This is a genomic window from Kineobactrum sediminis (assembly GCF_002868715.1).
Lineage (GTDB): Bacteria > Pseudomonadota > Gammaproteobacteria > Pseudomonadales > Halieaceae > Kineobactrum > Kineobactrum sediminis.
Window position 1 is genome coordinate 1 of record NZ_PKLZ01000003.1, and the last position, 657,631, is coordinate 657,631.

Sequence of the window (657,631 nt, forward strand, 5' to 3'; positions counted from 1 at the left end):
AACCCGCGCGCCCATGCTGGGCGAACACAGTGAAGAGGTGTTGATTGAGTTGGCAGGCCTGTCGAAAGCCGAAGTGGCGGCTCTGGTCGAATCGGGCGTGGCGAGATAAAGATTCTAAAAGTAGATATCAAGAGGAGATAGCAGTGAATTGGGAATCGGATGTAGAAGAGATCAAGCGGCAGACCGCGATGGCGCACCAGATGGGTGGCGAAAAGGGCATCGCATTCCAGCACAGCCGAGGAAAATTGACTGTCAGGGAGCGTATTGATCTGCTGCAGGACCCAGGTAGTTTTCACGAGATAGGTACCCTGACCGGTGAGGCGGTCTGGGATGGTGATGAGGTTATTGATCTCAAGCCATCCAATACAGTGACGGGAACCTGCCGGATCGAGGGGCGCAAGGTCGCGTTGTCGGGCGGTGACTTCACGATACGCGGCGCAACGGTTGGTACCAAAAGCCAGTTTGTCGAGCGCCTCGCCCTGGCAAATCGTATTCCCTATGTGCGTCTGCTGGACGCGACCGGCGGTAGCGTCAAGACCTTTGAAACCATCGGGCGTACCTACCTTCCGGGCAATCTCGGGACAGGCCTGGCCGCGGAACTACTCCAGAATGTTCCAGTGGTGTCTGCAGTGCTGGGATCCGTCGCAGGCGCGCCGGCAGTTCAGGCATGCATGTGTCATTTCAACATCATGGTGAAAGGCACTTCCCAGGTTTTCGTGGCGGGCCCCATGGTGGTGGAACAGGCTACTGGCCAATCCATTACCAAGGAAGATCTCGGCGATGAGCGAACGCAGGTCAAAAACGGCGTTATCATGAATCTCGCGGAGGATGAAGCGGACGCGATTCGGCAGGTACGCAGGTTCCTGTCTTTTCTGCCGCCTAATGTATGGGAAGCGCCGCCAAGATGTGAGCCTGAAGATGACCCGGAGCGTAGGGAGGAATCGCTTCTCAGCATTATTCCGAAACACCGGCGCAGAGTCTACGAGCCGCGCAAGGTTCTAGAGGCAGTACTCGATCGCGACAGCTTCTTCGAAATCATGCCCTATTACGGCAAGGCTCGTATCACTGGGCTGGCGCGGGTCAACGGTGTGCCGGTTGCGGTCATGGCGAACCATCCCAAGTTCAACGGCGGTTCTATGGATATCGCTGCCGGGGAGAAAACTATCCGGCTCGTGGAGTTGGCGGATACGTTTCATCTGCCGCTGGTCTATTTCGCTGACGAACCCGGGTTCTCTGTTGGCCCCGCGCAGGAGAAGGCGGGTATCTTGAGGGCGGGGGCCAGGGTTATGGCAGTTATGGCCCGGAGCAGGACGCCTTTCATCTCTATCGTGACGCGTCAGCTGTACGGTGTGGCCGGTGGACTGCATTGGCGAGGCTCTGGAATGTACCGGCGGTATGCGTGGCCCTCTACACACGGAGGGTCCATGCATATCGAAGGTGGCACATCGATTGCCTACAAGAAGGAAATCGAGAGTGCCACTGATCCTGAGGCAATGCGCGCAGAGATCGAGGCGAAACTGCAATCCATCGCCTCGCCCTTCAGGAATGCTCACGCCTTTGGTATCGAGGATCTTATCGATCCACGTGATACCCGGCCCCTTTTGGTGGATTTTGTCGAAGACGCGTGGAAGGTGATCCAGACGCAGCTGGGGCCATCCGGTGGCGCCCGTTCCTACACACCTTAGCGGAAAGCGCGATACTCAGGCTGCCTTACCGACCTGCAAACTGCTCAGGACCAATTATGCAAAGAGCGATAGATTCACTGGTCAATTCGAACTTCCTTGCCGCCGCTAAATCCGGCGCTCTTGGCCACTTGTTCAAAGGGATCCAGGATCGACCGAAGATTGAAACGGCGGATGATCTCCTGAAGAAACTGGATGAGGCTGCGATTGGTGCCGCCGTTGTTTCCATTATGGACCCATCCCATGCTGAGTGGGTTGGCAGGGCGCACTCGCAGTATCCGAAGAAGATACTGCCAGCCATGATCGTGAATCCGTTGGACGGGATGGATGAAATTCGCAGAATTGTTCACTACCACGAGGAATTTGGCGTTAGATGCTTGCGTATACCGCCGTTCCGTTACCTGTTGCCGCCAACGGACCGTATCTATTGGCCTTTTTATGTAAAAGCTATAGAACTCGATATCGCCGTATCGATGAACGTCGGCATGCCGGGTCCACGCCAGCCTGGATGGGTGCAGAATCCGATCTACCTCGACGAAGTTGCGTTTCACTTTCCCGAATTACGTTTGATTATGAGCCATTGCGGCCAGCCATGGGTAGATGAGGCGATCTCCACGATTGCGCACTGGGATAACATTTATATGTCTTGCACTTCGGTTGCCCCGAAGTACTGGCCTCCGCAGCTTGTGCAATTCATCAATACCCGGGGCCGCGAGAGAATGATGTTCGGGACCGAGTATCCGACCGTTCCGTGGGGGCGCGCTCGCGACGAAATAGAGTCGCTTTGTTTGAGAGAGGAAGCGCAACCATTATTCTTCGCGGAAAATGCGCGGCGAGCGTATAAATGGGATGCTGATATAGGGTAGATTCTGCATATCAGGCGCTGTCATCTTACGTTCACCAATTTGTTCGACTACCCTGCGAGGGGCAGGGTGTTGGAGCATATCAACTCAGGCCCAGCACCCGCTGCATGATCTCGCGACGTGATTTGATGGGATCTTCAATCACCTTACTGACATTATCCAGTACCATAGTCTGTCGTGACGCGCCGGAGTAATTCGGCCAGTCCGGCAGTTTTCCGGTATCGGGATTACCACTGCGAGCAAAGGCAATCCAGCTGTCGCTGATTTTATCGGCCATGCTCCGCTCTTTTTCGGTGCCGGTGGTAAACCCGTACGTTGTCTTCTGAGGATGGGTATTATCGAAAACAAATGGAATATCGAGGGCATGAGGTGTCATCAGGCGGCCGCCACGGGTTTTCGTATCCCAAGTCAGATAATAGGAGCGCACCAGTCCGGCATTCAAGGCAGCGCGACGCTCGGCAATTACCATACATGGCACCACATAGCTGTGATCGCTAGCAATCAGGAAATATAGCTCACTGGGCGAAGCATCGGGCTCCGCGGTACGATACACATCAATAACTTCCCGGGTGAGGTCACCGGTGACCGACTGCAATCGTTCCTCTACCTGTCTTTCATTCATATTAAAGGCCGCGTCATCATTGCGCATCCAAAAAGTCAGCTCGGTGCGGTTGGCACCCACAATTACTGGAACATCGGGATTTGCGGTCGAAGCACTCGGGTGAAATGGAGAGTCTGGTAATGCATCACCATCAACAATCGGTGCAAATTCTCCACGCAGGGAGAGACGCTGATATGCACCGATAACTCGCTCAACAGGGGCACGTTGTACTCCTCCCATGTCACCTGGTCTAAGCCCCAATTCATCAAACAAGGATTTCGCCTGCTGCGTGCCCGCTTCCGCGGAAGCTAGCCTGATTGTCGGTCCGCTCTGAATCACTGCACGATGGAACAGGCCTTTAGCGGCGGGCATAGCCAGCAAAGTGCCGACTTTGCGGCCGCCGCCGGATTCGCCAAAGATCATAACGTTGTCCGGATCACCACCAAACTGCTCGATATTGCGCTGCACCCACTCCAGAGCTGCTACCAGATCCAGCATGCCCGCTGTACCTGCGTGGGCGAACGATTCACCACCCAACTCGGCCATGTGCGTAAAGCCCAATATATTCAGGCGGTGGTTGACCGTAACAACCACAACATCACCACGGTTACACAGATTGGTGCCATCATAGCTGGGACTGGAACCGCTCAAGCTGGTAAAACGCCCTCCATGACACCAGAACATTACTGGCCGTTTCCTGTTGCCGTTTGGTTCTGGTGTCCAGACATTGATGGCCAGACAATCCTCGCTTTGTCCCTCACCAAGTTTGCCGTCAGGCCTAAGAGACTGCGGCGCGCTGGGGCCATAATCTTTTACTGTTCGTACTCCAGTCCAGGGTGCTGCGGGTTGCGGGGGGCGGAAGCGATTTTCACCCGCCGTGGAGGCGCCGTAGGGAATCCCCTTGAAAACGCTGACACCTTCATTGCAATAGCCGCGTATTCTGCCCGTATCCACTTCCATAATGCCGGACGGTGAACTTTGGGCGGCTACATGGGTAGGTAGCCATAGCCCGTTGGCACCAAGCATGGCCACGGTACCGAGCTGCATGGACTGGCGTAGAAACTGTCTGCGGCTTTGCTGGGAAAAAGATTTATTCATTATTATTGCCCTGATTCCAACGAAGCCATTGGCGCTTTGTAATTAATGGTGCTGCCAAACGTCAGGAACGAGCCACGCGGTTGCGTTTCTTTGCTAGTGTGGCTTCAACATCGACGTGTGCACGGTGTGAAGCAATATCTGCCGCAAGCTTGCCATAAAGGCAAGCCCATGGGTTCGGATTTCATGATCCGACACGCAAGCTCACCGGTCCGAAGTACTCCATCCACCTCATCGAACAGAAAATTGCGTGCTCGCACGATATTTGTATTCAACTTGTAATAGAGCTCATACGTGCATAGTTAATCATATTCAGTCTCTTGTTGCTTTATATTTGCGTTGTTTTTGCGCTTATTTTGCGTTATTTTGCGTTACTGTTGCGGCATCGCTGAGACTTAAGCTGGAAATTCGATAATAAGAGATAGGAATTGCCCGTGAATGAGGAGAAAAATTCGAAGGAGCATGTACCGAACGCTCCGACTCAGGCAACACAAGGGATACCACCATCGAATGGGGGCAATGTAGGTCCGTCAGATTGGCTTCTACTATGATGCTGATGCTGATGCTGATGTTCATGGCCACGGTCGGTGGGACGCCAGGCGCTTCTTTTCCAAGAATGCACGGGGATCCTATAAGTGGGAGGCTGAAGTCGGTTAATCGACAACTCTCGCTGCATTGAGACGGCGTAACTGCCTCCTAAATCCAAACCTGAATCCGGAGATATAAAATGAATATGAAACTGGTATGGGGAGTGCTTGTTGCGACTGCAATAACATGGACTCTCGGCTTCTCCCCGGTCGGACACTCACAACCTGTACTGGCCGACATCGAAAAAGATGATGCAGCACTGGAAGAATGGGCTTACTCATTGGGGCTGCAGGCCTACGCTTTTGGGTTGCCGTTGACTGTATATAAACGAGAGTATGTTATACGTACCGATCGCGAAAAAGTCGACGCGCTTCGTGATACATGTTGCTACGCCATGATCAATGAGGTTGGTCACAAGTTTACACTCAGCTCTGCCAACGATGGGACACAGTACAGCCCGAATTTTGACACGGTATACAGCGCCGCTCTCGTGGACTCAACCGATGAGCCAATCATCCTCTCAGTGCCTGACATTCCTGGCCGGTACTGGGGGGTGGAAGTCGCCAATCCCTACACGGAAAATCTATTTTACCTGGGATCCCGGGCCACAGATGGCAAGGGCGGTCACCATGCCTTCATAGCACCCGGTTGGGAGGGAACATTACCTGACGGGGTCGTTCCACACAGGCTGGAGTATTCATCCGCAATGTTTATTCTGCGTATTGGCGTAGCACCTGGTGACGATGATGATATTGTCGCTGTCAACGCGCTGCAGCGTCAGGTAAAGCTCACCTCGCTGTCGAACTTTCGGGCTGGCAAGTTGGGTGAAGCATCAATGCCGGCTTCTGCCAGAGAAATGGGCAGGGCGAGTGGAGCATTTGCGGTCTTTTATGCCGTGGCTGACTTGATGGGGCGTTATCCGCCTGACGCCAGTCACCAGAGTCTTGTTAGCCAGTTTGCTGTTATCGGCCTGGTTCCGGGCCAGCCGTTTGATCCTGCTGCGCTGAAGCCACCGATCCGGCGTGGTCTGCTGCGAGCGCTGGAGACCGGGCCGGGAGTAATGAGCTGGAAGTACCAGAACCGCGGCAGAGTGTACCAGGGAGTTTGGGACCACCTTCCGGAGGGCAGATGGGGCTACGACTACTTGGGGCGCGCCGCCGGAGCGACGGCTGGCTTGTTCCTCAACGATCGCGAAGAAGCCCTGTATATCAGTACCTTCAAGAGCTCTGATGGCGAGTACTTCGACGGCAGCAAGTCGTATCAGTTGCATTTTGCGGCCGATGAGCTTCCGCCCATGCTGGAGCACGGCTTTTGGTCGTTCACAATGTATGGCCCCGACTTCAGGATGGTTAAAAACAGTATCAACCGTTTCGCCATAAGCGACCGCGATGAGGGCGTTGAATACAACGAAGACGGCTCTTTGGACATATATATACAGCACACGCCTCCTGAAGGGCATGAATCAAACTGGCTGCCGGCGCCGGCCGAGGGATTGTTCCGCATCATTTACAGGATTTATCTGCCTGAGGAGGCAGTCCATAACCCAGAGACATTGGGGAATTATATTCCTTATATCGGGGTATCCGACTGAGTGATGCGTTCGCTCTGCCACACTGAAAATTGAACCCCTTCAAAAAGCAAAGGATGCCATGCACACAGCTTTTTTAGATCTTACCTTCTCGATGGTAGTGGGATGACAAAGAACAAATGGCTTATTGCAATGCTGGTACTATTTTTCGTGGTGGGGCTGGCATTGCTGTGGCCCGGACAATCCTACCTGCCCACGTCCCAGCCGCCATGGATCGTAGAGCGGCTGGCAGGACAACCAATAATTGCGGAAGTGGCGGAGGAGCACGGGTATTACAATGTTTGCTGTCCCTCAATTATCGAGGTGCCGGATTGGGTCCAGAATCGGCTGGGCCGCTATTATCTCTATTTTTCCCATCACAAGGGCAGCTACATCAGGATGGCCTACAGTAATAGCCCACTGGGCCCCTGGTCGCTGTATGAGGAGGGCGTGCTTTCCCTTGGCGACAGTGGTTTGCCGGTTTCACTGGACGAGGTGATTACCGGGGAGAGCCGGGTATTATACACGCTGCGTACTCTCCCGCTGCCACTTGCCCGCGATATCCTGGTTTCAACCTGGTGGTCGAAAAGGGTCAGCGCCGCGGAACGCAAGAAGCGGGGGATGAGTGCGGCAGGCACCAAGACACCGCATATCGCCAGCCCCGAAGTGGTGGCCGACGACGTATCCAGACAACTGGTACTTTTTTATCACGGCCTCGACCATTACGGCAGGCAAAGTAGCCGAATTGCGACATCCTCAAGCGGGCTCGAATTTACTGGGTTGGAACGGGAGGTGGCTGGTGCCTACTTGCGCCATTTTCAGCACCACGGCATCCACTACCTGTTAGGCATGGCCGGTGCGCTATACCGATCTGATTCACTGACGGGGCCCTATGAACTGCGAAACAGTCTGCTGTTTGAACCCAACATGCGACATCCAGGCCTGTGGCTTGAAGACGACATGCTGTATGTCTTCTGGTCGCGGTTAGGTGATGCGCCAGAGCGACTTCTCCTGTCCGAAATTGACCTGTCCCAGTCCGACTGGAACCGTTGGCGGGCTACCGAAGCGGTGGAGATGCTGCGGCCCGAGGACGAGTGGGAGGGCGCGCAGCTTCCCGTACATAAGTCAATACGTGGTGAGCTCGATATTCCCTCACAGGAACTCAGGGATCCGTTTCTGTTTCGTGATAGCGACGGAGCTTTTTACCTGTACTACGTCGGGGGCGGCGAGAGAGGTATCGGAGCGGCGAGGCTTTTGCAAAAGTAGCAGATTCAAGGCGATTGCACAGTTCTTCCGCGGACCACGCCAGGTTGGATATTTCTGGCTGACCCAGCGAGCGTCCGGGAATATCTATTCTCTCTGGTAGTTATAGAGGTCCACCATTTGAGGCGAAAGGAAAGTAAGCCATGCATATAAATTTTTTTAGTCTCACCGTGAAAACAGCATTGATTATTGTGGCCAGTCGAGACATCGGTACAGACCCGCAAGCGATTCGTTATCGGCGACAGAAAGCGATGTGGCACGCCGGCCCCAGGCCGGTTTATCGATCAGGATTTGCGTCGCCGAGCGTGCAACGGGCGATAGCGAGCTTACCTGAAAATACAGGAGGCCAGGCCCGTGAATTCGACTAAGCATGACTACTCACCCGCATACAAGCGGTTCGTACTGGTGATGCTCACTATCGTTTACGCATTCAATTTCGTCGACCGCCAGATACTCGTGATCCTGCAGGAGCCGATCAAGGCCGACATGGGGCTGAGCGATGCGCAGCTGGGTCTGCTCAGTGGTTTCAGCTTCGCCCTGATCTATGTTACTGCAGGTATTCCGATCGCCTGGTGGGCGGATCGCGGCAATCGGCGCAATATCGTATCGCTCGCGCTCGCGGTGTGGAGCGGCATGACGGCGTTGTCCGGGTTCGCCCAAAACTACGGGCAGCTGCTAACCGCCCGCATTGGCGTCGGCCTGGGCGAGGCCGGTGGTAGCCCGCCGGCGCATTCGATGATCAGCGACTATTTTCCTCCGGAGCAACGCGGGCGAGCGCTGTCTTTCTATTCGACCGGCATTTACGTCGGCATACTACTGGGCTTCATGTTTGGCGGAATGATCGCCGATGCATTTGGCTGGCGTATTGCATTTTTGGTTGTTGGTATCCCCGGTGTCCTGTTCGCGATCGTACTGCGCCTGACGGTCAGAGAACCGAATCGAGGACGCTGGGACAGCGCTCTGGAGACGGCGCAGCGTCCCACACTTGCGGAGACCATGGTGGTGCTGCGCGAGCGTCCGTCGTTCTGGTATATTGCCCTGGGTTGCTCGTTGATGGCATTCGTCAGCTACGGTGTCGGTAATTTCTTTCCGTCGTTTCTGATCCGGATCCATAGTCTGAGCATTGGTCAGGTCGGCATTGTCTTGGCTCTGGTATCCGGAATTTCCGGGGCGGTAGGGACCTACCTGGGTGGATATCTGGGTGATCGCTTCGGCGCGCATGATCCTCGCTGGTACCTTTGGATACCCATGATTGGTGCCGCGGTCGCGTTCTTCCCGTATCTCTATGTATTGCTCGGCGACAGCACCGGTTCCATACTGGTGGTGCTGGTGTTCACCAATCTCCTGATGACCCTCTACCTGGGTCCTTCAATTGCAATGTCTCACGCGCTGGTGCCACCGTCGATGCGGGCGTTAACATCGGCGATCCTGTTTTTTGTACTGAATATTATCGGCCTTGGCCTGGGACCATTCCTGACCGGTCTGATGAGCGACCTGCTCGCTCCGCGATTTGGAGTGCTAAGCCTGCGCTATGCGATGGTGATCAGTACGATGACTGCCCTGATCGCCATCGCACTTTTCTACGCCGCCGCCAAACGTCTGCCGGAGGACCTGGCGAAGCGCAGCAGGGAGCAGGCTGCAGCTGCTGTGGCCTAGCTGACAGAGGGCACGTGAAATTCGAATCTGTCGAAACGTCGGTTAGCGGTTTCCTTGGTGTAATGGTCAGTCATGACCGGAGCCATTCGCAACAATATAATGATTTAGTAAAAACGTTTGCGCTTATCGGATTGATTTTTTCGAGGAGGCTGTCTCTTCTTGGTGGGTCGATGGCGAAACTGCCCGAGATATAAGGCATTACAGCCTTCGAACACCTTGTGGCATGGTAGGTCCACAAGTTGGCGATTGCTAAAGTAGTCCCATGCCAGACACTGAAGGGAACAATTGCGCAAACGATTGCTTGAAATTGCGGTTTTTTTGCAATACGATCAGTCACAAGTCGTTTTTGCCAAGCCTGTTGGCGGCATCAAGTGGCTGGCGCGTAGCTTTCATAAACATAAACATAAGCATGAATTCGGTTCGGGAGAATATAATATGAAAAGAAAATACCTTCTTTTATCGGCAAGTATTATCGCAATCGGTTACCCGTTCGCCGCCCCGGCGCTAACTCAAGAAGCAGCGCAGGAGCCGGGTCGCAGCGACCGCCAAACACGGACGCTCGAGGTCATCACCGTCACGGCGCAAAGGCGTCAGGAAGACATACAGGACGTACCCATTTCGGTCACCGCTATTACGGGCGAACTGATTTTGGAATCCGGTGTAAACGATATGACGGACCTCTCGTTCCTCGTGCCAAACTTTCAGATCAACCCAGGCGGACAGGTAGTCGCTCCAAGGGTCGGCATTCGAGGTGTCAACTCGGTGAGTAACCAGGGTATCGAGCCTAGCGTCGGCATCTTCGTCGACGGTGCTTATGTGCCGCGTCCGGGTGCCATCATGAACAACCTCTTCGACGTACAGCAGGTTGAAGTCCTGCGCGGACCGCAGGGAACGCTTTTTGGCCGAAACACGCCTATCGGCGCCATCAACATTCTCACTAACCGACCTGAAGACGTCTTTGGTGGTTCGCTCACTGCAGAGCTTGCGAACTTTGGCAGCGGTGGTGTGGAAGGTCACTTGACCGGGCCACTCGCCGAAAACCTGTCAGGGCGGGTCGGCTTCAGCTATCGCAAGCAGGGCGCTTATCTTGAAAACACCTTCGACAATGAAGACGAGCTCGAGCGCGAGGACTTTGGCATAAGAGGCAGGCTGCTTTGGGACATTACCGACACCATCGAAGCCGATCTTGTCATGGACCATCAAAGGCTTGAACACTCCGGCGCTTCCCAGGAGTTTTTAACGGGAACAGTCCCACAAGTTTTCAAAGACCGTGTCCTTGCGCTATACGGTGAGGAGATTGATGACAGCGATACTTTCGATCGCAAGATCAATCATAGCCACAGCGACGCGGGTACTGTTGATCAGACCGGCGTGACCCTCACCTTCAACGTTGGTTTGGGCGAACACACGCTGACGTCAATTTCGGCTTATAGGGAGTTTGAGGAGGAAACCGGGGTCGAGGAAATCATGCGCATGCCGATCGATTTCTTGCCTCGCGAAGGAGAGTTATCGTTTGAAAACATGTCCCAGGAGTTCAGAATTGCCTCCCCGACGGGTCAGACATTTGAATACATCGCGGGACTGTTCCTCTACGATGAAGAGTTTGGGAACATTACGAGCTTCAATCTGGGTGACGATTACTGCAATATCTTCCTGGGCAGTATCGGACAAGAAGAAAATGTGGCGCGTTGCAACGCCAATCCACTGCAAGCACAAGTGGAAAATTTCTCACAGGAACTTACCAGTACTGCCGTCTTTGGTCAGGCAACCTATAACGCTACCGAGGCACTCTCTTTCACTGGCGGTCTGCGATGGACGCGCGATGAGAAGGAGGGCGTCTATGAGCGCGTCATAAACAACATCGCGATCCAGCGTGTAGCTTCGCCGCCAGAGCCCATCCAGGCTCTTGAAACGAGCGGCGAGGCCGTAGACTGGCTCGCCAGTGCGCGCTATTTCATCAATGACGACATGATGCTCTTCGCGACGGCGTCGACAGGCTTCAAGTCGGGCGGCTTCAATTCCAACGCTAATTCACAAGACCGTGTCTTTGATGAGGAAACCTCTGAAACCTACGAGGTAGGTGTAAAAAGTACTCTCTTCAATGGTCTGGTCACGGCCAATGGCACACTGTTCCGCACGGATGTAAATGATTTTCAGGAGCGGTCATTCGATGGAATGTCGTTTGAGGTCCGCAATGCAGGCGCCGTTCGGCTGCAGGGTGTTGAAGTTGACGTTCGCGCCAGTCCGATCGAGCAGCTCGATATCATCCTCGGTGTGAGCTATCTGGACTCTGAATTCACCGATTTCCGCGGCGCGCCCGGACTGATCGCCGGACCGGTGCAGGATCTCACGGGCGAGCGGCGCACGGAATCTCCCGAGTGGACGTCGTCATTGGCTGTCACCTGGACCGACGATATACCGGGAACTCAGCTGGAATGGTTCGTGCGTGGTGAGCATCAGTTCGTCGATGAACAGCTTTTCCAGGTCAACAATGATCCTCGATCCAGGCAGGGAGCCTACAATATTACCAACTTTCGCGTTGGCCTGAATAATCCCAACTCGAACTGGAAGGTCACAGCCTTCGTCCGCAATGCCTTCGATGAAGGCTATTGCACGCGCATTCAGAACCAGGTCCTTGCGGGTCTCTTCGGTGGTGTAGACAGGGCTGAAAATACAACAGTTATGCGCTGTATCGTTGGCCGGCCCCGCACCTATGGAATAGAGGCCGGCTTAACGTTTTAATCAAGCCACAGAGTGTGGGGCAGCAGCGGACCGGACCGAACTCAGGGACCGGTTCACTGCCGCCAGGACGTGCCGAAGCGTTTAAATTTAGAATTTAAAGCGATGGAGGAACGTTAAATTGCCGCTCTTGTGGTGGCGGTTGTTGGAATTGTGGCTTGCTACGGCACGAGAGCTTACCAATCTTCGGATGCTGGTGCGGACGATCAATGGGCGGCCTGCCGCCTCCCGAATACCGGGGGAGCCAGTAGCCTCATGCGTTTTTCAGGATATAAACGATGCATAAGTTGTTCGATGTGACTGGCAAAGTGGCGGTTGTAACAGGCGGATCGCGGGGCATTGGTGCGATGATTGCCGAAGGCTTTGTCATCAACGGGGTGCGCACCTACATTACGGCGCGCAAGCCCGATGAGCTTGAGGCGACAGCCGCTCGCTTGTCGACACTCGGAGAGTGTATTCCAATTGTGTCAGATCTATCTACGGTGCCGGGCATCCAGCAATTTGCTGCAGCGGTGCGAGAGCGAGAGACTGCCCTGCATATTCTGGTGAACAATGCGGGGGCCACATGGGGTGCACCTATCGACGAGTTTCCGGAAAGCGGGTGGGACAAGGTTATGTGCCTGAACGTCAAGTCGGTTTTTTTCCTGACCCAGCAACTGCTACCTGCACTGCGCGCCGCCCGCACTGATGCGGATCCTGCACGGATCATCAATATCGGCTCAGTGAATGGGATTACTAATTCACATAGCGAGAATTATGGCTATAGCGCGAGTAAGGCGGCCGTGCACCAGCTCACCCGCCAACTTGGCGCCGATCTTGCGAGAGAGGGCGTGAACGTTAACGCCATTGCCCCGGGACTGATCCCGAGCAAGATGACTGCGCACATGTTGGCGCACGAAGCAGAATTGGTAAAGGCAATTCCGGTCGGTCGTATGGGTTCAGCGGAGGACGTCGCGGGTACCGCAATCTATTTGAGCTCACGGGCTTCTGCATGGGTCACTGGCCACGTGCTTGTGCTGGATGGTGGCTTGGTTGCGGAATCCTGATAAGTCGGTCAGGTCAGCCGACTCAGGCCAGGTCGTTAACGGGAGTGCGTCGGCACTATCCGCCGTGTAGTGCAATAAGTGGAACGTGTCTTTTATTGAACGCACAAACCGCTCTGCAAACGCATTGCAATTGGGCGCCCGCGCTGGGCATCGAACAGGTTTGACGCCCTCTCGATTCAGATCCACTCTGAAATCAGTCGTGTATTTTTTATCACGGTCCATGATGAGATATCGACTGCTTAAAAGAAATCCGTCACCCACGTTTGTCAGGTCGCGAGCCACCTGGAGCAATAATGTGACCAAGATTAGCGAGAGCACCCTGGATTCGGTCATAGCCCCAAGAGGCGTTCTCCCGCGCCATGCGTAATACCAAATCGACAATCTCTTGCGCGATGCGGGGCCGACCTGGTCCTTTCCTGGCATAGGTCCACTTCTTGGCTATCAGCTTAAGGTGCCAGGCAAGCAGCGTACCGGGGGTCACAAGCGTCTCGAGCTCATCAAGTAACCGACGGCCAAGGACTTTCGCCTTCACGGCCAGTCTCATTCGTTGTTCGTCGGTGAACTGAAGCCGTTGTCCTTCGAGTTGCTCTTTGAGAACGCGATTCTCCTCGATGAGATACTCGATGACCGCCTGTTGGTGGCGGTTAAGCCAAACGGCCAGGCTGACTACGAGAACATGAAAAGGTTGTAGGGCGTTTGTCATTGCGCGAATAGATTATCCGTATGATATTGTTTGATAACAATATCATACGGAGCGTTCGAATATTTGCACCATACGGGCAGTGAGTTGGAGGGTGAGTTTGCAAAACTGCATAAAAATATATCTTAAGTATATTTTTTTAGAATAAATGAACTTTTGCATTGACGCGGTTTGATTAAAGTAATAAAAATAAACCATGAGTGTACAAAAAGACGCAAAGTTGAACCAATTGACCCGCCAGATCCCGGAAGGGGTCGCTGTTCCCAGCACCTGGCTGACGGCAAACGGTTATTCGCCCCAGCTGGTTCAAAAGTATGTGCAGAGCGGCTGGCTGATACGCCTGGGCGGACGTGTTTACTCCCGCCCGGGTCACCCGGTTACCTGGGAAGGCGTCATCCTTGGATTGCAAAGGCTTGGGGGATTTCAACTGCACCTGGGCGGTGTAAGCGCGCTGAATCGGCAGGGGCTTGCGCATTACCTCTCGCTCGGCGGCGATGCCGCCGTCCACGTCTGGGGGCAGGGCAGGGCGCCTGGCTGGGTGGAGCAGGTGCCGGTGGATGTGCGCTGGCATTTTCACCGGAGGAAGCTATTCGAAGGCGACGCGGAGGTAGGTTGGGTGCAGTTGCCGACGCAGGTGCGCGATTGGACAATGCAGGGCTCGGCACCCGAGCGCGCGATCCTCGAAGTGCTGAGTCAGATGGACGAAACACCTACTTCCTTTACATTTGCTGCCGAGCTGTTCGAGGGATTGACCTCACTGCGGCCCGCTGTGGTGAACACCCTTTTGCAGTCTTGTCTCCACAATGAAGCGAAGCGCCTGTTCCTGTTCTTTGCCACTCGCTATGACTATCCGTGGCTGAAGCGCGTTGATGTTGACGCGGTAGACCTGGGTCGGGGCAAGCGCATGGTGACCCGCGGCGGAAAACTGGACAAGCGCTACCAGATAACGGTGCCAGAGGCTTTTCATGCTGGATAGGAGCAATCCCTACTTCCGTCAGGTGGAGCTTGTGGTGCGCGTGTTACCGCTGGTTGCCTCCGAACCTTGCTTTGCGCTGAAAGGCGGCACGGCAATCAATCTCTTTATCTGTGATTTCCCGCGCCTGTCCGTGGATATCGATCTCACCTACTTGCCGCTGGACGATCGCGATGATGCGCTCAGGGCGATTGATGAGGGCCTTAGCCGGCTTGCGGACAAGATCCGTCGGGTGATCCACGGTGCGAAGGTAACGGCTGCTGCGGGCGAGGCTGGTCGAGTCCAGCGGCTGCAGATCGCTGCGGGCGGTGTCAGCATCAAGGTGGAAGTCTCGCCGGTGCTCCGCGGCAGCATAATGCCAGCCGTACAAATGGCTATTAGCGATCCTGTGGCGGACCAGTTCGGGTATGTCGAAACACAGGTGCTCGCTGCGGATGAGGTGTACGCCGGTAAACTGGTCGCTGCGCTCGACCGGCAGCACCCTCGGGATCTATTTGACGTGATGCAGCGTTTGGCAGGCGGAGGAATAACGCCAGCGCTGATGGCTTGCTTCCTGGTGTACCTGGTGAGCAGCAACCGGCCGATAGCCGAGTTGCTGGACCCCAATCCGCTTCCACTGCAACCGGTGTTCGATCAACAGTTCAAGGGGATGACGCTGCGAGAGGTTAGCGTGGAGGAGCTGAAGCAAACGCGAGTCCGCATGATTTGGTCGATCAGCCAGCAATTAACGGACAGCCAAAAAGCGTTTCTGCTGTCCTTTAAGTCGGGCGACCCGCAGTGGAATTTGCTGGAGCACGCCATCGCGAGTGATCTGCCCGCCGTACAGTGGAAACTCCGCAATATCAGAAAGATGAGCCCGGCTCGGCTAGCGCAGGCACTGTCCAGGTTGGAAGAGGTGTTGTCCCGGTAGGTAGGCATGCCCAAGTCACTAGCGAGCGCAGCGGGTAGTGACGTGGGCGCAGTCCAACGCCCCTACCGGTAGCCACAGCGCGCTTTAGCCGGGGAAACCAACCCGGGAGAAGCCCGAATTGTCTTAAACGCACTCAATTCGTGCCTCGGCAGGCCGCATCGCAGGTGGTGCCACTGGCACCATAAACCTCCTCAGGGCGCGACGGGTTAAAAACCCCGCCATGAGTTGACCGGGTTTGTTGTGACAGCCGCATTATCGGTTGTTCTATAGTACCCCCAGCAACCGAATTTACCCGTGGCCACTACGGAAAAGTGGCAAGGAGACCCCACCTTGCATTCGCAGACGGGGTAGGCAGATTTCGGTGGTTTTGGAATCTGCCGAACGCGTCAGCCAGGGCCTCCCACGACGCAGCGGTCAGTAATGACCGGGTCCATCTTTAAACCACCACGGTGCCTTATAGCCTGGGTGGCGCTCCTTGCAATCCGTCCCGCTCTTCCGGGGATCTGTTCCAACACCGCTGTTGATGGCACGGGGCTACTGTCCTCGCCCATTTACTGCTTCTTGAACCACGCAAACACGCTGGCGGTCAGCGCGTTCTGCCTAATTTAACCAGGAGGTAATTCCACCCAGCCTCAGGCTGGATGACCGTTGGTTTGCACGGGCCAGTTTTCTGCGAAAACACACCGTGCTGTCTAGGGCCAGACACATTCAGGTCAACCGGGATTGGTGTCCCGTGATCGTTCCGCCCAGCGGGCCTGCGCAGCTTTTGTTGCCAGGTGATCAGAAACACTCACCTATGGATATAGCACTATGCGCGACCTGAACTACCAACTGAAAATGTTATGCAGGCATAGCCACGAGGGCAGCTTTGAAACCCGGGTAGGCCGGGAACGGCAACTGACGGCCATAGCCAACCAGTTACACGAGCTGGGCTTCCGGCAGCTGCAGGCCACCTCCCTGAAGCAGAAGCACGTCAAGACCCTGGTGGATCACTGGCAGGGGCAAAACCTATCCCCCGGCACCATCAAGAACCGCATGAGCTGTTTACGTTGGTGGGCGGAGAAGGTTAACAAGCGGGCCGTGGTGGCTGGTTCGAATGACTTTTATGGCATACCCGACCGGCAGTTTGTGTCCGATAGCAGCAAGGCCAAGGGCCTGGCTCGCGAGCAGCTCGACCAGGTCAAGGATGAACATGTGAGGATGAGCCTCCGGTTGCAGAGGGCCTTCGGCCTACGTAGGGAGGAAGCACTCAAGATCCGGCCCCGCTGGGCGGATAGCGGGGACCACCTGCACCTGAAAGCCAGCTGGACCAAGGGCGGCCGGGAACGCACCGTCCCCATCCGTACCAGGGAGCAGCGCATCCTGCTGGAACAGGCCAAGCGCCTGGCCGGGGTGGGCGCACTGATTCCCAGGGGGCGCACCTATATCGAGCAGCTGAGGATCTACGAGCGCCACACGGCTAATGCTGGCCTGTCGAAAATGCACGGTCTGCGCCACGCCTATGCCCAGCAGCGCTACCTGGAACTCACCGGCTGGCCGTCACCCCACGGTGGCGGACCCAATAAAAAGGATCTGACCCCGGCGCAGCAGGAGGCGGATCTACAGGCGCGTCTGGCGATCAGCAGGGAGCTGGGGCATGTCAGAGAGCAGATCACTGCTGTCTATTTGGGGCGCTGAGATGATCTCGATTCTGCCTCGATTTATACGTCTGCGCGATGCCCCGGCTTATCTGGGGATGGATAAGAACCGATTCAGCCGGGAAGTCCGTAGCTGCCTGACGGAAATTCCCATCGGTAGGCAGGGCATTGCGTTTGACCGGCTTGAAATGGACGCCTGGGCGGAGCAGTATAAGAACCGCTGTGGGTGTTCGCCAAAGCATAGAGGAGAACTCTTATGTCAAAGCGAATCCCGGGCCTCTACAAGAGAGGCACCCAGGGCATCTGGCACATTGACAAATGCGTCAGGGGATATGGCCGACTTCGCGAGAGCACTGGCGCAAGCGAGCTCGAGGAGGCGGAAAGGTTCCTGATACGACGGTTGGAAGAGCTGCGCAAGGCGACTGTCTACGGCATTCGTATAGAGCGTACTTTTCGGCAGACGGCCACCAGGTTTCTGCTGGATTACCAGCATAAACGCAGTATAGGCCGCTATGCCCAGTCTCTGAAAATTCTGGACCCGCACATAGGCGATCTGCCTTTGCGGCAGGTGCATCAGGGCACGCTGGAGCCGTTTATACGGCATCGTCGTAAACAGGGTATGCGAGCCAACACCATCAACCGCGATCTGGCGGTGGTGCGGCGCATTCTGCCTCTGGCCGCCCGCCTGTGGCGGGACGAGTCCGGATTGACCTGGCTTGAAACCGCCCCCCTGCTGCAAATGCTTGAGTGTGACGATGCCCGCAAGCCATATCCCCTGTCGTGGGACGAGCAATTGAGGCTGTTTGCGCGATTGCCGGGTCACTTGAGGGAAATGGCGTTATTCAAGGTCAACACCGGAACGCGGGAGCAGGAAGTGGTGGGTTTGCGGTGGGAGTGGGAGATACCGATTCCTGAGCTGAAAACCAGTGTGTTTGTGGTCCCGGGTGGCGGCGTGAAGAATGGGGAGGATCGACTGGTGGTGATGAATGCCGAAGCACGGGCGGTGATCAATCGCCAGCGCGGCAGGAACCCGGCGCATGTGTTTACCTATGCCAAGGGCAGACCGGTGGATCGCATCAACACCAAAGCCTGGCGCAGGGCGCGGGAAGAAGCCGGTTTGCCGCAAGTGCGGGTCCATGATTTGAAGCATACCTTCGGTCGCCGGTTGCGGGCCAAGGGCGTGAGTCATGAAACCCGGCAGGTGCTCCTGGGGCACAAGAACGGCCAGATCACGACGCACTATTCCGCCGCTGAAATCGGGGAACTGATCGATGCGGTGGAAAAGGTGAGCTGGTCCGGTACCTCGGCACCGACCCTGACCTTGATTAACGATGAAAACTCCCGCAAATCTCCCGCAATCGGGAGGAGGGAGAATCTCAGAGCGATTTGAGATTTTTTAAGTTTTTGATTTAAAAAGGAAAAAGTGGTAGCTACGGGTGGACTTGAACCACCGACCCCAGCATTATGAATGCTGTGCTCTAACCAGCTGAGCTACGTAGCCACAAAGGCAGTAGGGCCTGAGCCCTGAGAAGGCGCGCATTTTCCCCATTTTGCCAAGGCAAGTCAAGCGCCGCCGGGGCATTATCGATGGCCTCAGGGCAGGGGTTGCTGTTGGGTGATGCAGTGGATGTTGCCGCCGCCAAAGAGGATTTCCCGCCCCGGCAGCATCACCACTTCACGTTCTGGGAACAGTTCGCGCAGCAGCGCCAGCGCCTCCTCATCCGCGGGGTCGTCGAAGCCCGGCATAATCACGGCCCCATTGATAACCAGGAAGTTCACGTAGGAAGCGGCCAGGCGAATATAGGGCAGCCGGGGCTGGGCGCCGGGCACCCGGTCCACGCCATCGCAGGCCTCCTCGGAGGCGTGGATGGGTTCCGGGATGGGTATCTTGTGCACCCGTAAGCGGCGGCCCCGGGCATCAATACTGTTCTCCAGCACCGCCAGGGCTTCGCTGCAACGGCTGTAGTTGGGGTCTTCCGGGTCATCAGTCCAGCACAGCAACACTTCCCCGGGGCGCACAAAACAGCAGAAATTGTCGATATGGCCGTTGGTTTCGTCACTGTACATGCCGTGGGGCAACCAGATGATCGTGCTCACGCCCAGGTAGTCGCGCAGGTAGGTCTCGATGTCGGCCTGGCTCAGGTGCGGATTGCGATTGGTGTTGAGCAGGCACTCGGCGGTAGTGAGCAGGGTGCCCTCGCCATCCACGTGGATTGAGCCGCCCTCGAGCACGAAATCCGGGGTTGGGTAGCGCTTTACCCGCTCCAGCTGGGCGACTTTGCGCGCCACCTGGTTGTCCAGGTCCCAGGGGAAATACAGGCCGTCATCCAGCCCGCCCCAGGCGTTGAACTCCCAGTCCACCGCGGCGATGTCACCGCCGCCATTGACCACAAAGGTGGGGCCAACGTCGCGCATCCAGGCGTCGTTGTTGGACATCTCCACTACGCGCACAGCCGGCTCGTCGACGAACTGCTCGCTGGCATTGACGAACTGGCCGGTGGAGACACCCACGGTGACGGCTTCAAAGCGGGCGATCGCCCTGGCCACGGCAATAAAGGCGGCCTGGGCCGGCTTGCCACCCATGCGCCAGCTGTCCGGCCGCTCGGGCCATAACATCCACACCTGGCTTTGGGGCGCCCATTCCGCCGGCATGTAGAAGCCGTCTGCACGGGGCGTACTTGTGTTTGCCATTAGCTGTGTTCGCCGTCCAGGGTGTTGATGGGGCCGTACAGGGGAGGGCGCCGGTCGCGGAACACGCCCCAGGCGCTGCGTACTTTTTCTACCTCATCCAGGTCGAATTCATGTACCAACACGGTTTCGCTGCTTCCGTCGGCTTCTTCCACCTTGGCCCCGAAGGGGTCTGCAATAAAGGAGCCGCCATAGAAGGTGATATCGCTGCTGTCCTGCACTTCGCGACCGATACGGTTGCTGGCGATCAAAGGAGTCAGGTTGGCGCCGGCATGGCCCTGTTGCACCCGCTGCCAGTGGTCCCGGGAGTGGATGGTGGGATCGTGGGGCTCGCTGCCGATGGCGGTGGGGTAAAACAGCAGCTCTGCCCCAAGCAGGGCCATGCTGCGGGCACTTTCGGGGAACCACTGGTCCCAGCAGATGCCCACGCCGATCCGGGCATAGCGCGTATCCCACACCTTGAAGCCGGTGTCACCGGGATTGAAGTAGAATTTCTCGTGGTAGCCGGGGCCGTCCGGGATGTGGCTCTTGCGGTAGTTGCCGAGCACGCTGCCGTCGGCGTCGATGATAGCCACTGAATTGAAGCGCGCCCGCCCGGCAAGCTCAAAGTAACTGATCGGCAGCACCACCTGTAGCTCCCGCGCAATGTTCTGAAAGTGGGCAATAGCCGGATGCCTCGCCATGGGTGCTGCCAGCAGCAGGTAGTCTTCATCGGGCGTCTGGCAGAAATAGGGGGTCTCGAACAGTTCCTGCAGCAGTATCACCTGCGCGCCGCGGCTGTGGGCGTTGCGTACCAGCTGCTCAGCCCGGGCGATATTGGCCTTGCGATCCCAACTGCAGGCCATTTGGGTAGCGGCTACGGTAACGGTGCGGGGCATGATGGCGACTCTCTGTGTCAGCTGTTGGGGTGAAAATTTATCATATAAAAGAGGAGGGAGCCGGGCTAATTTACGCTAGGCCCAATGAACCGGGGACGAGCACCGGCCAGGAAGCCAGTGTCGAGACTGGCCGCACCCCGCTCGGCCATTGCCGGAGGGCGTGGGGCAATTCGCTCATCCGTCCTGCAACATGCCGCGCAGGCCCCGGCTCAGGCTGGCGACCTGTTCGTGGCCCGCTTCCTGCAGCATCGACACCGCCAGCGCCGAACGCCGGCCGGAGCGACAAAGGGCGACCACCGGCTTATCGCGGGGTACTTCAGAAAGTCGCTCGCGCAGCTCGCCCAAGGGGATATGCACATCCACCAGGGCCTGGGCCAGCGGATAGTCGCGCACTTCTTCGGGCAGGCGCACATCGAGCACGGTAACGCTGTCCAGGTGCTGCTCCAGCCATTCCTCGTCGATCTCCGGTATGCCCGCATAGGTCAGGCGGATGTCTCCCCAGCGCGGCCTGGGGGGCAGTTCTTCCTGCTCCGGTGCGCCACTGCGCAGATTGGCCGGTACCGCCTCGTCGATCAGCTTGGGATGCGGTAGTTTCATGGCGTGCATGTACTCGACGAAATCGGTTTCATTGGCGCCGGCACCGACTCGCGCGTTAAATTGCTTCTCCTCGCCAATGGAGCTTACGTTACGACCCTGGTAGTCGTGTGCCGGATAGACCACGCAACTGTCCGGGAGGCTGAACAGGCGACGGCTGATGGACTCATAGAGGCGTTGGGCGCTACCCTCCTGGAAGTCACTGCGACCACAGCCGCGGATCATCAGCGTATCGCCGGTGAACACCATGCCCTGGTCGGCGGTGATATAGCTCATGCACCCGTTGGTATGTCCGGCCGTGGCGATGGCGCGCAGCGCCACACCCTGGACACCGAAAATCTGTTCATCATCCAGCGGCAGGGTGACGTGTTCGGCACCGATGACCCGGGCCGAGGCGATATCACAGCCGGTTTCCCGACGCAGCAGCCACGCCGCGGTCACATGGTCGGCATGGGCGTGGGTATCCACCGCCAGGCGAAGCGTCAGGCCCAGTTCCTCGATCAGCGCCAGGTCGCGCTGCATCTGCACAAACACCGGGTCGATCAACAGGGCTTCGCCGCTCTGTTCGTCGGCCAGCAGGTAGGTGTAGGTGGAGGAGGTACTGTCGAACAGTTGCCGAAAAATCATTGCTGAACTCCCTGGTCGGCAGTCGCGGCCTGACACTACAGCGACGCACTTTGATCGTGTGTCTTTCCAAGCTAGATTGAACAACGCCTGTCGTCAATCACAGCCGGTATCGTTAGCCGCGATCTGTCACTGTGCGTCAGACATTAAAGCGGAAATGAATGACATCGCCATCCTGCACAATGTAGTCCTTGCCTTCCAGGCGCCAGCGGCCGGCATCCTTGGCGCCCTGTTCGCCCTTGAAGGTGATGAAGTCATCGTAGCTGATCACCTCGGCGCGGATAAAGCCCTTCTGGAAGTCGGTATGGATCACCGCGGCAGCTTCGGGTGCGGTGGCGCCCACCTTCACGGTCCAGGCACGCACTTCCTTCACCCCGGCGGTGAAGTAAGTCTGCAGGTTCAGCAGCTGGTACCCGGCGCGGATCACCCGGTCCAGCCCCGGTTCCTCCATGCCCAGGTCCTCCAGGAATTCCAGCCGCTCGGCATCGTCAAGCTCGACGATTTCCGCTTCCAGCTTGTTGCAGATGGCGACCACGCTGGCGCCCTCGGTAGCCGCGATCTCTCGCACGGTGTCGAGCAGGGCATTGTCTTCAAAGCCCTCTTCATCGACATTGGCAATGTACATGGTGGGTTTGATGGTAAGCAGGTGCAGGCTGTCTACCAGTGCCCATTCACTGTCATCCAGGGTGTTCGCCAGGGAGCGCACCGGCAGCGCCTCATTCAGGTGCGGCAGCAGTTTGTCCTCCAGCAGTGCCTTCAGGGCAATGGCTTCCTTGTCGCCGCCCTTGGCGTTGCGGGTAACGCGCTGCAGTTGTTTCTCGCAGCTTTCGAGGTCCGCCAGCGCCAGTTCGGTATTGATGATCTCGATATCCGAGCGCGGGTCGACCTTGTTAGCCACATGGATGACGTTGTCGTCATTGAAGCAGCGCACCACATGCGCAATGGCATCGGTTTCGCGGATGTTGGCCAGGAACTGGTTGCCCAGGCCCTCACCCTTTGACGCGCCCGCCACCAGGCCGGCAATATCGACAAATTCCATGGTAGTGGACACTTCGCGCTCGGGTTTGACGATTTCGGCAATCCGGTGCTGGCGCGGGTCCGGTACCGGCACAATACCGGCGTTGGGCTCAATGGTGCAGAAGGGGAAATTTTCCGCACCGATGCCGGCCTTGGTCAGCGCATTGAACAGAGTCGATTTGCCGACGTTGGGCAGGCCGACAATTCCGCATTTAAAACCCATGTTTGATTCCTGTAATGGCGTGCCCGTGCCGGGTATCAGGCGGCACTGAAGCTGTGTAGTTGTGTCATTGCCTTGGTATCGTCCCCGGCCAGCAGCAGGGGCAGGGCGGCGATTGCCGCATCAATACTGGCGTCTATCTGTTCCCGCTCCGGCGCCGTGGGTTTGCCCAGCACATAGCCGGTAACCCTCGAGGCGTGACCCGGGTGGCCTATGCCGATGCGCAGGCGGGCAAATTCCCGGCTGTTGCCAAGGCATGAGACAATATCCCGCAGCCCGTTGTGGCCACCGTGGCCGCCGCCGCGCTTGAAGCGTGCAGTGCCGGGAGGCAGGTCCAGCTCGTCGTGGGCCACCAGAATCTGTTCCGGGGCAACTTTGAAGAACCCGGACATGGCCGCTACGGCCTGGCCGCTGCGGTTCATGAAGGTGGTGGGAATGAGCAGACGAAGGTCGTGGCCGCCGGGCTGGATGCGGGCGGTCAAACCGGAAAAACGGGATTCCGCCTGCAGGGTGGCACCGTGCTGGCGAGCGAGTTCTATAACAAAATCGGCACCCGCGTTGTGACGGGTTCCCCGGTAGTCGCTGCCCGGGTTACCCAATCCAACAATCAATGAGAGGGAGGTTGTCAACGCGAGTGCCAGTTAGCAGCGAGGGTTTACTCCTCGCCGCTTTCAGATTTCCCGGCTTCGGCAGCAGCAGACTCGGCCTCAGCAGCCTCGGCTTCTTCTTCGTCTTCAATATCACCGCCCCTGGGGGCAATAACCGAAGCGATAGCCAGGTCGTGATCTTCACCCAGGCTCAGGGCAACGGAACTGACGCCCTTGGGCAGGGTGACATCGGACAAGTGCAGGATGTCGCCGGTTTCCAGGTTGGCCATATCCACCGGGATGAACTCGGGAATATCGTTCGGCAGGCACAGCACTTCGATGTCATTTTCCTGGTGCTGGATGATACCGCCCTGGAGCTTGACGCCCTTGCAGGTATCTTCATTCAGGAAGTGAATCGGCACGTGGACCTTGATGGCCACTTTGTCGTCAACCCGCAGGAAATCGGCGTGCATGACGCTGTTCCTGGCCGGGTGACGCTGCAGGTCCTTGAGAATCGCCTTCTCCATGCTGCCGGCGACATTGATGGCCAGAACATGTGAGTAGAACGCTTCGCTCTCCAGAGCCTTTTCCAGGTCCTTGCGGATGATGGACAGGGGCTGTGGATCCTTGCTGCCACCGTAAATGATGGCGGGGACCTGGTCGGCGAGACGACGCAGGCGGCGGCTCGCACCTTTCCCCATGTCTTCTCGTATTTCTGCGTAAATTTCAAATTGGTCAGACATTGTCCGGACTCCATTGATGACACTGCCGGCCCGCGACCGGCGCGGCGGTGTGCGATTAAGCGCTGCCCCTACTGGAACAGCGCGCTGATTGATTCCTCATTGGAAACCCGGCGTATCGATTCAGCCAGCAGATCCGAAATGGTCAGCTGGCGGATTTTCTCTACACCCATGGCTTCCTTGCTCAGGGGAATCGTGTCTGTGACTACCAGCTCGTCGAGCTGGGAGCTGCGTATATTGTCCAGGGCGCGACCCGACAGCACCGCGTGGGTACAGTAGGCCAGTACCCGCTTGGCACCGCGCTCCTTGAGCGCATCCGCCGCCTTGCACAGGGTGCCGGCGGTGTCGACCATGTCGTCCACCAGCAGGCAGGTACGGCCTTCAACCTCACCGATCAGGTTCATCACCTGGGCTTCGTTGGCTTGTGGCCGGCGCTTGTCGATAATCGCCAGGTCCGCATCATCAAGCTGCTTGGCAATAGCCCGGGCGCGAACCACGCCGCCGATGTCCGGTGACACCACGATGAGGTTATCGTAGTTGCACGCCAGGATATCCGCATTCAGTACCGGCGACCCGTAGACGTTGTCTACCGGGCAGCCGAAAAAGCCCTGGATCTGCTCGGCGTGCAGGTCTACCGTGAGCACCCGGTCGACGCCGACCGAAACCATCATGTCGGCGACCACCTTGGCGGTGATTGGCACCCGTGCAGAGCGCACCCGGCGATCCTGGCGGGCATAGCCGAAATAGGGCAATACTGCGGTGATACGCGCAGCAGATGCCCGTCGCAGGGCATCGATCATCACCAGCAATTCCATCAGGTTGTCGTTGGTGGGCGCACAGGTGGGCTGGACGACAAAGACATCCTTGCCGCGAACATTCTCGTTCAGTTCGACGGCCACTTCACCATCACTGAATTTGCCCACACTGGCTTTACCCAGGGACGAATAGAGGCGATTGGCGATTTTCTGGGCCAGCTCCGGATTGGCGTTACCGGTAAAGACCATCAGCTTGGAGGACACGGCGCTTCTCTCCCGAGGGTGGGTCGGCTGGCTAATCCGGGAGCAGCGCAGCTGACCCTGCTCCCGGGGACTCTCAATATGGCTGGGGTGGCAGGATTCGAACCTGCGAATGCCGGGATCAAAACCCGGTGCCTTGCCACTTGGCGACACCCCAATAGTTCTGTGTCTGGTGCTTCAGGCCAGGGCCGTCAGCGTGGGTGAAACATTCACCCCTCTGGCAATGAAGCGTTGCCACGCTTCCGGTACGTCCGCCGCTATTTTGCTTGCCTCAGCTTCTGTGTTGAAGGCCGCAAAAATACAGGCGCCGGTGCCGGTCAAGCGGGCCGGGGCATACTGCCCGAGCCACTGTAATGCTGCACCGACCTCAGGATAACGCCTGACCACAACTGCTTCACAATCGTTGTGCGAGGTACCCTGAAAAACGGCGGCCATTGTGATCGGCGGGGTGTCTCGTGTCAATTGACTGTCACAAAATATTTCCCCGGTATGCACCTGGCAAGCCGGTTTTATGACCAGATACCAGCGTGTTGGCAGGTCTACCGGCGCCAGTTGCTCGCCGATGCCCTCGGCCCAGGCGCTGTGGCCGCCCACGAATACGGGCACATCGGCACCCAGGGTCGTGCCCAGGGACTGCAATTGAAGTTGGCTAAGGCCCAGTTGCCACAGGTGATTCAGTGCCAGCAGGGTAGTCGCTGCATTGGAGCTGCCCCCACCAAGTCCACCACCGATGGGAATGCGTTTGTGACAGTGGATATTGGCGCCGAGCCCGTCCCGTTGCAGCAGCCGGGCTGCGCGCAGGATCAGGTTGTCGCCATCGGGCAGGGGCCTGCCGGCCATATCCAGGTGCAGCTCGCCGCTGGTGTTCGCAGTGAAGCTCATGCTGTCACCCCAGTCGAGCAGCTGGAACAGGGTCTGCAGCGTGTGGTAACCATCGCTGCGGCGACCGGTGATGTGCAGGAACAGGTTGAGCTTGGCCGGGGCAATCAGCTGCAGGGTTGGCGACATCAGCCCACTCCCGGCTGCCAACGTTGGATGACGACCCGGACGCGGGTTTCCCGTCGCTCGATGCTGAGCCGGGTGGGTAATATATGAGTACCAAACTGGCCATAACGATCATAATGAACCAGCCAGCCGTCCTGTTGCAGCTCGTAGAGCAGGTTGTCGCGGAGAGTCAACCCGGTGGCCGGGCTGTGTGGTGCAGGGATGCCCTTGAGCCAGTAGGGTAGTGCCTGTAGCGGCAGATCCCAGCCGGTTTGTGCCTGCAGGGTTTCGGGGCCGCTGATGTCAAATCGTTCGACCGCGCCATCGTGCTGCACCCGTAGCTGGCTGCCGTCACTGCGGATCTCCGTCGCCTGCAGGCCCAGCGGGCCGCTGAGTTGCAACACCGTCTGCCGGCCGCGCTGCTGCCAGGCGAGATTCGCGGTCTCTGCCTGGTCGTCCCGGCGCAGGGCCAGCTTGCCGTCGGCATCCCAGTTCTGCAGCGCCGCCATGTCGGCACTGTGCTGTTGCCAGGCCTGTCCCGCCGACTCCACCACCGGTCTTCCGGCGCAGGCGCCAAGGCCCAGCAGCAGGCACAATATCCCCACCCTCAGCATTACGGGGTCAGGTCTCGAATTGTAACATCGAGCCTGCGCAGGGTTTCCAGCAACACCGGATGCTCGGGGTCGCGCTGTAAGCCTTCCCGCCAGACGCTGTAGGCCTCCTGCCCCTTGTCCAGCGACCACAGCACTTCTCCCAGGTGAGCTGCCACCTCTGGATCGGGCATCGACTTATAGGCTCTTTGCAGATACGCGAGGGCTTGTTCAGCGGCGCCGCGCTTGAACAATACCCAGCCCATGCTGTCGAGAATGGCGGGCTCATCGGGTGCATATTCCAGTGCGCGGCTGATAAGCTGGTAAGCTTCCTCGTAGCGCTCGGTGCGATTGCCCAGGCTGTAGCCGAGCGCATTGAGGGCGGTGGCATTATCGGGTTCGCGCGCCAGGATCCCGCGCAGGTCGGATTCCATGAGCGCCAGTTGATCCTGCTGTTCGGCGAGCATCGAGCGACTGTAGCGCAGGGCAACGGAATCGGGTAGCTCGGCCAGCGCGCGGTTGAGCACCTCCATACTGGCTTCCGCCAGTCCCGCCTGGTTCAACACTTCCGATTCAAGCGTATAAAGCTGTTCCCGAAGTTCCGGGTACTTCAGGCGCTGGCCTGCAAAGAAGTCCGCAACCGCGAGCGGGCCTTCCTCCAGCAATAACAATCTGCCAACACGGCCGCGAGCGCTGAAGAATTCCCGGCTGTCGGGGTCTTCCACCTGGCTGTAAGCGGCGATGGCCTCCATGCGGCGGCCCTGGTTTTCGGCAAGGCGGCCCAGGTAGTAATGTGCTTCGTCGGTGCGGTGCTCGAGCTTCAGCATTTGCTGCAGGTAGGCCGCTGCAGCCAGGGTGTCACCGGTTTCCTGGTTGATCAGGGCAAGGGACAGCAGCAGGTCGCCATCGCGGGGCGATTGTGCCGAGAGAATCTCGAATTGTCGCCGTGCCGCATCGATATCCGAGCGGGTAAGCAGGCGCGCATAGTGCAGGCGCAGCGTGGTGTTGTCGGGCTGGGTCGCAAGCGCCTCTTCGATGCGCTGGAACGGGTCGGGTTCGTCGGCCTCAAGGCGGAGTTTGGCATCCAGTATCAATCCCTGAATATGCCAGGGCTCCAGTGCGAACAGCTGCGTGAGTACCTGCCGCTGCGCTTGCTTTTGTCCCAGCTCGTCAAGGATGAGCGCCTGGGCCAGCAGCAGTTCGATATCACCGGGCAGCTCGCTGGCAATCGCGCTGACCTTGTCCCGCAGAGCCAGCTGGCGCTCTCGTGGTAGCTGGCGAAAACCACCCAGTAATGCGGTGAAATTGGCCTTCAGGCCCTGGCGTGCCACCGTTGCCAGGTGTTCGATAGCCTCCAGTGGTCGTAACTGGCGGATCAGCAATGTCGCCAGGGTTGCATTGGCCTCGGGGTGTTCGGGCTCCAGCTCCACCCAGAGCCGGACCGCTTCCAGCGCCTCCGGCTCGCGCTGGAGAAATTGCGCCAGGTGAGTCAGGTGAGCACTGATACCCGGGTCGCGCAATACCGCGGCCTGTTCGAGGTAGGTGTCCAGTGCCCGGTCATGATCGCCTCTGCGCAGGGCGAACTCAGCCAGCAGCAGCGGATAGACACTGTCTTCGGGGAATGCCCGCTCCGATGGTGATTCGGGTGCCGACTCGGGCGCCGATGCATCCGCGGTGACAGTCTCGGCAGCCGTTGCCACGTTTGTTTCTGCGTCTGTTTCTGCGATAGGGCGCGCCGGCTCCCCGGGTGCAGTGCCCGAGACACAGCCTGCCAGCGCAACGGCCAGTGCGCTCGGCAGCAAAAATCGGAGTAGGGTCAGGGCAGGCATAGGATTCCAGCACAAATCGGGTTAATGATGACACAATCAGGATAGCAAACCCAACTGTCCAGACTGCGGCCGGCGCAAGAGGTTCCGCGCGGGCTACGCTGCGATACCTGTCTTTTGCTCGCCAAGTTGGTAGAATCCGCGGATAAGTTTACCGGATGTGGTAAGGTTCGCCGCTTTGCGTACCCGTCACCACGGGAGCGGGCCAGTTACACCATGAACCTCATTGCTTTGGGCATCAACCACAATTCCGCTGCGGTGGAAGTGCGAGAGCGCGTCGCCTTTGCTCCCGAGCAGGTAGGCGAGGCGCTTGCGAATGCGTGCGAGCAGATGGACCTGGAAGAAGTGGTGATCCTGTCTACCTGCAACCGCACCGAGATCTACACTATTGTTCCCGACAATTGCCCACTTGCGGGCAAGGCCCGGCAACTCATTGAGTGGATGGCCAGCTACCATCACCTGTCAGTGAGTGAGCTGCGGGTGGCGGCCTATCATTTCGAGGCGGGTGAGGCCCTGCAGCACATTGTCAAGGTCGCCAGCGGGCTGGATTCCATGGTGCTGGGCGAGCCCCAGATCCTGGGGCAGCTGAAGTCCGCCTATGCGGTGGCAGTGGCGGCAGGCACCCTGGGCGGCGACCTCGATCGCCTGTTCCAGCGGGTATTCTCCATTGCAAAGAAAGTGCGCACCGACACTGCGATCGGTGAAAACCCGGTATCCGTTGCCTATGCCGCGGTGGATCTGGCAGGGCATATTTTCTCTGACCTGAGTCGTTGCAGCGCCCTGCTGGTAGGGGCTGGCGAGACTATTGAGCTGGTGGCCAGGCATTTGCTGGAGGCTGGCGTCAAGCGTATTGTGATCGCCAATCGCACCCTGGGCAGGGCGCGGGAGCTGGCGCAGAAATTTGGTGCCGAAGCCGTTTTACTGGCGGAAATACCGGGCCAACTGCTGCATTCGGATATTGTGATCACCTCTACTGCCAGCCAGTTGCCGATTCTCGGCAAGGGAGCGGTGGAAGACGCCATCAAGGCGCGCAAGCATCGGCCCATCCTGATGGTCGACATTGCGGTGCCCCGGGACATCGAGTCCCAGGTGGGTGATCTCGCGGATATCTACCTCTACACCGTGGATGACCTGCGCGACATCGTCGAGCAGAACCTGCGCAGTCGCCAGAGTGAGGCCCGCAAGGCCGACCTGCTCATCGAGGAAAGTGTCAGTCTCTACCTCGAGGAACTGCGCAGCCTGGCTGCGGTCGATTCGGTGCGCCAGTACAGGGATATGGCCGAGGCGGTGCGCGAGCAGGAAGTACAGCGTGCCCTGCGAGCGCTGGCCCGGGGCGAAGACCCCCAGCGGATCGTCGCCCAGCTGGCCCGAAGCATCACCAACAAGCTGATCCATGCACCGACAACGGGACTCAAGAATGCCAGTGCCGAGGGCCGCCAGGACCTGCTTGCCGGGGCCCGTGCATTGCTCGGCCTGGAGCCGCCCCCTTGCGGCACCAGGCCGGATGACTCCGGCGCAACTGCGCCGGAACAAGAACCGCTTACCGATTCCGCTTCCCCAGGGCGCACCTTGCAATGAAAGCATCACTACTGACCAAGCTGGATACGCTGACCGAGCGCCACCAGGAAGTCTCGGCTCTGCTCGGTGACGCCGAAACCATCGCTGACCAGGCCCGATTTCGCGACCTGTCGCGGGAATACGCCGAGCTCGAGTCGGTGGTGCAGTGCTATGCGCAGTACACGCAGATACAATCCGATCTCGAGGATGCCCGGCAGATGCTGGACGAATCCGACCCCGAAATGGTTGCCATGGCCGAGGAGGAGATCGGCAGTGCCGGCGAACAGCTGGAAACCCTGGAGGCCGAGCTGCAAACACTGTTGCTGCCCCGTGACCCCCACGATTCCAACAACGTGTTCCTGGAAATTCGCGCCGGTACCGGAGGTGACGAAGCCGCAATATTCTCCGGTGACCTGTTCCGGATGTACTCCCGTTACGCCGAGCGCATGGGCTGGAAGATCGAGGTGCTGTCCGAGCGCCCGGGAGAGCACGGCGGCTACAAGGAACTGATCACCCTGGTGGAGGGTCGCGACGTCTACGCTCATCTCAAGTTCGAGTCGGGTGCCCATCGGGTGCAGCGGGTGCCGGAAACCGAGTCCCAGGGGCGTATTCATACCTCGGCTTGCACGGTAGCGGTGATGCCCGAGCCGGACGAGGTGGACGCGGTGGAGATCAACAAGGCGGATTTGCGCGTGGACACCTATCGGGCCTCGGGCGCCGGTGGCCAGCATGTGAACAAGACCGATTCGGCGGTGCGCCTCACCCATATACCCAGCGGTATTGTGGTCGAGTGCCAGGACGAGCGCTCGCAGCACAAAAACCGTGCCCGCGCCATGTCCCTGCTGCAGGCCAAGCTGATGACCACCGCCGAGGATAAACAGGCCGCGGAGCAGGCCGAGCAGCGCCGCAACCTGGTGGGGACGGGCGACCGCTCCGACCGCATTCGCACCTATAATTTCCCCCAGGGACGGGTGACCGATCACCGTATCAATCTCACCCTGTATAAACTGGATGAAGTAATGCAGGGCGACCTGGGAGTGATCATCGGCCCGTTGCGCCAGGAATACCAGGCCGACCAGTTGGCGGCCCTGGCCGGGCACTGATGGCGACCGTCGCCGAGTGGTTGCGCGCCGGTGATGACTTGCCCGGTGACAGTCCCCGCCGCGACAGCGAGATTCTGCTGTCCCACGTATTGGGCAAGTCGCGCACCTGGCTTTATACCTGGCCGGAATCCCCCGTAGACACGGCGCACGCCACAGTCCTGGCCCGTCTGCTGCAGCAGCGTCGCGACGGGGTGCCGGTGGCTTATCTCACTGGCCAGCGTGAATTCTGGTCGCTGCCTTTGCAGGTCAATAAGGCGACCCTGATTCCCCGTCCGGAGACTGAAACCCTGGTTGAGTGGGCACTGGAGTTGGTATTGCCCGCCGCCGCGGCAGTGCTTGACCTGGGTACTGGCAGCGGCGCCATTGCGCTGGCTCTGGCCTCCGAACGCGCCGACTGGGAGGTCGTCGCGGTGGATGCGAGCGCCGATGCCCTGGCCATTGCCCGGGCCAACGGCGAGCAATTGTGCCCAGGACGGGTGCGATTTGTGCAATCCGACTGGTTCAGTGCACTCCCGGGCAACAGCTGGGACCTGATTGTCAGCAACCCGCCCTATGTGGAATCCGATAGCCCCTACCTGGAACGCGGTGACCTGCGCTTTGAGCCCCGCGGTGCGCTGGTGTCCGGCGCCTCCGGCCTGGAAGACATCACCCGGCTGGCGGCGGCTGCACCGCACCATCTGCGGCCCGGCGGCTGGGTGCTACTGGAGCATGGCCATCGGCAGGGCGCCGCGGTGCGCGGCCTGCTGCAAGCCGCGGACCTGGAGCAGGTGATCACCCGCTGCGACCTCGCGGGTCACGAGCGTATTACCGGGGCTCGCCGTGCTGACTGACGCTGATCTCGCCCGCTACAGTAGGCAGCTGTTATTGCCCGGCTTTGATGTCGCCGGCCAGGAGGCGCTGCAGGCAGCCACTGTGCTGGTGGTGGGGCTTGGTGGCCTGGGCAGCCCGGCGGCCCTGTACCTGGCCGCCGCGGGTGTTGGGCGCCTGGTGCTGGCAGATGGCGATATTCTGGAAAGCAGTAACCTGCAGCGTCAGATTGTGCACTCCGAAGCCCGCTTGGGAAGCCATAAAGCCGACTCGGCGGCGGCGATGTTGAAAGCGTTGAACAGTACAGTGCAAATTGAGGCCATTCCACGGCACCTGGTGGCGGAGACCTTGCCGGCACTGGTCACTCGCTGTGACCTGGTGCTGGACGCCAGCGATAATTTTGCGACCCGTTTCGCCCTGAACCGGGCCTGTATTGCCGCGGCAGTGCCGCTGGTTTCCGCTGCGGCAATTCGCCTGGAAGGCCAGTTGGCGGTCTTTGACAGCGCCCGCGGGGGGCCGTGTTACCGATGCCTGTATCCCGAGGGCGGTGACGACAGTAGCCTGAGCTGCAGTGACAGCGGCGTGCTGGGACCGGTGGTCGGCGTACTGGGGAGTTTGCAGGCCCTGGAGGCCATCAAATACCTGACCGGTATCGCCGAGCCAATGCATAGTGGCCTGCTGGTACTGGACCTCGCCACCCTGGATATCCGTCGCCTGGCCCTGGCGCGACGTCCGGATTGCCCGGACTGCACTGGTTGAAGGCCGAGGCGATCACCGGCAGGCAGGGCCGGCAAACTTTTTGCCCACCCTGTGGTCCTATTACAGTGCTCTTAAAAGGACTTGGACATGAACCGCCTGGCAACCTGCTACTACACACTTACCGATAGCCTGAGGGTAAGGTTGCGCTACTTCGACTGGCTGGCGCCGCTGGCGCTGCGGTTGTATCTGGTGCCGGTTTTCTGGATCGCGGGAACCCGCAAGATTGCCGGTATGGACAGTACCATCGAGTGGTTTGGCAGCGCCGACTGGGGTCTGGGATTGCCATTCCCGGCGCTGTTTGCCTATCTTGCCGCTTATACCGAAGCCATTGGTGCGCTGCTGCTGTTGCTGGGCCTGGCCACGCGTTGGGCCACGTTGCCGCTGCTGGTGACCATGGCGGTAGCCGCCTGTAAAGTACACTGGGCCAATGGCTGGGCGGCGATCGCCGACTCAAGCTCTCCGGAAGTCGCGCAACGTCTGGGCACCGCCCGGGAAATCCTGCGCGAACACGGTAACTACAGCTGGCTGACCGAGCACGGTAACCTGGTGGTGCTGAATAATGGCATTGAGTTTGCTGCCACCTATTTTGTGATGCTGCTGGCATTGCTGGTCCTGGGTGGCGGACGTTACGTGAGCGCCGATTACTACCTGTCGCGGCTGTATCCGCGGGGAAACATTTCCCGGCCATAAATGCTAGACTGGCGGCGTTTTTTTCAGACTTCAAGCAGGAACTGACCTTGATCAAGAGCCCTATCGGCCATAGTGACAACAGTGCGGTGAGCACTAGCACCGCTATTGGAGCCGCAGACAACAGCCACAGCAGTGAACCCATGAATGGCAAGCCGGCCCCGCGCAATGATCGGGGCAAGGGCAAGTCGCGCCAGCGGTCACGTCCTGGCGCTACCAACACGGCCTGGAGTATTGATGACTTCCAGGTTCCGGAAATGGCCGGTAAAACCCGTTTCCACGATTTGGGGTTGCGCGATGAATTAATGCGCGCCATTGCGGATATCGGCTTTGAGTATTGCTCGCCCATTCAGGCCGCCATTCTGCCGCAGACACTGCAGGGCAACGACGCCATCGGCAAGGCCCAGACCGGCACGGGCAAAACAGCGGCCTTCCTGATTACCCTGTTTAATGACCTGCTTTGCCACCCGGTGGAGGGCGAACGATTCCTGGGCGAGCCCCGGGGCCTGGTGATCGCCCCCACTCGCGAGCTGGTTATGCAGATCGCCCAGGATGCAGAGGACCTGGCCAAATATTCGGGCCTCAAGGTGGTGACCCTGATCGGCGGCATGGATTACCAGAAGCAGCTGAACCGGCTGACCAGCGAAATTGTCGATTTGGTAGTGGCTACGCCAGGCCGACTGATCGACTTTATGGGACGACGGGATGTGTTCCTCGACCGGGTGGAAATACTGGTGCTGGACGAGGCCGATCGCATGCTGGATATGGGCTTTATCCCCCAGGTCAAACGCATTGTTCGCGCTACCTCACGGCGCGAGGACCGCCAGACCCTGCTGTTTTCAGCCACCTTCACCCAGGACATCATCAACCTGTCCGAGCAGTGGACCTACGAGCCCATTACGGTGGATATAGAGCCCGAGCATGTGGCGACCGATTCGGTTGAGCAGAAAGTCTACCTGGTCAGCAGTGAGCAGCGCTACAAGTTGCTGGTGAATCTGGTGCGCAGCCCGGAAGCAGACAGCGTGATCGTATTTGCCAACCGCCGCGACCAGGTGCGGCGCCTGCACGAGCGCCTGCGTCGGGCGGGGGTGTCCTGCGGAATACTGTCCGGGGAAATCCCCCAGGCCAAGCGCTCCAGCACGCTGGCACAGTTCAAGCAGGGTGATATCAAGGTGTTGGTGGCCACCGATGTGGCCGGTCGCGGCATTCATGTCGATGGGGTGACCCACGTGGTGAATTACAATCTGCCGGAAGATCCCGAGGACTACGTGCACCGGATTGGTCGCACGGGCCGCGCCGGGGCTACCGGCATTTCAATCAGCTTCGCCAGTGAGGACGACGCGTTTCTGCTGCCGGATATCGAGGCGCTGCTGGGTACGCGGCTGGAGTGCACCCATCCGCCGGAGTCGCTACTGCTGTAGCTCTTCGCACCAGAGCAGGGTGGCGCCGACCACCGCGGCCGGTACCACGAAAAAGTTGAGCACGGGAACCCCGGCACAGAGGGCGACCAGGCCGCCAAAGCCCATACTGCTGAGCCGATGACGCTGGGCCGCTGCCCTGACATCGGCAAAGCGCAGCTGGTGATTGTCCATAGGATAGTCGATGAACTGCAGGCTCATCATCCAGGCCCCGAGTAGCAGCCACAGCAGCGGTGACGCCACATTGATGCCGGGGATAACGCTCAGCACCAGAACCAGGATGGCCATCGGTACGTAGTACCACAGCTTGTGCAGTTCTCGCAGCAGGCCCTGGGGTAGCGCCAGTAAGGCCGCGGTGAAGCCACCCAACCCGGCAACCGGTTTGCCGGTGACCAGCTCCTCGGCTTTCTCGGCGAGTAAATTGTTGAAGGGGGAGGCGATCAACAGCGCCAGCGCAGTAAACAGGTAGCCTGCGAGCAGGCCGAACACGATGATCAGCACCGGCCACACCAGCCATTCTAGAAAACCGAGCCAGGCAGGGATACTGTCCATCCAGCCGGAAATGGTGCGGTCGACAAAGTTGATGGTAAGGCCCAGCAGCGACGCAAAAATGAGGATGTTGACCAGCAGTGGTACGATAACGAACAGTCGCAGGGATGGGTGCCCGAGCAGGCTGGCGCCACGCAGAAGACAGTGGGCGCCGCGAAAAACGTTGCCTTTCATGGGCATGGATGCCCCCTCGTGAGTGTGAACTGAAGCCCGGTGGGCGCAATTGCTATAGTAACGCAGGAGAGTCAGGTAGTAAGCTCATGGCCGATAACGAAGACAAGTTATTCCATCAGGAAATGTCCGATGTGGTGCCCTTGCAGCGCGAGCGCCGGGTGCCGCTGGCGCCCGGCGGCGACCAGCGCGACAGCTCCCTGCAGCGGCGCCGCGAGGCGGCGGTGGCAGAGGAGGGGATGGACACCAATATCCTGACCGACCGGGAGGTGGCGCCGCTGGATCCCTGGTTTGTGCTGGAATTCAAGCGCGACGGGGTGCAGAACGGCGTCTATCGCAAGCTTCGACAAGGACGTTACGAACAGGAGGCGCGGCTGGACATGCACCGCATGACCATGCGAGTGGCGCGCCGGGAACTGTTCGAGTTCATCAGCCAGTGTTTTGAGCTGGGGCTGCGCAGCGTGCTGGTGGTTCACGGCAAGGGCGAACGCAAACCCGAACGTGAGCGCAGTGCGGTACTCAAGGGCTACGTGGACCACTGGCTGCGGGAGCTGCCTGTGGTGCAGGCCTTTCACAGTGCGCAGCCGCGCCAGGGAGGGACCGGCGCGGTGTACATTCTACTGCGCAAGAGCGAGCAGCAGAAGCAGAAGAACCGGGAGCGACTCACCCGGGGCCGGCCGGCACCGGATTCGCCCTAGCCCGCTTCGGCGCCGGCCTGGCGCAGGATTTCCGCATACTCATTGCCGTGGCGATGCTCCTCAACAATATCCAGTACGCTGCGTCCGTCCTTGCCGGTGGCATTGAGGTTGCGCCCGTCGTTGAGGAAGAACTGCACAAACAATTCGAAGTCCGCGGCGCGCATGCTCTGGTAGGCTTTCAGCAGCATGTGGAAATCGGTGTCGCTGCCGTCGTGGGCACGCACCTGCAGGAAGCTGCGGATGTGGTCCTCGGTCCAGACTTCGTCAATGACCTTCTCTTTGTCTTTCTTCATGGGCTTGTATTCCGTGTGCTTATGACAGTTTGCGGGCGAGTAATTCATTGACCATCTGCGGGTTGGCCTGTCCTTTGGACACTTTCATCACCTGGCCGACAAAAAAGCCCAGCAACTTCTTACGCTTTGCTTCATCTGCCGCCAGGTACTGGGCAAGCTGCTCAGGATTGGCGCTGATCACTTCATCGACCATGGTTTCCAGGGCGCCGCTGTCGCTGACCTGCTGCAACCCGCGCGCCTCGATAATACGATCGGCATCACCCTCGCCGGCCCACATGGCTTCGAAGACCTGCTTGGCGATCTTGCCGGAGATGCTGTTATCAAGGATGCGCCGGATCAGTCCCGCCAGGGCGGGGGCGCTCACCGGACTGTCCGCCAGTGCCAGCTCACTGCGATTGAGCTGGCCCAGCAGCTCCCCCTGCACCCAGTTGGCGGCAATCTTGGGGTCACCGCAATCACTGACCACGGCTTCGTAATAGTCGGCCAGAGCCCGATTGGCGGACAATACGGTGGCATCGTAGTGGCTTAGCCCGTAGATATCCACGAAGCGCTGGCGTCGTTCGCGAGGCAGTTCCGGCAGTGTCGCGCGGATACTGTCAACGAAGGCCTCATCAATAATAACCGGCAGCAGGTCGGGCTCGGGGAAGTAGCGGTAGTCATTGGCGACTTCCTTACTGCGCATGGCGCGGGTTTCATCCCGATCCGCGTCGTACAGGCGGGTTTCCTGTATCACCCTGCCGCCGTTTTCGAGAATATCCGCCTGCCGCTCAATTTCGTGGTGTATGGCCTTTTCCACAAAGCGGAATGAGTTGACGTTCTTGATTTCGGTGCGGGTCCCCAGTTCCTGGCTACCCGCAGGACGCAGTGACAGGTTGACGTCACAGCGCATGGAGCCCTCGGCCATATTACCGTCGGAGATGCCGAGATAGGTGACCAGGCTATGCAGCGTTTTCAGGTAGGCCACCGCCTCTTCGGCGCTGCGCAGGTCGGGGTCGGTGACGATCTCCAGCAGCGGAGTGCCGGCGCGGTTCAAGTCTATGCCGGTCTGGCCGTGAAAATCCTCGTGCAGGGACTTGCCGGCGTCTTCCTCAAGGTGTGCGCGGGTAATGCCAATGTGGCGCACGGTGCCGTCTTCCAGGGTAATTTCAAAACTGCCCCGGCCGACCACCGGTTCCTGGAACTGGCTGATCTGGTACCCCTTGGGCGAATCGGGGTAAAAATAGTTCTTGCGATCAAACACGGAGCGCATGCCGATCTCGGCACCTATCCCCAGGCCGAACATCACCGCGTAGCGTACCGCCTGCTCGTTCAATACCGGCAACATGCCGGGCATGGCCAGGTCCACCGCACAGGCCTGGGTGTTGGGCGCGGCGCCAAAGTGGGTCGATGCGCCGGAGAATATTTTGGAGGCAGTGGCCAGCTGCAGGTGTACTTCCAGGCCGATAACAACATCCCAGCGCATTATTTGGGCCTCTTGATGTCGGGTTGCTGCAAATGCCAGTCGCTGGCCTGTTGCAGCTGGTGCGCAACGTTGAGCAGGCGGGCTTCGTCAAAATGCCCACCAATTAATTGCAGGCCCACCGGCAGGCCATTGCTGAACCCTGCCGGTACCGACATGCCCGGTAGCCCCGCGAGATTTACCGCCAGCGTATACACATCCTCAAGATACATGGACAGTGGGTCACTGGTCTTGGCGCCGAGGGCAAAAGCCGGCCCCGGGGTGGTAGGTCCGGCAATGATATCCACTTCCCGGAAACAGTCGACGAAGTCCTGCCTGATCAGCCGTCGCACCTGCTGCGCCTTTTTATAATAGGCATCGTAGTAGCCGGCCGACAGGGCATAGGTGCCCACCAGGATGCGCCGCTTGACCTCGTCGCCGAAGCCCTCTTCGCGACTGCGGGTATAGAGGTCGTGCAGGTCTGCGGGATTTTCGCAGCGATAGCCGTAGCGCACGCCGTCAAAGCGCGACAGGTTGGTGGAGGCTTCTGCCGGGGCGATGATGTAATAGGTCGGGATGCTGAGCCCGGTATGCGGCAGGCTCACGTCCACCAGGGTTGCACCCTGCTGTTCGAGCAGTGCCAGGGCCGCGTGGATACGTGTGCCGGTGGCGTCATCCAGGCCGCTGCCGAAATATTCCCGGGGCAGGCCGATGCGCAGGCCCGCCAGCGGCCGCTCCAGAGTGGCGGTAAAATCAGGGACCGGCTCCTCCGCCGAGGTGGAATCCAGTGGGTCGACCCCGGCAATGGCGTTGAGTAGCAGTGCGCAGTCCTCGGCGTTGCGCGCCATGGGGCCGGCCTGGTCAAGGCTGGAAGCAAAGGCCACCATGCCCAGTCGCGACACCCGCCCATAGGTGGGCTTGAGTCCGGTGATGCCGCAAAATGCCGCGGGTTGCCTGATCGAGCCGCCGGTATCCGTGCCGGTGGCCATGGGAGCCAGCATGGCGGCTACCGCCGCGGCCGAACCACCGGAGGACCCCCCGGGTACCCGACTGGTGTCCCAGGGGTTCTGGCTGGGCCCATAAAAACTGGTTTCGTTGGAAGAGCCCATGGCGAACTCGTCCATATTGGTCTTGCCCAGCATGACTGTGCCCGCGGTGCGCAGTCGCGCTACTACGGTGGCATCGTAAGGCGGCACGAAATTATCGAGCATCCGCGATCCACAGCTGCTGCGCAGGCCACGGGTGCAGAAAATGTCCTTGTGTGCCAGCGGTATGCCCAGTAGCGGTGCGGTATCGCCCTTTGCCAGGCGCGCGTCGGCGGCGGCAGCGGCTGCCAGGGCGCCGCTTTCGTCAATGGTGACAAAGCTGTTCAGGACGCCATCCAGGGCCTGTATGCGGTCCAGGTAGCTGCGGGTAAGTTCAACACTGGAAAATTGCTTCTCTCGAAGCTGGCGGGCCAGCTCGGCGACTGTTTGTGTATGCATTTAATGTCCTGGGTGTGGTTTTCGCCGCTAGTCGATCACTTTGGGGACCAGATACAGGCCGTTTTCCACTGCGGGTGCAATGGCCTGGAAGACTTCCCGCTGGTCACCCTCCGTTACAATGTCCGGCCGCAGGCGCTGCACTGCGTCCAGCGGATTTGCCATCGCTTCCACGCCCGCGGTATCCACGGCCTGCAATTGATCGACCATGGCCAGGATATCGGCGATGCGCTCGGTCACCTCGCCGATCTGGTGGTCGGCGATACGGATGCGGGCGAGTTCTGCCATTTTTTCAATTTCGTCCTGCTGGACGGCGGCATGTGTGGCCGGTGGCGCTGTCGGGGGTGTTGTCATGGGCTCCGATACCTGCGGGAAAGCAGCTACCACGGTAGCTGCGGGGGCGTAAACTTATCACATTTGCGCCTTGCTCAAAATCCCCGCGATTGATACATTAACGAATTGGTGGAAGTGCCTGAGAATAAAGACGTTGCAGCCCCCTGAACAAGGGTGGGTCCCGGTCCGGCAGGGCATCAGGCGGGGAGGGTACTTTCCGAACTCCCTGTGGGGTTCCCGGATCTATTTGCGAGCCCGACCTATTCACGAGTCCGATGTATTCACAAGGTAGTAAACTTTCATGCTGAAAAAACTGCGCGGGGTGTTCTCAAACGATCTGTCGATCGATTTGGGTACGGCTAACACGCTGATCTACGTGCGCGACAAGGGCATTGTGCTGAACGAGCCCTCGGTGGTGGCCATCCGCTTCCATAATGGCCAGAAAACGATTGAGGCGGTGGGCACTGAAGCCAAGCGTATGCTGGGCCGAACCCCCGGCAACATTACCGCCATCCGGCCATTGAAAGACGGTGTTATCGCCGACTTCCAGGTTACCGAGAAAATGCTGCAACACTTCATAGCGCGGGTGCATGAAAGCCGTTTTATCCGGCCCAGCCCCAGGGTGCTGGTGTGTGTGCCCTGCATGTCCACCCAGGTCGAACGCCGCGCTATACGCGAATCTGCGCTCAGCGCCGGTGCCCGGGAAGTGCGCCTGATTGAAGAGCCCATGGCCGCGGCCATTGGCGCAGGCCTGGATGTCGAGGAAGCATCGGGTTGCATGGTGGTTGATGTCGGTGGTGGCACCACTGAAATCGCCATTATCTCCCTTAACGGTGTGGTCTACCGCGACTCCCTCCGCATTGGCGGTGACCGCTTTGATGAAGCGATTGTCTCCCATGTTCGCCGCCGTTACGGCAGCCTGATTGGCGATGCCACCGCCGAGCGTATCAAGCAGGAGATCGGCTGTGCCTATGAGGGCAGTGAGCTTCGCGAGATCGATGTGCGCGGTCGCAATCTGGCGGAGGGCGTACCCAGAAGTTTCACCCTCAATAGCGATGAAATACTCGAGGCCCTGCAGGACCCGCTGTCGTCGATTGTACAGGCGGTAAAATCGGCCCTGGAGCAATCACCACCGGAGTTGGCGGCGGACATCGCTGAAAGCGGTATCGTGCTCACCGGGGGCGGTGCCCTGCTGCGCGACCTCGACCGGTTGATCGCCGAGGAAACGGGCCTGCCGGTAATTATCGCGGATGACCCCCTGACCTGTGTCGCCCGGGGCGGCGGCCGTGCCATGGAACAGATGGATCGTCATACGATAGATTTGCTCTCTACCGAGTAAAGCGGTCACCGCGGGCTGTGATCGCCGGGAGTTAATATCAAGCCGCTATTTTTGAAAGAGTCCCACCTGGGGCTGCGTATTCTCCTCGCCGTGCTGGCGGTGGTCGCCCTGATCACCGCCGATCTGCGTTTCAATAGCCTGGAAAAAACCCGGGCTGTTCTTGATACGGCCGCCACGCCGTTGGTCTGGATTGCTGACATACCTGCCAGGCTTGGTGCCTGGCAGAACAAGCATATCCATTCGCGAGCCCGGTTGCTGGAAGAGCGGGAGCGTCTGCAGCGTGAAAACCTGCTGCTCAAGGGTCGTTCCATGCAGATGTCATCCCTGCAGGCAGAGAACGTGCGCTTGCGGGGCCTGCTCAATTCCACCGCCATGTTGCGCAGCGATGTGCTGGTCGCCGAGCTTATCGGGGTGTCCCCGGATCCCGTGCGACACCAGCTGGTGCTCAACAAGGGTGCGCGGGACGGAGTGTATGTTGGCCAACCGCTGATTGATGCGGACGGCCTGATGGGCCAGGTTGTGGATGTCGGTGAGGTCACCTCAAGGGTGTTGTTGCTGACTGATTCCACCCACGCCATCCCGGTGCAGGTGAATCGCAACGGTGTGCGCGCCATTGCCGAGGGTACTGGGGCCCTGGACACGCTCGATGTGCTCCATGTCTCGACCACGACCGATATCAAACCGGGTGACCTGCTGGTGAGTTCCGGTCTGGGTGGCCGTTTCCCGGTAGGGTATCCGGTGGCAGAAGTGATGGCAGTCGAGCACGATCCCGGCCAGTCTTTTGCCACCATTCGCGCGCGCCCCAGTGCCGCAATCAATCGCAGTCGCCATGTTTTGCTGGTATTTGTTGACGCGGCAGGGGACTCGCCACCACTCCCCCGGGAGTCTTGACCGGTGTTCATGGGCTACGGCGTTATTCTTGGCAGTTTTCTGCTGGCCGCGGTACTGGCACTGATACCCATGCCGCAGTGGTTGTTGTGGGGCCGGCCGGAATGGGTGGCGCTGGTGCTGCTTTACTGGTCGATAGCGTTGCCGCACAAGATTGGTATTTTTGCCGCCCTGGTCATTGGTGTAATGATGGATGTGCTGGAGGGGGCGGTGCTTGGCCAGAATGCTTTCTCTCTGGCGGTACTGGCATTACTGTCGCTGTTACTTTACCAGCGACTACGGGTATTCAGTCTGTGGCAGCAGTCGGGAATGGTGTTTGTGATGATCGGTATGCACCAGCTGGCCAGCCAATGGGTGCAGACCCTTGAGGGTACCGGGGCACGCACGCCACTGTTCCTGCTGCCCGCGCTCACCAGTGCGCTCTTGTGGCCGGTGGTGTTGCAGGTATTACGCGGCGTCCGCCGGCATTACCGGGTGAGCTGAAATGACAACACTGGTGCTGGCTTCTGCCTCCCCCCGACGCCACGAATTGCTGGCAACCCTCGGTGTGCAGTTCCTGCTCGACACCGCCGACATTGACGAAACCGCCGTGCCTGGTGAAGTGCCTTTGACCTACGTGCAGCGAATGGCGCGGGAAAAAGCCGCAACCGTGGTGTCCCGGCGCGACGATGGTTTTGCGGTACTGGCGGCCGATACCACAGTGGTTATCGACGGCGATATTCTGGGCAAGCCGCGCGATCATTTTTCCGGGTTGGGCATGCTGGCGCGCCTGAGCGGGCGCACCCACGCGGTGATCACGGCGCTCTGCCTGCAACGCGGCGACGCAGTATGGGAGTGTGATGTCAGCACACGAGTCACCTTCCTGACCCTTTCCAGGGAAGTCTGTGAACGCTACCTCGCCACTTCGGAGCCGTGGGACAAGGCGGGTGGCTATGGAATCCAGGGGCTCGGTGGCGCCCTGGTCAGCAGTATAGAAGGCAGTTACAGCAATGTGGTCGGCTTGCCGCTGGCCGAAACCTGGCAATTGCTGGCGGCCCACGGGGTCGCGACCACCCTGGGCGGCCTGGATGAGTGAACAGATTCTGATCAATATGACAGGGTCGGAAACCCGTGTGGCGATAGTGGCGGACAACGCTCTCCGCGCCGTGGAGATTGAGCGTACCGGCTCTCCCAGCCTGGTCGGCAACATTTACCTCGGCAAGGTGGTGCGCGTACTGCCCGGCATGGCGGCGGCGTTTATCGATCTGGGCATCGATAGCACAGGTTTCCTGGCTGCGAGGGATGCCACTCCGGCCACCGGCGGTCGTCGCGACAGTGCGCCCGGCAACATCGACCAGCACTTATACCCGGGCCAGAAAATCATCGTACAGGTTACCAGGGATGCCATGGACGGCAAGGGACCGACCCTGACCATGGCCCTGACGCTGTCGTCGCATTATCTGTTGTTCAGGCCTGGGGGAAAGGGCGTGAACCTGTCCCGACGCATTAACGAAGACGAAGAACGGCAGCGCCTGCGGCAGCTGGTGGCGGAGGCGTTGGCAGCGATGGGTGCTGCCGGTGCCGGCGGTCTTATCGTACGTACGGCGGCCTCCGGCGCCCCTGACGAGGATATCCGGGCCGACCTGCACCGATTGTTGCAGTGGCGTGCCGACCTGGCTGCAAAAGCAGTGGGGCCCGCCCCAAAGTGCCTGTATACGGCCCCTCCGCTGGCCCTGCGGGCGGTGCGTGATTATGCGGGCCCTGCTACCGACTGTATCCGTATTGATGACCCGCAGGGCCTGGCGGCCGTGCGCGACTATTGCGTGGCCACTATGCCGGCGTTGCAGCCCCGATTGCAGTATTACGATGATGCTTGCCCGTTGTTTGAATGCTTCGGGATAGAGCGCGCGCTGCAGAGCGCATTGCAGCGGGAAGTGCCTCTACCTTCCGGTGGCTGCATCGCGATCGACCAGACCGAGGCGATGACGACGATTGATGTCAATACCGGCGCGCACACCGGCCAGCGTGACCCGGACGATACGTCCCTGCACACCAACACCGAAGCGGCGAGTGTGCTCGCGCACGAGCTGCGGTTGCGCAACCTGGGCGGTATCATCATTGTTGATTTCATCAATATGCAGAAACCCGGGCACCGGCGCCTGCTGCAACAGCGCCTGCGCGAGGCCATGGCTGCGGATCCCGCCGAGCACCGTATCACCGGGATGTCCGGACAGGGATTGGTCACCATTACGCGTACGCGCAATCGGGACAGTCTCGCGCATATTCTGTGTGAGGACTGCCCTGCGTGTGCCGGGCGGGGAAGGGTGAAAAGCGCGGAAACCGTGTCTCTGGAGATCATCCGGGCGCTGCTTGGGAAAGCACGCCGGCCCGGAAAGGAGGGTCTGGAGGTCCGTGCAGCCGCGGCAGTGGTGGACCGCCTGCAGGCGGAAGAGACGGCCAGCATAACGGAATTGTCGGAATTGCTGGGCAGGCCGATCACTTTCCGGGTGCAGCCCGGTTATCGCCAGGAACAATTTGACATCGTGGTGTTCTGAGACTGTAGCGACTGCGGCTGCCTTCCTGATAGCGCAGGACTGACTGACGGATAAAGACTTTTGGAGAGTGCGTTTTATAATCGGCTGAGCAATCTGCTCTGGGGCAGCATTGTTGCCCTGGTGGTGCTGATCGCCGTGTATGTCAGTGCCGGCAGGCTGCTGATGCCCCTGGTCGACGATAACCAGGACCGCATCCTCGCACAGCTCAACGCGCGCACGCCGTTTACCCTGTCTACCGCCGGGCTTACCGCACAGTGGCGCGGCTTCAGCCCGGAACTGGTATTTGCGGATCTGCGGCTTGAATTTGCGGATAATGAGGAACTGCTGTTGAAGCGGGGTAGCGTGACCGTGGATATCTGGCGCAGCCTGGTCAGTGGTTCCCTGCGTCTGCGCAGCCTGCGCCTGGAGGGCCTGGCCCTGGCGGGAGAAATGACCGCGGAAGGGCGTTTTTTGCTGCATGGTTTCGGTCGGCGGGGCGACGATACCCGGGTCTGGCTGGAGTCGCTGTTACTGGATATCGAGCAGGTGACACTGGCGGACAATACCCTTGAACTGATGCTGCCCACGGGTGTACGCGAGACGGTGGAGCTGGACCTTACCCTGCTTCGCGACGGTAGCCGGCGGCAATTGCGGGCGCAGCTCGAGTCGGCTTCCGGCACTCATCTCACGGTACTCGCCGACGGCCTCGGCAATCCCTTTGTGGCCGACGACTACAGCGGCGAAGTCTATGCCCGCGCGGCGCTGGCGGATCTTGCGCAACTGGCGAGCTGGCAACCACTTCTGGGCCCGAGCCTGCCCATTCAGGCCAGCGGCGCCGCCGAGATCGAAGCCTGGCTGAGCTGGTCAAAGGGTATTTCCGGACTGCAAACGCGACTGACCGGCGAAGAGCTGCGCCTGCAGGTTGAAGGCGGCAGCCTGGAACTGCCGGTGGAGGCTCTTGCGGTGGATGCCAGCCTGCAGCAGAGGGGCCAGCGCTGGACCCTGTTTACCGGCCAGCTGGCACTACAAAGCGGCGGCGTGGATCTGCAGCTCCCGCGCCTGTAGCTGGACCTGTGGGGTGATTCACTGCGACTGCGCAGTGCCCGTGTGCCGTTGGCCGATATCAATAAGCTGCTGCTGCACTCCGGGTCACTGTCCCCGGCCCTGACGGAGGCTATGGCAGAGCTTGCGCCGATCGGTTCACTGGCTACCGTGGAACTGCGGCTCGAGGATGTCAGGGCGCCGCTCCGCAGTTGGGAAGTGGAGGCCAATTTCGATGAGCTCGGCCTGTCCGCATGGCGCGGCGTGCCCGGTATTACGGGTGCGACTGGCTATTTGCAGTTGGCGGAGGGTGCGGGTGAAATAGTGCTCGACAGCCAGCAGCTGGCGCTGGATTTCCCGCTGATCTATCGCCGTCAGCTGGCTTACCAGGATATCTATGGCACGATCGATTTTGCCTGGGACACTGCCGGTCTGCGGCTGCACAGCGGGCTGCTTACCGCAGTCGGTGTCGAAGGTACGGCACACGCACTGTTGGGTCTGAATATTCCCTTTCAATCCACCGACACCGGTATTGAAATGGACCTGCTGGTGGGCCTGAGTGATTCGGATGTCAGTTACCGCAGCCGTTATCTGCCCTATCGCCTCAATCCCGGCCTATTGACCTGGCTGGAGACCGCTCTACAGGGAGGAACTGTCAATACCGGTGCTTTTCTCTGGCGGGGTAGCTTGCGGCGGGGGGCGACCACGCAGCGGACAGTACAACTGTTTTTTGATGTCAGCGACAGCGAGCTGCTTTATGACCCGCGCTGGCCGCCGGTCTCGGATCTGGATGGCACGGTTCTGGTCGATGATCTCAGCATTAGCGTCTGGGCAGACAGGGCCAGGTTGTACGAGGCGCAACTGGCGCGCCTGTCGGCGGAAGCGTGGCGGGACACAGCCGGCACCATGCGCCTTGCGGTTGCGGCGGGGCTGGCGGGCTCGGCCGGTGACGGGTTACGTGTGCTGCGCGAGTCTCCTCTCGGGCTGCCCTTAAAGGGTGCCCTGGCCAACTGGCAGGCGCAAGGTGAGCTGGAGGGTGAGTTCCAGCTGGAACTTGCGCTGGCGCGGGCTGCGCAGCCCCCGGCAGTTGCTTTTCGGGCTACCCTGGCGGATGCCGCGGTGTCCATCAATCCCGGCAACCTTGATCTCGAAGCCCTTAACGGAACGGTGAGTTACGATTCCGCCACCGGTTTTCACAGTGAAAATCTATCGGCCCGGCTATGGGGCCAGCCGTTGGCACTTGGCCTGCAACCCTTGCCCCGCACTGATACCGCGACACCTGGCGAGCTGGCCCCGGTGGCCGTTGAGTTCGCCACCACAGTGCGGGCGGCCGCGCTGGGCGACTGGCTGGGATGGTCGGTACCCCGGGAGATTGCCGACGGTGCCACGGATGTCTCCGGTAGTCTCGCCTTTGGCGCTGCCGGGGCGCCCCGTCTGCAGTTGCAGAGTGATCTCCAGGGCGTGCGTCTGGCGTTACCAGAAACCTGGGGAAAAACCGCGAATGAACGCTTGCCGCTGCGTGTGCAGGCCACGCTGGGTGAAACACCATTGCGGCTGGACATAGAGGCGGAGCGCCAGTGGCAACTGTCGCTTGATGTTGCCAGCGGCGGTGTGCAGGGAGCGGTACTTGCCCTGCAGCAAGGGCGGCCACACGCACCGGTACCCGGGCAGCTGCGAGTGAGCGGGCACGCGGCACTGATTGATGTTGCGCCATGGCAAGCGCTTCTGGCAGGCTTGCCCGCCACTACAAACGGCGTGCCTTTGCAGCTCTCGATAGAGGATCTGCAGATTGACAGCCTGCGAGTCTGGGGCCAGCACCTGACCGACGTCATTCTCAATCTCGAGCAGCGTCCAGAGCGTTGGCAGCTGGATCTTGAAACCGGCTGGCTGCAGGGGCAGGGCCATTTCGACCGGGAGTTTACCCGCGGCGAGCTGGCATTGTCTTTCCTCGACCTCAAGGGGCTTACCGGTGGCAGCGACAAGACACCGCAACTCGAACTGGACAAGCTTCTGGGCCTCCCCACGGTGGCAGTGAGTATCGATCAGCTCTACCGGGCCGGTGAGCCACTGGGGTCGCTGGATTTTGTGCTGGCTCCGGAGGCGGACTCGCTGCGGGCACAGAACATTACGGGTGAGTTGTTCGGTTTGCGGATGGCCCGGGATAAGCCCGCCTCATTGACCTGGAACCGCGAGGGGACTTTGCTGGAGGCCGACCTGGCCTTTGCTGACCTGGGTGATACCCTGGCAGCACTTGCCTACGAACGAATCGTTGAAACCCGATCCGGAGAGTTTCAGCTGGAGGTGCAATGGCCGGGCTCACCGGGACAGTTCAGTTTGGGCAGTAGCACCGGTTCGCTGCTGGTGGACGTGGCCGCGGGCCGGTTCCTGACCGCTTCTGCCGGTGCCTCGGGCACCCTGCGGGTAGTCAGTATTCTCAATCTTGCCGAGATCGTGCAGCGCCTCAGTCTTACCCAGCTGTTTGAATCCGGTATCCCCTTTACCAGCATGAATGGTGAAATGTATCTCCACGGCGGCGAGATCGAGGTGCCGCGAATGAATGTGGCGGGGGCCGCCACCGGGTTTCGTTTCACGGCTTTGTCGTCTGTGGCGGAACGCACGATCAATGGCGAGCTGGTAGCCACGTTGCCGGTGGCAAACAATCTGGCCTGGGTTGCCGCCCTCACTGCGGGCCTGCCGATTGCAGCCGGTGTATTTGTCGTGAGCAAGCTGTTTGAAAAGCAGGTAACGCAGCTATCCAGCGCGGTGTACCGTATTGGTGGCACCTGGGATGAGCCCAGTATTGAGTTCGACCGGATATTTGATTCCGGTGACGGTTATACGCCGACTTTGCCGGTAGAAGAGAGCCAGGCTCCGGCTCAGTCACCGTTATTGCCGCGCTCTCCGGTATCCATAATCTCCCCTGAGCCCGAGGCCGCGTCGTCCAGTTCGCGCAAATAGCGGAACAGCTTGCGCCGGGCAGCGGGTGGTTGCTCACGCTGTTGTTCCCGCCGGACCTGTAACAATAATTGCCGCAGCTGCTGGCGATCCGCCCGGGGCCAACGCGCAACGACATCCTCTATTGCCGGCAGGCCGCGCTCCAGCAGCTGGTCCCGCAAAACCTCGAGTTCCTGAAAGCGGCGGGCGCTATCGGTGTGTGCCTGGTTCAGCGAGGCCAGGGCAGCCTCTATGGGCTCCGGGTCCAGGTTGCGCATCAGCTTGCCAATGAACTGCAGGTGACGCTTGCGCGCACTGTTGGAGTTGATCCGGTGCATCTCCGCAATGGCCTCGGTCAGGCGCTCATCTTCAATGGGAATTTGCCGCAGTTCTTTGTCACTGAGCCGGCAAAGGCTTTCCCCCAGGGCCTGCAGGGCGGTCATCTGCCGCTTCAGTTCGCTTTTACTGGGGCCGTCGTCGGTATCAAGGTCATCGTGATGGGGGGTGTAATCAGGCATAGAACCAGGTCGCCAGGCCAAGGAAAGAAAGGAAACCTACCACGTCGGTAACCGTAGTCAGTACCACGCCCCCGGCCAGTGCAGGGTCGATGCGCATGCGCTTGAGCAGCAGGGGAAGTGCGGCGCCAGTGGCAGCGGCAGTAATCAGGTTGATAATGATCGCGGAGCCGATAATCAGCCCCAGGCTCCAGTCGTCGAACCACATCGACGCGGCGACGGCCACTACCGCGGCCCAGAGCAGACCGTTGAGGATGCCCACGGACACTTCACGGTGCAACAGCCAGGAGGAATTGTTCTTGCTGATCTGGCCCAGTGCCATGCCGCGGACCATTACAGTCAGGGTCTGGGTACCGGCAATGCCACCCATGGAGGCCACGATAGGCATCAGCACCGCCAGTGCAACCACTTTCTCAATGGTGTCCTGGAACACGTTGATCACTGAAGCGGCAACAAAGGCGGTGACCAGATTGATACCCAGCCACACGGCGCGGCGCGTGGCTGTATGAAACACCGGCGCAAAGGTGTCCATGTCCTCGGTCAGGCCTGCCATCGAAGTCAGCGAGTGGTCGGCATCTTCACGAATCACGTCGACCACATCGTCAATGGTGATCCGGCCCAGCAGGCGACCGTCGTCGTCCACCACCGGCGCCGACACCCAGTCATTGCGCTCGAACAAACGCGCGACCTCACTGTCAGGCATTTCCGCGGGTATCGGTGCGACATCGGTGATCATCATCTCGCGAACGGTCGCGGACGGGTCGGAGACCAGCAGGGTATTCAGCGGCAGCAGGCCGATGAACTGGTCATTACGGTTGACAACAAACAGGTTATCAGTCATCGCCGGAATGGCCGTATGGCGCCGCAGGTAGCGTAGTACCACATCCAGGGTCAGGGGTGCGCGGATGGTGATGGTGTCGGAGCTCATCAGGCCGCCGGCGGTATCATCCGGGTAGGTCATCACCTGTTCCAGGCGTGCCCGGTCCCGGTGATCCATTGCATTCAGAACTTCCTGGGTGATCGTGTCGGGAAGTTGTTGCAGGATATCGGCGAGATCATCGTCCTGCAGGTGTTCGGTGATCTGCGCGACTTCCGCCGCATCCATGTCACTGAGAAAATGCGCGCGTAATTCATCGCCCAGTTCATTGATGACGTCGCCTTCATTCTCGAGTTCCACCATTTGCCAGAGGATATGGCGAAACTTGGGCGGCGAGGATTCCAGCAGGTGAGCGACGTCAGCGGCCGGGAGGCCGTTGAGCATGCGTTTTACGTCCGCCAGGGTTCCCGAGTCCAGCGCCGTTGACAGGCGGTCGAGCCGGGCCTGGGATGTGTTGGAGCGTGACGCCATGGAATGCTTTCCGCCGGAGGCTATGGTGAGGAGATTAAACCCTGGTGCCGATTATCCCGGAAATCGGAGCGGGCAACAACGTGCTGATGGTGCCCGGGTATTGGCGGGCGGCTTATTCGTCTTCGTCGAAGCGGTCGGCAACCAGCGTCAGCAAAGCGGCCAGCGCCTCCTGCTCATCCTCTCCCTGGATATGAAGGTCCAGGGTGGTGCCCTGGCCGGCCGCCAGCATCATTACTGACATGATACTCTTGCCATCTACCAGTTTGCCGTCCCGGCCTGCCTTGATACTGCTGGAAAACCCGCTGGCGCAACCCACGAACTTGGCCGCTGCGCGTGCGTGCAGGCCGAGTTTGTTGATGATCGTTACTTGAGTCTCAATCACGGTATCGGTCGCTATTGCAGTTCGCGGTGGCGAATATGAACGTGCGGATAGTCCTGCCGGTAATGCCGGTACAGTCGGGCTGCGAGGTATACTGAACGATGCTGGCCTCCCGTACAACCGATGGCCACGGTCATGTAACTGCGGTTACTGGCGCGATAGTGGGGTAGCCACTGGTCAAGGTACTGGCAGATACTGCCGAACAGTTCGTCGGTGAGCGGCTGCGCCTCGAGGAATGCCTGTACATCCTGGTCCAGGCCATTTTGCAGGCGCAATTCCTTGACCCAGTGGGGATTGGGCAGCATTCGCACATCAAAGACCAGGTCCGCGTCCGTGGGTACGCCACGCTTGAAGCCAAAAGACTGGATCAGCAGGGACATACTGCCGGTCGTGTCGCCGACCAGGCGCTGGCGAATGGCATCACGCAATTCGTAAATGGTCATCTGGCTGGTGTCGAGCATCAGCGCCGCGGCAACCGCGATGGGCTCAAGCAGTTGCCGCTCGCGCTCAATAGCCTCGGCCAGGGGCATTTGCTCGCCACTGAGAGGGTGCTTGCGGCGGGTTTCACTGAAGCGTTTGATCAGTACCGGGTCCTGCGCATCCAAAAATACTATTTCACTGTTAACGGTTGCCGGCAGTGAATTCAGAATACTGCTGAAGTCCTCCAGGTTGCGCCAGGCATTGCGGGCATCTATACACACTGCCGCACCACGAAAGTGGCTGAATTCGGGGCCCGATGCCTCTTCCACCAGGGCCGGCAACAGCGCCACGGGAAGGTTGTCTATGCAGTAGTAACCTTCATCTTCCAGTTGATGCAGGGCCGTGCTTTTTCCAGATCCGGAGCGCCCGGAAATAATTACCAGTTGCACGTGGCTGCTCTCACACGGGCCATCCGGTGGCCAGGGCGTACAGGCTGGCAGCGTCTTCAGCTGCCCGCAGCTGTTCGCTGAATTCAGGCTGGCTGAAGAGGCCGGCGAGCTGCGCCAGAATATTAAGGTGTTCCTGATGAGCCGTCTCGGGTACCAGTAGAACGAAGAGAATGTCTACCGGGATATCGTCGGGCGCGTCAAATCGATGGGTTCCTGCAGCGTCGCGAGGCAGCCCATGGGTTCCGTGCAATGTGCAATCCGGCAGTGGGGAATGGCAATGCCACCACCCAGGCCGGTGCTGCCCAGGCGCTCGCGGGCAATCAGCTGGCTGAACACGTCGCTATCGGAAAGCGTGGGTTGATCTTTGCTGATCACACTGGCGAGGGTCTCAAACAGTCTTTTTTTGCTGCTCCCGGGCGCACGACAGATCGTGCGCCCGGGGGTGAGTAGTTGTGCTACAACGTGCATGGAGAGTTCCTAGTGGCCGCGGGCCCTTTCTTTGTGCTTGATCAACTGGCGGTCCAGCTTGTCCGTGAGGGCATCGATGGCGGCATACATGTCTTCGTTTTCAGCGGCGGCAAAGATGTCGGCGCCAGCTACATGAACGGTTGCTTCGGCTTTTTGTACCAGCTTTTCAACAACCAGTGTGACTTCGCTATTGGTGATATTGTCGAAATGTCGTTGCAGTCGTTCAAACTTGGTTTCTACATAATCGCGTAACGGGTCGCTGACTTCGACGTGATGACCGCTGACGTTCAGTTGCATAGTGTACTCCTTCTTCGACGGAAACCCAGACTCTGGGGCCTGAAACCGGCGGCAGCAACACCTGCCGCCTTGACTATATCCTAGACTAATCTTTTACGCTCATTAGACGGCGGGATCATCAATATTTCCCGGTATTTGGCAATCGTTCTGCGTGCGACCCGGATACCCTGGCCTTCAAGTAAACTGGCGATCTTGCTGTCGCTTAACGGTTTGCGCGGGCTTTCGGCGCTGACCAGCTTGCGGATAAAGGCGCGAATGGCGGTAGACGAACACTCACCGCCGGAGGTGGTGCCCACGTGACTGGAGAAAAAATACTTGAGTTCGAAAATCCCGCGGGGGGTGTGCATGTATTTCCGGGTGGTCACTCGCGAGATGGTCGATTCGTGCATCTCTACAGCGTCCGCGATATCGTGCAAAACCAGCGGTTTCATTGCCTCCGGGCCATGTTCCAGAAAATCGCGCTGGTGTTCGACAATTCGGGTGGCGACCTTCATCAGGGTTTCATTGCGGCTGTAGAGACTTTTCAGAAACCAGCGCGCCTCCTGCAGGTTGTCCTTCAGGTAGGTATTGTCGGCACTGCTGTCAGCGCGCTTGATCAGGCTCGCATAGCCACTGTTGATACGCAAACGGGGCGCAATGTCCGGATTCAGTTCAATGACCCAGCGACCATTTTTCTTGCTCACGAAAACATCGGGTACCACGTATTCGGTGGTGTCCTCGCCAACGCCCTGGCCGGGATTCGGGTCCAGGGTCCTGATCAGGTCCAGTGCCGCCTTGAGCTGGCTCTCGCTCAGCCGCATGCGCCGCATGATCTGCTTATAGTCACCACTGCCCAGCTGGGACAAGTGCCGCGTGATCATCGCTCGCGCGTGCTCCAGCGACGGCGTACCCGCCGGCTTCTGCTGCAACTGCACCAGCAGGCACTCCTGTAAATCCCGGGTGCAGACGCCGGCGGGCTCAAACTGCTGCAGGCAGCGCAGTACGGCAGTGACCTCCTCGGGGTCGATGTCCAGCTCGGGAATGAGAGACTGGTGAATATCATCAACACTGGCCTGTAGTCGGCCATTACTGTCGGTGGCGTCAATCAGGGCGAGTGCGATAACCCGGTCGATATCCGAGAGCCTGGTGAGGTTGAGTTGCCAGCGCAGCTGGTCCTGCAGGCTGTCCGTGGCATTGTTGCGGCTATCAAAATCACCGTCGAAGCCGTCGTCACTGGCCGCGCCCGAACCCGCCGTGGACGACGGCATCAGGTCATCCCACTGGGTGTCAACGGGCAGATCTTCCGGAATGGTGCCAGGCTGCCAGTCATCCCCGGAGTCCCGCTCCGTCATGCCCTGACCCTCCTGGCTTTCCATCAGGCCATCGTTGTGGTTGTCGGCAACCGTGTCCAGGCGGGTTATGTTGTCGACCTCGGGGTCGGGTGCATAATCGTCGTCGTCCACCTCCAGCAGCGGGTTGGTATCGAGAGCCAGCTGGATTTCCTGCTGCAGGTCAAGGGTGCTGAGTTGCAACAGGCGTATGGCCAGCTGGAGCTGGGGAGTCATGGTCAGCTGTTGACCAAGTTTGAGCTGGAGCGACTGTTTCATGGTTGCGCGCAGATCACCCTGATAGTGGCCTCGGATGAGACTAAAGACCCGAGTGTAGCGCCGGGTGATATTGGCTTGCAACCGGATGGCGCGAAAATTGCTTGATATGGACGAGTCAGTGCTACCCCGGGGTCATCAGAGGTGGAAGTTTTCACCGAGATAGACCTTGCGAACCCGGGCGTTGCCAAGGATTTCTTCGGTATTGCCCTCGGCAATGATGTGTCCCTCGCCGACAATGTAGGCTTTTTCACAGATATCCAGGGTGTCCCGGACATTGTGATCGGTGATCAGCACACCGATACCGCGGCGTCGAAGATGGATGATGATGTCCTTGATGTCGGTGACCGAAATGGGGTCTACCCCGGCGAATGGTTCATCCAGCAGGATGAAGTCGGGTTCGGTGGCCAGGGCCCGGGCGATTTCGACCCGACGGCGCTCGCCGCCGGATAGCGACTGGCCCAGGCTGTCGCGCAGGTGGGTAAGGTGGAATTCTTCCAGCAGGCGGTCGCAGTGGGTGTGTCGTTCACGTTTGTTCAGGTCCGGGCGGGTCTCCAGAATGGCCAGCAGGTTGTCCTGTACCGTGAGCTTGCGAAAAATGGAGGCTTCCTGCGGCAGATAGCCGATACCCCGGCGGGCACGTTCATGCATCGGCAGCGCGGTAATGTCCTGTCCATTGAGTATAATCGACCCCTGTTCGGTGGCGATGATGCCCACGATCATGTAAAAACAGGTGGTCTTGCCGGCGCCATTGGGGCCCAGCAGACCTACCACCTGGCCACTGGAAAGCTCCAGCGAGACGTCGACCACGACCTTGCGTCCGCGATAGGACTTGGCCAGGTTACTCGCCTTGAGTTGTGCCACTGGCTGCCTCGTCATTTTGTTCGAGCGTCTGGCCGGGGATGACGACTTCCACTCTTTCATCGTCGTTGCTGCCGGACTGGGCCTTGATGCGCTGTTCGGCAAATAGATACTCAATGGTATCCCCGGTAACGATAGCGCCATTTTGTTCAATCCGTGCTTCCCGCGTAAGGTAAACCCGCTCCTCGGCCCTGAAGTACTCGATCGTGCGGGCCGCAGCGCGCACCGGTTCCTGGTCAATCTCGGGTTGCTGTTGCATACGTGCGGGCGTGCCTCTGGCGACAATTCTATCGGGCTGGTCCTGCCGGTGGTGCAGCGTGATCTTGTCGGCTTCGATCTGCAGGCTGCCCTGTTGCATGCGCACGTTGCCGGTATACACGGTAATGCCCTCGCGATCATCCCGCAGGGCCTGGTTGGCGCTGATCCGGATCGGTTGCTGGCTGTCATCGGGAAGCGCACTCGCCGCCGTGGCGAGGGTCAGCATCAGGGCCATGAAACCTGCCCTGGAAACGCGCGTCAGGAAGCGATGTGCCTCAGGAACCCGTCGGGTCATAGACACTCTCCACATTGGGACGCAGTTGAATCGTCTGTCTGTTCAAGTCTGCGAACATGCCCCCGGCGCGCAAGATACTGGTGTCTTGCCTCACGGTGACCGGCGTCGTAGAGGTCGCCGTTTTCTGTTCCAGGTTCAGTTGCATGGACTGTGTTTCAAGGGTGCCACCTGTCTGGTCATTGATGAGTAGCACGTCGTCCTGCAGAGCCAGTATGTTTGTTGCATGGACAAGTCTGCCGCGATCGGCGCTGGCGGTCCACGTGCGATCATTGCCGTCGTGGGAATAAAAGCGTGGACGCATCAATAAAGAGACATCTTCCATGCCAAAGTGTTCAACCCGGTCCGCTTCCATGACTTCCGCCAGGGATCCGTCCACGGCATAGGACCAGCTGCGCGAATTGACCAGATAGGTGCTGACGGGCTGGTTTTCCCGTATCAGCGCTGCGCTGTCGGTGGCACCGTCGCCACCGGCGATCCAGTAATACCCGGCGACCAGGGCCAGGGCGAGCCCCAGCAGTATTTGCAGTCTCAGGGCCGGGGTCACTGGTAGCCCGCTTCCAGTTCCGCCCACTGGCCGCGTGCGTTCAGCAACCACTCACAGGCTTCGCGGACGGCCCCGGCGCCGCCGTTGGCGAGGCTGCACCAGTCGGCGGCATTGCGCACCGCGGCGACCGCGTCCGCCACGCCAAGTCCCAGCCCGACCGCCTTGATGGCTGCCAGGTCCGGGAGGTCGTCTCCCATGTAGGCACACTGGGCCAGCTGCAGGTCGCGCTCCAGGCACAGCTCCCGCAGCGCCGTCAATTTGTCGGCGCGACCCTGGATCACCTTGCCGATGCCCAGTTCCGCCGCTCGACGGTCAACCATCTCCGAGTGGCGCCCGGTAATAATGGCCACCTCGACGCCAGCTTTCTGCAGGAGTCGTATGCCGATACCGTCCTTGATATTGAAGATCTTGAGCTCTGCACCGTCGCTGCTGTAAATCACCCCGCCGTCGGTTAATACGCCGTCGACGTCCAGTGCCAGCAGGCGGATTTCGCGCGCGCGTAATTGCAGGTTTTCCACATCTTTGTCGGTCATGTCAGGCAATCCCCGCATGAAGCAGGTTCATCAGGTGGATGACCCCCAGCATATGCCCGGATTCGTCCAGGACCACGAGGGAGGTAATCTCGTTTTCCTCCATGATTCGCAGCGCCTCTGCCGCGAGCATTCCGGGTGCGGCGGTCTTGGCGTCACAGGTCATCAGGGTTTCAATGGGCGTGCGCCGAACATCAATACTGTCATCCAGTGCACGGCGCAGGTCACCATCGGTAAAGATACCCAGCAACTCACCGTTATCGCCACTCACGGTGGTCATGCCCAGGCCCTTGCGACTGATCTCCAGCAGGGCCTCGGAGAGCACGGTGCTGCGATGCACCCTGGGTACGGACGCGCCGGTGTGCATTACATCGGCTACCTTGAGTAGCAGTTTTTTGCCCAGGGTTCCGCCGGGGTGTGAGAAGGCGAAGTCTTCGGCGGTAAAGCCCCGGGCCTCCAGCAGGGCAATGGCCAGTGCGTCGCCCATTACCAGCGCCGTGGTCGTACTGGATGTGGGGGCCAGGTTGAGCGGACACGCTTCTGTAGCCACGCCGGTATCAAGGTGGGCATCGGAAGCTTCTGCCAGGGGCGACGCGGCATCACCGGTCATGCTGACGAGGGGGATGCCCTGGCGTTTCAATAACGGCAGCAGGGTAATGACCTCCGGTGAGCGGCCACTGTTGGATAGTGCTATTACCGCATCATCGGCGGTGATCATGCCGATATCGCCGTGGCTGGCTTCGCCGGGATGGACAAAAAAAGCCGGTGTGCCGGTACTGGCGAGGGTGGCTGCGATCTTGGTGGCGATATGCCCCGATTTGCCCATGCCTGTAACAATGACCCGGCCACGCACCTGTAGCAGGATCTCGCAGGCGTGCGCGAAACCGCCATCAATGCGGCCTTCCAGCGCCGCGATGGCAGCGCATTCCATACGCACAGTACGTTGCCCGGAGGCGACATAGCTGTTTGATGTGTGTTCCGGCATGGCCATTGGCTCAGGGTTCAGCGAGTCTGGTAAAGCCAGTAATAATACAGGGCGTAGATTAAGAGTAACAGCACTCCAACCGTGCGCCCGATATAGGCTGTGCCATCAGCACCGGCCTTGCGGTGTTTACGGCCGAAGAAAACCGCCATCGCCAGCAGCAGGGTAAGTACCGTCATGGTCAGGTAGTCCCGCGATAATATCGCGGGTTCCAGGACTTCGGCCGACACCAGCCCCGGTATCGCCATCACCGCCAGCAGATTGAACAGGTTGGAACCGATCACATTACCTACTGCGATATCGGTATGCCCGCGCAAGGCGCCGGCAACAGTGGCGGCCAGTTCGGGGAGACTGGTGCCGACTGCGACAATAGTCAGGCCGATGATCAGTTGCGAAACGCCCAGTTGCTCTGCGATGTTGGTTGCTCCCCACACCAGGAGTTGGGAGCTGCCAATCAGCAGCAAAAAGCCGGCCGCGAACGTCAGCCACGCCCGCAGGGTGCTAAGGCCGCCCGGCGGCTCCTCGCTGAGTTCCTTTACAATAAGGTCATCCGCACGCTGGATACGTACTATTTGCACCATGATAAGGACCAGGGTGGCCAGCATCACCACGCCGTCGAGCCGGGACAGCACCCCGTCAAACAGCAGTACCGCGGCGCCCAGGGTGACGAGCAGCAATACCGGCAACTCCCTGCGGATACAGCCCGGGTGTATTTTCATGGGCACAATGACCAGGGTCGCCCCCAATACCAGGCCGATATTGGCAATATTGGAGCCGATGGCGTTACCGATGGCCAGCTCCCCCGCGTCCCTGAATGCAGCGGTAAGGGATACCAGTATCTCGGGGGCTGATGTGCCGATGGAGACAATGGTCAGCCCGATGATGATCGGCGACAGGCCCATGTTGCGGGCAATGGATGCCGCCCCGGCGACGAACAGGTCGGCGCTCCAGATCAGGATGACAAATCCGATCAGGATGGCCGCAGTAGCTAACAGCATAAACACGAATTTCCTGTTAAAGTGGGGCGAAGTGAGCGCATTGAACTGTAGCCTCCATGGCGTTGTCAAAATATCTGGCACCACGAACTTTGTGGTGCGCGATATCGTGGGATAAGGCGGCAGAGTATACAATGCGCCAACCTGGCTTGTAATTCTAATTCAAGGATCGTGTTATGAATCGACTGCTGCGTTTTGGCGCCACTGTGGTGCTTGCGCTTACGGTTTCGAGCGCTCTTGCTCTTGAAACCGATAGGGAGGAAAACCCTCACGAGGTAGTGCGTCAGGCATCGGAAGCAGTGATGTCGGAAGTGGAGGAAGCGCAGGTCTACGCGGAAGAGGAGCCGGAGCGGTTCTACAATAACCTGCAGGACATCCTCGATTCCTTCGTCGATTTTCGAGGCTTTGCCCGCAGCGTGATGGGCGCCTACGCCAGTTCCGAGCGCTATCGCTCACTGGACAAGGAGGGCCGGGCGCAACTGCGGGATCAGCTGGATCGTTTCACCGAGGTCATGCGCTCTGGCCTGGTGCGCACCTACGGCAAGGGTTTGCTGGCCTTCGCCGGCTCGAGAATCGAGCTGCCGGAACTCAGTGAGGAGGAGGCCGCGCGTTCGAGAGTCGCAGTCTCCCAGCTCATTTACGATGATGGTGGCGAACCGTACGTGCTTGTTTACCATATGGGCAAGGGTCGCGACGAGGGCTGGAAATTGCGCAACCTGGTGATCGAAGACGTTAACCTGGGTGAAATATACCGCAGCCAGTTTGAATCCGCGGCGCGCAAGTACGATGGTGATATCGACCAGGTCATTGCCAACTGGACAGCGGTAGAAATAGACGATTGAGCGAGGGGCGACACGGTGGCCTCGCCATCGTTGTCCATTTCTCCTAGAATGCGTCGCTTTTCGCCCCGTCGGGGCCAGGTTGACAGAGGACCAACAGGCTATGGATCAAGCAACGGTAACGGCACTGCTCGCGGCCCAGCTCACGGAGTGTGAGATTCAGGTGCAGGGCAGTGGTGATCGCTACGACATCACCGTCATCGGTGACATTTTTGCAGGCAAGCGACCGGTGCAGCGTCAGCAACTGGTTTACGCCGCCCTGGCTGAGCAGATTGCCGCCGGCGCCATTCACGCCGTGAACATTCGTACCTTTACCCCCGAACAATGGCAGGACCTGTCCTGAGCACCACCCCCACCTGGAGTTAACGTGGATAAACTGGTTATTCGTGGGGGGCGACCCCTCAGTGGCGAATTGCGTATCGCCGGAGCCAAGAACGCGGCTCTGCCGATTCTGGCGGCTACCCTCTTGTCAGCTGATACGGTCATTGTGCGCAACCTGCCGCATCTGCATGATATTACCACCATGATCGAACTGCTGGGTTGCATGGGCGTCGACCTTACCCTGGATGAAAAGCTCGGTATTGAGGTCAATGCCGCCAATGTATCCGGTTTTTCCGCGCCGTATGAGCTGGTTCGCACCATGCGTGCTTCCATTCTGGTGCTGGGACCCATGGTGGCCCGCTTTGGCAAGGCGCATGTCTCTTTCCCCGGGGGCTGTGCGATCGGCAGTCGCCCGGTTGATCTCCACCTCAAGGGACTGGAGGCCATGGGTGCGACAATCACCGTGGATGGCGGCTATATCAATGCCGAGGTCCAGGGCCGGCTGCGGGGTGCGAGGATCCTGATGGAGACCGTGACCGTGGGCGGTACGGAGAACCTGATGATGGCCGCTACCCTGGCACAGGGTCGAACGGTGCTTGAGAATGCGGCCCGGGAACCCGAGGTTGTCGACCTGGCGCGGTGCCTGATCGCCATGGGCGCCGAAATCACCGGCCACGGTACCGATACTATTGTCATTGACGGCGTTGAACGGCTGCACGGCTGTGAATACGCCGTTATGCCCGATCGCATTGAGACCGGCACCTATCTGGTGGCGGCCGCGGCCACGGGCGGCCGGATCATGCTCAGGGATACCTGCCCCGGGGATCTGGAAGTCGTATTGCACAAGCTGGTAGAGGCGGGCGCACAGGTCGAGCAGGGCGATGACTGGATCTCCCTGGAAATGAATGGTCGTCGGCCGCGGGCGGTCAGCATCAAAACGGCACCCTATCCCGGGTTTCCCACGGACATGCAAGCCCAGTTTACGGCCATGAACGCTATTGCCGAAGGTACCGGTACGGTTACCGAAACGGTCTTCGAGAACCGCTTGATCCAGACCCATGAGATGAACAGGATGGGCGCCCATATCGTGATCGAGGGCAATACCGCCATTATTACCGGGCAACCGCAGTTGCAGGGTGCCCCGGTAATGGCGAGTGACCTGCGGGCTTCCGCCAGCCTGGTGATTGCCGGCCTGGTAGCCCAGGGCGAAACCGTTATTGACCGCATCTACCACATCGATCGCGGTTATGAATGTATTGAGGAGAAGCTGCAGTTGCTGGGGGCGGATATCCGTCGCCAGGCTGGCTGAAAATACCTATGCAAAGACCCCTCACCATGGCGCTAACCAAGGGCCGGATCCTCAAGGAAACCCTGCCGCTGCTGGCACGCGCGGGCATTGAACCGCTGGAGGACATCGCCAAAAGTCGCAAGCTGATCTTTGCCACCAATCACGATGCCCTGCAACTGGTGGTGATACGGGGTACCGATGTGCCCACTTATGTCCGTCACGGTGCCGCCGAACTGGGTGTGGTGGGCAAGGATATCCTGCTGGAGCACGGCGCCGAGGGGCTTTATGAGCCGCTGGACCTGGGCATTGCCCGCTGCCGTTTGATGACCGCCGGGCCGGTGGGCTGGCAGGCTCGGGGCTCACGGGTGCGGGTTGCCACCAAGTTCGCCAATATTGCGCGTCGGCATTTTGCGGCCCAGGGTGTGCACGCGGATGTCATAAAGCTGTATGGCGCCATGGAACTGGCACCCATGATGAACCTGGCCGACCTGATTGTTGATATTGTCGATACCGGGAATACCTTGCGCGCCAACGGCATGGCACCGCTGGCGGAAATTGCCAGTATCAGTTCCCGGCTTATCGTGAACAAGGCGGCCATGCGTTCTCACTACGCCCATATCCAGGGCCTGATCGACAGCCTGTCGGCCGTCGTCGGAGAGGTTTGAAATGCAGCGCCTCGATACCCGGGATAGTGATTTTGCGCAACGCCTGGCCCGGCTTACCGAATGGGAGCAGGGGCTTGATGAGGCGGTTAACACCACCGTAGCGGCCATTCTGTCTGCGGTACAACAGCGCGGCGATGCGGCAGTGCTGGAATACACGGCCCGCCTTGACCATTTGCAGGCGGCGACCATGGCCGAACTTGAGGTGTCCGCGGCCCATCTCGAGGCGGCACTGGCAGCAATCCCGGTGCAGCAGCGCGAGGCCCTGGAGCAGGCGGCGGAACGGATACGCAGCTATCACCAGCATCAGCTGCAGGAGAGCTGGGAATACCGCGACGCCGAGGGCAACCTGCTGGGGCAAAAGATCACCGCCCTGGATCGGGTTGGCATCTATGTGCCGGGCGGGAAGGCCAGCTATCCGTCCTCGGTATTGATGAACGCGCTGCCGGCGAAAGTGGCCGGGGTCGCTGAAATCATCATGGTGGTGCCGGCGCCGGGCGGGGAGTTGAGCGACCTGGTGCTGGCGGCGGCGGCAGTCGCCGGCGTCGATCGGGTATTCACTATCGGTGGCGCCCAGGCCGTGGCCGCACTCGCATTTGGTACCGAGACGGTGCCCGCGGTAGACAAGATCGTCGGCCCGGGCAATATCTACGTTGCCACCGCCAAGCGCCAGGTGTTCGGTCGGGTAGGCATCGACATGATCGCCGGACCCTCGGAAATCCTGGTTATCTGCGACGGTGCCACCAATCCCGAGTGGATCGCGATGGACCTTTTTTCCCAGGCCGAACACGACGAAAATGCCCAGGCAATCCTGTTATGCCCGGATGCGGATTACCTTGATGAAGTGCAGGCTTGTATTGATCGCCTGCTGCCCACCATGGAGCGGGCGGACATCATTCGCGCTTCCCTGGCCGCGCGCGGTGCCCTGGTGCTGACCCGTGACCTGGCAGAGGCAGTGGCGATCAGTAACCAGCTGGCTCCGGAGCACCTGGAGCTGTCAGTGCTGGATCCGGAGGCGCTGTTGCCACTGGTGCGGCACGCCGGGGCGATCTTCATGGGTCGCTTCACCTCCGAGAGCCTGGGTGATTATTGCGCCGGACCCAATCACGTATTACCAACCTCTCGCAGCGCGCGGTTCTTTTCGCCACTGGGCGTGTACGACTTCCAGAAACGCAGTTCATTGATCATGTGCAGCGAACAGGGGGTACAGTCACTGGGGCGTATCGCCTCGGTACTGGCCCGGGGTGAGCAGCTCACGGCCCACGCCCGCAGTGCTGAAATGCGCCTGCAGCAGGACGACTGACACCGACAGGCCCCTAACGGCTGGGCGATTGTCGCAACGTGCCGACAATGGCCCGTAAATCAATCGATTGCTGGTTGCGCTGTACGGTGATCTCAATATTGTCGCCGGGGCGCAGTTGTGCGATACGGTGCATGGTCAGGCGACCATCCCGAGCCGGTTCGCCATCAATATGGGTGATGATGTCGCCCACCTGGATCCCCGCTCGCTGGGCCGGGCCGCCTTCAGCGACGGCGGTGACTTCCAGCAGCTGGGCCGATGGGCCGCTGCCGTCGACACCTCGTACCGGCCCGACACTCACCCCCAGCCAGCCGCGAATGACTTCGCCGTAGCGAATAAGGTCGTCCATCACAAACAGTGCCAGGTTGGCGGGAATGGCGAGGCTGATGCCGATGCCGGTTGGGGTACCCCTCGCCGGTTCATTGCCGGTATAGATCAGGGTATTGATGCCCAGCAACTGGCCCCGGGTATTGATCAGGGCGCCCCCGGAATTGCCCAGGTGAATGGTGGCGTCGGTTTGAATGTAATCTTCATACAGCGATAGCTGCAGGCCATAGCGTCCGAGTGCGGACACGATACCCTGGGTGACCGAGTGGCCGAAGCCCAGCGGGTTACCGATGGCGAGCACGACATCGCCCACCCGGGCAGTATCGGAATTGGCGAGGGCTATCGGCTGCAGGTCGGGAAGCTTGATCTGGAGTACCGCCAGGTCAGTAGCGGGATCGGTGCCAATGACCACCGCATTGGCGGAGCGACCATCGTGGAGCAGTACCTCAATGGCATCCGCTTCGTGAATCACATGATTATTGGTCAGCACATGGCCCTGGTCAGTCATGATCACGCCGGAGCCCAGTGAGCGTTCAATGCGCTGGCGTTGTGGCGCCTGGCTGGAGAATGGATTGGTGCGGGTCCCGCCTGGCCGTGTCGGTATCAGTTTGGCGGTGTAAATGTTGACAACGGCCGGGGTTGCCTGGTGTACCGCGGTTGCATAACTGCCGGTCTCGGTGGCCATGCGCGCATTACCCTCGGGCGGCAGTACCCACCGATCCAGGATCAGCAGGGCCGCCAGCAGGCCGGCAATGGTGGGCCAGGTGATGAAACGCAGGCTGGGGGGCATAGTACGAAGCCATTTGTTGATGTAGCCGCCCATTGTATATGATGGCGGCCTTCACGGCAGCCGCAAGCCCGGCTTTCATTAGATTTAGCAGGAGCGTTAACTATGTCCGTTGCACTCGATGAGCTGGTTGGTCACCTGGAAGAGACCCTGCAGCCGCAGCGTTTCCAGGATTACTGCCCCAACGGGCTGCAGGTACAGGGAAAGCCCCGGGTTGCTCGCCTGGTGACCGGTGTTACCGCGTGTCAGGCGCTGCTGGATGCCGCCATAGCCTGGCAGGCCGATGCGGTGCTGGTGCATCACGGCTATTTCTGGAAAGGCGAGTCGCCGTTGATAGTGGGCATGAAACGTCGCCGCCTGGGGCTTCTGTTGCAGCACGACGTCAGTCTCCTGGCCTATCACCTGCCGCTGGACGCGCATGTCGAACTGGGTAATAACGCCTGTCTTGGTAAACTCCTGGGTATCGTTGAGCAGTTTCCGATGGATCCATCAAAACCCGAGGCGCTGGGTAATATTGGCAGCCTGCCCGGACCGGTGCTGGCGTCGGCCCTGGTAAGTCGGCTGGCGACCCTGACCGGGCGGGCACCGTTGTATATCGGGGACCCTGATCGCCCGGTGCAGCGCCTCGCCTGGTGCACTGGCGCGGCACAGTCCTGGATAGAGGCTGCCTACGCCGCCGGCGCCGACCTGTTCATTACCGGTGAGGCTTCGGAACAGACGGTGCACTTTGCGCGGGAAGAGGGGATCGGTTTCATCGCCGCCGGCCACCATGCCACTGAACGCTATGGGGTCCAGGCCCTGGGTGAGCATCTCGCGGGCCATTTTGGTATTGAGCACCGCTTTATCGATATTGAAAACCCGGTATGACCCCGCCTGGGATCGGCCGCCATCAATCGTTGGCGGTCCTGGCTTCGAGTGGCTTATGCTGCCGGTCGATGCCGAATTCTTCGTTCAGCATACCCTTTTCTTCCGGCGAGGTTTTCGGCGCGTAGTCCAGGGGGGGCTTGATCTGGGCGAGGTGTGCGGGGATTTCACCGTCACTGTTGCGGCTTTCAAGCATGGCCAAAGATACCGGACCCCGCTCCTGGCAGAGGTTTGCAGCACCTGAAGCCAGGTGATTGTGCACATTCCGGTAGCTGTCGGTCAGGTTGTTCAGCAAGCTGGCGGCCTGGGTAAAGTGCTCAACGACCTCTTCCTCGTAGGCGCGTTTGTCCTGCTTGAGCCGGTCGAGCTCGCGCTCGGTTTCCCTCAGGCTTTTGGTGCTTGCCGACAGGCGTTTACCCAGCAGCAGGCCGATAGCGGAGCCGGCCGCGAGTGCAATGATGCCGGTAGCGACGAGAATTGTCAGACTATACACAGGGGTTCCTCATTAAAGCGGGTTAAGGCAGGTGCAGTATACCGTAATCCGGCCCGGACTCTAGACCGGCTCGTGCTCAAAACAGCACCGAGCTCCAAAAAATAGTGTCGCATCAAACCCGTTTGCCGGCTGGCGCGGCGTCCGACGTTGCCAAGAAATGCTCCCGCAGGTAGAGTGTCCGCCGATTTGCAACCCTCTCGCGACGAAATGGAACTCCGGTGGCCACGACTGGCATGACCCCCTGGCAGCGCTATCAGGCTGACCTCGAGCAGCCCGACTTTGTGCATGATCAGGCGCAGGAAGAGGCGGTGCGCTTGTTGCAGGAGCTTTATGACCGTTTGCTGGCCCGGCACCGGCAGTCGTTGCGCTGGTGGCAGCGGCTGCGCCGGTCGACGCCCGAGCCCGAGATCGGCCTGTACCTGTGGGGTGGGGTCGGCCGTGGCAAGACCTATCTGGTGGATACGTTCTACGAATGCCTGCCGCTGCCGAACAAGACACGGGTACACTTTCACCGTTTCATGCAACGCGTTCATGTGCAGTTGAGGGAATTCGCCGGTGAGAAGAACCCGCTGGAGCTGGTTGCCGATCAGCTCGCGAGTGAAGCCGGCGTGATATGCTTTGACGAATTCTTTGTTACCGATATTGCTGATGCAATGATCCTGGGGGGGCTGATGGAAGCCCTGTTCGAGCGCGGCGTGACGCTGGTGGCCACGTCCAACATAGAGCCCCACCGCCTCTACGAGAACGGTTTGCAGCGGCAGCGTTTCCTGCCGGCGATCGCCCTGATTGAACGCTACACCAAAGTGGTGAATGTCGATGCCGGGGTTGACTATCGCCTGCGCACACTCGAGCAGGCGGAGCTGTATCATTGCCCGCTTGACGAGGCCGCAGATCTCAGTCTGCGGCAGAGCTTCGAGCGCCTGGCGCCGCATCCCGGACATGCCGGCGCAAGCCTGTCGGTCAATGGGCGCGAATTGCGCACCCGCAGCCTGGCGGACGACGTGGTGTGGTTTGATTTCGCCGAGCTGTGTGAGGGGCCGCGTTCGCAGAATGATTACATTGAGCTGGCGCGAATTTTTCATGCCGTGGTGCTATCCGCAGTGCCGGCTATGGGTTCAGCCAATGATGATGCCGCCCGTCGCTTCATCAACCTGGTGGATGAATTCTACGATCGCAATGTAAAACTGGTAATGGCTGCTGACAGGCCCTTGCTGGAACTGTATGATGGGCGCCGCCTGAGGTTCGAGTTCCAGCGGACCGTGTCCCGTTTGCAGGAAATGCAGTCGCACGAGTACCTGGCCAGGGAGCATCGTCCCTGAGTGGCTGCGTCACGGCGGGGACGTGACCGCGCGGTGCCCTCATGCGGCCGGCAGGCGCTGTGCGGCATGACAACAATGTTTTTTTTGAGCTTGAAAAGCGGCGAGTGAAGCAGTAGTATTCGCCCTCTTGAAATTGGAGCCCTCCACAAGGCGTTTATTGATGAAAACTTTTAGTGCCAAAGCCGAAGATGTGACCCACGACTGGTTCGTGGTCGACGCTTCCGACAAGACCCTGGGGCGCCTGGCGAGTGAGATTGCACGTCGTCTGCGCGGCAAACACAAGGCAGAATACACACCTCACGTTGATACCGGCGACTATATCGTGGTCATCAACGCCGAGAAGATACAGGTGACTGGCGCCAAGGCGTCGGACAAAATGTATCACCACCACACCGGTTTCATCGGTGGCCTGAAGTCTATTTCCTTCGAGAAGCTTATCGTCAAGGCGCCTGAGCGGGTCCTGCAGACCGCCGTCAAGGGCATGTTGCCGCGCAACCCTCTGGGTCGGGCCATGTTCAAGAAGCTGAAGGTGTATGCGGGCAATGAGCATCCGCATACCGCGCAGCAGCCGCAAGCACTGAACATCTAACGGAAACTATTTATGTCAGCAACCCAGTATTACGGAACCGGTCGTCGCAAGACATCCACTGCCCGCGTCTTCATCAAGAACGGCGAAGGCAGCATCACGGTGAACAAGCGTCCCCTCGACCAGTACTTTGGCCGTGAAGTCGCGCGCATGATCGTGCGCCAGCCGCTTGAGCTGGTAGAGCTGGTCAGCAAGTTTGACATCAATGTGACCGTGGAAGGCGGTGGCAGCTTCGGCCAGGCCGGCGCCATTCGCCACGGGATTACCCGCGCCCTCATGGACTACGATGAGTCACTGCGTGGCGTCCTGCGTCGTGCCGGCTACGTCACCCGTGATGCCCGGGAAGTTGAGCGCAAGAAAGTGGGTCTGCGCAAGGCACGTAAGCGTCCCCAGTACTCCAAGCGCTGAGTGCGGTTGGCCTTTCAGGCCGGCTGCCATGTCTCGAAGACGTCCGGTTTGGAAATCAGGCCGGGCGTTTTTTTGTTTTGGGAAAGCGTCATTGGTACGTCTTCCCGGCCCGTAAATCGGGCATCTGCCTTGTTACCAACAGGCAAAGTCATTACTATTTGCACCGTTTTGCGAAGTGGTCCCCTCGGTCAGGCAGTTGCATGCACTGGGCCGGTAATTAGGAGAAGTAAGCATGAGTAGCGATGGCGTTAACACTGGCAGGAGACGCTTCCTGACGGCTGCGACAAGCGTGGTAGGCGTTGCCGGTATTGTCGGTGTGGCGGTGCCCTTTGTGGGTTCCTGGCGGCCCTCGGCCAAGGCCAAGGCGGCCGGTGCCCCGGTCAAAGCCGATATCAGTAAACTGGAACCGGGCCAGATGATCGTGGTCGAGTGGCGCGGCAAGCCGGTCTATGTTCTGCACCGCACCGAGTCACAGCTGGCCGACCTCGACAAGCTGACTGCCGAGCTGAAGGATCCGGATTCCTCCATATCCACCCAGCCCGATTACATCTCAGGGGTTGAGCGCGCCATTCGCCCGGCAATCCTGGTTGCCGAAGGGCTCTGCACCCACCTGGGGTGTGCCCCGAAATTCCGCCCCGAAGTGGGTGCGGCCGACCTCGGTGGCGACGAGTGGCTGGGTGGCTTCTTCTGCCCCTGTCACGGCTCCAAATTTGATTTGTCCGGCCGCGTTTATTCCGGCGTTCCGGCATCGACCAACCTGGTGATACCACCTTATTCCTATGAGAGTGACGCCGTCCTGGTAATTGGCGTGGACGCGGAGGCAGCCTGATGACCAAAGTACTTGTCGGATTACGCGATTGGGTTGATGAGCGCCTGCCTATCATGCGTGCGTGGAACACCCACATGGGGCAGTACTATGCCCCCAAGAACTTCAACTTCTGGTATTTTTTCGGGGTGTTGTCACTGGTCGTGCTGGTCAACCAGCTGCTGACCGGTATCTGGCTGACCATGAACTATACGCCCAGCGCAGAGGAGGCTTTCGCCTCCGTCGAATATATCATGCGCGACGTCGATTACGGCTGGATTCTGCGCTACATGCATTCGACCGGCGCCTCGGCATTCTTTGTCGTTGTCTACCTGCACATGTTCCGCGCCCTGATATACGGGTCATACAAGAAGCCCAGGGAGCTGATCTGGATCTTCGGCATGCTGATTTTCGTGGTGCTGATGGCCGAGGCGTTTGTCGGCTACGTGTTGCCCTGGGGGCAGATGTCCTACTGGGGTGCCCAGGTGATCATCTCCCTGTTCGGTGCCATCCCGGTGGTCGGTGAAGGCCTGGTGACCTGGATACGCGGTGACTTCCTGATTTCCGGGGCAACCCTGAACCGGTTCTTTGCACTGCACGTGGTTGCCCTGCCGATTGTGTTGCTGGCCCTGGTCGTACTGCACCTGCTGGCGCTGCACGAAGTAGGCTCCAATAACCCTGATGGCGTTGACATCAAGAAGCACAAGGGCCCCAATGGCGTGCCCCTGGACGGTGTGGCTTTCCATCCGTACTACTCGGTGCACGACCTGCAGGCCATTGCGGTATTCCTGTTCATTTTCTGTGCGGTCATGTTCTTCATGCCGGAAATGGGAGGGTTCTTCCTGGAGTACGCCAACTTTGAAGAGGCCAACCCGCTGAAGACCCCGGACCATATTGCGCCGGTGTGGTATTTCACCCCGTTCTATTCGGTGCTGCGTGCGGTGCCGGACAAATTCTGGGGCTTTATCGCCTTTGCCGCCTCGGTCGCGATTCCCTTTATTCTCCCCTGGATGGATCGCAGCCCGGTAAGGTCCTGGCGCTATAGGGGCAACATCAACAAGGTGATGTTGATGCTGTTTGTCGCCTCATTCCTGATTCTGGGTGTGTTGGGGGTCAAGTCACCAACGCCTGAGCGCACCTTGCTGGCGCAGATATGCTCGGTATTCTACTTTGCCTTCTTCCTGTTGATGCCCATCTGGTCGTCGCTGGACAAGACCAAACCGGTGCCCGAGCGGATAACCATGGATGGAGGCATCGGCTTCTGGGGCAGTATGGGTGGCCTGGCGATTATCCTGGCGCTCACCTTCATACCGCTGAAGGTCGTCGGCGCCGAAGCTGCTTACAATTGTGGCAGTATTCCCTGCGATGAGATTGAAGTGGACCCCCTGGACCAGCCCTCGCTGCAAAATGGCGCCAAGGTGTACATGAATTACTGCATGGGGTGCCACTCCCTGCAATATTCGCGTTACCTGCGGGTGGCTGAAGACATCGGCATCCCGAAAGACCTGTTTGAAGCCAACCTGATGTTCGACCCGGATGTCAGGATCGGGTCGCTGATGCATAACGCCATGCCCAAGCCCGAAGCCAAGGTATGGTTCGGTGCGGCCCCCCCGGACCTGACCCTGGTGGCGCGCGCTCGCAACCCCGACTGGCTGTACACCTACCTGCGCACCTTCTATCGCGACGACAGCCGCCCCTACGGTGTCAATAACAAGGTGTTCAAGGACGTGGGCATGCCCCATGTCCTGCTTGAACTGCAGGGGATGCAGGAATGTGCGATGGGACCGGTCAAGGCCGCCAACGGCGGCATCAAGCGTGACCCGCTGACAGGCGAGCCAATCCTCGAGGACCCGTGTGGACGCTTCACCCTGAGTGAGGAAGGCAGCATGACGCCGGAACAGTTTGACGAGTCGATGTATGACCTGGTCAACTTCCTGGCGTATACTGCTGAACCGATGGCGGCGGAGCGCCAGCGCATCGGTATCTTTGTGTTACTCTTCATAGCCCTGTTTTTTGTCTTCACCTGGCTGTTGAATCGCGAATACTGGAAAGATATACACTAATGCTTCCCTCTTACCGGCTGCGGCGATTGCTGCCGTGGCCCCTATCTGGCAAGACTGAGCTATGAAAAGATCCGAGGAAAACCCGATGAGTGTTGTGGCAAGGCGGTCTTCAATGACCTTTTTCTCCGACAGTACCAGCCAGTATAGCCACCGTGTGCGCATAGTACTTGCGGAAAAGGGCGTCACTGTTGACCTGATCGAGTCCGACGGTGCCCACCCACCGCCTCAGCTTGCGGATCTCAACCCCTACAACTCGCTGCCGACCCTGGTCGATCGCGACCTGGTGCTCTATGAATCCAAGGTGATGATGGAGTATCTTGACGAGCGCTTTCCGCACCCACCATTGTTGCCGGTATACCCCGTGGCACGTGCTGAAAGCCGGCTGTATATATACCGTATTGAAAGGGACTGGTGTTCCCTGGTGGACTCCATTCTTCACTCTCGCAGTGAGAATGTAGTAACCAAGGCCACCAAGGAATTGCGTGAGGGTATTCTCGGCATCGCCCCGATTTTTGCCGAGAAGCCGTTCTTCATGAATGAGGAGTTCACCCTCGTTGATTGCTGCCTGGCTCCCATTTTGTGGCGGCTGCCGGCACTGGGTGTCGATATTCGCCCAAGCAAGCAGTCCAAGCCCCTGCTTGCCTACATGGATTCCCTGTTCAACCGGGAGTCCTTCCAGGAAAGCCTGTCTGAGCAGGAGCGCGAGATGCGCCTCTAAGGCGTATGCCCGGCATGATGACTTCCAGCCGTCCCTATATCATACGAGCTCTGTACGAGTGGATCGTGGAGAACGATTGCACGCCTTACCTGTTGGTCGATGCCACCCGGCAGGGCGTGGAGGTGCCGTCCCAGTATGTCAAGGAGGGCCAGATTGTCCTCAATGTCAGTCCGGGTGCGGTGGTGGACCTGAATATCGCCAATGACTGGATAAGCTTTAACGGCCGCTTCGGTGGCACGGCAACGGATATCCTGGTCCCGGTGCAGGCGATCATCGGTATTTACGCCCGTGAGAATGGCCAGGGCATGGTGTTCGAGGCAGAGGATACGCCGCCGCCGGAAGGCCCGGATGAGCCCCCGACCGGTAGTAATGGCAGCCCCTCAGGTAGTGCTCCCGCCGGTGGCAAGCCTGAGTCCAGGCCCGCACTCAAGATTGTCAGGTAGCGAAGCTGCCGCCTCCAACTGATGCGCCGAGGCGCTTCAGGAAGGCAGGAGTTCGAACAGCTGGACGACGCGCTTGACGCCGGTAATGTCAGCGGCGATATCCGCTACCCGCTGCGCTTCCTCTTCAGTGACCAGGCCCATCAGGTAGACAACCCCGTTTTCTGTAATGACCTTGGTGCGAATACCGGGTGTGTCGACATTGGCCAGTAGCCAGGCCTTGATCTTGCTGGTGATCCAGGTGTCCTGGGTGCGTGCCAGGGTCCCAATGGCGGGGCCGATTTCAAGTTCATTGTAGATGCGGCGCACGCCGCTGATCTTGCGGACTTCGTCGGCGGCCAGGGTTTTCAGCTCCGGACTGGGAACCTGTCCGGCGAGCAGTACAAAACCGTTGTAGCTCACCGCGACCAGGTGAGCGTTGTCGAAGCGCGTATCCGCGGCGTTGATATTGACGATCGCCTTGACCTCGATACTCTGGTCCTCAAGCCGCTGGGCCATGGTGCGCTTGGCCGGGTCGTCCTGGATGGGGCCCTTGTCCACGGTGGCGAGCATGCTGCCGCAACCACTGGCCAGCATTGTGCTGATGACCAGAGTGAGTGTTGTCAGTATTTTCATGAAGGGTTTCCGTTGTAATTACCAAATAAACTGTGGTCAGTCAGTTCACAAAGCAGGTGAATGACCATTGTGTGCAACTCCACGACCCTGGGCCTGCGCTGAGCGTTGCAGTTTATCACAACACCCGTGTTTCGAAGCAGGTCGGTGAGCTCGGCGTCCGCCGGATTGGACAATGCGAGCATGGACATGTTCCGTTCCAGGGCCGCCTGCACCGCGTGCACTATGTTACTCGCGCCTATTCCGCTGCTGATACAGAGTAGCAAGTCACCGGGCTGGCCCAGTGCTTTCACCTGGCGTGAAAAAATATCGTCAAAGCCTTGCTGACTGGCGATAGCGCCGGCGCCCGCACTGTCGCAGCCCAGTACCAGGGCCGGCAGGGCCGGGCGATCCTGTTCAAAACAGCCGAGCAGGTTGCTGCTGAGTAGCTGCGCCACACTGGCGTCCACCCCATTCCCACAGATAATTATCTTGCCTTCCTGCAACAGGGTGGCGGTAATCAGGGTGACCGCATCCTGGATAGGCGCTGCCAGGTCATCCACTGCCAGGGCAATGGTGTGGATAATATCCTGGAATGTGTCCGCAATGATCTGGTAGTCGTCGTCCATGTCCGGTTCCGTTGGCTGCGGGTCAGGTCGTGAATGCACTGCGTATCCACAGCGGCTCCGTGACCGTTTTGGATTGTCGCGTTTCGAACGCGAGTACGTCAAATCGGCAGGCTCTGCGGCCCCATATCGGCTCTGCGCGTAAAAAGGTGGCGGCCGCGCGCAGCAGCTTTTGTTGCTTGCGCCGGTCCACCGATGCCGCGGCGCTGGCAAAGCGCGGGTTGGTCCGCGCCCGCACTTCGATGAATACCAGGCATTCCTCATCGAGTGCGATGATGTCGATCTCACCGCATTTGCAGAGGTAATTGCGTCGCACAATTCGCCAGCCCCGCCCCGCCGCCCAGGCAGCCGCCTGGTCTTCAAATTCCGCACCGCGCTCGCGCATGACTGTTGCCTCCCTGGCGTCTGTATTCCAGGGCTGAGTGTACGTCAGAGGCGGGTGAGATCGCTGCCATCAAAAGTGGCCAATGCCGGCTCCCGAATGATGCGCAGGTCCTGGTCCAGCAGTAGCAGTCCCGTTGCGCCCTTGATCAGTGCGTCAGCGCCCGCCTGGAGCTGGACGCATCTGGATTGCAGCAACCCGGCATCGGCACCCAGGGCATTGAGTCGGGTGAAGCTGTCGCCGCCGGTCTCGCCGGCGGCAAGGGCCTCGCGCAGATCGGGATTGGCGCCCAGTAGCCAGGGCAATTCCACCAGTCGCGCACCATTGAGATCGCGGTTGCGCGGGTCCGGGATACCGCTATAGATACTTGAGGTCGCGTAGACGGGGAGAGTGCCGGCATAATGAAAGGCGAGCAGCGGCTTCACCGAGCGGGCCTCCGCGGGAGTGCCGGCAAGGAGGAATACCACGTCGACGTCTTGCCTCCTTCTGGCGATAAATTCGATATTGGTTGCCAGCATACTGCGCACTTCCCGTGCCCGCTGCTCGCTGTCGGTCAGGTTAAGTGCTGTCTTGATGCTCGCGGAATACGCTTCCGGGCTGCTGTAGGTGGCACTGGCGGCAATGCTGCCACCCAATGCCTGCCAGCGCTGTCGCAGAACGTCATTGAGGCGCGTGCCCCGCTCGCCGGCGGGGCGCAGTATCAGCGCGCGCCTGGCGCCCTGGCCGAAGGCCAGTTCCGCTATGCGTCGGGCCTCGTCTTCGGGCGCCAGTGACAACTGTACCAGCGCAGCACTACCGTGCACGACCGGTTCATCAATCCGGTTCAGTGCCAGTATGGGCACGGGCCGTTGCGGATGCCTGCCCAGTTGGGTCACCGCTTCTTTACTGAGTGGGCCGATGATCAGGTCGGCGCCACTGGCCACCGCGTGTTCGTAGGCGGCAACGGCGCTGGCAAATAATCCCGTATCGACGATGCTGATCTCATGGTCGCTGTCTTCACGCTCGCGCGCTGAATAGTAATGCGCGAGATAGCCGTCGCGTACTGCGCGTGCCGCGGGTGCCAGGCGCCCGCTCAACGGCAGCAGCAGAGTCACCTTGCGGACCGGTTGTCGCTCTGCCAGCAAAAACCCCAGGCCGCCGGGCAGCTGCTCTGCCGCGACGTGGTCCGGGTGTTTCGCCAGCCAGGTTTCAAGGCTGGCACGCAGGGCATTGACGCCCGGCTGGTCTGCCGCCAGTCTGGCCAGGCGCAGCCAGGCGCGCCACTCGGCCGCTGTTGCCTCTGCCAGGGCGCTATCCAGTTCCGTTGCCGGCAGGCGCTGCAGGTTATGCCAGATGTCGCGCTTGAGGGTGTCTCGCAGGATGGGGTCCAGTGCGTACTCCAGTTGTGTGACACCCAGCCTGGCGCTATCGCGGTATTGACCCGCAAGGCTGTGCATGTGGCGCCTGAAATTATCCAGTAACTGGCGCAGGGCCAGCGCCACGGGCTCCTGTGGCAGCGACTCCAGCAGGGCGCGAACCGTGTTGTAGTCACCTCGCAGGTAAGCTGCACGCGCCAACAGGTAGTGATGTCGAGCCAGGTCGTTGGCCACCAGGGTGTCGGGTAATGGTTGCAGGGCCTGCTCCGCTCCGATCCAGTCCTGGGCGGCGAGCCGGCGTTCGGCTGCGCTAAACTCCGCCTGCCAGGCACTTTCGGGTAGCTCGGCAGGGCCCTGTGGCGCCATCTCGGCGATCACCGGGGTTTCCAGCTCCGGCTCACCGCTCATATCCGGGGTTGGTGGTGTGCCGGCGCAGCCTGCTATTACTCCCAGTAACAGCAGTAAAATCGGTGCTGCCACCGGTGGCCGCTTTTCTGCAAACGCTGTCATGTTATCCTTCCGGATTCGGGGCCGGGTTGGTTGGGGCTGTCGATTCATTCACTGCGTATGATACAAGGCTGGGAACAATAAGTGGAATCAGGGCTGTACGTTGTTGCCACACCAATCGGTAACCTGGGTGATATTTCCCAGCGTGCGCTGGCCGTGCTTGCCGCGGCGGATCTTATAGCCGCTGAAGATACCCGCCATAGCGCGCGCCTGTTGCAGCACTTCAGCATCGATACACCGATGCAAGCTTACCACGATCATAGCGACCAGCGGGCATTGTCGAAGGTGCTGGATTGCCTGGCGGCGGGCGGGGTGGTGGCACTGGTGTCGGATGCCGGTACGCCGCTGATTTCCGACCCCGGCTACCGGCTGGTGCGCCAGGTGCAGGATCTGGGGCATGCAGTATACCCGGTCCCCGGTGCCTGTGCGGCGATTGCGGCGCTCAGTGCCTCGGGCCTGCCCACCGACCGCTTCCTGTTCGAGGGCTTCCTGCCGGCCAAAGCCGGTGCGCGGGCGAGTCGCCTGCAGGCGCTGGCTGCGGAGAGTGCCACCCTGGTGTTTTACGAGGCGCCGCATCGGGTTGCGGAGACCCTGGAAGCGATGATCACCTGCCTGGGGGGCGAGCGTGAAGCCCTGCTGGCACGCGAACTGACCAAAACATTCGAAACCCTTCATCGCGCCCCACTGGTGGAGCTGAGCCGGTTTGTCGCGGCCGATTCCAACCAGCAGCGTGGAGAAATCGTGCTGGCGGTTGCCGGCCGGCGCGGCCGCGAAGAAGTCGTAGCGCCGGAAGTGGCGCAACTGTTGCGGCGACTGGCACAGGAGTTGCCGGCCAAGCGAGCGGCGGCAGTCGTTGCCGATTGCACGGGGTTGCGCAAGAAGCTGCTGTATGAATTCCTGGTGCATTCCCCGGTGGAGTAGACAGTAGCGCTTGCCATGGCGCTGGCCGGCGGGTAGTCTTGCCGCCGAGTCGGTCAGGCGATCGCTCCCGGCCCTGTGTCGGGGGAGGAAAGTCCGGGCTCCACAGGGCAGAGTGCCAGGTAACGCCTGGGGGGCGCGAGCCTACGGAAAGTGCAACAGAAAGTATACCGCCCGGCTTCGGCCGGGTAAGGGTGAAATGGTGCGGTAAGAGCGCACCGCGCGGCTGGTAACAGGCGTGGCGATGGTAAACCCCACTTGGAGCAAGACCAAATAGGAATCCTTATGCTGCGGCCCGCAGTGGATTCGGGTAGGTCGCTACAGGCAGGCGGTGACGCCTGTCGCAGATGAATGATCGTCCACGACAGAACCCGGCTTATCGACCGACTCAACTTTTTTACCGTGTCCCCGCCCCTGGCGGGGGTGCTTCTTTGTGCTTTGGCGAGATCATAGATATACGATTTACTGCTAAAAACCCTCCTCGAAAATAAGAAAATAGACTGTAAGTTAAAGTGAATCCTCAACAGATCATGTTACTGGTTTGTTTTGCGTGATTTTTTGCCTGTAATTACCCGTGATTTCCTGCTGCGCAATGCTCAAAAATGCGCTAATTAACTGAAATTAAAACGTTTTCTCCCGAGGCTCGCTTGACACTCCGAGTACCGCAGACCTATAGTGTCGAAAAGTGGCAATAAGTGGAAATATCTGGCTTTTTGTGGGTTTGAGAGTCGGGTGAGTGGGGAAAACTGGCGTGTTCCGTGGAGTACAGCATATAAATATGGATCCCAAAGGACGCCTGGCAATGCCGGCGCGCCAGCGGGAGCCATTGCTGTCGAGTTGTGAGGGCCGGATCGTGGCTACGATCGATACCCAGGCAACCTGCCTGACCATTTACCCGCTCCCCGAGTGGGAGCGCATTGAGCAGGATATTCAGGCACTGCCCGCCCTCAAGCCTGCAGTCAAGCGTTTTCAGCGGCTGGTGCTTGGTTATGCCACCGATCTTGAGCTCGATTCCAACGGGCGTATGCTGCTGCCCCAGCCGCTGCGCGACTACGCCCGCCTGGACAAGAAAGTGGTCCTGGTCGGGCAGGGCAACAAACTGGAGTTGTGGGCCGAAGAGCTATGGATGGCGGAATGCGAGCAAGCCCTGCTGGACTCCGGTCCCGAGGCAGAGTTGCCCGATGAATTGATGTCCCTGACCCTGTAGGTGAGCGACATGCATCAAACAGTCATGTTACGAGAAGCGGTGGACGCTCTGGTGACAACCCCCAGCGGTATTTATGTGGACGGCACTTTTGGTCGCGGCGGGCACAGTCGTGAGCTGCTGCAGCGGCTGGATGACCAGGGCCGGGTGCTGGGAGTGGACAAGGATCCCGCCGCGGCGATCGACGCGGCAAAGCTTGCGGCCAGTGATCCCCGGTTCAGCTTTTTTCACGGCTCTTTCGCCCAGCTGCCGGGGCAACTGCAGGCGATGGGCCTGGCTGCGGTTGACGGCATTCTGCTTGATCTTGGGGTTTCCAGCCCACAGCTGGATGACAGTGAACGCGGTTTCAGTTTTCAGCACGACGGCCCCCTCGATATGCGCATGGATACCTCTCGCGGCGAAACGGCCGCTGAGTGGCTGGCGCATGCAGATCAGCAGGACATTGCCCGGGTATTGAAGGATTACGGGGAAGAGCGGTTTGCCCGGCGCATTGCCGGTGCCATCGTCGACGCCCGTGCCGAGGCACCCATTACGACAACCGGTCGCCTGGCAAAGATTGTCAGCGAAGCCAACCCGAAGTGGGAAAAACACAAGCACCCGGCAACCCGCGCATTCCAGGCAATTCGTATCAAGGTTAACCGGGAGCTGGACGACCTGGTGGACCTGCTGGCGGTCGCCCTCGACCTGCTGCGGTTAGAGGGCCGCCTGGTGGTGATCAGTTTTCATTCCCTCGAGGATCGCCTGGTTAAGCGTTACATGCGCGATATGGCGCGCGGCGATGCCATTCCTGCGGGCGTACCCATACGCGATAGCGCACTCAACCGCCGCATGCGGCTGCTGGGTAAAGCCGTGCGCGCCGGGGCCGACGAAGTCACCGCCAACCCCCGCGCGCGCAGTGCCATCATGCGTGTCGCCGAGAAGATCAGCTGATATGGCCGGCGATATTCATAAAACGCAGGTGGCCGCGGGTCGTGAGCCACAGGCAACATCTTTCATCTGGGTGGCGGGGCTGTCGGTGCTGATTCTGGGCTCGGCTTTTGCGGTCATACAGAGCTCGCACCAGTGCCGGCAGCTGTATGCCGTATTGCAGCAACTGGAGGCGGACCAGTGGCTGCTGCACGAAGATTACGGGCGCTTGATACTTGAGCAAAGCACCTGGGCGTCACACTACCGGGTAGAGCGCGTTGCGACGCGCGAGCTTGATATGCAGGCGCCGGAGCTGCACGAAGTGAACGTGGTGAAGCCATGAGCCGCGCCCCACGCAAGACGGTCATCGCTCCCTGGCGTTTTTACCTGGTGGTGATTGCACTGTTGGCGCTGCCGACGCTGCTGGTTGGGCGGGTCTTGTCACTGCAGGTGCTGGACACTGATCGCGGTCGCAGTTTCCTGCAGAACCAGGGCGATCTTCGCTCAGTGCGTAATGCGGAGATACCCGCCTATCGCGGTGTGATTTCCGATCGGCGCGGCGAACCCCTGGCGGTGAGCACCCCGGTGATTTCGCTGTGGACGGATCCCGCAATTCTGGCCGGGGTAGAGGATCTGTCAGCGCTGGCAGGGGCTCTGGAAACTACCCCCTCGGCACTGCGGGAACGGCTCGACAATTACGCGGGCAAGCGTTTCATTTACCTGCAGCGCCACCTCGTGCCCGTTGCCGCCCGCGACATACTGGCGCTGCGTATCCCGGGTGTGTATGGCAAGCGCGAATATCGCCGTTTCTACCCTGCGGGTGAGGTGGTGGGCCAGCTGGTCGGGTTTACCAATACCGACGGCGCCGGCATTACCGGCCTGGAGCTCGCCTATGATGAATGGCTGAAAGGTGTTCCGGGCCAGAAGCAATACATCAAGGACCTGCACGGCGATGCGGTGCGTGATATCGGCGTGCTTGAGCCCGCGCGCCCGGGTAAGGATCTCAGGCTCAGCATTGACCTGCGACTGCAGTACCTGCATCACCAGGAATTACAGCGGGCAATGGCACTCACCGGTGCCAGCGCGGGCACTATTGTGACTCTGGACAGTCATACCGGCGAGGTGCTGGCGATGGTAAATCATCCCGTCTACAACCCGAACAGCCGCCGCGGTATTACCCCGGCGCAGACTCGCAACCGGGCCATGACCGACATGTATGAGCCGGGCTCGACCATGAAGGCGTTTACCCTGGTGGCGGCGCTGGAAAGCGGTCGCTACTCGACGGAAACCCTTATTGATACATCGCCCGGGCGCATCAGGGTGGGTCGCAAAGTGTTTCCGGACCCGCGTGATTATGGTGAGATTACAGTGTCCCGTATTATTGAAAAATCGAGCCAGGTGGGCGTTACCCGCATTGCCCTGGATCTTGGTCACCAGCCCATTCTGGACGTCTTTGCCCGCTTCGGTATCGGCAGCATGCTGGCAACCGGTTTTCCCGGTGAGAGTGCGGGGCTATTGCCCAATCGCGAGCGCTGGAGCGATGTGGAAAAAGCGACCCTGGCATTCGGGTACGGCTTGACCGCCACTCCTTTACAGCTCGCCCACGCCTACAGTGCCTTTGCCAATGACGGTATCCTGCAGCCTGTGTCCCTGCTGGCGACCGGGCAGCCCGGTACGGATGGCACGCGAATCATTTCAGGGGATCTGGCGGCGCAGGTGCTTACCGTATTGCAGCGGGTCACCGAAGAGCACGGTACTGCGCGGAAGGCACAGGTGCCCGGCTACCACGTGGGCGGAAAGACCGGTACGGTACACAAAGTGGGACCCGGCGGTTACCAGGATAACAAGTACATCGCCCTGTTTGCCGGTATTGCGCCCATAGAAGATCCCCGTTTTGTTACTGTAGTGATCATCAATGAGCCCCAGGGTGAAGCTTACGGGGGTGGCGCTGCCGCGGCGCCGGTTTTCTCCCGGGTGGCGCAGGGCACACTGCGGCTGTTGAATGTGCCACCGGAAGTGCCGGCGCCTGCCGAGCTGACGGTTGCCGCGCCGGCAAGTCATACCTCCGGGGCGATACCCCGTGCGGAGGTGTCGGGATGATGGCGGCTACGGCAAGTGCCACCCGTGAAATGACGCTGTCCGCGTTGCTGGGCAGTTGCGCCGAGGGATTCACCGATGTGCGGGTCAGCGGCGTACAGCTGGATAGCCGGCGGGTAGGCCCCGGGGACCTGTTCCTGGCATTAGCGGGAGCCCGCCATGACGGGCGCCGCTTTATCGAGCAGGCAATCACCGGTGGTGCGGCGGCCGTGGTGGCCGAGCCTCCGCTGGCGAATGGTGGGCCGGCGCTGCCGGTACCCGTGCTGGAACTGCCCGGGCTGGCCCGCGAGGCGGGTGTGATCGCTGCGCGCTTTTACGGTAACCCCAGCGCGAACCTGGACATCATCGGCATCACCGGCACCAACGGCAAAACCACCACCAGTCGTCTGCTGGCGCAGTTGTTGCGTGCCACCGGACGGCGCTGTGGTGTTATCGGTACCCTCGGCACCGCTCTTGACGACAGTGTCACCGAGGCCGCCAATACTACCCCGGACCCGGTAACACTGCAGCAGCAACTTGCCAGTTGGCGTGACGAGGCTGTTGATTCGGTCAGTATGGAAGTGTCTTCCCATGCCCTGGACCAGGGTCGGCTGAATGGCACGACCTTTGCCATCGCCGTATTCACCAACCTGACCCGGGACCACCTGGATTACCACGGCACCATGGTGGCTTACGGGCGCAGTAAACTGAAACTGTTCACCACGCCGGGCCTGCGCCACGCGGTAGTGAACCTGGACGATCCGTATGCCGCCGAAGTACTCGCCAGTCTGCCTGCAGGCGTGGCGGCCTGGCGCTACTCCGCCGCGGGTCACCCGGATGCCGATATCCGGGTAACGGCGCCCCGGTTCCATACCGGCGGCGTGGAGGCTCAGCTTGTGACCCCCTGGGGACGCGGCGTTTTTGCCAGCCCGCTGCCGGCGGATTTCAATCTTGCCAATGTGGCGGCCGCGGTCACCTGCGCCGTATTGCTGGGCGCGGAACTGGCACCGACCCTGGCGGCAGTTGCCGGTCTGCGCGGTATTCCCGGCCGCATGCAGCTGATCCGCAATACGGTCGGGCTGCAGGTGATCGTCGATTACGCCCATACCCCCGATGCACTGGCCCAGGCACTGCAGGCGCTGCGTCGCCATGTGTCCGGCCGTCTGCTGGTGGTGTTTGGTTGCGGTGGTGATCGCGATAGGGCCAAGCGGGCATTGATGGGACGTGCCGCCTGTGCCGGTGCCGACCAGGTGATCCTGACCTCGGATAACCCACGCACGGAAGACCCGCTGGCGATTCTGGCCGATATCAACGCAGGTTGCAGCGGCTCGGATGTCCAGGTAGAGCCGGACCGCGCGCAGGCGATCGCCACTGTCATCGCCGAGGCGAGGCCGGGCGACTGTGTACTGATCGCCGGCAAGGGGCACGAGGAATACCAGATTACCGGTACGCAACGGATACCGTTCAGTGATGTCGAGGTGGCCACCGCCGCACTTGCCAGGAGGGCATCGGCATGATGCGTGCATTCACACTCAGCGAACTGGAAAAGCCCCTGCAGGCAAGGCTCTCTGGCGCCGACACCACCATTACCCGGGTGAGTACCGACAGTCGGGCCATCGGCCCCGGTGACTTGTTTGTTGCTCTGGAGGGCGAACATTTTGATGGCCACGATTTCCTTGAGGTAGTGGCCGCGGCGGGTGCTGCCGCCGCAGTGGTCAGCCGACCGGTCAAGACCAGCCTGCCCGTGTTGCAGGTAGCGGATACCCAGCGCGCCCTGGGCTATCTGGGCGCCTATAACCGCTCCCTTTACCAGGGGCAGCTGGTGGCGATTACCGGCAGCAATGGCAAGACCACGGTCAAGGGCCTGGTCAGCGCGATACTGGCCCGTCGTGGTCCCACCCTGGCGACAGAGGGCAACCTCAACAATGAAATCGGGGTGCCGTTAACCCTGTTGCAGCTGGCTCCCGAACACGCTTTTGCGGTGGTGGAGATGGGCGCTGCGGGCCCCGGCCACATTGCCTGGCTGTGTGAACTGGCACGCCCGGATGTAGCCCTGCTGCTCAACGCCATGCCGGCCCACCTGCAGGGCTTTGGCAGTCTTGAGGGCGTTGCGGCCGGCAAGGGCGAGATCTACGAGGGGCTGGCCGGTGCCGGCACGGCGATCATCAATGCCGACCAGCCCTGGGCCGCGCGCTGGCGGAGCCGCGCAGGTACCGCCGCCATGCTCGATTATGGCCTCGAGCATCCGGCAGCCATCAGTGCCAACACGATTCAGTCTCGCGGGGTTGCCGGCATCAGCTTTATCGCCAGCACCCCCGCTGGCGACGCCCCTATCCGCTTGCAGCTGCCTGGTCGGCACAACGTTGCCAATGCCCTGGCGGCGATTGCCGCGGGTCTCGCCTGTGGCCTCACCCTGGCCGAAATCACCGCGGGACTGGCCAGTGTGCAGCCACAGCCAGGTCGCGGCGCCCTGCATCGGGGTCTGGCGGGCGCCACCGTGGTGGATGACACCTATAACGCCAACCCGGGCTCGGTACACGCAGCTATTGACCTTCTGGCGAGCTGCCAGGGTCGCCGTACCCTGATTCTGGGAGCCATGCTGGAGTTGGGCGCTGACAGTGAATCCCTGCATGAAGCGGCGGGCCGCTACGCCCGGGAGCGCGGCATTGAACGTTTTTGCGGTGTCGGGCCCGAACTGGCCGGGGCGGTGGCGGCGTTCGGCCACGGCGAATGGTATGCCGATTGCGGCGCTGCCATCGCAGCACTTGCCGACAGTTTTGATGAGCGGGATACCGTGCTGATAAAAGGTTCCCGGGGGGCGGCCATGGAGCGAGTGCTGGCCGCACTGGTGCAACAACAGAAGGAGGCCCGGAGCTGATGTTGTTGTTCCTCGCAGAGTATCTCACCCAGTTTGCGACCGGCTTCCAGGTATTTCAGTACCTGACCCTGCGCGGCATTCTCGGCGCCGGTACGGCGCTGATTATTTCCCTGCTGGTAGGGCCGGCGATGATCCGGCAGCTTAACGTCTACCAGGTGGGGCAGTCCGTGCGCAGCGACGGGCCGCAGTCGCACCTGAGCAAATCAGGCACCCCCACAATGGGCGGCGCGCTGATCCTGGTGGCAATCGCCATCAGTACGCTGTTGTGGGCCGACCTGCGCAATGACTATGTCTGGATTGCCCTGGGGGTTACCGCGGTATTCGGGGCGGTAGGCTGGGTAGATGACTATCGCAAGGTAGTAGAGCGTGACTCCCGGGGTCTGCCGGCGCGCTGGAAATACCTGTGGCAATCGGTGGCCGGTTTGGCGGCGGCCCTGTACCTGTATTTCGCATTTGATACCGCGGTGACCACAGAGCTCTACATTCCCTTTTTCAAGGATTTCGCCTGGAGCATGGGTCCGCTGTTTATAGTGCTCACCTATTTCGTGATTGTCGGCTCGAGTAATGCCGTTAACCTGACCGACGGCCTTGACGGCCTCGCCATCCTGCCCACGGTAATGGTGGGTACCGCCCTGGGGCTGATAGCCTACCTGACCGGGCATGCGGACTTTGCGGATTATCTGCAAATTCCCTATGTGGCCGGCAGTGGCGAACTGGCGGTGTTCTGTGGCGCCATCGCCGGTGCCGGCCTGGGCTTTCTCTGGTTCAATACTTACCCCGCCCAGGTGTTCATGGGCGATGTCGGCGCACTGGCACTGGGCGCTGCGCTGGGCACCGTCGCGGTCATTACCCGCCACGAGATCGTATTTTTCATTATGGGCGGCATCTTCGTACTGGAAACGGTATCCGTCATTTTGCAGGTGGCCTCGTTCAAGCTTACCGGCAAACGCATCTTCAGGATGGCGCCCATTCATCACCATTTCGAACTGAAAGGCTGGCCGGAACCGCGGGTGATCGTGCGCTTCTGGATTATTACCGTAATGCTGGTCCTGTTCGGGCTGGCCACTTTGAAATTACGTTAGGCAGACCGGGAGTGCATCGACAGTGATACAGGGGCTAATAGCAAGCAGCGGCGGCGGGGTCATTTTTGGCCTCGGTGTTACCGGCTTGTCGGTTGCCCGCCACTGGTATCGGCAGGGCCTGCGCTTTACCGTGATTGACACCCGTGCAGCACCCCCGGAACTGGCTACCCTGAACCGCGAAATGCCCGAGGTACCGGTCTTTGCCGGTGACATTCCCGAATCGGTGATCACCGCGGGTGGCGAGTGGATAGTCAGCCCGGGTATTGCCCTGGATGCGCCGCTGGTGCAACGCGCCATTGCCGCCGGCGCGGTGATCATGGGTGATATCGACCTGTTCATGCGCGAGGCGCAGGTGCCGGTGGTGGGTATTACCGGCTCCAATGCCAAGTCCACGGTGACCGCGTTGCTGGGCGCCATGGCAGGGGAGGCCGGGCTGAATGTGGGCATCGGCGGCAATCTCGGTACGCCGGCGCTGGACCTGCTGGCAGCCGAGCGCGAACTTTATGTGCTGGAGCTGTCGAGTTTCCAGCTGGAGCGGGCCGGCGACCTGGGGCTGGCTGTGGCGACCGTACTTAACGTCAGCGCTGACCATCTGGATCGCCACGGCAGCCTGCAGCACTATCACCAGGCCAAGCACCGGATCTTTCGCGGCTGCCTGAAGGCGGTGGTTAATCGCGATGACCCACTTACCCTGCCACTGGTTGCAGCGAGTGTGCCGGTAATCAGCTGGCGCCTGCGGGAGCCTGAACTGGGGGCCTTCGGTCTGCGCAATGTTGACGGTACCGAGACGCTGTGTTTCGGTTTTGAGCCGTTGTTGGCCGCGACGGACCTGGGCATGGCCGGACGCCATAACGTGGCAAATGCATTGGCGGCTTTTGCCCTGGGCCATGCCGCCGGTTTGCCGATGGCCGCCATGGTCACCGCCGCGCGAACCTTCCGCGGGCTGCCACATCGTTGCCAGGTGGTGACGGAACGCAACGGGGTGCGCTTCGTCAATGACTCCAAGGGCACTAATCCCGGTGCTACGGTTGCCGCCCTGAACGGGCTGGCTGCGGGGGAGCATACGGTAATCCTGATCGCCGGTGGCGTGGCCAAGGGTGCCGATTTCGGTTCCCTGCGACCCGCCGTACAGGCTCATTGCAAGGCCCTGGTCCTGCTGGGCGAGGCAAGCGCGGAGCTGGAGCAGTCCCTGGGGGATATCGTGACCTGCTACCGCGCCGGGGATATGGCCGACGCGGTGGCCCAGGCCGAGGCAGTGGCCCGGCGGGGTGAGGTGGTGCTGCTGTCTCCGGCCTGCGCCAGTTTCGACATGTTTGAGGGCTACGCCGCCCGGGGTGACGCCTTTGTGCGCGCGGTGCAGTCGTTGCCGGAGGCGCAGTCATGATCTCTCTGCGCGAGCGCCTGCCTATGGACCCGACCCTGCTACTTCTCGGCCTGGCCCTGATGGCTGTGGGCCTGGTGGCAATCAGCTCCGCCTCGGTGGAATACGGTACCTTTCATCATGACAATGGCTGGTATCACACGCAGCGTCACCTGTTCTACCTGGTGGTCTCCCTGGCCGTGGCGACCGGTGCCTACTTCGTGCCGGCGCAATTCTGGCTGGCAACCGGCTGGTTCTGGCTGCTGGGCGGCGTGGCGCTGCTGGTGCTGGTGCTGCTGCCGGGTGTCGGCAAGGATGTCAACGGTTCGCAGCGCTGGCTGCCACTGGGGCCGTTCACCCTGCAGGCCTCGGAATTCGCCAAGTTTACGGTCCTGATATACCTCGCCGGCTATCTGGTTCGCCATGGTGACGAATTGCGCAGTCGCTGGCAGGGTTTTGCCAAGCCCATGGCAGTACTGCTGCTGGTGAGCGTACTGTTAATGGCGGAGCCGGACTTCGGCGCGACCGTTATCCTGGTTGTCACCGCCTTCGGCATGCTCTTTCTCGCCGGGGTCAAGCTCACCAGTTTCCTCGGGGTCATGTCGCTGAGTGTGGCTGGCCTGGTAGCGCTGGTATTTGCCGCGCCCTACCGTGTTGCGCGGTTGACCGCTTATACCGATCCCTGGGCTGATCCCTACGGCAGCGGTTTCCAGTTGATCCAGTCACTGATTGCGTTCGGTCGCGGCGAGTGGGTGGGCGTGGGTCTGGGGAACAGTATCCAGAAGCTCTTTTACCTGCCGGAAGCGCATACCGATTTCGTGTTCTCGATCTGGGCGGAAGAAACCGGGTTTTTAGGGGCAATGCTGGTAATTGGCCTGTTTGTGGCTTTGATCGGTCGCATTTTGTGGGTGGCGCGCCAGGCCCAGATAGTGGGCGATGAGTTTGGTGCCAACCTCTGTTTTGGCGTGGCGCTGGTATTTTCCGGGCAGGCTTTCGTGAATATCGGGGTGAGCTCGGGGCTGCTGCCTACCAAGGGCCTGACCCTGCCCTTTGTCAGCTATGGCGGCAGTAGCCTGATCGTGTGCTGCACCATGCTGGCATTGGTACTGCGTATTGAGCGCGACCTGTGCGTGGCGCCGTCCCGCAAAGCGGCTGCACCTGCCAATAAAAAGAGGGCGCGCGCATGAGCCTGCCACCCCTGATCCTGATCATGGCCGGTGGTACTGGCGGCCACGTCTATCCTGCGCTGGCGGTAGCCGTTGAGCTGCGCGAGCGCGGCTACCGGGTGGAGTGGGTGGGAACCTCGCGCGGCCTGGAAGCCCGGGTCGTTCCGGCTGCGGGTATTGTTTTGCATGCATTGCCGGTGCGGGGAGTGCGTGGCAAGAACATCCTGCACACGCTCCTGGGCCTGTGGCTGCTGTTGTGGTCTTCGCTGCTGGCGCTGCGACTGGTCTGGCGACTGGCACCAGCCTGTGTGGTGGGTATGGGTGGTTACGCGGCGGGGCCCGCGGGTGTCGCAGCATGGTTGCTGCGCAAGCCTTTGTTGATTCACGAACAGAATGCAATCGCAGGCACCACCAACCGCATGCTCGCACCGCTGGCTAAAGCTGTGGTGTGCGGGTTTCCCGGTGCCTTTGCCGACGGCCGGGCTGTACAGGTCCTGGGCAATCCGGTGCGTCGCGAGCTGCTCTCGACCGCCGCAGAACAGCCCTGGGACTATAGCGGCCAGCGTCCCCTGCGGCTACTGGTGCTGGGAGGAAGCCTGGGTGCGCAACCGCTCAATACACTGTTGCCGGACGCGCTGCGCAAATTGCGCAGGCAGGCGGGCGAGGGTGTGGTTGAGGTCTGGCACCAGGCCGGGAATGCGCACGTGGACGACCTGGGCAAGGAGTATGGCGAGATGCTCGAACACGGTGTTCGGGTCAGTGCATTTATTGAAGACATGGCCGCCGCCTACGGCTGGGCCGACCTGGTGATTTGTCGCGCCGGGGCGCTTACGGTTGCAGAGCTGGCGATCATGGGGCGGCCGTCGCTGCTGGTGCCGTTGCCCCATGCGATTGACGATCACCAGAGCGCCAATGCCCGCGCGCTCGCCGACCACGGCGCTGCCCTGTTGCTGCGTCAGCGCGAGCTCAAGGCGGCCGACCTGGCGGCGACACTCGCGGGCTATATCGCCAATCCCCAGCGTCTCGCGGCCATGGCCGCGGCAACGTCCGCAGCCGCGCGTCCGCGGGCTACCGAGCAGGTTGCCGATCTGTGTGAGGCGCTGTGCGCAAACACCTCAGGGAGCACGCGATGAATGACACTAACCTTTACAGCGTGCCCGAAATGCGGCGCATCCGCCGGATCCACATGATCGGTATCGGCGGCTCCGGCATGAGTGGTATTGCCGAGGTGCTGGTTAACCTCGGCTATGAAGTCTGCGGCTCTGACCTGCGTGCCAGCTCGGTCACCGAACGCCTGCAGCAGAAAGGAATCGACGTGTTTTTCGGTCACGCGGCGGCCCACGTGCGTGGCGCGAATGTGGTGGTCAGTTCCAGTGCGGTACACGACGACAACCCCGAAGTGGTCGCCGCCAAAGCCGCGCGTATTCCGGTGGTGCCGCGGGCGGAAATGCTGGCGGAACTGATGCGTTACCGCCACGGCATAGCAGTAGCCGGCACACATGGGAAAACCACCACCACCAGCCTGATTGCCGCGATATTCGGCGAGGCGGGCCTGGATCCGACTTTTGTCATCGGTGGCCTGGTCAACAGCACCGGCAGCAACGCCCAGCTCGGCGCCAGTCGCTTTCTGGTTGCCGAGGCCGATGAGAGTGACGCTTCCTTCCTGCACCTGCAGCCGATGGTGACAGTGGTGACCAATATCGAAGCAGACCACATGGAGACCTACGGCGGCGATTTTTCGGTATTGCGCGGCACTTTTCTGGAATTCCTGCATAACCTGCCATTTTACGGACTGGCGGTGCTGTGCCTGGATGACCCGGTAGTGGCCGGCCTGTTGCCCGACCTGGCGCGCCAGTTTGCGACCTACGGCACCGCAGCGGACGCCGATTACCGCATCACCGACATCGACCGCCAGGGCCTGGCCACGGCGTTCACGGTGCACCGGCCCGGCAGCCTGGCGCCCCTGGCGGTGCACCTGAATATGCCCGGCCAGCACAATGTACTCAACGCAACCGCGGCCATAGCCGTTGCCAGCGATGAAGGCGTGGACGATGCCGCGATCCTGCGCGGGCTGGCGAACTTTGGCGGTGTGGGTCGCCGTTTCAGTGTACTGGGCGAACTGCAACTGGCCGGCGGCAGCGCCCTGCTGGTGGATGACTACGGCCACCATCCCACGGAGGTCCGCGCCACCCTGGACTCCGCGCGCCAGGCCTGGCCGGACCGCAGGGTGGTCATGATTTACCAGCCTCATCGCTATTCCCGGACCCGCGACCTGTACGAGGATTTTGTGGCCGTGCTGTCGCGTTGTGATGCGCTGCTTTTGCTGGAGGTCTATGCGGCCGGGGAAGATCCCGTTCCCGGTGCCGACAGCCGCAGCCTTACCCGCAGCATTCGCCAGCGCGGCCAGGTGGAACCGGTTTTTGTCGAGAGCACGGATGAAATGGCAACCGTACTGCGCGGCATCCTGCGCGATGGCGATGTGCTGATCACCCAGGGTGCGGGCAACATAGGCCGGCTGGCCCAGGACCTGTACGCCCTGGGCAGTCTTGTGGAGGTCGGCCAATGAATTGGGCGCAGGCAACAGCGGGTCCGGTGGCAGTGCTCCTGGGTGGGCGCTCCGCAGAGCGCGACATCTCTCTGCTCAGTGGCGCTACCGTGGTTACGGCACTGGAAAGCCTGGGTTGTGACGTGCGCCGTGTGGATCCGGCGACACCCGGTTGGATAGCGCAGCTTGAAGGCGTCACCTTTGCATTTAACGCGCTGCACGGCCCCGGTGGTGAAGATGGCGTGATCCAGGGTGCCCTGGAGACCCTGCAAATACCGTATTCGGGCTCGGGAGTGCTGGGTTCGGCGCTGGCCATGGACAAGCAGCGCAGCAAACAGCTGTGGCAGGGAACCGGCATTGCGACCGCGGGATTTGCAGTGCTCACCGCCGATACCGACTGGGACGCGGTGATGACCCGTTTTGGCAAGGTGTTTGTCAAACCGGCCTGCGAAGGCTCCAGTGTCGGCATGGCGCCCGCCAGCAACGCCGCCGAGCTGGAAGCCGCCTGGCGCGAGGCCGCGGTGTACGGCAATACCGTTCTGGCGGAACAGTTTATCGATGGCCCCGAATATACAGTGGCGATCCTGGGACAGGAGGCACTGCCCTCCATTCAGATGGAAACCGACCGCGCGTTTTATGACTACGAAGCCAAGTATTTATCGGACGAGACCCGTTACCACTGCCCGAGCGGCCTCGATGCGGCCTCCGAGGCCGAGGTGGCCGCGCTGGCGCTGGCGGCTTTCCGGGCACTGGATTGTGCGATCTGGGGCCGGGTTGACCTGATGCGTGATCGCGACGGACGCTTTTATGTACTGGAGGTGAACACGATTCCGGGGATGACCTCGCACAGCCTGGTGCCCATGGCGGCCGCTGCGGTGGGGCTGTCGATAGCCGCGCTGGTCCGGCGCATTGTCGAATTGAGCTGGGGAGGCGGACATCGTGGCGACGAGGCCTGAATCCGTGCGTCGCCGCAATGCGGCTGCAGGCGCAACCCGGCGCAAGCCGGCGGCACCGGCCGCTACACGACTGCGCCCCGGCATGGCGGTGCTGGACGGCTGGGTCAACCGCTTGTTGATCCTGGTGGGCAGTGCGGTGGTCATCGCCGCGGGCTTGCAGGCCTGGTTCACCCTGCAGCAGATTCCGGTGGAGCAGATTACGGTAACCGGCAGCCTGCAGCGCACCCAGACCGAGCTCGTGCAGGAGATGGTGCAGCCGGCCCTGGTGGGCGGCTTCCTGGGCGCGGACCTGGGCGAAGTGCGCGACCAGCTGGAGGCCCTGCCGTGGATTTACCGTGCGTCGGTGCGCCGGCGCTGGCCCAACGCCCTGGAGATCCATGTGCTGGAGCAATTGCCTATCGCCCATTGGGGCGACAACGGTTTCCTGAATCACGAGGGCCAGGTTTTTCAAAGTGACAGTGTCCAGGCAGGGGAGGCGCTGCCGCGACTGCGGGGGCCGGAGGGCGCCGCCGGACAACTGATGGTCAGTTACCAGCAGCTGGGCGAGCTGCTGAAGCCGGTAAATCTGGCGGTGCTGGCGCTAACCCTCGATAAGCGTGGTCATTTGTCCGCGGTGCTTGAAGGCGGCATTGCCCTGGCGCTGGGTAATACCGATTTCGCCGAGCGGGTGCAGCGTTTTACCACGGTCTATGCCCGCGAACTGGCGGCACGCCCGGGCGAGGTGGAGCGGGTCGACCTGCGCTACGAGCGCGGCCTGGCGGTCGCTTTTCGGGAGCCGGTTGAACTGGCGGTGGTCGTCAATGAATAAGACAGCTGGGGAGTGAAACTGCCATGGGCAGCGGACAGGATAAAAGAATGATTGTAGGGCTGGACATCGGCACCTCCAAAGTTGTCGCCATTGTTGGTGAGCTGAGTGCGGAGGGGTCCATTGAGGTGATAGGCATTGGCTCCCACCCCTCCAAGGGTATGAAAAAGGGGGTGGTGATCAATATCGAATCCACCGTGCAGTCTATCCAGCGCGCGGTGGAAGAGGCGGAGCTGATGGCGGGGTGCCAGATCCATTCGGTGTATGTGGGTATAGCCGGCAGTCATATTCGCAGCCTCAATTCCCACGGCATTGTCGCGATTCGCGACCGCGAGGTATTTCCTGCCGATCTGGAGCGGGTGCTCGACGCCGCCCAGGCCGTGGCAATTCCGGCGGACCAGAAAATTCTCCACATCCTCCCCCAGGAGTACGTGATTGATAACCAGGAAGGCATCAAGGAACCGCTGGGCATGTCCGGGGTGCGCCTGGAGGCCAAGGTGCATCTGGTGACCTGCGCGGTAAACGCCTCCCAGAATATTGAAAAGTGTATCCGCCGCTGTGGCCTGGAAGTGGAGGAAATCATCCTTGAGCAGCTGGCTTCAAGTTATTCCGTGCTGACTGACGATGAGCGCGAACTGGGTGTGTGCCTGGTGGATATCGGCGGTGGCACAACCGATATCGCGATTTTCACCGACGGCTCCATTCGCCACACCGGGGTGATTCCCATCGCCGGCGACCAGGTTACCAACGATATCGCCATGGCGCTGCGCACACCCACCCAGTATGCGGAGGAGATCAAGATCAAGTATGCCTGCGCCCTGACCCAGCTCGCCGGCCCCGATGAAACCATCAAGGTGCCCAGTGTGGGTGACCGGCCGCCGCGGGACCTGTCGCGGCAGTCGCTGGCGGAGGTGGTGGAGCCTCGCTATGACGAGCTGTTCACCCTGGTACAGGCGGAACTGCGGCGCAGCGGTTACGAGGAGATGATCCCCGCCGGTGTCGTCCTTACCGGGGGCACCTCAAAGATGGAGGGTGTCGTGGAACTGGCCGAGGAAATATTTCATATGCCGGTGCGGGTAGGTTACCCGAACTCGGTAAAGGGGTTGAGCGATATCGTGCGCAACCCGATCTACGCCACGGGTGTCGGGCTGTTGCAGTACGGCGAGAAAAGCGCCGGTGAACGCAGCGCCAGGCGCCCGGGCGATAGTGACAGTGTGATAACGCGTTTCAGGAACTGGTTACAAAGTAACTTTTAATTTTTTAGGCGGCAACCGTCGCGCCCCGGCGCGACACCAAACGGCAACGGGAGATATATTATGTTTGAACTTATCGATAACGTACCACAGAGCGCAGTTATCAAAGTCATCGGTGTAGGCGGTGGCGGTGGTAATGCCGTAAAACACATGATCGAAAACGCCGTGGAGGGGGTGGATTTCATCTGCGCCAATACCGACGCCCAGGCGCTGTCCGATATCAGTTCAAAAACAGTCCTGCAGCTCGGCGGTGATATCACCAAGGGCCTGGGAGCCGGTGCCAACCCGGAAATCGGCCGCGCCGCGGCGCTGGAAGATCGCGAGCGTATTGCCGATGCGCTGCGCGGTGCCGACATGGTATTCATTACCGCCGGCATGGGCGGCGGTACCGGTACCGGAGGCGCGCCGGTGGTGGCTGAAGTCGCTCGCGAAATGGGTATCCTGACCGTCGCGGTTGTGACCCGCCCGTTTGCTTTTGAAGGTAAGAAACGACTCGCGATCGCCCAGGAAGGGGTGCGTGAACTGCAGCAACACGTCGACTCTTTGATCACCATTCCCAACGAAAAGTTGCTTGAAGTTCTCGGAAAAAGTACCAGTTTAATGGATGCCTTCAAGGAAGCGAATGATGTATTGTTGGGCGCAGTTCAGGGCATAGCGGACCTGATAATCCGGCCCGGCATGATCAACGTCGATTTCGCGGATGTGCGCACCGTTATGTCCGAGATGGGTATGGCGATGATGGGTACCGGTCGGGCCAAGGGTGAAAACCGTGCCCGGGTAGCGGCTGAACGCGCCATCAACAGCCCGCTGCTGGACGATATCGATTTACGCGGTGCGCGCGGCATTCTGGTGAACATTACCGCCGGCCTCGATTTGTCGCTGGGAGAATTCGCCGAAGTGGGCGACACCATTGAGGAATTTGCATCGGACGATGCAACGGTCGTGGTGGGAACGGTGATCGATCCCAACATGACCGACGAGCTCAAGGTGACCGTGGTCGCTACCGGGCTCGGTGGCGAAGTGGCCAGGGCGACGCTGCAGGTGGTGGATGCACCTGCCCGCACGGTGGACCCCGTGTCGGAGCCCAACTATAAGGACTTTGACCGGCCCCCGGCCATGCGCAGAGCGCGTCCGGCGGCAGGTGGCCAGGCAGCGGCTACGGCGGCTGAAGCTGGCGGCGAGGATTATTTTGATATCCCCGCGTTTTTGCGTCGCCAGGCAGACTAGCACGGCAGTATCGGCTTACGGTCGATGTGCCTTGCGCTTTGTAAGGCACAGAATATGGGTGGAAAGACTATGATTCGACAACGGACTCTGCGCAATGCCATCAAGGCAACCGGTGTGGGTTTGCACACGGGTGAGAAAGTGTACCTTACCCTGAGCCCCGCGCCGGTGAATGCCGGTATTGTATTCCGTCGCGTGGATCTCGACCCGGTGGTTGAGATTCACGCCCGGGCTGAAAATGTTGGTGATACGACCCTGTCTACCACCCTGGTTGGCCATGGCGAAAAAGTATCGACCGTGGAGCACCTGCTGGCTGCGATGGCGGGACTGGGCATCGATAACGCCTTTATTGATGTCAGTGCCTCGGAAGTGCCGATCATGGATGGCAGTGCCGGGCCGTTCGTATTCCTTATCCAGTCCGCTGGTATCGAGGAACAGAACGCCGCCAAGAAGTTTATCCGTATCAAGCGCCCGGTCACGGTGGAAGACGGAGACAAAACCGCGAGCTTTCTCCCCTTCGACGGTTTCAAGGTCTCGTTTTCCATCGATTTTGATCACCCGGTGTTCCGCGAGCGCTCGCCCTATGCCGAAATCGACTTTTCCAGCACCTCCTTCGTCAAGGAAGTGAGCCGAGCTCGTACCTTCGGGTTCATGCATGAAATTGAGTACCTGCGTTCCAGGGGCCTGGCCCGTGGTGGCAGTGTCGATAACGCCATCGTGGTGGATGAATACCGCATCCTCAACCAGGATGGCCTGCGTTACGACGACGAGTTCGTCAAGCACAAGATCCTCGACGCCATTGGCGACCTGTACCTGCTGGGACACAGTGTCATTGGCGAGTACCGTGCCCACAAGTCCGGCCACGCACTGAATAACGCGTCACTGCGGGCGCTCATGGCGCAGCCGGACGCCTGGGAAATGGTGACCTTCGACGACGAGGCCACCGCACCGATTTCCTACTCCCTGAACCCGGTTCCCGCCGCCGTCTGAGACGGCAACAGGGCCTTTCCGTGCGCGATAATGGCGCATTCGGGGGCCCTTGCAACCTGTGCCAAACACCAATCGGAAGTGGTAAAGCCGCCCCGAACGTGGCATAGTCCCGCTATTCTCCGTTGCAGTCGGTTGCAAATGAAGGTCATTCTGATACACCGAAAACACGGTGGCTCCCGCTCTATAGAGTTGGGTCGCTGGTCCCGCGCGCTGCTGTCGCTGTGTTGTCTCGGCCTGCCGCTGGGGATGATTGCGCTCGGCTTTGTTGCAGGCCAGGAGAGCCAGGCCCGCGATGTGCGCGACAATTCCCTGGATTCGCTGCAGGACGCGCTGGCTACCCAGTCCACTGAACTGGAAGGGCTGCGGCTGGATGCAGAGCGCAAACTGCAGGCCATGACCATGGGCCTGGCGGAACTGCAGGCCCGGCTTACACGCCTCGACGCCCTGGGCGAACACCTCACTGCAATGGCCAACCTGGAAGACGGCGAGTTTGATTTCACCCAGCCGCCCGGCATGGGTGGCCCCCTCGGCGGCGAGTTCAATGTCGAGTACCTGGCACCCGACCTCACCGGGGAACTGCAGATCTTCGCCCAACGCCTGGATCAACGCGAACAGCAGCTGGAAATCCTTGAGTCACTGCTCACCCACCGCAAGCTGGATGACCAGGTGTGGCTGTCCGGACGTCCGGTGGAGAAAGGCTGGCTGTCCTCACGCTACGGTCCCCGTACCGATCCCTTTTCGGGTCGCCCCGCGATCCATGACGGCATCGACTTTGCGGGCAAGGCCGGCTCCAATATCATCGCCGTGGCCGGTGGTGTAGTAACCTGGACGGGTACCCGGTCCGGTTATGGCAAAATGGTGGAAGTGTCCCACGGTGATGGCCTGGTAACCCGTTATGCCCATAACGAGCAGAACCTGGTAGACGCGGGCGACCTGGTACGCAAGGGCGAGGCAATCGCCCTGATGGGCTCCAGTGGCCGGTCCACCGGTGCCCATGTACACTTTGAAGTATTCAAGCACGGCCGTGCCGTGGACCCCTCCAGCTACGTGCACCGCACCCGACGCTGAACCCGTAGTCTATCCTCGAACATAGCCACGCCATCTGCGTTTTTCACAGATGGTGCCCAACCGTACAACACAGTGACAAATCATGATTACGACCGCGATGAAGAAAATTTTCGGCACCCGCAATGACCGGGAGCTGAAGCGTATTGGCAAGGTGGTCAAACAGATTAACGCGCTGACCGACGCCACCAGGGACCTGGACGATGCCGCACTGGCCGCCAAGAGCGCCGAGTTTCGGGAGCGCCTGCAGGCGGGCGAGACCCTGGACCAGATTCTGCCGGAAGCGTTTGCCGTAGCCCGGGAAGCCAGCGAACGGGTACTGGGCTTGCGCCACTTTGATGTCCAGCTGATCGGTGGCCTGGCCCTGCACGAGGGCAAGATCGCGGAGATGCGCACCGGCGAGGGCAAGACCCTGGTGGCCACACTGCCGGCGTATCTCAATTCCCTGTCGGGGAACAGCGTGCACCTGATCACGGTGAATGACTACCTGGCCAGTCGCGACGCCAGCTGGATGGGCCCGCTGTACCGCTTCCTGGGCGCATCAGTAGGTGTGGTCAGGTCCGGCCAGAGCCAGGAGGAGAAGCGCGAGGCGTACAGCGCCGACATCATCTACGGCACCAACAATGAGTTCGGCTTCGATTACCTGCGCGACAACATGGCCTTCAGTATTGAAGACCGTATGCAGCGCGACCTCAGCTTTGCGATTGTCGATGAGGTGGATTCCATCCTGATTGACGAAGCCCGCACGCCACTGGTCATTTCTGGCGCCTCCGAAGACAGCTCAGTGCTGTATAAAAGTATCAACAAGCTGATTCCGTCCCTGCGCCCCGATACCGAGGGCGAAAGCGGCCATTTCACGGTGGATGAAAAGCAGCGCCAGATAGAGCTGACCGAGGAGGGCCACGAGTTTGTCGAGGGCCTGCTGGTCGAGGAGGGCCTGTTGGAAGAGGGCGACAGCCTGTACGCCGCATCCAATCTCAACCTGCTGCACCACGTCTACTCGGCACTGCGCGCCCATGTGCTGTTCAACCGAGATGTGGAATACATCATCCAGGATAACCAGGTGGTGCTGATCGACGAGCACACCGGGCGCACCATGGCGGGCAGGCGCCTGTCCGAGGGTTTGCACCAGGCGATTGAGGCCAAGGAGGGGGTCAATATCCAGAGCGAGAGCCAGACCCTGGCCTCCACCACCTTCCAGAACTACTTCCGGATTTACGACAAGCTGGCCGGCATGACCGGTACCGCCGATACCGAGGCCTTCGAATTCCGCCAGATTTACGGGCTTGAAGTTCTGGCAATTCCCACCAACAAGCCGGCCCGGCGCAAGGACCTCAATGACCTGGTGTACCTGACCCGGGAAGAAAAGTTCGAGGCGATCCTGGAGGACGTCAAGTCCTGCATGAACAGCGGCGCGCCGGTGCTGGTGGGCACGGCGTCGGTGGAGACCTCGGAGGAAGTGTCCGAGCGGTTCCGCAAGGCGAACATTGAACACAAGGTACTGAACGCCAAGTACCACGCCCAGGAAGCGGATATTATCGCCCAGGCCGGACGGCCGGGCATGGTGACTATTGCCACCAACATGGCGGGCCGCGGTACCGATATCGTGCTCGGGGGTAACCTGGACGCCGAGCTGGCGGCGGCGGGCGATATCAGTGATGAGAAGCGCGCTGAGCTCACCGAGGCCTGGCGCGAGCGCCACGAGCAGGTCGTGGTGGCGGGTGGCCTGCACATTCTCGGCACCGAGCGTCACGAGTCCCGGCGTATTGATAACCAGTTGCGTGGCCGGGCCGGGCGCCAGGGTGACCCGGGCGTATCCCGTTTCTACCTGTCGCTGGAAGATAACCTGATGCGCATCTTTGCCTCGGAGCGGGTCAAGAGCTTCATGCAGGCACTGGGTATGGAAAAGGGTGAGGCCATTGAGCACCGCATGGTCACCAACGCCATTGAAAAAGCGCAGCGCAAGGTGGAGGGCCGTAACTTTGATATCCGCAAGCAGCTGCTGGAATACGACGACGTAGCCAACGACCAGCGCCAGATCGTGTACCAGAAGCGCAATGAGCTGCTCGGGGAAGCGGACATTCTCGACACCATCAATGCCATTCGCGAGGACGTGGTCAACGACGCGATCTCCAGCTACATCCCGCCCCAGAGCCTCCCGGAACAGTGGGACGTGCCCGGCCTGGAGCGCCAGCTGGAAGCCGAGTTCGCCATCACCCTGCCAGTACAGCAATGGCTGGATGAGGATGACAAACTGTACGAGGAGAGCCTGCGCGAGCGTATTGTCGAGGCGGTACAGGCGGCCTACGATGCCAAGTGTGAAGACGTTGGCCCACCCATGCGCAAGATTGAGAAGCAAATCATGCTGCAGGTGCTGGATAACCTGTGGAAAGACCACCTGGCGACCATGGATCACCTGCGCCAGGGCATCCATTTGCGCGCCTATGCCCAGAAAAACCCCAAGCAGGAATACAAGCGCGAGTCCTTCGCCCTGTTTGAGCAGTTACTGAATAACCTGAAGTACGAGGTGATCAAGTTTCTCAGCCACGTACAGATCCAGCGCCAGGACGAGGCCGCACTGATGGAGGCACGGCGCCGGGAAGCGGCGGAGCGGGAAAAACTGGCCTTCCAGCACGCTGCCGTCTCCGCCATGGCTGACGAGGCCCTGGCCGAAGCGATGCCGGCAACGCCCAGGCAGCCGCTGCCGGAGCCGCCCCAGACCTTCACCCGCGAGCAGCCCAAGGTGGGGCGCAATGAGCCCTGCCCCTGTGGCAGTGGCAAGAAATACAAGCATTGCCACGGCGAGTTGGCCTAGCGGCCTGCCATAACAACAGGAGATACACCACGATGGCAGTAGGTAACGGTGCACTGGCAGCCCTGCTGCCGGTGCCGGGGGTGCGGCTGGCGACCGTGTCCGCTGGTATTAAAAAGCCCGGGCGCAAGGACCTGGTGTTAATGGAGCTGGCTCCCGGCAGCCACTGTGTCGGTGTGTTCACCCGCAATGCCTTCTGCGCGGCACCGGTTATTGTGGCGCGCGAACATCTCGCGGACTGTTCCGGCCGGCCCGCCTACCTGCTGGTGAATACCGGCAATGCCAATGCCGGTACCGGCGCGCCGGGGTTGGCGGATGCGCGCCGCTGCAGCGCGGCTCTGGCGGAACTTACCGGTGTTGAGGCGGAGTCTGTGTTGCCCTTTTCCACCGGGGTGATCGGCGAGCCGTTGCCGGTGCAAAAGATTATCGAGGCGCTCCCCAATGCCCTCACCGACCTGCAGGCCGATGGCTGGCTGGCGGCGGCGAGCGGCATTATGACCACCGATACCCGCCCCAAGGCTCACTCGCTGAGTTTCCACTGTGAAGGGCGCGACTACGTCATTACCGGTATGGCCAAGGGCGCGGGGATGATTCGCCCCAACATGGCCACCATGCTTGCTTACCTGGCCACCGATGTCGCTGTGAGTACGCCGCTGTTGCAGGCCTTGCTGTCGGAGGCTGCCGAGCTGTCATTCAACCGTATTACCATTGATGGCGATACCTCCACCAATGACGCCTGTGTACTGGTTGCCACCGGTGCCGCGGGCAACGACCCGGTAACTGGTGCCGGGGGCGCACTGTATAACGCGCTGCGCGAAGCGCTGCAGGCGCTGTGTGTCGAGCTGGCCCAGGGCCTGGTGCGCGATGGCGAAGGTGCCAGCAAGTTTGTCACCGTGCAGGTGAATGGCGGGCGCAACGAGCAGGAGTGCCTGGATGTGGCCTTCACCATTGCCCACTCGCCACTGGTGAAAACCGCACTGTTTGCCTCCGACCCCAATTGGGGCCGCTTGTTGGCGGCGATCGGTCGCGCCGGCCTGCCGGAGCTGGATGTCAGGCTGGTAGGGGTGTACCTGAACGACGTGCTGATTGCCGAGCATGGCTGCCGCGCCGCCAGTTACAGGGAGGAGCAGGGGGTGGCGGCGATGGCGCCCGAAGAAATCGTTATCCGCATTGAACTGCAGCGCGGGGCGCAACAGGCCACCGTGTGGACGACGGATTTCTCCTATGATTATGTTCGCATCAATGCCGAGTACCGTACCTGAATGGCCGTCGTGCATGTGGCGGTGGCGGTGGTCATGGACGCCCGACAGCGTATCCTGATCAGCCGGCGGGCAGGTTCTGCCCACCAGGGCGGCTTGTGGGAATTCCCCGGCGGCAAGGTGGAACCCGGCGAACCGGTGCGGGATGCACTGGCACGGGAGCTGCGCGAGGAGCTGGGGATAGGGTTCGGCGTAGCTCAGCCGCTGTTGCTGGTACCCTTTGACTACGGTGACAAGGCCGTGTTGCTGGATGTGTATCAGGTAACCGGGCTTACGGGAGAGGCCCGTGGCCTGGAGGGACAGCCCCTGGCCTGGGTAACGGCAACCGAACTGTCACAGTATCCTTTCCCGGCCGCCAACGTACCCATTGTGGCAGCGCTCCAGGCGGAGCGGCGTGCGGTTTCCTGATCCGGGGTCTAGTGTTCCGCCAGTTCGGCGCGCTGCAGGAACTCCTTGTGCAGTTCCGCCACAATGTCATCCAGCTCGTCCAGGCTACCGCTGTTGTCCACGATGATATCGGCCAGCGCCAGGCGTTCTTCTCGGGCTAGCTGGGCGGCCATGATGCGCCGCACCTGGGCCTCGTCATTATTGTCCCGGGCCATGGCGCGCTGCAGCTGTACCTCTTCCGGTACATCCACCACCACCACCAGGTTGGCAAGCGTTCTCTGGCTGGAAGATTCCAGCAGCAGTGGCGAGCTGAGCAGCGTGTAGGGCGACTCCGAGGCCGCGATCTGTCTGCGGATCTCCTCGCCGATCAACGGATGGGTGAGTTGTTCCAGCCACTTGCGCTGCGCGGGATCGGCGAACACAATCCCGCGCAGGGCAGCGCGATCCAGGCTACCGTCGGCCTGTAGAATGTCGGCCCCGAAATGGGCGGCAACGGCCTCCAGCGCCGGGCTTCCGGGTTCAACCACCACCCGTGCCGCGAGGTCTGCATCAACCACGGTAATGCCGTACGCCGCAAAGCGGTCGGTGACCGCGGTCTTGCCACTGCCGATGCCTCCGGTAACCCCGACCACAAAGCTCACAGTTTTACCCCATTGGCACCCAGCCACAGGGCCATCAACTGATCGCCCCAGACCAGGCTGATCCAGCCCGCCATGGCCAGGTAGGGCCCGAAAGGGATGGGGATTTCACGCCCGCGGCGCTTGATCGCCATCAGCGCAATACCGACCACGGCGCCCACCAGTGACGACAGCAGGATGATCAGCGGCAGGGCCTGCCAGCCCAGCCAGGCACCCAGCGCCGCCAGCAGCTTGAAATCGCCATACCCCATGCCTTCCTTGCCGGTAAGCAACTTGAACAGCCAGTACACGGACCACAGGATCAGGTAGCCGGCAATGGCGCCCAGTACCGCATCGGCCAGGGGCACAAAACCGCCCACCAGGTTGAACAGCAGGCCCAGCCAGAGCAGCGGCAGGGTGATGTCATCCGGCAGCAGCTGGGTGTCAAGGTCAATCAGGCTCAGGGTGATGAGCGCCCAGGTGAATACGATGGCCGCCAGCAGCTGCAGGCTGGCGCCAAAGTGCAGGCCCAGCCACAAGGTCAGCAGCGCGGTGACCAGTTCCACCGTGGGGTAGCGCAGGGAAATGCCAGTGCCGCAATTGGCGCATCTGCCGCGCAGCAGCAGGTAGCTCAGCAGTGGAATGTTCTGCCAGGGCCGCACCGGCGCCTTGCATTGTGGGCAGTGGGAGTTGGGGCTGGACAGGCTCAATGCCTGGTCCACCGGGGGTTCCTGGGCCAACAGTTCGCAACAATCCTGGCGCCATTGGGCCTGCATCATCAATGGCAACCGATAGATGACCACATTGAGGAAACTGCCCACCACCAGCCCGAGTAGCAGTAAACAGCTGGCCAGCCACCAGGCATGCTCGGTAAATACCGCTAGCATATCAATCCTTCAGGCGCTGGTCGGGAGTTCGTGACAACACCACGCCTAGATAACCGAACCGAGCATGAAGATAGGCAGGTACATGGCCACCATCAGGCCGCCCACCAGCACCCCCAGCACCGACATGATGATAGGCTCCATCAGCGAACTGAGGCTGTCCACGGCATTGTCCACTGCCTCCTCATAATGCTGCGCAACCTTATCCAGCATGTCGTCCAGCGCACCGGACTCCTCACCGATCGACACCATCTGCAGCAACATGTTGGGGAACAGGCCGGTGGATTTGATGGACTGGTAGAGCGTGGAGCCGGTGGTAACGTCGTCGCGTATCTGGATGATGGCCTTGCGGTACACAGCATTGCCCGCCGCGCCGGCGGTGGAGTTGAGTGCCTCCACCAGCGGTACGCCGGCGGCAAAGGTGGTGGCCAGGGTGCGCGAGAAACGCGCCACCACCGCATCGTGCACAATGCCGCCAACCACGGGCACCCGCAGGGCGAGCTTGTCCAGGCCCTCGGCAAACACAACCGACCGGTGCTTGGCCTCCTTGAAGGCATAAAAGGTGGCGATCAGGCCCAGCAGGATCACGAACCACCAGGCCTGGACAAAGTTGGAAAGGCCCAGCACCATCAGGGTGAAGGCGGGCAGGTCCGAGCCGAAGCTGCGGAAGGTCTCGGCGAACTGGGGCACCACCTTCACCAGCAGAATCCCGGTAACCACCAAAGCGACAATGACCACCGCGGTGGGGTAGGTCATGGCCTTCTTGATCTTGGCCTTGAGCTGTTCGGTTTTTTCCTTGTAGGTGGCCACCCGGCTGAGCATGGTTTCCAGCGTACCCGAGCCTTCGCCCGAGGCCACCAGGCTGCAGAACAGGTCATCAAAGTGGCGGGGGAACTTGGCGAGCGATGGCGCCAGGCCGGAACCCGAGGCCACATCATTTTTAATGCTCGATACCATGTCGCGCATCTTGGGCTTGTCCAGGCCCTCGCCGACAATATCAAAGCTCTGTACCAGTGGCACCCCGGCCTTCATCATGGTCGCCAGTTGCCGGGTGAAAATGGCAATATCCACCGGCTTGATGGGTTTGCCGCCGCCCCCGAACAGGGGCTTGGCCTTTTTCTTGACACTGCGTGGCTTGATACCCTGGGTGCGCAACTGGGCCTTGGCCATGGCGCTGCTTTGTGCGGAGATTTCACCCTTGGAGACCCGGCCGTTACGGTCGGTGCCATTCCAGATAAAGGTATCCCGTTTTGCTACAGTTGTTGCCATAGTGGTATCCGTCTCGCGCTAGCGTAGCGCCGTGATTCTAGTCTGTGGTCACCCGGTTGATCTCTTCCAGGCTGGTGAGCCCGTTTGCCACCTTGACCAGTGCCGAGGCGCGCAGGTCATTGAATCCTTCCGCCCTGGCCTGTTTATGTATCTCATTCGAGTTGCCCTGTTCAAGGATAATCTGCGCAATACTCGGAGTAACGCGAACCACCTCGTAAATACCTACACGACCTTTGTAGCCATCCGTGCAGTGGTCACAGCCCACCGCTTTCATGATGGTTGCCGTGGCCAGCAGCTCTTCACTGAAGCCCTGCTTTAACAGCACATCCCGTGGAATATCGGTGGCCTCCACGCTGCACTCCTTGCACAGCCTGCGTGCCAGGCGCTGGGCGATAATCAGGTTCACCGAGGTGGCCAGGTTAAACGACGGCACGCCCATGTTGAGCATCCGGGTAACGGTTTCGGCCGCGCTGTTGGTGTGCAGGGTAGACAATACCAGGTGACCGGTCTGTGCGGCCTTGATGGCGATTTCGGCGGTTTCCAGGTCGCGGATCTCACCGACCATGATCACATCCGGATCCTGGCGCAGGAAGGAGCGTAGTGCCTCGGCAAAACCCAGCCCCACCTTCGGGTTCACGTGTACCTGGTTGACGCCTTCCATGTTGATCTCCACCGGGTCTTCCGCGGTGGAAATATTGCGCTCCGGCTGGTTCAGCAGGTTGATGCCGGTGTAAAGAGAGACTGTCTTACCGGAACCGGTGGGCCCGGTAACCAGGATCATGCCCTGGGGTTTGCTCAGTGCATCCAGGTACATGGCCTTCTGGTCCTCCTCGTACCCCAGTGCTTCAATGCCCATCTGGGCACTGCTGGGGTCGAGGATACGCAGTACCACCTTTTCGCCGAATAGCGTCGGCAGGGTGTTAACCCGGAAATCGATGGCCCGGTTGCGCGACAGCTTCATCTGGATCCGGCCGTCCTGGGGAACACGGCGCTCGGAGATGTCCATCTGTGACATGATCTTCAGGCGTGCCGCCATGCGGGCGGACAGGTTCTTGGGCGGCTTGACCATTTCCCGCAAAATACCATCGGTGCGGAAGCGCACCCGGTAGTTTTTCTCGTAGGGCTCAAAGTGGATGTCCGATGCGCCCTGCTTGATGGCGTCAATCAAAACCTTGTTGATGAAGCGAACAATGGGTGTCTCGTCAACGGCTTCATTGCCCTCTTCCTTGTCGCGCTCCTCACCGCCGCTGATATCGATGTTCTCGAAATCCTCGGAATCCAGGTCACCCAGGCCCTCGGATAAATTGTCCTGTGATTCAACCCACCCGGTAATGGCTTTGCTGAGTGCGCGTTCCTCAACCAGGATGGCATCGGTATTAATGCCGGTGTGAAACTTGATTTCGTCCAGGGCGGCAAGGTTGGTGGGGTCGGATACGCCGATAAACAGGCGATTGCCGCGGCGGAACAGGGGCAGGGCGTGGTGCTTGGAAATCAGGTTGACATCGACCAGGCCGACGGGCAGAGCGCTCATGTTAAACGCATTGATATCAAACAGCGGTACACCGAACTCGAGCGAGGCCACTTCCGCAATGCGCTGGCTGTTGAGGTTCAGTTTTTCAACCAGGTGCTTGACCAGCGGGATACGATCAAAAATCGCATCCCGTTGCGCTTCACGGGCCTGCTCAGCACTCAGGAGTCCCTCTACAACCAGTCTCCCGGCCAGGCCGCTGAGCTGGCCTATCGCCCTTTCATTCATCTCGTGTGCATTCCCGTGGTGGCATTATTGTCTGCACTCAGTCCCTATACCGCCTCAGTATACCCACCGGAACTTAAAGCTAATACCCTATATTGCCTGTAAAAGCATGATTTTAAGCAATATTTAAGGAATTTTTTGGGATCTGGGAGCGTGTTCGCAGTATCCGGTCGCCTCTTCACCGCCATTGCACACGTTTTGCGTGCTGACAAAACAGGTCACCGGTTTAATTGATATGACAAAATTCGTCACATCACGCCGTGTTATGCCCCATGCGGGTTATAGCCAGGTGAAGCAATGCGAATTGCGGGAGAAGTATGATTTCAATTAACCCATTGAATTTATTGGATAAAAATATAAATTATGAAATTTTTAGTTTATTGGCACGCATTATGCTTTTGGAAAAGGGCGAGATCGCTACAAATGGTGGCGGAAGTTAAAACAATCCCTCCGGGGGCAGGAGCAAAGACCATGAAAATGCAAAAAGTACAACAAGGTTTCACTCTGATCGAACTGATGATCGTTATCGCGATCGTCGGCATTCTGGCCGCCATCGCGCTGCCGGCTTATCAGGATTATACGGTGCGTGCGAAAATGTCCGAGCCGATGGCTTATCTGTCTGAGGCCAAGACTACCCTGAGTGAGTACTACGCGACGCAAGGAGTGTTTCCGACCGAAGCGCAGGCTGGTCTCAATACAAATCCGAATACCGAGATTGTAAGGTCCATCAAATATGATGAAGGCGACAATGGTATTGTTGCGGTCACGTTACAAGACAATGTGGTTCCGGGCGGAACAGGAGCAGGCATCGGTTTCAGTCTGTCCCCGGTAACAGTTACTGGCAGCAGAAGTGTGCAGTGGGTATGCGGAAGCACAACTAGCACGGGTACGGATGTTACCACTATGGTAGAAGCCAAATACCTGCCCTCAACCTGTCGCGGCTAAGCACAGCGAAAGGTTATACTCCTGAGCATTAGTCAGGGGTAGAGAAAGCCCGGCTCACGCCGGGCTTTTTTTTGCCCTTGATTACACCAGCACCCCGCAATGTGGACGCTAACTTCGGAATGAAAACGATAACAGGTCCCCTGGCCATCCTTTTTTTTGCAGTCTTTTGCCTGTATTGGCTGGCGAGTGGTGATTATTTCCTGTTCGATGACGGGCCTGCAATCACCGGGAATACCGCCATCGCCGAGCTGGATCCCGCCAGTGCCGCCGGTTGGCTGGATGCGGTGCGCAGCAGCAATTCCGGGCCTACCGGGCGCCCGGTGGCGATGTTCAGCCTGGCGCTAAACGCGGCTTTTACCCAGGCACTCTCCGCCATTCCGTTCAAGCTCGGCAATCTGCTGGTACACCTGGCCTGCGGCGGGCTGTTGTTTGGTTTTTTGCTGGAATTGCGCAGGGCGTCTTTCGATAACAGGAGCGGCGGGCACCTGCCGCTGGCGGTCGCCGGACTGGCGTGCGCACTCTGGCTGGTAGCGCCGTTGCATGTCTCCACCGTGCTGTACCCGGTGCAGCGCATGGCGCAACTGGCAACGCTGTTTGTCCTCCTGGGCCTGTATCTGTTTGCCCGCTGGCGCAACCACTGGGCAGAGCGGGGTGCCTCTGTTGCGGAGCTGGTTGCTGCAAGTCTATGGTTGGCCCTGGTGGTATTTATGGCCACGCTATCCAAGGAAAACGGTTTATTGCTGCTCTGGTTGTTGCCCCTGGTCGAAGTGGCCTTTTTCCGGGGCCGCTGGCGTGCTGTGCAGCGACCGTGGCTACAACGCCTGGGCTGGCTGGTCTTACTGTCGCCCCTGGTACTGGTGGCTGTAATATTCATGGTGATCCCGGATGCAGTCACGGGTGGTTACGGGTCCCGGGACTTTACCCTGTATGAGCGGTTGCTGACCCAGCTGCGCGTGCTCTGGCATTATGTTGGCTGGCTGCTGCTGCCTGTGCCTTCCCATCTGGGTTTTCTGCACGATGACATCGTGGTATCCAGTGGCTGGCTTGCACCCTGGACAACTGTCGTGGCGGCAATGGGGTGGCTGGCTGTGCTGGGTATTGCGCTCGCATCTTACCGGGCTCGCCCCTGGCTGTTTTTCGGGATACTGTTTTTCCTGATCGGCCACAGCCTGGAGTCCGGCTTCCTGGCGCTGGAGATGGTGTTTGAACACCGTAACTACCTGCCCTCGATCGGCCTGTATATCGTGGCCGGGGGCTTGTTGCTGGAGTTAAGTCGGCGCTTGCCGGCAATAAACCCGCGCCTGTTGCTGGTGGCCTGCTTTTTGCCGTTGCTGTTGTTACTGGCGCTGCGCACCCACACCTGGAGCGAAGAGTTCAGGATGGCTAACGTTAACGCACGGCATCACCCCCAATCGCCGCGGGGCCTGTATTTTCAGTCGCGAGCCCTTGAAAAACGCCACCAGCAAGGGGTTGCCGAAGGTGCAACAGATAATCCCGATGACCTGTTGCGAGCGCGCAGGGCGCTGCAGCAAATGGCCTCGCTTGAGCCCGGGTCAATCGTGCCTTTCGCCGCGTTGTATCTGCTGGACTATCAATATTTCCCCGCCAACCCCGAGCAAGCCCAATGGCTGGGCGCCATCCTGGCGCGGGCAGGCAAGCCGGTATTGTCGGCGTCGGAGAGTAACGGCTTGAATGCCGTGATCCGGCGACTGTTGGCTGACTGTGAGGGTGACATGAGAGTTGCCTCCTCCCTGATAAACAGTTTGCAGGCAAGCGGCAGAGACAGTGCTACCTGGGATATGGCAGCCTATGAACTGGCGCGCTGTAATGCAGGGCAAGACCGGAGACAACGCAATGAAGATAGCGCCTTTGCCGCTCTGGAGCGTAAATATCCCGACAACATCCAGGTTCTCTACCGGCGCCTTGCACGAGCAGTGGAGGCGGGTGATGTTGCCGGCATGTATGCCGCAGTCGGTCGCATACTCGCTGTGGATGAAGATCGCAGGCAGACCTCCCGCTTGCTGACGCTGGTAGCTGATTAATGCGCCGCGCCTTTTCCGATAACGCAAAAGAGCTGATGGTTACACCATGGGTGTGTCTGGCTCTATTCACCTGTCTTGTTTTTGCTGCGTGGATTTATTGGCCCGGTCAGTCCGGCGCCTACATTCTTGATGACCAGAGCAGTCTGCTACCCTTGGAGCGCCTCGCGGAAAGCCCGGAACTGTTCGAGGATTTTGTCTACGGAGATCGCTCCGGCCGGTTGGGTCGATCGGTTTCGATGCTGACATTTTCCCTGGAAAAAATCTTTACCGACGGCAGTGTCGCTACCCTGAAGCGCCACTCGATACTGCTTCACGTATTGATTGCTACCCTGGTTTTCTGGCTGGCCTATTTATTGTGCCAGGCCCTCGAATATCCGCGTCCCGCGTGGTTGGCGTTGCTGGCCATGGCGGTGTGGTTATTCGCGCCGCAACAGACCAGTACCGTTTTATACAGCGTTCAGCGCATGGCCATGCTGGCGACACTGTTCGTTTTACTGGCGCTGGTGTTTTACCTGAAGGCGCGCGCGGCACTGGGTGTCAGCCGGTCGGCATGGTTGTGGTTGGCGCTATCCGGGCTTTCGGCAGGACTGGCACCTTTTGCCAAGGAAAATGGCATTCTCGCAGTACCTTTGATTATCGTGATTGAAGCCACACTGCTACGCGGCAGGTTGGTTGATGGTCGCAGCTGGACAGCGCTTCGGCAGGGCGCGTGGTTACTGATGGGGGTCGGAGTTGTTTTTGTCTTTGCCTATTTTTTCCTTAATTTCGAGCAAATTAAGAATGGTTACGATAGGCGGAGTTTTACCCTCGGGGAGCGCTTGCTGACCCAACCGGTTATTCTGTGGGATTACGTCACCCAGTTTTATTGGCCAGACCTCTCCCGGTTGGGGGTTTTTCACGACGATTTCCCGGTGTCGTCATCGCTGACGGCTTCCTCGGACGCCGCCCTGGCATTGGCCGGCTGGCTCCTGTTGCTGGCGATTGCACTACTTTGTGCCTGGTACGGTGTTGCCTGGATTGTTCCCGGGCTCTTATTTTTCTTTCTGGGTGCACACAGCCTGGAGTCCGGTTTTTTTGCGCTTGAATTGTATTTTGAGCATCGTAATTATTTGCCGAGCGTGGCACTGGCATTGTTGCCTGCCTTCACGGCAGGCGAGATCGGCCGACGCTGGCCGGCACTCACAACACCGTTAATAGCTTGGGGGGGCATTGCGGTCTTGGCGCTTGCACTCAAGACCGTTTCCCAGGTGCAGATCTGGTCGAGCCCCACCTTGCTGGCATTGCATCATCTCAATGGCCATCCGGATTCGGTGCGGGCCAACACCGACATGGCGACGCGTCTGGCAGGCTTGGGGGACTACGACGCAGCGCTGGAGTTTTCCACAGCAGGATTCAACGCCAGCCAGACGCAAAAAGCGGCGCGCCTTGAACGGGCCGGCGATTTTCACCTGCGTAATATTGCACTTGCGTGCATGGCCGGAATCACAGCACCCAGGGAGCAATTGAATGCGCTGGGCCTGGAGCATCCCAACCGTCCCATCGGCGATACCAATACTCTGGAAGTGATCGTGAAGCTGCAACGTGAAAATCGATGCCCTAGATTTGGCTGGCACTTGCTGGCCGATCGTCTGGAAGTGATTTATTTATCCGATCCCGCACCGGGCAGGGCATCGGTGGGTGTTTATACGGCTCTTTCCGTATTCATGAACGCACTTGAGCGCATGCAGTCAGCCAGTCACTATGCGGCTCTTGCCCTGGCGCAACAACCCGATAACGCGATGCTGAACCTCATGCAGCTGCATTTCACCACCGCTTTGGGTAAAGTAGGCGAGGCAAGCTCCCTGAAACAAAAATTACAGGCGCTGCAGGCAGCGGGTAAGCTGACCGTTGCCGACCAACAAACACTCGCGCTTTACCTGGAGTAAGCCCAGTTGGATTTTTCCATTGTTATTCCCGCCAAGAACGAAGAGCAGGGCCTGGTCCTGTTTTTGCCGCGGTTGCGGGCCCTGCACCCTGATGCGCAGATTATTGTGGTGGATGACGGCTCTACCGACGGCACCGTGCAAGTGTGTCGTGAGGCGGGTGTGGAAGTGCTGTCGCAGCCTTATTCCAAGGGCAATGGCGCCGCCATCAAGGCGGGTGCCCGGGCGGCAAACGGGGAATACATTGTGTTCATGGACGGTGACGGCCAGCACGATCCGGAGGATGTCGCTCGCCTGCTGTCCCGGGTTAAGCAAGGGTATGACCTGGTGGTGGGTGCCCGCAGCGGCCGCGCGGCCCAGGCCAGTATTGCGCGGTGGAGTGCCAACGCCTTTTACAACGCGCTGGCGAGCTGGATGGTGAACCAGCGCATCGATGACCTCACCTCGGGTTTCCGGGCGGTGCACCGGCGCAAGTTCCTCAGTTTTTTATACCTTCTGCCCAATGGCTTCAGCTATCCCACCACCTCTACCATGGCCTTTTTCAGGGCGGGTTACTCGGTGGGGTTTGTGCCCATCGAGGTGGCGCAGCGGCTCGGCAAGAGCCATATCAATGTGGTGCGGGACGGGGTGCGGTTTTTCCTGATCATCTTCAAGATAGGTACCCTGTACGCGCCACTCAAGGTCTACTTCCCCATGTCGTTGTTCATGGGTGGCCTGGGTGTGGTCAATTACCTGGGTGCGGCATTCGCCACCGGTTCGCTACGATTTACCAACATGAGTACGGTGCTGGTGCTGGCCGGGATGATTGTGTTCCTGATCGGGCTCCTTTCGGAGCAGCTCACCAATCTGCAGTACAAGGACATCAATCACGAGCCTGACAGCGGCGACTGAGGCTCAGGGGATGTGCAGCGCCAGGGTTTCCTTGACCTGCTCCATGACCACATAGCTGGTTGATTCCTGAACCCCGGGCAGGGTCAGCAGGGTCTCGCCGAGGAAGGCGCGGTAGGCGTTCATGTCCGCCACCCGGGCCTTGATCAGGTAGTCGAAATTGCCGGACACCAGGTAGCATTCCTGCACTTCCGGCAGCTCAAAGGCGCTTTTCTTGAACTCCTCAAAAATATCCTGGGACGTGCGGTTCAGTCGGATCTGTACGAACACCACCAGGCCTGCCCCGAGCATGTCCGGGTTGAGCATGGCCTGGTAGCCCCGAATAACCCCTTCGCGCTCCAGGCGCTTGATGCGTTCCTTGCAGGGCGTGGTGCTCAGGCCTACCTGGCGCGCGAGTTCCGCGTAGCTCATGCGCGCATCCTGCTGCAGCAAACGCAGCAGGCGGCGGTCCGTGCGGTTAAGGGCTGGCGTGTTGATTTCCATGGTGTGTCACCATCACTCTGGTTATATCCGTTTGTCTTGACTGTATATTACGGTTCTAGGTCAGTCAGATCGACCTTTTTAATCGCCTGAATAAGTGGTAATAACTGCTTGTACCGATTAAATAGAGAGAAAAAGTCATTTTTTTAGCTCTAGCATGGCGGATTATTGAACCTACCTCACTAAGGAGCGGTGTGATGATAATCGGCGTACCCAAAGAGATCAAAAACAATGAGTTTCGTATCGGCCTCACCCCCGGCGGGGTGCGCGAACTGGTGCACGACGGCCACCAGGTTCTGGTTCAACAAGACGGCGGCGCGGCGATAGGTTTTGATGATGCCCAGTATCTGGAGGCCGGCGCCGAAATCGTGGCGGATGCCGAGGCGATTTTTGCCCGCGCGGAAATGATTATCAAGGTCAAGGAGCCCCAGCCTGACGAGTGCCGCCTGTTGCGCCCCGGCCAGATTCTGTTCACTTACCTGCACCTGGCACCGGATCCTGAGCAGGCGCGCCTGTTGCTGGCGTCCGGGGCTACCTGCATTGCCTACGAAACCGTGACTTCCGCCGACCACGGCCTGCCGTTGCTGGCGCCGATGAGTGAAGTGGCGGGGCGCATGGCAATTCAGGCCGGCGCCCACAACCTGGAGAAAACCCAGGGGGGCAACGGCGTACTATTGGGCGGCGTGCCCGGGGTAGAGCCGGCCAAGGTGCTGGTGATTGGCGGCGGGGTAGTCGGCATCAATGCCGCGCGGATGGCCATGGGTATGGGTGCGGACGTGACCCTGCTGGACCGCTCGCTGGATCGCCTGAAAGCGCTGGACATGATATTCGGCGGCCGCCTGAAAACCGTCTATTCCACCAAGGAGGCCGTGGAGCGCTTTGCCCTGGAGGCGGACCTGGTAGTGGGTGCAGTACTGATTCCCGGCGCCGCGGCGCCAAAACTGATTACCCGCGAGCTGGTGAGCCGGATGAAGCCGGGCTCGGTGATGGTGGACGTGGCGATTGACCAGGGCGGCTGCTTTGAAACCAGCAGGGCCACCACGCACCAGGACCCGACCTATGTGGTGGACGGCGTTGTGCACTACTGTGTGGCCAACATGCCCGGCGGTGTGGCACGGACCTCAACCATGGCCCTGACCAATGCCACCCTGAGCTATGCCGCAAGGCTTGCCCGGCTGGGTGTGCGCGAGGCGCTGGCGGCCGATGTGCACCTGCGTAACGGCCTGAATGTGCACGCGGGTGTAGTGACCCATGCCGCCGTGGCCGAGGCGCTGGGTTACGAGTACGTGGAACCGATGGTTGCCCTGGCGGGCTAAGCGCGCCGCAGCTAGCCGCGCGCCTTCGCCTGCCGGCGGCGCGCATGCAGTACCGGCTCGGTGTACCCGTTGGGCTGCTCGCGGCCCAGCAGCACCAGGTCCCGGGCCGCCTGGAAGGCAATGCTGTTGGTAAAATCGGGCGCCATCCGCCGGTAGTCGGGGTCACCGGCGTTCTGTTTGTCCACGACCACCGCCATACGCTCCAGTGTTTCCTGTATCTGCTCTTCACTGCACACACCGTGGCGCAGCCAGTTGGCCATGTGCTGGCTGGATATGCGCAGGGTGGCACGGTCTTCCATCAGGCCGACGTCGTGTATATCCGGCACTTTGGAGCAGCCCACGCCGTGGTCTATCCAGCGCACCACGTAACCCAGGATGCCCTGGGCGTTATTGTCCAGTTCGCGCTGTATGTCCTCGCTGCTGAGCCCTTCTGCCCCTTTCAGGGGGATGGTGAGGATGTCGTCCAGCAATGCCCTGGACCGTGATTTCAGCTCCTGCTGGCGGCTTGCCACATTGGTCTCGTGGTAGTGGGTGGCGTGCAGGGTGGCGGCGGTGGGCGAGGGGACCCAGGCGGTGCTGGCCCCGGCGCGCGGGTGGCCACCCTTGGTGGCAAGCATGTCCGCCATCAGGTCGGGCATGGCCCACATACCCTTGCCGATCTGGGCGCGGCCCAGCAGGCCGCAGGCCAGGCCGATATCCACGTTCCAGTCCTCGTAGGCGTTGATCCAGGGCTCCTGTTTCATGGCGCCTTTGGGGGTCATGGCGCCCGCTTCCATGCTGGTGTGAATCTCGTCGCCGGTGCGGTCCAGGAAGCCGGTGTTGATGAACACGATGCGCTCTTTCGCGCGCTCGATGCAGGCCTTGAGGTTGACCGTGGTGCGGCGCTCCTCGTCCATGATGCCCAGCTTCAGGGTGTTGCGGTCCAGCCCCAGCACATCCTCAATGCGGTTGAACAAATCACAGGTGAAGGTGACCTCATCGGGGCCGTGCATTTTCGGCTTGACGATATAGACGTTGCCGCGACGGGAATTGCGCAGCGGGCCGGGGCCGCGGAGGTCGTGCAGGGCAATCATCGCGGTGAACAGGCCGTCCATGATGCCCTCGGGAATTTCATTGCCGTGACTGTCCAGGATGGCATCGTTGGTCATCAGGTGGCCGACGTTGCGGGTGAACATCAGGCTGCGCCCGGGCAGTACCAGCTCTTCGCCATCGACTCCGGTGAACACGCGGTCCGGGTTCAGGCGCCGGGTAATGGTATCACTGCCCTTCTGTACGGACTCCTGCAGGTCGCCGCGCATCAGGCCCAGCCAATTGCGATACACCACCACCTTGTCCTGGGCATCCACTGCGGCGATGGAGTCTTCACAGTCCTGGATGGTGGTCAGCGCCGCCTCCAGCACAAGGTCTTTTACACCCGCCAGGTCGGTGCTGCCGATGGGGCTTGTCCGGTCTATCTGGATGTCAATGTGCAGGCCGTTGTGGTGCAGGAGGATGTTGTGCGGCGCATTGGGCTCGCCGGCGTAACCGCGAAACTGGGCGGGTTCCAGCAGTGAGCTGATCTGGCCTTCCTGCAGTACCACCTGCAGTGTGCCATTAACCACGGTGTAGGCGGTGGCCTGGGTGTGATCACCGGTAGACAGCGGGCAATAGCGATTGAGGAAGTCCCGGGCCCAGGCGATCACCTTGTCACCGCGCACCGGGTTGTAGGCCCCGCCGCGTTCGGCCCCATCGTCCTCGGGAATCACATCGGTACCGTAAAGGGCATCATACAGGCTGCCCCAGCGCGCGTTGGCGGCATTCAGGGCGTAGCGGGCGTTCATTACCGGGACTACCAGCTGGGGGCCGGCGAGGGCAGCAATTTCCTCATCCACATTGCTGGTAGTGATGCTGAAATCTTCCGGTTCCGGTAACAGGTAGCCAAGGTCCTGGAGAAACGCCTTGTAAGCCGCGCGATCGTAATCCGGCCCCGGATTCGCCCGGTGCCAGGCATCAATCTGTGCCTGGATATCATCGCGTTGCAGTAACAGCGCATGGTTGCGCGGCGCAAAGTCATTGACGATCTCTTCCAGCCCCTGCCAGAACGCCTCGGCTGTGACCCCGGTACCGGGGGCAATATCCTGTTCCAGCAACTGGTGCAATTCCATGGCAACGCGCAGGCCGCCCTGTTCAATTCGCTCGGTCATATAGTGTCATCCTCTCCTGACTGGCAAGCATAGCAGGGCCTGCGCTCATTGCATGGAGGGCAGTCTACGGGCTGGACTGAAGATTTAGCTAATTTATCGTTTTTATCGCGGAGATTCCCGCGGTGAATAAGAAGTCAGGGCAGCGGCGGTTTACCGTCCAGTTCCCGCGCGGTATCGGCGATCAGTTTGCGCAGCCAGCGATTGGAGGGATTGTGCTGTAGCAGGGGGCTCCAGGCCATCTTCAGTTCCAGCGGTGGAATCGCAAAGGGCGGTTCCCGCAGTACGACCCGGGGGTTGTCGTGCTTGAGTAACGCGGCCCGGGTAGGCAGTGTTGCAATCAGGTCGTTCTGCTCCGCCAGGGTCATCGCCGCCTGGTAGTGGCGAGTAAACACCCTGATCTGGCGTTTTTTGCCGAGTTTGGCCAGGGCACCGTCCACCCAGCCCAGGCGCTGGACATCATCCGGGTCCACGCCGACCCCGATGCCCATGCCGGTCTTGCTGACCCAGATATGCTTGGCCTGCAGGTAGTTATCCAGGCTGAAGTCTTCCAGCACCGGGTTGTCCGGGCTCAGCAGGCAGGAGAAGCTGTCGTTCCACAGGTGGATCTGGTGAAAGGACTGTGGCATGGAATCAAACCGGTTGATCACCATATCCACCTTGCCGCGCTCGACATCGAGAAAGCTGACATCGGAGGGCGTCATGATGTCCAGGGTAAGCCCCGGGGCCTGTACCCGCAGCTTGCCCAGTACGGCGGGCAGCAGCGTGGATTCAGCGTAGTCGCTGGCCATGATCCGGAATACGCGGTGGGCATTCTCCGGTTCAAAGGCGGAGCGCTGTTGCACCGCGTACTCGATATTGCTGAGGACATCGCGTACCAGCGGCGCCAGTTCCAGCGCCCGCTCAGTGGGGGTCATGCCATCCGAGGTGCGCACCAGCAGTGGGTCGTCAAACAGGTCCCGCAGCCGCCGCAGGCCATTGCTCATGGCCGGCTGTGACAGGTTCAGCTGCTGTGCCGCCTGGGTGACGTTGCACTCTCGCAACAGTGCGTCCAGGTAGACCAGCAGATTGAGGTCGATTCGGTTGAGGTTCACAGGCAAGCCTTATTCATTGCATGAATGCCGGAAATGACGGCTATAGATTGGGTAAATTATACTGACCCCAGTAAGATTGCCAAGTAGGGTTCGCTATAATCCACCGACAGGTAATTTCCCACACGTCAATAAGGCTCAGTTCCATGGCAAGCTATCGCGCACCGATTGAAGACATGACCTTCCTGATCGACGAACTGCTGGATGTAAGCGGCACACTGGGGGAGTTGTCGGCCTTTACCGAACTTGGCCTGGGGCCGGAATTGACCACGGCCTTACTTGATGAAGGCGCCAAGCTTGCCGGCGATGTGCTGGCACCGCTACGCCGGGTTGGGGATGAACACCCCGTTACCTGTAAAGACGGTGCCATAACCCTGCCCCCCGGTTATGCCGATGCCCTGCAACAACTGGGGGCCGGTGGCTGGATGGGGATTTCCTCGGACCCGGAATACGGCGGCCAGGGTTTGCCCGAACTCTATGCCACCGCTGCCTGCGAGATGTGGAACAGTGCCAACCTGGCCTTTGGCCTGGCGCCCATGCTGAGTGCCGGTGCCGCCCTGGCTATTGCCGCCCACGGCAGCGAGCAGCAGAAACAGCTGTACCTGCCGAAAATGCACGCCGGCGAATGGGCCGGCACCATGAACCTTACCGAGTCGGGTGCGGGCTCCGACCTGGGTGTGATGCAGACCCGGGCCGTGCCGGAGGAAGATCACTACCGGATCCATGGCCAGAAAATCTACATCACCTGGGGTGATCACGACGCCACTGACAACATTATTCACCTGGTGCTGGCCAAACTGCCGGACGCCCCGGAAGGCAGCCGCGGGATCTCCCTGTTTCTGGTACCCAAATTCCTGGTGAATGCGGACGGCAGCCTCGGTGAGCGCAATGACGTGTACCCGGTGTCCACCGAGCACAAGCTCGGTATTCATGGCAGTCCCACCTGCGTGATGGCCTTTGGCGACAAAGAGGGCGCCATCGGTTATCTCATCGGTGAAGAGAACCGCGGCCTTGCCTGTATGTTTACCATGATGAATGAAGCCCGGCTCAAGGTGGGGGTGCAGGGCCTGGCGGCCGCCGAGGGTGCGTACCAGCAAGCGCTGGCCTATGCCCACGAGCGCGTGCAGGGCGGGGTGCCCATCGTCCAACATCCGGACGTGCGGCGCATGCTGCTGACCATGAAGTCTCTCAACGAGGCCATGCGCGCCTTTGTCTATACCGAGGCGGTGACCATGGACCTCGCGCACGTCGGTCCGGAAGCCGAGCGGCCGCGGCAGCAAATGCGCATTGACCTGATGATCCCGGTGATCAAGTGCTGGCTGACCGAGGTGGGCCAGGAATTGACCTCGCTCGGGGTGCAGGTGCACGGGGGCATGGGTTACGTTGAGGAGACCGGCGCCGCGCAGTATCTGCGCGATGTGCGCATCACCTCCATTTACGAAGGTACCAACGGTATCCAGGCGGCGGACCTGGTGGCGCGCAAGCTCGGTCGCGACCAGGGCGGGGCCATGCGCGATGCGCTCGCCGACGTGGCGCTGACCGTGGCGGCCCTGAGCAGTCATGAAGATGCTGCCCTGCAGGCCATCGGTCACAGCCTGGGGGATGCGCTGGCGGGCGTTGAGGAAACAACAGCGCAGGTACTGGAGACGTTGCAGGACAATCCCGAGGTGGCGCTGGGAGCGGCGTTCGATTACCTGATGCAGTGCGGCTACCTGTTTGGCGGCTGGCACCTGGCGCGCTCCGCGGAGCTGGCAACGGCGCGGCTGGCCGCCGGCGTGGATAATGACTTCTATCGCGCAAAGGTCGCCACCGCCGGCTTCTACGCCGAGCAGATTCTACCCCGCTGCGCGGGCCATGCCGGTGCGGTGGCGGGGGCAGCGGGCAGCCTCTCCAGCTACCCGGTAAACTGGCTGTAAACCCCGGACACAGGAGCTCGCACGATGACATTTGCCACACCGGACCTGATGGACGCAGCGCCCAACGCGGCGGTGATCGAGCTGCAGTTTCGCAACCTGGGCGCCCATCCGCGGTTCAGCGGTCGGGCAGTAACCATCAAGTGCCACGAGGATAACTCGCTGGTTAAGCAGTGTGTGGCGGAGCCCGGTGACGGCCGGGTTATTGTGGTCGACGGCGGCGGTTCGCTGCGACAGGCATTGCTCGGCGACATGCTGGCGGCGGAGGCTGCGGACAATGGTTGGGCGGGGCTGGTAATCAACGGCGCCATCCGCGACGTGGATGACATCGCCGTTACCGCCCTCGGGGTGCAGGCGCTGGGCGTCACCCCGCGCAAGACCGACAAGCGTGGCGAGGGCCAGCGGGATATCGTAGTGCACATTGGCGGTGCCCGAATTGCGCCCGGCGATTACATTTACGCTGATAACAACGGGGTGGTGGTCAGCGCCGAGCCGTTGCTGTAGTTGGGGCTTCAGTCCAGCAGGCGCATGGACAGATCAAGTGCCTTGCAGTCCTTGGTGAGTGCGCCAATCGAAATGTAATCTACCCCGGTGTCGGCTACCGCCCGCAACGTGTCGTGGGTGATATTGCCCGAGGCCTCGAGTTCGGTGGGCTGGTCCGCGACCAATGCCACGGCCTGGCGCATGTCGGCAAGGGAAAAATTATCCAGCATCACCCGGTCGCAGCCCGCGGCCAGCGCCTGCTGCAGCTCACCAAGGGTTTCCACCTCCACCTCCACCGGCTTGCCCGGCGCAGTGCTGCGCGCCTGGCTCACCGCCGCGGCAATTCCGCCACAGGCATTGATGTGGTTTTCCTTGATCAGGAAGGCGTCATACAGGCCGATGCGGTGATTGTGGCAACCGCCACAGCGCACCGCGTATTTCTGTGCCTTGCGCAGTCCGGGAATGGTTTTTCGGGTATCCAGCAGGCGTGCCCGGGTGCCCGCCACCAGGCTCGCGTAATGGCTGCAGCGCGTGGCCGTGCCTGACAGCAATTGCAGGAAATTGAGTGCGGTACGCTCCGCGGTGAGCAGGCTGCGGGCGGGTCCGCTGGCAGTAAACAGGGTGTCATTGGCGCCGATGTGCTCGCCGTCCGCGGCCGACCAGTCCAGGGTTACCCCCGGGTCCACCTGCCGGAACACCTCATCCACCCAGGCCCGCCCGCACAGTACGCCATCCTCCCGGGTGATAATGCGGGCGGTTGCGACAGCATCGGCGGGAATCAGCGCCGCCGTAATATCACCGCTGCCAATATCCTCCGCCAGAGCGGTGCGTACATTATCCTGTATATCCTGTTCAGTCAGCGCGGGCATGGGGTAGTGGCGTCCGTAGTCACGGGTGGTGGGGGCGGCATTGTAGCAGCGTTCAGCGGGCCCGGTTAAGCCCGAGGTGAAATATGGCACGGCTGCCGGCGGTCGATTATGATGGAGTCAATCCGGGGGTGGTGGCATGGGGTATACAATCAGTAAGGGATGGCTGCAGGGCGCGCGGCGGGTGCCTTCGCCGAATTTTGGCGCAAGGCCGTCCGGCGTGGGTCCGGAGCTGATTGTTATCCACAGTATTTCCCTGCCACCCGGTTGTTTTGGCGGGCCTGAAGTTGAGCAACTGTTTACCAACTGCCTGGATTGGGACGCAGACCCCTGGTTCGCGCAGATTCGCGGGCTGGAAGTCTCTGCCCATTTCCTGGTGCGCCGTTGCGGCGAACTGGTGCAGTTTGTCAGTGTGGATGATCGCGCCTGGCACGCCGGGGTCTCCCGGTGGCAGGGGCGCGATAACTGCAATGATTTCAGTATCGGCATTGAGCTGGAGGGTTGTGATGAATTCCCCTACAGTGATGCACAGTATGAATCCCTTGCCGCGCTGAGCCGCACCCTGCTGGGCTATTATCCCCTGCTCGGTCCGGAACGGGTAGCGGGCCACTGTGATATCGCCCCGGGACGCAAGACCGACCCGGGGCCCACTTTTGACTGGCCACGCTATCGCGCCGGCCTTGTCCTGCCAGGAGACACCGGATGATTTTTCTCGCCTTTATCATTGCCTTCACCGTGCGCCAGCTTTGGGGTTCCCAGGAGTGGTTGCACCGGGATGGCTGGTGGCTCGACTGGCAGCGCCGCGCCGCGGGCTTCGAGTTGGGTCCCTGGCTACAGCTGTTGCTGACGGTGGGACTGCCAGTGCTTTTGGCGGCACTGGTTCTCGATCTTTTACGCCCATTCCTGTTCGGCCTGCTGTGGATTATAGCGGCGGTCTTGCTGTTGCTGTATGCCTTTGGGCGCGGCGATTTCCATGCGCTGATGGCGCGTTATCGCGATTACTGTGAGCGTGGCAATGGCGAGGGTGCCTGGCTGTTTGCCCGGGAAGAGCTTGGCGTCGAGGTCGCGACCGACAATGATCCGGAGCGGCCCCTGTTTGACCTGCACCAGCAGGTGCAGGTGAGCCTGCTCTACGACGGCTTTCAACGCTGGTTTGCTGTGGTGTTCTTTTTCTTTCTGCTGGGGCCGGCGGCTGCGCTGGGCTATCGCTTGCTGCAACTCTATCGGGAGACCAATCGGGAGGGCCCCGTGCTCCGGCTGCTACTGGTGCTGGACTGGGTCCCGGCACGCCTGCTCGCAGCCACGTTTGTCCTGACGGGAGACTTTGTCCGCAGCCGCGACGCGCTGGTGGCGATGGTTGGCGATGCCAGCGTCGCTGCCGGCCAGCTGCTGCAGTCGGTAGGTGTTGCCGCGGCTGCGCCAGTGACGCGCGAATCGCCTTTGCTGCAGGCGGCCGAGGACGTCGATGCGCTGTCCGGCCTGCTGCGCCGCAGCGGTGTCGCCTGGGTGCTCGCCGCCGCACTGTTTGCGATTCTGGGTTGAGCGCAACACGGTAGGTAGCCATTGCACTGGTTGCCGCCGTTACGTCAAATGTGCCCGTAGTGCGCACCGGGGCGTGCATGCTGTTAGACTGGAGCTGATTCCACGGTAGCCACCAGCGCCCAGGTTTTGCCTATGTCGGAAAATACCCGTACGGATGCGACACTACCTTCGGTTTTTGTCAGGCTCTCAGCGAGTCGGGCACGCCGGGGGTTGGTGATCACCATTGCCTTTCATCCCGATACCACGCGTATCGGTGAAACCTGGACAGTTCCCGATACGGGCACCAGAAGGCTGGTGCTGGGCCGTGAGCAGCCGGCGTTTTCGCGAGCGGAAGCCGCTGTTGCCGAACCCTTGAACGATCCTCATATCAGTCGTCGCGCGCTGGCATTGAAGCGTCGCCCGGGTGGCCTGGTAGTGAGTCGCCTGGAGGACGCATGTCGCTGCCGGGTTGACGGAGACTGGCTGGCAGACACCGTCAACCTGGATGTGCACGAGCTTCGCCGTGGCGTTACCCTGCAACTGGCGCACAGTGTTGTGTTGTTGTTACGGGAACAGTTGCTGCCGGCACAACTCACCGGTCCGGAACCGGCTGCGGTGGCGGGCCTGTACGGCAGCAGTTTTTATATGCAGGCGTTGCGTGGCCAGATCGCCCGCGCCGCGGACAGTGATCTCGACGTGCTGGTCCGCGGTGAAACCGGCAGTGGCAAGGAGCTCGTTGCGCGGGCGGTGCATGCCGGCAGCAGCAGGGCCGGCGGCCCGCTGGTCGCGGTTAACATGGCGGCAATACCCGTAGGGGTTGCTCCGGCGCTGCTGTTCGGCAGTGTTCGCGGCGCCTTCACTGGAGCCGAGCGCAACAGCACAGGCTACTTCCAGCAGGCCGATGGCGGCAGCCTGTTTCTCGATGAAATAGGTGACACGCCCGACGAAGTCCAGCCCCAGTTACTGCGAGCGCTGCAGGAGCGCGAAGTGCAGCCGGTCGGCGGTAAGCTGCAGCGGGTGGATGTGCGCGTCATATCGGCTACCGACGCCGCTCTCGATGGTCCCGACAGCAATTTTCGCAGCGCCCTGCGTCACCGCCTGGGCAGCGCAGAGATTCACGTGGCGCCGCTGCGCGAACATCCGGAAGACATTGGTGAACTGTTCTGTCACCTCCTCGCCGTGGCCTGCGACAGCGCGGGTTGCGACTCATTATTGCCGGCGCCGCCCACCGATTCCCTGCTGGTAGCGCAGTGGGCGGAGTTGTTTCATTGCTGCCAGCGCTATGCCTGGCCCGGTAACATTCGCGAGCTGGCCAACTGTGCTCGCCAGGTCGTACTCGACAGCAACCGTGGTATTGCGCTGCCGGAATTCCTGCTGCAACAAATTGCCGGGGAAGTGGCCGAGCCCGCTGCGGGCCCGGAGAGCACCCCGGTTGAACTTGGTGACGACGCGCTCAGGGCGCTCCTGGAGCAAGAGCGCTACGAAGTGGCCGCGGCTGCCCGTCGCACCGGTATCAGTCGGCAGGCACTGTATCGCCGCCTTCCCGACCTGGGCCTTCGCCTGGCCGGGCAGGTGCCGGTTGCGGAATTGCAGCAGGCGCTGGCCGCCAGTGGCGGGGATCTTCGCAAAACGGCGATGGTCCTGCGGGTATCGCGGGTGGCCTTGCGCACGCGTCTGCGCAACGCCGGGCTGCCGGGCGCGCCGGCCGTGGGACTCCCCCGTGGCGATTGAGGATCGGGTCGGTCCCTATCGCATCCTGCGATTACTGCGCCGGGGTGGCCAGGGCAGCGTTTTCCTGGGTTATGACGATCGCCTGCAGCGTCGTATCGCGGTCAAGATTTACCCACTGCCCGCAGACCGGGCGCAACGCAAGCAGGTGCTGCGCGAGGCACAGCTGGTGGCCGCTATCGACAGCCCGCGTATCGTCAAGGTGCACGATGTCATCGTCGGTGACGAGCACCTGGCCATGGTGATGGAATATATACCCGGCTGTGACCTTGAGGAGTTGCTGGACCAGGGCGATTTATCCCTGGCGAGCATTGTCTCGATTGCCACTGAAATCACCGCCGCTATCGCGCTTGTTCGCCAGCAGCGCATCGTACACGGTGACCTGAAACCCAGTAATGTGCTGGTGGCCCCTGACGGGCATATCCGCCTCACTGACTTTGGTATTGCCGGTAACCAGGGAAACAGTCATCGCAGCGGCGGTAGTCCTTCCTGCGTGTCGCCCGAACAGTTGAAGGGTTTGCCACTGGACGTGCGCTCCGACCTGTTTGCACTGGGATGCCTGCTGTTTCGCATGCTGGCCGGATGGCACCCTTTCATGCGCAACGGCATCGTTGATAACCAGGCAATATCGAAGATCGCGGCACCACCGTTGCCGGCCACGCTGGCGGATGGAACGCCGTTGCCTGAAGACCTGGTAACGTTGGTTGCGCAGCTGCTGGCAAAAGATCCCGCCGAGCGGCCACACAATACCCACGAGGTACGCAGACGGCTTCACGACATTGCCGCGCAGGCTCCCCGGCGATTGCATTATCCTCTGGGTGATGAAGCCCGGGCCGCATTTCGCGAGGAGGCTGCCACCGAGCAGCCGCTGCAGATTCCGGCTGGATTGCGCAACCAGGGGCGCTCGCGAATGCCCTTGCGGGCCGGACAGTGGGCGTTGTTCGGGGTGGGGCGCGACTGGCGTCGCCGTCACTGGCTGGTCGGTGGTGGCGCAGTGCTGACCTGCCTGGGGCTGCTGCTGGTGGCACTGTGGCCGCGCGCCCATCGGGTGCATGTGCCCATGCCGCAGCTGGCGATCAGCGCGGCCAGCCCACTCCCGGCTGACCGGGTAGACCCCTGGCTATTGGAGCAGGTGCGGGATTTGTCGCTGCAGGTGGCCCCGACCCTGGTGTTCACGGGCGAAGCTCCCGGCTTTCGTTCGACAACCCTCGACAATAGCCTGGAGGCCCTGCGTCGGCCGCCACCACCGGAGCAGTTGCTGATTTCCCTGTCCTGCCAACAGGCGCTGTGCGTACTGGGGCTGGAGCGCAGGGCAGAAAACTGGCAGCGCTATCGCCAGGTATTGCTGGTGCCGGACGCACCCGCCGCGCATTGGCATGAGCTGATCGCCCTGGCGGTTAACGAGCTTTATGGCGGGGGTCATTAGCCGACTTACCGCGAGACTCCGGGTCCCTGTGCCTGGACGGTTGCAGAAAGTGCGCGGACGGCGTCAAGCATCGCCGCGTTGCGCGGGGCCGGCAGGCCCAGGCCATTGGCCACCCTGACCAGATAACCCGAAAGATAATCAATTTCAGTCTCCCGGCCCGCGGCCACGTCCTGCAGCATCGAAGACCGGTTATTGGCGGTACCGGTAATGACTGCGGCCACTTGTTCCCGCAGGTGCTCCACCGCAGCAACCTGCCCGGCGGCAGTGCCGATGGTCTCGATTTCAGCGCACAGCGCCCGTACTTCCAATGCCAGTGCCGGGTTCGTGGCCAGTTCGCCGTTGCGGCAATGATGGAGTGCGGTGAGGGGGTTGATGGCGCAGTTGATGGCGAGCTTGCGCCACAGCGCCTGCTCGATGTCCTGTGCCCAGCTGCAGTCGATGGCCAGGGCCTGCCAGTCGCTGAACCAGTCCGGCGCCACGGTTCGCCCCGGTTGGCCGATGAGGGTCTGGCCGCGGCCCGCGTGGCAGATACTGCGTGTCGCTTCCCGGAAAACGCCCTCGGTGGTGGTTGCGCTATAGTAATCAAGCGTGGGCCAGCGGCCGGCGAGTGTCTCCTGAAAGCCCAGCCCGTTGGCCAACAGTACTACGGTACTGTTACTGCTGAGGCGGTGACCGACACTCGCCACCGCCGGCACCACATCATAGGCTTTGGTGGTCACCAGCAAGTGCCGGATCGAGTCGGCTTCGTGGCAGGCTGACACAGGGAAGGTCCGGGTAGTGCACTGCCCGTCGCTACGTACCGTAATAACGGTCTCGCCCGTCTCCAGCGCAGGATCATCATCGCGCAGCAACAGCGTGCAGCGCGCGCCGGCCTGCTGTAACAGGCTTGCGAACAGGCAGCCGATCGCACCGGCGCCCAGTACGTGCCAATGGCGCGGCGCTGCCAATCAGTTGTGCCCGGGGATTGCAAAGCGACGCTGGCACACTAACATGGGGTTCCTTAACGTTTACCGGATCGGGGAAGTACACTATGCCATCTTTTGATGTTGTATCGGAAGTCGACCTTCACCAGTTGACCAATGCCGTTGACCAGGTCTCGCGGATCGTTGCCAATCGATTCGACTTTAAAGGAGTAGACGCAGGCTTTGAGCGCGAGGAGCGCACCATTACCCTGCACGCCGAGGCGGAATTCCAGCTGGACCAGATGCAGGACATGCTGCGCAGTGCGCTGATCAAGTGTGATATAGATCCTGGCGCAATGGAGGTGGGTGATCCCGTGGGTTCAGGCAAGCTGGTCCGCCAGGCGGTTACCCTGCGACACGGTCTGGACAGCGCCCAGTGCAAGACCATCGTCAAGACACTCAAGGACGCCAAACTCAAGGTGCAGGCGCAGATCCAGGGCGACCAGGTACGGGTTACCGGCAAGAAACGCGATGACCTGCAGGAGGCGATAGCGCTGCTGCGGGACAGCCCGGTTGATGTGCCGCTGCAGTTCAGTAATTTTCGTGACTGAAACAGGCCCTTACAGTGCCGACAGGCGGCTCGCCAGAGTGGCCTGTTTTTGCTCCCGATGGTGAACGGATAGGGTGTTCGGGTACAGCGTATACCAGAGTAACTCCAGGTATCGGTAGACGCAGTCATACACCGCCAGCGCCTCTATCTCGCTCGCCAGTGGCGGTCGCAGCAGGTAATGCTCGAGCAGGGTGGTGGCCGCGGGCGGATGCCACTCGTCCCCGGCGATAACCGCCGCCAGGTCAAACCAGGCCGACCCCATGGCTGCGTATTCCCAATCTACCGCCCACAGGCGACCATCGCTGTACAGGCGATTGGCCCGCAGCAGGTCGTTATGGCAGAGCACCGCCGGACCTGCCAGCGCTTCCGCCCGGGCTAACAGTCGACCCATCGCGGGCTCCAGCGGGGCCAACCGGGCCCAGCCGGGATTGTCGGCGGCCCGCAGGGCGTGCTCATAGCGTTTGCAGCGTTCGCCCGGATCCAGGCGCAGGTGAATGGCCGGCAGGCCGTGAATGGTGCGAAGCAGGCCCCCCAGGTCGGCCAGGCTTTCTGTCTCCCGGCTCTGCGACGGCAGGTGGTCACAGACCAATACACCGAGCTCGGGATTGCAGTAGCGTGGCCGGGGTGCGATGCCGGCGGCATGGGCGTGCTGGAGCACCCGCCATTCGGCCTGGCGGCTCAGGCCATTGGCGAGCGGGCTGGCGCCGTCCAGGCGCAGCACCAGTTTATGTTGGTCGGCGGCGACCAGAAAGCTGTGATTGCTTAGCCCCTGGCCCAGGGGCTCAAGCAATACGGGAGGTGCCCCCGGTTCTGGTTGCAGTTCCCACTGGCGCCATTGGCCCAGCGACTGTTCCAGCCTCAGGCGAATTGGGCGCGGTAGTGTTTTTGCCATTGCAGGTACCCGAAAATCACGATTACCAGATAGATCATGAACAGGCCCGCGGTCAACAGCAACCCGCGCTCCAGGTAAAGGTAGATGGCCGCCGAATCGATGACCAGCCAGTAAAGCCAGTTTTCGAGTATTTTGCGCGCCACCATCCAGGTGGTCAGAATGCTTCCCCAGGTGGTAAAGGAGTCCAGGTAGGGCAGGGCGGCCTCGGTATAGCGAGCCAGCAGCGCACCGCTGACCGCACTGATCACGAGCACCGCGCCAACCGCATACAGATGGCTGCGCATGCGCCAGGAACTGATGGCGAGCGTCTGCTCCGGCACCTCACCGGCCATGTCGTTGCCGGCGGGCCGGCCACCACCGCGCCACTGCTGCCAGCCGTAAACGGCCATCGCCAGGTAGTACAACTGCAGCACCGACTCCATCAGCAGGTTCACTTCCCAGAACACCCAGAGATAGATGGCGGTGCTGCCAAAGGCCGCATACCAGCACCACAGGCTCTGGCGCATCGCCAGCAGCAGGTAGGCGATACCCAGGATGACCGCGGCGGCCTCCCAGGTGGACAGCGCAATGACTCCCCCGGCTATGGCGTCGAGCAGGGCCTGCAATCAGAGAGCCTCATAACCGGGCAGGAACTTCACCACAAAGACACCTTTGCCGTGGGTTTCGTGGCTCCAGCGCATCATCTCCCCAATAGTCTTCAGCACCAGGTCATAGTCCCCCATCATCACTGTGCAGGTGGGAAATGTCTGGAACGTGACTGCGCCTTTTTCCTTGAGCTGCTCAAGAAAAGCCTTTATGACCGGCAGGTAGTCATCCTGCAGCGGATAGAGCGTAATTTCTGCACTCAGCATCATGATTGTCGGCTCCTAAAAGTTGTAGGTGGCACTGAGGCCATAGGTTCGTGGGTCCGCCAGCTGGATATAGGCGGTGTCATCCTCGTAAAACTCCCGGGGGTCGTTGGGGAAATAAAAGCCCCTCACCGCGTAATCACGGTCGGTGAGATTCCGTCCCCAGAGTTTCAGGTCGATATTATTGATGCGGTAATCAAGGCTCGCATGCAACAGTGTGTAAGCGGAGGATTGCCGGTCGTGGCTGTCGGAAAAGTAAAAGCTGTCGCGACCCTCCACATCAACGCGCACACCAAGATTCTCGGCAATGGACCACCGCGCGCCAACATTGTACTGGTAGTTGGGTGCGTGGGCCTGGTCCCGGCCACTTTTGTTCACCAGGGTCGAGCCCTCCAGGATCAGGAAATCCTCGATTCGCGTATCCAGGTAGCCGATGCCGGCAAAGAGCTCCAGGTCATCGTTGACGGCAACCGTGGTTTCCAGCTCCATGCCCTGGTTCCTGCCCGATGAACCATTGTCGATGTAACCTACAAAGAGTGGCCCATCGTTGTACCAGCCCCGCAGCTGAACGTCATCGCGCTCCATGTAAAACAGTGCCGCGCGTAATTCCCAGCGCCCGTCCAGGTAAGCCCCCTTGTAACCGATCTCCGCATTGCGCGCGACTTCGGTTTCAAAGGCCAGCCGCTCACTGAGAAAGGCAATGACGCTGTCATCAAAATTCTTTTCTTCGGCACGGCCCAGGGCTTCGCCGTTAACGCCGCCTGCCTTGAAGCCGCGGGAGACCAGGCCGTACAACACCGTGGATGCGTCGAGCTGGTACTCCAGGTTGATCTCCCCGCCCCACAGGGTTTCGTTCGGGCTTGATGCCACCGCGCGACTGTCTCTGTAACGGGCGCTGAAATCTTCTACCCTGCCGCCGATCGTGAGCGTCAGCTGATCGCTCAGGGGCGCGGCCAATTGTCCGTACAGTGCCAGGTGACGGGTATCATAGGCATTGGTGAAACGGCTTTCTTCGCCCCGGTCAAAGTTGAAGTAGTCGCGAACCAGGTCTTCGTTCTTGTTGTAGAAATACACACCCGCTGTCCAGTCCACGGTGTTGAACAGTTTTCCGTCGTCACTGGAAACCAAACGTATATCCAGTTCCTGCGCCTCGCGATCACGCTGGTAGTTATCGGTGCTGGAATACCACCAGTCAAACCCCCACAGCGCGCTGTCACAGGCCAGGCCGTCGCAAATTTCGGTATTGGTCCAGTCCTCGTCATACCCGTACTCCAGGTCCGAGTGTTCAATGGCCACGGTCGCCGCGAGTGAAAAGTGGTCATTGCCGGTCCAGGTGCCGGTAACGCCCAGCGCTACCGTTTCCTGGCGATCGCGCCCGGGTTCATCGGACAGTGTGCGACGATTGTTATCCAGGGAAAAGTGGTCGTAGCCGTTGTCGACATCAATGTAAAAGACGGTGCTGTCCACTGTCAGGTTGTCACTGGCTTGCCAGCGCAGCCTGCCCCGGGCCATTTTTTCGTCGCGCTCACCGGTATCGTCCCGGCCCAGGAAATCATTGCGAATAAAGCCATCACTTGCGTATTGCTGAAGGGCCAGTCGTCCCTGCAGGTTTTCCGCAAGGCCACCGCTTACGACAGCGCCGAGCTCGCGGCCATCGTAGTTACCAATTCCCGCCTTGAGCAATCCCTCGAACGCTTCAGTGGGGGCCGCCGACACGATATTTACCATGCCGGCCAGGCCGTAGGCGCCAAAGCGTGTGCCCTGGGGGCCGCGCAGCACTTCTACCTGCTCGACGTCGAACAGGGTGGCGGCATTGCCTATCCCGGAAAAATTAATGTTATCAATGGTCAGGCCCACTGAGGGATTGATCGGATCTACAAACTGGCTGCGCTCGCCGATACCACGGATCTGCAGATAACGACTGCGCGATGCACCGGCGGCAAAATTAACGTTGGGAGCGAGATTGAGCACCTCTTCAAGGTGCTGGGCAGCGCGATCCTTTATGGTCGTGGCATCCACCACTGTCAGACTGGCGGGATAAAGTGCCGCGGCGGTCTGGCGAAAATCCGCGGTCACTCGAATTTCTTCAAGTTCACTGCTCCACGCCAGCGGTGCGCACAGCAGCGGCGTCAGCGACAATGCCAGGTGTTTTTTACGGGAAATATTCATCATGAGTCTCCATGTTGATTGTTGCAGGGAGACCCGGTACGTGCGCTTGGAAGGCGATAGCAGGTGAGCACCTATCCCTACGCCGGTTCTAACCGGATCAGGTTCAAAGGGTTCACCGCATGCGGTATCTCAGGCCGAAGCCACCCCCAGGTAGGCAAAGATGAAGGCCAGTTGAACTGTATTTGCAAGGCGCTTCAGGTTTGCATCGCCAGTATAGGAGGCTTACACTAGGATGCCAACAATAATATTTGTCTGGCTTCCGGTTTAACCCGTTGACAGATTGAGAACCGCGCATGACTGACAAGTTTGTATACGAGGACCTCCCACGGGAAGAGATTGAGGGAGCGCCGCCCGCTGAGTGTATTGCAGATGTCAGGCAACAGCAGTTCTCCCAGTCGACCACGCTGAATGACTACCTGTTCACCCGGGCCCTGCAGTTGCAGCGCATGGTGATGGAAGCCCCCGATTTGCAGGCGTTGCTTGAGGTTTTGCTGGTGAGTGCCCCCCGGCACTTCGGTTTCCGGGTGACGGAACTGTGGCTGTACGATCCCGAACATGTGCTGGCGGGCCTGATCACCTCGGCGGATCGCTACGGTGAGTATCTCAATCTTTACCACGACATGTTCGACATGCAGGAATTGTATGATCTTGAGCCGGCGGTGAAATTGATCGACGCCACCGACTCGCGCATGTTTGATATCCTCAAGGGCGACCAGACGATCCAGCATGCGCTGTTGCTGCCGCTTACCGACGCCGGTCGGCTCATGGGCAGCTTCCACTGTGGCTTCTCGGATGCGCCGGTAACGGTTACCCCCAATTCCTCGGAAGTGGCCCTGGTTGAGCATGTGGCGGCATTACTGTCGGTGGCGTTCAAGAACGCGGTCAGCCGGCAGCAGATATCCCAGCTCACCATGCTTGATCCGCTTACCCAGATCAGCAATTTGCGCGGCTTCGAGAAGGACATCGCCCGGGAGATTGCCCGGGCGCGGCGTGCGGACCAATCGCTGACCACGCTGATGATAGAAATCGATGAGTTCGAAGAGCTCTACCAGCACTACGGTGAAATAGCCGGACGCTTTGTGCTGAAAAAAGTAACGGAGCGGGTGTCCTCCGGCCTGCGGGCAACGGATTACCTGGCGCGCCTGTCAGACTCCCGGCTTGCAGTACTACTGACGGGTACCGGGGAAGCTTCTGCCAGCGAGGTAGCCGAGCGCTTGCGCAAGGATATCGAGGAGTTTCTGGTTGACGATGGTCGCGGGGCGGTTTTGCAGGTCACGCTCAGTATCGGCCTGGTAACCTGGGAGCCGCACCAGTATCCTGCGGTGGATATGGCGCAACTGGCGAAGCAAATACAGACCGCCGGGTCTCGGGCGGTACAGATGTCAACCGCGGGAAATGGCAACCAGGTGAACGTATCCCGGCTTTCAACCCTAATGATCTGAATACGGAGTCACCAGGCAATTGAGTGGTATAGATGAATTGTTCAACAAGAACAGGGCCTGGGCCCACAGCGTAAAGACCTCCGATCCGGACTTTTTCCAGAAACTGGCAAATCAGCAAAGCCCCGAATACCTCTGGATTGGCTGCTCCGATAGCCGGGTGCCGGCCAACCAGATTGTGGGCCTGTTGCCCGGGGAAGTATTTGTACACCGTAATGTGGCCAATATGGTGGTGCATACGGATTTCAATTGCCTCACGGTACTCCAGTATGCAGTGGATGTACTCCAGGTCAAGCATGTACTGGTAGTCGGCCACTATAACTGCGGCGGCGTGCGCGCGGCCTACGAGAACCGCGATAATGGCCTGATCGATAACTGGCTGCGCAACGTCAAGGATGTGCAACATCGGCACCGTCGCCGGATCGCTGCCCTGGAAGACGACGACGCCAGGATCGATCTGCTGTGTGAACTGAATGTAATGAGCCAGGCATCGAATGTCTGCCATACCACCATCGTGCAGAATGCCTGGAGCCGCGGCCAGGAGTTGTCCGTGCATGGCTGGATCTACAGCCTCAAGGATGGCCTGATTACCGATCTGGAATGCACCGTCAGCAGTGCCCGGCAGATTTCAGATGTCTACCGAGTGTTGCCGGACCAGGAATAATAGCCCGAATGGGTGATCAAACACTGTCGTTGGCCGGGTACACTGTGACGATCGTTAATCCCCGCAGAGGTGCCACATGCCAGTCCAGCCAGTAACAATCAAGGGTAGTAAAATTCTTATAACGGGCCCCACCGGCCAGGTGGCAGGGCCGGTTATTGATGCCTGGGCGGACCAGGCGGAAATAGTCGCGCTGGCGCGCTTCAGTGACAATGCCCAACGCGAGCGGCTGGAAGCGGCCGGCGTGCAATGCCTGCAGGCGGATCTGGCGGATCCGGCATCGTTACAGGGGCTTGCCGATGACTTTGATTATGTCCTTAATTTCGCGGTAGTCAAAACCGACAGTTTTGACTATGACCTCGCGGCCAATGCCGAAGGCGTGGGCCGCCTGATGCTGCATTGCCGCAATGCCAGGGCTTTCCTGCACCTTTCATCCACTGCGGTCTATCAATATGCGGGTCACGAGCCGCGAAGCGAAGACTCCCCCCTGGGTGACAATCACCGCGCCATGTTCCCCACCTACAGTATCAGCAAGATCGCGGCTGAAACCGTGTGTCGCTTCACCGCGAAGCAGTTCGGCATTCCCGCTACCATTGCGCGCCTGAGCGTGCCCTACGGTGACAACGGCGGCTGGCCCTGGTATCACCTGTTGATGATGCAGGCGGGTGTGCCAATTGATATCCATCCCGAGCGGCCCAACAGCTACAATCTATTGCACGTTGACGATTACCTGGAAAAACTGCCTTTCTTGCTGGGCGCGGCGAGCGTCGATGCGACGACTGTCAATTACGGGGGTTCCGAAGCTGTGAGTATCGAGGCGTGGTGCGCCTGGTTACAGGAGCTCACCGGCTTTGAGCCGGTATTCCGCGAGTCCGAACAGGCCTTCGGTAGTCTGGCAATTGATACCACGCGGATGCATCAACTGATCGGCCCTACCCGGATACCCTGGCGCGAAGGTATTGTGCGTATGGTGACCGCCCTGGCACCGGAGTTGCTCAAGCCGGACCATGGGTGAGACACCCCAGGCCATCATCCCTGTTGTGACCACTAATCGAATTTATCCGGGAGGCGATCAATATGCCAACATCTGATCTGGACGCGCTGCGCAATGGCGAGCTCTGGCTCGACTTTTGTGAATCACTGAAAAGCGCCGGCGCCGAAATCCTGGCTCCCGGCACACCCGAAGACGACCTCAGCAGAGCCGAGGGTTTTCGCTATCTCACCCGTTTGCTGCGTTTGAGCCTGGAAAAAAACCTGGAGTTTGCCGATCCCCGATTCCCGCAGTTTTACTCCCTGTCCCATGAGACGGCCAAAATCGGTAACGATAACCCGGATAACTTTTACCAGAATTGTGCGGTCGATGGCCATCGCAGCTATCGTATTACCGGCAATGTGGGCGCGGTGGAATACCTCAGTATCGAGACCAAGGCCGGCTCCTTTGCCGGCCAGGGTGCCATGGCCCCCACCGGGCACGTGGCATTGGCGGATCTTGAACTCCAGCCCGGGGGCGACTTTGAGCTGCTGGTGAGCGCCACTCCCCAGCCGGGCAACTGGCTACCCATGGAGCCGGAATCCGATAATATCCTGGTGCGGCAGACCTTTCGCGACCGTCGCCGGGAACGCAAGGTGGAATTGCAGATTGAGTGTCTGGACCCGGTGGATGAGGCCGTCCTTGACCCGGAGCAGTTTGCCGCCCAGCTGGCGCGCGTGGTGCCCTTTGTTACCGGTACCGCGGGCCTGTTTCGGGAATGGATGAACGGCTTTGCCAAACACATCAACCAGTTGCCGCCCAACGACCAGCAGATGTGCCTGCGTGCGGGCGGCGACCCCTCCATTTATTATCACAACAGTTACTGGCAGCTGGCGCCGGACGAGGCGCTGATCATCGAATTCACGCCGCCGGAGCAGTGCCGTACCTGGAACTTCCAGCTTTCCAATTTCTGGATGGAGTCCCTGGACTACCGATTCCATCGCATCAGCGTTAACCGCAGTAGTGCGGTGCTGGAAGCCGATGGCCGCGTGCGTATCGTGGTATCCGCACACAACCCCGGCGATGCCTTTCCCAATTGGCTGACCACCGCCGGCCACCTCGGTGGCAGCATGCTGCTGCGTTACGTGGAGAGCACCGATTACCCGCCCGTGCACACGCAGGTGATACCTTTGCAATTGCTGATGGCTGAGGGGGTCCCGGCACATGACTGAACTGCAATTTGATGCCGATGTGCTGGTGGCCGCTGCCCGTGCCGTAGACGGGCTTGAAGATTTTGGCGACGACAGTTATCGGGAACCACTGGAGCGCCTGCTGTGGTCGCTCGAACACGAGGCCGACCTCAACGCCCTTGGCCGTCCGGCCATGCTTCAGCGCATGGTGGATATCCTCAGTACGCGCCTGCGGGTTCAGGAGTGGCTGAGACGCTATCCGGAGATTCGCGACGAAGTTATTGTAGCGCCGCTGGTGATCGTGGGCCTGCCGCGCACGGGTACCACGATGTTGCACCGCACCATCGCCGCAGATCAGCGGCTCTATGCGCCACTCTGGTACGAAGTGCGCTTTCCGTGCCCCGACCTGGATTGGGATTTCACCGCCGCCGGTGATCGCCGGATCCGGGAGGCCAAAGCCGAAGTGAAAATGATGATCGACAGTAATCCCGAATTACTGTCGGTACATCCGCTGGATGCAATGGAGCCGGATGAGGACATTATGCTGCTGGAGCAGTCGTTCTACAGCTTCAATATCCAGGCGCTCGCCAATGTGCCCACCTTTGATGCCTGGATAGAGGCCCAGGATCACACGGTAGGCTATGAATACCTGAAGTTACTGCTGCAGTTCCTGCAGTGGCAGAAAAAACGCAGCGGCCAACCCGGCGAGCGCTGGGCGCTGAAGGCGCCGCATCACCTCCACTATATGGATTTGGTCTTCAAGGTTTTCCCGGATGCGCGTATAGTGCAATCCCATCGCGACCCCGTTGATACCATTCCCTCGCTGGCGAGCATGATTGCCAACGTCTGGCAGGTGTACTCGGATTCGGCCGACCCGGTAGTGGTTGGCCAGCAGTGGGCGCGCAAGTTTGCCCGCGGTTTGCAACACACCCTGGATGTGCGTCGCGAACGCGGTGACGACGATTTCCTGGATTTGTGGTTCCGCGATACCGTCAGCCAGCCGCTGGCGGAGATAGCCAGGGTCTATGAGTTTCTGGGTATGGAGCTGACGCCCGACGCCAGCACCGAAATGGCTCGGTGGCAGGACGTCAATCGTCGCGAATTGCGCCCGCCCCACGCCTATACGCTGGACCAGTTCGGTTTGTCCGAGGAAGGTCTCAAGGCGCAGTTCCAGGCGTACCGAGAGGCCTTTATCGAGCCTTAGCGCAGTGGCCCGGAATGGCTTGGGTGGTTTGACGCCAGGGCATGATAAATTATTTTGTGAATGAGAGTGGAGTTATGGCAGAGCAGAAAGCAACCAACGTGCACTGGCACGAAGGTGACATCACCCGGGAACATCGGTCCCGGTTACTGGGTCATAAAGGGGCAACCCTGTGGTTCACGGGTTTGTCCGGCAGTGGCAAGAGCACGGTTGCGGTAGAGCTTGAAGGGCGGCTTAACGAGCTGGGCGTGCTGTCGTACCGGCTGGATGGCGATAATGTGCGCCTGGGGATCAATCGCAATCTGGGTTTCAGTGCCGAGGATCGTACCGAGAACATCCGTCGGATTGGTGAGATCGCCAAGCTTTTTGCCGATTCCGGAGTGATCGCGTTGAGCAGTTTCATCAGCCCCTATGCCGCCGACCGCAACCAGGTACGGGAGCTTCACGAAGCGGCTGGCATGGATTTTATCGAGGTCTTTGTCGATTGCTCCCTGGAAGCCGCGGAATCGCGCGACCCCAAGGGCCTGTACAAAAAAGCGCGCGCCGGCGAAATCAAGAATTTTACCGGCATTGATGATCCCTATGAGTCTCCCTGGAAGCCGGAGATTCACTTGCACTCGGATCAACAGAGCCTGACCGAAGAAGTGGACATGATTCTGGGCGAGTTGCGCGAACGCGGCATCATCAACGCCTGAGACTGAACTGGAACCGGAATACGAACGGAGAACACCATGATCAAACCCCACGGCTCCGCGGAGCTGCACCCCCTTTACGTGGCCGACGATGCCAGGCGCGAAGCGCTGCTGGCGGAAGCTGCAACGCTGCCTTCGCTGCTACTCAACTCTGCAGCGGCGGCGAACGCGGTCATGTTGGGTGCGGGCTATTTCAACCCCCTCGACGGTTTCATGAACCTGGCCGACATGCTCAGTGTGGCGGAAAAGCTGCAGACCGTTGATGGCCTGTTCTGGCCGGTACCGATCGTCAACCTGACTGAGGCTGAGGATATCGTCGCGGGCAGCCGCATCGCGTTGCGCGATCCCAATGTGGAAGGCGAGCCGGTGCTGGCAATAATGACCGTCGATGCCGTGGAAGTTGTAAACGACGAGCAGATGGATCGGGTCGCCGAAAAAGTCTTTCGTACCCTGGACCCGGCGCATCCCGGTGTCGCAACCTTCAGGGCCCTGGGTCGCAACCTGGTTTCCGGCCCGATAGAGGTGCTCGGCTTTTCCTACTTCAAGGAGGATTTCCCCGATACGTTCCGTACCGCGGTGGAGATTCGCGAAGAGATCGCCAGTCGTGGCTGGGAAAAAGTGGTGGCTTTCCAGACCCGGAATCCCATGCACCGCGCCCACGAGGAGCTGTGCCGGATGGCTATGGAGGATCTCGGTGCCGACGGTATCCTGATTCACATGCTGCTGGGCAAACTGAAGCCGGGCGATATTCCCGCGGACGTGCGCGATGCGTCAATCCGCAAGATGGTCGACGTGTATTTTCCGGCCAATACGGTGATGGTGACCGGTTACGGTTTTGACATGCTCTATGCAGGGCCCCGGGAGGCGGTACTGCATGCTGTATTCCGCCAGAACAGTGGCTGCAGTCACCTGATCGTGGGCCGCGATCATGCCGGTGTCGGTGATTATTACGGAGGTTTCGACGCCCAGACCGTGTTCGATGAAGAGGTACCCGAGGGCGCTCTGGAACTACAGATCTATCGCGCCGATCACACCGCTTACAGCAAGAAACTGGATCGGGTAGTGATGATGCGCGACGCCCCGGACCACAGCCCCGAAGACTTTGTACTGCTGTCGGGTACCAAGGTACGGGAGATGCTGGGCAATGGGATCGCGCCACCCGCTGAATTTTCCCGACCGGAAGTGGCGCGGATCCTGATGGATTACTACCAGAGCCTGTAGCGATAGATACGCCGGTGCAGGCCTGTAAGAGCCTCACCGGCGGAGCAGGTTACGTGGCGGGCCCCTCCTGCTCTACCGTGGCGGCCCGCAGGGATTCCAGGGTCTGGGGGCCGACCAGTGAGTTCACCAGCTCGCCCTGGGGGTTTATGATCAGCGTTGTCGGGAGAACGATGGGCCGCGGTACGCCCAGCAGCGCTGCCGGATCCTCCGCCAGGGTCTGGAAGCTGACGCCGAAAGTGGCTATCTGCGCCGCCAGGTCATCACCGGTGGCGCCATCATAATTAACCCCGAGCACTGTAATGTCGGCATGATTTTCATCAAGCGCATTGAGCTCCGGGATCTCCTTGATGCAGGGCTTGCACCACTGTGCCCAGTAATTGATAACGATCCATTGCCCGTGGAGGCTCTTGAACAGGGCAGCGTTATCCCGGGGTTCGGGCTCACAGCCGGCGAGGGCCAGGAGCAGGAGGAGAGCGGTAGCGACGCGAAGCGATTTCAAAGACGTTTTCATCAGGCCATTATGACACGATTTGAGGGCGGCGCCCCACAGATGCCTTTTGCTATAATGTGGGTTTTGCCGTTTGTAAGGATTCCGTCTTGAGTGAGTATGTGATTTACCACAACCCCCGCTGTTCCAAGTCAAGGGCCGCGCTGGCACTGGTGCGGGAGCACGGCATCGAGCCTGCTGTGATTCTCTATCTCGACAACCCGCCGACGGTTGCCGGGTTGAAACAGCTGTTGCGCAAGCTTGAACTGTCTGCTGCACAATTGATCCGGCGGGGAGAGGCCGCTTACCGGGAAGCAGGTCTGAGTACGGATAGTACTGAGACCGAACTGCTGGAGGCAATGGCTGCTGAGCCTAGGCTGATTGAGCGTCCTGTCCTTGTGCACGGCGACAGGGCCGTCCTGGGGCGGCCCCCGGAAAAGGTGCTGGAGTTGCTGCGCTGATGTCTGCCCCCTATATCCTGGTGCTTTATTACAGCCGTCATGGTGCCACTGCCGACATGGCGGGGCAGGTGGCCCGGGGAGTGGAAACCGTTGCGGGTATCAGTGCGCGATTGCGGACGGTGCCCGCCATCTCTCCCGTATGCGAACAAACCGAGGACGAAATCCCGGCGACCGGCCCTCTGTATTGCGAGCCTGAAGACCTGCGGGACTGTGCCGGCCTGGTGCTGGGCAGTCCTACTCGCTTTGGTAACATGGCGTCGCCTCTCAAGTATTGTCTCGACCAGACTGCCGGGCTCTGGCTCAGTGGCGCCATGATCGACAAGCCCGCCGCCGTTTTCACTTCCACCTCCAGTTTGCACGGCGGCCAGGAAAGCACCCTGCTCAGCATGATGCTGCCATTGCTGCATCACGGCATGGTACTGGTCGGCCTGCCTTACAGCGAGGCCGGCCTGATGACCAGCCGCTCCGGCGGCACCCCTTACGGCGCCTCGCACTGGGCCGGGCCGGACAACGCCCGTAAGCTGGATGACGAGGAGAGCGCCCTCTGTCGCGCCCTGGGCAAACGGGTCGCTCGGCTGGGCCTGGGGTTGGCAGCATGAGCCCCGTCACAGCGAGAAAGGGCCTGAGCCTGCAGGCGTGGCGACTGACCTGGGTGAGCTGGGGCCTGCTGCTGGCACAGCAAACCAGCAACCTCGTACTTACCCAGCCGCCGTGGATTATCTGGTTGGGGACGTTGCTGCCGCTACTGGCGTTTTTGCCGGGTATGCGCCGGGACAGCCTGCGCAGTTTTATCTGGCTGTGTTTTGTCACCCTGCTGTACTTTATTGCCCTGGTGGAGCGCGTGTTCGCGACCCCCGATCAGCTGCTGCCCTGGCTGGGTCTTGCCGCAGTGACCATACTGTTTCTTAGCGCCATGTTCTATGTGCGCTGGCGTGCACAGGAACTGCGTGCCGCCACTGCGGAAAACAACAAGGAGTTGTCCCATGAGTAAGCCTTCCCTGCTACGGCGCCTGTTTTCCGGTTTCTGGCGCGCTTTGACCTGGCTTCGCCTGGCGTTGTCGAACATTCTGTTCCTGGTATTGCTGGTGGTTATCTACCTGCTGTATTTCAGTGGTGAACAGAAACCCGTGCCCGAGCGGGCGGCGCTGCTACTGAATCTCAACGGCACCCTGGTAGACGAAAAATCGCCTGCACAACCCCTCCAGGCCCTGTTTGGCCAGGCGGCCCCCGGTTCCAGGGAGGTGCTATTGCGCGATGTCGTGGACGCGATCAACTATGCGCGCACGGACCCGGCCATTACCTCCCTGGTGATGGAACTGGATTTCATGGTGTCCTCTGGTATCAGCAAGCATCTCGAGATAGCCGAGGCGCTGGATGCCTTCAAGGCCAGTGGCAAGCCGGTGATGGCGATGGGCGATTATTTCAGCCAGGACCAGTACCTGCTGGCCAGCCAGTCCGATGAAGTAATTCTGCACCCGATGGGTGCGGTACCACTGGAAGGATTCGCCAGTTACCGTAATCACTTCCGTGAAGCGCTGGAAAAACTGTCGGTTTCAATGCACGTGTTCAAGGCGGGTGAACATAAATCCATGGCCGAGCCGTTCCTCAGGAACGACATGTCCGAGCAGGAGAAAGAGATAACCGAGCGCTGGCTGGAGGATTTGTGGGGTCGTTATACCGGCCTGGTGGAGGAGCGGCGGCAACTCCCTGCCGGTGCGGTGAATGCCTATATCAACAATTATGCCGAGCTACTGGCAGCGATTGACGGCGACAGCGCCGGGCTGGCCCTGGAGCAGGGTCTTGTCGACAGGCTGATGTCGCGTCGCGATGCCAATGAGTACCTGGCGGGTGTGGTCGGTGCCACGGACGACCAGGGTTTTTATGAGGCGGTGATGTTCGAGCGCTATGTTGCCCGCAAACGGCCGTCCTCTTTAACCCGGATGAGCGGCGAGCGGATTGCGGTGGTGACTGCAGTGGGCAACATCATGCCCGGTGAGCAACCGCCGGGAGTGATCGGTGCTGACACCCTGTCGCGCCTGCTGCGGCAGACGGCGGATGCTGAGGGCGTCAGGGCCATCGTATTGCGGGTGAACAGCGGTGGCGGCAGCGTGATGGCCTCCGAGCGTATTCGCCAGGCGGTGGCGGAGGTGCGCGAGCAGGGCATGCCCGTTGTGGTGTCGATGGGTTCGGTCGCCGCCTCCGGAGGCTATTATATTGCCGCAGAGGCGGATGAAATCTGGGCCACCCCGGCAACCCTCACCGGCAGTATCGGTGTGTTTGTGGCGTTTCCGACCTTCGAGCAATTGCTGGATCGTGTCGGCGTTCATACCGATGGGGTGGGCACTACCGAACTGGCGGGTTCACTCCGCCTGGACAGGCCGCTGAACCCGCAGCTGGCCAGGTCGCTAGAGAACACGGTGGAGTTCACCTATCGCAATTTCGTCGAGCTGGTTGCGGAAGGCCGTGGCATGAGTGTTGAGCAGGTTCGCGAGGTAGCCGAGGGCAGGGTCTGGAGTGCGGCGGATGCACAGCGGGTGGGCCTTGTCGACGAGCTGGGTTCTTTGCGGCAGGCAATCGCGGCAGCAGCGACGCTGGCGGGCCTGGAGGAGTACAAGGTGGATTATGTACACCAGCCCCTCTCGCCCCGGGATCTGCTGCTGCAGCAATTGTTATCCCGGGCGGGCATTGAGTCGCTGTTTCCAGTGAACAGCAACGTACAGCAGCTTATTCAACCCTTGTCCCGCGCCGCGCAGGCGCTGCTGGAGCTGAATGACCCGGGGTACCTGTACATGCGTTGCCTGTCCTGTAGCGCGGTGCCTTAGTCGGGCCAGGGCGGGCACGGCAAGCGCTGCTGCCGGTGCGGAAGCGGCGCTTGTTTAGTTGACTGCGGCAGCCGCCCGGCTGCCCCGGCGTTCAGCCCAGGCCCTCAGGTCCAGCAAGATCATGTAGAGGCTGGGCACCAGCAACAGGGTAATCACCGTTGCGAAGACGATACCAAAGGCCAACGATATCGCCATGGGGACAATCTCCTGTGCCTGGGCGCTGCGTTCCAGCAGCATCGGGGCCAGCCCGAAAAAAGTGGTCAACGATGTCAGCAGGATCGCTCGAAAACGGCGGGTACCGGCATCAATGACCGCCTGCAGCCCATCAACGCCACTCTTGATCGAGTTATTGATATGGTCGACGAGAATCAGGCTGTCATTGACCACCACCCCGCTCAGGGCAATAACGCCCATCAGCGACATCATGCTCAGGGGATAGCCGGTGATCCAGTGGCCGACAATGGCGCCAATGACACCAAATGGAATAACCCCCATGATAATAAACGGCTGCAGGTAAGAGCGGGTAGGTACGGCCAGCAGGGCGTAAATCCCGAATAATGCGAGGCCAAAGCCAATAGCCATGCTTTTGAGCAGCTTTGCTTCCTCATCAGCCAGGCCCGCCAGGCCATAGCTTAATCCCGGATATTTTTGCATCAGTGCCGGCATTACATTGTTTTCGATGTCACTGACTACCCGCGATGGCTCCACCAGGTCCTTGTTGACTTCAGCGGTGACTTCCGCCGCGCGCTGATAGTTGATGTGGGTAACCTTGAGCAGTCCCTGCTCCACGTTGATTTCAGCAACGGTGTCAAAGGGCACTTCATCGCCTTCGGGCGTGCGTATGTACATGGTGTTCAGGGTGTTGATGGTTTCACGGTCCGCCCGGGGATAGCGCACCATGACCTTGACCTCGTCTATGCCACGCTGTACCCGTTGCGCCTCGGCTCCATAAAAAGCGTGACGCACCTGGCTGGCGACAGCGAGGCGATCCAGGCCCAGGGCCTCTGCCTCTGGCAGGATATCGATATGGAATTCATCGGTAGTGTCGCTGGCGCCGTTGCGGATATCGAACACGCCATCGTACCTGTGCATGGCCGTTTCAAGATCATTGGCGGCTGCACGCAACAAGGTGAAATCGCTGTGTTGCAGGTCAAAGGCGATTGCCGGGCCGAAGCCGGGGCCGTCGGCGCTGCTGATCGACAATACTTCTGCGCCGTGAATAACGCCCACGGCCTCGCGCCAGCGGCGTTCGATTTCACGGGTGCTGATACTGCGCTGGTCTTCCTTGGTCAGTTCAATATCGACGCCACCGCTGATGCGGTCGCTGCCATAGGCGGAAATATGCTCCACCAGGCGGGCATCCTGGCCTGTGTCCTGCTGGTAATCACGTTCTACCTGCCTGAGTGCGGCCACAATACTGCTAATGGCTTCCTGGGTGCGCTCCTCGGGAGTACCTTCGGACATGCGCAATTCCGCATTAATGAATTCGCCCGGCACATCCGGACTGATCACGGTACGTACAACGCCGCCGGCCAACAGTCCGGTGCACAGGATTAACAGGCTCAGGAATCCCGCGAGAGTCGCGTAGCGATAGTGAACGCACTTCTGCATCAGCGGGCTGTAACGGTATTGAATGAAGTGCTTCAGCCGTTTGTTGACTCCCTCCTGGATCTTGTCTATCGATAGCAGCAGGCGACTCCTGGTGGGACTGCTGTGAGCCAGGTGCGCGGGCAGGATCCACTTCGATTCCACCAGTGAAAACACCAGGCAAAGGATGACTACCCAGCCGCAGGCCTCGGGAAAGGCAGCGAAAACGCCATCAATGAACAGTGTCGGCGCGAAGGCCACGATAGTGGTAAGAACCCCAAAGGTGGCTGGCGTGGCAACTTTTTGCACGCCGTCAATAACGCTATCGATACTGTGGCCGCGCCGTTCCTGTTCGGCGTAAGCGCTTTCGCCCATGATGATGGCATCATCCACCACGATACCCAGCACCAGAATAAAGCCGAAAATACTGATCATGTTGAGGCTGGCGTGAATGTAGGGCGTGTTGATCAGCGCCATGGCCCCCAGAAAGCAGACCGGAATGCCCAGCATCACCCAAAAGGCGAGTTTTATTTCAAGGAACAACGCCAGTACGATGAACACCAGCAATGCGCCCAGGGCGAGGTTTTTCAGCATCATTCCCAAGCGTCCCTCGAGGTAATACGTGATGTCGCCCCAGATTACCAGCTCGACCGCCGCCGGTAACTGCGGCTGTATATCATCCAGCCAGGCGCGGGTGGCGGCAGCAGTATCAATAATGTCCTGGCTGCCCATGGCAAAAACCTGGATACCCAGCGAATAGCGTCCGTTGAAGGAGGCAAAGCTGCGTGTTTCCTCGAATTCGTCTTTAACGGTGGCAATATCGCCCAGCAGCAGGCGGGTGCCATCGGGCCAGCTGCGCAGGACAATAGACTCAAAATCCTGTTGTATATAGGCCTGCCCGAGTGTGCGCAGCATGATATCGCCCTGTTCGGTGCGCACCGAACCGGCCGGCAGGTTGACTGAAGAACTGGCAATAATGTCGGCCACGCCGCCGAGGGTAAGATGGTATTCGCGTAGTCGTTCCTCCGATATTTCCACCGAGATTTCATAGTCTCGCGCCCCTGTTACCTCGGCGGCGGAGACTTCCGGCAGGGCCAATAGCTCGCGACGCATGTCGTCGGCGAGGGCTTTCATGCTGCGCTCGTCAAGTTCCCCCGAGAGCTGCAGTGTCAACGCTGGAAACAACAACTCGGGTTGGCTGATGATGGGTCTCTCGGCATCTTCCGGGAAGTGCTGGATAGCATCGATCCGGTTCTTGATGTCGTCCATCAATACCGTGATGTCGGTGCCATCAAGGGGCTGGATAAAAATCCTGGCATGGGATTCCATTGCATCGGATTCGACCCGCTTGATGCCGTCGACGTCGTTAATGGCCTCCTCAATCTTGAAAACGATACCTTGCTCGACTTCCTCCGGCGCGGCGCCCGGGTAGGACATATTGACCATGATGGCGTCGATATTGAGCACGGGAAACATCGCGCGCTGGATGGTAAATGCCGAACCCAGACCCACCACCAGGATAATGAGCATGAGCAGGTTTGCCGCTACCGGGTTATGGGCGAACCAGGCGATAATGCCCTTGTGCCGGTTCTGGTTCATCGCGGGTAACCCGACCTCTCGGCCTGTTCGGTTTGCGCTGTCGCGGGAGCGACAGTCAGAGTGGCTTCGGCTTCCTCTTCCAGCACGCCAGGTGCACTTTGGCCGCGTCTCAATTCGCGACTGCCGATGCGCGATTGCACGCTGACCTCAGAGCCCGTCAAGGCATTATCGAGGGTGGTGAGAATAACCAGGTCGCCTTCATCAAGCCCGGCAGAGATATAGACCAGGTCGCCGCCGGTACGTAGCGCGGTGATCTTGCGGTGACGTATCCGGTTGTTGTCGTCTATAACCGGCACCATGTCGCCGGCGCGAAGCACGTAACGGGGCAGGGCAACCAGGCCCGATATTGGCTTGCCGGTGATGTTTGCAGTGACAAACGTGCCTATTCTCAGCGGCTCTCGTCCGGGCGTCTGCACACCGTAGGGGTCCTCTACACGGGCCACCAGGAATAATACCCGGGAGCGCTCGTCGAACACGCCCTCGCTGCGCTGGAGTTGCCCTTGCCAGTGGTAAACCTCGCCCCCTACATCCGTATACAGGTCAACGGGAGCAGCGTGGTATTCGTCCGCGTCCCCGTTAAAGAGCGGCGGCAGCTCCAGGTAGGGGAGACGGGTCTGGGCTATGGGAAGGCGCACCTCTGCAAAATCCACGGCAAACAGGTCGGCAAGTGCACTGCCGGGCGCCACGTACTGGCCGAGTTCACTGTGCTTGGCACGAATCAGCGCAGCATAGGGCGCGCGTACAATGGTGCGGTCAAGGTTGTCCTGTGCGGTAATGACGTCGGCACTGGCCGCCTGAAGTTGCGCCTGGGCTTCCGCGAGCTGCGGTTTGCGCAGGTACAAATCGCGTGCCTCGTCGCTGCGCTGGCTGCCGGCGGGCAGCTTTTCCCACTCCCGACGGGCGACGTCTGCGCGCCCTTGCTCCTGCATTAACGTACTTTCAGCACTTTTGAGAGCGGCACGGGCGCGGGCGAGCCGGGTTTCATAATCACGCGGGTCTATGCGCAGCAGGATGTCACCCGCTTGCAGGAAACTGCCCACCGTGAAATCGGCAGCCACTTCAACAATACGGCCCTCCACCTCTGCCATCACGGATGTCTCCTGAAGCGGAGACACCGTGCCCTGGGCCTGCACCGGTATGCGAATGGTTTCCTTTTGTGCAACGACCACGTCAACCGTGACAGGGACGTAGACCGGCTCGGTAATGTCCGTTGGGGGCCTGTTGAAATAAAGAACCAGAGTGACAGCGATGGCGCTTGCCAGCAGGCCCGCGGCGATGGCTATTTGGCGTTTTACGGAAACCACAGATGAGTACCAGTCAGGGGATGGCGATTAAGCCACCCGGCGTGGTCAGTCTGCCGGGTGGAAAGTAAACAGATCAGGCGCGTGTTATATCACACGGCGCTTGCTGACTCTGTGAAATACTGCTGGTCTGCGGATTCAGTCTCAGTCTTTGGGGGGGATATGCACATCCACCTGCGGAAACGGGATAGTCAGTCCTGCCTCGTCGAACTTTATTTTCACCGCTTCTGTGGTATCCCACAATAGCGGCCAGTAATCAGCCGCATTAACCCAGGGCCTGACCAGGAAATTGACGCTGGAATCGGCGAGTTCACCCACGACTATGTTCGGTGGCGGATCAGCCAGGACGCGTTCGTCGGCAGCAATAATCTCTTCCAGCAAAAGTTTCGCCTTACGGATATCGTCACCATAGGAGACACCGAAAACCATGTCTACGCGACGGGTGGCACGTGCCGAGAAGTTGGTGATGTTATTGCCGATGATCGCGCTGTTGGGAATGATCACTTCCTTGTTGTCGGGTGTGGTCAGCGTGGTACTGAAAATGCCGATGCTTTCAATCGAACCCATGGCGCCGCCGGCTTCGACAAAATTGCCTTTGGTGAAGGGCCGAAACATGATCAGCAGTACACCCGCGGCCAGATTGGACAGCGAACCCTGCAGAGACAGGCCGATTGCCAGGCCGGCGGCGCCGAGCAGGGCGACCATGGAGGTGGTGTTGATCCCCAGCTGGCTGAGCGCCGCGATTATCACGAACAGCAACAGGACCCAGCGCAGGATGGCGGACAGGAACTTGACCAGTACCTCGTCGGTGTTGCGCGCGTGCATCAGCCTGACGATAAGGTTAATGATGGTGAAGACCACCAGGCGGCCGATATAGAAAATGGCCAGGGCCAGGACTATTCGGACTCCCCAGGGTATCAGGTAGGTTTCGGCAACGGTGTTCAGGTCCAGGTTCTCTGGCATGGTCTTGTTCCTTACTGTGATTTTACGGTGCAATATAACCAAACAGGGCGATATTTTCAGCTTTTACAGGCGCAGCTGTGGCTAAACCGTGGAATATTACCGCTCACTGCCGGTTGGTGAAGAACGTTGAACCACGGCGGCTGCCCCTGCCGAAGGTGGATGCTATAGTCCGCCTACTGTTTACCGGGAATGGATAGAAACTGACCATGGCAATTGAATTTTCAACACCCTCCGCGCTGCTGGGCAGCGAAGGCAAGGCGCTGGGGCACAGCGACTGGCTGCTGATTGACCAGGAGCGGATTAACCTGTTCGCTGACGCTACCGGTGATCACCAGTGGATACATGTGGATCCCGAGCGCGCCGCGCAGGGTCCCTTCGGACGGACCATCGCCCATGGCTACCTGACCCTGTCCCTGGCAAACCTCTTCTTGCCGGAACTGCTGGTAGTGCATGGCGTTTCGATGGGTGTTAATTACGGCTGTGACAAGGTTCGCTTTCCAGCGCCGGTACCCGTGGGTAGCCGGGTGCGGGGCGCAGGGGAAATTATCAGTGCCGAGGAGGTGAAAGGAGGCGTTCAGGTTGTGGTGCGGATAACGATTGAAGTGGAAAACAGTGATCGTCCGGGCTGTGTGATTGATACCATCAGCCGCTTTTATGCGTAGGGCCCTGCGATGATCGAACTCAGCGATAACCAGGTGCCGGTGCATCCCGCGGCGACGGTCGTGGTACTGCGTGACGCGGAAGCCGGTCCGGAAGTTCTCCTGCTGCAGCGCAACAAGGCGTTGAAGCATATGGGCGGTGAATGGGTGTTTCCCGGCGGCCGGGTGGATGCCGGTGACTACGCCGAGGACGGCGACGACTATACTGCCGCCTGTAATGCGGCCATCAGGGAGACCCGGGAGGAAGCGGGCCTGGCGCTGACCCCGGACCAACTCAGCTACCTGTCGCACTGGACCACGCCGCAAGGTGCGCGCAGGCGTTACGCTACCTGGTTTTTCCTGGCGGTACTGGACGATGCGCAGGAGGTCTGTGTGGATGGCGGCGAAATCTCCGCTCACCGCTGGCTAACCCCGCAGCAGGCGTTTACTGAAATTCGCGATACCGATAACGTTTTTCGCCTGATGCCGCCCACCTTTGTCAGTCTCGCGGACCTGGCGCCCCATGAGTGTATCGCGAGTGCACAGGAGGTCGTTCGGGCCCGGCAACCGTTGATGTTCGAGCCGCGCATGGTGCAGGTGGAGGGGGGCATCTGCTTTCTCTATGCCGGAGATGCCGGATACGAAGTGTGCTGTGAAACAGTGGATGGGCCGCGACATCGAACTTACATGATCGACTACCAGCTTGACTACATAAGGGATCCGGGGCTGTGAGCCGCTCCGGCATTGGGCGCAGGCAGCTGCTCGCTGGATTGGCAGGGGCCACCGCCGGTATCGCGCTGACCGGCAATGCGGCTCCTCTGGCGGCGCGCGAGGTAACTCGCTGGGATGAAACCACCGACGTACTGGTGGCAGGTTCCGGTTCGGCCGCCTGCAGTGCGGCGATTGAGGCCCGGCTGGCGGGTGCGGAGGTCCTGCTGATTGAATCACTGCCGCGCTTTGGGGGCTCGTCCGCCATGTCGGGTGGTGTCGTCTATGCCGGCGGCGGGACGTCACTGCAACGGGCAGCCGGTTTTGAGGACACTGCAGAGGATATGTACCGCTTTATTGCCGGGAATAGTGGTGGCCACCCGCAGCTGGACAAGATTCAGCGCTACTGTGAAGAAAGTGTCGAGCACTTTGATTGGCTGGTGGCCCAGGGTGTGCCCTATAACAACCGCTTTACCGATGTGAAGGAACTCACCCTGGGTGACGAGTCCCTGTATTTTTCCGGTAACGAGCTGGCCTGGCCTGCTCGCGAGCGATCCCGGCCGGCGCCTCGCGGCCATGTTCCCGGGCTGCCCGGCATGACTGGCGGCAGAAGCCTGATGGAGGCACTTCTGGCCCGGACCGGCAGCCTTGGTGTGACCCAGCGTGCCAGTACTTCCGCCCGCCGTCTCATAGTGGAAAGCGATGGTCGCGTGGCTGGCCTGCAGGTAGCCGCCGGGGACGCCTTGTACAACATTCGCGCCCGCCGTGGTGTGGTTTTGGCGTGCGGTGGCTTTATCCATAACCGGGATATGGTGCAGCGCCATGCACCGGCGCTATTCGATTGTTCAGCGCCCTGGGGCAACGCCGGGGATCTGGGTGAAGGTATTGCCATGGGTGTGGCCGTGGGTGCGGAAACCCTGCGCATGCACCAGGGTTTTGCCATTACCCCCATCTATCCACCGGAGTCGACCCTTGCCGGCATTGTGGTCAATGCCGCCGGCCAGCGATTTATCGGTGAAGACGCCTACTATGGCGTACTCGGGGATGCGATTGCCTATCATCAGCAGGGCAAGGCCTGGTTGATTACCGACGCCGCCAGCAATTTCGGCTTTCACCAGGACAACTTTGTGGCGGTCGCGGAGGCCGCGACCATTGGCGACCTTGCTGTACGCGCGGGCTTTCCACAGGGGGCGCTGCAGCACACCATCGCCTATTACAACCGCTTTGCCGCAGCCGGTCGGGACCCGTTGTTTCACAAGCAGTCAAAGTACCTGGCACCCCTTGCGCAGCCACCGTTCACCGCCTGGGACCTGTCGGTCAAGCGCGCTTTTTTCACCGCCCATACTTTTGGCGGGCTGCATACGGATACCGACAGCCGCGTGCTTGACAGCCGTGGTGAATGGATCCGCGGCCTCTATGCCGCCGGGCGTACCGTGGCCGGGTTGCCGGTGGCACCCTACATCGCCAGTGGCCTGTCGGTGGGCGATTGTACTTTCTTTGGTCGCCGCGCTGGCGTTGCCGCGGCAGGCAGCGGCGGGGTATCGGCATGATTCGGCGAGCACTGTTGTTACTGCTGCTTGCACCGGCGCTGCACGCCGAGGATGCACCCGTTACCATGCCGGAGGGTGACGCCGAGCGCGGCCGGTTGGTATTTGGCCAGTGTCGTACCTGCCATTACCCGGAGCGGGAAATGGGCCATAACAACGGGCCCAGCCTGCACCGTATCTTTGGTCGGGTAGCCGGCAAACAGGCGGGTTTTGATTACTATTCAGACACCTTCAGGGAAGCGAAATTCGTGTGGACGCCGCAACTGCTGTACCTGTGGTTGGAAGATCCGCTGGCGATGTTCCCCGGTACCACGATGATGAGTCGGGGTGTGCCGGACCCCCAGCAGCGCGCCGATCTTGTCGCCTATTTGAAGCGCGCCTCGGTGCGTGGTTCACAGGAGCCAATGCAATGACAATGAACCCCCGTTCCACGCTGTACATGCCGGCGATAAACCAGCGCGCGATGGACAAGGCCCGGAGCCTGCCCGCGGATGCCGTAGTGTTTGATCTCGAGGACGCCGTGGCCCCCGATGCCAAGGAGCTTGCCCGGGAACAGCTGCTGCGGCAGTTGGCGGCTGGCGGCTACGGCCCTCGCAAACTGGTGGTGCGCTGTAATGCCCTGTCGACCCCCTGGGGCGCAGACGACCTGCGGGCGTTGGCGGGTAGCGCAATCTCTACGCTGTGCCTGCCGAAGGTGGAGTCGGTTGGCCAGTTGCAGGCGGTTGGAAATCTGCTACGACAATGCGGGCGCGATGACATGGCCCTGTGGGCGATGATTGAAGCCCCCGCCGGGGTTGCCCGGGTGGAGTCGATAGCGACAAGTGACAATGTCACTGCGTTGCTGATGGGCACGACGGACCTGGCCGCGGAGCTGCGCCTGCCAGCGGATCCGACGCGATCGGGCCTGTACTATGCGCTGGGTCGCTGCGTGCTGGCAGCGCGACTGGCGGGTATCATGGCACTGGATGGTGTCTTCCTGGATATCACTGACACGGCCGGATTGCGTGCGGTGTGCGAGCAGGGTCGCGCCCTGGGCTTTGATGGCAAGACCCTGATTCATCCAGGCCAGATTGCGATTGCCAACGAGGTTTTCGGTCCCTCGGCGGCGGCAGTTGAGCATGCCCGATGCCTGCTTGAGGTGTGGGATGAGGCCATGGCGTCGGGCAAGGCGGTAGCGGTGCTCGACGGCAGGCTAATAGAGACCATGCATGTGGATGAGGCGCGCCGGGTGCTGGACACCGCGGCGCATATTGCCAGGCTGGACCAGGAGCCTTGAGTCCGACAGGCTCCTAGCGTTTGATAATCACCGAGCTGCCGTGGCCGAAAAGACCCTGGTTAGCGGTGATGCCCACCCTGGCACCCTCCACCTGACGGTCGCCGGACTGGCCCCGCAACTGCCAGGTCAGCTCACAAACCTGTGCCAGGGCCTGGGCCGGCACTGCCTCGCCAAAGCAGGCCAGGCCGCCCGAGACATTGACCGGGATGCGTCCGCCCAGGGCAGTATCACCCCGGCGCAGCCACTGTGCCGCTTCGCCCCTGGGGGTTAACTGCAGGTCTTCAATCCAGTCCAGTTCCAGCGCCGTTGACAGGTCATAGACCTCTGCCAGGTCCACATCTTCCGGGCCAATACCTGCTTCTTCATAGGCCTTAACCGGTAGCGAGGCACGGAAACTTTGGGCTTCAATGCCCGCCGCCGCTGCCGAATCGGTGGCTATGTCGGGCATTTCCACAACGGCGCTGGCAAAGCTGGGGGTCACGGTGGAAATGGCGGCGATGCGCGGGGCGTCGCCTTTACCGATCCTGCGCGCATAGTCGAGACTGCATACGATCAGTGCGGCGCCGCCGTCACTGGTGGCGCAGATATCCATTAACCGCAGGGGGTCCGCGACCATGGCCGATGCCGCAACGTCCTCTGCCGTAAAGCACTTGCGATAGCGGGCACGTGGATTCTTGCTGCCGACCAGGGAGTTCTTCACCTTGACCGCGGCAAAGTCATCCAGTGTGTCGCCATAGAGATCCATCCGGCGCCGCGCGTACAGGGCAAAGTAAGTGGGATTGGTGATTCCCAGGTAAAACCGTACCCAATCCGGATCCTCAGGGCGATAGCCACCCGCAGGTGCCAGGAAGCCCTTGGGCGTGGTGTCCGCGCCCACTACCAGGGCTACCTCGCAGTCGCCGGCCATGATCTTGTTGCGCGCCGCAGCCAGCGCCTGGGAGCCTGAAGCACAGGCAGCATAGGACGTATTGACTTCCGTGCCCTGCCAGCCAAGGGCCTGGGCGAAGGTGGCGCCGGCAACATAACCGGGGTAGCCGCAGCGCACGGTGGCACCACCTGATACAAAGCTGACCTCGCGCCAGGAAATGCCTGCGTCGGCGAGTGCCTCGCGCGCTGCGGCGACACCGTACTCAACAAAATTATGTCCCCATTTGCCCCAGGGGTGCATGCCTGCCCCGATAATAACGACTTCACGGCTCATTGGGCATTACCTCCGGTGATGGCTGCGGCCATTGGTCGCCACTTCCAGGTGACCTTGATGTCTTCTTCCGTCTCGTGCAGGGTTTCCAGCACCAGTTCCATGTCCATGCCTACCTTGAGGTCGCTCACATCAACACCGGTGATCACCTGGCCCAGGATTGTCATCTGTTCATGCTCAAGTTCCACCGCGGCAATGGTGTAGGGCACAAAGGGCTCCGCTGCCACAAAGGGCGCGGGCGGTTTGTAACAGGCATTGGTGTAGCTCCACAGGCGCCCGGTGCGGCTTAGCAGTGCCTCGCGAAACTCGGTACTGTCGCAATCGGGGTTCCGGCAATAGCGGTTTTGCGCAGGGAAGAAATAGGTCTCGCAGTGGCAGCACTGGCTGCCGATCAGCTGGGGCTGCTCGTCCATTGTGAACCACCCTTCGATCGCGGGCGCCAGGGGTTTGTTACTCATGAGTTAACTCCAGTGATAGGCGGGTGCAGGGTACTCCGGCAGATCCTCGGCAGGCAAGACAGATGCGGGCCCCGGCACTCGCGGTTCAGAAAATTGGTCCTCCCCGCCTTGCATCGCCGGGATAACACCGCTGGTGATCAACTTGAGTGACAATAGACGTCTTTTCCAGCGACAGGAAGTATGGCGATGAAAGTTTATGCGATGACAGGGGGAGCCACCGGTATCGGTGCTGCACTTCGGCAGCAATTGGCGGATGCGGGCCACCGGGTAATTTCAGTTGATATCCGGGAGGGCGACATCATCGCCGACCTGTCTACTGCTGCGGGTCGCGAGACTGCGTTGACGGGTGTACGCGAGCTGGCAGCCGATGGGCTTGATGGTTTTATTGCCTGCGCGGGCCTGCCCCCTGTGGCCCCCGTGCAGCTTATCGCCTCGGTTAACTATTTTGCCGCGGTAGAAATGGCTGCCGGCCTCAAGGACCTGGTGGGCATGCGCCGGGGCACGGTATTGCTGGTCGCCTCCAACTCGGCGCCGATGATCGAGAATGACCACCCGTTTGTGCAATCCTGTCTCGCCGCAGACGAGCAGGCCACGCTGGCGTCGCTGGCCGACCTGAACGGGCAGTCGGTTTATGCCGGTTCCAAGCGGGCACTGACGGTGTGGATGCGGCGCAACGTTGTCGCCTGGGCAAAAGCCGGTGTGCGGCTTAATGCCGTCGCCCCGGGCATCACCCTGACACCGCTCACGGCGCAGGTATTCGCCGATCCGGAGCTGGGCGATGTGATGCGCCAGTTTGGCGAGAGTGTGCCCTGGGGAGAGGCCGCCCAGCCGGGGCAGATCGCCAATGTAATGCGTTTCATGCTGAGCGAGGAGGCGGATTTTGTGTGTGGCTCGGTATTTTTCGTGGACGGCGGCTCCGATGCCATGCTGCGCAGCGACCAGTTCTGATCAGCGTCCCGTGCTGATCAGGAGCCGGGCTGCGCTTCCCGCTTTGTTTCCGCATTGTTGATAACGGCGGCCAGCTCACTGCCCAGTGACTGCAAGAGGTCGCTGTAGGCAGCGGCGGCGTCTGCCGGTTGCCAGTTGGCATCGGGCAGGGCCCGGGACAGGCGACTGATGCGGCGTTCGATATCACGGTTCGCTGCCGGCCGGCTAACGCGCCATTCAGCCACCAGCTCGGCGCGCTGGTTGTGGATATCCAGGGACAGCAACCACACCTGTACCGCATAGTCGGGGACATCGCTGCGCGCCCAGGGATGCGGGCGGATATTATGGCTGCCCAGCTCCGCGGACAGGTTGAGGCTGAGCACCCGCTGAATGCCCTCGGCCAGCGGTTCGGCCCAGCGATCGTAGTCGGCAAGTCGCAACTGATTGCTGCCGCGGGTGAAAACCATGCTGGTGCGGTTCAGGTATTCGGGAATGGTGATCGGGCCGATACCCAGGGCAGGTCCATCACCAGCCACCCCGTCGGCGACCCGGGCATTCAGCAGATAGTAGTTGTACGAAGGTGAAGAGGCACAGCCGGCCAGCAGCAAGGCACCCAGTAGTACTCCCAGCGACGTTAATCTAATGGTCATGGCTAGTTCCTGCTTTTTCCCCGGAGCAGCGACTCGGGTTGCTCCTCCAGGGTTTTTGCCAATAGTTGCAGGGCCTGTGCGGCCTGCGCCAGTTCTCGCAGAGCGGTGTTGAGTTCGTAGGTGGTGGCCGAGTCCGAAGAGACCAGGGCGTCGATCTCTGCCATGGCACCGGCAAACGCGTCGGTCGCGGCCTGCACAGTGGCCAGGCTCTGGGTGACGGTCGCGGTTATCCGGGGTAACTCATCGCCCATGTCGTTGACCAGCAGCTCGGTGCTGGATAGCACTTGCTCCAGGCGGGGCCCGACTGTTCCGACCGTGATCCGCACGTCCTCGCTCAGCAGCTCCAGGGAAGCCAGGCTGTCCGCAAGTTGCTGCGGTAGCTGCTGGAAATCATCCTGGTCGATAAAGGCACTGAGTCCCGCGGCAATAGTCTGTACGTCCGTGGCGATCCGGGCAATATCCAGGGACTCAATCTGCCGGGTCAGTTTTTCCAGCCCGGTAGGCGTGGTTGGAATCTGGGTGTAGGGACTGTCAATCCGGCTGAGATCGGCCGGGGCATCCGGATGAAAGTCCAGCGAGACATAGAGTAAACCGGTCAGCAGGCTCTGCATGTTCAGCTGCGCGCGCAGGCCCCGGTCGATCAGGTCATCTATGACACGGTCTGTGCCGCTGCTTTCGCGCTGGATGTTGGCACTGGAAATCTGTGCCTCGACCAGCATGATGATATTGGTCCCGTTGTTTTCAAGCATGAGGTTGATGGCGGTTACCTGCCCGATTTCCACCCCGCGCAGCGCTACCGGTGCGCCGACGGAGAGACCCTTTACCGAGCTGTCGAAGGCCATCACGACCTTGTCGCGGTCTCCGCCCAGGCCCGAGCCGAGCACGAACAGCACCGTAATCAGTGCTATCAGCAGGCCGCCAAGGACAAAGCCGCCGATGGCGACACTGTGTGTGTTGTCGTCACTCATTGGCAGGTTCCTCCTGGTGTTCAGTGCTGCGAGACAGGAATTGTCGCACAATCGGTTGCTCGCTGTGGTCTCGCAGCATCCTGGGATCACCATAGTCGAGCATGGTGTGGCTGTCGGCATCCAGGTAAACGGAATTGGTGGCGATTTCGAAAATGCTGGCGAGTTCGTGGCTGACCATTACCACCGTTGCGCCTATGGATTCCTTCAGTTGTGCGATAAGCTCATCCAGCAGGCGCGAACTGATCGGGTCAAGCCCGGCCGAAGGCTCGTCAAAAAACAGGATATCGGGATCCAGGGCGATCGCCCTGGCCAGTGCTGCGCGTTTTTCCATGCCACCGCTGATCTCCGCCGGGAAATAGCCCTCAAAGCCGCCAAGCCCGACCAGGGACAATTTGTAATCCACCACATCGCGAATTTCGGCTGCGGTATAATCCGTGTACAGCTGCAGCGGCAGGCTGATGTTCTGCGCCAGGGTCATGGCCCCGAACAGGCCGCCGGACTGATAGGTGATCCCCCAGCGGCGACGCATGACATCGCGTTCGGCATTGGTTGCCCGGGTGAAACTCTCGCCCCGATATAAAATTTCGCCCCTGGCGGGTTCGATCAGTCCCAGCATATGTTTGAGCAAAGTGCTCTTGCCACAACCGCTGCCGCCGATGATGACGAAAATATCACCACGTTTGATATCAAAGTTGAGGTCCCGTTGCACGACATTGGCACCAAAAGCCATGGTCAGGTCGCGCACCTCGATGTCAACCGCGGTATCGTCAGTCATCAAATATCCAGTTGCTGGCAGAGAATGTTAATTGCAGCATCCGCCACAATCAGGTAAATCAGGGATGTCACCACGGCCTGGGTCGCCGCCTGGCCCACCGCCGCAGAATCGCGGCCCGACTGGATTCCGGCCCGGCAGCCGGCAATGGCAATGAGTGCGCCGAACACCACACTTTTTGTCAGGCCGATCCCGATGTGGGTCAGGCTTACCGCATCGCTGGCATGGCCGGCATACTGGAGCATGGAGATGCCCATGCCGGCGGATACAAGCGCCCCGCCCAGGATGCCCAGGAGGTTGGCATAGATTGTGAGTAGCGGCATCATCACCAGCAGGGCCAGAATGCGCGGGGTCACCAGAAACTCAATGGGTGAGATGCCCATGGTGATGATCGCATCGATTTCTTCATTGGCCTGCATGGTGCCCAGTTGAGCGGCATAGGCAGCCCCCGTGCGGCCCGCTATCACCACGGCCGTCATCAGTACCCCCATCTCCCGCAGCACGCCGATGACCACCAGGTCCGCCACGTAAATTTCGGCCCCGAACTGTTGCAGCTGGGCTGCGCCGAGATAGGCCAGGATCATGCCCACGAGGAGGCTGGTCAGGCTGATGATAGCGAAGGCGTTGGGGCCGGTCTGGTAGCAAAAGTGCCAGAAATCGACGAAGCGGGTATTGGCCCTGCCACCAAGGAGTCGCCCCAGGGCAATACAGACAGCGCCAAAAAATGCAACGGATTGAACCACGTTGCGGCCTGTCTTTCGCAACAGGGCCAGGGGGTTTCCTATCTGCCACCAGTGCCGGGGGGGCTCACCCTGGCGCTGATGGCGGGGCACGGTAGTGGCAATGTGCAGCAGGCGTTGGGCGCTGTCGGGCAATGCGCTGGCATCGAACTTGATGTCCTGTTGGTCGCAACAGTTACGGCATTGCAGCAGGAAAGCCATGAGCCGTGAGTCCCACTCTCCGAGATTGTCGGTATCCAGGCTGAGCTGCGTCGCCCTGGTGTCGGTCAATTGCGGACGTAGCATTGCAAACCGCGGTAACGTCTGGCCCTGAACCCAGTCTCCGCTGAGTTCAAGAATCGCAGGCTCGCCGCTGTCCGCATCGTGCAGCTCGAAGCGAGGGGAGTCGACTTTCACGCAGTCTCGCCCCGGACCGGTTTAGTGATAGGGTAAGGGCTCAAGCACGGGCTCCATTGCGGCGACGGCTTTTTGGTAAATGGCGGTTACCGGGGTATCGCTGCCGGCCTCCTGGCGCCTGGATATCATGGTGACCGGGAACAGGTAATTGTCAGTCTTCTTGTAGCGCAGAGCGCGGCTTCGACCCGCCCGGTCCTGGTAAATCACCCAGTGCATGTCGAGCTCATCGGCCAGCACATCGCCCAGGATGACGCCCATTGCCTGCAGTTTTTCGGTCTGGGTGGGACGAACCAGGCGCTGGTCGAGCAGTCGCTGCAGCAATTCGAGATCGTGATCGCGCGCGCCGGTAAAGCCCTGGCCGAAGTGGCGACGGGCGAGATCTTCGACGCTCTCTCGCTGGGCCGCCATGTATTGCCGGTCAACCGGCGTCAGTTCGCTGATGCGGGGGGTATCCTGGGCCGCCAGGGGCATGGATAATGCAAGCATAAATAAGAGGCAACGGGACATAATCGTACGCAGTGGGTGTCGATTGGTCATGGTATACTCCTTCGGCGTCGAATTTGAAACAGGGCTGTGTGGCCCCGCGACGATTCATTTTACCGCAATCAGGTTGTTATCCGCTGCCCGGCATGGATAATTGCCCACTTCTTTCACGGGACCGATCATTATGGCCCGTATCCGGCAGATTTCTGGAGTTTGTTCATGATTACCGGCAGTATTGTCGCGCTCGTTACACCCATGCATGCCGATGGCAGTCTCGATTGGGAAGGTCTCGAGCGGCTTCTCGATATGCATATTATAGCCGGCACCAGCGCTATTGGTGCGGTTGGCACCACCGGGGAGAGCGCAACACTCAGCGTTCCCGAACACCTTGAGGTTATTCGCCACTGTGTCCGTTATGTTAACGGCCGCATTCCGGTTATCGCCGGCACCGGTGCCAACTCTACCCGGGAAGCGATTGAACTGACCACGGTTGCCGCAGATAACGGTGCCGATGCCTGCCTGCTGGTGACTCCCTACTATAACCGACCAAGCCAGCGCGGTTTGTACGAACATTTCAGGGCAATTTCCGCAGCCGTGTCGATTCCGCAGATACTTTACAATGTCCCCGGCCGTACCGCGGTTGATATGGATAACGATACCGTGGTGCGCCTGGCGACGCTTCCCAATATTATCGGTATCAAGGACGCCACCGGCGATCTGCCGCGGGTGGCGGACTTCAAGGCCCGCTGTCCGGACGATTTCGCGATTTACTCCGGTGACGATCCCACGGCAATGGAGCTGATACTGGCGGGTGGCCACGGCAATATTTCGGTGACTGCGAATATCGCACCGCGGCAGATCGCCGACTTGTGTCGCTTTGCGCTGGCGGGCGATCGCCAGCAGGCCGCCAGTATCAATGAACGCCTGTCGGGCCTGAACAGGGCCCTGTTCCTGGAAGCCAACCCGATTCCGGTGAAATGGGCGATGCAACAGCGCGGGTTAATTGAGTCGGGTATTCGTTTACCCTTGACGCCACTGGATGAGCGCTACCATGCGCAGGTCCTGGCAGCTTTGGAGGCAGCGGGAATTTAATGAAATATTACGGCATGATCATGACGCGTTCGGTTCTGGCGGTGGCACTGCTGTCGACTGCGAGCGCCTGCAGTTACCTGTTCGGGGATGAGGGCATGTTCCCCGATGAGACGGAGAACTACAAGAAAGCCCGGGAGTTGCCACCGGTAAAGGTGCCCGAGGGTAAGGACGCCAGTGCGCTGCAGGAGATCTACGTCATTCCTCCGGTGAGGGAGGACCTGGTGTTGGCCGGCGAATTTGAAGTGCCGCGACCCACACCGCTGGTGGCCGGGGCCGGTCAGGATGTGGTGCGTATTCAGTCGCTTGGCGATGAAAACTGGGCAGTGGTGGCAATAGCTCCCGGCCAGTTGTGGCCGCAGTTACGCAGCTTCCTGGCGGCGGCAGGGGTCGGCGTAGGTCGGGTCGATGCACAGCTGGGTATCATTGACAGTAACTGGCTGGAGCTTGAGGGGCAGCCGATGGCATCCCGGTTCCGTTTTCGGGTAGAGCAGGGGGTACAACGCGGCAGCAGTGAGCTGCACGTGCTGCAGATGGATCAGGCCGGTGACGTCAACACCTGGCCCGAGCAGTCCGATAATCTTGAGCAGGAAGCCGAGATGTTGCGCGCGGTAGCGCAGTTTATTGCCAACAGCAGCGATTCGGCACCGGTTTCCATGATAGCGGACCGGGCCATGAGCGCCGAGGGCAAAATTACCCTGGAGGAGTCCACACAGGGCTACGCCTATATTCGCCTGGGGCTGCCGTTTACCCGCGCCTGGGCGTCCCTGGCCAAGGCGCTGGAGGATTCCCTGTTCGAGATCACCGACCGCGACCGCAGCACCGGCGTATACTACGTACGCTTCCTGGGTAGCGACGAAGACAGTGAGCGCGGCTGGTTTTCCTCCCTGTTCGGCGGTGACGACGATAATCCCCTGGTGGGTCGTCGTTTTCTGGTCACCGTTGCCGCAGAGGATGAGCGCGCGGTGACTATTCGCCTGGCGCCTCCGGCCGATGCGGAACAACCACTCGCGAAACGTGACGAGCAATCTTTACTGGCACTGATCAAGGGTAATATCAACTAGGAGAGCGGACGCGATGCTGCGTTTTGCGTCCCTCGGTAGCGGCAGTAAAGGCAATGCCACCGTGGTGGCGGCGGGAGATACAGTTGTCCTTATTGACTGTGGCTTCTCGGTGCGGGAGACCGCTCGCCGGCTCGCTACCCTGGGGCTCGCGCCCGAGCAGTTGGATGCCATCCTGGTGACACACGAGCATTCGGACCACAGTGCCGGCGTGGCCCGTTTGGCGCGGCGCCACAATATTCCGGTGTACCTGACCCATGGCACCCTCGGCAGCGGCCGCCTGGATGGCTGTCCACAGGTACACTGTTTTAATTGCGCGGAGCAGTTCCGGATCGGTAGTCTGGACATTGAGGCTGTTGCCGTGCCCCATGATGCCCGGGAGCCCTGTCAGTACCGGCTCAGTTATCTGGGTCGCAGCCTGGGGGTTTTGACTGACCTGGGCAGCATTACAGAGCATGTAGTGGCACGTTTCAGGGGTGTTCAGGCGCTGGTGCTGGAATTCAATCACGATCTCGATATGTTGTGGCAGGGCGCCTACCCGGCAGCACTGAAAAAGCGCGTGGCGGGCGACTGGGGACATCTCAATAACGGCCAGGCCGTGGCTCTACTGCAACAGCTTGGGATCAAGTCCCTGCAGCATCTGGTTGTCGCGCACATCAGCGAGCAGAACAATTGCCCTCAGCAGGCTGCTGCAGAATTGGCGGCGGTGTATGGGCCGCTCGACAGCCGGGTAGTATTTGCCGCCCAGGACAGCGGCTTTGGCTGGCTGGCGCTGACCTGACTTACAGCCTTCGCCGTTACTGGCAGTGACGAGGCAGGGTCACTTTCTCCAGCTGTTGCAGCTGTTCAGGCGCCGGGCAGCGAAGCCCGGGATTACCCCGCAGGTTAAGCACCGCCAGCACCGGCAGATTATACAGGCGGGTCGCGTCTTCAATCCGGTTATTTTCCAGAATCAGGGTGCGCAGCTCCAGCATCACACCCAGCTCCTCAACCCCGCTGATGGCGTTATCTGACAAATCCACATGGCTTAAGCTCGAAAACCGGCCCAGGCCGGTGATGTCCCGTATTCCCGCGCCCTGGCATTCCAGGCGCTGCAGTTCGCCAACACTGCTGATCTTGCGATCATTGATGGCACGTTCAAGACAGCGACGCAGTCCCGGGTCATCGACAGTAAAGTCGTCCAGCAGTGGTCGCGGGCTGTAAACCACGCGCTCGTTGAAGCTCACATCGTACTGCTGGCACCCATTTATGGTAAGCAGTACCAGCAGGCTGGCGGCGAGACGAAAAACCATGGTTGCGACACTCCCTCGGTCAATTACCGGTTGGCAGCTCATGGCGTTGACCATGCGCAGCACTCTATAATGGTACCCGGTACTGCGGATAACAACGAGTAGTGAATGGTTTCTTCGGGAGAATTGGAAGGCATCGACGGTACGGTGGGAGTCAAGCCGGAGAGCACGATCAGTATTGTCCAGCGCGGTAACCTGAAGACGCTGGAGCGCGCGCTGCGCAAACAGTGGCGCCTGGGACAGAATATCGTGTTGTGCTGGAGTGCCGACGAACGCGGCGTACTGGTCATTTTTGTGCCGCATTACTTTCTGGGTAATTACTGCGCCCGGCTGGATGAAGGACCGGACAATGAGGCTTTCATTCGCGAGCTGATTTCGGGGCAGCGCCGCAAACGCCGCAAGGAACTCTTTGCCATTGCCGAGCGTCTCGATATCGCCCCCGGTTTCATCAAGCTCGACGCGCCACTGGTGGAAGAAGAGCCGGTTATCAGCGGCGTCGAACAATTGATCAAACGTTACGGGCTTAGCTATGTCAGCGACCGCGCAGTATTGCTGTTTGATATCGCGGAATTTGCCTTGTCCACCCCGTTTCAGCAGGCCAGCCAACTCAACAGCTTGTCGTATTCGCTGAATTCGGCATACAACAAACTGCTGACCAAGGGCATAGAGGTTAATTTTTCGAGAACCACGACCGGCGACGGTTATTATGTCTGGAATCGGGACCTGGGCCCGGAAGCCAATCGTAACCTGCTGTTTTTCATGCTTCTGGTGGTGGCTGACAATGCCGCCGCCCGGGCAGCCTCGCGAGGCAACACGGTGCCGGTTATTCGCACCGGCTATCATATCGGTAGTCACTACGAGCTGTACCAGGCCGAGGGAGTCAATCCGACAATCCACAGTTATATCGTTGGCGATGTCACCATAGAATTGTCGCGCATGCTGGACCTGGCCATGCCTGGCCAGATCCTCATCGGCCACTTCGAATGCTGTCTTCCCGCCGCTGTCGAGGGTGTGGCGGAGTTGCCGGGACGGGTGCTTGCTCCGGTCTTTATCAGCCATTGCCGACATACCCTGGCCGCGCTCAACGGGGTGCAACTGGCCGGCAAGTCGATCGGCCATATCAGCTGTCAGCTCACCGGCGCGAGGGACCCCGGCGACCGTCGCGCGGCGCGCCGTTTTATTATCATCGACAAACACGGTCTTTCACGGCATGCGTACAATCTGGAAACCGGTATTGAACTGGACGATACGACGCTCGCCCTCGGGCTTGATGCGGCTGCACTACCCGGGCCGGTAACAGCGGCTCCCCCGGGTGTTATTGAGCGAAGGCAGGCGGTAGCCAATGGCGGATATAACCTGTCCGGATACGCCGACCAGGCACTCAGGCAGGGTGAAGAGTTGGCGGTTATGCTCCAGCGGCGTCGTTACGTGGCATCCATCAGTGAAGACTGAATCTTTGCAGCGGTCCATGGATGTATCGGGCCCGGTTATTGCGGTTCAGCCGGTGTTGCCGGTGTTGCAGGCAAAAGCGGCTGAACTGGCGCAGCGCCTGGGCCTGCCATTGCTCAACGCAGGCCAGGTAGACCTTCCGGGTACGCTTGTCGGTTTGTTGCTGGTGGGTCCCGAGGGCCTCGCGCTGCGGGCACCGGGTAAGTCAGCACCCGGTGCCATTGCAGTGGATTTTGGCGCCGGGGCAATGCGTCACCGGCGGCGAGGTGGCCAGAACGAGTTGCTTGGCCGCGCAGTCGGTGTGGGCAAGAAACCCGCGCTGCAGGTGTTGGACGCCACCGCGGGCCTGGGGCGGGATGCGTTTGTGCTGGCCGATCTCGGCTGCCGGGTCACTCTGGTAGAACGGGAGCCGGTGGTTGCGGCACTACTGGAGTGCGGCCTGGCGCGTGCCAGCGCTGCGCAGGAACCCTGGTTGCGAGAGGTTGCGGCGAGAATGAGACTGCTGACCGGTGAGGCGTGCAGCCTGGCTGCCTCAAGCCTGGGGGAGCTGGATGTTATTTACCTGGATCCGATGTTTCCGCAACGGGACAAGAGTGCTGCGGTGAAAAAGGAAATGGCCCTGTTTCAGGCCCTGTTTGATAATGGAGATGCCACCGCTGAGCCCGCCGGACTGTTGGCGTGGGCGCTGCGCTGCCCGGTTGCACGGGTGGTGGTCAAGCGACCGCTGAAGGCCGCGCCACTGGCTGGCATTCCTCCGTCACACAGTATTCGCGGCAAGGCGGTACGTTACGATGTGCACGTGTTGCAGAGTTTGAAGGCAGCCTGAACGCAGCGTTTTACTTTTACTGGCGCCGGGCGGGTATCCGGAACAGGCGGCGGGTGATCAGCGACTGGAACAGCGGGTCCAGCCAGCGATAAAGTCGCCCGGAAAGGTACACCGGTTTGCCTTTTTCCACTGCCCGGATGCCCTCGCGAACCACAACCTCGGCGTCATACCAGATAAACCCCGGCGTGCCGTTTTTCATGTCCTGCAACCCCGCGGTACTGTGGAAGTCAGTATGGGTATAGCCTGGGCACAGGGCGCATACGTTAACACCGCTGCCATGCAGGGTCACCGCGAGATCTTCTGACAGCGCTATGAGATAGGCTTTGCTGGGGCCGTAATTACAGCCGCCCACCCGGGGGATGCGCCCGGCGACAGAGGCAATATTGATTACCCTGCCGAAGCCCCGCTCGCGCATGCCGGGAATGAACAGATGGCACAGTTCTGCCACCGCCAGCATCATCAGCTGGAAAAAAGCCTGTTGTTCCGCCCAGTCGCGGTCGGTGAGCAAATCGGGGCCGGCGATACCGGCATTGTTTACCAGGAAGTCGATGTTGATTCCCTGTTGCTGCACAGTGTCATAGAGTGCCTGCGGTGCAGCAGCGGTTGCCAGGTCGGCGGGTACGATCAGTACGTCGTTGGAATACGTATCCTGCAAGGACTTCGCCAGCGCCTGGAGTTTGTCCTCGCGGCGGGCTACCAGTACCAGGTTGTAGCCCATAGCTGCGAGCTGGCGCGCAAACTCCGCCCCCAGTCCTGCCGATGCGCCGGTTACCAGAGCGGTGCGCTTGCCTGTCATGCGGTGTCTCCTGGAAATTAGCCTTGGATACCGATGGTACGATATTACGCAGGCGATTGCCTGCGCGAATTGTGGAGAGGGGGTTGCTACAATGCGAGACCTGACCCCCGACGTGATTAAAGGATAAAGAGCATGGGTAAAAATGGAATGATTGCACTGGTGACAGGGGCTTCCTCGGGACTTGGCGCGGAGTACTGTCGCCAGCTTGCGGGCCGTTGCGAGACGATAATCGCCGTGGCCCGACGCGGCGACAGACTGCAGGCACTGGCTGAAGAGCTGGCGGGCCGGGTGAAGCTGGAGCCGGTGGTTGCCGACCTGGCTACCGTGGAAGGTGTCACCCGGACGGTGGAGGCGCTGCGGCAGAAAGGACCGGTGGATATCCTGGTAAACAACGCAGGGTTCTCTACCTTTGGCGATTTCGGTCGCAGTGAGCTGGAGCCGGAGTTGCAGATGATACGGCTGCACATCGATGCCACCCTGGAGCTTACCCGGGCTGCGGTACCCTTCATGCGCGAACGCGGGGGCGGCCATATTATCAACGTCGCGTCCATTGGCGCCTTTCTTACCATGAAGGACACATCGGTATACGGTGCCAGTAAAGCGTTTCTTCCCCAGTTTTCCCTGTCGCTGCAACACGAGGTGGCGGCTGACCATATTACCGTGCAGTGCCTGTGCCCGGGTTTAACCCGCACGGAAATACACGACACCCCTTATTTCAAGGGCTTCGACAAGACGCGGATGCCCGAGGAGCTGTGGATGGAGGCGGCGCCCGTGGTAGCGGCCAGCCTCGAGGCGCTGGATACCGGCAAGGTTATCGTGGTGCCGGGCGCGGTAAACCGACAGATGGCGCGAGACAGTCTGCAGCAGCTGTTGCAGTCACTGGCAGAGTAGGCGGGTGATAATGCCCTGGTAGAGTCCGGCAAGCCGGGGCAGGTCGGCAGTCCTTACGCACTCGTTGCGCTGGTGAATGGTGGCGTTTACGGGGCCCAGTTCCAGCACCTGGGCACCGGTGGGCGCTATGAACCGGCCATCCGAGGTGCCGCCTGCTGTAGAGAGTTCGGTTTCAAGCCCGGTGGCCTCGCGAATGCAATCAACGACTGCAGCGACCAGTTCACCACTGGCGGTCAGGAAAGGTTCACCGCTCAACTGCCAGTCAATACTGTAATCCAGTGCATGGGCGTCCAGCAGTGTTTCCGTGCGCCGCCGCAGGTCAGCCGCGGTGACCTCTGTGGAAAAACGGAAGTTGAATAACGCAGTCAGTTCGCCGGGGATGACATTGGTGGCACCGGTGCCGCTGTTGATATTGGATATTTGCAGCGAGGTGGCGGGGAAAAAATCATTACCCTGGTCCCAGCGCTGCAGGCTGAGGGCGTGCAGTGCAGGCAGTGCGCGATGGATGGGGTTATCGGCCAGCTGCGGATAGGCGATGTGTCCCTGCACACCCTTTACCGTGAGTACGGCCCCCAGCGAACCCCGTCGCCCGTTCTTGACCACATCGCCCAGCTCGGCGCTGCTCGAGGGTTCGCCTACCAGACACCAGTCAATCTGTTCGCCTTGTTGCCGCAGGTAATCCAGGACCTTGACGGTACCATTGACGGCCGGGCCTTCCTCATCGGCGGTGATCAGGAAACCGATGCGCCCCGGGTGTTCCGGATGGGCGGCGACAAAGTCCTCACAGGCAATAACCATTGCCGCCAGGCTGCCTTTCATGTCTGCCGCGCCGCGACCATAGAGCATGCCATCGCGCAGGGTAGGGCTGAACGGCGCCGAATCCCAGGCCTCTTCAGGCCCGGTGGGTACCACATCCGTGTGGCCGGCGAATACCAGCAGCGGGCCGGAATCACCGCGCACGGCCCAGAAATTGTCCACCTCGCCAAAACGCAGTGGAGTGCACTGAAACCCAATGGCGCGCAGGCGTTGCATCATCAGCACCTGGCAGCCGGCGTCATCGGGCGTTACCGAGGCCCGTTGTATCAGCTCACAGCACAGTTCCAGTGTTCGTTCCACGTCCGGGCTCCCGCTCAGTTATGTGCGTGTAATTCCGCATTCAGTTCGACGGCAGAACGGTTGGTGAGGCACTCCACCGCACCGGTACTGGAGTTGCGTCGAAACAGCAGGCCCGACTGGCCCGCCAGTTCCCGCGCCTTGACCGTTGCCACCGGCTGGCCATCGGCATCGTGCAGGGCCACCCGGGTGCCGGCGGTGACAAACAAACCCGCCTCCACCGTGCAGCGGTCACCCAGCGGTATGCCAATACCCGCGTTGGCGCCGATAAGGCATTCCTTGCCCACGGAAATAATGATGTTGCCGCCCCCCGACAGGGTACCCATGGTGGAACAGCCGCCGCCAAGGTCAGAGCCGCTGCCAACCATTACCCCGGCAGAGATGCGACCTTCGATCATCCCCGGGCCCTCGGTGCCGGCGTTAAAATTGACAAAGCCCTCGTGCATGATCGTGGTGCCCTCACCGAGATAGGCGCCCAGGCGCACCCGTGCGGTGTGTGCAATACGGACTCCACCGGGCACCACGTAGTTGGTCATTTTCGGAAACTTGTCCACGCAGCTCACTTCCAGGACGTCTCCCCGCAAGCGCGCTGCGAGCTGCCGCGCCGGTAGTTCGGCGATATCAATGGCGCCCTCGCTGGTCCACGCCACGTTGGGCAACGTGCTGAATAATCCCTGCAGGTCGGTGTGATGGGGTTTGACCAGGCGGTGTGATAGCAGGTGCAGTTTCAGGTAGGCTTCGGGGACTGTCGCTGGCGGAGTATCCGCGTGCAGCACCACGGCCACTACGGGCGCTTCGCTGGCTACCAGCTGTGCCGCCAACTGCGCCTGGGCAGTCTCGCCCGCTGCGGCCAGCGACTTCTCCAGCTCTGACAGTTGTTCCCGGGAGAGCGGGGTGTTGTTATCACTGGCTGTAATGGCGGCGACCAGTTCCGCCGGCGGCGCCAGTACCGGGTTGGCAAAAAAAACCTCCAGCCACTGGTGCTGGCTGTTGTGGGTACCGATACCAAGGCCGAAGGCAAATACGCTGTCTGTCATTGTTTACTCACAAAGTATGGCTGTTGAAAATGGTGGCGTAGTGGCTGCCGGAGAATCCGCAGTGGCGCTCACGCCCGGTATCCAGCAGAGGTCTCTTCACCAGTGTGGGCTGATCCAGGATCGCCGCCAGCGCGGTGTCCGTGTTCATGTTTTCGCGCTCTGCGGCCGGCAGGGCCTTCCAGCTGGTGCTGCGCTTGTTCACCACAGTCTCCCAGCCGAGCTCCGCGAGCCAGCCGCTCACGGTGTCTGCACTAATCCCGTCCTTGCGCAGGTCGTGAAACCGGTACTCAATACCATGCTGGTCCAGCCAGTTACGGGCCTTTTTCACGGTGTCACAGTTGCTGATTCCGTACAGGGTAATCACGACAGCCTCTTGGGTGGGTAGTGGCGGGCTGCAGAGGATAGCAAAACGGCCGCCGTGGATACAGGTGTACGATGCGTAAATGCCTTGTACGAGGCGCCTCTGTTGTCATGGCCCACTGTCCGGGACCGTCTCGGTTCAGGCTTTGCGGGTTTGTTTGGGGTTTTTGCGTTCGGGATAGCAGGTGCGGCAAATGTCACAGTGTCTGCCATCACAGCTGCGCGCACTGCAGAATTCACGGCCGTAGTAAATGATCTGCAAATGCAGACTGTTCCAGCTCTCCCTCGGGAACAGCCGTTTGAGATCGCGCTCGGTTTGCACCACATTCCTGCCGCTGGTCAGGCCCCAGCGCTGTGCCAGGCGATGGATGTGGGTGTCGACCGCGAAGGCGGGCACGCCGAAGGCCTGGGACAGGACGACACTGGCGGTCTTGTGGCCTACGCCGGGGAGGCGCTCGAGTGCGTCCATATCCGCCGGCACCCGGCCATTGTGTTCAGCAAGCAGGATTTCGCTGAGCTGCTTGATGGCGCGGGATTTTTTCGGTGACAGGCCACAGGGGCGGATGATCTCGCGGATCTGCTCAACGTCCAGTTCCGCCATCGCTGCCGGGGTCGAGGCGAGCCTGAACAGGGCCGGGGTCACCTGGTTAACCCGCTCGTCCGTGCACTGGGCGCTGAGCAGGACCGCGATCAACAGCGTGAACGGGTCCCGGTGCTGCAGGGGTATGGGTGGCTGGGGATAGAGTTCCCGCAGCCTTTTCAGGATAAAGGCCACTCGCTCCGGTTTGCTCAACACGGCGTTACAGTGCCTCCAGGCAGCGTGCAATACGTTGCGCCGCTTCAACGCAGTCCTCATGGGAGGCCACCAGGGCCATGCGCACCCTGTTTTCGCCAGGGTTACCGGTAGCGGTATTCCGCGCCAGGTATTGCCCCGGCACTACCGTCACATGCTCGCGCTGGTAAAGGCGGCGTGCGAACTCGGTATCGCTTATCGGTGTGCGCGGCCATAAATAAAATCCGCCATCCGGGCGAATTACGTCCAGTTTGTCGCCCAGAATCGCCAGTACGTCGTCAAATTTTTCCCGGTACAGCTGGCGGTTGGCCAGTACATGTGACTCATCAGCCCAGGCGGCGGCACTGGCATGCTGGTGATGCAGGGGCATGGCGCAGCCGTGATAGGTCCGGTACTTGAGGAAATCCGCCAGCACCCGGGCGTCGCCGGCCACAAAACCCGAGCGCAGGCCGGGCAGGTTGGAGCGTTTGGACAGGCTATGGAATACCACGCAACGGCGGTAGTCATCATTGCCCATGGCGGCACAGGCCTGGAGCAGGCCGGGTGGTGGTTGTGCCTCGTCGCCGTAGATTTCGGAATAGCACTCGTCGCTGGCAATGATAAAGTCATGGCGCTCGGCGAGATCAACCAGATGCTGTAATTGCGCCAGGGACATCACGGCACCGCTGGGGTTGCCGGGGGTGCAGATATAGAGCAGCTGGCAGCGTTGCCAGACAGCGTCGGGCACGCCGGCAAAGTCCGGCAGGAAGCCGCTTTCCGCCGTCGCGTTAATGAAACCGGCCTCCGCGCCGGCGAGTAACGCGGCGCCTTCATAAATCTGGTAGAACGGATTGGGGCTCAGTACCAGCGCCTGTGGGCTCGCGGTGACGGTAGCCTGGGCAAAGGCAAACAGCGCTTCCCGGGTACCGTTTACCGGCAACACCTGGGATTGGGGGTCCACCTGCAGCAAGCCGAAGCGCCGCTGTAACCATCCGGCTATCGTTTCCCGCAGGGTGTCTTCACCCCGGGTGGCGGGATAGTTGGCAAGCAGCGGCAGCCGGACGGCCACCGCATCCAGTACAAACTGGGGGGAAGCGTGACGCGGTTCACCGATGGACAGGGCAATGGCAGTGCGGTCCGCTGCCGGCGTCAGGTCGGCGAACAGGTTGCGCAGCTTTTCGAATGGGTAGGGTTGCAGGTGTTCGAGAAGGGCGTTCATGGTGCTTAATTTTCCTCTGCACGCTGGTCCAGCTGGCGACGTATTTCCTGCTGGATTGCAGCACATAAGTCCGGGTCGGTAATGGGCTGCTGCTCGGCGTTGGTAATGAAGAATACATCCTCTACCCGCTCGCCCAGGGTCTGGATCTTGGCCGCCTGCAATTCCACCCCAAAATCCACAAAAATCCTGCCCACGCGTGCCAGCAAGCCGGGCCGGTCGGGAGACGATATTTCCAGCACGCTGACCTGTTTGATGTCATCGATCGACATGCTGGTTTCCGTGGGTACCGGGAACGATTTCATCTGCCGGGGGGTAAGCCGGCGGGCACTGGATGGTGGCTCGCTATCGCTGGCCAGCGCCCTGGCAATATGCTCCCGGATGTAATTCAGGCGCGGGCTCTCGTCCGCGATCGGGCCGCCATCGGAGTTAAGCACGTAAAAGGTATCCAGGCTCATGCCGTCGCGCGCATTGTAGATGCGCGCATCGTGAACACTCAGGTCCAGTTGTTCCAGCTGCGCGCACACCCGGGAAAAAAGCTGGGCATGGCTGCGGGCATGAATAAAGATCTGGGTGGCATTGGCGACACTGGAGTCCCAGCTGTTGCGAACCAGTACCAGGGGTTCATCGCGCTTGTGATGGCCGGCGATGGCTTCCGTATGCCAGGCGATGTCCTCGGCCCGCTCGCGTAAAAAATAGTCCTCACCCTGTTCGCGCCACAAATCGTCGAGTTCCTCCACCGTAAAACCGCGGTACTCGAGGATGTCGATAGCGGCCTTGCGCGTTTCCTCAATCCATACCTGCTTGTCTACCGGGTTCTCCAGGCCCCGCCGCAGGGCTCTCCCGGTACCGGTGTAGAGCTGGCGCAACAGGCTGCTGCGCCAGGCGTTCCACAGGGTCGGGTTGGTGGCATTAATGTCTGCAACGGTGAGTGTAAAGAGGTAGTCCAGCCGATTCATGTCACCCACATGGTGGGCAAACTGCTGGATAATATCCGGGTCGGAAATGTCCTTGCGCTGGGAGACGGCTGACATGGTCAGGTGATTTTTTACCAGCCACACTACCAGGTTGGTATCGCGCTGGCTAAGGCCGTGATCACTGCAAAACCGCTCCGCATCGACCGCGCCCAGCTCCGAGTGGTCGCCACCCCGGCCCTTGCCGATATCGTGGTAGAGACCGGCTATGTAAAGCAGCTCTATCTTCGGCAAGCGCCGCGCCACCCGACTGGTGACCGGGAAACGTTCGTCGAACTCTGAATTCTGGAACCGGCGCATGTACTGGATAACTTCCAGGGTATGGGCGTCCACGGTGTAAGTGTGGAACAGGTCGTGCTGCATCTGGCCGACAATGCGACCGAACTCGGGCAGGTAATTGCCGAGGATACCGTAGCGGGTCATGCTCCTTAGCAGGCGTGTCATGCCGTAAGGTGAACGCAGAATCTGCAGAAACGTTTCCCGGTTGCGCGGGTCCGCGCGGAATTCGCTGTCGATGAGGTGCCGGTGCGCCCTGATCAGGCGGATAGTCGAGGTGCCGACGCCGATAATTTCCGGGTAACTGCCAGCGAGTACAAACACCTCCAGCAGGGCGTTGGGGTTGTTTTCAAACAGGTCGTCACGCAATGTTTCAATGTAGCCATTGCGCACCTGGAAGTGTTCGTTCAGTACCCTGACCTCGTCGAGGGTGTCGGCGCGCAGTATGGCCTGGTCAAAGTTCTGGATCAGCAATTCGTTGAGTTCGCTCAGCGCCAGCGCCCAGCGGTAATAGGTTTGCATGAATTGTTCAACGGCCAGCTTTTTGCCGTCGACGAATCCCCAGAGAGCGGCGAGTTCGCGCTGGTGATCGAACAGCAGGCGGTCTTCTTCCCGATGGGCGATCATGTGCAGGGCGTAGCGCACCCGCCACATGAAATCCCGACCCCGCAGTAGCATTTTGCGTTCCTCGGGGGTAAGGAATTCGCCGGTATCCATGGTTTCAAGCGAGTCCACGCCAAAATGTCGCTCTGCAATCCAGGCAATAATCTGCAGGTCGCGCAGACCGCCGGGCGAGCTTTTCACATTGGGTTCGAGGTTGTACTCGGTGTCGGCGTATTTGGCGTGCCGGGCGCGCTGCTCTTCCAGTTTGGCGCGGAAGAAGTCAGCACTGGGCCACATGTGGTCTGGCCCGGTCTGTTCGCGAACCTGTTCCATCAGGAATTCGGGACCACGGATTACCCGTGTTTCCATCAGGTTGGTCAGTACGGTGATATCCTTTTCGGCCTTTCCACGACATTCCGCGACGGTGCGTACACTGTGGCCGATATTGAGCCCAACATCCCAGAGCAGGGTCAGGAATTTTTCCAGTTGTGGGTGACAGTGTTCGCAGTTTTCTTCCAGCAACACCAGGATGTCGACATCGGAATGGGGGTGCAGCTCACCTCGGCCGTAGCCACCTACCGCCACCAGTGCCGCTGCATCCGCGGGCCAGTGTTGTGCATCCCAGAGGGCCCCGAGCAGATCATCAATGAAGTGCGCGCGCAAATGCAGCAATCGCGCCACTTCGCTGCCCTTGTGAAACTCCCCGTGAAGGTATTCCGTTACGGCGGCCAGCGCGGCCTTGGTCGTGGGAATAATGGCGCCCCGGGTGATCGCCTGGGCAAAGGTGTCCGGGTCAAACAGCGCCGAAGGCAGGTTTTCCCGATGATCTGTGGTTGCGGGCCGGTGCTCAGAAAGGTTCATTGCTACGCCGTGTGAACACCTCGCAGCCGTCAGCGGTAACGCCCAGCGTATGCTCCCACTGTGCCGACAAGCGGCCGTCCCGTGTGGTCACGGTCCAGCCGTCTTTCTGGTTCAGTTTAGTGTGGCGACGGCCGGCATTGATCATCGGTTCAATGGTGAAAGTCATGCCTTCCTCAAGCACCAGCCCGGTGCCTTTGCGGCCGTAGTGCAGCACCTGCGGGTCCTCGTGGAATACCTGGCCGATACCGTGGCCGCAATATTCGCGCACCACGGAGTAGTAGTTTTTCTCCGCATGCTGCTGGATCACGTGGCCGATATCGCCAAGCGTGGTACCCGGCCGCACCAGGTCGATCGCGAGGTAGAGGCATTCCTGGGTGACGGCGATCAGGCGTTTGGCGTGGCTGGCGACCTCGCCTACTTCCACCATAATGCTGGTATCCCCGTGATAGCCGTCCTTGATCACGGTGACATCGATATTGATGATGTCACCGGATTTCAGTTTCCGGGTATCGGAAGGTATGCCGTGACAGATCACATCATTTATAGAGGTGCAGATTGAGCGCGGGAAACCATGGTAATTCAGTGGCGCGGGTATGGCATGCTGGACACCGGTAATATAGTCATGACAGATGCGATCGAGCTCGCCGGTAGTGATACCGGGCTCAACCCGTGGCGCTATCATCTCAAGCACGTCCGCGGCGAGCTTCCCCGCGACTCGCATTTTCTCGAGTTCGTCCGCTGTTTTGATAGTGACTGCCATGCCTTACCTTCCGGTGTTGTTTGTGAAACCGGCCCGACGCTGGTGGTAGTCCACTGCCCGGAGCCATTCAATGCGCTATTCTAACCCATGCGGGCAGTACATGCCTGCAGGAATTGATAAGGGCGGCCCGGCCTGGGCGGCCCCACCTACGCGGCCCGACCTGGGCGGCCCCACCTTCCCACAGGTCAAAGTTTATGGTATAAAGCGCGCCTTCTTTTTGGTGGCGCCTCTGTCGAGGTGGATTCCGGGAGAAGATAACCTAACGACGCACACATATCGACACCTGCGCCAGGGTGCCGGCTTACGCTGGTTTGGTGCATGGGATATGTGGAGGATTAACCCATACAAAGGTATTTATCATGTCTCAAGTAAGCATGCGTGACCTGCTGCAGGCCGGCGCGCACTTTGGTCACCAGACCCGTTACTGGAACCCGAAGATGGATCGCTACATCTTTGGTGCCCGCAATAAAATACATATCATCAACCTCGAGCACACTGTCCCGGCTTTCAACGAAGCACTGGGTATGGTCAAGCACCTCGCTGCCAACAAGAACAAGATTCTCTTTGTAGGCACCAAGCGCGCTGCGGGCAAGATCATCAAGGAGCAGGCCGCACGCGCGGGTATGCCCTATGTCAGCCATCGCTGGCTGGGTGGAATGCTGACCAACTACAAGACGATCCGGGCCTCCATCAAGCGCCTGCGCGATCTTGAAGCCCAGATGACCGATGGTACCTTTGACCGGCTCACCAAGAAAGAGGCGCTGATGCGTACTCGCGATATGGAAAAGCTGGAGCGCAGCATTGGTGGTATCAAGGAGATGGGTGGTCTGCCCGACGCACTGTTCGTGATTGATGTCGACCATGAGCGGATTGCCATTACCGAAGCCAACAAGCTCGGCATCCCGGTTATCGGCGTGGTTGATACCAACAGTAACCCCGACGGCGTTGATTACGTCATTCCCGGTAATGACGATGCCATTCGTTGTATCAAGCTGTATGTCAGTGCCGTGGCGGACGCCTGCCTGGCGGGCAAGGCCGAATCGGGCGACATGAGCGCGGTCAAGAACGAGTTTGTCGAAGAGGCTGACGTTCCGGCATCGGCCCCGGTCGAGGCACCTGCGCCTGTTGGCGAGGCGCCGGTTCCCGCTCCGGCAACCGAGACCCCGGCAGCCGAGTAAGCACAACATCTCCATCCCGACCCGGTCATCGCCGGGTCGGGATCTGGTGAACTCCGTTCGGGGCTCATGTTCAAATATACAGCTGTCCCCCTGGGGCATAGCAGGAGAGATACCCATGTCTGCAGTATTGGTCAAGGAATTACGCGAGCGCACTGGTCTGGGCTTGCTGGAATGTAAGAAAGCACTGGCCGCCGCCGGTGGCGATGTTGAAAAAGCCATTGAAGAGCTGCGCAAGTCGAGTGGCATGAAAGCGGCGAAAAAAGCCGGCCGTACTGCGGCCGACGGCGTCGTCTCTACCCGTGTCGCCGAAGATGGCAGCTACGGTGTCATGGTGGAAGTGAACAGCGAAACCGATTTCGCGGCCCGGGATGAAGGTTTCCTCGGCTTTGTGCGCAAAGTGGTGGACGCGGCCTTCGAAAATCGCCAGACCGACGTGGCGGCCCTGATGGCCGGTGACCTGGAAGCCAGCCGCGAAGCGCTGGTTCAGAAGATTGGTGAAAATATCGGCGTTCGCCGGATCAGCCTGATTACCGCCGACGCCGGCGTGGTGGGCTCCTACGTCCACGGTACCAACCGGATTGCGGTACTGGTAGAGCTCAAGGGTGGCGACCAGGACCTCGCCCGGGACGTTGCCATGCATGTTGCGGCGATCAACCCGCAGGTGGTGTCTCCGGCCGAGATGCCCGAGGAGGCTATTGCCAAGGAAAAGGAAATCTATACGGTACAGGCCCAGGATTCCGGCAAGCCCGCGGAGATTGTCGAGAAGATGATCGCCGGCCGTATCAAGAAATTCCTCGCCGAGAACAGCCTTACCGAACAGGCCTTTGTGAAAGATCCCGATGTCACGGTTGGTAAGCTGGTGGCTGCGGCCGGCGCTGAAGTGCGCTCGTTTGCGCGCTTTGAAGTAGGTGAAGGTATAGAGAAGGAGCATGTGGATTTTGCCGCAGAGGTGGCGGCCCAGCTCAAGGGCTGAGGTTTGCCGGCAATAAATGACGGGGCTGCGGCCCCGTTTTTTATGCTCTGGTGCCGGGTGCCGGGCTTCCGACCGGGAGAATATGGCCCTCGAGACTAGGGTGCGCGCTCTTTGTCCTGTAATATACCGCGACTTCCGGAGAGAGCAACTATGTCAACAGCCCCAACTGACAAGAAATATAAACGTATTTTGCTGAAGCTCAGCGGCGAAGCCCTGACCGGCTCGGAAAATTTTGGGATCGACCCCAGGGTCCTGGACCAACTGGCACTTGAAATCGGCCAGCTGGTTGGTATCGGGGTCCAGGTGGGCCTGGTGGTCGGTGGTGGCAACCTGTTTCGTGGTGCGGCATTGCAGTCCGCGGGCCTCGACCGTGTGACCGGCGACCATATGGGAATGTTGGCCACGGTCATGAATGCCCTTGCATTGCGCGATGCGCTGGAACGTTCCAGTATTGCTACACAGGTTATGTCGTCGATCCCGATGAGTGGTGTGGTGGATCATTATGACCGGCGCAAGGCGATCCGTGCGTTGAGCAATGGCGATGTGGTAATTTTCAGCGCCGGTACCGGCAACCCGTTTTTTACCACTGATTCCGCCGCCTGTTTGCGCGGAATAGAAATTGACGCTGAACTGGTGCTCAAAGCCACCAAGGTTGATGGGGTTTATTCCGCAGACCCCCTGAAGGTGGCTGATGCGGTAAAGTACGAGCGTCTCAGTTATGACGAGGTGCTGGACAAGAAGCTGGAAGTGATGGACCTCACCGCGATCTGTCTGTGCCGCGACCACAAGATGCCGGTGCGTGTATTCAAGATGGAAGAGCGGGGTGCCTTGTTGAATATTGTGCGGGGCGGCCGGGACGGTACGCTGATCGAGTAACCCGATTTGCACGGTAAGGAGAGCGAACGTGATTGAAGACGTTAAAAGCGAAGCAAAGGAACGAATGGAAAAAAGCCTTGAGGCTTTAAGCCATCAGTTCAACAAGATCCGTACCGGGCGCGCTCACCCGAGTATCCTGGACGGTCTTAAAATAGAGTATTACGGCGCTGAAACGCCGCTCAACCAGGTGGCGAATGTCAATGTTGAGGATGCCCGTACCCTGGCCCTCACCGCCTGGGACCGCTCCATGATCCCGCAGATCGAGCGCGCCATCATGAAGTCCGACCTCGGCCTGAACCCGTCTACCTCGGGTGAAGTTATCCGCATTCCCATGCCGGCATTAACCGAGGAGACCCGTAAAGGCTTTATTCGCCAGGCACGCGCCGAGGCAGAAGCCGCGCGGGTGTCGGTGCGCAACGCGCGGCGGGATGCCATGACCATGCTCAAGGAACTGGTCAAGGAAAAAGACATCAGCGAGGATGACGAGCACCGCGGGCAGGAAGCGGTGCAAAAGCTGACCGATGGCTTCAGCGAAAAAATCGACAAGATGTTGGCGCAGAAAGAAGCCGACCTGATGGCCATTTAAGCTGTCTTCATCGATGCCTATTCGCGACCAGTCAAATTCCGCTGGCTCGGCACAGCCGGTGCCGCGCCATGTCGCAATTATCATGGACGGCAACAATCGCTGGGCCAAACGTCACGGGCTGCCTGGTCACGCCGGCCATAGAGCGGGTGTAGAGGCAATACGCGATGTGCTGCGGGCCTGCCGCCAGAGCCAGGTTGAAATACTGACCCTGTTCGCCTTCAGCAGCGAGAATTGGGGCCGGCCTACGCCGGAAGTCCGGGCACTGCTGGCGTTGCTGTCACGCTACCTGCGAAACGAGGTGCGCGAGTTGCATAAGGACGGCGTGCGGGTGCGCTTTATCGGTGAGCGGGGTCGCTTCAGCGAGCGCCTGCAACGCCTGATGGCCAATGCCGAGCACCTGACCCGGGAAAACGCCACTGCCACCGTAGTGATAGCCGTGGATTATGGCGGCCGCTGGGACATTGCCCGTGCTGCGCGACGGTTGGCGGAGCAGGTGGCGAGTGGCCAGCTGGAACCTGCTGACATCACTGAAGAGACCCTGGGTCGGGAAATCGAAATCGGTGATTTGCCGGCACCGGATCTCTGTATCCGCACCGGCGGAGACGCGCGGATCAGCAATTTCCTGCTTTGGCATCTCGCCTACAGCGAACTCTACTTCACCAACACCCTCTGGCCCGACTTTGGTGCCCTGGAGTTTGCCCGGGCGCTGGCGGATTATGCCCGGCGTGAACGCCGCTTCGGGCAGCGCGAGCCAGACGGACTTGTCATGGGTGGTAACAATGCTTAGACAGCGAGTGATTACTGCCCTGGCAATGGCCGGCCTGTTTCTCGGCGCGGTGTTGTTCCTGCCGCCTTTAATCCTGGCGCTGGTATTCGGGGCGCTGGTTTGCCTGGGCGGCTGGGAATGGGCTCGCCTGGCCGACTGGCAGTCCGTTTTTGCTCGTGCCCTGTTTTCGGTGATCCTGGCTGCCATCCTGCTGGCATTCTATGTATACACTAATTTGGGGGGCACGCCCGTTCAGGCTGAGGTGCAGCCCGTGCTCGGCCTGGCCTGCCTCTGGTGGTCCATTGCCCTGTTGTGGGTGAAAAGCTATCCGGCCAGTGCCGTGCTCTGGCGTGGTCGGGTCATGCGCAGCATGATGGGCCTGTTGATTCTCTCAACTGCGTGGCTGGCCGCCGTTTACCTGCTGACATTTTCTCAGGGGCGCCTGTTGCTGATAGCCATGGTGGTGGTGGTGACGGCAACGGACATCGGCGCCTATTTTACGGGCACCCGGTTCGGGCGCCACAAGCTGGTGGTGCGGGTAAGCCCGGCCAAGACCTGGGAGGGTTTCTGGGGCGGTATGACCTGTGCCGTGCTACTGGCCCTGATGTTATGGTGGGCAATTCCTGCGCAAATGGCGCATGTCAGCCTGGCAGCGGTAATCGCGGTGGTGTTGACCACGGCCCTGGCATCGGTAGTGGGCGATCTCACCGTGAGTATGATCAAACGCGAAAGCGGCGTTAAGGACAGCGGCGGGCTATTGCCTGGGCACGGGGGCCTGCTGGACAGGCTCGACAGCCTGTGTAGTGCAGCACCCGTATTTACACTCGGTTTGCTGTTGGCCGGATGGTAGCGATGGCCAATGTACAGAATGTGACCGTACTCGGAAGTACCGGCTCTATCGGGCTCAGTACACTCGATGTAATTGCCCGCCACCCGCAGCGGCTGCGCGCCTTTGCACTGGCTGCCAATCGCTCTGTGGTGGCGATGGCCGAACAGTGCCTGCATTTCAGGCCTCGCTACGCGGTGATGATGGATGCCGATGCTGCCACCGAACTGGGCGCTCTGCTGGGTTCCGACACGGATACGGAAGTGCTGTGCGGTGCAGAAGGGCTTGAGCGGGTTGCCGCTCACGCTGATGTTGACGCAGTTATGGCGGCCATCGTGGGTGCGGCGGGGCTGCCCTCGACACTTGCGGCGGCCAGGGCGGGCAAGCGTGTCCTGCTGGCGAACAAGGAATCGCTGGTCATGGCAGGGCACCTGCTGATGGCGGCGGCCCGGGACTCGGGCGCTCTGTTGCTGCCGATTGACAGTGAGCACAACGCAATATTCCAGTGTCTGCCGGTAGACGCACACGGTCGCGCAGGGCTTGTGGGGGTTAGCAAGGTATTGCTGACCGCATCCGGTGGCCCCTTTCGGCAATGGTCACAGGCGGACATGGTAGCGGTAACGCCTGACCAGGCCTGCGCCCATCCCAACTGGTCAATGGGCAGGAAGATTTCGGTGGATTCCGCCAGCCTCATGAACAAGGGGCTGGAGCTGATTGAAGCCTGCTGGCTGTTTGACCTGCGGCCCGAGCAGATCGACATTGTGGTGCACTCGCAAAGTATTGTGCATTCAATGGTGCAGTATGTGGATGGCTCGGTGCTCGCCCAACTGGGTAATCCCGACATGCGGACACCGATTGCCTATGGGCTGGGGTGGCCGCAACGGCTCGAGTCAGGCGTGGCCCCGCTGGACCTGGTGGCCCTGGCACAATTGAGCTTTGAAGCCCCGGATGAGCAGCGCTTTCCCTGTCTGCGGCTCGCCAGGGAGGCCACCGCTGCCGGCGGGACCGCCGCCGCGGTATGTAACGCAGCCAATGAGGTGGCGGTCGAGGCTTTTCTGGAGGGTGCCATCCGCTTTACCGATATTCCTCGCGTGATCGAGGCAACCCTGGAAAACGTACCCGTTGTTGAACCCCTCACGCTGGCCGTGGTCGAAGCTTCGGATAGCGCGGCGCGAAGCGCGGCATCAGCTTTCATCGCCCGCCATCTCACGCCCGGTTATGCCGCAATGGAGTCTTAATGGATTTGATCTACACCATAGCCATTACCCTGGCGACGCTGGGTGTCCTGGTTGCCATTCACGAATTCGGCCATTTCTGGGTTGCCCGCCGCTGTGGGGTCAAGGTACTGCGATTCTCCATTGGCTTTGGTAAATCAATTTACAGCTGGCATGATCGCCGGGGTACTGAGTATTCCATTGCCGCAATCCCTCTGGGCGGTTACGTCAAAATGCTCGACGAGCGCGAGGGCGAAGTGCCCACCGACGAGCTCGATCAGGCCTTCAATCGCAAGCCGGTACTGCAGCGTATTGCTGTTGTAGCAGCTGGGCCGCTCGCCAATTTCGCGCTGGCGATAGTCGCCTACTGGTTTCTGTTCATGGCCGGGGAAACCGGCTACGCGCCCATAATAGGGACAGTCGAGGAAGAGTCGGCAGCGGATGTCGCAGGGCTTGAGCGCGGCCAGGAAATCCTCGCGGTCGACGGGGAAGAGACCCCCACCTGGCAAGCGCTCAGTTTCAGTCTGCTCGATCGTATCGGCGATACCGGAACCATCCGTTTCACCGTCAAATATCCGGATTCGGATATCACCTACGACTCCGAGGTTGAAGTGCAGCGCTGGCTGTCGGAGCAGGAGGAGCCCGATCTTTTTGGCGGCCTGGGGATTTCGCTCTATACCCCGGAAGTGGCCCCCGTAATCAGTGAAGTTGTCGCGGACAGCCCCGCGGAGCGCGCGGGTCTGCAGCCAGGTGACGAAATTGTGGCTGCCGATGGTATCGAGATGTCACGGTGGATGGACTGGGTGGACTATGTCCGGGAGCGCCCGGAACAAGCCATTGAGGTCGAATTGCGCCGCGACGGGCAACTGGAAACCGCCGTCATCGTTCCCGAGGCTGTTACCGAGCCCGATGGCGAAGAGGTGGGCCGGGTGGGCATTGCGGTGGCAATGCCGGAGATGCCCGAGCACATGCTGCGTGAATTCAACCGCGGGCCGCTGGAATCCATGGGCGCCGCGGTGGCGCGTACGGGAGACCTGGTGGGTTTTACCTTGAGTTCCATAAAGAAAATGCTGCAGGGACTGATCTCGCCAAAAAACTTGAGTGGACCCATTACCATTGCTAAAGTGGCGTCCGCTTCCGCCAAGTCGGGCCTGGAATCCTACATCGGCTTTCTTGCCCTGCTCAGTGTCAGCCTCGGAGTGCTTAACCTGTTGCCTATTCCAGTACTCGATGGGGGGCACCTTTTGTACTACACAGTGGAACTGCTGACCGGGCGGCCTGTACCTGAAAAAATACAAGCGCTGGGTTTCCAGGTGGGGCTGTTATTGATTCTCGGGATCATGGCGCTGGCTCTATTTAATGACTTTGCACGCCTTTAATTCCGCGATCGTTGCGGATGACAAAAATACACAGACCTTGGGGTCGGGCCTTATCTTGTGGTTGGGAAAACTTTGATTAGACGTATTCAACTCTTGCTGGCGGTACTTCTGCTGGCGCTTACTCCCGCGGCCGTGGCCCAGGATGCTTCTTTTATTGTGTCTGATATTCGGGTCGAAGGCCTGCAGCGCATCTCGGCAGGGTCGGTGTTCGCTGCCATGCCGCTGGCGGTGGGCGACCTGGTCAATGCCCAGGCAATCCGCGCCGCCTCGCGCAGTCTCTTTGCCACGGGCAACTTTGACGACATCCGCATTGGCCGCGACGGCAATGTACTGGTGATTATTGTTGTCGAGCGACCGAGCATCAGCGAAATCAACATCCGCGGCAATAAGGCGATCGAGACGGAAGCGCTGCTCGAGGGCCTGTCCGGTGCCGGCCTTGCGGTTGGCCAGGTTTTCCAGCGCTCTACCCTGGAAGGCATGCAACTTGAACTGCAGCGCCAGTATGTGCAGCAGGGACGTTACGATGCCAACATCGAGACGGAAGTGCTGCCCGAGCCCCGCAACCGGGTGAATGTCAGTATTGATGTCGATGAAGGCACCGTTGCAACCATCGAACATATCAATATCGTCGGCAACGAAGTGTACAGCGACGAAGAACTCACCGACCTGTTCGAGCTTAAGACCGGTGGCTTGCTGTCGTTCATATCCAGTAACAACAAGTATTCCAGGGAGAAACTGACCGGTGACCTCGAGTCACTGAGTTCCTACTATCTTGACCGCGGCTATCTCGAATTCACTATCGACTCGACCCAGGTGTCCGTTTCACCTGACAAGCGTTCGGTCTATATAACCGCCAATGTCACCGAGGGTGAGAAATTCACCGTCAGCGGTGTTGAGCTGTCGGGCGACCTTGTGCTCCCCGAGTCCGATCTCAAACGGTACATCCTGGTGTCTGAAGAGCAGACTTTTTCACAACAGCTGGTTACCTCCACCGAGGAGTTCCTGACCCGGCGCCTGGGCAACGAAGGTTACAATTTCGCCAACGTGACGGGCATCCCCGAGGTCAACGATGATGATAATACCGTTGCGCTGAAGTTCTTTATCGATCCCGGCAAGCGCACGTATGTTCGCCGTATAACATTTGAGGGTAACCAGAAGACCGCAGATGAAGTGCTCCGGCGCGAAATGCGGCAGATGGAAGCCGCGCCGGCCTCGGCATCCGCCATTGAGCAGTCGCGGATACGCCTGGAGCGACTCGGCTATTTCAGTAAGGCAACGGTAGATACACCGGAGGTCCCGGGGTACGACGACCTGATCGATGTCGATTTCTCGGTGGAGGAACAATCCTCCGGCAGCATCGGCGCCAGCCTGGGCTTTGCCCAGGATGCCGGTCTGATTTTCGGTCTTAACCTGCAGCAGGATAACTTCCTGGGTACGGGCAAGCGCATCGGTTTGGGTTTCAATTCCTCACGGTACCAGGACGTTTATAACCTCAGTTATACCAATCCCTACTATACCGAGGATGGCGTTAGTCGTGGGTTCAGTGTCTTCTATCGCTCTACCGACCTGTCCGAAATCAACGTTGCCAGCTACACCACTGATACCATGGGCGCCTCCCTGAATTTCGGCTATCCGATCAAGGAGACCCAGCGCCTGGGCTTTAGTTTCGGTGTGTCCAATACCGACATCACCGCGGGCCGTTTTGCGGTCCAGGAAATTATCGCCAGTCCGCGCCTGATACCAGGTGTCGATACGTTTTACGAGAGCACCCGCCTGCCCGATGGGACCTTTGCCGCCCCTGAAGTCCCTCGTCCGCTGGAGCAGTTGCCACAAGGCGCACTGACAATGCCATCGGAACCAGGGTTTCTGGATCGCAATGGCAGTGAGTTTCTCAACTGGACGACTTCCATAAGCTGGAACCAGTCAACACTGAATCGTGGCATACTGGCAACCCGTGGTGCTTCCCAGTCGCTGGTATTTGAAGTCGCCGTACCGGGCTCGGATACGGAGTTTTACAAACTGGTTTACCAGGGTGAACGGTTTTTCCCCATAACCAATGAATGGATTTTCCGTCTGCGCACCAAAATCGGCTACGGTGACGGCTACGGCGACACCACCAACCTGCCATTTTTCGAACATTTCTTTTCCGGTGGCTTTGGTTCGGTTCGCGGTTTCGAGAGCAACACCCTGGGCCCGCGCAGCACCCCGGCTGACCTGTACACCATCAGCCAACCGGTAACGGAAATCGATGAAAACGGCGAGCCCATTGAAGTAGGTGGCAGCGACGGGCGCCTGGTGGGCTATGTGCTTAACCCGGAAACAGGCAAGCTGGAATTCGATACCGTGCGTAGCCGCTCGGATCCTTTTGGCGGTAACGCACTGTTTGAAGGTGGTGTCGAATTGCTGTTCCCATTGCCCTTCCTCAAGGATCGGAGCAAGTTACGCTCGGCATTCTTTGTGGATGTGGGTAACGTGTTCAATACCAAATGCAGCTCTAACCAGGTGAACTGTTTCGACATTGATGCGGATGAGCTGCGTTACTCTGTCGGTGTTGGTGTGACCTGGATTACCGGTTTCGGCCCGATGAGCTTCAGCCTCGCCAAGCCACTTAACGAATCCGACCAGGATGAACGGGAAGTATTCCAGTTTACCCTTGGCCGGAGTTTTTGATTTTTACCCTAACGTTGGAGAGTACTGTGTCTAAAGTATTGAAAATCGCCCTGGTAACTGCAGCCCTGGCATTCCCCGCCCTTGGGTGGGCGCAGGGTAAAATTGCGGTGGTCAATGTTGAACAGTCAATTCTGCAAACGGATTACGCGCAGAAGAAGCTGGCCGACGAACGCAATAACGAAGACTACAAGTCCGATAAGACCGAATTCGACCGCCTCAAGCAGGAGTTCGACCAGCTGGTGGCTAAATTCCAGAAGGATGCTGCGGTAATGAGCCAGGACCAGCAGCTGGAAGCGCGCAGGCGCCTGGCCAGCAAGCAGGCTGACCTGGAACACGTCGCCGGCAAGTTGCAGACAAGGGAACAGGAAGTGGGCCAGGCCCTGCTGGAGGAGATGTCTCCCCAGGTACAGCAGGTGCTGCAGGAATTGATTGCTACCGAGGGCATTGGCCTGTTGCTGCAGCGTGGTTCGGTTATTCACGCTGATGCGGGCTACAGCATCACCGCCAAGGTGACCGACAAGCTGAACCAGGCCTTCGCCAACTAGGGCGCCTGTGTACACCCTGGGAGAACTCGCGGTTGCCCTCGGGGCAGCCCTCTCCGGCGATCCTGACCATCGTGTCACCGGTCTCGCAACGCTGGCCAGCGCAGGAGACAGTGAGCTTTCTTTCCTGGCGAACAGCAAGTATCTGCCGCAGCTGCGGGAGACCGCCGCCGGTGCCGTTATCCTGCGCCCGGACCAGGCTGCCCAGTGTCCGGTAAACTGCCTGCTCTCCGATAACCCCTATCTGACCTTCGCCCGCGCCACCGCCCTGTTTGTAAAGGAACCTGCGCCGGTTGCGGGAGTACATGCATCGGCGGTGGTCGCTGCAACGGCGGGCATTGATGCCAGTGTCTCGATCGGGCCGCATGTGGTTATCGAAGACGGGGTGCGGGTAGGCGCAGGGGTGATTATCGGCGCCAATGTGTACCTGGGTGCCCACTGCGTTATTGGCGCAGGTTCACGCCTGTATCCGGGGGCGGTGCTTTACCATGGTGTTGAGCTGGGTGAGCACTGCATCATCCACAGCCAGGCGGTACTGGGCGCCGATGGATTCGGTTTCGCGGCGGATGCCGGCGGTTGGCAGAAAATCCACCAGTTGGGGGGTGTGCGGCTGGGTAATCGCGTTGAAGTGGGTGCCTGCACGACTATCGACAGGGGCGCACTGGAAGATACCGTGGTGGAAGACGGTGCGATCATTGATAACCTGGTGCAGATCGCCCACAACTGCCACATCGGCAAAAATACCGCGATAGCGGGTTGCACTGGCTTGGCCGGAAGCACGATTATAGGCGCCAATTGCACGCTCGCCGGCGGGGTGGGGGTTGTCGGCCACGTCGAGATTTGTGACGGCGTTCATGTTACCGGTATGACCATGGTGACCAAGTCGATCACCGAGCCCGGTTCGTACTCATCGGGCACGCCGATGTCTGCCACCCGTGACTGGAAACGCAGCGCGGTTCGTTTCACCCAACTGGACAGTATCCAGCGGCGCCTCGCGGACCTGGAAAAACGACAACAAAAGGGATCCACAGTGTGATCATGGATATCTCGGAAATACGTAACCATTTGCCCCATCGCTACCCTTTTTTGCTGGTAGACAGGGTGCTGGAATTGACGCTGGGTGAATCCATCGTTGCCTGCAAGAACCTGACCATCAATGAACCGTTCTTCAACGGCCACTTTCCCGAACAACCTGTTTTTCCCGGTGTGTTATTGCTGGAGGCCATGGCACAGGCCGCTGGTATCCTGGGCTTCAAGTCCATGAACAAGACGCCCGCGGACGGTTCCATGTATTACTTTGTCGGCGCCGATGACCTGCGTTTCAAACGGCCCTGTGTGCCGGGGGACCAGGTGATGCTGCGAGCGGAGATTCTCTCGGATCGTCGGGGAATCTGGAAATTCAAGGTCAGCTCCGACGTGGATGGCAAGTTGTGTGCCTCCGCCACCATTCTCTGCGCTGATCGCTAGCAATGATCCATAGCCAGGCCATTGTCGATCCGTCAGCGCGTCTCGCGGATGACGTTGAGGTAGGTCCCTGGACCCTGATCGGCCCGGATGTAGAAATAGGCGCGGGCTGCAAGATAGAGTCCCATGTAGTCATCAAGGGGCCTACCCGGATCGGTGCTGGTAACCATATCTACCAGTTCTCCACCGTGGGTGAGGCTACCCCGGATCTCAAATACCGTGACGAGCCCACTTTCCTGGTGATCGGGGATAACAATATCATCCGCGAGAACGTGACCATTCATCGCGGCACCGTGCAGGACCGTGCGGAAACCACCATCGGCGACAATAACCTGATCATGGCGTATGCCCACATAGGCCACGACTCGGTAATCGGCAACCACGCGATCCTGGTGAACAATACGGCCCTCGCCGGCCATGTGCTGGTGGGTGACTGGGCAATTCTCAGCGGTTACACACTGGTACATCAGTTTTGCAAGATTGGCGCTCATGCCTTTACCGGAATGGGTACCGCCATTGGCAAGGACGTGCCTGCCTACGTGACAGTCAGTGGCGCCCCGGCGGAAGCCAAGACCATCAATATAGAAGGCCTGCGCCGGCGTGGCTTTTCCAGCGAAGCCATCAGCCAGCTGCGCCGCGCGTTCAAGATCGTGTACCGTCAGGGCCTGACACTTGAACTGGCGATACAGCGTCTGGAGACGATGCTGAGCGATACTCCGGAAGTGCAGGTGCTGATCGATTCCATCCGCGCCTCGGAGCGCGGTATCGTTCGCTAGTGTCGGCCGGCAGCGGGCGCCTGAGGATCGGGATTCTCGCGGGTGAGGCATCCGGCGATATCCTGGGGTCGCGACTGCTGGCGGCCCTGCGCCTGCGCTATCCTGACCTGCAGGTAGAGGGCATTGGTGGTCCGTTGATGCAGGCCCGCGGTTGCCACAGCCTGTTCCCGATGGAGCGGTTGTCGGTGATGGGGTTTATCGAGCCACTCAAACGCCTGCCTGAACTGCTGCATATTCGCCGTTCCCTGTATCGGCATTTTCTGGCCAATCCTCCCGACCTGTTTATTGGTATCGATGCACCGGATTTTTGCCTGCGTCTGGAGTGGCAGCTCAGGCGTGCCGGTATTCCTGCCGCGCACGTCGTCAGTCCTACGGTATGGGCCTGGCGACAGGGCCGGATCGGCAAGATAAGGCGGGCGGTGAATCGCATGTTATGCCTGTTCCCGTTTGAAACCGCCATTTACCGCGAGCACAATATTCCCGCTGATTTCGTCGGCCATCCACTGGCGGATGAAATTCCACAACAGGTGGATCGCGCCGCTGCCCGCGCAGCTCTCGGGATAGCCGGGACCGGCAAAATCCTTGCACTTTTGCCGGGCAGCCGCAGTGGTGAAGTCAGCCTGCTGGGGCCGTTGTTTCTTGAAAGCGCGCGCCGCCTGGCGGCTACTGATCCGGACCTGTCATTTTTGCTGCCGGCGGCGGGTGCCGAGCGCCTGGCACAGCTGCGGGCCCTGTTGGTGGATTTCCCCGGGCTGCCTCTCATCCTGGTGGAAGGTCGCTCCCGGGAGGTAATGGCGGCGGCTGATGTGGTACTGCTGGCGTCTGGCACTGCCACTCTCGAATCACTGCTGTTGAAGCGACCCATGGTGGTCACCTACCGGATGGCAGCGCTGTCCTGGGCACTGGTGTCGCGATTGGTGAAAACCCCGTTCGCGGCCCTGCCCAATATTCTTGCCGGCCAGCCGCTGGTACCCGAGCTGATCCAGAATGCGGCAACACCGGAGGCGGTGGTGGCTGCCCTGCAGCCGCTGTTGCAGGACGAGGATGCCGCCAGGGCGCAGGTGCAGGCGTTTGATGCGATTCACCGATCGCTGGCGCTGGGCTTTGGCGAGCGTTGTGCGGATGCCGTGGAAGCGATCCTGGCCGAGCCTCCGGCGTGACAGCCTTGTTCACCATCAATTATGCGGGACACGATATTGCCGGTGTAGACGAAGTCGGCCGTGGGCCGTTGGCGGGCGATGTTGTGGCGGCCGCGGTCATACTCGATCCCTGTGCCCCCATTGACGGGCTGCGTGATTCCAAGAAATTGTCGGCTGCCCGCCGTGAGGTGCTGGCCCTGCAGATTCGCGAGCGGGCTCTGGCCTGGTCGGTAGCGCGCGCTACCGTGGAAGAGATTGACCAGCTCAATATACTGCAGGCATCGTTGCTGGCAATGCGGCGGGCGGTGCAGGCACTGCGGCCGCAGCCCGGCTATGTGCTGGTTGATGGTAATCGCCTGCCGCGCTGGAACTACCTTTCCGAGGCGGTGGTGGGTGGCGATGGCCGGGTGCCGGCCATCGCCGCGGCCTCGATACTGGCCAAAGTGCAGCGTGACAGTGAACTGGTGGCGTTTGACAGCGTATATCCCGGCTATGGTTTTGCCGCCCACAAGGGCTACCCGACTGTCGCGCATTTACTGGCCTTGCGCACCCTGGGAGTGACGCCGCTGCATCGTCGCAGCTTTGCGCCGGTCAAAAATCTGTTACCGGGAAGCCCGGCGGGTTAAACTGCCGCCATGACCGACTTCGTCCATCTCAGGCTGCATACCGAATACTCCCTCGTCGACGGCCTGGTGCGCGTCAAGCCCCTGGTCGAGCGCGTCGCCACCCTGGGTATGGCGGCTGTGGGGGTAACGGATGTCTGTAACTTCTATGCGCTGGTCAAGGTTTACAAGGCCGCGTTTGCCGCCGGCGTGAAGCCGATTTTCGGCGTCGACCTGCGTGTCATTGACGAAGACGACCCCGAGCGGGCCTATCCATTATGCCTGCTGGCGATGAGCCAGACCGGGTATCGCAACCTGACCGTACTCATCTCCCGGGCTTACACGGAGGGCCAGTACCTCGGCGTTGCCTATGTGCACAAGGCCTGGCTGGAAGAGTGCAGCGACGACCTGATCGCGCTGTCCTGTGGCACCGCCGGTGATGTTGGCCAGGCTCTGCTGGGAGAACGCCAGGTTCAGGCGCTGGAGCGCGCGCGTTACTGGCAGGCACTGTATCCCGGGCGTTTCTACCTGGAACTGCATCGCACCGGTCGCGAGGGCGATGAGTCGTACCTGCACGCAGCGGTAGCCCTGGCCGCGCAAATCCAGTGCCCGGTGGTGGCCACCAACGATGTGCGCTTCCTCGATGCCAGTGAATTCGAAGCCCATGAGGCGCGCGTTTGCATCCGCGAAGGGCGCACCCTGGACGATCCCCGGCGTGCCCGCGTTTATACCGAAGAGCAATACCTGCGCTCTCCGGAGGAGATGGCGGCGCTATTCGCGGATATTCCCGAGGCGTTGGCCAATAGTGTTGAAATTGCGCGCCGCTGTAACCTGGTTCTCGAACTGGGCAAGCCCTACCTGCCGGATTATCCGGTACCGGAAGGGCTGACCATGGACCAGTACTTTTACCAGCTTTCCCACGAAGGGCTCGACCGGCGCCTGGAGCGCCTGTTTGACGTCGGCGGCGCGGACTTTTCACAGCGACAACAGACCTATCGCGCGCGCCTTGATTTTGAACTCAACACCATTACCCAGATGGGGTTTCCCGGTTACTTCCTGATCGTGATGGACTTCATCCGCTGGGCCAAGCAGCACGATATCCCGGTGGGTCCCGGGCGCGGTTCCGGTGCGGGTTCACTGGTGGCTTATGCCCTGGAGATCACTGACCTCGACCCACTGCAGTACGATCTCCTGTTTGAGCGCTTCCTGAACCCGGAACGGGTATCCATGCCCGACTTTGACGTCGACTTCTGTATGGAGAAGCGCGACCGGGTTATTGATTACGTTGCCGAGACCTATGGCCGTGAGGCTGTGTCCCAGATCATTACCTTTGGCACCATGGCCGCAAAGGCGGTGGTGCGCGACGTGGCACGGGTGCAGGCCCGTCCCTACAGCCTGGGCGACAAGCTGTCCAAGATGATCCCCTTCGAGGTGGGCATGACCCTGGCCAAGGCCCTGGAGCAGGAGGAAACCCTGCGCCAGTTCCTCGACGATGACAGCCAGGCGCTCGAAATATGGGATATGGCGGTACAGCTTGAGGGTATTACCCGCAACGTGGGCAAGCACGCCGGGGGCGTGGTTATCGCACCCTCAAAGCTTACTGATTTTTCGCCGCTGTACTGTGATGAAACGGGTTCCGGACTGGTAACCCAGTATGACAAGGGCGATGTTGAAGACGCCGGCCTGGTCAAGTTCGACTTCCTCGGCCTGCGCACCCTCACCATCATCGACTGGGCGGTGCGCATGATCAACCAGCTGCGCGCGAGCCACGATGAGACCCCGCTGGACATCTCGGAGATTCCGCTGGTTGACCAGCGCAGCTTTGCTTTGTTGCAAGCGGCGGAAACCACCGCGGTCTTCCAGCTGGAATCCCGGGGCATGAAAGACCTGATCAAGCGCCTGCGGCCGGATTCTTTTGAAGATATCATCGCCCTGGTGGCCCTGTTCCGGCCCGGTCCCCTGCAGTCGGGGATGGTTGATAACTTCATCAATCGCAAGCATGGCCGGGAAGCGATTTCCTATCCCGATCCGCAGTACCAGCATCCACTGCTGCAACCGATTCTCGAGCCCACCTACGGTATCATTCTGTACCAGGAACAGGTGATGCAGATCGCCCAGGAACTGGCGGGCTACAGCCTCGGCGAGGCAGACCTGTTGCGTCGGGCCATGGGCAAGAAAAAGCCCGAGGAAATGGCCAAGCAGCGCGCGATCTTCGAGCAGGGGGCGCGGGATAAAGGGATCGATGGGGAGCTGGCGATCCGTATCTTTGACCTGGTGGAAAAATTTGCCGGTTATGGTTTCAATAAGTCCCACTCCGCGGCCTACGCGCTGGTGTCTTACCAGACGGCATGGCTGAAAACCCATTACCCGGCCCAGTTCATGGCCGCGGTGATGAGTTCTGAACTGCAGAACACCGACAAGATCGTGGTCTTCGTGGAAGAGTGCCGGGCCATGCAGCTGGCACTGAGGTTGCCCGATGTGAACGAAGGCCAGTACATGTTCACGGTCAATGCGGACAACGATATTATTTACGGCCTGGGTGCCATCAAGGGGCTCGGTGAGGGGCCGGTGGAGAATCTTCTGTGCGCGCGTGAGGAGGGTGGCGCCTTCCGCGATCTGTTCGATTTCTGTGCCCGCACCGATCCGCGCAAGGTCAATCGCCGGGCCATCGAGGCACTGATCCGGGCCGGTGCTTTTGATCGCCTGGGCACCTCGCGCTGGGTGCTGATGGCGGCGCTGGAGGATGCCCTGAAAACCGCGGAACAGAGCGCCAATAATCGCGACTGTGGTATTGCCGACCTGTTTGGCGAAGTCACCCCTGGCCCTGCGGATCCCGGTGCCGATCCGTATGCGGCGTTCCAGGGTGCCCGCCCCTGGACCGGTAAGGAGCGTCTTGGGGGTGAAAGAGACACTCTTGGGCTGTATGTTACCGGCCACCCCATCGATGAGTATGAGCAGGAAGTGCGCAAGTTTGCGCCTACCCGAATTGCTGACCTGCGCGCCGACAAGCAGGGTGGCCAGGTAGTGGCGGGGCTGATTGTGGCCGCGCGCACCATGAAAACCAAGCGCGGCGATACCATGGCCATTCTGCAACTGGACGATCGCAGTGCGCGAATTGAGGTAACGGTGTACGCCGAGACCTATAACGAAAAACGTGACCAGCTCACCAAGGACCAGATCGTTATTATTGACGGCAGCGTGGCCCACGACGACTATTCCGGTGGCCTGTCGATGCGGGCCAAGGGCGTGCGCAGCCTGCTTGAGGCCAGGGAATCTTTTGCCACCGAGCTTACCATCGAAGTTTGCCAGGACATGCTTGATGAACGCTTTGCCGAACGTCTGGCGAGGACACTGACGGTTGCAAGCGGTGGCAGCTGTCCGGTATCGCTATGGTACCGACAGCCCCGTAACCGGGCCAGGGTCAAGCTTGGCGAGAACTGGTCGGTGGTACCCAGCGACGAGTTATTGCAAGAGTTGCGCGATGCCCTGGGTGCCGATAGCGTGATGCTTTGCTATAACTAGATCGCCTGGCTGCAGGCACCGCCAACCACATTCCGCTTCCGGTTCGAACTGCTGCACCGATCCCCGTCGCTGCCCGCTCTGCCATTGCGCCACGGTGCCCTCGCACCCAGAATGGCAGTAACGGGGCCAGGAACATCCTTCGCCCGGGATCGCCAGATAAACATAAGACGCGAGGATCAAACAGCATGTTACTCAAAGACAAAGTAGTGATTGTGTCCGGTATCGGGCCGGGGCTTGGCCAGGAGTTATCGACTCTGGCGGCGAGCGAAGGTGCTGCCGGCGTGGTGCTGGCGGCGCGAACTGCGGCCAAGCTGGATACTGCCGAGCAGGAAATACAGGCACTGGGTCTGGGAACCCGGGTTCTCAAGGTCGTTACCGACATTGCCGACCGCGATCAGTGTCTGGCCCTGGCAGCGCGCACCATGGCTGAATTCGGGCGTATTGATGTGCTCTTCAACAGTGCTTACGACCCCGGCAGTTTCGAACCCATCGCGGAGGCGGACCTGGACGGCTGGCGACGCAGTATGGAGGTTAACTTTTTTGGCACCATGCAGCTTACCCAGGCCTGTGTACCGGGGATGCGCGCGGCGGGTGGCGGCGCCATTGTCATGATAGCCACCATGGTGGAACACAAGCCGCTGGCCACCCAGGGGGGCTACGGCGCAACCAAGTCGGCCTTGCGCTCGGCCACCAAGCATCTGGCACTGGAGCTGGGCGCGGATAATATCCGGGTCAACAGCTGCCATATGGGTTGGATGTGGGGTCCTGCAGTTGAGGGCTACTTCGCCTGGCAGGCGCAGGCGAGTGGAAAATCCCAGGCGGAGCTGGTGGCGGAAGTCACCCGGAATATTCCCCTGGGCCATATTCCCGACGATGGTGACTGTGCCAGGGCAGCGGTTTTTCTCGCTTCCGATTATGCCCGCGTTGTAACCGGCGCGGCACTGGATGTAAATGGCGGCGAGTACATGCCGGTTTAACAGTAAAGGTTGGAACGTAATATGTTTTATGGTTGGTTTCTGGTAGGTGTGGCATTTGTGGTGATGATGGTCAGCAGTGGTGCCATCATGTATTCCTACAGCGTGGTTGCGGTGCCCCTGGGCGAGGCTTTTGAATCCAGCCGAATGGCAATGATGCTGGGTATTACTGCGATGACCCTCGCCGGCGGTGTGCTGTCGCCGTTTCTTGGAGGCATGATCGATCGCGGTTCCCTGCGCCTGATGATGTTGCTGGGTGCCGTGGGGCTGGCTTTGGGTTATGTACTGCTGTCCCTGACGACCGCCAGCTGGCAGGTGCCGATTGTTTACGCACTCTTCATGGCGTTGGGCATGAATCTGCTGGGCCCACTAACGGCATCCACATTACTGGCGCGCTGGTTCACCCGCAAGCGGGGCCTGGTGTTGGGAATTGCCGCCGTGGGCACCTCGGTGGGGGGGTTCCTGTTGCCGCCGCTGATACAGTGGCTGATTGACAGTTTTGCCTGGCGCGACGCCCTGCGCATCCTGGGCATCGGCAGCCTGTTGGTGACTCTGCCTGCCGTGTGGCTGGTGGTCAATCGCCCTGAAGACAAGGGCCTTAGCCCCGATGGCGATAGCCCGCCGCCCGATGTGGGGACCCCGCCCCCGCAAATATCTACTGCAGCCCTCTTGCGGGAGCGTAATTTCTGGCTGGTGGCACTGGTGATGAGCCTGTTGTTCGGCGTGTATACGGCGCTACTCAGTAATCTGGTGCCGTTTGCCCTGGATACCGGTGCCGATGCGGAGGGCGCGGCATTGCTGATCTCGGTACTGGCGCTGGCCGGTATCGCCGGCAAGCTGGGCTTTGGTGCGATCGCGGACCGGGTTGATCTGCGCGTGGGTCTGGGTAGTGCCATTCTCTTGATCATTTTCGGCCTGGCAGCCTACCTGTTGGGCGATAGTTACACTGTCCTGTTGTTGGGCAGTGGTGCCCTGGGGCTTGCCGCGGGGGGTATGCTGCCGGTGTGGGGCGCGTTGCTGGCGGTATTGTTCGGTGCGCCAAGTTATGGTCGGGTAATGGGTCTGATGGGACCGGTCATCATGCCGTTAACGCTTATGGGCCCTCCCCTGGCGGGTATGGTGCACGATGCCACCGGTAGTTATAGCGGTGCTTTCGCAGGCTTTATTGTCGTGCTGCTGGTGGGCTTGTCACTGTTGCCCTTCATTCGCATGCGAACTTACGGACAGCCTGTGTTCTGAAACAGGGAATTTTTCTACCCGGTTACTTGCGTATCCTTTGTTTGGTGTTATAGTCACGTATAACACTATATCAATAGGAGCGCGGAGCCATGTCTTATCCCGCCGGCCCCCCTGACCAGAATTCCGTAATTGCCCGTTTTACCCGCCATCCGCTGGCGGCCAACCTGATGATGATCCTGTTGCTGCTGGCGGGTCTCTGGGGGATTCGTCAGCTGACGGTGCAACTGAATCCGACCCAGCCCGCGACCTCCGTCGAGATTGCCCTTGCCTGGCCGGGAGCTGCCGCAGAGGACGTAGAGCGCCTGCTCACCGAACCGGTGGAGCATCAACTGCGCAGCTTACAGAATCTACGCGGTATGACCTCGACTACCCGCGATGGCAATGCGGTGATCCGTTTGCGTTATGACAATAAAGCGGACATGGGCCAGGCACTGGACCGGGTCAAGCAACAGGTGGACCAGGCGCGGGATTTGCCGCCCGGTATGGAACCTCCGGTTATCCGGGTTGCCACGTTCCAGGAGACCGTCGCGGCCATTTTGCTGGTGGGTGAGGGCTCCCTGGAAGAGCTGGTGCCCTTGGCTCGTGATATTCAGCGCGAACTGCTGTCCCGCGGTGCGGACCATGTTGAATTCTCCGGCATCCCCCGGGAAGAAATCGCTATCCAGATCGATAGCCATACCCTGTTCCAGTTGGGTGTGCCCCTGCATGAAATTGCCCGCAAGGTACTGGATAACAGTCGCGATACCGCGGCCGGTTCAGTGGGGAGTGGCCATCTGCAGCGGCAGCTACGCAGTCTCGAGCAGCGTCGCAGCAGCCGCGAATTTGCCGGGTTGCCACTGACCCTGGGCGAGCCGGAAAGTCTCCATTACCTGGGTGACATCGCCCTGATCGAGCGACGGCAGCAGGATGACCAGCGGCTGCTGTATCACAATGGCGAAGCCGCCATCATGATCAGGCTGCGCCGTGCCGAGGGCTCTGATGTCATGGCGGAGGCGCGGATCCTGCACGCCTGGTACGAAGAAAATGCCGACGTGCTGGCGGCTCGTGGTATTACCGCATCCCTCTGGCTGGAGGCCTGGCGGTTTGCCCGGGAAACCCTGATGCTGGTGGTCAATAACGGCCTGACCGGGATGTTGCTGGTGATCGCCAGCCTGTTTCTGTTTCTCAATTTCAGGGTGGCTGGCTGGGTGACGCTGGGAATTCCAGTGTCCTTTTTGGGCGCATTATTTTTATTCTGGTGGTTGGGGGGTTCCATCAATTTCATCAGCCTGATTGGGGCGGTCATGGCTCTGGGTATTGTTGTGGACGATGCCATTGTGGTGGGTGAGCATGCCCTGTCGCGCTTTGAGGCGGGTGCCAGCCCGCAACAGGCTGCGTCGGAGGGGGCGCAACGCATGTTTCTCCCGGTGCTGGCTTCGTCACTGACGACCATGGCAGCCTTCTTACCCTTGATTGTGCTGGACCAGCCCGCTATTCGGGAGATACCCCTGTTGATGGCCTGTGTGATCCTGGCCTCCCTGGTGGAGTGTTTCCTGGTAATGCCCGGCCATCTGCGGCACAGTTTCGAACGCCAGTCACTGCGCCAACCGGGGCGCTTTCGCAGCGCCTTTGATCGCGGTTTTCAGCGATTGGTGGAGAGGTACTTTGTGCCATTTCTTGGGCTGGCGTTGAATCACCGCCGGTCTGTACTGGCGGGCGCTGTGGGTGTCTTCCTGATTGCCGTGTCATTACTGGTGACCGGACGCATCAAGCTGGAGCTGGATGTCCAGGTAAACTTCGAGTTCGCCGAAGCGCACATACAGTTTGCGCCACAGGCGACTGAGGCGGACAAACAGGCATTCCTGCGGGCAGCCGAGGCAGCACTGGCGGCCACCAATGCAGAGTTTGGGGGCAATGTCATTGTCACCCATATACGTCATCGTAACTGGGCAACCCTTGAGCAAATGGCGCGTACCGGCAGCCAGTATGCAACCATCCAGGTGGAACTGGTGTCACCGGATCAACGTACGGTCAGTCTTGCCGATTTTTCCGCTGCCTGGCAAGGGCGCGTCGCGCCTGACCCCGCTGTGGAAGTATTTACTCTCGCCGACGGTGAAAATGGTTCTCCCGACCTGCAGCTCTATCTCAGTGGCGGGGATATCCACAGTCTCAAGGCGGCAGCCGATGAGCTTGCTGCGGCTGTTAGTACCTATCCGGGGGTCAGCAATGTCTTTGATGATCTGCCGCTGGGACGCGAACAGTGGTTGTTCAACCTCAGCACAGCGGGCCGCGCCGCAGGGCTCACCAGCGCTGAGCTGGGCCGCCAGCTTGAGGTTGCCTTCAGTGGCCAGCGGATACAGTTATTTACCGATAGCGGCGCGGAGCTGGAAGTGCGGGTATCCCTGCCCGAGGCCGAGCGGCATCAGCCTGCGAGCCTGGCGCGGCTGCCGATCACTACGCCATCGGGCGCGGTGCTACCGCTGGCCAGCGTAGCGGAGGTCAGCGCCCAGCGAGGCATCGAGCGTATCAACCACCGTAATGGCCAGCGTGTGATCAATGTCTTCGGGCATGTGGACAAACGTGTCAATACGCCGATGGCGATCATTGCCGATCTGGAGCGAGAGCTCATTCCCGCCCTGACCGCTCGTTATGGCGTTCGCTATGGTCTGGGCGAAGGCTCTGCAGAACAGGCAAAGGTGCTCGCCGACATGATGCTGGGTGCGCTGATTGGGCTATTGCTGATCTACCTGATCCTGGCCTGGATGTTTGCCTCCTGGACCTGGCCACTGGCGGTCATGGTGGCGATTCCCCTGGGGCTTACCGGCGCCCTTATCGGGTTGCAGGTCATGGGTATGAATCTTGGCGCGCTGGCTATCATGGGCCTGTTCACCCTGACCGGTGTCATCATTAACGACTCCATTATCCTGATCACCACCTGGCGTGAACATCGCATGGCGGGAATGGCAACCAGGGACGCGTTGTTGCAGGCCTGCCGATCGCGTCTGCGTCCGGTGCTGTTGACCTCACTGACAACGACTGTCGGGCTGATACCGATGATGCTCGAAAGTTCGCCCATGGGGGAAGCGATGGCGCCCCTGGCGGTCGTCATCTGCTTTGGGCTGCTCTACGGCACCACTTTGATCCTGCTCACGATACCGGTGCTGTTATCACTGCTTGATCGTGAATCCCAACCGGCAGGCAGGGTATTTGCGAGCGGCCAACTGGCGATTGCCGGTCATTGAATTATCTGAGGAGAATGGTAATGAATAGTCTCAAAGTCTGCATCGACAGATTACGCCGTTACTGGACACGTAAAAACCGGGTTTTCCTCGTCGTTGTGGCGGTGGCAGCGCTGGGAACCACCAGCTTGCTGGCTACCGCGCCACGCCACGATCCCAGGGCGGTTGAGGAAAAAATCTGGCCGGTAACCATGGTGGCTACCGAGTCCGGATTGTTACAGGCGCAACTGGACTTGTTCGGGCGAGTGGAAACGCCGCGGCACGCGGAACTGGGCGCAGGTATCGATGCCGAGGTACTGCAGGTACATATTGCCGAAGGAGAGCGTGTGACGGCCGGCCAGTTGCTGGTGTCACTGGACGCCGCAGATGTGAAAGTGCAGCTGCGCCGCCAGCAGGCGGTGGTTGCTGAACAGGAAGCGGCGGTAGCATCCCTGGCGCGGGACTTTGCCGCCGAGCGCACGGTGCTGGCTCACCTGCAGGAGTTGCGGCAGCTTGGCGCCGTGCGTCTGCAGCGATTTCAATCCCTGCACGCGCGGCAACTGGTGGCAACGGAACAACGTGACAGTCTACAGCAGGACATGGCGCGTCTGAATATCGAGCTGGCGCAGCAGCAGGCACTGGTGGACAAACACCCCCAGCGTCGCGCCAGTGCCGAAGCCGCTTTGGAGCGAGCCCGGGCAGACCTTGACCAGCAGCGGTTACAATGGGCGCGCAGTGAGGTCCGGGCCCCATTTGATGGTCGTATAAGCAGCCTGCAAACCAGCGGCGGCGAACGGGTTCAGCGTGGCCACGCCCTGCTGAGCCTGTTCGACAGTAGTGCACTCCAGGTGCGTGTCGCCTTGCCTGCAGGAGCGGCGGATAGTCTGCAGGCGGCGCTTGCACGCCAAGAGCCGGTTAACGCCATGCTCACCGGCCATGGAATCCCCGCGCAATTATTGCAGCTCGCGAGCGCCGTGGAACGTGGTGCCAGCGGTACCGAGGCCCTGTTTCAGTTGGCGCCCGGGGTTGGCGCGGCACTGGACCTGGGCAGGGTAGTGGACATTCGCATTACGCTACCGGGCAGCGAAGCGATGGTGGCGCTGCCGCCGCAGAGCCTCTATGAAAACCGGCGTATATTCCTGGTAAAAGACGATCGCCTGCAGGCCCTTGCGGTAGAACCGGCGGGACGGCGACAAAATGCCCATGGTGAGATGGAAGTGCTGGTGAAGGCCAGCGCGCTGCCGGAAGATGCCCACGTGCTCGCCAGCGACCTGCCGCAGGCGGCGTCAGGGCTGCGTGTGAAAGCGGTTCTTCTGGATCCAGACGGTGAGCCGCAGGTTGCGGGCTGACGGTTTGTATCTGCTAAAATAGGCAGCCATGGATGTCGCTCGTGTGAGCGGCCGACTGTTACCCCCGCTAAAGGAAAGATCATGTCGAAAGATGATGCAATCGAAGCCGCCGTGCTGCGCCGCCGGTTGGCTCACCTGGACAGCCGCAAGGACGTGCAGAATATAGAGCTGATGAACCTGGCGGGTTTTTGCCGCAACTGCCTCGCCAAATGGACTGTGGAGGCAGCCGGGGAAGAGGGTGTTGAGCTGTCTTACGAGGCGGCCCGGGAGCGGATTTACGGCATGCCCTACAGTGAATGGAAAGCGCGTTATCAGACCTCGTTGCCAACAGCGGGCGGCGAGGATGCCGGTTTGCCCGGATAAAACCGGCGCAGCAGTGCTTTACAGTCCTCTCCCGCCAGATACAGCGCCGGTACCATCAGCAGGGTAACGAACAGGGCAAATAATACGCCGAACGCCAGGGACAGCACCGCGGGTTTGAGGAACTGGGCGTCTGTAGAGCGCTCTGCCATGATGGGTATAAGGCCGACAAAGGTGGTGACCGTAGTCAGCAGGATAGGGCGAAAACGGGCGACCCCGGCCTCGATTACGGCGTCCACCGTGCTCAGCCCGCGCTCGCGCAGTCGCCCGATATAATCCACCAGTACCAGGTTGTCATTCACCACGACGCCCGCCGCGGCACCAATGCCAAAGTAGGAAAACAGCGCCATGGGTGTGCCAAATAACAGGTGGCCGAATACCGCGCCCATGAAGCCGAAGGGAATTGCGGTCATGATCAGCAGCGGCAGGGCATAGGATCGGAAGGCCACGGCGATCAGGGCATACATCATGAACAGCGCAATGGCATAAAGGGCGACAATTTTGCTGAAGAACTCCTGCTCTGTTTCCTGCTGCCCACCGCGCAGGATTTCAAGATCGGGATAGCGTTCCTGTAGTCCCGGCAGGAACGCCTCGCGCAGGTCACTGTTGATATCACTCACCAGTTCCGGGGCCGCTTCTGCAGAGATCTCTACCATGCGTCCACCATCGCGGCGCTGAATGCGCTCGGCGGCGGTGTTGACTTCAATATCCACCACCGAGAGCAGGGGGACTGCCCTGCCATCGGCTGTGCGTACCCGGAAATGATCCAGGCTGGCCAGGTTTTCGCGCACTGCGGCGGGATAGCGAGCCATTACCCTGACGTCACCATACTCGCGTGGCAAGCGCTGTACCTCTTCACCATAATACGCCTGGCGGACCTGGCGCGAGACTTCGGCCAGGGTGATCCCCAGTTTTTCAGCGCCGGGTCGCAACTGCAGGTGCATCTCCTGGGTGCCGCCGCGCAGGCTGTCGCGAATGTAATAAGTGCCACTGTAGGTGCGCAGTTGTTGTTGCAGTTCCGAACTGGCAGCCTGCAACAGGTCAAGATCCCGGTGCCGCAACAGGTACGTCATTGCCGGGCCCTGGTTGTTCAGGGTGTAATTGACCTCGATTTCCTCGGCATCGGGGATGTCACCCACCAGGGCCCGGAAGCGCTCCGCGGCCTCCTTGGCGGACAGGCTGCGTTGTTCCGGCGGTGACAGGCGCACGATGGCAACGACACTGTCGCGACGCGAGCGTGTGTACCAGCCTTCAATGAGTTTGCCACTGCTATTGTTGGTAAGCGCCTCTTGCTCTACATCCCGGATGAGCTGGCGCTCGGCTTCCTGCAGTTGTTCCAGTACCGCCAGGGCGCGTGAGTAGGGCGCACCGCTGGGCATTACCACGTTGATGTAGATCTGCTCGTCCTGCACTTCGGGGAAAAAGGTGAATTTCACCCAGCCCGCGGTAAACACCCCCAGGCTGATGATGAATGCAGTAGCAAACAGGCTGCTGGTCAGGTATCGGTGACGTGTGGCCCACAGCAGCAGGCGGCGGTAGTGGGTATTGGCGAAGTGTACGATGCTCTCTTCAATACGCTTTTGGCGCAGGCGCCAGCCGCCGAGGTGCTGCCGGTGTTCCAGGTGCCGCAGGTGGGACGGCAGGATGAAAAACGTCTCAATCAGGGAAATGGTCAGCGCTACGGTGATCACAATGGAAAATTGCCTGGTCATTTCACCGCCCTCAATATCGAGGAAGAACCAGGGCGCAAAGGCGATCATGGTCGTGAGCACGGCAAATACCACCGGCCGTGCCACCGCCTGGGCGCCCTTGACCGCGGCATCAACGCTGTCACCACCCAGTTGGGCATGATGGTGAATGCTTTCACCGACCACGATGGCGTCATCAACAACAATGCCGAGCACCAGCAGGAAGGCAAACGTAGACATGATGTTGAGCGAGACGTCATTCGCCGGCAGCAGGGAAAACGTACCGAGGAAGGCGACGGCGATACCTCCGGTAACCCACAGGGCGACCTTGGGCCGCAGCGACAGGATAAGCACCAGGAACACCAGTAACAGTCCCATGACGGCCGAGTTACCGATAGTGGACATACGGCTTTTGTAAATGTCCGCGGTATCAAACCAGAGGGTGAGCTCCACGCCCTGGGGCAGGCCCGGCCGGGCTTCTTCCATCCAGGCCTTGACCGCATCGCTGGCCTGTACCACCTGCATGTTGTCGGTGGACAGGATCTGGATCAGCACCGCGGGTTCGCCATTCATGGTGGCGAGGATATCGTTCTCCTCATAGCCATCGTCAATTCGCGCCACGTCGCCGATACGGACGATGGCGCCCTCGCTGGTCTGGCGCAGTACGATGTTGGCAAATTCAGCGCTGTTGTCCGCGAGGTTGCGCGCACGCAGGCGCACATCGCCGGTGGCGGTGCGTACCTGGCCGGAAGACAGGTTGATTGAACTCGCGCGAATGGCCGCGGCCACCTCGTCAAAGCTCAAGTCATAGCGACGCATGGATTCTTCAGAGAGCTCCACGGTTACTTCCTCGCGGCGCACCCCGAACAAGTCAACGGTGGAAACATAAGGCAGCGCCGCCACTTCGTTGCGCAGTCCTTCAGCCAGCCGGGTGAGCTCCCGTTCCCCCACCTCGCCGTGCACGGCGATACGGATCATCTCTTCGCGGAACTGGAACCGGGCAACCTTGGGCGGCTCGCTATCGCGAGGCAACGCGGTGATCCCGTCCACCCGGTTTTTGACGTCGTTCAGGAATTCGTTGATATCCACATCGGGATAGGTGGCAACGTTCAAGCTGGCCTGGCCTTCCGCTGCCGTCGCGGAGACGCGCTTGACGTTATCGAGGTCCTTCAGGGACTCCTCGATACGGATGATGATTTGCTCCTCGACTTCCTGGGGTGCGGCCCCTGGCCAGGTAACCTCAATCTGCACCTGCTTCAGCTTGAATTGCGGGAACGCCTCGCGCTCCATGGCAACAAAACCCAGGAAACCTGCGAGCAGGATGCCAATCATCAGCAGATTGGCTGCTACCGGGTTGTGCGCCCACCAACTGATCAGACGTTCCATCGCTGTTGCTCCGCGCTATGGCGCCGTTGGGGCGGCGGCGACTTCGGCGCCTGGCTGGGGTATGGCAAGCAGTGCCATACCCGGTATGGCATTGCGGATGGCGGAAACGATCACCTGCTCGCCCTGCTGCAGCCCACTGGCGATGACCACGCGTTCACTGTTGCGGTGCAGCACGGTGACCATGCGCGAGTCGAGCCGACCTTTATCATTCACCACATGAACCCGGTCGCCGGCGCGCAGGGCCGCCGGTGGAATGACCAGGGCGCGCTCGAGTTTGCGGGCCGGAATTACCGCTTCCACGAACAGGCCGGCGGCCATCGGCATGCCGTTTACGGAGGCGCCCTTACCGTAGGGATCATTGACCTCCGCCATGGCATAGAGCATTCGCGAGTCCGGATCAACAGCGGCATCAAGGCGCAGCAGATGGCCGTGCCACTGTTGTTCCCGGCCGGCCACGACAGCGCTGAAGGCAACGGGTAAAGCCTCCCCCTGCGCGGCGATAAAGCCTATTGGAAGGTCCAGGGATGCCAGCTGCGAATCCGACAGGGGCAGGCGTATTTCTACCCGGTCGGTAGCGAAAGCCCTGCCCAGGATACTGCCGGGACTGACATACTGGCCGATGTTGGTACGGGTGCTCAGCAGTCGCCCATCAAAAGGCAGAGTGATACGCGTGCGTGCCACGTTGACCCGAGCCTGTTCGAGTCGCGATTGCGCTGCCTGCAGCCTGGCTTTGGCTTCTGCCACCTGGGGTTTTTTCAGGGCCAGGTCGGAGGCTCCCGGATCATTGCGCAATTGCTTGCGGGCAACATCGGCATCCGCCAGTGCCTGTTGCACCCCAACCTCGGTCCCGGCGACCTGTGCCCTGGCCTCGCTTAGTGCAAGTCGATAGTCGGTGTCTTCAATGATAAGCAGGGCTTCGTCAAGATCAACACGACCGCCCTCGGTGAACTCGGGGGATACCCAGGTCACACGCCCGCCAACCTGCGCCACCAGATCCAGCTCCGTTGCCGCACGTACTTCGCCCTGGGTGACAACCTCCAGCGCCAGCGACTGCTCCTGCACTGTGGCGGTATAGACGCTTATCGGGCGCGTGTTACCTTCCCTTTGCTCCGGCTTCGGCGCGGTGGCATGCAGCAGCATATAGGCGGCTGCCCCCGCAACCAGAGTCAGTACGGGTGCCAGTAGTTGTTTTTTTGTTATTGCCATTCTCTGCCTTTGGTGCCGCGAGCGGATTAATCCGTAACTCTTCCATCCGGTACGCCTGCGCAGGAATCGTCGGGTTGAAGAGGTGGTACCCAGTGGTTAAACGTTGGATAAGGCCAGACACTCAATGACGATGTGACTTATTTACAGTATTGAATGACAATAGCCGAATCTTTGGCGCACTGGTGAGGAATTGTGATGGATTTGGCGACAAACAGTCTGGGTGTTGGTCGTAGGCCTGCTCTGCTGTTGGTGGACATGATCCGGGGTTTTACCGACCCCGCCTGCCCATTGGGAAGCGAATGTGAATCAGTAGTGGCTGCCAACATCGCCCTGCTGGCGGTGTTTCACGAGCGCCGGTTACCGGTATTTTTTACCACCGTGGTCTACCACAGTCCCGACCAGGCCAGGGTGTTCCGCCAGCGCGTGCCGGCCCTGAACGTGCTCACCCCGGAGTCGGATTGGGTGCGGCTTGACCCCCGCCTGCAGTGCCTGCCCGGGGACGTAGTGGTCGAAAAACAATGGGCCAGCGCATTTCATGGCACGGACCTCGATTATCAGCTACGCGCCAGCGGTGTCGATTCCCTGGTTGTCACCGGTCTCACCACCAGTGGTTGCGTGCGGGCCACGGTAATTGATGGCCTGCAATATGAGTACCCGGTTGTGGTAGCAAGGGAGGCCGTGGGCGACCGTAATCTGGATGCCCATGCCGCCAATCTACACGACATGAACGCCAAATACGCCGACGTTGTTTCGTTGGAGGCGGTGCTGGAATTGTTGGGTTAAAGGCTTTATTGGCGCCACCGGATCTTACCTGTCGGCTTGCCTTAATCTCCGCCACAGCGTCGTGGCACTGATCCCGAGGTGTTTCGCGGCCCGCGCCCGGTTGCCATCGAAGCGTTGCAGGGCAGTCATAATCATCTCCATCTCAGCTTCCCGTAGGGGTGTCTGCGCTGCGGCTGTTTTACCTGCGCTTTGCCGGGAAGGGGCCGTACTTTGATTTACATCTGCGTAGAGCTCGGGTGCGATATGCGGTAGCCAATCGTGCAGGCTTGCGGCGGTATCATGGCCAATGAGGTGAGTGACAATCCGCTCGGTGACATTCTCCAGCTCCCGCACATTGCCCGGCCAGCTATACGCTTGCAGCGTTGCGCCCAGATGTTCCAGGATGGCATCTACCGGTATGTCGATACCGTAGTCCCTGGCCTGGGTGAGCAGCAGCCAGTCGGCTATGGGCAGGATGTCCTGCCGGCGCTGGTGCAGGGGCGGGATTTGCAGGTTCAGCACATTCAGGCGGTAGTAAAGGTCCTGCCTGAAGCGGCCATCGGCCACCAGTTGTGCGAGGTCGCGATTGGAGGCGCAAACAAACTTTACATTCAGCGGGATTTCCTTATTGGTGCCCAGCGGTCTCAGCTTGCGCTCCTGGATAATGCGCAGGATTTTTGCCTGCTGCGTCAGTGGCAATTCACTGATTTCGTCGAGAAAGAATACGCCGTTGTGGGCCGCCTGCAGCAGTCCGGTGCGGCCACCCTTGCGTGAGGCGGTAAACGCGCCGTCGGCATAGCCGAACAATTCGCTTTCAAACAATTCTTCGGGGATCGCGCCGCAATTGATGGCGATGAACTCACCATTGCGGAAGTTGCTGCGCTGGTGTATCTCCCGTGCCACCAGCTCCTTGCCGGTACCCGATTCCCCGGTAATGAGCACCGTGCCTCTGGTCCGGGCATAGGCGCTCACCAGCTGGTCAATCTTCGCCATGGTTTCCGAACGGTACTGTAATTTACCATTATCCGATGCCACGCCAGCGGCAGCAGCACGGTCGCGCTCGACCGGTTCCTCCGAATCGCCGCCTGTACGCAGCGTGTAAACATAGCCTTGTTCCGGCTGTTCGGGAGAACACAGGAAACGTTTTGCCAGGCAGGGTTGTTGGTTAATGATGACGCTTGCTCGCTGGTTTTCCCGCTCAATATCCTGCAAGGCCAGGTGCAGCTGGCTCGCTGCCTGGCTGATCTTGTGGGTATCGTTCATTCCCAGTGATTCGAGTTGGCTGCGGTCATAGGCCAGCAGTTCCCCCGAAGGATCTGTGATCAGGGTTGCAACACTGTTATTTGCCAGCGCAGCCTGTTTCGCGCGGCGGGTAAGCTTGCGTGTCTGTGCTGTAATGCCGACAGCAATCGCGTCCTGGATCAGTGTGCGGCAGGATTCGCTGGAGTACAGCAGCAAACTCTTGACGTTTTCCTGCTCGGCCAGTGAGCAGACGTAGCTGGAGCCAATGATCAGCGGATAGCCTTTTTTTACCGCCAGATAAACCATCGCCCGCGCTTCATCCGCGGTTTCATAGCGGGCGTGATCAATGTCGGCGCTGAACAACGGTGTTAGCGCCTCCAGTATGTCGGAGTGGTCGCCATTGCTGATCATCATGATGCGATTTTCCAGCGCGGAGGCAGTACCAAGTGCCTTGATGATATCGCGATCGCTAACCGGGAGGCTGAGCACGGGCAGGTCAATACGCTGTTTCAGGTATTCACTGTTGGAGCCCGCGCTGACCACCACATCGGCGTGCTGGTATTGCAGGATACTGTTGATGGTTACATCTTTCTCGAATACAAAATCGAGGATTTCAATCCGGGCGCTACTGGCGAATTCCGGGCTGACCACGCTAATCAGCTGGCTCAGTTTGCGAAAGCCCACCACCAGAATGGTGGGGCGGTAATCCCGTGCCAGTTGCCAGTCCACATAGCCTCCCTGTATCCAGTCTGCGCTGGTGGAAGCTGCTGCGTTCGCCTCCATTGCTGTTTCAAAATGAAAAAATCATTATGAAACAAAACTGGCTAAAGATGAAATATAAAAAAATGGTGTGCTGCCGGGTAATTGCTGCCCTGTCGAGCCCTGATTACCTAACCTGCTGAAAAACAGAGTGATATCTTTATCTGCGAGGCGGCTGTTATGGCTTTCCTGATTTGGCACGATAAATGCTGTTGACAACATGAGAGGCAATCTCTTCGCTGGGGATAACAAATGACGATGGGGATATCGACAATGAATACCAGAAAAAGATGGGTGGCACTCGGGGTCGCCGCTACAGTGGCCTGTGGCGCGACACCACTGGCATATGCTCAAGGCGGTTTTACTCTGGAAGAGGTGGTGGTTACTGCCCGTAAACGTGCGGAGAGCCTGCAGGAAGTGCCGATTGCGATCACTGCCATTGACGAGCAGACGTTGCAGCGTGCGGGCGTCGAACGCCCCGGTGATTATATCGGCCTGATTCCAAACGTAACGATTGTGGATACCGCCAACGTGGGCGATACCCAGGTCAGTATTCGCGGCATCGTATCCACCCGTGATGCCGAGTCCACTTTTGCTTATGTGGTGGATGGTATTCTCAGCACTAATCCCAACAGCTTCAACGAAGAGCTGTTTGATGTTCAGCAGGTTGAAGTCCTGAAGGGGCCTCAGGGTGCACTGTACGGGCGCAATGCTGTGGCGGGTGCCATTCTGGTGACCACCAAGGCACCGACCAACGAATTTGAAGGGAAGGTTACGGCGGGTGCCGGCAACCAGGACCTGCGCAAGGTCAGTGGCACGATCAGCGGTCCGATCATCGATGATACTTTACTCGGTCGTTTGTCTTTCAGTACGCGCCAGGACGATGGTTCCTATTCAAACACCTTCTCTGGACGTGATGGTGTGGTCGACTTTATCGAAGACGACAGTTTTCGTGCCCGGGCAATCTGGGATGTCAGCCCTGACCTCACCCTGGATTTTCGAGCGGGTTACTCCGAAGTAAAAGCCGGTGCCATCAACTTTAATGCGGTATTTGCTATTCCGCAGTTCGAGGCCGTGTTTGGCAGCCCCGCGTTTTTTGCGGATGTAAACCAGATGGACGCCAACTTTGTCTTCAACGTGCCTGGTGAAAACCAGCAGGAGACCAGGGACTTTGCAATCAAGCTGGACTGGGACCTGGGGTTCGCCGACCTGGTGGCGAGTGTCGCCTACAATGACCTGGAAGAGTATCTGTTGTCGGATGGCACCAGTGCGACCTTTTATGGTTATGAATTAACGCCCGCTTGCCAGAGTGACCGGGCAACCCTCAACAGCTTTACCCGACCGGATTTGTTCGGTGAATTTTTCCAGCCCTTCGGTGTCTTGCCGCCGGGTGCGGGCAACGATTTTGTGGGTGTCTATGGTCCTTACACCCCCACTTCCTGCGATGGCTATCAGTACCAGGAGCGTAATCAGGAGGATGTCAGTTTTGATGCCCGCCTGGTATCCAATAACGACGGCCCCATCAACTGGATTGCCGGTGTCTATTTTGCCGAAATAGAGCGCGAGGTGGTCATCGCCTACGGTGCCGATCAGGGGCAGGGTTTCCTGCGCCAGCCCTATGTTGACCCCACCGGTCCAAACCCCACCGACCTGTTGTTCTGGGATGAGTTTGATACCAGCGTACAGTCGGTGTACGGCCAACTTGAGTTTGACCTGAGCGAAACCATGGAGGTTGCGCTGGCGGTGCGCTACGACCACGAAAACCGCAAGGTCATGAACCAGGTGCCCAATGTGAGTGGCTCCGGTCTTAATATCAACCTGCCGGGTAAAATAAACCCGGCCCTGGAAAATAACCCTGATGGCGTGCCCGACCGGGAGACGTCATTCAGCCAGTGGCAGCCCAAGCTGACCTGGAGTTGGCGTCCTGTTGACGATGTCACCGTCTTTGCCAGCTATGGTGTCGGCTTCCGCAGTGGTGGCTTTAACTCCGTGGGTACGGATGATCTTTTGTCTTTTTGGTTTAACAGCGGATTCGGTGGCCCCGGTGAAGCGGTGGATGCGGACCTCAAGGTGCGCGATGAATACAACAAGGAAGTATCGGAAGCCTTCGAGTTGGGATTCAAGACCGAGTGGCTGGATCGTCGCTTGCGAGTGAATGCCTCATTGTTCCGTACCGATGTCGAGGACAACCAGTTCTTCGAGTTTTTTGCCGGGCCTTTTGGTTTGCTGCGCGCGGTGACTACCATCGAAGATATCTATATCCAGGGTTTTGAGGCCGATTTCAGCTTCGTGGCGACTGAAACCCTTACCGTCTATGGCGGCCTCGGTTTGCTTGACTCCCAGATCGAGGAAAACCGGAACCGGCCTGCATCAGTAGGAAATGATGTGCCGCAGGCGCCGGACAGGACAGCCAACCTGGGTGCCGAGCTGGTCTATCCGCTGGCTTCGGGCATCGACCTGATGGCGCGCGTAGACTGGCAGTATACCGGCGAGATGTGGTTCCACACGCTTCAGGGTGAGCAGACGCCGACGATATGGAATGCCTTCTTCGGTCCTGGTTTCAACCAGGATTTCTCGCGCGCCAGCCGGGACGCTTACGACACCGTAAACCTGCGCGTTGGCCTGGAGGGTGAAAGCTGGACGGTTACCGCATGGGGACGAAACCTGACTGATGAGAAGTATCTGCAGGAAATCATTCCGGCGGCCGAGTTCGGCGGTACCTTCAATCATCCGTCCGCACTGCGCACCTATGGTGTGGACTTCAGCTACCGCTTCTGATCGCCGGTGGTAACTGAACTGAAGCACGCAACCCGTTGAGGGTACCAGGAGCCGGCTTTAGGGTCGGCTTTTTCTTGGCTCTCAGCCAAGCAGGCATAATAAAGGAGTTGTTCATTGAAGAAGGCACTCGCGGGGATACGTATCCTCGACCTGACCCACATGTTATCCGGACCCTATGGTGGCATGATCCTGGCGGACCTGGGTGCGGAGACCATCAAGATCGAGCCCTTGCAAGGGGAGGGTACCCGCAAGCTTCTGGCAAGCGACCCCAAAAATTCCCTGGGCGGAATGGGTGCCTACTTCATTACCCTCAATCGTAATAAGAAGAGTGTGGCCATTGATCTCAAGAGTGAGGCCGGACTGGCCCTGTTCTATGAGTTGGTGACAAAGGCGGACATCGTGCTCAGCAACTTTGGTGCCGGTGTGCCGGAGCGCCTGAAGATCGATTTCGAGACACTCAGTGCGATCAACCCGCGTATCATCACCTGCACCATTTCCGGGTTTGGCTCCGACGGGCCCAACTACCAGCGCCCGGCCTTCGATCAGGTGGCCCAGGCCACCGGTGGCGGCATGTCCATCACCGGGACCGATCCAGCGCATCCGGTGCGCGCAGGCATTCCCATCGGCGACCTGGGCGGTGGCATGTTCGGGGTCATGGGCCTGCTCGCGGCGCTGTACGAGCGGGAGCGTAGCGGCAGTGGGCAACACGTGGATATCTCCATGCTCGACTGCCAGATCTCCATGCTCAATTACATGGCGACCATGCACTTCCTGTCGGGGGAGGATCCGTACCCGATCGGTAACTCTCATTTTGTGCACGTACCCTACGACACGTTTACCTGCTCTGATGGGTTTATCGTGATTGCAGTGATAACCGACAATTTCTGGCAGAATCTGAAGACCCTGGTGCAGATTCCCGAGTTCAATAACGCCGATTATGACGGCCAGCCGGGACGTTTCGCCGACAGGGAGTTCATCAACGGGAAGCTGAACGAAGTATTGGTCGCCAATACATGCAGTTACTGGATTGCCGAGCTTGAGGCGAGGCGCATTCCCTGCGCCCCGGTGAACAAGTTCAGCCAGGCGCTCTCGGATCCGCAGGTTCTGCATCGCAAAATGGTGGTCGACTTGCAGCATCCCGATGGCAGCAGCACCCGCGGTCCGGGCAACCCGATCAAGCTGTCGCGTACCGGTGCCGAGGAATTTGCGCCTGCGCCACTGCTGGGGCAGCATACCAGCGAGGTACTTTCGGGGCTGCTGGGTCTGACCCGGGAACAGATTGAAGCCATGAAGGCGGACGGAGTGATAGCTTGATGCGCGAACAGGTGATCATCAACGACGTCGGCCCGCGGGATGGTCTGCAGAACCAGGGTCAAGTGTTATCCGTCACCGAGCGTCTGCAGCTGATAAAGGCGATCCGCGCCTCGGGGCTGGACCACATTGAGGTCGGCAGCTTCGTGTCGCCGAAAGCGGTCCCGGCGATGGCGGGTACCGGTTCGGTCTTTGCGGGCCTGGCACAGGTAGGTGCCGGCCATTACAGCACCCTGATCCCCAATATGCGCGGTTACGAACTGGCTCGCGATGCCGGGGTCAAGACCGTGGTAATGGTGCTCTATGGCAGTGAGGGCATGGCGCGCAAGAATGTGAATATGAGTCGGGAACAGGCCGACGAGGTAACCGAAGCCATTCTGCTGCAGGCACAAGGGGATGGTATCGCGGTGATCGCGACCATCGGCGTCGCCTTTGGTTGCCCTTTTGACGGCCCCGTGGACCCTGGCCTGGTGGCCGATGTGGCCGGGAAGTTTCTGGGTCTTGGGGCGAACCGGTTTGTGCTTGCCGACACTATCGCCGCTGCCAACCCGCTACAGGTACGCGAACTCACCCAGCGATTGGTGACGGAGCATGGCGCGTCGCGCCTGGGTTGTCATTTTCATGATACCCGCGCCATGGGGCTGGCCAATGTGTTTGCGGCAATCGAGTCGGGAATCCGTTACTTTGATGCCTCCATCGCAGGCCTCGGTGGTTGCCCGTTTGCAACCGGCGCGGGCGGCAACGTGGCGACCGAGGATGTGGTGATGATGCTGGAACAGATGGGCTTTATCACCGGTATTAACCTGGATGCCCTGATGGTGGCGTCCGATCTGGCACAGCAGCTTACCGGTACCGCACCCGGCGGGCGCTCCAAGGCCTGGCTTAAACCGTGGCTGGCCAGGCAAAGCGCGGCTTGCGCGGACTGATGACACACAGCTTACTGGAAATGAGGAAACACCGATGAGTTACCGTCTTGGCGTGGATGTGGGTGGCACGTTCACCGACCTGCTGTTGATTAATGAGGAAACCGGGGCAACCCATACTGCCAAAGTGCCGTCCACGCCCGAGGATTCCTCCATCGGTGTGCTCAATGGTATTGCCCGTATCTGCGACGAAAGTGGTATAGATCCCACTGCGATCAACCGGGTCATGCACGGCACCACTGTGGCCACCAACGCCGTACTCACCGGGCGCGGAGCCGTGGTCGGCCTCGTCACGACGGCGGGCTACGAGGACACGTTGCAGGTCGCACGCTCCTATTGTCCCGGTGGCCTGGGTGGCTGGGTCAGTTTCATCAAGAATCCACTGCTTGCGCCACTGGAATTGACCATCGGTGCTCACGAACGGCTGGCCTCGGATGGTAATGTGATCAGGGCGCTGGACGTGGATCGCCTGCGCGAGGACCTGCAGGCGTTGCACGCCCGCGGCGGTATCCAGGCCCTGACCATCTGTTTTATCAACGCCTACATCAACGGCGAACACGAGCGGCAGGCCAGGGACATTGCGGCGCAGATCTTCAGCGATATCCCTATTTCGATTTCCAGCGATGTCGTACCGGAAATGCAGGAATATGAACGCACCGAAACGACGGTGGTGAACTCTTATGTGCGCCCGGAGGTAGCCACCTATGTGCGCAACCTGCAGGCGGCCCTGGAAGAGCGCATGGGCGGCAATACCCAGCTTGCCATTCTCCGCTCCGACGGAGGCCTGGCCTCGGCCCGTGCGGCGGAAGAGTCCCCTGTCAATCTGCTGATGTCCGGCCCCGCCGGCGGTGTGGCTGGTGCCATCTATTTTTGTAGCCGCGCCGGCTTCGATAATATCCTCACCTTCGATATGGGCGGCACGTCCACAGACGTCGCCCTGATCCAGAATTCCAGGGCCCGGGTACGCCGTGAGACCATTGTCGGCGATGTACGGGTGCGTGCGCCGTCGGTTGACGTGCGTACCGTGGGTGCCGGTGGCGGTTCCATCGCCTTCGTGCCCGAGCTGACCGGGGCCCTTCGTGTAGGCCCGGAGTCAGCCGGTGCCGTGCCCGGCCCCGCCTGCTACATGAAAGGGGGCCTTGAGCCTACCGTTTGTGACGCCAATGTGGTGTTGGGTTACCTGCCCGCGGATGTGCAGTTGGGTGGCAAGATGCAGATCAATCACGACGCCTCCGAGGCCGCCGTGCAAAAAGTGGCGGACGCCATGGGCATTCCCCTGATGGAGGCGGCCGAGGGGATTGTGCGCATCGTCAACGAATCCATGTTCGGCGCCCTGCGCCTGGTATCGGTTGAGCAGGGTTATGATCCCCGTGATTTCGCGCTGGTAGGCTTTGGTGGTGCGGGGCCGCTGCACGCCAATGCCCTGGGTATTCTCACCAACGCCTGGCCGGTGATTGTTCCTCCCGGCCCGGGGGTGTTGTGCGCCTATGGTGATGCCACCACCCAGGTGCAGGACGAGGCAGCACGTACCTACCTGATGATGGCAGGTGACCTGACCAACGAAAAACTGCTGGCGGACCTGAAGGAGCTGCAGGCACGCGCGGGTGAGTCACTGGTGGCGGATGGCATTCCCGCCAATACCCACGAGGTCACCTTCCAGGCGGATTTGCGCTATGCCGGCCAGGCCTTCCAGATTACCGTAGACTTTACAGAGGCCGAGTTGCGCGAACGTGGCGTGGCTCTGCTTACCGACGCTTTTGACGCCGAACATGAGCAGCTGTTCACCTTCAAGCTCGGCGACGGCCACGAAGTACTGATGATCCGGGCAGTAGCCAAGGCCCGCACCGCGGCCATAGCCGAGTTGCAGGTGGGTGCGGCCGGTAATAGCCTGGAAGACTGCAAGATTCACGAAAGCCGTTTTTACGCAGGCGGGAGCTGGCACGACAACACGCTTTATGACCGCAGCAAGTTGCACGAGGGCCTGGTGGTTCCCGGCCCTGCGATCATCAATGAGATGGACTCCACGACAGTGATCCTGCCGGGCTACGAGGCCCGGGTGGATGCTGTCGGCAACCTGTTGATCACACCGGCCGCCTGAGGGGATTAGCCATGACAGCACGAATTATCCAGACCAATAACAACGCCCTGGCCACTGTCGAAGTAGACGGTGTCACCGTGGATATTATCGAAAATGCCTTGCGCAATGCCCGCGAGGAAATGGACGCGGTACTGTTCCGCACAGCCATGTCGCCGGGTATCCGCGAGCAGGGCGACTGTTTCCCGATGATCGCCAATCGCGACGGCAAAATGGTGGTGGGCCAGTTCGGCTCCTTTATCGGTCCTTTCCTGGAAGCCTACGATGCGGATATCGAGGAGGGCGATATCATCCTCACCAATGATCCTTACATGTGCAATGCCGCTGTTTCACACTTACCTGACTGGGTGGTGCTGGTACCGGTATTCAAGGAGGGTCGACATATCGCCTGGTCCGCCATGTTCGGCCACATGTCCGACAACGGCGGTATGGTGCCGGGATCCATCCCTATTGAAGCCACCTCCATTTTTCAGGAAGGCATCCGCATTCCGCCGATCAAGCTCTACAAGAAGGGCGTGCTGCAGGAAGATATTCTGGAACTGATCCTGCACAACGTGCGTACGCCGCAATGGAATCGTTTTGACCTCAATGCCCTGGTGGCGGCCTGTAACACCGCCGCCCGGCGCTGTGTGGAGCTGGCGCAACGTTTTAGTGACGATGTGTTGTTTTCCACCATGGATGTCATGTTGCAACGCAACTACGATGCCATGAAACATATCATCGAGATGTTCATTCCGGAGCAGCCCCGCGAGTTCGAGGACTACCTCTGTGATGACGGCATGGGCATGGGGCCGTACCGAATCAAGTGCCGTATGTGGCGCGAGGGATCAAAGGCAATCTTCGACTTTGATGGCACTGATCCGCAGGCCCAGAGCTCGGTGAACTTCTTCCTCAATGAAGACATGTTCAAGATGTTCTTCGGCTCTTTCACCATAAACGTGGTAGACCCGCAGATTGTGTTCAATGACGGCTTCTACGATCTGGTGGACGTGCGTATTCCCGCGGGCACACTGCTCAAGCCAAAGTTCCCTGCGGCGCTCTCTGGCCGTACCCACGCCCTCGGGCGGATCTTTGATCTGCTGGGTGCCTTGCTGGGTATGGGGGCACCGGAGCAGATGCTCAATGCGGCGGGGTTTTCCGATTCCCCGCACCTGTTTTTCTCGGGTTACAAGGACGATGGCGAATGGTTCCAGCTGTTCCAGATCGGTTTTGGCGGTATCCCCGGGCGCCCGGTGGGCGATGGTCCGGACGGCCACTCCCTGTGGCCGGGCTTTACCAATGTTCCCAACGAATTCATCGAGAGCTATTTTCCCCTGCGCATCGAGCAGTATGCCACCATTCCCGACTCCGGTGGTGCCGGGTTGCATCGTGGTGGCAATGGCCTGAGTGTGGCCTACCGCTTCCTTTGTGATGGCGACGTGGGTATTCACGACGAGCGCTGGCTCACCTATCCCTGGGGTGTGCTGGGCGGCGAGACCGGAATGCGTTCCACCAAGCGGCTGGTGCGCGCGGACGGTTCCGAACAATGGCTGCCAGCCAAGGCCGAAGGTGTCAAGGTGAAGGCGGGCGATCTGCTGTACTTCAATACCTGGGGCGGTGGTGGTTGGGGCGACCCCTACCAGCGCGACCCGGAGCTGGTGCGCCAGGATGTGCAGCGGCGGCTGGTTACAGCACAGGGCGCGCAACGTTACGGCGTGGTAATTGCGGCCGACGGCAGTGTTGACAGTGCTGCCAGCCGGGCCCTGCGCAGTGAGCGTATTGCCGCACGTGGCGATGATATTCCACTGTTCAACCGCGGTGGCACTATTGAGGAGTTGCGGGCCCGCTGCGAGCAGGAAACACACCTGCCTGCACCCACGCCGCCAACCTTTTCCGCCGCCCGCTAGCGGGCTGGAAGCATGAGCCTGCTGGAGTCCACCGAATGGGCTTCAGCGGTAGTCCGGAAATCGCGATATAATCGCTGTTTTACGTGGATACCCTGCCCATGCTGTCACTACCTTTATCGCGGTTTTTTCCTGCGTTCCTGTGTGTTCTTGCCAGCTTTTCGTGGCAATCCGCCGGCGCTGCCGAAGCGGCCGGGCAGGTGTTCCATAACGCGCGAATCTATACCCTGAACGCCGCGCAACCCTGGGCCGACACTCTCGCCATTGCCGATGATGCCATCGTTTATGTTGGCGATTATGCCGGCGCCGCGGCGTATATCGATGCCGACACGCGGCAGACCGACCTCGGCGGCAAAATGATGTTGCCCGGTTTTATCGACACCCACATGCACGTGGGCGATACCATCCCCTATATTTTTGCTGCGGCGCTGGGGCCGGGAATGAGCCCGGACGAAGCGATCGCCACCATTGCCAGGCATGCGACTGCCTATCCCGAGCAGAATCCCGTGATCGGCAGTGGTTTCCTGGGCGCGGCTTTTGGCGAGCTCGGGCCCACTGCGGCGGACCTTGACCGGGCGGTGCCGGACCGTCCGGCCATTATGTTCGACGAAGGTTTTCACTCCGCCTGGATCAACAGCAGGGCGATGGCTTTGGTGGGCCTGGACGCCGACACAGCAGACCCCGTGCCCGGGGTGCATTATTACAAGCGCTACCCGGACGGTACCCCCACTGGCTGGTTGATCGAGGGTGCGGCATTCAACTGGGTCAGTGAAAAGCTTGAAGTGACCACCGCGGACAGCCTGGAGGCGGGGGCATCCGAATTCCTTGGTACCCTGTCCGCGATGGGCATCACCGCGGCCTTTGACGCCGGCATGATCGATGGCGGTGAGAAGACCCTCGCGCTGTTTGAGCGCCTGGTGGCCGAGCAGCGCCTGCCGCTGCGTGTGGTGGGTTCCCTTTACGTGAACACAGTGCAGAAACTGGCGACTGCAGCGGTCGACTTGGCTGATTTGAATGCCCGCTTCAACTCGGAGTTTTTTGATGTGCGCACGCTCAAGGTGTCGCTGGATGGCACCGTGGAAGCGCAGACGGCCTTCATGCTCGAACCCTACCTCAAGCCGGCGGGCCACCTGGCGCAACCGCTGGTGCCGCCACAGGAGGCCACTGCCGCCGTAGTGCGCGCGGCCGCGGATAATATCGATGTGCATTTGCATACCCTGGGTGACGGCGCCGTGCGCCTGGGCCTGGACATGGTGGAGCAGGCGCGTCGCAGTCACCCCGACACGCACTCCCGCTTTACCCTGTGCCATGTGCAGATCGTTAACCCTGCGGATGTGCCGCGCTTTGGCGAGCTTGGGGTTATCGCCCAGTCCACGCCCAGCTGGTATGTGTACGATGATATTGCCCTGGAGTTTCTCGGTGAGGAGCGTCTGCAGCAGCATTACCCGCTGCGCTCGATTGCCGCGGGCGGCGCCCGCATTACCCTGGGTAGCGATTACCCCGCCAGCTGGATAGGGCTGGATGGGCTGAACCCGCTGTTCAATATTGAAATGGCGCTTACCCGGCGCCCTCCCGGTGACCCGGATTTCATTCCCCAGCCCCGGGCAAGTGAAGTCATATCATTGTCACAGGCGATCCGCGGCTACACGCTGGACGCGGCCTACCAGTTGCACCTGGAGGACGATATTGGTTCCCTTGAAGTGGGCAAACAAGCCGATCTGGTCGTGCTCAGCGATAACCTGTTCGAGCTTGATCCCTACGCCATTCACCGGGCCCGTGTTGTGCTCACCATGGTCAATGGCCGCGTGGTTTATACGGCGGCAGAGTAGCTGTTTGCCTGCGCGACGTCCTGCGGCAACACAAACCAGCGCAGGGCTTCCAGGGCGGGTGGCAGCGCGAGGTCATACGTCTGCATGGCACCCCGGTCTTGCCTCAGTAACTCACGTTCTGCCAATGCCAGCTGCTGCGCCAGTGACGGGCAGGTACCCGTATCGGGTTCGGTGCCGGGGGCTTCCTGCCAGCGCAATGCCGCCAGTGGATCCGGGCGGTTGCGATGTTCGCCCTGGTGGCGCCACACGCCGTGCCCGGCGCTGTACTGGTAATAGGGCAGCAGTCGCCAACCGTGCTCGGCAACCAGCTCCAGCGCCCGCAGCAGATACTCAAATTCCGCTTCGCCAATGAAATAATTGAAATTGAGCCGCACCCAGCCCGGGCGCATCAGGCTGGCACCGGCAGTGATGGCCGCTTCCAGTCGTTTGCTATAGGCCAGGTCCAGCCCGAGCAGGCTGTGGGCATAGGGCCCGGCACAGGAGCAACCGCCGCGGGCCTGGATCCCGAACAGGTCATTCAGCAGTGACACCACGAAGCCGTAGTGCAGGTCGTGCTCGCCGTGGCGGAAGCGCAGGGAAAAAATCGGTAGTCTTGCCGCATCCAGACTGCCGAGAACTTCAATGCCAGGGCAGGCCCGCAGGCGTTGCATGGCGCGCTCCGCCATGGCGCCCTCCCGTGCCTGGATCACATCGGTACCCACTTCCTGTTGCAGTGAGAACACCAGGCCCGCGCGGATTGACTCCACGATTGCCGGGGTGCCACCCTCTTCGCGGCGCTCGATATCGGTGCTATAGACGTGGTCTTCCGGGGTAACGTAGATCACGGTACCGCCACCGACCATGGCCGGCACATGATTGCAAAACAGCGCGCTCTTGGCCACCAGGATACCCGGCGTGCCGGGGCCGCCGACAAATTTATGCGGTGACAGGAATATGGCATCCAGCGGTTGCTCGCCGTTCATGTCTATGCCGACATAGGGTCCCGCCGCGGCGTAATCCCAACAGACGAGGGCCCCATGGCGCTTGAGTAGCGCGCTTACGGCACTGATATCACTTTTTATCCCGGTGACATTGGACGCCGCCGAGAAACTGCCGATTAAGCGGCTGCGGTGCTGGTGCTTTTGCAGTGCCGCGGCCAGTGCCTGCAGGCAAATACCGCCTGCCTGGTCCAGGGGGATGACTTCAAGTTCTGCAATGCTTTCGCGCCAGGGCAATTCGTTGGAGTGATGTTCGTAAGGCCCAATGAATACGACCGGTCGCTCCTCATCGGGTAGCATGGCTGACAGCCGACAGCGGTCGTCCAGTTCCGCCGGCAGGCGCAGGTTCAGTACGTCGATCAGTTTGTTGATTGCCGCCGTCGCCCCCGCGCCACAAAAGATGACCTTATCCGCCGCAGTGCCGTTCACGGCCTTGCGCACCATTTCCCGGGCAGACTCACGCAACGCCGTGGTATGGGCGCCGGTATAAGAGGTGTCGGTATGAGTGTTGGCGTAATAGGGCAGCACCTGGTCGCGAATATAATCTTCGATAAAATCCAGGCTGCGGCCGGAGGCTGTGTAATCGGCATAGACCAGCGGTTTGCGACCAAAGGGTGTGGTGAACGGCTGGTGTTGGCCGATAACGCCCTGGCGAATCTTGTCAATTAACGTATTCATGGGCTGGAGTTCCACCGTCAGTCTGGTTTGTAAGGATCCAGAGCATAACGGCTGTGGGGTGGAACATTGTGCCCTTTTGTGCCTTTTTAAAGATTCTTTACGAAAATATGTTTCAATATAAAGGCATATCTTGGAATATTGTTCCATCAATTATGGGGATGGTGTAAACCAACATGGATTCCATGGACAAAAAGCTGCTGCGCCTGGTCCAGGTGGATGCGTCTCTGTCGGTAGGTGAGCTTGCAGACCGGGTGGGGGTATCCAAGTCTGCCTGCTGGCGGCGGATCCAGAAACTGGAGCAGGCAGGTATCATTCGCCGGCGTGTGACCCTGCTGGACGCGGCTCGCGTGGGCTTGGGGCTTACCGTGTTTATCACCCTGCGCACCAACCAGCATAATGAAGCCTGGGCGCAACGATTTCGAGAGCTTGTACAGGGTATGGCGGGAGTACTGGAAGTGTATCGGCTGGGAGGGCAGCTGGACTATCTGGTGAAGGCGGTAGTGGTGGATATGGCGGACTATGATCGCCTTTACCAGCAGCTGATAAGCGCTGACCTCTCGGATGTGTCCGCCAGTTTTGTGATGGAGGAAATCAAGGCGACCACGGTATTGCCATTAACGTAGGGATATCGGCCGGTACCGCACCACTATGGGTACGGTACCGGAAGGGGCTCAGGCGAAGTTCTTGTTGACGAACTCCCAGTTTACCAGGGCCCAGAATGCGTCCATGTATTTCGGGCGCGCGTTGCGGTAGTCGATGTAGTAGGCGTGCTCCCAGACATCCACTGTCAACAGCGGTGTTACAGTGCTGTCGGTCAGCGGATTTTCAGCATTGCTGGTATTGACAATGGTTACCGTGCCGTCATTGGTTTTGACCAGCCAGGTCCAGCCGGAGCCGAAGTTTGAGACTGCGGAGTCCGTGAATGCCTGCTTGAAGTCAGCGAAGCTGCCAAAGGCATCGTCGATGGCCGCAGCCACATCACCGGTGGGCTCGCCACCACCGTCCGGGCTCATGCAGTGCCAGTAAAACGTATGATTCCAGACCTGGGCGGCATTGTTGAAAACCCCACCGTCAGAGGTGCGGATGATATCTTCCAGTGATTTGCCTTCGAACTCGGTACCGGGTATCAAGCCATTGAGCTTTTCTACGTAGGTGTTGTGGTGCTTGCCGTAATGGTAGTCCAGAGTCTCCTCGGAAATATGCGGCGCCAGGGCATCCCGGGCGTAGGGTAGGGGGGGCAGTTCAAAAGCCATAGTATGTACCTCCAGTTGTACAACAAGATGTTTGGGTGGCCAGCGGCCAGAGCGTATATCGATGTTGTCACCGCTCCCACGAATGCGGGTTGCGGTGCTGTTATTGGTTTTTGTCTAACGCAGAACCAGTATTATAGCTACCTGAGCCAGCCCCGGCCAGTCCACACCAGTCGAGGTGACGGCCTGGAAGGAAATCGGGCGCAGTTGCGGAGATTGTGCGCATGGACCTTAATAGACTAAGGTTGTAGCTGTCTTTCCGAAACGGGGCGCCATTAACGGGCCGCCCAGGCATGAGGTGGCGTTATTATGTTGCTGGCTATTATTCTATTCCTGGTTCTCGTGGGCGCGGTGCTGTTATATCGCCCTGGCCTGCTGCCCGGCTCATTGGCCGTAGCGATCGGCACCGTACTCCTGACCTTTTACCACGGTGGCATGTGGATATTGCTGGTGCCCACGCTGTTGGTGATCGGCCTGCTCAATGTGGGCCAGTGGCGACGGCGTTACCTGGTGGAGCCGGTCTATGCCGCACTGCGCAAGGCGATGCCGCCGATGAGTGTCACCGAGCGCGAGGCGCTTGAGGCCGGCACCACCTGGTGGGAAAAGGATTTATTCAGTGGCCGACCGGACTGGGATCGCTTTGCTGCGATCAATCCACCGGTACTGACTGAAAAGGAACAGTCTTTCCTCGATAATGAAGTCAACACGCTGTGTGCAATGATTGACGAATGGGATGAGCACCAGCGCCAGGACCTTGCACCCGAGGTGTGGGACTACCTTCGCCAGGAAGGTTTCTTCGGCCTGATTATCCCCGAGGAATTCGGCGGGCGCGATTTCAGCGCGTATGCCCAGAGCCGGATCATGAGCAAGATTGCCAGCCGCTCAATCGCCGCGGCCGTAACGGCCATGGTGCCCAACTCGTTGGGCCCCGGCGAACTGTTGATAAAATATGGCACCCAGGCGCAAAAGGAGCACTGGCTCCCCAACCTGGCCAACGGCTCGGAACTGCCTTGCTTTGGGCTCACCGGCCCGGAAGTGGGTTCCGATGCCGGTGCCATTCCGGATATCGGGGTAGTCTGCAAGGATGATTTTGAAGGTGAGCAGGTCCTGGGTTTACGGCTCAACTTTCACAAGCGCTGGATTACGCTGGCCCCGGTGGCCACTGTGGTTGGCCTTGCATTCAAGTTGCGCGACCCTGATGGTCTGCTGGGCGATCCGGAAAAAACGGATTACGGCATTACCTGCGCCCTGTTACCAGCGACTCACCCGGGTGTGGAGATCGGTCGACGCCATAACCCCGGGGCGCCATTCATGAACGGGCCCGTTATGGGCACCGATGTGTTTATCCCCCTGGACTGGATCATTGGCGGACCCGAGATGGCCGGTAAGGGCTGGCGCATGCTCATTGAATGTCTCGGTGCCGGACGCGGGATTTCCCTGCCGGCCCTGGCTACAGCCAGCTCCCAGATGTGTTACCTGACGGTGGGAGCCTACGCGCGTATTCGGCGTCAGTTCAATATGGAAGTGGGCAAATTTGAAGGGGTGCAGGAAGTCACGGCCGATATTGCGGCCGGCGCCTACACCCTGGAGGCGATGCGCCAGTTTGTAACCCGGGGACTGCAGGACGGTACGCCGTCGGTGATGACCTCGATGGCCAAGTACCATGCCACCGAGCGCATGCGCAGGCTGGTGAACCACGCCATGGATGTTACCGGCGGGCGCGGCATCCAGTTGGGACCGCGCAATTTTTTGGCAGCCGGCTATCGTGCACTGCCGGTGGCGATTACCGTGGAGGGCGCGAATATTCTCACCCGCTCGCTGATGATCTTCGGCCAGGGCGCGATACGCTGTCACCCCTACCTGTTCGATGAAATGGAAACCCTGTCTACCGAGAACCGCGCCAGCGGAGTCGCCGCTTTTGAACCCTTGCTGTTGCAGCACGCCGGACATGTCGCCAGTAACCTGGTACGGGTGCTGCTGTGCGGATTCACCGGAGCGCGGTTTACCGCCGTTCCGGCAGATGCCGATCAGTTCAGCCGGCGCTGGTACCAGCGGATCAACCATCTCAGTGCGGCTCTGGCCACCGCGGGTGATACGGCGCTCGGCGTGCTGGCGGGCGATCTCAAGCGGCGGGAATTGCTCTCTGCCCGGCTTGGCGATGTGCACAGCCAGTTGTTCATCGCCTGCAGCATCCTCAAGTACCGCGGCACCCAGCCGCGCAGCCCGTCTGCCGATGCCCACGCCGGTTTTGCTCTCCAGCAGTGCCTGTATGCGGCGCAGCAGGCCCTGCTGGTCTTCTGTGACAATTTCAGGCCGCGGTGGCTGGGCGTGAGTCTGCGGATTGCCTGCCTGCCCCTGGGGCGCGCGTTTCCGACGCCGAATGATGCCAGTATTACCGCGCTGGGGGCTGAGATCATGGAGCCCAACCCGGTGCGCAAAGCAATGGCCGCCCACGTCTATGTCAGCGATAATCCAGAGGATTCGGTGGGTCGTGTGGAAACCACCTATCAAATGCTGCTGACCGTCGACAAGGCATTTCAGGCCTTCCAGCGCGCCTGGAGTAAAGGCGAGCTGAATGCGGATAGCCTTGATGATGCGCTGGCTGAGGCGGTTGCCCTGAAGGTGATCAGCGAGGAGGAGGTAGAACCGCTGCGAGCTTACGATGCCCGCCGTCGCGACTGTGTACTGACAGATCATTTCGAAACCCTGCTATAACCGCCGGCTTGTCGAAATGACGTGAATGACGGCCTGCCGGCCTGCTTGAGGAGCACGTTTGACCGCACACAAGAAAACCCGCATCACGCTCGGTGGCGCTTCCGGCTACTGGGGTGATGCGGCCATGGCAACCACCCGGTTGCTATCCGTTGAGAACCTTGATTACCTGGTGTACGACTACCTTGCCGAGGTAACCCTGTCGATCATGGCGCGAGCGAGAGCGGCGGACCCGAGCCAGGGTTACGCGACCGATTTTGTCAGCGCGGCAATGAAACCCAACCTGGCACGAATTGCGACGCAGGGCGTGCGCGTTATCACCAATGCGGGCGGTGTTAACCCCCGGGCCTGTGCGGGGGCATTGCGGCAACTTATCCTCGAACAGGGCCTGGATTTGCGGGTGGCGGTGGTGCTTGGAGATGACCTCATGGACCGGGTGCCGGGGTATGCCGAAGGTACTGCAGAAAGTACCGACACTATTCGTGAAATGTTTACCGGAGAGTCGTTTCCCCCGGCGGATAAAGTAGCCAGCGCCAACGCTTATCTCGGCGCGTTTCCCATTGCCGAGGCGCTGAATCGGGGTGCTGATATTGTCATTACCGGGCGCTGCGTGGACAGCGCGGTCACCCTTGGCGCCTGTATTCACGCCTTTGGCTGGCAGCCGGACGATCTGGACCTGTTGGCTCGGGGCAGTCTGGCGGGCCACATCCTGGAGTGTGGGACCCAGGCAACAGGCGGCAATTTCACCGATTGGGAAAGTGTGGTCGACACGCTTGCGGATGCCGGCTATCCGCTGGCCGTCATGGAGGCCTCCGGTGAATTTGAAGTTGGCAAGCCCGACGGCAGCGGTGGCGCGGTCACGGTGGGCACAGTCGCGGAGCAGATGCTCTATGAGATAGGTGACCCGCAGGCGTATATCCTGCCTGATGTGGTGTGCGATTTTTCTGCGGTAACCCTTGAACAAATCGCTCCGGATCGGGTGCGGGTGTGTGGTGCGCGAGGCGCCGGAGTACCCCCATCGTGCAAGGTCAGCGTTACCTGGATGGATGGTTTTCGTGCGGGCCATATCTGGACCATGGTGGGCCGCGATGCGGCGCGCAAGAGCCAATACTTTGCCGATGGGGTTTTTGCCCGTACCCGCACGACGTTGGCTGGCGCGGGCTTGCCTGACCTTACCGAGACCAGTGTGGAGATCAATGGGGCTGAAACGCATTTTGGTGCTGCGGCAACGCGGGCCAATAGCCGCGAAGTAGACCTGAAAATTGCGGTTAAACATCCGGACGCGAAGGGCGTGGCGCTGTTTCTCAAGGAAATGACCGGCATGGCCCTGGCGGCACCCCGGGCCTGTGCAGTTTCGCCGGCGCTCGCGCCAAACCGTCGCCGGTGGTGCGCCTGTTTTCCTTTTTACTGCCCAAGCCAGCGTTAACAATTGTGGTGGATGTAGAGGGCAAGGAAGTCACACTGGCGCCGCTTCCGGCCATCGTATCACCGCAGCCGCAGCTACCGACTCCCCTGCCGCCAGAGCCGGAGGTCGATAGTGGCGGGCTGGTGTCGGTGCCACTGGAAACCCTGGCCTTTGGCCGCAGTGGCGACAAGGGTGACAAGGTGAATATCGGGATTATCGCCCGTCGGCCCGAGTACCTGCCCTGGATTGCGGCAGCCCTGACCCGGGAGAGGGTGGAGACATTCTTCAGCCATTTTCTCCGGCCCGGGCAAGCGCAGCCGGTGCAGCGTTTTTACCTGCCGGGCACCCATGCGCTCAATTTCCTGCTGCATGACATACTGGCCGGCGGCGGTGTGGCCAGCCTGCGCACCGACCCCCAGGGCAAGTGTTATGCACAATTGCTACTCACCGAACTGATCACGCTGCCACAGGATCTGCTTTAGAAACAGGCGGCACTCGGCCGCCTCATAACATTTGAGCGCAAAGAGACAAACAATGACCGATGCCTTACTGCCCTTTGAATCTACCGCTATGCCGGGTAGTGACCGCTACGTCGCGAACCAGCAGCAACAGCAGCAACTGATAGACCGGATGCGGGCCGCGCTGGCACGCACCGCGGCTCTGTCTGATGCCTCCAGGCCCCGCTTCGAGAAACGCGGCCAGCTGCTGCCAAGGGAGCGATTGGCACGTTTGCTGGACCCCGGCAGCCCGTTCCTGGAAATTGGCAATATGGCCGGTTTCCTGGTTGATACCGGTGATCCGGACAAATCCGTGCCCGGAGCCGCCTATATCTGCGGCATCGGTTATATCAGCGGTACCCGCTGCATGGTGACGGTGGATGATTCCGGTATCAACGCCGGCGCCATGACCACTACCTCCACCACCAAGGCCTCCCGGGTGATGGATATCGCCCTGCAGCAGAAACTGCCCTTTGTACACCTGGTGGAAAGTGCCGGCGCCAACCTGCTCGAATACCAGGTGGAGATGTGGATGGCGGGTGGCGGCGTATTTGCGCGCCTTGCCCGGCTCAGTGCCGCGGGCATTCCAACCGTCGTGGTATTGCACGGTGCCTCGGCAGCGGGGGGCGCTTACATGCCCAGCCTGAGTGATTACGTGATCGGTGTGAAGGGTAATGGCAAAGCTTATCTGGCCGGCCCCGCCCTGCTGAAGGCCGCCACCGGCGAGGTTGCCGCAGATGAACCCCTGGGTGGCGCCAACATGCACGCGACTGTCTCCGGCCTGGTGGAATATCTGGCGGAGGATGATGCCCACGGTCTGTCGATCTGTCGCCAGGTGGTGGCACGCCTGGACTGGAACCGCCACTGCCCCCGGCCCCCCGCGCGCGGCTTTGCCGAACCCCTGTACAGCCCGGAGGAGTTGCCGGGAATTGTGCCGGTGGACTATCGCCAGTCCTACGACGCCCGAGAAGTGGTGGCGCGGATCGTGGATGGTTCCGCGTTCCTGCAGTTCAAGCCGGACTATGGTCCCGCCACCCTGTGCCTGCAGGCCGATATCTATGGGATGCCGGTGGCAATTATCGCCAACAACGGGCCCATCGATCCCAACGGCGCCACCAAGGTCGCCCAGTTCATCCAGCTCTGCGACCAGTCCGACGTGCCCCTGCTGTTCCTGCAGAATATCACCGGCTACATGGTGGGTACCCAGTACGAGCAGGCCGGCATGATCAAACATGGCAGCAAAATGATCCAGGCAGTTACCAATGTTCGGGTGCCGCGCATCACCCTGATGATCGGCGCCAGTTTTGGCGCCGGTAACTACGGTATGTGCGGGCAGGGTTATGATCCCGATTTCCTGTTCAGTTGGCCCAATACCCAGATCGGGGTGATGGGTGGCGAACAGGCGGCGCGCACCATGACCGAGGTTTTCCGCGCCGGTGCCGCCCGCAAGGGGATTGCAGTGGACGAGGCGGAGATCGCGGCCCGGGAAGCGAAAGTGATCGCCCATTACGATGCCCAGTCCAGCGCGTTTTACACCTCGGGGCGCATGCTAGACGATGGCCTGATTGACCCCCGGGACTCCCGCAAGGTAGTGGGAATGGCACTGCAAACCTGCTGGGAGGCGCGTCGGCGCACCCTGCACAGCAATACCTTCGGCGTGGGGCGAATGTAAATGCGGAGTAGACGATGATGACCTTGCCGGCGGTACACGACCTGGTTCTCGACGAGGAAACCGATACCCTGACCATCTGGTTCAACCGGCCTGAAACCCGCAATGCGTTGTCCGCGCGGATGGCGGAGGAGCTCGCCCGGGTGCTGGAAGCTTTGCCTGCACAGCGCCAGTACCGCTTTGTGGTGTTGCGTGGCAAGGGCGGCAGTTTTTGTTCCGGTGGCGATCTCACGATGTTCCGCACGGTATTCCAGGATGGCGCCAGTCGCGACAGCATCGTTCAGGCCAATGCCGATTTTGGGCGCCTGCTACGCGCGGTGCGGGCACTGCCGCAATTGTTTGTGGTGGCCATTGAAGGTGTCGCGATGGCTGGCGGGCTCGGCTTGTCCTGTATTGCCGATGTCGTTATTACCACCGCGGATGCTCGCTATGCGCTCAGCGAGGTTGCCCTGGGTATTCCGCCGGCACAGATCACCCCGGTGGTGATCGAGCGCATTGGTGCCTCCCAGGCCCGGCGTCTGTTGCTCACGGCGCAGCGCTTTGACGGCACCGAAGCCTGGCGGCTGGGCTTTGCCCATGAGTTGGTGGCGGACGGCGTCGCCCTCAATGCGGCGCTGGCCAGGCTGTTGACGGAAGCCCGTAGGGGTGCGCCCGGCGCGATCGCCCTGACCAAGCAGATTATCAGTGCCAGCGCGACCCTGGCGCCGGATGCCATGGTGGCTTTTGCCGCCGAGCGGTTTGCCGATGCCATGCTTGGCGACGAAGCCCGGGAGGGTATGGCTGCCTTTGCTGAAAAACGCAGGCCGCACTGGCAGCCGCTACAGGAGAACAGAAATGGCACAGTTTGATAGTGTACTGATTGCCAACCGCGGTGAGATAGCGGTGCGGGTAATACGTTCCGCGCAGCAGCAGGGTTATCGCACCATAGCCGTCTACTCGGCGGCCGACGCGAACGCGCCGCATGTGCAAATGGCGGACGAAGCGGTATTGATCGGCCCCGCACCGCCGAAGGAATCCTACCTGGACCCGCAGCGTATTTTACAGGCGGCCGCGCAAACCGGCGCCCGGGCGATTCATCCCGGTTACGGTTTTCTGTCGGAGAATGCGGACTTTGCCCGGGCCTGTGAAAATGCGGGAATCGTGTTTATCGGTCCCTCCGCGGATGCTATTGGCCTGATGGGTAATAAGGGCGCCGCCAAGCGCCTGATGCTCGCGGCGGGAGTTCCCTGCATTCCCGGCTACCAGGAAGAAGACCAGTCCGATAGCGCGTTGGTGAAGGCTGCACAGCAGATTGGTGCACCGCTGATGGTGAAGGCGGCAGCGGGCGGTGGTGGCCGTGGTATGCGTCTGGTGCACGATCTTGCCGACCTGCCAGCGGCCCTGGCCGCGGCCCGTTCCGAGGCCGAGAACGCCTTTGGCAGTGGTGAACTGATTCTTGAAAAAGCGTTGCTGCAGCCGCGGCACGTTGAAATCCAGGTGTTGAGCGATCATCACGGTAATCATATTCACCTGGGCGAACGGGACTGCTCAATACAGCGCCGCCACCAGAAAGTGGTGGAGGAATCTCCCTGTCCGGTGATGACTCCCGAGCTGCGCGAGGCCATGGGCGAGGCGGCGGTCAATGCAGCCCGCAGCATTGATTATCGTGGTGCCGGTACCGTGGAATTCCTGCTTGATGCCGACCGGCAGTTTTACTTCCTTGAAATGAATACCCGCCTGCAGGTAGAGCACCCGGTAACGGAAATGGTCACCGGGCTGGACCTGGTGGCGCTGCAACTGCAGGTGGCCCAGGGTTACCCTCTGCCGTTGTCCCAGGCCGATGTTGTACTGTCCGGGCATGCGATTGAAGTGCGCCTGTACGCGGAAGACGTCGTTAACGGGTTCCTCCCTGCTACCGGTACCGTATATCGCTGGCGCAAACCCGCGGGGGAGGGCATCCGGGTGGACCACGGCCTTGCCGAAGGGCAGGAGGTGTCGCCTTTTTACGATCCCATGGTAGCCAAGATTATTGCCTGGGGGGAGGATCGCGCGACTGCCTGCCGGCGCCTGCAGCGGGCGCTGCAAACCACGGTATTGTTCGGTCCGGCAAACAATCGCCAGTTCCTGCTGGACGTGGTGCAGAGTCCGCAGTTTGAGGCGGGCCTTGCCACCACCGCATTTATTGCCGAGCAATTTCCCGATGGCGTGCAGCCGGCCGCTTCAACGCGGGTGCACTACTGCACTGCGGCAGTGCTCCAGTATCGCCAGGCCGTCGCGGCTTCCGAGCGAATGCAAACCAGTCCCGCTACATATTTGCGCGGGTGGTCCGGCATTCGTGCCATCCACGCGCACTACCGTTACCCGACAGTTTCCGATGAGGTCCTTGATATTGCCGTCCGGCAAACAGGCGCTGGCCGCTATGAGTGTGTGCTGGATGACAGCCACCACGTCCTGGCCTGGCTTGGGGAAGACAGCCCGGGGCTGGCGACGGTGACAGCCGACGGTGTTGCACAGCCGCTGAATTACGCCTTTACCGGTCGTGGTTGTGTCAGCCTGCAGCTCGGTGCGTACGCAGGCGTTTTCACCAACCTGCTTGCCTTTACCCGTGGCGACGAGATTGCCATGGCCAGCTCGGGCGTCGTAAAAGCACCGATGCATGGCACCGTTCTACAGATTGCCGTAGCTGTGGGCGAGAGCGTCAGCGTGGGACAGGAGCTGCTGGTGATGGAGGCGATGAAGATGGAGCATCGCCTGCTGGCCGAGGTCACTGGCGTGGTCAGTGGGCTTCACGCCGAGACGGGTCGGCAGGTATCAGCGGGGATGGTGCTTATCGAGATCGCAGAAGACGTTACGCGATAGTCCCGCTAATAATGCTGTCATGACTGGTTGTCGGTGTTGTCTATCGCGAAGTTGCTTTCGCTTTGTGCCGGAACCCGTGCAGGGCCCAGCAAAATCGCAAAGCGGCGCGCTTGGGGGTTGGCCTCCAGTGCCAGTTTTACGATCATTGTCAGGGGGCCGGAAAGCAGCATGCCGACGGGGCCCAGCACCCAGCCCCAGAATACCAGGGAAAGAAACACGACCAGGGTCGAAAGCCCCAGTCCCTTGCCCATCATACGGGGCTCCACCACATTTCCCACTAACACGTTTACCGTAACAAACCCCCCGGTCACCAGTAGTACGCCAGTGAAGTCGAGCGCCACCGTGGCCAGGAGTATGGCAGGTACCGCCGCAATGATACTGCCGATGTTGGGCACGTAGTTCAGGAGGAATGCCAGCACCCCCCAAAGCATTGCGAAATCCAGTCCGACCAGCCACAGCCAGAGTGCCAGGATGATACCGGTTGCCAGGCTCACCAGCGTCTTGATACGCAGGTATTCCTGCAGGCGCTGGGAAAATTCCTGAAATGAATTGAGTACTTCTTTGCGCTCCCCCAGTGCAATACGCAGTTTTTGGGGGAATTCAGACGATTCCAGCAGAATGAAAATGACCGTCAACAGAATCAGGAAGATATTGGTCAGCGCGGTACCGATGCCGCCGCCGATCTGACGCACGAAAGACAGTGCCGCCGAGGGTTTGACCACATCCTCCAGTGCTGTGCGGCCGGCTTCAATACCATGGTTTCCCAGCCAGGCTGCCAGGGTTGTCACCATTGCCTGAATCTTGTCCTGGTAGGCGGGTAATTCGGCATAAAATTCGTCGAACGCGGCGCCGATAATAGCCGCCAGGGGTAACCAGATCAGCAGCAGGCCCAGCGATAGCAATACCATGGCAACGGCCAGCGGTACGCGTCGCCGCGTGAGCCAGTTCAATGGTGGGATCAGAATGCTGGCCAGCACCGCCGCCAGCAAGAACGGCACCACCACTGGCGCTGCCAGTTTGATACCGCCAATAATGATAACCAGTGCGGCGGCACCGAGTAGTGGGCTTATCGGGTTGTATGGCGATCGGGGTGGTTCAGTCATGGCCTGGGTCCATATTCATAGGGTCCATCATGTGGTCTCGCAGGGCATTTCCGTCGCCCGGCGGACAAAGTCCGGCTCAGGGCTATACTACAGTACAATCAGGAAACTTGCCCTTGGCGCTTGACGGTATAAGCTTATGGCCGGGTCGCAAAAAGGAGTGTGGTTATGAAGTTGACCATCAATGGTAAAACGGTGGAACTGGATGCCGAACCCGATATGCCGCTGTTATGGGCCCTGCGTGACATGCTGGGTTTGCGCGGCACCAAATATGCGTGTGGCATGGGGGTGTGTGGCAGCTGCACGGTACACCTTGACGGAGAGGCCGTGCGCAGCTGCCAGCTCACCCTGGAAGGGGCAGCCGAGGGCGAAATCACTACCATTGAGGGCCTGTCTGAAGACGGCTCCCACCCGCTGCAAGTGGCCTGGCGTGAACATAATGTTCCCCAGTGCGGTTACTGCCAGCCCGGCCAGATCATGTCCGCCAGCGCTCTGCTGGCCGCTAATGCAGCGCCGTCGGATACCGAAATAAACAACATGATGGCGGGCAACCTGTGCCGCTGTGGAACGTACCCGCGTATTCGTGCCGCCATAAAAAGTACCTTCGCGAATGCTGCCGCGGCCCCGGAGGATGAGCAATGAATATTGTCAGCAAGCTGTCCCGTCGCCGGTTTCTGCAATTGACGGGTATTTCCGCGAGTGGTTTGGTCCTGGGTGGCATACTGCCCGCCGGCGGCAGCCTGGCGGGCATACTGGATCGACCTGCGGGTAAAGAACTGAATATTTTTGTGTCCGTCACCCCCGACGGTACGGTGGAAATCATTGCCCATCGCTCGGAGATGGGAACCGGTATTCGCACCGGCCTGCCCCAGGTGGTGGCCGATGAAATGGAGGCCGACTGGCACCGGGTGAAGGTGATCCAGGCACTGGCCAATACCGAGTACGGTAGCCAGAATACCGATGGCTCACGCTCGGTACGCGATTTCTACACGGTGATGCGACAGATGGGCGCGGTGGCAAAACACATGCTGGAACAGGCTGCCGCCGACACCTGGGATGTGGAAATCAGCGAGTGTGTCGCCCGGAATCATGCGGTGCATCATCTCAACAGCAATCGACACCTGGGCTTTGGCGAGCTGGCACAGCGGGCGGCCCGGCTCGAGACGCCCGAACCGGAAAGCGCGGTACTGAAATCAGCGGATGATTTTCGCTATATCGGCAGCAGCATACCCATTGTGGACCTGGAAGACATTACCCTGGGCAAAGCCGTCTATGGTACCGACGTGCACCTGCCCGATATGCTCTACGCCAGTATTGAACGCAGCCCCTGGTTGCAGGGCAAGATCGCCTCTTACGACGCGGCCGAGGCAAAGAAGGTCAAGGGTGTACTGGATGTGGTGGAGCTGAAAGCCGAACCCGGCCCCCCCGGCTTCAATCCCATTGAAGGCGTGGCGGTGATTGCCACCAATACCTTCAGCGCCCAGCGCGGGCGTGAAAAACTCAGCATCAACTGGAGCGAGAGTGCTCACAGTGAACATAACTCCAGCGACTATCTGGATGAACTGGCCGGGCGGGTGAAAGGCGGCCCGGGTAAAGTGCGGCGGGAACGGGGTGAGGTCGATGCCGCGTTGGCCGAGGCCGAGACCGTGGTGGAGGCGAGCTACCGTACCCCTTATCTGGCCCATGCTTCCATGGAGCCACCGGTGGCAACGGCGAGAGTAGAGGGTGACCGCTGCGAGGTCTGGGCGCCCACCCAGGGCCCGCAGGCGACCCAGCGCGAAGTAGCCAGGGCACTCAAGCTCGAAATAGAAAACGTGACTGTTCATGTGACATTGCTCGGTGGTGCTTTCGGTCGCAAATCCAAGCCCGATTTTTCTATTGAAGCAGCCCGGCTGGCGGCGCATGTGGGCAAGCCGGTACAGGTGCTCTGGACACGTGAGGACGATATACGCCACGATTATTTCCATGCCTGCAGTGCCCAGTATTACAAGGCGGGCCTGGACCACGAGGGTACGGTAACCGCCTGGCTCGCCCGCGAGGCCGCACCTCCCATTCCCGCAACCTTTGATCCCGGCGTAACGATGATGAGCAGCGGTGGGTTGTCCCAGGGCTTTGCCAACGTGCCCTTTGTCACCCCCAACCTGCGTATGGAGAGTCATGAGGCGCCCGCTCATGTGCGTATCGGCTGGCTGCGTTCGGTATACAACATTCCCTATGCCTTTGGTGTTGGCAGTTTCGTTGATGAGCTGGCGCATGCGGCGGGTAAGGATCCCGCAGAGTTCTGGCTCGAACTGATCGGCAGGGACCGTTTGCTGGACTTCAGTGATGAAGGGTTTGACTACAGTAACTACGGCCGCTCTCTCGCCGACTTTCCCTACGACACCGCGCGAACCAAGGGTGTGTTGAGAAAACTGGTGGACAGTATTCCCTGGGGTGAAATACTACCCTCTGGCCAGGGTTGGGGGCTTTCAGTCGCCCACAGTTTTTTAAGCGATGTGGCGGTAGCCAGCAAGGTTGAAGTCAAGGACGGCCGGCTCAAAGTGCTTGAGTTACACGGTGTCATTGATGCGGGTCGGGTGGTTAACCCCGATCGGGTACATGCCCAGATGGAAGGCGGCATGATCTTTGGCATGAGTCTGGCACTGAATGGGGAAATCACCTTCGCGGAGGGGAAGACCGGTCAATTCAATTTCCACAATTATCCCATAGCCCGCATGGACCAGACCCCGGCCATCATCCGCAGTCATATTACCCCCAGCACGGCCGCACCATCGGGCGTTGGCGAACCGCCTACGCCACCGGTTGCGCCCAGTATTGCCAATGCGGTATTTGCGGCGACGGGGAAGCGTATTCGCGAGTTGCCACTGGGCAAGCACTTTGATGTGTAAAGTGGCAGCGCGCCCTTTGCCCCAAACCTGTACCATGTCCTCACCCTGATCAGCGTATCCTGCCCGGCGGCAAGGCCGACGGGTAGGGGACCGGCTGTGCACAGGTTTAACATGATAATGGCATGGGGAATGGGTGACAGATGAACGTATTAAAGATTGGCCTGGTGCCGCAGATAGTCGCGGGCGTGGTTCTTGGAGCGATGCTGGGCCTGCTGTTGCCTGCCGTGGCACAGCCCCTTGGGGTATTGGGAGCACTGTTTGTCGGTATGCTCAAGGCGGTGGCACCACTGCTGGTGCTGGTGCTGGTGATGTCGGCCATTGCCAACCGGCACGACAGTGGCAGCGATGGCCGCAAGGCGGTCATTACCCTGGGGCTGTATTTCGTGGGTACAGTGGGCGCTGCACTGGTGGCTCTGCTCATGAGCCAGGTATTTCCGCAGACCATTGTGCTGACAGCAGCGGTAGAAGGCAGCCCACCGCTGGCGGTCAGCGCAGTGCTTGAGGATGTACTGTTCAAGTTAATCGATAACCCGGTGAATGCGCTGCTTACCGGTAACTTTCTCGGTTGCCTTACCTGGGCGATATTGCTGGGGCTGAGTTTTCGTAAAGCGAGCGAGAGCTTCAGGCAGAATCTGGAAACCCTGGCTGTTGGCGTGACTGACATCGTAGGTTACGTGATACGGTTGGCGCCGGTGGGGATTTTTGGCCTGGTGTGCGCCACGGTGGCCAACACTGGTATTGGCGCGCTGGCCGGCTACGCGAGCCTGGCGACCCTGCTGGTGGCCTGCATGTTGATCATGGCACTGTTGGTCAACCCGCTGATCGTATTTGTGGTGATGCAGCGCAATCCTTATCCGGTGGTTCTCAAGTGTCTTGAGGAGTCCGGTATCACCGCGTTTTTTACCCGCAGCTCCGCTGCGAATATCCCGGTAAACCTGAACCTGGCAAAGAAAATCGGCATTAGTGAAGAACTCTACACAGTAACAATACCCATCGGCGCCACGGTAAATATGGCGGGCGCTGCAATTACTATTACCGTACTCACACTGGCCGCGGTTAATACCCTGGGCATTGAAGTATCGTTTGCTACCGCTCTGTTGCTGTGCGTGATTGCTGCGCTGTCCGCCTGCGGAGCCAGTGGTGTGCCATCCGGCAGCCTGCTGCTGGTGCCGCTGGCATGCTCGCTGTTTGGTATACCGCTGGATGTCGCCATGCAGGTAGTGGCAGTGGGCTTTGTGATCAGTGTGATCCAGGACTCGGTGGAGACCGCGCTAAACTCCAGTACGGACGTGGTGTATACCTACGCGGTTGACCAGCTCGCGGTGGCCGAAAAACCGGCGAGAGTGTTGGTTCGGGAATAACTTCGGGCCCAAAAAAAGGGGCAGTAAACTGCCCCTCCAGATGAATCTCCACACCGGGTGAACCGGGTTCAGAAGTTTTTGCGCAGGGTAATGCCCCAGGTGGCAGGTTCGTTGAAATACGCGACCAGGCGCCCATCCTGGGCAACGCCATCGGCGATAGTGTTGGTGTAATCCTCGTCCAGCACATTGCGGCCCCAGATCGTGAGCTCCGCATCCATGTTTTCAAAAATCAGTCCCGCACGCAGGTTCAGGATCTCATAGGCGTCTGCGAGTTTGGCGGGGTCGTTGTTAACATCAGTCATCCGCTCACCGGTGTAAATGTATTCGCCAAACAGGTAGCCGCTGATGTCGGAGCTGAGGGCGAAGTGCTTGCGGGCAGAGGTGACCACTACGTTTTCCGGATTGCCCGACAACAGTCCGCCGCTACGATCACAGGAGCCGTCACCGTTGGCCTGTGGGTCGGGCTGGTTGGTGTGCCAGGGTGTGCTGATCCAGCAGTCGCCGGCTTCGAAATCCGCGTACTCGCCGTCGTTGTAGGCATAGGCCAGGGTCAGGGTGAGGCCCTCGGCGGGTTGCCAGGTGACGTCGACCTCGCCACCCCGTGTTTCGGCCACCCCGGCATTTTGCAGCGCAAAGCCGGTGCCCTGGAAGGACACCGTCTGCAGGTCGTCGGTATCGGTGGCGTGCAGCGCCAGGTTGACCCGCAGGGCCTGTTCCGGGAACTCCGCCTTCAGGCCCAGTTCAAAGGAGTCCGAGGTTTCGGCATCAAAGGCCACCGGCAGGATCGTATCGATCCGGTCGGTGTTGATGCCACCCGCCTTGTAGCCGGTGCCATAGGATCCATAGACCATGACATCGTCATTAAGGAACCAGCTGAGTTTGACGGTGCCGGTAATCCGGTCGTCATCAATGGTTTCGTCAACATCGGCGCGCGGTGCCAGCGGCGGGAACAGCCAGAAGCCCCAGCCCGGGGTGCCAATAGCCCCCGGCACAGCGGAGGCATCCTCTGTGAAGACATTGGTCATGTCCTTGTCTTCCTGGGTCCAGCGCAGGCCGGCCGTCAATACCAGCGCGTCGCTCAGGTTGTAGTCAAACTGGCCGTACAGGGCATAGGTGCTGTGATCCTGGGCCGCGACGTTACGCGATCCGGTACCCGCAGGGAAGGCTGAAACCGCCAGGACAGGAGGCAGGCCCACAAGTACACCGGTATCGGCGCCGACAATGGTATCGACGGTGGAATCCAGTTCCTGTTCAAAATAATACACGCCGGCAACCCAGGCGAGCCGGTCGCTTTCATTGCTCAGCCTGAGCTCCTGGGAGAACTGTTCCTGGCTCGCGTAATTGGTGCGGATCAATGCGTCGATGTTGTGAAAGTCGGCGTCGATCTTGTCGAAGGAGTCAAAGGTGCGGTAGGCGCTGATGCTGGTGACCAAAAAGGCTTCTGCCTGCCAGTCGAGCTGCACCGAGATGCCGCGGTCCTCGTTGCTGGATTCCGGCAGGAAGCTGGCACCCACGATGCCGTCAAAAAACCGGTCCTGGTCGATAACGGTGCCCCCCAGATCCAGTACCCTCTGGTCAGAGCCGCGTTTTTCATTCGCATCGGCAGGCAGCCCCTGGGCCACCAGGTTGTTCTTGTAGCTACCCGCCGCGCAGCAGGTTTCGTCCACTTCCGAATGGTCCACAATCACGTGTACGGAGAGATCATCGGTGGGCGTGTAGAGGGCCTGGAGGCGCACGCCCCAGCGATCCCGGTCATCCACCAGGTCTTCGCCAATGTCGATGACATCGATATAACCGTCGCGCTCCTGGTAAAAACCGGTAGCCCGGAAGGCCAGCTCGTTATCAATGGCGCTGAAGGATTTGGCGCCCTGCAGGGAGAGCAGGTTCAGGTCACCGCCGCTTGCCTCCAGGAACCCGGTACCCTCGTGGTCAGGTTTGACGCTGTTCATGGACACGGCGCCGGAGGGCGTGTTGCGGCCGAACAGGGTGCCCTGGGGACCCCTTAGAACCTCAATGGAGGCGATATCCACCAGATTGTTGATCATGGAGCTCTGTCGCGCCCGGTAAACACCGTCCACGTACAGGCCCACCGAAGACTCCAGGCCGAAGTTCTGGCCGCTGGTGAATACACCGCGGATACTGAAGCTGGAAGTGGTCGAGGTCTGGGTTTTGCCAACAATCAGGGCGGGGTCGTTATTGGCCAGTTCGAACATGTCGCGAACGCCGGTTTTCTGCAGCATCTCGTTGCTGAAAGCGGTCACCGCGATAGGTACATCCTGGAGACTTTGTTCCCGCTTTTGTGCGGTAACAATGATCTCCTCAAGCATCTGTGCAGCGGCGTTCAAACTGCCGCCGGCAAGTGCCATGCAGACCAGTGAAGCCGCAAATTTTTTATGAAACGGAGCGTTACCCATGATGAAATCCCCTGCTTATTTTTTGAGTGGTGAAATTTAACATTCCAGGTGCCTGATGCGCTCCTGTTTAATGCGCCCCAGGACGTGAAAAATTAGCATTGATAATGTCGAATGTTTCTGGTTCTCCGGAATATTCCAAAAGCACTCAAGTCCCGGCGATAATGGCATCCAGGTCAACGTCGGTGCCGGCCAGCGTGTGGACGATGCACCTGAGCTGGTCCAGTGAGACCTTGCCACCCTTGGTGGCCAGCTGGCGGGCGATGTCGTCAATGCCGGCCTTACCTGCCGTGGCTTTTCCCAGGGCGGCATCAAGCCGCTGCATGACAATAGCGGCGCGGGCCGTTACCGGGCCGGAGGAGCGGCTGACGAAGAGGGTTTCTGCTTCACGCGCCCAGCCTTTTTTCCAGGCCAGTGCCTCGCGGTAGCGGTGGTCGCTGACGGCGCCGCTGCGCCAGAGAATATTGGAGGCGTAGTATTCCGCCAGCCCCTCCACAATCCAGTCCGCATTTTTGCCGCCGCTGATGCCGGAGGCCACGTGTATCAGCTCGTGGATCAGGCTGCTGGTACGGTTGCCACTGATCAGTGGACGCTCGGCATGCATGAACAGCGAGCGGGTACCGGACAGCCCGCCACGCCACATCGGGTCACCCGCAGTGACTACTAACAGTCGCTCCGGAAAATCGGGGAATATGGATTTCACCTCGGGCAGGGTCCAGGCCAGGAAGGCGAGGGTATCCTGCAGGCGATTACCCGGGCCGGCGGGTGCGGCGACGCGGACACTAACCCCGGCAATGCTGTCCTGGCGGCTGCTGATATCGCCCAGAATCAGCCAGCCCTTTGGCCTGGGCAGGCGCCTGCCGGGATCAATGATCCGGTAGTGATGCGCAGCGCCGGCAATATCCGGGTAAGGAGCGGCGGAGGACCAGGTTTGCGGCAGGGTGAATTCCAGGCTTGCTACTGCCTCCAGGTCGGCGGCGACCGTGGTGGCGATCGGCGGTATCAGTTTGTCGCTGCGCAGGATCGCCCAGTCCCCGGTGATCAGGGAATCGTAACGGCCGCTGGCCTTCTGTTCGTTGATGACGAACTGGTAGTGCAGACTGGCATTGGGGCCTTCGGGGCTCCATATGGCCTTGTCGCCCTCCAGGGTCAGTCCGGTTTCGCTATGGGGCCCAAGATGCCGCTCCGGATCCAGTTGCAGGACCAGCTTGCTTGGCAGGCGCTCTCCCCGCAGGCGTACTTCAACGTTGGCCATGCCCGTGTCGGGCTCTACCGTGGCCAGGTAGCGCAACTGATACTCGTCCGCACGCAGCGGAGCGGGCAGCAGTGAGAGTAACAGCACAAGTATCGCCGGCAGGGGTGTTCGCATGGGGTGAATCCGTGTGATCATGAACAGGACCTCAGGATACCAGTGTTGATGCTATCCTGAGTATAAGAACTCATAATGGGGGTAGATCATGAGCGAACAAACCACATTTGATATTCAGCAGGTGATCGCGCAGGCGAAGGCGGTCATAACGGATCCGCGGGGCTATTTCCAGACCATGCCCAAAACCGGTGGCTATGCCAATCCGGTGATTTTTGTGGCGGTAATGGGAGCGTTAACAGGGCTGATCACCGCTGTATTGTCGTTCTTCGGCTCCGCCGCGGGTATGCTCGCTGCGGGCCTGGGTGCACTTATATTGATGCCCATTTTTGCGGTAATCGGTTCCTTTATCGGTGCGGCCATCCTGTTCGTGATCTGGAAACTGATGGGGTCCGGTGAGAACTACGAAACCGCCTACCGCTGCCAGTCCTCCGCCACTGCCATTTATCCTGTGGTTGCCCTGGTGGCCATCATTCCCTACGTCGGCAATATCATCATGATCAGCTGGGGCGCATTCCTGATGATCGAAGCCAGTGTGTGGGTGCACGGACGCAAGCGCAGTGTCGCGCAGATTGTGTTTGGTATCCTGGCCGTACTGCTGATTCTGTCGAATGTCGCGAGTGAACGTGCTGCCCGGCAGATGGAGGCTCGCATGGATCAGGCCGGGCGTCAGTTCGACGGCATTGAAGACATGTCACCTGAGGAAGCGGGGCGGAAAATGGGCGAGTTTTTCAAGGGGCTGGAAGAGGCCAACAAGGAAAGCGATACCGGGAAGGAATAGCCCGCTCGGTGGTCAGCGGAGGCTGTCCAGCCGCGCGCACAGGTCCTGGGCACCCTCCAGGATTCGTGCAGTGGGACGTTGCATGTGGTCCGGGTTGATTGCCACCAGGCCGTTGCCAATGACCGCACCGAGGGTTGGATAACGGTGCCAGTCACCCAGCCATGCCGGGGCCGCGGCACTCATGCCGCCGGCGACGATAACGTCCGGGTTGCGAGCCAGCACTGATTCCAGGTTGATTCTCGGTGCCAGGGTAGGCGCATCGGCGAAGATATTGCTACCGCCACAGAGACCGATTACCTGGCTGATCAGATGCTCACCGTTGACCGTTTGCAATGGTTCGTGCCAGATCTGGTAAAACACGGAGAGTGGTCGTTTGTCCTGGAAGCGGGCGGCGAGTCTGCCGAACTCACGCTCCAGGCGTCGCGCTTCCGGTTCACTCCGGGCGGTAGTCCCCGCCAGTATTCCCAGCTTGCGGATACTGGCGGGAATGTCCGCCAGCTGTCGCAACTCGCTGACAAAAACCGGAATCCCCAGCCGCTCCAGTTTTTGCAGTGCACCGGCACCGTTGCCGGAGCCCCACATGAGGATCAGGTCCGGCTGTGCGGCGATTATCTGCTCCAGGCTGAAGGCATTGTAGGAACCGACCAGAGGCAGGCCGCGGGCGGCCTCGGGAAAGTTGCTGTAGCTCACCACGCCGACCAGGCGGTTGCCGGCCCCGGCGCTGAACAGGTTTTCCACAATATGCGGCGCCAGCGCCACAATACGCCGGGCGGGCGCCTCCAGTTGTACGCTGCGCCCGAGAAAGTCCCTGACCACTACCGGCTCGGCAAGCGCAGCGCTTGCAGGCCATAGTTGCAGTAACAGCAGCACCCATACTCTTATAGTCACAGTCCGATCACCAGGGGACGACCGCCATGGGGATGTTCCTGTACCAGCACTTCGGCGTGGAACAATTCACGAAACAGGGTGGGTGTCAGTACCTCCGCGGGTGATCCGGTTGTCACCTGGCGGCCGTGGTCCAGCACTACCAAACGTCGGGCAACAGCCGCCGCCAGGTTAACATCGTGCACCACCAGCAACACGGCGCAGCCCCGCCCGGCGATGGCCGCTATGGCCGCAGCCACCTGCTGCTGATGGGCCAGGTCCAGGGCCGCCGTGGGTTCGTCCAGTAACAGCAGCTGCCCGCCGTGGCTGTGCTGCTCCCAGATCTGGGCAAACACCCGGGCGAGCTGCACCCGCTGGCGCTCGCCGCCTGATAGCTGGGTATAAAGCCGATCGCGCAGGGTCACGGTGTCAGTGGCGGCCAACGCCTGCAGGGCAATCTCGCGATCTACCCTGGCGCCGGTGGCGTGGGGGGTACGTCCCAGCAAAACCACTTCCTCAACGGTATAGGGAAAGTTTAGCAGTGACAGCTGGGGCAGAAAGGCAAGGCGCGTGGCCAGCTGCGCTCGCGACCAGTCCGCAAGAGGCTGCCCGTCGAAGTTGATACTGCCCTGGCTGAGTGCGAAGTCACCGGCAATCAGTCGCAGCAGGCTGGATTTGCCGGCGCCATTGGGACCGATCAACGCGGTTATTTCGCCTGCGTCCAGTGCCAGGCTAATATCCTGCAGCACCGGCACGCCCCAGGGCATGGCACTGGCCGCGTCCACCCTCAGCAGCGTCATGTCTGCATTCCGTAGTGGTGTCGCTGGCGCAGCAGGGAGACAAAAAACGGCACCCCGATCAGGGCCGTTATGATGCCCACCGGTAACTCTGTGGGAGCCAGCACGACCCGCGACAGGGTATCGGCCACCACCAGCAGAATGGCTCCCGCCAGGGCGGAAGCGGGCAGCAGATAGCGGTGATCGGGGCCTATCGTCAAGCGTATCAGGTGAGGTATTACCAGGCCGACGAAGGCGATGGTGCCGACCAGCGCCACCGAAGTTCCCACTCCCACCGCGACCCAGCCGATCAGGGCCAGTTTGGTGCGGTCGACATCGATGCCCAGGTAGCGGGCCTCGGACTCACCCAGTAACAGTGTGTTGAGCGCGGCTGCGTAGCGGGGCAGGGCAACCAGGACCGCGCCGCTGACGGTAACGGCCAGCCACAGTCTCGGCATGCTTGCACTATCCAGGCCGCCCATCTTCCACAGGCTGATGCGGCGCAGGTGTTCATTGTCCGCGAAAAACTCGAGCAGGCTGCCGACGGCGCCGGCCAGGGCGGTGATGGCGATCCCCGCCAAAAGCATGGTCGCTACCGAGGTGCCGTTACCGGAATTGGCGAGCCGATAGACCACCAGCACGGCCAGCATGCCGCCTGCAAACGCGCCGATGGAGATCAGGGTGAGGCCGGTAAATCCCTGCAGCAGGCCACCGCCCATAACGATGATCAGCGAGGCCCCAAGAGAAGCGCCGGCGGTAACGCCTATCAGCGAAGGGTCTGCGAGTGGGTTGCGAAACAGGCCCTGCATGGCCGCACCACTCATGGCCAGGGTGGCCCCCATGATCGCGGCCAGCAAAACCCGCGGCAGACGGATTTGCTGCACGATCATGATTGCCTGATTTTCACCGTCACCCCATAGCGCCTGCAAGACCTGAATCGGACCCAGGCTGACAGCACCACTGCCCAGGCCGACCAGAACCACAATCGGTAACAGGGCGGCCAGCAGCCGGATCAGCCGGCCCGCGCGCTGCCGGCGCTTGGATACGCTAGTAATCAACGCCGCGGCGCGCCTTGATGCCCGCGTTATAGGCGTGCTTGATATCACGTACTTCGGACACCGTATCCATGATCTCCTGCAGGGCCGTACCGCCGCCACGGCCGGTAACGACCACGCTCTGCTCTTCCGGCCGCCCTGCCAACGCCGCCAGAACAGCGTCCTCCGGCAGGTAGTCAAAGGCCAGCATGTAGGTTAGTTCGTCGAGAACGACCAGGTGATAGGTGGGGTCAGCCAGCATCGCACTGGCCCGTTCCCAGGTTCGCTGTGCCGCGGCAATATCGCCGCTGCGATCCTGGGTATCCCAGGTAAAACCGGTGCCCATCTGGTAGAACTCTACCTGCGGGCACTGTTCCCGGAGATAGATCTCTTCCCCGGACAGTTGCTCGCCCTTGATGAACTGGATAACGCCCACCTTGTAGCCGTAACCCAGTGCCCGCATCACCATACCGAAGGCGGAACTGGACTTGCCCTTGCCATTACCGGTGAGAAGGATGGCGACGCCGCGCTCAATATCTGCTGCATTAATACTCGCGTCCACACTGGCCTTTTGTTTTTCCATCGCCTTTTTGTGGCGGCTGTTTTTGCGATCGTCAGTATTGTCGGTCATGGCTGGTTTCGCTCCTAAAATGCATAGCGCAAACCGGCATAGGCGGCGCGGGCACTGGTCTGGTAAGTGGGGATTTCTTCATAATTGCTGTTGAGCAGGTTTTCAACGCGGCCGTATAACTCCAGTTCAGGCAGCAACGCGTAGCGGATATTCATATCGACGACCTCGTAGTTGTCCACCGGACTGCCATCCGGGGAGCGTGCGTCCCGGGACATGCGGGCGTTGAGCCCCAGTGACAGCTGGCCGCTGCTATGCTGCCACTGCAAGCCGATATTGGCCAGGTGGCGCGGCCGGTATACGCGGTAAGTGCCGGCTGCGGTGTCGGTGTCATTGTAGGTGTAGTTACCCTGCAGGCTGAGTTGTCGCGGCAGGGGTAGCTGCGCTATCAGTTCCACGCCCGAAGAGTCGCTGTCCCCGTCGCCCTGCAGGTAGCCCGAGAAGGCCTGCAGGTCAAAGAAGATCTCGTTTTCCACGCTTTGTGCAAAGTACACGGCTTCCAGCTGCAGCCCGTTACTGCCGTAAAACGCCACACCCAGGTCGTAGCCCTCACTGCGCTCTTCCCGCAGATTGGTGTCGGCGGCGGGCGCGCTGGCAAAAAAGCTGTTGTTATAGGCAATTTCATACAGGCTCGGGGCGCGGAAGCCGGTGCCCCAGCTGCCGCGGAACTTCAGCTCATCGGCACCCATGGGCACAATCCAGGCACCGCTCACACGCCAGGTGTTATGGCGTCCGAAGTCATCGTTATCATCGTGGCGGGCACCGGCGGTGAAATACAGCTGCTCGCCCACGCTACCCTGGTATTCCAGGTAGTACCCCTTCTGGTCGCGTTCGGTATCGAAGCTGCCATCGTCCAGTGTTGCCCGCTCAAGGTCTGCGCCGTAAACCAGTTGCAGGCTGTCACTCGGCGCGAAACTGCCGATATAACTCAAGCGCGACAGTTCACCCTCGGTACCGAAGCCCGGGCGGCCCTCGGTAAACAGCTGGCGCTCGGTCTCACTTCTACTGAAGGCCAGCTCCTGTTGCAGTTGCTCGCCCTGCCAGCTCATGGCGCCGCGCCAGGCCTGCTGCTGGTAATTGTCACTGCAGAGATTGCTGGGGGCAAAGGTATCGCTTGTGAAGCAGCCGTCGTACTGACTGTTGCCCTCGGCATCACGGGCAACCAGTTCCAGCCGTAATTGTTCATTAATGTTCCAGCCCGCACGACCGTGCACGGTGGTATTGTCGTAGCCGTCTTTATCGGCGGGGTTGGTATCCGTGGTGCGGGCGTTATAGCCGTCGGTGCTGAAATCGGTGAGTGCCAGACTGCCGTCGACCTGATCATTACCCGCGGCAATGTTGGCGCTGAGCTGGCGGCTACCATAGCGGCCCGCTTCGGCGCTGATGTCACCCTGTACTCCGGCTTGTGGTGCCCGGGTACTGATATTGACCACGCCGCCGGCGTCGGCACCGTACATCATGCCCTGGGGGCCGCGCAGGATTTCCACCCGTTGCACCCCGGCACTGAGCAGTTGTTCGAAGCGGGGGCCGTGTTGCGGCGCGGTGGTATCGGACACGTCAATACCATCGATCAGCAGCAGGGTGCGGTAGCCTTCTTCCCCGCGAATGCGCAGGGAGGACACCTTGCCGCTGCCACCGGTATTGGTGACTGCGACGCCGGGCTGCGTGCGCAGTACGTCCTGCAGGGAGTTAAAGCCCAGGGCGCGGATATCGGCAAGTTCCACTACCGAGATCGAGGTGCCGACCTCTCGCAGCGGCATGGGTATCCGCGACGAACTGATAACGATTTCTTCCAGGGGTGTGGGCGTTTGGCTACCGGCATAGGCTGGCAGCGTGGTAAGCAGCGCCAGGGCGCCGAGTGCGATTGGTGTTGTTTTCATGTGGTACCTCAATGGCCAAAAAGGGTGGCGATTGAGGGAGGGGTCCAGGGAACGCAATGCAGGATAGGCATCAGGCAACCTTCAATGAAGCCCTCCGCTCCATCGTTGCTCGTGCCAGGCAGGTATCGGGCTCACAGCGAGAGCTGTTGACCGTTGCGGGGGCAGCGGTGGCATCGGCACGGGGCCTCACCACACTTCCCATTTAACCTGCCCAGCCGTGTCGAGTGACACCGGCGGCAGGCACCTGGTACGCGGCGCACTGTAGTGGCTTGTCATGATGGTGTCAATTGTCCCGCTTTTGTCAAAGCGTCGCTGTCGGCTTACGAACCCGCGTCTATGGCGTAGAATAGGGGTATGGCAAAGATCGACAGGAATTCCACAATGACAGTAACAAACGAGCAGCGCGAACGCGTAGCTGCCCTGCTGGGACGTGACCCGCGGGGCCTGGAAGCTATCCCGGTGCTGGACGATGCCGGGGAACCCCGGGTTATCCGGGTATGTTCCCAGGTGGACGGCAAACCTTTTCCAACGTTGTTCTGGCTGGTGGACCCGGTACTCAACTACCGCATTGACCAGGAAGAAGCTCGCGGTTTGATCAAGGTGTTCCAGGGCCGGGTAAACGCGCAGCCCACTCTGCAGGTAGCAATGTGCAACGATCACGAGGCCCACATCAGCCTGCGCGACAGCTACATCTCCAGTGCTTTGCGCAACAGCCTGGAGGCGGCCGGTTTTGCTTCGGTGCTGGCCGGGCGCGGCATCGGTGGCATTGCCGATTTCAGTCGCATCCGCTGCCTGCATACCTGGTATGCCGCACACCTGGTGGTGCCCAACACCATCGGCCGGATGCTGGACGAGTACTGGAGCGCCGCCGCCGCCGCAACAGATGATGGCCGGTTGCCTGTCCATGCAGATTCCTGAACAGCAGATTCTGGGCCAGGCCCGCAGCTGGCTGGCGGCGGGCGATGTCCCGGTGTGGCTGTGTACTATTGTCGCGGCACACGGGTCTTCGCCGCGTCCTCCCGGCTCAATGCTGGCGTGCAACGGCCGCGGCACCCAGGTGGGTTCATTGTCGGGCGGCTGCATAGAGGAAGATTTGCTTGCCCGGCTGCAGCACAATGCGCCTGCCACAGCCGTTGCGGAAATTATTGAATATGGGGTCAGTGCCGAGCAAAACGAGCGCCTCGGGCTGCCCTGTGGTGGCCGCCTGCAGGTATTGGTACAGCCACTGCAGCCCGAGCGCGACCTACCCTGGCTGGAGGCCGCGGTCTCTGCCATTGGTGAGCGTCGCTGCCTGCGCCGGGTGGTTGCCGTGGATGGGGGGGGCACCCGGTATGATGATGAAACACACTATAGTCCACTGGTTTTCACCGGCGCTGAACTGGCCCAGAGTTTCGGTCCGCGCATGCGCCTGCTCCTGGTCGGTGCCGGCCAGCTAAGCCAGTCGCTTGCTGAACTGGCCCTGGCGATGGATTACGAAGTTCTGGTGACCGACCCCCGACAGGCGCTTCGCGAACAGTGGCAGGGTCCGCAGCTGCCGCTTATTGCCGGTATGCCCGACGATGCAGTGCGCGCACATGCCAGTGACCGGCACAGTATTGTGATCACGCTCACTCACGATCCGCGAATTGACGATATGGCATTGATGGAGGCATTAACCACCCAGGCCTGGTATGTCGGCGCCCTCGGGTCCGCCCGGACCACGGCGAAGCGGCTCGAACGCCTGCGCCAGCTTGGCCTGAGTGAAACCGAAATCGCTGCTTTGCACGCCCCGGTAGGGCTCGATATTGGCAGCAAGACGCCACTGGAGATCGCCGTGTCGATCATGGCGCAACTGGTGCAGTTGCGGCGGGAGCGCGGCCGCTCGTGACAGTGGGTGTACTGCTGCTGGCGGCGGGCCGTAGTGCGCGCTATGGCAGCGACAAACGGCTGGCGCGCCTGCCAGCCGGCGAGACCCTGTTGGCCACTGTGGTGGCCAATGTGCAGCGCAGCGGCCTGCCTCTGCGGGTATGCCTGCGTCCCGATGATGGGGCGGCGCGGCAACTGCTGGAGGCGCAGGCGGTGTCTGTGCTTCCCTGTCCCGATTCGGTGCTCGGTATGGGCCATACCATCGCCGATGCCATACCGCTGTTACCGGCTTGCTGGCGCGGGGTACTGATCGCCCTGGCGGACATGCCGGCTATCCAGCCGGAAACCTTTTGCCAGGTTGCCACCGAACTGGTGGAGGGCGCGATAGTGGTGCCTGTCTGGCGGGGGCGGGCGGGGCATCCCGTGGCCTTCAGCAGGGCCTGGTTCGGCGCCCTGGCGAATCTGTCCGGCGACCGGGGTGCGCGGGCGCTGATACAGGCGAACCCGGGGAAGTGTCGCGAAATCGCTGTTACAGACCCGGGTATTTTGCTGGACATCGACCGGCCCTCTGATCTGGTGCTATATTAGGCGACCTTTGTAAGCCGACCCCAGAGAATGTAAAGAGAGTGTAATGAGCAGCACCAACACCGATGATTTACGTATCCAGCGCACTATCGAGCTGGTTGCGCCCGAGCAGTTGATCAGCGACATCGCAGTGAGCGACAGCGCCGCCGGCACCGTAGCCACGGCGCGTCACGGCATTCACCGCATCCTTGCGGGCGAAGACGACCGCCTGGTCGCCGTGGTGGGCCCCTGTTCCATCCACGATCCCGCGGCGGCACGGGATTATGCCCGGCAGTTGAAGACCCTCGCCGATAGTATTGCCGACGATATCCTGGTGGTGATGCGAGTCTATTTTGAAAAGCCCCGCACCACCGTTGGCTGGAAAGGATTGATTAACGACCCGGATCTCAACAACACATTCCAGATCAACAAGGGCCTGCACCTTGCCCGGAAGCTGCTCTCCGACCTGGCTGATATGGGGCTGCCCGCGGGCACTGAATACCTGGATTTGATCAGCCCCCAGTATTACGCCGACCTCATTTCCTGGGGTGCCATTGGTGCCCGCACTACGGAGAGCCAGACTCATCGGGAATTGTCCTCCGGCCTGTCCTGCCCGGTGGGGTTCAAGAACGCGACCGACGGTGATATCCAGGTCGCCATCGATGCCATCAAGTCGGCCTCCCAGCCCCACCATTTCCTGTCGGTGACCAAGCAGGGACACTCCGCGATCTTCCAGACCCGCGGCAATGAGGACTGCCATATTATCCTGCGCGGTGGCAAACATCCCAACTACGATATGTTCTCGGTGGATGACGCCAGCGCCATGCTGGTCAAGGCCGGGCTGCCGGCGCGGATCATGATAGATGCGAGCCACGCCAACAGTCGCAAGATTCCGGCCCGGCAAATTGATGTGCTTCGGGACATCGCCACCCAGGTGGGTCGCGGCAGTCGCAGTATTTGTGGTGTCATGGTGGAGAGTAACCTGGTGGCGGGACGGCAGGATGTGGTAGCCGGACAGTCATTGACTTACGGCCAGAGTATCACCGATCCCTGCATCGGCTGGGATGATACCGTGGAGATGCTGGGCGAGCTCGCGGCGGCGGTGCGCGTCCGGCGCCAGGCCCAGGCCTGACACCGGGGTGGCGCAACTGAGCCCGGAGCGGGCCCACCAGTACTGGCGCCGCAACCTGTGGCTGATGGCGAAGCTGCTGGTGGTCTGGTTCGTGGTCAGTTTTGGTTGCGGTATCCTGTTGGTGGACGAACTCAACCAGTTTCGCATCGGGGGCTATAAGCTGGGGTTCTGGTTTGCCCAGCAGGGATCAATCTATACCTTTGTGGTGATCGTTTTTTACTACACTCGTAAAATGGCGGCGCTGGACCGTGAGTTCGGGATAGAAGAAGACTGATGCCGCTGCAAACGCTCACCTATCTTGTGGTCGGTGCCACGTTTGCACTTTACATCGCGATCGCCCTATGGTCCCGGGCCGGTTCCACCCGCGAATTTTATGTAGCCGGCGCGGGTATTCACCCCATCGCCAACGGCATGGCGACGGCGGCGGACTGGATGTCGGCGGCCTCGTTTATTTCCATGGCCGGCATGATTGCCTTCATGGGCTATGGCGGCTCCGTATTCCTGATGGGCTGGACCGGTGGTTTTGTTATCCTGGCGATGCTGCTGGCGCCCTACCTGCGCAAGTACGGCAAATTCACCGTGCCGGAATTTATCGGCGACCGGTTCTATTCCAAAGGTGCCCGCGCGGTGGCGGTGTTGTGCCTGATCATCTGCTCGGTGACCTACGTGATCGGCCAGATGAAGGGAATAGGGGTGGCGTTCTCCCGCTTCCTGGAAGTGGATTACAGTACCGGTTTGCTGGTGGGCATGTGCATCGTGTTTTTCTACGCGGTACTGGGTGGCATGAAGGGGATTACCTATACCCAGATCGCCCAGTATTGCGTGTTGATATTTGCCTATACCATTCCCGCGATTTTCATTAGCCTGAACCTGACCAATAATCCCATACCGCAACTGGGCCTGGGCAGTACCCTGGCGGGTTCCGACACCCTGCTGCTCGACAAGCTGGACCAGATCGTCACCGACCTGGGTTTTCGCGAGTACACCACCGATGTCCGCCTCAGTACCCTCAACATGTTCGCCTTTACCCTGTCCCTGATGCTCGGCACCGCCGGGCTGCCCCATGTGATCATCCGCTTCTTTACCGTGCCCAGGGTGCGCGATGCCCGCTCCTCCGCAGGGTGGGCGCTGCTGTTCATCGCCATTCTCTACACCACGGCCCCTGCGGTGGCGGGTATGGCGCGGCTCAATTTCATGCAGACCATCGAGCCTGTCCCCGGCGAACCTATGGCGTATGAACAGCGGCCGCAGTGGTTTAAAAACTGGGAGGTTACCGGGTTACTGGGTTTTGAAGACCATAACGAGGACGGCCTGGTGCAGTACGGTGCCGACCCCGCCACCAATGAAATGGTCACCATCGACAATGACATCATGGTACTGGCCAACCCGGAAATCGCCGGGCTGCCAAACTGGGTAATCGCACTGGTCGCCGCCGGGGGACTCGCCGCCGCGCTGTCTACCGCAGCGGGCCTGCTGCTGGCCATTGCCTCGGCGATCTCCCACGATATTCTCAAGGGCATGATTGCCCCGGCTATCAGCGAGAAACAGGAGTTGCTGGCCAGCCGCCTGGCCATGGCGGCGGCAATTGCCGGTGCCGGTTATCTTGGTTTCAATCCGCCCGGGTTTGCCGCCGGTACCGTGGCGCTGGCCTTCGGGCTGGCTGCCTCGTCAATTTTCCCGGCACTGATGATGGGTATTTTTTCAACCCGGGTCACCCGCGAGGGCGCCATCGCCGGCATGCTTGCGGGTATCAGTGTCACCCTGTGCTATGTCTTCCAGCACCAGGGTGTCATGTTCGTCTCCTCCACCAGCTTTCTGGGTGACATGCCCGCCAACTGGTTCTTTGGCATTGAGCCCAACGCGTTCGGCGTAGTGGGTGCAGTGGTGAACTTCACCGTTGCCTTTGCCGTGTCCCGTATCACTGCGCCACCGCCCGCCCAGGTGCGCGACCTGGTGGAAAGCATCCGCGTGCCTACGGGGGCACCGGCGGCGGGCACTCACTAGGGCACCAAGGGAGAGTATTGTTTCTTATACCAATCCCGGCTAGCCACTTCGGAAGGGTGTGCCCGGGGCACAATGATTCGTACAGTAGTGCCAACGCCAGCGGGACTGTCAACGGACGCGGGCACTTATAATAAAGGAATCAATGTGCTGGAAATAGAAAGTCTGCGGCAGCAGGCGATAGCGGAAACAGGCCTGGACGATTTTGGTGCCCCTGCGTTCTACGAAGCCCTTGAACGCTTGCTCGATGCCCTGCATACCGAGGCGCGACTCAATGACTTCGGCCGGATGCGGGCGGAGATGACCATCGTTGCCGGCCTGGGTAAGCGTCTGCAAATTGAGCACTATCTGGGGGAGCATCCGCAGGTGGCGGACGAAGTGATCCGGCGGCCGGTATTCATTGTGGGCTTGCCGCGCACGGGCACCACGGCCCTGCATCATTTGCTGAACCAGGACCCGCTCAACCGGACCCTGCGCTTGTGGGAGGCCCAGAACCCGGTGCCACCGCCGATGTCTGCTACTTATTACACGGATCCTCGTATCGCGGCCCAGGCTGAAAGTGTTGCACTGACCGAAACCTTCCTGCCGGGTTTCAAGCGTACCCACCTGATTGATGCCGAGGAGCCGGACGAATGCTATATGTTGCTCAATCGCAATTTCATGTCGGTGGAATACCCGGCTATGTTCCACATTCCTTCCTACGCCAACTGGCTGTACGCCAACCTGTGTCGGTCGGACAGTTACGAATATCATCGCCGCCAGTTACAGCTGTTGCAGTCACAGCACCCGGGTAACTGGGTACTGAAAGCACCCTTCCACCAGCTTGGCCTGCGCGAAATCCTGCGGGTCTACCCGGACGCCATCATCCTGCAGACCCATCGCGCGCCCATGGCGTTTGTGGCCTCCGGCTGCAGTTTCAATGAGCTGTTGCGGCGCAGCAGTAGTGACATTATTGACCGTGCTGAAATCGGTCGTGACTGGATGACCATGCTCGACGCCTATACCCGAACATTCGAGGCCGATCGCGCGGCACTTGAGCCCGCGCATCCCGGCCAATTCATCGATCTTACCCACGATGACCTGCTGAGCGATCCCTGGCCCGTTATTGAACAGATTTACAGCCTGCGCGGCCTGGTCCTCACCGACAGTACGCGCGCGGCCATGCGGCAGTGGCTGGCCGCGCACCCGCGTGCACAGCACGGACAGCATCAGTACCGGCTCGAGGATTACAGTATCGACCGCGGCGAGGTCGAGACCCTGTTTGGTGATTATGCCCGGCGCTACGGCCTGGCAATGGACGAGGAGATTACACAGTGAACGATAATGTGAAAGCGGCGGAAGCTCGTGTCCTGGACGGCAGTGTCTGGGCGGATTTTTGCGACGCGCTGAAAGAGGCCGGCCAGCTGCTGGATGCGGAACAGGCACCGCAGGATGTATTCAGTCGCACCGAGGGCTATCGTTACCTGTCCCGGATGCTGCGTGCCGGGCTGGAGAGTTTTCTGGAGTCGGGTGACCCACTGTTTCCAGAGCTGCGCTGCCCGGCCCATGAAACCATCAAGCTCGGCGCCGACAACCCCGACAACCACTACCAGAGCGCCAGTATCGACCCCAATCACGATTACCGGATCACCGGTACCCGGGGCACGGTCGACTATCTCGGTTTTGGGACGGTGATCAACCGCTACAGTAGCGGTGGCGGGATGAAAACCGACGGCTGGCTCGACTCCCGGGATATGGACATCAATCCGGATGGCACCCTCGAAATCATTGTCAGCCAAAACCGGCAGCCCGGTAACTGGCTGCCCATGGGACCCGAGACCAATTCGCTGAACGTGCGCCAGACCTTCCAGGACCGACGTAGTGAAACCCGTGCTGAAATCCGCATTGAGCGCATCGGCGCCGAACACGAGAGACCGGCGCCGCTCAGTGCTGAAAAGCTGGACCGTGGTCTCCTGGGGGCCGTGCAGTTCATGCGCAATACCACCGGCCTGTTTGAAGGCTGGGCCGAGAGCTTCCTGCCCACCGTGAACCAGGTCGCACCCGCGGACCAGGCCTATTGCCAGGCAATCGGCGGTGACCCCAACATCTACTATTTCCACAGCAGCTGGGAGCTGGCAGAGGACGAGGCGTTGCTGATCCACGCGCCCGAGGTGCCCGACTGCCAGACCTGGAATTTTGTGCTGCAGAACTGGTGGATGGAGTCCCTGGACTATCGTTACCACACCATTCATTACAACAAACACAGTGCCCATTACGAGCCCGATGGCAGCGTGGTGATCGTGGTCTCACACCAGCAACCGCCCCAGGCCAACTGGGTGGAAACCGCGGGCCACCGCCGTGGCACCCTGTGCTGGCGCTGGATAGGGGCGAGCGAGCACCCGCCGGTCAATGCCAGAGTGGTGAAATTCAGCGAGCTGGCTCTGGCCTGAGGGCAGGCGGAGAGTCCTGCGCGATGGGCAGTGCCGTTGTCAGCTTGATTTCACGCAGGGCGATATTGGATTTGATCTGGGAAATCTGTGGCAGGGTGAACAGGAAGCCCTCCACAAAGGCGTCAAAGCTCTCAATATTGGTGGTGACGACCCTGAGGATAAAATCCGCCTCGCCGGTGGTCACAAAGCACTCCATGACCTCGGATCTTTGCATGACCGCGGCTTCGAACTCGGCGGTGCTCTCGCGTACATGGCGCGCCAGGGTGATGTGGATAAAGGCACACAGGTTCAGGTTGACCCGGGCCCTGTTCAGTATCGCCGTATAACCCTCGATAACGCCGCTGTCCTCCAGGGCTTTCATGCGCCGCCAACAGGCGGCAGGTGAAATGTCGGCGATTTCCGCCAGCCGCTGATTGCTGACCCGGCCCTGCTGCTGCAGCGTCTGCAGTATCCTGATATCCGTGCGATCCATAATTTTTTTGATCCGGAATGTTGAAGAATCTTTCTTTTTTAAGAGATATATGTATAGGTTCTTCGAATTATACCGGTTATCTCCTAAATAATCGAAAGCACATTCCAGCCTGAAGGGATTACAGTAGCAGTGTCACCTTCATTTGGATTCCACCATGAGCCAGTCCCCGATTACGCCCGCACTCGATATCTATGAGCTTGAGGACCGCTATCTGCGCAGCACGGGCCGGGTATTCCTGACCGGCACCCAGGCCCTGGTGCGGCTACCGATGTTGCAGCGTGAGCTGGATCGTCGGCAGAAGCTGAATACCGCCGGTTTTATTTCCGGTTACCGCGGTTCTCCCCTGGGGGCGTACGATCTCGAATTGTGGCGAGCCGACCGGTTCCTGCGGGAACACGATATCGAGTTCCTGCCGGCGGTGAATGAAGACCTGGCGGCGACCGCCATCCTGGGCACCCAGCAGGTAGAGACCGACTCTGCGCGTGAGGTCGATGGTGTGTTTTCGATCTGGTATGGCAAGGGGCCCGGGGTGGATCGCTCCGGAGACGCGCTCAAGCATGGCAATGCCTATGGCAGCTCTCCCCATGGCGGGGTCCTGGTCATTGCCGGTGACGACCACGGCTGCGTGTCATCCAGCATGTCGCACCAGTCGGACGTCGCCTTCATGGCGTATTTTATGCCTACTCTCAACCCGGCAACGGTCGCGGAATACATCGAGTATGGGCTTTACGGTTTTGCCCTGTCGCGCTATTCGGGTACCTGGGTGGGCTTCAAGGCCATATCGGAAACCGTGGAAAGCGCGGCATCGGTAGATCTCGCCTGTGTGCGTGAGTTCAGGACGCCGGAAGACTACGTGGCGCCAGAGTACGGCTTGCATTATCGCTGGCCGGATCTGCCGGGGCCACAGGTGGAAGGGCGGATGGTTGCCAAGCTGGAAGCGGTACGGGCTTTCGCCCGGGCCAATCCCATCGACCGCGCAATCTACAATCTCCCCGACGCCAAATTCGGCATCATTACCACCGGCAAGGGTCACCTGGACCTGATGGAGGCGTTGCGGCTGCTGGGTATCGATGAGCAGCGCGCCCGGGCGCTGGGTATTGATATTTATAAAATCGGGATGGTGTGGCCGCTGGAAACACAAGGTGCCCGCGCGTTCCTGCGGGGCAAGCAGGAAGTGCTGGTGGTGGAGGAAAAGCGCGGCATTATTGAAAGTGGGCTAAAGGAGGCGCTGTACGACTACCAGAGTGACAAGCCCAGCCGGATGGTGGGCAAGTACGACGAGGAGGGCCGTCCGCTGGTCCCCTGGACAGGAGAGCTGAGTCCCGCCCTGCTGGCACCGATTGTCGCCGCACGCATAAGCCATGAGTATCCGGAGGTACGTTTTGACCGGGAACTGGCGGCACTGCAAGCCCGCCAGGTGACCGTGGTGGCGCCCACCGACGTCAAGCGCACTCCTTATTTTTGCGCGGGCTGTCCCCACAATACCTCAACCCGGGTGCCGGAAGGCAGCAAGGCACTGGCCGGTATCGGGTGCCATTTCATGGCCTCCTGGATGGACCGCAATACCGAATCCCTTATCCAGATGGGCGGCGAGGGCGTTAATTGGGTAGGTAAATCCCGGTTTATCGGCAACGGACATGTTTTCCAGAACCTGGGGGAAGGCACCTATTTTCACTCGGGCTATATGGCGATCCGCCAGGCTGTGGCGGCCGCGACCAACATTACCTATAAAATCCTGTTTAACGATGCGGTGGCCATGACCGGCGGCCAGCCCGTTGACGGGGTAATCACCGTTCCCGGCATAGCCAGCCAGGTGCGTGCCGAAGGGGTGCAGACCATTGCAGTGGTGAGCGACGAACCCGAGAAATACACCAATAAAACGTTATTTCCCCCGCAGACGCAGTTTTACCATCGGGACCTGCTGGATACGGTACAACGGGAACTGCGAGAGATTCCCGGGGTGACGGTACTGATTTATGACCAGACCTGTGCGGCGGAAAAAAGACGCCTGCGCAAGAAGGGCGCCTATCCCGACCCCGACCGGCGCATGTTCATCAACCAGGCCGTGTGCGAAGGCTGCGGCGACTGCTCAGTCCAGTCAAACTGTCTTTCCATCTATCCGGTCGACACACCGCTGGGGCGCAAACGCAAAATCGACCAGTCCTCGTGCAACAAGGATTATTCCTGTGTAAAAGGATTTTGTCCCAGCTTTGTCTCCGTCTCCGGCGGCCGTTTGAGAAAACCCGCGGTGGATACTGCGGGCCAGGACTTTGAACGACGGGTTGCCGAACTGCCCCTGCCACCGACAGCGGACCTGGCGGATAACTTCAACCTGCTGGTCGGCGGCATCGGGGGCACCGGCGTGGTAACGGTGGGTGCGCTGATCACCATGGCGGCCCATCTTGAGGGCAAGGGTGCGAGTGTCCTGGATTTTACCGGTTTTGCCCAGAAGGGCGGCGCGGTTATCAGTCACATCCGCATCGGTAGCAGCCCCGCCAGCCTGAACCAGGTGCGGATTGCCGATGGTCATGCCGACGCGCTGGTGGCCTGTGACATCGTGGTCGGCACCGACGCCAGGTCGCTGGCCGTGTTGGCGAAGGACCGCACCCGGGTGCTGGTGAATCACAGTGAAGTGCCCAGCGGCCAGTTTGTTCGCGACCGCAATTCGACGATCAGGATGGGTGAGCGTATCGAGGCACTTGCCGGCGCCGTCGGCAAGGACAATCTGCACACTGTGGCCGCCAATGAGCTGATGGAACGCATTCTCGGCAACACCGTGTATGCGAATGTGTTCCTGCTGGGGCATGCCTGGCAACAGGGCCTGGTGCCGGTCTCCAGGGCCGCGCTGGAGCGGGCACTCGAACTCAACGGCGTTAATGTCACCGAAAACCTGCAGGCCTTCGGCTGGGGCAGAATTGCCGCGCAAGATCCTGATTATGTCTCCCGCATGGCGGGGCTTGTGGATGTGATCAGGTTGCCGGAGTCACTGGATGAGATCGTGGCCTACCGCGCCGGTCTGCTGGTGGAATACCAGAACAAGGCGTATGCCGGGGACTACGAGGCTCGTATTGCCCAGGTACGGGCTCGCGAGCGTGAAGTAACGCCGGGCCGAAGCGGCCTTAGTGAAGCGATTGCCCGCAACCTCTACAAGCTGCTCGCCTACAAGGATGAGTATGAAGTGGCGCGCCTGTACACCGACGGCAGCTTTCGCAAACAGCTCGCGGAGACTTTTGAGGGCGACTACACACTCAAATTCCACCTTGCGCCGCCAATCTTCAACCGCGGTGTGGATGAGCAGGGGCGCCCGCGTAAACGTACGTTTGGTCCCTGGATGCTGCCTGTTTTTGCGCTGCTGGCCAGGTGCAGGGGCGTGCGCGGGAGCTGGCTGGATCCCTTCAGTCGCCTGCCTGACCGGCGCCAGGAGCGAGCCCTGATCACCGATTACCAGGCGCTGGTGGAGGATCTGCTGGCGGGCCTCACCGCGGAAAATTACGCTATTGCCCTGGAATGCGCGAATCTTCCCGACCAGATTCGCGGCTATGGGCCGGTAAAAGCGGAATCGATTACTGCGTACCAGCAACTGCGGACAAACCTGTTGCGGCGCTTCCATAACCCGGATGATAGCGTCCAGCTCCATCCTGCCATTGAGTCCGCGGCCGGCTGAACGGCAGCCGCGGCCTGTTATTGGCGCCGATCAGCCGCCCAGCAGTCGCTGGCGGGCGGCGGCGTATTCCCGCTGCAGGCGCGCCACCAGCTCCGCCGCCGGCAGGATGTCCTTGACGGCGCCGATACCCTGGCCGCAGCCCCAGATGTCTTTCCAGGCCTTGGCATCGGAACCACCGCCGGAACCAAAGTTCATCGCCGTCGGGTCACTGACCGGCAGGTTGTCCGGGTCCAGCCCGGCGGCCTCAATGGAGGGCCGCAGGTAATTGCCATGGATGCCGGTAAACAGGTTGCTGTAAACAATATCCGATGCGCCGTTGTCCACGATTGCCTGCTTGTAGGCCTGCTCGGCGTTGGCTTCGAGAGTGGCGATGAAGGCAGAGCCCACGTAGCCCAGGTCCGCGCCCATGGCCTGTGCTGCGAGAATGGCGTCACCGGTGGCGATGGAGCCGGAGAGCAATAACGGGCCGTCGAACCACTCGCGAATTTCCTGGACCAGGGCAAACGGTGAAATTGGCCCGGCGTGGCCACCCGCACCGGAAGCCACGGCGATCAGGCCATCCGCGCCTTTCTCAATGGCCTTGCGGGCAAAGCGGTTGTTGATAATGTCGTGCAGCACGATGCCGCCATAGGAATGCACCGCCTCATTGACGAACTCCTTGGCGCCCAGCGAGGTGATTACGATCGGGACCTTGTACTTCACGCACATTTCCAGATCATGCTGCAGGCGATCGTTGGAGCCGTGCACAATCTGGTTTACCGCGAAGGGAGCGGACAGTTGATCCGGGTTGGCGGCATCCCAGGCGGCAAGCTCGGTGGTGATCTTGTCCAGCCACTGGTCCAGCGCTTCAGCGGGACGTGCATTCAGGGAAGGGAACGAGCCGACGATGCCGGCCTTGCACTGGGCAATCACCAGATCCGGGTTGGAAATAATGAACATCGGCGCGGCAACGGCGGGCAGGCGCAGGCGGTCTTTCAAAATAGCGGGTAGGGCCATGGGGCTTAACTCCAAAGGGATGGTGGTCGAATTTATGCAATTTATTGCATATTTATTTTTTATGCAACCTTTTGCATAAAAAGAGAGCGCGGAGTAAGCTGGACATAACTACGACCCGGAGATACGACATCCGCTATGGCACTGTCTCACGCGATAATGACGGCCTTGCTGGAGGACACCATGTCCGGCTACGAGCTGGCCAAGGCCTTCGATGTTTCGCTGGGCCTGTTCTGGCGCGCCAGCCATCAGCAGATTTACCAGGAATTGCACAAGCTGGCGGCCAAGGGGTGGTTACAGCAGGAAACGGTGCCCCAGGCCGGGAAACCGAACAAGATAGTCTATGCCCTGACCCCGGTCGGGCACGTCGCCCTGGAGGCCTGGGTGCTGGGTGGCAGCCGGGTGCAGGAGGGCAAGGACGACCTGTTCGTCAAGCTGTATAACCTCGCTGAGCACAACGCTTCGCACCTGGCCGCGGAGATTGAACAGCGTCGGGAGCAGATGATGCAGCGGCTGTACCTGTACGAGAAAATACGGCGCCGCCACTACGCGGACCCGGCGACCTTGCCGGTGCGACGCAAGGGTGTCTACCTGGCACTGCTGGCGGGCATTCGCCAGGGCGAGCATACCCTCAGCTGGTGCGATGAAGCGCTGGCGTTGCTGGCGACCGTGGACCAGCGTCCTTAGGGGCGAAGGGGAGCAGGCTGCCGCGCTAACGGCCGCACTCGCGCCCGGCCCTGGCGAAGGCCTCGATCGCGAAATCGACGTCGTCGTCGCTCAGTGCGGCGGACATCTGGGTCCTGATCCTGGCTTTGCCCTTGGGCACCACCGGGAATGAGAACGCCACCACATACACACCCTGCGCCAGCATCGCCTCGGCAAAGCGGGCGGCGATTGCGGCATCGTGCAGCATCACCGGCACAATCGGGTGTTCCCCCGGTAGCAGTTCAAAGCCCGATGCCTCCAGGCCTGCCCGGAAACGTGCGGTATTGTGGGCAAGTCGGGTGCGCAGCTCTGGCGCCGACGTCACCAGCTCCACCGCCTTGATCGCTCCCGCCACCACCGGAGGCGCCACGGTATTGGAAAACAGGTAGGGCCGCGAGCGCTGGCGCAGCAGGTCGACAACCTCCTGGCGCGCCGCGGTATAGCCGCCGCTGGCGCCGCCGAGGGCTTTCCCCAACGTGCCGGTGATAATGTCCACCCGGTCCATGCAGCCGCGCAGTTCGTGGGTGCCGCGCCCGCCTGCACCGAGGAAGCCGGTGGCGTGGCAGTCATCAAAGTGCACCAGGGCCTGGTAGCGCTCGGCGAGGTCGCAGATCTCGTCCAGGCGCGCTATGTAGCCGTCCATGGAGAATACCCCGTCAGTGGTGATCAGCTTGAAGCGCGCGCCGGCAGCGTCGGCCGCCTTGAGCTGCACCTCCAGGTCCGCCATGTCGTTGTTGTTGTAGCGAAAGCGCTTGGCCTTGCTCAGCCTGATGCCGTCGATAATGCTGGCGTGATTGAGCGCATCGGAAATGACCGCGTCCTGTTCCCCGAGCAGGGTTTCAAAGAGGCCGCCGTTGGCGTCGAAGCAGGACGGGTAAAGGATGGTATCCTCGGTGCCCAGGAACGCGGACAGGCGCTCCTCGAGCTGCTTGTGCAAAGTCTGGGTGCCACAGATGAAACGCACCGAGGCCATGCCATAACCGTAGTCCGCGAGGCCTTGTGCGGCGGCGGCATTGACTTCCGGGTGCTGCGCCAGGCCCAGGTAATTGTTAGCGCAGAGGTTCAGTACTTCGCGCCCCTTAACGCCTACATGGGCGCCCTGGGGCGTGGTGATCAGGCGCTCGTGCTTGTACAGCCCGGCGCTCCGGATATCGTCCAGTTCCTGGGCCAGGTGTTCCTGAAAACGGTCATACATGGTCTTACTCCTCCCAGTTCAGGACAACTTTGCTGGCTTCCCCGGCATTCATGACATCAAAGCCCTGCTGGAAGTCCCGGAAATTCATGCGGTGGGTGATCACCGGTGAGATATCCAGCCCGGACTCAATCATCACTGACATCTTGTACCAGGTCTCGTACATTTCGCGGCCGTAGATACCCTTCAGGGTCAGCATGTTGAAGATCACGGTGTTCCAGTCGATGGCGGTGTTTTCGCTGGGAATGCCGAGCATTGCGACCTTGCCGCCGTGGCACATGCTGGCCAGCAGGTCCCGGAAGGCCTGGGGATTACCGGACATTTCCAGGCCCACATCGAAGCCCTCGTGCATGCCCAGGGACTGCTGCACCTCGGCCAGGGTTTCCCGGGTGACATTAACCGTGCGGGTGGCACCCAGCGTTGCCGCCAGTGCCAGGCGCTGGTCAATGACATCGGTGATTACCACATGGCGCGCACCGGCGTGCCGGCACACAGCCGCGGCCATGGCACCGATGGGGCCCGCGCCGGTGATTAGCACGTCCTCGCCGAGCAGGTCAAATTGCAGGGCGGTATGTACGGCATTGCCGAAAGGGTCGAATAGCGCGGCGACATCAAGGTCTATCCCCGGTGAATGCTCCCAGACGTTGGACATGGGCAGCGCCACATACTCGGCAAAGGCACCGGACCGGTCTACGCCTATGCCGCTGGTTCTGGCGCAGAGATGGCGGCGCCCCGCCATGCAGTTTCGGCAACGGCCGCAGACCACATGGCCTTCGCCGGAGACAATCTGGCCCGGCCGAAAGTCCACCACATTGGCGCCGACGTCGACGATTTCACCCACGAACTCGTGGCCCACCACCATGGGTACCGGGATTGTTTTCTGTGCCCAGGCATCCCAATTGTAGATGTGCATGTCGGTGCCGCAGATGGCGGTACGCAGCACCTTGATCAGGACGTCGTTGATACCGGTTTTGGGCTCGGGTACGTCTTCCAGCCAGAGTCCTTTGCTCGCTTCTTTCTTGACCAGTGCTTTCATCGGAGTCTCACTATTGTGGAAAAGTTCCGGTATGATAGAATCCCTTTATCCCATATACAAGAACTTTATCTACTATGACGGACGATCCGAGTGCCAGGCCCGCCCCCGATCCCGCCGGCAGAGTCCTGTCCGAACGGGTTACCGCATTACGCCAGAGTAGCAGTTTCACCCTGGAACAGCTGGCGGCGGCATCCGGGGTCAGTCGCTCCATGCTGAGCCAGATTGAACGGGGCCAGGCGAACCCGACCCTGGCGGTAACCTTCCGCATTGCCAAAGCCTTTGGTCTTACTATAGGCGAACTGGTGGATGACCCCGCCGCCAGTGGCCTGATTGAAGTCGTGCGCGGGGATGACCCGACGTCCTTGTTCAGGGCGGACCCTGAGTGCCAGATTCGTACCTTGTCCCCGTTGCACATGGAAAAAAATGTGGAATTCTACGAGCTGAAAATCCAGCCCGGTGCCAGCCTGGACAGTGCGCCACACTTTAATGGCACCCGGGAGTTGTTTACGGTGACTGCCGGGCAGGCCGCGATTGTGACCGGAGCCGCCGAATGTACGCTGGCGGCGGGAGACTCCGCGCACTACCGCGCCGATGTCGAGCACAGTATTCGCGCTACCGGCGAGGTGGCATTACAGGGCTACCTGGTGGTGACCTATAAATGAATTCAGGCAAAAAGCGCGTAAGATAGGGCGTTCGATCATTACCTGGATAGTGCCATGAACCGGTATTCAGCGTTTTCGCTGCTGAAAAACGCCTTCTCGGACCATCGCCACTGGCCACGGGCCTGGCGCAGCCCCGAGCTCAAGCCCCACTACGATGTGGTGATCATCGGCGGCGGCGGCCACGGCCTGGCCACCGCCTGGTACCTGGCGAAGGAGCACGGCATCAGCAATATCGCGGTGCTGGAGAAGGGCTGGCTGGGGGGCGGCAACACTGGCCGCAACACCGCGGTCAGCCGTTCCAATTATTTTTACCCGGAGAGTACCCGTTTCTACGAGCACTCCCTCAAGCGCTACGAAACCCTGGGTCGCGACCTGAACTTCAACATCATGCTGAGCCAGATTGGCATCATCAACCTGGCCTGCAGCCGCCACGAAATGGAGATTTTCAGGCGCTGGGCCACGGCCATCCAACTGCAGGGCGTGGATTCCGAAGTGCTCAGCCGCGAACAGATCGCGGAGATGGTACCGTTGTTGAATATGAGCGCGGGCGCCCGCTACCCGGTTCACGGTGGCTTCATTCAGCGCCGCGGTGGTATTTCCCGGCACGATGCGGTGGCCTGGGGCTATGCTCGCGCGGCGGACAGCCTGGGCGTGGATCTCATTCAAAACTGTGAAGTCACCGGCATCGACGTGAATGACGGCCGTATACGCGGCGTGCGGACCAACCGTGGCACCGTTCGCACGGACAAGGTGGGGATGGCCGTGGCGGGCCACAGCACGGTGGTGGCGGCGATGGCGGGGGTGAAACTGCCCATCGTCAGCCAGACCCTGCAGGCCATGGTCAGTGAGCCGGTGAAACCCTGCCTGGACCATGTGGTGATGTCGCCCATGGTGCACTGCTATATTTCCCAGTCGGATCGCGGCGAGATTGTTATTGGCGGCGGCGCGGATACCCATCCGTCCTACGGACAGCGTGGCAGCCTGCCGGCGACGGAAGCGGTGCTCAACGCGGCGGTTGAACTCTATCCCATGTTGAGCAGGATGAAGCTGATGCGGCAGTGGGGCGGCATCGTTGATATTGCCCCGGACGCGAGCCCCATTGTGTCAAAAACCCCGGTTAGCGGTTTTTATATCAGCACCGGTTGGGGTACGGGGGGTTACAAGGCCATTCCCGCGGGCGGTGAAACCTTCGCCCACACCATTGCCCACGACGCGCCGCACCCGCTGGTGGAGCCCTTTTCCCTGGATCGTTTCGCCCGTGGCCGCCTGATTGACGAGGGTGCGGCAGCGGGCGTGGCCCACTGAGGTGGAATTGACATGATGCGCATCGAATGCCCCTGGTGTGGCAGCCGTACCGAAGACGAATTCACCTGTGGGGGCCAGTCCCATATTGCCCGGCCGGATCCCGCCCGGGCAAGCGATGGCGAGTGGGCGGCGTACCTGTACCAGCGCGACAATCCGAAGGGGCTGCACTACGAGCGCTGGCACCACGGTTTCGGTTGTGGGCAGTGGTTCAATGTCGCCCGGCATACCGTGAGCCACGCTATTCTCGCGGTATACACAATGAGCGAGCCGAAGCCGGAATTGCCTGATGTGCCTGGAGATAAGGCATGAAGCCGGGACAGCAGCGCCTGCCGCATACCCAGGTGGACACCCGGGAGCGCCTGGCCTTTCAGTTTGATGGCAAGACCTGCCACGGCTACCACGGCGATACCCTTGCCTCGGCCCTGCTGGCCAACGGGGTAACCATCATCGGGCGCAGCTTCAAGTTGCACCGTCCCCGGGGCGTCTTTGCCGCCGGCAAGGAAGAGACCGGTGCCCTGGTGCAGCTGGAAGAGGGCGCATTTACCGAGCCCAACGTGCGGGCGACCCTGGTGCCGCTGTACCAGGGGTTGAATGCCCGGGGCCAGAACGCCTGGCCCTCGGTTCGGTTCGACATTTATGCAGTGCTGGGACTGTTCAAGAAAGTGTTGCCGGCATCGTTTTATTACAAGACCTTCATGTGGCCGAACTGGCAGATGTGGGAACCTCTGGTGCGGCGGGTGGCTGGCCTGGGCAGCGCCCCTTCGGCGCCGGACCCGGATACCTACCTGCAACAGACTGTGCATGCGGAGGTGGTTGTGGTCGGTGGCGGCCGTTCGGGTTTGCAGGCGGCGCTCGCAGCGGCGGCTGATCCGGACTGCCGGGTGCTGCTACTCGATGAACAGGAGGTGCCGGGAGGCGCCCTGCTGGCGAGCCCGGAACCGGCGGAGCGCACCTGGCTGACAAGGACCCTGGCACAGATTGCGCGATACCCGAACATTACCCTGATGCCCCGCACTACCGCCAATGGTTATCACGACCACAACATGCTGACGGCACTGCAGCGCGTGACCAGCCACCTGGGTCCACAGGCAGGTTCCTCACAGCCCCGGGAGGTCTTCTGGCGCATTGTGGCCGGGCGCGTTGTGCTGGCCACCGGCGCCCTGGAGCGGCCACTTGTGTTTCCCCACAATGACCGCCCCGGTATCATGCTGGCCGGTGCGGTGCGCGAATATACCCACCGCTATGGCCTGGTCCTGGGCGAACGCATGGTATTTTTCACCAATAACGATTCAGCCTGGCACGGGGCGCTGGAGATGGCAGCCTGCGGCGTGCCGGTCGCGGCGGTGGTGGATATCCGCCGCGAAGTGGCGCCCGCGCTGTTGCAGCGCGCAGCGGAGGCGGGTATTCGCTGCCTGGCGGGATACACCGTGGTGCATACCCGCGGCCGTCGTGGCATGCGCCAGGTGCTGGTGCAACAGCTGTCCGCGGACGGGAACGACGTCCAGGGGCCGCGGGAGACCCTGGCCTGTGACCTACTGGCCATGTCCGGGGGCTGGACGCCGACGGTTCACCTGTTCTCCCAGTCGGGGGGCAAGCTGGATTGGCGCGAGTCCGACAGCTGTTTTGTGCCTGGCGACCCGGCACAGGCGGTGACAGTGGTCGGTCGCGCCAACGGCGACTTCAGCCAGCCCCTGAATACCAGGGCCCAGTGGCTCACACCGGGACTGTCTCCCGAGTACCAGTGGGTGGATTTCCAGTACGACGTTACCGCATCGGATATCCAGCTGGCAGCCCGGGAAAACTATGTCTCGGTGGAGCACGTCAAGCGCTACACCACCAACGGCATGTCCATCGACCAGGGCAAGACCAGTAACGTTAACGGCCTCGGTATCCTGGCGCAGGCGACGCAGCGCAGCATTCCCGAGGTGGGCACCACCCGCTTCCGGCCGCCGTATCATCCCACCACCCTCGGTGCCTATGCCGGTGTTGAACTGGGTGCCCTTTACAAGCCGTTCCAGCAGCTGCCGGCCCATGCCTGCCATGTGGCACTGGGCGCACACCTTGCCGACATGGGTGGCTGGCAGCGGCCCGAGTATTATCCGCGCGCCGCAGAATGTGAAGCAGACACGATTGCCCGCGAAGTGCGTGGGGTGCGCGAGGCTGTGGGATTACTCGATTACTCGCCCCTGGGCAAGCTGGAAGTGCGCGGCCCGGATGCCCGCGAATTCCTCAACCGCCTGTACATCAACAACATCATCACCCTCAGGGTGGGCGCCGCGCGCTACGGGCTGATGCTGAACGAGAAAGGTATTGTGGTGGACGATGGCGTGGTGGTGTGCCTGGCGGAGGATCACTTCCTCCTGCACACCACCAGTGGTGGCGCCAGTGTGGTGCACGCGACACTGGAGGAATGGCTGCAGTGTGAGTGGATGGCACTGCGGGTGCTGGTAACCAACGTCACTACCCAGTGGGCAACCCTGATGCTGAGTGGCCCCCATGCGCGCGCCGTGCTGGGGCAGCTGCCGGGGGATATCGACCTTAGTCGCGAGGCCTTTGCACACATGCAGTTCCGCGCAGGCACCCTGTGCGGAGTGCCGGCGCGTATCCTGCGCGCCAGTTTTACCGGCGAACTGTCCTTCGAGCTCAGCGTGCCCGCGGGTTATGGGCGATCCCTGTGGGAGGCATTGATGACGGCGGGCGCATCGTTCGGTATCACCCCTTTCGGTATCGAGTCGCTGATGGTGCTGCGTACCGAAAAGGGCTATCTGCATGTGGGCTCGGATACGGACGGCAACACCATGCCCCAGGACCTGGGCTGGGCCGGCGCGATGGCGAAAAAGACCGGGGATTTTATCGGCCGTCGCTCGCTGGCGCTGGATGTGGGGCTGGATCCGGACCGGCTGCAGTTCACGGGTATTGAATTGCTCGACACCACTCTCGATACCACTCTCGATACCACTCTCGACACGACGGCAACCATTGTCAACGGAGCCCATGTCCTGGCCGAAGACGGCAGGGGTTCAGCGGGCTATGTCACCTCCGCGTGTTTCAGCCCGACCCTGGGCCGCACCGTGGCGCTGGGGATTGTGGCCGCGGCGCAGAGGCGGCAGGGCGAGACCGTAGCGGTGTACTACGAAGGCAAGGCCCAGCCGGCGCGGCTGGTGGCGCCCTGTTCATATGACCCGGGTGGAGAGCGCCTGCAGTTGGCGCCCGAGGTATCCGGGTTGGCGCCCGTCGCGCTGCCGCCAGGAAACCTGGCCGCGCAACTGCCGATGGCGACCATTCCGGGCGTTGACAAGGTTGGGTTCCGGTTAAGCGAATATACGGAGTGTGACTTGATCCGTCTGCAGGTATTCCATCGCGACCCTGAACAGGTCCCCGCCCTGGTTGCCGCACTGGGTATGGAGCTGCCCGGCCCGGGCGAGGTGCACTGGCGGGGTGATCAACGCTGGCTATGGTCCGCTCCCGGGGAATGGATGCTGACGGTACCCACCGGCTTGGGCAAGTCGATGTTGTACGCCCTGCGCGAGGCGACGGCTGAACTCTGCACTGTTGCGACCCTGATAACCGATGGCCGGGTGATATTGGCCCTGGAGGGCGCCCGGGTACGGGATATACTCGCCCGCGGCACGACAGTTGATCTGCATCCACAGCAGTTTTGCCCCGGCAGTTGCACAGTCACCCGGTTTGCGGGTATACCGGTGATGCTGTTCAAGCCGACCGAAGCGGATGATTTCCTGCTCTTTGCCTGCCGTTCGCTGGCGATTTACCTGGGTGAATGGTTTCAGGCCGCGAGCCGCGATTGCTGATCCGGTGTCGAGGCGTTCGCGCGACTGGCCGGGCCCTGCAAAAAAACTCCATGTGGTATTTGAACTGTCGGCACCCCGGCAGTTTTATGTCTGGCCGGGCCGCGGGAAAGACGGTACAAAAATCGCCGCCGGCTGCTCCAGCAGCTGTTTCAGTGCCTGTATGAGTTGCGCCCCGTCGTAGCCGTCGACAACGCGGTGATCGAAGGAGGCCGACAGGTTCATCATGCTGCGCACCTCGATATTGCCCTGGCGTACCATCGGTCGCTGCTGCAATTTGTTGATGCCGAGGATCGTGGTTTCCGGGGCGTTGATGACCGGGGTCGTGGCAATCCCACCGATTGCCCCCAGACTGGTGATGGTGATAGTGGAGCCCTGCAGGTCCGCGGCCGCGCTCCGTTGCTCACGGGCCGCCGCTGTCTGGCGGGCCAGTTCTCCCGCCGCCTGCCACAGGTCCAGTGCCTCCACGTGGCGTACCACCGGTACCAGCAGCCCGTTTTTTGTCATGGTGGCAATTCCCATGTGAATTGCCTCGTGTTCGGTCAGCACTTCGGTCTCGGAATTGAACTGCGCATTGCACTGCGGAAAATCCGGCAGCACCCGCGCCAGCGCGAGCATGATTAAAGGCAGCAGGGTCAGTTTCGGTTGCTCGCCGGTGCGGCTGTTGTTGAGCTGCGAGCGCAGCTCCTCCAGCTGGGTGAGGTCGATTTCCTCGATATAGGAGTAGTGCGGAATAGTCCGCTTGGCCGCTGCCATTTTGCGCGCGATGATTCGGCGCAGGCCGGTGATCGGCGTCTCCCTGCTGCCGCTACGCGGGTGTCGCTGGTCCGTGGCGGTCAGCCGTCCCATGGCCTCGAGAAAGGCTTCCAGGTCGCGGTTGTCAATTCTGCCTTCGCGGCCACTGCCGGGTACCAGGCTGAGGTCGATACCCTGTTCCCGCGCCCGCTGCCGCACCGAGGGTGAAGTCAGCACGGTGCGATGAGGCAGGGCGGGGGTCATTGTGTCCATTCGCGGAGGGCCGCTGGCAGGCTGCGCCGAAGCTACATTGTCGTCCGTATCCGTATCCGTGTCCGTGCCGGTCTCCGTCTCCGCAACGTGTTGATCGCGACCACCGCGCTCATCGCCCCTGTCTGGTGCAGCTGTCTCAGCCGATGCCGGCGGCGACGCTGGCGCCGGCTCCGCAGCGGGCTGGCCCGCGGGCGCATTGCCCTTGCCCTCCACTTCGAAACGGATCAGTTCCCGGCCTACTGGCAGTACCTCGCCGGCCGCGCAGGCCAGCGCGGTCACCACGCCGTCTACCGGGGCGGTCACTTCGACCACCGCCTTGTCGGTCATCACATCCGCGACCGGCTGGTCTTCGCGGACCGTGTCACCGACCGCGACATGCCATTTGCTGATCTCCGATTCGACGATGCCTTCGCCGAGGTCCGGGAGCTTGAAACTGAATGTACCCATAATCGGTCGCGATGGCCTCAGTGGTATGCCAGGGTGCGCTGCAGGGCATCGACAATGCGCCGCTGGCTGGGGAAGTACTCCCATTCGAAGGCGTGCGGGTAGGGGGTATCCCATCCGGTGACCCTTTCGATGGGGGCGCGCAGGTGCCAGAAGCAGGTTTCCTGGACTTCCGCGACCAACTCCGCGCCGTAGCCGCTGGTACGGGTCGCCTCGTGGATGACCACGCAGCGGCCGGTTTTCCGTACCGACGCCGCCACCGCCTCGATGTCCAGGGGCAGCAGGCTGCGCAGGTCCAGCAGTTCCGCATCAATGCCGCTGGCGCGGATGGCTTCCGCGGCCACGTGTACCATGGTGCCATAGGCCAGTACAGTGACCTGGCGCCCAGCGCGGATGGTCGCTGCCTTGCCCAGCGGAATGCGGTAGTGACCGATGGGCACTTGCCCCAGCGGGTGGTCGCTCCAGCTCCCGCTGCCGCCGCCATTGTTGTCGTGGCCGTGGAAAGGGCCGTTATAGATTCTCTTGGGTTCGAAAAACATCACCGGGTCGTCATCCTCAATGGCGCTGATCAGCAACCCCTTGGCATCATAGGGATTGGAGGGAATAACGGTTTTCAGGCCGCAGACGTGGGTGAAGATCCCCTCGGGGCTCTGGGAGTGGGTCTGGCCACCGCGGATGCCGCCGCCACAGGGCGCGCGGATGGTCACCGGGGCGAAGAATTCGCCGCCACTGCGGTGGCGCAGCCGCGCCAGTTCGCTGATGATCTGGTCGATCGCCGGGTAGATATAGTCGGCAAACTGCATTTCCACTACCGGGCGCAGGCCATTCACGCCCATGCCGATGGCGGCGGCGACGATACCGCCTTCGGCGATCGGGGTATCCAGCGCACGGTGTGCGCCATACTTCTCATACAGACCCTCGGTACATCGAAATACACCGCCGAAAAAGCCCACGTCCTCGCCCATCACCAGTACGGCCGGATCGGCCGCCATCGTGCAGTGTAGCGCCGAGTTAATGGCCTGGACCATACTCATGCTCGCCTGTTCGCCGTCGGGCTGCTCCGTTTCCGGAACTTTGCTGGCACTGCGGCTCATTCTTTTTCCTCCAGTTGCTGGCGCTGGCGCAGCAGGTGAGCGGGCAGGTGCTGGAACACATCGTCGAACATCGTTGCCACCGGCCAGTGCGGACCGTCCTCCAGGGAGCCGTATGACAGGGCCTGCTTCCAGTCGCGGCTGATCGCTTCCTTCAGCTCGGTTTCCAGTGCCTGCTGCTGTGGTTCGCTCCAGAGGTCGCGCCCAATCAGGTGCTGCTTGAGTCGCGCTACCGGGTCTCCCAGGGGCCAGGCCTCGCTCTCGTTGTGGGCCCGGTAGGCGTCAGGGTTGTCGCTGGTGGAGTGACCGGCAACCCGGTAGGTCACCAGCTCGATCACGGTGGGCCCGAACCCGCGTCGCGCGCGCCGGGCCGCCCAGTCGGTGACCGCATGGACCGCCAGGAAGTCATTGCCGTCCACCCGGATGCCGGGAATGTTGTAGCCCAGCGCCCGGGCGGCGAAGGTGGTGCCGCCGGCGGCGAAGGATTGCGGGGTCGAGATCGCCCACTGGTTGTTGACGATATTGAGGATGACCGGTGCCCGGTAGGTCGCGGCGAACAGCATGGCGTTGTGCACATCGGCTTCCGCGGTGCTGCCGTCCCCGACCCAGGTGGCGGCAATATGCTCCTCGCCCTTGTAGGCGGAGGCCATGGCCCAGCCCACGGCCTGGCTGAACTGGGTCGCCAGGTTGCCGGAGATGCTGAAGAAATTGCCGTCCTTCCAGGTATAGAACACCGGCATTTGCCGCCCCTTGCAGTTGTCCCGGGCGTTGGAGATGCAATGACACATCATGTCGACCACGTCGCGCCCGCGAACAAACAGCAGGCCCTGCTGGCGATAGGCGGGAAACAGCATGTCGCCGCTGTCCAGGGCCATGCCCTGGGCGACTGCCACGGCCTCTTCGCCGGTGGATTTGATGTAGAAGGAGAGCTGGCCCTGGCGCTGCATCCGGAACATGCGCTCGTCGTAGGCGCGCACGTGCACCATGTGCCGCAGGCCCTGCAGCAAGTGCTCGTCCGACAGCTCGGGCAGCCAGGGGCCGCCGGCCGTGCCCTCGTCATCCAGCACCCGGACCAGGCCGTGGGCCAGGGGCTCTGCCTCCCTGGTTTCACAATCGGGCGCGGGCCGGAACATGGCATCGTCGCTCACCAGGTTCAGTGCTCTGAAATCGGGTTTTTCACCGGGGCGTGAAGAGCCGGTCGGCACATGCAACTTGCTCACCCAGGTGCCGGTAGCGTCTGCGTGGCCGCGTGCCTCGACGGGCTTGTTGCCGCCAGTTTTGGGCATGGTGTATTCCTCCGCCGCTGACTTCCGCGCTCCCGGCGGGACGATAGCGCCTCCGGATAGTAAAAATATAGCCCAACGGGCGGGAATTAACTATGCGTTCACGACGATCGATGCCGGGTATAGCGATGGCGCCACCCGTCTCCCTTGGGCATAATGGCTGCCTGATTTCGGAACACAGGCAGCGCGTCAGCAGATGTATCACCAGTATTTCGGCCTCACCGAAGCACCTTTCTCCATCGCGGTAAATCCGCGCTACCTGTTTATGAGCCCCCGGCACCGGGACGCGCTGGCACATCTGCTCTATGGCGTTGGTGCCGGCGGCGGTTTCATCCTGCTGACCGGGGAGGTGGGAACCGGCAAGACCACCATCAATCGCTGCCTGCTGGAGCAGATGCCGGCGGATACCGATATCGCCATTATTCTCAACCCTGCGCTCGATGCACTGGAGTTGCTGGCCACCGTGTGCGACGAACTGGGGATCGACTACGATAACCAGCAGCCAACGCTGAAAACCCTTACCGACAGACTCCACCGTTTCCTGCTGCAGAACCATGCCGACGGCCGCAAGACGGTGTTGATGATTGACGAGGCGCAACACCTGGATGTTGATGTACTCGAGCAGATTCGTCTGCTGACCAACCTTGAAACCAATAGCGAAAAGTTACTGCAGATTATTCTCATCGGCCAACCCGAGCTTGCCCGGCTGCTGCAACGCCCCGAGCTGCGCCAGCTCAACCAGCGCATTACGGCGCGTTATAACCTCACTCCCCTGACCGCGCCGGAAACTGCCGCTTATATTCGCCATCGCCTGCAGGTGGCGGGTCTGGCGCCGGGCCGGGTGTTATTTCCGCCCGAGGTGGTGCGTGGCATTCATCGCATAACCCGTGGCATACCGCGGCTGATCAATGTCCTGTGCGACCGTATCCTGCTCGGTACTTACGGACGCAACCGCGAGCGCGCAGACAAGGGGATGCTCGCGATAGCGGCGGCCGAGGTCATGGGCGGGGAGGACTCGCGGCATAACAGCTCGCGTCGTACTTTTTGGCTGGGTGCCGGTGCTGTGGTGCTGGTGGCGCTGCCGCTATCGGTGTGGTGGTTATGGCCCCTGGCGACTGTGCCTGCGGAGTCGATAGCGTCCACACCGTCGCCAGCAGTTGTCGACGCTGTGCCGGTTGCCGTAGCTGCCCCCGTCACCCTCGCACCAGCCTCACCGGTTCCAGACCCGGTTGTATCTGCACCGGCGGCAACAGCCAGTGACTGGCAGCTGGCTCCCCAGGCAGCCCTGGAGCAACTCTGGCAGCTTCAGGCCGAAGGTCCGGCACCCGCCCTGGAACAGCTGTGCGATGAGGCCATCCGCTTCCCCCTGAGCTGCCTGCGTGGTAGCGCCGAGACCTGGCAGGAACTGCTGGCGCTGCAGCGTCCGCTAATCCTGGATCTGGTAACACCGGCCCGGTTCGCCGCCGCGGCGTTGTTCCTGGGCGAGGATGAAGGTCGTGCCCTGTTGTGGTCCGGGAATGCGTTGCGCCGGGTACCCTTTACCGAGGTGGCGGCGCTCTGGCGCGGCGGTTACCGCCTGCTCTGGCGACCCCCCGCGGCATTCAGCGGCCCCATCGGCCGTGCCGAGTCCAGCCCTGCGGTCGCCGACGTGGCAGCACTGTTTGCGCGCTTCGACGGGCAGCCGCAGCCGCTTGCCGACAACGGTTATACCGCGGCCCTGGCCGACAGGGTGCGCTTGTTCCAGCGCGAGCAGCAGTTGCTGGCCGATGGCGTGGTGGGGGAGCAGACACTGTTGCGCCTCAACCTGCTGGCGGGCCGCGATCTGTCCGCCCGGGCGGCGCTGGACTTATTGAAGTCGATTACGACAGCGACAGGGGAGCCCACGCCGTAATGGCAACGACAGATCCGAAAGTGCCAGGCAATGGAGTATGGGCATGTCGCTGATTCTTGAAGCATTGAACCGTGCCCGACAGGATCAGCACAATATGGTGCCGGTACCGGGTGTGGACAGCGAACATTACTATCCCGCCGCGGCAGAGAATCCCTGGCGGCGTCGCGCTTTGCCCGGTGCTCTCGCCATTGCTGTGCTGGTGATCGGGGTGTTGCTGGGCCGTGAATTGGGCCGCGATGGGGGTCAAGCGCCCACTCCGGCCACGGCGTTGTCCGCTGTAGTTACGGAGGCTCCGACACCTCCACCTGTGGTTTCGCCGGATACCGCAACAACGGCACCGGTAACCGGAGTTATCCCTGAGTCGCAGAAGCCGGGAGAAGTAGCTATGGACCCGGAGGCAGCTACCGGGCTTTCTGCTTCCCCGGTAGCCGCGCCTCCCGCCCAGCCGCCACTGCCCGCAGCGGAAGCCAGTGCGGAGGTGGCGGCCCTGTACCAGCAGCCCGCGGCAACAGATGTGAGCTCCGGGCCGATCACAGCCCAGGCTGCTGCCCCTGCCGAGGAGGGGGCTGTGGATATCGCCAGGCTGCTGACGGCGGCGGAGCAGGCACTGGAAGATGTGCGCCTGGCCGAACACTCGGCACCCTTTCTGGCCGACCTTTCGCAGCAGGGCAAGGACGCGGTGCCCACCCTCATGTACCTGCAGCACGACTATCGCGCCGCTGGCGGCTCGACCGTGACCATCAACGGCCAGCAGGCGCACGCAGGGGAGTCGGTCGGCCGCGGGGTGACGGTAGAGGAGATCCTGCCCGATTCCGTGGTGCTGACCCATGCCGGCCAGCAATTTCGCCTGCGGGCCCTGAACAGTTGGGTGAATCTGTAATGCAGCGTGAGCCCGGGCAGCGGATACTGGGCTCATGACATTTATCGGCGCCTTCGCTGTGCTTTTTTTGTGCGGTATCCTTATTCTGGTTGCCCTTCGCCTGGGCGACCAGCGTGCCGACGGGGCAGAGTGGCGGCGTCTCGCAGCACTCCAGCCGGAGACCCCGCAGCGTCACTCCGACCAGTTGATTGTGGGCCTGCCGGAGCCTGCACGCCGTTACTTCAGCTTCATGATCGAGCCCGGCACCCCGCTTCTGCGAGTCGCCGAAATAGAAATGAGCGGCTGGTTCAGCCTCGGGACCAGGGATAGCCCGTCTTATCAACTGATGGTCGCACGGCAGATTCTCGCCGCCCCCGATGGTTTCGTCTGGGCGATGCGTACGCGCGGCGGGATGGCGGTTTCGGGGTCGGATTCTGGAATGTGGACGCGGTTTCGTATCTTCGGGCTCATCCCCGTGGTGCGGGTGGGCGCAGCGCCCGATCATACCCGATCGGCCTTCGGTCGCTGCGTTGCCGAAGCGGTGGCCTGGACCCCCGCGGCCCTGCTACCCGGCCCTTTGGCTATCTGGGAGGCCGTGAACGATGACACCGCACGAGTGACGGTCCGCCACGGCGACCTGAGCCAGGCGGTGGATGTGACTGTCGATCGCGACGGTAGGCCGGTCGCGGTATCGTTCCAGCGCTGGAGCAACGCCAACCCCGACAAGGTGTATCGCTTGCAACCCTTTGGCGCCTTGCTGTCGGATTTCCGCGAGGTCCGGGGCTATCGACTGCCATTCCGGGTCGAGGCGGGCAACCTGTTCGGGACCGACGACTATTTCCCTTTCTTCCTAGCCGATGTCAGGACGATCCGGTTCCCCTGGGCGGCGCCAGGGCCGGGATGATCTTCGCCGGCACGACCTCGGTCACCGCGCCTTCGCGCGTGAACATCGTGTCACGATTCCACCACACGACGATAATCGCCACGACGACCAGGATGGCCGTGTCCCAGGGCTGCGCGTCGGGCCAGAGGGGGTTGATCAGTTGCCAGTGAAACAGCATTGGCCACAGCAGGCTGCCTCGCGCCCGGTTGAAAATCGGGGTGACCAGCACCGCCAGGGTCACGTTTCCGACAAAGAAGGGGAGGAAGTGCCAGTCAGCATAGACGGTGCTCGACAGGAAGAACGCTGGCAGGTGCCACACGCCCCATGTCGCACCAATCAGCAACCCTGCCCAGACCGGCGCCATGTGCCGCTGCAACAGGGGTTGTGCCACGCCGCGCCAACCAAATTCCTCGATCGGGCCCAGCAACAGCATCATCAACAGGAGTGCGATGACCGGGGTTGTGCCCTCGGGCGGCAGCGGCGCCAACACGGGGCCAGCCTCGATCAACGAGCCCGCAACAAAGACCAGCGGCAGGCCGATGAGGATTAAGGCCACCCAGCCCGCCGGGCACCGCCACAGGAACAGCCGCGACAGAAGCCCGCGGATGCCCGCGGTGCCGGAATGCAGGAACACAACCACAAAGGCGGCGATCGCGGGAGACCATGTCGCAAGGAAGAAGAACGGGTGCGATCCGCTGATCTCCCCGAAAATGGTGGCGGCCATCTCGGGGAAGAGAATATAGAACCCTATCAGGCCCCAGGTAATCAAAAAGGTGATGCCGATAAAGGCCGCGAGCGCCGATGACGGTATTTTGGTCGAAGACGTCAAACGCGTTTCAGTCGGCATGCGAAAAGCTCCCGGGGCCGGAAAAACCGAGACTATAGTCGCAAACGCGCGGCGGGACCTCGCTGACATGCGTCAACGCAGCCCGTGCTTCGGAGGCGTGCGGGTGGCCAGGTTCGCTGCTGGCGTGTTCCTGTGTGGGGGTTGTGTCGCGTCGACAAGGATTTACTTATACTGTGCATACGATAAAAGCCGATCCAGGGTTGTTAGGAGGCACAAAAAATGCGGACTGACGTTATCGGCAAGGCCACAAGGTATCGATTTCTCCAATGATGGACTGGACTCACCACCACGCGACAATCAACGGCATTCGCATGCACTACGTGGAACAGGGCCAGGGGATGCCGGTTGTGCTCTGCCACGGTTTCCCGCACCTGTGGTTCAGTTGGCACCGACAGATCAGTGCGCTGGCCGCGGCCGGCTATCGGGTGATCGCGCCCGATATGCGCGGCATGGGCCAGACCGAGGCACCGACTGCCGTGGAGGCTTATGATATAGACCATATCACCGCGGACCTGCTGGGCCTGCTCGACCATATCGGTGAGTCCCGGGCCGTGTTTGCGGGCCTGGACTTTGGTGCCTTCGCGATTTATGACCTCGCCCTGCGCCACCCGCAGCGGGTAATCGCCGTAATAGGCCTGGAAAACCCCGCTGCGCCGCATAATCCCGACGAGCCTCCGCTGCGCGAATACCGGCGCATGGGGGAGGAGCATTTCCTGCACATCGAATATTTCCGCGAGCCACCGCGAGCAGACGTGGAGCTGGCAGCGCAACCGCGCCGCTTTCTGCACAAGGTATTTCACACCCTCAGCGGCGCCTGCAATTACTTTGACATGTTCCGCCACCCACCGGGTACTTCTTATATCGATGCCATGGAAGAGCCTCCAGCGCTGCCCTGGCCCTGGCTGTCGGAGCTGGAACTGGAGTTCTTTGTGTCCGAGTACAGCCGCAGCGGTTTCACCGGTGGCCTGAACTGGTACCGGTCATTTGATCTCAAATGGGCCCAGCGCAAGCCTTTTGAAGGCGTGCAGAGTGCGGTGCCGGCCTATTTCCTGGGCAGCGAGCACGATGTTGACCTGGAGGGGTTTCACGGCGAGGATCCGATCGGGCAGATGCGGGGGATTTTCCCGGACCTGCGCCAGGTGCGAATGATTCCGGGCGCCGGGCATATGGTGCAACTGGAGGCTTCTGCCGAGGTGAACGAGATCCTGCTTGGGTACCTGGCCGACATCAGCCAGCGGGACCGGTCGGTTGGCAGTGACCAGGCTTTCGACTAGCAGATTTCCAGCTCCAGCCCCTGTTTGGCCAGGGTCATCTGCTCATGCTGCAATTCCCGGGCGGTAAGCGGGTGTTGCTCCAGCCAGCCGGTCGGGAACTCCAGGCGCAAAGCGCTGTGTTCCGGTTTTACGGTAAATTCCGGCAGTTCTTCCAGCTGTTCCACATACTTGAATACCAGCGCCAGGCGGATAATGGTAATCAGGCGCAGCAGGCGTGGACGGTCGCTATCGACTACGGCGGCCCACAGGGGGGAGTCCAGTTTGCCGCGCTGGGTCGCGGCCAGTAACGCCAGCTGCTCCTGTTCTTCCTGGGAAAAGCCCGGCAAATCTGCATTCAGCAGCAGGTAGGCAGAGTGGCGGTGATAATGCTTGTGGGAAATCGCCATCCCGGTTTCATGGGTGAGAGCAGCGCGCTGCAGCAAATCCCGATCGGTCTTGCGCAGGTTCCAGCCGCTTGCGGCGGCGTCGAACAGTGTACAGGCACGTCGCGCCATGAGATCGGCCATGGTGGTGTCCACGGAATAGCGCTGCAGCAGCGCATTGACGGTACGTTCGCGCACGTCCTCGTGTCCCAGGCGTCCCATCAGGTCATAAATCACACCCTCCCGGAGCGCGCCCGGTGAAGTGCGCATCACTTTGACCCCCAGGACGTCAAACAGGGCGCTGGCGATGGCAACCCCGGCGACAATGACATTGCGGCGCTGGCTGCCGAGGCCCTCCAGCTTGATGTCATCGAAGCGATCAAACCCGAGCAGCCGCGTTTCCAGCTGCCTGAGCCCCTCGCGGCTGATACCACCGTCACCCCAGCCCTCTTTGCCGATGATGGCCTCGATGGCTTGCAGCGTACCGGAGGCCCCCACGCATTCCGCCCAGTGGCCGGAGTGAAAATGGTAGCGAATCCGGGACACTTCCAGGCATGCAAGGTCATAGGCCTGCCGGTAGCTATTCCTGTTGATGATGCCCTCGGGGAAGCAGGTGTCCGAATAGGACACGCAACCCATCTGCAGGCTTTCCAGCCGCTGGGGCTCAAAGCGCTGGCCGACAATGAATTCGGTACTGCCACCGCCGATGTCGATGACCAGTCTCGACTGGGCGTCATCCGCCAGGGTGTGGGCAACGCCCAGGTAGACCAGCCTGGCCTCTTCCCGGCCATAGATGACCTCGACCGGTGCGCCGAGAATCTGTTGTGCCGCTACGGTGAATTCGCGCCGGTTGTCGGCGACCCGCAGTGCATTGGTGCCCACCACCCGGATTCGTCCCGGATCAATGCTGGCGAGCGCCTGGGCGAACCGGGTCAGGCATTCCAGCCCACGTTCAATGGCGGCGCTCGAGAGTCGACTGTCGACAAGGCCAGCCCCGAGTTGTACTTTTTCGGCAAGCACCTTGATCGGGCGCATCTCCCCGTGCTCGGTGCGGGCAACAATCAGGTGAAAAGAGTTACTGCCGAGGTCAACCGCGGCCAGCAAACAGCCATCCGGGAGCGGTTGATGAGACTGAATAGGCAAAATGGTGTCCGTCTGGTGATGTGAGCGCATGCCTAATGGTAAACGATACGCCCGGCGGGCGCACGATCGTGGTTCAGGCGTGCAGCAGGGAGGCCACTGTGAGCAGCACCAGCAGGCCAATGGCGGCGCTGGCGAGTAAAATCCGGAGGGTGATTCGTGACAGTTCAGCCAGGGGTTCACCGCCGGCATGAACGCGCGCCAGCACCGGCCACTCAATGGCGCCGGCGAAAGCCAGGCCGCCGAAGGTCGCCGCGAGGAGTGCTATTCGCCCCGGAGCGTCGGCAGGAATGACAGCGAGTAACAGCATGATTGCGATGATCGAACCCAGCGTTCCGGCGTAGCTCATGGCAAGAAACTGGGCCCGGCTGTTGGCCTTGAAATCCCAGTCGAATGCGAACAGGCGAATTTTCCGGACCCGGTGGTAGCGGCCGCGAACGACGCGCGCTCCGATGAAATGAAACCACTCGTGGATGAGGGTGCTCACGGCCAGGCCAACGAATGCGCCGGTAATCACACTCAGCAGTGCCGCCACGGCGAGGCCGGTGAGGATATACCAGCTATCTGCTGCCGCAAACAGGCTCAGCAGGAGGATGGCAGCGCCGGTGTGCGCCAGTGCAACGATGCCGGTGTGAAAGCCTGCCGGACTCGCTTTTGAATCGATTGCATGGTCCATGGTGTTCTCGCGTGGTAGTAATTATTATCAATCTACGCAAAAAAAGTCCGGATGGATGCCGTGGTCCGGCGGTGTGCTGTCTATTTCTTGGCGGCACCTGAGGGGCGTGCAGAGTAGCCGCCCTGTTGGCCACTGATACCCGACTTGATATTCTGGATTTCACCGCCCGACTGCAAAAATGCCTGGGTCTGCTCCTCAATGGACATGGAGGTTTCAACGGCTGCCGGCTGCTTTTTCTTGGCAGGCGCGCGCTGGGGCTTGGGCGGAGTGCGTTGGGGTTCTGCGGGGGCGCGTTGGGCTTCTGCGGTCATGCTGAGGTCTCGTGCATCAAGGTGGCCATTAAGTATACCTCAAGTGGAGGCACTTTGTCCGATTTGCCTGCACCTGCTGCCTTTCAGGTCGTGGTGATGATCCGGGGCGTGCGCGATGGCATACGGGTAAGCAGTTCGTAGCCACTGGTACCGGTTGTGCATGCGACCTCCGTTACCGGCAGGCCTTCGCCCCATAATATGGCCGGCGCGCCAATCGCAACCGGCGGCAGGTCGGTAATATCGACGGTGATCATATCCATCGATACCCTTCCTACCAGGGGTGCTCGACGGCCATCTATCAAAACCGGCGTGCCGCTGCTGGCTGTACGCGGGTAACCGTCACCATAGCCTATGGTAACGGTCGCTACACGCGAGGGTCGCTGGGCCTGCCATGAGCCGCCATAACCAACGCGCTCGCCGACCCCTACGCTGCGTACGGAGATTACCGCGGAGCTCAGTGTCATTACCGGCTGCAGGCCCGCGGCCTGCGGTTGCGGTTCGGCAAATGGCGAGTTGCCCCAGAGCATGTAACCGGGCCTGATCCAGTCGTAGTGGGATTGTGGCCACGCCAGCACCGCCGGTGAGTTGGCGGCGCTGCGCAGTCCCTCAAATCCGCTGCAGGTGGACTCAAACAGTGCCAGTTGCCGGGCGGTCTGTGGGTTGTCCAGTTCATCTGCCGAGGCAAAGTGAGTGGAGAGTACCGGTGGCGCCCGGAGTTTGCCCGAGGCCAGCAGGCGTTGGTGGAAATCCTGGAACTGCTCCGGTAATACTCCCAGGCGGTGCATGCCCGTATCGATCTTCAGCCAGCAGTCCAGGGGTGCGGGCAAGCGGGTTTCTTCCAGCCAGCGCAGCTGGGTGTCATTGTCGATGGTGACCCAGAGGCCATGCTGCGCCGCTGTTATCAGCTCGTGGGCTTCAAAAACACCTTCCATTAACAGTATCGGGCAGGTCACGCCGGCAGCGCGCAGTTCCAGCGCCTCCTCGCTGCAGGCCACGGCCAGGGCGTCGACCAGGGGTTCCAGGGTTTGCGCCATGGCAATACTGCCGTGGCCGTAGGCATTGGCCTTGACCACCGCCATCAGCCGGGTATCGGGTGCCAGGCTCCTGGCAATACTCACATTATGGCGCAGGGCCCCAAGGTTCAGGCCGGCCTTGGCGGGACGTGCCATCAGTAGTTGAACCGGTGCTTCGCAAACAGGGTTTCGGCGGCAAGCCAGACATTACCTACTGTGCCATCGCCTACCGGTTCCCCGTCAATTTCCACAACCGGCGCCACTTCTTTACTGGAGCTGGTGAGCCATACTTCATCCGCGTTGCGTAGTTCGTTCATGGTGACAACCCGCTCTTCAACAACCAGGTCACTGTGGCGACGCAGTATGTCCAGCAACATCAGGCGCGTTATACCGGGCAGTTTCTGGTGGTCCAGTTCGGGTGTGGCAATAATGCCCTTACTCACTACAAAGACATTACAGGCGGCGGCCTCGGTCAGTTCCCCAGCCTGGTTGTACAGCAGGGTCTCGTCGTGACCCCGGCTGTGGCCGGTCTGGTAATGCATGACATTGCCCAGTAGCGCGGTGGACTTGATGTTGCAGCGCCGCCAGCGCAGGTCTTCCTCGGTGGACACCCGAAAGCGGGTCGCGGCGGCTTTGTCGGGGACCGGCGCCGGGGCGATCTCGAAGGCAAATCCGTACAGGGTCGGGGCTACGTTCTCGGTGTAGGCGTGATTGCGACGGCTGTCGGCACCGCGACTGACATGGAAGTAAATGCCCAGGTTGCCGCCACCATTGCGCGCGATCAGCTGCTCCGCGATAGCACGCCAGTGCGCTTCATCGACTCGCAGCTTGATACCGATGGCATCCAGCCCGTCCTGCATGCGCTGCATGTGAGGACCGAATCCTACCAGTTTGCCGTCGTAGGAAGGCACCACCTCATAGATGCCGTCACCGAACAGGAAACCGCGATCCATCGGTGAAATCCGGGCCTCACTCATCGGCATGTAATCACCGTTCAAAAATACTGTGCTCATAGCCTGGTCCTGTAGCGCGCTCTTTTCGCGCCTGAAAAATTGTTCGTTTAAGGGTTATGGAAGCCAGTCAGCCGGCGTAACTGGTGGATGACGGCGTCACCCTCAGTGGCTGCCATGCCATCTTCAGTTAATGTGTTTTTTCGCGTGACACCGTCAACGCTGCCCCTGGCAGAAAGATAGCGCAAGGTGTCCAGCGGCGAGAATTCACCGAGCAGGTCACGCTCCGCCCACAACCCGAGGAATGCAAGCAGGCCATAGGCACCCCAATTGGAGACATCGGCTACCAGCAGTTCGTCACACGAGGTGACCGCAGCGCGAATATCCAGACTGGCGATAGCGCTGTCAATCTTGCCCATGCCGATTTCGTTGCCGCCGTCTCCAATGGCAATGGTCGGGCAGGTGGCCCGGGTCAGGAAGGGATCGAAGATCCCGCAAAGCCGACTGATGTCTTCGCCGCGCATATTGTAATAATGGCCATCTGCGGTAACGCCCGGGCGCTCAATGGATATCACCGCAAGTGGCTGGTTCGCGGCCAGCCATTCGCCGGCCTCCCACTCTGCCTGCTCCGGGTTGTTGCAGGCGAGTTTGAGGATTTTGTAGTCCTGTGCCAGGGCATCTGCCAGGGGCGCCGCGCAGGCCATGACGGGTTTTGCGCCCAGGGCCGCAAGCCCCTTGTACAAGGCAATGGCGCCAACAGGCCCATCGGTCTCGAAGGTGTCGTCTACAGGGAAGCCGGTGCCAATGAGTACCGGTCCGTTCAGGTCCCGCAGTGCTCGCGCCGCACGCAGGTAATAGCCGGGCGCGAGCGCCTCCCTGGCAATCGCCATATTGCGCGGGTTGCGCGCTACCAGTACGGCTTCGATGGCTTCGCTCAGAGTCTGTTCATTCATTGCCGGGATTTCCTGGCCAGTGGCTGAAGGGGCAGGCGCTGCAGGCGCGCCTGTGCCAGGTGCAGGGCGTTATGCGCGCGGTGCGGGGTGATCGCCGTGAAGTTCACAACCCCACCGGGCTGCAGCTGGGCGAGTCGGGCAGCGTCCAGCGACAGGGCCGCGCCGATCTTGGGATAGCCGCCGATAGTCTGGCGATCGTTGAGCAGCACTATCGGCTGGCCATCGGCGGGAATCTGGATGGCGCCAAAACAAATGCCTTCGGACAGGATGCCATTGATATCGCATTCTATGGCAGGGCCTTCCAGCCGGTAACCCATGCGGTCACAGCGTTGCGATACGCTATAGGCATGACTGAAAAACCGGCGCTGCTGAAGGCGACTGAAATGCGACTGCTGGTAGCCGGGTATGACGCCTACGGTTACCCGGTTGTGGTAGCGTGGTTGATAATCCGGGTGCAGGTGCAATTCCCGGCGCAGGGAGGTTGCATCACAGGGCAATACGTCACCAGGTGCCAGCTTGTTGCCGTTGATCCCCCCGATTTTTTCCCTGACCACGGTCGCGGCACTCCCGAATTGCGGTGTAATAACAAAACCGTCCGCTACGCCAAGATAGCTGCGACAACCTTCTGCGGCGTAGCCCAGGCTGATTTGGTCGCCGGCGAGTACGGAATGTACTGTCCACAGTGGCTTTTCCCGGCCGTTGATCGCCAGCGGCATGCTGGCGCCGGTGACGCAGATGAAGGTATCCACCCGCGCCTCCAGCTCCAGGCCGCCGAAGCTGGTTTCAATCGCGGTGCAATCGGGTCTGTTACCCAGCAGCTGCTGGCAAATATCGAACGCTTCGGGGTCCAGCGGACCGCCGTTGGTGAGACCTATGGCGTGTTGCCCGAAGCGACCGCGGTCCTGGATCAGGCTCAGCAGCCCGGGTTGGCGCACGACCAGGCTCATGGGAGTTCCCCTCCCAATGCCAGGAAACGCTCGCGGCTGATGGCTTCAAAGCGTACCCGGTCCCCGACGGCCACGGGCATGGTGGGATTGGCCTGCGGATCAAACAGGCGTTGTGGGCAGTTGCCGACCAGGTTCCAGCCTCCCGGGGATTCGGCCGGATAGACGGCGGTCTGGCGGTCGGCAATCGCGACGGAACCGCGCGGCACTTTTTGGCGGGGTGTGGCCAGGCGCGGCGCCGCAATACGGGGATCCACATGACCCAGGTAGGCAAAACCGGGTGCAAAACCAATGGCATAGACCCGGTATTCGGTGTCGCTGTGCAGGGCGATCACCTCTGCGACGGACAACCCGGACTGCTCGGCCAGTCGTTCCAGATCGGCACCGGTTTCCGGGCTGTAATAGACGGGGAGAATAACCTCCCGCCCCCCTGGTGTGCTGACGCCGCGCTCGGCTGCCTCCAGGACGCCATGCAGGCGTTTGATCACGCTCATGTGGTCGGTACGCAACGGATCATAAATCACCAGCAACGAGGCATAAGAGGGGACCAGGTCGACGAGGTCAGCCCCCAGCGCTACGCGAACCGCTGTCGCGGTGGCCTGTACCCGTGAGGCAAGCTCGGGAGTGCTGTCCTCGCCAAGGTACAGCATGACGGCGCTTTCTCCAGCATAACTTACTCCGGGATAACTCGGGTGCATGCGTAACTCAGGTCTCGTTAATCAGGGCGCGTATTGCTTCGATAGCGCGCACGCTCTCAAGGTTGTCACCGTGCACGCAGAGGGTGTCGACCGGCAGTACCAGGCGGTGGCCACCGATAGTGGTAATACTGCTGTCACTGCACAGCTGCCCGACTTGGGCCAGCATGCGTACGCGGTCGTGCACGGCACCTGCTTTACTGCGGGCAAGCAGGCTACCGTCGTCATCGTAACAGCGATCGGCGAAGGCTTCGAACATGACGGCCAGGCCCAGCGCCGCGGCCTGCTCGCGATGGGTTGCCGCCGCCGGGGTGGCCTGTAGCATCAGGGTCAGCGGCCGATGATATCCGGCCACCGCATGCATTAATTGCTCGCGCAGGTGCTCGCTGGCCATCATGTCGTTATAGAGGGCGCCGTGGGGCTTCACGTATGTCAGCTCAAGGCCGTGGCAGCGCGCCATACCGTCAAGAGCCGCAATCTGGTAGCGCAGGGTGCTGGCAAGTTCCTCATCACTGAGATTCATTGAGCGACGACCAAAGCCGACCAGGTCCGGATAGGCGGGATGGGCGCCAATACTCACCCCGTGGCGTGCCGCCAGAGCCAGGGTTTTGTCGATGGTCACCGGTTCACCGGCATGGAAACCGCAGGCGATGTTGGCCTGGTCAATATGCGGCATGACCTCGGCGTCCATGCCCATGATCCAGTTGCCATAGCTCTCGCCGAGATCACAGTTGAGTAACATGGTACGTCCCGTCATTCAGAGTACCGCCAGTTTGCTATTGCGCAAATCGGTAACCAGCATGCAGCCGGGGCTGTGAGTGATTGCCAGCGGCAGTCCGGCCTGCTCCAGTGCTACCTGGGGAGTCACTCCACAGGCCCAGAACACGGGGAGTTCACCTTCGGCGATACTGACCCGGTCACCGTAATCAGGTTGCTCGATGTCGGTAATCCCAATCTGCGCGGGGTCACCCAAATGCACAGGCGCGCCGTGCACCGAGGGGAAACGGGTACAGATCTGGACGGCGCGTATTGCATCCGCGGCACGGAAGGGACGCATACTGACGACCATCTTGCCCGCGAACGGACCCGCACTCTGGCAGTCGATAGTGGTTCGGTACATGGGGACATTGACACCTTCGGTAATATTGCGAACTTCCAGCCCGTCTGCCAACAGCGCTTCTTCGAAGGAAAACGAGCAGCCCAGGGCAAATGTGACCAGGTCATCCTGCCATAGTTCACGGATATCGCTGCGTTCCTCTTCGAGTTCGCCGTAACGGAACACGCGGTAGCGTGGCAGGTCAGTACGCATGTCGATATCCCCCAAAGGTGGTAGCGTGGTTGCTCCCGGGGTGGCAGAGCAGGCAATCAGGGGGCACGGTTTGGGGTTGGCCTGGCAAAAGCGCATAAAGTCCGCTGCCTGGGCCGATGGCAGGATGACGATATTACACTGCACAAAGCCCGCTGCCAGTCCCGAGGTATTGCCGGGGTGCTCGCCCTTGCGGATACGCTGGCGCAGTTCGGCGGGTGTGAGTGGTGTGGTCATGATTAACCTCGGCTAACGGCTGGATGCAGGCAAGGATCCGGGCGTATAGTGCTGGAGCTACGGCGCCCGAACCCTGATAATGGTTTTTTCAATCGCCTATCATAGTTGATTAACCTTATGCTCGACCAGTTGCTCCGGGTTCTTACCCCCACTGTGGTGGTGGAAGACGTTTTTGTCGCAAATAACATGCACCCGAAAGCACCTCGGGTATACGGAGGGCAGGTGCTCGCGCAAGCCTTGCGCGCCGCATCGGAAACCGTTGCCAGTGACCGGGAAGTGCATTCCCAGCATGCCTATTTCCTGCGCCCCGGTGACCCGGCGGAACCCATTCGGCTGGAAGTGGAAAGGGCGCTTGATGGCGGTAGCCTGAGTTCCCGGCGGGTGGTCGCCCTGCAGCGTGGCAAGCCCATCCTGGTGTGTTCGGTATCATTTCAGCGCCCGGGTCGGGGCGAACAGTATCAGCAGGATATGCCCGTGGTGCCGGCTCCCGAAACGCTGCCCGACGAACGCGAGCGCGCCCTGGCCAACGACGAAATGGATGAGGATTTCATGATTGCCACCGGGGGCGATCTGGACGTGCGCCTGGTCAATCCGGTGGACTGGCGTAACCCCGTGACGCGCCCTGCGCATCTTGAAGCGTGGATAAAAACCAGCGGCCCGGTAGCAGACCACCAGGGGCTGCATCCTGCGCTGCTGGCTTACATGTCCGACACACTGCTGGTCGATGTCTGCCTGCTGGCCAATGGCGTGAGCTACCTGCAGCCGGAGCTGCAGGTAGCCAGCCTGGACCACGCACTGTGGTTCCATAGCCCGGTTCGCGCTGACGAGTGGTTACTTCATACTGTCGAAGCCGAACACGTTGGTGGTGGCAGGGGGCTGGCGCGTGGTCGCTTTTATACTCGCGATGGTGTGCTGGTGGCCTCGGTGGCCCAGCAGGCGCTCATGCGCTATCGTTAGCGCCGCATCGTTATTCCGCGGATACATTGCCTCCTCATCGGCGTGACCTTATGATGGGGATTGATAATTATACTCTGCCCAGGGATCTACCATGCCGCATCCAGCAATTACCGCCGAAACCTATCCGCACAAGCCCGCCATTATCATGGGTGGCTCCGGTGAAGTGGTCACCTACTCAGAACTCGACACGCGCAGTAACCAGGCGGCGCAGCTGTTTCGCTCCCTGGGGCTGCAGCGCGGCGACCATATCGCCATGATGATGCAGAACTGTCGCCAGTTTCTCGAAATCTGCTGGGGCGCACAGCGCGCCGGGCTGATCTTCACGCCAATAAGCACACATCTCAAGCGCGATGAAACCAACTATATCCTGCAAAATTGCGGTGCGAAGCTGTTTATCGCCTCCCATGAGCTGGCGGCGACAGCCGGTGAGGTCATGGCATCCGGGGCAGCGGCGGTAAACCACTTCTACATGGTCGACGGGCTCGCCGACGGGTTCGAGTCCTGGGACGACAGCGCTGCGCTGCAGCCGGAGGAGCGTATTGCCGACGAAGCCAACGGCGTGCCGATGCTGTATTCCTCCGGTACTACCGGCAAGCCCAAGGGCGTTTTCCTGCCGCCTTCCAGTGACGACGTGAATACACCGCATCCGTTGGCAAACAGCCTGGGTGCAGTGTTCGGGTTCAGCCCGGAAACGGTGTACCTGTCGCCGGCCCCGCTTTACCATGCCGCGCCGCTGCACTACAACATGATGACCCTGTACCAGGGCGGCACCACTGTGGTGATGGAGAAGTTCGATCCGGAAGCCGCGTTACAATTGATCGAAGAGCATCGCGCCACCCACAGCCAGTGGGTGCCGATCATGTTTGTGCGGATGTTGAAATTACCGCAGGAGGTGCGCGAAAAATACGATATCAGCAGCATGCAGTTTGCCATCCACGCGGCGGCACCGTGCCCGATAGAGATCAAGGAGAAAATGATTGCGTGGTGGGGTGAGGTGATCGTCGAATACTACGCGGCCAGCGAAGGCATCGGCATCACCATCATCGATTCCGCCAACTGGCTGACCCACAAAGGCTCAGTGGGGCCGGCCCTGTCGGGACAGGTTCACATTGTGGATGACGACGGCAACGAGTTGCCTCCCGGCGAGATCGGTACTGTCTATTTCAGTGGCGACCAGACCCAGTTCAAATACCACAATGAGCCGGGTAAAACCGCCGAGGCGTTCAATGAGCGCGGCTGGGCAACGACGGGTGATGTAGGGTACGTCGACCAGGACGGTTTTCTGTACCTTACGGATCGCAAGAACTTCATGATTATCAGCGGGGGGGTGAATATCTACCCGCAGGAAATCGAGAACCTGCTTATTACCCACGAAAAAGTGGCTGATGTGGCAGTATTCGGGATTCCCAATGAGGACTTCGGGGAGGAAGTGAAAGCCGTTATCCAGCCGATGAACTGGGTAGACGCCACCGATGAAGTCGCCATTGAAATCATGGAATGGCTGCGGGAACGGATTTCCCATATCAAGCTGCCGCGCTCAATGGACTTTCATCCGCAGCTGCCGCGTATGGACAACGGCAAGCTCTACAAACGCCATCTCGCGGATGCCTACAAGGGCGCCACTCGCTCCGGCGAGGAGGCGGTTGCCCACCCGGAACAGGAGTCGCCGGCGCCGAAGGACGACAGCGCGACCTGAGAAGGTCGGCGGGGCAATACGGGATCGTTCAGGCGACGTGTTCAGCCGGGCGCAATTGCCACTGGCTCCGGCTGGCGGCGCCAGGGCAGGTAATATACCGGTAATACGAACAGTGTGAACAGGGTGCCCACCAGCATGCCGGCTGTGATCATCAGGCCGATACTGAATCGGCTGTTGGCCCCCGCACCGGTGGCGATCACCAGCGGCAACACGCCAAGTACCGTGGCAAAGGTTGTCATCAGGATGGGGCGCAGGCGCAGCGCCGCCGCTTCCAGCACCGCATCGCGATGGTTGTGGCCCTGCCGCCGCAGCTGGTTGGCGAACTCCACAATGAGAATACCGTGCTTGCTGATCAGGCCAATCAGGGTCAGCAGACCGATCTGGGTATAAATGTTCAGGGTGGCAAAGCCCAGCGCAATGGGTACCACCGCGCCAAAAATGGACAGCGGCACACCCACCAGCACGACCAGCGGGTCGCGAAAGCTGTTGAACTGGGCCGAGAGCACCAGGAAGATCAGAATCAGGGCCAGGGTGAACAGTAGCGGGAATGAAGCAGTTTCCTGGATGAAGCGACGGGCGGTGCCGGTGTAACCGGCACGGAAGCCAGTGGGTGCAATCTCCTGCAGCGTGTCGCGCAACATTGCCAGGCCGTCTCCCAGGGCGTTGGGCGGCAGCATCATCCCCTGAATGGTGGTGCTGTTAAGCTGCTGGTACTGGCTGAGTTCGTTTGGCTGTACCTCGGACTCGAGCGTAATCACGGCCGACATGGGTACCAGTTTGCCGCTGTTGCTGCGCAGGTAGTATTTGCCCAGCTCCTCACGGGTGAGGCGAAAATCCGCGGCTGCCTGTGGAATGACCTTGTAACTGCGGCCCTCCATGGTAAAGCGATTAATCTCGGCCTCACCCAGCATGACTGACAGGGTCTGTCCGATATCCTGCATGGAAATGCCCAGTCGCGACGCCAGCGGACGGTTGATATTGACTGCAATCTCCGGCCGGTCGAGACTCAGGGATTGATTGACGAAAATGAACAGGCCGGATTCACGCGCTGCCTGCAGCAGTTCCTCGCCCACCCGGTACACTTCGTCGTAGTCTGCTGTTGAGGCGACCACAAAGCTTACCGGCAGGCCGGCATCGGCCCCCGGTAGCGAGGGACTGCCGAAGGAAAAAGCCTCAACGCCCGATACGCTGCCCAGTTGTTGCTGGAATTCGGCCTGTACTTCCTGTTGGGTGCGCTCCCGCTCGCTCCAGGGTTGCAGGGTCAGGCCGCCAAAATTGAAGCTTGTTGAGGCCACCTGCCAGGAGTGGCTGACTTCCGGAATCTCCTGCCAGATTTCGACAATCTCATCCAGGAAGCGGTTGATGTATTCCAGGTTGGCGTACTGCGGGGTGTCGGCCACCACATAAATCATGCCCACATCTTCTTCCGGCGCCAGTTCCGCCCGGGCCAGGCTGAACAAGATCGGCAGGCTTGCGATCAGCGCCATGCTGAACATGATCACCGCGCCGCGATTATCCAGGCAGCCCGCCAGCAGGCGCTGGTAACCCTGGATAAAACGCTGGAAGTGGTGGTCCAGCCAGTTGGCAAAACGGCCCTGGTGCTGTTGATCCTTGAGCACTCGCGAACACATCATCGGGCTCAGGGTAAGGGCGACCACGCCCGATACCAGCACCGCCCCCGCCAGGGTCAGGGCAAACTCGCTGAACAGGGCGCCGGTGAGTCCGCCCACGAATGCAATAGGCGCGTAGACGGCGGCCAGTGTCAGGGTCATTGCCACCACTGGCCAGGCGACTTCGCGGGCGCCTTGCAGAGCGGCGTCGGTAGGTGTGGCGCCATGCTCAATGTGACGATGTACATTCTCCACCACGACAATGGCGTCGTCGACCACCAGGCCGATGGCGATCACCATGGCCAGTAAAGTCAGCAGGTTGAGTGAGTAACCGAGGCTGAAAATCAAAAATACCACCCCGATCAATGATAGGGGAATCGCCACCAGCGGTATCAGTACGACCCGCAGCGAGCCGAGGAACAAATAGATAACCAGAATCACGATCAGGCCCGCTTCCAGCAGGGTACTGCGCACCTCGCCCAGGGCGGCATCGATCGCCACTGTGCCATCCCAGTCCAGTAGCATTTCCAGGTCGGCGGGCAGGTCGGCGCGGATACCGGGTAATGCCTTATGTACAGCCTGGCTGACCTGCAAGGGGTTGGCATCCGGGGCGGCGGTGATGGAAATGAAGGTCGCTTCCTGCCCGCTGGAAAATGACTTGAACTGGGTGTTTTCCTCGGAAAGCGCAATAGCGGCGACGTCACCCAATTGCACCCTGTTATCCACCTCCTGGCGGACGGTCAGGGCGGCAAACGCCTCTGGCGTTTGCATGTCGGTGCGCGCATCTACCGTAGCGCGTACCAGTGCACCCTCTGTGCTGCCGGCTGCAGAGATGTAATTGTCGCGGCTGATGGCGGCATGAATGTCGCTGGCGGTTACCTGGTGGGCAGCCATCCGTACCGGGTCCAGCCAGATGCGCATGGCCGGGAACTTACTGCCAAGGATTTCGGCTTTACCCACGCCCTCCAGGGTGGCGAGTTCGGGCTGTACACTGCGGGCAAGGTAATCGGAGACCTCGGAGATGGACATCTGCGCGCTCTGGAACGCAAGGTAGATCAGGGCGTCGCCGCCACTTGCGGTGGTGACCACCGGGTCGTTGATGTCTCGTGGCAGGTCTGATCGCGTTTCGCTGACCTTGGCGATGACCTCGGATAACACCGCACTGCTGTCCTCTCCCAGGCGCACATGGACACTGATCTCCGAGTAGCCGGGGTTGCTGTTTGACGACAGGTATTCAATACCTCGCGCCCCGGCGATGCTGATTTGCAACGGTGTTGTCACGAAGCCCTGTACCGTGCGGGCGCTGGCGCCGGGATAGGTCGTTGCCACCGTGATCACGCTGCGCTCGAGTTCCGGAAATTCGCGCACAGGGGTACGATTGGCGGCGGCGAGGCCCAGCAACAGAATCAGCGCACTGACCACCAGTGCCAGCACCGGGCGGCGAATGAAAATATCGGTGAAACGCATCTTCAGGATCTCGCTAGCAGAGGCTGCACTAGAGCGGCGCCTGCTCGTCAATCTGTACCACGACACCGCGGAACAGTTTGTTCTGGCCGGCAATTACAACCTGCTCGCCTGCGGCGAGCCCGTCGACAACCGCGATCCTGCCATCCTGTGCAGTACCCGTGCGCACCAGTCGGGGGGTAGCCTGCAGAACGCCTTCAGCGGGTTCAATAACGTAGACAGTGCTGCCCACCGTGGTGTGGGTGATAGCGGTTTCCGGTACAGTGACCTGCTCCAGTGTCCGCCCGAGGTCAATGTTGATGCTGGCAAACATGCCGGGCAGCAAACCGGCAGCGGGTTCAATGTTTGCACGCAGCAACAGGCTCCTGGTGCTTTCGTCCACCTCGCTGTCAACTGACTGCAGACGGGCCCTGAACACCCGGTCGCCAAATCCGGGTACCTGTACGCCCAGTTCGAGTCCGGGGCGCAGTAGCGGTGCGTAGCGCGCCGGCACTGAAAAATCCACTTCCAGTGCGCCCAGATCCTGCAGGCCTGCAATTCGGGAGCCCGCAGTGACGTAGTCACCCACTTTTGCATGGATGATCCCAACAGTGCCATCAAAGGGCGCGCGCAATGCCTTATAGGCCAGCAGCGCCTCGGTTTCGGCCAGTTCCGCCAGCGCCACGTCCAGGTTTGCCCGGGAACGGTCATACTGGCTCTGGGGGACGGATTTTTGTTCGAGCAGTTTGGCGTCGCGCTCGAATAGCAGTCGCGCCAGTTCTACCGCCGCCTGCTGTCGTTCGCGGGCGGCAAGTTCGGCCCTGTTATTAAGCTGTACGAGTAACTGGCCGGTGCTCACCCTGTCGCCCGACTGTACCTTGACATCGGTAATCTCGCCGCTTTCTTCCGTGCTCAGCTCGACGCCGTACTTCGCCCGGATGGTGCCCGTTGCCGCCAGGGTTTCCGGCCATCGCGCGGTATCGGCGACGGCCGCTGCTATAATGACCGGAGCCGCGGTAAAATCCTGGCTGGCAAGGCCCGATATCCGTTGGTACAAATATCCGGCTATCGCGCCAAAAATTGCAATCAGTAACAGCGTGGCGGTGACATAAGCGCGCAAGGAAAGTCTCTTCTTTTTTCCGGAGGGCACCAACGATGTGCATCCCGATGATTATCAGCCACCCCATTCTAGGGCCTTTGCCGGCTGCTTGCACGCGGTCATCGAGGCTGTGCCGGTGCAACCCGTGTTTGCATCATGGTCGCTTATGGTCTAGCAAAATGACCCTGTGCCCGGCGGGGGCTTTACAGTATGCTGAAGCCCTGATTCGTTGAAATGAGGTCAATTAGTGAGAACGCCCCGTAAACTGCGCGCGCTGGAGCGCCAGATGGATAACGCCACCAGTTATGCTGAATGGCGCGAGGCCGCTATCGAGCACGACGAGCTAACCGGCCAGCGGCGCTGGCGGGAAGTTGACCAGAGCCGGCAATATGATTACGGCCAGATCCGGCTGCGCCTGGACAGGCTGCGCAGCCTGCGCGCGCGACACGACAACCAGGGGCTGCTTTTTACACTCAATGAAGGTATTCACGGCAACATGGGAGGCATGGGCCGCAGCTCTCTTTACCATACCGCCAAATTCGGCACCAAACACCTTATCGAACAGTATATTGATGAAATTGACGATTCACTGCGCTATATCGCGGAGCTGAAGAGCGAGGATATCAGCCCGCAGGAAAAACTGGATTTCTTTTACCGCGCAAACATCTGCTTCGGGCGCTCGGCGTTGATGCTCAGTGGCGGAGGGGTGCTGGGTTTCTATCACCTCGGGGTGGTGAAAACCCTCATGGAGCAGGGGCTTTTACCCCGGGTCATTTCCGGTTCCAGTGCCGGTTCGCTGGTGGCCGGCGTCGTCGGCACCCATGATGACCTTGAGCTCAGGCATTTCTTTGAGCCCGGTAATGTACATTTTGAGGCGGAGCGCGAGGCCAACGTCCTGTCGAGGATGTTTTTTGGCCGCAATCCGCAAATTGACGTCAGTGATCTCGAGAACATCATTTCCCGGCTGATACCGGAAATGACCTTCCAGGAGGCCTATGAGAAAACCGGTCGCCAGATCAGTATTACCGTGGCTCCCGCGGAAACGCATCAGCGCTCTCGCCTGTTGAATGCCATAACCTCGCCCAATGTCTTTGTGCGCTCCGCTGTCATGGCGTCCTGTGCGGTACCCGGCGTATTTCCCCCGGTCATGCTGATGGCGAAAAACGTACACGGAGAGCCACAACCCTACCTGCCTACGCGAAAGTGGGTGGATGGCTCGATTGCCGACGACTTGCCCGCCAAGCGCCTGTCCCGGCTTTACAGCACCAATCACTATATTGTCAGTATGGTGAATCCCATTGCCACGCCCTTTTTACGGGGTAACCGCAAAAGGAGTGGAGTGTCGGCCGCCCTGGGCGTTCTCGGTGTCGGTATAGGTCGCGAGGTACTGAATTTTTATCGTGGCGTGGCGCAGAGGAAAGGCGATAACTGGCCCCGGTTCAACCTGCTGATGAACGGTATCCACTCGCTGCTGGACCAGGAATACAGCGGCGACATTAACATCATGCCCAGTTTTCGCTGGTACAACCCGGCCAAAATCCTCTCGCACCTCTCCGAACAGGAGTTGATAGCGTTGATGGAAGGCGGCGCGCACTCCTGCTACCCCAACGTTGAAGCCATCCGGATTTGCACCAAAATCAGCAGAACCATGGAAGAGATTCTGCATCGCTTTGAATACGGTGACCTGCGCCCCAAAGAATCGGAATACCATAAACCCAGGGCTTCCCGACGGCGTCCGCCACCGACCGGAAAGGACCGCAAGTCGCTGACCCAGCGCGCGGCGAGTGATGATGCGGTGACCAGGTCCGGGACTCGCACCAAAGCCCGGCGCAAGACCCCGGCCGCTAAAAAGCGGCCCGGTGCCGGCAAATCGGATGACAGTTCCGGCGGTGATGAGAGCCAGGCTGCCTGAAAAGGAACGGCCGGTCCGGTGCACTCCGGACCGGCATACAGTAGCCGCTCAGGCAACAGGGGTAGGTGGCAGGTCCGGTTTGGCGTAGGCCATGCGGCGTAGTCGCCGGGTATCGTGGTAGCTGTCGAGCCCACTCAGGGCGACGCTGCCCGCAGCACTGATATCCACCGAGCCGTCGTCACCGACACAGTGATCCGGCACGTCAACCAGTACAATTTCACCTATCAGGAAATGTGTGTCGTTGATCTCCAGCTGTTGGTGTTCACGCAGGCGCAGCCCCATGCGAATGCTTGCCTGTTTTACGAAGGGCGCCGCAAAACCCTCGACCCAGTGTTCTTCAAGACCGGTGGCAGCGAATTCGGATTGCTCGCGGGGGTAGCGCGCCGCGGTCTGGTGTGCCGCTTCAACAAACTGGTTGCCGACGTGGTTGATGGTATAACAACCGGTGTCGAGTATGTTGTCCAGGGTATGGCGCGCTGTGGGGTTGGGGCGAATGATCAGGGCGAGCAGGGGGGGGTGCGAACCCAGGTGTACCACCGAGCTCATGATGGCGAGATTGCTGTGGCCAGTGTGGTCGGCGGTGCCGACAAGGTTGGCCGGCTTGAAGCCGCTGAGGGAATTTACCAGGGCTGCGCGATAGCGGGACTCAAGACCGTCGAGGTCAGTGGATTGCAAGTGCATAGTGTTTCCGGTCCGGAATCAGGGATAAAGACGACGGTAGCGTCGCTGTGCCCAGAGGTTGTAGAAGAAATCAGCGCAGGGCCTGATCAGTGGCCACCGCAGCCAGGCCCACAGTGGCCCCAGGCGGGTGTGCTGCCAGGCCGCGACATTGGCGTCGATGCCAGTCAGCAGGCGGCCGTCAGCGGTGCGCAGATGCAGAGTGCGCAGCAGTGTTTCACGGTCGGGCAGGGTGTCGGAAGCCGGCAGTTGGTGAATGTCGCGCAGTTCCAGCCCGCCATCGCAAAGAGTCCCGAGTTTGTCCATTTCCTTGCTGCACAGGGGGCATTGGCCGTCATAATAGAGCGTGTCGGGCATGGCAACAGTCTGCTGTGTTTTTAACATACGGGAAGATACGCAGACCCTGGTGTGGTGGATGTGTCGCGGAGTATATTTGCTCGCGAAAGCCGGGCGAGCATCGGCGCTCGCCCGGTGAGGGTGGATCCTAGCGACCTTTCCAGTTGGGAGCGCGCTTCTGGGCGAAAGCGGTAGCGCCTTCAATGGCGTCTTCGCTGACGAATACGGCGTTCACCAGCTCCTGCTGTTTCTGCCACATCTCCTCCCGTGACCAGTCGGCAGATTCCAGAATCACCTGTTTGCTCGTGGCGACCGCCAGCGGTCCGTTGGCGGCGATTGCGGCAGCCAGTTTAAGGGCTTCCTCAAGCGCGGTTCCCTGGGGCACCACTCGATTGATCAGGCCCATGGCCTGCGCCTGTCCGGCGTCGATAAAATCACCGGTAAGCGCCATTTCCATCGCCAGGCGGGGAGGGATCTGGCGTGGCAACTTGACCAGGCCACCCGCTGCTGCGGCAAGGCCTCGCTTGACCTCCGGGATGCCGAATTTGGCGTTGTCTGCGGCAACGATGAGGTCGCAGGAAATCGCCAGCTCCAGACCCCCGGCCAGTGCATAGCCCTCTATTGCCGCAATCAGTGGCTTGCGCGGGGGGCGCTCGGTGAGACCGCCGAAACCACGGCCTTCAATATGGGGCACCTCTCCGGATACAAAGGCTTTTAAATCCATTCCGGAACAAAAGGTGCCTCCGGCGCCGGTAAGAATGGCGACGCGCAGGTCATCATTGCTGTCCAGCTCGTCCATTGCGGCGGCAACCCCTTCCGCCAGCGCACGGTTGGCGGCATTTTTTGCCTGGGGGCGGTTAAGGGTAACCACCATGATGCCATCCTTGATTTCTACCAGTACCGGTTCGTCGCTCATAGTATTGCTCCTGTGTATTTATTTGATGAGTTGTACGGCGAGGTGCGCGAGCGGACCGACCAGGTCGCCGCGGGCATCTGCCTCGGCGCTGGACGCGGTGCCGATCTGGGACCTTTTCTTGATGCCCTGGACGATAGCGGCGAGACGGAACAGGGAAAAGACCAGATAAAAATCCCAGTTCTCGATACCATCGCGGCCGGTGCGTTCGCAGTAGCGGTTAATGTATTCTTCATCGGTAGGGATGCCGAGGGCCTTGCGGTCAACGCCCGCCAGACCCTTCATGCTGCTGTCCCGTGGCAACATCCAGGCCATGCACTGGTTGGCGAGGTCCGCCAGCGGATGCCCCAGGGTTGAAAGCTCCCAGTCAAGCAGGGCGATTACCCTGGGTTCGGTGGGATGGAACATCATGTTGTCCAGCCTGTAGTCACCGTGCACCAGACTGACGGTGCCATCATCCTGGGGCATGTTTGCGGGCAACCAGCGCAGCAGGGTTTCCATGTCTGACATGACTTCTGTTTCAGAGGCCCGATACTGCTTGGTCCAGCGACCCAGCTGGCGCTCAAAATAATTGCCAGGCTTGCCGTAGTCAGCGAGTCCTACTGCTTCCACGTTAACATTGTGCAACGCCGCCATGGTCTGGTTCATGGCGTCATAAATGGCGCTGCGCTCGGCATTGTCAGCCGCCTCGGGAAGTACCGGGTCCCAGAGGATGCGTCCTTCCTTATATTCCATGATGAAAAACATGGAGCCGATCACGCTTTCATCTTCACACAGGGCGTAGGTACGGGGTACCGGGACATCGGTATCGCGGAGCGCGGTCATTACACGGAACTCGCGGTCTACTGCGTGTGCAGACTGCAGCAGCTCACCCGGCGGCTTGCGCCGCAATACATAGGACGTATCACCCGCCGTCAGCTTGAAGGTCGGGTTGGACTGGCCGCCCGGAAACTTCTCCGCGGTCAGGTCACCGTGAAATCCGGGAACATGCTCAGCCATATAGGCAGTCAGACGCTCGATATCAACTTGCTGTGCGCTCATGAAGATCCTTGCTTATAGTAGTAATCGTTTCAGTCAGCATCGCAGTGTGTGGCCCGGCTTACGACCGGACAATGACACACCGCGACAAAAAAATTGACCCAGGGCTACAGATACCCGTCACCGTTGAGCAGACTCCCGGCGCAGGGTATGCTGCCTGTGTCAAAAATCACAAGTCTAACAGAGGTAGCGCCGTGTACGAAGAATTGAAGAAGTCATGGACTCAGCTTACAGCCGCGGGGCAGCCCTTTGAGGTGGTGACCATCGAGGTCGATGGCGTGCCGATCCGCAGTTATGCCAACGTGCCGCCGTCGCTGCGGGAGATCTGGCTGAGTACGGCTGCTCATGGCGACAAGGAGTACCTGATTTACGACAGTGAGCGCTGCAGCTATAGCGAGGCCCATGCCTATACCGCCAGTATCGCGCACTGGCTGCATGGCCAGGGTATCGGTCCTGGAGACCGGGTCGCCATTGCCATGCGCAATTACCCCGAATGGATGCTCGCCTATTGGGCAATAACCTCGATGGGTGCCGTTGTGGTCGGTATGAACGCCTGGTGGGTGGCCCACGAAATGCAGTTTGCCCTGGAGGACTCGGCGCCGAAACTGATGATCTGTGATCGCGAGCGCATGCAACGCTTTGCCGAAATTCGCGATGGTTTTCCCGAGCTCAAGGTCGTAGCCGTGCGCTTGCATGACGAGGCGCCGGACTGGGCGACGGATTGGGTCGACGTGATCAACGCCGAATCGCGGCTCCCGCAGGTGAAAGTGGACCCCAATGACGACGCCTGTATTTTCTACACATCAGGCACTACCGGGCGCCCCAAGGGTGCACGCCTGACGCACCGTGGCTGCGTCGCCAATATCTTCAATATTGCGTTTATCAACACGGTGCAGCCGATGGCGGTTGCCATGGCTCGCGGCGCCACACCGCCGGCGGCCGGCACTGCCCCGGCCCCCAACTCCCTGCTGGCCACGCCGCTGTTCCATGTGACCGCCAATAATTGTGTGGCCCAGGCCACGACGATAGCCGGCGGCAAGCTGGTGCATATGTACAAGTGGGATGCGGCGGAAGCACTGGAACTGATAGAAAAAGAGCGCGTGACCACATTCAACGGGGTGCCCATGATGGCGCGTGAGTTATTAATGCATCCTGATTTTGCGCGGCGTGACACCTCGTCCCTTACCGTACTCGGTGGCGGCGGCGCTGCCCTGCAGCCGGACCTGGTAGAAAAAATACAGCAGCGCTCAAAGGCGGCGCGGCCTAATACCGGTTACGGCATGACCGAAACCAGTGGCATTATTGCTGCCGTCTCGGCTGATTTTTTTGTCGATAAACCCGCCAGTGTTGGCCCGGCAATGCCAACCCTGGAAGCCAAGTGCGTGGGACCCCAGGGTGAGGACCTGGGCCCGGGCGAGATTGGTGAACTCTGGGTCCGGGGCGCGCCGGTAATCAAGGGGTACCTGAACCGGCCCGATGCCACTGCGGACTCGATTACCGATGGCTGGCTGCACACCGGTGATATCGCCTACATCGATGACGAAGATTTTATCTTCCTGGTTGATCGGGCCAAGGACATGGTGTTGCGCGGCGGCGAAAACGTGTACTGCGCGGAAGTGGAAAATGCCCTGTTTGCACACGAGGATGTGCTGGAGTGTGTGGTCTTTGCGGTCGCTGACGAACGCCTGGGTGAAGAAGTCGGGGCGGCCGTATACCGCCACCCCGACAGCAGCCTGGATGCCACTCACCTGCGCGCGCACTGTGCGGGGCTGCTGGCCCCCTACAAGGTGCCCCGGTATATATGGTTTCTCTCCGAACCCCTGCCACGCAACGCCAATGGCAAGTTTCTCAAACGCGAGCTGCGCGAATCACTGCAGGTGGCGGACGCGCACTGATCAGCTTTCCACAAAGGCCCGTTCAATCACGTAGTGGGCGGCCTTGCCGTGGCGCGATTCGTTGAAACCGCGTTCGTTGAGCAGCCGGGTCATATCCTTGAGCATGGCCGGGCTGCCACAGATCATGAACCGGTCCCGCTGCGGGTCTATCGGCGCCAGCCCCAGGTCTGCAGGCATGGTGCCATTGGCCAAAAGGTCGGTGAGACGTCCATTATGAATAAACGGCTCGCGGGTAACGGTGGGGTAGTAAAACAGCTTGTTGCTGATGTCGTCGCCCAGGTATTCGTGGGCGGGCAAATCCTGGGTAATCGCATCCCGGTAGGCCAGCTCGCTGGCATGACGGCAGCCGTGGGCCAGTACTACCCGGTCGAAGCGCTCGTAGATCTCGGGATCCTTGATGATACTCATGAACGGCGCCAGCCCGGTACCGGTGGCGAGCAGATACAGCGTGCCACCCGGAAGCAGGTTGTCCATTACCAGGGTGCCGGTCGACTTGCTGTTGACCAGTAACTCATCACCGACGCGAATATTCTGCAGATGTGATGTCAGTGGGCCGTCTGCCACCTTGATACTGAAAAACTCCAGTTTGTCTTCGTAGTTGGCACTGGCCATGCTGTAGGCACGGAGCAGGGGTTTGCCCTCCCGCTCAAGCCCGATCATGGTGAAGTGGCCGTTCTCAAAGCGGAATCCCGGGTTGCGGGTGGTCTTGAAGCTGAACAACCGGTCCGTCCAGTGGTGTATATCGGTCACTTGTTCACGCAGCAGCGTGGCCATAGTCTCACTCCTTGCAGTAGAGCTTAAAGGTTGATGACAGGTTAAGGGTTGGTCATATATTGGTAAAATGGTTTTTTCAGATATACAATATCCATTTAGCCGATATAGAGATCTTTCGCATGCGCTACAGTCTGCGCCAGCTAGAAGTGTTTGTCGCCACGGCCCAGGATGAGAATATCAGCAGGGCCGCCGCCGGTCTGGCGATGTCCCAGTCTGCGGCTTCGGGTGCATTGCGGGAACTGGAAGAGCAGTTCGGGGTGCAGTTGTTTGACCGGTTGGGCAAACGACTGCGACTTAGCGAACTGGGCCGCCAGGTGCGTCCCCAGGCGGAAAACCTGCTGGCCCAGGCCCGGGCGTTTGAGCAATCCCTCTCGGGTGACGAGGTCAGCGGCCGGGTTCAGGTCGGTGCCACCCTGACCATCGGTAATTACCTTGCGGTACCGCTGATTGCCCTGTTTCGGGCTCGCTATCCCCAGGCGGATATTGCACTCAATGTGGCCAATACCAAAACCATCGCCGAGCAAGTGGCCGGCTTTGAACTTGATATTGGGTTAGTGGAGGGCGAATTCAACCATCCCGATCTCGAGAGCCGGCCCTGGCGGGACGATGAGCTAACGGTGTTCGCGGCTCCCGGGCATCCCCTGGCTAGCAAGGCCGCCTTGTCCGACCGGGACTTGCAAAGCCTGGGCTGGATCATGCGAGAGCCGGGATCGGGTACCCGGCAGACTTTCGAGCGCGCGATGCACGGGCTCTTGCCGGATCTGCGGATTGTGCTTGAACTGCAGCATACCGAGGCGATCAAGCGTGCGGTTGAAGCAGGTTTGGGAGTGGGGTGCCTGTCACGAATAAGCCTGGTGGAGGCTTTTGCCCGGGGCTCCCTGGTGCCGCTGCAGGTGCCGGCGCGCGATTTCACGCGCCAGCTGAATATCGTGACGCATCGGAAAAAATTCCATAATGCGGCACTGCGCTGCTGGCTGCAGCTGTGTCTTGAGCAGGGCTCGGGTACACTGCCCACCAGGTGACCAGAGGAGTAAGTCAGCGGTGCCGGATCACGTGGTTCCCATCAACAAAGCACAGCAGTTGCAGGTAGAGCAGTTCACTCTCGAATGTATCGCCAGGGCGCAGGAGTTACTGGCGATGCAGCTGGCGCCGATTCCGGTCATGTTCGACCTCAAGGGCAGGACGGCCGGCATGTTCAGGGCCCAGGGACGGCACTGCCGGATCCGTTACAATCCGTGGATTTTCGCCAAATACTTTGAGCACAACCTGGCACATACGGTACCTCATGAGGTAGCCCACTATGCGGTCTATTGCCATTGGGGACGGGGCAGGGTGCGGCCTCATGGCGTCGAATGGCGCTGGTTGATGGAGCAGTTCGGGGTGCCCGCCGAGGTCACCTTCAATCTTGACTTGAGCGGTGTGCCCCAGCGCCGACAGCGACGCCACCGTTACCGCTGTGCCTGCAGGGATCACGCTGTATCCAGCGTACGCCACAATCGCATGGAGCGCGGCGAGGCCAGCTATCGATGCCGGTATTGTGACTCCCCCCTGTTGCCGGCATCAGACATCGATTGACAGTTCAACACCGCTGAAAGTGTGAGATTCGGTTTCCGGATCCACCTGCTCCAGTACCACACGGCCAGGCTCTATTTCGCCCTCATCAAGGAGGAAGCGCTTGCTGGCGGCGGCACGTGCGGCGGCCAGGTCCCGCAACTGCTGTATCGGCACTTCCTGCCGATCCCGCAATAACCTCGCCTGTTGCAGGATGGAAGGCGCTGTTTCCTCATTTGCAGCCAGGCCCAGGGCGAGATAACGGTCGCTGATGGCGGCTTCCCAGGCGGCACTACGCTGGGCGATATCGCTTTCTTCAAGGCCGTCCGCAAGCAGGGATTTTCGAAACAACTGTTGTTGCAGCTGAGCGCGATCGGTGACCGGATCAAACCGGCCCTCGATGACCAGCGCAATGCCGGGCCGTTGTTGCATGGCGGTGGCCAGTGATGACAACTCTTCCTCACCGTGGTCGTCCAGCGTGGCGCTGCCCGCGGCAAAATCGATGGTTTGCAGGTCTTCACTGCTACCCACCAGGTTGGCCAGCAACCTGAAGGGAGCGGTAACCGCACTGCCGATCAGGTTGACGAAGGCGCGGGTAATAACGCTGGCCAGGCTGAATTGGGGGTTATCAATATCACCACTGACCGGTACCGCCACGTCGATCACGCCATTGCTGTCGGTCAGCAGGGCAATAGCCAGTTTCAGGGGTAGGTCTACGGCCTTGTCGCTGGCGACCCGCTCACCCAGCCTGAGCTGCTCAATCAGCAGTTCGTTATCCCCTTGCAGTCTGCCATTCTCAAGACGATACCGCAGCTGCGCGTTGAGGGTGCCGCGGGCAATGGTGTAACCCGCATAAGTGCTGGAATAGGGCGTTAAGCGCGACAGGTCCAGCCCGCGGAAGTCCAGGCCCAGGTCCAGCATCGGTGGGTCACTGAGCAGGCTTGCGGTGCCGGAGAGATCGACCGGGGCATAACCATCGACTGAACCCTTGATATCAATCTGCATGGGTCGCGACGGATCTGAGCCCACATCGGTTATGGTGCCATCAAGGTCCCCGATCACCGTGCGGAATGGAATCGGTAGTGACTCATCCTGGAAGTCGAGCTGGCTTTTGGCAATAAACACTTGAGGTAAAGAAAAGCGCCATTGCGCGGAGTCCGTTTCTTCGGGGGCTGTCGTTGTAGTCTCGCTTGTGGCGTTGGCGTCGGTATCCTCTTCCAGCAATTGCTGTACATTGATAGTGCCGTCGGCCTGGATGTGCAGGCGTCCTTCGTAGCCGGTCAGGTGCAGTTCGGCCAGGGTGATATCGCGCTTGCCAAGATCGACGTCGAGGCCCCGCCAGTCCAGGTTCTGCCAGCGGGTCAGCGCCTCTTCGGCGCCGTGCAATACCATGGAAAACTTACTGACCCCGCCCTCGCCGGTCAGGGTTTGTGGCTGGAATTCCTTGAGGGTGAGTCGTCCGCTGGTCTGCGCCTCGCCACTGCCGATTTCGGCGCGTAAAACGTCGGGTAATGTGGGTTCAAACCACTCTACGGAGAGTGCCTGCAGATCAAAATCAAGGTGGCCGGTTCCGGAACCCACATTGATTTCCCCGCTACTGTCGAGGGTGCTGGTGTCATTGATGGTCAGCGACAGACTGAATGGGCTCGGCCCGTTCGCCGGCCAGCTGAGGTCATTCAGGCTGGCACTGAGTGGCTGGACGGTGAGCACGGGAGGGTCGGTGAACCCGGTTCGCCAGTTGATTTCACTATCCCCCAGGGCAGCCTGGTCAAGGTGAAATTGCCAGGATGGTCCTGCACTATCTTCTTCGGTATTTGCGGATACCAGGGGCGCATCCGCAGACACTGCAAACAGGTCGATCAGGCTGACTCGATCACCATCACTCCAGCCCCGCAGGTCCAGCCCCTCGGCGGCTACATCTTCCACGGTCACCGACTGTTGGGTGCCGTCCAGCGTAATGCCCTTTACTCGCAGCGCCTTCATGCCGACGCCGGTGTCAGGGAGGTCGGCAGTATCCCGGGGATTAATGTCGACATCCACGATTTCCAGGCTACCCCCGCTGAGAGCGTAATGCAGATTGTCGCGCCAGCTGACCTCATAGTCGGTATCAAGATTCAGTGATCCGCTGGTTACTTCAAAAGCGAGCCAGGGTTCGGCAAAGCGCCAGAATGGACGCAGGCGAATATTGTCCAGGCGCAGGGCCCCGGCACTGTGGCCCGCTATTATTGAAAGATCGCCCTCCCATTCCAGGCGGCCGCCGCTTTCGGTGGAGGCCTGCAGATAGTAGGGTTGCCCTTCTTCGATAACCGTCGATAGATTGGTAACCGCGAGGCTGAGCGAATCCAGGTGCGTGCGGTAACCCTGGGGATGTTGTTGGTCAGTGATATCAATGCGGCGTGCCGACAGGTCCAGCTCTGCGATAGTGAGCTGAAACGGTTGCTCGGTTGCGGGTTCCTGGCGGGTGTCCGCCTCGTCCGTATCCGCGATCAGGTCACTGATATTGAGGGTGCCGTCACTGTTGCGTTGCAGATGTAAATAGAGGTTGTCGAGCGCCACGACATCAAATACCAGCCCCGGCTTTATCAGGCTGGCGAGCGACAGGTTGATTTCCGCACGATCAAATTCCAGGAATGGCTCGCCGCCGGGTTCTGCCAGTGCAGCCTGCCGCACCTCAAGACCCAGAGTGAAGGGATTGAAAAGAATGAGCTCGGTACTCAGTTCCCGGTTAAGGTAATCCCTGGCCAGCGAGGGAGCCAGAAAATTCAGCGCTGGCAGGAGCACCAGGATGCTCAGGGCAAGATAAGTAACATAGGCGATCGCCGCAGCCTTGATAGTCTGGCGCACGTTGTTCCTCCTTGTGATACCGGTCCGAAATCGGGCAGGTTACGTGTATATAGCTTATGCCTGTAGCCGGCAGTTGGCCAATTACGCCTACAGACCTTTGCGGTACGTGTAAGGAGTGACCCCGGTCCAACCCTTGAATGCCCGGATAAAGGCGCTGGATTCGGAAAAGCCTGAACGATGGGCTATCTCTTCAATGGACAGGCCCTGTTTACCCAGGAAGTGCAGCGCCGTGTCGCGGCGCAGCTGGTTTTTGATGTCCTTGAAAGTGGTACCCTCGGCTGAGAGGCGACGACGCAGGGTCTGGGGGTGTAACTCCAGGGTTTTGGCTACCGCCCCGAGTTCCGGCATTTCGTGAAGATGGTGCCGAATCAGGTCCCGTACCTGTGCGGTCCAGCTATTGTGGGCAAAATCCTGGGTGAGCATCATCAGCGCCGGGTGCCGCAAAAAGTGACGCAGGCTTTGTTCCGTCTGGGTAATCTGTTTTTCCATCAGCGCGCTGGAAAAGACCAGTTCACAGTGTTCGGCCTCAAAATGTACCGGATTGGCGAGAAACATGTGCCGGTAATCATCGGCTTTCGCCGCGGCCGAATAACTGAGGTTGACGGCCTGTATGGGCAGATGCTCCTGCACCAGCCAGCTGCCGAAGCGATGTGCATTAAACAACATCAGCTCGGCGGCATAAGGCTGCACATCGGCCAGGTCATGGCTCTGCAGGCGCAGGCTGACCAGGTCACAGGCTTCGTGCAGACAGGGGGAGGGCGACGCGTCAAACAATTGAAAAAAACGACAGTAGCGGTTGATTGCCTGGCCCAGGGTGGCGCTGCCGATGACTGCGTGGCACATCATTGACCAGGTGCCTATGGGCAGGCGTCGACTGGTGTAGCCCAGGGCTTCATCGTTCATGGCGAGCATGGTGCTGGCCTGGAGGTCGGCAAAACGCTCGATCGAGATGCGGGCGCCTTCTTCCAGAATCAGTCGCGGGGAAATCCGGTTTTTGCGCAGCAGGGCCATTGGGTCGAGTCCGATCGCCACCGCATTGCGCAGCACAGCCCGGGCAAAGTAAACGGATATGGAGAGCTCACGCACCGTCGTCTGGCACCGGAGCGCCGGACCGCGGTTCGCCGGACCGCGGAGCGTCGGATCGCCGGGCCGCTGCGATGCCGTTACTCATGTGTAACGGCTTGTGGTCAACCGCGGCCACATGGTTGGCCCCGCCGCGCCTGGCGAGCTTGAGTGCCCGCTCGGTATCCCGATACAGGTTTTCCAGCTCGCTGTCGCCTTCGCGGCTGGCGACGCCCAGGCTGACAGTTATCGCCACGGTCTCCTGGTCTATGATCATCGGTTGTTCTTCGAGGCGCCTGCGAATTCGCTCCGCCAGCGTGCGCGCGGGCGGCAGGTTGGTGTTTGGCAGTACCATCAGGAATGTTGTATTGCCATAGCGGGATACCACATCGCTGCTGCGACACTCCTGCTCCAGGCAATGGGCGATTTTCTGCAGCAGCTTGTCGCCGGTGGCGCGACCATACTGGTGATCGAGTTGCCTGAGGTCATTGACGTCAAGCAGGATTGCCGCAATGGGGTGGCCGTGGCGACTGGCGTTGGCCAGGGTGACATGGAGGGCGCTTTCCAGCCCCCGTTGATTCAATACACGCGTGAGAGGGTCCAGCGTGTTCAACCGGGTGAGTTGCTGCTGGCGGTCAATCACCAGGCTGGTAAGGAAGCCGATAATGACCATGGCATGTGCGGTGCCGTGCAGGCTGTAGACATTGCTTTGCAAGGATGGCAGGAGTTCGCCTACCTGCAGCGCGTAAGCCGTGCCGGGTATGGTCAGTAGCACGACCAGTCCGGCAGTCGCGACGATACCGTCTCCGGGATTATGGTTGCGCCAGCCGTGCCAGGCGCTCACCAGGCCGGCAAGCGTCCAGAACAGGCCAGTAATAGCGAGATATAGCTGAAAAGAAGGTACGGCGGCCAGGATAATGACAGCGATGCAGGCAGCTGCACAGAGGCCACCAATGGCGTAGTGGCCCACGCTGATGCCCGCGCGCTGGCCCACCGCGAGCAACAGGGCGTAGCTGCTGATCATTGCAGCGATAGCGGGTACGTCCATGCTGATGGCAATGGTGCCGGTACCGCCGACGGCAAAGGCGATCCAGGCCAGTAGTGCGAGCATGAAGTAGACGGTGAAAAAGCCCAGGCCGGCGGGAGGCTGGACGCTGTTACTGAGCGCGTAGACCACAAACAGGGGGCCGGCCGTGAGTACCAGCACCAGTCCGAAGTGGGCATAGATAATGTGATCGGCAAACATGCTGTCCATTGCTGGGTCGGGCCTCGACGGAAAAACGCTGTTAGTTTAAGTCAATTTATTTGTCGGCACAGGTCATTGTTGGGAAATTTTGCCCTGAGCATACTGTGTCGTCACAATTTTCTCCTTATTCGAGGCAACACGCATGCTGCAACGCGACTTCACTGACGAGCAACAAATGTTCCGGGACGCCTACCGCAAGTTCCTCTCCGCCGAGATTGTGCCACATATGGAAAGCTGGCGAGACGCAGGGATTGTTGATCGTGCCGCTTTTGCGAAAGCGGGAGAAAAGGGCTTCCTCATGGTCTGGCCCGAGGAAAAATACGGTGGCATGGGTGACCCCGATTTCCGTTTTGAGCAAATCATTATCGAAGAGGCCGCCTATGCCCGGGTCGGGGACTGGTACAGTACCCTGCACAGTCGCCTGGTAGGGCCTTACTTTACACGTTTCGGCAATGAAGAGCAGTGCCAGCGCTTCATGCCGGCTTGCGTGCGCGGCGACAGTATCCTGGCCATCGCCATGACCGAACCCGATGCCGGTAGCGATCTGGCCGGTATGCGCAGTACCGCCGTTGACGCAGGCGATCACTGGGTACTTAATGGATCCAAGACCTATATTTCCAACGGTATCAACGCCGACGTGGTTATTGTCGCCGCCAAGACGGATCCCGAGAATAATCCCCATCACATGACCCTCTTTATTGTGGAGCGGGGCATGGAGGGCTTCGAGCGCGGTCGCAACCTGAAGAAGATGGGCCTGAAGGCTCAGGACACGGCAGAATTGTTCTTTAACGACGTCAAAATCCCCAAGGCCAATGTTTTGGGGGAGCCGGGCAAGGGTTTCATCTATTTGATGGAAGGGCTGGCGGAGGAGCGCCTGATTGGCGCGGCGGGCTATCTCTCCGCGGCACAGCTGTCCTGGGACCTCACCGCGGAATTCGTTCGTGAGCGCAAGGCCTTTGGCAAACCGCTGGCGGCCTTCCAGAACACCCAGTTCAAACTGGCTGAAATGCGCACCCAGCTGGATATCGCGCAGATTTATGTCGACCAGTGCGTACAGGCGTTCAATAATGGGGCCCTGACGGCAATAGATGCTGCGAAGGCGAAACTGGTGACGAGCGAGCTGCAGATCGCTGCTGCGGACCTCGGCGTACAGCTGCACGGTGGTGCCGGTTATATGGATGAATATCCCATCAGCCGGCAGTGTACGGACGCAAAGATCGCGACCATTTACGCGGGAAGCTCGGAAGTCATGAAGATTATCGTCAGCCGTGACTGCCTGTCGGATAATTACAAGCCATTCAATACACGCAATTTTTAATCGCCAACGTCAATTTTCAACAAGGAGAAAAGTTATGGAACTCGCAGGAAAAGTCGCAATTGTCACGGGTGGTGCCTCAGGGCTGGGTCGCGCAACAGTCGAAGCCTACGTTGCCAAGGGCGTCAAGGTCGCTATTTTTGATCTCAATGAAGCGAATGCCAATGAGGTGATTGCGGCGCTTGGGGCCGAGAATGTTGCTTTCTGGAGCGTTAACGTGGCTGAAGAGGATTCGGTCAGGGAAGCTGTCGCCGCTGTGGTAGAGAAGTTCGGCGCCCTTCACATCTGCAACAATTATGCCGGTATCGGCAGCGCCACCAAGACGCTGGGCAAGAAAGGCGTGTTCCCCATGGATCAGTTCATGCCGGTGATCAATGTTAACCTCATCGGCACCTTCAACGTGTCTCGCTATGCCGCTGAACAAATGGCAAAGAATGAACCCATCAACGACGACGGTGGCCGCGGCGTTATCATCAATACCGCCTCCATCGCCGCCATGGAAGGCCAGGTCGGGCAGTTGGCCTACAGCGCCAGCAAAGGCGCCATCGTCGGTATGACCCTGCCAATGGCGCGCGATCTGGCCAGCTATGGCATTCGCGTCAACACGATTGTACCGGGCCTGATCCATACGCCGTTGTTTGAACTGTTGCCAGAGGAAGCCTACAAGTCGCTGGAGAACAGCGTCTGCTACCCGCGCCGCCTGGGCAAGCCCGCAGAGATCGCGCACTTGTCAGTCTTTATTGCCGAGAACGACTATCTCAATGCCGAATGCGTCCGTCTCGATGGCGCGATTCGCATGCAACCACGATAGGGGAGCAGAAAATGGGTCCTTTGAACGGCTTTACCGTCATCGAACTTGCGGGTATTGGTCCCGCCCCGATGGGCGGTATGATTCTCGCCGATATGGGTGCCGAGGTGATTCGTATCGAGCGCGCCACGGCGGCCGATCCCCGGCAGATGCGCGATGTCAGCGCCCGGGGCAAAAAGTCGGTGGTGCTCAATCTCAAGCAGCCCCAGGGCGTGGAAACACTGCTGCGCATGATTGAAAACGCGGATGTACTGATCGATCCCTACCGTCCCGGTGTATGCGAAAAACTGGGAATAGGGCCCGATATCTGTCTCGATCGCAATCCGCGCCTGGTTTTCGCGCGCATGACCGGTTGGGGTCAGGAGGGGCCTTTGGCACAGGCCGCGGGACACGATATCAACTATATCTCGCTCACCGGGGCACTGTATGCCACCGGTCGTCGTGGCGAGAAACCGGTACCGCCACTGAATCTGGTGGGGGATATGGGCGGCGGCGGCATGCTGCTGGTGAATGGGGTACTTGCTGCGCTACTCGAGGCCGCCAACTCCGGTAAGGGCCAGGTCGTGGATGCGGCGATGGTGGATGGCGCGGCGCAACTGATGTGGATGTTTCACGGCTTCCACGCCATTGGTGCCTGGGATGCAAGCCAGCGCGAAGCCAACATGCTGGACGGGGCCGCCCACTTCTACGATACCTACGAGTGCGCCGACGGCGAGTACATCTCGATCGGCTCGATCGAGCCACAGTTTTACGCCCTGCTGATGGAGCTGGCGGAACTGCCGGAAGCCGAGTTTGGCAACCAGCATGACCAGTCACGCTGGCCCGAACTGACCGAGAAGCTGGCGACGATATTCAAACGCAAAACCCAGGCCCAGTGGTGTGAGTTGATGGAGGGTACCGATGTCTGCTTCGCACCTGTACTATCGTTTGTCGATGCACCGGCGCATCCGGCCAATGTCGCGCGCAATACCTACATTGACGTTGATGGCCTGACCCAGCCCGCGCCTGCTCCCCGGTTCAGTCGTACGCCGTCACAGGTTGCACACGGTGCCCACACTCTGGGAGAAGACACCGAGGCCACCCTGGCGGCCATGGGTTTTGCCGAGAGCGAAATTCGCCAGCTGCGAGAATCCGGTAGCTTCGGTTAAATCCATCAGGAGTCTTCTCATAAGGAAAACAGACAATGGCGAGTTATGAAACAGTAACGGTAGAGCATCACGGCAGTGTTGCCCTGGTCAGCTTCAACCGTCCGGACAGCCTGAATGCATTCAGTGCGGCTTTAAGGCGCGATATCCTGCAGGCAGTGCGAGACGTTAACGCTGACGACAACGTGCGTGTCGCCGTGCTGACCGGATCAGGCCGTGCCTTTTCCGCCGGCGCGGACCTGGCCGAGGTGGCAGGGGACGATTTCGATGTAGAGCGCCAGCTCAATAACGAGTACAAGCCGGCGCTAATGGCCATTACCGATGCACCCAAGCCCTGGATCAGTGCAGTCAACGGCGCCGCCGCGGGAGTTGGCAGTTCTTTTGCCATGGTCTGTGACCTGACGGTGATGGCCGATAATGCCTTTATATATCAAGCATTTGCGGCCATCAGTCTGATTCCGGATGGCGGGGCTACCTGGCACCTGGCGAGAACCCTGGGTCGCAAACGTGCCTACGAGCTGATTGTCGGTGGCGAAAAGCTCGCCGCGGCGCGCTGCCAGGAACTGGGCCTGTGCAACCGTGTTGTGCCGGCGGAATCGCTGCTGGCGGAAACCCTGCAATGGGCGCAGGAACTGGCCGGCAAGGCGCCCCTGTCGCTGCGCTACACCAAACAGGCGCTCAATTTCGCCATGGAACACGAGGTTGCCGAAACCATTTCCCGGGAGGCCGCGCTGCAGAAGCTCTGTATCGACAGTGAAGATGCAAAGGAAGGTGTCGCGGCATTCATGGCGAAGCGGCCTCCGGTCTGGCAGGGTAAATAATCAGGAGTTCGGGTTTATGAGTGATGCAGAACTGATCGTCGAGCGCAATGGCCCGGTAGCTACGCTTACCCTCAATCGCCCGCAGGCAATGAATGCATTGTCGCCTTCGCTGCTGAAGACACTGTGCCAGGCGCTGGGGGAGTTGCAGGAAGATGAAGATATTCGGGCACTGGTGCTGACCGGTAACGGCAGGGCATTCTGCGCCGGTCTCGACCTCAAGGCCCTGGGCGATCACCCTGAGGGCCTTGCGGCGTTTGCCATTCATGGTGAAAACGATGTGTACGCCGCCATGGAACGTTTTGATCGCCCGATTATCGTGGGGGTCAATGGTGTCGCTGCCACCGGCGGATTCGAGTTGGCGCTGATGGGGGATATCCTCATCGCGGCTACAGGTGCCCGCTTTGCCGACACCCATTGCCGGGTAGGTCTTGCGCCCGGTTGGGGGTTATCACAGAAACTGGCGCGTATTATTGGCCCGAGTCGAGCGCGGGAGGCGCACTTCAGCGGCAATTTCATTTCCGCCGAACAGGCCGATGCCTGGGGACTGGTCAGTCGTGTGGTGGCACCTGAAGCTTTGTCCGACAGCTGCCAACAGCTGGCCGAAGATATCGCCAGTTGCGTACCGTGGACGGTGAAGGCCTACAAGGCGCTGGTTAATGAAGGCCTTGAGATGACCATGGGTGCAGGTCTGGCCATGGAGAAGCAGGTCATGACCTATGCCAATCGCCAGGTCTCCGGGGCTGACATCGCTGCGCAGCGCAGCTCCGTGCAAGAGCGTGGACAGCAACAAAAGCAGCGGGACTGATGTACTCCGTCGCCCGTAGCTGCTGTATTCGGGAGCCGCGATGTGACTGATGAACTGCGACCGGAATTGCAGGCGCTGCAACAGCGCCTGCAGCGCACCCTTGACGAGGGCCGCGATGCAGCCCGGGTGCGGCGTCACCAGGCGGGGTATCGCAGTGCGCGCGAGAACCTGGCAGACCTGGTGGATACGGGTACTTTCCAGGAATATGGCCAGCTGGCGGTCGCCGCCCAGCGCAATCGGCGCGATTACCAGGAGTTGCAAACCAGCACTGCCGCGGACGGCATTATAACGGGCACTGCCACCATCAACGCCGGCTCAGTGGGGGTTGGCGCTGCCCGCGTGGCGGTGATCATTAATGATTACGCTGTGCTGGCGGGTACCCAGGGATTTTTCCATCACCGCAAGCTGGACCGTTTGTGCGCGCTTGCGGAGTCCAGCCAGCTACCGATCATCATGTATACCGAGGGCGGCGGTGGTCGCCCCGGTGATACCGACGTGCTCACCCACATTGCCGGGCTGCATGTGGAGTCCTTCAGCCGTTGGGCTGCGCTCTCCGGGAAAGTGCCGCGCATAGCTGTCAATAATGGCTACTGTTTTGCCGGTAACGCCGCGTTGTTTGGCTGTGCCGATATTACCATTGCCACCCGGACATCCTGGATCGGTATGGCGGGACCGGCGATGATAGAGGGGGGTGGTCTTGGCAAGGTCGATGCCAGGGAAATCGGCCCGATAGATGTGCAACTCAAGAACGGGGTAGTGGATATCGTGGCTGAAGATGAAGCCCACGCCACGGCCCTGGCAAAACAGGCGTTAAGCTATTTTCAGGGCCCGGTGCAGGACTGGGCCTGCACCGACCAGGCGCCATTGCGTGACCTGGTGCCGCTGGACCGGCGCTGGGCGTATCCGGTACGCAAGGTGATCGAAACGATTGCCGATACCGGCTCTTTCCTGGAGCTGCGGCGGGTTTACGGGCGCAGCATCATCACCGGCTTTATTCGTCTCGAGGGACAGCCGGTTGCCCTCATCGCCAACGATTGTCAGCAACTGGGTGGCGCGGTGGATGCCGAATCCTCGGAAAAGGCAGCCCGCTTTCTGCAACTCGTTAATGCCTTTGGCCTGCCTGTGCTATCTCTTACGGACACCCCCGGTTTTATGGTGGGCCCCGCCAGTGAACGCGATGCAGCCGTACGGCGTATGTCCTCTTTGTTTATTACCGGCGCCGCCATGCGAGTGCCCATGGTCGCCATTTTCCTGCGCAAGGGCTACGGTCTGGGCGCCATGGCGATGACCGGTGGTAGCTTTGCCGCGCCGGTCTATGCGGCCGCCTGGCCTACCGGCGAGTTCGGTGCCATGGGGCTGGAGGGTGCGGTGCGACTTGGTTATCGTAAGGAACTGGAGGCGGTGGCCGATCCGGGAGAGCGCGAGGCATTGTTCGAGCGTCTGGTGGCTGATCTGTATGAAGCCGGTAAAGCGACTGAGGCGGCCTCTTATCTGGAAATCGATGCGGTGATCGACCCCATTGATACCCGGCTCGAAATAGTGCGCGCGCTGCGTGCAGCGGCTGTTGGCGGCAAATAATAATCACAAGAGGAAACGAGATGAAATTGTCGCCCGTATTTGGCCTGTCTTTCGCCGCTATCCTGCTATGCCCACTACCCCTTGCCGCAGAGAACAAGCAGCTGCTCTGGGGTGATACCCATCTGCATACAACATACTCCTCGGACGCGTTTGCCAACAATAACCTGCTGGCGGAACCCGATACGGCCTACCGTTATGCCATTGGCGAGCCGGTTATTCACCCTTACCATCGTGCCCGGGTGCAGATAGAGACACCACTCGATTTTCTGGTGGTGTCCGATCACGCCGAGTATCTGGGGCTGATTCGTCATCTTTACTATAACGGCGCAGGTGACGCCGAGTTAGGTCTTGTCGACGGCCTCAAGGTCCGTTTCGTGAGCTGGCTGTTACAGCGCCGTATTGCCCAGGGGAGGGCCCGGGAGCTTTTTATCTCGGTGCTGCCGGAACCTGGTGAACCGCGCGAGGCTGTTAACGAAATACTGGGTTCCAGCTGGTTGGCACCGATGCCCGAGGTGGAAATCGATATCTGGAACCGTATCACCGAAGCCGCTGATCGCTACAACCGTCCCGGGGAATTTACCGCAATGATCGGCTGGGAGTGGAGTTCGATTCCCGGTGGCGGCAATTTGCACCGGGTCGTGGTTACCGACACAAACGCCGCAACGGCGCAGCAGTTTCAGCCCTTTGGGCTTGATGACAGCCCCTACCCGGAAGATTTGTGGCGCTGGCTGGAAGATACCTCCAGCGCGCTTGATGCCGACTTTGTTGCGATACCTCACAACTCCAACATTTCCAAGGGGGCGATGTTCGATACGCTGACCCTGCGGGGTGAGCCCTTCAGTGAGGAGTACCTGCAGTTGCGGCGGCAGTGGGAGCCGATTGCGGAGATTACCCAGATCAAGGGCGATTCGGAGACTCATCCGGATCTGTCCCCCAACGATCCTTTCGCGGATTTTGAAACCTACCCCTTTTACATACAGCGCGAAGCGGGTACCTACCGCGCTCGTGCCGGAGACTACTTGCGCCCGGCGTTGCTGCGGGGTCTGGAAATGGCAAAGGAATTGGGAACCAATCCTTTCGAGCTCGGGTTTATAGGTTCCACCGATTCTCATACGTCACTGTCGTCCGCGGAGGAGGGTAACTTTCACGGCAAGCTGGCAACTGACTCGATTCCGGAGAACAAGACGAATCGCTGGGCAGAGAATGCGGGCCCCAGCGGTTGGGCGATGTCCGCGTCGGGACTGGCGGCAGTGTGGGCACAGGAAAACACCCGCGAAGCAATTCTGGCCGCCTTTCGGCGACGAGAAGTTTACGCGACGACCGGTCCCCGTATCGGCGTACAGTTTTTTGCCGGCTGGGGTTACGCGACGGAAGATCTGCAATCGGGCGACCTCTACCAGCGTGCGACCCAATCCGGCGTACCGATGGGGGGTAATCTGCGCGCAGTTGAAGGGCAGGGCCCACTGACAATCATTGTCCAGGCGACTCGCGATCCCGCCGGGGCAAACCTTGACCGAATCCAGATCGTCAAGGGCTGGCTGGACAGTGCCGGTAAGGCACAGGAAAAAGTCTATGACGTGGCCTGGTCCGATGGGCGTGAGCCGGGTGCTGATGGCAGCCTGCCCCCGGTCGGTAATACGGTTAACCTCGCCACTGGCACCTGGAGCGATGATATCGGTGCAGCGCAACTGCTGGTTGCCTGGCAGGACCCGGACTTTGATCCTGCCCAGCCCGCATTCTACTACTCCCGTGTGTTGCAGGTACCCACGCCGCGCCACTCCCTGCTCGACGCACGGGCACTTGGCCTGGAGTCTGCCCCGGGTTTCCCCGACACCATCCAGGAACGCGCCTACACATCACCGGTATGGTACCAACCCGTGGGGTCAGGTCTCGCTTTGTAACATTTGGGGGGCTTAAAGGCTGGGGTCAGGTCTCGCATTGTAGCATTTGTCCATCAGGGCAAATGCTACAATGCGAGACCTGACCCCAGCTCCCACCTCTGTACGACCAAATGCTACAAAGCGAGACCTGACCCCGGTTCGTCTTTTAATCAAAAATAGTGAGGAGGTTGATAATGAAAAATCTGTTTGACGTCACAGGCAAGGTGGCGGTTGTCACCGGCGGCTCCCGTGGTATCGGTGCAATGATCGCCAGGGGCTTTGTTGCCAATGGTGTGAAAACCTACATCACGGCGCGTCGTGAAGATGAGTTGACTGCAACTGCCGCCGAACTTTCAAAAGAGGGGGAATGCATCGCTATTACCGCCGATCTGTCCACTTTGGAAGGCGTTACGCGTTTTGCCGATGAGATACGCGCGCGGGAGCCAGAACTGCATATCCTGGTGAACAATGCGGGCGCGAGCTGGGGAGCCAGCATTGACGAATTTCCCGAAAATGGCTGGGACAAGGTAATGGACTTGAACGTAAAGTCGATATTTTTCCTGACACAGCAGCTGCTGCCCGCGCTGCGTGCCGGCAGTAGCGAGGAGGATCCGGCGCGGGTGATCAATATCGGCTCGGTGAACGGGATCACCAATTCCCATATGCAAAATTACAGTTACAGCGCCAGTAAGGCCGCGGTTCATCAGCTCACCCGGCACCTGGGTGCGGAACTTGCTCGAGAGCAGGTTAACGTTAATGCGATTGCACCTGGATTTTTTCCCAGCAAGATGACCTCTCACATGATGGAGCATGAGGCTGAAACGGCGGCTACCTTTCCTATCAAGCGAATCGGGAGTCCTGAAGACGCTGCCGGCACGGCTCTCTACCTGAGCTCAAGGGCTTCGGCATGGATGACGGGTCAAGTGCTGGTGCTGGACGGCGGCATGGTCGCCGATTCATAGGGAAGACTCCCAAGGGATAGGGTCAGGTCTCGCTTTGTAGCACCGAGTGCTACAAAGCGAGACCTGACCCCAGCACTTTCATGACCCCGACCGTTATCAGGTGGTCAGGATCAGGCGCAGGGCTTGCAGTTGGAGGCTTGCGTGGCGGATGTGGGTAGCGCATTCCTCTATTCGGTAGCCAAGATGGTCGATTTCTTCCTGGCGGATAGAGGGGTTTACCTCACGCAGGGACTCCAGGCGTTCGAGTTCCGCGCCGAGGTCATTACGCATACGTGTTTCGGCTGTGGTCAGAATAGGTGCCAGACGCGCTTCTGCGAGCTTGCCAGCAAGGCTCATCTTGTTCTCTACGTCAAGGTGAACCTGCCTGATGATAGCCAGCGCCGTGCTTTTGTTTACCTTTTCCACAAGGCCGTTAAGGCGCGTATGTGGTACCAGGTCCGCCAGGTCCTTGCCGCGTGCATCAACCAGCAGGCGCACGGGTGTCAAGGGCAGGAACCGCTCCAGCTGCAGGCCCCTGGGGGCCACACAATTCACTGTAAAGATGCTTTCCAGCAGCATGGTGCCCGGCGCAATCCCCTTGAGCTTGATGGTGGCAATAGCCGCATTGCCAAGCTCGGTTGAATGCAACATGTCCATGGCATCCACCATCATGGGATGTTCCCAGGTCATGAAGGCAATGTCTTCCCTTGCGAGGGCTTTGTCGCGCGAGAATGTGACAGTGACGCCTTCCTCCGGCAGATGGGGAAAATGAGCGGTAAGCATGTGCTCAGTGGGTCGCAGGATCAGTGCCTGTTCCGAGTGATGTTCATGCTCGACGCCATACGCATCGCACAGGGTTTCCAGGTAGCCCTGTAGCGTTTCGCTATCTTCATTCTCCTGGATTTCGGCAATAACCTGAGCCGCCACTTCCGGTTTGCAGGAATTACGTTCCAGCAGCCGGTCGCGACCCTCGCGCAGTTCGCGCCGGGTGGCCAGGGTGAATTCCGTGGTCTCCGCAAGGAGTGTGGCGAAGTTGTCATCGCGTTGCTCCAGTTGCGGCAACAGGCGATCCTGGAAGGCCTCAAAAATCATGGTGCCGGCGGAACAGCTCTCGTGGAACAGGTCCAGGCCATGGTCATACCAGTCCAGCAGTGTTTCCTGCGCGCTGTTCTCAAGGAAGGGGACGTGAATATGCACATCGCCGGTCTGTCCTATCCGGTCCAGGCGGCCGATGCGCTGTTCCAGCAGGTCCGGATTCAATGGCAGGTCGAACAGGATCAGGTGATGGGCGAACTGGAAATTTCGCCCTTCACTACCAATCTCCGAACATACCAGGGTCTGGGCACCGTTGACCTCGTCGGCGAAATAGGCCGCTGCACGGTCGCGCTCGATGATCGACAGCCCCTCGTAGAACGCCGCCGAGCGAATGCCCGCACGCAAGTGCAGATAGTGTTCCAGGGCGACTGCGGTCATTGCCCTGGCGCATATGACCAGCACTTTTTCGGGCCGCAGGCGCTTCAGGGTCTGCTCAAGCCATTCGACCCGGGGATCAAAGGCCAGCCAGCTGTCATCGTGATAGGGCGACTCCGGATGCAGCGCCGATTCGAGATCAATCCTGGCATGCAGATAGGCGTCGGGGCTGGGTAGCGGATAGCGATGCAGGATGCGCTCGGGGAATCCACTGATTGCCGCCCGGGTATTGCGAAACATGACCCGGCCGGTACCGTGACGATCCAGGATCTGGTCGATCAAGGTGGTCGCGGGCGCCGTCGGATCGAGTCCGGGCGGCAGGTCATCGGGTACGGTGCCGGCCTCAATCTGTTCGGCCATTTCACTCCAGCGCCGGTATTGCCGCTCTTCTTGCTGAAACTGCTCCAGCGAGTGGAATCGCTCCGGATCCAGCAGTTGCAAACGCGCAAAGTGGCTGTCCAGGCCCACCTGTTCCGGGGTGGCGGTCAGCAGCAGTAAACCCGCGCTCTGGCGGCCCAGTGCCGCCACGAACCGGTAGTCCTCCCCCGGAGCGTCGGGTGACCAATGCAGGTGGTGCGCCTCGTCGACGACCACCAGGTCCCAGTCAGCCATCAATGCCTGCAGTTGCCTGTCCGGGTTGTCCCGGAACAGGTCGAGGCTGCACAAGACCAGCTGTTCGCTGTCAAACGGGCTGTCCGCACTCAACTCGAGCGCCATCTCTCCGTCGTCAAGCGGGTCATGTTCCGACATGGCCTGCAGGCGTTCTTCATCAAACAGGGAGAAGTGCAGATTGAAACGGCGCAGCATCTCTACCAGCCACTGGTGAAGCAGGGTTTGCGGAACCAGGATAAGTACCCGTGCAGCGCGTCCGGTCAACAGTTGCTGATGCACAATCATGCCGGCCTCAATGGTCTTGCCGAGACCGACCTCGTCCGCCAGCAGAACCCTCGGTGCATGGCGTTGCCCCACCTCGTTGGCGATATATACCTGGTGTGGCAGGAGACTGGTGCGGGAACCCATCAGGCCACGGGCAGGCGAGTGTTGCAGGCGATCCAGGTGCGCGAGGGTGGCAACCCTCAGGGCAAAGTCGTCATTTTTATCGAAGTGACCATTCAACAGGCGCTGTTGGGGGGTGGTGATCTGGACGAAGGCATCCAGTTCCAGCTCGGAAACCGTGATGGCCTGGTCGTGATGATCAATACCACTGTAAAGCAGTAGCCCGCCCTTTTCCTGAACGTCAGTGACCACCAGCTCTACACTGTTAATCGTAGAGATATGGTCGCCCTCCTTGAACCTGAGGCGGGTGAGTGGTGCGTTATCCAATGCATAGGTGCGTTCCTCGCCAACAGCGGGAAAGCTGACCGTGACCCGGCGCGGCTCAATCTCGACAATCACCCCGAGTCCGAGCTGGGAATCTGCATGGCTGACCCAGCGTTGACCGACAATATAATCCATAATATTCCATTGAGGTGTCAGGATGCGGCCCGGCCGCATAAAATGGCGCATGGTACCACTGAACAGGGATTATTTTAGGGGGTTGAAGTAAAAATTACGGGAACGCGGCCCACAGCTTCAGGGGAAGAACAGGTCCAGGCTATTGGCCCTGACCGCTACGAGCAGTTCTTCCACCGGTATCTGTTTTACTGCCGCGACCTGCTCGGCGACAAAGGGCAGATAGAAAGGGGCGTTGGGCCTGCCCCTGTACGGTACCGGGGTCAGGTAGGGTGAGTCGGTTTCCAGCAGGATGCGCCCTAGTGGTGTGGCGGCCACCACGGCCCGGACATTGTCCGCGCGATTGAAAGTAGTGATGCCATTGAATCCAAGCATAAACCCCTCGGCCAAACAGTACTCCGCCAGCTCAATACTTGAGGTGAAGCTGTGGATGACCCCTTTTCGAGCCAGATGGGGCGCGAACTCCCCCAGTATGGCGCGGGTATCATCATCGGCCTCACGGGTATGGATGACCACCGGCAGGTCCAGTTCGACCGCCACAGCGAGTTGTCGGGCAAACACCTGTCGCTGAACCGCGCGGTCCGCATGGTCATAAAAATAATCTAGGCCGATTTCACCCACCGCAACTATGCGCGGGTCCCGGGCATGCTCGCGGATCTTCGCTTCCGCAGCGGCGTCAAAGCTTTCGGCTTCGTGGGGATGTATCCCCTGTGTACCCCAGACATCCGGTGCTACTCTGGTCAGCGCAAGCACCCGATCCAGATTGTCGGCGGAGACCGCAATCGTGATGATGCGATCAATACCCACTTCTCGCGAGCGCTGCAGGGTTTGCTGCAGATGCTCCTGGTCAAGGTAGTCAAGGTGGCAGTGAGTCTCGATCAGGGGTGTTTCAAAATGGGGAATATCGCGGCGCTTGCTTTTACTCATGATGGACCGTCAGGTTGGTGAGTGGGACGGGTGCTAATGGTAGCAGGTTCCCGGCCGGTATCGAGTGCCGGATCGCCGACGGCGATGTTGCCAATCGTCTCTGTAATTTGCTGCCAGAGCCAGTTGTGCAGGGCGGAATGGCTGGTCCGTCGATGCGCTATCAGCATGTACTTGATCTGGTGATCGGTGCCGGCGGGGGTGGGCAGCGCCGTGATGCCCCCGGTAGCACTGGCATTCTGCAGGATGTAGGCGGGGCCCGGTAAAAAATAATCGGTGTTGCGAAGCACCTCCAGTGCGGTCATCAGGTGAGAGGTCTCGAGTGATCCCTGGCGGGGATCGCGCACTCGCACAAAGGCGTCGGAGGTTCTGATCAGCTCTACATGTTCAAGATTGGGCACATACACGCGAATCATGGGGTATAAAGCCAGGCGCTCCCAGGTGATTTCCCCCTCGGTTAGCGGATGTTCGGTTCGCACCAGGATCGCAGGCGCTGCGCTGCCCAGTAAATGCGTACGAAAGTCATCAGAATAATGCGCCTGGGCGATATGGATCGCGAAATCGAGATTTCCGGTCGCCAGCTGTTCCAGCTGGTTTTCAACCCGTGTAATAGTCCGTATTGACAATCTCGGTGCCTGCTCATGCAAGCGCTGGATGAGACTGGGTAATAGCGCCACGCCGACGTATTCGGACAAAGCCAGCGTGACTTCGCCGGAATAGGTGTAAGGATCAAACAGGGAGCCCGATACCAGCCGTGTTATATCCCCAAGGACCGTGCCCAACTCAATACCCAGCTCCAGCGCCCGGGGTGTTGGTTGCATGCCGCCATGGCTTCGGGTGAAGAGGGGGTCCCCAAAGAGCTCACGCAAGCGTCCCAGGGTCTTGCTCATTGCCGGCTGGGTAATGTGCAGGCGCTCTGCTGCGCGGGATACACTGCGTTCCTGCAACAGGGCGTGCAGGGCCACCAGCAGGTTGAGGTCAATTTTTTGCAGGTTCAGTGAATCCATAGCGGGTAATATAAACTGAATTCATGTGCAACATAAAGAAAATACATTGGATGTATAGTATGACCGGGATTAGTATTGCACCATTGACATGAGATTCCCCGGCCTTCAGTGGCTGGAATTCCCATTCAGGTCCATTTAGATTGTTTTTAAACCCGCCGCCTGGCGGGTTTTTTTTGCGTGCGATTAACAGGTCGCTGCCTGTCAGGGCTTCTCCGGCAAGTTGCTCGCAGATGGGTACCGGGAACCCGGTAAAGAAGTACAATGGCAAGCTGTGTGGACGCTTGGCGCCATCGGACAGTGAGACTGATAAACGCAACCGGTAGTCCGGCCGGGGAGATCTGACATGGTATCGATTGAGCATTGCTCGCCTGCCCGGTGGCTTCTGCTTGCGCTCATGGCCCTGGCGGCCCCTGCGGTGATTGCGAACCAGGCTGCCAGCTATGGCAGCAATTTTGTGCGCCTGGATAAGCAGTGGCCGGACGAAGCCCCTCCGGTGGTGCCAATAGCGTCGCTACCAGCGGATACGGGCGGGCACCGGGTTCGGCGGCAGCAGGTCGAACAGCTGGAACTGGACCAGGGCCCTTACGCAGCGACACTGGCAGAGCCATTGATGGAGCTGGCGCGGTGGTACTTCGCCAGTGGCGATCCCGACGCGGCCGGGAGTCTGTACCGGCAAGCCCTGCATGTATTGCGTATTAACGAGGGCCTTGAGAGTGAGCGCCAGCTGCCTCTGCTGGAGGGACTGCTGGCGGTGCAGAGGAGCCTTGGCGACTGGCATGGGCTGGATGAGCGCTATGAATATTACTACCGTTTCGCCCGGGTCAACGACCCTGAAGGCGTGGAAGTTGCGCTGGAGTATTTTCGCTGGCAGCGTGAAGCGCTGCGCCGCCAACTCGACAGCACGCCCCATCGGCGCCTGCTGCAGTTGTACGAGGAGAATCAGTCTTACCTGGAACACCCGGGAAAGTCTTTGTCGCCGGCGCTTCACTGGCGTTTGCTGGATAGCCAGTTGCGCAACCTGTATCTGCTCCAGGCGCAGGTCAAGCCCCAGCCCAAGCCGGTCATTCGCGCCAGGCCCTCTCCCTTCTTTAATGACCAGCCGCAGGATATGGATGTCTACCAGCAGCGCCTGATGAATCTTCAGCGCAATGCGGTGGGACTTGGCAGCGCCATGCTGGAAGGGTTCCTGACCTCCGGCCAGGCGCAGGAAGCCGCTCTGCGCGGACAGGTGTTACTGGCGCTGGCTGATTGGCATCACTGGAACGGGTCGCGGCCTGTGGCGGGTGCCGGCTACGCCGATGTCGTGGCGCATTTGCAGCGCAGCGGACAGGCCGACAAGCTACAACAGTGGTTTGGCCAGCCGGTTGAACTTCCCGATAACGGGGTATTCTGGCGCGACGCCGGTAACGGCGGAATCGCGATAACCGCCCGCTTCGAAGTGAGTGAAGAGGGGCGGGTTCGCGATGTCTCCACTGTGGCGGAAGATGAGCAATACCAGGGTTTTGCGATACGGTTGTACCGGCGCCTGCTGGCGACGCGCTTTCGCCCACAATTTGCAGCGGGCGAGGCTGTGCAGGTGGCAAACCTGGAGCGTCGCTACCGCTATCTTGATCCCGCAGCCCTCAGGCGTTTTCGATCACCATGAGTGCGCCCCTGGCCTCGACACTGCCGCGACATTGCCAGGGAATGACCTCAGCATAGTGACGCTCCACACAGCCCCGGGCCATTTCCAGAAAGGTAGGGCGCTCCGGGTCCGCGATAATAATATGCTTGACCCCCGCGCGAACGGCCCTGTTCACCAGGTTGCTGACCGGTTTGACCAGTTCATCCCAGAAGCAGACATCCGCCGCAATCAGCATGTCGTAGCTGGACAGTTCGCGGGTGGTCAGTTGTTCAAAGCGTTTTACCAGGTGCCGGGTGTGCACGCCGTTGAGTGCGGCTACGGCATCCAGGTAAGGGAATACCTCCGGGTCGGCGTCCATCGAGGTGACCTCGGCACCCAGCTTGGCGGCACACCAGATACCTGCAATACCCCAGCCACAGCCTGCGTCCAGCACCCGTGCGTGATGCTGTGGTGTGTGCTTGCCCAGGTAGTCCAGCAGCAGGCAACTCGATTTCCACAACTTATTGCCGTGAATGGAAGGATGTTGACCCTGGCGCCGCACCTTACGGATTGCCGGGTGAGACGCCGTTGGCATGACCATGCTCCGAAAGCGGCGCTCGGTAACAACCGGTTTCCTCCCCGAGGCACTCACGTCAGGACGCCTTTTCCAGAATTTCCACGTCTTCTGCCTGCGGGCCCTTGTCACTGGCCGCGGTAAAAAAGGCTACCCGATCACCTTCGCGCAAGCTGCGCCGGCCCTCGCCCTGTATCGCCCGGAAATGAACGAATATTTCCTTGCCACTGTCGGTCGTAATGAAACCAAAACCCTTGGATGTGTTGAACCACTTGACGGTGCCCTGCTCGCGACCACCCTTGCTGCTTGCCACGGCTTTGCGCACGCCGGTGGCGGTCGGTACGCCCCTCGGTAATAGCGACACGGCAATTGCAGTTGCCACGGTCGCCAGGGCGAAGCAGACGAGCAGGATAAGGCCGGGGAGTGTGCCGTCCTGGAGAACTGTGGCGAGGGTGGCGGCCAGGCCGGCGATGATCAGGCTGATGACAAGTTTGCCGATGTACTGCATTGGTAGTGTTTCCTCTTCATTCAGGGACAGCGCTGAATTGCTGCCCGGCGTATTAGGCGCTGTCTGGTGATCGCGCAAATTGACAGCGTACTCACCCGGCGACCGCGATAATGTCACGAGCCGGGCGGGATGACTGTCATGGATGCTATCGGCTGCGCACAGGCGCAACCGATCAGCGTTTTTCTACATCTTCAGCCTGCAGGCCCTTGGGTCCATCCACGAGGTTGAATGCAACCTCCTGGCCTTCATTCAATGTGCGATAACCCTCACCCTGAATGGAGCGGAAGTGGACAAAGACATCGTCACTACTCTCTTCCCGGCTTATAAAGCCAAAGCCCTTCGCGTTATTGAACCACTTGACCGTACCTGTTACCCGTTCACTCATATTCACGTCCTCGGTTTTGTTTCTTATTATCCACCAGGCTGGTTCAGAGCCTGGCCATCTGCTCTGCCTGGCTGCGCAGTTTAGCCAGGGCATGTTGCTGTGCCTCTAACTTTTCCCGCTCTTTGGCGACCACTTCTTTTGGCGCCCTGTCGACAAACGCGCTGTTTCCCAGCTTGGCTTCCAGCCGTGCCCGGTCTTTCTCGAGTTTGTCGATTTCCTTACCCAAACGACTCAGTTCGCTGTCTTTGTCAATCAGGCCTGCCATGGGTACCAGCAGTTCCAGGTCACCGACCAGGGCGGTGGCGGCAACCGGTGCGGTTTCATCCTCTGCCAGCCAATCGACTGTATCGAGTTTGGCCAGCTTTTTCAGGAATGATTCATTATCCCGCAGGCGCGCAGCATCAACCTCACTACCGTGCCGGCACAGCAGTGTCAGGTTACGACCCGGTGGAATGTTCATTTCGCCGCGGATATTGCGCACACCAATGATCACTTTTTTGAGCCATTCTATATCCGCGTTTGCAGCACTGTCTATGGCCGCACGGTCGCAATGGGGGTAGGGCTGCAACATGATGGTCGGGCCTTCGGCACCGGCCAGGGGGGCAACCCGCTGCCATATTTCTTCGGTGATGAAGGGCATCAGCGGGTGCAGCAATCGCAGCCATGTTTCGAGTACCCGGATCAGTGTGCGCCGGGTACCGCGCTTGAGGTCTTCGCTGGCCTGTTCATCCCAGAGCACCGGTTTTGACAGTTCCAGGTACCAGTCGCAATACTCGTTCCAGATGAATTCATAGAGCGCCTGTGAGGCCAGGTCCAGGCGGAACTGGGCGACGGCACGCTCAACTTCCTCCGCAGTCTGTTGCAGGCGCGATACAATCCAGCGATCCGCCAGGCTCAGGGTGACAGGAAGGGACAGGTCCGTGCCACAATCCTGGTCTTCGCAGTTCATTAACACGTAGCGCGCCGCGTTCCAGATTTTATTGCAGAAATTCCGATAACCCTCGATACGACCGAGATCAAACTTGATGTCGCGACCGGTTGAAGCCAGGGAATAGAAAGTGTAGCGCAGTGCATCGGTGCCGTAAGCCTCAATCCCGTCGGGAAAATCACGTCGGGTAGCGGCCCGGATTTTGTCCGCCAGTTTGGGCTGCATCAGACCCGAAGTGCGTTTTTGAATCAGGCTATCGAGATCAATGCCGTCGATAAGATCAATCGGGTCCAGTACGTTGCCTTTGGATTTAGACATTTTCTGGCCTTCGGCATCCCGCACCAGGCCGTGCACATAGACCTTGTGGAACGGAACCTCATGCATGAAATGCAGGCTCATCATGATCATTCTGGCGACCCAGAAGAAGATGATATCGAAGCCGGTGACCAGCACCGAGCTGGGGTGAAAGCGCTTGAGGTCCTCGGTCTGTTCGGGCCAGCCCTGGGTTGAAAAGGTCCACAGTGCGGAGGAAAACCAGGTGTCCAGTACATCCTCATCCTGGTGCAGGGCAACACCGGCATCCAGCCCGTGTTCGCTGCGCACTGCGGCCTCGTCACTACCCACGTAGATGTTCCCCGCGTCATCGTACCAGGCAGGGATGCGATGCCCCCACCAGAGCTGGCGGCTGATGCACCAGTCCTGGATATCACGCATCCAGGCAAAGTAGGTGTTTTCCCACTGTTTGGGGACAAATTCGATGGCGCCGCTCTCTACCGCGGCCATCGCCGGCCCGGCCATTTTTTTTGCATCGACATACCATTGCTCGGTAAGCCAGGGCTCGATCACCGCCCCCGAGCGATCCCCGCGGGGAATCTTCAGGGTATGGTCTTCCACTTTCTCCAGCAGTCCCAGCTGCTCCATGTCCGCGACAATCTGTGCGCGCGCCACAAACCGGTCGAGGCCCACATAAGCCGCTGGTGCATTTTCGTTGATGGCGGCGTTGTGGTCGAGAATGTTGATAACGGGCAGGCTGTGCCGTTTGCCCATCTCGTAATCGTTGAAATCGTGACCGGGCGTGATCTTGACGCAGCCGGTACCAAAGTCCTGTTCAACATAATCGTCGGCGATGATGGGAATTTCGCGATCACTCAGTGGCAGGCGGATGAGCTGGCCAATGAGGTGACGATAACGCTCGTCTTCCGGATGTACCGCCACGGCGGTATCCCCGAGCATGGTTTCCGGGCGAGTGGTCGCTACGGTGAGGTGACCGTCGCCACTCGCCAGCGGATAGCGGAAATGCCAGAGATGACCCTGTTCTTCCTCAGCGAGTACTTCCAGGTCTGATACCGCAGTGTGAAACACGGGATCCCAGTTGACCAGTCGCTGGCCACGGTAGATCAGGTCTTCCCGGTAAAGCCGGATAAAGACTTCCTGCACGGCCCGGCTCAGGCCTTCGTCCATGGTGAAGCGTTCCCGTGACCAGTCCAGCGAGGCTCCCAGGCGGCGCAGCTGCCGGGTAATGGTACCGCCAGATTCGCGTTTCCACTCCCAGATCTTGTCGATGAACGCGTCCCGGCCCAGCTCGTGGCGGTTGGTGCCCTGCGCTTCCAGCTGGCGCTCCACCACCATCTGGGTGGCAATACCCGCGTGGTCCGTGCCCACCTGCCACAGGGTGTTGTCGCCACACATGCGGTGATAGCGGATCAGCGCATCCATGATGCTTTCCTGAAAGCCGTGGCCCATATGCAGGCTGCCGGTGACATTCGGGGGTGGAATCATGATGCTGTAGTTGCGCTCGCCACCCTGGGGCTTGAAGTAGCCCTGCTCTTCCCAGTGCTGGTACCAGCGGGTTTCAATATTGGCGGGTTGGAAGGTCTTATCCATGAATTCGGCTGTCCGGCTGTAAAAAGGTCGCGATTATACGTTGGCGAGGTCGTGCTTTTCCAATTCATAGCCCCGTGCCTGGTAGAAACGCCAGGATTCGCGGAGCGCCTGCAGGCTTTTCGGGTCCTGGGTGACCACTTCAGCCACCCGATGAAAGCGGCTGAAAAACCCCGGGATGCTGAGTTGCAGGTTGATCAGCAGGTCATCGTGGCCAGTGGGCTCCTGGCCCCAGCCGATGGCAATGCGGTCAGCGCCCGGCTCACCATGGAGGCCGTGGGGCAGGAAGCTGGTAGCGCGAAATTCCCATAACAGCGCGTCGAGTTCTTTTGCCTGGGCGATATCGCAGGCATTGATGAAAATGCGGTGGCCACGCTGGAAGGCCTTGTCGGCCAGGCGCGCAGCGACGTGCAGGCGGCGGCTTTGCTCCGTCGCCTGCACCACATAAAAGCCGACCCGGGTCATCTCAGGCCCCGGATCTGTCCTGCAGGTAGCGGGTGAGCATGGCTACCGGGCGACCGGTTGCGCCCTTGGGGCTGCTGTTCCAGGCGGCGCCGGCAACGTCCAGGTGCGCCCAGGGGTAATCCTTGGCAAATTCCGACAGGAAGCAGGCCGCGGTAACACTGCCGGCTTCCGGGCCACCGATATTGGCAAGATCGGCAAAGTTGCTCTTGAGCTGCTTGCTGTAATCATCCCACAGCGGCATGCGCCACCCTCGGTCATGGGTATTGGTACCGGCGGTCAGCAGTTGTTCGGCCAGGTCTTCGTTGTTCGCATAAACCGCGCAGGCATGTGAGCCCAGGGCGACCACGCAGGCGCCGGTCAGGGTGGCGATGTCAATGACCGCGGCGGGTTTCAGGCGGTTGGCGTAGGTTAGCGCATCGCACAGCACCAGGCGGCCCTCGGCATCGGTGTTGAGCACTTCAATGGTCTTGCCCGCCATGCTGGTGACCACATCGCCGGGCTTGGTGGCTCCCCCGCTGGGCATGTTTTCCGCCGCGGCAATAATACCGGTAATATTAATCGGCAGCGCCATCTCCACGACCGCCTGCATGGTGCCAAACACGCTCGCGGCACCACACATGTCGTACTTCATTTCATCCATCTTGGCACCGGGCTTGATCGAGATGCCGCCACTGTCAAAGGTAATACCTTTACCAACCAGCACCTGCGGTGCGGCGTTGGCCTTGCCGCCCTTGTATTCAATCACGATCAGTTTGGCCGGTTCGTCACTGCCCGCTGAAACGGAGAGCAGTGCCCCCATCCCGAGTTCCCGCATCTGCTTTTCTTCCACCACCTGGGTGGTGACCCTGGCATTACCGCGAGCCAGCTTGCGAGCTTCTTTGGCCAGGTAGGTGGGGGTGCAGATATTGCCCGGCAGGTTGCCCAGTTCACGGGCCAGATTCATCCCGCGGCCAACAGCGGCCCCGGTATCCAGTGCGGTTTGCGCGGCGCGAACCGCCAGGGCTGAACCGGGATTGACTACAAGTTTGCCCAGCACCATCGGGTCCTTTGGCTTGGAGACGGTAGCCACGTAGCGATAACTGTGGCCGACGAGGCCGCGAGCCAGGGTTTCGAGTAGCCAGGGCAGTTCAACGCCCTCTGCCTGCAGTTCGGCGGCGTGCAGCAGAGCCTCTTTGGCATTGCAGTCCGAGAGTGCCTTATTGAGTCCCTCCAGCGTTTCGCGTGCCGCGGCCTGGTCAAACTTGGCGCTCTCCCCGCAGCCAAGCAACAAGATCCGAGCCGCGCCCGCGGTGCCGGGCAGCATCAGGGTTTGCCCCGCTTTGCCTTTGAAGTCACCCAGTGCCAGGGCTTTACCGAGAGCGCCTGCGCTGGCTTTATCCAGGGCCATGGCGGCTTCCGAGAGCTGGCCCGCAAATACAGGGGCTATGGCGCACTGACTTTTGGCCCTGGCGATATCAGCGGTTTGCTTTGCGGTGAAGGTCAATGAGGTCATGGTATGTCCTTATATGTTTTGGCGTGGGCTGGGAAACTGCACTAGTGTATGATGCTCAGCGTCGAAACTGAACACCAAGCGCCGTTAATTGGGCCATCATGAAAATCCTAGGTTATCTTACACGCGATATTCTGCTACACACAGTAGCCGTCAGCTTCACGCTGCTGGTGATTATTTTCAGTGGCCGCTTTGTGAAATACCTGGCGGAGGCGGCGGTGGGCAATATTGCCGCCGATATCCTGTTGCCGGTGATGTTGTTCCGTTTGCCGGGTTTTCTCGAATTGATCCTGCCGCTGGGGCTGTTTCTGGGCATCCTCATGGCCTACGGGCGCCTCTATGTAGAAAGCGAGATGGTGGTGTTGTCCGCGTGCGGTGTAAGCCCCAGCCGGCTCGCTGCCTATACCCTGGTGCCTGCGCTGGTCATCATGGCGCTGGTCGCGTTGCTGAGCCTGCTGATTGCTCCCCTGGGTGCGGCGCAGTCCTCGGCGCTGCTGGATGATCCGGCCAAATCCCAGGGCCTGCAAAACCTGGCGGCAGGCCGCTTCCAGACCCGTAGCGGCAGCAACCTGGTCAGCTACGCCCAAACCATTGCCCCGGAAACCGGCATCATGCAATCGGTTTTCCTGTCCCAGCGGGCCAGATCCTCTGATGGCAGACCGGAGCTGATGGTGACCTTCGCGGCCGAGGGTGAGATCGTTATCAATCCGGATACGGGTGCGCGCTATCTGGAATTGCGCGACGGTTACCGCTACCAGGGTCTTCCGGGGCGGCCTGACTACCAGGTAGCCTATTTCGAAACCTTCGGCGAACTGATCCCCGAGCCCGAGGGCGGCATCCGCTCTGCCGCGCGTGTTGATGGCAAGCCCACGGTGGAATTGCTGGCCTCATCAGCGATTGCCGACGTGGCTGCCCTGCATTGGCGCTTGTCACTGCCTGTTACGGTGCCGATAGTAGCCATCATCGCGCTCTGCCTGAGTCGCACTGATCATCGCCGCGGTCGTTACATAAAGATGGCGCCCGCGTTTGCCCTGTACCTGCTGTACCTGGTTTTGCTGGCCAATGCCCGCTCAGTCATGGAGGAAAGTGGCGGCAGCCCCTTCGTCCTGTGGCGTGTGCACTTACTGTTTCTGGCCCTGGCCCTGAGCCTGCTTTACGGCAGCGGGGTTTGGCGCAAGCTCCGCTTCAGGCTTGCCAACAGGAGTCGCCATGCAGCGGCTTGATCTCTACATAGGCCGGACTGTGATCACCGCCATTTTTATGGTGTTACTGGTGATCGTAGGCCTCGATGCCGTATCTGCCTTTATTGATGAAGCGGAGGACGTCAGTGCCAGCTATACCTTTACCGAGGTAGGGATTTACGTGCTGTTGACACTCCCCGGTCGATTCTATGAATTCATGCCTTATGCTGCACTGGTAGGCTGTCTGGCAGGTTTGGGGCAACTTGCCAGTGCCAGTGAATTGATTGTCATGCGCGGCGCCGGGGTCTCGATAGGGCGGCTGGTCTTTATGGTAATGAAGTCGGCGCTGGTGGTGGCTTTAATCGGTGTTTTGCTGGGTGAATATGTTGCGCCCAAAGCCGAGCAGCTGGCCCAGAGCCGCCGTGCCATGGCTTTGAACCCCGGCGAAGGGGTTGCCGGGCGCTACGGTATCTGGAACCGTGAGGGCGATTCATTTCTGCACTTCAATGCGCTCAAGAGCGACGACGTAGTCTTTGGCGTCACCGTATTGCAGTTCGATGATCGCCGCCGCATGCAGTCCGCGCTGCGGGCGCGCAGCGCGACCTATGAAGGTGATCACTGGATGCTGGAGCAGGCCGTGAAAACCGATTTTGGCAGCTGGGAAACGGCACAGACACGCCATAAGACCCTGCGCTGGGATACCGGTATCACCCCTGAACTGCTGGCAATGGAAGTGGTATCACCCGATCGGCTGACTGTTATCGATCTTTACCGTTACAGTCGCTATCTACAGCAGCAGGGCCTCGACGCCGATGATTTCGAGCTTGCCCTGTGGCGCAAGTTGTTGCAGCCACTGGCGATCGCCGGACTGGTACTGGTGGCGATAGCGTTTATTTTCGGGCCCTTGCGTGACGGCACCATGGGTCTGCGGATATTTACCGGTGTCCTGGTGGGTATTGTTTTTCAGATCAGCCAGGATCTGCTGGGGCCGGCCAGCATGGTTTTCGGTTTCTCACCACTTTATGCCGCATTGATTCCCATCCTGGTGTGTATCGCTGCGGGTATGCTATTGCTGTCCCGTCCGCGCTAGGAGCCTGCAACACCCGCCGGATTATGATTTTTCCCGCTTTGGCAGCAATATCAACTCGGTACCGCTGAGGTGGTCGTGCCAGTATTTCCTGCGACGATCGATCAGGCTCCACCAGTAGCCCATCCCCAGGCAAGCCGCAGACAGCAGGGCAGCAATACAGCGCAATACACATCTGCCGCGGCTGGGAACATTGCCGGCATTGTCAACCAGCTTGATACGCCAGGCCTGCATCCCCAGGGTCTGGCCACTCTTTGACCAGAAAGCGGTGAAGAACAGTGTGGTGCAGGCGAAGGCGATTGCCTGTACCAGCTGCGGGTGCATTTGATAGTAGTCACCGCTATTGGCGGCACCGGTAACGTCCATTTCGATCACTGTCGCCACGGCCACTGTGACGCCGATCAGCGGGATGACCAGCAGGGTGTCATACAGCATTGCCATCAGTCGGCGAGGAAGGGCGGGGGCGGGTATCTGGCTGGAAGAGGTCATGGGCAGCGATGTTAGCACCATGCCAGCGGCGGTGGGAGCATTACCGAAATGTAAATTGTCGGTCCTCGCGGTGAGTGCTACATTGCAGCCCCGGTCGGATAGGGAGTCGCACCGTGAAAATATTACTGGTCGAGGACGATCGCGCGGTCGGGGAGTTTATTGTCAGTGAACTGGCCGACGCGGGCCATGAGTGCACCCATATCAGCGATGGCGAAAATGGTCTCAGTGCTGCGCGCAGTAACGATTTTGACGCGTTGGTAGTGGATCGCATGCTGCCGCGGCTGGACGGCCTTGAATTGATTCGCAGCTTGCGCGCCGGTGGCCAGCTTACGCCGGTGCTGGTGCTCAGCGCCCTCGGCGATGTCGATGACCGGGTACAGGGACTGCACTGCGGCGCGGACGACTACCTTGTGAAGCCATTTGCGATGGCGGAATTACTGGCGCGCCTGGAAATACTGTATCGCCGGGCTGGTCAACGCCTGGTCGATGTACCCACCCGATTGTGCGTTGAGGACCTGGAGATGGACTTGCTGAGCCAGGAGGTGCGACGCGCTGGCGAACTGCTGGGTTTGCAGCCGAGAGAGTACCGATTGCTCGAATACCTGATGCGCAATGCAGGTCAGGTGGTAACCCGAGCCATGTTGCTGGAGCACGTCTGGGGCTATCACTTTGACCCACAAACCAACGTGATCGATGTTCACGTGTCACGCCTGCGCCAGAAAATAGACCGGGGTTTCACCCGGCCATTATTGCTGACAGTGCGGGGCGCCGGCTATCGCCTTGGCGGTGATTGATCAGTGCGTTTGGCAGATGTACTCAAAAGCCTCACCTTTCGCTACATCGCGAAGTATGTCACGACGCTGAGCGCCGCCGTGTTCCTGTTGCTCGCGATACTTTACTCCTATTTCAGCTACGGTTATTTCACCGAGCTGAGGGAGGCCATTGTCGATGAGCTCGATTCCCTGCAGCTGGTGTATCGCGGCCAGGGTCTGGGCGGTCTTGAGCAGTACCTGAATGATCAGCACAACCTGCCGACAATGGGGCGCTACAGCTACCTTATTGTTGACCAGCAAGACCGTAAGATTGCCGGTGACCTGGCGCAACTGCCGCGTTATCGGGAGTTTTCCGATGGCTGGGTAGGGTTCCAGATGGCCCTGCTGAACTGGGGCGAACCCGTGGATGTGGACTTCCTGGCACGCCAGGAGCCACTGGGCGACGGCTATGTCGCCATCGTGGCGCGGAATTACGCGGATGCTGTTGCGGGCATGGGCCTGGTATTCAACACACTGTTCCGAGCCATGATCGCGACTCTTTTACTGGGTATTGCGGGTGGTTTTTTCAGTGCCGCGACTGCCCTGAAGCGCTTTGAGAAACTCAATATTGAGCTCGCCGATATTGTCCGCCACAACAGCAGGCAGAGGCTGTCGGTGGAAGACAAGAAAGGCTACCCGAGAGAAATGGCGCAAGCGATGAACCAGATGCTTGACCAGATTGCGTCACTGATGCAGGGCGTCAAACGGGTATCCGATAACATTGCCCACGACCTGCGGACCCCATTGACCCGGATTCGCAATCACCTCAGCCAGTTGCGCGCGAGGCTCGACCCGGCGGGCCAGGATGATATTGATCGGGTGATCGAGGAATGCGATGGCCTGTTATCCTCTTTCAATGCGCTGTTGCGCATATCTGCGCTTGAATCCGGGGGTAGCACGACGTTCAATAGCGGGCTGTTTTTGCCGGGCCTGCTCGCCGATGTTGTGGAATTGTACGAGCCGGTTGCCAGCGACAAGGGTGTTACGTTGCGACTGCGGGTCGGTAACGACACTGCGCAGTGTGCGGGCGATAGTGACCTGCTGTTCCAGATGTGTGCCAATCTGCTCGATAACGCCATTAAATATACGCCTGCGAACGGGCACATAGATGTCACCCTGGCCACCCGGGAACCTGCAGCTGTCGAAATTACCGTGGCGGATACGGGTCCCGGTATTGATGCCGGGGAGCGCGAGAGCGTATTCCGGCGATTTTATCGTGTGGAATCAAGTCGTGGGGAGCAACCGGGCCATGGCCTGGGGCTCAGCCTGGTGCAGGCGATTGTGCATTATCACCATGGCGCCATTACCCTTGCGGATAATGAGCCCGGGTTGCGGGTCGTGGTGCAATTGCCCGGGGTTATTCCTCCAGCCTGAGCCCGGAGGTATCCGGTGGTGGTGGAGTCTGCTGTGCTCGATAACGTTGCTCAAGGACATCCACCCCCGCTGGAGCCAGTTCCAGCCCTGACAGGTCCAGTGCCGGCGCTTGCGGACGGGGCGAGGCGCAATCACTGAAATCAGTACCTTCCGCCGCTAACTCGATGTCGTCGCCGCCGGTGACCGGGAGTGAGGTCTCGTTATCTTGTGGCGCCCGGGAATCACCGGGAATATCCAGAGTGAGGTGGCTTGTATCCGGTGGCGATACCGTGACGGTGCTTGCTTCGGCGAGTCGCGCCCCGGCCTCGGCCAGCTCCAGGGGAGGAATGGAAACGGTGGTGGCAACAGGGCCTGCGCGTTCATCAGGGCGCAGTACCTCACTGCCTGCCGGTTCCAGGGCAAGCCCACCAGCGGTGTTTTGACTCTCCGCGGCGCCGGCTGCAGGGTTCACCGCCGGAGCGTCTATGGTATCGCTTTGCCTTATGACCGGTTGCGCGCCAGCCCTTTCCAGGGCCTGTTTATATTGCAGTGCAGTGCTCTTGTCACAGTTGCGTTTGAGAACCTGTGGCTTGCCGCTGAACAGCTTGTCCAGTGTGGCCTCGTCTGCCTTGAATACCTGGGCGAGCCGGGCTCGAACTGTCGCCGGCTCATGACCGGCAAGCAATTGACCTGCAAATACGATGTCATAGCGCGGGTCCATAACGAATACCTTCTGCGCAGTATGGGACACCAGTATAGGCCCAGCTGCCGGCTTAACCAAGGGCATCTCCCCCGCGGTTGTCTGTTAACATGAAAGTTCTTTTCTTATCAGGGACAGGCTTTGAATTTATGGCGCGACACCTGCCTACCCGATTTGCCCGAACTTTTGTCCGCATGGTCGAAGAGCGGGGCTATGATCCCGCCGCCGTGCTGGTGGCAGCGGGAATAGACTTTGACCCCATGGATGAAACCGCGAGTGGCTATCGCAATGAAATCAGTGCGATGGAGTACTCCCGAATCTACCAGCAGGTATTACGACTGCTTCAGGATGCCACCTTTGGTGTTACTCGCAGCGACCTGGCTGCACCGGGTGCATTCCGGATGATGTGTTATTGCATCATCTCCTGCCGGAACCTGGGGCAGGCAATCGAGCGTGCGGCGGAGTTCTACCGCACGTTCTTTGACGAGCAGAGCCAGCTTTTCACCCAGTTTGGTGATGACTATGCCAGTATCGGCTACTGCCGCAATGATGCGACGGCCGGTTTGCCCGTGGCGGCAGGTGATGTTTATGGATTGTCGCTCTGGCACCGGTTCTTCGGCTGGCTTTGCGGTCGTCCGCTGACCTTGGAACGGGTTGATTTCAGGGGCGGCGAACCCGACCAGATCGACAAATACAGTGAACTGTTTCAATGTCCCCTGCACTTTGACCAACCGCGGGATCTTTTATTCTTTGACAAAGGCTGTCTGGAGTGGCCGCTGGTGCATACCGAGCACTCTCTCGATGAATTTTTACGCACAGCCCCATACCAGTTGCTGATCATGGATGCCCGCACCGGTAACGACAATGTATCGGCCCAGGTGCGGGCCATGCTCGGCCACGATTTCCAGCAGGGCGTGCCGGGCTTTGATGCCATCAGCCAGGCGCTTAATGTATCGGCGCCCACTTTGCGCCGCCGGCTCAGGCGCGAGGGTACGACCTATCAGCTACTCAAGGACCAGGCGCGTTGCCAAGCGGCATGCCTTGCGCTCGATCGCCCTGAACTGTCGATCCAGGACATTGCCCTGCAATCGGGTTTCACCGATCCCAGCGCGTTTCACCGTGCCTTTCGCAAGTGGACAGGACAAACACCGGGCCAGTACCGGGCTGATCGCAAGGGGAGTGGAAATGGCCTCGGCAGTTCCGCAAACGGGCGTGCTCGGGTATAATATGGCGCCCTGTTTCCGGAGGCCTTATGTCCGTACGGCAAATTATCCAGGCCCGCCTCGAGGCTGACCTGGCACCACTTCACCTTGAAGTGGCCAACGAAAGCGACCAGCACAGTGTGCCGCCAGATTCTGAAACGCATTTCCGCGTGGTCGTAGTCAGCGATGCATTTGCAGGCCAGCGCAAGGTGGCTCGTCACCAGCGCGTTTATGGCGTGCTGGAGGCTCAGCTGAAGGGGCCGGTACATGCACTGGCCCTGCATACCTTTACTCCCGATGAGTGGCAGGCGCGGCAGCAGTCTGCGCCTGCCTCGCCCGACTGTCTCGGTGGCAGTAAAGCCGACCCCGGAGTCTGAACGTTATGGCACAGTCTGTAGTCGCGGCCCTGTACCGTTTTGTCACGCTGGAAAACTATCGGGAACTGCGCGAACCCCTCCTGGATGCCTGCCTTGCGGCGGGGGTAAAGGGTACCTTGCTGCTGGCGGCTGAAGGCATCAACGGCACCATCGCGGGCTCCCGTGAAGGTGTTGATGCGGTGTTGGCGTGGTTGCGTAGCGACGCCCGCCTGGCGGCACTGGAACATAAGGAGTCCCTGGATGAAGGGCTGCCGTTCTACCGGATGAAAGTGAAGCTCAAGCGGGAAATTGTCACCATGGGAGTGGAGGGTGTTGACCCCAATCGGGTCGTTGGTACCTATGTGTCGCCCCGGGACTGGAATGCTCTGGTTAATGACCCCGATGTTGTCCTGATAGATACCCGCAACGACTACGAGTGCGGGATTGGTACGTTTCGTGGTGCACGGGACCCGGAGACGACCAGCTTTCGCCAGTTTCCAGGCTATGTCCGGGAACACCTGGACCCGGCCCGGCACAAGAAGATCGCCATGTTCTGCACCGGCGGTATTCGCTGTGAAAAGGCCTCGGCATTCATGCTCAACGAGGGCTTTGCCGAGGTTTATCACTTGCAGGGTGGTATTCTCAAATATCTGGAGGAGGTGCCGGAGGCCGAAAGTACCTGGGAAGGAGAGTGCTTTGTCTTTGATAACCGTGTTGCCGTTAACCATCGCCTCGAAAAGGGTAGCTATGATCAGTGCCACGGTTGCCGGCACCCGATTACGGAAGACGACAAGGCCTCGGAAAAATATGAGCGGGGCGTATGTTGCCCGCTGTGCTATGACCGGTTGACCACTGACCAGAAATCACGCTTCGCCGAACGTCAGAAGCAGATCGAGCTTGCCGCGAGTCGCGGTGAGCAGCATGTGGGGGCGGCTCCACCCGGGCGCCAGCTGGCGTCGGTGGCTGCGGATCAGGAAGAACGTTACTGAAGCACCGTTTCGTGCAGCCGGTGCCTGAATATCGAGATCGGCACAAAGCGGCTGAGTTCCGCGCCGTCACCTTCTGAAATGACGCCGCTCAGCAAGGGCTCATCTCCAGAAAACTGAACCACCGCGCCTCCCGAGGCTCCCTTGAAGGCCCTGCAATCGCTGTCGCGGTGGCCACTGTTTTTGCCGCTATCATTCCGGGTAATGTGGCATGCAGGATCATAACTCAGGCTGTTACCGCCGGCGCCAATCCCCGTATCGCGAGAGTATCCCGCCATCACCAGTGGTAGCCCCGGATCTGCCTGTCGAGGATGTAGTGACAAAGGCTGTATCCGGCTGCCGGGTACGGCTTGGCGCAATCGCAAGATTGCCCAGTCTGCCTGCATACTGCCGCCGTCGGTTACCGGCACTGCTTCAATTCGCAGCGGTTGGCTGGCTTCCGGCAGCAGGGTGAATACGATCTTGTGAGTCAGGTCGCGGTAAAATTCCAGGCAGTGCCACGCGGTAATGATGGTATTGGCGCTGGTGGTGGACGTGGTCGCCACCAGGGTGGCGCTGCAGCGCTCCGTATAATGCCGGCGGTGCCCGGATTCGTACTTTACCCCGGGAACCCGCAGCTGGCCTATTGCCTGCAGCCAGTGGGGTGAGCTGCTGTCATAGCGTATACGGTTATCGTTGCCAGCCTGCACATTACCACTCGCCCCGCAGGCCACGAGCATCGGCAACAGGCAAAGGCGTAGGTAAAACAGCGCGTTCAGTGGATTTTCTCCTTCATGGATCAATATGTTGGTCACACCGGGTGCGGCAGGTCTTGGCCGACCCTGACTCGACCTTTAGCATGTTCGGGGATAGCGGCTGAAGTAGCAAGCGGGAGCAGGATATGGGACAGGGCAGGCAGTGTGTCGCGGTAGTGACAGGCGCGAGTCGTGGAGCGGGTAAGGGTATTGCGATAGCCCTGGGGAGTACCGGCGCGACCGTGTACATCACGGGCCGCAGCTGGAATGAGAATGACGCCGGTTTGCCGGGTTCGCTGCAGGCGACCGCCGAGGCAATTACAGCGGCGGGCGGTACCGCGATGCCGGTGTGTTGTGATCACTCTGATGACAGCCAGGTAGAAGCACTTTTTGCGCAAGTGAAAGAGCAGCAGGGCAGGCTGGACATTCTCGTCAATAACGCCACTGCCCTGCACGATGCGCTTACTGTAACCGGGCCTTTCTGGGAAAAACCCCTGGACCTGACCACAATCTGGGATGTCGGCATGCGTTCCCATTATGTGGCCAGCTGGTACGCGGCGCCGCTGTTGCAAGCCAACGGCGAAGGCCTGGTAGTGAATACCTCATCCTTTGGCGGCAGAATCTACATGCACGGGCCTGCCTACGGTGCGGGTAAAGCGGCGGTGGATAAAATGGCTCACGATATGGCGGTCGATTTTCGACCCGAGAACGTCACCGTGATCTCCCTGTGGATGGGACTGTTACTGACCGAACGTTCGCGCCGGGTGTTCGATGCCGAACCGGAAAAATACGCAGACCTGGTGGCGGGGGCCGAACATCCTGAGTTCAGTGGCCGGGTAATAGCCGCATTGTGGGCTGATCCCGGGCGTATGGAGTACAGCGGCAAGGTCTGCATCGGTGCCGAGCTTGGTGCAGCCTATGGAGTACTGGATATTAATGGCCGGCAACCGGCGTCGCATCGCGATTTTTTTGGTCCACCCACGACCTTTGGTGATGCGATTATTGACTGAGCGTTGCCGTACCCCAAATGAAGGATGTATTGCGGCCTGTCCGGGCTTTTAATGGAAGCTGTAGTTGTTCGCCAAATCACAGATGGGAGTTCACCATGACAATGCAACAGGCGGTTATGTCCAACAACACCGAGGGTAATGCCTACAGCCTCGGGTCACCGCGTGCGGAAGCGCTTCTGGCCGCAGCGCGCGCCATGGCGCCGGCGCTGCGCGAGCGCGCTGCCGAGTGCAGGGCACAGAGCCGCGTACCCGACGAAACCATTGCCGATTTCAAAGAGGCGGGTTTCTTCAAAATCCTGCAGCCCGAACAATGGGGTGGGTACGCCATGGATCCGCAGGTATTTTATTCAGTGGGCCTGGAGATCGCCCGCCACTGCATGTCCAGTGCCTGGGTTTTGGGCGTTGTCGCGGTTCACAACTGGCAGCTGGCGGTGTTTGATGATCGTGCGGCTCAGGATGTCTGGGGTGAAGATCCCGGTGTACTGATCTCGTCATCCTATGCCCCCGTGGGCAAGGTAACGCCGGTTGATGGCGGTTATCGCCTCAGTGGGCGCTGGAGTTTTTCATCCGGTAGCGCGCACTGCCAGTGGGCATTTCTGGGCGCGGTCGTTCCCGTCGAGGGCGCGCCTTTTGATATGGCGAATTACCGGACTTTCCTGGTGCCGGCAAGCGCTTATGAGATTGTTGATAACTGGGATGTTGTCGGCCTTCAGGGGACCGGCAGCCACGATATCGTAGTCGATGATGTTTTTGTGCCCGAGCATCGTACGCACCGCTCGATCGATGGTTATTATTGCGACAATCCGGGCAATGCCGTGAATGCCGCGCCCCTGTATCGCTTGCCGTTCATGCAGGTTTTTGTGCGGGCCGTCTGTACCGCCAGCCTGGGTGCACTGGAGGGAGAGCTGGATGATTTCATCGAAGTGGCGAAAACACGCAAGGCCGGCCCGGTGGCAATGAGTGCCGACCCGGCGGCCCGTGCAGTGGCGGCGACAGTAAAAGCGTCCATAGAAGAAATGAAACTGACCATGGTACGGAATTTTGATGCCATGATGGCCTGTACCCGGGCCGGCCAGCCGATCCCGATTGAGGACCGGGTGCGTTATCGTTACGATTCCTCGGTGGTAGCCGACCGCTGCCTGGAATTGTCCGGCGCAATGCTCAAGGCATCCGGTAGCGGCGGTATTCGGCTGGGTAGCGAACTGCTTTCCCGGCACCTGGACATCCTGGCCAGCCAGGCGCATGTGGCCAATCACTCCAGGCCATTTGCGGATAACATGGGGGGCATACTGTTCGGCGACGAGAATCGCGACTTCGCCATCTGATCATCGGCGCTTTCATACCATCGGAAACAGTGAGGAAAATTATGGGAACCAGGGGTTTATTGCCGGAAGGCCGCTACGCGAACTGCGCCAACGGGTATCGTATTCATTATCTTGATGAAGGCGAGGGGGACGTGGTGGTATTCCTCCATGGCTCTGGCCCCGGCGCCAGCGGTTACAGCAATTTCAAAGGTAATTACCCTGCCATGGCCGCAGCCGGCTACCGCTGCATTGTTCCCGATCATATCGGTTACGGGTTTTCCGATAAGCCGGATGACGTGGAACATCCGCTGTCGTTTTTTGTCGAATGCATCAAGCAGACCCTTGATGAGATCGGTGTTGCCCGTTGCAGCATCGTGGGTAACTCCCTGGGTGGCGCAATCGCCCTGGGCCTGGCACTGGATTACCCCGAGCTGATAGACAAACTCATCCTCATGGCGCCCGGCGGGCTTAGTGAACTGCACGAATACCAGCAGATGCCCGGAATGCAGAAAATGTTCCAGGTCTTTGGATCCGGCGAACCTGTCACCCACGAGGTGATGAAAGACCTGTTTGCCACCGGCCTGATGTATGACCCGGTTCATGCAACCGATGACCTCGTGCGCGAGCGCATGCAGGTCATGGAGCTCATGAATGGCCATGTCATGGCCACTATGAAGGTGCCCGTGCTGACTGACCGGTTGCCCGAGCTGGACTGCCCGGTGCTGGGTTTCTGGGGTATCAACGAGCGCATGATGCCGGAGAGCGGGATCATGGCGCTGGCGAAAAACACCCATCAGCTGCGCCTGATCCTGGTCTCCGAGTGCGGTCACTGGGTTATGGTAGAGCACCGGGATATGTTCAACCGCAACTGCCTGGATTTCTTGCACAATGGATAAACAGCAGATAGCCGCATTCGGGGAAGAGCTTTACCGTGCACTGCGCGAGTGCCGCACACTGGCACCGCTCACCGAACGCGCCCCCGGAATCACCATTGATGATGCCTACCATATCAGCCTGCATATGCTGGAGCAGCGGCTTGAGCACGACGGCGAGCGCATCGTGGGGAAAAAAATAGGGGTAACCAGTGCGCCGGTACAGGAAATGCTGGGCGTATTCCAGCCCGACTTCGGGTTCCTGACCAATGCCATGCTGGTTGCCGACGGTGCCGACATACCGATAGCCGGCCAGCTGATACAACCCCGGGCCGAAGGTGAAATCGCCTTTCGCCTGAAGCACGACCTGCAGGGGCCGGGTGTTACCGAAGAGGATGTACTCAACGCCACCGACGCCATCATCCCCTGTTTTGAAATCGTCGATTCACGTATCCGCAACTGGGAAATAAAGATTCAGGACACCGTGGCCGACAACGCCTCCTGCGGCGTCTACGTACTGGGCCAGAACGCCGTAGACCCGCGAGACTTTGACCTGCCCGAGCTGAAAATGCGAATCTGGAAGAATGGCGAACTGCACTCGGAAGGATATGGGCGCGCCGTACAGGGCAACCCGTTAACCGCCGTGGCCTGGCTGGCGAATACACTCGGCGAACTCGGCATACCCTTCAAGGCCGGTGAAATTATCCTCTCCGGCTCCCTGGCGCCCCTGATACCGGTCGTCGCCGGAGACGAAATGCGCCTCGAACTCGAAGGCATCGGAGACTGCAGCTGCCGCTTCGTATAACCGCGCCCCGGCCGGTTTGCCCGAAGGAGGCGCTGGTAGCGGGTGGCCCCTGCGGGACCGTCGGTGACAAGGATGTCACCGTCGAGCCCACATGGATGTGCTCGCAGCGTGTCCCGGCCGGTTCGCCCAAAGGAGGCGCTGGCAACGGGTGGCCTGTGCGGGACCGTCGGTGACAAGGATGTCACCGACGAGTCCACATGGATGTGCTTGCAGCGTGTCCCGCACAGGCCACCCGTTGCCAGCGCCGGCTAAAGTACATATATAGAAAACTGAAAAATCCCCACACACACGCACACACGGAACCAACACTATGAGCAACAGGATAAAGGCCGCCATCATAGGCCCCGGAAACATCGGCACCGACCTGCTGATCAAGGCCCTGCGCAGCGAATCTATCGAGCCCGTCTGGATGGTCGGCGTAGACCCCGACTCACCGGGCCTTGCAAGGGCCAGAGAACTCGGCCTCAAAACAACCTGCGAAGGCGTGGATGGTCTCATCCCACACATGAAAGAAGATGGCGTACAGATCTGCTTCGACGCCACCTCCGCCTACGTGCACGCCGAGAACAGCCGCAAAGTCAATGCGGAAGGTTGCGTCATGATAGACCTGACCCCGGCTGCCATCGGCCCATTCTGCGTGCCCACCGTTAACCTGGCGGAAGCCGTGGCGGCCAGGGCCATGAACGTCAACATGGTGACCTGCGGCGGGCAGGCCACCATACCCATGGTCGCCGCCGTAAGCCGGGTGCAGAAAGTCAGCTACGGTGAAATTGTCGCTACCGTCAGCAGCAAATCGGCCGGCCCGGGTACCCGCAAGAATATCGACGAGTTTACCCGCACCACCACCCGCGGCATCGAGCAGGTTGGTGGTGCCGAGAAAGGCAAGGCAATAATCGTCATCAACCCCGCCGAACCACCGCTGATCATGCGCGATACCATCCATTGCCTTACCGTGGATGAACCCGACCAGGAAGCCATCACTCGCTCGGTACATGAGATGATTGCCGAAGTGCAGAAATACGTGCCTGGTTACCTGCTCAAAAACGGTCCCGTATTCGATGGTAAACGCGTGAGTATCTATATGGAAGTCGCCGGCCTGGGAGACTTCCTGCCCCGGTACGCCGGCAATCTGGACATCATGACAGCGGCAGGGCTGCGCACGGCAGAAATGTACGCCGAAGAAATACGTGCCGGTCGCTTTACACCAATTGCGGCGTGATAACGAACCGTACAGCAAGAATCCGAAGGAGAAACAACCCATGAACCTGCAAGGCAAAAAGATCACAGTGCACGACATGTGCCTGCGCGACGGCATGCACCCCAAGCAGCACCAGATCACCGTGGATGAAATGGTCACCGTGGCGCGCGCCATGGACGAGGCCGGGATCCCCATGATCGAAGTGACCCACGGCGACGGTCTCGGTGGTGCATCGGTCAATTATGGCTTTCCTGCAGCCAGTGACCAGGAATATTTGAGCGCCGTCTGCAAGGCGGTAAAAAATACCAAAGTGTCGGCGCTGTTGTTGCCGGGTATCGGCACGGTCGATCACCTGAAAATGGCGGTCGATTGCGGTATTGCCAGTATCCGTGTTGCGACCCACTGCACCGAAGCCGATGTCTCGGAACAGCACATCAACATGGCTACCGGTATCTCCGGGCTGGATACGGTGGGCTTCCTGATGATGGCGCACATGATTTCGCCGGAAGAGTTGCTGGCGCAGCTGAAATTGATGGAATCATACGGCGCCAACTGCGTCTATATCACCGATTCAGCGGGTTACATGCTGCCTGATGACGTCTCGGCGCGGGTCGCGCTGGCGCGGGCCGAGCTGCGCCCGGAGACGGAACTCGGTTTTCATGGCCATCATAACCTGGGTATGGGGATTGCCAATTCGCTGGCAGCAGTGGAGGCCGGCGCCAACCGTATCGATGGCTCTCTCGCGGGACTGGGCGCTGGTGCCGGTAATACGCCGCTGGAAGTATTCCTGGCAGTGTGCGACCGCATGGGCGTGGCAACCGGGGTGGATCTGTTCAAAGCAATGGATATTGCGGAGGACCTGATTGTACCGATGATGGACCATATGGTGCGGGTGGATCGCGATTCCCTGACCCTGGGTTGGGCCGGTGTCTACTCGAGTTTTTTACTGTTCGCGAAACGCAGCGCGGCAAAATACGGGCTGTCGTCCCGGGATATCCTGGTAGAGCTGGGTCGCCGCCGCACCGTGGGTGGGCAGGAAGACATGATTGAGGACCTGGCGCTGGATATGGCCCGGGAACGGGATGCCGCGAAAGCCTGAGCAGGGCGCCTTTGACCCGGCCAAGTGAGGGCCGGCGGTGCTAGGAGCCTGTCGGACTTAAGGCTGTTCTACTGCGGAAAAGCCTTAAGTCCGACAGGCTCCTAGGTGCCGTCAGGCTGGTATTTGTCCTCGGTATCATACTGGGTGGTGTAGCGGTCCAGCAGACCCAGATCCAGTACCGGAGAAGCGTCAATATGTTCCGCGTCCATCATTTTTGCAATGCGCTGGAGTGAGGACGTGATCATACTTTGTTCCCACTCCTGGAGGTCTGCAAACTGGCGGGTAAATTGCTCCTGCAGGGGGATTGGCGCGCTTTTCAGGATTTCGACCGCGTCCGGCGTGAGGTGGGCATGTACCTTGCGCTTGTCCTCAACAGAGCGTTTGCGATAAACCAGGTTGCGCCGCTCAAGCCGATCGAGGATAGACGTTACCGTTGCCTGGCTGAGGCTGATGTCGGTGGCAAGTTCGCCAATGGTGACCTGGCCACGATTGCGTATCGTCTGTAACAACAGGATCTGTGGCGATGTCAGGCCCGTGGTTTTAGCCAGATGTTTCGAGTGCAGGTCGGTCGCACGGATCACGCGCCGCAAGGCGACCAGAACTTCATCAATCCTACCCAAAAGCATCCCCTCGTTTGCTGCTATTACTGCGTTTGTTGCCAATTTGGCCATGTGCTCAGTTTAACTCCCAAATACTCGGTTGCGATACCCGGCAAACCTGTGGCTGCCCCAGTTGATGGCCATGGCGCTTGATCGCGTCAGTTACAGCCATGTACTAACCTTTAGTTTTCGATGCACAAAAAATAGCACATTATTGCCAATAAGTACCCAATATACTCTAAGAACTGGAAAAATCGGTTTATATGTTCCCTCTGAGCGGTTATAATGTTTCGTGAACTAAAGAAATGAGGTGAAACTATTTTGAATACCCAGCTGGAACTGCGTATGCCCGTCGACACCGATGGTATGGCAGTGCACCAACTGATTGCCCAATGTCCTCCCCTGGACACGAATTCCGCCTACTGCAACCTTTTGCAATGTGCGCATTTCGGAATGACCTCGGTTGTTGCCGAGCGCGGCGAGGATCTGGTCGGCTTTATATCCGGCTACCGAATTCCTTCCCGGCCCCAGACACTCTTCATCTGGCAGGTTGCCGTTAGTGCCAAGGGACGCGGCCAGGGTCTGGCGGGTCGCATGCTGGATCATATCCTGGACCGGGATGGGAATACCGACATCAGCCACATGGAAACCACGGTTACAGAAGATAACGAGGCTTCATGGGCGTTATTTGAGAGCCTGGCTAAAAAGCGTAATGCCACGCTCAAGCGCACGGTCATGTTTGACCGGGAGCGCCACTTTCACGGCTCCCACGCTACTGAAATGCTTGCACTGATCGGGCCCTTGCAACGCCCGGCCCTGCAAACACCGCAGCCTGGCGCTGCACAGTAGTCACCCGAGCCACATCCGCTAGAATTTTTAACGAGGAACCAGATATGAATATCTTTGATGAAATTGAATCAGAAGTTCAAAGCTACGCTCGCTCTTTCCCCCGGTTGTTTAACCGTGCGAAGGGTGAATTTCTTTATGACGAGGAGGGTAATGAGTACCTCGATTTTCTCGCTGGCGCCGGCACCCTCAATTACGGCCACAATAATGATCTGTTCAAGAAAGAGCTTCTGGCCTACATAGAAGCTGACGGAATCAGTCATGGCCTCGACCTGCACACTCGCGCCAAGGAGTATTTTCTCGATACGTTGAATGAGAAAATCCTCAAGCCTCGCGGTCTCGAGTACGTTGTGCAGTTCACCGGCCCTACCGGAACCAACGCTGTCGAGGCCGCACTCAAGCTGGCCCGTAACGTCACCGGACGTGAAAATGTTGTGTCCTTTACCAATGGCTTCCACGGTGTAAGCCTGGGTGCCCTGGCAACAACGGGTAATTCCCACCACCGTGGTGCTTCGGGTGTCAGCCTCAGCGGCAGCAGCCGGATGCCCTATGATGGCTACCTGGGCGATGGCATTGATACCACCGCTTATTTTGACAAGGTGTTGTCTGATTCCAGCAGTGGTATCGATGCGCCGGCCGCTGTGATCGTGGAAACGGTTCAGGGAGAGGGCGGTATCAACGCGGCCAGCTTTGAATGGTTGCGTAACCTGGAGGCCGTATGTCGCAAGCACGACGTGCTGTTGATCGTGGACGATATCCAGTCCGGCTGTGGTCGTACCGGCACCTTCTTCAGCTTTGAGGAAGCCGGCATCAAGCCCGATATCGTTACCATGTCCAAGTCCCTCAGCGGTTACGGCCTGCCTTTCGCCGTAGTGCTGATTCGCCCTGAGCTGGATCAGTGGAAGCCCGGTGAGCACAACGGCACCTTCCGCGGCAACAACATGGCATTTGTCACTGCCGCGGCGGCAATTGACAACTACTGGTCCAACGACGAGTTTGCGAAGCAGGTACAGGCGAAAGGGCGTTATATTTCATCGCGGCTGGAAGCCATCACCAGCAAATACGGTGACGGCAGTTTCTCTCCCCGTGGGCGAGGCATGATGCAGGGTATTTACTGTGTCAACGGCACTCTCGCGGGCAAGATAACCCGCAAGGCTTTCGCCAAGAGCCTGATGATCGAGACCAGCGGTGCAGACAACCAGGTAGTTAAATTCCTGTGCCCGCTGACAATTTCGGAAGAAAACCTGAAGCGCGGTATCGACATTGTCGAGCAGGCAATCGCAGAGGTGTGTGCCGAGCAGGGTGATATCCCCTCAGAAGTCGACTTCTTCGAAGACGACTACAACATTCCCGCGGAAGAGCGTTTTAGCAAGGCGGGCTGATATCGGTCAATGGGCGGCCCCGACCGGGCTGCCCTGTTATCACATTGAACCGGTTAGGTCCCGAGGTAGCCCATGAATGAACATAGAGTAGAAAAGATCGGCGGCACGTCGATGAGTAACTATGCCGCGGTGCGCAACAGCATTGTCCTTGGCCAGAAAAATGGCGACACTGCTTATCAGCGCGTTTTTGTAGTATCCGCTTATGGCGGCATCACCAATCAGCTGCTGGAGCATAAAAAGAACGGCAAACCGGGTGTTTATGGCCTGTTCGCCAATAGTTTCAAAGAGCGCGGCTGGGCCAAGGCACTGGAAGGGGTGCGTGGCGAAATGTACTCAATAAATGCCAACCTGTTTACTGATAAGGAGGCGCTACAGGAAGCCAACGACTTTATTGGTGAGCGTCTTGATAATGCACGCAAATGCCTGGATGACCTGCATAGCTTGTGCGGCCATGGTCATTTCTCCGTGGAAGACCATCTGGAGACAGTGCGGGAAATGCTGTCCAGTGTGGGTGAAGCCCATAGCGCATGGAACATGTCCCGACTGCTGCAACGCGACGGCATCAACGCCACATTTGTCGACCTGACTGGCTGGCAGGCATTTACGCAGGTCACGCTGGATGAATGCATCAAGCAGGCATTCGCCGACGTTGATCTCGCGACGGAATTGCCGATCGTTACCGGTTACGCTCACTGTACCGAAGGTCTGATCAACAACTTTGACCGCGGTTACAGTGAAATGACCTTTAGCCGGATCGCGGTTCTCACTGGCGCCAGGGAAGCTGTCATCCATAAGGAGTTTCACTTGAGCAGCGCCGACCCACGATTGGTGGGCGAGGCCAACGCAGTCCCAATAGGCCGTACCAATTATGACGTGGCCGATCAGTTGGCTAACCTGGGTATGGAGGCGATTCACCCGAAAGCGGCCAAGGGCCTGCGCCAGAATGGTATTCCCCTGAGGGTCAGGAACACCTTTGAGCCGGAGCATACGGGGACATTGATCACTGGCGATTATGTCAGCGATACCGCCTGTGTTGAAATCATTGCCGGTTGCCGCGGTGTCTACGCGCTTGAGGTTTTCGACCAGGACATGGCGGGCAGCGTCGGTCGGTACGATACCGAAATCCTGCGTAATATCGCGCGCTTCAAGGCGCACGTCGTGGCCAAGGATATCAACGCCAATACCGTCACGCACTACCTGGATACCAACCTGAAAACGGTGAAGAGAATCAGGGAAGCATTACACGAGTTGTTTCCCGAAGCGGAAATCAGGAACCGGAAAGTGGCCATCGTATCTGCCATTGGCAGCGACATGCATGTGCCCGGTATTCTCGCCCGGACCGTGGGCGCACTGTCCAAGCACGACATCAGTGTGCTGGCGATTCACCAATCCATGCGACAGGTTGATATGCAGTTTATTGTCAACGATGATGATTATGAACTGGCTATCAGGAGCCTCCATGAATCGTTGGTGGAACCCCATGATCATGGTCGCGCCATATGCCTCGCCTCCTGAGATACTATCGCCCGGTCCCCGGATTCAGCCACATGGGATGTTTTGAAAGCCTGTAATAGAACATCTCGTGTGGCTCCACATTCACTGATTGATATCAATGTTTGTCTTCCCTGACTTCTCTACCATGCGCGCTGGGTGAATTTTCCGCCCACGTCCATAGTGAGGGTAGAAAGATGAAACGTGTGATGAGCCTGGCCATGGCTACCATGCTTGCCGGTATCGGTATCAATGCACAGGCCTATGAAGCGGGCGACTGGATTCTTCGTTTTGGTGCAACCACCGTGACGCCGAATGAAGACAGTGACCGAATAGGCTTACCTACCTCGCCTCAAACAGTATTGAGAGGCGTCTCAATCGATGACGATACGCAGTTCGGCATCATTCCTGTTTATATGTTTTCCGATAACGTGGGTATTGAATTGCTCGCAGCTTCCCCATTCGAACACGATGTTACCGTGAAAGGCGCGGGCATCAAGGCAGGTTCGGTCACGCATTTGCCGCCAACGCTCAGCATGCAGTGGTATCCTCGTGGTGGCCTGTCCGGCTGGCAGCCCTATCTGGGTTTCGGCGTCAACTATACCGTCATTTACGATGAGGAAGTGGATCCCGAGTTGGCCGGTGCACTGGGTTCACTACTGGGGGCCACTGAAGCCGAGCTGTCGCTGGACAATTCTTTCGGCCTTGCTGCCCAGGCAGGCATGGATTTCCCAATCACGGAAAAGTGGGCGGTCAATCTGGCGGTCTGGTACCTTGATATTGATTCGACTGCCAAAATCAGAACCGATGTTGGCGACGTGAAATTTGACGTGTCTATAGACCCCTGGGTTTATAACGTGGGCATCGCCTACAAGTTCTAGCTGTTGCCGCAGGCAGGTTAGTGGTGATTGTGCCGTGCATCATCAACCTGCTGCTGTTGCTGATGACCACTACCGCCATGATTGGTGTGATTGGCATGAGCCACGGCCATATAAATGGTCCAGAATCCAGAGGCCATCAACAGCACTCCCAGCAGCAGTTTAAGTCCCCTGCGCCGTAACAGGCCCTGTACCGCACCCGCACCAAAGCTGGTTGCCAGCATGGCGGGCAAGGTCCCAAGGCCGAAAAAAAGCATCATCAACGCCGATAGTCGGGCATCCTGTGCGGTCGCCGCCCAGGCGAGGCTACTGTAGATGAGGCCACAGGGCATCAACCCCCAACACAGGCCCAGGCCCGCTGCCTGATACCAGTGGCGTGGTGGCAGCAGGACACTGGACCACCGTTGTACCGGTCGCCATACAATAGCGCCGCCTCGCTCCAGCCACTGTAACCCCCGCCACCAGTCGGCGATATACAGCCCCATGGCAATCAGTAAGGCCCCTGCCAGATAACGCAGGCTGATGGTCCAGGCAGCAATATCGATGCTGGACGCAGCAAAGCCTAAAGCAGCCCCCAGTGCGGTATAGCTGGCGATACGCCCACCGTGATAAGCCAGTGTGATACCTTTGCCGCTGTTGCCACCCAGTTGCAGCGCTGCTGCGATGCCGCCGCACATGCCCACACAGTGACCGGCGCCCGCCAGCCCGAGAACGAATGCGCTACCGAGTTCAGTGATCATTTTTTTCTGTTTCTGTTTCTGTTTCTGTTTCTGTTTCTGGCATCTGCGTCGATTCCCGTTCCGGCTTATCTTCCGGCGCAAGTATGCGCCAGGCTTCCTTGTCCAGATCGTCATACTGGCCACTATCAATGGCCCAGAGCAGCAATCGAATGACAATAACGCAGAAGATAAGAGCGATTGGGATCAGGATATACAGGCTTGCCACAGGATTGGCGCCTCAGGTTGGGGATTTATGCAGGCGTAACGAATTCATCACCACGATCAGAGAGCTCAGCGACATGCCGATAGCGGCCATCCAGGGTGGGACAAAGCCCATGGCAGCCAGCGGTATGCCAGTGAGATTATAACCCAGTGCCCAGGCGAAATTCTGCAGGATGATGCTTTTGCATTGTCGCGCCTTTTTCAGGCTGTGGGTAACGGCGAGCAGATTTTCGTTGTCGATAACAAAATCCGCCTGGGCACGGGTCAGGTCGGTAGCACTGGCAACGGCAAAGGATGCATTTGCCAGGCTCAACAACGGGGCATCATTGAGCCCGTCGCCAACCGCTACCACGCTATGGCCCTGTTGTTGCCATGCCCGAACCCGTTCCATCTTCTGTTTCGGGGACAGACCGGTGCCGATGTGGTCAAAGCCCAGTTCGCTGGCGAGCAGGTGGCCGGCGACCGAGCTGTCGCCGCTGAGCAGGGCCAGTGTCATGCCCGCCTCGCGCGCCTCACGAATAGTCTGTGCAGCCTCAGGGCGCAATCGGTCGGACAGCCCGAACCAGGCCAGGGGCTGCCCGGGTTTACACAGGGCTACCCAGTATAGCTGTGAGTCTGGCGGCGGGGGCAGGTCCGGCGCGAACTGCCGGCAGTATTGTTCACTGCCCATGCGGTACTGCTCGCCCTGCCAGCTGGCTTCTATGCCTGCGCCGGCGGTGTAAACCGGGTTCAGTACTTCGGTCGGGGCTTCGATATTGGCAAAGGCGTGTGCGATCGGATGATTTGAGTGTTGCTGTAGCGCCGCGGCGAGTGTGGTCGCGCTGGCGGCCTGGTACCCGCGGTATGGAACTGTCTGCTGGAGCTGTAGCTGGCCCTCGGTGAGAGTGCCGGTTTTATCAAAAACCAGTAATCGTGACCGAGCCAGGGCTTCGAGTGCATTTTCACCGTGGACGATGACTCCCGCTTCACGCAGGGCACTGGCGGCGGCTGTCAATGCGGCGGGGGTTGCCAGTGCCAGTGCACAGGGGCAGCTTATCACCAGTACCGAGAGACATACCCACAGCACCTGGTCTGGCGCAATCTGGCTCCAGATCACGGCGGTAATCGCGGTGATCAGCAGTATGCCAGCCACAAACCAGGCGGACAGGCGATCGGCCATGCGGGCTATGGACGGTTTCGAGCGCTGCGCCCGTTCCACGCTGTGCTGCAGGGCCGCCAGGCGGGTGTTTTCGTAGAGGTTATCGGCAACGATGTCCAGTGAACCCTCAAGGTTGATAGTGCCGGCAAATACGGCATCCCCGGGGCTCACCGGGCGCGGTACGTATTCGCCGTTAAAGGTATCCTCACGCACAGCGCTGGTACCAACCCTGACCCGGCCATCAACGGCAATCGTCTCACCGACCCGGATACGGAGGGTGTCGCCGGCTTGTAATAACCGGCGTGAAATCCGCTGCCAGCGCTTATCCCGCAGTACGGTTACGGCCAGTGGCAGGCTGCTTTCGGCATCGTAACAGGCCAGGGCATGACGGCGGCGGATACGTTTTTCAAAGAAGCGCCCCAGCAACAGGAAGAACGTGAACATTACGACGGAATCAAAGTAGACCTCGCCGCCGCCTGTTGCCGTTGCCCAGACACTGGCGATAAAGGCCAGCCCAATGGCCAGTGCCACCGGCAAATCCATTACCAGGGACCCGCGACGCAGGTGACGCCACGCGCTACTGAAAAAGGTTCGTGCCGAATAGGCGACGACAAAGCCGGCAACCAGCAAGCTGACAATCCGCAGCAAGGTCTGGTGTTCGGTGGCAATACCCTGTAAGTCTCCCGCATGCAGGGCAATACCGAACATGCCTACCTGCATCATGCCGATTCCCGCAACCGCAACCCGGCGCAGGTCACCGCGGTAATCCTGCTCTATCTGTTCGCGCTGGGCGCTCGCCTGGAAGGGGCGGGCGCTATAGCCCAGCGATTCGACCAGGGCAAAGATACGGCTGGGTGAGATCAGTGCGCTATCAAAGTGCAGCCCCAGGCGCTGTTGCTGGAGGTTTACCTGGGCATCAAGCACGCCGGGCTCACGCAACAGGGTATGTTCTATCAGCCAGGTGCATGCGGCGCAGGTAATCCCACCCAGCAACAACCGGGCATGCTCGGTGCCGGCTTCTCCCGGGGAACAGAATTGCGCCCGCAACGTTGGATCGTCGTAGAGTCGATAGTGGTCGAGATCGTATTCCTGGTCAGGGGCGGGCTTTTGATTGAAGGCCGTGCGCTGTCGATAGAAGCTGGCCATACCGCTCTCGGCGATAAGGGTGGCAACCGCGCGACAGCCCGGGCAGCACATGGGCTGGGCAATATCCTCAATGACGGCGCTGAAGGGGTTGCCGGAGGGTACCGGTTCACCGCAATGAAAGCAGGCCTGTGCTCCGGTCACAGCGGTCACCGATGCCTGTTCAGGACTGCGCCGGTTGCGCGAAGTCGGTGTTGTCAATGACTCCGTCGAGGCGCCAGGCCGAATTATCACCAGCGCTCAGGGTCCAGTGCCAGCGCGTGGCCACGGGAGCGTCCAGCGCGCCGCTGTAGATCCCGGGCCCAACCCGATACAGCAGGGTACGGAAATCCCGATCTGCCTCCATGGGGTGGGAAAGGCGCATTTCCAGCGACGCATCGGTAACGGGGCCGGAAATAAACACGACAACTTCCCCGGTGTTGATGGCCAGTTGCACACCCAGGCCCAGCTGTTCGGCCAGTTGACGTTTTTCCAGCTGTCGGTTGATTGCCAGGCCTTCCTTGTAGTACTCGTCGATGACCATATCGTCGGCACTGCTGACGGCCAGGTAAAGCATGTTGAAACTGGCGATTACCACGCTGCCGGGCAGCGCAATGAGGAACCATGGCCAGAACTGGCGATACCAGGGTTTGGTGTCCATATCCGATAAGTGGTTCATTATAACGGCCTCATGAAACGTGATTCGGAACGTGCCTGCAGGTCTGGCTGATCGGTTGCCTGCGCCCTGAACACGATTTCCGCACTGGGCGTCGTCAGCTGCTCCGGGGCGGCCCGAACGCGCAGGTTAATATTGCGAATCTCGCCACCGAACAGGGTGTGCAGGGTATCACCGATGATGACCGCACCTTCGATACCGCTCACGTTGATTTCAAACTCGTGCATGGCATTGTCCATGTTGACCAGACTCAGGGTGTATATGTTCTCAATCTGGCCCTGAGCGGTGGTGATATACAATTCATTGCGATCGCGAATGACAGTGAGTTCAAGCGGTACACGGGTGAGAATCCGGTAACTGAACAGGCCTACCATCAATGAAAGCACAATGACGTAGCCGATAATTCGTGGACGCAGCCAGTGTGTCTTGCCGCCCTCCAGTTCCCGTTCGCTGGTGTATCTTATCAGGCCTTTCGGATAAGACATTTTATCCATGACCGAGTTGCAGGCGTCAATGCAGAGCGCACAACCGATACACTCGTATTGCAGTCCCTCGCGGATATCAATGCCGGTAGGACAGACCTGAACGCAGAGTTTGCAGTCTATGCAATCACCCAGGCCCAGCGCCTTATAATCGGCATTGCGCTTGCGCGGACCACGTGGCTCACCTCGTTTGGCGTCGTAGGAAACAATCAGGGTATCCTTATCGAACATCACCGACTGGAAGCGGGCATAGGGGCACATGTAGGTACAGACCTGCTCTCTCAGCCAGCCCGCGTTGATGTAGGTGGCGAGCGTAAAGAAGAGTGTCCATAACATGGCCCATTGCCCTGCCGAGAAGCGCAGCAGGTCCGGCAATAATTCGCGAATGGGGTAGAAATAGCCAACGAACGTGGCGCCTGTGGCGAAAGCAACAAATAGCCAGGAGCCATGCTTTGCAATTTTGCGCACCACTTTTTCCACTGACCAGGGCGCCTTGTCCAACCGCATACGTTGATTGCGGCTGCCTTCGGCGCGTTGCTCCAGCCACATGAAAATACTGGTCCAGACAGTCTGCGGGCAGGTATAACCGCACCACAGGCGCCCGGCGACGACCGTGACAGCGAACAGCGCGAAGGCAGCTATGATCAGTAAAAAGGCCAGCAGGGGGAAATCCTGCGGCCACAGGATCAGGTCGAAAATATAAAATTTGCGTTCCGGAAGGTCAAACCAGACAGCCTGGCGACCGTCCCACATCATCCAGGGCAACCCGAAATAGGCGATCAGTAGAGGCCAGCCTGTAAACAGGCGAATTTTCTGGAAGAAACCCTCAATCTTGCGGGTGTAGATCTTTTCCCTGCGCTGGTACAGGTCCAGTTCCCCGACTTCGGCCGGTGCAACCTCCTGAACATCAATAAGGTCCTGGTCCTTCATACACGAGTACCACTGCAGTGTCGGGACGGGTCCCGGAGAAAGGGCCGACCTCCCGCAACGGAGGCCGGCTGATTAACTAGTTACTGAGACTGTAGACATAAGCGGACAGAATATGGATCTTGTCCTCGGTAAGGCTGTCTTTGAAGGCAGGCATGACGCCGTTGCGGCCCGCGCGGAGCGTATGGCTTATCTGCTCACGGCTCCCTCCATAAAGCCAGATGCCGTTGGTCAGGTTTGGCGCGCCAAAGATTTCCTGCCCTTTGGCGTCCTGGCCGTGGCAGGCAGAGCAATAGGTGGCGTAATGCTTGGCGCCCGCAGCGGTCTTGCCCGGGTCGGTTTCGCGACCATTGAGTGACAGGACATACTCTGTGGCCTCAGCAATACCCTTGCTCCCCAGGACCGATTCCCAGCCCGGCATGACCGCGCGCCGGCCATTTACCAGAGTCTCTTTGATGGCGTCGGGGGTGCTGCCCCACTGCCACTGATCGTCGGTCAGGTTCGGGAACCCGTAGCGACCCTTGGCATCGGCGCCATGGCACTGGGCACAGTTGTTGCCAAACAGGCGCATGCCCATTTTACGTACCGCCGGATCCTGGGCAATTTCTGCAACGGGCATTGCCAGATAGCGGCTGCGCATCTCGCCGTAGCGTTCTTCCGCTGCTTCCACCTCGGCTTCGTACTGCCCTTGCTGGGTCCAGCCAATCAGCCCCGGGTAATTGCCCATGCCGGGATACACAACCAGGTAAGCGATAGCCCAGACGATTGTGATAACGAACATGTAAAACCACCACGCCGGCAGGGGGTTATCATATTCCTCTATGCCGTCGTAGACATGCCCGGTGGTGCGCTCGGTGGTACTGTCATCAGTCTTGCGATTGGCAAACAGTACCCAGGTCGTTCCCACGATCATGATGGTGGTGAGGATAATAATCCAGTAGCTCCAGAAACTAGCCATTCGGTAAATCCTCCTGCTTGCTGCGTTTCTCTGATTGTTCTGGTTTTTCCGGCGATTCTTCTGACACTGGTTTTTCAGGCTCTTCATCTGCAAACGGCAGATGCGCGGCCTCCTCAAAGCTTTTCTTGCGCTTGCTGCTGTAAACCCAGATGCACAACCCGACAAATGAAACAAAAATCAGGATCGTGCTCAGGCCTCTGAGATCATTGATATCCATAGCATCAGCGCCTCGTCTGCAGCAGGGTGCCGAGTTGCTGGAGATAAGCCACCAGGGCATCTATTTCCTTGCGGCCATCAACGGCTTCCGCGGCGCCGGCAATATCCTCATCGGTATAGGGCACCCCGACCTTGCGCAGGGCCGCCATTTTTCTCCCGGTGGTTTCCCCATTGATTTCATCATCGAATAACCAGGGGTAGGCGGGCATATTGGATTCCGGCACAACATCACGCGGATTGTAAAGGTGGGCGCGGTGCCAGTCATCGCTGTAGCGCTGCCCAACCCGCGCCAGGTCCGGGCCCGTGCGTTTGGAACCCCAGAGGAACGGGTGGTTGTATACCGACTCTCCCGCCACGGAGTAATGCCCATAGCGCTCTGTTTCGGCCCTGAGGGGGCGCACCATTTGCGAATGACAGCCAACGCACCCTTCTCGTATGTAAATGTCCCGACCCTCAAGCTCCAGCGCGGGCAGTGGCTTCAGCCCGGCAACAGGCTCGCTTACCTGCTTGCCCATAATCAGCGGAACCAGTTCCACCAGGGTGCCAAAACTGATGGCGACAATGACGAACACGATCATGATGCCGATATTCGTCTCTATGACCTTATGTTTCATGCCTGGCCTCCCTGAGCCGCGCCGGCAGCCAATGGTTCTTCCGCGCTATCCCATGCACGGTCCTTGCGCACCGTCATATAGACGTTGTAGGCCATTATCAGCATGCCACCGAGGAAGATCGCACCGCCCGCCAGTCTTACCAGGTAGCCCGGGTAGCTCGCGGCAACCGATTCGACGAAGGTATAGGTGAGGGTGCCGTCTTCGTTATAGGCTCGCCACATCAAGCCCTGCAGAATGCCGTTAACCCACATGGACGTGATGTACAGCACCGTGCCGATAGTCGACATCCAGAAATGGACATTAATGAGATCCACGCTGTACATGCGGGACCTGCCGTACAAAACCGGGATCAGGTGATACAGGGTGCCGATACTGATCATGGCGACCCAGCCCAGCGCGCCGGAGTGCACATGCCCGATCGTCCAGTCGGTGTAATGTGACAGGGCATTGACTGTCTTGATCGACATCATGGGCCCTTCGAAGGTAGACATGCCATAGAATGACAGACTTACCACCATGAACCGGAGTATGGGGTCGGTACGCAATTTGTGCCAGGCACCGGAGAGCGTCATGATGCCGTTGATCATGCCGCCCCAGGAAGGCGCCAGCAGAATAATCGACATCACCATGCCCAGGCTTTGAGCCCAGTCGGGCAGGGCGGTGTAGTGCAGGTGGTGGGGGCCGGCCCAGATATAGACAGCCACCAGTGCCCAGAAATGAACGATACTCAGGCGATAGGAATAGATTGGCCGCTCCGCCTGTTTGGGCACAAAGTAATACATCATGCCGAGGAAACCCGCAGTGAGGAAAAAACCGACTGCGTTGTGACCGTACCACCATTGCACCATTGCATCGACGGTTCCCGCATAGGCCGAATAGGACTTGGTCATGGTAACCGGGATGGATGCGCTATTAATCAGGTGCAGTATTGCCACCGTGATAATGAAGGCGCCGAAGAACCAGTTCGCCACATAAATGTGCTCCACCTTGCGCTTCATGATGGTACCGAAAAAGAGTATGGCGTAGCTCACCCAGACAACCGTAATCAGTATGTCGATGGGCCACTCCAGTTCGGCGTATTCCTTGGTCGAGGTCAGGCCCAGGGGCAGTGTGATAGCGGCCGCCACGATTACCAGCTGCCAGCCCCAGAACATGAAGGCCGCGAGCTTGTCCGAGATCAGGCGAACCTGGCTGGTGCGTTGCACCACGTACAGGGACGAGGCGAACAGTGCACTGCCACCAAAGGCAAAGATCACCGCATTGGTGTGTAGAGGCCGGAGGCGACCATAACTGGTCCAGGGAAGGTCGAAGTTGAGGGCGGGGAACGCCAGCTGTGCGGCGATCCACACACCGACCAGCATGCCCACAATTCCCCAGACCACCGTCATGATGGCAAATTGACGCACAACCTTGTAATTATAGGTTGGGTGCTCCAGAGCAGCGTTGAGTTCACTCATTGTTAAGGTCCACTTTCATAAAGACGAAAATCGAGGGCATTGGGTTATCAGACATCGGTAAATGCGGGGCCCGCGCCCATGTCCCAGATGATAACGGTGGCTACCAGCAGGGAGACCAGAATCACCAGGCTGACGGCCATGACCGCGGTAGAAAACAGGAAACCACGTTCTTCCGGTATGCGCATCATGATGGGAATGCCGAGGTAAAGCAGGTAGACCGACCAGCTTGCGGCGGTGACGGCCACCAGCAGATCTACCCAGAGCAGCGGGTAGAAGCCCACAAGGCCAAAGATGAACATGGGGGTAACCGCCAGGCCGGCAATGACAATGCCCTTGGCGAGGGTGGTCTCGGCGCCATAAGTGCCCGCCATCCAGTGAATGAAAAAACCGATCGCGACGATACAGCTGACCATGGCGAAGTAGAACAGAATACACAGCTGCAGGGCGCTGTCGGTGGTTAGCCGGATGGGGTTGTCGCCGTTGACTGTCCAGCCGATATGCGAAGTACCGTAATACCATGCGACCGCTGGCAGTAAAGCGAGAATGAAGGGATACAGGACCAGCATATTGAGCGAACCCCGGGGCAATTCTGCAATTCTGCCCCACTGGGCGCGAGGCCTGACCAGCAGTCCTATGGTATGTTGGATCATGTTGGTGTTCTCCCCAGAGTGTGTTGTGCCCGGCGCATGGGCATTCTAGTGACCTGTGTGGCCAGAACCATGATACAGATCAAGAGACTGCAGTGCCTGGCGGATCAGGTTGTGCTTTAGTTAGACAGATTGGCACCGTGATGCAGTGCTTCATAGTCCATAATCTCGATTTCCTTGTTATCGACCCGCAGGGTCCCCGCTTTTTGCATGCGGCTGAAGACCCTGCTGATGGTTTCCACTGTCAGCCCGAGGTAGTTGCCGATGTCTACCCGGGACATGGGCAAGCGGAAGTGGGTCGCGCTGAGGTGCCGCCGGGCATTACGTCGGGAGATGCTGAGCAACAGGGTGGCCACGCGCTCGTCCGCCGAGTTCTTGCTGAGCAGGGTGATCAGCAGCTGGTCTTCGGTAATCTCCCGACTCATCAACTGGAACAGGTGGCGCTGCAGGTTGGGCATGGTGGAACTGAGTTTTTCCAGTGCATTGAAGGGGATCGCGCAGATTGCGGCGGTTTCGAGGGCCCGGGCGGATGAGGCATGGCGGTCCTCACTGATGCCATCCATGCCCAGTATCTCGCCGGGAAAGTAGAACCCCGTTACCTGTTCCCGACCGTCGTTGGTGGTCCGGAAAGCCTTGATAGCCCCCGAGCGTACGGCGTAAATTGACTGAAAAGGCGTATTTTCCCGATACAGCAGTTCATTTTTCTGCATGGGTTTGGTGTGCTGGACAATCTTTTCGAGCTGCTCCAGGTCTTTGGCGTTCAGCGCCAGTGGAATACAGATCCTGTTCAGGCGGCAGGTATCGCAGGTGACTTTGTAGTCGTGGTCACACGATCTGAAAATGGTGTCTTCACTGACCTTCGCAAGGTGCATTGACATGTTATCCCCCAGGACGCAAGCGCCCCACAAGTATAGAGTAATTTATTGATCTGCGGCACTACCCATATGGGCCTGTTCAGCCCAGGGACGCCACGCTTTTCAGAACCAGTCTCACCAGTTCTGCCTGCCGGGACACCCCGGTTTTGGCAAAAATTGATTTCAATTGGGCCCGCGCGGTGTGCGGAGAGATGTTTTGTGCCTCGGACACCTCTGCGAGGCGCAGCCCGCGGGATAACAGGACCGCAAGGTTGGCTTCCGCCGGTGTCAGGTCAAATAACTCGCCCAGAGTGCCCTGGGAGGCCGGTTCGCTCAGTTCCGGGTCGGAAATGAAGACGGCGACACAGGGGCTGGTCTGGCCTTCGCTCCACTCGGATACCGGCACCGGCCGCAGCACCAGGCCCAGCTGCGAGCGGCCCCCCGAGCGGGGCACGCGCAGGGCCTTGACCACCGAGGTTTCGCCGCGATGCTGGGCCTCAACGATAGTGGCCAGTGAGTTTTGCAATTCACGGTTACGATCTCGGCCCTCGATCAGCAGGTGCTGGCCGCGCACAGTCAGGCCATCAGCGTCTTCCAGCAATGCCCGGGCAATGGTGTTGGTGCTGAGGACATGCCCCTGTTCGTCCAGGATAATGGTTGCTACCGCCAGTTGCTCGACCGCACCCGCATAGAGGTTTCGCTCCGAAGCGGTGCGACCTATCGTGGCATGGATCTGGATGGCGAGGCGTATATGGGGCGCGATCCGTGCCAGTAATGCGCGCTCATCCGGCGTGAACGGGGGCTCCTCCCGACGCCGGCTGAAGCGCAGCCGGGCAAGCATGCCCCCGGGTTCCACCGTGTCCAGGCCCAGGATGCGGAACAGTCCCGCCGGGCGCAGATAGTGTTCATAGTATTCGGAGGCTACCAGCGCCTCATCGTCGAGAATGTCTGCCAGTGCCACGACCTTGTCGACCGGCAGGTTAACGAACGGGTCCAGGGCAAAGAATTGCTCCCGGTAGGCGGTAACTTCCCAGTCCGCCGCATCCGACAGCGGCCCCGCCGGTGTAGTGCTTGCAGGGTCACCGGTTGGCCGCACACTGTTGAGAATAACGCCGCGATCATTCTTTGCTGGTGGCCGCAATACCAGGGAAACCACATGGGAGTCCATGATCTCCCGCAACAGCGGTAGGGCAGTCGACCAGGGTTGAGTTTCCAGCGGCCCTCGGTAAATGGCAGCAATCAGCGCGTCATAGTCGACCGGCGTTGTTGCCAGGTTGGTGAGGCCGGGTATGCTGCGGTTATTCATGTTTCAAGGCTCGCCAGTTCCAGCGTCACATCCGCTAGAGGCCGGGGGTGGCCAACGCCCCATCCCTGCAGGTAGTCCACCCCGATTTCCCGGAGTTGCAGCACGATGGCCTCGCTCTCCACCGATTCGGCGATGGTCTCCTGGCCGAGGAAGTGAGCGAGATCGTTGATGGAGCGGGCCATCGCATAATCATTGCGGTTGTGATGGATATTGGTGATGAAACTGCCATCAATCTTGACGTAGTCCACGGGCAGTTCACGCAGGCATTGATGGCTGGCAACGCCTTTACCGAAGTCATCAATGGAAAACTTGCAGCCGATATTGCGAAATGCGCGGACAAAATCGGCGGCTTTGACCAGGTTTGAAATGGTGCCGGCTTCGGTGATCTCAAAGCAAAGCCGGTTGGTGCCAACCCCGAACTCGGAGATCTGTTCAAACAGGTAATCGAGGAAAGCATCGTCGGTGACACTGCTTCCCGACAGGTTGATGGCAAGTCTGGGGACGACTTTCTGTGCGTCCATCAGTGAACTGACCCAGCGAAAAGCTTCTTTTATCACCCAGCGATCAACCAGCGTCATGGATCCATGGCGTTCTGCCGTGCTGATGAATTTTTGCGGCGAGCGGAGGTTGCCATTGCCGTCTTTCATCGCCAGCAGCAGCTCGTAGTGGCCAGTGGTAGACAGGCCTCCCCCTATTGCGGTCTTGATAATGGGCTGGGCCCGCAAGGTGAAGTGTTTGCTCTCGAGTGTTTCCTCAAGTGCGCGCCGGGAGCGTTGCCGTTGTTTTTTGTGCTGCTTCACCTCCGCCCCGGATTGTTGCCAGGCCACTATGCGATCCCTGCCCAGTTGCTTGGCTTCAAGCATGGCAGAGCGGGCGTTGGCCATAATGTCGTCTACGCCGGGGCTGAAGTCAAAAATGGAGGCAACGCCAATGGACACCGTGAAGGTGACATTTTCCCCACCTATATTAACGCTGCTGGCAGCGATATCGGTACGGATCCTGTTGGCTATCTGCTCCGCCTGGTGGATTTCCCTGTCGACCAGCAGCACGGCGAATTCATCGGCGGCCAGGCGTGCGGAAGAAATCTTTTTGCTGTGCAGTTGTGCCAGCAGTCGCGAGAATTCCAGTAATACCTCGTCGCCGCTGATCCTGTCGTAGACTTTATTAACCAGGCTGAATTTGTCGATATCAAGTACCAGTACCGCGTGCTGGGAGCCGTGATGCCGGGCATGCTGCAATGTCTTCTCAACCTGCTCCAGAAACGCATCGCGATTGATCAGGCGGGTAAGAGTGTCGTGATTGCGGGTGAAACTGAGGCCCCGTTGAACCTGTTCAAGGGTGTCATAGAGGCTCTGGTCCACTACTGACAGCGTATCCATGGGGGCGGGCGGCTGGGCGCCGTGGCTCAGCTGGCGGGCAAGTTGTACACGGTTGAGTTCCACTGCTTTACGGCCGTGTTCATCGACGAACAGATAGCGATTCCCATCGTCACTGATCCAGGCCAGCTGCATTCGCTTGCGTTGGTCCCCGGAGTCCTGCCAGGTCAGCCAGCTGCCGGTTTGCAGCTCTTCCACACGCCGGACCCAGCGCCGCAGTCGCCGGGTTCGGTTGATACGGTCGCGCAGCGCAACAGGCGCCTCGCGGATAACAATAGCGTCTTCGTCCACCGCGCCGGCTGTGACTTTTGTGTCACTCCCGGCTCGCTGTAGTTGTTCTTCATTCTGGCGGGTCCTGAGTACCTGTTCCAGATTGCGTGTATGGATGCTGGCCTGTTGTCGTAAAAGTTGTTCCACACTGACCAGTGCGCTTTCAAAAACGCTGTTGTCCCGGCCGTAACTCCGGCAGAGATTGTCAACGATACGTGCAATATCCGCTGCCATTGGCGGAGCGTTGGCATGTGCCGAGCTTGCGAGTAGTGCCAGTTTGTCGATAAACCTGCGAGCAGGATGTTCCTGGTTGAGGAAAAAGCAGGGTTCGAGTAGCGCGAGCCTCGCCAGGGGTAGCTGTAGAGTGGCCACAACAGGCTTCAGGGTAGGGCTCATGGTAGACTGCGCATGCAGTGTGGCGAACACGTTATCTACCATGGCAAGCTGGCTGCGGCTTTCCTGGCTGAGGCTGTGGATGCCGCCCGCATCCTGGCGGCAATGGTTGAGCAGGTAATCCGCAGTGGATCCGGCCTGGCGGATGCCGTGCAGGGTGGCGGCACTGTCGGGCAGCGCATCAAGCGCATCGAACACGGCTTGTGCATCCTTCGCCGGCGCGCTGGCAGCACTTGACTGTAATTGCTGTGGCATGCGCCAACCGGTGGCGCCCCCGGACAGACCGGGTCTTTCCGCCAGCAGTTCGACGGTAGTGGGCGGTCTGTTGCTGGAACCGTTCCGTGACATGTCTTCTCGGGGCGCTGGCCGGTTAGGTGCATCGCCGGAGTGGCGAGGCGCAAGCAGTATACCGGGATGAACGGCAGGCACAAAACATGTGTTGCCGTCCATCAAACTGGCGGCTGTTACTGCTTCGACTGTCTCGATTCGGCAGGCAGGCTGAACGCCATTATGGCGTCGCCCGCTTCCGACCAGCCATGGCCCCCTGCCGCCAGCACGACAAACTGCCGGCCTCCCGGCTGTACCCGATAACTCAGTGGCGTCGCGTTGCCGGTGTAAGGGAGTCGATATTCCCATAAAAGTGAGCCATTTGTACTGTCGAAGGCCCGGAATCGTGAGTCGGTGGTGGCGCCGATAAAAATCAGCCCGGAAGCCGTGCTCAGCGGGCCGCCGGCATTTGGGGTGCCCGCGTCAAACCAGAATGGCCAGGGTGCCTGGCCACGCGTATTACCGAGGCTGCGTGTCCACAGGGTATTCCCGGTCTTCAGGTCAACCGCAGTAAGACTGCCCCAGGGGCGAGGATTACAGGGTGCCCCGAGCGGAGACATCAGGGGGAATCGGCGCACGCCATAGGGGCTTCCCTCCATCCGATAGTGTTCCAGTGGGTAGCCCGGTGCCGGGTTCAGCTCGTCATACTCATCCCTGGGTAGCAGTTGTACTACCTGGGCCAGGTGCATCTGGTTGGCGACCAGGATGCCGCGCCCGGCATCTATGCTGATGCCGCCCCAGTTAATGCCGCCGGTTGAGGCTGGATAGACGACAGTGCCCTCCAGGCTGGGCGGCGTGAACATCCCTTCGGATCGGTATTTGGCCAGGGTTCGCTGGCAGGCCAGGCGATCCAGCCCGATAAACCCGTCCATGTCCCCGGGGCCCAGTTGTGCCGGTTGGTGCAGTGGCTGTGGATGGGTGGGAAACGGCTGGGTGGGCGACAATTGTTCACCGGCTACGCCACCCTGCGGAACCGGTCGTTCTTCCACCGGATACAAAGGCTCCCCCGTCGCGCGATCCAGCAGGAACACATGGCCCATTTTTGTTGCCTGCGCCAGTCCCGGGCGTCCTTCGCCCACACCGGGCAGAGTGAACAGGGTGGGCTGTGAGGCCACATCGTAGTCCCATATATCGTTGTGTACGGTCTGGAAGTGCCACTGGAGCTTGCCGGTGGCGGCATCGAGAGCCACCACCGAGGAGCCGTACTCGTCAATGCCGTCGCGGTCACCTCCGTAGAGATCCGGGGCGGGGTTGCCGGTGGGTACATAAATCAGGCCCAGTTCCGGGTCACCGGAGATCGGTGCCCATACATTGGGTGTGCCCAGGTGGTAGCGAGCATTGCCCAGGCTGTCGCGGTGCCGTTCGCGGTAGGCATCGGATACCGGTTCCCAGGCCCATGCCAGGGCGCCGCTGCGCACATCAAAAGCCCGCACGACTCCGGAGGGCACATTTTTGCTTTCGTTGTCGGGTACCAGGGCCCCGATAACGGCATTGCCACCCTGGATCCAGGGCGGGGACGTGGGGTAGTACACCCAGGGTTCGCCGCCCCCGACCTGCTCTTTCAGGGAAACCCTGCCGGCATCGCCGAAATCGTCGCAAAGAGCGCCAGTGGTGGCGTCCAGGGCAATCAGTTCGGCATCACGAGTGCCGTAAATAATGCGTTGGCCACAGACGCCGGCGGCTTCCGCCGCGTCTTGCGCCTGCCACAGGGCAACCCCGCGGCAGACCGCGGGATAAACACCGCTGCGCCTGTTCTGAATCTCCGGGTCAAACTGCCAGCGCTCGTTGCCGGTCTCGGCATCCAGCGCGAACACGCGGCCAAAGGGCGTGCAATAGTAAAGCGTGTCCCCCGATACCAGCGGCGTCACCTGCAGTGAAGTTAACCCCCAATCGCCGCTGCCGTCGCTGAAATCGCCGGAGTTGTGCGTCCAGGCCAGCTCCAGGCCCGCGACATTGCCGGGGTGTATCTCCGTAAGCGGCGTATATTGGGCAGCATCGGGGCCGCCATAGTTGGGCCAGTGAGCGGCTTCCAGCGGGGTGCTGCCGGCCTGTAATGACGGCGAACTGTCCGGGGTGGAGTCACTGGCGGCATGACAGGCCGAGGCCAGCGCCAGAATTGTCGGCAATAGCACGCCGCGGCAATAGCGTACCGTTTTCACAGACCGCCGTCCTGGCTGTTTGCCGCGTCGAGAAAGGCGGGTTTTTCGCCGCCACCGTGCACGGCGATGCTGCTACCACTAATATAGGAAGCCATCGGTGAGGCGAGGAATAAACAGGCATCGCCAATATCCCCGGGTACTGCCATTCTCCCCAGTGGTATCGTGTCGCCAACGGCGGCAATGCCCCTGGCATCACCGTAGTGGAGGTGCGCCTGTTCAGTTTCCACCAGGCCGGCGATGATCGCATTAACCCGTACCTTGGGACCCCATTCCACCGCGAGCGACGCCCCGAGATTTACCAGTCCTGCCTTGGCGGCGCCGTAAGCGGCGGTGCCGGGTGAGGGGCGCAATGTACTGACACTGGCGATGTTGATAATACTGCCACCTTGAGCCTGGCCTTGCATGACCCGATTGGCCAGCTGGGCACCGTGCAGCGCGGCGGTGAGGTTGAGGGCAATAATGGCTTCCGAAAATCGCGGTGACGCAGTGGCCGCGTCTGCCCGGGGTGCTCCCCCTGCATTATTGACCAGCACGTCCAGGCTGCCATGGCGCTCCACAATCCGGGCAACGCAGTCTTCAATCTGTGCATAATCGCGCACGTCACAGGGCAGGAACCAGGCCTGTGACGTGCCCACCGCAGGCAATACTTCCGGCGCCTTGCGTCCGCAGATAACGACATTTGCACCCGCCGCCAGAAAGCGTTCACTGATGCCGCGGCCGACACCTTTGCCGCCGCCGGTAACGAAGACTGTTTTACCGCTAAAATCCAGCGGGTTGTCCATATAGTTCTACTCCTGTGAAGATGCTGGCCAGGTTGCTTGTGATAGCGTTTTGATTTGCCTAAGATGCGCTGGCGTTATTCATCCTAACCGCTTCCCGTAGTCTCGGGAATGTTGCGGTGGGCAGAGTTTATCCATAGCGTGCAGAGGGATGGCTGTGGTCAGGTTTACTGAACCGTAGCGAGGTGGCTGTACGGTAATCATTCAAGGACACGATGTAATGACAAATGAAGCACTGCCAACGTTGGCAATTCTGGGTGGCACCGGCGATCTGGGTACCGGCCTGGCGCGGCGTTGGGCACAGGCGGGTTACCGGGTGATTATCGGTTCCCGAACCCTGGACAAGGCAGAAGCAGCGGTTGCCGACCTGCGCTCGGTAATGGCACAGCGCGGCGTGGCCGACATCAGCGTCGAGGCCATGGATAATCAGGGCGCGGCCGCCGTAGCAGATATTGTCACCCTGACGGTACCCTTCAGCCATCAGGTCAGCACCCTCGAGGCGGTGGCCCCGGCTCTGCAAGGCAAAATCCTGATTGATGTTACCGTGCCGCTGGTGCCGCCCCGGGTGGCTCGCGTACAGCTGCCAGAGGGCGGCAGTGCCGGCCAGATTGCCCAGGAACTGCTGGGCGATGAGGTTGCGGTGGTGTCCGCATTCCAGAACGTGGCGGCGGCACATCTGCAGGAAGGCGGTGGCGTCGATTGCGATGTGCTGGTCTGTGGCAACAAGAAGGAGGCCCGTGCGGAAGTCATCAAACTGGTCGAGGCAGCGGGCCTGCGCGGTTTCCACGCCGGCATGATCAACAACGCCGCCGCCGCCGAAGCACTGACATCGGTGCTGATCACCATTAACAAGCAGTACAATTGCCATGCCGGTATAAGAATCACTGGCCTGGACAGCCATGGATGAGTGTTCGCCTTGAACTCATTGCCCTGGCCGGCTTTCCGCAGGTTGCCCCGGGCGATGACCTCGCGGCCCTGATCGCCGGGAACCTGGCCGAGAACGAGTTGACCCTGCAGGCGGGCGACGTGCTGGTGCTGGCACAGAAAATCGTCTCCAAGGCCGAGGGTCGCTATCGTCGGCTGGCTGATGTTGAGCCGGGCCCGCGAGCACTGGAGCTGGCGCTCCAGGCCGACAAGGACCCGCGCCTGGTCGAGTTGATCCTGAGTGAATCACGAGAGGTGTTGCGGGTACGCCCCGGGGTGATCATTGTTGAACACCGCCAGGGTTATGTACACGCCAATGCCGGTATTGACCGGTCCAATATCCCCGATACCGCAGAGGACCCCCAGGTGCTGTTGTTACCCGAGGACTGTGATGCCTCGGCGGCGACATTGCGCGCTGCCCTCGCCGGGCTGTGCGGCGGTATTGACGTCCAGGTTATTATCAATGACAGCGCCGGGCGCGCCTGGCGCAACGGCACCGTGGGAATGGCCCTGGGTACGGCAGGGCTGGAGCCTCTGTTCAACCAGGTGGGGGAATACGATCTGTTTGGCAATCTGTTGCAAGTGACGGAAGCGGCGGTGGCCGATGAGCTGGCGGCCGCTGCGTCCCTGGTCATGGGCCAGGCCGCCGAGGGCCTGCCCGTGGTGCTGGTGCGTGGCGCCCGGTTGCGCCGAGCCAATGACGGCTCCCGCAGCTTGCTGCGGCCCCGGACCATGGACATGTTCAGGTGAGTGCCGCCGCAGCGCCGGTGCTTGCTCTGTCCGGTGGTGTTGGCGGCGCCAAGCTATGTCTTGGGCTCGCGGATGTGCTCGGGCCTGATCTCCTGCATATTGCCAGTAACACCGCGGACGACTTTGAACACCTGGGGCTCACGGTCTGCCCCGACATTGATACCGTGCTTTATACCCTGGCGGGGCTTAGTAATGCGGAGCAGGGCTGGGGCCTTGCCGGAGAGAGCTGGCGAGTGCTGGGAGCACTGGCTGGGCTGGGTGTTGATACCTGGTTCAAGCTGGGTGATCGCGATCTCGCCACACACCTGTGGCGAACCGGGCAGCTGGCGGCGGGCGCCAGCCTGAGCGCAGTCACCCGTGACCTGGTGGAGCGTCTTGGCGTTCCCGCACACCTGTATCCGATGAGTGACGATCCGGTGCGCACCATTGTGCACAGTGACGAGGGCGATCTGCCGTTCCAGGAGTATTTTGTTCGACGCCAGTGCCAGCCCGCGGTAACCGGTTTCAGTTTTGCGGGCCTCCAGGAGGCGCGTTTACAGCCGGATCTCGCGGCACTGTGCCGACAACCTGCACTTGCCGGCGTAATTATTTGTCCTTCCAATCCCTTTGTGAGCATTGACCCGATCCTGCAGCTGGACAGTTTCTGGAAAATCCTGCGAGATAGGGCCGTGCCGGTGGTCGTGGTGGCCCCGATCGTCGACGGTCGGGCAATCAAGGGCCCTGCGGCCAAGATGATGGCGGAACTGTCGATGCCGGTTACCGCCCTCGGCGTTGCCGAGTACTACGCCCGGCACTATCCGGGCCTGGTCGGCACCTATGTGATCGATCACAGTGACGCAAACCTGGTGACGGCTATCAGTCGCCTGGGCATGGAGGTAGAGTTGGCGGCGACAATAATGCGCGAACGCGAAGACAAGCAGGCGCTGGCCAGCTTCTGCCTGGAACTGTTACGCCAATGACTACCGTGTCCGGGATTCAGGTCCTGTTACCGATCAAGCCCCCCGGTACCGCCAAGTCGCGGCTCGCGGGTGTACTTGATGCCTCGCAACGCAGTGGCCTGGCCACGGCGATGGCGCAGGATGTGATTGCACAGCTCGTATTGCATCCCCTGGTCACGAGGATAAACCTGTTGTCTGACCACCCGGGGGCAGCGACTCTCGCCCGGGTACCAAAAGTGCGCCTGGTGTCGGAAAATCTGCTCTTGCAGCGCGATGACGGGCTGGCGGCCAATCCATCTGCTGCGGTGCCAGAGGCGTCAGACCGAGCGCGGCCCGACCGATCGCGGCCCGACCGATCGCGGCCCGACCGATCGCGGCCGGACCACAATTTAAACGCATTGCTTGCCGCCGCCTGCCGGCAGTTGGTGCAAGAGCACCCGGTTGACGATAGTCTGATCCTGGTATTGCATGCAGATCTGCCGCTGCTGACGGCAGCAGATATTGATGCAGCTGTTGACTGCTACCGCGAGCAGCAGGGTATGGTAGTGGCGACGGATTCCGCCGGTACCGGTACCAATCTGTTGCTGTTTTCGCCGGGGCTCGAACCTCGCTTCTGCTTTGGCCCGGGCAGTCGGGAAGCGCACGTGCGCTGGGCCCAAAAACGCAACCTTCCGGTACAGGTGCTATGCCGGCCCGGGCTCGCGCTCGACATTGATACCTCCGATGATCTCGACTGTCTGCTGCAGATGGCGCCGGCTTCGGTAGGGGAATACACGCGACACTGGTTGACGGCCGCCGGGTTTGTGCAGCAACCGCGCACCAACACATTCACTCTCCGCAATGCGAGATGACACCATGACAACGGATTGGCACAAGCTGCGATACAAGCTGCTCGAGGGTACGCTACCCGACGACGAGCAGGCCCTGGCTCTGGCGACTTTCACCGACACCCGCGCACTGGCGGAGCTTGCGGCCGAACTGCGTGATCGCGGCCACCGCAATGTGGTCACCTATTCGCGCAAGGTATTTATTCCGCTGACTCACCTGTGTCGCGACGTCTGTCATTATTGCACTTTCGCGCGCACGCCGAAAAAAATAACCAGTCCCTATCTGTCGATAGAAGAAGTGCTCACCCTGTGCCGGGAAGGCGCTGCCATGGGCTGCCAGGAAGCCCTGTTTACCCTGGGTGAAAAGCCCGAGTTGCGCTACCGTGCCGCCAGGGACGCACTGGCTGAAATGGGTTTTGCCAGCACCCTGGACTATGTTGCCGAGGTGGCACGCCGGGTTCTTGCTGAAACCGGATTATTGCCGCACATCAATGCAGGTTGCATGACCGCAGAAGAAATCGCTCTACTGCGCCAGAGCAGCGCCTCCATGGGCATCATGCTTGAGTCTGCCTCAACCCGTTTGGGTGAGAAGGGGATGCCGCATTACGGCTCACCGGATAAGGAGCCGGCGTTGCGGCTGCGTACTATCGAGCTGGCCGGCGAGGCCCGGGTGCCATTCACCTCGGGTATCCTGATCGGTATCGGCGAAACCCGCCGGGAGCGTATCGAATCCCTGTTGGCGCTGCGGGCACTGCACCACCGGTACGGCCACCTGCAGGAAGTCATTGTGCAGAACTTCCGGGCTAAACCCGGTACCAGGATGGCCGCCGCCCCAGAGCCGGATCTGGAAGAGCTGTTGTGGACAATCGCGGTTGCCCGGTTATTGTTTGGTCCCTCAATGAATATTCAGGCGCCACCCAATCTCAGTCCCGGCGTGCTCCCGCAGTTACTGGCAGCGGGCATTAACGACTGGGGCGGGGTGTCCCCGCTGACCCCTGATTATGTCAACCCCGAGGCACCGTGGCCGCACCTGGAGCAGCTGGCTCGCGAGACCGGGGCTGCGGGCAAGTTCCTTGATCAGCGCCTGACAATCTATCCCCGCTACGCGCAGCAGCCTGAAACCTGGCTTCACCCCGCGTTGCATACGGCGGTGCTGCGGCAACACGACGCCAGTGGTTTTGCGCGTCGTGACAGCTGGGCGCCGGGAGAGGATGCGCCGGTGCCGGAACTGGAAACCCGTTTGTTGCAGCGCCCGGAACCATTGCCGGTAGCCGCCGAATTGCAGGCTATTGTCCAGCGTTGTGAGGCTGGAGCGACGCTGCGCGAAGAGGATGTGGCGCGGCTGTTTGAGTGCCGGGGGGATGAATTTTCATTCCTGGTGCAGGCAGCGAACCGCTTGCGGGCAGAGCGCTGCGGGGACACGGTCAGCTATGTGGTCAACCGCAATATCAATTATACCAACGTCTGTTACTTCAAGTGCCAGTTCTGTGCATTTTCCAAGGGCAAGTTGAGCGAGGCGCTACGCGGACGCCCCTACGACATCAGCGCCACCGAAATCGCCAGGCGTTGTCGCGAGGCCTGGCAGCGCGGTGCCACGGAGGTCTGTATGCAGGGTGGTATTCATCCGGACTACACCGGCCAGACCTACCTGGACATACTGGCCACGGTGCGTACCGCGGTACCCGACATGCATATTCATGCCTTCTCGCCACTGGAGGTCTGGCAGGGCGCCGCCACGGCCGGCATTTCCCTGGAGGAATTTCTCCGGCAATTGTGGGCAGCGGGGCTGAATACACTGCCGGGCACCGCGGCGGAGATCCTGCACGATGACGTCCGCGCTGTTTTGTGTCCCGACAAACTCAACAGCGCCGAGTGGCTGCAGGTCATGGAAGCGGCACACGCGGTAGGATTCCGTACCACCGCGACCATTATGTACGGCCATATCGAACAGCCCCAGCACTGGGCGCGACACTTGCTCGAGATTCGCAATCTTCAGGCGCGTACCGGTGGTTTCACCGAATTCGTACCGTTACCTTTCGTGCATATGGAAGCGCCGATGTACCAGCGCGGCAAAGCGCGCTCCGGGCCCACCTTTCGCGAAGCGGTGTTGATGCACGCGGTGGCGCGCCTGGTGCTGCACGACCACATTCACAATATCCAGGCCTCCTGGGTGAAAATGGGGGCGGCGGGAGTGGCGGCATGTCTGCAGGCCGGTGTAAATGACCTCGGCGGCACCCTGATGAACGAAAGCATTACCCGGGCTGCCGGCTCTGCCCATGGCCAGGAGTGGTCGCCTGCGCTAATGGAAGCGCAGATTCGCGGCGGGGGCCGGCTGCCAAGAATGCGCACCACGCTGTATGCCGATGCTCGCAAGGAACGCCGGGAGGCGGCCTTCGCGGCCCCGGAGTTACTGGCGGTTGAAAACGCCGATGCGGGACGTTTGCAGCGCGACAAGCGACTGTTGTTGCCGATCGATGGCCGGCTCCGGGCGCCATCAACAGTTCAGGAACAGGTCTTTTTGATGGCCGCCAGTAACTGACTGGTGGCCGGCGCAGCATCCACTCTCGAAGCTTCGTGGCAGGCCCGTCTGCAGGCTGAGTTTGATCAGCCCTACATGCTGGCATTGAGACAGTTTTTGCAGGAAGAGTCTGCGGCAGGTGCGCCCATCTACCCACCGTGCGATTCGGTGTTCAATGCCTTTGCGCACACCCCGCTGCCGCAGGTGAAGGTGGTTATTCTCGGCCAGGATCCCTACCACGGATACGGCCAGGCCCATGGCCTTGCTTTTTCAGTGCTCCCGGGTACCCCCATACCCCCATCGCTGCAGAATATTTTCAAAGAGCTGCAGCGCGACCTCGGGGTTGGGCCTCCCGGACACGGCTGCCTGCAAGCCTGGGCCGACCGCGGGGTATTATTGCTTAACAGTGTGCTGACAGTGCGGGGTGGGGCGGCGGCATCACACCGCGGCAAGGGCTGGGAACAGTTTACCGACCGGGTGATTGACGCCATTAATTGCGAGCGCGAGGGCGTGGTTTTCATGCTGTGGGGTGGCTACGCCCAGCGCAAGGGGGGGCGCATTGATGCGAACCGTCATGTGGTTCTCTGTGCGCCGCACCCATCACCGTTGAGTGCCCATCGCGGGTTTATCGGCTGCGGCCATTTCGGTGCCGCCAATGACTATCTTGCATCCCGCGGACAGGCTCCGATCGACTGGCGCCTGCCACCCGCTAGTTGAGTTCCACCGGGTATGGCAAGTCTTCCTGTTGCAGTACAGTTGCCGCATCCGGCGCCAGTTGCAGGCCCTCATCGATTGCTCTACGCGTACAGCTTACCAGCGCCAGCCTGTCGTCATCGACGGTAATGCCGGCGTTGACGATATTGCCCACCGGCTGGTCGCGGCCCCGGTTATAGACGGGAGAACCTGCGACCGGTATCTCACCCTCCGGGAGCCGGGCCAGTATCATGCGACGTTTGGCCTTGCCCTTGTAATGCATGCGCGCAATTACTTCCTGCCCCGGGTAGCAACCCTTGCGGAAATTGATGTGGCCGGTGAGGTCGTAGTTCAGCTGTTCCGGTAGAAACTCGCCGATGGTTGCAGCTTCGATGCGCGCCAGCCCACATCGCACCTGTTCGGCCTCCCAGGCACTGGCGGGCGTGGCGATCAGCCCCGGCTCCAGCTGTTCGGCCGACCGCGGTTCCCTTAGCAGGTATTCAAACTGTTGCCCCGTGGCATCTGTCTGTATCAGCACTGTGTTTTCTTGCCTGGCACAGCCAAGGCTTGTGCCAGGCACCGTATCCAACAGTCCCGTCAGGGCATCACGGGCACCGTCGCCCCAGCAGCCCACTACCTGCCAGCCGTCTTGCTCCCGCTGCAAGCTGACTTTGGAGAACATCGCAAAACGCGATAGCGCACTAATGGCATGGTCGATAATACTGTTACGCATGCGCAGCGCCACATGGTCGGCTGCAATCTGTATCGCAAGAAAATCACAAAAGACCCTGCCCTGGGGCGTACAGAAGGTGCCGTAGACAGCTTGTCCCTCGGTCACCAGGCGCAGGTCGGCGCTGGCCTGGCTGTGCAGAAAACGGATGGTATCGGGTCCGCTTATGTGGAGCAGGCCCTCTGCGGGCAGTAGTGCAAATCTGGCTGACACGAACAGTCTCCTTCGCCGGCGGGTATTGGCAATAACGCCATCTTTCGCCCATGGTACGAGCGCAGGCGTTATAATAGCTGTTTTTGATGTGCCAGCGCTGCCCTGGAGGCTACATGATACAGAACGAGGAAATTAATCGCATGCGCTGGGCCAGTCGGCGCGGCATGCTGGAACTGGATCTGGTCCTGGAACCCTTTGTGAACCGGCAGTATGCCAACCTGGATGCAGTGGACCGGGAGCGCTACAAACAGCTGATGACCTGCGAAGACCAGGATCTGTTCAGCTGGTTCATGAGCCGGAACCGGCCCGAGGACAGGGAGCTGGCCACCATTGTCGAGCAGATACTCCGCTTCACCCACGCTGATCGTAACGGCGAGAAACAGTAACAGGGGTCTCGGTCTCTGGTTGGGTTTGTGCGCGCTGGCGTTGTGGGCGCCGTGGCAGCTGGTGGAACGAGGCTACGGTGTTCTCGCGCTGGTATTGCTGCTGCCGGTAGCCGCGTTGTTGTGGCACTGTCGCAGTCGCACCCGACTGCAGGGGCTGGTCTGGCATCGCGGGCAGTGGCGATTGTGGAATCCGGCAACCGACTGGCTATGCCGGGTGCAGTTGCTGCCCGGGAGTGTCCTGCTGCCATGGCTGGTTTGCGTCAGGGTACGTGAAGAGAGTGGCGGGCGCCGCCATACCCTGTGGTTCTGGCCCGGCTGCAGTAGCCCGGCATCGCTGCGGGCCCTGCGCCGTCGCCTAGTCCTGGAGGGCTGAGGTTTCAGGGGTCAGTATGGTATCCACGGCGTCGGGCAGCAGGTCCGGGTAATCCAGCGTAAAGTGCAAACCACGGCTTTCCTTGCGCGCCTTCGCGCAGCGAATCATCAGTTCCGCCACCATGGCCAGGTTACGCAATTCCAGCAAGTCGTTGCTGACTTTGTAGTTGCTGTAATACTCGGCAATTTCGCTTTGCAGCAACTGCACCCGATGTTCTGCTCGCGCCAGTCGCTTGTCGGTGCGGACAATGCCGACATAGTCCCACATGAAACGGCGCAGCTCGTCCCAGTTGTGGGATATCACCACATCTTCGTCCGAGTTGGTGACCTGGCTTTCATCCCAGGCGGGCGCGGGGCCAGGCCGTGGCCGCTCGCCGATGGTGGCGGCGATGTGTTCGGCAGCTGACGCCGCATAGACAATACACTCCAGCAGGGAGTTGCTGGCCATACGATTGGCGCCATGTAAGCCGGTACAGGAGGTCTCACCGACGGCGTACAGGCCGTTGAGATCGGTGTGGCTTGCGGTATCAACCACGACACCGCCGCAGGTATAGTGGGCTGCAGGTACCACCGGGATGGGTTCAACGGAAATATCGATGCCCAGTTCCAGGCAGCGAGCGCTAATGGTGGGGAAGTGTTCCTGCAGGAACGCCCGCGGCTTGTGTGATATGTCCAGGAATACGCAATCGATGCCGAGGCGTTTCATTTCATGATCAATAGCCCTGGCCACTACATCCCTTGGCGCCAGTTCGCCGCGCGGGTCAAAGCGATGCATGAACTGGCTACCATCCGGCAGCAGCAGGCGGCCGCCCTCGCCACGAATGGCCTCGGTTATCAGAAACGACTTGGCCTTGGGGTGATACAGGCAGGTGGGGTGAAACTGGTTGAACTCAAGGTTTGCGACCCTGCATCCGGCCCGCCACGCAATAGCCACGCCGTCACCGCTGGCGCCGTCGGGATTGCTGGTGTAAAGGTAGGCTTTGCTGGCACCACCGGTCGCCAGTACCACGGCGGGAGCCTGAAACAGGTCGACACGATCGGTTTGGCGGTCCAGAATATAGGCACCCTCGCAGCCGCCGTTGCTGGTGATGACATCGACGGCCACCCGATAGGGAAATATTTCAATGTTCGGGGCCTGCAGGACACGCTCGGTCAGAACCTCGGAAATGGCCCTGCCGGTGCGATCTGCCGCATGGATAATCCGGCGGTGACTGTGGCCACCTTCCATGGCCAGGTGGAAGTCCCGGGATTCATCCGGTAGCAGGTCAAAATCAACGCCCTGTGCCACCAGCCACTCCACGCAACTGCGGCTGTTACTCACGGTGAATCGTACAGCCTCTTCATTACAGAGGCCGGCACCCGCGGTCAGGGTGTCATCGACGTGGGAGTCAATGGTGTCCCCGGAGTCGAGAACGGCGGCCATGCCGCCCTGGGCCCAGTACGTGGAGCCCTCGTTGAGGTTCCCTTTTGACAGCAGGGCAATGCGCAGGTGGCCTGGCAGGCGCAGGGCGAGGGTCAGGCCGGCGGCGCCGCTGCCGATAATAAGGACATCATGTTGGAATCGGTGACTGGACATGGGGCGGGTGCTTGCTGCCTCTGGGAGTGAAATATATTATGTGTCTCAACAAGTTACGTAGCGTACATTAGTCCAGACCACTGCCCGGTGAGTATAAACGAGGTAGTACCAGATAAGGAATCAGGGGATTGCGGAACTTTTGTAACACAGACGGCTCTCATCAACTGCACTCAGGCAGCGGCCGCCGGCACGAACCGGCAATGCGCGCCGTTGCTTGCAACACAGGGGTTGTGGTGGCTGTCGTATCGTTAACCAGGGAAGGAAACAGGATATGACCGTTGCACCAACGGACCAACAGCTTGTTGCCAGGGTGCAGAAAGGTGATTCACGTGCCTTTGATATGCTGGTCCTGAAATACCAGCACAGGATCTTCAGTTTGATCAGCCGCTACGTTAATGACCAGGATGAAGTGCAGGATGTCGCCCAGGAAGCGTTTATCAAGGCCTACAGGGCCTTGCCACGGTTTCGCGGCGAGAGCGCTTTTTACACCTGGCTGTATCGTATAGCCATCAACACCGCCAAGAATTATCTGGTGGCAAGATCCCGGCGCCCCCCCGGCTCCGATGTGGAGGTGGGTGACGCCGAATATTTTGAGGGTGGTAGTGCCCTGCGGGAAATTGAAACCCCGGAGACCGCCCTGTTTGGCGCGGAGCTCAAGGCTGTTATCGATCGCGCAATCAGGGAATTGCCGGATGATTTGCGAACCGCGGTAACTTTACGCGAATTTGATGGTCTGAGTTATGAGGATATAGCCGGCGTGATGGATTGCCCGGTAGGTACGGTGCGCTCGCGCATTTTCCGCGCTCGCGAAGCCATTGATAAACAGGTTCGTGAACAGGTCGATGGCGCAGCGTGAATGACAGGACAGTATGGAAACAACAATGATGCAGGATCACGTCAAAACCCAGCCTGGTAGCGTGCGCCGGCACAGAGGATGCAGACAATGACCGAAAGATTGCGGGAATCCCTTTCAGCCTTGATGGACGACGAAGCGAATGAGCTGGAGCTGGAGCGTGTGCTGAGTCAGATCGGCGAGGATGATGAGCTGCGCTCGACCTGGGTGCGCTACAATGCGGCGCGAGCCGCGGTCACGGCGCAGCCGGTGGTTAACCTGAACCTGGACATTTCGCGTCGGGTCAGCGCTGCAATCGCCGCCGAGGCCGCCGCAGCTTCTTCGGGAACCAGTGCGTGGCAGCGCTTGCTGCGTCCTGTTGGCAGTTTTGCGGTCGCGGCCTCGGTAACGGCTACGGTAGTGTTCGGCGGCCAGCAGTTGTTTCAGGCCGGTGGCGGTGATCCTGATTTCGCCAGTCCGTTGCCCGCAGCCGGTGTGTCGCCGGTGGGCTTTGTCAACAGCGTAGGTGCCATGCCGGTACGCGCCAGCTATGGCACCCAGCCTATCCCCCAGTTACAGCCCGCAGCACGAACGGCCTACAAGGAACTGGCGCGCCAGCGCATGGAGCAATACATGCAGGAACACGCGGGGCAGGCTGCGCTGAACTCGCCCCAGGGCCTGGTTCCCTATGCGCGCGTCCCCCATATCGAAGAGTAAATACCCCGTGTTGACAACGGCAAAAGCACTCATCTGCGGTGGCCTGGTCAAGGCCTCGCTGTTGTTGAGCCTGATACTGGTTCCGTTGCTGGCACCGCTCGGTGTCGCGGCGACCTGTACTGATGCCGATCGTGAGGCCCTGGCCTGGCTGGCAAAAATGTCCCGCAGTCATCACCAGCAGGCCTACCATGGCGTAATCACTCTGCAGCGAGGCGACGACATGCAGGTCATGCAGGTCGTACATTCGGTGGCGGATGGACACATTTCCGAGCGTCTGACCAGGCTCACGGGCCAGGGTGCACAGGTGATTCGTGCCGGACACCCACTGGATTGCCGGCATCCCGGCCAGCACATACTCGAACATAATAAAGAGCTCGCCAGCGCATCCTGTGAACTCGCACGTTACTACCGCTTCCAGATGGTAAGGGGTGAACGCATTGCTGGCCGTCAGGCGGTAAAAATGCATGTCCAGCCCCGAGATCTCTATCGTTACGGCCATGTGCTGGAGCTTGATAGAGAGACCGGTTTGCTGTTGCGCAACAGTACTATCGGTGCTGGCGACAAGCTGCTGGAGAGATTCCAGTTTGCTGATATTGCTTACGGCGAGTCCCCGGTGACCGGAATTGATATCGATATTGTTCACCCGGCACAGCATCCGCGTGCCACGGTGGATAAAACTGCCGGTCCGGAAACCGGGCCCGCATGGTCTGTCAAATGGCTGCCCGGAGGTTTCCAGGCGACAGACGAGGCGACGGGACAAGACCAGCGTCGCACCTATACCGATGGCCTCGCCGTATTCTCGGTGTTCCTGGAAACGCTGCCGCGTCCCATACAGCCCGGAGAGGGTGTGGTACGCGAAGGCAGTACAATCTCCTATACTCGTGGTATGCGTCTGGCGAAGTGGCCAGTACTGGTAACGGTTATCGGCGAGGTGCCATTGAATACGGCGCGCATGGTCGCCGACTCGATTCGAGCGGTACCTTGAATGCTGACTGAAACAGGGCGAGTCGTCGCTATCGAAGAAGACAGCGTGTGGGTAGAGACCATTCGCAAGTCCACCTGTGGTAATTGCGCCGCCCAGCAGGGTTGCGGCCATGGCCTGCTCAATCGAATCCGCGATGGCCAGCGTGGGCTGGTGCGGGTACTGCCGGGAGAGTTCGCCCCGAACGCCTGCCGGGTACATGACGAGGTGAGCATCAGTATCCCCGAAGAAGTAATCCTGCGAGGTTCTGCTATTGTCTATATGGTGCCCCTGGCAGCAATGCTGGCGGGGGCTGCACTTGGCAGCTCCGTATTGCCCTGGCCCGAGGATACGGCAGCGCTTGCCGGCGCGGTGTTCGGGTTTTTGGCCGGCGTAATCACGGTGCGCTGGCACTCGCGGCAGCATCGCCTTGATGCCCGGCTTCAGCCCACTCTTGTGGCTGTCCGGAGGGTTGCGCCGGAGGGCTCTGTTGAGCTCCAGCTGCGCTGATACCGGATTATTTTGCGGTTAATCTGACACACACTAGGGATGGACAACATGACTGTACACGCGCGTCTTTCGATTATGCTGTTATTGTGCCTGAGTCTCGCGGTGCCGGCCCTGGCGGCGCAGGCCCTGCCGGATTTTCGAGATATCGTGAAGTCCGGTTCACCCGCCGTGGTTAAGATCTTTGCCGAGCACCGGGTTGGAAGTGGTTCGCGGCAAATGCCTGACTTACAGGATATTCCCGAACACCTGCGGCGTTTTTTCGAATTCCGGGGTGCTCCTCCCGAGCAGCGACAGCGCATGGCCATGGGCTCGGGCTTTATTATCTCCGATGACGGTTATATCGTGACCAATAACCACGTTGTTGAAGGTGCTGAAAGCGTTCTGGTGCGGATGATAGACCGCCGGGAATTCGATGCCGAAGTGATCGGTACGGATCCGCGCTCGGACCTCGCCCTGTTGCGTATTGGTGCCAGGAATTTACCGGCTCTGGCGCTGGAGGCTGACGATGACCTGGAGGTGGGTTCCTGGGTGGTGGCAATAGGTTCGCCATTTGGGCTCGATTACTCGGTTACCGCCGGTATTGTCAGCGCCATGGGTCGCAGTCTTCCTACCGAGGAGGGGGAAAACTATGTACCGTTTATCCAGACGGATGTGGCAATCAACCCGGGTAACTCCGGTGGGCCGCTGTTCGATCTGGACGGCGACGTGGTTGGGGTCAATTCGCAGATCTTCACTCGCAGCGGCGGGTCCATAGGCCTGTCCTTTGCGATTCCGTCCTCGGTGGTGCGTAATGTTGTTGCCCAGCTCAAGGAGCATGGCCGGGTAACCCGCGGCTGGCTGGGTGTTACCATCCAGGATGTGGATAAAACCCTGGCCGAGTCCTTCGGGTTGTCCCGACCCAGGGGTGCGCTCATCAACCAGCTCTCCGAGGGCGGTCCGGCAGCCAAATCCGGGTTAAAGCCAGGTGATGTCATCCTGCGCTTTGCCGGCGAGGATATTGATACCTCTGCCGAGCTACCTCATGTCGTCGGGTTGATTACGCCCGACACCACGGTTCCGGTGGAAATCATGCGCGATCGTAAGCGCAAGACACTGAAGGTGACAGTGGGGGGGCTGGATGCCGAAGACAGCTACGCGCTCAGTAACGAGATCGATACCGCCAACGGTGGCGGTCGCCTGGGCCTGGTGATTGAAAATGCGCCAGAGGATGCTCTGCAGCGCTTTGGCCTTAGCGGGGGCGTTCTGGTGAGGCGGGTGATTTCAGGCTCGGTCGCTGCAGATGCAGGGATTCTGCCGGGGGACATCATTACCCTGCTGGGCTCCACCGCGATCAAGGATATTAGCGCGTTCCAGCGAGCAGTGACCAAACTCTCTCCCGGTGATTCGGTGCCGTTGCGACTTGTCCGGCGGGGCACGCCGATGTTCATCGGCCTCAAATTGGGAGAGTGAACCGCTACCCGGGGAGGCCTGTTTAAGGCTGTCCCGGGGTTCGTGCTCCCGGCATGGCAGCGGGCGGGGCATTGGGGTACAATCGCGCGTCTTTGGCGACCCTGTATCAAGCCAGCCATCCCCCAGTGACCCAACCGAGCCTAATTGAGTGAGTGATCTCAGCCACATCCGTAATTTTTCCATCATCGCGCACATCGACCACGGAAAATCGACCCTTGCCGACCGTTTCATCCAGCATTGTGGCGGCCTCTCCGCCCGTGAGATGAATGCCCAGGTGCTCGATTCCATGGATATCGAGCGGGAGCGGGGCATTACCATCAAGGCCCAGAGCGTTACCCTTGACTACAAGGCCCTGGACGGCAAGGTTTACCAGCTGAATTTTATTGATACCCCCGGGCATGTGGATTTTTCCTATGAAGTATCCCGTTCCCTCTCCGCCTGCGAAGGGGCTCTGCTGGTAGTGGATGCCGGGCAGGGTGTTGAGGCGCAGTCGGTCGCCAATTGTTATACGGCTATCGAGCAGGGTATCGAAGTGCTGCCGGTACTGAACAAGATGGATTTACCCCAGGCGGACCCGGACAAGGTACGGCTCGAAATTGAGGAAATCATCGGTATCGACGCTACCGAGGCTTGTCTGGTGAGCGCCAAGTCGGGTATCGGTGTGGAAGATGTACTCGAGTACCTGGTCGCCAGGGTACCGCCGCCGGAGGGTGACCGCGACGCTCCGTTGCAGGCGCTGATTATTGATTCCTGGTTTGACAATTACCTGGGTGTGGTGTCCCTGGTGCGCGTCAAACAGGGCGTGCTGCGTAAACGCGACAAGATTATCGCCAAATCCACCGGTCGAGCGCACCAGGTTGACGCGGTGGGGATTTTTACCCCGAAACGTCTTGAAACAGCCGAGCTGGCTGCCGGTGAAGTGGGTTTTGTGGTGGCCGGAATCAAGGATATTCACGGCGCCCCCGTCGGCGATACCCTGGTCAGCGCAAAGCACCCGGAGGTGGCGTCACTGCCGGGCTTCAAGAAGGTCAAACCACAGGTTTATGCCGGTATCTTTACCATTTCCTCCGATGATTACGAGGATTTCCGCGACGCCCTGTCCAAGCTGACCCTCAATGACGCTTCGTTGTTTTACGAGCCGGAGACCTCCGATGCCCTCGGTTTCGGGTTCCGCTGTGGTTTCCTGGGCATGCTCCACATGGAGATTATCCAGGAGCGCCTCGAACGCGAATACGACCTCGACCTGATCACCACGGCACCCACGGTAATTTACGAAGTGCTGAAAAAGAACGGCGAGGTAGTACAGGTTGATAACCCTTCATCGTTGCCTGACCCGGGCGAAATTGATGAAATGCGCGAGCCGATTGCGCGCTGTAATATTCTCGTGCCCCAGGAGTACCTGGGCAATGTGATTACACTGTGCGTGGAAAAGCGCGGGGTGCAAAAGGATCTGCTCTTTCTCGGCAACCAGGTATCGGTGATCTACGATATCCCCCTGGCCGAGGTGGTGCTGGATTTCTTTGACCGGTTGAAGTCAGTCAGCCGCGGCTACGCGTCGCTGGATTACGCGTTTGACCGTTTCCAGGCGGCGAGCCTGTCGCGACTGGATGTGATGATAAATGGGGAACGCGTCGATGCCCTGGCGATCATTGTGCATCACGACCAGGTCCAGTATAGAGGCCGCGCACTGACCGAAAAAATGAAGGAGCTTATTCCCCGGCAGATGTTCGATGTGGCGATACAGGCCGCGGTGGGCGGCAAGGTCGTGGCCCGGCAAACCGTCAAGGCGTTACGCAAGAACGTGACGGCAAAATGCTACGGTGGCGATGTCAGCCGCAAGCGCAAGCTGCTCGATAAGCAAAAAGCGGGTAAAAAACGCATGAAACAGGTAGGTAATGTGGAAATCCCACAGTCGGCCTTCCTCGCTGTACTTAAAGTGGATGGCTAAGCTGATATGACAATCGATTTCCCGTTGATCCTGGTAATACTGGTGTTTGGCAGCGGCCTTGTCTGGCTGCTTGATGTGCTTCTGTTGGCGCCACGCAGGCGCGCCAGGGTAGCCGCATTACAGGCGGAGTACCCGCAGTGGGCACAGGAAGGTAGTAAAGATGCGGCCAGTTACGATGCCCGGGTGCGCAGCTCTGCCGCCGAGCCGGCGCTGGTGGAGTACTCGCGGTCATTTTTTCCCGTGCTGTTTGTTGTCTTTGTTTTGCGCTCCTTCCTGGTAGAGCCTTTCCAGATACCATCATCCTCCATGGTGCCAACACTGGAAGTCGGGGACTACATCCTGGTCAACAAATTTACCTATGGGTTAAGGCTGCCCGTAATCCGTACCAAGGTCGTCGATATTAACGAGCCCGAGCGTGGCGACGTCATGGTGTTTTTCCCGCCACACATGAATGACACCTACTATATCAAGCGCGTGATAGGATTGCCGGGGGACAAGGTGAGTTATCGCGACAAACGCTTGTATGTGAACGATGAGCCGGTGCCAACGCAACCATTGGACGTGGTCGCCGAGGAAGGTGCGCGCTTCCAGGTTGCGCGGGAAACTTTGGATGGGGAGCACCACCGGGTGCAGGTTGACCAGCTCCGGCCCGGGCGCGACTTCACTGTCAGGGTAAAGCCCGGTCATTACTTCATGATGGGGGATAACCGCGATAACAGCAGCGATAGTCGAGTCTGGGGCCAGGTCCCGGAAAAGGATATAGTAGGCAAGGCGTTTGCCATCTGGATGCATTGGGATTCCCTCCTGAGTATCCCCAGCTTCAGCCGGGTTGGCGCCATAAAATAAATGTACAATGACTTGTGAGGGGTAGCGTATGAAGATGAGGCAGCGTCAAACCGGTATGTCGCTCCCCGGCATGCTGGCGATCGGCATCATGGTCGGTTTCTTTGTCATGTGCGGTATTCGCATGGCGCCGAGCTATTTCGAATACCTTACGGTCAGGGATATTGTCACCAAAGTGGCAACAGAGTTTGAGCCGACCACCGATACCATCGCCGATATTCGTCGCCGAATTGCCAGCACGTTCAATACCAACCAGATATACGGCCTGAAACCCGGTGACGTGGAGATTTTTCGTAAAGAAGGCAGAACCTACATCAATGCCAACTACGAAGCGCGTATTCCGGTGATGGGGCGCATTGATGCGGTGATACGATTTGACGATCTGGAAATGGAAGCCGGTCGCGCGCCCGCGCCCTGATGCGACATGGATAAGCTTCGTCGCTTGCAGGCCGCGCTGGGCTATGAATTCAATGACCCGGCCCTGCTGACGCTCGCCTTGAGCCATCGCAGTGTGGCTGGTCGCAATAACGAGCGACTGGAGTTTCTTGGCGATTCCATTGTAAACCACATCATCGCAGAAGCACTTTACAGTCAGTTTCCAAAGGCTCGCGAAGGTGAACTGAGTCGCATGCGTGCCTCGCTGGTCAAGGGCGATACGCTGGCCGAGATCGGCCGCGAACTGGAGCTCGGTGGGTTTGTTATCCTCGGCCTGGGCGAGCGTAAAAGCGGCGGCCATCGTCGCAGTTCAATCCTCGCGGACACGGTCGAGGCGATTGCCGGGGCCATTTTGCTGGATAGTGACGTCGAGCAATGTCGGCGCTGTGTATTGCGCTGGTTTGAGGGCCGGCTGGAAAGTCTCGGCAAGGGCGCCGGAGGCAAAGACCCCAAAACCCTGTTGCAGGAATTCCTCCAGGGGCGTGGCCACCCTTTGCCGGAATATGAACTGCTGACCGTGGCCGGCGACGGCCATGAACAGATATTTCACATCGCCTGCCACCTGGCGCGCCCGGCACTGGTTGTTGAAGGGGCCGGCAGCAGTCGCCGCAGGGCAGAGCAGGCAGCCGCTGCGGCGGCACTGGAAGGACTTGTTACTCATGGTTGACACACCCACCCCCATCCCTACCCGTTGCGGTTATGTGGCAATAGTCGGTCGACCCAACGTGGGTAAATCGACGCTGCTTAACCACCTTCTGGGGCAGAAAATCAGCATTACTTCGCGCAAGCCCCAGACTACCCGGCATCAGGTACTGGGCATAAAAACCGAGGCCGATTACCAGATTGTCTTTGTCGATACCCCGGGCCTGCACAGGGCTGAACCGAGGGCAATCAATCGCTACATGAACCGTGCCGCCAGCAGCGCGATTCGCGACGTTGACGTCATCGTCATGGTGGTGGATCGCACCGCCTGGACTGATGAGGACGAAATGGTGTTGCAACAGGTTAGCCGCGCGGGTGTTCCCACCCTGTTGGTGGTGAACAAGGTAGATCTGCTGGATGATAAAAAAGTACTGCTGCCACAGTTGCAGCAGCTGGCGGAGAAGGCGCCTTTTGCCACCATCATTCCGTTGTCCGCACTGCGACGCCACAATCTTGATGCACTGGAGGAGGAAATTCTCAAGCACCTGCCCGAGGCGGTCTATTTCTTCCCCGAAGACCAGATTACCGATCGCAGCCAGCGCTTTCTGGCGGCCGAGATTGTGCGCGAAAAAATCATGCGCCAGCTCGGGGAGGAAATCCCGTACGCGGTGACGGTAGAGATTGAGGAATTCAAGCTCGAGGAAGGTATCCTCAACATCTCCGCGCTGATTCTGGTGGAGCGGCAGGGCCAGAAGCGTATCCTGATTGGTGATGCCGGCAGCCGACTGAGGTCCATCGGCACAGATGCCCGCCAGGATATGGAACAATTATTCGAGAACAAGGTCATGCTCAGGCTGTGGGTCAAGGTCAAATCCGGTTGGTCCGATGACGAGCGAGCACTGCGTAGTCTCGGTTATGATGATCGCTGAACGGCAACTGTCATGCGCATTAACCTGCAGCCCGCCTATATACTGCACAGCCGCCCCTGGCGCGACAGCAGCCTGCTGCTGGAGCTCTTTACTGCCGAGCACGGCCGCCTGAGCCTGGTCGGCAAGGGCGCACGACGACGCAGTCGCGGGGGCAGTAATGCTTCGCTGCTGCAGGCCTTTTCACCTCTTCTGGTCAGTTTTTCAGGTCGCTCTGAAATGAAGCAGTTAACCGCAGTGGAAGCCGCGGCACCACCCCTGGCACTGGCGGGTGAATGCCTGTTCAGTGGGCTGTACCTGAATGAACTGCTGGTGCGCCTGCTGCACCGTCACGATCCGCATCCCGGCCTGTTTGCCTGTTATGGCGAGACACTAGAGTCACTTGCAAGGGCAACTGATGTCAGTGCCAGCCTGCGGCGTTTTGAGTTTACCCTGCTGGAAGTTCTCGGCTACCACTTTGACCCGGCAATAGATGGCCACGCTGGAACCCCGGTGCTGGCGGACGGTTGGTATCAATACCAGGCGGAGTATGGACTGGTGAAGTGCCAGCGGCAGCACGCCGGGCCGGCCCCTGTTTTCAGTGGTGCCGACCTGCTGGCAATCGCCGCAGGCGAATACCGTGGCGCACAGGCCACCGCGGCGAAACGCCTGCTGCGAGAGGCGCTTGCCAGTCATCTCGGGGACCGCCCCCTGCACAGCCGGGAGCTGTTTCGTCAATTCCGCGGCAGTGGTCGACCCGCATGATCGCCCTGGGCACGGACATTCTCGAAGTGGCGCGTATTGAAGCTGTACTGGAGCGTCTGGGTGACAGGTTTGTGCGGCGCATCCTTACCCTTGCCGAACGCGGGGAATACCAGGCAAGTGGTCAGCCGTGGCGGCTCCTGGCGAAACGGTTTGCCGCCAAGGAAGCAGTGGCAAAAGCGCTGGGTACCGGTATAGGCAATGGCGTTAGCTGGCAGGATATCGAAATACGCCACGATGCAATGGGTGGGCCACTCGTTCATCTCAGTGGAGGCGCGTTGCGGATTGCGCAAAGCCGCGGTGGCAGCGCTGTGTTGCTGAGTCTGGCCGATGAGCAGGCCTATGTAGTAGCGTTCGCTGCACTGCACTGACACGTGCCGGCAAGCGCCCGCAAATTGTCAAACGACTACCCCGCGAAAGGGGCCATGGTGATCTATGTCTGAATATCCAACCATTGAAGCTTGTGTCGGTAACACGCCACTGGTGCGCCTGCAGCGCATACCGGGTGAAACATCCAATACGATACTCGGCAAACTGGAGGGGAACAATCCCGCCGGTTCGGTAAAAGATCGTCCGGCCCTCAGTATGATTGTCGAGGCTGAACGCCGCGGTGAGATCCAGCCGGGCGATACATTGATAGAGGCTACCAGTGGCAATACCGGTATCGCCCTGGCCATGGCGGCCGCGATTCGTGGTTATCGGCTGATACTGATCATGCCGGCCCACATGAGTTCGGAACGCAAACAGGCCATGTCAGCGTACGGTGCGGAGCTGGTGGAAGTTACCCAGGCCGAGGGAATGGAGGGTGCGCGGGATCTGGCATTGCAGATGCAGGCGGAAGGTGAAGGGCGGGTGCTGGATCAGTTTGGTAACCCTGATAACCCGCTGGCGCACTACCGGGGCACCGGTCCCGAAATCTGGCGACAGACCGCGGGTACCGTCACTCATTTTATTGCGTCCATGGGTACTACCGGCACCATTATGGGGTGCTCCAGCTATCTCAAACAGCAGAATCCGGAAATCCGGATCATTGGTTTGCAACCGGTGGAGGGGTCAAGTATCCCCGGCATCAGGCGCTGGCCCAAAGCTTATATGCCCGGTATTTTCGACGATGCCAGGGTCGACCGGATAATGGATATTTCCCAGCAGGAATCCGAACACTACATGCGACGCATGGCCAGGGAAGAAGGCATTTTCTGTGGCGTTTCCTCTGGTGGCGCCGTGGCGGCCGCACTGCGCCTGTCGGCAGAGGTGAGCGATGCGGTTATCGTGGCGATCATCTGTGATCGCGGCGATCGTTATCTGTCTACCGGTGTTTTTGCCACGCCCTGAACGGAGTGTCGTCATGGTTCAAGTAAGGGAACAATCCCATCTGTCGGAGACGGGTGAAATCAATCTTGATCTCTGGCTATCGCAGTTGCCGGTGACCCATGGCGACGAAGAACACGCCCAATTGCTGGCAGCCTGCGAGCTGGCTCGCGAAGCCAGTGGGCGGATAGGCCTCGATCTTCCCGACTGGGCCCATGAATCCAATTGCTTTGCCACCGGCCTGGATATCGCCCAGATACTTGCAGAGCTTCATGTTGACGCGGAGTGTTTGATCGCGGGTATTCTCTATCGCGCGGTGCGGGAAGAGCGCATTACGCTCAATGCCGCGGGCGACCGTTTCGGTCCGGCTGTGCGCACGCTCATCAGTGGCGTCTTGCGCATGGCCGCAATCAGTGACCTCAGGACCCAGGCTGATTCCCCCGTGCTGGGGCAGGCTCACGGCCAGAAAGACAATATTCGCAAGATGCTGGTGGCGTTGGTTGACGATGTCGGGGTTGCGCTGATCAAATTGGCCGAACGTACTTGTGCAATACGTGCGGTAAAGAATGACGAGGAGCGCCGCTGGCCCATTGCCAGGGAGGTTTTTGATGTATATGCGCCGCTGGCTCACCGTCTGGGTATAGGTCACCTGAAATGGGAGCTGGAAGATCTTTCGTTCCGTTACATTTACAGCGACGCTTATCGCAAAATTGCCCGCCTGCTCGATGGCAAGCGCATGGAGCGGGATCGTTTTATTGCGCGGGTCACCGAGGAGCTGACCCGGGAGCTCAAGCAGGCGGGTTTACAATTCGAGATCAGTGGTCGGGCCAAACACATTTATAGTATCTGGCGCAAAATGCAGCGCAAGGGAATTGGTTTTTCGCAGGTCTACGATATTCGTGCGGTTCGCATCCTGGTTCCCGAGATGAAGGACTGCTATGCCACCCTGGGCCTGGTGCACGGACTCTGGCGCAATATCCCCAACGAGTTCGATGACTACATCGCCAATCCCAAGGAAAACGGCTATCGCTCACTGCACACGGCAGTGATCGGGCCGGAAGGGAAAATCCTCGAAGTCCAGATACGTACCGACCAGATGGATGACGAAGCCGAACTGGGCGTTTGCGCGCACTGGCGCTACAAAGGCTCCGATGCTGCCGGCAAGATGGCCAGCAGTTATGAAGAGAAAATTGCCTGGTTACGGCAGGTGCTGGACTGGCATGAGGAAACCGGCGATACCGGCGATGTGGCTGAACAGTTCAGTTTCGGGCTGGCGCAGGACCGGGTTTACGTGTTTACGCCCCAGGGCGACGTTGTCAATCTCGCCCAGGGTGCAACCCCCCTGGATTTTGCCTACCACGTGCATACCGAGGTCGGGCATCATTGCCGCGGCGCCAGGGTCAATGGCGTTATTGTGCCACTGACCTACACCCTGAAAACAGGTGAACGCGTTGATATCCTCACCAGCAAGCAGGGCGTACCAAAGCGTGACTGGTTGCAGTCAGGACTGGGTTACCTGAAGACCTCGAGGGCAAGGGCCAAGGTACAGCAATGGTTCAAGGCCCAGGCCCGGGATGAAAATATTGATGCCGGGCGCCACCTGCTCGAGCGGGAGTTCAGGCGTTTGGCCCTCACCAGCGTGGATTACCGACGTATTGCCACCAGGGTGGGGGTGCTCACGGTAGAGGACATGTATGCAGCCGTGGGAGCGGGCGACCTGTCCTCGGCAACGGTGCTGAATGCGGCCCAGAGCTTACTGGACCGGCGTCCCGAGCCGCAGCTGCAGGTGGTTAAACCGGGTAGCGGATCCGCCTCCCGGGGGCAGGTTAAAGTACAGGGCGTCGGTAATTTGCTCACGCATATGGCAGGTTGCTGCAAACCGCTCCCCGGCGATGATATTGTCGGCTTTATTACCCAGGGCCGGGGTGTCAGTATTCATCGCGGTGATTGTGCGCGGATATTGAAACTCCAGGACACTACCCCCGAGCGAATGATCGAAGTAGAGTGGGGTGAGTCGCCGCGGGAGAACTACGAAGTGGACGTCGCCATTGAGGCCTATGATCGGCAGGGGCTGTTGCGGGATATCACCGCACTGTTCGCCACCGCGCGGATTAATGTTCTTTCCATCAACACACAGACAAACAAGAAAAAGCATACTGCAACCATGCGACTGACCGTGGAGGTTCCCGATCTTGGCGCCCTGTCAAAATTACTGGAGCGTATAGATCGGCTGAGCAATGTTGCTTCCGTCCAGCGCGTGACAGTTTAGGAGAGACCCGTGACCACTGATTTTTATACCATCACTGATTTATTGCGGGTCATGGAACGCTTGCGCGACCCCGTGAGCGGTTGTCCATGGGATATCAAGCAGGATTTTCTCAGCATCGTACCGTCTACGCTGGAAGAGTGTTATGAACTGGCTGAGGCGATTGAGCAAGGCGACTATCCGCACGTTGCCGAGGAGTTGGGAGATGTTCTTTTCCAGGTCATCTTTTATTCCCGGCTCGGGGAAGAGCAGAATCTTTTTTCCTTCGAGTCAGTTGTTCATACCCTGGTAGACAAGCTCCTGCGCCGACATCCTCACGTATTTGCGGAAGGCAGCATTGAAGGTGTCGTTGGGGAATCAATTGATGTCGATGAGGTAAAGCGCTCCTGGGAGTCGATCAAACAGCAGGAGCGTGCGGGTCGTGCCCAGGGCGGCGCTCTGGATGACGTTCCCGTTGCCATGCCGGCACTGCCAAGGGCACAAAAACTTCAAAAACGCGCCGCGTTGAAGGGCTTTGACTGGGACAACCCGCAATCCGTTCTCGCCAAACTGGAAGAGGAGTGTGCAGAGTTGCGCGCCGCCATGGACGATGATTGCAAGGCGGGTATTGCGGATGAAATGGGGGATGTGTTGTTTACCTGCGTAAATCTCTCCCGTCATCTCGGTCTTGATGCAGAAACAGTACTGCGCAGATCCTCGCACAAATTCGAACGGCGTTTCCGTTACATGGAAATGGGAGCCGACGAGGCTTTTATGGGCGGGAGCGGTAGCAGGGATAGCGCCGTTGACCTTGCCAGGTTGACGGCTCTGGAGCTCGATCAGCTCTGGAATGAGGCAAAACAACGCAGTTGAGCGGTATTTCCGGGGTTTTTTGCCAGGGGTTGTGCAAATTATCGGCCATGTGTATGGTTACTGCCCTCCGCAAGCCTGTAAATTGAATGTTCACGAGTGGGCGCGCTGCCACGGCGCCGGCAAACCAGATATTGAGGATCTACCCGAATGCGATTGATACTTTTGGGCGCGCCCGGCGCCGGCAAAGGCACCCAGGCCAAGTTCATCACCGAGAGGCTTGATATCCCACAAATTTCAACAGGGGATATGCTACGTGCGGCAGTGAAGGCGCAATCAGAACTCGGCCTCGCCGCGAAAGAGGTGATGGATTCGGGCGGGCTTGTCTCCGATGACATTATCATTGGCCTGGTAAAGGAGCGGATCAAGCAGCCCGATTGCGAGAATGGCTTTTTATTCGATGGTTTTCCCAGAACGATCCCCCAGGCACAGGCAATGATTGATGTTGGTGTTCACATTGATCACGTGATTGAAATAGTCGTCGATGACGAGGAAATTGTAAGTCGGCTGAGTGGCCGATGGGTTCATCCGGCCTCGGGACGGGTTTATCACATGAAACATAATCCTCCACAGAATGATTGTGTTGATGATGAAACCGGCGAACCATTGGTGCAGCGCGATGATGACCGTGAAGAGACCGTACGCAAACGGTTACAGGTTTATCATCAGCAAACCCGTCCTCTCGTTGAGTTCTATCGGTCCATGACCGGTAGTGATGCTCCCCGTAGCCATCGCATAGAAGGTGTCGGTAGCGTGGATGATATTCGCCGTAAAGTGTTTGCCGCGCTTGGCGTCTGAGTCCTTTATTTCAAGTAGTTTGCGGATGTTCTCGATATTTTCCGGAGTTGTGCCTCGCCGTTAAAGTCGTTTCCGATCACTGTTTTACAGGCCGTAAAAACCTTCATCCTTGTAACAGTTGTCAAAACTGTGTTGTAAGGCTGCGGGTTTGTTGTTATTTTTGGCACATTGTTATTCAAAATAATCTCTGGAGATCGTAGATATGGCAACTGCCAAGGGCAAAGCGAAGGTAAAAACTGCGGCAAAAAAGACGCCGGCAAAAAAAACGGCACGCAGGCCTGTCGCTGGCAAGTCAGTAGCTGAAACATCGGCGAGCTCAAAAGCAGAGCAGAGAGCGCGCGATAACGTGGCCAAGTTGCAGGCACGGGTCCAGCAGGAACAAAACGCACTTGCGGAAGCGCGGGCGAAGGTTAAGGCCGCAAGAGCGAAAGCTGACATTCGCGGAAAAAAAGCGGCATCGAATGCAGTTTCGCGTATCAATGCCAAAGTGGAAGTTTCACGCGGCAAGTTGAAGGAGGCGCGCGAACAGCTCAAGAATATGGTGGCCGAATCCCGGCTGGCATCCAAGCGCCTTGCAGCGCAGCAACGTGTGCTGCAGAAAAAAGCCGAACTGGCGGCGAAAGCCGAAGTGGATAAGGCCAGGGCACTTGCTCGGCATGCGAAGAAATGGTCCGGGCAACGTGCCAAGGCAGATGCAGCCAAAATCTCCCTGCTTGAAAAGAAAGTAATGGCGCAGGTTAAAGCGGCTGAAAAAAAGGCCGGGATCGCAGCGAAAAAAGCAGACAGCAAACTCAAGAGTCGCCGTAAGGCGGCTGCTTCGGCAAAGGCCGCGACCAGCGGCACCACTGCTGGAAAAACGATTGATCTTCCGCCAAAGGTAAAGGCGGCGCCTAAAAAGACAAAGACGAAAGCGGCTTCCAAAGCCAAAGCGGCTCCAAAGGGTAAAGCCGCTTCCAAAGCCAAAGCCACTCCCAAGTCCAAAGCTGCGCCCAAGGCGAAAGCTACTCCCAAAGCTAAAGCTGCACCTAAAGCTAAAGCTGCACCCAAAGCTAAAGCTGCACCCAAAGCTAAAGCTGCCCCCAAAGCTAAAGCTGCACCCAAAGCTAAAGCTGCACCCAAGGCCAAAGCTGCTGCTCCCAGCCCGAAAACCGAGCCGGAGAGTACTGCCACTGAATCCTGATCGGGGGCCAGGCAATCACAGCCCGCAATGGTTATACATTGCGGGTTTTTTTTTGGCTCAGCAATCAGGCTGTAGAGTGTTCAGGTTGCTGAAGGCGTCTGTCATATCGCTGAAGTCCACCGCTGCTGCTTGCAACGTTGCGTACCAGCCGCGCACGGAGCGGTGTCCCGAAACGAGGTAGTCCTCAAGGGAATGCAAACATTCGCTTTTCAGTAAAGCGTGCAGGTAATGGCGGTTGATCTGATCTTCGGCATAGCACACGGCAAGTGCGTTATCGGCACCCAGTGTTTCCATCAGTCGCGTGCCAAGCGTTGCCGGGACCAGTGGCGTATCGCAGGGAACAACAAGCAGGTAATCTCCCGGGGGTATCGCAGGTAGCGCGCGCAGTCCCGCGAGTGGTCCTACCGGTGGCCCGGGTTGGTCACTGATGACATGGTCGGCAAAGCTGCGATAAGTGCATTGGTTGCGGTTACAGCTAATGTAAAGCGTGTTCACCTGGGGTCGCAGGCTTTGTGCCACCCACTGTACCAGTGGTTTTCCACGCCATTCCAGCAGGCCCTTGTCACGACCACCAACACGACTGCCTGCTCCGCCGGCGAGTATCAGCCCATGAATATTGCCGGTCGTGGTCATGTCGATTCCGTAAATTTATCCAGTCGCGGTTCTTGGGGACGCCAAGCTGTGGGATAATCCCGCAGCGTTTGCACACCGGCACCCTCGTATGGCCTGGCCGGCAACAGTTCCACTTTCTCTGGTATCCGCCCCGATGACAAGTATTCTCGCAATCGACACCTCAACGGAAGCCTGTTCTGTTGCGCTGTACCGCGATGGCGAAGTCAGCGCATGTTATGAAGTGGTGCCGCGACGTCATAACCAACACTTACTGGCCATGCTGCAAAACCTGCTGCCGCGTGGCTCCCTGGCAAGTAGTGGTGTCGAGGCTGTCGCCTACGGCAGTGGTCCCGGTTCCTTTACTGGCTTGCGGATTGCCGCCAGTGCGGTACAGGGCCTGTGTTTTGCGGCAGCACTGCCGGCATTACCGATATCGACACTCGCCTGCCAGACATACACTGCACAACGCCTGGGGCTGGTGTACGAAGGCGATCTGGTACTGAGTACGCTTGACGCGCATATTGGCGAGCTCTACTGGGCGCTGTACGAAGTGGGGCGGGAAAGATTGCAAGAGCTCACGGTGGCTGCCGCTGCCCGGCCGGCGGATCTGGTATTGCCGGGTACCCGCAAGATGGTGGCCATCGGTTCCGGGTTGCGCTATCTCGATGCATTCAGCGTTGCCGTGCAGTCCCGGTTTGCCGCGCAGCATGGCGAGCTGCTGCCCGCGGCGAGAGACCTGCTGCCGCCCGCTTTGATGGCGTTGCGGGAAGGCAAGGTGCAGGCCGCGGAAGATGTCTGCCCGGTGTATGTTCGCGATGAAATCAGCTGGAAGAAACTGTCCGAGCAGGGGCCGCAACGATGATCGACACAACCCAGGCCCTTATACTCGCGGTACTGCAGGGACTGACGGAATTTCTACCGATCTCCAGTTCCGCGCACCTGGTCATTCCGTCGCTGTTGCTGGGCTGGGCAGACCAGGGCCTGGCCTTCGATGTGGCGGTTCACGTGGGCACGCTACTGGCAGTGGTGTTCTACTACCGACGTGATCTGTGGAAGATGACGGTGGGGTGCATCAATGCAGTAAATGGCGGCAGGATGAACGAGGATGCCCGGCTGGTATGGTATCTGGCAGTGGCTACAGTGCCGGTTTGCGTGGTGGGTTTTCTGGCCGATGACCTGATTGAAATGCATGCGCGTACCCTGCCATTGATTGCCACAACCACACTTGTGTTCGGGCTTCTGCTGGGATTGGCTGACCGGCGTGCGCGAGCAGGGAGTGCGCCGCGGTCACTGTCCCTGGCTGGTGCCGTGTTGATTGGCCTGGCCCAGGCCCTGGCGCCACTGCCGGGTGTCTCCCGCTCCGGCATCACCATTACCGCCGGGCTGCTGCTGGGACTGGACAGGGCTAACGCCGCACGCTTTGCATTCTTGTTGTCGATTCCGGTGATAGCGGGCGCCGGACTGTTGAAGGTTCTGCAACTGGCCGCTACTGGTGAGCCGGTAGACTGGCAGTTATTGGGCGGATCGGCACTGGTGTCTGCGGTAACCGCCTACGCCTGTATCAGCCTGTTTTTGCGTTTGCTGGAACGGGTTGGCCTGATGCCCTTTGTTTACTATCGTATCGCGCTCGCAGCGATACTGTACGGTTTATGGCTGGCCTGATGTCGCCGGCAACACATTGACGGAATCTGGAGTTTTTATGCGCTCGCAAGAGTTTAATCGTGATCTGCTGGCATTTCTTGCCGTCGCCACCACACCCTTTCATGCCGTGGCCGCCATGGTGGCTCGGCTGGAGGAGGCGGGATTTATCGGTTTGCCCGCGGACGGTGATTGGCAATTGCAGCCGGGGCAGCGTTATTACCTGACCCGTAATGGCAGTTCCCTGGTGGCCTTTGTCGCCGGTACTGAGGGCGAACCCGCTGCAGGAATGCGTATGGTGGGTGCCCACACCGACAGCCCCTGCCTGATGGTCAAGCCCTCGCCGGAGAAACAGCGGTCCGGGTATTTTCAATTGGGGGTTGAGGTGTATGGCGGTGCCCTGCTCAATCCGTGGTTCGATCGCGATCTCTCGCTGGCGGGGCGGGTAAGTTTTGCCGGCCCCGATGGCCGGTTACAAACAGCCCTGGTCGATTTTCGCAAGCCGCTGGCAATTGTTCCCAGTCTGGCGATTCACCTGGATCGCGAGGCAAACCAGAATCGTAAAATAAATCCACAGACAGATATTCTGCCGATCCTGGCACTGCAGGCGGGGCCTGAAATACCTGATTTTCGCGAGCTTCTGCGCCAGCGTCTGCTGGTGGAACACCCGCAGTCCACGGTACAGAAGGTGCTCGACTATGAGCTGGCATTCTACGATACCCAGGCGGCGGCGATGGTGGGTCTGCGGGAAGAATTTATCGCGTCCGCACGGCTGGATAACCTTCTCAGCTGCTTTACCGGTCTCCAGGCCCTGTTGCAGGCCGACGGTAAGCAAAGCTGTTTGCTGGTGTGCAATGATCACGAAGAGGTGGGTAGTCTCTCAACGTCGGGCGCACAGGGGCCGTTGCTACTGTCGACCCTGCGCCGCATTGCCGGTGACGAGAGTGGGCTGCTCAGCCTGGTCCAGCGTTCGATGATGATTTCCGCTGACAACGCCCACGGCATCCATCCAAATTATGCCGACCGCCACGATGATAACCACGGCCCCATACTGAATGCCGGTCCTGTCATCAAGATCAATGCCAACCAGCGCTACGCGACCAATGCTGAAACAGCTGGGCTGTACCGCTTGCTGGCGGCCGAGGAAGAGGTGCCGGTACAGACATTTGTCGTGCGTACCGATATGGCCTGTGGCAGTACCATCGGGCCGATTACCGCTGGCGGCACCGGTATTCGCACGCTTGATATCGGCGTGCCAACCTTTGCCATGCACTCCATTCGGGAACTGGCAGGCAGCGAGGACGCCTGTAATCTGGGCAGGGTGCTACGCCGGTTTTACAATTACCCCGGCTCGCTGACTCCCGCCTGATTTTCAATTAATAGCCACTCACAGGCAGACCCGCTAGAATTGCGGGCCGGCTACACAAACCAGGACAATCATGAACAAGCAGCGTGTTCTCACCGGCATCACCACTACCGGTACCCCCCATCTTGGCAACTATGTCGGTGCAATTCGCCCGGCTATCGAGGCCTCCCGCGCCGACGACACGGAATCATTCCTGTTTCTGGCGGACTACCACGCCCTGATCAAGTGCCAGGATCCGGCGATGGTTCGCCAATCCAGCAAGGAAATTGCCGCCACCTGGCTTGCCCTGGGCCTGGATACGGAGCGGGCAGTGTTTTATCGCCAGTCGGATGTTCCCGAGATTACCGAGCTTACCTGGATTCTGTGCTGCAACGCCGCCAAGGGCCTGATGAACCGTGCGCACGCCTATAAGGCCGCGGTGCAGGCCAACGAAGAGGCGGGCGAGGATCCCGATTTTGGTGTCACCATGGGATTGTTCAGTTATCCGGTACTCATGGCGGCGGATATCCTGCTGTTTGGCGCGCACCAGGTGCCGGTTGGCAGGGACCAGGTTCAGCACGTGGAAATGGCACGCGACATTGCCCAGCGCTTCAACCATAATTTTGCCGAACTGTTCACCCTGCCGTCTGCTGTGGTGGACGATAATGTCGCATTATTGCAGGGCCTTGACGGGCGCAAGATGAGCAAGAGCTACAACAACACGATCCCGTTATTCCTCCCTGAAAAACAGCTGCGCAAGAGTATCAACAAGATCAAGACCAATCTGCTGGAACCGGGTGAGCCTAAAAACCCTGACGATTCCACCGTATTCCAGATATGGGCCGCCTTTGCCAGTGCCGGTGAAACTGCGCGTATGCGTCGCGAATTTGAAGCCGGCATTGCCTGGGGCGAGGCCAAGAAGCAGTTGTTCGAACTGATCAATGATGAACTGTCGGCGCCGCGGGAGCGTTACCTGCAGTTGCTGGATGACCCGAGCCACATAGAGCAGGTGCTGCAGCGCGGTGCCGAGCGAGCCCGCAGCTACAGCATGCCGTTACTGAAACAGGTGCGTGAAGCTGTGGGCATAGCCCGTATGGACTAGCCCGTATGGACTAGCCCTGGCCCCATTGGTAACGCAGTTCAACGAATACGCTGCGTGGCTGGCCAACGAAGTAGCGGTATTCGCCAAAGCCGAAATCGGCGCGCTCGGCATAGTCTTCATCAAGTACGTTGGTCACCCGCAAGGTGGCGGCGAGCTGTTGTGTCAGCGCGCCGCTGACGCGCAGGTTGAGCAGGGAGTGGCCTTCGTATTCAAAGCGATTTTCCGGCTCCAGGTAATACTCGTCCATGTAGACCCACTCCAGTTCCGCTACCGTGGCATCGCCAAAGCGTTCGGCAAACTCCCAGCCCAGGCGAGCACTACCGAACATCCGGGGTGCGGTGTCCATATCGTTGCCTTCTATCGAATCGCTGACGCCACGGGGCAGGGCATCGTTGTCATAGCGATGGCGGGCAGCGGTCACATCCATGCGCGCGTACCACTGCCCGGCAGAGCGATAATCGATACTGGCCTCAAGCCCGTAGTGCTCTGTTTTGGCGCCGCTGACATTGCGGCGGTCGGCGTCCTGGAAAATGACCTCGTCCTTGTTCATGTAATAAGCGCTGAGGGTATAGTCCAGGCCCCAGTCGGTGTTGCCACGCAAGCCAGCTTCAAGGTTGTCGATCACCTCGGAATCCAGATTGGCCACGGACTGGCCGGACTGCAACCGGTACAGCTCGCTGGTATCGGGCGCCCGGAAGCCGTTGGCGGCGCGCACGTAAGCGTAGTGTCCGGGGGCCAGTAATCTGCTGGCGCCGATGTTGAGGGACCAGTCAGTAAAACTGTCAGTGCGATCAGCGACCCTGAAAAAACGACAGGCACTGGCGCTTGGAGCGCAGGCCGGGCCATCACTGGCACGATTATTATAGTCGTAGCGCGTGTGCTCCAGGCGCAGGCCACCATCCAGTGTCCAGCGCTCTCCCAGGTCAAGCCGCAGTTGGCTATAAAGTGCCCCTACCGTCGCCTCCACTTCATAATCATAATGCACACCTGCAGGCTGGTTCGGGCTGAAAGGCTCGCTCTGGACTTCCCTGAGCCAGCCATCAGTGTACTCAAGGTCGGCTCCCGTCACCCAGCTCAGGCTGTCACCGTCGCTGTGAATCGCCGCGCGCAGCCCCAGGGATTCGTGGCCATTGGTCTCCACCGGTTGCCATGGGAAAAAGTGTTGCAGGAATTCCATCCGGTTGCGACGCAGGTAAGGGGTGAGGGTGAGGCGCTTGCCAGCGCCCAGCTCGCGACTGGCCTCGCTGTAGGCGCGTACTGACCAGGCGTCCCGGTAGGCCTCGGGATTGGGGTTGCTGCGCTTGAGCTCATCATCTGCGTAGGCCTTGAATCCCTGGATAAACCCGGCTGTCTCCTGTTCCAGGTTGCTGGCATCCAGGACACTTTGCAGGCTCCAGATATCACCAGTGTAATCGTGACGCAAGGTCAGTTTCTGCTGGTCGTAACCGGAATCATCCTGGTAGCCGCCGTCGCTGCTGGCATTGGCGCGCAGGCTGATACCGTGAGCGCCTTCGCTGTCACTGTAGCGGTACTTGCCCCGGTAATAGTCATCAGGGCCGGCTTCCAGCGCCAGCTGATGGCCGGCTCCGGCGACGGGTGCCGCCGTGAGAACATTGATGACACCGTGCATGGCATTGGAGCCATAGGTTGCACCGGCTGGTCCCTTGATCACCTCAAGGCGTCCCGCTTGCTCGATGTTGGCATCAAACAGTTGGTTGACGTTGCAAAAACCCGGCGCACGCAGGCTGATCCCATCCAGTGCCATGAAAAACGAGCCGCAGCCGCCGGCGCCGGTCAATACCGGTGAACGCAGCGCGGTAAGGCTTTCCTGCCCGTTGCCGCGACTGATCCAGGCACCGGGTACCCGCTGCATTATTTCGTTGGGGTGGGTATGCCCGGTTAACGCCAGGGTATCTTCGCCGACCGCGGACCATGCCAGGGGGAGGCGGGCTGCATCTTCACTGGTCCGCTTGGCGCTGACCAGCACTTGTTCCAGTTCGGCGGTTACCGTATGGGCGCTGCCCAGTGCCAGCAGGAGGCCTGTGGCAAGTGTGATGTTGTGCTTCATAAAATTATCCGGCGGCAATGACATTGGGGTTGGTTTTTGTGGCGCTGGGCTGGTCCCGGTTGCGAACCGCATCGGCGATACGCTGCAGTGGTATCCTCAGCATCTCGCGCAATTCCTCATCGGCATCGCCGGCGGCCAGTGCCTGCTCCATGCACCATAACCACTGGTCCCGTTCCTCGGGGCCGATGTGGAAAGGCGCATGGGCTTCGGTCAGGCAGACACTGCCGTATTTCTCGGCGTAGCGGGGCGGGCCGCCCATCCAGCCGGTCAGGTATTCAGCGAGTTTTTCAGTAACCGGGCCCAGGTCCGCCGCATGCATGGCGCGTAATTCCCGGACTTCCGCCCGGGTATCCATGATCCGGTAGAAATCTTCACACAGGCGCTGGATGCCGCTTTCGCCGAGGATTTGAAAAGGTGTGTTGGGTGTCGTCATAGTCTGTACGTTCTTTGCTGGAAACCTGGTAGAAGTATACCTGTCCGGGGCCCCGTTTTCCTGCCGGGGCGGGTGATTATCTAAACCTGTAAACCACGTGGCGTTGCTGTTGGTGACCTTTTTTCATAGTAAATCCGTCATCGATATGCCTACGCCCAGGCGATTGCCATGCTGGTTATAATCAATAAGGCTTTCACCATAACCGTTGAAATACTGTACATAACCCTTGAAGCGCCGGTTGATCGGGAAGCTCCACTCCAGCTCAACTGCCCCCCGATTGTCGCGTTGCAGGTTATTGCGCAGCTTGACCGCGAACTCGTGTTCGCGCCACTTCCAGATACCCTTGATGTCACCGTAACCGTAGTAATCATCAATGTCGGGGTTGTCGTCATCGTTGCTGCTTTCGGGAATACGATACCAGCTGCGCACGATAAGACTCATGCGCTCGCGTTCCAGTACGGCGGCGGCTACTATCCGGTTCCAGCTGCGGGACAGGTCGCCGCCCTGGCCGTTGGACTGATGGTTGAGGCTCAGGCTGACAACCGTATTGGTAAAGCCCCGAAAGCGCCAGTCATTGTCGAAAGCCAGCGTCAGTTCCGGCTGATAATTTGTTTCCCGAAATGGCGATGATGACTTATAAACCTGCCACCAGTTTTCCTGGGTATAGGCAACCCACAGGTTGCTGCCGGCCCCGAGTATGTCCTCCTTGAGCAGGGTTTTAAGGCTGATCTGGAATTTAGTCTCAACTCTGCGCGCGCTGCTGCTGTTTGGTTGCTTCAGGTCCCACGCATCCTGGTTGATGCCGGTAGCGTATGTCAGGGGGAGCAGGTAGTTGCGTTCGTGGGGGGTGATGACCCAGGCGTTGCCGGTGATCGCGGCTTCCTCTGCCAGGCGTTTGCCGAACAGCAATTCATCTATCTCCGGAGCAATGGTAATTGCGGAGTCGATGGCAGGGCCCGCTTTTTCTTCGGCCCGTACCACGTTTTCCGCCACGGCATCGAAACAGGCGAGACGCGCGCCATCGTCAGTTATGCCGGTACACTCCAGGAGACTGTTTGCGGTGGCACCGGGCGCGGCGACCAGTAGCGTGCACCACAGCAGGGCAAGGGTGAGTATTCTGGCGATCATCCGGGAATATCCGTTCCGTTGGGGGGCAGTCGTATGAGTGACGGCGGCATTGCCGCTATACAGTGTAGCCGGTCAGGCACCGTATTGCAGATGCCTGGCGCTGCCCATTCTGTTAGAATTTGTGGCGTTGGGCCGATGCGTTTTTTCGCGGCTGCATAATAACGTTTGTGCGCCGATAATACAGGGATCTTGAATGAATTTTGCAAGCAGAGTGCTGGCGGCCAATAACGATCTGCCGATCCGCACTGGTGCTCCGGTGCACTCCGGCAAGGTGCGCTCGGTTTACTGGCTTGATAGCGCCGACAGTGCCCGCCTGATTGCCGAGCGAGGCTACGCCGTGGCCGCGGATGCGCCCCTGGCCGTTATGGTCATCAGTGACCGCATCTCTGCGTTTGAATGTATCTGGCACGGCGAGGGCGGTATGCACGGTGTGCCGGGTAAGGGTGCGGCCCTGAACGCCATCTCCAACCACTGGTTTCGGTTGTTTCGGGAGCAGGGACTGGCCGATAGCCATATCCTGGAAATTCCGCACCCGTTGGTCTGGATCGTGCAAAAAGCCCGTCCGATAATGATTGAGGCCATTGCCCGGCAATATATCACTGGTTCCATGTGGCGCGCTTACGCCAGGGGTGAACGGGAATTTTGTGGCATCCGTATCCCGGACGGCCTCAGCCGGGACCAGAAACTGCCCGAACTGATAATAACGCCTTCCACCAAAGGTATCCTGGAGGGCATCCCGGGGGTGCCCGCCCAGGATGATGTGAATATCACCCGTAACGACCTGCTGGCCCATTACAAAGCGTTCAACTTTCGCGCACCGGAAGACGTGAATCGTTACGAGACGCTGCTGCGTGAGGGCTTTGAAGTGATCAGCCGCGAGCTGGCCGGAGTTGACCAGATATTTGTGGATACCAAATTCGAATTCGGTTACGTGACCGATGTCGCGGGCGATGAGCAGCTGATCTATATGGACGAAGTGGGCACACCAGACTCTTCGCGAATCTGGGATGGTGCCGCCTATCGCGAGGGGCAGGTGGTGGAAAACTCGAAAGAAGGTTTTCGCCAGTTGCTGTTGAATCACTTCCCCGACCCCGATATTTTGCTGAATAAGGATCGCATGGTCGAGCGCCTGGCCCTGGCCCGCAATACGGTACTGCCGGCGTCAGTGTTGATGGCAGTAGCGGATACCTATGTCGGCCTGGCGGAGAAAATTATCGGCCAGCCGCTGCATCTCCCCGAAGACCCGCGCCAGGAAATTATTGACATACTCGATACCGGTTTCGGGTTGATCAGCTGATGTTTTCCCTGCCTGCGTGCTGAACGATCCGGTTTTTTACCTGGTCAGCATTCCGGCGGTGATGCTCTACGGTATTGCCAAGGGTGGCTTTGGTGGGGCTATCGCAATGATGTCGGTGCCGCTGATGTCTCTGGTGATGTCACCGACCCAGGCCGCGGCCATTCTGCTGCCTATCCTCGTAGTGATGGACGGGTTTGCGATAAAAACCTACTGGGGTGTGTTTGACCGCCGGGCGCTGGTGTTGCTGCTGCCGGGCGCGCTGGTTGGCATCGCGCTTGGCTACCTGACCGCTGGCGCGGTCAATGAAAGCTATATGCGAATCCTGATCGGGGCTATGGCATTGTTATTCGGGCTGCAGCGGCTATTGGGTTCCAGTGCGGGTGCGGGCACTGAGCATCGCCTCCTGCCGGCGGGGTTCTTTGGTACCCTGGCCGGTTTTACCAGTTTCAGTATCCACGCGGGTGGCCCGCCGTTCACCCTGTATTTACTGCCCAAGGGGTTGCCCCCGCTGCTGTTCGCGGGCACCGCGGTGGTTTTTTTTGCGGTAGTGAACGTGGTGAAACTGGTGCCATATTATGCCCTGGGCCAGTTTAATACTACCAACCTGCTTTACTCCCTGGTCCTGGTGCCACTTGCCCCGGTGGGCGTAAAGCTGGGCCACTACCTGGTCAAGCGCTCTAACCCCGAAATCTATTACGGCGTCATCAGCTTTTTCCTCGTGATACTGGGCTTGCGCCTGCTGTGGAACGGAGTCAGCACATTATTGGGTTGAGCCGCGGCTGCGGCAATGCGGGGTTTTTTGATGATACCCGAACGGGTATCATGCAGGAGAACGCCGACACAGGTAGAACAATAATGAAAACACGTATTGTACGTAGTGGTTTGCTGTTTGCGGGCCTGATACTGGCCGCTGCAGTGCAGGCCGCAGAACGTCCCAATATTTTGGTAATCTGGGGTGATGACATCGGTATCTGGAACCTTAGCCGGTACAGCCTCGGGCAGATGGGTTACCAGACCCCGAACATCGACCGTATCGCCAATGAAGGCATGCTTTTCACGGATTATTACGGAGAGCAGAGCTGTACGGCAGGGCGTTCGGCCTTTATTACCGGGCAGCACCCCATTCGTACCGGCCTTACCAAGGTTGGCGTACCCGGCGCCGAAACTGGCCTGCAGCCCGAAGATCCGACGTTGGCCGAGTTGTTGAAGCCACACGGCTACATGAGCGGCCAGTTTGGCAAGAATCACCTGGGTGACCGCGATGAATTCCTGCCGACCAACCATGGCTTTGACGAGTTCTTTGGCAATCTTTATCACCTGAATGCGGAAGAAGTGCCGGAGGACGTGGATTACCCAAAAAACCCGCAATTTCACCAGCGCTTCGGTCCCCGTGGTGTGATCTACAGCCGCGCTGATGGCGGTATAGAGGACAGCGGCCCGCTCACCCGTAAACGCATGGAAACCATCGACGAGGAATTCCTGTCGGCATCACTGGATTTTATCGACCGGGCCCACGCGCAGGACAAGCCGTTTTTTGTCTGGTTCAACAGCACGCGAATGCATTATTACACCCACGTTAAAGATGAGAACCTCGGCATCAGTGGCCAGGGCTTTTATAACGATGGCATGGTAGAGCACGATGGCCATGTGGGCACCCTGCTGGCGAAACTGGACCAGCTGGGCATCGCGGACAACACCATTGTTTTTTACTCAACCGATAATGGCCCGCATTTCAATCAATGGCCCGATGCGGCAATCACTCCTTATCGCGGGGAGAAGAACACCAACTGGGAAGGCGGCTACAGGGTGCCTGCGATGGTGCGCTGGCCCGGTAAAATCAGTGCGGGCAGCATCAGCAACACCATCATGTCGCACCTGGACTGGGTGCCTACGCTGATGTCCGCAGTGGGTGAGGACGCCATCAAAGAGGAACTGAAAGAAGGCAAGCGTGTCGGCGACAAGACCTTCAGGGTCCACCTCGACGGCTACAATTTCCTGCCTTACCTGACGGGTCAATCGGATGCCGGCCCGCGGCGGGAATTCTTTTACTTCAGTGATGATGGCCTGCTCACGGGCACCCGGGTCGGCGACTGGAAACTGGTGTATGCCGAGCAGCGCTCCAAACGGTTCGATGTCTGGCGGGACCCGTTTGTCCAGCTCAGGATTCCCAAGGTATTCAACCTGCGGCGCGATCCTTTTGAGCGCGCCGACACCGACTCCAACAGTTATAATGTCTGGTGGGACCGGAAGATCGGTTGGGCAGGCATGCTGGGGGCAGCGGCGGTTACACAGTTTGTCGAGTCGCTGCACCAGTTTCCGCCCCGCCAGCGGCCGGCGTCGTTTACCATAGACCAGATCATGGACACCATTCAGGAACAGTAAGCAAGGAACAGTAGCGTTGAAAACAATCACTGTAACGCCCAGGCTATCGGTAGCCGGGCAAATCGATGTGGCCGATGTGGCCGATATTGCCGCCGCCGGTTTTCGCATTCTGGTGAACAATCGCCCGGATGGTGAAGCGGCGGGCCAGCCGGCCTCGTCGGCCATTGCCGCCGCCGCCCGTGAGTCTGGGCTGGAATATATAGAATACCCCGTGGGACCAACAGACTTTCCCGGGCCGGATCCGGTTCACTATGGTGAAATGCTCGATAATGCGAGTGGCCCGGTGCTGGCGTTTTGCCGTTCCGGTACCCGCTCCATCAGTCTTTGGGTCGCCACCCGGCCCCGCGAGGAATTACCTGAGGCCCTGGAACGGGCGCGATCCCTGGGATTTGATCTGTCGGGCCTTGGCCGCAGCCTGATGGCGCGAGATCTTTGACCATACCATTGTGGGACTTGCCCACCCGGAGTTTTCACTGGTCCCTGGTATTGCTGGTGCCGTTGGCGTGGTGGACAGCTGAAGAGGGCCAGATGGAGCGCCACGAGTGGATTGGCTACACGGTTATCCTGCTGGTGGTGTTCCGTATCCTGTGGGGCTTTGTGGGCAGTCGGCATTCGCGCTTCAGGGACTTCCTGCGCGGCCCCCGCAACACCCTGGCGTACCTGCGTGGCGACACGGCGCCATTTCCGGGTCACAACCCCCTTGGGGGGTTGTCCATTCTCGCGTTACTGGCATTACTCTTATTGCAGGCCGGCAGTGGGCTCTTCAACAGTGATGACGTGTTGTTCAACGGTCCGCTGTATCACCTGGTCGATAGTTCATTCCGCGATACGATGGGCGTGGTGCACGAATGGGCTTTTAACGGTTTGCTGGGCCTTATCGCGATACACCTGGCCGCCGTCGCCTGGTATCAATGGGGGCGGCGCAAAAAGTATGTGCAGGCAATGATCAGGGGGCATGCCGAGGGGAGAGAGGGCATGTCACCCCCGGTACCGCGGTGGCGGGCAGTGATGCTGGTTGCTGCGCTGGCCTTGCTGCTGTGGGGACTGCTTAGCCTGGTGCCGCCGCCTCCACGCATGTGGTAGGGAAATGCCCGGGCATTAAACCGGGCGGGCACCGCTGTCGTAAAACCCGGCGCGACGCCCCAGAGGAGCGATCAATACAGGTAATCTTTCGACTTGTATTCATCGTGGCAGGCTTTGCAGGTCTTGCCAACGGCGCCTACCTGTTGTGCTATTGCGTCTTTCTCGCCACTCATTACCGCGGCGGTAAGATCGTCAGCGGCGGCCTTCAGGTCGCCGAATTTTTCCCGGAAATCTTCCTTGTTTTCCCATATGGCCGGCTCGGCGCGGGTGGTGCCGCGTTCCGATCCCTCGGGAAATCCGCGCATGATGTTCAGCGATGTCACTGCCTGGAAATCGCTGGCAAACCCTTCCAGCTGTTCCTGGTTCCAGGGCATTTCGCCCTTGACCATGGCTCCCATGGGGCCGAAGTTGGAGGCCAGCAAAGCAAAGTAGGACTGGCGATAGGACTGGTGAAATTCCTTGTCATCCAGGTGCGAAAGCGCCAGTGGGGACAAGGCCAGTGCGGCGGCTGAAACGAGGGCGAGGGCGTGCTTGCGAGTGGGCATGGTGGATGAACTCCTGCAGCGTATTGTTGGCCATTTTTGTGAAGGCTGGATCCTCAGTCATGCTAACGGGTGCGTAGCTGTTTTGGCAAGTAATGCCCGGCTTGAGGCGTTATCAAGCGGGCTGCAGGCTACAGTTGCCAATCAGGCGCCCGCTGGTTAGCCTAGAGGCTCACCCAGCCAACCGGAACCGCCCATGCGCCTGTCCTGCCGAAATCCCGTCCGCAACCTGTTGTTGTGCCTTGCAATTATCGCCTTCCCCGCACGTGCCGAGGATCTCAGTGCCCTGGTTACGGCCGATTATGAGCGTCACCTCGGTGACCTGTTTCTTCACTTCCACCAGAATCCTGAACTGTCGGGCATGGAGCACGCCACTGCTGCCCGCTTGGCGCAAGAATTGCGCAGCGCGGGTTTCGAGGTTAGCGAAGGCGTGGGGGGTACCGGTATCGTCGCGCTGATGGAAAATGGTCCCGGGCCGCTGGTGATGATGCGCGCCGATATGGACGGCCTGCCGGTGGAAGAAAAATCCGGCCTGCCTTATGCCTCCCGGGCAAAACAGGTGGATGAGTCGGGCCAGGAGGTCTTCGTGATGCATGCCTGTGGTCACGATGTCCATATTACCAGCCTGGTGGGTACGGCGCGGCTGATGGCTGCCCAGCGCGACCAGTGGTCCGGCACCCTGATGCTGATTGGCCAGCCGGCAGAGGAGCGCATTGTCGGCGCGCGAACCATGATGGAAGACAATATATGGGAGCGTTTCGGGCAGCCGGATTATGCCCTGGCCTTTCATGTGGCGGCGCAGTTGCCTGCCGGTCGCCTTGGGGTAACGGAGGACTCACCTTATTCGGGCGCTGATACCGTGGACATTATTGTGCACGGTATTGGCGCTCACGGTGCCAGCCCGCACCAGGGCGTAGACCCTGTGGTGCTGGGTAGCCAGATTGTGCTGGCGCTACAGACAGTGGTGTCCCGCGAGTTGCCGCCCCGGGATGCCGGTGTGATCACGGTGGGCGCGTTCAATGCCGGCAGCAAACACAACATTATCTCCGATCGCGCGCACCTGCAGCTTACCGTGCGCAACGACGACCTGGAAACCAGGAACCTGTTGCTGGCGGGTATCAAGCGTATCGCCGAGAACATGGGCCGGGTGGCCGGCCTGCCGGAGGACAAATTGCCGGAGGTGATTGTCGCCGAACGCGAGTCGGTACCGCCGACCATCAATGATGCGCCCCTGACCCGGCAACTGCGTGAAACCTGGGGTGCCCACTTTGGCGAGCAGGTCTTCCAGGATGGCAAGCGCAAGGGGATGGGCGCGGAGGACTTTGGCTTCTTTACCACCGACCCCTACATTCCCAGCACCTATTTCGCGGTTGGCGGCACCCCGCCCGAGCATTTCGCCCGCGAGGCCGCTGGTGGCGAGCCCGTGCCGTCGCACCATTCACCCCTTTTCAAGATAACGCCTGAGCCGGCGATTACCCTGGGTGTTGAGGCGACCGTGGTTGCATTGAAGAGCCTGTTGCAGGCACCCGGCACGCAATAAAGCCTCACTCGCCTGATCCGCAGGGGGAACCGACCAATTTTTTGAACCTGCTGCGGGTAACGCAGCGTGGCTCTGCGGAAAACGTCCCTGGCTACGCTACCATGTGTGCTTGATGTAATGAGGTGATACATGAGCACGCAGCAGTGGGATTACAGTTACGACGTCGTCGTGGTCGGTTCGGGCAATGGCGGTCTTACGGCAGCGTTGTGCAGTTATGAAATGGGTGCCCGGGATGTACTGGTGGTGGAAAAATCGGATCTCTACGGGGGTACCAGTTCAATCTCCGGTGGCGGTGTCTGGATTCCCGGCAACCGCTACGCCCGCGCAGCGGGTGCCGAGGACTCCGTCGAAAAAGCCCGGACCTATTTGCGGCAGCTGATCACCGAAGAGGAAGTCCCGGACTATCAATTGGACGCCTTTCTTGAAAACGGCCCGAAAATGGTGGACTTCCTTCACCAGCGAACCCGGGTGCGCTATGTCACGCTCGAGCACTATCCGGACTACTACACCAACCTTGAGGGGGCTATGGAAGGCCACCGTTCAATGGAACCCGAAACCTTTGCCGCCAGCGAGCTGGGCAGCGAGTGGCAACGCCTGCGTCGAACCCACCCGATGATGCACCTGGGTGGCAGAATTGGTTTTACCCAGGTTGAGGCGGCCCTGCTGATCGGCCAACAGCCCGGCTGGTGGAAAACGGCGGTCAAGCTGGTAGCCGATTACCTGCTGGATATTCCCTGGCGGTTGCGGGACAAGTACCACCGTCGCCTGGCAACCGGTTGTGCCGGTGTCGCTCGCCTGCGTGCCTCCATGCAGGACCGCGACATACCCCTGTGGCTGAATACGCCAATGAAGCGAATAATCGACGAAGAGGGCGTGGTGCTGGGTATTGAAGTGGTGCGCAATGGCGAGACCCTGCGTATCCAGGCCCGTAAGGGCGTTGTATTGGCGGCTGGTGGCTTCGAGCATAACCAGGCCATGCGTGAGCAGTACCTGCCCAGGCCCACTGACCACCGCTGGAGTGCCGGTACCCTGGACAACACCGGCGATGCGATTCTGGAAGGCCAGCGTCTGGGCGCGAAAATGCACCTGATGGATGGTGCCTGGTGGTGTAATACCATTTCAGTGCCGGGAGAGGAGATTCCGCGCCTGAGTATCATGGAAAAGTCCTACCCGGGTTCAATTGTGGTAAACCCGGCGGGAGAGCGCTTTGGCAACGAGTCGCAAAACTACATGGCGTTCCAGCTGGAAACCTTTGAGAAGCACACAGAGGAAAATCCCTGCATCCCCAGCTGGCAGATATTTGATGCCAATTTTCGCGCCAATTATTTTGTCGGCCCACTTTATACCAGCGCATTTCGCCCGGACTGGGCGATCCCCGCGCGCTATGAGCAGGAAGGTTTTTTTGCCAAAGCCGACACTATTACCGAACTGGCGAGTAAAATAGATGTTGACCCCCAGGGCCTGGCCACATCCGTCGCCAAAATGAATGAATACGCCGTTACCGGGACCGATCTGGATTTTCACCGTGGCGACTCTGCTTACGATCGCTACTACGGTGATCCGCGGGTGAGTCCCAACCCCTGCCTGGCGCCCATCGATAAACCGCCTTATTACGCCATGCGCGTAGACCCGGGTGACTTCGGTACCCAGGGCGGCATGGTGTGCAACGCCGACGCCCAGGTGCTGCGTGAAGACGGCTCGGTGATCCAGGGCCTGTATGCCATTGGCAACTGCAGTGCCCCCACCTTGCCCTGTTATCCGGGTCCCGGCTCAACGCTCGGCCCCGCGATGACCTTCGCCTACCAGGCCGCCAAGGCGATCACCGGCTACCGGGAACCCGACGCGCCCTAGGTGGTGGTCGGCTGGCCCGGGCACAATTTCAGGCGGGACTGCCGTGGCTGGCCACCAGGGTCTCCAGTAGCGTCTCCACTACCCGGCTCGGCGGTGGCGACTGGCGTACAATGGCACTGAACTGGCAGACATACTGGAAAATGTCCGGCCGCAATGGTTGCAGGCGCTGCTCGCCGACAAAACCGGCGGCGTAATGCTGGGGCAGGTAGCCTATATAACGACCCGACAGAATCAGGTGAGCTACGGCTTCCTGGTCCCAGGCGGTGGCGTCGCGTTGCTGGCCGCGCTGGCGGGTAATTTCCATATTCGGCGAGTGATAGCCGATGCCGACATACTTGCAGGCCTGGATGTCGCTGCTGGCGGGTTGCCCCGGGGCGCTGCCAAACAGGGCGTGCCCCGCGGCACAGTACAAATACATCTGCTCGTCGAACAGTCGGTAATAACGGAGGCTGCTCGAGGGGCGATGGTCCGGGATAACCCCCAGGTGGAAACGCCCCTCCATTACCCCGCGCTCAATGGCGTTGATGGGTTCCACGTGCATCTGCAGGTGCACCCCGGGCGCAACGTGGTCAAATGCCGCCAGGGCGCGGTCGATATGGCAGGCCGGATTGGAGGCGGTCTTGTCGAAGATGGCGATGGCCAGTGAGCCGGTAAGGCGCTGGTTGATATCATTTACTTCGTGCTGGAAGTCCTCCATGGCCGCCATGACTTTTTGCGTGCTGCCGTACAGCTGGGCGCCCTCGCCGGTGAGCGCAAAGCCACCGCGACCGCGACGACAGAGGGTAAAGCCCAGGCGCGTCTCCAGATCCTTGATATGGCGGGAGATAGTAGAGCGATTGATATTCAGCTCCAGTTCGGCGGCGGCAAAACCACCACAGGCGACAACCGCTCGAAAAACCCGCAACAGTCGCAGGTCATTGTCAGTAACGTTACCCAGCAGGGCTTTGCGCGACATGGATCACCTCCTTAATGTTTCATGATAGTGAATGTTAGTGGTGATAGATAATGATTTATGCACTTAAAGACCGGGTCTAGAATGCTCGCCACACACACTGGAAACAACTGCGATGACCACTATGCCTGCCAGCCGGAAATTGACCCGGGAACAGCTCGAGGCCCACTGGATGCCTTATACCGGCAACCGGCAGTTCAAGCGCGACCCGCGGATGATCGTGGCCGCCGACGGTGTTCATTTCATTGATGACAACGGGCGCCGGGTTCTCGATGGCCTGTCCGGGCTGTGGTGCTGTGGCGCCGGCCATAACCGACCGGAAATCGCGGATGCGGTGCATCGCCAGTTACAGACCCTGGACTATGCGCCGGCCTTCCAGTATGGGCATCCGCTGTCCTTTGAGCTGGCCAACCGGATCAAGGCCCTGACCCCGGAGGGACTGGATTATGTATTCTTCACCAATTCCGGCTCCGAGTGCGCGGATACCGCCCTGAAAATGGCACGGGCCTACTGGCGGTTGAAGGGGCAGCCCGGCAAGACCCGGCTGATCGGACGCGCCAAGGGGTACCACGGTGTTAATTTCGGGGGCATTTCGGTCGGTGGTATCGGTGCCAACCGGAAGCTGTTCGGGCAAGGGGTAGACGCCGACCATCTGGCCCATACCCTGTTGCCACAGAATGTATTTGCCCGGGGCATGCCGCACCAGGGCTGGCAGCTTGCGGATGAGTTGCTGGAGATGATCGCGCTGCACGATGCCAGCAATATTGCCGCGGTTATTGTCGAGCCCATGGCGGGTTCTGCAGGTGTCATTCCACCGCCGGCGGGTTACCTGCAGCGCCTGCGTGATATCTGTACGACCAACAACATCCTGTTGATCTTTGATGAGGTGATCACGGCCTTCGGTCGCTGCGGTGCCATGACCGGCGCCGATGCGTTTGGGGTGGTTCCCGATATCATGAATGTGGCCAAGCAATTGACCAATGGTGCGGTGCCGATGGGGGCCGTGGTTGCGAGGGCGGATATTTATCAGACGTTTATGGATCAGGGAGGGCCGGACTACATGCTGGAGTTCCCCCACGGGTATACCTATTCCGCGCATCCGGTCGCCTGTGCCGCGGGCATTGCCGCCCTGGATATCCTGGAGCAGGAGCAATTGCCGGCGCGGGTCGCGTCCCTGGCACCGTATTTTGAGGATGCCCTTCATCAGTTACGCGGTTTTCCCCATGTAGTGGATATTCGCAACTTCGGTTTTGCCGGTGCCCTGCAGCTGGAGCCTTTTACCGGCGAACCCGCACGCCGGCCCTATGAGGTGGCGATGCGCATGTGGGAGAAAGGCTTCTATGTTCGCTACGGCGGCGACACCATCCAGCTGGGGCTGCCTTTCGTGATCGAAAAGAGCGAAATCGACAGCCTGCTCACCGCACTGGGAGAATCTCTGCAAGAGCTGGCCTAACCGGGTGCAGGAACTGGCATAATAGGGGCCTCTGATTCAAGGCTCCTGAATGTTGTCGGCATCCGCTTTTCCAGACCTGTTCCTCACCGCACTCTCGGTCAGCGTACCCACGTTTGGCTGGGTGGTGCTGGGTATGGTTTTGCGCCGCGCGGGCGTATTGTCGCCAGGGTTCATTGACGCGGTATCGCGTATTGCCTTTAACGTCGGTTTACCACTGATGCTGTTCATCAGCGCCGCCGGTATCGACTTCTCGGGCCTGGGCGGGGCCACTTATCTGCTGGCCGGTGCCATAGCCACAGTAATAACCCTGGCGGCGAGCTGGGCTTACGGCCGCTGGCGTAATTTCCCGCGGCCCGCACTGGGTGTGTTTGTCCAGGCCGCCTTCCGCTCCAATCTTGCCATTATCGGCTTTGCCTTGTGCCACGCGGCCTACGGTGAGCAGGGCCTGATGCTGGCAGCGCTGCCGGTAGCGCTGATGACAGCGTTGTACAATGTGCTGGCGGTGTGGGTATTGCAGGTAACCCATGGCGGTAGCCGGTCGTTGCTGGGTATAGTGCGGGGCATTATCGTGAACCCGTTGCTTATCGGTATTTTTGCCGGGGTCTGTGTGGCCGTATCAGGTCTGCCACTGCCTGCGGTATCAGCCGATATCGGTTGGGGGTTGTCGCAATTTTTCCTGCCCGTGATGCTGGCCTGTATCGGCGGGGCGATGCGCCTCAATATTGTGTACACGGCGGGGGCTGTTACCTGGGAGGCTACTGCCTGGCGTTTGTGCGTTGCACCAGTGCTGGGAATGCTGGTCGCGGTCGCCATGGGCATTGACGGCGCGCAACTGGGAGTACTGTTTTTATTGTTAAGCTCGCCGGTCGCGGCTGCGAGCTTCGTGATGGTGGTCGCAGCACGGGGAGACGGTACCCTGGCGGCCAACATCATTGTACTCACTACGCTCTTATCCATCGTGACCGTGACCCTGGGTTTTGCCGCACTGGTGCTGGCAGGGCTGGCCGCGGTGCCGGTGTGACACAGGCAATCCGCAAGACAACGACAGTTTTGGCAAGGAGGTATTGGCGGTGACAACAGGCGCAAGACCACTGGACGGTGTGCGGGTTATCGAGTTGGGACAATTGCTGGCAGGACCTTTCACCGCAACCATTCTGGGCTATTTCGGCGCGGAAGTGATCAAGGTTGAGCCACCGGGCGGTGACCCTGTCCGGGGCTGGCGCATAATCCGCGATGGCACGTCACTATGGTACCGGAGCCTGGGTCGCAATAAAAAGAGCGTTACCCTCGACCTGAAAAGCGAGCGCGGCCGGGAACTGGTGCTGCAACTGCTGGATACGGCCGATGTGCTGGTGGAGAACTTTCGCCCCGGGGCGATGGAGGCCTGGGGCCTGGGTCCGGAGGTGGTGAAAGCCCGCAATCCCGGGTTGGTATACGCACGAATTTCCGGTTACGGCCAGACCGGCCCCTATGCGAACAAGCCCGGCTACGCTTCGGTGACCGAGGGCTTTGGCGGCTTCCGCTATATCAATGGTGAGCCCGGCCACGCCCCGGTGCGTCCGAATATCAGCCTCGGGGATACGGTGGCGGGACTGCACGCAGCGCTGGGTATCGCGCTGGCGCTGCTGCAGCGCGACAAGGCCGGCGGGGAGGGGCAAGTGGTGGATGTCGCGTTGTACGAGTCCATATTCAACCTGATGGAGGGGATTGTGCCGGAATATGATGGTGCCGGTATCATCCGGGAACCCTCCGGCACCACCGTGACCGGTATTGTGCCCACCAATACCTACCACTGTGACGATGGCAAGTACGTGGTGATTGGCGGCAATGGCGATTCCATCTTCAAGCGGCTGATGACGGCCGCCGGGCGCTCGGACATGGCGGCCGACCCGGCGCTGGCGGACAATGCCGGCCGGGTGCAGCACGAACATGAAATAGACAAGGCGCTGACCCTCTGGTGTGGCCGGCATTCCTCCGTCCATATCATCAGCGTTCTGGAGGAGGCGGGAGTGCCGGTTGGGCCGATTTACAGTGTGGCGGATATGCTGCAGGATCCACAATACCAGGCCAGGGGCATGTTCGAGCAGGTGGAAATTGACGGCAAGCCACTGAAGATACCGGCGATTATGCCGCGCCTGGAATCAACGCCCGGGCGCACCGACTGGCCGGGCTCCAGCCTTGGCAGCCACAATCAGGAGATCCTGCAGGGGCTGCTAGGGCTCGGGGATGATGACCTGCAGGCGCTGGCGGCCGACGGCGTGATTTGCCCCGGCCAGGCGTAGCCTGTTAGTTGTCCCGAGCCTCGCCGGGACTGCGAAAGACCAAAGTGCCATCGTCCAGCGGTGCGCCGGGCAGGGTTTGTTTATCCACGCCATAGTCCTGGGAATTCAGCCACGGTTGCCGGTCGCCCTGCTTCGGCAGCAGGTGCATTACCCGCTCCAGGTAGCCGGGGCTGAAGCTTTCTATCCACGGCCGCGCCGGCATGTTTTGATCCCCGGCACGCAATTGTGGTGTGACCTGTTCGGCACCGATGCTGTCCATATGGTTCAGCAGCCGGCAGGCGAAACGGGCGATCAGGTCCGAGCGCAGGGTCCAGGACGCATTGATGTAACCGAAGGTGTTCACCAGGTTGGGTACCCCGGAATACATCATTCCGCGCCAGGTCCAGGTCTGGTCAAAATTCACCGGCTCGCCATCGACTTCAAAGCGGCTGCCGCCCAGTAATGAGACATCCAGCCCGGTGGCGGTCACGATAATATCGGCTTCCAGCTCGGCCCCGGATTGCAGCCGGATGCCACTGGGAGTAAAGGCGGCTATATGATCGGTTACTACCTGTGCCTTGCCCGATCTCAGCGCCTGGTATAAATCACCGTTGGGCACCAGGCAAAGGCGCTGGTCCCAGGGGTCGTACGCCGGGGTGAAGTGGCGATCAACGTCAAAATCCGGGCCCAGCTCCTTGCGCAGCATGCTCAGCAGGCGTCGCTTGACCCGCTCCGGATGCCGCCGTGTCTGGCGATAGAACCATTGCTGGAGGCGGGTGTTTTTCCAGCGCGTGAGCGAATAGGCCACTCGTGCCGGCAACACCCTGCGCAGGGCATTGGCAAGCCGATCCCGATCGGGCCGCGAAATGACCCAGGTAGGCGAGCGCTGTAGCATGGTCACTTGCGCGGCACTCGCTGCCAGTGCCGGCACCAGGGTCATCGCGGTGGCACCCGACCCGATAACAACCACCTTCTTGCCGGCGTAATCGAGGTCCTGCGGCCAGTGCTGTGGATGCACAACCGGCCCCTGAAACAGGGCCTGGTCGGGGAATACCGGTTCGTTACCATGCTCGTAATTGTAATAACCGGTACACATCAGCAGGAGCTGGCAGTCGAATTCTGTCGATGCCCGCGTGCCCTGCGGTTGTTTGTCCTTGGCTACCTCGACATCCAGTGTCCAGCGTGCCTCGGTCGAAGAGAATCGGGCGGCCTGTAACCGGTGCCCGTAACGGATGTTCTGTTCAATACCATGTTCGCGGGCAGTATCACGGATGTAGTTGAGAATGGATTCCCCATCGGCAATTGCCTTCGCGTCCTGCCAGGGCTTGAAATCGTAACCCAGTGTATGCATGTCACTGTCCGAGCGAATACCCGGATAGCGAAACAGGTCCCAGGTACCGCCCATGGCATCGCGGCTTTCCAGCAGTGCAATGCTTTTACCGGGGCAGAGCTCGCGCAGGTGCACGGCTGCGCCTATCCCGGTGAGGCCCGCGCCCACAATGATGACGTCGAAATACTGTTGCATATTCAAGGGTTACCTTGTTGCGATGGCTCAGGCGCGACCGAGTATGGAACGTGCCACCAGTTCGCGCATGATCTCCGAAGATCCTCCATAGATGCGCTGGACCCTGGCATCCGTGTAGAAGCGTGAGATGGGATATTCCACGGTATAGCCGTAGCCGCCGAACAGCTGCAGGCATTCATCCACCGTGGCGCACTGCATTTCACAGGAGGCCAGCTTGAGCATGGCGGCCTTGTCCGCGGTGAGCTCGCCGCGGCTGTACTCATCGGCACACTGTTCATACAGCGCACGGTTGAGTGCTATCTCGGTGCGCACGTCGGCCAGTTTGAAGCGGGTGTTCTGGAAGCTGGCAATCGCCTGGCCGAAGGCTTTGCGCTCGAGCACATAGGCAACCGTGATATCCAGTGCGCCCTCGGTGGCGGCCACGGCCTGGGCGGCAATGCCCAGACGCTCTCGCGGCAGCTCTTCCATCATGATCATGAAGCCCTTGTTTTCCTGGCCCAGCAGCGCGTTGGCCGGCAGCCGCATGTCCTGGAAAAACAGCAGTGCCGTATCCGACGCATGCTGGCCGATTTTCTCGATTTTCTTGCCGCGCTCAAAGCCGGGCAGGGAGGTATCCACGAGGAACAATGACGTGCCCTTGGCGCCCTTGCCCGGGTCGGTAATGGCGGCAACGATGACCAGGTCGGCATGCATGCCGTTGGTGATGAAGATCTTGGAACCGTTCAGTACCCACTCGTCGCCGTCGCGGGTCGCGTTGGTGCGAATGCCCTGGACATCGGAGCCGGCGCCGGGCTCCGTCATGGCGAGTGCACCGACGGCATCACCGGTCACCATCCTGGGCAGCCACTGTTGCTTTTGCTCGTCGGTACCGTGACGGGACAGGTAGGGGGCCACGATGTTGGAGTGAATGCCAAAACCCGATGCGAAACCGCCAAAGCCCATGCGCGAGAGTTCCTCAATCAGCATCAGGGTCACCTGGGGCGAGGTGCCCGCACCGCCATAGGTTTCATCCACGTCGGCGCAGAGCAGGCCCGCGCTGCCGAGCGTGCGCCACAATTCGCGGGGCACCATATGGTCCTCTTCCCACTGCTCATAATGGGGCGAGATTTCCTGTTCGAAAGCGCGCCGTGCCATGTCCCGAAACAGGGTCAGTTCTTCGTTATCCATCAGGTAAACTCCATAATAGGTGGCGGCGGCCGCGGCCGACGATTGGTGCAGGTGAGTGGGCAGGGCACAATGATAACCCTTAGGGGTGGTGGTTCACCACACAGGCGGTGCTACACTTACGCCTTTCGATCAACCGGAACTGGAGAACAATAATGCGTGATTATCAGCAATTCTATATCAATGGCGAGTGGGTTGACCCGCTGGTGCCGAATACGCTTGATGTGATCAACCCCGCTACCGAGCAGGTGTGTGCACAGATTTCCCTCGGCTCGGAAGGCGATGTTGATCGCGCAGTCACTGCAGCCCGCGCCGCGTTTGAGACCTACGGCCGCAGTACCCGCGAGGAACGCATTCAGTTACTGGAGTCCTGCGTTGAGACCTACCAGAAGTATTACAACGATATAGCGGATGCTGTTCGCGAAGAGATGGGAGCACCGAAGTCCCTGGCGATGTCGGCGCAGGCGCACGCGGGCCTGGGCCATCTGAAAGAGGCACTGCGGGTGCTGCGGGAATTCCCGTTTGAGGAAAACCTGGGCGAACACCGGGTGTTCAAGGAGCCGATCGGTGTCTGTGGCCTGATCACGCCGTGGAACTGGCCGCTCAACCAGATCGGCTGCAAAGTGGCCCCGGCCCTGGCGGTTGGCTGCACCATGATTCTCAAGCCCAGTGAGGTTGCACCGCTGTCGGGTTACCTGTTCGCCAAAGTGATGCATGAGGCGGGCGTCCCCGCGGGCGTCTTCAACCTGATCAACGGTGATGGTCCCGGGGTCGGTACTGCCCTGTCCAGTCATCCCGGTATCGATATGGTGTCATTTACCGGTTCTACGCGGGCGGGGTCGCTGGTGGCACAAAATGCGGCTCCCACAGTCAAGCGCGTCACCCAGGAACTGGGTGGCAAGTCGCCCAATATCATCCTCGATGACGCCGACCTGGAGAAGGCCGTGACCCAGGGCGTGCTGCACATGTACAACAATACCGGGCAGTCCTGTAATGCGCCCTCGCGTATGCTGGTACCGGCCGCGCGCCTGGCAGAAGCTGAGCAGATTGCTGCGAAGGTCACCGCGTCAGTGGTGATAGGGGATCCTGCCGACGAGGCCACGACCATGGGACCGGTGGTCTCCGCTGTCCAGTTCGACAAGATCCAGGGCCTGATTCAACAGGGTATTGACGAGGGTGCCAAGCTGGTGGTCGGTGGCCCGGGTCGTCCCGAGGGGCTTGAACACGGCTACTTTGTGCGTCCCACGATATTCTCGGAAGTAAATAACCAGATGACCATTGCCCGCGAGGAGATTTTTGGCCCGGTGCTGGTCATGATTCCCTACGATACCGAGGAGGAGGCCATTCGTATCGCCAATGACACCCCCTATGGCCTGGCCGGTTATGTACAGAGTGGCGATATTGAGCACGCCCGTCGGGTGGCTTCGCGTATCCGTGCCGGCAACGTCCATATCAACGGCGCCAGCGGTGGTTATAACGTGCCCTTTGGTGGTTTCAAACAGTCCGGTAATGGCCGCGAATGGGGGCCGCACGGGTTTACCGACTTCCTCGAAATCAAGGCAGTAGAGGGCTTTGGCACCTGACATGGGTGCCTTTATTCTCGCCATCGATCAGGGCACGACCGGTACCACGGTCGCCCTGATGGATGATCGCGGGGAACTTCGCGCCAGTGTGACCACCGAGTTCCCCCAGTATTATCCGCAGCCCGGCTGGGTAGAGCACGATGTCGGCGAAATCTGGCAGACCGTGCTCAGGGGTATCCGGGCGATTTTGCGCAAAAAGCTGTGCAGGCCCGCGGACATCGCTGCAATCGGCATTACCAACCAGCGCGAAACGGCACTATTGTGGGATCGCAAAAACGGCGAAGCCCTCAACCGCGCTGTCGTCTGGCAGTGCCGGCGTACCACGGGATTTTGCGAAACACTGAAGGCGGCGGGTCACGAAAAAATGATCAGGCGCAAAACCGGCCTGGTGCTGGACCCCTATTTTTCCGCCGCCAAATTCCGCTGGTTACTGCAGAACACACCGCGTATCAAAGCCAGGCTCGCCGCCGGGAGGGTTGCTGCAGGTACCATCGACAGTTACCTGATCTGGCAGCTCAGTGGCGGCGCGGCCCATGTGACGGACATCTCCAATGCCTCCCGTACCTCGCTGATGAACCTGAGTCGCTGCAGCTGGGACCGTGAACTGATGGCACTGTTCGAGATTCCCGAGGGTATTCTTCCCGATATCGTACCCTCGAGTGCCATTCTGGCGCACACCACCGGTATCCCGGGTCTGCCGGACGGTATCCCCATTGCCGGAGTGGCGGGAGACCAGCAGGCGGCCCTGTTCGGCCAGGCCTGTTTCAGTACCGGAGATGCCAAGTGCACGTTTGGTACCGGGTCTTTTATCCTGATGAATACCGGTTCCGAGTTATTACAGTCCCGTTCTGGCCTGCTGACTACGGCGGCGTGGCAATTGGGCGAGAAGGGCAAGCCGGTGTATGCGCTGGAGGGTGGCGCCTTTGTCTGTGGTGCTGCGGTGCAATGGCTGCGGGATGGCCTGCAGATCATTAAAACCGCAGCCGATGTTGAGGCGCTGGCGGCATCGGTAGCCGATAGCGGTGGTGTCGAATTCGTACCGGCGCTGACCGGGCTGGGGGCACCGCACTGGGCGCCGGATGCGCGTGGAACCCTTAGCGGCCTTACCCGGGGAACTGGCCGTGGCCATATCGCCCGCGCCACCCTGGAGGCCATGGCCCTGCAGAATGCCGACATCCTGTTCGCGATGGAGAGCGACCTGGACAAACGTATGCGGCCATTGCGCGTTGACGGTGGGGCCGCGGCCAACGACCTGCTGATGCAGATCCAGGCGAATGTGCTGGGCCGCAAATTGATTCGTCCCCGGGTGATAGAAACGACGGTCGCCGGGGCCTGTTACCTGGCGGGGCTGGGCGTGGGACTGTGGCAGAAACAGTCCGATATCCGCGCTATCTGGCAGGCCAGCCAGGAGTTTACCGTGGCAATGTCACCGGCGGCGCGAAGACAGCGGCAGGCTTCCTGGCAGGCCGCGCTCGCCCGCACCCTGTTGTGAGCCGCGAAGTGACGACGCATGGCTGATATCCTTCCCTTTCGTAAACCGTCGCTCAAGGAGCGGCACAAGGGCAACACCCTGTGCCGGCACGGGCATCACAAGTGGCTGGTCGACAAGGCCCGGCAGTTTGATGTCAAACAGGGGCGACTGGTGACCTGTTACCGCTGTAGCCGCTGTGGCAAGGAGCGGGTCAGCGCCGACTGAAACGGGCCATCAGCGGGCGTGCCATCAGCGGGGCTGCCGTCAGCCGGATTGGGTGCCCAGGTCTCCGAGATGACGCTTTAACTCGTCGATAAACAGTTGCGCCCGCACAGTTTGCGACTGCTCCAGTTCACTGACCAGGTAAACCCCTTCGTCGACCGCAATCACCTGGTCCAGGAGCCGCACCAGGGTTCCCCGGCGCAGGTCTGCGGCCACCTCCAGCCGATCAGCGAGAGCGATGCCAAGGCCCTGCCGCGCCGCCTCAATTGACTGGAAACCGTAATCAAAATGGATGTTGCCTACGCCCCTGGACTGCTCAATACCGTGGGTGGCAAACCATTCCTCCCAGTGTTGATAGCGCTCGTGCAGCAGGGTGTGGGCCAGCAGGTCTTCCGGTTCTTGTATCGGGTGCTCGCTGGATACCAGGGCGGGAGCACAGATCGGAAAGTAATATTCCTGGTAAAGCTTGGCGACCTGCTTGCCGCGGACATCGGGTATACCCAGGCAAAGCGCCAGGTCAAAGCGGGAGGGCAGGGTGCGCTGGTGTGGTTCGATGGTGATGAAACGCAGCTCCACTTCCGGATAACGCTGGCAGTAGGCCTTGATAACAGCCGGCAACCAGTTGGTGGAGATGGTGGGGGTGGTGGCGATCACCAGTTCGCCGGCCAGGGCATCCGGGTCAAGATGGACCACGCCTTCCGCCAGCACATCGAGTGCGGCCTGGGTGGCGATAAAAAAGCGCCGCCCCGCCGTGGTCAGCTGCATGCCGTTGTGGGCGCGATCGAACAGACTGCAGCCCAAGGCCTCCTCCAGCAACCGTACCTGGCGACTGAGGGCGGCATGGGTAAGACTCAGCTCTTCCGCGGCACGGCGAACATGGCTGTGGCGGCCCACGGCTTCAAAAGCGCGCAGGCTGTTCAGGGGGAAACGTCGATCCAGTGACATGCTTGGTAACTTTATCTAACCAGGACATGCAAATTTAATTGCTTGTGGAAACAGAAGCAACCCGTAAAAATACGCGCATGAAGCGGCCTGATGCTGCGCCCGGCTGGCAAGGCTGGTTCGGAAACCTGACGACGAGGTGAACTCCCATGACCCATATGCTCTATCCAACAACCAATCTTACCGCTACCGAGCAGCTGGTGATCACCCACGGTGAGGGCGTTTACGTTTACGATAACCAGGGCCGCCAGTACCTCGAGGGAATGAGCGGACTCTGGTGCACTGCCCTGGGTTACGGTAACGAGGAAGTTGTGGAAACCGCGGCCCGGCAAATGCGTACTTTGTCGTACTCGCACCTGTTCGGGGGCAAGACTCACCCTGCGGCCATGGAGCTGGCCGACAAATTGTCAGCCATGGTGCCGATGGCGGACGCCAGGGTTTTCCTGGGCAATTCGGGCTCTGATGCCAACGACACCCAGGTCAAGTTGCTGCGTTACTACTTCAACGCCATCGGCAAGCCTGAAAAATACAAGATCATTTCCCGTGAACGCGCCTATCACGGGGTTACGGTGGCGGCGGCATCGCTGACTGGCCTGGCGCCCAACCATACCCACTTCAGTCTGCCGTTTGATGCCCTGGGTGTACTGCGCACCGGCGCGCCCCACTTTTACCGCGATGGCCTGCCCGGCGAAACCGAAGAACAATTCGCCAATCGGCGTGCGGATGAACTCGAGGCGCTGATTCTTGCCGAGGGCCCTGAAACCATCGCCGCCTTTATTGCCGAGCCCATCAGCGGTGCCGGCGGGGTCATCGTGCCTCCGGCAGGCTATTTCGAGAAGGTCCAGGCGCTGTTGCGCAAGTACGATATCCTGATGTGGGACGATGAGGTCATTTGCGGCTTTGGCCGCACCGGCGCCGATTTTGGCGCCACCAGCCTGGGCATCCAGCCGCAGCTGATGTCCCTGGCCAAGGCGTTGTCCTCGGCGTATATGCCAGTGAGCGCCGCGCTCATTACCGGTGACATGTACGATGTGATGGTGGAGCCCAGCGCCCAGGTCGGTATCTTTGGCCACGGCTATACCTATGGTGGTCACCCCGTGGCCTGCGCGGTGGCTTCCAAGGTGCTGGAAATTTACCAGCGCGAGCAACTTTTCGAGCGAGCCCGGGTGATGGGCCTGTATATGCAGCAGAAACTGCAGGCTTTTGCCGACCATCCCCTGGTGGGGGAAGTACGCGGCATGGGTATGATCGCGGCACTGGAACTGGTCGCCAACAAGCAGACCCGGCAGGCCTTCAATGGTAATGCCGTAGGCGCTTACTGCCAGCTGCGCTGCCAGGAGCACGGACTGATTGTGCGGGCCATGGGGGGCAATAGCGTGGCGCTGTGTCCGCCGCTGGTGATCAGCGAGGCCCAGGTGGATGAACTGGTAGAAAAGCTGGGTCGTGCCCTGGATGAGACCCTGGCCCATGTCATCCGCGAAGAGCTGTTGGCAGCCTGAGCAGACACAGTTCTGCGCCATGGGCGCCATGGGCGCCCTGGCGCTTAACGCGTTATAGTAAACCCACATCCACGATAAGGAAGCCGACGAATGAGCCTTAACCTGACCGACCCGAGCCTGCTGCAGACGAAGGCCTATATTGATGGCAGCTGGGTGGACGCCGACGATGGCAGTACCTTTGCGATTACCAATCCCGCCACCGGTGCAGTGATAGCCGAGGTTGCCAAAACCGGCGCCGCGGAAACCCGCCGTGCGATTGAGGCGGCGCAGCGTGCGATGGATAAATGGAAAATACTGCCAGCCAAGCAGCGCGCCCAGATCCTGCGTAAATGGTTCGACCTGATGATGGCCAACCAGGAAGACCTGGCGATTATCATGACGGCCGAGCAGGGTAAGGTGTTGGCTGAATCTCGAACCGAGATCGCCTACGGCGCGTCTTTTGTCGAGTGGTTTGGCGAGCAGGCCAAGCGCATCGACGGCGATGTTATTCCCGGGCCCTCCGCAGACCGGCGGATTGTCTGTATCAAGCAACCGGTGGGAGTCGTGGCGGCCATCACGCCCTGGAACTTCCCCAATGCCATGATCGCCCGCAAGGCGGCACCGGCGCTGGCAGCCGGTTGCAGTATTGTCATCAAACCGGCGTCGGAGACACCGCTGTCGGCCTTTGCCATGGCGTTACTGGCCGAGCGCGCGGGTGTGCCGGCCGGGGTGCTCAACGTTGTGGCTGGTAGCTCTTCCGCAATCGGTGGTGAACTCACGGGAAACCCCATTGTGCGCAAACTGACCTTCACGGGTTCCACGCCAGTCGGCAAGATGCTGGAAGCCCAGTGCGCCGAGACCATGAAGAAAACCTCAATGGAGCTGGGTGGTAACGCGCCTTTTATTGTCTTCGATGATGCCGACCTGGATGCGGCCGTGGCAGGTGCGATGGTGTCCAAGTACCGTAACGCCGGCCAGACCTGCGTCTGTTCCAATCGTATGCTGGTGCAGGACAGCGTGTACGACGCCTTTGTCGAGAAGCTGGTAAAGGCCACCGCCGAGCTGGTGGTGGGTGACGGTTTCACCGCGGGTAATACCATCGGGCCGCTGGTTAACGCCGGTGCGGTAGAGGATGTTGACGCGCTGGTGCAGGCCTCGATCAGTGCCGGCGCCGAGGTCGCGTTCGGTGGCGGTCGCCACAGTCTTGGTGGCTGCTTCTACCAGCCCACGATTCTTACCGGGGTGACCTCGGAGATGGCGGTTTTCCGTAACGAGATTTTCGGGCCGGTGGCACCGGTGGTGCGCTTTCACACCGAGGAAGAGGCCATTGCCATGGCCAACGATACCGAGTTCGGGTTGGCATCCTACATGTACACCCGCGATATCGGGCGCGTCTGGCGGGTATCAGAGGCACTGGAGTACGGCATCGTCGGCATCAACGAAGGCCTCATTTCCAATGAAATGGCGCCTTTTGGCGGGGTCAAGGAATCGGGTTCCGGTCGCGAGGGCTCCAAGTACGGCATTGATGACTACGTCGAGATCAAGTACCTGTTGATGGGTGGCCTGGATCGCTAACAGTCTGTCGTACTTGCGCCTGACGGGCGTGGTTTAAAGGCATGCTTTTGGCGGGTTGTTGCCCCCCGGGGTTGGGCTCGGCTAAAAGCGCTGGTATTAGCAGACCCCGTATCAAATTCTTCCTGCCGCCCAGCAAAATAAATTGACCATTTTTTCCGCTGGATATGCCAACAACCGAATTTGCTGGCTATTCCTTTTTGATCGGAGTATTAGTGGAGTCGTAAATTCATTGAAAATAAAAAGTGGCTGTTTCTCCTGGGGAGGTTCGGCCGTTACCTTTTGTGTTTACCTGCTACTGCGTGCCGGAGTTGAACATGCGATCTGCTGCCGTTTGGTTGATAGGTTTGACTTTCATCTTGACGGGTTGCCTCGGCGATTCTAGCGGGACAGATTTAGATAATATGCCGCCAAGCGCGCCCATTGCGGCGCCAAGTGCACCCATCGTCGCCTGTGACTCGACGTTATCGGTTAACCGCGGAATCGCCTTTGACCCCCTTGTCATCCGTGAATTACCGGATCCATTCTGGCAGCAGGTGAATGACACCGAACAACCCCTGTTTGCCGAAGCGCTCCTGGTCAGTGGCGATTCACGCTCGCTGCTGACGACTCTCCCCCTCTTGATTGAAGACGATGAATTTGATGGGCCGGGGTTGCGGATGCAGCTCCCCCTGAATCCGGCAAGCATTTACGACGAGTTTGAGTACCAGCTGGTGTTGGTCGCTGGCGACCAGCGCTGCAGTGCGGGCACCGTGTCTGTCACCGGCCTCACACCTAGCATTGAACCCGACGCCACCTTGGCCGCGCTGGAACTTGTGCTGGAGAATCTACTGATCGAGTATGGCGTATCTTTCGGATTGACCAGCTGGGGGCAGCTGGAAACTGCAGTGAAGGAATTTGGCACGAATCCGGAGCCACAGGTTCGACTCGCTTCGATATTGATGGCGGTGGAAGCGCAGCAGGGCCTGCAACGGCAGCTGGAAGATCTCACTGCCGAAGAGCGGGAGACCGTCGCCGCGATTATCGAACAGCTGGATCTCATCGGAATCCTCCAGCTGCGGGCCGAGACGGTGGTTACGGGCCTGTCCATGTTCATTCCCCGTGATGATGGCGGACACAAGCTTGTGAGGCAGCCGATGCAAGTCCCGTGGGATGGCGATCGGTTGACGCCCCTTAATGGCGGGGTTTGCACTCTGCTGCCGGGTGATAAAGTGGACATCACTTCAGCCGCGGATCTGGACAAATACATGCGTGCCCAAGCTGACGCCAGTAACAGCGGGGATTCCGACTGGCGTCCGGTTCTCTCGGTACTCACCCCCCTGATACGCGGTGGCTCAGGCAATGTGGCCGGCATTGTCTTGTTGGTGGAAAACCTGGTGACCGGGTTTGACACCTACCAGTTGCCCAATCGGTTTACCAGCATGTCATTTGACGTTAATCCCGGGCAAAGAATCCTCGAAGACGATAATACGTCGAACAAGAACTGGCAGACCGCTGTCGTGGGAGCAAGCAGTGATGAGTGGAATCTGGATAAAAATATCATTGACGCTATTGGAACCGGGATAAGCGCTTCCCGATGGGTGGGCAGCCTGGACGAGGAGGCCCTTAGTCCGCTTCTCCAGACAGCCTCCAACTATCTCGATTTCACTATCCTTGAAACGTTGAAGAGTCAGGTCGGCGATGAGGGTTGTTTTATTGTGGCTGCCAACTCCTGGAGTGGGATTGACATTACCGGTGAGCAATATACAAAGCCGGAAGTCTTCGGTGAGAGCATCAGACTGGAAGAAGATGTACTCTTTGGGCCGACTGGACAGGTCACGCAAAAGATAAAAATTATTCTGCTCGATAAAGGCATAAGCGAACTAAGAGTCAGTATTCGGAATGCAGGTGGCCAGTTCGGTGGCAAAACCACGGCGAGGCTGCAGCTGGTTGAGGTTGCGCCGATTCGATTGACTTTTACTCCCCTCATCTATCGCGCCGAGACCCAGGGAGATGTTGTAGTTATGACTCTCAGTGTCACTGATTCTCAGCAGGCCGCTACCAGAGTTCCAGACATCGCGTTCCTCTCCGACGGTGCAAGCCTGCTATTTCCACCTGAAGTGTTATCAACCGGAGAGAACTCGGCGGTATACCAGCTTGAGGTGCTCACGCCAGTGGCAACGCAGAGCTATCCGGTGATCGTGGAAGCGTCCAGAGTGTCGCCGCTACCCCCGGCAGAAAAACGCATAGACCGTGGTGAGATCATTCTCGAAGAAACCATCACGCTGTTGCCTTCCCAGGCCTGCATCATCCTCGGTGAAACCCTTGATTTGACCGCCGAACTGGATGGCTTCAATCCTGGCACCAATGTCGAATGGAGTGTGGAGAGTCCCGCGCAACTCGGTAATTTCCAGATGTCAGGCGACGTAAGGGCAGCCCAGTTCTCCTCTGGCCAAACCGGTGCCTTCCTGGTTCAGGTCACGGCATCGAGCGTGGTCAAGCCTGGCACCGAGATCATCGACACGGCTTTGATCAGTGTTGGCAACTGTGAAAAGGTTCATGTCTGGGGTGTGCACCAGGCGAGAGCATCCGCCGGGGCGGGCACCAGTGAAGAGTCCTACGACAGCGTTGAGCTTGAGCGGTTGGAGCAAGCGCCTTTCCCCCCGGCACAGCACAACCTGTTCTGGTCGAGCCGTACCGAGCAGTTGGTGGAAACGCTCACGGGGACAGGTGAGAAAAACGGTCAACCCGCCACTGCAAGTATTTTCACCGAAGCCACGCTATCGGCGGATGCGGATGGAGTTGTGACTGTCCGGCATCGCGTGCCCGACATCGGCAGTGAGTGCATCGCCCCTGGCGCGGAAAGTGTTGATCAGACCATAAGCTGCACGGATGCCTACTCTTATCTGGGAGGCGTGGCAGTGTTCTATCTTGATATCGATGCGCCGAAGACATATCAATTGGATATTGCCGGCAGTTGTGACCTGACCGGCGAGGCGGTGGGCGGCATGGCACTGACCGCCTATGCGCTGCGGTTGCCGGCAGGTTCAACCACCGAACTGGAGCACACGTTGCCAAACGGGCCTTATAACGTCGCCTACGATGAGGTATCTGAAGAGGATCTGGCCGCGACAGAAAATTTCCTGAACCCGTTCCTGCTCCAAACCGCCACGACTGCCGGTAATATTTGCGGCAGCGGCGCTGGGGGTGTGTGGAGTGAAACAGTGCAATTCAGCTTTGACGGCCCCGTTGTGCCGGGCACCACTGATCTCATCACGGTGACAGTCGGTGTGGGATCCACCGTGTTGATGGACCTTTCCAGCGTGAATCTGACGGATTCGTTCTTCCTCACGGATGTGCCGAATATCAGCGGTGGCATTGGTTTTGTACCCAATCCCTTGTCCTTTCCTGTGTCACTTGAAGCACAGGGAACAGGGAAATTTATTGGCTCAATGGATACCCAGATGAGGATCGAACTGAACCAGGTTGACTAACGCACGCACTTGAGTAGGGCATCGATGACTACGTCGAGATCAAGTACCTGTTGATGGGTGGCCTGGATCGCTAACAGTCTGTCGTACTTGCGCCTGACCGTTTTTCCGCGCCCGGGGACCTCATTCGACGGTCTCCGGCGCCACGTAGCGCTGGTACAGGTGTTCGATGGCGGCTTCCTCCCCCAGGATGGTGATATGATCGCCGGGCTCTATGACGGTCTCTCCGCGAGGCTCCAGTAGCTCGCCGCTGCGGCGCACTCCGGCCAGGAAGGCTCCCGGGGGCAGATCGATCTCGGCCGCTCGAGTCCCCGCCAGCGATTCAGTGAGCTCGTCCTCGCCCACGAACAGTTCCAGAAACCGGGCATCGCGCAACAGAATCTCCCGCAGCCTGGTATGATCCTTCACGCTCCGCCAGCTCGATATGAAACCGGGGTCCTCCGGCCGGGCGGCCAGTTCGGCGAGCACCCGCAGATGGTGCCCGCCATGTTGCTCCGGGCTGATGAGAAAGAACAGGCCGTACAGTTCGTCGCCGATCGACGAATCATCCAGTCCCCTATCCGCCGCGTAGGCCAGGTCCAGCCCCTGCGGGCACCGCACCAGCACCAGCTCTGAGTGTTCCGTGCCCGCTACCCGCAGATGCAGCAGCAGCACCTCCCCGACGACGACAGCATCGCCGGCCAGGCTGGCGGCGAAACGGTCAGCGAGTTCGTCTGCGGCGAGAGCAGTGCGGGCGGCCAGGTTGGCGGCTGCCTTGTTTATGGCTCCCCGGAGACCGTCTTCCCGGTCCACTTCGATAACCGCCGCCCGGTGCAATATCTCGTCATAGGGATCGTCGTCTCGCAGTCCCTTTTCTTTGATGATTTCCCAGAACTCTGCCCGCAGTCCGGGATGCCGGTAGCGCCCCAGGCGGGCGAAGATGTAGTGCGATGCTCCGGAGCGTTCGACCCTCGGCCGGGCGTAGCGCAGGTACCACAGCAGGCCCAGCACGATTACCGCGAGGGAGAAGCTGATGGACATCCAGCCCATCTCGACGATCAGAAGCCCGCTGATCAGCATCCCCAGTACCGGCAGCCAGGGGTAGAGTGGCACGCGGAAACTGGGGTCGTAACTCTCGAGGCGACTTTCACGCATGACGATGACGGCCAGATTGAGGAGGCCGAATACCAACAGGTTGAAGGTGCTTCCCAGCTTTGCCACGTCCGCCAGCGGCAGCGCCACAATAAACACCACCATGGTCACGCCGGTGACGCCTATGCCCACAGTGGGCGTATGGAAGCGGCCAAGTCTGCCCAGGGCGACTGGCACCAGGTGGTCCCGCGCCATGGCCAGGGGATAGCGGCTGGCTGCAAGAATACCAGCATTGCCGGTGGAGATAAAAGCGAACAGAGCGGCAATCCCCACCAGGGTAACCCCGGCCCCTCCCGGTAGCCAATCGAACAGCTCCGCGGCGGCGTCGGCCACGGGCGCGTAGCCGGAACTGAGATCCTCCTGGCCCAACAGGCTGATCATTACGAACACGCCCAGCACGTATGCCAGCGTCGTGGTAATCAGCGCCATAAACACGCCCAGGGGCAGGTCCCGTTCCGGTTTCCGGACCTCTTCGCTGACACTGGCGACCTTGGTCAGGCCGGCATAGGACACAAACACCACGCCCACGGCGACGAAGAGTCCGTGAATGCCGTTGTCGGTGTGCAGGAATGGCAGGTGTCGGTCGGCCATTTCCTCACTGCCCATGGCGCTCACCTGCCACAGTCCCTCGCCGATGAAGAGTGCGAGGACGCACAGAAGTCCTGCTACCAGCAGCTTTTGCAGGCGCGTGGATTCCTTGGCGCCGACGATGTTTACCAGCACAAAGACGCCGGTAAGTGCCACGGCCAGAAGTTTCATGAACCATAGGGTGGAGGTAGTGCCGGGCTCGATAAAACCGCCGGTGCCAGGCATCACTGCCAGATAGGCGCCAATACCGACCAGGGCGAACGCGGACTTGAGCACCAGCGACAACCAGGTTCCCAGGCCGGCAATGGTGCCCACTGCCGGACCGAGGCTCCGGTCGATGAAGTAGTATGCTCCCCCGGCGCGCGGCAGGGCGGTGGCCAGCTCCAGCATGGCAAAAGCGGCCGGCACCATCAGCAGGCCCGCGATCAGGTAGGCCAGGGTGGCCGCCGATCCGGTGGAGGTGACCACAATGGCCGGCAACAGGAAAAAGCCGGAGCTGAACATGGCGCCGGTGGCGATGGCATAGACATCCCATAATCCGAGGGTTTTCCTGAGCTTTTTTTTCTTTTCCATGCGCTGCTATGGTTCCTCCTCGCAGCTCAAGCCATGAGCTTGTAAACGCCGGGTGATCGCTCGTCGGTCTGTTAAAGCATAGAACAAAACGGACTTGCCGCGGCGAGGTCAGCCGCTGCCCCGGCGCGGGCGTCCCAGCCCGTGCTTGCGCACCAGGCCGCGTATCTGGTGATAACTGAGCTTGAGCGCCTCGGCGGCCTGGCGCTGGTTGCCATTGTGCGCGCGCAGCGCCGCCTCCAGCAGCTCGCGCTCGACGGTGTGCATGTGCCGGGCAAAGTCAGTTGTCGTGCTGGTTGCTGCAATTGCGGGTTCTGGGTCAGTGGCCTCGATGGCCACACGTGTTTCCTGCCGTGGTGTGATGGGGGTGTCCGCATAGGGAGAGACGAAAGGGTCAATCACCACCTCGGCAACAGCGCGGCCTGGGTCTGCCCAGCGATGCAGTGATCGTTCCACAGCATTTTTCAGCTCGCGCACATTGCCCGGCCAATCGTGGGCCACCAGCTCCGCCATGGCGCTGTCACTGAATCCCGGAAACAATTCCCAGCCCAGTTCGGCGCACATCTGCAGCCCGAAGTGTGTGGCCAGTTCGGGAATGTCCTCGGGTCGCTGGTGCAGGGCAGGCAGATGCACCACATCAAAACTGAGTCGATCCAGCAGATCGGCGCGAAAAGTCCCGGTCGCGGCCTGGGCGCGCAGGTCGCTGTTGGTGGCGGCCACGACCCGCACATCCACCTGCAGGGTCTGTTGGCCACCCAGGCGTTCAAATTCGCCGTGTTCCACCAGCCGCAACAGCTTCTCCTGCAACCGCGGTGACATGGTGCCCAGTTCGTCGAGGAACAGGGTGCCGCCGTCGGCACGTTCGAATCGCCCCTGGCGCACCCGTGTGGCGCCGGTAAAGGCCCCCGGCTCATGGCCAAACAGCTCTGATTCCAGCAGCGAGTCAGCGAGCGCGGCGCAATTCACTTTAAGCAGCGGTGCCTCCCAGCGCGGAGACAGGTAGTGCAGGCGCTCCGCGGCGAGTTCCTTGCCGGTCCCCCGGGCACCGAGGATCAATACCGGGCGGTTGATGCCGGCAAGCCGCGAGACCTGGTCCAGGGCCTGGGCCAGTGCCACGGAGCTGCCAATAACGCGTTCGGGTGTTTTCATGAGGTAAATAATACCTCTTATAGGGTAAATAAAACCATTATTCAGGGTAAATTTAGCCTAATATGGAATCGCGAAACTGGTGTGACACCGTTCTTCAGGATATTTTTCCAATAAAAACAGGCGCTTGGGAAATATGGCATGGGATGTGTATTGATAAACCCGGTTGGCCGCCAAGCGGCTGTTAGAGATAACGGGGCATAATGCCCCGACAGGAGAGGGAACCATGGGTATTTTTTCGCGCATGACCGATATCATCAATTCCAACCTCAATGCGCTGCTGGACCAGGCAGAGGATCCCCGCAAAATGATTCGGCTGATCATTCAGGAAATGGAGGATACCTTGGTGGAGGTGCGTAGCTCCTCCGCCCGGGTACTGGCGGATCGCAAGGCGGTAGCCCGGCGGCTGGAACAGGCAAAGGCCGAGGTAGAGAGCTGGGAGCAAAAGGCGACACTGGCGATCAGCAAGGGACGGGAAGACCTGGCCCGGGCGGCGCTCCAGGAAAAGCACGTGCTTGAGGACGAGGTGGCGCTGGTGGCCGCCGAACTGGCCGCCACCGACGAACATATCACGCAGCTCAGCCATGAAATCGGCCAGTTACAGCAAAAACTCAGCGATGCCCGGTCGCGGCAGCAGGCCATGGTCATGCGCACCCAGACCGTGGAGTCACGGATCAAGGTGAAGCGACAAATGCAGCGCGAGGAGCTGGAGACGACATTCCAGCGCTTTGAGCAATTCGAGCGGCGTATGGACAACCTGGAAAGCCAGCTGGGCGCAATGGACATGGGACGCGATGTGCCGCCGGACCTGGCGGCGGAAATCGACGCACTGCAGAATGACGAGCGCATTAGCGGGGAGCTGGACCGGCTCAGGCAAGAGCTGCAGCGCAGGCAGGCATCGCGGGACTAATTATGGCCTGGCCTGCGGCAACGTGGCAGCATGTCACTCACGCGCAGGGCCGCCCCAAGGATATAAATCATGCAATTCTGGCAATTCATGTTCGTTCCCACAGTCCTGTTTCTGGTGGTCGTTGCGCCGGTCTGGATTGTCATGCATTACCGCAGCGTCAATCGGTCTTCCCGGGGGCTTAGCCAGGACGACCGGAAAACGATTGAACATATGCTGGTAACCGTGGACAAACTCAGCGACCGCATCGGCGTACTCGAGGATATCCTCGACGTGGATCACCCGAACTGGCGACAACAAACCGACCGCCGCGAGCGGAGCAAGGAGTAGATCATGTCTGTACACAATGATCGTTACAAAGAGCCGCGAGGCGATTTCAGTCGCAGCACCGGCGGCCTGACGGGTGGTTTTTGCACCCGTAGGGCCGCGGGCTGGGGCATGAACCTGTATCGCAATACCCGCGATGGCAAAATAGCCGGCGTCTGCGCCGGTCTCGCCAATCACCTGGATATCGCCCCCTGGGTGATGCGTTTACTGTGGTTCGTGGCTGTACTATTTACAGGAACCCTGGCCCTGTGGGCCTATGTCGGCATGTGGATCGCGTTGGCGCCACGTCCGGACCGCTATCGCAATAGCGGGAGAGACCGATCACCGCATGGCCCGGACCCGGGCCCCGACGTGGAAATGGAATACGACGAGTACCACCACGATTACCGGCCGCGCAAGGTGTTTCGCTACAGTGAGCCCGGCAGTGTGCGCCTGCGTCGAGCCAGTGAGCGCCTGGACGCCGCGGTGCGTCGGGTAGAAGATATGGAAACCTATGTTACCTCGCGGCAGTACGAGCTCAATAAAGAAATATCCGGTTTATAAATGCAGGTGGCAGGGGGTTCCCTCACCGGGAACATTTAAGCTATGCTCAAAATATGATGTTTTTTATGCAAGCTACTATTTTGGGCGCCCTTGTCACCGGGGCCGCCGGGTTTAGCCCGCTGACACCGGAGGAGGTGGGTCCATGACTGCGATCCAGGCGATCGACACTGGCTACACCGACCATGCCGACTATAGCGGTAGCATGACGCCCGAGCCATTTATCCCGCCACCACATGCCCTGCTGGCACTGACTGAAGCCCACCGGGCGATAGTGGAGATGTTGTCCCTGCGGCTCAGTAGCAAGGCGCTGGACAAGGCGCCGCGCGGCGATGGCCACCCGGTGATGATCTTACCCGGGTTTTTGGGTGCCGATGGCTACAATACGCGGTTTCGTCGCTACCTGACCAAACTCGGCTATGCCGTGCATGGTTGGGGCCTGGGGCGTAATCTCGGCCCCCGGGAAGGAGTACTTGAAGGCCTGCAGGAGCGCATCTGCTCGCTGTCGGATCGTTACGGTGGCCCCGTTTCCCTGGTCGGCCACAGCCTGGGCGGTATATTTGCCCGGGAGCTGGCGCGGGAATTTCCGGACCGGGTGCGCCAGGTCATTTCCCTGGGCAGCCCCTTTGGCGAGGGGCGCTTGACGGCCTCCTATCCCTCCCGCCTGTTCATGGCACTTAACCCGATTGATGAATTGCCGGTAGAGGAGCGCAACCTCCACGTGGTGCCACCAGTACCCACTACCGCCATTTACTCCCGGGGTGACGGCGTTGTTAACTGGCAAACCACCCTGCAGCGCGACGGCCATGAATTCAGTGAGAGCATTGAGGTGCGCGGCAGCCATTGCGGCATGACCCTGAACCCCACCGTGTGGTTTCTGGTGGCGGATCGCCTGGCACAGGAGCACGGCAGCTGGCAGCCGTTCCAGCGGCGCAGCTGGGCGGGCCTGCTGTATCCCGCCACTCAGGCCTGAGAGCGGGCTATTGCCTGAGCGTGAAACGCTATGTGGGTGCCAATGAAACTGGCGATAAAAAAGTAGCTGTGATCATAGCCCGGCTGGTAGCGGATATCCGCCCTGAAGCCGCTGTCACTGCAGGCTTGTTCCAGCAAAGATGTCTGTAGCTGTTGCGCCAGGAAATTGTCGGCCTCGCCCTGGTCAACCAGTAGCGGCAACTGTGTAGCCCCGGCACTGATCAGTTCGCAGCTGTCGTACTGTTTCCAGGTGTCCCTGTCTGGTCCCAGATAATGACTCAGTGCCTTTTCTCCCCAGGGGCAGCGGGCGGGTGCCACAATGGGCGCAAAAGCGGAGACCGAGGCATAGCGCCCGGGATTGCGCAGCGCCATTACCATGGCGCCATGGCCACCCATGGAGTGGCCAAAGATACTGCAGCGCTCCGCCTGTACGGGGAATTCAGCGGCAATCAGTGCCGGCAGCTCGGTCGCGAGGTAATCATACATCCGGTAATGGCTGCTCCAGGGAGCCTCGGTCGCATTGACGTAAAAGCCCGCGCCCAGGCCGAAATCCCATGCGCCCTCCGGATCGTCCGGGACATTATCGCCCCGGGGGCTGGTATCGGGACTGACAATGGCCACCCCGTGTTCCGCCGCATAGCGCTGGGCACCGGCCTTGTGCACAAAATTTTCGTCCGTGCAGGTCAGGCCCGACAGCCAGTACAGTACCGGCACCGGCCCGGCCTGTGCCTGTGGTGGCAGGTAGATCGAGCAGTGCATGTCGCAGCCCAGGGTTTCAGCGGCGTGGCGAAAGCGCAGCTGGCGACCGTCGAAGCAGCGGTTTTCAGAAACAACAGTCAGTGTCACAGGCAGCCTCTCAGTAAATCACGACGGAGCGGATGCTTTCGCCCGCGTGCATCAGGTCGAACCCCTTGTTGATATCCGCAAGGGGCATGGTGTGTGTCACCAGGTCATCGATATTGATCTTGCCATCCATGTACCAGTCGACAATGGTGGGGACATCCGTGCGGCCGCGCGCGCCGCCAAAGGCCACCCCGTGCCAGGAGCGTCCGGTAACCAGCTGGAAAGGGCGGGTTGAAATTTCCTGGCCGGCGCCCGCAACCCCGATAATGTAGCACTCGCCCCAGCCCTTGTGGCAGCACTCGAGTGCCTGCCGCATGACCTTGACGTTGCCGATACATTCAAAGCTGTAGTCAGCTCCACCCCGGGTGAGGTCGGTAACGGCCTCGACCACGTTGCTGACCTCGTTGGGGTTGATGAAGTGGGTCATGCCAAATTTTCGGCCCAGGGATTCGCGCTTGGGGTTCAGGTCAATGCCGATGATTTTGCTGGCACCCACCAGGCGTGCGCCCTGAATGACATTGAGGCCGATGCCACCCAGTCCGAATACCACCACGGTGCTGCCGGGCTCGACTTTTGCACTGTAGACCACGGCGCCAACACCGGTGGTGACGCCACAACCGATATAGCAGATCTTGTCGAAAGGGGCGTCCTCGCGGACCTTGGCCAGGGCGATTTCCGGCAGTACGGAGAAGTTGGCAAAGGTGGAGCAGCCCATGTAATGCAGTAGCGGCTTGCCGTCCAGGGAGAAGCGGCTACTGCCGTCCGGCATGACGCCCTTGCCCTGGGTTTCGCGAATCGCCTGGCACAGATTGGTCTTCGGGTGCAGGCAGAAATTGCATTCGCGGCACTCGGGTGTGTACAGGGGAATCACATGATCACCAGGACGCAGCGATTTCACGTCGGCGCCCACTTCGCGCACGATGCCGGCCCCTTCATGCCCCAGGATAGTGGGGAACGCACCTTCGGGATCGTCGCCGGACAGGGTGAAGGCATCCGTATGGCAGATACCGGTGGCCATCATTTCCACCAGCACTTCCCCTGACCGAGGGCCCTCCAGATCTACATCGACCACTTCCAGCGGTTGGCCGGCGCCAAAGGCAACAGCAGCACGGGTTTTCATCGGCGTTCCTTGTTCCTGTATGTGGATCGCCATGGTACGGCGCTGCTTTTGGCAGGACAAGCGCAAGGATTTAATTTAGTCTGGCGCCTGCATAAACAAAGCGGGGGCAAGGTTCAGAGCATGCAGGATCGTCTGGAAATATTTGGGGGTAGTGGTGAACCGTTATTGTTTGCCCATGCCAACGGTTACCCACCCGGCAGCTACCGCCGTTTGCTGGACCGCCTGGCAGCCCAGTACGCAGTAACCGGCTATCGGCATCGCCCCCTCTGGTCGCGGCAACCGGCGCCCGTGCGGGCCGATTGGAATCAGTTCGCCAATGACCTCATTCATACCCTGGAACGCAGTGCCAGCCCGCCGGTGTGGATGATGGGACATTCCCTGGGTGGGGTGGTGGCGATGCTGGCGGCGATCAGGCGGCCGGAACTGTTTCGCGGGGTAATCCTGCTGGACCCGGTGTTTGTGAAAACGCGCCTTGCGCTGGGATTGAATATGACGCCCCGCAGTCGCCTGCAGAAAATACCGATGATACGTCGGGCTCTGAACCGGCCCGACCGCTTTACGGATGTCCAGTCCGCCTTCGATTTCCACCGGGGCAAGCGCGCTTTCAGCGGCTTTGATGACGAGGTGCTGTGGGATTACATTCGGTCCGGCATCCGCCAGGGCGAACACGGTGAGTGGGAACTGGCGTACCCGGCCGGTTGGGAGGCAGCGGTTTATTCGTCATTGCCACTGGTGTGGCCGCGCCTGTTGCGACTGCGCGTGCCTACCCTGGGGATACGTGGCGAAACCTCCGACATTCTGTCGGCTGCCGGCCTGCAACGCTGGCAGCGGCTGCAACCCAAAGCGGAACTGCACACACTGCCGGGTGGACACTTGTTCCCCCTTGAATACCCGGACCTGACGGCGGAACGGGTGCTTGATTTTCTGGCGCGGCAGCCGCGCTGATGTTGCACCGCATCTGGCTGGGCTTTTTCCTGTTGGCCTTTGTCAGTGCACTGTATCAGTGGCTGTTTGGCGGTGATGCGGAAGTATTCCAGCGCATGGTAGCAGCGCTGTTTGATATGGCGGGGTTGTCGGTGCAGCTGGCAATAGGCCTGATCGGCCTGATGGCACTGTGGCTGGGCGTCGTTGCTGTAGGTGAGGCCTCGGGGCTGGTGGCCAAACTGGCGCGCGCGCTGTCGCCCCTGTTTACCCGGCTGATGCCCGAGGTGCCGCCTGGCCATCCGGCCATTTCCTCGATGACATTAAACCTGTCGGCCAATGTCCTGGGCCTTGATAATGCCGCCACCCCCCTGGGGATCAAGGCGATGAAGGACCTGCAGAGCCTCAACCCCACGCCCGCCACAGCCACCAATGCACAGATTCTGTTTCTGGTACTCAATACCTCATCGGTGACCCTGTTCCCGGTAACGGTACTGTTGTACCGCGCGCAGCTGGGGGCGCCCGATCCGGCTTCGGTTTTCATTCCCATCCTCATCGCCACCGGGTGTTCCACCCTGGCCGGCTTGCTGGTTACCGCCTGGGTGCAACGTATCAGCCTGCGCGATACCATCGTTTTGGGCTATCTCGGCGCGGCCTTTGCCGTGTTGCTGGCACTGGTGGGCTGGTTTTCCACGCTTACCGCGACAGAACTGCAGCGGCAGTCGAGTTTGCTCAGCAACCTGCTGATTATCAGTTTGATAATCCTCTTCCTGGTGGTTGCGCATCGGCGCTCGGTGAACGTCTATGAAACCTTTATCGAAGGCGCCAGGCAGGGCTTTGAGACGGCGATAGCGATTATTCCCTACCTGCTGGCGATGCTGGTGGCGATCGGCGTGTTCCGCGCCAGCGGGGCACTCGAGTTGGTGTTGGACGCCCTGCGCGGAGGCGTTGGCCTGCTGGGCCTTGATACCCGCTGGGTTGAGGCAATGCCCACCGCAATAATGAAGCCGTTGTCCGGCTCGGGCGCCCGGGCGATGATGATTGATACCATGAACACCTATGGCGTTGATTCCTTTCAGGGACGGCTGGCAGCCACCATGCAGGGTTCCACGGAAACAACCTTCTACACCCTGGCGGTCTATTTTGGCGCGGTGGGTATTCGCCATGCCCGCCACGCCCTGGGTTGTGGCCTGGTAGCCGACGCTGTGGGCATTATCGCGGCCATTGTGGTCGCCTACTGGTTTTATACCTGAGTATGAGACTGTCATAAAAGCTTCATACGGAGTTGGCAACAAAGGGCGTGTATACGCGGTACCCGCACGATAAACTGCTCAAGATAGCAGTAAATACGAACTCGTTATTCCACAGCAAGAGAGCAAGATGCCTACTTCCCTGACCAAACGCCTGGCTGACCTGGATGAAAGCCTGTTTATTCCCAGGGAACTGAGCTGGTTGTCGTTCAATTCCCGGGTGTTGCAGGAAGCCGCGGATATTACCGTTCCGGTGATCGAACGATTGCGCTACCTGGGTATTTTTTCCAATAACATGGACGAGTTTTTCCGGGTGCGGGTGGCGGAAGTTCGTCGCCTGATTACCGTATCGGAGGGGCCCTCCAAACAACAGGCCAAGGATCTTCTGGCGGCAATTCTGAAACGGGTGGGGGAACTGCAAAAGCAGTTCGAAATAACCTATAACGCGGTACTCAAGGATCTGCAGGCACGGCACATCTACATGATCAACGAGCGTCAGCTTGACGACCGGCAGGCGGCTTTTGTGCAGGCTTATTTCACCGAGACGGTGCTGCCCGAGCTGGAACCCATTCTGCTGCGTGACGCGCAACCCATTCCGGTGCTCAATGACGAATCCATTTACCTCGCCGTGGATATCCGCTCCGGCGATAACTACAACTATGCCGTGGTGGAAGTGCCCACTGACCGTCTTGAGCGCTTTGTGCAGATACCCCAGCGCAAGGGCAAGTCCGGCAAGGTATTCATTGCCCTCGATAATGTCATGCGGGCCGGCCTGCAGCAGACATTCCGTGGGGTTTTCCCGATTGATGAAGCGGCTGCCTATTGCTTCAAGTTTTCCCGGGACGCAGAACTGGAAATAGACCCCGGTATCACCGAGAGCCTGATCAACAAGATGGAGAGTAGCCTGAAACAAAGACGCAAGGCGGAAGCCGTGCGTTTTGTCTACGACATGGCCATGCCGAAGCGGCTGCTCGATTACCTGTGTACACGATTCAACTTTGGCAAGTACGACAGCCTGATAGGCGGTGGTCGCTACCACAATTCCAAGGATTTCATATCCTTTCCCAATGTCGGCCCCCGGTACCTGGAGTTCCGGCCTTTGCCGCCCATTCGCCTGCCCCGGCTGGACGATCCCGGTAGCCTGTTTGATAACATCCGGGAAAAGGACGTGTTCCTGTACTATCCCTACCACACCTTTGACTACATTATTGACCTGTTGAAAACAGCCGCCCTGGACCCGAAGGTCACGGCGATCAAGATCTGCCTGTATCGAGTGGCGAAGATTTCCAGGGTTATCGATGCCCTGGTGAATGCGGTGCACAACGGCAAACGTGTGCTGGCGGTGGTGGAGCTGGCGGCGCGTTTTGACGAGGCGGCGAATATCAGCTGGGCGCAGCGCCTCACCGAAAACGGCATTAACGTGATCTTTGGTATTCCCGGGTTGAAAGTGCACAGCAAGCTATTGCTGATCGAACGCCGCGAAGACGGTAAAAAGCGCTTTTACAGCCATGTGGGTACCGGTAACTTCAACGAGAAAACGGCCCGTCTGTACACGGACTTCACCCTGCTGACCTACGACCAGAGCATCGGCCGCGACATTTATGACGTGTTTGATTTTCTGCAGTTTACCTACAAGCGACCACGCTATCGCTCCCTGCTGGTGTCCCCGCACAGTACCCGGCCCGGATTACTGCATCTGATAGAACATGAAATCGCCAATGCGCGTGCGGGCTATCGCGCGGAAATGACCCTGAAGTGCAACAACCTGGTCGACAGGCAACTGGTGATGAAGCTGTATGAAGCCTCCGAGGCCGGGGTCATGGTAAAGCTCATCATCCGCGGTATGTGTTCCCTGTTACCGGGTGTTAAGGGCATCTCGGAGAACATCGAGGCGATCAGCATTGTTGATCGCTATCTTGAACACCCCCGGGTCTATGCATTCCATAATCGTGGCAACCCTCGCTACCTGATGGGCTCGGCCGACCTGATGACCCGCAACCTGGATTACCGGGTAGAGGTTTTATGCCCCATTAATGACGAAGCGGCCAAGAAAACCCTGCAGGATATTCTTGATCAACAGTGGTATGACAATGTGAAGGCGCGCATTATTGACCAGCACCAGTTGAATGAATTTGTACCACGTAGCAACAAGGCAGCTATTGTCCGCTCCCAGGAATCGATTCACCGCTACCTGAGTACCGGCAAGCTGCCTCGCTACCCCAGATCCCCGCTGGCGGCCAAGAAACCACAGCGTCGCCGCAAGCGGCGGTAATCGGAGGGGCGCGCCCTCTGGTAATAAAGACGGTCCTGCAGGCCCCAGGCTTTTTTGGTAGACTCCCGGCCCTTTTTCATCCCGAAGAGCCCACCATGGCCATTGCTTCGCGTTATCCCCTGCTGTTTATGTTTGCCGCTTTGCTGACCCTGTCCTCATCGCCGTATGCCGATGAGCACGGTGCGCAACCGGAAGCCGCCGCTACTCCTGATATCCCGGAGCCATTGCATGTCGAACATGCCGGCTCCGTGCGCATAGACGGTAAAACCATAGACTACACCGCCACGGCGGGCACGCTGGTCATGAAAGACGATGACGGCAAGCCGATCGCCCACTATGGTTATACCGCCTATACCCGCGACGGGGCCGACAAGGGCGAGCGCCCGATCATGTTCGCCTATAACGGGGGCCCGGGCTCCGCGTCCATGTGGTTGCATATGGGTATCCTGGGGCCGCAACGTACTGTCATTGAGGACATCGCCTTCAATACCAGCGGGCCGTTTCGCTACCAGAACAATGAGTACAGTATTCTCGACAAGGCCGACCTGGTGATGATTGACCCGGTTGGTACCGGCTTTTCCCGCGCTGTGGGGGAGGGCAAGAGTGAGGACTTCTGGGGTGTTGATAACGATATCAGGACTGTTTCAGATTTCATCGCCCGCTATGTCACAGTGAACGCTCGCTGGACATCGCCCAAGTACCTGCTTGGCGAAAGTTATGGTGGTATTCGCAGCGGCGGCGTCTCCTACGACCTGCTCAGCCGTCACAGCATTGCGCTTGAAGGCGTGATTCTGGTATCACCTTATATGGATTACGTTGCTGGCAATGCGGGCACGGCAAACGACCTGCCCTACGTTAATTACCTCACCACTTACGCGTCCACCGCGTGGTATCACGAGGTGAGTGAGTACCGGCCCGACAGTCTGGAGACTTTCCTGGAAGAAGCTGAAACCTTTGCCCTGGAAGTCTACGCGCCGTTATTGCTGAAAGGGCATCGCGCCAGCGCCGCAGAGCGCAAAACTGTGCTCGAGGGTCTGCAGCGCTTCACCGGCATCAGCGCCGATTACTGGGACCGCGCCAACCTGCGTATCGACGAATCCCGCTTCGCCAAGGAATTACTGCGCGAGCAGCGCAAAACGGTAGGGCGTATCGACTCGCGTTTTGTGGGCGATGCGCTCAACCATATCGGTGAGCGTTTTAGCTACGATCCCTTTTTCCCCTCGGTGGGGCCGGCGTTTGTCGCAACCTTCAACGACTATTACCGGGAAGTGCTGGGCGTTGAAACCGACATGAACTATGTAACCTCTGCCGGACTCTGGCGGGACTGGGGACAGGAGCACGAGCACCCCGGGCCGATCGGCAACCAGCCGGTGGGGAATCTGGCGGTCGACCTGGCCTACGCCATGACCCAGAACCCCAACATGCGCCTGCTGGTACAACAGGGCTACTACGACCTGGCGACACCGGTAGGTGCAACGCGCTATTTTCTCGATCATATGGAGCTGCCGGAAAGACTGCGTGGAAACATCACCGAGGCCTATTACGAAGCGGGCCATATGATGTACCTGCACAAGCCATCCCTGGGCAAGTTCAAGCGCGATCTGGCGGATTTTATCCGCTAGTCGTCTGCGGGCGGGTCGTCGGCGCTAAAGATCGTGCATGCGGTTGCTTTGTTGCGCCAGCAGCATGGTTTCATGTACCTCCATGTCAAGCAGTTCCTTTAGCAGCTCCTCGGCTTCGGGGATATCCGCTTTGGCAACGAGAAAACGGTAGAGCTCGATCAGCTGGTTATGCATGCTGAAAACACTTTTACAGATATCCTCAAAGCTCTGGTTGGAATACAGCGGGCAGTAGGTGATGCCGGTGTCGAAGGGGGAGCTGGCGATATAGTTGAAAATCCAGGTGTCCAGCAGCTTGGGGTCCGCCTGTTCCTCAAAGCGGGCTACCATTTTTTCCAGCTCGGTTTCATGGTCAGCCAGGTAAGTCTGCAGCCACTTCGCCCTTTGGTCCGGTTGTTTATCCGACGTGGTGGAGAGGCTGTGGGCGAGATGCTGGTGCAACTGGCGCGACCAGTCAATCAGGTGCTGGAAGGTTTCTATTTTCATAGGGTCCTCTTTTGGGCGGTCTGGCAGGGTGGTTTTCCCCCTGACTCGAGTTTATACACGCGATTCCAGCCCCATGGTACTGCATGAGGCATTTTCCCGGGCGCTAATGATGCTTGCTTGAGCGAGGTCAAGCAAGTCATGGCGGCTGTGGTGGCTTCTGCTCAGGCTGTGGAGGGATTATCGCAGCGCTCTACCCGAATGGTATGAACGCTCTGGTTAACGGGTAGCCCGAACTGGTTGAAAATGGCGACATCCGCCGCGTCCCGTCCGTAGCCAACAACGATATAGCCGTCCTCACGCTTGCTCTGGGTTGCATCAAAGGTGTACCAGCGGTCACCGACATAGGCCTCAAACCAGGCGTGCATATCCATGGGTTGCAGGTTGTAGAGGTAGCCAACGACCATACGCGCCGGGATACTCAGGCTGCGACAGAGGGCGATGCCCAGGTGCGACAGATCGCGACATACCCCCGACTGGCGCTGGTTGACCTCCACCGCCGATTCCGGGTACTCGCTGCTGCCGGGCAGATAGCGGATGGTGTTACGCAGCCAGTCTTCAATGGCGGCAACCTGGTCATAGCCCAGCAGGTGCCCTGCGGTGATTTCGCTGGCCATGGTGAAAAACCGGTCCGATTCGCAGTAACGGCTGGGCAGCAGGAAGCTCAGCACCTGGTCCGGCAGGTTCTGCACCGGGACAAACGGTGCCCCGGGGGCAATCGCGACCACATCAGGGACCATGACCTCGGCGGCTGCGCGAATGGAGAACGGCCCCGGCGGCGCCACCAGCCGTTGGCAGTAATTACCGTAACCATCGGTGAATTCCGCGACCGGCACGCTCGGCAACAATCGATACTCTTCCCGGGCAACCCATTGCTGTGGACCGCGCCTGGGTCGCAGCATGAGCATGAAGGGGGTGGGCTCGATAATGTCGAACGACAGGTCACAGCTGGTAGTGAACCACATGGGGAAAGCCTGCTTCGGAAGAGGAGGGCGATGCGACCACTGTAGCAAACGCCGAATGGTATTACGCGTTATTTAACCACGCTTTCCACGTAGTCACCGTAACCTTCGGCAATCATGTCTTCAAGTGGAACGAAGCGCAGGGCCGCGGAATTCATGCAATAGCGCAGCCCGGTGGGCGCGGGACCATCCTCGAAGACATGGCCCAGGTGGGAATCGGCAAAGCTGCTGCGGACTTCAGTACGGGACATGAAAAACCTGCGCTCTGCTTTCTCCACCACAGTCTCCGGGGCAATAGGCCGGGTGAAGCTCGGCCATCCCGTGCCGGAAACATATTTGTCCCTGGACGAGAACAGCGGCTCGCCTGATACGATGTCCACGTAGATTCCCGGCCGTTTTTCGTCCCAGTAGGCGTTATTGAAGGGGCGTTCGGTGCCGTCTTCCCGGGCGACATAATATTGTTCCCTGGTCAGGCGCTTTTTCAGTACGCTGTCCTCCGGCCGGGTAAATGACGCGGGGTCAAAGCCGCGAGCCGATTGCTTCTCGCGGGCGTTGTTTGCCGCGGCTCCCGATTGCGGCTTGAACTGACTGAAATCGACTTCCTGTTCATCACCCCAGACTTTCTCTATGAACTGGTAGCGGCCCGAATTGTAAGTGTAGAATTTGTAGCGGAGTGGATTCGTTTTGTAGTAATCCTGGTGGTATTCCTCGGCGTCGTAAAATGCAGTGAGTGGTGTGATCTCAATCTTCACCGGCTCGTCATAGCGTCCGGATTCATCAAGAGCGCGCTTTGCCGCTTCCGCCAGACGCTGTTGTTCCGGATTGTGGTAAAAAATGGCGGGGCGGTACTGTCGCCCGCGGTCGACAAACTGGCCCTGAGTGTCAGTGGGATCCATAAAGCGCCAGAAACCCGCCAACAGGCCTTGGTAGGTAATGACATCAGGATCATAATAGACTTGTACGGCTTCGGTGTGCCCGGTACGACCGCCGGCCACCTGTTTGTAGGTGGGGTTTTTTTCCTTGCCGCCGCTGTAGCCGGAAACGGCTTCCACTACCCCGGGTATTTTTTCAAAACCTTCCTCCACACACCAGAAACAGCCGCCGGCGAAGGTGGCAACATTCAGTGCTGCTGAATTGGCCGGGGCGTATTGGGAAACCTTCCGGGCAGATTCTCCCTGTAGTGTCTGTCCACCCAGAAGCGCGAACAGAATCGCTGTGGTAGCGATCATAAGGTGTTTTTTCATCACGTATACCTCCTGGAGATAACGCTTCATACGCGGTGTTGCCGGGATCGGATTATCCCTGCTCAGGGGCTACGGGCTCCCTGCTTCCCGATTATCAGGTAGGAGGCGCATGTTTTGGTTTTACGCCGGCGGTGCCTTTGGTTCGGGTGCTATTGGGGGCAGCAGTTTTTGCCCTCGCTGTCGCTTTCGCTTTGGTTTTGGTTTTGGTTATGGTTTTGGTTTTTGGTGACGCCGCCGCTCCTGCCTCGCCTGCTATTTTGACAGCGGGGGCCCCGGTTCGTTCGCGGCGCCGCTTGCCGGGCACGGTCCTGATACCGGCCACTTCCTCCAGTTCCTGTAACGACTCCTCCAGATAGTCGATCATGCGCTGAACCTGGGGCACTGAACGGCGGCAGGCGACAATGCCGAAATCCAGCTGGTCCTTGTAGCTGACCAGGGTGATGTTCATGGCAAAGCCGTCAAACACTACCGAGGCGGGATAGATGCCCTCCAGGGCTGCACCGTTCCAGTACAATTGCTCCCTGGGGCCGGGGACATTGGAGATTACCGTACTGAACGCGGGAAACTTGCCCGCCAGGCCAAGGACCGAGGTCAGTAATACCGGTATCTGGGTGAGCTGCATGAACAGCGTGGCTTCCGCATGGGTCATGCTCTGCAACAGCGCTTTGCCGGCGGCCATCGAGGCCTGGATTTTGCGTATCCTCTGTTCCGGGTCAAACACGTTGGTGGCCAGGTCCGCCGTAATGAAACCCACGGCATTGGATGAGTCCAGGTCATCATCGTCGCGCAGGGATACCGGTGCCATGGCCTTTAGTGAATGCGTGGGCCGCTCTTTCTGGCTGGCGAGGTAGCGGCGCAATGCTCCCGAGCACATGGCTAAAACGATGTCGTTAATGGTACCGTCCATCGCCTTGCAGACCCCCCGTACCCGCTCAAAGGCAAATGACTGCGCGACGAAACGGCGGGAGCCACTGACCCGGGTATTGATGGAGGTATGTGGAATCTGGTGCCAGGGGACTGACAGGTTGCCACTACGACCAAAAAAGGCGCCGCCGAACCTGCGGAACGCGCTCATCAGGTTAGTGGTGGTATCAAACTGCTGGCGCATGGCCTCCATCACAGTGCGCATCTCTTTACTCTTGAGATCCACATGGACAGCCTGCTGCTTGAGCTTGCTCTGCTTGTACCGCTCGTAGGTAGCTCTCGACAGGGGCGAGTGCTCGGATCGCGCACTTTTCTTTGAAGAGTACATCGCGTTGGTCATGTGCATCGCAGACACACCATCCACTGCGGCATGATGAGTCTTGTTGTACAGGGCAAACTGGTTACCCTGCAAACCCTCGATCAGGTGCATTTCCCACAGCGGTCGGCTGCGGTCAAGCAGGCTGCTGTGCAAACGGGAGACCAGCATGAACAGTTCGCGATAGCGACCGGGTTGGGGCAGGGCGGAGTGGCGAACGTGGTAGTCGATGTCCAGGTGGGTATCATGCTCCCAGTACAGTGGGCCAAGCGGACCGGCGCGGCCACTGGTGACAAATTCCCCGAATGGTCTGCGATATTCTTCCTGGGTACGCAAGACCTCCAGCAATTCGCCCAGGAACCGGTGTCGGTTAACGCCCTGGGGAAATGTAAACAGGCTAAGGCCACCCACATGCATCGGTGTCTGGCGTTTTTCAAGATAGAGGAAGCCGGCGTCGGCGAGGTTAACTGCACGCATGGAAATCAGTCCCTGTTATTATTGTGTCAGCAATCACAATAGCGGCTAAACCTTCATGGTGGAAGCCCGATGACGCGACTGTTACAGCCAGCGGAGCCGGCGGAACAATAGCAGCATGGTGCCGGCACAGGTTGCCATTACCCCCAGCAGGATAAAATACGAATAGCGGAATTGCAGTTCCGGCATGTATTCAAAGTTCATGCCGTACACGCCCGCCAGAAACCCGAGTGGTACGAAAATCGCGGTAATGATGGTGAGGATCTTCATTGTGTTATTGAGCTGGTGCGACGTGATGGAGATATGGCTTTCCACCAGGTCGCCGCACAGTTCGTAATACATGCTGCACAATGTATGCAGGCGTTCGCAGCGGTCAAACAGGTCCCTGCGGGTATGCAGGCTGGTATCCTTGCCACTGCCCAGATGCACGGTACCGTTGTGCAGAATCTGCTCGGCAAGCGCCTGGTGGTAATTGAAGATACGCCGCAGTTTGCGCAAGCGCGACCGGTAGACAATCAGCTCCTTCATCACCGTATCGGTCCGGTCCTGCAGTAAAGAGTCTTCGAGCCTGGCGAGGGTGTCCTCAAACTCCATCAGCTTGTCCAGGTAGCGCCCCGCTACATAATGCAGAATGCGCAGGGCGAGAATATTGGGTGTCACCAGCAATTTCTGCTGTTCCTCCGCATCCCAGAAATGCGCCACGCTTACCGCCTTGCCGGGGTGCGCGGTGATCAGCAGGCTTTTGCCAATCCACATGCCCACGGGCATCGGTTGCAATTCCAGTTCGTCATTAAAGTGACTTATGCCGCGGAACAGGATGTAGGTGTTGTGTTCAAACTCCTCAACTTTCGGGGGATGGCGAACCCGGGTGGAATCAAACAGGGAGAGGGGGTCGCACCCCAGCGACAACAAGAGTGCCTGGGTCTGCTCATCAAGCTCGCCCTCTATATCCAGCCACAGGGTGCTGCCTGCCTGCTCATGCCACTGGTTGACAAGTGTTTCGTCGCCGGACTGGTAGTGGCCTTTCGCCGATAGCAACTTGGCTCTCATCATTGCGGATAAACCCTGTTAATGCTCTATGCTGGAATTTCAGCTTAACTGAATTACGCAACAGGCTCTAATGGTTTAGGGGCGGTCGTCCGGGTGTTCCGTGTGGTTTAACGGGGTTCAATCAGGCTTATGGCACCACGCACTTCGCCCAGGCTATAGCCTGTGGCCTGGTCCTCGGGGTAATGGGTCTGCAGTGCCTGGCGTACGGGTTCGGACAGCGTCTCACCATGGCAGTTGAGGCACAGGGGTTCGACGCCCTGGGCCTGCATGTAGCGATAGCGACCATCAACAACCGCGCCGTGGTTGATGGTCGCCGGGGGCTGGCCACTGGCCTGCAGGGCGTCAAAGGTTTTCAGTACCTCGGCTTCCCATTCATCGGGTACGGCGCGATTGCGGTTGCGCGGCTGCAGGCTCACCCTGCGCACAGTCCAGCCGGACTCGTTGCTGAGCTCATCCATGATTGCCGGCGCAAGGGTCGCACAGACGTCAACAGCATGTGCAGGACCGCCTTCCTGAATGGCCGTTTTCAGCGCCGGTTTGAGCTCGCCAACAAACTGCCGCACCAGGTCCCGGGCCTCTGATTCGCGAGTACCGGTAGTATTATTGGCCAGGGTAATGGCCGCGCTCGCGCCTAGCAGGACCAGTAAAATCCTGAACATTGTTGACAACCTTTCATCGTATATGTGGCTGCAGTATAGCGAAAATCGGATAGCGGACTCATGATCTGGCTCAAGTGGCGCCCTTAACGGACACAGTCAGCTGTCTTATACTGGTTACATGAGGATACCAATAAACCGTGCCGGTTACGTTGCCCGCAGCTTCCTTTTGTTGTGGGGCCTGTTGTTTTCATTGGGCGTGAGCGCTGAAGTCTGGGTCATTGATATCGGCGGCGGAATCGGCCCGGCCACCGCAGATCACCTGCAGCGTTCGCTGGACAAGGCCGTAGAGGCGGATGCCAATCTTATAGTACTGCGCATTGATACGCCCGGTGGCCTCGACACCGCCATGCGCGACATGATCAAGGCGATCCTGTCCTCGCCCATACCGGTTGCGGGTTATGTCGCCCCGAGTGGGGCTCGCGCGGCGAGTGCCGGCACCTATCTGCTTTACGCCACCCATGTCGCGGCCATGTCGCCGGGCACCAATATCGGCGCGGCCACGCCGGTACAAATGGGCGGTACACCGGAGTTTCCCGACTTTCCGGGTGGCGAGCAGCCTGGCGGTAAGCAACCGTCAGGAGAAGAGTCGTCCGGGGAACAACCGTCCGGTGAGGAACCCGCCGCAGCCGGTGAGGACGAGTCTGCCCAGGGGGCCTTGAAGGGTACCGCCATGCAACGCAAGATCATCAATGATGCAGTGGCCTACATTCGCAGCCTTGCGCAGATGCGCGGGCGCAATGCCGAGTGGGCAGAAAGGGCGGTGCGCGAGGGTGTCAGCATCGCCGCGGAGGATGCCCTGGAGCTGGGCGTGATTGAACTGCTGGCAGACTCCGTTGAGGATTTGCTGGCGCAACTGGATGGACGCCAGGTGTCGCTTGCGGACGAGACGGTAACCTTGCGCACCGCGGGCCAGGACATTCACTACCAGGCGCCGGACTGGCGCACCGGCTTCCTGTCTGTCATCACCGACCCCAATGTGGCCTATGTGCTGTTGCTGGTGGGTATTTATGGCCTGATCATGGAGTTCTACAATCCCGGTGTGGGGCTGCCGGGCATTGTCGGTGCCGTCAGCCTGTTGATTGCCATGTACGCGCTGCAGATGTTGCCGGTAAGCTATGCCGGTATCGGCCTTATCCTGCTGGGGGTGGCACTCATGGTAACGGAGGCCTTTGCGCCCAGTTTTGGTGTGCTGGGACTGGGTGGTGCTACTGCTTTTCTCATTGGGTCGGTGATGCTTATGGATACCAGTCTGCCTGCTTTTCAAATTGCGCTGCCCATCATTGTGGCACTTACCGTATTCAGTGTCGGGCTGCTGGTATTCGCCCTGGGACTACTCATGAAAGCGCGCCACGCGTCACTGGTGAGCGGCGTGGAGTACCTGATTGGCAGGACCGGCAAGGTGGCGCGTGTCGATGACAACCATGCATGGGTATTGCTGGACGGCGAGTTGTGGCAGGCGCGCGCCGATACCCCGCTGGAAGTTGATGACGAGGTGACCGTAACGGCAATTGATGGCCTGACCGCGGAAGTGCGCAAACAGGCCGCGGGCAAGCAACCGGGAGACGCGACATGATGTTCGATATGCAAACATTCAGCGGTGTATTAATAGTACTGGTAGTCGGGCTGGTAATATCCATGTTCCGGATATTGCGCGAATACGAGCGTGGGGTGATTTTCATGCTCGGCCGATTTTACCAGGTAAAAGGTCCCGGCCTGATCATCCTTATCCCCATACTGCAGCAAATGGTGCGGGTAGACCTGCGTACCGTGGTAATGGATGTACCTACCCAGGATGTGATTTCCCGGGATAACGTGTCGGTGCAGGTGAACGCGGTGATTTATTTTCGGGTGATGGATCCGCAGCGGGCCATCATCCAGGTGGAAAATTTTCTTGAGGCGACCAGCCAGTTGTCGCAGACCACTCTGCGCTCGGTACTCGGCCAGCATGAACTGGATGATATGCTGGCGGAACGCGATCGTCTCAATGCCGATATCCAGGTGATCCTGGACAAGCAGACCGAGGCCTGGGGTGTTAAGGTGGCCAATGTCGAGATCAAGCATGTCGATCTCAACGAGACCATGGTGCGCGCCATTGCCAAACAGGCAGAGGCGGAACGCGAGCGTCGCGCCAAGGTCATCCATGCCATGGGTGAAGCGGAGGCCGCTGAAAAACTGGCCGAAGCCTCGAAGATCCTGGCAACCGAGGAATCCGCCATACAACTGCGTTACTTGCAGACGCTGGTGGAGATTGCCGGTGGTGAAAAGAGTTCGACCATCGTTTTCCCGTTCCCGGCTGACATCATGAAGAAGCTCACCAGCTGAGGAATGCGCGGCTGCGCGGGCACACCAACCAACCAACAAACAGGGACGTTGTTATGCGTTGTATTGAAATAAGTGCACCGGGCGGGCCGGAGATGTTGCATCTGGCGCAGCGGAGCACGCCCGATATTGGTGCAGGGGACGTCCTGATCGAGGTGGTGGCGGCGGGTGTAAACCGCCCCGACGTGATGCAGCGCCGCGGGCTTTACCCTGCGCCACCCGGAGCGTCTGACCTGCCTGGTCTCGAGGTTGCGGGTATTGTTGCGGCGGTGGGCAGTGATGTCCAGCAGTGGCAGGTGGGTGACCGGGTCTGTGCGCTGACCAACGGCGGCGGTTACGCCGAATACGCCGTGGCGCCTGCCGGCCAGTGCCTGCCGGTGCCCAAGGGCATGGACCTGACTGCGGCAGCCGGTTTGCCCGAAACCTGCTTTACGGTGTGGACGAATGTGTTCGACCGCGGCCGGCTGCGTCCGGGGGAATCCCTGCTGGTGCACGGCGGCAGTTCCGGTATCGGCACCACGGCAATCCAGATCGCCCGCGCCCTGGGCGCCACGGTGTACGCCACCGCCGGCAGCGATGAAAAATGTGCGGCCTGTGAAGAGCTGGGTGCCGTGCGCGCCGTTAATTACCGGGACGAAGATTTTGTCGAGGTACTGAAAGAGGTCACCGGCGGCAAGGGCGTGGACGTTATTCTGGACATGGTGGGCGGCGACTATATCAACCGCAATATCGAGCTTGCGGCTGTGGAGGGGCGGATCATCAATATCGCCTACCAGGGCGGCTTTGAAGCCACGGTTAACTTTGTGCCGGTGTTGTTGAAGCGCCTGACCCTGGCGGCGTCAACCCTGCGTCCGCAGTCCGCAGAGGCCAAGGCCGGGATTGCGACCAGCCTGCGGCACACGGTGTGGCCGCTGCTGGTAACAGGGGAGTTCAAGCCAGTGATTGCCGCGACCTATCCCCTGGAAGAGGCGCCCCAGGCGCACGCCCTGATGGAGAGCAGTCGCCATATCGGCAAAATCATCCTGGAGATCGGCCACCGGCACTCTTAATCCCGGCGGCCACTCGGGGCGAATAACCACGGCGTTAGCGCCTCGCGATTTTCCACCACAATCTGCTGTGCTATCGGGTCATCCTGTGCTTCACCCGGATCGATGTGCAGCAGCTTCAATGCATAGGGCACCAGCTTGCCGCGGATGGTGATCTCGAGTGCGCCGTTGTGCATACCATAGTCGGCAGCGACCACGCTGGCCTGGTCCGCGCGCAATCGCGGGTCGGGCACAATGCGCAGGGTCACCCGGGTATTCCACTCCGCGTCGCCCTCGATGCCGTGGGGAGACGTGCCAAGGATATCGGGAATGTCCCGGAAGCGACTGAGCACGAAATCGCGATACTCCTGGTTCTTCTCGCACCAGGCGCGCACGTGCCAGCGCAGGCCGGTATAGACAACGGTATGCGGCACGATGATACGGCCCTCGCGGTCGGGGTTATGGATCGATACATAATCCACTTCCAGTCGCCGTTGCTGGCGCGCCGCCTGCATGATCGGCCGCAGCGCTTCCGGTTTGACATCCCGCACGGGAACCGACAGCACTTCCACGTTGGCAACATTCAGCGCCAGGGATTCAAACACATTGGACAGCTCATTGTTGCGTGCCATGAGGTGCAGGTATTCATCGGCCATACCCTGGGTGACCCGCGGCATGAAATCCGCCGCCGGGGTATAGCCCTTCAGTGACATGTCATAGACCAGGTTGCCGGGCCCGATCTCGCGGATATAGTGATTGATATCCTTACTCGCCTGCTGGCGACCGATACCAAACGTTTCACACAAATGCCGTGTCGTCAGTCGGCCCTCCCATAGCGCGATCGTCTCAATAAACCGATAGCGCACCAGCAAATCCCAGCGAATGGGCCACGCGCCTTTCCCGGCAACTTCTGCCTTATTTACGGATGGGGTCAGGTCTCGCATTGTAGCAACCTTGGGATTATAGCCATGGGGTCAAGTCTCGCATTGTAGCATCCTTGCTCACTTCAACCGCAGCCGTGGTAACCTGTATCAATCCGTCAAATTTCCGGCCCCGGGGCAATGACATCATGAACTATAAAACCTTCAGCAAGTTCCACACCTGGGTATACCGGGCCAGCGGGGGCCTGATCATGGGTAGCGTTGGTGCGGGCCGGCGCGTCCTGTTGCTTAACGCCAGGGGGCGCAAGAGCGGGGCCCTGCGCACTACGCCGCTGGTTTACATGGCCGACGGCGAGCGTTTCGTGGTTTACGGCTCCAACAGCGGTAGCGAAACGCCACCCGCGTGGTTGCTGAATCTGCAGGCTAACCCGCACGCGGAAGTTGAGGGTGGAAAAAAGCACATCCCCGTAAAGATGCACATTGCCCGAGGTGAGGAAGAGGCGCGGCTCATGCCTCTGGCGCATGCCTACAACGCGCACTGGGCGGGGTACCATGCAACGGCGAAGCGCCATATCCCCTTGGTGGTGCTTACCCCGGAGCAGAGTGACGCGGCGGCGATGTCCTAGCCTGGTTGCCACAATGCGAGACCTGACCCCATCAGTCCTAACCTGGTTGCTACAATGCGAGACCTGACCCCATCAGTTAAGCCCGGGCTTGCGGATTTGTTTCGGCTGGCGGGGCAGTTGGAGCGGGACAGGGAGCAGCCGGTGGCGGTGCTGCGGGAGCGGGACAGGGCGATTGCCCGGGAGTGCAGCGCGGACACCGACCAGGGGCGTCTTTTACAGTGGCTGGACCGGGTGTCGCCGCCGGCAGCCGGCAGCCATCGCCTGTTGTCGGAGGCGGCCGCCGCCACCATGGCGAGAGCATTGGCGTTAATCGCCGGCTTTGCCGCCATGGCGGGGTTTCTGCTGGGCAGTGATCGCGCGCTGGTTAATGTGTTCCTGTTACTCGCAGTGTTCGTACTGGCACAATTACTGCTGAGCCTGCTGTCCGCCGTGATGATGTGGCGCACGGTGCGTGGCCATGTGCCAATGAGCCTGCCGCTGCATCCCGGGCGCTGGATTGTCAGCCGCAGCCTGCCTGACCAGCGCTACCTGCGGGAGGCGCAGCCCGTATTACGGATGCTGTTTTTACGCTACGGCCAGGAACTGGGTGCGCTGTTTACCCTGGCGGCGATCCTGGCGTTTGTAGTGCTGCCGGCACTGGGCGAATTCAGCTTTGTCTGGGGGTCAACATTCAATCCCGGCACCCCCCTGGTGCAGACTGTGATGGATACCCTGGCATGGCCCTGGGCGGATCTGTTGCCAGCCGCGACGGTGCCCCCTGAGGTACTCGCCAGTAGCCGTATCCATCCCGCACTGATCAATCTCGACCAGGCCAATATCGAAAGCATGCGTGGCTGGTGGCCCTTCTTATCCCTGTGCCTGCTGGTGTACGCACTGTTGCCGCGGCTGCTGTTGTGGGCGGTGTCGAAAGTACTGTCCCGACGCTTGCTGGCGCGCAGTTTTCGCCAGTACCCGGGCGCCGAACTGGTACTGGCCAGGATGCAGGCGCCGCTGGTGCGTACCCGGGGAGAGGCCGATACCCCTGCGGCACCCACGCAAACGCCTGTCGCGAGGGCGGCACCCACCGTAACCGGTACCGACGAACGCCTGCTGGTAGTGAACTATGGCAATGCCCTGGGCACAGACAGCCCGCAGCAATTCGAGGAACTGGTGATGCTGGATGCGGGGCACATAGTCGCCATCGGCAGCGCCAGCGAGCGCGACGATGTCAGCCGCCTGCAGGCACTACCGGTGAAGCGTTTTGATCGCGTGCTGTTACTGGTGAAGGGCTGGGAGCCGCCGATGGCGGAACTGCGGGATCTACTGACGGCCCTGGCGACAGTGCCGCGCTGTACCGTGCTGCTGGTGCCGCTCCCCGGCAGGGCCACTCCCCACCGCAAGGTTGAGGACTGGCGTACCTTCGCACGGTCACTGCCCTTCGCCAGCGTGGATGTGCAATTATTGAACCGGGTAGAGAACTGATGGCCACACCCACCTTTGCGGTAGTCGGGCGCCCGAACAAGGGCAAGTCCAGCATCGTCGCCACTTTGGCACGGGACGACACCGTGTTCATCGATGCCCGTGCCGGCTCTACCAGCAGCGCCCGCAGTTTCCCGATGCGCGTGGATAACGAAACCCTGTACGTACTGGTGGACACCCCGGGTATCCAGCGCGCGCGAGCGGTACTGGAGTGGCTGCAGGCGCACAGTATCGACGCCGCCTCGCGGCCGGCTGCGGTACGCGAATTCGTAGAGACCCATCGCACTGATCCCCGCTTTCACGATGAGTGCGAACTGCTGCAGCCGATTGTCGACGGTGCCGGGATCATTTACGTGGTGGATGGCTCAGTACCGTTTGGCGCCGATTATGAAGCGGAAATGGAGATCCTGCGCTGGACCGGTCGCCCCAGCCTGGCCCTGATCAATCCCATCGACAGCGACGATTATGCGGAGCAGTGGTTTGCCGGCCTGGGCCAGTTTTTTCGCACCGTGCGCCTGTTTGATGCACAGCGCGCCGAGCTCACCAAGCAGCTGGAGCTGCTGGAATTATTCGGCCACCTGGACCCCGACTGGCGACAGCCGTTAACCCGGGCAGTGGAAGTGCTCAGGGATGAGCGCCGCCGCCAGCACCATTCGGCCAGCCTGCTGATCACCGATTTGCTGGTGGAGACCATCACCTTCCAGACGTCCCAGCGCGTACCCGAGGGATTGCCCCTGGAGCCCGTGCAAACGCTTCTGTTCCAGCGTTACCGGCAGCACCTGGCGACCCGCGAGCGCGAGTGCCGGCGCCAGGTGGAGGAAGTGTTCAATTACACTACCCTGACCCGCACGGAAGAGGGGCTGGCGCTGGAAGAGTCGGAGTTGTTCAATGTCGAGAACTGGTATTTGTGGGGGCTGGACAAGCGCTCGCTGGCGGCGGTGGCCACCTCCGCAGGCGCGGTAGTGGGTGGCGGCACCGGTTTGCTCATCGATGGCGCGACCGGGGGGCTGCTGGGCGGCCTGGGCACTTTGGTATCCGGCGCACTGGGTGCCGCCGGCTCCGGTATCGCGGCGCTGCGGTATGCGGGCGATATCGGCCAGATCACCGTCAAGGGTATCCCCACCGGCGGCAAGCAGTTGAGTTATGGGCCGACGCAAAATCTCAATTTTCCCTTTGTGGTGCTGGGCCGCGCCTTATTGCATCATCAAATGCTGTGCAGCCGGACCCACGCCGATCGCAGCCCGCTGGATCTGCAGGGGCAGTTGCTGGCCGCGCTGGATGACAGCCTGCGCCGTCGCCTGGGACGATTGTTCGCGGAGATTCGCAAGGGTAGGAAAGTACACGAGCGACGCCAGGCACTGGCGGCGCTGATTGAACAGATCTGTCTGCAGCGCGATGCGCAAACCCGGGGTGCACTACGATGAGTATGAGAAAAACGGTGATGATTACCGGGGCGTCCTCCGGTATCGGTGAATCACTGGCGAACATCATTGCGGCCCAGGATTATGACCTGATCCTGGTGGCGCGCAGTACCGACAAGCTCACAGCGCTGGCGACCAGGCTGGGGGCCGAGCACAATGTTACGGTGACGGTGTTGCCCGCCGACCTGGCAGTCCCGGGCAGTGCCGGGGAATTGTTCCAGGCGCTCAAGCGCAGGAAACTGCAGGTGGATATCCTGGTGAATAATGCCGGGGTGCTCAAGCACGGTGCCTTCAATGCCATGCTACCGGCGCAGCACCAGGAGATGATCCAGCTCAATGTGGTGGGTTTCACCGATATGCTGGCGCATTTTGTGCCGCCGATGGTGGCGCGCGGCAGTGGCCGGGTCCTGAACGTGGCGTCCATTGCCGCTTTCCAGCCCATTCCCAGCCTGGCGACTTATGCGGCCACCAAGGCCTACGTGTTGTCTTTGTCGGAGTCGCTGGCGGAGGAATTGCGGGGCTCGGGGGTGACGTTGACGACATTGTGCCCCGGTATCACCGCCACCAATATGGTGTTCCAGGCGCAGGCCAGCTCCAATGCCCTGCAGAACCTGCCGTCAATGGTGATTTCGGATGTGCAGGATGTAGCCGGGGAAGCATGGCGCGCCTGCCTGAAAGGGCAGGCGATCGTGGTGCCCGGTACCCTGAACCTGGCCGCCACCGTGGCCGCCCGCGCAACACCGAAATGGCTGGTGCGCAGGCTTACCGGGCTGCTGGGCCGTTCAACCCTGTAGGCATGCGCTAGCGGATAGCCGATTCCGGACGGCCCTGCCAGTAGAAGGGCGCCAGGGTGGCATCGCCGGTGTGCACTTCTTCCAGGGTGGTCGCATCGTAAACGCGGCCGTTGAGCACAATGTTGCTGATCCGGTCCGTGTTGCGGATGTTCTCCAGCGGGTTGGCGTCCAGTATCACCAGGTCAGCCAGCTTGCCGACCTCCAGTGAGCCGATATCGCCGTCCATGCCCAGGTAGGTGGCCGGGTTGATGGTGGCCGCCGACAACGCTTCCATCGGGCTGAAGCCACCGCGGACAAAACTCCACATTTCCCAATGGCTCGCCAGGCCCTCGCGCTGGCCGTGCCCACCGGTGTTCACCATGATTCCCGCATCCAGCAATACCTTTGCTGCCGCGGCGGCATCGTCGTCCCGGTAGTCTGCAGCCGGTGCCATCGGACGACGCACTGAGCGCGGCTGCAGCACGGCCGGCGGTACGAAGTTGGCCAGGATGGGATGCTTCCAGACTTCGGTGTCCTGGTAGTAATAATCTTCCGAGGTGAGGCCGCCAAAGGTCACCACCAACGTGGGCGTATACCCGGCCTCGCTCTGGCTCCAGTACTGGGTAACGTCGTTATACATTTGCAGTACCGGTACGTTGTGCTCAATGCCGGTGATGCCGTCGCCAATCAGGTTCATGTCCATGTGGTAGAGAGAGCCACCCTCGGCCACCGCCATCAGGCCTTCCCGGCGCGCCGCTTCGGTCACCATCTGGCGCTGGTCCCGGCGAGGCTGGTTGTAGTTCTTGACCGTTATCGCGCCCTGGGCCTTGAGCCTGCGTACGTGGGCCAGGGCGTCCGCCATGTTGTCCACCGGTGACCACGATGTGCTCTTGGCGCCGTAAACAATCTCTGCGGTGGAAAAGATACGCGGCCCCAGGATTTTGCCGGCACGGGCATACTCGGCGGCGGCGAATACCAGGTTGGCGCGACTGGAGGGGTTGTGTACGGTGGTCACGCCCAGGGCAAGATGCGCCAGCATGTTCCAGTTCTGCTGGGGGATGATGTCGTTACTGCCATAAGGACCGTGAGCATGGATATCGACAAACCCGGGCAACAGGGTTTTACCGGCCATGTTGACCTCGCGGTAACCTTCCGGTATCGCCAGGGTGCTGTCGCCGATGGCCCGAATGCGATTGCCCTCGACCAGCACGGTGCCCACCTCAATCACGTCGCGGTTGCTGTTCATGGTGACCAGGCGGGCGTTGGTCAGCGCCAGGCGGGTGTCGGGTACGGCACTGGCCACTTCCATGGACAGGTCATTACCGCTGGCGGGCGGCTCGAATCCCTCCGCGAAGGCGTCGGTGACCGCGACGGTTTTCAGTTCGGAGCCGGTGCTCCAGCTCACGGCGGTGCCCGCGGTATTCCAGCCCAGGTAGCTGCCACCGATGGTGCTGACCTGCACCGTGGGAAATGCGGTTTCTGCGGCGTCCAGCACCAGTGGCTTGCCGGTGAAGGTGGCGGCAGCCAGGTACATCTGCTGGCCGTCTTCAAAGGTAATGTGACGGCCGTCGGGGGCCAGGCGGATAGTGGTGGCCAGCTCGGCGGTGGCCATTTCGCGCACATCGTGGCCGCTGCGGGTCATGGAAATCAGGTTGGTGCTGGCGGTGCTGCTGCCGCGCCCGGTAGCGCTGTCGGCGCGCTCCTGGGCGTACAGGCGGTCGGCATCGGGGCCGAAATGGGGGTTGCGCCCGCGCTCGCTGACAAACGCCATGCTGCCGCCCTTGCTGTCCAGCAGGTACAGCCCCGGCTTCACCCCCCACTCGGGATTGAGCAGGCTGCTGCCGCCGAGCTTGCGCAGGGCGAGGGTGTCGCCGTCGGCGGAGATGGCCAGTTCGGTGTACTGGCCTTTTTCATGGTCCAGTGCACGCGACTTGCCGCCGCGGGCACTCACCCGGCGCACCGTGGTGAGGGTGTCGTCCTGCCAGCGCAGGAAAAACACGTTGCGGCCGTCGGGGGCCCAGACCGGTGCGTAGTCAAAGCCAGCGCTATCGTCGCTGGTCAACGGCTGCGGTGCGTCCTGGCCGCGCTTCACATACAAACGTCCCAGGGATTCAAACACCACGCTCTTACCGTCGGGCGAGGGCTGGGCAAAGCGGACCATACGGGTCCTGAACTCCTCCGGGGCTACCTCCACCGGGAAGCGCACGGCCGGGTAAATGTCGCGGTTGCCCTGCACTGAGAACGGTACTTCCGCGATCTCACCTGATGCTACCGCCAGGCGCCAGATCTTGCCCTGGGCCCAGAACACCAGTTCCTCGTTATCCGGGGTCCAGGCCATGTTGGGATAGAGACCGTGCACTGCCCAGGTTTCCTGCATGTCCAGGTCCAGCGCATCAAACACCATGCGCTCAACGCCAGAGGCGAGGTCCATTACAAACAGGCGCGATTCGGCCCGCACCCGCTTAACGTAAGCCAGTTGCCTGCCGTCGTGAGAGGGCGTTGCGCGCACGGCGCCGCCGGGGCCACCGGCCACGGTACTGATGTCACCGCTGGCAAGGTCTACACGGCGGATCTGGAACAGCTCGGTATTGCTGTCCTGGTGATAAATGAAGGTGTCGCCCGGGGTAACATTGAGGGAAAAATACAGGCTCTTGCCGTCGGCACTGAAGGCCGGCTCACCCTGTTCTTTCTGGAAGGTCGGGCTGGGCCGCGGTACCACCTGCTGGCCGCTGTTGTCCTTGCCGCCATCGGCATGGTACATCCAGATTTCGCCGGTACCCAGCGAGCGCGAGGTGCTGAAGTGCTTGCGCGCCGCGATGTAATCCCCGTCCGGGCTCCAGCTGGGGTTGTTGAGCAGGCGAAAGGTCTCGAAGGTCACCTGCCTGAATTCATTGGTGGCGCGCTCCAGGGTCCAGATGTTATCGCCGCCGGCGCGGTCCGAGGTAAAGGCGATGTAACGACCGTCGGGGCTGTAGCGGGGCTGCATGTCCCAGGCGTGGCCCGAGGTGATGGCGCGGGCCCTGCCGCCCTCAAGCGGTATCTCGTACAGGTCGCCGAGCAGGTCAAACACCACATGCTTGCCGTCCGGGGCGACATCCAGGCTCATCCAGGTGCCTTCGGTGACATCAATGGTGGCCTGGTCAGCGGTGACCGAGAGGGGCGGATTATTCACGTCCCATGAAGATGCATCGGTGGCGGTCTCTGCGGTCGTCAATGAACAGGGGAGCAGCAGCAACGAGAAAATAAGCGTACGTTTAACCATTATCAGGGGTTCCATCGGGTTATACTCGGCAGTGGTAGGGTAGGCCCGGCACGTCGGTGATCCAGTGGGCGCAGGCTGCGTACCTTACTAGGTTATCGCCCATTAATGAATGGCGCAGCCCAATCTCCCGGAGGAGTTAACATGAAACTGATTCACGCCACCTGCCTGTTGCTGGGTATGACTTTCGCATCGTCACTGGTTGCCGAGCCCCTCAAGGTCGGTGACCCGGCCCCGGACTTCAGCCTGGCCGGCACCGATGGCCAGACCCATTCGCTGGCGGACTTCAAGGGCAAGCAGGCCGTGGTGCTGGCGTGGTACCCCAAGGCCTATACCTCCGGATGTACCATCGAATGCAAGTCGCTGGCTGAAAATGGCCACCTGATCCGCGCCTACGATGTCAGCTATTACATGGCGAGCGTGGACCCGCTTGAGGACAACATGGGTTTTGCCGAGGAAACCGAAGCGGATTTTCCCCTGCTGAGTGACCCCGGCAAGCAGGCTGCGAAAGACTACGGCGTACTGTCTTCCATGGGCTTTGCCAAGCGCCATACCTTTTACATTGGCAAGGACGGCACCATTCTCAAAATCGATACCGCAATCCAGCCGGCCTCCGCGGCCCAGGACATGGCCGCCACCCTGGGCGAGCTGGATATCCCCAGGCGTTAAGGGTCGGTCGATTCACTGATTCCGGCGCGGGGACTGTAGCCCCCGCGCCGGAATGTCATTATGTCCGCTAAACGGGGCTGTGCAAACGCGCCTTACCCTCTATAATTTGCCCCCCAATTTTCACCCTGTTCGAAACGCTGAGCGGCAATGTGGCGCCTTGCACGGTGTTATCCGGACCTTCGGAGCGAGGCATGTTGAACACCAGGGAATTGCGCGAGCTATTCCGCCTGGCACTGCCGATGGTAGTGTCCCAAAGCGCTTTCGCGCTGATGATTTTCACCGACCGGCTGTTTCTGTCGCGTATTGACGCGCTCCATATTGCCTCGGCGCTCGGCGGCGGGGTCACCTTTTTTGTCAGTGTATCCCTGTTTCTCGGCGTAATGTCCTACGCCACCGCGCTGGTCGCCCAGTACTACGGTGCCGGCCAGCTGCACAAATGCCCGCGGGTGCTTACCCAGGGTATCCTCATGGCTGTGGCCTGCCAGCCCCTGTTGCTGGTGATTGCCTGGCTGATGAGCGGTATTTTTGTTGCCATGGATCATCCGCCCCAGCAGGTGGTACTGGAGAAGCAGTATTATTTCGTGATGATGGCGGGCGCCCTGTTCGTGATGGCCAAAGCCTGCTTCGCCGCCTATTTTTGTGGGATCGGTCGCACCCGGGTAGTGATGATCACCGATGTCATAGGCGTGCTCCTCAATATTCCCCTGACCTGGATGCTGGTATTCGGCAAGTTCGGCTTTCCCGAGCTGGGTATACAGGGCGCGGCCCTGGGTACCGTGATTGCCACGGCATTCAGTGTGGTGATTTACACGGTGTTTTACTTCAATCGCTTTCATCGCGAGCGCTTCAAGGTGCTGGCCTCGTTTCACTATGACCCGGCCATTTTACGCCGTTATATCCGCCTGGGCCTGCCCTCGGGCTTCGAGACCTTCGTGGGCGCCGCCACCTTCAATTTCTTCCTGTTGCTGTTCCAGTCCTATGGCGTGGCGGAAGGTGCGGCCATGGCGATCGTATTCAACTGGGACATGCTCAACTACGTGCCGCTGATCGGTTTGAACATCGCGGTAACCAGCCTGATCGGGCGCGCGGTTGGGGCCGGCGACATGACCCGGACCAACCAGGTCATGGCGGCTGGGTTCCTGCTGGCGATCGGTTATTCCCTGGTGCTGGCGGTGGTGTTTATAGTATTCCGCTTTCAGCTGATCATGGTCTTTTCAACGCCGGAACAGGACTTTTCGGAGATTGCCAGCCTCGGTAGCCGGATGATGCTGGGCATGGCCACCTATGTGCTGGCGGATGCCGTGATCCTGGTCAGCGCCGGGGTGCTGCGCGGTGCCGGCGATACCCGCTGGCTGATGAATACCTCCATGAGCCTGCACGTACTGATGATGGTCTCCCAGTTCATCATGATCAGGTACCTGGATGCCGACCCGCTGGTCAGCTGGTGGGGCTTTGTGGCCATGCTGCTGGCGCTGGCGGTAATCTACCTGCGGCGCCTGCTGGGCCACACCTGGCGCAAGCCGTCGCGGCTGGCGCGGGTGATGGCGGAGTAGGTTGCCGCCGCAGCGAGGGCAGGGCGATTGTCAGAGGGTCAGGATGCGTCGGAGCAGGCTGTCCTTGCGCCGGTTCTGCTCCCGCAACAGCAGCAGTTCCGCCAGTTGCTGGTCAATTTCGTGAGCCACCTGGTCGCGGATCCTGCGCAGCTGTGCCCTGGTGGGCTTGCGTTCCTTATAGCGGGCAAGGCGCACCGGTTCGCCAAAACCGATATAGCAGCGCTGGGGCTTTGGCAGCAGGGTGCCCAGCGCACCCACTGGTATCGGCGGCAGTACATCCGTGCGGGTGTCATCGGTCAGCAGGCCCAGTCGGCGCAGTACCTTGCCCGGTAGCGAATCGGGGATATCCTCACTCTCGATCAGGTGGCTATAGAATTCATCCGGCCCCACCATCCCGAACGGCATGATGGTATAGCCGTGTTCCGCCGCCATTTTGATGAAGCCGAAGCGTTCCTTCCACTGCAGTTGGTAACGCAAGCGGCTGGGCTTTACGGCCTCGTGGGCACCGCCGGGAAACACCAGCAGGTCCTGGCCGTGCTCCATCAGCGCGTGGCAGACCGCGGGGTGGCCCATTACCGCTCCCCGGGAGACCAGCGCTTTCTCCAGGCTGCGGTGGGTGAACAGGAACTTGTCGCCCATGGGCCTCAGGAAGCGACCGTAGACCTGCTGCATCATCGCGGCCATCACCAGGCCGTCGAGGGCAAACAGGCTGTGGTTGCCCACGAACAGGCAGGGCTCCGGTGGCAGCCGTTCCGCACCCTGCACCATGGGCCGGAACAGGCGCCGCATCAGTTCCCAGGTCAAGCGCGCCTCGGTCGTGTGCGGCAGGGTAACCGCCAGCGCCTGCTCGATATGCGCCTCGAGGCGCTCTCCCTGCAGCGGTTGGTTGTCCTTGTCCATCAGGGTCATAAACGACTCCATTGTGGCGTATGTGGAGTGTGTGGCGTGCGTGGCAGTGCCGGCCGGAGGCTACTCGGCGCCCAGCAGGCGGGCCAGGCCGCGCTGCTGCAGCGCTTCTTCAAGCAGCGTGCGAATGGCAGTGCTATTGTCCAGGGTCAGGGCCTGCTGTGCCAGGGTTGCCGCGTCCGCCGCGGAAATCGAGCGCAACAGCCACTTGATACCCGGCAGTTTCGAGGCACTCATACTCAGTGTGCGAATGCCGGTACCCAGCAGGAACACTACCGCGGCGGGATCCGAGGCCATTTCCCCGCACAGGCTCAGGGGCAGCCCGATCTGCCGGGCGACCGCGGCAATGCGGGCAATCTCGTGCAGTACCGCCGGGTGGATATGGTCGTAGGCGCCGGCCACCCGGGTATTGTTGCGATCCAGGGCCAGCAGGTACTGGCTCAAGTCGTTGGAGCCGATGGAAATGAAGTCGAGTTTGTCGGCCCACATTGGCAGCAGGGAAATGGCGGCGGGTACTTCCACCATAATGCCCACCAGGGGACGCCGCACCGGGATTTTTTCCTCGGCGAGCTGCTGCAGGGCATCGGTCAGGATATTGCGGAATGCGGTAATTTCACCGGTATTGCTGACCATCGGCAACAGGATGTGCAGTTCCTCCCCGGTGCCGGCGGCGCGGAGCATGGCGCGCACCTGGGTCATCAGCAGCGAGCTGTTATCCAGGCAAAAGCGGATGCCGCGCCAGCCCAGGGCCGGGTTTTCCTCGCGGATGGGGAAGTAGGGGAGGGGCTTGTCGCCACCGATATCGAGGATGCGCATATAGACCGGCCGACCCGGGTACGCGGCCAGTACCTGGGTATAAATGTGCAGCTGTTCTTCCTCGGAAGGGAAAGTGTCGCTGATCATGAAGGGCATTTCGGTGCGGTACAGGCCGATGCCCTCGGCGCCGTTGGCCAGCCCCGGGGAAATGTCCGCGAGCAGGCCGGTATTGGCGAACAGCCGTACCCGCTCGCCGTCCGTGGTGGTGGCGGGCAGGTTGCGCAGTTCCGCCAGTTCGCTGCGCAGGACCTGCTCTGCCTGCTGCAGGCGCTCAAATTCGCCGCGCACGGAAGGGGTGGGGTAGAGAATGACCTGGCCGACGTTGCCGTCGACAATCAGCGCGCTGCCGTTTTCAACCCCTTTCAGTTTGCCGGTGCCCATTACCGCGGGCACCCCCAGGGCGTTGGCCAGCACCGCCGTGTGCGACAGGCTGGAACCCTCGTAACAGACAATGCCGACCAGGCGCTGGGGGTCGCAGCCGGCAATATCGGAAATGCTGACCCTGGCACCTACCAGTACCAGTGGCCCATGGTCCTCCGCCGGCATATGTTCGGGGGCGCCACTCCAGGCCTGGTAGAGTTTATTACCCAGGTGACGCAGGTCTTCGTGGCGCGCGCGCAGGTACGGGTCCTCAATCGCCAGGAAGGCCTCGGCGTAGTGGTGTACGACCTGGCGCAGGGCGCCGGGTAGCCACTGGCCGTTGGCGATGGCCTGTTCGACACCCAGGCGCAGGCCGGGATCATTGAGCAGCATCTGGTAGGCCGCGAATACGGCGCCCACGCCGTCCGCCAGTTCCTCTCCGAGCGCCTCGCGTTCAGCCTCCACGTCGGCGCTGACAGTGGCCAGCAACTGGTGCCATTCCCGGATGCTGGCGGCGGGGTCATCGCAGGCCCGGTCCGGTACCGAATATAGATCGACACTGTCGCATATCCAGGCGTTGCCCAGGCCGGTACCGGGTGAGCCTTTTACCCCCCGTACCCGGCGGGTGGTTGTCGTGGCCACGGCGCCGTCCATGGGTTCCAGCGGCAGAACCAGTGCCAGCTGGGTGGACAGCGTCACCAGGAAAGCCTGCTCCTCTTCGGACATCAAGCGGCCTTCCGAGGATTGCACCACCAGCACCCCTATGACCGCACCGGCACGCACCACCGGCACGCCGCAAAAACTGCGGAATTCCTCCTCCCGGGCTTCGGGCAGGTAAGAGAAGTCGGGATGGGCGGCGGCATCGGCAATATTGACCGGGTGCCGCGATTGCGCCACCAGCCCGACCAGGCCACGACCCGGAGGCAGGCTCCGGCCCACTGCCGCCTGGCTCAGGCCGTGGGTGGCCGCCAGCACCATGGAGCCATCGGCGGCGGCGATATACAGTGTGCACACATCCACCGCAATGGCGCGGTGGATGGCTTCCACAATCAGCTTGACCTGGACCTCCGTCTGGTCGGCCTGGGCGGCGGCCTGGACGATGCGGGTCAGTTCGAGCAACTTGTTCATTAAAGGCAACCCCGGGATGGCTCTGGGCGGTATAGCGTTACAGCCAAAGCCGCTAGTATCAGCTATAGTGGCAGGCCGTTGCCAGTAAACCTTTTGGAGGATAATAACCATGGCCGATACCGGATTGCAGTTACGTACCCGCGTGAACGAAGACAACACCCTGACCCTGTGGCTGGAAGAGCAGGCACTGCCCGAGCCCGGTGCCGACCAGGTGTTGATCCAGGTGGAGGCGGCACCGATCAACCCCTCCGACCTGGCGCTGCTGTTTGGTCCCGCGGATATGTCTACCGCCCGGGTATCCGGTACTCCCGAGCGGCCGGTGGTTACCGCCGATATCCCCGCGGAGGCCATGCGCATGGTCCAGGGCCGGTTGGGCCAGGCGCTCCCCGCCGGCAACGAAGGTGCCGGCAAGGTAATCGCCGCGGGCTCTTCGGATGCGGCGCAGGCACTGCTGGGGCGCACCGTTGGCGCCTTTGGCGGCGAGATGTTCAGCCAGTACCGCTGCGTCAGCGCCCACGCCTGCCTGCCCCTGAACGATGACACCTCGGCCATTGAGGGCGCCTCGTGTTTCGTCAACCCGATGACCGCGCTGGGTATGGTGGATACGCTGCACATGGAGGGCCACAAGGCGCTGGTCCATACCGCCGCGGCATCCAACCTGGGGCAGATGCTGAACCGCCTGTGTATCAAGGACGGTATTCCCCTGGTCAATATTGTGCGCAAGCCGGAACAGGAAGCCCTGTTGCTGGGGCAGAGCGCCACGCACGTGGTGAATTCGGAAGCGGAAAACTTTCATCCCGAACTGCTGGCGGCGCTCGACAAGACCAATGCCACCCTGGCTTTCGACGCCCTGGGTGGCGGCAAGCTGGGCAGCACCATCCTCAGCAGTATCGAGGCGGTGGCGGCACGGAAGATGACCGAGTACAGCCGCTACGGTTCCAATACCTTCAAGCAGCTGTACATATACGGTGGGCTGGATATGGGCCCGACCGTGTTGTCGCGCAACTTCGGTTTTGCCTGGAGCATCGGCGGCTGGCTGTTACCACTGTTCCTGGAAAAAGTGGGTCCACAGCGCGGCGCGGAATTGCGCGAGCGGGTGGCCGCGGAGATCAAGACCACGTTTGCCAGCCACTATACCCGCCAGGTGTCCCTGGCCGAGGCGCTGAGCCTGGAAGCGATAACGGCGTACAACCGTCGCGCCACCGGGGAGAAATTCCTGGTTTTGCCCCAGGCCTGAACGGGGCAGCCAGCGTAATAACGTGCGCACATTAACGCGATCACAGTCATTTTTCCGGAGGCCACCATGCACCGTGTGATTCTTGCCCTGCTGCTCTGGAGCAGCGCTTTAACATTCGCAGCCCCGGCTGACGATTTCCAGCGCATTGTCGAGGCGCACTGGAACTGGACACTGGAACAGTCGCCGCAACTGCGCACCCAGCTTGGTGACAGCAGCGGCAATGACCAGTGGAATGATGTCAGCCTTGCCGCCCACTACGAGCGCGATGCCCGGCGCGGCGAATTTCTGCAACAGCTTGCCGAAATAGACGCCAGTGCGCTGTCCGGGCAGGACCAGTTAAGCTACACCATGCTGGTAAAACGCCTGCAGAATAATCGTCGCAGCCAGGCCCTGGGCCTGCACCTGATGCCGGTGAACATGCGCAGCGGCCCACAGCACCTGCACACCCTGCAGGAACAGATCAACTTCCAGAATGAGCAGGACTACCGCCAGTGGCTGGCGCGCCTGCAGGGGTTGCCCCAGTTGCTGGACCAGTACCGCGAATTGCTGGAAGAGGGGATACTGCAGGAGCGCACCCAGGCGCGCGTGGTGATGGAGCGTGTGCCCCAGCAGATTGACCGGCTGGTAGCGGGTGACCCCACGGAAAATCCTTTCTACAAGCCCTTCCTCACCATGCCGGACACATTGTCCACGGTGGCCATCGGCGAGATGCGTGTGACCGCACAAAACATTATCCGCACCCGGGTGAACCCCGCCTATACCGAGTTCCGCAATTTCCTGGCCTCGGCGTACCTGCCCGCCGCCCGGGACCAGCCCGGCATTGGCAGCCTGCCCGGTGGCGACGAACTGTACCGCTTCCTTGCGGAGCGCTTTACCACCACGGACCTGACCCCGGAGGCCATTCACGCCATCGGCGAGGCCGAGGTGGCGCGGCTGCTGGAGGAAATGGAAGCGGTGAAAGCCAGCGTCGGTTTCCAGGGTGACCTGCAGGCCTTCAACGACTTCCTGCGTACCGATCCGCAATTCTATTACGACACGCCCGAGGCCCTGTACGAAGGCTACCTGGCGGTATCCAAGCGGCTTGACCCGGAACTGGTGTCATTGTTTGGCAAGCTGCCGCGGATGCCCTATGGCGTGCGGCCGATTCCCGCGGAAACCGCGCCGGACACTACCACTGCCTATTACAGCCGGCCCGCCGCCAATGGCACCCGCGCGGGCTACTACTACGTCAACCTGTACCGGCCGGAAGTGCGGCCCAAGTATGAGATGGAAGTGCTCAGTGTGCACGAAGCGGTACCGGGCCACCATCTGCAGATCGCCCTGGCCCAGGAACTCGAGGGCTTGCCGATGTTCCGCACCCAGGGTGGCGAGACCGCTTTTGTGGAAGGCTGGGGCCTGTACTCCGAGCGCCTCGGTTACGAGATGGGCCTGTATAAAGACCCCTATTCCCGCTACGGCCAGCTAACCTATGACATGTGGCGGGCGGTGCGGCTGGTGGTCGATACCGGTATGCACTACTTCGGCTGGAGCCGGGAGCGGGCCATAGAGTACTTCAAGGCCAATGCCGGCAAGACCGAGACGGATATCGTCAATGAAATCGATCGCTATATCGGCTGGCCCGGCCAGGCGCTGGCCTACAAGATCGGCCAGATGAAAATGCTCGAATTGCGTGAACGCGCGGAGCAGGAACTGGGAGACCGCTTTGACATTCGCGCCTTCCACGACACCCTGCTCGGCGCCGGTGCCATCCCCCTGGATGCCCTTGAACAACGCATGAACAAGTGGATTGCCGGCCAGTAGGCCCTGTTTATAAACCCCGAGATTGATAAACCCGCAGCGGAGAGACCGTGACCAGACGCACAATTACCGTAATGAGGGGCGACGGCATTGGCCCCAGTATCGTTGACGCCACCATCCAGGTCCTGGACCGGGCGGGTTGCGATTTCGACTATGAATACGTGGAAGCGGGCCTTGGTGCCCTGGAAAGCAGCGGGTCGCTGTTGCCGGATGAAACCCTGGAGGCCATCGAGCGCAATCGCATAGCACTCAAGGGTCCGTTGATGACCCCGGTGGGCAGGGGCTTCAGCTCAATCAACGTCAACCTGCGCCAGCACTTCCAGCTCTATGCCAATGTGCGCCCGGTGCTGTCATTCAAGGGCAGCAAGGCACGCTATGAAAATATCGACATCATCACCGTGCGCGAGAATACCGAGGGCATGTACTCCGGACAGGGCCAGGTGGTGTCAGATGATGACAAGATCGCCCAGGCGCTGAGCGTTATCACCCGCGACGGCGCCGAGCGCATCCTCAAGTTTGCCTTTGAACTGGCCAAGCGGGAGCGCCGCCACAAGGTGACCGTGGTACACAAGGCCAATATCCTCAAATCCACCTCGGGCCTGTTCCTGAAGGTGGCGCGGGAAGTGGCCAGCCGCTACCCGGACATAGAAACCGTCGAGATGATTGTGGATAACGCCTGCATGCAGCTGGTGATGAACCCCGAGCAATTCGATGTAATTGTCACCACCAACCTGTTCGGCGATATATTGTCCGACCTGTGTGCGGGACTGGTCGGTGGCCTGGGCATGGCGCCCGGGGCCAACATCGGCGAGGACTGCGCGATCTTCGAGGCGGTGCACGGCAGCGCGCCGGACATTGCGGGCAAGAATCTCGCCAACCCTACCTCGGTCATCCTGGCGGCCTGCCAGATGCTGGACTACCTGGGCATGGATGACAAATCCGCGCGTATCCGTGAGGCGCTGCGCGATGTGATTGCCTCGGGCGATCGCACCACTCGCGACCTGGGCGGCCATCACGGCACCACTGACTTCACCGAGGCACTGCTGGAACGCCTGTGACCCAGGTGCTGCCGGCGTGGGGCAGGGCGGCACTGCCGGATTGCCCCAGTAGCCGGGCATAACGCGCCTCCAGGCTGCTGCAGGTGGCTCGCACGCTGCCACTGCCGCTGCCCGCCATGTCCACCGGTGGTAACACCGTTACCCGGATAGTGGCGGGGCGCAGCAACAAGCCGCCCTTGGGCAGGGCGTCCTTCACGTTATGCAGGATGATGGGCACAATGGGCACCCCCGCCTTGCGCGCCAGGAAAAACGCCCCGTGCTTGAAGGTCTGGATAGTGCCCAGGGTGCTGCGGGTGCCCTCCGGGGCAATCACCAGAGAGCGGCCGCTGTTCAATACCGCCAGCGCGCTTTGCAGTACTGCCGCCTGGTTGGTGTCCTTGCGATCGACAAAAATAGTGCCCACCTGGCGCAATACCTGGCCCAGCACCGGCACCGCGGCCATCTCCTTTTTGCACAGGGGTACGGCATCGCGGCGCAACAGATGGGCCAGCACCATGGCATCCAGCAGGCTCTGGTGATTGAAGATGTAAATGGCCGGGCGCGGTTGCCGCAGGTGCTCGGCGCCGTCGATGTCAAAGTCCAGGCCCGCCAGCCCGCTGCCCAGGTCTCCCAGCAAACGGGTGACCCGGTTGCCATTGGCAAAGCGACCCACGCCCAGGCGTTTGCCCAAGGCGCCCACCACCGCAGTGGCGGTAATCGCCTGGCCGGTGAGCACGGTGCGCAGCATCGATTCCATGTCCGGCAGGCCGCGACTGGCAAACTGCAATTGCGGCCAGCGCTGGCTGCGGGCGTGGGCACCCAGTTTGTCGGACGGGTTTACCGCCACCGGATACCCCACCTCGCGCAACAGCGGCAGGTCCGCACTGGAGTCGGTATAGAACCAGCAGCGCTTCAGCAACAGGCCCTCGCGCCTGGCGACCCGTCGCGCCGCCAGGGACTTGCCCTCGCCATAGCACATGGGGGCAATGACCTTGCCGGTGAAGCAGCCGTCCGCCACTTCCAGGCGGGTACAGCAGATTTCCTCAATACCAAGGATGCGGGCGATGGGCTCCACCTGATAGTGGCTGGCGGCACTGACAATCACCAGGCTGTGGCCCGCGGCCCGGTGGGCTTCCACCAGGCTGATCGCCTCCGGATAAAGGCTCTTCAACAGGTGCCTGGCACAGGCGCGCTCGCCCAGTTCCCGCAGGCTCTGCTCCGGAATACCAGTGAGTGCGCGGGTCAGCCGACGCACCAGCTTGTGGTAGTGGCCGCCACCCTCGCGCCGTCGCTGGCGCAGGGTATCCGCCAGCATTTTCAGGGGCTGGCGCAGCTTGCCCCGGGCGATGCCACTGCGCGCGGTTTCCAGCGCCAGGGCCAGGATTGAATAGCCCGCGATCAGCGTGCCATCCAGATCAAAGAACGCCACCGACGGTTTCCCGTCGTGTTCCTTAACGCTGCTCAAGTGACTTTCCAGTGCGGTATTGGCCATGCTCATCCCTCAATGTGGTGATCAACGATTGGCTGATGGTGCGGTAGCGGTTCGTGGCGGTTAGCTGCAAGCTCATAGCTACAGGCTCATACCTACAGGCTCATCCCTAGAGGTTCAGCAAGAAGCCTGCCATCGCCGTTATTGTGGCGGGGATGTGTGACAGCCCCGTGAACAGCGCCTTTGCGGGAAACAGGGACGCAGCGGTGGCGCCGGCGGCCGCACCAGCACAGTGCAGCCAGGGAAAGCGGTGCACCGGCATTGGCCATAGGCGCGCGCTGCACTACTATGGACTGATGTTGCCTCCCCACCTTAGCGAGTTCCCCGTCACCGATGTGCTGCCGTCCCTGCGCACGGCGCTCGCCGCCGGCCGGGATGCCGTACTGGAAGCGCCGCCGGGTGCCGGCAAGACCACCGTGGTGCCCCTGGCGCTGCTGGCCGAAGAGTGGCTTGCCGGGCAACTGATCCTGCTGGTGCAGCCGCGACGGGTGGCGGCCCGGGCCGCGGCGGCGCGTATGGCCTCATTGCTGGGTGAGGAAACCGGCGACCGGGTGGGCTATCGCATTCGCCTGGAGACCCGGGTTGGCCCCGCCACCCGCATCGAAGTGATCACCGAGGGCATTCTCACCCGCCGCCTGCAGCGCGACCCGTCGCTGGCAGGGGTGGGGCTGGTGATCTTCGATGAATTTCACGAGCGCAACCTGGATTCCGAACTGGGGCTGGCGCTGTGCCTGCAGGGACGGGAGCTGTTTCGCGAGGGGCCGCCCCTGCGCCTGCTGGTCATGTCGGCGACGCTGTCGGGAGTGCCGGTGGCCGGGCTACTGGATGACCCGGCGGTACTGACTTCACAGGGCCGCCAGTTTCCGGTGACCGTGAGCCACGGCGCCAGCCTGGCCATTGGTGACTCGGTGGTTGAACCCGCGGCGCAGGCCGTGCGCGATGCCCTGGCCGGCGGCGAGGGCAGTATCCTGGTGTTCCTGCCCGGCCAGGGCGAAATCCAGCGCCTGGCGCGCCTGCTGGCCCGGCAGCCACTGCCCGATACCGTGGTGGCGCCGCTGTACGGCGGCCTGCCCCTGCAGCGCCAGCAGCAGGCGATAGAACCCTGCGCGCCGGGCCAGCGCAAGATTGTGCTGGCCACCAATATCGCGGAAACCAGTCTCACCATCGAGGGCATTACCACGGTGATCGACAGCGGCCTGGAGCGGCAGGCGCTGTTTGACAGCAGCACCGGCACCACCCGCCTGGCCACCCGGCGCATCTCCCGGGCGTCTGCGGAACAGCGCGCCGGGCGCGCGGGCCGCCTGGGCCCGGGGCACTGCCATCGCCTGTGGAGCGAGGAACAGCAACAGCGCCTGGCCGCCCAGCGCACCCCGGAAATACTGCAGTCAGACCTGGCGCCCCTGGTGCTGCAGTTACTGGCCTGGGGCGTTTATGACCCTACCGAACTGCGCTGGCTGGACCCGCCCCCGGCGGCCAATTATCGCCAGGGCCTTGAGGTACTGGCCCTGGGCGAGGCCGCCTTTGCCCGGGACGACGGCCGCTGGCAACTCACTCCCCACGGCGTCAGGCTGTCGCAACTGCCGCTGCACCCGCGGCTGGGGCACATGTTATTGCTGGCCTGTGACCTGGGCGCCACCGAGGCCGCGGCGCTGCTGGCCGCGGCCCTGGCCGAGCGCAACCCGCTGGCGGATGCCGGCGCAGAGCTGGCCACTACCCTGGCGGTATTACAGGGCACCCAGCCCTGCCCGAAGGAGCTGCAGGGCTGGCAACGTCGCTGCCGGCAGCAGGCGCGACGCTACCAGCAGATTGTGGCGCAGATATACCAGCCAACCGCGCCGGTATTGTCGGTACCCGCGGAAGACCTGCCCGCGGTGCTGCTGGCCAGCGCCTGGCCGGACCGCATAGCACGACGGCGCAGCGGGGGAGAGGCCGACGAGTTCCAGCTGGCCAACGGCCGCAGCGCCACCCTGCCGGCGGGGGATCCCCTGGCCACCGCCGAATGGCTGGCGGTGGGCGAGGTGGGCGGCCAGCGCGGCAGCAGTGCCGATCGCATCTACAGTGCCAGCCAACTGAACCCGGCGCGCTTCAGCGATGTACTGGCGCCCCTGGTGACCCGCACCGAACGCGCCGAGTGGGATGACAGCGCCGACCAGTTTGTGGCCCAGAGCCGGCAGCAGGTTGGCCGCCTCACCCTGGCCAGCCAGACACTGCAACAGCTACCCGAAGAGGCACTGGCGGCGGCCCTGGGTAGCCTGTTGCGCCGGCGCGGCCTGCAACTGCTGCCCTGGACCCCGGCGCTGGAACAATGGCGGGCCCGGGTGGCACTGCTGCGCCGCCTGGACCCGGACAACACCGCCAGGCCCTGGCCCGACCTGGGTGACGCCGCACTGCTGGCAAGCCTGGAGCAGTGGCTGCTGCCCTGGCTGGGGCAGGTGCGCAAACTGCAGGACTTCGCCCGGGTGGATTTACGGCAACTGTTGCTGAACCTGCTGCCCTGGCCCCTGCCGCTGGATCTGGAACAACTGGCGCCCGAGCGCCTGGTAGTGCCCTCCGGCTCCAGCGTCGCCATAGACTACCTGCCGGACACCCCCGTGCTGGCGGTAAAACTGCAGGAAATGTTCGGCTGCGCCGACACCCCGCGCATCGCCAACGGCCGCCAGTTGCTGCAGCTGCACCTGCTGTCTCCCGCCCAGCGCCCGCTGCAGGTGACCCAGGACCTGGCCACATTCTGGCGCAACGTGTACCCGGAAGTAAAAAAGGAAATGAGAGGGCGCTATCCCAAGCATCCATGGCCGGATGACCCGCTAAAGGCGTTGCCGACGCGGCATGTCAAGAGGCGGGTAAGTGGGGCATGAAATACCTGCAGTTGCGCAATCTGAGATCGGGCAAATTATGCCCGGGATAAATTCCCAGCAATTTCAACGGGCCTATTCCATTCCCTGGTGCTTTCCGTTACAACTTTAGGCCTCCATGTCAGAATCGGCCAATATGCGACCAAGAGGTTTTCCCAATGAATCTCCAGAAAATTGAAGACGAGGCGCTGCATCTTCCGAAGGCAGAGCGAGCCAAGCTAATCCAGCGATTGGTCTTGAGCCTTGAATCACCATCGGAAGAAGAGCTTCGGTCTGACTGGTTAGTCGAGGCTCGACGAAGATCAGAAGAACTTGACGACGGTTCGGTTCAGGCTGTCTCCGGTGATGATGTGATGAGGAAGGCCCGGGCACTGATCATATAACCGACGGCGTCCGCAGTACTGGTTGGGTAGGGTTTAACAGTGAGGGTGGGCTGCACAAAACAATCCGGCTATCAGTCGTGGATATTACCCGATCTGGTAAACGTATCGATGTTCCAACGAATTCCCGGCCACTGCAAATGACGCTATCAACCGATGAAAAATCCAGGGTTATAGAAATGGCCTGGGAGGACAGAACGCCGTTTGAAGCTATTGAGCGGCAATTTGGGTTGAACGAGTCACGGGTGATCAGAATAATGCGCAGTAACCTCAAGCCGCAGAGCTTCAAGCTGTGGCGCAAAAGAGTGAGCGGGCGTTCCACAAAACACCTGAAGTTGCGCAATCCGGACATCAGCCGGGGATATTGCCCCACGCAGTATAAGCAGAGGTGATCCGATCAGCGCAGGAGTTAGCGTTCAGTCATGTATCGCGGCTCTGCTTTACATCATCGGCAAGCCGGGCACCTGGCCCAGCGCCCGCTGCAGGTCATGCAGGACCTGGCTACCTTCTGACATCGAACTTCTTGTTTGACAAAGTTATCATTTATGATAACTTGTTTCGATGTCATGGAAGATAACATTCGTTAACCTGAGGGTTGAATCCGAGGTCCTGGCGTTTCCTGCGGGGATCTTGGCTAATTTCCATTAAAGAGATTGAGAAGGCTCGCCGTAGATTGAAGGAGTTAGAGTGATGGCAAGACCAGATTTTAAAAGTTTTAAAGTAAAGGCTCTAGATCGCCCCGATGTGGCCGAAGAATATGAACGGTTGTCCCCTGCTTACGAATTGCGTCGTAAGCTTGTCGCATTGCGCCAAAGTGAGGGCCTTACTCAGGAAGAAGTTGCGGATCGGCTTAACACCAAGAAGAGCAATATTTCTCGGCTGGAGAGCGTTAGTTCCTCAATTTCACCAAAGCTTTCAACCATCGCAGATTATGCTGAGGCAATGGGATATGAAGTGAAAATCGACTTTGTTCCACTGCATTCCCAGAAAAACAACAAGGATCTGCAGGGGACGGGTGAAAAGCATCGCCGTTAAAGCAGGTGTTATTAGCCCGCGCTGTTTTATAACCATAAAACGTTTCCGCGGAAACGTCGCAGATCATATTTGTTCAACTGGGCTTTATATTTTGGGCCTTGCTAGAGTCCCCGTTGCGTAACAACCCGGGAGTCAATATACCGAGGTCGTCAACTATGAAGACTATCACTGAGGTATTGCCATGTTGATGCACAATCCTCCCCATCCTGGGGAAATTATTAGAGAACTGTGCCTTGAGCCATTAGGTATTACTGAAGAGGATAATGATTATGGCTATTCCCAACAATAAAGGCATGCAGCGCAAGCCGACTCATCCTGGTGAAATGCTCAGGGAGGACTTTCTGCCAGATTATGGCCTGACGGTGACCAGGCTTGCTGCGTCTCTGGGCGTCTCTCGCCAGTCAGTTAATGAGTTGTTGAGAGAGCGCCGTGCTGTTAGTCCCGAAATGGCGCTTCGGCTTGCCCGCTTGTTTGGTAACTCTCCCGAGTTTTGGCTGAATGCGCAGCGTTCGGTTGATTTGTGGACGGCGGCACAATCTGTCAAGGAAGCGGTAGACCGGATTAAACCATTACATGCTGCGTGAAAGTACAGCCGGGCATATTGCCCCATGCAGTATCAGCAGAGGTGATCCGTCGCTCGCACAAGATGCAATCCAGATAGACGCAGATATTATTAGCCCGCGCTGTTTTATAACCATAAAACGTTTCCGCGGAAACGTCACAGATCATATTCGTCCAGGCGGGCTTGATACTTTGGGCCTGTGCTAGAGTTTCACCCTCGAATAACAAGCCGGGGAAATGATATTGCCCCTCACATTACGCAGCTTGACAGTGTTGCGCAACACGCTACACTACGATCCGTGATCAAGTCTTTCAAGCACAAGGGACTGAAGTTGTACTACGAGACAGCCAGTACTCGTGGCATTCAGACTAAGCACGCCAGTCGACTACGAATGCAATTAGCTGCTCTGGATAGCGCGATGGAAGTCTCAGATCTGGACCTTCCTGGATACAAAATGCATCAGTTAAAGGGCGACCGCAAAGGTTTCTGGTCTATATCCGTCAGTGGCAACTGGCGTTTGACCTTTGAGTTTCACGATGGGCATGTGTATCTGCTTGATTATGAGGACTACCACTAATGACCATGTATAACCCGCCTCATCCCGGAGAGTTCATTTTCGCAACCTACATGGAGCCATTTGGCCTGAGTTGCCGCTATCTTGCGGAGAAGCTTGATGTTTCCCCCTCCACATTAAACAGGATACTCAAGCTCCAGAGCGGCGTGAGTCCTGCGATGGCGCTTCGTCTTTCCAAGGCGCTCGGGCGTAGCCCAGAGAGCTGGCTTGCCATGCAGGATGCCCATGACCTGTGGCATGCAAGCAGGAATCTCAAGTTGGATAGAGTAAAAAAGGTTGAGCTTAACGCTGCATAAGATTTGCCAAGCAAAAACGTTATTAACCCGCGCTGTTTTATAACCATAAAACGTTTCCGCGGAAACGTCACAGATCATATTTGTTCAACCGGGCTCGATACCCTGGGTCTGTATTATCGAGCGGATCCAGGCCTGGGCAAAATAGGAAAACCGCCCCATCTGTTGATTCAACGCCTTCTCGAGCTCAGCGCCTGAATCCGGATGGTAGGACCCGATCACAGACAGTATGTCCGCCTCCTCCGGCGATTGCGAAAATTCGAAGGTGGCATCCGACACCAGTTTTGGTGGCACCCAGCGTTCAAGTGCGCCATCCAGGCCCGGGGCACCCTGTACCGAACTCAACGCCAGGTCATCGACCAGGGTGCTCGATGTCCAGGGCTTTGTCGCCTGCAGCTGCGCCACCTGGCTGAGGGTGGGGTGTTCCCAATGCCGGGCTTGTACCGCATTGGTGACCACACCCATCTGAAACGCCTCGATCACGCCATGACGATTGGATACCAGCTGAATCGCTGCCCCCACCTGGCTGGTCACCACTGTCCACAAACTTTCCACCAGCCCTATGCCGGGTAGGGGCACTGCGTGATAGGGCTGGGCAAGGTCACCCACATAGTGCAAACCCCAGCCCATAAAGCGCCACCCCCAATAATCGTGCCCGCCTGCAAAAGCCAGCGTTGCCAACTTTCGGTACAGTTCGGTCCGATACATCGGGTAGGTGACCAACAAACCGGGCTGCGCCCTTTGACTCAACCAATCCAGATGGTAGAAACCCATGTGAAAAGGCGCCTGGGAGCTGTACTCCAGATTAGGATTCCCGAAAGGCTGCACACCAAAACCATACCGCGCACCGTGCTCGGTACCATTGTCTTCGTACAGGCCGATGTCCAGGCCAAAATCGGGTTCGTCAGAGGCGCTCGCCACTACGCTGGCCGCCGGCACCGTATCGCCACTACCCAACTTTACATACCGTGAGCGATTCGACTCGATAGTGCCGCGCAGGAAGGTCAGTTCAGACACGTCGATTATCGAGTCAGTTGCCGACAGTGCCTCGTAGGCCATCATCTGGCGATAAGGCTGATAAGAGCGCGTTGGATTTACCCGTATCGCCTCCAGAAAAGAGCGTTCAAGCGCCTCTCCCTCGGCCGAAGGCGTAAACGTGAGCTCGTCGGGGAGGGGCGCATAGTGCGGCATGCTCGTGCGCGCCCATTGCTCATGTTCGCCCAGAAGTTGGGCTACCGGCTGGGCCTGTGCCGTCAAAAACGTCTGTAACGTCTCAACTTCCAGCGGGGGCGCCGCTGCAACCTCTGGCATGGCACGTAGCAGGGGCCAGGCAAGGGTTGCGTGATCCGACCACGCCATACTCAGTGAAGACGTGAGCATGGCGACAGAAACCACCAGCCCCGGAACCAGGCGATTGCACCAACGCTGATTGGCCGTCATTAGCCACCCCCTCAAAAAGCAATCCCCTATATAAGATAAAGTGTTATGTGTATCTCAGGCTTCCGCTAAGCCGAGATGTTTGACGAAGGGTTTAAAGTCCTTATCTGAAAAAAGAAGAGGGAGTTTCTGTTCAATGCAAAATGTCGCGATAATTACATCCGCAGTCTTGCGAACGGTAATGCCCTTTTTTCGTAGTGCTCTAAAATTCTCTGCACTCTTAATGGCCATTTGCCTGCCGAGCATATCGAAAATGGCTACATCTTCAAAAACCTTGCGTGCAGCCCTGTAGTCTTTGTCATGCCTAAAGCCCTGCAATACCTCAGTTAAAATCAAATCACCAATAGCGACCGGCTTTATCCCAAGGGTATTATCGAGCCTGTCAGTCTGAGGGCCGTACGCCCCAGAGAAATAATCAATCCATACGCTGGAGTCAACTATGATCATGAGTTGGTTCTCATATCATCAAGGTCTCCAGTCCATTGCAATTTCCCGCGAAGTTTCTTTATGTTTTCCTGTTTATTCAGCCTAATCAACGTCTTGAGTCCAGCCTCAACCGCATCTTTCTTGGTCTTTAAGCCCGTGGCCTTCATAACGTCATTCATTAACTTGTCGTCTATCTCAATATTGGTTCGCATGATCGAGCGCTCTATGTATAATTGCGAAATGTGTACAAATTATAGATAGTATACACATAGCAAGTCAAGCAAACGGGACGCCGTAACCGCTGCCCCTTCTTGAACCACTTCATGAGTCCTGCAATGGCGCTTCGTCTTTCCAAGTCGCTCGGGCTTAGCCAAGAGAGCTGGCTTGCAATGCAGGATGCCTACGACCTATGGCATGCAAGCAGGAATCTCAAGCTGGATAGAGTGAAAAAGGTTGAGCTTAACGCGGCATAGCAATCGATAGGCGCAGACGACTCGTTGGTGATCTTGCCGGGGCCTGTTCACGCCGCATAAATATCCAACACCGCCTGGTATACCAGGTGCTCGATGAAGACCGGGTGGTGAAAGTTCTTCGGCTCTGGAGCCACTACGATTAATGTATAACAAGTGGCTCCGTCCGGAAGCTGGGGTTCCCACGGCCTCGTCGGCCTTCCCGGCGACTTCACTCTACTACTGATCTTCGTCCGCAGCGCGTGTGCTGGCGGCACAGGTGTTATAAGCTCGCGCTGTTTATAACCATAAAACGTCTCCGCGGAAACGTCTTTGAGCATTTTTTGTTCAATCGGATAGCCATAAATTGATGCGGAACGTGGATTTTCAGCTGAGACCGCGATGGATTTTAACAAGCACAGATCGCCCCCATGAATGATAATTAAGATACTGATGGAGGCACTCGAATGTCACAGATTAACCCAGACCGATGCACTGATTTACAATGCGACCGGAGCTCCCAGTGCCTGATAAAGTCGTAGATACTGAGCGCCGGGAGCTGGTAGCGGCGCTGCGCCGTCTTGAGGAAGCCCGCCCTGACAAAATCGGGCTGGCGGGTGACCTCGTGAATACCGAGCTCGGCGTTGCTGGCGATGTGGCAGCGTCCGGGACTACTGCCACTGCGACGGGCATGACCACAATCCTTGGGTCAAGTACGCTGGCAGGCGATTTTGCGGGCGTATTCGTCGCCACAACACCCGACGGGTGGGTGATCGGCGCGCGTCTTCCGGGTAGTGCTCTGGCTTATGGGGCCACCTGTATGATTCGCAATGGCGAATCGGCGGACCAGACCCGGCCGACACTCCTGCAGCGCCTGAAAGCCAGGCTGGGTCGCGGGAACGAGGATGACCTGGCAGTCGCAGAGGATGTGCCGATACAGCAGTTCGAGATCCAGTATAAGGACGCTTATTATGTCTTTGTCGCGGCACTAAGGAAGTCTGTTGAGGGGTGTGATATCGACCCCGAGCGGGCCGAGCGCTTGATGTCTGCGGTAACCAGTGGCGACCTTCCTGTGCAGGAGGCCATGAATCTCCTGGGTCCGGGCACGGTAGAGGAAGATAAAGATGAGAAAGGTGAGAAACGTTTTGGGCAATGGCTGACCCTGGACACCTATCGCAACCTCCTGGACCAGGCCATCAATAGTGAAGCCGACGTCAATCTGGAAAAGCTTGAGGACTATTTGCAAGAGCATGTTCCCCGGGTCTGGTTGCTGGGCAAGACCGGGGCGGGGAAGAGTTCGCTGGTGGCGGAAATCACCGGGCAGAGTTCGGTAGAGATCGGCAATGGCTTTGAGCCCTGCACAGGCGGGCTTACCCGTTACCAGTTTCCCGCTGAACAGCCCATTATCGAGTTCCTGGATACCCGTGGACTAGATGAGACCGGCTATGTCGCTGATGCGGACGTGGTGGAGGCGAGCAGCCAGGCCCATGCCATTATTGTGGTGATGAAGGTTGATGACCCGGAACAGTCCTCGGTGATGGATGTGCTCACCCGGCTGGACAAGGCCTCCCGAAAGCACTTGATTGCCGTTTATACGGCTTCCCATGCCGGGCTTGACCCGGCCGAGGCGGAGCGGGCCGTGGCGCATCTTCACACTGCGCTGACCCAAAAAATGAAGCAGCCCGTGCCCCATGTGTTCGTGGATTTCCCCAGCCGGGCCAATGTCGACAAGCTGAGGGAGTTGCTTGCAGAGCTCATGCCGTCCGCCGAGATTTTCCTGCGCCAGACGGTTGTCGCAACCCACGAAGAGCAGATTTATCTGGCACAGCGCACCCGGATACTGTGGCACGCGGGTGCGGCCGCATCTGCGGATTTCGTGCCCGGAGTCGGCCTGATCGCGGTACCCAGCATTCAGTTGAAGATGCTTTACCAGTTGGCGGAAGCCTATGGCCTCACCTGGGGCAAACAGGAAGTAATGGAATTCCTGGGCAGCCTGGGCGCGGGTTTCACCCTGGCTTATGGCACCCGCGCCCTGGTCACGCAGCTGGGGCGACTGATCCCGGTGTGGGGCCAGACGGTCGGCCAGGCTACGGCGGTATCCCTCTCCTTTGGGCTTACCTTTGCGCTCGGTCGTGGGGCCTGTTACTACATGTACCAAAAGCGCAACGGCGCCGAGGTGGATCGTGAAGAGCTGAAGCAAGTTTATGAGCGCGCGCTGCGTCGGGAAAATCTGGGCGTTGAAACCAATGAAGCCAAATAAGATGCGCAGCCTCCTGCTGCGATGGCCAATACTGATAGCACTGGTGACGTTGCCGGTGATGTCCCTGTTTGTGGTTCAGGGGATGTTGAGCTTCTACGCAGAAGGTATCCATATCGGGAGCATGGTCGCCGCAGCCTGTGTGTTGTTGCTTCTTCTGGGCGTAGCAGCATGGTATTTGCGCGCTACCCGCCGGCCCGGTGCGCCAGCGCAAGACATTATCGACATGGTTGAGGCCAACCCGTCCTGGGGTACTCTCCAGCAACAGGCATGGCAAGAGGCCTGCCTGCATATTGAGGGCCTGCTGGCCGAGGATGACAAACCGGAAGCGCTGCTCCCCCATTCCCTGAGCGTCCTGCGTCAGGTCGCCTCTGCGTGGCACCGGTCCGGCAAGCACATCGAGTACTCCGTCGCATTGCCAGAGGCCTTGCTGGCTATAGAGACCCTGGCTTCCCGGTATCGCTCGGTCGTGATTAAAAATGTGCCCTTGTCCAATAAAATCAAATTGTCCCAGGTTCTTGCATTGCTGGACTTGTACGGGGCACATGGGAAAAAGATCCAGCGTTCCTACCAGGCCTACCAGGCTTATCGCGCCTACCGCATTTTCACTCCGCAGGGCCTGATCGCAGAATTGAGCTCATTGGTTTTGGGGGGCATCGGCGAGAATGCCAAAGAGACCTTATTGTATAACCTGAAGCGCGCCTACCTTCAGGAAGTCGCCAATGTCGCCATTGATCTTTACTCGGGTAACTTCAAAAGGGCACTGAACGAATTGCCTGTCCAGCAGGACATCCAGCGAGACCTTGACCGGCTGGCAAAGGAAGTCGGGCCGGTAAGGATTCTGGTTGTCGGCCAGGTGAGCTCCGGCAAGTCGACGCTGGTGAACGCACTGCTTGAGGAGATCAAGGCCGAATCGGGCCTTATTCCCATCACGGAGAGTGAGTCTGTCTATCAATTTGCCATTGAAGACGGCCTGGACACGCGTATCGTAGATACACCCGGCGTGGAATCGGGCAAGGCCTCCGTACAAAAGACGGCACAGCGCCTGATGAACGCTGACCTCGTTGTCTGGGTCATGCGGGCCAATCAACCGGCTCGCAGCATCGACCAGGAGTTGTATAGGACCTTCAACAAGTCGCTCGAGGATGCTCCAGAGCGGCAGCGGCCCGCGATCATGGCGGTTGCCACTCATATTGACAGCATTCCGGCGTTCTCCAATGTACGGGAGGACAACCTGCTGGAGGTTACGGCTCCTCTCGCGGATGCTTGCAGGAAATCGGTGGCTTTCGACGTGTTTTGCCCGGTCTCCCTGAAGGAGCCCCAGTTGGGAGTCTCCGGTTTGCGGGCCGCGCTGACGAATCTCTATGAGCGTGCAATCAATACCCGGTTGAACAGGATCAGGATGAGCCAGCCGTCGCTGTATGAGAGTTCATCGGAGGAATTGCGGCGACTTGGAGTGGGGAGTCTGGCAGCGTTGAAGTTAGGGTTTAGTGGTAAAGAAGTGCAGGGGAGGGATGAGGAGTCTAGCCAGTCTAATTCCGGCGAGTGACAGTCAAACGGTGCTTCATTGCGCCGCGCCTCGTAGCGACATCACCCAGGGCGAGAGGATGAACGTATAAGGAAGTTCATGGGAATAAAACCCTGGATGTTTCTATCATAAAATTCAGGATCTCAAGGGTTCAATCAGTTCGGCTTTGTCGTTATCGGTGCGGTTGACCTTGGTGGATACCTGCCAGCAGGTGAAGGCGTCCGGATCAAGCCTTTCGATGGTCTCACGAAGAATTTCTTTCTCCTGAAGCTTCGGATCCAACCAGGCCTCAAGGCAGCTATCATCGAGTACCAGCGGCATTCGAGGATGAACATCCCTGGCTTTGCCTCTGGCCGGCTCCGTAATGATTGCGCAACAAGGCCGATCGTCGGGGTTGTTCACCCAAACGCCGGCCATGAATAAAGGTTCTCGATCCTCACGGGCGAAGAAATAGGGCTGTTTACCTTTATCCAATTGCTTCCATTCAAACCAACCATCGGCGGGAATCAGGCAGCGGTGGTGGCGGAAGGAACCACGGAAATAGGGGCTACTGTCGAGGTTCTCTGCTTTGGCATTGATAGGCACGGGAGACTTCTCGTCGGCCCAATGGGGGTGATATCCCCACCAGAGCTGGTCGAATACCGGCTGGTCCTCGCTCTCGCTGTAACGAATACCCACAATCTCGGTTCCCGGCGGAATGTTGTAGTGAGACTTCCATTTCCATTCAGGTGGAGAAGAGATTTGAAGCCTTTTGCTCAGGTCGATAGGACTGCTAAATAGCGCGAAGCGACCACACATGGGATCTGTTCCTCCAAGTTCCCGGCATGCGGGGTTTATGATGATGATCGATGTGACTTTTAGTCCCTTTCGTAAGCATAGAGTGCATTTTGAAGGGATGGAGCGATTTCAGCACTAAAGAACGGGCTTGATGACTTCCACCTTTGCGCCTGGCCCCTTGGTCTTTGTAGCGAGCCTAGCGTTTTATGTGACTCCTTACCGGTTTTATTGGTGAATTGCGGGGGTGACGCTGGGGCGAAATAGCATTGCGAGCTGGGAACCGTGTCACGTTATCGCATGGTGTGTTGGCGTTGGTTGGGACGGTGGTATACCGTGTTGTTCAGGTCTTTTCCGGGATCGGGTAGGGAACTGTGCTTAGTGTCCGGTTACGGTGTTATAAAAAATATAAAAATATCCGGTTCCGACCCAAAGCTGCCATCTAGAACAAGGTCTCTTGGGAGCTATTCGAGGTCCAGAAAAGTGGGGGAGTGGCTTTTTCACCAACCGCGTCACATACCAGATTCAATATTGATGCAACTTATTGAAATTGAAAAAATGGTCGGGATGTTATTGAAGAAAAATGATGAGCCGTGTTTTCCAGGAGCATCCGGTTATTTTGGATGGACTTAGAGTGAGAATCGCTAACGTGCTGATTGTAGTAAAAATAGAGGTGTTGCTGGCTCAGATTTTCGAATTAACCGGAATGGCGTATACGGCCAGGTTTGGCCCACTGCTTGTGAGGTATTATGATAGAGGATGACGGACAGCTCCCCTCAGAAAATCAGGAAGCTATAAGAGAACATGCCCTTGAGACTCAGAGGGAGTTGCAGGTTAAATTTATTGAGAGCAGTTGGCGTCTTACTCAGCATAACTTTATCTCTAATGCCGGAGGTGCGGTGGCGGTATTAGGCTATATGGGTGCTAGTAATGCGGGCGGTTGGGCGGTTTACCCGTTGCTACTTTTTGCGCTAGGAATCATTAGTAGCACCGTGGAGGTGAGAGCTCTACTCTCTACATATGCATGTTTGTATGAAGCAACATCAGATGTGCTTGAGCGCATACTGGGTCGCAGTTTTGGCCTAAACGATACCAAACTCGATACAAAGGGCTCTAACGTAGCGGGAAATGTTAACAAATACGCCAGCTATTTATCGCAAACCAGCTTTATTGTAGGTGTCTTGGTTGGTGGGTATTTTTATGTTTGCGCAGTTTAACAAGTCAAGGCAGCAAGGACGCTTCAAGCAGGGGCCGGTTAACGCCGGCCCCTGCTTGAAGCGTTCGATGTACAAATTTAAGGACTGGTAGTACTAGGTAGAGAAGCATATAAGCATGAATAATAGGAAAAGTACGCTGACCAAATGGTTTTCAGAGCGTCCCCAGTGGATCCAGATTGCGGCAACTAGGCTGCTTCAGCAGTCCGAGCTAACTGATAAAGACGTTACTGAGCTCGCAACTCTGTGTCAGCAGGAAGCCGACGGAACGTTGCCCAAAACGACTTGTTCCTTTCCCGCTACTGCTTTTTCCCGGGGCGCAGCAGGCACCCTGCGTTTGTGCTCAATCAGTGATGTAGAAGGAATAAACGCTCTTGCTCCGAAAAAAACCACTTGAGTTTGGTAAGGGTAATATCACGATTGTTTATGGCACCAACGGGTCAGGAAAATCCGGTTACGTAAGACTCCTCAAGCATGTATGCGGTGCCCGCGAGACGGGTACACTTCACCGCAATGTCTATGAGACTGGCTCGTCCGTACAGAGCGCCTGCATTTCGTTTGAGCAGGATGGTATTCCGAAGAATCATGCCTGGTCAGGAAAAGGGATCTGCGATGACCTCAGCAGTGTTGACATTTTCGACACCTCCTTTGGCAAGGTGTTTGTCAGCAGCGAAGACGAGGTGAGCTACGAGCCGCCAGTTCTATCGTTCTTCAGCTCGCTCATCCTCGCATGCGAAAAGGTCGCATCGGCCCTGGACGTCGGGGCCAACCGGCACCAGTCAAAGAAGCCGAATATCCCGACTGACAGGAAGGTAACTCCTGAAGGTATCTGGTACGAAGCGATCAGCGCCAAGACCTCCACCCGCGACATCGGCAAGCACTGTATATTTAGCAGTTCTGACGAGACTGAGATGCAAACGCTGCAGCAGCGGCTTGCCGAGCAGGCGCCGGCGGAAAAAGCGAAACAGCTGAGGAAGCAGAAACAGCATATCGACACGCTGGTCGAGGATGCCCGAAAGTATCTGGAGCAATTATCGGACGAGAATTGCCGGCGGGTCATTGCGGCCAAGAAGAAGTCGATCCTCAAGAATACCGCGGCAGCTACGGCGGCGGAAAAAGTATTCTCCGGCGGCGAGTTGGAAGGCATCGGGTCTAATGTTTGGAAAGAACTTTGGGAAGCGGCCCGAAACTACTCCGTATCGGCTGCCTACAAAGACGCCGAGTACCCGAATGTTTCTAATGATTCCCGTTGTGTCCTGTGCCACCAGAACTTGACCCAGGAGGCCAAGGAGCGGTTGGTCTCCTTCGAATATTTCGTGAAGGGCGAAATGCAGAAAACTGCCATGGATGCAGCCAATGAATACGAAATCGTCAGTCAAACTATTGACGCCCTGCCTACATCGGAAACGTTGAGGACGCGTATTGATGCGGCCGGCATTCCGCAGGATGAAGTCGCCAACCAGGTGACGGATTTCTTTGCTCAATTGCAGACCAGGAAACACCAACTGGCTTGGATCGATTCCGAAGAAGCGATTCCCGATCCTCTGCTCTCGCCGAAATGGATCGATGAAACTACCGCACAGTCCAAAAGCCTCAGTGAACTTGCGGTGAAATATGACGAAGATGCCGAGAGCAGCAATCGAGAGGAGATTAAGAAAAAGCTAAACAGCCTGCAGGCCAGAAAGTGGTTGTCTGAGCACCGCGACGCCATCGATGAAGAAATCACGCGGTTGAAGCTATTGATTCAGATTCAGAAAGCCAAGAAGTCGACCAACACCAAAGCCCTGTCCCAGAAGAAGGGAGAGCTGGCAGAAATCTTGATCACGGATGCGTTCGTGCAAAGGTTCGATGCGGAGCTCAAGGCCCTGGGCGCGTCTCAGGTGAAAGTTGAACTCGTGAAATCAAAAGTCTCAAAGGGCCGCGTCCTACATAAGCTTCAGCTTCGAGAGGCTTCTCAGAATGGGCTCGGCGATGTTCTGAGCGAGGGAGAAAATCGGATCGTTTCGATAGCGGCATTTTTGGCTGACGTCACCGGCAAGAGCAGCCACGCCCCATTTGTATTCGACGACCCAATATCCTCGCTTGACCAAAGCTATGAAGAGGCCGTGGTTCAAAGGCTTATCGAGTTGTCTCAGGATAAACAGGTCATTGTCTTTACTCACCGTCTGTCCTTGCTGGGAACGGTCAGACATTTTGCCGCGAAAAAGAGCATCAAGCCCAATGTGGTCAGCATCCGTTCTGCGGACTGGGGTACCGGAGAGCCAGCCCCCATTCCACTTTCACAGAGTGACATAAAATTCGCTCTGAACACACTCATGAATCAGCGGTATCAAGATGCAAAGAAGGCAGGTGAGAACAGCGAATTTGAATATGCCGAAATATTGCTGAAGTCGATATGCAGCGACTTTAGGTCGTTGGTGGAGCGCTCTATTGAAAATGACCTGTTGTGCGGGGTGGTTCAAAGATTTCAACGACCGGTCCATACGTTGAAGCTTAAGGATCTGGCCAAATTGAAGGCGGTGGATTGTAATCTCATGGATTCGCTCATGACCAAATACTCCGGGTTTGAACACTCGCAGCCATCAGAATCACCTGTGGAGCTGCCGAAGCCAGACGATCTTTTGGCCGACATGACTTCATTGAAGAGCTGGCGTGAAGAATACGCGAAGCGAACGGCATAAAACATCCATCGGACGCCGCTGGTGTGGCGTGAGTGTGCTCAGTTAGGGTTTAAAGAAAGGGAACAAGATGATCGAGAACGTGAAAGTCCAGTTTTACCATATTGCCAAGTGTGGCTACTACAAATATGGTGAAAGCGCTCCAGAATACGGCGAAATTGGAGACATACTCAATCAATTATACGGCTGGGTATCTGGCAATGGAAAATCTCTTGGTGAAACTTGCACTTATGAGTTAGAAGACGGGGAAGATACGTATAGGACATTTTGCTTCGACATCAAGAGAACCCAAAAAACTGGCGATTTCGTATTGGTCACATGGAATGAAACTCCGACGAATGACGGGAGAGTGGTTACCGTGAATGGTGAACAACCGGTAGGCGATGCCGAAGTCAGTTTTACTGACCTTCCTGAGGGGTCTATTCCTGGATATGCTACATATTTTTGGTTTATTCCTGAAAAAAATGTTTTTGCCGCAATTAGATTTCACCACACACTTCTCGTTGGAAAATCGAATCTAGAAAGGTATTTGAGGGAATATTGTGCGAAATTCACATCATATGCTGTGGTTGAAGAGAATGATGGTGGCGCTGAAATTCTAGGGTATTCAACTAACGGTGATGACATCCAGCATTTAAGGCCCAATTTCAAATCATTTCTTTACAAGAAACCAGGTCAGATAGAAGCTCTGCGAAACACTATCGAATCTGTAACAAAAATAATAAGAAAAAACAGGCTAAGCCCCCAGGTTGCCTCGCATCGTAATGTATGGCAGAGAATGCTTGAGGGACTTGGGGTTAGCCAAGAAGATAGGGAGCTAACAGCTGACGTAAAGATTAAGTATGAAATCCCCTTTAATCCGACCACTGAGCAATTCGATGCAATGGTCGACGAGTGGGACGAAAATCATGAATCTAAATGGGATGATATTGGTTTTAAGTTGTCAGGTGACAGCGAAACTCGTTGGCTTTCCCATTCTGTGGCCAAATCAGAATATGAACTGGACGTAGAAAGAGATAATGACGAGATCGTTGATGCTCAATCACTACTTAACGCGTTGAATGAAAGGAGAAACATTATATTAGGGCTTGTTGGGTAAGGTCCTTATGAGGCTCAAGATATTAAAATACTTATTGGTTGCAAGTGTAGCGTTAGCGGCATTATTGCAAGGTCAAGAAATCGCAATGTCTAGGCAAATGCCATTGTTTGAGGGCTTACGAAATACATCTGCAATAATTTTTGGTGTAATGGGTGCTTGGCTTGCTATTTTGCATCCGGAAAGCTTGAAAAAGATTTTTGGGAGTGACGGAGGCAAGATTCCTGACCAAGAAAAAGGCACCATTATGCTGCTTTTCTCTCCAATTTTAATCTCGACGGCGGTAATAGCCGCAGTTCTTGTTATTTTTCCATTGGTGGAGTTTTCAAAAACGATAGATTATTTCGCAACACACAAACGCGTTCTTAGAGGATTGTCGTTCTCACTTTTATCTGTCTTAACATTACTTCAGTTGTGGGCATTGATTCTAACTCTAGCGCCAGGAAATATTGTGAAAAAGCATATAGACAAAGAGAGCGCAAAGAGTGCGGTTGTAAAGCGAATGTTCTCCGGAACAACCAAGCGCCAGGGCTCCAATAAATAGCTCTCGTGGGCACCAAAAAGCGTCGCTTGCTTTTCGCTCCCACTGAGCAGAGCGTTAATGTCCGCTCCTGGCACCAAGCGGAAATGTGGAGAGGAACAAATCACGTATAACGGGGCACTGCTATCGGACAATGAACTTCACTCAGATGGGCACCTCAATCTAACGATGAGTCTGTTAATGTCGGTTCTAGCCCAGGCCTACGGACGGTTCTAAAACGACTGAATAAAGAAGATTAGGCCTGGACGCTAAATGCGCGATAGTTCACAAGGGCAAATAGAAATATGCATTTCGAAGATTGGCTAGTGTCTATCGGTAAGTCTGCCAAAACGGCAAAAAGCTACTCTGGAGCTATATTTGGTGTTATGTCGACTTGGGCAGCAAAGGCGGGTTTGGTCCACCAGTCGCTACAAGAGATCAAAAGCGTTGAAGCGTTTGATTCTGTAAGGCTAGGTATTAGACAGCTGGCTATCTTCGACGCAAGAAATACGGTAGGCAAGGGTATGTATAGCGCAGCGCTTAATACATATGCTGAATACCTCGCCGATGTCACGCAGGAACATATTGCGCTCGATATTAACAAGATTTTTGCCGATTCAACGCTTACGGAGACTGAGAGAGCGACATTAGCCAACACTCGGCTTGGGCAAGGTAAGTTTCGTAGTAGGCTTATAGAGCATTGGAATGGATGTGCCGTAACCGGATATCGGGATACGCGTTTCCTAGTTGCTTCTCATATCAAGCCATGGTCGAGATCTAATAATGAGGAGCGGCTGGACCCTTTCAATGGACTACTTTTGTTGCCTAATCTGGATAAAATTTTCGATCTGGGCTATATCAGCTTCGAGAAATCAGGCGCCATTTGTATTTCGAGAGAATTGGAAGGCTTTGAGACTTTGGGAGTCCATGGCCAGCTGAGAGCCCGCTTGGCCAAACAACACCACGATTATTTGACTTATCATCGTGATGTTGTCTTCAAAGGACGATAGATGTAGATGGACTATGTCGAATATTCTCGTTTAATTACATTTTTAGCGGATGAAATTTTAGGCGGGTTGGTCGTGTGGGAGTTATGTTGATAAATTCAGGTGATAGGTAATACCGACAGTGAATTAACGACACACGTCCAACGCTAGGAATCAAGGATGAAGACAAAATCACCGCTAACATCTAAACCTCTTCGCAATCCCGGCGAGTCCCTAGAGCTGGAGTTGCAGGACGTTCTGTACGATGGAATCCTGTACTGGGTTGTTACAACGATTGTTGTGACAGTTCTCGCTGGTATGGAGTGGTGGCGCTGGTATGCGCAAATACCGCCTTCGCCGAAAGTCATGACAGGCTTTGCGTTTCTACTAGCCTCTTACTCGGCATGGAGAGTTGCTAAGTCCTGGCGCCATATAAAGAACCTGAAGCTGGGCCTTGCTGGCGAGAAGGCGGTTGGGCAGTTTTTAGAGCGGCTTCGTGAGCATGGCGCCAAAGTTTTCCATGACATCCCCGGTGATAAATTTAATCTCGACCATGTGGTCATTCATCGTTCGGGAATTTATGTTGTTGAAACAAAGACATGGTCTAAACCTGATCGGGGCGAAGCGAAGTTAGTTTTCGATGGTGAGCGCGTTCTTAAAAACGGGAAAGAAATGGACAGAAATGGTGTTGCGCAAGTAGCGGCTGGAAGCCGTTGGTTAGCGGAACTGTTGAAGGAATCAACCGGGCGTGTTTTATCTGTGCGGCCAGTTTTGGTCTATCCCGGATGGTTCATACAACCAACGGCTGAAGCGAAGTCGAGCAAGGTGTGGGTTTTGAATCCAAAGGTTTTGCCTGCGTTTATTAATAATAGCCGGGAAACGCTAACTCCCGAAGATGTCCACCTCTGTTCCTATCACCTCACTAAATACATCCAGGGGATGTGAGAAAACGCATCAGCTTTTCTGGCGAGCGGTCTCTCAGTGCTCAGCCAAATCTGGAGTACAGCGTCAATAAAACTACCCCAAAACCCTTACCCTGAAATTCCGCCCCTTCATCTTCCCCTGCCCAAGCTTCGCCAGCGCCGTATTCGCCTCACTGCGGCGCACCGCCACAAACGACCAGTTGTCGTTCACCTGGATCTTGCCCACATCGCTGCCGGCGATGCCGTCGTCGCCGGTGAGGGCGCCGAGGATGTCGCCGGGGCGTACTTTCTGTTTCTTGCCGCCGTCTACCTGCAGGGTCACCATGGGCGGTTTGTAGCCGGGCTTGGTGAGCAGGTTCATTGGCGGCAGGGGGGCGGGTTCTATTTTCTGGTTCAGCAGTTTTTCAAGCTGGGGCACCTTGTGGCTTTCTTTGTCGCTGTACAGGGTGCAGGCAATGCCCTTGCTGCCGGCGCGGCCGGTGCGGCCGATGCGGTGTACGTGTACTTCCAGGTCCCGGGGGATGTGGAAGTTGATCACCGCATCCAGGGCGTCGATGTCCAGCCCGCGGGCGGCCACGTCGGTGGCTACCAGTACGGAAACACTCTTGCTGGCGAAGCGCACCAGGGTCTGGTCGCGGTCTTTTTGTTCCAGGTCACCGTGCAGGGCGAGTACGCTGAAGCCGTGGCGTTGCAGTTCGCCGGCCACGTCCTGGCACTCGGCGCGGGTGTTGCAGAAGATCACCGCGGACTCGGGCCGGTGTTGCAGCAACAGCAGGCGCAGGGCTTTCATGCGGTCCGCGTCGTCCACCTTGTGGAATACCTGCTCGATGCTGGCGTTGTCGTGGATGGATTCCACCTCTACCCGCACCGGGTCCTGCATAACCCGCCCGGCGATGGCCTGGATGCGGCCGGGGAAGGTGGCGCTGAACAGCAGGGTCTGGCGATGGGCGGGTACGTGTTCGAGGATGGCGTCCAGCGAGGGCTGGAAGCCCATGTCCAGCATGCGGTCCGCCTCGTCCAGCACCAGGGTGTTCACGTGTTCGAGCTTGAGCGTGCCCTTGCCCAGGTGTTCTTCAATGCGCCCGGGGGTGCCCACGATGATATGCGCGCCGTGTTCCAGCGAGCCGATCTGCGGACCCAGGGGCATGCCGCCGCACAGGGTTAATACCTTGACGTTTTCCACGCCCCGGGCCAGGCGGCGGATTTCCTTGGCCACCTGGTCCGCCAGTTCCCGGGTGGGGCACAGCACCAGGGCCTGGATGGCGTAGTGCTTTACATTGAGTTTGTGCAGCAGGCCCAGGCCGAAGGCCGCGGTCTTGCCGGAGCCGGTCTTGCCCTGGCCGATCACATCCTGGCCGGCCAGGATGGGCGGCAGGCTTTTGGCCTGGATGGGGGTCATGCTGTGGTAACCCAGTGTTGCCAGGTTGGCCAGCAGGCCTGCCTGCAGGCCCAGGGAATCAAATTGCGTGGTCAAGGTGCTGTCCTTTAATGCGGGTGTTTGCGCGTTGCGTGGGTTCAGCCCTGGTGAGGGCGGTACCAGATGGGCGAAGTATACGCGCGTTCCTGCAGGGTGGGGGGAACATCCGGTGATAACGGCAGCCTATTGCGCAGGCTGTCCCAGGTGCTCCAGCGACAGGTGGGGTTCTCCAGCACCCGCACGTAGTAGAACGCGCGCTGGCTTGCGGAGAAGTCGGGGTCGCGCCAGGCGGTGCCCAGCTGGACGTCGCCCTTCTCGCGGTCGAAGTCGCAGGTGGCCAGGTCAACGCCGGCGCCGTTGTCCGGGCAGCGATGGGTGTCCGGGTCGGGCCGCAGGCCGTCGGCGCAGGCAACGTCGTAAACCTGCTCGCGCTTTTCGCCATCCTCCACCCAGCCCTTGATGATCTGGATGCGTTGCAGCCAGGCACTTGCGGGGTCCTTGGCGGCCCAGACCAGGAAGGCGGGTGCCTGTTCGGGTGAGGATGCGATGGGCAGTTCACTGCCCATGGGCACGCCATCCTGGTAGGCGCGCATTACCCAGTCGTGGTGTTCCAGCACATCGTCGGGCCAGTTCCAGCCGCCGAAAAAGCGCACGCCGATACGGGGGCCGGTGGTGCCGAAGGCCTCGCGGCGTGCCAGCGCATCGTATATGTCCTCGCGGGTATTGCTCTCGGCCCATACGCCGGCCAGCCCGGATGCACTGTACTTGATGTGTTGCTTGTTGATGAAACTGCCTTTGCGCCGGCTCTCGGGGGTGCCGTCGGCGGTGCCTATCTTGCCGTGGTAGTTGTCTTCCTCGGCCTGGGACGCCGCGTTGTGACTGTCGGTGGCGGCGATCACCCCGAAGCGGTAGGGGTTGAAGCCCTGGTTTTCTTCCAGCAGCAGGCCGGTTAACCAGGCGTCGCGAATATAACTCCCGGCCGCTTTACCTACCGTGCCGGTGCCTCCCAGCAGGTCTTCCAGGATCTCGAAGCTGGCCCATTCGTCATTCGGCGACAGCAGGGGATGGGTTTCCGAAGTGCCCTTGATCTGGGCGATCTCCGCCAGCGGTTCATTGCGCTGCCTCAGCTCGGCGTAGCCGGCATCCAGCGGTTCGCCGCCCAGCGCTTCCGTGGCGGGGAACATCAGGCCGTCGCTGAGGTTCGAGTTGTGGGGGATCGCCATGGACTCAATGCCCTGCTCGCGCTGCTGGTCCATCCACGTCCACAGTTGCCGGGGCTCTACACTGTCGAAGCTGGAGAAGGGTTGCGCCGGCACCTCGTTACCCCGGAACAGCACGTTGCGATGCAGGTTGATTCCGCTCATGGCGCCCGAGGAGGTCCACTCGTAGCCCACCAGGGTGGTGAACTCCCCGGGCTGGTAGAACTGGTCCGCCACCCGCACGTACTCCTGCCAGATGGCGTGGCGCAGCTTCGGGTCCACCAGTTCCGGCAGGGGTTTACCGGCGCCCATGGTCATCAGTATCTCCAGCAGCGCGGGCTGGCTCTGCTCGGGATTGTCCGAGCGCAGCTGGCGGGCGAGGGCCAGTTTGCCGAGCTCGCTGTCGGGGTCCAGCATGCGCGGCAGTATGCCCATGTATTCCGAGTGATCGGTGACCGCGATGAAGTCCAAAGGCTGGCTGAGCTGCAGCCGTGCGCCGGTGGCGTGTTCAATCGCTTCCCCGCGCGCGAAGCGGTAGGCATCCCGCGGCGTGTTGCGGACATTGAGCATGAACGCATCCGGGGAGTTCATGGTGTGGACGTGCAGCTCGCCAAAATAGGCCTGTTTCAGCGGGTCCCTGTGCACGCTAACGTCAAGCCACGGCGCCGGCTCCTGCCAGGAGTCAGTGGTCGCTGCCTGGGTGGTGTTTTGCTGCTGGCCGGGATCCTGTTCGCTGCAGCCGTTGAGCAGCGTGATTATCGCGGCCAGGGCGATAGCGTTGAGGGCGAATTTCATGACGGTAATCTTCCCGGGGCTGGTGAGTGCACTGTACCTCTGGGGCGAGGTAATCAGGAGGGTATAGATACTACGCTGTTTATTGCAAAGCTGTTTGTTGCAAAGCCTGGAGCCGCCATTTCAATTCCACCAGGTGCGAGAGGTACACATTGATCTCCTGCAGCGGCAGGCCGGGCTGGATGCGGCGCGAGTAGGTGTCGATGCCCAGTTGCAGCACCGCCGCATTGTCCGGCTCGGTATGGAGCGCCCAGTCGGCCAGGTGGCTGGCGAGCACAGGGTCGGTGTCCAGCAGCTCCCGGGCGTGTTCCACCAGCCCGTCGACGCCCCCGGCAAGCTCCATGATAACCCGGCCCTGCTGCTGGCGTGATGCCGGGGCCCAGTGCGAGGGAATGCCGTCCCACCAGCCACTGTATTCACGCACCACCATTCTGGCGATGTCCGCCACCGTATTGTAATAGGTGTCCAGCTGCGGATGGTTCTGCAGTTCGGCGGGGAGGGTGACGGAGGCCACCACCTGGTCCTGGCGCATGCCGGCATTGAGGCCGTCAATGACCTGGCTGCTGATGGCTTCGAAAGCGCTGGCCACAACATCCAGCTTGTTCTGTATTTCGGCGGCCTCGGTCATTGCCGGGCCGTGCATGGGCAGCAGGAGCCCGGGCTCCAGCGCGGCCATTTCCCGCAGGGCATCCGCCCATTCCTGCACGTAGCGCTGGCGGCGCTTGCCGTTGCCCGCATTGGGCAGGAACGGCTGGTGCAGGTCGCCGGTCACCACCACATCGCGGGAGGGCACATGCACCCAGACATGGTCAGCGGTTTCACCGCGGGCATGGTTCAGCACGAAGTCCTCGCCGCCGATGGTCAGCGTGGTGTGGTCGCGGAAGGTTTCCGTGGGCGCGTAGACATCGTCCCAGCTGCGGGGTACATCGCGCGGGTCCTGGCTGTTGAGTTGGGCGTTGGCGTAATCCGCCAGGCGGATATCCAGCCCCATTTCCTGCAGGAAACGCTCCTCGGCAATAATGCGGGGGGATTCACCGGCTTCAATCAGCGCCCAGGTGCCGTAGGCGTGGTCCAGGTGGTGGTGGCTGTAGATGATGGTGTGCACCGGCTTGTCACTGAGTTGGCGCAGGGTGTCCACCAGCGCGGGGCCCGCGGGCGCGTAACCGGTATCCACCAGCACTAGCCCCTCGCTGGTTTCAAACACGGCGATGTTCACCCATGGCAGGCGCAGGAACCAGGTGCCGTCCCCGTGGGTTTCCACCCGCAGCTTGTCGCGGGCATCCGCGATTGCCGCCGGGTCAGTGCGGCTGGCCATGCGGTTGGCAATAGCGTAGGAGACATCGCCGCCGAAGCCCGCGTGCTCGCTGGCCAGCATTGCCCGCACTATATGGCCGTGCTCGCGCATGACTTCATCGCGTAACTCGAAACGCTGCACAGTCTCGGGCTTCGCCTGCGGTTCCGGCGCCGTATTCGCGTGGATACTGGTGCTCGTCATCAGTCCGGCGAGCAGTGCCATGGCAACAGCGGGCCGGAAAAAGCCCGAGTGCGGGTGGTGGTTCGTCTTCATGGTTCGGGTTCCTGGTTGGTGTTAAAAACAGCTCGATTTCAACGCATTGGTGCGGGCAGCGGGCGAGTCATTTCCGGTGTCGGTGTGCAGGCAAGGCGACGCTGAATTAGACATTATTAAATCAATTGATTCAATCAAGAGATCGAATAGTTTTTGCACTCGCTGGGTTATACTTGGCCCCCGGTCATCGGCAGCATATGGAGAGTCAGGCAGTGGAAGCAAAGAGGCAGGCCGTCAGGAAAAAGCCGGTCAGGCGCGGCGAGGCCCGGGACAGGCTGCTTGCGGCTGCCAGGGACAAAATCATTGAGCAGGGACTGGAGGGGGTCTCCATCCGTGCCATCAATGCCGCTGCCGGCGTCAGCCCCGGTATTCTCCACTACCACTTCGGCAGCCTCGAGGAGCTGGTGCTGGAACTGCTTGGGCGCTTCATGGACCCCATGATGAGGGAGCGGGAAGACCTTCTCAGGGCCCTGAAGGCCGGTGGTCATTCCCCCACCATCCGGGAGATCGCGGAAATACTGGTAATGCCCGTGGCCAGGCTGGCCCTGGAGCACGGTGAAGACGGCTATGGCCACGTATGTCTGCTTGCCCGACTCTACGCGGATCGGGCGCCTTTGCTGGAAGAGGCCAATATGCGCTGGGCATCGCGTTTCAATTCGGCGCTGTTTGAACAGCTGCAGCTCGCCAATCCCGAACTTCATGACCCGGAGATCGCCCTGCGCCTGGATCTGGCCGGGCAGGTGCTGCTGCGGGGTCTGTCGGCGTTACATCAGCCGCCCGTGCCCTGGCTGGAGCAACGCGGCGTGGCTGCGGTGGAGCCCTGGCAGCAGGTTCACGTGGTGGTTGATTTTGTGGCCGCCGGTCTCGGCGCTGCCCAGGCTCAGCCAACGGGGTTTCACAAACCGCTTTCCAGGTTTTGACCGGTGTTCTCCCGATCATTTCGGGCTTTATTACAACAGTTGATCGAATCAATTGATTGATGAAAAATAAGGCCCCCGATGCGTCCTGCGGCGAGGCAGCGCAAAGGGGTCGGTAATCCCCTGGTACAAAAGCTCATACTGCGCGGCAATAGCGACGTGGTAACCCCCTTTTTCAGCCCCCCGGACCCACTTCCACAGACCGTTTCGCTATTCCGTTCAGTGCAAGCCTGTGAGACATTACGTTACCGTAGTAAAGAAATAGCCATAATAACCGTGGAGACGCAAGCAATGCCCAGACAATTACCACTTATGAAAGCCCTCGCGCTGGCAGTTGTCAGCATTCAGTTTGCCGAGCCGGTGGCGGCCCAGGCCGCCGCACTGGAAGAGGTGATTGTGACCGCCCAGCGGCGCGCTGAAAACCTGCAAACAGTCCCCATCTCCATTTCGGCCCTGTCGTCGGATGAGCTGGAAATGCGCTCCATTGAGAGCCTGGGTGACCTGAACGCCGTCGCGCCCAATGTCATGTTTCGCCAGAATCCCGGTGCCCGACTGGTTTCCACCGTCGCCATACGTGGCAGTGTCACCGGCCAGCCCGCCATCTGGATGGATTCGCCCGTAGGCCTGTATCTCAACGGGATCTACCTGGGTAAAACCCAGGGCTCCGTATTTGACGTGGTGGACATCGAGCGCGTGGAAGTGCTTCGTGGCCCCCAGGGCACCCTGTTCGGCCGCAATACCGAAGGCGGTGCGATCAACTTCATTACCCGGCGCCCCAGCGGGGAGTTCGGCGGTTCCGCCCAGGTTGAGGCCGGCAATTTCGACCGCCGCGTTGGCCGGGTAAATCTCGACCTGCCACAAATGGGCATCGCCTCTGTCAGCCTGGGTGCACGCAAGGAGCGGGCCGACGGCTGGGCGCGAAACCTGACCGGCCCCGACATGGGTTCCGTTGACACCGAAGCCTTCAGGGCGTCGGTGCTGTTTGATGTGTCGGACCGCGTCACGGCGCTGTATGATTTTGATTATTCCAATACGGACCAGACTCCCGCACCCTCCAGCCTGTTCTCGCTGGAAGGCTGGGCCGGCACCTTCCCCAGTGTGTTTGGGGACTTCCTGGGCACTGCAATCCAGGAAGCGGCCCGCCCCTACGTTACCACCAGCCGCCCCGATGTCGTCAGCACCAATAGCGTGGAAGGGCAGGGTACGCTGTACGAGCGCAGCCTAGGGCGCTCCCACGCCCTGACCCTGGAGGCGGAGATCAATGAAAACCACAGCCTGAAGTACATTGGCGCCATACGCACCGTGGATGTGGGTGACAGCCAGGATATCGACGGCATGCCACTGGACAGTATCGACGTCATCCCCGGCGTGTTCTCCTGGGGCATGGCCGCCAACTACAATCGCACCACGGAATACGAGCAGGTCTCCCACGAACTGCAGTGGACCGCCAGCGTGGGTGCGGTCAACTGGGTCGTCGGCGCGTACTACTTCGAGGACGAGGGCGAAACCACCGGGCGGCAGCTGTTCACCCTGTTTGGCGCCGGCCCCCAGGGTGTTAATTATTCCGCGGATACCGAAGCCTGGGCCCTGTTCACCCAGGCCGACTGGAACTTCGCGGAGCGCTGGACCGCGACTGCCGGGGTACGCTACACCGAGGAAAAGCGCAGCGGCTTCTCCCACCGCTATACGACCGACGTATTCGGTGGCGAACTGGTAACCGACCAGGGCCCCGGGCTGCTGCCTTTCACCACCTATAGCGCCACCTTTGACGACACCTCGCCCATGGGTGCGCTGGCGTTTGCGCTGAATGACGATGTCAACCTGTATGCCAGGGTGGCCAAGGGCTTCAAGAGCGGCGGCTTCAGCTCGGAGGTTGCAGACCCCGCGGTGAGCACCCCGTTCGAACCGCAGACCTCCCTGTCCAGTGAGCTGGGCGTCAAGGCAACGATGCTGGACGGGCGGGCGCGGCTGAACGTGGCCGTGTTCAATAACGATATCTCGGACCTGCACATCACCCAGTTGCTTCCGGGCACCACTCAATCGCTGGTCACCAACGCGGGTGAGGCGACTTACCGCGGGCTGGAGATAGAGCTGGCCCTGCAGGTGACCGACAACTGGCGCATCTCTGGTAACTATGGCTACCTCGATACCGAGTTCGATAAATACCTGGACAACTCCTTTGCCCCGGGCCGTCCGCTGGTGGATACCGCCTCCAACCGGCTGGCGCCCTACTCGCCGGAAAATACGGCCAGTGTGCAGGTGATGGGTACGCTGTTTGAGTCCTCGCTGGGTGCGGTGGAGTTGCTGGTCGACTACAGCTACACCGACAAGATGTACCTGTATGCGGTGAACAAGGATCTCACCGCGCCGAATGCCGGCGGCAGCTACGTCAAGGGTATTGATGAGGTGCCCAGCACCCAGAACCTCAATGCGCGGTTGAGGCTGGCGGATGTGGCGGTAGGCGACGGTACCATGGATTTCTCTTTCTTCGTGCGTAACCTGACCGACGAAGACAAGCATATCCAGATGATCGACTTCAGCATGTTCCGCAATGCGTCGTGGCAGGAGCCTCGCTCCTACGTGTTCACCGCGGCATACAACTGGTAAAGCAAAAAGCCCTGCCTGCCGGTGGCGGGTAGGGCATCCCTCATACTCCCGATTACACTGATTTCGCAGGCTTGGCGCGAAAAGGCTAGCGCCGTGCCCTGGATTTGCGCGGGGCAGGATTGCGCGGCAGGCCATTGTGCTGGGTAGCGAAGGTGCTGGTGCCCGCGGGCACCCGCTCGTGACGCTTGGCCGGCTGGCGGCTGGGTACCAGGTGCAGCTTGCCGTTGCCTATCAAATCTGCCCGGCCCATTTTTTTCAGGGCGGTGCGCAGCTCGGGCCAGTTGTCCGGGTCGTGGTAGCGCAAAAACGCCTTGTGCAATTTCCGCTGCGACAGCTTGCGCACGGTGGGCATGCTGTCACTGCTGCGGGTCACACGCTTCAACGGGTTCTTGCCGCTGTGGTACATCGCGGTGGCGGTGGCCATGGGCGAGGGGTAGAAGGTTTGTACCTGGTCGGCGCGGAACTTGTTGCGCTTGAGCCACAGCGCCAGGTTCATCATGTCCTCGTCCCGGGTGCCGGGGTGCGCGGCAATGAAGTAGGGGATGAGGTACTGTTTCTTGCCCGCTTCCTTCGAGTACTTTTCAAACATCGTCTTGAAGCGGTCATAGGTGCCCATGCCCGGCTTCATCATTTTTGACAGCGGGCCGTCCTCGGTGTGTTCCGGGGCGATCTTCAGGTAGCCGCCCACGTGGTGCTTCACCAGCTCCTCAACGTAGGCGGGGGTTTCCACCGCCAGGTCGTAGCGCAGGCCGGAGGCAATCAGTACCTTCTTGACGCCGCTGACTTCCCGCGCCCGCCGGTACAGGCTGATCAGCGGGGTCTGGTCGGTGTTCAGGTTCTTGCAGATGCCGGGAAACACGCAGCTGAGCTTGCGGCAGCTGGCTTCAATGGTTTTGCTTTTACAGGCCAGCCGCCACATGTTGGCGGTGGGCCCGCCCAGGTCCGAGATCACCCCGGTGAAGGCGGTGGAGGTGTCGCGGATGCTTTCCACTTCGCGGATGATGGAATCCTCGGAGCGGTTCTGGATGATGCGGCCCTCGTGCTCGGTGATGGAGCAGAAGGTGCAGCCGCCAAAGCAGCCGCGCATGATATTCACCGAGTGGCGGATCATCTCATAGGCGGGAATGGAGGCGTCGCCATAGCTGGAGTGGGGCAGGCGGGTGTAGGGTAGCTCGAACACGGCGTCCAGCTCCTCGGTTTCCAGCGGGATGGGCGGCGGGTTCAACCACACTTCCCGGTCGCCGTGGGCCTGTACCAGCGGGCGCGCGTTGTAGGGGTTGGTTTCCTTGTGCAGGATGCGCGACGCGTGGGCATACAGGGCGCTGTCTTCGCGCACCTGGTCGTAGGAGGGCAGGCGGATGACCGCCGGGCCCTGTTCTTTGGGCCGGTCCAGTAGCCGCACTACGGCCACCTCGGTCTCGGTTGCCGCCGCGGCGTCGTTACTGGTGGTGGCACAGGCTTCAACCCGGGTATCGATGTAGGGGTTGATGGGGGCCTCCACCGGGCCGATGATATCCAGGTGGCTGGAGTCGATCACCCGATACTCTTCCGGCAGGCGCTTGCACACCCAGGCGGTGCCGCGCACATCGCGGATGTCCTTGACCGGCTCGCCCCCGGCGATGCGATGAGCCACCTCCACCAGGGCGCGCTCGGCGTTGCCGTACAACAACAGGTCGGCGCAGCTGTCCAGCAGTACCGAACGGCGCACCTTGTCGCTCCAGTAGTCATAGTGGGCGATGCGGCGCAGGCTGGCTTCAATGCTGCCGATAATCAGCGGCACATCCCGATAGGCCTCGCGCACCCGCTGGCTGTAGACGATAACCGCCCGGTCCGGGCGCTTGCCGCCGACATTGCCGGGGGTATAGGCGTCGTCATTGCGGCGTTTGCGGTCGGCGGTGTAGCGGTTGATCATGGAGTCCATGTTGCCCGCGGCCACCCCGAAAAACAGGTTCGGCTTGCCCAACACCTTGAACGGCTCGGCGCTGGTCCAGTCCGGCTGGGCGATGATGCCCACGCGGAAGCCCTGGGCCTCCAGGGTGCGGCCGATTACCGCCATGCCGAAGCTGGGGTGGTCCACATAGGCGTCGCCGGTCACGATAATCACGTCGCAACTGTCCCAGCCGAGGGCATCCATCTCCGCACGGGAGGTGGGTAACTCGGGCGCATGGCCGAAGCATTCGGCCCAGTACTTGCGATAGGAAAACAGGGGCGTGGTCATTGCGATAACTGCGGGTTGGCAAATGTGGGCCGCATTATACGCGAATCCGGCCCACACTGCGCGATCTGCATTCGGGCACCCGGGTTTCAGGTGCCCCGGTTGCAGGCACCGCCCTATTTGTTGATGGCGGCAACCGTCTCCACCATGGCGCCGGTCAGGGTCGCGAGGTCATCATTGTTGGTGACAAAGGGCGGCATGCAGTACACCAGCCGGCCGAAGGGCCGCACCCACACACCGCGTTCCACGAACATGGGCTGGATCTCCTTCATGTCCACCGGCTGCGCCAGCTCGATCACCCCGATGGCCCCCAGGGTCCGTACATCCACCACGTTGGGCAGCTCCCGGGCGGGTGCCAGGCCCTGTTCCAGGGCGTCCTGGATACGCTGTACATTGCGCTGCCAGGGCTGTGACAGCAGCAGTTCGATACTGGCAATGGCGGTGGCACAGGCCAGCGGGTTGCCCATGAAGGTGGGGCCGTGCATGAAGGCGCCGGCCTCGCCGTTGCTGATACCGTCGCTGACCCGGCGGTTGCAGAGGGTGGCGGCCAGGGTCATGTAACCGCCGGTCAACGCCTTGCCCACGCAGAGGATGTCCGGCTCCACCCCGGCGTGCTCCAGCGCGAACAGCTTGCCGGTGCGGCCAAAGCCGGTGGCGATTTCATCGAAGATCAATAACACGTCGAAGGCATCGCACAGGGCGCGCAGCCGCACCAGGTAATCGGGCGAATAGAAGCGCATGCCACCGGCGCCCTGGACCACCGGCTCTACAATCACCGCGGCCAGGTCCTGGTGATGGGTGGCCAGCAGCTCTTCCATCGCACTCATGGACTGGTCATCGCATGACTGGTTAAAGGGTACATCCGGGGCCGGGGCAAAGAAGTGTTTGGGCAGCACGTCGCCAAACAGGTGGTGCATGCCGGTATCGGGGTCGCACAGGGACATGGCCCCAAAGGTGTCGCCGTGGTAGCCGTTGCGCAGGGCCACCAGCTTCTGTTTGCGCGGCTGGCCCGCGGCGTGCCAGTACTGAATGGCCATTTTCAGCGCCACTTCCACTGCTACTGAGCCGGAATCACTGAAAAAGACCCGCTCCAGGCTCGGCGGGGTGATGCGGGTAAGGATGCTGGCGAGCTTGACCGCGGGTTCGTGGGTCAGGCCGCCAAACATCACATGGGACATGTTGTCCAGCTGGGTATGTACGGCGCGATTGAGGGCGGGGTGGTTATAGCCGTGGATGGCGCACCACCAGGAGGCCATGCCGTCGATCAGTTCGCGGCCGTCGGCCAGGGTCAGGCGCACGCCGCGGGCGCTGGCCACCGGGTAGACCTCCGGGGTGTCAGTGGCCGATGCGTAGGGATGCCAGACGTGTTCGGCATCGCCGGCTTGCAGTTGCTCCCAGGTCGAGGGGGGTGTACTCACAGAATCTCCAGCAGGCTGGGCAGCACGTTATCCAGCAGTTGTTGCTGGGCGGCTGCGGTAGGGTGAATGCCGTCATCCTGCATCAGTTCATCGCGGGTGGCGATGCCTTCCAGCATGAATGGGGCGGTATGGGCACCGGTGGCTTTTGCCACCAGTGGAAAGCTTTCCCGAAAGGCCCGGGTGTAGCGCGCCCCGTAATTGGGGGGTATTTCCATGGGCAACAGCAGCACTTTGGCACCCGCTTCCCGGGAGAGCCGGCTCATGGTGGCCAGGTTCTCGCGAATAAGCCGGGTGGGGTAGCCGCGCAGGGCATCGTTGCCGCCCAGCTCCAGCACCACCACCTCGGGCTCATAGCGTTGCAGCAGGTCCGGCAGTCGGCGCAGTCCACCGGCGGTGGTTTCGCCGCTGATACTGGCGTTAACCACCGTATAATCGGGGTGTGACGCTTCCAGCCGCTCCGACAACAGCGCCACCCAGCCCTGCTCTGAAGACATGCCGTAGGCGGCACTGATACTATCGCCAAACACCAGCAGCGTGCGCGGTTGGGCGGCAGTAGCCGGCAGTACCAGCAGCCAGGAGAATCCGATTGCCAGTGCCGTGCGTAAAACGGGAAAAAGGAATTGTTGCATGATCAAGGCTGAAAATCTCCGCAAACAGGTCCCCATGGCCGGGGGCGAGCTGGCGATACTGAAAGGGATTACGCTGGAAATCAAGTCGGGAGACTCGGTAGCCATTATCGGCGCCTCCGGTTCCGGCAAGTCGACCCTGCTGGGCCTGCTTGCCGGGCTCGACGAAGCCAGCGGTGGTCGGGTCATTATCAATGACACCGACATCAGTGCCCTCGATGAAGACCAGCGCGCCCTGTTCCGTGGCCGGAACGTGGGTTTCGTGTTCCAGTCATTCCAGTTGCTGCCGGCGCTCACCGCCCTGGAAAACGTGATGCTGCCCCTGGAATTACAGGGCCAGGCAGATGCGCGCAAGCAGGCGGAGCATTTTCTGGAGCGGGTGGGCCTGGCCGAGCGCACCAGCCACTACCCCCGGCAGATGTCGGGTGGCGAGCAGCAGCGGGTGGCTATCGCCCGGGCCTTCGCCAACAGCCCGGCGATCCTGTTTGCCGATGAGCCCACCGGTAACCTGGACACCACCACCGGCGGCATCATCGTTGATTTGCTGTTTGACCTTAACCGCGAACAGGGGACGACCCTGGTGCTGGTGACCCACGACCATGCCCTGGCGGCGCGCTGCGAGCACCGCTTCCGGCTTGATGCCGGCGCCCTTGTGGAAGGGAACTGATCGTGTCGGTCACCGCAACCCGAATGCTGGCCCGGGACTGGCGCGGCGGCGAACTGGGGGTGCTGGTTGCGGCCCTGGTACTGGCCGTGGCGGTGGTGTCCGGTATCAGTGCGTTTACCACGCGCCTGCAAGTGGCGCTGGAGCAGGAGAGCCACCGTTTCCTGGCGGCTGACCGGGTAGTGCGCAGTGGCCGTGAAATGCCCGCCGAGTGGCTGCAGGAAGGCTCCAGCCGGCAACTGCAAACCGCCCGTCTGCTGACTTTTCCCTCGATGATCTATGCCGGTGACGAGTCGATGGTGCTGGCCTCGGTCAAGGCGGCGTCCTCCGCCTATCCCCTGCGGGGAGAGTTGCGCTACAGCCAAGAGCCCTTCGGTGAAATACTCACTGCCACCACTGGCCCGCAACCGGGCGAGGTGTGGCTGGATTCACGCCTGTTCCCGCTGCTGGATGTTGGCCTGGGTGACCAGGTGATGATCGGGGAGGCCGAATTTACCGTGGCCGCCGCGGCCCGTACCGAACCCGACCAGGCCGGTTCGTTCCTCGGTTATGGCCCCCGGGTGCTGATGCACTACGACGATATCGACGCCACCGAGGTGGTACAGCCCGGCAGCCGGGTGGAGTATCGGCAGCTCTACGCCAGTGCCGATAATGCGGCGCTGGAGGATTTTGTCGACTGGCTGGAGCCACAACTGCAGGAGGGCCAGCGCCTGCTGGATGTGCGCCAGGGCCAGCCCGGGCTGGGCGATGCCCTGGCGCGCGCGGAGAGTTTCCTGCTGCTGGCGGGCAGCCTTGGGGTGGTGCTGGCGGGTGTGGCCATTGCCCTGGCCGCCCGGCGTTTCAGCGAGCGCCACAATGATTATGTGGCGATCATGAAAAGCCTGGGCGCCACCTCCGCAACGATTACCCGGCTCTATGGCCGCAGCCTGTTGTTGCTGGGGGTGGCCGCGACGGTAACGGGGTGCGCGCTGGGATGGAGCCTGCAGGCTGCGTTTTTCGGCCTGTTCGGGGACCAGCTGCCGATCGAGCCCGGTCCTGCCGGGCTGCGGCCCTATGCCATTGGCGCCGCCACCGCACTGGTGTGCCTGTTGAGTTTTGCCTGGCCGCCATTGCGGCGCCTGAGCCTGGCCAGTCCGCTGCGGGTGTTGCGCCGGGACATGCCGCTGGAAGAGCGGCGTACCTTTGTGGACTACGCCGTGGGGCTGGCGGCAGTGAGCGGCCTGATGTGGTGGTACAGCGGTGACTGGCGGTTAACCGCCGGGGTACTGGCGGGGCTGGCGGTGACCGTGGTGCTGGGTCTGGCGCTGGCGCTGACCCTGCTGCGCGGCGGTCGCCTGGTGGGCATGAGTGCCGGCAGTATCTGGCGACTGGCCCTGGCCGGCCTGCAGCGCCGGGGTACGGCGAACGCCCTGCAGGTGGTGATTTTTGCCATGGCGATCATGCTGTTGCTGGTCCTGTTGCTGGTGCGCACCTCGCTGATCGACGCCTGGCAGACCCAATTGCCCGAGGACACCCCCAATCACTTCATGCTCAATATCGCACCGCAGGAAGTAGGGGATGTGGAGCAGTTGTTGCAGGCGGAAAACATTCCCGCCGCGCCCCTGTACCCGATGATCCGTGGCCGTATCCTGTCGGTAAATGGCGAGCCCCTGCCGCAGACCGATGACAAGGCCGAGGGCCGGCGCCAGCGCGAGGCCAATTTCACCTGGTCAGACAAGCTGCCGGCGGACAATACCCTGGTCGAGGGCGACTGGTGGCCGCCCAACAGCGCCGCCGAAGAGGTATCACTGGAGCAGGAGTTTGCCGAGCGTTTCGGGGTGACGGTGGGAGACCGGATCGGTTTCCAGGTGGGCTCCGAGCCACTGGAGGCGACGGTGACCAGTATCCGCACCCTGGACTGGCAGTCCTTCAACCCCAACTTCTGGCTGGTATTCCCGCCGCGCCTGCTGGCTTCCTACCCGGCCACCTTCATGACCAGTTTCTACCTGGAGCCGGAGGAAAAGCCGTTCCTGAACCGGTTTATTCGCCAGTTCCCCACGGTGACGGTGGTGGAAATGGATGTGGTGGTCGCCCAGGTGCGCAGCATCATCAGCCAGGTGTCGGCGGCGGTAGAGCTGGTGCTGGCGGTGATTGTGGCAGCGGGTGCCCTGGTGCTGGTGGCGGGGGTGCAGGCCAGCGTGGATGCGCGCATGCACGAAAGCTCGATTCTACGCGCGTTGGGCGCCTCGCGACGGCTGGTGCTGGGTGGTTTGCTGATTGAATTTGCGGCCATGGGGTTGTTTGCCGGCTTGCTGGCGACGGTGGCGGCGGAGCTGTCGGTGTATATCCTCCAGGCCCAGGTGATGGGGATGTATTACCAGCCCTCGCCCTGGGTGTGGCCCATTGGCATAGGGGCCGGCACGGTGCTGATTGCCGGGCTGGGTGTGTTCAACTGCCGTAAAGTGGTTTCCAGCCCGCCGCTGTCAGTGCTGCGCGAACTGTAGGCAGGTAGGCTACCGGCTGATACCGACGATGAAGGTCTGCACCCCCAGTTCAACCTGGCGGGAGAGATCAATGTGGCGCTGGAATAATTGCGGTGCGTCAACCACCAGGGTGGCCAGGCCGTGAATCCCGGCCCAGGCCGCGTTGGTCAGGTAGGCGAGGTCCTGCTGGCGAAAAATACCCAGTTCGATGCCGTGGCGCAGGATGGCCTGCACCTGTTGAAAGGTGTCGCGACTGACTTCCCGTAGTTCCGGGGGGAGGTTGGCCGGCTGAACCGACGGGCCGAACATCAGCTTGAACATCTGCGGGTACTCGCCGGCGTAGGCCACATAGGCATGCGCCAGCGCCGCCAGCTGCGCCCGGGGGCAGTCCTCGGTCGTCGCCGCGGCCTCCTCCAGGCGAGCCAGCAAGCGCCGGTAGCCCTGGGTTGCCATGGCGGCAAACAGTTCGCCCTTGTCGTTGAAATGGCGATAGGGCGCAGTCTGGGATACGCCGATACCACGGGCCAGGGCACGCAGGCTAAGTGCTTCCGCGCCCAGCTCTTCAAGCTGGCCGACAGCGGTATCCAGCAACGCGGCCCTCAGGTTGCCGTGATGATAGCTCTTTTGCGCTGCGCCGTGCCCCGTGATAGCCATGCCAGCCTACGGTAACAGATGCTGTACCGCGTCGCGTTCCTCGGTCAGTTCCTGTTCGGTAGCCTGCATTTTGGCGCGGCTGAAGTCGCCGACATCGGCACCCTGGACGATTTCCCAGTCGCCACCTTTACAGCGACAGGGGAATGAGTAGATCAGGCCTTCGGTAATGCCGTAGGAGCCATCGGAATACACACCCATGGAAACCCAGTCATCGCCCTCGGTGCCCAGCGCCCAGCTGCGCATGTGGCCGATGGCCGCGTTGGCGGCGGAGGCTGCCGAGGAGGCGCCGCGCGCCTTGATAATGGCGGCGCCACGCTGCTGCACGGTGGGGATGAAGTCGTTTTCGTACCAGTCCTGGTCGATCAGGCTGATAGCGGCAGTACCCTTCACTTTGGCATTGAACAGGTCCGGGTACTGGGTGGCGGAGTGGTTGCCCCAGATGGTCATGCAGCTGATATCGTTAACCGTGGTGTCGGTCTTGATCGCCAGCTGGGTGATGGCGCGGTTGTGATCCAGGCGGGTCATGGCGGTAAAGTTGCGCGGGTCGATATCCGGCGCATTGCGCTGGGTGATCAGGGCGTTGGTGTTGGCCGGGTTGCCCACCACCAGTACCTTGATGTTGGTGCTGGCATGTTCGTTGATGGCCTTGCCCTGTACCGAGAAGATGGCCGCATTGGCTTCCAGCAGGTCCTTGCGCTCCATGCCGGGGCCGCGTGGGCGGGCGCCAACCAGCAGGGCGTAATCGGCGTCCTTGAAGCCGGTGGACGGGTCATCGGTGCAGACCACACCCGCGAGCAGCGGAAAGGCACAGTCTTCAAGCTCCATGCGCACGCCGTCGAGGGCTTCCAGGGCGGGGGTGATATCCAGCAGCTGCAGGATTACCGGCTGGTCATCTCCCAGCATGGAGCCGGAGGCAATACGGAACAACAGCGCGTAACCAATCTGGCCAGCTGCGCCGGTAACGGTGACTCGAACAGGTGCTTTCATCAGGGAAGGTTCCTCGAAAATGGGTGAATGGGCCAATTGAGGGGGCACATTGTCGAGTCAAACGGGTGAAAAGACAAGCCGCTACCTGTAAAATGCGGCCTCACCCGGGCACCCGAGGCAGGCCAGTTGTGCGAGAACTTTCGCGAAAAGAACGAACCGAATTCAACAAGTTGCAGAAACGGCTGCGCCGTAATGTAGGCAATGCGATTGCCGATTACGGCATGATCGAGGCGGGCGACAGGGTGATGGTGTGCCTGTCCGGCGGCAAGGATTCCTATGCCATGCTGGATGTGTTGATGGCCCTGCGGGTCAACGCGCCGATCGATTTCGAACTGATCGCCATCAACCTGGACCAGAAGCAACCGGGCTTTCCCGAGGAAGTGCTGCCCAATTACCTGGCCAAACTGGATATCCCGTATTACATCCTCGAAAAGGATACCTACCGCATCGTCAAGGAGGTCATTCCCGAGGGCAAAACCACCTGCGGCCTGTGTTCCCGCCTGCGCCGGGGTACCCTGTACGGGTTCGCCGCCGATATCGGCGCCACCAAGATTGCCCTGGGCCACCACCGCGATGACATTGTCGAAACCCTGTTCCTGAACATGTTTTTCGGCGGCAGCCTCAAGGCGATGCCGCCCAAACTGCTCAGCGATGACCGCCGCAACGTGGTGATCCGGCCCATGGCCTACTGCAAGGAAAAAGACCTTGCCGCCTACGCCGACTACAAGCAATTCCCGATCATCCCCTGCAACCTGTGTGGCTCCCAGCAGAACCTGCAGCGAGTGCAGATCAAGCAGATGCTGAAGGACTGGGAACGCCAGTATCCGGGCCGTACCGAAACCATTTTCCGCAGCATCACCAATATTGCGCCGTCGCAGCTGGCGGATACCGCGCTGTTTGATTTCGCTTCCCTGCGCGGTGAAGTCAGCACCGATCCCGATCTGCACGTGCCCGCCATCCGTGTCGTTAACCTCTAGGTGGTAACCGGGGCGGTGCCGGCGCCGCTGCTGGAGGCGGACGACCTTGCCCTGGAACGCGGCGGGCGCCAGCTGTTCAGTGCCATCTCCCTGCGGGTGAACGCCGGGGAACTGGTGCAGATCGAAGGCGCCAACGGTGCCGGCAAAACCAGCCTGTTGCGGATCCTGGCGGGACTGTCGCGCTACGGTTTCAGCGGCCAGGTGCGGCGGCGCGCGCCGCAATTGTTCCTGGGCCACCACAGCGCGGTGAAAGGGCTGCTGACCCCGCGCGAAAACCTGGCCTGGCATGTCTCCGGGGAAGCCGGCAACAGTGGCGCCGAGATTGACCAGGCACTGGCGGCGGTGGGCCTCTATGGCTACGAGGACGTGCCCAGTCACACGTTGTCCGCCGGCCAGCACCGGCGCGTCAACCTTGCCCGCCTGTATTTGTCCAGAGCGCCGTTGTGGTTGCTCGATGAACCCTTTACGGCGATTGACCGGGTTGGGGTGACGGCACTGGAAACCCGGCTGGCAGAGCATCTGGGGGAGGGCGGTGCGGTGTTGCTGACCTCCCACCAGACGGTGGCGGTGCCGCATCCGTTAAGGTCGCTGGACCTCGCCACGGGCCTGCTGACATGAATACGTTATCCACCCCTGTTTTTTGCGGGCTCCTGCTGCGTCGGCAGCTGGTGCTGGGGCTGCGCAAACCGATCGAGATCGGCAATCCTCTGCTGTTCTTTGCCATGGTGATTGCGCTGTTTCCGCTCGGCCTGGGCCCGGCACCGGACACCCTCGCGGTTTTTGCCCCCGGGATTTTGTGGATTGTCGCGCTGTTGTCGAATCTGCTCAGTTCTGATGGCGTGTTTCGCAGCGATTTCGAGGATGGCAGCCTGGAGCAACTGCTGCTGGCGCCGCAGCCACTGTATTTCTCCGCCCTGGCCTATGTACTGGCCCAGTGGCTGCTGACGGGTTTTCTGCTGGCGCTGCTGTCGCCCCTGTTCGCGGTGATGCTGGGACTGGACGCCGCGGCAATTCCCGCGCTGGCGGCAAGCCTCTTGCTGGGGACCGGCGTGCTGAGCCTGGTGGGCGGTATCGGTGCGGCGCTTACCGTGGGTCTGCAGCGGGGGGGCATGCTGATCTCCCTGTTGATTTTGCCGTTTTACATGCCGGTGCTGATCTTCGGCAGCGGCGCCGTCCAGGCCGCCCTGGCGGGCGCGTCCGCGGCCCCCTACCTGGCAATCCTGGGGGCCATGCTGTGCATGGCAGTGGCGCTGGCACCGGCGGCGATAGCCGCGGGCCTGCGCATCTCCGTTGACGCCTGAACATTTGGCCTGCTATTTGCGGTCGGTTACATTGTTCCGCGGCCCGGTCGCTGTATAATCACGCTGATATGTGGTCATTCTTTCATAAGCTTGGTTCCCCGCCCTGGTTGTATCGCATTTCCGGATCCATCCTGCGCTGGCTACTGCCCCTGACACTGCTCGCCCTGGTGGCCGGTTCGGTGTGGGGACTGCTGTTCACCGCCCCTGATTTTCGCCAGGGCAACAGCTATCGCATCATCTATATTCATGTCCCTGCCGCGGTGGTGGCCCTGGCCGGTTACTACGTGATGGCCATCGCCGGTGCGGTGAGCCTGATCTGGCGGATGAAGATGGCGGATATCGCCATGCGGGCCTGTGCCCCCATTGGCGCGGCGCTGACCTTTGTCGCCCTGGTCACCGGCAGTATCTGGGGCAAGCCCACCTGGGGTACCTGGTGGGTGTGGGACGCGCGCATCACCTCGATGCTGATCCTGCTGTTTTTGTACCTGGGCGTGGTGGCGCTGTACGAGGCCTACGAGAACAAGGCGCTGGCGGCCAAGGCCTGCGCGGTGCTGAGCCTGGTGGGTACGGTGAATATCCCCATCATCTACAAGTCGGTGGATTGGTGGTACAGCCTGCACCAGCCCGCTTCAATCAAGTTTACCGGCGGCTCCACCATCGATCCGAGTATGCTGTACCCGCTGCTGTTCATGATTGTTACCTTCTACGCCCTGTTTACCTGTAGCCTGTTGCTTAACATGCGTGCCGAAATCCTGCAGCGGGAAGCGCGTACCGGGTGGGTGCGGCGGCTGGCAGGCGAGCGGGAGCCCGGTTGATGTATTTTGAATCTTTGTCCGCAGTCCTGCAGATGGACGGCCACGGTGGCTTTGTCTGGTCCGCGTATCTGATTACACTGGTGGTTATAGTCTATATTCTGTATGCGCCCCGGCGCCGTGAGCAGCGCTTCCTGCGCCAGCTCAGGGGACAGATCAGGCGCAATAGCGGGGCTGCGGCCCCAGTCCGCGAGGAAAGTTAATGCATCCGGTTCGTAAACAGCGTCTTTACCTGGTCGTCTTCCTGGTGTTTTTTTCCAGCGCGGCCATCGCCCTTGTTGCCTACGCCCTGCGCGGCAATATCAACCTGTTCTATCCGCCGGCTGAGGTTGCCGCCGGCCTGGCGCCGGTCGGGCAGTCCATTCGGGTTGGCGGGATGGTGGTTGAAGACAGCATCATCCGCAGCCCCGACAGCCTTGAAACCCGATTTGAAGTCACCGACTTTGAGGCGGTCGTGCCGGTGGTCTACGTGGGCATTCTCCCGGACCTGTTTGGCGAGGGCCAGGGCGCGGTTGCCGCGGGCAGGCTGGATGAAAACGGCGTGCTGCAGGCGTCGGAAGTTCTCGCCAAACACGATGAAAACTACATGCCGCCGGAAGTGGCCGAGGCGCTGGCCGCGTCAAAGGCCCGGATGCAGGAGCAAGCCCCATGATCCCCGAGTTCGGTCACTTCGCACTGATTATCGCCTTTTGCCTGTCTGTTGTGCTGTGCACCGTGCCCCTGTGGGGTGCGTGGCGGGGCAATGCCACGGCTATGGCGCTGGCGCCAAACCTGGCGCTGGGTATGCTGGTGTTCTCCGCAATCAGCTTTGCCTGCCTCACCTGGGCCTTCATGCAGGACGATTTCTCGGTGCAGGTGGTGGCCAACAACAGCAATAGCCTGCTGCCGGCCCAGTACAAGTTTTCCGCGGTGTGGGGTAATCACGAAGGGTCGCTGCTGCTGTGGATTCTTATCCTGGCGGTGTGGACCGCGGCGGTGGCGTTGTTCAGCCCGCAGCTGCCGCTGGTGATGCTGGCCCGGGTGCTGGCGGTGATGGGCTTCGTTGCGGTGGGTTTCCTGGCGTTCTCCCTGTTCACCTCCAATCCCTTTGCACGCCTGCTGCCGGGGATACCGGCAGACGGGCAGGACCTGAACCCGCTACTGCAGGACTTCGGCCTGATCATTCACCCGCCGCTACTGTACATGGGCTACGTCGGTTTTTCGGTCGCCTTTGCCTTTGCCATCGCCGCGCTGCTGGGCGGGCGCCTGGACGCCGCCTGGGCGCGCTGGTCGCGGCCCTGGACCAACGTCGCCTGGGCCTTTCTTACCCTGGGGATCATGCTGGGCAGCTGGTGGGCCTATTACGAGCTCGGCTGGGGTGGCTGGTGGTTCTGGGACCCGGTTGAAAATGCCTCTTTCATGCCCTGGCTGGCGGGCACGGCACTGGTGCACTCGCTGGCGGCCACGGAAAAACGCGGCCTGTTCAAAAGCTGGACCGTGCTGCTGGCCATTTTTGCCTTCTCCCTGAGCCTGCTGGGGACGTTCCTGGTGCGCTCGGGGGTACTGACCTCGGTGCACGCCTTTGCCACCGATCCCGCCCGTGGCCTTTTTATCCTGGTATTCCTGGGTATCGTGGTAGGCGGTTCGCTGGTGCTCTACGCCCTGCGGGCCCCGGCCGTGCGCAGCCGGGTCGGCTTTGCCTGGCTGTCCCGGGAATCATTGTTGCTGGTGAATAACGTGGTGTTCCTGGTGGCCACCCTGACGGTGCTGTTCGGCACCCTGTTCCCGCTGCTGATGGATGCCCTGGGGCAGGGCAAATACTCCGTGGGCCCGCCGTACTTCAATGCGGTATTTGTACCGCTGATGGCACTGTTGATGCCCTTCATGGGGATAGGCCCCATTTCCCGCTGGAAGCAGGACAGTGTGTCGCGCTGGCGTGCGGAGCTGCTGGTGCCGGCTATCGCTACCCTGGTCTGCGCCATTACCCTGCCGTTGTTATACGAGGGCGACTATAACGTGTGGGTGGCGCTGGCGGTGCTGTTTGCGGGGTGGCTGGTGTTCGGCTTGTTGCGTGACCTCGGTAATAAAGTGCGCAATGCGAGTTCCATCGGGGCCGGCCTGCGGCGCCTGGCGCCGAGTTACTGGGGCATGTTTACCGCCCATATCGGGTTTGCGGTTGCGGTGATCGGGGTGGTACTTACCAGCCAGTACCACATTGAGCACGACCTCAAGATGAGCCCCGGTGATACCGACAGCCTGGCCGGCTACGATTTCCGTTTTGTCAGCGTGGGCCAGGTGCGCGGCCCCAACTATGTGGCCGATGAAGCCATATTCCTGGTGTTCCGCGACGGCCGCGAGATTGCCGAGATGGCGCCCCAGAAGCGCCGCTACCTGGCCAGCGGCGATGTGCTGACCGAAGCGGCGATTGACGCCGGCGTGTTCCGGGACCTGTTCGTGGCCATGGGGGAACCCATCGGCAGCGATGGTGCCTGGGCTATCCGGCTGCATTACAAGCCTTTCGTGCGCTGGATATGGGGCGGTCCAATTCTGATGGCCCTGGGTGGGTTCCTGACGGTGGCGGACAAGCGCTACCGGCGCCAGCGCAGTGCGGCGCGAGAGAGCAATCGCGAGGGAGCCGTGCATGCCGCCCAGACTTAAGCTGTTCCTGCCGCTGATCCTGTTTCTGGTGCTGGCGGCTTTTCTCTATCGGGGCCTGTCGCTTGACCCGATGGCGATGCCCTCGGCGCTGATCGACCGGCCACTGCCTGAATTTCGCCTCACCGAGCTTGCCGATAATCGCCCCCTGGAGCGCGACGATGTGATCGGTGAGCCCGCGCTGTTCAATGTCTGGGCCACCTGGTGCATTTCCTGCCGGGTGGAACACCCCTACCTGCAGCAGCTGGCTGACAGCGGGGTGCCGATTTACGGGATCAACTACAAGGACGAGGACGAGGCCGCGCGCCGCTGGTTGCAGGACCTCGGTAACCCTTACCGCGCCAATATCGTCGATCGCGAGGGTACGCTCGGGGTCGATCTCGGTGTGTATGGTGCACCGGAAACCTACCTTGTGGATGCCGACGGCATTATCCGTTATCGCCACGTGGGGGTAATTGACGAGCGTGTCTGGCGCGACACCCTGGAACCTTTATGGCGCGAAATCGCAGCCCTGGAGAGTACGCCATGAAACTGATTCGCCTGTGTGGCCTGGCCCTGTTCACGCTGTTGCTGGCACTGCCCGCTACGGCGGTGATAGAAACCTATGAGTTCAGCGACCGGGAGCTGGAACTGCGTTATCGGGAACTGAGCCAGGAGCTGCGCTGTCCCAAATGCCAGAACCAGAATATCGCCGATTCCAACGCGCCCATTTCCCAGGACCTGCGGCGGTTGTTGCACCAGCAGCTGGAAGCGGGTGCCACGGACGCCGAGATCCTCAATTTCATGGTGGCCCGTTACGGTGAGTTCGTGCGTTATCGCCCGAGCTTCAACGGAGTCGCGGTGCTGTTGTGGCTGGCGCCGATACTCCTGTTGCTGATTGGCGTCGCCAGCGTGCTGCTGATGATGCGGGGGCGCAGGCAGCAATCCACAGCACTGGATCCGGCGGAACAGCAAGAGCTGAGCGCGTTACTGGCAACAACGGAGAAAGACGATTGACCACATTCCTGCTCGCCTGTATTGGATTGATCCTGCTCAGTGGACTGTTTTATTTATTTCCCGGCTGGGCCCTGAAGAGGCCACTGGACGATGGTGCCCAGGCCAACCTTGAATGGTACCGGTTGCGCCGCCGCGAACTCGCGGAAGACGGCGATGCGGGCCTGGAAACAGACGCCCAGCTGCGCCTGCTGGAAGACCAGCAGGAGCCACTGAGCCCGCTCGCGAGACCCTCCGGTGCCAGCTTCCCGGTCTGGGTGTTGTTACCGGTTATTGCGGTAATGGCCGGTGGCTTGTACTACCTGACGGGGTCGGCCGCGGATGTGAAGATCACCGAGCGCCTGCAAACCCTGGGCGACAACCCCGATGAAGACGAGATACAGGTACTGATGAGTGCTATGCAGGCGCGAGTCGCCCAGCGCCCGGACAACCTTCACTACCTGTCCCTGTTGGGTCGGTTTTACATGGGCCAGGGCGACTATGCACGCGCGGCCGCCACCTACCAGAACCTGGCCGAGGGCGCTCCCGAGGACGCCCAGGCGCTGGCTTATGCGGCACAGGCCAGCTACCTGGCGTCCGAGCGTACGCTGACCCCGGCGGCCCAGGCGCAGGCGGAAGCGTCGCTGGCGCTGAATCCCCACCAGCGCACGGCACTGGGCCTGCTCGGCATGGCAGCGTTTGAACGCGAACAATACCGCGCTGCAATTCAGTACTGGGAGCGCCTGGTGGCCATGGAAACCCCCGGCAGTGAAGGCGCCCAGATGATCGCCGGCGTGATTGCCCAGGCCCGGGCCAACCTTGGCGAAACTGCTGGTGCGGGCGAGCCCGGTGCCACCGATGCCGGCGCTGAACTGTCGGTGGGTGTCAGCCTGCGAGTGGAGATGCCGGCCGGGGCAACCTTCAACCCCACTGATACGGTATTTGTGCTGGCCCGCGCCGCGGCCAGCGACAGCCGTATGCCGATCGCCGTACAACGTTTACAGGCGCGCGACCTGCCGGCCACCCTGCGGCTTGATGACAGCAGCTCCATGGCCGGGCAAAAACTGTCCGAGGCGGGAGAGATTGTGGTTATTGTCCAGGTCTCGCCGGATGGCAGCCCGGGTGAGGCCAACGCCAGCTGGTTGGGCCGCGCCGGTCCCCTGCAACCCTCGCGGTCCACGGATACCCTGGCCATTACCCTGCAACCGCAGCCGGGCTAGTCGGCCATTTGCCTGTCAGGCATAGTCTTGGCCGGGGAAGTTGGATACACTGCGCGCTAGTTTCCGGCCGGCGGAACGCGCCCTGACGATAGGGCGCTTTCTTTGTAAACCAACAAGATACACAAAACCCCTAAAGTGATATGCGATTAAAGTCGATCAAGCTTGCCGGTTTCAAATCTTTCGTCGACCCGACGACGGTTACCTTCCCCGGTAATATGTGTGCGGTGGTGGGTCCGAATGGCTGCGGCAAGTCCAATGTGATCGACGCCGTGCGCTGGGTAATGGGTGAAAGTTCCGCCAAGAACCTGCGCGGCGAGTCGATGACCGACGTTATCTTCAACGGTTCCATTAGCCGGCAACCGGTGGGGCAGGCCTCCATTGAGCTGGTTTTCGACAACAGCGACGGCGGTGTTGGCGGCGAGTACGCAAGCTACGCTGAGATTTCCATCAAGCGCCTGGTTACCCGCGAGGCCCAGTCCGAATACCAGCTCAATGGTACCCGCTGCCGTCGTCGAGATATCACCGACATTTTCCTTGGTACCGGTCTCGGTCCGCGCAGCTATGCCATTATTGAACAGGGCATGATTTCGCGCCTGATTGAATCCAGGCCCGAGGAGCTGCGGGTATTTCTCGAAGAAGCCGCCGGTATTTCCAAGTACAAGGAGCGCCGCAAAGAGACTGAAAGCCGCATGCGCCGCACCATGGAGAACCTGGAGCGGCTCACCGACCTGCGCGACGAACTGGAACGCCAGCTCCAGCACCTGCAGCGCCAGGCCCAGGCGGCTGAAAAATATACCGAACTAAAGGCCGAGGAGCGCGCACTCAAGGCGCAGCTGCAGGCCCTGCAATGGCAGGAACTGGACGCGCAGGTGCACAGTTGCGCCCAGGCCATTGCGGAGATGGAAGTCCGGCTGGAAGCAGTCAACGCAGAGCACCAGCAGGTTGATACCGCGATAGAACAACACCGGGTGGATCACGGTGAGTGCACCGACACCTTCAACCGTGTTCAGGCCACCTATTACACCCTTGGCTCTGAAGTGGCGCGGATAGAACAGACCATCAGGCACCAGCAGGAGCGGGGCCAGCAACTTGGCGAAGACCTGCGCCAGACCCTGGCCAGTCTCGAGGAAGCCGGCCAGCACCTGGCCCAGGACGAGGGCAGGGTGGAAACCTGGGAAAGTGAATTCGAGGTGCTGGCGCCCGAGCTTGAAATGCTGCAGGCAGCGGAGCAGGAATCCGCCGAGGCGCTGTTGCAGGCGGAAGAGGCCATGCAACTGTGGCAACAGCAGTGGGATGAATTCAACCAGCACGCCGCCGCGCCCCGGCAGCAGGCCGAAGTACAGCAGTCGCGTATCCAGCATCTGGAGCAGGCCCAGCAACGCCTGCAACGCCGCATTCTGCAGCTGGAAGAGGAACAGGGCAGTCTGGCCCAGGGGCCGGACGATGCCGAACTGGAAGCGGTGGCCGAGGACATCGCCCAGACCGAAGAGGCGATGGCCGAGTTTGAGGCGCGTAGCGAATCCCTCGCCGGGCAATTGCAGGCCACCCGGGAACAGGATGGCCAGCTGTCTGGTGAATTGAATGAAAGCCGCTCCACCCTGCAGCAGTTGCGGGGGCGCCAGGCGTCCCTGGAAGCCCTGCAACAGGCCGCGACCGAAGACCGCGACAAGGCGGTTGGCGCCTGGCTGTCTGCCCGGGAACTGGGCACCCGACCCCGGTTGCTGGAACAACTGGACGTGGATGAAGGCTGGCAGCTGGCGGTGGAAACCGTACTCGGTGACTACCTGCAGGCAGTGTGTGTCGAACAGCTGGGTGATCTTCCCGGGATGCTCGACTCCCTGGAGCGGGGTCAGCTCAGCCTGGTGGAAAACACCATGGCCGCAACCCCGGAAGCCGGCTTTCTGGCGGCGCGGGTGCGCGGCGGTGGGGCGGCCGGCGGCCTGCTTGCGGGCGTACGGATAGCGGATGACCTGCCCACGGCACTGGCGATGCGCCCCGGGCTGGCGCCACAGGAATCGGTTATTACCGCCGACGGTCTGTGGCTGGGGCCCAACTGGCTGCGGGTGACGCGGTCCGGGGACCAGGAAGGCGGGGTGATCAAGCGGCAGCAGGACCTGGAACAACTGGCCGGGCAAATAGAGGCGACCCAACAGCGTGTGATCGCGCTCGAGCAGGCACTGGCCGACGCTCGTGAACAGCAGCAGACCCTGGAGCAACAGCGCCAGGATTGCCAGCGCGAGCTGCAGCAGGTAACCCGCCAGCACGCCGAACTGAGCGCCAGCTTGTCTGCGCAACAGGCGCGCCTGGAGCAGATCAGCGCCCGGCGCGAGCGCCTGGGTGTGGATATCGCCGATACCCGGGAACAGTTCGCCCAGGAACAGGAATCCATGTCCGAGGCGCGGCTGTTGCTGTCCGCCGCCATCGAAAGCATGGAAACCGATTCCCGCCAGCGCGAAGAGCTGCTGTCCAGTCGCGACCGCACCCGCGGCGACCTCGACAACGTGCGCCAGAAGGCTCGCCACGACAAGGATGTGGCGCACCAGGCCGCCATGCGCCACCAGTCATTGCATACCCAGCTGCAGGCGGCCCGCGAGACCATTGCCCGCACCCGCTCCCAGCTGGCCCAGTTGCAGGAGCGCCGGGATACCCTGCAGGGTAACCTGGCGGAGAATGATGACCCCCTCACGGAGTTGCGCGAGCAGCTCGAGCAACAGCTGGAAATGCGCCTGGAGTCAGAGGCCGAGCTCACCCGGGCGCGCCAGGCGGTAGCCGAGGTGGAGCACGCGCTACGCCAGGCTGAGCAACAGCGGGCAGGTGTTGAGCAGCGCGCCCAGGGCGTGCGCGATGAACTGGAACAGCTGCGCCTGCGCCACCAGGGACTGCAGGTTCAGTGCGAGAACGTGCTGCGCCGGCTGCAGGAAGCCGAGCAGGATGTGCAGGCGGTTTTGCAGGCCATGCCCGAGGGCGCCAATGAGGCCGAGTGGCAGCAGAACCTGGAGCGGGTTGGCAATCGGGTCAGTCGTCTCGGGCCGATCAACCTGGCGGCCATTGACGAATACGCGCTGCAGTCCGAGCGCAAGAACTACCTGGATGCCCAGAACGATGACCTGGCCACTGCACTGGAGACCCTGGCGGCCGCCATTCGCAAGATTGACAAGGAAACCCGCAGCCGTTTCCGCGACACCTTCGACAAGGTGAACAACGGCCTGCAGGAATTGTTTCCGCGCGTGTTCGGTGGCGGCAACGCCTACCTGGAGATGACCGGTGACGACCTGCTGGATACGGGTATTACGATCATGGCGCGGCCACCGGGCAAGAAGAACAGCACCATTCACCTGCTGTCGGGTGGCGAGAAAGCCCTGACCGCGATCGCGCTGGTATTTTCAATCTTCCAGCTCAATCCGGCGCCGTTCTGTATGCTCGACGAAGTTGATGCGCCCCTGGATGATGCCAATGTGGGGCGTTATGCACGCATGGTAAAAGAGATGTCGGCGACGGTGCAGTTCATTTATATTACCCACAACAAGATATCCATGGAACTGGCCGACCAGCTGATGGGCGTGACCATGCACGAGCCCGGCGTTTCGCGCCTGGTATCCGTGGATGTTGAAGAAGCGGCGGAACTGGCGGCAAGTTAGAACAACGGGAGGCAACGAGCTCAACGGTGATGGACTTGACGATACGCGATTGGATGGTGATAGCAGGTGTGCTGCTGATTCTGGCCGTATTGCTGGACGCCTGGCGACGAATGCGCAACGACCGCCGTGCGTCGCTGCGGGTGAACCTGAATGCCAGCGGCGCCGACGACGATGACCTTGATGATATCGTCCCATTGCGGGAGTTGCCCAATGGTGGGGCCCGGGTGGTCAATCGCGGCGACCTGCTGGATGCGGCGGCCCAGCACAAGGCAGAGCGCAAGACCGAGCGAGAGGCTGAACGCGAAACCAGGCGTGCGGCCCGCAAGCCCATCCGCAATACAACCGGGGCTGCGCCAGCAAAGGAACCCGCCCCGGAAGAAGCCGCGGCGGGGGAACCGGAACCGGTGGCGGCGGAACCCGCGCCCTCGGCTCCCGTCATGCCCGACCCTGTGCCTTCCTCTCGCGGGCACAACTCATCGGCACATGATGACGATGAGCTGGTAACCGGCCTGAGCGGTGCCCGGGAACCCGAGAATCTCGACTGGCTGGAGTCGCTGGAGACCGGGGAAGCCGACGGCCGGGACAGCAGCCGGGAGGCACCCGGACGCCTGCCCAGGGATATCGAGCCGGAAGTGTTCATGCTTAATGTCGTGGCCCGCAAGCCGGAAGGGTTTGCCGGTGAAGATATCCTGCATATCCTGCTGGCCTGCGACCTGCGCTTTGGGGATATGTGTTTCTTCCACCGTCACGAGTTCGAGGCCGGCCGCGGCGCTATCCAGTTCAGTGTCGCCAATATGATGCAGCCGGGCGTATTTGATATTGATAATATGTCCGATTTCACGACTCCCGGACTCGTATTCTTCGTCACCCTGCCGGGCCCCGAAGACATGATGCAGGCCTTCGATTACATGCTCGAGACGGCCCAGGCGGTGGCGCGCAACCTTGACGGCGATGTGCTGGATGAAAGCCGCAGTGTGGTCACCCGGCAAACACTTGAGCACTGCCGCCAGCAGATTCGTGATCTTGAGCGACGCATGCTTGCCAGGGCTCACTGAGGCGGTGCAGCAGGATGGTTGAGGGCTCCCCTGAACATGAAGTGGCGAAGCTGCGCGAACAACTCGACGACTGGAACTATCAATATTATGTGCTGGATGCCCCGCGCGTACCCGATGCCGAGTACGACCGGTGCATGCGGCAGCTCCAGGCCCTGGAACAGGCGCATCCGCAACTTGTAACCCCGGATTCACCCAGCCAGCGCGTCGGTGGGGCACCCCTGGGCGAATTCAGGCAGGTGCAGCATGAGCTGCCGATGCTGTCCCTGGATAACGCCTTCAGCAGCCAGGAGATGGAGAGTTTCTACCGCCGCCTGGAAGAGCGCCTGGGCGGGTCGGCAGAGCCACTGGAGTTTGCCTGTGAGCCCAAGCTGGACGGGATCGCAGTCAGCCTGCTGTATCGCGAAGGCAGGCTCGAACAGGGCGCCACCCGTGGCGACGGCCGAACCGGCGAGGATATTACCCTCAACGTGCGTACCATTGCGTCGATACCGCTGCGCCTGCGCGGCAGCGGCTATCCGCCGCGGCTTGAAGTGCGGGGTGAAATCTACATGCCCCGGGCCGGATTCGACCAGCTTAATGCCGATGCCCGCGCACGCGATGAGAAAACTTTTGTAAACCCGCGCAATGCGGCCGCCGGTAGCCTGCGCCAGCTCGATCCCCGTGTTACCGCCCAGCGGCCACTGCAAATGTGCTGCTACAGTGTCGGCCTGTTCGAGGGTGGGCAGCTGCCGCCCCGGCACTCTGATGTACTCGACTGCCTGCACACCTGGGGCCTGCGCATTAACAGCGAGTCCCGGGTGGTGCGGGGCATCGAAGCCTGCGACGCCTACTATGAGGAGCTTGCCGCACGCCGCGATAGCCTGCCCTATGATATCGACGGCGTGGTCTTCAAGGTAAACGACCTGGCCCTGCAGGCGCGCCTGGGCTTCGTATCGCGGGCCCCGCGCTGGGCCATTGCGCGCAAGTTTCCCGCTCAGGAAGAAATGACTCGCCTGCTGGCAGTGGATTTCCAGGTGGGTCGCACCGGCGTCATTACCCCGGTGGCACGGCTGGAACCGGTCTTCGTGGGCGGCGTTACGGTGAGCAATGCCACCCTGCACAATGCCGATGAAGTGGCGCGCCTGGATGTCCGCATTGGCGATACGGTAATCGTGCGCCGGGCCGGTGATGTCATTCCCAAGGTGGTGTCGGTGGTTCATGAAAAACGCCCCGATGATACCAGGCCGATTGTTTTCCCGGAGGCCTGCCCGGTATGCGGTTCTGCGGTTGAGCGGGAGCCGGGCGAGGCCGCGCTACGCTGCCTGGGCGGACTGGTATGCCAGGCACAGCAGAAGGCGGCGTTGAAGCATTTCGTGTCGCGCCGGGCGCTGGATATTGACGGCCTTGGCGACAAGCTGGTGGAGCAGCTGGTTGATAATGGGCTGGTCCACACCGTGGCGGATATTTATACCTTGCCCCGGGAGCAGTGGCTGACCCTGGAGCGCATGGGTGACAAGTCGGTAGACAAACTGCTGGCCGCGATTGAAGAAAGCAAGGCAACCACCTTGCCGCGGTTTATCTATGCCCTGGGTATCCGCGAGGTGGGAGAGGCCACCGCGGCGAGCCTGGCGAGCCACTTTGGCAGTTGGGAGGCATTGTCCTCGGCCAGCGAGGAGGCTTTGCTGGCGGTGCCTGATGTAGGCCCGGTGGTGGCGGATCACCTGCGCCAGTTCTTTGATTCCGCGGACAGCATGGCAGTGGTCCGGGCCCTGCGCGAGGCCGGCGTCCACTGGCCCGACCTGGAGCGGGAGCCCGCTGCCGCGTTGCCATTATCCGGCCAGACCTGGGTGGTGACCGGCAAGCTCGACAGCCTTGATCGAAACGCGGCCAAAGACTATCTGCGCAGCCTGGGCGCCAAAGTGGCGGGGAGCGTATCGGCCAATACCGATACCGTGGTCGCGGGCCCTGGTGCCGGTTCCAAGCTTGACCGGGCCACGGAGCTCGGTGTTACCGTGATAGACGAATCCGCCTTTCTGATGATCCTGGCAGAGTATGGAGTGCGTTTGTGAGACTGTGTGGTGTATTGATCCTGCTGGTGCTGTTGTCTGCCTGTACGACCAGTCCACCGCGTAATCCGGATAATTCCTGCAGTATTTTCAGTGAAAAAAAAGGCTGGTACAAAGACGCCGCCAGGGCCCGGGATGAATGGAACAGCCCCATACCCGTGATGCTGGCGATCATGCACCAGGAGTCCCGGTTCGCGGCGAAGGCAAAGCCGCCGCGGCGTAAAATTCTGGGTTTTATTCCAGGTCCCCGGCCCTCTGACTCCTACGGTTACAGCCAGGCCCTGGGTTCCACCTGGAAAGCCTATCAACGCAGTACCGGCCGCTATCGGGCGGATCGCGACGATTTTGGTGACGCGATACATTTTATCGGCTGGTATAACGATCAGTCTGTAAAGCGCAGCGGTATTGCCGGTAGCGATGCCTATGGCCTGTACCTCGCCTATCACGAGGGTCATGGTGGTTATAATCGAGGCAGTTACCGCAACAAGGCGTGGCTGCTGGGGGTCGCCAACAAGGTGAATTCCAGGGCGGGTCTTTACCAGGCGCAACTGGCTCGCTGCGAGGACTCACTGAAACGCCGGAAACGGTTTTTTGGGCTGTTCTGACGCTTCCGCACCCTGGTTCAAGAATGCTGTCGACACTGGCCAAATCGGCGCTTTATTGGCATAACAGGCGTATTTTGCAAGCCTGGCAGATGAAAGCTGCGCGAGTTTGTGCCACACTTTTATACCTAGACAGCCGCGCATGCGGGTCCAGTAACAGGTGATAAAAGGTCGAGTCAGTGAACCCTACCGATATAAAGAACCCTGAATATTTCCATAAGGTCGTTGACTGCCAGTATGCCTGTCCCGCGCATACGCCAGTCCCGGAATATATTCGTCTGATTGCAGCAGGGCGTTATGACGACGCCTACATGGTGAACTGGGAATCCAATGTTTTCCCGGGAATACTGGGGCGCACCTGTGACCGGCCCTGCGAACCCGCCTGTCGTCGCGGGCGCGTCGGCAACGGCGAAGAGCCGGTGGCAATCTGCCGCCTGAAGCGGGTGGCAGCGGATAACAAGAGTGACATTTCCGCACGCCTGCCGGTGGTTCCCGAACAGAAAAATGGCAAGCGCATTGCGCTGATTGGCGCGGGCCCTGCATCGCTCACCGTGGCGCGCGACCTGATGCCGCTGGGCTACAACATCGACATCTACGATAACCAGTTTGCCGGCGGCGGTATGATGCGCAGCCAGATTCCCTCGTTTCGCCTGCCCATCACGGTGCTTGATGAGGAAGTGGGTTACATCCTGGATATGGGTGTGGTGACCCATTTCGATACCGAAGTCAGCAGCCTGGCCAGTATTGTGGAAAAAGACTACGACGCGATATTCGTCGGCACCGGCGCACCCCGGGGCAAGGGGCTCGAGTTGCCAGGGCTGGAAGAGGCCGGCAAAAGTGTCCATATCGGCATCGACTGGCTTGCCAGTGTTGCCTTCGAACACACCGAGCAAATTGGCAAGCGCGTGCTGGTACTTGGCGGCGGCAATACGGCGATGGATTGTTGCCGTACCTCTCGTCGGCTCGGGGGCGAGGACGTGCGGGTGGTGGTGCGCAGTCCGTTCGCCGACATGAAAGCCTCTCCCTGGGAAAAAGAGGATGCCATGCACGAGGGCATTCCCATCCTCGATAACCATGTGCCGAAGGAGTTCGTGGTTGAGGACGGCAAGCTGCAGGGTATGCTGTTTGAAAAAGTAAAAGCCGAGTACGACGCCAACGGCAAGCGCAGCCTGGTGCCCACCGGCGAAGACCTGGTGTTCATGCCCGCGGACGATGTACTGATGGCCATCGGCCAAGACAATGCCTTCCCCTGGGTTGAGCGTGATCTCGGTGTCGAATTCGACAAATGGGACATGCCGATAGTGGACAAAACAACGTTTCAGTCCACCAACCCGAAAGTGTTTTTTGGTGGTGATGCCGCCTTCGGCCCCGAGAACGTCATCACCGCGGTGGCCCACGGCCACCAGGCGGCGGTCAGTATTGATCTGTTCTGCCGCGCCGAACCGGTCAGCAAGAGGCCGCCCCCGTTTACCAACCTGGTGACCCAGAAAATGGGTATTCACGAGTGGAGTTACGATAACGCGGTGGAGGTGGATAAACGCTTTATGGTGCCGATGGCGCCGCTGGAGGAATCCCTGCGCAATCGCAAGCTGGAGGTGGAGCTGGGGTTTGACCCGGCCACGGGTTACCGGGAAGCGGAGCGCTGTTTCAATTGTGATGTGCAGACCGTGTTTGAAGAGGCGCGTTGCATCGAGTGCGATGCCTGCGTCGATATTTGCCCAACGGACTGCATAACGTTTACCGAGAACGCCGAGGAACCGGTTCTCCGGCAACAACTGAGCGCACCGGCGAATAACCCGACACAGGATCTGTATGTGTCGGCGGATTTACCCACCCGTCGGGTGATGGTGAAAGATGAAGACGTGTGCCTGCACTGCGGGCTGTGTGCCGAGCGCTGCCCGACGGCTGCCTGGGACATGCAGAAGTTTCTCTACAATGTGGCCAAGGCGGGACAATAAAACATGCAATCCCTGGAATCCGTCAACGAGTTCGTTATCAAGTTCGCCAATGTAAATGGCACCGGCAGCGCCAGTGCCAACAACCTGTTCGCCAAGGCCGTGTTCCGGATGGGCTTGCCGGTGTGCCCGAAGAATATCTTTCCCTCGAACATCCAGGGCCTGCCCACCTGGTATGAAGTGCGGGTCAGTGAAAGAGGTTACCTGGGCCGGCGTGGTGGCGTTGATATCATGCTTTCCGTCAATCCCCAGAGTATGCCCACTGATATTGAAGAGGTAGAGCCGGGCGGTTACTTCATCTATGACAATACCAAGCCCCTCGACCTGCGGTTGATCCGCAATGATGTCAATATCATCGGCATACCGCTGACCCGTATCTGCAATGACCAGTACCACGATCCCCGCCAGCGCCAGCTGTTCCGTAACGTGATCTATGTGGGTGCCCTCGCAGCTTTACTGGACATGGATTTTGCGGTGCTCACCGGGCTGGTTGAAGACCAGTTCAAGGGCAAGGAAAAACTGATAGCGCCCAATATCCAGGCGCTGGAGCTCGGGTACCAGTATGCCAAGGACAATGTGTCCTGCCCGCTGGGTATCCGCTTGCGCACTGCCGATAAAGTGGGCGACCAGATTCTGCTCGACGGCAATACGGCCCTGGGGCTGGGCGCGATCTATGGCGGCGCCACCGTGGCTGCCTGGTACCCGATTACACCGTCCACCTCGGTTGTGGATGCATTCGAGCGCTATGCCAAGCGCCTGCGGATCGACGCCGGCACCGGGCGCAGGAATTACGCCATCGTGCAGGCCGAGGATGAACTGGCCGCCATCGGCATGGTGGTGGGCGCGAGCTGGAATGGCGCCCGTGCCTTTACCGCCACCAGTGGGCCTGGCCTGTCGCTGATGAGTGAGTTCCTGGGCCTTGCCTACTTCGCCGAGATCCCCGCCGTATTGTTCGATGTGCAGCGGGCCGGGCCCTCCACCGGCATGCCCACGCGCACCCAGCAATCCGATGTGCTGGCCGCGGCCTACGCCTCCCACGGCGATACCAAACAGGTACTGCTGTTTCCGTCCACGCCCAGTGAGTGTTTTGAATTTGGCGCGCTGTCTTTTGATCTCGCCGACCGCCTGCAGACGCCCATCATCCTGCTCACCGACCTCGACCTGGGCATGAATGACAACATGTCGGCCCCCCTGGTCTGGGACGATGTTCGCACCTACGATCGCGGCAAGGTGCTGAGTGCGGAAGACCTGGATTCCATGGAGCGATTCGGGCGCTACCTGGATGTGGATGGCGACGCCATCTGTTATCGCACCGTTCCCGGTACCCACCCCAGCAAAGGGGCTTTCTTTACCCGCGGAACCTCGCGCGACGAGTACGCCGTGTATACCGAAAAAGGCGAGGAATACGAGAAGAACATGCACCGGTTGATGGCCAAGTGGGAAACCATCAAATCCTGGGTGCCGGCACCGATAGAGCACCCGGCAGCACAGGCTACCGATACCGCGGTGCTGTTTTACGGCACCAGCGAGCAATCCTCGATGGAGGCGGCGGATTACCTGGCGGCCGAAGGGGTTCATCTCAACGCCATGCGGGTGCGTGCCTTCCCCTTCAATGAAGAAGTGGAGGCCTTCATCGCGCGCCATGAACGGGTATTCGTGATTGAGCAGAACCGGGACGCCCAGCTGCGTACCCTGCTGATGGCCGAGTTTGAGCTGGGCCCCGACAAACTCAAGTCCGTGCTTTGTTTTGACGGCAACCCGATCAGTGCCCGCAATATCCGCAAGCAGATCCTGCTGCAGATGCCGGGCTATAACGTTACCCCATTGCGCCGCGAGAGGATTGTTTCGGCGGTTCCGGAGAACAGGGCATGAGCTACCAGTCACCCACTTTTCGTCACCCGGGCTTGCCGGTCAATGACCTCGGTTACACCAAGGCCGATTACGAAGGGGCCATTTCCACGCTGTGTGCGGGCTGCGGCCACGACTCCATCAGCGGGGCCATCGTTCGCGCCTGCCATGAATTGTCGCTGGAACCCCACCGGATAGCCAAGCTCTCGGGCATTGGCTGTTCGTCCAAGACGCCCACCTATTTCCTGGGCAAATCCCATGGCTTCAACTCGGTACACGGGCGCATGCCGTCGGTGGTGACCGGTGCGGCCATGGCCAACCGGGACCTTCTCTACCTGGGTGTCTCCGGAGATGGTGATACTGCGTCCATCGGCATGGGCCAGTTTGCGCACGCCGTTCGTCGCAACCTGAACATGGTCTATATCGTGATGAACAATGGCTGTTACGGCCTGACCAAGGGCCAGGACTCCGCCACTGCCGACGAGGGCTCCGCCAGCAAGAAGGGTGATCCCAACCCGTTCTCGGCAATTGATTTGCCGGGTCTTGCCCTGCAGCTGGGCGCGACCTTTGTGGCGCGCAGTTTTTCCGGGGACAAGGGCCAGCTGGTGCCGCTGATCAAGGCCGCGATTTCTCATCGGGGCTTTGCCCTGATTGATGTGGTGTCGCCCTGCGTTACCTTCAATAACAACACCGAGTCCACCAAGAGCTATGATTTTGTGCGCGATCATGCCCAGGCTACCGGCACGGTGGATTTTGTACCCATGCGCGAGGAAATCACCACCCATTACGTTGCCGGCAAGACCCATGAAGTAACAATGCATGACGGGTCCGTTTTGCATCTGGAAAAAGTGTCGGAGAATCTCGACCCCTTTGACCGGCTGTCGGCGATGGTTACCCTGGAGCAGCACCGCGCAAAGGGCCATATTCTTACCGGGCTGATCTATATGGACAAGGACTCTCGCGACCTGCACGATGTGCTTGAGACCTCACGGCGACCACTGAACGCTCTGCAAGAGCCGGATCTTTGCCCGGGTAACAAGGTGCTGGCCAATATCAACGCCAGTTTGCGCTGAAGCCCGGCTTTCGGCACCCGGTGAATCGACGAACAGGTGATTTACCGCGGTTTTTCAGCCATGACAGGCAAGTTATTGGCCCATCGGCGTTGTTTGTCATTTTATTGTCATAATTACCTCATCTAATAGGGGCCAGACGCAGGCAAATGAGGATAATGTGACAAATGAGTGAACGCCAGGTACTGATCGTCGATGATGAATTCGCAATTCGCGATATGCTGCGCATGGCGCTGGAACTCTCCGGGTTCCGCGTTCTTGAAGCGGAAAATATACGTGACGCCTACACACTGATAATCGATGAGCGGCCCGACCTGGTATTACTGGACTGGATGTTGCCCGGTGGCAGTGGGCTGGAGCTGCTCCGGCGCATCAAGGGCAACGAAGTCACCCGGGAATTGCCGGTGATCATGCTGACCGCAAAAACGGCGGAGGATAACCTGGTCCAGGGGCTGGATGTAGGGGCCGACGATTATATTACCAAGCCCTTTGCACCCCGCGAGCTCATGGCGCGTATCACGGCGCTGTTGCGGCGGATGCCCGGCGGTGAACACCTGGAGAAGTTGCAGGTGCAGGACCTGGTACTGGACGGCGACAGCCGTCGTATATTTCTCGGTGAACGGGCCCTGGAAATGGGGCCAACGGAGTTCAATCTGCTGCAGTTCTTTATGTCTCATCCCGAGCGGGCCTATAGCCGCAGCCAGTTGCTGGACCAGGTCTGGGGTGCCAATGTCTATGTCGAAGAACGCACCGTGGATGTTCACATCCGACGCTTGCGCAAGGCCCTGCAAACCCCGGACAACGATTACAGCGACCTGATCCAGACCGTGCGCGGTACGGGGTATCGCTTCTCGGCGCGGGGAACAGCCGCCCGGTGAGCGACAGCGGTAACTGGTGGGGGCCATGGCGTCGCCTCGTGCTGCTGGTGGCGTTCGCCTGGCTTGTGGGATGGTTTCTCGGGGCGCCGTCCCTCATCCTGAGCCTGGGGCTGTTGGCACTGCTGGGGTACTGGCTGTATCAGTTGCAACAGTTGTATTCCTGGCTTATCGGTCCCGAAAAACCACCACCCGATGCCCCCGGCATCTGGGGTGATGTTTATAGCCGGTTGTATCGGCGCTGGCGCGAGGTGGGCGAGCAAAAGGCGCTTTTGCACTCGCGGCTGGATTACCTGCAGGACTCGCTGTCCTCCATTTATGATGGTGCGGTCATGGTCACTGCCTCAGGTGCGATCGAATGGAGCAATGCAGCGGCAGAGCGCCTGCTTGGGCTGCGCTATCCCGGCGATCGCGGCCACAATATGCTGAACTTGGTGCGCCTGCCTGAATTTCACGATTACTTTGTGGCCGGGGACTTTCAGGAGCCGCTGCGGGCGTGGTTCACCTCTGGCCAGGAGCGGTTCCTGCTGTTTTCCGTCACCTCCTTCGGAGGAGGCGATCGGCTGGTATTCGTTCGGGATACTACCCGCGAGGAGAGGCTGGAGCAGATGCGACGGGATTTTCTGGGTAATGTGTCCCACGAGTTGCGTACGCCGCTGACCGTTATCAGCGGTTACGTGGATACGATCCTGGGCAATCCGGGATTATTCAACGAGCGCCTGCAGCGGCCGCTGCAACAGATTGCACAGCAGGCGCAACGTATGGAGGCGCTGCTCAAGGACCTGTTGTGGCTCAATCGTATTGAGGGCCCGGCCAGTGGGCGACACCTCGAGCTGGTGGATATGGGCGGGTTGCTGCACGAACTCCGGGAGGAAGTGCGCACGATACACCCCCAGCGACAGCTGGACCTGCAGCTGGACACTACTGATAAGGTACTCGCTGACTATCGGGAACTGTACAGCGCCGTCTCCAACCTGGTTCTCAACGCTTGCAAATACAGTGCCGATGAGGGTCTTGTTACCATAAAGTGGCATCGCTCGGGTGACAAACTGGTGTTGTCGGTGGAGGACCGGGGTGAGGGTATTGATCCCGTGCACCTGCCGCGACTCACCGAGCGTTTTTATCGAGTGGATAACAGCCGCTCTTCCCGGACCGGAGGCACCGGGCTGGGCCTTGCCATCGTCAAGCACGTTGCTGCCAGCCACAATGCCGAGCTGCATATTGACAGCACGCTCGGTGTGGGTAGTACGTTCACCTTGATATTTCCCCGCTCAGGTACCGACTAAAACGACCCTGTTGCGAAATGTAGATGTTCTCTGTCATTTTTTTGTAACAAAAATAATTTCAAGACACCCGATAAACGGTAACATTGCCGTGCGCAAAACAAGGGGTGTATTTATGCGAACTTATCTGGCCGCCAGGGCGGCATGTATTGTGTTTCTGTTCTCCGGTAGCGCTGCCGCTGCAGTAAGCGAAGAGGAATTTGCCCAGCTTCGGGCGGAAATGCTGCGCCTGGCGGAACGGGTCGGGGTGCTTGAGGAAGAAAACCGCGAGCTGCGGCAAGTGGCCGAGGCCACGGTGTCGGAAGTGCAACTTGCGCGCACGGAAGCACAGGAGGCGGGCCGTACCGTTGAAGAATGGGCGCCGGGCACGACGTTCAGTGGCGACTTTCGTTACCGCTACGAGGAAATTGACGTCGAATCCCGCGATATTCGCAGCCGGCACCGGTTGCGCGCCCGTTTCGGTGCAGTGGCCCGACTGTCTAATGATGTCGAGATCGGCCTGCGGCTCGCCGCCGGCAGCGAAAGCCCGGTGAGTGGCAACACCACGCTGGGTAGTGGCGGCACCTCAAAAGACCTGTATCTTGACCAGGCCTATGCAAAATGGCGCCCGTTCAATGGCGCCTACGTGACAGCCGGCAAAATGAAAAATAACTTCTATCGTCCCGGGGGCGCCGGGCTGGCCTGGGACTCTGACTATACCCCTGAAGGCCTGGCTTTTGGCTGGTCCGGCGAGCAGTTGTTCATCAACGCCGCTGCCATTGGTCTCGAGAGCGACAGCAGGCGTGATAACCACACTTTTTATTACGGCTTGCAGGGGGGCGCGCGCCTGCCTGTAGGGGACACTGTGTCAATTACTGCCGGGGCCGCTTATTTTGACGTGCCAGTACAGGGCGAAAGCTCTTTCTTTGGCGATGCCGATGATTTCTTTGGCAACAGTTTCAACTGCACCGATGCCGACAATTGCGCTTACCTGCTCGATTATGAAGAGCTCGAGCTGTTTGCCGAGCTGACCTATTCCGGCTTTGCGATGCCGCTGAACTTTTACGCTGACTATATCCGTAATCTTGATGCAGATACCTATGATACCGGTTGGCTGGCCGGTGCACGCCTGGGCAAAGCCAGTGCGGCCGGCAGCTGGCAGGTGGGCTATCAATACGAAGATGTTGAGGCAGACTCGGTACTGGCCCTGTTGCGGGATTCCAACGTGGGTGGTGGGGGTAGTGATATCCAGGGCCACAAGCTGTTTGGAAGTTATGCGGTAGCTCGCGACTGGACGGTGGGTTTCACCGTGTTCGTGGACAATGATGCCGGGGAAAATCGCACGGGAAGTGGTACTGACTATGACCGGGTTGTGTTCGATACCATTTTCAAATACTAAATGGCACGGCCGGCCACATAATTTGCTTTGGCCCGGTGCCGGGTTAGAATGCCGGACCAGACCCCGCGCAGGCCAGCAGGTTACTTCGCCCGCTGTGAGTTCGCAGGGTTCCATCACTATTTGCAGGATAACCCATGAGCCGCTTCTGGAGTGACGTCACCCGGCGTCTGACGCCCTATGTGCCCGGTGAGCAACCCCGGCACGAGCGTCTGATCAAGCTGAATACCAATGAATCGCCGTATCCGCCATCGCCTGCAGTAGTGGCGGCAGTGCAGCAGATCGAGAGTGACGCGCTGCGACGCTATCCCGATCCCGAGTCTGCCCGGTTACGTCAGGCTTTTGCCGATTATCACGGTCTGCATCCTGACCAGGTATTCCTTGGTAACGGTTCGGACGAAGTGCTGGCCCATGTGTTCCAGGGTTTGTTACAACAACAACGGCCTCTGCTGTTCCCGGATATCACTTACAGTTTCTACCCGGTCTGGTGTGAGCTCTATGGCATCCGTTATGAGCGGGTGCCACTGGGCGCGGATTTCAGTATTGATACCAGCGCCTTCGCCCGCCCCAACGGCGGCATTATTGTGCCGAACCCGAATGCGCCCACCGGGCTGCTGCTGAGCCTGGCGCAAATACGCGCACTGGTGGCCGCCAACCCCGATAGCGTGGTGGTGATCGATGAAGCCTATATTGATTTCGGGGGTGAATCCGCGATTACCCTGATCAACGACTTCGACAACCTGCTGGTTGTGCAAACCCTCTCCAAGTCCCGGGCCCTGGCGGGGTTGCGGGTGGGAGTGGCCTTCGGCCAGGCAGCCTTGATCGACGGCCTGCAGCGCGTCAAGAACTCGTTCAATTCCTATCCGCTGGACGCTGTGGCCCAGGCCGCCGTGCTGGCGTCGCTGGCAGACGAGGACTGGTTCCGCGAGTGTTGTGACAGGGTTATCGCCAGCCGGGAGCGCCTCACCCGCGGCCTGGAGGCCCTGGGGTTCAGTGTGCTGCCTTCGGCCGCGAACTTTATCCTGGCCAGCCCGGGCAACGACCGCGATACCGGCGCGCTGTTTCTCGCTCTGCGCGAGCAGGGCATCATAGTGCGCTACTTCGACAAGCCGCGCATTGCCGGTTATTTGCGGATCACGGTTGGCACTGATGCCCAGTGTGACGCTCTGCTGGACGCCCTGCCGGCACTGCTGTAACGCGGCTGCAGGGGGGGGCGGTGTTAAATCCGCTGCAGGATCACACTGCCGATACTGTAACCGGCGCCAAAAGAGCACAGCACGCCCAGGTCGCCGGCCTGGAAATCAGTGCGGTGCTTGTGGAAGGCGATGACGGAACCTGCAGAGCTGGTATTGGCGTATTCATCGAGAATGATGGGTGCTTCTTCCGCTGTGGCGTCACGCCCCAGCACCTTGCGTGAGATCAGCTGGTTCATGCTCAGGTTGGCCTGGTGCAGCCATAGCCGCTTGAGTGCCTGTGGCGCGATATCCAGCTGCTCCAGTTGCTCGCTGATCTGCCTGGCCACCGCCGGGCACACCTCCTTGAAGACCTTGCGCCCTTCCTGCACAAACAGCTTGTCGGCGGCGCCGATACCCGATTCATCGGCGCGGTTGAGAAAGCCGAAGTTATTGCGGATATTGTTGGAAAACAGGGTTTGCAGTTTGCTGTCCAGAATACGGTAACAGTCGTCAGCGGTAGCGGTGTCCTGGCGTTCAACGATAATGGCCGTACACACATCGCCAAAAATGAAATGCGAGTCGCGATCGCGAAAATTCAGGTGGCCGCTGCAGATTTCGGGATTGATAATCAGTACGCAACGTGCGCTGCCGGTGCTGACTGCATCCCGGGCCTGCTGGATGCCGAACGTAGCGGAAGAGCAGGCTACGTTCATGTCAAAGCCGTAACCCCGGATGCCCAGTGCATCCTGGATCTCGACCGCGATAGCGGGGTAGGGGCGCTGCAGATTCGAACACGCCACAATGACGGCATCGATATCGGCAGCGGTTTTACCGGCCTGGGACATTGCTTCACGGGCGGCCGCGACACCAATTTCACACTGTATCGAGGCTGCGTGGTCCGGGCGTTCGGGAATCAGCGGCACCATGCGTTCCGGGTCCAGGATCCCCGCCTTGTTGATCACGTAACGCGACTTGATACCCGAGGCCTTTTCAATGAATTCTGCCGAGGAGGGTTGCACGGGCGCCTGCTCTCCAGCGGCTATGGCATCGGCATTGGCCGCATTGGCCAGTTCCACCCAGGCATTGAACGAGTGCACCAGCTCCTCGTTGCTGATGGATTCTGCCGGGGTGTATAGCCCGGTGCCGCTGATAACAATGTCAGTCATTGAGTGCCGTAACCTGTAATGAGTGGCGATGTGCCAGTGTAACCAAAAAAAGGCCGCAGTGCGGCCTTTTTTCCAAAGGGTCAGGGTGCTTTCAGCGGCCGTCAATGGACACATAGTCCCGTTGCGGATAGCCGGTGTAGAGCTGCCTTGGGCGACCGATACGATAGCTGCCACTGATCATCTCGTGCCAGTGCGCAATCCAGCCCACCGTGCGGCCAACCGCGAAGATGACGGTAAACATGCTGGTGGGGATACCGATAGCCTTGAGGATGATGCCGGAGTAGAAATCGACATTGGGGTACAGTTTGCGTTCGATGAAGTAGGGATCTTCCAGCGCGATCTGTTCCAGGCGCTTGGCAATCGCCAGCAAAGGCTCGTTGTCTATGCCAAGTTCTGCCAGCACTTCATCCGCTGCTTCTTTCATCACCTTGGCGCGGGGGTCAAAGTTCTTGTAAACCCTGTGGCCAAAGCCCATCAGGCGGAAGGGGTCGTCCTTGTCCTTGGCCCGGGAGACAAACTCGTCAATCCTGGAGACATCACCGATTTCCTCCAGCATTTCCAGTACCGCCTCATTGGCGCCGCCGTGGGACGGTCCCCAGAGGGCGGCGATGCCGGCTGCGATGCAGGCGAAGGGATTGGCGCCGGAAGAACCCGCCAGGCGTACGGTAGAGGTGGACGCATTCTGTTCGTGATCGGCGTGCAGCAGGAAAATGCGGTCCATGGCCTTGGCCAGCACCGGGCTGATATTGCTGGGTTCGCAGGGATTGCCGAACATCATGTGGAGGAAGTTCTCGGCGTAGCCCATGCTGTTGTCGGGGTACATGAAGGGCTGGCCGACGGAGAATTTGTAGCTCATGGCTGCCAGGGTGGGCATTTTGGCGATCAACCGGAAGGCCGCCACTTCGCGATGGTTCTCATCGGAAATGTCCGTGGAATCGTGGTAGAAAGCCGACAGTGCCCCGACGACCCCACACATGATGGCCATGGGGTGGGCATCGCGGCGGAAACCGTTAAAGAACGTGGAAATTTGTTCGTGGACCATGGTATGACGCTTCACGGTGCCGACAAAATGCTCTTGCTGGGCGGCGTTGGGCAACTCGCCATAGAGCAGCAGATAGCAGGTTTCCAGGTAATCGCTGTTTTCCGCCAGCTGGTCTATGGGGTAGCCGCGATGCAGCAAAACACCCTGTTCGCCGTCGATATAGGTAATCTGCGATTCACAGGCAGCGGTGGAGACGAATCCGGGGTCATAGGTGAACAGGCCCTTGCCGGTCAGGGCGCCCACATCCACTACATTGGGGCCCAACGTGCCGGAGTAAACCGGTAATTCGATGCTGCCATCTAACCCGTCTACCGTCAGTGTCGCTTTTTTGTCACTCATATCTGGTCCTGCATTGTCTTTCTTTCGGGGGGGCCAACTATAGAGTTTCGGGAGATTTTGTCAATGAATCGGGCGCTATTTGCACGTATCGCCCCGTTCCGAACACTATTATCCGGCATTGTCCAATCCGGAGTTAGGCGACGTTCGTTACATTCACCCGGTCACGCAAGCCCCGGGGCCGCCAGTTTGTATTTGAACGAGCAACTGCCTATAATTCGCCGCGCTTTCTCCGCTTGCCTGCGTGGACGGCACGAACGCCGCGCTTCAGCAGCGGCCCCCTTTAATCGCCCCTGTGGCGCTCGTAACGGTGGTACCTGATGTGAAAGACAATCGTCCCGTAAACCTGGACATCGGCAGCATGAGACTGCCCATTACGGCGTGGGCTTCCATTACTCATCGTGCATCCGGTGTGTTCCTGTTTGCCGCCATGGCGTTTCTGATCTGGGCCCTGGATATGAGCCTGCGTAGCCCGGAAAGTTTCGCGGCCCTGCAGGATATCCTGACCAGCCCCGTCGCCCGGTTGATTCTCCTGGTGATCATGGCGGCGCTGATTTATCACTCCCTGGCGGGTGTCAGGCACCTGGTCATGGATTTTGGTATCGGCGAGTCACTTGAGGGCGGCACCTTCAGTGCGCGTCTCGTTATCGTGCTCTCGATTGTACTGACACTGCTTGCGGGGTTATGGATATGGTAACTGCAGTAACAAGTCTGGGCCGGAATGGCCTCGCCGACTGGCTGATACAACGTGTGACTGGCGTTATCCTGCTGGCCTATTTCCTGTTCATAGCCTGGGCAATTGCCGGCGGGGTGGATTACCCTAGCTGGAAGGCACTGTTTGAGCAGACCTGGGTAAAGGTGTTCAGCCTGATGGCGCTGCTGTCTCTTGCAGCGCATGCCTGGATAGGGCTGTGGGCGGTACTCACCGATTACCTGACCGAACGTCTGATGGGATCTACCGGCAATTTTCTGCGTATAACAAGCCAGCTGGTGATCGCCCTCGGTATTTTTATCTATGTGGTCTTGGGCGTACAGATCCTCTGGGGATATTGAATTATGACAGCATTGCGTACAATTTCGTTTGATGGAGTAATCGTTGGCGGTGGCGGCGCGGGTATGCGCGCAGCACTGCAGCTGGCGCAATCAGGCTATAAAACAGCCGTAATCTCCAAAGTGTTTCCCACTCGCTCACACACCGTGTCGGCCCAGGGCGGTATTACCTGTGCGATCGCCAGTGACGATCCCAATGACGACTGGCGCTGGCATATGTACGACACCGTCAAGGGCTCCGATTATATCGGTGACCAGGACGCCATAGAATACATGTGCAGTGTCGGCCCGGAAGCCGTATTCGAACTCGAGCACATGGGGCTGCCATTCTCGCGCACGGAAGAGGGCCGCATTTACCAGCGTCCCTTCGGCGGCCAGTCAAAGGACTATGGCAAGGGTGGCCAGGCTGCGCGCACCTGCGCCGCGGCCGACCGCACCGGCCACGCCCTGCTGCATACGCTGTACCAGGGCAATATCAAGAACGAAACCGTATTCCTGAACGAGTGGTACGCCACTGACATCGTCAAGAACCAGGACGGATCCGTTGTCGGGGTGATGGCGATTTGCATCGAAACCGGTGAAACAGTGTATGTAAAGGCGAAGGCTACCGTGTTCGCTACCGGTGGTGCGGGGCGTATCTATGCATCCACGACCAATGCGCACATCAATACCGGCGACGGTATTGGCATGTCCCTGCGCGCGGGTTTCCCGGTGCAGGACATCGAAATGTGGCAGTTTCACCCCACCGGCATCTATGGCGCCGGCACCCTGGTGACCGAAGGTTGTCGCGGTGAAGGTGGTTATCTCATCAATAAGGATGGTGAGCGTTTCATGGAGCGCTATGCGCCCAACGCCAAGGACCTGGCCGGTCGCGATGTTGTCGCCCGCTCCATGATCCTGGAAATCATCGAAGGTCGTGGCTGTGGCCCCGACGGCGATCATGTCATGCTGAAGCTGGATCACCTGGGTGAAGAAGTACTGGAGTCGCGCCTGCCGGGTATCTGTGAGCTGTCGCGTACCTTTGCCCATGTCGACCCGGTGAAAGAGCCCATCCCCGTGGTCCCCACCTGCCATTACATGATGGGAGGGATTCCCACCAATGTGAACGGCCAGGCTATTACGGTTGATGCGGCGGGCAACGACCATATCATCCCCGGCCTTTATGCCTGCGGTGAAGTGGCCTGTGTGTCGGTGCATGGCGCCAATCGCCTGGGCGGCAATTCGTTGCTGGACCTGGTGGTGTTTGGCCGGGCGTCGGGCCTGTTCATTGAAAAGGCCCTGCGCGAAGGTATTGATATGCGCGATGCCTCCGAAAGTGATATCGAGCAGGGCATGTCCCGGCTCAACAAACTGGAAGCGGCCACCGGCACCGACAAGATCCCCGATCTGCGCAAAGAGTTGCAGAACATCATGCAGAATTACTTCGGTGTATTCCGCAAGGGCGAGTTCATGCAGGAGGGTGTCAGCAAGCTGGCCGAACTGCGTGGTCGTATCGAGGGCGCCGCACTGCCCGACAAGAGCATGACGTTCAATACCGCGCGTATCGAAGCCCTGGAACTGCACAATCTGCTGGAAGTGGCGGAAGCCACGGCAATTACCGCAGAGGCGCGTACGGAAAGTCGCGGCGCCCACGCCCGCGATGATTTCCAGGAACGCGACGACGAGAACTGGTTGTGCCACTCCATGTATTACCCCGAAGACAAGCGGGTCGGCAAGCGCGGTGTGAATTTCAAGCCGCGTACTGTTCCCACGTTCGAGCCCATGGCGCGGACTTATTAAGAGGTTATGGAAATGCTGCAAGTGAGTATTTATCGTTACAACCCGGAAACCGACCAGCAGCCCTACATGGAGGATTTCGAGTTCGATACCCAGGGTCGCGACCTGATGGTGCTGGACGTGCTGGAGCAGCTCAAGGCGCGCGACAGCTCGGTAACCTATCGCCGGTCCTGCCGCGAGGGTGTGTGCGGTTCCGACGGCGTCAATATCAACGGCAAGAATGGCCTTGCCTGCATTACGCCGCTGTCGGCCACAGTGCGCAAGAACAAGCTGGTGATCCGGCCACTGCCGGGCCTGCCCGTGGTACGCGACCTGGTCGTGGACATGAGCATGTTCTACGCACAATATGAAAAGATCCAGCCGTTTCTGCAGAACAATACGCCGGCACCTGCCATTGAGCGTCTGCAGACCCCGGAGGATCGCGCCAAGCTGGACGGCCTTTACGAGTGCATCCTGTGCGCCTGTTGTTCCTCCAGTTGCCCCTCTTTCTGGTGGAACCCCGACCGCTTTGTCGGCCCCGCCGGATTGCTGCAGGCCTATCGCTTCCTGGCGGACAGTCGCGATACCGCAACGGATGAGCGCCTGTCACGGCTGGACGACCCGTTCAGCGTGTTTCGTTGCCATGGGATCCAGAACTGTGTCAATGTGTGCCCCAAGGGTCTCAACCCGACCCGCGCCATTGGCCACATCCGCACCATGTTGTTAACGCGGGCTACCTGAACCAACAACGAGGCAAGACCAGCCGGGTCAGTGCCGGCCTAATACAACCCCGGAAGGGTAATGATGGAACATAGTTCGATGGAGCTCTTGCGCAAGAGCTCGCACATCGCAGGTGGCAATGCCACTTACGTTGAGGATTTGTATGAATCCTACCTCCTGGACCCCAATGGCGTCCCGGAGCAGTGGCGAGAATACTTTGAAAAGCTGCCCCGGGTGGAATCGCCCCACGGCACTTTGCAGGATGTCCCGCATTCGATTATCCGCGATCGGTTTGCCCAGATCAGTAAAATGCGAGTGCGCACCGAGGCTACAGTCGCACACGACTCCCAGGCGACCGAGTACGAGCGCAAGCAGGTAAGAGTGGTGCAGCTGGTATCGGCCTATCGCCAGCGTGGTCACCAGAAAGCCAGTCTCGATCCCCTCAGCCTGCACATGCGAGACCCGGTTCCCGACCTGGACCTGGGGTTTCACAAGCTGTCTACCGCCGACCTGGAGACCGTGTTCCAGACCGGCAATATGTATATCGGCAAGACCGACGCCACCCTCGGTGAGATTGTCGAATCGCTGGAGCGTACTTACTGCCATACCATTGGCGCCGAGTTCATGCACATCGTGGATACGGAGCAGCGGCACTGGATCATGCAGCGCATGGAGTCGGTGCGTTCCGCTCCCAATTATTCGGATGATATGCGTACCCAGTTGTTGCGCAGCCTGATCAAGGCCGAAGGCCTGGAAAAGTCCCTCGCCTCCAAATATCCCGGTACCAAGCGCTTTGGCCTTGAGGGCGGCGAGTCACTGATCCCGATGCTCTCGGAAATGGTTCAGCGCAGCGGCTCCTATGGTGCCAAGGAAATCGTTATCGGTATGGCCCACCGCGGCCGTCTCAATGTACTGGTGAACATCTTCGGCAAAAACCCATCCGACCTGTTTGCCGAATTCGAAGGCCGTGTGGTTTACGACAAATCCGGCGATGTCAAGTATCACCAGGGGTTCTCATCCAATGTCATGACCCCCGGCGGTGAAGTGCATCTGGCGCTGGCGTTCAACCCCTCCCACCTGGAGATTGTGTCGCCGGTGGTCGAAGGGTCGGTACGCGCCCGGCAGGACCGGCGCAGGGACCCGGTCGGCAATACCGTAGTGCCGATTGTTATCCACGGTGATGCAGCGTTTGCCGGCCAGGGTGTGGTCATGGAGACTTTCCAGATGTCCCAGACCCGGGCCTACAAAACCGGTGGTACCCTGCACATTGTACTCAACAACCAGGTTGGCTTTACCACCAGTGATCGCGAGGATGCGCGCTCCACTGAATACTGTACCGACATTGCCAAGATGGTGCAGGCACCGATTTTTCACGTGAACGCCGATGACCCGCAGGCGGTCCATTTCGTGACCCAGCTGGCGGGCGACTTCCGCAATACGTTCCACCGCGATGTGGTCATCGACCTGGTGTGCTACCGCCGCCGTGGCCATAACGAGGCAGATGAGCCATCGGTGACCCAGCCACTGATGTACGAGCGCATCCGCAAACAAAAGACGACCCGCGATCTCTATGCCGCCGAACTGATAGCGCAGGGGGTGATCACGGCCGAAGAGGATGAGCGCCTGGTGAACGGCTACCGGGAGTCTCTCGACCGTGGCAAGCCCTTGGTCAGTGGGCTGGTGTCGGAACCGAACCCCAGCCTGTTTGTCGACTGGACACCCTACCTGGGTCACGAGTGGAACATGGAGTACGACACCTCCATGGACCTGCAGGCGTTACAGGCCCTGGCTCACGATATCAACGTGGCTCCCGAGGGATTTCCCCTGCAGCGCCAAGTGGCCAAGATTCTGGAAGACAGGCGCAAGATGGCCGCCGGTGCACTGGCGCTGAACTGGGGGGCGGCAGAGACCCTTGCTTATGCCACGTTGCTGCAGGCCGGCTATCCGGTGCGCCTGACCGGCCAGGATGTGGGTCGCGGCACCTTTTCGCACCGCCACGCGGTACTGCACAACCAGAAGGACGCCAGCCGGTATATCCCACTGCAGCACATCAGGGAGGACCAGGCCGATTTCTGTATCCTTGATTCCCTGCTTTCGGAAGAAGCCGTTCTGGCTTTTGAATACGGCTACTCCACGACGTCCCCCACCGGGCTGGTGATATGGGAAGCGCAGTTCGGTGATTTCGCCAACGGGGCACAGGTGGTAATTGACCAGTTCATTACCAGTGGTGAGCACAAATGGTCGCGCCTGTGCGGGCTGACCATGTTGCTACCCCACGGTTACGAGGGGCAGGGCCCGGAGCATTCCTCGGCCCGTCTGGAGCGCTTCCTGCAGTTGTGCGCCGAGCACAATATCCAGGTTTGTGTGCCGACCACCCCGGCTCAGGTGTACCATATGTTGCGCCGCCAGGCGATCAGGCCGGTGCGCAAGCCCCTGGTGGTGATGTCGCCCAAGAGTCTGCTGCGCCATAAGGAGGCGGTATCGTCGCTGGAAGATCTCGCCGATGGCCATTATTATAATGTGCTGGATGAGACCGACCCCATCGATAAACAGGCCGTTGCCAGGATTATCCTCTGTAGCGGCAAGGTCTATTACGACCTGCGGGCAGCGCGGCGCGAGCGCGACATTGATAATATCGCCATCGTCCGCCTGGAGCAGCTGTACCCGTTTCCGGAGGCCGAGCTGCTGGACGTGCTCAGTGGTTATCCCAATATCACCGAGGCGGTGTGGTGCCAGGAAGAGCCGCAAAACCAGGGCGCCTGGTATTCGAGCCAGCACCACATGCGGCGGGTACTGTTTTCGCATCGTACCGGGGTGTATTTGAGCTATGTGGGGCGGGAGCCGTCCGCGGCGCCGGCAGCGGGTTACATGGCACTGCACCTTGCACAGCAGGAAGAGTTCATTAATGAAGCCCTGGCACCTGTTGTGCCACGGCAAAGATAAGGTTTTTTCAAAGGAATCGAAATGGCTATTGAAATAAAGGCGCCAGCCTTTCCCGAGTCGGTCGCAGATGGAGAAATCGCGGTCTGGCACAAGCAGGAGGGCGAGGCAGTTACCCGCGATGAGCTACTTGTCGAGATTGAGACAGATAAGGTCGTGATGGAAGTAACAGCGCCTGAAGATGGTGTGATCGGCAAAATCCATGCCCGGGAGGGAGAGACCATCCAGGGCCAGCAGTTGCTGGCAACACTGGAGCCGGCAACCGCAGGCGCCGCTGCAGGCGGAGCATCCGGGGCCGAGGCTCCCGCCGATACCGCCGCCAATACTGATACCGGTGGGGCCGAGGCGACCATGGGCCCTGCGGCCAGGCAGCTGGTTGAGGAACACAAACTCGACGCCGCTACCATCAAGGGTACCGGCAAGGGTGGTCGGGTAACCAAGGAAGACGTGCTGACCCACCTGCGCGAGGCACCAAAAGCCACGCCGGCCCCCGCAGCGGACAAGGCGGCGAACAAACCCGTGTCCGGCAAACCCGCCACTGCCGACCGCCTGCCGCAGGTACCTGCGGAGGCGACCGGGGAGCGTATTGAAAAACGCGTACCGATGACCCGCATGCGGGCCCGCATCGCCGAGCGCCTGCTGGAAGCCACCCGCGAAACCGCGATGCTGACCACCTTCAACGAGGTCAATATGGCGCCGGTCATGGCATTGCGGGAAAAGTACAAGGAGAAGTTCGAGAAAACCCACAATGGCACCCGTCTGGGGTTCATGGGGTTTTTCGTCAAGGCCTGTTGTGAGGCACTGAAGCGATTCCCGGAAGTGAACGCCTCCGTTGACGGCAGCGATGTGGTCTATCATGGTTACCAGGACATCGGTGTGGCGGTCTCCACCCCCGGCGGCCTTGTGGTGCCGGTACTGCGGGATGCGGATTTCATGACCCTGGCGGATGTCGAAGCAGCGGTGCGTGACCTTGGTTTGCGCGCCCGGGACAACAAGCTCACCATCGACGACATGACAGGCGGCACCTTCACGGTAACCAACGGCGGCGTTTTCGGTTCGCTGTTGTCAACCCCGATCCTGAACCCGCCGCAAACCGGTATCCTGGGAATGCACAAGATCCAGGAGCGGCCCATGGCTGTGAATGGGCAAGTGGTTATCCAGCCGATGATGTATCTTGCACTCTCCTACGATCATCGCTTGATCGATGGCAAGACCGCAGTGCAGTTCCTGGTTGCGGTCAAGGACCTTATAGAAGACCCGGCGCGCATCCTGCTGCAGCTGTAACTGACTCATGTGGGAGAAAGGCAATGTCTGACTATGATGTAGTGGTAATAGGTTCCGGCCCCGGCGGTTATGTGGCGGCGATCAAGGCAGCCCAGCTTGGCCTGTCCACTGCCTGCGTGGAAGAGTGGCTGGATGATGATGGCAAGGTGCGCCTCGGTGGCACCTGCCTGAATGTGGGTTGCATCCCCTCGAAAGCGCTGCTCGACAGCAGCCAGAAATTTGTTGAGGCAAAAGAACACCTCGGGGTGCACGGCATCACTGTGAAGTCGGCGGAAATGGATGTGCCGGCCATGCTGGCGCGCAAGAACAAGATTGTCGACCAGCTCACCGGTGGCATCAGCGGGCTGTTCAAGCACAATGGTGTCACCCCGATCCAGGGCCGCGGCAAGGTTCTCGCCGGTGCCAAGGTGGAGGTCACTGACCGGGAAGGCAAGGTCAGTATTCTTGACGCCGGCAATGTTATTATTGCTGCGGGGTCGGTGCCGATTGCCATTGGACCCGCCCCGATCGACAACGACTGTATCGTCGATTCCACCGGTGCACTGGAGTTCACCGAAGTGCCCACCCGCCTGGGCGTGATAGGCGCGGGTGTCATCGGTCTTGAACTTGGCAGCGTCTGGGCCCGCCTGGGTGCGGAAGTGGTGATGCTCGAGGCCCTGGACGAGCTGCTGCCCATGATGGACAGCCAGGTCGCCAAGGAAGCGGGCAAGATTTTTCGCAAGCAGAACCTGGATATTCGCCTTGGAGCCCGGGTCACGGGCACCGAAGTCAAGGACGGTAAGGTGTCGGTCACTTTCACTGCCGGTGGCGAGGAACACGTTGAAGTGTTCGATAAGCTGATCGTGTCCGTGGGCCGCCGCCCGCGCACGGAAGACTTACTGGCGACCGATTGTGGTGTTACCCTCGATGAGCGCGGCTTTATTTATGTCAACGACTACTGTGCCACCGAAGCGCCTCACGTCTATGCGGTGGGCGATGTGGTTCGTGGTCTTATGCTTGCCCACAAGGGCTCGGAAGAGGGCGTGATGGTCGCCGAACGTATTGCCGGCAAGCCCGCCCAGGTGAACTACGATTGCATCCCATCGGTGATCTATACCCACCCGGAAGTAGCCGCGGTAGGTAAAACCGAGCAACAGCTTAAATCCGATGGTATCAGTTACAAGGCGGGGGTTTTCCCGTTTGCCGCCAGCGGTCGCGCCATGGCGGCGAACGATACCGATGGTATTGTCAAGATTCTTGCGGACAAGGAAACGGACCGGGTTCTCGGCTGCCACATTGTGGGGCCCTCGGCGGCAGACCTGGTGCAGCAGGTTGTCATCGCAATGGAGTTTGGTGCCAGTTCGGAAGACCTGGCGCTGACAGTGTTTGCCCATCCAACGCTGTCGGAAACGGTTCATGAAGCTGCACTGGCGGTAAACGGTCATGCGATCCATATCGCCAATCGCAAGCAGCGCAAGTAGACTTTGCCCGGGCGCGCGCGCATAAAATCAATTATTGCGCAGTCGAGGCACTTGGGGGCATGGGTTCCCGGAACCCATTCCAGTACATAACGTAGCACACAGGATAAAGCATGAATCTTCATGAATATCAGGGCAAACAGCTGTTTGCCGAATACGGGTTGCCCGTATCCAAGGGGTATGCTGTTGATACCCCGGAAGACGCGGTTAAGGCAGCGGAAACTATCGGCGGCGATATGTGGGTGGTTAAAGCCCAGGTGCACGCGGGCGGCCGCGGCAAGGCCGGCGGTGTCAAGCTGGTAAAAACCACCGATGAGGTGCGCGATTTCGCCGCCAAGTGGCTGGGCCAGCAGCTGGTAACTTACCAGACCGACGAAGGTGGCCAGCCGGTCAGCAAGATCCTGGTGGAAACCTGCACCGACATCGCCGAGGAGCTTTATCTTGGCGCGGTTGTTGACCGCGGTACACGGCGTATCGTGTTCATGGCCTCCACCGAAGGTGGTGTCGAGATTGAGAAGGTTGCCGAAGAGACCCCGGAAAAAATCCTGCGTGCGATCATTGATCCGCTGGTGGGCGCGCAGCCTTACCAGGGCCGTGAGCTGGCGTTCAGGCTCGGCCTGCAAGGGGAGCAGATCAAGCAGTTCGTGAAGATCTTCATAGGCCTGGCCCAGCTGTTCAAGGACAAGGATCTGGCGCTGATTGAGGTCAACCCTCTGGTTATCACCAGCGAAGGCAACCTGCACTGCCTGGATGCCAAACTGGGTGTGGATGGCAACGCCCTGTATCGCCAGCCCAAACTGCGCGAGATGCACGATCCCTCACAGGAAGATGCGCGCGAGGCTGATGCTGCCAAGTGGGAGCTGAATTACGTTGCCCTGGACGGCAACATCGGCTGCATGGTGAACGGCGCAGGTCTGGCGATGGGCACCATGGATATCGTCAAGTTGCACGGTGGTGCACCGGCCAACTTCCTTGATGTAGGGGGCGGCGCGACCAAGGAGCGGGTGTCCGAAGCGTTCAAGATCATTCTCTCCGACGACAAGGTCAAGGCCGTACTCATCAATATTTTTGGTGGCATCGTGCGCTGTGACCTGATCGCCGAAGGCGTGATTGGTGCCGTGCAGGAGATCGGTGTGCAGATACCGGTCGTCGTTCGCCTTGAAGGCAACAACGCCGAATTGGGGCGCAAGGTCCTGGCCGATAGCGGCCTGAATATTATTGCTGCCACCAGCCTTACAGATGCTGCCCAGCAGGCAGTTAAAGCAGCGGGAGGAGCAGCCTGATGAGCATCCTGATCGACAAGAACACCAAGGTTATCTGCCAGGGCTTTACCGGCTCGCAGGGTACGTTTCACTCCGAGCAGGCTATTGCGTACGGAACACTCATGGTCGGCGGCGTAACGCCGGGCAAGGGTGGCCAGCAGCACCTTGGCCTGCCCGTGTTCAATACCATGGCCGATGCGGTTGATACCACCGGCGCCGAGGCATCCGTCATTTATGTGCCGGCTCCCTTCTGCAAGGATTCCATCCTTGAAGCGGCAAACAGCGGTATCAAGCTGATCGTCTGTATCACTGAAGGCATCCCGACCCTGGACATGCTTGATGCAAAAGTGAAGTGCGACGAACTGGGCGTACGCCTGATCGGCCCGAACTGTCCCGGTGTCATCACCCCCGGCGAATGCAAGATCGGCATCATGCCCGGCCACATTCACCTGCCCGGGAAGGTCGGTATTGTGTCCCGCTCCGGTACCCTGACCTACGAAGCAGTCAAGCAGACTACCGATGCCGGCTTTGGCCAGTCTACCTGTGTAGGTATTGGTGGTGACCCGATTCCCGGTTCCAGCTTTATCGACATCCTGGCCATGTTCGAAAAAGATCCCGCCACCGAGGCGATCGTAATGATCGGTGAAATCGGCGGTACCGCAGAGGAAGAGGCCGCCGCCTGGATCAAGGCGAATTGCAGCAAGCCCGTAGTGTCCTACATTGCCGGGGTAACGGCACCCAAGGGCAAGCGTATGGGCCATGCCGGCGCGATTATTTCCGGAGGCAAGGGTACCGCTGACGAAAAGTTTGAGGCCCTCGAAGATGCCGGTGTGAAAACCGTGCGCAGCCTTGCTGAAATCGGCAGTGGCCTGTCGGCCGTGACAGGCTGGAAATGAAAGGCGCCCGCCTGACGGCGGGCGGCTAGCCTGGTAAGATAGAAAGCCGGTTTGACCGGTACGCCGGAACGCCGGAACGCCGGAACGCCGGTACGCCGGACCGCCGGACCGCCGGTATCCCAAACGCCCGCTCCGCGGGCGTTTTACGTTCCCAACGCCTGCCATTGCAGGGTGGCGGCAGCCTTGATGCGCTCCGCGTCCTCTGCCAGCAGAAAGCCCTTGGCAACGGCATCATCCGCCGCTTCACTGACAGCCGCTTCGTAACCTGCCTGATCCACGTACAGCTGCGCCATTTGGGTCGCATCAAACAGTGCAGTGCTGCCAAACAGGAAGCAGAAAGATTCACGTCCCGACTGGTTCTCACCGGACAGAATGGCAGCGGCCGAATCGACATACGGGGTCCGGATACCACCGGTGACATTGCCCAGCTCATCCTTGATAAATGCTGTCATGCTGTCATTGAGATCCAGCCTTGGGGCCTCGGGTGGTGCGGTGCCGTCGCGCACCCAGGTGTCCAGTGAGCGCAGGGCGGCGTTGAAGATCCAGGGCATGGAACCGGCGTTCATCGGCTGGTCACAGTTGATAAAACCGAAGATGGAATCCACCTCAACCACCACGGCAAATTGCGGATCTTCTCCGGTATCAGCGCGTCCGGATACAAAAGAGTAATAATCACCATGGGCGGAGCCGGTGGTTTCCCACAGGCGAAACCTGTCATTGTCATCCTGGCGGCTGCTTACCGATCCCAGTACAAGGAGGTCGGTTTCGGTCTGGAAGTTAAGGACCGGTACATTGATATCGGTACGAATACGAACACCGTCGGGCGTAGGGATTGCGGTGAGTGGTTCCTGGGCCAGGGCCGAGCTGCTGCCACCCCGGCTGTGCACCATGTAACCGTCAAAGGGGTTGTACAGCGGTTGTATGGCGTTGATATAGCTGACCAGGCGCCCGGCAGACTGGGACTCGCCCAGCGCGATCAGTCGCTCAACCGCAAGCCCCGGCAACAGGTCTGTTGTTTCCGGCTCGCGCAGGGCCTGGGCTGCCTGGGAAAATATGTCGTAAGAAAAGCTGTCACCCGGATGGGCCAGGCTCTCGTAGCGCTCGGGATTTGCCGCCTTCAGGTGCAGGGGCAGCAGGCCCCGGTCCGAGCCTTCGATCCCAATCAGCTGGGCTGACACACCGACCCAGACATGGCCGCTGCGCAATATCTCCACGTGGCCCGAACCGTAGCTGGGCGGGGTTTCAAAGCCGGCGGTGACATTCAGCCATTCCATCATGACGGTGCCACTGAAATCAGCAGGGTCGATTGGACGGTAGATAATTACCCGGGTGCGGTAAGGGGCGGTTTCGCCGGCTTCCACCTCCCAGGCTCCGTCCACACCCAGTTCACTGAGATTGGTAAAGGCGCTGGCGTCACCGGAAAGGAAAAATTCACGCTGCTCGTAGCCCACATCGGCCAGGTCAAAAGTAGTCGCCAGCAGCGAGGGTTGGCCGACCTCGGGCGGATCTTCCACCAGCGGCTGCGCAATGGCCAGGAAGGTCGGCTCTACCGGAGTAGCCGGGCTGTCATTGCTGTCACTGCAGGCAGCCAGCAGCACGGCGGTCAAGCCGAGGGCGAGTGTCAGGCGTATCTTATTGTCTTTCATGCCATGGTCTCCGGTTGGTTATCCTTCAATATGCCTCTCCGGTACTTGAAAAGCTATACCCCGAACCCCATCTGTCTAGGTTGTAGGGTATCAATCTATATTCTCAGACCGTATACGAGGGAACCATGACCGCTGACATCAAAAAAGAAACACTGGGCTTCCAGACCGAGGCGAAACAGCTGCTGCACCTGATGATTAACTCGTTGTACAGCAACAAGGAAATCTTCTTGCGGGAACTGATCTCCAATGCCTCCGACGCGATCGACAAATTGCGTTTCGCATCACTGGCCGATGAATCATTGCTGGAAGGCCAGGGCGATTTCGCGATTCGCGTGGACGTGGACAAGGACGCCAATACGATCACCATTACCGATAACGGTATTGGCATGACCCGTGAAGAGGTGATCGATCACCTCGGTACTATCGCCAAATCCGGCACCGCCGCGTTTCTCGAGAACCTGACCGGCGACCAGAAAAAGGATTCCCAGCTCATCGGCCAGTTCGGCGTGGGTTTCTACTCGGCCTTTATCGTCGCGGACCGGGTTGAAGTGCACACCCGCAAGGCTGGTCATGACGCCGATGCCGGCGTGCTGTGGGAGTCCCATGGAGAGTCAGAGTTCTCCATCGAGAGCCTGCCCCGTGACACCCGTGGTACCAGCATAACCCTTCACCTGAAACCGACCGCGACTGAGTTTGCGGACGACTGGCGGGTGCGCAGCGTGATCAAGAAATACTCTGATCACATTGCCGTGCCGGTAGAAATGCTGCAGCCCGCAACGCCGCCTGCGCCGGAAGGCGAAGAGACAGCGGAAGAAGCACCCGAGCCGCAATACGAGGCGGTTAACGAGGCGACTGCCCTGTGGACCCGGCCCCGCGCAGAAATCACCGACGACGAGTACAAGGCCTTCTATCGGCATATTTCCCACGATTACGATGATCCCCTGACCTGGAGCCACAATAAGGTCGAGGGCAAGCAGGAGTACACCAGCCTGCTGTATATCCCCAAGCGGGCACCCTTTGACCTGTGGAATCGTGAGATGGCGCGGGGGCTCAAGCTCTACGTGCAGCGCACTTTCATCATGGACGAAGCCGAGCAGTTCCTGCCCCTGTACCTGCGCTTCGTCAAGGGCGTGGTGGATTCCAATGACCTGCCGTTGAACGTATCGCGGGAGATTCTGCAGCGTGACAGCTCAGTGGATGCAATGCGCAGCGCGCTGTCCAAGCGGGTCCTCGATATGCTTTCAAAGCTCGCCAAAAAAGGCGGGGAAGACTATGCCACTTTCTGGAAGGAGTTCGGCCAGGTCCTGAAAGAGGGGCCGGCGGAAGACATGGCCAACAAGGAAAAAATTGCCAAGCTGCTGCGCTTTGCCACCACCCATACCGACCAGGCTGACCAGGATCAGTCGCTGGACGAGTATGTTGCGCGGATGCAGGAAGGACAGGAAAAAATCTATTACGTAGTAGCCGAGAACTTTAACACCGCGCGCAAGAGCCCGCATCTGGAGGTGTTTCGCAAGAAGGGCATCGAAGTCTTGTTGCTCACCGACCGCGTTGATGACTGGCTGATGAACCAGCTGCAGGAATTTGATGGCAAGCCCCTGCAGGATGTTGCCCGCGGCGCACTTGATTTGCAGGACGATTCCGAAGAAGGCAAGGCCGAGCAGGAAAAACTGGAAAAGGAAAGTGAGAGCCTGGTGGAACGCCTGACCAAGGTGCTGGGTGACAGCGTTTCCGAGGTGCGACCCTCCGCACGCCTGACCGAGTCGCCTGCGTGCCTGGTGGTGGGTGATTACGACATGGGCGCGCAAATGCGGCGTATCCTGGAAGCGGCCGGCCAGCCGGTGCCGGACAGCAAACCGATCCTGGAGATAAACCCTGCTCATCCGCTGCTGCAAATGCTCGACAGCGAGCAGGACGAGGCGCGCTTTGCCGATCTTGGCCAGGTTATCCTGGACCAGGCCACGCTCGCGGAGGGCGGCCAGCTGGAAGACCCGGCCAGCTTTGTCAGCAGGCTGAATGCACTGCTGTTGCAGATGAGCAAAGCCTGAGCAGAACCGCCGGATAGTGGCCCGTCATGCCGCGGCCGGTTCCCTTGCGGGCACCGGGTCGCGGCAGTTTTGTTGCTCTCCTGCTGTTGGTCAATGCTTTGTACGACATTCTTCATCGGCTGCGCCGGGTTCCGGCCAGGTTCGGTGATATGATGAGGGTCCACTGGCGGCGACGTGGACTACGTGGTTGACCAGGATTCAAGGCGGTTGAGCTATCAGGAGGTATTGTTGACTAATTCCAGATCTATCTGGCGTGGAACGACAGCGGCGCTCGTCGTGTTCGCGGCACTGGGCGTTGCATTGGTTTCAGCCAGTGCTTGGGTCACGGCGGAACCCTTCAATCCTGCAGTGCTGATAGAGCGACTGGATGCGTTTCCTCACGCCGAGCGTATAGAGTCGAGCAGCAGTACTGTCCGCGATCACGAGATCGGCCTGAGCGCGATGAATAAACGTTCGGGCGACTGGATATTCAGGCAGACCGAGCGCCTGGACGGTGAGCTTGCGCGGTACACCTGGCAGATTGTCGACAGTTTCGCCTCTGCCCGCGTGCTGGCAGATCTGGAGCAGCGCCTGGAGGCAGCGGAGGATGCGGCCCAGCTGCTGTTCTCCTGCAACGGACGCGCCTGTGGTTCCGCCGCGCAATGGGCCAATCGTGTATTTGGCGAGCGCCTGCTGTACGGGCGGGCGGACGACCAGCGCTATCGCGTCTACAGTGTGCGTGTTAACGAGGACCGTTACCGGCTGGTATTGTACAGCGCGGCGCGCTCTTCAGACCGGCAATACCTGCACATTGACCTGTTGCACCTGACACCACAGCCTGAACTGGTGGTAGAGCGGGGCGCCGGTTAGCGCCCGAGCTGTAGCAGTGACAGGAACTCATCCCGGGTTTTGGGCTCAGTACGAAAGCTGCCCAGCATCGCCGAGGTCTTCATGATTGAGTTCTGCTTTTCCACGCCGCGCATCATCATGCACATGTGTTGTGCTTCGATAATGACGCCCACGCCATCGGCCCCGGTAACTTCCATGATGGTTTCTGCAATCTGCATGGTCAGTGATTCCTGAATCTGCAGGCGACGTGCAAATATGTCGACCAGACGCGCAATCTTGGACAGACCCAGAACCTTCCCGGTAGGGATGTAGGCCACGTGGCATTTGCCGATAAACGGCAACATATGGTGTTCGCACAATGAGTACAGTTCCACGTTCTGTACCAGCACAATCTCGCTGGATGCCGAAGGGAACAGGGCGTTGTTGACCACTTCTTCCACCGACTGCTGATAGCCCCGGGTTAAAAACTCAAAGGCCCTGGCGGCACGCTTGGGCGTATCGGCCAGACCCGGTCTCGACAGGTCTTCACCGATCGCTTCAATAATGTGTGCCCAATGCTCTTCCACGTCGGTACTCCCTGAGAATTATGCTGCACGCTCGCACGGCTGCGGATAGTAGCAACCACCGCTTTTTTAGGCAAACAGACAGGCCCTGATCGGTTACAATTGCGCGATGACAAACAGATTCACAACACTGGCTTCTGCCGGCACCGTAGGCGATGCCCTGGAGCAGGTCGCCGGGGCCCTGGCCGCCGCTGAAGTATACTACGGGCACGGCACGGACAGCGCCTGGGACGAGGCCGTGCAGCTGGTACTGGCTGTGGCGGAATTGCCCGCCGAGAGCGATGATACGGTGCTGGCCCAACCGCTGGCCGCGGATCAGGCCGCGCGCATGGCTGCGCTGTTGCAACGACGTATTGACGAGCGGGTGCCGCTGCCGTATCTGCTCGGCCATGCCTGGTTTGCCGGGCTTCGTTTGCACTGTGACGAGCGTGCGATTATCCCGCGCTCGCCACTCGCGGAGCTTATCCTGTGCGGATTTGAGCCGTGGTACAGCGGGCCGTCGCCAACGCGTATCCTGGATATGTGTTGTGGAGGCGGCTGTATCGGTCTGGCCAGTGCCTGGTACCTGCCCGATTGCGAGGTTGACCTGCTGGACCTGGACCCGGATGCACTGGCTCTTGCGCGGGACAACATCGCTCTACTGGGGCTGCACCAGCGCGTTCGTACCCTGCAGTCGGACCTGTTCAGCGCGCTGGGGGGTGAGCGTTACGACCTGGTGCTCGCCAATCCTCCCTATGTTGACGCCGGTGACCTGGCAACCATGCCGCCGGAGTACCAGCATGAGCCGGCCCTGGCGCTTGGCTCGGGGGATGACGGTCTCGATCTTACCCGGCGGTTGCTGGCGCAGGCGGAAGGGTTTCTGCACCCCTGGGGCTTGTTGGTGCTGGAGGTGGGCAACAGCTGGGAAGCGCTTGAGCATGCCTACCCTGGGGTACCTTTCACCTGGGTCGAGTTCGAACAGGGTGGGCATGGGGTGTTGGTATTAACGGCGAAAGAGTTGCGTCAATGCAGGGAAAGCCTGCACCGATCGCTTATACTAGACTGATTTCGAGGGAGGCCATTGCACTATGGCGGGCAATACGATTGGCAAGCTGTTTACGGTGACCAGTTTCGGTGAAAGCCACGGACCGGCCCTGGGCTGTATTGTCGATGGCTGTCCCCCTGGTATGCCCCTGGACGTGGCGGATCTGCAGCGCGACCTCGACCGGCGCAAGCCGGGGACGTCGCGCTACACGACCCAGCGTCGCGAAGCAGATGAAGTGCGTATCCTGTCCGGCGTTTTTGAGGGCAGGACCACCGGAACCTCCATCGGTCTGCTGATCGAGAACACGGACCAGCGTTCCAAGGATTATTCCGATATCGCCGGGACTTTTCGCCCGGCCCATGCCGATTATACCTACCAGCATAAATACGGATTCCGGGATTATCGTGGCGGCGGCAGATCCTCGGCGCGGGAGACGGCCATGCGAGTGGCCGCAGGCGCTATCGCCAGAAAGTACCTGCGCGAACGCTATGGCATTCAGGTGCGGGGTTATCTCGCCCAGCTGGGCCCGGTGAAAGCGCAAGTGCTCGACTGGAGTGTGGTGGAACAGAACCCTTTCTTCTGCCCGGATCCCGGCAAGATTGCGGCCATGGAAGATTACATGGCGGCGCTGAATAAACGGGGTGACTCCATTGGCGCGCGCATTAATGTTGTTGCCAGCGGCCTGATGCCCGGCCTGGGCGAGCCGGTCTTTGACCGCCTGGACGCCGACATTGCCCACGCCATGATGAGCATCAACGCGGTCAAGGGTGTAGAGATTGGTGCCGGCTTTGCCGTCGTGGAACAGTCCGGCAGCGAACATCGCGACCTGCTCACCCCCGAGGGATTCAGCGGTAACAATGCAGGGGGCATACTGGGTGGCATCTCCAGCGGGCAGGACATTACCGTGAGCCTGGCACTGAAGCCCACCTCCAGTATCCGCCAGCCGGGCGCTACCATTGATACCGCCGGTGATGCGATGGAAATGTCCACCCATGGGCGCCACGACCCCTGTGTCGGTATCCGCGCCACGCCCATCGCCGAAGCCATGCTGGCGATTGTGCTGATGGACCATGTGCTGCGTCATCGTGGGCAGAATATGGACGTTAACTGCACTACGCCGGTGCTGCCTGCTGCCGTCGAACCCGACCGGGCTGCGAAGGGGGTATCATGAGCAGGGCCAATCGTCGTTATCTGCGTACCACTATCCTGGGCGTTATCGCGATGGGCGCACTCTTGTGGGCAGCAATGGACCTGTTCGAAATCCCCGACGAAACACTACTCGAATTCTTTATTGCGAGCCTCATTGTTGCGTTGGGGGTGATCGTATTGGCTGCAGCAGCGGCCGGGATCTGGGTCCTGCTGCGCCGTCTGTTCAGGCGCGGCGGGAAGTAAGCGGCATGCAACCCAGCGGCGATCAGGTTCCCAGATCGATCTCCAGGGTCATCTGCTCCGCAATGGCGTCGAGCGCTTCGGACAGCGTCTCCAGCGCGGCATTGGCCGGTATCTCTGCGGTAATGCGGGCCTGGAACAGAGGCTCGCCACTCATTGGCGCGCCACTCACACTGCTTTCCATGTCAATGACATTGACCTGCTCCGTTGCCAGTGCCCGCGCAATTTCACGCACGATGCCCGGCCGGTCCGGCCCCAGCACGGCAAGATGTATTCTGCGGCCTTCACCGTCTGGGCGCATGCCGGCAGCATTGCCGGCGGGGGTGACACGAACGCTGAGGCCGCTGCTGGCGAGGTCTTTCAGTGTGTCCTCGAGGGCCTCACCGGCATCTTCGTCCAGCGACACCAGTACCAGCCCGGCAAACTTCCCCCCCAGCTGGGATAACTGGCTCTCCAGCCAGTTGCCGCCGCTGCTCTCGATGGCAGAGGACAGTTGCTCAACCAGCCCCGGGCGATCATCGCCGATGAAGGTTACGATAAAAGACGTTTCCACAAATCAAGCTCCACTTTCGTTGCTACAGCCCGTATATTAACCCGCAAAACCACCCGGCAGAAGGAACAGACCATGAAATACAGTATCGCACTTGTACTCGCATTGATAATGGCACCCGCCCACGCCGCCCTTGACTGGAAGACCGCCCTGCAGGGCGACCATCGGGCAGATGCCAACAAGATCCGGGACGTTTCCCGCAATCCTCGCGAAACCCTGGAGTTTTTCGGTATTCGCGAGGGCATGACGGTCGTGGAACTGTCGCCAGGTGGCGGCTGGTATACCGAAATACTGGCACCGCTGATAGTCGATAACGGCACATTGTATGCGGCACATTTCGGCCTTAATGCCCCGCACTCCTATTATCGGAATGCGCTGGGCAAGTATCTGCAAAAACTGGCTGCCAATCATGACTTGTATGGCCCGGTGATTGTTACCCAGCTGGCACCCCCTGAGGAGACCACGGTAGCGCCCGCCGACTCTGCTGACCTGGTGCTTGCGTTTCGCAATATTCATTCCTGGATGGGTACGGGCACGCTGGAGCAAACACTGGCGGCGGCCTTTACCGCCCTCAGGCCCGGCGGCGTGCTGGGTGTGGTGCAGCACCGCGCGCAGGGTGAGACCACGCCGGAAGAAATGGCGAAAACCGGCTATGTCGACCAGGATTACCTGGTTCAACAGGCGCGTGCCGCCGGCTTCAAGCTTGACGGCAGCAGTGAGATCAATGCCAATCCACTGGATACCGCCGATCACCCGGCGGGCGTATGGTCACTGCCGCCCGCACTGCGCGGTGGCGAAGTGGGGCGGGATAATTTCGTTGAGATCGGCGAGAGCGACCGCATGACCCTGCGCTTCGTCAAGCCGGAATAACCGTTTGGCGCAGCTGATTGAAATACCGCTGGAGCGGCTGGCGCCAGAGGTGCTCGCCGCGCTGCTGGAGGAATTTGCCAGTCGCGACGGCACCGATTATGGCAATCACGAACTCAGCCTGGATGACAAGGCCGCGCAGCTGCAACGGCAGCTTGCAGCCGGACGCCTGGTGCTGCTCTATGACGGTGACAGCGAGACCTGGGATATCATGCCCCGCGACATCGCCGACAGCCTGCTGGCGGGGGAGTGCCGCGAGCCGTGAAACCCGAAAGCGATCACATACTCGATGTGACCGGTCTGTTTTGTCCCGAACCGGTAATGATGCTGCACAACAGGATTCGCGATATCAGCCCTGGTGAAACCCTGCTGGTTATCGCAACCGACCCCACGACTTTGCGCGACATCCCCAAATTCTGCACGTTCCTGGGCCACGAGCTGCGCGAACAGCGGGAGCAGGACGGCCACTATCTCTACCTGCTGTGCAAGGGCAGCTGAGCGGCCGTGATCGCTGCCGCCAGCTTGTATTCCCCCGCCGAACCATTCTGCGCCAGCCGCCTGGAAGTGCTGTTCGCCGCCTGTTTTGCCGCCTCTGAAAATACCGTCCTGTGCGGTGGCGCGGCGGAACCGTTTTACCAGCCGGCGGTGGAGGTGGGCGAGCCGCACCGCCTGTGGTACCGGGAAGATTTTTTTGCCAGCGCCCTGCACGAAATCGCCCACTGGTGCATTGCCGGCCGCGAGCGTCGGTTGTTGCCGGATTTTGGCTACTGGTATGCGCCCGAGGGTCGCAATCCCGCGCAGCAGGCTGCGTTTGAGCGGGTAGAGGTGGGTCCGCAGGCGCTGGAGTGGTGCTTTGCACGGGCCTGTGGTTTTCCCTTTCGCATAAGCACGGACAACCTGCCGGCGGAGGAGGGTGAAGTCGCCGACCATACGGTGTTCAAGCAGGCCGTATGCGCAGAGGCCGGGCGCCGGGTGGGCGCCGGCCTGGGGCAGCGGGCACAGCAATTCTGCCATGCCCTGCAACAGGCCTTTGGTAACGACACGCCCTGGCAATCCTGGCGTTTCTCCCCGGTCGACCTGCCGTGACTGAAAGCAGGCTACACATTGTTGCCGACCGCAACATACCCGCGGTAGAGGAAACCTTTGGCCATTGGGGTACTGTGCAAAGTGTTGAGGGCCGATCGTTACAAGCTGCGGACCTGGAGGATGCCGACGTGCTGCTGGTGCGCTCGGTAACGCCGGTGAATGAGCAGTTGCTGGCAGATACGCCGGTGCGTTTTGTGGGGACCGCAACCGCCGGGCTGGACCACGTCGATACGGCCTGGCTGGCGGCCCGGGGCATTGCCTTTGCGGCTGCGCCGGGTGCCAATGCCAATTCGGTCGTGGAGTATGTGCTGGCAGTTATTGCCGGTGTAGATGATGTGCTGGAGCGCTTGCTGGCCGGCGGACGCGTGGGCATTGTCGGCTATGGCCATGTCGGTCGTTCCCTGGCGCAGCGGCTTGGTGCCGTGGGTATCGCCAGCCTGCAATACGACCCCTGGCTGGATGCCGACACGCTGCCTGAGCCCGCGGCACTCGCGGAAGTGCTCGATTGTAGTGTGGTCTCCCTGCATACCTCCCTGACCCGCGCACCACCCTGGCCGAGCTATCACCTGCTGGCCGCGCCTGAGCTGGCGACAATGGACGCGAAAACACTGTTGATCAACGCCAGTCGCGGCCCGGTTATCGACAATACCGCCCTGTTGGCGCGCCTGCAGCAATCGCAGCCACCCCGATGTGCGCTTGACGTGTGGGAGGCCGAGCCCCTGGTGCCGCCGGCGCTGCTGGCAGCGGCGCGCTATGGTACGGCGCATATTGCCGGATACAGCCACGATGCCAAACTGGCAGCTACGCGGATGCTGGCCGAGGCGCTGGCTACGAGATTTAACCTGGGCGAGCCGGGTGCGGGTTCAATTGAGCCTGCGGCGTCATTATCGATACCGGCAGAGCTTGCCGGCGGTGCGCTACTGCGTTTTCTCTGGCAGGCGCGCTACGACCTTGCAGCGGATGATAAACGCTTGCGTGAGGCCGTTCTGGGTGCATCTGCGGCCGATGCGATGCGCGGTTTTGATGCTCTGCGACGCAATTACCCCCAGCGCCGGGAATTGGCCGGCAGCACGGTACTCATCAGCAACGAGAACCAGGTTGCACTGGCCGAGGCAACGGGAGCGATGGTGGAGCGGGTGGGGTAGGGTGAATCATTGAATGCGGCGTATACCGCATGGAAGTTGGAGCGGGAAACCGGATTCGAACCGGCGACCTCAACCTTGGCAAGGTTGCGCTCTACCAACTGAGCTATTCCCGCATACGACTTCTTTCTAAAATTACCACAACGGTGTTGGAGCCGTCGAGGTATCTCTTGAGTGAGTGGCGTCCCCTAGGGGGTTCGAACCCCTGTTACCGCCGTGAAAGGGCAGTGTCCTAGGCCACTAGACGAAGGGGACGCAGTAGGACTCAATCAAGAGGCGCGCAGTTTAGGTAGAGACGGCGTGCGCGTCAATAGTTTTGGCCGGATTTTTGTTGAGGAACTTGGGCGAACGGCAAACGCGCCGCTGCCGCGCTACCATAATCAAAGGTTTCCCCCTTTGTGGCGAACGCCTGGCGCTCATCATCCAGCTGCTGGAATACCGCGATTTCCTCTTCTGTCAGCACATGCAGGCAATCGCCCCCCAGGAACCAGAGCAGCGTCCGTGGCAGGGTGGGTGCAAATTCAGGGTGATGGCTGAACAGGCGCATTATCAGGTCAGGACCGTCCCGGTACAGGTCTTCCTGGTCGTCCGCCAGGCGCGCAAACTCCGTCGCCAGCAGGCGCAGGGGATGCTCGTCATCGAGGCTTGCGCAACGCTTGTTGAGCGTATCGCTGAACTGTTGCCAGAGATTACGGCAGTACTGCAGGTATTGGGTATCGTTCATGATCTCGTTTGCGGCGCCGATTGCGAGTACAATGGCGCGCTTTCCTTTTCCAACTATGACTGAGGATTCATGATACCAGCACTCACTATCGAAAATCTCAGCAAGGAGTACACCGGCGGCTTTCGCGCGCTCAAGGGGATCAGCCTGGAAGTACAGCAGGGTGACTTTTTCGCGCTGCTGGGGCCCAACGGTGCCGGTAAATCCACCACGATCGGTATTATCTGCTCGCTGGTGTCCAAAACCAGCGGCCGGGTGGCGGTGTACGGCACTGATATTGACGTCGATTTCGCTGGTGCCAAGAAGAATATCGGCATTGTGCCCCAGGAATTCAATTTCAACATGTTTGAAAAAGCCCTGGATATCGTGGTCAACCAGGCGGGGTACTACGGGATCCCGCCGCTGTTGGCGCACAAGAGGGCGGAAAAGTACCTGCGCAAGCTGGGGCTGTGGGACAAGCGCAATGTCTCGGGGCGGATGTTGTCCGGTGGCATGAAACGCCGCCTGATGATCGCCCGTGCACTGGTGCACGAGCCACGGCTGCTGATACTTGATGAGCCTACCGCGGGTGTGGATATCGAAATGCGGCGCTCCATGTGGGACTTCCTCAAGGAACTGAACGAGGACGGCACCACCATTATCCTCACCACCCACTACCTGGAAGAGGCCGAGGCGCTGTGCCGTAATATTGCGATCATTACCAATGGCGAGATCGTCGAGCACAGCTCGGTGCGCGACCTGCTGCGCCGCCTGCACCGCGAGGTGTTCATTTTCGACTGCGTTGACCCGCTGCCCGAAGCCATTGAGATCGAGGGATTCAGTGTGCATCGTGTCGATGACAACACCCTGGAGGTGGAAGTGAAAAAGGGACAGCACATCAATGAAGTGTTTGCCCGCTTCAACGAGACCGGTATTCGTATCAGCAGTATGCGCAACCGCGCCAACCGATTGGAAGAAATGTTTGTGAACCTGGTGGAGGGCGCGGCATGACCCTGCAAGAACAGCTTGTTGCACTGATGACGATACTGCGCAAGGAAATCAAGCGCTACCTGCGCATCTGGATGCAGACCCTGTTGCCTTCGGCCATCACCATGTCACTGTATTTCGTGATCTTTGGCTCGCTCATCGGTTCGCGCATCGGTGAAATGGGCGGCTTTACCTATATGCAGTTCGTGGTGCCGGGCCTGATCATGATGGCCATTGTCACCAATTCCTACTCCAATGTGGTGTCATCATTTTTTGGCTCCAAGTTCAGCCACAGCGTGGAAGAGCTTCTGGTGTCGCCCACCCCCAATTACATAATCCTCCTGGGTTACGTCATAGGGGGTGTCAGCCGCGGTTTGCTGGTGGCGATCATCGTATTTATCGTGTCGCTGTTTTTTACCGGGTTGCATATTCACAACCTGTTTGTCGTGGTGGTGATCGTGTTGATGACTTCGGTGCTGTTTGCGCTGGCGGGTTTTATCAATGCGGTGTACGCCAACAACTTCGATGACATATCGATAATCCCCACCTTTGTGCTGACACCGTTGATCTACCTGGGTGGTGTATTTTATTCCATGGACCTGCTGCCGGAGTTCTGGGCGAATGTGTCAAAGCTGAACCCCCTGGTCTATGTGGTTAATGCATTCCGCTATGGGGTGCTGGGGGTGTCTGACGTGAGCCTGACGATTGCCTTTGGCATGATCGCCGGATTCACCCTTATCGCCTGGTTCTATAGCATGCATTTGCTGAACGCCGGCACACGGCTGCGCCAGTAGGGTAGCAGGCAGTGAAGCCCAGCGAACTGTTACTCGGTAAACAAACGCCGGTTGTAGACCACTACGCCCCGGAACTGTTGTTCCCGATCCCCCGCCAGGAGGGCCGCGAGCAACTGGGCCTGGTGGCGCCGTTGCCCTTTGAGGGAGCGGATATCTGGCACGCTTACGAACTCTCGTGGCTGGATGCGAACGACAAGGCCCAGGCGCGGGTGGGGCGTTTCAGCGTTCCCGCCGGGAGCCCCAACCTGGTTGAATCCAAGTCGTTCAAGCTGTACCTCAATTCCCTCAATAACGCCGTGTTTGCAGATGATGCGGCGGCGTGCGCGTGCATCACCGGTGACCTGAGTGCGGCTGCCGGCGCTAACGTCACGCTGGCCCTGTTCCCCGTGGATGACCCGGCCCTGGCCGGTGGGCAATTGCCAGGTATTTGTATTGATGGCGCTCCCGGGCGCTGGCCGCGTCGTGAGCCCGAAGCCGCCATGCTGCAGTGTAGTAGTGCTGACGTTGTAGAGGAAAAGCTTTACAGCCATCTCTTGCGTTCGCTGTGCCCGGTCACTGGCCAGCCCGACTGGGCCACGCTGTGGCTGCACTATCGCGGCCCGGCCCTCGAGCACGCAGCACTGCTCAGTTATATTCTCGCTTACCGCGAACACCAGGATTTCCACGAGCAGTGCGTAGAGCGAATCTTTCGGGATCTGCAAAAATGTGTGGCGCCGGAATTCCTGCACCTGCAGGCGTTCTATACCCGTCGCGGCGGTCTTGATATCAATCCGTACCGCAGCAGTGGTGGTGGGATGCCGCTGAATCTGCGCCTGGGACGACAATAGTCGCCGAATATGCCGCCCGACGCTGGCAACCATTGCCGGTTATGGTATCATCCGCGCCGTTATGGTGAGGTGGCCGAGTGGTCGAAGGCGCACGCCTGGAAAGCGTGTAACGGGCAACCGTTCGAGAGTTCGAATCTCTCCCTCACCGCCACTATTCTATCTAAGCTATTGATTTATAAGAAATAAAAATTAAGCAGATATTGTTACCAACAAAAAATCCAACATACTGCAGCCCCCATTCACAATGGGTGGTTCTACCGGCTCTACCCACTTAACAATGGGATGGACTCCTCCTCACCCACTTTCGGCATCAAGTGCCACACTGAGTGTGCTGTCCAACAGTCACCAGCGAGGAGGAGGAACCCGCGATGAAGATTAGTCGAGTTGGGGTAGATTTGGCAAAAAACGTGTATCAAGTTCACGGCGTGGGTGCCCGAGACCATGTGGTCTGGCAAAAGCGTCTGCGTCGAGACAATTGGCTCGCTGAACTGCAACGGTGTGTGCCCGAGGGAGCAGAGGTCGGCATAGAGGCTTGTGCCGGGGCCCATCACTGGGGCCGCGAGCTTGTTGCACGTGGCCATCAGGTGAAGCTCATGGCGCCACAGTTTGTGAAGCCATATGTGAAGAGCAACAAGAGCGATCGCAACGATGCCGCGGCGATCTGTGAGGCCATGAGTCGCCCCTCAATGCGGTTTGTCGCACTCAAAAGCACCGAACAGCAAGATATACAGGCAGTACATCGCGTGCGCTCTGAGTTAATCAAGCAGCGTACCGCGAAAGCGAACCAGATACGCGGTCTTGTTGGAGAGTATGGTCTCGTGGCACCGCTGGGCATCCATACCTTGCGTAAAGCGCTGCCATGTTGGCTGGAAGATGCGGGTAACGGGCTGAGCTCACGCTTCCGTCGGATCCTGGCCGGTCTAGCCGAGGATCTGCGCCACCTCGATGAGCGCATCAAAATGCTCGATGACGAGCTGGCCAACATGGTCAAGGAAATACCGGCTGCGCAGCGTCTCACGACGCTCAATGGTGTCGGGCCGACCATTGCCACAGCGCTGGTAGCAGCTTTGGGGGCAGGCGAGGGTTTTAGCCGCGGGCGTGACTTTGCGGTGACCCTGGGATTGACACCCAAACACCAGGGCACGGGCGGCAAGGATCGCATCCTTGGCATCAGTAAGGGTGATGCTTATCTACGTACACTGCTGATCCACGGAGCCAGAGCAGCGGTCTACGCCGCGAAAGGCAAGACAGACCCGCTAAGTCGCTGGATTAATGCACTATTAGAAAGATGTCATGCGAATGTTGTTATTGTCGCATTGGCGAATAAGACCGCACGTATGGCCTGGGCGCTACTGCGTCATGACCGTGACTATGATGCGAATTGGTCCAACGTCACCGCCCCGGTGCAGTAACGCGGCGACTGGCTGCGAGTTCAACCCTACCAACGATTGCGAAGGAGTCTGATTGACGGCAAACAGGTCGAACCGGCGCTGGCAAAACCCGAGTCCCCCGAAGGGCGAAAAGTCCGTCTTAACGTTAGGGAGCCAGTGCGCGAATAGCCCATCAAGGTCCCGTGTCATTGGCACGATCAGGAGACCGAATACACGTGAGCAATCGATCCTACCGCCTGAGATCAAACCCCTTGCAAACGAGGAGGAGTCCATACACGGGGGATGGACCGGTTTTCACTAAACCCTGTTGATGATGCCATTCCATCAGCAGTGGGTTACTTAGCTTGTTTGCCAGTTGGCTGCGCCTCTCTTCATGTCTACACAGATCAGCGAATCACTGGTCCTGCGTAAACGCCCTATGCTGGATATTCGTGGCCTGGACGTGCCCCAAGCATTGAATAAACCAATAAAATTTAATACTCAACCCAATTTTAAGCCCAAACTGGCTTCAATGTTGTCATTATGTCTCCCGTGGTGGATGGCGCTCATTTGGCCATCATGGGCGCCAATCATGTTATTCAAGTGTAGCGTCAATGGAATACCGCAAAGAAAGCTCAGGCCAGCGATCGCGTCTATCGCATTGGTCAGCAGCGAGATGTTGTATTTACCGGCTCTCCATCACCCGGAATACGATTCGCTTGACGGATACCGAGACAGGGTTTTGCTGGGCAAGATTGACCTGACCGACGCGGTGGCCATAACCAATGTGGTGAGTGAGTAAGCAGCAACTTGCCACTTCCATGTATTTAGGTTGGATTCCAGGCGTACCACTGACAGGCATTCAACGAATGACAATACCCAGATATACGGAAAGGTGTAATATTGTTCGCATCGCATCGCATCGCATCGCATCGCATCGCATCGCGCGAGCGTACTGAGTGCACTGATCGTTGTATCGCATGAAGTTGACTTGATCACCGATTAAGCCTCCGAGCTTATTGTCGATGCGGGGATGCTGCTAACCCCTTCCACGTAAAGCTTGGAGGCTGCCCCCAGTGATTTTAGTGCGTTTCGGGACATGTCGGCACCAACTGCCGTCATTTCTTCAGGTAATTCGCGATCGAAGTAGTTTTGGCAACATGTCACGCGTGGATGATTTTGAGCGTGCGGCAGTACGCGGTAAGTTTGGGCTCGTTGCATCGCCTAATGCAGTTCGCTTACCAGGAAGGCGGGAGGACTGTATCGCTAACGACCACCGTACCTGGGAGATAACCAAGGCAGGGATATTGACTCGTCTGTTTTACGGAACACACAATAACAAGCGCTGGAGGTCAAAGCGCGAGCGTGGGGTATATCTTCTGCCTGCCAAGGGCGTAATCAATAGTTTAAGTTGCCGGAGGATGTCCCGTACCGCGCTCAAGCGGGTTGGCTGGAAAAGAACCGTGGTCGGCGCGCGCAAGTGAAGGCCGCTCACTCTGAAAGCAAGGCTGCCAAGTCTGATCAGATGATCGTTCCCGAGCGCCTACATTTTAGTGCCGGTTTTTGGTTCGCCCTATTGGGCCGTCCTGTAGGGGTTACGCTCGATGAGGACAGGATTCAGATTACCGCCCGTTCCGGAGTGTCCGCCTTTAAGCTGGTGCAGCTTAGCGCTACCCCTGAGCACGAGTCAGGGTTGCTGTGGGACACCCTAGTGTTTCAGGTTGGCGATCAAACTCTTCGAGTACGTGGGCTGCGGCAAGGCTGTGACGCGGCAACGATACAGCGCTTTCGAGAGCGTTGTTCAGCTTGGGTTGGCGAACAGGCGTCTTCTTTCAAGGCAGAGATATCGTCGATCCTAATGGGTGCTTACCTGCGGGATTCACATATTGAGCATTTGGATGCTCAGATCAATGTTATGGTGAGCCGGTCAAGGCGGTTCTATGGCGGACTCTCGCGCGATTCAAGAAAAGCTCACGAATGGCTGGAGGATGTCTACCCGCTCAGCGCGCACAAGTCGCGATTGCGCGAAGCCTTTGTAAAGCGGAAAACACAAGAACACGCGGCATTTTTTAGATCAGCCGAATCCAATCCGCTTACTGAGGAGCAGACTCGGGCAGTGATTCTCGACGACGATCGCAACCTGGTACTGGCGGCGGCAGGGACGGGCAAGACTTCAGTGATCGTGGCGAAGACTTTGTACATGATCCTAGAAGGGATGGCACGACCAGAGGAAATTCTTGTCTTGGCTTATTCCCGCAAGGCGCGGGAGGAGCTGCAGGAGCGGCTGAATCACCGTCTGCAAGTCATGCAGGAGGTAATGCCTGGCCGTTTCCCCAACGATTCCCGGCCCCAAGTATCTACGTTCCACTCCATCGGTCTGAAAATTATGGCGCAGAGCGGCTACATCGCGAAGGTATCCCAGTTCGCGGAGTATCCATCAAGTCGCAAGCGGTGGTTAACCAAGCAGCTGGATGAGTACCTGCACGGTGGCGCGGAACCGATCACCCAGTTTATTGGAGCGATCCATCCGGTTTGTGATCCATTCGAGTTCGAGAGTCAGCGGGAGTACGAGCGTTTTCACCGTGATAATGTCTATGAAACACTTAATGGCGACAAGGTGCGCTCGTACCAGGAATTGCTGATCGGCAACTGGTTCTACATCCAAGGTATCGAGCACACCTACGAGCCGAATTACGATCGCACGGCTTTTTCTTCTCTTGGCTACCTTTACCGTCCTGACTTCCATATAAACGGAACATTGATCTATTTAGAGCACTTCGGCATCGATCGTAAAGACAATACGCGTAGGGATATTGACGCAGTGGCTTACAACGACGGGATCCGAAAAAAGCGAGAGATCCATCGCGCCAATGGCACCACGCTGCTTGAGACCTACCACTACGAGTGGTGTGAAGGTATGTTGTACGCGTCGCTCGAAGCGCGATTGCAGGAGGTGGGCGTTGTCTCCGATCCCCGTTCCTGGTCAGAAATTCATCATCGGCTCAATGAGCTTAATCGAGTGTCTCAGTACGCTGAAGTATTCGACCACGCCATCTCTGCAGTACGCCTTGAACGATTGTCCCATGACGGCATTATGAACCGCTTCAAGCAAGCCAAATACGCGAATGCTGAGTACTTCTACCCGATCCTGATTCATCTACTGGACGCATATATCAAGGCATTGAAGGATACAGGTGAAATCGATTTTGAGGACATGATTATTCATGCTATTGACGCGGTGGAGGAGGTGCGATTTGAACCAACATGGAAGTATATTCTGGTCGATGAATTCCAGGATATTTCCCAGCTCCGTATGGATTTGCTAAACACAATCATGGGCAAGGTCAGTCTTCCCTCGCTCTATTGTGTTGGCGATGACTGGCAGAGCATTTACCGATTCAGTGGGGGTAAGCTCGAGCTGACGACCCGGTTTGAGCAATTGATCGGCACCGCCTCGAAAGCCACCATTCAGAAAACCTTTCGTTACAATAATTCCATTGCGAAGGTCGCTGGTGACTTCGTGATGAAAAACCCCGAGCAATACAAGAAGCTGATAACTACGGCGGATATGGCAGACTCGCCTCAGGTTTACGTCGTGGATACACGCCTGTCAGAAGTCGCGCATGAAACTGATGAGGGCGCCAAAATTCGGGCCATCGTGGAAACAATCCGACGCAATGATCCAGATGGCTCAATTGCAGTATTAGGGCGCTACAACTTCGTACTCGATAATATTCGAGCGGCGCTCGCGTGTTCGCCTGAGCTCGGGCGGGAACTTATCTACTGGACATTCCACGGTTCGAAGGGCCTCGAGGCTGATTACTGTATTCTAGCCGGTTTTCGTCAGGGGCGCTTTGGCTTTCCCTCGGAGAATCGGACCGAAGAACCAGTGGAAGCTCTGTTGCCCAGTCTGGATGGATTTTCTTATTCGGAGGAGCGGCGACTGATGTATGTGGCTCTGACACGCGCGCGCAAAAAGTCGTACATAGTAACAGACCCACTAGCGCCTTCTGTCTTTGTGGAGGAGCTAATGGTCGGCGGCGATGTCGACATTCGTTCCCCCAGATTCCACGAGGCCTATAGGGCCAGCTATAAATGTCCCGATTGCATTGATGGATATCTAGTCAAGCGGTACAAGTACGGCAAGACCTACTATACCTGCAATGGGTATCCCGGTTGCCGCACGAAAGCAAAAGCTTGTGGTGAGTGTGACGGAGTAATGGCTGAAGCGAATCTACAACGACAATGTCGCAGTAAGGATTGCACACATATTGAGTACCTGTGCCCACAGTGTGCTCGGCCGCTGCGGTTGCAACGCGGTAGCTTTGGCGAATTCTGGGGATGTTCCGGCTTCGGTGCCCGCGGGAACGAGCGGTGCACCTACAAGACAAAGAAGCCGGCTGGTAGCTCTGCTCAAGTTTTCCAAGGATTAGACTGAGTGAGCAGGCCTGGTGAGTTGAAAGGCTGCATTTTGATCTCCATGGCAAACAATCCGTTCATAACAACGAAACACTGCTATTGTACAATCGACGAGTTATTCCGAGATTCCCTAGCTAAACGCGAGGGAGCCGGACGAGACCGCAATTTAGGGACCACTATACAGTGTGGGGCACCATCACACACATTGTCGTCATAAGCGGTCGGCCAAATTTCAGACCAGAGAAAACACGCCCAGGGCCGAAACCTGATATTGTCCAGTGAAGTGCGTAATTCCAAAATGCCTAGTTAGGGTTGCATTTTGCGCCATCCCACACCAGCCCGAATAACTATCAATTGCATGATTTCGTTTATGACAAGCCTGCCTCATTACACAAAATGGCCCATGACTTCAATTGGCTTAAAGAAACTCGGTGCCATGTAATCACTTGACAATGTTGCTTCGCCTATGGCAAATTTCAATCAAGCGCTTGGTTGTTAATATAATAAAGGGATGAATCGATATGATTGATAATGATGTGGTGGTGGTAGATGCTGTTGCGCACGCTTATAACTGGACTGAGGAAAACTCTGCGAGTGAATGGTCTGCCGCTTTCAGTGCTGCGGGTTACGGATTGCACTGTTTAGTATCACCGGACAATGAATACCGGTTGAGCGAAGACGAATTTATCGCGGATTGGCATCCGGACACACTAGAGCAAGTATTTTTTGAAGAGAGCGATGTCGACGTCATTGCTTATCACTCGACCCCTCTCCACGACTATTACAAAGATGGCCTAGTTGCGCTCGACAAGGGAGTAAGAATGCGGGAGCGCCACCCAAATCGGGTGGTTCTGTATGGGCAGATCAATCCTTTAGAGGGAAGTAAGGCGATTGATTTGATGGAGGACTATGTTGGCGAAATGGGTGTGACGGCTCTAAAGCTTTATCCAGCCCGATATCATAGAGGCCGAACTCTTCCAGAGCGCCTTGACGATCCGAAGAGTGGCATTCCGTTAGTTGAGCGTGCGCTGGAACTGGGCATCCGCAGTATAGCAGTTCACAAAGCGATTCCCTTCGGGCCTACTCGATCTAGTCATTATCGAACAGACGACGTAGACGAAGTGGCTGCTATGTTTCCCGAAATGAATTTTGAAATTGTGCATGGCGGTTTTGCATTCACTGAAGAAGCGGCTTTTCTTCTAGGGAGGTTCCCTAACGTATGGGTGAACTTGGAGGTTACTAACAGCCTGATCATTAATAACCCACGTAGATTTGCTGAGGTCATTGGCACGTTTTTGTACTGGGGTGGAGCTGACAGACTAATGTTCGCCTCTGGTTGTTCATTCGTACATCCTCAACCCATCATCGACGCGTTGCTAGAATTCGAAATGCCGGAGGACTTAAGAACCGGATATGGCTATCCAGAGTTTACGCAGGAAATAAAGCATAAGATACTTGGGGAGAATTGGTGTCGTTTGCATGGGTTGGATGTGGCAGAACTTAAAGAAAAACTGAAAAATGATCCTGTTGGGCAAAAGAGAGCGACCGAAAGTGAGCATGTGAAACCTTGGAGCGCGATTCGCGGGGGAGGCCAACAATGACCGAAGTTTATCATGATGCAATTTACAAAGCGCTCGCTGATACCCTCGATCCATGCAGCGAATTCAATGGGACACGGCTGAATATTGTTGAGATGGGTCTTGTTCGTGATATCTGTTTAACAGATGGTCATGCTCATGTGCGGTTGCTTCTGACTGATCCTGCCTGTCTATTCTATTTTCAGATCGTGCATGGAATTGAAGAGAGTCTGATGTCGTTAGATTTTGTTCAAAAAGTCACAGTTGAGAGTACGTTTGATATTTGGTGGTCCGAGGATAGGATGAGTGAAGATGCTAGCGCTCGGCTTCGGGCACTCAGAAGCCAACGTGAAAAAGAAATGCTATCAACGCTGGCGTCTCCTGCTGATCTGATTGCTGTAAGTAATTGATAGGCTTCGCGTTTGCTTAGCTGACCGTTAATAAAATTGCAAAATTCCAAGATCTATTGGACGGTATAGGGAACGAAACGCCAGTTTAATGACCGTAATATTAGTTTAGTAATCTAGTTGGTAACTAAAGGAGAGAATCTGATGGCTTTGAATATACTTGAAGAGAAAATGCGCACGAGCTTTGGTGAGATCGAGAATGTAAACAGCAACTTGCTCGAATGGTGCGAAGTCGATGGTCAGCCGGGCAATTTTATCAAGGTATTGACCGTCGACGATAGGCGTCATCGCGTGGACTTTCTCTTTCGGCAAGACCCGCATAGAGAATTCGCAAAACACAACCATCGCTGTACGGCGGTCGCGCTTACCCTTGAGGGTCTTTGGGGTTACCGGGAAGGCGAGGAGATGCACTTTCCAGGTACGTTTTCTTATGAACCCCCGGGAAGCGCGCATACGCCATTTGCCTCAGCGGAAGGGATGACAGTTTACGCAAGCTTCCAGGGCACGGGTCCGGAGATGCTAGATATACTGGATGACGACGATAATGTGGTGGATACACTTACTCTCGACTTCTTCAAGCAGTATTATCAGCCCGTATAGGTGGATGCAAATGTGATAGTCGTGTGAAATGCCAGCATGAAATTCATGCAGGCATTGAGTGTCGTAGCGATTCCGGGGACAAAGGCGAGCGGCGCGTAGGGTGTACTCGAAAGAGTGAGTCATTTTCCTACGTTACAGTTCTAGAGCCAAAAATCTGTTCCCGGGTCGTTAGGGTCACTTAGTCTGGAGCCAGGTGCACCTCGGCGATGCGCTGGCTATTATGTGCCGCAGCTACAAGCACCGCTGTTCGGCTTACCCTGGCAACATTTAGGTGCTGGTTATTTCATGGACCGACACTAGATAAAAACAGAGCGTAAGCAATTGAATGGTCTTCTCACCCTACCAATTCTTCGTCTTTGCGCCAGAATGTGGCAACCAACTATTCAGAGGATGAGGGGAAGCCGTATAAAGATTACAAGAGTCGGTGTGGATATCGAAAGTCTATTTTTAACATGCACGGAGTGGATCGTCATGACCAAGTTTAGTGGCAGGCCAACCCCAAGTGAGGTCGGTGGCTCGATGCGCGAGCAAACAAGCCACGCCTGGCGCTGAAGTTGGTATGGAAGCTTGTGCATCCTCTTAGCACCGGGCTCTTGAGCGGCAGGCTCGGGAATGTACCGTCAAGCCTGTTGAAGTAGTTCAATGGATATGACGAAGCCAGTTAAGGGATAATACCCATAACTGGAAATTGGAAATGACTATAAGAAAGCAGTACTCGAAGGAATTCAAGCTGGAGCGACTCCCCCGACAGTGCGTAGGGTGTGTTTGGCAAAGGTGCCACAAACACTGAACCTTCTGCCTAAACGATTCAAGAACCTCATGGCAAGATCGATCAGCCATTATGGCCAACGTAATTTCTCTTATGCCTTTGGGTCCAGCTGGAACCTGAATGCGTCGACTATACCGGAAGCAATTTTCGATGGAGTATCGGTCCCACCAGTTTGGTACCAAGTTGGTGTCCAGTTCAGAGCACCTAGCAAGGCTAGTCGAAAGTGTCGCTGATCAAGTTTTTTGGGTAGCGGTAGCGCTTTAACAAGCGCACGAAACATCTCCTCGTAGCCATCGCGCTGGGCTAGTAGCGTAGCTCGAACGTCCCCATCAAAATGGCCTGGAAATTGAGGTGTTATGACCTGAGAAAAAGGACTATCGCCAAGAAGTACTTCTAGATGGGCGTGGCAGGCTGCGCTCATGCGCGACCAAGGTTCTTCTGTTGAGTTGGCTAGAGCATTTTGAACTGCCTCTGTCACCTGCGTGACACCGCGCGCGTGAACCTCAAGAAGGAGTTCCTCTTTGGAAGCGAAATGGTAATAAAGCGACCCCGATAGAATGCCCACTTGGTAAGCAATATCACGAATGGACGTCGCTGCGTAGCCTTTGGCTGCAAACAGTCTAGCAGCCGCCTCAAGAACATCATCGCGGCGATTGCTCTTGTCTTGGTTTGCGGTCTTCGCTTTCGCCACCTAAAAATGCCCCTCTTTAAGTAGTTGTTTAGATTATTTGAATGTCAGATAAACGAACTATAAAAGTAATAATACTGATTGAAGAACCTTTCCACTACGAATCTGATTCACCCTTTACTAGGGTCATGCGTTTCAGGCGCGATACAATAGCATAAATCATCAGTAGCGCCACCAAAATTGTCACTAGTTTGGTGGCGCTACCCCTTGCGAGGTTCCGTTGTTTTGCGCTAAAGGTTGTAAAATATTCACCTTTTGCCGTCTCTGTAAGCTAGGACAAATGAAAGCTGACTTTGTGCCACTTCCAGTATCTTTATTGCCAGTTACCTCACATTTTTTACCGCCATCTCCCTTAGCCCTCGCATGATCATAGTGTCCATGTAATCATAATTTTCCGCAGCTAGTGTCAATCCCGGCAAGCGTCTCAGCACCTCTCCGATGGCCACCTGTCCTTCTAGTCGGGCTAGCGGAGCTCCCATACAGAAATGTGGGCCAAAATTGAAGGTTAAGTGTAAGTTTGGCGAGCGAGTGATGTCGAATATTTCTGGATCCTTAAAGGCGCGTGGATCATGGTTCGCCGCATTAATCATGACGAACACACGCTCTCCCGCAGTGAGCTCCACCCCATGCAGGCTGTGGGTGTTCTTTACGATCCGCACCGAGGCGCCAGTTGGTCCATCGTATCTTAAAATTTCCTCGACGGCGCTTTCTATCAGATCAGGATCATCAATGAGACGCTGGCGCTGTTCAGGATGGCGAAGCAGGGCACGCACACCATTGCCGATCAGATTCGTTGTGGTTTCATGGCCTCCAAATAGAAACAACATGGAAGTGCCAATGACTTCATCTTCAGTTAACGCATCGTCCACTTCTCGTAGCGCGAGGAGATGAGTGATCAAGTCATCGCCTGGGTTTTGCTCCCGTTTTACAATTATATCGCGGAAATAAGCAGCCATACGTATTGCGCCCTCTTCCGCAAGATCATATTTTTCTGGCGATGTGGTGGCGCTGCCAATAAATAATTGCATTTTGTTAGACCATGTCTTTAGATCGTCCATGTCTTCCTCGGGAAGGCCGAGAAGATCAAGGATAACCATCGCCGGTAACGGGAAGGCGAACTCAGATATGAAGTCAAAGCTGTCCTGACCTTCCAGGCGGTCAATGAGGCGCTTCACCGAGCGCTCTACAACGCCGCGCTGTCCTGCTACGGTTTCTGGGGAAAACACGGTCTTCATTAACTTGCGTAGCCGAGTGTGCTCAGGTGGATCCTTGAAAGCCACCCATGTATTTAGGTAACGAATGAGTTGTTGTATTGATGACTGACGTTCCTGCGATTGTGCCTCGTAAAAAGGGGTAATGCGATCTGCAGAAAAGTTATCGTTTCGCAATACTCCCTTGACGTCTTCATTCCGGGTGATCACCCATCCACGAAGCGCGTCGCACCAGTAGACAGGAGCATGTTCCTGTAGTGTGCGCAGTACAGGAATAGGGTCGTTAATTGTTGTCTGATTTCTCGGGTCGTAATGCACACCCTTCTGAGTACTTGCTTTGTCGGTCGACATAGTTGCCCCTTGCATAGCTTGTAGATAATGGTATGTTATCAGCTAAAGTCAATTCAACCAAGCGATCACTTGGTAAATGATGAGGGTTAACCATGGCATTGGATGACACACAAGTTTTTTTACCGGAGCTGTGGGCGAGTCACGCCCGCTTTAGAGCTAACAAGACCGCGCTAGTCTGTGGCGATCAACGGCTCACCTGGAGCGAATTGAATACGAGTTGTAATCGTGTCGCCAACCGGCTTTTAGAGGCCAATGCTGGCAAGCCAGCCAAAGTTGCCTTGCTAATGAACAATTCTGCGCAAACCGCTGTCGTGCTGCTCGGTATCATCAAATCTGGGGCATGTGTTGTTCCTATCAGTACCATGCTGACCGCGTCGCAGGTGGCTTCTTTATTGACGGATTCTGGGGCCGCTGTACTGTTTGCGGATGCTTCCACGCAGGCATTAGCTGATGCAGCGCTCGCCGAGACGGTACACAAGGATCAAATACTGACCGTTTGTTCATGCAGTAGAAGGGGTCGGTGGCGGGCTCTGGATGACTGGCTGGTAGGTGCTGGTGAAGGAGAGCCATCGGTTCACTATAATCTCGACGACGATTTCAATATCATTTACTCCTCCGGCACCACCGGCACTCCGAAGGGTATTGTGCAGACACACCGGGCGCGGCAGCACTGGTCTTACTCCAATGCCCTCGAATTGCGCATGGACCACACCAGCATCGCTCTAGCCACCACCTCTCTATACAGCAATGGTACTTGGTTTATGTTGCTGCCGCCTCTATTTGTTGGCGCTACAGTGGTGGTTATGGAGGGCTTTACCCCCGCTAGCTTTTTAGAATTGGTAGCCCGCGAGGGTGTGACCCATACGTTTATGGTTCCAACCCAGTATATTGGCGTTCTGGAAAGCGACAACTTGGATAAAGCAGATATCTCCAGCTTGAATTATATGCTCTCTGCTGGCTCGCCCCTGCGGCAGGACACCAAGGATGCCATTCTTCAGCGTCTGGGTGCTGGCCTGTTCGAGCTCTATGGATTTTCTGAAGGCTTCGCAACAATGTGCCGACCGGAGCAGCAACACAAACGCGGTTCTGTGGGTACGCCGGTGATCGGCTTTGATCTGCGAATTGTCGATGAGGATGGTCGCGAGCTATCGGCGGGTGAGCCTGGTGAAATCGTCGGCTACGGTGGTGGCCTCATGAAGCACTACCACAACCAGCTGAAGGAAACGGATGCCGCCATTTGGCGTGACGAGCGCGGCCGCACCTTTCTGCGCAGCGGTGACATCGGCACGGTCGATGAGGAAGGCTTCCTGTATATCCTCGATCGCAAGAAGGACATGATTATCTCTGGTGGGTTCAATGTGTTTCCCAAAGATATCGAAGAGGTGCTTGGCGCCCACCCCGACGTTTCCGACGTGACAGTCATAGGGATACCCGACCCGAAGTGGGGCGAGACGCCGTTGGCGCTGGTGATTCCAGTTGCGGGCTGTGAGGTCGATATCGCTGGCCTGCTGGCCTGGGCAAACGAGCGTCTCGCCAAAGCACAGCGACTGAAATCGGTGGAGTTGCGGAATGAATTCCCGCGTAATGCTCTGGGCAAGGTCATCAAGCGTGAGCTCCGTGCTCCGTACTGGGAGGCCTTGTGAGCGAAGTGTACCTCATTGGTGTATACAGTACGGACTTTGGCAAGCGCCCTGGCGACAACGTAAAGACGTTGACACGAGAAGCCTACGCTGGCGTTCTGGCAGATGCGGGACTGGAGTGCGGCAGCGTTATCGATAGTTGCTGGTTTGGCAACTGCGGGATGTGGGTGGAGGAGCAGGGCAGCATTCGTGGGCAAGTTTGCCTGACTCCGCTGGTGCGCGAGGGTATGTTCCCCGAGCGTGTGCCGGTGATAAATGTGGAGGGCGGCTGCGCTACCGCCTCGATGGCACTGAACGGCGCTTGGAAGGATATTGCCGCAGGCGTTGCCGATACCGTATTGGCCATCGGTGTGGAGAAAACCTTCTACCCCGACGATCCGGCGCAGTCTGCGAGGCTATTTACCGGTGGCATAGACCAATACGACCCGCAGGAGTGGCAGGATTATTACGCCCAAGCGGGTGCTGTCGCGGGCAAAAACTTTGCGCCGGGGCCGGGTCGCTCCATCTTCATGGATACGTACGCCATGCAGGCCTGCTACCACATGAAGACCCATGGCACGACCCGGGCACAAATTGCAGCGGCGGCGGCAAAAAACCATGGTCACGGGGCGCTAAATCCTCGCGCCCAGTATCGATTCGAGATGACCGTGGACGAGGTGCTCGCCGATCGTGAGGTGTCATGGCCCCTCACGCGGGCCATGTGCGCTCCTGTTGGTGACGGCGGGGCGGCGGCGCTGCTGGTATCTGGGCGACAGTTGCGCGCACTCCCTGCGGCGGTTCGCGAACGTGCGGTGCGGGTACTAGCGACGACGCTATCGGGCGGCAAGTATCGCGATCTCGATGAGCCGGGGTTGTCTCGAACTGCGGCTCAGAAGGCGTATCGTCAAGCTGACCTTGGCCCTACGGATATTGACGTTGCCGAAGTGCATGATGCCACGGCCTTCTGTGAAATTTATCAAGCAGAGATGCTGGGTTTTTGCGAGGACGGGCAGGGGGGGGCTTTCATCGAAAGTGGCGCCACCCGCCTTGGCGGTTGTCTACCGATAAATACTTCCGGTGGCCTGGTATCCAAGGGGCACCCAGTGGGCGCTACTGGACTTTCCATGATTACAGAGCTGGTGGAGCAGCTCCGCGGTGAGGCTGGCCCACGCCAAGTTAACGGTGCACACACCGCCCTGGCCGAAAACGGCGGTGGCGTGATCGGCTTTGACGAGGCGGCCTGCTCGGTAATCATCCTACAGCGGGCATAGACGACGTGATGGACCGTGTACTGCTTGGTACCGTTTCCCTCAGTGGCAGTGGACATGTCTCAAAAGGTATGGCCTGGCTAGGGATGCGCGGACGAGAAGCGATGAGTAGAGGATCGACATGTCATCACCAGTATTTCTGGCAGTAATTGTGGGCTATAGCGCGGCTCTGTCGGTGGATAGAGTCAGTGCGCTGCCACTAACCGTCTGATAGTGGACCAGCGACGATACTGGAGCGTCGCTGCCCGGTCATTTCAGATCGCGGACGGGCTTTATCGGTTTGTTAATTTGGCTGCGCGGTCGGTGTACCTGAAGAGCAAACAGGCTTCCATTATTTTGGGAGGTTTGTAACGTTGAGGTCATAGGGCACGCGTACGAAATAAGAGAACATGAAGTACACAAAAAAAATCAAGCTAACGCTTGGTTATTGTGAAAAACTATAATAAGCTCCAATCACATCTATCCTATAACGCGATAAATAAGGAGAAATGCTATGAGCACGCCAGGATCAAGTGATCTCTCGCCGGGGACTAAATGGCCAATGGTTCAGTTGCCGGATGATATTTTTATCCATAGTGAAGATCGGCCCTGGGTTGCTATGGGTGAATTTGGTGGGTCTTATGTCAAGGTGCTTCATGCCGATAAAACTAACAATATCGCGGTGTTCCTCTACCAGTTGAGCCCAAACTCTGTATTTCCGATGCATGAACATTTATGTACTGCCATTGCGTACACACTGCAAGGTGATTGGGCATACGGAGATATTGAGCTTCACAAAGGATCTTTTGCATTTGAAACCCCCGGATCTACTCATGCGCCAACAACAGGCGATACAGGTTTTACTGTGATGACTGTTCTTATAGGTTCCCCTGGACAAGAGGCCATACTGCGGTCACAGGATCCCGAAACGCTGGAGGTGACTGAACTCGGCATCGATTTCTTTATTGATCTGATGAAGGCTCCAGGTGCGGAGGGAGTTTCTGACAGACACTAAACTTTTCAGAAGCTGAGGTCGATGTCGTTTCAAGCCAATTCTTTCGTGGATTCTTTTGAAATCTTTAGCAACAAGGAACACGGAACCTGCAAAGTTGACTCAACTACTTACTAATAATATTGAGGAAATCACTATGAAAATACCCGTAGAGACAAACCAGGTGTCCAGATGTCTTCTTGGTAGGCGTGCGCTTATGATAGCGGTGTCTCTCGTAGTATCGATGGGTAATCGTGCGGCTCTTGCTCAGACTTCGAGCGAGCAAAGTGCAATGCTCGAGGAAGTGGTTGTAACCGCACGAAAACGACAGGAGTCACTTCAAGATGCAGCGGTCTCGGTTACTGCTCTAACAGCAGACATGATTGAAGCTCGCTCTATGGAAAGCTTTAACGATCTCAACAACTATGCGCCAAATATTGAGTTAAATAATGGTCGTGTGGATGGTGGTGGCAGTGTAGCCCAACTTTACGTCAGAGGTGTTGGCCAAGAAGATTACTCCTTCCCAAACGACCCGGGGGTTGGTGTCTACCTCGATGGTGTCTATGTGTCTCGATCATCTGCGGGTGATTTTGGATTCATGGGTGTAGAGCGCATTGAGGTTTTACGCGGTCCACAGGGTACATTGTACGGAAAGAACACCATCGGGGGTGCAGTTAACGTTATCACGCGAAAGCCAACTGGCAGTAATAGTGGGGAACTCGAATTCGGCGTGGGGAGATACGATCTCCTTGATATGAAAGGTTCCTACGATCTCGCGGTCTCTGAAAATTTAGCTGTAGGAATTTCAGGTATGAGCAGGAGCCGCGATGGCTATGGACGGGATTTTACAGGCACAGAACTACGAAAAGAAAGCAAGGACGCATTGCGTTTTCAAGTCAACTACACAGGTAATGACGACTTTAATGCGCTGTTACAAATGGATTGGAGTAAGCAGGATGCCACAGGGTCAGTTGGGGCGCTGCGTCGGTTCTTCGATGACGGCGGTGCCGGTGTCGTAACGCTTGTAAACACCTATGTTGCGCCGAGTGTTGCGGCTGAGTATGACCTTCAACCTCCATTTGACACTTTTAATGAAGCATGGGTAAATTTAATCGACGAAACTGAAGAATTTCGTTCAGGTGGAGTTGAGGACCCACGCGATAATAACGAGGTTTTCGGCGCAGCATTAAACCTTGGCTGGTCAATAGGAAATATAGATGTCCAATCGATCACTGCTTATCGAACGGTTGAAATTGATGTACAGCGAGACGGCGATCATTCTCCTTTTCCAATAACCACTGTCGCTGTCGAAGAAGAGACGTTTCAGCTAAGTCAGGAGGTTCAGTTTTCCGGTAATAGCTTCGATGATAAGTTGGATTGGATCCTGGGCGTATATGCAATACGCGAGTGGGGTGATAATTCATTCATTGCGCCCTTGATCGAAGGTGTTTACGAGGCGATCGGACTTGATATATCGCTAATCACAGACACAGAAATTGATGTACTTTCCGCAGCGATTTTCGGGGAGGCAACTTGGCATATGACCGATAGACTTGGTGTCACTTTTGGTGGTCGTATCAACCGTGATGATAAGGAATACACATATGCCCTTGATCGAATATTCAGCGGTGCTGTAGTTATTCCGAAGGTAGAACTGGATGAAACCTGGAATGAATTTCTTCCAAAGATATCGGTGGAATACGCATTCAACGATGACGTCAATGGATACATCAATTATGCAGAAGGCTATAAGGCTGGAGGTTGGAACCCGCGAACGCTTACCGAGGGCACTGAACCACAACGATTCGAGCCGGAATATATTTCGAGCTACGAAATAGGTTTAAAGACTTCGCTCTGGAACAACCGAGCGACATTCAATATGGCCGCCTTTTTTTCTGAGTATGAAGATATTCAGTTGACAGCTGTCACCGATGTGAAACTTTCTGACGGTACAACGACCGTTGATACAACAATAAATAATGCTGGTGCAGGAGAGATTTATGGAGCTGAATTTGAGTTAGTGGTGCGACCGATTCCGAGCTTGATGATACATGCTGGGCTTGGATTGTTGCATACTGAGTATACTGAGCTGGGGCAGAGTGTTATTGATGCTGGTACCACGACTTTGGATAATGAATTCATACAGTCCCCGAGTGTCACCTTCAATGCTGCAATGGAATACAGTCAGTCGCTGAGCAATGGAGGTCAGCTTGTATGGTTCCTGGATTCTGCTTATAAAGACGATATTGAGCGGTCGGTACAGAATTTTGAAGAACTTAGGACAGATGCATACTGGCAATTCAATGCGCGATCAACTTACATGTCTTCAGCTGAGAAGTGGCAGGTATCGGCTTATGTGACAAATATTACGGATGAAATATACATGACAAACGGCGTGGATGTACGAGGGCTTGGTTCCAGTGAAGCCTATTATAGTCGACCGCGCGAATACGGTCTTTCTTTCAAATTGTTTTTCTGAAATAGGAGTGAAGTATGCGTTTATTAGGTAAAAAAGCATTGATTACTGGTGCCGGTTCGGGGATAGGTCAAGGTATGGCGCGCCTTTTCGCCCGCAATGGGGCAGACATTGCGGTTAACGACATTGACCCCGAACGAATCAATGAAACCATTGCTATCGTCGAGGCAGAAGGGCGTAAGGCTGTTGGGGCTCCGTTTGACGTCACTGACTTTGAAGCGGTTCAAGCAGGGGTAAATGATGCTCGAGAAAAACTGGGGGGCTTGGATATCTTCTGCGGTAATGCGGGCATCGCGCCGAGTGTAGACTTTGTCGATATGTCTCCGGAAGCTTGGGACATAATGATGAAGGTACATTTATATGGAGCATTTAATGGGTGTAAAGCAGTACTCCCCGGAATGCTGGAGCAGTCTTGGGGGCGCATTATCATTACTTCGTCCATGAGTGCCGTAAATGGTGACAAACATCTTACACATTATAGCGCCGCAAAAGCGGGCCAAGTGGGCTTTGTCCGTGCTCTAGCTCGAGAAGTTGTCGCTGCCGGCGTCACTGTTAATGCGATTGCTCCGGGTTTAGTTCAGACAAATATACTAGGCGAAGTCGATGACGAGGTGATCAATAAGTACCTTCCTCCGGTAGGTCGTATCGGTCAACCGGAGGATCAAGCCTATGCTGCTTTGTATTTGGCTTCTGATGAAGCAGAATTTGTAACTGGACATTTGTTGCAGGTAAATGGTGGCTCTTTTTAATTGAGGTCTGCCGGGCGACAAGTTTTTATGGGAAAGTATTCATGACACAAGCTATTCGTGCCGGCGAGCGGCCCATTCAGGTTGAAGTCGAGGCCGGGAAGACATATTTTTGGTGTTCGTGCGGGCGCAGCACAAGGCAGCCCTTTTGCGATGGAGCGCACAAGGATACTGGATTTACGCCTCTGAAATATATTGCGGAGGAGAGTGGCACGGTTTTCTTTTGTGCATGCAAACAGACAAATGCCGCGCCACGCTGTGACGGTAGCCATAATGGTTAACCATGAGACTGCTCTCGCTCGCTAAGCTGCTCATAGAATGTTGTCTTAGATAGCATAGAGCCTATTCTGTAGTAGTTCGGATTAAGTCTGAACTACTACAGACTAATATTCGCGCGCAAGTAGATCGACTCATCCCGTTTACCCAATAAGCCGTCTTTGCGGTAGCGTTTTCCGCACAAGTGAAAGGTTAGTCGTCTTTCGTGAAAAAAAGCGCCCATGTGCTCGAGTTTTAGCCGGACAGGCTTACCGTGCGACTCTGCCACTACCGTGTCGCCCACCGCCAGGCCGAGTGCCTCAGCACAGATGGCCTCGCCCTCTGCATCCAGGATGAGCTCCCATCGCTCCATGAGGTCTTCCAGCTTTTTGCAGAAAACTCTGGCCGCGGTGAGGGGGCCACCTGTTTCAATGCCCAGGTATAATTTCTCCAATAGGACAAGATGATCATCGGGAGCAGGGGTGTCATGCCGGTACACGGCATTGGAGAGGATATCGTGAATATTGTGGATATCTATGAACGCCTTGATTCGTCTTTTCGAGATCGCAAGCTTCGGCAGTTCGAGTAATCCCGGGAGTGCGATATCGGCTTTCGGCACCAGATCAACGGGTGCGATATCGGCGAGCGGGATTTTGCTGGTTTCCAGCGTTTCGTCGGAGCCCTCGTACCAGGGGTGGGTCACCTTGCAAACCACCCACAGGGAGTCGCGTGAGACGCACAGTTTGCTATGCGCATGGCTATACCAGTCATACTGGTACTGCACTATCAATGTATGCTCGAAAGTACCCAGATCCCAGGCCGCGTATGTCAGGTTGTTTTCCGCGGCTAGCCTGCGGAGATTAGCGACCTGTTGGATGAATGCCGGGGTGAGTCGAATAACGATTTTGGGCCCTCGGTTGTCCCGGTTGTGTGCGTCCGGCTTCTTCTCGAGCAGCAAAACATGTGGTTTGGCCAGCGGCAGGAGTTTCGAGACCAGCGCCTGAACACTTCGGATAGATGGATGCGTAACCTGGCCGGCGTTCGAGCGCTCCTCCAGCCACTTCAAATACCGTTTCTGGATCAGTAAGAGGGCTTGCGTTGCGACCTCGCTACCAAGAGCCCGAACCTCGGTTTTGGTACACTCCATTTCCCCAAGCTCTACGCCGGCTGCCGATAACTCATCGACTGCCCGTCGCAATATGTCTGCCTGTAGTGGTGACAATCCGACCCGGTCCCGCTGACTCTTCCGCCGTCTGACGGCCCGGTTCTGGCGTTCGATGAGTTGTTCGCTGAATTCCCTCAGCAGCGGCTTTCTGGGTCGCTGTCCGGCCCCAACCTTAGCCCAGTAGCCTGGGGGAGGTTTGGGGACCTGGAGTTTTTTGCAGCGCTTACCCAGGGCCACGTCCGATATCCCCAGCGTCCTGGCGATTTCCTGGCTGGGACGCTCCCAGACAAGCAGAAACAGTTCCTCTCGGGTCAGCTCATTCAGCATCATGCTCGTGTCCGCCTACGTCAGCCAAAGCCATCTGGGGCATTCTCCGATGCGGCGTCGAGGACCCGATTGTCCCCTCGCGCCTGGAAGCGCTGCCCCCATCACACACCTGCAGGGATTCTATAGGTTGGCTAAAAGCCCGCCAAGTCGGTACGGACTTTCGCCTTGGTTTCGCGGCAGGTCAATGCAGAATCGTTCACTCTGTTCCTAATCGTTCAAGGATGAGATGTCATGCACAGTGCAGTCTATTTGTCAGATACAGCCATTGCACAGCGGTTTCAGGTCAGTCGGGCGACGGTCTGGCGCTGGACCCGCTCGGTGGCGTTTCCCAAGCCGATCAAGCTCTCTGTTGGCTGTACGCGCTGGCGGCTGGCCGATATTGAAGCGTGGGAGCAGACACGAAACACACCAGGTCGTCGACGTTAGGGTGTACGACGTCGTCGTGTCCGTGCGGCGCAATCCCGGTACACCGGGTATACGCGTGATGCCATATTCGTTCTGGCCCCGAATATTTAGCGGCCCTATCGGACGCTACAGCCCTCTACGCCCGCCGACAGGAATGCATTCGGCGAACGGGGAGTGGGACCAGACGACTGTGGACACAAATGATGAATGCAACTTCTTGCAGTGCTGCTATGTTTAGAGCGTTGCGAGGAAAAGGATTTTCTCCATGAGCACTCCGTGCCGGTTTTGCCAAGTCGTCAACCTTTGGACGGGTTCTGCGCAGTTATCCCAGACTGCCGCGGGTCCACCGACCCTGGGTCGCTATCCCACCTGTCGTCCCCTAGCGCTGTATCGGTATCGCGAAGCCCGCTTGCTGAGGTGCTCCTCGTCCCACGTGATCGTACCGGCGAGGAGGGCATCGTGAAGGCCCAGCGCAGTGGCGCAGCCGCGAACGCGGCAGACACGGGGGTGCTGCAGATGCCCCTTTCTGACCTGCAGGCGTATGAACACAACCCCCGCCACGGGTCCAACACGGAATACCAGCGGATTAAGGCCTCCATCCGGTCGCAGGGCCTCGACCAGCCCCTGGTGGTGACCCGACGTCCTGGTGAGGACCATTATGTACCGCTGGTGGGCGGCAATACCCGTCTCCAAGTCCTGAAGGAACTCTATCAGGAAACCGGGGATGAGCGGTTTGGCACGATCCATTGCCTGTACCGCCCCTGGACCGAGGAATCCCAGGTCCTCCTGGCGCATCTCAGGGAGAACGAACTGCGGGGTAACCTGATCTTTATTGACAAGGCCCTCGCGGTTCAGGACCTGAAAGCGATCCTGGAGAAGGAGTCCCGCGAACGCCAGATCACCCTGCGGCGACTGGCAAAGATCATGACCCACCGGGGCCTCAGCATCAGTCATACCATGATCTCCAGGATGGTGTATGCGGCTGAACGCTTGCTTCCGTTGATGCCCCAGGCCCTGAATGCCGGCCTGGGTCGCCCACAGATCGAAAAGATCCACGCCCTGGAAAAAGCCTTTCTGACGCTGTGGCAGCGCCACGCGCTCGGTTCGGAGACCGAGTGTGCCGAGACTTTTGCCGCACTGTGTCAGCGTTATGATTCGCCGGAATGGAACCTGCAATTGCTCAGGACCGCCCTGGAAAACGAGTTGGCGGAGGCAGTGGATGTCAGTCTCCATAGCATCCGACTACGACTGGATGATCTGCTCAGCGGTCGTGGTTACAGCGAGCTGGTCGTGGAGCCGCTGGTGTCGCCATTTCACCCTGACCCTGACCTTGATTCTGATGCTGATCCTGATCCTGATGCTGAGCCCGAGACTGCGGTGTGCGAGCCGGAGCCGGCGGGTGGTGCCACCCCCGCCAAGTCCACCACCCAGCCCTGCCACCCGCTCGACACCCTGCGCCTGCGGGCGTATACGCTGGCAGCGGGTCTGGCGGAGCACTACGGCCTCGCACCACTGATCGTCCAACTCCCGGCGCAGGGCCTGGGTTTTATGCTGGCCGATATACCGCCCCGGGAGCTGCGGGACACCCTGGATCCCGCCCTGCTCGCCGAGATGTCCTGCCTCTGGTGGCATCTGGCCGCCTGTGCGGAGTTGACGGTGGCACCACCTGAGCAGGTGCTCCCCTGGCTTGCCCCCGATTCGGTGTTAACCACGGCGCTTATGCAACGGGATAAAGACGTCGTGCAGCAGCACCTGTGGACCCTGGATCCGGGGCAGTGGGGCAGCCGGCTATGGCGCCCGCTCTGCGCGAGCGACTGGGGCGATCTGCTGGCGCTGATGTCTACCTACCGAACCATTCATGACACGGCGGAGCGCACCGGCATGGCCGTGTGGTCTGACAAGGAGGAGTGCGATGTCCACCAGCAAGGAATCTGATCTGACCGCAGCGGTGCTTCTGTACGCTGTCCGGTGTCTTATCGAGGGCGATCAGCTGGCGTTGCGGGCCATGCAGTTTGGTCCCAAAGAGGTGGAGGTTCTGCAGCAGCTCAATATCGCCGACCTCTATCGGACCGACAACCTGCGCGGCCACTGTCTGCAGGTACAACTCGATCGAGTCGTGTTCTGGCAGTTGGTGGAGCGCCTACGCCAGCAGCGCGAGTCCGACCAGCTGCAACAGACGCTCCTGCAGGCCGATGCTCCCCAGGAGATGATGCGCAGTCTGTTCGGTCTGGGTGCCAAGGACTATGCGCGCTGGCGGCGTCTGCACGGATTCACCGCCGCGGTGGGCCGCCCCAGCGAGCCCGACGAGGAACCCGCGCACGCCCTGTGGCTGGCCTGGCAGGCCCTGGCCGGAGACGACGGTGACCGTGCCTTGACCGGCGAGGACTATCTCGAACTCCGGGACAGCACCGGACTGACCATGCGCACCATCTGGTGTCTGACCCAGCGCTGGGCCACCTACGGCAATCCCGAGGGTGAGCCGACCAACGACCTGTGAGGCGACCCCAATGGCCGGTATTGAGACGGAACCGCGGCCGGAAACCTATGCCCTCCACCGCCTGATTCAGGCCACCACCGACCGTGCCCAGACCCCGGGGCAGGACAACCTGCTGTTCCTGGGACACTGGCACCAGGCCTTCCCGACCGCAGTGGTTTGTGACCCGACCCTCGAGCCGGTGGATAAAGTGGTGTGGATGGTGATCATGCTGCAGGCGCGGGAGACCGGCGGGCGGGCAGCGTTTCCCCGCTACGAGGTGATTGCTGAACTCGCCAACATCGCGTCAACCTCCACCATCGCCCGTGCCATCGCCATTCTGCGCCTGACCCGCTGGCTGTCGCTGTGCGCCCGGGTGAGAGCCGCGAGCGGTCAGTTTCAGGGCAATGTTTATGCCCTCCACGATGACCCCCTGCCACTGGCCGATGCGCTGTATCTGGACGAGGGCTATATGGCCTTCGTGCGTCAGAGTGAGCAACACAGCCACGCCCGGGTGCGCCGGGTGGCAACCGCGGTACTGACCACCTTGGCCGCTGCGGTGGCGCAGGGTGACGACCCACTGGCACCGACGCCAGGGATCGAACAGCGCGCACGACAGGCCCTGAGTCCACCGGAGAGGGTTGGGCGTGCCACACCGCGCTCTCTTGCGGCGCTGACCGCCGAAGTGCTGCACCCGCGGGAGGCGCGTTTGTCGCAAGCCGGAGCAGACGATCAGATCAACCAGCACCAAAATTCGAAGGCGGTTGATACAGAGACGGTGTTAGGTAGTAGTAGTAATACAACAACTACTACTACGACAACAACCGAGAACCCCGCGTCGCTCACGCCACCATCACCGGCAACCCCGTCGGCAGAGGCCCTGATGTTTCCGCGGCGTCTGACGGACAACCAGCGGACCCTGGCGCTGCAGTACCTGACGCCGCTGCCGGTTGCCCTGCACCAGCCGCTGCTCGATGAACTGGCGGGCCGCCTGCAGGCCGAAACCCAGGGCGCCACGCCGCTCTATGATGAACTCCGGTTTTTCTATGCCCTGTGCCGCGCTGCCCGCGCCGGAACCTTCGTGCCCAATCTGGGCCTAAAAATCGCTGCCGCACGCCGCCGACAGCAGACCACCACTGTGGAGCCCGCCGAACCGCCCCCGCAGACCGACGCTGAGCGCGAGGCCCGGCGCAAGACCGCCGCCGAGCAGCTGGCCTTGATCCAGCAGACCCTGGGTCGGGAACCGCATCGCTAACCTTCCCCCAAAAAACCCTGTCGCGCCGGGGCGCACTAAGTGGTGCCACTGTCACCACTTAGCCCGTCGGCCGCTGGCGGGGTTTTGGCTTGTTGCCCCCGTGCCCCGGATGCGTTCATAGCCGCCAATGAACGCGATCCTGAAGAGGGCAGCTGCCGTGAGATCCCAACCGCTCCATCCCACCGACGACGCCGCGACCACCGCGGTGCCTAGCGACAACCCGGGGCGGGTAGGCCGTCTCACCGGCGAGGCCTGGCTGGAAATCCACACCGACCAGGCCCAGCGCCTGATTCGCGGCCGGGCGCGCAAGGGCAACAAGCCGGCGATCACCGGCCTGCTGGGGTTTGCCTCGCAGATGAACATTCTCTGGCAGGCCGCCGCGGACGATGACCCCTATGCGGACTGGTGGCTGGTCCGGGTCGAGGAGACCATGGCCGCGGCCCGGTCCTTGCTCGCCACCCAGCGGCTGCAGGTGGACAGCGTCGCGCTGGAGACCCACCGCTTCCGGGTCGGCAGTGCCCAGTCGCGCCGGCCGCAAACCCTGATGCTGCAGTTCGCCACGCCCCATGCCTACCGCGCCGCCCAGTTGCTGGGGGAATACGATGCCCTGGTCTGTCAGTGCCTGACCCTGAAGCATGTCGGGGCCAGCCCCTCCGGCGCGATGGGTGATGAGATCGCACTGGGTGCCCACCGTCTGCGGGGGGTGTTCAGCCTGCCCCAGGGGTATCGCGTCTTTGCCATCAACCGCAGCGATGTCCAGCACAACACCCTACGGGCCCAGCAGGCCAGAGCGCACCTCGGTGAGCTCCCAACGGCCATCCTGACCGGTGAACGGGCCGCGTCTCACGGGCCGCTGCGCACCGCCCGGGACGCGCACCCCGTAGACCACGGTCTCCCGGACGCCGTAGCCGACGCCGCCGCCATGGCGAGACCGGAGACAGGTGAACCCGGCGCTGTGGACGGTGCCCGGTGAGCCCGCCCCATGGCCTTGCCCGCGCACACGCGCCAACAGCGCCTGACGGTGGAGCTGGATACCCGGGTGGCACTGGAGGCGGTGCTGGTCACCGCACTCCACCGGATCCCCACGGCCCGCCGTCAGGACTGGCTCCGGCGTCTGCTGCTGGAGGGCTTTCGCAGCGAATGTCTGGGCCTGCGCCACGCCCTGATCGAGGTCCCCGCACCCGCTACCGCGCCGCTGCAGGGGGTGCCCGTCTCCCCTGGGGCGGCCGCCGAGCCAGCGGCGGCCGGAGTGCCCACCGGCGGGCCGCGGACCGTCGGCCCCCAGACCACCAAGCCCCTCGCACACCTGCGCAAACTGATCGGATGAGGATTGAGCATGCCTGAGCGCCAACAAGAAGACACACCAGAGGAGGTCCGCCTGTCCCGGGACGGACATAGCGACCGTCACAGTGACCCGAAGGCGGTGATCCAGCTGGGCCTGGATGATGGCTATGCCTACACCAAACTGGCGCTGGCCGACGGCCGCCTGCTCGCGGTCCCCTCACGGGGACGCATCGGTCAGGCCGGGATCACCTGGGTGGATGCCGCCCGGCAGCAGGTTTTTGAATACGACACCGAGGGATCCCGCTACGCGGTGGGCCAGATCGACGGCGAATCCACCTGCTACGACGGTTACCCGATTTCCGGCCTGCACCGCGCCATCGTCCAGCACGCGTTCCAGGCGGCAAACCTCGCCGGTCATTCCGTGCATGCGGTCTCCGGCCTGCCGGTGTCCGCCTTTTATTTCAAGGACGGCCAGAAGCGCGAGCAGGCGATCGGCCTCAAGCGCGAGTCCCTTAAAATCGCCGTGCGGCCGGTGTCCACCGGAGGACTCTATGCGACCCAACGTCGGCCGGTGGCCGTGGCCTTTCACGCGGTGATTCCCGAGGCGCTGGCGGCCTGGTATGACCAGGTGATTCAGCAGCGCGCGGGGGAGGTCGTACTCGATGCACGCCAGCTGGCCGCGTCCATGGCGATTGTGGACATCGGCGGTCGGACCACCGATTACGTGGTGGTGCAGGATCAGGGCATCGTGCACCGCGCCTCCGGCTCCCTGACCGGGGGGCTGCTCGATGTGCACGCGCAGGTCGCGCGGGAGATCCAGAAGCGGTTCGATCTGGACACCCTGGGCGAACAGACCGTCGCCACCGCAATGGCCTCCGGCAGCGTCCGCCTGCACGGCAGGGCGCACGATGTCTCTGAATTGGTGCAAGCTGCCCAGCACGAGCTGGTGGTACAGATCCACGCCGAGACCCGGCGCCAGTTGGGCATGGGCGCAGAACTGGACAGCGTGGTGTTCGTGGGCGGCGGTAGTGCCGCGCTCGCCGAGCAGCTGGCCGACTGGTTCCCGCAGCAGCGGATCGCCGAGCACCCGGGCTTTGCCAATGCCCGCGGCATGCTGAAATACCTGCAGCACGTCTGTGAGGAACCCGCCCCCTGCAACTAGGGTAAAAAACCGGCTTTACCCGTGGCCACTGCGGATTCAGTGGCAGGCAGTACCAGAGGTACCGACGGATTGTGCAACCGGTACCACGGCAGCGCCGCCAATCCACACTTCCAGGCAACTGGATTACCCCCCCTGTCGGGAAAGCATCCCGTCAGGGCACTTGCTTTCTTCGGCGTTAACCCGCAGCACGGAGAATGTGTCATGTCTTACGACAACAAAACGAAGTATTTCGATCTTCATCTGAACGGCATCGGCTATGTCAACAAGGTGCGAGAAGTCACGCCGGAACAGGGTTCGCCCTTCTGGAGTGTCGAGCTCGCCGCCCTGCACGGCCCCGCCGACAAGGTCCGCCACACGTATTTCGACTGCATCGTGGCGGGCGAGGAAGCCAAGGACCTGGTCCCCCAGTTGCAGTTTCTGGTGGAGGCCGGGGCCCGGGTACTGGCAGGGTTTCTGCTCAGCGACCTGAAACCGGCGCCCTTTCTCTACAACCAGGGTCAGCACGCCGGGGAACCGGGCGTGCGCCTGAAAACCCGGCTGTTGCGGTTCGACTGGATCAAGGTCGACGGCCAGCCCTTTCTGAAACCCCACAAAGCCGCTTCCTAGGGCCTTACCGGACCTGATGTCGCCATCAGGTCCACCTTCAAACCCAGCGGGGATACAGCCCCCTGCGGGGCTGATTGCCGTCTTTTAACGTAGGAGTCAGCCATGACAACGACAGCCCCCACCCGGTCCCGCCGCGCGGCCAACCGGGTTCTGGCCCTTGATATCAAGCAACTCACCGCGACCGAGCAGGAGCGACTCGTCGACCTTGCCCTGTCGGTGCTGCAGGAGCGGCACCGCCCCGGTGAGGCATTACACAGTCCCCAACAGACCCGTAACTACCTTCGGTTACGGCTGGCGGGATTCACGGCCGAAGCCTTCGGCTGCGTGTTTTTGGACAACGCCCACCGCGTGCTCGCCGTGAAGGAACTCTTCCAGGGCACGATCGATGGCGCGGCGGTCTACCCCCGCATTGTGGTGCAGCAGGCGCTGACCCTCAACGCGGCGGCGACCCTCTTTTACCACAATCACCCCTCCGGGGTGGCCGAGCCCAGTCAGGCGGATCGGCGAATTACGGAACGTCTCCAGGCGGCGCTGGCCCTCATCGAGGTGCGGGTGCTGGACCACATCGTGGTCACCCAGGGCGACACGACGTCCTTCGCGGAACTTGGCTTGCTGTAACACCCATTACCGACCCCCGGGAGGCGATCTGCTTCCCGTGGGGAAGGAGGTTTGTCTTGCGGGTTTTCCTACCACACCAGGAGATGAACGTATGAAAGACTCTCAATCCCTGTCGTCGCTGAACGACATTTTCGGTCCCGTCATTGTGCGCTATACGCGCGCGCAGGCGTTGCTGGAGGGCGTACTCGTCGATGCGGGCGCACTGGCCAGTGAGGCCGGTTTTCAGTGGCCGGTGGCCTTGACCCGCGCGGTCTGGGAGGACTGCGTCGTCTGGCGTGACGCCGATGACCAGCGCCAGGTCCACCAGGATGCCACGGGGCGCTTGTGGGATGTGCTGTTTATGGCCGCCCTGGCCGCACGCGGCAGTGCCCGGGCCGGCAATCAGCGGTGCTTCAGTCTCTGCCGGATCCCCCGAGACGGGGTCAGCACCACGCCGGTCGAGGTTGCCCTGAAGCTGATGGTAGGCCCCGGCGATGCGGGCGAACCGGTCATCACGATCCTGCAACCGCACGAGGAGTAATCACCGTTGCTTCCGGCAACGATCTCCCTGGCCACTTGGGTAAAGTGGCACCTCCCTCCGCCATCAGCACAATGCATCAGATGCGTCCCCGCCACACCGATGAGCGCGGTCGGCGCGTATACTCGGCTGAGAGCCATTCATGGAGGAATGCCGATGCTGATACTTACCCGATCCCCTGGTCAGACCCTGCTCATCGGTGACGACATCGTCGTCGAGGTACTGGCGGTCAATGGTGACCACGTTAAGCTGGGACTGACTGCCCCTGAACACATTCCCCTCCTGAGAGCGGAGCTGACCGAGCGTTCGGCGGGGCCCGAAGTCTCGACCGCACCAGGGCGCAATCATGCCCCGTAAGGGGAAACGTAGAAGCGCGAGCATTGACCCCTACAACACGGTCTCCGGATTAGCGGAGCAAGTGACATGGCTGGCGAATTCTAAATATCAGGCGATGGAACGCTTTTTTGCCGCCTTCTTCGCAGGCGTATCCCGCTGGGCGCGTCGCTTCACCGGCGTTTTCCGCGATGCGGCCGGAGACCAAGAGCAACCTGAACCACCAACTCAAGCGAAGCGATGTGTTTTTTGAGTGTCGTCTTTCTGTTCTGCATCAAAATCCACCTCTTGGTGAACAAAGTGCTGACTATATAACATTGTAATTCACGGTGTAGTACGAACTGCTCCCTTTTGACACCCGCATCGATAAATTCACAAAAGTGTTGACAAATTGAATCAGGCGCCATATTTTTATTATTCCACGAGTGGGTGGAAGAATATTTGGGTGAGCGGATTGTTAAATTCACCGGGTGCAGGTTATTTTGGGGGCGAAGGCAATGGACAGACTGATTACAACGAACCGAATTTGGTCTTTGGGCGCTGGTGCAACGCTGCTTATGCTGTCGCAGGCGTCAATGGCACAAGACGATGCCACTTTGCGGCTGGAAGAAATTGTTGTCACCGCACAGATGCGCGAGGAAGGCATCATGGACGTTCCCCTTTCCATGTCAGCTTTTGATGGCTCGCAACTAAGGGAGCGTCACATCACCAGTGTCCAGGACCTTGCGGTGACGCCGGGCGTTTCCGGGTTTACGGGCAGCAGTTTCGTGAATTCACTATCTGTCAGGGGAGTGTCCACCAACGACTTCGGGGTTGGCAGTGATCCCTCCGTGGCGATTTACCAGAATGGTATCTTCATGGGTCGGGCGGGCAGTGCACTTAGCCGATATTTCGACATGGGTCGGGTGGAGGTTCTCAAGGGCCCACAAGGTACTCTCTTCGGACGCAGTGCAACGGCGGGCGTGCTGCACGCAATCACCGCAAAGCCTGTCTTGGATCAGCGGAACGGGTACATCATGCTTGGGGCCGGAGAGCGGGGTATCCTTAACTCTGAAGGCGCTTACAACATGCCGCTTTCTGATCGCTGGGCTATGCGGATAGCCGGATTCATTTCCGAAGAAGATGGCTGGGTTGACAACAGACTGACCGGCGAAGAGCACATGGGTCACGAAGCCGCTGGTGCGCGATTCAGTTTGCGGTTCGTCGGTGAAAAGCTGAGCGCCGACTTCGCTTTGAGCTACGAGGAGAGAGACCAAAGCGCAAATATTTACGGCCTGACCTTTGGTAGCGAGCCCCAGACCGGAAGCGCGTGGGTAGTAGATCAGGATGCCGCGGCCAATTTCGGCGGGGAACGCGATGAAACGGAGCAGCTTATGCTCTCGTTGCAGATGGAGTATGACCTGGGTTCCACCATGCTGACATCCATTACCGGGTACCGTGATTACGACTTTGATTATGTGGAAGATGTAGACGCCTCTCCCTACAATCTTTATGACTACCTTCAGAAGGATACCGGGGATTACTGGAGCCAGGAGTTACGTTTGCTGTCCAAGACCGCCGGCGCTTTTGATTGGGGGCTGGGAATCAGCGCCTACACCGAAGACCTGGATTCGTCTATCTCCGTGGGTGCAAAGGAAGATAACCTTTGCGGTTTATTTCTTGCAGGCGACCCCGAAGTTACCTGTGAGGCAAGCTTTCCCCAGCTGTTCGGTATTCCCTGGCCCGGCTACGCCCCGGATGGTTTGTACGTGGAGCCCGGTACCATTGACGCTCGCTACCAGGGTTACTCGGTCTTTGGGGATTTGACCTATCACCTTACTGATCGGTTGGACCTTACCGCCGGGCTCCGCTATAGCTACGATCAACGGGAATTTGATCTGCACTCTCCCGGAGCGGCGAGTAACCTGGGGACTCTCTTTCTTCTTTACACGTTTGTGAGCCCTGAACCCCTGGAGGACAAGCAGGACTGGGACGACCTGTCTCCCCGGGTAGTTCTGGAGTACCGGCCAAACGAAGATAGCATGCTCTATGCTTCAGTATCCAAAGGCTACAAGGCCGGTGGCTTTGACAGCTTTGGTGCTGATTTGCCAGCCAATGTGGCACCATTCACCGAGGTGCCGCCTGGCACAAGCCCGGCTTCCTTCGAATCGGAAGAGATTCTTTCGTGGGAAATTGGTTACAAGGCAAGCTTGTGGGACAACCGGGTCCGAACTTCAGTATCTGCTTACCTGTTTGACTATGATGACTTGCAGTTACTGACACAGACGGACACTGGCAACTTTATCGTACGCAATGCAGGAAGCGTTGAGAGCACCGGCATCGAATTCGAAGCGGAGGCTCGAATCAACGCCTATGTTTCAGCCTATTTGGGGGTCGCATGGAGTGATAGCGAGGCAGACGATGTCGGCCTGGGTACTTGCCAGCTTCCTTCGGGTGACTCTTGTGACGGCAACCGGCTGCCCAATAATCCTGAATGGAATGGGTTCGCAAGTGTGTCTTTGAACTACCCTGCAGGGCGCTTTGGTGACCTGTTTCTGACTGGAGAATTGAACTATAACGATACCATGTACAGCAACCTCGAAAATAACCTGTCAGTTGATGCGCAGGAGATAGTAAACCTTCGTGCAGGTATTGAGACTGATGGCTGGCGTTTGGCGCTTTATGTAGAGAACCTCACAGATGAGGATTACTTTCATGAGCTGGCGAATGGTTTTCTCTTCCCTGGAGATGTCGGTTATGCGCCATCCAGGCCGCGGACGATAGGTGCAGAACTTTACATCGGCTTTGGTAACTGAGGGGAGTGTGTTTGTGAGTGGACAAGAGTCTTATGGCAGTGGAACCGGGCAGCTGCTTCACCGGGATCCTGCCATGCCGGCGCAGGCCTGTTGGTGGTATGAAGGCGCTAGTTCCGATGTGCCGCAGGTCTGGTGCTATACCGATGACCTGTCTTATCAGGTGGGCGAGGAGGTGGCGCTGCATGTGCACACCACGGCGTCATCTTTCAACCTGGTAGTGTATCGGGATGGTTTGCAGCGTGAGGTGGTGCATCGCGTCGAGGATCTTAGGGGAGAGGCACACGAAACACCTGAAGATTGTTCTGAAACAGGCTGTGGCTGGCCCGTAAGCCACCGATTTTCGGTCGGAAGTGAGTGGCGTTCCGGTGGTTATGTGGTTGTGGTCACCGCTGAAACCGGTGGGCGCAGTGTCCGCCATGAACACTGGTTTGCCGTCAGGCCCCTGGTTCCGCAGCGGGATGCCCTGATACTGATGGCCGCGACTTCTACCTGGATTGCCTATAACAGTTGGGGTGGGTCCAATGCTTACGAGGGCATCTGGGGTACTGAAAACGACCGGCTGGCGCCAGTGCTGTCATTGCAACGTCCCTGGGGACGGGGTATGGCATGGCTCCCGGAAGGCGCACCGAGGTTGTGTGCGCCAGGGAAACTGCCAGTGGGGTGGGTGCCGCGCTATGAAGCTATCGAGTGGGCGCTGGCCAACGGTTTTCCGAAATATTACGCGACGAACGGCTGGGCCATGTACGAGCGTCACTTTGTGCGTTGGGCAGAGGCTTGTGGTTATACGGTAAATGTAATTACCCAGCATGATCTTCACTTCAGGCCGGAAGTGATCGAGTCGGCGCCACTAGTGACTGTGGTCGGCCATGATGAATACTGGAGCTGGGAAATGCGTGACCACCTGGAAAATTACCTTTCCCAGGGTGGTCGTATGGCGCGTTTTGCAGGGAACATGGGCTGGCAGGTGCGTCTGGAGGAAAACGGCCGGGCCCAGCGCTGTCACAAGCATTTCGCCGGAACAGAGGATCCGGTAATGGAGAGCGCTGAGGAGCAGCACTTGCTTACCTCCTGGTGGGATGACCGGCGGATTGGGCGGCCGATTGCGGAGACATTCGGCGTAACAGGGACACAAGGGATGTACACGCGCGTTGGTGGCTTCAATCCCCGCCACTCGGGTGGATTCACGGTTTATCAGCCGCGCCATTGGGCCTTTGATGGCTGTGACGCTTATTATGGCGATCAGTTCGGTGCCCAATCGGGGGTATTCGGCTTCGAGGTAGACGGTCTCGACTATGAGATCCGCAACGGCATCCCCACCGCTACCGGGCGGGATGGTGTTGATCCTGCCTCGGTAGAGATCATCGCCTTGAGTCCTGCCGCTCTGATTGAAGAGGACCATGGCAACGAGGGTACCCAGCTTTTTGTCGGTGCTTTCGACTGTGAGTTTATGGCTACGGCGGTACACGGTGAAGCAACGCCAGAGGCCGTAGACGAATTGTCCCGGGGTTGCGGGGTAATTTCAGAGCACAGTGTCGGTAAGGGCCGATCCTTCAGTGCCGCAAGTTGCGAATGGGTTGTGGGTCTGGCTGGCGGTGATCCTGCAGTGGAGCGGCTGACGCGCAATGTTCTGGACCGTTATCTTGGTGGGGAGGATGACTCTTGATTAATTTTGAAACTCAGGGTGCGGTTGCCATTATCACTTTCGACAATGGTCGGTTGAATATCTTAACCCGGGAGATGCACAAGCGCCTGTATGCCCTGATGCTCAGGTTCCTGCGCTCTGACGACCTCAAGGTCGCGGTGCTGACCTGCCGGGAAGGTCAGTCTTTCAGCGCTGGGGATGACCTCAAGACTGTGCATGATGACTTCGCTGATGAGCCGGACTGGGAGGAGCTTACCGTGCGCCTGGACCGCGACAAGCCGGTGATTGCGGCCGTGCGCGGTCACTGTGTGGGGCAGGGGCTGATCTACCTTGCTCTGCTGACTGATATCCGCCTCGCCACGCCAGAGGCCAGCTTCGGTCTGCCCGAGATTTCGCTGGGAATGGGAGGCGCAGGAGGTATGGCGAGGCTTGGCCTCCAGATACCGCACACGGCGGCGATGCAATTACTACTGACAGGGGACTTCCTAAGCGCGTATGAAGCGCAGCGCTGTTACCTGGTTAACGAAGTGGTCGATGAGGGCGATCTTCTGCCTCGCGCCCTGGAGCTCGCAGAGCGGGTGGCACGGCATCCCTTGCTGGCATTGCGAGCGGAGATGCAGTCTTACCAGGCTGTCTGCGCAGGCATGGGAGCTGATTCTACCGTACAGAGTAATCGCCTGTATGACTGGCAACGCAGGGCCCTGAAGTCCTGAATAACTTCGCTCTTCTATGGAAAAAAAGCAGGTAGAACCCTATGTTGGACCCACGGAATACGGAGCCTGGCTTACACCCGGTATCTCATGGGAATGGCTTGCCCGGTACGATACCAGAGGCACTGGACAGGGCGGCTGACATTTACGGCGATCGGTTGGCGGTTAATTTTTTTGGTGAGGGCAAGTCTCTGACATTTGCCTCGCTCAGGCGAGATGTTGATCGTTTGGCTTGCTCCCTTGCCCGACTCGGGATCGCTCGGGGTAGCCACGTTGCCATCCTGCTGCCCAATCGCCTGGAATTTGTGGTCATCTGGTTGGCAGTTGCCCGGCTTGGTGCCGTAGCCGTGCCGATGAACGTCGCTTTCACTGCCAGAGAAATAAACTATGTATTGAATGATTCAGACGCTGCTTTTTTGTTCATTGATCAGGGCCTGCTGACTCGGTGGCGGGAGATTGAGTCGCCACCAGTTGGACTGGACGGCAGGCGAGTGGTAGTCGTGGGCGATGACGAAACAGGCGCTGAACGATATTCGCGCTACGATGAGCTCATGGCAGATGGGCGCGACAGCTTCGTGACATCAGACCCGGCAGGTTCCGGCGATCTCATCAACATCCAGTATACATCCGGCACCACTGGCTTTCCCAAGGGTGCCATGCTTGACCATCGCTACTGGCTGACAATAGCCGTGGCCAATAACGCGGTTTTCCCTCCAGGTATTCGCTCGATACTCTCTGATCACCCTGTCTTTTATCTTGATCCCCCCTGGAAACTGGTCTACGGCCTCATCTACGGAGCGACCGTACATTTTTCCCCGCGGATGAGTAGTTCGCATTTTATGGAATGGCTAAGGCATTACGGGATTGAGCTATGCTATTTCGCAGATCCGGTTATCAATAAGGCATCAGTCGGCTCCGACCGGGATAATAGTGTGCGCCTTTTTCTTGGGTATCACTACACGGCTAATATGGTACGGCAGATTGAAGAGCGATTCGGGGCGCCGGTAAGGGAAATGTATGGAAGTACCGAAACGGGAACCACGCTGGCGGTTCCCCTGAACCTGCCCGATGAGGAAATCCTTGGCACCTGCGGGCTTCCCGCTTATGGTCGTGTCTGTAAAATTGTCGATGAGGAAGGTGGCATTGTACCCGCGGGGGAAACAGGCGAACTCTGGGTGGCCGGCGGCGCTATGTTCAAGGGTTACTATAAGCGACCGGATATAAACAATCGCGTATTCAGGGACGGGTGGTATCGTACCGGGGACCTGTTCATGCAAACGCCCAGGGGATACTTCAAATTTATTGGCCGCATAAAAGACATTATACGTCGCAGCGGTGAAAGTGTTTCCGCGGCCGAGGTGGAGGCCGTAATTCGCGAGTTGCCCGGCATTCTGGAGGTGGCGGTGACCGCTGTTCCGGATACCTATCGGGATGAGGAAGTTAAGGCCTGGATTTTGCTTGAAAATAACCTGAATCCCGAGGCCCTGCCAGTAAACGACATTGTGTCCCACTGCAGTAAATGGCTCGCGGATTTCAAGATACCGCGCTATTTCGCTTACGTGGATAATCTGCCACTCACGGCTTCAGGGAAGGTCGCAAAAAAACCCCTGCTGGATGGCCAGCCTTTAGTCGGTATTATCGCTCTGGTAGACAGGGAGGAAACCATTGCATCCTGCTGAGCAGTACTACTGCAGCCTGGAGCTACTAATTTTTGCTCCCAAACTCCATTCTGTATTTTAGATTTCTCGCGATGCTAAGGATAAAACTGTGGCAAGAAAGAATAGATCTGAAGAAAAGCGTAGGCAAATTCTGGACGCGTACGTTGACTGTGTTGTCAAGCATGGCCTCGAGCGTACGTCTTTCGCTGAAATTGCCGACGAGCTCGGAATGGACCGTAGCAGCATGTACCACTACTTCTCTTCCAAGGAGGAACTGGTCTCACAGTGGGTTGAATACATCGGACAGTTCTACATCGACCGTATGGAGGAGGCAATGGCTAGTTTGCCGGAACGCAACCGGGGACGCGAGCTGGTCAGGATGATGTTCAGCAACTTTCACCAGCCGGTGTATTCTCTCGTTATTGACGAAATATCTGTATTGGCGAATCGCGACAAGAATGTCAGGGAATTGATTGCCAAATTCTATAATCGGATCGAAATTGAAATTTTGAATGTGCTTGATGGCGCTTACCCCGATACCACTCTCTCGCAGCGCCGGGAGGTAGCCTCCGTAATTTTGCAGCTTGTAGAGGGCAGTACTGTTCTGGAGTCCTTAGGCTGCAATGACTATCACGCCCGTTTTGCTGAGGAAGCTGCGCTCCATTTACTGCTTCGACTCGAGTTGCCCGCTCAACAAGAAGTGGCGCTGCCACCACCTGGCAGAAAGAGACGCTAGGCAAAGTGGCGATTAGCGACAGCAGTATGGTGGTAGGCGGTAAGCCACATGTTGTTCTGCGTTTGCGTAAGCTCGGAAACCGGTTTGTCCGGTATGGTCCAGAGTACCTACTGGCCTGTGTCGGATTTTCAACCTACATGGGCCTGCCGATGATACTCGGATCATTGTCTGAATGGCGCGGCTACACAGATCAGCAACTGGGATTGATAGCGTCCGCGCTAATGTTTGGTCTGTTCCTTGGCTCCGTACTGACTTCCTGGCTGATCCCTTATAGCAGTTATCGCGCCCGTGTCGGCCTTGCCTGTACCGTGGGTCTCGTCAGCAACGTCTTCGCTGCACTGACCGCTGATTTCGTGGTATTCCTGCCACTACTCCTGATAGGTAGTATTGCGGGTGGTGTTTGTTACTCCTCTGCGGTTGCTAAACTCGCAGCAGATGAAAGTGCCGTTGAGGGCTTTAGTTTTTTGTTGGCGGTCATTGTTGTTGTCGGTTCCCTGGAGATTGCCTTCTTACCATTGATTTCCGGCCTGCTAATGGATGTCGGTGTGCTTATGGTCTTGGGCATAGCCTATTTATGTCCATTATTACTGCTGTTCCGACAACCTGGCTCGCGATCACTTGCTGGGTCAACCGAAAATACTGAACTTCAATGGGTAAGGGTATCCACCGATAGCCATCGCTTGGTGCCGCTATTGTGCCTGGTGACGATAGTAGCTTACTTTCTATCTGCCAGTTCATTCTGGGCCTATGCGGAGCGGATGGGTAATATTGCACAACTGAGCAGTGCATCGATAGGCGCCACGCTATCGCTGGCTAACATGGCCACGCTGGCAGCGTGTTTAGTAGCGACGTCCTTAAGCCGGAGTTTCAGTCAATATACGATGCTGGTTATTACCATGTTGGCAACGACCCTGGTGTTTTTATTATTGGCAGTCAAAGTTACGCCCGTATTTTACATTTTGGGTGTCATCATCTTTTTCCAAGCTTGGGCAATGGCAAGTATCTATCAGTTCAGCACGCTCAGCCTGCTTGATTCTTCAGGGCGTTATGTCGCTTTGATACCCGGGGCGCAGGGGGTAGGGCAAGCGGCAGGCCCCTTTCTCTCTGCTCTGGTGCTCGGTACGGAAGCGAATTACGCAGCAATGCTCCTATTTAATTGCCTGTTCCTGGTCTTTGCGCTGATGACCTACATTGGCATTGTCATGTTTAATGGGAAATATTCAGCTTGATGAGAATTCAAGATAGATTTTGATAATGTATTTGTTGCCATGTTCTGCATGGTGAATCAGGTCGCCGTGTGTATTTCGATCAACAACAGTGTCGTCCGGGGCGCTTGGAGCCCTGCGGGCCGAGGTGGGGCATTGACTCAAGCAGCGCGATCACGGGATCTGACAGCGGCACCTTGTGCTCCCTTGCCCCCTTCATGCGGAAGGGGGTATCGTCCATAGTTGACTTGAAGTTGATTTCATCCCATGTCGCCCCTCTCACCTCGCCTGAACGGATAGCGGTCAAGTTGATGAACTGGAGAGCCTTCACGCCCAGCGACTGTTCACCCTTCAGGTTTCGCCAGAACTCCGGCAGATCCGTGACTGGCAGCTTTGTAGTGTTCGACCTTGACGACCTTGGTGGGGGCCGGGAATGACAAGGCAAGGTTGCCTTTCCACCGTGCCGGATTGTCTCCAGTGCGCAGCCCTTTGACGCTAGCCAACCCCTTTCATTGCTGGCGCGGCATGTGGCTTGACCAATGGATTTGATCGCTTGGATCTTGCGTCAGTATGGTGCGCGCCTGTCATAACGTTCGCATGAGTCAGCGCCAATATTATAAGGCGGTGAAATGGGGGTTCGGTGTAGCCGGTTGTAGTAGTACATTAACTACTACAACAACAACCCAAAATTCTGCAACGTTCACGCCGGCAAACCTGCAAAAAACTCGGTCCAACCTGGGTGTGCTAAATGGTGCCAGTGGCACCACTTACTCCGTCGGGAGCGAATGGGCTTTTCGGTGGTCGAGGCGTCGCACTCCGTCCGGCTTGGCCGCAAGTGTTTAACTTATGGCCATATATCCCACCCGGCGGCGATACGGTTTCCCGTTATATCTGCAGCGGACCTCCTATTCTTGGTCCCCTGGGATTGCGTGAGCGCCCGGTTCGCCCTCGTCACTAGCGAGCGTAGCGGGGTAGTGACGAGGGCTCCGAGCCCCGAAAGTACGCGGCGGCGAGGCGGAGTTTCGGCAGGACGCGCGCGTGACGGGTTCGTAGACTGGCCACCGTAGACAGAATTACCCGTGGCCACTGCGGATCAGTGGCACAGAGGGCGCCCGCCCTCGACCGGTCGGTCACAACGGGCCCGTGCGTCCAGGACTGTCATCGACGCACACCGACCCCAGGGTCGTCAGTCCATTCTCCACCCCATCGACTCCGGTCGGTGCTTGCCATTAAACCCCCTCGTTGCTTCCGCATTCTGCAGGCCTGCCTGCAGAGTCTCCGGGCAACGTTTTCATCCACATCGCGACAGATTGTCGCTTAACTCAAAGGAGGTGTTTATGTCACACCCCTTATCAGTCGGCCCCCTGGGGCCACGTGTGTGTACACGAGCGCGATCTCCCCCAGGAGATCGGTTGTGTAGCCTGTTTACAGGCGTTTTCAGGTTGTAAGGGAGTGGTGTCCCGTGATCCTTGCCGGTATCCGGATGCGGTGGGTTAGCGCCCCCGCTTGATCAGAAACACTAACCGATACAGGAAACACCGTGAAAAACCTGAACTACCAACTCAAACAGCTCTGCCAGCGCAACCACGATGGCAGCTACGCCACCCGGCACAACCGGGAGCGCACCCTGACCTTGATCGCCGACCAGCTGCACGCACTGGGTTATCGCAGGATGAGCCCGCAGTCGCTAAAACCGAAGCACATTGAGGCGCTGGTTGCCCGCTGGCAGGCTGAGGCACTGGCCATCGGTACGATCAAGAACCGCATGTCGGCGCTGCGCTGGTGGGCCGAGAAAGTGAACAAGCCCAGCGTGATTGCCCACAGTAACGACCACTACGGTATTCCAGATCGGCAGCGGGTCACCGGTGTGTCAAAAGCCCAGCAGCTGGGAAGTGAGGCACTGGAGCGGGTGCGCGACCCGCACGTGCGCATGAGCCTGGAGTTGCAGCGCGCCTTCGGCCTGCGCCGGGAAGAGGCCATCAAGTTCCAGCCGCACTATGCCGATCGCGGCGATCACCTGCTGCTGAAGGCCAGCTGGACCAAAGGCGGCAAGGCCCGGATGATTCCCCTCCTGAGCCCCGCACAACGGGCACTGCTCACCCGCGCGCATCAACTGGCGGGGCGGGGGTCCCTGATTCCCTTGGATCGGGATTACCGTCAACAGCTGCGGGTCTATGAACGCCATACCGCAAACGCGGGGCTGAGCCGGATGCACGGCCTGCGTCATGCCTATGCCCAGGAACGCTATGCGTCTTTGACCGGGCGTCTGGCACCCGCCGCCGGTGGGCCGTCAGTGGCGACCCTGTCGCCGGCTGAACGACAGCGGGACCAGGCGGTTCGCCAGCAGATCAGCCGCGAGCTCGGTCACGAGCGCATCCAGATCCTGAGTGTGTATTTATCTTAGTAAGCCGGGCGGCGACCGGGTTTCCGGTAGTGCAGGGCGGCCTTACTCGCGATCATCGGCATCCTCCTTGAACAACCCGGTACTGACTATGCCTATGATCATCTCCCCGCCACACCGTTGCGCCGCCCTGACGGGTCTGGCTGCCTCACTCTTGCTTCAATGCACACCCGTGAGCGCTCAGACCCTGATCGTGGATCGTTACACGGTGTTGGCCGCAACGCCAACAGCGACACAACAGGACCTGCTGGGTGGCATCGCCCGCATCACGTTCCCGATGGACGTGGTGACGGTCGGTGAGGCGCTGGCCACTGCACTGAACAGTTCCGGCTATCGCCTCGCGGTTGCACAGGGAACGGAAGACAGTCGGGATATTCTGTTACAGCTTCCTTTACCCGATGCACACCGTGCCCTCGGTCCGATGCCCTTGCGGATGGCGCTGCAAACCCTCGCCGGTCCCGCCTGGCGTCTGCTGGAAGATCCCCTGCACCGTCTGGTGGCATTCGAACGCTGCCCGGCACTGGCCGAGGAGCTCCCATCATGGTCGATGTGATGCTGGTGCTGATGTTGTTGGTGGCCGGACTGACGCTGGGGGAGGGCGATACCGACACCGCAGCGGAACCGCTGCGTTATCCAGCCGCGGCAGACGGAAAGGCGGACTCCACACCCTGCACCACGCTGTCCCCGCGGTTACGCAACCTTAGCAGCCAGGATGCCGTGGCGAACCCGAATCGCGACCAAGGCCAAGGTGATCCCGATGGGATCTAGCACAGGATCCTGGCGGCTCCTGATCGCGCTGCTTCCTGGTCTGCTAATGATGCAAGTCACGGCCGCCACTGTCCCCGCGACCGAATCCAGCACGTTGTCTCAATCTGAACAGGCGACTACCGAACTCACAGCTCTGGAGCGTGCGCGTGCCGAGCACTGGGCTCTCACGCCGCAGGAGTGGCAGCGGTACCAGCTGCTCATGAACGGTATTCGCGGCAGCATCAGTCCCACGACCCTGTCTCCCATCGAAGCCCTCGGAATCCATGCGCGCGATGCCAGCGAGCGGCGTCACTTTGCGGAGCGCTGGGCCGCCTTGATGGTAGAGGATGCGGAACGCATTCTGGCGTTCCAGCAGGCCTATGATGCCGCCATTGCCCGCCTCATTGGGGAACAGCCCCTGATCGACCGGGCGCGGCTCCCGGCCACGACGCCGCGCCAGGCTCCGCTTGCGAACACGGATCGGGTGCTGCTGTTTTTGCATCCCGAGTGCGCCGCCTGTGAGGCGGTGCTGGAACGCCTGCTGGCTCGTCTGGACACCCTCGCTGGTGTGGACATCTACCTGTCCGGTCTGAAGGAGGGTGATGAGACGACAATTCGGGACTGGGCGATGGCTCACGGTGTGCAACCCGACTGGGTGCGTCAGCGTAAGGTCACGTTGAACTTCGAGTCCGGTGCTTTAGCCAGGCTCGCCCCAGGGGAGGTGAATCTGCCCTATCTGTTGCGCCGTCGCGGTGAGCGCCTGACGCCACTCACCGGATCGGCTTTGTGAAGACACGCCTTACTGCGCTTGCCCCGCTGTTGCTGACGGTCGCTGGCTCAACGCTGGCGGCGGCACCTCTCGAGGATCTGCTCAAACCCGGTGGGCTGGAGGCGGCCATACCACCCGGCTACCGGCAGGTCGCGGCCGAGCGCAGTATCCCGCCTTCATTGTTCTATGCGATCGCGCTGACGGAAAGCGGCTACCGTACGCCAGCCACCAAGGGCCTGCGTCCCTGGCCCTGGACCCTGAACATCCGCGGCGAGGGCCACTATTATCCCTCCCAGCGTGCCGCGGCAACTGCGCTCTCGGCAACGCTGAGCGCCGGTGAGACCGGCGTGGATGTCGGCCTTATGCAGATCCATTGGCACTACCATCATGCGGCACTCGGTAACATCCGCACTGCGCTGGATCCTTACCACAACCTGCGGGTAGGCGCTGGCATTTTAGCGGAGTGCTATCGGCAGCGCGCCGACTGGTGGTCTGCCACCGGCTGTTACCACGCGCCCAACAATGACACCCTGGCCCAGCGCTACCAGGCGCGCGTGCAGCGCCACTGGCGCACTTTGCAGCAGGATCCCTGAGATGTCCCGCGGAGGAGCGTTCAATGTCCTGTGGATCCTGATCGCGCTGTTACCCCTGGGTGCCGGAGCGCAGCTGGTGACGCTGTATGATAACGGCCAGACCCATTCACTGGCACCTTTTTTGGGCGCTCTGGCATCCCCTCAAACTGAGCGGGGCGTCACTGTGGACACCACCTCATCGGTGCCAGCGTCACCCGACTTGGGCGCCGCCGACCCTGCCAGGCTACTGCCCCTGCGGTCACCAAGTCTATCGCCCGGCCCCGTGCACCACCAGCCTTTGCCTGCTCTCTATCAGGACACGCTATTACGCCCGGTCTTCTTGGTCGGTGCCGGTGCACGCTCGCGGGCCTGGCTGCAGCAACACCGTTCATTACTGCTGTCACTGGAGGCGGTGGGGCTGCTGGTTCAGGCCGAGACCTTGGAAGACCTGCAGACTATGGCCACGATTGCGCAGGGTCTGCCACTGCTGCCGGCTGCTGCCACCGATCTGGCAGAGACGCTGGAGCTGACCCATATCCCGGTGCTGATCTCCCGACGTGGCATCGAGCAGTGAGCGTCCGTCCCGTCGAGGCGCTGCTGCGCCCCCCGGTAGAACTTTGGTCGGCACTGGTGGCAACCGCCACCGGCAGTATCGCGCTGCTGGCACCCTGGGCCCTGATGATGCCTCCGGGGATTGCCAGCGCGGCGGCCGCCAGCCTGTTCTTACTGGCCGCGGTAAGGGCCCGTCAGGCCTGGCGGGTCCTGCGTTACCAGCGCAACATGCGCCGTCTGCCGGTGTACCGGATGCGGGCGGAGCGCATTCCCGTCAGCCGGCACAAGCTGTTTCTGGGGCGGGGCTTTCGCTGGACCCAGCGCCATACCCAGCGCCTGCGCGACACCCTGCGTCCCGAAGTGCAACACTATGTGCAACCAGGTGCGCTCTACCGCTGGGCGCGTCGCCGGGAAGTCGACTGGGAATCAACACCTATGTTAAAAACCCTCGCCGGGTGCCTGCGCCAACCGCGCTGGTGGAACCCCGTTAGACCGCAGCCCGCAGTGGGCGGCATGCCGGCCCTGCACGCGGTGGAGCCAGAGGAGGAAGATGCCTGGATGGATCTCGGTGAGCGGGTCGGTCACCTGCTCGTGCTGGGCACCACCCGGGTTGGCAAGACCCGTTTGGCAGAACTGCTGGTCACCCAGGATATCCACCGGGGCGATGTGGTGATCGTGTTTGATCCCAAGGGTGACGCGGATCTGCTGCGGCGCATCTATGCCGAGGCGCAGCGGGCCGGGCGCGCCGATGCATTCTATCTATTCCATCTCGGCTTCCCGGAGATATCCGCCCGCTACAACGCCATCGGCAGTTTTTCCAGGATCACTGAGGTGGCCACCCGTATCGCCAATCAGCTGCCCAGCGAGGGTAACTCCGCCGCGTTCAAGGAGTTCGCCTGGCGCTTCGTTAACATCGTCGCCCGAGCGTTGGTGGCACTGGAGCGACGACCGGACTATCAGCAAATCCGCCGCTATATCAATGACATTGAACCGCTCTTTGTCGAGTACGCCCGCCACTATCTCGCGGTGCACGGTCCAGAGGACTGGGCCGACGCCGTGGAGGATGTCGCCGCCAAAATCAGTGAACGCAACCTCGCGGCTGCGCTGCGGGGCCGGGACCGGGAGGCCATTGCGCTGATGCGCTATCTGCAAGCACAGGATCTCTATGATCCGGTGCTGGAAGGCCTGGTATCGGCCTTCAAGTACGACAAGACCTACTTCGACAAGATCGTGAGCTCCGTCGGACCTCTGATGGAAAAGCTCACCACCGGCTCAATTGCGGCCCTGATCTCACCGGACTACCTGGACGAACAGGACGCACGCCCCATCTTTGAGTGGCTGCAGATCATCCAGCGCAAAGGCATTGTTTACGTCGGCCTGGATGCGCTGACTGATACGACGGTCGCGAGCGCAGTTGGCAATGCGATGTTTGCCGACTTGGTCTCCGTGGCGGGCCACATCTATAAGCACGGCGTCCCAGGGGCGGAGGCCGGCACTGTGCCGACCATCTCCCTGCACGCCGATGAGTTCAACGAGCTCATTGGGGATGAGTTCGTGCCCCTACTCAATAAGGCGGGCGGAGCAGGGTTTCAGGTAACGGCGTATACCCAGACCTGGTCGGACGTCGAGGCGCGTATCGGTAACCGGGCCAAGGCCGGCCAGGTGGCGGGTAACTTCAACACCCTGATCATGCTGCGGGTGAAGGAACTGGCCACGGCGGAGATGCTGACCGATCAGCTGCCGCGGGTTGAGGTGAACACGCTGATGAGCGTGTCGGGGGTGGACGACTCGGCCGATCCGGCCTCGGGCGTGGATTTCAAGTCCCGCAATGAGGATCGCATCAGTGTGTCGGAGGTCCCGATGCTCACGCCGGCCGATCTGGTTCGCTTGCCCAAGGGCCAGGCCTTTGCCTTGCTGGAAGGGGGGCGGTTGTGGAAACTGCGCATGCCGCTGCCCGATGACCGCGCCGATGCCGCGCTGCCCGTCAGCCTGGCCGCCATGGCGGAGGACATGCAGCGTCGCTATGTGACCAATGAGCACTGGTACCGCACCACCGAGCGCTGGTGGCATCCGGTAGCAGACACTGATAGTCCAACCCGCCACGAGACTCACAACCATGGCTGAGCGCGCCGGCGGCCCTCCTGCGCGGGAAGTCCAGCAGGGCGCACTGTCGAGGCTCTTCGCCCGCCTGAGCCAGGCAGTCAACTGGTTGCTGTTCGCGTTGGTATTCTCCATCGTGCTGGAATGGGTGGGCATGGTCTTCTGGTGGCCGGAAGAGGGGCTGCAGCACAGCCGCAAGATGCTGACCGCTGAACTTAGCTACCTGCAAGTGGATTTTCGGCGCAGTCTGGTGAGCGATGATCCGGCACGCTTTGCCCAGACGATGGCGGACAGAGCCTATCGTATCTTGTTTGAAATGACCCGGCTGGTGGATGTCATCGACTGGCTGGTAAGACCTCCCCAGACAGAAGAGGGCGGCCTGCGGGTCCGGCTGCACCAGTTATATCAGCCGCTTGCAGAATTCATCCTCGCCGCCCTGCAGATCACCCAGGTCTTCGCCCTGCGGGTGGCCATCCTAATACTCGCCACACCGGTGTTCCTGCTGTTTGGCACCGTGGCACTGGTCGATGGACTCGTGCGCCGTGACCTGCGCCGCTGGGGGGGAGGTCGTGAAAGCTCCTTTATCTATCACTGGTCCAAGCGCTCGGCGCTACCATTACTGGTTACGGCCTGGGTGGTCTATCTCGCCTTGCCATTCAGTCTCCATCCGAGTTGGGTGATCTTGCCCTTCGCCACACTATTCGCGCTCTGCATCGCTATCACTGCCAGCTCCTTCAAGAAATACCTGTAGGAAAAGCCCAGATCGGATAATCTAATTGTGGCTGTGATGCAGGCCATCGTGTGATGTCCAGGACAGGAGGATGTGCGAAGCTCTTCCGGACTTGCGGAACTATGCGCTACCCTTGGCTGTGGCGAGCCCATTTCTTTATGAAAAACGTGCTTCTCCGGCGAAGGGTCGCGCTGTTAAGGACGGATGCAGGTTTCTAGCGCCGTCCCTGCATTGCCAAGAAAGCTAGAATCAGTCCTTGGCTCTGGTCTCGTGGGAGAAGATAATCAGCATCACCCAACGAAAACTGGCCGAAAAATAATATGAGTCGTCGTAACAAAGGATTGCTTGGGGAGATGATAGATCTGTTACTGGTGGCTCCATGGTGGTGGAGCCCCATTGCAGCGGTGACAGTCTATGTTTGTCTTGGCACAGTGTTGCCGGCAACGATGCCATTAGATCATCCGTTTTTTTTCGCACTGAAGAGCGCACTGCCGACTCTTGCATGGGTTTTCGCAATTGTTCTTCTGATACCAGCGCCCTTTGCTTATCTCAATGGGCGAAGAAAACGGGCCCAGCTGGATAACCAAACAGGCCTCACCAGTATCTGCTTGTTGCCGTGGAAGCAGTTTGAGGAGTTGGTTGCGGAAGCTTACTACCGAAAGGGCTACACAGTTCGCGAAAACCCCAATCAGGGCCCTGATGGTGGTGTGGACATATGGATGGAAAGAGACGGCGAATCTCACATCGTGCAATGCAAACAGTGGAAAGCGCGCAAGATAGGCGTTCCAACCGTCCGCGAAATGTATGGGGTCATGGTTTCCGAGGGGGCGAATTCCGTCTCTATCGTAACCTCAGGCTCATTTACCCGCGACGCCAAGCGATTCTCGGAGGGCAAGCGAATTGAATTGGTGGATGGCCCCAAACTGGCCAATCTAGTGCGGGACGTGAGGACGAATTTAGGAAATATCAAAGACGAAAGCGGCCCGCATGACCCAGCGCCAGGGCTGCCTGCAACCCAAACTCCCGGCGCGTTGAAGTGCGCTCTCTGCGGAAGCGACCTGGTAACCAGAACGGCCAAGAAGGGAGCAAATACAGGGAAGCAGTTTTTGGGTTGTTCCAGTTTCCCAAAGTGTCGATACACAAGGGATGCGTAATATACAAATAGCGGTCTGTGGCGTAGCCACTAAAGAGTACGGGTTTCGTTGGGTAATTGCGATCTTCTTGTCAGTGTAAATCCATCAAGCAAAGGCTGCACCCACTCCGCGTCGTCAGTCGTCTGAACTGGTTACACAGACGGACAGGTCGCTTCTAAAAGCAAGGCAATACCCAGGCGAAACGCGCTTTCACGACATAACGGCCAACTTGGGGATGGCCTTTCGCGGTCAAAAGCAGACGTTCACTTTACGTTCAAATTCGCCGACCTCAGCGATTTTTTGCACAGGCGCAATGGAATGATTGGTTAGCCCAGGCGATATCATACGACAGCTAGCGCCTGGACGAACCTTCGCGCAACCTCAAGTTCTGGATCCGTTGCGAGGTCGCGTGTGAGGACCGCGTTTACCCATCGAGGTCCATGCCCACCCTCAGTCCGAACGTAACCTTCGAGCTCGCCGACCTCAACCACGTGGAGGCCACCAGCCTGTAGGTTTGACAGAAGCCGTTCGCACGCCCTTGAAGGGTCGCCAGATGGAACGAACGCTTTCCCGACAAGTTTGGCATGAGCCCAGGGTGAGGTGCGCTTAAGGACGGTTTTAATGTCGGCTTTAGTTTTCGCAGGGAATACAGGCGTAGTAACAGCCGAGAGCAGTTCTTGAATTTCCGCTTTTACTTCATCTGTAGTTAGATCGGGTTTCTTGCTGTCCACTGCGTTTTTAACTAATCGCCAATCGGGTTGTATTTCCGTCCAGTCAATGCCGAGAGCCTCAGCGATTGTCCTTAGGGGCTGCTCCTCAGATAAAACGTCAAAGTCGGCGACCGCTCGCACTGGTACATCAACTTCGCGAAGAGCCCGAATCACGACTGGAAGCCGAGCTTTTCCACCACAGTGTGTGAACATCAGATCTGGACGTTTTGCGTCTTCAGTGCTCCCTGACATTGTTGCGTCGAGAATCGCTGAGTAAAAACGACAGTCAGCATCAGCCTCACACACCACGACACTCTCATGAAAAAGGCCATCAAGAATGTTGGAGTAGCGCAGCAGCGGATCACCCCAAAGTTCTTTGATCCTCTCATTGCTCAACAAACGGACTGTGTTTGTTGAGCCACTTCGGCGAATTCGTATCACGCGTACATCAGGACTCTCGCTGTCGAGGACACCTCTCAGAATGTCCGTGCTGTGCGTTGCAATAAATAGCTGCCGTTCCTTGCTCCGGTCTTGAACAAGGGTAGTGCCCAACAAACGCGCTTGTGGTGGATGTAAAAACGCTTCAGGTTCATCTATTAAGACAATGCTCTCTCGCCCAACGGACGTTGCCAGTAGGACTCCCGCGAAGCTGCGCATACCATCACCTTGGGTATGCAGCGTTGGTAGTTCCTCCAATTTTTGAATGTAACTAATGCTGACCCGGTCTTCGTTGGCATTTGGCGTTGGTCGCTCTCCGATATGCATGGGGACTTGGCTCCCGGCATTACGATGAACAACAAGATCAACGCCAAAAGCTTTCCGAAACTTCGAACTCAGTCGGGATTCGAGTTTGTCGTCTCTTAGCAAGAAGTGGATCGGGTGGCTGGGGTTATCGCGCGCGAGCGCGATGTTTCCTGGTGGATTACAGATTTGAAGCCGTTCGTCGGCAGACAGTAAATGGCAGAACCAACGTGCCAATCCGCCTAGTACATTGTCTGAACGTTGCCACTCGCTGCGGGCTTGGTTCCGATTAAGTGCATGCCCAAGCGCTTGGTAGACTGGGTTGTCAGGAGGCGACTCCATTTGCCGGACAGTCCAACCCAATAGCCAACTGCTGAATTCTTCCACAGTGCCAGTTCGTTGAATCTGTAGACTCTGCAGGACTGGACTTATGTGAGAAGCGTTTTGTAATTTCTCTTTTATTGCACGAAGACCGGCACTTTTTCCGGCGTTATTTGGCCCGACGACGAGCACTACATCATTAGATGAAATTGGAACATCGGAACCGTCACTGAACGTGAGGCTACTGATTGCTACCCGTGGGGTCTGCGATTCGATCATGTTTAACTGATCCATAAGGGACTTTGATCCATAATGGGTTTTCGTCTGGTAAAACGGCGAGCACGTAGTGCGACGTCAGGCAGCCGATAGGCTGGGAATTGGTGGCGCTCGGTAGGCATTACAAGTCAATTTAGTTAACCGTAGATACGTCCGCGCACCAACAATGCTCACCGAGATATTAGACAGAACCCCTATTAGAAAACGTGAGTGCAACCAGAAACAAACAGCTATGCCAAACTTCAGCTTTGGGTCGGTAGCAGCCGATGACAATATCATAGGCTGAAGGGTAGCTGATAGGACGAAGGACGTATCTGAACCGCAGATGATCGTACACCGACAATCAATTCGGGACTAAGTTATTACGGTAAAGTGCATCGTCGGCTCAGTTTCTTTTAGTATCGTCTCTCATACCCTTGCCACTGCTTAGTGCACGTGCGCCCCCGAACACCACAAGCATCTAGTCTTTCCACAAACAATCGTGTCAAGCCTTGACCGGCTTGTTCGTGGCAATTCGAGCAGTGCTTGGTCACCATCTCCCCACACAACACTATGCGGGAAGACATTCTCATGACAAGCCACCGAATTACCACCGCCGCTCTGTTAGGACTGGCTTTCATCGTACCAGCCGCTTTGGCTGATACCGACGCGGAGCGCGCTACGCTCGCCCGCCTGCTCAACGAACTCGCGCAGCTCGAACCTCTGATCACGAGCAGCGAGGCAGAGGCAGACCCGGACGCCCGGATCCAGTTTCAGTACGATTGGCTGCGCCAGGATCTGGCGCGGGTGGGGGCTGGGATCCAGGCTCACCTCGATGGGCCGCGCAATGAACCGCGCTCGGCGCCGCCGCTGCGCGGCGACTACCGGCAATGATGTATGACGCCGACACAGACAGCCGCCTTCCAGGCCGGGTCGGGTACGACACCGACGTCCCTGTTACTCGCGATCGCCAGTGTCGTGCTGGTGCTCGCATTCGTCTGGGTGATCTGGGTCACCGTCGGCAGCTTTCGGGCCTGGCAGGAAGGTCAGATGAGTCTGTTCGATCTCCTGTGGGCGAGCCTACGTGCCAGCATCATCTTGCTGGTGCTCGGCTTCTACCTGCGCTGAGCCCGCCGATGCCACATCACCTTTGTCCCGTTCCCCCAACGGAACACAGTATCCGCGCATCGTCGCGCCATTTCGGAGAACGCACCATGACCATCCCTCATAACACCTCGCGGTTTGCCACCCTGACGGCCCTCGCCTACCTGGCGCACCCATCTGCCTGGGCGGTATTGCCCACCCCAGTGGCACCCAGTACCGCGCCGGCGGCGGGCGACTGGATTGGCCTGATCGAAGGCTATATCAAGGACGGTGGCTTGGTCCTTGGCCTGGCGATTGCCGTCCTCGGCTTTCTCTGGGTGGCTTACCTCGCCTTCGCCAAGTTCAATGAAGCCCGTCAGGGCAAGGCCGAATGGGCCGAAGTGGGTGTGCTAGGGATTGTGGGCGCGATCGTCCTGATCTTCGCGAGCTATCTCCTTACTGAAGCGGCTGGGGTCATCTGAGTGGGTCCGCTGGATACCCAGGAGATCCTTGCTGACCGGCTCAATGCAGAGCCGGTCATTTTCCGGGGGTGCTCCGCCAGCGAGCTGGGCGTCATCGTCGCATTGGCCGCCGCTGTCTGGTTGCCACTGAGTCTGCTGCTGGCCTGGCTCGGCGGGGCCGTGACCATGGGCTTTGGCATTGCCGGGATCGGTATTGTCGCCACGGTCCTGGGCATCGCCAGCCTCTTTCAGCGCCTCAAACGCAACCGCCCCGATGGCTACTACCAGCAGCGCTGTGCGCTGTGGCTGGATGACAAAGGTCTCAAGCGCTCACCGTTTATCAACCGCAGCGGTACCTGGGATATCGGCAGGAGAGGGCATGTCACGCTACCGCTTCGCCATCGATAATGCCCGGGCTCACCTGCGCTCCCTGTGGCTGGTGATCGGCCTGCAGATAACGGTGATCGCGGGTCTGTGTTACGGCTGGAGCCAGGCGCCCGAACACCTCACGGTGCATATCCCGCCGGATCTGCGCTCCGGCGCCGCGCAGCACCACACGGCGGTTCCCGCCGCGACGGTGTATGCGTTTGCGTTCTACATCTTTCAGCAGCTCAACCGCTGGCCAGAGGATGGCAGCCGGGATTACGGCCACGCCATTTTCAGGATCGCCCCCTATGTGACACCCCGCCACCGCGAAGAACTGCTGGCCAATCTGGACGAGAAGGGGCGCCGTGGCGAACTGGCTTACCGGGTGCGGGCGCTGCAGGGCATCCCCGGTCTGGGCTATTCCGAAAACCGGGTCGATATTCTGGATGCCCAGACCTGGCAGGTCTGGCTGGATCTCGAACTGCTGGAATCCGTCAAGGGCATGACCGTCAAACGCAGCCGGATCCGCTATCCGCTGCGGGTCGTGCGCTATGCGGTGGACCCGGAGACCAATCCCTGGGGCCTGGCCCTGGATGGCTTTGGGCCCGATGGGCCACGCCGCCTCACCGAAGCCGATCTTGTAGGGGAGGACAGTACCCATGCAACGCAATAACCGTACCGATTTATCCATCGTTTGCACCCTGATTATCCCAGCAGCCGCTTGGCTGTCCGGACTCCTTTTTTTGAGCGCGAGCGCAACTGCGGCACTCGAATCCACCGAGCGTATCGTCTGGCGCAAAATCCCGATCACGCTGGATCTCGGAGTAGGGCAGGAACGCCTGGTCCACTTCCCGAGTCCCGTGAGCGTTGGCCTTCCCGAACACCTGCAGGGTCGGCTGCGCATCCAAAGCAGTGCGGGTACCGTGTACTGGCTGGCCCAACATCCCTTTCCGCCGACCCGGATTCTGGTGCGGGCCACCGACGATAGTCAGGTCTATCTGCTGGATGTGGCCGCGCCTCTGCAGGGCGGCAGCACGAGTCCGGTGGAGATTGCGCTACCGCGTCAGCCCCCGGTGGCATCCACCGAACCTGTACCCGCAGGGCCGTCAACGCACGGTTACGTCAGTCTGACCCGTTTTGCCGCCCAGCAACTCTATGCGCCCCAGCGCCTGCAGACCCCCTTACCGGGCGCCGTCCGGGTGCCGGTCCCTGCAAAACCGGTGGCCTTGGTCCGTGGCGGCGCTGTGGTGGCCGTGCCCCTGGCGAGCTGGCGTAGTGGGCCCCGGTATGTCACGGCGGTCAAACTGACCAACACCAGCCCCCAGGCACAGGAGCTGCTCGCTCAGGGCTTGCGGGGGGAGTGGCTCGCCGCGACCTTTCAGCACCACCGGCTGCTGCCCGCGGGCGATGAGGCGGACCACACGGTGGTGTACCTGATTTCCGACCGCCCATTCAGCGGCCTTTTTTAGGGGAATCCGTCCATGTCCCATGCCATCTCCAACCGCCTGCTGCCTCTGCTCGCCACCCTGGTGGTGCTGGTACTGATCGTGGTCAGCCTCCAAACCTGTTCGGGCGACAGTGATAGTGGCCTGCTACTGACTGGTGTGCCAAGCGCCCCCGCGCCTGATGCCGACACGCCCGCGGACACCATCAAAACCCTGACCGCCAACGTGGCTGCGATGACCTCGGCCGTTACCGCGCTGCGCCAGGACAACGTGGCACTGCGCAAGGAGAACCAGACCCTGATCAACAGCCGCAGCCAGATCGAAGAGAACGTGGCGGTCCGCCTGCGCAAGGAGCTGCGCGCCAGTGAACAAGATGCGCAGAATCAGGCCCGCCAGGACTCGAGTGTCCTGCAATCTCTCACCCAGCGTGTCGACACCCTGGCTGCCTCTCTTAATGAATTCCAGAATGCACAGCCCGATCAGGCCATGCCGGTTGGCCTGGGCCTGGAGGGGTTTCAGGGGCCCGGCGGTATTCCAGCAACAGAATCTGCGCTGGTCTGGATCGCGCCGCTGGAGGGTGAACAAGGCCCTGCCACCTCTGACACGTTCGCCGGCGTGCGCCAGTCAGCGACGGGCTATCTGACGGACGCCCGCCGCAGTGGCGGTGAGCTGGTCACCCAGACCCGGGAGCGGGTGGAGGCGCAACAGGACAGGCCCGTCTATACCGTGCCCCGCAATGCCACGCTGATGGGATCGACCGCTATGACCGCCTTGGTGGGGCGTATCCCCCTACGCGGCCAGGTACAGGATCCGATGCCGTTTAAGATCATCACCGGTGCGGACAACCTGGCCGCCAACGGTCTTACCGTCCCCGGCGTCCAGGGCATGATCTGGAGCGGTACCGCGGTCGGTGACTGGACGCTCTCCTGCGTATCCGGCCGTCTGGAAGCGGTCACCTTCGTCTTTGATGACGGCACCATCCGCACTGTGGCCAGCGACGACGGCCAGGGGCAGGATGGTCAGGATGAGCCGCTGGGCTGGATTTCAGACGCCCAGGGCATTCCCTGCATTAGCGGTGACCGCAAGAGCAACGCTACCGCCTTTCTGGCCCAGCGCATCGGCGTGCAGGCCGTGCAGGCGGCAGGTGATGCCGCCGCCGCGGCTGAAAGCACCTCGGTGATCACCAGCGCCGGTGGCATTACCGGGGGCGTTACCGGTGATGTCGGCGCCTATGTGTTGGGCAAAACCGTTGCCGGGGGTAGCGATGAGCTGGCCCAGTGGCTGCTCGAACGCCAGTCGCAGAGTTTTGACGCCGTGTTTGTCCCCGCCGGCGTTGCCGTGGCGATCCACGTGGATCGCGCCATTCCTATCGATTTCGAACCCCAGGGCAGGAAGCTACGCCATGCATCCCCGTATTCCAGCGATGATCCGCACACTCTCGATTAGCCTGCTGCTGGCCGGCTGTGCCAGTAGTAAGGATACCATCCTGCCCCAGGATGGCCCCACCATGCGTGAAATCTACAATGCTCACGTGCGGACCAGCGAAGGGGAGGACCGGCGTACCCGTCTGCCGACAGCGGGTCTGCGGGCGCCAGGACATCATCTGTCCGACCTCGGTACAGCGGCGCAAGCAGACTATGAAGCGTTGAGCGCCCGTTTTACGCGGGTAGCCAATCCCACCCTGGTGATGTACATCTTTCCACACCTGGCGGGTGTGCACCGGGTACCGGTGCCCGGCTACAGCACGGTGTTTCCATTGTATGAGCGGGTGGAATACGCCCTGCCGGGCGAGCACACACAGGAGAGCCCATGACTGCCTATCCAACCCCACCGGACACACCACCCAACACCGAGGGCGCGAATCGTGCAGGTTCAGCCCCGCCGCGGCCCATGCGTCAGCGCGACGTGCAGGCGCTCTATGAGCGTCCACCCTCCTTTACGCCCTTTTTACCCTGGGTGGAATACCTGCCGGACAGCCAGTGTTTTTTACTCGAAGACGGGATCAGCGTCGGCGCCTTGTTTGACCTGACCCCGGTCGGCACGGAAGCGCGGACCGGGCCGTTCATGGTGGCCCTACGCGATGCGATTCAGACGGCGCTCAGCGAGGCGCTGCCGGAAGTCGATGATGCGCCCTGGGTGCTGCAGCTCTATGTCCAGGATGAACCCAGTCTCGACAGTCTGCTCCAGTCGCTGCGGCAATACCCCGCCGCACCCATCCGCGAGCACAGCTACACGCGCATGTTTCAGGACCTGATGCAGAGCCACTGTGCCCGCCTGTGCACACCGGGCGGACTGTTTGTCGATACCGCGCTCACCGGTGGTGCCTGGCGGGGGCAGATACGGCGGGTGCGGGCCGTGCTGTACCGGCGTCTGCCCACCCGTCATCGCCCGACCAACCCTTACACGGCGGAGGCGGATCTTAACCAGGTCGCTACCCAGCTCACCGCGGCGCTGGCCGCCGCAGGCATTGCCACCCGACGCAGTTCAGGCGTGGATCTGTATCGCTGGCTGCTGCCCTGGTTCAACCCGGCCGCGGCCTCAAACAAGGGCACCGCCGAGATACTGGATGCGTTAGCCGCTGAGACGGCGGATGCGGAGCTGCCCTACGGGCATGACTTTGCTGAAGCGCTGACCCTGTCGCTGCCGTATTCGGACGCGACGTCTGGCACCTGGTGGTTCGATGGGCTCCCCCATACGGTGGTCAGCATTCAGGGCTTGCGCCGGGCACCCGAAATTGGCCACATGACCGCCGAGCGTAGCGCGGGCGATCACCTGTTCTCCGTCTTTGACCGTCTGCCCGAACACACCGTGATGGTGCTGACCTTGACCGCCAAACCCCAGGACGCCACCCGCAATCACGTGTCCCTGGTCAAGCGCGCCGCGGTGGGGGATTCCGCCGATGCCGCACTGACCCGGGAGGATGCGGGCCGGGTGGAGCGGGAAATGGCATCGGGCAACAAGCTCTATCCCCTGGGAATGGCCTTCTATGTTCGCGGCAATACCCCCGCGCTCCTGCAGGAGCAGGTCAACCAGCTGCACGCGCTGCTGCTGGCCAACGGCCTGCAGCCGATCGGTCGCGAGGGCGATCTGTTGGGGCTGGACAGCTACCTGCGCAACCTGCCCATGGCCTACGATCCGGCCTTTGACCGCAAAAGCCGGCGCTCGCGGCTGGTGTTTTCAAAACACATCGCCAACCTGTTGCCCGTCTACGGACGCTCCCGGGGGACCGGCCATCCTGGCCTGGTGTTTTTCAACCGGGGCGCGGAGCCCCTGGTGTTTGATCCCCTGCACCCGGACGATCGCAAGAAAAATGCCCACATGCTCATTCTGGGCCCCACCGGGGCGGGCAAGTCAGCCCTGCTGGTCTATCTGTTGCAGCAGATGATGGCGGTGCACCGGCCCCGGATGTTCATTCTCGAGGCGGGGGGCTCCTTTGGCCTGCTGGCGCAGCACTTTGCCAGCCACGCTATCAGCGTCAACCAGGTCACTTTAAACCCCGGCTCCGATGTCAGTCTGCCGCCCTTCGCCGATGCCCTAACACTGCTGGAGAAGGACCGGCGCGCCCGCCTGGTCACAGATCCCGAGTTGCTGCCGGTCGATGAGGAGGAGGGCGAGGAGGGCACCGGGCGCGATATGTTAGGGGAAATGGAAATTGCCGCCCGGATCATGATCACCGGCGGTGATGAGCGCGAGGATGCCCGCATGACCCGGGCCGATCGCCTGTTAGTGCGCAATGCGATCCTGTTGGCAGCCAAAACCGTGGCCGGGCGTAAGGGCGAGCAGGTGCTGACCCGCGATGTCGTGGCGGCCCTGAAAACCCTGGGTCAGGAGCCCACGCTGCCCGACCATCGGCGTCACCGCGCCACGGAAATGGCGGACGGTATGGCGCTGTTCTGCTCCGGACTGGCGGGCGAGTTCTTTGACCGGCCGGGTTCTCCCTGGCCCGACGTGGATGTCACCCTGGTGGAGATGGGTCTGTTGGCGCGGGAGGGCTATGAGGATCAGTTGACGGTGGCCTACACGGCCATGATGAGCCACATCAACCAGCTGGTGGAGCGCCACCAGAGTGACGGTCGCCCGACCCTGGTGGTGACGGATGAAGGCCACATCATTACCACCAATCCGCTGCTGGCCCGCTATGTCGTCAAAATCACTAAAATGTGGCGCAAGCTCGGGGCCTGGTTCTGGATCGCGACCCAGAACCTGGAGGACTTCCCGGACGCCTCGCGGCGCATGCTCAACATGATGGAGTGGTGGCTGTGCCTGGTCATGCCCAAGGAGGAGGTGGAGCAGATCGCCCGCTTCCGGGACCTCACCGCAGAGCAGCGCAGTCTTCTATTGTCGGCCCGCAAGGAACCCGGCAAGTTCGTTGAGGGCGTGGTCCTGTCCGACCAGCTGGAAGGGCTGTTCCGCAACGTGCCACCGCCGCTGTCGCTGGCGCTCGCCATGACTGAAAAACACGAGAAAGCCGAACGGGCACGCCTGATGCGCGAGCACGGCTGTTCCGAACTGGAGGCCGCCTACCTCGTGGCCGAACGCCTGGAGGCCCAGCGTGCGAGTTAACGCCTCACCTCACGTGTCGAGCCTCAGGCGTAAGGGTATCCGGCGCGGCCCCATTGCTGGCCTTTTAGCGATCCTGGTTTCCAGCCCGCCCAGTGCCGCGGAGCCGCCGTATCAGGTCGAGCTGTTTACCACCTCTGCCCACCAAACCCCGATGCATCACGACGCGGCGGGACAGGATTTTCAGCTGACGGTCTACTATCTGGATGGCCTCGCGCAACTGAATGCTACCTTGTCCCACCAGTTGCCCCCAAGCCCAGCCAAGGCGAAGGCGACGGCGGCAGCCCGACTCGGTGCGCTGACCCAGAGCCAGCAGGCGCAGCTGCAGACAACCGCCATGGGCCTCCTTGCTGCACGTCGGTACGGGCTGCAGCGCTATCCGGCGATCGTGATTAACGGCGAGGCGGTGACCTATGGTTTCACCGACCCCGTGAAGGCCATCGACCGCTATAAAGCCTGGCGCGCCCGGGAGCGGTCATGAAAACCGCCATCCTGATCGCGTTGCTGCTGGCACTGCAGCTTGGACAGCCCAGTCGGGCGGCGAACCTGACCACGGCCAACATCATGGCGCAGACCAGTTCCGCTGCCTTGGCCTGCATGCAGTGGCGCCCGGTGGGGCTGTGTTTCTGGCTGGACTGCGATCTACTAAGTTGCACCGTCAATTCCTCGCTCAAGGTGGGACACTACAACCCCGACTTGGTGGTCAGTGCCTACAACACCCTGGGGGGTAATCCCTGGATCGAGATGCGCGCCACCCTCGGCGCCGCCCAGCGCGTGGCCGCCCAGGGCCTGCTTGGACGGCTGTTGCCGGTACCCGTGGACAGCGCCGGCAACCGCACGGAAGGCACCCAAAACCGCCTCGATCACCGTAACCTCCTGTTCAGGGAAACCGATGCGATCGGCCATCCCCTGAATGTGCTGCCGGCCGCCACTGGCACGGACGGACTGTTCTGTCCCTCCCAGGCCAGACCCCTGGTGCCGTATTTTCAGTCGGGGCTGGATGCGTTGGCTTGGCGGCTGGAGGTCCCGGAAATGCTCTACCCGGCCAGCCGGATCCCCGGCCTGCGCGAGGTCGGCCGCTGGCCTCTGTATACCTGGGGGGGGGGTATATCCCCGCACCGGCTGGACCACCCAGGCCGAAGAACCCAAGGGCGCGGCGATCAACGCCCAGCGCGCGGGCGACATCGTCACCCGCAGGGGGCAACCCCATGTGTATGTGCCCCTGAGAGGCCCTTCTACCCGCAATCAACGCGTGTGGCCGCCGGGCCCACTGGTGGAGGGCAATGCCCGCACCGGGACCTGGCAGATGCTGGCACCGCGCGCCGAGAACCGCTGCGCCGTGTTTGGCAGCAATGATCTGTTCAGCGCCGTGGGCTGGGGCGGTGGGCGGGTCGATCCTGGCGGCGACTACGCCTGGACACTCTGGCGTCCCTACCAGTGCTGCCAGCGCGAGGGTCAGGTTTTTATTAGCGATATCAACTGGACGAGCTTCCCCTGATGCGAAAAGACCGTTCCAGAGTTGCTGCCCACGCCATGGTGGGCCTGCTTCTTCTGCCCCTGCTGCAAACCTCACCAGCGGAAGCGGCGCAGGGCCCCACCGAGGACAGCTTCTGGTACTACGAGATCGGTGGCGCCCAGCCGGTGTCACCACCCCCCAATCCGTTGGTGACCTCGGTCACCCTCGGCGGCTCGGCCCAGCTGGGTCTGGGCTACAGCTGCGCCAAGTTCGATCCGCTGCTGGCGGTCACCCATACCCTGAACAACATCAAGTCGGGCGCGGATGACATGATGAACGCGATGACCGCCGCAGCCTCCTCCGCGATTGCCGCACTGCCGGCGCTGGTCCTGCAGCGCGCCAACCCCGGCCTCTATGACCTGTTCCAGAACGCCTTATTAAAAGCCGAAGAGACCATGAAACTGGCCACCAAATCCTGCGAGCAGATGGAAGCCGAGATCGCCAAGGGCAAGAACCCCTATGCGGACCTGATCACGCTATCAAAAGGCAACGACTGGAAAGTGCAGATGGGCATTGGCGCCAACGACGCGGTCAGCGCCAAGGAGGCGGTGGAATCCGCCAATGGCGACAACGGCGTACCCTGGATTGGGGGCAGCGCCGGCGGCGCCGGTCAGCCGGTGCTGCGTTTTACCGGTGACCTGGTCCAGGCCGGTTACAACATCAACCTGAACCGGCCCATCATCGACATTACCCCGATCCCCGCCACCGACGCCACCCGCCTGGGAGAGATCTGGGCATCGCCGACCCTGGCGCGCAACTGGGTGGTCGATGTGGTGGGCGAGAACATCGTGACCACCTGCGACACCTGCCGCAAGGACAGCATCCCCGGTACCGGTCTGCTCCCCAAGCTCTATCATGAATCCACCGAGGTCACGGTCGAGCTGCAGGCCCTGGTGGTGGGGGACCTCCTGCCCACCCGGGACAATCTGAACCGGGTCACGGCTCCCGGCGTCGCGGTGACCCGACAGGTCATCGAGGCGATCCGCGAGATGCCCGACACGGAACAGGCGCTGATCACCAGCCGTCTGGTGGCCGAAATCAGCACCGCCCGCACCGTGGAAAAGGCCCTCTACGCCCGCCGCCTACTGCATTCGGGGCGCCAGGTGCCCGAGGTGTACGCGACTGAGATCGCGCGCCAGCATGCGGACACCGCCATCGCCGAGCTCGATAAGGAGATCGAAAGCCTGTTGTTTGAAACCCGCGTGCGCCGCGAGGTGGTCTCTGAAACCGTCACCGTCCTGTTAAACCGCGCCGCGGCTCGTCGTCAGTCCTCCCTGGATATCCCCCAGGCCAGCCCCCGTGATCCGAGACCGCTCAACAATGGCCGCGTTCAGTAGACCCCGCCGCCAGAAAGGGTCGTGGCTGGTCGGCTGCTCCCTGCTGATGGTGGTTGCGGCTGTGGGTCTTGGCTGGCTGCTCTGGCAGGCGGTGGCGCTGAGCTCACTTGAGGCGGTGGGGCAGCGGGTCACCGAGGCCAAGCCGCTGCTGAGCGCACTGCGCCTGGGGCTGATCGCACTGGTGGCCACCCTGTGGCCCTGGGTAAGCGCCCGGGTGGGCAAGACCTGGCCTGGTCCACTCCCTGCCACCGCGTCCAATCACCTGCGCTGGCGGGTGGTCGTCTGGCTGCTGGTCATAGAACTGGTGATCGGCCAGAACCTGCCCGGAAGACTCATCGCCACCCTTGGAGTTGTGTCATGAGCGTCGACAGCTATCTGGAGCTTTTTACCACACTCTTTGGCTGGGCCTTCTATGGGGTGCTGTGGGATGTGCTGGTCAGCACCGGCATTGTTTACCTGCCGTTTCTGGGGATCCTGATCGATAACTGGCGCGAGCCCGCACAGGGTGGCGAGTTCGGGTCCGTGACCGGTCTGTCCCTGCGCCGGATGGAGATCGATCTCTTTATCGCACTGCTCGTCGTCGTCCTAGCGGGTCAGCCCGCGGCGCTGACACCGCTTAACGCTGGCACGCTCAGCCACCAGCCGCAGCCAACGGCGACGGATCCCACGCCCGCCACCGCTACCGCGTCTGACAGCCAGAGCACCTATGGCGTCACCGGCTTTACCGGCTCCCCGGCGACGGTCAATCTGCCGGTGTGGTGGTACGCGGTATTATCCATGTCCTCGGGGCTCAACCATGCCGTGATCGCCGGCCTGCCGGTCGCCAGTGATCTGCGCACCTACGAGCAGCAGGCACGCTTGGCCACCATCACGGATCCCCGTCTGCGCCAGGCGGTGAGCGATTTTTTTAGTCACTGCTACATCCCGGCCCGCTCCCGGTTCCAGAGTGCGCAACCCTCATCACCTGCCATCACGGCTCTGCTCACCACCTACGGCCCGGATGATCCGGACTGGCTGGGATCCCATGTCTATCGGGATACGCCGGGATACTATGACGAGATGCGTCCACCCAAACAGATCCCGGGCTGGCCCTACAACGCGCTGCGCGATACTGAATACGACCCGGCCGCGCCGCCGGTGTGGGGCAAGCCCACCTGCAAGCAGTGGTGGGAGGAGGGCACGGCCGGCCTGCGCCAGCAGCTGATCGACGAGGCCGATCTTACGGCGGCCGGCCTCTCCGGGCTGGTGGTCAGCATCGCTCCAGGGCTGGCCACAGAGCTACAACAGGACGCGGTCGCACGAGCGGTGCTGACCAACGCGCCGCCGAGCTGGTCGAACAACGAGCTGGTTGCCGGCAATACGGCCAACACCGGCTGGCTGGCCACGGCGGAAAATCTGGTGAAAGGGGGGCTCGCTACGGGGGGTGTGGTCACCGCATCGGGACTGTTTTCGGTCACCATGACAGCGGTGCTGCAGGCCCTGCCCATGGTCCAGGCATTGATGTTACTGAGTATCTACGCGCTGCTGCCCATGATTGTGGTGCTGTCGTGCTACTCCCTTGCCATGATGGTCACCGGCGCGATGGCGATCCTCACGGTCAAGTTCTGGACCGTTCTGTGGTACCTGGCCATGTGGGTGGATCAGAACCTGATTGGCGCCATGTACCCGGATGTAAACGTCTTTCTGCAGATTTTTGCGAACCCCGGCGAACACGATGCCAAGCGCATGCTCCTCAATATGATCACCACCAGTCTATATCTAGGGCTACCCCTCCTCTGGAGTGGCATGATGGCGTGGGCGGGGATCCATGTCGGGCGTGCTCTTAGCGCTGCATCGGCACCCCTGACGCTACCCAGCGAGAGTGCGGGGAGACAGGGCGCCGCAATGGGTAAAGCAGTCGTTAGTCGTGCCGGTAGGCGATAGCTACCTTAATCTCGCTCATACCAGCCAAAAGGATCTGCGCCGGCGTCAAGGCGGCCGGTGCGGTAGTTGTAGTCGCCAACCAGATCAGAGTCATGCAGGCGTCGTTCTTCTTCCTGCATCTCAGCCGACGCAGCCACATCAACGCAGAATCCCCACACGGCCTTGATAAAGGAGAATACCAGTTGAAACGGTGCGTTATTCATCCGAGTCACCCGACTTGTAGACAGACCAATGTTAGAAGAATAGATCCAATCTACTCTCCTGTCCAGCTGGGGCATTGGGGTCGGACGGCGCTCTCGGTGGTCGAGAGAGCCGGAGCCCCGTTGTCGTGTCGAGGTAAAACCAAGTCTCACCTTTGTGAATCACACCGCATTCCATGCTGGCGTATCGAATCACGTCTGATATAGTCGCTCGGGTTTTGTCCCAAGAATTCAAATGAAGTGCAGCTTTCGACCCGAAGCCGACGGTTGGCAAAGGGCCGTTTTGGGAGTTGTTCGAGAACCAATGGAGGGCCGGATTCTGGCCAATTGGGGAAATATGCATCGTGTTACCAGGGAGCGGCGGTCCTCTTGGTTGGACTTGGAGTGGGAGTTTTTGACGCGCTGATTTTACAAAAATAGTCCTGTTGTTGGCCACGATATTCGAATTAACCGGAATGGCCTTATACGGCCCGGTCTGGTGGATTCGCAGTTAGGCGAGCAGGACGAATGTAAGGGAATAGCTATGCCGAGAGAACCTTCACCGCCGTCGATAACTGAGACAGCCTTCGATTGTCCGCATTGCGGGGCATATACGACTCAGTATTGGTTTGAGGTATACGCAAATGCGCGAGACAAAAACGCCACTCCGCATATTCCAGACGGAAACACACGAAAGCGGATAACCGAGGAAAAGGACATTCCAGATGAGGCAAAACGCAATCTCCTCGAATGGTGTGACAAGATGGATAGCGGTTTAATCTATCTGGAAAGGAATGATGGCAAATACGCACCTAGAAATGTAGACAACCTAAACCTGAGTCAGTGTTATAACTGCGACAAAGTCGCTGTATGGGTTAAAGGGAATCTGATCCACCCAAATCAAAAACTTGGCGTGCCCCCAAATACTGACCTTCCAGATCACATAATTCGGGACTACGAGGAAGCTCGGGGCATTCTTGGTGATTCGCCAAGAGGTGCAGCGGCGCTGCTTCGCCTAGGTGTGCAAAAGCTCTGCGTACACCTTGGCGAGAAAGGTAAGAACATTGATGACGACATCGCAAGTTTGGTTTCTAAAGGCTTGAATCCGCTTGTTCAAAAGTCATTGGATATAGTTCGCGTGATCGGTAACGAGGCGGTACATCCTGGCGTCATAGATTTATACGATGATAGAGACACTGCTAGTCAATTGCTCATCCTCATCAACTCGATTGCCGACCAGATGATTAGCCATCCCAAGAAAGTTGAAGAGCTCTATGGGAAGCTACCGGAAAATAAACGGGAGGCAATTGAAAAGCGCAATAGCAAGGTAAAGCAGAGTGAATAATTCGCCTAACAATGCGCTCCTGCCGACGTCGGCGCTGATGCGCCGCAACCGAGCTCAGGCGTTATGCGGACCAGTGTGACGTTGAGAACAGCTGTGAGTGAATTCTGGATTCAATCTGGCTGACGATGAAGCTGAGAGGGTGTTGAGTAAGAGATAACTTACGATTCGCTAGTTAGATACATTGACGTGCTTGTGATTCAGAAAAAATGTTCAAAAACAATACGAATCCCGTGTGGATTATTTGAAAATGAACACTGAAAGCCACTTGTAAATAATGTAATATATCGCATATGTAGTGCACTGATAGCAGTTGTCATTTTGGCACCTTTAAAAAATTAAAAACCATTTCAGCCTGGGGAACGCATGGGTGACAAGGCAAGAAAATATCGACCGTCTCACGTGAGAAGGCTGGATACATTATCAGGAAATCTCTGCTCTTTCCCAGGCTGTGACAGAAAATTGGTTGCAAGAGATGGTGAAACCATAGTTAGTAAGATTTGCCATATTGAAGCTGCAAGCGAGGAAGGTCCTCGTTTCAATGAAAAAAAGAATGATGATGAGCGAAGGCACTTTAGCAATCTAATACTTATGTGTGATGAATGCCATAACATCATTGATAACAAAGACAATGAAGCGAAATATTCAGTGGAAATTCTTCAGCAATGGAAAAAAGACCATCATGAAAAGATGGAGTCGCTAAAGAAGCCTAATTATTCGCCATTATCACAGGTCATAAACGCTATTGCGTCACTCGACCTTGATACATTCGATGAGAACGGCTCAGAGATTGATGTCTTTAATATCGAAGATAAGATATCCCACAATTGTTTGGTGAGAAATGTTGAATTAATTAATGAGTATAAGGTTTTTTATCCAAAAATATCAGCCCTTTACTCAGAGCTTGAATTGCAAGGTTCTTTCAAAAAAGAGAAGCTATTAAGGAATATACGCAGAATATATTTGAAAGTTCTAGGTTCCTATGTAGGCGTATCGGAAAACAGGCTAGAAATTATCCAGAACAACGCTGATAGCATTATTGAAGATGTTGAAGATGAGCTTCTTGCGACTTGCGAAACAAACACCTCAATTAATCAAGACGATATAGTTTTTGGTCTATCGATTATCATGGTTGATGCTTTTATGCGGTGTAAGATTCTAGAGGAGCCGCCAAAAAAATGATACTTGGAAAGGATATTCACCCCGAGAGGAAAATTTATTACTGGGGAGCAATTGTTATTGATGGCATCCGTCAACATGGGGGCGATGAAATCCCTTTCTTTTCCCTTTTCGAGGAGCTTCGTGCTGACCATGAGATATCAATGGACGTATATGCCTTGACTTTGGATTGGTTGTTTTTATTGGGCGCTATAGATGGTGAAAAAGGGGTTATAAAAAAGTGTTTTTAAAGCGCCTGATGATAGAGAATGAATCAGTCACTATAAGAGATATACATTTCCGGAAAGGTATAAATCTCATTATTGACGAAACATCCACTGAGCGCAAAAAGGAATCAGGAAACAATGTTGGCAAGACGACGGTTTTGCGCTTGATTGATTATTGTCTTGGGAGCAGTGGTAAGAATATTTATAAGGATCCCGAGTTTAATTCAAAATCTAACAGTAAGATCGAGGAATTTTTAACTGAAAATAATATCTGTGTGACTCTGGTGCTAAAGGAGGATTTAGATGTTAGAGCCTCTCGAGAAATAACGATCAAACGCAATTTCTTGAAGCGCTCGCAAAAGATTGTTGAGGTGAACGGAGAAAGAGTAAAATCAAGGGATTTTCCTGAGAATCTGAAGCCTGAAATATTCCAGACTAATATAGCGAAGCCCACGTTTAAACAGATTAAGGCCAAGAATATTCGAGATGAAAAGAATCGGCTGGTTAATACAATAAAGGTTTTAGATGCATACTCAAAAGCAGAAGAGTATGAGGCGCTGTATCTTTTTTGGCTTGGCATAGAGCTGGATGTCGCAGACAGAAAGCAATCTCTCTTCTCGCAAAGGAAGATCGAGGAGAACCTTCAAATAAGGTTAAAGAAAGAAAACACTATATCTCAGATTGAGCAATCGTTACTTGTTATAGATTCTGAAATAGAATCTTTAGAAGAGTTGAAAGAAAAATTTATTGTAAACGATAGTTATTTGGAAGATTTCGACGAGTTAAATAAAGTGAAATCAGAAATTAATCGTTTTTCTACGCGGATATCACGACTTCGAATGAGAAAATCTTTAATTGAGGAAAGTGTGGATGAGTTAGAAAAAGAAGTCTCTAACCTAGACGTTGAAAGGATTCATTACTTGTATGACGAGGCAAAGGCATTACTTCCTGAAATTCAAAGATCATTTAATGATACGCTAAAGTTCCATAACGGTATGATTTTGGAGAAGCAGAAGTTTATTGAGAAGGAGTTGCCGGTATTGGAATCCGAAATAGGCGCTCTTTCCGTTAGGATGTCTGAACTTTTGCTATCAGAGGAAGATATTTCTGAGCGCCTGAAAAAATCTGGTGCGATGGAAGAATTCCAAGATTTAGTCGTTAGGTTAAATAGTTGCTATGAGGCAAAGGGAACCATAGAGGAGCAAAAGAGACTCTGGGACAGCACCACTGAAAAGCTTTCTTCGATTTGCTCTGAGCTCGAAAAGCTCGATAAGGGTATTGACTCTTTGGATGAGAAAATTCAGGAGAGAGTATCTATATTCAATAAATTCTTTTCGAAAATGTCTAACGATTTGTACGGTGAAAAATTTGTCTTAAGTGCGGATAAAAACGAAAAGGGCTATGAGCTCAACATTTCAAATCTTATCGGAAACCCAGGGACGGGAAAGAAGAAGGGTGAGACTGCTGCTTTTGATTTGGCTTACATAAAGTTCGCAGATCATATGGGAATAAAATGTCTACACTTTGTCCTACAAGACCAAATTGAGAACATTCACGATAATCAAATATCGAGCATTCTGATTGATGTTGTTGAGAATATGAACTGTCAATATGTTCTCTCGGTTCTTAAAGATAAGTTGCCTACTGATGTGGCCACTTCACAATACGAAATACTATCGTTATCTCAGTCTGATAAGCTATTCAAAGTCTGAGATATATTGATTACCGTAGATGCGCATAACAAGTCCATTCAACACATGCGAAAACCTCCTCTTCGCTGCGGTTCTGCCACCGGCGATGACTGGCGTTAACGTCCGCTCCTGGCCGGATTGAGTAAGCTCGGCAGGAGCACACAACTCACAGGTATAAGCGTTATCGCACAAGGAATAAGATTAGTGGCATTAAGTTTGCTACGGGGCTAATTGTTGCTAGCCAGTAGGGGTAAAACATGGTGAAAAAATCTAAATCGTTAGCGCAGCCCTCATGGAACGCCACAGTCTGGCGATACATGGGTGTTGATAAGTTCTTTGATTTAATTCTGAATGAGCATCTCGTTTTCAATCGAGCAGACAATTTTACGGATAAGAACGAGTTATTATTTGACTGGATTTCTCTTGATCAACATGCAAGCGGAAATGAGCTGAAACAGACCGAGTTTGATCAGCGCTGCAAAAGCCTAAAGGAATCAGCTTTTGTTAGCTCTTGGTCGGCGCAAAAGAACGAGTCGTTCGGCCTTTGGAAAGTATACTTGGGCGGGAATAATCCAGGCGTCGCGATCAAGACTAATTACCAAGATTTGATTAAATCCTTCCCTTCATCGAGGTTTGACATCGTCTCGGGCAGAGTAAGGTACCATACGCCAACCCGCGGAAAGGCTTTTGACTACATGGTCCAGTTGGACGATGAGCAACTAATTGGAACGAAGTATGCGGGGTACTCTTACGAACACGAAGTTAGGTTGTTTCTAATACCGCCGTCCACTAATTTTGGGGGGCAAAAAATAGTTCAAATACCAGTCAGCTTGGATAGCCTAATCCATGAAATATGGTTATCGCCGTGGATAGCCTCTTGGTTTCAAAGCACCTTCAATGAGATTGTTGATAGGCTTCGTCCCAGTATTTTGGAAAGAATTCGTCCGTCCAGACTGAATGACAATGGCTAAAAAGGTCATCAGTCTTGTGTTTCCGAGGCCTAATATAAACTGTTAATTCGCTACTTAAAAGCTGTGTTAACAAACGTCCGCTCCTGGCACATTATAGAACAACCGATAATGCGACTGTCACAATAAACCCGGTCAACTTATGGCGGGGTTTTTAACCAGTGGTACCCTGACGGGCTTATGGTGCCAGTGGCACCACCTGCGACGCGGCCTGCCGAGGCACGAATTGAGAGCGTTTGAGACAATTCGGGCTTCTCCCGGGTTGGTTGCCCCGGATAAAGAGCGCTGTGAATACCGGTAGGGGCATCGCACTGCGCCCAGGCCACTACCCGCAGCGCTTGGCAGTGACTCGAGCGCACCTGCTTACCGGCACAACACTTGTTCGAACTGCTAGGGTGAGGCCGCCATCTTAATGTGCTTGAAAAGGCGACCTGTGCATCCGTACACGCTATCAAAATGAAGTATGGTCGGTAGTCTAAGCATGTACGCAAATTCCAGAGTGGTGGGGCGCCTGGAACTATTGAACTCGGTTATGATTGAGTGAATTTAAAATCCGAATCCGGGGGCACCATAGGCACAGGATGTAATTGAATGTACTATCCCGACACATGATCGAACTTGATGTCAGGGTGCTCGATGCGATGAGCGATCAAATATTAACCGTTAAAGAAGTTGCTGAGTTTCTGAAAGTAAATGAGCGGACTATCTACCGTCTGGCGATCGAGAAGAAGGTTCCAGCCTTTCGAGTGGGTTCTTCCTGGAGGTTCAGAAAAGGTGAGCTCGATGGCTGGATCAAGGCGCAAGAAGAAAAGCCCGATCCAGAATCCCAATAAGGAAGGCCGCAAATAACACATGTCGATTCAGTCTTTAGAGAAGCTAGGGTTCAAGTTCGGCCAGAGTGGCGCCCACTCGGCTCGTAGCATGATGCTTGCCGAACTGGTAATCCTCTTTCAAATAACACCGCTCGACGCCACCAGGGAGCAATACCAGGCAGACGTGTGCGACCACAACCTGCTCAATAAGCCAACAACCAAAGCTCGCAATCTCACCTACCGTCACTTGCTCGATCTGTATGGCCTTAGCCCCGAAATTCCACTGTTTCGCGTTTTCCGGAAGCTGTGGCCGCTGGAGCCACCCGGCCAGCCGCTGCTCGCACTGCAGATGGCCCTGACCCGTGATCCACTCCTTCGGCTTGCTCAGCATCACATTGTGGAAACACCCATCGGAGAGGCCGTGACTCGACCTGAGGTCGAAGATTTATTGAGTGGTCCGGACCCAGATCGTTTCAGTCCCGCCTCGCTCAAATCCTTCGCTCAGAATATCAACGGCAGTTGGACCCAGGCCGGGGTTCTCCGAGGCAAGACCCGCAAAATCCGCGTGCGGCCCGAGGTGGCCTACACCAACCTGGTATTTGCGCTATTCCAGGCTTACCTGGAGGGCGCTACGGGAGAGCGACTGTTCCAGAGCCGTTGGACCGCGCTGCTGGGCCGCGGCCAGGACCAGTTGGAGGAGCTGGCAGTCATCGCCGCCCAGCGCGGCATTATTGATTACCGGCAGTCCGGGGGCGTCACGGAAGTCCGTTTCCCCGGTTTTTTGACCCCGGAAGAGGAGCAATGGCGTTATGAGTAGCCGTATCGCCCGACTAATCCAGAGCTACCAACGCCACATCGAACTGCCCTGGCAGCCGGGTCTGGCGGGCATTCAACGCGTCATCTTCGTGGTTTATGAGAAAGCCGAGGAGCTGCGCATTCGCTATCAGGTACAGGAATTCGAAATCGCTACCAAAAGCGCTGGTCACAATTGGTTGCAGGTGGACATTACCGATGACTTTGCCCAGTGGATGGCCGGGCAGGAATATCGAGAAGGTTACTTCGAATCCCCCGAGGATTTGCAGGATATCCTCGCCGACTTCACTGCCACCGTCGTCGCTAAGCTCAATGCGGTCCTCGCTGAGGCCGACGAGAACACCGTGGTTGCCATCCAGGGTGTCGCCAGCCTCTACGGGTTCAGTCATACCTCCGAGGTAGTGAATGCCATTGCCAACAATATTCCAGGCAGGCTGCTGGTGTTTTTCCCCGGCGAGTATCACCAGAACAACTACCGCCTGCTGGACGCCCGCCCGGGCTGGAACTACCAGGCGGTACCCATCACGGCGGCGGATACGCTGTAACGATTGATCAAAGAATAACCAGGAGCTCCAAGCATGAAGAATGCTGAAATTTACGCCAAGGACCCGGTAGCCAACCGTATCGCCAACAACGGTGTGGCGGAGGTTAAGGACGATTTCTCCACCCAGGCCCTGGAGACGCTGCGCTACGAGCTGGAGACCTTCGTCTGTGACGGCGAGTACGCCAAGGGAATGGAGTCTATCCTGGACGCTTTCCTGGCCAACGCCGAGCAGGACCGGGAGCAGAAGGGCGTCTGGATCAGTGGCTTCTTCGGCTCGGGTAAGTCACACCTGGCGAAGATGCTGCGCGTGCTATGGACAGACTTCGATCTCGGCGGCGGCATGACGGCCCGCGGTCTGGCGCAGTTGCCGCAGGAAGTTAGCGACTTGCTCAAGCGCCTATCCACGGAAGGCAAGAAAGCTGGGGGCCTGCACGCGGCCTCGGGCACCCTGGGTCAGGGCTCCAGCGACCGGGTCCGTCCTGCCTTGCTGGGCATTGTCTTCAAGTCGGCCGGACTGCCCGAACTCTACCACATCGCCCGCTTCGTAATGTGGCTAAAAAAACAAGGCATCCACGACGGCGTGAAAGCTGAGGTGGAAGCCGCCGGCAAGAGCTGGCAGTCGGAATTGAATAGCCTTTTCATGTCCAAGCTGATCCACAAGGCGCTGTTGAAGGTCGATCCCGAGCTGGCCAGCGGCGAGCAGGAGGTGCGAGACCTGTTGCGCGCCGAATACAAACGTGTAGACGACGTTACCAACGACGAGATGGTAACGGCTATCCGCGACGCCCTGTCCGTCGATGGCAAGTTCCCCCTCACCCTGGTGGTGCTGGATGAGGTTCAGCAGTACATCGGGGGCAATTCCGACCGTGCCTACCAGGTTCAGGAAGCAGTGGAGACCTGCTGTAAACACTTCACCGGCAAGTTGCTGTTCGTCGCCACCGGCCAGAGTGCGCTGACGGGCGTGGCCGTGCTCACCAAGCTGCTGGGGCGGTTCCAAATCCCGGTCCAGCTCTCCGACGCTGACGTCGAATCGGTGATCCGCAAGGTTATCCTGCAGAAGAAGTCCTCTGCGAAGACGGCTGTTGAGGCTGTGCTGGAGGAGAACCTGGGCGAAATCTCACGCCACCTTCAGGGCACCAAAATCCAGTACACCAAGGATGATGAGGCCGTCATGGTGGCGGATTACCCCATCCTCCCCGTTCGCCGCCGCTTCTGGGAGCGGGTGCTGCGCATCATCGATACCACGGGCACGGTGGCTCAGCTCCGTAGCCAATTGAAGGTTATCCACGAAGCTACCAAGGTGACGGCTAGCCAGGAACTAGGCCACGTGGTGGCCGCCGATTTTATCTTCGATCAGCTCGCAATCACCTTGCTGCAAACCGCGGTGATTTCCAAGGACGTACACGAGACGATCGAAAGGCTCGCTGCGGGGAACGACGATCAACAGCTGCAATCCCGGCTCCTGGCCCTGATATTCCTGATCGGCAAGCTGCCCACCGATGCCGTTGCCGATGCCGGTATCCGGGCCACCCCCGAAATACTCTCCGATCTATTGGTGGAGGACCTCACCGCTGGGTCGGACCTGCTGCGCAAGCAGGTTACCGCACAGCTAGACGCCCTGGCTCAGGCGGGCCTGGTTATGGCGCTGGACGTCGGCGGCAGCAAGGAATACCGCCTTCAAACCCAGGAAAGCAGTCAGTGGTATGAAACATACCGGCAGCAGGAGGCGGGCATCGCCGGCAATCCGCTGCGCATCGAGACCGAGCGCGACGACCTGCTGGCCCAAAAGGTCCGCGAGGTGACCAATCAGTTGCGCTTGTCCCAGGGCAAAAGCAAGGAACCGCGCAAAATGACGCTCAGCTTCGACCCGGTCGTGCCCCCGGAAGCCAACAAGCAGTTTTACGCGGCGGTACGTAACGGCTGGGGGATGACGGAGCAGAGCCTGATTGCCGAAGCCCGGGCGGACGATAACAAGCACGGAACGCTCTACGTTTACGTTCCCGCCCGTAACCGGGATGAGTTGCAACAGGTGATCACCACGATCAAAGCGGCGGATGCAACTTTGAACATTCGCGGTGGCCCCAGTTCCGCCGAAGGTAAGGATGCCCGTCAGGCTATGGAAACCCGCTTGTCGGCTGCGGCCACCAGCCGTGACACCTTGGTTAAGGAGATCTTCGCGGGCGTGCGCGTATTCATTTCCGGCGGCGAGGAAATCGATGGCGACGACTTGCGGGACAAGCTCGATCAGGGTGCCAAAAAAGCACTGCTGCGTCTGTACAAGCAGTTCGACATCGCCGATGACGAGCGCTGGGGCAAGGTCGTTGAAAACGCGCGCAAAGCCGGCGGCGAAACGGCCCTTAACGCCATCGATTACAACGGTGATATTGAAAAACAACCTGTGTGCGCGGCCGTAGCGCGCTATATCGGCTCAGGCAAACGTGGCAGCGACATCCGCGAACATTTTATGAACGCACCCTTCGGCTGGCCCCAGGATGCCATTGACGGCGCTCTCTACGCGCTGCTTGCCGCAGGGCACCTCAAGGCTCGCACCGCCGCGAACGCGCCCGTGGACGCCAAGGGTTTGGAGCGCAAACAGATCACCCAAACCCATTTTGAGGTCGAAAACGTCACCATGTCGACGGTCCAGAAGATCGCGGTGCGCAAGTTCCTGGTCGAATTTGTGGGCTGTAACCCCGGGGAGGAGGACGCCAAGCTCAACGAGTTCCTGCAATTCGCACGCGACCTCGCCGGCCGTGCCAGCGGGGAAGCCCCGCGCCCGGCGCGGCCCGACCTCAGCCTTATAGAGGAGATTGCGGGGGAGGCTGGCAACAGCCGTATGCTGAAATTGTACCAATACGCAGACGAGTTGCGCCAGGCCATCGTTCAATGGCAGCAACGGGAGGCGGCTATTAGTGAGCGCATCTCCAACTGGAGCAAGCTGAAAGGCCTGGTCGCGGTCAGCCGGGGTCTGTCCTTCCACCCGGAACTGGCCAAGGAGGTCGATGCCATCGAGAGCGGCCGTCGCCTGCTCGAACAGCCTGACCCCGTGGTCGAGTTGGTCGCTTCAACAACCGAAAGCCTGCGCAATGCCATCCAGCACCGCTTCAATACCTACAAGGACACCTACGAAAAGGCCTTGAGCGAGATCGAAACCGATATCAATTGGTGCAAGCTGGATAGCGTCAAGCAAGAGGAACTCCTGCAGAGCCGCAGTATCACCGCTCCGACCCAGCCCAGCTTGAACAACGCGGACGAGGTGCTTGATTCCCTGGATCAGTGCAGCCTGGAACATTGGAGCGAAAGGACGGCGGCCCTGGAAAGAAAATTCGACATGATCCGGGAGGATGCCTCCAGGCTGCTGATGCCCAAGTCGGTGAGGGCGCAACTGCCACGGCGCACATTGGAGGATGAGGCCGCAGTGGAAAAGTGGTTGCAGGACGCCCGGGAGGAACTGCTCGCCAAACTGCAGCAGGGTCCGGTCATCGTCTAGGGTGGTGAAGACGCCCGCAAAACAGTACTTGGCTTGAAGGGAGAATAAGTCGGATGGAATCAGCATTACCCAAGGATCTGCGCCGCAAGCTCGAATCGGTGGTCGTTAAGGCTCGAGACATTGCAGAGGGCGCCGCCCGCACGGAGCTGGAGCGACTCGCGGTCGGCGAAAAATCGGCGGCCGGCTATCTCTCCGCTGCCGATCGCAAGTTGCGCAATCGGTTGCGGGCTCACGGCAGGCAATTGGGCGACCGCCGTAAACCGGACGGTGTGCAGGCTATCGACCAGCTGGCCACGGAGATTGCCTACGAACACTGGCATCGCATGCTGTTCGCTCGCTTCCTGGCGGAGAGTCATCTGCTGATCTATGAAGACGGCGTGACGCCACTCAGCATCGACGATTGCTTCGACCTCGCCGAAGAGGAAACCGGTGATCGCAGCCAAGGCTGGCAATACGCTTCTCGCTACGCCTCCAAGATGCTGCCGCAGATATTCCGGGTGGATTCGCCGGCCTTCGAGCTTAACTTTGCGCCCAACGACCAGAAGCAACTTGAGGACCTGCTGGCCTCCCTGGATGAGGCTACATTTCTCGCCTCTGACGCTCTGGGCTGGGTCTACCAGTTCTGGCAGTCCAAGAAGAAGGACGAGGTCAATGCCTCCGAGGTCAAGATCGGCGCACGGGAGCTACCTGCCGTCACCCAGCTGTTCACCGAGCCCTACATGGTCAGCTTCCTGCTCGACAATTCCCTGGGCGCCTGGTGGGCGGCGAGGCGGCTCAGCGGCGCCGACCTTGAAAACGCCAGCAGCGAAGAAGAACTCCGCCGGAAGGCGGCCATACCCGGTGCGCCGCTCGACTATCTGCGCTTTGTGCAGCAGGAAGGCGAGTCTGGCCATAAGCGTTGGACACCGGCGGCCGGAACCTTCGACGGCTGGCCGGAGCAACTCGCCGACCTGGAAACCCTCGACCCCTGCTGCGGCTCGGGCCACTTCCTGGTGGCGGCCTTCCTGATGCTGGTGCCGATGCGCATGGAGCGCGACGGTCTCCCGGCCAAGGAAGCGGTGGACGCGGTGCTGCGGGAAAACATCCATGGCCTGGAGTTGGACCAGCGCTGCGTGGAGCTGGCCGCCTTTGCCCTGGCGCTGACCGCATGGAAATACCCGAACGCTGGCGGCTTCCGCGTGTTGCCGGAATTGAATGTTGCGTGTTCCGGTTTGTCGGTGAGTGTGGCGAAAGAGGAATGGAAACAGCTTGGCTCTCATTTAGGCGGGGGCAAAAAGAACCTCCCCATCGCCCTCGACTGGATGCACGACACCTTCAAGGATGCGCCAGTGCTGGGCAGCCTGCTCAATCCCGCGAAAACCGATGCCGCCAAGCTGGTGCAGTGGGATGAGCTGTCCGGCGCGCTGGAGCAGGCGTTGAAGCAGGAGCAAAGTGAGGAGCAACAGGAAGTCGCTGTTGTTGCCCAGGGACTGGCAAAGGCCGCAACCTTACTTGCTGGGCGCTATGAATGGGTGATTACCAACGTGCCGTATCTGGCTCGCGGTAAGCAGAACGAGCGGTTGCGGGATTTCTGCGAAACGCACTATCCAGCCGCAAAGAATGATCTTGCTACTGTATTTTTGGAACGTTGTCTGGAGCTCTGCGTACAGGGGGGCACCTCCAGCGTTGTGCTACCTCAGAACTGGCTCTTCCTGACCAGCTACAGGAAATTCCGCGAGAAACTACTGAAGAACGATACCTGGCATTTGATTGCCCGGTTGGGTCCAGGAGCCTTTGAAACCATCAGTGGCGAGGTGGTGAAGGCCATCTTGATCAGCCTTAGCCGTGGCAATTCAACAAAAGAATCGGGCGGGCTGTTTGGTGATACCGGTAACGGCAACCGGATTCGCGGTGTGGATGTATCCGAGCCCCGAACCGCCGCCGACAAAGCGGCGCAGTTGCTGACTGCGGAAATCAAGAGCGTTGAACAGGCAAAGCAATTGGAGAATCCGGATGCGGCAATTCTCTTTGAAGAGTTGAGCAATGCGCCTGCTTTGGGTGAATATGCACTTGTTGGGTACGGTTCAAAACCAGGTCAAACCTCTCGTGTTACAAGAAACTTTTGGGAAATTTATTTTCCCATCCACGGTCACTGGCAATTAATGGAGTCTTCGCCAAGTGGCAATCATACTTATTGTGGTAAAGCCGAAGTTTGCCTTTCAATAGATGAAATTGAGCGTCAAGGAATTAGCGAATTTGGCGTTCGAGGTCGTGATGCTTGGAATCGGAAGGGCATAGCCTTTGCGAAAATGAGACACTTGCCGGCATCGATTTATTGCGGAGAGTTTTATGACGATAATACATACACTATTATCCCAAATAGTGATGATAATCTTCCCGCCTTCGCTTGCTACTGTTTTTCGCCAGCATTTAACGAGGATTTACGGAGAATAAATCAAAAGCTCAATGTCACTCGTGAATTAGTCGCGCAGGTCCCATTCGACCTCGACCACTGGGCCAAAGTCGCCGAAGAGGAATACCCCAACGGCCTGCCTAAACCTTACACCAATGATTCCACTCAATGGATTTTTCACGGCCATCCCTGTGGTTCGGTAGTCTGGGATGAGGAGAAAAAGTGGACCGCTCAGGGCCTGCCACGAACCGATGACGGTGTGCTCCAAGTTGCCGTTTCCCGCCTGCTTGGCTATCGCTGGCCCGTCGAGCTGGACGCCAGCATCGAACTGGCTGACGAACAGCGCGAATGGGTTACTCGCTGCGAGGCACTGTCACACTATGCCGATGATGATGGCATCGTCTGCATCCCTGCCGTGCGTGGCGAGCAGCCTGCCGATCAGCGCTTGGAAGCGCTATTGCAAGCCGCTTACGGCGAACAGTGGTCTCTCTCCGTTCGCGACAGATTGTTGGAGTCAACAGACTGCAAGAACAAGTCCATCGATTTCTGGTTGCGGGAAAAGTTCTTCGAGCAACACTGCAAGTCGTTCCAGCACCGGCCGTTTATATGGCATGTGTGGGACGGTCTCAAGGATGGCTTTTCCGCGCTGGTCAATTATCACCATCTGGACCGCAAGAACCTGGAGCGTCTGATCTATACCTATCTCGACGACTGGATACGAACTCAGAAGCACGATAAGGCTGAGGGCATAGACGGGGCCGGCGTTCGCCTTGCCGCAGCGGAGGGCCTGAAGCGCCGGCTGGAGCAAATTCTCGAGGGTGAGGCCCCTTACGACATCTTCGTCCGCTGGAAGCCGCTGGAAGAACAGCCCGTCGGCTGGACCCCGGACCTGAACGACGGTGTGCGCCTGAACATACGCCCCTTTCTGTCGGTGGAAGACGTGGGTAAGAAAGGCGCCGGTATCTTGCGCGCCAAGCCCAACATCAACTGGAACAAGGACCGGGGCAAGGATATGGTGTCAGCCCCTTGGTACAGTTTAGGCCTGGAATACGGCGAGGGTGAGGGCGCGCGAATCAACGACCACCATCTGTCCCTGGCCGATAAAAAGGTGGCAAGGGAGGCGTAGTCGTTGGGGTGGAATATTTATAACGTATTGATAGTTAAGAATAACTAACTAACATAAATTTTGCACAATATCATAACGAATGTTATTGTGCGACCAACACGTTATTAACTGGGCAGGCATGGGAAAGTTACTCGCGTCCACGGAATCTTACTTGAAGCGCGTTCTGGGAGATGCGGGTTGGCCTGTACCCTGGCAGCACGCAGGAGGGCTACCCCCTTACCTGCAGGAGCGCTACGAATTCGCACTTATGGACATCGCCCAAGTCGACTGCCTGCTGATGTTGCAGCGGGGCGATGACATGGAGACACCATCGGTTATCCGCAAACATATGGAGGCAGTCCGTCGCTCTGAAAGCGGCCCTGTCGTCTACGTCGCGGCGGCTGTGACCTCGTACGAGCGCCAGCGCCTTATCGAACAAAAGGTCCCATTCGTGGTGCCCGGCAAGCAGATGTATTTGCCGCCCTTAGGAATCGATTTACGCGAGCAGTTTGCACCGACCAGGAGTAAGGCCCGACGTCTGGGGGCTGTGGCCCAGATTCTGGTGTTGCGGGAAATCTTGCAGCCCGGGTTTTCCGCGGCGCCATCGGGTTACCTGGCTGAGCAATTGGGGTATAGCGCCATGACGCTGGTGCGCGCTACTACGGAGCTTGCCGAGTCTGAACTGGCTGAAGTGGAGCGCGTGGGCCGCGAAAAACATACGGCTTTTATCTATGAAGGACGGACGTTGTGGGAAAAGGCGAGAACTATGCTGAGCAGCCCACTACGCAAGCGGGTCTGGGTTAATGGCACCCCGTCTGTGCTTTCCGCACCTGCGGCGGGCGAGAGCGCGCTGGCCCATTACACCATGATGGCCGAGCCCCGCCATCCCACCGTAGCGGTGAACTCCAAGGACTGGCCGGGGCAGAAGGCGCTGCTGCAGTTGGACGAGGTGCCGGAGCGTTGGGAGGGTAGCCTGTGCGTGGAATTGTGGCGCTACAGCCCACGGCTAGTGCAAGACGCGCCTTGGGTGGATCGACTCTCCCTATGGTTGAGCCTGCAGGGCAACAGGGATGAGCGCATAGAGATGGCCATGGATGACTTGTTGAGAGGTGTCGAGTGGTAAGGGGGCTGAAACTATTCACTGAGCGGTTTGCACAGTACTCAGGCAGTTATGTACTGATCGGTGGTAGCGCCTGCGATGTGTTAATGGACGAGGCGGGCCTGGCATTCCGAGCCACCAAGGATCTGGACATCGTGCTCTGCGTGGAAGCGCTGTCACCGGCGTTCGTGGATGCATTCTGGGCCTTTGTGGAAGAAGGCGGCTACGAAATCCGTCAGCGCGGAGATGGCAAGCGGCAGTTCTACCGTTTCAGCAAACCGGCCAGCCGTGAATTTCCCTCAATGTTAGAGCTTTTCTCGCGTTCGCCGGAGGGTCTCGATATTGCGTTGGATTCTCACCTGACGTCCATTCCCGCCGAGGACGCGGTCAACAGTCTCTCCGCCATCCTGCTTGACGATGACTACTACCAGTGTATCCAGCGGGGTCGTCGGGAAATCGACGGCGTACCCATCTTGGGAGTGGAGTACATCATTCCTTTCAAGGTGCGGGCTTGGCTCGATCTTAGCCAACGCAAAGTCGCTGGAGAAGCCGTGGATAGTCGGGATATAAGGAAGCACCGCGGCGATATTTTTCGGCTTTATGGCCTGTTGCCGCGAGGCGATAGGGTGAAGGTTTCCGTCCCGATTCAGAGGGACCTGAAGGAATTCGTTGAGGCCATGCCCCGCGAGGCGGGGTTGAATATCGAAGACTTCGGCATTCGCCAACAATCGCTGGCCCAGGTGTTGGCTACCCTGGTCGGTGTCTATGCTCTGGAGCGATGAGATGACCGCGGTACTGCAAAAACTCGTTCACATCGTCCGCCAGGCGGGTAACTTCAACGCCAACGCCCAGGTGGCTCCCGCCGCGCTATTGTGGACAGATAAGGAGTCGCAGTGGCTGCCAGCGTTACCGCAGTTGCTGCAGGCTCTGCCCGAGCTATTCGTGTTTGGCGGCTATGATCCGGACCGACGTACCGGCCCGGCGATTTGGCTGCGCTGCGTGATCGCCGGTACGTTGCCGGCGGTTGAGGTTCCGGAAGGGCAGGTGCCCGTGATCTACCTGCCCGGCATTTCGCGCTCGGACCTACGCGCCATCGAGCAGACGCCGGACGCGATCAAGCCGTTGGCGGAGTTGCAATTTCGCGGCGCGGTATTCGGCCAGATCAATGGCAAGGACCTGACCGTTAACGCCTTTCTTACCTCAGGTAGCATGGGGCTGGGATTGGATGTCGCCAAGGATGCCAGCACACAAAAGGCGATGCTGGCCGGGCTGGCGCAACTGCTGGTGGAGCCTGCCTCATCCCTTGAGGGCAGGCGGTTGGAGGCCAGTGATTTCAATGCGCTGTTGAGCAGTGACCCGATTCGCGATCTGCTGACCTGGATGAATGCACCCACCGCTGCCCGTGCCGGCTGGGAGGGCAATCACTGGAACGCGCTCCGGGCGGAAATCAAGCCGGCCTTTGGCCTGGATATTGAGCGCGACGGCGAAATCACGGCCGCCGAACGCTTGTGTGCCCGTGAAGGCAAGTGGCAGCAGGTCTGGGACCGGTATTGCGAAAGCCCCGGCCAGTATGCGGATCTGGCTATTTTACTGGCCCGAGTTCCGCTGCCGGACTTGTTGGCGGACCGAGAAGCTTACCCTTCGGTCAATGCCGACGAAGAAACAAGCTTGCTGCAAGAGTTGCAGAAACTCACGACACTGTCGCCGGACAAGCTTCGCGCAAAGTTGCTTGAGCTGGAATGCTCACATGGCCACAGGCGTGCGTGGCTCTGGGCCTCGTTGGGGCAATCCCCAATGGCGCTATTACTCGGCGGCTTGGCCGAGGTCGCGGGGTTGACGCAATCGGCCTTTGCCGGCCTGACACCGGAGGAGATGGGTCAGCATTACGCCGAAAACGGCTGGTGCGTGGATGCCGCGGTGCTCAGCTGCCTGGCGGGGTGTCAGTCCGGCCAGCAGCGTAAATTGGCCGAGGATATTCTACACCTTGTGTATCAGCCCTGGTTGGCGGACCTCAACGAGCGCTTTCAAAAGCTGGTGCAAACCAAGGGCTATCCTGGTCACGGCGAAGTCAGCGAGGCGGTGGCCGAATACCAGGCGGATGGCGAGGTGGTGTTCTTCATCGATGGGTTGCGGCTCGACGTGGCCCATGCGCTGGTCGAATTACTAGGCAACGCGAACATTGGCGCCGAACTGCGTACTCACTGGTCAGCTCTACCGTCGGTAACGGCGACTGCCAAGGCTGCGGTAAGCCCGGTCCATCAACACCTGGTAGGTGAGGATAGCGATAAGGACTTCCAGCCCAGCGTGCAGGGACAGGGCGGGCTGACCCATGATCGATTCAAAAAGCTGCTTGCTCTACAGGGCTGGCAATATTTGGGGGAGGACGAGACAGGCGACCCACAAGGCCTTGCCTGGGTCGCCTGTGGGGATATCGACAAGGAGGGACACGCTAGCGAACTCAAGCTGCCTGGGCGCATACCAGCGATACTGGATGGAGTGGTGGAGCGCATTCAGACACTGATGCAAAGTGGCTGGCAGCGGATTCGCATCGTTACCGATCATGGCTGGCTGCTTGTGCCCGGTAAGATGCCCAAGTATGACTTACCCAAGCAGGCGGTGGAAAGCCGTTGGGGGCGCTGCGCGCAGCTCAAGCAGGGGGTAAAAGTTGACGGGTTAACGTTGCCGTGGCACTGGAACACCGGGACGCCGATTCATTATCCCCCGGGCATCCGGTCATTTATCGCTGGCAGGGCTTATGCACACGGCGGTGTGAGTCTGCAGGAATGCCTGGTGCCCGTCATCCGCATTATCAACGACACCAAACAGGCGGCCTCCGCTACCATCGAGAATATCCAGTGGAGAGGCTTGGTGTGCAGAGTAACCGTGAAGGCCGCGGGAGAGGGCTTGGTCGTGGACATGCGCACTAAGGTAGCCGACGGGGCCACCTCGCTGGTCACCCCGCACGCCATTGAGGGCGCCGCGATTAGGCTGATGGTAGAAGATGATAGCCATGAAGGATTGGCCGCAGTGATCGTTGTGGTGGACGCGGTGGGTAGTGTGGTGGCCAAGGCCTCCACCACGGTAGGAGGAGATGACTGATGGAGCTGGACCAACTCGACAGGAGCGCAGCGGAGGCGTTCGAGGGCTATATCGTGCGCAAGGACCTGGTGCGCCAGTTTAGCCGGCAGTTCCCGGTGCCTACTTACGTCGTGGAGTTCATGCTCGGGCGCTATTGCGCCACCATCGACGAGGAGGAGATCAAGGAGGGCCTGGAGATCGTCCAGCGGCAACTCTCCTCACGCACCGTCAAGGCCGGTGAAGAAGAGCTGTTCAAGGCCAACGCCTACAAGGAAGGAACGGTCAAACTCATCGACATGGTGAGCGTCAGGTTCAGCGAGAAGGATAATGGCTACCTGGCCACGCTGCCGAGCCTGCGCCTCACCAAGGTCCGCATCCCCGATAAGATCGTCGATGAAAACGAGCGCTTGTTGACGGGCGGCTTCTACGCCGAGATCACCCTTGAATATGATTCGATGATTGCCGAGGAGAAAGTTGGCAACCCGTTCGGTATTTTCGTCCTGAAGCCGATTCAGTTATCCAAACGCAACGTGCTTGATGTGATGGCCGAGGCGCGCAAGCGATTCAGCACCGAGGAGTGGAAGGATCTCCTGCTGCGCTCCATCGGGCTTGAGCCTGAACAGCTAACCGACGACGCCAAGAACGCGATGCTGTTGCGCATGGTGCCCTTTGTCGAGCGTAACTATAACCTGGTGGAATTGGGTCCCAGAGGCACCGGTAAGAGCCACCTGTTCCAGCAGGTGTCGCCTTATGCGCACCTGATTTCCGGTGGCAAGGCAACCGTGGCCAAGATGTTCGTTGACAACTCCTCTGGAAAGCGCGGCCTAGTATGTCAGTACGACGTGGTTTGCTTCGACGAGGTCAGCGGTATTTCCTTCGACTCCAAGGATGGCGTCAACATCATGAAGGGCTACATGGAATCCGGTGAATTCAGCCGGGGCAAGGAGAGCATCCGCGGCGACGGTTCCCTGGTCTTCGTCGGCAACTTTGAAGTCGACGTGGCGCACCAGCAGCGTATCGGCCATCTGTTTGGACCGTTGCCGGCGGAAATGCGCGACGACACCGCCTGGATGGATCGTATCCATTGCTATCTGCCTGGCTGGAATGTGCCCAAGATGAACAAGGACGTGCTCACCGACCACTTCGGCCTGGTGAGCGACTTCCTGTCCGAGTGCCTCAGCCGGCTGCGCAGCCAAAGCCGGGTGAGTACCCTGCAGGGCCGGGTGCATTTTGGCGGCGCGCTGAGTGGCCGGGACGTCAACGGCGTTAATAAGACCGTGTCGGGACTATTGAAACTGCTCTATCCGGGGATGGAGTCAGACGTCAGCAGCGAAGACCTGGAGTGGGCTGTCCGCCAGGCGCTGGAAGTGCGCCGTAGAGTCAAGGAGCAGCAGAAGCGCATTGGCTCGGCTGAGTTTCGTAACACACACTTTAGCTACATTATGGGCGACGATGGGGTGGAGCAATTCGTATCCACACCGGAGCTGCAGGCGGACAACTCCATCGGCACCGACCCACTGGAACCTGGCCAGGTGTGGGCGATCAGCGAGGGGGGGGCGGATGTTGATGATAATGCGGGACTGTATCGCATCGAAGTGAATGAGGGGCCGGGCAGCGGGGTGAAAATTCTGAATAATCCTGTTCCGCCCGCTTTTCGAGAGTCTGTCCGCTACGCGGAGCAAAACCTCTACACCCGTGCCGGCCAATTGGTGGGCGACCGTGACCCGCGCTCCCACGAATTTACGGTTCAGCTACGTGCCTTCGACGCCTCGAAGCGTGGCGCGAAGCTGGGTGTCCCAGCGTTGGTGGCTATGTGCAGCGGAATGTTAAAGAAACCCATACGTGGTGGGTTGATCATGGTGGGAGAGATCAACCTGGGCGGCTCTCTCGAACCAGTCATGAACGCGGTGAATGTTGTCGAATTGGCGGTGGAGAAAGGCGCCCAGGTAGTTTTGCTCCCCGTCAGTTGTAGAAGGCAGCTGTTTGACTTGTCAGATGATATGGCGACCAAAGTAGATTTGCAGTTCTACGCTGATGCGCGGGATGCGATGTTGAAAGCTTTGGTGGAGTAACGCAGCGCGACGCTCGAATGGCTGGTCAGAGGCAGATCCAGGAAAATAAAATTCAATTAATAGGGGCAAGGACTAACATGGGAGTGTCGAACTTCAAATTTCTAGAACAATTCCAGCCAAGTCTTAGTGAATACGGGCGTTGTGCAGAAAACTTTGCTTATGCTGACCCACAGAGCGCGATCGTCAAGATGCGGTGCTTCGCTGAAAAGTTCGTAGCTTTTATCTATGAAGAGCTGGGACTGCCAACTTACGGTGCCATAACTCTCTTTGAGAAGATTGATAACGCCGATTTTGTAAGGGTGGTTGAAGAATGTGTGGTTGATAAGCTTCATCTGATTCGAATGAAGGGAAATAAAGCGGCCCACGCCGACAAAGTAGGTGTCGAGGACGCCCTGGACGTTATCAAAGAGGGGTTTTTCCTCGGCGCGTGGATATTCTGTTCCTACCATGGGGGGGAAGTAAGTACGCTGCCGGAGTATCTTGCGCCTCGAGAGATTGGCGACTCTGCGGATGATCGCCAAAGTATCGATCAACGCGAAGCGGTAGAAAGCTCGCTCATACAAACACAGCAAGAGCTCGCCGACTTACAGCGCCAGCTCGAGGAGGCTCAGCTTCGCCTCAATCAGTTAGATGGGGCTATAGACGTCGATAAGGTCGAGTCGCTCAGATTAGGCAGCGCAGTGGCCATCGCATCCATTGATTTTCAAGCCGAAGAAACGCGAAGAAAAATCAACATGGTGGATGTCTTCGCAGAATATGATTTGACTCTTGGGCAAGCAGAACTGGTAGGCCGTTTAGATAAGTTCTTGACCTCAACCGACGAAAACGTCTTTTTACTTAAGGGTTATGCGGGGACAGGTAAGACCTTCATCACCAAGGGATTAACACAGTATTTTCGTGCTATTCGCCGCAACTATATCTTGGCGGCACCAACGGGTAAAGCTGCAAAGGTTATTGCGTATAAAACAGGTAGCGAAGCACACACAATCCACAAGACAATCTATTCCTTTAAGGATATTGCAGAATACAGAGACGACGATCTGGATGGCTCTGAAACGTATAAGTTTTACGCAAAGTTAGCGGTTAATGAGCAATCGGTCGATACGATCTATATTGTTGATGAGTCTTCGATGGTGTCTGATATCTACAACGAAGCAGAATTCTTTCGTTTTGGCTCCGGACATCTTTTGCGAGACTTTTTGAAGTTTGTGAATCTCGACCACAATGACCATAGAAAGAAAGTAATATTTATAGGCGACGATGCACAGCTGCCACCAGTGGGAATGAATTTTTCTCCGGCTCTGAGCAGTAAATACCTATCGAGCGAATATGGCCTCAATAGCACTGGGTACGAGTTGCGCGAGGTTGTTCGACAGAAAGCCGGCAGCGGCATTATGAGCAACGCCCAGATGCTGCGCGATTCACTTGAAAAGTCAGTATTCAATCAACTTGATATCGATATTGATTCTGCAGACGTGTATCACGTTGAATACGAGCATCTGCTTTCTGAGTACCTGCGGACTTGTGGTGGGAAAATTAACGCAGAATCTATTGTCATCGCACACTCCAACGCTGATGTCGCAGCTTACAATCGCCGTATTCGAGAGCATTTCTTTCCGAAAATGATCGACGTCGCTCCTGGCGATAAAGTTATGTCCGTTTCTAACAGTGGTAGATATGGGCTGTTCATTTCCAACGGCGATTTTGGTTTGATACGCCAGGTCTTGGGGGGAAGGGAAGAGCGGCAGATCTCTTTGAAGCGCAAATCGAAAGAGACCGGGGAGATAGAGAATACCCAGATAACACTTTGTTTCCGCGATGTTGAAATTGGATTCAAGGATCTCGACGGTCGGCCGCATTGGTTCGAGGCCAAGATCGTTGAAAACCTGCTTTATTCAGATGATCCAAATCTTTCGTCGGATGAAAACAAAGCGCTTTATTTGGATTTTTGCATCCGTAACCAGGGACTCAAGCGGAAAAGCCTTGAATTCAAAGAAAAGCTACAATGTGACCCTTACTTTAACGCACTTCGTCTCAAGTTTGGTTATGCAATCACCTGTCATAAAGCGCAGGGCAGTGAATGGAACAACGTCTTTGTAAAGTGTAAGACACACCAAGCTCAATTGAGTGCGGAATACTTTAGATGGCTATATACAGCGATGACCAGAGCGGCGAAATGTCTCTATGTCCTAGACCCTCCACACATTAAAATTGGAGGTAATATTCGAAGCACGGCTAGTCCGGGTGACCTAGGGTCTAATTCAGTCACTAAAAAAACGATTCCGGAACCCGCATCGACATCGTCAAATAGCAAAGCAGATTCGCACGAAGATCACTGTGATGGCGATGTTATGATCGAGGCCGGACTTCGCTCAGGTAATAAGTTTCTAGATGCCATATTGGGCCTTGTTCAATCGAAAATATGCAATAGTAATATTGTGATTAGTGAAATTCAGCACCAGCAATTCCAAGAATCCTATATTTTCTCGAAAGGCGCAGAGGTCGCTCGAATTAATATTAGCTATAACGGGAAGCGGAAAATTACATTCGTGAAGTTGCCTCAGCCATCGGATTTGGGTGGCCACTTGTTTGATGTGCTTTCGCCATTGCAGGGAGTCATCCCAACTTTAGATGACGATCAGATGGCATCAAGAGAAATTATATTTGCAGAAGATTTTCTGAACGCGTTTCATCAGCGAGTGCTAGGTGCCATGGAGAGCATTGGCGTCGAAGTTTCGGGAGTAGAGGAGCAGCAATACTGCCAAAGGTATAAGTTTCGCGATGAGACTGGCCTTGCCGTCGTCGATATATATTACAACGGCAAAAAACAGTTTGCGCATTGTAACCCCGTCAAGAGTCTAAGTACTTCTCAAGTGCTAACGGGCCAGATGATGCAGGTGATTACAGAAGGTCTGGTCTGATGGAGGAGCCACTGTTTCGAGTAATCACGAACCTGCGCAAGGCAGGTAATTTGGCCGAGGCTTGGGAAGTAGGCTGTCCTGCAGTCCAGGAGAACCCTCAAGATGCTTATTTGAAGGGCTCGTTTTTTTGGGTTTGTTATGACTATTTAAAGCAGGTGCAGGCACCCATCAAGCAGCGAGCCGAGGGCAATAACGGCAACATGCAGCCAAACCAGGGCGAGCTGGACCGTATTAACTTCTTAACCGACTGGATCGTTTGGTTGAATATTCCCACCGGTGGATTCGAATACCGAACGCTATTGCTGGTGTTTCAGAAGAACCTCGAGTTTTTGCCAAAACTCATACTGCTTCTATTTGTGCACAATGGATCACTTTTCGAGTCTGGTGACGAAGAGCCTTATCCAGGCGAGAAAGGCGAGTCGCCGAGCTTGATGCTGAATTTCGGACGGAAAGTGACCAAAGCCTGGTTAGTGTCCGAAGAGGTTCGGCAAATTGAGATTAGTGATCTTCGAACTTTTCTTGCGGCGGTTCGCAGTCGGGTAAAGGATCAGCAGAACAAAATATGGTTGGATTATGATGAAGCTAAATGCCTTATCGCGGTTGGAGAGTTGGATGAGGCAAGGGATCTTGTACTGCCAGTGCTGCGAAACAAGCAGACTGAGTCTTGGGCATGGGGCGCATTAGCGGCAACCTATCGTAAGGAAAGTAATGAAGCAGCGATTTCCTTATATGCTCAAGGCATACTCTCTGCCCACGAAGATACCTTTATTTTACCTCAGCTGGCTGCGATCGCGAAGTTGCTCGCGCAAGAGAAATTCTTTGATGCAGCATCGAAGTGCGTAAAACGTGCTATTGAATGTTATGAAACGAATGGTTGGCGGATTAAACCCAATTTCGAACAGCTAACCTCGGCGGACTGGTACGATCCGAATGTTGATTCTGGAGCTCTCCTGCCTTTTCTTCGCGATAGGGCGGCGAGTGCTCCGCAATACTTGTATGACGGGGTGCATGTCGCTCATGGCTTAGTTATTAATTTACACAAGAATGGAAAGGGGCTCCATCTGTACCTGGCGCCAGGGGAAGAAGTTTCGCTGCCCCTCCGCATTATGTCGAAAGGGAGCAATCCTTCTCTGGGGGATTATCTTGAGGTGCAGTTGGGTGAGGATGGAGATAGGAAAGTGGTTCTAGCTGCGAAATCGAGCGAGCCAGTTGACCTTCAGGGTGTTAGTTCTACTACCGATGCGCTACGGGTTACAGATAAGGGTTTTGGCTTTGTGGGCGATACCTTTGTACCTGCGCATCTAATTCATGAATGCAAAGATGGGGATAGTATAGACGTGCTTAGATACCGGAGCTACGACAATAAGAAGTCTCAATACGGCTGGAAGGCGCTACGGATCCGGCCTGCTTCGTAACGTTTTTTTAGAGCTCGCTTCCTTGAATCCGCAACCAATCAGCTTTTTCAGGAACTGCAAACCCTGTGCCCGGCGGCAGGCGTTGTTTGAAGTGCCACTGCCGGAGTTTTGCCGAGATCAGTTCTGCTTCGTTATGCATTTCGGTGCGATCTGCCACGGGCGTTACCGCTAAAAGTAAATTAAAACAGCTAGTTGGGAATTGGTTTGCCGACTTGTAGATAATCGGCCCATGTCTGCATAAGCTCCCGTCGGTCCTCCAGCAGTTCGTCACGGGCGTAGGCGCTGCGGGTTTCATCGGAATTGACGTGCGCGAGGGCCAACTCTGACACCTCATCCGGGAAACTGGAACGGTTACCATCGGCCAGCACTCGGGAGGTGCTGCGGCGCGCCCAATCCTTGAAACTACTCCGGGCGGTGCCGTGCGGGGTGGCAATCCGCCCCTGGTCAGGATCAACATAGCCCGGGGTGCCGCCTTTTACGGCCACGGCGTGCATGTCCTTTATCATTTTTGACAGGGCCATGTCTGACAGCGCAGCACCGTGGTAATTAGTGAATATCAGCCCGGTCCGGGTTTCCTTTCCGGTTTTGGTCTTCATGGTCCCCAGCAACTCGATAGCGGCGTCGGAGAGAGGTACCAGGTGAAGTCGGTCGGCCTTCATGCGGTCCGCGCTGAGACGCCATACGCGGGCGTTGAAGTCGATTTCTTCCCACCTTGCGCCCCGTACCTCACCAGAACGTGCTGCGGTAAGGATGGTAAATTGCAGGGCCTTGGCGCTGCTGGTCCGCTTGGCGGTCAGGTCGGCCCAGAATCGCGGCATTGCGTCCACAGCAATCCGGGCGTGATGCCGTCTGCCGCCTGCCTTCTTGCGAACAGCACCGGACTTTGGCAGCAGTTCCCGCAGCCCCCCGCGCATGTCTGCCGGGTTTGGCGCAGTCCGCAGCCCGCAGGCGGTGGCATAGTCCAGCACCTTACCGATGCGTTGCCGGACGTTGTTGGCAGTTTCGTGTTTCGTTGTCCAGATGTCCCGCAGCACATCCACAAGGTGCCCGGTCTCAATATCACCCACTGAAAGCTTGCCTAGTTTCGGGAACGCGTAAGTTTCCAGAGTGGTGAGCCATTGGGCGGCATATTTTTCATTTCTGAATTCTGATTGTCGTACCTTGTGACATTCGCGGGCCACGGCCTCGAACGTCCGCAGCTTGGCAGATTCTGCCCTCATTGCGGCCCGTTCGGACTTGCGCTTCTCCACCGGGTCCACCCCGTTGCGTAGTTGTACGCGAAGCTCTGCGGCCCGCTCCCGTGCTTCGGCTAAACCTACCTCAGGATAGCTGCCAAGCCCAAAATCTCGTCGAACAGCAAAGGGCTTACCCGATTTGCTTAGTCGGGTTTCTCCGGTAGCTACTCGCAAAACCCATGACCGCGCCATGCCCTCGGCGCCCTTGCCACGCTTAGGGGCAACTGATAGCGCCAACCCTTTGGATTTGTCCCCGCCCACGGGGTAGAATCCTGGGGTTTTTAATGCAGCGACCCGCCGGTCGCTTAAACGCTTGGCTTCTTTCGGCACTTGTTGGTCCCCACATTGTTACCAACAATAGGTTTGAGAATCAATGATATTGATTGCAAGGGATTGCTGCAACAGAAAGTTTAAAAAGGGCTTTATTTATAGTGCTTTTACTGTCTTTATTGGGTGTAAACAATCTCAATCAATCGTGCTTCCAGGCTTCCTCCCTCACCGCCATACATCTGTATAAATCAATAAGCTATCGGCAAAAATAAAAAATAACGGTTCTACCTACGGACCCCTATATTTTGCGTCTACAGGCTGCGGGTCATTAATGTGATGAAATGGTCCGTGGCCGGTTACGACACCTCAGCCTCTCGTTCGGCTTCGGCATGTTCGGCGGCCCAGACACCGGCCGCTTCGACGGCTACGGGCGATGCGGTAGGTACCACGCCGAGATAGCTTTCGGTCTCTGTAACCGGGATAACGGCCCGCTGCGTCATTCGATACAAGGCGTAGGCTGCGATCATGGCGAAGGTTCCACCCATTACTGGCCAGAAGGCATAGGGACCCATCGACTGCATCGCCCAGCCGGTGATCAACGGGCCTGCAATGGCACCCAGCCCGAATGTGAAGACAAGTCCGCCGGAAGCAGCGGGCATGTCGTCGGCTGAAAGTGAATCGTTGGTATAGGCCAGAAACAGGGCATAAAGAGGAGTTGTTACGCCACCCGCGAAGAAAGCGGCCGCCATCAATGGCCAGATATGCCCATTGGTTATCCCTCCCAACAAGCAGGAAGCAGCCCCGAGCAGGGCGGCGGCAAAAATCAGTTTGCGTCTGTCCATTCTGTCTGACAGCCAGCCGATGGGGAATTGAAGCAACAGCGCACCCGCGAACAACATGGCCACGAACAGCGCGATCTGTGTGGCCGTCATCCCAATCTGTGAACCAAATACAGCGCCCATCCCGGTTTGGGTCGCATAGGCGCTGCCGAGCAGAAAAATGCCTACGGTTCCCAGCGGCGAGCCCAGGAAAAGGTGACGCAAAAGCATGGGGCGGGCGACAACAATAGAAGGGGCCTGAGTGGCAGACAGTAAAATGGGGGCAAAGGAAATTGAGACCAGTATTGATGCACCGATGAACAGAACGGAGGTTCCGGCGTCGCCCAGTGTCAGTAGCCCCTGGGCACCGATGATACCCAGTGTTTGCGCTATCATATAGGCGGACAGCACTTTCCCTCGGGTTTCGTTGGTGGAGGCATCGTTCAACCAGCTTTCGGCGGTAACGTAGATGCCCGACATGCAGAAGCCCACCAGAAGTCGCAGCACCGCCCAGGCCCAGGGTTCGGTGAGCAATGGAAACGCGATTAATCCGGCCGACATGAAACTGCCCAATGCGGCGAATACGCGCACGTGACCTACCCGCTGGATCAATCGCGGTGTAAACCGGGCCCCGGACAAGAAACCCATGAAATACATCGAGGTGACGATGGCCAGTTCTGCTGCAGAGAACCCCTCGATACCACCGCGCAGACCGATCAGGGTGAAATGCATGCCGTTGCCCAGCATGATGAGTACGATGCCGAGCAGAAGGGGCCACACGCCCGATATCGTCTTTAACATAACCCTTCCTGACAGCGCTTGAGCAACGTTGGGTTTTGCACTCCCCGCTTGCGTGGGTTATGAAAGCGCTCAATGTAATCGAACAGATCCGATTTGGCGATATACTTTGCCCGGTACTTGTTCCGGTTTACAGGCTTACCTGCGTTCAGGCGGTGCCAAAAATTCCGGGCCGACCGGGTCCTTGATATGTTCGGCCAGGATCTCATCAATGCGCTTCATCGCGTTATCGTCCAGGGACCAGCCCTCAATGTCTTTCAGCGGTTCCAGCTGCTCCGGTCGCCGGGCACCCCACAGTGCCGTGGTGACGTCGGGCTGGTCGATCAGCCAGCGCAGGGCCAGTGCCAGCACATTTTTCCCCGCATACTCCTGCGCGAAATCGTCCAGCGCCGCCACGGCATCGAGATATTGCCGGAAACGATCGCCCTGGAATTTCGGGTCGTCATTACGCAAATCATCGCCGGGAAATTCGCGGTCCTCGTGCATGCGACCGCTGAGCATGCCCCGGCAAAGCCCACCATAAGTGATGGTTGCGATGTCGTGCTTGCGACAATAAGGCAGGATGGCATCCTCGATTTGTCGTTCAAACAGATTGTAGGGCGGCTGCAGGCTGTGTAGCGGCGCCACCTGCGCGAACTGTTCCATCTGCTCAGGGCTGAAATTACTCACGCCGATCGCGCGGATTTTTCCGTCCCTGTACAGCGTTTCCATGGCCCGGGCAGTTTCTTCCATGGGAGTTTTCGGGTCGGGCCAGTGCACCTGGTAGATGTCGATATGGTCCGTCTGCAGGCGGCGCAGGGAATCCTCGATCTCATGTTTGATGCGTGCGGCGCTGGCATCGCGCCACACCTTATTCTGTTCGGCGTCCCAGTCCAGAGCCACCTTTGTGGCCAGAGCCACCTTGTCCCTGCGGCCACCGGCGAGGGCCCTGCCGACGATTTCCTCGGAGCGACCGAAGCCATAAGCCGGCGCCGTATCCACCAGGCCGATGCCGGCATCCACGGCGGCGCGAATGGTATCGATGGACTGGTTTTCGTCCGTGCCACCCCACATCCAGCCACCGATCGCCCAGGTGCCCAGGCCTATAGGGGTAACCTTGATGTCCGTCTTGCCGAATGGAATAGTCTTCATGGTTCCTCCCGGGTTGGTCGACCAGTTATTTATCCGCTGTGGCTATTGATAGCATAGGTGCTCCCGAGCTATCGGGCAAAGTGTCGGCTTGTCTGGGCATGTTGGGCTGGAGTGAGAAATGATCCGACCCGCTGTGTCACGATTGATGCGGTATTACCGGCGCTTGATGTTTTGCCCATACTCGCCGATCATTCCGGGCGGCGCTTACCCTTGTTGGCACGCTGGGTTCGCCACACGCTGAAACACGCCACGGTAATAATGTCATGGTTGCAAACGACTCATACACCTTGGAAGCACTGTTGAGCTTCCTCAAGCAAGCCGGCATGGAGGGCCTGATTAATCCGGCCACCGCGAGGGCCAGGCGCAAGGCGCTGGAGCACCTCGCCGGAGAGTTGTACGAGGCTGAACGCCTGGATATCCGGCAGATCAAGGTCGATGAGCTGCTCTCGCGGTTTCACAAGCTGGAGGGCTCGAGTATTCGCCCGGAAACGCTGCAGATCTACGGTCAGCGGGTTGCTGCGGCCCTGACCGAATACCTGGATTGGCTTGAAAACCCCGCCACCTTTACGACGGCCCGGCGCGAGCGGTCGCGTGCGTTCACCCGGGGCGGTGAGTTGAGTCCCGAGCAGCAGGCTGCCGAGCGCGTCACCCTTGAGGCGATAGAAAACCCGAGTAATGTCGTGCCTGTCCGGATCAGGAATGATCACGTTGTTTACCTGGCCAATTTACCGCTGGATCTCAAGCCCGAGGAAGCGGACAGGATTGCCAGGGTAATCAAGGCCCTGGCCGAAACCGGAGACGCGCCTGCATGAGCCGCGTATTCCTGATTGTACTAATGCTGGCGCTGGCATTGGCCGGCGGCGGCCTCTGGGTTTACCTGGTCGCTTTTGAGTCGCCCGGCCCATTCCATAACAACCTCGTACCGGAACTGATCGGTATCTGCATTGAGGGCTTCCTGCTGGTTGGGCTGCTGACGCTCGTGCAGCGCTCCAGGGAGGCCGCTCGGCGCCACGAACTCTGGCTGAGTCTCAGGGGTTCGTTTCGAGGGTTATTGTCCCATCTGGATGTTGCCTTTCTGAAGCCCGACGCCGATCCCGCTTCATCCAGTGATCTGGAGACCAATCCGAAGTTCATTGATTACCTGCTCGACCAGCTGGCCCGGAAGTGCCCCGACCTGGATTCTCTGGTGGCGATCAAGCGCGAGGCCGCTGAAACCGTGTCGCTCAGCCGCGACCTGGTGGCGGTGGCGGCCCAGTTGAGCGCCAGCCACATGAACTGGTGGATCGCAATCGTCGACAGCATTCGCCGGCTTGCGGAAGCGCGGGACCGCAAACAGGCAGAGATCGCCATTCACGAAATGTTGGTCAACATCCGCGAACTGGACCGGCTCAAGTACTGAATCTGGTTGTGGGGTTACCTGGCAAGGGGCGTACTCAGGACTTCTTGTGCCAGTTGTCATCGTCGCCTTTTTCATACTCTTTCTTGACCGCGGCCCAGGCGACCTGGTGGGCCGTCTGTTCGCGTGATTTATCGCCGCGGCGTTCGTCCGGGTCCTTGTATTGCTCAAAGGCGTTGTTAAAGGCTTTTCGATAGATATCCTGCGCCCCCTGCGGCAAGACACCGCGAACGCTGTCGGGTAACTCGCTGTTCGATGAATACGGCATTTCAGATCCTCCACCTGTCGATTCGTTGATCAGCGGCCATGCCGACTGCATGCGGTGCTGTATCCCACTATCAGCATAGCACCAGCTGCGGCCTTGTCTGCCAATCACTTAACAGGTTGGGTTACCGTGGCCTGCGCGAGTCGATACATCAGCACAGCGGCCCTCTTTGCCTGCAGGGGCAGCGAGTCAAGGTTGCCCCTCTCGTTGACGGTGTGGCCTTCGCTGCCGCTCATGCCGAGACCGTCAATTGCCATTTCCACATGATCGGCTGCAAATGACACGTCGGCGGCGCCCGCGCGCAGTGGATTAACCGCGACCACCGGACCGAAGCCGAGATCTTCACTGATCGCAGAGTACAGATTGAGTAGCTGCCTGTTGCCGTCGGTGGGCGCCATTGGCGGGTAGCCCTCATCGAATTCGATCGTCGCGCTGGTATGAGGGTGATTGGCAGCGACTATTTGCGCCATCCTGCGCTGTGCGCGTGATAACTGCTCAGCGGAAATAGCACGGATATCTCCATCCACGAACGCGGATTCCGCCACCACATTACTCTTGCCGAAAGCGGTACCGGCATTGTCGACCTGGCTGTCGGTGATGGTGGTGCCGCCAACGATGCGTCCGGGATTGAAGGTCAGGTATTCCTCACCCCTGAGTACCGCGTCGCCCTGGAAACCGTGCAGGATTCGAGCCGCCTCGAAAATGGCCCCGGGCCCGATGTCTTCGCGAAAAACCTGTGAAGAATGGGAGGGGGTGCCCTGGACCCGAAGCACCCAGCCACTGGAACCCCGCCGCGAGATGTTGGCAGTGCGGTAATCACCATCGCCGTTCTCGAAGCCGATCGCGATATCGGCATATATGGCGGCGTCCACCAGGGCTTTCTTGGATAGCGCGAGAGGGTGGCCGCTCAACTCTTCATCCCCGGTGAGCACCACAGTGATGTCAAGCTGCTCCAGTGCGCCCACCTCGCGCAGTGCGGCGAGTGCCTGCAGCATGATCACGTTGCCGCCCTTCATGTCGGCGATCCCCGGCCCGCTGGCGACGGATTCTCCCAGCAGGGTAAAGTGCTGGAATGGGCTGTCAGGCTCGAACACGGTATCCAGATGGCCTATCAGCAACAGTTTCGGGCCGGCGTCCGCGCCCGCATGGCGTGCCACCAGGTGGCCCGCGCGCTGGAATGCGGCGCCATCCTGCCATTCGGTCTGGAAGCCCAATTGCTCGAATCTGGCGCGGAGCAGTTCGCCGGTTTCGCGTACGCCCTCCAGGTTCATGGTGCCGCTATTAATGTTGACGCTCTCAATCAGCAGTTCCAGCGCTGCGGGATTGCTGGCCTCAATGAACGCCAGCATGCGGCTCTCCGTAGCCGATATGTCAGCGCGTACAGTGCAAGCCAGGGTGGCGAAAATCAGTCCGAGTATTCGAAAATGTCTATTCATGAGTGTATTCCATTGAAGCACAGAGCAGGGCAGCGGCCGGCAAACAGGACGGACAATGCAATGCCGTGTATGCAGCCAGGAACCCCGGGGTCACGTGGGTGATCAGGTAGTGCGGCCTCGAGGATAAGTGCTTACTCAGTGAATGGCAATGTACGCGGACCATACAGTCCACGGGTATGACTGTTGCTCGCTTGTTTGCAGTGCCTTCCTGTAACGTGCAGTGGTGGGGCTTGGACCAGTCGCACGGGCGGATTCATTTTATACTTTGCGGGTTGTTCTGTCGGCCTCCCGCTTCGTATACTCATCCTCAAATAATGAGGTTGTAAAATGACCATACAGGCGATGCCGATAGAAACCTCGGCGATAGGCCAGCAATACAGACGCAACCCGCGATGGCATCAGATCAGTGAGTCGGATGCGTTATTCTGGGCTGTTCACTGCGGAGGCTGGCTGGGTATTTCCCTGCTCACCTATGTCAGCTTGAGCCTGCCCTACGATCAGTTTGAAGTTCCCTACCTCGCCCACAACCTTCTACAATCCGTGCTGGGTATTTTTATTTCCCTGCCCATGCGCTACGTTTACCGGCACATCTGGTCGGTCCCCATCTGGCCGCGAATCTGCGTTATCGTGGCGGTCGCGCTGGGGTTGTCTGTGGTCTGGGCGGTCCTGCGCCTGCTGCTGTTTATGGCGCTGACCGATGAGCGCGGACTCTGGGATGAGTTTGGCGGCTGGATCTTCCCCTCGATTTTCGTATTTCTTACCTGGGCGGCCCTCTACCATGGTATCAAGTACTACCGGTTGTTCCAGGAAGAACAACAAATCATTCTGGAGATTGAAGCCAGGCAGCGTAACGAAGCCCTGATGCTGGCGAAGGCCCGGGCCGCCCTGAGAGAGTCGGAGCTGAAGTTGTTGCGTTACCAACTCAATCCACACTTTCTGTTTAATACCCTGAATTCGATCGGTGCACTTATTGCTGCGTCTGAAAACAATAAAGCCAACGATATGCTTTTGCAGTTGAGCGCATTTTTACGCTTCTCTCTCGACTCGGGGCGCCGATTGGAGGTGCAACTGGAAGAAGAGTTGGCGGCCGTTAAACGGTACCTCAATATTGAGCAGGTGCGGTTCGCAGATCGTTTGCAGACAGAAGTCAGGGTTGAGCCGGGCGTACAGGACTGTCTGGTGCCGAGTCTGTTGATACAACCCCTGGTTGAAAACTCGGTAAAATACGCCATTGGTCGCTCGGAGGAAGGCGGGGTCATCCGCATAAGTGCGTTCGCAGAGGCAAGCAGGCTGGTGTTATCGGTTGAGGACAGTGGCGTTGATGGTGTTTGTGGTTCAACACCTGAAAAGCTCTTTCAACAACCCGGCGTGGGGATACAGAATATCATGGAGCGCTTGCAGACAATCTATGGTGATGAGTCCCCGGTGCAAGCAGGTTTTTCTCCGCTCGGTGGACTGAAAATAACAATCCGTTTGCCATTAAACAGGGGGCGGGTAGAGAATGTTTGAAATCAAAACCTTGCTGGTGGACGATGAGCCGCTGGCGTTGAGTCTGCTGCAACAACTGTTGGCGGACATTCCCTGTATCACCATTGTGGCCCGCTGCCGGAATGGCCGCGAGGCGCTCAGTCTGCTGCAACGCCAGGAAATAGACCTGATGTTTCTCGACGTTCACATGCCGGGCCTCGATGGTTTGCAGTTGATCAGGCGTTTGCAATCGGATGTGATGCCACTGGTCATATTCGCTACCGCCCATCCCGAGCACGCATTACAGGCCTTTGACCTTAATGCACTCGATTATGTGCTCAAGCCGTTTGCCGCCGAGCGTGTGGGTACCGCCGTCGCACGCGCCCGTGAACAGCTCGCGATGAGAGGGGATTTCAACCCGAAGGGAAAACTACTGTATGGCCTGCGACCGGAGAATGCAGAGGAGAAAGAGCTTTTCAGCTCAATAACGCCGGAACTCCAACAGTACGGCAAATTACCGATCAAGAACGGGCATCAGATTGACCTGATCGATTTCGAAAGCATAGGCTGGATTGACGCTGCCGGTGACTATATGTGTATACATGCCGGCGGTGATACCCATGTTCTGCGTTCAACGATGAAAGAACTCACCCAAAGGTTACCTCCGGTTTTTGCTCGCATTCATCGCTCGACCATCGTCAATCTTGATCACATACAGACAGTGGATACCCTGCCAAAGGGCGAGTGCCTGATTCACCTGAACGATGATATAGCACTTAAAGTGAGCCGTAATTATCGTAATGCGCTACGCCATTTATTGTAGTTTTGACAGCGCTGAGTTGACTTTTTAGCCAAATTTGGACAGAAAATAAGGGTCTTTCACGGTTTTGCTGTCATTTCGTCGCACAGGAAATCCCGTTTGTCGCATTTGCCCTTTCCCGTTTCCCCCAGGTTAAGCAGAATCAGGTGTCGTTAGTTGCGGTAGTGCAGCGCCGGGCCTTTTAATGTTAATTGCCGGTTTTGCGCGGTCGTCCTGAGTCTATGCGTTGCAGGTGTTCGCGTCGTTTGGCGCGAAGCCGCTGTGCTTCTCCGGAGATCTTCGCTTCTCGCATAAAAAATATAAATAGGTCGAGGGTCGTGTCATGAAGTCGTTTTCCCTGCAAATGGAAGCTTTTTATCGTCCGCTGCTGGCAGGTAGCCTGTTGGTCCTGGCCGCCTGCGGCGGCGGCAATGATGATGCCGCACAGGGCGGTGAGCTTGCCAACCCGGTAGCGCCAACAAGCGGTGAATGGCGGATGGTCTGGGAGGACAGCTTTGAAGGGGACTCGCTCGACCCTGCCAATTGGGAAATTCAGCTGGGTGACGGTACTGCGGAAGGTATTCCCGGCTGGGGCAATAATGAACTGCAGTATTATGCCTCTGACAACGTGAGGGTCAGTGATGGCAACCTGATCATTGAGGCGCGGGCTGATTCTGCGGCGGTGCCCGGCTTTGACTTTACCTCGGGTCGTATACGCTCCGAAGGCAAGCGGGATTTCACCTTCGGTAGAATTGAAGCCAGCATCCAGGTGCCCGCTGGCCAGGGCCTGTGGTCCGCATTCTGGTTGCTCGGTACCGATCCTTCCATCTACGGTGAGTGGGCGGCCAAGGGTGAAATCGATATCATGGAGAAGTTTCTTCCGGATTTCTTTACCAGCGCAGTACATTTCGGCTCGGTCGCGCCTCAGAATGAATTTGTCTCCCAGGCGAATGACAGTATTGACCCAACCGACGGATTCCATACCTATGCGGTTGAATGGGACGCGGAACGCATCCGGTTCTTCGTCGATGGCGAGAACTTCTACACTGTCGGCGCGGATACTTATTACAGCTACTATTTCAAGAACGGCGAGGAAGGTTTTGTCGAGGGAGGGCCCAACGCACCTTTCGACCAAAACCAGCATATCCTGCTGAATATTGCCGTAGGTGGAAACCTGCCCGGTAATCCCGATGACCTGTCTGTCTTTCCCGCGCAGATGCTGGTTGATTATGTGCGCGTGTACGAGTGTCCCATCGATCCGGCTACCGGCCTTGGTTGCGAAGACAGTATCGATCCCGTCAATCCCTTCGTGACCTTTGAAGTACCCGCCGATGCACCGGTAATCACCAGTAGCACACTCTATGATGACGCCCTCGTGCCCCTGTTTGCCGGCACCGACACCGAGCGTGCACTCGATTTTGGCGTATTCGACAACAGTGGCGCGTTTACCCTTTCCGAGGTGGCTCGCGATACTGGCGGTATGGCGATTGAGATCCTTACATCCGGTGGCGGCAACGTTTCAGTTGTTGATCCCGATGGTGCCACCTTTCGCCTTGTTAATATGGGATCTCCGGAATTCCCGGACAGCAGCGCGGACTTCAAGTTTGATATCAAGGTAATTTCCGGCGCTGATACCGATCAGGCCGGTATGCTCCAGGTCCGCATCGACAGTGGTTTTCCCGATGTTGCCGTTACCGAGCTCGCGATTGCTGACCTGCCCCAGGATGAGTGGGGCCAGGTTTCGGTTCCGTTGCGCGATATTCTCAGCGGTGATGCAGGCGCATTCGGTGGCGACCCCGTTGATATGGGGGCTCTGGTAAGCCTGATTACGTTTGAGCCGACATCCGCTGCGCACCTGCGCATTGATAATCTGCGCCTGGACTGTGGTGGAACTGCTTTCTGTGGTATCGAATCCAGGGCGGTTACCCCGCTTGTGGTATTTGACGACAATGTTGCGGACTCTACCTGGACAAGAGGGATTGTCGGTTTTGATACCGAGATAGGCGGTGATTATACCGACGGCGCCGCCGGCAACCACATTAGCTGGGAGCTGGTGGATACGGGCGAAGAGGGTTTCGGTGTGGTTATCGAGACGACCTTCGACGGCAGCGGCGCCAGTGGCGTGACCTTTATCGGCTCGGAACAGCCCGTTGATCTGAGCGCCTGGGCTGAAGGCGAACTGGCTTTTGATGTGCGGGTTTTGTCCAACCCCAACGATCACCCCATGATTTACAAGGTAGATGGGCCTCCCGGCAGCGGGATTTCTACAGGCGATCAGTCACTGGGACTTTTGCCTATCGGTGAATGGCAGACTATCCGGGTGCCGGTAAGCGGGTTGATTACCCGGGGCCTGGATATTTCACAGGTTGGTGCTTTCGTCCTGTTCCCGACTTTCAGCGGGCAGGAGGTCGTATACCAATGGGATAATGTGCGGTTTGAGAGTGAGATCTCAGCCCAGCCGGAACCAATAACGGTTCCCGTCGATTTTGAGGCGCTACCGGTAAGTTATAGCTTCGTTAACTTTGAGGGCGGTAATACCGCGATTGGCCCTAATCCGTCAGTGGATGGGGTTAATGGCAGTGCGTCAGTCGCAACCATGCAAAAGTTTGCAGGTGCCACCTTCGCGGGCTCGGTTTTGCAGTTGAGTGCCCCGGTGGACTTCAGCGCCGGTGAGGTCTTCAGTATCAAGGTATTCTCCAGCCGGCCAGCGGCGGTGACTTTCAAGCTTGAGGGACTGGATATAGAGGATGTCGTATCCACGACCGGTTCTGGCTGGGAAGTCCTCACCTTTGATTTTACCGGACGTACGGGCGCTACCGATGTATCCGGTTTGACCTTTATCGTGGACAACGGTACAGCCGGGGATGCAGCCAATGATCCGCAAAACTGGACATTCCACTTCGATGATATCGAGATTGTAGGCGGCTCGACAGGCGGTGGCGGCGATTCGGGCGACGGGGGTGGCACTACAGCCCCATCCACCACCGACTTTGAAGGTACCGGGACCTTTACCTTCAATGATTTTGAAGGTGGCGCGGCCTCGGTGATTGCCAACCCGGCGATCGAGGGTATTAATGTGAGTGCCCAGGTTGGGCAGATGCAGAAGTTTGCGGGCGCCACCTTTGCCGGCAGTACGTTGATACTGGACGAGCCCGTGGGCTTCACGTCGGGCGAGGCCTACACCATGAAGGTGTGGTCATCGCGGCCGGTACCGGTACTGTTCAAGCTCGAGGGTGTGAACCAGGAGCTTACAGCAAACCACGGTGGTACTGGCTGGGAGCTGATGTGCTTTGATTTCACCGGCCTGACCGGGGGCAGCTCCGCAACGGGTATCACCCTGATCTTCGACAACGGCACTGTGGGTGCAGCGGAAACTGATCCGGATAACTGGACCTTCCTCTTTGACGACATTGTCCTCGGTGAAAGCTGTGGCGATACCGGTGGCGATGT

At 59.4% G+C, this 657,631-nt stretch carries 576 protein-coding genes, 5 tRNA genes, 1 other RNA gene, 3 pseudogenes and 2 riboswitches; of the genes and pseudogenes, 387 read left to right on the forward strand and 198 right to left on the reverse strand.

Going from position 1 to position 657,631, the window contains the following annotated elements; translation table 11 throughout:
* Positions 1-143: 143 nt before the first annotated feature.
* Positions 144-1,685 (forward strand): acyl-CoA carboxylase subunit beta, encoded by a 1,542-nt coding sequence (locus CWI75_RS05310; RefSeq protein WP_101520469.1) that lies wholly within the window; start codon positions 144-146, stop codon positions 1,683-1,685.
* Positions 1,686-1,741: 56 nt separating this feature from the next.
* Positions 1,742-2,548, forward strand: a complete 807-nt coding sequence (locus CWI75_RS05315) for an amidohydrolase family protein (RefSeq protein WP_101520470.1) — start codon at positions 1,742-1,744, stop codon at positions 2,546-2,548.
* Between the two features lie 79 nt (positions 2,549-2,627).
* Here CWI75_RS05315 and CWI75_RS05320 read toward each other — a convergent pair whose 3' ends face one another.
* Positions 2,628-4,244: a carboxylesterase/lipase family protein gene (locus CWI75_RS05320; RefSeq protein WP_101520471.1), complete on the reverse strand. Its 1,617-nt coding sequence runs from the start codon at positions 4,242-4,244 to the stop codon at positions 2,628-2,630.
* A gap of 724 nt (positions 4,245-4,968) precedes the next feature.
* On the opposite strand from CWI75_RS05320, the gene CWI75_RS05325 reads away from it, so the two are divergent.
* From CWI75_RS05325 to CWI75_RS05345, 5 genes are all read left to right on the forward strand, one after another.
* The gene (locus tag CWI75_RS05325) at positions 4,969-6,420 is read left to right on the forward strand and encodes a DUF1254 domain-containing protein (protein WP_101520472.1); all 1,452 of its coding nucleotides are present in this window, start codon (positions 4,969-4,971) and stop codon (positions 6,418-6,420) included.
* 102 nt (positions 6,421-6,522) lie between these two features.
* Complete coding sequence (locus CWI75_RS05330; RefSeq protein ID WP_101520473.1) at positions 6,523-7,662, forward strand: hypothetical protein; 1,140 nt, start codon at positions 6,523-6,525, stop codon at positions 7,660-7,662.
* Between the two features lie 351 nt (positions 7,663-8,013).
* A complete protein-coding gene (locus CWI75_RS05335; RefSeq protein WP_241521087.1) occupies positions 8,014-9,315 on the forward strand; it encodes a spinster family MFS transporter in 1,302 nt (433 codons plus the stop codon).
* 285 nt (positions 9,316-9,600) lie between these two features.
* A complete protein-coding gene (locus CWI75_RS05340; RefSeq protein WP_101520474.1) occupies positions 9,601-12,057 on the forward strand; it encodes a TonB-dependent receptor in 2,457 nt (818 codons plus the stop codon).
* A gap of 275 nt (positions 12,058-12,332) precedes the next feature.
* Positions 12,333-13,100 (forward strand): SDR family NAD(P)-dependent oxidoreductase, encoded by a 768-nt coding sequence (locus CWI75_RS05345; RefSeq protein WP_101520475.1) that lies wholly within the window; start codon positions 12,333-12,335, stop codon positions 13,098-13,100.
* A gap of 253 nt (positions 13,101-13,353) precedes the next feature.
* Here the strand turns inward: CWI75_RS05345 and CWI75_RS05350 are convergent, their stop codons facing one another.
* Positions 13,354-13,803, reverse strand: a complete 450-nt coding sequence (locus CWI75_RS05350) for a hypothetical protein (protein WP_101520476.1) — start codon at positions 13,801-13,803, stop codon at positions 13,354-13,356.
* Between the two features lie 217 nt (positions 13,804-14,020).
* Here CWI75_RS05350 and CWI75_RS05355 point away from each other — a divergent pair, with 217 nt between their 5' ends.
* From CWI75_RS05355 to CWI75_RS05370, 4 genes are all read left to right on the forward strand, one after another.
* Positions 14,021-14,776, forward strand: coding sequence for a type IV toxin-antitoxin system AbiEi family antitoxin domain-containing protein (locus tag CWI75_RS05355; RefSeq protein WP_206604650.1), 756 nt, complete (start codon positions 14,021-14,023; stop codon positions 14,774-14,776).
* Positions 14,766-15,683 (forward strand): nucleotidyl transferase AbiEii/AbiGii toxin family protein, encoded by a 918-nt coding sequence (locus CWI75_RS05360; RefSeq protein WP_241521088.1) that lies wholly within the window; start codon positions 14,766-14,768, stop codon positions 15,681-15,683. Before CWI75_RS05355 ends, CWI75_RS05360 begins: the two co-directional genes overlap by 11 nt.
* An 810-nt stretch (positions 15,684-16,493) precedes the next feature.
* The gene (locus CWI75_RS05365) at positions 16,494-17,360 is read left to right on the forward strand and encodes a phage integrase N-terminal domain-containing protein (protein ID WP_101520478.1); all 867 of its coding nucleotides are present in this window, start codon (positions 16,494-16,496) and stop codon (positions 17,358-17,360) included.
* Positions 17,361-17,576: 216 nt separating this feature from the next.
* Entirely contained in the window at positions 17,577-18,710 is a 1,134-nt protein-coding gene (locus tag CWI75_RS05370) for a tyrosine-type recombinase/integrase (protein ID WP_101520479.1), read from the forward strand.
* Between the two features lie 34 nt (positions 18,711-18,744).
* On the opposite strand, the gene CWI75_RS05375 is transcribed toward CWI75_RS05370, so the two are convergent.
* The 12 genes from CWI75_RS05375 to CWI75_RS05430 all read right to left on the reverse strand — a co-directional run bounded on the left by CWI75_RS05375 (position 18,745) and on the right by CWI75_RS05430 (position 29,087).
* A tRNA-Met gene (locus tag CWI75_RS05375) sits at positions 18,745-18,821 on the reverse strand.
* Between the two features lie 92 nt (positions 18,822-18,913).
* Positions 18,914-20,011 carry an agmatine deiminase gene (aguA, locus tag CWI75_RS05380; RefSeq protein WP_101520480.1) on the reverse strand — a complete coding sequence of 366 codons (1,098 nt, stop codon included), beginning with the start codon at positions 20,009-20,011 and terminating at the stop codon, positions 18,914-18,916.
* Positions 20,011-20,886, reverse strand: coding sequence for an N-carbamoylputrescine amidase (gene aguB, locus CWI75_RS05385; protein ID WP_101520481.1), 876 nt, complete (start codon positions 20,884-20,886; stop codon positions 20,011-20,013). Before aguB ends, aguA begins: the two co-directional genes overlap by 1 nt.
* A gap of 174 nt (positions 20,887-21,060) precedes the next feature.
* The gene (locus tag CWI75_RS05390; RefSeq protein ID WP_101520482.1) at positions 21,061-22,107 is read right to left on the reverse strand and encodes an MBL fold metallo-hydrolase; all 1,047 of its coding nucleotides are present in this window, start codon (positions 22,105-22,107) and stop codon (positions 21,061-21,063) included.
* Between the two features lie 136 nt (positions 22,108-22,243).
* The gene (gene ychF / locus CWI75_RS05395; protein ID WP_101520483.1) at positions 22,244-23,344 is read right to left on the reverse strand and encodes a redox-regulated ATPase YchF; all 1,101 of its coding nucleotides are present in this window, start codon (positions 23,342-23,344) and stop codon (positions 22,244-22,246) included.
* A 35-nt stretch (positions 23,345-23,379) separates the two neighbouring features.
* Positions 23,380-23,970: an aminoacyl-tRNA hydrolase gene (pth, locus tag CWI75_RS05400; RefSeq protein ID WP_101520484.1), complete on the reverse strand. Its 591-nt coding sequence runs from the start codon at positions 23,968-23,970 to the stop codon at positions 23,380-23,382.
* A gap of 26 nt (positions 23,971-23,996) precedes the next feature.
* Positions 23,997-24,671, reverse strand: coding sequence for a 50S ribosomal protein L25/general stress protein Ctc (locus CWI75_RS05405; protein ID WP_101520485.1), 675 nt, complete (start codon positions 24,669-24,671; stop codon positions 23,997-23,999).
* A 68-nt stretch (positions 24,672-24,739) separates the two neighbouring features.
* Positions 24,740-25,687 (reverse strand): ribose-phosphate pyrophosphokinase, encoded by a 948-nt coding sequence (locus CWI75_RS05410; protein ID WP_101520486.1) that lies wholly within the window; start codon positions 25,685-25,687, stop codon positions 24,740-24,742.
* A gap of 79 nt (positions 25,688-25,766) precedes the next feature.
* A tRNA-Gln gene (locus CWI75_RS05415) sits at positions 25,767-25,841 on the reverse strand.
* 20 nt (positions 25,842-25,861) lie between these two features.
* Complete coding sequence (gene ispE, locus CWI75_RS05420) at positions 25,862-26,692, reverse strand: 4-(cytidine 5'-diphospho)-2-C-methyl-D-erythritol kinase (RefSeq protein ID WP_101520487.1); 831 nt, start codon at positions 26,690-26,692, stop codon at positions 25,862-25,864.
* Positions 26,692-27,282 carry a lipoprotein insertase outer membrane protein LolB gene (gene lolB / locus CWI75_RS05425; RefSeq protein ID WP_101520488.1) on the reverse strand — a complete coding sequence of 197 codons (591 nt, stop codon included), beginning with the start codon at positions 27,280-27,282 and terminating at the stop codon, positions 26,692-26,694. Before lolB ends, ispE begins: the two co-directional genes overlap by 1 nt.
* On the reverse strand, positions 27,282-29,087 hold the full coding sequence (locus CWI75_RS05430) for a tetratricopeptide repeat protein (RefSeq protein WP_101520489.1): 1,806 nt from the start codon (positions 29,085-29,087) through the stop codon (positions 27,282-27,284). The genes lolB and CWI75_RS05430 overlap by 1 nt, the downstream gene beginning before the upstream one ends.
* 213 nt (positions 29,088-29,300) lie before the next feature.
* On the opposite strand from CWI75_RS05430, the gene hemA reads away from it, so the two are divergent.
* The 6 genes from hemA to rhlB all read left to right on the forward strand — a co-directional run bounded on the left by hemA (position 29,301) and on the right by rhlB (position 35,418).
* Positions 29,301-30,662, forward strand: a complete 1,362-nt coding sequence (gene hemA, locus CWI75_RS05435; RefSeq protein ID WP_101520972.1) for a glutamyl-tRNA reductase — start codon at positions 29,301-29,303, stop codon at positions 30,660-30,662.
* Positions 30,659-31,744 (forward strand): peptide chain release factor 1, encoded by a 1,086-nt coding sequence (gene prfA / locus CWI75_RS05440; protein WP_101520490.1) that lies wholly within the window; start codon positions 30,659-30,661, stop codon positions 31,742-31,744. The genes hemA and prfA overlap by 4 nt, the downstream gene beginning before the upstream one ends.
* Positions 31,744-32,574, forward strand: coding sequence for a peptide chain release factor N(5)-glutamine methyltransferase (gene prmC, locus CWI75_RS05445; protein WP_101520491.1), 831 nt, complete (start codon positions 31,744-31,746; stop codon positions 32,572-32,574). Before prfA ends, prmC begins: the two co-directional genes overlap by 1 nt.
* A complete protein-coding gene (locus tag CWI75_RS05450; RefSeq protein WP_101520973.1) occupies positions 32,567-33,310 on the forward strand; it encodes a HesA/MoeB/ThiF family protein in 744 nt (247 codons plus the stop codon). Before prmC ends, CWI75_RS05450 begins: the two co-directional genes overlap by 8 nt.
* Positions 33,311-33,397: 87 nt before the next feature.
* Positions 33,398-34,000 (forward strand): HvfX family Cu-binding RiPP maturation protein, encoded by a 603-nt coding sequence (locus CWI75_RS05455; RefSeq protein WP_101520492.1) that lies wholly within the window; start codon positions 33,398-33,400, stop codon positions 33,998-34,000.
* 254 nt (positions 34,001-34,254) lie between these two features.
* Positions 34,255-35,418 (forward strand): ATP-dependent RNA helicase RhlB, encoded by a 1,164-nt coding sequence (gene rhlB / locus CWI75_RS05460; protein WP_277621761.1) that lies wholly within the window; start codon positions 34,255-34,257, stop codon positions 35,416-35,418.
* Here the strand turns inward: rhlB and cysZ are convergent.
* A complete protein-coding gene (gene cysZ, locus CWI75_RS05465; RefSeq protein ID WP_338152691.1) occupies positions 35,407-36,144 on the reverse strand; it encodes a sulfate transporter CysZ in 738 nt (245 codons plus the stop codon). The genes rhlB and cysZ overlap by 12 nt on opposite strands.
* Before the next feature lie 80 nt (positions 36,145-36,224).
* Between cysZ and smrA the strand changes: the two genes are divergently transcribed.
* Positions 36,225-36,833 carry a DNA endonuclease SmrA gene (gene smrA, locus CWI75_RS05470; protein ID WP_101520493.1) on the forward strand — a complete coding sequence of 203 codons (609 nt, stop codon included), beginning with the start codon at positions 36,225-36,227 and terminating at the stop codon, positions 36,831-36,833.
* On the opposite strand, the gene CWI75_RS05475 is transcribed toward smrA, so the two are convergent.
* The 4 genes from CWI75_RS05475 to gatC are packed head-to-tail and all read right to left on the reverse strand — an operon-like array spanning position 36,830 to position 40,399.
* Positions 36,830-37,126 carry a PA4642 family protein gene (locus tag CWI75_RS05475; RefSeq protein WP_101520494.1) on the reverse strand — a complete coding sequence of 99 codons (297 nt, stop codon included), beginning with the start codon at positions 37,124-37,126 and terminating at the stop codon, positions 36,830-36,832. The genes smrA and CWI75_RS05475 overlap by 4 nt on opposite strands.
* 19 nt (positions 37,127-37,145) lie before the next feature.
* Positions 37,146-38,588: an Asp-tRNA(Asn)/Glu-tRNA(Gln) amidotransferase subunit GatB gene (gene gatB, locus CWI75_RS05480; protein WP_101520495.1), complete on the reverse strand. Its 1,443-nt coding sequence runs from the start codon at positions 38,586-38,588 to the stop codon at positions 37,146-37,148.
* Positions 38,588-40,048 carry an Asp-tRNA(Asn)/Glu-tRNA(Gln) amidotransferase subunit GatA gene (gene gatA / locus CWI75_RS05485; RefSeq protein WP_101520496.1) on the reverse strand — a complete coding sequence of 487 codons (1,461 nt, stop codon included), beginning with the start codon at positions 40,046-40,048 and terminating at the stop codon, positions 38,588-38,590. The genes gatB and gatA overlap by 1 nt, the downstream gene beginning before the upstream one ends.
* A 27-nt stretch (positions 40,049-40,075) precedes the next feature.
* A complete protein-coding gene (gene gatC, locus CWI75_RS05490; protein ID WP_101520497.1) occupies positions 40,076-40,399 on the reverse strand; it encodes an Asp-tRNA(Asn)/Glu-tRNA(Gln) amidotransferase subunit GatC in 324 nt (107 codons plus the stop codon).
* A gap of 280 nt (positions 40,400-40,679) precedes the next feature.
* On the opposite strand from gatC, the gene CWI75_RS05495 reads away from it, so the two are divergent.
* From CWI75_RS05495 to CWI75_RS05525, 6 genes and pseudogenes are all read left to right on the forward strand, one after another.
* Positions 40,680-41,717: a rod shape-determining protein gene (locus tag CWI75_RS05495; RefSeq protein WP_101520498.1), complete on the forward strand. Its 1,038-nt coding sequence runs from the start codon at positions 40,680-40,682 to the stop codon at positions 41,715-41,717.
* A 51-nt stretch (positions 41,718-41,768) separates the two neighbouring features.
* Positions 41,769-42,608 (forward strand): rod shape-determining protein MreC, encoded by an 840-nt coding sequence (gene mreC, locus CWI75_RS05500; protein WP_101520499.1) that lies wholly within the window; start codon positions 41,769-41,771, stop codon positions 42,606-42,608.
* A gap of 9 nt (positions 42,609-42,617) precedes the next feature.
* On the forward strand, positions 42,618-43,088 hold the full coding sequence (gene mreD, locus CWI75_RS05505; RefSeq protein ID WP_101520976.1) for a rod shape-determining protein MreD: 471 nt from the start codon (positions 42,618-42,620) through the stop codon (positions 43,086-43,088).
* Between the two features lies 1 nt (position 43,089).
* On the forward strand, positions 43,090-43,680 hold the full coding sequence (locus CWI75_RS05510; RefSeq protein ID WP_101520977.1) for a Maf family protein: 591 nt from the start codon (positions 43,090-43,092) through the stop codon (positions 43,678-43,680).
* Positions 43,673-45,139, forward strand: a complete 1,467-nt coding sequence (locus tag CWI75_RS05515; RefSeq protein WP_162300000.1) for an Rne/Rng family ribonuclease — start codon at positions 43,673-43,675, stop codon at positions 45,137-45,139. The genes CWI75_RS05510 and CWI75_RS05515 overlap by 8 nt, the downstream gene beginning before the upstream one ends.
* Positions 45,140-45,199: 60 nt before the next feature.
* A pseudogene (locus CWI75_RS05525) lies at positions 45,200-49,117 on the forward strand (YhdP family protein).
* Here CWI75_RS05525 and yjgA read toward each other — a convergent pair.
* The 7 genes and pseudogenes from yjgA to CWI75_RS05560 all read right to left on the reverse strand — a co-directional run bounded on the left by yjgA (position 49,036) and on the right by CWI75_RS05560 (position 54,555).
* On the reverse strand, positions 49,036-49,611 hold the full coding sequence (gene yjgA / locus CWI75_RS05530) for a ribosome biogenesis factor YjgA (protein ID WP_101520503.1): 576 nt from the start codon (positions 49,609-49,611) through the stop codon (positions 49,036-49,038). The pseudogene CWI75_RS05525 and the gene yjgA overlap by 82 nt on opposite strands.
* On the reverse strand, positions 49,604-50,956 hold the full coding sequence (mgtE, locus tag CWI75_RS05535; RefSeq protein ID WP_101520504.1) for a magnesium transporter: 1,353 nt from the start codon (positions 50,954-50,956) through the stop codon (positions 49,604-49,606). Before mgtE ends, yjgA begins: the two co-directional genes overlap by 8 nt.
* Positions 50,957-51,068: 112 nt before the next feature.
* Entirely contained in the window at positions 51,069-51,338 is a 270-nt protein-coding gene (locus tag CWI75_RS05540) for an HPr family phosphocarrier protein (RefSeq protein WP_101520505.1), read from the reverse strand.
* An 11-nt stretch (positions 51,339-51,349) separates the two neighbouring features.
* The gene (rapZ, locus tag CWI75_RS05545; RefSeq protein WP_101520506.1) at positions 51,350-52,204 is read right to left on the reverse strand and encodes an RNase adapter RapZ; all 855 of its coding nucleotides are present in this window, start codon (positions 52,202-52,204) and stop codon (positions 51,350-51,352) included.
* Between the two features lie 10 nt (positions 52,205-52,214).
* Positions 52,215-52,672: pseudogene (locus tag CWI75_RS18900) on the reverse strand (PTS sugar transporter subunit IIA).
* Positions 52,673-52,681: 9 nt separating this feature from the next.
* A complete protein-coding gene (gene hpf, locus CWI75_RS05555) occupies positions 52,682-52,969 on the reverse strand; it encodes a ribosome hibernation-promoting factor, HPF/YfiA family (RefSeq protein WP_101520507.1) in 288 nt (95 codons plus the stop codon).
* Between the two features lie 80 nt (positions 52,970-53,049).
* Positions 53,050-54,555 carry an RNA polymerase factor sigma-54 gene (locus CWI75_RS05560; protein WP_101520508.1) on the reverse strand — a complete coding sequence of 502 codons (1,506 nt, stop codon included), beginning with the start codon at positions 54,553-54,555 and terminating at the stop codon, positions 53,050-53,052.
* On the opposite strand from CWI75_RS05560, the gene CWI75_RS18375 reads away from it, so the two are divergent.
* On the forward strand, positions 54,523-54,660 hold the full coding sequence (locus CWI75_RS18375) for a hypothetical protein (protein WP_162299997.1): 138 nt from the start codon (positions 54,523-54,525) through the stop codon (positions 54,658-54,660). The two genes, CWI75_RS05560 and CWI75_RS18375, sit on opposite strands and share 33 nt — an antisense overlap.
* A gap of 30 nt (positions 54,661-54,690) precedes the next feature.
* Here CWI75_RS18375 and lptB read toward each other — a convergent pair whose 3' ends face one another.
* From lptB to CWI75_RS05590, 6 genes are read right to left on the reverse strand one after another with little or no spacing between them, the layout of a single operon-like run.
* Positions 54,691-55,416, reverse strand: coding sequence for an LPS export ABC transporter ATP-binding protein (lptB, locus tag CWI75_RS05565; RefSeq protein ID WP_101520509.1), 726 nt, complete (start codon positions 55,414-55,416; stop codon positions 54,691-54,693).
* The gene (gene lptA, locus CWI75_RS05570) at positions 55,394-55,966 is read right to left on the reverse strand and encodes a lipopolysaccharide transport periplasmic protein LptA (protein ID WP_162300001.1); all 573 of its coding nucleotides are present in this window, start codon (positions 55,964-55,966) and stop codon (positions 55,394-55,396) included. Before lptA ends, lptB begins: the two co-directional genes overlap by 23 nt.
* Positions 55,947-56,510, reverse strand: coding sequence for an LPS export ABC transporter periplasmic protein LptC (gene lptC, locus CWI75_RS05575; protein ID WP_162300002.1), 564 nt, complete (start codon positions 56,508-56,510; stop codon positions 55,947-55,949). Before lptC ends, lptA begins: the two co-directional genes overlap by 20 nt.
* Complete coding sequence (locus CWI75_RS05580) at positions 56,507-57,043, reverse strand: KdsC family phosphatase (protein WP_101520512.1); 537 nt, start codon at positions 57,041-57,043, stop codon at positions 56,507-56,509. Before CWI75_RS05580 ends, lptC begins: the two co-directional genes overlap by 4 nt.
* 1 nt (position 57,044) lies before the next feature.
* Complete coding sequence (locus CWI75_RS05585) at positions 57,045-58,025, reverse strand: KpsF/GutQ family sugar-phosphate isomerase (RefSeq protein ID WP_241521089.1); 981 nt, start codon at positions 58,023-58,025, stop codon at positions 57,045-57,047.
* Between the two features lie 17 nt (positions 58,026-58,042).
* On the reverse strand, positions 58,043-59,020 hold the full coding sequence (locus CWI75_RS05590; RefSeq protein WP_101520513.1) for a calcium/sodium antiporter: 978 nt from the start codon (positions 59,018-59,020) through the stop codon (positions 58,043-58,045).
* A 173-nt stretch (positions 59,021-59,193) separates the two neighbouring features.
* On the opposite strand from CWI75_RS05590, the gene CWI75_RS05595 reads away from it, so the two are divergent.
* The 5 genes from CWI75_RS05595 to hisD all read left to right on the forward strand — a co-directional run bounded on the left by CWI75_RS05595 (position 59,194) and on the right by hisD (position 63,430).
* Positions 59,194-59,859, forward strand: coding sequence for an MlaC/ttg2D family ABC transporter substrate-binding protein (locus CWI75_RS05595; RefSeq protein ID WP_101520514.1), 666 nt, complete (start codon positions 59,194-59,196; stop codon positions 59,857-59,859).
* Between the two features lie 100 nt (positions 59,860-59,959).
* Positions 59,960-60,199: a BolA family protein gene (locus tag CWI75_RS05600; RefSeq protein WP_101520515.1), complete on the forward strand. Its 240-nt coding sequence runs from the start codon at positions 59,960-59,962 to the stop codon at positions 60,197-60,199.
* Positions 60,200-60,223: 24 nt separating this feature from the next.
* Positions 60,224-61,486 (forward strand): UDP-N-acetylglucosamine 1-carboxyvinyltransferase, encoded by a 1,263-nt coding sequence (gene murA / locus CWI75_RS05605; RefSeq protein ID WP_101520516.1) that lies wholly within the window; start codon positions 60,224-60,226, stop codon positions 61,484-61,486.
* A gap of 8 nt (positions 61,487-61,494) precedes the next feature.
* Positions 61,495-62,130, forward strand: coding sequence for an ATP phosphoribosyltransferase (gene hisG / locus CWI75_RS05610; protein ID WP_101520517.1), 636 nt, complete (start codon positions 61,495-61,497; stop codon positions 62,128-62,130).
* Between the two features lies 1 nt (position 62,131).
* Positions 62,132-63,430 (forward strand): histidinol dehydrogenase, encoded by a 1,299-nt coding sequence (gene hisD / locus CWI75_RS05615; RefSeq protein WP_101520518.1) that lies wholly within the window; start codon positions 62,132-62,134, stop codon positions 63,428-63,430.
* A 13-nt stretch (positions 63,431-63,443) separates the two neighbouring features.
* On the opposite strand, the gene CWI75_RS05620 is transcribed toward hisD, so the two are convergent.
* Positions 63,444-64,544, reverse strand: a complete 1,101-nt coding sequence (locus tag CWI75_RS05620) for a S1C family serine protease (protein WP_101520979.1) — start codon at positions 64,542-64,544, stop codon at positions 63,444-63,446.
* Positions 64,545-64,646: 102 nt separating this feature from the next.
* On the opposite strand from CWI75_RS05620, the gene CWI75_RS05625 reads away from it, so the two are divergent.
* A complete protein-coding gene (locus CWI75_RS05625; RefSeq protein ID WP_101520519.1) occupies positions 64,647-65,408 on the forward strand; it encodes a Nif3-like dinuclear metal center hexameric protein in 762 nt (253 codons plus the stop codon).
* Positions 65,409-65,430: 22 nt separating this feature from the next.
* Here CWI75_RS05625 and CWI75_RS05630 read toward each other — a convergent pair whose 3' ends face one another.
* Positions 65,431-65,898, reverse strand: coding sequence for a Z-ring associated ZapG family protein (locus CWI75_RS05630; RefSeq protein ID WP_101520520.1), 468 nt, complete (start codon positions 65,896-65,898; stop codon positions 65,431-65,433).
* A 233-nt stretch (positions 65,899-66,131) separates the two neighbouring features.
* Here CWI75_RS05630 and zapE point away from each other — a divergent pair, with 233 nt between their 5' ends.
* From zapE to CWI75_RS05665, 7 genes are all read left to right on the forward strand, one after another.
* The gene (gene zapE, locus CWI75_RS05635; RefSeq protein WP_101520521.1) at positions 66,132-67,217 is read left to right on the forward strand and encodes a cell division protein ZapE; all 1,086 of its coding nucleotides are present in this window, start codon (positions 66,132-66,134) and stop codon (positions 67,215-67,217) included.
* Positions 67,218-67,377: 160 nt separating this feature from the next.
* Complete coding sequence (gene rplM / locus CWI75_RS05640) at positions 67,378-67,806, forward strand: 50S ribosomal protein L13 (RefSeq protein WP_101520522.1); 429 nt, start codon at positions 67,378-67,380, stop codon at positions 67,804-67,806.
* 12 nt (positions 67,807-67,818) lie between these two features.
* Positions 67,819-68,211 carry a 30S ribosomal protein S9 gene (gene rpsI, locus CWI75_RS05645; RefSeq protein ID WP_101520523.1) on the forward strand — a complete coding sequence of 131 codons (393 nt, stop codon included), beginning with the start codon at positions 67,819-67,821 and terminating at the stop codon, positions 68,209-68,211.
* A gap of 232 nt (positions 68,212-68,443) precedes the next feature.
* Positions 68,444-69,040, forward strand: coding sequence for a ubiquinol-cytochrome c reductase iron-sulfur subunit (petA, locus tag CWI75_RS05650; protein ID WP_101520524.1), 597 nt, complete (start codon positions 68,444-68,446; stop codon positions 69,038-69,040).
* Positions 69,040-71,079, forward strand: coding sequence for a ubiquinol-cytochrome c reductase (locus CWI75_RS05655; RefSeq protein WP_101520525.1), 2,040 nt, complete (start codon positions 69,040-69,042; stop codon positions 71,077-71,079). The genes petA and CWI75_RS05655 overlap by 1 nt, the downstream gene beginning before the upstream one ends.
* Before the next feature lie 85 nt (positions 71,080-71,164).
* A complete protein-coding gene (locus CWI75_RS05660; protein WP_101520526.1) occupies positions 71,165-71,797 on the forward strand; it encodes a glutathione S-transferase N-terminal domain-containing protein in 633 nt (210 codons plus the stop codon).
* A gap of 17 nt (positions 71,798-71,814) precedes the next feature.
* Positions 71,815-72,240: a ClpXP protease specificity-enhancing factor gene (locus tag CWI75_RS05665; RefSeq protein ID WP_101520980.1), complete on the forward strand. Its 426-nt coding sequence runs from the start codon at positions 71,815-71,817 to the stop codon at positions 72,238-72,240.
* 36 nt (positions 72,241-72,276) lie between these two features.
* Here CWI75_RS05665 and CWI75_RS05670 read toward each other — a convergent pair whose 3' ends face one another.
* The 4 genes from CWI75_RS05670 to CWI75_RS05685 are packed head-to-tail and all read right to left on the reverse strand — an operon-like array spanning position 72,277 to position 75,701.
* A complete protein-coding gene (locus CWI75_RS05670; RefSeq protein ID WP_101520527.1) occupies positions 72,277-72,852 on the reverse strand; it encodes a BON domain-containing protein in 576 nt (191 codons plus the stop codon).
* Positions 72,849-73,457 (reverse strand): D-sedoheptulose-7-phosphate isomerase, encoded by a 609-nt coding sequence (locus tag CWI75_RS05675; RefSeq protein WP_101520528.1) that lies wholly within the window; start codon positions 73,455-73,457, stop codon positions 72,849-72,851. The genes CWI75_RS05670 and CWI75_RS05675 overlap by 4 nt, the downstream gene beginning before the upstream one ends.
* A gap of 22 nt (positions 73,458-73,479) precedes the next feature.
* Positions 73,480-73,839 (reverse strand): YraN family protein, encoded by a 360-nt coding sequence (locus tag CWI75_RS05680; protein ID WP_101520529.1) that lies wholly within the window; start codon positions 73,837-73,839, stop codon positions 73,480-73,482.
* A gap of 44 nt (positions 73,840-73,883) precedes the next feature.
* Positions 73,884-75,701 (reverse strand): penicillin-binding protein activator, encoded by a 1,818-nt coding sequence (locus CWI75_RS05685; protein ID WP_162300003.1) that lies wholly within the window; start codon positions 75,699-75,701, stop codon positions 73,884-73,886.
* 81 nt (positions 75,702-75,782) lie between these two features.
* Between CWI75_RS05685 and rsmI the strand changes: the two genes are divergently transcribed.
* From rsmI to mutT, 22 genes are all read left to right on the forward strand, one after another.
* A complete protein-coding gene (rsmI, locus tag CWI75_RS05690; RefSeq protein ID WP_101520531.1) occupies positions 75,783-76,619 on the forward strand; it encodes a 16S rRNA (cytidine(1402)-2'-O)-methyltransferase in 837 nt (278 codons plus the stop codon).
* 45 nt (positions 76,620-76,664) lie between these two features.
* Positions 76,665-77,011, forward strand: an RNA gene (gene rnpB, locus CWI75_RS05695) — RNase P RNA component class A.
* A gap of 356 nt (positions 77,012-77,367) precedes the next feature.
* Complete coding sequence (gene mraZ / locus CWI75_RS05700; RefSeq protein ID WP_101520532.1) at positions 77,368-77,823, forward strand: division/cell wall cluster transcriptional repressor MraZ; 456 nt, start codon at positions 77,368-77,370, stop codon at positions 77,821-77,823.
* A 9-nt stretch (positions 77,824-77,832) separates the two neighbouring features.
* Positions 77,833-78,750 carry a 16S rRNA (cytosine(1402)-N(4))-methyltransferase RsmH gene (rsmH, locus tag CWI75_RS05705; protein WP_101520981.1) on the forward strand — a complete coding sequence of 306 codons (918 nt, stop codon included), beginning with the start codon at positions 77,833-77,835 and terminating at the stop codon, positions 78,748-78,750.
* 1 nt (position 78,751) lies between these two features.
* Positions 78,752-79,069 (forward strand): cell division protein FtsL, encoded by a 318-nt coding sequence (gene ftsL / locus CWI75_RS05710; RefSeq protein ID WP_101520533.1) that lies wholly within the window; start codon positions 78,752-78,754, stop codon positions 79,067-79,069.
* A complete protein-coding gene (locus tag CWI75_RS05715; protein WP_101520534.1) occupies positions 79,066-80,826 on the forward strand; it encodes a peptidoglycan D,D-transpeptidase FtsI family protein in 1,761 nt (586 codons plus the stop codon). Before ftsL ends, CWI75_RS05715 begins: the two co-directional genes overlap by 4 nt.
* Positions 80,823-82,319 carry a UDP-N-acetylmuramoyl-L-alanyl-D-glutamate--2,6-diaminopimelate ligase gene (locus tag CWI75_RS05720; protein WP_206604651.1) on the forward strand — a complete coding sequence of 499 codons (1,497 nt, stop codon included), beginning with the start codon at positions 80,823-80,825 and terminating at the stop codon, positions 82,317-82,319. The genes CWI75_RS05715 and CWI75_RS05720 overlap by 4 nt, the downstream gene beginning before the upstream one ends.
* A complete protein-coding gene (locus CWI75_RS05725; RefSeq protein ID WP_101520535.1) occupies positions 82,316-83,680 on the forward strand; it encodes a UDP-N-acetylmuramoyl-tripeptide--D-alanyl-D-alanine ligase in 1,365 nt (454 codons plus the stop codon). The genes CWI75_RS05720 and CWI75_RS05725 overlap by 4 nt, the downstream gene beginning before the upstream one ends.
* A complete protein-coding gene (mraY, locus tag CWI75_RS05730) occupies positions 83,680-84,762 on the forward strand; it encodes a phospho-N-acetylmuramoyl-pentapeptide-transferase (RefSeq protein WP_101520536.1) in 1,083 nt (360 codons plus the stop codon). Before CWI75_RS05725 ends, mraY begins: the two co-directional genes overlap by 1 nt.
* Positions 84,763-84,784: 22 nt before the next feature.
* Positions 84,785-86,146, forward strand: coding sequence for a UDP-N-acetylmuramoyl-L-alanine--D-glutamate ligase (gene murD, locus CWI75_RS05735; protein WP_241521090.1), 1,362 nt, complete (start codon positions 84,785-84,787; stop codon positions 86,144-86,146).
* On the forward strand, positions 86,143-87,309 hold the full coding sequence (gene ftsW / locus CWI75_RS05740) for a putative lipid II flippase FtsW (protein ID WP_101520537.1): 1,167 nt from the start codon (positions 86,143-86,145) through the stop codon (positions 87,307-87,309). Before murD ends, ftsW begins: the two co-directional genes overlap by 4 nt.
* Positions 87,306-88,421, forward strand: coding sequence for an undecaprenyldiphospho-muramoylpentapeptide beta-N-acetylglucosaminyltransferase (gene murG, locus CWI75_RS05745; RefSeq protein WP_206604652.1), 1,116 nt, complete (start codon positions 87,306-87,308; stop codon positions 88,419-88,421). Before ftsW ends, murG begins: the two co-directional genes overlap by 4 nt.
* Complete coding sequence (gene murC, locus CWI75_RS05750; protein WP_101520538.1) at positions 88,418-89,854, forward strand: UDP-N-acetylmuramate--L-alanine ligase; 1,437 nt, start codon at positions 88,418-88,420, stop codon at positions 89,852-89,854. Before murG ends, murC begins: the two co-directional genes overlap by 4 nt.
* Complete coding sequence (locus tag CWI75_RS05755; RefSeq protein WP_101520539.1) at positions 89,851-90,789, forward strand: D-alanine--D-alanine ligase; 939 nt, start codon at positions 89,851-89,853, stop codon at positions 90,787-90,789. The genes murC and CWI75_RS05755 overlap by 4 nt, the downstream gene beginning before the upstream one ends.
* Positions 90,773-91,597 carry a cell division protein FtsQ/DivIB gene (locus tag CWI75_RS05760; RefSeq protein WP_101520540.1) on the forward strand — a complete coding sequence of 275 codons (825 nt, stop codon included), beginning with the start codon at positions 90,773-90,775 and terminating at the stop codon, positions 91,595-91,597. Before CWI75_RS05755 ends, CWI75_RS05760 begins: the two co-directional genes overlap by 17 nt.
* A gap of 23 nt (positions 91,598-91,620) precedes the next feature.
* A complete protein-coding gene (ftsA, locus tag CWI75_RS05765) occupies positions 91,621-92,850 on the forward strand; it encodes a cell division protein FtsA (protein ID WP_101520541.1) in 1,230 nt (409 codons plus the stop codon).
* Between the two features lie 60 nt (positions 92,851-92,910).
* Positions 92,911-94,074, forward strand: coding sequence for a cell division protein FtsZ (gene ftsZ / locus CWI75_RS05770; RefSeq protein ID WP_101520542.1), 1,164 nt, complete (start codon positions 92,911-92,913; stop codon positions 94,072-94,074).
* A 69-nt stretch (positions 94,075-94,143) separates the two neighbouring features.
* Complete coding sequence (lpxC, locus tag CWI75_RS05775; RefSeq protein WP_101520543.1) at positions 94,144-95,061, forward strand: UDP-3-O-acyl-N-acetylglucosamine deacetylase; 918 nt, start codon at positions 94,144-94,146, stop codon at positions 95,059-95,061.
* Between the two features lie 138 nt (positions 95,062-95,199).
* Positions 95,200-96,129: a M23 family metallopeptidase gene (locus CWI75_RS05780; protein ID WP_101520544.1), complete on the forward strand. Its 930-nt coding sequence runs from the start codon at positions 95,200-95,202 to the stop codon at positions 96,127-96,129.
* Between the two features lie 82 nt (positions 96,130-96,211).
* A complete protein-coding gene (gene secA, locus CWI75_RS05785; RefSeq protein WP_101520545.1) occupies positions 96,212-98,941 on the forward strand; it encodes a preprotein translocase subunit SecA in 2,730 nt (909 codons plus the stop codon).
* Between the two features lie 32 nt (positions 98,942-98,973).
* Entirely contained in the window at positions 98,974-100,200 is a 1,227-nt protein-coding gene (gene argJ / locus CWI75_RS05790; RefSeq protein WP_101520546.1) for a bifunctional glutamate N-acetyltransferase/amino-acid acetyltransferase ArgJ, read from the forward strand.
* Positions 100,201-100,605 (forward strand): 8-oxo-dGTP diphosphatase MutT, encoded by a 405-nt coding sequence (gene mutT, locus CWI75_RS05795; RefSeq protein WP_101520547.1) that lies wholly within the window; start codon positions 100,201-100,203, stop codon positions 100,603-100,605.
* Between the two features lie 8 nt (positions 100,606-100,613).
* On the opposite strand, the gene coaE is transcribed toward mutT, so the two are convergent.
* From coaE to pilB, 4 genes are read right to left on the reverse strand one after another with little or no spacing between them, the layout of a single operon-like run.
* Positions 100,614-101,225 (reverse strand): dephospho-CoA kinase, encoded by a 612-nt coding sequence (gene coaE, locus CWI75_RS05800; RefSeq protein WP_101520548.1) that lies wholly within the window; start codon positions 101,223-101,225, stop codon positions 100,614-100,616.
* Positions 101,222-102,088: a prepilin peptidase gene (locus CWI75_RS05805; protein WP_101520549.1), complete on the reverse strand. Its 867-nt coding sequence runs from the start codon at positions 102,086-102,088 to the stop codon at positions 101,222-101,224. The genes coaE and CWI75_RS05805 overlap by 4 nt, the downstream gene beginning before the upstream one ends.
* A gap of 45 nt (positions 102,089-102,133) precedes the next feature.
* Positions 102,134-103,354, reverse strand: a complete 1,221-nt coding sequence (locus CWI75_RS05810) for a type II secretion system F family protein (RefSeq protein WP_101520550.1) — start codon at positions 103,352-103,354, stop codon at positions 102,134-102,136.
* 37 nt (positions 103,355-103,391) lie between these two features.
* Positions 103,392-105,110 (reverse strand): type IV-A pilus assembly ATPase PilB, encoded by a 1,719-nt coding sequence (gene pilB / locus CWI75_RS05815; RefSeq protein WP_101520551.1) that lies wholly within the window; start codon positions 105,108-105,110, stop codon positions 103,392-103,394.
* A gap of 468 nt (positions 105,111-105,578) precedes the next feature.
* Between pilB and CWI75_RS05820 the strand changes: the two genes are divergently transcribed.
* From CWI75_RS05820 to CWI75_RS05835, 4 genes are all read left to right on the forward strand, one after another.
* Positions 105,579-106,052 (forward strand): pilin, encoded by a 474-nt coding sequence (locus CWI75_RS05820; protein WP_277621760.1) that lies wholly within the window; start codon positions 105,579-105,581, stop codon positions 106,050-106,052.
* Positions 106,053-106,171: 119 nt separating this feature from the next.
* Positions 106,172-108,094, forward strand: a complete 1,923-nt coding sequence (locus CWI75_RS05825; RefSeq protein ID WP_101520552.1) for a hypothetical protein — start codon at positions 106,172-106,174, stop codon at positions 108,092-108,094.
* A 35-nt stretch (positions 108,095-108,129) separates the two neighbouring features.
* Positions 108,130-110,019 carry an ArnT family glycosyltransferase gene (locus CWI75_RS05830; protein ID WP_146003553.1) on the forward strand — a complete coding sequence of 630 codons (1,890 nt, stop codon included), beginning with the start codon at positions 108,130-108,132 and terminating at the stop codon, positions 110,017-110,019.
* 6 nt (positions 110,020-110,025) lie between these two features.
* Entirely contained in the window at positions 110,026-110,907 is an 882-nt protein-coding gene (locus CWI75_RS05835; RefSeq protein ID WP_101520554.1) for a glycosyltransferase family 2 protein, read from the forward strand.
* Between the two features lie 3 nt (positions 110,908-110,910).
* On the opposite strand, the gene CWI75_RS05840 is transcribed toward CWI75_RS05835, so the two are convergent.
* The gene (locus CWI75_RS05840) at positions 110,911-111,387 is read right to left on the reverse strand and encodes an Lrp/AsnC ligand binding domain-containing protein (protein ID WP_101520555.1); all 477 of its coding nucleotides are present in this window, start codon (positions 111,385-111,387) and stop codon (positions 110,911-110,913) included.
* 194 nt (positions 111,388-111,581) lie between these two features.
* On the opposite strand from CWI75_RS05840, the gene ald reads away from it, so the two are divergent.
* The gene (ald, locus tag CWI75_RS05845; protein ID WP_101520556.1) at positions 111,582-112,700 is read left to right on the forward strand and encodes an alanine dehydrogenase; all 1,119 of its coding nucleotides are present in this window, start codon (positions 111,582-111,584) and stop codon (positions 112,698-112,700) included.
* 11 nt (positions 112,701-112,711) lie between these two features.
* Here the strand turns inward: ald and CWI75_RS05850 are convergent, their stop codons facing one another.
* Both CWI75_RS05850 and CWI75_RS05855 read right to left on the reverse strand, forming a co-directional pair.
* On the reverse strand, positions 112,712-114,883 hold the full coding sequence (locus CWI75_RS05850) for a malate synthase G (protein ID WP_101520557.1): 2,172 nt from the start codon (positions 114,881-114,883) through the stop codon (positions 112,712-112,714).
* Between the two features lie 134 nt (positions 114,884-115,017).
* Positions 115,018-115,974 carry a LysR family transcriptional regulator gene (locus CWI75_RS05855; protein ID WP_101520558.1) on the reverse strand — a complete coding sequence of 319 codons (957 nt, stop codon included), beginning with the start codon at positions 115,972-115,974 and terminating at the stop codon, positions 115,018-115,020.
* Positions 115,975-116,117: 143 nt separating this feature from the next.
* On the opposite strand from CWI75_RS05855, the gene CWI75_RS05860 reads away from it, so the two are divergent.
* Both CWI75_RS05860 and rraA read left to right on the forward strand, forming a co-directional pair.
* Entirely contained in the window at positions 116,118-117,887 is a 1,770-nt protein-coding gene (locus tag CWI75_RS05860; protein WP_101520559.1) for an acyl-CoA dehydrogenase family protein, read from the forward strand.
* A gap of 24 nt (positions 117,888-117,911) precedes the next feature.
* The gene (rraA, locus tag CWI75_RS05865) at positions 117,912-118,388 is read left to right on the forward strand and encodes a ribonuclease E activity regulator RraA (RefSeq protein WP_101520560.1); all 477 of its coding nucleotides are present in this window, start codon (positions 117,912-117,914) and stop codon (positions 118,386-118,388) included.
* A gap of 8 nt (positions 118,389-118,396) precedes the next feature.
* Here rraA and nadC read toward each other — a convergent pair whose 3' ends face one another.
* Positions 118,397-119,236 (reverse strand): carboxylating nicotinate-nucleotide diphosphorylase, encoded by an 840-nt coding sequence (nadC, locus tag CWI75_RS05870; protein WP_101520986.1) that lies wholly within the window; start codon positions 119,234-119,236, stop codon positions 118,397-118,399.
* A gap of 136 nt (positions 119,237-119,372) precedes the next feature.
* Here nadC and ampD point away from each other — a divergent pair, with 136 nt between their 5' ends.
* From ampD to CWI75_RS05890, 4 genes are all read left to right on the forward strand, one after another.
* Complete coding sequence (ampD, locus tag CWI75_RS05875) at positions 119,373-119,939, forward strand: 1,6-anhydro-N-acetylmuramyl-L-alanine amidase AmpD (protein ID WP_101520561.1); 567 nt, start codon at positions 119,373-119,375, stop codon at positions 119,937-119,939.
* On the forward strand, positions 119,936-120,775 hold the full coding sequence (ampE, locus tag CWI75_RS05880; RefSeq protein ID WP_101520562.1) for a regulatory signaling modulator protein AmpE: 840 nt from the start codon (positions 119,936-119,938) through the stop codon (positions 120,773-120,775). The genes ampD and ampE overlap by 4 nt, the downstream gene beginning before the upstream one ends.
* A gap of 132 nt (positions 120,776-120,907) precedes the next feature.
* Positions 120,908-122,485 carry a sigma 54-interacting transcriptional regulator gene (locus tag CWI75_RS05885; protein ID WP_101520563.1) on the forward strand — a complete coding sequence of 526 codons (1,578 nt, stop codon included), beginning with the start codon at positions 120,908-120,910 and terminating at the stop codon, positions 122,483-122,485.
* Positions 122,475-123,908 carry a serine/threonine-protein kinase gene (locus tag CWI75_RS05890; protein ID WP_162300004.1) on the forward strand — a complete coding sequence of 478 codons (1,434 nt, stop codon included), beginning with the start codon at positions 122,475-122,477 and terminating at the stop codon, positions 123,906-123,908. Before CWI75_RS05885 ends, CWI75_RS05890 begins: the two co-directional genes overlap by 11 nt.
* A gap of 5 nt (positions 123,909-123,913) precedes the next feature.
* Here CWI75_RS05890 and CWI75_RS05895 read toward each other — a convergent pair whose 3' ends face one another.
* Positions 123,914-124,855: a 2-dehydropantoate 2-reductase gene (locus CWI75_RS05895; RefSeq protein WP_101520565.1), complete on the reverse strand. Its 942-nt coding sequence runs from the start codon at positions 124,853-124,855 to the stop codon at positions 123,914-123,916.
* A gap of 83 nt (positions 124,856-124,938) precedes the next feature.
* Between CWI75_RS05895 and CWI75_RS05900 the strand changes: the two genes are divergently transcribed.
* Positions 124,939-125,421 (forward strand): YajQ family cyclic di-GMP-binding protein, encoded by a 483-nt coding sequence (locus CWI75_RS05900; protein ID WP_101520566.1) that lies wholly within the window; start codon positions 124,939-124,941, stop codon positions 125,419-125,421.
* A gap of 9 nt (positions 125,422-125,430) precedes the next feature.
* On the opposite strand, the gene CWI75_RS05905 is transcribed toward CWI75_RS05900, so the two are convergent.
* From CWI75_RS05905 to CWI75_RS05920, 4 genes are read right to left on the reverse strand one after another with little or no spacing between them, the layout of a single operon-like run.
* The gene (locus CWI75_RS05905) at positions 125,431-126,312 is read right to left on the reverse strand and encodes a phosphotransferase (RefSeq protein WP_101520567.1); all 882 of its coding nucleotides are present in this window, start codon (positions 126,310-126,312) and stop codon (positions 125,431-125,433) included.
* Entirely contained in the window at positions 126,279-126,917 is a 639-nt protein-coding gene (gene pnuC / locus CWI75_RS05910) for a nicotinamide riboside transporter PnuC (protein ID WP_101520568.1), read from the reverse strand. The genes CWI75_RS05905 and pnuC overlap by 34 nt, the downstream gene beginning before the upstream one ends.
* Positions 126,918-127,166 carry a YkoF family thiamine/hydroxymethylpyrimidine-binding protein gene (locus tag CWI75_RS05915; RefSeq protein ID WP_101520569.1) on the reverse strand — a complete coding sequence of 83 codons (249 nt, stop codon included), beginning with the start codon at positions 127,164-127,166 and terminating at the stop codon, positions 126,918-126,920.
* Between the two features lie 12 nt (positions 127,167-127,178).
* Positions 127,179-129,332, reverse strand: a complete 2,154-nt coding sequence (locus CWI75_RS05920; protein WP_101520570.1) for a TonB-dependent receptor — start codon at positions 129,330-129,332, stop codon at positions 127,179-127,181.
* A 53-nt stretch (positions 129,333-129,385) separates the two neighbouring features.
* Positions 129,386-129,487, reverse strand: a riboswitch (TPP riboswitch).
* 135 nt (positions 129,488-129,622) lie between these two features.
* Here CWI75_RS05920 and CWI75_RS05925 point away from each other — a divergent pair.
* The 7 genes from CWI75_RS05925 (at position 129,623) to sat (ending at position 136,703) form a co-directional block, all read left to right on the forward strand.
* Positions 129,623-130,771 (forward strand): GGDEF domain-containing protein, encoded by a 1,149-nt coding sequence (locus CWI75_RS05925; RefSeq protein WP_101520571.1) that lies wholly within the window; start codon positions 129,623-129,625, stop codon positions 130,769-130,771.
* Between the two features lie 19 nt (positions 130,772-130,790).
* Positions 130,791-131,432: a carbonate dehydratase gene (can, locus tag CWI75_RS05930; RefSeq protein WP_101520572.1), complete on the forward strand. Its 642-nt coding sequence runs from the start codon at positions 130,791-130,793 to the stop codon at positions 131,430-131,432.
* 76 nt (positions 131,433-131,508) lie between these two features.
* Positions 131,509-132,444 carry an NAD-dependent epimerase/dehydratase family protein gene (locus CWI75_RS05935; protein WP_175580198.1) on the forward strand — a complete coding sequence of 312 codons (936 nt, stop codon included), beginning with the start codon at positions 131,509-131,511 and terminating at the stop codon, positions 132,442-132,444.
* A 62-nt stretch (positions 132,445-132,506) separates the two neighbouring features.
* A complete protein-coding gene (locus tag CWI75_RS05940; RefSeq protein WP_101520573.1) occupies positions 132,507-133,631 on the forward strand; it encodes a DUF1214 domain-containing protein in 1,125 nt (374 codons plus the stop codon).
* Complete coding sequence (locus CWI75_RS05945; RefSeq protein ID WP_101520574.1) at positions 133,624-134,793, forward strand: sulfotransferase family protein; 1,170 nt, start codon at positions 133,624-133,626, stop codon at positions 134,791-134,793. The genes CWI75_RS05940 and CWI75_RS05945 overlap by 8 nt, the downstream gene beginning before the upstream one ends.
* Before the next feature lie 74 nt (positions 134,794-134,867).
* A complete protein-coding gene (gene cysC / locus CWI75_RS05950; protein ID WP_101520988.1) occupies positions 134,868-135,485 on the forward strand; it encodes an adenylyl-sulfate kinase in 618 nt (205 codons plus the stop codon).
* A gap of 36 nt (positions 135,486-135,521) precedes the next feature.
* Positions 135,522-136,703 (forward strand): sulfate adenylyltransferase, encoded by a 1,182-nt coding sequence (gene sat / locus CWI75_RS05955; RefSeq protein WP_101520575.1) that lies wholly within the window; start codon positions 135,522-135,524, stop codon positions 136,701-136,703.
* A 49-nt stretch (positions 136,704-136,752) separates the two neighbouring features.
* Here the strand turns inward: sat and CWI75_RS05960 are convergent, their stop codons facing one another.
* Positions 136,753-137,202 carry a TlpA family protein disulfide reductase gene (locus tag CWI75_RS05960; protein ID WP_241521091.1) on the reverse strand — a complete coding sequence of 150 codons (450 nt, stop codon included), beginning with the start codon at positions 137,200-137,202 and terminating at the stop codon, positions 136,753-136,755.
* A 98-nt stretch (positions 137,203-137,300) separates the two neighbouring features.
* On the opposite strand from CWI75_RS05960, the gene arsC reads away from it, so the two are divergent.
* Genes arsC through sppA form a run of 4 tightly spaced genes read left to right on the forward strand, consistent with a single transcriptional unit; the run spans position 137,301 to position 140,473 of the window.
* A complete protein-coding gene (gene arsC / locus CWI75_RS05965; RefSeq protein ID WP_101520577.1) occupies positions 137,301-137,651 on the forward strand; it encodes an arsenate reductase (glutaredoxin) in 351 nt (116 codons plus the stop codon).
* The gene (gene wrbA / locus CWI75_RS05970) at positions 137,651-138,250 is read left to right on the forward strand and encodes an NAD(P)H:quinone oxidoreductase (protein ID WP_101520578.1); all 600 of its coding nucleotides are present in this window, start codon (positions 137,651-137,653) and stop codon (positions 138,248-138,250) included. The genes arsC and wrbA overlap by 1 nt, the downstream gene beginning before the upstream one ends.
* Positions 138,247-138,642 (forward strand): DUF2069 domain-containing protein, encoded by a 396-nt coding sequence (locus tag CWI75_RS05975; RefSeq protein ID WP_101520579.1) that lies wholly within the window; start codon positions 138,247-138,249, stop codon positions 138,640-138,642. The genes wrbA and CWI75_RS05975 overlap by 4 nt, the downstream gene beginning before the upstream one ends.
* Positions 138,635-140,473: a signal peptide peptidase SppA gene (gene sppA, locus CWI75_RS05980; protein ID WP_101520580.1), complete on the forward strand. Its 1,839-nt coding sequence runs from the start codon at positions 138,635-138,637 to the stop codon at positions 140,471-140,473. The genes CWI75_RS05975 and sppA overlap by 8 nt, the downstream gene beginning before the upstream one ends.
* Positions 140,474-140,527: 54 nt before the next feature.
* Here the strand turns inward: sppA and CWI75_RS05985 are convergent, their stop codons facing one another.
* The 3 genes from CWI75_RS05985 to CWI75_RS05995 all read right to left on the reverse strand — a co-directional run bounded on the left by CWI75_RS05985 (position 140,528) and on the right by CWI75_RS05995 (position 145,923).
* Positions 140,528-143,659: an efflux RND transporter permease subunit gene (locus CWI75_RS05985; protein ID WP_101520581.1), complete on the reverse strand. Its 3,132-nt coding sequence runs from the start codon at positions 143,657-143,659 to the stop codon at positions 140,528-140,530.
* Positions 143,656-144,963 (reverse strand): efflux RND transporter periplasmic adaptor subunit, encoded by a 1,308-nt coding sequence (locus CWI75_RS05990; RefSeq protein ID WP_101520582.1) that lies wholly within the window; start codon positions 144,961-144,963, stop codon positions 143,656-143,658. Before CWI75_RS05990 ends, CWI75_RS05985 begins: the two co-directional genes overlap by 4 nt.
* Positions 144,964-145,104: 141 nt before the next feature.
* On the reverse strand, positions 145,105-145,923 hold the full coding sequence (locus CWI75_RS05995) for a mechanosensitive ion channel family protein (RefSeq protein ID WP_101520583.1): 819 nt from the start codon (positions 145,921-145,923) through the stop codon (positions 145,105-145,107).
* 206 nt (positions 145,924-146,129) lie between these two features.
* On the opposite strand from CWI75_RS05995, the gene CWI75_RS06000 reads away from it, so the two are divergent.
* From CWI75_RS06000 to CWI75_RS06020, 5 genes are read left to right on the forward strand one after another with little or no spacing between them, the layout of a single operon-like run.
* Positions 146,130-146,585 carry a MaoC family dehydratase gene (locus CWI75_RS06000; protein WP_101520584.1) on the forward strand — a complete coding sequence of 152 codons (456 nt, stop codon included), beginning with the start codon at positions 146,130-146,132 and terminating at the stop codon, positions 146,583-146,585.
* Between the two features lie 9 nt (positions 146,586-146,594).
* A complete protein-coding gene (locus tag CWI75_RS06005) occupies positions 146,595-147,293 on the forward strand; it encodes an NUDIX hydrolase (protein WP_101520585.1) in 699 nt (232 codons plus the stop codon).
* Complete coding sequence (locus CWI75_RS06010; RefSeq protein WP_101520586.1) at positions 147,290-148,819, forward strand: FAD-dependent oxidoreductase; 1,530 nt, start codon at positions 147,290-147,292, stop codon at positions 148,817-148,819. Before CWI75_RS06005 ends, CWI75_RS06010 begins: the two co-directional genes overlap by 4 nt.
* A complete protein-coding gene (locus tag CWI75_RS06015) occupies positions 148,816-149,229 on the forward strand; it encodes a c-type cytochrome (protein WP_146003554.1) in 414 nt (137 codons plus the stop codon). The genes CWI75_RS06010 and CWI75_RS06015 overlap by 4 nt, the downstream gene beginning before the upstream one ends.
* Positions 149,226-150,092 (forward strand): HpcH/HpaI aldolase/citrate lyase family protein, encoded by an 867-nt coding sequence (locus tag CWI75_RS06020; RefSeq protein ID WP_101520587.1) that lies wholly within the window; start codon positions 149,226-149,228, stop codon positions 150,090-150,092. The genes CWI75_RS06015 and CWI75_RS06020 overlap by 4 nt, the downstream gene beginning before the upstream one ends.
* Before the next feature lie 13 nt (positions 150,093-150,105).
* Here the strand turns inward: CWI75_RS06020 and CWI75_RS06025 are convergent, their stop codons facing one another.
* A complete protein-coding gene (locus CWI75_RS06025; RefSeq protein ID WP_101520588.1) occupies positions 150,106-151,293 on the reverse strand; it encodes a lipid-transfer protein in 1,188 nt (395 codons plus the stop codon).
* Positions 151,290-151,748 (reverse strand): Zn-ribbon domain-containing OB-fold protein, encoded by a 459-nt coding sequence (locus CWI75_RS06030; RefSeq protein ID WP_101520589.1) that lies wholly within the window; start codon positions 151,746-151,748, stop codon positions 151,290-151,292. Before CWI75_RS06030 ends, CWI75_RS06025 begins: the two co-directional genes overlap by 4 nt.
* A 186-nt stretch (positions 151,749-151,934) precedes the next feature.
* Here CWI75_RS06030 and CWI75_RS06035 point away from each other — a divergent pair, with 186 nt between their 5' ends.
* Positions 151,935-152,696, forward strand: a complete 762-nt coding sequence (locus tag CWI75_RS06035) for an SDR family oxidoreductase (RefSeq protein ID WP_162300006.1) — start codon at positions 151,935-151,937, stop codon at positions 152,694-152,696.
* A 17-nt stretch (positions 152,697-152,713) separates the two neighbouring features.
* Here the strand turns inward: CWI75_RS06035 and CWI75_RS06040 are convergent, their stop codons facing one another.
* Genes CWI75_RS06040 through CWI75_RS06060 form a run of 5 tightly spaced genes read right to left on the reverse strand, consistent with a single transcriptional unit; the run spans position 152,714 to position 156,738 of the window.
* Positions 152,714-153,325 carry a PqiC family protein gene (locus CWI75_RS06040; protein WP_101520591.1) on the reverse strand — a complete coding sequence of 204 codons (612 nt, stop codon included), beginning with the start codon at positions 153,323-153,325 and terminating at the stop codon, positions 152,714-152,716.
* 2 nt (positions 153,326-153,327) lie between these two features.
* Positions 153,328-154,293 (reverse strand): MlaD family protein, encoded by a 966-nt coding sequence (locus tag CWI75_RS06045; RefSeq protein ID WP_162300007.1) that lies wholly within the window; start codon positions 154,291-154,293, stop codon positions 153,328-153,330.
* Positions 154,286-155,068 carry an ABC transporter ATP-binding protein gene (locus tag CWI75_RS06050; protein ID WP_101520593.1) on the reverse strand — a complete coding sequence of 261 codons (783 nt, stop codon included), beginning with the start codon at positions 155,066-155,068 and terminating at the stop codon, positions 154,286-154,288. Before CWI75_RS06050 ends, CWI75_RS06045 begins: the two co-directional genes overlap by 8 nt.
* Positions 155,068-156,201: an MlaE family ABC transporter permease gene (locus CWI75_RS06055; protein WP_241521092.1), complete on the reverse strand. Its 1,134-nt coding sequence runs from the start codon at positions 156,199-156,201 to the stop codon at positions 155,068-155,070. Before CWI75_RS06055 ends, CWI75_RS06050 begins: the two co-directional genes overlap by 1 nt.
* Positions 156,202-156,222: 21 nt before the next feature.
* Positions 156,223-156,738, reverse strand: coding sequence for a DUF3806 domain-containing protein (locus CWI75_RS06060; protein WP_241521093.1), 516 nt, complete (start codon positions 156,736-156,738; stop codon positions 156,223-156,225).
* Between the two features lie 165 nt (positions 156,739-156,903).
* Here CWI75_RS06060 and dapA point away from each other — a divergent pair, with 165 nt between their 5' ends.
* From dapA to CWI75_RS06075, 3 genes are read left to right on the forward strand one after another with little or no spacing between them, the layout of a single operon-like run.
* Positions 156,904-157,776, forward strand: coding sequence for a 4-hydroxy-tetrahydrodipicolinate synthase (dapA, locus tag CWI75_RS06065; RefSeq protein WP_101520594.1), 873 nt, complete (start codon positions 156,904-156,906; stop codon positions 157,774-157,776).
* Entirely contained in the window at positions 157,776-158,837 is a 1,062-nt protein-coding gene (gene bamC / locus CWI75_RS06070; RefSeq protein WP_241521094.1) for an outer membrane protein assembly factor BamC, read from the forward strand. Before dapA ends, bamC begins: the two co-directional genes overlap by 1 nt.
* 13 nt (positions 158,838-158,850) lie before the next feature.
* A complete protein-coding gene (locus CWI75_RS06075) occupies positions 158,851-159,615 on the forward strand; it encodes an MBL fold metallo-hydrolase (protein ID WP_101520595.1) in 765 nt (254 codons plus the stop codon).
* 16 nt (positions 159,616-159,631) lie between these two features.
* Here the strand turns inward: CWI75_RS06075 and CWI75_RS06080 are convergent, their stop codons facing one another.
* Positions 159,632-160,126: a hypothetical protein gene (locus CWI75_RS06080; RefSeq protein ID WP_146003555.1), complete on the reverse strand. Its 495-nt coding sequence runs from the start codon at positions 160,124-160,126 to the stop codon at positions 159,632-159,634.
* 105 nt (positions 160,127-160,231) lie between these two features.
* Between CWI75_RS06080 and CWI75_RS06085 the strand changes: the two genes are divergently transcribed.
* The gene (locus tag CWI75_RS06085; RefSeq protein ID WP_175580199.1) at positions 160,232-161,575 is read left to right on the forward strand and encodes a hypothetical protein; all 1,344 of its coding nucleotides are present in this window, start codon (positions 160,232-160,234) and stop codon (positions 161,573-161,575) included.
* A complete protein-coding gene (locus tag CWI75_RS06090) occupies positions 161,565-162,398 on the forward strand; it encodes a class I SAM-dependent methyltransferase (protein ID WP_241521095.1) in 834 nt (277 codons plus the stop codon). The genes CWI75_RS06085 and CWI75_RS06090 overlap by 11 nt, the downstream gene beginning before the upstream one ends.
* Positions 162,399-162,414: 16 nt before the next feature.
* Here the strand turns inward: CWI75_RS06090 and CWI75_RS06095 are convergent, their stop codons facing one another.
* Positions 162,415-163,194 (reverse strand): SDR family NAD(P)-dependent oxidoreductase, encoded by a 780-nt coding sequence (locus tag CWI75_RS06095; protein ID WP_101520598.1) that lies wholly within the window; start codon positions 163,192-163,194, stop codon positions 162,415-162,417.
* Between the two features lie 132 nt (positions 163,195-163,326).
* Between CWI75_RS06095 and CWI75_RS06100 the strand changes: the two genes are divergently transcribed.
* Entirely contained in the window at positions 163,327-164,085 is a 759-nt protein-coding gene (locus CWI75_RS06100) for an SDR family NAD(P)-dependent oxidoreductase (RefSeq protein ID WP_101520599.1), read from the forward strand.
* Here the strand turns inward: CWI75_RS06100 and dapE are convergent.
* The 7 genes from dapE to map all read right to left on the reverse strand — a co-directional run bounded on the left by dapE (position 164,071) and on the right by map (position 172,057).
* A complete protein-coding gene (gene dapE / locus CWI75_RS06105; protein WP_101520600.1) occupies positions 164,071-165,201 on the reverse strand; it encodes a succinyl-diaminopimelate desuccinylase in 1,131 nt (376 codons plus the stop codon). The genes CWI75_RS06100 and dapE overlap by 15 nt on opposite strands.
* A gap of 14 nt (positions 165,202-165,215) precedes the next feature.
* A complete protein-coding gene (dapD, locus tag CWI75_RS06110; protein ID WP_101520601.1) occupies positions 165,216-166,235 on the reverse strand; it encodes a 2,3,4,5-tetrahydropyridine-2,6-dicarboxylate N-succinyltransferase in 1,020 nt (339 codons plus the stop codon).
* Between the two features lie 7 nt (positions 166,236-166,242).
* Entirely contained in the window at positions 166,243-166,599 is a 357-nt protein-coding gene (locus tag CWI75_RS06115; RefSeq protein WP_101520602.1) for an ArsC family reductase, read from the reverse strand.
* Between the two features lie 135 nt (positions 166,600-166,734).
* Entirely contained in the window at positions 166,735-167,388 is a 654-nt protein-coding gene (gene nth, locus CWI75_RS06120) for an endonuclease III (RefSeq protein WP_241521131.1), read from the reverse strand.
* Positions 167,389-167,395: 7 nt separating this feature from the next.
* Positions 167,396-168,586, reverse strand: coding sequence for a succinyldiaminopimelate transaminase (dapC, locus tag CWI75_RS06125; protein WP_101520604.1), 1,191 nt, complete (start codon positions 168,584-168,586; stop codon positions 167,396-167,398).
* 5 nt (positions 168,587-168,591) lie between these two features.
* Positions 168,592-171,297, reverse strand: coding sequence for a [protein-PII] uridylyltransferase (gene glnD, locus CWI75_RS06130; protein ID WP_101520605.1), 2,706 nt, complete (start codon positions 171,295-171,297; stop codon positions 168,592-168,594).
* The gene (map, locus tag CWI75_RS06135; protein ID WP_101520606.1) at positions 171,284-172,057 is read right to left on the reverse strand and encodes a type I methionyl aminopeptidase; all 774 of its coding nucleotides are present in this window, start codon (positions 172,055-172,057) and stop codon (positions 171,284-171,286) included. Before map ends, glnD begins: the two co-directional genes overlap by 14 nt.
* A 359-nt stretch (positions 172,058-172,416) precedes the next feature.
* On the opposite strand from map, the gene rpsB reads away from it, so the two are divergent.
* From rpsB to CWI75_RS06240, 21 genes are all read left to right on the forward strand, one after another.
* Positions 172,417-173,235: a 30S ribosomal protein S2 gene (rpsB, locus tag CWI75_RS06140; RefSeq protein WP_101520607.1), complete on the forward strand. Its 819-nt coding sequence runs from the start codon at positions 172,417-172,419 to the stop codon at positions 173,233-173,235.
* 115 nt (positions 173,236-173,350) lie between these two features.
* Complete coding sequence (tsf, locus tag CWI75_RS06145; RefSeq protein WP_101520608.1) at positions 173,351-174,208, forward strand: translation elongation factor Ts; 858 nt, start codon at positions 173,351-173,353, stop codon at positions 174,206-174,208.
* Positions 174,209-174,358: 150 nt separating this feature from the next.
* A complete protein-coding gene (gene pyrH / locus CWI75_RS06150) occupies positions 174,359-175,084 on the forward strand; it encodes a UMP kinase (RefSeq protein ID WP_101520609.1) in 726 nt (241 codons plus the stop codon).
* A 28-nt stretch (positions 175,085-175,112) separates the two neighbouring features.
* Positions 175,113-175,670 (forward strand): ribosome recycling factor, encoded by a 558-nt coding sequence (gene frr, locus CWI75_RS06155; protein WP_101520610.1) that lies wholly within the window; start codon positions 175,113-175,115, stop codon positions 175,668-175,670.
* 13 nt (positions 175,671-175,683) lie between these two features.
* Positions 175,684-176,457 (forward strand): polyprenyl diphosphate synthase, encoded by a 774-nt coding sequence (uppS, locus tag CWI75_RS06160; RefSeq protein ID WP_101520611.1) that lies wholly within the window; start codon positions 175,684-175,686, stop codon positions 176,455-176,457.
* Positions 176,450-177,286, forward strand: a complete 837-nt coding sequence (locus tag CWI75_RS06165) for a phosphatidate cytidylyltransferase (RefSeq protein ID WP_101520612.1) — start codon at positions 176,450-176,452, stop codon at positions 177,284-177,286. The genes uppS and CWI75_RS06165 overlap by 8 nt, the downstream gene beginning before the upstream one ends.
* Before the next feature lie 2 nt (positions 177,287-177,288).
* Positions 177,289-178,500 carry a 1-deoxy-D-xylulose-5-phosphate reductoisomerase gene (ispC, locus tag CWI75_RS06170; RefSeq protein ID WP_101520613.1) on the forward strand — a complete coding sequence of 404 codons (1,212 nt, stop codon included), beginning with the start codon at positions 177,289-177,291 and terminating at the stop codon, positions 178,498-178,500.
* A complete protein-coding gene (gene rseP / locus CWI75_RS06175) occupies positions 178,500-179,855 on the forward strand; it encodes an RIP metalloprotease RseP (protein WP_101520614.1) in 1,356 nt (451 codons plus the stop codon). Before ispC ends, rseP begins: the two co-directional genes overlap by 1 nt.
* A gap of 72 nt (positions 179,856-179,927) precedes the next feature.
* Positions 179,928-182,525, forward strand: a complete 2,598-nt coding sequence (bamA, locus tag CWI75_RS06180) for an outer membrane protein assembly factor BamA (RefSeq protein WP_420913250.1) — start codon at positions 179,928-179,930, stop codon at positions 182,523-182,525.
* Between the two features lie 26 nt (positions 182,526-182,551).
* Complete coding sequence (locus CWI75_RS06185) at positions 182,552-183,070, forward strand: OmpH/Skp family outer membrane protein (RefSeq protein WP_241521096.1); 519 nt, start codon at positions 182,552-182,554, stop codon at positions 183,068-183,070.
* Between the two features lie 7 nt (positions 183,071-183,077).
* Positions 183,078-184,103 carry a UDP-3-O-(3-hydroxymyristoyl)glucosamine N-acyltransferase gene (gene lpxD / locus CWI75_RS06190; RefSeq protein WP_101520615.1) on the forward strand — a complete coding sequence of 342 codons (1,026 nt, stop codon included), beginning with the start codon at positions 183,078-183,080 and terminating at the stop codon, positions 184,101-184,103.
* 2 nt (positions 184,104-184,105) lie between these two features.
* Positions 184,106-184,534, forward strand: coding sequence for a 3-hydroxyacyl-ACP dehydratase FabZ (gene fabZ / locus CWI75_RS06195; protein WP_101520616.1), 429 nt, complete (start codon positions 184,106-184,108; stop codon positions 184,532-184,534).
* 2 nt (positions 184,535-184,536) lie between these two features.
* Positions 184,537-185,307 (forward strand): acyl-ACP--UDP-N-acetylglucosamine O-acyltransferase, encoded by a 771-nt coding sequence (gene lpxA, locus CWI75_RS06200; RefSeq protein WP_101520617.1) that lies wholly within the window; start codon positions 184,537-184,539, stop codon positions 185,305-185,307.
* On the forward strand, positions 185,307-186,467 hold the full coding sequence (lpxB, locus tag CWI75_RS06205; protein ID WP_241521097.1) for a lipid-A-disaccharide synthase: 1,161 nt from the start codon (positions 185,307-185,309) through the stop codon (positions 186,465-186,467). The genes lpxA and lpxB overlap by 1 nt, the downstream gene beginning before the upstream one ends.
* Positions 186,464-187,072 carry a ribonuclease HII gene (gene rnhB / locus CWI75_RS06210; RefSeq protein WP_101520618.1) on the forward strand — a complete coding sequence of 203 codons (609 nt, stop codon included), beginning with the start codon at positions 186,464-186,466 and terminating at the stop codon, positions 187,070-187,072. The genes lpxB and rnhB overlap by 4 nt, the downstream gene beginning before the upstream one ends.
* A gap of 9 nt (positions 187,073-187,081) precedes the next feature.
* Positions 187,082-190,570 (forward strand): DNA polymerase III subunit alpha, encoded by a 3,489-nt coding sequence (dnaE, locus tag CWI75_RS06215; protein WP_101520619.1) that lies wholly within the window; start codon positions 187,082-187,084, stop codon positions 190,568-190,570.
* Between the two features lie 185 nt (positions 190,571-190,755).
* Positions 190,756-191,547, forward strand: coding sequence for an SDR family oxidoreductase (locus tag CWI75_RS06220; protein WP_101520620.1), 792 nt, complete (start codon positions 190,756-190,758; stop codon positions 191,545-191,547).
* Positions 191,548-191,568: 21 nt separating this feature from the next.
* On the forward strand, positions 191,569-192,783 hold the full coding sequence (locus tag CWI75_RS06225; RefSeq protein WP_101520621.1) for an MFS transporter: 1,215 nt from the start codon (positions 191,569-191,571) through the stop codon (positions 192,781-192,783).
* 89 nt (positions 192,784-192,872) lie between these two features.
* Positions 192,873-196,004 carry an efflux RND transporter permease subunit gene (locus CWI75_RS06230; protein WP_101520622.1) on the forward strand — a complete coding sequence of 1,044 codons (3,132 nt, stop codon included), beginning with the start codon at positions 192,873-192,875 and terminating at the stop codon, positions 196,002-196,004.
* A gap of 20 nt (positions 196,005-196,024) precedes the next feature.
* Positions 196,025-197,329 carry an efflux RND transporter periplasmic adaptor subunit gene (locus tag CWI75_RS06235; RefSeq protein ID WP_162300008.1) on the forward strand — a complete coding sequence of 435 codons (1,305 nt, stop codon included), beginning with the start codon at positions 196,025-196,027 and terminating at the stop codon, positions 197,327-197,329.
* Between the two features lie 81 nt (positions 197,330-197,410).
* Entirely contained in the window at positions 197,411-197,692 is a 282-nt protein-coding gene (locus CWI75_RS06240) for a DUF1244 domain-containing protein (protein ID WP_101520624.1), read from the forward strand.
* Here CWI75_RS06240 and CWI75_RS06245 read toward each other — a convergent pair.
* Together CWI75_RS06245 and CWI75_RS06250 are read right to left on the reverse strand one after the other, a co-directional pair.
* Positions 197,641-200,763, reverse strand: coding sequence for an efflux RND transporter permease subunit (locus tag CWI75_RS06245; protein ID WP_101520625.1), 3,123 nt, complete (start codon positions 200,761-200,763; stop codon positions 197,641-197,643). The two genes, CWI75_RS06240 and CWI75_RS06245, sit on opposite strands and share 52 nt — an antisense overlap.
* 15 nt (positions 200,764-200,778) lie before the next feature.
* Positions 200,779-201,969, reverse strand: a complete 1,191-nt coding sequence (locus CWI75_RS06250) for an efflux RND transporter periplasmic adaptor subunit (protein ID WP_241521098.1) — start codon at positions 201,967-201,969, stop codon at positions 200,779-200,781.
* A 195-nt stretch (positions 201,970-202,164) separates the two neighbouring features.
* Between CWI75_RS06250 and CWI75_RS06255 the strand changes: the two genes are divergently transcribed.
* On the forward strand, positions 202,165-202,752 hold the full coding sequence (locus CWI75_RS06255; RefSeq protein ID WP_101520626.1) for an isochorismatase family protein: 588 nt from the start codon (positions 202,165-202,167) through the stop codon (positions 202,750-202,752).
* 24 nt (positions 202,753-202,776) lie between these two features.
* Here the strand turns inward: CWI75_RS06255 and CWI75_RS06260 are convergent, their stop codons facing one another.
* Both CWI75_RS06260 and CWI75_RS18315 read right to left on the reverse strand, forming a co-directional pair.
* Complete coding sequence (locus tag CWI75_RS06260; protein ID WP_101520627.1) at positions 202,777-204,756, reverse strand: sigma 54-interacting transcriptional regulator; 1,980 nt, start codon at positions 204,754-204,756, stop codon at positions 202,777-202,779.
* Between the two features lie 24 nt (positions 204,757-204,780).
* On the reverse strand, positions 204,781-204,954 hold the full coding sequence (locus CWI75_RS18315) for a hypothetical protein (RefSeq protein WP_155523007.1): 174 nt from the start codon (positions 204,952-204,954) through the stop codon (positions 204,781-204,783).
* 51 nt (positions 204,955-205,005) lie between these two features.
* Here CWI75_RS18315 and CWI75_RS06265 point away from each other — a divergent pair, with 51 nt between their 5' ends.
* From CWI75_RS06265 to CWI75_RS06290, 6 genes are all read left to right on the forward strand, one after another.
* Positions 205,006-207,510, forward strand: coding sequence for a TonB-dependent receptor (locus CWI75_RS06265; protein ID WP_101520628.1), 2,505 nt, complete (start codon positions 205,006-205,008; stop codon positions 207,508-207,510).
* A gap of 114 nt (positions 207,511-207,624) precedes the next feature.
* The gene (locus tag CWI75_RS06270) at positions 207,625-208,824 is read left to right on the forward strand and encodes a CaiB/BaiF CoA transferase family protein (protein ID WP_101520629.1); all 1,200 of its coding nucleotides are present in this window, start codon (positions 207,625-207,627) and stop codon (positions 208,822-208,824) included.
* A complete protein-coding gene (locus tag CWI75_RS06275; RefSeq protein WP_101520630.1) occupies positions 208,824-209,747 on the forward strand; it encodes a hydroxymethylglutaryl-CoA lyase in 924 nt (307 codons plus the stop codon). The genes CWI75_RS06270 and CWI75_RS06275 overlap by 1 nt, the downstream gene beginning before the upstream one ends.
* A gap of 34 nt (positions 209,748-209,781) precedes the next feature.
* Positions 209,782-211,842: a hydantoinase/oxoprolinase family protein gene (locus CWI75_RS06280; RefSeq protein WP_101520631.1), complete on the forward strand. Its 2,061-nt coding sequence runs from the start codon at positions 209,782-209,784 to the stop codon at positions 211,840-211,842.
* A gap of 11 nt (positions 211,843-211,853) precedes the next feature.
* Entirely contained in the window at positions 211,854-213,725 is a 1,872-nt protein-coding gene (locus tag CWI75_RS06285) for a hydantoinase B/oxoprolinase family protein (protein WP_101520632.1), read from the forward strand.
* A gap of 98 nt (positions 213,726-213,823) precedes the next feature.
* Positions 213,824-215,551 carry an amidohydrolase gene (locus CWI75_RS06290; protein WP_101520996.1) on the forward strand — a complete coding sequence of 576 codons (1,728 nt, stop codon included), beginning with the start codon at positions 213,824-213,826 and terminating at the stop codon, positions 215,549-215,551.
* Here the strand turns inward: CWI75_RS06290 and CWI75_RS06295 are convergent.
* Complete coding sequence (locus CWI75_RS06295) at positions 215,533-217,206, reverse strand: aminotransferase class V-fold PLP-dependent enzyme (RefSeq protein WP_101520633.1); 1,674 nt, start codon at positions 217,204-217,206, stop codon at positions 215,533-215,535. The two genes, CWI75_RS06290 and CWI75_RS06295, sit on opposite strands and share 19 nt — an antisense overlap.
* Before the next feature lie 173 nt (positions 217,207-217,379).
* On the opposite strand from CWI75_RS06295, the gene CWI75_RS06300 reads away from it, so the two are divergent.
* A complete protein-coding gene (locus CWI75_RS06300) occupies positions 217,380-217,829 on the forward strand; it encodes an Lrp/AsnC family transcriptional regulator (protein WP_101520634.1) in 450 nt (149 codons plus the stop codon).
* A gap of 48 nt (positions 217,830-217,877) precedes the next feature.
* On the opposite strand, the gene sodB is transcribed toward CWI75_RS06300, so the two are convergent.
* Positions 217,878-218,459 carry a superoxide dismutase [Fe] gene (gene sodB, locus CWI75_RS06305; RefSeq protein WP_101520635.1) on the reverse strand — a complete coding sequence of 194 codons (582 nt, stop codon included), beginning with the start codon at positions 218,457-218,459 and terminating at the stop codon, positions 217,878-217,880.
* 306 nt (positions 218,460-218,765) lie between these two features.
* Between sodB and CWI75_RS06310 the strand changes: the two genes are divergently transcribed.
* The 6 genes from CWI75_RS06310 to CWI75_RS06330 are packed head-to-tail and all read left to right on the forward strand — an operon-like array spanning position 218,766 to position 227,577.
* Complete coding sequence (locus CWI75_RS06310) at positions 218,766-221,171, forward strand: acyl-CoA dehydrogenase (protein WP_175580200.1); 2,406 nt, start codon at positions 218,766-218,768, stop codon at positions 221,169-221,171.
* 58 nt (positions 221,172-221,229) lie between these two features.
* Positions 221,230-222,594: an acyclic terpene utilization AtuA family protein gene (locus CWI75_RS06315; protein ID WP_241521099.1), complete on the forward strand. Its 1,365-nt coding sequence runs from the start codon at positions 221,230-221,232 to the stop codon at positions 222,592-222,594.
* 5 nt (positions 222,595-222,599) lie between these two features.
* Positions 222,600-223,055, forward strand: a complete 456-nt coding sequence (locus tag CWI75_RS18635) for an AtuA-related protein (RefSeq protein WP_241521100.1) — start codon at positions 222,600-222,602, stop codon at positions 223,053-223,055.
* A 52-nt stretch (positions 223,056-223,107) separates the two neighbouring features.
* Positions 223,108-224,742 (forward strand): acyl-CoA carboxylase subunit beta, encoded by a 1,635-nt coding sequence (locus tag CWI75_RS06320; RefSeq protein WP_101520637.1) that lies wholly within the window; start codon positions 223,108-223,110, stop codon positions 224,740-224,742.
* Positions 224,743-224,756: 14 nt separating this feature from the next.
* Entirely contained in the window at positions 224,757-225,587 is an 831-nt protein-coding gene (locus tag CWI75_RS06325) for an enoyl-CoA hydratase/isomerase family protein (RefSeq protein WP_241521101.1), read from the forward strand.
* A complete protein-coding gene (locus CWI75_RS06330) occupies positions 225,574-227,577 on the forward strand; it encodes an acetyl/propionyl/methylcrotonyl-CoA carboxylase subunit alpha (RefSeq protein WP_101520638.1) in 2,004 nt (667 codons plus the stop codon). Before CWI75_RS06325 ends, CWI75_RS06330 begins: the two co-directional genes overlap by 14 nt.
* A gap of 17 nt (positions 227,578-227,594) precedes the next feature.
* On the opposite strand, the gene CWI75_RS06335 is transcribed toward CWI75_RS06330, so the two are convergent.
* On the reverse strand, positions 227,595-228,680 hold the full coding sequence (locus CWI75_RS06335) for an AI-2E family transporter (protein ID WP_101520639.1): 1,086 nt from the start codon (positions 228,678-228,680) through the stop codon (positions 227,595-227,597).
* A gap of 165 nt (positions 228,681-228,845) precedes the next feature.
* On the opposite strand from CWI75_RS06335, the gene CWI75_RS06340 reads away from it, so the two are divergent.
* The 3 genes from CWI75_RS06340 to sstT all read left to right on the forward strand — a co-directional run bounded on the left by CWI75_RS06340 (position 228,846) and on the right by sstT (position 232,926).
* Entirely contained in the window at positions 228,846-229,319 is a 474-nt protein-coding gene (locus CWI75_RS06340; protein ID WP_101520640.1) for a (2Fe-2S)-binding protein, read from the forward strand.
* Positions 229,316-231,565 (forward strand): xanthine dehydrogenase family protein molybdopterin-binding subunit, encoded by a 2,250-nt coding sequence (locus tag CWI75_RS06345; RefSeq protein ID WP_101520641.1) that lies wholly within the window; start codon positions 229,316-229,318, stop codon positions 231,563-231,565. The genes CWI75_RS06340 and CWI75_RS06345 overlap by 4 nt, the downstream gene beginning before the upstream one ends.
* 140 nt (positions 231,566-231,705) lie before the next feature.
* Positions 231,706-232,926: a serine/threonine transporter SstT gene (sstT, locus tag CWI75_RS06350; protein ID WP_101520642.1), complete on the forward strand. Its 1,221-nt coding sequence runs from the start codon at positions 231,706-231,708 to the stop codon at positions 232,924-232,926.
* A 68-nt stretch (positions 232,927-232,994) separates the two neighbouring features.
* On the opposite strand, the gene CWI75_RS06355 is transcribed toward sstT, so the two are convergent.
* Positions 232,995-235,340 (reverse strand): TonB-dependent receptor, encoded by a 2,346-nt coding sequence (locus CWI75_RS06355; protein ID WP_101520643.1) that lies wholly within the window; start codon positions 235,338-235,340, stop codon positions 232,995-232,997.
* 145 nt (positions 235,341-235,485) lie between these two features.
* On the reverse strand, positions 235,486-236,706 hold the full coding sequence (locus CWI75_RS06360) for a gluzincin family metallopeptidase (RefSeq protein WP_101520644.1): 1,221 nt from the start codon (positions 236,704-236,706) through the stop codon (positions 235,486-235,488).
* 88 nt (positions 236,707-236,794) lie between these two features.
* On the opposite strand from CWI75_RS06360, the gene CWI75_RS06365 reads away from it, so the two are divergent.
* Positions 236,795-237,484 carry a YIP1 family protein gene (locus tag CWI75_RS06365; protein WP_101520645.1) on the forward strand — a complete coding sequence of 230 codons (690 nt, stop codon included), beginning with the start codon at positions 236,795-236,797 and terminating at the stop codon, positions 237,482-237,484.
* Between the two features lie 12 nt (positions 237,485-237,496).
* Here the strand turns inward: CWI75_RS06365 and CWI75_RS06370 are convergent, their stop codons facing one another.
* From CWI75_RS06370 to CWI75_RS06390, 5 genes are read right to left on the reverse strand one after another with little or no spacing between them, the layout of a single operon-like run.
* Positions 237,497-238,372: a cobalamin-binding protein gene (locus CWI75_RS06370; RefSeq protein WP_241521102.1), complete on the reverse strand. Its 876-nt coding sequence runs from the start codon at positions 238,370-238,372 to the stop codon at positions 237,497-237,499.
* Positions 238,369-239,148 carry a heme ABC transporter ATP-binding protein gene (locus CWI75_RS06375; protein ID WP_101520647.1) on the reverse strand — a complete coding sequence of 260 codons (780 nt, stop codon included), beginning with the start codon at positions 239,146-239,148 and terminating at the stop codon, positions 238,369-238,371. Before CWI75_RS06375 ends, CWI75_RS06370 begins: the two co-directional genes overlap by 4 nt.
* The gene (locus CWI75_RS06380; RefSeq protein WP_101520998.1) at positions 239,145-240,179 is read right to left on the reverse strand and encodes a FecCD family ABC transporter permease; all 1,035 of its coding nucleotides are present in this window, start codon (positions 240,177-240,179) and stop codon (positions 239,145-239,147) included. Before CWI75_RS06380 ends, CWI75_RS06375 begins: the two co-directional genes overlap by 4 nt.
* The gene (cobO, locus tag CWI75_RS06385) at positions 240,172-240,789 is read right to left on the reverse strand and encodes a cob(I)yrinic acid a,c-diamide adenosyltransferase (protein ID WP_101520648.1); all 618 of its coding nucleotides are present in this window, start codon (positions 240,787-240,789) and stop codon (positions 240,172-240,174) included. The genes CWI75_RS06380 and cobO overlap by 8 nt, the downstream gene beginning before the upstream one ends.
* Positions 240,790-240,803: 14 nt before the next feature.
* Entirely contained in the window at positions 240,804-242,666 is a 1,863-nt protein-coding gene (locus CWI75_RS06390; RefSeq protein ID WP_101520649.1) for a TonB-dependent receptor plug domain-containing protein, read from the reverse strand.
* Between the two features lie 100 nt (positions 242,667-242,766).
* A riboswitch (cobalamin riboswitch) is annotated at positions 242,767-242,929 on the reverse strand.
* Between the two features lie 118 nt (positions 242,930-243,047).
* Between CWI75_RS06390 and CWI75_RS06395 the strand changes: the two genes are divergently transcribed.
* From CWI75_RS06395 to CWI75_RS06430, 8 genes are all read left to right on the forward strand, one after another.
* Positions 243,048-243,584, forward strand: coding sequence for a DUF501 domain-containing protein (locus CWI75_RS06395; RefSeq protein ID WP_241521103.1), 537 nt, complete (start codon positions 243,048-243,050; stop codon positions 243,582-243,584).
* A complete protein-coding gene (locus tag CWI75_RS06400) occupies positions 243,571-244,533 on the forward strand; it encodes an XdhC family protein (RefSeq protein ID WP_101520999.1) in 963 nt (320 codons plus the stop codon). The genes CWI75_RS06395 and CWI75_RS06400 overlap by 14 nt, the downstream gene beginning before the upstream one ends.
* The gene (locus tag CWI75_RS06405; RefSeq protein ID WP_101520651.1) at positions 244,530-245,099 is read left to right on the forward strand and encodes a nucleotidyltransferase family protein; all 570 of its coding nucleotides are present in this window, start codon (positions 244,530-244,532) and stop codon (positions 245,097-245,099) included. The genes CWI75_RS06400 and CWI75_RS06405 overlap by 4 nt, the downstream gene beginning before the upstream one ends.
* 43 nt (positions 245,100-245,142) lie before the next feature.
* The gene (locus CWI75_RS06410; RefSeq protein ID WP_101520652.1) at positions 245,143-246,207 is read left to right on the forward strand and encodes a 3-deoxy-7-phosphoheptulonate synthase; all 1,065 of its coding nucleotides are present in this window, start codon (positions 245,143-245,145) and stop codon (positions 246,205-246,207) included.
* A gap of 7 nt (positions 246,208-246,214) precedes the next feature.
* The gene (locus CWI75_RS06415) at positions 246,215-246,481 is read left to right on the forward strand and encodes a DUF4212 domain-containing protein (RefSeq protein ID WP_101520653.1); all 267 of its coding nucleotides are present in this window, start codon (positions 246,215-246,217) and stop codon (positions 246,479-246,481) included.
* The gene (locus CWI75_RS06420; RefSeq protein WP_101520654.1) at positions 246,481-248,211 is read left to right on the forward strand and encodes a sodium:solute symporter family protein; all 1,731 of its coding nucleotides are present in this window, start codon (positions 246,481-246,483) and stop codon (positions 248,209-248,211) included. The genes CWI75_RS06415 and CWI75_RS06420 overlap by 1 nt, the downstream gene beginning before the upstream one ends.
* 144 nt (positions 248,212-248,355) lie before the next feature.
* The gene (locus CWI75_RS06425; RefSeq protein WP_162300009.1) at positions 248,356-249,525 is read left to right on the forward strand and encodes a sulfotransferase family protein; all 1,170 of its coding nucleotides are present in this window, start codon (positions 248,356-248,358) and stop codon (positions 249,523-249,525) included.
* The gene (locus CWI75_RS06430; RefSeq protein ID WP_101520656.1) at positions 249,522-250,637 is read left to right on the forward strand and encodes a DUF1214 domain-containing protein; all 1,116 of its coding nucleotides are present in this window, start codon (positions 249,522-249,524) and stop codon (positions 250,635-250,637) included. Before CWI75_RS06425 ends, CWI75_RS06430 begins: the two co-directional genes overlap by 4 nt.
* On the opposite strand, the gene CWI75_RS06435 is transcribed toward CWI75_RS06430, so the two are convergent.
* Positions 250,615-251,109, reverse strand: coding sequence for an Lrp/AsnC family transcriptional regulator (locus CWI75_RS06435; protein WP_101520657.1), 495 nt, complete (start codon positions 251,107-251,109; stop codon positions 250,615-250,617). The two genes, CWI75_RS06430 and CWI75_RS06435, sit on opposite strands and share 23 nt — an antisense overlap.
* A gap of 154 nt (positions 251,110-251,263) precedes the next feature.
* Here CWI75_RS06435 and CWI75_RS06440 point away from each other — a divergent pair, with 154 nt between their 5' ends.
* Complete coding sequence (locus CWI75_RS06440; protein ID WP_101520658.1) at positions 251,264-254,773, forward strand: indolepyruvate ferredoxin oxidoreductase family protein; 3,510 nt, start codon at positions 251,264-251,266, stop codon at positions 254,771-254,773.
* A 30-nt stretch (positions 254,774-254,803) separates the two neighbouring features.
* On the opposite strand, the gene CWI75_RS06445 is transcribed toward CWI75_RS06440, so the two are convergent.
* On the reverse strand, positions 254,804-255,769 hold the full coding sequence (locus CWI75_RS06445) for an NAD(P)H-dependent flavin oxidoreductase (protein ID WP_101520659.1): 966 nt from the start codon (positions 255,767-255,769) through the stop codon (positions 254,804-254,806).
* Between the two features lie 135 nt (positions 255,770-255,904).
* Between CWI75_RS06445 and CWI75_RS06450 the strand changes: the two genes are divergently transcribed.
* Complete coding sequence (locus CWI75_RS06450) at positions 255,905-256,453, forward strand: PadR family transcriptional regulator (RefSeq protein WP_101520660.1); 549 nt, start codon at positions 255,905-255,907, stop codon at positions 256,451-256,453.
* 25 nt (positions 256,454-256,478) lie between these two features.
* Here the strand turns inward: CWI75_RS06450 and kbl are convergent, their stop codons facing one another.
* Both kbl and tdh read right to left on the reverse strand, forming a co-directional pair.
* Positions 256,479-257,666, reverse strand: a complete 1,188-nt coding sequence (gene kbl / locus CWI75_RS06455) for a glycine C-acetyltransferase (protein ID WP_101520661.1) — start codon at positions 257,664-257,666, stop codon at positions 256,479-256,481.
* 4 nt (positions 257,667-257,670) lie between these two features.
* On the reverse strand, positions 257,671-258,699 hold the full coding sequence (gene tdh, locus CWI75_RS06460; protein ID WP_101520662.1) for an L-threonine 3-dehydrogenase: 1,029 nt from the start codon (positions 258,697-258,699) through the stop codon (positions 257,671-257,673).
* Positions 258,700-258,773: 74 nt separating this feature from the next.
* Here tdh and CWI75_RS06465 point away from each other — a divergent pair, with 74 nt between their 5' ends.
* From CWI75_RS06465 to CWI75_RS06480, 4 genes are read left to right on the forward strand one after another with little or no spacing between them, the layout of a single operon-like run.
* Positions 258,774-259,361: a helix-turn-helix domain-containing protein gene (locus CWI75_RS06465; protein ID WP_101520663.1), complete on the forward strand. Its 588-nt coding sequence runs from the start codon at positions 258,774-258,776 to the stop codon at positions 259,359-259,361.
* 54 nt (positions 259,362-259,415) lie between these two features.
* Complete coding sequence (locus tag CWI75_RS06470; RefSeq protein WP_101520664.1) at positions 259,416-260,666, forward strand: sarcosine oxidase subunit beta family protein; 1,251 nt, start codon at positions 259,416-259,418, stop codon at positions 260,664-260,666.
* 12 nt (positions 260,667-260,678) lie between these two features.
* A complete protein-coding gene (locus CWI75_RS06475) occupies positions 260,679-260,975 on the forward strand; it encodes a sarcosine oxidase subunit delta (protein WP_101520665.1) in 297 nt (98 codons plus the stop codon).
* Positions 260,972-264,475, forward strand: a complete 3,504-nt coding sequence (locus CWI75_RS06480; protein WP_101520666.1) for a 2Fe-2S iron-sulfur cluster-binding protein — start codon at positions 260,972-260,974, stop codon at positions 264,473-264,475. The genes CWI75_RS06475 and CWI75_RS06480 overlap by 4 nt, the downstream gene beginning before the upstream one ends.
* 84 nt (positions 264,476-264,559) lie before the next feature.
* On the opposite strand, the gene CWI75_RS06485 is transcribed toward CWI75_RS06480, so the two are convergent.
* Genes CWI75_RS06485 through CWI75_RS06495 form a run of 3 tightly spaced genes read right to left on the reverse strand, consistent with a single transcriptional unit; the run spans position 264,560 to position 268,301 of the window.
* On the reverse strand, positions 264,560-265,927 hold the full coding sequence (locus CWI75_RS06485; RefSeq protein WP_101520667.1) for a dihydrolipoamide acetyltransferase family protein: 1,368 nt from the start codon (positions 265,925-265,927) through the stop codon (positions 264,560-264,562).
* 17 nt (positions 265,928-265,944) lie between these two features.
* Entirely contained in the window at positions 265,945-267,018 is a 1,074-nt protein-coding gene (locus CWI75_RS06490) for an alpha-ketoacid dehydrogenase subunit beta (RefSeq protein WP_206604654.1), read from the reverse strand.
* Positions 267,015-268,301: a thiamine pyrophosphate-dependent enzyme gene (locus tag CWI75_RS06495; RefSeq protein ID WP_101520668.1), complete on the reverse strand. Its 1,287-nt coding sequence runs from the start codon at positions 268,299-268,301 to the stop codon at positions 267,015-267,017. Before CWI75_RS06495 ends, CWI75_RS06490 begins: the two co-directional genes overlap by 4 nt.
* A gap of 193 nt (positions 268,302-268,494) precedes the next feature.
* Between CWI75_RS06495 and CWI75_RS06500 the strand changes: the two genes are divergently transcribed.
* The 3 genes from CWI75_RS06500 to CWI75_RS06510 are packed head-to-tail and all read left to right on the forward strand — an operon-like array spanning position 268,495 to position 271,952.
* Complete coding sequence (locus CWI75_RS06500) at positions 268,495-270,189, forward strand: ExeA family protein (protein ID WP_101520669.1); 1,695 nt, start codon at positions 268,495-268,497, stop codon at positions 270,187-270,189.
* A gap of 43 nt (positions 270,190-270,232) precedes the next feature.
* Positions 270,233-271,069: a general secretion pathway protein GspB gene (locus CWI75_RS06505; RefSeq protein ID WP_162300010.1), complete on the forward strand. Its 837-nt coding sequence runs from the start codon at positions 270,233-270,235 to the stop codon at positions 271,067-271,069.
* Between the two features lie 34 nt (positions 271,070-271,103).
* Positions 271,104-271,952 (forward strand): DUF6544 family protein, encoded by an 849-nt coding sequence (locus CWI75_RS06510; RefSeq protein WP_101520671.1) that lies wholly within the window; start codon positions 271,104-271,106, stop codon positions 271,950-271,952.
* Here the strand turns inward: CWI75_RS06510 and CWI75_RS06515 are convergent.
* The gene (locus tag CWI75_RS06515) at positions 271,909-272,778 is read right to left on the reverse strand and encodes a CPBP family intramembrane glutamic endopeptidase (protein WP_101520672.1); all 870 of its coding nucleotides are present in this window, start codon (positions 272,776-272,778) and stop codon (positions 271,909-271,911) included. The two genes, CWI75_RS06510 and CWI75_RS06515, sit on opposite strands and share 44 nt — an antisense overlap.
* A gap of 266 nt (positions 272,779-273,044) precedes the next feature.
* Here CWI75_RS06515 and CWI75_RS06520 point away from each other — a divergent pair, with 266 nt between their 5' ends.
* Entirely contained in the window at positions 273,045-274,052 is a 1,008-nt protein-coding gene (locus tag CWI75_RS06520) for an alpha/beta fold hydrolase (RefSeq protein WP_101520673.1), read from the forward strand.
* Here the strand turns inward: CWI75_RS06520 and CWI75_RS06525 are convergent.
* From CWI75_RS06525 to CWI75_RS06570, 10 genes are all read right to left on the reverse strand, one after another.
* Entirely contained in the window at positions 274,049-275,557 is a 1,509-nt protein-coding gene (locus CWI75_RS06525) for a Ppx/GppA phosphatase family protein (protein ID WP_241521104.1), read from the reverse strand. The genes CWI75_RS06520 and CWI75_RS06525 overlap by 4 nt on opposite strands.
* A 73-nt stretch (positions 275,558-275,630) precedes the next feature.
* Positions 275,631-276,230 (reverse strand): hypothetical protein, encoded by a 600-nt coding sequence (locus CWI75_RS06530; protein ID WP_101520675.1) that lies wholly within the window; start codon positions 276,228-276,230, stop codon positions 275,631-275,633.
* A gap of 80 nt (positions 276,231-276,310) precedes the next feature.
* Positions 276,311-276,541 carry a hypothetical protein gene (locus tag CWI75_RS06535; RefSeq protein ID WP_101520676.1) on the reverse strand — a complete coding sequence of 77 codons (231 nt, stop codon included), beginning with the start codon at positions 276,539-276,541 and terminating at the stop codon, positions 276,311-276,313.
* A gap of 83 nt (positions 276,542-276,624) precedes the next feature.
* On the reverse strand, positions 276,625-277,710 hold the full coding sequence (gene alr / locus CWI75_RS06540; RefSeq protein WP_101520677.1) for an alanine racemase: 1,086 nt from the start codon (positions 277,708-277,710) through the stop codon (positions 276,625-276,627).
* Positions 277,710-278,567 carry an aminotransferase class IV gene (locus CWI75_RS06545; RefSeq protein ID WP_101520678.1) on the reverse strand — a complete coding sequence of 286 codons (858 nt, stop codon included), beginning with the start codon at positions 278,565-278,567 and terminating at the stop codon, positions 277,710-277,712. Before CWI75_RS06545 ends, alr begins: the two co-directional genes overlap by 1 nt.
* 47 nt (positions 278,568-278,614) lie before the next feature.
* Complete coding sequence (locus CWI75_RS06550; RefSeq protein ID WP_101520679.1) at positions 278,615-279,457, reverse strand: glutamate cyclase domain-containing protein; 843 nt, start codon at positions 279,455-279,457, stop codon at positions 278,615-278,617.
* Positions 279,454-280,404: a 5-oxoprolinase subunit C family protein gene (locus CWI75_RS06555; protein WP_101520680.1), complete on the reverse strand. Its 951-nt coding sequence runs from the start codon at positions 280,402-280,404 to the stop codon at positions 279,454-279,456. The genes CWI75_RS06550 and CWI75_RS06555 overlap by 4 nt, the downstream gene beginning before the upstream one ends.
* Positions 280,401-281,099, reverse strand: a complete 699-nt coding sequence (gene pxpB / locus CWI75_RS06560) for a 5-oxoprolinase subunit PxpB (protein WP_101520681.1) — start codon at positions 281,097-281,099, stop codon at positions 280,401-280,403. The genes CWI75_RS06555 and pxpB overlap by 4 nt, the downstream gene beginning before the upstream one ends.
* Positions 281,100-281,106: 7 nt before the next feature.
* Complete coding sequence (locus tag CWI75_RS06565; RefSeq protein WP_241521106.1) at positions 281,107-281,853, reverse strand: 5-oxoprolinase subunit PxpA; 747 nt, start codon at positions 281,851-281,853, stop codon at positions 281,107-281,109.
* A complete protein-coding gene (locus CWI75_RS06570) occupies positions 281,854-282,639 on the reverse strand; it encodes a putative hydro-lyase (protein ID WP_101520682.1) in 786 nt (261 codons plus the stop codon).
* A 117-nt stretch (positions 282,640-282,756) separates the two neighbouring features.
* Between CWI75_RS06570 and CWI75_RS06575 the strand changes: the two genes are divergently transcribed.
* Positions 282,757-283,596: an acyl-CoA thioesterase gene (locus CWI75_RS06575; RefSeq protein ID WP_101520683.1), complete on the forward strand. Its 840-nt coding sequence runs from the start codon at positions 282,757-282,759 to the stop codon at positions 283,594-283,596.
* A gap of 91 nt (positions 283,597-283,687) precedes the next feature.
* Positions 283,688-285,292 carry an acyl-CoA synthetase gene (locus CWI75_RS06580; protein WP_101520684.1) on the forward strand — a complete coding sequence of 535 codons (1,605 nt, stop codon included), beginning with the start codon at positions 283,688-283,690 and terminating at the stop codon, positions 285,290-285,292.
* 41 nt (positions 285,293-285,333) lie between these two features.
* Here the strand turns inward: CWI75_RS06580 and CWI75_RS06585 are convergent, their stop codons facing one another.
* A complete protein-coding gene (locus CWI75_RS06585; RefSeq protein ID WP_101520685.1) occupies positions 285,334-288,369 on the reverse strand; it encodes an efflux RND transporter permease subunit in 3,036 nt (1,011 codons plus the stop codon).
* A 28-nt stretch (positions 288,370-288,397) separates the two neighbouring features.
* Complete coding sequence (locus CWI75_RS06590) at positions 288,398-289,465, reverse strand: efflux RND transporter periplasmic adaptor subunit (RefSeq protein ID WP_101520686.1); 1,068 nt, start codon at positions 289,463-289,465, stop codon at positions 288,398-288,400.
* A 226-nt stretch (positions 289,466-289,691) separates the two neighbouring features.
* On the opposite strand from CWI75_RS06590, the gene CWI75_RS06595 reads away from it, so the two are divergent.
* Positions 289,692-291,356, forward strand: coding sequence for a DUF3336 domain-containing protein (locus CWI75_RS06595; protein WP_101520687.1), 1,665 nt, complete (start codon positions 289,692-289,694; stop codon positions 291,354-291,356).
* Positions 291,357-291,404: 48 nt separating this feature from the next.
* Here CWI75_RS06595 and CWI75_RS06600 read toward each other — a convergent pair whose 3' ends face one another.
* The 4 genes from CWI75_RS06600 to CWI75_RS06615 all read right to left on the reverse strand — a co-directional run bounded on the left by CWI75_RS06600 (position 291,405) and on the right by CWI75_RS06615 (position 294,324).
* A complete protein-coding gene (locus tag CWI75_RS06600; protein ID WP_101520688.1) occupies positions 291,405-292,037 on the reverse strand; it encodes a flavin reductase family protein in 633 nt (210 codons plus the stop codon).
* 18 nt (positions 292,038-292,055) lie between these two features.
* A complete protein-coding gene (locus CWI75_RS06605) occupies positions 292,056-292,418 on the reverse strand; it encodes a thiol-disulfide oxidoreductase DCC family protein (RefSeq protein WP_241521107.1) in 363 nt (120 codons plus the stop codon).
* A gap of 100 nt (positions 292,419-292,518) precedes the next feature.
* Positions 292,519-293,286: a crotonase/enoyl-CoA hydratase family protein gene (locus CWI75_RS06610; protein ID WP_101520689.1), complete on the reverse strand. Its 768-nt coding sequence runs from the start codon at positions 293,284-293,286 to the stop codon at positions 292,519-292,521.
* Between the two features lie 18 nt (positions 293,287-293,304).
* Entirely contained in the window at positions 293,305-294,324 is a 1,020-nt protein-coding gene (locus CWI75_RS06615) for a phosphotransferase family protein (protein ID WP_101520690.1), read from the reverse strand.
* A gap of 191 nt (positions 294,325-294,515) precedes the next feature.
* Here CWI75_RS06615 and CWI75_RS06620 point away from each other — a divergent pair, with 191 nt between their 5' ends.
* The gene (locus CWI75_RS06620; RefSeq protein ID WP_206604655.1) at positions 294,516-296,216 is read left to right on the forward strand and encodes a class I adenylate-forming enzyme family protein; all 1,701 of its coding nucleotides are present in this window, start codon (positions 294,516-294,518) and stop codon (positions 296,214-296,216) included.
* Here the strand turns inward: CWI75_RS06620 and CWI75_RS06625 are convergent, their stop codons facing one another.
* On the reverse strand, positions 296,217-296,990 hold the full coding sequence (locus tag CWI75_RS06625; RefSeq protein WP_101520692.1) for a ferredoxin--NADP reductase: 774 nt from the start codon (positions 296,988-296,990) through the stop codon (positions 296,217-296,219).
* Positions 296,991-297,109: 119 nt separating this feature from the next.
* Here CWI75_RS06625 and CWI75_RS06630 point away from each other — a divergent pair, with 119 nt between their 5' ends.
* Together CWI75_RS06630 and CWI75_RS06635 are read left to right on the forward strand one after the other, a co-directional pair.
* Positions 297,110-298,012 (forward strand): LysR substrate-binding domain-containing protein, encoded by a 903-nt coding sequence (locus tag CWI75_RS06630; protein WP_101521003.1) that lies wholly within the window; start codon positions 297,110-297,112, stop codon positions 298,010-298,012.
* Positions 298,013-298,031: 19 nt separating this feature from the next.
* On the forward strand, positions 298,032-298,565 hold the full coding sequence (locus CWI75_RS06635) for a SprT family zinc-dependent metalloprotease (RefSeq protein ID WP_162300011.1): 534 nt from the start codon (positions 298,032-298,034) through the stop codon (positions 298,563-298,565).
* Here the strand turns inward: CWI75_RS06635 and CWI75_RS06640 are convergent.
* From CWI75_RS06640 to CWI75_RS06650, 3 genes are all read right to left on the reverse strand, one after another.
* Complete coding sequence (locus CWI75_RS06640) at positions 298,551-301,403, reverse strand: DUF748 domain-containing protein (protein ID WP_479459232.1); 2,853 nt, start codon at positions 301,401-301,403, stop codon at positions 298,551-298,553. The genes CWI75_RS06635 and CWI75_RS06640 overlap by 15 nt on opposite strands.
* Positions 301,404-301,472: 69 nt before the next feature.
* Positions 301,473-302,471 carry an AraC family transcriptional regulator gene (locus tag CWI75_RS06645; RefSeq protein ID WP_241521108.1) on the reverse strand — a complete coding sequence of 333 codons (999 nt, stop codon included), beginning with the start codon at positions 302,469-302,471 and terminating at the stop codon, positions 301,473-301,475.
* Positions 302,464-303,702 (reverse strand): GGDEF domain-containing protein, encoded by a 1,239-nt coding sequence (locus CWI75_RS06650; protein ID WP_101520695.1) that lies wholly within the window; start codon positions 303,700-303,702, stop codon positions 302,464-302,466. The genes CWI75_RS06645 and CWI75_RS06650 overlap by 8 nt, the downstream gene beginning before the upstream one ends.
* A gap of 133 nt (positions 303,703-303,835) precedes the next feature.
* On the opposite strand from CWI75_RS06650, the gene CWI75_RS06655 reads away from it, so the two are divergent.
* From CWI75_RS06655 to CWI75_RS06690, 8 genes are all read left to right on the forward strand, one after another.
* Positions 303,836-305,011 carry an acyl-CoA dehydrogenase family protein gene (locus tag CWI75_RS06655; RefSeq protein WP_101520696.1) on the forward strand — a complete coding sequence of 392 codons (1,176 nt, stop codon included), beginning with the start codon at positions 303,836-303,838 and terminating at the stop codon, positions 305,009-305,011.
* 34 nt (positions 305,012-305,045) lie between these two features.
* Entirely contained in the window at positions 305,046-305,819 is a 774-nt protein-coding gene (locus tag CWI75_RS06660; protein ID WP_101520697.1) for an SDR family NAD(P)-dependent oxidoreductase, read from the forward strand.
* Between the two features lie 11 nt (positions 305,820-305,830).
* Positions 305,831-306,964 (forward strand): CaiB/BaiF CoA transferase family protein, encoded by a 1,134-nt coding sequence (locus CWI75_RS06665; RefSeq protein WP_101520698.1) that lies wholly within the window; start codon positions 305,831-305,833, stop codon positions 306,962-306,964.
* 35 nt (positions 306,965-306,999) lie between these two features.
* Complete coding sequence (locus CWI75_RS06670) at positions 307,000-307,782, forward strand: enoyl-CoA hydratase/isomerase family protein (RefSeq protein WP_101520699.1); 783 nt, start codon at positions 307,000-307,002, stop codon at positions 307,780-307,782.
* A 16-nt stretch (positions 307,783-307,798) separates the two neighbouring features.
* Positions 307,799-308,587 (forward strand): enoyl-CoA hydratase, encoded by a 789-nt coding sequence (locus CWI75_RS06675; RefSeq protein WP_101520700.1) that lies wholly within the window; start codon positions 307,799-307,801, stop codon positions 308,585-308,587.
* 42 nt (positions 308,588-308,629) lie between these two features.
* Positions 308,630-310,165, forward strand: coding sequence for an acyl-CoA carboxylase subunit beta (locus CWI75_RS06680; RefSeq protein ID WP_101520701.1), 1,536 nt, complete (start codon positions 308,630-308,632; stop codon positions 310,163-310,165).
* A gap of 20 nt (positions 310,166-310,185) precedes the next feature.
* The gene (locus CWI75_RS06685) at positions 310,186-312,066 is read left to right on the forward strand and encodes a DUF3604 domain-containing protein (RefSeq protein ID WP_101520702.1); all 1,881 of its coding nucleotides are present in this window, start codon (positions 310,186-310,188) and stop codon (positions 312,064-312,066) included.
* A gap of 173 nt (positions 312,067-312,239) precedes the next feature.
* Positions 312,240-313,007 carry an SDR family NAD(P)-dependent oxidoreductase gene (locus CWI75_RS06690; protein ID WP_101520703.1) on the forward strand — a complete coding sequence of 256 codons (768 nt, stop codon included), beginning with the start codon at positions 312,240-312,242 and terminating at the stop codon, positions 313,005-313,007.
* A 96-nt stretch (positions 313,008-313,103) separates the two neighbouring features.
* Here CWI75_RS06690 and rapA read toward each other — a convergent pair whose 3' ends face one another.
* The 3 genes from rapA to CWI75_RS06705 all read right to left on the reverse strand — a co-directional run bounded on the left by rapA (position 313,104) and on the right by CWI75_RS06705 (position 317,839).
* On the reverse strand, positions 313,104-315,911 hold the full coding sequence (rapA, locus tag CWI75_RS06695) for an RNA polymerase-associated protein RapA (protein WP_101520704.1): 2,808 nt from the start codon (positions 315,909-315,911) through the stop codon (positions 313,104-313,106).
* 117 nt (positions 315,912-316,028) lie between these two features.
* Positions 316,029-316,835, reverse strand: coding sequence for a TatD family hydrolase (locus tag CWI75_RS06700; protein ID WP_101520705.1), 807 nt, complete (start codon positions 316,833-316,835; stop codon positions 316,029-316,031).
* Entirely contained in the window at positions 316,832-317,839 is a 1,008-nt protein-coding gene (locus CWI75_RS06705; protein ID WP_101520706.1) for a LysR family transcriptional regulator, read from the reverse strand. The genes CWI75_RS06700 and CWI75_RS06705 overlap by 4 nt, the downstream gene beginning before the upstream one ends.
* A 343-nt stretch (positions 317,840-318,182) precedes the next feature.
* Here CWI75_RS06705 and CWI75_RS06710 point away from each other — a divergent pair, with 343 nt between their 5' ends.
* Positions 318,183-319,484: a hypothetical protein gene (locus CWI75_RS06710; RefSeq protein WP_101520707.1), complete on the forward strand. Its 1,302-nt coding sequence runs from the start codon at positions 318,183-318,185 to the stop codon at positions 319,482-319,484.
* Here the strand turns inward: CWI75_RS06710 and CWI75_RS06715 are convergent.
* The 6 genes from CWI75_RS06715 to CWI75_RS06740 form a co-directional block, all read right to left on the reverse strand.
* Complete coding sequence (locus CWI75_RS06715) at positions 319,462-320,037, reverse strand: class I SAM-dependent methyltransferase (RefSeq protein WP_101521005.1); 576 nt, start codon at positions 320,035-320,037, stop codon at positions 319,462-319,464. The two genes, CWI75_RS06710 and CWI75_RS06715, sit on opposite strands and share 23 nt — an antisense overlap.
* Positions 320,038-320,095: 58 nt before the next feature.
* A complete protein-coding gene (locus CWI75_RS19000) occupies positions 320,096-320,524 on the reverse strand; it encodes a cold-shock protein (RefSeq protein WP_101520708.1) in 429 nt (142 codons plus the stop codon).
* A gap of 172 nt (positions 320,525-320,696) precedes the next feature.
* Complete coding sequence (locus CWI75_RS06725) at positions 320,697-320,909, reverse strand: cold-shock protein (RefSeq protein WP_101520709.1); 213 nt, start codon at positions 320,907-320,909, stop codon at positions 320,697-320,699.
* A 43-nt stretch (positions 320,910-320,952) separates the two neighbouring features.
* On the reverse strand, positions 320,953-323,721 hold the full coding sequence (locus CWI75_RS06730) for a valine--tRNA ligase (protein WP_101520710.1): 2,769 nt from the start codon (positions 323,719-323,721) through the stop codon (positions 320,953-320,955).
* A gap of 33 nt (positions 323,722-323,754) precedes the next feature.
* On the reverse strand, positions 323,755-324,183 hold the full coding sequence (locus tag CWI75_RS06735) for a DNA polymerase III subunit chi (protein ID WP_101520711.1): 429 nt from the start codon (positions 324,181-324,183) through the stop codon (positions 323,755-323,757).
* A 1-nt stretch (position 324,184) separates the two neighbouring features.
* Positions 324,185-325,675, reverse strand: coding sequence for a leucyl aminopeptidase (locus CWI75_RS06740; protein WP_241521109.1), 1,491 nt, complete (start codon positions 325,673-325,675; stop codon positions 324,185-324,187).
* 98 nt (positions 325,676-325,773) lie between these two features.
* Between CWI75_RS06740 and lptF the strand changes: the two genes are divergently transcribed.
* Together lptF and lptG are read left to right on the forward strand one after the other, a co-directional pair.
* Positions 325,774-326,895, forward strand: a complete 1,122-nt coding sequence (gene lptF / locus CWI75_RS06745) for an LPS export ABC transporter permease LptF (RefSeq protein ID WP_101520712.1) — start codon at positions 325,774-325,776, stop codon at positions 326,893-326,895.
* Complete coding sequence (gene lptG, locus CWI75_RS06750; protein ID WP_101520713.1) at positions 326,882-327,943, forward strand: LPS export ABC transporter permease LptG; 1,062 nt, start codon at positions 326,882-326,884, stop codon at positions 327,941-327,943. Before lptF ends, lptG begins: the two co-directional genes overlap by 14 nt.
* A 21-nt stretch (positions 327,944-327,964) precedes the next feature.
* Here lptG and CWI75_RS06755 read toward each other — a convergent pair whose 3' ends face one another.
* Positions 327,965-328,450, reverse strand: a complete 486-nt coding sequence (locus tag CWI75_RS06755; RefSeq protein WP_241521110.1) for an RDD family protein — start codon at positions 328,448-328,450, stop codon at positions 327,965-327,967.
* A gap of 92 nt (positions 328,451-328,542) precedes the next feature.
* Between CWI75_RS06755 and CWI75_RS06760 the strand changes: the two genes are divergently transcribed.
* Together CWI75_RS06760 and CWI75_RS06765 are read left to right on the forward strand one after the other, a co-directional pair.
* On the forward strand, positions 328,543-329,223 hold the full coding sequence (locus CWI75_RS06760; RefSeq protein ID WP_101520715.1) for a response regulator transcription factor: 681 nt from the start codon (positions 328,543-328,545) through the stop codon (positions 329,221-329,223).
* Between the two features lie 3 nt (positions 329,224-329,226).
* Complete coding sequence (locus tag CWI75_RS06765) at positions 329,227-330,615, forward strand: sensor histidine kinase (RefSeq protein WP_146003556.1); 1,389 nt, start codon at positions 329,227-329,229, stop codon at positions 330,613-330,615.
* On the opposite strand, the gene CWI75_RS06770 is transcribed toward CWI75_RS06765, so the two are convergent.
* A complete protein-coding gene (locus tag CWI75_RS06770) occupies positions 330,599-331,315 on the reverse strand; it encodes a hypothetical protein (protein ID WP_101520717.1) in 717 nt (238 codons plus the stop codon). The genes CWI75_RS06765 and CWI75_RS06770 overlap by 17 nt on opposite strands.
* A 128-nt stretch (positions 331,316-331,443) precedes the next feature.
* Here CWI75_RS06770 and CWI75_RS06775 point away from each other — a divergent pair, with 128 nt between their 5' ends.
* From CWI75_RS06775 to trhO, 3 genes are read left to right on the forward strand one after another with little or no spacing between them, the layout of a single operon-like run.
* Positions 331,444-332,520: an AraC family transcriptional regulator gene (locus tag CWI75_RS06775; protein WP_101520718.1), complete on the forward strand. Its 1,077-nt coding sequence runs from the start codon at positions 331,444-331,446 to the stop codon at positions 332,518-332,520.
* A gap of 26 nt (positions 332,521-332,546) precedes the next feature.
* On the forward strand, positions 332,547-332,873 hold the full coding sequence (locus CWI75_RS06780; RefSeq protein WP_101520719.1) for a BolA family protein: 327 nt from the start codon (positions 332,547-332,549) through the stop codon (positions 332,871-332,873).
* Positions 332,874-332,878: 5 nt separating this feature from the next.
* The gene (trhO, locus tag CWI75_RS06785) at positions 332,879-333,841 is read left to right on the forward strand and encodes an oxygen-dependent tRNA uridine(34) hydroxylase TrhO (RefSeq protein ID WP_101520720.1); all 963 of its coding nucleotides are present in this window, start codon (positions 332,879-332,881) and stop codon (positions 333,839-333,841) included.
* Here the strand turns inward: trhO and CWI75_RS06790 are convergent.
* Positions 333,835-334,632 (reverse strand): trypsin-like serine peptidase, encoded by a 798-nt coding sequence (locus tag CWI75_RS06790; RefSeq protein ID WP_101520721.1) that lies wholly within the window; start codon positions 334,630-334,632, stop codon positions 333,835-333,837. The genes trhO and CWI75_RS06790 overlap by 7 nt on opposite strands.
* Positions 334,633-334,718: 86 nt before the next feature.
* On the opposite strand from CWI75_RS06790, the gene CWI75_RS06795 reads away from it, so the two are divergent.
* From CWI75_RS06795 to dmpG, 6 genes are all read left to right on the forward strand, one after another.
* Positions 334,719-335,582 (forward strand): SDR family NAD(P)-dependent oxidoreductase, encoded by an 864-nt coding sequence (locus tag CWI75_RS06795; RefSeq protein ID WP_101520722.1) that lies wholly within the window; start codon positions 334,719-334,721, stop codon positions 335,580-335,582.
* A gap of 95 nt (positions 335,583-335,677) precedes the next feature.
* Positions 335,678-336,907, forward strand: coding sequence for an acyl-CoA dehydrogenase family protein (locus CWI75_RS06800; RefSeq protein WP_241521111.1), 1,230 nt, complete (start codon positions 335,678-335,680; stop codon positions 336,905-336,907).
* A 41-nt stretch (positions 336,908-336,948) separates the two neighbouring features.
* Entirely contained in the window at positions 336,949-337,782 is an 834-nt protein-coding gene (locus CWI75_RS06805) for an alpha/beta fold hydrolase (RefSeq protein WP_101520723.1), read from the forward strand.
* Positions 337,775-338,563, forward strand: coding sequence for a fumarylacetoacetate hydrolase family protein (locus tag CWI75_RS06810; RefSeq protein ID WP_101520724.1), 789 nt, complete (start codon positions 337,775-337,777; stop codon positions 338,561-338,563). Before CWI75_RS06805 ends, CWI75_RS06810 begins: the two co-directional genes overlap by 8 nt.
* 310 nt (positions 338,564-338,873) lie before the next feature.
* Positions 338,874-339,782: an acetaldehyde dehydrogenase (acetylating) gene (locus CWI75_RS06815; RefSeq protein ID WP_101520725.1), complete on the forward strand. Its 909-nt coding sequence runs from the start codon at positions 338,874-338,876 to the stop codon at positions 339,780-339,782.
* 40 nt (positions 339,783-339,822) lie between these two features.
* Positions 339,823-340,860, forward strand: coding sequence for a 4-hydroxy-2-oxovalerate aldolase (dmpG, locus tag CWI75_RS06820; RefSeq protein ID WP_101520726.1), 1,038 nt, complete (start codon positions 339,823-339,825; stop codon positions 340,858-340,860).
* A gap of 101 nt (positions 340,861-340,961) precedes the next feature.
* Here dmpG and CWI75_RS06825 read toward each other — a convergent pair whose 3' ends face one another.
* A complete protein-coding gene (locus tag CWI75_RS06825; RefSeq protein ID WP_241521112.1) occupies positions 340,962-341,480 on the reverse strand; it encodes a MarR family winged helix-turn-helix transcriptional regulator in 519 nt (172 codons plus the stop codon).
* Between the two features lie 300 nt (positions 341,481-341,780).
* Between CWI75_RS06825 and ectA the strand changes: the two genes are divergently transcribed.
* The 4 genes from ectA to CWI75_RS06845 all read left to right on the forward strand — a co-directional run bounded on the left by ectA (position 341,781) and on the right by CWI75_RS06845 (position 346,059).
* Complete coding sequence (gene ectA, locus CWI75_RS06830) at positions 341,781-342,308, forward strand: diaminobutyrate acetyltransferase (RefSeq protein ID WP_241521113.1); 528 nt, start codon at positions 341,781-341,783, stop codon at positions 342,306-342,308.
* 44 nt (positions 342,309-342,352) lie between these two features.
* A complete protein-coding gene (ectB, locus tag CWI75_RS06835; RefSeq protein ID WP_101520728.1) occupies positions 342,353-343,687 on the forward strand; it encodes a diaminobutyrate--2-oxoglutarate transaminase in 1,335 nt (444 codons plus the stop codon).
* Positions 343,688-343,759: 72 nt separating this feature from the next.
* Positions 343,760-345,202, forward strand: a complete 1,443-nt coding sequence (locus CWI75_RS06840) for an aspartate kinase (RefSeq protein WP_101520729.1) — start codon at positions 343,760-343,762, stop codon at positions 345,200-345,202.
* A 173-nt stretch (positions 345,203-345,375) separates the two neighbouring features.
* A complete protein-coding gene (locus tag CWI75_RS06845; protein WP_101520730.1) occupies positions 345,376-346,059 on the forward strand; it encodes an OmpW/AlkL family protein in 684 nt (227 codons plus the stop codon).
* Positions 346,060-346,076: 17 nt separating this feature from the next.
* Here CWI75_RS06845 and CWI75_RS06850 read toward each other — a convergent pair whose 3' ends face one another.
* The 15 genes from CWI75_RS06850 to CWI75_RS06920 form a co-directional block, all read right to left on the reverse strand.
* Positions 346,077-346,796, reverse strand: coding sequence for a sulfite exporter TauE/SafE family protein (locus CWI75_RS06850; RefSeq protein ID WP_101520731.1), 720 nt, complete (start codon positions 346,794-346,796; stop codon positions 346,077-346,079).
* Positions 346,786-347,001, reverse strand: coding sequence for a cbb3-type cytochrome oxidase assembly protein CcoS (gene ccoS, locus CWI75_RS06855; RefSeq protein ID WP_101520732.1), 216 nt, complete (start codon positions 346,999-347,001; stop codon positions 346,786-346,788). Before ccoS ends, CWI75_RS06850 begins: the two co-directional genes overlap by 11 nt.
* A 12-nt stretch (positions 347,002-347,013) precedes the next feature.
* Positions 347,014-349,479, reverse strand: a complete 2,466-nt coding sequence (locus CWI75_RS06860) for a heavy metal translocating P-type ATPase (RefSeq protein ID WP_241521114.1) — start codon at positions 349,477-349,479, stop codon at positions 347,014-347,016.
* Positions 349,442-349,936 carry a FixH family protein gene (locus CWI75_RS06865; RefSeq protein WP_101520733.1) on the reverse strand — a complete coding sequence of 165 codons (495 nt, stop codon included), beginning with the start codon at positions 349,934-349,936 and terminating at the stop codon, positions 349,442-349,444. Before CWI75_RS06865 ends, CWI75_RS06860 begins: the two co-directional genes overlap by 38 nt.
* Positions 349,936-351,345, reverse strand: coding sequence for a cytochrome c oxidase accessory protein CcoG (gene ccoG, locus CWI75_RS06870; protein WP_101520734.1), 1,410 nt, complete (start codon positions 351,343-351,345; stop codon positions 349,936-349,938). Before ccoG ends, CWI75_RS06865 begins: the two co-directional genes overlap by 1 nt.
* Before the next feature lie 76 nt (positions 351,346-351,421).
* Entirely contained in the window at positions 351,422-352,300 is an 879-nt protein-coding gene (gene ccoP, locus CWI75_RS06875) for a cytochrome-c oxidase, cbb3-type subunit III (protein WP_101520735.1), read from the reverse strand.
* Positions 352,293-352,517 (reverse strand): cbb3-type cytochrome oxidase subunit 3, encoded by a 225-nt coding sequence (locus CWI75_RS06880; RefSeq protein ID WP_101520736.1) that lies wholly within the window; start codon positions 352,515-352,517, stop codon positions 352,293-352,295. Before CWI75_RS06880 ends, ccoP begins: the two co-directional genes overlap by 8 nt.
* Positions 352,518-352,521: 4 nt before the next feature.
* Positions 352,522-353,130 (reverse strand): cytochrome-c oxidase, cbb3-type subunit II, encoded by a 609-nt coding sequence (gene ccoO, locus CWI75_RS06885; protein WP_101520737.1) that lies wholly within the window; start codon positions 353,128-353,130, stop codon positions 352,522-352,524.
* Positions 353,127-354,587 (reverse strand): cytochrome-c oxidase, cbb3-type subunit I, encoded by a 1,461-nt coding sequence (ccoN, locus tag CWI75_RS06890; protein WP_101520738.1) that lies wholly within the window; start codon positions 354,585-354,587, stop codon positions 353,127-353,129. The genes ccoO and ccoN overlap by 4 nt, the downstream gene beginning before the upstream one ends.
* Before the next feature lie 47 nt (positions 354,588-354,634).
* A complete protein-coding gene (locus tag CWI75_RS06895; RefSeq protein ID WP_101520739.1) occupies positions 354,635-355,237 on the reverse strand; it encodes a Yip1 family protein in 603 nt (200 codons plus the stop codon).
* Positions 355,238-355,353: 116 nt separating this feature from the next.
* Positions 355,354-356,112: a fumarate/nitrate reduction transcriptional regulator Fnr gene (gene fnr, locus CWI75_RS06900; protein ID WP_101520740.1), complete on the reverse strand. Its 759-nt coding sequence runs from the start codon at positions 356,110-356,112 to the stop codon at positions 355,354-355,356.
* Between the two features lie 76 nt (positions 356,113-356,188).
* Positions 356,189-357,394, reverse strand: coding sequence for a helix-turn-helix transcriptional regulator (locus tag CWI75_RS06905; RefSeq protein WP_101520741.1), 1,206 nt, complete (start codon positions 357,392-357,394; stop codon positions 356,189-356,191).
* Positions 357,391-359,781, reverse strand: coding sequence for a putative bifunctional diguanylate cyclase/phosphodiesterase (locus tag CWI75_RS06910; protein WP_162300012.1), 2,391 nt, complete (start codon positions 359,779-359,781; stop codon positions 357,391-357,393). Before CWI75_RS06910 ends, CWI75_RS06905 begins: the two co-directional genes overlap by 4 nt.
* 116 nt (positions 359,782-359,897) lie before the next feature.
* On the reverse strand, positions 359,898-361,919 hold the full coding sequence (locus CWI75_RS06915) for a pyrroloquinoline quinone-dependent dehydrogenase (protein WP_101520743.1): 2,022 nt from the start codon (positions 361,917-361,919) through the stop codon (positions 359,898-359,900).
* Positions 361,916-362,701 (reverse strand): SDR family oxidoreductase, encoded by a 786-nt coding sequence (locus CWI75_RS06920; protein WP_101520744.1) that lies wholly within the window; start codon positions 362,699-362,701, stop codon positions 361,916-361,918. The genes CWI75_RS06915 and CWI75_RS06920 overlap by 4 nt, the downstream gene beginning before the upstream one ends.
* A gap of 217 nt (positions 362,702-362,918) precedes the next feature.
* On the opposite strand from CWI75_RS06920, the gene npdG reads away from it, so the two are divergent.
* The 6 genes from npdG to ung are packed head-to-tail and all read left to right on the forward strand — an operon-like array spanning position 362,919 to position 369,372.
* Positions 362,919-363,605: an NADPH-dependent F420 reductase gene (gene npdG, locus CWI75_RS06925; RefSeq protein WP_101520745.1), complete on the forward strand. Its 687-nt coding sequence runs from the start codon at positions 362,919-362,921 to the stop codon at positions 363,603-363,605.
* Positions 363,602-364,372, forward strand: coding sequence for a coenzyme F420-0:L-glutamate ligase (gene cofE / locus CWI75_RS06930; RefSeq protein WP_101520746.1), 771 nt, complete (start codon positions 363,602-363,604; stop codon positions 364,370-364,372). The genes npdG and cofE overlap by 4 nt, the downstream gene beginning before the upstream one ends.
* Complete coding sequence (gene cofD / locus CWI75_RS06935; protein ID WP_101520747.1) at positions 364,369-365,331, forward strand: 2-phospho-L-lactate transferase; 963 nt, start codon at positions 364,369-364,371, stop codon at positions 365,329-365,331. Before cofE ends, cofD begins: the two co-directional genes overlap by 4 nt.
* Positions 365,328-366,161, forward strand: a complete 834-nt coding sequence (gene cofC, locus CWI75_RS06940) for a 2-phospho-L-lactate guanylyltransferase (RefSeq protein ID WP_101520748.1) — start codon at positions 365,328-365,330, stop codon at positions 366,159-366,161. Before cofD ends, cofC begins: the two co-directional genes overlap by 4 nt.
* A gap of 4 nt (positions 366,162-366,165) precedes the next feature.
* Complete coding sequence (gene cofH, locus CWI75_RS06945) at positions 366,166-368,676, forward strand: 5-amino-6-(D-ribitylamino)uracil--L-tyrosine 4-hydroxyphenyl transferase CofH (RefSeq protein WP_101520749.1); 2,511 nt, start codon at positions 366,166-366,168, stop codon at positions 368,674-368,676.
* A gap of 3 nt (positions 368,677-368,679) precedes the next feature.
* On the forward strand, positions 368,680-369,372 hold the full coding sequence (ung, locus tag CWI75_RS06950) for a uracil-DNA glycosylase (RefSeq protein ID WP_101520750.1): 693 nt from the start codon (positions 368,680-368,682) through the stop codon (positions 369,370-369,372).
* Here ung and ygfZ read toward each other — a convergent pair.
* Positions 369,365-370,291: a CAF17-like 4Fe-4S cluster assembly/insertion protein YgfZ gene (ygfZ, locus tag CWI75_RS06955; RefSeq protein ID WP_101520751.1), complete on the reverse strand. Its 927-nt coding sequence runs from the start codon at positions 370,289-370,291 to the stop codon at positions 369,365-369,367. The genes ung and ygfZ overlap by 8 nt on opposite strands.
* A gap of 113 nt (positions 370,292-370,404) precedes the next feature.
* On the opposite strand from ygfZ, the gene CWI75_RS06960 reads away from it, so the two are divergent.
* Together CWI75_RS06960 and CWI75_RS06965 are read left to right on the forward strand one after the other, a co-directional pair.
* Positions 370,405-370,677, forward strand: coding sequence for an FAD assembly factor SdhE (locus CWI75_RS06960; RefSeq protein WP_101520752.1), 273 nt, complete (start codon positions 370,405-370,407; stop codon positions 370,675-370,677).
* The gene (locus CWI75_RS06965) at positions 370,622-371,050 is read left to right on the forward strand and encodes a hypothetical protein (protein WP_146003557.1); all 429 of its coding nucleotides are present in this window, start codon (positions 370,622-370,624) and stop codon (positions 371,048-371,050) included. Before CWI75_RS06960 ends, CWI75_RS06965 begins: the two co-directional genes overlap by 56 nt.
* On the opposite strand, the gene nadB is transcribed toward CWI75_RS06965, so the two are convergent.
* Entirely contained in the window at positions 371,033-372,625 is a 1,593-nt protein-coding gene (nadB, locus tag CWI75_RS06970) for an L-aspartate oxidase (protein ID WP_101520754.1), read from the reverse strand. The genes CWI75_RS06965 and nadB overlap by 18 nt on opposite strands.
* Positions 372,626-372,896: 271 nt before the next feature.
* Between nadB and rpoE the strand changes: the two genes are divergently transcribed.
* The 17 genes from rpoE (at position 372,897) to CWI75_RS07055 (ending at position 389,030) form a co-directional block, all read left to right on the forward strand.
* Positions 372,897-373,481 (forward strand): RNA polymerase sigma factor RpoE, encoded by a 585-nt coding sequence (rpoE, locus tag CWI75_RS06975; RefSeq protein WP_101520755.1) that lies wholly within the window; start codon positions 372,897-372,899, stop codon positions 373,479-373,481.
* 87 nt (positions 373,482-373,568) lie between these two features.
* Positions 373,569-374,174: a sigma-E factor negative regulatory protein gene (locus CWI75_RS06980; protein WP_241521115.1), complete on the forward strand. Its 606-nt coding sequence runs from the start codon at positions 373,569-373,571 to the stop codon at positions 374,172-374,174.
* A 7-nt stretch (positions 374,175-374,181) separates the two neighbouring features.
* A complete protein-coding gene (locus CWI75_RS06985) occupies positions 374,182-375,159 on the forward strand; it encodes a MucB/RseB C-terminal domain-containing protein (RefSeq protein ID WP_241521116.1) in 978 nt (325 codons plus the stop codon).
* A complete protein-coding gene (locus tag CWI75_RS06990; RefSeq protein ID WP_101520758.1) occupies positions 375,160-375,645 on the forward strand; it encodes a SoxR reducing system RseC family protein in 486 nt (161 codons plus the stop codon).
* A 48-nt stretch (positions 375,646-375,693) separates the two neighbouring features.
* Positions 375,694-377,094, forward strand: a complete 1,401-nt coding sequence (locus CWI75_RS06995; RefSeq protein ID WP_101521009.1) for a Do family serine endopeptidase — start codon at positions 375,694-375,696, stop codon at positions 377,092-377,094.
* 148 nt (positions 377,095-377,242) lie between these two features.
* On the forward strand, positions 377,243-379,042 hold the full coding sequence (gene lepA, locus CWI75_RS07000) for a translation elongation factor 4 (RefSeq protein WP_101520759.1): 1,800 nt from the start codon (positions 377,243-377,245) through the stop codon (positions 379,040-379,042).
* Positions 379,043-379,048: 6 nt separating this feature from the next.
* Positions 379,049-379,888, forward strand: coding sequence for a signal peptidase I (gene lepB, locus CWI75_RS07005; RefSeq protein WP_101520760.1), 840 nt, complete (start codon positions 379,049-379,051; stop codon positions 379,886-379,888).
* A 28-nt stretch (positions 379,889-379,916) separates the two neighbouring features.
* Positions 379,917-380,303 (forward strand): DUF4845 domain-containing protein, encoded by a 387-nt coding sequence (locus CWI75_RS07010; RefSeq protein WP_206604658.1) that lies wholly within the window; start codon positions 379,917-379,919, stop codon positions 380,301-380,303.
* Between the two features lie 6 nt (positions 380,304-380,309).
* Positions 380,310-380,987, forward strand: a complete 678-nt coding sequence (rnc, locus tag CWI75_RS07015) for a ribonuclease III (protein WP_101520761.1) — start codon at positions 380,310-380,312, stop codon at positions 380,985-380,987.
* Positions 380,980-381,891: a GTPase Era gene (gene era / locus CWI75_RS07020; RefSeq protein WP_101520762.1), complete on the forward strand. Its 912-nt coding sequence runs from the start codon at positions 380,980-380,982 to the stop codon at positions 381,889-381,891. The genes rnc and era overlap by 8 nt, the downstream gene beginning before the upstream one ends.
* A 12-nt stretch (positions 381,892-381,903) precedes the next feature.
* The gene (gene recO / locus CWI75_RS07025; protein ID WP_101520763.1) at positions 381,904-382,632 is read left to right on the forward strand and encodes a DNA repair protein RecO; all 729 of its coding nucleotides are present in this window, start codon (positions 381,904-381,906) and stop codon (positions 382,630-382,632) included.
* Positions 382,629-383,000, forward strand: coding sequence for a holo-ACP synthase (gene acpS, locus CWI75_RS07030; RefSeq protein ID WP_101520764.1), 372 nt, complete (start codon positions 382,629-382,631; stop codon positions 382,998-383,000). Before recO ends, acpS begins: the two co-directional genes overlap by 4 nt.
* A gap of 64 nt (positions 383,001-383,064) precedes the next feature.
* Positions 383,065-383,961 (forward strand): cysteine synthase CysM, encoded by an 897-nt coding sequence (gene cysM / locus CWI75_RS07035; protein WP_101520765.1) that lies wholly within the window; start codon positions 383,065-383,067, stop codon positions 383,959-383,961.
* A gap of 13 nt (positions 383,962-383,974) precedes the next feature.
* Entirely contained in the window at positions 383,975-386,206 is a 2,232-nt protein-coding gene (relA, locus tag CWI75_RS07040) for a GTP diphosphokinase (protein WP_101520766.1), read from the forward strand.
* A 9-nt stretch (positions 386,207-386,215) separates the two neighbouring features.
* Complete coding sequence (gene mazG / locus CWI75_RS07045; RefSeq protein ID WP_101520767.1) at positions 386,216-387,055, forward strand: nucleoside triphosphate pyrophosphohydrolase; 840 nt, start codon at positions 386,216-386,218, stop codon at positions 387,053-387,055.
* 147 nt (positions 387,056-387,202) lie between these two features.
* On the forward strand, positions 387,203-387,850 hold the full coding sequence (gene adk, locus CWI75_RS07050; protein ID WP_101520768.1) for an adenylate kinase: 648 nt from the start codon (positions 387,203-387,205) through the stop codon (positions 387,848-387,850).
* A gap of 202 nt (positions 387,851-388,052) precedes the next feature.
* Positions 388,053-389,030 (forward strand): hypothetical protein, encoded by a 978-nt coding sequence (locus tag CWI75_RS07055; protein ID WP_101520769.1) that lies wholly within the window; start codon positions 388,053-388,055, stop codon positions 389,028-389,030.
* Positions 389,031-389,087: 57 nt separating this feature from the next.
* Here the strand turns inward: CWI75_RS07055 and mobA are convergent, their stop codons facing one another.
* The gene (gene mobA, locus CWI75_RS07060) at positions 389,088-389,663 is read right to left on the reverse strand and encodes a molybdenum cofactor guanylyltransferase MobA (RefSeq protein ID WP_101520770.1); all 576 of its coding nucleotides are present in this window, start codon (positions 389,661-389,663) and stop codon (positions 389,088-389,090) included.
* A gap of 133 nt (positions 389,664-389,796) precedes the next feature.
* Here mobA and tsaB point away from each other — a divergent pair, with 133 nt between their 5' ends.
* From tsaB to CWI75_RS07080, 4 genes are all read left to right on the forward strand, one after another.
* On the forward strand, positions 389,797-390,504 hold the full coding sequence (gene tsaB, locus CWI75_RS07065) for a tRNA (adenosine(37)-N6)-threonylcarbamoyltransferase complex dimerization subunit type 1 TsaB (protein ID WP_162300013.1): 708 nt from the start codon (positions 389,797-389,799) through the stop codon (positions 390,502-390,504).
* Entirely contained in the window at positions 390,504-391,304 is an 801-nt protein-coding gene (locus CWI75_RS07070) for an undecaprenyl-diphosphate phosphatase (RefSeq protein ID WP_101521011.1), read from the forward strand. Before tsaB ends, CWI75_RS07070 begins: the two co-directional genes overlap by 1 nt.
* 37 nt (positions 391,305-391,341) lie before the next feature.
* Complete coding sequence (locus CWI75_RS07075; protein ID WP_101520772.1) at positions 391,342-392,649, forward strand: M18 family aminopeptidase; 1,308 nt, start codon at positions 391,342-391,344, stop codon at positions 392,647-392,649.
* A 70-nt stretch (positions 392,650-392,719) separates the two neighbouring features.
* Entirely contained in the window at positions 392,720-393,727 is a 1,008-nt protein-coding gene (locus CWI75_RS07080; RefSeq protein ID WP_101520773.1) for a tryptophan--tRNA ligase, read from the forward strand.
* A 10-nt stretch (positions 393,728-393,737) separates the two neighbouring features.
* On the opposite strand, the gene CWI75_RS07085 is transcribed toward CWI75_RS07080, so the two are convergent.
* The 3 genes from CWI75_RS07085 to CWI75_RS07095 all read right to left on the reverse strand — a co-directional run bounded on the left by CWI75_RS07085 (position 393,738) and on the right by CWI75_RS07095 (position 397,356).
* Positions 393,738-395,795 (reverse strand): TonB-dependent receptor, encoded by a 2,058-nt coding sequence (locus tag CWI75_RS07085; protein WP_101520774.1) that lies wholly within the window; start codon positions 395,793-395,795, stop codon positions 393,738-393,740.
* Between the two features lie 4 nt (positions 395,796-395,799).
* Positions 395,800-396,228 carry a group II truncated hemoglobin gene (locus CWI75_RS07090; protein ID WP_101520775.1) on the reverse strand — a complete coding sequence of 143 codons (429 nt, stop codon included), beginning with the start codon at positions 396,226-396,228 and terminating at the stop codon, positions 395,800-395,802.
* Positions 396,229-396,351: 123 nt separating this feature from the next.
* Positions 396,352-397,356: a phospholipase A gene (locus CWI75_RS07095; protein ID WP_101520776.1), complete on the reverse strand. Its 1,005-nt coding sequence runs from the start codon at positions 397,354-397,356 to the stop codon at positions 396,352-396,354.
* 193 nt (positions 397,357-397,549) lie between these two features.
* Here CWI75_RS07095 and CWI75_RS07100 point away from each other — a divergent pair, with 193 nt between their 5' ends.
* From CWI75_RS07100 to CWI75_RS07120, 5 genes are all read left to right on the forward strand, one after another.
* Positions 397,550-398,653 carry a phosphoribosylaminoimidazolesuccinocarboxamide synthase gene (locus tag CWI75_RS07100; protein ID WP_101520777.1) on the forward strand — a complete coding sequence of 368 codons (1,104 nt, stop codon included), beginning with the start codon at positions 397,550-397,552 and terminating at the stop codon, positions 398,651-398,653.
* A gap of 16 nt (positions 398,654-398,669) precedes the next feature.
* Positions 398,670-399,425 carry a sulfite exporter TauE/SafE family protein gene (locus CWI75_RS07105; RefSeq protein WP_206604660.1) on the forward strand — a complete coding sequence of 252 codons (756 nt, stop codon included), beginning with the start codon at positions 398,670-398,672 and terminating at the stop codon, positions 399,423-399,425.
* Between the two features lie 83 nt (positions 399,426-399,508).
* The gene (locus CWI75_RS07110) at positions 399,509-401,035 is read left to right on the forward strand and encodes an arylsulfatase (RefSeq protein ID WP_101521013.1); all 1,527 of its coding nucleotides are present in this window, start codon (positions 399,509-399,511) and stop codon (positions 401,033-401,035) included.
* Positions 401,036-401,051: 16 nt separating this feature from the next.
* On the forward strand, positions 401,052-401,471 hold the full coding sequence (locus CWI75_RS07115; protein ID WP_101520778.1) for a protein tyrosine phosphatase family protein: 420 nt from the start codon (positions 401,052-401,054) through the stop codon (positions 401,469-401,471).
* Positions 401,468-402,118, forward strand: coding sequence for a cytochrome b/b6 domain-containing protein (locus tag CWI75_RS07120; protein WP_101520779.1), 651 nt, complete (start codon positions 401,468-401,470; stop codon positions 402,116-402,118). Before CWI75_RS07115 ends, CWI75_RS07120 begins: the two co-directional genes overlap by 4 nt.
* Positions 402,119-402,189: 71 nt before the next feature.
* On the opposite strand, the gene CWI75_RS07125 is transcribed toward CWI75_RS07120, so the two are convergent.
* Positions 402,190-402,663 (reverse strand): c-type cytochrome, encoded by a 474-nt coding sequence (locus CWI75_RS07125; RefSeq protein ID WP_101520780.1) that lies wholly within the window; start codon positions 402,661-402,663, stop codon positions 402,190-402,192.
* A gap of 193 nt (positions 402,664-402,856) precedes the next feature.
* On the opposite strand from CWI75_RS07125, the gene CWI75_RS07130 reads away from it, so the two are divergent.
* A complete protein-coding gene (locus CWI75_RS07130) occupies positions 402,857-404,200 on the forward strand; it encodes an amidohydrolase (RefSeq protein ID WP_101520781.1) in 1,344 nt (447 codons plus the stop codon).
* 129 nt (positions 404,201-404,329) lie between these two features.
* The gene (locus tag CWI75_RS07135; protein ID WP_101520782.1) at positions 404,330-406,051 is read left to right on the forward strand and encodes an FAD-dependent oxidoreductase; all 1,722 of its coding nucleotides are present in this window, start codon (positions 404,330-404,332) and stop codon (positions 406,049-406,051) included.
* A gap of 28 nt (positions 406,052-406,079) precedes the next feature.
* On the opposite strand, the gene CWI75_RS07140 is transcribed toward CWI75_RS07135, so the two are convergent.
* Positions 406,080-407,006: a LysR family transcriptional regulator gene (locus tag CWI75_RS07140; RefSeq protein WP_101520783.1), complete on the reverse strand. Its 927-nt coding sequence runs from the start codon at positions 407,004-407,006 to the stop codon at positions 406,080-406,082.
* Between the two features lie 112 nt (positions 407,007-407,118).
* Between CWI75_RS07140 and aptA the strand changes: the two genes are divergently transcribed.
* Genes aptA through CWI75_RS07155 form a run of 3 tightly spaced genes read left to right on the forward strand, consistent with a single transcriptional unit; the run spans position 407,119 to position 410,738 of the window.
* Complete coding sequence (gene aptA / locus CWI75_RS07145) at positions 407,119-408,456, forward strand: omega-aminotransferase AptA (RefSeq protein ID WP_101520784.1); 1,338 nt, start codon at positions 407,119-407,121, stop codon at positions 408,454-408,456.
* A gap of 49 nt (positions 408,457-408,505) precedes the next feature.
* The gene (locus tag CWI75_RS07150; RefSeq protein WP_101520785.1) at positions 408,506-409,477 is read left to right on the forward strand and encodes an AEC family transporter; all 972 of its coding nucleotides are present in this window, start codon (positions 408,506-408,508) and stop codon (positions 409,475-409,477) included.
* Positions 409,478-409,526: 49 nt separating this feature from the next.
* Complete coding sequence (locus CWI75_RS07155) at positions 409,527-410,738, forward strand: CaiB/BaiF CoA transferase family protein (protein WP_101520786.1); 1,212 nt, start codon at positions 409,527-409,529, stop codon at positions 410,736-410,738.
* A gap of 4 nt (positions 410,739-410,742) precedes the next feature.
* Here the strand turns inward: CWI75_RS07155 and CWI75_RS07160 are convergent, their stop codons facing one another.
* On the reverse strand, positions 410,743-412,242 hold the full coding sequence (locus tag CWI75_RS07160) for a flavin-containing monooxygenase (RefSeq protein WP_101520787.1): 1,500 nt from the start codon (positions 412,240-412,242) through the stop codon (positions 410,743-410,745).
* Positions 412,243-412,269: 27 nt separating this feature from the next.
* Complete coding sequence (locus tag CWI75_RS07165; protein WP_101520788.1) at positions 412,270-413,409, reverse strand: acyl-CoA dehydrogenase family protein; 1,140 nt, start codon at positions 413,407-413,409, stop codon at positions 412,270-412,272.
* Between the two features lie 152 nt (positions 413,410-413,561).
* On the opposite strand from CWI75_RS07165, the gene CWI75_RS07170 reads away from it, so the two are divergent.
* The 3 genes from CWI75_RS07170 to CWI75_RS07180 are packed head-to-tail and all read left to right on the forward strand — an operon-like array spanning position 413,562 to position 416,685.
* Complete coding sequence (locus CWI75_RS07170; protein ID WP_101520789.1) at positions 413,562-414,989, forward strand: aldehyde dehydrogenase family protein; 1,428 nt, start codon at positions 413,562-413,564, stop codon at positions 414,987-414,989.
* The gene (glpK, locus tag CWI75_RS07175) at positions 414,979-416,481 is read left to right on the forward strand and encodes a glycerol kinase GlpK (protein ID WP_241521117.1); all 1,503 of its coding nucleotides are present in this window, start codon (positions 414,979-414,981) and stop codon (positions 416,479-416,481) included. Before CWI75_RS07170 ends, glpK begins: the two co-directional genes overlap by 11 nt.
* A gap of 18 nt (positions 416,482-416,499) precedes the next feature.
* On the forward strand, positions 416,500-416,685 hold the full coding sequence (locus CWI75_RS07180) for a hypothetical protein (RefSeq protein ID WP_101520791.1): 186 nt from the start codon (positions 416,500-416,502) through the stop codon (positions 416,683-416,685).
* A 39-nt stretch (positions 416,686-416,724) separates the two neighbouring features.
* Here the strand turns inward: CWI75_RS07180 and CWI75_RS07185 are convergent, their stop codons facing one another.
* The gene (locus CWI75_RS07185; RefSeq protein ID WP_101520792.1) at positions 416,725-417,627 is read right to left on the reverse strand and encodes a LysR substrate-binding domain-containing protein; all 903 of its coding nucleotides are present in this window, start codon (positions 417,625-417,627) and stop codon (positions 416,725-416,727) included.
* Between the two features lie 146 nt (positions 417,628-417,773).
* On the opposite strand from CWI75_RS07185, the gene CWI75_RS07190 reads away from it, so the two are divergent.
* The 3 genes from CWI75_RS07190 to CWI75_RS07200 all read left to right on the forward strand — a co-directional run bounded on the left by CWI75_RS07190 (position 417,774) and on the right by CWI75_RS07200 (position 424,147).
* Entirely contained in the window at positions 417,774-419,123 is a 1,350-nt protein-coding gene (locus CWI75_RS07190; protein ID WP_101520793.1) for an aminotransferase, read from the forward strand.
* Positions 419,124-419,213: 90 nt separating this feature from the next.
* Positions 419,214-420,677, forward strand: a complete 1,464-nt coding sequence (locus CWI75_RS07195) for a succinate-semialdehyde dehydrogenase (protein WP_101520794.1) — start codon at positions 419,214-419,216, stop codon at positions 420,675-420,677.
* Positions 420,678-421,078: 401 nt separating this feature from the next.
* Positions 421,079-424,147, forward strand: a complete 3,069-nt coding sequence (locus CWI75_RS07200; RefSeq protein WP_101520795.1) for a hypothetical protein — start codon at positions 421,079-421,081, stop codon at positions 424,145-424,147.
* A gap of 120 nt (positions 424,148-424,267) precedes the next feature.
* On the opposite strand, the gene CWI75_RS07205 is transcribed toward CWI75_RS07200, so the two are convergent.
* Together CWI75_RS07205 and pspF are read right to left on the reverse strand one after the other, a co-directional pair.
* Positions 424,268-426,436, reverse strand: coding sequence for an amino acid permease (locus CWI75_RS07205; RefSeq protein ID WP_101520796.1), 2,169 nt, complete (start codon positions 426,434-426,436; stop codon positions 424,268-424,270).
* Positions 426,437-426,544: 108 nt separating this feature from the next.
* Positions 426,545-427,582, reverse strand: coding sequence for a phage shock protein operon transcriptional activator (gene pspF / locus CWI75_RS07210; RefSeq protein ID WP_101520797.1), 1,038 nt, complete (start codon positions 427,580-427,582; stop codon positions 426,545-426,547).
* Between the two features lie 223 nt (positions 427,583-427,805).
* Between pspF and pspA the strand changes: the two genes are divergently transcribed.
* The 4 genes from pspA to CWI75_RS07230 all read left to right on the forward strand — a co-directional run bounded on the left by pspA (position 427,806) and on the right by CWI75_RS07230 (position 430,326).
* Positions 427,806-428,489, forward strand: a complete 684-nt coding sequence (gene pspA, locus CWI75_RS07215) for a phage shock protein PspA (RefSeq protein WP_101520798.1) — start codon at positions 427,806-427,808, stop codon at positions 428,487-428,489.
* A gap of 69 nt (positions 428,490-428,558) precedes the next feature.
* Positions 428,559-428,816, forward strand: a complete 258-nt coding sequence (gene pspB / locus CWI75_RS07220) for an envelope stress response membrane protein PspB (protein ID WP_101520799.1) — start codon at positions 428,559-428,561, stop codon at positions 428,814-428,816.
* A 3-nt stretch (positions 428,817-428,819) separates the two neighbouring features.
* On the forward strand, positions 428,820-429,356 hold the full coding sequence (locus CWI75_RS07225; RefSeq protein WP_101520800.1) for a PspC domain-containing protein: 537 nt from the start codon (positions 428,820-428,822) through the stop codon (positions 429,354-429,356).
* 142 nt (positions 429,357-429,498) lie between these two features.
* Positions 429,499-430,326, forward strand: a complete 828-nt coding sequence (locus CWI75_RS07230; RefSeq protein ID WP_241521118.1) for an alpha/beta fold hydrolase — start codon at positions 429,499-429,501, stop codon at positions 430,324-430,326.
* Here CWI75_RS07230 and fghA read toward each other — a convergent pair.
* Positions 430,317-431,165, reverse strand: coding sequence for an S-formylglutathione hydrolase (gene fghA / locus CWI75_RS07235; RefSeq protein WP_101521015.1), 849 nt, complete (start codon positions 431,163-431,165; stop codon positions 430,317-430,319). The two genes, CWI75_RS07230 and fghA, sit on opposite strands and share 10 nt — an antisense overlap.
* Before the next feature lie 16 nt (positions 431,166-431,181).
* Positions 431,182-432,288, reverse strand: a complete 1,107-nt coding sequence (locus tag CWI75_RS07240; RefSeq protein ID WP_101520801.1) for an S-(hydroxymethyl)glutathione dehydrogenase/class III alcohol dehydrogenase — start codon at positions 432,286-432,288, stop codon at positions 431,182-431,184.
* A 120-nt stretch (positions 432,289-432,408) separates the two neighbouring features.
* Between CWI75_RS07240 and CWI75_RS07245 the strand changes: the two genes are divergently transcribed.
* The 4 genes from CWI75_RS07245 to CWI75_RS07260 all read left to right on the forward strand — a co-directional run bounded on the left by CWI75_RS07245 (position 432,409) and on the right by CWI75_RS07260 (position 438,353).
* Positions 432,409-433,233 (forward strand): alpha/beta fold hydrolase, encoded by an 825-nt coding sequence (locus CWI75_RS07245; RefSeq protein ID WP_146003558.1) that lies wholly within the window; start codon positions 432,409-432,411, stop codon positions 433,231-433,233.
* Complete coding sequence (locus CWI75_RS07250) at positions 433,233-434,462, forward strand: nucleoside recognition domain-containing protein (protein WP_101520803.1); 1,230 nt, start codon at positions 433,233-433,235, stop codon at positions 434,460-434,462. The genes CWI75_RS07245 and CWI75_RS07250 overlap by 1 nt, the downstream gene beginning before the upstream one ends.
* A 127-nt stretch (positions 434,463-434,589) precedes the next feature.
* Entirely contained in the window at positions 434,590-436,731 is a 2,142-nt protein-coding gene (gene ppk1, locus CWI75_RS07255) for a polyphosphate kinase 1 (RefSeq protein WP_101520804.1), read from the forward strand.
* A gap of 95 nt (positions 436,732-436,826) precedes the next feature.
* Positions 436,827-438,353, forward strand: coding sequence for a S10 family peptidase (locus CWI75_RS07260; protein WP_101520805.1), 1,527 nt, complete (start codon positions 436,827-436,829; stop codon positions 438,351-438,353).
* Positions 438,354-438,377: 24 nt separating this feature from the next.
* On the opposite strand, the gene CWI75_RS07265 is transcribed toward CWI75_RS07260, so the two are convergent.
* From CWI75_RS07265 to CWI75_RS07290, 6 genes are all read right to left on the reverse strand, one after another.
* Positions 438,378-438,836 (reverse strand): ATPase, encoded by a 459-nt coding sequence (locus CWI75_RS07265; protein ID WP_101520806.1) that lies wholly within the window; start codon positions 438,834-438,836, stop codon positions 438,378-438,380.
* A gap of 161 nt (positions 438,837-438,997) precedes the next feature.
* A complete protein-coding gene (locus CWI75_RS07270; protein WP_101520807.1) occupies positions 438,998-439,798 on the reverse strand; it encodes a transglutaminase-like domain-containing protein in 801 nt (266 codons plus the stop codon).
* 68 nt (positions 439,799-439,866) lie between these two features.
* On the reverse strand, positions 439,867-441,039 hold the full coding sequence (gene msrA / locus CWI75_RS19005) for a peptide-methionine (S)-S-oxide reductase MsrA (RefSeq protein WP_101520808.1): 1,173 nt from the start codon (positions 441,037-441,039) through the stop codon (positions 439,867-439,869).
* A gap of 94 nt (positions 441,040-441,133) precedes the next feature.
* Positions 441,134-442,756, reverse strand: a complete 1,623-nt coding sequence (locus tag CWI75_RS07280) for a WS/DGAT/MGAT family O-acyltransferase (protein WP_101520809.1) — start codon at positions 442,754-442,756, stop codon at positions 441,134-441,136.
* An 81-nt stretch (positions 442,757-442,837) separates the two neighbouring features.
* Positions 442,838-443,806, reverse strand: coding sequence for a magnesium transporter CorA family protein (locus tag CWI75_RS07285; RefSeq protein WP_101520810.1), 969 nt, complete (start codon positions 443,804-443,806; stop codon positions 442,838-442,840).
* Positions 443,807-443,910: 104 nt separating this feature from the next.
* The gene (locus tag CWI75_RS07290; RefSeq protein ID WP_101520811.1) at positions 443,911-444,462 is read right to left on the reverse strand and encodes a Tll0287-like domain-containing protein; all 552 of its coding nucleotides are present in this window, start codon (positions 444,460-444,462) and stop codon (positions 443,911-443,913) included.
* Positions 444,463-444,580: 118 nt separating this feature from the next.
* Here CWI75_RS07290 and CWI75_RS07295 point away from each other — a divergent pair, with 118 nt between their 5' ends.
* From CWI75_RS07295 to CWI75_RS07305, 3 genes are read left to right on the forward strand one after another with little or no spacing between them, the layout of a single operon-like run.
* Complete coding sequence (locus CWI75_RS07295) at positions 444,581-446,035, forward strand: NfeD family protein (protein ID WP_101520812.1); 1,455 nt, start codon at positions 444,581-444,583, stop codon at positions 446,033-446,035.
* Entirely contained in the window at positions 446,032-446,784 is a 753-nt protein-coding gene (locus CWI75_RS07300; protein WP_101520813.1) for a slipin family protein, read from the forward strand. The genes CWI75_RS07295 and CWI75_RS07300 overlap by 4 nt, the downstream gene beginning before the upstream one ends.
* A 53-nt stretch (positions 446,785-446,837) precedes the next feature.
* Entirely contained in the window at positions 446,838-447,830 is a 993-nt protein-coding gene (locus CWI75_RS07305) for an NAD(P)H-quinone oxidoreductase (RefSeq protein WP_101520814.1), read from the forward strand.
* On the opposite strand, the gene CWI75_RS07310 is transcribed toward CWI75_RS07305, so the two are convergent.
* Entirely contained in the window at positions 447,827-448,750 is a 924-nt protein-coding gene (locus CWI75_RS07310) for a helix-turn-helix transcriptional regulator (protein WP_101520815.1), read from the reverse strand. The genes CWI75_RS07305 and CWI75_RS07310 overlap by 4 nt on opposite strands.
* Before the next feature lie 125 nt (positions 448,751-448,875).
* Here CWI75_RS07310 and CWI75_RS07315 point away from each other — a divergent pair, with 125 nt between their 5' ends.
* Genes CWI75_RS07315 through CWI75_RS07330 form a run of 4 tightly spaced genes read left to right on the forward strand, consistent with a single transcriptional unit; the run spans position 448,876 to position 452,986 of the window.
* A complete protein-coding gene (locus CWI75_RS07315; protein ID WP_101520816.1) occupies positions 448,876-449,313 on the forward strand; it encodes a nitroreductase/quinone reductase family protein in 438 nt (145 codons plus the stop codon).
* 54 nt (positions 449,314-449,367) lie between these two features.
* Complete coding sequence (locus CWI75_RS07320) at positions 449,368-450,774, forward strand: DUF2868 domain-containing protein (RefSeq protein ID WP_101520817.1); 1,407 nt, start codon at positions 449,368-449,370, stop codon at positions 450,772-450,774.
* Positions 450,774-452,195, forward strand: coding sequence for a DUF3482 domain-containing protein (locus tag CWI75_RS07325; RefSeq protein ID WP_101520818.1), 1,422 nt, complete (start codon positions 450,774-450,776; stop codon positions 452,193-452,195). Before CWI75_RS07320 ends, CWI75_RS07325 begins: the two co-directional genes overlap by 1 nt.
* Positions 452,192-452,986, forward strand: coding sequence for an SDR family NAD(P)-dependent oxidoreductase (locus tag CWI75_RS07330; RefSeq protein WP_101520819.1), 795 nt, complete (start codon positions 452,192-452,194; stop codon positions 452,984-452,986). The genes CWI75_RS07325 and CWI75_RS07330 overlap by 4 nt, the downstream gene beginning before the upstream one ends.
* Before the next feature lie 7 nt (positions 452,987-452,993).
* Here CWI75_RS07330 and CWI75_RS07335 read toward each other — a convergent pair whose 3' ends face one another.
* Complete coding sequence (locus CWI75_RS07335) at positions 452,994-456,227, reverse strand: amidohydrolase family protein (protein ID WP_101520820.1); 3,234 nt, start codon at positions 456,225-456,227, stop codon at positions 452,994-452,996.
* Positions 456,228-456,368: 141 nt separating this feature from the next.
* Between CWI75_RS07335 and CWI75_RS07340 the strand changes: the two genes are divergently transcribed.
* Together CWI75_RS07340 and CWI75_RS07345 are read left to right on the forward strand one after the other, a co-directional pair.
* Positions 456,369-456,893 (forward strand): peroxiredoxin family protein, encoded by a 525-nt coding sequence (locus tag CWI75_RS07340; RefSeq protein ID WP_101520821.1) that lies wholly within the window; start codon positions 456,369-456,371, stop codon positions 456,891-456,893.
* A gap of 191 nt (positions 456,894-457,084) precedes the next feature.
* A complete protein-coding gene (locus CWI75_RS07345; protein ID WP_241521119.1) occupies positions 457,085-458,446 on the forward strand; it encodes an MATE family efflux transporter in 1,362 nt (453 codons plus the stop codon).
* A 30-nt stretch (positions 458,447-458,476) separates the two neighbouring features.
* On the opposite strand, the gene CWI75_RS07350 is transcribed toward CWI75_RS07345, so the two are convergent.
* Both CWI75_RS07350 and ptsP read right to left on the reverse strand, forming a co-directional pair.
* Positions 458,477-459,355, reverse strand: a complete 879-nt coding sequence (locus tag CWI75_RS07350; protein ID WP_101520822.1) for a lysophospholipid acyltransferase family protein — start codon at positions 459,353-459,355, stop codon at positions 458,477-458,479.
* A gap of 60 nt (positions 459,356-459,415) precedes the next feature.
* A complete protein-coding gene (ptsP, locus tag CWI75_RS07355; protein WP_162300014.1) occupies positions 459,416-461,656 on the reverse strand; it encodes a phosphoenolpyruvate--protein phosphotransferase in 2,241 nt (746 codons plus the stop codon).
* 109 nt (positions 461,657-461,765) lie between these two features.
* Here ptsP and CWI75_RS07360 point away from each other — a divergent pair, with 109 nt between their 5' ends.
* The 3 genes from CWI75_RS07360 to CWI75_RS07370 all read left to right on the forward strand — a co-directional run bounded on the left by CWI75_RS07360 (position 461,766) and on the right by CWI75_RS07370 (position 465,748).
* On the forward strand, positions 461,766-462,893 hold the full coding sequence (locus tag CWI75_RS07360) for a zinc-binding dehydrogenase (protein WP_101520824.1): 1,128 nt from the start codon (positions 461,766-461,768) through the stop codon (positions 462,891-462,893).
* A 66-nt stretch (positions 462,894-462,959) separates the two neighbouring features.
* Positions 462,960-464,693 carry a DUF885 domain-containing protein gene (locus CWI75_RS07365; protein ID WP_101520825.1) on the forward strand — a complete coding sequence of 578 codons (1,734 nt, stop codon included), beginning with the start codon at positions 462,960-462,962 and terminating at the stop codon, positions 464,691-464,693.
* Between the two features lie 47 nt (positions 464,694-464,740).
* On the forward strand, positions 464,741-465,748 hold the full coding sequence (locus tag CWI75_RS07370; protein WP_101520826.1) for an isocitrate dehydrogenase: 1,008 nt from the start codon (positions 464,741-464,743) through the stop codon (positions 465,746-465,748).
* Here the strand turns inward: CWI75_RS07370 and CWI75_RS07375 are convergent.
* Complete coding sequence (locus CWI75_RS07375; protein ID WP_162300015.1) at positions 465,720-467,219, reverse strand: HAD-IB family hydrolase; 1,500 nt, start codon at positions 467,217-467,219, stop codon at positions 465,720-465,722. The two genes, CWI75_RS07370 and CWI75_RS07375, sit on opposite strands and share 29 nt — an antisense overlap.
* A 293-nt stretch (positions 467,220-467,512) precedes the next feature.
* On the opposite strand from CWI75_RS07375, the gene hrpB reads away from it, so the two are divergent.
* The 7 genes from hrpB (at position 467,513) to CWI75_RS07415 (ending at position 472,915) form a co-directional block, all read left to right on the forward strand.
* Positions 467,513-470,071, forward strand: coding sequence for an ATP-dependent helicase HrpB (gene hrpB / locus CWI75_RS07380; RefSeq protein WP_101521017.1), 2,559 nt, complete (start codon positions 467,513-467,515; stop codon positions 470,069-470,071).
* 155 nt (positions 470,072-470,226) lie between these two features.
* Positions 470,227-470,451, forward strand: a complete 225-nt coding sequence (locus CWI75_RS07385; RefSeq protein ID WP_101520828.1) for an addiction module protein — start codon at positions 470,227-470,229, stop codon at positions 470,449-470,451.
* A 137-nt stretch (positions 470,452-470,588) separates the two neighbouring features.
* A complete protein-coding gene (locus CWI75_RS07390) occupies positions 470,589-470,840 on the forward strand; it encodes a TIGR03643 family protein (protein ID WP_101520829.1) in 252 nt (83 codons plus the stop codon).
* Positions 470,841-471,138: 298 nt separating this feature from the next.
* Positions 471,139-471,483 carry a helix-turn-helix domain-containing protein gene (locus CWI75_RS07395; protein WP_101520830.1) on the forward strand — a complete coding sequence of 115 codons (345 nt, stop codon included), beginning with the start codon at positions 471,139-471,141 and terminating at the stop codon, positions 471,481-471,483.
* A gap of 269 nt (positions 471,484-471,752) precedes the next feature.
* Entirely contained in the window at positions 471,753-472,067 is a 315-nt protein-coding gene (locus CWI75_RS07405; protein WP_101520831.1) for a HigA family addiction module antitoxin, read from the forward strand.
* A gap of 276 nt (positions 472,068-472,343) precedes the next feature.
* A complete protein-coding gene (locus CWI75_RS07410) occupies positions 472,344-472,622 on the forward strand; it encodes a type II toxin-antitoxin system RelE/ParE family toxin (protein WP_101521018.1) in 279 nt (92 codons plus the stop codon).
* Positions 472,622-472,915: a HigA family addiction module antitoxin gene (locus CWI75_RS07415; RefSeq protein WP_101520832.1), complete on the forward strand. Its 294-nt coding sequence runs from the start codon at positions 472,622-472,624 to the stop codon at positions 472,913-472,915. The genes CWI75_RS07410 and CWI75_RS07415 overlap by 1 nt, the downstream gene beginning before the upstream one ends.
* 84 nt (positions 472,916-472,999) lie before the next feature.
* Here the strand turns inward: CWI75_RS07415 and CWI75_RS07420 are convergent, their stop codons facing one another.
* From CWI75_RS07420 to CWI75_RS07430, 3 genes are read right to left on the reverse strand one after another with little or no spacing between them, the layout of a single operon-like run.
* Entirely contained in the window at positions 473,000-474,352 is a 1,353-nt protein-coding gene (locus tag CWI75_RS07420) for a hypothetical protein (RefSeq protein ID WP_241521120.1), read from the reverse strand.
* Between the two features lie 54 nt (positions 474,353-474,406).
* On the reverse strand, positions 474,407-474,796 hold the full coding sequence (vapC, locus tag CWI75_RS07425; protein WP_101520833.1) for a type II toxin-antitoxin system VapC family toxin: 390 nt from the start codon (positions 474,794-474,796) through the stop codon (positions 474,407-474,409).
* Positions 474,793-474,987, reverse strand: a complete 195-nt coding sequence (locus tag CWI75_RS07430; protein ID WP_101520834.1) for a type II toxin-antitoxin system VapB family antitoxin — start codon at positions 474,985-474,987, stop codon at positions 474,793-474,795. Before CWI75_RS07430 ends, vapC begins: the two co-directional genes overlap by 4 nt.
* 323 nt (positions 474,988-475,310) lie before the next feature.
* Between CWI75_RS07430 and CWI75_RS18650 the strand changes: the two genes are divergently transcribed.
* From CWI75_RS18650 to CWI75_RS07445, 3 genes are all read left to right on the forward strand, one after another.
* Positions 475,311-475,391: a type II toxin-antitoxin system RelE/ParE family toxin gene (locus tag CWI75_RS18650; RefSeq protein WP_241521134.1), complete on the forward strand. Its 81-nt coding sequence runs from the start codon at positions 475,311-475,313 to the stop codon at positions 475,389-475,391.
* A 356-nt stretch (positions 475,392-475,747) separates the two neighbouring features.
* Positions 475,748-477,484, forward strand: coding sequence for a YcjF family protein (locus CWI75_RS07440; protein WP_162300016.1), 1,737 nt, complete (start codon positions 475,748-475,750; stop codon positions 477,482-477,484).
* Between the two features lies 1 nt (position 477,485).
* Entirely contained in the window at positions 477,486-479,030 is a 1,545-nt protein-coding gene (locus CWI75_RS07445) for a GTPase family protein (RefSeq protein WP_162300017.1), read from the forward strand.
* 114 nt (positions 479,031-479,144) lie between these two features.
* On the opposite strand, the gene CWI75_RS07450 is transcribed toward CWI75_RS07445, so the two are convergent.
* Positions 479,145-479,807 (reverse strand): SOS response-associated peptidase, encoded by a 663-nt coding sequence (locus CWI75_RS07450; protein WP_101520837.1) that lies wholly within the window; start codon positions 479,805-479,807, stop codon positions 479,145-479,147.
* Between the two features lie 725 nt (positions 479,808-480,532).
* On the opposite strand from CWI75_RS07450, the gene CWI75_RS07460 reads away from it, so the two are divergent.
* From CWI75_RS07460 to CWI75_RS07485, 6 genes are all read left to right on the forward strand, one after another.
* Positions 480,533-481,000: a hypothetical protein gene (locus CWI75_RS07460; RefSeq protein ID WP_101520839.1), complete on the forward strand. Its 468-nt coding sequence runs from the start codon at positions 480,533-480,535 to the stop codon at positions 480,998-481,000.
* Between the two features lie 371 nt (positions 481,001-481,371).
* Positions 481,372-483,678: an AAA family ATPase gene (locus CWI75_RS07465; RefSeq protein WP_206604661.1), complete on the forward strand. Its 2,307-nt coding sequence runs from the start codon at positions 481,372-481,374 to the stop codon at positions 483,676-483,678.
* Between the two features lie 67 nt (positions 483,679-483,745).
* Complete coding sequence (locus CWI75_RS07470) at positions 483,746-484,774, forward strand: hypothetical protein (protein ID WP_101520840.1); 1,029 nt, start codon at positions 483,746-483,748, stop codon at positions 484,772-484,774.
* A 7-nt stretch (positions 484,775-484,781) separates the two neighbouring features.
* Positions 484,782-485,315 carry a hypothetical protein gene (locus CWI75_RS07475; protein WP_146003559.1) on the forward strand — a complete coding sequence of 178 codons (534 nt, stop codon included), beginning with the start codon at positions 484,782-484,784 and terminating at the stop codon, positions 485,313-485,315.
* Positions 485,316-485,596: 281 nt separating this feature from the next.
* Positions 485,597-486,301, forward strand: a complete 705-nt coding sequence (locus CWI75_RS07480; protein WP_101520842.1) for an HNH endonuclease — start codon at positions 485,597-485,599, stop codon at positions 486,299-486,301.
* A 156-nt stretch (positions 486,302-486,457) separates the two neighbouring features.
* Positions 486,458-487,222 carry a nuclease-related domain-containing protein gene (locus CWI75_RS07485; RefSeq protein WP_101520843.1) on the forward strand — a complete coding sequence of 255 codons (765 nt, stop codon included), beginning with the start codon at positions 486,458-486,460 and terminating at the stop codon, positions 487,220-487,222.
* Positions 487,223-487,294: 72 nt separating this feature from the next.
* On the opposite strand, the gene dbpA is transcribed toward CWI75_RS07485, so the two are convergent.
* The 3 genes from dbpA to CWI75_RS07500 all read right to left on the reverse strand — a co-directional run bounded on the left by dbpA (position 487,295) and on the right by CWI75_RS07500 (position 492,175).
* Entirely contained in the window at positions 487,295-488,674 is a 1,380-nt protein-coding gene (dbpA, locus tag CWI75_RS07490) for an ATP-dependent RNA helicase DbpA (RefSeq protein ID WP_101520844.1), read from the reverse strand.
* Positions 488,675-488,715: 41 nt separating this feature from the next.
* Positions 488,716-490,611: a DUF3604 domain-containing protein gene (locus CWI75_RS07495; RefSeq protein WP_101520845.1), complete on the reverse strand. Its 1,896-nt coding sequence runs from the start codon at positions 490,609-490,611 to the stop codon at positions 488,716-488,718.
* 79 nt (positions 490,612-490,690) lie between these two features.
* Positions 490,691-492,175, reverse strand: coding sequence for an alkyl sulfatase dimerization domain-containing protein (locus CWI75_RS07500; RefSeq protein WP_101520846.1), 1,485 nt, complete (start codon positions 492,173-492,175; stop codon positions 490,691-490,693).
* Between the two features lie 212 nt (positions 492,176-492,387).
* Here CWI75_RS07500 and CWI75_RS07505 point away from each other — a divergent pair, with 212 nt between their 5' ends.
* Positions 492,388-493,095, forward strand: a complete 708-nt coding sequence (locus tag CWI75_RS07505) for a TetR family transcriptional regulator (RefSeq protein ID WP_162300018.1) — start codon at positions 492,388-492,390, stop codon at positions 493,093-493,095.
* Between the two features lie 288 nt (positions 493,096-493,383).
* A complete protein-coding gene (locus CWI75_RS07510) occupies positions 493,384-495,699 on the forward strand; it encodes a TonB-dependent receptor (RefSeq protein ID WP_162300019.1) in 2,316 nt (771 codons plus the stop codon).
* Between the two features lie 85 nt (positions 495,700-495,784).
* Here the strand turns inward: CWI75_RS07510 and CWI75_RS07515 are convergent, their stop codons facing one another.
* From CWI75_RS07515 to CWI75_RS07525, 3 genes are all read right to left on the reverse strand, one after another.
* The gene (locus tag CWI75_RS07515) at positions 495,785-497,917 is read right to left on the reverse strand and encodes a YgiQ family radical SAM protein (RefSeq protein WP_101520849.1); all 2,133 of its coding nucleotides are present in this window, start codon (positions 497,915-497,917) and stop codon (positions 495,785-495,787) included.
* Positions 497,918-498,030: 113 nt separating this feature from the next.
* Positions 498,031-499,332 (reverse strand): adenosylmethionine--8-amino-7-oxononanoate transaminase, encoded by a 1,302-nt coding sequence (bioA, locus tag CWI75_RS07520; protein ID WP_101520850.1) that lies wholly within the window; start codon positions 499,330-499,332, stop codon positions 498,031-498,033.
* Positions 499,329-499,961, reverse strand: a complete 633-nt coding sequence (locus tag CWI75_RS07525; protein ID WP_101520851.1) for an arylesterase — start codon at positions 499,959-499,961, stop codon at positions 499,329-499,331. Before CWI75_RS07525 ends, bioA begins: the two co-directional genes overlap by 4 nt.
* Here CWI75_RS07525 and CWI75_RS07530 point away from each other — a divergent pair.
* Together CWI75_RS07530 and CWI75_RS07535 are read left to right on the forward strand one after the other, a co-directional pair.
* Complete coding sequence (locus CWI75_RS07530) at positions 499,960-500,625, forward strand: ABC transporter ATP-binding protein (RefSeq protein WP_101520852.1); 666 nt, start codon at positions 499,960-499,962, stop codon at positions 500,623-500,625. The two genes, CWI75_RS07525 and CWI75_RS07530, sit on opposite strands and share 2 nt — an antisense overlap.
* A gap of 2 nt (positions 500,626-500,627) precedes the next feature.
* Entirely contained in the window at positions 500,628-503,105 is a 2,478-nt protein-coding gene (locus CWI75_RS07535) for an ABC transporter permease (RefSeq protein WP_338152695.1), read from the forward strand.
* Between the two features lie 9 nt (positions 503,106-503,114).
* Here CWI75_RS07535 and CWI75_RS07540 read toward each other — a convergent pair whose 3' ends face one another.
* Together CWI75_RS07540 and CWI75_RS07545 are read right to left on the reverse strand one after the other, a co-directional pair.
* Complete coding sequence (locus CWI75_RS07540; protein ID WP_101520853.1) at positions 503,115-503,738, reverse strand: TetR/AcrR family transcriptional regulator; 624 nt, start codon at positions 503,736-503,738, stop codon at positions 503,115-503,117.
* 6 nt (positions 503,739-503,744) lie between these two features.
* Complete coding sequence (locus CWI75_RS07545; protein ID WP_101520854.1) at positions 503,745-504,725, reverse strand: malate dehydrogenase; 981 nt, start codon at positions 504,723-504,725, stop codon at positions 503,745-503,747.
* Positions 504,726-504,817: 92 nt separating this feature from the next.
* On the opposite strand from CWI75_RS07545, the gene ttcA reads away from it, so the two are divergent.
* The 21 genes from ttcA (at position 504,818) to hisC (ending at position 529,583) form a co-directional block, all read left to right on the forward strand.
* The gene (ttcA, locus tag CWI75_RS07550) at positions 504,818-505,702 is read left to right on the forward strand and encodes a tRNA 2-thiocytidine(32) synthetase TtcA (protein ID WP_101520855.1); all 885 of its coding nucleotides are present in this window, start codon (positions 504,818-504,820) and stop codon (positions 505,700-505,702) included.
* Between the two features lie 15 nt (positions 505,703-505,717).
* Positions 505,718-506,320 carry a cytochrome c biogenesis heme-transporting ATPase CcmA gene (gene ccmA, locus CWI75_RS07555; protein WP_175580201.1) on the forward strand — a complete coding sequence of 201 codons (603 nt, stop codon included), beginning with the start codon at positions 505,718-505,720 and terminating at the stop codon, positions 506,318-506,320.
* Positions 506,317-507,003, forward strand: coding sequence for a heme exporter protein CcmB (gene ccmB, locus CWI75_RS07560; protein ID WP_101520856.1), 687 nt, complete (start codon positions 506,317-506,319; stop codon positions 507,001-507,003). The genes ccmA and ccmB overlap by 4 nt, the downstream gene beginning before the upstream one ends.
* A 68-nt stretch (positions 507,004-507,071) precedes the next feature.
* Entirely contained in the window at positions 507,072-507,818 is a 747-nt protein-coding gene (locus CWI75_RS07565) for a heme ABC transporter permease (RefSeq protein ID WP_101520857.1), read from the forward strand.
* A complete protein-coding gene (gene ccmD, locus CWI75_RS07570; RefSeq protein ID WP_101520858.1) occupies positions 507,818-508,018 on the forward strand; it encodes a heme exporter protein CcmD in 201 nt (66 codons plus the stop codon). The genes CWI75_RS07565 and ccmD overlap by 1 nt, the downstream gene beginning before the upstream one ends.
* Complete coding sequence (gene ccmE, locus CWI75_RS07575; RefSeq protein ID WP_101520859.1) at positions 508,018-508,467, forward strand: cytochrome c maturation protein CcmE; 450 nt, start codon at positions 508,018-508,020, stop codon at positions 508,465-508,467. The genes ccmD and ccmE overlap by 1 nt, the downstream gene beginning before the upstream one ends.
* Positions 508,464-510,452, forward strand: a complete 1,989-nt coding sequence (locus CWI75_RS07580) for a heme lyase CcmF/NrfE family subunit (protein WP_101520860.1) — start codon at positions 508,464-508,466, stop codon at positions 510,450-510,452. The genes ccmE and CWI75_RS07580 overlap by 4 nt, the downstream gene beginning before the upstream one ends.
* Entirely contained in the window at positions 510,436-510,978 is a 543-nt protein-coding gene (locus CWI75_RS07585; protein WP_101520861.1) for a DsbE family thiol:disulfide interchange protein, read from the forward strand. The genes CWI75_RS07580 and CWI75_RS07585 overlap by 17 nt, the downstream gene beginning before the upstream one ends.
* Entirely contained in the window at positions 510,975-511,445 is a 471-nt protein-coding gene (locus tag CWI75_RS07590; protein ID WP_101520862.1) for a cytochrome c-type biogenesis protein, read from the forward strand. The genes CWI75_RS07585 and CWI75_RS07590 overlap by 4 nt, the downstream gene beginning before the upstream one ends.
* Positions 511,442-512,641 (forward strand): c-type cytochrome biogenesis protein CcmI/CycH, encoded by a 1,200-nt coding sequence (locus CWI75_RS07595; protein WP_101520863.1) that lies wholly within the window; start codon positions 511,442-511,444, stop codon positions 512,639-512,641. Before CWI75_RS07590 ends, CWI75_RS07595 begins: the two co-directional genes overlap by 4 nt.
* 140 nt (positions 512,642-512,781) lie before the next feature.
* Positions 512,782-516,279, forward strand: coding sequence for a chromosome segregation protein SMC (smc, locus tag CWI75_RS07600; RefSeq protein WP_101520864.1), 3,498 nt, complete (start codon positions 512,782-512,784; stop codon positions 516,277-516,279).
* A gap of 29 nt (positions 516,280-516,308) precedes the next feature.
* A complete protein-coding gene (zipA, locus tag CWI75_RS07605; RefSeq protein ID WP_101520865.1) occupies positions 516,309-517,334 on the forward strand; it encodes a cell division protein ZipA in 1,026 nt (341 codons plus the stop codon).
* Positions 517,335-517,348: 14 nt separating this feature from the next.
* The gene (ligA, locus tag CWI75_RS07610) at positions 517,349-519,382 is read left to right on the forward strand and encodes an NAD-dependent DNA ligase LigA (protein ID WP_101520866.1); all 2,034 of its coding nucleotides are present in this window, start codon (positions 517,349-517,351) and stop codon (positions 519,380-519,382) included.
* Complete coding sequence (locus CWI75_RS07615; RefSeq protein WP_101520867.1) at positions 519,379-519,984, forward strand: transglycosylase SLT domain-containing protein; 606 nt, start codon at positions 519,379-519,381, stop codon at positions 519,982-519,984. The genes ligA and CWI75_RS07615 overlap by 4 nt, the downstream gene beginning before the upstream one ends.
* Positions 519,985-520,160: 176 nt before the next feature.
* Positions 520,161-521,939 carry an FAD-dependent oxidoreductase gene (locus tag CWI75_RS07620; RefSeq protein ID WP_101520868.1) on the forward strand — a complete coding sequence of 593 codons (1,779 nt, stop codon included), beginning with the start codon at positions 520,161-520,163 and terminating at the stop codon, positions 521,937-521,939.
* A 3-nt stretch (positions 521,940-521,942) separates the two neighbouring features.
* The gene (locus CWI75_RS07625) at positions 521,943-523,808 is read left to right on the forward strand and encodes a 2-oxoacid:acceptor oxidoreductase subunit alpha (protein WP_101520869.1); all 1,866 of its coding nucleotides are present in this window, start codon (positions 521,943-521,945) and stop codon (positions 523,806-523,808) included.
* Complete coding sequence (locus CWI75_RS07630) at positions 523,805-524,857, forward strand: 2-oxoacid:ferredoxin oxidoreductase subunit beta (protein ID WP_101520870.1); 1,053 nt, start codon at positions 523,805-523,807, stop codon at positions 524,855-524,857. The genes CWI75_RS07625 and CWI75_RS07630 overlap by 4 nt, the downstream gene beginning before the upstream one ends.
* A 164-nt stretch (positions 524,858-525,021) precedes the next feature.
* Positions 525,022-525,732: a phosphate regulon transcriptional regulator PhoB gene (gene phoB, locus CWI75_RS07635; protein WP_101520871.1), complete on the forward strand. Its 711-nt coding sequence runs from the start codon at positions 525,022-525,024 to the stop codon at positions 525,730-525,732.
* Positions 525,729-527,015, forward strand: a complete 1,287-nt coding sequence (gene phoR / locus CWI75_RS07640; protein WP_101520872.1) for a phosphate regulon sensor histidine kinase PhoR — start codon at positions 525,729-525,731, stop codon at positions 527,013-527,015. Before phoB ends, phoR begins: the two co-directional genes overlap by 4 nt.
* Before the next feature lie 112 nt (positions 527,016-527,127).
* Positions 527,128-528,390 (forward strand): putative porin, encoded by a 1,263-nt coding sequence (locus tag CWI75_RS07645; RefSeq protein ID WP_101520873.1) that lies wholly within the window; start codon positions 527,128-527,130, stop codon positions 528,388-528,390.
* A 134-nt stretch (positions 528,391-528,524) separates the two neighbouring features.
* On the forward strand, positions 528,525-529,583 hold the full coding sequence (hisC, locus tag CWI75_RS07650) for a histidinol-phosphate transaminase (protein ID WP_101520874.1): 1,059 nt from the start codon (positions 528,525-528,527) through the stop codon (positions 529,581-529,583).
* Positions 529,584-529,606: 23 nt separating this feature from the next.
* Here the strand turns inward: hisC and CWI75_RS07655 are convergent, their stop codons facing one another.
* Positions 529,607-530,728: a beta-ketoacyl-ACP synthase III gene (locus CWI75_RS07655; RefSeq protein WP_101520875.1), complete on the reverse strand. Its 1,122-nt coding sequence runs from the start codon at positions 530,726-530,728 to the stop codon at positions 529,607-529,609.
* Between the two features lie 91 nt (positions 530,729-530,819).
* Complete coding sequence (gltA, locus tag CWI75_RS07660; RefSeq protein ID WP_101520876.1) at positions 530,820-532,109, reverse strand: citrate synthase; 1,290 nt, start codon at positions 532,107-532,109, stop codon at positions 530,820-530,822.
* 319 nt (positions 532,110-532,428) lie between these two features.
* Here gltA and sdhC point away from each other — a divergent pair, with 319 nt between their 5' ends.
* The 9 genes from sdhC (at position 532,429) to sucD (ending at position 543,470) form a co-directional block, all read left to right on the forward strand.
* Positions 532,429-532,803 (forward strand): succinate dehydrogenase, cytochrome b556 subunit, encoded by a 375-nt coding sequence (gene sdhC / locus CWI75_RS07665; RefSeq protein ID WP_101520877.1) that lies wholly within the window; start codon positions 532,429-532,431, stop codon positions 532,801-532,803.
* Entirely contained in the window at positions 532,797-533,159 is a 363-nt protein-coding gene (gene sdhD, locus CWI75_RS07670; RefSeq protein WP_101521022.1) for a succinate dehydrogenase, hydrophobic membrane anchor protein, read from the forward strand. Before sdhC ends, sdhD begins: the two co-directional genes overlap by 7 nt.
* 3 nt (positions 533,160-533,162) lie before the next feature.
* A complete protein-coding gene (gene sdhA, locus CWI75_RS07675) occupies positions 533,163-534,935 on the forward strand; it encodes a succinate dehydrogenase flavoprotein subunit (RefSeq protein ID WP_101520878.1) in 1,773 nt (590 codons plus the stop codon).
* Between the two features lie 12 nt (positions 534,936-534,947).
* A complete protein-coding gene (locus CWI75_RS07680; RefSeq protein WP_101521023.1) occupies positions 534,948-535,652 on the forward strand; it encodes a succinate dehydrogenase iron-sulfur subunit in 705 nt (234 codons plus the stop codon).
* Between the two features lie 63 nt (positions 535,653-535,715).
* Positions 535,716-538,574 (forward strand): 2-oxoglutarate dehydrogenase E1 component, encoded by a 2,859-nt coding sequence (locus CWI75_RS07685; protein WP_206604672.1) that lies wholly within the window; start codon positions 535,716-535,718, stop codon positions 538,572-538,574.
* A gap of 21 nt (positions 538,575-538,595) precedes the next feature.
* Complete coding sequence (gene odhB, locus CWI75_RS07690) at positions 538,596-539,855, forward strand: 2-oxoglutarate dehydrogenase complex dihydrolipoyllysine-residue succinyltransferase (RefSeq protein WP_101520879.1); 1,260 nt, start codon at positions 538,596-538,598, stop codon at positions 539,853-539,855.
* Between the two features lie 23 nt (positions 539,856-539,878).
* Positions 539,879-541,315 carry a dihydrolipoyl dehydrogenase gene (gene lpdA, locus CWI75_RS07695; protein WP_101520880.1) on the forward strand — a complete coding sequence of 479 codons (1,437 nt, stop codon included), beginning with the start codon at positions 539,879-539,881 and terminating at the stop codon, positions 541,313-541,315.
* Between the two features lie 110 nt (positions 541,316-541,425).
* The gene (gene sucC, locus CWI75_RS07700; RefSeq protein ID WP_101520881.1) at positions 541,426-542,595 is read left to right on the forward strand and encodes an ADP-forming succinate--CoA ligase subunit beta; all 1,170 of its coding nucleotides are present in this window, start codon (positions 541,426-541,428) and stop codon (positions 542,593-542,595) included.
* Positions 542,595-543,470 carry a succinate--CoA ligase subunit alpha gene (gene sucD / locus CWI75_RS07705; protein ID WP_101520882.1) on the forward strand — a complete coding sequence of 292 codons (876 nt, stop codon included), beginning with the start codon at positions 542,595-542,597 and terminating at the stop codon, positions 543,468-543,470. Before sucC ends, sucD begins: the two co-directional genes overlap by 1 nt.
* 143 nt (positions 543,471-543,613) lie before the next feature.
* On the opposite strand, the gene CWI75_RS07710 is transcribed toward sucD, so the two are convergent.
* Positions 543,614-545,116, reverse strand: a complete 1,503-nt coding sequence (locus CWI75_RS07710; RefSeq protein ID WP_101520883.1) for an alpha/beta hydrolase domain-containing protein — start codon at positions 545,114-545,116, stop codon at positions 543,614-543,616.
* Between the two features lie 125 nt (positions 545,117-545,241).
* Here CWI75_RS07710 and htpG point away from each other — a divergent pair, with 125 nt between their 5' ends.
* A complete protein-coding gene (gene htpG, locus CWI75_RS07715; protein ID WP_101520884.1) occupies positions 545,242-547,164 on the forward strand; it encodes a molecular chaperone HtpG in 1,923 nt (640 codons plus the stop codon).
* A gap of 228 nt (positions 547,165-547,392) precedes the next feature.
* Positions 547,393-548,013 (forward strand): DUF4892 domain-containing protein, encoded by a 621-nt coding sequence (locus tag CWI75_RS07720; protein ID WP_241521121.1) that lies wholly within the window; start codon positions 547,393-547,395, stop codon positions 548,011-548,013.
* Here CWI75_RS07720 and folE read toward each other — a convergent pair.
* A complete protein-coding gene (folE, locus tag CWI75_RS07725) occupies positions 548,010-548,558 on the reverse strand; it encodes a GTP cyclohydrolase I FolE (RefSeq protein WP_101520885.1) in 549 nt (182 codons plus the stop codon). The genes CWI75_RS07720 and folE overlap by 4 nt on opposite strands.
* Positions 548,559-548,664: 106 nt before the next feature.
* Between folE and prmB the strand changes: the two genes are divergently transcribed.
* The 3 genes from prmB to CWI75_RS07740 are packed head-to-tail and all read left to right on the forward strand — an operon-like array spanning position 548,665 to position 550,971.
* The gene (prmB, locus tag CWI75_RS07730) at positions 548,665-549,600 is read left to right on the forward strand and encodes a 50S ribosomal protein L3 N(5)-glutamine methyltransferase (protein ID WP_101520886.1); all 936 of its coding nucleotides are present in this window, start codon (positions 548,665-548,667) and stop codon (positions 549,598-549,600) included.
* A gap of 22 nt (positions 549,601-549,622) precedes the next feature.
* The gene (gene aroC, locus CWI75_RS07735) at positions 549,623-550,750 is read left to right on the forward strand and encodes a chorismate synthase (protein ID WP_101520887.1); all 1,128 of its coding nucleotides are present in this window, start codon (positions 549,623-549,625) and stop codon (positions 550,748-550,750) included.
* Complete coding sequence (locus CWI75_RS07740; protein WP_101520888.1) at positions 550,747-550,971, forward strand: hypothetical protein; 225 nt, start codon at positions 550,747-550,749, stop codon at positions 550,969-550,971. Before aroC ends, CWI75_RS07740 begins: the two co-directional genes overlap by 4 nt.
* A 22-nt stretch (positions 550,972-550,993) precedes the next feature.
* On the opposite strand, the gene CWI75_RS07745 is transcribed toward CWI75_RS07740, so the two are convergent.
* A complete protein-coding gene (locus CWI75_RS07745) occupies positions 550,994-551,521 on the reverse strand; it encodes a glycine cleavage system transcriptional repressor (protein ID WP_241521122.1) in 528 nt (175 codons plus the stop codon).
* A 72-nt stretch (positions 551,522-551,593) separates the two neighbouring features.
* Between CWI75_RS07745 and CWI75_RS07750 the strand changes: the two genes are divergently transcribed.
* From CWI75_RS07750 to CWI75_RS07770, 5 genes are read left to right on the forward strand one after another with little or no spacing between them, the layout of a single operon-like run.
* Positions 551,594-552,388 carry a class I SAM-dependent methyltransferase gene (locus tag CWI75_RS07750; RefSeq protein ID WP_101520889.1) on the forward strand — a complete coding sequence of 265 codons (795 nt, stop codon included), beginning with the start codon at positions 551,594-551,596 and terminating at the stop codon, positions 552,386-552,388.
* 4 nt (positions 552,389-552,392) lie between these two features.
* Positions 552,393-552,650 (forward strand): YheU family protein, encoded by a 258-nt coding sequence (locus CWI75_RS07755; protein ID WP_101520890.1) that lies wholly within the window; start codon positions 552,393-552,395, stop codon positions 552,648-552,650.
* Positions 552,647-552,883 (forward strand): sulfurtransferase TusA, encoded by a 237-nt coding sequence (tusA, locus tag CWI75_RS07760; protein WP_101521027.1) that lies wholly within the window; start codon positions 552,647-552,649, stop codon positions 552,881-552,883. Before CWI75_RS07755 ends, tusA begins: the two co-directional genes overlap by 4 nt.
* A 6-nt stretch (positions 552,884-552,889) precedes the next feature.
* Positions 552,890-553,471, forward strand: coding sequence for an elongation factor P hydroxylase (locus CWI75_RS07765; RefSeq protein WP_241521123.1), 582 nt, complete (start codon positions 552,890-552,892; stop codon positions 553,469-553,471).
* Positions 553,468-554,616: a 4-phosphoerythronate dehydrogenase gene (locus CWI75_RS07770; RefSeq protein WP_101520891.1), complete on the forward strand. Its 1,149-nt coding sequence runs from the start codon at positions 553,468-553,470 to the stop codon at positions 554,614-554,616. The genes CWI75_RS07765 and CWI75_RS07770 overlap by 4 nt, the downstream gene beginning before the upstream one ends.
* A gap of 37 nt (positions 554,617-554,653) precedes the next feature.
* Here CWI75_RS07770 and CWI75_RS07775 read toward each other — a convergent pair.
* The 3 genes from CWI75_RS07775 to CWI75_RS07785 all read right to left on the reverse strand — a co-directional run bounded on the left by CWI75_RS07775 (position 554,654) and on the right by CWI75_RS07785 (position 555,337).
* Positions 554,654-554,729, reverse strand: a tRNA-Gly gene (locus tag CWI75_RS07775).
* Between the two features lie 63 nt (positions 554,730-554,792).
* Positions 554,793-554,868 (reverse strand) — tRNA-Glu (locus tag CWI75_RS07780).
* Between the two features lie 52 nt (positions 554,869-554,920).
* Positions 554,921-555,337, reverse strand: coding sequence for a PA2817 family protein (locus tag CWI75_RS07785; protein ID WP_101520892.1), 417 nt, complete (start codon positions 555,335-555,337; stop codon positions 554,921-554,923).
* A 69-nt stretch (positions 555,338-555,406) separates the two neighbouring features.
* Between CWI75_RS07785 and CWI75_RS07790 the strand changes: the two genes are divergently transcribed.
* The 10 genes from CWI75_RS07790 (at position 555,407) to CWI75_RS07835 (ending at position 566,294) form a co-directional block, all read left to right on the forward strand.
* Positions 555,407-556,324, forward strand: a complete 918-nt coding sequence (locus CWI75_RS07790) for an ABC transporter ATP-binding protein (RefSeq protein WP_101520893.1) — start codon at positions 555,407-555,409, stop codon at positions 556,322-556,324.
* Positions 556,321-557,094 (forward strand): ABC transporter permease, encoded by a 774-nt coding sequence (locus tag CWI75_RS07795; protein WP_101520894.1) that lies wholly within the window; start codon positions 556,321-556,323, stop codon positions 557,092-557,094. The genes CWI75_RS07790 and CWI75_RS07795 overlap by 4 nt, the downstream gene beginning before the upstream one ends.
* Positions 557,095-557,105: 11 nt before the next feature.
* Positions 557,106-557,921 (forward strand): NADPH-dependent 7-cyano-7-deazaguanine reductase QueF, encoded by an 816-nt coding sequence (queF, locus tag CWI75_RS07800; protein ID WP_101520895.1) that lies wholly within the window; start codon positions 557,106-557,108, stop codon positions 557,919-557,921.
* A gap of 63 nt (positions 557,922-557,984) precedes the next feature.
* A tRNA-Ser gene (locus CWI75_RS07805) sits at positions 557,985-558,072 on the forward strand.
* 217 nt (positions 558,073-558,289) lie between these two features.
* Positions 558,290-559,333, forward strand: coding sequence for an IS110 family RNA-guided transposase (locus tag CWI75_RS07810; protein ID WP_101520896.1), 1,044 nt, complete (start codon positions 558,290-558,292; stop codon positions 559,331-559,333).
* Positions 559,334-559,685: 352 nt separating this feature from the next.
* Entirely contained in the window at positions 559,686-560,093 is a 408-nt protein-coding gene (locus CWI75_RS07815) for a hypothetical protein (protein ID WP_146003560.1), read from the forward strand.
* Between the two features lie 678 nt (positions 560,094-560,771).
* Positions 560,772-563,729, forward strand: a complete 2,958-nt coding sequence (locus tag CWI75_RS07820; protein WP_101520898.1) for a UvrD-helicase domain-containing protein — start codon at positions 560,772-560,774, stop codon at positions 563,727-563,729.
* Positions 563,730-564,231: 502 nt separating this feature from the next.
* Positions 564,232-565,311, forward strand: coding sequence for an amidohydrolase family protein (locus CWI75_RS07825; protein WP_101520899.1), 1,080 nt, complete (start codon positions 564,232-564,234; stop codon positions 565,309-565,311).
* Positions 565,308-565,697 (forward strand): metal-sulfur cluster assembly factor, encoded by a 390-nt coding sequence (locus CWI75_RS07830; RefSeq protein WP_101520900.1) that lies wholly within the window; start codon positions 565,308-565,310, stop codon positions 565,695-565,697. Before CWI75_RS07825 ends, CWI75_RS07830 begins: the two co-directional genes overlap by 4 nt.
* A gap of 141 nt (positions 565,698-565,838) precedes the next feature.
* Positions 565,839-566,294, forward strand: a complete 456-nt coding sequence (locus CWI75_RS07835) for a cupin domain-containing protein (RefSeq protein ID WP_101520901.1) — start codon at positions 565,839-565,841, stop codon at positions 566,292-566,294.
* Between the two features lie 860 nt (positions 566,295-567,154).
* Here the strand turns inward: CWI75_RS07835 and CWI75_RS18815 are convergent.
* Together CWI75_RS18815 and CWI75_RS07845 are read right to left on the reverse strand one after the other, a co-directional pair.
* Positions 567,155-567,754, reverse strand: a complete 600-nt coding sequence (locus CWI75_RS18815; RefSeq protein WP_101520902.1) for a TetR/AcrR family transcriptional regulator — start codon at positions 567,752-567,754, stop codon at positions 567,155-567,157.
* Between the two features lie 320 nt (positions 567,755-568,074).
* Positions 568,075-569,313: a cytochrome P450 gene (locus tag CWI75_RS07845; RefSeq protein ID WP_101520903.1), complete on the reverse strand. Its 1,239-nt coding sequence runs from the start codon at positions 569,311-569,313 to the stop codon at positions 568,075-568,077.
* 92 nt (positions 569,314-569,405) lie between these two features.
* Here CWI75_RS07845 and CWI75_RS07850 point away from each other — a divergent pair, with 92 nt between their 5' ends.
* The 6 genes from CWI75_RS07850 to CWI75_RS07875 all read left to right on the forward strand — a co-directional run bounded on the left by CWI75_RS07850 (position 569,406) and on the right by CWI75_RS07875 (position 576,673).
* Positions 569,406-570,956, forward strand: a complete 1,551-nt coding sequence (locus CWI75_RS07850; RefSeq protein ID WP_101520904.1) for a class I adenylate-forming enzyme family protein — start codon at positions 569,406-569,408, stop codon at positions 570,954-570,956.
* A complete protein-coding gene (locus CWI75_RS07855; protein WP_101520905.1) occupies positions 570,953-572,203 on the forward strand; it encodes a thiolase family protein in 1,251 nt (416 codons plus the stop codon). The genes CWI75_RS07850 and CWI75_RS07855 overlap by 4 nt, the downstream gene beginning before the upstream one ends.
* A 490-nt stretch (positions 572,204-572,693) precedes the next feature.
* The gene (locus CWI75_RS07860) at positions 572,694-573,194 is read left to right on the forward strand and encodes a cupin domain-containing protein (protein ID WP_101520906.1); all 501 of its coding nucleotides are present in this window, start codon (positions 572,694-572,696) and stop codon (positions 573,192-573,194) included.
* 133 nt (positions 573,195-573,327) lie between these two features.
* Entirely contained in the window at positions 573,328-575,649 is a 2,322-nt protein-coding gene (locus CWI75_RS07865; RefSeq protein WP_101520907.1) for a TonB-dependent receptor, read from the forward strand.
* Positions 575,650-575,663: 14 nt separating this feature from the next.
* Positions 575,664-576,395 carry an SDR family NAD(P)-dependent oxidoreductase gene (locus CWI75_RS07870; RefSeq protein ID WP_101520908.1) on the forward strand — a complete coding sequence of 244 codons (732 nt, stop codon included), beginning with the start codon at positions 575,664-575,666 and terminating at the stop codon, positions 576,393-576,395.
* A 41-nt stretch (positions 576,396-576,436) separates the two neighbouring features.
* Positions 576,437-576,673 (forward strand): CDGSH iron-sulfur domain-containing protein, encoded by a 237-nt coding sequence (locus CWI75_RS07875; RefSeq protein WP_101520909.1) that lies wholly within the window; start codon positions 576,437-576,439, stop codon positions 576,671-576,673.
* A 95-nt stretch (positions 576,674-576,768) separates the two neighbouring features.
* Here CWI75_RS07875 and CWI75_RS07880 read toward each other — a convergent pair whose 3' ends face one another.
* A complete protein-coding gene (locus tag CWI75_RS07880) occupies positions 576,769-578,142 on the reverse strand; it encodes a hypothetical protein (protein ID WP_101520910.1) in 1,374 nt (457 codons plus the stop codon).
* 228 nt (positions 578,143-578,370) lie between these two features.
* On the opposite strand from CWI75_RS07880, the gene CWI75_RS07885 reads away from it, so the two are divergent.
* The 26 genes from CWI75_RS07885 (at position 578,371) to CWI75_RS08015 (ending at position 604,563) form a co-directional block, all read left to right on the forward strand.
* Positions 578,371-578,565: a helix-turn-helix transcriptional regulator gene (locus tag CWI75_RS07885; RefSeq protein ID WP_101520911.1), complete on the forward strand. Its 195-nt coding sequence runs from the start codon at positions 578,371-578,373 to the stop codon at positions 578,563-578,565.
* Between the two features lie 438 nt (positions 578,566-579,003).
* Positions 579,004-580,479, forward strand: coding sequence for a ParB family protein (locus tag CWI75_RS07890; RefSeq protein ID WP_162300020.1), 1,476 nt, complete (start codon positions 579,004-579,006; stop codon positions 580,477-580,479).
* Positions 580,457-581,041 (forward strand): DUF2857 domain-containing protein, encoded by a 585-nt coding sequence (locus CWI75_RS07895; RefSeq protein WP_101520913.1) that lies wholly within the window; start codon positions 580,457-580,459, stop codon positions 581,039-581,041. Before CWI75_RS07890 ends, CWI75_RS07895 begins: the two co-directional genes overlap by 23 nt.
* Before the next feature lie 10 nt (positions 581,042-581,051).
* Positions 581,052-582,272, forward strand: a complete 1,221-nt coding sequence (locus tag CWI75_RS07900) for an STY4528 family pathogenicity island replication protein (protein WP_101520914.1) — start codon at positions 581,052-581,054, stop codon at positions 582,270-582,272.
* Between the two features lie 157 nt (positions 582,273-582,429).
* A complete protein-coding gene (locus CWI75_RS07905; protein ID WP_162300021.1) occupies positions 582,430-583,245 on the forward strand; it encodes a PFL_4669 family integrating conjugative element protein in 816 nt (271 codons plus the stop codon).
* Positions 583,246-583,254: 9 nt separating this feature from the next.
* A complete protein-coding gene (locus CWI75_RS07910) occupies positions 583,255-583,599 on the forward strand; it encodes a hypothetical protein (RefSeq protein ID WP_101520916.1) in 345 nt (114 codons plus the stop codon).
* A gap of 9 nt (positions 583,600-583,608) precedes the next feature.
* A complete protein-coding gene (gene parM / locus CWI75_RS07915; RefSeq protein WP_101520917.1) occupies positions 583,609-584,718 on the forward strand; it encodes a ParM/StbA family protein in 1,110 nt (369 codons plus the stop codon).
* A 201-nt stretch (positions 584,719-584,919) separates the two neighbouring features.
* Entirely contained in the window at positions 584,920-585,324 is a 405-nt protein-coding gene (locus CWI75_RS07920) for a DUF3577 domain-containing protein (RefSeq protein ID WP_101520918.1), read from the forward strand.
* A gap of 102 nt (positions 585,325-585,426) precedes the next feature.
* Entirely contained in the window at positions 585,427-585,942 is a 516-nt protein-coding gene (locus CWI75_RS07925) for a JAB domain-containing protein (protein WP_101520919.1), read from the forward strand.
* A gap of 91 nt (positions 585,943-586,033) precedes the next feature.
* Positions 586,034-586,462, forward strand: coding sequence for a DUF6573 family protein (locus CWI75_RS07930; RefSeq protein ID WP_101520920.1), 429 nt, complete (start codon positions 586,034-586,036; stop codon positions 586,460-586,462).
* A gap of 153 nt (positions 586,463-586,615) precedes the next feature.
* Positions 586,616-586,816 (forward strand): carbon storage regulator, encoded by a 201-nt coding sequence (locus tag CWI75_RS07935; RefSeq protein WP_101520921.1) that lies wholly within the window; start codon positions 586,616-586,618, stop codon positions 586,814-586,816.
* Between the two features lie 551 nt (positions 586,817-587,367).
* Positions 587,368-589,587, forward strand: a complete 2,220-nt coding sequence (locus tag CWI75_RS07940) for a TonB-dependent receptor (RefSeq protein ID WP_162300022.1) — start codon at positions 587,368-587,370, stop codon at positions 589,585-589,587.
* Positions 589,588-589,600: 13 nt separating this feature from the next.
* On the forward strand, positions 589,601-591,250 hold the full coding sequence (locus CWI75_RS07945) for a N,N-dimethylformamidase beta subunit family domain-containing protein (protein ID WP_146003561.1): 1,650 nt from the start codon (positions 589,601-589,603) through the stop codon (positions 591,248-591,250).
* Positions 591,247-591,942: an enoyl-CoA hydratase/isomerase family protein gene (locus CWI75_RS07950; RefSeq protein ID WP_101520924.1), complete on the forward strand. Its 696-nt coding sequence runs from the start codon at positions 591,247-591,249 to the stop codon at positions 591,940-591,942. Before CWI75_RS07945 ends, CWI75_RS07950 begins: the two co-directional genes overlap by 4 nt.
* Positions 591,943-591,983: 41 nt before the next feature.
* Positions 591,984-593,618: a class I adenylate-forming enzyme family protein gene (locus tag CWI75_RS07955; protein WP_101520925.1), complete on the forward strand. Its 1,635-nt coding sequence runs from the start codon at positions 591,984-591,986 to the stop codon at positions 593,616-593,618.
* A gap of 88 nt (positions 593,619-593,706) precedes the next feature.
* Entirely contained in the window at positions 593,707-594,333 is a 627-nt protein-coding gene (locus CWI75_RS07960) for a TetR/AcrR family transcriptional regulator (RefSeq protein WP_162300023.1), read from the forward strand.
* A 5-nt stretch (positions 594,334-594,338) separates the two neighbouring features.
* Positions 594,339-595,562 carry an MFS transporter gene (locus CWI75_RS07965; protein WP_146003562.1) on the forward strand — a complete coding sequence of 408 codons (1,224 nt, stop codon included), beginning with the start codon at positions 594,339-594,341 and terminating at the stop codon, positions 595,560-595,562.
* A 1,516-nt stretch (positions 595,563-597,078) separates the two neighbouring features.
* A complete protein-coding gene (locus CWI75_RS07975) occupies positions 597,079-597,942 on the forward strand; it encodes a phage integrase N-terminal domain-containing protein (protein ID WP_101520929.1) in 864 nt (287 codons plus the stop codon).
* A 169-nt stretch (positions 597,943-598,111) separates the two neighbouring features.
* Positions 598,112-598,492: a PFGI-1 class ICE element type IV pilus protein PilL2 gene (gene pilL2, locus CWI75_RS07980; RefSeq protein WP_206604662.1), complete on the forward strand. Its 381-nt coding sequence runs from the start codon at positions 598,112-598,114 to the stop codon at positions 598,490-598,492.
* Complete coding sequence (locus CWI75_RS07985) at positions 598,480-598,707, forward strand: hypothetical protein (protein ID WP_101520931.1); 228 nt, start codon at positions 598,480-598,482, stop codon at positions 598,705-598,707. Before pilL2 ends, CWI75_RS07985 begins: the two co-directional genes overlap by 13 nt.
* A gap of 46 nt (positions 598,708-598,753) precedes the next feature.
* The gene (locus tag CWI75_RS07990; RefSeq protein WP_162300024.1) at positions 598,754-599,476 is read left to right on the forward strand and encodes a TIGR03759 family integrating conjugative element protein; all 723 of its coding nucleotides are present in this window, start codon (positions 598,754-598,756) and stop codon (positions 599,474-599,476) included.
* Entirely contained in the window at positions 599,473-600,048 is a 576-nt protein-coding gene (locus CWI75_RS07995; protein WP_162300025.1) for a lytic transglycosylase domain-containing protein, read from the forward strand. The genes CWI75_RS07990 and CWI75_RS07995 overlap by 4 nt, the downstream gene beginning before the upstream one ends.
* Before the next feature lies 1 nt (position 600,049).
* The gene (locus CWI75_RS08000) at positions 600,050-600,601 is read left to right on the forward strand and encodes a PFL_4695 family integrating conjugative element protein (protein WP_162300026.1); all 552 of its coding nucleotides are present in this window, start codon (positions 600,050-600,052) and stop codon (positions 600,599-600,601) included.
* Entirely contained in the window at positions 600,598-602,703 is a 2,106-nt protein-coding gene (gene traD / locus CWI75_RS08005) for a type IV conjugative transfer system coupling protein TraD (RefSeq protein WP_101520935.1), read from the forward strand. The genes CWI75_RS08000 and traD overlap by 4 nt, the downstream gene beginning before the upstream one ends.
* A complete protein-coding gene (locus CWI75_RS08010) occupies positions 602,696-603,430 on the forward strand; it encodes a TIGR03747 family integrating conjugative element membrane protein (protein ID WP_101520936.1) in 735 nt (244 codons plus the stop codon). The genes traD and CWI75_RS08010 overlap by 8 nt, the downstream gene beginning before the upstream one ends.
* Positions 603,431-603,762: 332 nt before the next feature.
* The gene (locus CWI75_RS08015; RefSeq protein WP_101520937.1) at positions 603,763-604,563 is read left to right on the forward strand and encodes a restriction endonuclease; all 801 of its coding nucleotides are present in this window, start codon (positions 603,763-603,765) and stop codon (positions 604,561-604,563) included.
* A gap of 320 nt (positions 604,564-604,883) precedes the next feature.
* Here the strand turns inward: CWI75_RS08015 and CWI75_RS08020 are convergent, their stop codons facing one another.
* Positions 604,884-606,593: an ATP-dependent nuclease gene (locus CWI75_RS08020; protein WP_162300027.1), complete on the reverse strand. Its 1,710-nt coding sequence runs from the start codon at positions 606,591-606,593 to the stop codon at positions 604,884-604,886.
* Between the two features lie 567 nt (positions 606,594-607,160).
* Here CWI75_RS08020 and CWI75_RS08025 point away from each other — a divergent pair.
* The 15 genes and pseudogenes from CWI75_RS08025 (at position 607,161) to CWI75_RS08090 (ending at position 619,260) form a co-directional block, all read left to right on the forward strand.
* A complete protein-coding gene (locus CWI75_RS08025) occupies positions 607,161-607,463 on the forward strand; it encodes an integrative conjugative element protein, RAQPRD family (RefSeq protein ID WP_101520939.1) in 303 nt (100 codons plus the stop codon).
* A 3-nt stretch (positions 607,464-607,466) separates the two neighbouring features.
* Complete coding sequence (locus tag CWI75_RS08030; protein WP_101520940.1) at positions 607,467-607,697, forward strand: TIGR03758 family integrating conjugative element protein; 231 nt, start codon at positions 607,467-607,469, stop codon at positions 607,695-607,697.
* A gap of 86 nt (positions 607,698-607,783) precedes the next feature.
* A complete protein-coding gene (locus tag CWI75_RS08035; protein ID WP_241521124.1) occupies positions 607,784-608,134 on the forward strand; it encodes a TIGR03745 family integrating conjugative element membrane protein in 351 nt (116 codons plus the stop codon).
* Positions 608,135-608,521 carry a TIGR03750 family conjugal transfer protein gene (locus tag CWI75_RS08040; protein ID WP_241521125.1) on the forward strand — a complete coding sequence of 129 codons (387 nt, stop codon included), beginning with the start codon at positions 608,135-608,137 and terminating at the stop codon, positions 608,519-608,521.
* A complete protein-coding gene (locus tag CWI75_RS08045) occupies positions 608,493-609,152 on the forward strand; it encodes a PFL_4703 family integrating conjugative element protein (RefSeq protein ID WP_101520941.1) in 660 nt (219 codons plus the stop codon). Before CWI75_RS08040 ends, CWI75_RS08045 begins: the two co-directional genes overlap by 29 nt.
* Positions 609,153-609,222: 70 nt before the next feature.
* Entirely contained in the window at positions 609,223-609,948 is a 726-nt protein-coding gene (locus tag CWI75_RS08050) for a TIGR03749 family integrating conjugative element protein (RefSeq protein ID WP_241521126.1), read from the forward strand.
* A gap of 12 nt (positions 609,949-609,960) precedes the next feature.
* On the forward strand, positions 609,961-611,370 hold the full coding sequence (locus CWI75_RS08055; RefSeq protein WP_101520943.1) for a TIGR03752 family integrating conjugative element protein: 1,410 nt from the start codon (positions 609,961-609,963) through the stop codon (positions 611,368-611,370).
* Positions 611,327-611,737 (forward strand): TIGR03751 family conjugal transfer lipoprotein, encoded by a 411-nt coding sequence (locus CWI75_RS08060; RefSeq protein ID WP_206604663.1) that lies wholly within the window; start codon positions 611,327-611,329, stop codon positions 611,735-611,737. Before CWI75_RS08055 ends, CWI75_RS08060 begins: the two co-directional genes overlap by 44 nt.
* The gene (locus CWI75_RS08065; RefSeq protein WP_241521127.1) at positions 611,734-614,487 is read left to right on the forward strand and encodes a conjugative transfer ATPase; all 2,754 of its coding nucleotides are present in this window, start codon (positions 611,734-611,736) and stop codon (positions 614,485-614,487) included. The genes CWI75_RS08060 and CWI75_RS08065 overlap by 4 nt, the downstream gene beginning before the upstream one ends.
* Positions 614,477-614,965: a TIGR03757 family integrating conjugative element protein gene (locus tag CWI75_RS08070; RefSeq protein WP_146003563.1), complete on the forward strand. Its 489-nt coding sequence runs from the start codon at positions 614,477-614,479 to the stop codon at positions 614,963-614,965. The genes CWI75_RS08065 and CWI75_RS08070 overlap by 11 nt, the downstream gene beginning before the upstream one ends.
* A gap of 116 nt (positions 614,966-615,081) precedes the next feature.
* Positions 615,082-615,486: pseudogene (locus CWI75_RS18870) on the forward strand (TraU family protein); the annotation flags it as partial.
* On the forward strand, positions 615,485-615,982 hold the full coding sequence (locus CWI75_RS18875) for a TraU family protein (protein WP_338152698.1): 498 nt from the start codon (positions 615,485-615,487) through the stop codon (positions 615,980-615,982). The pseudogene CWI75_RS18870 and the gene CWI75_RS18875, both read left to right, overlap by 2 nt.
* Positions 615,982-617,337: an integrating conjugative element protein gene (locus CWI75_RS08080; protein ID WP_241521128.1), complete on the forward strand. Its 1,356-nt coding sequence runs from the start codon at positions 615,982-615,984 to the stop codon at positions 617,335-617,337. Before CWI75_RS18875 ends, CWI75_RS08080 begins: the two co-directional genes overlap by 1 nt.
* Complete coding sequence (locus CWI75_RS08085; RefSeq protein ID WP_101520946.1) at positions 617,321-617,698, forward strand: hypothetical protein; 378 nt, start codon at positions 617,321-617,323, stop codon at positions 617,696-617,698. The genes CWI75_RS08080 and CWI75_RS08085 overlap by 17 nt, the downstream gene beginning before the upstream one ends.
* Positions 617,695-619,260, forward strand: a complete 1,566-nt coding sequence (locus CWI75_RS08090) for a conjugal transfer protein TraG N-terminal domain-containing protein (protein WP_101520947.1) — start codon at positions 617,695-617,697, stop codon at positions 619,258-619,260. The genes CWI75_RS08085 and CWI75_RS08090 overlap by 4 nt, the downstream gene beginning before the upstream one ends.
* 5 nt (positions 619,261-619,265) lie before the next feature.
* Here CWI75_RS08090 and CWI75_RS08095 read toward each other — a convergent pair whose 3' ends face one another.
* The gene (locus CWI75_RS08095; RefSeq protein ID WP_101520948.1) at positions 619,266-619,463 is read right to left on the reverse strand and encodes a hypothetical protein; all 198 of its coding nucleotides are present in this window, start codon (positions 619,461-619,463) and stop codon (positions 619,266-619,268) included.
* Between the two features lie 520 nt (positions 619,464-619,983).
* Between CWI75_RS08095 and CWI75_RS08100 the strand changes: the two genes are divergently transcribed.
* The 16 genes from CWI75_RS08100 to CWI75_RS08175 all read left to right on the forward strand — a co-directional run bounded on the left by CWI75_RS08100 (position 619,984) and on the right by CWI75_RS08175 (position 644,566).
* Positions 619,984-620,784: a DUF4145 domain-containing protein gene (locus tag CWI75_RS08100; RefSeq protein ID WP_101521033.1), complete on the forward strand. Its 801-nt coding sequence runs from the start codon at positions 619,984-619,986 to the stop codon at positions 620,782-620,784.
* A gap of 363 nt (positions 620,785-621,147) precedes the next feature.
* Positions 621,148-621,963, forward strand: coding sequence for an ABC-three component system protein (locus CWI75_RS08105; protein ID WP_146003564.1), 816 nt, complete (start codon positions 621,148-621,150; stop codon positions 621,961-621,963).
* Positions 621,960-622,190, forward strand: coding sequence for an ABC-three component system middle component 6 (locus CWI75_RS08110; RefSeq protein WP_101520950.1), 231 nt, complete (start codon positions 621,960-621,962; stop codon positions 622,188-622,190). The genes CWI75_RS08105 and CWI75_RS08110 overlap by 4 nt, the downstream gene beginning before the upstream one ends.
* The gene (locus tag CWI75_RS08115; protein ID WP_101520951.1) at positions 622,181-623,878 is read left to right on the forward strand and encodes a DUF2326 domain-containing protein; all 1,698 of its coding nucleotides are present in this window, start codon (positions 622,181-622,183) and stop codon (positions 623,876-623,878) included. Before CWI75_RS08110 ends, CWI75_RS08115 begins: the two co-directional genes overlap by 10 nt.
* Before the next feature lie 236 nt (positions 623,879-624,114).
* Complete coding sequence (locus CWI75_RS08120; protein WP_146003565.1) at positions 624,115-624,828, forward strand: hypothetical protein; 714 nt, start codon at positions 624,115-624,117, stop codon at positions 624,826-624,828.
* A gap of 605 nt (positions 624,829-625,433) precedes the next feature.
* Complete coding sequence (locus CWI75_RS08125; RefSeq protein ID WP_338152696.1) at positions 625,434-625,658, forward strand: helix-turn-helix domain-containing protein; 225 nt, start codon at positions 625,434-625,436, stop codon at positions 625,656-625,658.
* A gap of 19 nt (positions 625,659-625,677) precedes the next feature.
* The gene (locus CWI75_RS08130) at positions 625,678-626,454 is read left to right on the forward strand and encodes a hypothetical protein (RefSeq protein WP_101520953.1); all 777 of its coding nucleotides are present in this window, start codon (positions 625,678-625,680) and stop codon (positions 626,452-626,454) included.
* Entirely contained in the window at positions 626,447-626,995 is a 549-nt protein-coding gene (locus tag CWI75_RS08135) for a BREX protein BrxB domain-containing protein (protein ID WP_101520954.1), read from the forward strand. Before CWI75_RS08130 ends, CWI75_RS08135 begins: the two co-directional genes overlap by 8 nt.
* Positions 626,996-627,028: 33 nt before the next feature.
* Positions 627,029-630,484: a BREX system P-loop protein BrxC gene (gene brxC / locus CWI75_RS08140; RefSeq protein WP_101520955.1), complete on the forward strand. Its 3,456-nt coding sequence runs from the start codon at positions 627,029-627,031 to the stop codon at positions 630,482-630,484.
* A 53-nt stretch (positions 630,485-630,537) separates the two neighbouring features.
* Positions 630,538-634,002 carry an Eco57I restriction-modification methylase domain-containing protein gene (locus CWI75_RS08145; RefSeq protein WP_101520956.1) on the forward strand — a complete coding sequence of 1,155 codons (3,465 nt, stop codon included), beginning with the start codon at positions 630,538-630,540 and terminating at the stop codon, positions 634,000-634,002.
* Positions 634,003-634,153: 151 nt separating this feature from the next.
* Positions 634,154-635,104: a hypothetical protein gene (locus CWI75_RS08150; protein ID WP_146003566.1), complete on the forward strand. Its 951-nt coding sequence runs from the start codon at positions 634,154-634,156 to the stop codon at positions 635,102-635,104.
* On the forward strand, positions 635,098-635,862 hold the full coding sequence (locus CWI75_RS08155) for a hypothetical protein (protein WP_101520958.1): 765 nt from the start codon (positions 635,098-635,100) through the stop codon (positions 635,860-635,862). The genes CWI75_RS08150 and CWI75_RS08155 overlap by 7 nt, the downstream gene beginning before the upstream one ends.
* On the forward strand, positions 635,846-638,179 hold the full coding sequence (gene pglZ / locus CWI75_RS08160; RefSeq protein WP_101520959.1) for a BREX-1 system phosphatase PglZ type B: 2,334 nt from the start codon (positions 635,846-635,848) through the stop codon (positions 638,177-638,179). Before CWI75_RS08155 ends, pglZ begins: the two co-directional genes overlap by 17 nt.
* Complete coding sequence (gene brxL / locus CWI75_RS08165; RefSeq protein WP_101520960.1) at positions 638,179-640,230, forward strand: protease Lon-related BREX system protein BrxL; 2,052 nt, start codon at positions 638,179-638,181, stop codon at positions 640,228-640,230. The genes pglZ and brxL overlap by 1 nt, the downstream gene beginning before the upstream one ends.
* Positions 640,231-640,313: 83 nt before the next feature.
* The gene (locus tag CWI75_RS08170) at positions 640,314-643,151 is read left to right on the forward strand and encodes an ATP-dependent DNA helicase (protein WP_206604664.1); all 2,838 of its coding nucleotides are present in this window, start codon (positions 640,314-640,316) and stop codon (positions 643,149-643,151) included.
* Positions 643,151-644,566, forward strand: coding sequence for a tetratricopeptide repeat protein (locus CWI75_RS08175; RefSeq protein WP_101520961.1), 1,416 nt, complete (start codon positions 643,151-643,153; stop codon positions 644,564-644,566). Before CWI75_RS08170 ends, CWI75_RS08175 begins: the two co-directional genes overlap by 1 nt.
* A gap of 7 nt (positions 644,567-644,573) precedes the next feature.
* Here CWI75_RS08175 and CWI75_RS18325 read toward each other — a convergent pair whose 3' ends face one another.
* The 4 genes from CWI75_RS18325 to CWI75_RS08190 all read right to left on the reverse strand — a co-directional run bounded on the left by CWI75_RS18325 (position 644,574) and on the right by CWI75_RS08190 (position 648,818).
* Positions 644,574-644,723: a hypothetical protein gene (locus CWI75_RS18325; RefSeq protein ID WP_155523009.1), complete on the reverse strand. Its 150-nt coding sequence runs from the start codon at positions 644,721-644,723 to the stop codon at positions 644,574-644,576.
* Between the two features lie 31 nt (positions 644,724-644,754).
* Positions 644,755-646,131, reverse strand: a complete 1,377-nt coding sequence (locus tag CWI75_RS08180) for a tyrosine-type recombinase/integrase (protein ID WP_101520962.1) — start codon at positions 646,129-646,131, stop codon at positions 644,755-644,757.
* 296 nt (positions 646,132-646,427) lie between these two features.
* Entirely contained in the window at positions 646,428-647,690 is a 1,263-nt protein-coding gene (locus CWI75_RS08185) for an MFS transporter (RefSeq protein WP_101520963.1), read from the reverse strand.
* 135 nt (positions 647,691-647,825) lie between these two features.
* The gene (locus CWI75_RS08190) at positions 647,826-648,818 is read right to left on the reverse strand and encodes an aldo/keto reductase (RefSeq protein WP_101520964.1); all 993 of its coding nucleotides are present in this window, start codon (positions 648,816-648,818) and stop codon (positions 647,826-647,828) included.
* Between the two features lie 263 nt (positions 648,819-649,081).
* Here CWI75_RS08190 and CWI75_RS08195 point away from each other — a divergent pair, with 263 nt between their 5' ends.
* Together CWI75_RS08195 and CWI75_RS08200 are read left to right on the forward strand one after the other, a co-directional pair.
* The gene (locus CWI75_RS08195; RefSeq protein ID WP_101520965.1) at positions 649,082-649,630 is read left to right on the forward strand and encodes a hypothetical protein; all 549 of its coding nucleotides are present in this window, start codon (positions 649,082-649,084) and stop codon (positions 649,628-649,630) included.
* Positions 649,627-650,217: a hypothetical protein gene (locus tag CWI75_RS08200; protein WP_101520966.1), complete on the forward strand. Its 591-nt coding sequence runs from the start codon at positions 649,627-649,629 to the stop codon at positions 650,215-650,217. Before CWI75_RS08195 ends, CWI75_RS08200 begins: the two co-directional genes overlap by 4 nt.
* A gap of 34 nt (positions 650,218-650,251) precedes the next feature.
* On the opposite strand, the gene chaB is transcribed toward CWI75_RS08200, so the two are convergent.
* Positions 650,252-650,482, reverse strand: a complete 231-nt coding sequence (chaB, locus tag CWI75_RS08205) for a putative cation transport regulator ChaB (RefSeq protein WP_101520967.1) — start codon at positions 650,480-650,482, stop codon at positions 650,252-650,254.
* Between the two features lie 104 nt (positions 650,483-650,586).
* Positions 650,587-651,915, reverse strand: coding sequence for a M20/M25/M40 family metallo-hydrolase (locus CWI75_RS08210; protein WP_101520968.1), 1,329 nt, complete (start codon positions 651,913-651,915; stop codon positions 650,587-650,589).
* A 327-nt stretch (positions 651,916-652,242) separates the two neighbouring features.
* Between CWI75_RS08210 and CWI75_RS08215 the strand changes: the two genes are divergently transcribed.
* The 3 genes from CWI75_RS08215 to CWI75_RS08225 form a co-directional block, all read left to right on the forward strand.
* Positions 652,243-653,424, forward strand: coding sequence for a sensor histidine kinase (locus CWI75_RS08215; RefSeq protein WP_241521130.1), 1,182 nt, complete (start codon positions 652,243-652,245; stop codon positions 653,422-653,424).
* The gene (locus CWI75_RS08220) at positions 653,417-654,205 is read left to right on the forward strand and encodes a LytR/AlgR family response regulator transcription factor (protein ID WP_101520969.1); all 789 of its coding nucleotides are present in this window, start codon (positions 653,417-653,419) and stop codon (positions 654,203-654,205) included. The genes CWI75_RS08215 and CWI75_RS08220 overlap by 8 nt, the downstream gene beginning before the upstream one ends.
* A 319-nt stretch (positions 654,206-654,524) precedes the next feature.
* A partial coding sequence (locus tag CWI75_RS08225) for a glycoside hydrolase family 16 protein (RefSeq protein ID WP_146003567.1) occupies positions 654,525-657,631 on the forward strand: 3,107 nt, incomplete at its 3' end.

Excerpts from the sequence above, each read along its gene's own strand:
- ligA (WP_101520866.1), top strand. The coding sequence starts at position 517,349 with ATGGTTGAGGGCTCCCCTGAACATGAAGTGGCGAAGCTGCGCGAACAA.
- CWI75_RS05830 (WP_146003553.1), top strand. The coding sequence starts at position 108,130 with ATGGTTACACCATGGGTGTGTCTGGCTCTATTCACCTGTCTTGTTTTT.
- CWI75_RS08100 (WP_101521033.1), top strand. The coding sequence starts at position 619,984 with ATGCCGAGAGAACCTTCACCGCCGTCGATAACTGAGACAGCCTTCGAT.
- prmB (WP_101520886.1), top strand. The coding sequence starts at position 548,665 with ATGACAAACAGATTCACAACACTGGCTTCTGCCGGCACCGTAGGCGAT.
- CWI75_RS06660 (WP_101520697.1), top strand. The coding sequence starts at position 305,046 with ATGGAACTCGCAGGAAAAGTCGCAATTGTCACGGGTGGTGCCTCAGGG.
- CWI75_RS07080 (WP_101520773.1), top strand. The coding sequence starts at position 392,720 with ATGAACAAGCAGCGTGTTCTCACCGGCATCACCACTACCGGTACCCCC.
- CWI75_RS07850 (WP_101520904.1), top strand. The coding sequence starts at position 569,406 with ATGGCATTGGATGACACACAAGTTTTTTTACCGGAGCTGTGGGCGAGT.
- CWI75_RS06340 (WP_101520640.1), top strand. The coding sequence starts at position 228,846 with ATGAAGTTGACCATCAATGGTAAAACGGTGGAACTGGATGCCGAACCC.
- fabZ (WP_101520616.1), top strand. The coding sequence starts at position 184,106 with ATGGATATCTCGGAAATACGTAACCATTTGCCCCATCGCTACCCTTTT.
- CWI75_RS05850 (WP_101520557.1), bottom strand. The coding sequence starts at position 114,883 with ATGACCGAGCGAATTGAACAGGGCGGCCTGCGCGTTGCCATGGAATTG.
- CWI75_RS06810 (WP_101520724.1), top strand. The coding sequence starts at position 337,775 with ATGGATAAACAGCAGATAGCCGCATTCGGGGAAGAGCTTTACCGTGCA.
- CWI75_RS07405 (WP_101520831.1), top strand. The coding sequence starts at position 471,753 with ATGGCTATTCCCAACAATAAAGGCATGCAGCGCAAGCCGACTCATCCT.
- CWI75_RS06375 (WP_101520647.1), bottom strand. The coding sequence starts at position 239,148 with ATGACGCTGCTGAGGGTGGACGCGGCCAGTGCCATGCCCTGGGGCGTG.
- ftsZ (WP_101520542.1), top strand. The coding sequence starts at position 92,911 with ATGTTTGAACTTATCGATAACGTACCACAGAGCGCAGTTATCAAAGTC.
- dapC (WP_101520604.1), bottom strand. The coding sequence starts at position 168,586 with ATGAACGCCCTTCTCGAACACCTGCAACCCTACCCATTCGAAAAGCTG.
- wrbA (WP_101520578.1), top strand. The coding sequence starts at position 137,651 with ATGTCTGCCCCCTATATCCTGGTGCTTTATTACAGCCGTCATGGTGCC.
- CWI75_RS06490 (WP_206604654.1), bottom strand. The coding sequence starts at position 267,018 with ATGAGCCGCAGTGCCAGCAAAGTTCCGGAAACGGAGCAGCCCGACGGC.
- CWI75_RS05455 (WP_101520492.1), top strand. The coding sequence starts at position 33,398 with ATGAACCGCCTGGCAACCTGCTACTACACACTTACCGATAGCCTGAGG.
- brxC (WP_101520955.1), top strand. The coding sequence starts at position 627,029 with ATGAAGAATGCTGAAATTTACGCCAAGGACCCGGTAGCCAACCGTATC.
- CWI75_RS06675 (WP_101520700.1), top strand. The coding sequence starts at position 307,799 with ATGAGTGATGCAGAACTGATCGTCGAGCGCAATGGCCCGGTAGCTACG.
- CWI75_RS07305 (WP_101520814.1), top strand. The coding sequence starts at position 446,838 with ATGCGTTGTATTGAAATAAGTGCACCGGGCGGGCCGGAGATGTTGCAT.
- CWI75_RS06990 (WP_101520758.1), top strand. The coding sequence starts at position 375,160 with ATGCTGACTGAAACAGGGCGAGTCGTCGCTATCGAAGAAGACAGCGTG.
- CWI75_RS06025 (WP_101520588.1), bottom strand. The coding sequence starts at position 151,293 with ATGAGCCGTGAAGTCGTTATTATCGGGGCAGGCATGCACCCCTGGGGC.
- CWI75_RS06465 (WP_101520663.1), top strand. The coding sequence starts at position 258,774 with ATGACGGACGATCCGAGTGCCAGGCCCGCCCCCGATCCCGCCGGCAGA.
- CWI75_RS06250 (WP_241521098.1), bottom strand. The coding sequence starts at position 201,969 with ATGGCAATAACAAAAAAACAACTACTGGCACCCGTACTGACTCTGGTT.
- CWI75_RS06625 (WP_101520692.1), bottom strand. The coding sequence starts at position 296,990 with ATGGCCACGCTGCTGCGTGAACAAGTGACCGATATACACCACTGGACG.
- CWI75_RS05350 (WP_101520476.1), bottom strand. The coding sequence starts at position 13,803 with ATGACAAACGCCCTACAACCTTTTCATGTTCTCGTAGTCAGCCTGGCC.
- CWI75_RS06775 (WP_101520718.1), top strand. The coding sequence starts at position 331,444 with ATGGCGCGACACCTGCCTACCCGATTTGCCCGAACTTTTGTCCGCATG.
- parM (WP_101520917.1), top strand. The coding sequence starts at position 583,609 with ATGCCTGAGCGCCAACAAGAAGACACACCAGAGGAGGTCCGCCTGTCC.
- CWI75_RS06495 (WP_101520668.1), bottom strand. The coding sequence starts at position 268,301 with ATGCCCAAAACTGGCGGCAACAAGCCCGTCGAGGCACGCGGCCACGCA.
- CWI75_RS06410 (WP_101520652.1), top strand. The coding sequence starts at position 245,143 with ATGAGCAGCACCAACACCGATGATTTACGTATCCAGCGCACTATCGAG.
- CWI75_RS07785 (WP_101520892.1), bottom strand. The coding sequence starts at position 555,337 with ATGAACGATACCCAATACCTGCAGTACTGCCGTAATCTCTGGCAACAG.
- CWI75_RS08220 (WP_101520969.1), top strand. The coding sequence starts at position 653,417 with ATGTTTGAAATCAAAACCTTGCTGGTGGACGATGAGCCGCTGGCGTTG.
- CWI75_RS06345 (WP_101520641.1), top strand. The coding sequence starts at position 229,316 with ATGAATATTGTCAGCAAGCTGTCCCGTCGCCGGTTTCTGCAATTGACG.
- CWI75_RS05515 (WP_162300000.1), top strand. The coding sequence starts at position 43,673 with ATGAGTGAACAGATTCTGATCAATATGACAGGGTCGGAAACCCGTGTG.
- CWI75_RS06355 (WP_101520643.1), bottom strand. The coding sequence starts at position 235,340 with ATGGGTAACGCTCCGTTTCATAAAAAATTTGCGGCTTCACTGGTCTGC.
- CWI75_RS06015 (WP_146003554.1), top strand. The coding sequence starts at position 148,816 with ATGATTCGGCGAGCACTGTTGTTACTGCTGCTTGCACCGGCGCTGCAC.
- CWI75_RS07865 (WP_101520907.1), top strand. The coding sequence starts at position 573,328 with ATGAAAATACCCGTAGAGACAAACCAGGTGTCCAGATGTCTTCTTGGT.
- CWI75_RS06565 (WP_241521106.1), bottom strand. The coding sequence starts at position 281,853 with ATGACGGGACGTACCATGTTACTCAACTGTGATCTCGGCGAGAGCTAT.
- lepB (WP_101520760.1), top strand. The coding sequence starts at position 379,049 with ATGACAATCGATTTCCCGTTGATCCTGGTAATACTGGTGTTTGGCAGC.
- cofE (WP_101520746.1), top strand. The coding sequence starts at position 363,602 with ATGAGTGTTCGCCTTGAACTCATTGCCCTGGCCGGCTTTCCGCAGGTT.
- prmC (WP_101520491.1), top strand. The coding sequence starts at position 31,744 with ATGGCGACCGTCGCCGAGTGGTTGCGCGCCGGTGATGACTTGCCCGGT.
- rnc (WP_101520761.1), top strand. The coding sequence starts at position 380,310 with ATGGATAAGCTTCGTCGCTTGCAGGCCGCGCTGGGCTATGAATTCAAT.
- CWI75_RS06735 (WP_101520711.1), bottom strand. The coding sequence starts at position 324,183 with ATGACCCGGGTCGGCTTTTATGTGGTGCAGGCGACGGAGCAAAGCCGC.
- CWI75_RS07515 (WP_101520849.1), bottom strand. The coding sequence starts at position 497,917 with ATGACCACGCCCCTGTTTTCCTATCGCAAGTACTGGGCCGAATGCTTC.
- CWI75_RS07935 (WP_101520921.1), top strand. The coding sequence starts at position 586,616 with ATGCTGATACTTACCCGATCCCCTGGTCAGACCCTGCTCATCGGTGAC.
- CWI75_RS07240 (WP_101520801.1), bottom strand. The coding sequence starts at position 432,288 with ATGAAAACCCGTGCTGCTGTTGCCTTTGGCGCCGGCCAACCGCTGGAA.
- CWI75_RS07325 (WP_101520818.1), top strand. The coding sequence starts at position 450,774 with ATGGCCACACCCACCTTTGCGGTAGTCGGGCGCCCGAACAAGGGCAAG.
- CWI75_RS05560 (WP_101520508.1), bottom strand. The coding sequence starts at position 54,555 with ATGAAACAGTCGCTCCAGCTCAAACTTGGTCAACAGCTGACCATGACT.
- CWI75_RS06580 (WP_101520684.1), top strand. The coding sequence starts at position 283,688 with ATGCCGCATCCAGCAATTACCGCCGAAACCTATCCGCACAAGCCCGCC.
- CWI75_RS05405 (WP_101520485.1), bottom strand. The coding sequence starts at position 24,671 with ATGTCTGACCAATTTGAAATTTACGCAGAAATACGAGAAGACATGGGG.
- CWI75_RS07990 (WP_162300024.1), top strand. The coding sequence starts at position 598,754 with ATGATGCAAGTCACGGCCGCCACTGTCCCCGCGACCGAATCCAGCACG.
- CWI75_RS05620 (WP_101520979.1), bottom strand. The coding sequence starts at position 64,544 with ATGCCCCCCAGCCTGCGTTTCATCACCTGGCCCACCATTGCCGGCCTG.
- dapA (WP_101520594.1), top strand. The coding sequence starts at position 156,904 with ATGATTACCGGCAGTATTGTCGCGCTCGTTACACCCATGCATGCCGAT.
- CWI75_RS06360 (WP_101520644.1), bottom strand. The coding sequence starts at position 236,706 with ATGCGAACACCCCTGCCGGCGATACTTGTGCTGTTACTCTCACTGCTG.
- rplM (WP_101520522.1), top strand. The coding sequence starts at position 67,378 with ATGAAAACTTTTAGTGCCAAAGCCGAAGATGTGACCCACGACTGGTTC.
- npdG (WP_101520745.1), top strand. The coding sequence starts at position 362,919 with ATGACAAATGAAGCACTGCCAACGTTGGCAATTCTGGGTGGCACCGGC.
- CWI75_RS07510 (WP_162300019.1), top strand. The coding sequence starts at position 493,384 with ATGCCCAGACAATTACCACTTATGAAAGCCCTCGCGCTGGCAGTTGTC.
- CWI75_RS05595 (WP_101520514.1), top strand. The coding sequence starts at position 59,194 with ATGAATCGACTGCTGCGTTTTGGCGCCACTGTGGTGCTTGCGCTTACG.
- rseP (WP_101520614.1), top strand. The coding sequence starts at position 178,500 with ATGGATTTGATCTACACCATAGCCATTACCCTGGCGACGCTGGGTGTC.
- CWI75_RS06670 (WP_101520699.1), top strand. The coding sequence starts at position 307,000 with ATGGCGAGTTATGAAACAGTAACGGTAGAGCATCACGGCAGTGTTGCC.
- rpsB (WP_101520607.1), top strand. The coding sequence starts at position 172,417 with ATGTCTCAAGTAAGCATGCGTGACCTGCTGCAGGCCGGCGCGCACTTT.
- CWI75_RS05510 (WP_101520977.1), top strand. The coding sequence starts at position 43,090 with ATGACAACACTGGTGCTGGCTTCTGCCTCCCCCCGACGCCACGAATTG.
- CWI75_RS07265 (WP_101520806.1), bottom strand. The coding sequence starts at position 438,836 with ATGAAAATAGAAACCTTCCAGCACCTGATTGACTGGTCGCGCCAGTTG.
- adk (WP_101520768.1), top strand. The coding sequence starts at position 387,203 with ATGCGATTGATACTTTTGGGCGCGCCCGGCGCCGGCAAAGGCACCCAG.
- CWI75_RS07835 (WP_101520901.1), top strand. The coding sequence starts at position 565,839 with ATGGCTTTGAATATACTTGAAGAGAAAATGCGCACGAGCTTTGGTGAG.
- CWI75_RS08125 (WP_338152696.1), top strand. The coding sequence starts at position 625,434 with ATGATCGAACTTGATGTCAGGGTGCTCGATGCGATGAGCGATCAAATA.
- CWI75_RS06920 (WP_101520744.1), bottom strand. The coding sequence starts at position 362,701 with ATGGACAACCCGCTGGATTTTAGCGGTAAAACAGTCTTCGTTACCGGC.
- CWI75_RS05330 (WP_101520473.1), top strand. The coding sequence starts at position 6,523 with ATGACAAAGAACAAATGGCTTATTGCAATGCTGGTACTATTTTTCGTG.
- CWI75_RS05675 (WP_101520528.1), bottom strand. The coding sequence starts at position 73,457 with ATGGACGACGACTACCAGATCATTGCGGACACATTCCAGGATATTATC.
- CWI75_RS07225 (WP_101520800.1), top strand. The coding sequence starts at position 428,820 with ATGTCTGTACACAATGATCGTTACAAAGAGCCGCGAGGCGATTTCAGT.
- ppk1 (WP_101520804.1), top strand. The coding sequence starts at position 434,590 with ATGCCTACTTCCCTGACCAAACGCCTGGCTGACCTGGATGAAAGCCTG.
- CWI75_RS07160 (WP_101520787.1), bottom strand. The coding sequence starts at position 412,242 with ATGCAACAGTATTTCGACGTCATCATTGTGGGCGCGGGCCTCACCGGG.
- CWI75_RS07245 (WP_146003558.1), top strand. The coding sequence starts at position 432,409 with ATGCAGGATCGTCTGGAAATATTTGGGGGTAGTGGTGAACCGTTATTG.
- CWI75_RS06500 (WP_101520669.1), top strand. The coding sequence starts at position 268,495 with ATGTATCACCAGTATTTCGGCCTCACCGAAGCACCTTTCTCCATCGCG.
- CWI75_RS08055 (WP_101520943.1), top strand. The coding sequence starts at position 609,961 with ATGTCCCATGCCATCTCCAACCGCCTGCTGCCTCTGCTCGCCACCCTG.
- cysM (WP_101520765.1), top strand. The coding sequence starts at position 383,065 with ATGTCTGAATATCCAACCATTGAAGCTTGTGTCGGTAACACGCCACTG.
- CWI75_RS07590 (WP_101520862.1), top strand. The coding sequence starts at position 510,975 with ATGAAACTGATTCGCCTGTGTGGCCTGGCCCTGTTCACGCTGTTGCTG.
- CWI75_RS06910 (WP_162300012.1), bottom strand. The coding sequence starts at position 359,781 with ATGTCACGGAACGGTTCCAGCAACAGACCGCCCACTACCGTCGAACTG.
- CWI75_RS08215 (WP_241521130.1), top strand. The coding sequence starts at position 652,243 with ATGACCATACAGGCGATGCCGATAGAAACCTCGGCGATAGGCCAGCAA.
- gatC (WP_101520497.1), bottom strand. The coding sequence starts at position 40,399 with ATGACAACACCCCCGACAGCGCCACCGGCCACACATGCCGCCGTCCAG.
- CWI75_RS07335 (WP_101520820.1), bottom strand. The coding sequence starts at position 456,227 with ATGGTTAAACGTACGCTTATTTTCTCGTTGCTGCTGCTCCCCTGTTCA.
- CWI75_RS05820 (WP_277621760.1), top strand. The coding sequence starts at position 105,579 with ATGAAAATGCAAAAAGTACAACAAGGTTTCACTCTGATCGAACTGATG.
- CWI75_RS06630 (WP_101521003.1), top strand. The coding sequence starts at position 297,110 with ATGCGCTACAGTCTGCGCCAGCTAGAAGTGTTTGTCGCCACGGCCCAG.
- CWI75_RS06295 (WP_101520633.1), bottom strand. The coding sequence starts at position 217,206 with ATGAATACGTTAATTGACAAGATTCGCCAGGGCGTTATCGGCCAACAC.
- CWI75_RS08030 (WP_101520940.1), top strand. The coding sequence starts at position 607,467 with ATGACGCCGACACAGACAGCCGCCTTCCAGGCCGGGTCGGGTACGACA.
- CWI75_RS05625 (WP_101520519.1), top strand. The coding sequence starts at position 64,647 with ATGTCCGTTGCACTCGATGAGCTGGTTGGTCACCTGGAAGAGACCCTG.
- CWI75_RS06040 (WP_101520591.1), bottom strand. The coding sequence starts at position 153,325 with ATGACCATTAGATTAACGTCGCTGGGAGTACTACTGGGTGCCTTGCTG.
- CWI75_RS06330 (WP_101520638.1), top strand. The coding sequence starts at position 225,574 with ATGGCACAGTTTGATAGTGTACTGATTGCCAACCGCGGTGAGATAGCG.
- msrA (WP_101520808.1), bottom strand. The coding sequence starts at position 441,039 with ATGAAAAAACACCTTATGATCGCTACCACAGCGATTCTGTTCGCGCTT.
- murG (WP_206604652.1), top strand. The coding sequence starts at position 87,306 with ATGAGCCTGCCACCCCTGATCCTGATCATGGCCGGTGGTACTGGCGGC.
- CWI75_RS07545 (WP_101520854.1), bottom strand. The coding sequence starts at position 504,725 with ATGAAAGCACCTGTTCGAGTCACCGTTACCGGCGCAGCTGGCCAGATT.
- CWI75_RS08065 (WP_241521127.1), top strand. The coding sequence starts at position 611,734 with ATGACTGCCTATCCAACCCCACCGGACACACCACCCAACACCGAGGGC.
- CWI75_RS07135 (WP_101520782.1), top strand. The coding sequence starts at position 404,330 with ATGAGCACGCAGCAGTGGGATTACAGTTACGACGTCGTCGTGGTCGGT.
- CWI75_RS07095 (WP_101520776.1), bottom strand. The coding sequence starts at position 397,356 with ATGATCGCCAGAATACTCACCCTTGCCCTGCTGTGGTGCACGCTACTG.
- CWI75_RS19000 (WP_101520708.1), bottom strand. The coding sequence starts at position 320,524 with ATGCAGTACATCGGCAAACTTGTCATCAGCCTGATCATCGCCGGCCTG.
- CWI75_RS07165 (WP_101520788.1), bottom strand. The coding sequence starts at position 413,409 with ATGGATAACGAAGAACTGACCCTGTTTCGGGACATGGCACGGCGCGCT.
- dmpG (WP_101520726.1), top strand. The coding sequence starts at position 339,823 with ATGAACCTGCAAGGCAAAAAGATCACAGTGCACGACATGTGCCTGCGC.
- CWI75_RS06895 (WP_101520739.1), bottom strand. The coding sequence starts at position 355,237 with ATGATCCAACATACCATAGGACTGCTGGTCAGGCCTCGCGCCCAGTGG.
- CWI75_RS07365 (WP_101520825.1), top strand. The coding sequence starts at position 462,960 with ATGCACCGTGTGATTCTTGCCCTGCTGCTCTGGAGCAGCGCTTTAACA.
- CWI75_RS07270 (WP_101520807.1), bottom strand. The coding sequence starts at position 439,798 with ATGTGGTTCACTACCAGCTGTGACCTGTCGTTCGACATTATCGAGCCC.
- CWI75_RS08190 (WP_101520964.1), bottom strand. The coding sequence starts at position 648,818 with ATGAAGACTATTCCATTCGGCAAGACGGACATCAAGGTTACCCCTATA.
- CWI75_RS07860 (WP_101520906.1), top strand. The coding sequence starts at position 572,694 with ATGAGCACGCCAGGATCAAGTGATCTCTCGCCGGGGACTAAATGGCCA.
- CWI75_RS07565 (WP_101520857.1), top strand. The coding sequence starts at position 507,072 with ATGTGGTCATTCTTTCATAAGCTTGGTTCCCCGCCCTGGTTGTATCGC.
- kbl (WP_101520661.1), bottom strand. The coding sequence starts at position 257,666 with ATGTATGACCGTTTTCAGGAACACCTGGCCCAGGAACTGGACGATATC.
- CWI75_RS06570 (WP_101520682.1), bottom strand. The coding sequence starts at position 282,639 with ATGACCACACCACTCACACCCGCCGAACTGCGCCAGCGTATCCGCAAG.
- CWI75_RS05590 (WP_101520513.1), bottom strand. The coding sequence starts at position 59,020 with ATGCTGTTAGCTACTGCGGCCATCCTGATCGGATTTGTCATCCTGATC.
- sucC (WP_101520881.1), top strand. The coding sequence starts at position 541,426 with ATGAATCTTCATGAATATCAGGGCAAACAGCTGTTTGCCGAATACGGG.
- lolB (WP_101520488.1), bottom strand. The coding sequence starts at position 27,282 with ATGCTGAGGGTGGGGATATTGTGCCTGCTGCTGGGCCTTGGCGCCTGC.
- CWI75_RS08095 (WP_101520948.1), bottom strand. The coding sequence starts at position 619,463 with ATGAATAACGCACCGTTTCAACTGGTATTCTCCTTTATCAAGGCCGTG.
- CWI75_RS07895 (WP_101520913.1), top strand. The coding sequence starts at position 580,457 with ATGTCCACCAGCAAGGAATCTGATCTGACCGCAGCGGTGCTTCTGTAC.
- lpxC (WP_101520543.1), top strand. The coding sequence starts at position 94,144 with ATGATTCGACAACGGACTCTGCGCAATGCCATCAAGGCAACCGGTGTG.
- alr (WP_101520677.1), bottom strand. The coding sequence starts at position 277,710 with ATGGCACGTCCCGCCAAGGCCGGCCTGAACCTTGGGGCCCTGCGCCAT.
- CWI75_RS06665 (WP_101520698.1), top strand. The coding sequence starts at position 305,831 with ATGGGTCCTTTGAACGGCTTTACCGTCATCGAACTTGCGGGTATTGGT.
- CWI75_RS08000 (WP_162300026.1), top strand. The coding sequence starts at position 600,050 with ATGTCCCGCGGAGGAGCGTTCAATGTCCTGTGGATCCTGATCGCGCTG.
- CWI75_RS05345 (WP_101520475.1), top strand. The coding sequence starts at position 12,333 with ATGCATAAGTTGTTCGATGTGACTGGCAAAGTGGCGGTTGTAACAGGC.
- CWI75_RS06880 (WP_101520736.1), bottom strand. The coding sequence starts at position 352,517 with ATGGATATCAATGATCTCAGAGGCCTGAGCACGATCCTGATTTTTGTT.
- CWI75_RS06280 (WP_101520631.1), top strand. The coding sequence starts at position 209,782 with ATGAGTTACCGTCTTGGCGTGGATGTGGGTGGCACGTTCACCGACCTG.
- ampD (WP_101520561.1), top strand. The coding sequence starts at position 119,373 with ATGGGGTATACAATCAGTAAGGGATGGCTGCAGGGCGCGCGGCGGGTG.
- rraA (WP_101520560.1), top strand. The coding sequence starts at position 117,912 with ATGACATTTGCCACACCGGACCTGATGGACGCAGCGCCCAACGCGGCG.
- CWI75_RS08195 (WP_101520965.1), top strand. The coding sequence starts at position 649,082 with ATGGTTGCAAACGACTCATACACCTTGGAAGCACTGTTGAGCTTCCTC.
- uppS (WP_101520611.1), top strand. The coding sequence starts at position 175,684 with ATGCCTATTCGCGACCAGTCAAATTCCGCTGGCTCGGCACAGCCGGTG.
- hisD (WP_101520518.1), top strand. The coding sequence starts at position 62,132 with ATGCAGCGCCTCGATACCCGGGATAGTGATTTTGCGCAACGCCTGGCC.
- secA (WP_101520545.1), top strand. The coding sequence starts at position 96,212 with ATGATTACGACCGCGATGAAGAAAATTTTCGGCACCCGCAATGACCGG.
- CWI75_RS07170 (WP_101520789.1), top strand. The coding sequence starts at position 413,562 with ATGCGTGATTATCAGCAATTCTATATCAATGGCGAGTGGGTTGACCCG.
- CWI75_RS07540 (WP_101520853.1), bottom strand. The coding sequence starts at position 503,738 with ATGGCTATCACGGGGCACGGCGCAGCGCAAAAGAGCTATCATCACGGC.
- CWI75_RS05925 (WP_101520571.1), top strand. The coding sequence starts at position 129,623 with ATGACTGACAAGTTTGTATACGAGGACCTCCCACGGGAAGAGATTGAG.
- map (WP_101520606.1), bottom strand. The coding sequence starts at position 172,057 with ATGGCAGTCACTATCAAAACAGCGGACGAACTCGAGAAAATGCGAGTC.
- CWI75_RS07740 (WP_101520888.1), top strand. The coding sequence starts at position 550,747 with ATGAGCAGGGCCAATCGTCGTTATCTGCGTACCACTATCCTGGGCGTT.
- CWI75_RS06095 (WP_101520598.1), bottom strand. The coding sequence starts at position 163,194 with ATGACAGGCAAGCGCACCGCTCTGGTAACCGGCGCATCGGCAGGACTG.
- CWI75_RS05325 (WP_101520472.1), top strand. The coding sequence starts at position 4,969 with ATGAATATGAAACTGGTATGGGGAGTGCTTGTTGCGACTGCAATAACA.
- CWI75_RS06475 (WP_101520665.1), top strand. The coding sequence starts at position 260,679 with ATGATGCGCATCGAATGCCCCTGGTGTGGCAGCCGTACCGAAGACGAA.
- CWI75_RS07525 (WP_101520851.1), bottom strand. The coding sequence starts at position 499,961 with ATGCAACAATTCCTTTTTCCCGTTTTACGCACGGCACTGGCAATCGGA.
- CWI75_RS07645 (WP_101520873.1), top strand. The coding sequence starts at position 527,128 with ATGCGAACTTATCTGGCCGCCAGGGCGGCATGTATTGTGTTTCTGTTC.
- CWI75_RS06255 (WP_101520626.1), top strand. The coding sequence starts at position 202,165 with ATGGATTTGGCGACAAACAGTCTGGGTGTTGGTCGTAGGCCTGCTCTG.
- hisG (WP_101520517.1), top strand. The coding sequence starts at position 61,495 with ATGCAAAGACCCCTCACCATGGCGCTAACCAAGGGCCGGATCCTCAAG.
- CWI75_RS05475 (WP_101520494.1), bottom strand. The coding sequence starts at position 37,126 with ATGAAGAAAGACAAAGAGAAGGTCATTGACGAAGTCTGGACCGAGGAC.
- CWI75_RS07830 (WP_101520900.1), top strand. The coding sequence starts at position 565,308 with ATGACCGAAGTTTATCATGATGCAATTTACAAAGCGCTCGCTGATACC.
- CWI75_RS05825 (WP_101520552.1), top strand. The coding sequence starts at position 106,172 with ATGAAAACGATAACAGGTCCCCTGGCCATCCTTTTTTTTGCAGTCTTT.
- CWI75_RS06605 (WP_241521107.1), bottom strand. The coding sequence starts at position 292,418 with ATGTTAAAAACACAGCAGACTGTTGCCATGCCCGACACGCTCTATTAT.
- CWI75_RS08045 (WP_101520941.1), top strand. The coding sequence starts at position 608,493 with ATGTCACGCTACCGCTTCGCCATCGATAATGCCCGGGCTCACCTGCGC.
- CWI75_RS07655 (WP_101520875.1), bottom strand. The coding sequence starts at position 530,728 with ATGACTGACATTGTTATCAGCGGCACCGGGCTATACACCCCGGCAGAA.
- CWI75_RS08200 (WP_101520966.1), top strand. The coding sequence starts at position 649,627 with ATGAGCCGCGTATTCCTGATTGTACTAATGCTGGCGCTGGCATTGGCC.
- CWI75_RS06650 (WP_101520695.1), bottom strand. The coding sequence starts at position 303,702 with ATGGACAGCATGTTTGCCGATCACATTATCTATGCCCACTTCGGACTG.
- CWI75_RS05430 (WP_101520489.1), bottom strand. The coding sequence starts at position 29,087 with ATGCCTGCCCTGACCCTACTCCGATTTTTGCTGCCGAGCGCACTGGCC.
- CWI75_RS06705 (WP_101520706.1), bottom strand. The coding sequence starts at position 317,839 with ATGGATTCACTGAACCTGCAAAAAATTGACCTCAACCTGCTGGTGGCC.
- CWI75_RS07825 (WP_101520899.1), top strand. The coding sequence starts at position 564,232 with ATGATTGATAATGATGTGGTGGTGGTAGATGCTGTTGCGCACGCTTAT.
- CWI75_RS07295 (WP_101520812.1), top strand. The coding sequence starts at position 444,581 with ATGAGGATACCAATAAACCGTGCCGGTTACGTTGCCCGCAGCTTCCTT.
- CWI75_RS07420 (WP_241521120.1), bottom strand. The coding sequence starts at position 474,352 with ATGACGGCCAATCAGCGTTGGTGCAATCGCCTGGTTCCGGGGCTGGTG.
- CWI75_RS05905 (WP_101520567.1), bottom strand. The coding sequence starts at position 126,312 with ATGGCAAAAACACTACCGCGCCCAATTCGCCTGAGGCTGGAACAGTCG.
- tdh (WP_101520662.1), bottom strand. The coding sequence starts at position 258,699 with ATGAAAGCACTGGTCAAGAAAGAAGCGAGCAAAGGACTCTGGCTGGAA.
- mreD (WP_101520976.1), top strand. The coding sequence starts at position 42,618 with ATGGGCTACGGCGTTATTCTTGGCAGTTTTCTGCTGGCCGCGGTACTG.
- CWI75_RS07315 (WP_101520816.1), top strand. The coding sequence starts at position 448,876 with ATGAACTATAAAACCTTCAGCAAGTTCCACACCTGGGTATACCGGGCC.
- CWI75_RS06230 (WP_101520622.1), top strand. The coding sequence starts at position 192,873 with ATGTCTTATCCCGCCGGCCCCCCTGACCAGAATTCCGTAATTGCCCGT.
- CWI75_RS08135 (WP_101520954.1), top strand. The coding sequence starts at position 626,447 with ATGAGTAGCCGTATCGCCCGACTAATCCAGAGCTACCAACGCCACATC.
- cysC (WP_101520988.1), top strand. The coding sequence starts at position 134,868 with ATGGCAGAGCAGAAAGCAACCAACGTGCACTGGCACGAAGGTGACATC.
- tsaB (WP_162300013.1), top strand. The coding sequence starts at position 389,797 with ATGACAAGTATTCTCGCAATCGACACCTCAACGGAAGCCTGTTCTGTT.
- CWI75_RS05840 (WP_101520555.1), bottom strand. The coding sequence starts at position 111,387 with ATGGAAATCAACACGCCAGCCCTTAACCGCACGGACCGCCGCCTGCTG.
- ispE (WP_101520487.1), bottom strand. The coding sequence starts at position 26,692 with ATGTCGCCAACCCTGCAGCTGATTGCCCCGGCCAAGCTCAACCTGTTC.
- CWI75_RS06555 (WP_101520680.1), bottom strand. The coding sequence starts at position 280,404 with ATGAGCCTGGTCGTGCGCCAACCCGGGCTGCTGAGCCTGATCCAGGAC.
- rpoE (WP_101520755.1), top strand. The coding sequence starts at position 372,897 with ATGACCGTTGCACCAACGGACCAACAGCTTGTTGCCAGGGTGCAGAAA.
- CWI75_RS06740 (WP_241521109.1), bottom strand. The coding sequence starts at position 325,675 with ATGACCTCATTGACCTTCACCGCAAAGCAAACCGCTGATATCGCCAGG.
- CWI75_RS05945 (WP_101520574.1), top strand. The coding sequence starts at position 133,624 with ATGACTGAACTGCAATTTGATGCCGATGTGCTGGTGGCCGCTGCCCGT.
- CWI75_RS07475 (WP_146003559.1), top strand. The coding sequence starts at position 484,782 with ATGAGGCTCAAGATATTAAAATACTTATTGGTTGCAAGTGTAGCGTTA.
- CWI75_RS06700 (WP_101520705.1), bottom strand. The coding sequence starts at position 316,835 with ATGAGTAAAAGCAAGCGCCGCGATATTCCCCATTTTGAAACACCCCTG.
- CWI75_RS06440 (WP_101520658.1), top strand. The coding sequence starts at position 251,264 with ATGAGCCAGTCCCCGATTACGCCCGCACTCGATATCTATGAGCTTGAG.
- CWI75_RS05975 (WP_101520579.1), top strand. The coding sequence starts at position 138,247 with ATGAGCCCCGTCACAGCGAGAAAGGGCCTGAGCCTGCAGGCGTGGCGA.
- CWI75_RS06030 (WP_101520589.1), bottom strand. The coding sequence starts at position 151,748 with ATGAGTAACAAACCCCTGGCGCCCGCGATCGAAGGGTGGTTCACAATG.
- fnr (WP_101520740.1), bottom strand. The coding sequence starts at position 356,112 with ATGTCAATGCACCTTGCGAAGGTCAGTGAAGACACCATTTTCAGATCG.
- bamC (WP_241521094.1), top strand. The coding sequence starts at position 157,776 with ATGAAATATTACGGCATGATCATGACGCGTTCGGTTCTGGCGGTGGCA.
- CWI75_RS05670 (WP_101520527.1), bottom strand. The coding sequence starts at position 72,852 with ATGAAAATACTGACAACACTCACTCTGGTCATCAGCACAATGCTGGCC.
- mgtE (WP_101520504.1), bottom strand. The coding sequence starts at position 50,956 with ATGGCGTCACGCTCCAACACATCCCAGGCCCGGCTCGACCGCCTGTCA.
- CWI75_RS08020 (WP_162300027.1), bottom strand. The coding sequence starts at position 606,593 with ATGATCGAATCGCAGACCCCACGGGTAGCAATCAGTAGCCTCACGTTC.
- CWI75_RS07320 (WP_101520817.1), top strand. The coding sequence starts at position 449,368 with ATGCGAGACCTGACCCCATCAGTTAAGCCCGGGCTTGCGGATTTGTTT.
- zipA (WP_101520865.1), top strand. The coding sequence starts at position 516,309 with ATGGACTTGACGATACGCGATTGGATGGTGATAGCAGGTGTGCTGCTG.
- aroC (WP_101520887.1), top strand. The coding sequence starts at position 549,623 with ATGGCGGGCAATACGATTGGCAAGCTGTTTACGGTGACCAGTTTCGGT.
- CWI75_RS07340 (WP_101520821.1), top strand. The coding sequence starts at position 456,369 with ATGAAACTGATTCACGCCACCTGCCTGTTGCTGGGTATGACTTTCGCA.
- CWI75_RS06995 (WP_101521009.1), top strand. The coding sequence starts at position 375,694 with ATGACTGTACACGCGCGTCTTTCGATTATGCTGTTATTGTGCCTGAGT.
- CWI75_RS06485 (WP_101520667.1), bottom strand. The coding sequence starts at position 265,927 with ATGGGTACATTCAGTTTCAAGCTCCCGGACCTCGGCGAAGGCATCGTC.
- CWI75_RS07230 (WP_241521118.1), top strand. The coding sequence starts at position 429,499 with ATGACTGCGATCCAGGCGATCGACACTGGCTACACCGACCATGCCGAC.
- CWI75_RS06795 (WP_101520722.1), top strand. The coding sequence starts at position 334,719 with ATGGGACAGGGCAGGCAGTGTGTCGCGGTAGTGACAGGCGCGAGTCGT.
- CWI75_RS08090 (WP_101520947.1), top strand. The coding sequence starts at position 617,695 with ATGAGCGTCGACAGCTATCTGGAGCTTTTTACCACACTCTTTGGCTGG.
- CWI75_RS06615 (WP_101520690.1), bottom strand. The coding sequence starts at position 294,324 with ATGAGCGCACAGCAAGTTGATATCGAGCGTCTGACTGCCTATATGGCT.
- sodB (WP_101520635.1), bottom strand. The coding sequence starts at position 218,459 with ATGGCTTTTGAACTGCCCCCCCTACCCTACGCCCGGGATGCCCTGGCG.
- CWI75_RS06045 (WP_162300007.1), bottom strand. The coding sequence starts at position 154,293 with ATGAGTGACGACAACACACACAGTGTCGCCATCGGCGGCTTTGTCCTT.
- glnD (WP_101520605.1), bottom strand. The coding sequence starts at position 171,297 with ATGAACCTTTCTGAGCACCGGCCCGCAACCACAGATCATCGGGAAAAC.
- ccoG (WP_101520734.1), bottom strand. The coding sequence starts at position 351,345 with ATGAAGGACCAGGACCTTATTGATGTTCAGGAGGTTGCACCGGCCGAA.
- CWI75_RS06260 (WP_101520627.1), bottom strand. The coding sequence starts at position 204,756 with ATGGAGGCGAACGCAGCAGCTTCCACCAGCGCAGACTGGATACAGGGA.
- CWI75_RS06755 (WP_241521110.1), bottom strand. The coding sequence starts at position 328,450 with ATGGTGCTAACATCGCTGCCCATGACCTCTTCCAGCCAGATACCCGCC.
- nadB (WP_101520754.1), bottom strand. The coding sequence starts at position 372,625 with ATGTCCAGTCACCGATTCCAACATGATGTCCTTATTATCGGCAGCGGC.
- CWI75_RS06320 (WP_101520637.1), top strand. The coding sequence starts at position 223,108 with ATGACCGATGCCTTACTGCCCTTTGAATCTACCGCTATGCCGGGTAGT.
- CWI75_RS07795 (WP_101520894.1), top strand. The coding sequence starts at position 556,321 with ATGACCCTGCAAGAACAGCTTGTTGCACTGATGACGATACTGCGCAAG.
- CWI75_RS07580 (WP_101520860.1), top strand. The coding sequence starts at position 508,464 with ATGATCCCCGAGTTCGGTCACTTCGCACTGATTATCGCCTTTTGCCTG.
- CWI75_RS07075 (WP_101520772.1), top strand. The coding sequence starts at position 391,342 with ATGCGCTCGCAAGAGTTTAATCGTGATCTGCTGGCATTTCTTGCCGTC.
- CWI75_RS05665 (WP_101520980.1), top strand. The coding sequence starts at position 71,815 with ATGACTTCCAGCCGTCCCTATATCATACGAGCTCTGTACGAGTGGATC.
- CWI75_RS08175 (WP_101520961.1), top strand. The coding sequence starts at position 643,151 with ATGGAGGAGCCACTGTTTCGAGTAATCACGAACCTGCGCAAGGCAGGT.
- CWI75_RS07500 (WP_101520846.1), bottom strand. The coding sequence starts at position 492,175 with ATGAAGACGAACCACCACCCGCACTCGGGCTTTTTCCGGCCCGCTGTT.
- recO (WP_101520763.1), top strand. The coding sequence starts at position 381,904 with ATGCGCATTAACCTGCAGCCCGCCTATATACTGCACAGCCGCCCCTGG.
- CWI75_RS07360 (WP_101520824.1), top strand. The coding sequence starts at position 461,766 with ATGGCCGATACCGGATTGCAGTTACGTACCCGCGTGAACGAAGACAAC.
- CWI75_RS07530 (WP_101520852.1), top strand. The coding sequence starts at position 499,960 with ATGATCAAGGCTGAAAATCTCCGCAAACAGGTCCCCATGGCCGGGGGC.
- CWI75_RS07985 (WP_101520931.1), top strand. The coding sequence starts at position 598,480 with ATGGTCGATGTGATGCTGGTGCTGATGTTGTTGGTGGCCGGACTGACG.
- cobO (WP_101520648.1), bottom strand. The coding sequence starts at position 240,789 with ATGACCGACAATACTGACGATCGCAAAAACAGCCGCCACAAAAAGGCG.
- ftsW (WP_101520537.1), top strand. The coding sequence starts at position 86,143 with ATGATCTCTCTGCGCGAGCGCCTGCCTATGGACCCGACCCTGCTACTT.
- ccoP (WP_101520735.1), bottom strand. The coding sequence starts at position 352,300 with ATGGCTAGTTTCTGGAGCTACTGGATTATTATCCTCACCACCATCATG.
- rsmH (WP_101520981.1), top strand. The coding sequence starts at position 77,833 with ATGCATCAAACAGTCATGTTACGAGAAGCGGTGGACGCTCTGGTGACA.
- CWI75_RS08080 (WP_241521128.1), top strand. The coding sequence starts at position 615,982 with ATGCGAAAAGACCGTTCCAGAGTTGCTGCCCACGCCATGGTGGGCCTG.
- rhlB (WP_277621761.1), top strand. The coding sequence starts at position 34,255 with ATGGCCGGTAAAACCCGTTTCCACGATTTGGGGTTGCGCGATGAATTA.
- CWI75_RS05365 (WP_101520478.1), top strand. The coding sequence starts at position 16,494 with ATGCGCGACCTGAACTACCAACTGAAAATGTTATGCAGGCATAGCCAC.
- sdhD (WP_101521022.1), top strand. The coding sequence starts at position 532,797 with ATGGTAACTGCAGTAACAAGTCTGGGCCGGAATGGCCTCGCCGACTGG.
- CWI75_RS06545 (WP_101520678.1), bottom strand. The coding sequence starts at position 278,567 with ATGAGCACAGTATTTTTGAACGGTGATTACATGCCGATGAGTGAGGCC.
- CWI75_RS06100 (WP_101520599.1), top strand. The coding sequence starts at position 163,327 with ATGGGTAAAAATGGAATGATTGCACTGGTGACAGGGGCTTCCTCGGGA.
- CWI75_RS06165 (WP_101520612.1), top strand. The coding sequence starts at position 176,450 with ATGCTTAGACAGCGAGTGATTACTGCCCTGGCAATGGCCGGCCTGTTT.
- CWI75_RS07445 (WP_162300017.1), top strand. The coding sequence starts at position 477,486 with ATGCGCAGCCTCCTGCTGCGATGGCCAATACTGATAGCACTGGTGACG.
- CWI75_RS07870 (WP_101520908.1), top strand. The coding sequence starts at position 575,664 with ATGCGTTTATTAGGTAAAAAAGCATTGATTACTGGTGCCGGTTCGGGG.
- gatB (WP_101520495.1), bottom strand. The coding sequence starts at position 38,588 with ATGCGCTGGGATGTTGTTATCGGCCTGGAAGTACACCTGCAGCTGGCC.
- CWI75_RS06530 (WP_101520675.1), bottom strand. The coding sequence starts at position 276,230 with ATGGACCATGCAATCGATTCAAAAGCGAGTCCGGCAGGCTTTCACACC.
- CWI75_RS08110 (WP_101520950.1), top strand. The coding sequence starts at position 621,960 with ATGATACTTGGAAAGGATATTCACCCCGAGAGGAAAATTTATTACTGG.
- CWI75_RS06220 (WP_101520620.1), top strand. The coding sequence starts at position 190,756 with ATGTTACTCAAAGACAAAGTAGTGATTGTGTCCGGTATCGGGCCGGGG.
- CWI75_RS07710 (WP_101520883.1), bottom strand. The coding sequence starts at position 545,116 with ATGAAAGACAATAAGATACGCCTGACACTCGCCCTCGGCTTGACCGCC.
- CWI75_RS07190 (WP_101520793.1), top strand. The coding sequence starts at position 417,774 with ATGACCCATATGCTCTATCCAACAACCAATCTTACCGCTACCGAGCAG.
- CWI75_RS06585 (WP_101520685.1), bottom strand. The coding sequence starts at position 288,369 with ATGCGTTTCACCGATATTTTCATTCGCCGCCCGGTGCTGGCACTGGTG.
- CWI75_RS07055 (WP_101520769.1), top strand. The coding sequence starts at position 388,053 with ATGGCAACTGCCAAGGGCAAAGCGAAGGTAAAAACTGCGGCAAAAAAG.
- phoB (WP_101520871.1), top strand. The coding sequence starts at position 525,022 with ATGAGTGAACGCCAGGTACTGATCGTCGATGATGAATTCGCAATTCGC.
- CWI75_RS07375 (WP_162300015.1), bottom strand. The coding sequence starts at position 467,219 with ATGGCCAATACCGCACTGGAAAGTCACTTGAGCAGCGTTAAGGAACAC.
- CWI75_RS05715 (WP_101520534.1), top strand. The coding sequence starts at position 79,066 with ATGAGCCGCGCCCCACGCAAGACGGTCATCGCTCCCTGGCGTTTTTAC.
- CWI75_RS05780 (WP_101520544.1), top strand. The coding sequence starts at position 95,200 with ATGAAGGTCATTCTGATACACCGAAAACACGGTGGCTCCCGCTCTATA.
- CWI75_RS06710 (WP_101520707.1), top strand. The coding sequence starts at position 318,183 with ATGGTATCGATTGAGCATTGCTCGCCTGCCCGGTGGCTTCTGCTTGCG.
- CWI75_RS06335 (WP_101520639.1), bottom strand. The coding sequence starts at position 228,680 with ATGACTGAACCACCCCGATCGCCATACAACCCGATAAGCCCACTACTC.
- cofC (WP_101520748.1), top strand. The coding sequence starts at position 365,328 with ATGACTACCGTGTCCGGGATTCAGGTCCTGTTACCGATCAAGCCCCCC.
- gatA (WP_101520496.1), bottom strand. The coding sequence starts at position 40,048 with ATGCATACACAAACAGTCGCCGAGCTGGCCCGCCAGCTTCGAGAGAAG.
- CWI75_RS06770 (WP_101520717.1), bottom strand. The coding sequence starts at position 331,315 with ATGGACCCGCGCTATGACATCGTATTTGCAGGTCAATTGCTTGCCGGT.
- ptsP (WP_162300014.1), bottom strand. The coding sequence starts at position 461,656 with ATGAACAAGTTGCTCGAACTGACCCGCATCGTCCAGGCCGCCGCCCAG.
- tsf (WP_101520608.1), top strand. The coding sequence starts at position 173,351 with ATGTCTGCAGTATTGGTCAAGGAATTACGCGAGCGCACTGGTCTGGGC.
- CWI75_RS06960 (WP_101520752.1), top strand. The coding sequence starts at position 370,405 with ATGATACAGAACGAGGAAATTAATCGCATGCGCTGGGCCAGTCGGCGC.
- CWI75_RS06450 (WP_101520660.1), top strand. The coding sequence starts at position 255,905 with ATGGCACTGTCTCACGCGATAATGACGGCCTTGCTGGAGGACACCATG.
- pglZ (WP_101520959.1), top strand. The coding sequence starts at position 635,846 with ATGCTCTGGAGCGATGAGATGACCGCGGTACTGCAAAAACTCGTTCAC.
- ccoO (WP_101520737.1), bottom strand. The coding sequence starts at position 353,130 with ATGAAACATAAGGTCATAGAGACGAATATCGGCATCATGATCGTGTTC.
- CWI75_RS05585 (WP_241521089.1), bottom strand. The coding sequence starts at position 58,025 with ATGCCGGAACACACATCAAACAGCTATGTCGCCTCCGGGCAACGTACT.
- CWI75_RS05580 (WP_101520512.1), bottom strand. The coding sequence starts at position 57,043 with ATGACCGACAAAGATGTGGAAAACCTGCAATTACGCGCGCGCGAAATC.
- CWI75_RS05935 (WP_175580198.1), top strand. The coding sequence starts at position 131,509 with ATGCCAGTCCAGCCAGTAACAATCAAGGGTAGTAAAATTCTTATAACG.
- CWI75_RS06390 (WP_101520649.1), bottom strand. The coding sequence starts at position 242,666 with ATGAAAACAACACCAATCGCACTCGGCGCCCTGGCGCTGCTTACCACG.
- gltA (WP_101520876.1), bottom strand. The coding sequence starts at position 532,109 with ATGAGTGACAAAAAAGCGACACTGACGGTAGACGGGTTAGATGGCAGC.
- CWI75_RS06060 (WP_241521093.1), bottom strand. The coding sequence starts at position 156,738 with ATGACCAATCGACACCCACTGCGTACGATTATGTCCCGTTGCCTCTTA.
- ectB (WP_101520728.1), top strand. The coding sequence starts at position 342,353 with ATGAATATCTTTGATGAAATTGAATCAGAAGTTCAAAGCTACGCTCGC.
- CWI75_RS07390 (WP_101520829.1), top strand. The coding sequence starts at position 470,589 with ATGACGCTATCAACCGATGAAAAATCCAGGGTTATAGAAATGGCCTGG.
- CWI75_RS07930 (WP_101520920.1), top strand. The coding sequence starts at position 586,034 with ATGAAAGACTCTCAATCCCTGTCGTCGCTGAACGACATTTTCGGTCCC.
- CWI75_RS05805 (WP_101520549.1), bottom strand. The coding sequence starts at position 102,088 with ATGCTAGCGGTATTTACCGAGCATGCCTGGTGGCTGGCCAGCTGTTTA.
- pilB (WP_101520551.1), bottom strand. The coding sequence starts at position 105,110 with ATGAATGAAAGGGCGATAGGCCAGCTCAGCGGCCTGGCCGGGAGACTG.
- CWI75_RS07205 (WP_101520796.1), bottom strand. The coding sequence starts at position 426,436 with ATGGAAAAGAAAAAAAAGCTCAGGAAAACCCTCGGATTATGGGATGTC.
- yjgA (WP_101520503.1), bottom strand. The coding sequence starts at position 49,611 with ATGCCTGATTACACCCCCCATCACGATGACCTTGATACCGACGACGGC.
- CWI75_RS06245 (WP_101520625.1), bottom strand. The coding sequence starts at position 200,763 with ATGGAACGTCTGATCAGTTGGTGGGCGCACAACCCGGTAGCAGCCAAT.
- CWI75_RS08185 (WP_101520963.1), bottom strand. The coding sequence starts at position 647,690 with ATGTTAAAGACGATATCGGGCGTGTGGCCCCTTCTGCTCGGCATCGTA.
- CWI75_RS18315 (WP_155523007.1), bottom strand. The coding sequence starts at position 204,954 with ATGTTGTCAACAGCATTTATCGTGCCAAATCAGGAAAGCCATAACAGC.
- CWI75_RS06265 (WP_101520628.1), top strand. The coding sequence starts at position 205,006 with ATGAATACCAGAAAAAGATGGGTGGCACTCGGGGTCGCCGCTACAGTG.
- hisC (WP_101520874.1), top strand. The coding sequence starts at position 528,525 with ATGAGCCGCTTCTGGAGTGACGTCACCCGGCGTCTGACGCCCTATGTG.
- CWI75_RS07940 (WP_162300022.1), top strand. The coding sequence starts at position 587,368 with ATGGCACAAGACGATGCCACTTTGCGGCTGGAAGAAATTGTTGTCACC.
- CWI75_RS06715 (WP_101521005.1), bottom strand. The coding sequence starts at position 320,037 with ATGCCAACGGCGTCTCACCCGGCAATCCGTAAGGTGCGGCGCCAGGGT.
- htpG (WP_101520884.1), top strand. The coding sequence starts at position 545,242 with ATGACCGCTGACATCAAAAAAGAAACACTGGGCTTCCAGACCGAGGCG.
- CWI75_RS05725 (WP_101520535.1), top strand. The coding sequence starts at position 82,316 with ATGATGCGTGCATTCACACTCAGCGAACTGGAAAAGCCCCTGCAGGCA.
- CWI75_RS07185 (WP_101520792.1), bottom strand. The coding sequence starts at position 417,627 with ATGTCACTGGATCGACGTTTCCCCCTGAACAGCCTGCGCGCTTTTGAA.
- ftsL (WP_101520533.1), top strand. The coding sequence starts at position 78,752 with ATGGCCGGCGATATTCATAAAACGCAGGTGGCCGCGGGTCGTGAGCCA.
- lptA (WP_162300001.1), bottom strand. The coding sequence starts at position 55,966 with ATGACCCGACGGGTTCCTGAGGCACATCGCTTCCTGACGCGCGTTTCC.
- CWI75_RS07625 (WP_101520869.1), top strand. The coding sequence starts at position 521,943 with ATGCAATCCCTGGAATCCGTCAACGAGTTCGTTATCAAGTTCGCCAAT.
- CWI75_RS07910 (WP_101520916.1), top strand. The coding sequence starts at position 583,255 with ATGGCCTTGCCCGCGCACACGCGCCAACAGCGCCTGACGGTGGAGCTG.
- CWI75_RS07480 (WP_101520842.1), top strand. The coding sequence starts at position 485,597 with ATGCATTTCGAAGATTGGCTAGTGTCTATCGGTAAGTCTGCCAAAACG.
- CWI75_RS05315 (WP_101520470.1), top strand. The coding sequence starts at position 1,742 with ATGCAAAGAGCGATAGATTCACTGGTCAATTCGAACTTCCTTGCCGCC.
- CWI75_RS07125 (WP_101520780.1), bottom strand. The coding sequence starts at position 402,663 with ATGCCCACTCGCAAGCACGCCCTCGCCCTCGTTTCAGCCGCCGCACTG.
- zapE (WP_101520521.1), top strand. The coding sequence starts at position 66,132 with ATGACCCCCTGGCAGCGCTATCAGGCTGACCTCGAGCAGCCCGACTTT.
- CWI75_RS06365 (WP_101520645.1), top strand. The coding sequence starts at position 236,795 with ATGAGCGAACAAACCACATTTGATATTCAGCAGGTGATCGCGCAGGCG.
- nadC (WP_101520986.1), bottom strand. The coding sequence starts at position 119,236 with ATGCCCGCGCTGACTGAACAGGATATACAGGATAATGTACGCACCGCT.
- CWI75_RS06420 (WP_101520654.1), top strand. The coding sequence starts at position 246,481 with ATGCCGCTGCAAACGCTCACCTATCTTGTGGTCGGTGCCACGTTTGCA.
- CWI75_RS05495 (WP_101520498.1), top strand. The coding sequence starts at position 40,680 with ATGCTGAAAAAACTGCGCGGGGTGTTCTCAAACGATCTGTCGATCGAT.
- CWI75_RS07285 (WP_101520810.1), bottom strand. The coding sequence starts at position 443,806 with ATGATGAGAGCCAAGTTGCTATCGGCGAAAGGCCACTACCAGTCCGGC.
- CWI75_RS07925 (WP_101520919.1), top strand. The coding sequence starts at position 585,427 with ATGACAACGACAGCCCCCACCCGGTCCCGCCGCGCGGCCAACCGGGTT.
- CWI75_RS07260 (WP_101520805.1), top strand. The coding sequence starts at position 436,827 with ATGGCCATTGCTTCGCGTTATCCCCTGCTGTTTATGTTTGCCGCTTTG.
- CWI75_RS06515 (WP_101520672.1), bottom strand. The coding sequence starts at position 272,778 with ATGCCGACTGAAACGCGTTTGACGTCTTCGACCAAAATACCGTCATCG.
- acpS (WP_101520764.1), top strand. The coding sequence starts at position 382,629 with ATGATCGCCCTGGGCACGGACATTCTCGAAGTGGCGCGTATTGAAGCT.
- relA (WP_101520766.1), top strand. The coding sequence starts at position 383,975 with ATGGTTCAAGTAAGGGAACAATCCCATCTGTCGGAGACGGGTGAAATC.
- smc (WP_101520864.1), top strand. The coding sequence starts at position 512,782 with ATGCGATTAAAGTCGATCAAGCTTGCCGGTTTCAAATCTTTCGTCGAC.
- brxL (WP_101520960.1), top strand. The coding sequence starts at position 638,179 with ATGGAGCTGGACCAACTCGACAGGAGCGCAGCGGAGGCGTTCGAGGGC.
- hemA (WP_101520972.1), top strand. The coding sequence starts at position 29,301 with ATGAACCTCATTGCTTTGGGCATCAACCACAATTCCGCTGCGGTGGAA.
- CWI75_RS06325 (WP_241521101.1), top strand. The coding sequence starts at position 224,757 with ATGATGACCTTGCCGGCGGTACACGACCTGGTTCTCGACGAGGAAACC.
- CWI75_RS06905 (WP_101520741.1), bottom strand. The coding sequence starts at position 357,394 with ATGAATAACCGCAGCATACCCGGCCTCACCAACCTGGCAACAACGCCG.
- CWI75_RS05680 (WP_101520529.1), bottom strand. The coding sequence starts at position 73,839 with ATGCGCGAGCGCGGTGCGGAATTTGAAGACCAGGCGGCTGCCTGGGCG.
- CWI75_RS05390 (WP_101520482.1), bottom strand. The coding sequence starts at position 22,107 with ATGATTTTTCGGCAACTGTTCGACAGTACCTCCTCCACCTACACCTAC.
- CWI75_RS06395 (WP_241521103.1), top strand. The coding sequence starts at position 243,048 with ATGACAGTAACAAACGAGCAGCGCGAACGCGTAGCTGCCCTGCTGGGA.
- CWI75_RS06400 (WP_101520999.1), top strand. The coding sequence starts at position 243,571 with ATGCAGATTCCTGAACAGCAGATTCTGGGCCAGGCCCGCAGCTGGCTG.
- ttcA (WP_101520855.1), top strand. The coding sequence starts at position 504,818 with ATGCGGCCTCACCCGGGCACCCGAGGCAGGCCAGTTGTGCGAGAACTT.
- lpdA (WP_101520880.1), top strand. The coding sequence starts at position 539,879 with ATGTCTGACTATGATGTAGTGGTAATAGGTTCCGGCCCCGGCGGTTAT.
- chaB (WP_101520967.1), bottom strand. The coding sequence starts at position 650,482 with ATGCCGTATTCATCGAACAGCGAGTTACCCGACAGCGTTCGCGGTGTC.
- CWI75_RS05940 (WP_101520573.1), top strand. The coding sequence starts at position 132,507 with ATGCCAACATCTGATCTGGACGCGCTGCGCAATGGCGAGCTCTGGCTC.
- CWI75_RS07150 (WP_101520785.1), top strand. The coding sequence starts at position 408,506 with ATGTTGTCGGCATCCGCTTTTCCAGACCTGTTCCTCACCGCACTCTCG.
- CWI75_RS18875 (WP_338152698.1), top strand. The coding sequence starts at position 615,485 with ATGCGTTGGCTTGGCGGCTGGAGGTCCCGGAAATGCTCTACCCGGCCA.
- CWI75_RS08120 (WP_146003565.1), top strand. The coding sequence starts at position 624,115 with ATGGTGAAAAAATCTAAATCGTTAGCGCAGCCCTCATGGAACGCCACA.
- CWI75_RS08035 (WP_241521124.1), top strand. The coding sequence starts at position 607,784 with ATGACCATCCCTCATAACACCTCGCGGTTTGCCACCCTGACGGCCCTC.
- lptF (WP_101520712.1), top strand. The coding sequence starts at position 325,774 with ATGAAAATCCTAGGTTATCTTACACGCGATATTCTGCTACACACAGTA.
- CWI75_RS07875 (WP_101520909.1), top strand. The coding sequence starts at position 576,437 with ATGACACAAGCTATTCGTGCCGGCGAGCGGCCCATTCAGGTTGAAGTC.
- CWI75_RS07385 (WP_101520828.1), top strand. The coding sequence starts at position 470,227 with ATGAATCTCCAGAAAATTGAAGACGAGGCGCTGCATCTTCCGAAGGCA.
- CWI75_RS07180 (WP_101520791.1), top strand. The coding sequence starts at position 416,500 with ATGGCTGATATCCTTCCCTTTCGTAAACCGTCGCTCAAGGAGCGGCAC.
- CWI75_RS05320 (WP_101520471.1), bottom strand. The coding sequence starts at position 4,244 with ATGAATAAATCTTTTTCCCAGCAAAGCCGCAGACAGTTTCTACGCCAG.
- mobA (WP_101520770.1), bottom strand. The coding sequence starts at position 389,663 with ATGACCACGACCGGCAATATTCATGGGCTGATACTCGCCGGCGGAGCA.
- sdhA (WP_101520878.1), top strand. The coding sequence starts at position 533,163 with ATGACAGCATTGCGTACAATTTCGTTTGATGGAGTAATCGTTGGCGGT.
- CWI75_RS06510 (WP_101520671.1), top strand. The coding sequence starts at position 271,104 with ATGACATTTATCGGCGCCTTCGCTGTGCTTTTTTTGTGCGGTATCCTT.
- CWI75_RS07790 (WP_101520893.1), top strand. The coding sequence starts at position 555,407 with ATGATACCAGCACTCACTATCGAAAATCTCAGCAAGGAGTACACCGGC.
- pspB (WP_101520799.1), top strand. The coding sequence starts at position 428,559 with ATGCAATTCTGGCAATTCATGTTCGTTCCCACAGTCCTGTTTCTGGTG.
- CWI75_RS06535 (WP_101520676.1), bottom strand. The coding sequence starts at position 276,541 with ATGACCGCAGAAGCCCAACGCGCCCCCGCAGAACCCCAACGCACTCCG.
- cofH (WP_101520749.1), top strand. The coding sequence starts at position 366,166 with ATGACAACGGATTGGCACAAGCTGCGATACAAGCTGCTCGAGGGTACG.
- CWI75_RS06300 (WP_101520634.1), top strand. The coding sequence starts at position 217,380 with ATGGATTCCATGGACAAAAAGCTGCTGCGCCTGGTCCAGGTGGATGCG.
- CWI75_RS05915 (WP_101520569.1), bottom strand. The coding sequence starts at position 127,166 with ATGATGCTGAGTGCAGAAATTACGCTCTATCCGCTGCAGGATGACTAC.
- pxpB (WP_101520681.1), bottom strand. The coding sequence starts at position 281,099 with ATGCACCCGAGTTATCCCGGAGTAAGTTATGCTGGAGAAAGCGCCGTC.
- CWI75_RS07140 (WP_101520783.1), bottom strand. The coding sequence starts at position 407,006 with ATGTCGCGCAAAGCCCTGCTGGGTAACGTTACTGACAATGACCTGCGA.
- CWI75_RS07470 (WP_101520840.1), top strand. The coding sequence starts at position 483,746 with ATGATCGAGAACGTGAAAGTCCAGTTTTACCATATTGCCAAGTGTGGC.
- CWI75_RS07110 (WP_101521013.1), top strand. The coding sequence starts at position 399,509 with ATGAAAACACGTATTGTACGTAGTGGTTTGCTGTTTGCGGGCCTGATA.
- CWI75_RS05600 (WP_101520515.1), top strand. The coding sequence starts at position 59,960 with ATGGATCAAGCAACGGTAACGGCACTGCTCGCGGCCCAGCTCACGGAG.
- CWI75_RS05810 (WP_101520550.1), bottom strand. The coding sequence starts at position 103,354 with ATGGCAACAACTGTAGCAAAACGGGATACCTTTATCTGGAATGGCACC.
- CWI75_RS05985 (WP_101520581.1), bottom strand. The coding sequence starts at position 143,659 with ATGAACCAGAACCGGCACAAGGGCATTATCGCCTGGTTCGCCCATAAC.
- odhB (WP_101520879.1), top strand. The coding sequence starts at position 538,596 with ATGGCTATTGAAATAAAGGCGCCAGCCTTTCCCGAGTCGGTCGCAGAT.
- CWI75_RS05885 (WP_101520563.1), top strand. The coding sequence starts at position 120,908 with ATGTCGGAAAATACCCGTACGGATGCGACACTACCTTCGGTTTTTGTC.
- ispC (WP_101520613.1), top strand. The coding sequence starts at position 177,289 with ATGGCCAATGTACAGAATGTGACCGTACTCGGAAGTACCGGCTCTATC.
- CWI75_RS05920 (WP_101520570.1), bottom strand. The coding sequence starts at position 129,332 with ATGATGAATATTTCCCGTAAAAAACACCTGGCATTGTCGCTGACGCCG.
- CWI75_RS08210 (WP_101520968.1), bottom strand. The coding sequence starts at position 651,915 with ATGAATAGACATTTTCGAATACTCGGACTGATTTTCGCCACCCTGGCT.
- CWI75_RS05685 (WP_162300003.1), bottom strand. The coding sequence starts at position 75,701 with ATGACAGCGTTTGCAGAAAAGCGGCCACCGGTGGCAGCACCGATTTTA.
- CWI75_RS06470 (WP_101520664.1), top strand. The coding sequence starts at position 259,416 with ATGAACCGGTATTCAGCGTTTTCGCTGCTGAAAAACGCCTTCTCGGAC.
- CWI75_RS06000 (WP_101520584.1), top strand. The coding sequence starts at position 146,130 with ATGGCAATTGAATTTTCAACACCCTCCGCGCTGCTGGGCAGCGAAGGC.
- CWI75_RS07330 (WP_101520819.1), top strand. The coding sequence starts at position 452,192 with ATGAGTATGAGAAAAACGGTGATGATTACCGGGGCGTCCTCCGGTATC.
- CWI75_RS07680 (WP_101521023.1), top strand. The coding sequence starts at position 534,948 with ATGCTGCAAGTGAGTATTTATCGTTACAACCCGGAAACCGACCAGCAG.
- CWI75_RS06780 (WP_101520719.1), top strand. The coding sequence starts at position 332,547 with ATGTCCGTACGGCAAATTATCCAGGCCCGCCTCGAGGCTGACCTGGCA.
- CWI75_RS07090 (WP_101520775.1), bottom strand. The coding sequence starts at position 396,228 with ATGACGACACCCAACACACCTTTTCAAATCCTCGGCGAAAGCGGCATC.
- CWI75_RS07460 (WP_101520839.1), top strand. The coding sequence starts at position 480,533 with ATGATAGAGGATGACGGACAGCTCCCCTCAGAAAATCAGGAAGCTATA.
- CWI75_RS07195 (WP_101520794.1), top strand. The coding sequence starts at position 419,214 with ATGAGCCTTAACCTGACCGACCCGAGCCTGCTGCAGACGAAGGCCTAT.
- CWI75_RS06865 (WP_101520733.1), bottom strand. The coding sequence starts at position 349,936 with ATGAACCACTTATCGGATATGGACACCAAACCCTGGTATCGCCAGTTC.
- CWI75_RS05660 (WP_101520526.1), top strand. The coding sequence starts at position 71,165 with ATGAGTGTTGTGGCAAGGCGGTCTTCAATGACCTTTTTCTCCGACAGT.
- CWI75_RS06275 (WP_101520630.1), top strand. The coding sequence starts at position 208,824 with ATGCGCGAACAGGTGATCATCAACGACGTCGGCCCGCGGGATGGTCTG.
- CWI75_RS07810 (WP_101520896.1), top strand. The coding sequence starts at position 558,290 with ATGAAGATTAGTCGAGTTGGGGTAGATTTGGCAAAAAACGTGTATCAA.
- rpsI (WP_101520523.1), top strand. The coding sequence starts at position 67,819 with ATGTCAGCAACCCAGTATTACGGAACCGGTCGTCGCAAGACATCCACT.
- CWI75_RS06035 (WP_162300006.1), top strand. The coding sequence starts at position 151,935 with ATGAAAGTTTATGCGATGACAGGGGGAGCCACCGGTATCGGTGCTGCA.
- CWI75_RS06850 (WP_101520731.1), bottom strand. The coding sequence starts at position 346,796 with ATGATCACTGAACTCGGTAGCGCATTCGTTCTCGGGCTGGCGGGCGCC.
- pspF (WP_101520797.1), bottom strand. The coding sequence starts at position 427,582 with ATGAAAACACCCGAACGCGTTATTGGCAGCTCCGTGGCACTGGCCCAG.
- cysZ (WP_338152691.1), bottom strand. The coding sequence starts at position 36,144 with ATGCCCATGAAAGGCAACGTTTTTCGCGGCGCCCACTGTCTTCTGCGT.
- ald (WP_101520556.1), top strand. The coding sequence starts at position 111,582 with ATGATAATCGGCGTACCCAAAGAGATCAAAAACAATGAGTTTCGTATC.
- CWI75_RS06685 (WP_101520702.1), top strand. The coding sequence starts at position 310,186 with ATGAAATTGTCGCCCGTATTTGGCCTGTCTTTCGCCGCTATCCTGCTA.
- lpxA (WP_101520617.1), top strand. The coding sequence starts at position 184,537 with ATGATCCATAGCCAGGCCATTGTCGATCCGTCAGCGCGTCTCGCGGAT.
- era (WP_101520762.1), top strand. The coding sequence starts at position 380,980 with ATGGTTGACACACCCACCCCCATCCCTACCCGTTGCGGTTATGTGGCA.
- CWI75_RS07485 (WP_101520843.1), top strand. The coding sequence starts at position 486,458 with ATGAAGACAAAATCACCGCTAACATCTAAACCTCTTCGCAATCCCGGC.
- CWI75_RS06550 (WP_101520679.1), bottom strand. The coding sequence starts at position 279,457 with ATGAATGAACAGACTCTGAGCGAAGCCATCGAAGCCGTACTGGTAGCG.
- CWI75_RS08015 (WP_101520937.1), top strand. The coding sequence starts at position 603,763 with ATGATAGATCTGTTACTGGTGGCTCCATGGTGGTGGAGCCCCATTGCA.
- CWI75_RS07900 (WP_101520914.1), top strand. The coding sequence starts at position 581,052 with ATGGCCGGTATTGAGACGGAACCGCGGCCGGAAACCTATGCCCTCCAC.
- dapD (WP_101520601.1), bottom strand. The coding sequence starts at position 166,235 with ATGACAGACAGCGTATTTGCCTTCGGCCTTGGTATCGGTACCCACAAC.
- lptG (WP_101520713.1), top strand. The coding sequence starts at position 326,882 with ATGCAGCGGCTTGATCTCTACATAGGCCGGACTGTGATCACCGCCATT.
- CWI75_RS07920 (WP_101520918.1), top strand. The coding sequence starts at position 584,920 with ATGTCTTACGACAACAAAACGAAGTATTTCGATCTTCATCTGAACGGC.
- ccmB (WP_101520856.1), top strand. The coding sequence starts at position 506,317 with ATGAATACGTTATCCACCCCTGTTTTTTGCGGGCTCCTGCTGCGTCGG.
- CWI75_RS06845 (WP_101520730.1), top strand. The coding sequence starts at position 345,376 with ATGAAACGTGTGATGAGCCTGGCCATGGCTACCATGCTTGCCGGTATC.
- CWI75_RS06980 (WP_241521115.1), top strand. The coding sequence starts at position 373,569 with ATGACCGAAAGATTGCGGGAATCCCTTTCAGCCTTGATGGACGACGAA.
- CWI75_RS07415 (WP_101520832.1), top strand. The coding sequence starts at position 472,622 with ATGACCATGTATAACCCGCCTCATCCCGGAGAGTTCATTTTCGCAACC.
- CWI75_RS06085 (WP_175580199.1), top strand. The coding sequence starts at position 160,232 with ATGGTTTCTTCGGGAGAATTGGAAGGCATCGACGGTACGGTGGGAGTC.
- ftsA (WP_101520541.1), top strand. The coding sequence starts at position 91,621 with ATGGGCAGCGGACAGGATAAAAGAATGATTGTAGGGCTGGACATCGGC.
- CWI75_RS06435 (WP_101520657.1), bottom strand. The coding sequence starts at position 251,109 with ATGGATCGCACGGATATCAGGATACTGCAGACGCTGCAGCAGCAGGGC.
- CWI75_RS05755 (WP_101520539.1), top strand. The coding sequence starts at position 89,851 with ATGAATTGGGCGCAGGCAACAGCGGGTCCGGTGGCAGTGCTCCTGGGT.
- CWI75_RS05860 (WP_101520559.1), top strand. The coding sequence starts at position 116,118 with ATGGCAAGCTATCGCGCACCGATTGAAGACATGACCTTCCTGATCGAC.
- CWI75_RS07750 (WP_101520889.1), top strand. The coding sequence starts at position 551,594 with ATGAAATACAGTATCGCACTTGTACTCGCATTGATAATGGCACCCGCC.
- pyrH (WP_101520609.1), top strand. The coding sequence starts at position 174,359 with ATGTCAACAGCCCCAACTGACAAGAAATATAAACGTATTTTGCTGAAG.
- CWI75_RS06445 (WP_101520659.1), bottom strand. The coding sequence starts at position 255,769 with ATGGCCCTACCCGCTATTTTGAAAGACCGCCTGCGCCTGCCCGCCGTT.
- CWI75_RS06800 (WP_241521111.1), top strand. The coding sequence starts at position 335,678 with ATGACAATGCAACAGGCGGTTATGTCCAACAACACCGAGGGTAATGCC.
- CWI75_RS06480 (WP_101520666.1), top strand. The coding sequence starts at position 260,972 with ATGAAGCCGGGACAGCAGCGCCTGCCGCATACCCAGGTGGACACCCGG.
- CWI75_RS07100 (WP_101520777.1), top strand. The coding sequence starts at position 397,550 with ATGAATTTTGCAAGCAGAGTGCTGGCGGCCAATAACGATCTGCCGATC.
- CWI75_RS07685 (WP_206604672.1), top strand. The coding sequence starts at position 535,716 with ATGGAACATAGTTCGATGGAGCTCTTGCGCAAGAGCTCGCACATCGCA.
- sucD (WP_101520882.1), top strand. The coding sequence starts at position 542,595 with ATGAGCATCCTGATCGACAAGAACACCAAGGTTATCTGCCAGGGCTTT.
- CWI75_RS05900 (WP_101520566.1), top strand. The coding sequence starts at position 124,939 with ATGCCATCTTTTGATGTTGTATCGGAAGTCGACCTTCACCAGTTGACC.
- rapA (WP_101520704.1), bottom strand. The coding sequence starts at position 315,911 with ATGGATTATATTGTCGGTCAACGCTGGGTCAGCCATGCAGATTCCCAG.
- CWI75_RS07130 (WP_101520781.1), top strand. The coding sequence starts at position 402,857 with ATGCGCCTGTCCTGCCGAAATCCCGTCCGCAACCTGTTGTTGTGCCTT.
- CWI75_RS05720 (WP_206604651.1), top strand. The coding sequence starts at position 80,823 with ATGATGGCGGCTACGGCAAGTGCCACCCGTGAAATGACGCTGTCCGCG.
- CWI75_RS07310 (WP_101520815.1), bottom strand. The coding sequence starts at position 448,750 with ATGCGAGACCTGACCCCATCCGTAAATAAGGCAGAAGTTGCCGGGAAA.
- murC (WP_101520538.1), top strand. The coding sequence starts at position 88,418 with ATGAATGACACTAACCTTTACAGCGTGCCCGAAATGCGGCGCATCCGC.
- CWI75_RS07350 (WP_101520822.1), bottom strand. The coding sequence starts at position 459,355 with ATGACCCTGATGGACAAGGACAACCAACCGCTGCAGGGAGAGCGCCTC.
- CWI75_RS06005 (WP_101520585.1), top strand. The coding sequence starts at position 146,595 with ATGATCGAACTCAGCGATAACCAGGTGCCGGTGCATCCCGCGGCGACG.
- CWI75_RS06690 (WP_101520703.1), top strand. The coding sequence starts at position 312,240 with ATGAAAAATCTGTTTGACGTCACAGGCAAGGTGGCGGTTGTCACCGGC.
- CWI75_RS07250 (WP_101520803.1), top strand. The coding sequence starts at position 433,233 with ATGTTGCACCGCATCTGGCTGGGCTTTTTCCTGTTGGCCTTTGTCAGT.
- sppA (WP_101520580.1), top strand. The coding sequence starts at position 138,635 with ATGAGTAAGCCTTCCCTGCTACGGCGCCTGTTTTCCGGTTTCTGGCGC.
- CWI75_RS06050 (WP_101520593.1), bottom strand. The coding sequence starts at position 155,068 with ATGACTGACGATACCGCGGTTGACATCGAGGTGCGCGACCTGACCATG.
- CWI75_RS07630 (WP_101520870.1), top strand. The coding sequence starts at position 523,805 with ATGAGCTACCAGTCACCCACTTTTCGTCACCCGGGCTTGCCGGTCAAT.
- ccmE (WP_101520859.1), top strand. The coding sequence starts at position 508,018 with ATGCATCCGGTTCGTAAACAGCGTCTTTACCTGGTCGTCTTCCTGGTG.
- CWI75_RS05995 (WP_101520583.1), bottom strand. The coding sequence starts at position 145,923 with ATGCCAGAGAACCTGGACCTGAACACCGTTGCCGAAACCTACCTGATA.
- CWI75_RS05655 (WP_101520525.1), top strand. The coding sequence starts at position 69,040 with ATGACCAAAGTACTTGTCGGATTACGCGATTGGGTTGATGAGCGCCTG.
- CWI75_RS06310 (WP_175580200.1), top strand. The coding sequence starts at position 218,766 with ATGTTGCTGGCTATTATTCTATTCCTGGTTCTCGTGGGCGCGGTGCTG.
- CWI75_RS06600 (WP_101520688.1), bottom strand. The coding sequence starts at position 292,037 with ATGCACTTGCAATCCACTGACCTCGACGGTCTTGAGTCCCGCTATCGC.
- CWI75_RS05360 (WP_241521088.1), top strand. The coding sequence starts at position 14,766 with ATGCTGGATAGGAGCAATCCCTACTTCCGTCAGGTGGAGCTTGTGGTG.
- CWI75_RS06840 (WP_101520729.1), top strand. The coding sequence starts at position 343,760 with ATGAATGAACATAGAGTAGAAAAGATCGGCGGCACGTCGATGAGTAAC.
- sat (WP_101520575.1), top strand. The coding sequence starts at position 135,522 with ATGATCAAACCCCACGGCTCCGCGGAGCTGCACCCCCTTTACGTGGCC.
- CWI75_RS07815 (WP_146003560.1), top strand. The coding sequence starts at position 559,686 with ATGTCTACACAGATCAGCGAATCACTGGTCCTGCGTAAACGCCCTATG.
- aguB (WP_101520481.1), bottom strand. The coding sequence starts at position 20,886 with ATGCCCCGCACCGTTACCGTAGCCGCTACCCAAATGGCCTGCAGTTGG.
- ampE (WP_101520562.1), top strand. The coding sequence starts at position 119,936 with ATGATTTTTCTCGCCTTTATCATTGCCTTCACCGTGCGCCAGCTTTGG.
- CWI75_RS06075 (WP_101520595.1), top strand. The coding sequence starts at position 158,851 with ATGCTGCGTTTTGCGTCCCTCGGTAGCGGCAGTAAAGGCAATGCCACC.
- aptA (WP_101520784.1), top strand. The coding sequence starts at position 407,119 with ATGACCACTATGCCTGCCAGCCGGAAATTGACCCGGGAACAGCTCGAG.
- CWI75_RS06520 (WP_101520673.1), top strand. The coding sequence starts at position 273,045 with ATGATGGACTGGACTCACCACCACGCGACAATCAACGGCATTCGCATG.
- CWI75_RS08060 (WP_206604663.1), top strand. The coding sequence starts at position 611,327 with ATGCATCCCCGTATTCCAGCGATGATCCGCACACTCTCGATTAGCCTG.
- CWI75_RS07955 (WP_101520925.1), top strand. The coding sequence starts at position 591,984 with ATGTTGGACCCACGGAATACGGAGCCTGGCTTACACCCGGTATCTCAT.
- CWI75_RS08105 (WP_146003564.1), top strand. The coding sequence starts at position 621,148 with ATGGGTGACAAGGCAAGAAAATATCGACCGTCTCACGTGAGAAGGCTG.
- CWI75_RS08025 (WP_101520939.1), top strand. The coding sequence starts at position 607,161 with ATGACAAGCCACCGAATTACCACCGCCGCTCTGTTAGGACTGGCTTTC.
- ccmD (WP_101520858.1), top strand. The coding sequence starts at position 507,818 with ATGTATTTTGAATCTTTGTCCGCAGTCCTGCAGATGGACGGCCACGGT.
- CWI75_RS06730 (WP_101520710.1), bottom strand. The coding sequence starts at position 323,721 with ATGGATAAGACCTTCCAACCCGCCAATATTGAAACCCGCTGGTACCAG.
- CWI75_RS07280 (WP_101520809.1), bottom strand. The coding sequence starts at position 442,756 with ATGCGTGCAGTTAACCTCGCCGACGCCGGCTTCCTCTATCTTGAAAAA.
- CWI75_RS07495 (WP_101520845.1), bottom strand. The coding sequence starts at position 490,611 with ATGAAATTCGCCCTCAACGCTATCGCCCTGGCCGCGATAATCACGCTG.
- CWI75_RS07430 (WP_101520834.1), bottom strand. The coding sequence starts at position 474,987 with ATGCGAACCAATATTGAGATAGACGACAAGTTAATGAATGACGTTATG.
- CWI75_RS06080 (WP_146003555.1), bottom strand. The coding sequence starts at position 160,126 with ATGGTTTTTCGTCTCGCCGCCAGCCTGCTGGTACTGCTTACCATAAAT.
- CWI75_RS06815 (WP_101520725.1), top strand. The coding sequence starts at position 338,874 with ATGAGCAACAGGATAAAGGCCGCCATCATAGGCCCCGGAAACATCGGC.
- CWI75_RS08130 (WP_101520953.1), top strand. The coding sequence starts at position 625,678 with ATGTCGATTCAGTCTTTAGAGAAGCTAGGGTTCAAGTTCGGCCAGAGT.
- CWI75_RS06725 (WP_101520709.1), bottom strand. The coding sequence starts at position 320,909 with ATGAGTGAACGGGTAACAGGTACGGTCAAGTGGTTCAATAACGCGAAG.
- mutT (WP_101520547.1), top strand. The coding sequence starts at position 100,201 with ATGGCCGTCGTGCATGTGGCGGTGGCGGTGGTCATGGACGCCCGACAG.
- CWI75_RS06285 (WP_101520632.1), top strand. The coding sequence starts at position 211,854 with ATGACAGCACGAATTATCCAGACCAATAACAACGCCCTGGCCACTGTC.
- CWI75_RS07200 (WP_101520795.1), top strand. The coding sequence starts at position 421,079 with ATGCCGCCAAGCGCGCCCATTGCGGCGCCAAGTGCACCCATCGTCGCC.
- CWI75_RS08010 (WP_101520936.1), top strand. The coding sequence starts at position 602,696 with ATGGCTGAGCGCGCCGGCGGCCCTCCTGCGCGGGAAGTCCAGCAGGGC.
- aguA (WP_101520480.1), bottom strand. The coding sequence starts at position 20,011 with ATGGCAAACACAAGTACGCCCCGTGCAGACGGCTTCTACATGCCGGCG.
- hrpB (WP_101521017.1), top strand. The coding sequence starts at position 467,513 with ATGTTGCCTCCCCACCTTAGCGAGTTCCCCGTCACCGATGTGCTGCCG.
- CWI75_RS06575 (WP_101520683.1), top strand. The coding sequence starts at position 282,757 with ATGCTCGACCAGTTGCTCCGGGTTCTTACCCCCACTGTGGTGGTGGAA.
- CWI75_RS07395 (WP_101520830.1), top strand. The coding sequence starts at position 471,139 with ATGGCAAGACCAGATTTTAAAAGTTTTAAAGTAAAGGCTCTAGATCGC.
- CWI75_RS07885 (WP_101520911.1), top strand. The coding sequence starts at position 578,371 with ATGCACAGTGCAGTCTATTTGTCAGATACAGCCATTGCACAGCGGTTT.
- mraY (WP_101520536.1), top strand. The coding sequence starts at position 83,680 with ATGTTGTTGTTCCTCGCAGAGTATCTCACCCAGTTTGCGACCGGCTTC.
- CWI75_RS06805 (WP_101520723.1), top strand. The coding sequence starts at position 336,949 with ATGGGAACCAGGGGTTTATTGCCGGAAGGCCGCTACGCGAACTGCGCC.
- CWI75_RS06610 (WP_101520689.1), bottom strand. The coding sequence starts at position 293,286 with ATGAGCGACGAACCGGTACTGGTAGAAATCAAGGATGGCATCATGGTG.
- argJ (WP_101520546.1), top strand. The coding sequence starts at position 98,974 with ATGGCAGTAGGTAACGGTGCACTGGCAGCCCTGCTGCCGGTGCCGGGG.
- pspA (WP_101520798.1), top strand. The coding sequence starts at position 427,806 with ATGGGTATTTTTTCGCGCATGACCGATATCATCAATTCCAACCTCAAT.
- CWI75_RS07010 (WP_206604658.1), top strand. The coding sequence starts at position 379,917 with ATGAAGATGAGGCAGCGTCAAACCGGTATGTCGCTCCCCGGCATGCTG.
- CWI75_RS07085 (WP_101520774.1), bottom strand. The coding sequence starts at position 395,795 with ATGAAGCACAACATCACACTTGCCACAGGCCTCCTGCTGGCACTGGGC.
- CWI75_RS07300 (WP_101520813.1), top strand. The coding sequence starts at position 446,032 with ATGATGTTCGATATGCAAACATTCAGCGGTGTATTAATAGTACTGGTA.
- CWI75_RS06655 (WP_101520696.1), top strand. The coding sequence starts at position 303,836 with ATGCTGCAACGCGACTTCACTGACGAGCAACAAATGTTCCGGGACGCC.
- CWI75_RS07585 (WP_101520861.1), top strand. The coding sequence starts at position 510,436 with ATGCCGCCCAGACTTAAGCTGTTCCTGCCGCTGATCCTGTTTCTGGTG.
- CWI75_RS08145 (WP_101520956.1), top strand. The coding sequence starts at position 630,538 with ATGGAATCAGCATTACCCAAGGATCTGCGCCGCAAGCTCGAATCGGTG.
- CWI75_RS07290 (WP_101520811.1), bottom strand. The coding sequence starts at position 444,462 with ATGTTCAGGATTTTACTGGTCCTGCTAGGCGCGAGCGCGGCCATTACC.
- ychF (WP_101520483.1), bottom strand. The coding sequence starts at position 23,344 with ATGGGTTTTAAATGCGGAATTGTCGGCCTGCCCAACGTCGGCAAATCG.
- dnaE (WP_101520619.1), top strand. The coding sequence starts at position 187,082 with ATGACCGACTTCGTCCATCTCAGGCTGCATACCGAATACTCCCTCGTC.
- CWI75_RS08085 (WP_101520946.1), top strand. The coding sequence starts at position 617,321 with ATGGCCGCGTTCAGTAGACCCCGCCGCCAGAAAGGGTCGTGGCTGGTC.
- hpf (WP_101520507.1), bottom strand. The coding sequence starts at position 52,969 with ATGCAACTGAACGTCAGCGGTCATCACGTCGAAGTCAGCGACCCGTTA.
- vapC (WP_101520833.1), bottom strand. The coding sequence starts at position 474,796 with ATGATCATAGTTGACTCCAGCGTATGGATTGATTATTTCTCTGGGGCG.
- prfA (WP_101520490.1), top strand. The coding sequence starts at position 30,659 with ATGAAAGCATCACTACTGACCAAGCTGGATACGCTGACCGAGCGCCAC.
- CWI75_RS07450 (WP_101520837.1), bottom strand. The coding sequence starts at position 479,807 with ATGTGTGGTCGCTTCGCGCTATTTAGCAGTCCTATCGACCTGAGCAAA.
- CWI75_RS07880 (WP_101520910.1), bottom strand. The coding sequence starts at position 578,142 with ATGATGCTGAATGAGCTGACCCGAGAGGAACTGTTTCTGCTTGTCTGG.
- CWI75_RS06020 (WP_101520587.1), top strand. The coding sequence starts at position 149,226 with ATGACAATGAACCCCCGTTCCACGCTGTACATGCCGGCGATAAACCAG.
- CWI75_RS06290 (WP_101520996.1), top strand. The coding sequence starts at position 213,824 with ATGCTGTCACTACCTTTATCGCGGTTTTTTCCTGCGTTCCTGTGTGTT.
- trhO (WP_101520720.1), top strand. The coding sequence starts at position 332,879 with ATGGCACAGTCTGTAGTCGCGGCCCTGTACCGTTTTGTCACGCTGGAA.
- CWI75_RS06505 (WP_162300010.1), top strand. The coding sequence starts at position 270,233 with ATGTCGCTGATTCTTGAAGCATTGAACCGTGCCCGACAGGATCAGCAC.
- CWI75_RS06225 (WP_101520621.1), top strand. The coding sequence starts at position 191,569 with ATGTTTTATGGTTGGTTTCTGGTAGGTGTGGCATTTGTGGTGATGATG.
- sstT (WP_101520642.1), top strand. The coding sequence starts at position 231,706 with ATGAACGTATTAAAGATTGGCCTGGTGCCGCAGATAGTCGCGGGCGTG.
- CWI75_RS06235 (WP_162300008.1), top strand. The coding sequence starts at position 196,025 with ATGAATAGTCTCAAAGTCTGCATCGACAGATTACGCCGTTACTGGACA.
- smrA (WP_101520493.1), top strand. The coding sequence starts at position 36,225 with ATGGCCGATAACGAAGACAAGTTATTCCATCAGGAAATGTCCGATGTG.
- ccoN (WP_101520738.1), bottom strand. The coding sequence starts at position 354,587 with ATGAGTGAACTCAACGCTGCTCTGGAGCACCCAACCTATAATTACAAG.
- petA (WP_101520524.1), top strand. The coding sequence starts at position 68,444 with ATGAGTAGCGATGGCGTTAACACTGGCAGGAGACGCTTCCTGACGGCT.
- CWI75_RS06240 (WP_101520624.1), top strand. The coding sequence starts at position 197,411 with ATGTCGAAAGATGATGCAATCGAAGCCGCCGTGCTGCGCCGCCGGTTG.
- CWI75_RS07345 (WP_241521119.1), top strand. The coding sequence starts at position 457,085 with ATGTTGAACACCAGGGAATTGCGCGAGCTATTCCGCCTGGCACTGCCG.
- CWI75_RS07845 (WP_101520903.1), bottom strand. The coding sequence starts at position 569,313 with ATGTCGACCGACAAAGCAAGTACTCAGAAGGGTGTGCATTACGACCCG.
- CWI75_RS05370 (WP_101520479.1), top strand. The coding sequence starts at position 17,577 with ATGTCAAAGCGAATCCCGGGCCTCTACAAGAGAGGCACCCAGGGCATC.